Source organism: Cedecea neteri (genome assembly GCF_000758325.1).
Taxonomy (GTDB): domain Bacteria; phylum Pseudomonadota; class Gammaproteobacteria; order Enterobacterales; family Enterobacteriaceae; genus Cedecea; species Cedecea neteri_B.
The window spans coordinates 3,952,844-4,659,311 of the sequence record NZ_CP009459.1 but is presented as its reverse complement, the minus strand read 5'-3'; the positions used below and the strand labels follow the sequence as shown (position 1 = coordinate 4,659,311).

Sequence of the window (706,468 nt, the reverse complement as noted above, 5' to 3'; positions counted from 1 at the left end):
AAAGTTTCGAAAACTTCAGTAATCAGGTGCTGTCTCCCTAGCAAAAGCGGAACGTGGTTTGAAAAGCGGCTGTCTGGCATCGAGAAGGACGCGCAGTCATCCCAATCTCTGAACGCTGATTTAGAAACTTACAAGGCACTGCAATACGGTGCCAGCCAGTCAGGCGCAGACATTGGTGCGCTGCAAAAGTCGATTAAAAACGTCAGTGAGTATGCGAACGGTGACTCGCTGCACGAGAGCCTGTTGAAAAGTCTTGGCGTAAAACGCATGATGACGCCGGCTTAAAGCGGGATAACGCCGACATTTTCGCGCAGGTTGCCCGTTCTTTGGGCACAGTGAACAGAGACAGCGCTGATTTCTACGCATTGAATCTGGGGATTGATGACGACACGCTGCACGCGATGCAGCGCGGATTAGGCCAGTTTGCCGAAGAGTATCAGGACTTGTCCCTCCGCATCGGTGGAAGTGCAGAGCAAAGCGCCGACCAGTCCGAAAAATTTATGCAGTCCTGGCGTAAAGCAGACTCCGTGTTGATTTGTTAGTAGCAAAATCAGGCGGCGATCTGGCCGAGAAATTGGCTGCGCCCGTCGAGAGGCTGGCCGAAAAAATGCTGGTTAAAGCGCCGCAAATTGAACGCGTGTTGGACAAAATTGGCGCCGTCGTTGAACAGTTTGCTGACATTTTCGTTGATGCACTGAGCGGCACCATCGATTGGGTTACCGACGTGATGGCCTGGTGGGATCGCCTTGATGAAGTTCTCAGGGGCTAATCGGCGGTTTAGCGGGGCTAACCGCGGCCTGGGTAGTCCTGAATAGCGCATTTCCGCGTCCCTGTCGGGATTATCCTCTCGCTGGCTGCGGCCATTGGCCTGCTTTATAACGACTACCAGAAATGGAAAGCGGGGGAAGAGAGTTTTATTGACTGGGGAGAGTGGGGACCGGTTATTGAAATGGCTGCAGACACGATCGGCAGCCTCGCGAAAAACATAAAAGACCTTATTGTTGATATTGGCAGCCTGCTGGGTATCGATTTTAGCAAGTGGTCTATCAGCACCATCTTTAAGGGGCTTCTGGACAACTTTAATCAGTTAGGCGCCACGCTGAGACTGATTGGGAATCTGATCAATGCGCTAAAAGAGGGGAACTGGGCAGAAGCAGCCAGTATTGGCAAGTCTCTGGTGCAAATGGGCTGTTCCAGACGCCGGGGAGCATAATTGCGGATGGTGCAGCGGGCGTTGTTAAAGAGAAGCTGTCCGCGGATGGAAAAACTTCCGGGGCTGGCTGGCTGGAGATGAAGAAAAGGGAACTGGCGGAAAGTTATCTAATGCTGTCAATAACCTCAGCCAACCCGATCCTGTCTCAATGTTACTTCCCGCCGGGGTTGCCAACAATGAACGCCTGGCGACTTCGGGCGACTTCTCCACGGCGAGCAACAGCACTACGCATTCCCCGACGATTAACAGTAATACCCATATCGTTGTGAATGGTGTCTCTGAACCTCGTCTGGCGGCGGCCGAGACATCTGAGCGCTTGTTCAATGTCAATTCTCAACTGGCGCAGCAGTATGAAAGGAGGATGAGCTAATGGATATTTTTGGTGCTTACTTCCAGCCTCGCACGAGCTTCTCAGGTTTTCTGGTGCCGGATGTGGTGATCAGCGAATCCCATTCGGACACGCTGAAAAATCGCCTCTCATCCCGTCGAGTTTGGCCCGAACATCAGCGACCATGCCTGGGCCCAGCCTGGCGAGGTAACGATTGATTGCCTCTTTAAAGCGGGTGGTTCACTGGTTGATTTTGCCAATACGACCGCGCTCGGCTCCTGGCTAAACGCAGGCCCCAGTCCGGCACAAATTTATCAACAACTACTTGATTTACAGACAAAAGCAGAACCCTTTAGGGTGATTACCCGCCGCCGCGCTTACGACAATATGCTGATCAAAACGTTGACGGTAACGACCGCCGCTAAATCGGAAAACATTCTTGGCTGCAAACTGGTGCTGGCAGAAGTATTAATGACGGCCACGGAAGCGCGCCCGGCAGCGCCTAAAACGGCAATGGATGAAGGGGTAACGACAACTTCAGTCGGCGATAAGGGCGAAAAAGTGGTTACCACTCCCAAGGGGCGGGAATAATTACGCCACTGCAGCCTGATAAAAAATGAGGAGAGACGATGTCAATTGCAGAAATTCCCCTCAGCGCGGATAACCAGGTCTTTACGATCCAGCTTGCCGGGCAGACCCTGCGCATGCGGCTGCTTTATCGGGATGTCGCTGGCTGGGTCATGGATATTCTCGATGCGGACAACCAGCCCATCGTGAACGGGATCCCGCTGGTGGCCGGTGCCAATTTATTGGCGCCATATACCTGGCTTGGGTTTGGCGGAGGCCTATGGATCGGCTGTGATAATGAGGCTCAGGATTACCCGAGCAAAACCGATCTCGGGCGCGGCAGCCATCTTTACTTCGTGACGGCAGATTAAGGAGGAGGAGATGAGTCAAAACTGGTCTCGCCACTTTGAGCTCCAGCTTCTGAAGGAAGACGGCAGCGGTATTGCGCTCTCTGGTTTTAAGGTGACGTTTAAAATCGACTGGCATGCCGGCAGCTCACCCAAAACGGCCGAGGTGAAAATCTATAATCTTGCGCCGGACAACGTGAATCGTATTGCCCAGAAGGAGTACAGCAAAATCCGGCTGATTGCGGGCTACAACGGATTAGAACCGGTGGTAAGCAGCAGCGAAGTGGGAAAAATCCGGGTTGTCGAGCCTGTCGAGTGGGGGCCGAGAGATGGCATGAACTTTGGGGTGATCTTCAGCGGGGACATTCGCATCTGGATGACGGGGCGAGAGGATACCCCTGACGACTGGATTTTAATTCAGGCCGTTGATGGCCATGAGGCGCTAATGTCCGCAGTGCTCAGCGCCACGCTTGCTAAAGGCTACACGGTATATGACATGTACCAGCTCGCGGCCGGCGCGCTGAAACCTTTTGGCGTTCTGCCCGGCAGGCTGCCGCCTTTTCCTGAAACAAAGTTTCCCAGAGGGTATACCTTTCACGGCAAGGTCAGCAGCTATCTCGACCAAATCGGTAAGCTGTGCAAGGCCACCTGGAAGCTGTCGAATGATCGGCTGGACTATTACAACGCGGCTGAGAAAGCACACCCGCCCGTAAGCCTTAATAGCCAGAGCGGCCTGATTGGGCGACCGCAAACGTCAACGGATGCGGGCGTAACCCTGAAATGCCTGATTAACCCCACAATCCTGCTCCACGGCCAGCTGAAGTTAGATCAAAACACGCTCTATAAGCCTGCGTTGACTGCTGATGATGACTATATCCGGCCCTCGCCGGACGGCGTGTACGATATTTATGGCATTACCTACAACGGGATACCCGGAGGATCAATGGTATATGACCATGATGTGCTTCCCTGCTGGCCAGTACGTTGAGGATGTGGGAGAGGCGTGGAAAAAACATTCCGCCTCTAATAAATAAAAGCCAGACCCGCCTTTGCGGGTTTTTTTATCCCTGGAGGAATCATGGCTCTGACGACTTCGGCTCTCAGCGGTGAGCTGGCCGATACGCTTGCGGCCAGCCGGGCCGCATTAAGCAACGATCTTCGGGTCGCGTTACCCGGCATTATTCAGTCTTTCGACCCCGCTTCAGTGACCTGCGAAGTGGCGCCAGCAATCAGAGGCACGCAGTTTGCCAGAGACGGATCTGTGTCTCCGGTCAATTATCCGCTGCTGGTGGATGTGCCTGTTGTTTTCCCGCATGGCGGAGGCTGCTCGCTGACGTTTCCGCTGAAAAAGGGGGACGAATGCCTGGTTATTTTCGCCGATCGCGCCATCGATTTTTGGTGGCAAAGCGGGGGTATTCAGGAGCCAGTTGATGCCGGCAGCATTCGTTGTCTGACGCCTTCGTGTTGCCCGGCCCTCAGTCACAGGCGAAAAAAATCAGCGGCATCAGCCCCACGGCGGTTCAACTGCGCAGCGAAGACGGCAAAGCCTTTGTGGAGCTGGATCCCGGCAGCCACGGGATCACGCTCGCTACGCCGGGAAAACTCACTGCGACGGCGGCCAGCATTGATCTGACCGGTGAGGTCAATATCAAAGGCAACGTGACCGTGAGCGGTGATGTCTCGGCCAGCGGAATAAGCCTGACGAAGCATCGCCACGGTGGCGTGCAGTCCGGCGGGGCGAACACGGGAGGTCCGGTATGAAATACCGCAGAGAGAACAGCGACGGAGATTACACCTTTGGTCAGGGAGAAAACACCTTCCTGGAAAACTCGCCGGAGTGCGTGGCTCAGGCGGTTAGTACCCGGCTCAAGCTGTGGCAGGGCGAGTGGTTTCTGGACAATCGTACCGGCACACCTTACCGCCAGTCCGTGCTTGGCAAGCAGCAGGATGACACCTGGGTATTAATGCTGATTGACCGCGTCAGCCAGACCATGGGCGTTAAGTCCGTGCTGGAGGTCACCGCCGCGCGCACTGAAAAACGCACCGTAACCTTCAACGCCACCATCGACACCGTTTACGGTCCCACCACTATAAACAGCGAGGCATAAATGGCCCTCAATTCTGAAACGCTGGGGTTATCGGCAACGGTAACGGCCCAGGGGATAACCGCGCCTGATTATCAAAGCCTGTTAGGGACTTTGATGGATGCGTTCAGGCAAATCTACGGCACCGATGCGTACCTGGAGCCGGACAGCAAAGACGGGCAGCTTATCTCGCTGGTGGCGCTGGCCATTCACGACGCCAACAACGCGGCGATTGCCGCCTACAACAGCTTTTCGCCTGCGACGGCGATGGGGCGGGCGTTATCGAGCAACGTTAAGATCAACGGTATTGTCAGGCGGGCAGCGACTTTCTCGACGGTCGATCTGCTGTTGACGGGCATTCCCGGCACGACCATCACCCGCGGTTCCGTCAGGGATGACAGCGGCGTGACGTGGTTATTGCCTGAGGTGGTGTCGATAGGCGTCGATGGCTCAGTCATCGCCACCGCAACCTGTGCCAGCAGCGGCGTAATGGCAGCCCCTGCGGGGTCTATTACCATTATGGGCACCCCAACGCGCGGCTGGACTGCGGTCACGAACCCTCAGGCTGCCACGCCGGGCGTGGCGCCGGAAACCGATGCCGAATTGCGCATCCGGCAGTCGCAGAGCGTTGCCTTGCCTGCGCTCACGCCGTTCGAAGCGGTTGAAGGAGCGATTGCCAACATAGCAGGCGTAACACGGCATAAGCTCTACGAAAATGATACCGGCACTGTCAACGCCAATGGTCTGCCTCCGCATTCCATTGCCGCGATTGTGGACGGCGGGGATGTGACGGACATTGCCCAGACGATCAGGGGCAAAAAGGGGCAGGGCGTCGCCACCTTTGGCGCAACGTCCATTGTGGTGCCCGATCTCTACGGTAATCCCCACTCGATTGCATTTTCGCGCCCCGGCAATGTGCCGGTTTACGTCGACATCGTGCTGAAAGTGTTCACCGGCTATACGTCACAAATCAGCGAGCAGATGAAACAGGCGATTGCCGACTATATCAATGGCCTTGGCATTGGCGATAGCGTGCTGCTGAGCCGCATTTACTCCCCGGCCAACCTCGGCGTGGTTAGCGGCGGAAAAGCGCGGTATTACGACATCACCGACTTGCTGATCGGTAAATCCTCCTCTGCGGTCGCGGCGGCTAACGTCAATATCGGCTACAGCGAAGCGGCCTCCTGCAGCGTGGACAACATCAATATCATGGTGAGCGCATGAGTAAATATACCGGGCGCATCACCAGCTACCACGCCAGCAAGCCCCTGTTTTTTGCCCACGTTGATCTGAGCACCCGTCCTTTCACTGAGACCGCTAATACAACCGTAAGCCTGATCAACGCATTTGATATCGACACTGCGGTTGGGGTTCAGCTTGATGCGCTGGGACTGTGGATTGGGCGAAGCCGCATCGTCAGTCAGCCCATTTCCGGCGTCTATTTTAGCTGGGACACCGACGGCCTGGGCTACGACCAGGGCGTGTGGCAGGGGCCTTACGATCCCGATGCAGGCTACACCTCACTGAGCGATGAAACCTACCGCATCATCCTCAAGGCAAAAATCGCGATGAACAACTGGGACGGGCAGAACGACACGCTGCCCGCAATTCTGGATGCCGCCACGGCAGGGGCGGGGCTGCGAATGCAAATCGTCGACAACCAGGACATGACCATTTCTGTCTGGGTGCTGCCGGAAACGGATATCGCTGACGTGTCCCTCGAGCTTCTCGCGGCCATTAAACAGGGATACCTGACGGTGAAAGCGGCGGGCGTCTGGGCGGGAGATATTCAGACCCCGTCGGTGGAAGCGCCGTCGCAGGGCGGCAAATTCTTTGGCTTTGATATCAACAATCACTATATCGCCGGTTTTGACGACGGCGCATGGGAGAGAAAACTCTAATGGCTACAAATCAGTTTAAACCTTTTGCAACCCGGCCTGACGCCAACGTCACGCCGCAAAATGAATGGGAAAATTTGCCCGCGCTGTTAAGCGGTTTTACCGGCGGTAAGGCTAGCAGCGCTCAGGTGAACAAGGCGCTGCGCCAGACGTCCTTTATTGCCGCCGCGCTGGCGCAGTTCGTCAGCGATAAAAGTGGCCAGGACGTGCTGGATGACGGTGATATTGCCGCTTTCCTCGCGAAGCTTACTTCCGGCTTCGGGAAGCAATATCTCAGCCGCCAGAATCCCTTCGCGGATATTAAGGCTGATGGCGCCACAGCGGTTTCTTCGGCTCTCGCAAATCTTGGTTTGGGGGAGGGGTCGGCTTTACCTGTGGGTGTGCCTGTGCCGTGGGCATTGTCGGCAGCACCTATAGGATGGTTGAAATGTAATGGTGCGGCATTTTCAGCGGCTCAATATCCAAAGCTTGCACAGGTATATCCAGCGCTTGTATTGCCTGATTTACGTGGGATTTTTATTAGGGGGTTTGATGATGGGAGAAATATTGATCCAGGGAGAAATCTTTTATCATTCGCATCAGATAAATTGAGGTCACATACACATTCATTGTTATTTGGTAATGGTGATGGGGGTGAGGTTCCTGCTGTGCATGAAGCTTTCCGAAAAAGTTCTTCGTTAATTTATTATGCAGCCTCGGGGAAAAGTGGGCTTTATATAAGTCCTGAAGGTGACAATGAAACAGCACCGTGCAACATCGTCTTTAACTATATTGTAAGGGCAGCATAATGAATAAGGCTAAATTAAATAACGAACAAATAGCTCTGGTTGCAGGTGATATTCTTATTTATAGCTATGATGAGAGAACCAGAGAATTAATTTTTTCATCCGTTGAATATATTCCTTTAGGTGTTGGAATACCTGCATACTCATGTGTTGAACAACCGGGTGAAAGTAAAAAAGGTTTTGCCATTTGCCGAAATGCCAATCTTACGGCTTGGGAATATATCCCCGACCACAGAGGGGAAACGGTTTATAGCAAGCTTGATGGTGAAAAAAATCACTATTTCAACACTAGGTGACTACCCATCGGACACAACGACAACCCCCCCTGCAACTGTCTATGATAAATGGAACGGCGAAAAATGGGTAACAGATGTTGTTGCGAAGAAAGCAGGAGATATTTCTGATGCAGAACTAAAACGGAAAACGCTGCTAAGCGAAGCAAACAATACCACTGCGGATTGGCGAACGGAACTCACCCTCGGTGTTATCAGCGATTCTGATAAAGAAAATCTTATTGCCTGGATGGAATATATCAAAGCGGTGAAAGCGATAGATACCTCCACCGCACCTGATATCGAATGGCCTACTGTTCCAAATCAGTAACATCAATTAATATGGGCTCGCCGTTTTCATTAACTGCGAGCATCTTTCCTTGTGGCATATATGATGATGTAAAAAACCAATTATCATCCGGCAACATAATAGCGCCAGCAGTATTATGTATATCCGGCAAAGCCTCAGTCATTGTTGCAGAATTAAAATAACGCATAGTGTTCTCTTTATTAATTAGATGGGCAGTAAACATGCCAGGAGAATCCATATCCTGATGGACTCCCATTTGCCAATTGACAGCGGGCTTTGAATCCGCTGGTTGTAATTGTGTTATCAACAACCATAGAAACATGCAATTGCTGAACTGAAGAACCAAGGTCTACGCTTAAATGCTCAGCTATAGAGATATTTACGGCCACTTTTGGCAAGGTTATAGGAAAAGTAACGGTCGCAAGACCCTCTACAATAGTTGAGTTATAGCCACTCAACTCTATAGAGCCATCTGACCAGATTGTCCAATTTCCATTAGCATTTGTCCCCCGGCTAGTGACAAACTTCGCATCCCCCAAACCAACCTTTAAGAAAATGCACATCCTGCCGCGCCGTGGCATGCTTTCAGCCTTTTATGAGGCAAAACGTCATGCTGGTAGGCTATGTCAGGGTGTCAACAAATGACCAAAACACCGCGCTACAGAAAAATGCGCTGGAGTGTGCAGGATGTGAGCTGATTTTTGAGGATAAAATCAGCGGTAAAACGGCGGACAGGCCAGGGTTAAAAAAGGTACTCAGAACTCTCAGCGAAGGTGACACATTGGTCGTCTGGAAGCTTGACCGGCTTGGGCGCAGCATGCGTCACCTTGTTTCGCTGATTGAAGAGCTGCGTTCGCGCGGGATTAACTTCCGCAGCCTGACGGACAGCATTGATACCTCTACGCCAATGGGGCGGTTTTTCTTTCACGTAATGGGTGCGTTGGCCGAGATGGAACGCGAGCTTATCGTCGAAAGAACCCGGGCCGGACTGGCTGCGGCAAGAGCGGAAGGGCGAATTGGCGGGCGGCGGCCTAAACTGTCGGCAATGCAATGGGCGCAGGCCGGGAGGTTAATTGCCGCCGGAGAAACAAGGCAGCAGGTGGCGATTATTTATGATGTCGGCGTCTCTACGCTGTATAAAAAATTTCCGGCAAATGCGAAACCCTAAACCAGCTTCTTCACCAGCGCCTCGCTCTGGCGGATCCGCTCCGGCGCGTTTTCCAGGTCCTGCTGCACCAGGGCCATAAACAGCAGATCGGTCAGCATCATCTGGGCGCTGGTGGAGGAAATTGCGGCGCTGCGCGTGGCCTGTTCTTCCGCGATGGTATACAGGCACAGGCTGGCGCGCTGCTGTAGGGCGTTAGGCGTGAAGCCGGTAATCGCGAGGATTTTCGCCCCGGCGTTCAGCGCTTCATCGGCAGCCAGATTGATCTCACGGCGCTCGCCCGAGTAGGAAATGGCAAGCAGTACGTCTTCCGGCGTCATCGCCTGCACCGTTGCGAGCAGGGCATGCATATCCTGCTCGGCGACGGCGTGAATACCAATCTTCATCAACTTCCACGAGAAATTCTTCGCTACCAGGCCAGACGCGCCTATTCCCACGAGCAGCACGCGCCGCGCATTGCGCAGCAGCGAAACGCTCGCCAGCAATTTATCTTCTGCATTAATATCCAGCGTGGCGTGCATCGCCGCGATGTTCTCTTTTATCAATTTTTCCCCAACAAGCCTCAGCGGATCGTCACCTAAAATTTGGTTGTGAACCGGGACAGAGTTAGGGTTTTGGCCGCTTGCCAGCGCTTCACTGATAGCCAGTTTCATCGCCGGGAAGCCCTTGAACCCCAGTTTCTGCGCGAATTTTACGACGCTGGACTGACTGACACCGGCTTCTTCCGCCAGCTGTTGTGAACTGAGATGGCGTGCGTGATCGGGCTCAGCGAGCAAAAAGTCGGCCAGCTTGCGGTCGCTTTGGGCCAGCATGGCGTAACGGCTTCGAATGCGCAGTAAACAGTTCATTTCACCTCCGGGGCGGCAATTCTGATAACGACTTGCTTTGGTAAGCATCTGAGCGAATTATAAATTCCATTATAGAGCAATGTTTCCGAATTAAATATTCTGTTGTGTTCAGCCTGGAAAGCGCGCGGAAAATCACGGGGCTATCTGTTAGGCTTTAGCTTGCGTCGTTTCGTGAACGCGAGTCCCAAAGGAGCCTGAATTGACACCTCATCACCCGCGCCGCGTCATCTTTTTTGACCTGGATGGCACCCTGCATCAGCAGGACATGTTCGGCAGCTTCATGTTTTATCTCCTGCGCCGCCTGCCGCTGAACGTGCCGTTGGTTATTATGTTGCTGCCGCTGATTGGCGGCATGATGCTGATCAAAGGCAGTGCGGCCCGACAGCCGATGAGCCTGCTGTTATGGGGTATCACGTTTGGGCGCAGCGAGGCCCGGCTTCAGCAGCTGCAAAGCGAATTTGTCGCCTGGTTCCGGCAGAAGGTGAGGGCATTCCCCGTCGTCCAGCAGCGCCTCACGGATTATCTGCACAGCCCGGATGCCGACGTCTGGCTGATTACCGGCTCGCCGCAGCCGCTGGTGGAAAAAGTCTATTTTGATACGCCCTGGCTGCCGGAGGTCAAAGTCATTGCCAGCCAGATTGCACGGGCTCACGGCGGCTGGATATTGACCCTGCGCTGTCTCGGCCATGAGAAGGTGGTGCAACTGGAGCAGCATCTTGGCGCGCCGCTGCGCCTGTACAGCGGCTACAGCGATAGTCATCAGGATAATCCTCTGCTGTTTTTCTGCGAGCATCGGTGGCGCGTTACGCCTCAGGGAGAACTGCAGCAGCTCGAGTGAGGCGTTTTGAATCCGTTAAGCGGTGTGTATAATGCGCCGCCCACTTTTGCCGCGGAGAGCATTGTGTCAGACACAGAATTTACCCATGAACACTGGATGCGACACGCCCTGACCCTTGCTCAGAGAGCCTGGGATGAAGGCGAAGTGCCCGTTGGTGCGGTGCTGGTACACAATAATCAGGTCATAGGTGAAGGCTGGAATCGCCCGATAGGTCGCCACGATCCTACGGCTCACGCGGAGATCATGGCGCTGCGACAGGGCGGGCTGGTACTGCAAAATTACCGTCTGCTGGATACCACGCTCTATGTCACGCTCGAACCTTGCGTCATGTGCGCGGGGCGATGGTGCATAGCCGCATTGGCCATTTAGTGTTTGGGGCGCGTGACGCTAAAACCGGGGCGATAGGCTCGCTGATGGACGTGCTCGGCCACCCGGGAATGAACCATCAGGTGCAGGTCAGTGAAGGGGTGCTCGCGACAGAGTGCTCAGCCATGCTGAGCGATTTTTTTCGCGCTCGTCGCCTTGAGAAAAAGGCCCTAAAGGAAAAGGCCCGTAAGACGGACTAGCCAGTTCAACCGGAGCAACCGTAGGGTAAGCCTCGGCAAACTTGTCCGCCTGGAGCGCCTTCTTCTGTTTCTCCTGCAAATATCCTTCCAGACTTAGCTGATACTTGCGAATGTTTTCTACATACGCGTAAGCCTCGTGTCCACGAGCATATCCATAGGTTGTTTTGCTGTAATAAGGCTTCAGGCTCAGCAACGGCAGACGTGTTTTCACATCGGCCCAGCTGTCCGGGTTGCCTTTCTGTTTGGCCGTCAGCTGACGGGCATCCAGCATGTGGGCATAGCCCATGTTATAGGCCGCCAGCGCGAACCAGATGCGCTCGTATTCCGGTACCGTGGCCGGCACTTTGCTCATCATATCTTTCAGATACCGGCTGCCGCCGCTGATGCTCTGTTCGGCATCCAGCCTGTCGGTGATACCGAGGCTTTGGGCCGTATTTTTTGTCAGCATCATTAACCCGCGCACGCCCGTAGGTGAAGTCGCGTGGGTATCCCAGTGGGATTCCTGATAGGAAATTGCAGCGAGCAGCGGCCAGTCAATGTCGTCGGAGTACTTTTCAAACAGCGGCTGGAGTTCCGGCAAAACGGCATCCACCGCGTTCAGGAAGGTTCGGGTATCGACGTAATCAAAATCGCCGATATGGCCCAGGTATTTCTCTTCAACCCTTGCCAGCGTGCCGTCGCTGCTGATCTGATTATAGAAATCGAGCAGTGCGGCGCTCATGCTGTCGTCACCATCGCGTTTAGAGAACCAGGTGACAGGCTGTTCATCGGTAACGTCCAGGGCAACGGCCAGTTGAGGATGTACGCGCTGGAAGAGGCTGATGGCGATGGAGTCCGAGATGGTAAACGCGATATTGCCATCAACCACCTGCTGTAAGAGCTGGTTGCTGGTTTGTTTGGCGTCGATGCTCCAGCTCAGGTCGGGGTACTGAGCATCTTTTAGCTTTTGTAGATCGCTCACCACTGCCTGGCCAGAAGAAAGCACCAGCTGCGATGGCTTGACGCCACCAAGAGACTTAGGGCGCGGGCTACCCACGCGATAGACCATCTGCTGCGAAACGGAATAATAGGTCGGCCCCGCCTGGTAGTCACTGCTGCGGCGAGAGTTATACACCAGGCCTGCGGCGAGCAGGTCGGCGTTGTCATTGTCCAGGTCATCAAACAGCGCGTTAATGTTTGGCCGCACGACCACTAACAGCTTCACGCCCAGGTAGTCTGCAAACTGTTTCGCGAGTTCGTAATCGAGACCTGTCGCCTTGCCGTTAACCATCGTCCAGGTGAGCGGCGATGAAATGGTACTGACGCGCAAAACCCCCCGCGCTTTGATCGCGGCGATACGGTTTTCGGCCTGATTGAAACCTGGAATGGAGGGCCATAAAGCCACTGCCAGCAACAAGGTGACGATACCGATAAGCAGATAATTAATCTTTATTCTTTTCAAATAGATAACATTCTGCAGCAGGATGAGCCTTAGCCAACAATAACCATGATTTGTCTGAACCCCGTCAGTGAATGAGGCGCATTTTGCGTAAGAAAACGCCAGTAAGCAACTTTTAAGAATATATCGTTTACTTTTCGTGCAATAAAAACTTCTGCTGTTATTTCTACGCAAACGGTTTCGTCGCGGCGGAGGATTCTCTATAATGACGCCCGTTTTCCCCCCTTCGCCCTGAAGACGAGAGATCTTTAATGATGGAAATTCTGCGTGGTTCGCCTGCTCTTTCGGCATTTCGTATTAACAAACTCCTGGCCCGTTTCAACGATGCTCACCTCCCGGTAAGCGATATTTATGCCGAGTATGTTCATTTTGCCGACCTCGAAGCGCCGCTGAACGCTGACGAGCTTGCCCGCCTGCAGCGGCTGTTGAAATATGGTCCAACCCTCGCAGAGCATGCGCCGGAAGGCACCCTGCTGCTGGTGACCCCGCGCCCTGGCACCATCTCCCCCTGGTCTTCTAAAGCTACCGATATCGCCCACAACTGTGACCTGCCGCAGATTAAACGCCTTGAGCGCGGTGTGGCCTGGTATGTTACCGGCAGTACGCTGACCGCAGAGCAGCTGCAGGACGTTGCCGCTCTGCTGCACGACCGCATGATGGAGAGCGTGTTTACCTCTCTGAACGACGCGCAGCAGCTGTTTACCCGGCAGCAGCCGGCTCCGGTGCAGAGCGTTGATCTGCTCGGGAAAGGGCGCGATGCGCTGGTGGAAGCGAACATTCGCCTCGGCCTGGCGCTGGCGGAAGACGAAATTGACTACCTGCAGGATGCGTTCAACAAGCTTGGCCGCAACCCGAACGACATCGAACTGTACATGTTTGCTCAGGCGAACTCCGAGCACTGCCGCCATAAAATCTTTAACGCCGACTGGATTATCGACGGGCAGAAACAGCCGAAGTCGCTGTTCAAAATGATCAAAAACACCTTCGAGAAAACGCCGGATTACGTGCTGTCTGCCTATAAAGACAACGCGGCGGTGATGGAAGGTTCCGCCGTCGGCCGCTTCTTCGCCGACCGTGAAGCGGGGCGCTATGACTTCCACCAGGAAGACGCGCATATCCTGATGAAGGTTGAAACCCACAACCACCCGACCGCCATCTCTCCGTGGCCGGGCGCGGCAACCGGCTCAGGCGGTGAAATCCGCGATGAAGGCGCGACCGGGCGCGGCGCTAAGCCAAAAGCTGGCCTGGTGGGCTTCTCCGTGTCTAACCTGCGTATTCCGGGCTTCGAACAGCCGTGGGAGCAGGATTTCGGCAAGCCAGACCGCATCGTTACCGCGCTGGATATCATGACCGAAGGCCCTCTGGGCGGAGCGGCGTTTAACAACGAATTTGGCCGTCCGGCGCTGACCGGCTACTTCCGTACCTATGAAGAGCAGGTGAACAGCCACAACGGCGTGGAGCTACGTGGCTACCACAAACCTATTATGCTCGCGGGCGGGATCGGCAACATTCGTGCCGACCACGTTCAGAAGGGCGAAATCACTCCTGGCGCCAAGCTGATTGTGCTGGGTGGCCCGGCAATGAACATCGGCCTGGGCGGTGGGGCGGCTTCCTCGATGGCTTCCGGCCAGTCTGATGCGGATTTAGATTTTGCTTCCGTGCAGCGCGACAACCCGGAAATGGAACGCCGCTGCCAGGAAGTGATCGACCGCTGCTGGCAGATGGGCGACGACAACCCAATCCTGTTTATCCACGACGTTGGCGCGGGTGGCCTGTCCAACGCCATGCCGGAGCTGGTCAGCGATGGCGGACGCGGTGGCCGCTTCGAGCTGCGCGATATCCTCAACGACGAACCGGGCATGAGCCCGCTCGAAGTCTGGTGTAACGAATCTCAGGAACGCTATGTGCTGGCCGTTGCGCCAGAGCAATTGCCGCTGTTTGATGAACTTTGCCGCCGCGAGCGTGCGCCGTATGCGGTGATTGGTGAAGCCACCACCGAACAGCATCTAACGCTCAACGACAGCCACTTTGATAACCAGCCAATCGACATGCCGCTGGACGTGCTGCTGGGCAAAACGCCGAAGATGGAGCGCAACGTCGAGACGCTGAAAGCGAAAGGTGATGCCTTCAACAGCAGCGAAATTTCCATTGCCGATGCGGTGAAGCGCGTTCTGCACCTGCCGACCGTGGCTGAAAAAACCTTCCTCGTGACCATCGGCGACCGCACGGTAACCGGCATGGTGTCCCGCGATCAGATGGTTGGTCCGTGGCAGATCCCGGTCGCCAACTGCGCGGTGACTACCGCCAGCCTGGACAGCTACTACGGTGAAGCGATGTCTATCGGTGAACGCGCGCCGGTGGCCCTGCTGGACTTCGCGGCATCCGGTCGTCTGGCCGTGGGTGAAGCCTTAACCAACATTGCCGCGACCCAAATTGGCTCCCTGAAGCGCATTAAGCTCTCCGCGAACTGGATGGCCGCAGCCGGTCACCCTGGCGAAGATGCTGGCCTGTATGAAGCGGTTAAAGCCGTGGGCGAAGAACTTTGCCCGGCGCTGGGGATCACTATCCCGGTGGGCAAAGACTCCATGTCGATGAAAACCCGCTGGCAGGAAGGTAACGAGCAGCGCGAGATGACTTCTCCGCTGTCGCTGGTGATCACCGCGTTTGCCCGTGTAGAAGACGTACGTGGCACCGTGACGCCACAGCTGAGTATCGAAGACAACGCCCTGCTGCTAATCGATTTAGGCAAAGGCCATAACGCGCTGGGCGCTACCGCGCTGTCCCAGGTTTATCGTCAACTGGGCGATAAGCCTGCGGACGTTCGCAGCGTTGAGCAGCTGAAAGGCTTCTGGGACGCGATGCAGGCGCTGGTGGCGGATCGCAAACTGCTGGCCTGGCACGACCGCTCCGACGGCGGGCTGCTGGTGACCCTGGCTGAAATGGCCTTTACCGGCCACTGTGGCGTTGAGGTTGATATTGCCGGTCTTGGCAGCGATCGCCTGGCCGCATTGTTTAACGAAGAGCTCGGCGGCGTGATCCAGATTCGCGCTGAAGACCGCGAGGCCGTTGAGGCGCTGCTGGCTAAGCATGGCCTGGCTGACTGCGTACATTACCTCGGTAAAGCTGTCGAAGGTGACCGCTTCACCATTAGCGCTGACGGGCACGCTGTGTTCAGTGAAAGCCGCACCACGCTGCGTATGTGGTGGGCAGAAACCACCTGGCAGATGCAGCGTCTGCGTGATAACCCGGCCTGTGCGGACGAAGAGCACAACGCCAAGGCGAATGATAACGATCCTGGCCTGAACGTGAAGCTGAACTTCGATATCAAAGAAGATATTGCGGCGCCGTTCATCGCCACGGGCGCGCGTCCTAAAGTGGCCATCCTGCGTGAGCAGGGCGTTAACTCTCACGTTGAGATGGCGGCCGCCTTCCACCGTGCGGGCTTTGACGCCATCGACGTGCATATGAGCGACCTGCTGGCGGGCCGCACCGGGCTGGAAAGCTTCCATACGCTGGTGGCGTGCGGCGGTTTCTCCTACGGTGACGTGCTGGGCGCGGGTGAAGGCTGGGCGAAATCCATCCTGTTCAACGCTCGCGTGCGTGATGAGTTCGAAACCTTCTTCCATCGCCCGGAAACGCTGGCGCTTGGCGTTTGCAACGGCTGCCAGATGATGTCCAACCTGCGTGAGCTGATCCCCGGCAGTGATTTGTGGCCGCGCTTTGTGCGTAACCAGTCCGATCGCTTTGAAGCGCGCTTCAGCCTGGTTGAGGTGACCTCCAGCCCGTCGCTGCTGCTGCAGGGCATGGCCGGTTCCCATATGCCTATCGCGGTTTCTCACGGCGAAGGTCGTGTGGAAGTGCGTGACGCCGCTCATCTCGCCGCGCTTGAAAGCAAAGGTCTGGTGGCGCTGCGCTTCGTGGATAACTTCGCGAACGTAACTGAAACCTACCCGGCTAACCCGAACGGTTCGCCGAACGGCATCACCGCGGTGAGCAACGAAAGCGGGCGCGTTACTATCATGATGCCGCACCCGGAGCGCGTGTTCCGCACCGTGAGTAATTCCTGGCACCCGGCGGAGTGGGGCGAAGACAGCCCGTGGATGCGTATTTTCCGCAACGCACGTAAGCAACTGGGTTGATTACCCTCACCCCGACCCTCTCCCTAAAAGGGAGAGGGGGAAAATCGTAAAAGGTTTCTCCCTTGCTCCTTTGCTTTTAGAGGGCGGGAAATAGCAGACAGGCTCCGATCCAGTTCCCTCTCCTCTTTGGGGAGAGGGCCAGGGTGAGGGGCTTTTTTTGTCACTAAATCCCGACACTTCTGCTTTTAATGTGTCTCCAAAAAGAGACATTTAACTCATTGATTTTTAATGATGTAATTGAGCAGGTTGCAGAGTGTTGTGAAATGGCGACACAGCGAACAAAAAACACGCACAATATATTCTTAATCTTTTGATGTTAATATTAATTAAAACAATGAATTGAATTGATTTGAGTAAAGTTGGCACGATATCTGCTTAATAAGGCCCAGTGGCTCATTCAATCTCTTATGTCAGCGTCTTTTCAGACAGACTACATAAACCGCCGAATGACGCACAAAAAGGTGCCTACCGTCCGATTTTTGATAAATGCCTTTCGGCTTATCATGCTCCGGGCGAAACGTTGAGTAAGGCGCCGCCTAATTCCTAAACAAAGGCAGGGTTTTTGACCCTGCCTTTGTTGTTTCCGGGAATCGCACCTTTCCACCACGCGCAATCGCGGCTAGCATCGTGTCATACAGGTAATGTGAGATGAAGCTATTGAACCAGTGGCATTTTTTCCCTCGATCTTTACGCCAGCTTGTCATGATGGCCTTTTTATTGGTGCTTGTACCGCTGCTGGTGCTTGCGTGGCAGGCGTGGCAAAGCCTTAACGCTCTGAGTGCTCAGGCCGCGTTGACCAACCGCACCACGCTGACCGATGCCCGCCGCAGCGAAGCAATGACCAATGTTGCGCTGGAAATGGAGCGGAGCTACCGTCAATACTGCGTGCTTGATGACTCGCGCCTTGCCCAACTGTATCAGGGGCAGCGCCAGCGTTACGCTCAAATGCTTGAGGCGCACGCCTCCGTATTACCCGATCCGAAACTCTACCAATCGCTCAGCCAGTCTTTGAGCGATCTGGCTGAACTGAAATGTAAAAACAGCGGGCCGGAAGCGCCTGCGGCAAACCAACTGGAACAGTTCGCCTCAACCAATGCCGAAATGGTGCAGGCCACGCGGGCGGTGGTGTTCTCTCGTGGACAGCAGCTGCAGCAGGAAATTGCTGAACGAGGCCAGTTCTTCGGCTGGCAGGCCTTAGTGCTGTTTCTGCTCAGCCTGGGGCTGGTCATTATCTTCACCCGCATGATCATCGGACCGGTTAAGGGTATCGAACGGATGATCAACCGGCTGGGGGAAGGGCGCTCTCTCGGCAACAGCGAAGTATTTAAAGGGCCGCGTGAGCTGCGTTCCGTTGGCCAGCGTATTGTCTGGTTAAGCGAGCGCTTGTCCTGGCTTGAGTCCCAGCGCCACGAGTTCCTCCGCCATCTTTCCCATGAGTTAAAAACGCCGCTCGCCAGCATGAGAGAAGGGACGGAACTGCTTGCTGACCAGGTTGCCGGGCCGCTCAATGCCGACCAGAAAGAGGTTGTTGCCATTCTGGACAACAGCAGTCGCCACCTGCAAAAGCTGATTGAACAGCTGCTGGACTATAACCGCAAGCTGGCGGACGGCACGGTAACGCTGGAAAGGGTCGAGCTGGCTCCGATTGTGGAGATGGTTATCTCTGCCCACTGTCTGCCGGCGAGGGCTAAAATGATGCATACCGATATTCAATTAAGCCCAAAAGCCTGCCTCGCAGAGGCGACGCTGCTGATGAGCGTGCTGGATAATCTCTACTCCAATGCGGTGCACTATGGCAGTGAATCCGGTACCATTTATCTCCGGAGTTTGCAGGTGGACGCGATGCTGTACATTGAGGTCGCGAATACCGGCGAGCCAATTCCGGCCACGGAACAAGAGATGATTTTTGAGCCTTTCTTCCAGGGCAGTCACCAGCGGAAGGGCTCCGTAAAGGGAAGTGGGCTGGGGTTAAGTATCGCCAGGGATTGCATTCGACGTATGCACGGAAAACTTAGCCTGATCAATGCTAACAGCGCGGAAGTGTGCTTCCGTATCGAATTACCGGTTTTCCCTGAGAATGATTAAAACGATGAAAGTACTTTTATTGCGTGAACCACGCCGCGGGTCTTTGACTCGCCTGATTTGCTGGGTATCTGGGGCGCTCGTTGGCGCGACGCTGTTGACAGGATGCGCCCCCGCAAGCGTGTCCAGCAGCCTGGATGAGGCCCACAAACCGCATGTTCCGGAACAACAAATTCCTGATTACCTGTCGACGGACTGCACCGAAATATGGGATCTGACGGGGCATGACGTCAGCAGCAACCCGCTTTACTGGCTGCGCGGCATGGATTGCGCCCAGCGCCTGCCGCCGGCAGAAGCCCGCGCGGAAGCTCGCCAGTGGCCAGCAGAAACCTGGCAGGACACGTTTAAGCGCGGCATTTTGCTGTCTACGGCTAAAATTACCCCGACCGAGCGCCGCCGCTACATGACCCAGCTCGACACCATGACCAGCGAAGTGCCTGTGCAGGTACGTTCCCTGTTTGAGATTTGGCGCGACGGGCAACAGTCTCAGCTTAAACTTTCGGATGAGCGCACGCGCTACAGCAAGCTGCAGCAGTCAACCGACGGCGAGCTGGATACGCTGCGGGAGCAGCAGCAGCGCCTGCGTAGCCAGCTCGATCTTACTACGCGCAAGCTGGAAAATCTGACTGACATTGAGCGTCAGCTTTCCAGCCGCAAGCCGGGAAGTAATCTTGCACCCGACACGCACAGCACGGATGACAATGACGACGATAGCGGTACGTCAAACAAATCGCAGCCGGAGGCAAAACCATGACGCAAAGGAAACCCGCGCGCTTATTATTAGTGGATGATGACCCAGGTCTGCTCAAGCTGCTGGGAATGCGCCTGTCGAGCGAGGGCTATACGGTCACCACGGCGGAAAGCGGTGCTGAGGGGCTGAAAGTCCTGGCACGAGAAAAAATCGACCTGGTGATAAGCGATCTCAGAATGGATGAAATGGACGGCATGGCGCTGTTCGCGGAGATCCAAAAAGGCCAGCCGGGGATGCCGGTGATCATTCTGACAGCGCACGGTTCTATCCCTGATGCCGTGGCGGCGACACAGCAGGGTGTATTCAGCTTCCTCACCAAGCCGGTGGACAGAGACGCGCTTTATCAGGCTATCGACAATGCCCTTGAGCACACTGTTATCGCTGGCGATGACATGTGGCGTGACACCATTGTGACCCGCAGCCCGATTATGCAGCGTTTGCTCGAGCAGACGCGCATGGTGGCACAGTCGGACGTTAGCGTGTTGATTAACGGCCAAAGCGGCACCGGGAAAGAGATTCTGGCCCAGGCGATACACAACGCCAGCCCACGTAGCAAAAAAGCGTTTATTGCGATTAACTGTGGCGCGCTGCCTGAACAGTTGCTTGAATCTGAGCTGTTCGGCCACGCTCGCGGGGCATTTACCGGAGCAGTTAGCAGCCGCGAAGGTCTGTTCCAGGCGGCAGAAGGCGGTACGCTCTTTCTCGATGAAATCGGCGATATGCCTATCCCGCTGCAGGTTAAGCTGCTGCGCGTTTTGCAGGAGCGGAAAGTTCGCCCGCTGGGCAGCAACCGCGATCTGGACATCGACGTGCGGATCATCTCCGCCACGCACCGGGACTTGCCGAAAGCTATGGAGCGCGGAGAGTTTCGTGAAGATCTCTTCTATCGCCTTAACGTTGTGAACCTGAAAATTCCTGCGCTGCATGAACGCGCCGAAGATATCCCGCTGCTGGCGAATCATTTGTTACGCCAGTCGGCCGACAGGCACAAGCCGTTCGTTCGGAGTTTCTCCACCGATGCCATGAAGCGGCTGATGACCGCAAGCTGGCCGGGCAACGTGCGCCAACTGGTGAACGTGATTGAGCAGTGCGTGGCGCTGACCTCAGCCCCGGTGATTGGCGAAGCGCTGGTGGAGCAGGCGCTGGAAGGTGAAAACACCGCCTTGCCGACATTTGTCGAAGCCCGTAACCAGTTCGAGCTAAACTACCTACGTAAGCTGCTGCAAATTACCAAAGGAAATGTCACCCATGCCGCGCGCATGGCGGGGCGTAACCGAACCGAATTCTATAAATTACTGGCCAGGCATGAACTCGAGGCCAATGACTTTAAAGAGTAGGCTGTGGTAGTGTGAGCAACCGATTACTAACAGTACAAAACGCCGCGCGGGGACACCGGTAATACCATGAAAAAAATTGATGCGATTATTAAACCTTTCAAACTGGATGATGTGCGCGAAGCGCTGGCTGAAGTGGGCATTACCGGCATGACGGTGACGGAAGTCAAAGGCTTTGGCCGTCAGAAAGGGCATACCGAACTGTACCGTGGTGCCGAGTACATGGTGGACTTTCTGCCAAAAGTGAAAATTGAAATTGTGGTGACCGACGATATCGTTGATACCTGCGTGGACACCATTATCCGCACGGCCCAGACCGGCAAGATCGGTGACGGTAAGATTTTCGTGTTTGATGTGGCGCGCGTGGTGCGTATTCGTACCGGCGAAGAAGACGACGCGGCGATTTGATTTAGTTTTTTTACCCTCACCCTGGCATATATTGCCTTTTACCCCCTCGCCCCTTTGGGGAGAGGGCTGGGGTGAGGGGCCATCGAACTAAACTACATCACCTTGTGCGGGCCAAAGCACTCATAGTGAATGCTGTCTTTATTCACGCCGATCTTCACCAGCTGTTCCGCCGCAAAACGCATAAAGTTGATCGGGCCGCAGAGATAAAACTGCATCGCCGGGTCGCTTAACTTCCCTTCGATTTCCAGCAGATTCATCAGTCCTTCACGGTCAAAGCGCGCCTGGGCACGATCCTCTGCGGATGGCTCACGGTACCAGACGTGGCTTTCAAATTTCGACAGTTTCGCGCCAAGCCCTGCTACTTCTTCGTTAAAAGCGTGTACATCTCCGTGTTCGGCGGCGTGCAGCCAGTTGACCTGTGCCTGGTGTTCTGTGTTCGCCAGCGTGTCGAGCATCGAGAGCATTGGCGTCTGGCCGACGCCTGCGGAAATCAGCGTCACCGGTGTGTCGGATTTTGCGTCCATAAAGAAGTCGCCTGCCGGTGAAGCCAGATGCACCCGATCGCCAGCCTGAGCATGATTGTGCAGCCAGTTTGAGACCATACCTTTCTCTTCACGCTTCACGGCAATGCGGTAGCTTTTCCCGTTCGGCTGGCGGGTCAAAGAGTACTGACGAATTTCCTGATGCGGGAAACCAACAGGCTTCAGCCAGACGCCGAGGTATTGCCCTGGCTGATAATCCGCCACTGGGCCGCCGTCCAGCGGGACAAGTTCGAAGCTGGTGATAAGCGAGCTTTGCTCTTTTTTCTCAACAATGGTGAAGGGGCGTGTGCCTTCCCAGCCACCCTGCTTAGCGGCGTTATCCTGGTAAATTTCTGACTCGCGGTTAATAAATACCTGCGCCAGTACGCCGTAGGCTTTTCCCCATGCGTCCAGCACTTCCTGCCCTGGGCTGAATAACTCGTCTAACGTAGCCAGCAGGTGGCCGCCCACAATGTTGTACTGCTCGGGTTTGATTTGGAAGGTAGTGTGTTTCTGGGCGATTTTCTCTACCGCTGGCAAGAGAGCGGCCAGATTTTCGATGTTGGTTGCATACGCGCAAATGGCGTTGAATAGCGCTTCGCGCTGGTCACCGTTGCGCTGGTTGCTCATGTTAAAGATCTCTTTCAGCTCAGGGTTGTGGCTGAACATGCGCTCGTAAAAGTGGGCGGTAAGCTTGGGGCCGGTGGCGGCCAGCAGAGGGATGGTCGACTTAACAACGGCGATGGTTTGTGCGTCTAGCATGGCGGTCTCCATAAACAGCGTAGTGTATAAATTGCATTTTAAATGCATCTTATAGAAATGGCCTTATGTTGTAAATGGGTTATCGTTGTTAACGACTGAGCTCACAGAACATGAAAAATACGCATGTCATTGATGAAGAAATATCCGGCAAATAGACGCCTGTTTTATTGCCTGGAAGCCTTATTCCATGCCTGGGTAATCGTTTGCGTAAAAACCTCTGTCAAGCCCTATCACCCGAAAGGGTTTCGGTTTACACTGTTGCCCGTCGCCCAAATGGGCCCCCTCATTGCAGTAAAATTTTTACCGTTAGCTGAGTCAGGAGATGCGAATGTTAAAGCGTGAAATGAACATTGCCGATTATGATGCCGAACTGTGGCAGGCCATGGAGCAAGAGAAAGTACGTCAGGAAGAGCACATTGAACTGATCGCCTCCGAAAACTACACCAGCCCGCGCGTAATGCAGGCTCAGGGTTCTCAGCTGACAAACAAATATGCTGAAGGTTACCCAGGCAAGCGCTACTACGGCGGTTGCGAGTATGTGGACATCGTTGAGCAGCTGGCTATTGACCGTGCGAAAGAGCTGTTTGGCGCAGACTATGCGAACGTGCAGCCACACTCCGGTTCCCAGGCTAACTTCGCGGTATACACCGCGCTGCTGCAGCCGGGCGATACCGTGCTGGGCATGAACCTGGCGCAGGGCGGCCACCTGACTCACGGCTCCCCGGTTAACTTCTCCGGCAAGCTGTACAACATCATTCCTTACGGCATTGATGAGTCCGGTAAAATTGACTACGAAGACATGGCGAAGCAGGCTAAAGAGCACAAGCCGAAGATGATCATCGGCGGCTTCTCTGCCTACTCCGGCGTGGTTGACTGGGCTAAGATGCGCGAAATCGCAGACAGCATCGGCGCTTACCTGTTCGTTGATATGGCGCACGTTGCCGGCCTGATTGCCGCAGACGTTTACCCGAACCCGGTACCACACGCTCACGTTGTGACCACCACCACCCACAAAACCCTGGCGGGTCCACGCGGTGGCCTGATCCTGGCGAAGGGCGGCGACGAAGATCTCTACAAGAAACTGAACTCTGCCGTATTCCCAAGCGCACAGGGCGGTCCGCTGATGCACGTTATCGCGGCCAAGGCTGTTGCGCTGAAAGAAGCGATGGAGCCTGAGTTCAAGGTTTACCAGCAGCAGGTTGCGAAAAACGCCAAAGCGATGGTGGAAGTGTTCCTGAACCGTGGCTACAAAGTGGTTTCAGGCGGGACTGAAAACCACCTGTTCCTGCTGGATCTGGTTAATAAAAACCTGACCGGTAAAGAAGCTGACGCTGCCCTGGGCCGCGCCAACATCACCGTGAACAAAAACAGCGTACCAAACGATCCGAAGAGCCCGTTCGTGACCTCCGGTATTCGTATCGGTTCTCCGGCTGTGACTCGCCGCGGCTTTAAAGAAGCGGAAGTGAAAGAGCTGGCTGGCTGGATGTGTGACGTTCTGGACAACATCAATGACGAAGCGGTTATCGAGCGCGTGAAAGGTAAAGTGCTGGATATCTGTGCCCGCTTCCCGGTTTACGCATAACCGTTAAGCTGAAATGTAGAAGGCTCCCAGGCGGGAGCCTTTTTTATTGCTGTTGGCTGAGCGTCAGCCCAACATCCCCGCCGGGATGAACGGCCAGCAGCGTCTCCTTCGAATAACCGCTCTCGCTCATCAGGCAGGCGCAGGCGGCATCAAAAATCGCCAGCGCCAGGATTATCGACGTGGTCGCCAGCATATTCAGCGGATCCATTTCCTGCTTCACGCCGGTAGAAATCACCAACCTTGCCGCCTGGGCGATGGCCGAATCCGGGTTTTCGGTCACGCTAATGAGCGGGACGTTTCTGGCCGCGATGCCCGGCAACAGGCGCGTCAGTTCGTCGGAATTCCCACCCCGGGAAAGCATGATCATCAGATCGTCCGCACGTAAAAAGCCCAGATCGCCATGCGCCGCGTCCGTCGCGCTAAGATAAATCGCCGGGTGTTCGACACAGGCCAGCATATGGGCAATTTTCCTCGCGGCGATGCCTGAAGTACCGACGCCGGTGACCACAATCTTGCCTTTGCAGTTTCTCAGTTCGGCCAGCAAAGCGAGCCACTGTGGCTCGCTCAAATGCTGTTCCAGCGCCGCAAGTTCACGGCTACAGGTTGCCCACGCGTTGACGGCCTGCTGCCATGAGTGGCTCATGCTTCCTCCTGCATCAGCTGGCGGTATTTCATGTGGTCGAGATACATCTCATGAAATACTTTGTATTTCCGGTCGTAGTACTGCTTGATGCGGTTGGTCTGCGGCGTGACCGTTTTGCCAATCCGGCTCATGACCGACATCGCTTCCGGGAAGGAATCAAACACGCCCGCCGCCACCGTGCCCATCATTGCGCTGCCCAACAGCATCGCCTCGCTCTCTTCTGGCAGCAGCATCGCGCAGCCTGTGGCGTTGGCGTGCTCCTGAACGAAGATAGGGTTTTTGGTGCCGCCGCCGCTCGCCATGATGGTGTCGATGGTGTAGCCGCTGTGGTTCATCGTTTCGATAATATGGCGGGTACCAAGCGCGATGGCCTGAATCGTCGCCAGATACTGCAGCGCCATATCTTCCTGCGTGCGGGAAAGCTTCAGCCCACTGATAACGCCCGTTAGCGTCGGGTTGGCTCGCGGGGAACGGTTGCCGTGGAAGTAGGGCAGGATGTGCATATCCTTCGTCAGGAAGGCGATGTTTTCCGGCTCCCCGGCCATTTTACGCAGCAGGGCGTTCAGCAGTTCGTAAATGGTTTGCCCCTGAGTCTTCGCCTGGGCAAGCAGCGTCTCATAGCATGGATGAGACTGAATAATATGGTCGATAAGCGCCCCGGTGGCCGACTGGCCGCCTTCGTTTAGCCAGTAGCCCGGCAGAACGGCGGAGTAGTAAGGCCCCCAAACGCCATTAATAAAACGTGCTTCTTTTGAAATCGCCATATGTCCGGTTGAGGTGCCGCCGATGAGCGCCACGCGGCGATCGAAATCAGCCACTTCACCGGAAACGCCGCAGGCGCCGAGCGTGCCGAGCGTGCCCGCATGGGCATCAATAATCGAGACGCTGACGGCGGTGCCGGCAATCAGCCCCATCTCGCTTGCGGCACGCTGGGTCAGGCCGTGGCCCAACGGTTCGCCCATGGTTTTGACATAGCGGCCAATTTTTTCCGCATCGTGCTCCAGCAAATCTTCCAGCCCAATCTGGCGGAAGTAGCTGCTGTCCCATTTGTCTTCGTGGCCCATATAGGTCCATTTACAGACGGTGGAGCAGAGCGAGCGGGTATCATCCCCGGTAGCGCGCCAGGTCAGGAAGTCCGGCAGGTCAAAATAGTAGCCCGCATTAGACCAGGTATTCGGCATGTGTTGTTTGAGCCACAGCAATTTTGGCGTCTGCATTTCCGGGGAAATAATTCCGCCCACGTAGTCCAGCACACGGTGGTGCAGGGCATTAATTCTGTCGGCCTGGGTGATGGCGCGGTGATCCATCCACACAATGATGTTCTGTTCGCTGCGCCCGGAAGGGCTGATGGTCAGCGGCTTGCCTTCTTTATCCAGCACCACCAGGGAACAGGTGGCGTCGAATCCCAGCCCTTTTACCTGAATCGGGTTAATATCGGCCTGGTTGACCGCATCCCGCACCGCGTTGCAAACCGCCTGCCAGATATTGTCCGAGGATTGCTCAACGAAGTCCGCCTGCGGGCGGTAAATCTCAATCGCCCGGCTTGCCTCGCCAACCATTCTGCCATTCAGGTCAAAGACGCCCGCGCGGGCGCTTCCCGTCCCTACATCCACCCCAATGAAGTAACTCGCCATAATGATTCTCCTGAACTCAGGCTTTACGATTCTGTAATGCGATAAAGAGGATCAGCACCGCGCCCCAGAGCGCCATGGTCAAATAACTGCTGATCCCCAGCAAATTAAAGCCGCTTTCCAGCATTTGCAGCACGATGAGCGCCAGCACCAGGCCGATAATGCGGCCGAAGCCGCCGTCCGGGTTAATGCCGCCCAGCACCGAGGCAAGAATGGTGACCAGCAGGTAAGACTCACCGTACCCGGCTTTGGCGGAGTTAAATTTCGCCATCATCAGAATGGCGGCCACCCAGCCGAGCAGCGCGGAAATCACGTATACCGATATCTGCACCCGCACGGTGTTAACGCCGCTGTAGCGAGTGGCTTGTTCGTTGGAGCCGACCAGATAAAGGCTGCGCCCCAGCGTGGTGTGCTCCAGCAATACCCAGAGCAGGACGGCAACCAGCAGGAACAGCAGCAGCGCGACCGGAATACCAAGCAATGTGGCGTTGCCCAGATACTGAATTGCCGCCGGGAAGCCGGAAATCACCGTGCCGTTGGACAGCAAAATATTGAGCCCGGAAATCAGCGTCATGGTGCCGAGCGTGGCCAGAATAGGCGAAACGCCAACCCAGGCGACCAGAGCGCCGTTTAGCGTGCCGATAGCTACCGCCACGGCAATACCCGCCAGCAGCGCCAGCGCGAAGAACAGCGGGTTATCCGGGTGGCTGACGATAATGGCCGCCATCACCAGCGAACAGGCGTTCGCCCCGGCAATGATCGACAGGTTGATCCCGCCGGTCAGCATCGTCATCCCCATACCCAGCGCCAGCATGCCAAGAATAGGCAGCTGAGAGCCGATGGACTGGAAGTTGGCGAGGCTAAAGAAGCGCCCGCCCAGCAGCAGCGAAAACGCCACGGCGACCACCACAATAATCACGCACTGCAGCCGGATGATGGCGTCACCGGGTAAAAATCTGGCGAAGGTTTTCATCTCAAAGCTCCCTTGCGAGTTTGCGTTTTTCATTCCAGGCCGTCGCGCTGATGCTGACCAGGATAATCACGCCGCTGAACACGGCGTGCCAGTAAGAGGACACGCTCAGCAGCGTCAGACCGTTTTGTAAGAATGCCAGCAGGATAACCCCGAGCAGCGTGCCGGTGAGCGTCCCGCGCCCGCCGCTCATGCTTGTCCCGCCGAGTACTACCGCTGCCAGAACCGTCAGCTCAAAGCCCAGCAGCGAGTTTGGCGCGACGGACTGGGTGATCTGCGCCTGAACGACGGCGGCAATACCTGCCAGAATCCCCATATAGCCGTAGACGTAGAAGTGCAGCTTCAGCAGGTTCATCCCCAGACGGGACGCCGCCTCACGGTTGCCGCCCATGGCATAAATCTGGCGGCCAAGGCGCGTGTAGTTCATCAGCACGGCGGTAAAGATAATCACTGCGGCAAGGCACAGCAGCGGCAGGGTCAACCCGTACTGATAACCGTCTTTGGCCGTGAAAGAGAACCAGTTAATGCCGTTCATAAACCAGTCCGGGAAGCCGTACAGCCAGGTACCTTTGGTGAGGTAAACCAGCAGGCCGTAGTAAACGTTGAGAGTGGCAATAGTGATGATGATCGCCGGGACCCGCAGCCAGTAAACCAGGAAGCCGTTGATCAACCCGAGCAGCAGCCCGACGGCAATCGAAATCACCAGCGCCAGCGCAAAGTTACCACCGTGGGCGATCACCCAGCTTGCCATCACGTACTGGGCAATAGCGGTCATCGCCGGGAACGAAATATCAATCCCCCCGGAAATCAGTACCACAAACAGCCCGCAGGCCAGAATGCCGAGAATGGCGTAGCTGGTGGCGACATCGGTCAGGTTACCGAGAGATAAAAACTCATCGGTGCTGATGCTCAGGCCAACGGCCAGTGCCACCACCAGAAGACCCAGCCAGAACTCATGTTGCCCGGCCAGGCGGGAAAAACGAGGGTTATTCATTGACCACCTCAGCAATGTCCTGCTCGCTACTGCGATGAGGATTAAACTCTGCGACCAGTTCGCCCCGGCGCATCACCAGCACGCGGTGGCTGTTGTAATACGCTTCAGGGATTTCATCGCAAATCATCAGTACCGCCAGCCCCTGTTCCGCGAGGGAACGGGCGATTTGGTAGATGCCTTCTTTGTTGGCGATATCCACGCCCACGGTGGGCGAGTCGAGAATCAATATTTGCGGATTAGTCGCCACCCATTTGGCGATGGCAATCCTTTGGGCGTTGCCGCCGGAAAGGGTTTTTACCGGCAGCCCGGCATCGGAGACTTTGATGTTTAGCTCACGAATAAGATCGGCCACCAGGTGACGGGCTTTGGTGTGATCGAGCAGGCCGCTGCGGGTATGAAGTTTGTCGAAGACCGTGACAATCGTGTTGTCGTAGATCGACTGCTCCATGATCAGGCCTTGAGTCAGGCGATCTTCAGACACGTAGCCGATGCCGTGTTTAATCGCATCGTGGTTATTGCGAAACGTTACCGGCACGCCGTCGATCAGCATTTCACCGCTTTGCGGCTGCGTCATGCCGAACAGGCTCATGCACAGTTCGGTGCGGCCCGACCCGAGCAGGCCCACGATGGAAACAATCTCTCCGCTGCGCAGTGACAGATTGATGTTGTGGTATTTGCCTTTGCGGCTGAGGCCGCGCAGCTCCAGCATCGGCTGTTTTTCTACCGGCGGTTTTTCCGGCAGCGGGCTGTAGTGGAAGCGTTGCCCGGTCATCAGGAAAGCAAGCTCGTTGCTGTCCAGCTCGCTGGCCTGCCAGGTGCCGACCAGCTTCCCGTCGCGCATCACGCTAATGCGGTCGGCCACTTCCATTACTTCGTCCAGGCGGTGGCTGACAAACACCACGCAAATCCCGTCCGCTTTGAGTTCATTCACCACCCGCAGCAGACCGTTAACTTCCTGGCGAGTCAGAGATGCCGTGGGCTCGTCCATAATGACCAGCCGGGCATCGGCGGCAATGGCGCGGCAAATTGCCACCAGCTGGCGATCGGCTATCGAGAGTTTTTCGACTTTCTTGTCCGGGTCAAGCGTGACGCCAATGCGCTGCATAGCCGCCAGCGCCTGAGCTTTCATTGCGCGGCGGTTAACCCACAGACTGCCGCCGGGCTGATAGCGGTGCACGGCGATATTCTCGGCCACGCTGAAATTGGGGAACAGCGACAGATCCTGGTAGATTACCTGGATGCCGTAATGCGCGGACAGCGTGGGCGTCAGGCTGTGAAACAGTTTGCCGTCGAGGGCGATTTGCGCCCCTTTTTCCGGGTGGTAGACGCCGGAAATCACTTTGATAATCGTGCTTTTACCGCAGCCGTTTTGTCCGGCCAGGCAATGAACTTCGCCTTTTCTGAGCGTCAGATTGACGTTATCCAGCGCCCGCACGCCCGGGAATTGCTTGCTGATATTCTCAAGAGTGATAAATGCGGATGTGTCGGTCATGGGTAATGCCCCTGCCGGCGCCCGACGTGGGCGCCACAAAATAATCTTGTTGGAGAATGCCGGCCGGCTGACCGACATTCCGGTTTCCCTGGTGTTGGCTTAAGAGCCTTAGAAACCGAGTGACTGAGCGTTATCTTTGGTGACTTCGAGGATCTTGTTAAAGCGGATCACTTTCTTATCCATGTCGACATCGGCCTTGCCCAGACCGTCAATGGTCAGGTCTTTGGTCACGGCTTTGCCCTGCAGCAGCTGATCTGCCACGGTAACCAGCGCGTAACCCGCATCTTTAGGATCCCAAAGCAGCGCTTTTTTAATGTCGCCGCGCATCAGGTAAGGTGCTGCCTGGCCCGGCATCGCAATGCCGACAACCGCCAGTTTATCCTTCGCGCGTTTCTTCTGTACCGCCTGGCCCGCGCCGATTGGGCCGAGGGAACCAAAGCCAATCACGCCTTTCATCTGCGGATACGTTTTCATCAGATCAAGCGTGGTGGAGTAGGATTTGTCGATGCTCTCCGCCACCGGCAGGCGTGAAGTCACTTCGAACATATCCGGGTATTTTTCTTTCTGGTATTTAATGGCGGAATCCGCCCAGGCGTTGTGCAGCGGCACGGTCAGCGAGCCGACGTAAATCGCATAGCCGCCTTTTCCACCCATGTCTTTCGCCAGCTCATCCATGTTGGCCTGAGCGTATTTCTCGCTGTCGATGGTTTCGATATCCCACTGGCCGATCTGCTGGTCAGGGGATTCATGCGTCAGCACCACGATGCCCTGATCGCGCGCTTTTTTCAGCACCGGCTCCAGCACTTTGGCATCGTTAGGCACCACAATAATGGCGTTCACTTTCTTGGCGATCAGATCCTCAATCACCTTCACCTGCTGAGCCGGATCGGGCGTCGAGGCCCCGGTCTGGTAAGCGTTAACGTTGAGTTTTTTTGCGGCTTCATTGACGCCGGTTTCCATACGGTTAAACCATGGGATCCCGGTGACTTTCGCCACCACTGCGATTTCATACTTATCCGCCGCAACGGCCGTACCGGACAACATGCATGCAGAAATCAGGGTTGCACTGAGTAATGCGAGTTTGAATTTCATAGGTGTACCTTTTTTATTAGGGACTGAGGCATGTCACGGAGAGGAGACTAGCAACGAAGGGAAGAGGGAATGAATCGTAGTTTTTCTAAATGTGATACACGCCCATTATTGTTTGTTTTTAGATCTAATTTAGTTAAAAAATAGTTAAATATATGATGTTTTTTTAAACTGGACGGACATGGTGGTGTTAATTCATAGTCAAAAATGAAACATATGAATAACAATTAATAAACAATTTGCCGTTAAGGGGATGCTTTTGACACCAAAGAGGCAGTCAGCCAGCAAAAGAATGTTACGAAATTGTGAGCTGAAGCGTATCAAGCAAAATGGGCGGGAAGCAAATGAAAAAGGCCGCAGAAGCGGCCTTTGAGGAGGATGAGATTCAGCGCTTGTCGACGGAAATCGCGCCAGGGCCGGTTACCGCCAGCAGCAGGAACCCGCCAGCTATGCTGATGTTTTTATAGAAGTTAATCATGTTAGGCATCACCGCGTCGCCGGTCATATTCCAGTAGTGGTGACCGATAAGTGCCGTGCCGAGGGTATAAAACACAAACAAAATGGCTAGCGGGCGGGTAAAGAACCCGATAATGACCAGGATTGCGGCGACAACTTCCATAAATACCGCAATCGCGGCGGCAAGCGTCGGGAGTGGGGTGCCAAGATGCTCCATATACGCCACGGTGCCGCTGAATCCGCTGAGCTTCGGCAAGCCGAAAATAATGAACAGCAGAATCAACGCAATACGGGCAATAAGCAGGATCAGGGCACGAGATTGACCAAAATCGAAATAGCGTAGTGTGTTCATAGCGGGCTCGCCTGTAGTGGACTCAATTTAAAGTTAATACACAACTTCCGAGCCTGCCATTGCCGCTACGCCTCTACCACGTTGTTTGTGTTAATGAATGTTTTTTATTGATGACGCCCGACGCCATCTCGTTATTCCATCAGTGCAGTCTCGGCATATAAATAGCCTATCCCCATCACCTGCTGGGCGCGGGTGAGTTGCCCGAAGTTTATTTGCGTGGCGTGACTCTTAAGGCTATCACCGTGGTCGAAGGGATTAAAACCAATGCGCTGTTTAATGGCGTTCAGCCAGTTTTCGCCAAACTCGCAGCTGCGGCCATAGAACCAGATCTGATTAATATTCAGAATATTAAGAAAGTTATACAGGCTAAGCCCAATCGCGTTGGCCGAATCTTCTACCCAGCGGGCAACTCTTTCATCTCCGCCATGCAGCGCCTGAACCAACTGCCGGGAAGTGAGCTTTTCCGGATCGTGCTGCTGCGCCTCGGGGTGTGTTTTGAGCCAGATACGGGCCTGTTTTTTCAGCGCGCTGAGCGAAGCTACGGTTTCCAGGCAGCCATAGCGCCCGCAGTCGCAGGCCATGCCATCCGGGTTCACGATGGTGTGGCCAATTTGCCCGCTGCCGTACAGATTGCCGCGATAGATTTGCCCGTTGATCACAAACGAAGAGCCGATGCCATAATCCACGTTAAGCACGCAGAAATCTTCCCGATTGCCGTTGTTTTGCCACTTTTCCGCCAGGGCCAGCATCACGCAGTCGTTATCCAGCCGGACTTCGACGTTCAGCTTCTCCTCCAGCAGGTATTTAATTTCCACCGCTTCCCGCCACGGGGCCTGGGGCATGGTTTGCGACACGCCGGTCACCGGATCGACCTGCCCGTGTATACCCAGCGCGAGATTAATGGTTTTTTTTGGCCAGTTTTTTCGCTGCTGCTGCCAGATTGCTTCGATGGCCGACAGCAGTGCCTGGGGAGAAGGTGCCACAATAGCGCGGCGCTCAAAGTCGGTTATCGGCGAAAGCTGGGCGTTGCACAGCTGGCTCTCGATGCTGGTGGGGGTGACGTTCATACAGAGGATGTAATCCCCTTCCGGCGGGATCTGGTAGCTGCCGCTGTTCAGCCCGCGGCTGCTGAGATTTTCGCTGGAGTGGCTAAGTTTGCCCTCATCAACCAGCTCTTCAAGGATGTTGCTGACGGCGGGAATGGACAGCCCGGTGTAGCGGGCAAACTGCGATTTACTCAGCTGCTTGTGCCGCCATACCAGCGTCATCAGCGTTTGCCGGTTGAGCTGGCGCACCCGCTGATTATTGAGACCTGACTCCTGCATGTTTACTAAACCTCATTAACTGTATTGCGTGAGCATTCAGCGATTAAATCATAATCAGCTGCTCCAAACTGTTGGCAATCCCCCATTCACTGTTATTTGTTTACTGGAGAGTTGCAATGTACGGAGCCGTTAAAGTCTGGCAGGAAACGATCTCACTCCCGACCTGGACCACCGGAGCAGAGGATCCAAACCCGATGTTCCTGGAAAACCGTGTTTATCAGGGATCTTCCGGCGCGGTTTACCCCTATGGCGTGATAGACACCCTGACCGGTAAACGTGAAATGCGCGAGTACCAGGCGGTTTGGCTGGAGAACGATTTCATTCGCGTCATGCTGCTACCGGAACTGGGCGGGCGTATTCACCGTGCCTGGGACAAAGTGATGGAGCGTGACTTCGTTTACTACAACGAAGTGGTCAAACCCGCGCTGGTGGGCCTGATTGGGCCGTGGATCTCCGGTGGGATCGAATTCAACTGGCCTCAGCACCACCGCCCGACCACTTTTCTGCCGGTCGATGTGACCTTCCAGCAGCACGAAAGCGGGGCGCAAACCGTCTGGCTGGGTGAAGTGGAGCCGATGCGCGGCCTGCAGGTGATGACCGGTTTTACGCTTTACCCGGAAAAAGCGCTGATTGAAATTACCGGCAAAGTCTTTAACGGCAACGCCACGCCGCGCCACTTCCTGTGGTGGGCAAACCCGGCGGTGAAAGGCGGCGACGACCATCAGAGCGTATTCCCGCCGGACGTGACTGCGGTATTTGACCACGGCAAACGCGACGTTTCCGCTTTCCCGATTGCCCACGGCACCTACTACAAGGTGGATTACTCCGCGGGCGTGGATATCTCCCGCTACAAAAACATTCCGGTGCCAACGTCCTACATGGCTGATAAGTCGGATTACGATTTTGTGGGGGCCTATCACCACGGTGAACAGGGCGGGCTGCTGCATATTGCCGATCACCATGTATCACCGGGTAAAAAGCAGTGGACCTGGGGCAACTGCGACTTTGGCCTGGCCTGGGATCGCAACCTGACCGACACCAACGGCCCGTATATTGAGCTGATGACCGGCGTGTTTACCGACAACCAGCCAGACTTTACCTGGCTGGCACCGTTTGAAGAAAAAGTGTTTGTGCAGAACTTCCTGCCGTACAGCAAACTGGGGACGCTGCAAAACGCCAGCACCGAAGCGGCCATCAAACTTGAGCGTCAGCAGGGCAGGCTGGAACTCGGTGTCTACGCCATTTCTCCGTTGGAAGCAGTGACGCTGCGTCTTGAAAGCGACGGCGTAGTCCTGTGGCAAACGCCGCTCAGCCTGAAACCGGCGGAAGTCTGGCAGCATCAACTGACGGATGACTGGCCGCAGCGGCTGACGCTGAGCTTACTCAACGCGCAAGACGAAGTGGTGCTCAGCTACCTCGAACACATCGCGGAAGAGTTGCCTTTGCCACAGGCGGCGCAGGCGCCGTCTAAACCTGAACAAATCGCGAACTGCGACGAACTTTATTTCATTGGCCAGCATCTGGAGCAGTATCTGCACGCCAGCCGCTCGGCCTTCGACTACTACCAGCGAGGGCTGGAGATTGACCCGCTGGACTCCCGCTGTAACGTCGCCCTGGGCACGCTGGAATTCAACCGGGGAAACTGGCAAAAAGCCAAAGAGCACGCTGACGCGGCGCTGCAGCGCGCCCATCGCCTCAACAAAAACCCGCAAAACGGCGATGCCAGCCAGCTTCTTGGCTCGGCGAAAGAGCGCCTGGGCGACTACGACGGTGCCTTCGATGCTTACTACAAGGCCAGCTGGAGCGGCAACTGCCGGGATGCGGCATTTTATGCCCTGGCCCGTCTGGCAATGCGCAAAGGGGAAACGGCTCGTGCCTTAACGCTGGTGTCCCAAAGCCTGCAGTTCAACGCCTCGAATAACCTGGCCATGGGGTTGAAAGCGCTGGTGCTGTCTCAACAAGGGGAAAAAGCCGCGGCGCTGGCCTGGATCGAGCAGCAGCTTGCCGCCTGGCCGCTGAGTTATGTCCTGCATTATGCCCGCTGGGCCATTACGCAAAGCGAAGGTGACAAGCAAAAGCTGCGGCAGGTGACCGGCCAGCGCGGCACTAACGCGAGCGTTTTGGCAGGCTGGCTGATGAGCTTTGGGGCAGAGCATGCCGCGCGTGAACTGCTCGCCGTGCTGAATGCGCAGGAAACGATGCCGCTGCTGTGGCAGGCCTCGCTGGAATCCGATCCGCAACGGCAGCAGTGCTATCTCGTGCAGGCTCGGGAGCTGTTTACCGCCCGGGTTCGCTTCCCTAACACGCTGGATGAAGTGCAAATGCTGATGCGCCTCCCGCAGGATGGTTTTGCACAGTATCTGCTGGGCTGCTTCTGGTACAGCAAACGTCGTTATGCAGAAGCGCTAACCTGCTGGGCATTCTGTGCTGAACAGATGCCGGAGTTTGCCTCCGTGCAGCGCGTGCTGGCGATTCATGCCTGGAACAAAGAGCAGGACGTTCAGCGAGCTGAAACGCTGCTGCAGCGTGCCGTGGATCTTGAACCCGATAATGCGCGCTTCCTGTTTGAGCTCGACTTTCTGCTTAAGCTGAATGGCCGCTCACCGGAGGAGCGTCTTACCCGCCTGGAGGCGAGGCGTGACGTTGCGCTAAAACGTGACGATCTCACTGCCGAGCTGCTGAGCCTGTGGAACCAGCACGGCAAGCATGACGCAGCCGCGAAGGTGCTGGCTGAACGGAAGTTCCATCCGTGGGAGGGCGGCGAAGGCAAAGTGACGGGGCAGTACATTATCAGCCAACAGCGGCGCGCCCTGGCCTGCATGGCTGCCGGACAATACGGCCAGGCAGAGGAACTGCTGCAACAGGCGCTGAGCTACCCGGAAAACCTCGGCGAAGGCCGCCTGGTCGGGCAAACCGACAACGATATCTGGTATCTGCTTGGGCGCTGTGCGCAGCTCCAGCAGCGTAGCGAACTCGCTAAATCCTACTTCCAGCAGGCGCTGAAGGGCGGAAGTTCCCTGGCGGCCGGGCGCTACTACAACGACCAGCCCGTGGACTACCTCTTCTATCAGGCTATGGCCCTCAAACAGTTGGGAGAGCTTGAGGCGGCCCATCAGCACTTCAAAGCCTTTATTGACTGGGCGCAGGCGCACCGTACCGACGGGGTTGAGGCCGATTTCTTCGCTGTTTCCCTGCCGGACCTGATCGCGCTCAACGGCGACCCGCTGAAGCAACATCAGCAGCATTGCCTGTTTGTGGAGGCGCTTGGGTGGCTTGGCCTGGGGGATATCGCCGCCGTCAACCAGCGGGTGGAAGCCTTGCTGACCCTTAACCCGGCTCATGACAAAGCCCATCTGCTGCGTCAGGCCCTTAGCTCCGGCGTGCTTTAACAAAATAACCAGCGGGCGACGATGAGCGCCCGCTCCCTTACCCTACAAATACAAGATGAGGATCGACCATGGAAAGTATGCCATCGCAACTACGCATGGGTTACGTCTGGACCATCTGTCTGGTGGCCGCCTGCGGCGGGCTGTTGTTTGGTTATGACTGGGTGGTTATCGGCGGGGCGAAACCGTTCTACGAAGCCTATTTTTCTATTACCGATCCGGCCGTTTCCGGGTGGGCGATGAGTTCGGCTCTGGTGGGGTGTGTCATCGGGGCGCTGCTCTCCGGTTGGTGTGCCGATAAGTTTGGCCGAAAAATTCCCCTTATTGTTGCGGCACTGCTGTTTACCGTATCGGCATGGGGCACGGCAGTTGCACATAACTTCGACCTGTTTGTTGGATGGCGTATTGTCGGCGGGGTCGGAATCGGCCTCGCTTCGGCGCTTAGCCCGATGTATATCGCAGAAATTAGCCCGGCGGCACAGCGCGGCCGCTTTGTCGCGGTTAACCAGCTCACCATTGTTATCGGCGTGCTGGCGGCACAGCTTATCAACCTGATGATTGCCGAGCCGGTCGCCAGCCACGCGACAATGCAGGAAATCAGTGCGAGCTGGAATGGACAGGTGGGCTGGCGTTGGATGTTTGGCTCGGGCGCGGTGCCTGCAGCGGCGTTTTTGATCCTGATGTTCTTTGTGCCGGAGTCACCGCGCTGGTTGGTGCGCGCCGGGAAAAGCGAACGCGCTCACCAAATGCTGAGCCGCATCGGCAGTAAAAGCTATGCCGACGAAACGCTAAAAGATATTCAGGAAACGTTAAGCAGGGATACTCAAAAAGTATCGTGGTCTGCCCTTTGGGAGCCGAAGGTTCGTCCGATCATCGTGATGGGTATGGTGCTGGCGGTGTTCCAGCAGTGGTGTGGGATTAACGTTATCTTCAACTATGCGCAGGAGATCTTTGCCTCCGCCGGGTTCGACATTAACAGTACGCTGAAATCAATCGTGGCTACCGGCCTGATTAATCTGGTGTTTACTATCGCCGCGTTGCCGCTGGTGGACAAAATTGGCCGTCGCAAACTGATGTTGTTCGGTGCCGCCGGGCTGACGATTATCTATGCGCTGATTGGTGCCTCCTACGGCCTGGGCATTATGGGGCTGCCGGTGCTGATTCTGGTGCTGGCCGCCATCGCGACTTATGCGCTGACGCTGGCCCCGGTAACCTGGGTGTTGCTGGCGGAAATCTTCCCGAACCGCGTTCGCGGCCTGGCGATGTCGCTGGGGACATTAGCGCTGTGGATTGCTTGCTTCCTGCTGACTTACACCTTCCCGCTGCTGAATGCGGGCCTGGGCGCGTCAGGCAGCTTCCTGCTGTACGGCGTTATCTGTGCCGCAGGCTTTATCTACGTGCGCCGCTTCGTGCCGGAAACCAAAGGCGTGAGCCTCGAAGCGCTGGAGCAGCAGTTGGCTGAGGGGCGCGTGAACGCTTCTCCCGCCCAGGCTGCAAAGGTGCTGCGTTAATGGACGCTCTGAACCTGCAAAATGCTTTTCTCAGTTTGACTGTTGCCCCGCAAGGGGCCTCAGTTCTCAGCTTTGAATCTCTCCGGCACGGGAAACCGATTTTTCATCCGGCGAACCCGGCGCTGTTTCCGATGCTGCCGCTGGCTAATCGGGTGGCCGGGAACGCTTTCCCTCTGCACGGCGAGCAAATCCAACTGCCAGACAGCCCCGTTGATGAGCACTTTTTTCTGCACGGGGACGGCTGGCAAAAGCTTTGGTACGTTGAGCAGCACACTGCGGAGTCCGTCACCTTAAGTTTGCGCAGCCAGCATCCCTGCGGTTTTGATTATCTGGCGAATCTGACTTATCGCCTGGCGGGCAACAGGCTGCTAACCCGGCTTGAGCTGAGGCACATCGGTGAGAAACCGATGGTTTACGGGCTTGGTTTGCATCCTTATTTTGCGCTGGAACCGGACAGCCTGGTGCAGTTTTCCGCCAGCGGCTACTGGCCTGAAGGCGAGCAGCACCTGCCTTTGGCCTGGGAAGGGATGTTCACTCAGCTGACGGATTTTTCCCGCGCGAAAACGCCGGAGAACAAGTGGCTTAACGTGGGCTATTCCGGCTGGAGCGGCAGGGCGGTTATTACCCACTCTGATATGAGCGTTTGTCTTTGCAGCCCGGCACCCTGTTTGATGGTGTTTCGCATGGAGAACCAGCCGTTTATCTGCCTTGAGCCGCAAACGCATCCGGTCAACGCGCATAACATGGTGGGAATGCCGGGGCTGGTTATGCTGGAGAGGGGCCAGACCACGCATCTGGAGATGGAGGTTGAGGTGAGCTAGCGTGTAATAGCCATTATTTTGATGTGTGTTATTACGCTGTTAATGTTTGCTTGCATGCCAGCCGGCTATCCCCGACACTATCGCCTCCAAAACGGGAGGGATCATGGTTTTGCATTCCACGCGCTGGCTGGCGCTCAGTTACTTTACCTACTTCTTTAGCTATGGCGTGTTTTTGCCGTTCTGGAGCGTCTGGCTCAAAGGCGTCGGGCTTCCCCCGGAAACTATAGGATTGCTGTTAGGCTCAGGGCTGATTGCCCGTTTCCTCGGCAGTTTATTATTAGCCCCCCGCGTGACCGATCCTTCCCGCCTTGTTTTCGCCCTTCGTCTGTTAGCCCTTGCCACACTAATTTTTGCCGCTGGTTTCTGGCTGGGCCATGCCGCGCTCTGGCTGCTGCTGACGATGGTGGGCTTTAACCTGTTCTTCTCGCCGCTGGTGCCGCTGACCGATGCGCTGGCGGGGACCTGGCAGCGGCAAATGCCGCTGGATTATGGCCGGGTACGGCTTTGGGGATCGCTGGCGTTTGTTATCGGCTCGGCCATTACCGGCAAGCTGGTGAGCGAATTCAGCTATCAGGCTATTCTGGTGCTGTTGACCATCGGCGCGGCGTCGATGCTGATTGGCATGATGCTGCGGCCTTCTATTATGCCGCAGGGCGAAACCCGGCATCAGGCTTCGGCGGGTTGGCCCGCCTGGAAAGGGCTGATTATCAGCGCCTGGCGTTTTCTGGCCTGTGTTTCTCTGCTGCAGGGCGCGCATGCGGCCTATTACGGTTTTAGCGCAATTTACTGGCAGGGCGCAGGCTATTCCGCTTCCGTTGTGGGCTATTTATGGTCGCTGGGCGTAGTGGCGGAAATTGTTATCTTTGCCCTCAGCAACAAATTGTTCCGCCGCTGGAGTGCCAGAGATTTACTGCTGTTGTCCACCGTGACCGGCATTATTCGCTGGAGCCTGATGGCAAGTACCACCGAACTGCCGTGGCTGATTGTGGCGCAGATCCTGCACTGCGGCAGCTTCACGGTTTGCCACCTGGCGGCGATGCGCTATATCTCTGCCCGTAAAGGCGGGGAGGTGATCCGGCTGCAGGCCGTTTACTCCGCCGTAGCGATGGGCGGCGGTATCGCCGTGATGACGATTTTCTCCGGCTTCCTTTATCAGCATTTGCAGGGCGGGATGTTCTGGGTCATGGCGCTGGTAGCGGCCCCGGCGCTGTTCCTGCGGCCAAAAGTCGCCGCAGTCAGCCCGGTTGCGGAAAACTAAGCCTCTAACAGCGCTTTGATACGCTGCTGCTGGTGTTCTCCCAGCGGCAGCGTGGCGTGAATGAGCGGGGGGGAAAACAGCGGCAGTGAGGTCGCGTAGGGCGTAATGACCAGCCCCACTTCGCGCGGAGCGCCCTGGCTTTGAAACTGCTGTACCGCCAGGTATTTAATGTTGAGCGGCAGCAGGGTCAGCTCACGCAGCTGCTGCTCAATTTTCTGTTCCAGCTCCCGATCGTCGGCCGTCAGCAGCAATACCTGTTTTTCCTGAATGTCACTTTCCTGCATCAGCCAGGCACCAAAGATCACCGCGACCAGGCCTCTTTCCGCGTCGGAAAACTGAATCCCATAATGCTGTTCAAAATCCGCAAGCACCTCTCGCGAGGTTCGCATCAGCCTTGGATAAAGACGCGTGATCTCTTCGGGCAGGCTGTGGTCGATGCCAATATTAAAGTGGCAGCGGTTCAGCGCCTGGGCGAGGTGAATATAAAGCTGATCGCTAAGCCCTTGTTCATCGCTAAAAGAGAGCCCGGCCTGCCGACGGAAGCGTTCAATCATCCGCGCGATTTCGTTGTGTAAACGGGCATCCTGCTCGTGTTCGTCATTAATCGGATCGGGGATCCTGAGCAGTTGAAAGAGCAGGGCCAGGAAATGCTGCTCATCGACATCGGCGGGCTGCATGACGCGGCGCTTCCAGTGGCGGGCTATTTCCTGGGCGACTGCAAACTCAGGCCGCATCTGGCTCCATTCGCGCTGCTGCGGCGTCAGGACGGGCACATTGCCGGAGTGATGCTGGTGCAGGCAATACTGCAGAAAGAGCGTCAGGAACTGGCTGTCCCGGCTGTCGTACTGCCTTTTTAAACGGCGGCCACACAGATTCACCAGCGCACGTAAATTGGTTTCGTCATACAACGCCTTGATAAGTCCCAGTTGGTTTAGCTGAGACTTTAGTGCCGGGCTAAAGTGCTGTTGCACAAACTGCGGGCAAAGGCGCAGGGCGCGTCGCAGCCAGTGCAGCAGGCAAAGGCGGCGATCAAGAACTGTGCCTTCAATCCGGTAGCTGCCGTCCTGCTGCGGAGTCAGGGAGAGACGGTGATAACTCTGGATCTCATGGCCCGTGTCGGCTATATCTTGCAGGGTTTGCCTCTGATCCACGCCGTTAAGGCTGGCAATTACCTCCGGCGTGACGTTCGGCTCCGGGAGATAGAGCATCAGAAGCAGGTGGCAGCGGCGCTGCGAACTGGTGAGCACAGAGGGTGGCGGCGTCAGTAAAGTCATCATCTGGCTGTCCCAATGTGGTATCAGAAGTTAAGAATAGCTAAAGGTTTCGGCCAATATATTGCCCTTTTTAGTTTTTCATCACGGAATTACGGCTGGCTCACAGAATTTAAATCTTGAGGGAAGCATGAGCGACAAAAGAATCAGCCTGAAAGGAGTAGCCTTACTGCTGGCAGGGCTTTCGGCGGCAAGCGTGCAGGCGCATCCCCACAGTTTTATCTCCATCGTCACTACGCCGGTGGTTGAGCAGGGGCAGCTGACGGGGCTAAAAATGCAGTGGACGATGGACGAGATTACTTCAGCAGATCTGTTGTATGACGCCGGCGACGCAAAGCCGGGGTCTACCGTATGGAAGAAGCTGGCGGCAGAAGTGATGGCTAACGTGCTGGGCCAGCACTACTTTACCGAGTTCTGGCATAACAAAGAGAAGGTGAAGTTTGGCAATTTGCCGCCGGAATATGGCCTGAGCCGCAGTAATCATCAGGCGGTGCTGACGTTTGTTCTGCCGCTGGCGCATCCGCAGCCGCTGAAAGGGCAGACATACCGTTTCTCGACCTTCGATCCGACCTATTTTGTCGACATGAGCTATGCCCACGATGGGGACGTGCATCTGCCGCTGGATTTGGCCTCAGGCTGTAAAGTGTCTGTGCACACGCCAAAGCCCAGCGAAGAGACGCTGCTGTTCGCGCAGTCGCTGGATAAAGCTGACGCCCCGCCTGAGGACATGGACTTAGGGAAACAGTTTGCTCAGGAGGTGACGCTGGCATGTCAATAATCACCGCTTCTTCTCCCGTTCGCCGCTGGGGCCATTTGTGGCCGTTGGCGCTGTTTATGCTGCTTGCCGCAGCCGGGCTTTATGCCTTGTGGCTTTATTGGCCGCAAATCCTGCTCAGCTCGGCCGTCTGGCAGCGTTCAATCAATCAGGAATTAAGCGGGCTGCTGCGCCAGGTGGCGGACAACCCCGCTCGCGCAGGTTTATCGCTGCTCTCTTTCAGTTTTTTCTATGGCGTGCTCCATGCGCTGGGGCCAGGGCACGGTAAAATCGTCATCAGCACCTGGCTTGCGACCCACCCCTCAAAAATTAAAAGCAGCCTCGGTTTGACCTTTGCCGCCTCTTTATTGCAGGGACTGGTGGCTATTGCGCTGGTGGTCGTGGTGCTGGGCGTCCTGGCCTTGCCTTCCCGGCAGCTTCATCTCAGCAGTTATTGGATGGAGAAGGGCAGCTACCTGCTTGTCGGGTGCCTGGGCCTTTTGCTGAGCTGGCGGGCACTGGGGCGTTTACGCGCTCAGTTACGCCGCAAACCCAAATTCACCTCGTTTACACCGCATCATGTGCATGACGCTAACTGCGGCTGCGGGCATCAGCACGTCCCGGACGAAAAACAGCTGGCGGCGGGCAGCGACTGGCGGGCCAGGCTGATGATCGTTCTGTCGATGGGTATGCGCCCCTGTTCCGGCGCGATTATGGTGCTGCTGTTCAGCAAGGTGATCGGGGTCTTTAGCTGGGGCGTACTGTCTGCGCTGGCGATGGCGGCGGGCACCTCGATCACTATTTCTGGCCTGGCGTTGCTGGTACACAGCTTCCGTGCGCTGGCGGTTCGCTTAAGCGGGAACCGTGCCCCGGTGCTCTGGCGGCAGGTCGGCTGGTCAACGCTCGCGCTGGCGGGAGGAATTATCCTGGTCGTGGCCGCTCTGATTATGTGGCTGAGCGCCCAGCCGATGGCGCGAGGTATTCGGCCTTTCTGAACGGGCAGCTAAATGCGGGCATAAAAAAATCCCCTCGCCGTAAAGCTGAGGGGATTTTTGTTTTTGCCTCTTCTTTATTAAAGAAGGTGAGGCAAAAAAGCTTAGCGCTTCAGCGCTTCGCTCAGTTCTTCACGCATGGTAGCCAGCATGGCTTTCACTACGCGTGGGTTACCGGCGACGATGTTCCCGGTCGTCAGGTAGTTATGGCCGCCGGTGAAATCACACACGATGCTGCCGGATTCACGAGCTAGCAGTTCACCTGCGGCGAAATCCCATGGCTTCAGGCCAATCTCGAAGAAACCGTCCACGCGGCCAGCCGCAACGTAGGCCAGATCCAGCGCAGCGGAACCGGTGCGACGGAAGTCTGCACACTGGGTGAACAGTTTGCCGACGATGTTGATGTAAGAGGTAGCGTGCTGCTTCACTTTGAACGGGAAGCCGGTCGCCAGAACGGTGCCGTCCAGGTCGCGTGCGTTGCTGCCGCGCAGGCGGTAGCCGTTAAGCTGGGCGCCCTGGCCGCGAACGGCGCTGAACAGTTCGTTACGCATTGGATCGTAAACTACCGCGACTTCGGTGCGGCCTTTGATACGAACAGCGATAGAAACGGAGAAATGCGGCAGACGTTTGATGAAGTTGGTGGTGCCATCCAGCGGATCGATAACCCATTGCACATCCTGATCTTCCCCAGCCAGTTCACCGGATTCTTCGGTGATGATGGTGTGTTTTGGGTAAGATTTACGAATCACTTCGATAATCAGACGTTCGGCGTCTTTATCGACGTTGGTCACGAAGTCATTGCTGCCTTTCTGGCTAGCTTCAACTGCGTCTGGAGTTTCGTAATTCTTGGCAATTAAATTACCCGCCTTGCGTGCAGCACGCACGGCGATGTTGAGCATCGGATGCATCGGTATCTCTCGCTGGATGTTAAAGAACGGAAAACGCGGCGGAGTATAGCAGAGCGTTCGGAATATGTCCCAGGGTTATGATAAGATATTGCGATATTCTTCCCAGGCTATGAATGACAATGCTGCAAAACGTACGAATCGTGCTGGTCGAAACCTCGCATACCGGCAACATGGGCTCCGTGGCTCGCGCTATGAAAACCATGGGCTTAACTAACCTTTGGCTGGTCAATCCGCTGGTCAAACCGGACTCCCAGGCCATCGCCCTGGCCGCTGGCGCCAGCGACGTTATTGGCGATGCTCAGATCGTCGATACGCTTGATGAAGCACTGGCAGGATGCAGCCTGGTGGTCGGCACCAGTGCGCGTTCCCGCACTCTGCCGTGGCCGATGCTTGACCCGCGTGAATGCGGTCTAAAAAGCATCAGCGAAGCGCAGCACGCGCCGGTGGCCATTGTGTTTGGGCGCGAACGCGTGGGCCTGACCAACGAAGAGTTGCAGAAGTGCCATTATCACGTTGCTATCCAGGCTAACCCGGAATACAGCTCCCTTAACCTCGCCATGGCGGTGCAGATCCTCGCCTATGAAGTGCGCATTGCCTGGCTCGCCACGCAAGAGCAGCCGGAAGCGGCTAAAGAAGAGGAAGATGCGCCTTATCCGCTGGTTGATGACCTGGAGCGTTTCTATGTGCATCTCGAAAAAGCGCTGCAGGAAAGCGGCTTTATTCGCCCAACCCATCCGGGGCAGGTGATGAATCGCCTGCGCCGTCTGTTTACCCGCGCACGCCCGGAAAGTCAGGAATTAAACATCCTGCGCGGCATGCTGGCGTCGCTGGAAAACCCGAAAAAATCGGGCCAATAATACTTGAGTAAAATGGTAGGTTAAATAGTTGACCATTTTACTCAGGAATGTCAGACTTGCGTCCTGCTATGTGACAATCACACTTTTAAAAACCCCCGGCTCGAGGGGCTATTTGAGGTTAAGTAAGACATGAGACTGACATCAAAAGGGCGCTATGCCGTAACCGCGATGCTTGACGTTGCGCTGAACTCTGAATCGGGCCCGGTTCCGTTGGCTGATATTTCTGAACGTCAGGGTATTTCACTCTCCTACCTGGAGCAGCTGTTCTCTCGCCTGCGTAAAAATGGCCTGGTGGCCAGCGTTCGCGGTCCTGGCGGTGGTTATCTGTTAGGTAAAGACGCGAGCAGCATCGCCGTAGGCGAAGTGATCAGCGCCGTTGATGAGTCCGTAGACGCCACCCGTTGCCAGGGTAAAGGCGGCTGCCAGGGCGGTGATAAATGCCTGACTCACGCGCTGTGGCGCGACCTGAGCGATCGCCTGACCGGCTTCCTGAACAACATCACCCTGGGTGAACTGGTTAACAACCAGGAAGTGCTGGACGTGTCCGACCGTCAACATAGTGAAAATCATCGCAGCACCCGTTCTCAGGACGCTATTGACGTCAAACTGCGCGCATAAGCAGAAGAACAAGAATTTTAGAATCAGGTTCGGGGAGCGGTGCTCCCTGTCTATAACGGCAGCATATTTTAAGCCTGATTCTTCGCATTGAAGTGATGTACGGAGCTTAAGAGCAATGAAATTACCGATTTACCTCGACTACTCCGCAACCACGCCGGTAGACCCGCGTGTTGCTGAGAAGATGATGCAGTTTTTAACGATGGACGGCACCTTCGGTAACCCGGCCTCTCGTTCCCACCGTTTTGGCTGGCAGGCTGAAGAAGCCGTTGATATTGCCCGTAACCAAATCGCTGAACTGGTTGGCGCGGACCCGCGTGAAATCGTCTTCACCTCCGGCGCGACCGAGTCAGACAACCTGGCCATCAAAGGTGCGGCTAACTTCTATCAGAAGAAAGGCAAGCACATCATCACCGCCAAAACCGAACACAAAGCCGTGCTGGACACCTGTCGCCAGCTCGAACGTGAAGGGTTTGAAGTGACTTATCTGGCGCCACAGAGCAACGGTATCGTTGACCTGAAGCAGCTGGAAGCCGCTATGCGTGAAGACACCATTCTGGTGTCCATCATGCACGTGAACAACGAAATCGGCGTGGTGCAGGATATCGCAGCTATCGGCGAAATGTGCCGTTCCCGTGGCATTATCTTCCACGTTGATGCTACCCAGAGCGTGGGCAAACTGCCTATCGACCTGAGCCAGCTGAAAGTTGACCTGATGTCCTTCTCTGGCCACAAAATTTACGGGCCGAAAGGGATCGGTGCGCTTTACGTGCGTCGCAAACCGCGTATCCGTATCGAAGCTCAGGTTCACGGCGGTGGTCACGAGCGCGGCATGCGTTCCGGTACTCTGCCTGTTCACCAGATCGTCGGCATGGGCGAAGCTTACCGTATCGCAAAAGAAGAGATGGAGACCGAAATGGCCCGTCTGCGCACGCTGCGTAACCGTCTGTGGAACGGCGTGAAAGATATGGAAGAAGTTTACCTGAACGGTGACCTGGAGCACGGCGCGCCAAACATCCTCAACGTTAGCTTTAACTACGTTGAAGGCGAGTCGCTGATCATGGCGCTGAAAGACCTCGCGGTCTCTTCGGGCTCAGCCTGTACTTCCGCTAGCCTCGAGCCATCCTACGTGCTGCGCGCGCTGGGCATGAGCGATGAACTGGCACACAGCTCTATCCGTTTCTCTCTGGGTCGTTTTACCACTGAAGAAGAGATCGACTACACCATCGAGCTGGTACGTAAATCCATTGGCCGTCTGCGCGACCTTTCTCCGCTGTGGGAAATGTTCAAACAGGGCGTGGATCTTAATTCCATCGAATGGGCTCATCACTGATCGTTCGTCAGGACGTCGATTTCAGATTCTGGAGAAGTAAAAATGGCTTACAGCGAAAAAGTAATTGATCACTACGAAAACCCACGCAACGTTGGCTCTTTTGACAACAGCGACGACAGCGTAGGTTCCGGCATGGTGGGTGCACCGGCCTGTGGCGACGTGATGAAGTTGCAGATCAAAGTCAACAATGACGGTATCATTGAAGACGCGCGCTTCAAAACCTACGGCTGCGGCTCGGCGATTGCATCCAGCTCGCTGGTGACCGAGTGGGTGAAGGGCAAATCCCTGGACGAAGCGCAGGCGATCAAAAACACCGATATCGCAGACGAACTCGAACTGCCGCCGGTGAAAATTCACTGCTCAATCCTGGCTGAAGACGCTATCAAAGCGGCTATCGCGGATTACAAAAGCAAACGTGAAACAAAATAATTTTTGTTGAGGTTGTTGTATGTCGATTACCCTTAGCGACAGCGCCGCTGCCCGTGTAAGTGCCTTCCTGACCAACCGCGGTAAAGGGTTTGGTCTGCGTCTGGGCGTGCGCACATCAGGCTGCTCTGGGATGGCTTATGTTCTCGAATTTGTTGATGAACCGATGGCGGATGACACTGTGTTCGAAGACAAAGGCGTGAAGGTGGTTGTCGATGGTAAAAGCCTGCAATTCTTAAACGGGACCGAGCTCGACTTCGTCAAAGAAGGCCTTAACGAAGGGTTTAAGTTCACTAACCCGAACGTGAAGGATGAGTGTGGCTGCGGCGAAAGCTTCCACGTCTGATCCCGCGCAATTCCCCACTGGCTCTGGCCCGTGGGGATTTTGCTTTACCACACAGCACTTACCTGACCTGAACCCGAGTCTGTTATGGATTATTTTACCCTGTTTGGGCTAACGCCAGGCTACACCCTGAACACCGAGCAACTGGCCAGCCGTTACCAGGAGCTGCAGCGTCAGTTCCACCCGGACAAATACGCCAGCCGCCCTCAGGCAGAACAGCTTCTGGCCGTGAGCCAATCCGCCACTATTAACCAGGCCTGGCAGACGCTGCGTCACCCGCTTGCCCGCGCCGAATACATCCTGTCCCTGAACGGTTTCGACCTCGCGAATGAACAGCACACCGTGCGCGACACCGCGTTCCTGATGGAACAGCTGGAGCTGCGTGAAGAGCTGGACGATATCGAGCAGGCGAAAGACAGCGACAAGCTTGAAAGCTTTGCCTTGCGCGTAAAAACTATGGTGAAAAACCGCAGCGCGCAGATGGTGCAGCAGCTGGATGACCAGCAGTGGGAACAGGCGGCGGACACCGTCCGCAAGCTGCGTTTCCTCGACAAATTACAGAGCCAAATTGAACAACTAGAAGAAAAGCTGCTCGACTTTTAACGCCTGAACTCAGGCCCGATTTTTGGAAGCGATACATGGCCTTATTACAAATTAGTGAGCCTGGCATGATGGCTGCACCGCACCAGCGCAGGCTGGCCGCGGGCATCGACCTTGGCACCACCAACTCGCTGGTGGCTACCGTGCGCAGCGGCCAGGCCGAAACCCTTGCCGACCATGAAGGCCGTCACCTGTTGCCTTCCGTGGTGCATTATCAGCAGCAAGAGCATATCGTTGGTTTTGACGCTCGTGCGCTTGCCGCTCAAGATCCTGCGAATACCATTAGTTCGGTAAAACGTATGATGGGCCGCTCTCTGGCGGACATCCAGACGCGTTATCCTCATCTCCCGTATCGCCTGCAGGCCAGTGAAAACGGCCTGCCGATGATCGAAACGCCTGCCGGTCTGCTTAACCCGGTGCGTATCTCTGCCGACATCCTGAAATCGCTCTCCGCGCGAGCCAGCGAAACCCTGGAAGGGGAGCTGGATGGCGTGGTGATCACGGTGCCAGCCTATTTTGACGATGCGCAGCGCCAGGGTACCAAAGACGCTGCTCGCCTTGCCGGGCTGCACGTTCTTCGTTTGCTGAACGAACCTACCGCCGCGGCGATCGCCTACGGTCTGGATTCCGGTAAAGAAGGCGTTATTGCCGTTTACGATCTGGGCGGTGGGACGTTTGATATCTCCATCCTGCGCCTGAGCCGCGGTGTGTTTGAAGTGCTGGCTACGGGCGGTGATTCCGCTCTGGGTGGCGATGATTTCGATCATCTTCTGGCCGACTGGCTGCGCGAGCAGGCCGGGATTGCTGACCGCAGCGACGACCGCATGCAGCGCCAGCTTCTGGACGCGGCTATCGCCGCCAAAATCGCGCTCAGCGATGCCGCCACCGCCAGCGTAGAAGTGGCAGGCTGGCAGGGCGAAGTCACTCGTGAACAGTTCAACGAGCTTATCTCTTCTCTGGTTAAACGAACGCTGCTGTCCTGCCGTCGCGCGTTAAAAGACGCAGGCGTGGCAGCAGAAGAAGTGCTGGAAGTGGTGATGGTCGGCGGCTCAACCCGCGTACCGTTGGTGCGCGAGCGCGTAGGCGAGTTCTTTGGCCGCACGCCGTTAACCTCTATCGACCCGGATAAAGTTGTTGCCATCGGCGCGGCCATTCAGGCCGACATTCTTGTAGGCAACAAGCCGGACAGCGAAATGCTGCTGCTGGACGTGATCCCGCTGTCCCTTGGCCTGGAAACGATGGGCGGCCTGGTCGAGAAGGTTATCCCGCGTAACACCACCATCCCGGTGGCCCGCGCGCAGGAATTCACCACCTTCAAAGACGGCCAGACAGCGATGGCTATCCATGTGCTTCAGGGCGAGCGCGAGCTAGTCCAGGACTGCCGTTCATTGGCGCGTTTTACCCTGCGCGGCATTCCAGCAATGTCCGCAGGCGGAGCCCACATTCGCGTTACCTTCCAGGTCGATGCCGATGGCCTGTTGAGCGTGACGGCAATGGAAAAATCCACCGGCGTTGAATCTTCAATCCAGGTGAAACCGTCTTATGGCCTGAGCGATGGCGAAATTGCCAGTATGATTCAGGACTCCATGAGTTACGCCGAGCATGACGTGCAGGCACGTATGCTGGCCGAGCAAAAAGTCGAAGCTGCCCGCGTGCTGGAAAGTTTGACCAGCGCGTTGACGGCGGATGCCGCGCTGCTAAGCGCCGCAGAGCGTGCCGACATTGATGCCGCGATGGCCGCGTTAAGCGCTGCTGCTGCAGGCGAAGATGCCGACGCTATTCAAAATGAAATCAAAAACGTAGACAAGCAAACCCAGGAATTCGCCGCACGTCGTATGGATCAGTCGATCCGTAAAGCGCTGACCGGCCATTCCGTGGACGAGGTTTAATATGCCAAAGATTGTTTTTCTGCCTCATCAGGACCTGTGTCCGGATGGCGCAGTTCTGGAAGCGAAGCAAGGTGAAACCATTCTCGACGTTGCGCTGCGCAACGGCATTGAGATTGAACACGCCTGTGAGAAGTCCTGCGCCTGCACCACCTGCCACTGCGTAGTGCGTGAAGGTTTTGATTCCCTCGCGGAAAGCACCGAAGACGAAGACGACATGCTGGATAAAGCATGGGGTCTGGAGCCGGAAAGCCGCCTGAGCTGCCAGGCTCGCGTCAGCGACGAAGACCTGGTGGTTGAGATGCCGCGTTACACCATTAACCACGCACGCGAGCACTAACGGGAGCCGACATGGGACTGAAGTGGACCGACAGCCGCGAAATCGGCGAAGCGCTGTACGACAGCCGCCCGGATCTCGATCCTAAAACGGTGCGTTTCACCGATATGCACCAGTGGATCTGCGAGCTGGAAGAGTTTGATGATGATCCGAACGCTTCTAACGAGAAAGTACTGGAAGCGATTTTACTTGTCTGGTTAGATGAAGCTGAATGATACACGGGCTGCCTTGGGCGGCCCGTTTTTGCATTTTGCCTGTGCTGAATAATGAAGGATTGGAAAATGACTGAAGCCATGAAAATCACCCTTTCCACGCAGCCAGCGGACGCACGCTGGGGCGAAAAGGCGACGTATAGCATCAATAATGACGGCATTACTCTACACCTGACCGGCAAAGACGATCTCGGTCTGATCCAGCGCGCGGCGCGCAAAATTGACGGGCAGGGGCTGAAGCACGTCCAACTGGCTGGTGAAGGCTGGGACGTTGAGAAAAGCTGGGCGTTCTGGCAGGGATATCGCGCGCCAAAAGGCGCCCGCAAAATTGACTGGGCGGTGCTGAGCGAAACCGAGCAGAAAGAGCTGGATAACCGCCTGAAAGTGATCGACTGGGTTCGCCATACCATCAACACCCCGGCTGAAGAGCTTGGCCCGGAGCAGCTGGCTTCCCGCGCGGTAGATCTGCTGTGCGACGTCGCCTGTGACCACGTGTCTTACCGCATCACCAAGGGCGAAGACCTGCGTGAGCAGAACTATGCCGGTATCCACACCGTTGGCCGTGGCTCAGACCGCGCCCCTGTGCTGCTGGCGCTGGACTTCAACCCAACCGGCAACCCGGATGCACCGGTTTACGCAAGCCTGGTCGGGAAAGGCATTACCTTTGATTCCGGCGGTTACAGCATCAAGCAGACCGCGTTTATGGATTCCATGAAATCCGACATGGGCGGGGCCGCGACTATCACTGGCGCACTGGCTCTGGCCATTACCCGTGGCCTGAACAAGCGCGTTAAGTTGTTCCTGTGCTGCGCGGATAACATGATCAGTGGCAACGCCATGAAGCTGGGTGACATCATCACCTACCGCAACGGCAAAACCGTTGAAGTGATGAACACCGATGCTGAAGGGCGACTGGTGCTGGCCGATGGCCTGATTGACGCCGCCGCACAGAAACCAGAACTGATCATCGACTGCGCGACCCTGACCGGGGCAGCAAAAACGGCTCTGGGTAACGACTACCATGCGCTGTTCAGCTTTGATGACAAGCTGGCTGCCCGCCTGCTGGCAAGCGCGGCGGAAGAAAACGAGCCGTTCTGGCGCCTGCCGCTGGCTGAATTCCACCGCAGCCAGCTGCCGTCTAACTTCGCCGAGCTGAACAATACCGCGAACGCCTCTTACCCTGCGGGGGCTAGCACGGCGGCAGGTTTCCTGTCTCACTTTGTGGAAAACTATCACGAAGGCTGGCTGCACGTTGATTGTTCTGCGACCTACCGTAAAGGTGCCGTTGAGCAGTGGTCTGCCGGTGCGACTGGTCTCGGCGTACGTGCGATCGCCAATCTGCTGTTAGCGAAGTAATATTTGCCCCTCATCCCGGCCCTCTCCCCATAGGGGAGAGGGAGAAAAAAGTTCGGGAGAAGTTAACACCGGACAGTTTCTCTGTAAGGGAGAGACACTTTGAGTGGTTCTCCTCTCCCTTCCAGGAGAGAGACTCAGAACTGTTTCCTCTCCTTTTCAGGAAGAGATACTCAGAACTGTCCCCTCTCCCTTCCAGGGAGAGGGTTAGGGTGAGGGTAAACCTCTTAAGCTTTATCCCGGAATCACAATGTCAGAAACAAAAAACGAACTAGAAACCCTGCTTGAGCAGGCGGCAACCGAGCCAGCTCATCGCCCGGCATTTTTCCGCACCCTGCTGGAATCCACCGTTTGGGTACCGGGCAATGCGGCAGAAGGTGAAGCGATTGACGCCGATAGCGCGGTTGAACTGCAGCACTGGGAAAAAGAAGACGGCACTTCGGTGATCCCTTTCTTCACTTCTCTGGAAGCTTTGCAGGAAGCGGTCAGCCATGAGCAGGCGTTTGTGGTGATGCCTGTGCGTACCTTATTTGAAATGACGCTGGGTGAAGCACTGTTCCTCAACGCCAAACTGCCGACAGGCAAAGAATTTACGCCAAACGAAATCAGCCATCTGGTCAGCGCGGAAAGCGATCCACTGAGCCAGCAAGAAGTGCTGGAGGGCGGTACTTCACTGCTGCTTTCCGAAGTCGCCGAACCGCCAGCGCAAATGGTTGACTCCCTGACTACGTTGTTTAAAAACCTGAAAACGGTCAAGCGGGCGTTCATCTGCTCTATCAAAGAACAGGCTGACGAAGAGCCAAACCTGCTGATTGGCATTGAGGCCGACGGCGACATCGAGGCGATTATTCGCCAGGCCGGAAGCGTGGCTACCGATACGTTACCGGGCGATGAGCCGGTTGATATCTGCCAGGTTGTTGAAGGCGAGAAGGGCATCAGCCACTTTATGATTGCCCACATCACGCCGTTCTACGAACGCCGCTGGGGCAGCTTCCTGCGCGACTTCAAGCAAAACCGGATTATTTAACGGCTGAGTGTCACTCATTTTAAGGGAGGCTTCGTGCCTCCCTTTTTTTATTTATTGCGCAGGCTCAACAGGCAGGTCTGGGCGAGCGCCCCATTCACTCCACGAACCATCGTAAAGCGACACGCCGTTCACGCCCAGCGTGGTCAGCGCCAGCACCACAACAGCGGCAGTAACGCCTGAACCACAGCTGGCAATAATTGGCCGCTCAAAGCTCACGCCCTGGCGTTCGAAGATCTCGCTCAGTTTATCCGTGGTCTTCAGCTGACCGTTTTCTACGAGATCCACCCACGGCACGTTAAGCGCCCCTGGAATATGGCCGCGTTTCAGGCCCGGGCGCGGCTCATCGGCCAGCGCGTTGAAGCGTGGAGCCGGGCGGGCATCCACAATCTGGGCAGTGCCTTCGTGGCTGACCAGCAGCACGTCCGTCAGGCGTTTAATCACCAGTGGATCGAAGTTAACCTCGAACTCACCTTCCGGCAGCTCCGCATCCCCTTGCTCCAGCGGCAACGCTTCACGCTGCCATTCAGCCAGCCCACCGGCCAGAATGGACACTCTCTCTACGCCGAAAGTGCGCAGCATCCACCAGGCACGAGGCGCGGAGAACAGGTTGCCTTCATCGTAAACCACCAGATGCTTGTCACTGCTGACGCCAAGCTCGCGCATGGCCACGGCAAACGCCTCGGCTCGCGGCATCATATGGGGCAGGGGGCTGGTGTGATCGGAGAGCGCTTCGATGTCGAAATAGGCCGCACCAGGCAGATGCCCGGCACGGTACTCCGCAGGCATATCGCGAAGTGCTTCCTGGCCTGCTGGAGCCATACGGGCATCTAAAATCTGGATATCGTCATCGTTAAGATGTTCTGCGAGCCAGTCGCTCGCGACGAAGAAAGAGGTGGACACAATGAGCCTCCGGTTCATCAAAGAAAAATGGATTGTCGGTGTTTTTCTATAACCCGGCAAGCGGCCTTGCCCGACACCGCGAGATACTTCGTAAAACTTAATGAATACTGTCGTAAATTTACTGCCGCCTGCGAGGCATCGCGCAAGGCAGAGTATTCCGACTTTCGCTTTTCTGGCTAATCCGCATAATACTTGCTCTACGTAATGTTTAGCGGCCCTTATTGGCCAGGGATGAAAGAATGAATGCACTACGTTTGACGAGCCTTGCCGCGCTGGTTTGCGGCCTGCTGGCGCTTTCCGGCTGTGACGATAAAAATAATCAGCAAACCGTTCAGCCCACAGCCTCTGCAGCAGTGGAACAAAACGGTAAGGCTGAAACTAAGCCAGATGCTGCTCAACTGGAAAAACTGGCACAGCAGTCTGCGGGAAAGCCGCTGAAGCTGCTTGATGCCTCTGAAGTGCAGTTAGACGGTGCCAGTACGTTAGTGCTGACCTTCTCGATTCCGCTCGACCCCAATCAGGACTTCAATAAAGTTGCCCATCTGGTGGATAAAACCAGCGGCAAAGTGGACGGTGCCTGGGAGCTTTCCAGCGATCTAAAAGAACTTCGCCTGCGCCATCTGGAGCCCAAACGCACGCTGATTGTGACTGTAGACAGCGGGCTGCTCGCGCTCAATAAAGCAACGTTCGACGACAGCTTTGAAAAGCAAATTGCCACGCGTGATATTCAGCCGAGCGTTGGTTTTGCCAGCCGGGGCTCATTGCTGCCGACTAAAGTGATTGCGGGGCTGCCGGTGATGGCGCTTAACGTCGATAACGTTGACGTTAACTTTTACCGCATTAAAGACAGCTCCCTAAGCGCGTTTATCAGCCAGTGGCAGTACCGTAACTCAGTCTCTAACTGGGAGTCTGACAACCTGCTGAAGCTGGCAGACCTGGTTTACACCGGGCGTTTTGACCTAAATCCTGCGCGAAATACCCGTGAGAAGCTAATGCTGCCGCTGGGTGATATCAAACCCCTCCAGCAGCCCGGCGTCTATCTCGCCATCATGAGCCAGGCCGGGCATTACGCCTACAGCAACGCTGCAACCCTGTTCACGCTGAGCGATGTGGGTGTTTCGGTGCATCGCTACCACGACAGAATTGACGTCTTTACTCAAAGCCTGGAAAACGGTGCTGCTCAGTCGGGCGTAGAGATTGCGCTGTTGAACGAAAAAGGCCAAACGGTAGGGCAAACGAAAAGTGACGGTGACGGGCATGCCACGCTTGAGAAGCTGAACAAAGGCACGTTGCTGCTGGCGCGCAATGGGGAGCAAACCACGCTGTTGGATCTCAGCCGCCCGGCGCTGGATCTGGCGGAGTTTGATATTGCCGGTGAGCAAGGCTACAGCAAACAGTTCTTCATGTTTGGCCCGCGAGATCTTTATCGCCCCGGAGAGTCGGTCATCGTGAACGCCCTGCTCAGGGATGGTGATGGCAAACCGCTCCCGCCGCAGCCGGTGAAGCTTGAGGTTGTAAAACCGGACGGCCAGGTTGCCCGCACCGAAGTGTGGCAGTCTGCCAACGGACTTTATCAATTTACATATCCTCTGAGTGAAAGCGCGGCAACCGGTAACTGGCAGATGCGGGTCAACACCGGGGATAACCAGCCGCGTATCTGGACATTTAAAGTTGAAGATTTCATGCCGGAGCGTATGGCGCTGAATCTGACGGCGCAAAGTGCGCCGATAGCGCCTGAAGATACCGTCAATTTTGATGTTGCCGGGCGCTATCTCTACGGTGCGCCAGCCGCAGGTAACAGCCTTCAGGGGCAGCTTTTCCTGCGCCCTTTACGTGATGCCGTTGCAACGCTGCCAGGGTTCCAGTTTGGCGATATTAATGAGCAAAACCTTTCCCGTAGCCTGGATGCCGTTGAGCTAACGCTTGATGAACAGGGGCATACGACCGTCAGCGCGGAAAGCCAGTGGGGAGACGTACATTCACCGCTGCGCCTTATTTTGCAGGCTAGCCTGCTGGAGTCCGGTGGTCGCCCGGTGACACGCCGCGTGGAGCAGGCTATCTGGCCTGCTCAGGCGATGCCGGGAATCCGCCCTCAGTTTGCCAGCAAAGAGGTCTATGACTACCGGACCGACACTACCCGCACTCAGCCGATTGTCGATGAAGACAGCAGCGCAGGTTTCGACATTGTGTATGCTGATGCACAAGGCGAGAAACTGGCTGTGAAAGACCTGGATGTCCGCCTGATTCGCGAGCGCCGTGACTACTACTGGAGCTGGGAAGAAAGTGAAGGCTGGCGGTCTCAGTACGATCAAAAAGATCTGGTGGAAGCCGAGCAGAAGTTGACGCTGGCTGCCGGAGAAACGGGCAAAGTTGCCTTCCCTGTAGAGTGGGGCTCCTACCGTCTGGAAGTTCGGGATCCTGAGAATAACCTCGTCAGTAGCCTGCGCTTCTGGGCCGGCTACAGCTGGCAGGATAACAGCGATGGCACCGGGGCAGTGCGTCCGGACAGAGTGACATTAAAAATAGATAAACCGTCTTACAAAGCTGGCGATACCATCAATCTGCATATTGCCGCGCCTGCGGCAGGTAAAGGTTATGCGCTGGTGGAATCCAGCGACGGGCCGCTGTGGTGGAAAGAAATCGATGTTCCGGCAGACGGCATGGATCTTGCCATTCCGGTGGATAAGGGCTGGCAGCGGCATGATCTTTACTTAAGTACCGTGGTTATTCGCCCCGGAGACAAGGCGCGTTCCGCCACGCCTAAGCGCGCAGTTGGGATCCTTCATCTGCCGCTAGGTGACGAGAGCCGCCGTCTCGATCTGACGTTGCAAAATCCAGCCAAAATGCGGCCTAACCAAAACCTGACCGTGAAGGTGAAGGCCAGCGTGAAAAATGGCGAAGTGCCGAAGCAGATTAACGTGCTGCTGTCCGCCGTGGACAGCGGCGTACTTAATATCACCGATTACAAAACTCCGGATCCGTGGGACGCCTTCTTTGGGCGCAAGCGCTATGGCGCAGACATCTACGACATTTACGGGCAGGTAATTGAAGGCGAGGGGAGACTGGCTGCACTGCGCTTTGGCGGTGACGGCGATGAAGGCGATGAGCTAAGTCGCGGCGGTAAAAAGCCGGTGAACCATGTCACTATCATCGCTCAGCAGGCCCAACCGGTTGCGCTGGATGAAAACGGTGAGGGAACGGTGACGCTGCCAATTGGTGATTTTAACGGTGAACTGCGGGTCATGGCGCAGGCCTGGACCGACGACCGCTTTGGTAATAGCGAAGAAAAAGTCACGGTTGCCGCGCCGCTCGTAAGCGAACTGGCTGCGCCGAGGTTTATGGCGAGTGGCGATACCAGCCGCCTCGCGCTGGATCTCACTAACCTGACGGACAGGCCTCAGCAGCTTAGCGTGGCGCTTAGCGCTCAGGGGCTGTTAGCGCTCAATGGCACGTCGACGATGGATGTGAAGCTGGCGCCTGGTGCTCGCGGCACACTGTTCATTCCCGTACGTGCGCTGGAAGGTTTCGGCGACGGTGAAATTAAAGCTGTGATTAATGGCCTCGCACTGCCGGGTGAAAAGCTTGCTGACCCAATCAAACAGTGGAAAATCGGCGTTCGGCCTGCGTTCCCTGCTCAGACGGTAAACAGCGGGGCCGTGGTTAAACCGGGCGAGACATGGACGCTTCCGCCTAAGCATCTGTCCGGCATTGCAGAATCTACCCTGGAAGGGCAGTTATTGCTGAGCGGGCGTCCGCCCCTGAACCTGGCGCGTTACATTCGTGAGCTAAAAGCCTATCCGTATGGCTGCCTTGAGCAAACGGCCAGCGGCCTGTTCCCGTCTCTGTACACCAACGAAACTGAACTGAATGCTCTGGGCATCAAAGGTATTACCGACCAACAGCGCCGGGCAGCCATTGATGTTGGAATTACCCGCCTGCTTGAAATGCAAAGCGACAATGGCGGTTTCGGGCTATGGGATAAAGCAGGACCGGAAGAGTACTGGCTGACGGCCTACGTGACCGACTTCCTGGTGCGAGCTGGCGAACAGGGTTACAGCGTCAATGGGGATGCACTTAACAGGGCCAACCAGCGCCTGCTGCGCTATCTGCAGGATCCTGGTCTGATTGCCTTGCGCTACAGTGATGACGCCCCGGCCAGCCGCTTTGCGGTACAGGCCTATGCCGGGCTGGTGCTGGCTCGCCAGCAAAAAGCGCCCCTTGGGGCATTGCGTGAGCTTTGGCAACGCCACGAGCAGGCTCGTGCCGGACTGCCGCTTGTGCAGTTGGGCGTGGCCCTGAAGCTCATGGGCGATGAGCCTCGCAGCCAGCAGGCAATTGCTTTGGGGCTGAAAACTCAGCGCCGCGATAAACAGATCTGGATGGCGGATTACGGCAGCGAGCTGCGGGATAAAGCAATGATGCTGAGCCTGCTGGAAGAGAACAAGCTGCTACCGGACACCCAGAATCAGCTGCTGCTTGAGCTGTCGGACATGGCCTGGAGCCAGCGCTGGTTATCAACTCAGGAAACCAATGCGTTGTTCATTGCCGGTCACGGCCTGCAAAACGTGAAAGGCGACTGGCAGGCGCAGACCTCGCTTGGCACAGAGCCACTGGCATCCAGCCAATCGATAACGCGTAATCTGAGCGCGCAGCATCTTTCTGGTCTGCAGGTGACCAACACCGGGACGGCCAGCCTCTATTTACGCCTCGACAGCGCGGGGTATCCGCAGCAGGCGCCGGCTGCCTATAGCAATGTGCTGCATATTGAACGTCACTTCCTTGATGCGAAAGGCAACACCCGGTCGCTTTCTTCACTGAAAAGCGGTGAGCTGGTTATGGTCTGGCTGGACGTTTGGGCAGATAAGAACGTGCCGGATGCACTGGTCGTCGATTTATTGCCGGCCGGGCTGGAGCTGGAAAACCAGAATCTGGCGAACAGCAGCGCCAGCCTGGGGGACAGCGCGAGTGAAGTACAGACTCTGCTCAACCAGATGCAGCTGCAGGACATACAGCATATGGAGTTCAGGGATGACCGCTTTGTGGCCGCATTGCCGTTAAATGAAGGCCAGCATGCAACTCTTATTTACCTGGCCCGGGCCGTTACGCCGGGAAGTTACACCGTGCCCATGCCGCAGGTGGAGTCCATGTACGTTCCGCAGTGGCGGGCAACCGGTAGCAGTACCGGCACGTTGACCGTTGTGCCGTAAGCAGAACGTCGGTGCTTAACGGATCAAGGCTACGCTGGCGGCGGCGCTATCTCTGGCTGATAGTCCCGCAGCTGGTTGCCACTTTTGTCTGGCTGGCGGATAAGCTCTGGCCGCTGCCGCTGCAAGAGGTCAATCCGGCTCGGGTAGTGGTCGCGGCAGACGGTACACCGCTTTGGCGTTTTGCTGATGCCGAAGGGATCTGGCGTTATCCCGTCGTACTTAACCAGGTCTCTCCCCGCTACCTGGAAGCGCTAATCGGCTATGAGGATCGCTGGTTTTGGGATCATCCTGGCGTCAATCCGCTCTCGATCTTGCGTGCGGCCTGGCAGGATCTACGTAATGGCGAAGTGATCTCCGGCGGCAGTACGCTGACGATGCAGGTTGCGCGTTTATTGGATCCTCATCCCCGTACGCTCGGCGGAAAAGTACGACAGGTCTGGCGCGCCTTTCAGCTTGAATGGCATCTTTCCAAAACGGAGATCCTTACGCTCTACCTTAATCGTGCCCCTTTTGGCGGCACGCTACAGGGGATCGGCGCGGCAAGCTGGGCCTACCTTGGAAAAGCGCCTGAACAGCTAAGTTATTCTGAAGCGGCCTTGCTTGCTGTGTTGCCTCAGGCTCCCAGCCGCCTGCGGCCTGACCGCTGGCCTGAACGGGCGCAGCAGGCGCGGGATAAGGTTTTGCGCCGTATGGCGGAGCAGGGCGTGTGGTCGCAGAAGCAGGTTAATGAAGCTTTGCAGGAGCCCGTTTGGCTAGCACCGCGGCAGATGCCGCAGCTGGCTCCGCTGCTGTCGCGGGCGCTGGTATCGAAAAGCAAGTCAACGTTGATTGCGACCACGCTAAATGCACCTTTACAGCGCCAACTGGAAGAGCTGGCGCTGAACTGGAAATCACGCCTGCCGCCTCGCTCATCGCTAGCCATGCTGGTGGTTGATCACACCACAATGCAGGTTCGCGCGTGGGTGGGATCGGTGGATATTAACGACGACAGCCGTTTTGGGCATGTCGATATGGTCACCGCCATTCGCTCGCCGGGTTCCGTGCTAAAGCCCTTTGTTTACGGTATGGCAATGGATGACGGGCTGATTCATCCGGCGTCGTTGTTGCAGGACGTCCCGCGTCGGTTCGGTGATTACCGTCCGGGGAACTTCGACACCGGTTTTCACGGGCCGGTAAGTATGAGCGATGCCCTGGTGCGTTCGCTAAATTTGCCTGCTGTTCAGGTGCTTGAGGCCTACGGGCCGAAGCGTTTTGCCGGGCAGATGAGCAACGTGGGGCTTAACCTTCGCTTCCCTCAGGGCAGTGAGCCCAATCTTTCGCTTATTCTTGGCGGCGGTGGCGCCAGGCTGGACCAGATAGTCGCCGCCTACAGCGTGTTTGCCCGTCATGGCAAGGCCGCTCAACTGCGGGTTTTGGAGAGTGATGCTTTGCGGGAGCGTCCTCTAATGTCGCCGGGAGCTGCGTGGGTGATTCGCCGTATTCTTGCCGGAGAGGCTCAGCCCCAGCCGGATGCTTCTTTACCGCCGGTTGTGCCGCTGGCATGGAAAACCGGAACCAGCTACGGCTACCGTGATGCCTGGGCCATCGGCATTAACTCACGCTACCTGATAGGGATTTGGACCGGCAGGCCTGACAGCACGCCGGTGGCGGGGCAGTTTGGGCTGGGGAGTGCCGTGCCGTTGCTTAATCAGGTGAATAATTTGCTGCAGGCAAATTCGCGCGTGCAGCAGCTTCATTTGCCGACCGATCCCCGGCCCACTTCCGTTACTGCCGCGGAGATCTGCTGGCCTGGCGGCCAGGCATTGCCAGCCGGAGATGTGAACTGCCGTCGAAGGCTGGCAACATGGCTTCTGGACGATGCTCAGCCGCCTACGCTGCTGGCGCCGGGGCAAGAAGGCGCGCAGGGAACACGGCAGCTTATTTGGGTGGATGCGCAGGGTAAGCGAGTGGCTGCCGATTGCCCTGGGGCTAGCCAGCGGACAGTTGCTCTCTGGCCACTGCCTCTTGAACCCTGGTTACCCCCGGCTGAACGTCGTGCTGCTCGTTTGCCTGCTGCTTCAGCCAGTTGCCCGCCGCTACAGAAAGAGAGCGCAACGCCGCTGCTGCTGCTCGGCGTGCGTGACGGCACTATTTTGAAACGCTTACCGGGGCAGATGCAGCTTCCGCTGCGGCTTTCCAGTCAGGGCGGGCAGGGCCAGCGATGGTGGTTCATCAACGGAGAAAGCGAAGAGAGCAAAGGCGATGGGCTGGCCTTAATGCTCAATAAACCGGGCGACTATCAGATCGTGGTGATGGATGAGTCCGGGCACGTTGCCAGCGCGACCTTTACCCTGCAGTGACGGCAAAACGTGAAATTTCACCCGCTGCAGCAATAGTGTTGCCAAAACTAATCTTATTTTAAAAAAATGTTATCTCCATCCATAGGCAACGACAAACTTGCTCTTTATAATCTGCGCCAATTTCATAACCGGGTTTCCCGGACACACAGAACATCTACAGAGGTAATCATGGCTATTGAACGTACTTTTTCCATCATCAAACCAAACGCGGTGGCAAAAAACGTTATTGGTAACATTTATGCTCGTTTTGAATCTGCAGGGTTTAAAATCGTTGGCGCAAAAATGCTGCATCTGACCGTTGAGCAGGCTCGTGGTTTCTACGCTGAGCACGACGGTAAGCCGTTCTTCGACGGTCTGGTTGAGTTCATGACCTCTGGTCCAATCGTTGTTTCCGTGCTGGAAAGCGAAAACGCAGTACAGCGTCACCGTGACCTGCTGGGCGCAACTAACCCGGCTAACGCACTGGCTGGTACTCTGCGTGCAGACTACGCTGACAGCTTCACCGAAAACGGCACCCACGGTTCTGATTCCGTAGAATCCGCAGCCCGCGAAATCGCCTACTTCTTCGGCGAAGGAGAAGTGTGCCCACGCACACGCTAAAATATCCGTCATCCTTTGAGCCGCAGGGGGGTTAGCTGCAGGAACTCATCCCAGTCGCTTACCTAAGTAAGCTCCTGGGGCTCATTCCCTTGCTGCCTACTGCAACTCAAATGATTTTGGATATTCCCGACGTGAAAGCTTGCGTGACATTTTTTAATCGTTGTTCGCTTTCAGTCGTGGCATCTATGCCATAGAATTTGTACAATGCAACGCCCCCGGAAGAGCCTGCTCACCGGGGCGTTTCTTTTTCTAACCCTCCAGGGGCCATAACGTGTAACAACGAGGCCGGAAAACACTATGTCTGAAATGAACACGCCTGAAGCAACACCTGTTGTTGTTTCCAATAAAGCCGAAAAAATTAACCTGCTCGATCTTAACCGCCAGCAACTGCGCGAATTTTTCGCCGAGCTGGGTGAGAAACCTTTCCGTGCAGATCAGGTTATGAAGTGGATGTATCACTACTGCAGTGATGACTTCGACGAAATGACGGACATCAACAAGGTCCTGCGCAATAAGCTGAAAGAGATCGCTGAGATTCGTGCACCTGAAGTTGCTGAAGAGCAACGTTCTGCCGACGGTACCATCAAGTGGGCAATCAAAATTGCCGACCAGCTGGTGGAAACGGTGTATATCCCGGAGGAAGACCGCGCCACGCTGTGTGTTTCTTCTCAGGTTGGCTGTGCGCTGGAATGTAAATTCTGCTCAACCGCCCAGCAGGGCTTTAACCGTAACCTGCGTGTGTCTGAAATTATTGGTCAGGTCTGGCGCGCGGCGAAGATTATCGGCGCGCAGAAGAAAACCGGCGTGCGTCCTATCACCAACGTGGTGATGATGGGCATGGGTGAACCGCTGCTGAACCTGAACAACGTTGTTCCGGCAATGGAAATCATGCTCGACGACTTTGGCTTTGGTCTGTCCAAACGCCGCGTCACGCTTTCTACCTCTGGTGTGGTACCCGCGCTGGATAAGCTCGGGGATATGATTGATGTCGCGCTGGCGATTTCGCTGCATGCGCCGACAGATGATATTCGTGATGAAATCATGCCGATCAACAAAAAGTACAACATCGAAACCTTCCTGGCGGCCGTTCGTCGTTACCTGGAGAAATCCAACGCCAACCAGGGCCGCGTCACGGTGGAATACGTTCTGTTGGATCACGTCAATGATGGTACCGAACATGCACATCAGCTGGCTGAATGCCTGAAAGATACGCCGTGCAAAATCAACCTGATTCCATGGAACCCGTTCCCGGGTGCACCATACGGCCGCAGCTCCAACAGCCGTATCGATCGCTTCTCTAAAGTGCTGATGAGCTATGGTTTCACCACCATTGTTCGCAAAACACGCGGCGACGATATCGACGCGGCATGTGGTCAGCTGGCCGGGGAAGTGATCGACCGTACCAAACGTACTATGCGTAAACGTATGCAGGGCGAACCTATTGCCGTAAAAGCTGTTTGATTGTAAATGGCGGTTTACCGCGTCGGGCGAGGGTGTCTGGCGCGGTATAAAAAACGGGCAAAAGTGCATGAACAGTCAATAACGTGGCCTAATACATCATTCAGGATAATAATTACGGTGCGTTTCTGACGGCTTTAAGGCAGTATGTAGCGTCGCAACAACAGTTTAGTTGTGCCCATTTCGTAAAGTTAACGGACAGCCTGCCAAAGGGTGACTATGGTTAACTAACCGGCGGGGCCGGTAGCCCACTAAAATACCAGCTTAGCGCTAACAGCATGGTTGGTATCGGGTATTTTTACTGAGGGGTAGCCTTCAGGTATCAGATTTGTTTCGCGGTGCGAGTCAATCTGACGTAGCGGAGACGCTGCGGTACAGGACTTGTGCCAAATTCTTTAATTTGAACAGTACCAGCAGTTGTAGCTAATGAATACTGAAGCCACTAACGAATCAAATGCAGCACAAACCACAGGCCAGCGTTTACGTAATGCACGTGAGCAAATGGGGCTCAGCCAGCAGGCTGTAGCTGAACGCCTGTGCCTGAAAGTTTCCACCGTCAGGGATATTGAAGACGACAAGGCGCCTGCCGAGCTGGCGTCTACTTTCCTGCGTGGCTATATCCGCTCTTATGCGCGACTGGTTCATATTCCTGAAGAAGAGCTGTTGCCGATGATGGCTAAACAGGCGCCGATTAAGGCGGCCAAAGTTGAGCCGATGCAAAGCTTCTCTCTTGGTAAGCGTCGTAAAAAGCGCGACGGCTGGCTGATGAGCTTTACCTGGCTGATTCTGTTCGTGGTGATTGGCCTGACTGGCGCATGGTGGTGGCAAAATCACAAAGCGCAGCAGGAAGAGCTGTCGACCATGGCCGATCAATCTTCCACCGAACTTTCAACCAGCGGCGGCCAGTCTGTGCCGCTGAACACCGGCAGTGATACGCCTGCCGATGCAGCATCTACTACATCAACGCCTGCGCAACCTGTTGAACTGCCTACGCCAGTGGAGAACACCGCTTCTTCTTCTGCGCCAGCTCAGCAAACCGCTGCTGCAGATGCGGCTCAGCAATCTGCCGTTGTGGCGCCAAGCCAGGCACCTGTTGATAACGCGCAGACAACGCCAGCGCCAACCGCAGGCCAACTGCCAACCGACCAGGCTGGCGTGAATCAGACTGCGGATGCCTCTCAAGGGCTGTCTATGCACTTCACTGCAGACTGCTGGCTGGAAGTGACCGACGCCAGCGGCAAAAAGCTGTTTAGCGGCCTGCAGCGCAAAGATGCGAAGCTCGATTTAGCGGGTAAAGCGCCTTATAAACTGAAAATTGGCGCACCGTCAGCAGTACAGGTTCAATATCAGGGTAAACCTGTGGACCTGAGTCGCTTTATCAGAACTAACCAGGTTGCACGTCTCACTGTCGGTGCTGAATAATCAGCGCCAGTTCAGACGCGTAATTGTGGAGATTTACCATGCATAATGCCGCACCCATCCAACGTCGCAAATCCAAGCGGATCTACGTCGGTAATGTGCCAATCGGCGATGGTGCCCCTATCGCCGTTCAGTCGATGACCAATACGCGTACCACCGATGTGGAAGCTACGGTTAATCAAATCAAAGCATTAGAACGCGTGGGTGCCGACATCGTTCGCGTATCCGTGCCGACAATGGACGCCGCAGAGGCGTTTAAGCTTATCAAGCAGCAGGTCAGCGTCCCGCTGGTCGCCGATATCCACTTCGATTACCGTATTGCGCTTAAAGTCGCGGAATACGGCGTTGATTGCCTGCGTATTAACCCCGGCAACATCGGCAACGAAGAGCGTATTCGCACGGTGGTTGACTGCGCACGCGATAAAAACATTCCTATCCGTATCGGCGTGAATGCCGGTTCTCTGGAAAAAGATCTGCAGGAAAAATACGGCGAGCCGACGCCTCAGGCGCTGCTCGAATCCGCCATGCGCCACGTCGATCATCTCGATCGCCTCAACTTCGATCAGTTTAAGGTGAGCGTAAAAGCGTCGGACGTATTCCTGGCCGTTGAGTCTTATCGCCTACTGGCAAAACAGATCGATCAGCCGCTGCACCTCGGGATCACCGAAGCGGGCGGCGCGCGCGCGGGTTCTGTAAAATCCGCTATCGGCCTCGGGCTGCTGCTCTCTGAAGGGATCGGCGACACGCTGCGTATTTCTCTGGCGGCGGATCCGGTGGAAGAGATCAAAGTGGGCTTCGACATCCTTAAGTCGCTGCGCATTCGCTCCCGTGGGATCAACTTTATCGCCTGTCCAACTTGCTCACGTCAGGAGTTTGACGTTATTGGGACGGTAAACGCCCTGGAGCAGCGCCTGGAAGACATTATCACTCCGATGGACGTTTCGATTATCGGCTGTGTGGTGAACGGCCCGGGTGAAGCGCTGGTTTCCACGCTTGGGGTAACCGGCGGCAATAAAAAAAGTGGTTTCTACGAAGATGGCGTTCGCCAGCGAGATCGTATGGACAACGACGACATGATTGCGCAGCTTGAAGCGCGTATTCGTGCCAAAGCCAGCATGCTGGATGAAAAACAGCGTATTGATATCCAACAGCTGGAAAAATAATGCGAAGCATGGGAAGCACAGGGCTTCCCGTGTATGATTGAGCCCGCACGGCCGTTTACCTGAGTAAGTGGCCTGATTTCGGGTTCATTTTTTGTATATAAAGCAGAGAACAAACGTGGCAAAAAATATTCAAGCCATTCGCGGCATGAACGATTACCTGCCGGGCGAAACCGCCATCTGGCAGCGTATTGAAGGCATTCTTAAGCAGGTGCTCGCGAGCTACGGTTACAGCGAAATCCGTTTGCCGATTGTAGAGCAGACCCCGTTATTCAAACGCGCTATCGGTGAAGTCACCGACGTGGTTGAAAAAGAGATGTATACCTTTGAGGATCGCAACGGCGACAGCCTGACCCTGCGTCCTGAAGGCACCGCGGGCTGCGTGCGTGCCGGTATCGAACATGGTCTTCTGTACAATCAGGAACAGCGTTTGTGGTACATCGGGCCGATGTTCCGCCACGAACGTCCTCAGAAAGGGCGTTACCGCCAGTTTAATCAGCTGGGGGTGGAAGTGTTCGGCCTGAACGGCCCGGATATCGACGCCGAGCTTATCATGCTGACCGCTCGCTGGTGGCGCGCGCTGGGTATTGACCAGTACGTAAGCCTGGAATTGAACTCCATCGGTTCTCTGGAAGCGCGCGCTAACTACCGTGATGCGCTGGTTGCTTTCCTGGAACAGCATAAAGAGAAGCTGGACGAAGACTGCAAACGCCGCATGTACAGCAACCCGCTGCGCGTGCTGGACTCTAAAAATCAGGACGTTCAGGCTCTGCTGAACGACGCGCCTCAACTGGGCGATTACCTCGATGAAGAGTCGCGCGAGCACTTCGCTGGTCTGTGCCAATTCCTGGATGCCGCTGGCATTGCTTACACCGTTAACCAGCGTCTGGTTCGCGGCCTGGACTACTACAACCGCACCGTGTTCGAGTGGGTGACCAACAGCCTGGGCTCTCAGGGCACTGTGTGTGCCGGTGGCCGCTATGATGGTCTGGTAGAGCAACTTGGTGGACGCGCGGCGCCAGCGGTTGGCTTTGCCATGGGCCTTGAGCGCCTTGTTTTATTAGTTCAGGCGATTAATCCTGAATTTAAAGCAGAATCCGTTGTCGATATGTACCTGATATCTTCAGGTCAGGGGACGCAGGGCGCGGCAATGCTGCTGGCTGAAAAGCTACGTGACCAGGTGCCGACCCTGAAATTGATGACTAACTACGGCGGCGGTAACTTCAAGAAGCAGTTCGTTCGTGCCGACAAGTGGGGCGCTCGCGTCGCACTGGTGCTGGGTGAAGATGAAGTCGCTAAAGGCGAAGTCGTGGTTAAGGATTTACGCACAGGTGAGCAACAAAACGTCGCGCAAGCCGACGCTGCCGCCCATCTGCAGGCGTTACTGGGTTAATTACCCGGTGATTATTCGTTAAGGAGAAGGACTGCGTGGAAGTTTACGAGAACGAAAACGATCAGATGGAAGCGGTTAAACGCTTCTTTGCGGAAAACGGCAAAGCGCTGGTAGTCGGGGTTGTGCTGGGTATCGGCGCTCTGGTGGGCTGGCGTTACTGGAACGGCCATCAGGACGACTCCATGCGTGAAGCCTCCCTGGCTTACCAGAATGTGACCAGCGCGGTGAAAGCAGACCAGCCGCAAACGCTGGAAGCGGTCGAGAAATTTGCCGCTGACAACAAAAACACCTACGGCGCGCTGGCGGCGTTAGAGCTGGCGCAGCAGTTCGTGGATAAAAACGAGCTGGATAAAGCGGCAACGCAGCTGCAAAACGGCCTTAGCAGCACCAAAGATGCGAACATGCAGGCGCTAATCAATCTGCGTCTGGCTCGCGTTCAGATTCAGCAGAAACAGGCTGATGCTGCGCTGAAAACCCTGGATAGCGTAAAAGGCGAAGGCTGGGTAGCGATGGTTGCCGACCTGCGCGGCGAAGCGCTGCTCAGTAAAGGGGATAAGCAGGGCGCTCGTGATGCGTGGAGCAAAGGTTCACAGACCAATGCTTCTCCGGCCCTGCGTGAAATGATGCAGATGAAAATCAATAATTTGTCCAGCTAAGAGGGACCCGATGCAATTGCGTAAACTATTTGTGCCTGGGCTGCTCTCCTTGACGCTGCTCAGCGGCTGCTCCCTGTTCAGCGGCGAAGAAGATGTGGTTAAAATGTCCCCGCTGCCAACGGTGGAAAATCAGTTCACTCCGACAAAAGCGTGGAGTACGTCCGTAGGTGATGGAATCGGTGATTTCTACTCTAACCTGCATCCGGCATGGCAGGGCAGCACCATCTATGCTGCTGACCGTCGCGGTACCGTGAAAGCGCTGAATGCGGACGACGGCAAAGAAGAGTGGAAGGTCGATCTCTCTGAGAAAACCGGCTTCTTCTCCAGCAATATCCCTGCGCTGCTGTCTGGCGGCCTGACCGTTGACGGCGGCCACGTTTATGTCGGCACCGAAAAAGCGAAAGTCTTCGCCCTGAACACTTCCGACGGCAGCATCGCCTGGCAGGCAAAAGTAGCTGGTGAAGCGCTGTCTCGTCCGGTCGTGAGCGACGGCGTAGTGCTGATTCATACCAGCAACGGTATGCTGCAGGCGCTGAACGAAGCCGATGGCGCGGTAAAATGGAGCGTTAACCTCGATATGCCTGCGCTGTCTCTGCGCGGTGAATCGGCTCCGGCCACTGCCTTTGGCGCTGCTATTGTCGGCGGAGATAACGGTCGCGTGAGCGCCGTGTTGATGCAGCAGGGCCAGCTTATCTGGCAGCAGCGTATCTCCCAGGCGACTGGCGCGACAGAAATCGACCGCCTGAGCGACGTGGATACCACGCCGGTTATCGTGAATGGTGTGGTTTATGCGCTGGCCTACAACGGCAACCTGACGGCGCTGGATCTGCGTTCCGGCCAGATCATGTGGAAACGTGAGATGGGCTCGGTGAACGACTTCATCGTGGACGGGAACCGCATTTATCTTGTGGATCAGAATGACCGCGTTGTGGCGCTGAATGTAGACGGCGGCGTAACGCTGTGGACGCAAAGCGATCTGCTGCACCGCAACCTGACCGCGCCAGTGCTGTACAATGGCTACCTGGTCGTTGGCGACAGCGAAGGCTACATGCACTGGATCAACAACGATGATGGGCGCTTTGTTGCCCAGCAGAAAGTGGACAGCTCCGGCTTCCAGACGACGCCAGTGGTTGCCAGCGACAAACTGCTTATCCAGGCAAAAGACGGCACGCTGTACGCCATCAAACGCTAAACTTGTCGGATAATCGTCACGTTTGAAACGGTTCCCGTAGTTCGGGAGCCGTTTTGGCTTTTTAAAAACAGCCGAAAATTGACGCTGTTTTACTAATAAATTTTGAGTAATGAGGCTTTTATAATGGTACCTGTGGTCGCGCTTGTTGGGCGCCCTAACGTCGGTAAATCGACCCTGTTTAACCGCTTAACGCGTACCCGCGATGCGCTGGTTGCGGATTTTCCGGGGCTGACTCGCGATCGCAAGTACGGTCGTGCGGAAGTCGAAGGCCGCGAGTTTATCTGTATTGATACCGGCGGTATCGATGGCACCGAAGACGGTGTGGAAACGCGCATGGCCGAACAGTCGCTGCTGGCGATTGAAGAGGCGGATGTTGTGCTGTTCATGGTGGATGCGCGCGCGGGCCTGATGCCTGCCGATGAGGCCATCGCTCAGCACCTGCGCTCCCGCCAGAAGCCAACTTTCCTGGTGGCGAACAAGACTGATGGTCTCGACCCGGACCAGGCGGTGATTGACTTCTACTCCCTGGGGCTCGGTGAAATCCACCCGATTGCGGCTTCCCATGGCCGCGGCGTGACCAGCCTGCTGGAACACGTTCTGGTGCCGTGGATGGACGATATCGACCCGCGCGAACAGCCGGAAGAGATGGACGAAGACGAAGCCTACTGGGCCGCATTTAACGCCAAAAACGGCATCGTGTCCGATGACGAAGAGTTTGAGGAAGAAGAGGAAGAAGAAGCCTTCAATCCTCAGGATCTGCCGATCAAGCTCGCTATCGTTGGCCGCCCTAACGTAGGTAAGTCCACGCTAACTAACCGTATCCTCGGCGAAGAACGCGTTGTTGTGTATGACATGCCGGGCACCACCCGCGACAGTATCTATATCCCGATGGAGCGCGACGAGCGTGAATTCGTGCTGATCGATACCGCGGGCGTGCGTAAGCGTGGGAAAATTACCGACACGGTAGAAAAATTCTCGGTAATCAAAACCCTGCAGGCTATTGAAGACGCGAACGTTGTGCTGCTGGTTATCGACGCCCGCGAAGGCATTTCCGACCAGGATCTCTCCCTGCTGGGCTTCATCCTGAATAGTGGGCGCTCACTGGTTATCGTGGTCAACAAGTGGGATGGCCTGAGCAATGAAGTTCGTGAGCAGGTGAAAGAGACGCTTGACTACCGTCTGGGCTTTATCGACTTCGCCCGCGTGCACTTCATCTCCGCCCTGCACGGCAGTGGCGTGGGTAACCTGTTCGAATCCGTGCGCGAAGCCTACGACAGCTCCACGCGCCGCGTAAGCACCGCGCTGCTGACCCGCATCATGAACATGGCGGCAGAAGACCATCAGCCACCGTTGGTGCGTGGCCGTCGCGTTAAGCTTAAATACGCGCACGCCGGTGGCTACAACCCACCAATCGTGGTGATTCACGGCAACCAGGTGAAAGACCTGCCGGACTCCTACAAGCGCTACCTGATGAACTACTTCCGCAAATCGCTGGACGTGATGGGGACGCCAATCCGCATTCAGTTCAAGGAAGGGGAGAACCCGTTTGCCGGGAAACGTAACACCCTGACGCCGAACCAGATGCGTAAGCGTAAGCGCCTCATCAAGCACATCAAGAAAAGTAAGTAAGCAATAACGGGTGCGCCCACGTGTCATAAACGTGAGCGCACCGGCTTAAAGGTCACACCGCCAGCGCTGGTGTAAGATGACTCAATCCTTCCAGCAAGACCTCTGAACTCGCCACTGCCCCAAAAATCCCTCCCTGCATATGAATCATGCTCAGTGCCGCTTCGTGATGTTTTACTTCCGTCGCTGCACAGCAGTCGGTCAGGACCAGGCATTCAAAACCGCGATCGTTCGCTTCACGCAGCGTGGTATGCACGCAAACATCCGTCGTAATACCGCTCAGAATCAGGTTACGGATCCCCCGGCTGCGCAGGATCAGCTCCAAATCGGTGGCATAAAACGACCCTTTGCCCGGCTTATCAATAATCACTTCTCCCGCAAGAGGCGCCAGTTCCGGAATGATTTCCCAGCCCGGTTCCCCGCGTACCAGGATGCGGCCACAGGGACCGTTGGCACCAATCTCGGCATTCATGCGTTTTGAACGCCAGCGCTTATTCGCTGGCAGGTCGCTTAAGTCCGGGCGATGCCCCTCACGGGTATGAATAATCGGGAAGCCCAGCTCGCGCATCCGGGCCAAAACACGTTGGAGCGGTTTTATTGGCGCGCGCGTCAGCGCAATGTCATAACCCATGCTGTCGACATAGCCGCCTTTACCGCAGAAATCGGTCTGCATATCGATAACGATCAGCGCGGTGTTGCTGGCGCTATAGTGGGCATCAAAGGGCCAGGCATAAGGCGTTGAATTTAGGGTGTAATCAGGCATTTTTCCCCTCCATGATGCTTGCTGGAGCTTCGCTTTTGACTTTCATTATCAGGGTGTAACTGATGGCCGCTGTCACCAGGCCAATGACTGCTTCGCCAAACTGTGGGAACAGCAGGTGGGCGATAACGGCGCACAGGCTGCCGATAGCCCAGGCCGCAAAGGCGCTGCCGCGCATACGGCTTGTTTTACGGCTTTGGCTAATTTTGGCCATAAAAATCAAATCAACGATCATCACCGCGCCAAACGGCGGCACGACAATACCAAGCAGGCTCAGCCATTCCAGGAAATAAGACCACACGCCCGCTAACGCCAGCGCGCCGCCCGCCACGCCCAGGATAAGCGTCCAGAGCCGCATTTTGCTGTGGAACAGATGGCTGTAGCCTACTGCCCCGTTGTACAGGCAGTGTGTACACACGGAGCCTAGATTAATAAACACAAACAGGCAGGCGATGGCCGTCAGAATTTCTCCGTGCCCCATCAGAATCGGCAGGAAGTTCCCGCCGTTGCTGGCCGGGTCAACGGCCGCGCCAACCGCCACGATAACCACGCCGAAAAGATAAGAAATGACGTTGGCGACGGGGAAGGCCGAGAAAGCGGCTATCACGGCAGATTTTCCGTTTTTTGACCAGCGAGTGAAATCTGCGGTCATGGTGCCGGAATCGGCAAAGCCGGCCACCACCATGGTGACGGCAGTACCCATGCTCATGGTGCCCACGGCGGCAGGGCTGCCGTGCCATTGCAGGACAGCGCTGAAATCATGCTGCTGGCCGATAAGCCACAGCGCCACCAGGCCAAGCACCACAAACAGCGGGGCGGCAATCATCCCCAGTATCGACAGGGCCCGCACGCCCAGGAACGTGACCCCGGTGTAGAGCACGATGGCGAACGCTGTCACCGCCAGCGCGTTCCAGCCGAACGTCTGATTGATCACCGTACCGGTAAGACCGGTCTGGAAGGCGTACCAGCCAATAACCACCGTGGAAAGAAAACCAGAAACCAAAATGTAGCCTTTAGTGCCGAAGGTGCGTTTGGCCTGCAGGGCGAAATTCATGCCCGTTTGCCCGGCAAACCAGCTGAGGGAACCCACGTAGGCAAACAGCACCAGGTTGCCGAGTAGAATAGCGATGATGGCCGGCCAGAAACCCAACGACCAGGTGATGATGCCGCCAAACAGCGCATTGGTGAGGATCATCGGGAAACCAAACCACACTGCCGAAACGGACCCGGTGGAGTGGCGATGGCTCAGAGGCACGGGTTCGTGCTCAAATTCCTGCTCCAGGGCAGGGGATGATTTCTTATTCATGGACAACTCCGAGTGAAGCAGGGCTGATGTGATTCCATGGTTGAATGCGCTCGAAAGCGGCGCTTGCCGCGAGCACCAGGCCATCATCCAGATGACGACCCACGATTTGAAGTCCGACGGGCAGGCCGTCAGAGGTAAAACCTGCGGGCACTGAAGCAGCCGGCTGGCCGGTAAAGTTGAAAGGGAAGCAGAACGAGAGCCAGTGGTCGTTTCTGACCATGCGCCCGTCTATGATTTCCGGGCCCTGCATGTTGAGCGGGAACGGCGGCACGGCGAGTGTGGGGGAAAGCAGCAGGTCGTAGCGCTGCATAAAGCGCCAAAGCTGATTGCAGATTTTTTTACGCTGCGTGTTCGCGTCGGTGAACGTTTCGGCCCGCCATTCGTGCTGCAGCATGGCGCTCAGGTGTGGCGACATGCGCAGCCCCAGTTCGGCCTGCATTTTTCGCATGCCTGTCAGGTCGCTTTCAAAGGCGACAAGGGCGGCGAAGGTAGCAACCTCATCGGCGATACCGGGGTCAACTTCGTCCAGCTCTGCGCCCAGCTCACGCGCAAAACGATGCGCCGCTTCTGTCGTGACCCGGCGAACTTCGCTGTCTACCGCGACGTAACCAAAATCGGCGCTAAAGGCGATACGCAGGCCGTTCAGGGGCTTTTCTAACGATGCCAGCCAGTCAACGTCAGAGCAGGGAATCGAGTGGCGGTCACGCATATCCGGGCCTGCCAGCAGCGACATCATCAGCGCGGCATCCCGCACGGTACGCGCCATGGGGCCAATGTGTTCCAGCGACTCCCAGCTGGAAACGCCAGGATAGCGATCGTCACGGCAGCCGGGCCAAAGCGGGACTCGTCCCATAGACGCTTTCAGGCCATAGACGCCGCAGTGGGCGGCAGGGATGCGAACTGAGCCACCGCCGTCGCTGCCCAGCGCAATCGGGCACATCCGGGCGGCGAGCGCTGCACCGGAACCTGCGCTGGAGCCGCCCGGTGTTTTGCTGAGATCCCACGGGTTACGCGGAGAGGGAAACAGGGGGTTGTGCCCCACGCCGCTGTAGCCAAACTCGGGGGCGGTGGTTTTACCCAACAGGATGGCATCCGCAGCCAGCAGGCGCTCGACGGCGATATCATCCTCTTCCGGGACAAAGTCCTGGTAGGCGGCTGAGCCAGAGGTGGTCTTTACCCCGGCAGTACAAATCAGATCTTTCACCGCCAGGGGCACCCCGGCCAGTGCACCCAAGGGTTGCCCGCTGGCGCGCTTAGCATCAACGGCGCTTGCCTGAGCCAGAGCCAGCTCTGGCGTCGGGGTACAAAACGCCTGAATCAAGGGCTCACGCGCCTGCTGGCGGTCAATGGCCGCCTGAGTGACTTCACGGGCTGATACCTCGCCACAGCGAATCAGTGCGGCCAGCGCAGTGGCATCTTTATCTAACAGCTCATCAAACATGAAAATCCTCCCCGATTGACCACGTAAAGGGAGTAATTCAATTATCATGCCAATGACTTCAAAACATTGAAGGTTCCAGCTACGGCGCTATCTGGGATACCAGTTTGGATACAAGTGCTCATCCACGAAGGAAGACGCTGGGCAAAAACGGTGCATTAATGCGCTAACTTTGCCAGTCTTTTGCCCAATAGCGGAATGAGTCCATCTTAACGTTATGGGTATATAATGGGGCTCATTAATGATTTAGCGGGAGGAAAGGATGATGGTGAATTGCCCGGTGTGTAACAACGAACTGAAACAAACGGACGATGGGGCGCACTGCGATGCCTGTGGGAAGGTCTTCCGCCTGGAAGCGGTTTGCCCGGACTGCCACAAGCCGCTGCAGGTGCTGAAAGCATGTGGGGCGGTGGATTATTTCTGCCAGAACGGCCACGGGCTGATTTCTAAAAAGCGCGTAGAGTTTGTGCCCGCCGCGCTCTGAGTGGCTTATTCGTCTTTCGCCGCTGGCTTACGCTTCCGAGGCGCTTTCACCGGTTTAATGTCCGTCACCTGGCTTTCGACCCAACCGTCATCCAGGCGCGTGGTTAGCGTGTCCCCGGACTTCACCTGTTTGGTTTTCTTCAGTACTTTGCCGTCCTCAGCTGTTGTTACGCAGTAGCCGCGTGCGAGCGTCGCCAGTGGGCTGACGGCTTCCAGCTGAGCCAGCGCGGTGCCAAAGCGTTGTTTCGTCTGGCTAAGCTGAGCGCTTACTAACTGCGACAGCCGGTATTCCAGCTGCTGTAAGCGGGACTGGGCGCGGTGAATGCGGGGCTGAGGCTGCTGCTGGTTAAGGCGCTGGCTAAGGCGCAACTGTTGCTGACTAACCCGGCGCATTTTACCGTCCATTGCCACGTTGAGACGCTGGCGCAGGCGTTCAAGCGTGGTTTGCTGGCGGGCTAAACGTAGCTGAGGATGCTGCTGCTGCAGGCGATGGTGCAGCTGGGTAAACCGCCGCGAGCGCTGGGCGAGGTAATAGTCCATCGCCATTTCCATACGCTGCTGCTGAGCCTGAAGCTGACGCAGTAACTCCGTCTGATTGCGGCTGACGATTTCCGCTGCGGCGGACGGCGTTGGTGCACGTAAATCAGCGACAAAATCGGCGATCGTGACGTCAGTTTCATGCCCTACGGCGCTAACGACCGGGATCTTGCTGGCGAAAATCGCCCGCGCAACCCGCTCATCGTTAAAGCTCCACAGGTCTTCCAGCGAGCCGCCGCCGCGCCCGACAATCAGCACGTCACATTCGTTGCGCAGGTTAGCTAACTCAATGGCGCGCACAATCTGCAGCGGGGCGTCGACGCCCTGAACGGCAGTCGGGTAGATGATCACCGGCAGGGACGGATCGCGGCGCTGTAAAACGTGCAGCACATCGTGCAGGGCTGCCCCAGTTTTAGAAGTAATCACGCCGACATGGCGAGCCGGAGCGGGCAGGGGCTGCTTGTGCAATGAATCGAAAAGCCCTTCGGCGCTCAGCTTCTGCTTGAGCAGCTCGTACTGCTGCTGCAACAGCCCTTCACCGGCGGGCTGCATGCTTTCGACAATGATCTGGTAGTCGCCACGAGGCTCGTAAAGTGTGATGTTAGCGCGCACTAACACTTGCTGGCCGTGCTGCGGGCGGAAGGTCACGCGGCGGTTGCTGTTGCGGAACATCGCGCAGCGCACCTGGGCGGTATCGTCTTTTAGCGTGAAGTACCAGTGACCGGAAGAGGGCTGGCTGAAGTTAGAGATTTCACCGCTGATCCAGACCTGCCCCATTTCCTGCTCAAGCAGCAAACGCACCGTCTGATTCAGGCGAGAAACGGTAAAAATTGAGGGGGAATTTTGTGTCGACATGTGAGCTGGATCAAATTCTAAATCAGCAGGTTATTAGGTCGATAGTACCTTCCGTTTCGCTATTAGCAAGGAGTTTTGCGAAAAAAGTGTGGATGCAATCGCTTACGCTCTGTATAATGCCGCGGCAATATTTTATCTGTTCTCATTCACCCCCAGGTTGAGATATTGCCATGCTACGTATCGCTAAAGAAGCACTGACGTTTGACGACGTTCTCCTCGTTCCCGCTCATTCCACCGTTCTGCCGAACACGGCCGACCTCAGCACTCAGCTGACCAAAACTATTCGTCTGAATATCCCTATGCTGTCCGCAGCGATGGATACCGTGACGGAAGCGCGTCTGGCTATCGCTCTGGCGCAGGAAGGTGGACTTGGTTTCATTCACAAAAACATGTCCATTGAGCGCCAGGCTGAAGAAGTTAAGCGCGTGAAGAAACACGAAAGTGGCGTGGTTACTGACCCGCAAACCGTGCTGCCAACCACCACCCTGCGTGAAGTGAAAGAATTAACCGAGCGTAACGGCTTTGCCGGCTACCCGGTCGTCACCGAAGACAACGAGCTGGTGGGTATCATCACCGGTCGTGACGTGCGCTTCGTGACCGACCTGGCCCAGCCAGTTAGCGTGTACATGACCCCGAAAGAGCGTCTGGTTACCGTGAAAGAAGGCGAAGCGCGCGACGTCGTGCTGTCTAAAATGCACGAAAAACGCGTTGAAAAGGCGCTGGTTGTGGACGCGGGCTTCCACCTGCGCGGCATGATCACCGTAAAAGACTTCCAGAAAGCAGAGCGTAAACCTAACGCCTGTAAAGATGAGCAGGGCCGTCTGCGCGTTGGGGCTGCGGTTGGCGCAGGCGCAGGCAATGAAGAGCGCGTTGACGCGCTGGTCGCTGCTGGCGTTGATATTCTGCTGATTGACTCCTCTCACGGCCATTCCGAAGGCGTTCTGCAACGTATTCGTGAAACCCGTGCTAAATATCCTGACCTGCAAATCATCGGCGGTAACGTAGCAACCGCCGCTGGCGCTCGCGCCCTGGCCGAAGCTGGCTGCAGCGCGGTTAAGGTTGGGATCGGTCCTGGCTCCATCTGTACTACTCGTATTGTTACTGGCGTAGGTGTACCGCAGATCACTGCTGTAGCTGACGCGGTTGAAGCGCTGGAAGGCACAGGTATTCCGGTTATCGCTGACGGCGGCATCCGCTTCTCCGGTGACATCGCGAAAGCCATCGCCGCAGGCGCAGCAGCCGTTATGGTTGGCGGTATGCTGGCAGGTACCGAAGAGTCTCCGGGCGAAATCGAACTGTACCAGGGCCGTGCGTTCAAATCCTACCGCGGCATGGGTTCTCTGGGCGCTATGTCCAAAGGCTCTTCTGACCGTTACTTCCAGACCGACAACGCCGCAGACAAACTGGTACCAGAAGGTATCGAAGGCCGCGTGGCGTATAAAGGCCGTCTGAAAGAGATCGTTCACCAGCAGATGGGCGGCCTGCGTTCCTGCATGGGCCTGACCGGCTGTGGTACTATCGACTTGCTGCGCACCAAAGCAGAATTCGTACGTATCAGCGGCGCGGGCATCCAGGAAAGCCACGTTCACGACGTGACGATCACCAAAGAGTCCCCGAACTACCGTATGGGTTCTTAATCTTTATGCACCCGGCTTTATGCCGGGTGTTTTTGTTTTGTATCACTTGCCTCGGAATTAACGTCAATGACGGAAAACATTCATAAACATCGCATTCTGATCCTCGACTTCGGCTCTCAGTACACTCAGCTGGTGGCGCGCCGCGTCCGTGAGCTGGGCGTTTACTGCGAACTGTGGGCCTGGGATGTTACCGAAGCTCAAATTCGTGAGTTCAACCCAAGCGGCATCATCCTTTCCGGCGGCCCGGAAAGCACCACCGAAGCAAACAGCCCGCGTGCACCTGAGTACGTGTTCGAAGCCGGCGTGCCGGTGTTCGGCGTTTGCTACGGCATGCAGACCATGGCCATGCAGCTGGGCGGCCACGTTGAAAGCTCTACCGAGCGTGAATTCGGCTACGCGCAGGTTGAAGTGAAAACCGACAGCGCGCTGGTTCGCGGCATCGAAGACTCCCTGAGCGCAGCCGGTCAACCGCTGCTGGACGTCTGGATGAGCCACGGCGACAAAGTCACCGCTATCCCGTCTGACTTCGTGACCGTTGCCAGCACCGAAACCTGCCCGTTCGCCATTATGGCCAACGAAGAAAAACGCTTCTACGGCGTGCAGTTCCACCCGGAAGTGACCCACACCCGTCAGGGTCAGCGTCTGCTGGAGCGTTTTGTGCTGGAAATCTGCGGCTGCGAAGCGCTGTGGACCCCGGCAAAAATCATCGAAGATGCTATCGTCCGCATCCGCGAGCAGGTGGGCGACGACAAAGTTATCCTTGGCCTGTCCGGCGGCGTTGACTCCTCCGTGACCGCAATGCTGCTGCACCGCGCCATCGGCAAAAATCTGACCTGCGTGTTCGTGGACAACGGCCTGCTGCGCCTGAACGAAGCCCAGCAAGTGATGGACATGTTCGGCGATCACTTCGGCCTGAACATCGTTCACGTTGAAGGCGAGAACCGCTTCCTGACCGCGCTGGCGGGCGAAAACGACCCGGAAGCCAAGCGTAAGATCATCGGCCGCGTGTTCGTGGAAGTGTTCGACGAAGAAGCGCTGAAGCTGGAAGACGTTAAATGGCTGGCGCAGGGCACCATCTACCCTGACGTTATCGAGTCTGCGGCCTCCGCGACTGGCAAAGCACACGTCATCAAATCTCACCACAACGTGGGAGGCCTGCCGAAAGAGATGAAGATGGGCCTGGTTGAGCCGCTGCGCGAGCTGTTCAAAGATGAAGTGCGTAAAATCGGCCTTGAGCTGGGCCTGCCGTACGACATGCTTTACCGCCACCCGTTCCCAGGCCCAGGCCTCGGCGTTCGCGTGCTGGGCGAAGTGAAGAAAGAGTACTGCGACCTGCTGCGCCGCGCCGACGCTATCTTCATCGAAGAGCTGCACAAAGCTGACCTGTACAACAAAGTGAGCCAGGCGTTCACCGTGTTCCTGCCGGTCCGTTCCGTGGGCGTGATGGGCGATGGCCGCAAGTACGACTGGGTTGTTTCCCTGCGTGCGGTAGAAACCATCGACTTCATGACCGCGCACTGGGCGCACCTGCCGTACGACTTCCTCGGCCGCGTGTCCAACCGCATCATCAACGAAGTGAACGGCATCTCCCGCGTGGTTTACGATATCTCCGGTAAGCCGCCTGCGACGATTGAGTGGGAATAAGTTTTTAGCACTCACTAAAAACCGTTAGTCCCAAAAATCGCCAGCAAAATCAAAGGGTTTTCTGGCGATTTTTTTATCCCTCGTATTCAAACTCCCCCACGTAATCCCTTCCCCTCAACATCCCCAGTACCGTAAAAACTAACGCATGTGACTCATAGTCCGTGGAGTATGCAGCGAACAAAGGCGATGCTTATCCGTGTTGAAACATCAAAGACGGGAGAGAAAACATGAAAGCACAGGACTGGCATCCGGCGGATATCATCGCGGGCATCAGGAAGAAAGGCACGTCTCTGGCGGCGTTATCCAGGGATTCCGGGCTGGCGTCATCGACGCTGGCAAATGCGTTAACCCGGCGCTGGCCGAAGGGGGAGCGGCTTATCGCCGAAGCGCTGGGCAAGCAGCCGGAAGAGATTTGGCCTTCGCGCTATGAAACCTCGAATGCGGAAGTGGAGGCGACGGACGGATAGAATAATCTTCTTACGATGGCTGAATCCTGTTCGGGTATGATGTATCTGGCACTCAAAATACATAAAGGGCGGAAGGATGCCCTTTATGTGCAGGCTTTATTCTTCTGGCGGATAAACATAATCCCAACGGAAAAATCCACATAACTTGAAAGAGTCATCATCTGCGAGAGATTTTTTCTTCGACTTAACATAGTTTGGCGGCGGGCAGGTGACGTTGCACAACCAATATCCCGGCTCTTCAATGCCTTTTAAAGTGGCCATTTCCTGTGCCATGGGATTTAACTCGCTGAGTGAGAAATAAATAAACTCGCCAATCGATATCTTTATCCATTCCTCAAGTGATTGATCGGCTTTTAACGGAGTGGCATGTAGAGGGGATTTCGCTAATTCAACGAAGTCATGTATCTGTTTCATCGACCAGTCGCAGAACTCAAGTGTCGGTTTTTCGCCAAGGAAAATGTCGAATAATTTTTCCTGTGTGTGGTCTGGGGGAGAAGAATACCGTTCAGCAAAATGAACTTCGTTCTGCGCTATAGCATGGAGAAGATAGGCTGCAACGAGTGATTCAAGGTTATGAAGGACAAGCGCGGGATGCTCACCTACTCCACCCCCAATGATAAGATTGGCCGGAGAACAGGAAAAATCATAGCTTTCCCAAGATCCCTCTTCCACGGTTTCAAGAGGATGATAAACAGGAAGCCCATTAAAGAAACCAACAAGCTCATGTTTGATTAAATCGATGTAGCTCATATGTACTGCTTTGTCCTTATTAATCTATTGCCGCCAATAAGCCTCTGATTCGCTCACTACGGCCTGAGTGTGCCAGTGATTTGCAGCGCGAAGCATATCTGCTGTCTGCGTATCATTGGCATTTAATGGCCGCCAGTCAGAAGCACGGCAATAACCCGAAGCTGAATTTAGAGTAAGAGGGTATTTTTTTAGTGCATTGATTTGAGCATCGGCAAGCGAAATCTTATTTGCCCCGCCTGCAGAGGTCGGGTTTGCGAGCTGTACGCCATCATCTTCCCAGCCACAGACAGAGCAAATATCGAATGAGCCATAATACACTTCAAATGTTAAAAAACCGCAGCAGGGACAGGGAATATTAATCATGAAATTTATCTACGTAATATTAATTGGCTTCAAATATAGAGCTTCTTTGTGCTTGTGTTGTACAGATCTTTTAGTTTACTCACTTTCTTCGTCATAACGCTTCTGGCTGAGCTGAATGATGTCTATATTTTCCAGCGTCCAGTTAAACAGAATCGAGAAAGGCTCCTGCAAGGATTGCCCGAGCGGGGTCAGTGAATATTCCACGCCGAGGACCCGGCCATCCAGCACTTTGCGTTTGACCATGCCGTTGCGCTCCAGCTTGCGCAGCGTCTGCGTCAGGACTCGCTGCGTCACACCCTCCAGTCTTCGCTTAATGGCGTTAAAACGCTGAGGCTCGCGAAGGACTTCCAACACCATCATCGACCACTTATCGGCTATTTGATCCAGCACGATACGGCTTGGGCAGTCTGCCCGGTAAACGATGTCACTCTTGCTCATCGGTATCCTCCAGCATCCCTGGGATGGTTAAGGTGCGTAATTGACGCCAGGTATCCAAAATATACTATTCAGGGGCTGGCGAAAATACCGGCAGGCTATTTTCCAAATGATAAAGGATACCCCGATGAGAAAAACAAACTACAGCAAGCTCCTGCTTACTCAGCGCAATGGCGTGATGACGGTAACGATCAACAATCCGCCGGTGAATGTACTTGATGTGGCGCTCATGTCCGAACTCACCCAGGTTCTGCTTGCTGTGCGTAGCGATCCCGCTATTAAGGTTTTGGTTTTCGACAGTGCAATACCTGAATTCTTTATTGCACACGTGGATATGACCCTGATTGATGAGCCTCACGCCTTCGATGAATTAGCTAAGGCGGCTCCTGATGGGCTAAATCCTTTCCAGGCTTTTGGCGAACTCTTACGTAGTCAGCCGCAGGTTACCCTCGTGAAACTGGCTGGCCTCGCGCGCGGCGGAGGCGCGGAGTTTATCGCCGCAGCGGATATGGCCTTTGCCGCAGAAAAACGGGCAGGTCTGGCGCAGTGTGAAGCATTAATGGGTATTGTTCCCGGCGGAGGGGCGACGCAATATCTGTCCGACAGAATGACGCGAGGCAGGGCGCTTGAAGTGGTGCTGGGAGCAGATCTTATAGATACCAAAGTGGCGGAGCGATATGGCTGGATCAACCGAGCATTACCTGATGATGAACTGGACTCTTTTGTTGAGAGACTGGCGTACAACATTGCCAGCCTGCCTGACGGCGTGATTGAGGCGGCGAAAAAAGCCATTCCGGCTTCGGATCTTAGAGAAGGGTTCCAGTGCGAACACGAGGCCTGGGCTGGACTCTTCGCCCGGCCTGCGGCAGAGAGGTTGATCCGTGGCGGACTGAAGGCCGGGGCGCAAACCGTCGAGGGAGAAACAAACCTTGAAAGCCTGCTGCGCGACCTCAGTATTTGACTCAAAAGCCCGCTATATAAATCCCGAGTGATCTGTTAAAACATCTGGCGATCCGGCTACGGCAAAAGTTAAACAAGACTGAGGTAACGAACACCATGAATAAAGCAGATCATCTCCAGGCGGTTACAGCCAAAGCCCGGGCGATCATGGCCCGGAACAATATAGAAGCCTTGGTGGTGACCACCCCGGACAACTTTTGCCATGTCACCGGGTTTGCCAGTTTCTTTATGTACACCTTCCGCCACACCGGCGCGGCGCTGGCGGTCATTTTCCGGGATGAAAAGCTGCCTTCGTTGATCGTGATGAATGAGTTTGAGGCGGCTGGTCTGCAGTTTGAGCTGGCGAATTATGAGCTGAAGACCTTCCCGGTTTGGGTGGATGTCGATGAGCCTTTCAACCCGCAGCGGGTGGTGAAAGAGCGGCCAATTGGCCCGCCGGTAGAGGCTGTTTTCACGCTGCTCAAGTCCACTTTAGCGGACGCGGGCGTGCTGGATAAAAACATCGCTATCGAGCTAAATGCGATGAGCAACGGCGGCAAGCAGACGCTGGATAAGGTGATCCCGAATCTACGGCTGGTGGACTCCACGGCAATATTTAACGAGCTACGGATGGTCAAAAGCCCATGGGAGATTGCTTTCCTGCGTAAGAGCGCGCAGGTAACCGAGTATGGCATCAGTGAAGCCTTTAAGGCGATTGGCACGGGCTGTTCGGCGTGGGACCTCACCGCCGCCTATAAAGCGGCCGTGATGCAGCACCCGGAGACCAACCTGTCGCGCTTTCACCTGATCTCGGTGGGCGATGACTTTGCCCCTAAATTAATCCCGAGCCGTGAACCCGTTAAACCGGGGGATTTAATCAAATTTGACTGCGGCGTGGATGTCGCCGGGTACGGGGCGGATTTGGCGCGTACCGTGGTGTTCGGGCAGCCAACGGCCATGGCGGAGCGAATCTACCAAACCATTTTGCAGGGCCACGAGCATATGCTCAGCCTGATTGGCCCGGGCGTGAAGCTCAGCCACGTGTTCAACGACACGATGAGTAAAATCAAAGCCAATGGCTTGCCGCACTATAATCGCGGCCATTTAGGGCATGGCGATGGTCTGTTCTTAGGCCTGGAAGAGGCGCCGTTCGTGAGCGCTGCAGCCACAGAAACCTTCGAACCGGGCATGGTCTTTAGCGTGGAAACGCCTTACTACGGTATCGGCGTCGGCGCGATTATGCTGGAAGATATGCTGCTCATCACCAATGACGGCTATGAATTGTTTAGCCAGTTACCCAGAACGTTACAGCGTTTTGAGTAAGCTTAATCCGGGGCAATGAGTTGCCCCTTTTTTTTCGCTTAATGATGTATCTCAACTAAAAAATGCCAGCTTCACCGCAAATATTGCCAGGAACAAGCCGGTGGCTTTCCCGAGCAGATAAACCATGCCTGGCCGCGAACGCACTTTCTCGGCAAGCGAAGTGGTCAGGAAGATCATTATCGAACAGTAGATAAAGGTCAGTGCGGCTGCGGTGCCCGCCAGAATAGCGAATGTCGGGATCCCCTGGCTGCGTGCCGGGTCGATAAACAGCGGCAGGAACATCACGTAGAACAGAATGGGTTTGGGGTTCATCAGGGTGATGACCATGCCCTGTAAAAACGGCGTTCTTTTGCCGGTCACCGGCGGCGGCGGGGCGCTGGTTTTCGCCTTCAGCAGCAGCTGCGCACCCATCCACAGCAGGTAAGCTGCGCCCAGCCACTTAATTATCTGGAAAACATGAGGCGAGGATTCGAGCAGCGCCGCCACGCCCGCGATAGCCAGCCACAGCAGCACCTGGTCGCCCAGAATAATCCCCATCAGACAGAGATAGCCGCTGCGCGCGCCGCCTTTGCTGGCGCTGGTGATCAGGATCAGATTCCCGGGGCCGGGAATGATTAACAGCAGGATGAAAGAGACGACAAAGGTGCCGTAATGAATGATGCCGGGCATGCTCAGGTTTTCCTTAAAAGTGCTTAGTTCAGGTGGGGCGTTCTTGCTTTTATGCGCCGTACTGGCTGGCTTTATGATGGGAAGGAAGGCCGGTAGGCGGCAACCGAAAAGCGTGATATGTTTTCCTTATCTATGAAGAAATTCGATTTGTCGAAGCCTGTCCTTTCCAATAACTGACTGAAAATATGGCCGGAATAAAGCTAAATCAGCTGGAAATGCTGATAGCCGTAGTGGAAAACAATGGTTTCAGCGCCGCAGCCGCAGCATTGGGCTGTACGCAGTCACGCATCAGCCATGCGATTGCCGAGCTGGAACAGCACCTGAATGTGCGCCTGCTACACCGCTCGCGCAGCGGCTGCGTGCCGACTGCCGCCTGCACGCAGATCCTAAAAGATGCGAAAAAAATCATGCAGCTTCTGGACGGCATTGAGCAGACGGCGGCGGAAGCGCCACAGCTTGCCGGGCGCGTGCGGGTGGCCTGCTTCCGCAGCGCGACGGCGAACCTGTTGCCGCCTTATTTTGAGGCGCTGGCCACGGCTCTGCCGGATATTCATCTGGATATTGATGACAGCGCAACGGAATACCATCATCTCAACGACGCGGTGGTGTCCGGGCGGGCGGACATCGGCATTACTATTCAGGGCTACCCGGACTCGCTGCACGGCGTGCCGTACATCAGCGATCCTTACGTGCTGATGCTGCCCCGCAGCTTCCGCCTGCGGCAGCCTTTTAGCTGGCAGCAACTGGAAACCCTGCCGTTTATCCAGCCGAACGCCAACACGTTAAGCCCCGCCGTGGAGCGTTGTCGTGAGATGGGGCTGCGTAATGAGGTGGTGCATAAACTGGCCAGCGACAGCGGGATTGTTGGGCTGGTAAATCAGGGCCTGGGGTTTTCCATTATGCCGTGGCTGTCGGTGCTGCCGGTGCCGGAGAACATGCGCATTCTGGATTTGCCCCAGCCGCTGCGCCGCCATTTGTTCATCGTCACCCGCCCCGAGCTGCGCCATGACAAAGTGATCGCCACGCTGATTAACTTCCTGCGCGATAAGGCGCTGATCCGCACGACCAGCGTCTGGCGCTCGGGCATGCTGGCATTCGATTACTGACCGGTTTTTGCCAGGCGTTGTTGCAGGCTCGCAAGATCCGGTAAAAACCAGCAGCTTTTGCCCCGATTGCATTCCACGATCAGCGCTTCGAGCGCCTTGCTCTTGCTTTGCCAGGGCTCAACGTCCCCGAGGATCGCCAGCCCAAGCCGGTAATTCACCAGCTTTTGTAGCCACAGGCCCGCTACGCCGGTACGCAAATCGAAAAAGCTGTCGGGTAGCCGCTTGATGGGGAGGGCGAGCCACTCCGCCTGCTGCTCAATGGCCTGGCTGATGCCTTCCCGCACAGCTTCGTCATCAAACGTGGTGCCTTGCTCAGCAAAACAGAGCACTTTGCTTTCCCCTGCCTGGATGAGTGCTTCAGTCATCATTGCGACTCCTTTGTTCTATGTCAGCCACTGGCTGGTCAGTGACATGGTCTGAGTGTCAAAGTCGATGCGCATCCGCACGCCAAGCGGAAGCGTCAGCATCGGGTGCGTGTGGCAGCAGTCAAAATCAGAGACGATGGGGAGCTCGCGGCCATTTAGCACTTCCCTCAGGATGTGCAGCGGCGTTTTTCCGCTGCCCTGGTCGTCAAACAGCTCGTGCCTGCCGAGCACAATGGCGGCGATGCGGTCGAACACGCCGCACAGCAAAAGATGGGAAAACTCTCGTTCCAGCTCCGCCGCACTGTGCAGGCTGTCTTCAATAAACAGAATATCGCCCCGGTTGATATCGGGCATGTATTCACTGCCCCAGATGCCGTAAAGCGTATTCAGGTTGCCGCCAATGACGCGGCCTTCTACCTTACCTTCGCCCTCAAAGCACCAGCCGCCGGGCTGCAGGGTTTTCGCCCGGGACTGCGTTTCCCAGTCGAGCATTTCCTCGGTCCACGCTGCGGGCTGGCTCAGCGTGTACGGCAGTTCCTGAGGTCGGCTGAGAATATTGAGGAAATAGTCAAACGTACTGTCGACCAGCGGAGGGAATTCCCCCAAAGAAGCCACCACCGCCGGGCCATAAAAGGTAATTAGCCCGGTTCTTTGATAGATACCCGCCAGCAGCGCGGTCACGTCCGAATAGCCGATGATGATTTTGGGATCTTTCATCAGCTGCGCGTAGTCAATATAAGGCAGCAGCGAGTTGCTGTTTAAGCCGCCGATGGCCGAAATAATGCAGCGCACGTTCGGGTCATGCAAAAGGGCATTAAACTCATCCGCCCGCTCGCGAATGGAGCCAGAACGCCAGTAATCCTTTTTGCCCGTCAGGCTGCCTTCCTGCAGACAGAATCCCTTCGACTCAATAAACGCTTTCGCCCTTTGGTAGCGCTGTGGGGCAAACGCGGTGGCCGCCGATGAGGGGGAAAACACGGCGATCGTGTCTCCCGCTTTTAAAGGGCGAGCATAAATTTGCGGCATAGCAACTTCTCCCTGCGGGTCAGTTAGCGGCTGGCGGTAGCCGGAAAAACAAACTCAAACTCTTCCTGTTCAAACTCATCAGGCGCTTCCCAAAGGCTGCTGGCGACTTCAAAAATCTCGTCCGGCACCACCATCGAGAAGGTTTCGCCTTGCTCGGTATTACGGCGCTGCACGCGCTCGCGGCGAACGCTTTTGGGCGCGTCGAGGACGTGTACGCAAAACGGGATGCCTTCTTCTTGCAACTGGCGGAGCAGGGCTAACCTTGGGCCTTGCTGAATCAACCCCAGCTCCAACGCAATGCTGTTGGTGGCTAGTACGGTGCGGGCATAACTCAGGATCAGCTCAATAAGCCGGTCTTTGCGCTCCACGTACCAGGGCACAAAATTCCCGGCCGGGCGGTCGGGGCTGTAGAGCCGCACGAACTACTCGTCCAGCGCGATATGGGTAAAGCCGTCGGTTTTGGCCAGGGCTTTGGCGTAGGTTGATTTACCCGCGCCAACCGGGCCTTCAATAAAGTGTATTTGGTTCATCATGTAAGCTTTTTTTAAGAGAAATTATCAGGCGCGTTTTGGCACATTTTTACCGATAGTAGCGTTAGAAGTGACTTTTAAATAGCTACCTTATTTGTTGTTTTTATAAGAAATAACCCGATGGTTGCTGATAGTTATTTTCTGGCAATTCTTAGCATCATGTTGAATTTGTGAACGCTTTTTCCTCTGCAATACTGCCCTGGCGTGTGCTGAAACGTATAAGCCCGAAGGGCAAAATTGCGCGGTATGAGGAAGTGCAGAAGCATCATGATTCAACTAGAAAACATCAATAAGATCTATCCGGGCAATGTGCAGCACGCGATTAGTTCGCTGAATATGACCATCAACGAAGGGGAGTTTTGCACCTTTGTTGGCCCCAGCGGCTGCGGGAAAACCACCACGCTACGCATGATAAACCGCCTGGATATCCCGGACAGCGGTGAAGTCTATATTCAGGGAGAGCCGCTCTCCCGTGCCGATATCATTCAGATTCGCCGTAAAATTGGCTTTGTGATGCAAAGCCCGGCGCTGTTTCCCCATCGTACCGTCGCGGAAAACATTGCCACCGTGCCACGCCTGCTGGGCTGGGATAAACGAGCCATTTCCCGCCGCATTGACGAGCTGGTGGCGCTGATGTCCCTCAACCCGCTGGTGCTGAAACGCTATCCCCATCAGCTTTCTGGCGGGCAGCAAAGCCGGGTGTCTACCGCCCGCGCCCTTGCGGCCGATCCGCCTATTTTGCTGATGGATGAACCTTTTGCCGCTATCGACCCTGTCGTGCGCGACAGATTGCAGGGCGAGCTTCTGGCGCTGCAGGCCCGGCTGCATAAAACCATTATTCTGGTGACCCACGACATCAACGAGGCAATTCGCCTCGGCGACCGCATTGCCATTTTCCGTGAAGGTGGGCACCTCGAGCAGTTCGACACCCCGGACAATATTCTCTCCTGGCCTGCCAGCGATTTTGTGCGCGACTTTATTGGCCCTGAACCCAACCTCAAGCGCCTCGGCATGATGCGTGTGGGCGATCTGCCGCGCCGGGATGTGCCGGTCTTTACGCATGCTGAGCCAGCATCCGCCGACTCTACCTTGCTCCACGGGCAGCGTGCGCTGGTCCTGGACGCCGAAGGGCGGCCTCGGCACTGGCAGGAAAACGGGCAGCAGTTGCCGGTCCGGATTGCCAAAGAAAGCGAGTCGCTGCGCCACGTTTACAGCGCCTTGCTCGACGTCCCGCAGGGCGTGTTGGTGCGCGTCACTGCCGAAGGGCACTACGCCGGAGCCGTGGACAGCGCCCTGTTGAGCGATGCGCTTAACCGGCATCAGGAGCTGCACCGCAATGATTGACTGGCAATGGGTGACCGACAATCTCGACATGATAGGCGAGCTGATGCTGCAGCATTTGCAGATGGTGCTGCTGTCTCTGGCGATGGGGACGCTGCTGACCGCCGGAATGCTTTTACTGTCCATCGTCTGGCCCGCGCTGTCCGGCCCGCTGATTTCCCTGAGCGGGGTGCTGTTTACCATCCCGTCGCTGGCGCTGTTTATTCTGCTGCTGCCGTGGACCGGGCTGTCAGTGACCACGGCGGTGATTGGCCTGACGCTTTATTCGCTGCTGATCCTGCTGCGTAACGTGCTGGCGGGTATGCAAAAACTGCCCGCCGACGTGCTGGAATCTGGCCGGGCGCTGGGCTACACGCGCTTTGGTCGCTTTATCGACGTGGAGCTGTTTCTGATTCTGCCCGCGCTGTTTGCCGGGCTGCGTATCGCTTCCGTGACGCTGGTGGGCTTAGTGATCGTCACCGCGCTGATAGGCCAGGGCGGGCTGGGGCAACTCATGATCCTCGGCTTCAACCAAAACTTTTTAACGCCGATTCTGGTCAGCCTGGCGCTGAGCCTGGTGTTGTCGCTGGTGCTTGACCTGCTGATCGCGCGTCTCGGCTACAGCCTGACGGGGTGGACGCGCTGATGGATATCGTACAGCAAACCTGGCTTTGGTTTTTACAGGCCGACCACTGGGGCGGCGACCTCGGCATCTGGCATCGCTTCGGCGAGCATCTTTATTACGTGCTGATAAGCCTGCTGCTCGGGGCGTTAATCGCCCAGCCGCTCGGCATTCTGCTCGGCTACTGGCGGCGCGGGGCGTTTTTCGCCATCAACCTGTTCAACATCGGCCAGGCGTTTCCTTCGCTGGGGATCATCTTGCTGTGCATCATGCTGCTGGGTTTTAACGATGTGCCGGTGTTTATCGCCCTCGTCGCACTGGCGATTCCGCCGATGCTGACCAACACCTACGTCGGCATCAGCCACGCCGATCAAACGCTGTGCGATGCGGCCAAAGCGATGGGCATGACGCCGCTGCAAAGTCTGATCAAAGTGCGTATTCCGCTGGCAATGCCGCTGATTTTTGCCGGCATCCGTACCTCGCTGCTGCAGCTTATTGCGACGGCGGTGGTTGCCGCCTACGCCGGGCTCGATGGTCTGGGACGCTTCCTGATAGACGGCCTGGGGCAGCGCGACTACCCGCAAGTGATCGCCGGTTCGGTGGTGATTTCCCTGCTGGCCGTCGGCTGCGAGCTGCTGATGTCGCAGGTGGCTAAGCGCTGGCTCAATTTTGCAATACCAACCGCAGGTTAGAACTTGCGCACAACACAACATAAAACAGAGAAGGGTGATGATGATGAAAAATTGGCTGACAACGGCAAGCAAGGGATTCCGGCTGACTTTACTGGCTGCAGGGCTGGCAAGCGTAGGGTTTGCGGCGCACGCGGAAACCGTCACGATTGGTGGCGCAAACTACTCAGAACAAACGATCCTGGCCAACATCTACGCCAGCGCATTAAAACAGCAGGGCATCGATGTCAAAACGCGGCTTAACCTCGGCAACCGCGAAATTATCATTCCGGCGCTGAAATCCGGCGAGCTGGACGTGGTGCCGGAGTATCTCGGCGCGCTGCTGAACTACTACCACGGCGGCAGTAAAGCAACGACCGAACAGGAAGTCTCTGCCGAACTGCAGCAGGCGCTACCGGCGGATCTTGCGCTGCTAAAACCGTCCTCGGCGGCCTCCATTACCGCATGGGGCGTGCGCGAAGAGACGGCCAAAAAATATAACCTGAAAACCTTGTCCGACCTGGCGAAGGTTGCCCCTCAACTGGTCGTTGGTGGCCCGCCGGAAGTGGCGACCCGCGCCCTTGGCTTGCCAGGGTTGGAGCGCGTGTATGGCATTAAATTCAAATCCTTTAAGTCACTGGATATCGGTGGCCCGCTGAGCCGCCTGGCGCTGAACTCCGGCAAAATCGACGTGGCGACGCTGGTGTCGACCCAGGGCGATCTGCTGAAAGAGAAGTGGGTGGTGCTGGAGGATGACAAACACGAGCAGCCGGCTCAGAACCTGGTCCCGCTGGTGCACAAAGGCGCCGTTTCGCCGAAAGTGGAGGAAGTGCTCAACGATATCTCCGCCAAATTGACCACCAAAGATTTGATCCAGCTGAACAAGCTGGTGGATGTCGATCATAAAGATCCGGCTAAAGTTGCCGACCAGTGGGTAAAAGAAAAACTGGCCGCTAAATAATGAGTCCCCGGCCAGGGAGGGCCATTTCACAACGAGTATCCCGCCATGTCGCAAGCTACCGCCATTTTTAACCTGTTCTTCTTTAACCCACAGGGCGATTATCGCTTTTCCTGGCGCCACCCGAACGCGCCGGGCAAAGAGATTTTCACCCTGAAGTATTACGCTGACCTGGCGCGCAGGGCCGAAGCCGCCGCGCTGGATAACATTTTTATTGCCGATCATGTCGCCATCTGGGACACGGTGCCGAGCGGCGTGCCGCATTACGCTAACCCGCGGCTGGAACCAATCACCCTGCTGGCCGCGCTGTCGGCGGTGACCGAAAACATCGGCCTGATGGCGACGGCTTCGACGTCCTACACCGAGCCTTATAACCTGGCGCGCTATTTTGCCTCGCTTGACCATTTGAGCGGGGGACGCGCGAGCTGGAATGTCGTCACGTCCTGGCTGCCGGAAGAAGCGGCCAACTACGGGCTGGATACCTTGCCGGAGCACGGCAGGCGCTACGAGCGCGCCGCCGAGTTTATCGCGGTGGTAAGAAAACTTTGGGATTCCTGGGAAGAGGAAGCCGTGCTGATCGACAAGCAAAGCGGCTATTTTGCCGATCCTGAGCGTGTACATCCGCTCAACCACGCAGGCGAGTTCTTTAAGGTGCGCGGCCCGCTGAACGTGCCGCGCCCGCCGCAGGGGCACCCGATCGTGGTGCAGGCTGGCTCCTCCGAGTCCGGCAAAGCGCTGGCGGCGGCCCAGGCCGATATTCACTTTGTGTTTATGAGCAACATAGAGAAAGGGCTGGCCTACCGCGAGGATATGAATCAACGCCTGCGTGAAAAAGGGCGCGAGCCGGAGCACTTTAAAATCCTCGGCGGCGTACTGCCGGTGGTGGTGAACACGCCGGAAGAAAAAGAGCAGCGCCGGGCGCTGATTCAGACGCTGATGAACGACCAGATGGCGCTGGATCTCCTCAGCACCTATCTGCGGATGGATATGGGGGAATACGATCGCCACGCGCCGCTGCCGCCTTTGCCGGACGAACAGGGTTTTGACGGCCTGAGAACCGCGCTGCAGATCATCAAAGGTTACGATCCCGCCCTGACGGTGCTGGAGCTGGGTCGGTTATTGCTGCAAAGCTCCGACAGCTGGCTGGTCATCGGCACGGCCCAGGAAGTCGCCGACACGCTGAGCGAGGCGTTTCATGCCGGGGCCGTGGACGGCTACAACCTGATGTTCCCGTTCTTGCCGGTGGATTTCGATAATTTTGTTGACCAGGTGGCGCCGATTTTGAAACAAAGTGGGGTGATGCAGCAGGCCTACCGGCCAGGTACGCTGCGTGAGAAGTTGGGGTTGCCGCCGGTGGGGAATCAGTTTAAGCGTGGGTGACAGGTTTGCCCCTCACCCTAACCCTCTCCCCGCGGGGGAGAGGGGACTAAAGAGTGTTGGGGTTAACCAGATCCCCCTCTCCCTCTGGGAGAGGGCCGGGGTGAGGGTAAAAAGCCGTAACCTAAAGCGTCACCAAACCACTAGCCGCAGCCTTCTGCGCCGCATCGCTAATCGGCTGATAATCATCCCGATCGGTCGCGGTAAAATCCTTTATCAGCAACGCTTCCCTGACGTCTTGCCACTGCGGCTCGCTCACCAGCCGTTTCAATGCGCGGCGCAGTTGCGCCAGTTCCACCGCTGAAGTTTGCGCCGAAGTGATCATCGGCAAACCCGGAGCCAGTGCGGTTGTGCCGATTGAAACCAGGCCTGATACACGTTCCGGTTCGTGACGAGCAACCAGCGCGAGAGTGACCGCATCAATGGCGGCAATATCGCTCGTGCCAGCCTGTACCTCCGCCAGCGACTGGCGGTGGCTGCCGCTAAAGGCGATGTCTGAGAAGAACTTCCCGTCTTTTTGCAGCGGGGCAACCAGGCTGCGCAGGCCGTGATAGCCGGACTGGGAGTCGTCGCTGTTGCACACGACGCGTTTGCCCCGGAAATCTGCCAGCGTTTTTCCCGCGTCAGCTTCGCGAATAATCAGCTGGCTGCTGTAGTGAAATCCTTCGCAGCCTGCCGCCTGATAATGAAACGTACCGACGACCTGCACATTCGGCAGCAGGGCGCGCAGCGGATAACCGCAGGTTTGGCTGAGCAAAAGATTGGGTTCCTGCCAGTGGTTCAGGCGATCTTCGGGTTCGCTGTAAATCAAACTGTCGCCGTCCAGCCCTTCTTCGCTCAGCAGCAGGCGCAAGGCGGCTAACAGCGCTTCGGTGTCCGGATGATGCACGTCGTACATTGGCAGCGAGATAAGCTTACTCATGGGCTTTCTCCTGCGGCACCGCGTCCTGCGCCAGGCGTCCGTCCGGGAAGAACGGGTTGATTTCCACCTGGATCGGTTTAATCAGATGCTCGCGCATCAGCTCGCCGTAGCCGTTCACAAAGAAGCCCTGGTTCCGCTTCAGATATTCTTCTTTGTAGGCGCGGTAAACGGTTGGCAGCCCATACCACGGAATCCCTGGAAGATCGTGATGTACGGAGTGATAGTTCAGGTTCAAGAACAGCAGACGCCAGAACATGCCTGCTTCGTTAATCACCGTCCGGGCCTCAGGATCTTCCGCCGCGCGGTGTTCGAAGAAAGAGCGGACCTTGGTCATCGCCAGCATCGGCCAGGTGACGACCAGCAGGTAGTAAACCACCGAAAAATCATGCTTCACCAGCCAGCCGAGCACCGGGATAAGCAGCAGCAGATGTACCGTCCACATCGCCATCGCCGGGCGATTGCCGCTGCGGAAAGTGTCCCAGATATTGACCACCGTCCAGCGCATGGTCAGGACCGGCGTCAGTAATAGACGGCCAGGGAAGGTATTACGCAGACGCACCAGCAGGCGCTGAACGCCGCTAAAATGCTGCCAGCGGCGGCGGGTAAAATAGTAACTTTCCGGGTCAGTTTCCGGCACGGTCAGATCTTCATCCTGGTGATGTTTAAGATGCAGGTCGCGATAAGTGCCGTACGGATACCAGATAGAAAAGGGGATCAGCCCGAACAGCTGGTTCAGGCGCGGGAAGCGCGTCGGGTGGCCGTGCAATAGCTCATGCTGCAGCGACATATACCAGGTCGCTAACCAGATGAGCAACAGCGTGGCCGGGAAGAGGCCAATGGTTTTCCACCACGCTACGGTGGCAAACCAGCCGCCATAAATCGTGATAATCAGCAGCCAGGTGGGCAGCTCCGTGCGCCACAGCCACGAACGCCGCAGTTTACTGACAAATTCCCGCTGTTCTTCATGTAAATAGACCGACGCTCTGCCACTCATTTAACTTATCACTGCCCGCAATTAACCGTTGAATTGAGCAGAGAGTAAATCGTCGCCGCTAAAGCCCATAGGAATATAAATAGCTATGCTTAGAACATAAAATGATTAAGCAAAAAGAGAGAATAAGGGAAGAAGAGCGAAGCGGCATAAAGGCAGAAAAGGGCGGTTTATTGCCGCCCCTCAGGCGGTTACATTGACTCAATGCCAACCCGCTGACCGTAGGAGAGTTCAAGCGTATTGCCGTCCGGATCGGCAAAGAACACGAAGTAACCCACCGGGTCACCGAGCTGTTCTGGTTCTCTGCGCAGCACGCCTTCGGCCCTCGCCATTTCCGTCTTGCGATCAATCTCTTCTTTGGTTGCGCAGGCCACGCCCAGGTGACCAAAATTCCCCAGTGGCGTGTCGGTGTTGTTGTCTGCCTGTACCAGCACCAGCGCAAAAGGTCGGGTGCGATCGCTTAGCCAGGCAACCTTGCGCGCGTCCGGCAGGTTGGGCTCTCGCTGGTGAATCACTTTCATAGCGGTATAGCGGAGGTAAAAATCGACGCTTTTATCCAGATCCTTCACCATAAAGGCGACGTGAGTAAAGCCTACATCAATCTGTTCCATACTGTGCCTGTTCAGCTGTTTTTGATGGCGTGACTTTACAACCTCAAGTTAACTTTAGGTCAAGGCGAGGGGCCAACAAACGGGTCGCTTGAGCATTTTTGAACAAGTGATAAGAAACGGAAAGAGCGCGCGGGGGAACCGACGGACTAGCGGTTAGCGCTGTCCACCTGCTGGCTGCTTTGTTGGGTTTCTGCTTTTTTATCCTGATGGTGGTACCAGGCCCCGATAGAGGAATAAATAAAGCGACCAAAAAAGAACAGGAAACTGATGAGCAGAATAATGCGGGTCATGCGATTATTGAAACGGTTTCGTCTTTGCATAGTCGTAACCTGTGTCACGCAGGGGTCCTTGAAGTTGGCCCGGCAGTGCGGGCGACGGGGCTATTTAGTCACACTGAACCCCTCAGGTCAATTATTCATCATGTAAAAACGGCCTGAATGAATGATTCATGGGCATTTCATTCATGAGGTGAATTTGTTGTGAACTAATATGAATCATATTCAGTCTGAATTTTACCTCAGCAGTGATTCATTGAATTGATACTGATATGCATCAATTATTCTTAATGTTAGCGAACTAAAATTTGCCCCCCGTACAAACGGAAGATGGGCCGTAACTAACCGGAAAGGATATCCGGGAGATACCCGAAGAGGAACAGGGGTTTTGGCGAAGAAGTATGCAACTGGTTAGCTGGTATAAAAAATCAAAAAATAAATGGTGGGCACTGCCCCTGATTCTCCCCAGCCTTCTATTGCCGCTGGTGGCAACGTTCAACGCGCAAACGGTGTTGGATGGCGGGAGAGTTTTTCTGCTTTATATGTCGCTCCCGCTGCTAACTGCATGCATTGTACTGTTTGGGCGCGCGGCTATTCCGGGCATTGTTCTGGCGCTGCTGATTCGCTATCTGCCCTCGGAAGGCGGGTGGGTTGCGCTGCTGGCCGTCTTACACTTTATCGTGCCGATTACGGTCAGCTGGAGCTGTTACCGCTATTTTGTGCCGCGACGCAACGCGGTGACCTTTGGCATGATTCAGCTCACCGCTCAGCGTATGTTTTGGCTGGTGCTGGTAAACGCTGCGCTATTTCTGGTGTTCTATGAACTGGCGTTATTTTTAGGCTGGTACGATCGGAGCTTTTCTATTCTGTCCGCCACGCCGTGGAGCGCCCGGACATTAATTAATTTCCAGGCCGTGCTGGTGGGGGATTAACCGGGCTGCCGTTCTTCTATTTTATTTTGCGAATGATAGTGCACCCGCGCTTTATCAAAAGCTTCTGGTCCCGTATGCGGGGGCAGCGGCAGAAGGGCGTGACGCGAAGTGAGATGTTGCTGTGGGCGGCTCTCGTCGGTTTGCTTATTTGGCTGCTGTTGTACCCGATTAGCCAGAACAAAACGATTTTTAATACCGATTACACGCTGACGCTTATTCTGCCCGTGATGCTATGGGGAGCAATGCGTTTCGGCTTTCTGTTTATTACCAACGCCTGGACCGTGGTGCTGATTATTCTCTGCGGTGGTTTCCACAATTACTTGCCGCCGGATATGGGCTTTCAGCTGCATTTGGCCATTGCGTCGTCCTGTTATGCAGTGTTCTCCATTACCATCTATTTAATGGCGTCGGTCACCACCCGACAGCGCTTCTTGCACTATAAAGCCCGCCGCGTGGCGTTTATCGATCCGATGATGCAGATGCCGAATCTACGCGCGTTATCTCGCGACCTGGGGAATACGCCCTGGTCGGCGCTAGGGTTTGTGTCGATTCCCGAGCTGGAGCTGCTGGGGCGAAACTACGGCGTTTTGCTACGCATTCAATACAAACAGCAGCTGGCAGAGTATTTGCGCGGCCAGCTGTCGCCCGGCGAGAGGGTGTACAACCTTTCCGGGCACGACCTCGCTCTGCGCCTCAATTATGAATCTCATCAGGCTAAAATTGAGTCCCTGTACGCCCACGCCCGACGGTTCCGCTTTATGTGGGACGGGATGCCGCTGCAGCCGCAAATCGGCATCAGCTATTGCTTTGTGCGCCATCCGGTGTCCCATCTCTACTTATTGCTCGGCGAGCTAAGCACTATGGCCGGGGTGTCGCTCTCTACGCAACAGCCTGAAAGCCTGCAGCAAAAAGGCTCCAATCACATTCAGAATGCGGTCAAACGCAAAGTTGAAATGATGAACCGCCTGCAGCACGCGCTCGACCAGGACCTGTTTGTGCTGATGGCGCAGCGTATTGAAGGGCTGCGGGGAGACGCGTACTACGAGGTGCTGCTGCGGATGCGTGGCGATAAAGGCGAACTGCTATCGCCGGATCTCTTTTTGCCCGTCGCCCATGAGTTTGGGCTTTCATCCCGCATTGACCGCTGGGTGCTGAATGCCGCCCTGCAGTTTATGGATAAGCACCGCGACAGTTTGCCCGGCTGCCGGCTTGCCATTAACCTGACGCCCGCCTCAGTGTGCCAGGCCCAGCTTCCGGATGATGTTCAGCATTTGCTGACGAAGTACCGCATTGAGCCGTGGCAGCTGGTCTTTGAAGTCACAGAAAGTCACTCTTTAACCAACCTTGAACAGGCCAATGTAACGCTGAAGATGCTGCAGCGCATGGGGTGTCGGGTGGCTATCGACGACTTTGGCACCGGCTATGCCAGCTATGCACGCCTCAAAGAGCTGAGTGCCGACATCCTTAAAATTGACGGCAGCTTTATCCGCAATATTTTAACCAGCAGCCTGGATTACCAGGTGGTGAGTTCGATCTGCCAGCTGGCAAGAATGAAGAAGATGCAGGTTGTGGCGGAATATGTGGAGACGCAGGCGCTGAAAGATGCCGTCCGGGCGATGGGCATGGATTATGTTCAGGGGTATTTGATTGGCCGGCCTCAGCCGCTGGAGAGCCTTGTAGAAGAACAAAGCCCCCCAGCGCCGGAAGACGCCAGGGGACTGATGGAGTGAATCAGGCGGAGAGCGCCGCTTCGGCCTCTTCCTCAATGGTCAGCTTCCAGCCGGTCATGCTTTCCCAATACAGCTGTTCGCGCTCCAAATCCAGCTGCACCAGCGTGTTCTGGCTAAACCAGTCGTGCGGGAAGCGCAGCGTCCAGTGGTTGTCATCGGTTTCCAGCACCAGCGTCGGCGGGGTGGTTGTCGCCTGGCGCTGGTTATTCAGCAGCGTGGCCAGACGAATCAGCTGAATCAGCGGCAGGAACTGTTTCTTTTTAAACAGCGTGAAGCGCGGCAGATCGTCCAGCTTGATGGCCTTGCGGTGGTAGCGCACCAGGGAAGCCATCAGCACCTGCTGCTCCTGGTTGAAGCCCGGCAGGTTGCTGTTTTGCAGAATATAGGCCGAATGGCGGTGCATCCCGCTGTGGTTGATGCTCAGCCCGACTTCGTGCAGCATCGCGGCCCACTTCAGCAGCGCGGCCATTTGCGGGTTAGCCAGCTTGTGGTTCTGTGTTTCCCACTGCTGGTATAGCAGTTCAACGGTTTCCAGTACCCGACGAGCCTGATCGCTGTCGATGTGGTACTGCTCCGCCAGGCTTTGCGCAGTGCGAATACGAATATCCTGATGGCGGAAACGGCCTTCCATTTCGTACAGCACGCCTTCGCGCAGTGCGCCGTCAGAAAGTCGCAGCTCGCGGATGGCAAGCGCATCAAACACGCCGCACAGAATGGCCAGCCCAGGTACAAACACCGCTTTACGCTCTTCGGACAGGCCCGGCAGGCTCAGGGAATCGAAGGTTTTAAACTTCAGCACTTCCTGCTGCAGCATGTCCAGACGTTCCGGGGTGATCATCCCGTCTTTTTCGCCCATCTCAATCAGCACTTCATGCGCCGCTTTGATGGAGCCCGAGGCGCCCATCGCGACTTTCCAGCCCTGCAGGCGATATTGCCAGGCAAGGGTTTCCAGTTTTTGGATCGCCGCCATGCGGGCGCGCTTGAAGCTTTCCGGGCTGATGACGCCGCCAGGGAAGAAGTTTTGCGCGAAGCTGACGCAGCCCATACGGCGGCTTTCCACCAGCATCGGCTCAAAATCTTCGCCGATCACCAGTTCGGTGGAGCCCCCGCCGATATCAATCACCAGCTTGCGGCCTTTCTCCGGCTGAGTGTGTTCCACGCCCATAAAAATCAGACGGGCTTCTTCGTTCCCGGGAATGATTTCGATCGGGTAGGGGATCACTTTCTCCGCGCGTTTCAGAAACTCCGCGGCATTGGTGGCCTCGCGAAGCGAGTGGGTGCCCACAATGCACACGTTGTCTGCTGCAAATCCCTGCAGGCGTTCGGCAAACAGCGCCAGGCAGGAGAGCCCACGCTCCATGGCCTCCTCGCTTAATTTGTTATCGGGCCCGAGGCCATCCGCGAGGTGCACGCGCTGCTTCAGGCGGCCAATGATTTGCATGGCGCCATCCACCACACGGGCAATGACCATGTGGAAGCTGTTCGAGCCGAGGTCGACCGCAGCAAATTCCTGCGGCCGTGGAGCATGGTTTGATATCGGCATAATTTTATCTTCGCCTGAGAGCGTTAGTCAGGTTGTTCCAGAGTTTTAATATAATCGTAGATCGCCAGTTGCGAACGCACTTTCCGGCGGTTGCCGCGCGACACATAGCGATTACTCAGTTCTTTGTCGATGATGCGCGCTTTCACCGTGTCGTTCAGCTGGATATCAATGATATCCAGCATACGCTGCTTCAGGCGCGGATCGAGGACCGGGACGGCCACTTCAATACGGTAGTCGATGTTGCGGGTCATCCAGTCGGCTGACGAGAGGAAGACTTTTTTATCGCCACCGTTTTCAAAAATATAGACCCGGTCGTGCTCGAGGTAACGGTCAACGATACTCTGCACGCGGATATTATCACTGATCCCGTCGAGTTCTGGAATCAGCGAACACATGCCGCGTATCAGCAGGTTCACCTTCACGCCCGCGCTGGACGCGGCATAAAGTCTGTCCACCAGGCCTTTGTCCACCAGGTTATTCAGCTTCAGCGTGATCCCGGCAGGCTGCCCGTTTTGGGCATTTTTGATTTCGCGATCGACCAAATCGTACAGCAGGCGGCGCGAGTTTTGCGGCGACACCAGCAGATAGTCGAAGGTCACCGGGCGGTACGGGTTTTCGATAAAGTTAAACACGCGGCGCACTTCGTTGGTGATGCGTGCATCGGCGGTTAACAGAGAATAGTCCGTGTAGAGACGGGCGGTTTTCTCGTTAAAGTTACCGGTTCCGATATGCGCATAACGCACAATCTCTTCGCCTTCCATACGCGAGATGAGGAACAGCTTGGCGTGAATTTTCAGCCCCGGCGCGGAGAAGATAACATGGACGCCCGCCTCGGTAAGGCGCTTCGCCCAGTGGATGTTCGCCTCTTCGTCGAAACGCGCCTGCAGCTCCACCACCACGGTCACTTTCTTGCCGTTATGCGCGGCGTGGATCATCGAATCAATAATGCGCGAGTCTTTTGCCACGCGGTAAATATTGATTTTAATCGCCAGCACGCTCGGGTCGAAGGAGGCCTGGCGCAGCAGCTCAAGGACGTGTTCGAAGGTGTGGTACGGGTAATAAAGCAGGACGTCGCGCTCGCGAATGGCGTCGAACCCGTTACGGAATTTATCAAACCAGATGTGGCGCAGGCGAGGCAGCGGCTTATTCACCAGGTTAGCTTTCCCGACGTTCGGGAAGCCAATAAAGTCTTTGAAGTTGTGGTAGCGCCCGCCGGGAATGATCGAGTCGTAGTTGGAAATGGTCAGCTTGTCACGCAGCATCTCCACCATCGCATCCGGCATATCGCGCTGATAAACAAAGCGCACCGGCTCGGCGGTCAGGCGCTGTTTCAGGCTGGAGGACATCAGTTCCAGCAGACTGGATTCCATTTCGGTGACCAGGTCGTACTCGGCGTCACGCGTCATCTTCATTGAATAGGCGTTGAGCGCGTCGTAGTCGAAGAACCCTTTAAAGATCTCGTCCAGGCAATAGCGCAGGATGTTATCCAGCAGGATCATCGGCTTGCGGCGGCGAGGCGCTTCCGGCGGCAGGTTCACAAAGCGTGGCACTTTGTCAGACGGGATCTCCAGCAGCGCGTAGCGAATGCTGTCCCCGCGAATGATTTCGACCGCCAGATAGGTGTAGTCGTCCTTCAGGAACTGCACCAGGTCGGTATCGCGGTTGATTAAAATAGGGGTGATGTGCGGGCGAAGCTGATGCTTGAAATAGCTGCGCAGCCAGCTTTGCTGATTTTCGGAAAGCTGGCGTTCGTTAATCAGGAAGATTTGGTTGCGGGCCATCTCCAGCAGCAGCTCGTTATACAGGCTGTCAAATTCCTGATCGGCCTTCAGCACCCGGGCCTGAATCTTATTCAGCAGGTGGCGCTGGTTGGAAGGAGAACCCTGTTCTTCACTGATTAAAATGCGGCGCTTCAGTTCGGCGAAACGCACTTTATAGAATTCATCGAGGTTATTGGAATAGATGCCGAGAAAACGCATCCTTTCAATCAACGGGTTGAGCTTGTCCGCCGCTTCCTGCAGAACGCGTTCGTTAAAAGACAACCAGCTCAGTTCTTTTTCGATATACAGCTTATCCTGACCCATTAGTCCTCACACTCCGTTTTCGTGGACGTGGCAATGCCGTCACCGTCACGTCAGTTATTATGGCGAGCTTTAGCGGAGAATGTCCAACTATGCAGATGAAACTCTCTCATCTGACCATGACAACTTTATGAGGGACAGACACAAAAAAAGGGCCGAAGCCCTTTTTAGTTAAATTATTCTGCTGCATGCCCCTGCGGGGGCAGCTGCACACCATCAAGCCAGGCGGCGTTGTGGCGCATTTTTAGTCGATCGTCGAGGAACCAGCTCACGACCAGCGGGTAAATCGCGTGTTCCTGATGCTGAACGCGAGCGGTGATTTCGTCCTCATCATCCCCTTCAAATACCGGCACTTTGGCCTGCAGAATGACCGGGCCGCCGTCCAGTTCGTCAGTGACAAAATGCACGGAGGTGCCGTGCTCTTCGTCGCCGTTTTCCAGCACCTGGCGGTGAGTATGCAGACCGGGGTATTTCGGCAGCAGGGAAGGGTGGATGTTGAGTAAGCGACCGCTGTAGCGCGCCACAAAAGCCGGGCTGAGAATGCGCATATAACCCGCCAGCACCACGACGTCCGGCGCGTAGGCGTCAATCTCCTGCATCAGCTGGCGATCGAACGCCTCGCGGCTGGCAAACTCGCTTGCCGCCAGCGCGTGGGTAGGGATCCCGGCTTCGCGGGCTCGCTCGAGGCCGAACGCGTCGGCCTTATTGCTGAACACCGCGCTGATGGTGCCGTTAATCTTCTTCTGCTGGCAGGCATCAATGATCGCCTGCAGATTGCTTCCGTTACCGGAAATCAGCACCACAATGTGTTTCATTACTCAATAACCACGCGCTCTTCGGAATCAGATGCCTTGATGATACCGATTTTCCACGCCTTTTCACCTTTGGCCTGCATTAGCTCAACGGCTTTATCCGCTTCTGCGGCTGGCAGCGCAATGACCATGCCCACGCCGCAGTTAAAGGTGCGGTACATTTCGTGGCGGCTGATGTTGCCGGCCTGCTGCAGCCAGTTGAAGACCGCTGGCCACTGCCAGGAAGATTCGGCGATCACGGCCTGGGTGTTGTCCGGCAGCACGCGCGGGATATTTTCCCAGAAGCCGCCGCCGGTCAGGTGGGCGATGGCGTGAACATCCACGTTTTCAATCAGTTCAAGGATGTTTTTCACGTAAATGCGGGTTGGCTCGAGCAGGTGGTCCGCCAGCGGTTTCCCTTCCAGTTCGGTGGTCAGCGGGTCGGTGCCGCTCACTTCCAGCACTTTGCGCACCAGCGAGTAGCCGTTGGAGTGCGGGCCGCTTGAGCCCAGCGCAATCAGGACATCGCCATCGGCAACTTTAGACCCGTCGATGATTTCAGACTTCTCAACCACGCCGACGCAGAACCCGGCCACGTCGTAGTCTTCCCCGTGGTACATGCCCGGCATTTCAGCGGTTTCACCGCCAACCAGTGAGCAGCCTGACTGCAGGCAGCCTTCGGCGATACCGGTGATCACGCTGGCGGCGGTATCCACGTCCAGTTTGCCGGTGGCGTAGTAGTCAAGGAAGAACAGCGGCTCGGCGCCCTGGACCACCAGGTCGTTCACGCACATGGCGACCAGATCAATGCCGATAGCGTCGTGGCGTTTTAAATCCATAGCCAGACGCAGCTTGGTGCCCACACCGTCGGTGCCGGAAACCAGGACCGGTTCGCGATATTTCTGAGGCAACGCGCACAGCGCACCGAAACCGCCCAGGCCACCCATCACTTCCGGGCGGCGGGTTTTTTTCACTACGCCTTTAATTCTGTCGACCAGAGCGTTACCAGCATCAATATCTACACCGGCATCTTTATAGCTGAGAGAGGTTTTATCGGTCACTGCTCGTTCCCCACGGGTGGTATATAAGAAAAACGCGGCAATTCTAACAGTGCAGGCAAACGTTTGCGAGCCTCTTATCATCGGCAAGAAAAGAATTCCTGAGATAGACTCAATCCAGTCCGGTTGATCTCGATCATCCCATTAGCTGTAGCGCAGCGGCAAAAAAGCGGTATAATCCGGCGATTTTTTTTGTGGTAGCCAACTATCTCGGGGGAGAAAGAGTATGAAGATCGTGGAAGTGAAACACCCACTCGTCAAACACAAGCTGGGCCTGATGCGTGAGCAAGACATCAGCACCAAGCGCTTTCGTGAACTCGCCTCTGAAGTAGGCAGCCTGCTTACCTATGAAGCCACTGCGGATCTGGAAACCGAGAAAGTCACCATCGAAGGCTGGAACGGCCCGGTGGAAGTCGACCAGATCAAAGGCAAGAAAATTACCGTTGTGCCAATTCTGCGTGCTGGCCTTGGCATGATGGAAGGCGTCCTGGAAAACGTACCAAGCGCGCGTATCAGCGTCGTCGGCGTTTACCGCGATGAAGAAACCCTGCAGCCGGTGCCTTACTTCCAGAAGCTGGTTTCTAATATAGAAGAACGTATGGCGCTGGTGGTTGACCCGATGCTGGCGACCGGCGGCTCTATGATTGCCACCATCGACCTGCTGAAAAAAGCGGGCTGTACCAGCATTAAGGTGCTGGTGCTGGTTGCCGCGCCGGAAGGCATCGCCGCGCTGGAAAAAGCGCACCCGGACGTGGAGCTGTACACCGCTTCTATCGATCAGGGCCTCAACGAGCACGGGTACATTATTCCTGGCCTCGGTGATGCGGGCGATAAGATATTCGGAACCAAATAAGATTCATCAGCCGACTTTGAAAGTCGGCTTTTTTTTGATTGCAGCAAACACCGTTCGTTAAAAAAAACACTTAGAGGAAAACAACATGACCCGCCGCGCCATTGGGGTGAGTGAACGCCCGCCCTTACTGCAAACGATTCCGTTGAGCCTGCAGCATCTGTTCGCCATGTTCGGCGCAACCGTGCTGGTGCCAATTCTGTTCCACATCAACCCGGCCACGGTACTGCTGTTTAACGGCATCGGCACTTTGCTTTACCTGTTCATCTGTAAAGGCAAAATCCCGGCTTATCTGGGCTCCAGCTTCGCGTTTATCTCTCCGGTATTGCTGCTGCTGCCGCTGGGATATGAAGTGGCGCTCGGCGGTTTTATTATGTGCGGCGTGCTGTTCTGCATCGTGGCGCTGATTGTGAAAAAAGCCGGTACCGGCTGGCTGGACGTGATGTTCCCTCCGGCGGCAATGGGCGCGATTGTTGCGGTTATCGGTCTGGAACTGGCAGGCGTGGCGGCCAACATGGCTGGACTGCTGCCTGCGGAAGGCGCATCCCCGGATTCCACCACTATTATTATCTCGCTGGTGACGCTGGCGGTGACGGTGTTTGGTTCCGTGCTGTTCCGTGGTTTTATGGCGATTATCCCGATTCTCATCGGCGTGCTGGCGGGCTATGCGCTCTCCTTCGCGATGGGCGTGGTAGACGTGACGCCAATCCGCGAAGCGCACTGGTTCGCGCTGCCAACCTTCTATACACCTCGCTTTGAATGGTTCGCTATCTTCACCATTCTGCCTGCGGCGCTGGTGGTTATTGCCGAACACGTGGGCCACCTTGTGGTCACTGCGAATATTGTGAAAAAAGACCTGATTCGCGACCCGGGCCTGCACCGCTCGATGTTTGCCAACGGCATTTCAACCGTGTTCTCCGGCTTCTTCGGCTCCACGCCAAATACTACCTACGGCGAAAACATCGGCGTCATGGCCATCACCCGCGTGTATTCGACCTGGGTTATCGGCGGCGCGGCAATTATCGCCATTCTGCTTTCCTGCGTCGGTAAACTGGCGGCAGCGATTCAAATCATCCCGGTGCCGGTGATGGGCGGTGTTTCTCTGCTGCTGTATGGGGTGATCGGTGCCTCCGGTATTCGCGTGCTGATCGAATCCAAAGTGGATTACAGCAAAGCGCAAAACCTGATCCTGACCTCTGTGATTCTGATCATCGGGGTGAGCGGGGCGAAGGTGCACATCGGTGCGGCAGAGCTGAAAGGCATGGCGCTGGCGACCATCGTCGGCGTGGGCCTGAGCCTTATTTTCAAACTTATCAGCATACTGCGCCCGGAAGAAGTCGTGCTTGACGCGAAAGACAACGACGCGCAGGCCTGATCGTTTCCTCGCCGGGCGGATCCTCGCCCGGTTCTAAACCTCAGCCATTCTGTGTTAGACTCGTTTCGATTTTCTGCCTGTTATGGTTGAGGTACTTCTGAATACGCCGGCACAGCTCTCACTGCCACTCTATCTTCCCGACGACGAAACCTTTGCGAGTTTCTGGCCGGGTGACAACCCTTCTTTATTAGCCGCCCTGCAGGCGGTACTCCGTCAGGATCACAGCGGGTATATTTATTTCTGGTCGCGTGAAGGCGGCGGGCGCAGCCATTTGCTGCATGCGGCCTGCGCAGAGCTTTCCCAGCGCGGTGAAGCCGTGGGCTATGTGCCGCTGGATAAGCGCACCTGGTTTGTGCCGGAAGTGCTGGACGGGATGGAGCAGCTGTCGCTGGTTTGCATCGACAATATCGAATGCGTGGCCGGGGATGAGCCGTGGGAAATGGCGATTTTCAATCTTTATAATCGCATTCTGGAATCCGGGAAAACGCGCCTGCTGATCACCGGTGACAGGCCGCCTCGCCAGCTCAATCTGCAGTTGCCTGACCTGGCTTCCCGCCTGGACTGGGGGCAAATTTACAAGCTGCAGCCGCTTTCCGATGACGACAAGCTGCAGGCGCTGCAGCTGCGTTCCAGGCTGCGGGGGTTTGAGCTGCCGGAAGACGTGGGGCGCTTCCTGCTAAAACGCCTCGATCGTGAAATGCGTACCCTGTTTATGACGCTCGATCAGCTCGATCACGCCTCGATTACCGCCCAGCGTAAGCTCACTATTCCGTTCGTCAAAGAGATCCTCAGCCTGTAGTTTTCCCCGTCCGCCGACGGGGAATGTCGCTTTATACCTGGCGCAATCTTTCTGCCGCGGCGTCCAGCGTCGCTTCCTGCTTGGCGAAGCACAGGCGAATCAGCTTATGCGGGAAAGTATCCGCGCAGAACACCGACAGCGGGATCGCCGCCACGCCCACTTCTTTGGTCAGCCACTGGCAGAAACTCACGTCGTCGAGATCGGAGATTGCGCTGTAGTCGGCCAGCAGGAAGTAAGTCCCTTCGCAGGGCAGAATTTCAAACCGGCTGTCCGCCAGCGCTTCAACAAAGCGGTCGCGGCGCGCGCGATAAAACTCCGGCAATTCACGATAATGTTCCGGTTCGGCACGCAGCATGTCGGCAATCGCCAGCTGCGCCGGGGTATTCACCGCGAACGTCAGGTACTGGTGAACTTTACGCAGTTCAGCGCTGATGGCCGCCGGTGCCACGCAGTAGCCCACTTTCCAGCCCGTCATATGGAACGTTTTGCCGAAAGAGGACACAGAGATAGCGCGCTCGCGCAGCTGTGGGTGAGCCAGCACGCTGGCGTGGCCTTCTTCGTCGAAGCAGATATGCTCGTACACTTCGTCGCTCAGCACGTAGACTTCATGCTGCGCAATGGCCTGCCAAAGCGCGGCAAAATCACTTTTTCGCCAGACGGTAGCGGACGGGTTGTGCGGCGTGTTAAGAATGACGAGGCGGGTTTTGTCGCTCAGCAGGGCAGTAAATTCTTGCCAGTCAACGCGGAAGTGCGGCGGCTGGAGGGCAATACGTTTCAGAATGCCGCCGGAAAGCGTCACGGCTGGGGCATAGCTGTCGTAGCTCGGGTCAAAGCAAATCACTTCATCACCCGGGCGAACCAGCGCGGTGATGGCGGCGTAAAGCGCTTCGGTGGCGCCAGCGGTGACCGTGATATCGGTATTGGCATCCGGTTTGTGGCCGTACAGGGCTTCGGTTTTCTCGGCGATGGCTTCACGCAGGGCCGGAACGCCGGTCATCGGAGCGTACTGATTCGCGCCCTGGCTGACGTGAAACGCCAGGCGCTCCTGCAGGTAACGCGGGCCATCGAAATCCGGGAAGCCCTGGGAGAGGTTAATGGCGTTATGCTGCTGCGCAAGGGCGCTCATTTGCGTGAAAATAGTGGTACCGAGCGCCGGCAGTTTGCTTTCTGGAATCAAAGGGGAGTGGCTCATTATTCTTCGACCTTAACGTGGTGCGTGTGTTTCCCTGTGTTGCCGGGACTATAACACGATGTTAAGATTTAGCAATCAAGACGCTTAGACGTCTAAATAATAATGACCTCAGTTGCCAACATAACGCAGCGCTAACGGCTGGAGAGATGATGATTCGCGCCATTGTTACCGATATTGAAGGCACCACCAGTGACATTCGCTTTGTGCACAACATCCTGTTCCCGTATGCCCGCGAACGCCTCGCGGGTTTTGTTCGCGAGCAGCAAAATGAAATAGCCCCAATACTCAACGACCTGCGGGCGGAAATTAATGAACCGCAGGCGGATATTGAACGGCTGATTGAGACGTTGTTTAGCTTCATGGATGTAGATCGTAAATCTACCGCGCTAAAAGCGCTGCAGGGCCTTATCTGGCGGGATGGCTACGTGAATGGAGACTTCACCGGCCATCTCTATGATGACGTTCTGCCCGCGCTGAAGGCCTGGAAACAGCAGGGCATTGCTCTGTATGTCTATTCATCTGGCTCGGTGGCGGCGCAGAAGCTGCTTTTTGGCTACAGCGACGCCGGGAATATTACTGAGTTGTTCAGCGGCTATTTTGATACCCATGTTGGGGCCAAGCGTGAAGCGCAGTCCTACCGCAACATCGCGGCGGAGATTGGCGTGGCACCTGAGGCGCTGCTGTTCTTGTCAGATATTCACCAGGAGCTGGATGCCGCACGGGAAGCCGGGTGGCAAACCGTGCAGCTTATTCGCGGCGAGGCGGATGACGTCAGCCGTCATCGCCAGGTAAACCGTTTCGACCACATTAATCTGGAGTCGTTTTCTTCATGAGCGCATTGACCATTTTTACCGATACCGAAGCAAAGGAGCCGGTATGGCACAGCACGGACGCGCAAGAGATTCGCGAGCAGCTCAACGCTAAAGATGTGCGTTTTGAACGCTGGGAAGCGAACCAGGATTTAGGCAACGACCCAACGCCGGAAACGGTGATTCACGCTTATCAGCATGCTATCGACAAGCTGGTGGCGGAGAAGGGCTACCAGAGTTGGGATGTGATCAGCCTGCGTGCGGATAACCCGCAGAAAGACGTGCTGCGGACCAAATTCCTGTCTGAACATACCCACGGCGAAGATGAAGTGCGTTTCTTCGTCGAAGGCGCTGGGCTGTTCTGCCTGCACCTGGACGACAAGGTGTATCAGATCCTCTGCGAGAAGAACGACCTGATTTCCGTCCCGGCCGGGACACCGCACTGGTTTGATATGGGTTCCGAGCCGCATTTTACCGCGATTCGTATTTTTGATAACCCGGAAGGCTGGGTGGCGCACTTCACCGGCGACGCGATCGCCGATGCTTATCCACGCTTGCCGTAGTTGTTGAGTTGAGCCTTCCTTCGGGAAGGCTTTTTAGTCCAGCTGTTGTGCCGTTCACTTCCCGATCTTTTTTATCTCCCAGTTTTGGGTTGGCTGAGATGCGTTCCCGACGTTCTCAGCCACCGAGCCGCTGCTGGTTTTTACCCTCACCCTAACCCTCTCCCAGAGGGAGAGGGAATAAACAATACCGCATGTCGTTTTTTCTCCCTCAGCCCAGAGGGAGAGGGAATAAACAATATCGCATGTCGTTTTTCCTCCCTCGCCCCCTTGGGGAGAGGGCCGGGGTGAGGGGAATTATTTCTTCGGCAAAAATACCCCATCCCGAACCTGCTCCGGCGTCACCACGCCCGTATCCAAAATCCAGCCGCTAATTAGCTCTGCCGGGGTGACATCAAACGCCGGGTTATACACGCTGGCGTTGTCTGGTGCCCACTGCACGCTGCCAAAACTGCCCGCCACACCGGTCACTTCACTGGCTGCACGCTGCTCAATCGGAATGGCTTCGCCGTTCGGACAGTTTCTGTCGAGCGTGGTATGAGGCGCGGCAACATAGAACGGAATGTCGTGGTAATGCGCCAGCACGGCCAGGCTGTAGGTACCGATCTTGTTGGCCACGTCGCCGTTCGCGGCGATGCGGTCCGCGCCCACCCAGATAGCGTCCACCTGCTTTTTCGCCATCAGGCTGGCGGCCATTGAATCGCAAATCAGCTGGTAAGGAATGCCCAGCTCACCCAGTTCCCATGCCGTCAGCCTGCCGCCCTGCAGCAGCGGGCGGGTTTCGTCCACCCAAACGCTGGCGACGTTGCCTTCGTTAAATGCTCGCTGGATAACGCCCAGCGCGGTGCCGACGCCTGCGGTAGCAAGGCCGCCGGTGTTACAGTGGGTCAGCAGGCGGCTGCCGGGCTTAACCAGCGCTGCTCCGGCACGAGCGATGTTATCGCACAGCACTTTATCCTCTGCCACCAGCCGCAGCGCTTCTTCTTCGAGCGCAGCTACAACGTTTTCCTGGGTCAGCGCCTGCTTCATGCGGTCCAGGTTATTCATCAGGTTCACCGCCGTCGGGCGGGACGCCCGCAGGGTTTCCAGCGCTTCAGCGAGCTGAGACTTTGTTAATCCCTGTTCTGCCAGCAGCGCCAGCAGCAGGCTGGCGGAAAGGCCGATCAGCGGCGCGCCACGCACGCTGAGGGCGTGAATATGGGCGACCAACTGCGACACGGTGTGTGCCGGGAGCCAGTTTTTCTGCTGCGGCAGCGCCTGCTGGTCAAGGATCCAAAGCTGGTTATCACGCACTTCAAGGCTGGTGGTTTTTAAATTATGCATTCGTGTTAATTCCATGTTGCGTTGTTGCGGTATATTGTGCCAACATGACTTCCAGATGTATAGACGTCCAAACGTCTTAATTTACTTTATTTTCTGAGAGGATCGCCATGTCGCACTACCGCACTTTTACCGCCGCTGACGCAGTGGCCTATGCTCAACAGTTTGGCGGGCTGCAGACGCCGTCTGAGCTGGTGGAGGCGCAGGAAGTGGGCGACGGCAACCTCAATCTGGTGTTTAAAATCTTTGATTCTCAGGGCGTCAGCCGGACTATCGTGAAGCAGGCACTGCCGTATGTGCGCTGCGTGGGGGAGTCCTGGCCGCTGACGCTGGATCGCGCTCGCCTTGAGGCGCAGACGCTGGTGGAGCACTACCAGCACAGCCCGGAGCACACGGTCAACGTGGTGCATTACGACCCGGACCTGGCAGTGATGGTGATGGAAGATCTCTCCAGCCACCGTATCTGGCGCGGCGAGCTGGTGAAGGGCGTTTATTATCCTCAGGCGGCCAGCCAGCTTGGGGAATATCTGGCCAAAGCGTTGTTCCACACCTCAGATTTTTATCTGCACCCGCATGATAAGAAGGCGCTGGTTGCCCGCTTTATCAACCCGGAAATGTGCGAAATCACCGAAGATTTGTTCTTTAACGATCCGTATCAGATCCACGAGCGAAATAACTACCCGGCCGCGCTGGAACAGCAGGTTGCCGCGCTGCGAAGCGACAGCGACCTGAAGCTGGCCGTGGCTTTGCTAAAGCATAAATTCTTCTCAAGCGCCGAGGCGCTGCTGCACGGCGATATCCACAGCGGGTCGATTTTCGTCGCGGAAGGTAGCCTGAAAGCTATCGACGCTGAGTTTGGTTACGTGGGCCCGGTCGGGTTTGATCTTGGGACCGCCATCGGCAACCTGTTGCTGAACTACTGCGCGCTGCCAGGCCATTTTGGTCCACGGGATGCCGCCAGCCAGCGAGAACAGCGCCTGAAGGATATTCAGGAACTGTGGCTGAGCTTCTCAGAGCGCTTTACGGCGCTTGCCCGCGAGAAAACACGCGATGCGGCGCTGGCAACGGAAGGCTACGTTGAGCACTACCTGCAAAAAGTGTGGGTTGATGCGGTGGGCTTCTGCGGCACCGAACTGATTCGCCGCTCGGTTGGTTTGTCTCACGTTGCCGATCTGGAAAGTATTGAGGATGAGGCCACTCGTCAGGCCTGCGTCAGTCACGCGATTGAGCTGGGCAAGTTCCTGATTCTGATCGCCGGGCAGGTGGATTCGGTGGATGAGTTTATTGCGAGGGTTCGGCAGAAGGGGTGATTTTTCTGCTGCGTTCACTTTGAATTGTATTCACTGCATCACTTCTGGTTTTTACCCTCACCCTAACCCTCTCCCCACAGGGGAGAGGGGATAAAGAATGTCGTCTGTAGCTTGTTTTCTCTCGTCCAAAGTGGAGAGGGATAAAGTATGCCTCCCGTCATATGTTTTCTCCCTCTCTCTGTGGGGCGAGGGACTAAATAATGCCTGCTATCTTATGTTTTCTCCCTCTCCCCTGTGGGGAGAGGGCCGGGGTGAGGGGCAAACTACCCCAAATACTCAATAATCGACAACCCGCCGTTATAATCCGTGCTGTAAACAATCCCCTGCGCGTCGACAAAGACATCGCAGGACTGGATCACCCGTGGGCGGCCTGGGCGAGTATCCATCATCTTCTCCGGGGCGGCAGGTACCAGCGCACCTGTTTCTAACGGGCGGTACGGGTTGGAAATATCGTAGGCTCGCACGCCTGCGTTCTGATACGTCGCGAAAATTAGCGTATCGCTGATAAAACTACCTGGGCGGTTTTCGTGCAGGTTATGCGGGCCGAAGTGCGCGCCTTTCGCCACATAATCAATCTCATCCGGCTGCGGGAACGTAGAGATGCTGACCGGGTTCGACGGATCGCGAATATCGAACAGCCAAATCAGTTTCTCTCCGTCCTCCTGGTTGTCCAGCACCGCTTCGTCGAGTACCACCAACAGATCGCGATTCGGCAGCGGCAGCGCCGTATGGGTGCCGCCGCCAAACGGCGGGCTCCAGTTACGGTGGCTGATGAGCTGCGGCTGAGTTCGGTCGGAAACGTCCAGCAGCGTCAGGCCGCCGTCGCGCCAGCTGGCATACGCCGTGTCGCCGCTAATAATTGCGTGGTGTAGCGCATAGCGTTTGCCTTCCGGCCAGGTCGGCTGCTCGCCTGCGGCGGTGTTCATGCCTGGTAGCCACCAGTTACCTGCGACCTGTGGATTGCGCGGGTCGGCGAGGTCGATAGTCAGGAAGATATAATCGCTAAACCCATCGATCAGCGCGGAAACATAGGCCCAGCGGCCGCCCACATACCAGCAGCGGTGGATGCCGATGCCGGTCAGGGACAGAAAGCTGATTTCTTTAGGCTTGTCCGGCGTGGAGATATCGAAAATGCGTAACCCGGCGCTCCAGCCTTTGTCCTGCACGTCGCGAACCGTTTCGCCGACCGATTTGGTGTAGTAAACCTTTTCATCGGCGAAACGCACGTCGGCAAACAGATCCCGGGCGTTAATCACCAGCAGCAGGTCGTCGTGCGCCTGCAGGTGAATATTCCAGGTACCCGGCGGTGCGGGCACGAAGCCCGCCGCTTTCGGGTTTTTAGGATCGCGGACATCAATAATCGAAAAGCCCTGCGACACCATATGGCCGATATACGCATAGCCCCGGTGCACCATTAGCTGCACGCCGTCCGGTTTTCCCCCCTGATCGCTATGGCCGATCAGCCGCATATTGCGGCTGTATTCGGGTTGTGGCAGAGCCATTGCGCGACTCCTTATTTATTTTTCGCTTCGAGCGTGGCGAACCACGGCGCGATAAAGTCGTCTGTCTGGCCCCAGCCTGGGATGATTTTGCCCAGCGAAGTGACGTTGACCGGGCCGGGCTGGCTGGCCAGCAGTGCCTGAGGAATGGCCGCCGCTTTAAAGTCGTAGGTTGCAGGCGTTTGTTCCCCGGCGATCTTGTAGGCCACCAGGCGCACGTTGGTGGCACCAATCAGCTTCGGATCGACCGCCACGCTCACTTTCCACGGGCTATTGGCTTCGCGCATCAGCTGAATGTCCTGGTTGGAAACGTCGATGCTGTAGAGCTTAATTTCGGTACGGCCGTTTTCCTGCAGCGCTTTATAGGCGCCCTGGCTGAAGGCATCCCAGGTGCCCCAGATAGCGTCGATTTTGCCTTTCGGGTACTTCGCCAGCACCGCGCCCACTTTGTTGGCGGTATCGCCCTGCACGTCGGAAGAAACCGCGCCGATGGACTCCAGTTCCTTAATGCCCGGATTGGCTTTCAGCAGTTCCTGATAGGCGGCCTGGCGGCGTTCCATCGGTGGGAAACCGGCCACCCACAGCTTGATGATGTTGGCTTTGCCGTTGAAGTCTTTGACCAACTGACCGAAGGAGAGGCTGGTCAGCGAGGCATCGTCCTGCTGGGTTACGGTCACGCCGGGAATGGTGCCGTTCACCGCGGTATCAAAGACCGACACGGCAATGCCCGCGGCCACGGCTTTTTTCACCAGTTCGGTGGAGTAAGGATCACGACCCTGAGAAAGAATAATCCCGTCATACTTCTGGCTGATCGCCTGGTTCACAAAGTCCTGGAAGCGGGCGTCGTCACCGTTGCTCAGAAACGTGCTGACCTTGAAGCCCAGCTTTTTAGCCTGTTGAACCGCACCGGCGACAAACTGCGTGGTGTTGTCGTCGGAGCCCAGGTTGCGGATCACTGCGATGCGGATTGGGCCGTCGTGGGCGGCGATTTTTTCCGGCACCGGCGTTGGCGTGGCGGCGTGGCCCGGCAGAGCAGCAAGCAGGCTAAGCGCCAGCAGTGAAGTTGTCAGTTTTTTCATGGTCGTTACCCTGTGTGAAGTTGTTGTTTTAGCGTCGTTGTATGTAAGTAATCGCCAGCGCGGCAGCCAGCACCAGGCCTTTAATAATGTCCATCGCGTAATAGGGTACGGAGAGCATCACCAGCCCGTTTTGCAGCACGCCCAGAATCACCGCGCCCACCAGCGTGCCGAGCGCGTTAGGTTTACCAGAACCTGCCAGAGAGAAACCAATCCAGGCGGCGGCCACGGCATCCATCAGGTAGCCGCCGCCGGCGTTGACCTGTGAAGAGCCAATACGTGAGGCCAGCAGAATGCCGCCCAAACCTGCCAGCAGCGAGGCCAGCACGTAGGCCGCCACGCGATAACGGGTTGTGCGAATACCGGACAGGCGAGCCGCTTCCGGGTTGCCGCCGATGGCGTACATCCGGCGGCCATGTTTGGTCAGAGAGAGCGCGAGCTGGGCGACCAGCGTGACCACCAGCATGATGATGACGATGGTCGGCACCTGCCCGAGCAGGCCAAAGGCGGCGGGAATCGTCCCTTCGGCCATGTCGCCGCTCGGCAGAACCATGTTTTTGGTGATCGAGCCGCCATAGCTGTAGGTCATTGCGACGCCCTGAATCACAAACAGGCTGGCAAGCGTAGCGAGCATGTCGGGAATTTTAAGCACCACGATCAGGAAGGCGTTGAACAGCCCGACCAGCGTGCACAGCACCAAAGTGATAAGAATCGCTTCGGTGGTGCCGAAGCCGTGCCAGACGAACAGCGAAATCACCAGCGCGTTTGCCAGCGAGGCGGTCGAGCCGACGGACAAATCAAACCCGCCCACGGTGAGCGAGATAGACACGCCGATGGCAATCACCGTCACGATGGCGATGGAGCGCAGAATATTGATGATGTTATTCGGCTCAAGGAAGCTGTCAGACGCGATGCCGAACAGCGCCACCAGGGCCACCACGGTGAGCAACATCCCCCATTTGTAGAGAAAGTCAAAAAACTGCTGGCGGCCGGACGCGCTGGCCTTAAGGGATAATGCTTTGCTCACGCGGGGGTTCCTCCGGTGGAGTAGAGTAATAAGGTTTCTTCGGTGGCCTGATGGCCGTCCAGTTCAGCGACGATGCGCCCGTCCCACAGCACGCAAATGCGGTCGCACAGCCCGACCAGCTCGGCAAATTCGCCGGAGGCGTAAATCACCCCTTTGCCACGGCGAGCCAGCTGGTCAATCAGCACGAAGAGATCGGTTTTGGCTTTGATGTCCACGCCTTTGGTTGGCTCGTCAAAAATCAGCACGTCGGCTTCGTTGCGCAGCCATTTGCCGATGGACACTTTTTGCTGATTGCCGCCGGACAGGCGGCGCAGCGTTTGTGCCGGGCCGCTGGTGCGAATGCCCAACCGCTGAATGGTCTCCTCCGCCCAGCGCCTGGCTTTGCGGTAGTCGAACAGCCCCCAGCGGGTAAACTGGCTGTCGGCGCTGACGGCGAGGTTCATGGTGACCGACTCGTCGATGAAAATGCCTTCTTTGCGGCGCTCTTCCGGCACCAGCACGACGCCACGCGTGACGGAATCCGCCGGGTCCGTCGGACGCCAGGTCTTGCCTTTTAGTTCGCCACGCTCAAGCGTGCTGCGGGTGGCGCCGAATAGCGCTTTGCAAAGCTCGGTTTTCCCCGCTCCGGCGAGGCCCGCAATGCCCAGAATTTCGCCTTTGCGCAGGCGCAACGAAATGTCGCGCAGCAGCGCATCGTCATGCAAACCTTCCACCGCCAGCAGCGTGTCGCCCTCAACCGGCGGGCGGTGAGGGGGATAAATATCGTCCAGCTGGTGGCCCAGCATTTTCTCGACAATCTCTTCGCCGCTGAGATGCCCCATCGGGCCGCTGTCCACCAGCTTGCCGTCGCGCAGCACCGTCATCTGGTCGCAAATGGCTTTCAGTTCATGGATGCGGTGAGAGATAAACACCACGCCAATGCCGCTGCTTTGTAGCCGCTGCACGACGCGGAAAAGATGTTCGCTTTCCTGGCTGTCCAGCGGGGCGGTGGGTTCGTCGAGGATCAGAAAACGGCAGTGGTGAGAGAGCGCCCGTGCCAGCAGGATTTGCTGTTTTTCCGCCAGGGTGCATTGCTCAATGCGCTTTTTGACATCGATGTTCACGTCGAGCTGCGCCAGCGCTTCGCGAGCCTGCCGGTAAATTTTCGACCAGCGGTAGACATGCCCCGTTTCGGCCAGCTTATCGAGCATGATGTTTTCCGCCACGCTGAGGCCCGGCACCAGAGCAACGTCCACTTCCTGCTGCACCAGATGGATCCCCAGGCGTTTGGCGTCACGCGGGTTGCGGATCGTCACCGTTTCACCGTCGATCAGCACTTCGCCCTGGTAACTCTCGTGCGCGCCGGAAAGCACTGCCATAAGCGTGGATTTACCCGCCCCGTTTGCGCCGGTCAAAGCATGTACCGAGCCGCCATCCAGCCGGAAATTCACCTGGCTCAGCGCGTTAAAGCCCGCGAAGGCGATAGAGATTTCTCGCATCTCAAGGCGGTTAAGCGTGGTCATAGCGGCGGCAGCTTCCGGGGTTAATGAATTGATCTGTCGAATTTTTAACGGCCTTCTGGGTTGCGGGCAATGAACGAAAAGGCATAAGATAAAGCAAAATGATATTAGCCGTCCAGATGTCTGGACATATCATCGGCATAGAATATATCCCGCCAGCGAAGAAAAGGAAATGCATCATGACCAGCACCGCTATCCGCGTGGTTACCGGCCCCGCTAATTACTATTCACACCCCGGCAGCCTTGCCCGTCTGACTGAGTTTTACAGCGAAGATCAGCTGAATAACGCGGTCTGGATCTACGGTGAGCGCGCGTTTGAGGCGGCCCGGCCTTTCCTTCCGGCGGCTTTTTCGCTGCCCGGTGCGAAGCATATTCAGTTTGGCGGGCACTGCAGCGAAAGCGATGTGCAGAGACTGGTGGTGGAGTCCGGTGAACGTCAGGTGGTGATCGGCCTCGGCGGCGGGGCGTTGCTGGATACGGTGAAAGTGGTGGCTCGTCGACTGAATGCGCCAGTGGTGGCGATCCCGACCATTGCGGCAACCTGCGCAGCCTGGACGCCGCTGTCCGTGTGGTACAACGACGCCGGGCAGGCGCTGCGCTTTGAAATTTTCAACGATGCAAATCACCTAGTGCTGGTGGAGCCGGAAATTATCCTGCGTGCGCCGCAGGAGTATCTGCTGGCCGGGATCGGCGACACGCTGGCGAAGTGGTACGAAGCGGTGGTGCTTAGCCCGCAGCCAGAAAATCTGCCGCTGACCGTGCGTCTCGGCATTGGGGCGGCGCTGGCGATCCGTGATGTTTTGCTGGAGCGCAGCGAGCAGGCGCTGGAAGATCAGCGTCAGGGCAAGTTAAGCCAGGCGTTTCTGGATGTGGTCGAGGCGATTATTGCCGGGGGCGGGATGGTGGGCGGCCTGGGCGAACGTTACACCCGCGTTGCCGCCGCGCATGCCGTACATAACGGCCTGACGACGCTGCCGCAAACCGACCGCTTCCTGCACGGCACGAAAGTGGCCTACGGGATTCTGGTGCAGAGCGCACTGCTGGGGCAGGACGATGTTCTGGCGCAGCTGACACAGGCCTATAAGCGTTTCAACCTGCCAACCAAACTGGCGCAGCTGGATGTGGATATTCATCATCGTGCCGATCTGGATAAAGTGATTACCCGTACTTTACAGGCCGGGGAGTCGATTCATGCGCTGCTGGTGGCGCTGTCGCCGGAGAGTTTGCTGGCGGCGCTGGAGAAGGTTGAGGCGTTGTAAAGATTTGCCCCTCACCCTAACCCTCTCCCCACCGGGGAGAGGGGATAGATTGCTTACTGCTCTGACGCGTTGTTTTCTCTCTCGCCCCACAGGGGAGAGAGAATAGATTACCGATTGTTCTGCATTGTTGTTTTCTCCCTCGCCCCCCTGGGGAGAGGGGATAGATTGCTTACTGCTCTGACGCGTTGTTTTCTCTCTCGCCCCACAGGGGAGAGAGAATAGATTACCGATTGTTCTGCTTTGTTGTTTTCTCCCTCGCACCCTGGGGAGAGGGGATAGATTACCGATTGTTCTGCTTTGTTGTTTTCTCCCTCTCCCCCTCTGGGGAGAGGGCCGGGGTGAGGGGAAAAATGGCTCCCTGCGCTCATTTCCCTTCAGCCTAATTGCAGCTCCCGCACCAAACTAAACGCCTGCTTCATATATTCCTCGCTAACGATAAACGCCCTTAGCTGCTGCGCAGCGTCCATCCCTTTGGCAATCAACCCCTGCGGGCTGGCGGTAATCTGCCAGATCAGGTCGCGACGCTGGGTTTCTCCGGCCAGGTGCAGCGGCATCTCTGGCGTTTTCACCTTGACCAGCATCGCCGGAAGGGAAAGCGCGTCGCTCGCTCCGAGCAGGTTTTTCGCCAGCGTCATCGCGCTGAGCTGAATCGGTTGCAGGAAAGGCAGCACTTTGCCGTCGATTTCTGCGCAGTCGCCGAGGGCGTAAATATCCGGGTCAGATGTTTGCAACTGGCTGTTCACCTGGATACCACGGTTAACCTCAAGCCCTGCATGCTGTGCCAGCCCAACGTTCGGGCGCAGGCCGATGGCGGACACCACTGCATCAACATGCAGATTACGCCCGTTGTTGAGCGTGGCGCACATCCCTGACTCCATCTGGCTTACGGCTTCCAGACGCTGGTTGAACAGCAGCTCGACGCCCATCTCATTCAGGCGGGATTGCAGGCGGCCGCTGACCTCCGCCGGAAGCAGCGACGCCATCAGGTGGCTGGCGTTATCCACCAGCACAACCTCTTTGCCTGCACGGCAGAAATCCATCGCCAGTTCGCTGCCAATCAGCCCACCGCCGAGGATCATCACCCGCCGGGCGTCGCGCAGCCGGGTTTCGCAGGCCTGATATTCCTGCTGGCTGTTGAGCGTCGTCATCAACTCTTTGCCGGAAACGGGCGGCAACAGGGCGGCAGAGCCGGTTGCCAGCACCAGTTTGTCGTAGCGCCACTGCCGCTCGCCGCAGTTGACCAGTTTGTTGTTGGGGTCGAGGCTGCTGACCCAGCTATTGGCGTGCAGCGTCAGGTTGAACTGCTCCGCAAATGCGCCAGCCTGCTGGCGAGTCATCGCTTCGGCTCGCTGGTTTAAACTGATGACGTGGCTCAAATCCGGTTTGTTGTACTCGTCGGCGCTGTCGGCGGCAATCAGTCGGATGGGCACGTCTGCGCTGTGTTTGCGGATATTTTTCACCAGCTGGCGGGCGGCAAAGCCCGAGCCGATGATCACAATGCCCTTGTTCATTTGGCCTCCGTTGCCAGTTCGTCGAAGACGTCTTTGCCCAGCGAACATTCAGGGCACAGGAAACTGTCAGGCACTTCGCTCCACGGCGTGCCAGGCTCAACGGCCTGCATCGGTTCGCCCAGGGTTGGATCGTAAATCCACTGGCAAACGCTGCACTGCATGCAGGGGCCGAGGCCGGCGCTGGTGGATTCAGCCGTTGCTTCTTCGGCTAGCGGAGCGACGCTGGTTGCATCCTGATCCACCGGCAGCGGGGAAAGCGCCCACTGACGGGCGATTTCGCGACCGTGTTCGCGGCAAAGCTCCAGCGCGTTGCCGTCCGGGCGCCATTTCGCTTTCAGGCTGAGGGACATTTCAAACCCGGCGTCCTGCAGGCGGGTAGAAAGACGATCGACCGCGCCGCCGCTCCAGCCGTGGGAGCCGAAGGCGCTGGCGCGTTTGTTGCGGAAGCGCAGCCCGGTGATCTCTTCCACCAGCCCGGCGATTTTCGGCATCATCACATTGTTCATGGTGGAGGTGCCGACCAGCACGCCTTTGGAGCGGAACACGTTGGTCAGTATTTCGTTTTTATCGCTGCGGGCTACGTTGAAGATTTTCACCGCCACGCGCGGGTCAACTTCGTGAATGCCCTGGGCAATGGCGTCCGCCATCATACGGGTGTTGTTTGACATCGTGTCGTAGAACAACGTGATGCGGTCTTCCTGGTAATCGGCGGCCCATTTCAGGTACAGCTCAACGATTTGCGTTGGGTTGTCGCGCCAGACCACGCCGTGGGAGGTGGCAATCATCTCCACCGGTAGGTTGAAGCCGAGGATTTCGGTAATTTTTGGCGTGACCAGGCGGCTGAACGGCGTCAGGATGTTGGCGTAGTAGCGCTGGCATTGCTCAAACAGCTCGGTCTGATCCACTTCGTCGTTAAACAGGTGTTCATCGCAGTAATGCTGGCCGAAGGCGTCGTTGCTGAACAGCACCGCATCGCCGGTCAGATAGGTCATCATGCTGTCCGGCCAGTGCAGCATCGGCGTTTCAACGAAGATCAGCTGTTTGCCATTGCCGATGTCCAGGCTGTCGCCGGTTTTCACCACCTTAAAGTTCCACTCCGGGTGATGGTGATGGCCGTTAATCGAATCGATGCCGTTGGCGGTGCAGTAAATGGGGGTGTGCGGGATGCGTGACATCAGCTCGGTCAGCGCCCCCGCGTGGTCTTCTTCCGCGTGGTTGATAATGATGTAGTCGAGCGTGTTAAGGTCGATTTCACGCTCAAGGTTTTGCACAAACTCGCGGCTGAACTTGTGGTCGACGGTGTCGATCAGGACGGTTTTTTCTTCGCGAATGAGGTAGCTGTTGTAGCTGCTGCCGCGCAGCGTTTTATATTCCGTGCCGTGAAAATCACGCACTTCCCAGTCACGTTGCCCAACCCACTGAATGTTGTTTTTAACCTGAATAGCCATTGAGAACCTCATTGATGTCATAGCGTTAAGTACTTCAATGGCTGTGTTATTGCGAGTATCGTGCCAGTTTTTTAATATTTTGATTTTTAATGGTTTTATTTTTTATTTGTTCTGTGGTTTTGTCATAATGACATTATCTTGTTTGGTCATAATGACTCTAGTGTTTGTCATTTTGACTACTCGGGCGTAAGCTGAACGCCCCGCGTTCCAGGAGCCTCCCCATGAGCCTGTCGATGTCTTCTCTCGCCGCCATTGCAATCGAACTGCAGAGCGGCATCAGCCATTCCGATCGCTTTACCCGCGTTATCCGAACCCTGAGGAAGCTGCTCGGCGGCGATGCCACGGCGCTGCTGCGCTACGAGTCGCGGCATTTCTATCCGCTGGCGATAGACGGCCTTGCCATCGACGTGTTGGGGCGGCGTTTTGCCGTTGATGCGCATCCGAGGCTGGAGGCCATTGCCCGCGCAGGGGACGTGGTGCGTTTCCCGGCCGATAGCGAGCTGCCCGACCCGTATGACGGCCTGATTCCAGACCATGAAGATCTTAAGGTTCACGCCTGCCTGGGGCTGCCGCTGTTTGCCGACCAGACGCTGATCGGGGCGCTGACCGTGGACGGCATGGATCCTTATCAGTTCGACGGCTTCAGCGATGAGGAGCTCAGGTTGATTGGCGTGCTGGCATCCGGGGCGCTGAACAACGCTTTGCTGCTGGAGCAGCTTGAAAAGCAAACGCCGGAAGGCACGGTGCAGCCCGCTATTGCGCGGGAGGCCGCCGGGGAGATGATTGGCCGCTCGGCAGGCATCATCCAGCTGAAAAAAGAGATCGAGATTGTTGCCAGCTCCGATCTGAACGTGCTGATTACCGGCGAGACGGGCGTCGGGAAAGAGCTGGTGGCGCGGGCGATTCACGCCGGATCGGCCAGGGTGGCAAGTCCGCTGGTGTACCTTAACTGCGCCGCGCTGCCGGAAAGCGTGGCGGAGAGTGAGCTGTTCGGCCATGTGAAGGGCGCTTTTACCGGGGCGATTCATCACCGCACCGGCAAGTTTGAAATGGCGGATAACGGCACGCTGTTCCTCGATGAAATCGGTGAACTGCCGCTGGCGCTGCAGGCCAAACTGCTGCGCGTGCTGCAGTACGGCGATATTCAGCGGGTAGGGGACGACCGCAGCCAGCGCGTGGATGTACGGGTATTGGCCGCGACCAACCGCGATCTTCGCCAGCAGGTGCTGGCCGGTGAATTCCGCGCCGACCTGTTTCACCGCCTGAGCGTTTTTCCGCTGCATGTTCCGCCGTTACGCGAGCGGGGAAAGGACATCGTGCTGTTGGCCGGCTTTTTCTGCGAGCAAAGCCGCATGAAAATGGGGCTGAAACAGATTGTGCTGAGTGAATCAGCTCGGATGCTTCTGGCGCAGTATGGCTGGCCGGGGAATATTCGCGAGCTGGAACACGCCATTTATCGCGCGATTGTGCTGGCCCGCGCCGGTTATCCGCAGGGCGAGCTAGTGCTTCAGCCTCAGCATTTCCAGATTTCCGGTCAGCCAGATGTTGTCGCCCACGAGCCAGAAAGTCCGCCTGTAGATACCCATTTTGTCAGCCTGCGGGAAGCGACCGATGCGTTTCAGCGCGACAGGATCCTGGAATCGCTTGCCCGCCACGGCAATAACTGGGCGGCCAGTGCCCGGCAGCTCGGCGTCGACGTGGCCAACCTCCACCGGCTGGCGAAGAGGCTGGGAGTCAAGTCACCCCGAGGGAGTACCTCTTAACTTCAACCGCAGATAAATTCATCATACAAACTCGTTGTTTAGCGGCGAAGCGGCGCGGATAATCGCTGTGTATTTTTATATATAACGAGGATGCTATGGCTTTGACTTCAGCACGCAGCGCGGGCGCCCTGGCGCTTTGCTCACTTCTTTTCAGCGCCTCGGCGCTGGCTTCTGCCGATATTCGCGTCACCTATGCAGGTTCGATGGGCAAGGTGATGGACCAGTCCCTCGGCCCGGCCTTTGCCAAAGAAAATCACGGTGATTATCAGGGGCAAGGGCAGGGCGCTTACGGAATGGCCCGGCTGCTCGCCAGCAAGAAAATTACCGCCGATGTGTTTGTCTCCATCACCCCCGGCCCTATGCAAATCCTGAAAGATGCCGGGCTGATTGACGATGCCGTGCCGGTAGCCAGCACCAGCATGGTTATCGCCTATAGCCCGAAAGGGAAATATGCCCCGCAGTTTGCCGCCGCGAGCGGGAAAGATGCCAGCTGGCTGAAAGTGCTGGCGACGCCGGGGCTGAAGTTTGGCCGTACCGATCCGTATAACGATCCTAAAGGGCAGAACATTGTCTTTACGCTGCTGCTGGCGGAAAAATATTACCAGCAGCCGGGCGTGGCGAAGGAGGTGATGGGGGAAGTACAAAACCCCGCCCAGGTCAGCCTGGAAGGGGGCCTGTTGACGCGGCTGGAGAGCGGGCAGGTTGACGCCGCCGCCGGGTATGAAAGCGAAGTGATTTCCGCCAAACTGCCGTACATTGCGCTGCCGGATGAGATCAACCTCAGCAACCCTGATGAAGCCAAAAAGTGGTACGACACCGTCAGCTTCACCATCAAGGACAGCGCCGGGAAAGATCAGGTGCTGCATACCCAGCCGCTGGTCTATTACGCTGCCGTGCTGAAAAACGCCCCTAACGGCGTGCAGCAGGGGCAGAAGTTTATCGACTTTATGCGCAGCGCAGAAGGCCAAAAGCTGTTTAAAGCTAATGGCTATGCGGCACCTAAAGGTCAGGCGATTTACGCGCAATGATGCGTAGCCCGGCGCTATGGCTGTCGCTCCCGGCACTGCTTCTGCTTGCGATTCCGTTTGCGACTTTGCTGGGCGTTACGCCGTGGCACGGGTTCCATTTGGCCTGGGGAGACGGCGGCGCGATTGCCGTTTCCCTTGGCCTGGGCGGCCTGGCGCTGATGATTGTTGTCGCGCTGGGGCTACCGGTGGCCTGGTGGCTGGCCTGGGCCAGAGGCCGGCGTCGGTTGCTGGTCGAGGTACTGGTGTTGCTTCCTCTGCTTACGCCGCCGTTGGCGATGGGGATTTTGCTGATTTCCGCCTGGGGGCCGTATAGCCTGGCGGGGGAGTGGCTGTCCCGCTTCGGGCTGACGCTGGTAAATAACCCCGGGGCGTTTGTGCTGGCTCAGGTTTACGGCGCGCTGCCTTACTTTATTACCGCCGCCCGTTCCGCGTTTACCGCGGTGCCGAAAGAGATCCTTGAAGCCGGGCGCACGCTCGGGGCCTCGCCCTGGCAGCGCTTCCTGCGCCTTGCTTTGCCGATGTCTGCGCCTGGACTTGCGTCGGCGCTTGCCGTGGCCTGGGTTCGGGCCATCGGCGAATTTGGCATCGTGATGATTTTCGCCTATTTCCCTCAGGGGATCCCCGTTAAGCTATACACCAACTTGCAAAACGACGGCGTGGATGCGGTTTATACTTTGGTATGGTTGCTGCTGCTATTCACTTTGCCTCTGCCGATTATCTGCTTTGCTTTTGCCCGGCGAAAAGCGGCGCATTAGGGCTGTCAGGTTGCTGTCGGGTTGATGTCGGGTCGCTGTCGTGTTGAAGTGGCGCGGGTTGAGCCATAGTCAGGGCGGGTTAAATCATTTGAGGATCTCCAGCCATGAGTAACAACATTAAAGCATTGCGTTTGTCCCGCGCCTGGTCCCAGGAGCAGCTGGCCGAACTCTCCTCCCTGAGCGTCAGAACCATTCAGCGTATTGAAAATGGTGGGCAGGCGAGCCTGGAAACCATGAGCGCTATTGCAGCGGCGTTCGATCTCAAGGTGACGGATTTGTACGACGGTAATGAGCCAGACTGCGAGCCAGAGGATGCGCTGAATTCGCGGATTCTCGAAGCTAAACGGCGGGTGGCCCGCGAGTATCGCTTCTACCGTTCGGTGCTGGTGTGGGCGATTGTGTGTACCGGCCTGGCCGTCATTAACTGGCTGACGTCGCCGGGCCATTACTGGTTCCAGTGGGCAGCGCTGATTTGGGGCGCACTGCTGGTGATGGGCGGCCTGCGCCTGTTCCTGCTGAAAGGCTGGCTGGAGAAACGCCAGCAGCAGCGCCTCCAGCAGCTGTTGCGGAAGTGATCAGTTCACAATGCGATTGCGGGCAATCCAGTCGATAAAGGCCTGTTTCGGCAGGGCTTTGCTGTAAAGCCAGCCCTGCCCCCAGGCGACCCCGTGTTCCCGCAGCCACGCCGCCTGCGCTGCCGTTTCAATCCCTTCGGCGAGCGTCGCCAGATGCAGCGTTTTCGCCATTTCAATGATGTACGGCGTGACGTTTTTGTACTCCAGCGCGTCAACGAATGATTTGTCTATTTTCAGAATATCGACGTCGAGATCCTGCAGGTAGCTGAGGCTGGAGTAGCCTGTGCCAAAGTCATCCAGGTAGATTGGGTGGCCCGCCTCGCGGTATTTCGCCACAATTGGGGCACTGACTTTCGGGTTAGCGAAGCCGCGCTCGGTGATCTCCAGCGCTATCTGCTCCGCTTTGATTTGGTACTTCAACAGCAGAGGCTTGATGATCTGCAAAATCTTATCGTTAAGCACATCCGCCGGGGCGAGGTTGATCGAAACGTGATGATGAGGGTGGGCGTGCAGCCAGTCGCCGAGATCTGCGAAGGTCTTTTTCACCACCAGTTCGGTTATCTGCGAGATGAGCCCGGCCTGTTCGGCAATCGGGATAAAAATGTCCGGACTAATGAAACTGCCATCCGGCAGACGCCAGCGGATTAACGCTTCAGCTCCTACGCCTTCGCCCGTTTTCAAATCAACAATCGGCTGATATTCGAGGGTAAATTCCCGTCCGCGAATGGCATCCTGAATGCGCGCCTGGGGAGACTCCAGACGGCGCAGCAGGCGGGTGATGAACCAGCCAGCGCTCAGGCTGAAGAGAATGCCGATAGGTAGCCAGGTGAGCATTTGCTTATACCAGGCTGTTTGCAGCGGGGCGCTGGGTGCCCAGGCTATCATCGCCAGCCCTAATGCCGGAGAGCGACGGATAACGTAGTCATAATTCCCGTCGTAGTACTTTTCAGCCCCGCTGTTTAACAGGCTTTTCCAGCTGTCATCAGGCAGTTTCACATTACTGGTGATAAGCCGCGAGTGCTCGAGGCCAATCATTGCCACGTTGACCGGATTATGGCCAAACGGAATGACATCAATAAAGGCGATGGGGTCGATCACCACGACGTGAGGAAGTTTCCCAATGTAGATCATCGGGCGTTCAAACCCCAGATCGGTCACGTCCGTATACCATGCGTAGAAACCGTGGTTGCTGCTGATGTCGGGCTGCCCGAGCTTGACGCTCTCGCGCATGCCTTCCAGAGAAGAGCAGAGCGTACGGTCGTCCTTGAGATAGACCACTTCCTGAATATAGCGAAAGTTGAAGGCGACACGGCGCATCGCGTCGAGGTGTTCACGGGAGCAATACTGGCCGTTGAAGCTGTTGATTTGTTCGAGCGCGGCACTGGCCTGATTGATCACTCTCTCACTACGGATCATTGCCCGTTCGGCATAGCTTTCCAGCTCGCTGTGAAAAGTGTTTTCGGCTTTGTTATGAGCCAGATAAATACTGAGCAGTATTGGCAGTAAAACGGCAACGATCAGCACGCCGTTGACAAGACTGACCAATTTTTTTCCTGCCATAACGAAGTCCCGATGCAAGTCATGAAAAGTCGAAGATATTTAACGAGGTATCATAGTTCAACGGCGTTCAGAATGTTATGTTTCAGCGCAAAGGTTAGGAGCCCGCGATGAAAAAGAAAGACTTTGTGACCCAGGATTTACTGAGCAAAATTTATCAGCACAGTGAGCCTGGCCCGCGCAAATTGCCCCCGGAGCGGCAGCTGGCTGAAGAGTATGGGGTTTCGCGCTTCACGATTCGCCAGGCGCTGGAAAAACTGGTCAGCATTGGCGTGGTCTCCGTCATTCAGGGTTCCGGGATTTGGATCAACGAACAGGCGCGCAACAGTCCGCTGGTGTATAACTCGATTACCGAAAAGTCTTTCGACCGTATTTCGTTTCGTCTGGTTAGCCTGCATAAAAAGCTGCCCGACCGCGACGAGCAGCAGGTTTTTGGTCTCGGTGCCGAGGAGTTTATCTGGCAGTTTTGCCGCCTGCGGCTGGTGGATAAGCAAAAAGTGCAGATTGAAACGTCGCGTATGCCGGCTAAAGACTTCCCCGATCTCAACCAGAAGGTGATTGAAAGCTCATTGCAGCAGTATGTTCTGAGCAAGGGGTTTCGTATTTCGCATTTACTGACCCGCTATCAGGCCGTGGTGGTCAATAAAGAGCAGGCCCAACTGCTCGAATGCAAGAAGGGCCAGCCCGCGATGCAGATCAGCAACCGCGGTATTCTGGAAGGGGGGCGGGTGTTTGAAATCAGCGATATCGTCGATATCAACTATTCCTGCACCTATGTTATCCCCTTCAATCACGCCAATCTGGCCCGCCGTAAAACGTCTTAAGGCGTATGGATTGCGCCGTTGGGCAGTCGGCTTTGCGTCCATTCGTGCGGGCGATATTCCACCGGGAAGCGTTCCGCCTGCTGTTGGTCAAAGCCTACGCCAATGCCCGGTTTTTCCAGCGGGTACATATAGCCTTTCTCCGCCGATGGAGCGCCGGGGAACACGGCGGCGGTGTTCTCTTTGACGGGAATAAACTCTTGAATCGCCGCGTTATGCAGGTGAATGTTCAGATGCGTATTCACCGCAACCGCAATCGGCGTCATATCCGGCGGCCCGTGCCAGGCGAGGCGCACGCCAAAGGCCTGGCAGAGCACCGCCAGTTTTAACGCCGGGGTGATCCCGCCAATCTGCGAAACGTGGCAGCGAATAAAATCGATGCGGCGGTTCACGATCAGGTCATGCCATTCCGCCGGGTTGTTGAACAGTTCGCCCATCGCCAGCGGGACGGAAGAGTGTTGGCGGACTTGTTCCAGCCATGCGCTTTGCTGTGGCGGCAGAATATCCTCGATAAACCACGGCTGGTAAGGCTCCAGCGCTTTCGCCAGTTGAATAGCCTGCTGCGGGAATAACCGTTCGTGAACGTCGTGCAGAATATGAAAGCGGTGGCCGTATTTCTCACGCAATGCGCGGAACATTTCCACCGTGTTTGCCATGTACTCGTCCTGGTCGTAATACGCCCCGGGCGTAGGATCTTTGGTCTGGTGCATGCTCTGGGGCGTGCCGCCATAGAACCCCAGCTGGCAGCGGATGTAGCGGTATCCTTGCGTCAGCAGCTTATCCACTTCCTGATAAAGCCCTGCAAGCGTTTCGCTGGCGGCGTGGCTGTAAACCGCGATGGCATCCTTCGATTTGCCGCCTAAAAGCTGGTACAGCGGCATATTCGCCAGTTGGCCTTTAATGTCCCACAGCGCCATATCCACGCCGGCGACGGCGTTGTTCATGATTGGGCCGTTTCGCCAGTAGGCGTTGACGGTCATCATTTGCCACAGGTCTTCGATGTGGTTGGCGTCCCGGCCAATTAACAGTGGCTTGAGGTATTCATCGACCAGGGTTTTTACCGCCCGCGGCCGCTGCTGGAAGGTGGCACAGCCGAGGCCGGTCACGCCTTTGTTGGTGGTGACGCGCACCGTGACCAGGTTATGCCGATCCGGTTTAGTGATAAAACATTCAATATTTTCGATAATTGTGGGTAGCACGAGAAAGCTCCACCGTCAGGCTGATATAAACGCAGTGAATTAAGTTCTGCTATTACTATCACCCTATTTTTCCCCGGCGGTAAACGCTTTTTTTGACTCTTTTTTATTGGTCAGTTATTTCACTTTTAAAGGCGATAAAACCGTACCAATTACTGTTATTGTTCTTTTGTTTTGGCTGTTTGTGACGCTAGTCATGTTTCATTGGTTTGTTTTTAATTTTTTGATTCTCTACCATCGGCGGCAGCAACACATAACAATAAACCAACACCGGGGAGTTATTCATGGGGAGTCGTGACGTCATTGCTTCTATTATTCGTCTGGTCGGCGGGACGGATAATATTAATAAAGTCTGGCACTGCATGACGCGTCTGCGTTTCGATTTAATTGATGATAATAAAGTGAACCAGGCGGAGATCAAAAAGCTGCCCGGCGTGCTGGGCGCGCAGACGCAAAGCGATCAGTTTCAGATAATCATCGGCCCGCAGGTGAACAGCTGGTATGAGCAACTGACGGCGCTGCTTGGCGGTGCAAAAGAGGCTCAGGCTTCACCTGCTGGCAAAAAAGAGCGTAAGAGCCTGGTGTCGCTGTTTATGGATACGGTTTCCGGCGTATTTGGTCCGATTGTCCCGGCGATTGCCGGGGCAGGGATGATCAAAGGTCTGCTGGCCGGGCTGGTGGCGCTCAAGCTGATCTCGGCCAAAAGCGATACGGTGATCGTTATCGATCTCATCGCCAGCGGCGTGTTTTACTTCCTGCCGTTTTTCCTCGCGATCTCCGCAGCCAGAATATTCAAAACGAACGAATACCTCGCGGCGGCGGTGGCAGCCTGCTTCATGTATCCGTCGCTGATTGAAGCGGCGAAAGTGCTGGCCACGCATCAGGCGGGCGCGGTGGATGCTTTCTATTTTCTGAATGCGATCCCGGTTTCGGTGTTTAACTACGCCTCAAGCGTCATTCCGGTCATTTTCTCGGTGCTGGCGCTGAGCTATATCCACCGCTGGGTGGACAGCATCATGCCTGATGTGCTGAAAACGGTGTTTACCCCGACGCTGACGTTATTCATTTCCGCGCTGGTAGCGCTGGTGATGATTGGCCCGCTGGGGATTTATCTGGGGAAAGGGCTGGCCTGGTTTATTGAAGGGCTGTTCGGGATTTCCGCGAGCTTTGCCGGGCTGGTGGTGGGCGCAATTCGCCCGATAGCCATTCTGACCGGAATGCACCACGCCATGACGCCGATTGCGCTGCAAAACTTTACCGATCGCGGCTATGACATGCTGATGCCGATGATGTTTATGGCCAACATGGCTATCGCCGGGGCGACATTTGCCATCTGGCGGCAGAGCAAGTCGAAAGCCGATCGCTCGGTGGTACTGTCGGCGGGGATCTCCGCGCTGCTGGGGATTACCGAACCGGCGCTGTTTGGCGTGTTAACCCGCTACAAGAAAGCGTTTATTGCCGCCACGGTTGCCAGTTCGATCGCTTCGGCCTTCATCGCATTCTTCGGCGTGCGGCTGTACGGCTATATTCTGTCGAGTATCTTCAGCCTGCCCGCTTATATTGGCCCGTACTTTATCTTCGCCCTGCTGGGCGTGGCGCTGGCGCTGGGACTTTCTTTCATACTGACCACCGTGCTGGTGCGTGAGAAAGAGACAAACACATTCTCGTCGAGAAAAAGCGTGTAAAAACCGCTACTATCGGTTTTTCTCTCGTGCTGAATGATTGGATATGGCTTCTCTGAAAGATGTTGCAACCCTGGCGGGCGTGTCGCTGATGACCGTTTCCAGGGTCATTAATCAGGCTGAACACGTTAGCCCGGCGACCCGGGAGCGGGTACAGCGGGCCATTGATGAGCTGAATTATGTGCCGGACTATTCCGCCCGGAAGATCCGAAGCAAAGGTGTTAAAACATCGACAATCGGTATTCTGGCGCTGGACACTGCCACCACGCCCTATTCTGTAGAAATACTGTTGGCCATTGAGCAGACTGCACGTGAGCGAGGCTGGAACAGTTTTCTCATTAATATCCTTTCTGCTGACGACGCCGAGCGGGCGGTCAATCAGCTCCTGGCTCAGCGGCCGGACGGCATCATTTTTACCTCTATGGGGCTGCGGCACGTTGAGCTCCCTGCGGTACTAAAAACCCACCGGGTGGTGCTGGCTAACTGTATTAGTGACGATGCTGATTTACCGAGTTACATTCCGGATGATTTTAACGGGCAGTACCAGGCCACTCGCCATCTGATTGAGCGGGGATACCGCCGTCCGCTTTGCCTGTGGCTGCCCGAAGAGGCGCTTGCCAGCGGTTCTCGTCGGGATGGGTTCGAGCAGGCCTGGCGTGAAGCCGGGCTCGACGTTGATACGGTGAGGCAGTATCACATGCAGTGGGGCGATAGCCATTATCCTGAATTGGCCGGGCTTGTTCTGGCACATTGCCAGCAAGGAAAAGCGGATTTCGATGTGCTGGTGTGCGGTAATGACCGCATCGCTTTTGTGGCCTGGCAGACGCTACTGGCGCAGGGCGTGGCAATTCCTGAGCAGGTGGCTGTGCTTGGATTTGATAACCAGGTAGGGATCGGTGATTTGTTCCTTCCGCCGCTGACGACGGTTCAGTTGCCGCATGAAGCCATTGGTCGCCAGGCGGCACTGCATTTAATTGACGGGTTGACCAGCAGCGGCATCCAGCGGCTGCCTTGCCCTCTGGTCAGGCGCGTTTCGCTATAGTGCGTTCAATTGCCACAGCGTGCCGCCCCGGCATAAGGCTTTCCCGTGGCTGGCAAACAGTTCCAGTTGACGTTCCCCTGGCTGCGGGTAGAGGCGGCTGCTAAGACAATATTCGCCATGGTTAACAAAGACTTCGATGGAAGAGCGATCGATAAAAATCCGCAGATGCAGGTCGCCGTTTTCCAATAACGGCACGCTGCGATTGCCATCCAACTGCGTATCCTGATAGCCGCGTGACAGCACCAGACGCTGCGTCAATGCATCGACAAACAGCTCACAACCCTGTCCCAGGCGAATGCCGTAGCGTTCAGCCGTGCTTTGCCAGGCTTCCCAGGCTATCTCTAACTCTACGGCTTCCGCATTCGGGTGCAACATCTGCTTTTGCGTATCCAGCACGCAGGGCAACACTAATTGCTCCCCGGCGCGGAGCGTGGCCAGTTCGTGAACCGGATTTTGGTAAAGTTTGCCGTTTGGCATCATGCACAGCTCGCGCGGCACGGTAAGGCAACCCGCCCAGCCTTCGCGTTTAGAAAGCATGGGAGATTCCCACATGTCCATCCAGCCCAGCACGATGCGGCGGCCATCTTCGGCGATAAAGGACTGCGGGGCGTAAAAATCGTGGCCGTGATCCATCTCTTCAAACGGCTGATAAACGATGAAATCTTTCCCTGGTTGCCATCGCCCTCGTAAATAGCCGCTCTGGAACAAGTTCTGGTATGCCCAGCCTTTCGCCTTGATGCCCTGCGGAGAAAACATCAGGATCTGGCTTTTTCCGAGCGGGAAGAAGTCCGGGCATTCCCACATATAACCCATATCCGCGCTGGCTTCTGCGAGAATACGATCTAACTGCCAGTCATGAAGTGAAGTGCCTCGATAAAGCAATACTTTGCCTCGGTCTTGCTCGTCTCGGGCACCAATGACCATCCACCAGGTCCCATCCTGTTGCCATACCTTCGGATCGCGGAAATGCCTGATGCCAGGCGGTGGGGTAAGAATGACGCCTTGTTTCTTAAAGTGAACACCGTCTTCGCTGGTGGCGAGACATTGCACCTGACGTATCGCGCTATCGTTTCCGGCTCCAGCCAGCCAGAGATGTCCCGTGTAAATCAGCGAGAGCACACCGTTATCGTCCACCGCACTGCCGGAGAAACAGCCATCGCGATCCCATTCGTCTCCAGGTGCCAGCGCAATGGGCTGATGCTCCCAGCGAACCATATCCCGGCTGGTGGCATGGCCCCAATGCATTGGCCCCCAGTTTTCATCGAACGGATGGTGCTGATAGAAGGCGTGGTAAAGCCCGTTATGGTAAATCAGGCCGTTAGGATCGTTCATCCAGCCCGCGGGCGGGGCCAAATGATAGAGCGGATAAAAGGCGTTGCCGCGCGTTGTTTGCAGGGTTTCTAAGGCGGATTGCGCCTTGTTCAGTGGGGTATTCATAGCATTACCTGGTGGTCAGATTTAAAGAAGGATGTTCGTTATTGGGGCCCGAGTCTTTGAGCAGAAAAGCGGATGTCAGCGTGAGTGCCAGAACCAGTCCGGCCAGAATCATGTAGGTGTCCGCGAAACCTAACTGGTCGTAGCCGCGCCCAACCAGTGGAGAAAGTACGGTAGCGCAAATCGACGTTATAAACTGGAAGCCCACCAGATACAGCGTGGCGGAGAGTCGCTGATCGAACTGCGTGGTGATGTACTTAAACATTGAAATAAGCAGGATAGGAAGCTCAACGGCGTGCAACAGCTTCATGCAGGAGATGGTCAGCGGATCGCTTGCCATCCCGGAGCCAAAAATACGCATCGCCATGATCAGGCCGCTGAGCAGCAACCCGCGTTTGGCCCCAATGCGGTTGACCAGCATTGGGGCGAGAAACATTCCGCCCGCTTCCAGAAAGACCTGGAAGGAGTTGAGAAAACCAAACATTTCGTTGCCGCGCTGTACGTCGTTAAACAGCGAGGCGAAGTACACCGGGAACTGCTGATCGTAAACGTTGTAGACGCTCACGCCGCAAACGAAAAGGACCAGCGCCCAGAAGCGAGAGAGCTTCAGCAGCCCGAAGGCATCGGCCAGCGTAAGCGTGCTGGCTTTGCCGTATTCCAGTTCGCTGAGGGCGTTGGGTTGCATATCGCGCATGCGCCACAGCAACAGCAGAAACAGGCAGGCTGAGGCGCTACCCATCCAAAAATTCAGCTGTGGATCGAGATTAAAGAGCAGCCCGGCAAAAAATGTAGCGCCAGCCCAGCCTAAAGAGCCCCACATGCGTGACTTTCCGTATTCAAAGCCGACGATGCGACTGACGCGTTCGGTGTAGGACTCCAGTGCGCCAATCCCGGCGAAGAAGGTTGCCCCGACATAAAGCCCGACGCTGATGGCACCTGCGACAATATTTATCTGCAGCAGGGGCGTGCAGACGAAGATAAACCAGGGGCCGCTTATCAGAAGCAGGACGCCTATCACCCACAGCAGTGATTTACGAAGCCCCAGTTTGTCCTGAACAAAGCCGTACAGCGGCTGGGCACACAGGGCGGTAAAGGCGATGATTGAGAAGATCAGCCCGGTTTCCGCGCCTTTCAGGCCGATTTTCTGGTTTAGCCAAAGGGCGATCAGTGAAAACGCCGATGACCAGGTCCAGAAAAAGGTAAACAGCAGCCCGCTCAGGATCAGATAGTGGTGTTTATTGCGTTTGGTCAGTGCCATGTGTGCAGTCTCTGAATGCTTGAATGGCTGTATTGTTAACGTTAACTTTTAAGTGGGAGAAGAGAGTAAGCTTCATAAATGTGATGTTAATCGCAATAGTTAACGTTAACAATGTGGTTTTGTGATCCAGATTGGAACATCAGCGAAAGGGGGGAATTAGAAGGAAGCCCGGTGCAGGGCACCGGGCGTTCATCAGGGCGGATCAGCGGCGGTGGGCCAGGCGGCGAACTAAATGGTCACCGAGGCTTTGCACCAGGTGCACCATCACAATCAGGATGATCACCGTCCCGACCATGACCTGGTTGTTAAAGCGCTGGTAGCCGTAGCGAATGGCCAGGTCGCCCAGACCGCCGCCGCCGATCACACCGGCCATGGAAGAGAAGCCGATCAGCATGACTATCGTCAGCGTGATGCCGGCCAGGATGGCAGGCAGCGCCTCAGGCAGCAGTACTTTACTCACCACATGCCAGGCGTTGCCGCCCATCGACAGAATGGCTTCAATCCGGCCTTTGTCTACCTCATCCAGCGCGCTTTCGACCACGCGGGCGAAGAAGGGGAAGGCGCCGATGGTGATGGGTACAACCGCTGCGGTGCTGCCGAGCGTGGTGCCAACGATAATGCGGGTCAGCGGGATCAGCGCAATAAGCAGGACAATAAACGGCAACGAGCGCCCCACGTTAATGATGCTGCCGAGTACCTGATTCAGGCGGGGGGCGGGCAATACCGCATCCCGGCGGGTCAGGAACAACAGGACACCGAGCGGCAGCCCAATCAGTACGGTAAACAGCCCGGCCAGGCCCACCATGTAAAGCGTGTCGAGGGTGCCGTCCAGCAGCAGCGGCCACAGATCTTCCCAACTCATGCTACTTCGCATAGGACTCTCCCTTCCACGCCGTGGCGACGTAAGAACTCGCGTTCGGCCTCTGTATCGTGCAGCAGCGAAGTGCGTAATCTGGAGAACGGGTCTACTAATCGTTCAGACAGCGGGCCGCTTTCGATTAATTTGCCGTGCTCCAGCAGCGCCGCGTGATCGCAAATCGCTTTGACGACTTCCAGTTGATGGGTGATCAGCACGATAGTCAGCCCAAGCTGGCGGTTAATGTCCGCCAGCAGGGTCAGGATTGAGGCGGTCGTGTCAGGATCCAGCGCGCTGGTGGCCTCATCGCAGAGCAGGATTTCCGGGTGGGCGGCCAGCGCCCGGGCGATGCCGACGCGCTGTTTTTGCCCGCCGGAAAGCTGGGACGGAAAGGCTTTGGCTTTGTCGCTCAGACCCACGAGGTTGAGCAATTCGGCAACGCGCTTTTGGCGAGCCTCACGCGGCGTGCCGGAGATTTCCAGCGGCACGGCAACGTTGTCCTCCACGTTGCGGGCGTGAATCAGGTTGAAATGCTGGAACACCATGCCGGTGCGCTGGCGGTGCTGGCGAAGCTCGCGCTGGTTAAACGTGGTGATGTCCCGGTCATTCATGATAATGCGGCCCGAGGTGGGCCGCTCCAGCAGATTGAGACAGCGAATAAGCGTACTTTTTCCGGCACCGCTGCGGCCCAGAATGCCGTAAATGGCGCCATCGGGGACCACAAGGTTAATGTCATCCAGCGCCGGTCGGCCTTCTCCGGCGTACACTTTGCTCAGCCGCTCAAGGGCGATCATGACTTAGTCTCTACCGGGATCACCGAGCCGTTGTACTGCTTGCGAATGAACTCGGCCACCTGAGGGGATTCGAGGTCTTTCGCCAGCTGTTTGATACGCGGGTCGTTTTCCAGATTCGGGTTGGTGACCAGAATATTGGCGTAGGGGTTATGGGTCGCGCTTTCCAGGCCAAGGGAGTCTTTGGCCGGGCTGAGTCCAGCTTCGAGCGCATAGTTGCCGTTGATCACGCCCAGGCCTACGTCATCCAGCGAGCGGGGGATCTGCGGGGATTCAACTTCCAGGATTTTCAGCTTCTTCGGGTTGCTGGCGATGTCTTTGGGCGTTGCCTGGTTTGTGGCGGCGTCTTTAAATTCCGGTTTGAGGGTGATCAGGCCTTTGTCCTGGAGCAGGTAAAGGGCGCGGCTGAGGTTGGTGACGTTGTTCGGTACCGCGATGGTCGTACCTTCCGGGATGGATTTCAGATCTTTGTATTTGTGCGAGTAGATGCCCAGCGGCTCGATATGTACCGTGGCGGCAACGACAAATTTTTTGCCGAGGGCTTTCTCCTGGTCACGCAGATAAGGCACATGCTGGAAGTAGTTGGCGTCGACGTCGCTGTTCGCCAGCAGTTCGTTGGCGTTAACGCCGTTGCTCAGTTCGACGACCTTCAGCTTGAGGTTAGGGTCGAGTTTCTGCACAAAGGCGAGGATTTCCGCATGCGGAACCGGATCTGCCGCGACACGCAGCGCATCTGCGGCCTGTGCCGCGAAAGCCAGAGACAGTGACAGAGCAACGCCAGCCAGTTTAAAAGCGGTCTTTTTCATCGTTATTTTCCTTTTATTTTAATGTGTTATTAAGCGATCAGTTCACTGCTGTTACGAAGGACGTCCGGGTAATAGCGTTCCGCCACGTCAGGGTGTGAGCGCAGGCGGCCTTTCAGGTAGTTCCAGCCCACGTCGCGCAGCAGCGGGTTTTGCGGATCGCTTTCTGGCCCCTGGGCTTCGCGGGCCAGCGCTGCCGGGAGCTGATAAACCGGCACCACGGCGTTGAGCTGCGCGCCCAGGAAGAAGGCGATGGACAGGCGTTCTTCATCCTGAGGCGGAGAAACCACGCGGTGAACGGTGGCGCGCAGGTAGCCGTTGGTGGCGAGCTCCAGCAGCTCGCCAATATTGACCACAAAGCTGCCCGGCAGCGGCTGGGCATCAACCCAGTTATCCGGTGAGACTTCGACCTGCAGGCCTTTTTTCTCATCCTGAAGCAGGAAGCTCAGGAAACCAGAGTCTTTGTGAGCGCCCACGCCCTGACTGCTTTGCGTAGCGGACTGTCCCGGGTAGCGAATCAGCTTGATGTGCTCGTTGGGCAGATTGCCGTACAGGTCGTCAAAGGCATCGGCTGGAAGGCTCAGGGCTTCGGCAAAGGTGCGCAGCAGTTTTAAAGCCACAGCGGTCATTTCGCTTTGCCACTGTAAAAGCGTGGGTTTGAGTTCAGGTCTGGCGGTCGGCCAAAGGTTTGGCCCCTGCAGGCGACGCCACGCCGGGGCGTATTCATCCGGCGGCAATGCCTGGCGCTCTGCGCCGAGGTCAAACTGTTCGCGCCAGTCGGGCTGGCCGCGGGTAAGTTCGCTGGCGGCGCGGTTGTAGCCACGGAAATGCGGCGAGTGGATCATTGCCACCTGCTGTTTTTCATCGTCGGGGAGGGCAAAGAAGCTGCGGGCTTCGTCCTGGACCGCCTGCTGCAGGTCAGGGCTGATGCCGTGGTTGATCAGGTAGAAAAAGCCAATTTCTCTTGCGGCGTAGCGCAGCTGGCTGAGGAAGGCTGAACGGTCAGTTTCGCTGCCGTTGAGCTGGGACAGGTCAAGAATCGGCAGTGCCAGGCCTGGATTGGTGCTCATAGTTTACTCCGGTAATCAGGGTCTTGGATGAAGTGGTTACGTTGAGTTCGGCACAACAGCGGGGCAGCATCATGGCAATGTCCTTCTGGATACGGTCGGGTAGCGTTAGCGCTTACCTTGCCGTAATCAAAAATCGTCGCCCAATATTGTTATCTTCTAAGGTATGACCCGGCGGGGTTCTAAGCATTTGCGGAAACGAGAAAAGTCTAATCATTGCAAAATATTTCAAAGCATAGGGGTAACTTATGGATTTCACTGGGAGTTAATTACATTTGGAAATAGTTAACGAGCAGTTAAAGTATGGCGGCAGTTAAGTTTGTGGGTTTTATGCCGAAGAGGTTGCTAAGCGTTTCGCTTTCTACCACCAGGTATCTTCATCATGCTAAAAACTACACAATCCCGATTTATTACCTCTTTATGTTTGTTTTTCATGTTGTTAATTGCGGTAACTTCGCTAGTGATTCACTTTTTTGTGACGCCGCAGCTGAAGCGCAATGAAACCCAGCTGATTCGCTTTGAAGTGGATAACGTGGCGGTCAATATTACCGAGCAGATGAACCGCGTGCAGGCGCAGATGCGCAGCATTACCCAGTCCGTAGCCGCGATGCAAAGCGATGATATTAATAAGTTATTACCGACGCTGGTGGATCAGTACCAGGATGTGAACGTGTTTGGCGGCGGCATCTGGCCTTTGCCGGAAAAACGCGAGGCGGGGCGCAATAAGTTCAGCACTTTCTTTGCCCGCAACGGTAGCAATAAACTTGAAGAAAATACCTACTGGAACTCGGATGCCGCACCTAACTACTATGAGCAGGTGTGGTACAAAGCCGGGCTGGCTTCTCCGGCAGGGCAATGTGCCTGGGCAAAGGCCTACCAGGATGATGCCAGCCCGCAGCCGCGGACTAACTGCGCCATGGCGATTACCAAAGAGGGGCAGCCATGGGGCGTGGCAACCATCGATGTGACGCTGGGCTTCTTTAATCAACTGGCCAAACAGATGAGCGAGGCGGTGAAAGGCCAGGTGCTGATCATCGAAGCCGACGGTAAAGTTGTTGGTAACGCGGATCAGATTGGTAAAACTGCTGGCTTAAAGAATCTTTCTGAACTGAGCGGCTCGCTGCCGATGGCGAAAGCGGTTCAGGCCATGCTGCCCGGTTTCAATGCCAGCCAGAGCAGTGAGAATGAATACGATAACGACGGCACTTCGCACACCGTTATTCTACAGACGGTAAAAGGTAGCCCGTGGATTCTGGCGGTTGACCTGCCAACCGCGCTACTGACCAAACAAACGGACGCGATTCTGCTGCGTCTTGGCGTGGTGCAGATCCCGATGGCGATCGTTTTGCTCGGGATCCTGGTGCTGTTTGTCCGCAATATGATGCGTCGCCTGGGCGAGCTTAACCACAACATCAGCCGGCTTTCCGCCGGTGGCGCCGACCTGACGCAGCGCCTCGAGCCCACCAGCAGCCCGGAATTTAACGCCATTATCGACAGTTTTAACGGCGTGATCGGTTACCTGCAAACCATGTTGCGACAGGTTGGGGATAGCGCCCGGGCCATTTCTTCGGCCTCTCATCAGATTGCGACGGGTAACCAGGATCTTTCCGCCCGTACCGAGGATCAGGCCAGTTCGATTGAGCAAACGGCGGCTTCTATGGAGGAGCTGACCAGCACTGTTCGCCAGAATGCCGATAACGCCGCCCACGCTAACGAGCTGGCGCGCGAAGCCTCCAGCGTGGCGGTGAAAGGGGGAGAAGTGGTGAAGCAGGTCGTCAGCACGATGAATGCGATTCAGACTTCTTCCGGCAAAGTGGTGGATATTATCAGCGTGATTGACAGCATCGCTTTCCAGACCAATATCCTGGCGCTCAACGCCGCCGTTGAGGCTGCCCGAGCCGGTGAGCAGGGCAGAGGTTTTGCGGTTGTGGCCTCTGAGGTTCGCAGTCTGGCTCAACGTTCTGCGCAATCGGCACGGGAAATTAAAGCGCTGATCGAAAATTCGGTGAGCAATGTGAATCTGGGGACTGAGTTGGTTTATCAGGCTGGCAGCACAATGGAAGAGCTGACTCAGGGCGTGCGTAACGTGACGACGCTGATGGCCGAAATTATGTCTTCCAGCCGCGAGCAGAGCACCGGCATTGAGCAGGTAAATCTGGCCATTAATCAGCTGGATAGTACCACGCAGCAGAACGCCGCGCTGGTTCAGGAAGTCTCTTCCGCCTCGCATTCGATGGCGGAACAATCCACCCAGCTTGAGCGAGTCGTCGCAGGATTTAGACTCTAGTCACAGCGGGCACCCAGGCGGTGCCCGTTTCTTTTTGCCCCTTTCTCCCGTTTAAACCCCGCTTGCAATTTGCCCAATCATCTTTTATTTTATTGTTACGTTATAACATATCGGAATGATTTTTATGCAGCGCGACATCCATCCGTTTTACCGGACCGTGGTGTTTCACGACACCAGCGTAAATGAATATTTTAAAGTGGGCTCGACGATCAAAACCGACCGCGAGATTGAGCTGGACGGGGTGACTTACCCCTACGTGACGATCGAAGTCTCTTCTGCTTCGCATCCTCATTACACCGGCAAACAGAAAGTCTTCGTCAATGAAGGCGGCCCGGCGCGCTTCCAGCAGCGTTTCGGCAAGTTCTTTGGCGGGAAGGAGTCTTAAGAGATGCAGGTATTGAATTCACTTCGCAGTGCAAAACAGCGCCACCCCGACTGCCAGATTGTGAAGCGTAAGGGGCGGCTGTATGTGATTTGCAAATCTAATCCGCGTTTTAAAGCGGTGCAGGGACGGAAGAAACGTCGCTAGTGGTTATCGCTCACCCGCGGGCTGCTGGCGGGTGAGTGAGAAGACATCATAAAACGACAGTTCCCCTTTGCGATTGAGCATTTTGTGCAATAAAGATTTTTGCTCTTCATCCACGCCAGGGGAGTTAAGAATTTCATCGATCAGCGCCGTGGGCACGTTGCGGGTATTGTACCACTCGCCGTTATAGCAAACGCGCAGGTCGAGAACGTCAATGTCGCTATAGCGGTAGCGAGGGTTGACGTCAAAGAAGAAAAACGCGTTCATCAGCGCGAACAGCACGACCAGCAGCCATACTGAGCCCGCCAGGGTTTCTGATTCCAGCATTACCCACATTGTGGCAAACCAGCCGATATACATGCCGATAAATAATCCGGGATGCTTACGGATAAAACTGATACTGAAGCGTGGGCGGTTATCGCGCTTTTCAGTTTCATTCAGATGTTCGATGGTATTGGTAAGCAGGCGCTGAATTTCTGACATGGTGTGCCTTCTAAGTTTTCTGTTTCGGTTGTACGCATGGCCAGACTATTTTAAGAACCACAGGCCAGGCAAAAAAGTAACAGATAAGCCAAAAATAACCATAACAGTTAACAGGTCTGCCCGCCTTAAAGCATCTTAATGATACGCGCTGGGTTACCTGCCACAACGCAATTGGCCGGAATATCTTTGGTGACTACCGAGCCTGAACCGACCACGACATTATCGCCAATGGTGACGCCAGGATTAATAACCGCGCGCCCGCCAATCCAGACGTTATTGCCAATTGTCACCGGCTTACCAAATTCAACACCGCTATTCCGTGTTTCGGCATCCAAAGGATGAGTCGCGGTATAAATATGAACGCCAGGCGCCAGCATACAGTTGTCGCCGATGCGAATTGGACAGGGGTCCAGCATGACGCATTCGAAATTGGCGTAGAAGTTTTTACCCAGGTAGATGTTGTAGCCGTAGTCACAGCGGAAAGTGGGTTCGATGTAAGCACCTTCACTCTGGCCAAGCAGTTCAGCGAGGATTTCATCGCGGTATGCCTGCTCGTCCGGCGAGCTATGGTTGTAGCGATGCAGCAGCTGTCGTGCTTTGTGGCTTTCTCGCTGCAGGGTTTCATCTCCAGGCCGGTATAGCTCTCCGGCAATCATTTTACGCTTTTCTTCATTCATCACGGGTTCCCTCTTCAGTGGCCTGCAAGGCTACCTGAATTTCGAAAGAAAAGAGTGGGTACGTTCCCTGAGCGTGATAAACCTCACGTCGCAGACTGCGGCGCGGCAAGGTTAGCGTTGAGGTGTGCTGGCGGTATTTCGCTGGTAGATTAACGGGCGTTAATCCAAACCTGTGCAACATCGACTGAGACAAACCAGACAATAACAGAAGATAAAATGTGATTTTAAATATTATTTAATAAGACAATTATTAACGAATAAATTTCCACACTGAAGGTGGGATTTTGTCATACAGTTTATTCATCGTCAGTTCTGCAAGACGGTGGTCAGCTGCTGAATAAAATACCGCCAGTTCATTATCTGATAATTCATATTTATTTTTTTCTATTACGCGTTCGAGCGTATCAATTGTCTGACAACGCCGCAGGCGCATCAAATAATCGGTCTTAGTGAGCTTGGTAGTCATAAATTCGCCTTAAGTATTTTAATATTTTTTAGAACGAGTGGCTTACAGGATTAGCGCGACTCTCACTGATGAAACATCTGAACAAGCGATTCCCTGATTTACGCCACCGCTGCAAGTCCTGTGCGTTAATGCCGTAATTGCTAAATAACATGAAAGTATCGTCCAGGTATTCATCAATCTGTTCAATCAATTTGCTCTCATCCGGATACTTAATTTTATAATTAAGCGCCGATGCAGCAATGTGCTCAATCAATTCATTCAACTGCAGATTAATGGCCGATGTAGGATCATTAACCCACCCATGATTGCTCTCACCAAGATTGGTCAGACAATCGTGATACAGACTCTCACAGAGGAACTTAAGCTGCGCGATGTCGTGCCGCTTTGGTGAGTATTCGTCCATAGTGCTGCCCCTTTTATCGGTAAACCAAATGATAAACACAACGGGTTGGGGTGGACACACCTGATTAGGTGAAGAACTGTTGCCACGATTATTACATGTGCTGTAACTATAAATCAATGTTGCCTGGATTTCATGCGGCTCTAACGAAAAATTACAATTAAGTTAAAAAAGGAGAATACGTTACTAAATGTGAATTAAAACTTTAGTATGAATTTTAACTTAAATTCTCAGAGATACATTAACCCATAATGGGTAATACTTATAACTTTCAGCTGGTTAATCAATCTATAAGACTATTCTGTATCCGGCTAAAAATCAGGCATTAATTTGTAAGAATATTCCCAATTAAATGTAACACTTCGGTTTTTGTTGTTTCGTTAATCATGGATTAACGAGCATTTAAGCGTTATTTTCTCCGAAATGAGGCGGCATTTATGTTGAAGATAATGCGGGAGAGAGAAGTGAATGTAGAAATAAGAAATCCGAAATAACAATGCTGAAACCGGTTTCCGTATTCATAAAAAAGGCCGCATCATGCGGCCTTTTGTTATGTGATTGAACGGCTTACTGGTGATGCTCTACCGCATGCGCATGTTCAATATCTTCATTCTTGCGGCTGAAGCGGCGGCGAACCACCACGAAGAACACCGGAACGAAGAAGATAGCCAGCACGGTCGCGGTCACCATCCCGCCCATTACACCGGTACCCACGGCGTTCTGCGCGCCACTGCCTGCACCGGTACTGATAACCAGCGGCATTACCCGAGGATAAATGCCAGAGAGGTCATCAGAATCGGACGCAGACGCATACGTACGGCTTCCAGCGTCGCTTCAATCAGGCCTTTGCCTTCTTTCTCCATCAGATCTTTGGCGAATTCAACGATAAGTATCGCGTTCTTCGCCGACAGGCCAATGGTTGTTAGCAGGCCAACCTGGAAGTAAACGTCGTTAGTGAGGCCACGCATAGTCGCGGCCAGCAGGGCACCAAATACGCCAAGCGGAACAACCAGCATGACCGAGAACGGAATTGACCAGCTCTCATACAGCGCCGCCAGACACAGGAACACCACAATCAGTGAGATGGCGTAGAGGGCAGGGGCCTGGTTGCCGGACAGACGTTCCTGGTAGGACATGCCCGTCCAGTCAAAGCCAATGCCGGTTGGCAGTTTCGCCGCCAACTGTTCCATCATGTCCATGGCCTCACCGGTACTTTTACCCGGTGCTGCCTGGCCCAGGATTTCCATGGATGGCAAACCGTTGTAACGCTCCAGACGAGGTGAACCGTACTCCCAGCGTGACGTAGAGAACGCGGAGAACGGTACCATCTGGCCGGAAGAGCCACGCACGTACCAGTTGCCGATATCGCTTGGCAGCATACGGTATGGCGCTTCGGCCATGACATACACTTTCTTCACGCGGCCACGGTCGATGAAGTCATTGACGTAGCTACCGCCCCAGGCTGCGCCCAGTGTGGTATTGATATCGCTAATGGATACCCCCAGCGCCTGTGCTTTTTCCTGATCGATATCGATTTTGAACTGCGGTGTATCTTCCAGACCGTTCGGACGCACGCCAACCAGCAGGTCAGGGTGCTGGGCAATCATGCCGAACAGTTGGTTACGCGCCTGAGTGAGCTGCTCGTGGCCAAGGTTTGCCTGGTCAATCAGCTGGAAGTCAAAGCCGGTTGCGGTACCCAGCTCAACAATCGCCGGCAGGTTAAAGGCAAAGACCATTGCATCTTTAATCTGCGAGAAGGTACCCATGGCGCGGCCAGCAATAGCCGGAACCTTGTTCTGTTCCCCTGAACGTTCACTCCAGTCTTTCAGCGACACGAACGCCAGACCGGTGTTCTGACCACGACCAGAGAAGCCGAAGCCGTTAACGGTAAACACGGAGTTAACGTTCGCTTTCTCTTTTGTCAGGAAGTAATCCGTGACTTCATCCAGCACTTTCTGCGTACGTTCCTGGGTTGCCCCCGCTGGCAATTGTGCCATGGCTAACAGAACGCCCTGATCCTCGTCCGGCAGGAATGAGCTTGGCAGGCGAATGAACAGAAGCCCCATACCGACCACAATCAGCAAGTACACCACCAGGTAACGACCAGTGCTGCGCAGAATGTTGCCGACGCTGTCGGTGTAGTGATGCGTGCTCTTCTCGAACATTCTGTTGAACCAGCCGAAGAACCCTTTCTTGTCATCGTGATGACCTTTCGGGATTGGCTTAAGCATGGTTGCACAGAGTGCGGGAGTCAGAACCATCGCGACAAGTACCGACAGCACCATCGCCGAAACGATGGTAATCGAGAACTGACGATAGATAGCACCAGTCGAGCCGCCGAAGAAGGCCATCGGGATAAATACCGCGGACAGTACCATCGCGATACCGACCAGTGCGCCCTGAATCTGGCCCATAGATTTACGCGTGGCTTCCTTCGGTGGCAGTCCATCTTCCACCATCACGCGCTCAACGTTCTCAACCACAACGATGGCGTCATCCACCAACAGGCCTATCGCCAGCACCATGCCGAACATTGTCAGGGTGTTTATCGAGTAGCCAAAGGCGGCCAGGATAGCGAACGTGCCCAGCAGTACCACGGGTACCGCAATGGTTGGGATCAGCGTTGCCCGGAAGTTCTGCAGGAACAGATACATTACCAGGAACACCAGCACGATAGCTTCGACCAGCGTTTTTACCACTTCGTTAATGGAGATTTTAACGAACGGTGTGGTGTCGTACGGATACACAACCTTCAGGCCCGCCGGGAAGTAAGGCTGAAGTTTTTCTACCGTGGCGCGTACCGCTTCGGCGGTATCCAGAGCGTTAGCACCGGTGGCCAGTTTTACACCCAGACCGGCAGCAGGCTGGCCGTTATAGCGGGCGATAACGTCATAGCTTTCGCCGCCCAGCTCAACTTTTGCCACGTCTTTCAGCAGTACGCGAGACCCATCCTGATTCACTTTCATCAGGATTTTGCTGAACTCTTCTGCAGATTTCAGGCGGGTTTGCGCGATGATGGAGGCGTTCAACTGCTGGCCTTTGACCGGCGGTGTCCCACCGAGCTGGCCTGCCGCTACCTGGGCGTTTTGTGCTTTGATAGCGTTGATCACATCCACCGGCGTCAGCTGGTAGTTGTTCAGTTTGTTCGGATCCATCCAGATACGCATCGCGTACTGAGCACCAAACAGCTGAACGTCACCGACACCGTGGGTACGGCTGACCGGGTCTTTAATGGTGGCGCCAACGTAGTCTGCAATATCCTGCTGGTTCATAGAACCGTCGGTGCTGATCATACCGAGTACCATCAGGAAGCTGCTTGAGGACTTCTCAACGCTAACCCCTTGCTGCTGTACTTCCTGCGGCAGCAGCGGCATGGCCAATTGCAGTTTGTTCTGAACCTGAACCTGTGCGATATCAGCATCGGTGCCGGAATCGAAGGTTATGGTGATTTGAACAGTACCAGAGGAATCACTGGTAGAGGACATGTATAACAGGCCATCGATACCGTTCATATTCTGTTCGATAACCTGGGTTACTGAATCCTGTACCGTTTTCGCATCTGCACCCGGGTAGTTGGCCGAGATCTGAATTGCCGGTGGCGCGATCGTTGGATACTGCGCGATAGGCAATTTCATGATCGCAAGCGCACCCGCCAACATAATAATGATGGCGATTACCCAGGCAAAGATGGGGCGATCGATAAAAAACTTAGACATGTCTTAACGGCTCCTGTTTGAGTTAAGACTTCGGTTGTTCTGACTGCGCGCCTGCGGCGGGTTGCTGTTGGCCTTTATTGTCTTCCGCAACTTCCTGCGCTTTTACCTGAACACCCGGTTTTACTTTCTGTAGGCCGGTAACAATCACGCGATCGCCTGTTTGTAACCCATCAGTAACCAGCCATTTGTCGCCGATCGCCTGGCTGGTTTGCAGCTGGCGAACTTCAACTTTGTCATCCTTCCCAACGACCATCGCGGAGGCATCGCCGCGTGGAGTACGAGTGACCCCCTGCTGCGGAACCAGGATGGCATTTGGGTTAACGCCTTCTTCCAGCTTGGCGCGAACAAACATCCCTGGCAGCAGGGTTTTGTCCGGGTTAGGGAAGATTGCGCGCAGGGTGATAGACCCGGTGGTCTGGTCAACGGTCACTTCAGAGAATTCCAGTGAGCCTTCCTGAGGGTAGGCGACACCGTTGTTCATCATCAGTTGGACCTTCGCTTTACCGTTTTCCTGTTTCAGTTTGCCGTCGGCCAGCTCCTGCTTAAGACGCAGGAAGTCATCGCTGGATTGGGTCACATCCACATAGATAGGGTCAAGCTGCTGAACAGTGGCGAGGGCGGTGGTTTGCCCGCTGGTAACCAGAGCACCTTCGGTGACCGCGGATTTTCCGATGCGGCCGCTGATAGGCGAGGTCACTTTGGTGTAGGCCAGGTTGATACGTGCAGTTTCAACCGCCGCTTTTGCTGCGACGACGTCAGCGTTTGCCTGTTGCGCGGTGGCTGCGGCCGTGTCGTAGTCAGACTGGCTGATGTACTTGGTACCCAGCAGTTTTTGATAACGTTTGACGGTCAGCTGTGCGAGATTCGCGCTGGACTGCGCTTTCGCCAGGTCGCCCTTCGCGCTGTCGTACGCAGCCTGATAGGTTGCAGGATCGATCTGATACAGCGAAACACCAGCCTGAATGTCGCTCCCTTCGGTAAAGTTACGCTTCAGAATAATGCCGCTAACCTGAGGACGAACTTCTGCGATGCGGAAGGCGTTGGTGCGTCCTGGAAGCTCAGTAGTAATCTGTAATGGCGCGCTTTTCAGAGTCACTACACCCACTTCCGGGGCGTGCGGCGCACTCTGCTGGGTCTCTTTCTCGTTACATCCTGTAAGCGCTAAGCTGCCTGAGAGCATCAGAACGGCCGCCAGAGGCGTAAACCCTCTGTTTTTGTTCATATGTAAACCTCGAGTGTCCGATTTCAAAGTTGTTCAATGGATCAAATGTCCACAAACCCATTGCTGCGTTTATATTATCGTCGTGCTATGGTACATACGTTCACAAATGTATGTAAATCTGACTAAAGTAAATTCACCCACTTATGGCACGAAAAACCAAAGCTCAGGCGCTTGAAACCCGCCAGCACATCCTCGACGTTGCGATTCGCCTGTTTTCACAGCAGGGCGTCTCTGCGACTTCGCTCGCGGATATCGCGCAGGCTGCCGGGGTAACACGTGGTGCGATTTACTGGCATTTCAAAAATAAGTCGGAGTTGTTTAGTGAGATCTGGGAGCTAACCGAATCCAGTATTGGTGACTTAGAGATTGAGTATCGGGCAAAATATCCAGACGATCCACTGTCTGTGATAAGAGAATTACTCATTTATATCCTACAGGCAACGGTGACAGAAGAGCGCCGACGCTTAATGACGGAAATCATTTTCCACAAGTGCGAGTTTGTCGGTGAGCTTGAAGTTTTACAGCAGGCCCGGCGCACGCTTTACATGGAAGGAAACGAACGCATTGAGGCTGCTTTGCAGCGCTGCATCGACGCGGGGAAGTTACCTGCAGGCCTGCGCCTTTCTCTCGCCGTCACGCTGATGCGCAGCTACATTACCGGGCTCATTGAGAACTGGCTGGTTGCGCCAGAAACCTTTGATTTACATGCTAAAGCGCCAGACTTTGTCTCCGTCCTGCTGGAGATGTTCCAGCTTAGCCCAACGCTGAACAAACCAGCATAACTTTCGGCTGCCATTCACCCGATAAATCATTTGAGATTCCTCCGAGGGCGATTGCTATTCTGCGCCCCGAAGCCGTGTTATTCTGCGCGTCTTCCGTGGCCTTTTACTTTTAGCTGGCACCCACATGCGCAGCACCGTAATGACTCAACCATGACTACGCAGCACAACGCTCTGTCGCGGACTTCCCGTTCCGCATTCATTCTTTTCCTGTTTTTGTTTGTTTCCGTCCTGCTGCCTTTTTCCATGGCTCAGGCGGCGCAAAGTAATGGCGATCTGCCGACCAGAGCGGAGGTGCAGTCGCAGCTGGACACGCTGAACAAGCAAAAAACGCTGACTCCTGACGATAAGCTTACCCAGAAAGATCTCACCGAAACGCTTGAGATGCTGGACAAGCTCGACCGCGTGAAGCAGGAAACGGCACAGCTCAAAACCATAGTTGCCCAGGCACCGGACAAACTGAAGCAGGCGACCGACGCGCTGAATTCGCTGACCACGCCGGCCGATGACGAAGCGACGCGTAAAACGCTGGGTTCGCTTTCCCTTCGCCAGTTGGAAACCCGCCTGACCAGCGTGCTGGATCAGCTCCAGTCGGCCAACAACGATTTATCCACCCTGAACAGTCAGCTGGTGTCGCTGCAAACCCAGCCTGAGCGCGTGCAGAATGCCATGTACAGCGCCTCCCAGCAGCTTTTGCAGGTGCGTAACAGGCTGAACGGCACCACGCCGGGTGAAGCTACGCTGCGTCCAAGCCAGCAAAACTTGCTGCTGGTGCAGCAGGCGCTGCTGAATACTCAAATTGAACAGCAGCGGAAAAGCCTGGAAGGCAACACCGTCTTGCAGGATGCCCTGCAAAAACAGCGTGACTACACCAACGCCAATATCGGGCAGCTTGAACATACGCTTCAGCTGCTGCAGGAAGCGGTTAACAGTAAACGTTTAACGTTGACGGAAAAAACGGCTCAGGAAGCCGTCACGCCGGATGACGCTGATGCCAGCGCGGTGCAGAATAACCCACTGGTGCGTCAGGAGCTGGACGTTAACCACCAGCTCAGCCAGCGGCTGATCAACGCCACCCAAAGCGGGAATGAGCTGGTTCAGCGGAATATCCGCGTGAAAAACTGGCTCGATCGTGCGCTGCAGTCCGAACGTAATCTGAAAGAACAAATCTCGGTGCTGAAGGGTAGCCTCTTGCTGTCGCGCATTCTTTATCAGCAGCAGCAAACGCTGCCGTCTGCCGACGACCTGGAAGATCTCACCAACCGCATCGCCGACCTGCGTCTGGAGCAGTTCGACATCAACCAGCAGCGCGATGCGCTGTTCCAAAGCGACAGCTACGTCGACAAGATTGTCGAAGGGCATAAAAACGAGGTTAACGACGAAGTTCACGACGCGCTGATGCAGGTGGTGGATATGCGTCGTGAGCTGCTGGACCAGCTCAACAAGCAGCTGGGCAATCAGCTGATGATGGCGATTAACCTGCAGATTAACCAACAGCAGCTGATGAGCGTCAGCAGCAGCTTGAAGAAAATGCTGACCCAGCAAATCTTTTGGGTGAACAGTAACAAACCGATGAATTGGGAGTGGATCAAATCCTTCCCGGGCGCGCTGCACGATCAAATTAAAGGCATGAAGCTGGATATCAGCTGGCACAAAGTGCTGGACGGGTTGTTTATGTCGCTGTTCACCGCGCTGCCGTTAATGCTGCTGGCTGGGCTGCTGCGCTGGCGCTATAAGTGGATTGACAAGCAACTGGCTAAGCTGGCATCGGAAGTCGGGCAGCTGCGAACGGATACCCAGCTCAACACGCCCAAAGCGATTTTGCTCAACTTCCTGAAAGTGCTGCCGCTGACGATGGCCATTCTCTCGGTGGGACTGGTATTGCTGTTTATGCAGCTCAATATCAGTGAGCTGCTGTGGGCGTTTGCCAAAGAGCTGGCGCTGTTCTGGCTGGTGTTTGGCATGGCCTGGCGGATTTTGAGCAGCCGCGGCCTGGCCGTGATCTGGTTTAACATGCCGGAGCACCTGACCCGCCATTATCGTCGCCAAATCGTGCGCATCAGTTTTGCTTTACTGCCGCTGCTGTTCTGGTCGGTGGTCGGCGAAATGTCGCCGCTGAACCTGATGGACGATGTGCTCGGGCAGTTTATGATCTTCCTTAACCTGCTGCTGATCACCGCCCTGGTTATCCCGATGTGTCGCGACAACTGGCGGGACAAAGAGTCCCATCCGATGCGGCTGCTGACCATCACCGTGCTCTCCATTGTCCCGGTCGCGCTGCTGGTGCTGACGGCAACCGGCTATTTCTATACCACGCTGCGCCTGGCTAACCGCTGGATTGACACGGTTTATCTGGTGATTATCTGGAACCTGATTCACCAGACGGTGATCCGTGGCCTGAGCGTAGCGGCACGCCGTATTGCCTATCGCCGCGCGCTGGCTCGCCGCCAGAATATGGTTAAAGAGGGGGCGGAGGGCGCAGAGCCGGTCGAAGAGCCGCCGCTGGCGCTGGATCAGATCAACCAGCAAACCATGCGTTTAACCATGCTGTTGATGTTCGCCCTGTTCGGCGTGGTGTTTTACGCCATCTGGTCGGATTTAATTACCGTCTTTGCCTATCTCGACAGCATCGTGCTGTGGCACTACACCGGCAGCGAAGCCGGCGCCACGGTGATGAAAAACGTCACCATGGGCAGCATCTTGTTCGCGATAGTGGCGACGATGGTCGCCTGGGCACTGATTCGAAACTTGCCGGGCCTGCTGGAAGTACTGGTGCTGTCGCGGCTGAAAATGCGCCAGGGAGCGTCCTACGCCATTACCACCATCCTCAACTATGCGATTATCGTGATTGGGGCGATGACGGTATTTGGCTCGCTGGGCGTGTCGTGGGACAAACTGCAATGGCTCGCGGCGGCGCTGTCTGTGGGCCTGGGCTTTGGTTTGCAGGAGATCTTCGGTAACTTCGTTTCCGGCCTGATCATCCTGTTTGAACGCCCGGTACGCATCGGCGATACCGTCACCATTGGAACATTCTCCGGCAGCGTCAGTAAGATCCGCATCCGTGCGACGACAATCACCGACTTTGACCGTAAAGAAGTGATCATCCCGAACAAAGCGTTTGTGACCGAACGACTGATCAACTGGTCGCTGACCGACACGATTACCCGTGTGGTGATCAAGCTCGGCGTGGCGTATGGATCCGATCTCGATAAAGTGAAAGAGATCCTGCTGAAGGCGGCGATGGAACACCCGCGGGTGATGCATGACCCGGAACCGGCGGTGTACTTCACCACGTTTGGTGCCAGCACGCTTGACCACGAACTGCGTCTGTATGTTCGTGAACTGCGCGACCGCAGCATCACCGTGGATGAGCTGAACCGCGCCATTGACAGATTGTGCCGTGAAAACAATATCAACATCGCCTTCAACCAGCTTGAAGTGCATCTGCACAATGAAAAAGGCGATGAACTGACGGAAGTGAAGCGTGACTTAGGCAAAAACGGCGGTCTGCTGCCGCCGTCTCTCTAAGCGTACAAATCAGCGGGAAGCTTTTTCTTCCCGCTGCTTACGTAGAAAATCTTCACGGACGATATCCAGCGCCGCAAGCGCGGTATCCGTTGGGATCTGATGCTGCTCCAGCAGCATAATTAAGTCGACGGCCAGTTTGACCTCGTCCGGGGCGTTATCCAGCGACATTCTTGCTCCTTATTTGGGGGTTAACTCAGCCCGCGCTCGCGTCTTTCAATGGCTTTTTCTATGCGGGTCAGCGCCTGTCGGCAGCGCTGCAGGCGGCCTTCCAGCGCGGCTAATTCTCGCTGAAGCTTTTGCTGGCCGGCAAGCGTGGCTTGCAGGGAAAGCTGGCTTTCTCTATCGCTCACCATCGCCAACAGCCTGCGTTCGTAATCCTGATGCGTGGCCAGTTTTTCGTACAGGTTTTCCTGCACCTTTTGCTGCGGTTCACTTTGGCGTAAATGTGCAGTGGCTAATTCCCGCTGCAGCGCGGCAATCTGCGCCACCAGCTTTTCGGCGATAAACGCCACCTGGTCCGTTTTACCCTGGCTGACGCTAAGCTGAAGCTGGGCAAGATTAGCCTGAGCTTCCTGGAGATAATCTTTCAGCTGCGTGCTGTGGGTATGGAAGAGCTTGCGGTCGAAGCGCGCCTGGCTTGCCCGAAGCAGGGCGACCGGTTCAACGGCGGCGGCCAGCTCGGCGACCCGGGTTTCCAGGGCTTGTAACAGCGAAGCGGTTTTCACAGAATGGCTCTCCAGGGATTGTCAGAGGTTACAGCATGAAGCGTCTTATTCTACTCATCATCGGCTGGCTGGCGGTAGTGCTTGCGACGCTGGGCGTGATATTACCGCTGTTGCCGACCACGCCGTTTTTGCTGCTGGCCGCGTGGTGTTTTGCCCGTTCGTCGCCGCGTTTTCACCACTGGCTACTGTACCGTTCGTGGTTTGGTAGCTATCTGCGGCACTGGCAAACGCACCGCGCGATGCCCCGTGGCGCGAAGCCAAAAGCTATTTTATTTATTCTCGTTACCTTCGCGCTTTCGCTGTGGCTGGTGAAGTTAGTGTGGGTTAGACTTTTGCTGTTGGTGATACTTTGTGCGCTGCTTGTTTTTATGTGGCGCATTCCGGTGATTGATGAAGCACAACAAAAGCGATAAACCGCAGCAGAAGCTGTTGCAATTGTCGCGCCCAGCCAGTAAATTCGAGCGTTTTCGAGCACGGGTACAGCTGGTTAACCGTTAACCAGTGGTTCACATTTGAACCCACAGGTACTCTGTTTAGTATCATGTTTTTAGCAGGCATAAACCGATGACCGCGACTGCGCAGCAGCTTGAATATCTCAAAAACAGCATTAAAAGCGTTCCTGATTACCCAAAACCAGGAATTCTGTTCCGTGACGTGACCAGCTTGCTGGAAGATCCGAAAGCATATGCCACCAGCATTGCGCTGTTAGTTTCTCGTTTTAAAGACGCCGGTATCACCAAAGTGGTCGGTACTGAAGCGCGTGGCTTCCTGTTTGGTGCTCCAGTTGCGCTGGAGCTGGGCGTGGGGTTCATCCCTGTGCGCAAGCCTCGTAAGCTGCCGCGCGAAACCATCGCCGAAAGCTACGAGCTGGAATACGGCACCGACAGCCTTGAAATCCACGTAGATGCCATCAAGCCGGGCGATAAAGTGCTGGTGGTGGACGATCTGCTGGCAACCGGCGGCACCATTGAAGCGACGGTGAAGCTGATTCGTCGCCTCGGTGGGGAAGTGACCGACGCCGCCTTCGTTATCAACCTGTTTGACCTCGGCGGCGAGCAGCGTCTGGAAAACATGGGCGTGAAAAGCTTCTGCCTGGTGCCTTTCCCGGGCCACTAAGTTCGACCGTATTGCCATACAGTGACAAGCCTCGCTCGCCCATCGGGCGGGGCTTGTGTTAGCATTACCCCCTCGATTCACCTTTCCCGCGAACCAGAGCCTAACTCCAGATGAGCTACCAGGTCTTAGCCCGCAAATGGCGCCCCCAAACTTTTGCTGATGTTGTCGGCCAGCAACACGTACTGACCGCGCTGGCTAATGGTTTGTCGCTGGGCCGCATTCATCATGCGTATCTTTTTTCCGGCACGCGTGGGGTGGGGAAAACCTCAATCGCCCGTCTGCTGGCGAAAGGGCTGAATTGTGAAACCGGCATTACCGCAACCCCCTGTGGCGTCTGCGATAACTGCCGCGAAATAGAACAGGGCCGCTTTGTCGACCTGATTGAGATAGACGCCGCCTCGCGCACCAAAGTAGAAGACACCCGCGATCTGCTGGACAACGTGCAGTACGCCCCCGCGCGCGGCCGCTTTAAAGTCTACCTCATCGATGAAGTACACATGCTCTCGCGCCACAGCTTTAATGCGCTGCTTAAGACGCTGGAAGAGCCGCCTCCGCACGTAAAATTCCTGCTGGCCACTACCGATCCGCAAAAGCTGCCGGTGACCATTCTTTCCCGCTGTCTGCAATTCCACCTGAAAGCGCTGGACGTCGAACAGATCCGCCATCAGTTGGAGCATATTCTTGGTGAAGAGAAGGTCGTGAGCGAGCCCCGCGCACTGCAGCTGTTAGCCCGCGCGGCGGACGGCAGTCTGCGCGATGCGCTGAGCCTCACCGACCAGGCGATTGCCAGCGGCGACGGGCAGGTCACTACCGCCGCCGTCAGCGCTATGCTCGGCACGCTGGATGATGATCAGGCGCTGTCGCTGATTGAAGCTGTCGTCCAGGCTGACGGTCAGCGCGTGATGGCGTTACTGAACGACGCGGCCGCTCGCGGCGTAGAGTGGGAAGCGCTGCTGGTAGAAATGTCCGCGCTGCTGCATCGCGTGGCGATGGTTCAGCTTTCTCCGTCTGCCCTTGGCAGCGATATGGCGGCCATCGAACAGCGTATGCGCGAGCTTGCCCGCGTTGTTCCACCGGCCGATGTACAGCTTTACTACCAGACCTTACTGATTGGCCGCAAAGAGCTGCCGTGGGCGCCGGATCGCCGTATGGGCGTAGAAATGACGCTGCTCCGTGCGCTGGCTTTCCATCCGCGTAAGCCGCTGCCTGAACCGGAAATACCTCGCCAGGCGGCAAGCATTCCGGTGGTGAACCCGGTCTCACACCAGCCTGCGGCAAGGCAGCAACAGGCGGCACCGCCGCCGGACAGGGAAGCCCCTCCGCTGCCGGATGCCACCAGCCAAATCCTCCAGGCGCGCAGCCAGCTGATGCGCCAGCAGGAGGCTGACAAAGCAAAAAAGAATGAGCCGGCAGCGCAACGACTAGCGCGGCCGGCAAAAAGCTCCGCGCTGGAACGTTTGGCCTCGGTGACAGAGCGCGTTCAGGCGCGCCCTGCGCCGACGGCGCTGGAAAAGCCAGCGAAGCCTGAAGCCTATCGCTGGAAGGCACAAAACCCGACGGAAGTTGCCCCTGAACCGGTCGCTACGCCCAAGGCGCTGAAAAAAGCGCTTGAGCATGAAAAAACGCCGGAGCTGGCACAGAAGCTGGCCGAAGAGGCTATCGAGCGCGATGAATGGGCAGCGGAAATCAATCAGCTGGTGTTGCCCAAGCTGGTACAGCAGCTGGCGCTTAACGCCTGGAAAGAGGTGGACGGCAACCGGGTTTGCCTGCATTTGCGCCCTGGCCAGCGCCACCTGAATTCGCCATCGGCGCAAAAAACGCTCTCAGATGCCCTGAGTTCGCACCATGACGAAGCGATAGAACTGACTATTATTGAAGATGATAATCTGGCTCGTCGCACGCCGCTGGAGTGGCGTCAGGCTATCTACGAAGAGAAGCTGGCGCAGGCGCGCGAGGCGATGAGCAACGACAGCAATATTCAGACTCTGCAAAGGTTCTTTGATGCTGAGCTGGATGAAGATAGTATTCGCCCTGTTTGATATGCCTCGCCTGGCGCGGCATAGTGTGAAACCCTGATAGCCACTCTCGCATTCTGCGAGGGCTGGCCCGATGAAAGAGAGAAGATTATGTTTGGAAAAGGCGGTCTGGGTAACCTGATGAAGCAGGCCCAGCAGATGCAGGAAAAAATGGCCCAGGCTCAGGAAGAAATCGCCAACATGGAAGTCACCGGCGAGTCCGGCGCGGGCCTGGTGAAAGTGACCATCAACGGGGCACACAACTGCCGCCGTGTCGAAATCGACCCAAGCCTGATGGAAGATGACAAAGAGATGGTTGAAGACCTGGTTGCCGCAGCCTTCAACGATGCTGCTCGTCGTATCGGCGAAGCGCAGAAAGAAAAAATGGCTGGGGTTTCCAACGGCATGCAGCTGCCGCCGGGCTTCAAAATGCCATTCTGATGCTTTCCCGCCTTCTCCCGCCCGGGAGAAGGCTGTTTTTTTACTCCTCGTCCAGCGCCTGATAGCTCTCCGCCAGAAAATCAATCAACGCCCGCACCGCCGGTAACTGCCCTCGACGGGAAGGGAAAACCGCATGCACGACCTCCATTCTTGCTCGCCATTCTGGCAACACGTGAACTAACTTGCCCTGCGCCAGCGCGTCGTTAAGCATCAGCTTCGGGAGCTGCACGACGCCAATGCCGTTGAGCGCCGCGGTGCGTAGTGCGATCATATCTGTCGTCACAAAGCGAGGTTTGTGGTGAACAATCACTTCCTGCTGTTCGGGGCCAAACAGACACCAGCGATAAGTTTGCTGCGGCCTGTCCAGCGCCAGGCTCGGCCAGTGGGCGAGATCCGTTGGGGCTACAGGCATACCCTGGTGGGCAACCAGCTCCGGGCTGGCCACCAGACACATGCTGCGGGTGGCCAGCTTGCGCATCACCAGATCGCTGTCTTCCAGCGGCAAAGGCCGGACGCGAATCGCTAAATCAACGTTTTCGTTCAGCACGTCCACGCGGCGGTTGGTTTCCTCAAGCTGAATCACAATCTGGGGATACAGGCGCATAAAGCGCGCCAGCATCTCGCCGACATGGACATGCAGCAGTGCTATCGGGCAGGTGAGGCGGATCAGCCCCCGTGGCTCTGATTTTAGCGTGTCGATGGCTTCCTGCGCCGCTTCGGCTTCAATCATCATCGCCTTGCAGTGGCGGTAGAAGATCTGCCCGGCTTCGGTGACCGTGAAGCTGCGCGTCGAGCGCTGCAGGAGGCGGGTTTCAAGCCGCTCTTCCAGCAGCGCAATGCGGCGGCTCAGGCGGGATTTCGGAATGCTGATAACCCGGCTGGCGGGTGAAAAACCGCCGTTGTCCACCACCTGCACGAAGTACCACAGGTCGTTTAAGTCCTGCATTTCTATTGTCCTGTTAATGGAACACTGAGTCCATTTTAGCACTCTACCGGGCTGAGCGTCTGACAGGTAAGCTTTATCCCATCAGAAACAACCCTTGTGGAGAGAATCATGAAATCAATTCTTGGCGTTTATACCGCACCGGCTTCCCATTGGGTGGGGGATGGTTTCCCGGTCCGTTCGCTGTTTTCGTACTCAAAATTTGCCGAGCAGCTTAGCCCGTTCCTGCTGCTGGACTATGCGGGCCCGGCAGAATTTAAACCGAGTAATAAAGGCCAGCGCGGCGTGGATCAGCATCCGCATCGCGGGTTTGAAACTGTGACTATCGTCTACAAAGGCGAAGTGGCGCACCGCGATAACGCGGGCAACGGCGGCGTGATTGGCCCGGGTGACGTGCAGTGGATGACCGCCGGAAGCGGGATCCTGCACGAGGAATATCATTCTCCTGCGTTCAGCGAAGCGGGCGGCAGCCTGGAAATGGTACAGCTGTGGGTCAACCTGCCGGCAAAAGACAAAATGACCACTCCTGGCTATCAGCCGATTACCGACGGCGATATTCCGCTGGTCGATTTGCCGGACAATGCCGGTCAAGTTCGCGTGATTGCCGGTGAGTTTGACGGAACCAAAGGCCCGGCCAGGACCTTCTCGCCAATCAGCATTTGGGATTTGCGTCTTAACCCGCAGGGCGTCACCCAGTTAGCGGTGAAAGACGGCTGGAACACGGCGTTGGTGGTGCTGAAAGGCACGGTGCTGGTCAACGGTGAAGAGGTGGCTCGCGAAGCGCAGTTGGTGGTGCTGGATGCTAAAGGCGAAAGCGTAACCCTTGAAGCCAATAATGACGCGGTGGTTCTGCTGCTCAGCGGTGAGCCTCTGAATGAGCCGGTGGTGGGTTATGGCCCGTTCGTGATGAACACCAAAGAGGAAATTCATCAGGCCATCGATGATTTTAATCAGGGCCGTTTCGGCAAAGACATCGCGTAAACTTTTCCCCCGGCGAGCTATCGTGCGGGGGATATCTTTTCCTATACCCATCCGCGGGGCTAATGTTAGGCTATAGCCCACTTTTTCTCACAAGCCCGAGCGATGCAAACCAGTCCTTTACTCTCAGCCCTTATGGAATCCCTGCGCTGCCTGCCCGGCGTTGGCCCGAAATCCGCCCAGCGTATGGCGTTTGCCCTTTTACAGCGCGACCGCAGCGGCGGCATGCGTCTGGCTCAGGCGCTGACCCGCGCGATGTCCGAGATTGGCCATTGTGCGGATTGCCGTACCTTTACCGAGCAGGAAGTTTGCTCCATTTGTTCCAACCCGCGTCGCCAGGAAAACGGCCAGATTTGTGTGGTGGAAAGTCCGGCGGATATTCACGCCATTGAGCAAACCGGCCAGTTCTCAGGCCGCTATTTTGTCTTAATGGGGCATCTCTCGCCGCTGGACGGCATTGGCCCGAACGACATTGGACTGGATCGCCTTGAGCAGCGCCTTGCCAGCGAGCCGATGAAAGAAGTTATTCTTGCCACCAACCCGACGGTAGAAGGCGAAGCCACTGCGAACTACATTGCCGAGCTGTGCGCGCAGTACGGCGTTGAAGCCAGCCGTATCGCTCATGGTGTGCCGGTGGGCGGCGAGCTGGAAATGGTTGACGGCACTACGCTTTCGCACTCACTGATCGGTCGTCATAAGATTAATTTTTAATCGCCTGGGGGAGGTTTTTGCCTCCTCCTGCTTGAAAAGGCACAAATCGCTACCATATCCCCCTCAACGTTTTCTTCATCCCGTATGATTTTGTTGAGGTATCAATGACCATGAAAGGACAAGAGACCCGCGGTTTTCAGTCAGAGGTAAAACAGCTTCTGCACCTGATGATCCACTCTCTGTATTCAAACAAAGAAATCTTCCTGCGTGAGCTGATCTCCAACGCCTCCGATGCGGCAGACAAGCTGCGCTTCCGCGCCCTGTCTAACGCCAACCTCTATGAAGGTGACGGTGAACTGCGCGTTCGTGTCTCTTTTGACAAAGACAAGCGCACCCTGACCATCGCCGATAACGGCATCGGCATGACCCGCGATGAAGTCATTGATCATCTGGGCACCATTGCGAAATCCGGCACCAAAGCTTTCCTCGAGTCTATGGGCTCCGACCAGGCGAAAGATAGCCAGCTTATCGGCCAGTTCGGCGTAGGCTTCTACTCTGCGTTTATCGTGGCGGACAAAGTCACCGTTCGCACTCGCGCCGCTGGTGCTAACGCAGAGCAGGGCGTGTTCTGGGAGTCTGAAGGCGCGGGCGAATACACCGTGGCCGACATCGAGAAAGCCGATCGCGGCACCGAAATCACGCTGCACCTGCGTGAAGGTGAAGATGAATTCCTGGACGACTGGCGCGTTCGCTCCATCATCAGCAAATATTCTGACCATATCGCTCTGCCGGTTGAGATTGAACAGCAGGAAGAAAAAGACGGTGAAACCATCGTCAGTTGGGAAAAAATCAACAAAGCTCAGGCGCTGTGGACTCGCAGCAAGTCTGAAGTCAGCGATGACGAATACAAAGAGTTCTACAAGCACATCGCCCACGACTTTACCGACCCGATTGCCTGGAGCCACAACCGCGTGGAAGGTAAGCAGGAGTACACCAGCCTGCTGTACATCCCTGCGCAGGCACCGTGGGATATGTGGAACCGTGACCACAAACACGGGCTGAAACTCTACGTGCAGCGCGTGTTCATCATGGATGACGCGGAGCAGTTCATGCCGAACTACCTGCGTTTCGTGCGTGGCCTGATAGATTCTAACGATCTGCCGCTGAACGTTTCCCGTGAAATCCTGCAGGACAGCCGCGTGACTCAGAACCTGCGCAGCGCGCTGACCAAGCGTGTGCTGCAGATGCTGGACAAGCTGGCAAAAGACGATGCCGAGAAATACCAGACTTTCTGGAAAAACTTTGGCCTCGTGCTGAAAGAAGGCCCGGCGGAAGATAACGCGAACCAGGAAGCTATCGCTAAGCTGCTGCGCTTCGCGACCACGCACAACGACTCCTCCGCGCAGACCGTGTCGCTGGAAGAGTATGTCTCCCGCATGAAAGAAGGCCAGGAGAAGATCTACTACATCACCGCCGACAGCTACGCGGCGGCGAAGAGCAGCCCGCATCTGGAACTGCTGCGTAAGAAAGGCATCGAAGTTCTGCTGCTTTCCGATCGCATCGACGAGTGGATGATGAGCTATCTGACCGAGTTCGACGGCAAGGCATTCCAGTCAGTCAGCAAGACCGACGAATCGCTGGATAAGCTGACGGACGAAGAGACCGAAGAAGCGAAAGAAGCCGAGAAGGCGCTGGAGCCGTTCGTGGACCGCGTGAAAACCCTGCTGGGCGAGCGCGTGAAGGAAGTGCGTCTGACTCATCGCCTGACCGATACCCCGGCGATCGTGACCACCGACAGCAACGACATGAGCACCCAGATGGCGAAACTGTTCGCTGCTGCGGGCCAGGAAGTGCCGGAAGTGAAGTACATCTTCGAGCTTAACCCGGAACATGCGCTGGTGAAACGCGCTGCGGATACGCAGGATGACGCGCAGTTCGGTGAGTGGGTTGAGCTGCTGCTTGACCAGGCGCTGTTAGCCGAGCGTGGCCAGCTGGAAGATCCTAACCAGTTCATCCGCCGCATGAACCAGCTGCTGGTTTCTTAAGTCGGGTGATTGTCTGATAAAAACCACCTGCATCGGCAGGTGGTTTTTTTTACTTAAATATTCAGGCACAGTAATTACAGAATAAAAAGTAAGGTTTTTTTTCTGTCGGAATACGGGTTATGGGTGTTGAATTTAAGATATTACAGCCACTTTATTTTGCTTTCCCAACCTTTAAGTTCCATGCACTGATTAAATAACTGATCCCGGCTTTCGCTATTCACGTCCATCACATAGCTTTCTATTTCTGGCTTTTTTACCGCCCGGGTTTTCTCGCCATCACAGTCATCTTTTTTAGTACAGGCTTCGTAGTAAGTGGTGTACTTAGTACGTTGTGCAACCTCATTCCTCACCGGAAAAGCCTGCCGGGACTGGATTTCACAGTCGCCACGTGCGCTGGTGTACTCCTGCGCGTTACTGCGGGTTTTTACCCACTGAGATGTGCATCCGCTAAGCAGTAAACAACAGATAATGGCAATTAAGGTCTTATTCATGGCGGGCGCTCTTCCTCTTAGCAAAATAGATCTCCTGATTAACAGCCTGACGCTAAAGCGCGTCGGCAGGCTGCGCTGGCCGTCATTATAATTGCTGTACATAAACCATATCTATATAGCGAGCCTTTTTCAGCAAGCCTGACGGTTCATGAATTACCAGACGAAGACCTTATTATTCCCCGATGAGATAAGGGATAAGTCAGCTGTTGTAAAATAAAAACGCTACCTGGCTGAACCGATTCTGGCTTCAGTCAGGGCCGATAAATGGTCGGGATTCAGGCGGAATCGAGGTCCTGGGCTTCAGCCTGAGGGCCTCCCTTCCTTGTGATGATACCGCCTTTAGTGGTATGGTTTTCGCCTCAAATTCGATTGAATAATTAAATGTATGGGGAATTACGCAATGCGTATCATTCTGCTCGGCGCGCCGGGCGCAGGTAAAGGGACTCAGGCTCAGTTCATCATGGAGAAATACGGTATTCCGCAAATCTCCACCGGTGATATGCTGCGTGCCGCGGTCAAATCTGGTTCAGAACTGGGTAAACAGGCCAAAGACATCATGGATGCTGGCAAACTGGTGACCGATGAGCTGGTTATCGCCCTGGTTAAAGAGCGCATTGCGCAGGAAGACTGCCGTAACGGTTTCCTGCTGGACGGTTTCCCACGCACTATCCCGCAGGCAGACGCCATGAAAGAAGCGGGCATCAACGTTGACTTCGTGCTGGAGTTCGACGTACCGGACGAACTGATCGTTGACCGCATCGTTGGTCGCCGCGTGCACGCGGCTTCCGGCCGCGTTTACCACATCAAATTCAACCCGCCTAAGGTTGAAGGTAAAGACGATGTGACCGGCGAAGAGCTGACCACCCGTAAAGACGACCAGGAAGAGACCGTGCGTAAACGCCTGGTGGAATACCATCAGATGACCGCGCCGTTGATCGGCTACTACTCTAAAGAAGCGCAGGCGGGTAACACCCAATACGCTAAAGTTGACGGCACCCAGGCCGTGGCTGACGTGCGCGCTGAGCTGGAAAAAATCCTCGGATAATTTCCCGCCGCAAAAATGAATACCAGGGCATGCCCTGGTATTTTTTTGCCCCTATTTTCCCCTTTCACTGTAATCGGTTCTCGTTTCGCTCTTTTACGTTACAATTGAAGGCAATTTATAGATAAGGGGTGGGAATGAATCAGGAAAAAATTGGCATCTTACTGGCTAACCTTGGTACGCCGAGCGCCCCGACGCCGGCGGCGGTCAACCGCTATCTTCGTCAGTTCCTGAGCGATAAGCGCGTGGTCGATACGCCCCGCTTGCTTTGGTGGCCGCTGCTGCGCGGCGTCATTCTGCCGATCCGTTCACCGCGTGTCGCCAAACTCTACCAGTCCATCTGGATGGAAGAAGGCTCGCCGCTGATGGTTTACAGCCGTCGGCAGGAAAAAGCGCTGGCGCAGCAGCTGCCGGACACGCCGGTTGCGCTGGGGATGAGCTACGGTGAACCGTCGCTCAAAAGCGCCGTGGACGACCTCCTGGCGCAGAACGTGACGCACATTGTGGTGCTGCCGCTTTATCCTCAGTTTTCCTGCTCAACCGTGGCGGCCGTATGGGACGAGCTGGGGCGAATCTTTGCCGATTACCGCAGCCTGCCTTCTATTTCTCTGATTCGCGACTACGCGACAGAGCCGGCGTACATCAACGCGCTGGCGGCCTCAGTCAAACGCTCTTTTGCCGAACACGGTGAACCGGACGTGCTGCTGCTTTCCTATCACGGTATTCCGCAGCGCTATGCCAACGAAGGGGATGACTACCCGCAGCGCTGCCGCGACACCACCCGTGAACTGCTGAGCGCTCTTGAGCTGCCGCCGGAAAAAGTGATGATGACCTACCAGTCCCGCTTTGGTCGCGAGCCCTGGCTGATGCCGTACACCGACGAAACGTTGAAAATGCTGGCCGAAAAGGGCGTGAAGCATATTCAGGTGATGTGCCCGGGCTTCTCCGCTGACTGCCTGGAAACGCTGGAAGAGATGGCGGTCCAGAACCGGGAAGTGTTTATTGAGGCGGGCGGCACGAAATATGAGTACATTCCGGCGCTGAACGACGATCCGGCTCATATCGCGATGATGATGGATCTGGTGGATCGGTATCGCAAATAGAATCCTGAGGCGGGGAATGTTACTATTCTCCGCCTCATTATTCAGCCCCGTAACGACACCATGAAATTTCCCGGTAAACGCAAATCCAAACACTACTTCCCCGTAAGCGCCCGCGATCCGCTCCTACAGCAAACTCAGCCTGAGGCCGAAAGCGGCTCTTCCTGGGTGGTCGGTATTGACCAGACGCTGGTCGACATTGAAGCCAAAGTGGACGATGAATTTGTACAGCGCTACGGGCTGAGTTTTGGTCACTCTCTCGTGATTGAGGATGATGTGGCCGATGCGCTCTACAAAGAGCTGGTGGATAGCAATCTGATTACCCACCAGTTTGCCGGGGGCACCATCGGCAATACCATGCACAACTACTCGGTGCTGGCCGATGACCGCTCTGTGCTGCTCGGCGTGATGTGCCGGAATGTCGAGATCGGCAGCTACGCCTACCGCTACCTCTGCAATACCTCCAGCCGGACCGACCTTAACTACTTGCAGGGCGTTGATGGCCCGATTGGCCGCTGCTTTACGCTGATTGGCGATCAGGGCGAGCGTACTTTTGCCATCAGTCCTGGCCACATGAACCAGCTACGTGCGGAAAGCATCCCGGAAGAGGTGATTGCCGGGGCATCCGCGCTGGTGCTGACCTCTTATCTGGTACGCTGCAAGCCGGGCGAGCCGATGCCGGACGCCACTATGCAGGCGATTGCCTGGGCGAAGAAACACAACGTGCCGGTGGTGCTGACCCTGGGCACCAAGTACGTGATTGCCGAGAACCCGGCCTGGTGGCAGGCCTTCCTGAGCGATCACGTTTCGATTCTGGCGATGAACGAAGAAGAGGGTGAAGCGCTAACCGGTGAAAGCGATCCGCTGCTGGCCGCCGACAAGGCGCTGGACTGGGTGGATCTGGTGCTTTGCACCGCCGGGCCTGTGGGCCTTTATATGGCTGGCTATACCGAAGAGACCGCGAAGCGTAAAACCCAGCACCCACTTCTGCCTGGTGCGATTGCCGAATTTAACCAGTTCGAATTTAGCCGCGCGATGCGCCTGAAAGACTGCGCTGAGCCGCTGCGAATCTACTCCCACATTGCGCCATATATGGGCGGCCCGGAGAAGATCATGAACACCAATGGCGCAGGCGACGGCGCGCTTGCGGCGCTGCTGCACGACATCACCGCGAACAATTACCACCGCAGTAACGTGCCGAACTCCAGCAAGCACAAGCTGACCTGGCTAACTTATTCCTCTTTGGCCCAGGTGTGCAAATACGCCAACCGCGTGAGTTATCAGGTCCTGAATCAGCATTCGCCACGCCTGACGCGCGGCCTGCCTGAGCGGGAAGACAGTCTCGAAGAGTCTTACTGGGAACGTTAAGCTGAAAAGCTGAGCCTGAATGCTCAGCTTTTTTTTGCGTGGGCAGGTGCCAGACCTGCCCTATAAGAGAATTAACCCGTCACCGCTTCCTGCGCCACCGGCGGTACCAGCAGCCCAAGCATGGTATTGGCAATCTCCCTTTCTCCCATCACCACCTGATTAGCGCCACGCTCGGTGATGTAATCCACCTCGTCGTCGTAATGTGCGCGGGCGATGATTTCGATATCCGGGCATTTTGCTCTGGCTGTTGCGACGATTTCACCGGCTTCGTAGCCGTTAGGGATAGTCAGCAGCAGCCAGCGTGCGCAGTCCAGATGCGCCAGATTCATGATCTCTTCGTTTGCGGCATTGCCCAGCACGGCGCGGATGCCACGCTCGCGCAGCTCATCCACGCGGCTGCGGGAGGTTTCAATCACCACCAGCGGCACGCCTTCGGCCAGCAGCTTCTCGCCCAGCAGGCTGCCGACGCGGCCATAGCCGACCAGCAGCGCATGGTTGCAGATATCCACCGGGATTTGCTTTTCTTCCTCGATGGCCTCTTCCAGAGTTTGCTCGTCCAGCGTTTCTGTTTTTTCGAGATAACGCTCAAGCACGGCAAACAGAATTGGGTTCAGCATAATCGACAGAATTGCGCCAGCCAGCACCAAATTCTGCCCCGTTTGCGGCAGCAGATTCAGCGCCATGCCGAGACCGGCCAGGATAAAGGCGAACTCACCGATCTGCGCGAGGCTGGTGGCGATGGTCAGCGCGGTACGTTGGGAGTGGCCAAACATGCGCACCAGCAGGAACGCGGCCAGCGACTTACCGAAGATGATGATGGCCAGCGTGCCCAGTACCGCCAACGGTTCCTGTATCAGAATCAGCGGATCAAACAGCATGCCGACGGAAACAAAGAACAGCACCGCAAACGCATCGCGCAACGGCAGGGTGTCGTGCGCCGCACGGTGGCTCAGCTCGGACTCATTCAGCACCATACCGGCAAAGAAGGCACCTAGCGCAAAGGAGACATCAAACAATTCAACCGCGCCGAATGCGATACCCAGCGCCAGCGCCAGCACGGAAAGGGTAAACAGCTCGCGGGAGCCTGTTGCTGCGCTACGAGCCAGAATCCACGGCACAAGGCGGCGGCCTACCAGCATCATCAGGGCAATAAAGGCAGCGACCTTCCCGATGGTGATCGCCATATCCAGGCTCAGGGAAGCCAGACCAACGTCGCCTTTTTCCAGCATCCCGGCGACGGCGGGTAACAGCACCAGCGTCAACACCATCACCAGGTCTTCAACAATCAGCCAGCCGATGGCAATCTGCCCTCGCTGGGTGTCAATTAGCTGCCTTTCTTCCAGCGCGCGCAGCAGCACGACGGTACTTGCCGTCGATAAACAAAGCCCAAAGACGATACCGGTTATCACCGACCAGCCCATCAGCCAGGAAAGCGCCATGCCCAGCAGCGTCGCGACGCCTATTTGCGCGATAGCGCCGGGGATGGCGATGGCCTTTACCGCCATCAAATCCTTCAATGAAAAATGCAGCCCGACGCCGAACATCAGCAGAATCACGCCTAATTCCGCCAGCTCAGGGGCAAGTTTGGTATCAGCAACAAAACCGGGAGTAAAAGGTCCCGCCAGCACGCCAGCTAATAAATAGCCCACCAGCGGAGATATGCGCAGCTTGTTAGCCAGCATACCCAGTAAAAAAGCGAGCACGAGACCACCAACAATGGTGGTGATAAGCGGTGTGGCGTGATGCATTCCGTCTCCTTTGGTTGGCCGATGTTCCAAAACGTTCTGTTACACAGTTTATGACAAATTCTTTATCGGCGTTTATGAATAATTGTTGAATTTTGAATAAAAAGCGCATTTCGATAAAAAATAGGCTCTGAGTAGCATTTAACTCAGTTATCTGGGGCGACTACCAGAAGGGTATGGAGACAGGAGGCGGCCAAAGCAATACTTTGGCCGCTAAAATCTACGCTTTGTGGCGATTATCGGGCAGGAATATTGTCATAATGCCGAGTAGCGGCAGGAAGGCACATATTTTGTAGACCAACTCGATGCTGGTGTGGTCAGCAATTAACCCAAGCACCGCTGCACCCAGCCCGCCCATACCGAAGGCGAAGCCGAAAAAGAGCCCGGAAACCATACCGATACGGCCAGGAAGCAGTTCCTGGGCATACACCAGGATGGCGGAGAACGCGGAGGCCAAAATAAAGCCAATGATCACCGTCAGGACGCCCGTCCAGTAAAGTGAGGCGTAGGGTAAAACAAGGGTAAATGGCGCCACGCCGAGGATAGAGCCCCAAATCACGTATTTTCTGCCAATTTTATCCCCCACAGGGCCACCGATCACCGTGCCTGCTGCGACGGCAAACAGGAAAGCGAACAGGTGAATTTGGGCGTTTTGGACGGATAATCCGAATTTTTGCATCAGGTAGAAAGTGAAATAGCTGCTGATGCTCGCCATATAAAAGTATTTAGAGAAGATAAGCAGCAGCAAAATAGAGACTGCCAGAATCACTTTGTTGCGCGGCAGCGGGTTGACCACCGGCACGGCAGGGCGGCTTTTGGCGATTTTATGCTGAGCGGCGTACCAGCGGCTAATTTGCAGCAGAACCACGATGGCCAGCAGGGCGGCGAGCACGAACCACGTCACGTTACCTTTGCCGTAAGGCGCGATAATAATAGCTGCCAGCAATGGCCCCAGAGAGCTACCGAAGTTACCGCCCACCTGGAACAGCGACTGCGCAAGCCCGTGACGGCCACCGGATGCCATACGCGCCACGCGCGAGGACTCAGGGTGGAAGACGGACGAACCGGTACCCACCAAAGCAGCTGCTACCAGAACGGCCGGGAAGCTGCCCGCCAGCGCCAGTAGCACCAGCCCGCAAAGGGTAAAACACATGCCGATCGGCAATGACCACGGCATCGGGTATTTATCGGTGTAGTAGCCCACTAGCGGTTGCAGCAGCGATGAAGAGAGCTGGAAGGTCAGGGTGATCATCCCGATTTGCATAAAGCTCAGGGAGAATTCGGCCTGTAGTAGCGGGTAAATAGCCAGAATCAGCGACTGGATCATGTCGTTAAGCAGGTGGGAGAGGCTTATAGCGCCGAGGATCCCAAATGCGGTGCGCGCTTTTTTTTGCTCCGGGGGCGTACCCGGCTGCGTGAGGGTTTGAGAGCTTGCCATAATTACCTGTACTAACGGTTATTGTTTTTAGAACGGGCGACGCAGGAAATCGCCCGGAAGAAATTCTTACCCTGCTAACATACTCGCGCAGGGGATTTGAAGAAAGTCGCATTTCGGAAAAGATAGCTGTCTATCCTGTTAGCTATCTGTTATTTCTGCGCAGTTACATTTTGACATGGAGATTTGCAATGCGGTTTGCTGCGAAAACAATCACCACGGCGCTGCTGGTGGCATTGAGTTTAACCAGCGCTTCAGCGCTGGCCTGGGAAAAAGACAAGACCTATAAAATTACCATTCTTCATACTAACGACCACCACGGTCACTTCTGGCGGAATGAGTACGGAGAATACGGCCTGGCAGCGCAAAAAACGCTGGTAGACAGCGTGCGTAAAGAAGTGGCGGCAGAAGGTGGCAGCGTGCTGTTGCTGTCCGGCGGCGATATCAACACCGGCGTGCCGGAATCAGACCTGCAGGATGCTGAACCAGACTTTCGCGGCATGAGCCTGATTGGCTATGACGCCATGGCCGTCGGTAACCACGAATTCGACAACCCACTGTCCGTGCTGCGCCAGCAGGAAAAATGGGCGAAATTCCCGCTGCTGTCCGCCAACATTTATCAGAAAAGTAGCGGTGAGCGCCTGTTTAAACCCTACGCGATTTTTAAACCTCAGGGCATTAAAGTGGTTGTTATCGGCCTGACCACCGACGACACGGCCAAAATCGGCAACCCGGAATACTTCACCGACATCGAATTCCGCAAACCTGCGGAGGAAGCCAAACTGGTGATTCAGGAGCTGCAGGGCACCGAAAAACCTGACGTGATCATCGCTGCGACCCACATGGGCCACTACGATAACGGCAACCACGGCTCAAATGCGCCTGGCGATGTTGAAATGGCTAGAAGCCTGCCGGAAGGCGCGCTGACGATGATTGTGGGTGGTCACTCACAGGATCCGGTCTGCATGGCGCAGGAAAACCAGAAGCAGAAAGATTATGTGCCGGGCACACCGTGCGCGCCGGACAGGCAAAACGGCACCTGGATTGTGCAGGCGCATGAGTGGGGGAAATACGTCGGGCGGGCAGATTTTGAGTTCCGCAACGGCGAGATGAAGCTGGTGCACTATCAGCTGATCCCCATCAACCTGAAAAAGAAAATCACCTACGATAACGGGCAAAGTGAGCGCGTACTTTACACGCCTGAAATCGCCGAAAGCCAGCAGATGCTCTCCCTGCTGACGCCGTTCCAGAACAAAGGCCAGGCCGCGCTGAAGGTGAAAGTGGGCAGCGTGGACGGGCATCTGGAAGGCGACCGCAGCAAAGTGCGCTTTGTGCAGACCAACCTGGCGCGCGTATTGCTGGCGGCACAAATGGCCCGAACCAACGCAGACTTTGCGGTGATGAGCGGCGGCGGCGTGCGTGATTCCATCGAAGCCGGGAATATTACCTATAAAGATGTGCTCAAGGTGCAGCCGTTCGGCAACACCGTGGTTTATATCGACATGAACGGCAAAGACGTTGAGGAATACCTCACGGCGGTGGCGCAGAAAACGCCGGACTCCGGGGCTTACCCGCAGTTCTCTAACGTCAGCTTCACCTCTACCGGCGGCAAGCTGAGCAACCTGAAAATCAAAGACCAGCCGATTGATCCGGCCAAAACCTACCGCATGGCGACGCTGAGTTTCAACGGCACCGGCGGCGACGGTTACCCGGAAATCGATAAAAAGCCGGGCTACGTCAACACCGGGTTTGTCGATGCGGAAGTCCTGAAACAGTACATCGAACAGAACTCCCCGCTGGACGTAAATGCTTACCAACCTAAGGGCGAGGTAAGCTGGAACTAAGCGTTAATCGCGGCGGGCGATATCGGCGAAGCTGGCATCCAGCAGCTTCGCCAGGTCGCTTGCCGCGAGTTCGATATCCAGCCCGCGCTTGCCGCCGGAAATGTAGATGCTGGCAAACTCTTGTGCCGGGGCATCAATCACCGTCGGCAGGCGTTTTTTCTGCCCCAGCGGACTGATGCCGCCCACCAGATAACCGGTGATTCGCTGCGCGACCATCGGGTCCGCCATTTCAACTTTCTTCACGCCCAGCGCCTTAGCGACCTTTTTCAGGTCAAGCTGCCCGGCCACCGGCGTCACCGCCACGGCCAGATGTTTCATGTCGCCATTCAGCGCCACAAGCAGCGTTTTATAGACCTGGTCGGCATTCAGCCCCAGCTTACGGACCACTTCGTCGCCAAAGTTGGTTTCCAGCGGATCGTGCTCATAGGCATGAATTTGAAAGCTGATTTTGTTTTTTTCGAGGAGTTTTACCGCGGGAGTCATGGTTTCCTTCTTTATTCGTTGTTTTGAAAACGCACAAAATAGTAATCATAGTGATATACTTGACGAGTAATATAGCGCTACACAATAGTGATGGCGTAAACCATCACATTGAGCGACAATTCAGCTTCGGTTGCTTCGGCAGCCGGGATAAACAGAATAATAAATGAAATTCCTCTTTGACGGGCCAATAGAAATATTGGCCATTTTTTTACCCTTTTTTCAGCATTTCTGGCAGGTTACCTTCGCCGTAAAGGTGCAATGCCCCCACCGCAACCACATAGCGCCCGGCGGGTAGCTGCTGTAGAAACGCCTGCCACTGGCGGTTTCGCTGATGCATCAACACGTCATACAGCGCATCGCCAAAGGTGTTCGGCAGCGCGATATTGCCCTGCTGCGGCGGCGTTTCCAGCCACCAGCCGATCATGATTTGCAGCAGCCGCGCGTTGGTGTGCCAGTGTTCCAGCGTGTCGTTCAGCAGCGGCAGCCCGCCCTCAGGCAACCCCTTCAGTAACTCTATCTGGCTTTGCGCGCCTTCAAGCTCGGTGACCGGTACGCCGTAGCGTTGTGCGGCTTCCAGCAACTGATAGTCAATGCCGTAGTCGGGGCGGAGGCCAAGCCGCTGGGCCTGGTGCGCCTGTAAAATCAGTGCCACTTGCCAGGCCGGCTGGTGCTCAATGCTGCTCAGCGAAATACCTAACTCGCTGCAAAGGCTCAGCACCTGCTGGTAATCGTCGGGAGCCAGACGCGCCTCCAGCTCGATGTCCTCCGCTATTTCGCTGAACGGCGAATCGCCGGAGCGGATATCCGCCTCAACAATCAGCGCATCTGCCGCGCGAAGTTTGTCCACCAGGCGGGCGGAAAGCGGAGCCATGTCCCGGGTGCCCATATGAATGCTGCCCACGAGGTGCAAATGGCGTTTGCCGGGGAGCGTGATATCAAGGGCAGGCCAGGGATAAGTGGAGGCTGTCAGGCTGGAAAACAGTGCGCTAAGACGTTGGAACAAACCCATATCGCGATTCCCTGGCTAAAAAGCCATGCTAACGTCCTGGGCTGGAAGGGGAAAGGAAAAAGTCGGCCTTCCGCTCAAAAGGAGAAGGGAAGGCCGCAGAGAAGTTAGTCTTTCGGTTTAAAGCGCAGCAGGCGGTTGGCATTGCTGACCACGGTGATGGAAGACAGCGCCATCGCGGCACCGGCAACCACCGGGTTGAGCAGCGTGCCGGTCAGCGGATACAGCACGCCCGCGGCAATCGGAATGCCAAGCGAGTTGTACACGAACGCCCCCATCAGGTTTTGCTTCATGTTCCGCAGCGTGGCTTTGGAAATGGCCAGCGCATCGGCAACGCCTACCAGACTGTGGCGCATCAGGGTAATGGCGGCGGTTTCAATGGCGACGTCGCTGCCGCCACCCATCGCAATCCCTACCTCGGCCTGAGCCAGCGCCGGGGCATCGTTAATGCCGTCGCCGACCATCGCCACCTGGCGGCCCTGCTGCTGCAGTTGTTTGATGGCGTCAGCTTTGCCGTCCGGCAGCACGCCCGCAATCACCTCGTCAATGCCAACTTCTTTGGCAATCGCGTTGGCGGTTACCGGGTTATCGCCGGTGAGCATGACCAGGCGGTAGCCGTTGCGGTGCAGGCGCTGGAGTGCACTGAGGCTGTCGCTGCGAAGCGGGTCGCGGATGGCTAACAGCGCCATGAGCTGGCCGTCTACCGCCAGCAGTACCGGAGTTGCCCCCAGGCGAGCCTGAGCATCAATGCTGTCGGCAAGTGGCTGAGTGTCCACACCCTGCTCGTCGAGCAACGCTTTGTTGCCCAGCAGCAGTTTGTGCCCGTCCACGTCACCGCTGACGCCAAGCCCGCGCAAAGTGCGGAACGACGTCACTTCCGGCAGCGTTGAACCGCCTGCTTTTTCAATGATGGCGCGAGCCAGCGGGTGGCTTGAACCCTGCTCAAGCGCGGCTGCAAGGCGTATCGCTTGTACCTCATCCACGCCGGAGCGGGTTTCCACGGCAACCACCTGCGGTTTGCCTTCGGTCAGCGTGCCCGTTTTGTCAAAGACCACGGTATCCAGCGTGCTGGCGCGCTGCAGGGCATCGGCATCACGAACCAGAACGCCAAACTCTGCGGCACGGCCCACGCCTGAAATAATCGACATCGGCGTGGCAAGGCCCAGGGCGCAAGGACAGGCGATAATCAGCACCGTGGTGGCGATAACCAGGGTGTAAACGATCTGTGGTGCAGGACCGACGAAGTACCAGATGGCGGCGCTGATCAGCGCAATAGCCACCACGACCGGCACAAATACGGCAGAAATTTTATCGGCAAGCTGGCCGATTTCCGGCTTGCTGCTCTGCGCCTGGCGAACCATGCGGATAATGCGCGACAGCGTGGTGTGGCTGCCGGTGGCGGTGGCGGTGAACAGCACGCTGCCGTCCTGCACCACGGTACCGGCGTGAATGCCATCGCCGTTTGATTTTTGCATCGGCACCGGTTCACCGGTCAGCATCGCTTCGTCGAACCAGGCTTCGCCCTGGGTGATTTCCCCGTCAACCGGCACGCGGTCGCCGGTGGTCAGGCGCAGCGTCATTCCGGCGGTGACTTCCGCCAGCGGTAAAGTTTTCTCGCCTTCTTCCGTCACCACTCGCGCGGTCGGCGGCGTTAAGTCCAGCAGGCGTTCAAGCGCTTTAGAAGAACGTTGACGGGCGCGCTGCTCAAGCATATGGCCGAGGTTAATCAGGCCGATGATCATCGCGCTGGCCTCGTAGTAGAGGTGGCGGGCTTCCATCGGGAAGTGCTGCGGCCAGATATTCACGGTAATCGAATAGAGCCAGGCCGCGCCGGTACCGAGGGCGACGAGCGTGTCCATGGTAGCCGCGCGGTTCATCAGGCTGCGCCAGGCGCTACGGTAAAAATGACCGCCGGCAAAGACCATCACCGCAAGAGTAATAATACCGATGGTCAGCCACAGGGAGCGGTTGTTCTCGGTGACCATCATATTGTCGCCGATCATGCCCCAGACCATCACCGGGATCCCGACGGCAAGGGCGACAATCGCCTGCCAGCGGAAGCGTTTCATCGCGGCGTTCGCCGTTTCTTGCTGGCGCTCGCGGCGTTTCTGATCGTCTTCAATCGCTTCGGCACCGTAACCGGCACTTTCCACGGCTTTGACCAGCGATTCTGCGGAGGCGGTGCCCATCACCAGCGCACTGCGCTCCGCAAGGTTAACCCGTGCCTGGCTGACGCCCGGTACATTTTGTAAGGCATTTTGCACCCGGGAGACACAGCTGGCGCAGCTCATACCGTTGATCAGCAACTGCTGGCTGTCATCGTCGGTAGACGCTGCCGGAAGCGAAGGGGCGACCGCTGTCAGTGCTTCCGACGGAGTTGATGACTCTGCCAGCGGTTCAGCCTTTGGGTGGCTGGCGACTTCTGCGCCGTATCCCGCTTGTTGGACAGTTTCCACTAACGCTTCCGGCGTAGCGCTGCCGGTAACGCGGGCGTGGGTTTGGGTGACTTCAGCCTGCTCAACGTCTGCACGCTGCTCGAGGCTCTCTTTGACGCGTTTAACACAATGGCCGCAGGTCAGGCCATCCAGATTCAGATCCACAATGTGTGACATCGCAAGACTCCTGTATGATGGTGAGGTGAAATATTGACCGAAAGGATGATTCGGTTAACTATGAAAGAGGTTAAACCTTCCATCAAGGGGAAGGTCAAGGAGCAAAAATGAATATTAGCGATGTGGCGAAAAAAACCGGGCTAACCAGCAAGGCGATTCGTTTTTACGAAGAGAAAGGGCTGGTCACGCCGCCGTTTCGCGCCGACAACGGCTACCGCAGCTATACGCAAAAGCATCTCGATGAGCTGACGCTGCTGCGCCAGGCCCGTCAGGTCGGGTTTAATCTGGAAGAGTGCAAAGAGCTGGTGAGCCTGTTTAACGATCCGGCCCGGCACAGCGCGGACGTAAAAGCCCGCACTTTGCAGAAAGTCGCGGATATCGAACGGCACATTATTGAGCTGCAGAATATGCGCCAGCATTTGCTGACGCTGGCAGAGGCCTGCCCGGGCGATGACAGCGCCGATTGCCCGATCATCGACAATCTTTCCGGCTGCTGCCATCGCCACGAGATAAACTAAACCGCTTTAATTTTGAGCGTAATGCCTTCCACGGCCAGTACCATTACCTCACAGCCCGCCGGGAGATCTTCATCGGCGGTCACAGGCCAGCTGCTGTCGGCCACGCGAACATGCCCCCGGCCGTTGACCAGAGCGGTTTCCAGGCGGAAGCGGCGGCCAACCAGCTGCTGCCCGCGCTGATTCAGCACTTCACCCGGAATTTGTTGCTTGCGGCTGGACAGCCAGCGCCACCAGAGAAAGGCGGCGACCAGCGTCAACAGGGCAAAGCAGACGCCCTGTGTTTCCCAGCCAAGCGGCAGCAGCCAGACCAGCAGGCCGGTGATCACTGCCGCCACGCCGCTCCACAGCAGATAGCCGCTGGCGCCGAGCATCTCCGCCGCCAGCAGCAGTCCGCCAAGCGCAAGCCAGAAGACGTGTGGATGCGCGAGAATGCTGTCGATCATTTTTTACGCTCGGTGCCGCTCTGGGCGATAAGTTCGCTGATCCCGGCGATGGAGCCCATCAGGCTGGAGGCATCCAGCGGCATCAGCACCACTTTGCTGTTATTGGCCGACCCGATTTGCTGCAGCGCGTCGGTGTATTTCTGGGCCACGAAGTAGTTCACCGCCTGAATATCCCCTTTGGCGATAGCTTCGGACACCATCTGCGTGGCGCGGGCTTCTGCTTCGGCGCTACGCTCGCGGGCTTCCGCTTCGAGGAACGCAGACTGACGTTCACCCTCAGCTTTCAGGATCTTAGACTGCTTTTCACCTTCGGCTTTGACGATCTCCGCCTGGCGGATCCCTTCGGCCTCAAGAATATAGGCGCGCTTGGTACGCTCGGCTTTCATCTGGGCGTTCATCGCGTCAATCAGCTCAGCCGGCGGGCGAACGTCGCGGATTTCGATACGGGTGATTTTAATGCCCCACGGGTTAGTGGCTTCGTCGACGATGTGCAGCAGGCGGGTGTTGATGTTGTCGCGCTGGGACAGCATTTCATCCAGCTCCATTGAGCCTAGCACGGTACGGATGTTGGTCATCGTCAGGTTGATGATCGCCAGCTCAAGGTTGCTGACTTCATAGGCGGCGCGCGGGGCGTCAACCACCTGAATAAAGCACACGGCGTCGATGGCGACGTTGGCGTTATCTTTGGAAATGACTTCCTGCGAAGGGATGTCGAGCACCTGCTCCATCATATTGATTTTTCGGCCCACACGATCCATAAACGGCACCACAAGATTCAGGCCCGGCATCAGGGTTTTGGTGTAGCGGCCAAAGCGTTCGACGGTCCATTGGAAGCCCTGGGGCACGATTTTTACCCCGGCCGCTACAATCACCAGCGCCACGAGAATTAATACGGGGATCACGATAAACATTAAAAAAACCTCCTGTTTGTTTTGCATTCAGTCTAACCGCTTAACCTGAAACATTCAGCAACATCCCCTTGCCCGATGAGAATTAATTGCTGCTTTCCCTTTTATTATTCCTGAATGGAATGATTTTCATGGATTAAGTTCATTTCACGCATGGTGTTCGCAGGCGTAGTATCGGATGCTTCGGCAGCTCGCGCTATCGGGCGGGCGGTATTTGGCAAGAACACTTATCCCGGTGAGGAAGCAATGGGAACAATAATAGCTGAGCAGCATCAGGCGAATAACAACCGCTGGCAGAAAATCGTGGAAGAATTAATTTCACCCATGGCGATTGATATTGACGGCAACGGCCCGGCAGATATTCGGGTGAACAATCCAGACTTCTTCAAGCGAATATTACAGGAAGGTTCTCTCGGTCTGGGTGAAAGCTATATGGACGGCTGGTGGGACTGCGACCGGCTGGACATTTTATTTACCCAGATTTTGCGCCACGGCCTGGACAGCAAAATGCCAAAACACTTCTCCGACCTGCTGCGTATTGCCGGGGCCAGAGTTTTTAATTTGCAGTCTCGCAAACGCGCCTGGATAGTCGGCAAAGAGCATTACGATATTGGTAACGATCTGTTTGCGGCGATGCTCGATCCGTATATGCAATATTCCTGCGGCTACTGGAAAGACGCGGAAAATCTGGCAGAGGCCCAGCGTAACAAGCTGCATATGATCTGCGAAAAACTGCAGCTCAAAGCGGGCATGAAGCTGCTGGATATCGGCTGCGGCTGGGGCGGGCTGGCGCAATATGCGGCGCAGGAATATGGCGTCTCCGTCGTCGGCGTGACTATTTCGGCGGAACAGCAAAAAATGGCCCAGGATCGCTGCCGGGGTCTGGACGTGGAGATCCTGCTGCAGGACTATCGCGACCTCAACAGCAAATTTGATCGCATTGTTTCCGTCGGCATGTTCGAACACGTCGGGCCGAAAAACTACAATACCTATTTTGAAGTCGCTGCCCGCAATTTAAAACCTGACGGCCTGTTCCTGCTGCATACCATTGGTTCGAATGAAACGGATTTAAACGTCGACCCGTGGATCAATAAATACATCTTCCCTAACGGCTGTTTGCCCTCAGTGCGCCACATTGCCAGCGCCAGTGAAAAACATTTCATTATGGAAGACTGGCACAATATCGGGGCGGATTACGACAGAACGCTGATGGCCTGGGACGATAATTTCCTCCGCTGCTGGCCTAATATCTCGCGTAATTATGACGAGCGCTTCAAGCGGATGTTTACCTATTATTTGAATGCCTGCGCGGGCGCATTTCGCGCGAGGAATATTCAGCTCTGGCAGGTGCTGTTAAGTCCGAATGGGGTGGACGGCGGGATCCGAGTGTATCGATAAACAAAAGGCCGGAATATCCGGCCTTTTCTGTTTTCAGCTGATCAATACATCAAGGCATAAATCTGACGGCGATATTTAGATGCCAGCGCGTCGCCGGTGCCCAGCGCGGCCAGAATCTCCATCATCATTTTGCGTGCCTGGCCGTCGGCGGCCCCCAGGTCTTTTTTCAGGTGGGTATAAAGAAGCTCCAGCGCTTCTTCGTTCCGGCCAACCTGATGCAGCTGCAGCGCGAGCTGGCTGGCGAGCTGGGCGTTGTCCGGCTCGTTTTGCACCTGCTGCTGCAGCTGTTGAATTTCCGGCGTGTCGGCGGCCTGTTTCAGCAGTTCAATCTGGGAAACCAGCGCCTGATAGCGGGTGTCCTGGTCCTGCAGAGGCACGGTTTTCAGCACCGCTTCGGCGTCTTCACTGCGGTTCAGGGCAATCTGCACTTCCGCCAGCAGCAGGCCAATTTCGCTGTTCTGGCCGGACAATTGCCATGCATCTTTCAGCAGCGGCAGCGCTTCGGCGTGCTTGCCTTCCTGCATCAGCTCTACGGCCTGCTGGGCTTTCAGCTCTTCTTCACGCGGCAGCACTTTGTCGAGCAGGGCGCGAATCGCTTCTTCCGGCTGCGGCCCCTGGAAGCCGTCCACCGGCTGACCGTTCTGGAACAGATAGACGGTAGGAATAGAGCGCAGGCCAAACTGCGAAGCCACCATTTGTTCGGCGTCGCAGTCAACTTTGGCGAGAATAAACTGGCCGCTGTATTGGGCCGCGAGCTTGTCCAGCACCGGCGTGAGCTGCTCGCAATGTTGGCTGCGGGCAGACCAGAAATAAAACAGTACGGGCTTAGCCATGGACTGTTCCAGCGTCTGGTGCAGGTTCGCTTCGGTAATGTTGATAATGTTTTCTGCGGACATGGGCGATTCTCTGTTAAGCATTTGTTTTTTTACATGGGGGCTGAGGCCGGGACTTCAACTCAGCTCCGTAAAATTTTGTCCATTACGCACGCTGGCAGCAGGCGGCGCAGCACGGTAATCACGTGAGTCACCACGGTCACCGGGTAACGCAGCTTCGGCCTTGGGCTTTCAAAAGCATGACGTACTTTCGCTACCACCGCCTCCGGCCCGAGGGTAAACCGTGCGGCAATCCCAGGGTTCTCTACCGGCTTGTCGCTTTGGGTTTGATTGACGTTATCGGTAAAACGGGTGCGGATTGGCCCCGGCTCAATCAGGCTGACTTTAATCCCGCTGTGGCGAAGCTCCATACGCAGCGCGTCAGACCAGGCTTCCAGCGCGTATTTACTGGCGGCGTAGGCCCCGCGCCCCGGCGTGGAAATCAGCCCCATCACCGAGCTGGTCATCACGATGCGGCCTTCCTGATGAGGCTGCATGGCCGGCAGCAGCAGCATGGTGAGCTGGTGCGTACCGAAGAAGTTGGTGGCGAATTGCTGTTCAAGCTGTTCGCGGGAGATGGCGTTCAGCGGGCCGTACACGCCGTAGCCGCCGTTATTAAACAGCCCGTACAGGCGGTTGCCGGTGATGGCAATCACTTCGGCGGCGGCGCGTTGGACGCTTTCCGCATCGTCAAGATCGAGCTGAATGCCGGTAAACCCAAGCTGATTCATGCGCTCTACATCGGCCGGTTTGCGGCAGGCGGCGAGAATGTTATAGCCAAGCTTCTGTAACTCCTGCGCGCTGGCTAAGCCAATCCCGCTGGAGCAACCTGTAATTAAAACGGATTTTGCATAACTTTACCCGAAGGGCGCCCCGATTATTGATCAGTCGTGTTTAACTATCTCGTCATGCCTGACGCGGCAGCGCCGGTTATTTAGAGAGTAACGGAGTCAGCCGCGTCGCCATCCAGTCGGCGATAAACGGCTGAGCATCCCGATTAGGGTGAATGCCGTCATCCTGCATCCATTGCGGTTTCAGATACACCTCCTCCATAAAAAACGGGAGCAAGGGGATATCAAACGCTTTGGCAAGCTGCGGATAAATAGCGCTAAACGCCTCATTATAGCGGCGTCCGTAGTTGGCGGGCAGGCGAATTTGCATCAACAACGGTTGTGCTCCGGCGGCCTTCACGTCGGTGATAACCTGGTTAAGGGTTTTTTCGACCTCTTGAGGCTGGAACCCGCGCAGGCCGTCGTTGCCACCAAGCTCCACTAAAACCCAGCGGGGCTGGTGCTGTTTTAACAGCGCCGGCAGGCGAGCCAGGCCCTGCGCCGCGGTATCACCGCTGATGCTCGCATTCACAACTTTTGTACCCTGCGGCTGCCATTTGGCATCCAGCAGGGCGGGCCAGGCGCTGGTGGCCGCCATACGGTAACCGGCGCTCAGGCTATCGCCTAGAATCAATAACGTGTCCGCCGCAGCGGCGCGGAAAGTCATCAAAGCCAGAAACAGGAAGGGCAAATGCCAGCGGAAAACATTGTTGAAGTTCATCATCTTAGTAAGTCCGTGGGTCAGGGTGAACACGAGCTTTCCATCCTTACCGGAGTTGAGCTGGTTGTCAAACCGGCCGAAACCATCGCCCTGATTGGCGAGTCAGGGTCGGGCAAGTCCACGCTTCTGGCGATTCTGGCCGGGCTTGATGACGGCACGGACGGCGAAGTCCATCTTTGTGAGCAGCCGCTGCACAGCATGGATGAAGAGGCGAGGGCAGAGCTGCGCGCCAAGAACGTCGGCTTTGTGTTTCAGTCCTTTATGCTGGTGCCTACCCTTAATGCTCTGGAAAACGTGGAGCTTCCCTCGCTGCTGCGCGGCGAAAACAGCTCGGCCAGCCGCGCACAGGCCAAAGCGCTGCTGGAACAACTGGGCTTAGGCAAACGCCTCGATCACCTGCCTGCACAACTCTCCGGGGGCGAGCAGCAGCGCGTGGCCCTGGCTCGCGCGTTCAACGGCAAACCGGGTGTGCTTTTTGCCGATGAACCCACCGGTAACCTCGACAGGCAAACTGGCGACCGCATTGCTGACCTGCTGTTTTCCCTCAACCGTGATTTCGCCACCACGCTGATCCTCGTGACTCACGACGAACAGCTGGCGGCACGCTGCGACCGGCGCCTGCGGCTGCGCGAAGGCAAACTGTGGGAGGAAGCATGATAGCCCGCTGGTTCTGGCGCGAGTGGCGCTCTCCCTCGCTGCTGATTGTCTGGCTGGCGCTTAGCCTGGCGGTGGCCTGCGTACTGGCGCTTGGCAGCATCAGCGACAGAATGGAAAAAGGGCTAAGCCAGCAAAGCCGCGAGTATATGGCTGGCGACCGGACGTTGCGCAGCGCCCGCGCCGTTCCGGACGAATGGCTGACTCAGGCGCAAAGTGATGGCTTAAAGGTCGGCAAGCAGCTGAGCTTCGCCACCATGACCTTTGCCGGGGACACGCCGCAGCTGGCCGATGTGAAAGCGGTCGACGGCGTTTACCCGATGTACGGCGAGCTGGAAACCAACCCGCCGGGCCTGAAGCCTGAGCCGGGCACCGCGCTGCTTGCGCCGCGCCTGCTGGCTTTACTCAACCTGAAAGTGGGCGACAACATTGACGTGGGCGATGCCACGCTGCGTATTGTCGGGCAGGTGATTCAGGAGCCGGACGCCGGGTTTAACCCGTTCCAGATTGCGCCGCGCCTGATGATGAACCTGGCCGACGTCGAGAAAACCGGGGCGGTGCAGCCCGGCAGCCGCATTAGCTGGCGCTACAAGTTTGGCGGCAACCCCCAGCAACTGCTGCAGTATGAAAACTACCTGTTGCCGAAGCTGAAGCCGGAGCAGCGCTGGATCGGCATGGAACAGGACGAAGGTGCGCTGGGCAAATCCCTGGAGCGTTCTCAGCAGTTCCTGCTGCTTTCCGCCCTGCTGACATTGCTGCTGGCCGTGGCCGCGATTGCCGTGGCAATGAGCCATTACTGCCGCAGCCGCTATGACCTGGTGGCGATCCTGAAAACGTTGGGGGCGGGCAGGGCGGCGCTGCGGAAGCTGATTATCGGCCAGTGGCTGATGGTGCTGGTGCTCTCGGCCATTGCCGGAGGCGCCGTCGGCTTGCTGTTCGAAGCCGCGCTGATGCAACTATTGAAGCCGGTTCTGCCTGCCGCGCTGCCGCCAGCGAGCCTGTGGCCGTGGGTGTGGGCTATCGGCGCGATGGTCACAATCTCCGTGCTGGTGGGGCTGCGTCCTTATCGATTACTGCTGGCCACTCAGCCATTGCGCGTCCTGCGCCGTGACGCCGTGGCTAACGTCTGGCCGCTGAAAATTTATCTGCCGGTCATCAGCGTGGTGGTGGTGTTGCTGCTGGCGTTGCTAATGGGCGGCAGTTCGCTGCTGTGGGCGGTGCTGGCGGGCACGCTGGTGCTCGCGGCGCTGTGCGGCCTCGTTGGCTGGGGCGTCCTGAAGCTGCTGAAAAAACTGACGCTGAAAAACCTGGCCCTGCGCCTGGCGGTCAACCGCCTGCTGCGCCAGCCGTGGGCGACGCTCAGCCAGCTGGCGGCGTTCTCGCTGTCGTTTATGCTGCTGGCCTTGCTGTTAGTGCTGCGGGGCGATTTGCTGGACAGATGGCAGCAACAGCTGCCGCCGGAAAGCCCGAACTACTTCCTGGTGAACATTGCGCCGGAGCAGGTTCAGCCGGTGAAAACCTTCCTTGCCGACCATCAGGTGATCCCGGAGTCGTTCTATCCCATTGTGCGGGCGCGCATGACGGCGATTAACGGCCAGTCCACCGAGGGCAACCCGGATGAGGCGCTGAACCGCGAGCTGAATCTGACCTGGCAGAGCCAGAAGCCGGATCATAACCCTATCCTGGCGGGAAGCTGGCCGCCGAGGGCCGGGGAAGTGTCGATGGACGACGGCGTGGCGAAACGCCTGAACATTAAACCCGGCGACAGCGTGACCTTTATGGGGGATACCCAGGACTTCACTGCGAAGGTGACCAGCCTGCGCAAAGTGGACTGGGAAAGTCTGCGGCCAAACTTCTACTTTATCTTCCCGCCGGGCGCGCTGGACGGGCAGCCGCAGAGCTGGCTCACCAGCTTCCGCTGGGAGGGGAATAACGGCCTGCTGACCCAGCTTAACCGCGAGTTCCCGACCGTCAGCCTGCTGGATATCGGGGCCATCCTGAAACAAATCGGCCAGGTGCTGGAGCAGGTCAGCCGCGCGCTTGAGGTGATGGTGGTGCTGGTGACTGCCTGTGGCCTGCTGCTGTTGCTGGCTCAGGTGCAGGTCGGTATGCGCCAGCGCCATCAGGAACTGGTGGTTTACCGCACGCTGGGCGCGGGTAAAAAGCTGCTCAGAACCACGCTGTGGTGCGAGTTTGCCGTGCTGGGGCTGGTGTCTGGCCTGGTGGCGGCCATCGGCGCGGAAACGGCGCTGGGCGTACTGCAAACGCGCGTGTTCGACTTCCCGTGGGAGCCGGATTTGCGCCTGTGGATCGTGCTGCCGGTGACCGGGGCGGTATTGCTGTCGCTTTGCGGCGGCTGGCTGGGCGTTCGTTTACTGAAAGGGAAGGCGCTGTTCCGCCAGTTTGTCGTCTGAGGAGGTCGGGCAGGGATGCCCGGCTACCGCTATAAACTTTGTTATATTTCGCTATTTATTGCGTTAGAACATATTTTCTGCATTTATTGATGTTTTTTTAATATCTATTAAGAAAAGACTGATAGATAACCGCACGAATTAATAAAAATCCCTCAGAAATCGGACTTAATAAGCGTTAATATGCCCCCGCTTATAATAAATACGGTTACTAAGGATCCACATGAAAGCAAATTTGCGCGCTTTACCATTACTGATTGGGGCTGGCCTGCTTGCAGGTATGGCATCTTTCGCTGCTAACGCAGAAATCACCGTCCTGAAGCAAGATCCGCAGGCCGGTAACCCGCTCAGCCGCCTCAATTTCACCGTGGGCGGCAGTATTCGTCCACAGTTTAATATGATGTCCGGCGACGGCGATAAAGGCTCTTACAAACGTAATGGCTTTGACGGCGGCACCCGTTTCCGTTTCGCAGCTGATTATTATCTGTTCGATGATATTAGCTGGATCAGCTATTACGAGCTGGGCGTGAATATTCCGGCGGTATTTGAGTGGGACAACCACTATGCAGAAGGCGCGAACAATACCACTCGCCGTATGCTGTACACCGGTCTGAAAAGCAAAACCTGGGGTCAGCTGACCTACGGCCAGCAAAACAGCATCTACTATGATGTGGTTGGCGCGAAAACCGATATCTGGGACTACGACATGATCGGTCAGGCTCCGGGTAACGGCATGAACGGCGACTACGACGGTTCTTACCGTTCCCGCAATATGCTGAAGTACAAAAACACCTTCGGCGATGCGGACGTGTACGCTTCTTACCTGTTTGAAGATCACGATATTCGTGCCACCAACGGCATGCGCTACAAGCGTAAAGGCGGCGGCTCTCTGGGTGTGGATTACCACATCACCAAAGACCTGACCTGGGGTACCGCATGGAACTACACCCGTGCCGATATGCGTAACCCGAACGACGGCGACAGCAAGTCTTACAACCAGAACATCTACGGGACGGCGCTGAGCTGGAAACCGGACAACTGGACGTTCAGCTTCGGCGGCGGCTGGTACCAGAACTTCCTGACCACCAAGCTGAAAGACGTGAACAACTATTTCTCCGGCGACGCGTGGGGCATCGAGTACTTCGCGGGTTACACCATCCCGGTTGGCCAGTACGCGGTGAAATCCGTGCAGCCATACTTCATGGGTGACCGTCTGCAGTACGTGACCGGCCGCAGCTACCAGCGCATCGACAACGGTGTGGGCGTGAGCTTCAAGCTGGATTACGGCTTCCAGGTGGACTACGAGCACGTCTTCACCTCCAGCACCGACAACCTGGGCGACATGAACCTGGTTCGTCTGCGCTACGATTTCTAATCGTGCCTCTGGCGGGTGGCAGCCTTGCTGCCCGCCTCATTCCGCGTTTCCTGCCTTATTTTTTACCTATCCAGAAACAGGTAAGCATGTTCGGGCCTTGAAGGCTTTGCGCCACTGTGTGGGCGTGGTTTTAAAGCGCAGCCTGAAATGATGCCGGAGTGTTTCCGCTGAGCCGAATCCAGACTGCTCTGCCACCTGGTCAATGCTGAGTTTCTCGCTTTCCAGCAGCGCACAAGCCTTTTCCAGCCGGAGGCTGAGCATCCACTCGCCCGGCGTGGTGCCGGTGGCATCTTTGAACCTGCGGATGAAGGTCCGGCGGCTCATGCCCGCTTGCCTGGCTAACTGTTCAATCACCAGGGGCGCATTGAGATGGTGGCGCAGGTCGTCCAGCAACGGCGCCAGACTTTTGGTGCTGCGTTTAGGAACGGGCTGTTGGACCCTTTGTGCCTGGCTGCCTTCCCGTAACGGGGGCGTAATCATGCGCTGTGCAGTCCGGTTCGCGATTTCAATCCCGTAATCACGACGAATAAGATGCAGGCAGAGGTCAACCCCGGCGGCGCCACCTGCGGAGGTGATCAGGTTGCCCTCATCGACGTAGATCATGCTGTGTTCCACCTGCACCGCAGGGAACCTGCTCGCGAGGATCTCGGTGCTGTTCCAGTGGGCGGTGGCTCGCTTGCCGTCCAGTAATCCTGTTTCGCAGAGAATAAAGCTGCCGGCGCAAATCGACACTATGCGGGAACCGTTTTGATGGGCGCGTTGCAAGGCGGCAATCAGCGGCTCCGGGGCCGGTTCAAAAACATTTCGCCAGCCGGGGATGACAATTGTCCCCGCGTCTTCCAGCAGCTCCAGTCCGCCATCCACCACTAAACGCACGCCGCCCTGAGCGTCAAAAACACCCTTTTCTAACGACGCGACGCGCAAGTCATAGAGAGGCTGGCCGAGCACTTCATCCACGCGGCCAAAAGCTTCGACGGCAATCCCGAACTCAAAAGTGCAGAGACACTGATAGGCCAGCACAACCAGCCGTCGATTTTTCGGTCTAAAAGCGCGATCTTGATCTGGAGAGATGCCTGACATAGTCGTCCTGTTTCTAAAAATGGCACGATCTTGACGATATCTGACCTGAGCGTCGATTTCTACTCCACCCCGAATCTTTCATGCTGGCACCTTCTTAACGTTTTGCAGGAAATCAGTATGAAAAATCTCTTAGCGCTGATGGCGGTTTGTTTAGCCGCGTTGATGTCGGGCCTGGAAATATCCAGCGTCCCGGTTATCCTGCCGGTGCTGGAAAAGCAGATGCAGGCGAATTTCCGCGAACTGCAGTGGATCATGAATGCTTACACGCTCTCCTGCACGGCGGTGCTGATGGCCACGGGGACGCTGGCGGATAAATATGGCCGCAAGCGTATTTTTATTATCAGCATTGTTGGGTTTGGCCTGACGTCGATCCTCTGTGGCCTGTCCCGGACGCCCGAATGGCTTATTGTGGGGCGCTTTTTGCAGGGACTGAGTGGCGGGGCGATGTTAACCAGCCTGATTGCTATCCTGTCGGTTCAGTTTCCGGCAGGAAAAGCGCGCAGCCGGGCGTTTTCCGCCTGGGGGATCACCTTTGGTTTTGGACTGGGATTTGGCCCCGTCATCGGCGGTGTGCTGGAGGCGTGGTTTAGCTGGCAATGGGTATTTCTGATCCACGGCGTTATTGCGCTGCTCACCCTGGCCCTGACGCTGAAAAATGTTATCGAGTCGCGTGCAAACACCATAAAGCCGCTGGATGTCGCTGGCCTGATGACGTTGAGCTTGGGAGTGGTGGGGGCGACCTGGCTCATCACCCAGGGCGGGAACATCGGCTGGACCAGCCATGAAGCCCAGTTCATCTTGCTGGGGACGTTTATCAGCCTGGCGCTGTTCGTCCTTATTGAGCTCCGCCACCCGCATCCAATGTTTGATTTCTCCGTCTTTCGAATCAGGCCTTTCTCCGGCGCGCTGATGGGATCTGTGGGGATGAATTTCAGCTTCTGGCCGCTGATGATTTATCTGCCGGTTTATTACCAGATCGGGAAGGGCTACAGCATTATGGAGACCGGCATGGCGCTGCTGGCCTACACCTTGCCCACGCTATTAATGCCGCCGGTCGGTGAAAAGCTCGTGCTGCGCTATGGGGCCGCACGCATCATCCCGCTGGGGCTGCTTGCTATCGGCCTGGGATTTGTGCTGATGAGGCTGGGTGTTATCTATCAAGTCAGTTTGCTGCCCGGCGCAATACTCTCGGGCATGGCGCTGGGGTTAATCAATACTCCGGTTACCAACACTACAACGGGTTCCGTGGGCGCTAACCGCGTGGGCATGGCTTCCGGGATTGATATCAGTTCGCGCTTAATTACGCTTGCCATCAATATTGCGTTAATGGGGAGCCTGCTGGTGGCGGGGATAGCCGAAAGCTTACAGAGTCATATCGACAGCGTGAGCGAAAGGTATGCCCTGGCAGAACAAATAGCCGGCGGGACGAGAGCCGCTCTCAGCAGCGACATGATTATTCAGGCGCTGAATAACGGTTTTTCCGGCGTGCTGGCCTACGGCGCTATACGTGTGGGCTGTTTGTCGCTGGCGAGTTATTTGCTGTTCAATGTCAAAACAAACGTTAAGCGCAAACGCGCGGCATCCTGCGCTGATTAAGCTCATCTCAATGCAAAGCGGGTTTTCCGCTTTGCTTGGTTGTTATTCGCAAAAGCCCTGTTCACGCCCGCCGCGCCTTCTCCCGCGTGCAAGATGAAATATTTTCAATTAACCCTGTTAACGGAATGTGCCATCTTATTCTGTCCAGTTGGATCAACAACTTAGTAAGCGGCCCGTGAAAGAGGCTCGCCTCAGGACACCACACATCATTCTGTAAGGGAGAATACCCATGGGAAATCATTTCGGCTGGCGCGTGGCGACCGGCGCTTTACTTCTGGCCAGCGGCCTGCAGTTTGCTCAGGCCAACAGCGACCCGCACACCATCGTCTTCGGCGTAGCGCCTGGGCCATACGGCGACATGGTCAAACAGGCCATCGCCCCGTCGTTAAAAGAGAAAGGCTATAAAGTCGTGGTGCGCGAGTTCAGCGACTACGTGCAGCCCAACATGGCGCTGGCCAACGGCAGCATCGACGCCAACCTGTTCCAGCACTCGCTGTACTTCGACAAATTCACCGCCGACAAAAACCTCAAGCTGGCGAAACTTATCACCGTGCCAACCGCCGGGATGGGCATTTATTCCCATAAGGTCAAAAGCCTGGACGAGCTGAAGAAGGGCGATATTGTCACCCTGTCTAACGACCCGACCAACCTCGCCCGTGGGCTGCGCTTCCTGCAGTCGATGGAGCTTATCACCATCAAAGAGAACATTGACCCGACCAAAGCCTCCGAGCGCGATATCGCCACCAACCCGAAAGGCCTGGTGTTTAAATCACTGGAAGCCGCACAGCTGCCGCGCACGCTGGACAGCGCCAGTGCCGCGCTGGTCAACGGTAACTTTGCTATTGCGGCCGGGCTAAAACTTTCTTCCGCGCTCAAACAGGAACACCTGGACGAGAACCTCAAAAACATCATTGCGGTGCGTGCCGAAGATGCGGATAAACCGTTCGCCAAAGACATCGTGGAGACCGTGAAGTCCCCGGCCTACGAAAAAGCGATCGACGATCCGCAGAATATTTTCAACGCCTTCCAGAAACCGGACTGGATGGTTGCCGCCGATAAAAAGTAATAGAGCAAAGCGGGCAGGCGGGATGCCTGCCTTTTGTCGCTGATTTGAGGTTGTCATGATTGAGATTGAAAAGGTCTGCGTGGACTTCCCCACGGGACGGAGCCAGACCAGCCGGGCGGTGAACGATGTTTCGCTGCACATTGGCGCGGGGGAGATTTTTGGCATTGTCGGCACCAGCGGAGCCGGGAAAAGTACCTTATTACGTACCCTGAACGCGCTCCAGCGCCCGAGTGAGGGCCGCGTAAAAATCGGTGGGACTGAGGTAACCTCGCTGCAGGGGGCCGAGCTGCGCAAAGCGCGTCAGCGCATCGGCATGATTTTCCAGCACTTCAATTTGATGCACACCCGGACGGTCAGGCAAAACGTGGCGTTCAGCCTCAAAGCCGCAGGCTGGGAACGCAGTAAAATCGGCCCACGCGTGGCCGAAATTCTTGAGCTGGTGGGCCTGGCCGACAAAGCGAACCGCTACCCGGTGCAACTGAGCGGCGGGCAGAAACAGCGCGTGGGCATTGCGCGCGCCATCGCTAACCACCCGGATGTTTTACTCTGTGATGAACCGACTTCCGCGCTGGATCTGGAAACGTCGGCCACCATTCTGGCGTTGCTGAAAAAGATCAACCAGCAACTGGGGATCACCATCGTGCTGATCACCCACGAGATGAACGTGATCAAAACGATTTGCGACCGCGTGGCGGTGATGTCCGGCGGCGAAGTGGTGGAATCCGGCGAGGTGTTCGACATCTTCGCGCATCCGCAGCATGAATTTACCCGCCAACTGGTGTCCCACACGCTGAATCTGACGCTGCCGGTGCGCCTGCTCGACAACATGCGCGGCGCGCTGCTGAAAATCATGTTCGTCGGCGACTCGGCCGAACAGCCGGTGCTCTCCTTCGCGGCGGTGAAATACGGCGTGGCGGTGAACATTCTGCACGGCAAAATTGAGTACATCAGCGACCGCGCGCTGGGCATTCTGGTGGTGGCGATCACTGCGCCGGGCAACCCGGCGGCGGTGGGGGATGCCATCGACCATATTCGGAAACATACGGCCTGTGTGGAGGTGCTGAATGGATGATTTAGTCGCGGACCTGACGATTGCCTTTGGCGAAACCTTCCAGATGCTGGGCATTTCCACGCTGCTGGCGATCATCGGCGGCCTGCCGCTGGGCTTTTTGATCTTCGTCACCGACCGCAATCTGTTCTGGCAGAACCGCTCGCTGAACATCATCAGCTCGGTGCTGGTGAACATCGTACGCTCGGTGCCGTTCGTCATTCTGCTGGTGCTCTTGCTGCCGCTGACGCAGTTCCTGCTCGGCAACACCATCGGGCCGATTGCGGCGTCTGTACCGTTGTCGGTGGCGGCGATTGCGTTTTATGCCCGCCTGGTGGACGGCGCGCTGCGGGAAGTGGACAAAGGTATTATTGAGGCGGCGGAGGCCTTTGGCGCCAGCCCGATGCGCATCATCTGCACCGTGCTGCTGCCGGAAGCCAGTGCCGGGTTGCTGCGCGGGTTAACCATAACCCTGGTCAGCCTGATCGGCTACTCGGCGATGGCGGGGATTGTCGGTGGCGGCGGCGTGGGTGACCTCGCGATCCGCTTCGGCTATTACCGCTACGAAACCCAGGTTATGGTGGTCACGGTTGTGGCGCTGATTGTGCTGGTGCAAATCGTGCAAATGTTTGGCGACTATCTCGCCAAACGCGCGGATAAGCGCGACAGGCATTAACCTTCTTTCTGGCCGGGCGTTTGTTCGGCCAGCATGATTTTTAGCTGCCGGAGAGGCTCATTTCCCGGCGGCTTTCTGCCTGATAAACCTCAAATCTGCAATTCCCCAAAGCGTTTCATCTTTCCTGCGAGCCGCCTCGAAGTTTGCCAATCTGCCTGATTTTTAAGCTATGTCACTGTGCAGCCATCCAGTATGATCGGAGGGATGAGCAAGAGATGAGGCCAAACAAGGCCAGAAAAGAAGCGCCCCCGAAGGGTGGTGGAACACCAGACGGGGGCTGACCACAACCGTTACCAGGAGTAACAGCTATGGCTAACGCTGATAGTAACACACAGGCTCGCCCTGAAATCACCCCACACGACCCGGCATTTGCGGGCGATATCGCAACCCTGTTAGAAAAGCCGCAGGGCGCAGCGATGGATCTCTTCCAGGTGCTCGATATCTGCGAGCAGTACGCCGAGCATTTACTTGAAAACCAGAATCAAACGGAACGCATGGCGCTCTGCGGCCGCCTGCTCGCCGGGCTGGAAGTCCTGAAAAGCGTACTCAAAGCCCCGCTGCCGGACTACCTGATAGAGAAGCTGACGCTAAAAGAGAGCGAAGCCCGCATCTGCTACAACCCGCTAGCCACCGAATCCGAACCGCTCCGCGAATACTGCGTGGCGTTAACCATCGTCCTGCTGAATCAGCAAGAATCCCCGGCGCAAAGGCAGCAGATGACCGGGCTACTGTATGAGCTGATCGTTGTGCTGGCCGAAGATTTAAAAGCGCCAAGGTTTGTTCGCTCACTGGACGATGGTTTGGCGATGATTCAGGGCGGGGTTTTGAATTTGGTTCATTGATTTAAAGTTGGTATTAAATTGCAACTTTCCCCCTAATGGGGGGAGGCTGTTTGTTGGGGAAGGGCGGATTTGAGCGAGAATCGGACGTTGGTACTTTTGCATCCACGAGAGTATTTTTATAAACAGTCGCCATTCATTCATGTTCTCAACTACCTGCGCGCCAATTTGGCGCGCAGGGCTTGGAATATAAACTACAAAAGATACCTAAGACGTGAAGCTAAAGGACAGACATGACAGCATATTCAAACGCTGATGCGGCAAGAGACTTACGCTCGGCATTAGACAAGGCACCCGTTGGCGCAGTGAAAGGAGAATGGTTCTTAATAACCGAACAGGCTGGCGTCTCCTCACTAACTGGAGGCTACATGTCTACAGATGGGAGTCACATTACAGAGGGGAACCACGCCCTTCGAACGGTCCGGGAGGTTGTCGAGAAACTTGAAGCATCACATTTACAGCCTTTTAATAAGGTCATCGTTCGCTGGACAAGATCTAAAATACCGTTAATACGCGGGCGCGTTACGGTTGATACACTGTTCGATAAGACAATCGTGCCACGCGGTCCTCAAGACCCGATTTATGAGGCCGCCTCTATAGCAAGACGAGCCTTTTGGGAAAGGTATGGCAGTGTCTCAGATGACTTTATAGCTGAACGAGATGACACAAACGTACACAACCAGACGAACTGGTTCGGGCCCCATCGTCGAGTGCTCAACATTAAGAGCAAAACGACATTTACGCTGGCCACAGATGGCCTCTCGACGCCCTGGGCCGGCATTGCTGACCCGGAAAATGGCGTAGGCTGCGAACTTTTCATGGAATTAGACGCTTCTACTACCATCCGCCACCCGATGGGTGACTGGGCTTCTCTCTTGATTAGTCTGGGTGATCTCGTTGCAGATGGGTATCAGGTTGCTGACGATGTTGAAAAATATGGCGCCATCCTGTTTTGTACGCTTACAGATGAATATCACCCATTGACCCGAATCATTCTCAGCCTTGATGACCGCAGGATTGATAATTTACCTTTTGGCTCAGTTCCGCTGATCCGTGTCACGTCGATAGCAGAAGCCGAGATTGAACACCTTGACCAATCTGATGAATGGGCATCACGCGCAGCAAAACATGTACTCGCGGAACGGCAGAGAGAAATATAGAAATTACGACGGTGTTATTCACGCTCCTTACGAGGCAGAGTGAGTTCAGTCACCTTCTTAACAGAATGAAGTTTAAGGTCCGCCGTGAGCGAGGAGCGGACATAGCTGTCAATGTATTCGCCAGTTACTCCCACGTAAAAGTGTGCTTAACTCAAAAGGATCCATCTAATAAAGCATATTGATGGCATGATTCGTTAGGAGATAAAGTTGATAATTCAAACAAATCGATTGTACCTTCGGCCTGTAATCTCATCAGATGTAAACGATCTATTCAAAATTTACGGTGATCCCGCTACGAACACGTTTAATCCTGCGGGACCATATCCGGACATTGGTCATGCACAAATGGTTATGAATCGCTGGCTCGACCATTGGCAAGCTCATGGGTTTGGAAACTGGGCAATTTCACTTCTTACTAATCCTGATCAAATTATCGGTTTTGGCGGGCTGGGGATTCGTAATTATGACGATATTGTTATCAATAATCTTGGATATCGCTTATCTACAGAGGCTTGGGGTAAAGGCCTGGCCACAGAATTCTCCCTATACGCGATAAAATTGGGATTTGATAGTATTAAATTAACCGAGATTTCAGCTGTTGTTCGAGAGAATCATGTGGCGTCACAGAAAGTGCTCCAGAAGTCGGGGTTAAAATATGTCAAAGAGATTCATGATGTTAAAGATGCACCTCCAAGCCTTCTTTATTCGATATCAGTGAATGAGTGGTTAAGACACTCAGAAGTGAACGCATCCGTTTAACATTCACTTTCTGATGCATTAGAGGATTTAACATACAGATCTGGACTTGTCCTCTTCTGGCACAGGACTGCTGTTGCAGCCCTAGCAACCTTAGACTTCAATCGATTCAGAAATCTCTAACGCATCATCGACTTCAATGCCCAGATAACGGACTGTGCTTTCCAGTTTCTTATGACCCAACAGAAGTTGGATCACCCGGAGATTCTTGGTTTTCTTGTAGATCAGGTAAGGTTTTGTTCTTCTCATGGAATGTGTGCTGTAAAGCGAATCTTCGAGACCAAGCTTTTCTACCCACCCATGGAAGATTCGGTTGTATTGCCGGGTTGAAATGTGCCGATTAGTTCCGACCCGAGACCGAAACAAGAAGTCTTTACTGTGTAAATTGTCAAGCTTTATCAATGCGGCAACAGCTTCTCTTGTCCCTTTAGTCATCTCAAATTGAACAGGGCTACCGGTTTTCTGTTGCAACACCATTGCTCTGCTTGAAACGGAGCTACCATATGCAACATCAGAAACTTTTAGCTTAACCAGATCACAACCCCGAAGTTTACTGTCCAGGGCCATATTGAACAGGGCTAAATCGCGCGTTTTACCTTCCAGTTCAAGTCGGATTCGGATACCCCAGATATGAGATATCTGAAGTGGTCTTTTTTGGCCAATGATACGGTCTTTGTTCCACGGTGACGTGTTCATACTCAAATCTCCTGCAATAGGGGAGATTTGAGTATGATTCTCCCTCATGAGCAAGGAGCGGAAGTTCGCATTTGTCATATCCGCAGGGATGATGGGCTAACATTTGTGTGTAATAATCAACCGGAAGCAGGTCAGTGTTATATAAGGAAGCTGTCCAAACGCTAAATAAAACCTGATTACTAGTGAGTGATTAATGATGAATGCTTGCGAAGATCGATTTGAAATTTGGGCTGATGCTAAAGGCTTCGACTTACTCAAAATCGAAGGAAAGTATGACGATCCGGCCACTAGCAATGCATGGGAGTGCTGGAAAACAGCATGGGCTGAAAGTAAAAAATGGGATGTGTGATGCTTAGCGTCTAACGGTTCTCGAAATCTAAATTGACCTGCTCAACGTAACTCAATACAACCTGTCTGCAATAAGGTCCGCATTTGGCACTAAGCAGTCATACCCCAGCCCCAAAAGAAAATATCTTCTAGAGAGTATGCCCCAGCAAAAATCCTCAAACCCAAAACTACCCCAAATCCCCCACCCACCACCAGCCCCCAAATCTCACAGTTGCCCTTTCCCCGGGGATTGGCTAGTATCGGGCCAGCTTCTCGCAAGTCGTAAACGTTAACGTTATCCAACGTACATATTCTCCCCGGCATTCGGGGTAATTGTACTTGGGTAATATCATGGCACTGTTTGCATCTCCCCTTGTTTCGTACCGCAAGCCCCACGTTCTGGGCTTTATCCTCTATTTCATCGTCGGCCTGGTCGACGGCGCGATTGTGCCCTTTTTCCCGCTGTGGGCGCAGCAGTCTGCCGCTATCCCGGTGGAGTTTATTGGCCTGTTATTCGGCTGCTATGCCGGGGGCGAGCTACTGGCCGCGCCGTTTATCGGCGGCATTGCCGATCGCGTGGGCAGAAGGCCCGTCTTGATTATTTCGGCGACCGGCGTCGGGGCGGGCTTTATCGCGCTGTTCTTTGCGCACGGGGTTTTTGCTGCCGCCGCTGTGCTGATCGTTATTGGCCTGTTTGAATCCGTGCTGCACCCGACCATCTATACCGTTGTGGCGGACGCCACGCCAGCCTCGGAACATCGCCGCCAGTTCAGCATCATGCGCGTGTGTTCTGGGGCGGGCGCTATAGCCGGGCCGCTGCTGGGCACGGTGCTGGTGCAAAAGGGGTTGGGCTACGTCTTTCTGGCCGGAGGTTCGGTGATGGTGATCGGTGGCCTGATGCTGACGATCTCTCTGGGGGAAACGCGTCCGTTGGCCGCTGGAGTGGACGATGAGGCCGATGATGAAGAGGGGCTCAGCGCGCTGCTGCCAGCGTTCCGGGATCGCCGCCTGGCCGGGCTGCTGATTTGGGTGCTGCTGCTGGGCGTCGCCGGGAGCTGGGTGGAGGCCGTTATGCCGCTGTACGCCAGCAATCAGATGGGGATGAGCGCCGCCAGCATCGGCTATCTGTTCGCGTTCGGCGCAGGGATCAATACGGTCGGCCAGTTGGCCTTAACGAAACTGTTTGCCCGACGTTCTGCCTTGTTTATCACGCTCGGCGCGGGTTTGGCGCTGATCACCGGCTTTGTTTTGCTATTGGCGCATCCACACGTCGTGACGCTGGTGATGGCGGTCTGCCTCTATTCGCTGTCTCAGATGATGACCGGCCCGCTAATCCCGACAGCGGTGAACAAGTTAGCCCCGGCGCGGCTGCGTGCGACCTATATGGCGGCACTTTCGGTGGTGAGCGATCTGCAGGGCTCGGTGGGGCCAGCCACCGGCACGGCACTGTTCGCGCTGGCGTTTACTTTACCGTGGGCGGTGGGCATTCCATTGGTTGGACTGGCGGTGACCGGACTCGGGTTGACGCTCGCCGCCGGGGAAAAATCGACTACTCGTTAACGCTGCGCAGCCAGGCTTCGACCTGCCGGTAATCCCCCCGGAAGACGATCTGGTCGGCCTTCTGGCTGAGCTGATAGCGGTACATCGGGTCGTAATACTCTTTCAGCAGCGGCGACAGCCAGGCCAGATGGCCTTCGCAGGAGCCGGTTTTCCGCTGGGTTAACAAGGCCTCGTCCAGCCTGGCGGTGAACTGCTGGAAGCGTTCCATGCCCAGGCGGCGGCGGATGGCAAACAGGCCGTGGTGCAGATACTCGGCGTAATCGCGCCACGCGGTTTCTTCCTCGCTGACGGATAAAAACGCCTCGCTCATCTGCCGGAAGTATTCGTTTTTGAGCCTCTCCAGCCGCAGCTCGAACGGATCGTCAATGGCCACAATCGGCGAGCGCAGCATCTGTTCTCTGAAGGCTTCGGGAATATGGCGGGAGCCAATCATCCGGCCCTCATCTTCCACAACCAGCGTTTTTGATTCGGTCGGGCTGATTTTGAGCAGGGTGACGGCGAGATTGTTTTCGAAGCTGGCCTGAGAAGGCTGGGCGACAATCGTGCGGCCAAACGACGAGCCGCGGTGGTGCGCAAGGCCTTCAAGGTCAACGCCCGTCGGCAGCGAACGGATCAGAATGGTTTTGCCACAGCCGGTGTTGCCGCTGACGATAACCATCGGCCACTGAGAACGGGTGTCGATTACCTGCATGGCATGCTGGCGCAGGGCTTTGTAGCCGCCGGTGACCAGCGGGTACTCGAGGCCATTTTCCCGCAGCCACTGCTGCACGATGTGGCTGCGCATTCCACCTCTGGCGCAGCATAAATAGCCCTCGGGCTGCTGGCGGCAGCTTTCCAGCCAGCGTTCGACTCGGCTGGCTTTTCGCTCGCCGCTGACCAGCCGGTGCCCCAGTTCGATGGCGGCCTGTTGACCCTGCTGCTTATAGCACGTCCCGACCTGCGCGCGTTCATCGTCCAGCATCAGCGGTAAGTTATGGGCAGCGGGCATCGCTCCCTGAGCGAACTCTACCGGGGCACGAACGTCAATCAGCGGAATGTCGTTGAGCAGCAGGCGGTCGTAGTCCTGCGTATTGGGGCGTTTTTCCATGGCATAACCTTAGTCTGAAGCGGCGAAACGGGGGAATTGTGCGCTTCTGGTCGGGCAAAGGAAAGGGGAAGGGGGAAAATGGTCTGACCCTCTAAAGTCAAACAGAGGGTCAGACGAGGTGCGGTTTTACTTCACCAGTTTGCTCTGCGCCCAGGCAATGCCGCTGGCGTATTCGGCCGGGAGCAGGGGAACCAGGGCTTCCAGCGAGGCGCTCAGGCGGCCGGTATCGCTGTCGTTCAGGTTGAGATGCCCGACTTTGCGGCCCGGACGAACTTCTTTGTCGTACCAGTGCAGGTGCACCAGCGGGAGCTTCAGCCAGGCATAGTTCAGGTCGGTGCCGATCAGGTTCACCATCACCGACGGGGCATTAACGACAGGCTGCGGCAGCGGCAAATCCACGATGGCGCGCAGGTGCAGCTCGAACTGGCTGATTGAAGCGCCGTTTTGCGTCCAGTGCCCGCTGTTGTGTACGCGCGGGGCCAGCTCGTTGATCAGCAGGCCGGCTGGCGTGACGAAACACTCCATCGCCATCACGCCGACGTAGCCCAGCTCGTGCATGATGGCGGTGAGCATGGTTTCGGCCTGGCGCTGCTGTTCGGCGTTAGCCTGTGGGAAGGCAACGCTGGTGCGCAGAATGCCGTCCTGGTGCAGGTTGTGAGTTAGCGGGTAGAACACCGTGCTGCCGTCGTGGCCGCGCGCGCCTACCAGAGAAACTTCGCCGGAGAAGTTAATGCCCTGCTCGACGATGCATTCGCCGTAGCACTCTGCCGGCAGCTGGTCGGTTTCATCGGCACGTAAGCGCCACTGGCCGCGGCCATCGTAGCCGCCCACGCGGCGCTTCACGATAGCCAGAGAGCCCAGCTTACTGAACACGTCCTGCCATTCGTGGCTGCCGGAGAGCAACTGCCACGGCGCGGTGGCCAGGCCGAGCTTATCGAACAGCTGCTTTTGCGTCAGGCGGTCGGCGATGATCGGGAAGATATCGCGGTTAACGAAGGCGTTATGGCGCGCCAGTTCACGGGTCAGGGCGGTTTCCGGCCAGCGTTCAATCTCGGCGGTGATCACGCTCTGGGCGAACGGCACGGCTTCCGGCTCGGCGTCCAGCCCGACAGGGTAAACGGCGATGCCCAGTGGCTCACCGGCCTGGCGGAGCATGCGCCCCAGTTGGCCGTTACCTAAGACACAAACGCGTTTCATGCTTCACTCCGTGGGTCCGGATTATCGAGCACTTCGTCGGTCTGGGTTTGACGCCAGGTCGCCAGGCGCTGGCTCAGGTCTGCGTCATGCAGGGCCAGGATCTGCGCGGCCAGCAGGGCGGCGTTGGCGGCTCCGGCTTTACCGATGGCCAGCGTGCCGACCGGAATGCCGCGCGGCATCTGGACGATAGAATAAAGGCTGTCCACGCCGCTAAGAGCAGCGCTTTGGACCGGCACACCCAGCACCGGGACGAGGGTTTTCGCGGCCAGCATACCCGGCAGGTGCGCTGCGCCACCGGCTCCGGCGATGATCACCTGGTAGCCATTGGCTTCGGCCTGCTCGGCGAAGCTGAAAAGCTTATCCGGCGTGCGGTGGGCGGAGACGACTTCAACATGGTGAGGGACATTCAGGGCGGTAAGGATTTCAGCGGCGAACTGCATGGTGGCCCAGTCACTTTTGGAACCCATAACAATGGCGATACGCGCCGGGGTGTGCTCAGAAGACATGCGTCTCAAAACTCCTGTGGGTGTGCAGACATCATCGGGCGACGGGCGCCCGTATCAGAAGGGCTCAGAGAATAGCACGAACTTCCGGCAAGGAAAACGGTTGCGTGGTTAACGAATCGGCAAAAAAGTGGGCTTTTAGGTCAGAAAGGAAAATGAATCAGCTCGACGTTTTCCGGCGTGACTTTGATCATCGACCCTTCTCTATGCCACGCGCCTAACACGCAGCGGAAAGCGGGTTGCCCGTTAGCCTCAAGTTCGTGAATCGCCGGGCGATGGGTATGCCCGTGAATCAGCCATTGAACATTGTGGCGGGTGAGGGTGTCGACCACCGCCTGCGGGTTCACATCCATGATCTCCAGCGACTTCATATTATTCGCCGCCTGGCTGTCGGCGCGCATGCGGTCGGCGATACGCTGGCGAATAAACAGCGGCAGGGCAAGGTAGAGCTTCTGCAGCCACGGCTGATGAACCTTGCGGCGAAACGCCTGATAGCCTTCGTCGTCGGTACACAGCGTGTCGCCGTGCATGATCAGTATGTTGCGGCCATAAACATCGATGAGCTTTTCTTCCGGCAGCAGCGTCATGCCGCTGGCTTTGGCGTAGCGCTTGCCGAGTAAAAAGTCCCGGTTGCCGTGAATGAAATAGCAGGGAATGCCGGTATCAACCACCGCTTTAATGGCCGCGGCGATTTGCTGGTAGAGCGGCTCCGGGGCGTCGTCGCCAATCCAGGCTTCGAACAGATCGCCAAGAATGTAGAGCGCATCCGCCTGGCGGGCTTCACCGGATAAGAAACGCAGAAAACCGGCGACGATCGCCGGTTCTTCTGGGCAGAGGTGTAAATCTGCAATAAACAGCGTCGACATTATTCGCTGACGGTCACGCTTTCGATAATAACGTCTTCTTTCGGTACATCCTGGTGCATACCGCTGCGGCCGGTGGAAACGGCTTTGATATTCTCAACCACGTCCATCCCTTCGACTACTTCTGCGAACACGCAGTAGCCCCAACCCTGCAGGCTTTCGCCGCTGAAGTTCAGGAAGTCGTTGTCGGCAACGTTGATGAAGAACTGTGCGGTGGCAGAGTGCGGAGCCTGGGTACGAGCCATTGCCAGCGTACCGCGGGTGTTTTTCAGGCCGTTATTCGCTTCGTTCTGAATGGTGTCTTTGGTCGCTTTCTGCTTCATACCCGGTTCGAAACCGCCGCCCTGGATCATAAAGCCGTTGATCACACGGTGGAAAATGGTGTTGTTGTAGAAGCCTTCGCGGCAGTAGTCCAGGAAGTTTTTAACGGTAACAGGCGCTTTATCATCAAAAGTTTTGATGACAATGTCGCCGTGATTAGTGTGAAAAGTAACCATGCTTGCATCCTATGAGTGTCAGAGAGTACGGCGGCAAACGGTGCCGTCGTACCAGCACGCTGTTATAGCATAACGCTACATCATAGTCAGTAATGCAAAGCAGACTGCCGTCGGGGAAAATAATCGGGTAAGATAACCGGGAGTATTCTTCCACACGCTTACATGGAATCCCCTGATGTTAAAAATATTTAATACACTGACTCGCCAAAAAGAGGAATTCAAACCTATTCATGCCGGAAAGGTAGGCATGTACGTGTGTGGTATCACCGTTTACGATCTCTGTCACATCGGCCATGGCCGTACTTTTGTTGCGTTTGACGTGGTGGCGCGCTACCTGCGTTCCCTCGGCTATGAGCTGAACTACGTGCGTAACATCACCGACATCGACGATAAAATCATTAAGCGCGCCCATGAAAATGGCGAAGACTTTGTGGCGCTGGTCGACCGCATGGTCGTCGAAATGCACAAAGATTTCGATGCGCTGAACATTTCACGCCCGAACAGCGAGCCGCGTGCGACCAAACATATTCCGGAAATCATCGAAATTGTTGAACAGCTGCTGGCCCGCGATCACGCCTATGTGGCGGAAAACGGCGATGTGATGTTCTCGGTGCTGACCGACCCGAATTATGGCCTGCTGTCTCGCCAGGATCTGGATCAGCTCCAGGCGGGGGCGCGCGTGGACGTGGTTGACGTGAAGCGTAACCCGATGGACTTCGTGCTGTGGAAAATGTCCAAGCCAGGCGAGCCTGCATGGACTTCTCCGTGGGGCGAAGGCCGTCCGGGCTGGCATATCGAATGCTCCGCCATGAACTGCAAAGAGCTGGGCAACCACTTTGATATTCACGGCGGCGGCTCCGATCTGATGTTCCCGCACCACGAGAACGAAATCGCGCAGTCTACCTGTGCCCACGACGGCGAATACGTCAACACCTGGATGCACTCCGGGATGGTGATGGTTGACCGCGAGAAGATGTCCAAATCTCTGGGCAACTTCTTTACCGTGCGTGACGTGCTGAAGTATTACGACGCGGAAACCGTGCGTTACTTCCTGATGTCCGGCCACTACCGCAGCCAGCTCAACTACAGCGAAGAGAACCTGAAACAGGCTCGCTCTGCGCTGGAGCGCCTGTACACCTCGCTGCGCGGCACCGACAGCAATGTCGCACCAGCCGGGGGCGAAGCCTTCGAAGCCCGCTTCCGCGAAGCGATGGACGACGACTTCAACACCCCGGAAGCCTACTCCGTGCTGTTCGATATGGCTCGCGAAGTGAACCGCCTGAAAGCGGAAGATCTTGCGGCGGCAAACGGACTGGCAGCGGCGCTGCGTAAGCTCTCTGCAATTCTGGGTCTGCTGGAGCAGGATCCGGAGCAGTTCCTGCAGGGCGGCGCGCAGGCGGACGACGGCGAAGTGGCGGAAATCGAAGCGCTGATCAAGCAGCGTAACGATGCACGTCAGTCGAAAGACTGGGCGCTGGCGGACCAGGCGCGTGACCGTCTGAACGAGATGGGCATTGTGCTGGAAGACGGCGCGGGCGGCACCACCTGGCGTCGTAAGTAAGATTCAGAACGTGAAAAAGCGGCTCAATGAGCCGCTTTTTTTATGGCTGGCCGCTGTGGTGCGGCCTTATTGGCAGGTGCCTTATTCCGGGGCTGAGGTGCGAATCAGGTAATCAAACGCGCTCAGGGAGGCTTTCGCGCCTTCGCCGGTGGCGATGATGATCTGTTTGTAAGGCACGGTGGTGCAGTCGCCCGCGGCGAATACGCCTTTGACGGTGGTTTCGCATTTCGCGTCAATGATGATTTCACCCATGCGGTTGCGCTCCACGCTGCCTTCCAGCCAGGTAGTATTCGGCAGCAGGCCGATCTGCACGAAGATGCCGGCCAGGGCAACGTCATGCACGCTTTCGGTCACGCGGTCTTTATACTGCAGGCCGGTCACTTTGCTGCCGTCGCCTTTTACTTCCAGCGTCTGCGCGTTCAGCACGATGTCGACGTTTTTCAGGCTGCGCACTTTGTTCTGCAGAACCTGGTCAGCCTTCATTTCCGGAGCAAATTCCAGCAGGGTGACGTGCTCGACGATACCCGCCAGGTCAATGGCCGCTTCCACGCCGGAGTTCCCGCCGCCGATGACCGCCACACGCTTGCCTTTGAACAACGGGCCGTCGCAGTGTGGGCAGTAGGTCACGCCTTTGGTGCGGTACTGATCTTCACCCGGCACGTTCATGTTGCGCCATTTCGCGCCGGTCGCCACGATAATGCTGCGTGCTTTCAGCGTTGCGCCGGACGCAGTTTGAATTTGATGCAGGCCGCCTTCGGTTTTGGCCGGGATCAGCTTGCTTGCACTTTGGGTGTCGATCACGTCCACGTCATAGTCGTCCACGTGGGCTTTCAGGGCGCCCGCCAGCTTCTGGCCTTCGGTTTTCGGCACGGAAATGTAGTTTTCGATATCCACGGTATCCAGCACCTGGCCGCCGAAGCGTTCGCCCATCAGGCCGGTACGGATGCCTTTACGCGCCGCATAGACTGCCGCCGCCGCGCCCGCAGGGCCGCTGCCGACGATCAGTACGTCATAAGCCTCACGCTGGTTGAGTGCTTCCGCCGCGCGTTTTTCTGCGCCGGTATCAATTTTGCCCACGATTTCAGCCAGCGTCATGCGGCCCTGGCCAAACTCTTTGCCATTCAGGAACACGGCAGGCACGCCCATCACGTTGCGTGCCTGAATTTCATTCTGGTAAACGCCGCCGTCGATAGCGGTATGGGTGATGCGCGGGTTCAGCACGCTCATCAGGTTCAGCGCCTGCACAACGTCCGGGCAGTTGTGGCAGGAGAGGGAATAATAGGTTTCAAAGTGGAAGTCGCCGTCGATCTCACGGATTTGCGCCAGCAGATCCTGAGACTCTTTGGACGGGTGACCGCCGACCTGGAGCAAGGCCAGCACCAGGGAAGTGAATTCGTGGCCCAGCGGGGAGCCGGCAAAGCGCGGGCCCTGGCTTGAGCCTGGGTTAGTGATTAAAAACGACGGTTTGCGCACCGGCAGGTCGTTGTTAATGCTGAAAGAAACTTTGTCGGATAACTCAGCGATGTCAGCCAGCAGTTCTTTTACTTCAGATGATTTCGCGCCGTCGTCCAGCGTGGCAATCAACTCAACAGGTTTCGTTAGTCTCTCAAGATAGGCTTTGAGCTGGGTTTTCATTGTTGTGTCGAGCATGGTCAGTCTCCCTGGTGGCGAGAAAAAACGGCTACCTAAGTAGCCGTAAAATAAAAGAGGGTAACGCGGGTAAAACTTAGATTTTGCCGACCAGGTCCAGAGATGGAGCCAGAGTCGCTTCGCCTTCTTTCCATTTAGCCGGGCAAACTTCGCCTGGGTGAGAAGCTACGTACTGAGCCGCTTTCACTTTACGCAGCAGGTCAGAAGCGTCACGGCCAATGCCTTCGGCGGTCACTTCGATAGCCTGGATGATGCCCTGTGGGTCAACTACGAAGGTAGCGCGGTCTGCCAGACCTTCATCTTCACGCATGTTTTCGAAGTTACGAGTCAGCGCGCCAGTTGGGTCGCCGATCATCGCGTATTTGATTTTAGCGATGGTTTCAGAGCTGCCGTGCCACGCTTTGTGGGTGAAGTGGGTGTCGGTAGAAACGGAATACACGTCTACGCCCAGTTTCTGCAGTTCTTCGTAATGGTCAGCCACGTCGCCCAGTTCGGTCGGGCAAACGAAAGTAAAGTCAGCCGGGTAGAAGAAGAAAACGCTCCAGCGGCCTTCGGTATCTTTTTCCGTAACTTCAACGAATTCGCCGTTTTTAAAAGCCTGGTTTTTGAATGGTTTGATTTTGGTATTAATTAAAGACATCTAAACTTCCTCCGTTTTGCGATGGGAGAAAGGTACCGAATTTTGAGCTGCGTCACTAATGGGTAGGCTTTATTGAATCAAGAGGTATTTCCTAACAGCTATGCGGCGGGCATAAAAAAGGCCACCCGTTGCGGGGGTGGCCGGTGTTGCGCGTTACAATTCCACTTTAAAAAATTATAACAGCGGCGAAATTACAGCACTTTAGCGTTAAAAAGGTCAATTCCCCGGTTCGTTGTAGTAGCGATGGTTGTAATCGTTGAAAACTATTAAAGGCCATCAGTCCTAAAATTCGCGGGATATTCTGAAAAGTCGAGGTGGTGAGCAAAGTAATGTCAGGGGAATTGCAGCTATATGACGGTAAGGTTAAATTACCGGCTGTTATTTTTCCGCATAAATAATCGCGCCAGGCTGCGCGAGAGTTGAGGTATTGGCGTTGTCCGAATTGCTTTCTCTGGTGCTATTTTTGGCGGCTATTGCCGTGTACGCGGTTAAGGCCGGTCGAAATATCTGGTGGCTGTCGGTCATCTTACTGATGCTCGGCCTGTTTATCGTGCTCAACGTGACGTTGCTGGCCAGTAATTATTTTACCGGCGAAGGCATTAACGATGCGGTGCTCTATACGCTCACCAGCAGCATGACCGGCGCGGGCGTCGGCAAATACATTCTGCCAGGGCTGGGCCTCGCCGTCGGGTTGATTGCCATTTTTGGCGGTCTGACCTGGATTTTACGCCGGAAGAACCATCCTCATCATTTGGGCTACAGTGCCCTGGCGCTGTTTCTGGCCCTGTTTTCAATCAAAACAACGCCTGCTTATCAGCAAGTGGTGTCGCTGATTAAATCCCAGACCCGCACCGGCACGTCTGACTTTGCCGACTGGTATAAAATGCCGGAAGGCACCATTAAACAGCCGAAGCTCAACCTGGTGTATATCTACGGCGAAAGTCTGGAACGCACCTATTTTGATGAGCAGACTTTTCCCGGCTTAGCGCCCGAGCTGAACGCTCTGAAAAGCCAGTCGATCGATTTTAGCCATACCGGGCAGATGGCGGGGATGGACTACACCATTGCTGGCATTGTCGCCTCGCAGTGCGGGATCCCGCTGTTTGCGCCTTTCGAGGGGAACTCCTCGGCGTCGATGTCGAGCTTCTTCCCGAAAAACATCTGCCTCGGCGATATTCTTAAGGCATCCGGCTATCAAAACTACTTTATCCAGGGTGCAGACCTGCGCTTTGCGGGTAAAGACATTTTCCTGCAGTCCCACGGCTTCGAGCATATGTACGGCGCGCAGGAACTGAAAGGAATGGTGGCTGACCCGAATTACAAGAATAACTGGGGCTTTTACGACGATACGGTGCTGGACGAAGCTTATGACAAGTTTATCGAGCTTTCTAAGGCCGGAAAGCGTTTCTCGCTGTTTACCCTGACGGTAGATACCCATCACCCGGATGGCTTTATCTCGCGAACCTGTAACCGCCGCAGCTACAGCTACGACGGCAAAGAAAACCGATCTTTCAGTGCCGTTTCCTGCAGCCAGGAACATATCGCGGCGTTGATAGATAAAATCAAAGCCTCGCCTTATTTCCGTAACACGGTGATCGTGGTCTCTTCCGATCACCTGGCGATGAACAATACGGCATATAAATACCTCACCAAGCAAGACAGGCAGAACCTCTTCTTTGTGATCCGCGGCGACAAACCGCAGGCGGAAATAAAAGCCGTGAAGCGCAATACGATGGATAACGGCGCGACGGTGCTGGATATCCTCGGCGGCGGGAATTACATCGGCCTGGGGCGGAGCAGTCTCTCGGGCGAGTCGCTGTCGATGGTCTTTACCAACCTGAAAGAGAAGGTTACCGAGTGGAAGCCGGACGTGATCGATCTGTGGAACTTCCCGAAAACCATCAGTCGCTACAGCATCGATCAGAAGAAGAACACGTTCAGCTATTCAGGGGCGCACTTCAAGCTGCCGCTGCTGCTGAAAATCGGCAAAGGCAAAATTGAACCGCTGCCGGAAAGCGAGTACTCCGCGCCGCTGCGCTATCAGTTGGCGGATTTTAAAAGCGATGACCGGTTTATCTGGGCTGACCGCTGCTACAAAATGGCGCGCCTGTGGGAGCCGCAGCTCGCGCTTTCTACCGGGCTGTGCGTAGCCCAGGGCCAGCTTGGCGGGGAGCCAACGGTGCGGCTGGTGGACAAACCGCTGGATGAATACAACGTGCAGTTTGACGAGCAAACGCTGAGTAACGAGCGTTTCAAAAATAATGTGACTCTGTTGAAGGCGGACGAGAACAGCATTCGCTACCAGGCGGACAGCTTTATCTTTAACGTAGCCGGGGCGCCGCAGAGCGTGAAGCAGTTCAGCGGCATTTCGCGGCCGGAAGCCTGGGGCCGCTGGTCGAACGCCAACATGGCGCCCGTGGTGACCATTGAGTATCAGGATCCGCTGCCGACCACGTTTGATCTGGTGCTGGTGGCCAAAGCCTTTGGGCCAAACGTCGGCGAGCCGGTTTCGGTGAAGGTCGGTGATGAAGAGCAAACCATTACTTTTGGCGACCAGCTTTCTACCATCACGCTACGTTTTGATAACCCGGCTGGTAGCAAAGTGCTGACTATTGCGCCGCCGAAGCCGCAGCTGTCCAACGAAGGCAATATTCTGGGGCATGAGCCGCGTAAGATTGGCGTGGGGTTGGCAGAGCTGAAAATTGTGCCGGTGAGTGGCTAACCCGTTCCCGGAGAGGGAACGGGCGGGGCAGGTCAGAGAATCTCGAGCACCTGTTCCGGCGGGCGGCCAATGCGGGCTTTGCCGTTGGCCAGCACGATTGGGCGCTCGATAAGTTTCGGGTGCTCAATCATCGCTTGAATAAGCGCTTCTTCGCTGAGGCTGGCGTCGTCCAGCTTCAATTCTTTGTACTGGTCTTCTTTGCGGCGCATCAGTTCCCGGGCGCTGGTAAAGCCCAGTTTCTTCAGCAGCGATTTGACGGTGGCTGCGTCCGGCGGCGTTTCCAGGTAGAGCACCACTTCTGGCTCGACACCCTTTGCCTTCAGCAGGTTCAGCGTTTCACGGCTCTTGGAGCAGCGTGGGTTGTGATAAATTTCGACCTTCGTGGACATACGGACTCCTGTTACATCTTCATATAAGGTTTAAAGCGCTGCTGCAGCTGGCGCAATTGATCGATCCGGGCGTCGTACCTGGCCTGCTGCAGACTGCCGAGTTTCACCTGCGAACTGGCGCTGCTGAGCATTGAAATAGCCTGATCCAGGCGACCATTGAGGGCCATGACTTCTGCGCGCGCCGCTAGCTCCTGATCGCGGTTGCCAAGTTTCCCCTGTGCCTGCGCCAGTAAATCCCAGCCGTTGGTGTCGTCAGGGTGGGCGAACGTGTAGCGATTAAGCTGCGTCGCTGCCTCGGCGGTCTGCCCGCCTTCAAGGTAAGCGTTGGCGAGGTTCAGCTGCAGCACCGGGTTATTCTTCAGGTCCGGGGCGTTTTTCAGCCGGTTGATCGCGTCGTTGGCTTTGTGCTGGCCGAGATCGATATCGGTGGCCAGATCGAGATACCACGGGTTGCCCGGCTGGGCGCTAATCAATGGCTGCAGCGCTTTTCTGGCCTCGTCGTATTTATCCGCCTGCAAAGCCTGCAGCGCACGGCCATATTGCGCCGCGTTTTGCTCGCGCACGTTGCCTTTTGACCAGGCGTTCAGCAGGTCCGGGGTTAGCTGATTGCGGCCCGAGTTATACATCCCCAGGGTGCGAACCTTTGCCATGTAGAAACTTTCAGAGGACTGAACAACCACCGGACGCATTTGGTTGGCGCGGTTGCGGGCATCCGCGAGGCGGCTTTCCGGCAGCGGGTGAGTCAGCAGAATTTCCGGTGGGCGAGAGGAGTAGCGGGCCTGATCGAGCAGTTTTTCCAGGAAGCCAGGCATCGCCTGAGGATCAAAGCCCGAGCGTTGCAGTACCTGAATACCGATGCGGTCGGCTTCCTGCTCATTTTGCTGCGTAAAGCTGATCATGCCTTGTTGCGTCCCGGCCAGCGTCCCGGACAGGGCGGCCATCCCGGCCTGCGGGCTGGCCATTGCCAGCAAAATTGAGCCTAAGGCTCCCACCCAGGTCAGCGGTGCATTTTTCTTTTGATCTTCCATCGCACGCGCCAGGTGGCGCTGGGTAACGTGGGAGATTTCGTGGGCCATAACAGAAGCCAGCTGGCTTTCCGTATCGGCATAACGGAACAGCGCGGAGTGCAGCACCACATTGCCGCCAAAGAAGGCGAAGGCGTTGATTTCGTCGTTGTTGATCAGGAAGAAATGGAACGGGGTCTTCACCGAATTGGCGTGGCTAACCAGCCTCATGCCCAGGGAGTTGATGTACTGCGTCAGCAGCGGATCGTTAATCAGCGGGGCGCTACCGCGTAGCTGGCGGACGTAAAAATCGCCCATCTGCATTTCTTGCGCGATAGACAGTGTGCTGCCCGCGGATGTTCCCATATCTGGGAGTTGGTCAGTCACATCCGCGCGCGCTGGCAGTAGGGTTCCTACCAGCAGCGAGGCCGTAAGTGTTGCAATCAGGGTCTTTTTCAACTGCCTAACCATAACTACTGTCCCGTTTAGTCGTTGTCAGATTTTGACACGATGAGTACAAGTTTGTTCGCTTAAAGAAGTGTACTGTAGGGCGTTGAAGCTGCGAAGATTTTATTTGGTGGATTCTCCTTTGTAATCCGCCGTAAAAAGCAAAGTCTTTGCGGTGACATTTCGATACAATTCGGCATCAAAAAAAACTTCACGGAAGGGATGTATGCTCGACATGTTGTTGCAGTGGTATCGCCGTCGCTTCAGCGACCCGGAGGCGATTGCCCTGTTGGTTATTCTGGTGGCGGGTTTTTGCATCCTGTTCTTCCTGCACGGTCTTTTAGCTCCGCTGCTGGTTGCCATCGTTCTGGCCTATTTGCTTGAGTGGCCTACGGTGCGCCTCGAACGTATTGGCTGTTCCCGAACGTGGGCTACCACTATCGTGCTGGTGCTGTTTGTCGGCATTTTGCTGCTGATGGTGCTGTTTGTGGCGCCCGTCGCCTGGCAGCAGGGCATCAACCTGATTCGCGATATGCCAGGGATGCTCAACAAGCTCTCTGATTTTGCCGCCACGCTGCCGAAGCGTTATCCGGCGCTGGTGGATGCGGGCATTATTGATGCCATGGCGGAAAACGTTCGTGGACGGCTCTCAGGCATGGGCGACCAGGTGGTGAAATTCTCGCTGGCGTCGCTGGTTGGGCTGCTGACGCTGGCTATCTACCTGATCCTGGTGCCGCTGATGGTGTTCTTCCTCGTGAAGGACAAAGAGCAGATGCTGAATGCTGTGCGCCGTGTTTTGCCGCGTAACCGCGGTCTGGCCGGGCAGGTCTGGCTGGAGATGAACCAGCAAATCACCAACTATATTCGCGGTAAAGTGCTGGAGATGATCGTCGTGGGCGTGGCGACCTACATCGGCTTTATTGTCTTCGGGCTGAATTACTCGCTGTTGCTGGCGGTGCTGGTTGGCTTCTCGGTGCTGATTCCTTACATCGGCGCGTTTGTGGTCACTATTCCGGTGATTTGCGTGGCGCTGTTCCAGTTTGGCCTGGGCACCGAGTTCTGGACGCTGTTTGGCGTGTACCTGATTATTCAGGCGCTGGACGGCAACCTGCTGGTACCGGTGCTGTTCTCGGAGGCGGTGAACCTGCATCCGCTGGTGATTATTTTGTCGGTGGTGATTTTCGGCGGGCTGTGGGGATTCTGGGGCGTGTTCTTTGCTATCCCGCTGGCCACGCTGATTAAAGCCGTGGTTCACGCCTGGCCGGATGCTTCAGCGGTGGATGACGCGGCGAGCCGGGAATAGCGATCAGGGATTGGCGGCGGTGGTTAGATATCAACCGCCGCCGGTCGCGCCTTCCTGTCAGGCAGCCCCTTTCTGCCTGATATTTTACTGCATGACCCTTCTGCAACTTCAAAAACTCCCACGCACTGTTCGAGTTCAGTTCCTGCCTACGGCGGCGACTACACGAAGGTGTCTGTAATCTTCCCCTGGAAAATGATCGATGGACTATTTGTTTCGATCCCTCTTGTATTCCGTTTTTTTGCTGCATAGTATTATGATCATAATATAATAGTTATTAAGGCGACGCGACCGTGACAGGGTTAATGAGCGGCAGCAGAGAGGGCAACATGAAGATTCAGAACGATCGTGAGGATGCCAAACGGCACATGCGGGAACAAATGCTGAGCGGGCCAGTCTTTTCAACAATGATGCGCCTTGCTCTCCCCACCGTTGCTGTGCTGGCGGCACAAACGCTGGTCAACGTGGCTGAGACCTATTATGTCTCTTTCCTCGGGACGCCTGCTTTGGTTGGTGTGTCGATGGTGTTTCCCCTGTGGATGTTAATGACAATGATGGCTGCCGGGGGCATTGGAGGAGGGGTGGCTTCTGCGGTTGCACGGGCAACTGGTGCCGGCAGGCATGATGATGTGAATGCCCTGATCCTGCATGCGGTCGTGGTGGCAGTGGCCTTTGGCCTGCTTTTTTCTGCGATCGTTATCGGCTTTGGGCCGGTGCTTTATGCCGCTCTCGGTGGGTCCGGCGACGCGCTTCATGCCGCACAGACATACTCAATATTTGTTTTTATTGCGGCGGTACCGATTTGGATAGTTAACCTGCTTTCCGCCGTTCTCAGGGGCGTCGGGAATGTGAAAGTGCCAGCCCTGGTGACGTTTATCGGCGCTATTGTGCTGGTCCCTCTCTCGCCGCTGTTTATTTTCGGGCTTGGCCCGATCAAAGGTCTTGGCATCGCGGGGGCCGGTGTAGCCGTTAGTCTCTATTACTGGCTGGCTGCCCTGGCACTGCTGCGCTATATGGCCAGCGGGCGTTCCGGGCTCCGTTTGAGGCTCTCTCCTCTGCGTGGCCGGTTATTCGGCGACATTCTCAAGGTGGGCGTGCTGGCCGCGCTTGGGACACTGCAACTGAATGTCATGGTTCTGCTGGTGACCGGCGCTGTCGGGCGGTTTGGCCTCGATGCTATCGGCGGTTATGGCACAGCATCCCGACTGGACTACGTTCTTATCCCAGTTTTATTCGCAATGGGAACCGCGATCCTCACTATGGTCGGGACGAACGTGGGGGCAGGTCAGATTGCCCGAGCCAGAAAAATTGCGTGGGTTGGGGTGGCGGTAAGCGTCACGATTGTCGAAGTCATTGGTTTAATGGTAGCTCTTTTCCCGGCGCTGTGGATGGGGCTGTTCACCCACGATCCGGCAATTATGAAAACGGGTTCGCTCTATCTGGAAATTGTTGCCCCATTCTATGCTGCGAGTGGGATCGTTTTCGCGCTGAGCTTTGCCGCGCAGGGAAGTGGCTATATGTGGCGTATTTTCCTGGCCGGTACGGCGCGCTTGCTGATTGCAGCCGGTGGTGGGTGGCTGGCCGTCACGTATTTCCATCTCTCTTTGGCGGGGGTGTTCTCGATTGTTGCACTGGCCATTGTGGTTTCAGCGGTGATTTGCGTAATGACCGAGTTGTCTGGTGCCATGTGGCCGCGAGTCTCTGACAGTACGTCAGCCACCGCCAACGCGGTTCAGAGCTGAGATTTTTGCCGGTTTTCTCCCTTTTGCAGGATAACGAATAACCCGACATCAAAAGAGATGTTAGCTGTGCGACGACCGGTTATATTATAAATATAATTTAATGCTGACTAAGCACGCTAAAAAGAGGGCAATTTCATGCGTTATGCAAAAGGGCATAAAGAGGAAACGCACAAGCACATTGTTAAGGTTGCTTCACAACGTTTCCGTGAGGAAGGCATTGAAAAAGTTGGCGTCGCTTCATTGATGGAGCATGCAGGGCTGACCGTTGGTGGATTTTATAGTCACTTCAAATCCAAAGAAGAGTTGATTCAGGAAGCGGTGGGTATTGCGGCAGATGAAACTTTTTGCCGCATTTTTGCGGAGGGGGACGGCAGTTCGCCGGTCAGTCTGGAGCATATTTTGTCGCGCTACCTGAGTCCAGGACATCGCGATAATCCCGACAAGGGATGTGTGTTCGCCTCGCTTGCATCGGAATTGAAAAATCGACCGGAAGACACCCGGTCAATGATAACGAGAAAAACGCTCAGCTTTATTGAGCGTATCGCTGACTGTCTGCCGGTTGAGGCCGGGGCTGAGGCCCGAATGAGAGTCGCTGCTGCTGTTTGGGCGGTCATGGTCGGCACGCTTCAGCTTTCTCGTATTGTTACCGATGAGGCTTTGTCTACGCAGTTGCTCAAGGATGGCATTTCCAATGCGTTAAGGCTTGCCTCTGAAATAGAAACGAAGCGTACAGGATAAATTCTGCGCGCATGAAAACATCACCAGACGGTGAATTAACCCAAAAGGTCATTGATATGAATATTCAAGGCAAAACAGTTTTCGTTACCGGGGCAAACCGGGGGATTGGCGCTGAATTGGTGAGTGCATTTCTCAGGCACGGAGCAGGTAAGGTTTATGCTGGTGCTCGCGATCCTCAAGCGCTGCGGGATTATGGCGACGATCGTGTGGTTGCTGTGCAGCTGGATGTGACGAAGTCGGAGAGTGTTCAGGCTGCGGCTCAGAAAATCGGTGAGCTTGATATTTTGGTTAATAACGCCGGGGTGATGAATGACAATACGATTTTGACGGCGACTTTTGCCGAGTTGATGACTGATATGGATGTCAACTACTACGGTACGGTGCGGGTTCTTCAAGCTTTTGCGCCGCTTATGGGCAAAAAAGAGGTGGGCGTGATTGCCAATGTGCTGAGCGTGCTGGCGCTGGCGCCTATGTCCCAAACTGCGGGGTATTCCGCCTCTAAGGCCGCACTGCTTTCAGCAACTCAGGCCGCGCGCGCTATATTGAAATCCCAGAATATTAGCGTGGTGGGTATCTTCCCTGGCCCTATTGATACCGATATGGCGTCCGATCGGCACGCGGAAAAAACATCGCCAACCGTTGCCGCAGAAGAGATTGTGAAAGGCCTGCTTGAAGACCGAGAAGATATTTATCCCGATCCTGTTTCGGTGCAGGTTTCTCGCTTTTGGGAAAGCAATCCTAAGGGGCTGGAGCACCATTTCGCCACCCTGTAATCAGGGCTGTACCTGTCTGGTTTACCGGGCAAAGCGCCTGGACTTTTCGGAAAATAAACAATGAACACCTTTTTGGTTACCGCTGCGGCAGGTGATACGGGATCCCCTACGGTAAAATTCCTGCTTGAAAAGGGCCATAAAGTTCGGGCTTTGGTTCGCCGTGAGGATGAGCGTGCCGCTAAATTACGTGCGTCAGGGTCTGAAGTCGTGGTCGCTGATATGCTCCAGCTTCGGCAAATGCGCCAGGCGCTGGAAGGCGTGACAGCAGCCTATTTTTGTTACCCTTTAGCTGAGGGGCTTGTCGAGGCGACGGCAATTTTTGCCCAGGCAGCAAAAGAGGCAAAAATTAAACTGGTCGTTAATATGTCTCAGAAGCAGTCGCGACCTGATGCCACGAGCCCTCAAACCCTCAAACACTGGATTGCGGAACAGGTATTAGACTGGTCAGGCATTCCGACGGCTCATCTCCGGGTCACTCTTTTTGCCGAGTGGCTATTATATTCTGCCCATTTAATCCGCGGCGGCCGCTATGTGACGCCGTTTGATCCGGACAGCCGTTTTGCCCCCATCGCGGCTGCAGATATTGCCCGCGTTGTCGCCAGTATGCTGATTGAACCCGAAAAGCATGCTGGAAAAATTCATTCACTTCATGGGCCTGTAGAATACAGCCATGTTGAAATAGCGCAGGTATTGGCAGATACCTTAGGCAAGGATATTCAATTTGAACATGCTTCGGTTGATGAATTCTTAACGCAGCTCGGCATACCCGAGAATGATTTTCTGCGTTTGCATTTCCTGGCTATCAAACAGGATCAGCGCGAGAGATTGCTTGAGGGGCTGGATGACGTGGGGACAGAAATTATTGGGCAACCTTTAACGACTTTACCCCAATTCATTGAACAGCATTATGACCTTCTTGCTTCATAACGGAGAAAGTCACTGCCTTACGAAGCGGAAAACTCGATAAGAAAAAAGCCGACGGAGATGTCGGCTTTTTTATCTGTTCTTAGGCGTTTTCGGTCAGCCAGTTCACAACGATATCGTGGTGGTTGCTGGTTTTGAAATCGTCAAACACCTTTTCCACTTTACCGTCGCCGTCCAGCAGGAAGCTGATACGGTGAATGCCGTCATAGGTTTTGCCCATAAAAGATTTCTCGCCCCACACGCCAAACTGACTGCAAACCTGGTGGTCTTCATCAGAAAGCAGGGTGAAGTTAAGCAGCTCTTTCTCGGCAAAACGGGAAAGTTTTTCCGGCTTGTCGGTGCTGATGCCCAGCACTTCCACGCCACGCTTTTTCAACTCATCCATGTTGTCGCGCAAACCACATGCCTGCACGGTGCAGCCTGGTGTCATCGCTTTTGGATAGAAATAAACCAGAACTCTCTGTCCCTGGAAGTCGGTTAAATTTACTTGCTCGCCGTCCTGATCGGGCAAGCTAAATTTCGGTGCAATATCACCGGCTTTCAGTGGGCTCATCACTACTCTCCGTCTTTAATCATCTTGCTGTGGGTTAACCACGTTAATAGTGCCTTCTGCTTTCAATTCTGTACATAGGGCTTTAAACGCTTGCTCGATAATTGTCGCATCCTGTGAACCGGGACTGTGGGCGGTTATCTGAATATACAGGCGCGGTCCCACGCCGTTTTCCGCAGGCTGAGTGCGGGAAACAAGCTCGGCAATGTTCATTTGATGGGTATCAAACAGGTGGGTGAATCGCTCAATCAGGTGCGGCGAGTCCGCCACTTCAACCTGCACCCAAACCGTGGCCGGCGTGGCCGGTCTTTCTTGTGCGGTTGTGCGTTTCATCACAATTAACAGATCGAGCTCAGCGCCCTTCAGCGGCAGGGTGGATTCGATCAGGGTTATCGCGTTCCAGGTGCCGGAAAGCAGCATGATAAAGGTGAACTCTTCACCCAGCATCGCCAGACGGCTGTCTTCGATATTACAGCCGCAGCTGCTTACGTGACGTGTGATGGTATTGACGATACCTGGACGGTCCGCCCCCAGGGCTGTGATAACCAAATAATGGTGTGATGAGGGTGTCAAACGTGTTCTTCCTGTCAATCGGTGAGATTCACATTAGGAAAGCATAAAAAAAGTATGCTGCCAACCGCTTAGCGCCTTCTGGCGGCTTGCTTTTGCTATGGCACCAAACGTAACATTGGAGAACATGTTTGCACAGAGGGTGGCTAATGTTTACGGGAAGTGTTGTCGCGATAATTACGCCGATGGATGAGAAAGGTAATGTCTGCCGGTCCAGCCTGAAAAAACTGATTGATTACCATGTCGCCAGCGGAACATCGGCGATTGTCTCGGTAGGGACTACCGGCGAATCGGCTACCTTAAGCCACGACGAACACGTCGACGTAGTGAAGCTTACCGTAGAACTGGCGGACGGGCGTATCCCGATCATTGCCGGTACCGGGGCTAACGCCACTTCCGAAGCGATTTCCCTGACGCATCACCTGCAGGACAGCGGCATTGTGGGCTGTCTGACGGTCACCCCTTATTACAACCGTCCTACTCAGGAAGGGCTGTTCCTGCACTTTAAAGCGATTGCTGAAAGCACCCATCTGCCGCAGATGCTGTATAACGTGCCGTCGCGTACCGGCTGTGACATGCTGCCTGAAACCGTTGGCCGTCTGGCGAAAATCAAAAATATTATCGGTATCAAAGAAGCCACCGGGAACTTAAGCCGCGTAAACCAGATCAAAGAGCTGGTTGAAGATGACTTCATCCTGGTGAGCGGTGATGACGCCAGCGCGCTGGACTTCATTCAGCTTGGTGGTCACGGTGTGATTTCCGTGACGGCAAACGTAGCCGCGCGTGAAATGGCAGAAATGTGTAAACTTGCCACCTCAGGGCAATTTGCACAGGCTCGCGAAATTAACCAGCGTCTGATGCCGCTGCACCATAAATTGTTTGTAGAACCTAACCCTATTCCGGTGAAATGGGCCGCGAGGGAGTTGGGTCTTGTGGCAACCGATACCTTACGCCTGCCGATGACGCCGCTGACCGACGCCAGTCGCCCGGTGATTATCAGCGCGCTTAAGCATGCCGGTCTGCTGTAAAGCTTAGGGAGATTTGATGGCTTACTCAGTACAGAAGTCGACGGTGGCAAAAGTTGCTGTTGTTTCGCTCGCCATGCTGTTAGCGGCGTGCAGTTCCGATCAGCGTTACAAGCGCCAGGTTAGCGGCGATGAGTCCTACCTGGATGCGACCCCACTTGCGGAAATCCACTCTCCGGCCGGGATGATCCTGCCGATTCAGAATGGCGACTACAACATTCCGGTCACCAACGGCAGCGGTGCTGTAGGCAAGCAGCTGGATATTCGTCCACCGGCGCAGGCGCTGGCATTGGTAAATGGGGCTCGTACTCAGTTCACCGGTGACACCGCTACGCTGCAGGTTGAAGCTAACAAGGCAAGCGGCCTGTGGCCTCAGGTGGTCAGTATCCTGCAAGCCGGGAACTACGCTATTGCGCAACGTAACGATGCCAGCCAGACCCTGACGACCGACTGGGTTCAGTGGAACCGCGCTGACGAAGACGTCCAGTATCGTGGTCGCTACCAGATTAGCGTGCAGCCTCAGGGCTACCAGCAGTCAGTCGTCGTTAAACTGCTGAACCTGGAGCAGGGCGGCAAGCCGGTGGCGGATGCTTCATCTCTGCAGCGCTACAGTGCGCAAATGCTGAACATCATCAGTGCCGGTCTCGATAAGTCTGAAACGACCCGCCAGAATGCGCAGGACAACCGCAGCGCAGCACAGCTTGACGTGCAGAGCGCAGCGGATGATACCGGGCTGCCAATGCTGGTCGTTCGCGCGCCGTTCAACGTGGTGTGGAACCGCCTGCCGGCCGCGCTTGAAAAAGCGGGCATGAAAGTCACCGATACTACCCGTTCTCAGGGCAATATCTCGGTGACCTATAAAGCGCTGTCTGACAGCAGCTGGAGTGACCTGGGTGCGAAAGATCCAGGGTTAACCAACGGCGACTATAAGCTGCAGGTTGGCGACCTCGATAACCGCAGCAGCCTGCAGTTCATCGATCCGAAAGGGCACCCGCTGACGCAGTCTCAGAACGATGCGCTGGTCGCTGTCTTCCAGGCAGCATTCAGCAAGTAACACAGCAGGGCCGGTTAATTCCGGCCCTTCTTATTTAGGCCTATGTAGATACCCTAAATAATTCGAGCTGCAGGAAGGCGGTAAGCCTGGAAATCTCCGGGAGCATAGCTAACTATGTGACCGGAGTTAGCAGGTGCAACCAACGCACATGCAGCTTGAAGTATGACGGGTAAACCCCTTCGATTGCGCAAGCGATCGCTATACCTGGAGTGAGAAAGATGCAAAAGCAAGCTGAGTTGTATCGCGGCAAAGCGAAGACCGTTTACAGTACGGAAAACCCGGATCTGTTGGTGCTCGAATTCCGTAACGATACGTCAGCAGGTGACGGGGCGCGCATCGAGCAGTTCGACCGTAAAGGCATGGTAAACAACAAGTTTAACCATTTCATTATGGCCAAGCTGGAAGAAGCGGGTATCCCGACCCAGATGGAAGCGCTGCTTTCTGATAACGAAGTGCTGGTGAAGAAGCTCGACATGGTGCCTGTGGAATGCGTGATTCGTAATCGCGCCGCGGGTTCACTGGTGAAGCGCCTTGGTATTGAAGAAGGTATTGAGCTGAACCCACCGCTGTTCGATCTGTTCCTGAAAAACGACGCTATGCATGACCCGATGGTCAATGAATCTTACTGCGAAACCTTTGGTTGGGTGAGCAAAGAGAATCTGGCCCGCATGCGCGAGCTGAGCTACAAAGCTAACGACGTGCTGAGCAAGCTGTTTGATGACGCTGGCCTGATCCTCGTTGACTTCAAGCTAGAGTTTGGCCTGTTCAAAGGTGAAGTGGTGCTGGGCGACGAATTCTCCCCGGACGGCAGCCGCCTGTGGGACAAGCAAACCCTTGATAAAATGGATAAAGACCGTTTCCGCCAGAGCCTGGGTGGCCTGATTGAAGCGTACGAGGAAGTTGCTCACCGTCTCGGCGTAAAATTAGACTAACCACGCAATCGTTTACGTTGCGCAATAGGGTGCGTTTTTGCGCACCCTGTTTTTTCGCTGTCTGTTCTTATGGTAATCCTGCCGGTAACCACCTACGATCTATCCATTATATGTTGTGATTGTTAATGAGGACGAGCGTATGCGTTGGCAAGGACGTCGCGAAAGCGACAATGTAGAAGACAGGCGCAATGACGCCTCTGGCCCTGGTATGAGCATGGGCGGCGGTGGTTTCCGAATCCCACGCGGAAAAGGTGGCCTGGTGCTGCTGGTCGTGGTCATTGTGGCAAGCTATTACGGCGTCGATCTTACTTCCTTCCTGTCCGGCGAGCCGCCGGTTTCTCAGCAGTCTTCCCAGCAGCGCTCCATCAGCCCGAAAGACGACGAAGCGGCAAAGTTTACCTCGGTCATTTTGGCGACAACCGAAGATACCTGGGGTGAAATTTTCCAGAAAATGGGGCGCACATACCAGCAGCCTAAGCTGGTGATGTACCGCGGGGCAACGCGCACCGGCTGCGGTACCGGCCAGTCCGTGATGGGGCCGTTCTATTGCCCGGCGGACAGCACCGTTTATATCGACCTCTCTTTCTACGACGATATGCGCAACAAGCTTGGCGCGGGCGGGGATTTCGCCCAGGGCTACGTCATTGCCCACGAAGTTGGCCATCATGTTCAGAAGCTGTTGGGTATCGAGCCGAAAGTGCGCCAGCTGCAGCAGAATGCTTCCCAGGCCGAAGCTAACCGCCTGTCAGTGAAAATGGAGCTTCAGGCCGACTGCTTCGCTGGCGTCTGGGGAAACAGCATGCAGAAACAGCAGGTGCTCGATTCAGGTGACCTGAAAGAAGCGCTCAATGCTGCCGAAGCCATTGGTGACGACCGCCTGCAGCAGCAAAGTCAGGGCCGGGTGGTGCCGGACAGCTTTACCCACGGTACTTCCGAGCAGCGTTATACCTGGTTCAAACGGGGTTTTGACAGCGGCGATCCGGCCCAGTGCAACACCTTCGGCAATACGCTCCGTTAATCGATGACCGCCGGAACTTTGGTTGCGCCGATGCAGCAGGCAACGGCGCATATGCAGCAGACGGGCATCCGCCGGTTGATGGTGCTGGCCGGGGAGAGTCAGTGGAGCAGCGAGCAGGTTGCCACGCTGTCTGCTTCTTTATCCGGTGACTGGCTGTGGGTTGGCTCTTCCCCTGAGCTGCCTTTGCATTGTGCGCCCTCGGCGGTGCGCAGCATGCTTGGGCGTGAGTTTCAGCATGCCGTTTTTGATGCCAGGCGAGGGCTGGATGCCGCCGCTCTCGCTGCGCTTTCCGGGATGCTCAAAGCGAGCAGTTGGCTGCTGCTGCTGACGCCGGACTGGTCACGCTGGGCCTCGCTGCCGGATGAAGATTCCAGCCGCTGGAGCGATGCTCCACAGGCGATTCCGACCCCCCATTTTGTTGCCCATCTTCAGCGCTGCGTACGGCAAGATTCAGAGGCCGTCCTGTGGCAGCAGCATGAGTCACTCTCCCTGAATGCTTTTGCTCACCGCCCGGTCTGGCAACCCGCCAGCGGCGCACCGGAGCAAGAACAGGCTACTATCCTCGATAAATTGTCCGGGATGGAGCGCGGCGTGGCGGTGGTGACGGCGGCCAGAGGCCGGGGGAAATCTGCGCTGGCGGGAATGCTGGTTAACGGGAGCGCAGGCGCTTGTTTGGTCACCGCTCCCGCGAAGGCAGCTACCGACGTGCTGGCAAGCTATGCGGGCGAATCATTTCAATTTATGGCCCCGGACGCGCTGGCCGCAGAGCACGACTTACCGGCGTATGACTGGCTGATAGTGGACGAGGCCGCCGCGATTCCGGCCCCGCTGTTACGCCAGCTAATAGCGCGTTTCCCCCGCGTTTTACTGACCACGACGGTGCAGGGGTACGAGGGAACCGGGCGCGGTTTTTTACTGAAGTTCTGCGCGGCGTTTCCGGCGCTCAAGCGCTTCACATTGAATACGCCGATCCGCTGGGCGCTGAACGATCCGCTGGAGCAAGTGGTCGACAGGATCATGCTGTTTGATGAGCCTGATCTGGAGCAATTCCCGCAAGGCGATCCCATTCTGCAGGATGTTGAGCAGGCCGACTGGCCGCGTAAACCTGAGCAATTAAAGCAGATGTACCGGCTGCTTTCGGGCGCACATTACCGTACCTCGCCGCTCGACTGGCGGCGGATGCTTGATGCGCCAGGCCAGCATTTTATCGCGGCCAATATTGAAGAGCAGTGCGCAGGTGCCTTGTGGCTGGTCGAAGAGGGCGGACTCGATGAAAATCTAAGCCGCAGCGTGTGGGCCGGGTTCCGGCGCCCGAGAGGAAATCTGGTGGCGCAATCGCTGGCGGCGCACGGTGGAAGCCCGCTGGCCGCTACGCTTCGCGGATTGCGCGTCAGCCGCATTGCGGTTCACCCTCTGCGTCAGCGCGAGCATATCGGTGCCGGCATGATTGAACATGCACGGCAGGCCGTAAATCGTCGCTGTGATTATCTCTCGGTCAGCTTCGGCTATACCGACGAACTGTGGCGCTTCTGGCAGCGCTGCGGGTTTGAGCTGGTTCGAATCGGCAGCCATAAAGAAGCCAGCAGCGGCTGCTACAGCGCCATGGCGTTATTGCCGCTGACGCCAGAAGGCCAGTCGCTGATGGAAAATGAGCGGCAGCGGTTACAGCGAGACTGGCCGTGGCAGAAAACGTGGCTCGAGCTGGCTTTGTCTTTACCCGAGAATGCTTCATTTGCTTTGCGTTCCGAAGACTGGGAAGAGTTATCCGGTTTTGCTTTCTCACATCGTCCGCTGGAAGCCTGTCTGGGGGCGTTGAATCGCCTTTTGCTGGCGTCCGTTTTACCGCTGCATGCGCTTCGCGGGCGGCTGCAACAACTTGAAAGCAATGAGGCGCTCAGCCAGCGGTTGGGGCTTTCCGGCAAAAAAGCCCTGCTTACGCTAATGCGTCAGGAAGCCCAAAGCGCGTTGGAAAATCTCGATCGGGATCGCACGGCTGAGCTGCACAACGGCATTATGCAATTGCAAAAATTCCACTAACTTGTTCAATGAAACGGCATGGTCATCCCCATGCAGCGGCGTATAGTTGTCTCCATTAACCAGGAGAAAGCCATGAAACATGACCATTTTGTTGTCCAAAGCCCCGCAACGCCGGCCAGCCAGCTGATACTGCTGTTTCACGGCGTAGGCGACACGGCCAAAGCCATGGGCGAAATTGGGAGCTGGTTTGCGCCAGAGTTTCCTGACGCACTGGTGGTCAGTATTAGCGGCCCTGGTCCAGGCGGCGCAGGCCGGGAGTGGTTTTCCGTGGCAGGCGTGACGGAAGACAACCGTCAGCAACGCGTGGATGCCGCGATGCCTGAGTTTATTGAAGCCGTGCGTGACTGGCAGCGGCAAAGCGGTGTGCCGCCCACGGCTACGGCGCTAATTGGTTTCTCGCAGGGAGCCATTATGGCGCTGGAAAGCATTAAGGCTCAGCCGGGTCTTTCGGCTCGGGTCATTGCTTTCAGCGGGCGTTATGCGGAGCTGCCGCAGCAGGCCTCCACCAGTACCACGATCCATCTGATCCACGGCGATAACGACAAAGTGATCCACGCGACGCACGCGGTGGATGCGGCCGAGAAGTTACTTAGCCTGGGCGGAGACGTGACGCTGGATTTGATTGACGATCTGGGGCATGCGATCGATGACCGCAGCATGAAGGCGGCGCTGGATCACCTGCGCTACACCGTGCCGAAGCACTATTTCGATGAGGCTTTGAGCGGCGGCGCGGCGCCGAAGGATGATGATTTGATAGAGCTGCTGTAAATATGCGCCTCACTCCGGAATCGCCCGGAGTGAGGCGGACTGCTATTTCTTCTTAGGCCAGTCGTCCTCGTCATCCCACTTATCGTTGAAATCACGATGTGGCGGAAGCTCAGGCTTGTCTGCCATGTACTTCTTCGGATCGATTCGGTTCAGGTCTTTAATGACGTTAATAAAAATCCCCAGTAATAACACCAGGACAATAATCCACCAGTAATGCGATAGCCATTCCATGCTGATACCTCTTCAGTTGGTTGCCCGTCAGGCGACAAGCTGTTCCATAATGCGCTGATACATCCGGGCCAACAGCTGCAGGTCGGCGGCGTTGACGCATTCATTGATTTTATGAATGGTGGCATTTACCGGCCCCAGTTCAACAACCTGAGCCCCCATGCGGGCGATAAAGCGCCCGTCAGATGTACCGCCCGTGGTTAACAGCTGCGGTTTAATTTCATTATAGTGCTCAACGGCGTTCACTACCGCATCCACCAGCTTACCGCGTGACGTCAGGAACGGCAGACCGGAAAGCCACCACTCGACGGTGTAGCGCAGTTCGTACTTATCCAGCAGGGCGATAACGCGCTGCTTGATGTCCTCATCGGTCAGCTCGGTACTGAAGCGGAAGTTAAACTGCACAAACATATCGCCTGGAATAACGTTGTTGCTGCCGGTCCCGGCTTTAACATTGGCAATCTGCATGCTGGTGGCCGGGAAGAACTCGTTGCCCTTATCCCACTCAATGCCCGTCAGCTCTGCCAGCATTGGCGCTGCGCGATGCACCGGGTTATCCGCCAGATGCGGATAAGCAACGTGGCCCTGGACGCCGTGAATGGTCAGGTTACAGGTCAGAGAGCCGCGGCGGCCATTTTTCACCACATCGCCAACGACTTCGGTACTGGACGGCTCGCCAACCAGGCAGTAGTCCAGACGCTCGCGGCGCGCCATCAGGGCTTCAACAACCTTCACGGTACCGTTGGTTGCGCTGGCTTCTTCGTCGGAGGTAATCAGGAACGCCAGACGGCCTTTATGGTTGGGGTGCTGGGCCACAAAACGTTCAGCCGCCACGACCATCGCCGCCAGCGAACCTTTCATGTCCGCCGCGCCGCGGCCAAACAGCATTCCGTCGCGAATGGTGGGTTCAAACGGCGGGTTGATCCAGCGGTCGGCATCCCCTGACGGTACCACATCGGTGTGCCCGGCAAACGCCAGTGTCTCACCCTGCCCACGCCAGGCCCAGAAGTTCTGGGTGTCGCCAAAATCCATGTGTTCAACGGTAAAACCAATCGCGCGCAGGCGCTCAATCAGCAGCGCCTGGCAACCGGCATCATCGGGGCTCAGGGAAGGACGACGAATAAGCTGTTGCGTCAGCTCAATAACCGGGCAGGACATAAGACTATACCTCGTTGATAAACTGCTGATAATGAGTTTCGTTGAAACCCAGCAGCATAGGCTGACCGGGCGCGCAGAGCAATGGGCGTTTGATGATTGCCGGCATCTCCAGCATCAGCGCCGCCGCGCTTTGTGCGTCATTAATGGATGCGCGATGGGCTTCATCCAGCTTGCGCCACGTCGTACCCCGCGTATTTAGCAGCGCTTCCCAACCAAGCTCAGCGATGAAGCTGTTCAGCAATGCAGCGTCCAGCCCGTCGGCACGATAGTCGTGAAACTGGTAATCCACGCCCTGAGATTCTAAAAAGCGGCGCGCCTTTTTGATGGTGTCGCAGTTTTTAATGCCGTACATGGTGATCATAGTGGCGGTCGGTTCCGTTTTAGTTTGCCAGAGGGCAACCATTCTGCCGCAGGTAAGGGGAATTATCGAGCCACGATTCAGCGCTAAACCGTTATTCTGCTAACGATATATTTGTGATGTTGCTCAACAGTTGATCGCTCAAAAAAAGTTCAACTGCAGGATATATCCGCGTATACTTGCGCCAACATCAAGAGAGGCGGTTATGATCGAGCACGAATTAGGGCAGTGGAAAGACTTCATCGAAGGTATGTTGCGCAAATAAGCGTTCCGGCATAAAAAGTAACGGCGCGATATTCTGGTACTGAATACTCTGCGAACATCAGCAAAAAGGCGACCTGAAAAGGTCGCCTTTTTTGTGGCTTATTGCCCGGGAGTTTAGTCGTGGTGCTCTTTCAGCGGGAAGCGTCTGCGCACCAGGACAAAGAACAGCGGCACAAAGAAGATGGCCAGCACGGTGGCGGAGATCATCCCGCCCATCACGCCGGTGCCTACCGCATGCTGGCTGCCGGAGCCCGCCCCGGTGCTGGTCGCCATCGGCAGAACCCCGAAAATAAACGCCAGGGAGGTCATTAATATCGGGCGCAGTCGCTGGCGGCAGGCCTCAAGCGTGGCGGCAACCAGGTCCTGGCCTTTGGCGTTCAGGTCGTTGGCAAATTCGACGATCAAAATGGCGTTTTTCGCCGAAAGGCCGATCACCGTTAGCAGCCCGACCTGGAAGTAAACGTCATTCTCAAGGCCCCGCATCCAGGTGGCGAACAGGGCGCCAATCACCCCAAGCGGGACGACCAGCATGACGGAGAACGGCACGGACCAGCTCTCGTACAGCGCCGCAAGGCACAGGAATACAACCAGCAGTGAAATAGCATACAGGGCAGGGGCCTGCGCGCCGGATAAGCGCTCCTGGTAAGACATGCCCGTCCACTCAAGGCCGAAACCATTCGGCAGTTTGCTGACCAACTGCTCCATAATGTCCATGGCGGTACCGGTACTTAGCCCAGGTGCCGCTTCACCGACAATTTCCAGCGCGGAATAGCCGTTGTAGCGCTCCAGACGAGGCGAACCCGTTTCCCAGCGTGAGGTCGCAAAGGCGGAGAACGGCACCATGCTGCCGGTTTTATTCCGTACGTACCAACTGTTGATATCGTCCGGCAGCATGCGGTATTTGGCCGCCGCCTGGACATACACCTTCTTCACGCGCCCGCGATCCATAAAGTCATTCACATAGCTTGAGCCCCAGGCTGTTTGCAGAGTGTTGTTGATATCATCAATTGAGACGCCCAGCGCCTGAGCCTTACGCTGATCGATATCGATTTGCAGCTGCGGGCTGTCGTCCAGGCCGTTGTGGCGCACTCGCGTAAGCTGCGGGTTGCTGCCGGCCATTTCTAACAGCTGATCACGCGCCTGCATGAGTGCATCGTGCCCCGCGCCGCCGTGATCCTGCAGTTCCATATCAAAACCTGCGGCGTTGCCGAGGCCGTTAATCGCTGGCGGGCTGCTGGCAATGACGCGCGCTTCTTTGATTTTATTAAAGGCTTTGGTGGCTCGCTCAATGATGGCAAACGAACTGCCGTCGGCGCTGCGTTCGTCCCAGTCCTTCAGACGAATAAACATTCGAGCCACGTTTTGCCCGTTCCCGCCGGGGCCTGCGCCAATGGTGGAGAACACTGACACGACGTTGTCTTTTTCTTTGGTGAGGTAATACTGTTCCACCTGCTGTACCACTTTGGTTGTCTGCTGCTGTGTTGCGCCGCTCGGAAGCTGCACTGAAGTGGTGAACACGCCGCGGTCTTCCTGGGGCAGGAATGACGTCGGCAGTTTGAGGAACAGGAACACCATGCCGCCAAGCAGTAGGGCATAAATCAGCATCCAGCGCAGGCTGCGGGCGAGGATTCTGGCCACGCCGTTTTCGTAGCGTTCGGCGCTGCGGTTAAAAGTGCGGTTAAACCAGCCAAAGAAGCCTCTCTGGCCGTGATGCTCGCCTTTATGCAGCGGCTTAAGAATGGTTGCACACAGGGCTGGGGTGAGGATCATCGCCACCAGCACCGACAGCACCATGGCGGCAACGATAGTGACCGAGAACTGGCGGTAAATCGCCCCGGTTGTGCCGCCAAAGAACGCCATCGGCACGAATACGGCGGAGAGCACCATGGCGATGCCGACCAGCGCTCCCTGGATTTGGCCCATGGATTTGCGGGTCGCCTCCCGAGGGGAGAGACCTTCCTCGCTCATAATTCGCTCGACGTTTTCTACTACCACGATGGCGTCATCCACCAGCAGGCCGATAGCCAGCACGGTGGCGAACATCGTCAGCGTGTTAATGCTGTAGCCAAAGACATATAGCACGGCAAAGGTGCCGAGCAGCACCACCGGGACGGCAATCGTTGGGATAAGCGTGGCGCGGAAGTTTTGCAGGAACAGGTACATCACCAGGAACACCAGCAGAATCGCTTCCAGCAGCGTTTTCACCACGTCGGTGATTGAGGCTTTAACGAACGGGGAAGTTTCGTAGGCGATTTTGGCTTCCAGGCCGTGAGGGAAAAACTGCGAAAGCTCTTCGATTTTGGCGCGGGCCAGCTTGTCGGTTTCCATTTCGTTGGCACCGGAAGCCAGCTTAATGCCCAGCCCTGAAGCCGGTTGCCCGTTGTAGGTGCTCAGGAAGTCATATTTTTCCGCCCCCATCTCAACGTCTGCCACATCCCCCAGCGTCACCAGCGAGCCATCCTGATTCACCCTCAGCGTAATGTCTTTGAACTGCTGTGGCGTTTGCAGGAGCGACTGGGCGTTGATGGTGGCGTTCAGCGCCTGTTTGTCCAGCGCCGGCGTGCCGCCAAGCTGGCCCACGGCAATTTGCGCATTCTGGGATTTGATGGCGGTGACCACGTCCTGGGTGGTCATCTGGTAGTTGATGAGCTTATTCGGGTCGAGCCAGATACGCATGGAATACTGCGAGCCGTAAGCATCGACGCTGCCGACGCCGTTCACGCGGCTCATCGGATCCTGCACGTTACTGGCCACGTAGTCGGCAATGTCCTGCTTATCCATGCTGCCGTCTGTGGAAACAAAGGCCACCATCAGAATATTGGTGTCACCGGTTTTGTTCACCGTGACGCCCTGAGTCTGCACGTCCTGCGGCAGCTTTCTTACCGCAGATTGCAGCTGGTTTTGCACCTGCTGTACCGCAGAGTCAGGATCGGTCCCGGCCTTAAAGCTCAGGGTAATGGTGGCCTGACCGGCGCTGCTGCTTTGGGACGACATGTACATCATGTTGTCCAGGCCGGTCATGCTTTGCTCTATCACCTGCGTGACGGTGTTTTCCAGGGTTTGTGCGGAAGCACCCGGATAGTTGGCGGTGATCCTTACATTGGGCGGCGCAAGGTCGGGATATTGTTCGACGGGCAGTGAAAAAATAGCCAGTGCCCCGGTCAGGCAAAGCAAAATTGCCAGCACCCAGGCAAAAATGGGGCGAGAAATGAAAAAATTCGCCATGCGGTCAGGACCCCTTAAAAGCTTCTAATTGTTATCAATAACCGCATCACTGTAGCTTTAACCGCTTAGTCAAACGTGGAGAAATTTAGGAGATAGTGTAAATATGCTTTGGAATTGGCAGGATTTGTAACCATACCGTTTATTGGGTCGTTTTAACCCCGACTTTCCAAAAATAATACCGTGGCCGCGACGCGTGACCTCACCTGCAGCTTGCGAAGCAGGTTACGGATATGCACTTTTACCGTCTCTTCTGAAATATGTAGCCCGCTGGCAATTTGCTTATTTGACAGCCCACGGGCCACCTCTGACAGCACGTCCAGCTCACGCTCAGTGAGAATAGCAAACGGATCGCTGCTCTGCCGCTCGCTACCTCGGTTGGTCAGGTACTCGTGTACCTGCTCGCTAAATGCTTTTTCACCCGTCAGGCAGCGGTGAATGTCCTGCAATAAAACCTCCGGATCGCTGTCTTTCAGCAGGTAACCATCGGCCCCGGCATCAATCAACGTAAAGATATCGCTGCGAGCGTCGGACACGGTCAGGATCACCACGCGGGCGCTGATCCCGTCCCGGCGCAGGGCGTTGAGCGTATCGAGGCCGCTCAGGCCCTTCATGTTCAGGTCGAGCAGAATCAAATCCGGCGACAGGCGATTCGCTAAACTGATGGCCTCCGCGCCGCTGCTGGCTTCACCCACGACCGTAAACGTGCTGTCCAGCTCAAGCAGCTGGCGCACTCCGCGCCGCATCAGCGGGTGATCGTCCACAATTAAAACCTGGTATACCGTTTTCTCAGACATTGCTAACTCCTGAATAAAGCTAATTATTGTTATGGCTCCCGGCGGCAGCCGGAGGTGCAGAGGTAAAGTGGACTTCTACTCGCGTGCCGCCCTCTGGCGGACGGGATATTGTCAGCTGGCCACCAAGCCGGCCTGCGCGTTCGTGCATGATATTCAGCCCGTAGTGACCTTCCGGCTCTTCAAGGCTGGCAATCCCGTGCCCGTTGTCAAATACCGAAGCGAAATGCTCGCCGCCGCTTTCAGAGCGGCAAACCACCTCAATATGGCTCGCATTGGCGTGTTTAATCGCGTTCAGTACCGCCTCCCGGATGATTTGCAGCAGGTGGATTTGCTGAGAAGCGTCCAGAACCTGAGTCGGCATGCTGCATTTCAGGCTAATTTCTGCCTGGGTTTGCTCGCGCAATGGCTCCAGCAACTCCTGCAGTGCGGCGGGTAAATCTGCCTGCTGCAGCGTCAGGCGGAAGGTGGTGAGCAGCTCGCGTAGCTGGCGATAGGCGTCGTTTAAGGCCTGGGAAAAATCCCCGACAATCCTCTGCGCAGGCTGGTTTTCTTCGGGCACCGCGCGCTTAAGCAGCGTTAGCTGGATACGAAGATAAGAGAGAACCTGCGCCAGAGAGTCATGCAGCTCCCTGGCAATCGTCGCTCGTTCTTCCATTAGCAGCAGTTGTTGGTAGTGTTTTTGCGCCTGATTAAAATACACGCCTCGCCCCAGCATGGTGGCCACGCTTTTCATCAATTGCGGGGAAGGGGCTTTACCCGGTGACTGCCAGCGTAGCGTCCCAAAAGCGCTGTCCTGCTGAACCAGCGGCAGGGTATGCCATTTTTCTTCCACCACCGGGGAGCCTTCCGTCAGCCGCCAGTTTTCACCCACCTGCATTTCCAGGGCGCTAACCCCCTCATGCTGGTGGATGATCTGCAGGATCTGCACGAAACAGTCGCGGTTGATGGTGCTGACGTTCATCGCCTGGGAGCAACTGTACAGCACTTCGAGCATGCGGTTGGCTTCCTGCAGGCGCAGGGTCTTTTGCTCCACCTGCTGCTCTAAGGAACGATAAAGTTTTTGCAGCTCATCCGCCATGCGGATAAAAGCCTGTGCCAGGGCGCCCAGCTCATTGGGTAGGGTGCGGTCAAGGTTCGGGGGGGTAAATTCGCCGCGCTCAATGGCTTTGCTCGCTTCTACCATGGTATTGAGCGGCATGACCACCTGCTGGCGGATGCGACGCAAAGTGAAGAATACCAGGGTAAAAATAGCGATAAAACCGACCACCGAAGCCGCGACAACCTGCATCATTTTTCGCTCGGCATAATGCTGCAGCGCCAGCACAAACAGGTCGATTTGTTCTACGTAGGCGGCGATATTATAGCGGTACCAGTCGATGTCTTCGTTCAGAATATGCTGCTGCATTTGCTGCCAGGCCTGCTGCAGAGCGTTATAGCGGGCTTTCACCTCATCGGGCACCCAAAACCGGTTGAGCTGCTGCAATGTCGGGGAGTCCAGCGACTGCTGATACTGCTGTAAATGTGCCGCAATAGCCTTCGGGTTACTTTGAAGATCGTAACCCAGGCGATAGCTTTGCATGCGCAGCGATCCCGCAATGTTCACAGCTTCTGCATCTTTCAGGCTGCTGGCGAGCGTCAGCATCGCGATGCCGGTGGAAAGCAATGACAGCAAAACAATCGAAAAGAAAGCGCGGGCAAGGCTGGTGGAGACCGAGCGTTTGACTGTCACGGGGGAATAACCCTTTAAAGTATGCGGTGGAGCGAAACCTACCAGAATCTGCCTGAGACGCAAACGCCTGACGGTGACTTTTTCGCCCCAGCGCGAAAAATGCTGCCGTATTTAACGCAAGCTTTGCCACAGCATAACGTCTGCCTTAAATCTGCTGATTCCTCCCCGTCACGCCGAAACCGTTCACCTCTTTGATCCGACAACGGCATTTACCCCTTTATGGGGATGCTTTTGTAACCCCTCGTCACATACCTTAAGTGCCGTAAAAACCGCAGAGAATACGCGGATAAAAAGAAAAACGTTTCTACCCGGTGACGACCTGGCCGGGCATTTTGAGCAAGGATCTGCCCAATGGCTAAACTGACCCGTCGCGGCCTGCTGACCGGGGGCTGGCACAGTTCTACTCCCGCCATTCGCCCTCCGTGGAGCGGCGATGAAAACCATTTTCTTCTGGACTGCACGCGCTGCGATAGCTGCGTGAGCGCCTGTCAGAGCCGGGTGCTTCGCCGTGGCCAGGGCGGCTACCCCGAAATCGACTTTAGCCGGGGCGAGTGCACCTTCTGCTATGCGTGCGCGGACGCCTGCCCTCAGCGGCTTTTTGCCCCGCAATCAGCGCAACCCTGGACACTGATTTTACAGCTCGGAAAAACCTGCCTGGCCTGGCATCAGGTGGAATGCCGCAGCTGTGAAGATGCCTGTGAATCACAGGCCATCCGGTTCATCCCCACTCTGCGGGACGTTTCCCGTCCACAGATTTCTTCGTCTGCCTGTCACGGCTGCGGCGCTTGTGTTGCCGGTTGCCCAACGTCAGCCATCACCCTGAGGCCACAAAATGCACACTGACTGGCACGTATGCGGCCTGGTGGTTCAGGCCAGACCTGAACATGTTGCTGCCGTACGCCGAGCGATCAATGCCCTGCCAGGCAGCGAGGTTGCGGTTGACGATATCGACAGCGGCAAACTTGCGGTGGTTATTGAAGCCGCCGAAAGCAACACGCTGCTGGAACAAATTGAGCGGGCACGCAATATCTCCGGCGTGCTGGCGGTGTCGCTGGTTTATCACCAGCAGAATGAACAAGGTGAGGAAGCACCATGAAACTCAGTCGTCGTAGCTTTATGAAAGCGAATGCCGTTGCCGCAGCTGCCGCGGCGGCGGGCCTCAGCGCCCCGGGCGTTGCTCGTGCGGTGGTCGGCAAACCCGATGCCATTAAATGGGACAAAGCTCCGTGCCGCTTCTGCGGTACCGGCTGCGGCGTACTGGTGGGGACCCAAAACGGCCGCGTCGTCGCAAGCCAGGGCGACCCGGAAGCGCCTGTCAACCGAGGGCTGAACTGCATTAAGGGCTACTTCCTGCCAAAGATTATGTACGGAAAAGATCGTCTCACTCAGCCTCTGCTGCGCATGAAGGACGGGCAGTACCACAAAGAGGGTGAGTTCCAGCCAATAAGCTGGGAAAAAGCCTTCGACGTGATGGAAGAGAAATTCAAAGCCACCCTGAAAGAGAAAGGCCCGGACGGCATCGGTATGTTCGGCTCCGGCCAGTGGACGGTGTGGGAAGGCTACGCCGCCGCGAAACTGTTTAAGGCGGGTTTCCGTTCTAACAACATCGATCCGAACGCGCGTCACTGTATGGCGTCTGCCGTCGTGGGCTTTATGCGCACCTTCGGCATGGACGAGCCGATGGGCTGCTATGACGATATCGAGCAGGCGGATGCCTTTGTGCTTTGGGGCTCGAACATGGCGGAGATGCACCCGGTGCTCTGGTCGCGCATCGCTAACCGACGCCTGTCCGATGAAAACGTCAAGGTTGCCGTGCTTTCGACCTTCCAGCACCGCAGTTTTGAGCTGGCTGACAACGGCATGGTTTTCACGCCGCAAAGCGATCTGGCGATCCTGAACTACATCGCCAACTACATCATTCAGAACAATGCGGTGAACGAGTCGTTCTTTAAGCAGCACGTTAACCTCCGCCGCGGCGTGACGGATATTGGCTATGGGCTGCGCCCGACGCACCCGCTGGAAAAGGCCGCGAAGAATCCGGGGTCTGACGCTTCCGAGCCGATGAGTTTCGACGAATACAAAACGTTTGTCGCCGAGTACACCCTGGAGAAAACCGCTGCAATGAGCGGGGTGCCGAAAGATCAGCTTGAAGCGCTCGCGAAGCTCTACGCTGACCCGAATAAGAAAGTGATCTCCTACTGGACGATGGGTTTTAACCAGCACGTGCGCGGCGTCTGGGCGAATAACCTGGTTTACAACCTGCATCTGCTGACCGGCAAAATCTCTCAGCCTGGCTGCGGGCCATTCTCACTGACCGGGCAGCCATCCGCCTGCGGCACCGCGCGTGAAGTGGGCACATTTGCACACCGCTTACCGGCAGACATGGTTGTCACCAACGAAAAACACCGGGCAATCGTCGAAAAAACCTGGCAGCTACCCGCCGGCACCATTCCAGCCAAAGTGGGTTTACACGCAGTGGCGCAGGACAGAGCGCTGAAAGACGGCAAGCTCAACGTGTACTGGGTGATGTGCAACAACAACATGCAGGCCGGGCCGAATATCACCGAAGAGCGTATGCCGGGCTGGCGCGATCCGCGCAACTTCATCATCGTCTCCGATCCTTACCCGACCATCAGCGCGTTAACGGCGGACCTGATCCTGCCGACGGCAATGTGGGTGGAGAAAGAGGGGGCCTACGGTAACGCCGAGCGCCGCACGCAGTTCTGGCGTCAGCAGGTGAGCGCGCCGGGTGAGGCGAAGTCCGATCTCTGGCAGCTGGTGACCTTCGCTAAACGCTTTAAGGTCGAGGATGTCTGGCCCGCTGAGCTTCTCGAGAAAAAACCAGCATACCGGGGCAAAACCCTGTTCGACGTGCTGTTCGCCAGCGACGAAGTGCGTCAATACCCGCTGACCGAGCTGGCAGCGGAGCAGCTAAACGACGAATCCCGCGAGCTGGGCTTCTACCTGCAAAAAGGCCTGTTCGAAGAGTATGCCAGCTTTGGCCGCGGGCACGGGCACGATCTGGCCCCGTTTGACGAGTACCACAAAGCTCGGGGTCTACGCTGGCCGGTGGTCGACGGGAAAGAAACCCAGTGGCGCTACAGCGAAGGCCACGACCCGTACGTTAAGGCCGGGGAAGGCTACAAGTTTTATGGCAAGCCGGACGGAAAAGCGGTGATCTTCGCGCTGCCGTTCGAGCCGGCGGCAGAAGCCCCGGACCAGGATTATGACCTGTGGCTGTCTACCGGGCGTGTGCTTGAGCACTGGCATACCGGCAGCATGACGCGCCGTGTGCCTGAGCTGCATCGTGCCTTCCCTGAGGCCGTCACGTTTGTGCATCCGCTGGATGCCCAGGAGCGCGGTCTGCGCCGTGGCGACAAAGTGAAGGTGATTTCTCGCCGTGGTGAAGTGGTCTCCATAGTCGAAACTCGTGGCCGCAATAAGCCGCCTCGGGGCCTTGTCTACATGCCGTTCTTCGACGCCGCGCAGCTGGTAAATAACCTGACGCTCGATGCCACCGACCCGCTTTCCAAAGAGGCGGATTTCAAGAAGTGCGCCGTAAAGCTGGTGAAGGTGTAACGCGCTATGCCCTTTGGTCGCGGCATAGCTAAGTGTCCGGAGGGTGTTTTCAGAATAACAATTCGATGAAGCCTGGGAGCTAAATCATGAATAACCAAGGCCTGATGAAGGCGTTGTTTCAATGGGGAGCGGTATTCACTCTGGTTGTCAGTGGGGCGCTTTGGGCGGCAAACGGCGTGGATCTCAAGCAAACGCCTGAAGTGTCCGGTACTCCGGAAGGGGCCGTGCTGATGCCAAAGCAACAGCAACGTATGGCGCTGAACTACGTCAACCAGCCGCCGATGATCCCGCACAGCGTGGACGGCTACCAGGTCACGCCGACCAGCAACCGCTGCCTGCAGTGCCACGGCGTTGAAAGCTACCGCACTACGGGGGCGCCGCGCGTCAGCCCAACGCACTTTATGGATAGCGACGGCAAAGTGTTATCGAACGTGGCGCCTCGCCGCTATTTCTGCCTGCAATGCCACGTGCCGCAGGCGGATGTTGCCCCGATTGTTGAAAATACCTTCGAGCCATCCAAAGGGTTTGGGAAATAAGTTATGGACAAATCAACTCGCCAACCTGGCATCATTAAGCGTGTGTGGCTGTGGTGGCGCAGGCCGAGCCGTTTAGCGCTCGGCACGTTGCTGCTGATTGGCTTTGCTGCCGGGATAATTTTTTGGGGCGGTTTCAACACCGGAATGGAAATGTCCAACCGCGAAGAGTTCTGTATCGGCTGCCACGAAATGCGCAATAACGTGTATGAGGAGTACATGGGCACGGTGCATTACAACAACCGCAGCGGCGTGCGCGCCACTTGCCCGGACTGCCATGTACCGCATGAATGGGTGCCGAAAATGATCCGTAAAATTCAGGCCAGCAAGGAGCTGTACGCCAAGGCCTTTGGGCTGATAGACACGCCACAGAAGTTTGACGATCACCGCCTGGCGATGGCGCAAAACGAGTGGCGGCGGATGAAAAACAACAACTCCCAGGAGTGTCGAAACTGCCATAACTTCGACTATATGGATTTCACCGCGCAGAAAACCGTGGCGGCCAAAATGCACGATGAGGCGATCAAAGACGGAAAAACCTGTATTGATTGCCATAAAGGGATAGCGCATAAGCTGCCGGATATGCGAGAGGTTGAGGCGGGGTTTTGAGAAAACTGAGGCGATTTAAGCCGGAACGGTGCCTTGCTTTATGTTCAGCACTGGTTTAAACCGCAACATCGCTGCTATTTTTTTACCCTCACCCTAACCCTCTCCCTGGAAGGGAGAGGGAATAAACAATGTTTCCCGCAGCTTTTGTTTTCTCCCTCTCCCCTTTGGGGAGAGGGCTGGGGTGAGGGGAAGATGTGTTCCCGGCTCTCAGCGCCCCCGGTTATGACCCAACTCAGGCGGGGTTGAGCTGTCGGGAACAGCGAAAGAGAGCGATCGTCGGGAACGAATCGCGAACGACCCCGAATGTTTGGGTGATAGCCGGTGGGTTTACCGCTTCAGCGGCTATGAGTTCGCCGGGCGCCGGGGGTTGTCAGGGGGCATGGCGTAATGCCACCTGGCACGTTCACTATTTACGGAAGTGACAGATATAAATGATGCCACGGTGAAAGGAAAAACTGCGAACTAATATATTCCTTCTCGTTTCAACACCTATACAAAAACACACCTAACGCCACGCGACAACGCCCACAGAACGGCATATGATTATCGGCTCCCTTACCGCTATGTGGAGACCGCATGTCGTTACGTATTGAAGTCATCAAAGATAAAATCCTGTCTGATAACTACTTCATCCTGCGCAATATTACCTATGACCTGTCTCGTAACGGGGCTGAAAGCGTTCGTCATAAGCGCGAGGTTTATGACCGGGGCAACGGCGCAACTATCCTGCTTTATAACCTTGATAAAAAAACCGTAGTGCTTACACGCCAGTTCCGCGTCGCAACCTGGGTTAACGGGAATGAAGATGGCATGCTGATAGAAGCCTGCGCCGGGCTGCTGGATGCCGACGAGCCGGAAGTCTGCGCCCGCAAGGAGGCCATGGAAGAAACGGGCTTTCAGGTGGGAGAAGTTGAGAAAGTCTTTGAGCTGTATATGTCTCCCGGCGGCGTGACCGAAATCGTCTATTTCTATCTGGCAGAATACAGTGACTCTCAGCGAGAAGGGGCCGGCGGCGGCGTGGAAGATGAAGACATCGACGTGCTGGAAATCCCTTTCAGCCAGGCGATGGCGATGGTGAAGAACGGTGAAATTCGCGATGGTAAGACCGTGATACTGCTGCAACAGCTACAGTTACGCAATGTTATGGGGTAAAACTCCATAAAATCAGGTTATTGAGATTTTTAATATTGCGATAAAGCTATCCGACAAATCCGATTGAGCAGGTTGACTCGTGAGCTGAAGATACGTCGCACCATCGTGTGTTTTTCACGCTTCGCATCTTAGGGCAGCCTTCAATGTTCTATCGGATATCCTCCTTGCTTATGCTTGCATTGCTGGTAGCAAATGCTGCATTTGCCGCACCGGCGCAAAAGCAGTTTTCCGACTGGCAGGTGACCTGCAATAACCAGAACTTTTGCAGCACCCGTAATACCGGGACGCATCAGGGATTGGTGATGACGATTACCCGGGGTGCCGGGGCCCGCACTGACGCCAGTTTGCGCATCGACCTGGGGAATATGGAGAGTGCGGACGTTAAAGTCTCGCCTGTAGCACCGAGGCTGCGGCTCGACGACGCGCCACTTGCTATTCAGCCCAGTGAGTGGAAAGTGTCGCCTCATCATTTGATGACCAATAATCCGGCAGCGATTAATGGCCTGCTGGACGCTATTATGAACGGCAATAAAATTACGCTTGCCGACGGCATGGGCATCATTTCGCTCAGCGGGCTCAAAGCGGCGCTGCTGTTTATCGACAGCCAGCAAAAGCGTATTGGCAGCGAAACCGCATGGATTAAAAAAGGCGACGGGCCTCCGCTCAGCGTGCCTCCGGCTCCACCGCTCAAAGAAGTGGCTGCAGCAACGGCCGCATCAACGCCGCTTTCACACGACGAACTAAACGATCTGCTGGATTACGGCACATGGCGGATGAATAACAGCCAGTGTTCACTCGATCCGCAGCGCCGGGAAGTGCGCGTTTTCCCTCTGACCGACGACAAAGCGCTGATGCTGACCAGCTGCGAGGCGGGAGCCTATAACGTGGTTTATCTGGCCTGGGTTATCTCCCGACAAAAACCGTTTGTCGCCAGGACGATTCACCTGCGGTTACCCTTTATGCCGGACGGCGGCAGCACCGAACTGGAGCTAATGAACGCGGGATTTGATGAGCACGATAAAGTGTTAACCACCCTGGCGAAAGGGCGTGGGCTTGCCGATTGCGGGGTGGCCACGCGCTGGCGCTTTGACGGGCAGCGTTTTCGACTGGTTCGCTATGCGGAAGAGCCCGCCTGTGATGGCTGGCATAAAGCGGGCGGCTGGCCGACGCTGTGGGTCACCAAATAGGTTGGCTCATTGAAAAAAGAAAACCCTCTCCCGGAAGGAGAGGGCTGGCAGAGTAAGGCTATTTCTTGCCGAGTGATTTTTTCGCCGTGGCTACGATGTTTTCTACCGTAAAGCCAAAGAACGGGAACAGCTTCCCGGCAGGGGCGGATTCGCCGAAGGTTGTCATACCTACAATCCCGCCTTTGAGACCGACGTATTTGTACCAGTAATCGGCAATACCGGCCTCTACCGCAACGCGGGCACGGACGGCATAAGGCAGAACGGATTCCTGATACGCCTCATCCTGAGAATCGAAAACGTCGGTGGATGGCATCGACACGACGCGCACCTTATGCCCTTCTTTGCTCAATGCGGCCGCGGCTTCGACGGTAATTTCAATCTCAGAACCTGTGGCAATCAGAATGAGATCGGGTTTGCCGTCGCTGTCCTTCAGAATATACCCGCCGCGACTGATAGCTTTCAGTTGCTCAGGTGTGCGGTCCATCTGCGCAAGATTCTGGCGGGACAGGATCAGCGCAGTTGGGCCGGTCTGGCGCTCTAGCGCGGATTTCCAGGCCACTGCGGCCTCAACCTGATCGCAAGGGCGCCATGTGCTGAAGTTTGGCGTCAGCCGCAGGCTGGCTAACTGTTCGACGGCCTGGTGAGTTGGGCCATCTTCCCCAAGGCCGATGGAGTCATGGGTATAAACCATGATCTGCCGGGCTTTCATCAACGCCGCCATACGTGCCGCATTACGGGCGTACTCCACAAACATCAGGAAGGTGGCGGTGTAAGGGATAAAACCGCCGTGCAGCGCGATGCCGTTGGCAATGGCGGTCATGCCGAATTCGCGTACGCCGTAGTGGATATAATTCCCGGCGGTGTCCTCTTTAATCGACTTCGAGCCTTTCCAGATGGTCAGGTTACTTGGGGCCAGGTCGGCGGAGCCGCCAAGCAGTTCCGGCAGCGACGGGCCGAAGGCGTTAAGGGCATTCTGCGAAGCTTTACGGGTCGCGATTTTGTCCGGATTCGCCTGCAGTTGTTCAATGTAGCTTTGGGCCGTTTTCTGCCAGCTATCCGGCAGTTTACCTTCCGTACGGCGTTTAAATTCGGCGCTCAGGGTAGGGTGAGCCTTTGCGTAAGCGGCAAACTTCTCTTTCCAGGCGGCTTCGGCTTTTTCACCCGCTTCTTTAGCATTCCAGGCTTGATAAACGTCTTTAGGAATTTCAAACGGCGGGTATTTCCAGCCAAGCTGCTTGCGGGCCAGGGCGACTTCTTCTTCACCCAGCGGCGCGCCGTGAGCCTCTTCTTTGCCCGCTTTGTTTGGCGAACCAAAACCGATGACGGTGCGGCAGATGATGAGGGACGGTTTGTCCTTCACGCTCTGGGCTTCTTTGATGGCTTTTTTTAGCGCTGCCGGATCGTGGCCGTCAATCTCATGGATCACGTGCCAGTGATAGGCCTCGAAGCGTTTGGCCGTGTCGTCGGTAAACCAGCCGTCGGTTTCCCCGTCGATGGAAATCCCGTTGTGATCATAGAAGCCAATTAGTTTGCCCAGGCCCAGCGTACCGGCGAGGGAGGAGACTTCGTGGGAAATCCCCTCCATCAGGCAGCCGTCGCCCATAAACACGTAAGTATAGTGGTCAACGATGTCATGGCCCGGCTGGTTAAATTGCGCGGCCAGCGTGCGCTCGGCAATCGCCATCCCCACGGCGTTGGCTAACCCCTGACCCAGCGGGCCGGTGGTGGTTTCCACGCCAGGGGTATAGCCCACTTCCGGGTGGCCGGGCGTTTTGGAGTGAAGCTGGCGGAAGTTTTTCAACTCCTCCAGCGGCAGGTCATAGCCGCTCAGGTGCAGCAGGCTGTAAAGCAGCATCGACGCATGGCCGTTCGACAGCACGAAGCGGTCACGGTTGGCCCAGTGCGGGTTAGACGGGTTATGGCTGAGGAAGTCATTCCACAGCACCTCGGCGATATCGGCCATGCCCATGGGGGCTCCGGGGTGGCCGGAATTGGCTTTCTGGACCGCATCCATACTGAGGGCGCGAATGGCGTTGGCAAGCTCTTTACGTGATGACATGTTTCACTCCAGGTCTTGTTAAAGTTTGGCGGCGAGCAGGTCTTCCAGTTTGCGTTGATCTATCGCGAACAGGCGGATCCCTTCGGCCAGTTTCTCCACGGCCATAGCATCCTGGCTATGTTCCCAACGGAATTCTGCTTCGCTCATTGGTGCCGGGCGGCGGAAGCCCTGTGAGAATGGGATCAGTTTACGGACAACCTCTTCTTCGCTGTCCTGCAACTGTTGCAGCAGATTTGGGGCGATGGTCAGTCGGTCGCAGCCCGCCAGCGCGAGGATTTGTTCCTTACGACGGAAGCTGGCGCCCATCACGATGGTTTCATAGTTATGTTGCTTGAAGTAGTCGTAGATATTGCGCACGGATTTCACGCCAGGATCCTCTTCAACGATATACGGATCCATCGGTTTACGTGCCTGATACCAGTCGTAAATACGGCCTACGAACGGGGAAATCAGGAAGACGCCTGCTTCCGCGCAGGCGCGCGCCTGAGCAAAAGAGAACAGCAATGTCAGGTTGCAGTTGATACCTTCTTTTTGCAGCTCTTCCGCCGCGCGGATGCCTTCCCAGGTTGACGCCAGCTTGATGAGAATGCGCGACTTATCGATTCCCTGTTCGGCGTACAGTTCCACCAGGCGACGAGCCTTGCTGATGCTCTTTTCTTTGTCGTAGGAGAGACGTGCATCCACTTCGGTGGACACGCGCCCCGGAATGCTTTTCAGAATTTCCGTACCGACGTTGACCGCCAGTTTGTCACTGGCTTCGGCCACTATCTGTTCTCTGCTGCCGCCTCGCCGTTTGCCGTAGGCCAGGGCGTCATCAATCAGCGGCTGATATTGCTCAAGCCCTGCGGCTTTCAACAACAGTGAAGGGTTAGTGGTGGCGTCTTCAGGCTGGTAGTGGCGAATAGAGTCGATATCACCGCTGTCGGCAACCACGGTGGTGTACTGTTTAATACTGTCTAACTGATTCATTACTATCTCCTTGAAAAAGCAACGTCTTACCTGAGCGTTCCGTGTCGCTCGCCGTGAAAATTTACGCTTTGCATAACCCAAAAGCATAGCAGATGGGGGCGATGACGGGGCAGCAGCTTACATTGGTTCTATAGTTAGCTAACAATAATCACGCCTAATCTTAATAGTATGGCTACCTTCAAAGTTTGCGAAACGTGCCCGCGTGATACTAGGTGGCTGACGTAACAATAAAGAAGACCCAAAAAGGAACGATGCAATGGATGAACAACTGAAGCAAAGTGCCCTCGATTTCCATGAGTTTCCAATTCCGGGGAAAATCCAGGTTTCTCCGACCAAACCCCTTGCTACCCAGCGCGACCTGGCGCTGGCGTATTCGCCGGGCGTAGCGGCACCTTGTCTTGAAATTGAAAAGGACCCGCTCGCCGCCTACAAATACACCGCTCGCGGGAACCTTGTGGGCGTGGTTTCTAACGGCACAGCGGTACTCGGGCTAGGCAATATCGGCGCGCTGGCGGGTAAGCCAGTGATGGAAGGTAAGGGCGTCCTGTTTAAAAAATTCGCCGGTATCGACGTCTTCGACATCGAAATTGATGAGATGGATCCGGACAAGCTTATCGACGTGGTTGCCGCGCTGGAACCCACTTTCGGCGGCATTAACCTGGAAGACATCAAGGCACCGGAGTGTTTCTACATCGAGCAGAAGCTGCGCGAGCGCATGAACATTCCTGTGTTCCACGACGACCAGCACGGCACCGCGATTATTTGTACCGCTGCGGTGCTGAACGGCCTGCGCGTGGTTGAAAAAAACATTACCGATGTACGGCTGGTAGTGTCCGGCGCGGGGGCTTCGGCAATCGCCTGTATGAACCTGCTGGTCGCGCTGGGGATGCAAAAACACAACATCGTGGTTTGTGACTCGAAGGGCGTTATCTATAAAGGCCGCGAAGAGAACATGGCCGAAACCAAAGCCGCCTATGCCGTCGAGGACAGCGGCAAGCGGACGCTGGACGACGTGATTGAAGGCGCGGACATTTTCCTTGGCTGTTCCGGCCCGAAAGTGCTAACCCAGGAGATGGTGAAGAAGATGGGCAAAGCACCGCTGATTCTGGCGCTGGCTAACCCTGAGCCGGAAATTCTGCCGCCGCTGGCGAAAGAAGTGCGTCCGGAAGCCATTATCTGTACCGGTCGTTCGGACTACCCGAACCAGGTGAACAACGTGCTGTGCTTCCCGTTTATTTTCCGTGGCGCGCTGGACGTGGGCGCGACGGCGATTAACGAAGAGATGAAGCTGGCGGCGGTGCATGCGATAGCCGAACTGGCTCATGCCGAACAAAGCGACGTGGTGGCCTCCGCCTACGGCGAGCAGGAACTGACGTTCGGTCCGGAATACATTATTCCTAAGCCATTTGACCCGCGCCTGATCGTGAAAATTGCCCCTGCGGTAGCCAAAGCAGCGATGGACTCCGGCGTGGCCACGCGCCCGATTCAGGATTTCAATGCTTACAGCGAGAAACTGGAAGAGTTTGTCTACAAAACCAACCTGTTTATGAAGCCTATCTTCTCCCAGGCGCGCAAAGAGCCGAAGCGCGTGGTGTTAAGTGAAGGGGAGGAGGCTCGTGTGCTACATGCCACGCAGGAGCTGATCACTTTGGGACTGGCGAAGCCTATCCTGATTGGTCGCCCAAGCGTTATCGAAATGCGTATCAAAAAGCTGGGTCTGCAAATTCAGCCGGGCAAAGATTTTGAGATCGTGAATAACGAATCCGATCCGCGTTTCAAAGAGTACTGGCACGAGTACTACAACATCATGAAGCGCCGTGGGATCACTCAGGAGCAGGCGCAGCGGGCGGTGATCAGCAACACGACTGTGATCGGGGCGATCATGGTGCATCGCGGTGAAGCCGATGCGCTGATTTGCGGGACAATCGGCGAATATCACGAGCACTTTGACGTGGTAGAGAAGCTGTTTGGCTACCGCGAAGGCGTCAAGGCTGCCGGGGCGATGAATGCGCTGCTGCTGCCGAGCGGCAACACCTTTATTGCGGATACCTATGTCAACGATGACCCAACGCCGGAAGAGCTGACGGAAATCACCCTGCTGGCGGCGGAAACGGTGCGCCGCTTCGGCATTGAGCCGAAAGTCGCGCTGCTGTCCCACTCCAACTACGGTTCTTCCAACAGCAAAGCGGCCTGCAAAATGCGCAAAACGCTGGATCTGGTGCGCGAGCGAGCGCCTGACCTGGAAATTGACGGGGAGATGCACGGAGACGCCGCGCTGGTCGAAAGCATTCGTCATGAGCGTATGCCGGACAGCCCGCTGAAAGGCTCTGCCAACATCCTGATCATGCCGAACGTTGAGGCGGCGCGTATTAGCTACAACCTGCTGCGCGTGTCGAGTTCTGAAGGGGTGACCGTTGGGCCAGTGCTAATGGGCGTGGCGAAGCCGGTTCACGTGTTGACGCCGATTGCTTCGGTGCGCCGCATTGTGAATATGGTGGCGCTGGCGGTTGTGGAGGCGCAAACCGCACCGCTGTGATTGAACTCCCCCTCTCCCCAACGGGGCGAGGGGGAAAACAACAAACAGAACGGTACGATATCTGTTCCCTCTCCCTTTTAGGGAGAGGGTTAGGGTGAGGGTAAAAACTCGAAAGCTACACCCACTCCTTCACCGGCAGGAAATCACGATACAGGGCAGCCTCCGGGCTGCCTTCTTCTGGCTGATAGTCATACTCCCAGCGCACCAGCGGCGGCATCGACATTAAAATCGATTCGGTTCGTCCGCCAGTTTGCAGACCAAACAGCGTGCCGCGATCCCACACCAGATTAAATTCTACGTAGCGCCCACGGCGGTAAAGCTGGAAGTCACGCTCGCGCTCGCCGAACGGGATATCTTTGCGGCGTTCAACAATCGGCAGATACGCGTCCAGATATCCTTGCCCAACGGCCTGAATAAAGCGGAAACCGTAGTCAAAGTCTGGCTTGTTCAGATCGTCGAAGAACAGCCCGCCGATACCGCGCTGCTCGTTGCGGTGTTTGATAAAGAAGTAGTCGTCACACCACTTTTTATAACGCGGGAAAACGTCGTCACCAAACGGCTGACACAGGTCGCGCGCCGTGCGATGCCAGTGCACCGCATCCTCTTCAAAACCATAGTAAGGCGTTAAGTCGAAACCGCCGCCAAACCACCAGACCGGATCGGCACCTGGTTTTTCGGCAATAAAGAAGCGCACATTGGCATGGCTGGTCGGCACATAAGGGTTGTTCGGGTGTACCACCAGCGAAACGCCCATCGCCTGAAAACTTCTGCCCGCCAGTTCCGGGCGGTGGGCCGTGGCCGATGCCGGCATGGCGTCGCCGTGAACGTGAGAAAAGTTAACGCCAGCCTGTTCGAACACTGCCCCGCCGCGCAAAACCCGACTACGCCCGCCGCCTCCGCCTTCTCGCTGCCAGTTGTCTTCCTGGAAGACGGCGCCATCAAGGGCGGAAAGCTGCTGGCATATCGTGTCCTGCAGGGAGAGCAGGAACTGTTTTACGGCGTGGATATCGGGCTCAGTCATAAAAATTAACGCTTCTTACCGTGGACTTTATGGTTATCAAACCAGTTGAAATAGCTCATCACGCCGGAGGCAATGGCGGTGGCAATTTTCTGGCGGAAGGCGGTGGTGCCGAGCAGCTTTTCTTCGCCCGGGTTGGTGATGAACGACGTTTCAACCAGCACGGACGGAATAGACGGCGACTTCAGCACCACGAAGGCTGCCTGTTCGGTGTTGCGGCTGTGCAGCTTATGCACCGGCTTAATCTGTTTCAGAATATGCGAGCCGAGCGTCAGGCTGTTTTTAATCGTGTCGGTCTGCACCAGATCAAACAGCACCTGCTGCAGGTAGTGATCTTTGTCTTTCACTTTGCTGCCCGCTACGTCATCCGCGGCGTTCTCTCGGTCTGAAAGATATTTCGCCATGGCGCTACTTGCGCCGCGGTTAGACAGGGCGAATACCGAAGCGCCTGCGGCGGTTGGGCTGGTGAAGCCATCCGCGTGGATCGACATAAACAGATCCGCGCCGTGCTGGTGGGCGATTTCAACGCGGTCGTACAGCGGAATAAATTCGTCCGTGGTGCGGGTCAGCCTTGCGTCGATTCCGTTGCTGCGCAGGATACTGCGTACGTTTTTGGCGATGGCTAGCACCACGTGTTTTTCTTTCGACCCGTTGTGGCCGATAGCGCCGGTATCAATTCCGCCGTGGCCCGGATCGAGCATAACAATACGCTTTGCCCCGGATTTTTTAGCCACTTTACTGTGGGAATTGGTGGTTTTTAGCGATTTGGCTTCTTCCTTTGCCAGCGCTTTGTTCATACCGGTTAGCGTCAACGCTGCTAAACCCGTGAGCAGGACCTGGCGGCGCGTCGTAAGTTGCGTTAGCGATTTAATTTTGCTCATGCGGATGAATTATTTATCTTATGGAGTCCAGATGGGAAGTTATAACGTATCGGCATCATGCAAACGACACTCTGGCGTCAGAAATGTATATCCATTCGTTTCATTTCGTGACTGGTCGGAGATTATGCCATTTTTTTCGCGCTTTTGCGGCAGTTATTGGCTTAACTGACGGTTAACGCCATAATCAACCTTTTACGGCTTAAGGTGGCTAATACCATGGAAATTCGCGTTTTTCGCCAGGAAGATTTCGAAGAGGTCATTACCCTTTGGGAGCGTTGCGATTTACTGCGCCCATGGAATGACCCGGAGATGGATATTGAACGTAAGCTGCATCACGATGCGGACCTGTTTTTAGTCGCAGAGGTCGGCGGTGAGATCGTCGGGTCGTTGATGGGCGGGTATGACGGTCATCGGGGTTCAGCCTATTACCTGGGCGTGCATCCGGAGTTTCGGGGCCGTGGCATTGCTAACGCCTTACTGAACCGGCTGGAAAAGAAGCTGATTGCCCGTGGCTGCCCGAAGATCCACATCATGGTGCGCGAAGAGAACGATCTGGTTATCGGCCTTTATGAAAAGCTCGATTACGAGCATCAGGACACCATTTTGCTTGGCAAACGGCTGATAGAAGATCAGGAATATTAATTTTCAAATGTGCTCATGCCATGTATTTGCCTGCTGATTATGATTCGCAGGGCAACTTAAAAGCACCGCTGCTGTTCTGGGCGGTGTTGTTGTTACAGGCCCGCACCTGGGTTTTGCTGGTGCTGGCGGGGGCGTCTCGTCAGCAGGGCGATGCGCTGCTGGGCCTGTTTTATCCCGATCGCGATAACTTCTGGCTGGGGCTGATCCCCGGTATTCCGGCTGCGCTGGCCTTTTTGCTCAGCGGGCGTCGCCACCTTTGGCCCCGGTTCTGGCGGGCGTTTCGCTGGATATTGATTGTGGCTCAGGTCGGGCTGCTGGCGTGGCAAGTGGCGCTGCTGGCCGGGGATGAAACGCTGACCGGTACCACCCTTGTTCTGCTGATTGTCGATCTGTTCGCGCTTTGGTGGTTGCTGGCTAACCGCCGACTGCGGGATTACTTCGCCCTGAAAAACGAGTTAAGCGGCACTTTTTGACATCCTCGTACTCCAAAGGCCGTTACCATTTTTTGAAAAGGAATGATCAATGAAATCTCTGCGCCTGATGCTGCTAGGCCTGCCGCTGGTTCTGAGCGGATGTTCCACGCTGTCTTCCGTTAACTGGTCTGCGGCTTATCCGTGGAACTGGTTTGGCTCTTCCGTTGAGGTGAGCGAGCAGGGTGTGGGGAAACTGACCTCTGCCACTGCGATGGATGAGAAGGCCGTGAGCGAGGGATTGAATGACAATTATCGCCTGCGCAGCGGCATGAAAACCGAAAACGGCACCATCGTGCGCTACTTTGAGGCGATGAAAGACAAAGACGTGAAGCTGGTGGTGAATGGCGAAAAAGGCACCGTGAGCCGCGTAGATGTGATGGATAATGACATCAAAACCGCCAGCGGCGTGAAAATTGGCACGCCTTTCAGCGATCTGTATCAGAAAGCGTTTGGGGTTTGCGAAAAAGGCACTGGCGACGATGCGGAAGCTGTTATCTGTCAGGCGCCGAACAGCCAGCACATCAGCTATCTGTTTACGGGCGAATGGCACGGGCCGGAAGGCTTGATGCCGTCGGATGATACGTTGAAGAAATGGACGCTTAACAAAATTATCTGGCGTCGATAAAATCTGCGCCGGGTTTGCGCCGCCGCAAGTCAGCGTGAATGAATCAGGTTAAAATAGCCCGATAAATGCCACCTCCGGTGGTACGTAACTATGATGCCACCCTGGGTGGCATTTTTTCAGGAGGAATCATGTCTCGGGTTCAAAGCGGCATTCTGCCGGAACATTGTCGTGCCGCCGTTTGGCTGGAAGCTTCAGTGCAGGGCGACTTCAGCGCGGTTAGCGCAGGGTGCAAAACCTTTATTGAAGCGTTGAACGCTTTCCAGGAAAAATTCCCTGACGCGATGCTGGGCGCCACCGTTGGCTTCGGGCACGATCTGTGGCGCGACCTCAGCAAAGGCGAAGGTGCCGCAGAGCTGAAAAACTTTACGCCATTAGGCAAAGGCCTGGCGCCCGCAACCCAGCACGATGTGATGATCCACATTCTTTCGCTGCGCCATGACGTAAACTTCTCCGTAGCTCAGGCCGCGCTGGCCGCGTTTGGCGATGCGTTAAAAATTGAAGAAGAGATTCACGGTTTCCGCTGGGTAGAAGAGCGCGATCTCAGCGGTTTCGTAGACGGGACCGAAAACCCGCAGGGCGAAGAGAATCGTCGTCAGGTGGCGGTGATCAACGAAGGCGTGGATGCCGGGGGCAGCTATGTGCTGGTTCAGCGCTGGGAGCACAACCTCAAGCAGCTTAACCGCCTGAGCGTGCACGACCAGGAGATGATCTTCGGCCGTACCAAACAGGAAAACGAAGAAATTGACGGCGACGCGCGCCCGGCCACTTCTCACCTGAGCCGTGTCGATCTGAAAGAAGACGGTAAGGGGCTGAAAATTGTGCGTCAGAGCCTGCCTTACGGCACCGCCAGCGGCGTGCACGGTCTCTATTTCATCGCCTATTGCGCGCGTTTGCATAACATTGAACAGCAGCTGCTGAGCATGTTTGGTGACGCTGACGGCAAGCGTGACGGTATGCTGCGCTTCACTAAGCCGGTAACCGGCGGCTACTACTTCGCACCGTCGCTCGATAAATTACTGAGCCTGTAATCCCCTCCGGCGTAGCGTTTGCTACGCCGCTTTCTTATATCCCTTTCTTCTTGTAAATCGCCAAACGGTATATAAAAGCGTTACAGCTTTATCGCTCGTTATAAATACACTGACTGTCATGACATTTATGGCATTCATCACATTTATAAGGGCGAAGCATGGCAATCAGGTCAGTTAAAAAAGTATGGAACGCGCTCGCTGTCTCTTTGCTGCTGGCAGGCTCTGCCCATGCAACAGAGCTGCTGAATAGCTCTTATGATGTGTCTCGTGAGCTGTTTGCCGCGCTGAACCCGCCGTTTGAAAAACAGTGGGCGCAGGAGAATAACGGCGACAAGCTGACGATAAAACAATCTCATGCCGGGTCATCAAAACAGGCGCTGGCCATTTTGCAGGGCTTAAAAGCTGACGTTGTAACTTATAACCAGGTGACCGATGTGCAGATCCTGCACGATAAAGGCAACCTGATCCCGGCGGACTGGCAGAGCCGTCTGGGGAACAACAGTTCGCCTTTCTACTCCACCATGGCTTTCCTGGTGCGCAAGGGCAACCCGAAGAACATCCACGACTGGAGCGATTTGGTACGCCCGGACGTGAAGCTCATTTTCCCGAACCCGAAAACTTCCGGCAACGCCCGTTATACCTATCTGGCGGCCTGGGGCGCGGCAGACAAAGCTGACGGCGGCGATAAAGCCAAAACCGAGCAGTTCATGACGCAATTCCTGAAAAACGTTGAGGTGTTTGATACCGGTGGCCGCGGGGCGACAACCTCCTTTGTCGAACGTGGGCTGGGCGATGTGCTGATTTCTTTTGAATCAGAAGTGAATAACATCCGTAACCAGTACGCTAAAGACGGTTATGAAGTGGTGGTGCCGAAGGTCAACATTCTGGCCGAGTTCCCGGTTGCCTGGGTGGATAAGAACGTGAAGGCCAACGGCACGGAAAAAGCGGCGAAAGCCTACCTGAACTATCTCTATAGCCCACAGGCACAGACGATCATTACCGATTACTACTACCGCGTGAATAACCCGCAGGTGATGGACAAGCTGAAAGATAAATTCCCGCAGACCGAGCTGTTCCGCGTGGAAGATGCCTTTGGCGGCTGGCCGGAAGTAATGAAAACGCATTTTGCCACCGGTGGGGAGCTGGACAAGCTGTTAGCGGCGGGGCGTAGTTAATGTTTGTCAGTCGTTCAAAACGCGTATTGCCGGGGTTTACGCTTAGCCTCGGCACCAGCCTGCTGTTTGTGTGCCTGATCCTGCTGCTACCGCTGAGCGCGCTGGTGATGCAGCTGGCGCAGATGTCGTTCTCCCAGTACTGGGATGTGATTACCAACCCACAGGTGGTGGCCGCCTATAAAGTCACGCTGCTTTCCGCCGCTCTGGCTTCCGTGTTTAACGGCGTGTTCGGTCTGTTAATGGCGTGGATCCTGACGCGTTACCAGTTTCCGGGTCGCAGCCTGCTGGATGCGCTGATGGATTTACCTTTTGCGCTGCCCACTGCGGTGGCGGGTTTAACCCTCGCCGGGCTGTTTTCCGTCAACGGCTGGTACGGCGAGTGGCTGGCGGAGTTTGGCATTAAGGTGACTTATACGTGGCTGGGGATTGCCGTCGCGATGGCGTTTACCAGCATTCCGTTTGTGGTACGTACCGTTCAGCCCGTGCTGGAAGAGCTGGGGCCAGAATACGAAGAGGCCGCTGAAACGCTCGGCGCGACTCGCTGGCAGAGCTTCCGCCGCGTGGTGCTGCCGGAGCTTTCTCCGGCACTGATGGCGGGCGTGGCGCTCTCCTTCACCCGCAGCCTGGGGGAGTTTGGCGCGGTTATCTTTATCGCCGGGAACATTGCCTGGAAGACGGAAGTCACCTCGCTGATGATTTTCGTGCGCCTGCAGGAGTTCGATTACCCGGCGGCCAGCGCCATTGCGTCAGTGATTCTGGCGGCGTCGCTGCTGCTGCTGTTCACCATTAATACGTTGCAGAGTCGCTTTGGTCGACGCGTGGTAGGTCACTGATGACGGACGTAACCGCTTTGAAAAACCATAACCGCTCCCGCATTAACTGGGGGAAATGGGCGCTGATTGCTATCGGTGTGCTGGTCTCTTTCCTGATTCTGGTGGTGCCGGTCGCTTCTATTTTTGTTGAAGCTTTTTCCAAAGGGCTGATGCCGGCGCTGCAAAATATCGCTGACCCGGACATGCTGCACGCCATCTGGCTGACGGTGATGATTGCGCTGATTACCGTGCCGGTAAACCTGGTGTTCGGCACGCTGCTGGCCTGGCTGGTGACGCGCTTTAACTTCCCTGGCCGCCAATTGTTGCTGACGCTGCTGGATATTCCATTTGCCGTTTCCCCGGTCGTGGCGGGCCTGGTTTACCTGCTGTTCTACGGCTCTAACGGCCCGCTGGCGGGGTTCCTGGATGCCCACAATCTGCAGATTATGTTTGCCTGGCCGGGCATGGTGCTGGTGACGATCTTCGTGACCTGTCCGTTTGTGGTACGTGAGCTGGTGCCGGTGATGCTGAGCCAGGGCAGCCAGGAAGATGAAGCCGCGATTTTGCTGGGTGCTTCCGGCTGGCAGATGTTCCGCCACGTGACATTGCCCAATATTCGCTGGGCGTTGCTTTATGGCGTGGTGCTGACCAACGCCCGCGCCATCGGCGAGTTTGGTGCGGTGTCGGTGGTGTCCGGTTCGATTCGCGGCGAGACGTTCTCGCTGCCGTTACAGATTGAGTTACTGCAGCAGGATTACAACACCGTCGGCTCGTTTACCGCCGCCGCGTTGTTGACCCTGATGGCAGTCCTGACCTTGTTCTTAAAGAGTGCGGTGCAGTGGCGTCTGAATAATCAGGAAAAGCGCCTGAAGCAGGAGGAAAATCATGAGCATTGATATTGCCAATATTAAGAAGTCCTTTGGACGCACCCAGGTGCTGAACGATATCTCGCTGGATATCCCTTCTGGTCAGATGGTGGCGCTGCTGGGGCCTTCCGGCTCCGGTAAAACCACGTTGCTGCGCATTATTGCCGGGCTGGAGCACCAGAACAGCGGCCGCATCAGCTTCCACGGCACCGACGTCAGCCGGATGCATGCCCGCGACCGTAAAGTCGGTTTTGTGTTTCAGCACTATGCGCTGTTCCGCCATATGTCGGTGTTCGACAACATTGCCTTTGGCTTAACGGTGCTGCCGCGTCGCGAACGGCCTTCTGCCGCCGCGATCAAACAGAAAGTCACAAAATTGCTGGAGATGGTGCAGCTTTCCCATCTGGCCGATCGTTACCCGGCGCAGTTGTCCGGCGGCCAGAAGCAGCGTGTGGCCCTGGCGCGAGCGCTGGCGGTGGAGCCGCAAATCCTGCTGCTGGATGAACCATTTGGCGCTTTGGACGCACAGGTTCGTAAAGAGCTGCGTCGCTGGCTGCGTGAACTGCATGAAGAGTTAAAGTTCACCAGCGTGTTTGTGACGCACGACCAGGAAGAGGCGATGGAAGTCGCCGACCGTGTGGTGGTGATGAGCCAGGGTAATATCGAGCAGGTAGATACGCCTGAGCAGGTCTGGCGTGAGCCCGCGACCCGCTTCGTGCTGGAGTTCCTCGGCGAGGTTAACCGCCTGAAAGGCGTGATTCGCGGGAGCCAGTTCCACGTCGGTGCGCACCGCTGGCCGCTGGGGTTCACTCCGGCCCATCAGGGTGACGTTGATTTGTTCCTCCGTCCGTGGGAAGTGGACGTTAGCCGCCGCACGAACCTTGATTCACCGCTGCCTGTGCAGGTGCTGGAAGTCAGCCCGCGCGGGCATTACATGCAACTTGTCGTGCAGCCGCTGGGTTGGTACGACGAACCGCTGACGGTGGTTCTGAAAGAACAGCAGATTCCGCAGCGCGGTGAGCGCCTGTTTGTGGGATTACAAAACGCGCGCCTGTATGAAGGGGCCAACCGTATTCAGGGTGTAGACCTGGCGCAGTCCGCCTGATAATTTACCCCGACAGGACACGCACCAGCGGCCCACCGAGGCCGCTTTTTCATTTATTGCGGGCAGGCACGTGATCACTTTAGAAAGCACAATTGGCAATACTCCTCTGGTCCGGCTGCAGCGCAGCGGATTGACGAACGGCAGCGAAATCTGGGTGAAGCTTGAGGGCAACAACCCGGCAGGCTCGGTAAAAGATCGCGCGGCGCTGTCGATGATTGTTCAGGCGGAAAAGCGAGGTGAAATTCAACCCGGCGATACGCTGATTGAGGCAACCAGCGGCAACACCGGTATCGCGCTGGCGATGATCTCTGCGCTCAAAGGCTACCGTATTAAGCTGTTGATGCCGGACAATATGAGCATGGAGCGTAAGGCGGCGATGCAGGCTTACGGCGCGGAGCTGATTCTGGTCAGCAAAGCTCAGGGCATGGAAGGCGCGCGCGAGCTGGCTCAGCAAATGGCCGACCGTGGTGAAGGCAAGATCCTCGATCAGTTTAATAACCCGGATAACCCGCTGGCGCATTACACGACGACCGGGCCTGAAATCTGGCGGCAGACCGAGGGGCGTATCACGCATTTTGTCTCCAGCATGGGCACGACGGGCACGATTACCGGCGTGAGTCGTTTTATGCGCGAGCAAAGTAAGCCGGTGAGAATTGTCGGGCTGCAGCCGGAAGAGGGCAGCAGCATTCCGGGGATACGCCGCTGGCCTGAAGAGTGGTTGCCGAAGATTTTCAATCCGACGCTGGTGGATGAAGTCATCGACATGGCGCAGACGGAAGCCGAGCAGACTATGCGCCGCCTCGCGATGGAAGAGGGGATTTTCTGCGGCGTGAGCTCCGGCGGGGCAGTGGCAGGTGCGTTGCGCGTAGCCAAAGCAAATCCGGGGGCCATAGTGGTGGCGATTATTTGCGACAGGGGCGATCGCTATCTTTCTACCGGCGTGTTCGGAGAAGAGAGCTACGTTCAGGGCGCGGGCATCTGACGCCGTAAGCCAGGAAAAGGTCGCCTGAGGCGATCTTTTCCTGAGAGCAGGCTTACTTCACAACCGGGTTTTTATGCAGGTTCAACGCCTTCATAAAGGTATCATCAAGCTGTAAATGCTGTTTCACCAGCTCAGGCGGCGTGCTGGCCAGCCACTGGTTGAGCGAAATATCCGCGTAATAGTCGCTTTTAAACAGTTCCAGGAAGCGTAGGGTTGTGGTGCCGGTATTCTCGATATAATGCCCCATCGCAAAGGGAACGTACCCGACATCCCCGGCGCGGTAATCAAAGGTTCTGGCCTGGCCCGAAGAGGCAAACACGCCCATTCTGCCTTCCCCTTCAAGATAGTATTGCCATTCGTCGTTATTTGGATGCCAGTGAAGCTCTCTCAGTCCGCCGGGTTCTATTTCTACCAGGGCAGCGGCAATAGTTTTCGACACCGGGAAATTAGATGAGTCCGTTATTCTGACGGTGCCGCCAGGGGCTTTGATCGGATCCTGCGCCAGCATATGGTGGGTGAAATTAATCTCTGATTTAGCTGCGCCATTAATGCTGTCTGAGGCAAGGCTACCTGGCACCGTACCCGCGAAAATATATTCATCAGCAGGTGAAGGCAGTTTTGAAAATGTAGATACGGGAACCTGGAAGTTTTTTGCTAATATTTCCGGGGGAATATGTTTAAACCAGTCGGATAACAGGAACGTACTGTCCTCATCAAATCCGCCGTCGTCAAAGGCCAAAAGAAATTCGCAGCCGTCAGGTCCGATACCCTGAATGGAGTGAGGAATGCCCGGCGGGAAATACCATAAATCACCGACGCCGATATCATCCACAAACCAGCCTCCCTTTGCGTCGAAGGCCGTTACCCGCGCATTGCCGTAGGTCATATAGGCCCATTCACCCTCTTTGTGCCAGTGAAGTTCACGGATGCCTCCGGCGTTCAGGCGCATATCCACCCCGGCGATGGTGGTTGAAATCCCCAGCTCGCGTTTGGTTACCTGCCTTGTCCAGCCGCCGGTGCCTTTTCTGACATGGGCGTCACTGAAGGAGTAGCGCAGGTTCGGCAGCGTGCCGCTGTCGGTAGCGGGCGGGTTAACAATATCCGGGTTTTCAGCTTCCCGGATGGGGTCATGGGGGCCAGGATCGCGCACGCTTGCCGGGTAGGATTTTACTTTGTCATCGTGGGCATGGGCCTGCCCGGCGGCTAATACGACGGTACCGCCAGCGGCAAAGGCCATGAAGCTTCTTCTGGATATATCTTTCATATAATAGCTTCCTTATATTCATGCAGGGTGAGGTTTATTCTCCGGAGGGAACTTTTGTTATAGGTGAGTTTATGGATTTTGACCTGGTGAAATTGTAAAACAGGCAGGATTAAACAATGCAAATAAAGAGAGGGGAAGATATATTGTTCAGTGGCGATGGAGATGCTGTTGATGAAATGTTTAATTAGGTGTTATTAATTTCAATGTATCCAGCACTAATCGGTAATAATGTTTTTATAATCATTCGGGTGATATATCTTCAAGATGTAACGATTGAAAGAAAATATTACTTTTGTCGTTAATTCGATAAATCTGAAGGATGGCGGCTGTATTTCTGCTATTGCCGGAATAAAGAGAGCGTTCTTTGCATGGTTGTACCGCCCTGGTCTGGCTATAATGGCCGCTTCGCAATTCAGACCTTAGCTGTCTGGCGGGCAAGGGGAAAAAATGAGTCAGGATAACGATATACAGTCGGTACTGTTTCACGATGCAGGCCGGGCGCTGCAGGCAGATATTGTGGCGGTGCAATCTCAGGTCGTTTACGGCAGCGTCGGCAACAGTATCGCGGTTCCGGCGATCCAGCAGCATGGCTGGCGGGTGATGGCCGTTCCAACGGTGTTATTCAGCAACACGCCGCATTACGATACGTTTTATGGCGGCGTGATCCCGGCGGACTGGTTTAGCGGCTATCTGCGAGCGCTCGAAGAGCGGGATGCGTTGCGCGAACTTAAGGCCGTGACGACGGGTTACATGGGCAGTGCCGAACAAATCCATCTGCTGGCGGAGTGGCTGCGTCAAAGGCGCGACAGCCATCCTGAGCTGTTGATTCTTGTCGACCCGGTAATGGGGGACACCGACAGCGGTATTTACGTCAAGGCGGGTATTCCTGAAGCCTATCGCACGGCGCTGTTGCCCCATGCTCAGGGGATCACACCCAATCTCTTTGAACTGCATATTCTTACCGGGATGCCCTGCGATACGCTGGAGCTGGCGGTGATCGCGGCCAGAAGCCTTCTCTCTGAAACGCTGCGCTGGGTGGTAATAACCAGCGCGCCGGGGAACAGCGTGGATACGATTTCCGTGGTGACGGTGACCGCTGATGACGTTGATGTGACCAGCCATGCGCGCGTGGTGACCGACCTGAAAGGCACCGGGGATTTGTTCTGCGCCGAGCTGGTAAGCCGAATGCTTGCAGGCAAATCAGCGGCGGTTGCCGCAGGAGAAGCTGCTCATCGGGTGTTTGAAGTGATGACCTGGACTCAGGCGCAGCACTCAGATGAACTGATTCTTCCTCGCTGAATCGCAGCCAATAAAAAAGGCACCCTGGGGTGCCTTTTTCTCTGCATGAATCTTACTTCTTGATGCGGATAACCGGGGTTTCGCCTACGGTCACGCTACCCGTCAGTTTGATCAGCTCTTTGATTTCGTCCATGTTGGAGATAACAACCGGGGTCAGGGTAGACTTGGCTTTCTCTTCCAGCAGCGGCAGGTCGAACTCAATAACCACGTCGCCTTTCTTCACGCGCTGGCCTTCTTCAGCGATGCGCTTGAAGCCTTCGCCTTTCAGCTCAACGGTGTCGATACCAAAGTGAACAAACAGCTCAATGCCGCTATCGGATTCGATAGAGAAGGCATGGTTGGTTTCAAAGATTTTACCGATGGTGCCGTCAACCGGAGCAACCATTTTGTTGCCGGTTGGTTTGATAGCAATGCCATCACCAACGATTTTTTCAGCAAACACGACGTCCGGCACGTCTTCAATGTTAACGATTTCGCCAGACAGTGGAGCAACGATCTCAATGGTTCCGGTGTCGCTATTGCCTTTGTCACCGAACAGTTTACTAAATAACCCCATTAGCCTTCTCTCCTAAGCAGTAATTTGGGCAGCATCTCGTGAATTAGCAGATTGTTTTTTCTTCAATGAACTTGTTAACCAGCGTCATTAACTCGTCCGTTGTCGGTTGAGCAAGAGCCTGCTCTGCTAACACTTTCGCATCTTCGAAGTTCGTGTTACGAATAATCTTCTTGATACGAGGGATAGAAATGGCGCTCATACTGAATTCGTCCAGGCCCATCCCAAGCAACAGAAGTGTAGCACGTTCGTCGCCCGCAAGCTCACCACACATACCGGTCCATTTACCTTCTGCATGAGAAGCATCAATAACTTGCTTAATCAGAGTCAGTACGGACGGTGACATCGGCTGGTAAAGATGTGAAATCATATCATTACCGCGGTCAACTGCCAGGGTGTACTGAGTTAAATCGTTGGTGCCGATGCTGAAGAAGTCGACTTCTTTGGCCAGATGACGAGCAATCGTCGCGGCCGCAGGGGTTTCGACCATCACGCCGATTTCGATAGACTCATCGAACGCTTTGCCTTCGTCACGCAGTTCCTGCTTGAAGATCTCAATCTCTTTTCTCAGGGCGCGCACTTCTTCAACAGAGATGATCATCGGGAACATAATGCGCAGCTTGCCAAATGCAGAGGCGCGCAGGATAGCGCGAACCTGGTCACGCAGGATCTCTTTACGATCCATGGCGATACGAATGGCACGCCAGCCCAGGAACGGGTTCTCTTCTTTAGGGAAGTTCATGTACGGCAGCTCTTTGTCGCCGCCGATGTCCATGGTACGGACGATAACCGCCTGAGAGCCACAGGCTTCAGCCACGGCTTTGTACGCGGCAAACTGCTCTTCTTCGGTTGGCAGTGAGTCACGGTCCATGAACAGGAATTCGGTACGATACAGACCCACACCTTCAGCGCCGTTACGCTCAGCACCGTCGATGTCACGCACGGTACCAATGTTGGCACACACTTCGACCTGGTGACCGTCGAGGGTGATAGCCGGCAGGTCTTTCAGCTTAGCCAGCTCTGCTTTTTCAGAGGCAACCTGCTGTTGAACGGCGCGCAGCTCTTCGATCTGCTCGTTGGTTGGGTTAACGTAAACTTTGTTGTTAACCGCATCGAGGATCAGATAGTCGTCGTTTTTCACGTCGGAGGTAACGCTACCGGTGCCCACAATCGCTGGCAGCTCAAGGGAGCGCGCCATGATGGAGGTGTGGGAGGTACGGCCGCCGATGTCGGTGATGAAACCCAGCACCTTTTTCAGGTTCAGCTGTGCGGTTTCAGACGGGGTCAGATCTTTGGCAACCAGGATAACTTCATCCTTAATTGCGCTTAAATCGATAATGTTCAGGCCGAGAATGTTCTGCAGCAGACGCTTACCGATGTCACGCACGTCAGCCGCACGTTCTTTCAGGTATTCGTCATCCAGCTCTTCCAGAGCCGTTGCCTGGCCTTCAATTACTTCGTACGCCGCAGCGTCCGCCGTGACCAGCTTGTCTTTGATAAGGGCTATGATTTCCTGCTCGAGCTCTTCGTCTTCCAGCAACATAATGTGGCCTTCGAAGATAGCTTCCTTTTCTTCACCGAAGGTCTCGCCAGCTTTAATTTTGATCGCTTCTAACTGCTCGGATGCTTTGGCGCGCCCGCTGAGGAAACGTTCAACTTCCTGCTCAACTTTGTCGGCAGAAATTTTCTTCCGGTCGATGACAATTTCATCTTCTATCAGCAAAAGTGCTTTGCCGAAAGCGATACCCGGGGATGCTAAAATGCCTGAAATCATAACCCTACCTTACTTGTGACTGATATTTACGAAGAACCCAGAACTTACTCGAGTTCAGCCATCAGTTTTACTAAATGCTCAACGGCTTTCTGCTCATCTTCACCTTCGGCGGAGAGAGTCACTACGGTACCCTGAGTCAGGCCCAGAGTTTGCAGTTTGAACAGGCTCTTAGCGCTTGCGCTTTTGCCGTTGGAAGTCACAGTGATTTCGGAAGTGAAGCCTTTAGCTTCTTTAACAAACTGAGCAGCAGGGCGGGTATGCAGACCGTTCGGAGCGGTAATAGTTACTTCTTGCTGGAACATTGTATTTCCCCAACTTATAGGTTTAGTGTTGTGGAACTAAAGTCTAGCCTGGCGGCCACACTTTAGCCTGTATCGTTAGCGCCATCGTCAAAGGAACGAGGCACCGGATGCATGGGAATCGTGAAAAAAACGCCAACAGCGTTTCACAGATTCTTCATCATTATGCCGTGAAAACCAGATAGGCACCAAATCGTTAAATCGATTCAGCAGGCGTATCTCACAGCTTGATTAATTTCGCGCATCAAAATAATTGCTGGTTAAATACCAGACCTGCGGGGGTAAGCGCAATGCCGATGAGGGTGAAAGTTTGATGTAGGCCACAAAAAAGCACCCTCACGGGTGCTTTTTTAAGCATACATCAAATACTGGCATTACTGTTGCAGTTCTTTCTCAGTGAACAGATCGGCAAACAAAGCAGTACTCAAATAGCGCTCCCCGGAGGACGGAAGGATAACCACAATATTCTTATTGGTAAAGGCTTCGTCTTCCTGGAGTTTCAGCGCGGCGGCCACGGCGGCACCGGAAGAGATACCCGCGAGAATACCTTCTTCATCCATCAGGCGGCGAGCGGTCGCGATAGCGTCGTCGTTGCTAATGGTGACCACTTTGTCGATAAGTTTCAGATCGAGGTTACCAGGGATAAAACCGGCCCCGATGCCCTGAATTTTATGCGGACCAGGCTTCAGTTCTTCACCCGCCAGCGCCTGAGTAATTACCGGAGAATCCGTTGGCTCTACGGCCACGCTAATGAGCGAGGTTTTGCCTTTGGTATTTTTGATGTAGCGGCTGACGCCCGTCAGCGTACCGCCGGTACCAACGCCGGCGATAAACACATCCACTTCACCATCGGTATCTTCCCAGATTTCCGGGCCGGTGGTTTTTTCGTGAATTTCCGGGTTTGCCGGGTTGCTGAACTGCTGAAGCAGCAGATATTTAGCCGGATCGCTGGCAACGATTTCTTCAGCTTTCTGGATGGCGCCTTTCATGCCTTTGGCGCCTTCGGTCAGTACCAGATTTGCGCCCAGCGCTTTTAACAGCTTACGGCGTTCGATGCTCATGGTTTCCGGCATGGTCAGCGTCAGCTTGTAGCCACGCGCAGCCGCGACGTAAGCCAGAGCGATACCGGTGTTGCCACTGGTAGGTTCGACTAACTCCACGCCAGGTTTCAGCACGCCGCGTTTTTCGGCATCCCAAATCATGTTGGCACCAATGCGGCATTTAACGCTAAAGCTTGGGTTACGGGACTCCACCTTAGCCAGAATGCGTCCGTTGCCGATACGGTTCAGGCGAACCAACGGCGTGTGGCCGATTGTCAGGGAGTTGTCTTCATAAATTTTGCTCATGGCTCGTCCTTAACTGTCTGAATTTTGGGATACCGGTCCAGCATACCCGCTCAGGAAATATGCGGAAGTAAGGAAATAGCATATCTATAGGTAGAAGGGGAATAAGCCAATGCAACATGGAATAAGCCATGGCATAAGCGGCGTCCCCTTCCTGAGGGTGTTATTTCCACATGGCGTGTTTTGCCCGATAACAGTCCACCCACATGGCCGTCGCGCCGCAGACGGCAACCGGCATGATAAACAGGTTCAGGACCGGGATCAGCGTGAACAGGCTCACCAGCGCGCCAAACTGCATGTTGATGACCTTTTTCTCGCGAAGCGCCACGCGCATCTGTTTGAACGGCACCTTATGGTTATCAAAAGGATAGTCACAGTATTGAATAGCCAGCATCCAGGCGCTGAACAGGAACCACAAGACCGGGGCGACGGTTTGGCCAATACCGGGGATAAAGTAGAGCAACAGCAGGACAATTGCGCGTGGCAGATACCAGGCCAGCTTTTGCCACTCGCGCTTCATGATGCGCGGCAGATCTTTCATTATATCGAGCACGCCCGTGTCCGGCGGTGTTGCACCTGTGAGGCGAGCTTCAAGCTGCTCTGCCAGCAGGCCGCTAAACGGCGCGGCAATCAGGTTTGCGATTGTCGAAAAGAAGTAACCAAAAACCAATAATACCGAGAGCGTCACCAGCGGCCAGAGTACGTAACTCAGCCATTGAAGCCAATCCGGTACGTGGCTCATCATCGACGGGATCCAGACATCAAGACGCGTAAACAGCCACCAAAAAGCGCCGCCAAGCAAGATGATATTGACCAACAGCGGCAGCAGCACGAAGCGCTTGATGCCAGGTTCGCGGACAAGTTTCCAGCCCTGGGAAAAATAATACACGCCACTACGCGGCGGGGTTCCGGAAGATGAAACCATAATCTGAACAGACTCCTTATCAGGTCAATGCAGTTAGCTGCTTCGCTATCATAACTGACAACATTCAGAAAAACTTGCCAGGAATTGGTCGAAAAATCAGCAAAAAGGTGCGCTTACGCTATCTTTATGGTGAGAAAACCGTGCTCGCACTTGCACTTGAGCAGATGGGCAAATACTCTTAGTGAGTAAATGTTTGCCGCGGTGGCAAGGTGTTAGAACAACAGAGAATATAATGATGCAGGATTTGCGTCTGATATTAATCATTGTTGGCGCAATCGCCATAATAGCCTTACTGGTACACGGTCTGTGGACCAGTCGTAAGGAACGTTCGTCCGTGTTCCGCGATCGCCCTTTGAAGCGTATGAAGTCGAAGCGTGACGAATACGAAGAAGAAGACGATGAGGAAGAAGAAGGCGTCGGTGAAGTGCGCGTGCGTCGTACTACGCCTGTGCCGGAGTCTGCCTCTCGTGAAGCGAACGCGCCACGTCAACCTCAGGCACCTCAACATAACTATGAGCCGCCGTATGCGTCCGCAGAACCTCGCTCTGCCCCGCAACCGCGTCAGCCTGAGCCCGTAACCCCGCGCCACGTTGAACCCGCTCCACAGCATGTTGAACCCGTTCGCCCCGTTGCACCTCCGGCACCAGCCCCGGCAGCAATGCCTGAGCCACAGCCGGTTGCGCCCGTTCAGCCTGCGCCGCAGTTCACTGCAGAACCTGAGCCAGAGCCTGTTGTTGCTGAACCAGCACCGCAGCCTGCCCCAGTGAAAAAAGAGACGGTCATCGTGATGAACGTCGCTGCCCACGCTGGCACGATGTTAAACGGTGAGCTGCTGTTGAACAGCATTCAGCAGGCCGGTTTCAAATTTGGTGAGATGAACATTTTCCACCGCCATCTCAGCCCGGATGGCAGCGGCCCGGTTCTGTTTAGCCTTGCGAATATGGTTAAGCCGGGGTCTTTCGATCCTGAGAATATGGCTGATTTCGCTACGCCAGGCGTAACCATCTTTATGCAGGTGCCGTCTTACGGCAATGCAGCGCAAAACTTTAAGCTGATGCTGCAGTCCGCGCAGCACATCGCCGATGAAGTCGGTGGCGTGGTGCTCGACGATCAGCGTCGTATGATGACTCCGCAAAAGCTGCGCGAGTACCAGGACAGGATCCGCGAGGTTGTTGAAGCCAACGCCTGAATCCCGGCCTGAATCTTCCTCCTAAACCCCCGCCTGTCGGGGGTTTTTTATCATTGATGGTGCGATATGGACTCAATCGAACAACAACTTAACCACCTGCGAACCACGCTTCGCCATCATGAATATCTGTACCATGTGCAGGATAATCCCGAAATTCCCGATGCGGAATACGACAGGCTAATGCGTGAGCTGCGTGCGCTTGAAGAAGCGCATCCGGAACTGATTACCCAGGATTCACCGACCCAGCGAGTTGGGGCTGCGCCGCTGAGTGAATTTACCCAGGTGCGGCATGAAGTGCCGATGCTGTCTCTCGATAACGTTTTTGACGAAGCAAGCTACCTGGCGTTTAACAAACGCGTGCTGGACAGGCTGAAAAGCAGCGATGCCCTGACGTTTTGCTGTGAACTAAAACTTGATGGTCTGGCGGTAAGCCTGCTGTATGAAGACGGTGTTCTTGTGCGGGCTGCAACGCGTGGCGACGGCACCACCGGTGAAAATATCACTTCTAACGTCCGGACCATTCGCGCGATACCGCTTAAACTTCACGGGGACAATATTCCTCGTCGCCTTGAGGTCCGTGGCGAAGTTTTCTTGCCGCAGGCAGGCTTCGAAAAAATCAACGAAGAAGCGCGCCGCACGGGCGGGAAAGTGTTTGCCAACCCGCGTAATGCGGCGGCAGGCTCGCTGCGCCAGTTAGATCCACGTATTACCGCTAAACGCCCGCTGACCTTCTTTTGCTACGGCGTAGGGTTGCTGGAAGGTGGTGAACTGCCAGTCAGCCACATGGCACGTTTGCAACAGTTTAAGGCCTGGGGATTGCCGGTCAGCGATCGCATCCGCCTGTGCAGTACACCGGAAGAAGTGCTGGCGTTTTATCATCAGGTAGAGGCCGATCGACCAACGCTGGGCTTTGATATTGATGGCGTGGTTATCAAAGTTGACTCGCTTGCGCTACAGGAAACGCTGGGTTTTGTGGCGAGAGCGCCGCGCTGGGCAGTTGCGTTTAAATTCCCGGCACAGGAACAGATGACCACGGTGCGAGACGTTGAGTTCCAGGTTGGCCGTACCGGCGCAATTACGCCCGTCGCTCGTCTGGAGCCGGTGCAGGTTGCCGGGGTGCTGGTGAGCAACGCGACGTTGCACAATGCCGATGAAATAGAGCGTCTTGGCCTGCGCATTGGCGACAGAGTCGTTATCCGTCGCGCCGGGGATGTTATTCCGCAGGTTGTTGGCGTGGTGGAGTCTGAACGCCCGGAAGATACTCAGGAAATTATCTTCCCAACGCAGTGCCCGGTTTGCGGGTCAGACGTTGAGCGTGTGGAAGGTGAAGCCGTCGCCCGCTGTACCGGGGGCCTGATCTGTGGCGCCCAGCGCAAAGAGGCGCTGAAGCACTTTGTGTCCCGTCGTGCGATGGATGTTGACGGCATGGGTGACAAAATCATCGATCAGCTGGTGGAGAAAGAGTACGTCCACACGCCAGCCGATCTGTTCAAGCTGACGGCGGGCAAGCTTACCGGGCTGGATCGCATGGGGCCTAAATCTGCACAAAACGTTGTGGATGCGCTGGAAAAAGCCAAAGAGACGACTTTTGCGCGTTTCCTGTATGCCTTAGGCATTCGCGAAGTCGGAGAGGCCACCGCCGCTGGGCTGGCTGCGCACTTCGGCACGCTGGATGCGCTTATCTCGGCCAGCATTGAGGATCTGCAAAAAGTGCCGGATGTCGGCATTGTTGTGGCGACGCATACCTTTAACTTCTTTGCCGAAGAGAGCAACCGGGATGTTATCCGCCAGCTTACCGAAGAGGCCGGAGTTCACTGGCCCGCGCCTGTGATTGTCAAAGCGGAAGAAATTGACAGTCCGTTTGCCGGTAAAACCGTGGTGCTCACCGGCTCGCTGAGCATACTTTCCCGCGATGAAGCCAAAGACCGGCTGACCGCGCTGGGTGCAAAAGTGGCCGGAAGCGTGTCGAAAAAAACCGATCTGGTCATTGCCGGGGAAGCGGCCGGCTCCAAGCTCGTCAAGGCGCAGGAGCTGGGCATTCAGGTTATCGACGAAGCGGAAATGATTCGTTTGCTGGGTGACTAAATGGACAAAGAACAGCTCATTGAGATAGCCAACACGGCCATGCCGTTTGGTAAATACAAAGGCCGGATGCTGATTGATTTACCGGAGGAATATTTGCTTTGGTTTTCCCGCAAAGGGGAGTTTCCCGCGGGCCATCTCGGTGAGCTGATGGCCCTGACGCTGCTGATTAAAGTGGAAGGGCTGGACAACCTGGTCCGGCCCCTCAAGCGGCACTAGGTTCTGATGGCTGCGGCCTGTTTTTCACCGGCTGCAGTCGCTTTTCTTTGGTAACGTCGGGCCATACCGGCGCACACCATCAGCTGGATCTGGTGGAAAATCATCAGCGGCAGCACCATCATTCCGACCGCAGCAACCGGAAACAGAATATTAGCCATCGGGATCCCGTTGGCCAGGCTCTTTTTCGACCCGCAGAAAACAATCGTAATTTCATCTGCTTTGCTAAAGCCAAAACGTCGAGCCACAAAGATATTTACCGTTATCACAATGGCCAGCAGCACGAGGCTGGAAGCCACGATAAACAGCAACGAACCCGCGCCAACCTTATGCCAGATGCCGTGCGTCACGGCTTCACTAAAGGCGGAATAGACCACCAAAAGAATCGAGGTCTGGTCAGTTTTGCCGATCCATTTCTTGTTTTTTGCTACCCAGGCACCAATCCAGGGCCGCATCAGATGCCCGGCTACGAACGGCACCAGGAGTTGCAGCATAATGCTGCCCACCTGATGCAGGCTGCCGCTTGCGCCCTGAACGTGCATAACCAGGCCAACCAGTAACGGCGAAAGAAAAATCCCCAGCAGGCTTGATGCCGAGGCAGAACAAATGGCCGCCGCGACGTTGCCTCCGGCAATAGAGGTAAAAGCGATGGCCGATTGTACTGTGGCAGGCAAAATGCAGAGATAAAGGAACCCGCTGTAAAGTTCAGGGCTGACATTGACCGGTTTCCACCAGCTAAACAACACGCCAAGCACCGGGAACAGGACGAACGTGCTGCACATCACCCACAGATGCAGCCGCCAGTGGCTACCGCCGGAGATCACCGCCTCGCGAGACAGTTTTGCACCATGCATAAAGAACAATAAGGCGATAGCGGCGGTGGTCAGCCCCTCGAAGAAGCCGACAAAACTGCCTTGTGCAGGGAAGAAAGAGGCCAGCAGGACGGTACAAACCAGCGTTAACGTAAAGGGGTCGACAATGCGGAGCAATTTCATAGCCATTCCTCAAAGGTGAAGGGCGCTATTGTGTTTCTGCTGATTTCAGAAATAAAATTGATTTATTAAATGCATTGATGAAGAAAATAGATGAATTATTCCCTGCGTCAGCTTCGTGTATTTGTGGCCGTAGCCCATGCCGGCAGTTTCAGCCGGGCAGGGGAGAGTATTGGGCTGAGTCAGTCGGCCGTTAGCCACAGCCTGAAGGAGCTGGAAGCCGAGCTGGGCGTTAAGCTGCTTGACCGTACTACGCGGGAAGTGGTGCTCACGTCCGCGGGAGAATTGCTGGCTCCTCGCCTGGAGCTGTTGCTGGAAGAGTTGACCACAACGCTGCTGGATGCTCGCGTGGTGGGGAATCAGCTTAGCGGCACGGTTCGCGTGGCCGCCAGCCAGACGCTATCCGCGCACCTGATGCCGCAATCTATCGCTGCCAGCGCGGAGGCTTATCCGAATATTCGATTTATGCTGCATGATGCTTCCCAGCAGTGGGTTTTGCAGAGTATTCGCCAGGGCGAAGTTGATTTTGGCGTAGTTATTGACCCGGTGCAGGCCAGCGATCTGGAGTGTGAAACGGTGTTGTCTGAGCCTTTTCTGCTGCTGTGCCGCAGCGATCATCCGTTTGCTAAAGCGGAACAGGTTGACTGGCAGGCGCTACAGGGGCAAAAGCTGGTGCTGCAAGATTATGCCTCGGGCAGCCGCCCATTGATTGATGAGGCTTTTGTCCGGCAGGGGATTGAGGTGAACGTTGTCCAGCAGATTGGGCACCCCGTAACGCTGTATCCGATGGTAGAGGCAGGGATTGGTTTAAGCGTGTTGCCCGCGTTGGCGCTGCCTTTGCCAGAAGGTAGACCGCTGGTGGTGAAGCGGCTAACGCCGGTTGTAAACCGACAGTTGATGCTGGTCAGACGAAAGAACCGATCGCTTTCACGTGCGGCGGAGGCTATCTGGCAGGAGGTGCGGGAGCAGGCCAGGCTGTTAACCCTGGCCCGTATTGGCGATCCGCTGTTTATGGACGATTAGATATAAATATCAATCTGGTGATCGTCGGAAGGGTTGTTTACGCCAGTGGTCTTGATCTGCTGCTGCTCTTGTTTCTGCTGGGCTTCTTCAGCTTGTTTACGCTGAAGCTGGGCCAACTGAGCCTGCAGCATTTTAATCTCGGTCTGAAGTAACTCTACCTGCTTCTTTTTCTCTTCAGCAGAGCGATCTGGCGTGCCGGAAACTTCTCTCAGTTTCTCCGTCAGCTGAGTAATTTTTTTGCTGATTTGGGCAATCTGCGAGGCTGTACTGTTATCAGTGCTGCCGGAAGCAGAAGAGCCTGTCGACGTGCTGGTTGTCAACTGAGAGCCCTGCAGAGCATTGCTGGATATTGTCGTCATCATAACTCCTTTGATGGAATGGTAAGGGAGTTATCGGCCTGGCGGCGAGGAAGTTGATAATTTTTTGACGATGGCATTTTCAGATATCGCAGATAGCAAAAAGGCGCCTTTAGGGCGCCTTTCTACATTGGTGGGTCGTGCAGGATTCGAACCTGCGACCAATTGATTAAAAGTCAACTGCTCTACCAACTGAGCTAACGACCCGATGGTGGGTGATGACGGGCTCGAACCGCCGACCCCCTCCGTGTAAAGGAGGTGCTCTACCAACTGAGCTAATCACCCAAACTTCGGTACTGCTAATTTCGTAAGAGGAGATGGTGGGTGATGACGGGCTCGAACCGCCGACCCCCTCCGTGTAAAGGAGATGCTCTACCAACTGAGCTAATCACCCATCTCTAAATCTCTTACTTCACATTCCGGGTCACTCTAAAGAGTGGTGGGTGATGACGGGCTCGAACCGCCGACCCCCTCCGTGTAAAGGAGATGCTCTACCAACTGAGCTAATCACCCCCGGTTTGTGGAGTCGCATTATAGGGACAGTTGAAAATGAGTCAACGCATTTTCTAAAGTTTTTATTCGTTCGTCTTAAAATTAAACGATGCGATCAAGAAACAGGCATTGGCGTTTGATTTATCATCAAATTCTCTGCTTTACCGCTATCTACAGGCATCAACATTGAGGAATTAGCGCACAGTGATAGAATGTTGCCTGTTAATTTTCCCTGGCAATTGCCGCTTTGCCGGCAAATATGTGTAACTAAGGCCGTTTAATGAAAATCAAAACTCGCTTTGCGCCAAGCCCAACAGGCTATCTGCACGTTGGCGGTGCCCGTACTGCTCTCTACTCCTGGCTGTTTGCTCGTCATAACAAAGGCGAGTTCGTGCTGCGTATAGAAGACACCGACCTCGAGCGTTCAACCCCGGAAGCTATCGAAGCGATTATGGACGGGATGAACTGGCTGAGCCTGCAGTGGGATGAGGGCCCGTACTATCAGACCAAGCGTTTTGATCGTTACAACCAGGCCATCGACGAAATGCTGGCTGCGGGCACGGCGTATAAGTGCTATTGCTCTAAAGAGCGCCTTGAGGCCCTGCGTGAAGAGCAAATGGCCAATAACGAGAAACCTCGCTATGACGGTCGCTGCCGCCACAGCCATGAACACCATGCTGATGATGAACCGTGCGTTGTGCGTTTTGCCAACCCGCAGGAAGGTTCTGTTATCTTTGATGACCAGATCCGTGGCCCGATCGAATTCAGCAACCAGGAGCTGGACGATCTGATCATTCGCCGTACCGACGGTTCTCCAACCTATAACTTCTGTGTAGTGGTGGACGACTGGGATATGGAGATCACCCACGTGATCCGTGGTGAAGACCATATCAACAACACGCCGCGCCAGATCAACATCCTGAAGGCATTGAACGCGCCGGTTCCGCTTTATGCCCACGTTTCTATGATCAACGGCGACGACGGTAAAAAGCTGTCCAAGCGTCACGGGGCGGTGAGCGTGATGCAGTACCGCGACGACGGCTACCTGCCGGAAGCGCTGCTCAACTATCTGGTGCGTCTGGGCTGGTCCCACGGTGACCAGGAGATTTTCTCTCGTGAAGAGATGATTGAGATGTTCAGCCTGAACGCGGTAAGCAAATCAGCCAGCGCCTTCAATACTGAAAAGCTGCAGTGGCTGAACCACCATTACATCAATACGCTGGAGCCAGAGTACGTGGCAACGCACCTGCAATGGCACATCGAGCAGGAAAATATTGATACGCGTAACGGCCCGCAGCTGTCTGAGCTGGTAAAACTGCTGGGCGAACGCTGTAAAACCCTGAAAGAGATGGCACAGACCTGCCGCTACTTCTACGAAGATTTCAGCGAGTTTGACGCTGACGCTGCGAAAAAGCATCTTCGCCCGGTTGCACGTCAGCCGCTGGAAGTCGTGCGTGACAAACTAGTCGCGCTGAGCGACTGGACGGCAGAAAACGTTCATCACGCTATCCAGGCTACCGCTGATGAGCTGGAAGTCGGGATGGGTAAAGTGGGGATGCCGCTGCGTGTCGCCGTGACCGGTGCTGGTCAGTCTCCGGGCCTTGATGTCACCGTGCATGCCATTGGCAAACAGCGCTCCGTGGCGCGCATCAATAAAGCGCTCGATTTCATCAGCGAGCGTGAAGCTCAGCAGTAAACATCGCAAATGTAAAAAGCCGGTGCTCAGTCACCGGCTTTTTTATTTACTCATTCTTTTGAATTCCGAGGCGTTTAAGCAAACCTTCGCTGCCTTCACGCTCGAGGATAGCGGTCACTTTATGCTGCTCTTCTTGGGAAAGGGTACGCAGGGCGTTGAGCATCAGCTGTTCTAATGGCGTACGAAGGACGCTATAAGAGGCCACTTTTTCGCGCATATAGCGGGTGTTGTAGATAAACGCTTTTACCTGCTCTGAGATATAAATAAATCTTGCTTTACCGCCTGGTACGCCTCGTTTCTCAGTGGTTTCCCAGTTATGTTTCAGTACCCATTTATTAATTGTCTGGCGAGTGTAACCCGTCATCTCCGCCAGTTCATCGGCGGTCATTTTTTCCTTGAACATCAGTAATCCTTTATTTTTCCTGACGCCGACAGGCACTAGCCGGGCAATTACTCGTTATCGCTGATCCCCAACCGTGTAAGTAAACCGGCAATCCCGTCCCGCAACAGCATCGCAGACATCTTTTTCTGTTCGCTGTCGGACATTTGCTGAACTGAGTTGAGCAGTAGATTTTCCAGCGAGGCGTCCGTTGTGCTGTAACGGGCTGTGTTTTCCGTCACTCGGCGGGTGCTGTTGATAAATTCCCTGACGTGCTCATCTATATGTATAAGCCGCGCTTTGCCTCCCTGAACGCCGGGTTTAGGTGAGGTTTCCCAATTTTCTTTACGCACCCACTTATTGATGGTCTGGCGGCTGTAGCCGGTGATCACGGCCAGTTCTTCTGGTGTCATTCTTTCCTTGAGCACAGTGATTCCTTTTCATTGCGGCCGAAACGGCTTTATTAGTGGTTCATTTTATTGAACTGACTAACGCTAAACTGTGACAGAATTAACTACAACGGGATGATATGCAACCGAGAATTGCCGAAGGCGATGGCTTTTTAGGCGATTGATCGCGGAAGAACAAATTGCCGTTGACACGCTATGTGGGGTTTCATATTATGCCGCCCGTCAACACGACAAGGTCTTTACGGTTTGGGGCTATAGCTCAGCTGGGAGAGCGCTTGCATGGCATGCAAGAGGTCAGCGGTTCGATCCCGCTTAGCTCCACCAAATCTTCACCAGCAGATTGGTACCGTAAAATCAGCACCTGTCAGTGGGGCTATAGCTCAGCTGGGAGAGCGCTTGCATGGCATGCAAGAGGTCAGCGGTTCGATCCCGCTTAGCTCCACCAAAATTTGAAACCCTCGCTTCGGCGGGGGTTTTTACTTTTCAGGCTCAAATACACCTGCTTTTGGTGACCCTTCAGTAAAAAAACCTCTACTTACGTCTGCTTGTTCTATTATTTCTGCTGTACGGTAAGAACTGCTTTTGTGCAGGTCAGAAACTTGATTCGCTCAAGAAATAAACGTACTCTTTTCGCTGAAAATACTTTTTAAACAGTCACATAAAATTAACATCAGGGCCTATGATTATTTACAAAGCGATAAAAAAAATAGTGATTGCCCTGGCGCTGTGTTTACTATTTATTCCATTTTCTCGTTATATTTCACCGACAACCCTTGTTGATGGGCATAAAACCTACCTCGCCTATTTGCCATTAAGTTTTATAATGGCAATGATTATTATTTATGGTCGGTCGGCGATTTTTCCCCTCACGCTAGGGTCGCTAATTATTTATAGCTGGCTGCTTGATTTATCTGTTGTACCGCTTGTTACGTTTATTTTTTGTCTGCTATTTCCTTTACTGGTTGCCAGTCTAATTACCTGCCGCTACGTGGGCCCCCGTTGGCGTTTTGGACTCCCCAATAAGGGCATGGGGCAGCGTATTTTTTGGCTCGGTTTTATCGCCCCGTTTGCCATCAAGCTGCTGATGTACCTCGCGGGTAATGTGATTGAGTATCCACCTGAACTCGCGCCGTTTTTTGGTGGTGGCTCAGTTATTTATATGATTGTTGATGTGCTGAATCTTGTTGTGGCTTCACTCATCTTCACCACGCTTTTCTATTATCCGTTGCGTATGCTGCTGAACCCGCATTTTGCCGTCGGTTTCTGGCGGCGCTGCGTGCGCCACTACAGGCAGGATAAGCACCGGCTCTATACGCCATGCTGGCTGGTTGCCTGGGCGCTGTATCTGGTGCTGATGTGCTCGCCGTGGCATAGCGAGCTGATTGCTGGCTATTTGGTTCCGGTGGTCTTTGTGCTGTTTACGCTAGGCATCCGTCGCTTTAATGCAAGGCTGGTTTCTCTGCTGTGGGGCATTTCGGCGTGGGTATTGCTAACCTACAACACCAGTTTTTTGCAGGGGGTAAATACGCAGTACGCCCTGTCCTTTATTCTTTCCGTCTTTATCTCCTTTACCGTTTGCCTGTTATATATGGCTATTTCCTACCACAAAAATGAGTGGATGAAGCGAGTTTACCATCTCCAGGCGCAGACCGATCCATTAACACAATTACCTAATTTACGCGCGCTTGAAGAACATATTCTGACTTATCCAACCGGGGCGCTTTGCTGCCTGAGAATGGCGAACTTTGAGTTTCTTAGCCGACATTACGGCATGATGATGCGTATTTACTGTAAGAAAACCATTGCCAGAGAATTACAACCCTGGCTGCTGGAGGGGGAAAAAATATTTCAGCTCCCCGGTAGTGAGTTGCTTTTATTTTTACGAGAGGGTGAAACAGAAGCCCGGCTGACCTATTTTGTTGAGCACCTGAATAATAAGAAAATTCCCTGGCACAACGTCTCCCTTGAAATTGAATACGGGGCATCCTGGGGGATTGTGGATTCGCCCGAAGACCTGCAGCGCATGCTGGGGCAATTAAGCTATCTGGCTGAAAAAGCCAGTGACACCCAGCGTGTGCTTGGGCTTGATGCCAGGCTGCAGGCTGTCTCTGGGCAAACAACCGAGCGGGTGCTGTTGCTGCAAAAGATTAAGCAGGCCATCGACGAAGATGCTTTCCAGCTCTACGCACAGCCCATTGTCGACTGTGACGGTAAGGGCTATTACGAAATTCTCAGCCGCCTGGTGATAGGCGGCCAGCACATTACCCCGGATAAATTTATTCCAATTATCGCCGAGTTTAACCTGAGCACCCGGTTTGACATGATGGTGATGAAGATGCTGCTGGCCTGGCTTGCGAAGCATCCTGGCAACGTGCAGCAGACGCGCTTTTCGGTCAATCTGATGCCGCTCACGCTAATGCAAAAAGAGATTGCCCAGCAGATTATTGCCCAGTTTGACGTTTACAAGGTGCCGACCAGCGCCGTAGTCATTGAAGTGACGGAAGAGCAGGCATTTTCAAACTCAGAAACCTCTAATCAAAATATTGCCCTGCTGCGTGAGAAAGGTTTTAAGATTGCTATTGATGATTTTGGAACAGGCTACGCTAACTATGAGCGCCTGAAGAAGCTGCAGGCGGATATCATTAAGATAGATGGTTGCTTCGTCCGCGATATCACCAGCGATGTAATGGATAAGCTTATCGTGAAGTCCATTTGTGAACTGGCGGCGGCCAGGTCGCTCAGCGTCGTCGCAGAGTATGTCGAAACGGAAGAGCAGCGCGACATCCTGCTGCAGCTTGGCGTCCAATACCTGCAGGGGTATCTGGTGGGGAGACCCGAGCCTTTGCAGCAGCTCAAGCACTGACGCTCTCCTTTGCACCCTAAAAAGGAATCACCGTGAGCACGTCGTTGATTAGCCATATTCGTCTGCCGATGGTAAAAACACTGCGCATCACCCATGTGTGCTTTCTGTCGCTCTTTCTGTTGATCACCTTTCTGTTCTGGCAGCAGGGGGAGTTGTTCAACCACGGCTATCGCACCAGCCAGCTTAGTCACCTCGAAAGCGTGATTGCCCGGCTTGAAAGCAAATCTGAATATCAGATGGACAACCTGCGCTATCTCCGCCGCATGTTCATTGAAACGCTGAATGAACCGCAGTTCACGCCGATCTCGCAGCTGGCTTCCCGGGCCAGCAATAAAGAGATGCTGTCGCCGCTGCATATACAAAGCCTGCCTATCCCCGACAGCGTTCAGCCTTTTAAAAACAAGCCGAAAGAGGAAAGGGAAAAACTCACGCGGCGCGAATACCAGGCCCTGCGCGACATTCAGGATCTCTTTCCGTTAGCAGGCGGGAGCAACCGCCTCTCGTCCAACGTTTACTACATGTCGCGCTCCGGGGGATTTATTGCGTCGCTCTCTCCTGATGTGAACAAACTGCTTATCGAAAGTGCTAACCCGCTGGCGATGCAGGGATCGTTTGTGCTTGGTTCGCCGCTGTTGAACCCGCGCCGCGATCCGTTCTGGACGCGGCAAAATATCGCCGATACCGGCAAAACGTTGATTAATGGCTCTCTTCCGGTGGACTTTGACGATCGGTGGATTGGGCTGTTTGGTATTGCGGTCACCACCGAAACGCTTCGGCTGTTTCTCTCCAGCGCCTTGCCTGAGGACACGCAAAGCGCCTATCTGCTTTTTGATGAACAGATGAATCCGCTTACTCGTCCCGTTGGCTCGCAGAATGGTTATCGGCTCAGTGATAAGCAGCGGCAGATGATTCTTGAAAAGCTGGCTGATGAATCCCGAGGCACCTTACGCTTTGGCTACGCTTATGCCACTTTCGGGCACGTCTCCGGGACGGGGGCAATTCTTGTCAGCGTTCAGACCATCCGGCAGGGGCTGCACGAGGACTTTGGGCATTTTAGCGTGCTGCTGGTGGTGATGTGGCTAACCGTAATTCTTATTCTGTTTGGCTCACACCGTATGATTTGCCGGCTGATTCGCAACATGGGCCATATGCAGCAGGAAATGCACCGACATGCGCTGCACGATGATCTGACCGGTGTACTTAACCGCCGTGGCTTCTTTGAGACGAGCGGGCGAATCAGCCCGCAATATGTGGATTACTCCCTGATTCAGCTGGATCTTGACCATTTCAAAAAAGTGAATGACCGCTTTGGGCATCAGGTTGGCGACCGGGTACTTATCCACGCCACACGCTGCATCCAGCAGGCGATCCGCACCCAGGATATTGTTGGTCGCATCGGCGGCGAAGAGTTTTGTATCTACCTGCCTAACACCGACCTGCATGCGGCGATAGCCGTGGCACAGCGGGTGCGTAAGATGCTGGTCAACACGCCGCTCAGGCTGGAGGACGAGTCTTCGCTGCTGGTGACGGCCTCGCTGGGTGTGGCTTCCCATGAAGAAGCCCCAGACGGTGACCTGGAACAGATCCAGAGTCAGGCGGATATTCGTCTGTATAGGGCGAAACAACAGGGGCGCAACAGAGTGTGTTGGGGCGGCGAGGCTGAAGCTGAATCGCAGACATAAAAAAAGCCGGTGACCAGCACCGGCTTTTTAATACGCAAAAATCAGATAACCAGCGCGGCGATAGATGCCGACAGGATACTCACCAGCGTAGAGCCGTAAACCAGCTTCAGGCCGAAGCGGGAAACCACGTTACCTTGCTCTTCGTTCAGGCCTTTAATGGCCCCGGCGATAATACCGATAGAAGAGAAGTTAGCGAAGGACACCAGGAACACGGACAGGATGCCTTCCGCGCGTGGCGACAGGCTGCCGGCAATTTTCTGCAGATCCATCATCGCAACGAATTCGTTAGACACCAGTTTAGTCGCCATGATACTGCCGACCTGCAGCGCTTCTGCGGACGGTACGCCCATCACCCAGGCAACCGGGTAGAAGATATAGCCCAGAATGCCCTGGAAGGAGATACCCAGCACGGCAGCGAACAGCGCGTTCAGGCCAGAAATCAGGGCGATGAAGCCGATCAGCATGGCGGCAACGATAATTGCCACTTTGAAACCTGCCAGAATGTACTCGCCGAGCATTTCGAAGAAGCTTTGACCTTCATGCAGGTTAGTCATCTGCAGATTTTCTTCTTTCTCATCCACGCGGTACGGGTTGATCAGCGACAGCACGATAAAGGTACTGAACATGTTCAGCACCAGCGCGGCAACCACGTATTTTGGCTGCAGCATCGTCATGTACGCACCCACGATTGACATGGACACGGTAGACATAGCGGTTGCCGCCATGGTGTACATGCGGTTGCGCGACATCTTGCCGAGAATATCCTTATAGGCGATGAAGTTTTCTGACTGTCCCAGAATCAGCGAGCTTACGGCGTTAAAGGATTCCAGCTTACCCATACCGTTGACTTTGGAAAGCACGGTACCGATAGCGCGGATAACAATCGGCAGAATGCGAATGTGCTGCAGAATACCGATCAGCGCAGAAATGAACACGATAGGGCACAGCACCTTCAGGAAGAAGAATGCCAGGCCTTCGTCGTTCATTTTGCCGAAGACAAAGTTTGTCCCTTCGTTAGCGAAGCCGAGCAGTTTCTCGAACATCTCGGAGAAACCTTTTACGAAGCCCAGGCCGACGTCGGAGGTCAGGAAGAACCAGGCCAGTAACACTTCGATCACTAACAGTTGAATGACAAAGCGAATACGAATTTGCTTGCGGTTAGGGCTAACCAGCAAAGCCAGCAGCGCGACCACAGCAAGCGCTAAAACAAAGTGCAAAACGCGGGACATATTTGCTCCAAATATGAGGCAGGTTTAATTTCGTTGCACATTCTATGTAACAAGCAATAAGAAAACGAGATCAATTCCACACTATAGTGATGACCTGTGACGGAACGCAAAAATAGTGATCCACCATACATTTCTGCTATGTTAAGTAAAGAAGCTAAAAGTTACGTTAAGATGGCTTGTCGACAGTTTACACGTTGGTCAAATGTTAATCCGTTAACCGGCATCCAGATTCACCATCTCACGCCTCCTGCATATCGTTTTCAGCTATCAGAGAAATCAATTTCCCCGCACTAAATGAACTTGATAACCATTCTCATTTTGATAGCATGAAACATAGCAAAGGCTATATCTCAGAGGCAGAAGATGACAAGCAGTCGCATTGACAGCAATACCGGACGCACCGCGCGCAAGCTGCGGCTGGCGTTGATGGGGCCAGCGTTTATCGCCGCTATCGGCTACATCGATCCCGGTAACTTCGCGACCAATATCCAGGCCGGGGCAAGCTATGGCTATCAACTGCTGTGGGTGGTGGTGTGGGCAAACCTGATGGCGGCGCTGATCCAGGTACTCTCCGCCAAACTGGGGATCGCTACCGGCAAGAACCTCGCCGAACAAATCCGCGATCATTACCCGCGTCCGCTGGTGTGGATTTACTGGGTTCAGGCGGAAATTATCGCCATGGCGACGGATCTCGCGGAGTTTATCGGGGCGGCCATTGGCTTTAAGCTGATTCTGGGCGTCTCTTTGCTCCAGGGGGCGGTGCTGACCGGGATAGCCACTTTCCTGATTTTAATGCTGCAAAGCCGTGGGCAAAAGCCACTGGAAAAAGTCATTGGCGGGTTGCTGCTGTTTGTGGCGGCGGCCTACATCGTTGAGCTTATTTTTTCCCAGCCGAAGGTTGCCGAGCTGGGTAAAGGGATGCTGATCCCCAGCCTGCCGACGTCCGAGGCGGTGTATCTTGCCGCGGGTGTGCTGGGCGCGACTATCATGCCGCACGTGATTTACCTGCACTCTTCTCTGACTCAGCATCTGCATGCGGGCAACCGGGCGGAGCGCTATTCCGCCACTAAATGGGACGTGGCGATAGCGATGACGATTGCCGGTTTCGTCAACCTGGCGATGATGGCCACCGCTGCCGCAGCGTTTCACTTCACCGGGCATACTGGCGTTGCCGAGCTGGAAGATGCCTATAAAACGCTGGAGCCGCTGTTGAGCCATGCCGCAGCCACGATTTTCGGGCTTAGCCTGGTGGCGGCCGGTTTGTCATCCACGGTGGTAGGCACGCTTGCCGGGCAGGTGGTGATGCAGGGGTTCGTGCGTTTTTATATTCCGCTGTGGGTTCGCCGGGCGATTACTATGGCGCCGTCCTTCGTGGTCATCATGATGGGGCTCGACCCAACGCGTATTCTGGTCATGAGCCAGGTGCTGCTGAGCTTCGGGATTGCGCTGGCGTTGGTGCCGCTGCTGGTGTTTACCAGCGACAAAAAGCTGATGGGTGATTTGGTTAACGTGCGCTGGATTAAGCTGGTCGGCTGGGCGATAGTCGCGGTGGTGGTGGCGCTCAACCTTTGGTTAATTTTCAGTACGCTGTTTGGCAACTAATCTTGCCAAAGAAAATGAGAAGGGCTGGATAATCCAGCCCTTTTTTGTCAGTGACGGTGTCCGTGACCTCTGCCGCGATGGTCATCGCGGTCGTTCCAGCCCTCGCGATAGCCGCGTTCATAGCTATTCCGACCGCGGTCCCAGCCCCGATCCCAGCCACGGTGGCGGTGCCAGCCGCGATCGCGCCATTCATAGTTGCGGTGCCAGTAATCACGGTCGCGCCATCTGCCGCCGTCCCAGTAATTTCCGCGATAATCTTGATCGCCAATCTGTAATTTCACCGACGGCAGCAGGGTGATTTCACCCGCGTTAGCGACCATCGGCGCCGCGGCCAGTAAGGCAAGGGCAAGCATTAGTGACCTGAACATACTTTCTCTCCCTGGTTCTCAGAGCCGTGTTGCGGCTTGTTAACACAATATTACAAACCGACAAACGGGCCGATGAACTACACAATTCCTAAATCATCGGCCACAGCACTTTTTGCACAAGTACTGGCTTGAATCCGGAAAGAAGTTAAACGTTTACACTAAGATCGCCTCTATTTCCGCACGTTCCTGTTTGCTGAAATGGCGCTGGCTTAGCATTCCCACGGCATCCTCTATCTGGCTAGTTTTACTCGCGCCAATAAGCACCGAAGTTACTTTTTCATCGCGCAGTACCCAGGCCAACGCCATCTGCGACAGTTTTTGCCCGCGTTTCTCCGCCAGCGCGTTGAGCTGCCGTACTTTTGCCAGCTTCTCTGCCGTAATCTGGTCAGGATTCAGGAAGCGGCTGCCGCTGGCGGCACGTGAATCCGCAGGGATGCCGCTCAGATAGCGGTCGGTGAGCTGGCCCCCGGCGAGCGGGGAAAAAGCGATGCTGCCGACGCCTTTTTCCTGCAGCAGATCCAGCAGACCGCCCTCAACCCAGCGTTCAAACATTGAGTAACGCGGCTGGTGGATCAGGCAAGGTGTACCGAGATCGTTCAGGATATCAATAGCTTTTTCGGCCAGATCTGCCGGGTAGTTAGAGATCCCGACATACAGCGCTTTGCCCTGGCGCACCAGATGGTCGAGGGCGCGCATGGTCTCTGCCAGCGGCGTGTCAGGGTCCGGGCGGTGATGATAGAAGATATCGACATACTCAAGCCCCGTGCGCTTCAGACTCTGGTCGAGGCTTGCAATCAGATATTTGCGCGAACCCCAGTCGCCGTAAGGCCCGTCCCACATGGTGTAGCCCGCTTTGGTGGAGATAATCAGCTCGTCGCGCCAGGCCTGAAAATCTTCCCGCAAAATGCGTCCAAAGTTGGCTTCCGCTGACCCCGGCGGTGGCCCGTAATTATTGGCAAGGTCAAAGTGGGTAATGCCCAGATCAAAAGCCTTTCTCAGCAGCTGACGGCTGGTTTCCAGCAGCGTTTCATCACCAAAATTGTGCCAAAGGCCAAGGGAGATAGCGGGCAGTTTCAGGCCGCTGCGGCCGCAGCGACGGTACTCCATAGACGAATAGCGTTCAGGGTTGGGCTGCCAGGTCATTATTGTCATCCTTATAGGTAACAGAGAAATCAGTGTATACGCTTTCACAACCCAGAATACGCCGTATTCCACTGTAAATTCCACGTGCCACCCCTTAAATCGGATATATTCTCGACACCGATCCCGGTTACTTAATACTCACAGCAAGCCCTCATAGAAGGAAAATCCTATGCGCTACTGTGTGGCAGACTATCTTGTTGACCGGCTTAACGAAGGCGGGATCGACCACCTCTTCGGCGTCCCCGGTGACTACAACCTTGTTTTCCTGGATCACGTGATTGCGCATCCGAGGCTTGCCTGGGTGGGCTGTGCTAACGAGCTGAACGCGGCCTACGCCGCCGACGGCTATGCCCGCTGCAAAGGTGCTGCGGCGCTGCTGACCACGTTTGGCGTGGGCGAACTGAGCGCGCTGAACGGCGTGGCGGGCAGCTATGCCGAACATCTCCCCATCATCCATATTGTTGGCGCGCCCAATAGCCGCGCCCAGCAGCGGGGTGAGCTACTTCATCACACGCTTGGCGACGGGGATTTCCGCCATTTCCTGCGTATTGCCGAAGAAGTTTCCGTGGCGCAGGCTTCGCTCACCCCCGCCAATGCCTGTAGCGAAATTGATCGCGTCATTCTTGAAGCTGTGAGGCAGCAGCGCCCCGGTTACCTGTTGCTGCCGAGCGACGTGGCGGAGGCACCGGCAACGCGGCCTTCAAAACGGCTAATGATTCCTGAAACGGCGGCTGAACCGGCAACGCTGGAAGCGTTTCGTTATTGTGCGCAGGCCAAAATTGCCGAAAGCCGAAGCGTGGCGCTGTTGGCCGATTTTCTGGCTCTGCGTTATGGGCAGCAAAAGACGCTCCAGCAATGGATGGCGAGCACGCCCATTCCTCACGCTTCGCTGCTGATGGGGAAAGGGTTGTTCGATGAAAGCCAGCCTGGTTTTCTGGGCACCTACAGCGGGGCGGCCAGCCCGCCGCAGGTGAAGCAGGGGATTGAAAGCGCGGAGCTGGTTATCTGCGTGGGCGTGAAATTTACCGATACCATCACCGCCGGTTTCAGCCAGAAGCTAAGCCAGCAGCAGACAATTGAGGTCCAGCCGGAGGCGGTGCGGGTCGGCGAACGCTGGTTTAGCGGGATCTCTATGGCGCAGGCCATCGCTATTTTACAGCCGCTCTGTGCTCAACAGGTGGCCTCCTGGCCTGAGGCCACGCAAAGGCCACCGAAGCTTCCAGCCTGTGACAGCGACCGACTGGACCAGCACGCTTTCTGGCAAACCCTGCAGGACGCCCTACAGCCCGGCGATATCATTCTGGCCGACCAGGGTACGGCGGCTTTTGGTGCCGCGGCCCTAACGCTGCCCGCAGGAGTAACGTTTATCGTCCAGCCGCTGTGGGGATCGATTGGTTTTACACTGCCTGCGGCATTTGGCGCGCAAACCGCAAGGCCAAACAGGCGTGTGCTTCTACTGATTGGCGACGGCTCCGCCCAACTGACTATCCAGGAGCTGGGCAGCATGCAGCGTGACGGCCAGAAGCCGGTGGTAATGGTGCTGAATAACGATGGCTATACGGTTGAGCGCGCGATCCATGGCCCGGAGCAGCGCTACAACGACATTGCCGCGTGGGACTGGACCCGACTGCCGCAGGCGATGAACGTGGATAGTCTGGCCGAATGCTGGCGTGTCACCGAAACGTCACAGCTTGCTGCCGTGCTGGAAAAACTGGCCAGCCCGGAGAGGCTGGCGCTGGTGGAAGTGGTGCTGCCGAAGCAGGATATTCCCGAGCTGCTCAGGGCTGTCACCACCTCGCTGGGCAGACGCAACTCGGAAATGGAACATTAATCAGCGGTTTGGTCGCCCGGCCATCATCAACGGTTTACCCGCCAGCAGGAGCCAGGCGGGTAACATCACGATGCACAGCAAGGGCAGGAGTTTGACGTCCGGCACTACGGCCATCGCCATAAACAGGCTCAGCCAGCCGTCACGCGTCACCACCAGCACCATGCCAAGGACGGCGCAGGAGAGCGTAATGGCGGCGGGAACCGCCTCAACGTGCTGGTGTAGCATCATGCCCAACGCCACGCCCACAAACACCGCCGGGAAAATACGTCCACCCCGGAAGCCGCTGGCGGCCGCGATAATCAATGCCGCCAGCTTCACCACGGCAAACAGCAGCAGAGACGACACGGAGAAGTCGGAGATAGCCAGCTGCCGCATCTCATCCAGGCCTTTAAACATAGTCACCTCGCCGCCGACTATCCCCAGCAGACCAAGCAAAAAACCGCCAGCACCGAGTATAAGCACCGGATGTTTGAGCTGGTGCATCAGACGGTGCAGCCGTGGCAGACACCAGACGCCCACCATGCCCATCGCAATAGCGATAGCCGCGACAACCGCCCCGCTGAACAGGTCTTCAATGTGCATTTCGGGGTAGCTGGCAACCGGCAACGCAAAGTGCGGCTGAAAGAAAATGCTGGTGGTCAGCGCCCCGGCGGAGGCGGCCATCAGCGGGGCGAATAGCCTGTCCCACAGCGGCACTTCATTATTTCCACCCAGCGTTTGCGAAAAGATCAGCGCAGCGGCCACCGGCGTGCCGAATAAAGCGCCGACGGTGCCCGCCGCGGCGAGAATAGTCCAGTCAAGCGGGCTGACCTTCGGCAAGACGCGGGCGCCAAGTGCCACCGCGAGCGCAATGTTGACCGCCATAATCGGGTGCTCCGGCCCCAGGCTCACGCCACCGGCAAGGCCAATCACCAGCGCCATCACCAGGCCTGGAATAGCCAGTGTTGGTACGGGTGCTCCGATAAGCGGTTCGGTCGCGGGATCCGGCCCCCCGTGGCCTGGTAAATAGCGGATAACCAGCCCAACAGCGACGCCGGTCAGGGTCAAAATAAGCAGTATCCAAAACGGGGACTGGGGATCGTACCCGCGCGCCGCGGGCAGCGTGGCCCACAGGTATTCCTGCAGCGCAGCGGCGACCTTCATCACGACAATTAACACCAGGCTGGATAAGACGCCGATAATCAGAGCCGGAATGGAAAGTACCAGCATTGTTCTGGCTCGCGGATGGAGCATAGTCAATCCTTACAATAGGAAGTCGCACGGCGCAAAAACGGAAAGTCTTAAGCCGCATTGCAAATAGAGCTGAAACGGTAAAGCCAGAATGTGACCTGGTTCAACAATCGCACCGCACCTGAATGATGGTCGTTGTTGTTTCGGCTGGCTAATTTTACAGTGTTGCCAGAACTTATTCTGACTTTAGCGGAGCTGTTTGAGAATGACAAAATATGCTTTGGTGGGAGATGTCGGCGGCACCAATGCACGTCTGGCGCTATGCGATTTGAACACGGGTGATATTTCACAGGCAAAGACTTACTCCGGCCTTGATTTTCCAAGCCTGGAAGCGGTGATTCAGCACTACCTCAAAGAACATAACATCAGCGTGCAATCAGGCTGTGTGGCCATTGCCTGCCCGATAAACGGGGACTGGGTGGAAATGACCAACCATACCTGGGCATTTTCCACCGCCGAAATGAAGCAAAACCTGGGCTTCGATCATCTGGAAATTATCAACGACTTTACCGGCGTTTCCATGGCCATTCCGGCGCTGAAAAAAGAGCATCTGATTCAGTTCGGCGGCGGCGAACCTGTGGCAGGCAAACCGGTGGTGGTGTACGGCGCGGGTACCGGGCTGGGCGTTTCTCATCTGGTTCACGTCGACAAACGCTGGATCAGCCTGCCGGGCGAGGGCGGCCACTCAGATTTCGCGGCGAACAGTGAAGAAGAGGGCATTATTCTGGAGCAGCTGCGCAACGAACTTGGGCACGTCTCCAACGAGCGCATTCTCTCCGGCCCAGGCCTGCTGAATCTCTACCGCGCTATCGTTAAGGCCGACGGTCGCGAGCCGGAAAACTACCAGCCGAAGGACATAACCGAAAAAGCCGTGGACGACACCTGCACCGACTGCCGCCGCGCGCTGTCGCTGTTCTGCGTGATCCTGGGGCGTTTCGGCGGCAACCTGGCGCTGAACATGAGCACCTTTGGTGGCGTATATATCGCCGGCGGTATTGTGCCGCGCTTCCTGGAGTTCTTTAAGGCTTCGGGCTTCCGCGGCGGGTTTGAAGACAAAGGCCGCTTCAAAGAATTCGTGAAGGATATTCCCGTGTATCTCATCGTGCACGATCAGCCGGGGCTGTTGGGTGCCGGGGCGCACCTGCGTCAGACGCTGGGCCACGTCCTTTAATACCGTGCGGGCGCACTGCGCCCGCCAGTTTCCCTTCTCTACAGGCGCATTAGCTGCCTGAACTCTTTCACTTTGCTGCGGCTCACCGGCACCTGAAAATCCAGGTCGCGCAGGCGCAGAATATAAGTATTGTTAAACCACGGTTCTATTTCACGGATTTTGCTCAGGTTCACCACATATGAGCGGTGGCAGCGGAAGAAGTGGCTCTCCGGCAGGCGGCTGCAAAATTCGGTGATATTCATCGGCATGACGTAAGACTCGCGGCGCGTATAGACGAACGTCATCTTCTCGTGGGCTTCCGCATAGTAAATATCGTTGATGTCGGTAACGATAATTCGCTCGTCTTTGATCAGATTAATCGTCGTGGCGTCGCGGTTTTCATGGCTGGCGGCAGGCTGCGAGGTTTGCTGCTGATAAGCGGCCTCTAGCTTTTGTAGCATGCCGATAATACGCGATTCCTGATACGGCTTCAGAATGTAGTCAAACGCTTCCAGCTCAAAGGCTTCCACCGCATGCTCTTTCCAGGCGGTAATAAACACGATGAACGGCCTGTGGGCAAATTTGCTGATGTTCTGCGCCAGCAGCACGCCGTCCAGCGACGGAATATTGATGTCGAGGAAGATGGCGTCCACTTCGTGATGCTGCAAATACTTCAGCACGTCCATGCCATCGTCGAACGAGGCGACAATCTCCATTTCGCTGTGGTTTTTGATGAGCCAGCTCAGCTCCTGCTGCGCCAGAAACTCATCCTCTACGATAATGACCTTCATGCTTCTCTCCCTTCCAGTGGGCGGGGCGCGGCGGCGGGGACATAGCGCGGCACGTAAAAGGCTATTTCGGTTCCCGGCTCCAGGCGGCGGATGATCAGCCCTTCGCCGTAGAGCAACTGTACGCGGTGATGCACGTTCAGCAGGCCAATTTTGTTCCCCGGCATTTCGTTATTCTCCACGCGTTCAATCACCTTAGGATCGATCCCGTGGCCGGTATCGCGCACGGCAATGCGCACCCGGTTGCCGCTCTCTTCAATACTTATCGTCACCACGCCCTTACCTTTACAGGGCTGAATGCCGTGCACAATGGCATTTTCCACCAGCGGCTGGATAAGCAGGCTGGGAATGCGGCAGTTGACCTCTTCATCAATGTTATAAATCACCGTCAGTTTGTCGCCAAAGCGCGCCTGCTCAATGGCAATGTAATCCTTGATTTGATACAGCTCTTTGCGGATATCAATCTGCTCGTCGTCGTTCAGTTCGATGTTATAGCGCAGATAGCGTGACAGGTTGACGATAAGCTGGCGGGCAGTGTCCGGGTTCATACGAATTGAGGAGGAGATCGCATTCAGCGCATTGAACAGGAAGTGCGGGTTTATCTTGCTTTGCAGCGCCCTGAGTTCGGCTTTGTTAGCCATTTCGCGCAGCTGTTCCGCGCGGGAAACCTCAAGCTGGGTAGAAATAATCTGCGACAGTCCAACGGCCATTTCCTGCAGCGTGGAGGTGATCTGGTGGGCATGGCGGTAATAGATTTTCAGGGTGCCGGTTACCACGCCTTTTTCCCACAGCGGGATAATGATTAAGGAGTGAATTTCCGGCGTTCGCCAGGCTTCGTCATCGTTGCGAATGATGATGCGCCCCTCGCTCAGTGCCTGGCGGGTGCGCGGGCTGAAAGCCTGGTCGTTCTCGTGGTAGTTGTTTTCCCCCAGCCCGACGTAGGCCAGTACTTTTTCGGTATCGGTAATGGCTACCGCATCCGCATCGATATCGTGACGAATAATCTGGCAAACCTGGCGCAGCGACTCACTGTTCACCTTGCGGAACAGCGGCAGCGTTTTGTTGGCGATATCCAGCGCCAGCTTGGCCTGGCGGGCGGCGCTGGCCTCTTTCTCGCCCTCAACGCTTTGCACCAGCAGGATAATAAAGCCGATAGATACCGAGCCGAGGATCATCGGCACGCCGATTTTGGACACGATATCGAGGCCCAGCGCGGTGCTCGGCGCCCAGAGCACAACCAGAATCATGGTCATCGTTTCACAGAGCATGCCGCCGATGATACCGACCCGCCAGTGCTTCTCTTTCGGCACCTTGCGATTGATCCAGCCGGAGATAATCCCGGCCAGAATGCTGGTGATAAAGCAGGGGATAGCGGTGATGCCGCCGATATCAATCAGGTAGCGGTGCGTCCCGGCGATAAGCCCGGTAATAATCCCCACCCAGGGGCCAAACAGGATCCCGCCGGACATCACCGCGATAATACGCACGTTCACCAGCGAGCCTTCAACAGGCACACCTGACCAGGTACTGAACAGCGCAAACATTGAGAAGATAGCGGTGACTGCCAGCAATTCTTTAGGTGTATGGGCACTTTTGTGCAGCAATTCGCGGAACAGGCGAATTCGAATCAGGAAGAAAAGGCAAATAAGCATCAGCGCCGCGCGATCGAACACCGCCAGCAGCATAGTAAAAATTTCGTGCACGGATCACTCGCGTGGCTCAGAGGGGAAGCGCTAATGATAAGGAAATTTGGCGGGGGTTTCCAGTTGAGGGCGGGTTCTCAGCCGGAAGGGTAGCCGATACCTTCCAGTAACATCCACCCTTATGTAAGGGCGGCTTAAGTTCCGTTCACCTGTATCTCTGCTTACCCTACACGTACAGAGACAGTGAACGTGTCAGGTGGCATTACGCCATGCCCCCTGACAACCCCCGGCGCCCGGCGAGCTCATCGCCGCTGAAGCGGTAAACCCACCGGCTATCACCCAAACATTCGGGGTCGTTTGCGATTCGTTCCCGACGATCGCTCTCTTTCGCTGTTCCCGACAGCTCAACCCCGCCTGAGTTGGGTCATAACCGGGGGCGCTGAGAGCCGGGGACAAGGGCGTAGCTGTAAGACTTGAAGCAACAATGATTTTCAGAATAGCTGTGGGCTAACAGCGAGGCACGGTTCCGGCTTAAATCGCCTCTGTTTTCTCTCCGACTGGCCAGGGTCCGGCCGTCGGGAACGGCCGGAGGCTGAGAGCGTCGGGAACGCATCTCAGCCGACCCAGGACTGGGAGATAAAACGGAGGTCTGCCGCTTCAGCGGACGATTTATTTGGCCGGGAGTCCGGGGTCTCGGGGGAATGACGGTGATTCCCCTGAGACGTTCACTGACTCTGTGATGACATATAAAACAGGGCTGGAGGTGAACGGAATATTTTCCAGGCCTGCATAATCGTCGATATTTATGACCTGGAGACCGTCCTTCCAGAGGAGGGGCAATCACTTCCCGCCAAGCTGCTCTTTTCCGGCAGCGGTCAAATCCTGCTCTGTCGCGCGGCCAACAAAATCCACCTCAAAATCGTCGGCGGCGAAATCCGGTGGTGTTTTGCCCTCAACAAAAGCGTCCCACTGGCGCGGCAGGTACCCGGCGTTCTTCTCGCACCACGGTGCGGCGGCAATGTACATTACGTTGCTGTCGAACTCGCCGAGGTGTTCGTTCTCGACGGCATGAATCACATCGCAGTGCCAGAAAACGGTATCACCTGGCTCCATATCGGGAATTGAGGAAATCCCAGTCAGTAAAAGGGGATGCCACTCTTTGTTAATGGATAATGCTCTGCCCGGCCTGGCTTCGCACAACGATTCTTCTGGTACATCGTCCTGCAGCGCACGAAGCAGGATCCAGGCCATAGCGTTAGCCACCGGCAGCAAATTCAGCGTGCCGCCGTGTTTTCGCTGGGGCGTTAGCGCCGTCCAGCCCTGGAAGGTACGGAACATGGAACAGACCGCAGGGGACGGAAATTCCCGCACTTCCGTTCGGCCTTCGGCGGCAAACGGATCGTAATCTTTCCAGTTACCCGAAAAGACGTGGCGGTATACGTGGCGGAAGTTTTCGTCCAGCCAGCGCTCAACCGAGCCGCCGTCAACGTGCGGAGAAAGCCCCAGCGAGCTTGAGCGGGGCGGGCGGCGGCGAGTGCGATCCGCGTAGGAAACGACGCGATTTGGATCGAAGTGCTGCCTGCCGTGGCTTTCCGTTTGCCAGAGATTATTGAGGAACACCTGCACCGCTTTCATGCGCTCATGCTGGCGGGCTTCGGTTTGCGGTTTAGACCAGTAAATGCCGTAAATTTGCGGCTTACTGTCGGCAAGTGTACCGAAGTAGTTATCTTCCGCCGCATTTTTAAGACGTTCAACAAAATGGTTTCGTGCCAGATAATTGCCGATCTCTTCATTCCAGCCATGAGCTTGTTCCTGCGGGAAAACGCCCCGGATAGTGCAGCAGCCGCGCAGGCGAATCAGCGCTTTTTGTTGCTCGCTTACCCGCCCCTGAATAATGTCGTCGGCGTCGAGCTGTGGAACAGGGTTCTCGCCCCGATCCATTTCTTCGCGAATCGTTTCGATCTGCTGGTGAATATTGGCTTCAAGCTCGGCAAAGACTGATTGATAGTTGGGCAGATCGCGGCGCAGCTTTTGTTTTATCTCACGGATAGCTTTCGGCAGATCGTTAATGTCCAGGTGCATAGGTAACGCCCTCTTTCAGAGAATAAGTTACTGAGTTGTTGCTACCTGGTTAATGTATGCTTTAACAGTTAAATGAAATAGTGATGTGTTTCATTCGAAATTTCCTATTTTATGGCGCGGAAAAAATATTTTCATTCCCCCCTCGACAGGCGATTTTTATTCAGGCTATTTTCAAAACAGGCCACATTACGTGGCAGCGTCGCTCGGACGGTCCGGGCGCTCACGTTACTCTGAGGAATTTATGGCTGACTCCAGTCCAAAACGTCGTTTTTCGCGTATCGATCGCTTACCTCCTTACGTTTTTAACATCACTGCCGAGCTGAAAATGGCTGCGCGACGTCGTGGCGAAGATATTATTGATTTCAGCATGGGCAACCCGGACGGGGCGACGCCGCCGCACATCGTTGAGAAACTCTGCACCGTGGCCCAGCGTGAAGACACGCACGGGTATTCCACTTCGCGAGGTATTCCTCGTCTTCGCCGCGCCATTTCTCGCTGGTACAAAGATCGCTACGACGTGGATATCGACCCGGAAAGCGAAGCCATTGTGACTATTGGCTCGAAGGAAGGACTGGCGCACCTGATGCTGGCGACGCTGGATCACGGGGATACCGTGCTGGTGCCGAACCCAAGCTACCCGATTCATATTTACGGGGCTGTGATCGCCGGGGCGCAGGTTCGTTCCGTGCCGCTGGTGGAAGGCGTGGACTTCTTTGCCGAGCTGGAGCGAGCCATTCGCGAAAGCTACCCGAAACCGAAAATGATGATCCTCGGCTTCCCGTCTAACCCAACCGCGCAGTGCGTGGAGCTGGAGTTTTTCGAGAAGGTTGTTGCCCTGGCGAAGCAGTACGACGTGCTGGTGATTCATGACCTGGCCTACGCCGATATTGTCTATGACGGCTGGAAAGCGCCTTCCATTATGGAAGTGCCCGGCGCGCGCGACGTGGCCGTTGAGTTCTTCACACTGTCAAAAAGCTACAACATGGCGGGCTGGCGGATCGGTTTTATGGTCGGCAACCAGGAACTGGTCAGCGCGCTGGCTCGGATCAAGAGCTACCACGATTACGGCACCTTTACGCCGCTGCAGGTGGCGGCGATTGCTGCCCTGGAAGGCGATCAGCAGTGCGTGCGTGATATCGCAGAGCAGTACAAACGCCGTCGGGACGTATTGGTAAAAGGGTTACATGAAGCAGGCTGGATGGTGGAATGCCCGAAAGCATCTATGTACGTCTGGGCAAAAATTCCCGAACACTACGCGGCGATGGGCTCCCTGGAGTTCGCCAAAAAGCTACTGCAGGAAGCGAAAGTCTGCGTTTCACCGGGGATTGGCTTCGGCGACTACGGCGACACTCACGTTCGTTTTGCGCTGATTGAAAACCGGGATCGTATCCGCCAGGCCGTGCGCGGTATTAAGGCGATGTTCAGGGCTGACGGGCTGTTGCCACCGCTGCCGAAAAACGCGGCGGAAAACGCCGAATAATGAAACGAAAACAGGAGCCTTTGGCTCCTGTTCTTTTTGCGCTGCTGTTTGTGAAGGCTTATTCAACCATCAGGAAGAAGGTACCGGCCCACAACACAACAATCACAGAAATACCCATCAGAAAATATTTCACTTCACATCGCTCCGCGCTGACGCGCATCTCAACAGGTACATAATAAGCTGAAGCCGCAAACGCTTTTGTCGCCGCTTCATCTGGTATTCGGAGGTAAAACCTTACCCGGACGGCGCTAATGTACTCCCAAATTAAAAATGAAAACAAGTGTCTCAAAATTGTGACAGTTGTCTGTTTTTTGAACTTTGATTGGGTGGGAGCGATGCCTTATTTACTTCATTAAAAACATTAGGATATATCGTTTTTTTAACGATATTTTTCGTCTAAAAATAAGTGTTTTTTCTTACGCAAAAATTTATGAATTTTTATCGCCAAACAGGAGAAAAAATGATCGTTTCAAAAGAAAATGCGGAACACTATTTGTGGGGAGGGGATTGTGACGGTTGGCACCTGTTAAAAGAGGCTGCTTTGAGCGTGATTCATGAACGTATGCCGCCGGGCCGGACGGAACAAAGGCACTACCATTCCGTGGCACAGCAATTCTTTTTTGTGTTAACCGGAGCATTGACGATGGAGCTGGAAGGAGAGTGCTACGTAGTGTCAGCGGGGAAGGGGATCCCGATTCCGCCGCAGGCAAAACATCAGGCTCGCAATGATTCCGCTAACGAGGTTGAATTTCTTGTTATCTCGCAGCCGACGACCCGAGGCGACAGGGTTAACCTTCCCGTACCGGAGTGAAATACATCTTTGCAGCCGCTCTGTCTGAAAGACAAATATTCGTTGTTGATGAGCGGATGCTATTATCCTGGCCATGTTGATAAACAACGAATCGCTGCGTAAAGGCTGACTATGAAAAAATACATCGATTTAAACAGTGATTTAGGTGAAAGCTTTGGCCAGTGGACAATGGGAGACGATGCCGCGATCCTGCAAATTGTCAGCAGCGCCAACGTGGCCTGTGGTTTTCACGCCGGATCGCCTGCGGGCATACTCGAAACACTCCGTGCTGCAAAAGCGCAGGGCGTTGCCGTGGGCGCGCACGTGGCGTATCCGGATCTCGTGGGGTTTGGGCGACGCAATATGGATATTGCCAGCGACGAACTGACGGCAGATGTCATTTACCAGATTGGCGCGCTACAGGGGCTGGCACAGGCAGTGGGAACGCGTGTCCGGTATGTGAAACCGCATGGGGCACTGTATAACACTATCGCGCATGACAAGCGCCAGGCGGATGCGGTGCTGGATGCCATTCTGGCGTTTGACGCCTCTTTGCCGCTGGTGGTACTGGCGGGTTCACCGCTGCTGGCATGGGCGCAGCAAAAAGGCGTGATAACCGTCAGCGAAGCGTTTGCCGACCGTGCCTATCACGCTGATGGTTCGCTGGTGTCCAGGCGTGATCCGGGTGCCGTGCTGCACGATGCCGGGCAGGTTGCCGCGCGCATGCTGCAGCTGATTACCGAGGGCGGCGTGGAGTCAATCGAAGGCGTATTTACCCCCATCCAGGCCGACTCCATCTGTGTTCACGGCGATAGCGCGGGGGCGCTTGCTATGGCGGAGGCAATCCGCAACCTGTTCATCTCTCGGGGCATCGGCGTGCAGGCTTTTGCCTGATAAACGCGTTTTGATCTGCAGGCGGAGTGCCGGGGGACCGGCGTTCCGCGTTTCCTTCCCGGACACTGAGGCCGGTGTTTTTCCCACCTCTGAAAGTGCTTTCATTCACCTTTCTTTTGCTTTCCGAATTTAACAATACAATAACATTATATCTAACAAAATTGTGACAAAGCACAATATACATATAACTTAATATGTTTTATAAAATGTAGCCATTGCCTGCAACTATGCCCCCTAAAGAGAAAGACATATGGAACAGACATCTGCTACAAAAAGTACCGATTCCCAGCCGGAGAAGGGCCAGCAGTTCAACCGCTCCATCGGCCTGGTGTCCAACTTTGCGCTCGGTTTTACCTACCTCTCGCCGTTGACCGCCGTGTATTCCCTGTTTGCGCTGGCGATAACCCTGGCCGGGCCGCCAGCCATCTGGTGGATCCTGATTGCCGCCTGCGGGCAGCTGCTGGTTGCCTTAGTGTTTGGCGAGGTTGCTTCGCAATATCCCATCACCGGCGGGCTGTATCCGTGGGCCAGAAGGCTGTGGGGGAAGAAATATGCCTGGATTGCCGCGTGGATTTACCTCTGGGCGCTGGTGGTCACCATTACGTCTATCGTGGAATACACCTCCACCTTCGTCGCCTCGCTTTTCCATTATGGCGACACGCCGATTGCGATGCTGCTCACTTCCGTGGTGTTGCTCACCATCATGATGGGCGTCAACATGTCCGGGACGAAAAATCTGGCGAGAGTTGCCCGCTTCGGCTTCTGGTGCGAAATCATCAGCGTAATTGCGCTCGGCATTTACCTGCTAATTTTCCACCGCAATCAGCCTTTCTCCGTGGTGTTTGACGCCATGGGCGCGCTGGCGAAAGACGGTAGCTACGGCACGGCATTTATGTCGGCGTCGCTGATGGGGCTGTTTATGTTCTTCGGCTTCGAAGCCTGCGGCAACGTGGCGGAAGAGGTGAAAAACCCGGGTCGTAAGATCCCGGTGGCAATGATCCTCAGCATCGTTTTCGGCGCGATCTCGGCGGTGATCTCCATTCTGGGTTACCTGCTGTCATCCCCGGATCTGATGAACATCGTGAACGGCAAAATTGCCGATCCGATCCCGGCGATTCTGAATGACGCGCTGGGCGAGAAGGGCGCCACGCTGTTTATCGTGATTGCCATTGTGGCGATGCTCTCCTGCATTCTGTCGCTGCAGGCCGCTCTGAGCCGCCTGATCTTCTCGTTCTCTCGCGACAAAATGCTGCCGGGCAGCGAGTGGATGGCGAAGATTTCGAAGCACAGCGTGCCGGACAACGCGATGTTGGTCAGCTGCCTGCTGCCGATGGTGATTTGTGTCTGGGTCTACTTCCAGCCGGATAACCTGGCCCGTATCACCGCGTTTGCCGTGATAGGAATATACGTCTCCTTCCAGATGGTCATCCTGGCCGCGCTGCGTCAGCGCCTCAAGGGCTGGAAGCCTGCGGGAGAATGGACGCTGGGCTCATGGGGCATGCTGGTGAACGGGCTGGCGCTGGCCTACGGTATCGGCGGGATTTGGCTGCTGGCCCAGCCTGCGGACAGCGCAACTTTTATTGACCGCTGGACGGTGCTGATTGGCCTGGCGTTGGTCATCGGCTCGGGGCTGGTTTACATGACGATTGCCAGACCGTTCGGCCACTCTGATGCGCCTGAAAATGACGCCATTGAATATGCCAAACGGCTAAATCTTTCTCGCGAGTATTAATAAAAAAGGGCCTTATGGCCCTTTTTTCTGTATGCGGTTATCCACAACATTAAAGGGTCTTATGACCCTTTTTTAATCAGCTCATATAACGTGCAGTATTCTGTGTTATAGACTTCAACTGCCTCAGTGGTATTCAGTAATTCACCGACACGGTATTTAGGATAAGTAGAGAAAATAATCCGCTTATCTAAGTTGGTCAGCATAACTTTGTGGTTATTGAACAACGGAAGTAATTCTTCCTCGACTTCACTGACCAGCACATCAATTGCCGCCACGCCGATGAAACGCTGGTGCAAATAAACCGGCATCGCGGACGTTAAGGTATAAGACGTATTACAAACGTAATCGACATAAGGGCCGTGAATATACGCCTGGCCGTTTTCCTGAGCATCTTTAAACCACTCAAAGGTCCTGAAATCCAGCCGCTGCTGGGTGGCCTGATCCAGGTCGAGATTCACCTTTTTCACGCCGTCGGCCTTTTTGTACCACCACTCCAGCAGCCAGTATTCTTTCTCTTCCGTGCTGCCTGCAATGTGGCTTGCAAAGCCAGAGCCTGAGCAATACGGCGTTTCGTTCAGCGTCTCTTTGATGTGTTCCTGGATGGCGCGTTTTACCGCGGGATCCAGCAGCAATTTATGATCGCCGCCGTGAAACGCCGCCAGCGTGGACTCAACCTGCCCGGCAAGGGCAATGGTTGCCTGGATGGTGGTGGTGATGATGTCGTCAATCTTACGGGTAAAAGGGATGAGGCTTGCAGGTACGTTCATGGCGATGCCCGTGTTGTTGTGTCAGTTTTATTTATATTTTAATTTGCTTTCAATGAGATAGAAGGTAAAGGTGTCGATAAGTTGCGTGGCTAATCGCACCGCCTCCTGCTCGTAATGGGTTTCTAATGCGGCGATCAATTCGGTATAAACATCAATCACTTCCCGATGAATGGCTTCATCGCGGTAAAGAATGGCCACCAGTGAAGCCCATTCGGCCTGCAGCAGCAGCTCCTGGTTGGCAAGCCTTGCTGACTGAGAACTGGCGGAAAGTGCCAGCAGGCAGCGCATATCCGCCTGAGTTTTTAGCTCCGGCGTGCTGGCCGATTTCAGCGCCTCAACAAACTCCCGCAGCCGGGTGATATCGGCGCTGGTCATGCGCCTGGAGGCCAGCTTTGCGCTGTGGCTGATGATGGCGCAATGCATTTCGCCGAGGTCAGAAATATAGTCTGAGCTGATGGTCTTAAAAGGGTGCAGCGGCGTCTGAAATTCGCCGCTATTTTTGCAAACAAAGCTGCCGCCATTTCGCCCACGAACGGTGTGGATTAAATTATTCGCCCGCAGCGTATTTAAGGCTTCGCGTATTGTAATGTGGGAAACGCCCATCATTTTGGCAAGGTCGGCCTCATTAGGAAGCTGCTCATTTGCCTCGAGCAAACCAGTAATAATTGCATTTGAAAGCCGCTGCACAATTTGATCGGATCGACTTGCCTGTCCTATAGGTGCGAATATTACTGCGTGAGTAATCATAGTGCTCTCTGATTAAAATTCCCTGAATCAACGGTTATTGATAGCACAGCCCGGGCCTTTAAGAAAGGCATCGACGGGCTACCAGAAACGGCGGTTTTCACCCCTTGCCTGGTATTGCAATGTAAAAAACTTGTTAAATTGTGGGGTTGATCATGTTGCTATAAAGCGCAGATTGAAAAGTCGCTACTCAAAAGATATTACATAATATTGTTTATGTTTAATTTGAGGAGAAGGCGATGCAAACCCTGAAGCATTTTATCAACGGACACTACGTAGCGGGCCAGCCAGCTACGCTGTTTGACCTGGTCAGCCCGGTCAACGGCGAGGTTTATGCGCAGTCGCCTGACGGCGGTGCGGAAGAGGTTAATCAGGCTTACGCGGCGGCAAAAGCGGCGTTCTCGGTATGGAAGCATTCCCTGCCGTCCGAGCGACAGCGAGCCTTGCTGAAACTTGCCGACGAAATTGAACGTAACGCCGCGCGGATTGTGGAGGTGCAAAGCCAGGAAACGGGCCAGCTCAAGCACTTTATCGAACGCGATGAAATCGCGGCTTCCTGCGACGCTATCCGCTTCTTTGCCGGGGCGGCCCGTTGCCTTGAGGGCAAAGCTTCCGGGGAATATGCCGCCGGGTTTACCTCAACTATTCGCCGTGAACCGCTGGGGATTGTCGGGCAGGTAACGCCGTGGAACTATCCGTTCATGATGGCGGTGTGGAAAATCGCTCCGGCGCTTGCGGCAGGTAATACCGTGGTGCTGAAACCGAGCGATACGACGCCTATCAGCACGCTGATTCTGGCCGAAATTGCGGCACCTTTGTTCCCTCAGGGCGCATTCAACGTGGTGCTGGGCAAAGCGGGGACGGGCTCGCTGGTGGTATCCAACCCGGAAGCCTCGCTGGTGTCGATTACCGGTTCCGTTCGCGCCGGGCTGCAGGTTGCCGCCTCCGCTGCCGCCAACCTGACCAAAGCGCATCTCGAATTAGGCGGCAAAGCCCCGGTGGTGGTGTTTGCCGATGCGGACATGAACAAAGCGGTCGAGGTGATTACCGCCGCCGGTTTCTCTAATGCCGGGCAGGATTGCACCGCTGCCACGCGCATCATCGTTGAAGCCTCCGCCTACGACGCTTTCCTTGAAAAGCTGATTCAGAAAACCAAGTCAATCACCTTCGGCGAGCCGGACGACCGCGAGGCTTTGTACGGCGCACTCAACAGCCGCAACCAGCTGGAGCAGGTGACTGGCTTTATTGAACGGCTTCCGGCCCATGCAAAAATTGAAACCGGTGGCAAAAAGGGCGCGGGCCCCGGCTACTACTTTGAGCCGACGATCATTTCCGGGCTGAAGCAGCACGATGAGGCCATCCAGCATGAAGTTTTTGGCCCGGTGATGACTATCCAGTCCTTCAGCAGCGAAGAAGAGGGGCTCAGCAGAGCCAATGACGTGGAGTATGGCCTGGCGGCAAGCGTCTGGACCAGCAGCCACAGCCGGGCGCAGCGTTTTAGCACCCGTCTCGATTTCGGCACCGTGTGGATCAATAACCACATCCCGCTGTGCGCGGAAATGCCCCACGGCGGGTTTAAAAAGTCCGGCTACGGCAAAGATCTTTCGTCTTACTCCCTCGACGAATACACCCGTATCAAACACATCATGTGCGATATCACTGAATAAGGATCCCTGCGATGAAAAGAGTTAATGCTGCTGCGCTGTCGCTGTTTTTCTTTTCGGCCCTGGCGCTGGCCGAAAGCGCTCCGCTTTCCGTGGTGAAAAATTATATGGCCGCGTGGAATGCCCATAACGCCGGGCAGGCGGCCCAGTATCTTGCCAGCGACATGGTTTATTACGACGCCGCCGTCGGCACGCCGGTTGAAGGGAAAGAAAAAGCCGAGAAAGAGGTGATTGGCGCGTTTATTAAAGCGGTGCCGGACCTGCACTGGCAGATGACCAGCGAGCCGGTTTACAACCACGACACCATCGCTTTCCGCTGGACGTTCACCGGCACTAACAGCGGTGAGTGGGGCGGAAGCCCGGCAACCAACAACCCGATCAAGTTTGAAGGCGTGAGCTTTATCAAAGTCAGCCACGGCAAAATCACCTGGCAGGGCGACTACTACGACTCGAAGAAACTCGACGAAGAGCTAAAGCCGCGGCAATAGGCCACTGAACGCCGCTGACTGGTCATTACCAGCGGACGGTGCACAGACAACCCGTTACCAGAAAAGACACTAGAGTTAACAGGCTTATCGCGTAGCGAAGCGGCAGGGAGTTTGTTATCATTTGGTTAACAATATGTCTATACCCTAAATAATTCGAGTTGCAGGAAGGCACCAGGGCCGTGAATCCTCAGGAGCATAGATAACTATGTGACTGAGGTGAGCGGATGCAGGTAACGCACATGCAACTTGAAGTATGACGGGTATAACGGACTGATAAAAAAGGTTATCTATGTCTATTACCCGACGTGACTTTCTTAACGGGATGGCAATTGCAATTGTCTCTGGTTTAACGCCTCTGGAACTGGTGAGGGCAAACGGCAAAGCACCCGGCAGCGCCGTGATAAATGCAGATTACTACCCGCCGGGCCTGACTGGCCTGCGCGGCAACCACCCTGGTTCGTTCGAAATGGCGCACGCCCTTGGGCGCGAGCACGAAAAATTCGACTTCGGTAAGCTGCCAGTAGAAGAAGAGTACGACCTGGTGGTGGTCGGCGGCGGGATCAGCGGCCTGGCGGCGGCCTGCTTCTGGCGCGAAAAAATGGGGAAAGAGGCCAAAATACTGATCCTCGACAACCACGACGACTTCGGCGGCCACGCCAAGCGCAACCAGTTCAACGTCGGTGGCAAAACGCTGCTGGGCTACGGCGGCAGCGAGTCATTCCAGTCCCCGAACAGCAACTTCAGCCCGGTGGTTCACGGCCTGATGGATTCCCTGGGCGTCAGCATCACGCGAATGAAAAGCAGCTTTGACGCCACTTTCTACCCGGACCAGAACCTGAGCCGCGGCGTGTTCTTCGACAAAAAGAACTTCGGCGAAACCAAAATCGTCAGCGGTGACCCTGGCCGCGCGGTGTCGGACGACATTCCGCCGGACAGGCTGAATGGACGCAGCATCGAAGCCTTTATCAATGACTTCCCGCTGAGTGAGGCAGACCGCAAGGCGCTGCTGGATCTGCACATCAATCCTGCCGATTACCTGCCGGGCATGACGGTCGAACAGAAAAGCGAATGGCTGGATACCCACAGCTATCATGAACTCCTCGAGAAGAAAGTCGGCTTAAGCAAAATGGCGCTGATGTACTTCCAGCAGCGTACCAACGACTTTTTTGCCATCGGCATTGAAGGCGTGAGCTGCAGCGACGCGCGCGCCTGTGCGCTGCCGGGCATGGAGGCGATGGGTTTACCGCCGCTGGATGGTGAAGCGCTGGCCGACCTCGAAGAGCCGTACACTTACCACTTCCCGGACGGAAATGCCGGGCTGACGCGCCTGATGGTGCGCAAATTGATTCCTGAAGCGCTGCCGGGCAGCACGATGGAAGATTCCGTCACCGCGAGGCTACATTACGAGCTGCTGGACAGACCGGAAAACGGCACCCGCATTCGCCTCAACAGCAGCGTGATTAACGCTGCCAATGCCGACAACGGCGTGGTGGTGAGCTACATCAACAATCAGAGCGGCAAGCTGCATCGCGTGAATAGCCGCAACGCCATCATGGCGGGCTACAACATGATGATCCCGTACATCGTGCCGGAGGCGCCGGAGCAGCAGAAAGAAGATCTGCGCCTCAATGTCAAAGCCCCGCTGGTGTACACCAACGTGGTGGTCAACAACTGGCGTGCTTTCAAAAACACCGGCGTGCATGAATTCTATTCGCCTGCCGCACCTTACAGCCGCGTGAAGCTCGATTACCCGGTCAGTATGGGCGACTACCATCATTCGCAGACGCCGGATGACCCGATGTGTATTCACATGGTGTATGTGCCGACTTATCCGGGCAGCAACATGTCTCCGCGCGAGCAGTTCCGCCGGGGCCGTGCGTTCCTGCTGGGTTCTACCTTCGAAGCCCACGAGCAGATGATCCGCTCTCAGCTGCAGGAGATGCTGGGCCACACCGGCTTTGATCACGAACGCGATATTGCGGCCATCACGGTCAACCGCTGGGCGCACGGCTACGCCTACTACGCTAACGCCCTGAGCGATGACATGGAGAAAATGCCGGAAATTATCAACCGTGCCCGCCAGCCGATAGGCCGCATCACGATTGCTAACTCTGACTCAGACTGGAGCGCCTACGCCCACGCGGCTATCGACCAGGCATGGCGTGCAGTCAACGAACTTGTGGCGATGGGGTAACCAAAAAATGAAACGTATTTTAGCGGCTATCTCAATCCTCTTTTCTGCCAGCGGCTACGCTGCCGTATCGCAAGGTGAGTACGTGGCGCGCGCGTCAGACTGCGTCGCCTGCCACACCGTAGACGGCGGCCAGCCGATGGCCGGAGGCAAAAAGTTTTCCACGCCGGTGGGCGATATCTACTCCACTAACATCACGCCGGACAAAACCCACGGCATTGGCGATTACAGCTACGAAGATTTCGAGAAGGCGGTTCGCCAGGGGATAGCCAAAGATGGCCACGCCCTTTACCCGGCGATGCCTTATCCTTCCTACGCCAAAATGACCGATGAAGACGTGAGGGCGCTGTACGACTACTTTATGAAGGACGTTGCCCCGGCGGCGACCGCCAACAAAGAGAATGATATTCCGCTGTTGCTGTCGGCCCGCTGGCCGCTGCGCGTGTGGAACGGCCTGTTCGTGGATGACGTGAAATCCGGCGGCGTGGTGGTTGAAGCCCACGGGGAAAACGCGGAGAAAATCAAACGCGGGGCTTATCTGGTTCAGGGGCCGGGCCACTGTGGCGCCTGCCATACGCCGCGCGGCATGGCGATGCAGGAGAAGGGCTACGATGATGCCAGCCCTGAATTCCTGAGCGGGGCGATGATCGACGGCTGGTATGCGCCTTCCCTGCGCGGCATGAATATGTCCACCCAGGAAGTGAAAGACTTGCTGAGCAAAGGCCGCAGCCAGCATCACGCCATTGCCGGCCCGATGGGCGAAGTGGTCACCCAAAGCACCCAGTACCTGACTGATGCCGACCTGGAAGCTATCGCGCTGTATATCGCCAACTTCAAGCCGCAAAAACCAGCGATCATGCCGGTGAATGCTGCCGTGCTTTCGCAGCCGTCCGACGGTAAAACTCTCTACATGCGCTATTGCTCAACCTGCCACAGCCCGGACGGGAAGGGGACTGACTTTAACGTGCCGTCACTGGTGGGCAACTCGGCGGTGATGGCGAAAGAGCCGTCCTCGCTTATCCGCGTGATTGCCGACGGGGCGCATACGCCGCAAACCCAGGGCACCATTCCGTTCATGATGCCCGGCTACAAAGGCGTGCTGTCGGATAAAGAGATGACCGACGTGGTGAACTACGTGCGCGGCTCCTGGGGGAACGGTGCGCCTGCGGCAACGGCAGAAGAAGTGAAAAAGATTACTGGTGAAGGTAAATAGTTCAGCCAGATAAGTTTAAACAGGGGCCTTAATGGCCCCTTTTTTGGCGCGAGAAGTTGAATTCTATTTCTTTTCAGGCCGCGTCATGAGGGCGAAAGGTTGTATCGCCGCGACCGGCGAGCAGTCCTTCAACGGAGATATCTTCATTTAGAGTATCCCAATGAATGCCGCGTGCGCTTAATTCATAATTGGCACGCTGTACCTGATCGGCATGGAGCAACTTTGGAAACCATTCCAACGGTACGCCTAACGTGCGCCCATCGCTCAGTTCAACCCACATTTTTTGCTCATCAAAGCTCAGGTGTTTAGCTGAAATAGCCATACCATGCCTCTGTAAATAATTTCCGGTGATGTTTAACGTAATCTTCCAGTTCAGTAAGTTGTCTGGAACTGAAACCATCATTACGTGCAAGCGTAATAAAAGGACATAGCCAGAATTTAGCTTCGGCCTCTGAGTTTCGCACATGAATGTGTTGCGGCTCGAGAGGTGTTCCTTCATTCGAATAGAAGAAGAAACTATACCCTTTAATTCTTAGTATGACAGGCATAAGTAAGCACTCCATGCTCGGACTTCACGTTTTTCAGGATGTATGAAAATTATCCTGTCCTCATTTACATGGAGCAATAATCCGGCTGAATGGGCTGTCATAATTGAGCAATGACTCGTGAAATTCGCTATCATCCGGCTCCACTCTTCAGCCGGGCAGCCAGATGTCTACGATTATTGATACTTTTATTGCCCCGCCTTGTTTTGATGAGATAGAGATTCTTTATCAGGACGAGCATCTGGCGTTGATCAATAAACCTTCCGGCTTGCTCAGTCTGTCAGGGAAAAACCCGCAGAACCTTGATTCGGTACATCATCGGCTGGTGAAGATATTCCCCGGCTGCACGCTGGTGCATCGCCTGGATTTCGGCACGTCCGGGCTGATGGTGATTGCGCTCAATAAGGCGATCAATGCTTTGCTGTGCCAACAGTTCAGCCAGCGTTCGGTTGCCAAGGTGTATACCGCGCTGCTGTGCGGGCATCTTGAAAAAGAGGAAGGGATAATCGACTCGGCGATTGCCAAAGATCCGGCGCTGTTTCCGCTGATGTCGATTTGCGCCGTCAGCGGCAAACCTGCTCGCTCGCGCTACAAGGTTATTGAGCGGTTTTATCGGGAACCTGAAAATGGCGCCCGGCTGCCGTTAACGAGGGTGCAGCTTGCGCCGGAAACCGGACGGACCCACCAGCTGCGCATCCATGCGCAATATCTTGGGCACCCTATCCTGGGCTGCGATCTGTATGGCGGGCTGGCGTTGCCGGGCACCGAACGAGTGCTGCGGCTGATGCTGCATGCCAGCGAACTGCGTTTTGTTCACCCCGTCAGCGGCGAACCGGTGGCGGCCAGATGCGACAGTCCATTCTGACGGGGAAACGTGTTGCGGCAGAAATTACTCGTTGCCCCACTGATTCAGAAACTCAGCGATTTCGTCAATGCGCTGTTCGGCAAGGCCAGCCTCAACGGCCATCTCACCCTGCGCTTCCTCGCTGATTTCCTCGTTATTCATTAAGCGGGTAATCAGCAGCTGGAAATAGTGCGCCACGGCGTCACGTTCATCTTCGGCAACGGGCTTGGCCGCTTCCGTCGAGTACTCGTCCGCGATGTCGTAATATTTCAGGTCGATTTCGTTGTTCATGGTTATCTCTGGGTTGGTTAGCCTGGCCCGGATGATAACACTGTTCAGCGGGCAAAAGGGATCAGTGAGTTTCTTCCACTCGTAGAGCTTCCTGCACCGCTGGCCGCGCGTTTATCGCCGTCATATAACGGGCAATAGCGGGCCACTGGTTAAGGTCGATTGATAACATTTTGCCCCAGCTCAGGACGGTATAAAGATAGGCATCAGCCACGCTAAAAGCGGAGCCGGTCAGGTACACCGTCTTCGAGAGGGCATCCTGAACAAAATCGAGCCGCTTGAAGAATTTTTCACGGAAGATGGTTTTAACCTCCTCCGGGAGCGAGGCGTTGAACAGCGGGGCAGACGCAGTATGAAGCTCGCTGGTAATGAAGTTCAGCCACTCCTGCAATCTCACCCGTGCCCAGCTTCCTGCCAGAGGCGCTAGCCCTTTTTCCGGCCGGAGATCGGCCAGGTACTGTACGATAGCCGTGCCTTCCGTCAGGATCTCCCCGTTGTCCAGCTCCAGCGCGGCAACATAGCCTTTGGGCGTGACGGTGAAAAAGTCTCGCCCGTCGGCGGTGAGCTTGGTTTTGTTATCCACTTTGATGAGTTCGAATTCCAGCTCTAATTCACGGAGGACAATGTGAGGCGAGAGCGAACAAGCTTTTGGGGCGTAATACAGTTTCATAGCATCTCCAAAAATGGGGAAACAGGTGTACAGCGCGCGACCCGGCGCCTGGATGCACTATGATTTAGTCCGTTATCTCTGTAAAATTAATCATTCATTAAATAACTATTAGCTTAGCTACTGATAACGATGATGAATCTTTTGCACTGGCGACTGCTGGTCACGGTGGCCGATGCCCGGAACATTTCCCGTGCGGCGGAAGACGTGGGCATGACGCAGTCAGGTGCCAGCCAGGCCATCGCGCAGCTGGAGGCTTCCCTGGGGTTCCCCGTTTTTACCCGCGAACGCAGGAACATTGGCGTTACCGCGCTGGGGGAGCAGGTTATCGCTCATGCCAGGAGTATGCAGCTGCATCTCGAGGCGATCCGCTCGCTGACCGAAACTTGCCGGGACTTAAACGGGAGCCGTATTCGCCTCGGCAGCTTCCCGTCAGTGACGTCTACGCTGCTGCCCGGCCTGCTGCGGGACTTCAGGCGTTTGCATCCCGGCATTGAAGTCGTCGTGCTCGAAGGTATTGATGAAGAGGTCGAACAATGGATTGCCGCAGATACCGTCGAGCTGGGCGTGGTGATGAATCCCGTTCCCGGCAGGGCTGACGTTATTCTCGGGCAGGATGCCTGGGTGGCGGTGCTGCCTGCCAGCCACGCCATGGCGCGTGGGGCCAGATCCCAGGGAATAACCCTTCAGGCGCTGGCGGGGCAACCCTTCGTGCTGGCGACCGGGGGCTGTGTGGTAAACGGCGGCAGTTTAATGACAGAGGCCGGTTTGCGCTTGTCTGACGTTCGCGTCACGGTGCGGGACTGGGTCAGTGCCTGTATGCTGGTGCGCGAAGAAATGGGCGTAGCAATAGTGCCAGCGTCCACGCTGCCTGAAGATACGCGCGGCCTGTGCGTGGTGCCGTTGACGCCGGGACTTCATCGTGAGTTTGGCCTGGTCTGTTCTTCTGCGGGAAAAACGTCCCCGGCGGTTCAGGCTCTGGTAACCCGGCTGCGTAAAGCGGGATGAGCTAAACGCCGAACAGCTTTCACTGCCCGGCATTTATCTCTTTCGCCAGCGTTTGCAGCCTCTCTTTTAGCCAGTTGGTCGCGCTCCGCTTCCCGCTTCGTTTGTGTGAATAAATTTTTATTTCAAACGGACGTATTTCGAAAGGTAATGAAAAAATCTTTATATTTGCGGCCGGCATCAGCTTTTCAGCGGCAAAGCGCGGCAGCGCCATTAACAGATTGCTCTCGGCCACAATAAACGGCGCGCCAAGCATGGACGGCGTCTTGATGGCTATTTGCCGTGTGTAACCCATTTGCTCAAGCTGCCTGTCCAGCACCCCTTGCTTCTCATTCCACGGCGTGACAACGATGTGCCTTGCGGCGAGATAATCCTCAAATGTCAGCCGTGTCCGGCCTGGGTGACTGATAACCACGTACTCATCTGTAAACCAGTCGATTTCTTCCAGCTCCGGATGCCGGATATCTTCAGACGTACTGAACCCCAACGCCAAATCCACTTCGCCCGCCAGAAGCTCCGTCAGTGCCGGGGTATGAGGCAAGTAAAGTAACTCGAAGCTCAGGCCGGGCGCTTCGTGCTGCAGTTTGTGCATCAGGGCTGGGAAAATGCAAAAAGCGGTAAAATCCGTAATCGCTATCTGCAGGCGTTCAGTCGTCCGGGAAGCGTCAAATTCCGGCTGCTGAGTCAGCTCTTGATCCAGGTATTTCAACGCTGAAGCAATAGCAGGGGCGAGCTGCGTGGCATACACGCTGGGACACATCCGGTGCCCTTCGCGGTAAAACAGCGGGTCATTGAGCGAGGCTCTCAGTCTCGACAGCGCGTGGCTAAGCGCCGAGGTGCTCATCGCCAGTTCATCCGCCGCCAGCCGGACGGAACGATGGCGATAAATCGCGTCAAAAACAGGTAAAAGGTTTAAATCGAGACGCCTTAAGGTTGGATGCATAATATTCATCATCTGGTGATTTCATTGCACTTAATTCGCCTGACAATAACCTTTATGCTTGGGGCCAGCAACGTTAACGCCATCCAGAAATAACAGGAAAACCAATGAGTATGACGATTCGTCAGGCCCGACCGGAAGACGCTCAGGCTATTTACGACATGATCTATGAGCTGGCCGTGTATGAGAAAGCCCCGCAGGAAGTGGTCACTACGCCAGAAGAGATCCGGGCGACGCTGTTTGATGCAGGCAGTAAAACCGAAGCGTTGATCTGCGAGACAGAAGGCAAAATTATCGGTTACGCCGTTTTCTTCACCAGCTACTCGACCTGGCTTGGGCGGAACGGTATCTACATGGAGGATTTATACATCTCTCCTGAGTACCGCGGCAGAGGAGCGGGAAGGTCGTTACTGAAATATATCGCGCAGTGCGCCGTGCAAAGGCAGTGTGGTCGTCTGGAATGGTCTGTCCTGGACTGGAACCAGCCCGCGATTGATTTTTATCTGAGCATCGGGGCGTTACCGCAATCGGAATGGGTTCGTTACCGCCTGGATGGTGAGGCATTATTGAAATTTGCTGAATAAAAACAGCATGATATTAAAACTCCCGCTGCGGCGGGATTTACGCGGCTGGCAGCGCTAAGTTGCAAAAAAAGTGGTGAGTTATTTTTAGATTAATTTATTAATATTCAATATCTTAAACGGCAAGGTGCGGGGTTTTCCGTCGCTTAGCGTTTAGACATAAATATGCACACCTTATTTCAGTCGTGGCATCTGGTGTTCAAAATCTGCTCACGATAGAGTGATTGTCTGGTTTTTAGCGTGGGTGACAAAATGAAAGTATTAAGTATCGTCGGTGCAACGCTGTTGGCAACATCCTTCCATGCCGCAGCATTTGTTTCCAATTCTTCTGTTCACCCTGAGCAGACGGCGAGTGTGAACAATAGCGCCGCCAATGGGCATGCCATTCCTTCAGAAGCCAATTACGACATCACCAAAATCATCCCGATTGCGGGCTGCAACTGCGCATTTTGCACCGCTTTGCGTAGCGCCAATCTATAATCCGCTCTTACTGTTTCAGGCCCTGTTTCTCGTCATGATTGCGGGCCTGAACCTGCCTGTTTACTCGCGTCAAGCCGCTAGTCGTACCACGGTTGCCTATCGCTGGTGGCGATTTCCATGCTGACAATCAGCTCTTCCGGGACAATGCGCGTCAACGACAGCTCCGGCAGATCGTCAATGGCGAAGAAGCCGATATCGGTAGATTCGTGGCTGAGGGCAAGATTGCCGCCGGTTTCCTCACACAGAAAAATGAGCTTGTAGACGTGCCAGGGCAGAGGAGGATGACCGTGCAGATTACGGTCCCACACGCCCAACAGTTTGCTCACCCTCACTTCCAGCCCGGTTTCTTCCCTTACCTCCCGGCAGACGGCAGCGGACGGGGTATCGCCCACATCAGCCCAGCCGCCGGGTAAGCTCCACTTCCCATCCTCCGCTTCTTTGACCATCAGCACCTTGCCATCACGAATAATAAAAGCGCGAACGTCGGTTTTTGGCGTGGCGTACCCGGACTCAGAGACAGGATTTAAGGTTTCTGAATCAATGTTAAAACGGGAGTGGAGCAGGTCTTCGGCGATGTGACGGAGGGTTTCGTAGCGTTCCTTGTCAAACACATCTTTGGCGTAGGTCAGCCCGTTCTGGGCGATAGCATTGAGTTTCTGAGCGACGGTGTGGATATCTGTATCTTTGATAGAGTACGGCATTGTTTTCACCTGTGTTGTGCAGAAAGAAAAACTCAGTCAGTGCACAACCGTAGCAGTAGAATCAATGGATTAAAATGCGTGTGGAGCAGGAGGAACGGGACGATTTTCGGCTAACCCCTTAATTTCTTGTATTATATTGTGAGAATCTTTGCGCTATTCCAGGTCTACTTTCGGATAATAATGAATAACCTATATCAGGGGGTTTTGTGCGCACTCGACCATCTTCTCGCTTAATAATTATTTCACCGGACAATCATGTATTGCTCTTTAATTTCTGCCATACAGAGGATGCTTTGAGTGGGAAAACATACTGGGCAACGCCAGGCGGAGGGGTTGAACATGGTGAATCATACGAACAGGCCGCTTTGCGAGAGCTCTTTGAAGAGACTGGTTTAATAAGGACAACAGCAGGACAGCAGATTGCATCCAGAAACTTCAAAATGATGCTGCCCAGCGGTGAAACGGTTCTTGCGGAAGAGCATTTCTTTATCATTCATGCGGATAAATCGGATATTGACCGTGCGAGGTGGACTGACAATGAAAAGAAAGTCATTCGGGAGCACCGCTGGTGGGCAGTTGAAGAGCTCAGGCAAACCAATGAAATGATCTTCCCGCTCGATTTGCTCATCAATATTATTGAAAAAAGCTAACCAGGCGGCCCGGAAACACCAGGCCGCCTTAACTCAATGAATCGTTACCACATCAAATCATCCGGCACCACGAAGTCCGCATACGGATCGTCTTCGTCTTCGTCTTTGGCTTCTGGAGTCAGTTCGCTGCTCAGCACAATAAAGCTGGCATCGCGCTGTTTAATTTTATCGGCAACGACTGCGGGAATAATGGCATATTCACCTTCAGGATTTTTATCAGAAATCAGGCGGGCAATAGCCAGGCGGCCTTTGATCAACTGAGTCTGGGTCACCTTATCGACGTACACTTTTTTAATTAAGTTATTGTCCGTGAAGTTATAGCCGATATCACCCTTAGAAATAACAATGCGGTTCATTTCGATCAACTGCTTGATCTGCGCTTTATATTCTTTGGCTAAAGTAGCCTGCTTTTGCTGTTCGCTGAGTTCTTTATCACGCTCAACCTGAGCCTGCTTGTTGGCTTCCACGGCTTCCCGCGCTTCACGAGCCTGTACGCGTGATTTCTTCGCGGTGCGCTGCACTTTGGCCACTTTTTTGCTGCTGACCAGGCCTGCTTTGAGCATCTGCTCTTGTAACGTAAGTTTTGTCATGTTCTTTTCGACGGCTGAGGAATCATTGGTGGGATTATATCCCTAATGCTTCCGCTGATTCCATGCTGTGGATACGCAAAGCTCACTGCATTGATAGCGACAGGCATTCTGTGCCCCCTCAAATAGCTTCCAGGGGCTACCATTGCGGAGATACCTTTTGCTCCTGTCGAACCGTGGTTGATACCATGCCGCTCAAGTACCTGACTCTGTAATACCATTCGTCTGCCGTCTGGCTTTTCAGGACGATTTTTCCCGTATTTATAGCTGCTGCGATGAACCCCGAGTACATGGCAGAAAGTCACCACAGGACAACGCGTCCTGAGTTTCACGATTATCGAGAATAATTCAGGGAGTCAGACATTAATAATGTGGTGGTATTTTTTTAAATTTATTTTTATTTTCAATGTATTGCGCATTTAATAAGCTTTTGAGTTTCAATTTTTTCCGGGTTATGGGGACGTTTTTAGTGTTCTATCCTGACGCTTATTCCACCGCGGCATTACCCATCGCGTTATTGTTGCAAGGCCAACATGCATAACGCTGGCTGTATTTGCAACCATGTGGTTTTGGCCAGGAGCCAGCTGGGCGGATTCGGATTTAACGTCTGCGCTGAAATTTCATTTTTTCATTGGGCAGTTTTCATGTTCTGAGCTGAGCGTATCGCCTCTGTTCTGGTGGCTAAATTCAGTAAACCACGACACTGCTAACGTTGCTTTCAAAAACGTTATCGCTGGTGGTGTACCAGTAAAGCGAACGGGAAACACTAACAGGCAACATTGAAAAAAACATACTAAGACTCGTCACTGGCATCTACAGATGTTAGTGCTATTCAATGGTTATCATAACTTTAGTCGTATGATATTATAAATCATCATTATCTGATGGACTACACGATGTCACACCACAACAACTTGAATCTAATGAGGCTTGTCGCCGCTCTATTTGTGATTGTTACTCATTCGTATGCCCTTTCTGGAGCGCAGAGCGGCGACTTCCTTTTTAGCATTACCGGTGGTCAGCTTCTATTTTCTTCTCTCGGTGTTGACATATTCTTTGTTATCAGTGGTTTTCTGATATTCAATAGCTTTAAGCACAGCAAAAGTACTATGGATTATCTTTGGAAAAGGTGCCTTAGAATATTTCCTGGGTTATTTACAGTGTTGTCCCTGACTGTTGTTTTTGGATTTTTTTTCTCAAGTAGCAATTTATATGATTATTTCTGGCTCACCGGGAACGTAAAGACATATATACTTAATAATATGTCTCTTTTTAACCTTCAGCCAGCCATGTCAGATATATTCACCACAAATCCTCTACCAGGCACTATAAATGGTAGTTTATGGACGCTTGTATATGAGTTTACGCTTTACTTTTTAGTTATGCTTTCTGCATTTTGTAGGTTTGTCCCTAAGCGAATTGGTCAGGCAATTTCTATAATTATCGTCGCAGCATGTGCTTACGCTACAATCAAATATAAGTCATACCTGGATGTCAGAGAATTTTTTTGGGGATTGAATTTATATTATGTCCTTTACTTTTCATCATTGTTCTTTTTTGGCTCTGTTTTATCATCTTTAAAATTTAATGAGTGGAAAGGATTGAATTGGTATTGTGCTACGTCTGGATTATTGCTTGTTATCGCAATTTATTTCAATGTGTACTCTATTGCTGCGCACTTGCTATTGCCTATATTTATTATATCTGTGGGCTATGTTTATGTTCCAGAAGTTAGCAAGTTATATAATAAGTTCGGTGATTTGTCATACGGTGTTTATATTTACGGGTTTGTTATTCAGCAGACGTTAATCAATGTGTTCGCGTTTGATGTTTATGAGTTAATGATCATTTCATTAATTATATCATTGTTATGCGGACTAGCTTCGTGGAAGTTCATTGAAAGCAAAGCAATGCGTTATAAAGGCGCGTTTGCAGCATATGCGCGAGAATCTGCCTCAGTTGAACAAAAACAAACAATCTCCGCAGTTACAGCAAAGGAAATGCTTTAATATTTCTTACACCGCTGTTGTGATGCAGACTACACCAACCTATCTCTCTCTGGCCCACTAAGGTGGGCTTTTATTGTCTCATAAATAAGTATCTGTGGCATTCACGTAAAATATCACCTAAAGAAACTTCGAATTATTCCTTCTCTTTCTTCTTTGTAGCCTGCTTGTGCTCTGTTGTGCCAACACCTGTCAGCAATTTCATTTTCGCGTCAGCCTGTTTTGCTCTGGCTATGGAGAAAGGCTTCAGGATAGAGGTCAATGATCAGCGTCTGGTTGTTGCCTTCGAACCTGTAGCGCATTCGCCACACCTTTTCCCATGGAGGTGGGGCAAACAGGTAAGTCCTTCAGCATCTTCGAAGTATTATGGTTTTTCTGCAGGTTTCACTGTGTCGATTTACTTTATCGTTATCATGTGGATAGAGATCCACGGTGATTTCGCATTGTGTCAGCAATATGTCCACAAAAGGTTGATGTAGTTAATTCAAGCAGGGTAATGAGGGGTAATGTAGATTTTGCTTTGATGTATAGATATCAGTGGGCCCGGTAATGAGGGAAAACGTCAAGTAATTTGGACATGGCGTTCCCTGCAGGAATCGAACCTGCAACTAGCCCTTAGGAGGGGCTCGTTATATCCATTTAACTAAGGGAACGCGGCGGGCGTAGTATACCCGCTTTTCGAGGCAGGTTAAGAGGCTGGCGGTCCGTTTGCCTGGAAGATGAACAATTTACCCGTCACATTTTCCGCTCTTCGCTGAATTTCGGCTCTGTTCTTCATGCTTTCGCTTCGCCTCGGCCTTCTTCTTGTTACTCATATCGTTGCGAATCTGTGCGTGGCTGATCAGCGCGAAGATAAACGTTCCGCCACAAATATTCCCGGCTAAGGTGGGCAGGGCAAATGGCCAGAAGAACTCGCTCCAGTGCAGCGTGCCGTTGAAAACCAGATAGAGAATTTCGACCGAGCCGACCACGATATGGGTTAAATCACCCAGCGCGACCAGCCATGTCATCAGTACGATAACGAAGATTTTTGCCGAGCCCGCGGCAGGGAACATCCACACCATGGTGGCGATGATCCAGCCGGAGATAATGGCATTGGCGAACATCTCACCGGGTGGGTTTGCCATCACCTTCATGCCGATATCATCGAAGGCTTTGCGAGTGGCTTCGTCGAATATCGGCATAAATTCAAAAGCCAGCGCCGCCAGCGCGGTGCCGACGATATTCCCGAACAGCACAATGCCCCACAGCCGCATCAGCAGCCCGAAATTACTGGTGGTCGGGTGCTGCATCACCGGCAATACGGCGGTAACGGTATTTTCGGTGAACAGCTGCTGGCGCGCCATAATGACGATGATAAAACCAAAGGTGTAGCCAAGATTTTCCAGCAGAAAATTGCCGGGCACGCCGGCCAGGTTGACGTGAAAAATGCCTTTCGCCAGCAGCGAGGCGCCCATCGACAAACCCGCCGCCACGGCTGACCAGAACAGCGCCATGCCGTCACGCTCCAGCTCTTTTTGCCCGTCCTGGCGAATGTGCTCGTGAATCGCCATCGCGCCGGAGGGCAGGCGATCCTCATCCAGCTCGATTTTCTGGCCGCTCGACTTCTCATCGCTGTCCACTTTCAGTTCATCGTTTTGGGCTATTTTGTCGTGCTCGATCTTGTCCATTGGGGAGGTTCCTGGTCGGAAAACGTTCACTTAAGCGTAGTGGTTTTTATCCCGCGATTTTGCCGAATGAGAATAATCACCCCGGCTTTGATCTGAATAAGCCAATTAACCCTAATGGAGTAGCCGAAGGCGTCGGGGGTAACCTGAAGAAAACAGGGCGATATGATATGCTTAGCGTCACCCGAGACAAGGAGCGCCTCCTGATGCTAGAAGCCCGACAACTGACCTGCCAGCGTGACGATCGCACGCTGTTCAACGCGCTGTCGTTTAGCGTTGAGCCAGGAGAAATGGTGCAGGTGGCGGGCAAAAACGGCGCGGGGAAAACCACGCTTTTACGTATTCTGGCCGGGCTGGCGCAGGCCGATGAGGGCGAAGTCTTCTGGCAAAATCAGCTACTTCGCCGCCAGCGCGACAATTTCCACGGCGACCTGCTGTGGATTGGCCATCAGCCGGGCATCAAATCCGTTCTCACCCCTTTTGAAAATCTCAGCTTTTTTCATGCCGATGTTGCTGAAGAGCAGCTGTGGGCTGCGCTGGAGCAAACCGGGCTGCTCGGCTTCGAAGATTTACCCGTCAACCAGCTTTCCGCCGGGCAGCAGCGCCGCGCCGCGCTCGCTCGCCTGTGGCTTTCCACGGCAAAGCTTTGGCTTCTGGATGAACCGTTCACCGCGCTGGATGCCACCGGTATTGAGCGTTTGACCCTGCGTCTGCAGCAGCATGCCTGCGCAGGCGGGATAGTTATTCTCACCAGCCATCAGCCGCTAAGTTGCGCTATACGGCAGATTCATTGGCAGGAAGCTGTTTATGATTAGGCGCATTTTCTGGCGCGAACTACAGGTGGTATTTCGTCGTGGGGCTGAAATCGCCAACCCGCTGTGGTTCTTCCTGATTGTGATTACCCTGTTCCCGCTCGGCATTGGCCCTGAGCCGCAGCTGCTGGCGCGCATTGCGCCGGGAATTATCTGGGTGGCGGCTTTACTGGCCTCTTTAATGGCGATGGACAGGCTGTTCCGGGATGACTTTCAGGATGGCTCGCTGGAGCAGCTGATGCTGCTACCGGTGCCTTTGCCGCTGGTGGTACTGGCGAAAGTGACCGCTCACTGGGTGGTGACCGGGCTGCCGTTGTTACTGCTTTCGCCGCTGGCGGCTTTGTTGCTCGGGCTGGATTTTTATGGCTGGCAGGTGATGGCCGCCACTTTGCTGCTGGGAACGCCGACGCTGAGCTTTCTCGGCGCACCCGGTGTGGGGTTAACGGTTGGCCTGAAGCGGGGCGGGGTGCTACTCAGCCTGCTGGTTTTGCCGTTGACTATCCCGCTATTAATTTTTGCTACCGCCGCGATGGATGCCGCCTCGATGCATCTGCCGGTGGAGGGCTATATGGCAATTCTTGGCGCGCTTCTGGCCGGTAGCGCCACGCTAAGCCCGTTCGCTACGGCGGCGGCGCTGCGGGTAAGCGTTGCATAACTTTATTTTTTGTTTTGTGAGCAAAACCTATGTGGAAAACATTACATCAGCTGGCTAAACCCGAGCGGCTCTACCACTTTTGTGGCCGCTTGCTGCCCTGGCTGGCCATCCTCAGCGCGGTGCTGCTGGTGGTCGGCTGCGTCTGGGGCTTTGGTATTGCCCCGGCGGACTACCAGCAGGGGCAGAGCTACCGGATCATGTACCTGCACGTCCCGGCGGCCATGTGGTCGATGGGCATTTACGCCAGCATGGCGATTGCTGCCTTTATTGGCCTGGTGTGGCAGATAAAAACCGCCGATCTGGCAGTGATGGCGATGGCCCCCGTCGGCGCGGCGTTTACCTTTATCGCGCTGGTCACCGGCTCCGCCTGGGGGAAGCCAATGTGGGGTACGTGGTGGATTTGGGACGCGAGACTGACCTCTGAACTGGTGCTGCTGTTTCTCTACGTAGGCGCCATTGCGCTTTACAGCGCGTTTGACGATCGCCGTCTTGCGGGCCGGGCCGCCGGGATTCTGGTGCTGGTCGGTGTGGTAAACCTGCCGATTATTCACTTCTCGGTGGAGTGGTGGAACACGCTGCATCAGGGCTCGACCAATATGCAGCAGTCCATCGACCCTTCCATGCGCACGCCGCTGCGCTGGACCATTTTCGGCTTCCTCGCGCTCTTTATCACGCTTACCCTGATGCGTCTGCGTAACCTGTTGCTGTTGCAGGAAAGCCGCCGTCCGTGGGTGTTAGCGCTTGCTAATGGCAAAGGAGCAAAATCATGACGTGGGCGTTCACTCACTGGGGCGAGTTTTTCGCCATGGGCGGCTACGCCTTTTACGTCTGGCTGGCGGTGGCTTTTACGCTTCTGCCGCTGCTTGGGCTGATTTTTCACACACGCTACCAGCATCGCGCCATTCTGCGGGCGGTGGCTCGTCAGCAGGCCAGAGAGCAGCGTATTCGTGTCGCTCGCCAGCGCCAGGAGGAAGTTTAAGTGAATCCGCGTCGTAAAAACCGGCTTTATCTGGCCGTGGCGGTGCTGGCTGGCCTCGGGCTTACCATTACGCTCGTGCTTTATGCCCTGCGCAGCAATATCGACCTGTTTTATACCCCCGGCGAAATTATCTACGGCAAAGGTGAAAGCCATTTGATGCCGGAAACCGGGCAGCGCCTGAGAATTGGCGGCATGGTGATGCCGGGCAGCGTGAAGCGCGACAGCCAGAGCCTGAAGGTCAGCTTCAAGCTGTATGACGCTCGCGGCGTGGTGGATGTTACTTACGAGGGCATCCTGCCGGATCTGTTTCGCGAGGGGCAGGGCGTGGTGGCCCAGGGCGTAATGGAAGGTGCCACGCTTATTCATGCCAAAGAAGTGCTGGCGAAACATGATGAAAACTACACGCCACCGGAGGTGAAAGCGGCGATGGAGCAGAATCACCAGCAGGCCCCGGAAGTGTATAAGGATAACGCCTCATGATGCCGGAAATCGGTGGGTTTCTGCTAAGCCTGGCGCTCGGCTGGTCTTTGCTATTAAGCGTTTACCCACTTTGGGGCGTGGCGCGCGGTGATAAGCGGCTGATGGCCTCCGCGAGGCCGTTTAGCTGGGCGCTGTTTATCACCCTTTGCGCGTCGTTTCTGATTCTGATTAACGCCTTCGTGGTGAACGACTTCAGCGTGCTTTACGTCGCCAATAACTCCAATACCGAGCTGCCGGTCTGGTATCGCGTGGCGGCCACCTGGGGGGCGCACGAAGGGTCATTGATGCTGTGGGTGCTGATGATGAGCGGCTGGACTTTTGCCGTTGCTCTCACCGGGCGCAGCATGCCTAAAGAAGATCACGCCCGCGTGCTGGCAGTTATGGGGATGATTAACTTCGGCTTCCTGCTGTTTATTATTTTCACCTCCAATCCGTTTATCCGCACGCTGCCGGACTACCCGCTGGAAGGGCGAGATTTAAACCCGCTGCTGCAGGACATCGGCCTGATTCTGCACCCGCCGCTGCTGTATATGGGCTACGTAGGGTTCTCTGTGGCGTTTGCTTTCTCGATTGCGGCTCTGCTGGGCGGCAGGCTGGACAGCGCCTGGGCGCGCTGGACTCGACCGTGGACGCTGGCGGCCTGGGCTTTCCTGACGGTGGGGATTGTGCTGGGGTCGGCGTGGGCTTATTACGAACTGGGCTGGGGTGGCTGGTGGTTCTGGGACCCGGTAGAAAACGCCTCGTTTATGCCGTGGCTGGCGGGTACCGCGCTGATCCACTCGCTTTCCGTCACCGAAAAACGCGGCAGTTTTAAAGCCTGGACGGTGCTGCTGGCGATAAGCGCCTTTTCGCTTTGCCTGCTGGGGACGTTCCTGGTTCGCTCCGGCGTGCTGGTGTCGGTGCATTCCTTTGCGTCCGATCCGGCGCGCGGCATGTTTATTCTGGCTTTTCTGGTAGTGGTTATCGGCGGTTCGCTGCTGCTCTATGCGGTCAAAGGCAGCAAAGTGCGTTCTCGCGTGAGCAACGATCTCTGGTCACGCGAGTCTTTCCTGCTTGGCAACAACGTCCTGCTGATTGCCGCCATGCTGGTGGTTCTGCTGGGCACGCTGCTGCCGCTGGTGCATAAGCAGCTTGGCCTCGGCAGCATTTCCATCGGGGAGCCGTTCTTCAATACGATGTTTACTGCGCTGATGGCCCCGTTTGCACTGATGCTCGGCATTGGGCCGCTGGTTCGCTGGCGGCGCGACGAGCCGGGCAAGCTGCGCAAGCATCTGCTGGCGGCGGTGGTTATCACGCTGATTCTGTCGCTGCTCTTACCGTGGCTGATGCAGGATCGTGTAGAGGCTATGACGGTGGTCGGCCTACTGATGGCCGTCTGGGTCTTTGTGCTGGCGCTGATGGAGGTTTATCAGCGCGCCACGCATCGCCACGGTTTCTGGGATGGGCTACGCAAAATTCCCGCCAGCCATTGGGGAATGGTTTCCGCGCATCTGGGCCTGGCGGTGGCGGTGGTCGGCATCGCCTTTAGCCAGAGCTACAGCGTGGAGCGTGACGTGCGCATGAAGTCCGGCGACAGCATTGATATTCACCAGTACCACTTTGTGTTCCGCGAAGTGCGGGACATCACTGGCCCTAACTATCGCGGCGGCGTGGGCGTTATTGACGTCACTCGCCACGGCAAACCGGAAGCTACGCTGCATGCTGAAAAGCGTTTCTATAACAGCAACCGGGCGATGATGACCGAGGCTGCTATCGACGGTGGTTTCACCCGCGACCTCTATGCCGCGCTGGGTGAAGAGCTGGACGACGGCAGCTGGGCGGTGCGCCTGTATTACAAACCTTTCGTGCGCTGGATTTGGGCGGGTGGGCTGCTGATGGCCCTCGGTGGCCTTTGCTGCCTGTGCGACCCGCGCTACCGCAGCCGTAAAGTTAAGCCGGAGGCCGCAGCATGAAGCGCCGCTATCTGTTTATTCCGCTGGCGCTGTTTCTGCTGCTGGCCTCGCTTCTGCTCTGGCAGCTGGCGCGTAATGCCCAGGGCGAAGCGCCCACGGATCTGGAGTCGGCGCTGATTGGTAAGCCGGTGCCGGTGTTCCGCCTGGAATCCCTCGACGAGCCGGGTAAAGAGTGGGGGCGGGAAGTGCTGGCGGACGGCAAGCCTCTGCTGCTGAACGTCTGGGCGACCTGGTGCCCAACCTGCCGCGCCGAGCACAAGTTTCTTAACGGGCTGGCCGCGCAGGGCGTGCGCGTGGTGGGAATGAACTATAAAGACGATCGCCATAAAGCGATTAACTGGCTGCGCGATCTCGGCAACCCGTACATGTTAAGCCTGTTTGACGGCAACGGCATGCTGGGGCTGGATCTGGGCGTGTATGGTGCGCCGGAAACCTTCCTGATCGACGGCAAGGGGATCATCCGCTACCGCCACGCGGGCGATCTGAACGATCGCGTCTGGCAGCAGGAGCTCAAGCCGCTGTGGGAAAAATACAGCCAGGAGGCGGGCTCATGATGCGCGCAATGCTTTTAATGCTCGGGATGCTGTTTAGCATCCATGCGGCGGCGGCCATTGATACCTTCACCTTTAAGGATGAAGCGCAGGAGCAGCAGTTTCGCCAGCTAACCGAGGCGCTACGCTGCCCGAAATGCCAGAACAACAGCATTGCGGATTCCAACGCGATGATTGCCTCAGACATGAAGCTTAAAGTCTATGAGCTGATGCAGCAGGGCAAAAGCAAACAGCAGATCGTAGATTATATGGTCGAGCGCTACGGCCATTTTGTGACCTATGAGCCGCCGTTGACCCCAGCCACGGTGATCCTCTGGGTGCTGCCAGCGCTGTTTATTATTGGTGGTGCGGCGGTGATTGTGCTGCGCAGCCGCAGGCGGCAAAAAATTTCGCTCACGGAAGATAACCCGACGCTGAATGACGGGATAACCGTGGGGAAAATCTCGCTGTGGGTCTTTTTGCCTGGTGCCGTGCTGCTGGTGGCAGTCAGCGCTGGCAGTTATCTGAAAACGTCCGGGCTGGCGCAGGTGCAGGCCTGGCGGCAGGCGACAGCTGAGACGCCAGCGTTGTTAAAACGTGTTCTTGACCCGCAGGCCGCGCCGCTGACTATGGAAGAGATGGCGCGTCTTGGGTTAGGATTACGCACGCGATTGCAGCAACAGCCTGATAATCTTGAAGGCTGGATGATGCTTGGGCGCATTGGCATGGTGCTGAATAACGCCACAACGGCCACACAAGCTTTTGCTCACGCCTATAAACTTGCGCCCACAAACGGCGAAGCAAAGCTGGGCTATGCTGAAGTATTGACCCGCTCTGCCGACGCGCAGGATAACCAGCTTGGTGGGCTTCTGCTCCGCGAAATGTTAAAAGATGACCACACGAATATTCGCGTGCTCAGCCTGCTGGCGTTTAATGCTTTTGAGCGCCAGAACTACCGTGAGGCGATTGGGGCGTGGGACATGATGCTGAAAATTTTACCGGCAAACGACCAGCGCCGCGCCGTCATTGAGCGCAGCATCGATCAGGCGAGGGCCCAGCTTGAACCGGGCACCACTGAAAGCGCAGACAAACAATAATAGGGAGACGCTAATGAATTTCCGCCTGACCGGACTTGCTCTGGCAACAACGGTATTAGTGGGATGTGCCAGTTCTGGGAGCCAGCAGCCTCAGGGGCGTTCGGACCCGCTCGAAGGGTTCAACCGTTCAATGTTCAACTTCAACTACAACGTGCTGGACCCGTATGTTCTGCGTCCGGTGGCCGTAGCGTGGCGTGACTATGTGCCGGTGCCAGCGCGCAACGGCCTGAGCAACTTCACCAGCAACCTCGAAGAGCCCGCCACGATGGTGAACTACTTCGTGCAGGGCGATCCGTACCAGGGGATGGTACACTTTACGCGTTTCTTCCTGAACACCCTGCTGGGGATGGGCGGCTTCATCGACGTGGCCGGAATGGCTAATCCTAAACTTCAGCGCGTCGAGCCTCACCGCTTCGGCAGCACGCTGGGCCATTACGACGTAGGCTACGGCCCTTATGTGATGTTACCGGGCTACGGCAGCTTCACGCTGCGTGAAGACGGCGGTGACTTCGTCGATACCCTGTATCCGGTGCTATCCTGGCTGACCTGGCCGATGTCCATCGGTAAATGGGCGGTTGAAGGCGTCGAAACGCGTGCTCAATTGCTGGATTCCGACGGCCTGCTGCGCCAGTCTGCCGATCCTTACATCACCGTGCGTGAAGCCTACTTCCAGCGCCATGACTTCCTGGCCAACGGCGGCCAGCTTAAGCCAGAGGCGAATCCGAACGCGGCGGCGATTCAGGATGACCTGAAAGATATCGACTCCCAGTAAGCGATATCTGGATGTGAAAAAGCGAACATTTATGTTCGCTTTTTTATTGTCATCACACTGACATAAAATGACACATCTTTACTCGCCAGCATTTTGTGTTGGTATGTTATAAAATAACAATCTGAAAATACTGTGCAACTCTTGCGCACCTCACATTTAAAACATCATGCCACCTACCCGGTTACCCGAAGCTGAACTGCTGCCTCAGGCGCTGCCCGCTCGCTATTCGCTGGCCGGCGCGCAGGCCCGACTCGCCGCCCGCGCGGTGTTCGCCTTAACCTTCTTGCTGTTTATGATGCTCCTGCTGGCGCTGACGGTCAGTATTCTGGAGCCGGCTTCCCGCTGGGTCGCTTTATTGTGCAGCAATGCCGCCGCGCTTTTGTTATTGGTCATTTCACTGCACGCGGCGCAGCGTATTTGCCAGTGGCGAAGCCTTAAATTTTCCCCACCGGCTGAGCCTTCGGTTCAGCATGAAGATGTGCCAAAGAACCCGCTTTTGAGCTGGTTCACGGGTCTGGTGCCGTTCAATTTTGCCCGGGCTGAAGCTTTGTTTAAGGCGGAGGGCATCTGGTCCGGGGCGCTTGCCGCGCTGACGTTCTATATTGCGCTTTCTGGCTGGAGTAGCCGCTACGTTCCGCTGTTGGACAGTAATAACCGCTGGATTGCGGTGGCCTGCCTGGCAGGATCCGTCTTTGTGTTGCTGGTGGCTGAACGGCATCTCAGTGCGGTGTCGAAAGAGGCCTCCCCGGAAGCCGGGTCGATAGCGCCGCTGCTGCGCCTGGTGATGGCGGTACAGCTTCTGAGTTTACCGGGACTTGTCTGGCCACAACTTAACAGTGCACTGGCGATAAACTTGCCTGCTGTTCTGGTGCTGTTGGTTGCCGCCGAGTTTATGCTGCGCGGGCTGTTCTCTCTGTTTGCGCCCCCCGGAGACGGTACGACAGAACCAGGGCTGATTCCCAAAAGCCAGCTGGCCGCCCAGCTAACCTGGCCGCCGCGCCCGCTCGGGTTTTTACAGCAGGAGCTGCACCAGCGGTTTGGCATCGACCTTCGCCAGGTCTGGGCTTTCACCGTCCTGAAGCGCGCGTTTATCCCGATGGTGACCCTGATGCTGATCTGCGGCTGGCTGCTGACCGGGGTGCAGCAAATTTCAGCCACCGAACGTGGCGTGTATGAGCGCTTTGGCCGCTCTGTGGCGGTGCTTGAACCGGGGCTGCATCTGGGGCTGCCCTGGCCGTTTGGTCGGGTACAGTTGACCGAAAATGGCCAGGTACATGAGCTGGCGGCTGGGGAAGATCCGGCCAGCCAGGCTCCGGCAAAACGCGCCGACGCCGAAGGCCCCGCGCCCGCCAGCGCCGACAGACTGTGGGACGCCACCCACAACTTCGACAAAGCACAAATCATCGCCAGCCAAAGTGGGGATCGGCAAAGCTTGCAGATCGTTAACAGCGACGTGCGTTTTATGTGGCGTATTGGCCTGAGCGACAAAGCCGCACTGGCGGCGACCTACCGGGCGGTAAACCTGTCCGAACTGGTGCGCAGCACCGCAAATCAGGTGTTGGTTCATCAGTTCTCGTCTTTAACGCTGGACGATGTCCTGAGCGAGCGGCGTGACGACCTGGCCGGGCAGATTAACCAGGCCGTGCAGCAGCAGCTGGATAGCCTGCACAGCGGCGTGGAAATTCTTTCTACCGTCGTGGAGGCGATTCATCCGCCTGCCGGCGCGGCCGATGCCTTTCATGGCGTGCAGGCCGCGCAGATTGCCGCCCAGTCGCTGATCCTGCGGGAGCAGGGAAGTGCGGCCGAAAAAGCCGCGCTTGCCGCGACCAATGCCGCAGTGCGTGAGAACACGGCGCAGGTCAATGCCACCGAAGCGTTAAGCGAAGCTCAGGCAACGGCCACCCGCTTTGCCGCGCAGAAAAACGCGTACCAGCAGGCCGGACAGATCTTTATCGACGAGCTTTGGTTTAAACAGCTTCAGCAGGCGCTCAGCGGCCGCCCGTTATTGGTCATTGACCAGCGAATTGGTGCCGGTTCGCCGCCCACGCTCGATCTGCGTGATTTCCCTACTTCTACCGATGCGGCGCGGCGTGACGCGCCCGCTAAACCCGCACAGGAGCTTTCCCGGTGAGCCATTCGCACTCTCATGGACATCATGATCACCACCACGGCCACGGCTGCAGTCATGGTCACTCTTCCGCCCCGGAAGGGGGTAAAAAAGGCGCCTGGAAGCGTATTGCCGCCGCCGTTGTTTTGGTTGTTATTCTGCTTGCGGCCGCGAGTCTGGTGCAGGTGAGATCCGGTGAATCCCTGGTGATCACTCGTTTTGGCAAACCTGTCCGCGTACTGCTGAAACCGGGGCTTGCCTGGCGCTTGCCCGCCCCTTTTGAAACTGCGACGGTGGTGGATCTGCGCCTTCGGACGACGTCCAGCGGGCTGCAGGATGTCGGCACGCGCGATGGCCTGCGGATCATCGTTCAGTCCTACGCGGTGTGGGAAGTGGATAGCACCCCTGAGCATGTGCAGCGGTTTATGCGGGCAGTGCAAAACCAGCCGGACGAAGCGGCCCGGCAAATTCGTACTTATTTAGGTTCGGCGCTGGAAACCACCGCCAGCGGCTTCACGCTTTCTCAACTGGTGAACACCGACGGCAAACAGGTTCAGCTGGCGCAGTTTGAGTCTCATCTTCAGCAGCAAATCAGCCAGCCGCTGCTGCAAAGTTACGGCATCAGGCTGGTGCAGATGGGTACCGAGCGCCTGACGTTGCCTGCCGTGACGCTCAACGCCACGGTTGACCGTATGCGCGCAGAGCGTGAAACCATTGCGATTGAGCGTACGGCGGAAGGTAAGCGTGCGGCGGCAGAGATTCGTTCGGCTGCCGATCGCGATGCCCGTATTACAGAAGCTCAGGCCTCGGTGAAAGCGGCGGATATCGAAGCCCAGGCCCAGGTACAAACGGCGTCGATTTACGGCAAAGCCTACGCCAGCGCACCGCAGCTTTATAGCCTGCTGCGCCAGATTGACGCCCTCAGCGGCATGGTGAATGGGCAAACCCGACTGGTGCTGCGTACCGATGCCAAACCGTTCAGCCTGCTGGTTGACGGGCCGCAAATGGATAAAGCGACGGATAAAAAACCATGACCGAACGGCAAAAACTTGAGCCCGGTGGGCCGTGGGCGCAGTCGATTCGGCTGGCGTTTATCGCGATTTTTGTGCTGACGCTGTTTGCCGCCGGGGCGTGGCTGCTGTCGAATGTCCGGCAAATTCCACCGGGTAGCAGGGCCGTGGTGCTGCGCTTCGGCGCGGAGCAGCGGGTGGCTGAACCAGGCTTGCTGCTTGCCTGGCCCGCGCCGGTCAATGAAGTGGTGATGGTGCCGGGGCCGGATCGGGTGATTGAACACCGGGTGACCGCGCTGCTGCGCTCGTCCGAAGCGCAAAGCCTGGATATCAACGGTGGCCCCGGCAATGATGCTGTTTCGGGCTCAGGTTTCTTGCTCACCGGTGACGCGGGCGTTGTGCAGCTGGATATTAGCGTGTTTTACCGGGTCAGAACGCCAACCGCTTACGTCCTACAGGACAAACATGTCCTGCCCCTGCTGGATCGGCTGGTGGAGCGCGCGGCGGTCGCGGTTTGCGCTTCCCGCGATCTGGATACCATTCTGGTTGCCCGGCCCGAAATGCCCGGCAACGATATGAACGTGTCTCAGCAGCGCGAGCAGCTACGGAGCGACGTGCAGCGAAATATCGAACAAAACTTGCTGCGGCTGCAGGCATCGGGGAGCGACGCGGGTATCACGCTTGAGCGGGTAACCGTGCAGTCAGCTTTACCACTGACGACCGTGGCGGCATTCAACGCGGTCTTAACCGCCAGCCAGCAGGCCTCGAAAGCAATCGCGACGGCGCAAAGCGATGCCTCATTAACGCGGCAAAAGGCGGTTCAACAGGCCGATCAGATGCTACAAACCGCCCAGGCCAAAGCGCAGGAGAGCGTGGCGAAGGCGCAGTCGGACACGGCGACGATTGCCCGACTGGCCAGCAACCATGACGATCCCGATTTACTGGGACGCATTTACCGCCAGCGCATAGCCGGGATCCTGTCCCAGGCCGGATCGGTGATTACCGTGTCGCCGCAGGATGATGCCCATTTGATCCTGCAGGGTGTAGCGCAACAAGAGGCGACGAAACCATGACTTCTTCTGTACAAGCCGGTGGGGCGCTTACCCGCCAGGAGCAGCGGTATATCACTCGCCAGCTGATGCTGGCGCTGGTGGCCAGCGGGGCACTTATTCTGGGGCTGCTTTGGCGGTGGCTGGCGCCTCAACAGATTGCCGTCGGCGATTTACTTTTGGGCGCGGCTTCGGTGGTCGTTGCTGTCCCGGTGCTGCGTCACGCGCTGCATAGCCTGCGCTATCCCAGCCTGCACGGATTGACCGACCAGCTTATCGCGCTGGCATTGTTGGGTGCCTGGGCGACGGGCGATCTTCTGACCGCCGCGCTGCTGCCGCTGATCATGATCGTCGGGCATATTCTCGAAGAGCGAAGCGTCATTGGCTCACAGGAAGCTATTGCAGCGCTGAGCAAACTCACGCGCAGCCGGGCGAGGCGATTAAGCGCAGATGGCCAGCTACAGGAAATCGACAACCACGATCTCGAACCAGGCGATGTGGTTGAGGTGCGTGCCGGGGATCATATTCCTGCCGACGGCCTGGTGCTGGAAGGCAAAGCCAGCCTGGACACAGCGCCCATTACCGGGGAGTCCGTGCCGCAGGAAGTTGAGCCGGGTGCGGAAGTTTTTGGCGGGGCGATAAACCTTGATGGCCTGCTGCGCATCCGGGTCACGCGTACCGGAGAAACCTCGACATTGGGGCGCGTGATCGCCCTGATGCAAAGCGCGGAACAGGCAAGCCCGCCGATAACGCGCCTGCTCGAGCGCCATGCGGCACGTTATCTGCTTTTAGTGCTGATGATTGCCGCCAGTACCTGGTTCCTGACGCAGGATGCCCAGGCGATGCTGGCCGTTTTGGTGGCGGCCTGTCCCTGCGCGCTGGTGCTTTCCGCCCCGGCATCATCTATTGCCGGGCTGACGGTGGCCGCCCGCCACGGCATTTTAATTCGCGGGGCGGCGTTTCTTGAGGAGCTGGCGGAGATCAACGCCGTAGTGGTCGACAAAACCGGCACGCTGACCTACGGCAGGCTGCATCTGCAGGCCGTGGCACCATACGGTGATACCGATCCCGCCTGGCTGCAAACCCTGGCGGCGAGCCTGGGCGCGACCAGTAATCACCCGGTCAGCCGCGCGGTGAGCGAGATTGTTTCGCGGGAAGTCTGGCTGCCCCTCGACAACGTGCGTGAGCATCAGGGGTTAGGCGTTTCTGCCTCTACAGCGCAGGGAGAAGCTGTGCTTGGCAGGCGTGAACTGTTGGCCGCCACGTTGACCGACTTACCTGAAGCCCCTGAACACGATGGCCCGATTGTCGGGCTGGCGCTGGATGGCCGTTTTCTTGGCTGGCTGCTGCTGGCCGATAGTCTGCGTGACGAGGCAGCCACGGCGATGGCCGAGCTGCGCGATCTTGGGCTAAACCGACAGCTTTTACTGACCGGCGATCGCCAGTCGGTTGCCGACCGGATTGCGCACCAGGTGGGGATTACCGACGTGGTGGCCGGGGCGCTGCCCGCGGATAAGCTGGCACAGGTGAAACGACAAATCGACAGCGGCTATCGGCCTATGGTTATCGGCGATGGTATCAATGATTCGCTGGCATTAAAGGCTGGCGTGGTGGGTGTGGCAATGGGGGCTGGTGGGTCCGATATCGCGATGTCTTCGGCGGATATTGTGCTGATTGGCAGCGATCTTCGTCGCCTGGGCACCTGCGTGCGGCTGAGCCGCCGCTGTCGCCGGACTTTGCAGGTCAACGTGTTTATCGGCCTGGGCTGGACGCTGGCCATTGTTGCGATGGCGGCTTTTGGCTGGCTGGGAGCATCAGGTGCCGTTATCGCCGCGCTGCTGCATAACCTCAGCACGCTGCTGGTGCTCGGCAACGCGGGAAGGTTACTGCGGTTTGAAGAGAAGCTGAGCGAGCAGGCATAAAAAAAGCGCCTTCATCAGAAGACGCTTTACTTTTTGGGGCTGTAACTTAGAACGCGTAGTTAAAGTTAGCGCCGTACAGCCAGGCTTTACCTTCAGATTTGAAGGTGTATGGGCCTTCTTCGATATTGACTTTCTGACCGTGCATGTAGGAAACGCCGACGTCCACAGAAGCGTCTTTGTTAAACGCATAGGTGGTACCGGCGCTCAGCCACAGGCGATCCTGGTCTGGAATGGAGATAGAGCGCTTATCAGCCGGAACCGGGCTGTCATCGAACGCGATACCGGTACGGAACGTCCAGTTGTCGTCCATGTAGTAGGTGGTACCCAGCGCGATGCGGTAAGCATCTTTGAAGCCTTCATCTTTATAGAACAGCGTCTGGCCATTGCTGCCGGTTGCCTTCAGCTCCTGGAACTGGCTCCAGCTGGTATAGGTCAGGCTATAGTGGACGGCCCATTTCGGCGCCACTTTGTTATAACCGGACAGTTCCCACATTTCTGGCAGATGCAGACTCAGAGAGCCAGGAACGGTTGCACCGTTGGTTCCGGAAGGCAGACCAAAGTTCGACAGCAGCGGGTTAAACGCCGCAGGTAAACTGCTCTTATAGTCGCCGTCAAAGTCGACTTTGACTTCTGAACGGTAGGTAAAGCCGTAGCGGTTGTCTTTATTAATTTCATAAAGAATACCTGCGTTCCAGCCGAAGCCCCATTTATCACCCTTCAGGTGGGCAATCTGAGTATCGGCCGGCAGTGTCCCGATAGCCTGGCGTTGAGCCGGAGTCAGTGGAGACGCTGGGTTGCCAGCAATCAACTGCGGCAGATCGCCTGCGTAACGCTCAATCTTCGCTTTAGCATAAACAGCGTCGAAACCGAGGCCGAAGCTCCAGTTGCTGTTCAGTCGGTAAGCGCCGCTCAGGTTCAGGTTCAGGGTGGTCAGGTCGGTGGTACCGCCCATCGAGCCCGCTGCATAGCTGTCATTATATTCGGTGGCCAGGCCGTAGTTCGAGGTGACGGAGGCACCCCAGCCAAACTGTTCGTTAATCGGCGCAACAAAGTGCAGGTTAGGGACCCATGCGGTTGGTGCGATGTTTTTCGCATCCAGGCTTTTGCCTGACGGCGAACGGCCAGAGATATCAACGTCCGGGTCAACGAAGATCGCGCCAGCAGAGAAAGAAGGGCGATCGAACATCATGATGGTAGCGGGGTTGCGGCTTGCTGAACCCGCATTATCCGCAACTGCACCTTCCCCCGAATACGCTCGGCCAAGGCCAGAGGAAGAGAACTCGTTTAATTGAAAGCCGGCGGCGTACGCCTGGGAGGAGACTATTGCCACTGCAACCGCGAGGGCTGACTTTGTAAACAGGTTTTTCTGGCTCATGACCAAAACCTCATTGATTTATTTTTATGCAAACAATGTTACATACCGTAACAGGAGCGCGAATAGTAGGGACTGATCGGGTACAGAGAAATCAGACCAGTGGCGAGAGTATAGGTCTGACCAGCGAGGATGTTGCAAGTTTGTTTCTAAAGTTTTTCATGTTTGATCTTGAAAACGGGATCTGAGTGGCAAAATTGGGGGGAACTTCTCATCAAAGCGGGGATGTTATTTGTTTTAGATCATTTTTAAGTGTGATTTCCGTCACTTGTCGGTTTTGTGAGGATTATCAACTGGAGCCGATGCAACGGCGGGCGTAAAATAGCCACAATTATTTTAACCATTCTCCTTTTTTAAGCCGCATTACAGAGGAAAGCGTGATGAGTAAAAATACCGCCGATGAAACCCCGGTTTGCTGCTGCATTGATGTCGGTTCTATTATCGACAACACAGATTGCATCGCCTCCTACAGCCGTGTATTTGCTAGCAAAACAGAAGCCGATGAAGTCCTGGCTGCGTTAACGGCTAAGGCCCGTGACGTTGAGTCTGAACCTTGTCAGATTACACCGCGCTACACCGAAGTTGCCGATGGCGTGCAGCTGGATATTGATTTCCAGTTTAGCTGCCAGGCCGAAACGATGATCTTCCAGCTCGGCCTGCGTTAAGTTCCTCCTCTCTAATTCCCCCGTGTAAAGCGGGGGCGTTCATTTCGTTATGTAATAATTCGTGTCGCTTCTCCCATTTTTCTCGCCAGCCAGTTGGCTGAATGTGAATTTTTAGTTAAGACTGTGATCAGGTCAGACCACTTTTTGTCTGTATTCACTTTTTTAGCAGGGGAGCGTTATGAGTCAGGCACTGCCGTTGATTACCCGCCAGGGCGATCGTATTGCCATTGTCAGTGGTTTACGTACGCCGTTTGCCCGCCAGGCCACGGCTTTTCATGGTATTCCCGCCGTCGATCTCGGCAATATGGTGGTGAGTGAGCTGATGGCCCGCAGCGAAGTGCCGCCTGAAGCGATTGAGCAGCTGGTATTTGGCCAGGTGGTACAAATGCCGGAAGCGCCAAACATTGCCCGTGAAATTGTGCTGGCGACCGGCATGAGCGTCCATACCGATGCCTACAGCGTCAGCCGTGCGTGTGCCACAAGTTTCCAGGCCGTTGCAAACGTGGCCGAAAGTTTGATGGCCGGTACAATCCGCGCCGGGATTGCAGGCGGCGCAGATTCCTCTTCCGTGCTGCCTATTGGCGTCAGCAAAAAGCTGGGCCGCACGCTGGTGGACGTGAATAAAGCACGCACGCTCGGGCAGCGGCTGAAACTGTTTTCCAAATTACGTCCTCGCGATCTGTTACCTGTTCCTCCCGCCGTGGCTGAATATTCTACCGGTCTGCGTATGGGGGATACCGCTGAGCAGATGGCGAAAACTCACGGCATCACTCGCGAACAGCAGGACGCGCTGGCGCATCGTTCCCACGAGCGTGCCGCTCAGGCCTGGCAGGAAGGAAAACTGGCTGATGAAGTGATGACGGCGTTTATTCCTCCCTATCGCCAGCCGTTCGCCGAAGATAACAACGTGCGTAGAGGCTCAAGCCTCGCCGATTATGCAAAACTGCGCCCAGCGTTTGACCGCAGGCACGGCACCGTGACCGCAGCGAACAGTACACCGCTGACCGACGGCGCTGCGGCCGTGATCCTGATGACCGAATCCCGGGCAAAAGAGCTTGGCCTCAAGCCGCTCGGTTTCCTGCGCAGCTACGCATTCACCGCCATTGATGTCTGGCAGGATATGCTGCTTGGCCCGGCGTGGGCGACGCCGCTGGCGCTCGAGCGCGCGGGGATCACGCTGAATGATTTGACTCTGTTTGATATGCATGAAGCTTTTGCCGCGCAGACGTTAGCCAACCTGAAAATGCTTTCCAGTGAAAACTTTGCCCGCAATGTGCTGGGCCGGGCTCACGCGACGGGCGAAGTCGATGACGCGAAATTTAACGTGCTGGGCGGGTCGATCGCCTACGGGCATCCGTTTGCGGCGACGGGCGCAAGGATGATTACCCAGACGCTGCATGAACTGCGTCGCCGTGGGGGAGGCTTTGGCCTCGTGACCGCGTGTGCGGCCGGTGGGCTTGGTGCGGCAATGGTTCTGGAGGTGGAGTGATGGCACAGCAAGGCGCATTCGATTTACACATCCGACTGGATAACGTTGCCGTAGTGACCATCGACGTTCCGGGCGAAAAAATGAATACCCTGAAGGCCGAATTTGGCGCGCAGGTACACAGCATTATTAAAAAGCTGCGTGACAACCCGAGCGTGCAGGGGCTGGTATTTATCTCCGGTAAACCGGACAACTTTATCGCCGGGGCCGATATCAACATGATAGGCGGCTGTAAAACAGCTCAAGAAGCACAAGAGCTGGCGCGACAGGGGCAGCAGATCATGGCGGAAATCGCCGCGCTGCCGATCCCGGTGGTGGCCGCCATTCACGGCGCCTGCCTGGGTGGTGGCCTGGAGATGGCGCTTGCCTGTCACGTCCGCATTTGCACCGATTCACCTAAAACGCTGCTTGGCCTGCCGGAAGTGCAATTGGGCCTGCTGCCGGGCTCGGGCGGCACTCAGCGTTTGCCTCGCCTGGTCGGCGTCAGCAATGCGCTGGACATGATTTTGACCGGCAAGCAGCTGCGCCCGCGTCAGGCCCTGAAACTGGGACTGGTGGATGACGTAGTGCCCGAATCTATTTTGCTTGAGGCCGCCGTTGAGCTGGCGCTTAAAGGGCGAAAACCTTCGCGTGAACTGCCGGTAAAAGAACGCGTGCTTGCCGGGCCGCTGGGGCGCTCGCTCTTGTTCAGCATGGTCAGCAAGAAGACCGAGGAAAAGACGCAGGGCAATTACCCGGCAACACGCCGCATTATCGAGGTGATCCGCACCGGGCTGGAGCAAGGGAGCAAAAGCGGCTATGAAGCCGAAGCCAAAGCGTTTGGTGAGCTGGCCATGTCTCCTGAATCTGCCGCCTTACGCGGCCTGTTCTTCGCCAGTACGGAGTTGAAAAAAGAGTACGGCGGTGAAGCGAAGCCCGGCAAACTAAATTCTGTCGGCGTGCTGGGGGGCGGATTGATGGGCGGCGGGATTGCCTATGTGACGGCCACCAAAGGCAAGCTTCCGGTGCGTATTAAGGACATTAACAACGAAGGCATTAACCACGCGCTGAAATACAGCTGGGATCTGTTGGAGAAGAAAGTCCGTCGCCGCCATATGAAGCCTGCTGAGCGGCAACGCGAGCTGGCACGCATCTCTGGTGGAACCGATTACCACGGCTTTAGCCAGCGAGATATTGTGGTAGAAGCCGTGTTTGAAGATTTAGCGCTGAAGCAAAAAATGGTGGCTGAAGTGGAGCAGCATGCTGCGCCGCACACCGTTTTTGCCTCAAATACTTCTTCGCTGCCGATTGCCGATATTGCCGCTCAGGCAGCGCGCCCGCAGCAGGTTATTGGCCTGCATTTCTTCAGCCCCGTAGACAAAATGCCGCTGGTTGAAGTGATTCCTCATGCAGGGACTAGCGCGGAAACCATTTCCACGACCGTGCAGCTGGCGAAAAAACAGGGCAAAACGCCGATTGTGGTAGGCGACAGCGCCGGATTTTACGTCAACCGCATTCTTGCGCCTTATGTCAATGAAGCGCTGCGCTGCCTCACTGAAGGTGAGCCGATCGAGCGTATCGACGAGGCGCTGGTGAAGTTCGGTTTCCCGGTGGGGCCGGTACAATTATTGGATGAGGTTGGGATAGACGTCGGCACGAAAATTATCCCGATTCTGCAGCAAGCCTTTGGCGATCGCTTTGCCGCGCCCGATAGCGTGGATGCAATCTTGAAGGACGATCGCAAAGGGAGAAAAAATGGTCGCGGTTTCTATCTTTATCCGGCAAAAGGGCGTAAAAGCAAGAAACAGCCTGACACAGCGATTTACACGCTGTTAGGCGTTACGCCGAACGGGCGTCAGACCCCGGCGCAGATAGCCGAGCGCTGCGTCATGATGATGCTCAACGAGGCCGCTCGTTGCCTCGATGAAGGCGTGGTCAGAAGCGCACGTGATGGCGATATTGGCGGCGTTTTCGGCATTGGTTTTCCGCCGTTTTTAGGCGGGCCGTTCAGGTATATGGACAGCCTGGGGGCCGCCGATGTGGTGGCAAAATTACAGCGTTTAGCGAGCCAGTACGGGGAGCGGTTCAGCCCCTGTGAAAGGCTGATTATTATGGCTGAACAACAGCTTAGTTTCTGGCCTGCGTTGACGTCGCAGCCGGTGACGGAGCTTGACGAAACGCTGAGCTAAAATCGGGAAATGTACGCTGCAAGGTCATTTTGTAAACAGATATTGACTATACTTGCAGCATTGAGGTAAAAGACAGCGTTTCATTCGATGTACGGATAAGGCACAATGCCCGGCTGCCGTGAACCCCACTTTTTTCAGCGTGTGGGTTCAGGCGTTCCTGGTTAACAAAAGCGGTGCAATATGCAAGTTTTTATCATGCGTCACGGCGACGCAGCACTCGATGCTGCCAGCGACTCGGTTCGTCCCTTAACCCAATGTGGGTGTGATGAATCCCGTCTGATGGCGACCTGGTTAACAGGTCAAGTGGCAAGTATCGAACGTGTTCTGGTGAGCCCTTACCTGCGAGCTGAACAGACCCTGGACGTGGTGCGGGAAGCGCTGAACCTCCCGGAAAAAGAAGACATCCTGCCAGAGCTGAGGCCCTGCGGTGATGTGGGCCTGGTGGGGGATTACCTGCTGGCGCTGGCGAGTGAAGGTGTTGAATCTGCGCTGGTGGTTTCCCACCTGCCGCTTGTGGGTTACCTGGTTTCCGAGCTTTGCCCGGAAGAGGCTCCACCGATGTTTACTACTTCGGCCATTGCCAACGTCACGCTGGACCCGGATACCGGTAAAGGGGTGTTTAACTGGCAGATGAGCCCTTGCAACTTCAAGGTGGCTAAGGCTATCTGATTGCTGTGAGCATGAAAAAAAGAGTCGCGAAAGCGGCTCTTTTTGCGTTTAAGGTGCGGATAATTTTTCCCCTCACCCTAACCCTCTCCCCAAAGGGGAGAGGGGACCGTCCGGCATTGTTTTTCCCAAATGGGAGAGGGGATTGTCCGGCATTGTTTTTCCCAAATGGGAGAGGGGATTGTCCGGTGTCTTTTTCCCCTTCCTGGTGAAGCCTACGTTCACGATTTGTTTTCCCCCTCTCCCTCTGGGAGAGGGCCGGGGTGAGGGCAATCCCTTACGCTGAATTTACGGCAGCTCCGGCGGCTGCCACTCCTCAATCTCAATCAGCACCAGCAGCGCGGCATCGCCGCCGTACTCTTTCGGTGCCTGATGAAACGCCACAATATGCGGGTGCTGTGCCAGCCAGAGCGGCGTTTGCTGCTTTAGAACGTGTTTACCGTGGCCGTGCATCACGCAGGCACAGAAAACATGCTCGCGGCGACAGGCGGCAATCAGCGCGCCCAGTTCCTGTTTGGCCTGAAGCTGGGTCAGGCCGTGCAAATCAAGAAACAGTTCCGGGGAATAATCCCCGCGGCGCAGTTTTTTCAGCTCAAAATGACTCACACCTTCACGGACGTAGCGCATTGGCCCTTCGGTCGCCAGGCGTGGCTGGAACTCATCGGAAAAATAGTGGCTGGCATCGGCCTGCTCCTGCAGCAGACGCTTCACGGGCACTTCCGTTATTTTCTTGCGCACCGGGCGGTGGACAATCGTGTCCTGAGCCAGTTTTTTCGTGCCGCCCATCAGGCCGCGAAACAGCGCCTCATCTTCGGAACTGAGCGGTGATTTCTTTTTCATGTTTCTCTCATCTCGCATTCGCTTTGCGGCCAGTTTACCTGCTTTACCCGGCGGCAATAAAGAAAACGCAAATTTCACGGCCTCCCGGCGTCGATGGATGCTGATTTGTCGCCTCCTTCATGGCAAACTAGCCGATTATTATTGAACTAGCGTGAGTCGCCTGCGGAGGGCACGTGGATAAAATTTTCGTCGATGAGGCAGTAAACGAGCTGCATACCATTCAGGACATGCTGCGCTGGTCGGTCAGCCGCTTTAGCGCCGCCAACATCTGGTATGGGCACGGCACCGACAATCCATGGGATGAAGCCGTTCAGCTGGTTCTGCCAAGTCTGTACCTGCCGCTGGATATTCCTGAAGACATGCGCACCGCGCGCCTGACCCCAAGCGAGCGCCACCGCATCGTTGAGCGCGTGATTCGCCGCGTCAACGAACGTATTCCTGTTGCTTATCTGACCAACAAAGCCTGGTTCTGCGGCCACGAGTTCTACGTGGACGAACGTGTACTGGTGCCGCGCTCGCCGATTGGGGAGCTGATTAATAACCGCTTTGCCGGGATGATCGACCACGAGCCGCAGCACATTCTGGATATGTGCACCGGCAGCGGTTGCATCGGGATTGCCTGTGCCTATGAATTCCCGAACGCGGAAGTGGATATCGTTGATATTTCCCCTGACGCTATCGCCGTCGCTGAGCAGAACATTGCCGAACACGGTCTGGACCATAACGTCACGCCGATTCGCTCTGACCTGTTCCGCGATCTGCCTAAAGTGCAGTACGACGTAATTGTCACGAACCCGCCGTACGTTGATGAAGAAGACATGGCGGATCTGCCGGGCGAATACCACTTCGAACCTGAGCTGGGCCTGGCGGCAGGCAGCGATGGCCTGAAGCTGGCTCGTCGAATCCTTGGCTGCGCGCCGGATTACCTGGCCGACGGTGGGATCCTGATTTGTGAAGTCGGGAACAGCATGGTACACCTGATGGAGCAGTACCCGGAGGTGCCGTTCACCTGGCTTGAGTTCGACAACGGCGGCGACGGCGTATTTATGCTGACTAAAGCGCAGCTGATTGACGCTCGCGAGTACTTCAGTATCTACAAAGATTAATTGCCGAACGTAGACGAGCCTTCGGGCTCGTTTTACTTCCCGCGCACAACACAATAACGAGAACGGTGATTAAGGAGCCGTGATGGCTGGTAACAGTATTGGACAGGTTTTTCGCGTAACGACATTTGGTGAATCTCACGGCATCGCGCTGGGCTGCATTGTTGACGGCGTTCCGCCGGGCATCCCGCTGACCGAAGCCGACCTGCAGCACGATCTCGATCGTCGCCGTCCTGGCACCTCGCGTTATACCACTCAGCGTCGTGAACCTGACCAGGTCAAAATTCTCTCCGGCGTGTTTGAAGGCGTGACGACCGGCACGAGCATCGGCCTGCTGATTGAAAATACCGATCAGCGTTCCCAGGATTACAGCGCCATCAAAGACGTGTTCCGTCCGGGACACGCGGATTACACCTACGAACAAAAATACGGCCTGCGCGATTATCGCGGCGGCGGTCGTTCTTCTGCGCGTGAAACCGCTATGCGCGTTGCTGCGGGTGCCATTGCCAAGAAATACCTTGAGCAGAAATTCGGCATTAAAATTCGCGGCTGCCTGACGCAGATGGGCGATATTCCGCTGGAAATTAAAGACTGGGATCAGGTTGAGCAGAACCCGTTCTTCTGCCCGGACCCGGATAAAATCGAAGCGCTGGATGAGCTGATGCGAGGCCTGAAAAAAGAGGGCGACTCCATCGGCGCGAAAGTGACCGTTGTGGCTGACAACGTGCCACCGGGCCTCGGTGAGCCGGTCTTTGACCGCCTGGACGCAGACATTGCCCACGCGCTGATGAGCATCAACGCGGTGAAGGGCGTGGAAATTGGCGAAGGCTTCGGCGTGGTGAATCTGCGCGGCAGCCAGAACAGGGACGAAATCACTCAGCAAGGCTTCCAGAGCAACCATGCGGGCGGCATTCTGGGCGGCATCAGCAGCGGCCAGCAGATTGTGGCTAACATGGCTCTGAAACCAACTTCCAGCATTACCGTGCCGGGCAAAACCATTAATCGCGAAGGCGAAGAAGTGGAGATGATTACCCGCGGGCGTCACGATCCTTGCGTGGGGATCCGCGCTGTGCCGATCGCAGAAGCCATGCTGGCTATCGTGTTGATGGATCACCTGCTGCGCCAGCGCGCTCAGAACGCTGACGTTTCTTCCCCGCTGCCTCGCTGGTAAGACGATGAACAAACTCCTGATCGGAATGCTGGCGCTGGCCGCCAGCGCTCAGGCTTTAGCGGCGACGCCGTGGCAAAAAATCGACCATCCGATTGCCGGTAGCGCGCAGTCTATTGGCGCGTTTTCCAACGGTTGCATCGTGGGGGCTCACGCGTTGCCGCTTGAGGACGCCCGCTACCAGGTAATGCGCCCGGATCAGCGTCGCTACTTTGGCCATCCCGATCTGGTGATGTTTATTCAGCGCCTGAGTAATCAGGTAAATCAGCTCGGCCTGGGCACGGTGTTGATTGGCGACATGGGGATGGCGGCAGGCGGGCGTTTTAGCTCCGGCCACGCCAGCCACCAGACCGGGCTTGATGTCGATATCTTCCTGCAACTGCCAAAAACTCGCTGGACGTCGGCGCAATTGCTGCGTCCTCAGGCTTTGGATTTGGTTGCCGCCGACGGCAAACGCGTGGTGCCATCGCTCTGGAAACCAGAAATCGACAGCCTGATTAAGCTCGCGGCTAAAGATAACGAGGTGACGCGCATCTTCGTGAACCCGGCTATCAAGCAGCGGCTTTGCGAAGATGCGGGCGCTGACCGTGACTGGCTACGTAAGGTGCGCCCTTGGTTTGCCCACCGGGCCCACATGCACGTTCGCCTGCGCTGCCCGGCTAACAGCCTGGAGTGTGAGGATCAGCCTCTGCCTCCGCCGGGAGACGGCTGTGGTGCCGAGCTGCAAAGCTGGTTCGCGCCGCCTGCACCGGGCAGCACGCCGCCGAAAAAGACAACGCCACCGCCGCTACCCGCCTCCTGTCAGGCATTACTGGATGAGCACGTTCTCTAACGGATAAGTTAATGGAATGGTTTATGGTTTCCCCGCTGCTGCTGGTGGCGCTGTTTTTTGTCGCCATGCTGGCCGGGTTTATTGATGCCCTGGCGGGCGGCGGTGGGTTACTGACGGTCCCTGCTTTGCTGGCGGCGGGCATGTCTCCGGCTCAGGCACTGGCAACCAACAAGCTCCAGGCCTGCGGTGGGTCGGTGTCAGCCTCTCTCTATTTTATTCGCCGCAAGGTGGTCAGCCTTGCCGATCAGAAACTCAATATTCTGATGACGTTTATCGGCTCTACCTGCGGCGCGCTGCTGGTACAGCATGTGAAGTCTGATATTTTGCGCCAGATCCTGCCGCTGCTGATTATCGGCATCGGGCTCTATTTCCTGCTGATGCCAAAGCTCGGGGAAGAAGACCGCCAGCGCCGTCTGCACGGTTTGCCGTTTGCGTTAATTGCCGGGGGCTGCGTCGGTTTTTATGATGGCTTCTTTGGCCCCGGTGCCGGGTCGTTTTACGCGCTGGCTTTTGTGACGCTTTGCGGCTTCAACCTCGCCAAATCTACCGCCCACGCGAAAGTCCTGAATGCTACGTCGAACCTTGGCGGGCTGCTGCTGTTTATCATCGGCGGCAAGGTGATTTGGGGTACCGGTTTCGTGATGATGGCCGGGCAATTTTTAGGGGCGAGGGCGGGTTCGCGGCTCGTATTGAGTAAAGGGCAGCAGCTGATTCGCCCAATGATCGTCGTGGTTTCGGCGGTAATGAGCGCCAAGCTGCTGTATGACAGCCACGGACCGGAAATTCTCCATTGGTTAGGGATAGCCTGAAATGAATGATGCCACCATGAGCAAACAACACCATTACCAGGAACTGATTGACGTGTTCGATAGCTGCTTCCTGGCAGAGTTTAATACCCGCCTGATCAAGGGCGATGACGAGCCGATCTATCTGCCTGCGGATGACGAACTGCCGTATAACCGCATCGTCTTCGCGCACGGCTATTACGCCAGCGGAATGCATGAGATCTCCCACTGGTGCGTGGCGGGCGCAGAGCGTCGCAAGCTGGTGGACTTCGGCTACTGGTATTGCCCGGACGGGCGAGACGCCGAAACCCAGGGCAAATTTGAAGATGTGGAAGTGAAGCCGCAGGCGCTGGAGTGGATGCTCAGCACCGCCGCTGGCTTCCCGTTTAACGTCAGCTGCGACAACCTGAGCGGCGATTTTGAGCCTGACCGCATTGCGTTTCAGCGTCGGGTTCATGCCCAGGTTATGACTTATCTGAAAGAAGGGATCCCAGAGCGCCCGGCCCGTTTGATTGACGCGCTAAGGGCGTATTATGGCACTCCTGCGCTCGAAGCCGGGCAGTTTGCCTGGCCAGAAGACCTAAACTAAAAATCACCTGTATGAAGAGGATGTATGATGATCGCGGAATTTGAGTCACGTATTTTGGCGTTGATTGATGAGATGGTGGAGCACGCCAGTGACGACGACCTGTTTGCCAGCGGTTATCTGCGTGGGCACCTGACTCTGGCGGTAGCCGAACTGGAAAACGGCGACGACCACACGCCAGACGCGCTGCATGTGGTGGTGAGCGATAGCCTGCAAAAGGCGATTCAGGCCGGTGAGCTGTCGCCGCGCGATCAGGCGCTGGTGCTGGGCATGTGGGAAACGCTTTTCGAGAAGGCGAAGTTTTAAGACTGGCCCTCTCCCTAACCCTCTCCCTAAAAGGGAGAGGGGATAAACCGGTTTAACTCTCGACTTCTTGTAAAGAAAGAACCTTGTTTTTCTCTCGCGGTTCTTTCAGGGAATAGCTCCTGTTTTTCTCCCTCTCCCCTCCGGGGAGAGGGTTGGGGTGAGGGGAACATCATTTCACCGCTTTGCCTTTCAATAATTTTCTCACCCAAAGCCGGTTCGGGTTCAGCGCCGCGAGCGTGGCGGCATCCAGCGGAATAGGTTCTTCACTCATTTGTGCCGCCAGAATCTCCGAGGCCAGCGGCGCGCTGCACAGACCGCGTGAACCCAGTGCGCCCAGCATATAAAGATTGCTGTAAACCGGTGCAGGCTCTGCGTTTGCACGATCCTCTGCCAGCCCGGCATATTGCTCAAGCGTGGCGTCATAATCCGGCACACTGCCCACCATTGGAAGGTGGTCGCGTGAAGCGCAGCGCACGCCGCAGCGGGCTTCGTTGGCCGAAACGTCCACTTCTTTTGCCCATTCGGCATTCGGCAGGCAGTCGAGCAGGCGCTGGCGATTATGCTGCTGATCTGCTTCATTCCAGGCCATTTCATCCCGACCACGGTGATAGCTGGCGCCAATGCAATGCTGCTGGTTCTGTGGGTTGACCGGCGTCAGGTAGCCGTCGTAGCACAGCACCTGGCGGAGCTGGCTTAACCCCGGCGTGGTAGGAATATGGCTGACCTGGCCGCCCACTGAGTAAACAGGCAGGTTCTGCGTTTGTCTAAACCGGCTGATTTGGTGGCCGTTGGCCAGCACAACAGCGGCATGCTGAGCGGTATCCTGCCGGGCAAAATCTATCTTCCAGCCGCCATTCTCTGCCGTTAAGTCGGTCACCCGGTGCCCATACTGAATCTTCAACCCTTGCTGTTCGGCTAGCGCAAGAGCATCGGCGGTAAGCTGTGCCGGGTAGAGCCAGCCGCCCAGCGGATAGCTGATGCCACCGCACTGAGTGTCCACGCCACAGGTTTCCTCCACGGTTTCAGCATCCACGGCCTTCGCCAGTAAGTCTGGCAAACCCAGGCCGAGCATCTGTTCGATTTTATGGGCGCTTTTTTCATCCCAGGCGAGCTGGGTTACGCCACACCAGGCATGATCAAAGGCTACCGGGAGAGCATCGTACAGGCGGCGTGCGAAGGTGAATGCCGCTGGGAAAAAGGTGGTTAATGCGGCATCATGCGCGGTGAGCAGCGGGTAAAGTGCCCCCTGGCGGTTGCCGGAAGCGCCCTGGGCCGGGGCTTCATCCTCGCAATACAGGGTGACTTTCCAGCCCCGACGCAGCAGCGCCAGGGCGAGCAGGGCGCTGGCAATGCCGCCGCCAACAATCGCGGTTTCATGTTCAGTTGTGCCAGGGCGAGCGTACCAGGGCGTGCGGGCAGGAGTCTCCACGGGGTGTGGTAGAGATCCGACGAGCATTTCGCGTTTGCGGCCAAACCCTTTGCTGCGTGTCACGGTGAAGCCCGCTTCAATCAGGCCGCGACGCACAAAGCCTGCGGAAGTAAAGGTTGCCAGCGTGCCCCCGGGGCGAGCCATACGAACCATGGCCTGAAAGAGCTGTGGCGTCCACATATCCGGGTTTTTGGAGGGCGCGAAGCCATCCAGGAACCAGGCATCGACCTGCTGATTAAGGGTGTCATCTAACTGAGATATCAGCTCGTTAATATCGCCAAACCACAGGTCAAGCGTGATGCGGCCGTTGTCCAGCAGCAGGCGGTGGCAGCCGGGAATCGGCAGCGGCCATTGTTGCTGAAGCTCGGTGGCGAAGCGACTTAGCTCTGGCCAGTGCTGATGGGCGAGTGCCAGATCCGCCGCGGTCAGGGGAAATTTTTCAAAACTGATAAAATGCAGCCGTTTTAAGCAGGCATCTTCACGTTTCACACAAAATTCATCGAACGCCTGCCATAAAGTCAAAAAGTTAAGGCCGGTGCCAAATCCACTTTCTGCGACCACAAAAAGCGGTCTTTCGTGGGTTGCAAAGCGTTCAGGGAGATGGTTTCCGCCGAGGAACACGTAACGCGTCTCTTCCAGTCCGTTATCGTTAGAGAAGTAAACGTCGTCAAAATCTCGGGATACAGGTGTACCTTCTTCGTTAAAACCGAGGTTGGCGGATTGTATAGGGGAATGTTTCACGTAAGTTGCTCGTCTGACAGGCAGTGGCACGATCATAACGGTGTGAGCGGAGCGGCGCAAATTTCCGCACAATTTGGCTGATCGGACTTGTTCGGCTTACAACTGTACGCTATTGTGCGACACGAAATCCTACATAGTGCAGTGAACGAGGTATTTGAATGAAACGTGCAGTGATTACTGGCCTGGGCATTGTTTCCAGCATTGGTAATAACCAGCAGGAAGTCCTGGCATCTCTGCGAGAAGGACGCTCAGGGATCACTTTCTCGGAAGAGTTTAAAGACGCGGGAATGCGTAGCCACATCTGGGGTAACGTCAAGCTGGATACCACCGGTTTGATTGACCGTAAAGTGGTTCGTTTCATGAACGATGCCTCTATCTATGCCTATCTTTCCATGCGTGAAGCGATTGCGGATGCCGGCCTGAGCGAAGAGGTTTACCAGAACAACCCACGCGTTGGTCTGATTGCCGGTTCCGGCGGCTCTTCTAAAGCACAGGTCTTTGGCGCTGATGCTATGCGTAGCCCGCGCGGCCTGAAAGCCGTGGGTCCTTACGTAGTGACCAAAGCCATGGGCTCCGCGGTTTCCGCTTGCCTGGCAACGCCATTCAAAATTCATGGGGTGAACTACTCCATCAGCTCCGCCTGCGCAACTTCCGCCCACTGTATCGGTAATGCGGTAGAGCAGATTCAGCTCGGTAAACAAGACATCGTCTTTGCCGGCGGCGGCGAAGAGCTGGGCTGGGAAATGGCGTGTGAATTCGATGCGATGGGCGCGCTGTCCACCAAGTATAACGAAACCCCAGAAAAAGCTTCCCGTACCTATGACGCGCACCGCGACGGCTTCGTCATCGCAGGTGGCGGCGGTATGGTTGTGGTTGAAGAACTGGAGCATGCTCTGGCTCGTGGCGCACACATCTATGCTGAAATCGTTGGCTACGGCGCAACGTCCGACGGCGCAGACATGGTTGCCCCATCCGGCGAAGGCGCGGTGCGCTGCATGAAGATGGCGATGCACGGCGTTGATACCCCAATTGACTACCTGAACTCCCACGGGACTTCTACTCCGGTAGGCGACGTGAAAGAGCTGGGTGCGATTCGTGAAGTGTTCGCTGACCACAGCCCGGCGATCTCTGCGACCAAAGCCATGACCGGCCACTCTCTGGGCGCCGCCGGCGTACAGGAAGCCATCTATTCTCTGCTGATGCTGGAGCACGGTTTCATCGCGCCAAGCATTAACGTGGAAGAGCTGGACGAACAGGCTGCTGGCCTGAACATCGTCACTAAAGCGACGGATGCAGCGCTGACCACCGTGATGTCCAACAGCTTCGGCTTCGGCGGCACTAACGCCACGCTGGTGATGCGTAAGCTTAAGGCTTAATCGCCATAATGATTCAGAATGGGGTGCCTGCGGGTGCCCCATTTTTTTGCCCATTGTTCAGCATTGACAGCCGGTTAGCCGAAAGGCACTATGCACTCCCCTCCATTATCATTATTGATAATGCGTAAGCGTTTAACGTTAACCAACGCACCCTGTCATCTGAACACTCAGAGGAAAGGGCGCGGGTTAACTTGCGCCTTGCTCTGAATTTATGGAGTAAGCAGTATGTCTGCAGTACCTGATTCCACTCTTAAAACGTCGAAATCGGCAAATACGTCACTTTTCAGAATTACTTTTGCGGTCTTTCTGACCTATATGACGGTGGGCCTGCCGCTGCCCGTTATCCCACTTTTTGTTCACCAGCAGTTGGGCTACGGCAACATGATGGTTGGCGTGGCGGTGGGCATTCAGTTTCTTGCCACGGTATTGACCCGGGGTTACGCGGGACGGCTCGCCGACCAGATGGGCGCTAAACGTTCCGTCCTGCAGGGGATGTTTGCCTGTGGGCTGGCGGGCGTGGCCTACCTGCTCGCCGCGCTATTGCCGGTAGAACCAGCGGTGAAGTTTGCCTTGCTGATCGTTGGGCGGTTGATTCTTGGCTTTGGCGAAAGCCAGTTGCTGACGGGGAACCTGACCTGGGGGCTGGGGCTGGTTGGCCCGGGGCGTTCGGGTAAGGTGATGTCCTGGAATGGGATGGCGATTTACGGCGCGCTGGCCGCCGGGGCGCCCCTTGGTCTGATGCTTAACAGCCAGTGGGGTTTTGTGGCGCTGGGCGTGACAACCATTGCTTTGCCGCTGATTGGGTTGCTGTTTAACGGCACCGTGAAACCCGTTCCTGCCCATAAAGGCGAGCGGCCTTCATTGCTGACCGTGATCGGGCTTATCTGGCAGCCGGGACTGGGTCTCGCGCTGCAGGGCGTCGGCTTTGCGGTGATCGGTACCTTTGTGTCACTCTATTTTGCCGCAAACGGCTGGGCTCATGCGGGCTTCACGTTGACGGCATTTGGCGGCGCTTTTGTGCTGGTGCGCGTGCTGTTTGGCTGGATGCCCGATCGCTACGGCGGCGTGCGCGTGGCGCTGTTCTCGCTTGCGGTTGAAACCGTGGGCTTGCTGCTGCTCTGGCACGCGCCTGGAGCCTGGACCGCACTGCTGGGGGCGGCGCTGACCGGCTGCGGCTGTTCGCTTATCTTCCCGGCGCTTGGCGTTGAAGTGGTTAAGCGTGTTCCGCCTCAGGTTCGCGGCACGGCGCTGGGCGGCTATGCCGCTTTCCAGGATATTTCATATGGCGTCACCGGGCCGTTAACCGGCATTCTGGCAACCTCTATGGGCTATTCGTCGGTATTTATGGCCGGGGCAATTTCTGCGGTGCTGGGGATTGCCGTGACGCTGGTGGCGTTCAGGAAGTAGGTTTTAGTACCCTCACCCTACCCCTCTCCCTGGAAGGGAGAGGGAATAAACCATGTTCTCCGTCACCTGTTTTCTCCCTCTCCCCCTTGGGGAGAGGGCCGGGGTGAGGGGGCTAGATCACCAGCCAGAGCAAAATCATCACCACGACCAACGCAATCAACGCCAGGCCCGGTCTCGCGCTCAGCGCCTTTATTGGCTCGATAATTGCGCTGAACATCGGGTTGTAGATCGGCTGAATATCACGCACTTCAATCGTAGCTGGCTGGCGCTCGGCGCGTTTTAAAAACACCTGATTGAGAATGTCCTGCACCTGCGCGGTCGTCAGTACCGTTTGCGGCGTGGCCTGGAAGCGCTGCTGGCTGTAATCCACCATCTCTTTCCACTCCTGCGGCTCAAGCGGCTGCTTCAGTGCGGCCTGCACGCTGTGCATAGTAGGGGCGGACTGCTGGCTCAGCGTTTGCCTCGCCTGGAGCCAGGTTGTCAGCAAAGCAAAGTGCTTAGCTGGAATGAGTTCGCCGGTTTTCACGCCGGAAAGCTCCAGCATTGACTGCCATATTTGCTTGCCGGACTCGCCCGTCGCAGCGGCGAGTTTGGTGACAAGCTGGTTCAGGCTGTTGTGCTCGGCGGGCAGAAGTGGGCGGTCGGTGGCCGGGCGCTGCTGCGGCTGAGGAATGGCGAGCTGGTTGTTTTGCAGCAGCGTCAGCACGGTTTTGAGCTGATCCGGCGTGAGCTGGCTCAGCGCCGTCTGGCCAAACTGCTGGCGGATAAAGTCGCTCACCGCCTGTCGATTATTGCCCTGGGGCAGTAAATCGCTCAGTTGCTGAATGATCTGACGCGTTGCCAACGTGGTTTGCGCGCTGGTCAGGCGCTGATTCAGGTTTTGCTCAGCGGCAGGAAAATGCCGGGACAGCAGCGGCGTCTCGCTTTTGAGTCCCAGATCGTGCTTAAGGCCCGCCCACACTTCAGCGCTCTGCTGTTGACTAAGCGCGATGATCCGGGTGATCAAACGCTCCAGCACGGTACGTTGCTGGGTGGAAAGCGGCTGTTCACCGGCAGCAGAAGGTGCGGAGGGAGGTTCCCCCGGAGGACGCGGCGTGGCGCCCTGAATGGGTTGCATTATTAAATGATCCTTAAGTGCGACAAAACATTCGCAAGTAGTTCGTTATGCCCGGACGTCAGATTATGGCACACTATCTGGCCTTATCTCGACGATTAACAGACAGGTACTCAGGTGAAAATCCTCGTTGATGAAAATATGCCCTATGCCCGCGAGCTTTTCAGCCGCCTGGGCGAGGTAACTGCCGTGCCGGGGCGTCCGATTCCGGTGGATGCGTTGACGGATGCTGACGCGTTGATGGTTCGTTCGGTCACCAAAGTGAATGCCGAACTGCTGGACGGTAAAGGGATTAAATTTGTCGGGACGGCCACGGCCGGAACCGATCACGTTGATGAAGCGTATTTGCAAAGTGCCGGGGTGGCTTTCTCTGCGGCTCCTGGGTGCAACGCGATTGCCGTGGTTGAGTATGTGTTCTCCTCTTTACTGATGCTGGCCGAGCGCGATGGTTTTGAGCTGAGAAACCGGACCATCGGTATCGTCGGCGTCGGTAATGTCGGTTCCCGTCTTCAGGCACGTCTGGAAGCCTGGGGCGTACGCACCTTACTGTGCGATCCGCCGCGCGCCGATCGCGGTGACGAAGGCGATTTCGTTTCGCTGGAAACGCTGGTGCAGGAAGCCGACGTCATCACCTTCCATACGCCGCTGTTTAAATCCGGCGAGTATAAAACGCTGCATCTGGCAGATGAGGCGCTGATTAGCCGCCTGAAGCCTGGCGCTATTCTGATTAATGCCTGTCGTGGCCCGGTAGTGGACAACAACGCATTGCTGAAATGCTTAAAAGCGGGGCAGAATCTCAGCGTTGTGCTGGACGTCTGGGAGCCGGAGCCGGATCTCAACGTCGAGTTGCTCGACAAGGTGGATATTGGCACGGCGCACATTGCGGGCTACACGCTTGAAGGTAAGGCTCGTGGTACGACACAGGTCTTTGAAGCCTTCAGCGATTTTATCGGGCAGTCTCAGAAAGTGGCGCTGGATTCACTGCTGCCTGCGCCCGAATTTGGCCGCATTACGCTGGCAGGCCCGCTCGATCAGCCCACGCTCAAAAGACTGGTGCATCTGGTGTATGATGTGCGCCGCGACGACGCGCCGCTGCGGAAAGTAGCCGGTCAGCCTGGCGAATTCGACAAGCTGCGTAAGAACTACCTTGAGCGCCGCGAGTGGTCATCGCTGTATGTGCAGTGTGATGATGCCGACGCGGCAGGCATGCTGCAAAAACTTGGCTTTAGCGCGGCACATCACCCGCTTCGCTAAGCAATATCTTCTGGCTCCCTGGGCAATGTCCTGGGGAGCATCTGTTCTATTTTCTGGAGTAAACCAACATGTCCGAAGGCTGGAATATTGCCATTTTAGGCGCCACCGGTGCCGTAGGCTCAGCTTTGCTTGAACTGCTTGCTGAACGTCAGTTCCCGGTTGGTGAATTGTATGCCCTGGCGCGCGGCGAGAGCGCCGGTGAAAATCTGCGTTATGAAGGCAAAACCATCCTGGTGCAGGACGCGGCAGAGTTTGACTGGACGCAGGCTCAACTGGCGTTTTTCGTTGCGGGCGTTGAAGCCTCCGCTCGCTATGTGGAAGAAGCGACCAACGCGGGCTGTCTGGTGATTGACTCCAGCGGTCTTTTCTCGCTTGAGCCGGATGTACCGCTGGTCGTGCCGGATGTGAACCCATTCGTGCTGAGTGATTACCGCAACCGTAACCTGGTTGCCGTGGCGGACAGCCTGACCAGCCAACTGCTGAGCGCGTTAAAACCGCTGATTGAGCAGGGCGGTCTGTCGCGTATTCAGGTGACCAGCCTGCTGTCTGCTTCTGCGCGCGGTAAAGTGGCCGTAGACGCGCTGGCCGGGCAAAGCGCCCGTCTGCTGAACGGCATTCCTATTGATGAAGAAGATCTGTTTGGCCGCCAGCTGGCGTTCAACATGCTGCCGCTGGTGCCGGACGCCGAAGGCAGCGTGCGGGAAGAACGTCGCCTGGTGAATGAAGTGCGTAAAGTGCTGCAGGACGACGGCTTAATGATCTCCGCCAGTCTCGTGCAGTCGCCGGTGTTCTACGGCCATGCCCAAATCGTCAATTTTGAAGCTCTGCGCCCGCTGGCGGCAGAAGAAGCCCGCGATGCGTTTGCTCAGGCAGAAGATATTGAGCTGTCTGAAGAGGGTGAATTCCCGACGCAGGTGGCGGATGCGTCCGGCAGCGGCCATCTTTCTATTGGCTGCGTACACAACGATTACGGCATGCCGGAGCAAATCCAGTTCTGGTCAGTTGCCGATAACGTTCGCTTTGGCGGCGCGCTGATGGCGATAAAAACCGCTGAGAAACTGGTGCAGGAGTATATGTACTGATGTCCGAAGTGCTAAGCGAAATTCCGCTTCATAAAATCGCGCTCGGCATTGAGTACGACGGCAGTAAATATTACGGCTGGCAGCGCCAGAACGAAGTGCGCAGCGTGCAGGAAAAGCTGGAAAAAGCGCTGTCTCAGGTCGCCAATGAGCCGGTTAACGTATTTTGCGCGGGGCGTACCGATGCGGGCGTTCATGCCACAGGCCAGGTGGTGCATTTTGAAACCAGCGCGGTGCGCAAAGATGCGGCCTGGACGATGGGCGTAAATACGAATTTGCCTGGTGACATCGCCGTGCGCTGGGTAAAAGATGTGCCGTCTGAGTTCCACGCCCGGTTTAGCGCCACGGCGCGCCGCTATCGCTACGTGATTTATAATCATCGCCTGCGTCCGGCCGTTTTGCAGCAGGGCGTAACCCATTTTCACCTGCCTCTGGATGCGGATAAAATGCACCGCGCCGCGCAGAGCCTGCTGGGGGAAAATGACTTTACCTCGTTCCGTGCGGTGCAGTGCCAGTCACGCACCCCATGGCGCAATATGATGCACATTACGGTGAACCGCTACGGTTCTTACATCGTGGTGGACATTAAGGCCAACGCTTTTGTGCACCACATGGTGCGCAATATCGTCGGTAGCCTGATGGAAGTCGGCTGCGGTAACCAGGCAGAAACCTGGATGGCCGAACTGCTGGCAATGAAGGACCGTACTAAGGCTGCTGCCACCGCGAAGGCGGAAGGGCTGTACCTGGTGTCGGTGGATTATCCCGACCACTTTGCGCTGCCTTGTCTGCCGATGGGGCCGCTTTTTTTAGCCGATTGATTGCTGCTTAAGAAAGGATACTTTGATGGATTTCATCCGTTTTATCATCGACTTCATTTTGCATATCGACGTGCATCTGGCCGAGCTGGTGGCACAATACGGCGTCTGGGTTTACGCTATTCTGTTCCTGATTTTGTTCTGCGAAACCGGGCTGGTAGTCACGCCGTTTTTACCGGGTGATTCACTGCTGTTTGTGGCGGGTGCGCTGGCGTCGCTGGAAACCAATGACCTGAACGTCCATTACATGGTTATTTTGATGGTGATTGCCGCCATTATTGGCGATGCGGTGAACTACACTATCGGGCGGCTGTTTGGCGAGAAGTTGTTCAGTAATCCGAATTCAAAAATCTTCCGCCGCAGTTATCTCGATAAAACTCACGCTTTTTACGAGCGTCACGGCGGAAAAACGATTATCCTCGCGCGCTTCGTGCCGATTGTGCGAACCTTCGCACCGTTTGTCGCCGGGATGGGGCACATGTCCTATCGCCATTTTGCGATTTATAACGTCGTCGGCGCACTGCTGTGGGTCTTGCTGTTCACCTACGCGGGCTACCTGTTCGGTAACCTGCCGGTAGTACAGGAAAACCTGAAGCTGCTGATTGTGGCAATTATCGTGGTGTCGATACTGCCTGGCGTGGTGGAAGTTATCCGCCACAAACGCGCGGCGTCGCGGCAGTCAAAATAATACGTGGCAGCGGTTCGACCACTTTTTTATCCAAAGTCGCGGGCCGTTGTGTTTTAATGAGCACCATTTATGGTCTGGGGCAGGGAAAACTGCCGCAGAAAAGCTGGTATCGACCAGGTTCAAGCAGAAAGGTCATCAATGAGCTGGATTGAACGAATTCTCAATAAGAGCAATATCACTCCCACCCGCAAGGCGAGCATCCCTGAAGGGGTGTGGACCAAGTGCGACAGCTGCGGCCAGGTCCTGTACCGCGCCGAGCTGGAACGCAACCTTGGCGTCTGCCCTAAGTGCGATCACCACATGCGTATGTCGGCCCGCGATCGCCTGCATAGCCTGTTAGATGAAGGCACAATGGTGGAATTGGGGAGCGAGCTTGAGCCAAAAGATTTGCTGAAGTTCCGTGACTCCAAGAAGTACAAAGATCGTCTGGTTAGCGCACAGAAAGAGACCGGCGAGAAAGACGCGTTGGTTGTCATGAAAGGCACCCTGCACGGTATGCCTGTTGTGGCCGCGGCCTTCGAGTTCTCCTTTATGGGCGGCTCTATGGGTTCCGTAGTCGGCGCGCGTTTTGTTCGTGCCGTTGAGCAGGCGCTGGAAGACAACTGCCCGATGGTCTGCTTCTCCGCCTCCGGCGGGGCGCGTATGCAGGAAGCGCTAATGTCGCTGATGCAGATGGCGAAAACCAGCGCTGCGCTGGCAAAAATGCAGGAACGCGGTCTGCCGTACATCTCCGTGCTGACTGACCCAACCATGGGTGGCGTTTCCGCAAGCTTCGCGATGCTGGGCGATCTGAACATCGCCGAGCCGAAGGCGCTGATTGGCTTTGCCGGTCCACGCGTTATCGAGCAGACCGTTCGTGAAAAACTGCCGCCGGGCTTCCAGCGCAGTGAGTTCCTGATCGAAAAAGGCGCTATCGACATGATCGTTCGTCGTCCGGAAATGCGCCTGAAACTGGCGAGCATCCTGGCGAAGTTTATGAATCTACCGGCGCCAAACCCGGAAGCCCCGCGTGAGCCAATCGTGGTTCCGCCAGCACCGGAACAGGGTCAAGAGGCCTGATTCGCAACTAAGGGCAGGCCAGCAGGTTCTGCCCTTTTCTTTATGTGCATGTTAAGTGGGCATCATGGACAAAGATCTTATTCCTCAAGCCACGTCGCCCCTGGCCACGTGGCTTTGCTATCTTGAAAACCTTCACTCCACCACTATCGACATGGGCCTTGAGCGCATCAGCAACGTTGCGCGCAAGCTCGATGTACTGAAACCTGCGCCGACTGTTTTCACTGTGGCGGGGACGAACGGGAAAGGCACAACCTGCCGTACGCTTGAAACCGCGCTGATGGCCGACGGCTATCGCGTAGGGGTTTATAGCTCTCCGCATCTGGTGCGTTACACCGAGCGCGTACGCATTCAGGGCGAAGAGTTACCTGAAGCCCTGCATACCGCCTCGTTTGCCGAAATAGAGGCCGCTCGCGGAGATATTTCCTTAACCTATTTTGAATACGGAACACTCTCGGCCTTGCTATTGTTTAAGCAGCAGGCGGTAGATGTGGTGATTCTTGAGGTTGGCCTTGGCGGGCGTCTGGATGCCACTAATATTGTGGATTCCGATGTGGCCGTGGTGACCAGCATCGCGCTCGATCACACCGACTGGCTTGGCCCGGATCGTGAGAGCATTGGCCGTGAAAAAGCCGGCGTCTTCCGCAGAGATAACCCTGCGGTCGTGGGCGAGCCAGATATGCCGCAGACGATTGCCGATGTAGCGCAGGAGAAGGGCGCGCAATTGCTGCGCCGCGGCGTTGACTGGGATTATGAGGTTAACGGCACAGGCTGGACGTTCCGGGACGGACATGGCGAGCTTAAAGATTTGCCACTGCCCCTGGTTCCACAGCCTAATGCCGCGACGGCGCTGGCCGCTTTACGTGCCAGTAAACTGAACGTGAGTGAAAACGCGATACGCTATGGCATCGAACATGCCACGCTGCCGGGGCGCTTCCAGATTGTGTCTCAGGCACCTCGCGTGATTCTTGATGTTGCCCATAATCCTCACGCGGCGGCTTATCTTGCGGGTCGCCTGGCGGCGTTACCTAAGCAGGGACGCGTGCTGGCGGTGATTGGTATGTTACACGATAAAGACATTGCCGGAACGCTTGCCTGTTTGTCGCCTCAGGTCGATAGCTGGTATTGTGCTCCGCTGGAAGGGCCACGAGGCGCAAGCGCAGAGCAGCTTATGGCTCATCTTGGTCACGGCAGAACATTTGCAACCGTGGCGGACGCATGGCATGCAGCCATGGCGGAAGCGACGGCCGAAGATACCGTGCTGGTGTGTGGTTCGTTCCACACAGTGGCCCATGTAATGGAAGTACTGGACGCGGGGAGAGCAGGTGGCGAGTAAGTTTCAAAACCGATTAGTCGGAACCATTATTCTGGTCGCACTGGGCGTTATTGTGCTGCCGGGTCTGCTGGACGGGCAGAAAAAGCATTATCAGGACGAGTTCGCGGCCATTCCTTTGGTGCCAAAACCTGGAGACAGCGACGAGCCAGATATGCTGCCGGCGTCTACTCAGGCTCTGCCAGCGCAGCCGCCGGAAGGCGCGGCGGAAGAGGTAAGGGCGGGCGCTTCCGTACCGCCGGGGCTGAACAGCGGGGCTATCCCGAATGAAGGATCTGCGGGCGTTGACGAAGTGCCTGTCGCGCGCGAACAGCCTAAGCCGCAGCCCGTGCAGGAAAAACCAAAGCCTAAGCCGGTTGAAAAGCCGCAGCCTAAACCTGCCGCCGATGATAACACCGGGCAGCAGCTTGCCATGGCCTCCGAACAGCCGTCGAAGGCGGAAAAAACTGCCGACAAAGCGCCGACCGGGCAAGCCTATGTGGTGCAGCTTGGCGCATTGAAAAATGCGGACAAAGTGAATGAAATTGTTGGTAAACTGCGCGGGGCCGGGTTCAAGGTTTACACCTCGCCGACCACGCCTGTGCAGGGGAAAATTACCCGTATTCTGGTCGGGCCGGATGCCTCGAAGGATAAGCTGAAGTCTTCGCTGGGCGAGCTGAATTCGCTTTCTGGCCTGAACGGCGTGGTGATGAATTATTCGCCAAGGTAGTCGCCAGTGACCCTCACCCCGGCCCTCTCCCTGGAAGGGAGAGGGGGAAAGAGATTGCACTGAGCTATTCTCTCACCCCTTTTGGGAGAGGGTTCGGGTGAGGGGAAAACGACGACGTGCTGTCGTTTCTCTCCACTGGAGTGAAGGCAAAACAGGCACTTTTTTAATGGCGTTGATGCTTTTTTCAACGCCATTATTTATTTACGCGGGGGAAGGAAATCCCTACGCAAACGTTTTCTTTTTCTGTTAGAATTCGCCCCGAACTGGACGTCAGGGCAATTTGTCACGAGATTTTTTCATGATCTGGATAGATTACGCCATCATTGCGGTTATCGGTTTTTCTTGTCTGGTAAGCGTAATACGTGGGTTTGTGAAGGAAGCGTTATCGCTTGTGACCTGGGGATGTGCTTTCTTTGTCGCCAGTCATTACTACACTTATCTGTCAGTCTGGTTCACTGGCTTTGAAGACGAACTGGTACGTAATGGGATAGCTATCGCGGTGCTGTTTATCGCGACGCTGATTGTCGGTGCAATAGTCAATTATGTGATTAGCGCGCTGGTGCAAAAAACCGGCCTGTCGGGTACAGACAGGGTGTTGGGGATCTGCTTTGGCGCCTTGCGTGGCGTACTGATCGTCTCCGCCATTCTGTTCTTCCTTGATACCTTTACCGGTTTTTCGAAAAGCGATGACTGGCAAAAGTCGCAGCTTATCCCGCAATTCAGTTTCATCATCAGATGGTTCTTTGACTATCTGCAAAGCTCGTCAAGTTTCTTGCCCCGCTAATCGTAGCGGGGGGTGTGGCTTAATGAGGAAAAGACAACATGTGCGGTATTGTCGGTATCGCCGGTTTCATGCCGGTAAACCAGTCGATTTATGATGCGTTAACGGTGCTTCAGCACCGTGGCCAGGATGCCGCCGGCATCGTCACCATCGACGCGTTAAATTGCTTCCGTCTGCGTAAAGCGAATGGCCTGGTGAGCGATGTGTTTGAAGCCCGTCACATGCAGCGTCTGCAGGGGAATATGGGTATCGGCCACGTGCGTTACCCCACCGCAGGCAGTTCCAGCGCTTCTGAAGCTCAGCCTTTCTACGTCAACTCGCCTTACGGGATTACGCTGGCGCATAACGGTAATCTGACCAATGCCCACGAGCTGCGTAAAAAACTGTTTGAAGAAAAGCGCCGCCACATTAACACCACCTCTGATTCTGAAATCCTGCTCAATATCTTTGCCAGCGAGCTGGATAACTTCCGTCATTATCCGCTGGAAGCAGACAACATTTTTGCCGCTATCGCTGCCACTAACCGCCAGATTCGCGGCGCTTACGCCTGCGTAGCGATGATTATCGGCCACGGCATGGTTGCCTTCCGCGACCCGAACGGCATCCGTCCGCTGGTGATCGGCAAGCGTGACCTGGGCGATGGCCGCACCGAATACATGGTCGCCTCCGAGAGCGTGGCGCTGGACACCCTGGGCTTTGAGTTCCTGCGTGATATCGCGCCGGGCGAAGCGGTCTACATTACTGAGAAAGGCCAGCTGTTCACCCGCCAGTGCGCCGACAACCCGGTCAGCAATCCTTGCCTGTTCGAGTACGTCTATTTTGCTCGCCCGGACTCCTTTATCGACAAGATCTCCGTCTACAGCGCGCGCGTAGAGATGGGTAAAAAACTTGGCGAGAAAATTGCCCGCGAATGGGAAGACCTGGATATCGACGTGGTCATTCCGATTCCGGAAACTTCCTGCGACATCGCACTGGAAATCGCCCGCATTCTTGAGAAACCGTACCGCCAGGGGTTTGTGAAAAACCGCTATGTGGGCCGCACGTTTATCATGCCGGGCCAGCAGCTGCGCCGTAAATCCGTGCGCCGCAAGCTGAACGCCAACCGTGCTGAATTCCGCGATAAGAACGTGCTGCTGGTGGATGACTCCATCGTGCGCGGCACCACCTCTGAGCAGATTATCGAGATGGCGCGTGAGGCCGGTGCCAAAAAGGTTTACCTGGCATCCGCTGCGCCGGAAATTCGCTTCCCTAACGTGTATGGCATCGACATGCCAAGCGCCAATGAGCTGATTGCTCACGGTCGTGAAGTGGATGAAATTCGCCAGATCATCGGCGCTGACGGCCTGATTTTCCAGGATCTGGACGATCTGATCGAAGCGGTACGCGTGGAAAACCCGGACATCACCCAGTTCGAATGCTCCGTCTTTAACGGCATCTACGTGACGAAAGACGTTGACCACAAATACCTGCAGTATCTCGAATCCCTGCGTAACGACGACTCCAAAGCGCTGGCGCGTCAAAACGAAGTGGAAAACTTAGAGATGCACAACGAAGGCTAAGCTAAGCCGCCCTCGTTTACAGGCCCACGGTTTACCCCGTGGGCTTTTTTATGCCCGATGCACAGAGAGACAAATTGTGGTTGGTTTTTCATTCTATCATTCCATTACTTTATGGAATGATAGATGGAAGAGTGAATGTCAGACATTACGAGTCAAAATGCCTCCTGGGCCACGCTGCTTAGCGGCCATAACGGGCTGCGATCCCTGGCCCTCGCCGGCGGTGTGGCGCTGCATGCCATTAATATTTATATCGTCACCACGATTTTGCCGACCGTCATTCAGGAGATTGGCGGCCTGGCCTGGTATGCGTGGAACACCACGCTCTTTGTCGCCGCGTCGATTGTAGGCTCCGCCGTCTCTGCGAAGCTGATTGCGCGGCAGGGCGCGGCGATGGCCTACCTGTCGGCCCTGCTGCTGTTTTCCTGCGGGGCGGTAATCTGCGCGCTGGCACCCTCCATGCCGGTCATGCTCCTGGGGAGAGTGGTGCAGGGACTCGGAGGTGGTGTGCTGTTTGCGCTGAGCTACGCGCTGATCCGCGTCGCCTTTGAGGCTCCGCTATGGTCCCGGGCTATGGCGCTGGTTTCCGGCATGTGGGGTATCGCAACCTTATGCGGCCCGGCGATCGGCGGTGTTTTCGCGGAGATCGGCGAATGGCGCCTTGCGTTTTGGGCGTTGCTGCCGATAGCCGCCGTGCTTGCCCTGATTGTGATGGTGCAATTTAGGAGCATGTCTAAGCCTGAAGCCGGTGAGGCACGATTGCCTGTACTTACCATCTCGCTGTTGGTCCTGTCTGTGCTAGCCATTTCCCTCGCCGGGCTAGGCGGCTCTTTGGCCCTGAATATCTCCGGAATAGCTGTTGGTCTGGGGCTGGGGTGGCTCATCGCTCGCCTGGACAGCAGGCCGGACGCGGCAAAATTGCTGCCTCGCGGCGCTTATTCCCCGACGCGCGGTATTGGCCTGCTTTATGCGATGATGGCGCTGCTGGTCATTGGCCTGACGACGGAAATTTACGTGCCATACTTTCTGCAGCTCATCCATCTATTCGGCCCGTTGTCTGCCGGTTATTTGACGGCAATGATGGCCGGTGGCTGGACGCTGGCGGCGCTTTGTAGCGCTTCAGTCAGTTCAAAAATGTCGCAGCGGATAATCTGCGTCGGGCCGCTGGTGGTGCTTGTGTCGTTGGTCACGCTGTCCATTATTATGCCGACACCTTTTAACGGCCCGGCGGGCGTGGTTGCCTGCGGTACGGCGCTGGCGGGCGTTGGGTTCGGGATTGGTCTTGCCTGGCCTCATCTTTTAACGAAGGTATTTCAGGCGGCACCGCCCGGGGAAGAAACGCTGGCGTCCGCCTCCATTACCACCGTGCAGCTTTACGCGACGGCGCTCGCCGCCGCCCTGGCCGGGGTTATTACTAACGGGGCCGGCATCACTTCACCTGGAGGGGGTGAAGGAGCCAGCGCGGCCAGTATGGCGTTGTTTGGGGTCTTCGCTTTGGCGCCGGCCGGTGCGACGCTTTTAGCAATACGTCTGAGTCGGCAGGCCAGGTGATATCTGTCACTTTAGGGGCGGCAATGCTAACATCGGCGGCGTTTGGCGGATAACGGGCAGCGTGGATGAAAAAAGTGATGGGGAGCCCGCAGGGCCAACTAGAAATACTGGCAGGTCTTGCTCGCGCGATGGCGCATCCCCATCGTCTTGCCTTGCTGGAGGCCGTTTTTCAGCGCGAAAGTTCAGTTGAGCAACTGGCAGAGACAACCGGCCTTTCCGTGACCAATACCTCCCAGCATTTACAGCAGCTCAGGCGGGCCGGGTTCGTACAGTCGCGGCGCGTCGGGAAGCAGGTTTTTTACCGCGAAGGCGAAGGGCCGGTGGCAAACGTGCTTTCTGCTCTGCACAATTTTAATACCTGGCAGCACAGCGAAATGCAGCGCGTTGCGACGGAGAGTCTCTACAACCCGCAGCGGCTGGAGGGGGTTTCCATTGAAGCGCTGCTGGCCAGGCTGGAGCAGGGCGCGTTGTTGCTGGATGTTCGCTCCGCGGAAGATTATTCCGCCGGCCATATCCCCGGTGCGCTGAATATTCCGCTGGAGAAGCTGGAGCAGCACCTGTCTGATTTACCTCGCGACAGGGATATTCTGGCCTACTGCGGCGGGCGTTTCTGCGTACTTTCCAGACAGGCAGTGGCGTTTCTGCGCCAGAAAGACTTTATGGTGCAGCGCGTGGATGATGGTTTTCCTGGCTGGCAGGCGGCCGGGTTGCGAGTTGAGTCGAAATGGTCATCCTGAAAGGGTGAGAAAAGGTGATGAATGAAACGACTGATTGTCGGTATTTCCGGCGCAAGCGGCGCCATTTACGGGGTGCGTTTACTGCAAATCCTGCAGCAGTTGCCGGAGGTAGAAAGCCACCTGGTGATGAGCAACGCGGCGCGTCAGACGCTGGCGCTGGAGACCGATTACTCGCTGCGCGATGTTCAGGCGCTGGCAGATGTCGTGCATGATTCTCGTGATATTGCCGCCAGCATTTCCTCTGGCTCGTTTAAGACGATGGGGATGGCGGTGCTGCCGTGCTCGATTAAAACGCTGTCCGGCATCGTACACAGCTATACGGACGGGCTGCTGACCCGTGCGGCGGACGTGGTGCTTAAAGAGCGTCGTCCGCTGGTGCTTTGCATTCGTGAAACGCCGCTGCACCTCGGGCACCTGCGTCTGATGACCCAGGCGTCTGAACTGGGCGCGGTGATCATGCCGCCGGTGCCGGCGTTTTATCATCGTCCGCAAACGCTGCAGGATATTGTCGACCAGACGGTTAACCGGGTGCTGGATCAGTTTGATCTCGAGCTGCCCGAAGACCTGTTTGTCCGCTGGGGTGAGCACAAGTGATGCACTGCTGCGGTGCATCACAAAATGATTGCCTCATAATGGGGCAATTCTGTAACGCCGATCGCTTTTAGAAGATTTAATCCACGAAAACCGCGTTCCCCTCTAGTCCCGCCTTCCAGACCTGCTATCTTTCAAACTAGCGCGAAGTTGCAACGTTTTATTAACATAAATCAGCGGCTTTTTTCCACGCAGGGAAAAGTGGCATGAGAACTGCAACTCTCCGTATGCAAAGGCATTATCACACAACAAGACATCACAAATAAGAAAGCCAAACTTGAGGGTATCGTATGAAGAAGTCGGTTCTTGCACTGTCTTTACTGCTCGGCCTGTCCAGCTCAGCCAGCGTGTTTGCAGCGATTCCGCAAAACGTCCGCATTGGTACCGACGCGACCTACGCGCCATTTTCTTCGAAAGACGCGAAAGGGGATTTTGTTGGGTTTGATATCGATCTGGGTAACGAACTTTGCAAGCGCATTCAGACCAAATGTACGTGGGTTGGCAGCGACTTTGACTCCCTGATCCCGTCGCTGAAAGCGAAGAAAATTGATGCCATCATCTCTTCTCTGTCGATCACCGAAAAACGCCAGCAGGAGATCCTTTTCTCCAACAAGCTGTACGCAGCGGATTCACGCCTGATCGCGGCCAAAGGCTCTCCGATTCAACCGACGCTTGAATCACTGAAAGGCAAGCATGTTGGGGTGCTGCAGGGCTCCATTCAGGAGACCTACGGCAACGCCGAATGGCGGCCGAAAGGTGTTGATGTCGTGGCCTACGCCAACCAGGATTTGATTTACTCTGACCTCGCTGCGGGGCGCCTGGATGCCGCATTCCAGGACGAAGTCGCCGGGAGCGAAGGCTTCCTGAAACAGCCTGCCGGGAAAGATTATGCCTTTGCCGGTCCGTCCGTGAAGGACAAGAAGTACTTTGGCGACGGGACCGGTATCGGCCTGCGTAAAGATGACACTGAGCTGAAGGCCGCATTCGACAAAGCGCTGGCCGAAATGCGTAAAGACGGGACTTACGACAAACTGGCGAAAAAGTACTTCGACTTTAATGTTTACGGCGAATAAGTTTATCCCTTAGTCTGTAGCCCGGTTTTGAATATATTCTTAACCGGGCAGGATAACTATGCAGTGGTGCGGCCTCGTTCCGGCTGCACCTTTATGGTGCGAAAACGTTTTATTCGCAACGTGTTGCGTAAGTTTTCCCTGTTTGTAGTGGGTGTGAGCCTTAAGTAACGGACAGTCTATTGAGGATAATTATGAAAAAGCTGGTTTTGTCTCTTTCTCTGGTGCTGGCGTTTTCCAGCGTGACCACAGCATTCGCTGCCATTCCGAAAAATCTGCGGATTGGCACGGACCCAACCTATGCGCCATTTGAATCCAAAAATGCTCAGGGCCAGCTGATCGGTTTTGACATCGATTTGGCGAAAGAACTCTGCAAGCGCATTAACACCCAATGTACCTTCGTTGAAAACCCATTGGATGCGCTGATCCCGTCGCTGAAAGCGAAAAAGATCGACGCCATCATGTCTTCGTTGTCCATCACCGAGAAGCGCCAGCAGGAAATCGCGTTTACCGACAAGTTGTACGCGGCAGATTCTCGCCTGGTGGTGGCCAAAGGCTCCCCGATTCAGCCGACCATTGAGTCGCTGAAAGGCAAACGCGTCGGCGTGCTGCAGGGGACGACTCAGGAAACCTACGGCAACGAGCACTGGGCGCCAAAAGGCATCGAAATTGTCTCCTATCAGGGGCAGGATTCCATTTACGCCGACCTGGCTGCCGGGCGTATTGACGCCGCGTTCCAGGATGAAGTCGCCGCCAGCGAAGGCTTCCTGAAGCAGCCGGTGGGCAAAAACTACCAGTTCGGTGGCCCGTCCATCAAAGACGACAAGCTGTTTGGCGTGGGTACCGGTATGGGCCTGCGTAAAGAAGATAACGAACTGCGTGAGGCGCTGAATAAGGCGTTCGCGGAGATGCGTAAAGACGGCACCTACGACAAGTTAGCGAAGCCGTACTTTGATTTTAATGTGTATGGTGAATAAGCCTTACCGGTGATAAAGGCCCCGCGTCAGACGGGGCCCAATAAGTAGCAGCAAACACTGACGACAGGATACGCACCATGTTGTATGGCTTTTCCGAAGTAATTTTTAAAGGGGCTCTGGTTACGCTTGAGCTGGCGCTCGCCTCGGTTGTCCTTTCCGTGCTGATTGGGCTTGCCGGTGCTGGCGCAAAACTGTCCAAAAATCGCCCGCTCGCTTTGCTGTTTGAAGGCTACACCACGCTGATTCGCGGCGTGCCTGACCTGGTGCTGATGCTGTTAATTTTCTATGGGCTGCAGATGTTGCTCAACAGCATTACCGACGCGTTGGGGATGGCGCAGTTTGATATCGACCCAATGATCGCCGGGATCATCACGCTCGGTTTTATCTACGGGGCTTATTTCACTGAAACCTTCCGTGGCGCCTATCTTGCCGTGCCGAAAGGCCATATTGAGGCGGCCACCGCCTTTGGCTTTACCGGCTCACAAACTTTCCGCCGTATTCTGTTCCCGGCGATGATGCGCTATGCACTGCCGGGCATCGGTAACAACTGGCAGGTTATCCTGAAAGCCACCGCGCTGGTGTCTCTGCTTGGCCTGGAAGACGTGGTGAAAGCTACGCAGCTCGCCGGGAAAAGCACCTGGCAGCCGTTCTACTTTGCGATTGTCGCCGGGATTATCTACCTGGTCTTTACCACGGTTTCAAACGGAGTGCTGCTCTGGCTTGAACGCCGCTATTCTGTTGGCGTGAAGAGGGCCGAGCTATGATCGATATTATTCACGATTACTGGCAGTCGCTGCTGTGGACCGACGGTTACCGCTTTACGGGCGTCGCCATTACGCTCTGGCTGCTGATTACGTCCGTGGTGATGGGCGGGATTCTGGCGCTGTTCCTCGCCATCGGGCGGGTGTCCAGCAACAAGTTTATTTCGTTCCCCATCTGGCTCTTTACCTACGTATTCCGCGGCACGCCGCTTTACGTACAGCTGCTGGTGTTCTATTCCGGCATGTATACGCTGGAGATTGTCAAAGGGACGGAATTGCTGAACGCGTTCTTCCGCAGCGGCCTGAACTGTACCGTGCTGGCGTTAACGCTGAACACTTGCGCCTACACCACGGAGATTTTCGCCGGTGCCATTCGCTCGGTTCCGCACGGTGATATTGAGGCGGCGCGCGCTTACGGCTTCTCAAAAGTGAAAATGTACCGCTGTATTATTCTGCCTTCCGCGCTGCGTATCGCGCTGCCGGCCTACAGCAACGAAGTGATCCTGATGCTGCACTCTACGGCGCTGGCGTTTACCGCCACGGTGCCGGATCTGCTCAAGATTGCCCGTGATATCAACTCCGCAACCTACCAGCCGTTTACCGCGTTTGGCATCGCGGCCGTGCTGTATTTGATTATCTCTTATGTGCTGATAAGCCTGTTCCGCAAAGCGGAAAAGCGCTGGCTGCAGCACGTTAAACCCGCTTCGCACTGAGTGACTTCTGATGGCTGAAATTAAATTAAACGTAACGGATCTGCACAAACGCTACGGCGAACATGAAGTGCTCAAAGGGGTGTCTCTGAAGGCTAACGCCGGGGACGTGATCAGTATTATCGGTTCGTCTGGCTCGGGCAAAAGTACCTTTTTGCGCTGCATTAACTTCCTTGAAAAACCCAGCGAAGGCACGATTGTGGTCAGCAACCAGAACATCAATCTGGTGCGGGACAAAGACGGCCAGCTCAAAGTGGCCGACAAAAACCAGCTGCGTCTGCTGCGTACTCGTCTGACGATGGTGTTCCAGCACTTCAACCTTTGGAGCCACATGACGGTACTGGAAAACGTGATGGAAGCACCTATTCAGGTACTCGGGCTGAGCAAGCAGGAATCAAAAGAGCGGGCGATTAAGTACCTGGCTAAAGTCGGCATCGACGAACGTCAGTACGTTAAATACCCGGTGCATCTGTCCGGTGGCCAGCAGCAGCGTGTTTCCATCGCCCGCGCGCTGGCGATGGAGCCCGAAGTGCTGCTGTTTGATGAGCCCACCTCGGCGCTCGACCCGGAGCTGGTGGGCGAAGTCCTGCGCATTATGCAGAAGCTGGCAGAAGAGGGGAAAACCATGGTCGTGGTTACCCACGAGATGGATTTTGCCCGCCATGTTTCCAGCCACGTCATCTTCCTGCATCAGGGGCGCATTGAGGAAGAAGGCCCCCCGGCAGAGCTGTTTGGCAGCCCAAAAAGCGCCCGCCTGCAGCAGTTCTTATCTGGTTCGCTGAAGTAATCCATCACCCTAACCCTCTCCTGAAGCGAGAGGGAATAAACATGATTCCACCTCAGCAGTTTCCCCCTCTCCCTCCGGGAGAGGGCCGGGGTGAGGGTAAATAACGCCTCACTCCTCGCCCAACAATCTCACTGCTGTACTCTCATCCGTCACCAGGCCTGACATCCAGCGGCCTGTCAATGCTGCTTTGATGGCGGCAAACTTTCGCATTCCACCTGAAAAAGCGATGATCTTACGCGGGTTATCACTTTGCAGCGGCACGCTGGTCAGCAGAGCATCCAGCTCGCTGTAGACGCGCTGGCCGCTATGGTCGAAGAAATGTCCCAACATTTCACCCGCAACCCCCTGGGCGTGCAGCATGCTGACCTGTTCGTCGGTAATGAATCCTTCGGCATTCAGCGGGCAGCCAATGTCCACCTCGCCAACACCGAGGAACGCAACATTGGCCGCCAGCGCCCGGTCGGTCACGCGCTGGTAAATCTTGTGGCGACACCACATGTCGCGATCTTCTTCATTATCGGCATACAGCGGGGCCGGGATAAAAAAGTATTTTCCCTGCATTTTTTCCGCCATTTTTAGCGGCATGTCATAGCGGGTACCTGAGTCATCCCGCGCAATCGCCCCAATCATGGATACGCAGTGGTGCTGCGGACGTTCGACCCACGGCAGGACGTCGATGATTGAGCGCAGCGTTTTGCCGGAGCCAATGCCGAAAACCTGCGGCTGCTCGTCGGCGATAAACTGCGACATGACTTCGGCACCTTCCACCGCCAGCATCTGCTGGATGGCTTCGTCATCCAGCCCTTCCGAGGGCACTACGCGGCAGATTTCCAGGCCGAAACGTTCCCGAACCTGCTGTGCCAGCTTCAGACAGCGGGCAACCGGATGGGCAATTTTGACCGTCACCATACCCTGCTCGCGCGCGGAAGAAACCAGCCGCTGGGCGACCTGACGGGAAATCCCCAGTTCACGGGCGATATCCTGTTGTGTCATACCCGCTACGTAATACATCCAGGCAACGCGCGCGGCTTGTTCTTGTTTTTTCTCTTCTCTGCTCATGGCGACACCTTATGACTCTTTGATGTGCATTCTACTCCGTGCGTGCTTTGTTGGTAATTGGGCAAAAGTCATTTTTATGGGCAAATGTTGTCTGTGTGAGTTTGATCTCAGAAAGACGGCGCCTGCCGCAACTAGACTATAACAAACGGGCAAATGCCCTTAAAAATGACAAATGCTTAAAACTGAGGTGAATCATGACGACGAAATCGGTATGGATGCATATTGGCGCAGGCTCTTTCCACCGTGCCCATCAGGCGTGGTATCTCAATCAGCTGCGCAAGCAGGGCGATGACGGCTGGAGTATTTCGCTGGGCAATATCCGTAATGATGCCGGTGAGCTGCTGAATCAACTGGCGGCACAGCGCGGTGAATATGTGCTGGAAACCGTCACGCCGGAAGGCGAGCGTGCCTACGAAAAGATCGCCTCTATCGGCAAAGTGCTGCCGTGGGATAAAGAGATCGGTGCTCTGGTTGAAGAGGGCGCCAAAGCTTCGACCCGCGTGATTGCCTTTACCGTCACCGAAGCCGGGTATTACCTGACGCCGCAGCACGAGCTGGACGTTCATCAGCCTGATGTCAAAGCCGATCTTGCCGGAGGAATGACTACGCTTTACGGCGCGCTCAGCCGCATTCTGCATCGGCGTATGAGCAACGGCGGTGAACCGGTAACGCTGCTCAACTGCGATAACCTGCGCCACAACGGCGAACGCTTCCGCCACGGCTTTCTGTCGTTCCTGAAGGCGAAGGGCGACCACGCTCTGTTTGACTGGGTGACCACCCACACCGTGTCGCCTAATACCATGGTTGACCGTATTACTCCTCGCCCTACTGCGGATATTGCCCCACGGGTGAAAGCGGCTACCGGGTTCGACGACAAGGTGCCGGTGATGGGGGAATCGTTTATTCAGTGGGTTATTGAGGACAACTTTATCAACGGTCGCCCGTCGCTTGAGAACGTTGGCGTCGAAATGGTGAAATCCGTGCTGCCCTATGAAGAGGCAAAAATCCGCATTCTGAACGCCAGCCACAGCTGTATTGCCTGGGCCGGGACGCTGACCGGTTTGAGTTACATCGATGAAAGCACCGTGCAGCAGCCGATCAGGCAGATGGCGTGGGATTACGTCACGGAGGATGTCATCCCTTCGCTGTCACCGAGCCCGTTGGACCTGGCTGCGTATCGTGATGTGGTCCTGGCCCGCTTTAGCAATCCGTATATCAAAGATACCAACCAGCGCGTGGCGGCCGACGGCCTGTCCAAGATCCCTGGCTTTATTACCCCGACGCTGATTGAGTGCTATCAGCGAGGTGAGGAGCCTGCGGCAACGGCGGTTCTGCCCGCACTGTTCTTCCTGTTCCTGCAGCGCTGGGCGCAAGGCCAACTGCCTTATGAGTACCAGGATGGCGTCATGCAAGACGATGCGATTCGGGCTTTGTTCGCCGCGCCAGAGCCGCTCAAGGCCTTTGTCAGCGACGAAACTTTGTTTGCCGAACTCGCACATTCCTCCGCTTTCCATGAGCTGATGGCTCGTACGGTCACTCGCCTTGAAGCGTGGATCAAGTCTCCGCAATCGCCTCTGGCTGCTGCTTAAGGAGGCGCTATGTATCTTGGCATCGATATCGGCACCTCGGAACTGAAGGCTTTGCTGATTGACGGACAGGGCGAAATTTTAGGCTCTGCTCATGCGGCATTAACCGTTCAGCGTCCGTATTCGCACTGGGCTGAGCAGGATCCTGAGGCCTGGTGGCAGGCGACGCAGCAGGTCGTCTCTACGCTGCGCCAGCAAATGCCTGAAGCCTGGGCACAAATTCGCGCTATTGGCTTGTCGGGGCAGATGCACGGCGCAGTGCTGCTGGACGACCAGGGAAAAGTGCTGCGCCCCTGCATTCTGTGGAACGACACGCGCAGCGCCGAACAATGTGCTCGGCTCACTGCAGAAGACCCTGAGTTTCTGACCATCAGCGGCAACCTGGTGATGCCCGGCTTTACCGCCCCGAAACTACGCTGGGTGGCGGAGCACGAGCCGGAAATCTTTTCCCGCGTGGATAAGGTGCTGCTGCCGAAAGACTACCTGCGCTGGCGGTTGAGCGGTGAGTTCGTTTCCGACCCGTCGGACGCCGCCGGAACGCTGTGGCTGGACGTGGCAAAGCGCGACTGGTCAGACAAACTGCTGGCGGCGACCGGGCTGACTCGCAGCCAGATGCCGCGCCTGGTAGAGGGCAGCGAAGTCAGCGCCGTTTTACGTTCCGCTCTGGCAACCGAGTGGGGGCTTAGCTCCGGCGTCAAAATCGCCGGTGGTGGTGGCGATAATGCTACCTCGGCAGTTGGCGTTGGCGCGGTGAATAGCGGCGATGCATTTATTTCGCTCGGTACGTCCGGCGTTATCTTCGTGGTAAACGACGAGCTGCAAACTCGCCCTGAATCCGGCGTGCATGCCTTTTGCCACGCTTTACCTCAGCGCTGGCACCAGATGAGCGTAATGCTCAGCGCCGCCAGTTGCCTGCGTTGGGTGTGTAATCTGCTGTCGGTCACCGAAAGCCAGCTTATGGAGGAAATGGCAGGCCTGAGCGACGAGCAGAAAAAACACGCACCTGTTTTCCTGCCTTATCTGTCAGGGGAGCGCACGCCGCATAACGATGCTCACGCCATGGGGAGTTTCTTCGCGCTCAACCATGAAACCAGCCGTGCCTTACTCGGATATTCGGTGATTGAGGGCGTGACCTTCGGCCTGGCGGACGGTATGGCGGTGCTGGAGACGTCCCGTAGCCAGATTACTCAATGTAGCCTGACAGGCGGAGGGGCACGCAGCGCTATCTGGGCGCAGCTGATTGCCGACGTGCTGGATGTGCCGATTGTGACCCATCCGGCGAGTTCCTCCGGGGCGCTTGGTGCCGCTCGCCTTGGCTGGTTGGCAGACGGCGGCGTAGAAGAAGTTGTTTGCCGCAAGCCTCCTGTTCAACAACGCTTCATGCCGCGTAAAAGCCTGCAAAGTGTGCTGCATCAGCGGTTGTCCGTGTTCCATCTGCTTTACCAACAACAAAAAGCCGCTCGTAAGCTGCTGCCCTGACGGCCCTTCCGGCGGCTATTCTGCCGCCGGAAACCCCTGTACCCGTGAACGAGGAAGAGTGTGATGCAATCTAAACACTACTGGTTTGGTTTACCTAAACATCTGCTGTGGGGATTTGTCGCTATCGCTATTTTTATGAGTGGCGATGGTTTCGAGATGGCATTTTTGTCTAAACACATTACCGATATGGGCTTTACGCCTGCGGAATCGGCGATGGTGTTTACTCTGTATGGCCTTGCAGCAGGTCTGGCGGCCTGGGCTTCCGGCGTAGTCGCTGAGCTTATTACCCCGCAAAAAGCAATGCTGATTGGTTTTGTGACCTGGGTCGTGATGCATGCATTGTTTATGACGCTTGGTCTTGGGATGCGCAACTACCCGCTGATGCTGCTATTTTACGGCATTCGCGGCCTGGCTTATCCGCTATTTATCTACTCCTTCATGCTGATGCTGGTGCAGGTGGTACCGCGTGAGAGGCTGGCGGCAGCGACTGGCTGGTTCTGGGCGATGTACTCCATCGGCATTGGCGTGGTAGGGAGCTATCTGCCCAGCCTGACTATCCCGGCATTTGGCGAAACGGGGACGCTATGGATGGCCATAGTCTGGGTCACGGGCGGGGGGCTTATCGCCTTCTTCAGCCTGCGTAATGTGCCGGTTGATCGCTCGCGGGTTAATCTGCCGCTGAAAGAGAAAATGACGGAGATGTCGCGGGCGGTGACCATTCTGTTCAGCAACCGTGACGTGTTTTACGCCTGTCTTATCCGCATTATTAACACGCTGTCGCTGTTTGGCTTTGCGATAGTGATGCCGTTGTTGTTTGTGGACCGTCTCGGTTTTACGATTTCAGAATGGCTGCAAATCTGGGCGGTGTTCTTCTTTGTCACCATTTTCACCAATATCTTTTGGGGAATCATGGGCGAGTACATCGGCTGGATCCGCCAGGTTCGCTGGTTTGGCTGTTTAGGTATGGCGATTTCCAGCCTGACGTTTTATTACCTGCCCGTGTGGGTGGGACATAACTTCTGGGTGGCGCTGATCCCGGCGGTCATGCTTGGCACCTTTGTCGCGGCGTTTGTGCCAATGACAGCGGTGTTTCCAACGCTGGAACCCCATCATCGCGGGGCAGCCATTTCCATCTATAACCTGTCCGCGGGGATGAGCAACTTTGTGGCACCGGCTATTGCATCACTGATTCTGCCGTTTTTCGACATAGTGGGTGTAGTTTGGGCGTACACCGGGCTGTATCTGTTCGCGGGCGTGCTGACGTTTATCATCAAAGTTCCGCAGCCGAAACGGGTGAAGGATAAAGCTGACGCGGGGAAAATGAGCCCTGTAGAGCAGTAAAATGAAAAAGCCGGGCGAATAACCCGGCTTTTTGCTGTTAACGAATCACGTCCGCCAGCGCTTCGTCTAAGTCAAACCAACGGAAGCCAAAGCCGGATTCCTCCAGGCGTTTAGGCAGTGCCCGCTGCCCACCGAGCACTAACACCGAAGATTCCCCCATCAGCAGGCGAATCGCCGTGGCCGGGGCGCGAAGTATGGCCGGGCGCTTGAGGGCATGGCCAAGAGCATGGGAAAACTGTTCATTGCGTACCGGGTAAGGGGAAACCATATTAAACGGCCCGCGCAGGTCGTTATCCAGCAGCCAGAGAATGCCGTTCACCATATCGTCGATATGGATCCACGCCAGATACTGGCGGCCATTGCCAATGGGGCCGCCTAGTCCCAGCCGGAACAGCGGCAGCATTTTGGCCAGAATCCCGCCTTTGGGGGCCAATACAACGCCGGTGCGTAACAGGCAAACTCGCGTAGCTTCACTTTGCGCGCCGCAGGCAATTTGCTCCCAACGGGCGCAAAGCTTGTGGGTGAATTCGTTGTGGGGAGGTTCGTCTTCGGTGACGACCACTTCGCCAAGGTCGCCGTAATAGCCGGTGGCTGAACCGGAAATGAAGACTTTGGGCGGCTGCTGGCTGGCTTTAAACAACTCGACAAGCCGCTCGGTGATTTGCCAGCGGCTCTGGCACAGGCGCTGCTTTTGCTCCTCGCTCCAGCGTTTATCGGCGATTGGCTCCCCGGCCAGGTTAATAACCGCGTCGAAGGCGTCGAGATTCTGTACGCCGTCGAGCCCTTTGAGCAGCGCAACCCGATTATCCAGCCGCTTGCGGGCCTTTTCCGGCGCACGTGTGACGACCGAAACAGCATGGCCCAGCTCAAGCAGGCGAGCTGTCAGGTGGCGGCCAATCAGCCCGCTGCCGCCGGTAATCAGGATCTCCATACTTTCCTCCCACCTGGACGCGCTTATCGCCGCCAGCTCAGGGTCATGGATACCGAGTCGGCATAGCGAAGCGCGTGAAGTTTATCGATCTCTACTTCAGCATATGTCACCCACGGGTGGGCGCATGCGATGTTCAGCACATCCTGAGTTAATTTTTCCAGCAGGGAGAAGCGGTTATTCTCAACCAGCTGGATAATGTCTTTGGTCACGGTGCGATAGTTCAGCGCGTCGTTAATGTCCTCGCTTTCCCTGGCTTTGCTCGCAGGGTAGTGGAGAGCGACGTTAATCACGACATCCTGCCGGTTGGCGATCTCTTCTTCTTTGATACCAATAAAAGTCCGCAGGCGCAGGTTTTTAATGCGAATAATGGCGTCTGGTTGCATGGATGACATTGCAGGTTCCTTATTAGTCTTTTCCCGCCACAGGATACACCAGCGCGGGAAAAAACCTGAACCGGGGATTACGCCTTCTCTGCCCGCTGATAGGCCTTCACGGTGGCAGGCCGGGTGCGGATCCGCTCAAACCAGTTCCTTACCGCCGGGAAGTTGGCGAGGTCAACGCGCTGGCGCTCATGGGACACCACCCAGGGATAAGTTGCGATGTCCGCAATGCTGTAGTCGTGGCCGCCAAGCCACGGGGCTTTCTCCAGCTGTTTGTTGAGCACGCCGTAAAGGCGCTGGGTTTCTACCTGATAGCGTTCGATAGCATAAGGGACGGGCTGCGGAGCAAAGTGGTTGAAATGGTGGTTCTGGCCCAGCATTGGACCGAAGCCGCCGACCTGCCAGAAAAGCCACTGTAGCGTGGCGTTGCGGGCGCGCAGTTCTTTGCTGAGGAGTAACCCGGTTTTGTCCGCCAGATAAAGCAAAATTTCGCCGGACTCAAAGAGGCTTAAAGGCTCGCCGCCGTCGGCTGGTTTGTTATCCACGATGGCAGGAATTTTATTATTCGGTGAGATAGCCAGAAAATCCGGACGAAACTGTTCGCCTTTGCCGATATCGATCCGGTGGATTTTGTACTCCAGGCCAGCCTCTTCAAGAAACAGGGTAATTTTATGGCCGTTTGGGGTAGGCGCATAATAAAGTTCGATCATGGTCACTCCAGGGTTTAGTCCATTTTGGCAAATGTTTCGAGTATAGAAGTTATTGCTATTTCTGCACCGGAATGGTGCGTTTTAAGCGGATGACAAAACGATTTTTTCGCTCTATGTTCAATAACCTGTCGCGCGAATAAGTGAGGATATGATGAGCCAGCCTGCCATTACGTTGTGGACCGATAGCCAGTGTTTTAGCCCCTATGTGCTTTCCGTTTTTGTTGCGTTGAAAGAAAAAGGCCTCGCCTTTTCTTTGCAAACTGTCGACCTCGCCAGCGGCCAGAATTTAAAGCCTGGCTGGAAGGGGTTTGATCTGACTCGTCGCGTGCCGGTGCTGGCCGTCGGCGATTTTGTGCTCAGCGAATCCTCGGCCATTGATGAATATCTGGAAGAGCGTTTTGCCCCGCCGACGTGGGAACGCATTTATCCTCATGACATTGAAAAACGCGCCCGGGCGCGGCAGGTGCAGGCGTGGCTGCGCAGTGATCTGATGCCCATTCGGGAAGAGCGTTCTACTGCCGTGGTCTTTGCTGGCGAGAAGAAACCGGCGCTAAGCCCGGCAGGCCTTCAGGCGGCAGAAAAGTTAATCGCTACCGCAGAACATTTGCTCCCGGCAGGGCAGCAAAATTTATTTGGTGAATGGTCTATCGCCGACACAGACCTGGCGCTGATGCTCAACCGTCTGATCATGAACGGGGATGAAGTGCCTGAGCGGCTGAAAGAGTACGCCAGCTTCCAGTGGCAGCGCGCGTCGGTGCAGCTTTGGCTGGCGCAGTCGGCCAAAAACGCAGGCTGATAGCGGCCGGGGAATTCGTTATCATTGGCTGATTATCATTACTGGAGCCAGGGATAAATGAAACTGATGTTTGCCTCGGACCTTCACGGTTCGCTACCCGCCACGGAAAAAGTCCTGGAACGTTTCGCACACAGCGGCGCGAAATGGCTGGTTATTCTGGGCGACCTACTGAATCACGGCCCTCGGAACGCGCTGCCTGAAGGCTATAATCCTCCGGCGGTGGCGCAGTGCCTGAATAGCGTTGCCGATAAGATTATCGCGGTGCGCGGAAACTGCGACAGCGAAGTAGATCAGATGCTGCTTCAGTTTCCGATTACCGCGCCCTGGCAGCAGGTTTTGCTGGCGCAGCAGCGGCTTTTTCTGACCCACGGGCATCTTTATCATCCCGGGCATTTGCCGCCGCTGTCCGCTGGCGATGTTCTGATTTTCGGCCATACGCATCTTCCGGTTGCAGAAAAGCACGAACAGATCTATTTGTTTAATCCAGGCTCTGTCAGCATACCGAAGGGCGGTTTTGAGGCCAGTTACGGGATGCTGGATGATGGCGTTCTGACCGTTCGCACGCTGGAGAGTGATGGGGTTATTGCACAGGTGCGTATTACCCCGTAACGTTGACAGGTTAATCCAATAACGCGCCGTAAGAGCGCCCCTGAATAAGGTTTCCCTGATGGTGGAACAGAGTCATTTTGTCGGCACGGAATGGGTAGATATTGTTAATGAAGACAATGAGGTCATCGCACAGGCAAGCCGCGAGCAAATGCGTGCGCAGCGGCTGCGTCATCGCGCGACCTATATTGTTGTTCACGATGGTATGGGCAAAATTCTGGTGCAGCGTCGCACCGAAATTAAAGACTTCATGCCGGGCATGCTGGATGCTACCGCAGGTGGTGTCGTGCAGGCGGATGAACAGATGCTCGAGTCGGCTCGCCGCGAGGCGGAAGAGGAGCTGGGCATTGCCGGCGTACCGTTCGCGGAGCACGGGCAGTTCTACTTCGAAGACGATAGCTGCCGCGTTTGGGGCGGACTCTTTAGCTGTGTTTCCCACGGGCCTTTCGCGCTGCAGGAAGAAGAGGTCAGCGAAGTGAGCTGGATGTCCCCGGAAGAGATCACCGCGCGCTGCGACGAATTTACCCCAGATTCGCTGAAGGCGCTGGCGCTGTGGATGACCCGCAATGCTAAAAACGAGTCACAAAGCGAAGAAAGCGAGTAATTGTTGGCCCTCACCCCGATCCTCTTCCAGCCAGGAGGGGACCAGGGTGAGGGAAAATCAGCAGCTGTCCCGCATACACAGCGATGACGCGATAGTCGGGCTTCTGTCCCATTCTTCTTCGTTTATCCTTGCCAGCAGCGCCCGTCCGGCTTCAATGCCAATCTTACGATGCGGTACCGCAATGGTGGTCAGCGCCGGCTGACACACGCGGCTTACGTCACTGTCGCCAAACCCGACGATGGCTAAGTCGTCAGGGACTTTGATGCGCCTGCGCTGGCATTCGTACAGCGCGCCGCAGGCCAGTTCATCCGACACACAAACCAGCGCGTCCAGCTCCGGCCAGGCCAGCAAAAATTCGGGTAGCTGTGCGGCCCCGGTAGAGAAATTCGGCGGCGCGGCAGCGTTGATCACCCTGTTGGGCGACATATGGTGGCGCAGCATCGCTTTGTACCAGCCCTGAAGGTGCTGCTGGAAAATCCACTGTTCCTGGTTCGCGCACAACAGCCCAATGTTCTGATACCCGCGGTGGATAAGCATTTCCGTCAGTTCAAACATGGCGGCGACATTATCAATACCGATGTTCATGTCCAGCGGATCGGCGCGGGTGGCGCCGATTTCGAGCACAGGAATACTGGCGTGCTTTAGCCAGCCGCGCACCGTGTCGCTGTGTTCCACGCTCAGCAGGATCGCCGCGGCAATATTGGACGCCAGCAGTGTTTCCAGCAGCTTCTCTTCCTGCTCCAGCCGGTGCTGGGATTCTGCCAGCACTATCTGATACCCCGCAGGCTGCAGTACCTGCTGCAGGCCGGCAAACATTTCACTGCAGCCGGATTCCGCCAGGCTTGGGACCACCATCGCAATGGTGTACGAGGAGGCGGAGGCCAGCGCGCTTGCCGCCAGGTTGGGCATGTAACCCAGTTCGGAAACCGCTGCTTCGATTTTTTCGCGTAATTTGTCGGAAACCTGCTCCGGGGTTCTTAGCGCTCGCGAAACGGTCATGGTACCGACGCCGGCGAGCTGAGCCACATCTGCAAGCGTCACCTTACCGGTACTTCGCCGCTTTCGGGTTATGGACATTGTGATTCCTGATTCTTGACCTGAAAAACGCCAGGCTGACGTTGGCCCCTGAAAAAGAAGGGGAAATATCGCTCAAGTATACGCCTGAAATCGTGCGCCTTAATGCGATTTAACACAATGATTGCAATTTGATAGCGCTATCACAAAATCGAGTGATAGTTATTGGTAGCGCTATCTTTGTGATATCAGTCACAGTTAAACCCGAGGCCGTTGAATAAAGTTTGCCCATCATCAATGTCGATTTCGAGAGGTTATCGTGCTCAACCAATGGCTGCATCCGCAGACTATCCAGCTTCATGATGAGGTCGCAAACTGGCAGCAGGCGCTGGAGATTAGCGCCCGGCCGCTGCTGGACGCGGGGATTATCGCCCCTCATTATTTGACGGCCATTATGCAGCAGCACCAAAAACTAGGGCCGTACTATGTGCTGGCACCGGGCCTGGCGATGCCGCATGCTCGTCCAGAAGAGGGCGCGACCGGGCTTGGCCTGTCGCTGCTGAAACTGAGGCAGGGCGTTAGCTTTCATTCTGAGGGAAACGACCCGGTGGACGTCATTATTATGCTGGCAGCACCGGACAGCCATAGCCATATTGAAATGATTTCCGCGCTCGCTGAACTCTTTTCCAGCGACGAGGACATGGCATTACTGCATCAGGCCAATAACCGGGAGGAAATACAAAAAATAATTAATCGATTCTAGTTTTTAAATTTAACACCATAGGTTTTTACGTTGCATTGAAAAATGCGATGCGCTCTTACTCTACTAAAAATATAAGGTACACAAAATGAAGATAATGGCAATCTGCGGTTCCGGCCTCGGCAGTAGTTTTATGGTCGAAATGAATATTAAAAAGGTGCTTAAAAAACTCAATATTGAGGCGGAAGTCGAACACTCGGATTTATCCTCCGCCACCCCGGACGCGGCAGATGTGTTCGTAATGGCTAAAGATATTGCCGCCAGCGCGCGTCTGCCGGGCAGCCAGCTGGTGGTGATCAACAACATCATCGATATCAATGAGCTGGAAAATAAGCTGAGTGCTTATTTTGCAGGTCGTTAATCATAATAATATATAGCCAAAATAATTCGAATTGTAGGCGGCCAGCGCACCTGTAATTCGAAATATGACGGATATAAGCGGAGGCGGATATGTTTATCCTTGGCACGCTGAATTTTATTGTTGATATTCTGAAGGTCCCGGCCATTCTCGTCGGGCTGATAGCGTTAATTGGCCTGGTGGCGCAAAAGAAGTCATTTTCTGATGTGGTAAAAGGCTCAATTAAAACCGTATTAGGTTTTATTGTTCTGGGCGGCGGTGCCACCGTATTAGTGGGGTCTTTGAATCCACTGGGTGGTATGTTTGAGCACGCCTTTAATATCCAGGGCATCATTCCTAATAATGAAGCGATTGTTTCTATCGCGCTGGAGAAATACGGGGCATCCACGGCGCTGATCATGGCCTTCGGGATGGTGGCGAACATCATTGTGGCTCGCTTTACCCGCCTGAAATACATCTTCCTCACCGGGCACCATACGTTCTACATGGCGTGCATGATAAGCGTCATCCTGACCGTGGCGGGCTTCGAAGGCGTGGCGCTGGTATTTACCGGGTCGCTGATCCTCGGCCTGATCATGGCATTCTTCCCGGCCATTGCTCAGCGGTATATGCGCCGCATCACCGGCACTGACGATATCGGCTTTGGCCACTTCGGTACGCTGGGCTACGTGCTGTCCGGTTGGATCGGCAGCAAGTGCGGGAAAGGTTCGCGCTCCACAGAAGAGATGAACCTGCCGAAGAACCTCAGCTTCCTGCGCGACAGCTCAATCTCTATCTCCCTGACCATGATTGTCATCTACATGATCCTCGCGATTTGTGCGGGTCAGACTTATGTAGAAGAGAAGCTCAGCGGCGGCCAGAACTTCCTGGTTTACTCCATTATTCAGGCGATTACCTTTGCGGCCGGGGTGTTCATCATCCTGCAGGGCGTGCGCTTGATTCTGGCTGAAATCGTCCCGGCATTTACCGGTTTCTCTGAGAAGCTGGTGCCTAATGCTCGTCCGGCGCTGGACTGCCCGGTAGTTTACCCTTATGCACCGAATGCCGTGCTGGTGGGCTTCCTGTTTAGCTTCCTCGGCGGCCTGGTGGGCCTGTTCCTGCTGGGGCAGATGAAGCTGGTGCTGATTTTACCGGGCGTGGTGCCTCACTTCTTTACCGGTGCGACCGCGGGCGTGTTTGGTAACGCTACCGGCGGCCGTCGCGGCGCGATGGTGGGGGCTTTTGCCAACGGCCTGTTGATCACCTTCCTGCCGGTGCTGCTGCTGCCTGTTCTGGGCGCGCTGGGCTTCGCCAACACAACCTTCTCCGACGCTGATTTCGGCGTGGTGGGCATTATCCTCGGCAATCTCGCCCGCTTCCTGTCACCTGCGGCGATTACCGCGGTAGTGGTCGCCGTGTTTGCGGTGTTGGTCGGGTTCAACTATCTGGGCAAAGGAAAAGGCACTCCTGCCGTACACACTGAAGACAATACGGGGGCTAAATAATGAATGAACTGGCTGACGTCACGCGGTTTGCGCGGGACATCCGGGTAGAGACGCTGAAAGCGCTCACCCAACTGGGATTTGGCCATTACGGCGGCAGCATGTCGGTGGTCGAGACGCTGGCGGTGCTGTACGGCGACGTGATGAATATCGATCCAGGCGACCCTGACTGGGCAGAGCGCGACTACTTTGTGCTGTCGAAGGGGCATGCTGGCCCGGCGCTGTACAGCACTCTGGCGCTGAAAGGCTATTTTCCCGTGGAGCAATTGGCCACGCTGAACCAGAACGGCACCAGCCTGCCGAGCCACCCTGACCGTCTGAAAACGCGCGGCGTAGATGCGACCACAGGTTCACTGGGGCAGGGAATTTCGATCGCTGCCGGTATGGCGCTGTCCCATAAGCTGGCGCAGCGTCGCAATCGGGTGTTCAGCATCGTTGGCGACGGCGAGCTGAACGAGGGGCAGTGCTGGGAGGCTTTCCAGTTTATTGCTCACCACCGCCTTAACAATCTGACGGTGTTCGTGGACTGGAACAAACAGCAGTTGGACGGCGAGCTGGATGAAATCATCTGTGCTTTCGATCTGGCAGAGAAGTTTAGCGCCTTCGGGTTTGACGTGGTGCAGGTGAAAGGCGACGACATTCCCGGTTTGCTGGCGGCGGTGAAACCCGTTCGCAGCGGCGAACAGCGCCCTCTACTGGTGATCCTCGACAGCATTAAAGGGCAGGGGGTGCCGTACCTTGAGCAACTGGGGAACTCACATCATCTCCGCCTGACGGAACAGTCAAAACAGGCGCTGGAGCAGGCCATCGCGCAACTGGAGGCGGCACATGATTAAGGTAAGCCAGACCGGCGGCCAGGACGCCGTTGAAATGCGTAAAGTCTACGCCGGGTTTGTTCAGCAGCAGATTGGCGAAGGCAGCGGGATCATCGCGCTGGAAGCTGACCTGATGAGTTCGATGGCGATGGATGGCGTGCAGCGAGATAACCCGCAGCATGTGATTAACTGCGGCATCATGGAAGCCAACGTGATTGGCGTGGCGGCCGGGCTGTCGCTGACCGGCCGCAAACCGTTCGTCCACACCTTTACAGCCTTCGCCAGTCGTCGCTGCTTTGACCAGCTGTTTATGTCTCTGGATTACCAGCGGAACAACGTCAAAGTCATTGCTTCCGATGCCGGGGTGACGGCCTGCCATAACGGCGGGACCCATATGTCGTTTGAAGATATGGGCATTGTTCGCGGGTTGGCGCATTCTGTTGTGCTGGAAGTGACTGATGCGGTGATGTTTAAAGACATTCTGCGTCAGCTGATCGAGCTGGAAGGCTTCTACTGGGTGCGGACTATTCGCAAGCAGGCGGCGACGGTGTATGAGGCCGGCTCAACCTTCACCATCGGCAAAGGTAATGTGCTGCGTGAGGGAACGGATATCACGCTGATCGCCAACGGTATTATGGTTGCGGAAGCGCTAAAAGCGGCTCAACAGCTGGAACAGGAAGGGGTTAGCGCGGCGGTCATCGACATGTTTACCCTCAAGCCTATCGACCGCATGCTGGTGAAGAACTACGCCGAAAAAACCGGGCGGATTGTGACCTGTGAAAACCACAGTATTCATAACGGGCTGGGGTCGGCGGTGGCTGAAGTGCTGGTGGAAACCTGCCCGGTGCCGATGCGCAGAGTGGGCGTGAAGGAACGTTACGGCCAGGTCGGAACCCAGGACTTCCTGCAGCAGGAGTATGGCCTGACGGCGGTAGATATCGTGAAGGCGGCGAAAGAGTTGTTGTAGTAGCCAAAGATGAGTGAAAAAGAAAAGGCAGCCATCTGGCTGCCTTTTTTGCGCCTCAGTGAGCTTACGCTTGCTGAGCGGACTGAATCGCGGTCAGAGCGATGGTGTAGACGATATCGTCTACCAGCGCGCCACGGGACAGGTCGTTAACCGGCTTGCGCATACCCTGCAGCATTGGCCCGATTGAGATCAGGTCTGCAGAACGCTGTACCGCTTTGTAGGTGGTGTTCCCGGTGTTCAGGTCAGGGAAGATGAACACGGTCGCACGGCCCGCAACAGGAGAGTTTGGTGCCTTAGACTTAGCCACGTCAGCCATAACCGCAGCGTCATACTGCAGTGGGCCATCGATGACCAGATCAGGACGTTTTTCCTGAGCGATACGGGTGGCTTCACGCACTTTCTCAACGTCGCTACCCGCGCCGGAGTTACCGGTGGAGTAGGAGAGCATTGCAACGCGTGGGTCGATACCGAAAGCGGCAGCGGAGTCAGCGGACTGAATCGCGATTTCTGCCAGCTGTTCTGCGGTTGGATCCGGGTTGATCGCACAGTCGCCGTAAACATAAACCTGTTCAGGCAGCAGCATGAAGAACACGGAAGAAACCAGAGAACTGCCCGGTGCGGTTTTGATAAGCTGCAGCGGTGGACGGATGGTGTTGGCGGTGGTGTGAACCGCGCCGGAAACCAGGCCGTCAACTTCGTCCTGCTCAAGCATCAGGGTGCCCAGCACAACGTTGTCTTCCAGCTGCTCGCGGGCAACGGCTTCGGTCATGCCTTTGCTCTTACGCAGCTCAACCAGGCGGGCAACATAGCTTTCGCGAACCACTTCTGGATCAACGATTTCGATGCCTGCGCCCAGCTCAACGCCCTGCGCCGCAGCAACACGGGTGATTTCATCCGGGTTACCCAGCAGTACACAGGTAGCGATACCGCGCTCAGCACAGATGGCTGCTGCTTTTACGGTACGCGGTTCGTCACCTTCCGGCAGCACGACGCGTTTACCAGCTTTGCGAGCCAGTTCGGTGAGCTGGTAACGGAACGCTGGAGGAGACAGACGACGGCTGCGCTCGGAGGTCGCGGTCAGGGATTCGATCCAGTTAGCATCGATGTGGCTGGCCACATATTCCTGCACTTTTTCGATACGCTGATGGTCGTCGGTTGGGACTTCCAGGTTGAAGCTCTGCAGGCTCAGAGAGGTCTGCCAGGTGTTGGTTTCAACCATGAACAGCGGCAGGCCGGTGGCGAAAGCACGCTCGCACAGCTTGCTGATGCGTGGGTCCATTTCGTAACCACCGGTCAGCAGGATAGCGCCGATTTCCACGCCGTTCATGGCGGCCAGGCAAGCAGCAACCAGCACGTCCGGGCGATCTGCGGAGGTGACCAGCAGAGAGCCAGGGCGGAAGTGTTCCAGCATGTGCGGAATGCTGCGCGCACAGAAGGTCACGGACTTCACGCGGCGGGTGTTGATGTCGCCTTCGTTAACGATGGTCGCGTTCAGGTGACGAGCCATATCGATTGCACGGGTGGCAATCAGCTCGAAGCTCCACGGCACGCAGCCCAGAACCGGCAGCGGGCTGTCGGCAAACAGCTGCTTAGGATCGATGTTCGCGATGCTTGCTTTGCTGGAATCGTCGAAGATTTCGGACAGATCAGGGCGGGTGCGGCCTTGCTCATCCACCGGGGCGTTCAGCTTGTTGATGATCACGCCGGTGATGTTGGTGTTTTTGCTGCCGCCAAAGCTGCTGCGGGTCAGTTCGATACGCTCTTTCAGCTGCTCCGGAGAGTCGTTGCCCAGAGACATGACGAAGACAATTTCTGCGTTCAGGGTTTTGGCGATTTCATAGTTCAGCGCCTGCGCAAACTGGTGTTTACGGGTTGGCACCAGACCTTCAACCAGCACCACTTCAGCGTCTTTGCTGCTGTTGTGGTAGTTGGCGATGATCTCTTCCATCAGCACGTCCTGCTGGTTGCTGGACAGCAGAGACTCAACGTGGCTCATGTGCAGCGGCTCAGCGGCCGGGATGGTGGAGTTAGCACGGATGATGCTGGTGGTCTGGTCCGGCGTATCGCCACCGGTACGCGGCTGGGCGATAGGTTTGAACACGCTCAGGCGAACGCCTTTTTGTTCCATAGCACGGATAACGCCAAGGCTTACGCTGGTAAGGCCGACGCTGGTTCCGGTAGGGATCAGCATAATAGTACGGGACACGGTATAACCTCTTTCGTTTTCGCGAGCAGATATGCTCACTCGACTCAGAAAACAACACCGCCAGCTAAGGCTGGCGGTGAGGGAATCAGGCGGTCAGGCGGGATGCATCCTGAGCGATGACCAGCTCTTCGTTGGTGGTGATAACCACCGCCGGGCGGGTACCTTCCTTGTTGATGAAGCCAGACTTGCCGAAACGTGCAGCCAGGTTGCGCTCGTGATCAACGTCGAAGCCCAGTACGCCCAGTTTGCCCAGGGACAGCTCGCGCACCATTGCAGCGTTTTCACCGATACCACCGGTGAAGACAACGGCGTCCAGACGACCATCCATCAGCGCGGTGTAGGAACCGATGTATTTCGCCAGACGGTGGCAGTAAACGTCCATTGCACGTTTAGCGTCTTCTTTCGTTGCGTAGTTGTCTTCAACGTAACGGCAGTCGCTGGTCACTTCGGTCAGACCCAGCAGGCCGGATTCTTTGGTCAGCATTTTGTTGATGTCTTCTACGCTCATGCCCAGGGCATCGTGCAGGTGGAAGATGATAGCCGGGTCGATGTCGCCGGAGCGGGTACCCATCACCAGACCTTCCAGCGGGGTCAGACCCATGGAGGTATCAACACATTTGCCGTTACGGATAGCAGAAACGGAACCGCCGTTGCCCAGGTGGCAGGTGATGATGTTCAGTTCATCAACCGGCTTGTTCAGCATTTTTGCGGCTTCCTGAGTCACGTAGAAGTGGCTGGTGCCGTGTGCGCCGTAGCGACGAACGCCGTGCTCTTTGTACAGTTTGTACGGCAGAGCGTAGAGGAAAGATTCTTCCGGCATGGTCTGATGGAACGCGGTGTCGAACACGGCAACGTTTTTATCAGCCAGGTTAGGGAAGGATTTCAGGGCTTCAGCGATACCGATCAGATGAGCCGGGTTATGCAGCGGTGCAAAAGAGGCTGAATCTTTGATACCCTGAATCACGGAATCATCGATAACTACGGAGCTGGTGTATTTTTCACCGCCGTGTACGATACGGTGACCAATTGCGGTCAACTGAGCGGACAATTCTGGTTTTTCTGCCAGAATTTTATTAACGATGAAGTTAAGAGCTTCGCTGTGAGCGGCACCTGCACCCAGAGCCGCTTCTTGTTTAGCGCCGTCCAGCTTCCACTTGATACGGGCTTCAGGAAGGTGGAAACACTCTGCTAAACCAGAAAGGTACTCTTCACCGTTTACAGCATCGATAATTGCGAATTTCAGGGATGAGCTACCGCAGTTCAGAACCAGTACTAGCTTACTCGACATGGAAGTACCTATTTTTGATACGTGGCTAAAAAAACGTCAGTGAGTCTATCAGCGTAGCGCATGATGACGCGGACATTTATGATTAACGTCATGCCAGAAGTGTTTTTCGGCATGGCGAATAAAATTACTCAGAGTTTACGCCATATTCCTGAAGCTGCAGGTCACGGCGATGTAAAAGAATGTTTGACAGCTTGTGGTTTCCCAACTACGGCCATCAAAGGCCGGCACAGGGTAGCAGATAGCGGCTCGGAAAGACAAAATTTTTTGAACGATGTCATTTAGAGTTGTTGAGTTACAGTATTATTTTATTTTTTATACGTAGAGTTGAGGTATGAGCCATGTCGACACCCCAGAATAGCCATGTAAGCTGGTTTAGCCTGTTCGGACGTGGGCAACACTACTCGAAGACCTGGCCGCTGGATAAGCGTCTGGCGCCGGTATTTATTGAAAACCGTGTGATACGCGCCACCCGCTATGCCATCCGCTTTATGCCACCGCTGGCGGTATTTACCCTGACATGGCAAATCGCGCTGGGCGGCCAGCTTGGTCCGGCGGTGGCGACGGCACTCTTTGCCTGTAGCCTGCCGATGCAGGGGCTGTGGTGGTTGGGCAAACGCTCGGTCACGCCGTTACCGCCGTCGACCTTACAGTGGTTTTATGACGTTCGCATGAAGCTTCAGGAAGCCGGGCAGGCACTGGCGCCGGTGGAAGGCAAGCCAGACTACCAGGCGCTGGCGGACGTGCTGAAGCGCGCGTTTAAACAGCTGGATAAAACTTTCCTGGATGATTTGTAATTACCCTGCGGTTGCGCATATAAAGGAAGGCACACTTTCTTACAGGTTACCCTGGTCGTAACCTGCATTTTTCCATGTACCAAAGGAGCCAGGAAATGGAAATGACCCACGCGCAACGTCTGATTTTATCTAACCAGTATAAAATGATGACGATGATGGACCCGGATAATGCCGAACGCTATCGCCGTCTGCAGACCATCATCGAACGCGGCTATGGCCTGCAAATGCGCGAGCTGGATCGCGAGTTTGGCGAGCTAAAAGAAGAAACATGCCGCATCGTTATCGACATCATGGAAATGTATCACGCGATGCATGTCTCCTGGACCAACCTGAAAGACAGCAAAGAAATCGATGAACGCCGCGTCACCTTTATGGGGTTTGACGCCGCCACCGAAGCTCGCTTCCTCGGCTATGTTCGCTTTATGGTGAATATTGAAGGCCGCTATACCCATTTTGATGCCGGCACCCACGGTTTCAACGCTCAAACCCCAATGTGGGACAAATACCAACGAATGCTGAAAGTGTGGCACGCTTGCCCACGTCAGTATCACTTAAGCGCCAACGAGATTGCGCAGATCATTAACGCCTGAGGAGAGATGCGTAGTGAAGTGTAAAGGTTTCTTGTTTGATTTGGATGGTACGCTGGTTGACTCTCTTCCCGCCGTTGAACGCGCGTGGGTAAACTGGGCAAAGCGTTTTAATATTTCCCCGGAAGAAGTATTAGGCTTCATCCACGGCAAGCAGGCGATTACCTCACTGCGCCACTTTATGGCCGGTGCTTCTGAGGAAGAAATTCAGCAGGAGTTCCTGCGTTTGGAAAAGCTTGAGTCTGAAGATACCGACGGCATTGTCGCGCTGCCGGGAGCGGCGGAGCTGCTGGCTCATCTTAACGAGGCTGGTATTCCGTGGGCCATTGTCACTTCAGGTTCCGTGCCGGTGGCATTCGCTCGTCGCCTGGCCGGTGGGCTGCCGGAGCCGGAAGTGTTTGTGACGGCGGAACGCGTTGCACGCGGTAAACCTGAGCCGGATGCCTATTTACTTGGCGCGCAGCTGCTTGGCCTGGAGCCGGAAGAGTGCGTTGTCGTTGAAGATGCCCCTGCGGGCGTGCTTTCAGGACTGGCAGCAGGTTGTCACGTAATAGCGGTCAACGCCCCGGCGGATACACCCCGGCTTGAGCACGTGGATTACGTTCTCACGTCCCTCACCGAACTGCTCGTCCAGAAATCCCCGGACGGAGTCGTCGAAGTGTTAAGAAAACACTAATCCCATGATTTAACCCCGCATTTGCGGGGTTTTTTTATGGCATTCTCGTCTACATTCAATTCACCAATATTCAGCCATTCAGGGACTCGTTTTGAATTCGGAACTCATTTGGGTGTTGTCGTTACTGGCGGTTGCCGTTCTGCTGTTTGCGACCGGAAAAATGCGTATGGACGCGGTGGCGCTGTTGGTGATTGTTGCTTTTGTGCTCAGCGGAACGTTAAGTCTCAGCGAAGCATTTTCCGGCTTTAGCGATCCCAACGTGATTCTGATTGCCGCGCTGTTCATTATTGGCGATGGGCTGGTGCGCACCGGCGTAGCCACCAAGATGGGAAGCTGGCTGGTGGATGTGGCGGGGAGCAGCGAAACCAAAATGCTGATCCTGCTGATGGTGACGGTGGCCGGGTTGGGGGCATTTATGAGCTCCACCGGCGTGGTGGCGATTTTTATTCCGGTGGTGCTCAGCGTTTCCATGCGCATGAAAATTTCGCCTTCCCGGCTGATGATGCCGCTCAGTTTTGCCGGGCTGATAAGCGGCATGATGACGCTGGTCGCGACGCCGCCTAACCTGGTGATCAACAGTGAACTGCTTCGTGAAGGGCTGGAGGGGTTTCAGTTCTTTAGCGTGACGCCGATTGGCCTGGCGGTGCTGGTGCTGGGCATTCTTTATATGCTGGTGGCGCGTTTCGCGCTTAAAGGGCAGGGAGAAGAGGCGGGGAAAGAGAGCTGGAAGCGCCGTTCATTTCGAGATCTGATAAAAGAATATCGTCTGACCGGGCGGGCTCGCCGGTTGGCTATTCGCCCTGGCTCACCGATGGTTGGCCATCGTCTGGATGATTTAAAGCTGCGTGAACGCTACGGCGCGAACGTTATTGGCCTGGAGCGCTGGCGCCGTTTCCGGCGCGTTATTGTCAACGTGACCGGCGGTACGGAATTCCGCGCCCGCGATGTACTGCTGATTGACATGTCGGCCTCTGAGGTTGATTTGCGAGAGTTCTGCGGGGAACAAATGCTGGAGCCAATGATCCTTCGCGGGGAGTATTTCTCCGATCAGGCGCTGGATGTGGGGATGGCAGAAGTTTCTCTGCTGCCAGAGTCAGGGCTCACCGGGCAGACTTTGCGAGAAATGGCTTTCCGAACCCGCTACGGCCTTAACGTTGTTGGCCTGCGGCGAGCGGGCGAAGCCATGGAAGGGGTGCTGGTGGATGAACCTATCCAGTTGGGCGACATTATGCTGGTGGTTGGAGACTGGAAGCTGATCAACCAGCTTTCACAGCAGAACCGTGATTTCCTGGTGCTGAGTCTGCCTGTGGAAGAGCAGGATGCCTCCCCGGCCCACAGCCAGGCACCTCATGCGATTTTCTGCCTGGCGCTGATGGTGGCGCTGATGCTAACCGACGAAATACCGAATCCCATTGCCGCGATTATCGCCTGCTTGTTGATGGGCAAATTCCGCTGTATTGATATGGAAAGCGCCTACAAAGCGATTCACTGGCCGAGCATTATTTTGATTGTCGGGATGATGCCTTTCGCTCTGGCGCTGCAGAAAACCGGCGGGGTGGATCTGATCGTTCATGGACTGATGGAATTTGGCGGCGGCTACGGCCCCTATATCATGCTGGTGTGCCTGTTTGTGATGTGTGCGGCTATCGGGTTATTTATTTCTAATACCGCCACGGCAGTATTGATGGCACCTATTGCGCTGGCCGCGGCGAAATCAATGGGGGTGTCGCCTTATCCGTTTGCGATGATTGTGGCGATGGCGGCTTCTGCGGCGTTTATGACGCCAGTCTCTTCACCGGTGAACACGCTGGTGCTGGGGCCAGGAAACTATAAGTTCAGCGACTTCGTGAAGCTCGGCGTGCCGTTTACCGTGATTGTGATGATCGTCAGCGTGGTGATGGTGCCGATGCTGTTCCCGTTCTGATATTTACCCTCATCCCGGCCTTCTCCCTGTAAGGGAGAAGGGGAAAACATTATCCTGATTTCGCTTCGGCAGATGGGACGTGTTTAAAGCGGCGAATCCTGGCTGATTTCATCCAGAGAAAGCTGGAAGCTAGGCACAAAGACCTGCATAAAATAATCCATCTCCGGGCTGTGGCGGTCGGCCAGCGTTTTTTCCAGGCGACTTTTCGCCAGCAGAAACTCGTTGTTCCCGGCCGACAGCTCTTCCAGGCATTTCAGATAAGCGCATAACGCATCGGCCTGTTTCACCAGCGCTTTCTCTTCTTCACTGTAGCTGTGCTCGTCAATCAGCGGTGCCCAGATATCACGTAGCTCTTCCGGCACCATTTCGATTAGCTTCTGCTGCGCAATCTTTTCAATGGCTTTGTATTCGTGTGCGATTTGCGAATTGAAGTATTTTACCGGCGTAGGGAGATCCCCGGTCAGCACCTCGCTGGCGTCGTGATACATCGCCAGCAGCGCAATACGTTCGGCATTTACGTTGCCGTTAAACTTGCGATTTTTGATAGCGGCGAGGGCATGGGCAACCATGGCGACCTGCAGGCTGTGTTCGGATACGTTCTCGGTGCGGACATTTCGCATCAGCGGCCAGCGGTTAATCAGCTTCAGGCGGGAGAGGTGGGCAAAGAAATGGCTCTGACTCATGACGTTCTCGCGGTAACAACTTGGTGACGTCATTGTGAGGGGAGAAGGGGGGCATTGCAAATGCCCCCAAAAGGTTTACTGATGGTAATGCCCGAGGAAACGCCCCAGCTTGGATATCGACATTTCCAGATCATCAATGCGCGGCAGAGTCACAATGCGTACGTGATCCGGCCACGGCCAGTTAAATGCCGTACCCTGAACCAGCAGAACCTTTTCCTGCAGCAGGAAGTCCAGCACCATTTTCTGGTCGTCATGAATATTGAAGCGTTTTGCGTCAATTTTCGGGAACATATACAGCGCCCCACGAGGCTTAACGCAGGAGACGCCGGGGATTTCGTTGATCAGTTCCCAGGCACGGTTACGCTGTTCGTACAGACGGCCACCAGGCACGATAAACTCGCTAATGCTCTGGTATCCCCCCAGCGCGGTCTGAATAGCATGCTGGGCGGGGACGTTGGCGCACAGGCGCATTGAGGCTAACATTTCCAGACCTTCAATATAGCCTTTCGCGTGTTTCTTCGGCCCGTTAAGCACCATCCAGCCCTGGCGGAAACCGGCAACGCGGTAGGTTTTTGACAGGCCGTTGAAGGTAATGGTTAACAGATCCGGTGCCAGGGCTGCGATCGAGTGATGCTCGGCATCGTCATAAAGGATTTTGTCGTAAATCTCATCGGCAAAGATGATCAGATTATGCTGGCGCGCAATCTCGACAATCTCTAACAGCAACTCTTTGGAGTAAACGGCGCCGGTAGGGTTGTTTGGGTTAATAATCACAATGCCACGCGTGCGTGGCGTGATTTTAGCGCGAATATCGTCGAGGTCCGGGAACCAGTCAGAGCTTTCATCACACAGATAATGCACGGCTTTGCCGCTGGACAAAGAAACGGCAGCTGTCCAAAGCGGGTAGTCTGGCGCGGGAACCAGCATCTCGTCGCCACTGTTTAGCAGCGCCTGCATCGACTGGACGATCAGTTCGGAAACGCCATTCCCGATATAGATATCTTCCGTCGTGACATCCCGCATCCCACGAGCCTGATAATGCTGCATGATGGCTTTACGGGCAGAGAAAAGCCCTTTGGAGTCGCAATATCCCTGGGCGGTCGGAAGATTACGGATCACATCAACAAGGATCTCATCCGGCGCTTCGAAACCGAACGGCGCGGGGTTACCGATGTTGAGTTTAAGCACTTTGTTGCCTTCTTCTTCAAGGCGTTTTGCCTCTTTGAGTACCGGGCCACGGATGTCATAACAGACATTATCAAGTTTGCTGGATTTTTCGATGGGGGACATGAAGCTTTGACCTTTGTTGTTAATTTCGCGTCCTGCCGTGGAAGCGCACCGCCACAATGTACTCCTGCTTAAGCGAGATTTGAAGGATGGGACTTGAAGAAATGCAATTTATCTTTACAGCACAATGTATAAGCGTGTGACGCAATTTAAAAAAATTAATGGTTAAAAAAACTATAAATTTTATTTATGTTGGGTTTATAAACTAATCGTGTCGCTATGTTGTAATGGTATTCACTGCTTATTGCTTTGTGTGGAGGGGGAGCTGCTGCCAATGTGAATGCGTTGTCGCCAAACATAAGGAAAAATTAATATTCATGCCTGAAATATTAATGGAACAATGAAAATGTAGTTAAAGAGATGTATATCAAAAGATTGGTCAATGTAATAGATAAATACCTCGGCAATAATTAAGTGTCTTTTATTATAGTCTGTGGCTGACTTCAAAAAACGTTGTAAATAATCAACAGTGTGGAAACCACAAAAAGAGAATAAGATCAGATAATTCGTAATAAGTGTTATAAAACATCATGTTTTACTGTAAGATGGGCTACGAAAAATGGTAGGTTTTGGATGTCGTTGGCTACGCCAGCGGCGTGGTTAAGTCGGCTTCTTAAAATATTTCTATTATTATTCAACTGGTTGTGTGTTTTGGCCGGTTTAAGCCTGCCGCTGTACTCCAGCCCGTTAAATAATCATATAAAAGCTTATTAAAAGTCGTTTTTCGGAGCTGATTCACCGTTATAACTCAGGTTTAAAATAGTTAACTGGTAGGATGAGTTGGTGGGTTTTTTCTTATCCTGACCTGCATAATATCCCGTTAGGGTGTGTTTCTGATAATTGTGACATGCCGGGGAATACAAAAATAACAAACAGAAGCGTCGCTAACGTATGCGGCCAAGACTACCGGAGACATTCGGTAAAAGGAATTGCTTTATCTCTTTGATAAATCATAGCAATACAACCAGGGCAGACTCGAAAGAGCAACCTATTAGTGAATAAATTATGATTAACGCAAATCGTCCGATACTGAACCTCGACCTCGATCTGCTGAGGACATTCGTTGCAGTCGCCGATCTCAATACCTTTGCGGCGGCGGCAGCGGCAGTGTGCCGTACTCAATCCGCTGTAAGCCAACAGATGCAGCGCCTTGAGCAATTAGTTGGAAAAGAGCTTTTTGCCCGACACGGCCGTAATAAACTGCTCACCGAGCACGGCATTCAACTGCTGGGCTATGCGCGTAAAATCCTTCGCTTCAATGATGAAGCGTGCTCTTCACTGATGTTTAACAACCTGCAAGGCTCGCTTACCCTTGGCGCCTCTGATGAAACGGCAGATACCATCTTACCGTTCCTGTTAAACCGGATCAGTTCGGTATATCCCAAGCTGGCGCTGGATGTCAGGGTCAAACGAAATCCGTTTATGATCGAAATGCTTAATCAGCATGAGGTCGATCTGGTGGTGACGACATCAAACCCTTCAAACTTTGATGCCATTGTCCTACGAACCTCGCCTACGCTTTGGTATTGCGCCGCTGATTATGTTTTTCAAAGTGGGGAAGCGCTGCCGCTGGTGATGCTGGACGATCCAAGCCCGTACCGCGATATGATGCTCGAACATCTTGATGCCAGCCAGACGCCATGGCGTATTTCTTATGTCGCCTCCACGCTTGCCGCCGTTAGGGCTGCCGTAAAAGCGGGATTAGGCGTGACGGCCAGGCCGGTTGAAATGATGAGTCCGGAACTTCGTGTCCTGGGGGCGTCAGAGGGACTGCCCGTTTTACCCGAAACCCAATATCTGCTGTGTAAAAACCCTGAAAGTGGTAATGAGTTGGCGCAGGCGATCTTCAGTGCGCTGGAGACGCCGGAAAACCCCTACCGTTATAACACCGCCGGAACCGAAGGGGGTGACACGCTGCTGGTTGAAGGAGATTTTGAGTAGCGGCAGGTCGACTAGTTAGTAACAAAATATTAATGATGCAAAATGGGTCGTTGGTGGTTCTTTTTACGCCAACGGCCCATTTTTTATATCTGATTTTCCTTGAATCGCAGGATTACTCGTCTTTTATAACAAATTCAATATGTTGGACTTGCGCCTATTTTTGTTCGTTTTATAAGCGATGATTTCGCTTAAAGGCGGCGTAATGTTAAAAAAACGCATAACAATGTTGCTTCTTTTTGAAGTGGATTAACAAAAGCGTGTCTCAGATCAAGAAAATACTCCCTCTTGGGGGGAGGAATAGTTGAGATTTCCTGCCAAAATATAGGGGCTGTTTATTTTTTCACACGGAACGGACACGATTCACCCTCATCTAAATCTGGTCTTTACGCGAGTGTTGATGAGTTTTAACGCATTAAATGTTAATGAATTGCTGTCGGTGTAAATTAATGTGTGGATACTTTTGTTAAAGTTGACAAAAGGTTATAGAAAGGAGTAAAAAACCCCATCAATTGGCTGCCTACGCATTATTTCCGGTAGTTATTGTACGGTTGATTGTTCCTCCCCATGAATCGATGTGGCGTTCATCTGCCAACAAGAGCAGAGACTTTGGCGCCACTTTTGATGAGTAAGCAATGAGTATGTCAACATCCACTGAAGTTATCGCTCATCACTGGGCGTTCGCTGTCTTTCTTATTGTCGCCATTGGCCTGTGCTGTTTGATGCTTGTCGGGGGCTGGTTCCTTGGCGGAAGAGCTAAGGCACGGCACAAAAACACCCCCTTCGAGTCGGGCATCGACTCCGTTGGTACGGCGCGTCTACGTCTCTCCGCCAAGTTTTACCTGGTCGCCATGTTCTTCGTTATCTTTGACGTGGAAGCCTTGTATCTCTACGCGTGGTCAACTTCTATCCGTGAAAGCGGCTGGATTGGCTTCGTTGAGGCCGCAATTTTCATTTTAGTGCTACTGGCTGGTCTGGTTTATCTGGTGCGTATTGGCGCTCTGGATTGGACTCCTGCGCGTTCGCGTCGTGAGAAAATCAACCCGGAAACAGACAGTCTCACTAACCGTCATACGCAGTAATAGCGAGGCAATAAGATGGACTATACGCTCACCCGCATAGACCCCAACGGTGAGAATGACCGTTATCCCCTGCAAAAGCAGGAGATCGTAACCGATCCCCTCGAACAAGAGATTAACCGCAGCGTTTACATGGGCAAGCTCGAGCATGCCATGCACGATGTGGTGAACTGGGGGCGTAAAAACTCAATCTGGCCATACAACTTTGGCCTTTCCTGCTGCTATGTAGAGATGGTGACCTCGTTTACCGCTGTACATGACGTGGCGCGTTTCGGTGCAGAAGTTTTACGTGCCTCTCCTCGTCAGGCTGACCTGATGGTGGTGGCCGGTACCTGCTTCACCAAAATGGCTCCGGTAATTCAGCGCCTTTACGATCAGATGCTGGAGCCTAAATGGGTTATTTCCATGGGGGCCTGCGCTAACTCTGGCGGCATGTACGACATCTATTCCGTTGTGCAGGGTGTAGATAAATTTATCCCGGTTGATGTGTACATCCCTGGTTGCCCGCCACGTCCGGAGGCTTACATGCAGGCTTTGATGCTGCTGCAGGAGTCGATCGGTAAAGAGCGCCGCCCGCTGTCGTGGGTCGTTGGCGATCAGGGCGTTTACCGCGCCAACATGCAGTCCGAGCGTGAGCGTAAGCGCGGCGAGCGTATCGCGGTCACCAACCTGCGGACGCCGGACGAGATTTAATTAGCGCCTGCGGTCAGTGAGCGTCTTTGTATATCAATAATATAAAAACAAAGACACTGAGCGCAGTCACCACAGAACCATTTGCAATGGTGAGAACTATGACCGATTTAACCGCGCAAGACGCCGCTATGCCAGCCTGGCAGACAAGGGATCACCTGGATGATCCGGTCATTGGCGAATTGCGTAACCGTTTTGGGCCGGATGCCTTTACCGTTCAGCCAACCCGCACCGGGGTACCCGTCGTTTGGGTTAAGCGCGAACAGTTACTGGAAGTGGTCGATTTCCTTAAGAAATCACCAAAACCCTACGTTATGCTGTTCGACCTGCATGGCATGGATGAGCGTCTCCGCACACACCGCAACGGTTTACCGGCTGCGGATTTTTCCGTTTTCTACCACCTGATTTCCATTGAACGCAATCGCGATATCATGCTCAAGGTGGCGTTGTCTGAAAACGATCTCAACCTGCCGACGCTGACAAAACTCTTCCCGAACGCCAACTGGTACGAGCGTGAAACCTGGGAGATGTTTGGCATCACCTTTAATGGTCACCCGCACCTGACGCGCATCATGATGCCACCGACCTGGGAAGGCCACCCGCTGCGTAAAGACTACCCGGCGCGCGCCACCGAATTCGATCCGTTTATTCTGACTAAACAGAAAGAAGATCTGGAAATGGAAGCGCTGACCTTCAAGCCTGAAGAGTGGGGCATGAAGCGCAGCAGCGAGCATGAAGATTTCATGTTCCTGAACCTCGGGCCAAACCACCCTTCCGCACACGGTGCTTTCCGTATCATCCTGCAGCTGGACGGCGAAGAGATCGTCGACTGCGTGCCGGATATCGGCTACCACCACCGTGGTGCAGAGAAAATGGGTGAGCGTCAGTCCTGGCACAGCTACATTCCGTACACCGACCGTATCGAGTACCTCGGCGGCTGCGTCAACGAAATGCCTTACGTACTGGCGGTTGAAAAGCTGGCTGGCATCGTCGTGCCGGAGCGCGTTGAAGTTATCCGCGTTATGCTCTCTGAGCTGTTCCGTATCAACAGCCACCTGCTGTACATCTCCACCTTTATTCAGGACGTGGGCGCCATGACGCCGGTCTTCTTCGCCTTTACCGATCGTCAGAAAATCTACGATCTGGTGGAAGCGATTACCGGTTTCCGTATGCACCCGGCCTGGTTCCGTATCGGCGGCGTTGCACACGACCTGCCGAAGGGCTGGGAACGTCTGCTGAAAGAGTTCCTGGAGTGGATGCCGAAGCGCCTGGATTCTTATGAGAAAGCCGCGCTGCGCAATACCATTCTGAAAGGCCGTTCTCAGGGCGTTGCAGCCTATACCGCGAAAGAAGCGCTGGAGTGGGGCACCACCGGTGCTGGTCTGCGCGCCACCGGTATCGACTTTGACGTGCGTAAAGCTCGCCCTTACTCCGGCTACCAGAACTTTGACTTCGAAGTCCCGGTTGGCGGTGGCATCAGCGACTGCTACACCCGCGTTATGCTGAAAGTTGAAGAGCTGCGCCAGAGTCTGCGTATTCTTGAGCAGTGCCTGAAAAATATGCCAGCCGGCCCGTTCAAAGCGGATCACCCGCTGACCACGCCGCCGCCGAAAGAGCGCACGCTGCAGCATATCGAAACCCTGATCACTCACTTCCTGCAGGTTTCCTGGGGCCCGGTTATGCCGGCCAACGAATCCTTCCAGATGATTGAGGCAACGAAAGGGATTAACAGTTACTACCTGACCAGCGACGCTAGCACCATGAGCTATCGTACCCGTATTCGTACCCCGAGCTTTGCGCACCTGCAGCAAATTCCGGCGGCGATCCGCGGCAGCCTGGTTTCTGACCTGATTGTCTATCTGGGTAGTATCGATTTTGTAATGTCTGATGTGGATCGCTAACTATGCACGATAACCAACAAAACCAGGCTGAAGCTTTTGAGCTGAGTGCGGCAGAGCGTGAGGCGATTGAGCACGAGAAACACCATTATGAAGATGCCCGTGCGGCCTCTATCGAGGCGCTGAAAATCGTTCAGAAACAGCGTGGTTGGGTGCCAGATGGCGCCATCTACGCGATTGCTGACGTGCTGGGTATCCCGGCGAGCGACGTAGAAGGCGTGGCCACCTTCTATAGCCAAATCTTCCGCCAGCCTGTTGGCCGCCACGTTATTCGCTACTGCGACAGCGTGGTTTGCCATATCACCGGCTACCAGGGCATTCAGTCGGCTATCGAAGCCAAACTGAACATCAAGCCGGGCCAGACTACGTTTGACGGTCGTTTTACCCTGCTGCCGACCTGCTGCCTGGGGAACTGTGACAAGGGGCCGACCATGATGATTGATGAGGACACTCACAGCCATCTGACGCCGGAAGCCATCCCTGACTTGCTGGAGCAGTATAAATGAAAACGATTATTCGTACTGCCGAAACCCATCCGCTGACCTGGCGTCTGCGCGATGACAAACAGCCGGTCTGGCTTGACGAATACCGTAGCAAAAACGGCTATGAAGGCGCGCGTAAGGCGCTGACCGGCATGGCACCAGATGAAATCGTGACTGCGGTAAAAGACGCTGGCCTGAAAGGGCGCGGCGGCGCGGGCTTTTCCACCGGTTTGAAGTGGAGCCTGATGCCGAAAGACGAATCCATGAACATCCGTTACCTGCTGTGTAACGCCGATGAAATGGAGCCGGGCACCTACAAAGACCGCCTGCTGATGGAACAGCTGCCGCACCTGCTGGTGGAAGGCATGCTGATTTCGGCTTTTGCGCTGAAAGCTTACCGTGGCTACATCTTCCTGCGCGGTGAGTACATCGAGGCGGCAGATCACCTGCGCCGCGCGATTGCCGAAGCTACCGAAGCGGGCCTGCTGGGCAAGAATATCCTGGGCTCTGGGTTTGATTTCGAACTGTTTGTGCACACCGGTGCCGGGCGTTATATCTGTGGGGAAGAAACTGCGCTGATTAACTCCCTGGAAGGCCGCCGTGCGAACCCTCGTTCTAAGCCACCGTTCCCGGCATCCAGCGGCGTGTGGGGTAAACCGACCTGTGTAAACAACGTCGAAACCCTGTGTAACGTCCCGGCGATTCTGGCTAACGGTGTGGAGTGGTATCAGGGCATTGGCGGCGGCATGAGTAAAGATGCCGGCACCAAGCTGATGGGCTTCTCTGGCCGCGTGAAAAACCCTGGCGTCTGGGAATTGCCGTTCGGCACTACCGCCCGTGAGATCCTGGAAGAATACGCCGGCGGCATGCGTGATGGCCTGAAGTTTAAAGCCTGGCAGCCGGGCGGGGCGGGGACCGACTTCCTGACGGAAGCACATCTCGACCTACCGATGGAATTTGAAAGTATTGGTAAAGCAGGCAGCCGTCTCGGTACGGCGCTGGCAATGGCGGTTGACCATGAAATTGGTATGGTGCCGCTGGTGCGTAACCTGGAAGAGTTCTTTGCCCGTGAATCCTGCGGCTGGTGTACACCGTGCCGTGATGGTCTGCCGTGGAGCGTAAAAATCCTGCGCGCGCTTGAGCGTGGCGAAGGACAGCCGGGGGATATCGAAACCCTTGAGCAGCTCTGCCGCCATCTGGGTCCAGGTAAAACCTTCTGTGCCCACGCGCCGGGTGCCGTTGAGCCATTGCAGAGTGCGATTAAATATTTCCGCGACGAATTCGAAGCAGGCATTGCCAAACAGGATTACGGAAATCTGCGTGCCATTAATGGTATTCAGCCGAACCTGTTAAAAACGCGCTGGTGATAGACAGCTTTTCACCCTCACCCTAACCCTCTCCCTGAGGGAGAGGGGATAGACCGGTGATTTTCTCCCTCTCCTGGTGGGAGAGGGCCGGGGTGAGGGCGAAGGTGGTTCGCACAAGAATTTTTGATTAACGCCTGAAGTTATTCAGGCCAACTGGAAGCATGCTGACTATGGCTACGATTCATGTAGACGGCAAAGAATACGAGGTCAACGGAGCAGACAACTTGCTGGAAGCTTGTCTCTCCCTCGGTCTTGATATTCCTTATTTTTGCTGGCATCCGGCGCTGGGCAGCGTCGGTGCTTGCCGCCAGTGTGCGGTGAAGCAATATCAGAACGCGGAAGACACTCGCGGTCGCCTGGTGATGTCCTGTATGACACCGGCTTCCGACGGGACCTTCATCTCTATTGATGATGGCGAAGCGAAACAGTTCCGTGAAAGCGTTGTGGAATGGTTGATGACTAACCACCCGCACGACTGTCCGGTCTGTGAAGAGGGCGGCAACTGCCACCTGCAGGATATGACCGTCATGACCGGTCATAGCTTCCGTCGCTATCGTTTTACCAAGCGTACTCACCGCAATCAGGATCTCGGTCCGTTCATCTCTCACGAAATGAACCGCTGTATCGCCTGCTATCGCTGCGTACGTTACTACAAAGACTACGCAGACGGTAAAGATCTGGGCGTTTACGGTGCGCACGACAACGTCTACTTCGGTCGCCCGGAAGACGGCACGCTGGAAAGCGAGTTCTCCGGCAACCTGGTAGAAATCTGCCCGACCGGCGTATTCACCGATAAAACGCACTCCGAGCGCTACAACCGTAAGTGGGATATGCAGTTTGCACCGAGCATCTGCCAGCAGTGCTCGCTGGGCTGTAACACCAGCCCGGGTGAACGTTACGGTGAACTGCGTCGTATCGAAAACCGCTACAACGGCACCGTAAACCACTATTTCTTGTGCGACCGCGGCCGTTTCGGTTATGGCTATGTGAACCTGAAAGACCGTCCGCGTCAGCCAATTCAGCGCCGTGGTGATGACCTCATTACCCTGAACGCCGAGCAGGCGATGCAGGGCGCGGCGGATATCCTGCGTCAGTCGAAGAAAGTGATCGGCATCGGTTCTCCGCGCGCAAGCGTGGAAAGCAACTTTGCTCTGCGCGAGCTGGTTGGCGCTGAAAACTTCTACACCGGTATTGCGGCAGGTGAGCAGGCTCGCCTGCAACTGATGCTGAAAGTGCTGCGAGACAGCGGTATTCACACCCCTGCGCTGCGTGAAATTGAATCTTACGATGCGGTGCTGATCCTGGGCGAAGACGTTACTCAGACCGGCGCTCGTGCTGCTCTGGCTATCCGTCAGGCAGTGAAAGGCAAGGCGCGTGAAATGGCAGCGGCTCAGAAAGTGGCTGACTGGCAGATCGCTGCAATCCTGAACATCGGCCAGAACGCTAAGCATCCGCTGTTTGTCACCAACGTGGACAGCACCCGCCTGGACGATATCGCCGCATGGACTTACCGTGCGCCGGTTGAAGATCAGGCTCGCCTTGGCTTTGCGATTGCCAATGCGCTGGACAGCAACTCTCCGGCCGTTGAATTGGATCGTGACCTGAAAAACAAAGTGGACGTTATCGTGCAGGCGTTGGCCGGTGCGAAGAAGCCGCTGATTGTTTCCGGGACGAACGCCGGTAGCGAAGCGGTGATTCAGGCGGCGGCCAACGTGGCTAAAGCGCTGAAAGGCCGCGGTGCAGACGTCGGCGTCACCATGATTGCCCGCGCGGTTAACAGCGTTGGCCTCGGCATGATTGGCGGTGGTTCTCTGGAAGAGGCCCTGAGCGAGCTGGAAAGTGGCGCTGCCGATGCGGTAGTGGTGCTGGAAAACGACCTGCATCGCCACGCTTCCGCTGCCCGCGTAGATGCGGCGCTGAGCAAAGCCCCTCTGGTGATGGTTATCGACCATCAGCGTACGGCCATCATGGATAAAGCACACCTGGTACTTTCCGCGGCAAGCTTCGCAGAAAGCGACGGGACGGTGATTAACAACGAAGGTCGCGCCCAGCGCTTCTTCCAGGTTTATGACCCGGCTTACTACGACACCAGCGTGACGATGTTCGAAAGCTGGCGCTGGCTGCACTCGCTGCACAGCACCGTGCAGAGCCGTGACGTTGACTGGACGCAGCTTGACCATGTCATTGACGCCTGTGTGAAGGTACTGCCTCAACTGGCTGGTATTAAAGATGCCGCGCCGGATGCTTCCTTCCGTATTAAGGGTCAGAAGCTGTCCCGTTCTCCTATCCGTTCGAGCGGACGCACCGCCATGCGCGCCAATATCAGCGTGCACGAACCGCGTCAGCCGCAGGATAAAGACACGATGTTTGCCTTCTCCATGGAAGGGAACAACAGCCCGCTGGCCGACCGTCAGCAGATTCCGTTTGCCTGGGCTCCAGGCTGGAACTCCCCGCAGGCATGGAACAAATTCCAGGCCGAAGTGGGTGGTCATCTGCGCCACGGCGATCCAGGTGTGCGTCTGATCGAAGCCTCTGAAACGGGCCTGGACTACTTCACTTCCGTGCCGGATACCTTCCACGCGGAAGAGGGCAAATGGCGTATCGCGCCGTACTACCACCTGTTTGGTAGCGACGAGATGTCCCAGCGTTCTCCGGTGTTCCAGAAGCGTATGGTTGAGCCTTACATCAAGCTGAACCCGGCCGATGCCGCGAAGCTTGGCGTTAACGCCGGAAGCCTGATCTCCTTCAGCTACGAAGGTCAGACGCTGAGTCTGCCGCTGCAGCTGTCCGAAGGTCTGGTTGCAGGGCAGGTTGGTCTGCCGATGGGGATGCCGGGAATTGCGCCAGTACTTGCCGGTGCTCGTCTTGAAAATCTGCAGGAGGCTGCGCAATGAGCTGGCTGACACCGGAAGTTATCGACATTCTGCTGAGCATCCTCAAAGCGGTTGTCATTCTGCTGGTCGTGGTGACCTGTGGGGCATTCATGAGCTTCGGCGAACGTCGTCTGCTCGGTCTGTTCCAGAACCGCTACGGACCGAACCGCGTAGGCTGGGGTGGCTCACTCCAGCTGGTTGCGGACATGATCAAGATGTTCTTTAAAGAGGACTGGATCCCTAAGTTCTCCGACCGCGTGATCTTTACGCTTGCACCAATGATCGCGTTCACCTCGCTGCTGCTGGCCTTTGCTATTGTGCCGGTCAGCCCAAGCTGGGTGGTGGCGGATCTGAACATCGGGATCCTGTTCTTCCTGATGCTGGCGGGCCTGGCGGTGTACGCCGTGCTGTTCGCTGGCTGGTCCAGTAACAACAAATACTCCCTGCTTGGTGCGATGCGTGCTTCCGCGCAGACCCTGAGCTATGAAGTGTTCCTGGGGCTTTCCCTGATGGGCGTGGTGGCGCAGGCCGGTTCCTTTAATATGGCCGACATCGTCAACAACCAGGCGCATCTGTGGAACATCATCCCGCAGTTCTTCGGCTTCGTGACCTTTGCGATTGCCGGCGTTGCGGTTTGCCACCGTCACCCGTTTGACCAACCGGAAGCCGAGCAGGAACTGGCCGATGGTTATCACATCGAATATTCCGGTATGAAGTTCGGTCTGTTCTTCGTCGGGGAATACATCGGCATCGTCACCGTTTCTGCACTGATTGTGACGTTGTTCTTTGGTGGCTGGCATGGCCCGTGGTTACCACCGTTCATCTGGTTCGCGCTGAAAACCGCGTTCTTCATGATGATGTTCATTTTGATTCGCGCCGCACTGCCTCGTCCACGTTATGACCAGGTGATGTCCTTCGGCTGGAAAGTTTGCCTGCCGCTGACGCTTATCAACTTGCTGGTGACCGCTGCGGTCATTCTTTACCAGGCACCATAAGGGGTGAAAAAACCATGACATTGAAAGAGTTAGTGGTTGGTTTCGGCACCCAGGTACGCAGTATCTGGATGATCGGCATGCACGCTTTCGCCAAACGCGAAACCCGCATGTATCCGGAAGAACCAGTGTATCTGCCGCCGCGCTACCGTGGCCGTATCGTGTTGACGCGCGACCCGGACGGTGAAGAGCGCTGCGTTGCCTGTAACCTGTGTGCGGTAGCCTGCCCGGTAGGCTGTATTTCCCTGCAGAAAGCCGAGATGAAAGACGGTCGTTGGTATCCGGAGTTTTTCCGCATCAACTTCTCACGCTGCATCTTCTGTGGCCTGTGCGAAGAAGCCTGTCCAACCACCGCGATTCAGCTTACCCCGGACTTCGAGCTGGGTGAGTATAAGCGCCAGGATCTGGTGTATGAGAAAGAGGATCTGCTGATCTCCGGTCCGGGCAAATACCCGGAATATAACTTCTACCGGATGGCAGGTATGGCAATCGACGGCAAAGATAAGGGCGAAGCGGAAAACGAAGCCAAGCCTATCGACGTCAAAGGCCTGTTACCTTAAGGAGTCAGGAATGGAATTCGCTTTTTATATCTGCGCCATTGTGGCCGTCCTGACGACCCTTCGGACGATTACTCACACCAATCCGGTGCATGCGCTGCTGTACCTGATCATCTCGCTGCTGGCGATCTCCGGGGTGTTTTTCTCCCTCGGGGCTTACTTTGCCGGTGCTCTGGAGATCATCGTGTACGCCGGGGCAATCATGGTGCTGTTCGTCTTCGTGGTGATGATGCTTAACCTCGGTAACGCGGTTCAGCAGCAGGAACGCGAGTGGCTGAAGCCGCAATTGTGGATCGGGCCTGGCGTCTTGTCTGCGGTGCTGCTGGTGGTACTGATTTACGCAATCCGCACCGTTAACGACCAGGGTATTGATGGCACGTCCATCGATGCGAAGCAGGTCGGTATCGCGCTGTTCGGGCCTTACGTACTGGCGGTGGAGCTGGCCTCCATGCTGCTGCTGGCAGGCCTGGTCGTTGCGTTCCACTTGGGTCGTGAAGACCGTGCCGGTGAGGTGCTGAGCAATCGCCCTGCTGACATGGCCGTGAGAAGAAAAACGGAGGAGAACGTATGATCCCGCTGCAACATGGACTGATCCTCGCCGCCATTCTGTTCGTGCTGGGACTGACCGGGCTGGTCATCCGTCGCAACCTGCTGTTCATGCTGATCAGCCTGGAAGTGATGATTAACGCCGCCGCGCTGGCCTTCGTGGTTGCCGGCAGCTACTGGGGCCAGGCTGACGGTCAGGTGATGTATATACTCGCGATTAGCTTAGCTGCTGCCGAAGCCAGTATTGGCCTCGCGCTGTTACTGCAGCTCCATCGTCGTCGCCAGAATCTGAATATCGATTCAGTAAGTGAGATGCGTGGATGAACCTTCTCTGGTTAACCATTGTTCTGCCATTGATTGGCTTTTTACTGTTGGCATTTTCCCGCGGTCGTTGGTCAGAAAACCTGTCCGCTACCATCGGGATGGGCTCTGTAGGTCTGGCGGCGGTTGTTACCGCCATTGCCGGGGTTGATTTCTTTAACAACGGACAGCAGGCGTTCACTCAGCCGCTGTGGACCTGGATGGCGGTCGGTGATTTTAACATCGGCTTCAACCTGGTGCTGGACGGCCTCTCCCTGACCATGCTTTCTGTGGTTACCGGCGTCGGCTTCCTGATCCACATGTTCGCTTCCTGGTACATGCGCGGTGAAGAGGGTTACTCCCGCTTCTTCGCCTACACCAACCTGTTCATCGCCAGCATGGTGGTTCTGGTCCTTGCCGACAACCTGCTGTTGATGTACCTCGGTTGGGAAGGCGTGGGCCTCTGTTCTTACCTGCTGATCGGCTTCTACTACACCGATCCGAAGAACAATGCGGCGGCAATGAAAGCGTTCGTGGTCACCCGCGTAGGGGACGTGTTCCTGGCCTTCGGCCTGTTCATCCTTTACAACGAACTGGGTACGCTGAACTTCCGCGAAATGGTTGAGCTGGCGCCGCAGCACTTCGCTGCCGGTAACCAGATGCTGACCTGGGCAACCCTGATGCTGTTAGGTGGTGCGGTTGGTAAATCTGCACAGCTGCCGCTGCAAACATGGCTTGCGGATGCGATGGCGGGTCCAACTCCGGTTTCTGCGCTGATTCACGCGGCCACCATGGTTACCGCGGGCGTCTACCTGATTGCCCGTACCCATGGTCTGTTCCTGATGACCCCGGAAATTCTGCATCTGGTGGGTATCGTAGGTGCGATCACGCTGGTGCTGGCAGGCTTTGCCGCGCTGGTACAGACCGACATTAAACGCGTACTTGCTTACTCAACAATGAGCCAGATTGGCTACATGTTCCTGGCGCTGGGCGTGCAGGCGTGGGATGCGGCAATTTTCCACCTGATGACTCACGCGTTCTTTAAAGCGCTGTTGTTCCTGTCATCCGGTTCGGTGATTCTGGCGTGTCATCACGAACAAAATATCTTCAAGATGGGTGGTCTGCGTAAGTCCATTCCGCTGGTGTATGTCTGCTTCCTGGTTGGGGGTGCGGCGCTGTCCGCTCTGCCGCTGATTACCGCAGGCTTCTTCAGTAAAGATGAAATTCTTGCTGGTGCGATGGCGAACGGCCACATCAACCTGATGGTTGCGGGCCTGGTCGGGGCGTTTATGACCTCGCTCTACACCTTCCGCATGATTTTCATTACGTTCCACGGTGAAGAAAAAATTCACGCTCATGCAGGGAAGGGGATTACCCACCACCTGCCGCTGGTTGTTCTGCTGGTGCTGTCCACCTTCGTTGGCGCAATGATTGTGCCACCGCTGCGCGGCGTACTGCCGGAAACCACTGAACTTGCGCACGGCAGCGTGCTGACCCTGGAGATTATCTCCGGCGTCGTCGCCATTGCCGGTATCCTGATTGCCGCCTTCCTGTGGCTGGGCAAACGTACTCTGGTGACGTCGCTTGCGAACAGTGCACCGGGGCGTTTCTTCGGTACCTGGTGGTTCAATGCCTGGGGCTTCGACTGGCTGTACGACATGATTTTCGTCAAGCCGTTCCTCGGTATTGCGTGGCTACTGCGCCGTGACCCGCTGAATGCCTTGATGAACATTCCGGCAGTTCTCTCCCGCTTCGCTGGCCGCGGCCTGCTGGTGAGCGAGAACGGTTATCTGCGCTGGTATGTTGCGTCCATGAGTATCGGTGCCGTTGTAGTTCTCGGCCTGCTGCTGGTTCTGCGTTAACAGGATTTCTTCCATCCCCCTCTCTCTGATGAGAGAGGGTCGGAGCGAGGCTCAATACCTCCTCTGGCGCTGGGAAGTGAGCGATGTTTAAGAATTATTTTGACTTAGGGACTCAAACGCCATGCTATTACCCTGGCTAATACTAATCCCCTTTATCGGCGGCTTCTTCTGCTGGCAGACCGAACGCTTCGGCGTGAAAGTGCCTCGCTGGATTGCGCTGATCACCATGGGGCTGACACTGGCACTGTCTCTGCAATTGTGGTTGCAGGGTGGCTATTCTCTGACGCAGTCGGCAGGTTTGCCGCAGTGGCAGTCAGAATTCGTTCTGCCGTGGATCCCACGTTTTGGCATTGAAATTCACCTTGCGCTCGACGGTCTGTCGCTGCTGATGGTGGTGCTGACCGGCCTGCTCGGCGTGCTGGCGGTACTCTGTTCCTGGAATGAAATCGAAAAATATCAGGGCTTCTTCCACCTCAACCTGATGTGGATCCTCGGTGGCGTTATCGGCGTGTTCCTTGCCATCGACATGTTCCTGTTCTTCTTCTTCTGGGAAATGATGCTGGTGCCGATGTACTTCCTGATTGCGCTGTGGGGCCACAAAGCCTCCGACGGGAAGACGCGTATTACCGCTGCAACCAAGTTCTTCATCTATACCCAGGCGAGCGGTCTGGTAATGTTGATTGCTATCCTGGGTCTGGTGTTTGTGCATTACAACGCGACCGGCGTATGGACCTTCAACTATGAGCTGCTGCTGAAAACGCCGATGTCCCACGGCGTACAGTGGCTGCTGATGCTGGGCTTCTTTATCGCCTTCGCGGTAAAAATGCCGGTGGTTCCTCTTCACGGCTGGCTGCCGGATGCGCACTCCCAGGCACCAACGGCGGGTTCCGTTGACCTGGCGGGTATTTTGCTGAAAACCGCGGCCTACGGCCTGCTGCGTTTCTCTCTGCCGCTGTTCCCTGAAGCGTCCGCTGAGTTTGCACCAATCGCCATGTGGCTGGGTGTCATCGGTATCTTCTACGGCGCGTGGATGGCCTTTGCCCAGACCGACATCAAACGCCTGATTGCTTATACCTCCGTTTCCCACATGGGCTTCGTGCTGATTGCCATCTACACCGGCAACCAACTGGCTTACCAGGGCGCGGTGATTCAGATGATTGCTCACGGTCTGTCTGCAGCCGGTATGTTCATCATCTGCGGTCAGCTTTACGAGCGTCTGCACACGCGTGACATGCGCATGATGGGCGGCCTGTGGAACAAAATTAAATGGCTGCCGGGCCTGTCGATGTTCTTCGCTGTTGCCACGCTGGGTATGCCGGGGACCGGTAACTTCGTCGGTGAATTCATGATCCTGTTCGGCAGCTTCCACGTTGTGCCGGTCATTACCGTGATTTCAACCTTCGGTCTGGTCTTCGCTTCTGTTTACTCTCTGGCGATGCTGCACCGTGCTTACTTCGGGAAAGCTAAGAGCGAAATCAGCGATAAACAACTGCCTGGCATGTCCATGCGTGAGTTCTTTATCATTCTGTTGCTGGTGGTGCTGTTAGTTCTGCTGGGCTTCTTCCCGCAGCCGATTCTGGATACCTCGCATTCTGCGATGAGCAATATTCAGCAGTGGTTTACCAGTTCACTTTCTACTACAAGGCCGTAATTCGCCATGACAATAACTCCTCAACATTTGATCGCGCTGCTACCGCTGTTGATCGTCGGATTGACGGTGGTGGTTGTGATGCTCTCCATTGCGTGGCGACGCGACCATTTTCTGAATGCTACGCTGTCGGTTATCGGCCTTAACGCCGCGCTGATTTCACTGTGGTTTGTCGGTCAGGCAGGGGCGATGGATGTCACCCCGCTGATGCGCGTTGACGGCTACGCCATGCTTTACACCGGGCTGGTGCTGCTGGCGAGCCTGGCAACCTGTACCTTTGCTTATCCGTGGCTGCAGGGCTACACCGACAACCGCGAAGAGTTCTATCTGCTGGTCCTGATTGCTGCCCTCGGCGGTATTTTGCTGGCTAATGCGAACCACCTCGCGGCGCTGTTCCTCGGCATTGAGCTGATCTCTCTGCCGCTGTTCGGCCTGGTCGGCTACGCCTTCCGCCAGAAGCGTTCTCTGGAAGCGAGCATCAAGTACACCATTCTGTCAGCGGCGGCTTCGTCCTTCCTGCTGTTCGGTATGGCGCTGGTATACGCTGATTCCGGTAGCCTGTCGTTTGTTAGCCTCGGTAAGAGCCTGGCGGATAACATGCTGCACGAACCTCTGCTGCTGGCGGGCCTGGGGCTGATGATCGTCGGTCTTGGCTTCAAGCTCTCTCTGGTGCCGTTCCACCTGTGGACCCCAGACGTATACCAGGGCGCACCTGCTCCGGTTTCCACCTTCCTGGCAACCGCCAGCAAAATCGCCATCTTTGGCGTGGTGATGCGTCTGTTCCTTTACGCCCCAGTGGGTAACAGTGAAGCAGTACGCGTCGTGCTGGGTATTATCGCCTTCGCGTCAATCCTGTTCGGTAACCTGATGGCGCTGAACCAGTCCAACATCAAGCGTCTGCTGGGCTACTCTTCCATCGCACACCTCGGCTACCTGCTGGTGGCGCTGATTGCGCTGCAAACCGGTAACATGTCGATGGAAGCGGTAGGGGTTTATCTGGCCGCTTACCTGTTCAGCAGCCTGGGGGCGTTCGGCGTGGTTAGCCTGATGTCCAGCCCGTACCGTGGCCCGGATGCCGACTCACTGTTCTCCTATCGTGGTCTGTTCTGGCATAAGCCGGTGCTTTCTGCGGTGATGACCGTGATGATGCTTTCCCTGGCGGGTATCCCAATGACCCTGGGCTTCATCGGTAAGTTCTACATCATTGCCGTGGGCGTTCAGGCTCACCTGTGGTGGCTGACCGGCGCCGTGGTTCTGGGCAGCGCCATCGGCCTGTACTACTACCTGCGCGTGACCGTGAGCCTGTACCTGAGCGCTCCTCAGCAGCTTAACCGCGACACCCCATCTAACTGGGCGCTGACCGCGGGTGGTGTTGTGGTGCTGATCTCTTCCCTGCTGGTGCTGTTGCTCGGTATTTATCCGCAGCCGCTTATCAGCCTGGTGCAGCTGGCGCAGCCGCTGATGTAATCGGGTTTGCAAGCCGTTCAAAAACCGCCACTTGTTGGCGGTTTTTTTATGGGCTTAGCTTTTGGCCAGCTCGAGGATAAAATCCAGAAAACAGCGTGTTCGGGCTGCAGGATTAATCCGTGAGGGATAATAAGCATAAAGCGGGAAGCGTTCATCCGGCCAGTCGGGAAATAAATCCACCAGTTGCCCTTTCTTCACCAGGTCGCCGGAGCCAAACGTCATCATCTGGGCAATCGCGTGTCCGCTCAGGCAGGCTTCATGCAAAGTACGGGCATCGTTCAGCGTCAGGCGTCCGCTGACCGGGACTTTAATCACTTCTCCCTTACGATGAAACTCCCATTCAAACGGCCTGCCGGTTTCCGGATCGCGGAAATGAATGCAGGTATGCCCCAATAGCGCCTGCGGTGTTTCAGGCCTGCCGTGCTGAGCCAGATAGGCGGGGGTGGCGACCGTCATGATGCGAGTTTCCAGCAGCTTGCGTGCCACTAGAGTGCTATTCCGGGGCACGCCAAAGCGAATAGCCAGATCGAAACCATCGCCAATCATATCCCCCAGCCGATCGCTGGTCACCAGATCCAGTTCAAGATCGGGATAACGAGACAGAAACGTTTCCAGTTGAGGCCCCAGAATCAGGCTTGAGAAGAACGGATCGATGTTGACCCGGAGCCTGCCGGTAATGGCCTTCGTTGAGAGCGATGCGGAACTGGTCACGTCCTCCAGCGCGGCCAGCAGCGGCAGGATCTGGCGGTAAAATGTTTTGCCTTCTACGGTTAATGCTACCGCGCGGGTGGTGCGGTCGAAAAGTCGGATGCCGAGGCGTTTCTCCAGCCTGGCAATTGCCCGGCTGACCCCCGGTGGGGACATGTTGATCACTTCCGCGGCAGCGGCAAACGTGCCGCTCTCCACCACGGCGGTAAACACGGACAGTCCGTCAAAGGTCCGATCGTTGAAAATCATATTGGTGCTCCGCAGTCATCAGTGAATTGTCTTTGGTGCTATCGATACAACATAGCTGCATCCGCATAATGCCGTCCACACCCTGTGGTGGGATCTCAAACTGGAGAAACATTATGTTCGCAATTACAGGTATTACCGGACAAGTTGGCGGTGCACTGGCAGAAGCATTGCTTACTCAAGGACATGAGATTCGGGCCGTTGTCCGCTCTGAAGCTAAAGGGCAGCCCTGGGCACAGCAGGGCGCAAACGTCGCGCTGGCTGAAATGCACGATGGCGAAGCGCTGGCAAAAGCCTTCACTGGTGCCGAAGCGGTCTTTATCCTTCTGCCGCCGGTGTTCGATCCTTCAGGGAATATGGCTGAACCAAGAGCCCATATCGCGGCGATCAGGCATGCACTGCTTGCTGCGCGCCCGCAACACGTGGTCTGTCTTTCTACCATCGGGGCGCAGGCCACGCAGCCAAACCTGCTGAATGCTCTGGGGTTGATGGAAAAAGAGCTCACCGATGTTTGTGATTCCGTCGTGTTCCTTCGCGCGGGCTGGTTTATGGAGAACTTCCTCTGGGATGTGGAAAGCGCCAAAGAGACCGGGACTATCTACAGCCATCTGCAGCCGCTTGAGCGTGTTATCCCGATGATTGCTACCGTCGATATCGGCCAGCTTGCCGCCGAATTATTGACTCAGCCAGCATCAGGAACCCGCATTGTGGAGCTGGAAGGGCCGCAGCGTTACAGCCCGCAGCTGGCAGCCGAAGCGTTCTCTCAAGTTCTGGGGCAACCGGTAACGGTAAAAGCCGTTCCACGTGAAAATTGGGAGGCAGATTTCCTTGCTCAGGGCATGAAAAACCCACTTCCACGCATGAAAATGTTGGACGGCTTTAACGAAGGCTGGATTGATTTTTCCGGCGAAACGGTGAAAGGTGCCACACCTCTGGAAACTGTGCTAAAACAGTTGCTTGAGCGCCACCGGTAACCCGCAGGTGGCGCCTGAATCAAAAGGAGTTTTTCAATGCTTAACTGGCAGGATTTACACCATTCTGAACTGAGCGCCACCGATCTTTATGCCCTTTTGGCCCTGCGCTGCGAAGTCTTTATTGTTGAGCAGCGCTGTGCGTATCTGGATGTTGATGGCGAGGATTTGGTGGGCGAGAACCGCCATATCCTCGGTTGGCGGGACGGTAAACTCATTGCCTATGCCCGCATTCTTAAGAGTGACAACGAGCTGGAGCCGGTGGTCATTGGCCGGGTTATTGTTGATGCGTCTGTGCGCGGCGAAAAGCTTGGGCAACAGTTAATGACTCAGGCGCTTGCCGCCTGCCAGAGACAGTGGCCTGACCGTGCAATTTACCTGGGCGCTCAGGCGCATTTGCAGGCGTTCTATGCCCAGTTCGGCTTCCGCCCGGTGACTGAAGTGTATGACGAAGATGGTATTCCGCATGTCGGGATGGCCAACGGCTAACGCAGGCGAAATCAGCCCCGGTTGTCTATAGTTAGCGGACGAGGAATTTTTTAACACGGAGAACAGTGATGCAACCGTATGAATCTCGTCTCGATGATGACCTTGCGCTCTTGAGCGACACGCTTGAAGAAGTGCTTCGCGCCTCCGGCGACCCGGCTGACCAGAAGTACATTGAGCTAAAGGAAAAGGCCGAACAGGCGCTGAATGACGTCAAAGCGCGTATCAGCAATGCTTCCGATACTTATTATTACCGCACCAAAAAAGCGGTCTACCGCGCCGATGATTACGTGCATGAAAAGCCCTGGCAGGGGATTGGCATCGGTGCTGCAGTCGGACTGGTGATTGGGCTTTTGCTCCGCCGATAATCTTGACCGCGCCTGCAAATGGCAAATAAAGAATCTTACCCCCTGGGTAGGATTTTTTTTTGTGGTAACGACCACGTATAATCAGGGGTTTTTACGGAGCGTGAGGTAAACGTGAATTCAGTAGCCGTCGCACTGCAGCAAATGCAGCAGGAATTAGCAGGGGAATTTGCGGATAAGCCGGGCCTTCAGCGCCTGTGTGTGCCGGTCACGCTGAGTGATGCCTCCGATCCTCTCGCCTGGCTCACGGCCCAGTCACGGTATCCCCAATTTTACTGGCAGCAGCGCAACGGCAATGAAGAAGTTGCTGCGTTGGGCGCATTATTGCGTTTTTCTGCGCTGGAAGATGCCCAGGCTTTTCTGCAGTCACACCCGGAACAACCTTTTCTGCGCGTCTGGGGATTAAATGCCTTCGATCCGTCACACGGTTTTCTGTTTCTCTCGCGCCTGGAATGGCGGCGCGTAGGCGGGGAGGCGTTTCTTTGGCTGCATCTGTATAGCGAAACCTCACTGAAGCAGGATGCGATAGCGGCAGCCGCGTTTATTGAGCAACTTCTGCCGGCAAAACTGCTCCCGCCGCTCAATCTCAAATGCCTTGGAGAAACCCATCTGCCGGAGCAGCCCGAATGGCACCGCCTGGTGGATCAGGTGGTCAGTGCCATCAGCCAGAAGGCGCTGGATAAAGTCGTGCTTGCCCGGGCCACCGATCTGGCGTTCTCCTCCCCGGTTTCTGCCGCAGGGTTTATGGCCGCCAGTCGCCGGATTAACCTGAACTGCTACCATTTCCTGATGGCGTTTGATGCGAAAAATGCTTTTCTTGGCTCCAGCCCGGAGCGCCTGTGGCGAAGAATCGACGATGCGCTGCGGACGGAAGCCCTGGCCGGAACGGTGGCAAACCATCCCGATGATGCTCAGGCCGCGAAATTAGGCCAGTGGCTGCTGAAAGATGACAAAAACCAGCGTGAAAATATGCTGGTGGTCGAAGACATTTGCCAGCGCTTGCAGGCTGCGGTTGGCGCACTTGATGTGCTGCCGCCACAGGTCATGCGGTTGCGCAAGGTTCAGCATTTACGTCGCTGCATCTGGACACAGCTCAAGCGTCAGGACGATGCGCTTTGCCTTAAACAGCTACAGCCTACTGCCGCCGTGGCAGGGTTACCGCGTGAGCTGGCGCGGGAATTTATTGCCGAGAACGAGCCTTTTGAGCGTGAATGGTACGCCGGTTCGGCGGGTTATCTGTCCCGCCATCAAACTGAGTTTTGTGTGGCGCTGCGCTCGGCAAAAGTGAGCCATACCGGCGTTCGCCTTTATGCCGGGGCGGGCATTGTCGCCGGCTCGGTTGCCGCAGAAGAGTGGCAGGAAATTGAAAACAAAGCGGCCGGTTTGAAGACATTGCTGATCGGCAGCGGCAACTGAATAAGCTATTCACGACGCAAATCAATTTAACCCTTGCCATAGTATTTATAATCGATAGTCGAAATTGACTGCGGACAATATTATGTCGATAAGCTCATTTAACCGCCGCTGGGCGGGCGTCATACTCGAAGCATTAACCCGACATGGAGTGCGGCATGTGTGCATCGCGCCCGGCTCCCGCTCCACGCCGCTGACGCTCAGCGCGGCGGAAAATCGCAGTTTCATTTGTCATACTCATTTTGATGAACGCGGCCTGGGCCATCTGGCGCTTGGGCTGGCGAAGGCCAACGGCGAGCCGGTGGCAATCATCGTGACCTCCGGCACCGCCGTGGCCAATCTTTATCCTGCAGTGATAGAAGCCGGGCTGACCGGTGAAAAGCTGATTTTGCTGACGGCAGATCGCCCGCCCGAACTTATCGACTGTGGGGCAAACCAGGCGATTCGCCAGCCGGGATTGTTTAGTTCCCATCCTTCGGCTGCACTCAACCTGCCTCGCCCCACGCATGATATTCCTGCCAGCTGGCTGGTGTCTGCGGTTGACAATGCCGTCGGCCAGCTCAACGGGGGGGCGCTGCATATCAATTGCCCCTTTGCCGAGCCGCTTTATGGCGCGCCGGACGATACCGGTCTCGACTGGCAAAATCAGCTCGAAGGCTGGTGGGAAAGCAACACGCCGTGGCTGCGTGAAGTACGCGACAATGCCGTGCCGAAGCAAAGAGACTGGTTCTTCTGGCGGCAAAAACGGGGCGTGGTGGTGGCCGGGCGGCTTTCTGCCAGCGAGGGCGAGCAGGTCGCGGCCTGGGCGCAAATGCTCGGCTGGCCGCTTATCGGCGATGTGCTTTCGCAAACTGGCCAGCCGTTGCCGTGTGCAGACCTGTGGCTGAGCAATAGCCAGGCCGTGACTTGTCTTGAACAGGCGCAAATTGTCATCCAGTTTGGCGGCAGTTTGACCGGGAAACGGGTTCTTCAGTGGCAGGCCGCCTGCAGGCCGGAAGAGTACTGGCTGGTGGACAAGCAGCCCGGGCGTCTCGACCCTGCCAATCATCGAGGTCGCCGCCTGGTCGCCAGCGTTGAAGCCTGGCTGGAAAAACATCCGGCAGAGAAACGGCTGCCCTGGGCCGAAGCGCTAACGTCTCTGGCCTGGCAGACGCTGGAAAAGGTTGAACAAGGGACTCGCGAATTTGGTGAGGCGCAGGTTGCCCAACGCCTGCCGCAATTGCTGCCGGAAGGCGGCCAGCTGTTTGTTGGCAACAGTTTAATTGTGCGTTTGATCGATGCTTTCGCCCAGCTTCCCGTTGGGTATCCGGTTTATAGCAATCGAGGTGCGAGCGGCATTGATGGCCTGCTGTCTACCGCTGCAGGCGTTCAGCGGGCAACGGCGCGCTCCACGCTCGCGATAGTCGGCGATATTTCAGCGCTTTATGACCTTAATGCCCTGGCACTGCTGCGTCACGCCTCGGCGCCGTTTGTACTGCTGGTGGTGAACAATAATGGCGGCCAAATCTTCTCACTTTTGCCGACGCCTGCCGAAGAACGTGAGCGTTTTTACTGTATGCCGCAAAACGTGAACTTCTCCCACGCTGCTGCCATGTTTGAGTTGGGTTATCAGAGGCCTGAAAGCTGGCAGGCGCTTGAAGAGGCCGTTCGGCAAGCCTGGTTACGCCCTGGCTCGACGGTGATTGAAATTAGCGTACCGGAAACTGCTGGCGCTCAGACGCTGCAGCATTTGCTGGCCCTGGTTAGCCAGGCATGATCCTTCATGCCGTGCCGCATTCGGGCCACCGTTCAACTCTGCCGCATATAGTCTGGCTGCACGGTTTTCTTGGGAACCATCATGAATGGCAGGGGCTTGAGCCGCACTTTTCCGACTGGCCACAGCTGTGCGTGGACCTGCCTGGCCACGGAGGTTCCGCCGCTCTTCACGTGCAGAGTTTTGCCGAGGTTGATAGCGCGTTACGAAATACCCTCCAACATCACGGCATAAATCGCTATTGGCTCGTGGGCTACTCCCTGGGCGGGCGCATCGCGATGTATCACGCCTGTCAGGCAGAGTCGAAGGGACTGCGTGGCCTGGTGGTAGAAGGCAGTCATCCTGGCCTGAGAAGTGAGGCAGAGCGCGAGGCGAGAGCGCTGAACGATGCCCGCTGGGCGCAGCGTTTGATGCACGAAGATATCCAGACCGTGTTGAACGACTGGTATCAGCAGCCTGTTTTCCGTTCCCTCAGCCGCGCGCAACGCACCGACTTAGCCGCCCTGCGTGCGCAAAACAATCCGCAGGCGTTAGCCCGAATGCTGCAAGCGACTTCGCTTGCCCGGCAACCCGATTTACGCGAGCAGCTCGGCCAGCTTGCCGTGCCGTTTCATTTTATTTGCGGTGAACGAGACGAAAAATTTCGCGCCGTTGCCGCCGAGCTGAACTGCTCCCTGGCTCTGATTTCAGGGGCAGGACACAACGCCCACCGTGAAGCCCCCGCCGCGTTCAGTTCCGCTCTGTTAACCCTCTTTCGTCCCTATGACCTGTAAGGATCTTTCATGATTTATCCTGATGAACAAATGCTTTATGCCCCGATTGAATGGCTGGATTGCTCCGAAGGTTACACCGATATTCGCTACCACAAATCCAGCGATGGCATCGCCAAAATCACCATCAACCGCCCGGAAGTTCGTAATGCGTTTCGTCCACTGACCGTCAAAGAGATGATCAATGCCCTGGCCGATGCTCGCTATGACGACAACATCGGCACCATTATTCTGACCGGCGAAGGGGAAAAAGCCTTCTGTGCGGGCGGCGACCAAAAAGTGCGTGGCGACTACGGCGGCTATCAGGATGCCAGCGGCGTGCATCATCTGAACGTGCTCGATTTCCAGCGCCAAATTCGCACCTGCCCTAAACCGGTTGTGGCGATGGTGGCGGGTTTCTCCATCGGCGGCGGCCATGTTCTGCACATGATGTGTGACCTGACCATCGCGGCGGAAAACGCCGTGTTCGGCCAGACTGGCCCAAAAGTTGGTTCATTCGACGGCGGCTGGGGCGCTTCCTACATGGCGCGTATTGTCGGCCAGAAAAAAGCGCGCGAGATTTGGTTCCTGTGCCGCCAGTACGACGCAAAAGAAGCGCTGGACATGGGGCTGGTGAATACCGTTGTGCCGATTGCCGATCTGGAAAAAGAGACCGTGCGCTGGTGCCGTGAAATGCTGCAGAACAGCCCGATGGCGCTGCGTTGCCTGAAAGCGGCGCTGAATGCCGACTGCGACGGTCAGGCCGGGCTGCAGGAACTGGCCGGGAACGCCACGATGCTGTTCTATATGACTGAAGAAGGCCAGGAAGGGCGCAATGCGTTTAACCAGAAGCGCCAGCCGGACTTCAGCAAATTTAAACGGAATCCGTAATGCGTAGCGCGGCGCTGTGGCGCTTTAAAATCCCAATGGAGGCTGGCGTAGTGCTTCGCGATCAGCGTCTCAAATTTAGAGATGGGTTGCTGGTGCGCCTGGCATTGGGCGAGCGGAGCGGATGGGGCGAAATTTCGCCTCTGCCGGGATTTAGCCAGGAAACACTCGCGGAGGCTCAGGCGCAGGTCGAGCGCTGGCTTGCGCTGTGGGTGGCAGATGAATCGACTCCGTTACCCGAGATACCGTCGGTCGCCTTTGGCTTGAGCTGTGCGCTGGCAGAAGCTGGGGATAGCCTGCCGCAGGCCGCAGACTACCGCGCCGCGCCGCTGTGTACCGGCGACCCGGACGAGCTGATCCTGGCGCTGGCCCAAATGCCGGGTGAAAAAATCGCGAAGGTGAAAGTGGGGCTGTACGAAGCCGTTCGCGACGGCATGGTGGTCAATTTATTGCTTGAAGCCGTGCCTGAACTTCGTCTGCGCCTCGATGCTAACCGCAGCTGGACGCCGCTCAAGGCGCAGCAGTTCGCTAAATACGTCAACCCGGATCACCGTTCGCGCATCGATTTTATCGAAGAACCATGCAAAACCCGTGAACAGTCCCGAGAGTTCAGCCGGGAAACGGGGATTGCAATTGCCTGGGACGAAAGCCTGCGGGAAGCTGATTTTACTTTCACCGCTGAGCCAGGCGTTTCGGCAGTGGTTATCAAACCGACGCTTACCGGTAGTCTGGACAAAGTGCGTGAGCAGGTTGCTGAGGCACATCGTCTGGGGCTTAACGCGGTGATCAGCTCCTCCATTGAGTCCAGCCTCGGTTTGACTCAGTTGGCCCGCATCGCCGCCTGGCTCACACCGGGAATCTTGCCTGGGCTGGATACTTTATCCCTGATGCAGTCTCAGCTTGAGCGCAGTTGGCCCGGCAGTCCTCTGCCTTGTGTTAGCGCAGACGGGCTCGAGCGTATTCGATGATATTTACCGACTGGCCGTGGCGTCACTGGGCAAACGTCAGGGGCACAAGTGTTGCGCTCCGTCTCGACGATGAACTCTTAACCTGGCAAACCCTGTGCCAGCGCGTGGATGCGCTGGCGGGAGGCTTTCGCCAGCAAGGGGTAAAAGAAGGCGATGGCGTTGCGCTTAAAGCGAAAAATGGCCCGCAAACGCTGCTCGTCTGGCTGGCGTTATGGCAGTGCGGGGCGCGCATTCTGCCGTTAAATCCTCAGCTGCCTGACAGTTTGCTGGCGCAGCTTTTGCCGTCGATGACGTTGAGCTATGGCATAACGTTAACCGATGGTTCACCGCTACTGGGATTAACGCCGTTGCAGCTGGCGGATGCTGAGCCCTGGCGCGAAACCTGGAAGCCATCGCGTTTCGCCTCTATGACGCTGACCTCTGGTTCAACCGGGTTACCTAAAGCGGCGGTGCATACATTCTCTGCCCACCTTGCCAGCGCGGCGGGCGTCCTGGAGATGATGAATTACCGCCCCGAGGATAGCTGGCTTCTGTCGCTCCCACTGTTTCACGTTTCCGGGCAGGGGATCCTCTGGCGCTGGCTGTATGCCGGCGGCCAGTTGGCGCTCTCAAGCGCACAATCGATAAACGAGGCGCTACGTGGCTGCACCCACGCTTCATTAGTGCCCACACAGCTTTGGCGGCTGCTGGAAAAAAATGAACCTCTGGCATTGCGTGAAGTGCTCCTCGGCGGGGCAGCCATCCCCGTTGAGCTGACGCAGCAGGCCGAAGCGCGTGGGGTGCGTTGCTGGTGTGGCTATGGCCTCACAGAACTGGCGTCTACGGTTTGTGTGAAACGCGCCGACGGTCAGCCTGATGTTGGGGCACCGCTGCCGGGCCGGAAGGTAAGAATTGTCGATGAAGAAGTGTGGATACAAGCGGACAGCCTGGCCTGCGGCTACTGGCGTGACGGGCAGCTTATTCCTCTGGTGAATGAGCATGGGTGGTTTGCTACCCGCGATCGGGGCGTTTTGCATTCGGGCCGCCTGACGATCGTCGGGCGTCTTGATAACCAATTTTTCAGCGGCGGAGAGGGCATCCAGCCGGAAGAGGTGGAGCAGGTAATTGCCGCGCATCCAGCGGTTCAGCAGGTGTTTGTGGTGCCGGTGGACGATGCTGAGTTTGGCCAGCGGCCCGTTGCCGTAGTTGAGATAAGTGCAGGATGTGAGTTTAACGACATTGCCGCCTGGCTTGACGGAAAGCTGCCCCGTTTTCAGCGGCCCGTGCGCTGGCTGGCGCTGCCGCAGGAGTTAAAACAGGGCGGGATTAAAATCTCCCGCCGCAGGCTGACAGAGTGGGCTGCAGGGGCATAACCCCTGCAAGGTGTTACTTATTGTTCTTCAGTGCCTGAAGTGCATTCGCTACCCCGGCACCGTATTCAGGATGCACCTGGCTGAACAGGCAAATCTGACGGTTCTGAATGTTTTCCGGGACGTCTTTCATATCACCCGCAATGCGCACAAACATACGCTGATGCTCTTCATCGCTCAGCAGGTTATATAGTGCGCGCGGCTGGCTGAAGTAGTCGCTATCTTCCCGATGGTTCCAGTGGTCGGCGGCGCCTTCCAGGCTCAACGGCGGCTCGCTGAAATCTGGCTGTTCCTGGAAAACGTTAAAGCTGTTTGGCTCGTAGGTTGCGCCATTGCCGCTGTTGCCATCCACTCGCATGGCCCCGTCGCGGTGATAGTTGTGGAACGGGCATTTTGGCGCGTTCACCGGAATTTGATGATGGTTCACGCCCAGGCGATAACGGTGCGCGTCGCCGTAGGAGAACAGGCGGCCCTGCAGCATGCGATCCGGTGAGAAACCAATGCCCGGCACGACGTTGGCCGGGGACATCGCCACCTGTTCAACGTCAGAGAAATAGTTTTCCGGGTTGCGGTTCAGTTCCAGCACGCCCACTTCTATTAATGGATAGTCGCCGTGTGGCCAGACTTTGGTCAGATCAAACGGGTTGTACGGCGTTTTTGACGCTTCGGCTTCCGGCATAATTTGCACGAACAGCGTCCAGCGAGGGAAATCACCGGCCTTAATGGATTCGTACAGATCCCGCTGGGAGCTTTCGCGGTCCTCTGCAATCAGGCGGCTGGCTTCATCATCCATCAGGTTCTCAATGCCCTGCTGGGATTTGAGGTGGAACTTCACCCAGAAACGCTGATGGTCGCTATTGATAAAGCTGAAGGTATGGCTGCCAAAACCGTGAATGTGACGATAAGAGCGCGGTAAGCCACGGTCGCTGAAATCGATGGTCAACTGATGAAGGGCTTCCGGCAGGTGCGAGAAGAAATCCCATTTATACGTTGGGTTACGCAAGTTAGTGCGTGGATCGCGTTTGACGACGTGGTTCAGATCCGGGAACTTCAGCGGGTCACGGAGATAGAACACCGGCGTGTTGTTGCCCACCAGGTCCCAGTTTCCTTCCTCGGTATAGAATTTCATGGAAAAGCCGCGAATATCTCGTTCGGCGTCTGCCGCGCCGCGCTCGCCGGCAACGGTGGAGAAGCGCAGGAACAGCTCTGTTTTTTTGCCGATTTCTGAGAATAATTTTGCCCGGGTGTAGCGGGTGATGTCATGGGTGACGGTGAAATGACCAAACGCGCCGGAGCCTTTCGCGTGCATACGGCGCTCAGGGATTACTTCGCGGTCAAAGTGGGCGAGTTTTTCAAGGAACCAGACGTCCTGAAGCAGCATCGGGCCACGTGGGCCTGCGGTAGCAACGTTGTTGTTGTTTACAACGGGAGCGCCTGCGCCGGTTGTTAATCCTTTCTTGCTCATTAATGCCTCCTTGGTAATCAGTATTCACGTAAAAAAATGCTCAACTAAAACCACTTTTTAACTGTGCCTTATGTTCACTTGCTCAATGTGTCACTTAGAGCGGCTATGAGTCATTGATCTTGTAACGTGAAAGTGCTTCTTTTCATTTTCTTACAATCAAGGAAATATTGGCATTTTCCTGCGCGTTAATAAGATAATGCGCCACGCCATTCAATGGCATTTTTAAGGGCAGCCCTTTTTCTTTTTCAGGAACCAAGGAATGAATAAATTACTTTTAGCCGGCGGCGCGGGTTTACTGCTGGTTTCCGCAGGTGCCAGCGCAATTGGCGTGAGTGCTGAAGTCGGCAAAGAATACACTAACCTCGGCGTGGGTTTTGGCACCGAAAGCAGCGGCATCGCGGTAACCGGTAACTATGCGCATAACGACGACAACGGTGATGCCGTAGGTCTTGGCCTCGGTTTTAATATTCCTTTGGGGCCGATGATGGCAACCGTGGGTGGCCGTGGTGTTTATCTGCATCCGAAAGATCGTAAAGAAGGCTATGCGGTTGCTGCAGGCGGTGGTCTGAGATGGCCAATTACGCCTGATATTGCTGTATTTGGCGATTACTACTACTCCCCGGACTCTCTGTCCAGCGGCGTGAAGGACTACAAAGAGGCCAGCGCCGGTGCAAGCTGGAACTTTATGCGTCCGTTCTCAGCGCAAGTGGGTTACCGCTATATTAGCCTTGGCGGCAAAGACGGCGATCGTACCGACACCGTTGCCGACGGTCCGTATGTGGGCGTGAGCGCCAGCTTCTAACCCATTAACGCGGCTTTTAGCCGCGTTGACGTTGCTGACAAAGAGGAAAAAAGCGTGGTTTTTCCCTCTTTGTGGTTATCGGCCGAAAATCAATGAATTGATTTTCCAGTTTTTTTGACAAATCCTTTGGTGTTTTTTCTATCGCCAGAGGTTGGTCAGTAGTCTAAGCGCGGCTTTTAGCCGCGTTTTTTGTACCTGCCGTTCTTTGGTGCCTGCGCTATAGTGGGGCGTTCCCCTGCTGCGGAGTAAAAGATGTTAAAAGTAGAAATGCTGTCCACCGGCGACGAAGTGCTGTACGGGCAAATTACCGACACCAATGCGGCCTGGCTTGCCGACTATCTATTTAATCAGGGTTTACCCATGTCGCGCCGCAATACGGTTGGCGACAGTCTGCCTGACCTGGTTGCCGTGCTGAAAGAGCGTAGCCACGAAGCCGATGTGCTGATTGTTAACGGTGGCCTGGGGCCAACCAGCGATGATCTAAGCGCGCTGGCGGCGGCTACGGCGTCCGGCGTTGAGCTGGTTGAGCATGCGGAATGGTTAACCTATATGGAGCAGTTTTTTGCCGAGCGCGGGCGAGTGATGGCGCCGAGCAACCGCAAGCAGGCGCAAATCCCGGCTAACAGTGAGATGATCGATAATCCCGTCGGCACCGCCTGCGGCTTTGCATTGACCTTAAACCGCTGCCTGATGTTTTTCACCCCCGGCGTACCGTCAGAGTTTAAGGCTATGGTAGACAAACAAATCATGCCCCGACTGCGGGAGCGTTTTACCCTCCCCGAACCGCCGATATGCCTGCGCTTAACAACTTTTGGACGCTCCGAGAGCGAGCTGGCGCAATCGCTTGATCCGCTGGCGCTGCCGGAGGGCGTGGTGATGGGCTATCGCTCATCGATGCCAATCATTGAGCTTAAGCTGACCGGCCCGGCCAGCCAGCGTGAAGCGATGGAGGCCGTCTGGCCGGAAGTCCGCCGCGTGGCGGGTGAAAGTCTGATTTTCGAGGGCACCGAAGGGCTTCCGGCGCAAATAGCACGTCGCCTTGCGGAGCGTTCTCTGACCATCGCGGTTAGCGAGCAGTTTACCGGGGGCCTGCTGGCGGTGCAGTTAAACCGTGCGCAGGCCGCACTTCGGGCGAGCCGTATTTTACCTCCGGCACCTGAAGCCCTGGCTGATACGTTAGCGTCCAGCGCAGAATTGCGCCTGGACCAACAGAGCGATCTGGCCCTGGTGATTTCTGGTGAAGAAGAGCAGAAGATTAACTTTGCGCTCTCCACGCCAGGCGGTACTTTTGGCCTGGGCGTGAAGTTTGGTACCAGCCGCCACGCGCTGGCAATTCGTCAGGAAGTTTGCACCATGATGGCGCTGAACGTGGTGCGCCGCTGGCTCAACGGCCAGCCGCTGGAAAGCGAGCACGGCTGGATTAAGGTCGTGGAGTCAGCCAGCCTCTAGGCTTCAGGCGAGCGCCCGGGCCAGCAGCGTGATCGGGTGCTCGCAGCGTTTGCTGGTGGACATTTCTATCTGCCATTTACAGGTTTCGCAGTCCGTCACCACCAGGTCTACGCCACTCTCTTCAATCTGCTGGAACAGCGGGGCGCCGATACGCTGTGACGTCAGGTAGTTCTCCTTTTTAAACCCATAGGTCCCGGCAATGCCGCAGCACTGGGAGTCCAGCATCACCAGTTCCACGCCGGGAATACGCCGCAGCAACTCAATGGAATAGAGCGTCCAGCCCATTTTCTCCATATGGCAAGGCGTATGATAAGCGATACGCAGTGGGGTATTTTTTAACGGTAGCGTTCTGCCATCCTCTTCCAGCAGTTTCCAGATATAACGCGTGGCGAGTTCAATCTGTTCGCGAACCGGGGCTGTGTCGATGCCAAGAATATGCGGATATTCATCGCGCAGCGTAAAGGTACAGGTTGAGGAGGTCGCAATGACCGGCAGTCCGCGCTGTATCACGGCTTCTTCCAGCGAGCTGATGTTTACCTTTGCCTGTTTCTTTGCCTTTTCGATAAAGCCGTTGGCGATAAGCGGCACGCCGCAGCATTTTTCTCTTTGCAACAGCTGGACGCCGATGTCCATCGCGTTAAGCACTTTGACCATGTCTTTGCCGAGCTGCGGATGGTTGTAGTTCACGAAACAGCCATGGAAAAACGCAACCTGATGCGGGAAGCAGGCCTGATGCGCCGCCTGGCGCCGATACCACTGGCGGAAGGTGCCGAAAGAGTATTTGGGCAACTCGCGGTGGGAATCAATTTTCAGGGTTTTATCCAGCAGCTTGCGTACGGGCTTCATACCGGTAGTCGCGTTGATCAGCGGGGCGAAGGGCGTGGAGAGCGTACCGAGTAAATCCGTATGGCTGAGAATCGCATCGCGCAGCGAAGGTTTATGTTCGCCATATTTGGCCCGCGCCCGCTGGATGATATCGCCAATTTTTACCTCGGACGGGCAGGAGACTTCACAGCGCTTGCAGTTGGTGCAGTACTTCAGCGCGTCGTCATAGAGTGAAGGATCTTTCAGGCGCAGCCTTTCTCCGTCGGGCCCGGCCTGTTTTGGCCCTGGATATTCCGGGCGAACGCGGCTTACCGGGCAAGCCGTGGTGCAGACCGTGCATTTAATACAGCTTTCAAAGCTGGTTTCATCAAGCAGGTTCATGGCAAGCCTCCGCGGCAACAAGGATTTGATCGGCCACGCAGAGCGCCGTGAGCATCGACACACCGGCCCCGCATCCTTGCTGGATAGGATCAAAGCCCCCCAGCACAGAGCCAATCGCGTAGAGATTTTTAGTGTATTCCCCGTGGTGAGACGGCTGAAAGTGGTGATTTACGGTGAGCCCAAACTGCAGCCAGGGCTGCGGCGTAAAGAAATCTGTCTTGCTCCAGGCGGCTCGATCGGCCTGGATGTTCACGTCCAGCCCGAAGATGGGCTCGATAACGTGTTGTCTGGTAGCTTCCAGCCCGCCGCTGAAAAAGCTGCCGCTGGCCAGGATGACATGCCGGGTCCGCAGCGGCACTCCACGATGATTTTTGGTGAACAGGGCATTGATACGCCCTTGTTCAAGCTGAGCGCCAGTCACGGCATCACCGGGCATAACAAGCCCGCCCAGGGTCTGAAAACGGCGGCGGAGTGCATTGTGTAACCTCATCCCAAGTACCGAAGGCGGCAGCGTTGGCAGCAGTTTTACCGGCACGTTTAGCGCCTGTTGCAGGGCTGAAACCGTACTTTCCTCCAGGCCGAGGCAGGCGGGCAGGATCATGGCTTCACCGCTGCCTAATAGCAGCCTGAGTTCATCCACCAGCGCCGGAAGGTTTTCCGGCAGATCCAGCACCCGGGCAATGTTCACGGCGCGAAACTCGCTGGGGTTGTTTCGCAGGACATCGAGTACCGGCAAGGTAAGCTCGGCGACGTGCACGTTACAGCCGGTGGCTGACAGTGAACCCGCCACCAGCTCAGCCTGAAAATCCAGGAAGCCAGCAATATTAATCACCGTCACTTTTTGCCAGGGCAACGGCGCCTGTGGCACTTCCGGCGGGCTGAGCCAGCTGGCTCTTTGCTTGCCCAGCGGCGTGATTCTGAGGTGATTCTGGCGGTGATGACCCACCAGCGGAATACCAGCCCTGGCCAGCAGTTGCTCACTCTCTGCGGCGAGCGCCAGCACACGCTCTTTGCCCATCAGGCTATAGGGGTGATGAGGCGCTTGCTCCGCCAGGTTTTCCAGCGCGGCCTCTGGCTGGTGAACGGGAGTGCCGTCCGGTAACGTTGAAAGCAAATCCAGTGAGCCAGAAGAGAAGTGCAGCGCGCTTTGCCCACGGCTGACGATGGCGCAGCGCTGGCCGCTTTCCGCCAGCTTTATGCCGGCTGTCAGTCCGGCCAGGCCGCTGCCAATGATAATAGTGTCGAATTTCATCCCTGTTCTCCGTTATCCAGACCGCATAGCCCCTGGTAAACCCAGGCGGTAAATTCGCTTTCTCGCAGTGCATTTCCCCAGGCGACAGGGCGAACGCCCTTCCAGCGTTCGTTGAGGAAGTGAGAGAGCTGCTCCAGCGATTGGGCAGGCGTAGTGAGCTGGAAGCGCTGCAGGAGACCGGCTGCCCGACAGGCGCACAGCTCGCCCTGGCAGGTGCCCATGCCGACGCGCGTTCTGCGGCGCAAATCTCCCAGGTTTTTTACGCCCAGGGCATCAATGGCATAGCGCACTTCGCCGGTGGTGACGGCTTCGCATTCGCACACCAGGCTGTTGCTGAGTCGGCTGTTATTGAGCAGCCGCGTCGCTCGGTCACCGTGCCGCCAGACGGCGGAACCGCGAATTGTTGGCGGTAAGGAGATAACTTTCCCCAGCGTTTGCTCCGCGGTCTGCTCGGAGCCCGGCAGCGACGCTGAAGCCGTGGAGCAGGGCGTGGTGTTGCCTAAACGCTCGCAAACCAGGTCCGTTGCCCACTCCGCCATCAGGCGGTAGGTCATCAGTTTCCCGCCGGTAATGGTGATGAAGCCGTCCATGCCGTCGCGCTTCGCGTGGTCCAGCAGCACAATTCCGCGGCTGACGCTGCGCCCGGTAGGATCGTTGTCGCTGGCAACCAGAGGTCGGACGCCAGCGTAGGCCCGAAGGATGCGGGTTCGGCCCAGCACCGGCGCCAGTTTTTCTCCCTCACGAATCAGCGCGTCCACTTCATCCGGCGCGACGCACATGTTGTCGATTTGGTCGTAGTCGATATGCGTTGAAGTTGTACCGATAAGCGAAATGGTATCGCCGGGGACCAGAATATCGGCGTCTGCCGGTTTGCGGCAGCGGTTGATGACCATGTTATTGATGCGGTGCCCGAGGATCAGTAATGTCCCTTTGGCCGGGAACATTTTTACGCTGAGATCGGCATATTCTGCGATGCGTTGCCCCCAGATCCCTGCGGCATTTACCACCATTGGCGCCCGGAACTCACCTGGCTGGCGCGTAAGGTGGTTGAAGACTCGCACGCCGCAAACGCGTGAGCCTTCGCGAATCAGCCCGGTGATCTCGCAGCCCGTCAGCACTTCTGCCCCGTGTTCTTTGGCATCAAGCATGTTAGCGGCGGTGAGGCGGAAGGGATCGACCGTGCCATCCGGAACACGAACCGCGCCGAGAAGCGATGGATTGGCTGAAGGCTCCAGCCGCAATGCCTCTCTGGGATCCAATGCTTCTGCGGGAATACCGGCCTGGCGGCAGGCGGCGATAAACCCGCTTTGAAACCCCAGGTCATCTTCCGGCAGGGTAATAAACAGGCCATCCGTGGGCTCGATACAGTGGCGGGCAATCCGCCGTAGAATGCGGTTTTCTTCGATGCACTCTTTGGCGGATTCTCCGTCGGTGACCGCATAGCGTGAGCCGCTATGAAGCAGGCCGTGATTGCGGCCTGTGGCACCGGTTGCGATGTCGTGACGTTCAAGCAGCAGTACTTTCAGCCCGCGGCGGGCGCAGTCTCGCGCTATGCCGGCACCGGTTGCCCCTCCACCGATGATAATCACGTCCGCTTCTCTGCTCACATGGTGCTCCTTTACCCTTTTTTATTTACCGTTATTCAGCCACAAAGAAAGTGTGGAATGTTTGATTGCGAGCAAATTCGAGCAATAAACGAAAATAATTAGTGAAAATATGCACCATTTCGCCTTTCTGTAATAAAAATGTAACATTGTGTGCGATGTTTCACAGTAAATACGCGCCCAGATAACTACCATGCGCTCGCAAAAGAACATTTGGCAGGAGCCGCTTGCTCCCGCTGAACATCAACGCCACGGAGGCTCGTATGTTAAGTATCTTCAAACCCGCCGCGCATAAGACGCGTTTGCCAGAGGAGCAGATAGATCCGACCTATCGCCGCCTGCGCTGGCAAATCTTCATGGGTATCTTTTTTGGTTATGCCGCTTACTATCTGGTGAGGAAAAACTTTACCCTTGCGATGCCGTATCTGGTGGAGCAGGGCTTCTCCCGAGGCGATCTCGGTTTTGCACTTTCCGGGATTTCGATCGCTTACGGATTTTCGAAATTCATCATGGGTTCGGTCTCCGATCGCTCGAATCCGCGCGTATTTCTACCCGCCGGGCTGATTCTTGCCGCCGCCGTGATGCTGTTTATGGGCTTTGTGCCGTGGGCAACGTCCAGCATCGCAATCATGTTTGTGCTGCTGTTCGCCTGTGGCTGGTTCCAGGGCATGGGATGGCCGCCGTGCGGGCGCACCATGGTGCACTGGTGGTCGCAGAAGGAGCGTGGAGGCATTGTTTCCGTCTGGAACTGCGCCCATAACGTCGGCGGTGGTATTCCTCCGCTGCTGTTCCTGCTGGGGATGGCGTGGTTTAACGACTGGCATGCGGCGCTGTACATGCCCGCTTTCGCCGCCATCATTGTGGCGATTATCGCTTTCGGTTTAATGCGCGACACGCCTCAATCCTGCGGCCTGCCGCCGATTGAAGAGTACAAAAACGACTACCCGGACGATTACAGCGAGAAAGCGGAAGAAGAGCTGACGGCTAAGCAGATCTTCATGAAGTACGTCTTCCCTAACCGTCTGCTGTGGTACATCGCCATTGCCAACGTGTTTGTCTATTTGCTGCGTTACGGCATCCTGGACTGGTCGCCAACTTACCTGAAAGAAGTGAAGCACTTCGCGCTGGATAAATCCTCGTGGGCCTACTTCCTTTATGAATACGCGGGTATTCCCGGCACGCTGCTGTGCGGCTGGATGTCGGACAAGGTGTTTAAAGGTAACCGCGGCGCGACAGGCGTGTTCTTCATGGTGCTGGTGACAATTGCCACCGTGGTTTACTGGCTCAACCCGCCGGGCAATCCGGGCGTGGATATGACCTGTATGATCGTTATCGGTTTCCTGATTTACGGCCCGGTGATGCTGATTGGCCTGCATGCGCTTGAGCTTGCACCTAAGAAAGCGGCAGGGACGGCAGCGGGCTTTACCGGCCTGTTTGGCTACCTGGGCGGCTCGGTCGCGGCCAGCGCGATTGTCGGCTACACCGTGGACTTCTTCGGCTGGGACGGCGGCTTTATCGTGATGATTGGCGGCAGTATTTTGGCCGTGCTGTTGCTGATTGTGGTGATGATTGGTGAGCGTAAACACCACGATGAAAAAATGCTGAAAAACGGCTAAGGAAAACACCATGAAACTGATGGCAAAATCTTTACTGGCGGGTGTGGTGCTGGTGGCAACCAGCAGCGTCTTCGCCCAGACGACGGACAAAATCGTGATTGCCCACCGGGGCGCCAGCGGCTACCTGCCCGAGCACACGCTGCCGGCGAAGGCGATGGCCTATGCCCAGGGCGCGGATTACCTTGAGCAAGACCTGGTGATGACCAAAGACGACAGACTGGTGGTGCTGCATGACCACTATCTGGACAGGGTGACCGACGTCGCGAAGCGCTTCCCGGATCGGGCGCGCAAAGACGGGCGCTACTACGCCATCGACTTTACGCTGGCGGAAATCAAGTCTCTGAAGTTCACCGAGGGCTTCGACATCGTTAACGGCAAGCAGGTGCAGACCTATCCGGGGCGTTTCCCGATGGGTAAATCTGATTTCCGCGTGCACACCTTTGAAGAAGAGATCGAGTTTGTTCAGGGGCTGAACCATTCCACCGGGAAAAACATCGGTATCTATCCTGAGATAAAAGCGCCGTGGTTCCACCATCAGGAAGGCAAGGATATCGCGGCAAAAACGCTTGAGGTGCTGAAGCAGTACGGCTACACCAGCAAGCAGGATAAGGTCTATCTTCAGTGCTTTGACGCCGCCGAGCTGAAGCGCATTAAAAACGAGCTTGAGCCGAAGATGGGCATGAACCTTAACCTGGTGCAGCTTATCGCCTATACCGACTGGAATGAGACCCAGGAAAAACAGCCGGACGGCAAGTGGGTGAACTACAGCTACGACTGGATGTTTAAGCCAGGCGCGATGAAGCAGATTGCCCAGTATGCCGACGGCATTGGCCCGGACTACCATATGCTGGTGGAGAAGGCGTCAACCAAAGGCCATGTGAAGCTTACCGATATGGTGACCGAAGCACACGCCAGCAAATTGACGGTGCATCCTTACACGGTAAGGTCGGACGCGCTGCCGGACTACGTGAGCGATGTGAATCAGCTGTACGACGTGCTGTATAACCAGGCGGGCGTAGATGGGCTGTTTACTGACTTCCCGGACAAGGCCGTGCGGTTTCTTAATAAGCCGTAATCGTTAATAAAAAAGGCCGCATTAGCGGCCTTTTTTACATCACTACATCTCGAGTTCGATATCTCCTCGTGCCTTACAGCAACAAGGGAGAATTTCACCGGGCTGGATAAACGCCAGCGGCTCGGTCAGCCACTGAACTTCACCCGCCAGCAGCTTAGTGCGGCATGAACCGCAATAGCCTTCCCGGCACTGATACTCTACGCAGACTTGGTGTGACTCCAGCGCCGCCAATAGCGAAGGGTGTTCCTCTTCGCTCATCAACTGCGCGCCGGTAATGCTGAGCGTAATGCGGCCCATTGTTTACAGCTGGAAGTTGCTCAGATCGTCGGTATCGACTTCCGAGTCAATCTGGCCCACCAGGTAGGAGCTGACTTCCACTTCCTGCGGCGCAACCTGTACGTTGTCGGACACCAGCCACGCGTTGATCCACGGAATCGGGTTGGAGCGAGTCTGGAACGGTAGATCAAGACCCACGGCCTGCATGCGGATGTTGGTGATGTACTCCACATACTGGCAAAGGATGTCTTTGTTCAGGCCAATCATCGAGCCGTCGCGGAACAGGTAGTCTGCCCACTCTTTTTCCTGCTGAGCGGCCAGCACGAACAGGTCGTAGCACTCCTGGCGGCATTCCTGCGCGATTTCTGCCATTTCTGGATCGTCTTCACCGCTGCGCATCAGGTTCAGCATATGCTGGGTGCCGGTCAGGTGCAGGGCTTCGTCACGGGCGATCAGCTTGATGATTTTGGCGTTACCTTCCATCAGCTCGCGCTCGGCAAAAGCGAAGGAACAGGCGAAGCTCACGTAGAAGCGAATCGCTTCCAGGGCGTTAACGCTCATCAGGCAGAGGTACAGCTGACGCTTCAGCGCACGCAGGTTCACGGTGACGGTTTTGCCGTTCACGTTGTGCGTGCCTTCGCCCAGCAGGTGCCAGTAGCTGGTCATCTCAATCAGGTCATCGTAGTAGCCAGAGATGTCTTTGGCGCGCTTGAGGATTTCCTGGTTGGTGACGATGTCGTCAAAGACGATCGCCGGATCGTTCACGATGTTGCGGATGATGTGGGTGTAAGAGCGAGAGTGAATGGTCTCGCTAAACGCCCAGGTTTCAACCCAGGTTTCCAGCTCAGGAATGGAGATCAGCGGCAGCAGCGCGACGTTCGGGCTGCGGCCCTGAATAGAATCCAGCAGCGTCTGGTACTTCAGGTTGCTGATGAAGATGTGCTTCTCATGCTCCGGCAGCGCCTGGAAGTCGATACGGTCGCGGGAGACGTCTACTTCTTCCGGGCGCCAGAAGAAGGAAAGCTGCTTTTCAATCAGCTTTTCGAAGATGTCGTATTTCTGCTGGTCGTAGCGCGCCACGTTGACCGACTGACCAAAGAACATAGGCTCGGCGAGCTGATCGTTTTTCGTCTGTGAAAAAGTAGTGTAAGCCATTATTTGTATTCCGTTATTTTGTTTTCCCTCACCCTGACCCTCTCCCTAAGGGAGAGGGGACTGGCACGGGGCCGGGATAAGCAGAGGTGAGGCGAAAACGACAATCAGATTTTGCATGCGCCGCTTTCGCAGCCATCGTCCTGGATGGAAGGCGCCAGGTCATCCTGAGAGTCTTCCGCGCCGTCACGGGTGTTTTGATAGTACAGGGTCTTCACGCCGAATTTATAGGCGGTGAGCAGATCCTTCAGCAACTGCTGCATTGGTACTTTGCCTGACGGGAAGCGCGTTGGGTCGTAGTTGGTGTTGGCAGAGATCGACTGGTCGATAAACTTCTGCATCAGGCCAACCAACTGCAGATAGCCGTCGTTGCTCGGCATTTCCCACAGCAGCTCGTAGTTGTTTTTCAGCGCTTCATAATCCGGCACAACCTGGCGCAGGATCCCGTCTTTCGACGCTTTAATGCTGATGTGGCCGCGCGGCGGCTCAATGCCGTTGGTGGCGTTGGAGATCTGCGAAGAGGTCTCGGACGGCATCAGGGCAGAAAGCGTGGAGTTGCGCAGGCCGTGAGTTTTGATGGACTCACGCAGGCCTTCCCAGTCCAGATGCAGCGGCTCGTTGCTGATGGCATCCAGGTCTTTCTTGTAGGTGTCGATTGGCAGGATGCCTTTTGCATAAGTGGTTTCGTTGAACCACGGGCAGGCACCTTGCTCTTTCGCCAGTTCGTTTGACGCTTTCAGCAGGTAGTACTGAATGGCTTCGAAAGTCTTGTGCGTCAGGTTGTTTGCGCTGCCGTCGGAGTAACGCACGCCGTGCTTCGCCAGATAATAGGCAAAGTTAATCACGCCGATACCGAGGGTACGACGGCCCATCGCGCCGCGTTTTGCCGCCAGAATTGGGTAATCCTGGTAGTCGAGCAGGGCGTCGAGCGCGCGAACAGCCAGCACCGCCATCTCTTCCAGATCGTCCAGGCTGTCAATCACGCCAAGGTTGAACGCGGACAGCGTACACAGGGCGATTTCGCCGTTTTCGTCGTTGACGTCGTCCAGCGGTTTGGTCGGCAGGGCGATTTCCAGGCACAGGTTGGACTGGCGCACCGGGGCAATCGCCGGGTCGAACGGGCTGTGGGTGTTGCAGTGGTCAACGTTCTGGATGTAGATACGGCCGGTGGAGGCGCGTTCCTGCATCATCAGGGAGAACAGTTCCACCGCTTTCACGCGCTGTTTACGGATGCTGTCGTCTTTCTCGTATTTGGTGTACAGGCGCTCAAACTCGTCCTGGTCGGCAAAGAAAGCGTCGTACAGCCCCGGTACGTCAGACGGGCTGAACAGGGTGATTTCTTCGCCCTTCAGCAGACGGGTGTACATCAGTTTGTTGATCTGTACGCCGTAGTCCATGTGGCGCACGCGGTTACCTTCCACGCCACGGTTGTTTTTCAGCACCAGCAGGCTTTCTACTTCCAGATGCCACATCGGGTAGAACAGCGTTGCTGCCCCGCCGCGCACGCCGCCCTGGGAGCAGGACTTCACCGCAGTCTGGAAGTGCTTATAGAACGGGATACAGCCGGTGTGGAACGCTTCACCGCCGCGAATCGGGCTGCCCAACGCACGAATGCGGCCGGCGTTGATACCGATACCTGCACGCTGGGAAACGTATTTCACGATTGCGCTGGAGGTGGCGTTGATGGAATCCAGGCTGTCGCCGCACTCGATCAGTACGCAGGAGCTGAACTGACGGGTCGGGGTGCGCACGCCGGACATGATTGGCGTAGGCAGGGAAATCTTGAAGGTGGAAACCGCATCGTAGAAACGTTTCACGTAGCTGAGGCGGGTTTCACGCGGGTAGCCGGAGAACAGGCAGGCGGCGACCAGAATATAGAGGAACTGCGCGCTTTCGTAGATCTCACCGGAAACGCGGTTCTGCACGAGGTATTTACCTTCGAGCTGCTTCACCGCCGCGTAAGAGAAGTTCATGTCACGCCAGTGATCGATGAAATCGTTCATCTGCTCGAACTCTTCTTCCGTGTAGTCTTCCAGCAGGTGACGATCGTATTTACCCATCTCAACCATTTTCACAACCTGATCGTAAAGCTTCGGCGGCTCAAACTGGCCGTAGGCTTTTTTACGCAAGTGGAAAATTGCCAGGCGAGCGGCGAGGTACTGATAATCCGGGGCGTCACGGGAGATCAGATCGGCTGCAGCCTTGATGATGGTTTCATGAATGTCAGAAGTCTTGATGCCGTCGTAAAACTGGATATGGGAACGCAGTTCAACCTGGGAAACGGAGACGTTGTTCAGACCCTCAGCGGCCCAGTCGAGTACCCGATGAATTTTATCCAGATTGATGCGCTCTTGGCTGCCATCGCGTTTTGTAACCAGCAGACTCTGATTCATGTGAGTTTTACCTGTCCGTGAGATGAGTTTTCCCCTGATTTATACACATTCGTTAGCCTGTGACTAACTCTGTGGATAAATACTATATATAGGGGGTGGGTGACAAATTGGTCACTAGATGGTGAGTATTCTAGTAAGGAATCCGTTCAGTACAAGTATTGATTTCATCAATAAAATGAGGTTCCCCAGGGCGCTTTTTTCGTAAGTCCACGTCACGTAAGGCTTGAGGGAATTGTCAATGGGATGCAAAAAAAATGAAAATTTTGATCGGGTGCTGATTTCTTAAACTTCATCGATAATTGCGCAACGACTCTGGCGCAATTATCGATAATCAATCCTTATACGATATGCCGATTTATGCTTCAGTATGCAGCATATAATTAACATCTACCCCTGGGCCAAGCTTGAATACGTTGGTGATAGGGTTGAAATGTAATCCGGTCATATGGCGCTCGCGCAGCGGGGTTTCATCCACCCAGCGTAAGAGTTCGGCGGGCTTGATAAACTTTTTAACATCGTGCGTGCCTTTCGGCACCATGCGCATCACATACTCTGCGCCGACGACGGCCATCAGCCAGGCTTTGCCGTTGCGGTTAATGGTGGAGAAGAAGACGTGGCCGCCGGGTTTAACTAAACGCGCGCAGGCGTGAACCACCGATTGTGGGTCAGGCACGTGTTCCAGCATTTCCATACAGGTTACGACGTCGTACTGCCCGGCGTGTTTGCTCGCGTGTTCTTCTACCGTTTCCTGGACATAGTCCACCTTAACGCCGCTTTCCAATGCGTGAAGGCGAGCCACCTGCAGCGGTTCAAAGCCCATATCCAGGCCGGTGACGTTGGCGCCTTCACGTGCCATGCTTTCCGCCAGAATGCCGCCGCCGCAGCCAACGTCGAGCACGGTTTTACCGAACAGCCCACCGGCGCGCTGGTTGATATAGCCTAAACGCAGCGGGTTGATGCGGTGCAGCGGCTTAAATTCACCTTCCAGATCCCACCAGCGGGAAGCGACAGCTTCAAATTTGGCGATTTCCTCGAGGTCGACGTTCTGCGTAACCGGTTGGTTTTCAGCATTCATTACAGCGGTGACTCCTTGCAGATGTTAAGGCTGGCAGTATATCAGGCTAACGGCGTGAATAAAGCGCCGACAATTGCGTTGAGGTTTCCCCACACAGGGCCGGATGTGTTATAATTTGCGACCTTTGAATCCGGGAAAACAGTAGAGGGATAGCGGTTACATGAGCGACCTTGCCAGAGAAATTACGCCGGTCAACATTGAGGAAGAGCTAAAGAGCTCGTATCTGGATTATGCGATGTCGGTTATTGTCGGCCGCGCACTGCCAGATGTCCGCGATGGACTTAAGCCGGTACACCGTCGCGTGCTTTACGCGATGAACGTATTGGGCAATGACTGGAACAAAGCATACAAAAAATCCGCCCGTGTTGTTGGTGACGTTATCGGTAAATATCACCCTCATGGTGATACCGCGGTTTATGACACCATCGTCCGTATGGCACAGCCATTTTCCCTGCGTTACATGCTGGTCGACGGCCAGGGTAACTTCGGTTCCGTAGACGGCGACTCCGCCGCGGCGATGCGTTATACGGAAATCCGTATGTCGAAAATCGCCCACGAGCTGATGGCAGACCTGGAAAAAGAGACGGTTGATTTCGTCGATAACTACGACGGCACCGAAAAAATTCCAGACGTCATGCCGACCAAAATTCCTAACCTGCTGGTAAACGGTGCATCCGGTATCGCAGTCGGGATGGCGACGAACATTCCGCCGCACAACATTACCGAAGTGATCAACGGCTGCCTCGCCTATATTGAAGACGAGAACATCAGCGTTGAAGGGCTGATGGAACACATCCCAGGCCCGGATTTCCCGACCGCCGCTATCATTAACGGTCGCCGCGGTATTGAAGAAGCGTATCGCACCGGCCGCGGTAAAATTTATATTCGCGCCCGGGCTGAAGTTGAAGCGGACGCGAAAACCGGCCGCGAGACCATCATCGTTCACGAAATTCCGTATCAGGTGAACAAAGCTCGCCTGATCGAGAAAATCGCCGAGCTGGTGAAAGACAAACGCGTGGAAGGCATCAGCGCCCTGCGCGATGAGTCTGACAAAGACGGTATGCGCATTGTTATTGAGATTAAACGCGACGCCGTGGGCGAAGTGGTGCTCAATAACCTGTATTCCCAGACTCAACTGCAGGTTTCCTTCGGTATCAACATGGTGGCATTGCACCATGGTCAGCCGAAGATCATGACCCTGAAAGAGATCCTGTCTGCGTTCGTGCGCCACCGCCGTGAAGTGGTGACCCGCCGTACCATCTTCGAACTGCGCAAAGCCCGCGATCGCGCGCACATCCTCGAAGGCCTGGCGATCGCCCTGGCGAATATCGATCCGATCATCGAGCTTATTCGTAACTCGCCAAATGCTGCCGAAGCGAAAGCGAGCCTGGTCGCCCGTTCCTGGGACCTGGGCAACGTTTCTGCAATGCTTGAGCGTGCGGGCGACGATGCCGCGCGTCCTGAGTGGCTGGAGCCTGAGTTTGGCATCCGCGACGGTAAATACTTCCTCACCGAGCAGCAGGCTCAGGCAATTCTGGATCTGCGTCTGCAGAAACTGACCGGCCTTGAGCACGAAAAACTGCTCGACGAGTATAAAGAGCTGCTGGAGCAGATCGCTGAATTACTGCACATCCTGGGTAGCGCAGAGCGCCTGATGGAGGTGATTCGCGAAGAACTGGAAGCGATGCGCGATCAGTTCGGCGACAACCGTCGCACCGAGATCACCGCCAACACCGCAGATATCAACATTGAAGATCTGATCAACCAGGAAGATGTGGTGGTCACCCTGTCTCACCAGGGCTATGTGAAGTATCAGCCGCTGACCGATTATGAAGCGCAGCGTCGCGGTGGCAAAGGCAAGTCGGCCGCCCGTATTAAAGAAGAAGACTTTATTGACCGCCTGCTGGTGGCCAACACCCACGACACGATCCTACTGTTCTCCAGCCGTGGTCGCCTGTACTGGATGAAGGTTTATCAGCTGCCGGAAGCGAGCCGTGGCGCACGTGGCCGCCCAATTGTGAACCTGCTGCCGCTGGAGCAGGACGAGCGTATTACCGCGATTCTGCCGGTGCGCGAGTACGCAGAAGGCATCAACGTGTTCATGGCGACCGCAAGCGGTACAGTGAAGAAAACTGCGCTGACCGACTTCAGCCGTCCACGTTCTGCGGGCATCATCGCCGTTAACCTTAATGAAGGTGACGAGCTGATTGGCGTTGATTTAACTAACGGCAGCGACGAAGCCATGCTGTTCTCGGCTGCAGGTAAAGTGGTGCGCTTCAAAGAAGACGCCGTTCGTACCATGGGCCGTACCGCAACGGGCGTTCGCGGGATCAAGCTTGCCGGTGACGACAAAGTGGTCTCTCTGATCATTCCTCGCGGTGACGGCGCGATTCTGACCGTCACCCAGAATGGTTACGGTAAACGCACCGCGGCGGCCGAGTACCCAACCAAGTCTCGTGCAACGCAGGGCGTTATCTCCATCAAAGTCACCGAACGTAACGGCAGCGTCGTTGGGGCGGTACAGGTGGAAGACACCGACCAGATCATGATGATCACCGATGCCGGTACGCTGGTGCGTACCCGCGTGTCTGAAGTCAGCGTGGTCGGGCGTAACACCCAGGGCGTTATTCTCATCCGTACTGCGGAAGACGAAAGCGTTGTGGGCCTGCAGCGCGTCGCCGAACCTGTGGATGACGAAGAGCTGGACAGCATCGACGGTAGCGTTGCGGAAGGGGACGATGATATCGCGCCTGAAGCGGATACCGATGATGATGTTGCCGACGAAGCGGACGAATAATCCAGAATAGTCGTAAATAAAGGGTCGCTTTGGCGGCCCTTTTTGTTTGCCGTTGCGGGACAAAGGTTTTGCGGCTACCTTAAGCGCATCTCCGTTCACTCGCTCGCGTACTTTCAGGCCCAATTTGAAATACTTCGTCTCTTTTCGCAGCACCCTTAAAATTTCGCGCTATCTGTTCAGGGCGCTGGCGCTTCTGCTCTGGCTGCTTATCGCGCTGTTTTCCGTGTTTTACATCGTCAACGCGCTACACGATAAAGAGTCGGAGATTCGCCAGGAATTTAACATCAGCTTTGACCAGGCCCAGCGCTACATCCAGCGCACTTCGGACGTGGTGAAAGAGCTGAAGTACATTGCTGAAAATCGCCTCACGGCACCGAATGGCGTGCTCCCCCCGCTCGATCAAAGCGCGGATAAAACCGATGCGCCCGCGTTTATGCCGCTGTTCCCGGACTCAGACTGTTCGGCGGTGAGCGTGACCTGGCGCAGTTCGCTGCAGTCTCTTTCCTGGTTCCTGCGCTACTGGCGCGATAACTTCTCCGCTGCGTACGATCTCAACCGGGTGTTCCTGATTGGCGGCGATAATCTCTGCATGGCCGATTTTGGACTGCGTGATATGCCGCTGGAGCGGGAAAACGCGCTGAAAACGTTGCATGAACGTATCATGAAGTATCGCACCGCGCCGCAGGATGAACGGGCGAACAGCATTTACTGGATTGGGCAGGGGCCGCGTCCCGGCATTGGCTATTTCTACACGCTGACGCCGGTCTATCTGGCGAACCGCCTCCAGGCGCTGCTGGGGATTGAGCAAACGGTGCGGATGGAGAATTTCCTGACACCGGGCACGCTGCCTATTGGCGTCACTATCCTGGATGAAAATGGTCACCCGCTGATATCGTTAACCGGCCCGGAATCGCGTATTGAGCCGGAGAGTCGCTGGATTCAGGATCGTTCCTGGTTCGGCTACACGTCTGGCTTTAAGGCGCTGGTACTAAAGAAAAACCTGCCGCCATCCTCGCTGAGCGTGATTTACTCTGTGCCTGTCGATCTGGTGCTGGAAAGCATCAGAATGCTTATCCTCAATGCGGTTTTACTCAACGTCCTGGTGGGCATTGTGCTGTTTACCCTGGCGAGAATGTATGAGCGCCGGATCTTTATTCCGGCCGAAAGTGATGCCCAGCGGCTCGAAGAGCACGAGCAGTTCAACCGGAAGATCGTCGCGTCTGCGCCCGTTGGTATCTGTATTCTGCGTACCCAGGACGGCACTAATATTCTGAGTAACGAACTGGCACACAATTACCTCAATATGCTGACGCACGAGGACAGGCAGCGGCTGACGCAGATTATCTGTGGCCAGCAGGTCAACTTTGTCGATGTCATGACCAGCAACCACACCAATCTGCAGATAAGCTTTGTGCACTCGCGCTACCGCAATGAGAACGTGGCAATTTGCGTGCTGGTTGACGTCAGCGCTCGCGTGAAGATGGAGGAGTCCCTGCAGGAGATGGCTCAGGCCTCGGAGCAGGCAAGCCAGTCTAAATCCATGTTCCTCGCCACCGTCAGCCACGAACTGCGTACGCCTTTGTATGGCATCATCGGTAACCTGGATCTCCTGCAGACCAAAGAGCTGCCGAAGGGCGTGGACAGGCTGGTCACGGCGATGAACAACTCATCCAGCCTGCTGCTGAAAATCATCAGCGACATTCTCGACTTCTCGAAAATCGAGTCAGAGCAGTTGAAAATTGAGCCGCGTGAGTTTTCTCCGCGCGAGGTGATGAGCCACATTACCGCCAACTATCTGCCGCTGGTGGTTCGCAAGCAACTGGGGCTGTACTGCTTTATCGACGACGATGTACCGCTCACGCTGCAGGGCGATCCCATGCGCCTGCAGCAGGTTATTTCCAACCTGCTGAGTAATGCGATTAAGTTCACCGATATCGGCTGTATTATCCTGCATGTTTCGATCAACGGAGATTACCTGAGTTTCCGGGTGCGCGACACCGGGGTAGGGATCCCAACCAAAGAAGTGACCCGGCTTTTTGACCCGTTCTTCCAGGTGGGGACCGGCGTGCAGCGTAATTTCCAGGGAACCGGGCTGGGGCTGGCGATCTGCGAAAAGCTTATCAGCATGATGGATGGCGATATTTCGGTGGATACCGAGTCGGGAATGGGTAGCCAGTTTACGGTGCGTATCCCGCTGTATAAGGCGCAGTTTGCACCGAAGAATAATGTTGAAGGGCTGGCGGACAAGCGCTGTTGGCTGGCTATTCGCAATGATTATCTCAGCAGTTACCTGGAATCATTGCTGATCAAAAACGGACTACAGGCGCAATCGTGGTCGGGTGAAACGCCCGGAAGTGACGATATTCTGATTACCGATGATAACCTGGCGGCGCCGTGGGGCGGACGGGCGGCGATTGTCTTCTGCCGCCGCCATATAGGTATTCCCGTTGAATTTGAACCTGGCTGTTGGGTACACAGCGTCGCGGCACCTCACGAATTGCTGCCGCTGCTGGGGCGGATTTACAGCATTACCGTAGATGTGCCGGGCAGTTCCCCGGCACTGACGGCGGCCAGTGAGATAAGCGAGCGAAACGATGACATGATGATTCTGGTAGTGGATGACCATCCGATCAACCGTCGCTTGCTGGCGGATCAGCTCGGATCGCTTGGGTATCAGTGTAAAACGGCGAATGACGGGATCGATGCGCTCAACGTGCTCAGCAAAAATCATATCGATATCGTACTCAGCGACGTCAACATGCCGAACATGGATGGCTATCGCCTGACGCAGCGCATTCGCCAGTTGGGGTTGACTCTGCCAGTCATCGGCGTGACGGCAAACGCACTGGCGGAAGAGAAACAGCGCTGTCTGGAATCCGGTATGGATAGCTGTTTATCTAAACCGGTCACGCTGGATGTGATTAAGCAGACGCTGGCGGTTTATGCTGCCCGAGTGCGAAGTACACGCGATGCTTTGTAAATTAAGCTCATAAAAAAAGCCCTGCATAAAAATGCGGGGCTTTTTCTTGGTGTCCGTGGCGGAGATTACTCTTTGTCCGCCGGCGTCAGGCTCACGGAGGAAAGGTAATTCAGCAGGGCAATGTCATTCTCGACGCCCAGCTTCATCATCGCTGATTTCTTTTGGCTGCTGATGGTTTTGATGCTGCGGTTCAGCTTACGGGCTATCTCGGTCACCAGGAAACCTTCTGCGAACAGGCGCAGAACCTCGCTTTCTTTCGGCGACAGGCGCTTATCGCCATAGCCACCTGCGCTGATTTTTTCCAGCAGGCGGGAAACGCTCTCAGGAGTGAATTTCTTGCCTTTCTGCAACGCGGCGAGAGCTTTAGGCAGATCGGTCGGCGCCCCCTGTTTCAGCACGATCCCTTCTATGTCCAGGTCCAATACCGCGCTAAGAATAGCCGGGTTGTTGTTCATGGTTAGCACGATGATCGACAGGTTAGGGAAGTGGCGCTTGATGTATTTGATAAGCGTAATGCCATCCCCGTATTTGTCGCCAGGCATGGACAGATCGGTTATCAGTACGTTGGCTTCAAGCTTTGGTAAATTATTGATAAGTGCCGTGGAGTCTTCGAATTCACCGACAACATTCACCCATTCGATCTGCTCAAGAGATTTGCGAATGCCGAACAGAACAATTGGATGGTCGTCAGCAATAATTACGTTCATGTTGTTCATGTAATAGGCTACCTTGCTACAGCAGACTTTTGACGTAAGCATCAATGTCGCTGATATATTTTTGTATGTTTGAAGCATCACTTTCACGAATGTGGTGCTCCAACGTTTCACATAACTGTTTGCCGGGCACCAGATTCAGCATCGCAAACACGCCCTTCAGGCGGTGCGCAGTCTGCGCCAGAGCGGCAAAGTCGCCCGCTGCAGATTCAGTATACAGTCTGGTGACATCTTCCGGTACCGTGTCGACAAACAGCGCGTAATAACCGCTGGCGTGCAGCTGAGCGTTTTCGTCGCCGCCCAGAGGCGAATCCGGTGTGTCTTCCTCCGCCAGTTGGTTTTCAATCAGCTGCAAAACGGCGTCCTGCATCGCATTGCTGATATTAAAGTTTACCCGGAACTGGCCAGGTGCAATCTTCCGCATCCCGTTTTCATCATCGCTTAAAAGCAAGCCCGAAGCAGTAAGATTAGACGGATTATCAGTGAGGAAGATATCAAAGTCTTGACTCGCGAGTCTTTCGTCCGGGGAAATGCAGTTCGCGCCCCAGTTTTCCAGCATGCGGGTCACAATTGTTCTGACCTCGTTGGAGGTGATATCCAGCATCGCCACAACGTCATCCAGCAGTTTCTCATCCCGCGAATCTACCTGTGGCTCTGCGGCCATTCTGATGTGTAAATTATAGCGTGTGCCAATGTCCGGGCGCGTTTTGATATTCAGATGCCCGCCGAGCTTACGAGCAAGGCGATCGCAAAGGTAGAAAGCCAGCCCGTTGGCCTGCCCATAGCGGTCTTCGCTGGTTTCGTTGAGGAACGGGAAGTGCAGGTTATCAATTTCGCCGCCGCCGATGCCGTTACCGGTATCCAGGACGCGGAACAATAAGCGATCTGGCCCGGCTTCTTCCTCGCTAATATCAAGCGTGATCTTGCCAATCTGCGTCGTAGTCACGGAATAGTGCAGCAGCAGCTCAAGGATTTTGCGCAGTACATCTTTGTCGCCGTGGCGTTGTTCATCTGCCGGCAGGTTGTTGTTGATCAGCAGCTGGAGCCCTTTACGCTTGATAATCGGCAGCATCGACAGGGCAACTTCATCAATCAGGGACTGAATAGAAAACTCGCTGACGCTGGTTTTCCAGCTGTCGGCTTCCAGCATGTTGAGGAGCTGGATCTCATCGACCAGACGGACAATGACCTGGGCATCGTTTGCCAGCTGCAGATGTTTGCTGTCGTTAATTTCTGCGGCATGTTCCGCCAGTTGCTTAACCGGAAGCTGGAGGGCTTCGCCGATATGCTGCATGAAGGCGGCCCGGCCCTGCTGGTTTTTCTCATACAGACGCTGGGCCTGTTTAAGTTTTTTGTTCACCAAAATTTCGCGATCCTGATCGCGGATCACAAAAATCTGCGTGCGTGGGGCTATCTGGCTGCGGAACTGGCGAATCTCATACAGTTCGTTGTTGACCGTAGCCTGAATCACTCCCTGATGCTGGTCCGCCATCGAAATAATATTTTGCAAATTCAGGTGAGGGAGCAGGTGATCGGCAATTTTATTGCTGATCACGGTACGGTTTGCGTCGAGGTCGTGAACCAGCAGGCCAAGGGGCAGGATCGCGACAATCTCTTCATTTAGCGCACGCAGTATTTGCAACTCGCCATTCCCCGGATTGCTTTCCGCCTGCCGCTGAGGCTGCTGGCGGAAGGTTGCAAAGCCAAAAACGGCCAGACCGAGCAGCGCGATATTCAGCAATAGCGGCAGAAGAATATTTTGCAGCGTGTCCATCATCAGCGTCCCAAACGGGACTTGCCACACCAATTGGAGCTGCGTTGTCGCTACCGGAGCCGTAATTTCAATTCGTGCGCTATTAAAGTTAATGCTGACGCTGTCCGGATCGTCTTTATCGGTTGAGGTCGTCGCGGCTGTCCGCTGTCGCTCGTCGGGATCCAACTGGAAGCTGTCCAGGGACATAGTGGGCGGGATAAGATCGTTAATCGGCAGATCGAATGCGACTACGGTTGCCAGATGCCCTGGCTGGTTAAACGTGGTTCTCAGCGTGAAATAATGGCCGTTTTGCCAGTTAAGTTTGCGCAGAGGAGAGAAACTTTCCCGCTCATCGAGGGCATTAGCCTGCTGCAGCATCTCTGCGCGACGTGAATCCACGATGGTGCCGACGCCAGAGTCTTTAAAACCAGATGACAGATCCTTGAGCGGCAGCGTTGAGACCAGAATCATGCTGTTGTCCTGGCCATTAAGGTAGTACATCGACCATGGGCTGCTTTCCGCTCCCCACAGCGTGTCCAGGTAGCCAGATATCCGCTGCGTCATTTCCAGCGTGGAGCTGTCATGGGAGCCAAAAATCAGCGCCTCGGTTTTGCTTCGCGGTTTATCGAGGTAATAGACGTCCTGACGCAGCCGGGTTTCCTGGAGGTTTTCGCCAGATGCCGCCGGGGCAGTCGCAATGTTGTCATAGATTTGCCACGTAGCGTAACGGTAGGTTTCTACACGTTTATGCAAAGCATGGGTGATGTCGACAATCTGGTAGCTTTTGTCCTTTAGCCAGGCATTCACGGCGCTTTGCACCAGAACGCCCATCGAGACTAGCAGGACGACGATAAGCAGCAAAAAGAAGCGGGTAATGTTGCCGGGGAACAGTGAAAACTTATTTAGCGGCGTATTTTCAGACTGGCTCATTGTATGTATGCAACCCGGCGAAGCCTCGCCAATCCTGGATGATAGGTAGCCCAACTGCTTGAGTGAGCCGTTTCGCCTTAGCGTTTTAGCGCTTGCAGATGCTAAGAATACCTCTATATGACGGTGCCGTCAGCAATCTGACGCAGTATAAGGTGTTCTCTGTTTTTTTTCAGGTGACTGATTATTAGGAAAAATCCTTAAATAAGGATTTGCCTTAAGTCTTGTCGGTAATTTGTACAGTTGAGGGATGTTTGTACAAATATTGGTTGGGGTTGTGTTATGGATGGAAAATAAAATTGTTTAAGAAAAATCCGCATTCTGCATGAAATATGGAGAAAAAAAGCAGACTGATTAATTAACAGACGTTACAAATTGCGTTGCTAGCACAGGAATATTAAAGTTGTGTAAAGACGGGTAAAAAAAAACCGGATGCAAGCATCCGGTACTAATAGGGGTAAACGGACATTCAGATTCGAATGACGGTAATAAATAAAGTTAATGATGATAGCGAGAATGATTGTATCGCCTAAGTTAAGAAAAAAATTATCATTCAGTGCTACTTTTTGTATTTTGATTTAAGTTGTTGATTTGGTTTGACTGTTATTATTTTTTGATTATTGATGCTTATATTTTTAGCTATTCGTGCTAAAAAAAGTTCCCTCTAATTTACATTTTGATACATCTATATTGATAAATGAAACATCTATATAGTTTTCGTATCATATTCTTATTGGATTATTCAGTATTTGTTTTGGACAATGAATTTGCCGACTGATTAGAGGGTTAATCAGTAAGCAGTGGTAAATAAAATAAGGCATATAACAGAGGGTTAATAAGATGAAAGTTAAAGCACTGTCCCTTCTGGTACCGGCTCTGCTGGTAGCAGGCGCTGCAAATGCAGCCGAAATTTACAACAAAGACGGCAATAAATTAGACCTGTACGGTAAAGTTGATGGTCTGCACTATTTCTCCAACGACAAAAGCGCTGACGGCGACCAAACCTACGTTCGCTTCGGCTTCAAAGGTGAAACCCAGATCAACGACCAGCTGACCGGTTACGGCCAGTGGGAATACAACGTTCAGGCGAACAATACTGAAAACTCCAGCAATCAGTCGTGGACTCGTCTGGGCTTTGCTGGTCTGAAGTTTGGTCAGGCAGGTTCTTTCGACTACGGTCGTAACTACGGCGTTGTTTACGATGTAACTTCCTGGACTGACGTTCTGCCAGAATTCGGTGGTGATACCTACGGTTCTGACAACTTCCTGCAGTCTCGTGCAAACGGCGTTGCAACTTACCGTAACACCGACTTCTTCGGTCTGGTTGATGGCCTGAACTTTGCTCTGCAGTATCAGGGTAAAAACGGCAGCCCTAGCGGTGAAGGTTCTACCAACAACGGTCGCGGCCTGCTGCGTCAGAATGGTGACGGCTTCGGTGGCTCCCTGACCTATGCACTGGGCGAAGGCTTCAGCGTTGGTTCAGCGATTTCCAGCTCTAAACGTACTACCGATCAGAACGCTGCTGGCGTACTGGGTCACGGTGATGACGCAACTACCTACACCGGCGGCCTGAAATACGACGCTAACAATATCTATCTGGCAACTCAGTACACCCAGACCTACAACGCAACTCGCGCTGGCAGCCTGGGCTTTGCTAACAAAGCACAGAACTTCGAAGTTGTTGCTCAGTACCAGTTCGACTTCGGTCTGCGTCCATCCGTAGCTTACCTGCAGTCTAAAGGCAAAGACCTGGAAAACGGCTACGGCGATCAGGATCTGCTGAAATATGTTGATGTGGGCGCGACTTACTACTTCAACAAAAACATGTCCACCTACGTTGACTACAAAATCAACCTGCTGGACAAAAATACCTTCACTCAGGCAGCTGGCATCGGTACCGATGACATCGTGGGTGTAGGCCTGGTTTACCAGTTCTAATTTAGCTCAAGCTAAAAAAGGCGCCGTAAGGCGCCTTTTTTATGTCTCAAACAATTTTGTGATAGAAGAAATACCAGAGTGCTCGTTAAGAAAACGGGAAAATCAATTCATTGATTTTCGGCTGATAACCACAGAGAGGGAAAAACCACGCTTTTTGCCTCTCTGTCAGCACCGTTGAAGGCGCCGTAAGGCGCCTTTTTTATGTCTCAAACCTCAATGCCTCGCCGCTTGCTCCCTCTCCTGGCTGTTTTTGCTGTACCCTTACGCTCCCGAAACTGGAGAATGACACCATGGATTTACGCCTTATTCGTCACGGCTGGCTTGCCGTAGCTCTTTTCGCTCTCTCAGGTTGCGATAACGCTCAGCCTGACGCCACAAAGGCCCTGGTGCTCGAAGGTAAAACCATGGGAACTTACTGGCGCGTTAGCCTGGCAGATGTCGATGATGCGCAGAAAGCTTCACTGCAGAAAAAAATTCAGGATCAGCTGGATGCCGACGATCGTCTGATGTCGACCTGGAAAAAAGACTCGGCGCTTTCCCTTTTTAACCAGTCCGCCAGCACTGAGCCGTATCCGGTGAATGAGGCGATGAGTGATATTGTCACGATGTCGCTGCGCATCGGCGCAAAAACCGACGGGGCGATGGATATTACGGTCGGACCTTTGGTCAATTTGTGGGGCTTCGGGCCCGATAAACAGCCTCTGCATACGCCGAATCAGGCACAAATTGATGCCGCCAAAGCCTTAACCGGCTTGCAGCACCTGAAGGTGGTGAATGCTGCCGGTAAGCAATGGCTGCAAAAAGATCTTCCCGGCTTGTATGTCGATTTATCGACTATCGGTGAGGGTTACGCCGCTGACCATCTGGCTCGCCTGATGGAGCAAAATGGCATTAGCCGCTATCTTGTTTCTGTCGGTGGTGCGGTCACTACTCGTGGCACTAATCCGGCGGGAAAAGCCTGGCGGGTGGCTATTCAGAAACCGACCGATCGGGAGAATGCCGTGCAGGCAATGGTGGATATCAACGGCCACGGGATCAGCACCTCAGGCAGTTACCGCAACTATTACGAGCTGGACGGCAAGCGTATTTCCCACATCATTAACCCACAGACGGGGCGGCCTATTGAACATAAATTAGTTTCCGCTACCGTCATTGCACCAACGGCGATGGAAGCGGATGGTTGGGACACGGGGCTGATGGTCCTGGGGGAAGAAAAAGCCAAACAGGTTGCGGAGAAAGAAGGCCTGGCCGTTTACCTTATCAGCAAAGAAGGAGACGGATTCCGGAGCTGGATGTCACCGCAGTTCAAAACCTTCATGCTTGACGAAAAAAATTAAAAAGCAAGAACCCGAGTTTTTCATCCGGCCTGTACTGCCATGATGGTATCGTTAAATTAAGCATGAGGTCGCGATGATGAAGCAGACAAACGGGTATATCACAGAGCAGCAGCGCTGGCAGGCGGTGGAACAGCGCGATACGCAGGCTGACGGACAATTCGTTTTTGCCGTCAAAACCACCGGTGTTTTCTGCCGGCCTTCCTGCAGCGCTCGCCGTCCGCTACGTGAAAATACCGCGTTCTACGCCACACCCGAAGCGGCGCTAGAGGCCGGGTTTCGCTCCTGCAAGCGCTGCCAGCCGGATAAGCTTGCCCCTGAGCTCCAGCGAGTGGCTCGCATTGAAGAGGCTTGCCGGATTATTGAATCCAGCGAAGTACCGCTGACCCTGGATGAGCTAGCCGGGCGGGTCGCCATGAGCAGCTTTCACTTCCACCGCCTCTTTAAAAGCGTCACGGGCCTGACGCCAAACGCATGGCAAAAAGCGCATCGCGCTCGCCGTTTACGTGCTGGGCTGGCGCAAGGGAAAGGGGTGACAAACGCCATTTTTGATGCAGGTTTTCAGTCAGGGAGCGCGTATTACCATCAGGCGGATGCTGCGTTGGGCATGACGGCAAGCCAGTATCGTAAAGGTGGAGCCCGTGCTCACGTCCAGTTTGTGGTGGGTACCTGCCAGCTAGGCGAGTTTTTGGTGGCGGAAAGCGAGCGCGGTATTTGTGCAATTTTATTGGGCGAGAACGCCGAAACGCTTATCGATGAGCTGGAAACTGAATTTCCTTCTTCACATCTTACGCCCGGTGATGAGGCATTCGCTTCACGCGTGGCGCAGGTAATTAGCTTTATCGAATCCCCTACGGCTGAATTTTCGCTACCGCTGGATATTCGCGGGACGGCATTTCAGCAACAGGTGTGGCAGGCATTACGAGCCGTTCCGCCCGGATCTACCGTTAGCTATAGCGAACTGGCGGAACGTATCGGTAAACCGGCCGCCGTGCGCGCCGTGGCCGGAGCCTGCGCGGCCAATACGCTTGCAGTCGCCATTCCCTGCCACCGCGTGATACGCAGCGACGGAGGGCTGTCCGGCTATCGCTGGGGCGTGGAGCGCAAGCGTCAGCTGCTGGAAAACGAAACGAGAAGGCAGAAAGAATAATGCTGGATTTATTTGCTGATGAATCTCCGTGGGAAGAGCCGCTTGCCGAGGGCGCGACAATTCTGCGGCGCTTCGCCCGGGAAGATGCCAGCGCACTGATGGCGGGCATTCTGCTGGTCTCTCAGCAGGCGCCTTTCCGCCATATGGTGACGCCCGGCGGGTACACCATGTCGGTGGCTATGACCAACTGCGGCGCGTTAGGCTGGAGCACCAATCAGCATGGTTACCTCTATTCGCCACAGGATCAACTGACCGGGCAGGGCTGGCCATTGATTCCGGAAGCCTTCTTGTCCATTTGCCATCGAGCCTCAATGGCCGCCGGATACCAGGATTTTGAACCCGATGCCTGCCTGATCAACCGCTATGCCGTAGGCACCAAACTCTCTCTCCATCAGGATAAAGACGAGCCTAATTTGCGCCAGCCCATTGTTTCCGTTTCGCTTGGGTTGCCTGCCATATTTCAGTTTGGTGGTCTGCAGCGCGGAGACCCTTTGCAACGCATCATGCTGGAGCATGGTGACGTTGTGGTATGGGGGGGCGCGTCACGGCTTTTTTACCACGGTATTCTGCCGTTAAAACCTGGTTTTCATCCTCTCACCGACCAATTCCGCTACAACCTGACCTTCCGTCGCGCCTCGTAAGACGAATAAAAATAAGAATTATTCTTGATGTGGGCGGCGAGCCGTTTAAACTGCTCGCTGTTTTATTTTGCCGGTAGGGAATTATGGAGCTACTTCGTGTGGTTTATCGCCAGTATCGCTGGCCTTTTCTAATGGTCATGGCGTTAAGCCTGGCAAGTGCGGCGCTGGGCATTGGCCTGATTGCGTTCATTAACCAGCGTCTGATTGAGACACCCGATCTTACCTTCGCGGTTCTGCCAGAGTTCATGGGATTACTCTTGTTGCTGATGGCCGTGACGCTGGGTTCGCAGCTGGCGTTAACCACCCTTGGTCACCATTTTGTTTTTCGCCTGCGCAGCGAATTTATCAAGCGCCTGATGGACACCGACGTAGAGCGCGTTGAGCAGTTGGGCAGTGCGGCGCTGCTGGCCGGGTTAACCAGCGACGTGCGAAACATTACGATTGCCTTTGTTCGCCTGCCGGAGCTGGTACAAGGCATTATTCTGGCTATTGGCTCTGCGGCTTACCTTGCCTGGCTGTCACCCAAAATGTTGGGCGTGACCACCGTATGGCTGGTGATCACCATTGTGGGCGGTTATCTGCTGGTGGCTCGGGTATACAAGCACATGGCCCAGCTTCGGGAAATCGAAGACCAGCTTTATCAAGATTATCAAACCGTTATCGAAGGGCGTAAGGAACTCGCCCTGAACCGCGAACGTGCGGAGCGGATGTACGAAGACACCTACACGCCTCACGCTGCCGATTATCGAAACAATATTATCCGCGCAGATACCTACCACCTTAGCGCCGTGAACTGGTCAAACATCATGATGTTGGGTGCAATTGGCCTGGTGTTTTATATGGCCAACAGCCTGGGCTGGTCCGACACCAACGTAGCGGCAACCTTTTCTTTAACGTTGCTATTTTTGCGTACGCCGCTGTTATCCGCCGTTGGGGCGTTACCGACGCTGCTTAGCGCCCAGGTTGCCTTCAATAAGCTGAATAAGTTCCAGCTCGCCCCGTATGAAGCTGCGTTCCCCCGTTCGAAGGCCGCCGGGAACTGGCAGCAGCTTGAAATGCGCGATGTGGTGTTTCAATACGGAGATAATAGCTTCAGCGTTGGTCCGCTGAATCTCACTATCAAGCGTGGAGAACTGCTGTTTCTGATTGGCGGTAACGGCAGCGGGAAATCGACCCTGGCGATGTTGCTGACAGGACTTTATCAGCCGGTCAGCGGGGCGATTTATCTTGATGGCCAGCGCGTTGAGCCCCGGACGCAGGATGACTACCGCCGGCTATTTTCAGCGGTATTCACCGACGTTTGGCTGTTTGACCGCCTTCTGGGGGCGCAGGGCAAGCCGGCTAATCCTGAACTGGTAAACAGCTGGCTCGAGCGGCTGAAAATGAGCAGCAAACTGGAGCTGGATAACGGCACCATTCTCAACCTCAAGCTTTCGAAGGGGCAGCGTAAGCGCGTGGCGCTGCTGCTGGCGATAGCGGAAGAGCGAGATATCATCCTGCTTGACGAATGGGCCGCAGACCAGGATCCTCATTTCCGGCGTGAATTCTACCAGGTATTGCTGCCGTTAATGCAGCAAATGGGGAAAACGGTTTTTGCCATCAGCCATGACGATCACTACTTTATTCACGCTGATCGGCTTCTGGAAATGCGCCAGGGCCAGCTGAGTGAGCTGACCGGTGACGATCGGGTACAAGCTTCACGTGATGCTGTGGCTAGAACGGGTCATTGAGTCAGCGCCGCCTAAACAAAGTAAAAAAACCAGCCAATTAAGGCTGGTTTTTTGTTTTCTTCATCCCGTCAGGCTATAAACTAACTCGTCGTTTCCGGGGAATTATTTTATGACCGCCATTCAGAAGTACAGCACTAAAGAGCGTGACCAGGACCGGGCACGTATTCTACAAATTCTGTTGACCAACAAAGCCGTCGCCAGCGGTATTCTGGCCAAAGAGCCTTTCGCTGAAACACAAAGCGCCGAGCAGGATATCGCCGAGATAGTGACGCTGGTTGGGCGACTGCCCGCGCCGGATCTCGCCGATGTCCTGGAAGCCTTGCCAACGGAAGAGCGCTTAGCGCTATGGAGCCTCGTCACCGAAGACCGGCGCGGTAGCGTGCTGGTTGAGGCTTCAGAAACGGTCTGGGATGACCTGATTGAAGATATGAGCGATAAAGCGCTGCTTAATGCGCTGCGCCCGCTGGATATCGACGATCAGATCTATCTGGCACAGTACCTCCCTCGCGATCTGGTCGGGCGTTTGCTGGCCACGCTGCCGCAGAATGAGCGCACGCAAGTTCGCCAGATCCTGCATTATGACAAGCACAGCGTTGGCGCGATCATGGATTTTGAAGTGATCACCGTGCGCCCTGATGTCACGCTTGCGGTTGTGCAGCGCTACCTTCGTATTCGCGGCAAAGTGCCGCAGAACACCGACAAACTGTTTGTCACCAGCCGGGACAAAACGCTGTTGGGCGAGCTGGACCTCACCGCGATTCTACTGCATTCGCCGCAAACGCCGGTGCTGAAGGTGATGGACGACAACCCCACCTGCTTCGCGCCGGAAGATCATGACGAGCAGGCCGCGCGTACCTTTGAACGCGATGACTTGATCAGCGCCGCAGTGATTGACAGCACCGGCAAGCTGATGGGGCGTTTAACGGTGGATGAGATTGTTGACGTGGTGTACGAGGAAACCGACAACGATCTGCGCCGTATGGGCGGCCTGAGCACCGAAGAGGACGTATTCGCCCCAGTCAGCAAAGCCGTGCGCACCCGCTGGGCCTGGCTTGCCATTAACCTTTGTACGGCGTTTGTGGCCTCACGCGTGATTGGATTATTTGAACATACCATTTCGCAACTGGTGGCTCTGGCATCGCTGATGCCGATCGTGGCGGGCATCGGCGGTAACACCGGTAACCAGACGATAACCATGATTGTGCGTGCGCTGGCGTTGCAGCATATTCAGGCGGGTAACATCTCCTTCCTGATGCTGCGTGAGCTGGGCGTGGCCTTGATCAACGGGCTGGTCTGGGGCGGTGTGATGGGTGGCATCACCTGGCTGTTGTATAACGACGCGGCGATGGGCGGGGTAATGACGCTGGCGATGATTCTGAATCTTCTGGTCGCGGCGCTGATGGGGGTGGTTATTCCGATGACGATGACCAAACTGGGTAAAGATCCTGCCGTCGGCTCAAGCGTAATGATCACCGCCATTACCGATACCGGCGGATTCTTTATCTTCCTGGGGCTGGCTACGCTTTTCCTGTTGTAAGAGTAAAACAGCACACAAAGCCGCCAGCCCAGGCGGCTTTTCTTTTGGCTGTCCAGGCAAATTCCAGGCACAAAAAAACCAGCCGTAAGAGGCTGGTTTTCAATATTTATTTGGTCGGCACGAGAGGATTTGAACCTCCGACCCCCGACACCCCATGACGGTGCGCTACCAGGCTGCGCTACGTGCCGACGCAGAAGAATAATAGTACATTTTTCCGCGTTGATTGCAAGGGAATACGCAGCTAACTGTCTTATAAATAAACAATTAGTTGGCGATAAAGCGCTTCTCGTCAGTCAGCACCTGCAGCAGCAAATCAAGCTGCGGCTTGGTTTCATTGATCCGTTTCCCCTGCAAATCGTACATCCGATAGTTGCCGTTGTTATTGAGCACCAGCGTCATTTCTGGCGTTGTCACGGCCAGGGTTTGATTGTCTGCGCCAATCACCCAATTGTTACGGCGCGCCGCGGCAAATAAATCCTCACCCTGAGAGTATTCATTGGCCGCTGTTTTAACGTGTAACAGACGCTGCATCAGGGTGGTCATCACGTCCTGATGATCGGTGAGTTTGGTGATGGTTTGCGCAGGTGTACCCGGCCAGTGAATCACCAGCGGCACCTGAATCCGGGCGCGTGACCAGGCAAATGAGTCTCGCTGATTACCGAGCGGAATACCGTGGCCTGCGGTGATAATCACCACCGTGTTTTGCAGTTTGCCTGCTGCTTCCAGCGCATCAAGAACGCGTTTAATTTGCTCATCAACGTTACCGGCTGCGCGAGAATAGCGCTGCTCAAAGCCCTGTTGATTGCCGTTATCGTCGATGCTAGTGCCGTTAAAGGCGACCCAGGAGAACCAGCGATTGTCCTCGGAGGCATACTGGTTAAGCCAGCTGATCCACTGTGCCGCCGTCTGACTGTCGGTCTGGTTTTTGGCCGGGCGCAGCGAGAAATCAGACAGCAGAGCCTGGCGGTACATCGCCGAATTAAAGCCGTCGGATGCAAACAGGCCTAGCTGGTAGCCTTGCTGATTAAGACCGGTAATCAGTGCGGCAGGCGTGCGGCTTGAAAGCACGCCGTCCATATAAGCCGGGGAGATACCGTAGAACAGGCCAAAGATGCCGCTGTCGGTGTTATTCCCGGAGCTCATGTGCTGAGTAAAGCGGATATTATCGTGAGCAAATGCCTTCAGCGCCGGCATATCTTTGCTCACGGTGCCGGCATTCAGCCCGTCAACGGTAATCAGCAGCACGTTGTTACCGAGACCCATATCGCGGAATTGCAGATTACTCAGCGGATACTGAACCGATAGCGCTTCCGGGCTACCTTGCTCAACCAACCTGCGCTGGTATTCCTGGGCATCCAGCAGACCGTGTTTTTCAAGGAAACGACGGGCGGTCATTGGGTACGAGAGCGGCAGATTCGCCCGCTGCATAGTAATAGGGCGATAGAAGTTAGCATCCGCCCAGATGTACATCAGGTGGCTACTAAAGAAAGAGATAAAGAACAGAATCACTAAAGGACGCGCGTATTGCCGACGACGCCCGAGGCTTCGGAGCTTCTGCCAGCTCCACGTCGCAAACAGCATCTCAATAAGCAGAATCACCGGCACGCTAATAAACATCAACTGCCAGTCGCGGGCCATTTCCCCCTGGTCGGGGTTAATCACCAGTTCCCAGACGGTGGGATTAAGGTGGAGGTGGAAACGCGTGAAAACTTCGCTGTCTATCAGCAATAACGTCATACCCGCCGTGGCCAGGGCCGCGCTGATAAAGCGCAGCAGGCGCTGCGACATGACGATAAACGTCAGCGGAAAGATAAGCAGTAAATAGGCGGCAAACACCAAAAAACTGAAGTGCCCGACGACGCTCACGTACGAATAAACTCGCCCCGTCAGCGTCGTTGGCCAGTCGGCGATAAACAGATAGCGGCTACCCAGCAGCATGGCCAGCAGGATATTAAACAGGGCGAACCAGTGCCCCCAACTGACCATTTGGGAAACTTTTTCGCGGTAGCGCTGACGGTTAGTCACCATAACTTGTTACGATAGTTCCTTAGTGGGCTTTATCTTCGCTCACTGAAGCTTGAAGCGCCTCAGCAAAGGAGCGAGCCAAAGGACGACGCTGAGCGGACGCCACGTCGGTGTTTATCAGATTGGTGACCATATTTCCCAGGACCATCAGGGAAAGATCGGTAGGCGCGTGGTGTTTTTCCAGCACGGCTGCCAGTTCGGTCAGCATCGCTTCAACTTGTTCGTCACTGTAGCGGGATGTTTGTGGCATAAATTAAAAATCATTCGTATTCGGGAAAGGGCATTATCTTACCGTAGCAGGGACGATTTTTCCGCTTTTTTATCACGACTTGCGTCCCGGTAGCGGCAGTGGTTGAATACCGCCCGGTCTTAAAGGAGAGTTTAACATGAGTCTGGATATCAACCAGATTGCCCTGCATCAATTGATTAAGCGCGATGAGCAGACGCTGGACGTCGTTCTGCGCGACTCGCTGCTGGCAACTGACGGTGCCGTCGAAGAGATGATGGCGGAACTGCATCGCGTCTATAGCGCTAAAAATAAAGCTTACGGCCTGTTCAGCGAAGAGAGCGAACTGGCCGAAGCGCTGCGCCTGCAGCGAAATGGCGATGAAGATTTTCTTGCCTTTACCCGTGCGGCGACCGGTCGTCTTCGCGATGAGCTGGCAAAATACCCGTTTGCCGACGGCGGTATCGTGCTGTTCTGCCACTATCGTTACCTGGCGGTCGAATACCTGCTGGTGGCGGTGTTGAACAATTTGAGCAGCATGCGCGTTAACGAAGAGCTGGATATCAGCGCGACCCACTATCTCGACATCAACCATGCGGATATCGTGGCGCGTATTGATTTGACCGAATGGGAAACCAATCCGGAATCTACCCGCTACCTGACCTTCCTGAAGGGCAGAGTGGGGCGCAAAGTGGCTGATTTCTTTATGGACTTCCTGGGCGCCAGTGAAGGGTTGAACGCCAAAGCGCAGAACAAAGGTTTGCTGCAGGCGCTGGACGACTTCACGAACGAAGCTCAGCTGGACAAAAACGAACGCCAGGCCGCGCGCCAGCAGGTTTACGCTTACTGCAACGAACAGCTTCAGGCGGGGGAAGAGATTGAACTTTCTTCGCTGGCCGATGAGCTGCCGTGGGCGGTAGACGACAAAAACTTCCAGCAGTTCACCGCCGAAAAAGGCTATGAGCTTGAAGAGAGCTTCCCGGCGGATCGCGGCACGCTGCGACAGTTGACGAAATATGCCGGTAGCGGCGGCGGGCTGACGATTAACTTCGATGCCATGCTGCTGGGAGAGCGTATTTTCTGGGATCCAGCAACCGACACCTTAACCATTAAAGGGACGCCGCCGAATCTGCGCGATCAGCTTCAGCGCCGTTCCTCTGGTAAATAGCTCGCTAACACGGCCCGCCTGTTTTTAGCCGGGCCGTATCATCATGCTGATGCTTAAGGCGACACCGTCGGGGCAGTATTAGGGATGTAGTCTGGCTCCGGCCCTTCGTTTTCGGGCAGGCGCTGCAAATGGCGGATCTCAAGCTTTTGCCCCATCCAGACGGCATGATCGGTATGATCGGCCCTGGGTTGCCCGGTGTTGGGATGCAGCAGTACGGTTAATCCGCAGCGGTTCAGCATCAGCCACGGCGCAAATCGCGCAAACTCCTCCGGCATAAAAGCAACCTGATACATTGGCAGCGCATGAGGGCCAACGGGCACATCGTGCCAGCGCCCCAGCAGCACTGAAAAACGCAGCGCAATCTCTGCCCGGACCCGTTCCGCAATCAGCCTTTGTTCAGGCGTCTCGAAATAGATATGGGCGTGGTAGCTTTGTATCGTCCTGATAGCCTGGATATCCTTCTCTACGGCGGGTACCAGCGATGCACCCGCAGGGATTTTTTCAACCATGGAATTTGTCTCTTTTGGCCAGGCGTGGCGTCGGGAATGCTTATATAACAAAAAACCCCGCCGAAGCGGGGTTTTTTTCGAACTTAGCTCGCGATTAAGCGCGAACGAAGTCGATGTGAGTCAGTTTTGGCTTGAACGGGTGACGCTGCACAGCCTGAACTTTCACTTTTACTTCTTTACCGTCGATAGACAGGGTCAGAACTTCTTCGTAGAAACCAGGTTTAGCCTGCTGGTTCATTACGAAGTCGTGATCCAGTTCGATGGATACAGGAGCTTCCGCGCCACCGTAAACGATAGCTGGGAATTTGTTTGCTGCACGCAGGCGGCGGCTCGCACCCTTGCCATGCTCTTTACGTTCTACTGCATTGATAGTAAACATTGACTGTTTCTCTTTAAATAAGCCTGCTACAGGCGACCCAGCAGCAGGTAAAGTTTTCTGCTTTGCGGATGCAAAAGCGGGCGGCATTATAGCCATATCCGGCTCTGCCGGCAATGAAAAGTACCGGTTAGCCGCGTAATTCGTTGGCCCGGCGGAAGCGCCCCTGGTAGTCAAAAACCTTTTCACGGACGTTCCAGAACTGGCCATTTTTACGGGCTACCACAAAATCTGGATGGCGTAGCAGCGGCTGCTGAGCCACAACATCTGCGACAGTGATCCAGCGTAACGGCACGCCGGGCGCGCGGGAGTGCGGGCGGATAAACAGCTGTTCGAACGCCATGCGCTGGGCCGGCGTCTGGAGGCGGAAGCGTTCGCTGACGTCTGCGCCATCTTCGTCGTAATAGGTGATTTTAAGCCAATCGCCTTTAGCATCTCCGCCGGACTGAAGCGTCATGCCGCTGCAGCGCAGCACCAGGGCATCTTTCAGCTTCAGCGCCGCTTTAAGCATATCGTCCGGGTCAACCAGGACGTGGTCACACTGATGGCAGCGGCGGGCGGCGATATCGTTTTCAGCATTGCAGTTTGGGCAGTTTTTAAAGCGGAAGCGGTAATCGCACTGCTCGCGCAGGCCGTCATCGTCTTCAAACCAGCCCTGGCAGCGGCGGCCAAAGTGTTCAATCACCTTGCCGTCGGCGGTGGTTTTTCCCCAGAAGGTATTGGCAAACCCGCAGGAAGGGCAAAAAACCTGCACCGGCACGTTGTCGCTCTTCCCTTTGGCGTTGCCCACTTCCGGCGTGAATAAATCGTGTGGGTTTCCGGCATAGTCGAGAATCAAACAGTCTTTTTTCCCCGGAGAGAGACGCAGGCCGCGGCCAACAATTTGTTGGTAAAGGCTTACGGACTCGGTAGGGCGCAGAATGGCTATCAGATCCACGTGCGGCGCGTCAAAGCCGGTGGTCAGTACCGCCACGTTCACCAAAAAGCGGAACTGCTGATTTTTAAAAGCGTCGATGAGCGTGTCGCGGGCAGGGCCTGGCGTGTCGGCTGTAATCAGAGCCGCGTCGCTTGCAGGCAGCAGGGCGGTTATCTCTTTCGCGTGTTCTACGGTGGCGGCAAAGATCATCACGCCGCGCCGGTCTGCGGCAAATTCAACGATCTGGCTGATGATATGCGGCGTGATGCGTTTTTGTTGTTTCAGCTCGCGGTTCAGATCCGCCTCGCTGAACAACCCGTTGGACTGCGCCTGCAGACGGCTAAAATCGTACTGTACCACCGGCATATCCAGCCGTTCAGGCGGCGTCAGGTAGCCATGCTTAATCATATAGCGCAGCGGAAGCTCGTAAATGCAGTCGCGAAACAGCGCTTTTTCATCGCCGCGAACCATGCCGTGGTAATGAAACTGATAAATCCAGCCTTTGCCGAGGCGGAAGGGCGTGGCGGTCAGCCCCAATAGCCGCAGGTTAGGATTGTTACCGCGCAGATGCGCCAGAATCTGCTGATACTGACTTTCGTCGCTGTCGCCGATGCGGTGACACTCATCGACAATCAGCAGGGAAAACTCACCGTGGAAATGCTCGAGGTTACGGGCAACGGATTGAACGCTGCCAAACACCACTTTGCCCTGGCTTTCCTTGCGCTGCAGGCCCGCGGCGAAAATATCTGCCTCCAGCCCGAGAGAGACGTACTTCGCATGGTTTTGCGCCACAAGCTCTTTCACATGGGCCAGCACCAGCACACGCCCGCGAGCCACTCTTGCCAGTTCCGCAATCACCAGGCTTTTGCCCGCGCCGGTAGGCAACACGATGACGGCAGGTTCAGGGTGCTTGCGAAAGTAGCTGAGGGTGGCATCCACCGCTTCTTGCTGGTAAGGACGAAGAGTAAAGGACATGGCCGGGCGGTTTTTCAACCTTGTTATCAAATGACTGCAACGATTATGCCATAAAGCACGGTTTTACCTTGAGAGAGTTTTTGATGTCGCTATACTGGCAAACTAATTATCAGGCAAACCAATTTCCACCTGAATGTGGGCTTCAGCCCCTGCCGCACGCTCGCTTGTCGGCACCTTCATGAAACAGGCAATACACTAATGCGACTCGACAAATTTATCTCTCAGCAGCTCGGCATCAGCCGCGCTATTTCTGGCCGTGAAATCCGTGCTAACCGCGTCACCATTGACGGGGAAGTTGTGCGCGACGCCTCTTTTAAACTGCTGCCGGAACATCAGGTCGCGTTTGACGGTAATTCACTGACCCAGCAGCACGGCCCTCGCTACTTCATGCTGAACAAGCCGCAGGGGTACGTCTGTTCTACCGACGATCCCGATCACCCAACGGTGCTTTACTTCCTCGACGAGCCGGTGGCGCACAAGTTACATGCCGCGGGCCGTCTGGATATTGACACCACCGGCCTGGTACTGATGACAGACGACGGCCAGTGGTCACATCGCATTACCTCTCCGCGCCATCACTGCGAGAAAACCTATCTGGTGACGCTGGAATCACCGGTTGAAGAAGGCACGGCGGAACACTTCGCCAAAGGCGTTCAACTGCATAATGAAAAAGACCTCACCAAACCTGCCGTGCTGGAAGTGATTACGCCGACGGAAGTGCGTCTGACCATCAGCGAAGGCCGCTACCATCAGGTAAAGCGCATGTTTGCCGCCGTTGGCAATCATGTGGTTGGCCTGCACCGTGAGCGCATTGGCGACATCGCCCTGGATCCTGAACTGGCGCCAGGAGAGTACCGCCCGTTAACCGAACAGGAAATTGCCAGCGTCGGCATGCCCTAATCACCGGAGTTACTTTTGAGCCGTAAACAGAACTCTTCTGTCGGTATTATCGTTATCCTTGGCCTGCTGGCGATGCTGATGCCGCTGTCCATTGATATGTACTTACCGGCGCTGCCGATGATAGCCCAGGGATTTAATGTCCCGGCGGGCAGCGCACAAATGACCCTCAGTACCTATATTCTGGGTTTTGCCATCGGGCAGATCTTCTACGGGCCGATGGCCGATAGTCTTGGGCGTAAGCCGGTGGTGCTGGGTGGCACGCTGGTGTTCGCGCTGGCGGCAATTGCCTGTGCGCTTTCACAGACTATCGATCAGCTAATTTGGATGCGTTTTCTGCACGGCCTTGCGGCCGCAGCGGCGAGCGTGGTGATCAACGCCCTGATGCGCGATATCTACCCGAAAGAAGAGTTCTCCCGGATGATGTCCTTCGTGATGTTGATTACCACCATTGCGCCGCTGGTGGCGCCAATGATCGGGGGGGCAGTGCTGGTGTGGTATAGCTGGCACACCATCTTCTGGATTCTGGCCGCCGCCGCGCTGCTGGCATCGGCGATGATTTTCTTCTTTATTCACGAAACGCTCGCCCCTGAAATGCGGCAGAAGTTTAATCTGCGCACCACGGCGGGCAATTTCGCCACGCTGTTCCGCCATAAGCGGGTGCTGAGCTATATGCTGGCCAGCGGTTTCAGCTTTGCCGGGATGTTCTCGTTCCTCAGCGCCGGGCCGTTCGTTTACATCGAATTGAATCATGTTTCGCCGCAGCACTTTGGTTACTACTTTGCGCTGAACGTCGTGTTCCTGTTCTTCATGACCATGATCAACAGCCGCTTTGTGCGTCGGGTTGGGGCGATCAACATGTTCCGTACCGGGCTGTACATTCAGTTCGCCATGGCGGTGTGGCTGGTGATCAGTAGTCAGCTGGGCTTTGGTTTCTGGGCGATGGTGCTTGGCGTGGCGGTGTTTATCAGCTGCGTGTCGCTGGTGTCATCCAATGCGATGGCGGTCATTCTGGATGAGTTTCCGCATATGGCCGGCACGGCGTCTTCGCTGGCCGGGACATTCCGCTTTGGCATTGGCGCGTTAACCGGGGCGCTGCTCTCGGTGGCCACCTTTAACACCGCGTGGCCGATGATCTGGTCCATTGCAATTTGTGCGACTGCCTCCGTGCTGTTTTACTTTTACGCCAGCAAAGCCCGCCACTCTAAAGATTGAAAACTGCGGGCGTTTCTGTTCATAAACGCCCATTTTCTTCCTCAAAATTCCCGTATAATCTTTGTTGGTATAAGATATATGTTTCGTATATGTAAAAGGCTCAACTGTAAAAAGTCACAACTTTGTAGTTAAAAAGGTTGAGTTAGATCTCAGAAAGCGATACATATAGCGCCGAAACGCGTGCTATAGCACAAAAATAAAGCGTTAGTTTTGAAATCTCTACATGAGATGTGAGTCGTTTTGCAGCTCGTTTAAACGCAATTTATCAACATTGTGTTAACCTTTGTGTAAAGAATTTGAGATAAATTGCCGATTGGAACTTCCGGGGAAATGAAATTGAACACCATACAACTGTCCATCGTGCATCGTCTGCCGCAGAGCTATCGCTGGTTGACGGGTTTTGCAGGCTCCAAAGTTGAACCGATTCCGCAAAATGCGGAGCAGGATGACGATTGCCTGATTGGCCTGAAGCTGCTTAGCCCGGACGGGGAAAAAGCGTGGCCGATCATGGATACGCTCAGCCAGGCATTAAGCGATATTGAAGTGGATAGCTCGGTCGTAGAGTGTGAAGGCGAGCCTTGCCTGTTCGTTAACCTGCAGGACGAGCTGGCGGCAACCTGCCGCCTGAAAAACGTGGGCGTCGCTATCGCCGAATCTTTTTCCAGCCATAATCCTTTCTGAATCTCAGGCGAGCGCCAGAAGCTGACGCGTGTAGTCGCTTTGTGGGGCGCTGAAGATCTGCCCGCAGTCTCCCTGTTCGACAACTTCTCCCTGACGCAGTACCACCATCTGATGGCAAAGCGCTTTCACTACCTGTAAATCATGGCTGATGAAGATATAAGCCAGGCGGTGTTTTTCCTGCAGTGATTTTAGTAACGCCAGAATCTGAGCCTGAACCGAGCGATCGAGCGAAGAGGTAGGTTCATCCAGCACGATAAGCTGCGGCTGTAAAATCAACGCCCTGGCAATAGCGATGCGCTGGCGCTGGCCACCTGAAAACTCAGCCGGGTAGCGGTGGAGCATATCCGCCTGCAGCCCGACCTCTTCCAGGGCCTGAACCACTTTGGCCTTACGCTCTGTGGCGTTTAGCGCCGGATGATGCACCCGCAGGCCTTCCTCTACAATTTGCAGCACATCAAGGCGTGGATTCAGTGCCGAATTAGGATCCTGGAACACCACCTGCACCCGACGGCGCAGCGGCAGCAGCTGCTTGCGGTTGAGCTGGTGGAGCGGCTGGCCGTCAAACCAAATAGCGCCCGTGGAATGAATCAATCGCAGCAGCGCCAGCCCGGTGGTGCTTTTGCCCGATCCGGATTCCCCAACCAGCCCGAGACTCTCCCCCGGGCGCAGTTCAAAACTAAGATTTTTCAGCCCGTAGTGGTGGCCCACCGTTCTTTTCAGCAGCCCCCGGCGAATAGGAAACGCAACCTGCAGATCCTCAACTTTGAGCAGGGGAATAACGTCTGCTGCCAGCGGCACGGGGTCGCCTGACGGTTCAGCGTTCAGCAACTGTTGGGTATAGGGATGCTGTGGCTGACTGAACAGATCGGTGGTGGGTTGTTGCTCCACGCATTTGCCGTGACGCATCACCGCCACATTGTCCGCCAGCTTTTTCACGATACTCAGGTTGTGGGTGATAAACAGCAGGCCCATATTCAGCTCCTGCTTTAGCTCTTGCAGCAGCTGCAGGATCTGCGCCTGAACCGAAACATCCAGCGCCGTCGTCGGCTCATCGGCAATCAGCAATTCAGGGCGGGTCAGCAGCGCCATCGCAATCATTACGCGCTGGCGTTCGCCGCCGGACAGCAGGTGAGGGTAGTCCTGAAGCCGGGTCGCGGGGTTGCGAATGCCCACGCGATCGAGGCAGGCGAGGATCTCCGCGCGGGCAGGTTCAGGCCGCATTCCCCGGTGCAAAGAGAGCACTTCATACAGCTGTTTTTCGAGGGTGTGCAAGGGATTGAGCGACACCATCGGCTCCTGAAAGATCATCGCAATTTTGTTACCGCGCACGCCGCGCAGCGTCTTTTCCGGCGCGTTTAGCAGGTCTTTACCGTGAAACAATATTTCCCCGGAGGGATAAACCACCGGCGGAGATGGCAGCAGGCGCAGCACGGAAAGCGCCGTCACGCTCTTGCCTGAGCCGGACTCGCCGACCAGCGCTAGCGTTTCACCCGCTTCCACCTGAAGCGAAACCGAGTCCACCACCTGCCGCAGGTTTTTGCCCTGCTGGAAAGCAACGGAAAGATTGTTGATAGCGAGAAGCGGAGTGGTCATGGTCAGCGCGCCTTAGCCGGATCAAAGGCGTCACGAACCGCTTCGCCAATAAAAATTAACAGGGAGAGTAAAATGGCCAGAGATAAGAACGCGGAGATGCCCAGCCACGGTGCCTGAAGGTTGTTTTTGCCCTGTAACACCAGTTCCCCCAGCGAGGGTGACCCCAGCGGCAGACCAAAACCGAGGAAATCCAGCGAGGTTAGTGTCGTTATCGACGCACACAGAATGAACGGCAGGAAGGTCAGGGTAGCCACCATGGCGTTGGGCAACATATGCCGGGTCATGATGGACCAGTCGCTGACGCCCATGGCCCGCGCCGCGCGGATATAGTCGAAGTTGCGGGTGCGTAAAAACTCCGCCCGAACAACGCCCACCAGCCCCATCCAGCCAAACAGGACGGTAATACCCAGCAGCCACCAAAAATTGGGCTGCACCACGCTGGAAAGCATGATGATCAAAAACAGCGTCGGCATGCCGGACCAGACTTCAATCAACCGTTGCCCCCACAGGTCAATGCGTCCGCCGTAATAGCCCTGTACCGCCCCGGCCAGCACGCCAATGATGCTGGAGAAAAAGGTCAGTAATAGCCCGAAGAGCACTGAAATGCGCGTGCCGTAGAGGATCCTCGCCAGCACGTCGCTGCCGTTGGCGTCGGTGCCAAGCCAGTTTTGTGCACTGGGTGGTGAAGGAAAAGGGAGATTGCTGGCGTAGTTGATGGTGTTGCTGCTAAAACGGATCGGCGCCCAGAGGATCCAGCCTTTTTCATTCAGGCGTTCCGTTAACCAGGGGTCCTGGTAGTCTGCGGGAGTAGACAGTGGGCCGCCAAAATCACTCTCGCTGTAGTTTTTCAACGCCGGGAACCAGAGTTTGCCTTCGTAACTCACCACCAGCGGGCGCTCGTTGGCGACCAGCTCAGCCCCCATACTCAAAACAAAAATCAGCGCAAAGACCCACAGCGACCAGTAGCCGCGACGGTTCTGACGAAAGCGCGCCCAGCGCGCCTGGTTTACCGGGCTTAAGCGGCTCATCCTCGTCCCTCAAAATCGATACGGGGGTCGACCAGCGTGTAGGTGACATCGCTGATGATGTTGGTCAGCAGGCCAATCAGACTAAAAATATAAAGGGTGCCGAAAATCACCGGATAGTCGCGGGAAATCGTGGCTTCATAGCCCAGCAGGCCCAGTCCGTTAAGGGAGAACATCACCTCAATCAGCAGCGAGCCAGTGAAGAACATGCTAATAAACGTTGCCGGGAACCCGGCAATCACCAGCAGCATCGCGTTACGAAAGACGTGGCGATACAGAATTTTTTTCTCATCCAGCCCTTTGGCTCGCGCCGTCACCACGTATTGCTTGCGAATTTCATCGAGAAAGGAGTTTTTCGTCAGCATAGTTAACGTGGCAAAGCCGCCGATAACCGTTGCCAGTACGGGGAGCGTGATGTGCCAAAGATAGTCAGTGATTTTGCTGTACCACGGCAGGGCGTCAAAATTGGCCGACGTTAGCCCTCGCAGAGGGAACCAGTCGAGATAAGTCCCGCCGGCAAACAGCACAATCAGCAGAATGGCAAACAAGAATGCCGGAATGGCATAGCCGATAATAATGAAGATGCTGCTCCAGATATCAAAGCTGCTGCCGTTGCTGACTGCCTTACGGATCCCCAGCGGAATCGACACCAGATAGATAATCAGGGTGCTCCACAGCCCGATGGAAATGGAAACGGGCAGGCTGTCTTTTATCAGCTTAATCACCGAGGAGCTACGGAACAGGCTGTTGCCAAAGTCGAAGCGTAAATAGTCGCCGAGCATAGTGAAATAGCGTTCGTGTAGCGGTTTGTCGAACCCGTAGCGATGCACGATATCGGCAATGACTTCCGGGTCAAGGCCGCGGCCACCGCGGTACTGGCTGCTGGTGACATCCCCCACGCCGGTACGGGCATGGCCGCCGCCCATGGCGTCGTTACTCATACCCGGCATACCGCTGCTGTGGCCCATCTGTATGGCCGCAATAGCCTGATCAACCGGACCGCCTGGTGCGATTTGCACGATGAAAAAGTTGATGGTGATTATCGCCCACAGGGTGGGAATGACGAGCAGCAAACGCCGCAGAATATAAGCGCCCACGTTAGTCCCCCTGGCGTCGGTCGGCAGGCAGCTTCGCCGCTTTGTTTACGTCATACCACCAGTTATCAAAGCCGTTGTTATAGATTGGACGGATGGCCGGGCGGGAGAACTTATTCCACCAGGCCTGGCGGTCGGCTGACGTATACCACATCGGCAGCATGTAGTTGTTCCAGGTCAGCACGCGGTCGAGGGCGCGGCCCAGCGGCAGCAGTTTTTTCTTGTCGCCCTGGCTGGCGATAATCATCTCAATGAGCTTGTCTACCACCGGGCTTTGTACCCCCGGCGCGTTATAGCTGGAATTGATGTATTCCGATGCCCAGATGATTTGTAAATCCGGGCTTGGATAAGGCATCGCACTGTAAAGCCGGGGCATCATGTCGTAGTCGCGGCTGCGCAGGCGGCTTGAAAGCTGCGAGTTGTCGACCTGACGAATGTTCATGGTAATGCCCAGGCGCTGCAAATTGCGCTGGAAGGGGAGGATCCACTGCGTGTTGCCGGCTGTGCCGGTCAGCAGTTCGAACACAAACGGCTGGCCGGTGGCTACGTTTACCAGCTTCTGGTCTTTTAACTCCCAGCCCGCTTCTTTGAGCAGGCTGAGCGCCTTGAGCAGGTTTTCCCGGTCAAACCCGCGTCCGTCAGATTTTGGTGGATTATAAATAGAAGTGAAAACCTCCGGCGGGAGATCTTTTTTCATCGGCGCCAGCAGCATCAGTTCGTCGGCATCCGGATATCCACGGGCGGCGTATTCGGTATTCTGAAAATAGCTGTTGGCCCGGCTGTAAGCGCCATAAAACAGCGCCTTGTTCATCCACTCAAAATCAAAGGCCAGGCCGATGGCTTCCCTTACCCGGCGATCGCTGAAAATGGGGCGCTGAATGTTAAACGCCAGCCAGCGGGTATCCTGGGCGGATTCGTTTTTTTGCTCATCCTTGACGATGTAATGGTTGCTGAAGTTTTTCCCGGTATACCGCGTAGCCCAATTTTTCGCTGAGACTTCAGTGCGATAGTCAAACGCTCCGGCCTTGAAAGCCTCAAAAGCCACGTCATCATCAAGATAATAGTCGTAGCGGATGGTATTAAAGTTCCAGCGCCCGCGGTTGACCGGCAGATTTGCCGCCCAGTAGTCCCGCACTCGCGAATAGGTGATGTATTGCCCCATTTTCCAGTCGGTGATTTTGTACGGCCCGCTGGAAAGCGGTGGGGAAGAGAGCGGGTCGCTCAGCTTATGATCCTTCCAGAACTTCTCCGGGAACACCGGGAGCGAAAACAGGCCCAACATCCGGTCTTTGCTCGGCGTGGCAAGCTCAATACGCACGGTGAGTGGGGCAATGGCGCGTACCGTCGCTCCTTTGTAAATCAGGCGAAACTGCGGCACGCCTTCCGTCATAAACTTATTGAAGGTGAAGGCGACGTCCTCGGCGGTAATCGCACTGCCGTCCTGAAAGCGGGCTCGCGGGTTAATGGACACTTCCGCCCAGGCAAAGTTGGACGGGTAGCGGGCCATCTCGGCAATCAAAGGATAATAGCTGCCGGGTTCGTCATCGGAAGTGGTGAACAGCGTGTCATACAGCGTGTCGGTGCGAACGCCCGGATTACCCCGCATGGCAAAACGGTTGAAGTTATCAAAAGTGCCAATTGCTGAGAGAGTGATATTGCCGCCCTTGGGGGCTGCGGGATTGACGTAATCAAACTGCGTGAAGTTGACGGCGTATTTCGGTTCGCCCAGTACGGCAAAAGAGTAGCTTTCGTTTATCTCTGCGGCGCGTAGCGTGAGGGAAAAAATGCTCAGGCAAAGCAGCATCAGTGCACGTACAGCTTTTGTCATCTTCATTCCTTGCCCGGTGGGTGGGAAAGCGCAGGCGTCACGCGCCCGCGCCCGGTAAGCCCATGATGGTTAATCATAAGTTAGCCGGTGAAGATTGCGCAATGCCTGTCAGTCTTTCAATTCGTCATAAAGCGTGTGGGAGGGGTTCCAACTGACAAGCTGACTCAGGGTCAGGGGGCGGCTGAAATAATAGCCCTGCAGGAAATTACAGCCGCGTTCGATAAGCCATTTCGCCTGCTCCGGCGTTTCTACCCCTTCCGCCACCGTGTTCATGTTCAGGCGCTGGGCCAGCGTCAGGACGGCGTCCAGCACCGGCGCTGTTACCGTTTCCATGCCTATTGAGTTGACGAAGCCGCGGTCAATTTTCAGATAATCCAGCGTAAAACGCTCGAGGTAAATCAGGGCGCTATGGCCGGTACCGAAGTCATCCACTGCAATTTCAAATCCCTGCTCGTGCAGCCAGGCAAAAATACCCATCGCCTCTTTTTCTTTCAGCATGTCGCGTTCGGTTATCTCAAACACTAACTGGAAATGGTGCGGCGGCAGTGAAGCGGCGAAGGCCTGAATGTCTTGCTTAAAGGTCGGGGAGTGAAGATGACTTGGGGCGAGGTTCACGCCCAGCTTGGCCCCGGCGGGAAGGACTTTTTGCAGCGTGGGTGCGTCCCGGGCAATCAATTCAAACAAATGGCGCGTGAGAGGCACAATCAGCTGCTGAGCTTCGGCAAAGCCGATAAACGCATCCGGGGGGATCATGCCCGCCGTTGGATGCTCCCAACGCATCAGCACCTCTATGCCACGCATCTGCAGAGCCTGCGAGTCGACCACGGGCTGGTAAACAACAAAAAATTGCCCCCGCTTGATGCCGGTAAGAATTTCTTTCCCGGCCCGTACTTTGACCGAAAGAAAGTAACCGCACAGCGCAGCGCTCAGCAGCCCGGATAATAATCCGGCCAGAATGGCCAGTTGAATGTCCTCCAGCGGCCACGGCGTACCATAAATGTAGAGTTTAATCGGGTACCCGTTAAGAACAGAGATTCTGGTGGGCGAGGGGGGAAGTTCATCGGTATTTATCACGTCTGGTGAATAGGACGTGAGCGCTTTGTTGCCCACCACCAGCGCCATGGAGCTGATATCCTGCTGACGAGAGGTGAAAACCAGATAGGGCGTGAGGTTGACGTTGAGCGTGGTAAAAACGCCGCGCCCCGAGGCCAGTGGGTTAAGAAACCAGGCGGCAATCACTGGCTTGCCCGGCATCATTGGCGTGCCGTTCATAATCGCCAGGTCGACAGTTTTATTGATATTGATCTCGGGTTCCAGCGCATCCATCGACATTTCCATATTGCCGGTGGCGGAAGAGCAATAGGCTATGCCGTTACGCACCAGCAAAAATGCTCGTACGTTGGGATTAAAAGCCGCACGAGAAGTCAGTTCACCGCTGACTCTCTCACACTCGCTCATGGTTAAGGGCTGGATGCCGTCGGCGGTGGCGTGAAGATCTTTAAAGAAGCTATCGAGGTAGTTGCTGATGTCGCGAGAGAGAAGGTTATAGGCGGACTCACGCTTTGAATGGAGCGCCAGGCTGGTTAGCCCGCCGATAAATAATGCGGCACATAATCCCATCAGCAGGCTAAACGCGACTATCTGCTTTGGGGTGCTAAAGTAGCGCGAAAAAATATTTCTATAAGACATGGAATTATGAGTCCCGCAGGGGCAAGCGAATCATCGTTTGTTTTGTGCTTTTTTCTGACTATAACCCATAACCGGGAAATTGTTTAACTTGTTTCACAAGGTAACTATTTCAGCTTTCAATTTTCAGAGGAAAGAGTAACCAGCTGAATTTCAGGCATAAAAAAACGCTGCATTGGCAGCGTTTTTAACGTTGGTGGTTTTGTTGAGTAGCCAAGGGAATAACTCTCAACAAAACATATCTTGCGGCGGCGTTAGCTGCGGCTTAACACCCGGCGCGCTTCGTTGTAACGCTTCTTCCAGTAAGGCTCGTCCATGCTGGAGATCACAACGCCGCTGCTGGTGGAAGCATGTACAAATTGGTTATTCCCAATGTAGATGCCTACGTGGCGGCCGGTTGAGCCTGCACGGAACAGCACTAAATCACCGGTGCGTAACTTGTTACGCGAAACAGATTTACCGGACTCCTGCTGTTCAGACGTTGAACGAGGCAGGGTTAAACCAAACTGCTCCTGGAACGTGCGCTGCACGAAAGCAGAACAATCAATACCAGCTCTGCTGCTGCCGCCAAGACGGTAGCGTACACCTTTCCAGCTCGCATATTGATCCATAATGCGTGACTTCACGTCAACATTACGAACCATCTCTTCGAATTCATCCTGAGAGGCTTGCAGTAAAAAACCATCTTTTTCACCGACTGCATGCGTCTCAGAATGCATATTTGCTGTGTTAGTCGAACTACAGGCGGAGAGCATAACTGCCACCGCAATCGCGGGTATCGCCCGCAAGATGTATCTCAAAATAGGCTGAGATTTGACCATTTTGTTTGTTTTCCCTTGATGTCCTTAACGAATAATTCGTTATACAAAAATACCAACGTGACGAGACTAATTACCTAAAAGCCACGAGACAATTATTCATGCACAAAAATGTGGAACATCGCACACTTTTATTCACAGCACAAATAGATCAGCCGCAGAGCAAACTTTCCCGAGACTACCCGATAAAACCAGGCTATGCGAGCGTTTTTATTCTTATTTTTATAAGAAATTGTGATGATTCGTCGCGAAAGGTTATTTCGAACAAATGATCGGCGCTTCTGCTGGTTTTATCGCCAGGTTATTCAAATTGAAGCGGATTTTGTATGAGTAAATATTCATCTGGCTGTCATGATGCTGAAAAAATAAACAAAGGCCCGGATGGGCCTCTGCTTGTTGGCTATCTTCATCACTTATTAACCGTCAGCGGGGCGCTTTATATTTTCCCGGAACAGTGCGATTCAGTATAGAAATTAACCGGTCGCTAATTGGGGTTAATAGCACCCAGGGCAGGCCAACCAGAGCAATAGAGACTGACCCGACGTAGACATCGGTAAACCAGTGCGCGCCGATCATTATTCTTGGCGAAGAGAAGATAAAGAAGATCGCGAGGGCAATAAGAAACGCCCGTGGGCCAAAATAACGCAGCATAAAACCGGTGAAGATGAGCAGCATCAGGCCGTGATCGCCGGGGAAGCTGTCGCTTGAGGCGTCTTTCGTCGGGAAGTGCAGCAGTTCGCTGACGCGATGAATGTCTTTAAAGTACAGCGTCGGGCTGGCGTGCACCACCGGGATAAGGTGGCCGAGCTGGTTGATGACCACGGCGCACAGCAGCATCACCACGCCCATCAGCACCAGGCGGCGGCGGCCCGCGCCGTCTTCATGCAGCCAGAACCAGGAAAACAACGCGCCCATCGCCAGCAGCGAAATGCCGTCGAAGGCCCGGTTATTGGTGATGGCAATCAGCGTTAAAAAGGTACGGCTCTTGACCAGTGCATTATTAAAGAAATGGAACAGCGAGGCGTCAGTGTTGAACCAAAATCCATGGTTCTCTGGCAGGTACCAGCTAAAGAACAGGGCAATGCCCAGAACGTTCAGGAGCAGGATAAGCGGGAGGCGATTAATCATGATACAGCTTCTAAATCTCATTACGGGGGCGCAAAGGTAGACGCGCTAACTTAAACGTAAGCTCAACAGGCTGGCTTGCAGGGCGTTCCAGTCGGGCTGAGCCGGGTGAATCAATTCGATGCGGCTATCCAGTGGCGACGAGGGTTGCGTTTCAATATGCAGGTCGTTGCCCTGGCGGTTGATACGCACCAGGCCTTCGGGAATACGCAAGACGCCTTTGACTCGCTCAACCGGGGCAAGACGCGCCCACTCCAGCAGGCCAATAGTGTCGAACACGGTTTCTTCATCGAAAATCCAGCCACAGGCGTGATAACTCTGCCCGCTGTTCACGCTCCGACGCCAGCGCTGATGTCCCGGGAGGCTGAGTGCGGCAAGACCATGAGGGACCGATTGGGCATGCTGGTGCCCGGGGCTGGACGGCAGCACGCGTTGGTTCAGTCTTGGTTTGTCGAGAAGCGCAATGCTCACGGCACCTTTTTCCGCGTGTACAAGTTCGCGATTGTCGCCATTATTTTGGTACCAGCGCGCTAAAGCGGCATGGCTTTCCGACGTAGTGCGGTCTTGTTTATTAGCCACAATGATGTCCGCCGCGGCAAGCTGGTCGCGGAAGTTGTCATTTTTTAGGGCTTTTTCATCCAGAAGCTGGCGCGAGTCGAGCAGACAAAGCGTGGCCCGCAGGTCAATCCACGGCTGATATACGTCAGCGGTGAGCATATCCAGGATTTGTTTCGGGTGGCCAAGGCCGGTGGGTTCAATCAGCAGGCGGTCGGGCTTGCCCTGGCGCAGCAGCGTATTAAGGCCGACCTGCATCGGCAGGCCGTTAACGCAGCACATACAGCCGCCAGGGATCTCTTTCAACAGCGCGCCGCTGTCTGCCAGCAGGGCACCATCGATGCCCACTTCGCCAAATTCATTGACCAGCACCGCCCATTTTTCATCGGCGGGCTTGTTGGCCAGCAAATGCAAAATGGTGGTGGTTTTACCGCTGCCCAGAAAGCCGGTAATTAAATTCGTTTTTGTCACGGTGACTCCGGGGGTTACTGCCTGTAAACCACGTCAATCTATCAGTGATTATTCATTATTTACGCTGACTATCCTGACGACAACCCGGAAAAAAGAGAAGCCTTAACGCGGCTTACCGCACGGTAAGACCACGTTAAGCGCATTGATTGTTAACTTAAGCACAAGTTTTCGACCGCGCCGCGTGCGCCCAGGCGAATGAGTTGCTGCCAGGCCTGCTGAACGTTTTCGACAAACTTTTCGTTTTTGGGCAGGTCATCACCAAAAATTTCGTTCAGGCTGAGGAGGGTGCTGACGCGTTCGTTTTCGCCGCTGTCGCTCACCAACATCTGGATTTTGCCCTGGAGCGGATCGCGCACGTCAATTGCATGGCCCTTTTCGTCGAGGCCGCTCACGTAGCGCATCCAGCCTGCGATCCCGAGCGCCAGACATGGCCAGCGGCTCCCGTTTGCCAGATGCCAGCGCACGCTTTCCAGCCAGCGTTGGGGAAGCTTCTGACTGCCGTCCATGGCAATTTGCCAGGTACGGTGCTTCAGCGCTGGGTTTGCAAACCGCTCGAGCAGGCTGGCGGCGTACTGCTCCAGGTCGACGCCCCGAATATTCAGCGTCACCGCTTGCTCCTGCAGCATCAGGTGCCTGGCCGCACGGGCAAAGTTCTCGTCAGCCATACAATCATTAATATGCGGGTAACCGGCGAGATAGCCGAGATAAGCCAGAAATGAGTGGCTGCCGTTGAGCATCCGCAGCTTCATCTGCTCGTAGGGCACCACATCGTCAACCATTTCCACTCCGACGGCTTCCCATTCCGGGCGACCGGCGACGAAATTATCTTCAACGACCCACTGAATAAACGGCTCGGCGGCAATGGCACAGGGGTCTTGTACGCCCAGTATTTCCGCAATTTCCTGCAGCGATTCCTCCGTGGCTGCCGGAACAATGCGGTCGACCATGGTGCTTGGGAAAGTGACCTCTTTGGCAATCCATTCTGCCAGCCCGGCGCTTCGACTCGCGGCCATACCCAGCACGGCCTGGCGAACCAGGTGCCCGTTATCAGGAATGTTATCGCAGGATAAGACCGTAAACGGGCGTAATCCACGCTCACGGCGGCGGCTTAGCGCCTCCACAAGTATTCCCGGCACGGAATGCGGGGCCTCAGGCGACGCCAGATCGTGAATAATGCGCTCATTGGTGGTATCAAGTTTTCCGCTGGCGGGATCGATGCAGTAGCCTTTTTCGGTCACCGTCAGTGAAACAATGGCGACCTGTGGCTCACAAAACTTCTCTATGATCGCTTCCATGCCGTCCAGCTTCGCATTCAGGCACTCTTTGACTGCCCCAATAACCTGCGCCTGGTTTCCCGCCGCTCCCTTCTCCAGCACCGTGAAAAGATGATCCTGTTGCCTGAGATCGTGCATCAGCTTATCGCCGTTAAACAGACTGATCTCGCAGATCCCCCAGTCGCCGCCAAGTTTGTTGAGCACCCGATCGGTGAGCAGCGCCTGATGCGCTCGGTGAAAAGCGCCAAACCCAAAATGCACGATACGCGTTTTAAGCTCGCAGCGGTCGTAGTTTGGCCGCTGAACGATATCCGGAAGTGAAGCAGTGGCAAGGGTATCCATAGAGTCTCATCCTGTGTAGGGAGGTGGGAGTCTATGCAGTGTAAAGCTGTATGATAGGAAATGAAATTGGTCTGTTTAGTTAATCGATTTTGTGTGATGGAGGTCTGATAATAAGGCTGTGTGATTTAATTGGTATAATAACTTCGGCCGTTAGAGTAAAAAAACGCTCCCGAAGGAGCGCCATTTATCGTCAGTCTGCGCGGCCCATAGAGCGTTTTTCTGCAATATGAATGCGGATTTTTTCCCCGGCAACCATGTATTCCGGCACCTGAATCACGAGGCCGGTGGACAGCGTTGCTGGTTTGGTACGGGAGCTGGCGGAAGCGCCTTTGATGCCCGGTGCGGTTTCGATGATTTCCAGATCCACGGTTTGCGGCAGCTCCAGCGCCAGCAGCTGGCCATCCCAGGTCAGAACCTGCATATCCGGCATACCGCCTTCAGGAATGAACTGCAGCTCTTCTTCGATCTGATCTTTGGTGAAGATGTACGGCGTATAATCTTCTTTATCCATGAACACATATTCGTTGCCGTCGATATAGGAGAAGTCAACGAAGCGACGGGTCAGGGTGATGGTGTCAACAATATCATCACCTTTGAAGCGCTCTTCCACTTTCTGCCCGGTGCGAACATCGGAGAAACGCATCTTATACAGGGTTGCTGCGCCGCGTGCGCTGGGAGCCTGGATATCAATGTCTTTAACAATCAGCAGCTTGCCGTTGTAATTGAGTACCATGCCTTTTTTGATTTCGTTAGCTCTTGCCATCGGTGTTTCCTGTCAAAAATTGAGATGCGAAAATATTGCGTCAAAGTACTCGTGAGGCGCGTTTCAGGCAAGCGGATTTGATAAAGAAGCACAAAAGTAAGGGGTTTAAGGCAAGCGTGCCGACAACATCCTGCTTTGCCGACACGCCGGAGGCGTAAAGTGCCCTAGCCGCGGCCATCCTTAGGCGCTAAGAAATAGAAAGCAAACGGCAGCGAACACAGAATAGTGAACATGATCGTGTAGATAGTGACCCACGCGCCCTGCATGATAAACATGTCCAGCGTCCACTGCTCCATTGGCCAGTTGTACTGCTCTTCCACGCCTTCAAAGGTCACCTTAGAAATAAGCGACACGACAATAGTAAAGACGATGGCAACCGCGATAAGGAACTTTTTACCTTCTGGCGTACGAAGTTTTGCGAGCATATCAGCCTCCTGGCTGGGGAATGATTAAGCGTAATGGCCCCGACAACCGGGGCCAGGTAATTAAAACGTGACGTTCACTTTGCCCCAGACCGTCCGGCCTGGTTCATTGACCGGGGTATTGGACGAATAGCCAAAGCTGCTATTGCCCGCCAGGTTCAGGTGTTCGCTGTAGGTTTTGTTCAACAGGTTATCGACCCCGGCGCTGAGCTTGATGGCTTTGCTGAGGCGGTAAGCGGCGTTGACGGAGAAAATCGCGAAGCTGCTGCTTTTGTCGAAATCTTTCCCGACCACATTACCCTCATTCAGCGCCACGCGATGCTGGCTGCTGACCAGTCGCAACAGGCCGGTGCTGCTCCAGTCTCCTCGCTCCCAGGTGAGGCCGAGGCGCGTTTCCAGCGGGGCTATTTGCGGCAGCGGCTGATGGTCACTGGTGTTTTGCCCCCAGGCATACGCCAGGCTTGCGTCCGCCTTCCAGGCTTCAGTCAGCGCGTAGCTCATGCCCATTTCTCCTCCCATAATCGTGGCGTCCACGTTATCTGCCTGACTGACGCGGGCGTTATTGGGGTCATAGCGGAAGAGAATAAAATCATTCACCCGGCCAAGGTATGCGGAAACCCAGCTGTTGAAGCGCTCGCCGTTGTACTGGGCGCCAATATCCAGCTGCGTCGTTTTTTCCGTTTTCAGCTTATCGAAGACATTTTTGGTGCCGTCCGGCCCGTAGGTGGGGGAGAACAGTTCCCAGTAATCCGGGAAGCGTTCGGTGTAGCCCACGCCAGCGTACAGCATGACGGGGAGGTCACTCAGCGTTTGTTCGTAGCGCACAAAACCTGCCGGTAGTGTTTTGCTCCGCACGCTGGCACCTACGTCCGTATCATTATTGACGCGAGTCCGATCGAGGCGCGCGCCGCCGATAACTTTGCTGCTGTCGGTGGCGTTCCAGGTCAGCTCGCTAAAGAGACCAGCGTCCTGGAAACGAGCATCCTGCTTCCAGCCTGCGTCCTGTTTGCTGCGGTGGGTGCTTTGCTGCCCGTCGATACCGCTGCGCAGTTCGTAGTCAGACCACAGCCACGTACCCATCATGCGGCCGCCAACCGTGCGGCGATCGAGCTGCATTGCCATCGGCATATTCATGCTCATGGATGAACCCATGCCCATCGAACTGCCCATATCCATGCCCATCGAGGAGGCAATATGCCCGCCGGACATGCCGCTGGACATCGTCCCCGGCGACCGAAGGGAATAGTTGTCCATAATGTGGTTGGCGTAGTTGTAGTAGACGCTGCTTTCAAACTTGTTGAACACCTCGCCGATGTTCGACATTTCGAAGCGCGCCCCAAGGCTGTCGCGCCTGAACTGGGAGCCGTCCATACTGCGGCCCGCGTAGCGCGCTTCACCGTTGCCTTTACCCGCCGTTAGCTCCAGCAATGTATCTTTGTTGGGCGTCCAGCCCAGCGCAACGTCGGCGTTCCATTTATCCCACTTTGAGGCCACCCGGTTGCCGTTGCCGTCTTCGTAATCGCCAGAATGGGACTTATTGCCGATCAGGCGTAAATAGCCGTCTTCACTCCCCAGACTGACGTCTGCATTGCTGTCCCAGCGCTGATTAGAGGCGGTAAGCACGCTGGCCGTACCCTGGATACCTGCTTTATCAAAGCGCGGTGGTTCCCTGTCGAAGCGTACCGTTCCCGCGGAGTTACCTGGCCCCCAAAGCACGCTTTCCGGGCCTTTAATCAGCGTCAACAGATCAAAGCTTTCCGGTGAAATATATGAACTTGGCGCATCCATTCTGGCCGGACAGGCTCCCGGCATTTCACCATTATTGGTCAGGATACGCAGGCGAGAACCGAACATACCGCGAAACACCGGGTCACCGTTGGTGCCGCCGTTACGGATTTGTGAGAAGCCGGGGATGGTTTTCAGATAGTCAGAGCCGTCACTGGCTGGCACAGGCTGACGCGGCGTTTTAGGGGAGGTCACAACTTCCAGCGGCGATGATGCCGGAGAGGTGACGATCATCACGGCATCGTCCGGCATATTCATCGTGTCATGCGAACCCGCCGCGATGGCTGCGGGAGAAGTGATAGCCAGCAGTATCAAAGATACCAGCGGCTTTAAATGCGTTTTCATCATTGCCTTACTGTCCTTCAGGCGTAACGTTGCCGCTCTTTATAAAAAGAACGGCCCGAGACAACGCTTCAGCGTTGCCTGCAGCATTACGCGGTTAATTATTGGTGTTTTAAGCGAAGTAACAGGCAGCAGAGGGTGGGGCGCGGGCCGGGTGAGGTGACCAGGGGCGAGAAATCGCCGCGCAGCAGAGCGCGACCACCGGCGTCCGACGCACGCAAATCAACAATAACAGCAGTAAAACGGTGAGGCAGAATTCAATAAAAGGCAGGTGGATCAGCAGCTGGCAATAGCCGCAGGCGATTTCTTCTCCCGGCGACATGCCCGGGCCGGACATCAGCATATTGTGTGGCATTGATACCTGAGGGCACGGCTCGGGCGCAGCCATGTGATGGTCCATGTCAGACATGTCCATTGTCATCATCATGCTGCTGTGTTCGCAGGCTGAATGGTGCATCAGCGATTTTGAAATAACCGGTGCAATAAACAGCATGGCAACGGCAAGCAGCGCCAGCCAGCAGGCTGTTCGGTGAAAGTGATTGCGCCGTGACAAAACGTTACCGATCCGTAGTCGTTGTGGCGCAAGTGTATCCTGAAAGAGGGAATGATGTTAAATGAATTGTAAGATTGACGCAGACATTGGGTCTGGTATTGTCACGCCCCCTTTAACGCTGGTGGAAACGTAAATGGATTGTCGTCCTGACTGCGGCGCTTGCTGTACCGCGCCTTCTATATCAACGCCGATCCCCGGTATGCCGGAGGGGAAGCCCGCCAACACGCCCTGCATTCAGCTGGACGAACGTTTGCGCTGTAAGCTGTTTGGATCGCCTCTACGACCTAAAGTTTGCGGCGGCCTCCAGCCCGAAAGGGAGATGTGCGGCACCTCCCGCCATCAGGCAATGGCTTATCTGATCCACCTGGAAGCCGCTACGGCCCCTTAAATATCTTTGATGCGTGCCATGCAGTAAATACTGACGGCTATCATCCCCAGCGCGATGAAAAAGACGCTGTGATAGTTCCAGATCTCGGCCACCACGCCTGCGAGCGAACCGGCAATGATCCAACCCACGCGCGTGGTGTTGGTATACAGCGTGGTGGCGGCACCCGCCTGGCCAGGCATAAGATCCTGAAAATAGATCATGCCGATCCCGGCCAGAATCCCGATAAAGATGGCGTTTAACAGCTGTAGCCCCAGCAGCATATATTCATTGGTCAGCGTTACCATTCCGAGGTAGAACAGTAGTCCGGCGGCAACGGCAAAGCGCATCAGGAAGCGCTTACCGAAGCGTTTGGCGTAGTAGCCCGCAATCAGCATGGTCGGGATTTCCAGCCCGGCCGCGGTGCCCATCATGATCCCGGCGAGTTTCTCGGGGAGGTGTAACTCATTGATGATGTAAAGCGGCATATTGATGATATAGAGGCTGTTACAACCCCACATCATGGTACAGGCGGCGAACAGAAGCAGGGCGTCGCGGCGGTTGCGACGCGGGGACTCGAGCCGGGCTTGTGCTTTCGCCACCGGTTCTTTACGCATCGATGGTAAAAAGAGCCACACCATTGCCCCGCAAATCACAAAGGCAAACGCCGCGCTAAGGTACATTACTTTGAAGCCAAACCCCATTGCCAGCGCGTAGGCAATTGGCGGCCCAATCACCCAGGCTAGAGACACCTGTGCGCGAAGGATAGAGCTGAACATCACCGCTTCACGGCCGGTGCTGTCGGCATGCTCGCGGGCAAGCGCAAACATCTGCGGGTTGGCGGTGGAGCCGAAACTGCTTAGAAACACCCCGACGAACAGTAAGATAAAATAGTTACGGTTCCAGGCGAAGAGGACACAGCCCAGCGCGCCAAGCAGGCAGCAGGCAAAAATCAGCGTTTTCCGGTCGCCTTTTCGGTCGGAACGCCCGGCTAAAAACTGGCTCACCAGAATGCCAATCACCGCGCTGCCGGTGAAGAAAAAACCGACCAGCGCAGGGCGAACGTGGACTTCATCGGTTAAAAACAGGCTTAGCGTTGGGGTTTGTAGCGCCCCGGCGATGCCGGTCAAAAAAGCCACAATCAGAAACGCGGTTGAGGTGAAGTCCAGAGGCTTACGGGCGGCGGTAACGGGAGCGTTTTGCATACTTTTGGGCGGCAGGAAAAAGAATGCGCGGAGTGTACCCTCGTTACCCCTAAATAGACAGATTTACCCTTAAGTCCTGCGCGGGAACTCGCACAAATTATCCAGGAAGCAAAGGCCGCTTCGGCGATACGTTGCCAAAGCTGAAATTTGCTGATGCCGGGTTGTAAACTGTTGCCAGTGTGCTGAACGCCCGGTCTGCTAAACTGAAAATGTGCTGAAGCTCTAAATTTCGCAAACAGAAATGCGAGAAATGTTGCGTGTAATGCAGCATTAGCGCAACACTCCTTGAAACGTTTCAGCGTCATCTTTTTGCATCCCGCAGCTCGAGATGGCGCATTTTTTCTCAAGCTAGCTGAATCGTTTCAATTCAGCGAGAGAGGCGATCTATGTTCCAGTTATCTGTGCAGGATATTCACCCGGGCAAAGCTGCCGGGAGCAAAGAAGACGCTATCCGCCAGGTTGCCGCCGCCCTTGTGCAGGCAGGCAACGTCGGCGAAGGCTACGTCAACGGTATGCTGGCGCGTGAGCAGCAAACCACCACCTATTTAGGCAACGGGATTGCTATCCCGCACGGCACCACCGACACGCGCGATCTGGTACTGAAAACCGGCGTTCAGGTTTTCCAGTTCCCACAGGGTGTGGAGTGGGGCGAAGGGCAGACAGCTTACGTGGCGATAGGTATTGCCGCCAGCTCCGACGAACATCTCGGCCTGCTGCGCCAGTTGACGCATGTGCTGAGTGACGACGAAGTTGCTGCCCAGCTGAAATCCGCCACCAGTGCGGAAGAACTCCGTGCGCTGCTGATGGGCGAGAAGCAAAGCACCGCGCTGCTGCTGGACAACAGCCTGCTGGCGTTGAACGTTGAGGCGAACGATCTGATGACGCTGCAGGCGCTGAACGCGGGCCGGCTGAAGCAGGCTGGTGCGGTTGATGCCGCTTTCGTCAGCAACGTGATTGCCGGTAACCCGCTGTATCTCGGTCAGGGTATCTGGCTGAACGACAGTGCGGCAGGCAACCTGGCCAGCGCCGTTGCCGTCAGCCGTCCGGCGGCCAGTTTTGAAGCGGACGGAAACCCGGTTTCTCTTCTGATGACTGTAGCCGTGGCCGACGACCAGCCCTTGCAGGTGCTGAACCGCCTGAGCGACATGCTGATTGGCAACCGTGCCGACAAGCTTTTAACCGCAGATGCGCCGGCGTTGCTGACGCTGCTGACCAGCGATGATGCCCCGGCAGAAGAAGCGCTGAGCGCCGAATTTACCGTGCGGAATGAACACGGCCTGCACGCCCGTCCGGGTACGGCACTGGTCAACACCATAAAACAATTCAATAGCGAAATTACCGTGACAAACCTTGATGGAACCGGGAAACCGGCAAATGGACGCAGCCTGATGAAAGTTGTTGCTCTGGGTGTGAAAAAAGGCCACCGCTTGCGCTTTACCGCGCAGGGTGAAGATGCTGAACAGGCGCTGAAAGCGATTGGCGAAGCCATCTCCGAAGGACTGGGGGAGGGCGCGTAATGACCAGACGTGTAGCAACCATCACCCTGAATCCGGCCTATGACCTGGTGGGCTTTTGCCCGGAAATCGAGCGTGGAGAAGTGAACCTGGTGCGCACCACCGGTTTGCATGCGGCTGGCAAGGGCATCAACGTCGCTAAAGTGCTGAAAGATCTTGGTATCGACGTGACCGTGGGCGGCTTCCTCGGCAAAGACAACCAGGACGGCTTCCAGCAGCTGTTCAGCGAGTTGGGCATCGCTAACCGCTTCCAGGTCGTACAGGGCCGCACCCGCATCAACGTTAAGCTGACCGAAAAAGACGGGGAGGTCACCGACCTGAACTTTTCCGGGTTTGAAGTCACCGGCGCGGACTGGGAGCGCTTTGTGGCGGATTCCCTGAGCTGGCTGGGCCAGTTCGACATGGTTTGCGTCAGCGGCAGCCTGCCGGCGGGCGTTTCCCCGGAAGCGTTCACCGACTGGATGACCCGCCTGCGCAGCCAGTGCCCGTGCATCATTTTCGACAGCAGCCGCGAAGCGCTGGTTGCCGGTTTGAAAGCGGCGCCGTGGCTGGTTAAACCGAACCGTCGTGAGCTTGAAATTTGGGCCGGTCGCAAGCTGCCTGAATTGAAGGATGTGATTGAGGCGGCGCATGCGCTCCGCGAGCAGGGGATTGCGCATGTGGTGATTTCTCTCGGCGCGGAAGGTGCGCTGTGGGTTAACGCTTCAGGAGAATGGATTGCCAAACCACCAACTTGTGAAGTTGTTAGTACCGTTGGCGCAGGGGATTCCATGGTTGGCGGCCTGATTTATGGCCTGCTGATGCGCGAGTCCAGCGAACACACGCTGCGCCTTGCTACCGCCGTTGCTGCCCTGGCCGTCAGCCAGAGCAACGTAGGCATTACCGATCGTACACAGCTCGCCGCCATGATGGCTCGTGTCGACCTGAAACCTTTCCACTGACAGCAGGAGACAGGCAATGAAAACGCTGTTAATTATTGAGCCGGGACTTGGGCAGGCGCGCGCGTATCTCGCGAAGACGCTGCTCGGTGCCGCAGCGCCAAAAGCGCACCTCGACATTATTGATAATCCGAATGATGCCGAACTGGCGATTGTCGTTGGCAACGCTGTTCCTGCTGATACCTCGCTGAACGGCAAAAAGGTGTTCCTGGGCGATATCGATCGCGCAGTGCAGCACCCCGAACTGTTCCTGAGCGAAGCGAAAGGTAAGGCACATACGTACACTGCCCCAATAGCAACAGCTCCCGCTGCAGCAAAAGGGCCGAAGCGTATCGTCGCCGTCACCGCCTGCCCGACCGGCGTGGCGCACACCTTTATGGCGGCGGAAGCCATCGAAACCGAAGCGAAAAAACGCGGCTGGTGGGTGAAGGTTGAAACCCGTGGTTCCGTCGGCGCAGGGAACGCGATTACCCCTGAAGAAGTGGCCGAGGCGGATCTGGTGATTGTGGCGGCGGATATTGAAGTGGATCTGGCTAAATTTGCCGGGAAGCCGATGTATCGCACCTCTACAGGCCTGGCGCTGAAGAAAACGGCTCAGGAGCTGGATAAGGCGCTGGTCGAGGCCAAACCTTACGAAGCCGCAGGTAAAGCCAGTGCGGCTCAGGAATCCGGCAAAAAAGAAAGCGCCGGGGCGTATCGCCACCTGCTGACGGGTGTCTCTTACATGCTGCCGATGGTGGTGGCGGGTGGCCTGTGTATTGCGCTCTCCTTTGCCTTCGGTATCACGGCCTTTAAGGAACCTGGCACGCTTGCCGCGGCGCTGATGCAAATTGGCGGTGGCTCTGCGTTTGCCCTGATGGTTCCGGTTCTGGCGGGGTATATTGCCTTCTCGATTGCGGACCGTCCTGGCCTGACGCCGGGTCTTATCGGCGGCATGCTGGCCGTGAGTACCGGCTCCGGGTTCATCGGCGGTATCATCGCCGGTTTCCTGGCGGGTTATATCGCGAAGATGATTAGCTCGAAGCTGAAGCTGCCGCCAAGCATGGAAGCGCTGAAGCCGATCCTGATCATTCCACTGTTCTCAAGTCTGGTTGTTGGCCTGGCAATGATCTACCTGATCGGCACCCCGGTGGCTAAAATCCTGGCGGGCCTGACCCACTGGCTGCAAACCATGGGCACCGCGAACGCGGTTCTGCTGGGCGCGATTCTGGGCGGCATGATGTGTACCGATATGGGCGGCCCGGTGAACAAAGCGGCTTACGCTTTTGGCGTCGGCTTGCTCAGTACCCAGACCTACGCCCCAATGGCGGCGATCATGGCCGCGGGCATGGTACCACCGCTGGCGCTGGGCCTGGCCACATTGGTTGCTCGCCGTAAGTTTGATAAGGCGCAGCAGGAAGGGGGCAAAGCGGCGCTGGTGCTCGGGCTGTGCTTTATTACCGAAGGGGCGATTCCGTTTGCCGCCCGTGACCCGATGCGCGTGCTGCCTTGCTGTATCATCGGCGGGGCGCTGACGGGGGCGCTATCCATGGCGGTTGGCGCGAAGCTGATGGCCCCGCACGGCGGCCTGTTTGTCCTGCTGATCCCTGGCGCGATTACCCCGGTGCTGGGTTATCTGCTGGCGATTGTCGCGGGTACTCTGGTGGCGGGCCTGTCCTACGCCTTCCTCAAGCGTCCTGAAACGGAGCTGGCGGCGAAGGTCGCTTAATCTCCCGCTCAGCTAAAAAACGCCTCGCTCATGCGGGGCGTTTTTCTTTCTATGCTCAATGTTACTCTCCGACCAATCCCTAACAGGCCGCTAAGTCAGTTCTTGAGGCATGCCTCGAGCTTGACTGAAAACCGGCCAGGTCGTTGCACCCCATTTCTTCTCACTTTTCACACACCTGCTTTTTCAAGCTTGTTTCCGGGTGAATAAAAAACAAATATTTTGGCCTGGCACACAATGAGAGTGTACTATGTACCCCTGTAGTGTACGTAGTACCCTTAAGGATGAGGGCGCAATGACGCACGCTATCACTTTTATTGAGACGACATTATTTCCCCGGCAGATTAAGCAGTTTGCGACAGATGATGAACTTTGCGCGTTGCAAAAGGTTTTAATTGGCCCCGGAGAAAGGTGACCTGATTCAGGGCACTGGAGGGTTGCGGAAAATCAGGATGGCAACCGGCGTCCGGGGTAAAAGCGGGGGCGCTCGGGTAATCTATTTTTTGGCAACGGCAGAGGTGATCTGGTTGATCATGGCCTGGCCGAAGCAGGTAAAAGACAACCTGACGGCAGCAGAAAAAGCTGAACTCAGGCAGCTGACTAAAATACTAAAAGGTAGCGTAGAAAATGAGCTTCTTTAATGATCTTAAAACCTCGCTTGAAGAGGCGGTGGAAATTAAAAACGGGAGCAAGTTGCCTGCGAAGATCGTGCGTTATGACGTGGCGGATGTTCGGGCGATAAGAGAACAACTGAAGGTTTCGCAGAGTGAAATGGCTCAGGCCTTAGGCACCAGCGTTGACACTATAAAAAGCTGGGAGTCAAAGCGCCGTAATCCCACCGGGCTGGCGGCCAAGGTACTGGCTACCATTCAAAGCAATCCTGCATTTTATTATGAGCTGGCAGCGCACTAAGTGCGGCTACCAGCAATGATCCTGACGCATCCAACGACAGCGTTAAGCCGTGGCTTCCTCGTGCTGCTGTGCCTTAAGCCAGGCAATCTCTTCGGCCCAGATATCCGGGTTGGTGGTTTCCAGAATTAACGGAATACCGTCGAAACGGGCGTCACGCATGATCCAGCTAAACGGCGTGTGGCCGATATTCCCGAGGCCGAGGCTGTTGTGGCGGTCAACGCGGCTGCCAAACTCACTTTTGGCATCGTTGAGGTGCATCCCGCGCAGGTATTTGAACCCGACGATACGCTCGAACTCGCTAAAGGTTTTTTCGCAGTCAGCTTCGGTGCGCAGATCGTACCCGGCGGCAAAGGCGTGGCAGGTGTCGATGCAGACGCCAACGCGGGATTTATCTTCCACGCCGTCAATAATCGCCGCAAGATGCTCAAAGCGGAAACCAAGGTTACTGCCCTGACCTGCGGTGTTTTCAATCACGGCTGTCACGCCTTCAGACTTCTCCAGCGCAATGTTAATCGACTCCGCAATAAGCTTCAGGCATTCCTCTTCCGGAATCTGCTTCAGGTGGCTGCCCGGATGGAAATTCAGTAGCCTCAGCCCCAGCTGCTGGCAGCGAACCATTTCGTCGATAAACGCCTCACGGGATTTTTCCAGCGCATCTTCAACCGGGTGACCCAGATTAATCAGGTAGCTGTCGTGGGGCAGGATTTGGCCTGGGCCGAAATGGTATTTTTCGCAGGCGCTCTTAAAACTGTCGATAACTTCGCTGGTTAGCGGCGCGGCGCGCCACTGGCGTTGATTCTTGGTGAACAGGGCAAAAGCGGTGGCTTCCAGTTCGTGGGCGCGGATGGCGGCGTTTTCCAGGCCGCCCGAGGCGCTAACGTGCGCTCCAATAAACTTCATCTGTCTTCTCCTGTTTCTTGACGGGCAAAACCCGCTATCGGTAATCCGACATGATAGCGGGTCAGGAGGCTTTTTTCCGTATTGAATTATGCTAACAGGTGGTGAATCACCAGGTTAATGCCCGCACCGCCGACAATCAGCCAGATGAACAGCACCAGCGCCATCAGCAGCGGACGAACCCCGGCTTTTTTCAGGGCGCTAACGTGGGTCGTCAGGCCCAGAGCCGCCATCGCCACGGCCAGCAGGAAGGTATCCAGCGTGACCAGCACATTCACCAGCGCCTGCGGCAGGAAGTGGAAGGAGTTGAAGATCGCTACCACGATAAACAGTATCGCAAACCACGGGATGGTGATTTTTCCCGTCTGCGCTGAGCCAGCCGGTGCCAGAGATTTAACGCGAGCGGCCAAGAAAATCAGGAACGGGGCGAGCATCATCACGCGCAGCATTTTGGCAATAACCGCCGCATTTTCCGTTTCCGGGCTAATGGCGTGGCCTGCGGCAACGACCTGGGCAACTTCGTGCATCGTTGACCCGGTGTAGATCCCGAAGGCTTCCGGCGTAAACCAGTGGCTGACGAACGGATAGATCATCGGGTAGAGAAAGATAGCTAGGGTCCCGAAGATAACCACGGTGGCAACGGCCACGGTGACTTTACTGGCTTCGGCTTTCACCACCGGTTCAGTGGCAAGCACTGCCGCCGCGCCGCAAATGCTGCTGCCCGCACCAATCAGCCAGCTGGTTTGTCTGTCCAGACCAAACACTTTCTGGCCGAGCCAGCAGGCGAGGGCGAAGGTGCTGCACAGCGTCAGGGCGTCAATCACCAGGCCGCTCACGCCAACGTCGGCAATCTGCGAAAACGTCAGGCGGAAGCCATACAGAATAATGCCGAGGCGCAGAAGGTGCTGCTTGGCGAACAGCACGCCGCCGTCGCACTGCTGCCAGATTTTGGGATACACGGTGTTGCCGATTATCATGCCGCAAAGGATGGCGAGCGTCAGGGCGCTAAGGCCGACGCCGGCCACCGCGGGAATATTGCCAAGCCATAACGCCAGGCCGGTAATAGCGGCGGAAAGCGCCAGCCCCGGTAAAAAATGCCACAGCTTGTGGCGGTGAGCTTGTACGGTGAGTGCTGTCATAACCTTCTCCTCTGTCTTAGGGAAAAGGCTACGCCTGGCTGGCATAAAAATAAAATTGATTATATATTTATAATTAATCTTTATAAGTGGTAAGCGACGGGCTGCCACCACAGGAAATCTCTCTTATGCATATCACGCTGCGGCAGCTGGAAGTCTTTGCTGAAGTGCTTAAAAGCGGTTCGACCACGCAAGCCTCTCAGATGCTATCCCTTTCCCAGTCGGCGGTCAGCGCCGCCCTTGCCGATCTTGAAGGCCAGCTTGGGGTTCAGCTCTTTGACCGCGTAGGAAAGCGCCTCGTGGTAAATGAACACGGCAGGCTGCTCTACCCGCGAGTCGTGGGGTTGCTGGAGCAGGCCGGTGAAATAGAACAGCTGTTCCGGGAAGATAACGGCGCGATCCGCGTGTATGCCAGCAGCACCATTGGCAATTATATTCTGCCGGAGATGATTGCCCGCTATCGCCGCGACTTCCCGAAGCTGCCGCTGGAGCTTAGCGTCGGCAACAGCCAGGACGTGATCAATGCGGTGGCAGATTTTCGCGTCGATATCGGCCTGATAGAAGGCCCGTGCCACATGGCGGAGCTGGTCACTGAGCCCTGGCTGGAAGATGAGCTGGTGGTCTTTGCTTCGCCGGGCAACCCGCTGGTGCACCAGCCGGTCACGTTGGAAAACCTGGCCAAACAGCCGTGGATCCTGCGTGAACGCGGCTCAGGCACCCGCGAAATCGTCGACTATTTACTGCTTTCGCATTTGCCAGAGTTCCAGTTGGGCATGGAACTGGGCAATTCCGAGGCGATCAAACATGCGGTGCGTCACGGGCTGGGCATCAGTTGCCTGTCCCGCCGGGTGATTGCCGAGCAGTTGGAGAGCGGCTCATTGGTTGAAGTGGCTATTCCCCTCCCTCGTCTGGTGCGGACGCTGTACCGGATCCACCATCGCCAGAAGCATATCTCTAACGCGCTGCTGCGTTTTCTGCGCTACTGCGAAGCATAATGCACCAAAATCTTGCGGCTGCACCTGATTGGGGTGTGGCTGCGAGGCAATCTCCCGCCCGTTAACTTCTTTTTCACCGCAATGTAGCAGCGATCTTCGCGATTCATCTTCTTTGGCACATTAGTTGCAGAATTGAATTCAAAGAATCTTTTGTTTCAATCAGGCGACGAGGCTACACATGACGATGAAAAAATGGTTGTTCTCTTTAGTTGGCGCAACGGTACTGCTGGCTCAGGCCGGGGCGGTAATGGCCGATCAGCTGCAGGATATTGAAAAACGCGGCGTGCTGCGCGTGGCGGTGCCGCAGGATTTCCCGCCGTTTGGTTCGGTGAACGCTGACCTGAAACCGCAAGGCTACGACATTGATATGGCGGCTTACCTGGCGAAAGGTCTGAAGGTCAAACTGCAGCTGGTGCCGGTCACCAGCGCGAACCGCGTACCGTATCTGCAGACGGACAAAGTTGACCTGGTCATTTCCAGCCTCGGCAAGAACGCTGAACGCGAAAAAGTCATCGATTTTAGCCGTGCTTACGCGCCGTTCTTCCTCGGCGTGTTCGGGCCGAAAGATGGCACGGTGACCGATGCTAAAGCGCTCAGCGGGAAAACCATTGGCGTAACCCGTGGCGCGGTAGAAGACATGGTATTAACCGACCTCGCGCCGAAAGACGCCGACGTGAAGCGCTACGAAGACAATAACACCACCATCTCCGCCTATCTTTCAGGCCAGGTGCAGTACATCGCCACCGGCAACCTGGTTGTGGCGGCGATTGCTCGCCAGAGCCCGACCAAAGCGCCGGTCAGCAAATTTATGCTCAAAGATTCTCCTTGCTACATTGGGCTGAAAAAGAACGAACCAGCACTGAAAGCGAAGGTGGACGAGCTGATTGGTGACGCATTGAAGGACAATACCCTGAACACCCTGTCGCAGAAATGGATGCAGGCGCCGCTGCCTGCCAACCTCGGCGCTTGAGGATCCGGGGATGACCACGCAACTTGATTTTGCCGGTCTGCTGCCTTACTGGCCGGAGCTGCTCTCCGGCCTGTGGGTGACGCTGGGACTCACTTTTATGGCGACGGTCGGTGGCGTGGCCATCGGCATTACCGGGGCGGCCATTCGCAGCGGAAAGCCGGGGCTATTAAGCCTGGCGTGGGGCGGCTACGTGGAGCTGATCCGCAACACGCCGTTCGTTGTGCAGCTGTTCTTTATTGTCTTTGGTCTCCCGGCGATGGGCCTAAAGCTCAACGCCGGGGAAGCGGCGCTTATCGCGATGCTGATTAACCTCGGGGCCTACAGCACAGAGATTATTCGCGCGGGGATTCAGGTGACGCCGAAAGGGCAGTGGGAAGCGGCTCGCGTGCTGGGGTTAAGCCGCAGCCAGACCTTTTTACGCGTGGTGCTGCCGCCGTCGCTGAAGCGTATTTATCCGTCGCTGGTCAGCCAGTGCATCATTGTGATGCTGGGCTCTTCCGTGGTGTCCCAGGTGTCCTGTGAAGATCTGACCTTTGCGGCCAGCCTCATTCAGTCGCGTACCTTCCTCAGCTTCGAGGTCTATCTGGTGACGACCTTAATGTATCTGGTGCTGTCGTTAATTATGCGTCAACTGCTGCTGGCGGCAGGGCGGAAATGGTTGGGGAGTGATGTCGGATGATGACGTTTACCGACTGGGATATCGTGCGCAACCTGCTGCTGGCGGCCCGCTGGACGGTGCTGCTGTCGCTGATTGCTTTTTTCTGCGGCACTTTGGTTACTCTGCCTTTATTACTGCTGCGCATGAGCCGCTGGAAATGGCCCAAACGCTTCATTAGCGCCTACGTCGCGCTGTTTCAGGGTACGCCGCTGCTGATGCAATTGTTCCTCGCTTTCTTCGGGATTGCGCTGTTTGGCATTGACGTCAGCCCCTGGACGGCGGCCACGCTTGCCCTGACGCTGTTTACCAGCGCGTTTTTGCTGGATATCTGGTACGGCAGCATTCGTGCTTTGCCTAAAGGCCAGTGGGAGGCCTGCCGCTGCCTCGGTTTGAGTTTCGGGCAAACGCTGTGCCGGGTCATTGCCCCGCAGGCTATGCGTATCGCCGTGGCACCCACGGTTGGATTTTCGGTGCAGGTTATTAAGGGCACGGCCCTGGCCTCGATCATCGGTTTTGTCGAGCTAACCAAAGCTGGCACCATGCTGAACAATGTGACGTTTGAGCCGTTTAAAGTCTTTGCCCTGGTGGCGCTCGGCTATTTCTTACTTTGCTATCCGCTGTCGCGCTACAGCCGCTACCTGGAGAAAAAATTTAATGCCGCTCATCACCATTAATGATGTACAGAAATATTACGGCGACAACCACGTCCTGAAGGGCGTTAGCCTGGATATCGACATGGGGGAAGTGGTGTCGATCATCGGCCGCAGCGGCTCAGGTAAAAGTACGCTGTTGCGTTGCATGAATGGGCTGGAAGGCTATCAGGACGGCAGCATTAAGCTGGGCGGGATGACCATTACCGACCGCGAGTCGCAGGCGCGTGAAATCAGCCGCTCCGTCGGGATGGTGTTTCAGAATTTTAATCTGTTCCCGCACATGACCGCGCTGGAAAACGTGATGCTGGCGCCGCGGCGGGTGCTGAATAAAAGCGCCTCCGAATGCCGCGAGCTGGGGCTGGAGATGCTCAATAAAGTTGGCCTGGGCGAGCGGGTGGATTATTACCCGGCTAACCTGTCCGGCGGCCAGCAGCAGCGCGTGGCCATTGCCCGTGCGCTGGCAATGAACCCAAAAGTCTTGCTGTGCGATGAAATCACCTCGGCGCTTGACCCGGAACTGGTGGGCGAAGTGCTGAAAGTGCTGGAACAGCTGGCGGCAGAGGGCATGACGCTGATTCTGGTCACCCACGAAATGAACTTTGCCCGGGAGGTCGGCGACCGCGTGGTGTTTATGCACCAGGGTAAAGTGTGGGAGCAGGGGGAGAGCAAGTCTTTCTTCGCCAGGCCCCGGACTCAGGAACTGCAGCAGTTTATTTCGTCCGTGCGCGGGCTGGGCTAATCTTTGACCGCCGGGCAGAGCATTGCCCCGGCGGTTTTTTAATTCCCCTCAACTTATCGGCCTGATAAGCGACTTGCTAATAATCGCCGGGCGATCATGAAGCTCTCTTATAACCCGGGATTTCTGCTATCTGAACAAAGACGTTTTGTTACAATCTTGCCTCATTTTTTGGATAGGCAACAATTTCCTATGGTTTCACAAGATAAAACGACAGAAGCGCCTGGCTTACGCCGCGAATTAAAGGCGCGCCACCTGACGATGATCGCCATCGGCGGATCTATCGGCACGGGGCTTTTCGTTGCCTCTGGGGCAACAATTTCACAGGCAGGACCGGGCGGGGCGTTGCTCTCTTATATGCTGATTGGCCTGATGGTGTACTTCCTGATGACCAGCCTTGGCGAGCTGGCGGCGTTTATGCCGGTGTCCGGCTCTTTCGCGACCTACGGCCAGAAATACGTTGAAGACGGCTTCGGCTTCGCGCTTGGCTGGAACTACTGGTACAACTGGGCGGTGACCATCGCCGTTGACCTCGTGGCCGCACAGCTGGTGATGAATTACTGGTTCTCGGACACCCCAGGCTGGATCTGGAGTGCGCTGTTCCTGGGCATTATGTTCCTGCTGAACTGGATCTCCGTTAAAGGCTTTGGCGAAGCGGAATACTGGTTCTCGCTGATAAAAGTGACCACCGTCATCATCTTCATCATTGTGGGTGTGATGATGATCGTGGGTATTTTCAAAGGGGCACAGCCGGTAGGCTGGAGCAACTGGACAACCGGCGACGCGCCGTTTGCCGGAGGCTTTGCCGCAATGATCGGCGTGGCGATGATCGTCGGCTTCTCCTTCCAGGGCACCGAGCTTATCGGGATTGCTGCCGGGGAGTCCGCTGACCCGGAGAAAAACATTCCTCGCGCCGTACGTCAGGTGTTCTGGCGTATCCTGCTGTTCTATGTGTTCGCGATTCTGATTGTCAGCCTGATCATTCCTTATACCGATCCAAGCCTGCTGCGTAATGACGTGAAAGACATCAGTGTCAGCCCGTTCACTCTGGTGTTCCAGCATGCGGGCCTGCTGTCTGCGGCGGCGGTCATGAACGCCGTGATCCTGACGGCGGTACTGTCGGCGGGTAACTCAGGCATGTACGCTTCCACGCGTATGCTTTACACCCTGGCCTGCGACGGCAAAGCGCCGCGTATTTTCTCTAAGCTGTCCAAAGGCGGCGTGCCGCGTAACGCGCTGTATGCAACCACCGTTATCGCCGCGCTGTGCTTCCTGACCTCTATGTTTGGCAACCAGACCGTTTACCTGTGGCTGCTGAATACCTCGGGGATGACCGGCTTTATTGCCTGGCTCGGGATTGCTATCAGCCACTATCGCTTCCGTCGCGGCTACGTGCTGCAGGGCAACGATATTAACGACCTGCCGTACCGTTCGGGCTTCTTCCCTATTGGGCCGATTTTCGCGTTCGTGCTGTGTCTGATCATCACCCTGGGCCAGAACTACGAAGCGTTCCTGTCGGACACCATTGACTGGGGCGGCGTGGCGGCGACCTATATCGGCATCCCGCTGTTCCTGGCTATCTGGTTTGGCTACAAGATAACGAAGGGCAGCCGCTTTGTGCGCTACAGCGAAATGGAATTCCCGAAATTTCGTGAGAAATAAGCCTTAGCAACAATAAGTTACTCTTTAAAGGGCGTGATCATCACGCCCTTTTTTATTTCGCTCTCGCCAGCAATAATTCCTCCAGGTTATAGTAGAGAACAATTAAATTGATAACCATTATCATTTGCTTTATCGTTAACGCCATTCTTTAAGGAACGAAGGAGTGTTAGCGTGAAGCGTATGATTAAATTCAAGAATATTTGTCTGGCTCTGGCATTGACCGCCGCCGGTTTGCCTGCCGCACTGGCCGCGACGGTGACCGATATCGTCGGGCGGGAAGTAACCATCCCGCAGAAGGTTGACCGTATTTTGCTGGGGGAAGGGCGGCTGTTTTATGCCCTGGCGCTGCTGGAAGGGCAAAAGCCGATTGACCGTATCGTCGGCTGGCAGGGCGACTTCCGTAAGTTAGACACGCAGACTTACGCGGAATACAAAGCGAAATTCCCGAAAATTGACGATATTCCGCTGATTGGCAGCACCACCGCCGACAGCGTCAGCCCGGAGAAAGTGCTGACTCTGCACCCGGACGTGGCGATTTTTGGCCTGTCTGGTCACGGCCCTGGCCGCCACAGCGAGCTGGTCTCCCAGCTTGAAAAAGCGGGCGTTCCGGTGGTCTTCGTCGATTTTCGTACCTCGCCGCTGAAAAATACCTTGCCGAGCATGCGCGTGCTGGGCAAAGTGTTGCATCGCGAGAAACAGGCCGATGATTACATCGCCTTTTATGAAGCAAACCTGAAAAAAATTACCGACGTCACCGGCAAGATGGCGGAGAAAGACAAGCCATCGGTGTTCATCGAACTGCGTGCGGCTGCCATGGAAGAGTGCTGCGGTTCGGCGGGCAAAGGTAACATGGGCGACTTCATCGACCTGGCGGGCGGCACGAACATTGCCAAAAACCTGCTGCCGGGCGCGCTGGGCACCGTCAACCTGGAAAAAGTGCTTGCCGCTGACCCACAGGTTTATATTGCCAGCGGCGGTAAAGCGCCAGGCTCAACCTCGCCGGGCGTAGTGCTTGGCGCGCAGGCTACGAAAGCCGAGGCACAGGCCAGCCTGAAGAGCGTGCTGGAACGTAAAGGCATTGACCAGTTAACGGCGGTCAAAGAAGGGCGCGCCTATGGCGTATGGCACAATTTCTACAATTCGCCTTACAACATCCTGGCGATTCAGGCGATGGCAACCTGGTTCCATCCGCAGCAGTTTGCTGAGGTGAACCCGGAACAGACAATGCAGCAACTTTATAAACAGTTCCTGGCGGTCGAACCAACGGGAACGTACTGGACCGATCTTAAGAAGTAACGAAGGTAAGACTTAATGAGTGCCACCACCGATCCAATGCCAAACGAGGCGCAGCCTGCCACCATTATGGGGCGCTACCAGCAGGTGCTACGCCACCGCTATTTGCTGATGGGGGCGTTGGTTATTGCGATTTTCGCCTCGCTGCTGCTGGACTTTACCCTTGGCCCATCCGGGCTGCCGCTGGATACGCTGTGGCAGACTCTGATTGACCCGGCCAGCGCTAACGCCGGTACGCGGGTGATCGTGTGGGACATTCGTCTGCCTTATGCGCTGATGGCGCTGCTGGTCGGTATGGCGCTGGGCCTGGCGGGGGCGGAGATGCAAACCATCCTCAATAACCCGCTTGCCAGCCCGTTTACCCTCGGCGTTTCCTCCGCCGCGGCCTTTGGTGCCGCGCTGGCAATCATTCTCGGCATCGGTATTCCTGGGGTGCCCGATCAGTGGTTTATCTCCGCCAACGCCTTCGTCTTTGCGCTGTTTGCCGCGTTGATGCTGGACGCCATTACCCGCTGGACCCGCGTGGCGAGTTCCGGCGTGGTGCTGTTTGGTATCGCGCTGGTGTTCACCTTTAACGCCCTGGTGTCGATGCTGCAGTTTATCGCCAGCGAAGACACGTTACAGGGGCTGGTGTTCTGGACGATGGGCAGCCTGGCGCGCGCCTCCTGGGACAAGCTCGGCGTGCTGCTGCTGGCCTTCGCCATCATCATGCCGATTTCAATGCTGAGTTCCTGGAAGCTGACCGCGCTGCGCTTGGGCGAAGATCGCGCCGTCAGTTTTGGCATCGACGTAAAGCGTCTGCGTTTAGGCACGTTGCTGCGCATCAGTATTTTGTCCGCGCTGTCCGTGGCGTTTGTCGGCCCCATCGGCTTTATCGGCCTGGTGGCACCGCACATCGCCCGTATGCTGTTTGGCGAGGATCACCGCTTCTACCTGCCGGGCAGCGTGCTGGTCGGCGCTCTGGTGCTGTCGCTGGCGTCGGTCGCCTCTAAAAACATTATCCCTGGCGTCATTATTCCGGTGGGGATTGTTACCTCGCTGGTGGGCGTGCCGTTCTTCCTGAGTATTATTCTGCGCCATAAGGGGAACGTGTGATGCAGGGCTTAAAGATTGATGCATTCAACGCCGGTTACCCGAAGCGTAAAATCATCGAAAACCTCAGCGTGCCAGCGCTGCCGCGCGGCAAAATCACCGTACTGCTGGGGCCGAATGGCTGCGGGAAATCGACGCTGCTGCGTTCGTTAGCGGGCCTGAATCGCGCGGAAGGGCAGCTGTATCTTGACGGTGAAGACCTGATGGCTTTGCCGTTTGCCAAACGCGCCGAAAAAGTGGTTTATCTGCCGCAGTCTCTGCCGCAAGGTGTGCATCTGCACGTGCTGGAGTCCATTATCGTGGCGCAGCGCGCGTCCGGTGGCCGCCACAGCGCCGAAAGCGAAGCACAGGTCATGGAACTGTTGAAACAGTTGGGGATCTCGCATCTGGCGCTGAGCTATCTCGACCAGCTTTCCGGCGGGCAAAAACAGCTGGTTGGCCTGGCGCAGTCTTTGATTCGTCGTCCATCCCTGCTGCTGCTCGATGAACCGCTGAGCGCGCTGGATTTGAATTACCAGTTCCACGTCATGGATCTGGTCGCCCGCGAAACCCGCGAGCGTAATATCGTCACCGTTGTGGTTGTGCACGATATCAATATTGCTTTACGCCATAGCGAGCACGTTCTCATGCTCCGCGACGGCAAACTGGTTGCCAGCGGCGAACCGGAGGAGGTGATTACTCCGCGTAGCCTGGCCCAGGTTTACGGCGTGAAGGGGCGCATTGAACGCTGCTCGCAGGGTGTTGCCCAGGTGCTGATCGACGGCCTGGTGGAAACGCCCACCGTATAACAACGCATTTCAGGAATACTAAGGAACACAGTATGCAGCCGGCGGCCAATGTAGTCGCTGGCGCATAGTGCAATGTGAGCGCTAAACGTTTGTTTCGTTTGTAATTCACCTCATGGAGAGAAAGAAATGTTAAGGTTGAATCCCATTGTCCGGGGAGGACTTTGTGCGTCTGTGCTCGGTCTGGCTTTCCCCGTCATCGCCGACGATCGAGAAGAAACCCTCGTTGTCACCGCATCTGCCACTGAACAAAACCTCAAAGATGCGCCCGCCAGTATCAGCGTGATCACCCGGGACGAACTGCAAAAAAAACCGGTTAATAACCTGAAAGATGTGCTGCAGAACGTGCCTGGCGTCCAGTTGACCAATGAAGGGGATAACCGCCGGGGCGTCAGCCTGCGTGGCCTGGACAGCAGCTACACCCTGATTCTGGTGGACGGCAAACGCGTTAACTCCCGCAATGCGGTCTTCCGCCATAACGACTTCGATCTGAACTGGATCCCGGCGGATGCCATCGAGCGTATCGAAGTAGTGCGTGGGCCAATGTCCTCTCTCTATGGTTCAGATGCCCTGGGCGGCGTGGTGAACATCATCACCCGTAAAGTCGGCAAAGCGTGGCACGGCACCTTCACCGTAGATTCCACCGTGCAGGAACACCGCGATCGCGGCGACACTTACAACGGCAACTTCTTCACCAGCGGCCCGCTGATTGACGACGTGCTGGGTGTAAAAGTCTACGGCAGCCTGGGTAAGCGCCAGAAGGACGGCCAGCAGGCATCGACCACCAACGCCAGCGGCCTGACGCCGCAGATTGAAGGCTTCACTTCCCGCAACGCCAGCACCGAGTTTGCCTGGACCCCGGCTGATAATCAGGATGTCACCGTGGGCTATGGCTTTGACCGCCAGGACAGGGAGTCTGATTCGCTGGATAAGAACCGCATCGAACGTCAGGATTACTCTCTCGGCCATAACGGGCGCTGGGGCTTCGGCAATACCGAACTGCGTTTCTACGGCGACAAAATCGATAACCTGAATCCGGGCAACAGCGGGGCGATCACCTCCCGCAACAACAGCCTCGATGGCAAGCTGGTGCTGCCGCTCAGCGACATCAACCAGTTCCTGACCTTCGGCGGGGAGTGGCGGCACGACAAGCTGAGCGATCCGGTGAATATTACCGGCGGCAATAGCTCGCAAACCTCGGCCAGCCAGTACGCCCTGTTTATTGAAGACGAATGGCGCATCTTCGAGCCGCTGGCGCTGACCACCGGCATTCGTATGGATGACCATGAAACCTACGGTGACCACTGGAGCCCGCGGGCCTATCTCGTTTATAACGCGACCGATACTGTCACCGTCAAAGGTGGCTGGGCCACGGCCTTCAAAGCGCCTTCTCTGCTGCAGCTTAGCCCGGACTGGACCAGTAAATCCTGCCGTGGCGCCTGCCAGATTGTCGGCAGCCCTGACCTGAAGCCGGAAACCAGCGAAAGCTTTGAGCTGGGCCTGTATTACGCCGGGGACGAAGGCATTCTGGACGGCGTAAGCGGCAGCGTAACCGCCTTCCAGAACAACGTTGAGGATATGATTGATATCCAGCGTACCGCGAACCGCAGCGTGGCGCCGTCTTACTCAAACTTTGTGGGCTTTGATAAGAGCGGTAACCCGATCTTCCGCTATTACAACGTGAACAAAGCGCGTATTCGCGGCGTAGAAACCGAGCTGAAAATACCGTTTAACGACCAGTGGAAGCTGTCGCTGAACTACACCTATAACGACGGGCGCGACCTGAGCAACGGTGGCAATAAACCGCTGCAGCAGCAGTCGTTCCATACCGCCAACGGCACCGTGGACTGGGCACCGCTGGATGACTGGTCGTTCTACGTGTCGGCGAACTACACCGGCAAGCAGCGTGCGGTATCCGCGACGGATAAAACGCCGGGTGGCTACGTCGTGTGGAACACGGGCGGAGCCTGGAAAGCGACGAAGAACGTGAAGGTGCGGGCAGGGGTTCTGAACCTCGGCGACAAAGATCTGAATCGTGATATCTACAGCTATAACGAAGACGGTCGCCGCTACTTTATGGCGCTGGATTATAGTTTCTAAGTTGTAGATAGTTTTATCTGTTCTTTCATAAGAGCCGATTGAAGTTCCGTTCACTTCCAGTCCTGTTTTATCTACAGCTCCTGTACTGGTGAACGTCTTAGGGGAGTCACCGTCACTCCCCTAAGAACCCGGACTCCCGGCGAAATAAATCGACCGCTGAAGCGGCAGACCTCCATTTTATCTCCCAGTCCTGGGTCGGCTGAGATGCGTTCCCGACGGCCGGACCCTGGCCAGTCGGAGAGAAAACGGAGGCGATTTAAGCCGGAACCGAGCCTCGCTTTCTATTTGGTGATGACTTCAACTGCAGTGCCGCTTCTGTTTTTTTACCCTCACCCTAACCCTCTCCCTGGAAGGGAGACGGAATAAACAATGTTTCCCGTGGCTTTTGTTTTCTCCCTCTCCCTTTTGGGGAGAGGGCCGGGGTGAGGGGAAGATGTGTCCCCGGCTCTCATTGCCCCCGGTTATGACCCGACTCAGGCGGGGTTGAGCTGTCGGGAACAGCGAAAGAGAGCGATCGTCGGGGGCTGTCAGGGGGATGGCGTTATCCCCCTGACACGTTCACCGTGCTGGGAACGTGCAGGGAAAACAGATTTTTGGGTGAACGGAAAACAGCGGAGTAGCAGATTTCTCATTTTAAGAGCAGGGGGCACTCCCTAACCCCGCAAATACTCCGCATGAAAACGAAGATGATCCTCTACAAACGTCGCGATGAAGTAGTAGCTGTGGTCGCAGCCCGGCTGAATACGCAGCGTCAGCGGCCAACCTTTCTCCTGCGCGACTTTTTCAAACTCTTCCGGCCTTAGCTGGTCGGCGAGGAACTGATCGTCATCCCCCTGATCGATAAGCATGGGCAGCTGTGCCGACGGCGAGGCTTTACCCAGCAGGCAGCAGCTGTCCCACTCTTGCCACAACGATTCATCTTCACCCAAATAGGCTCTAAAAGCTTTTTGCCCCCACGGCACTCGGGTCGGGTTAACGATAGGCGCAAATGCAGAAACCGAGCGGAAGCGGCCGGGGTTTTTCAGCGCCATGATCAGCGCGCCGTGACCGCCCATGGAGTGGCCAAAGATTGAGGCTTTCTCGCTGACGCTGAAGTTCTCTGCAATCAGCTGCGGCAGTTCGTCACGCAGGTAATCGTACATGCGGAAGTGCGTGGCCCACGGCTGCTGTGTCGCGTTGAGATAAAAGCCCGCCCCCTGGCCGAGATCGTAGCCTGCATCGTTTGGCACTTCTTCGCCGCGCGGGCTGGTGTCCGGCATCACCAGCACAATGCCAAGCTCGGCCGCCACGCGCTGTGCGCCTGCTTTGGTTGTGAAGTTTTCATCGTTACAGGTTAGCCCGGAAAGCCAGTAAACCACCGGTGGTGGCGAGGCGCTTGCCGGAGGTGGGAGAAAAATACTGAACGTCATTGGGCAGTTAAGTACGGTGGACGGGTGGCGCCAGCGCTGCTGCCAGCCTTCGAAACATCGGTGTTCTTCCAGTAATTCCATCCAGAGGATCCTTATCTATTTTCAAGACTTATGAACAACTTTCACTTCACCTGAGTCTAGCCATCCCGCATTATGGCCGCAACGGTATTGTTCTCGCCCGCTCAGGCAATGAACGGTATTTTCGATTTCAATAATTATGCCCGGCACTACTGGATTCTAAGCACGTGCTGCCGCACAATAAGCGGACACTTTGCCCCATGAAGGGCAGAGGTCAGCCACACCTGCAGGAGAAAACAGCATGTCATCACTCTCAAAAGAAGCCGCCCTGGTTCATGAGGCGCTGGTTGCGCGCGGTCTGGAAACGCCGCTGCGTCCGCCGTTGCGTGAACTGGATAATGAAACCCGTAAAAGCCAGATTGCCGCTCATATGACGGAAATCATGCAGCTGCTTAATCTCGATTTGAGTGACGACAGCCTGATGGAAACCCCGCATCGCATCGCCAAAATGTATGTCGATGAGATTTTCTCTGGCCTGGACTACGCCAATTTCCCAAAAATCACCGTCATTGAAAACAAAATGAAGGTGGATGAAATGGTCACCGTGCGTGATATCACCCTGACCAGCACCTGTGAGCACCATTTTGTGACCATCGACGGGAAAGCCACCGTGGCGTATATCCCGAAAGATACCGTCATTGGCTTGTCCAAAATTAACCGCATCGTGCAGTTCTTTGCTCAGCGTCCGCAGGTTCAGGAACGCCTGACCCAGCAGATCCTGATTGCGCTGCAAACGCTGCTGGGCACCAACAACGTGGCGGTGTCCATTGATGCCGTGCATTACTGCGTGAAAGCGCGTGGGGTAAAAGACGCCACCAGCGCGACCACCACCACCTCGCTCGGCGGCCTGTTTAAGTCCAGCCAGAATACGCGTCAGGAGTTCCTGCGCGCAGTACGCCACAATTAATCCCCCAGGCAGGTATCCGTGGAGAGAAATGTCACCCTGGACTTCGTCCGCGGTACCGCCATCCTGGGCATTCTGCTGCTCAATATTGTCGCCTTTGGCCTGCCGAAGGCGGCTTATCTCAACCCGGCCTGGTATGGCGAGATAACCTCCCGCGACGCCTGGACCTGGGCGGTGATGGACCTGTTTGCCGAAGTTAAATTCCTCACGCTTTTTGCGCTGCTCTTTGGGGCGGGGCTGCAAATGCTGCTCGCTCGTGGCTCACGCTGGATCCAGTCGCGGCTGACGCTGTTAGTGCTGCTGGGGTTTATGCATGCGCTGCTGCTGTGGGATGGCGACATTCTGCTGGCTTACGGCCTGACCGGGCTGGTGTGCTGGCGGCTGATTCGTGACGCGACGGGGCAAAAACAGCTGTTTAATACCGGCGTCGTGCTGTACCTCATCGGCATTGGCGTGCTGGTGCTGCTCGGTGTGATTTCAGGTGACGGCCTTAACCGCTCCTGGGTGCCGGATGCGGCCAACCTGCAATATGAGCAGTGGTGGAAGCTCGGTGGCGGCGTGGAAGCTATCAGCAACCGCGCGGATTTACTCTCTTCAAACCTGGTGGCACTGGGCGCACAGTACGGCTGGCAGCTGGCAGGCATGATGCTGATTGGCGCGGCACTGATGCGCAGCGGCTGGCTGAAAGGGGAGTTTAGCCTGAGGCATTATCGCCGAACCGCCGCGATTTTTATCGTCATCGGCATGGCGATTAATCTGCCGGCAATTTTGGCCCAGTGGCACCTGAAATGGGATTCCCGCTGGTGTGCGTTGCTGTTACAGGCCCCGCGTGAGTTGAGCGCACCGTTTCAGGCCATTGGCTACGCCGCGCTGGCGTGGGGATTCTGGCCTAAGCTTTCGCGCTTCCGGCTGGTGGGCTGGATTGCCTGCGTCGGGCGCATGGCGCTAACCAACTACCTGCTGCAAACTGTTATCTGCACAACCTTGTTCTATCACTTTGGTTTATATATGAAATTTGACCGTCTCTCGCTGCTGGCATTTGTCCCTGTCGTGTGGGCGGTGAACATCCTGCTGTCGGTTACCTGGCTGCGTTATTTCCGCCAGGGGCCGATAGAGTGGCTCTGGCGACAGTTAACCGCACGAGCTTCAGGGGATGCGCTGCGCAAAGCACGGAGATAATGATATTCGTCACAAAGGTTAACGAATTGTATGTAACCGCTTTCATCACTGTGATCGACTTCACGCCACATCTCCCCTCACTCCCCGCAAAATAGCCACCTTGCCTAAAACAGGGTGCACCTATGAGACCGACTCCCCCAACGCCGATTACCATTCGTGACGTTGCCCGTATCGCCGGGGTTTCAGTAGCGACAGTATCCCGAGTATTAAATAACAGCGCGCTGGTCAGCCCGGAAACGCGCGAAAACGTCATGCAGGCGGTTGCTGAGCTGGGTTACCGTCCAAACGCCAATGCGCAGGCGCTGGCCACTCAGGTGAGCGACACCATTGGCGTGGTGGTAATGGATGTGTCCGATCCCTTCTTCGGGGCGCTGGTCAAAGCCGTGGATGTGGTTGCCCAGCAGCACAATAAGTATTTGCTGATCGGCAACAGTTACCACCAGGAAGACAAAGAGCGCCATGCCATTGAGGTGCTGATTCGCCAGCGCTGCAGCGCCCTGATTGTTCACGCTAAGGCGCTGAGCGACGAGGAACTGGCTACTTTTCTGGAGCAGGTCCCCGGCATGGTGCTGATCAACCGCCTGGTGCCCGGCTACGCTCACCGCTGCGTTTGCCTCGATAACGTCAGCGGCGCGGTGATGGCCACGCGGATGCTGCTGAACCAGGGGCATTCGCGCATCGGTTATCTGGCGTCCAGCCATGAGATTGAAGATAACGATCAGCGGCATCAGGGCTGGCTGCAGGCGCTGGCGGAGCAGGGGATCGTGCCACCGGAGGGCTGGGTCGGAATGGGCACGCCGGATATGCAGGGCGGAGAAGCGGCGATGGTTGAGCTGCTTGGGCGCAACCTGCAGCTTAGCGCGGTCTTTTCCTATAACGACAGCATGGCCGCTGGCGCGCTAACGGCGCTGAAAGACAACGGCATTGCCGTGCCGCATCATGTATCCATCATCGGCTTCGACGATATTCCCATTGCCCGTTACACCGACCCGCAGCTAACGACCGTGCGCTATCCGGTGGTGTCTATGGCGCGCTTAGCGACAGAACTGGCGTTACAGGGCGCAGCAGGCCAGCTGGATCGTGATGTAACGCACTGTTTTATGCCGACTTTAGTCCGCCGCCATTCGGTGGCGATAAAGCAAAATGTGGTGTCGATCACTCCGCTGTCAAAGAGTTAGATGTAACCGGTTTCAATCTGTGAGTAAATTCACAGTTAATTAACATTGCGCTGACTATTATGTCAGCGTTTTATCAGCTGAAACACTATGTAACGGTGACTTCTCACTTTTAGCATCGTGATAAGGCCATAAGCGCTCATAAAAACGCAGTATTGGATTGTTACCGAACACGGAAGTGCACATTTTTTAGGATAACTTCGGCATTCAGTAACCTTTTAATAACATTACTGTCCTGCCTGGTTTCGAACGCGAACTACCCTGCAAAATAAAAACCGGAGATACCATGAATAAGAAGGTTTTGACTCTGTCCGCCGTGATGTCCTGCATGCTGTTTGGTGCCGCAGCGAACGCCGCTGACCGTATTGGTGTGACAATTTATAAATACGACGACAACTTCATGTCAGTGGTTCGTAAAGCTATCGAGAAAGATGCGAAAGCGTCACCTGATGTACAGCTGCTGATGAACGACTCCCAGAACGACCAGTCCAAACAGAACGACCAGATCGATGTTCTGCTGGCAAAAGGCGTGAAAGCGCTGGCCATCAACCTGGTTGACCCGGCCGCAGCGGGCACCGTTATCGAAAAAGCGCGTGCGCAAAACGTGCCGGTGGTGTTCTTCAACAAAGAGCCTTCCCGCAAGGCGCTGGATAGCTACGACAAAGCTTACTACGTCGGCACCGACTCCAAAGAGTCCGGTATCATCCAGGGCGACCTGATTGCTAAACACTGGGCGGCTAACCCGGCCTGGGACCTGAACAAAGATGGCCAGATTCAGTTCGTACTGCTGAAAGGCGAGCCGGGCCACCCGGATGCCGAAGCGCGTACCACCTACGTTATCAAAGAGCTGAATGACAAAGGTCTGAAAACTCAGCAGCTGCAGCTGGATACCGCGATGTGGGATACCGCTCAGGCTAAAGACAAAATGGACGCCTGGCTCTCTGGCCCGAACGCTAACAAAATCGAAGTGGTTATCGCCAACAACGATGCGATGGCAATGGGTGCGGTAGAAGCGCTGAAAGCACACAACAAAACCTCTATTCCAGTGTTTGGCGTCGATGCCCTGCCAGAAGCCCTGGCGCTGGTGAAATCCGGTGCGATGGCCGGGACCGTGCTGAACGATGCCAACAACCAGGCTAAAGCGACCTTCGACCTGGCGAAAAACCTGGCCGACGGTAAGCCAGCCGCCGAAGGCACCAACTGGAAGATTGAGAACAAAATCGTACGCGTACCATACGTAGGCGTGGATAAAGACAACCTCGCACAGTTCATCGGCAAATAAATACTCGTCATACTTCGAGCCGCAGGGGCGTTAACTGCACTCGCTCACCCCAGTTGCTTACTTGGTGTAAGCGCCTGGGGATTCTCGAGCTTGTTGCCTGCCCGCAACTCGAATTATTTAGAGTATTACGTTTTTAGTTGTACACGGGCGCAGATACCTGCGCCCGGCTTTAGGCAGGTTACTCAGCGACACAGGTATAATTATGGTCGACAATAACTCAGCTACGCCGACGGAATTTTTGCTGGAAATGACCGGCATTAATAAATCCTTCCCCGGCGTTAAGGCACTGGATAATGTTAATTTAAAAGTACGACCACACTCTATTCATGCCCTGATGGGTGAAAACGGTGCGGGCAAATCGACATTATTGAAATGCCTTTTTGGGATCTACAGCAAAGATTCCGGCAGTATCCTTTTTCAGGGAAAAGAGGTGAATTTCAGCAGCACGAAAGAGGCGCTGGAAAACGGTATTTCTATGGTGCATCAGGAGCTTAACCTGGTTCTTCAGCGCACCGTGATGGACAACATGTGGCTTGGGCGCTACCCGACCAAAGGCGTGTTTGTCGATCAGGATAAAATGTACCGTGACACCAAAGAGATATTTGATGAGCTGGATATTGATATCGACCCGCGAGCCCGCGTCGGTACGCTGTCCGTTTCTCAAATGCAGATGATTGAAATTGCCAAGGCTTTTTCCTATAACGCCAAAATCGTTATTATGGACGAGCCTACGTCCTCGCTGACGGAAAAAGAAGTTAATCATCTCTTTAAAATTATTCGCAAATTAAAAGATCGCGGCTGCGGGATTGTTTATATCTCCCATAAAATGGAAGAAATATTCCAGCTGTGCGATGAAATTACGATTTTGCGCGACGGGCAGTGGATTGCCACCCAGCCGCTGGAAGGGTTGGATATGGACAAAATCATCGCCATGATGGTGGGCCGTTCCCTGAACCAGCGTTTCCCGGATAAATCCAACGTACCGGGCGAAGTTATTCTTGAAGTTCGAAACCTGACCTCGCTACGGCAGCCGTCAATTCGCGATATCTCTTTTGATTTGCACAAAGGGGAAATTCTCGGCATTGCGGGCCTCGTCGGCGCGAAGCGTACCGACATTGTAGAAACACTGTTTGGTATCCGCGAGAAATCTGGCGGGACCATTAAGCTGCATGGCAAAAATATTAATAACAGCAGCGCGAACGAAGCGATCAATCACGGCTTTGCGCTGGTAACCGAAGAGCGACGCTCGACCGGGATCTATGCTTACCTGGATATCGGCTTTAACTCACTCATTTCCAATATTCGAAACTACAAAAACAAAGTCGGCCTGCTGGATAACACCCGCATGAAAAGCGATACCCAGTGGGTTATCGACTCCATGCGTGTGAAAACGCCGGGGCACCGCACCTCCATCGGCTCGCTGTCCGGCGGTAACCAGCAGAAGGTGATCATCGGCCGCTGGCTGCTGACTCAGCCAGAAATTCTGATGCTGGATGAACCGACGCGCGGCATTGACGTTGGCGCCAAGTTTGAGATTTACCAGCTGATTGCTGAACTGGCCAAAAAAGGGAAAGGGATCATTATCATTTCGTCCGAGATGCCGGAATTGTTAGGGATTACAGACCGTATTCTGGTGATGAGCAACGGGCTCGTGGCCGGAATTGTAGACACCAAAACAACAACGCAGAACGAAATCCTCCGTCTTGCGTCTGTGCACCTGTGATGATTTAGGGGCTATTAAAAATGAGTGCGTTAAATAAGAAGAGTTTTCTAACTTATCTAAAAGAGGGTGGCATCTACGTGGTGCTGCTGGTGCTGCTGGCGATCATTATTTTCCAGGATCCGACGTTTTTAAGCCTGCTTAACCTGAGTAACATCCTGACCCAGTCCTCGGTGCGTATTATCATCGCGCTGGGCGTGGCCGGGCTGATTGTTACCCAGGGGACGGATCTGTCCGCCGGGCGTCAGGTCGGGCTGGCGGCGGTTGTGGCGGCCACGCTGCTGCAGTCGATGGATAACGTCAACAAGGTGTTCCCGGACATGCACACCATGCCGATTCCTCTGGTGCTGCTGATTGTCTGCGCCGTGGGCGCGGTGATTGGCCTGGTGAACGGGATTATTATCGCTTATCTGAACGTGACGCCGTTTATTACCACTCTGGGCACCATGATCATCGTCTACGGGATTAACTCCCTGTATTACGACTTTGTAGGCGCGTCGCCGATTTCCGGGTTTGACTCCCACTTCTCCACCTTTACGCAGGGCTTTATCGCGCTGGGCAGCTTCCGGCTGTCGTACATTACGTTCTACGCCCTGTTTGCGGTGCTGTTCGTGTGGGTGCTGTGGAACAAAACCCGCTTCGGGAAAAACATCTTCGCCATCGGCGGCAACCCGGAAGCGGCGAAAGTGTCCGGCGTTAACGTGGCGCTGAACCTGATCATGATTTATGCCCTGTCCGGCGTGTTCTATGCCTTTGGCGGGATGCTGGAAGCGGGTCGTATCGGCTCGGCCACCAACAACCTCGGCTTTATGTACGAGCTGGATGCGATTGCGGCGTGCGTGGTTGGCGGCGTGTCGTTCAGCGGCGGGGTAGGTACCGTCGTCGGCGTGGTCACCGGGGTGATCATCTTTACGGTGATTAACTACGGCCTGACCTACATCGGCGTGAACCCTTACTGGCAGTACATCATCAAGGGCGGCATCATCATCTTCGCCGTAGCGCTGGACTCCCTGAAGTACGCGCGTAAGAAATAATTACTGCAGTTTGCAAAAAAGCCCGCCAGGTAATGTGCGGGCTTTTTTTTGCTCAGCAATAACGCTGTATCACTTCTTCTCTTTTCTCTGTATCTCTAACAGCTGCTCCGGCGTAACGGCCGGGTAGGCCTGCGCGTCTTCCGGTACTTCCTGCTGCGACGGAATCGGGACTAATGGGCCGAGGAAACGCGGCTCGCGCTTGAAGAGGTAGAGATCGGCTAATGCGCCCAGTCGAGCGGCAAATTCACGGGTACGCACGGTAAGCATATTTTTCGGGGAAGGTACCGCGTAGCAATGCGCCTGAATCCCCATATGCAGGGCGATAAACAGCGCACGCTCGCAGTGGAAGCGCTGGGTGATAATGATGAAATCGTTGGTATCAAAGACTTTACGGGTGCGAACAATCGAGTCCAGCGTGCGGAAGCCTGCGTAATCCAGAACGATATCCGCCGGATCAACGCCGCCGGCGATCAGGTCTTTGCGCATGGTCATTGGCTCGTTGTAGCTTTGCTGCGCGTTATCGCCGCTCAGCAGCAGGTAGTTCACCTTGCCGCTGTTATAGGCGTTCAGCGCGCCCTGAATACGGTACAGGTAATACTGATTGATGACGCCGGTGCGGTAATACTTAGCGGTACCGAGCACCACACCCACCTGGCGATAGGGCAGATCCTGCAGTTCATCGTAGACGTAGGGGGCGGTTTTCCAGCTGATCCAGCGGTCGAGCCCGAGCGCAGCCGCCAGCGTTAAGCCGATAACAATAAGCAGGCTGTAAAACACGCGCTTCAACATGAACTTGCAGACTCATTCGCGGGGTGAAATTTCATCCAAGGCTACTTTACCCGGCCCTCAAGAGCAAGAAACGCGGGGTCAGTTGGGGCAAATTTCAACAATGCGAGTGTGGGTACACCCGCAACGGAGAATTATTGAGCAATATTAACGCGTTCTACGTCTTCACAGCCCAGCGCTTTCAGCGTGGCGGAGGTGGCATCCCACTGCAGCAGCGGCGCATCGAATTTTTCTGCCAGCACGGCGCGTTTAATCTGCGGATAGTCGTAACCATTCAGAGAAAGCAGATTCAGTGCGGCCTGCAGCGGTGGCAGGGAAGGGTTGAACGCGGCGTTTTCCGCATAGCATCCGGTGAAGATTTTTCCGTCGACCATTTCCAGCGCCACGCCAGCCGGGGCCTGGCTGTAAGGCGCGTGGCTGCGGTTAGCCGCGGTAATTGCAGCCTGGGTCAGGGAATCCCCTTTCAGCGCAAAACCGTGGTTTTCTTCATCCAGCAGCAGCGTTTTGATGTCCAGGTCGCGCGGGCCAAAGGCATCCGGCAGATACTCACCCAGAGTGGAAGGCTTGCGGCCAGGCAGATGAATACGCAGCGCGGTGCCGCTGTTCAGTTCATTCATAAACTGACGGCAGTGGCCACAGGGAGTGTAGTTGACGGTGATATCAACCAGGCCTTTTTCGCCGCGCATCCACGCGTGAGTAATGGCGCTTTGTTCGGCGTGCACGGTTTGCTGCATGGTGGCACCCAGAAACTCCATGTTGCCACCAAAATAGAGATTCCCGCTGACGCCTCGCGCGACGGCTCCCACATTGAAATGAGAGAGGTCTGCCCGGGCGCAGGCTGCGGCCAGCGGCAGCAGAGCGAAAGCCAGGTCTTCGTCACCCAGCCCGGTTTGATGTTTTAGTGCTTCAACTTCGGCTGCGGTAAACATCGCCGGGAAGTGGCCGTCGGCAAGCAGGGGTTGCAAAGCGGTTTGCAGTGCGGCGGGGAGTTGCACAACGGCGGCATCAAAACGTGAACGCATGTTAAAGCCTCATCAAAGGTAACGGAAACGTAGTTTACGGATCTGTATAGGCTAAATATGTGATCTAGTTCTAATTGTTTATGCAACTTATGAAAACAAATCTGAAAATGCGCGATCTCTCGCAAGTTTTAGCCGAAGAGCTTCAGCAGCACCGGGAATAAAAACGGGGCGATAAGTGACGTCATGACCCCGCAAATCACCAGCGCCAGCGAGCTAAAAGCCCCTTCCTGGAAGTCCAGCTCCGCGCAGCGCGCCGTACCCAACGCGTGTGAAGCTGTACCCATCGCCAGCCCGCGTGAAGCTTTAGTATTGATGCGCATCATGTTCAGCAGCGTGTGGCCAAACACGGCCCCAAGAATGCCGACGAAGATAACGCAGACGGCGCTAATAGCCGGAATGCCGCCAATGCCACCGCCCACCGCCATCGCAATTGGCGTGGTAACAGATTTCGGCAGAACCGAGGCGGCAATTTCCGGGGACGCGCCCATTAATAACGCAATAGAGGTGCCGGTGGACATCGCCACCATGCTGCCAATAAAGCAGATGGTGATGATGGATTTCCAGCGGGCGCGGATCTGGTGAATTTGCTCATAAAGCGGGAAGGCGAGCGCCACAACTGCCGGCTGCAGCAGGTCGTTGAGCACCTCACTGCCTTTAAAATAATGGTCGTAAGGAATGCCGGTCACCAGCAGCAAAGGAATGATCACCACCATGCAGACCAGCAGTGGGTTCAGCAGCGGGGATTTCAACCGGGCGGCCAGCTTGCGGGCGGCAAAAAACACCAGCAGCGTTAACGGTAAAGACCACCATATAAAGTGCATCATTTTTTCTCTGCCTCACCTTCACCAATCACTTTTCTTTCGCCGTGCACCAGATGCGAACTCCAGCTCACGATAATCAGCACCACCAGCGTACTGATCAAACAGGACACCACCACCGGGCCAAACTGGGCTTTCAGCACGTCGTAATACTGCATCACGCCCACGCCAATAGGTACGAACAAGAGGGCCATATAGCGAATCAGCAGGTGACAGCTGGGTTTTACCCACTTCGCCGGCAGGATCTGCAGCGACAGCAGCACAAACAAAATCAGCATGCCGATAATGCTGCCGGGAATGACGATAGGCAGTAAAGAGGCGACAAAAATACCGGCGTATAAGCACAGGTAAATTAAGACAAAAGCGCGAAGATACTGCCAGATTATCGTGAACGAGTTGCGCATGGCGGTTACCCTTTAAGAAACGCATTCATCATACAATTAAACGCAAAATTGTGCTATCCATCACATCATGAATTATCAGCATAACAAACATTCCCTGCGTGAAGGTTGCCGGGCAGATTTCAGGCAATAAAAAAGCGGCCCGCAGGCCGCTATTTTTTAATCAACTTGAGCTTAGTTCAGACGAACCGGCATCCCGGAACGGTTCTGAATCGCCTGGTCAACAACGGTGGTGTCAACGTCGGACTGGGCGGTGACCTGCTGAACGCTGCTGGTCAGTTTAATCGGCACGATTTCATCGGAGTTGAACTGCGCTTCGGTGGTGGAAAGCGGGTTGTGAACTTCGATATAACGGCTGCCATCCGGCTCGGTGGTGGCTTTTACCGGCTCATCAATAAACTGAACGCGGGTGCCAACTGGCACGTTGTCGAACAGGAACTTGATGTCTTCGTTACGCAGACGCACGCAGCCGTGGCTTACGCGCAGGCCGATACCAAAGTTGGCGTTGGTGCCGTGAATCGCATACAGGTTACCGATGTACAGCGCGTACAGGCCCATTGGGTTATCCGGGCCTGCAGGGACAACGGCCGGCAGCGGTGTACCGGCTGCGGCGTATTCCGCATGCATTTTCGCCGTCGGGGTCCAGGTTGGGCCATTTTTCTTACGCTCTACTTTGGTGGTCCAGTTGATCGGGGTATCTTTCCCCAACTGGCCGATACCGATTGGCAGCACGATCACGGTGTTGGTGCCTTTCGGGTAATAGTAGAGGCGCATTTCGGCGCTGTTGATCACAATCCCTTCATGCACGGTGTCCGGCAGGATCAGCTGCTGAGGGATGTTCAGAATGGTACCGGCTTTTGGCAGGTACGGGTCAATCCCTGGGTTAGCTTCCAGCATGTTAGACAGACCCATCTGGTACTGTGCGGCATACTCTTCCAGCGGTGCGGTGCTGCCTTCAGGAATAGTGATAACCTGGTTTTCACCAACCAGGCGGCTGCCGTTAGTCGGTAACGGATAAGTCACGGCGGAAGCAGAGAAAGACGCGACAGCCACAAAAGCCAGTAAAAGCGAGCGTAATTTCATAGTCATGTTATGCGAGTGTTATGCCAGACGGGCCAGCTAGTGAGTGTTCATGGACGATTCAGCCGCGCATTATATGTGCATTACATTCATCTGGGAAATCAGATGTGGATGAAATCACAATTTTTTCACACTGATTAACTATTGTACGGTGAAGATGCGGGGCGACCCTTTATCATAGTTATGGCATAATGTGGCCGAAATCACATTCCAAAATCTCGACAACTTATTTCTCCAGGACATACCAGTGCTTGTATCCAGCAACGTTACCATGCAGTTTGGCAGCAAACCGCTGTTCGAAAATATTTCCGTTAAATTTGGCGGCGGCAACCGTTATGGCCTGATCGGCGCGAACGGAAGCGGCAAATCCACGTTCATGAAAATCCTCGGCGGGGACTTAGAGCCTACGCTTGGCAACGTTTCTCTCGACCCTAACGAGCGTATCGGTAAGCTGCGCCAGGATCAGTTCGCCTTCGAGAAATTCACCGTACTCGACACCGTTATCATGGGCCACGGCGAGCTGTGGGAAGTGAAGCAGGAACGCGACCGCATTTATGCCCTGCCGGAGATGAGCGAAGAAGACGGTTACAAAGTTGCCGACCTCGAAGTGAAATACGGCGAGATGGACGGCTACACCGCAGAAGCGCGTGCGGGCGAATTGCTGCTTGGCGTGGGCATTCCGCTGGAGCAGCACTACGGCCCGATGAGCGAAGTCGCTCCCGGCTGGAAACTGCGTGTGCTGCTGGCGCAGGCGCTGTTCTCTAACCCGGACATCCTGCTGCTCGACGAACCTACGAACAACCTGGATATCGACACCATCCGCTGGCTGGAGCAGACGCTGAACGAACGCGACAGCACCATGATCATCATTTCGCACGACCGTCACTTCCTGAACATGGTCTGCACCCACATGGCTGATCTCGACTACGGCGAGCTGCGCGTTTATCCGGGCAACTACGACGAGTACATGACGGCGGCAACTCAGGCTCGCGAGCGCCTGCTGGCGGACAACGCGAAGAAGAAAGCGCAGATTGCTGACCTGCAATCCTTCGTGAGCCGCTTTAGCGCCAACGCCTCTAAATCTCGCCAGGCGACCTCTCGTGCCCGTCAGATTGATAAAATCAAGCTGGACGAAGTGAAGGCCTCCAGCCGCCAGAACCCGTTCATCCGCTTCGAGCAGGATAAGAAACTGTTCCGTAACGCTCTTGAAGTTGAAGCCGTGACTAAAGGGTTTGAGAATGGCCCGCTGTTTAAAAACTTCAACCTGCTGCTGGAAGTAGGCGAGAAGATTGCCATTCTGGGTGCCAACGGCGTGGGTAAATCCACGATGCTGAAAACCCTGGTCGGCGAGCTGGCCCCGGAAAACGGCAGCGTGAAGTGGTCTGAGAACGCTCAGATTGGTTACTACGCCCAGGATCACGAATACGAGTTCGAAAACGATCTGACCGTCTTTGACTGGATGAGCCAGTGGAAGCAGGAAGGCGATGACGAGCAGGCGGTGCGCAGCATCCTGGGTCGTCTGCTGTTCAGCCAGGACGACATCAAGAAGCCGGCTAAAGTCCTCTCCGGGGGCGAGAAGGGCCGCATGCTGTTCGGCAAGCTGATGATGGAAAAACCAAACATCCTGATCATGGATGAACCAACGAACCACCTGGATATGGAATCCATCGAGTCGCTGAACATGGCGCTGGAGATGTACCAGGGCACGCTGATCTTCGTTTCCCACGACCGTGAGTTTGTTAGTTCGCTGGCAACTCGCGTACTGGAAATTACCCCAGAGCGCGTGATTGACTTCACCGGTGGTTACGAAGATTACCTGCGCAGCAAAGGGATCGACGGGTAATTTTACTTTTACCCTCACCTTAACCCTCTCCCTTAAAGGGAGAGGGGACAGATCGAGGAATCTACCTCCCGTGGTTTTCTCCCTCGCCCCTCTGGGGAGAGGGCCGGGGTGAGGGGAACTACAGCCCCCACACCTCGCATTCCACGCCGTTCACCAGCAATCGACGCTTTTCTCCCTCAGGCAAAGACAGCTTAATCTCGCGCCACGCGGGCAAATAATCCCCCTTACGGCTAAAGACCACGTTAATCTCGTTGGCTGAGCAGGTTATTTCCCAGCTAAGCCACAGCGCGTTGCCTTCTTTATAACCCCAGGATTCACCATCATCCTCAAACAACATGCCCTGGGAAACCCCGGCGCCCTGTAGCGGGTAAATTTTCAGCTCACGAACGGTATCGTCCTGCGGAGAAACGTAGCTGATACGTTCGCTGTGAGGCAGAGCCGCACCGGCGCGAACCAGCAGCGGCAGACGCTCAAGCGGGGCGGGCAGGGTGATGGTCTGGCCGCCGCTAAACCACTGGCCGGTGTCATAGTTGTACCAGCCGTGTTTATTGGCCGGCAGCCATAAAGCGCGTTCGCGCTGTCCCGGCTCCACCACGCTTGCCACCAGAAGATCCCTGCCCAGCATGAATTCATCGCACTCTTCAAATGTGTTCACATCGTGTTCATGATCGAGGAAGGTCGGCCGCAGCATCGGTTCATCATCCGCATGCGCCTGCCACAGCAGCGTGTAGAAATAGGGCAGCAGGCGATAGCGCAGCTCAATGGCGCTGCGAATGGCCGGAGTCACCGCCGGATACATCCACGGTTCGTTTACGGTGTGGTCATCATTCCATGAATGGATGGTAAAGCGTGGGTGCATCACGCCGTTCTGAACCCAGCGCACGAAAAGCTCGGCGTCTGGCTTGTCACCTGAAAAACCGCCGACGTCATGCCCGACGTTGAACAGGCCGGACAGGCTCATGCCGACGCCCATGCGGGTGTTGTAACGCAGCGTATCCCAGCTGGTGCGGTTGTCGCCGCTCCACGTCTGGACGTAGCGCTGCATCCCGGCGCAGCCGGAACGGGAAATCAGATACGGGCGTTTCTCCGGGGAAAATTTCTGCTGAGCCTCCATCGAAGCGCGCATCATCAGCAGCGGCATGACCGGGCGAATATGTTTGATGGCTATCGGTTGGCCAAAGCCGTGGCACCGCGCTTCCCCGTCCCACACTTCGTATTCGTTGTTGTCGTTCCAGGTGGAGCCAATGCCCATTTCCAACAGCTGTGTGGTGACACCAGCCTGCCACCACTTCACCGTGGCCGGGTTGGTGAAGTCCAGATGAGAGCCTTCATCGTCCCAGAAGCTGGAGCGTTCCGGCGTATCAGATTCCGAATCTTTGATAAACAATCCGCCTTTGGCAACCTCCTCATAGCGTGGGTGATCCTGCAGTAGACAAGGCTTGATGTTAGCCGCAAGGCGGATCCCGGCCGCCATAAACGCCTGGCTCATCACCTTCGGCTGCGGCACTTTTTCATAATTCCAGTTAAACACGTAGCGTTTGTTATTGATCGAGGTATAGCCCGACGACAGCTGGAAAGAGTCGCACGGAATCGCGTGCTGCTGGCCCAGCCGGATAAAGTTCATCAGCTGATTTTGGGCGTCCGGCGCGTCGGTGTAATGCATCGTTGAGCCGCTGTAACCGAGGCTCCATTTGGGCCCGAAGAAGGTTTTCCCGGTCAGGCGCACAAAGGCTTTGGTGACGTCCAGCACGCGCGGGCCGAGAAACAGGTAATAGTCCAGGTCGCCGGCTTCCGCCTGCCAGCGGCGATAGGCCAGATGATAGTTGTCGATCTCGTTGCCCAGATCCAGCCAGCAGCTGCTCAGGTTGTCATAGAACAGGCCAAAGCTGACGTCTTCCCGGCGCGTAATAGTGAAGGGAATATGCTTGTAAAGCGGGTCGGTCGACACCGCGTTATAGCCCATTGCGTCCAGGTTACGCATCTCGTAGCGTCTGCCGGTGCGGTTAAGCGGCCCGGCTTTTTCACCCAGGCCGTAAAAGCGCTCCCCGGCAAAGCGCCGCTGATAGTGGGCCACGCCATCACCGTGAGCGTTAAGCTGGTAGGCGCTGGTGGGGCGATCGCAGGCGAGAGGCAGCCATTCGCCCTGTTCGGATTTGTATTCCCACTCCAGGTAAAGCGGCTGATGCACTGTCACGCGCAGGCTTTCGGTACTGATGAGGAGAGCATCCGATTTCTGTTCCAGCGTGAAGCCGGGCAGGGTAAACCCGGAGAGGCTTTCGCGGTCGCGCCCCTCCCACGGAACATCCTGCTGCGGGGCGATGCTCCAGGTGCGGTCCAGCGCCAGGCCCTGGTGGCGCTTAATCAGCACGCGAAACAGCTTCTCTTCCAGCACATACAGGTGTAGCGAATGCTTGCCGTCGAGGGTCAGGATAACCTGGCTGTCATCTTGTTTTACGAGAGTCCAGTTCTTAAGTGTTTTCATGAGAGACCATCCATTCAGGTGCGTTTTGCGCGGCGTTCGGCGATAAACGCCACCAGGAACACCGCGCCGATCAGATCAAAAAAGCCCATGGCGATAAACAGCGGGTTGAAGCCAATCTTGTCGGCGGTGACGCCGATGATCAGAGAGAAGATAAAGCTGGCAATCCACGCCGCGGAGCCGCGCATTCCGTTGACGGTGGCCATCTGGCCTTTATCAAACGAGTCCACCACCAGCGCGCTGAGCATGCAGGAGATAATCTGGTGCCCGAAGCCGCCGATGGAGATAAGCAGGATGGCAATCCAGGGATCTTTGGTGACGGCGACCAGCGCCAGAGAAAGCATCAGGAACGCGCCGGTCACCGAGCTCGCCACCACGGAGTTGGTGCGCGAACAGCCAAAAATACGGACGTAAACTTTGGTCAGATAGCCGCTGGCAATGCTGCCGATATCGGCGGCCAGGAACGGCAGCCAGGCGAACATAGCAATCTGTTTGAGATCCATGCCGCGCTCGTTGGCCAGGTAAAGCGGAACCCAGAAGCTCAGGACTGCCCAGGCGGGTTCTGCCATAAAGGCCGGAATGGCGATACCGTAGAAACGTTTGTTTTTGGAGACGGTTTTCAGGGCAGTAAAGAAGGGCAGTTTCACGGCGGGCGGCTCGTTGTCCTGTTTGATAAACGCCAGCTCTTCCTTGCTCAGGTTCGGGTGCTGTTCCGGGTTGTGGTAAAACAGCCACCACAGTACAACCCACCCCAGCGCCAGCGCTCCGCTGAACATAAAGGCCCCCTGCCAGCCAAAAAAACTGTGGGCAAAATAGATAATCGGCGGAGCCAGCATCGCGCCGATGGAAAAGCCCACTCCGGCCCAGCCTGCGGCAATCGGGCGTTCTTTTTTCGGGAACCATTCACCCAGCGTTTTGGCGTTGGCGGGCGTGGCTGCAGCCTCCGCACCGCCCATCATGAAGCGCAAAAGAGCCAGCTGTAACCAGCTCCCGGCTCCGGCATGCAGCATGCACATCACCGCCCAGATGCTGGCGCAGATCAGAAAACCGATCTTCAGGCCAATCACGTCTATCAGCCAGCCGCAGATAGGCTGGAACAGGGTATAGGCCAGCTGAAAAGCACCGACTATCCAGGAATACTGTTCGGTTGTAATGCCGAGGGAGGTTTTCAGCTCAGGCGCCAGGATCCCCAGCGCATTACGCGTGATGTAATTCACGGTGACGCCAAGTAAGAACAGAACCAGAACCCACCAGCGCAAATGCCGGAAAACGCGTCCTGCCTTAGCGGCGGTTATCGGTTGGTCGATGCCATGACTCATAGTTCACTCCACCTTGTAGGGTAATTAGTAGAATTGGTATGCCACTATCTTTGGCGATGGATGTAATTTAATTATTTGATTTTTATGTATTTAATTTTGTTTGTGTTTTCAATGAGAACCTTATCGGTCAACAAAACGGAGCGTAATTGAGTTATCAGCCAACCAATAGCGCAATTTTTGCAAATATTTTCACTACCTCGATCCGACGCGAAGAAATAACGCTAAACCTCCGGCACTATGGCGTATTGGCAGTCATGAAAATTTTTTCATTTCACAAACGGGCGTCGATCACAAAATGAGTAAAACGCTAAAAATCACCGAAATTGCCGCGCAAACGGGGCTGTCGATAAGCACCGTTTCCCGCGTGCTGGCGGGCAAGGGGAATACCAGCGAGTCGGCCCGCCAGCGGGTACTGGCCTGCGCCAAAGCGAAGGGGGTATTGCAGGGTATTGCGGCGGGCAGATTATTGGTCAACAGCCTGGTGGTTTTTGCGCCCCGTCGGGCGTTTGATGAGCGGCTGGATGTCTTCTACTACCGAGTGATGCAGGGCATCGGCAAGGCGCTGGTGCCTCACGACGCCAGGCTGCGCTTCTGCACACTGGAAGAGAATGACAGCGATACCGGATTGTTTCTCAGTAAGATGAACGAGCCGGAAACCGAAGCGGCCATTCTGTTGGGGATTGATGATACGCACATCCACGATCTGGCGGCGGATCTGGGCAAGCCCTGCGTGCTGATCAACTGCCAGGATCGCAAAATGCGTCTTTCTGGCGTCACGCCGGATCACCTGATGACGGGCCGCTTTGCCGCAAATTATCTGTTCGACATGGGACATAAAGGCGTGCTAACGCTAATGTGCCTGCGTCGCTACACCATGGAGCTGCGCCTCGCCGGGATTCGGGATGCGTGGGACTGCCGTAATCTGTCGTTTGATGAAACCCGGCATCTGCTGGTCGCCCAAAGCTTCGGTGCCAAAGAGAGCGAGGCCTTAATCAGCGACTATCTGGCGGCTACGCCGCGGCCGGCCTGGCCGAGCGCGCTGTTAGTCGGGGGCGATTTCATGGCCGCGGGAGCCGTCAGCGCTCTGCAAAAAGCAGGGCTGCGCGTGCCGCAGGATATGTCGGTGATGAGCATCGACGGCTTTAACCTGGCCGAAATTCATGATGTGGCTTTAACCTCGGTTCATGTTCCCAGAGACGAGCTGGGTGAGGAGGCGGTTCAGCTGCTGCAGCAGCGCCTGATGCGCCCGGAAGCGCCGGTGGTGAATATTCTGTTGGGCGGCACGCTGAAGGTGCAGGCGTCAGTGCGGCGAGTGGGTGCGGGGCAAGGCAGGCCGGCGGTGACCAGCGATAAACTCTACGACTGAGCAGAAAAAAAGCATAAATAAACCCTAAACAGCGCAGGCTCTTTGCCTTGCGCCTGAAGTTTAAATCCCTACTATAGGCCGCGGAAGACTTGCAGTATCTCGTTAGGCGAGGCTCCTGTACAAACATAGGTTGCTGATCTGACGACGTCGAGAGACGCCCAAGATTAGGACAGGTTATATCGAGCGAAGGTATAACCCCAGGTAACTTCCCCCGCTTTTGGGGATACGTTGTACAGTGCTAAAACCGAGACATGGAGATAGCGTCAGCACTCTCATATCTTGCTTCGCCCCAGGATGAGGACTGTTTATTTTTAAAACAGTAACCGGGGAAAAATCATGACATTTTCGACTAATACCTCAGCGCACTCCCGCGCTTCACTGGCCGTGTCCGTTAAACTGCCATCCTCAGACTCACAAAATACCGTACTGGCTTACCTGAGCCAGGATTACATCGCTTTACCGCCGGGCACTTCGGTGCAGGATGCGCAGGCGTTGTTCTGTTCGGGCATTAAAAATGAGCAGATCCCGTCGCAGATATTTGTGGTGGACGACGATGCTCATCTGTTTGGCCTCGTGCCGGTAAAATCGCTGCTGCAGGCCGACAAAGAGGCGCTGCTCAGTGACCTGATGCGGCCCGTGGCATTCTCATTAACGCCGGAAAAAACGCGCCATGAAGCCTGCGTGGATATCAAAAAGTCGGCTTCTAACTACATTCCGGTGCTGAGCTACGGCAAGCTGAAAGGCGTGCTGGGCCCGCAGGAAATCGCTCAGCTACTTGAGGACGAAAACACGCTGGACAGCCAGCTGCAGGGCGCGTCGTCGCCGCTGGAAACGCCTTATCTGCAAAGCAGCGTTTTTACGCTGTGGCGCAAAAGATCGGTCTGGCTGCTGCTGCTGTTTGTGGCCGAGGCTTACACCAGCTCGGTGATTAAATCGTTTGAAGATCAGCTTGAAGCGGCGATTGCGCTGGCGTTCTTTATCCCGTTGCTGATCGGCACCGGCGGGAACACTGGCACACAAATTACCTCGACGCTGGTCAGGGCGATGGCGCTCGGCGAAGTTGGGCTAAAGGATTTGGGCGCTATTCTGCGTAAGGAGATCTCGGCCTCGGTGCTGATTGCCTTAACGATTGGTACCGCCGGGTTTATACGGGCGTGGATGCTGGGCGTGGGTATGGAAGTGATGATGGTGGTCAGCCTGACGCTCATCGCCATCACCGTCTGGAGCGCGATTGTTTCTTCAATTATTCCGATGCTGCTGCGTAAGGTGAATATTGATCCAGCCGTGGTATCTGCGCCGTTTATCACGACCTTAATCGACGGAACCGGGCTGCTGATTTACTTCGAAATCGCCAAGGTGATGCTCACCGATCTGGCGGTCTAAAAATAACGGGGATAATGATATCCCCGTTCTCGTTTCTACCCGCACACTTCACACTGCGGGTTACGCGCCAGCTTCATCTCTCTGAACTGACAGGTCATCGCATCGTAAAGCACGATTTTCCCTCGCGCTGGGGTGCCGTAGTTTGCCAACAGCTTGATTGCCTCCATGGCTTCCAGCGAGCCGATAATTCCCACCAGCGGGGCCATAACGCCTGCCTCCACGCAGCTCAGCGTACTTTCGCCAAACAGACGGCTCAGGCAGCGGTAGCAGGGCTCATTATCCTGATACGTGAAGACGCTGACCTGGCCTTCCATGCGAATGGCCGCCCCGGACACCAGCGGGATCTTATGCTGATGGCAACCGCGGTTGAGCTGGTTGCGAATAGCCACGTTATCGGTGCAGTCCAGCACCACATCGTGGCGGGCGATCAACCCGGAAAGCTGAGGGTATTCGAGCAGCGCATTGACGGTGTCAATTTGGATATGCGGATTAATTGCCGCCAGTGAATCCCGCGCGGAATCCACCTTCGGTTTGCCAATCGCGGCATCGCTGTGCAGCGTTTGCCGCTGGAGATTTGAGAGCGAAACGGTATCGAAATCGAGCAGCGTGAGCTGGCCCACGCCCGCGGCCGCCAGATACTGTGCCGCCGCGCAGCCCAGCCCGCCCAGCCCGACGATGAGAGCTCGCGAAGCCTTCAGCTTTTCCTGGCCCTCAAAGTCAAAGCCGCGTAGCACAATCTGGCGGTTGTAGCGCAGCATTTCCTCATCGCTAAGCTCGACCATTTCAGCCTCCGAACAGCGGATTAAACGGCTCGACCTCAACCCATTCCCCGGCTTCGACGTTGCCGCGCTCTCGCTCCAGTACCACAAAACAGTTGGCCTGGCTGAAGGAGCTGAAAATATGCGATCCCTGATGCCCGGTGCTTAACACTTCCAGGTCGCCTTGCTCATTGCGGCGCAAAATGCCGCGCTGGAAGTCGAGTCGACCTGGGGATTTCTTCAGCTTGCCGACGGTGCGAACGCGCATGCGCGGCGGCAGAGGACTGGCGATTTGCCCACTTAGCTTCGCCAGCAGCGGCTGCACTAGCTGGTAGAAGGTCAGGGCGGCAGAAACCGGGTTGCCCGGCAGACCGCAGAACCAGCTGTTTTTCAGGCGCCCAAAGGCAAACGGTTTGCCCGGTTTAATCGCCAGCTTCCAGAAGCCGACTTCGCCCAGCTCTTCGAGGATTTGTTTCGTGTAATCGGCTTCGCCTACCGAAACACCACCGCTGCTGATGACGACGTCCGCGCGGCTGTCGGCTTCTTCAAACACCGCGCGAAGGGCGGCCTGGTCATCGCGAACGATGCCGAGGTCAATCACTTCGCAGCCCAGCTGTTCCAGCATGATGTGTACCGCCAGGCGGTTGGTATCGTAGATTTGGCCTTCGGCCAGAGGCTGGCCCGGAAGCTGAAGTTCGTCCCCGGTGGAGAACACTGCCGCACGTACTTTGCGGTAGACCTTCACTTCCGGGATGCCCAGAGAGGCAATCAGCGGCAGTTCGGCAGCGGTCAGCTTCACGCCTGCAGCGAGCACGCTGGCGCCCTGATGAATATCCTCGCCACGGCGGCGAATGTTCTGCCCGTTCTTCACGACGGCGTTAAAACGCACGCCGCTTTCGGTCACTTCCGTCTCTTCCTGCATCACTACGGCTTCGGCTCCGGCAGGGATCGGCGCACCGGTCATGATGCGCACGCAGGTACCCACAGGCCATTCGCCGCTGAATGGTTGTCCGGCGAAGGCTTTACCGGCGACGGGCAGCGCGCCCCCGGCTTTGATATCCGCCAGCCGCACCGCGTAGCCGTCCATCGCTGAGTTATCGAAACCGGGGACATCCAGCGGTGAGACCACCGGGGCCGCCGTGACGCGGCCCGTGGCCAGCAGCAGCGGCAGGGTTTCTGTTTCAGACAGCGGATGAATACGGGACAACATCTGTTCAAGCGCGGTTTCAAGCGGGATCAGCCCGGCGGTAAATTCCATTCATGACTCCTGGAGCAGGGGCAAAATAAGGCCTTAGTATGGCAGAAAATGCCGCCGGACGGCATGTCTGGGATCAGCAAAAACCTTTCATCAGTGGTCGGACATGCGTTACATCACGTTGTCACGTTTCTTCTTTACGCTCGGGCAGCGCGTCAATTGCTATTGACTATAGTCATTGTGGCTAATAAAAAACCTTGCAAGGAAGAACTGATGATAAGCAAACAAAAAGCATTTAAATTCAGTATGCTGACCGCCGCGGTGGGTTTCACCTCCTCCGCATTTGCCTTTGATTCCCTCACCGTTTTTGGCGACAGCCTCAGCGATACCGGCAACAACGGACGCTGGACCTGGAACAGCAGCCAGAACAAACTCTATGACGAACAGCTCGCCGCCCATTATGGCCTGACGCTGACGCCCTCCCGCGAAGGTGGGAGCAACTATGCCGCAGGCGGAGGCACCGCTGTGCCCGCGCTTAATCCTGCCGATAATACGCAAAGCCAGGTTCAGCGCTATCTAAACCAAACCGGCGGTCGGGCGGACGGCAACGGCTTATACATTCACTGGATCGGTGGCAACGACCTTGCCGCCGCGGCCACTCAGCCTGCGCTGGCGCAGGGAATAGCCGCCAACAGCGCCGCCAACGCCGCCGCGCAGGTGGGGGCTTTGCTTGATGCGGGTGCCGGGCTGGTGGTGGTGCCGAACGTCCCGAATATTGGCGCGACGCCAACGCTAATGGAATTAGTTCTCAGCGCCGGGCTTGGGGCGGCGGCTACGCCTGCTATTCAGGCTGCCTATGCTTCTCTGGATGCGGCGCAAACGCCTGACCTGGCGAGCCGTCAGCAGGCGATTCATCAGGCGCTGCAGGCGGCGGCTTCCGTCGTCAGTTCCAATCCACTCGTTCAGCAGGGCGTGGCCGCACAGCTGATAGCCGCCTACGATCAGGCCGTGCAGCAGGCCGCTTTGCTCACCATGTTCTACAACAGCGCTGAGGATCAGGCCTTGCTGCAGCATGGGGGAAATATCGCCCGGGCGGACATCAACGGCGTCTTCCAGGAGATTCTGGCCAATCCTCAGGCATTCGGCCTGACAAACACCGCCGGGATGGCCTGTCCTCCGGGCGTGGCGGCGACAGATTGCACCAGCTCCACGCCTGGATTTAACGGCGCTCAGGATTATCTGTTTGCCGATCATTTCCACCCGAGTCCGCAGGTTCACACCATCATAGCCCAGTACATTGAGTCGATTATCGTCGCCCCGGTGCAGGTCACCCGCCTGAGCCAGGGCACGCAGGCGATGGTGCGCGGCAGCCGGGCAACGCTTGATAGCCGCTATCAGCAGCTGCGCCAGGGCGATAACGCCGCAGGTTCACTGGGCGTGTTTGGCGGTTACAGCGGGGCGTATCAGCGTTACAGCGGCAATAGCGAAACCGGTGACGGCAAAGGCAACACCAACAACCTGACCGTCGGTCTCGACTATCAGCTGAACGAAAACGTGGTGCTGGGCGGGCTGATCGCCGGTTCGCTGGACAATCAGCGCCCGGATGACGGCTACCGCTACGACACCCGAGGTTTTCAGGCGGCACTCTTTGGCCAGCTTCGCGCGGGCCAGGCCTGGCTGAACGGTGACGTGCATTATCTTTCCGCCGACTTCACCAATATTCAGCGCGATATCACGCTGGGGCAGCTAACCCGCACGGAAAAAGGCGACACCGACGGCAGGCTGTACGGCGCGAGATTAACGGCTGGCTACGATATCCCCGTCACGACCTGGCTGACTACGGGGCCGGTGCTGCAATACGCCTGGGATTACAGCCACGTGAATGGCTACAGCGAAAACGGCAGCAGCAGCACGGCTATGCGCTTTGGCGACCAGAACGGCCATTCGCAAATCGGCAGCGCGGGCTGGCGCGTGGACACGAAGCTGGGCGTCATTAATCCCTGGGCGCAGGCAAGCTATCGCCATCAGTTCGGCGATGACAGCTACCGGGCGAACGGCGGCCTAAAATCCACGGCGCTGACCTTCAGCCGTAGCGGCGAACAGCTGGATAAAAACTGGGCCGATATTGCCATCGGGGCAGATATGCCACTTTCGAATACCGTGTCCGCATTCGCGGCGGTGGCACAGACGGCAGGCTTAAGCGACGGGAACCAGACGAGTTACAGCGTGGGGATCAGCGCGAAGTTCTAAGATTATGTTATTACCCTAAAAAATGGCGACTTTAGTTTCATAAGTCGCCATTTTCTCTCTCTTCCGGGGCGGGCCGGGATTCACTGAGTAAAGTCAATTTTCTTTACAACACTTTTACGTCTTTCTATATTCAAAAATCGTATCAATGTTTGGCAACGATTCTGATATTTATAGAAAAAACGCTGCCGGATACCACTTTCAACAGGCAATGCCGAATGACTAAAGCCGTTATCGCTATTCATGGCGGGGCCGGAGCCCTGACCCGCGCCCATCTGACGCCAGAAAAAGAGCTGCAATTTATTAGCGCGCTCTCCGGCATTGTTGAAGCCGGGCAGCAGATCCTTGAACGCGGCGGCAGCGCGCTGGACGCGGTGACCGAGGCGGTGCGCTTGCTGGAAGAGTGCCCGCTGTTCAACGCCGGGATAGGCTCGGTGTTCACCAGCACTGGTACACATGAGCTGGACGCCTGCGTGATGGACGGCAACAGCCTGAATGCCGGGGCGGTGGCGGGTGTGAGCCATATTCGCAACCCGATTCTGGCGGCAAGGCTGGTGCTCGAAAACAGCCCGCACGTGCTAATGATTGGCGAAGGGGCGGAGCGTTTTGCCGTGCAGAATGGGCTTGAGCCGGTAGAGGCCACGCTTTTTTCCACCGAAGAACGCTATCAGCAACTGCTGCGCGCCCGTGAAAGCCAACAGACGCTGCTGGACCATGACGCGGCTGAGCCAATTGATGCCGATAAAAAATTTGGCACGGTAGGCGCAGTGGCGCTGGATAAATTCGGTAATCTGGCGGCGGCAACGTCCACCGGCGGAATGACCAATAAACTGCCGGGCCGGGTAGGGGATTCGCCCTTAGTTGGCGCGGGCTGCTATGCCAATAATGCCAACGTGGCCGTGTCCTGCACCGGCACGGGCGAAGTTTTTATCCGCACGCTGGCGGCCTACGACATTGCTGCCCTGATGGAGTATTCCGGGCTAAGCCTGCAGCAGGCCGTTGACCGCGTGGTGATGGAGAAACTGCCCGCGCTGGGCGGCAGCGGCGGCATGATTGCCATCGACAATCAGGGGAACGTCGCGCTGCCGTTTAACAGCGAAGGAATGTACCGTGGCTTTGGCTTTGTTGGCGACGCCCCGAATGTAGGAATTTATCGTGACCAGGAGAGTTAATGCCGCACAGTCATGAGCTACCGGACGAGCAGGTGCTTGCCGTTAGCGACCTCAATATTCGCTTCCGCCAACAGGAGCAGGTCACCGACGCGGTGCGTCACCTGTCGTTGACCCTTAACCGGGGCGAAACGCTGGCTATCGTGGGCGAATCAGGTTCCGGTAAGTCGGTCACGGCAATGGCGCTGATGCGCCTGCTGGAGCAGGGCGGCGGACAGGTTAGCTGCGACAAGCTGCTGCTGCGTCGGCGTAATAAAGAGGTGCTGAACCTGCCCGAACTGAGTAACGCCCAGATGCGTCGCGTGCGTGGGGCGGATGTAGCGATGATTTTCCAGGAGCCGATGACCTCGCTTAATCCGGTGTTCACCGTGGGCGAACAAATCGCGGAATCCATCCGGTTACACCAAAAGCTGGATGGCCGTGCGGCGCTGGCGGAAGCGAAGCGTATGCTGGAACGCGTGCGTATTCCTGAAGCACAGGCCATCCTGAACCGCTATCCGCACCAGCTTTCCGGGGGGATGCGCCAGCGAGTGATGATTGCCATGGCGCTCTCTTGCCGCCCGGCAGTATTGATCGCCGATGAGCCAACGACCGCCCTCGACGTGACTATCCAGGCACAAATTCTGCAGCTTATTCGTGTTCTGCAGGATGAAATGCAGATGGGCGTCATTTTTATCACCCACGATATGGGCGTGGTGGCCGACATCGCTGACCGGGTGTTGGTGATGTACCGGGGAGAAGCGGTCGAAACCGGCACCGTGGAGCAAATATTCCAGAACCCACAGCATGCCTACACTCAGGCTTTGCTGGCCGCGGTTCCGCGCCTGGGCGCCATGAATGGCAGCGATTTACCGCGCAAATTCCCGCTGATAGCCCCTGGTCAACCGAATCGACAAGAGCCTGAAACCGAGCAGGACACTATTCCCCACGGCGCGAAGCCGGTGCTGGAAGTGCGGGATCTGGTGACCCGGTTCCCGTTGCGTAGCGGAATATTCAACCGGGTGACGCGCCAGGTGCACGCTGTTGAAAAGGTGAGTTTTGATTTACTGCCGGGCGAAACGCTGGCGCTGGTGGGCGAGTCCGGCTGTGGTAAATCGACCACCGGGCGCTCGCTGCTGCGGCTGGTGGAAACTCAGGGCGGCACCATCACCTTTAACGGCCAGCGTATTGATAATTTGCCTAACGGCGAGCTGCAGCACGTTCGCAAAGACATTCAGTTTATTTTTCAGGATCCGTATGCCTCGCTGGATCCGCGTCAGACCGTCGGCTACTCCATTATGGAGCCGCTGCTGGTGCACCAGGCCATGCCCAAAGAAGAGGCCCAGCAGCGCGTCGCCTGGCTACTTGAACGCGTAGGATTACAGCCGGAACATGCATGGCGCTATCCGCATGAGTTCTCCGGCGGCCAGCGGCAGAGGGTTTGTATTGCCCGCGCGCTGGCGCTGAACCCGAAGGTGGTGATTGCCGATGAGTCCGTCTCGGCGCTGGATGTGTCGATTCGGGCGCAAATTGTTAACCTGCTGCTCGACCTGCAGCGCGAATTTGGCATCGCTTTTCTGTTTATTTCTCATGACATGGCCGTCGTGGAACGCATCAGCCATCGCGTGGCGGTAATGTATCTGGGCCAGATTGTTGAAATTGGCCCACGCCGCGCCGTGTTTGAAAACCCGCAGCATCCGTACACCCGTAAACTTATGGCGGCGGTACCGGTAGCTGACCCAACCCGCAAGGGACGCAAGCCTGTTTTAGTGTCTGATGAGATCCCCAGCGCCACGCGCAGCCTGGGGGATGAACCGCACGTAGCACCGCTGGTTGCGGTGGGGCCGGGGCATTTTGTTGCCCGTCACCCCATCGGTAGCAGTGAAAATCGCCTATAAAGGAAAACAATAATGACAGCTAACACAACGCAAAAATGGCTGCTGGCGGCGGGACTTGCCTCCGCCGTTATCGCCACGCCCGCTTTCGCTGCTAAAGATGTCGTCGTAGCGGTGGCCTCAAACTTCACCACTCTCGATCCTTACGACGCGAATGACACGCTGTCGCAGGCGGTGGCGAAGTCGTTCTATCAAGGGCTGTTCGGGCTTGATAAAGACATGAAGCTGCAGAATGTGCTGGCAGAAAGCTACAAAGTGTCTGACGATGGCCTGGTGTACACTATCAAGCTGCGCACGGGCGTGAAGTTTCAGGACGGAACCGACTTCAATGCCGAGGCGGTAAAAGCGAACCTCGACCGCGCCAGCAACCCGGACAACCATCTCAAGCGCTACAACCTGTATAAAACCATTGCCAAAACGGAAGTGGTCGATCCTTCCACGGTGAAAATCACCTTAAAAGAGCCGTTCTCGGCGTTCATCAATATTCTGGCCCACCCGGCGACGGCGATGATCTCCCCGGCTGCGCTGCAAAAATACGGCAAAGATATCGGCTTCCACCCGGTGGGGACCGGCCCGTATCAGCTGGATACCTGGAACCAGACCGATTTTGTGAAGGTGAAGAAATTCGCCGGTTACTGGCAGCAGGGCCTGCCGAAGCTGGACAGCATTACCTGGCGCCCGGTCGTGGATAACAACACCCGTGCGGCAATGTTGCAAACCGGTGAGGCACAGTTCGCGTTCCCGATCCCTTACGAGCAGGCGGGCGTGCTGGAGAAAAACAGCAAACTTGAGCTGGTTGCTTCACCGTCTATCATGCAGCGTTACATCAGTATGAACGTCACCCAGAAGCCGTTTGATAACCCGAAAGTTCGCGAAGCCATCAACTATGCGATTAACCGCCAGGCGCTGGTGAAAGTGGCGTTCTCCGGCTTCGCTACGCCAGCAGAAGGGGTGGTGCCGCCGTCGCTCGCCTATGCTGAGAAATTCAAACCCTGGCCCTACGATCCGGCCAAAGCCAAAGCGCTGCTGAAAGAAGCGGGTTTCCCGAACGGCTTTGAAACCACGCTCTGGTCGTCCCACAACCACAGCACCGCGCAGAAAGTCCTGCAGTTTACCCAGCAGCAGCTGGCGCAGGTGGGCATCAAGGTGAAAGTGACGGCGATGGACGCCGGGCAGCGTGCGGCCGAAGTGGAAGCGAAAGGGCAGAAAGAGAGCGGCGTGAGAATGTTCTACACCGGCTGGTCAGCGTCTACCGGCGAGGCTGACTGGGCGCTGTCGCCGCTGTTTGCTTCTCAGAACTGGCCGCCAACGCTGTTTAACACCGCGTTTTACAGCAATCCACAGGTGGACAAAGACCTGGCCGATGCGCTGAAAACCACCAAGCCGGAAGAGAAAGCGAAGTTGTACAAAGACGCGCAGGATACGATCTGGAAAGAGTCTCCGTGGGTGCCGCTGGTGGTGGAAAAACTGGTTTCTGCCCACAGCAAAAATCTCACCGGGTTCTACGTGATGCCGGATACCGGGTTTAGTTTTGATAATGCGGATCTGAAGTAGCGTGATGATGACCCTCACCCCGGCCCTCTCCCTGAAAGGGAGAGGGGGAAAACCGAAGTCTGTGTCTGCAACCTCTGCCTTATGGGGAGAGGGGGAAACAAAGTTTGTTTCTGCAACCTCTCTCCTATGGGGAGAGGGACTCAATGCTCTGTCTCTTTATTCCCTCTCCCCTCTGGGGAGAGGGTTAGGGTGAGGGGCGGCGATGTTTAACTATTTCCTCAAACGCCTTTTAGGCCTGATCCCGACGCTGTTCATCGTCGCGGTGCTGGTATTCCTGTTCGTGCATCTGCTGCCCGGCGACCCGGCGCGCCTGATTGCCGGGCCGGAAGCGGATGCCACAGTCATCGAACTTGTTCGCAAACAATTGGGATTGGATCAACCGCTGTGGCGGCAGTTCCTGCATTACATCACGCACGTCGTGCAAGGTGACTTTGGCACCTCGCTGGTTTCGCGCCGTCCTGTGTCTGAAGAAATCGCCAGCCGCTTTATGCCCACGCTGTGGCTGACGCTGACCAGCATGGCATGGGCGACGCTGTTTGGCCTGGCGACCGGGATTGTGGCCGCCGTCTGGCGTAACCGCTGGCCGGATCGCCTGAGCATGACCATTGCCGTGTCCGGCATTTCATTCCCGGCCTTTGCGCTGGGGATGCTGCTGATGCAGGTCTTCTCGGTTGAGCTGGGCTGGCTTCCCACGGTGGGTGCCGACAGCTGGCAGCATTATATTTTGCCGTCCATTACCCTTGGCGCGGCGGTGGCGGCGGTCATGGCGAGATTCACCCGCGCGTCGTTTGTGGATGTGCTGCACGAAGATTACATGCGTACCGCCAGGGCGAAAGGCGTGAGCGAAACGCTGATCGTGGTGAAACACGGCCTGCGAAACGCTATGATCCCGGTGATCACCATGATGGGGTTGCAGTTCGGCTTCCTGCTTGGCGGCTCGATTGTGGTGGAAAAAGTGTTTAACTGGCCGGGATTAGGGCGCCTGCTGGTGGATTCGGTGGAGATGCGTGATTACCCGGTTATTCAGGCCGAGGTTCTGCTGTTTTCGCTGGAGTTTATTGTGATCAACTTAGTGGTGGATTTGCTGTATGCCGCCATTAACCCGGCCATCAGGTACAAATAAGGATGCGACTTTTAAACTGGCGACGCCAGGCCATAGTCAACGCGATGCCCGTGGTGCGTGCCGGGCAAATTCGTACCCCGTGGAGCGAGTTTCTGCGGCGTTTTCGCCAGCAACCCGTGGCGATGGCCGCCGGGCTGTTTGTGCTTTTGCTTATAGTGATTGCGCTCATCGCGCCGTGGATTGCCCCCTTTGATGCGGAAAACTACTTTGATTACGACAGACTAAACGACGGCCCATCGATGTTGCACTGGTTTGGCGTTGATTCGCTGGGGCGAGACATTTTTAGCCGAGTGCTGGTCGGGGCACAAATATCGCTGGCGGCCGGGGTCTTTTCTGTGCTGATTGGGGCGCTGATTGGGACCTTCTTTGGCCTGCTGGCGGGCTATTACGAAGGCTGGTGGGATCGCATTATCATGCGAATCTGCGACGTGCTGTTCGCTTTTCCCGGTATTCTGCTGGCAATTGCGGTGGTGGCGGTGATGGGCAGCGGCATGACCAACGTGATTATTGCGGTGGCGATTTTCAGTATTCCGGCCTTTGCCCGCCTGGTGCGCGGCAACACGCTGGTGCTGAAACAGCAAACTTTTATTGAGTCTGCTCGTAGCATTGGTGCCCCGGATGCGACTATCATCTTCCGGCATATTCTGCCGGGAACCGTTTCGTCGATTGTGGTGTATTTCACGATGCGCATCGGGACCTCGATTATCTCCGCCGCAAGCCTGTCATTTCTCGGCCTCGGGGCTCAGCCACCGACGCCGGAGTGGGGCGCAATGCTAAATGAAGCGAGGGCAGATATGGTGATTGCCCCGCACGTGGCTATTTTCCCGAGCCTCGCCATCTTCCTTACCGTGCTGGCGTTCAACTTGCTGGGGGATGGGCTGCGGGACGCGCTGGATCCGAAAATTAAAGGTTAAGCTGAGGCAGTAGATTTGTTGCCCTGGAGTGAAGAAATGAGAAAGATAACCGGGGCACTTCTGCTCAGCCCGTTGCTGATTGCCACTGCCTGCCCGGCGGCCAACTGGTCGCTTGGCGCGCAGGGTGGCCTGTATCAAACCCCTTATCAAACCCGGCACCAGCTTCGCTGGGCGCTGCCCTACGTCGGCTACGACGGCAAAACCTGGTATCTCGACGGCACTGAGGCGGGCTATAACTTCATCAATACCGACACGCTGTTACTGCGCGCGAAAGTCTATTACTACGACACTTTGTATCGGGCGGATACCGGGCAGACGCCCGCGCTGCGGGGATTGAATAACCGCCACAGCACGATGATGGGCGGCATGACGATGCAATACACCACTACGATAGGTGCGTTCAGCGCGACGCTTGCGGGCGACACGCTGGGCGTCAGCAACGGCATTACGGCGAATTCAGCCTATATCGCAATGGCACAGTGGGGTGATTTCACGCTAGTGCCAGAAGCCGGAATGGATTTTTCGAATGCGCAAAACACGCGCTATTACTACGGTGTTTCAGATAAAGAATCGGCAAAAACGGGCCTCGCGACATGGCGGCCAAAGGGCAGTATCGTGCCTTACGCGCAGCTGGCAATGAACTACGCCTGGACACCGCTCTGGAACACCTGGGCGCAGTTCACCCAGCGTTTTTATCCGAGTGCTATCAGCGACAGCCCAATGGTGAATAAGAATAACCTGCGGGAGTTAACGGTGGGGATGAGTTATACGTTTTAGGGGGCTGGCTCCCCGTTACCAATATCTTCTATGAACGATCGGCTTAGGTTCCGTTCACTTCCAGTACAGTTTCATATGTAGTCACTGCGCCGGTGAACGTGTCAGGTGGCATTACGCCATGCCCCCTGACAACCCCCGGCGCCCGGCGAGCTCATCGCCGCTGAAGCGGTAAACCCACCGGCTATCACCCAAACATTCGGGGTCTTTGAAAAGGAACCGGAAACACTTCTTCCCCTCACCCCGACCCTCTCCCCAAAGGGGCGAGGGAGAAAACAACAGGTCAGTACAGTACGCTATCTATTCCCTCTCCCTCTGGGAGAGGGTTAGGGTGAGGGTAAAAACAAGAAGCAACACTGCAGCTGAGGAAAATGTTAGTTGTAACGCGAGGCACGGTTCCGGCTTAAATCGCCTCCGTTTTCTCTCCGACCCAGGACTGGGAGATAAAACCGAGGTCTGCCGCTTCAGCGGTCGATTTATTTCGCCGGGAGTCCGGGGTCTCGGGGGAGTGACGGTGACTCCCCCGAGCCGTTCACAAGTTCAGAGGCTGCATATAACAAAGGGCTGGAAGTGAACGGAATATTCACCGTTCTCACAAAGAGCCCTTTGTTATGCAGAACAGACTGGGAAAAATTAAACCACTGAACCCCACAGATCGTACTCATCCGCGTTTTCAACTTTCACACGGACAACGTCGCCTGGTTTCAGCTTCGTTTCGCCATTCAGGTAAACCGCGCCGTCGATTTCTGGGGCATCCGCCATACTGCGACCAATGGCGCCTTCTTCGTCCACTTCATCGACCATGACCAGAATCTCGCGGCCCACTTTCTCCTGCAGACGCTCGGCAGAGATTTTCTGCTGCAGTTGCATAAAGCGGTTCCAGCGCTCTTCTTTCACTTCTTCCGGCACCTGGTCCGGCAGCTCGTTGGCGGTGGCGCCGTCAACCGGGCTGTATTTGAAGCAGCCCACGCGATCCAGACGCGCTTCTTTCAGGAAGTCGAGCAGCATCTCGAAGTCTTCTTCGGTTTCACCCGGGAAGCCAACGATAAAGGTCGAGCGCAGGGTCAGATCAGGGCAGATTTCACGCCACTGCTTGATGCGCTGCAGCTGACGATCCGCAGAGCCTGGGCGCTTCATTAGTTTCAGAATACGCGGGCTGGCGTGCTGCAGCGGAATGTCGAGGTACGGCAAAATTTTGCCTTCCGCCATCAGCGGGATCACATCGTCAACGTGCGGGTACGGATAAACGTAGTGCAGGCGAGTCCAGACGCCCAGTTTAGCCAGCTGCTCGCAGAGGCTCACCATGCTGGTTTTGACCGGAGCACCGTTCCAGAACCCGGTGCGGTGCTTAACGTCCACGCCGTAAGCGGAAGTGTCCTGAGAGATCACCAGCAGCTCTTTCACGCCCGCTTCAACCAGACGTTTTGCCTCTGCCAGCACGTCGCCGATTGGGCGGCTGTCCAGATCGCCACGCATGGACGGGATAATGCAGAAGGTGCAGCGATGGTTACAGCCTTCGGAAATTTTCAGATACGCGTAGTGACGCGGCGTCAGCTTCACGCCCTGTTCCGGCACCAGGCTCAGGAACGGGTTGTGCTGCGGTTTTGGCACGTAGTGGTGAACGTGCTGCAGAACCTGCTCGTAGCTGTGTGGGCCGGTGATTTCCAGCACCTTCGGATGCACTTCGCGGATCTGATCTTCTTTTGCGCCCAGGCAACCGGTGACAATCACCTTACCGTTTTCGTTCAGCGCTTCACCGATGGCTTCAAGCGATTCCTGTACGGCGCTGTCGATAAAGCCGCAGGTGTTGACGATGACCATGTCGGCGTCGTCATAGCTTGGCACCACGTCATAGCCTTCGGTGCGCAGTTCAGTCAGGATGCGTTCGGAGTCCACGAGGTTTTTCGGGCAGCCGAGGGAGACAAACCCGATACGGGGTTGTTGGGTCACATTGCTCATAGCTTAAAAAGTGTTCAATTATTAGAAAGATTAGGGCAGGGATTCTACAGAGGTTGGGCGGGAATTTGTACTGGAGAATTGCAGTTTGCGTCAGAGATGATTTATTCCGCTTCTGTTTACCCACCACATACTCCGGCTTGCCTGGAAAATAGCATCAAATGCGAAAGATATTAGCCGCGAATTATCCCCCTTTGACCATACTTAACCTGTGGGTTAATGGGTAACCCACGAGGAGGATGCCTTATGTCCGGATGTACGGTCAAACACGACCTGTTGAAAAAACTGCAGGCCGCGAAGGGAGAAATTGCCGCCTACCTGGCGTTGAGAAAGGCCAAAGGGTACATGTCTGTCAGCGAAAGCGAACAGCTGCGGACTCGTTTGCTGGATGTCTGTCACCGGAGCCGCGATGCTGCTTTTGTGCTGCAGGCGAGCCTGGCCGACGACGAAAAAGATGATTTTCGCCATGCCGTTGAGGCGTGTTCATCTACCGCACTTTGCCTGATGAGCGGGCGCAAAGATTGCCCGCAATACATCGCGGTTGATGCGGCAAAACTTGAAGCCAGCCTGATGCAGCTCAGCCGTAGCCTGAATGCGCTGGCAGAACGCGGAAAGGCCATAGAAGCCTGATCCGAGCGCGGGGAGTCTGCCAGGCTCCCCGTTCTTAATGTTATGTAAAACCAGGCGCTGGCTTGTCTCCGGCAGCTACCCTTAACGGATAGCCAAAACCAGGAGATCGCCATGCCACCGTTCCCGTCCCGCACGCTTATTGCCGCCTCGCTACTTTTCTCTGCCTCTTATGCTCTGGCTGCCAAAACCAACGTTGAAGTCCTGCAAACTAACCTGCCTCACCCGTGGGCGCTGGACTTTTTACCTGATAACCAGGGCATGTTGATTACCCTGCGCGGCGGGGAGCTGCATCTGTGGCAACAGGGCAAGGGTTTGTCCGCGCCGATTCGCGGCGTGCCCGTTGTCTGGGCCCATGGGCAGGGTGGTTTACTGGACGTTGTGCTGGCCCCGGATTTTGCCAACAGCCGCCGCGTGTGGCTTAGCTTTGCCGAAGGCGGCAGCGACAATAAAGCCGGTACTGCTGTCGGGTATGGGACGTTAAGCCGGGATCTGAAACGGCTGGAAAACTTTAAGGTTGTGTTCCGTCAGGCGCCAAAACTCTCCATCGGCAACCATTTCGGCGGACGCATGGTGTTTGATGGGCAAGGCCATCTGTTTATTGCGTTAGGGGAAAACAACGAGCGGGCCACAGCCCAGGATCTCGATAAGCTGCAGGGCAAAGTGGTGCGGCTTAATGTTGATGGTTCCGTCCCGCAGGACAACCCGTTTGTTGGCAAACCTGGTGTCCGGCCTGAAATTTGGTCTTACGGGCACCGTAACCCGCAGGGATTAGCTATTAATCCGGCCAACGGCGAGCTGTGGCTAAACGAGCACGGGCCGAAAGGTGGCGATGAAATCAATATCCCGGCAGCCGGAAAAAACTACGGCTGGCCGCTGGCGACCTGGGGCGTTAATTACAGCGGGCTTAAGATCCCTGAAGCCAAAGGGGGAGAAGCAGAAGGCACAGAACAGCCGATTCATTACTGGCAAGTCTCTCCGGCGATAAGCGGCATGGCGTTTTATGCGGCTGACACCTTCCCGCAGTGGAAAGGCAGGCTGTTTATCGGTGCGCTCAAAGAAAAGAATCTGATTGAACTGACGCTGGACGGAGACAAGGTGACGGGGGAGCAGCGGCTACTGGGGGATCGCAAGCAGCGTATTCGCGATGTGCGCGTCGGCCCGGACGGCTATCTGTATGTCCTGACCGACGAATCTGACGGCGAGCTGCTAAAAATCAGCCCGACCGAAAGCTAAATCAGGTCAGCGGGATCATCACAATTTTCTTGAACGCCGGGCGCTGGGTCAGCTGCTGATACCAGCGCTGAAGGTTTGGCACCGCATCCCACGGAATATCAAGGTTGAGCAGGCTGTAGATTTGTGGGCCAAAGGCGAGGTCGCCCAGGCCAAAGGCTTCGCTACCCAGCCACGGCTGTTTAGCCAGTTCCGCATCCGCAATGGCAAACAGCTTGTTGCAGGCCGCAATGCTTTGTTCAATTAGCTTCTGATCGCGTTCTTCCGGCGGGGTTCTGACCAGGCTGGCGTAGACGCCGCGGTAAGGGCCTGCAACCGCGGTAGCGGACCAGTCCATCCATTTTTCGCCTTTAGCACGCTCGGCGGGGCTATCGACCCACAGCGAATCGCGGCCATATTCAGCCGCCAGGTAACGCACGATAGTATTGGATTCCCACAGCGTAAGCCCGTGTGCGTCGTCATGAATGCACGGCACCAGGCCATTCGGGTTCATCGCCAGGTATTCAGCATCGTGCGTCAGGCCAAATTTTCCGCCCGCGGGCACGGAGCGGTATGGCAAGTTCAGCTCTTCCAGACACCACAGCACTTTTTTGACATTGGTGGAATTATCTCTGCCCCAAACGGTAATCATGATGGTTCCTTTTTTTGCAGGTGGACATCGAGTATGCCCGGCTCCGGTCACGAAAACACCACTGTTTCTCAACCGAAGCTAAAAAAAATGGCGTGACGGCGGCAACTCGTGCAGATATCGAATAAACTTAAAAAACTTTACCAACTCTATGTTTCTTTAAGTGGATTCGTGCGTTATTACTCACACCCTGACTTTTGGGTGGCGGTGCGCACCGTGAATTTTTTAAGAATGGATACTCAGGTGGTTTTATGACGATCTTGCAAATGCCTGCAACACTACGTGGTTTAGTCGCAGGGACAACCCTGCTACTGATAGCGGCTCCTGCGCTGAGCGCTGAGCAGACCGCAGATGCTCCCCAGGTCGATGCCAAAGCCTGGATTTTGATGGATTACGCCAGCGGGAAGGTGCTGGCGGAAGGAAATGCCGACGAAAAGCTCGATCCGGCAAGTCTGACCAAGCTGATGACCAGTTACGTGGTAGGGCAGGCGCTGAAAGCAGGCAAGATTCACCTGACGGATATGGTGACTATCGGGAAAGATGCCTGGGCCACCGGTAACCCGGTGCTGCGCGGCTCTTCGCTGATGTTCCTGAAACCAGGCGATAAAGTCTCGGTGGAAGATCTGAACAAAGGCGTCATTATTCAGTCCGGGAACGACGCCAGCATCGCGATTGCCGACTATGTGGCGGGCAGCCAGGACTCGTTTGTCAGCCTGATGAACAACTACGCGCAGAAGCTCAAGCTGACCAACACCACCTTTAAAACCGTTCACGGTCTGGATGCTCCGGGGCAGTACAGCACCGCGCGCGACATGGCGCTGCTGGGCCAGGCGCTGATCCATGACGTGCCGGACGAGTACGCGGTACACAAAGAAAAAGAGTTCACCTTTAACAATATCAAGCAGCCGAACCGCAACCGCCTGCTGTGGAGTTCCAACCTCAACGTTGACGGCATGAAGACCGGCACCACCGAGGGTGCGGGCTATAACCTGGTCGCTTCGGCAACGTCCGGTGATATGCGCCTGATTTCCGTGGTGCTGGGCACGAAAACCGACCGCATTCGCTTTAACGAGAGCGAAAAGCTGCTGACCTGGGGCTTCCGCTTCTTCGAAACCGTAACGCCAATCAAACCTGACGCGACTTTCGTGACCCAGCGCGTCTGGTTTGGCGATAAGAGCGAAGTCAATCTGGGGGCGGGTGAGGGCGGTTCGGTGACCATTCCTCGCGGTCAGCTGAAAAACCTGAAAGCCAGCTTTACGCTGAACGAACCTCAGCTAACCGCGCCGCTGAAAAAGGGCCAGGCCGTCGGCACTATCGACTTCCAGCTCAACGGCAAATCCATTGAACAGCGCCCGCTGCTGGTGATGGAGCCGGTTGAAGAGGGCGGCTTCTTCAGCCGCATGTGGGACTTTGTGCTGATGAAGCTCCACGGTTGGTTCGGGAGCTGGTTCTCTTAAGCGACTACCACGTTAGCGTCAGGTTTTCCGCCGCGGCAAAGTCTATAAACTCTGCGGCGGGAGGCCGATTGGTAATCACCGTATCAAACGCCGTCAGCGGCCCCATGCAGGCGGCGCGAACCTTGCCAAACTTAGTGTCATCCACCACCAGGATATTACGCTGGGCCATATTCAATGCCCAATGCTTCACCGGTAGCTCATCAAGATTAAAGCAGGTTGCGCCGTGGCGCAGATGCACGCCTGCCGCCGAGAAAAACGCAATATCCGGGCAGATATTCCCCAGGCACTCCTGGAAATTAATCGGCTTAAAAATCGCGTTACTGGCGTGAAACTCGCCGCCGCTTAAAATTACCCGGCAGTTGGGTTTATCCTGCAGCGCCAGAAAGGTGTTGAGGGAATAACACAGGCCGGTAAACGGCAGGTCGTCGTCAAGGGCGTCGATGATGTAAGGCGTGGTCGTCCCGCAGTCGAAAAACACGGTTTGATGTGGCTGCACATGCTGCGCCGCAAGCCTGGCGGCATGGCGCTTCTCTTCCACCTGACGCGTTTTTTCATCGCTCAGTAGATAGTGGCTCGCCCCAGCGCTACGGGGCTCCAGCACGACATATCCCCCTAGCAGCACCACCTGACCCGGTTCGCTGTTAATGTCGCGGCGGATGGTCATTTCGGAGACGCCCAGCAACTGAGCGGCTTCTTTGAGATGAATTTTATCGCTGCGCTTCAGCGCCTGTAGCAGGCGGTTAATGCGCTCTTCACGGCGGGTTTCCATAGCGGCCTCTGAACATTAAAAAGCCCCGCTAAGGCAGGGCTTTAGTTAATGCATCTTACCTGTGGCGCACCGCTTAGTCACGCACCCAGCCTTTACGGATAGGCAATGCGAAGCAGTAGCGGTAAATCTGATTCAGGCGCTGGTGGATTTGTGGCCCGCGCAGATTCCAGACGATCTGCGACAGCAGACAGGCGCTCATGCCGACCAGCAGGCCGCCGAGCATATCCAGCGGCCAGTGCACGCCGAGGTAAACGCGGGACCAGGCAATCGCGCAGCCGATAACAAATAACATCACGCCGGACCAGACGCGGTGCCAGCATAAAAATGCCAGCGCGAAGGTGAAGATCACCGTGCCGTGGTCGCTCGGGAAAGAATCATCCGGCGCGTGGTGCAGGAAGTTATAGCCCAGCCCGACCACAAAAGGACGCGGATGCGGGAACAACTGCCCAATGACCCATGACAACACCACGCTAATCACCAGCGCCATGCCGGTTTTGATCACCACCTGGCGCTGGGCCGGCATCTGCTTACGCTGACCCCAAAGCCAGAGCGCGACGATCAGCAGCGGGACGATGCTGATCAGATCGCGGGCAAAGAATATCGCCAGCTTTATCATCCACTCCGGCGACGACGGGGTGGCATTAATGAGCAAAAACAGATTCTGGTTGAGCGTTTCCATCATGACTTGTCCTGTGCTTTAACTGACCAGGTGGATATCGCGCCGTGAAGCGCCACCTGGATTAACCCTACCCAACAACCTGTCCACAGGCTGTGGCTGAAAAAGTGCGCCCCGCGCATCATCTGGCCTTCTCCCGGGAAAACCAGCTAAAAATAGCAGCCCGTATTATCAGGATGCAAAGCGGGAAAAGATAGAAGCAGGGCGGCAGACGGTAAAGCAGTTTTGTCTTATTTACCGTTGGTTTAGGAAAATATTTCATCTGGTATTTGCTAACACAGTGCCGACCTTAAATTCATGGCAGCAGAATATTCATCACAGATTAAGAAATCCTTAATAGAATTGAGGTATGATGTGCGCGGCTTTACACCCCGTGCTATTTGTCAGCCGTTGACTACCGCTGGCACGGGCAATTGAATACACTCTGCGCGTTTCTTTATCTTCTGAGTTCCTAATGCAACATAATACGATAGCTAACAAATCGTTAGGCCGTCAGGCGCTGCTGTTCCCGCTCTGCCTGGTGCTCTACGAATTCTCAACTTATATCGGCAATGACATGATCCAGCCGGGGATGCTGGCCGTGGTGGATCAGTTCCAGGCGGGCGTGGAATGGGTGCCGACCTCAATGACGGCTTACCTGGCGGGCGGGATGTTCCTGCAGTGGCTGCTCGGGCCGCTGTCTGACCGTATAGGCCGCCGCCCGGTGATGTTGACTGGCGTGGTCTGGTTTATTGTCACCTGCCTCGCGACGCTGCTGGCCCAGGATATTCAGCAGTTCACCTTCCTGCGCTTCCTGCAGGGCGTCAGTCTGTGCTTTATTGGCGCGGTGGGCTACGCCGCTATTCAGGAGTCGTTCGAAGAGTCGGTTTGCATCAAGATAACCGCGCTGATGGCGAACGTGGCGCTCATCGCGCCGCTGCTTGGGCCGCTGGTGGGCGCGGCGTGGATCCATGTGGCTCCGTGGGAAACGATGTTCGTGCTGTTTGCACTGCTGGCCGCCGTCTCTTTCTTTGGGCTGCACAAAGCGATGCCAGAAACGGCGACTCGCCTCGGCGAAAAGCTTTCGCTGAAAGAGCTTGGTCGCGACTACAAGCTGGTACTGAAAAACCTGCGTTTTGTTTCGGGCGCGCTAGCGACGGGCTTTGTGAGCCTGCCATTGCTGGCGTGGATTGCCCAGTCGCCGGTGATTATCATTAGCGGGGAGAACCTCAGCAGCTATGAATACGGTCTGCTGCAGGTGCCTATTTTCGGCGCGCTGATCCTCGGTAACCTGGTCCTGGCCAAACTGACGTCCCGCCGTAGCGTACGCAGCCTGATCATCATGGGTGGCTGGTGGATTGTGCCTGGCCTGGTTGTGGCGGCAGTGGCTACGGTGGTTTCTTCTCATGCATATTTGTGGATGACCGCTGGCCTGAGTTTGTACGCCTTTGGCATCGGCCTGGCGAATGCGGGCCTGGTGCGCCTGACGCTGTTTGCCAGCGAGATGAGCAAAGGCACGGTGTCGGCGGCGATGGGCATGCTGCAGATGCTGATCTTTACCGTCGGTATTGAGCTGAGCAAGCACGCCTACCAGTTCGGCGGCAACGGTCTGTTCAGCCTGTTTAACCTGCTGGGCGGGGCGGTTTGGCTTGGCCTGATGGTGTTGTTCCTGAAGGATAAAACTGTTGGGCAGGCAAGAGACGCCTGATTTTACCCTCACCCTAACCCTCTCCCTAAAAGGGAGAGGGGACAAAAGCAGGGTAAATCGCCATATTCCTCTCCCTAAAAGGGAGAGGGGATAAAAACAGGGTAAATTGCCATATTCCCCTTTCTAAAAAGGAGAAGGGATAAAAACAAGGTAGTTTGATTGTTTTGCAGCCCATCCCTGAACGGGCGTGGAGATAAAGCGGGATAAATCTGTTTTTTCACCCTCTCCCCGGTGGGGAGAGGGCTGGGGTGAGGGGAATTACTTAACCGCCATGCCAGGCTGAGCACCGCTGTCCGGGCTCAGCAGGAAGATATCTTTCCCGCCAGGACCTGCGGCCATCACCATCCCTTCAGAGACGCCAAAGCGCATCTTACGCGGTGCGAGGTTGGCCACCATCACGGTCAGACGACCCTCCAGCTTAGACGGATCCGGGTAAGCGGTACGAATGCCGGAGAAGACGTTGCGTTTCTCGCCGCCGAGATCCAGCGTCAGGCGCAGCAGCTTGTCGGAGCCGTCCACGAATTCTGCTTTTTCAATCAGCGCAATGCGCATATCCACTTTCGCGAAATCATCAAAGCTGATGGTCTCCTGAATTGGATCGTCCGCCAGCGGGCCGGTTACCGGCGCAGCGTTCAGCGCTTTCACTTCTTCTTTAGACGCTTCCACCAGCGCTTCCACCTGTTTGGTTTCAATGCGGTTATACAGCGCCTTGAAGCTGTTTACCTTGTGGTTCAGCAGCGGCGTAGCGATGCTGTCCCAGCTCAGTTCGGCATTCAGGAAGGCTTCTGTACGCTCGGTGAGCGACGGCAGAACCGGCTTCAGGTAGGTCATCAGCACGCGGAACAGGTTAATGCCCATGGAGCAAATGGCCTGCAGGTCGGCATCGCGGCCTTCCTGCTTAGCCACCACCCACGGAGCCTGCTCGTCCACGTAGCGGTTCGCAATGTCCGCCAGCGCCATGATTTCGCGGATCGCACGGCCAAATTCGCGGCTGTCCCACGCTTCGCCGATGCTTTCTGCCGCGTCGGTGAAGGTTTTGTACAGCTCTGGATCGGCAATCTCTGCGGCCAGCACGCCGTCAAAACGCTTGGCGATAAAGCCGGCGTTACGAGAGGCCAGGTTAACCACTTTGTTGACGATGTCGCTGTTCACGCGCTGAACGAAGTCTTCCAGGTTCAGGTCGATATCGTCAATACGGGAAGAGAGCTTCGCGGTGTAGTAGTAGCGCAGGCTGTCGGCATCAAAGTGCTTCAGCCAGGTGCTGGCTTTGATAAAGGTGCCGCGAGACTTGGACATCTTCGCGCCGTTGACCGTCACATAGCCGTGAACAAACAGGTTGGTTGGCTTGCGGAAGTTGCTGCCTTCCAGCATGGCCGGCCAGAACAGGCTGTGGAAGTACACGATGTCTTTGCCGATGAAGTGATACAGCTCGGTGGTGGAATCTTTCTTCCAGTATTCGTCGAAGCTGGTGGTGTCGCCGCGCTTGTCGCACAGGTTCTTGAAGGAACCCATGTAGCCGATTGGCGCATCCAGCCAGACGTAGAAGTATTTGCCCGGTGCGTTCGGGATTTCGAAGCCGAAGTAAGGCGCATCGCGGGAAATATCCCACTGCTGCAGACCAGATTCGAACCACTCCTGCATCTTGTTCGCCACCTGCTCCTGCAGCGCGCCGCTGCGGGTCCACGCCTGCAGCATTTCGCTGAAGGACGGCAGGTCGAAGAAGAAGTGCTCGGAGTCACGCATTTCAGGCGTTGCGCCGGACACCACGGATTTTGGATCGATAAGCTCGGTTGGGCTGTAGGTGGAGCCACACACTTCGCAGTTATCGCCGTACTGATCCGGAGCTTTACATTTCGGGCAGGTGCCTTTGACAAAACGGTCCGGCAGGAACATGCCTTTTTCCGGATCGTAGAGCTGAGAAATCGTGCGGTTTTTAATAAAACCGTTCTCTTTCAGGCGGCCATAAATCAGCTCCGACAGCTCGCGGTTCTCGTCGCTGTGGGTGGAGTGATAGTTATCATAGCTGATGTTAAAGCCTGCAAAATCAGTCTGATGCTCCTGACTCATTTCGGCAATCATCTGCTCTGGGCTGATACCCAGCTGCTGTGCTTTCAGCATGATAGGCGTGCCGTGGGCGTCGTCTGCGCAGATGAAGTTAACCTCGTTGCCGCGCATTCGTTGGTAACGGACCCAGACATCAGCCTGAATATGCTCCAGCATGTGACCGAGGTGGATTGAGCCGTTTGCGTACGGCAGGGCGCACGTTACCAATATTTTCTTCGCGGGGTGAGTCATAGTCGGGATTGCATCCTCTGATTAAAAAAGGGGGCTTCGATATTACCGGATTGGCAATTGTTTAGTAACCCCAAAGCCCGCAATAACCGCACATGAATAGGCCGCGTGGTTTCTGGTATGCTTAGCGGATTGCAATGTCCGATAAAAACATAAGGAGTCGGGATGAATTCGCAATCCCCGTCCAGCAAGTCCCCGGAACAGCTACGCGCGATGGTAGCCGGGACCCTGGCTAATTTTCAGCACCCTACCTTGAAGCACAACCTCACCGCGCTGAAAGCGCTGCACCATGTCGCCATGCTTGACGACACGCTGCACGTTGAACTGCAGATGCCGTTCGCCTGGCAAAGCGGGTTTGATGCCTTAAAAGAGACCTGCAGCGCTGACCTGCTGCGGATCACCGGCGCGAAGGCGGTGGACTGGAAGCTAAGCCATCACATTGCCACGCTGAAGCGGGTGAAAAACCAGCCAGGCATTAACGGCGTTAAAAATATTATTGCCGTCAGCTCCGGCAAAGGCGGAGTGGGAAAATCGACCACCGCGGTAAACATGGCGCTGGCGCTGGCGGCCGAAGGGGCCAAAGTTGGTATTCTGGATGCCGATATTTACGGCCCGTCGATCCCAACCATGCTGGGGGCTGAACACGAGCGCCCAACGTCCCCGGACGGCAAGCACATGGCACCGATCGTGGCGCACGGTCTGGCGACTAACTCGATCGGTTACCTCGTCACCGACGAAAATGCCATGGTATGGCGCGGTCCGATGGCCAGCAAAGCGCTGATGCAAATGCTGCAAGAAACGCTGTGGCCGGATCTGGATTACCTGGTGATCGATATGCCGCCGGGCACCGGTGACATCCAACTGACGCTGGCGCAAAACATCCCAGTCACCGGGGCGATGGTTGTGACCACGCCGCAGGACATCGCGCTGATCGACGCTCGCAAAGGGATCGTGATGTTCGAGAAAGTTGAGGTGCCGGTGGTGGGTATTGTTGAGAATATGAGCATTCATATTTGCAGCAACTGCGGCCATCAGGAGCCTATCTTCGGCACCGGAGGCGCGGAGAAACTGGCGCAACAGTATCACACCACGCTGCTGGGGCAGTTACCGCTGCACATCACGCTGCGTGAAGACCTGGATGCCGGTAAGCCAACGGTCATTAATCGCCCGGAAAGCGACATCGCAACGCTCTACCGCGAATTGGCGGGGCGCGTGGCGGCTCAGCTTTACTGGAACGGGGACGTGATCCCGAGCGAGATTGCCTTCAGAGCGGTGTAAAACGAGACGCCTCTCCCTTCATGGCAGAGGCGTTTTTTGTTTGCAGTTATCGCCAAATTCTTTCGTTTTTCAAACTCCCGACGACCCTAATTAGATGGCTTTCGGCGCAGCCTGTGGCTGTCAAAGCGTCAGCATCTATCTGTGATTGAGGCTTGCAGGCGATGATAAAAATACTGGGTAAACGCACATCAATTAACGTACGCAAAGCGCTATGGACCTGCGAAGAGGCGGGGGTGGAATACCTGCAGGAAGATTATGGGAGCGGGTTCCGGTCGATTCAGTCTGAGGATTTCCTCGCCCTCAATCCTAATAGCCTGGTGCCGGTACTGCTGGATGACGATTTTGTGCTGTGGGAGTCGAACAGCATCTGTCGTTATCTGGCGCGCAAAGCGGGGCGGGAAGACCTGCTGCCTTCCACACCGCAAGGGGCGGCGGACGTTGAGCGCTGGATGGACTGGCAGGCAACGGAATTTAACACGGCCTGGCGGTATGCGTTCATGGCTCTGGTACGTAGGGATCCACGTTTTCAGGATGCGAATCAGATTCAGGAAAGTATTTCTGCCTGGACAGGTTGTGTGCAAATTATCAATGAGCAACTGCAGAAAACCGGAGCATGGGTCACTGGCAGCCAGTTTACCCTCGCGGATATTGTCCTTGGCCTGTCGGTTAATCGCTGGAAGATGACGCCGTTCGCTCATCCTCAGATGGCGGAAATTGAGCGCTGGTTTACCGCACTGAACCAGCGCCCGGCCTTTCGGCGTCATGGCAATAATGGTGTCGCGTAAGCAATGTCATCAACGCTACTTTTTTCGTTCCCTATCCCGCCACTTTCGGGGAGGGGAATGACTTCAATACAAAATGCATTAAATAATATTCACCGTCCGGCCCGTCTCCCGGCGCCTCAATATGCCAGCCGTTACGGCGATAAAACTCAATCGCGTGCTCATTTTTCGCCAGGCATTTGAGCGAACCCGTGCCGGTAAATTCACTCTGCACTTTCTCCAGCAGCGCCTTTCCCGCCCCTGTTCCCTGATGTTCCGGGCTGACGAACAGGTTATGCAAGAAATTATCCTGCACCCAAACGGAGGCGAAGCCGATGCGGTGGCCGTTATCTTCGGCCACCCAGATGCGTTCATCCTGAGTAGCACTGTCAAAGTCTTCGAGCTGCCAGGCGCTATCGTCGAGCCAGGGCCAGGCTTTACGGCGGGCGTGAAGGTAAAGGGTACGTAAGAAGGGACGGTCGGATTCTTGCCAAAGTCGTAGGATCAAATGATTGCCTTTTAGGATGAAAGTTAGCCCATTGAGTCTACCCTTAAGCCTGAAGAGTGCCAATTCGCCGCCGGTAAATTTAGCTCCGGCGGACAAATCCGCGCGGTTTTTGTTACAACGCGTTCGCTTCTCTATATACTGCCCGCTTTTGAGCCCTGAGATTGCCCCATGTTGAATAATGATGTACTGCTAAGCGTTCGCTACATGCTGAACCTGAATAACGATGGAATCGTTAAGATCCTTGCCCTGACCGGTACTGACGTCCCTGCGGAACAGATCGTTCCGTGGTTAAAGAAAGAAGACGAAGAGGGCTTTAAAGCCTGCCCGGATCTGATCATGGCAAACTTTCTCAACGGTTTGATCTACTTCAAACGCGGCAAAGACGAAAGCAAGCCGGAGCCGAAGCTTGAGCGTCGGATGACCAACAACATTATTCTGAAAAAGCTGCGAATCGCCTTTGAACTGAAGTCTGACGACGTGCTGGAAATCCTGACCGCGCAGCAGTTCCGCATTTCTATGCCGGAAATTACCGCCATGATGCGTAACCCGGATCATAAAAACTACCGCGAGTGCGGCGATCAGTTCCTGCGCTACTTCCTGCGCGGCCTGACCCAGCGCCTGAAGCCAGCGAAAGCGGAATAAGACGTTGTGCGGGTGAGAGTCTCTCACCCGCCTCATCAATGTTGTTGTTCTGTCTACCCGATAAAAATCAGTACAGCGTGGCCTCCCGCATCATCTCGATAAGCCGGCGCAGGCCGGGATGGAGCTGCCTGCGGCTGGGGTAATACATCACCATCGGTTCATCTTCACAAACCCATTCCGGCATAGCCTGCACCAGTTGCCCGCTTTCCAGCAGCGGCCGCACTCGCACGTCCAGGCAATAAGCCAGCCCAAAGCCGTTCAAGGCCGTATCAATGATCATTTCGCTTTCATTGAGGATTAACGAGCCGGGCACATCCAGCGCCAGCGCCTCTTGGCCCCGATTAAGCTCCCATTTATACAGCGTACCGTTGCCGAGCCGCATCCGGATGCACTGGTGCTGAAAGAGATCGTCCGGGTGGTTCAGCGGGAGGTGAGAGGTATTTCTTAAATACTGCGGTGAGGCCACCACAATCCACTTAAGCTTGCGCGTTACCGGCATCGCAATCATGTCTTTGGGGACGCTCTCCCCGTAGCGAATCCCGGCGTCGTAGCCGCTGCCGATAATATCAACCAGCGTGTTGTCGACGGTAATCTCCATCTGTAGCCGGGGATACATCGCCATAAATTTTGCCAGTACCGGCGCAAACAGCAGCTGGGCGGCGTCTCGTGGAATATTAATCCGCAGCCGCCCGACCGGGGATTCGCGGTAATGATCCAGCTCATCAAGCGCCATACGGATATGGGAAAACCCGGTTTCCAGATGCCCAAGCAGCGCTTCGCCGGCGTCGGTAGGCACAACGGAGCGGCTGGTGCGGTTGAGCAGGCGCACCCCAAGCCGCTCCTCCAGCCCGCGCATCGTGTGGCTTAGCGCAGAGGTAGACACGCCCAGCTCAGAGGCGGCAAGACGGAAGCTTTTCCGGCGGCAGATGGTCAAAAACACGTTGAGATCGGCGAGTTCGCCGCGGACCGGAACCGGCATAAAAGGGGCCTCTGTCATCAAGGGTTCGTTGAAATTAATTCAACTTAACATGAGTTACAATTGGTTCACAGAACAGACAGGGGTAAATCATGGCAATCGAAACGATTCATATCGCGGGCATCTCTGAGCCCGTCAGCCGTATCGGCCTGGGCACATGGGCCATTGGCGGCAGCATGTGGGGTGGCAGCAACGACGGGCAGTCGATAGCGACGCTGCATGAGGCACTGGAGCGAGGCATCAACCTGATTGATACCGCGCCAGTCTACGGCTTTGGGCACTCCGAAGAGGTTGTGGGCAAAGCGCTGGTGGGCCGCCGGGACAAGGCTATTATTGCCACCAAAGTGGCGCTGGACTGGGACGATGCCGGGCGGGTCACGCGTAATTCCACGCCGCAGCGCATTCGTCAGGAAATTGAAGACTCGCTTCGCCGCCTGCAAACGGACTATATCGACCTGTACCAGGTGCACTGGCCGGACGATTTAGTGGCGATAGACGAAACTGCGCGCGTGCTGGAAACGCTGCATCAGCAGGGAAAATTCCGCGCCCTCGGTGTCAGCAACTATTCCCCAGCGCAGATGGACAGATTCCGCAGCGCCGCGCCGCTGGCAACCATGCAGCCACCGCTCAATCTGTTTGAACGCGGTGCGACCGAAACCGATCTGCTGCCCTATGCGAAATACCATCAGATGGTGGTGCTGGCCTACGGCGCGATTTGCCGTGGCCTGCTGTCTGGCCGCATGACGCCGGAAACCGTGTTTGGCGAAGGTGACCTGCGCAGCTTTGATCCGAAATTCCAGCCGCCGCGCTTTGCGCAATATCTGGCCGCAGTCGAAGCATTAAAAGCGTTTGCTGCAGAGCGCTACGGCAAGAGCGTGATGGCCCTGGCGCTGCGCTGGGTGCTGGATGCCGGTCCCACCATCGCACTGTGGGGCGCTCGTCGTCCTGAACAGCTCGACGGGGTGGAAGACGTGTCCGGCTGGACGTTGACCGCCGAAGATAAATGCGATATTGATCACATTTTAGCCAGGTATATTAGCACCCCGTTGGGGGCCGAATTCATGGCACCTCCACACCGTAAAACATCGCTGTAATAGTCTCTCGCGCTCCGGTGAACCGTGCCGGGCGCATTTTGTTGTTCACCTGCACAAGTCAAAAAACTATGTCATCACTTAATGAACAAGCCCTGGAACAGGGGGCTAAGACGGTTTCCCTGTCGCGAGCGGGGCTGCTGAAAGCGCTGTTTGCGCTCGGCATGGGCGGCTTCGCCATCGGCACCGGCGAATTCGTCATCATGGGATTGCTGCCCGATGCCGCAAACGGGCTGCACGTTTCTATTCCCTCTGCGGGCCACCTGATCAGCATTTATGCGCTGGGCGTGGTGGTCGGCGCTCCGCTGCTGGCCGTGCTGGGAGCCCGTATGGCGCGGCGTGATTTCCTGATTGCTCTCATGGCGATGTTTGCCGTTGGCAACCTGCTGAGTGCTTTTGCACCAGGCTACTACTCCATGATGCTGGCGCGCTTCCTGGCCGGTTTCCCGCACGGCACATTCTTCGGCGTTGCGGCTCTGCTGGCGGCAAGCCTTGTTGAGCGTTCGAAGCGGGCGCAGGCGGTGTCGATGGTGCTATTGGGCCTGACGATAGCCAACTTACTGGGCGTGCCCGCCGTGGCGGCCATTGGGCAGCTGTTCGGCTGGCGCAGCGCGTTTGCCATCGTCGGTGGCCTGGCGGTATTGACGCTGATTCTGGTTCGGGCCTGGGTGCCCTGGCATGCCGGAGATAAAGACGCCAGTCCGCTGCGTGAACTGACCGCGCTGACCCGCAAGCAGGTGCTGCTGACGCTGGCTATCGGCGCGATTGGCAGCGGCGGAATGTTCTCAGTCTTCAGCTATGTGAAGCCTACCATGCTGGAGCTGGCGCATCAGTCGGTAGGCATGATCCCGGTGATCCTGTCGATGTTCGGCCTCGGCATGATTGTCGGCAATATCGTCGGCGGCCGCCTGGCAGATCGCGGGCTGGAGAAAACCGTTCGCCTGCTGCTGATTTGGGCGATTCTGGTGCTCAGCGCTTACGTTTACACCTCGCACTATCCGTGGCTGGGGGCGGTCACCGTGATGCTGGTTGGCACGATGGTGTCACTTTCCTCGGTGCTGCAAATTCGCCTGATGGACGTTGCCGGTGACGCGCAAACTATGGCGGCGGCGATGAACCACTCGGCGTTTAACATCGCTAACGCGTTAGGTGCCTGGCTTGGCGGGGTGACTATTTCCGCAGGCTTTGGCTGGGAGTCCACCGGCTGGGTGGGCGCAATTCTGGCGGTCTTCGGGTTGCTGATCCACACCTGGGCGGTTATTGACGCCAAAAAACATCCCCCGTTAGCGCACTGAGGTTTTCATCGTGACAGTCAGTTTAGTTCTTGCAGAAGCGCTGATCGCCAGCGTAAAAACGGCGGTGGAGACCCACAGCTTCCCGCCGGTTTCCGTGGTAGTGCTGGACAGCGGCGGCCACCTGACGGCCTTTGCCCGCATGGACGGCACATTCCTGGCCACCATTGATATCGCTATGCGCAAAGCGCGGACGGCGGTGCTGTTCCAGGCCAACAGCGAAGATGTCGGCGCTAATTTGCACCCGAACGGCCCGGCGTATTCGCTGGAAAACAGCAACGGTGGGCTGGTCGGCATTGACGGCGGTATCCCGCTGCGCAACGCTGAAGGCGTGGTTATTGGCGCAATTGGCGTGTCGGGGGCCACGAAAGAGCAGGATGGGCTAATTGCTGCCTTTGCCTTAGAAGCGGTGTTCGGTAGCCGCGTTTAATGACAGAAAAGGAGCGAATTTCGCTCCTTTTTCTTTTACCTTATTTTGGTTGAAAATACGGCCCTTTCGCCACAGAATCCCGCACGATCATCTCCGAACTGTACAAGTTATCCCGTGAGAAATAGCCGCCGTCCAGCATCGCCGTCAGACGGTTAATCACCTCATGGATCATCTCGCTCACCGGCTCTTTCACGCTCGACAGCGGCGGGGAGAGAAAAGCCCCGGTCGGGACATTATCAAAGCCAATAATCGACACATCGCCTGGCACCGACAGGCCCGCCCGGTTGAGCCTGCTGATAGCGCCGATAGCCATGTCATCGTTGCTGGCGACCAGGGCGCTAAAATCCTGTTTCGCTGAGAGCAGCGTTTCTACCGCCGCAGACCCGCTGGCAGGCGTCCATTTTCCGGTGGCGATTAGCTCGTCCCGGACCGGCAGCCCGGCCTGTTCCAGCGCTTCGCGGTAGCCAGACAGGCGTTCTCTCGCCGTGGGGGAGTCGAGGACGCCGGTGATAAAGGCGATATCCCGATGGCCCTGGTCAATCAGGTAGCGCGTGGCCTTGAAGCTGGAGCCTTTGTGATCGCAGCAAATGCAGTGGCTCTGATGTTTGCGCAGCTTGCGGTTCATCACCATGATCGGCTGCTTATGCTGCTCAATCAGCGCATCCATCTCATCCACGCTCAAAAATCGCGGGTAAATGATCACCGCGTCGCAGTGCAAATCGAGCAGAAACTGCACGGCGGCCTGCTCTTCCTGGGCGCTGTGTTTGCCGTCGACCAGAATCAGCTGACGCCCGCTGGCTTCCAGCTTTAGGGCGGCCTGGGAAAGCAGTTCGCTAAAATAATTTCCGCTGTACAGCGTGTTGGTTACCACCAGGCCGATATAGCCTGATTTACTGGTCGCCAGATTGCGTGCCAGCAGATTGGGGCGATACCCCGTTTCCTGAATGGCCTGGTACACCTGCGTTTTAGTGGCCTCGCTCACGTAGCCCTTGCCTGACAACACGCGCGAAACGGTCGCCTTTGATACGCCTGCTTTTTTCGCCACTTCCTGCATCGTCGACATAAAGGCTTCTCGTAAGTTCGTCATTTCTGACCATTTTACACTTTTCGCGGCCAGGGCGCAGCGTGGCCTGTATTTCGAGCTGAATCACAAAAAACGATCTTCATAAAAATAGTTATTGTGATCTTATTTTAAACTACACATGATTGTGTGGAACCGGTTACCTACAAAATCATAACAAGAGAGTTTCACCTCATGGCTAACAAGTACGAGGCAGTATCCCGACAGATTGTTGAGGCTTTAGGCGGCGCGGAAAACGTGGTGGCGGTAACCCATTGCATGACGCGCCTGCGCTTTGTATTACAGGACGATGCAAGGGTGGACGGCGCCCGGCTGAAGGCCATTTCCGGCGTGTTGGGCGTGGTTAAAAACGACCAGCAATGCCAGGTCATTATCGGCAACACGGTGTCCCAGGCCTACGCTGAAGTGCTGAAACATCTCCCCGAAGGGGCAGGCGACAGGCCGCTGGCGGTGACAAAAGGCAAACTGACCCTGAAACGCATCGGGGCAGGCATCCTGGATGCGCTGATTGGCACTATGTCGCCGCTTATCCCGGCGATTATCGGCGGCTCGATGGTGAAGCTGCTGGCGATGATCCTCGCCATGACCGGGGTATTTGAAACGACCTCCTCGACGCTAATCATTCTTAACCTCATCGGCGACGGCGCTTTCTTCTTCCTGCCGGTGATGGTGGCGGCTTCTGCCGCGGTGAAATTTAAAACCAACATGTCGCTGGCGATTGCTATCGCCGGGGTGCTGGTGCATCCGGCCTTTATTGATCTGATGGCAAAGGCGGCCCAGGGGCAGGCGGTTGATTTTATGGGCATCCCCGTTACCGCCGTGAAATACACCTATACGGTGATCCCAGCGCTGGTAATGACCTGGCTGCTGTCGTACATCGAAAAAGGGGTGGATCGTATCACGCCAGCGGTGACCAAAAACTTCCTCAAGCCGATGCTGATCGTGCTGGTTTCCGCGCCGATAGCGATTTTGCTGATTGGGCCGGTGGGTATCTGGATTGGCAGCGGGATCTCTTCGCTGGTGTACACCGTACACGGCTATCTGGGCTGGCTTTCCGTCGCCATCATGGGGGCTATCTGGCCGCTGCTGGTGATGACCGGCATGCACCGCGTCTTTACGCCAACAATCATTCAAACCATCGCCGAAACGGGCAAAGAGGGCATGGTTATGCCGTCGGAAATTGGCGCTAACCTGTCCCTCGGCGGGTCATCTTTGGCCGTCGCCTGGCGGACGAAAAACCCTGAACTGCGGCAGACGGCGCTTGCAGCCGCCGCGTCGGCAATCGTGGCGGGTATTTCTGAACCTGCACTTTACGGCGTCGCGGTGCGGCTGAAGCGCCCGCTGGTTGCCTGCCTTATCAGCGGTTTTATTTGCGGTGCCGTTGCCGGTATCGGCGGGCTGGCCAGCCATTCCATGGCCTCGCCGGGGCTATTCACCAGCGTGCAGTTCTTCGATCCCGCCAACCCGATGAGCATCGTTTGGGTGGTAGCGGTGATGATTCTGGCCGTGGTGCTGTCGTTTATTACTACGCTTATTCTCGGCTTTGAAGATATTCCCGTGGAGGACGTGAAAGCCAAAGAGCAGGGCAGCAGTGCGGCGTTGGTACGACCAGATAATGCAGTAAAAACACTTTAAGCAGAGGTAAGCATGGCTGAGACAGTTTTTCCAAAAGGATTTTTGTGGGGCGGCGCAATCGCGGCTAATCAGGCTGAGGGCGCGTATCAGGCGGGCGGCAAGGGGCTAAGCACCGTCGATATGATCCCCCATGGCGACAACCGCCTCGGGGTAAAGCTCGGGGTGGAAAAGCGGTTTGCGCTGCGCGGCGATGAATTTTACCCGAGCCACGAAGCCATAGATTTTTACCATCGCTATAAAGACGACATCGCGCTGCTGGCTGAAATGGGCTTCACCGTGTTCCGAACCTCCATTGCGTGGAGCCGTATATTTCCCAAAGGGGACGAAACGACGCCGAACCCGGAAGGGATCGCGTTCTACCGCGACCTGTTTGCCGAGTGCAAGAAATACAACATCGAACCGCTGGTGACGCTGTGTCACTTTGATGTGCCGATGCATCTGGTGCAGGAATACGGCTCATGGCGTAACCGCAAAATGGTGGAGTTTTTCAGCCGCTACGCACGCACCTGCTTTGAGGCGTTCGACGGTCTGGTGAGATACTGGCTGACCTTCAATGAAATCAACATCATGCTGCATAGCCCGTTCTCCGGTGCGGGACTGGTCTTTGAGACAGGCGATAATAAAGAGCAGGTGATGTACCAGGCCGCGCACCACGAGCTGGTGGCCAGCGCGCTGGTCACTAAAATCGCCCACGAAGTTAACCCGGCAAATCAGGTTGGCTGCATGCTGGCGGGGGGGAACTTCTATCCGTACAGCTGCAAGCCGGAGGACGTTTGGGCGGCGCTGGAGAAAGACCGCGAGAATCTGTTCTTTATTGACGTGCAGGCTCGCGGCGCTTATCCCGCTTATGCGGCGCGAATGTTCCGTGAGAAAGGAATTGAGATTGTCACCGAGCCTGGCGACGACGAGATCCTGAAGAACACCGTCGATTTTGTCTCCTTTAGCTATTACGCCTCGCGCTGTGCTTCGGCAGATATGAACGAGGGGAACACCAACCCTGCGAATATCATCAAATCGCTCAAGAATCCGCACATTACTTTCAGCCAGTGGGGCTGGGGGATCGACCCTCTCGGCCTGCGTATCACTATGAACATGATGTACGACCGCTATCAGAAACCGCTGTTCCTGGTCGAAAACGGGCTGGGTGCGAAAGATGAGGTGAACGCTGACGGAGAAATCGACGATGACTACCGCATCAGCTACCTGCGGGAACACATTAAAGCGATGGGCGAGGCGATTGAAGACGGTATTCCGGTCATGGGATACACCTCATGGGGCTGCATTGACCTGGTTTCAGCGTCAACCGGTGAGATGAGTAAACGCTACGGCTTTGTGTATGTCGATCGTGATGATGCAGGGCAGGGGACGCTGGCGCGTACGCCGAAGAAGTCGTTCTACTGGTATAAGAAGGTGATTGCGAGTAACGGCGGGGATCTGGCGTAATTTTCCCCTCACTCCGGCCCTCTTCCCAAAGGGAGAGGGGGAAAAATTCCCCGGAAGATGAGGGAGAAATACCGCATTATCCCTTCATCCTCCCCTGAAGGTAGGGGAGAAACACCGTTTTATCCCCTCTCCCTTTTAGGGAGAGGGTTAGGGTGAGGGTCGTTATCAGAACGCCATCGAAGCCTGCACGAAGAAGGTGCGAGGCTCGCCTACGTATTTACCGAAGTTATTGTCGCTGGAGCGAGTGTAATACCGCTGATCGAACAGGTTTTTAATCCCTGCGCCGAGCTTCAAGTGAGACATTGACGGCCCTAAGTCATACTCGCCGCGCATATTCCACACCATGTAGCCTGCGATATTACCCAGTTGTCCGTCGGCGCTTTCGTCGGTGACATAAGTTGAGCCGGTGCCCGGAGAGCGCTGCTTGGACTGAGCAAAGCTGTCCAGATTCCATACCCAGTTGCCGGTCGCATAGCGAGTCCCTGCGGTATAAACCTGGCGGGAGTAATAAGGCAGATCTTTCCCTGCGAAATCACCGTCGTTGGTTGTCGCTTTGGTATAGGTGTAAGTGGTGTACACGCTCACGCCGTCCAGCGCGCGGTTCAGCTCGCTCAGATCGTAATTCAGCGCCAGTTCAATCCCCTGATGCTTGGTGGCACCCAGGTTGGTCCAGCCTACCGTATTGCTGATGTACTGCAGCTGATCGTTGAAGTCGATATAGAACAGCGTCGCTTCGGCTTTGATCACCGTGTCGTCGTAGCGGGTACCGAACTCATAGGTATGCGCTTTTTCAGGCGTCAGGCCTGGCGCTGGCTGGCTACCGTTCCCGCCTTTGGTCAGCTGGAAGTACTGCATGCTGCCGAAGGAGGTGCTGGCGTTGGCAAACAGTTTCCAGGAGTCCGTCAGGTGGTACATCACGCTCAGGGAAGGCAGCGGCTGGCTGTAAGTTTTCTGGCGATCGATCTTATTAAATTCATCGCTGATGTGCGTTTTGATGCTTTCATAACGCAGACCTGGCGTAATCGTCCAGTCGCTAACGTTGATGGCGTCATCAATATAGAATGCGTTGGCCGCCGTGCCGCCGTAGGTGTGCTGATAGTAGGTCGAGGCGTCCGGCATCGCGAAAGTTTTATTCGGATCGTAGGAGCCGGAGCGATAGGCCTTCTCATCGGCCGTCTCATTGAGATAGCGATAGCCCAGGGTAACTTCATGAGACATATCCCAGAAGCGGAACAGCTGCGAGTAGGTTGGCTCCACCGCCCAGGTAGTGTAATGGCGTGGGAAAGAGCCCATCTGGTACAGGCCTTTATCTCCGGACTTCTGGGCAATATCGCTGCCGCGATAGCTGTCGGTAAAGTAGGTCAGGACTTCCAGCTTTTTATCGTCTTCGGTGTGCTTATATTTGAAGGACATATCCTTGCGGCGGCCTTCAAACTGATCCCACGGACGCGTGGACTGGAACGGGTTAGCGGCGTACTGAGCGCTGCTCAGGCCACCCGGCATCCCGGCTTTGGCATCGTAATAGTGGAAGTTAGCCTGCAGCTCATCGCGATCGGTGAAGTTGTACTTGGTCTTCAGCATGAAATCGTCGATGTCGGTATTGTCGTTGCTGTCCCGGTAGCCCTGGCCGTGCAGGCCGGAGTAAAGCAGTTCTGCGCCAAAACCGTTATCGGACGTGCCGCCCACGGACGCGCTGGTCAGCGTCTTCAGGCCGCCGTGGCTGGCGCCCTGGGTCTGCGCGCTGACGGTGCCGCCAAATTCTTTAGGAATGTCGCGAGTGACAAAGTTAATCACGCCGCCGACGTTTTGCGGCCCATAGCGCACCGCGCCGCCGCCGCGAACCACGTCCACGGACTGAATGTTACCGATGCCCAGCGGTGCCATGGAAAGCTGTGGCTGGCCGTAAGGCGCCACCGCCAAAGGCACGCCGTCCATCAGGATGGTGGAGCGCGGTGACAGACGTGAAGTCAGGCCGCGCACGCCAACGTTGAGCGAAATGTCGCTGCCGCCGGTGCCGTTGCTGTCACGCACCTGGACGCCAGGAATGCCTTTCAGCGCATCTGCTACCGTCTCTGAGCCTTGTTCACGAAGCTGCTGATCGGTCACGATCGAGCGAGCGCCAGGGTGGTTAAGCAGCACGGTGCTGGTGTCCGGGTTATCCAGCCAGTTGCCGACGACGGTAATGTCGTCAGCTTTTTTATCTGCGGGAGCTTTATCTGTTTGAGTGTTATCTGCGGCGAGCGCTGGCAGCGCAAATGCTATAGCGCTTGCCAGAAGAGAGACACGAAAAAGGGGGCGCATCATCATTCCTTTACAACGTTGGTTTGCTGTTATGTGTATTTTTTAGAAATGACAATCTTAATGATAATTATTTTCAAGTAAATAGTTTTGTTAAGCAATAATTCGGAATAAGACAAAAAGTAAGCAAAAAAAACCGAGCAATGGACTTAGCGCTCGGCGAATCGGATGGCCGGGCTTTGGATTCAGCCCGGATTGTTTTTACTTTATGGGGTGACCCAGAACACGCCGCTGTAGTCCAATGCGGTGAACTGCTTATGAACCTGCTCGATATCGGCCTGCGGGTCGATGTCCTTGAACAGATCCGGGTGCAGAAATTTCGCGATGGCTTCTACCGCAATATAGTTCAGCGGAGAGTCGTAGAACTGATGATAAATTGCCATCACGCGCTTCTCCTTCACCGCCGTCAGCACGTTAATGCCGGTACGGTTCATCAGCCCTTTGAGCTTTTGTTCGGCCACGGCTTTATCGGCCATATAGCCTAACGGCACGGCTTTTGGCGAACGGTTACCGCGGTTCCAGTCGGCTCCGGTCATCAGGTAAAAGTCCGGGTTGCTGGTGATCACCTGCTCGGTATTCACCTGGCCGCTCATTTCCGGGAACAGTTTGCTGCCAATATTGTTGCCACCGGCGGTATCAATAAACTGGCCGTAGCTGCCCTTGCCGAAGGTCTGGCAACATTCGTCGCCGCGAATGCCTGCCGCGCGCTCAATAAACACGCTCGGGCGCTGCTCAGGTTTCAGCGTGGCTACGCGCTCGCGTACCAGGTTCATCCGCTGCTGGTAATGCTGAATAAACGCGTCGGCGTTTTTCTGCTCATCAAACACTTTACCCAGCAGCTCGATGCTTGGCAGGGTGTTGGTCAACGGCTGCTGGCGGAAGTCGATAATCAGCACCGGAATGCCCACTTTTTCCAGCTTACTCAGCACGCCGCTGTTCTTCAGCTTGGCCAGTACACCGATGTCAAAAATGATCAGGTCAGGCTGTAAGGTGACCGCGTTTTCAACGCTGAAATCCGTGTAGTACGGGTTTTCAAACATCGTGATTTTGCTCACCTGCGGGAATTTTCGCGCATAGGCGTCCGCCAGGTCAGGCGCTTTGGTCTTCAGCGAGTTATCCCAGGCAATGATGTTTTCCAGCGGATCCTTCGGGTGGATAATATTCAGCGCCAGCAGGGCTCGGGCATCGGCCAGCATCACACGCTTTGCCGGATGGGGCAGCGTCACTTCCCGGCCCGCTACGTCGGTAACAACAATCGGGGCGGCCTGGGCGGCGAAGCTCAGCAGGGCAACGGCGGCGAGCAGCCAGCGAGCTTTGGCGGTAAACACTGTGAACATGGATGACCTTCAGAACGGGAAATTTTAGGAAGGGAATGATAATCGATCTCATAGCGTTTGGAATGGGGCTGCGGGAATTTTTCTGGTTACGAAAGATGCCTGGGCAGGGCTGACGGGAACCTGCGGGCTGCCAGAGCCACTCAAGGGCTTTGCTATCGCGCGGCATTGTGCCGCAGAGGAGAGTCAATCATGTATACCGTTTCAAATAGTGCAGCCCAGGGGCGGCACTTGCCTGCATCGAATGTACAGGCACCGGCCACGGCGTTTCAGGATGTGCTGTCGCTGGGGCAGAAGATCGGCGCGGGAAGTCAAAAAGATGTCTTTCACTCACGGCAGGATCCTCGCAAATGCATATGTCTGTTCAGACCCGGCACCACCGGCACCATTTCGGCAGAACAGTACGCTTTGAAAGAACTTGAAACCACGAAACAGCTTAAACATCTCGGCTTCCCCGTGGTGGATGCCCATGCCCTGGTCAAACATGGCGGTAGCGTCGGCGTGGAGAAAGACTATATCCACAACGCTTTTGATTCCGAAGATATCGTGAATAATAAGAAAAGCCTGCCGGATGATAAGAAATTCAATCAAAACGTGCTGGCGGACTGTAATGCCATTATTAACAAGCTGAAAAATCATGAATTGCATATCGACGACCTGCAATTTTTAGTCGACAGCCATGGCCGCGTGTTGATTAACGATCCGCGCGAGGTAATTCGCTCCTCGCCGGATAAAAGCATCAGTAAAGTCAACGAGCTGCGAGCTCATGCTTTAAATAACCTGCTGGATATTGATAGCGACTAGCAGTGGGATTAATGGGAGGGATAACTGTGCTACGAATAATGTTGGTGACGCCGGATAACAAAGGCTTTGCCTCACTCAAAGCGCAAAGCATTGAGGAACATTACAATATGCTGCGCCGCCTTGAAGCAAACTGGCTTAGCGGAGAAAACCGTTTTGACTTCCCTGGTGAAAAACTACTGGGTGTCTTTGCTGGTGAAGAACTGGTCGGTATTGGTGGGCTGAATCGCGACCCGTTTTCAGGCGATGAGCGCGCGGGGCGTATTCGACACCTTTACCTTAGCCCTGCCTGGCGGGGGAAAGGGGTAGGGCAGCAACTGCTGAAGGCCCTGATTGCCGGCGGAGAGCACTGGTTTGATTTTTATAACACCCATGCTCCCGAACACGCCTTTCGTTTTTATGAAGCGGCTGGATTTCAGGCCGTTTCCGGTGAGGCGAGGATGACTCACCGGTTGTTTATTCGCCGCTAGTTTTGGGCGAACTGGCGGCCAGTTTTGCCGGGCAGAGGTTTTTAAGCCGCTCAATCAGCCAGCGACCGGCCGGGCCGGGCGGGGAGGCAATCGGGTAGACGCCAAACATCGGCAGCGCGAGCCCGCCCGGCGGAACATCCTCAATGCTCAGCCGCACCAGCCGCCCCTCGCGAATATCCCGTTCGACAACGTGTGACGGCATGCTGCCCCAGCCGAGGCCGTCGAGCAAAAAGGCGTGTTTGGCCAGCAGATCGCCCAGCCGCCAGGTGGAAGGCGACATCACGCCAAACTCTTTCCCTTTGGAAAGCTCCGAGCGGTCGGTCAGCACCAGCTGAACGTGTTTGGTCAGCTCCGCTTTTGGCACCATGCCTTCGAACTGCGCCAGCGGGTGATCGGGCGCGGCCACCATCACCAGCGAAACGCCGGTCAGACGTTCCCCGGTCAGCGAGGCCGGCATATCAGGCAGTGAGCCCAGAATGCCAATCCCTGCACTGCCGTTAAGCACCGGTTTGTAGCCGCCGCCCAGCGCCTCAACAAACAGGCGCAGCGGCGTGCCGGGAAACTGTTCGCGGAAGGCTTTGGCTGCCGACGTCATCGCCTCCAGCGGGAAGAAAACGTCCACCACCACCGAGAGTTCCGATTCCAGCCCGGACGACATACCGCGCGCTCTCGCCTTCATAAAATCAACACCAGAAACAATGCAGCGGGCGTCGATCAGCAGCACTTCCCCCTCAGGCGTTAGCTTTGGGTAGCGGCCGGAACGGTCGAACAGCTGCACGCCGATCTGGGCTTCCAGCCCCTTAATCAAATCGCTGATCACCGACTGGGCTCGGTACATCTTGCGGGCGGCCGCAGAGAAGCTGCCTTCATCGACGGCGGCAATAAACGTGCGAAGTTGGTCCAGCGAAATACCGTCCAGCATTGTGATTCCTGCGTGGCAGTGAAGGGATGAAGCGCAATATAGCCCTTCGGTAAGGCTTTGTCATTGGCGGTGATGTATCGGTCAGGGCGATGGATTGCATCGAAATATAACGGCTATTCGGGTGGGAAAGGCGGTGGCATAGTGGCAGCCATGTTCAGCGAATCTTAAAGATTGAGCACACCTATGTTAACGGCTTTAAAAAAACTCTTAACGCGCTTATCCCCTAAACCAGGCTCCATTTCAGAGGCTAAAACTATGTCGACTATCCTGCATATTGATACCAGTGTTCTGGGCGGTTATTCCGTCAGCCGCCAGCTGTCGGCGGAGATTGTTGCCCGCCAGAAAACGCTGCACCCCGGTGCCACCGTTATTTACCGCGACCTGGTGCAGTCCCCGGCTCAGCACCTGTCGGACAAGCACATTGCCGCTTTCCAGGGCGCAGAAGTGACCGACGCTGAGCTGGGTGCAGATCTCGCTGCCGGTGGGGCGTTTATTGACGACCTGTTCGCCGCGGATGTGATTGTCATTGGCGTGCCGATGTACAACTTCTCTATTCCATCCCAGCTTAAGGCGTGGATCGACCGCGTTTGTGTGGCTGGACGCACCTTCCAGTACGGCGCCAACGGCCCGGAAGGCCTGCTGCCAAAAGGCAAAAAAGTGTTTATCGCTTCTTCTCGCGGCGGTCAGTACACCGGTGACAGCCCGGCGGCATTCCTGGAGCATCAGGAATCCTATCTGAAAGCGGTGCTGGGATTTATTGGCCTGACCGACGTGACCATTATCCGCGCAGAAAACCTGGGCCGTGGCGACGAAGCGAAAAGTGCCGCAATTGCAGATGCGAAAAACCAGATTGCGTCGCTGGCCTGATAACGGCCGGGCACCAGTTAATTTAACGGGAAATCCGAATGGACAGATACGCTACTAATTTCGCGACCGTGGGTCGCATTGTGATTGCCGCGATTTTTATCGTCAGCGGGTTGGGGAAAATTGCTGCACCTGAGGCGACGCAGGGCTATATCGCATCGGTAGGACTGCCATTCCCGTTACTGGGGTATCTTATTGCTCTGTTGGCTGAGGTCGGGGGCGGCGTCCTGCTGCTGGTGGGTTACCGCACCCGGCTGGTTGCGGCGCTGCTGGCCGTGTTCACCGTGGCGACTGCGGTGTTTTTCCACCACAACTTTGCTGACCAGAACACCGTGCTGCACTTCCTGAAGAACCTGATGATTGCGTCGGGCCTGCTGCAAATCTCTGCGCTAGGGGCGACATCCCTGAGCTTTGATACGCGCCGCCTGCAGCGTCAACTGCGGTAATTCGTTTGAAATCGGGCCTCTTTTAAGAGGCCCGATTTTTTGCTTAAAACGCCTGCCAGATAAGCACGGCAATCCCGCCGAACAGGAACCATTTCACGATGTAGTACACCGTCTTATTCCAGCTTTTCAGCTTCTTGCCGACGATACGAATCTGATAGATGTAGCGGAATGCACGGTTGATACCACCGATACGGTCGTTTTCATCGTTAGGTGCCGACGCGGCGCTCATCAGGTTACGCCCCAGCCAGTGATTAACCGCCTGAGCCCAGCGGTAGCGCATCGGTCTTTCCACGTCGCAGAACAAAATCAGGCGATTTTCGCCGCTGGTGTTTTCCGCGTAGTGAATATAGGTTTCATCGAACAGTACGCCTTCGCCGTCCCGCCAGCTATAGCGTTTCCCGTCCACTTCAATGAAGCAGCGATCGTCATTCGGGGTCGCAAGCCCAAGGTGAAAACGCAGCGAACCGGCGTACGGGTCCCGGTGCCTCGGCAGGCGGCTGCCGTCGGGCAGGGTGGCGAACATCGCAGCTTTGATGGACGGAATGGTGCGCAGCAGTTCGGTGGTTTTCGGGCACAGTATGCTGGCCGACGGGTGAGCGTTTTCATACCATTTCAGGTAAAAGCGCTTCCAGCCCGTTTTAAAGAAGGAGTTGAAACCGGCGTCGTTAAATTTTTCTGCGGCTTTTATCTGCTCCATTTGTTGCAGATGCATACCTTCGTCGCGGATCACTTCCCAGTTTTCCCGCAGCTTTGTCAGCTCGGGAAAGGTTTCCGGTGTTAAATAGGGCGTATTCGGCACCCTGGAGAAAAGATACATAAAACCGTTAAGCGGGGCGGTAAACGTGGAATGGTCCGACAGCTGCCGCCAGAAACGAAAACGAATCTTGCCGCGGTAATGCACATAGACCACTGAAATAATAATGATGAGTAAAATAATATATTTCATATTGTTATCTGACCACTGTGTTTTTCTGCTCATTCCCTGCCGGGCCAAAGCCCCGACTGCCAAAAATGCGCCTTTGAAAAGGCGCTGAAATAGAGCTTAGCAGTGGTTTTAGCGAAGTAAATGTTGCCTGGAAAAACTTACCAGCCTACAGATAACCCCGCGCCGTAACCCACATTGTTTTCCGTATCGTCACTGACGGTGGCTTTCACAACAACAGTATTTCCGATACGTGTAGAGGCGCCCACGGCTAAAGCATTTTCGCCTTCATAGCCGCCAATACCTGCCCCTATAGCCACGGTTTGATTATTCATAACCTGCGGTATATTGCTCATTGCCATCGCGCCAGAAATACCCGCGTTGGCCTCTTTTTGATTATGGTTAACTTCATCTTTTAATGCAGAGAATGCGTTATTTAATTTGCCTATCGACTGGCTGTTGTCCTGAATCAGGCGGGTATTATTTTCTGCGTGTTCAGTATTTAAAGAAATATTGTTAGCGTTAGTGGAAACGCGCGCCTGCGTTGCCGTATCGAGTTTCGTTTCAGTGGTCACCAGGCCATTTTTGCCGTTGATACCATCTGTTCCGTTTTTACCATCCACACCGTTTTTAACGTGGGATTGAACGTATTCGACCATCGCTTTATCTTTGGCTGCCTGGCGGTCGGCATCTGTTGCCGTGCTGTCCAGGTGTCTACCCTTGTCCATTGTGGGCGGTACTATCGGGTCCACAACCGTCGTCTTTGACGGCGTAAGTGTGCTGGCGACGATAGAATGTGGGGCATCCAGATGCGGCGTGGTGGTAATCCCACTCACAAAATCACTCGTAAAGTTTGTATTATGGGCGTGGTCATAATCTCGCACAGCCTGCTGTTGCGTTGCATCCATACTTTCAAAACGTGCATTGGCGTTCTGCCAGGTAATCGTTTTATTCACCATGCTGTTATAGAAATCACTCACCATATCGGCCCGGGCAGAAGCCGAAAACACGAAAATACTCAACACCACGGCCAGTGATTGACTAACGTTAACGAATTTCATTTTTCTCTCACCATAAATAAATTGAACGTTCCAGTGCATTATTGAGTGCACTGATAACGGCGGTGAACTATCCCGGAATGTGACAATGCAATCCTTGATCTAAATCATAAGAAAATTCTTAGTTGAGAGTGTTTAAAATGGCGAAAACAGGCCGTTCACATTCATCACTTGTACAGGTGCCTGGGCGCTTACACGGCTGTTACAATCGGGGCGAAAGACTTACGTTTGAAAGTCCGATTATGAAGGGGGTTGTGGAATGAAAATAGGCAGAGGCAGTTAAATTCGGCGAGATAATTCCTTCACCAAATCGCCCTTAAGTTAAGCAGGCGCAAATACAACTCGCTACCTACAATCCACAAAGCGCTGCTTTTGCCGTTTACAAGGCTTCCCGCCAGGATTACCATTCTCTTCACGGATTAATGACCTGCATTAATCACAACATATTGCTGTAAATGACTCGGGGTGCCCTTCTTTGTGAAGGCTGAGAAATACCCGTACCACCTGATCTGGATAATGCCAGCGTAGGGTGTTAAATATCTATGTATTTCATATGGTTAATCATTCTTCTGTCTACTTGATTTTCATCACTGAGACAGAGGCTGTGTTGATTTTGATTACTAAGTGCATTCGTTATACCTTCCTCCGCCATTCGATTTACTACGTTCAATTCTGTTTGCCAGACGGCAAAATGTTTAGACGTTCCCTTGGTACGGATAGCCACAGGGAAGCTAATACATTGATGATAGCTTTAATGCCTTCCATGCTTAATGTGAAAGCGGGGGCATGTCCCCCGGAAAAGCTATCTAGCCAGATGGAAGAACTCACCCAAACCAGAATGCTCTATAGGGCTGCAAGAGTTTCACCGGATTTGTATATAAAGCCCACCATTGCAGCGCCAACAAACAGTGTGGATGTAACCGACTGGGATAGAAGCGTACTCACTTTAGGGGAGGCTTGGGGGCGGTACGTTAAGGACAAGGGGAAATCTTGGACGGCGGCAATTCATTGCGCTAATGAGCGTTACATGGAGGTGATGTTAACTGTATTGGACGCAGAGAGGGACGTAAGAAGTATCACAAGGCAAGACATCAAACATGTTATGGAAGCTGTTACTGGCCTCCCTAAACGTGTTGTTCAGCCATACCGCTCAATGACAATCGAGCAACTCCTATCCTGTGATGACATCCCTGAGGAGCATTTGTTAGGAACTGAGGCAATCCATAAGCATCTTAAAATCTATAAATCCCTGTTCAAAACATATCTCACTGAGGATAAAGGCGTTCTTTCAGTAGCTCCTACTGACGGCGTAACAGCCCCGCCATCGTCTGCTAGATATGGGGCTTACACTAATAGCGAAATGAAATCTTTGGTTAGGTATGCAATCGAAGAGGCTAAACAGGATTGGCTTAAATGGATTATCTTATTGCTTGCATACACTGGAGCCAGAAGGGGAGAGCTAGCCACTCTCACCACATCCCAAGTGTGCTTTGATGATGATAGCAATCGTCACTATCTTCTAATCAAAGAAGGGAAGACCGATAACGCAGTGAGACAGGTTCCTTTGCATCAGCATCTAATTGATTTGGGCTTCTTAGAGTTTGTTGCAGGTAAGCTTGATAAGCTGTTTCCAGAAGTGGCAGGAAGTAACATGGCTAAGATTGGTAAGGTGTTGTCCGATGTTAGGGACGCTTTACACATCCCATACAGGGATATCCAAAATCAACGGCGTATTGTCCACAGCTTCAGACATAGCGTTGTCACTGCGGCCTCTGGTTGGATGAATGACATTACTCACCTTCAACAAGTGATAGGTCATGAGAAAACTGGTACGGGGATAACAAGACGATATCTCCACACCTTCCCTCTATCGGTTGTATGCCATATCATTGATGGACTTGACTGGCGTTAAACGCTTCATAACTAACACAGCGATAAGGCACATAAGCGATGGCTAGACCGTTCTCTCAAAGATATGGACATGTTGCAGTTGAGGACACTCTTCAAGTCGAAGTAATAAACGAAAACACTCGAACAGCATTATGGAGTTGCTTGTATTCAGAGCTATTAATAAAGAAATACTTTGAGCATGCTGCACACAAAATAATATCCGAGTTCTGGTGTGGCTTTTTATATCTCCCCGCAGACGAAGAGCCTATTTTTGAATACCCATTAAGCAGCTATAAAGATTTAAAAGAATACATGAAAGACTTTTTTAGATTAGCAGAGTGGCATGAGGTATTAGATTTTGTTGAATATACAGTAAGTGTTTCTCCATTTTTGAGTGAACCTTACAATAAAATTTTCAAAAGGATGTGTCTAGGGTACTCGATAATCAATGAACTCATAACTCCGATTATATCACCAGAAGAGATTGATAGTATTGATGGTGCAATGAATATTGGGACTAATGCATCTAGATTACACTTTAATAGAGCGCTATCTTTGCTATCTAACAGAGAACAACCTGATTTTAGAAACTCAATTAAAGAATCTATCTCTGCTATTGAATCTCTCTGCAAAAAAATCTCCGGCAATGATAAAGGCACTCTTGGAGATTGTCTTAAAACTATAGAGGATAAAGGTCATATTCATCCTGCAATGAAACGAGCCTTTCAACAATTATACGGATATACAAGTGACCAAGGCGGAATACGTCATGCGTTAACGGATGATAGCGAGGAGCCAACCTTAGAAGATGCTCGGTATATGTTGGTTATCTGTAGCGCGTTCAGTAATTATCTTATTTCTAAGATGAGCGATTAATTATCACAATGCGAGGCTAATAATGTCTCGCATGTTAATGCGTCTGCTGTACATTTTCCTCTTCTCCATGGTTTGTCTATTTGTAAGTACACCTATCAAAAACATCCACTCACAAACCTTAGGATGGTTTAAATAAAATGTTAAAGCGTTCATGCGTTTTTCTCCTTATTGCTCCGGAGGGTAGCAAGTTACGGCTAGATAGGGCTAGATATTTGAAAACAATCTAACCTGTTAGCTGTGATAATCGCTGTGATAAAACTGGTATAAAAGTGAGATAATGCGTTGCTCCGTCCGGCGTGAAGAAGGGACGCCGGACAGGCGGGCTTGTGCTAACGAGCCACTTACCTTAAGCTGGCGATATATCAGAAGATTGTTTTACCAAATGACTCGGGGTGCCCTTCTTTGTGAAGGCTGAGAAATACCCGTACCACCTGATCTGGATAATGCCAGCGTAGGGAAGTCAGATGCCTGTCCGGCGTCCCTTCTTTCACGCCGGACAGGAGCCTTACCGTTATGCAACCTGACCTGCTACCCGGCGCGACCGCCGTCTCTGTTTTACACCACCTCCGCCAGCATTCGCCGCTGGTTCACTGTATGACCAATGACGTAGTGCAAACCTTTACCGCGAACGTGCTGCTGGCGCTTGGGGCTGCCCCGGCGATGGTGACTGAAGCCGAAGAAGCGGCGCAGTTTAGCGGGTTTGCCAGTGCGCTACTGGTCAATATTGGCACCCTGACTTCCGGGCAGGCGACGGCAATGCTGGCGGCCATTCACGCCGCCAATAGCGCCGGAACGCCGTGGGCGCTTGATCCGGTCGCCGTGGGTGGTTTGGCTTTCCGCACGCGTTTTGCTCGCGACATTATTCAACTGAAACCCGCCGCCATTCGTGGAAACGCGTCTGAAATTATGGCGTTAGCGGGCGAGCAGGCCGGAGGGCGTGGCGTGGACAGTACCGATGATGCGCTTTCGGCTATTCCGGCGGCGCAAAAGCTGGCGCGCGAAACCGGCGCGGTGGTTGCCGTGACGGGAGAAACGGATTACGTCACCGACGGCGAGCGAACGCTTGCCGTGACCGGCGGTGGAGAACTGATGACGCGTGTGGTCGGCACCGGCTGCGCGCTTTCCGCCGTGGTGGCTGCGTGCTGCGCTTTACCAGGGGACAGGCTGGATAACGTCGCCAGCGCCTGCCGCTTTATGGCGCTGGCCGGCGAGCAGGCCATCGCCGCCAGCTGCGGGCCGGGCAGTTTTACTCCAGCCTTCCTCGATGCCCTTTATCTGCTGAACGCGGAGGTGCTGGCATGAAACGCATCAACGCATTAACCATCGCCGGAACCGATCCAAGCGGTGGGGCGGGGATCCAGGCCGATCTGAAAACTTTCTCCGCACTCGGTGCTTACGGCACGAGTGTGATCACCGCGCTGGTGGCGCAAAATACCCGTGGCGTGCAGTCCGTTTACCGCATTGAGCCTGAGTTTGTGGCGGCGCAGTTAGATTCTGTCCTGAGCGACGTGCGCATCGACACCACAAAAATCGGCATGCTGGCGGAGGCCGATATCGTTGAAGCTGTGGCAGAGCGGCTGGCGTTCTATAAGGCTCCAAACGTGGTACTGGACACGGTGATGCTGGCGAAAAGCGGCGATCCGCTGCTGGCCCCGTCGGCGGTGGACAGCTTACGCCGGAAGCTATTGCCGCATGTCGCGCTGATCACGCCCAATCTCCCGGAAGCGGCTGCGCTGCTGGATGCGCCCCATGCGCGCAGTGAAAAAGAGATGCGCGAACAGGGTGAAGCGCTGCTGGCAATGGGCTGCGAAGCTGTGCTGATGAAAGGCGGGCACCTCGACGACGCAGAAAGCCCGGACTGGCTGTTTACCCGCCACGATGTTCAGCGTTTTACCGCCCCGCGTGTGCAAACAAAAAACACCCACGGCACCGGCTGTACTTTATCTGCCGCGCTGGCTGCGCTCCGCCCCCGCCATGATGACTGGGCGCAAACAGTGGCTGCCGCAAAAATCTGGTTGTCTAAAGCGCTGGCGCAGGCGGATTCGCTGGAAGTCGGGCACGGCATTGGCCCGGTGCATCATTTTCACGAATGGTGGTAACTGTCGGTTAAACGAGAAGTTTTTAGCCAGCATAATACCAATGGTACTATACTGGCTTCATCTTCCCTGCCGGACAATTGCGTACCATGGAACAGGCTCATCACCAGTTAGTTGAACAGCTCAAACAGCGCTTTGCCGCCCCGGATAACGCTCCTCTGTACCTCAAGTTTGTCGAAACGGTGAAAAACGCCGTGCGCGCGGGCCTGTTGCCGCAGGGCAACATCCTGCCGGGGGAGCGCGATCTCAGCCAGCTCACGGGCGTGTCGCGAATTACCGTGCGCAAGGCGATGCAGGCGCTGGAAGATGAAGGCGTGGTGACGCGCTCGCGCGGCTACGGGACGCAAATTAATGCGACGTTTGAGTATTCGCTGAAAGAGGCGAGAGGGTTTTCTCAGCAGGTTGTGCTCCGGGGTAAAAAGCCAAATACGCTGTGGGTGAACAAACGCGTTGTGAAATGCCCGGCAGACGTGGCGGAACAGCTCGCGATCCCGGCGGAAAGCGAGGTTTTTCTGCTCAAGCGCATTCGCTATGTGGATGAAGATGCGGTGTCTATCGAAGAGTCTTACGTGCCGACCGGGCTGATTGCCGACCCGGATGAGATTGGCGTTTCGCTGTACGACTACTTCCGCAGCCAGAACATTATTCCGCAGCGCACGCGCAGCCGGGTCAGCGCCCGAATGCCGGACAGCGAATTCCAGTCACATATCAAACTGGAAACGCCAGTGCCGGTTTTGGTCATCAAACAGGTGGCGTTCGATCCCCACAACCGGCCCATCGAGTACAGCATCAGCCACTGCCGCAGCGACTTATACGTTTTCGTCTGCGAGGAGTAAGGTTTGCTCCAGCTGCGCGAGTTTTGGCGCGCAGTCCCCGCCCCGGTGGCCGACCACGTAGCTGGCTACCGCATTCCCGAGGCTGACCGCTTCTTCCAGGCTCCAGCCTGCCGCCAGGCCAGCAATTGTGCCGCCCGCGTGGCTGTCGCCAGCGCCGATGGTATCCGCGACGCTGGTCGGGAAGGGCGCAGCGATCCCCATACTATTGCCGTCGGCAAACCACGCGCCGTCCTTATCTAAACGAACGATCAGCGGGCTGGCGTAGCGGGTCTGCCATGCGCGGCAAATCGCTTCGATGTTTTCAGGATCGACCTCAAGCCATTCGGCAACAATCGCCGCTTCCTGACGGTTGAGCGAAACAATCGGTTTGCAGGCCATAATCCTTGCCAGCAGCGGCTGCGGGATATCCGCAATACGCGGGCCAAAGTCGATGAACGGCGTAATTGCCTGCAGCGACTCCAGCCAGCCAACGAGCAGCTCCGCACACGGCCCGGCAAGCTGGTAGCCAGAAAGTGACAGCAGGCTACCTGGCGGGATGGTCAGGCCGTCAAGCCAGGCCTGATTCCACTGATGCTCGACGCCGCGAAACGACATAAAGGTACGTTCGCCGTCGGGTTCGACCAGCGCCAGGCACCAGCCGTTGTCTCCCGCATCGGTGTGGATCTCGCTGCGGATGTGCTGTTTTTCCAGGCTGTTGTGAATAATGTCGGCCCAGGTCCCCTGGCCAATCGGCAGCGCGTTCTGCGAGTCGATGCCGAGACGAGAAAGCGTGATGGCGATGTTCAGCGCGCAGCCACCGATGTTCACGCCCTGCTGGTGCAGTTCGATATCGCAGCCTCGCCACGGCAGGGCGTAGGCGTCGGCGATGACGTCAATCACCGCCGAGCCGAGCACGCAAACCGGACGTTGAGCCTGAAGCAGGGGCAGCTTGCTCAGCAGTTCATTTGGCTTCATAGCTGGCCTCTCTTTGCTGGCGGTAGGCCATAAAGATGCGGCTGTAGCGCGTGAAGTCGAGCTGGTTCTCTTCATCCAGCTCCTGTTTTAACGCCGGATCGATGCTTTCCACGCCGTTCAGCGCGCCGCAGATAGCCGTGGCCATCGCACCGATGGTGTCGGTGTCTCCGCCGAGGTTGGCGCACAGGATGGCGCAGCGGTTAGGGTCAGTCTTCGCCAGTTCGACCATTGCGATGGCGGCAGGAACGGACTCAACGGTGCTGGTGCCCGTGCCGACCAGCTGGTAAATCTCTTCCATGGCGGATTCGGTGCCGCGCGCTTTTCTTGCCACGCTCAGCGCTAATTCCAGGCGTGCCGCGAGGGAAGCGCTAAATGTCGTGATGCGTTTTTCCTGCGCGTGGCGGGCGATGGACGGCAGTTCATCACAAATTGTTGCCCAGCTTGCGCCGTCAATGGCGCGGGAAATAGCCCAGGAAATCACAACTGCCCCAGCAATGGCTAAATCCGATTTGTGCGTTGGACTTGACGCTAACGCGACCTCGTCCACAAATTCATCGAGACTGGCCGTGGGCAGCAGGCAGCCAAGGGGAGAGGCACGCATCGCCGCCCCGTTGGTCACGCCGTTGTTTTCCAGCTCGCTCACCGGCGTACCTCGTTTAATCGCATTCAGGGCTATTTTCGACGTCGGGCCGAGCACGTTTTTATTAAACGCATCAAACCCTTCAGCCCACGCCAGAATATGGCGGCCAATGGCGTCCGGGTTGATAGCCCCGTGGTGCTCGATGATGGCGTCGGCCAGCGCCAGCGCCATCGATGTGTCATCGGTAAACTTAGCGCGGGCAAAATAACAGGCGGCGTTGTTTTCTGCCGGACCCGGCAGGAATTTGTCTATCCAGCCGAAATGGGCCTTTACCCGCGAGCGCGGCCACAGTTCGGACGGCATGCCCATCGCATCACCTAACATCTGGCCGTAAAAGGCTCCCAGAATACGATTTTCCATTATTACGCTTCCTTTAATACTTTTTCAGATTCATCACCGGCAACGGCGATGGCAGCAATCTCTTTGTCCGACTCGCGGAAGAAGACCATGAACAGCACGGCGATGACGGCAATCATTATTGCGCCAAAGCCCCACATCCCCGCCCAGTTAAAGGTCTGGCCGTTCACCGGCGAGGAGTAAGCAAACATTTTTTCCATCATTTTACCGCCGAGGCTGTAGCCCAGCAGGCTGCCGAAGCCCTGGCAGCAAAGGGTAATCAGCCCCTGCGCCGCGGTGCGCATATACACCGGGGATTTCTTGTCTACGTAAATGTAGGCGGTGACGTAGTAGAAGTCGTAGCTCACGCCGTGCAGCAGAATGCCGAGGAACAGCAGGCCGTAGGTGAACAGGTGCGACGCGTCGCCGTAGACAAAGAAGCCGTAGCGGATGGCGGCGGTGATCAGCCCCAGCAGCAGAACCTTTTTAATACCAAAGCGCTTGGTGAAGAACGGCAGCGCCAGCATAAAGAAGATTTCCGAGAACTGGCCGAGCGTCATCCAGCCCGTGGCGTTATGCATCCCGACCTCGGTCAGGTAGCCGTTGGCGAAGATGTAGTAGAACGCCAGCGGCATCGCAAACAGGAAGGAACAGAAGAAGAAGACCAGGAAGTTTTTGTCCTTCAGCAGCACCAGCGCGTCCAGGCCCAGCATCACCTTCAGGCTCAGCTTGCCGGTGCTTTTCGGTGGCGTGTTCGGCAGGAAGAACGCAAACACGCCTAAAGCGACCGAGCTGATGGCGGTGATCAGCAGCGGCACGTTGGTTGGCGAGATATCGCTAAAGCCCATCATCTGCGGCAGGAAGCCACACACGATCCCGGAGGCAATCCAGCCGATGGTGCCCATCACGCGAATGCGCGGGAAATCACGCTCCACGTCGTCGACGTTGGAAAACGCGATGCTGTTGGTCAGCGCGATGGTCGGCATATAGGTGAGGGAGTAAGCCAGCAGCAGCGGGAAGAAATAGACAAACTCCGTTTGCTGGGCGGCGAGATACATCAGCCCGGCGCCAACGAACATCAGCAGCGCCAGCACTTTTTGCGCGGCAAAGAAGCGGTCGGTCAGCGAGCCGACCAGGATGGGGGACAGAATAGCAGCGATGGCGGTGCAGGCGTAAGACCAGCCGATTTCACCGGCGGTAAAACCACTTTTGTTGAGGAACAGCCACAGGGGCACAAACCAGGCGCCCCAGATAAACCATTCCATAAACATCATGAACGAAAGGCTAATCGTTGTACGTTTCATGCTCAGGACCTTCATGACAGGTGTAGGGTGTGCCTTAACCATACCAATGAATAATACCTTTTAAATACCTTTGCGTCGATTCTATGATCGCCATTGCAAAAATAGCCGGGGTGGCCACCTGGCTTTACTCCTGGAAAGGAGGCAAAAGTGCGCTCGAACTGGCAAATCCCCTCACTCGGTACCAGGATTAGTGCGGCCGGTTTTTTCGACCCGGCAGAACAGGATTCTTCATGCGCAGCGGGCAGGGGGCTCGCTGCCTTTACGGGAGCGTATTATGACTGATATTGCGCAGTTGCTTGGCAAAGATGCCGACGGCTTGTTACAGCATCGTTGTATGACTATTCCGGCAGACCAGATTTATCTGCCCGGCTCGGATTATGTTGACAGAGTGATGGTGGATAACAATCGCCCGCCTGCGGTGCTGCGAAATATGCAGACGCTGTACAACACCGGGCGTCTGGCTGGGACTGGCTACCTCTCTATTCTGCCCGTCGATCAGGGCGTTGAGCACTCGGCGGGGGCTTCTTTCGCCGCCAACCCGCTCTACTTCGATCCGAAAAACATCGTTGAGCTGGCCATCGAAGCGGGCTGTAACTGTGTGGCCTCGACCTATGGCGTGCTGGCCTCGGTTTCCCGTCGCTATGCCCACCGCATCCCGTTCCTGGTGAAGCTTAACCACAATGAGACGCTGAGCTACCCGACCACCTACGACCAGACGCTGTACGCCAGCGTTGAGCAGGCTTTCAATATGGGGGCCGTTGCTGTCGGGGCCACGATTTATTTTGGTTCGCCGGAATCCCGCCGCCAGATTGAAGAGATCTCCGCCGCCTTTGAACGTGCGCACGAACTCGGCCTGGTCACCGTGCTGTGGGCCTATCTGCGCAACTCCGCGTTTAAAAAAGACGGGGTGGATTACCATGTCAGCGCCGACTTAACCGGGCAGGCTAACCACCTGGCGGCGACTATCGGGGCCGATATCGTGAAGCAAAAAATGGCGGAGAATAACGGCGGCTATAAAGCGGTAAACTTTGGCTACACCGACGAAAAAGTTTACAGCAAGCTGACAACCGACAACCCTATCGACCTGGTGCGCTACCAGTTGGCTAACTGCTATATGGGCCGTGCCGGCCTGATTAACTCCGGCGGTGCCGCAGGCGGTGCAACTGACCTGGCGGATGCGGTACGTACGGCGGTTATTAACAAACGTGCGGGCGGCATGGGGCTAATTCTGGGCCGCAAGGCGTTCAAGAAATCAATGGCCGATGGCGTGAAGCTGATCAACGCCGTGCAGGATGTTTACCTGAATGAGAAAGTGACCATCGCTTAACTTATCGCGTAAGCTAAAAAGCCCGTTTGAATTAGCGGGCTTTTTTTTGCGGTTTTTTACCTATTGCGTGATTATCCCTCACCCCGGCCCTCTCCCCAAAGGGGAGAGGGGGGAAAACAACAGAGGGCACTTTTTATTCCATCACCCAAAGGGGCATGGGGTAAAGCAAGCAACAGAGGGCACTTTTTATTCCCTCTCCCTGTTGGGGAGAGGGTTAGGGTGAGGGGAAACAAACAGCACCGCGCTGGCTTACTCCAATAGCGGGCAATGAGGTGGTAAACGACAGGCCAGCGCATTCGGATGCACTTCAATGCGAAAATGCCGTCCGCTCAGCGGTTCCCCGTCCAGGTTAAAGGTAATCTCGTGTGGGGCCGAAATCTCAAACCAGGCCGATTTCCCTTCAATAATGTTCGGGTTTTCTTCCGGGCGCGTTAGCGTAGTTAACAGCGCGGGAAGCAGGTCTTCGCCAGTGAAAATCCGCAGCTCAAGCAGCCCGTCATTGATCAACGCCTCCGGGCAAAGCTGTTGCCCGCCGCCTGCCTGGCGGCCGTTACCGATGCCGATCACCAACGCGTCTCCCTGCCAGCTAAAGCCTTCCCCTCGAATATCGCAGCGATCCGGCTTGAGCATGTCCATGCGCATTAAACCGTGAATAAAGTAAGAAACGCCGCCGAGCGCCGCTTTGAGTTTTTCCGGCGTTTCGGTGGTAATGCGCGTGCCAAATCCGCCGGTCGCCATGTTGATGAAGAAGGCTTCATCGTTGACCTGCACCAGGTCGATGTTGGTGGCTTTGCCGAACAGCGCGAGGCGCAGTGCTTTTTCACAGTCCTCAGGAATACCGGCGCTGGTGGCAAAGTCGTTGGCCGTCCCCAGCGGGAGAATGCCCAATGCCGGGCGGCTGCCCGAAGAAAGCTTCGCGAGGCAGGTGGCAATTTCATTGATTGTCCCGTCACCGCCGCCGGCAACGACGGTATCTACGCCGAGGCTCAGGGCTTCCTCAATGTAACGTTCGGCATCACCTTTTTCCCAGGTCACCCTGATATGCAAGGTGTAACCTTCTTCACGCAGCGTGTGCACGGCCTCGCGCAGCTGTGGGTTACCGGCACCTTTGCCGTTCAGAATCAAAAATGAATGCGGGGATCTCTCCATGACTTACCTCAGAAAAGTGAGCATTATCAAAGTGTAGAGCAAAGTAGGCGCGGGGGAGTAAGAACTGGCTGAATCAGCGGAAAAAAGAAAGCCTGCGCAAGGGAGATTGCGCAGGCCAAGGAGGTGGTTCCTGGTACAGCTAGCATTTATGGGTTATGTTTTTCAGCTTGCGAATAATAACGTTATCTTGTGTAACCGTATGTGATCGGTTTCTAAGAATGGTCTTAGCGCGAAAAATAACCCTAATTCACTAGTTTGCGTGCGGTTTACGGGTTGTCTGACCAGAGAGATTGCGCATCAGTAGAGCATAATCCAGCGCTATCTCCTGAGGTACAGGCATCCATACGGTATGACCGTCGCCCGGAGCCACGTCTATCGGCTGGGATTTGCCGTTTTCCAGCGTTTCCAGCGTAAAGGTGATATTGCCCTGCGGGGTCATCATTTCCAGGCTGTCGCCCAGCAGGAATTTGTTTTTAACTGCCACGGCCGCCAGATCACCCCGGCGTTCGCCGGTAAACTCGCCCACAAACTGCTGGCTCTCGGAAATGGAATGCCCGTACTCGTAATTCTGATGGCTGTCGTGGGTATGGCGACGCAGGAAACCTTCGGTATAACCTCGGTGGGCCAGGCCTTCCAGCGTTTGCAGCAGCGTAGGGTCGAACGGCTTGCCCGCTGCGGCGTCGTCAATGGCGCGACGATACACCTGCGCGGTACGTGCGCAGTAGTAGTAGGACTTAGTACGGCCTTCGATTTTCAGCGAGTGCACACCCATTTTTGTCAGGCGCTCCACGTGCTCGATGGCGCGCAGATCTTTCGAGTTCATGATGTAGGTGCCGTGTTCGTCTTCGAAAGCGGTCATGTATTCGCCTGGACGTTTGGCTTCTTCCACCATAAACACTTTGTCCGTTGGGGCACCGACGCCTAGCGTAGGCTCAACGTTTTGCACCGGAATCGGCTCATGCACGTGGACGATGTTGCCGATGTCGTCTTCTTTGCCTTCCTGAACCTTATATTCCCAGCGGCAGGCGTTAGTGCAGGTCCCCTGGTTAGGATCGCGCTTGTTGATATAGCCGGAGAGCAGGCAGCGGCCTGAATACGCCATGCACAGCGCGCCGTGGACGAAGATCTCCAGCTCCATTTCTGGAACCTGTTCGCGGATTTCGGCGATTTCTTCCAGCGACAGCTCGCGGGAAAGAATCACGCGCGTCAGCCCCATTTGCTTCCAGAACTTTACTGTCGCCCAGTTAACGGCGTTAGCCTGCACGGAGAGGTGAATATCCATCTCCGGGAACGCCTCGCGCACCATCATGATAAGTCCTGGATCGGACATAATCAGCGCATCCGGACCCATGTCGATAACCGGCTTAAGGTCACGAATAAAGGTTTTCAGCTTGGCGTTATGCGGGGCGATGTTCACTACCACGTAGAATTTTTTACCCAGCGCATGGGCTTCGTTGATCCCGAGCTGGAGGTTTTCGTGGTTGAATTCGTTATTGCGCACGCGCAGCGAGTAGCGAGGCTGGCCAGCGTAGACGGCGTCTGCGCCGTAAGCGAAAGCGTAACGCATGTTTTTCAGCGTTCCCGCCGGGGAGAGGAGTTCCGGTTTAAACATGAAGTTCTCGTTCTGATATCAGGTCAGAACCGCTCCACCTGATGAAGCGGCTAAAGTCGAGTGGATTACCACAATTTAAGGGCGGGAATTGTAGCGCCGTGAGGCTGGGGAGTAAACCGTCTTGCGGATTCAGGCGATAAGTGGGACGCCGACAAAAAGGACCGACGCGAAGGCAATATTCTCCGTGTACTCTTTCAGCGCTTCGGTATTTTCTTTGAAATGCGCGATGAACTTGTCGAGCGCGGCGGCTTCATTCGTCGCCGTTATCTCGAAGCCAATTTTTTGAAATCCATCAGCGGCCAACTGTTTTTTCTCTTCCTTACCAAGAGATGCCTTCGGGTAGACATTGAAGGCAATATCTTTGCTATAGAAAACATACTTTTCCACGAATATCTCCTTGCAGGGAAGGTGCCGGTCAATGTTGACCGGCCTGTGTTCTATCGTAGCGTTTTTTTGTCTTCTACACAGTTACCAGAAGTAGTAGCTGTGACGACGGGTTATATCACCCGCCCGGCGTCCGCCTCCCAGCGATAACCCACCCCGTAAACGGCGCGAATAAATGACTGATCGGTATCCAGCGCTTCAAGCTTGCGGCGCAGGTTTTTAATGTGGCTGTCGATGGTGCGGTCGGTGACCACGCGGTAATCGTCATACAGATGGTTCAACAGCATCTCGCGGGAGAACACCTTCCCCGGCTCGTGGGACAGGGTTTTTAGCAGGCGGAACTCTGCGGGAGTAAGATCCAGCAGTTTACCGCGCCAGATGGCCTGGAATCGGCCTTCATCAATCACCAGCGGGCTTTCTTCCGACCCGGCTGAAATGGCAAGCTGACGCTTGCAGCGGCGGAGAATTGTTTTCACGCGGGCGACGACTTCGCGCGGGCTGTAAGGCTTGCAAATATAGTCGTCAGCGCCAATTTCCAGCCCCAGCAGGCGGTCAATCTCTTCTATTTTCGCGGTCACCATGACGATGGGCACTTCGGAGAAACGTCGAATCTCTTTGCACAGCGTCAGGCCGTCTGTACCGGGCAGCATCAAATCCAGCAGAATGAGATCCGGCGGCGTGTGGCGAACATACGGCAGTACCTGGTCGCCGTGGTTCAGCAGAGTAGGGGCATAGCTTGCCGCGCGGAGATAGTCGATGAGCAACTGCCCAAGCTTAGGTTCATCTTCTACGATCAAAATACGGGGCGTACTGTCGTCAATCGGTAGCTCGGTCATAGTGTCCTCGACGTTTCTGTTTCCAGAGGAAGTTCAACGGTAATACTAACGCCGCCAAAGCGTGAATGGGAGGCAGTTAGCGTTCCGCCATGGGCGGTCACAATATTCTGGCAGATAGACAGGCCCAGTCCTGAACCGCCGCTGGCGCGGTTGCGGGAACCTTCTGCGCGGTAGAAACGGTCAAATAGCTGGCTGAGCTGTTCGTCCGAAACGCCGGGTTCGCTGTCGTCAAAACTCATCACAAACTGCTGATTCACGATTTTACCGCTTATCACCAACTGGCCGCCGCTGTCGGTATAGCGAAGGCTGTTTTCAAGCAGGTTATTGAACAGCTGCATCAGGCGGTCTCCGTCCCCAAAAATGATAGCGGATTCCGGTAGCGCCAGGCGTATCGCCAGCCCTCGGGAATCGAAACGGGAACGGAATGCCCCGGCAACCACTTCCAGCAGCGCAATGATATCCAGCGATTTTTTCTGGTAGGCCAGCGCGCCTTCATCGGACATGGAAAGCTGGTGCAGGTCGTCAACGAGCTTGGTCAGGGTGGCGACTTCCATCTGCAGTGACGTGACGGACTCCGGCGTAAACTGACGCACACCGTCCTGAATAGCCTCCAGTTCACCGCGCAAAACGGCAAGCGGGGTACGCAGCTCGTGAGAAATATCCGCCATGTAAGCCCGGCGCATTTTATGGTTCTTTTCCAGGGTGCTGGCAAGCTGGTTAAAGTCCTGTGCCAGCCGCCCCAGCTCATCCTGGCTGCCGACCGCGACCCGGGTGGAAAAATCTCCGGCGGCCAGCTTGTGCGTACCTTCAACCAGGCGCTTCACCGGGGCCAGAAGGCCACGGGCGAGCAGGAAGGTGGCCGCTGCCGCCAGCAGGCTGGACAGGGCGACGATGATCCAACTTGTGCGCCGCTGCTGGCGATCGAAGTTAATGTCAGTATTGCGGGTCAGACGCTCAATGGGGGAGGCAATTACCCAGCCAACGTCCTGCCCATTGACGTTAATCGGTTTGCGCATGCCGTCTGGAGGGAGCTTCTCTCGCGGGCCAACCAGAACCTGATAGTTTTGATCGACAACCCAAAACTTGGTGCGCCAGCCCTGCGGAGGCATGCCGTGTGCTTCATCCCCGTCGCGCTCAAACGAACGTAAAATCTGAAATACAAACCTGTCGTTGTGCCGCAGGAAGCGCCAGTTACCGTGAAGCGCATACTGTTCACCCAGCGCATCACTTAGCATCTCAATACGCTGGGTATTGCCGCGCTTGATGTAGTCAATGAAGCCGCGCTCAAAGCTTAACCTGACGCCCCAGTGCATGATGGCCAGCACCAGCAGGCAGGTGGAGAAAATGGCGAGGAATAATTTCCCGGTGATCCCGGAGCGGTAAAGTTTCATGTTTCGCTCCTTTTACGGCGGCTGATGACCGTATTTTCTGAACGGTCATTTGGGACGCGGGCAAACAGCAATGCCGGAAGGGCAATGACCAGCGCCATGCAGAAGTAGGTGTACATAAAGATGCTGTGAGCCTGTTCTCCACCGGCCGGAAGCTGCTGGTGGCCAAACATGCCCAGCAGCAGGCCTGCGACGGTCACGCCTATACTCATGGAAAGCTGCATGACCATTGAGAGCATGCTGTTGCCGCCGCTGGCGAGGTCATCCGGCAGATCTTTTAGCGTCAGCGTATTCATGGAAGAGAAGCGCATGGAGTTAACCATGCCCTGTATAAACAGCACGACCGGCAGCAGCCAGAACCAGCCCATCAGGGCCGTACCCATAAACATCAGCGTGATCAGCGCCAGGCCGAGCGTGGCGACGACCAGCACGTTGCGGTAGCCGAAGCGGTTGACGACCTGCACCACGATACGCTTCATACCCATGCTGCCAAGCACCATCGGGACCATCATCAGCCCGGCATGGAACGGCGAGAAACCCATCCCAATCTGCAGAAACACCGGCGTCATAAACGGCAACATGCCGCTGCCGATGCGCCCGCACAGGCTGCCCAGCAGGCCAAGCGAAAAGGTTTTCGTGTTGAACAGATTGAGATTGAACAGCGCGTTTTCGTTGTCGCGCGCATGCCACAGGTAAAGCAGAATGGCGATAACCCCGCCGAGGATTAACAGCCCGAGCGTTTCACTGGAAATGCCCAGGCCCTTTTGTCCGTCTAGCGCAATCGTCAGCGCCGCCATGCCAAACGCCAGCAGCAGGAAGCCGGAAATATCAAAGCGACGAGTTTGCATGGTGTAGTTGGGCATCAGCCACAGGGTAGCGATAGCCCCGACAATGCCGACAGGAATGTTTATCAGGAAAATCCAGTGCCAGGAGGCGTACTCCACCAGCACACCGCCGAGCGCAGGGCCGAGGAGTGGGCCTACCTGGCCTGGGATCGTCACGAAGGTCATCGCCGCCATATACTGCGCACGCGGCACGATTTTCATCACCGTAAGGCGCCCAACTGGCACCATCATCGCGCCGCCGATGCCCTGAACGACACGGGCCAAAACAAGCTCATTGAGCGTTGAAGCATTGGAGCAAAACAGGGACCCGAGGGTAAAAAGAACGATAGCCGTGAAGAAGATATTGCGAACGCCCACTCTGTCCGCCAGCCAGCCGCTTGCCGGGAGCATGACTGCGACCGTTAACACGTAGGCCACCACCACCGAATGCATATGCAGCGGACTTACGCCCAGACTGTGCGCCATCGAGGGGAGAGCGGTGTTAACAATCGTGGTGTCCAGCGCCTGCATAAAGAAGCCAAAAGCGACAATCCATAACTGCCAGCGAACGGCGGTGGGCAAATCAGTCATACGGACAGAGCCTTACTTTCACGGGGTTTGCGGCTAAAGCGCAATCTCAGTCGGTCAAAGAACAGGTAAACCACCGGCGTGGTGTAAAGCGTTAACAGCTGGCTTACCACCAGTCCGCCGACGATGGTGATCCCCAGCGGCTGGCGCAGTTCTGCGCCATCGCCGCTGGTCAGCACCAGCGGTAACGCGCCAAACAGGGCGGCCAGCGTGGTCATCATAATCGGGCGGAAGCGCAGCAGGCAGGCCTGGAAAATCGCCTCTTCCGGCGTTAAATCGCCCTTACGCTGCGCCTCTATCGCGAAGTCCACCATCATAATGGCGTTCTTCTTCACGATACCTATCAGCAGCATGATACCGATTAGCGCAATCAGGCTGAAGGGGGCGCTGAAAAGTTCCAGTGCCAGCAGTGCCCCGACGCCCGCGGAAGGCAGCGTTGAGAGGATGGTTAGCGGGTGGACGTAGCTTTCGTACAATACGCCCAGCACGATATACACCGTGGCAATGGCTGCCAGAATCAGAATCACCTGCGAGTTCATTGTTTGCTGGAACACCTGTGCCGTTCCGGCGTAGCTGCCGCGCACGGTGGACGGCACGCCCAGCGAGGTCATGGTTCTGTCGATGGCGTCGCTGGCTTCAGAAAGCGATACCCCGTCTGGCAGGTTGAACGAGATGGTTGATGCGGCGGACAACCCCTGATGGTTCACCGACAGCGGGGCGTTCGCTGGCTGCCATTTGGCAAAGTAGGAGAGGGGGATCGACTTCCCTTCGCTGTTTATCACGAACATCTGGTTGAGCGAGCTGATGTCCTGGGTGTAGCGCGGGTCAACCTCCATCACCACCTTATACTGGTTCAACGGCTGGTAGATGGTGGAAATCTGGCGCTGACCAAAGGCGTTGTTGAGCAGATTGTTCGCGTCCGAGACGTTGATCCCTAGCCGCGACATGGTTTCACGGTCGTAAATCAGGTCCATTTCCGAGCCGTTGTCCTGCTGGTCAGAGTTAACATCCGCCAGCTCCGGCAAGGCCGCCAGCGCTTTGCGGATTTTTGGCTCCCACTCTCGCAGCGCGCTTAAGTCATCCGAAAGCAGAGTGTACTGATAGCTGGCGTTAGCCTGACGGCCACCGACGCGAATATCCTGCACCGCCATTAAATAGAGGTTGGCGCCCGGCTCTTTGGCGAGCTTGCCGCGCAGCCGGTCAATCACCTGCTGGGCGGTTTCGCTGCGTTCGCTTAGCGGCTTGAGCGAGATAAACATCATGCCGCTGTTAACCCGGGAACCGCCGGTAAAGCCGGTGACATTATCCACCGCCGGATCTTCACGGATGATCTTCATAAAGTCCTGCAGCTTGCCGCGCATGGCCTGGAAAGAGATGCTCTGATCGGCCTGAATATTGCCCATCAGCCTGCCGGTGTCCTGTTCCGGGAAGAAGGTTTTCGGGATAGCGATATAAAGCCAGACGCTCAGGGTGATGGTACCCAGAAGTACTACGCCCACCAGCCGCGTATGGTTCAGCACCCATTTCAGCGAGCGCGCGTAGCCGCCCTGCATGGCAATCAGCAGGCGACCGAATCCACGGTTTTTGTTTCTCTTTTCAGGAGGCCTATTTTTCAGCAGCCAGCCACACATCATCGGCGTGAGCGTGAGCGACACCACCAGCGAAATCCCGATAGCCACCGAAAGCGTGACCGCAAATTCACGGAATAAGCGCCCCGGCAGGCCGCCCATCAACAGCAACGGCAGGAAGACCGCCACCAGCGACAGACTCATGGACAGCACGGTAAAGCCCACTTCCCGCACGCCCTGGAGCGCCGCCTGCATGGGCTTTACGCCCGCTTCCAAATGGCGGGAAATGTTTTCCAGCACCACGATGGCGTCATCGACCACAAAGCCGGTGGCGATGGTCAACGCCATCAGCGACAGGTTATTGAGGCTGAAGCCACACAGATACATGGCGGCAAAAGTCCCGATCAGCGACACCGGCACGGCCACCGCCGGAATAAAGGTGGCGCGTCCTGAGCGAAGGAACAGAAACACTACCAGAATCACCAGCGACACGGAGATCACCAGCGATTGTTCTACCTCGGCCAGCGAGGCGCGAATGGTTGGCGACCGGTCCTGGGCTACCTGCAGGTCGATGGAGGCTGGAATGGTTTCTCGTAATTCGGGTATTTTGGCGCGGATGCGGTCCACTGTTTCGATGATGTTCGCTTCCTGCGACTTGCGAATCATCAGCAGGATGGCCGGTTTGGCGTTGGTCATCCCGGCGTTACGCACGTCCTGCACGCTGTCGGTGACGTTGGCGACATCCTGCAGCCGCACGGCTGAGCCGTTGTTGTAGTTGACGATAAGCGGCATATAGTTCGCCGCTTTTTTTAGCTCGTCGTTGGTCTGAATTTGCCAGCGGCTTGTGCTGTCTTCTACCGAACCAAGAGGACGACGGATGTTAGCATTGCTTATTGCGGTCCGGACGGCATCCAGCGATACGCCCTGGTTAAACAGCGCCTGAGGGTTGAGGTCCACGCGCACCGCAGGCAGAGAACTCCCGCCAACGTCCACATCGCCCACCCCGTCGATTTGTGAGACGGTTTGCGCGAGCTGCGTGGAGGCGAAATCATACAGCTCACCCTGCGATAGCGTGTCGGAGGTGAGCGTCAGGATCATGATCGGCGCATCGGACGGGTTGGCCTTGCGGTAAGTTGGCCGCCCCGGCATCCCGCTTGGCAGCAGGCTTTGGGCGGCGTTAATCGCCGCCTGCACGTCCCGCGCGGCACCGTTGATGTCGCGGTCGAAATTAAATTCCAGAATGATGCGGGTGCTACCCAGCGAACTGGATGAGGTCATTTCGTTGACCCCGGCAATACGGCTCAGGGAACGCTCCAGCGGCGTAGCAACCGACGACGCCATGGTTTCCGGTGACGCGCCCGGCAGTGAGGCGCTGATCATGATCACCGGGAAATCCACCTGCGGCAGCGGGGCAACCGGCAGCAGGCGGAAGCCCAGCACGCCGCACAGCGTAATAGCGACGGTCAATAAAATCGTCGCTACCGGGCGGTAAATGAAGAGGGCAAAAAACTTCACTTACGCCTCCTCATGCTGTCGGCCGAAGCGACGACGCGTGTAGTGCGACAGGCGGTCGAACAGCAGGTAAATCACCGGGGTGGTAAACAGCGTCAGCACCTGGCTGAGCAGCAGGCCACCCACCATGCCAATACCCAGCGGGCGGCGAAGTTCTGCGCCAACGCCGGTTGAAAGCATCAGCGGCAATGCGCCAAGCAGCGCGGCGAGCGTGGTCATCAGAATCGGACGGAAACGCAGTAAACAGGCCTGGTAAATCGCTTCGTACGGGGCCATGCCCTGTTCACGCTCGGCGGCCAGCGCAAAGTCGATCATCATGATCGCGTTCTTCTTCACGATACCAATGAGCAGGATGATGCCGATGATGGCGATAACGTCCAGTTCAGCCCCCGCCAGCATCAGCGCAAGCAGCGCGCCAACGCCCGCCGTGGGCAGCGTCGACAGGATAGTGATCGGGTGAATAAAGCTTTCATACAGCACGCCAAGCACGATGTACATTGCCACGACTGAGGCAACAATCAGCCAGATGGTGCTGCCCAGTGCGGCCTGGAAGGCGAGGGTGCTGCCCTGGAACTGCGTCGTGATATCGGACGGCATTGCCAGCTCTTTTTCCGCCGAGGTAATGGCGGTCACCGCATCGCCCAGCGATTGGCCTTCCGGCACGTTAAAGGAGAACGTAGTGGACGGGAACTGGTCGAGGTGGTTGATCGACAGCGGGGCAAAGCGCTGCTCCACCTTCGCAATCGCGCTTAACGGAATGCTGCCGCCGGTGCTGCTGGTGAGGCGAATGTTGTCGAGCGCACTCAGGCCGGGCGTGGTGCTGGTGTCATGTTCGAGTACCACACGATACTGGTTGGCCTGGGTGTAAATGGTTGAAATCAGGCGCTGGCCGAAGGCGTTATACAGGGCGCTGGTCACCGACGACATGGTGATGCCGAGGCGGCTGGCGCTGTCGCGGTCCACGTTGACGTAGGCCATCAGCCCCTGATCCTGCCAGTCGCTGCTGATATCCGCGAGCTGAGGCAGCGTTTTAAGCTTGTCTTCCAGCTGTGGCACCCAGGTGCTCAATTCGTCCAGCGAGGTGGCCTGCAAGGTGAACTGGTACTGCGTGCGGCTCACCGTGGTGTCGATGGTCAGATCCTGGATCGGCTGCAGGTAAAGCTGCACGCCCGGGACGCCGGCGACATTCTGCTGCAATCTGTCAATCACCGTCGGGATGCGGTCATCGCGGTCACTCAGCGGCTTAAGGTTTATTTGCAGACGGGCGCTGTTTAACGACGGGTTGGTGCCGTCCACACCGATAAACGATGTCAGGCTTTCCACCGCCGGATCTTTCAGTATCACGTCCGCCACCTGCTGCTGGCGCTGGGCCATGCTGGCGAAGGAGACCGACTGCGGAGCCTGCAGCGTGCCCTGGATGATGCCGTTATCCTGAATCGGGAAGAAGCCTTTGGGGATAAAGATCCACAGCACAATGGTCAATGCCAGCGTGCCAAAAGCCACGCTAAGCGTCAGCCACGGATGGTTCAGTACCTTGCTCAGCAGGCGGCCATAGGCGGCAATGATGTTATCAAACATCTTCTCGCTGGCGCGGGAGAAACGGTTCTGCTTACGCAGTGATTCGTGGCTCAGCATTCTGGCGCACATCATCGGGGTCAGCGTCAGCGAAACCACGGCGGAAATCAAAATAGAAATTGCCAGCGTCACGGCAAACTCGCGGAACAGGCGGCCCACGATATCGCCCATAAACAGCAGTGGGATAAGCACTGCAATAAGCGAGAAGGTCAGGGAAATAATAGTAAATCCTATTTCACCTGCGCCTTTTAGCGCGGCGGCCAGCGGCTTCTCGCCTTTTTCGATATAGCGAGAAATGTTCTCGATCACCACGATGGCATCGTCTACCACGAATCCGGTGGCGATGGTCAGCGCCATCAGCGTCAGGTTATTGATCGAAAAATCGAGAAACACCATCACGGCAAATGTGCCGACCAGCGACAGCGGTACGGCGACGGCAGGAATGATGGTGGCCGGTACGTTGCGCAGGAACAGGTAAATGATCATCACCACCAGCGCAATGGCCAGCATCAGCTCGTGCTGGGTGTCGGTCACGGAGGCGCGAATGTTGGTGGTGCGGTCGCTGAGCAGCTTCACTTCGACCGATTTCGGCAGGCTTTGGGTCAGCGTCGGCAGCATCTGGCGGATGCTGTCTGCCGTCTCAATGATGTTGGCCCCAGGCTGGCGCTGGACGTTCATCACAATGGCCTGCTGCTTGTTCGCCCAGGCGCCGAGCCAGCTGTTCTCAGCCCCTTGCTCAACGGTAGCAATATCCCCGAGGCGGATTGGCGCGCCGTTCTGATAAGCGATGATTAAATCCCGGTATTCCTGGGCCGACTTCATCTGGTCGTTGGCGGAGAGCGTGACGGCGCGCTCCGGGCCGTCAAGGCTACCTTTGGCGGAGTTAACGTTGGCGTTGGTGATGGCGGTGCGAATGGTTTCGCTCGTCAGGCCCAGGGCGGCAATCGCCGGGGCGTTCAGCTTCACGCGGACTGCAGGGCGCTGGCCGCCTGCCAGCGTGACCAGACCGACGCCAGAAACCTGGGATATTTTTTGCGCCACGCGGGTTTCAACCATATCTTCCACCTGCGTCATCGGCAGGGCGGTTGAGGTCACGGCAAGCGTCATGATAGGCGGATCCGCCGGGTTGACCTTGCTGTAAACCGGTGGGTTTGGCAGGTCGGTAGGCAGGAGATTTGTCGCAGCATTGATGGCCGCCTGCACTTCCTGCTCGGCAACGTCAAGCGCCAGCGTGAGCTGGAATTGCAGGGTGATAACCGACGCGCCACCGGCGCTTTGTGATGACATTTGTTTCAGGCCGGACATCTGCCCAAACTGGCGCTCGAGCGGGGCAGTGATCGCCGAGGTTATCACATCCGGGCTGGCGCCAGGATAGAGCGTCACCACCTGAATGGTCGGGTAGTCCACCTCCGGTAGCGCTGATACCGGGAGAAAGCGATAGCCAATAATCCCTGCCAGCAGGATAGCCACCATCAATAGCGTGGTGGCAACCGGACGGAGAATAAACAGGCGGGAAGGGCCGCCCGTGGAGCCTGGAGGTAACACCTGCATCAGGAGCGTGCTCCGTTGTGTTTGTGGCCGGATTTCGTCTGCGCGGCAGGTTTCGCGTTATCGTCAGCCGCGCTGTGTGGTTCGACAACCTCAACCTGCGCGCCTTCTGTCAGGCGGTCAATGCCATCGGTCACCACGCGATCGCCTGCGGAAACGCCGGCGGTAATCACGACTTTCTGGCTGTCCTGAATCCCCGGCGTAACCAGGTGTTTACTGACTTTGTTATCGCTGTTCAGTACCCAGACGAAGTGGCCTTCGTTGCCCATTTGCAATGCACCGGCTGGGATCACCACGGCATTTTGCTGGGTATCCACCAGCATACGGGCGTTCACAAACTGATTTGGGAACAGAGCATCATCCAGATTATCAAAGCGGGCTTTAAGCTTGATGGTGCCGGTGGTGGTATCGATTTGGTTATCAAGGCTCAGCAGTTTACCGTTACTGAGTTTTGTGGTGTTGGTGCGGTCCCAGGCTTCTACGCTCAGCGTTTCACCGGCCTTCTGCGCTTTAATCACCGTGGCGATATCGTTTTCCGGCAGGGTAAAGACCAGGTCAATCGGGTGCGTTTGCGTCAGCACGACAATACCGTTGGTGTCGCTGGTGGAAATCTGGTTGCCAATATCGACCTGCTTCAGGCCAACCCGGCCGTCGATTGGGGCGGTGACGCGACTCCAGTTAAGCTGCAGCTGAGCGCTGGCCACCATGGCTTCATCGGCCTTAACCGTACCGAGCGAAGAGGCTACAAGGGATTGCTGAGTATCGAGATCCTGACGCGAGACTAAATTAGTTTTGACCAACTGCTGGTAGCGGGCGAGGTCGCGGCGGGCATTCGCCAGCGTGGCCTGATCTTTAGCCAACTGCCCCTGGGCCTGAGCCAGAGCGACTTTAAACTGGCTTGGGTCAATTTCAGCCAGCAAATCACCGGCTTTTACCTGCTGACCTTCCTGGAAATGAATGGCCAGAAGTTGCCCGTCGACGCGGCTGCGCACCGTCACGGTATTGGCGGCGGTGATAGTGCCAAGGCCGGTTAAGTAATGCGGCACGGCTTCACTGGTTGCCGTTGCGGCCTGAACCGGCGCCAGCGCACCGCCGCGCATCCCACGTCGGCCGCCCTGGGCGGAAGTCTGGCCGGATTTAGCCTGGGGCTGAGTCCCTGAAGATGTACTGTGGCTGTGCCAGAACCAGACGGCGGCAATCACCACCAGAATAAAGGCTGTAATCCACAACCAGCGAGAAGTCAGTGTGCCTTTCATAGATGACGTGTTCTCTTCCTGAAACGATTTTAGGCGTAATGTTACTAGTTTAGTAACGGATAGCCCCGCAATGATGGAGGAAATATGAAGTACTGTCAGATTAGCAACATATAGTAATTAAGTGATGTTTTCGTGGCCAAATATAAGGGTTTTTCGCAAAACGTTTTCCGAGGCATCGCGCAAGTTTCAGTCCAAAAGATAGCCACCTCACGATGTGGTAAATAAACTGTGGTTTATGTTTGAAATATAATCTATGGTTTATGAGCTGAGTGATGATATGGCGCGTGATATTTACTGACTACTTTTATTTTTGGTATCAGGCCCAGATAAACGTGGCCGAAACGCAGTTTGCACATCACCTGGCAGAACTGGAGGATGAAAATGAAAACGTTAACTGAAGTGATGGCAGAGTTCTCGCCGGAAGAGCAGGCCGAGATCCGCGCAATGACCGAAGTCTTAATTCTGGAAACGGGGTTGCAGCTGGTACGTGAGCAGCAGGGGCTTTCTCAAAAACAAGTGGCGCAAAAAATGGGGGTTTCCCAGCCGGCAATCGCTGCGATTGAACAACGTGGTAACGATCTCAAGGTGCTCACACTGAAGCGCTACGTTGAGGCGCTGGGCGGTAAACTTTCGCTGCATCTGGAATTTCCAGAGAGCGACCGGCGTTTCCAGATATAAAAAAACCGCAGGAGGCCTGCGGTTTGACGCGGTATGTTTGAACGTGATTATCTGAAAACCACGTCTGACCAGCGGGCAAGCCCCTGCGTCACCGAGCCAAAGTCGTCGCCCCCGGCAATCGGAATATTGGGCAACTGCTGGGCGAGCGCATGGCGCAGCAGCGGAGAACGTGCGCTGCCGCCGGTCAGGTAGATAACCTCAGGTTTAGCCTGGCTGTTGTCCATCGCCAGCGTGACCTGCTCCATGATGCGCTGCAGCGGCTGGCTGATGGCGGTTTCCAGCGCTTGCTGGCTGATGTCGCAGCCCACGTCTTTGGCAATAAACGGCAGCAGGGCTGAAACCTGCTGGCTATTGGAGAGCGCAATCTTGCTCTCTTCGGCCGCCCTGACAAGGCGATAGCTCAGGCGCTGACGCCAGACTTTCTGCAGATACGCCACCTTTTCCGGCTCGTGCGCGTCCCGAACCAGCTCGTTGAGCGAACGGCCGTTCGCCGCGCTGTAGAAGTCATTCTGTGCCGGGACATCGTTAATCGCGACGGCGTTCCACCACGGTAATACCGGCAGCGCGATGCCTTTTTCCGTCTGGCCGCCCATGCCAAGCAGCGGAGCCAGCTGTTTAAATGCCAGCATAATATCCAGATCGTTACCGCCCACGCGGCAGCCGCTGTGGCCGAGCAGGCTTTGTTCACGGTCGCGGCGCTGGTGCCAGTCAGGCCCCATTAGCAGTACCGAGCAGTCGGTGGTACCGCCGCCAATGTCGACCACCAGCACCTGTTTTTCTTCCTGAAGCGTGGCTTCAAAATCCAGCCCTGCGGCGACGGGTTCAAACTGAAATACCACGTCGCGGAAGCCAGCGCGGTGCGCGGCGCGTTCCAGAATCCCCTGTGCCTGCTGGTTGGCATCTTCCCCGCCCAGGCCCTGGAAGTTAATTGGTCTGCCAATCACGGCCTGGTCGATGGTCCCGTCCAGCTGGTTTTCCGCCTGTTTGCGAATGTGCAGCATCATCGCGCAGACCAGATCTTCAAACAGCGCAACCTGCTGCGGCTTCAGGCCGGTGGCGCCGAGGAAGGACTTCGGCGATTTAACGAAGTAAACCTCTTCCGGATCTTCCATGTACTGGCTAAGCGAACTTAAGCCAAATTTTACGCTGCCGGGCAGTACGTCAATGTCTTCTTCGCGGTTGTAGCTCACCGCGCGGCGCAGCAGTGCCTGGGTCTCACTTCCCGTAGCCGGAACTTCGTGGTGACGGAAGAGCCACTCGCTCACCGCTTCACGCGTCGGCGCACAGAGCATAGAAGGCAGCAGCGATGAGCCGTTCTCCATCTCCAGCAGCTGTGGTTTGCCGTCGCGCATAATGGCGACCGAGCAGTTCGCCGTTCCGTAGTCAAAACCGATTTTCATTTTCGTTGATTATCCCCATGCCAGTGAGAAGGGGGGCGACTTTAGCGGAATGCCGGTCCGTGGGCAACTGAATATGAAAGCAAGGCAGAAATCGGTATTTGGCGGTATGCTAAATAAGCAATGTTGTCTGCCTAATGCCCTCATTCTCTTCAGGATTATTTATGTACACCCTTAGCTATCAACCGCCTTATGACTGGCCATGGATCCTCGGTTTTTTGCAGGGACGTGCCGTGGAGGGCGTGGAAATTGTCACCGGGAATCGCTATCAGCGCAGCTTCGCGCTGGGCGAGCATTCCGGGCTGGTCACGCTTGAGCCAGACGAAAAGAATCTTTGCCTTAATGTGACGCTCAGCGACGGTCTTCAGCCTGTGGCAGGCAAAATTTTACAGTGCGTTAAGAACTTACTGGATTTGGATAAGGATCCGCAGCCAGTGTTGAGCAGCCTGGGCGCGCTGGCGGCAGCCCGGCCCGGCCTGCGTCTGCCGGGATGTATGGACCCGTTCGAACAGGCCATTCGGGCCATTCTCGGACAACTGGTCAGCGTGGCAATGGCGGCAAAATTGACCGGCAAAGTTGCAAAGACCTTTGGCAGGAAGCTTGAAGGTAACGATGGCTGGTATCTGTTTCCGGATGCCAGGACGCTGGCAAACTGCGATATTCAACAGCTGAAATCTTTGGGCATGTCACTTAAGCGTGCCGAGGCTATTGTGAATCTTGCCGGAGAAGTGGTGAAAGGGCAGTTTCCGCTGCAGCTGCCCGATGACCTGGAGCAGGGAATAAAAACCCTGATAGCATTGCCGGGGATCGGGCGCTGGACCGCCAGCTATTTCGCTCTACGCGGCTGGCAGGCCAACGACGTTTTCCTGCCGGATGATTACCTGATTAAACAGCGCTTTCCCGATATGACACCTGCACAAATCCGCCGCTACGCCGAGCGCTGGCAGCCGTGGCGCTCCTACGCGCTGTTACACATCTGGTATAGCGACGGGTGGACGCCGATCAGTTAATGCCAAAATAACTATTCGTCAGCAGCAGCTCCAGCGGCTGCGGCTGGGCGATGGTTTCTCCGTAGATTAAATCAATCCCAATGCCGGAAAGCGTATCCATCACCAGCGGCATGTCCGCCGGCCCGGCGATAGTTTGCAGCGTCATGCGCTGGGCATGACCGTGCACAATCGTCACCATCATTTCGTCCATCAGGTTACAGTGTACGTTGAGGATCAGCTCAGGATCTAACATCACGTAGTCGAACAGATGATGACTCAGGGTATTAAACAGTTCCAGATCGCGCCCAACGTGGCTCAGCACCATACGGCAACCGGCTTTGCGCAGCCGTTTCAGGCTGGCATAAGCGCGCTGTGGCTCGGTGAGCAAGTCGCTGCTTTGAATTGTCAGGTGCAGCAGACGGGCCGGCATTCTGCTGGAGGAAAGCTGTTCCAGCAGCTCATTGACGAAGGTGTCGCTGGCCAGGCCAGCACCGGAAACGGGCAGCGCGACGCCAAAACCTTTCATGGCGACCTGGGCGGCATACTTGTCAAAAAATTCGCTAAATACGCGGCGATCCAGCGCATGATGAAGCGCCGGGTCGGCAAGGCCTGAGCGGAATGCGGGTTCGTTGATAACGTCCCCTTCGTTGCCCCAGAAGCGTAGGGTCAGGAGATAGAAACAGGTGGATTCCGGGATGCGCGGCGGCGCAATCGCCATCGCTACCATCAGCATGGGATTGTCTTTGATCACCTGCCACTGTTCGTCGAGCGGCATGGTGTCCCGGCCTTGCTCCATGTAGTGGCGGTGCGGCTCATAAACCGTGACCTGGCCACGGCCGTTGTTCTTCGAGGCGTAACAGGCGATATCGGCCTGGGAGAGCACTTCAGACGCGATAGCATTATCGCCGTCAATGTGCGTGATCCCGGCGCTGGCGCCGATGCGGTGCAGGCGGCCATCCCACATAAAGTGGTAGTCATTGATGCTACGAATGATGCGCTCAGAAATATAACGTGCGTTCTCAGTGGAACAATCCGGCAGCAGCAAACCAAACTCGTCGCCGCCGAGGCGGGCAAGGAAATCCCCCGTGCGCAGCATACTCAGCATCATTGCCGCCAGCTCCCGCAGCAAGGCATCACCTGCGGCATGGCCCGCGGAGTCGTTAACGGCTTTAAAACGGTCGAGGTCAATGAACACCAGGGCATGGCGCTGGCGGTGTTCAATTGCGCCCTGCAACAAACGCTTCAGGTGATTCTCGAAGCTTACCCGGTTGGCCAGGTGAGTCAGGCTATCGTGGGAGGCGCTGTAGCTCAGTTGCTTAAGCATTTTCCGGGACTCGGTCACATCCTGGATAACCAGCACGGAGCCAATGCTTTGGCCGTCCAGCGTGGTCAGTGGCGTAATGGTGTAGTGGATATCGTAGCTGCCGCCGTTGCGGCAGTGCAGCACGACGTCTTGTTCGATGGCGCTACGAGAAAAATCGCCGCTGTGTATGTTTTCCATCACCGGGCCATTATCGCCGAAGGTGATGCGCAGAATCGCCAGAATGTGCTGGCCGATGGCCGCTTCCTGCGCCCAGCCGCTGAGCTTTTCGGCCACCGGGTTCATAAAGGTGACATTCATGTCGACATCGGTACAAATCACCGCTTCACCGATAGAGTCCAGCGTGATGTGCAGCCGCTCTTTTTCCTGGTACAGCGCTTCGTTGAGCTGCTTAACCTCGGTCATGTCCATATTGATGCCCAGCAGCCGTTCCACGTCGCCGTTCTTATTCAGCACGCGGTTAGCCAGGGAGCGAATATGGCGGATGCCGTCTTTGACATGGATACGAAATTCAAGCTTAAACGGCAGACGGTTTTTTAACGACTCGCGAATAACCGCTTCCGAATGGGCGAGATCTTCTTTCACCAGTCTGTCCAGCCAAAGCTGGTAGGTGGGTTTGGTATGCGGCGGCACGTCGTAAAGCTCAAACATCCGCTTATCCCAACTGATGACATCGTTGGTTAGATCCCACTCCCAGATACCGATGCCGCCGGCTTCATTGGCAAGCGTAATGCGCTCCATCAGCCGCTTGTTGATCCACTCGGTATGCTTCAGGTCGTTGATGTCTTCAATCTGGGCGATGTAGTAGAGCGGCGTGCCGTCGGTATGACGCACAACGGATGCCGTGAGCATGGCCCACACGACATTGCCCGCGCTGGTGTAATAGCGCTTTTCCATTGAATAGCTATTGATGTGCCCGGCTTCGAGCTTGCTCAAATGCTGCAGATCGAGATTCAAATCTTCGGGCCAGGTAATTTGCTGGAAGGTGAGATCGCTCAACTCTTCGCTGGAATAGCCGAGGAACTTACATAATGACTTATTGACCTGCAGCCATTTGCCCTCGGTGGAGACCAGCGCCATGCCAATAGCTGAGTATTCCATGGCGTTACGAAAACGCGTTTCGCTTTCGGTGATGTGTTTACGCTCCGTGCGGGAGGAATACATCACCATGGTGATGACGTTTGCCGGCAGCAGAATCAACAGGAACGGAAGCCACGGCGCATATTCCAGCACGCGAGGGTGCGGCGTTGACATCGGGAATTTACCGATGGCAATCATCGCGGACACCATCATCAGCGTGGCGAGGAAAATAATAAAGGCTTCCAGACGCGGTAGGCGAATGGCGCTCCACATCAGAATGACGATGATAAAAGTGAACGGCCAGGGCAGATAAATTAATGAAAAATAGCTGAGCGCCAGCGTAACGGCGAAGGTCGCCACGGTTTCAAACAGCAGGGCAGCTTTACGGTGACGAAGCAAATAATAAGGTTTAAACAGCAGCCCCGCCGGCATCAGCGCCAGCGCCCCGATGGATTCAGAAAGCACCCATATAAAGAAGGTTTTCAGCGCCGAGGAGTCAACCGGTATTGGCAATAGCGTCACCAGCAGGCCGCCTACCAGCGGAGGGATTGCCGCACTGCATAAGGCAAGTCGTGACCAGTTATTGAGGTTTTGTAAGGGGTTTTTCCGCGGTAAAAAGCGGCGTAACAACAGCGCACCTAGCAGCGCCTCAACCAGGTTTATCGCAGTTAACGAGATATTCAGCCCGCTAAATGAAAAAACGGCGGCACTGGCTGCCATGCTGCCCAGCCCACAGACGATGGCAATCAGCGGCCATTGACGGAGAGGAGTACGGAAAAATGCCGCCATCATCACCGAGGTGGTAAACCAGATAGGCACCAGATCGGTGCCTTTTAACGTCAGCTCAAGGGAATAGAGGGTGAAAACAAAGCTGAGTAACCCCAAGCCAGCCAGCAGTATCAGTGAATGGAAGGCGGCTTCTGTTTGTCTGTTTTTTATAATCATTACCGCAAATCCGCTTGGACACTGCCGCCAGGAGCCACGCCCGGATGCATATAAATAAAGAATCGGTTTATGCTAGTACAAACAATTTACAATTCCTATGCTCGGTTGTCAGAATTTACCTACAGAGTGTCAGAAATTGCGTAGTCAAATCACGTAATTAAATAATTCCACTTTCCCCTGTTGCCTGGTGATGGCGCGCTGTCAGGCCTTTGTCACTTTGTTGGCCCTTTGCCGCGTAATTTCACGATTGCAAGGGGTAAGAGGCTGGTATCAAACGGCGGTTGTCCCTATAATTGCGGCGTTTGACGCCTCCGCGTCGTCCTTCCAACATTTTTCGTATTCAGGCCGTAAATAATATGACCGATCAGTCTCATCAATGCGTCATCATCGGGATAGCCGGCGCATCGGCTTCAGGGAAAAGCCTCATTGCCAGCACGTTGTATCGTGAACTGCGCGAGCAAGTCGGCGATGAACACATTGGTGTCATTCCAGAAGACAGTTACTACAAAGATCAAAGCCATCTGTCGATGGAAGAGCGTGTTAAAACCAACTACGATCACCCCAGCGCAATGGACCACAATCTGTTGTTCCAGCATTTGCAGACGCTCAAGTCCGGCAAAGCTATCGAACTGCCGGTTTATAGTTACGTGGAGCACACCCGCACCGACCAGACAGTGCATTTGGTCCCGAAGAAGGTGATCATTCTGGAAGGCATCCTGCTGCTGACCGATGCGCGCCTGCGCCAGGAAATGAACTTCTCCATTTTTGTCGATACGCCGCTGGATATCTGCCTGATGCGCCGTATGAAACGCGACGTTAACGAGCGCGGTCGTTCAATGGATTCCGTGATGGCGCAGTATCAAAAAACGGTACGCCCAATGTTCCTGCAATTTATTGAGCCTTCCAAACAATACGCCGATATTATCGTGCCGCGCGGGGGCAAGAACCGCATCGCAATCGATATTCTGAAAGCCAAAATCAGTCAGTTCTTTGAATAAAGACCTTTGCGAGCGCGCGTAAGCCGCTCGCTTTTACGTTGAATCCCTCATCCATTGCCAATTGGCTATCGCCTGTGCTCTGTGGCAGTGTGTGTAAAACTGAGATTGATAAGGAGAATCTGCGATGCGCCTTTGCGATCGTGATATCGAAGCCTGGCTGGACGATGGCCGTTTAGCGATTACCCCCCGTCCTCCGGTTGAACGCATTAACGGTGCCACCGTGGACGTTCGCCTCGGCAATAAATTCCGCACTTTTAGCGGTCATACCGCCCCTTTTATCGATCTCAGTGGTCCTAAAGACGAAGTCACCGAAGCGTTAGAGCGCGTCATGAGTGATGAGATTGTGCTGGATGAGGGCGAAGCTTTCTTTTTACATCCAGGAGAACTGGCGCTGGCGGTGACGCTGGAGTCTGTCACTCTGCCCGACGACCTGGTCGGCTGGCTGGATGGGCGTTCCTCGTTAGCGCGTCTGGGCCTGATGGTACACGTCACTGCCCACCGCATCGATCCGGGCTGGCACGGCTGTATCGTGCTTGAGTTCTACAATTCAGGGAAACTGCCGCTGGCGCTCCGCCCGGGCATGATGATTGGCGCGTTGAGTTTTGAACCTCTCTCAGGGCCAGCCGCACGCCCTTATAACCGCCGTCAGGATGCCAAGTACCGCGACCAGCAGGGTGCGGTGGCAAGCCGTATCGATAAAGACTGAATCGCAGTGAATTGTTCGTCCTCTGGCGAATGATATGGAGAATGTTATGAGACGACTGTTAACCACGTTGATGATTCTGCTGGTTGTGCTGATAGCCGGCCTGACCTCACTTGTGTTGTTGGTTAACCCTAACGACTTCCGTGGTTATATGGTTCGTCAGGTTGAGGCTCGCAGCGGCTATCATCTTGAGCTGGAAGGGCCGCTGCGCTGGCACGTCTGGCCGCAGCTGAGTATTTTGTCTGGCCGTATGTCGTTGACTGCGCCAGGCGCGACTCAGCCGATGGTCAGCGCGCAAAATATGCGTCTTGATGTGGAGCTGTTCCCACTGCTTTCTCATCAGCTTCAGGTTCGTCAGGTGATGCTGAAAGGCGCGGTGGTCCAACTGACACCTGAAGCTGAAGCAAAGCGCTCGGCTAATGCGCCGGTAGGGCCAAAAGGCCCCGTGAGTGAACCGGATGCTGGGCGTGGCTGGTCCTTTGATGTCGCGAAGCTTAAGGTGGTTGATAGTGTGCTGGTCTTCCAGCATGTCAATGATGAGCAGGTGACGGTCCGCAATATTAACCTGCAAATGACGCAGAATGATAAGCGGCAGGCGCATATTGAGCTCAGTAGCCAAATCAACCGTGACCAGCGAGATTTAGCGCTTTCTATCACCGCAGATGTTGATCTCAATGACTATCCACAGCAGATAAACGCCACGTTAAGCCAAATTGACTATCAGCTGAAGGGCGCCGATCTTCCTGTTGACGGTATCGGCGGTTCGGGGTCGCTGCAGCTGGGCTGGAAAAGCGGCGACAGCCAGCTTTCGTTGACAAATATGCAGCTTACGGCCAACGACAGTGATTTACAGGGCAATGTCAGCGTGGCGATGCAGGATAAACCACAGTGGACGGTCGATCTGCATTCTCGCCTGCTTAATCTCGACAAACTGGTTGTTAATCCGCCTGTCACAGATACGGTGATTAACCAACAGCCGCAGCAGGCACAGCAGGCGCAACAGCAGCCTCGCCCGGGGCCGGTGATTGCCGAAGAACAGGGTGAAACCAACTACCATAGCCTGCGTAATTTTAATGCTGTACTGAATATCAAAGCTGGTGAAGTGCGCTGGCGTGGCCTGGCGTTCAGCGATGTACAAACGGCGCTGGTGAACCAGAATGGCAAACTCAACATTAACCAGCTCAACGGCAAGCTGGGGCAGGGCACGCTCTCGCTGCCGGGCTTGCTGGATGCCAGCGGCAAGACGCCTGAGCTTGCCTTCCAGCCGCAGATCAAAAATATTGAGATAGGCAAAATTCTGACCGCTTTTGATTACCCGATTGCGTTGACCGGGCAGTTTTCTATGACCGGTGATTTCAGCGGCGAGCGCCTGGATGCGGAGGATTTCCGCAGTAACTGGCAGGGAGAAGCCCAGCTTGAGCTGGCCCATTCTCGGCTGGAGGGGATGAACTTCCAGCAGCTTATTCAGCAGGCGGCCAGTCGGAATAATGAGGGCGTGGAGGCGCAGCAAAACGCTCAGAACGTCACCGAGCTTGACCACTTCACCACGTCGGCGTCGCTGGATAACGGGCTTCTGACGATGACGAAGATGGTCGGCGAGTCCAGCGTGCTGTCCCTGACCGGGGAAGGCACCATGGATCTGGTGAAAGAGGTCTGCGACACTAACTTTGCAATTAAAGTCAGCGGCGGCTGGCAGGGCAGCGACAGTAAACTGATTGAAGTGCTAAAAAACACGGCCGTTCCGCTCCGGGTTTATGGCCCGTGGCAGCAGCTGAATTATACGCTTCAGATTGACCAGGTGCTGCGTAAGCAGCTGCAGGATGAAGCTAAGCGTCGACTCAATGACTGGCTGGATAAGCATAAAGAGAGCGACAGGTCGAAAGACGTTAAGCAATTACTGAATAAGCTTTAATGACCCTATAAAAACCGGCGAAAGCCGGTTTTTTTATACCTCATAATCCAGCAGGTTATCCTCTGACTCACGCGGGATGATTTGCACTTTGTTTACCCTGTGATTCACCACCTCCAGCGTTTTGAGCAAATAATTCCCCACTTCAACGCTCTCGCCTTCGGCTGGAATATGCTGCAAATGCTCCATCAACAGCCCGGCAATGGTGTGGTATTCCCGTTTCTCATCCAGGGGCAGGACGATATACTGCACCAGATCGTCCAACGGCATGTGGCCGTTGGCCGTCCAGCTGCCATCCTGATTTTTCTGGATATCGTGGCGGGCATCTATCTCTTCCACTTCGTTCGGTAGATTGCCGGCGATGGTTTCCATCACGTCGCTCAGGGTGACAATGCCTTCCACCGAGCCAAACTCATCGACGACAAAAGCAAAATGGGTGCGTGCGTTGCGGAACTGTTCCAACGCCTGCAGTAGCGGCAATGCTTCAGGGAAAACCAGCGGCTGGCGAATCAACGGCGCAATATTCAGCGCTTCGCCGTTCAGCGACTGCTGTAATAGGTCGATGACGTGTACGATACCGAGAATATCGTCCTCATTGTCCATGACCACGATGCGCGTGTGCTGATTTTTATTCAGGAGTTCGCGAACCTCGGCTTCCGGGGCGGTAATGTCCAGATGCTCGACGTCGTGGCGGGAGGTCATGATGCTGCTGACGCTGCGCTGGTTCAGGTGCAGCACGCGCTCAATCATTCGCGTTTCCTGCGGGTTAAAAACATCGCTGTTAATGCCGCTGTCGGCAATGAGCGAGGCGGTCTGGGCATCCAGTTCCGCTTCTTCCTTCTTGCCATTTAACAGCCGCAGTACGGCTTCGGCGGTGCGCTCCCGCAGCGACTGATTTGCGGAAAGAAAACGTCGGCGGTTAAAAATCGCCAGCTGATTGAGTGATTCAATCATCACCGAGAATCCGATGGCGGCATAGAGATAGCCTTTCGGGATTTGATAGCCAAAACCGTCGGCCACAAGGCTAAAGCCAATCATCAGCAGGAAGCTCAGGCACAAAATCACGATGGTCGGGTGGCTGTTCACAAAGCGAGTCAGCGACTTGCTGGCCAGCACCATCAACCCGATGGCGATGATAACCGCGGCCATCATCACCGCCAGATGGTCGACCATGCCAACGGCGGTGACCACTGAATCCAGGGAAAACACGGCGTCAAGAATGACGATCTGCGCTACAACGGGCCAGAATTTGGCCCCCCGCTTTTGCGTGTGATGCTCACCGTCCTTGCCCTCCAGCCGCTCATTCAGCTCCATCGTGGCCTTAAACAGGAGGAACATACCGCCCAACAGCATGATCAGATCCCTGGCGCTAAAGCTAAGGTCGTGAATGGTGAATAGCGGTCGGGTAAGCGTCACCAGCCACGAAATTGAGGCCAGCAACAGCAAGCGCATAACCATCGCCAGCAGCAAGCCCGTGACGCGGGCGCGATCGCGCAGTTTGGGAGGCAGCTTTTCGGCGAGGATAGCAATAAAAACGAGGTTATCAATGCCCAGAACCAGTTCTAAAACGACCAGGGTAACTAACCCGGCCCAGATTGAGGGGTCGGCAATCCATTCCATACGGGGTTTATAGCCTTTAACTTACGGGCAAATGCCACACGGAAATGATGGATAATTGTCGGACAAAAAGCAATGTTTGCCTGAGATTAATCCGTAATGACTTATAGAGTTTTCAGCATTAAATGAATATCCAGTAAGTGATTGCGGATAATATTTAAAGACGTATTTGAGTTATATATTTTATATATGGATGGGTCGCCATGAGATAGTTCTGTATGTTTTCGTGGTAATTATCTTAATATTTACCCTGTCAAGATAAAGAAAATCCTAAAATGTTATTATTGCGTGGTTCATATTATTCTTAAAAGTCCCGTTGCGGCCTTTTGTCTCCTTGCTTGCTGAGTTTTAAGCTGCAACAATCTTTATCGATGATTAGCAATGAATGTTTTTTTATACATTGGTTAATAGTTCGCCCCAGCATTTTCATAAAACCTGATTCTCTGATTTCAATATCTTACTGGATATTTGAATACCTTAGATTATTAGGATTATTTACCGTTTTCAGTAGGTTGGTGACTGTGAGCCAGGGGCGGTAGCGTGCCCGGATGCGGCCAGATAACAGCAAGTCATGGAGTCATCAGAATGTCGGGAAATAAGCTTATTTTAGGAATAATGCCAGTTATCTCACTTTCTGAATATGTTCAATTCTGTACTTCATCCTCACGGCTAATTGCTTGCCTGTTTTATTCGCTCAGGATAATTACTCAGCCATAGTGATAAATATTCAATGATAAAATACAAACTTAAGTTGATGCCTTTATTGGTGTCAGTCACCCTGATGAGCGGTTGCACGGTATTTCCCGGCAGCAATATGTCTGCTTCAGGAAAAGACGTCATCAAACAACAGGATGCTGATTTTGACCTTGACCGAATGGTCAATGTTTATCCTTTAACGCCGCGACTGGTGGAGCAACTGAGGCCTCGCCCGGTGGTTGCTCAACCGAATGCCGGGCTGGATAAAGATATCGCCAATTACCAGTACCGCGTCGGGCCGGGGGATGTATTAAACGTCACGGTTTGGGATCACCCTGAGTTGACCACGCCAGCGGGGCAGTATCGTAGCTCAAGCGACACCGGGAACTGGGTACAGCCGGACGGCACTATGTTCTACCCGTATGTGGGTAAAATCAGCGTGACCGGCAAAACGCTCGCAGAAATTCGCAGCGATATTACCAGCCGTCTTGCGCAGTACATCGCCCAGCCGCAGGTGGACGTTAATATCGCAGCCTTCCGCTCGCAAAAAGCCTATATCTCCGGGCAGGTCAATAAATCCGGCCAGCAGCCCATCACTAACGTGCCGCTGACTATCCTCGACGCGATCAATGCCGCAGGCGGTTTAACCGAAGTAGCCGACTGGCGTAACGTCGTTCTGACTCATAACGGGCAGGAAAAACGTATTTCTCTGCAGGCACTGATGCAAAACGGCGACCTCAGCCAAAACCATTTGCTCTACCCCGGCGACATTCTGTTCGTGCCGCGTAATGACGATCTGAAAGTGTTCGTGATGGGGGAAGTGAAGAAGCAAACCACGCTCAAAATGGACTTCAGCGGCATGACGCTTACCGAAGCGCTTGGTCAGGCCGAAGGTATCGATCTCACCTCTTCCAACGCCAGCGGCATCTTCGTGATTCGTCCGCTCAAAGGGCAGACGCAGCAAAACGGCAAGATCGCCAACATTTATCAGCTCGATATGTCCGATGCGACTTCGCTGGTGATGGGCACCGAGTTCCAGCTCCAGCCTTATGACGTGGTGTACGTCACCACCGCGCCGGTTTCCCGCTGGAATCGCCTGATCAACCAGCTCCTGCCAACCATCAGCGGCGTTCGTTACATGACCGATACCGCCAAAGATATCCATACCTGGTAACGCGCTATGTTCAACAAAATACTTGTGGTTTGCGTGGGGAACATCTGCCGTTCTCCCACGGCTGAACGACTGCTCAAACGTTACCACCCGGAGCTTAGCGTCAGCTCTGCCGGGCTGGGGGCGCTGGTTGGGAAGGGTGCAGATGCCGGTGCCGTTGAGGTCGCTGGGCGGCACAACCTTTCGCTTGAGGGGCATTTAGCCCGCCAGGTATCGGGGCGTCTGTGCCGGGAGCACGACCTGATTCTGGCGATGGAAAAACGGCATATCACCACGCTGTGCGAAATGGCACCCGAAATGCGCGGCAAAGTGATGCTGTTTGGCCACTGGGATGCAGAGAAAGAAATCCCCGATCCCTATCGTAAAAGCCGCGACGCCTTCGAAGCGGTCTACAGCATGCTCGACCTTTCTGCCCAAAAGTGGGCTAACGCACTCAACGCTCATCAGGGATAACAATGACAGAGAAAGTACGCCGTTCGAGCGCCCCGACCGAGGGCAATGACGAAATTGATATTGGCCGTTTGTTTGGCACCGTGCTGGAGGCTCGCTGGTGGGTGATCGGCATTACGGGGCTGTTTGCCGTGCTGGCCGCAATTTATGCCTTGTTTGCCACGCCGGTCTACAAGGCCGACGCGCTGGTACAAATCGAGCAAAATGCCGGTAACACGCTGGTGAATGACATCAGCTCTGCGCTCAGCAATAAGCCACCAGCTTCTGCCGCAGAAATTCAGCTGATCCAGTCCCGCATGGTGCTGGGGAAAACCGTTGATGACCTGAATCTGGATATCTCGGTGACCAAGAACACCTTCTGGCTGTTCGGTGCGGGCTGGGATCGGTTGCAGGGGCATCAGAACGACACTGTGAATGTCACCACCTTCACGATCCCCGCAGCGATGAACAAAGACACCTTTACCGTTGAAGTGCTGAACGATAAACAGTACCAGCTGACCAGCGACAATGGTTTTAGCGCCAAAGGTGAAGTGGGCAAGCTGCTGAGTAAATCGGGCGTCACGATGCAGGTGGACGGCATCCAGGCGCAGCCTGGTGACAATTTCACGGTGGTGAAGTATTCCACGCTGGGCATGATCAACCAGCTGCTGGGCAACCTGACGGTGACCGAAAACGGCAAAGATACCGGCGTGCTTAGCCTCTCCTACACCGGAGAAGATAAAGATCAGATCCGCACCATTCTCGACAGCATTACCCGCAACTATCTGGCGCAGAACGTGCAGCGCAAATCTGAAGAGGCCGCCAAAAGCCTGAAGTTCCTGGCCGAGCAGTTGCCTGAAGTGCGCCGCAATCTGGATGCCGCAGAGAACAAGCTGAATGCCTACCGCCAGCGTCAGGATTCGGTGGATCTTTCCCTGGAGGCGAAATCGCTGCTGGATTCCGTGGTCAACATTGACGCTCAACTGAATCAACTGACCTTCAAAGAAGCCGAAATCTCCAAGCTGTATACCAAAGCTCACCCGTCCTACCGCACGTTGCTGGAGCAGCGCAGAACGCTGGAAGATCAGAAAGCCCGGCTGACCAACAGCATCGCGGCGATGCCTAAGACCCAGCAGGAAATCGTGCGCCTGACCCGCGATGTGGAGTCCGGGCAGCAGGTTTACATGCAACTGTTGAACAAGCAGCAAGAGCTGAAAATCACCGAAGCCAGTACGGTGGGGGATGTGCGCATCGTCGACCCGGCGATTACCCAGCCGGGCATGGTTAAACCTCAGCGAGTGCTGGTGGTGCTGGGCAGCATCATTTTGGGTCTGATTGTGTCCGTGATCGGGGTGCTGTTGCGCTCGCTGTTTAACGGCGGCATTGAAAGCCCGACCGTGCTGGAAGAGGCGGGGCTCAGCGTGTATGCGAGCATTCCGCTCTCCGAATGGCAGAAAACCCGCGATCAGGCCAACCTGCGTAACGTCAAAGGCACTAAACGCTTCAAACAGAGCCAATTGCTGGCTGTGGGTAACCCGACTGACCTGGCCATTGAGGCCATTCGCAGCCTGCGCACCAGCCTGCATTTCGCCATGATGCAGGCCTCCAACAATGTCCTGATGCTCACCGGCGTTAGCCCGTCTATCGGTAAAACCTTCGTGTGTGCCAACCTCGCGGCGGTGATTAGCCAGACCAACAAGCGCGTGCTGCTGATGGACTGCGACATGCGCAAAGGCTATACCCACGAACTGCTGGGGACCACCAACGTGAACGGGCTGTCCGACGTGCTGTCAGGGCAGGGGGATATTACCCGCTGCGCGCAGAAAACGTCCGTGCCGAACTTTGACCTTATCCCTCGTGGGCAGGTCCCGGCTAACCCGTCCGAACTGCTGATGAACGAGCGTTTCTCTCAGCTGGTGAAGTGGGCCAGTGAAAATTATGACCTGGTGCTGATAGATACTCCGCCGATTCTGGCCGTCACGGATGCGGCGATTGTGGGACGCCATGCTGGCACCACGCTGATGGTGGCTCGTTACGCGGTGAACACGCTGAAAGAAGTGGAAACCAGCCTGAGCCGCTTTGAACAGAACGGCATTGCCGTGCGCGGCGTGATCCTCAACTCGATTTTCCGCAGAGCCACGGGCTACCAGGATTACGGGTATTACGAATACGAATATAAGTCGGATGCTAAATAAGGTGATGGCCATGAACAGCAGCGCAACTCGCCCGCTTATCTCTATTTATATGCCGACGTGGAACCGCCAGCAGCTGGCTATTCGAGCCATCAACTCGGTGCTGCGGCAGGATTATGACCACTGGGAAATGATCATCGTAGATGACTGCTCCGCCAGCTTTCAGCAGTTGCAACAGTTTGTTGCAAACCTCGGCGATCCCCGGGTGCGTTACATTCACAACGACGTGAACAGCGGCGCCTGCGCGGTACGCAACCAGGCCATTGGGCTGGCGAAAGGGCGGTTTATAACCGGCATTGATGATGATGACGAATGGACGCCGAATCGGCTGTCGGTATTTTTGTCCCACCAGCATCAGCTTGTCACCCATGCGTTTTTATATGCCAACGACTATCTGTGTGAAGGGCAGGTCTACTCGCAGCCGACCAGCCTGCCGCTGTATCCGAAGTCGCCGTATTCCCTGAAGCTGTTCTACAAGCGCAACATCATCGGCAATCAGGTCTTTACCTACGCCGAGCGCTTTAAGAGCAGCCTGTTTGATACTGAGCTTAAAGCGGCCCAGGACTACGATATCTTCCTGCGTATGGTGGTGGCATTCGGCCAGCCGTGGAAGGTGGAAGAGGCGACCCAAATATTGCACGTCAATCACGGCGAGATGCAGATAACCAAATCCCCAAAGAAGTTTGCCGGTTATTTCCACTTTTACCGCAAGCACAAAGCCAAGTTCGACCGGGCCAGCAAGAAATATCAGCTGTATACGCTCTACCAAATCCGCAACAAGCGCATGTCGTGGCGCACCCTGTTAGCTCTGCTGACGGTGCGCAACGGCAAACGCCTGGCCGATAGTCTGCGGGGGAGGTAAGCGTGCTGGAGGATATTCGTGCCAATAGCTGGAGCCTGCGCCCGTGCTGCATGGTGCTGGCCTATCGCGTGGCCCACTTTTGCTCGGTGTGGCGTAAGAAAAGCGTCATCAACAACCTTTGGGCCGCGCCTGTGCTGCTGGCCTACCGATTCATTACCGAATGCCTGTTTGGCTATGAAATTCAGGCCGGAGCCACCATTGGCCGCCGGTTCACTATTCATCATGGCTATGCGGTAGTTATCAATAAGTTTGTCGTCGCCGGGGATGATTTCATCATCCGCCACGGCGTCACCATTGGTAACCGGGGGAACAGTCTCGCCTGCCCGGTGATTGGCAACGGCGTTGAGCTGGGTGCCAACGTGATCATTGTGGGCGATATCACCCTCGGCAATAACGTGACGGTAGGTGCGGGCAGCGTGGTGCTGGACAGCGTGCCGGACAATGCGCTGGTGGTCGGTGAAAAAGCTCGGGTGAAGGTGATCCAATGAACATCATGCAATTTAATGTCCGCCTGGCAGAAGGCGGTGCGGCGGGCGTGGCGCTCGATCTGCACCAGCGTGCACGCCAGGCAGGGCTGTCTTCACGTTTTATCTACGGCTATGGCAAAGGCGGCAAGAAAAGCGCCAGCCACGACATTTATCCCGACGTTGAAAAACATACGCCTCGTCTGGTGTCCGTCGCCAATATCGCGCTGTTTCGTTTCCTGAATCGCGATCCTTTCGGCAACCTGAACAAACTCTACCGCCGGATCACCCGCAGCCAGCAGCCGGTTGTACTGCATTTCCATGTGGTGCACAGCTACTGGCTGAACCTGGACGAAATGGTGTCGTTTTGCCAGCGGGTGAAGGCGCACAAGCCGGATGTCACCTTCGTCTGGACGCTGCACGATCACTGGAGCATCACCGGGCGCTGCGCGTTTCTGGACGGCTGCGAAGGCTGGAAAACCGGCTGTGTTAAATGCCCGACGCTGAACAACTATCCGCCGGTCAAAGTGGATAAAGCGCATCAGCAGGTGGCGGGCAAGCGCCACCTGTTTCGCGAGATGCTGGCGCTGGGCTGTAAATTTATCTCCCCCAGCCAGCACGTCGCCGAAGCTTTTAATCAGCTCTATGGCGCCGGGCGCTGCAGCATCATCAATAACGGTATTGATGTCGCCACCGAGGCGATTCTGGCGGAGCTGCCGGAAAGCGGCGTCGCGACGGTGAAACCCCGCGTGGCTATTGTGGCCCACGATCTGCGCTATGACGGCAAAACCAACCAGAAACTGGTGCAGGCGATGATGGCCCTGGGCGACAAAATCGAGCTGCATACCTTTGGCAAATTCTCGCCGTTCGAAGGCGCCAACGTGGTGAACCACGGCTACATGACCGACAAACGTGCGCTGATGAGCGAGCTGAATACGATGGACAGCCTGGTGTTCAGTTCCCGCGTGGATAACTATCCGCTGATCCTGTGCGAGGCGTTGTCTATCGGCGTGCCGGTGGTGGCGACGAGCAGCGAGGCCGCCGATGAAGTTTTGCGCAAAGTCGGGGGCAAAACCTTCACGCCTGAGCAGGTTCTGGCGCTGGTGCAGCTTAAAAAAACGCAGCTGGCAGAGCAGGTCTTCGCGACCGATTTAGCGACGTTCCGTGCAGCCAGCCGCACGGCCTATAGCGGCAAGCAGATGCTGGAGGAATATGTCTCGTTCTATCAGGGTCTGTAGCTATCTGCTGCTGCCGTTCATCTATCTGGTGGTGAACATTAAGCTTGCCTCTCTGGGGGAGAGTTTCCCGATAACCATCGTGACCTTCCTGCCGGCGATACTGTTTTTGTACATCGAGCGCATCAACCTCAAAAAGCTGATGATTGCGCTGGGCGTGGGCGCGGGGCTGACGGCGTTTAACTACATTTTCGGCCAGTCGCTCGACCCAGCCAAGTACGTCACCTCGATGATGCTGTTTGTCTATATTGTGCTGATATTAGGCATGACATGGAGCTGCCGCTTTAAAACTATTTCCCAGCGAAATCACCGCAAGATATTGCGGTTTTTCTATGGCGTGGTGGGCATTATTGTGGCGCTGGCGGCGGCGGAAATGGCTCAGATTATTCTGACCGGCGGCAGTAGCCTGATTGAGAAAATTTCAAAGTTTCTCATCTACAGTAACAGCTATGTTCTCAACTTTATTAGCTTCGGCGGGCGGCGTACCACGGCGCTCTATTTTGAACCCGCTTTCTTCGCCCTGGCATTAATCTCAATTTGGCTCAGCATCAAACAGTTTGGTATCAAAACGCCGAAAACTGATGTTATGATTCTTCTAGGGATAATCCTGTCAGGATCTTTCTCCGGGGTAATGACGTTTATTTTGTTTTATCTGCTGGAGTGGGCGTTTCAATACCTTAATAAAAGCGCTATTAAAAAGAAGTTGCCATTAGCAATTATTTCACTGGCTGTTTTTTTAATCGGTTTAGTATTCGCTTTCCCTTATATCGCAACCCGCGTTGGTGATTTGGGGACAGAAGGATCGTCATCGTATTACCGTATTATTGGTCCGTTGGCGATGGTTGGCTATTCTCTGGCAAATATTGATGGCGTAGTACGGTTTGGTTCTCTCTATGAATATGTCGCATCATTCGGAATATTTAACGGTGCGGATGTAGGGAAAACCGTGGACAATGGGCTGTATCTGCTGATTATTTATTTCTCATGGTTTGCTGTGTTAATGACCGCTAGCTATATGTGGCGAGTCGTGAAAATGATGCGTAATGCCTTTGGAAATAATGAGAATTATCGTGTTCAGCTTTGGTTGTTTATGCCTGTATCTTTGTTTTTTACCGGTTCTATTTTTAGCCCGGAATATGCATTTTTAATTGTTTGCCCATTTATTTTGCGTAAAGCAATTAAGCATTCGCTGCCAGGAGGTGCGCAATAATGTTATTAAGTGTTATTACAGTGGCATGGCGTAACCATGCCGGGGTCGTGAAGACCTGGCAATCGCTGGCGCACCTGGCACAGGCCAAAGGCATTGAATTCGAATGGATTGTGGTGGACGGCAACTCTCCGGACGGCACGGCTGAGTTTCTTGCTGGCCTGCAGGGCCAGTACAACCTGCGCTTTGTCAGCGAGAAAGACAACGGCATTTACGACGCAATGAACAAAGGGATTGCCATGGCGCAGGGGCGCTACGCGCTCTTTCTGAACTCCGGCGATGCTTTCCACCCTGAAATTGCTGAGGTGATTTACCAGCTGGCAGCCTTAGGTGAGCGTGACGATGCGATGGTGATTGGCGACGCGTTGCTGGACTTTGGTGATGGCAATAAAATTCGCCGCAGCGCCAAGCGGGGCTGGTATATCTATCACAGCCTGCCGGCAAGCCACCAGGCGATCTTTTTCCCGCTCTCCGGCCTGCGTAAATATCCTTACGATCTGCAATATAAAGTCTCATCCGATTACGCGCTGGCGGCAAAAATGTACAAAAGCGGCTATGCCTTTAAGCGTATCAAAGGGCTGGTATCTGAATTTTCAATGGGCGGCGTGTCTACCTCTAACAATATTGAATTGTGCCGTGACGCGAGAAACGTACAGCGAAAAATCTTACGCGTGCCGGGATTCATTGCCGAACTCTCTTTTCAACTGCGGTTAAAAACAACCGGCAAAGCCAAAGCGCTTTATAACAAAACCTAAAGCACACGGGAAATATTATGCAGGATTTAAGCGGCTTCAGTGTACCGAGGGGGTTTCGCGGCGCGAGCGGCATTAAAGTGCAATTATGGTGGGCGGTTCAGGCCACTTTATTTGCCTGGTCTCCGCAAGTTTTATATCCGTGGCGTGCCTTTTTATTACGCATGTTTGGGGCGAAAGTAGGCAAAAAAGTTGTTGTTCGTCCCTCGGTGAAAATTACCTACCCGTGGAAGTTAACGCTTGGGGATTACGCGTGGGTTGGCGATGATGCCGTGCTATATACCCTCGGTGAAATCAGCATCGGTGCAAATTCCGTGGTGTCGCAAAAGTGTTATTTATGCACCGGCAGCCACGAATATATGAGCAAGCATTTTGATATTACCCAGTCGCCGATTGTTATCGGTGAAAAATGCTGGCTGGCGACGGATGTGTTTGTTTCCCCTGGCGTCACGATAGGCGACGGCTGCGTCGTCGGGGCCAGAAGTAGTGTTTATAAATCATTACCGGCGAATGCCGTTTGCCGGGGAAACCCGGCAATAAAAGTACGCGAACGCGCGTAATTCTTTTCACCCTCGCTCTGTTTGTTATCTGTTGTCTCTCCTTGTGGAGAGACAGGGAGTGAGGGGTAAGGGCCAATAAAAATGTTCACAGAGGATAAATTATCATGACTAAAGTAGCTCTCATTACGGGTGTCACCGGACAAGACGGCTCTTACCTGGCGGAATTCCTGCTGGAAAAAGGCTATGAAGTTCACGGTATCAAGCGTCGCGCCTCTTCTTTCAATACCGAGCGCGTGGACCACATTTATCAGGATCCGCACGCGGGTAATCCGAAATTCCATCTGCACTACGGTGACCTGACCGACACCTCCAACCTGACCCGCATCCTGTCCGAAGTGCAGCCGGATGAAGTCTATAACCTGGGCGCGATGAGCCATGTAGCGGTTTCTTTTGAGTCACCGGAATACACCGCAGACGTAGACGCGATGGGCACCCTGCGCCTGCTGGAAGCCATTCGCTTCCTGGGCCTCGAAAAGAAAACCCGCTTCTACCAGGCATCCACTTCAGAGCTGTACGGCCTGGTGCAGGAGATCCCACAGAAAGAAACCACGCCTTTCTACCCGCGTTCCCCGTATGCGGTTGCCAAGCTTTACGCCTACTGGATCACCGTCAACTACCGCGAATCCTACGGCATGTATGCCTGTAACGGCATTCTGTTCAACCACGAATCTCCGCGTCGTGGCGAAACCTTCGTCACCCGCAAAATTACCCGCGCGATTGCCAATATCGCTCAGGGCCTGGAAAAGTGCCTGTACCTCGGCAACATGGATTCCCTGCGCGACTGGGGCCACGCCAAAGACTACGTGAAAATGCAGTGGATGATGCTGCAGCAGGAGCAGCCGGAAGACTTCGTTATCGCCACCGGCGTGCAGTACTCCGTGCGTCAGTTCGTAGAAATGGCGGCGGCACAGCTGGGTATCAAACTGCGCTTTGAAGGCCAGGGCGTGGAAGAGAAGGGCATTGTTGTTTCCGTCACGGGCCACGACGCACCGGGCGTGAAACCAGGCGACGTTATCGTCTCCGTTGATCCGCGTTACTTCCGTCCTGCGGAAGTAGAAACCTTGCTGGGCGACCCAACCAAAGCGCATGAAACGCTGGGCTGGAAGCCGGAAATCACCCTGCAGGAGATGGTCGGTGAAATGGTGGCCAAAGACTTGGAAGCGGCGAAGAAGCACTCCCTGCTGAAGTCCCATGGTTACGAGGTCGCCATCGCGCTGGAGTCCTGAGCATGAATAAGACACGTATCTTTGTTGCCGGTCACCGTGGGATGGTCGGCTCGGCCATCGTCCGCCAGCTTGGGCAGCGCGATGACGTTGAGCTGGTGCTGCGCGGGCGCGGTGAGCTGAACCTGCTGGACACCAGTGAGGTTAATGCTTTCTTCGCCGACGAGAAAATCGACCAGGTTTACCTGGCGGCGGCCAAAGTGGGCGGCATCGTCGCCAATAACACGTTCCCGGCAGAGTTCATCTACGAGAACATGATGATCGAAAGCAACATCATTCATGCCGCGCACACGCACGGCGTGAACAAACTGTTGTTCCTCGGCTCATCCTGTATTTACCCGAAGCTGGCGAAACAGCCGATGGCCGAAAGCGAGCTGCTGCAGGGCACGCTTGAAGCCACGAACGAGCCGTATGCGATTGCCAAGATTGCCGGGATCAAGCTGTGCGAGTCCTACAATCGCCAGTACGGGCGGGATTACCGCTCGGTGATGCCGACCAATCTGTACGGGCCGAACGACAACTTCCACCCGAGCAACTCCCACGTCATTCCGGCTCTGCTGCGCCGCTTCCATGAAGCCACGCAGGAAAATGCTCCGGACGTGGTGGTGTGGGGCAGCGGTACGCCAATGCGTGAGTTCTTACATGTGGACGATATGGCCGCAGCCAGCATTCACGTGATGGAGCTGGATCAGGAAGTGTGGCAGGAGAATACCGAGCCGATGCTGTCGCACATTAACGTCGGCACAGGGGTGGACTGCACCATTCGTGAGCTGGCGCAGACGCTGGCGAAAGTCACCGGCTACCGGGGACGCGTGGTGTTCGATGCCACTAAACCAGACGGTACGCCGCGTAAGCTGCTGGACGTTTCCCGCCTGCATCGCCTCGGCTGGTATCACGAGATTTCCCTGGAGGCGGGTCTCGCCAGCACTTACCAGTGGTTCCTCGAAAACCAGCAGCGGTTCCGGGGGTAAGCATGTTTTTGAGCGCGGAAGATTTTGCCACCGTCGTGAGCGCTACGCCGCTGATCTCCATCGACCTTATTGTCGAAAACCAGGCGGGCGAATTCCTGCTGGGTTTGCGGACCAATCGCCCTGCGAAGGGCTTTTGGTTTGTGCCTGGGGGCCGGGTGCTGAAGAACGAAACGCTGGCGAACGCTTTTATCCGGCTAACCGAGGCTGAGCTGGGCAAATCGTTCAGCCTGTTGGACGGGGAGTTTTACGGCGTCTGGCAGCATTTCTACGGCGATAACTTCTCCGGGAAGGAATTCTCGACCCATTACGTGGTGCTGGGGTTCCGCCTGCGGGTGGATGACAAGCAACTGAACCTGCCGGCTGAGCAGCACAAGGCTTACTGCTGGCTGTCGCCGGAAGCGCTGCTCAAGCGGGAAGACGTGCACGACAACAGCCGCGCTTACTTCATCACCCAGGGCAAAGGGAAGGTACCGGGCTTATGAAAATTCTGGTCTACGGCATTAACTATTCCCCGGAGCTGACCGGCATCGGCAAGTACACCGGTGAAATGGTGGAGTGGATGACCAGCCAGGGCCATGAAGTACGGGTGATCACCGCGCCACCTTATTATCCGGTCTGGCGCGTGCACCCGGACTACTCGGCGTGGAAATACAAAAAAGAGCAGGGGAAAGCGACCGTCTGGCGCTGCCCGCTGTATGTGCCGAAGCAGCCTTCGACGCTGAAGCGCCTGATTCACCTGGGCAGCTTCGCGCTGAGTTCATTTTTCCCGCTTCTGGCGCAGCGTAGCTGGAAGCCTGACCGGGTGATTGGCGTGGTGCCGACGCTGTTTTGTGTGCCGGGGATGCGCCTGCTGGCAAAACTGAGCGGGGCGCGCACGTTGCTGCACATTCAGGACTACGAGGTGGACGCGATGCTCGGTCTTGGCATGGCCGGAAAGACACCGGGAAAAATTGCGCGCCTGGCCCAGCGCTTTGAAAAAAGCGGGCTGCACAACGTCGATAACGTCTCCACCATTTCTCGCTCGATGATGAATAAGGCTACTGAGAAAGGCGTCGACCCACAGCGGGTGATTTTCTTCCCGAACTGGTCGGAAGTGGCGCGTTTCCGGGATGTTGAGCCGGCGCAAATCCATGCCGTGCGTCAGGCGCTCAACCTGCCGGAAGATAAAAAAATCATCCTGTACTCCGGCAATATCGGTGAAAAACAGGGGCTGGAAACGGTGATTGAAGTAGCGAGCCGCTTCTCTGAGAGCCCGTATCTGTTTGTGATTGTGGGCCAGGGCGGCGGTAAAGAAAGGCTAGAAAAACTGGTGCACGTTCACGGGCTGAGTAACGTGGTGTTCCACCCGCTACAGTCTTACGACGCGCTGCCCGCGCTGCTCTGCCTGGCCGATTGCCACCTGGTCATTCAGCGACGGGGAGCGGCAGATGCCGTCCTGCCGTCAAAACTCACCAACATCCTGGCCGTTGGCGGAAATGCGGTGATTACCGCCGAGCCTGAAACAGAGCTGGGCCAGCTTTGCGAAGCGTATCCCGGTATTGCGGTTTGCGTGATGCCGGAGTCCGCCGATGCGCTGGCGGCGGGCATAGAACAGTGCCTGCAATTGCCTCAGAACAACACGACGGCACGTGAATATGCCGAACGCACGCTCGAAAAAGAGAACGTGTTAAGCCAATTTATTGCTGCGATTTCTTCATAAAAAGACGGGGATAAATGATGAGTCAGTCACAACTCTATCCGGTGATCATGGCGGGCGGAAACGGGAGCCGTCTCTGGCCGCTGTCCCGCGTGCTGTACCCCAAGCAGTTCCTCTGCCTGAAAGGGGATCTGACCATGCTGCAAACCACCATCAATCGCCTGAACGGGATAGAGTGCGAAAGCCCGGTGGTGATTTGCAATGAGGAACACCGCTTTATTGTCGCCGAGCAGCTGCGCCAGCTAAATAAACTGACCGAAAATATCGTGCTGGAACCGGCCGGACGCAACACGGCCCCAGCCATTGCTCTGGCTGCCCTGGCCGCGCTGCGTAACCAGCCGCAGCAGGACCCGCTGATGCTGATCCTCGCGGCCGATCACGTCATTCAGAATGAAGAGGCTTTCCGCGAGGCGGTGCGCTGCGCGATGCCTTACGCCGAAGCTGGCAAGCTGGTGACCTTCGGGATCGTCCCTGACCTGCCGGAAACGGGCTATGGCTATATCCGTCGTGGCGCAGTGGCGAGGCCGGAAAATGGGGCCGATGCCCTGGCGTTTAGCGTCGCGCAGTTCGTCGAAAAACCCGATCTTTCCACCGCTCAGGCCTATGTCGCCTGCGGCGAGTACTACTGGAACAGCGGCATGTTCCTGTTCCGCGCGGGCCGCTATCTGGAAGAGCTGGCGAAGTTCCGCCCCGACATTCTGGCCGCCTGCGAAAAAGCCATGGCCGGCGTTGACCCGGATCTGGATTTTGTCCGCGTGGATGAGCGGGCCTTCCTGGCCTGCCCGGATGAGTCTATCGACTATGCGGTAATGGAAAAAACCGCCGATGCGGTGGTAGTACCGATGGACGCTGGCTGGAGCGATGTAGGGTCATGGTCCTCGTTGTGGGAAATCAGCGCCAAAAGCCCGGAAGGGAACGTACATCACGGCGACGTTATCAGTCACGAAACCGAAAACAGCTACATCTATGCCGAATCCGGCCTGGTCACTACCGTGGGGGTGAAAGATCTGGTCGTGGTGCAAACCAAAGATGCGGTGCTGATTGCTGACCGTGACCACGTGCAGAACGTGAAGAAGGTGGTGGAACGCATCAAAGGCGACGGTCGCCATGAGCACCATAACCACCGGGAAGTTTACCGCCCGTGGGGGAAATACGACTCCATCGACGCCGGGGAGCGTTACCAGGTGAAGCGCATCACCGTTAAGCCTGGCGAAGGGCTGTCGCTGCAAATGCACCACCACCGCGCTGAACACTGGATTGTGGTGGCGGGTACCGCCAAAGTTACGCTGGGGGATGAGATCAAGCTGTTGGGTGAAAACGAGTCTATCTACATTCCGCTCGGCATGACCCACTGCCTGGAAAACCCCGGCAAAATTCCTCTCGACCTGATTGAGGTTCGCTCCGGTACCTATCTGGAAGAAGACGACATCGTCCGCTTCCAGGATCGCTACGGGCGTATTTAATCCCTGACTAAAAAACATGCTCCACGGGCCAAGAACCCGTGGGTTGGGTAACTGTTGCCCGAAGGAGCGAAATCATGCAGCAACTGACCTGTTTTAAAGCCTACGACATCCGCGGTCGCCTGGGCGACGAACTGAATGAAGACATCGCCTGGCGCATTGGCCGCGCCTACGGCGAGTACCTGAAGCCGAAAACTATCGTGCTGGGCGGCGACGTACGTTTGACCAGCGAATCGCTGAAACAGGCGCTGGCGCGTGGCCTGCAGGATGCGGGCGTGGACGTGCTGGATATCGGCTTGTCCGGCACCGAAGAGATTTACTTTGCCACCTGGCACCTGAACGTGGACGGCGGTATCGAAGTGACGGCCAGCCACAACCCGATGGACTACAACGGCATGAAACTGGTGCGCCAGGGGGCTCGCCCTATCAGCGGCGACACAGGCCTGCGCGACGTGCAGCGCCTGGCGGAAGCCAACGACTTTCCGCCAGTGAATGAGGCGACGCGTGGCAGCTATCAGAAAGTGTCGGTGGTAGAGGCTTATCTCGACCATCTTTTCTCCTACATCAACGTCAGCCATATCAAGCCGCTGAAGCTGGTGGTGAACTCCGGCAACGGCGCGGCCGGCCCGATTGTGGACGCCATCGAAGCCCGCTTTAAGGCGCTGAATGTCCCGCTGACGTTTGTGAAGGTGCACAACACGCCGGACGGCAATTTCCCGAACGGGATCCCTAACCCGCTGCTGCCGGAGTGCCGCGCCGATACCCGTGACGCGGTGATTGCGCACGGGGCGGATATGGGCATCGCCTTTGACGGGGATTTTGACCGCTGCTTCCTGTTCGACGAGAAAGGGCAGTTTATCGAGGGGTACTACATCGTGGGCCTGCTGGCGGCGGCGTTCCTCGAAAAACAGCCCGGAGCAAAAATCATTCATGACCCGCGCCTGGCCTGGAACACGGTCGATATTGTCGAGCGTGCGGGTGGCCAGCCGGTGATGTCGAAAACCGGGCATGCGTTTATCAAGGAGCGTATGCGCGAAGAGGATGCCATTTACGGCGGGGAGATGAGTGCCCATCACTATTTCCGCGATTTTGCCTACTGCGACAGCGGGATGATCCCGTGGCTGCTGGTGACCGAGCTGCTGTGCCTGAAGGGCAAAACGCTGGGCGAGCTGGTGGAGGACCGCATGGCGGCCTGGCCGGCAAGTGGCGAAATCAACAGCAAGCTGGACGCTCCGGCAGAGGCGATTGAACGCGTTCGCGCGCATTTCGGTCCACTCGCGGCAGAGATTGACCACACGGACGGCATCAGCATGGCGTTTGGCGACTGGCGCTTCAACCTGCGCAGCTCTAACACCGAGCCGGTGGTGCGCCTGAACGTGGAGTCGCGCGGAAACGAGGCGCTGATGCAGGCGCGAACGCAGGAAATTATGGCGCTGCTGAACCAATAATCTGCCGTATTGAGGTGTTTAACCCTCACCCTGACCCTCTCCCTGAAAGGGAGAGGGAATATCAGGTGCCAGCTTTTCTCGCACTCTCCAGTGGCGAGGGAATGGCCAGGTGCCCGCTTTTCTCCCTCGCCCTCGTGGGGAGAGGGCTGGGGTGAGGGGGAGAGCACCGATGCGACAACTTTCTAAGGTAAAACGATGACAAATCTAAAAAAGCGCGAGCTGCCAAAAACCAACGCATCGTTGATCTCTATGGTGCAACGTTTTTCTGACATCAGCATCATGTTTGCCGGGCTATGGATGGTTTGCAAGGCTAACGCTTTGCCTTTTCTCTATATGCATTTGCTGATGGCTTTATTAACCCTCGTTGTGTTCCAGATGATCGGTGGGATGACGGATTTTTACCGTTCATGGCGTGGGGTGAAAATCTCCAGCGAGCTATTCCTGCTGCTGCAAAACTGGACGCTGAGCGTGGTTTTCAGCGCCGGGTTGCTGGCGTTTAACAGCGATTTTGATGGCTCTTTCTGGGTTTATCTTGCCTGGTATGTCTTGACCGGTGTGGGGATGGTTATCTGCCGGTCGTGGATCCGTTTTGCGGCAGGCTGGCTGCGTAATAAAGGTTTTAATACGCGCCGCGTTGCCATTGCGGGCTCTCTGCCGGTCGGGCAGGTGCTGGCGCAAAGCTTCAAGAATGAACCATGGCTCGGCTTTAACGTGCTTGGCGTGTATGACGATGAGCCGCCTGCAGGCGCATTGGTTAGCTATATTGGCAACTTCAATACGCTGGTGACGGACGCCCGCAACGGCCAAATTGATAAAGTCTATATCGCGATGGAAATGAGCCACGAGTCGCGCATTAAAAAGCTGGTGAGCGAGCTGGCGGATACCACCTGCTCGGTACTACTGATCCCCGATGTTTTCACCTTCAATATCCTTAATTCCCGCACTGAAGAGGTCAACGGCGTGCCGGTTGTGCCGCTGTTTGAAACGCCTTTGAGCGGCTTTAACAGCGTCCTCAAACGGCTGGAAGATATCGTGCTCTCCTCTTTTATTCTGCTGCTGATTTCCCCGGTTCTGCTTTGCATTAGCCTGGCGGTGAAGCTGACTTCGCCTGGGCCGGTTATTTTCCGTCAGACGCGCTATGGCATGGACGGCAAGCCCATCAAAGTGTGGAAATTCCGCTCCATGAAGGTGATGGAAAACGACGCCGTGGTTGTGCAGGCGACGAAAGGGGATTCGCGTATCACGCCGGTGGGCAGCTTCCTGCGCCGCACCTCTCTCGACGAACTGCCGCAGTTTATCAACGTGCTGCTTGGCGGCATGTCCATCGTCGGTCCTCGTCCCCATGCCGTGGCCCATAACGAGCAATATCGCGCGTTAATAGAAGGCTACATGCTGCGTCACAAGGTCAAACCGGGCATTACCGGCTGGGCGCAAATTAACGGCTGGCGCGGGGAAACGGACACCCTCGACAAGATGGAAAAGCGCGTGGAGTTTGACCTGGAATACATTCGCGAGTGGAGCCTGTGGTTCGACATCAAGATTGTGTTCCTGACCGTTTTCAAAGGCTTTGTTAACAAAGCGGCATACTGACCGGAATCCAACATGAGCCTGAGAGAAAAAACCATCAGCGGCGCAAAGTGGTCCGCGATTGCAACGGTGATCATTATTGGTTTAGGGCTGGCGCAGATGACGATTCTGGCCAGAACGATTGATAACCACCAGTTTGGCCTGCTGACGGTGTCGCTAGTGATCATCGCCCTGGCCGATACGCTGTCTGATTTTGGTATCGCCAACTCGATTATTCAGCGCAAAGAGATAAGCCATCTGGAGCTGACCACGCTCTACTGGCTGAATGTCGGGCTGGGCGTGGTGGTGTGCATCGCGGTGTTTTTACTGAGTGGCGTGATTGCCGGCGTGCTGCATAACCCGGACTTGTCGCCGCTGATTAAAACGCTGGCCTTTGCGTTTATTGTCATCCCTCACGGGCAGCAGTTTCGCGCCCTGATGCAAAAGGAGCTGGAGTTTTCAAAAATCGGCTCGATTGAGACGGTCTCCGTGCTGGTGGGATTCAGCGTTACCGTGACGGCGGCGATGTACTATCCGTTCGCCATCACGGCAATCATCGGTTACCTGGTGAATACCGTCGTTCGTACCTCACTGTTTGGCTTCTTCGGGCGCAAGATTTACCGCCCCGGCTTTCACTTCTCCCTGAAGTCAGTGAATTCCAACCTGAAGTTTGGCGCCTGGCTGACCGCTGACAGTGTGATCAACTACGTCAATACCAACCTTTCCACGCTGGTACTGGCGCGTATTCTCGGGGCTGGCATCGCCGGTGGCTATAACCTGGCTTATAACGTAGCCGTCGTGCCGCCGATGAAGCTCAACCCGATCATCACCCGCGTATTATTTCCGGCGTTTGCCAAAATTCAGGACGACACAGCGAAGCTCCGGGTGAATTTTTACAAGCTGCTGTCGATTGTGGGCATCATTAATTTCCCGGCGCTGCTGGGGCTGATGGTGGTCTCCAATAACTTCGTCCCGCTGGTGTTTGGCGAAAAGTGGCAGTTCATCACGCCAATCCTGCAGCTGTTGTGCGTTGTTGGCCTGTTGCGCTCCATCGGGAACCCCATCGGTTCGCTGCTGATGGCCAAAGCGCGCGTGGATATCAGTTTCAAGTTCAACGTGTTTAAAACCTGCCTGTTTATTCCGGCGATTATTGTCGGCGGCCAGCTCGGCGGCGCGCTCGGCGTCACGCTAGGTTTTCTGTTTGTTCAGGTGGTTAACACCGTCCTCAGCTATTTCATCATGATTAAGCCGGTGCTGGGCTCCAGCTACCGGGAATACATCCTCAGCATCTGGCTGCCTTTTTATCTCTCACTCCCCACGCTGATTGTCAGCGCCGGGTTAGGCATGGCGCTCAACGGGCATCTCCCGCTGGCGGCCTTGCTTGGCGTACAGGTAACGGCTGGGGCTGCGGCTTTTATGGTGATGATTATTTTGTCCCGCAATGCGCTGATCGTTGAACTGAAGCGGCAGTTTTGCCGCAGCGAACGCCTGAAAGCGCTGCTCCGCGCTGGCTAAGAACAACAAAGAGGGGAAACCACATTTTCCCCTTTGTCATAAAGTTAGAGGTCGATATGAAATTACTTATTCTTGGCAACCATACTTGCGGCAACCGCGGTGATAGCGCCATTTTGCGCGGGTTGATTGATGCCATCACGACGCTTGATGACAGCATTCATGTGGATGTGATGAGCCGCTACCCGGTAAGTTCTGCCTGGCTGCTGGGGCGCCCGGTTCTGGGTGACGGGCTTTACAAGCAGATGAAGCGGTATAACAACGCTGCCGGTCTGGTCGGGCGGGTCAAAAAAGTCCTGCGCCGTAAATATCAGCACCATGTGCTGGTGGCGAAGGCGAGTAACACCGGGCGGCTGCGTAATATCGCCATCCCACAGGGGTTTATTGATTTTGTGAAATCGCTGCAGGAATACGACGCGATTATTCAGGTGGGCGGCTCTTTCTTTGTCGATCTTTATGGCGTCACGCAGTTTGAGCACGCGCTGTGCAGCTTTATGGCCCGCAAGCCGGTTTATATGATTGGCCACAGCGTGGGGCCGTTCCAGGAGCCGCAGTTTAACCAACTGGCGAACTACGTCTTCGGTCACGCGAAGTCCCTGATTCTGCGCGAAACCGTGAGCCTTGAGTTGATGAAGCAAAACCAAATCGACACCAGCAAGGTGGAACAGGGCGTCGATACGGCGTGGCTGGTGGCGCAGCATGAAGATGATTTTGTGCCGGGTTATGCGGTTAAACACTGGCTGGGCGTGGTGGCAGGCAAGAAAACCGTGGCGATTACGCTGCGCGAACTGGCGCCGTTTGATAAGCGATTGGGCACCACCCAGGAAGCCTACGAGAAGGCCTTTGCCGAAGTAGTAAATCGCACGATTGAACAGGGCTATCAGGTCCTGGCGCTTTCCACCTGTACCGGCATCGACAGCTATAACAAAGACGACCGCATGGTGGCGCTCAATATCCGCCAGTACATCAATCAGCCCGATGACTACCACGTCGTGATGGACGAGCTGAACGATCTGGAAATGGGCAAGATTTTTGCTGCCTGTGAGCTCACGGTGGGAACGCGTCTTCATTCGGCCATAATTTCGATGAACTTCGGCACGCCGGCTATCGCCATCAACTACGAGCACAAATCTGCGGGCATCATGCAGCAATTGGGGATGCCAGAAATGGCTATTGATATTCGCCAGTTGTTGGACGGCTCTTTGCAGGGCGTCGTGGCGGATGTTTTGGGGCAGTTGCCCGCGATTAACCAACGACTTACGGCGGCAGTAAGCGCAGAGCGTGCTAACGGCATGAACATGGTGCGGTCGGTGCTTGAGCGAGTTAAGGAGGATAAATGAAGGTCGGTTTCTTCCTGCTGAAGTTTCCCCTGGCGTCGGAAACTTTTGTGCTGAATCAGATAACCGCTTTTATCGACATGGGCCACGAGGTTGAGATTGTTGCCCTGCAAAAGGGCGACCTGACCAATACCCACGCGGCGTTTAAAAGCTATGGGCTTTCGGAAAAAACCGTCTGGCTGCTCGAAGAGCCAGAAGGTAAAGTCGCGAAGCTGAAAAGCCGGGCGTGGAATACGCTGCATGGGGCTTTGCGAGGCAGCACATGGCGAGCGTTAAACCGCACGCGCTATGGCGATGAAGCCCGTAATCTGATCCTGTCCTCGATTTGTGGCCGGCAGAAACAGCCGCTGGAGGCCGACGTTTTTATTGCTCACTTTGGCCCGGCGGGCGTTACCGCCGCCAAGCTTAAGGAGCTTGGCGTACTCAACGGCAAAATTGCCACCGTGTTTCACGGGATTGATATCTCGCACCGTGATGCGCTGGAGCACTATACGCCGGAATACAGGCAGCTGTTTGAGCGTGGGGATTTGATGTTGCCCATCAGCAATCTCTGGGCCAGCCGCCTGAAGAACATGGGCTGCCCGGAGAGCAAAATTGCGGTCTCAAGGATGGGCGTGGATATGGACAAGTTTTCTTTAAGGCCCATGAAAACGCCGGGGGTAACGCTGGAGATTATCTCGGTGGCGCGCCTGACGGAAAAAAAAGGGTTACATTTTGCCATTGAGGCCTGCCGCCTGCTGAAGGCGCGCGGCGTGGCATTTCGCTACAACATTTTAGGTATTGGCCCCTGGGAGCGTCGTCTGAAGACGCTGATTGAGCAACTGCAGCTGGAAGATGTGGTCTTTATGCCCGGTTTTAAGCCGAGTCATGAAGTGAAGGCGATGCTGGACCAGGCCGACCTGTTCCTGCTTCCTTCGGTAACCGGCGAAGACGGGGACATGGAAGGCATCCCCGTGGCGCTGATGGAGGCGATGGCCGTTGGCATTCCCGTCGTGTCTACCGTGCATAGCGGTATTCCTGAGCTTATCGACGCCGATGAATCGGGCTGGCTGGTGCCGGAAAAGGACGCCTTTGCGCTTGCCGATAAGTTACAGACCGTGGCTTCTGTGCCAGAAAGCGACCTGCAGTTAATGCTGGCTCGGGCAAGAGAGAAAGTTGCCGCCCAGTTCAATCAGCAGGTTATCTACCAGCAGCTTGCCCGTCAGCTTCAGACGCTATAACTCACCGAATCTTATGCTGAGGACTTATGTCGAAAAGCAACTTACTGAAGCACCTTCCTTTCTCTGCGTCTCGCCGCAAACTGCTCGCCGCAGGCTCTGCGCTGGCGGCGGTTTCACTTATTCCAGGCACGGTTAAGGCCGCTGGCCTGAGCGCCCAGGTCAATGTTAAAGATTTCTATCAAAACGACTGGATAGCCGCGTTTAACCAGGCATTTGCCGCAGCGGATGTGGTTGAAGTTCCGGCAGATGTCGTCTGTGACAGCATTAATACCGCCATTTTTATGCCGCAGGGGAAAACGCTTCATGTGGCTGGCGGGCTGAAAGGTAATGGTAAAGGGCGATTTGTACTGCAGGATAGCTGCCAGATAGTCGGGGAGGGAAAAGGGAGATTTAACAACATCACGCTGGATGTGAGGGGATCCGACTGCACGATCAGGGGCATAGATATGAGCGGGTTTGTCAGTGTGGCGCAGATTTACATTGGCGGGAAAGATAACCGGACTATGCGTAACCTGACCATCGACAACATCACGGTACATGATGCCAACTACGCCATCCTGCGGCAGGGGTATCACAACCGGATGGAGAATGTGCGTATCACCAACGGCCACTTCAGCCACCTGCAGGGGGATGCCATTGAGTGGAACGTGGCGATCAACGACCACGACCTGCTGATTTCTGACCACGTTATCGACAACATTAACTGTACTAATGGAAAGATTAACTGGGGCATAGGCATTGGGTTGGCGGGCAGCACATATGATAATAATTATCCCGAAGATCAGGCGGTAAAAAACTTCGTGGTGGCTAATATCACCGGCAGTAACTGTCGACAGCTAGTTCATGTTGAGAATGGGAAACATTTCGTTATTCGTAACATAAAAGCGCGTAATATTAATCCGACCTTTAGCCGTACCGCAGGGATTGATAACGCGACCGTGGCGATATATGGCTGCGATAACTTTGTGATTGATGATGTGGATATGGTGAACAGCGCCGGGATGTTGATTGGTTATGGCGTGATTAAGGGCAATTACCTGTCGATTCCGCAAAACTTTAAGCTTAGCGATATCAAACTCGATAATAATGAACTCAGTAGTCCTTTACGTGGCATTCAGATCTCATCCGGGAACGCAACCTCCTTTGTGGCACTGAATAACGTCACACTTAAGCGCGCCTCGCTTGAGTTTCACAACAAACCTCAGCACCTTTTCATGCGAAATATCAACGTAATGCAGCTTTCTACGGCAGGCCCAGCCCTGAAGCTGAACTTCGACCTCCGTAAGGACGTGCGGGGTAAGTTCATGGCCAAAGACGGCACGCTGCTGTCACTGGCGAATATTCATGCGGTGAATGAAAGGGGGCAAAGCTCGGTCGATATAGACCGCATCGATCAGCTTCACGTGAACAGTGAAAACCTTAATTTTTCACTCGCAAGGGTAAGCAAATAATAATGCAACCCCTTTTACGACAATTCTGAGTCAACAGAGGCTGAAATAGCGGCGTTTACATATTTTGTTGACACTTCCAGGGCGTTAGCATGAAGCATTCGTTAAATAAATTCATGCTGGCATCAGAGCACGAAAAGACTATAATCTTCCAACCATTTAGAGGTGGGACTAAGAATGACTAATTTAAAAGCAGTTATCCCGGTCGCCGGTTTAGGCATGCATATGCTGCCTGCAACGAAGGCGATTCCTAAAGAGATGCTGCCTATCGTTGATAAGCCGATGATCCAGTACATCGTCGACGAAATTGTTGCCGCTGGTATCAAAGAAATCGTGCTGGTAACCCACTCTTCCAAAAATGCTGTTGAAAACCACTTCGACACGTCATACGAGCTGGAAGCCTTGCTTGAACAGCGCGTTAAGCGTCAGTTGCTGGCTGAAGTGCAGTCTATTTGCCCTCCTGGCGTGACCATTATGAACGTTCGTCAGGCTCAACCGCTTGGGCTTGGGCACTCTATACTCTGCGCACAGCCGATCGTGGGTAACAATCCTTTCGTTGTGGTGCTGCCGGATGTGGTGCTTGATGGCGCTACCGCCGATCCGCTGCGCTATAACCTGGCTGCCATGGTGGCTCGCTTCAATGAAACAGGCCGTACTCAGGTTTTGGCTAAGCATATGCCAAATGAAGATCTGTCGGCGTATTCAGTGATCACCACCAAAGAGCCGCTGCAGAATGAAGGGCAGGTGAGCCGGGTGGTTGAGTTTGTTGAAAAACCCGATCAGCCACAAACGCTGGACTCCGATCTTGCCGCGGTAGGGCGTTATGTCTTGTCTGCGGATATCTGGCCACTGCTGGAAAAAACCGAGCCGGGCGCATGGGGACGTATTCAGTTGACCGATGCTATCGCGGTGCTGAACGAAACTCAGCCGGTAGAAGTCATGCAGATGACCGGCGAAAGCTACGACTGCGGTAAAAAAATGGGCTATATGCAGGCGTTCGTCCAGTACGGACTGCGCAACCATAAGGAAGGCCAGAAGTTTCGTGAGAGTATTCAGAAGCTTCTAGCTAAGGCATAAGTTCTGTTTTAAGTCGCTGTCATGGAGGAGAGCGCGGTAAACGGTGGCATAGCGTTTAGTCTCAAGTCGAGGTTGAACGATGAGCCACCGTTTTTTGCTTTATAAATCGACAGTGAAGTTTAGTTTTTTCATAGGGTTATCATTTTTTGGTTGTTCTGTATAGGCCAAATTTTTCCCTTGAGAATTGCTGTGTGAAATATAAAATCGTGGCGATTTCTCACGTTCTGTACCGGAAGGTACACTATCGCTTATGTTGTGCAGTGCACTGGTAGCTGTGAAGCCAGGGGCGGTAGCATGGTTAACATTCAGGTGCAGCAAGCATCTGCCATTAAGATATATCTCAAATGAATTATATTCAGAGGCGACGTCCTTGAATATAAGGACAAGATTAAAGAGAGACTGCTCAGTGAAAATTCTTGTTACCGGCGGTGCCGGGTTTATTGGCTCGGCCGTTGTTCGTCATATCATCACAAATACTCAGGACAGCGTCGTTAACGTAGATAAATTAACCTATGCCGGTAACCTCGAGTCCCTGTCAGATATTGCTGCAAGTGAACGTTACGATTTCGTCCATGCAGACATTTGCGATGCTGCAGCAATCAAACAGATTCTTGAAGAGCACCAACCAGATGCCATCATGCATTTGGCCGCTGAGAGTCATGTAGATCGTTCTATAACCGGCCCGGCCGCGTTTATTGAGACCAATATTGTTGGTACCTACGTTTTACTTGAGGCTGCGCGTCACTATTGGTCTGGATTAACAGCGCAGAAGAAGCATAACTTCCGTTTCCATCATATCTCTACTGATGAAGTGTATGGCGACCTGCCGCATCCTGATGAAGTTGCGCAAGGCGAAGCATTACCCCTGTTTACGGAAACGACGGCGTATGCGCCAAGTAGCCCATACTCAGCCTCTAAGGCTTCCAGCGATCATCTTGTCCGCGCCTGGCTACGCACTTATGGTTTCCCATCCATCGTGACCAATTGTTCAAACAATTACGGGCCGTTCCATTTCCCTGAGAAATTGATCCCACTCGTTATTCTTAATGCGCTGGAAGGCAAGCCACTGCCAATTTACGGCAAAGGCGATCAAATTCGTGATTGGTTATATGTTGAAGACCATGCACGTGCCCTTTATACCGTTGTGACTCAAGGGCAAGTTGGTGAGACGTACAATATCGGTGGCCATAACGAGAAAAAGAACCTCGAAGTTGTGCACACTATCTGCGATTTACTGGATGAAATTGTGCCTAAAGAAGGGAGCTATCGCGATCAGATTACCTACGTGACTGACCGCCCTGGACACGATCGTCGCTACGCAATTGATGCTGATAAAATTTCTCGTGAACTGGGTTGGAAGCCGCAGGAGACGTTTGAGTCGGGGATTCGTAAAACCGTTCAGTGGTATTTAGATAATCAGCAGTGGGTGGGTAATGTGAAAAGTGGCGCCTACAAGAGTTGGATCGAAGAGAACTACGGTGAGCGTCAATGAATATCCTACTTTTCGGTAAAACAGGTCAGGTGGGCTGGGAGTTGCAGCGCGCATTGGCGCCATTAGGCAACGTTACGGCTCTGGATGTTCGCTCAGAGGAGTTTTGCGGCGACTTCAGTAACCCGGCAGGTATTGCCGAAACAGTGCGTCGTATCAAACCGGATGTCATTGTCAATGCCGCCGCCCATACGGCCGTCGATAAAGCGGAATCAGAACCCGAATTAGCGCAGCTTTTGAACGCAACGAGCGTTGAAGCGATTGCTAAAGAGGCTGCAAAAATTGGTGCGTGGGTTGTCCATTACTCGACCGATTATGTTTTTCCCGGTGACGGTGATACGCCGTGGGACGAAACAGCTACAACGGCGCCGCTAAATGTCTATGGTGAAACCAAACTGGCCGGGGAAAAAGCGCTGCAAGCGCATTGCGAAAAGCATTTAATTTTCCGCACCAGTTGGGTGTATGCCGGCAAAGGTAACAACTTCGCTAAGACGATGCTGCGCCTGGCTAAAGAGCGCACTGAGCTGTCAGTGATTAGCGATCAGTTTGGTGCTCCAACGGGGGCAGAATTGCTTGCTGATTGCACCGCACATGCGATTCGTACGGCTCAGATTAAACCTGAGGTAGCCGGTGTCTACCATCTTGTCTCGAGTGGCGTCACAACATGGCATGATTATGCCGCACTAGTTTTCGAAGAAGCGCGCGCTGCGGGTGTGACGTTAGCACTTAATAAACTGCACGCCGTTCCAACGTCTGCCTATCCAACCCCAGCGAAGCGTCCACAGAATTCTCGGTTGAATACTGAAAAGTTCCAGAAAAATTTTGGGTTGGTTCTTCCTGCCTGGGAAATTGGTGTTAAACGCATGCTTACCGAAATTTTTACCACGACAACTCTTTAATTATAAGTTAATGCCATTTCCAGGTATTTGACATTCAGAGATAATGAAATGAAAACGCGTAAAGGTATTATTCTCGCTGGTGGTTCTGGGACTCGATTATATCCAGTGACAATGGCCGTAAGTAAACAGCTGTTGCCAATTTATGATAAGCCGATGATTTACTACCCGCTCTCTACGCTGATGTTGGCAGGTATTCGTGACATCTTGATTATTAGTACTCCTCAGGACACGCCGCGCTTCGAGCAATTACTCGGTAATGGCAGTCAGTGGGGACTTAACTTGCAGTATAAAGTGCAACCAAGTCCGGATGGACTGGCTCAGGCATTTATTATTGGTGAAGAGTTCATTGGAAATGACGATTGTGCATTAGTCCTCGGGGATAACATCTTCTATGGTCACGATCTGCCAAAACAGCTAGAGGCTGCCGTGAATAAAGAAGGTGGAGCTACGGTATTTGCCTACCACGTCAACGATCCTGAACGTTACGGTGTTGTTGAGTTTGATAAGGCCGGCACGGCAATCAGCCTGGAAGAAAAACCGCTTGAACCAAAAAGCAATTATGCGGTAACAGGCCTGTATTTCTATGATAACACCGTCGTGGAAATGGCAAAAAGTCTCAAACCTTCTGCGCGCGGTGAACTGGAAATTACCGATATTAACCGCATCTATATGGAACAAGGTCGCATGTCCGTAGCGATGATGGGGCGTGGCTATGCATGGCTGGACACGGGAACGCATCAGAGCCTTATCGAGGCCAGCAACTTTATTGCCACCATCGAAGAACGCCAGGGGTTAAAAGTATCTTGCCCGGAAGAAATTGCGTTCCGAAAAGGTTTTATCGATGTAGAGCAGGTTAGAAAATTAGCGGTCCCCCTTGCTAAAAATGCATATGGACAATACTTGCTAAAAATGATCAAAGGGTATTAACACGTGAATGTTATTAAAACAGAAATCGCTGATTTACTGATCATTGAGCCAAAAGTTTTTGGTGATAGCCGCGGATTTTTCTTTGAAAGCTTTAACCAAACGATGTTTGATGCCGCAGTCGGAGATAAAATTAATTTCGTCCAGGACAACCACTCTAAATCCAGTAAAAATGTACTGAGAGGTTTGCATTTTCAGGAAAACCCCCATGCTCAAGGTAAGCTCGTTCGCTGTATAGCGGGTGAAGTATTTGATGTTGCAGTCGATATCCGCCGCGACTCAGAAACCTTCGGGAAATGGGTTGGAGTCATACTTTCAGCGAGCAATAAACGACAACTTTGGATACCTGAAGGATTTGCTCACGGGTTCGTTACGCTGGAAGATAATACTGAATTTGTCTACAAAACAACGGATTTTTATCACCCTGAATCTGAACAAAGTATTGCATGGAACGATCCTGATATTAATATTGAATGGCCGTTAACGGAGAGCCCAATCCTGTCTGCCAAAGATTTATCTGCAAAATGTTTAAGAGACTTTTTTTCCCTTTAACACATTGCAGCAAGAATACCGATCATGTTAAATGAATACTGAGGTTGATAATGAAGATTGATATCCTGAACCGGTTAGACCCTGATTTTTATAAATTGTCGGAGCAGGAATTTATCATTAATAAACAACGTTCAGGTACATTATATGATCATTTTCCGTTTATCAAAAATGCGCATAAATTTTTGAATGTTGTTATTAAAAATGAATATGAGCAAGTGGTTGGCGGGCTTATCGTCAAGTTTGAACATGATGAAAATTACTGTTTTGGAAGTATTGGGCTGGTAGTTGTTGCTAGTGAAGTCCGTGGTCGGGGGTATTCAAAGTTATTACTCCATGAAACAATCGAAGCATGTAAACAAAAGAAAATAGACTATTTGTTGCTTTGGACATCATTGCATGATTTTTATGCTCAATTTGGATTCGAAGTGGATGAACCGCTTGCTTATTTAGAAGTAAATGAACAAAACGAGCTACAGGGTCTCTGTGATAAGATAATTGTTGATTTTGAATCGCAGCCAACCTATACGAGTCGGCAAGGCTACTTAGAGTACAATGGAACAACCGTACATTACTTGCATGATGGGGCAGGGTATGTTTTTGTGGGTTACAGTGGCGATGTTGCTACTGCAATAGATATAATTACAAATAATTTTTGCTCAATAAAAAAACCCAGATTAATTATTCCTCTTCATGACCCATTGATTCGCGAATTATATCAACGACAGCCCGAGTTGACTCAGCATAATTATAATTATGAAATGTGGTTAAAGCTAAGGGCAGATGTGCATTCCAAGAAAACATTAAATTTTTTACAACGAATTTAAGGAATAATAATGATTCCATTAGTAAAAGTCGCGATGGCACCAAAAGAAAAAATCATGCCAGCGTTGGAAGATGTGCTCTATAGCGGAATGTTAGCTGAAGGCGAATATGTTTATCGTTTTGAGGATGCGTTCAAGTCTCACTTTAAAATTGAAGGCACCGTTTTAGGTATGAGTAGTGGGACAGCTGCTCTCCATACAGCACTGCTCCTGGCGGGTGTAAAAGCTGGTGATGAGGTTATTACCACAAGTATGACCGCAGAACCAACGAACCTGTCCATTCTGTATGTTGGAGCAAAGCCAGTATTTGCAGATGTTATTGATACATCAGGCAACATATCGGCAGACTCTATCGAAAGCCATATTACGAATAAAACAAAAGCCATTCTTGTAGTGCATTATGCAGGCTACCCCGTTGAACTTGAAAAAATTAGCAAGATTGCACGTAAATACAACATTCCATTAATTGAAGATTGTGCACATGCGTTGGGTTCAGAATACGGCGGAAAGACTATTGGAAACTATGGTGACTATGCTATTTATTCGCTGCAGGCGATAAAGCATATGACTACAGTTGATGGTGGTATTTTAGTTATTAAAAATTCTGAGCAAGTTACAGCGGCAAAGAAAATTCGCTGGTTTGGCATGGAGAAAGGCGTAGACAGAACCAAAGTCGATATTACTTCGCCTGGGTTCAAATATAATATGAGTAATGTGACGGGCGCTATCGGGCTTGTGCAATTAGATTATATTGATAGTATTATTAATATCCACAAGAGCAATGGCAGATATTATGATGCTCAGTTGAAGGATGTTTCCGGTGTAACAACGGGTTCTTTTGATTGTGAGGCAAGCCCTAGTTATTGGTTATACACTTTGGTGAGTGAGGACTGGGAAGATATTCAGAAGAAACTCACTGAGAAAGGTGTGATGGCTTCGAAGCTGCATCGTCCCAATCATTATCATACTATTTTCACTTATCCTGAAAACAAACTGCCAGGGCTCGACTCTTTCTATGGCAATCTGTTGCATATTCCTTGTGGCTGGTGGGTTAATGAAGAGCAGCGTGAGATGATCGTTGAAACCATTGCTCGAGGTTAGCATGTTCAAATATCCACTTTTTAAAACATATTACTCATCACAACTGGATTCAGTTATTTCTTCTGTCCTGCAGTCAGGGGCCGTAGCGTCCGGGAAATATATCAAAGAGTTCGAAAATGGACTTGGTGATTTGTTCGGTGAGCAGTTTGTTGTTTCAACAAGTAACATGAGTGCTGCCATGTATATGGCACTTTATTTGTCTGGAGTAGGTAAAGGCGATGAAGTACTGACGACGGCATTCACCTGTATGTCGTCCAACTCTCCAATAAATAATATAGGCGCTATACCTGTATGGGTCGATTTATCTCCAGGCAGTTTTCATATGGATCCTGCACTGTTGGAGAGCGCGATCACAGAGAAAACGAAGGCAGTAATTTTATATCATACCGCAGGTTACCCCGCGAATAGCAAAGCCATTTCAGAGATCTGTAAACGTCACGGTATTACACTAATTGAGGATTGTAACAATGCTTTTCTTTCTTCAAATCGTGATGGTTTAAGCGGGTCATATGGTGATTTTAGCATCCACTCGTTTTATCCAAATCGTTTAATTAATACAATCGAGGGCGGTGCTTTGATTTGTAAGCACCAGGATGATTACGAGCGAGCATTGAAGCTTCGTCGTTTTGGGGTAGACTCCGCTACATTTCGTAATGCTATTGGTGAAATTAATCCGCAGTCGGATATTGCCGAAATTGGCTGGTCAATGAATCTGCCAAATCTGAATTGCGCAATGGGGAGTGTCCAGCTAAGTGATGTAAAGGATAGACTTACTGCGATTCAAAACAATGCCAGTTGCATTGATTCATATCTGGATCAGATGCAAGGTGTTACAAGGCCTCAGTTGCAGGAGAAGGATCAACCGGCGTATTGGGTTTATTTATTGCAAGTCGAACAACGGGATTTGTTCATTAAAAAGCTTAAAGATGCGGGTGTTCATGCGTCATCACTCCATCATCGAAATGATATTTATAGTGGGTTTAATGCGAAAGCATCTTCACTTCCGGTAACAGACGAAGTCCAAAGTACAATACTTGCGTTGCCTGTTGGTTGGTGGCTTACTAAAAACGACATCATCGCTATGATGGACATTTTTAGAAAAGTAAAAGAAAACTTAGATGATTAGCTCAACTTCTTTGCTCAATAAAGATTTTAGAAAGCTGTTTGACTTATTTTCATTGTTATCAGGGAAAGTTGGCAACATACTTGTCGGCGTTTTTTTTCTTCCTTTATATGCAAAGTATTTACAGCCAGAAGTATTTAGCATCGTTACGATTGTCTTTTCTTTACAGGCTCTCGCAACAATGCTTGATTTCGGTATGTCGATCATCGTTTCACGTGAAACAGCTATTCATTATAAAACAGAGCTTATTAAGCTACCTGTATTGAAAGATGCAGAGCGCATAATAACGCTTCTATATGTTTTTGTCACAGCACTGGTTTTTCTAGTGTTTTGGATTAGTAATGAAAGAGCTTTCCAGCTTTCATTATTTAACATCTGTCTTATTATTCTTACTGTTATTTTAGCAGTGCTGCAGAACGTTTATTACAATGTTTTGCTAACTGCCCGGAAATTTGTTTTTTCAAGCTGGTTACAAATTTTCTTTGTTTTATTGCGGGGGGTAGGGACATTCTTCGGCGTCGTGCATTACCCTGCCAGTATAGAAGCATTCTTATTCATACAAGTTGGTTTGCTGTTACTTCAGGCGCTTGTTTTCAGGTTTTTTTGCTATTCTCAGGTTTATGACTTCAGAGGGAAATGTAGTTTCAGAACATTGTATTTGATGTTTTGCCAGGGAAAAAAACTCGTTCTTTATAGCATAGCTGGCGCCACTGTATTGCAGCTCGACAAGATTATTGTGGCGCACCAGCATAGTCCGACAGTTTCAGCGCCGTATTTTCTTGCAAGTACCTTTTGTATGTTGCCAATTACGGTTATGGCGACACCGGTTATGCAGTTTTTTCAGCCCAGAGTCATTAATCAACTAAACACTCCGAGTGCTGATATTGGAAATATTTTAAAAAAATATACCCTGGCATTAAACGCGATTGTGATATTACCGACCATTTTTATATGGTTGATAATTCCTGTCGTGATTAAGTTCTGGCTTCACAACAGCGAGTATGTAGACAGTGTAGTCTTTTACGCTACAATTCTTTTACCCGGCATTGCAATAGGTGCTCTTGGTTACATTCCTTATGTTTTATTAGTAGGCGTTGGCGATTTTAAGTTTCAGGCAGGCACGTCGTTCATTCTTACTCTTATTACTTTAATGTTTGTTTATTATTTTTCGTCTCTAAGCGATATTAAAGCAATTTGTATAACTTATTTTATTTACCACACGCTTTCAACAACTGTATTTTGGGTGAGATGTATCTCGCTTAAATTGATTAAACACCATGCAGTTGTAAACGCAAAAATAACATTAGCAGGCATTTCTTTCATGGCAGCCTGCTGTGGGATTATGAGTCTATTGCGATAAATATTGTTTCATATGTCTAAAAGTGAGTTGAAATAGTTATGTTTAAAGATAAAAAACTGATGATAACTGGTGGTACAGGGTCCTTTGGTAACACGGTGCTGAACCGCTTTTTAAATACAGATGTTAAAGAAATTATTGTCTTTAGCCGAGATGAAAAAAAACAAGAAGATATGCGTATCGCGTTGAATAATCCAAAGATTAAGTTCTATATTGGTGATACGCGTTGCTATGATTCTATCAGCCAGGCAATGAAGGGTGTGGATTATGTTTTCCACGCTGCGGCTTTAAAACAGGTTCCTTCGTGTGAGTTTTATCCGATGGAAGCCGTTAAGACTAACGTCATTGGTACTGAAAACGTTCTGAATGCGGCGATTCAAAATAACGTTAAAAAAGTTGTTTTGTTAAGTACCGATAAAGCTGTATATCCAATTAATGCTATGGGTATTTCGAAAGCAATGGCTGAGAAAGTACTCGTTGCAAAATCAAGAACCATTGGTGAAGATGGACCCATTATGTGCGCCACTCGTTACGGCAACGTTATGGCCTCCCGGGGTTCCGTTATTCCATTGTTTATTGAAAAAATTAAAACTTCAATGCCAATGACAATTACCGATCCGAAGATGACTCGTTTCCTTATGTCTCTTGAGGATTCTGTGGACTTGGTTTTACATGCATTTAAAAATGGCCAGCAGGGTGATATTTTTGTGCAGAAAGCACCGGCCAGTACCGTTGAAGATTTGGCAACAGCAATTGGCGAACTGCTGAAATTACCTTATAACACTAAAATTATTGGCACTCGTCACGGCGAAAAACTTTACGAGACACTTGTTTCACGTGAGGAAATGGCTAAAGCAGAAGATATGGGTAAATATTATCGAGTGCCGGCAGACAACCGTGATCTAAACTACGATAAGTTTATCATCGATGGGAAACCAGAAGCCAACAATGTTGATGATTATACTTCTCATAATACAGAGCGTTTAAATGTTGAAGAAATTAAAGAGCTCTTACTCACGCTGAAGTATGTTCAGGAAGAAATCTCAAATTAATGTTTCCAGAGCTTGTGGCCTATTCAGGCCATAAGCAAAATTATAATTATCGGAACATACTATGCTTTATGTATTAATCCCGTCTAAAAATAACGCAGAAACACTTCTGACTCAGATGAAAATACTCAGTGAAGTTTTTTCATCTGAGACAAATATAAAGATTATTGTTCTGGATAACTCTTTGCATATTAATCATGATGTCGCTAGCATTTGTAAAGCATCTGATTGGATTTATGATAATGACGATAGGCAAATTTCAGTTTCTGCTAACTTCAATCGAGGTATTAACTATGTGAAAAACAAAGAGGGCTATTCTACCTTTATTGGGGATGATGATTTTATCACGCCTGCAGCGTTGGATATATGCACTCAGTTGGAAGTTAAAAACATAGATGTGTTCCGGCCGTTGTTCGAAAATCTTGTGTATTGGAATGGATTTAAATCACGGCGCGGTTCAGTAACATGTGACTTTGAAGTAAGAAAAAATAATCGGTTAGTCCAGGCAACGCATGCAATCATAAAGAAAAATATTTTTAAAGGCATCAATAAGTTTGATGGGCCGCAGTTTAATATCATACCTTCTTTCTACCATTGTATTTTTTCGAACTCTATTGTTGAAGGTTTTGATTTTGGTCCATTTGCGCCGGATTCATATTCTGCCGGCTATTTACAACAGCATAAGATAAGTTTTTATTCTGAAATAAGTAACGCAATAATCCCTGGTTCTGCGCCAAGAAGTGCAAGTGCCTACACAGCAATAAAAGATGGCCATGACTCCTTTGCTTCTCATGCGCATACGAATGCCTATTTAGATGACGAGACATTATCAGAGGTCGCAACGTTATCATATCGCTCTGATTACATCTGGTATCTGTCTTTCCTGGCAGGTGAGAGACAATATCTGATGGCGAAACAATTTACTAAAAGTGATGTTGAAGGACTATCTGATTATCATGTGAGCAATATTCTTAAAAAATATAAGAGAATGCTCTCATTAGTTAGTGCAGCAACGATTACAGTTAAAAAACACGCCAAAAGTGGTTTTACCGATTTTTTAAAAAATGGCTGAACCGTGATGATATATATAATTGGATATGTTTACTCTATTCTTTCCCTGCTGTTTTTCAGGAATATATTAAAACCCAGCAGACTCTATTTTTTAATTACAGCAATTCCTCTGGCAATAGTATTACTGCGTGGGCATACAGGGACTGATACACAATCTTATATTGATATAATCGGTCTCATTGAACATGGCGTTGATGCTTCGGTAGAAATCGGCTTTTATATTGCAACAAAATTCCTTTTAATGTTTACAAGTGATGGGCTGGTTATTACAAAGATTCTGTCTTTGTTAATGCTCATCAACTTTGGATTGTTTTTTGGGAATAGTAAAGAACGTGTATTCGTTTATACATTACTTATTATTCCATTATTCTTTTTTGATATGTACATGAATGGATTGCGGTATGGAATAGCTTACTCATTCGCACTTTTAGCTTACGATCAACAGCAGAAGAAAAACAATATAAAGTTCTTGCTATTGGTCGCACTTGCCATATCGTTCCATATATCATCGATTGTTGTCATAGCTTTAATGTTTGCCAATTATCTACGATATTTAAATACAAAAGCCTTGGTTGTTATTGCTGCTATTACTGGTCTGTTTATTTATTTCTTTAAAGATAGGGTTCTTTTAAAACTGGCTCAATATTCCACTATTGAGTCTCCTGGCGCCCTTTCTGGGGTGATGCCACTATTAATATTTATACTCACTGTCGGATTGGTTGTTGTCTCCGCAAGAAAGCAGTCTGCCTTTTTCTTTGTGGCTTTGCTCTGTGGTGCTGAGCTTCTGTCGTTTATAATGTCACGTTATACTTATATGGGGATGAGAATTCAGTTTGTAGTAATTCTTGTCTTGTTTTGCAAATTGCCGGAGTTTATATATTTTAGATTGCAGGCAGTTCTGGTGCTCTTCTTTATAAGTTTACTGTGTTTTACTGGAAGATACCGTAATATGGCTGATGAGTACGGAAACGGACCGTCTCCATTTATGCCATACCATTATTATTGGGATGCCAGTTAGCATTGTTGTACTGAAAAACACAGGAGACGTTTGTGATAAATAATTCATTCACAATTATTGTTCCGCTATACAATTCGGCCCTTTTCCTTGAGCGCTGTATTAAGAGTTTACAGGACCAAAACTATAATAACTTTGAGGTTATTTTGGTTGATGATGGATCTCAGGATGAGACATTTGCTCTTTGTCAGGGATATGAAAAAAAAGATTCACGTTTTAATGCTTACACTAAAAACAATGAAGGGCAGGGGGTTGCCAGAAACTTTGGATTAGCTAAGGCTAAAAATGATTTTATACTTTATGTTGATAGTGATGATTTCATTGAAAGCGATGCATTGAAAAATATTAATGAAGCCATTAATAGTACACCAGATTGTGATTTTGTGAATTTCCTCATTGATTTTGTTGATGAAAACAATCGGCCACGACATCAGTCTGCTCGATATAGTCTGCCAACAATGTCAGGAGATGATATTTTTATATCAGCCATGTTAGACAGGGATATACTTTCTTCACCCTGCAATAAAGCATACCGCAGATGTTTTTTAGTGAGCAACAATATCGAATTCCCTTCGTTGAGAAAAAACGAAGATATTATATACTCAAGAATAATTGGTTATTATTCTAAGAAAACAGCTTTCATTAATAAAATATTGTATCATGCATTGATACGCAGCGGCAGCACATCAAGGAATATCACTTCTGATAATTTAAAAGATAGCCTGTTAACCATAGATAAGTTAAAATTTTTCATGCAGGAAAAAGATATTTTCAGTCAGTATGAAATTGTTTTTAACGCATTTGTTGTTCGACACTTAACGTATCTTCTCATCATTATTTCGTTTTGTTCTGATGATTATGATGGATTTAAGCGAAAAGTGGATTTAACAACAGATATAGGTTTGAAAAATTATCTGAAAGATAAAAAGGTTATTAGTCTTTTAAGTGTCAAACAGAAAATAATGGCGTTATTATGCCGTGTGCCATTGGTTCTTTTTAGTATGGCGAAATTATCTACAAAATTAGGCTTATATAACCCTGGTAGATAAAATTGTTCCATAAGAGAGTGAAGGGATAAAAATGAGGGTTTTCTTATCTGTTGTTTCGCATAAGCATGCGTCTTTAATCACGGAATTGGATTGCTTGTCAATTCTTGCGAAACACTTTGTGGTCGTGTTGAAAAATAATTATGAGGGTGAGGCTCAGTTGTTACAACGTTATTGTGATCAACATAGCATTCATCTTATAAATGACGCGTACGGCTGTGGTTTCGGTAAAAATAACAATATAGTTTTTAAGTATTGTGAAGAGCAATTTAATATTGCAGATGATGATTTTTTCATTACATTCAATCCTGATGTAGTAGCCTCGCCAGAGGATATACAACAACTGATTGATTGCATGAGTAATAATTCGATCCCATTTGCCGCGATCTCTTTGTACAAAAACAACGAAAGAACGATTCGTGATTTTTCCATTCGTAAATTCCCAACTTTCACCACGTTTGCGAAGTCGTTTATGGGGTTGGGTAATAATTCGCTAATAAAAGAATGCCTTGATGTTTCTAAAGTTGATTGGGCCGCCGGTTCTTTTTTAGCATTTAGAACTGATGTCTATAAAAAGCTTCGTGGTTTTGATGAAAAATTCTTCATGTACTGCGAAGATATTGATATTTGCTATCGTGCTAATAAGCAAGGTTATGGCTTAACATATTTGCCGACAATCAGTGCAGTACATCTGGCAAAACATCAGAATCGTAAGATTTTTAGTAAACATTTTTATTGGCATATAAAAAGTGCTTTGATGTTTCTGCTATTGAGTAAAGCAGGTATCAGAACAAAATCAATCCTATAGGCGATAGCTATTATTATTAGGATTCTACCCAGACTAAATATGTGGAATATGAAAGTTATGTGCGATTAAGGCATCTTCCGCTATCTGTAGGTCTTAAACATGGGTTAACATCAGGGCCACATTTCAAGCCGCGTGTAGGGCGCGGTGAGCACACCTGACAGGAGTATGTAATGTCCAAACAGCAGATCGGCGTTGTGGGTATGGCAGTGATGGGGCGCAATCTGGCGCTAAACATTGAAAGCCGTGGTTATACCGTTTCCGTATTCAACCGCTCCCGTGAGAAGACCGAAGAAGTCGTCGCAGAGAACCCTGGTAAGAAGCTGGTTCCTTACTACACCGTAAAAGAGTTCGTTGAATCCCTGGAAACCCCGCGTCGTATCCTGCTAATGGTGCAGGCTGGCGCTGGCACCGATGCTGCCATCGACTCCCTGAAGCCTTATCTCGATAAAGGCGACATCATCATCGATGGCGGGAACACCTTCTTCCAGGACACCATTCGCCGTAACCGCGACCTGTCGGCTGAAGGCTTCAACTTCATCGGCACCGGCGTTTCCGGCGGTGAAGAGGGCGCCCTCAAAGGCCCATCTATCATGCCTGGCGGCCAGAAAGACGCTTACGAGCTGGTTGCCCCAATTCTGACCAAAATTGCTGCGGTTGCTGAAGACGGCGAACCATGCGTAACTTACATCGGGCCTGACGGTGCCGGTCACTACGTTAAAATGGTTCATAACGGCATCGAATATGGTGACATGCAGCTGATCGCAGAAGCTTATTCTCTGCTGAAGCACGGTTTAGATCTGTCTAACGAAGAACTGGCCGAAACGTTCACCGAGTGGAACAAAGGTGAGCTGAGCAGCTACCTGATCGACATCACTAAAGACATCTTCACCAAGAAAGATGAAGATGGGAAATACCTGGTCGACGTCATTCTGGATGAAGCCGCTAACAAAGGCACCGGTAAATGGACCAGCCAAAGCTCCCTGGATCTTGGTGAGCCGCTGTCTCTGATCACCGAATCCGTGTTTGCACGTTATATCTCTTCTCTGAAAGAGCAGCGTGTGGCGGCATCTAAAGTGCTGAGTGGCCCGCAGGCTAAGCCATTCACCGGTGACAAAGCTGAGTTCAGCGAGAAAGTTCGTCGCGCACTGTACCTGGGTAAAATCGTATCTTATGCTCAGGGCTTCTCCCAGCTGCGTGCCGCATCTGAAGAGAACAACTGGGACCTGAACTACGGTGAGATCGCGAAGATTTTCCGTGCGGGCTGCATTATTCGCGCGCAGTTCCTGCAGAAAATCACCGATGCTTATGCTGAGACCCCGGCTATTGCTAACCTGCTGCTGGCGCCTTACTTCAAGAAGATTGCCGACGATTACCAGCAGGCCCTGCGTGATGTGATCTCTTACGCTGTGCAGAACGGTATCCCAACCCCTACATTCTCTGCTGCTATCGCTTACTACGATAGTTACCGTGCCGCCGTGCTGCCAGCTAACCTGATTCAGGCTCAGCGTGATTACTTCGGTGCACACACCTATAAGCGTACAGACAAAGAAGGCGTCTTCCACACCGAGTGGCTTGACTGATTCTTTTGACTGTCTGATAAAAGGCCCTTTTAGGGCCTTTTTTACATTTGATGACTGTTTAAATATTAAACATCACATTTTGAGATCGAGGATGTTTCGTGAGATGCATTGTTATTTCAGCATATTCCGATCTTTTCCTTACAAATCATTAAGGTCTTTTGCTCATTATCTTTCTATACTATAGAACTGATGAATATACGTAGCTGCTCTCATTATTTTTTTATTTTTTTCAAAGGCAATCATGAATCGAGCTGACTCAAATGTGGCGAAAGAACACACCAGCAATCAACAGGAAAGTATTGATTTAATTGATGTTTTTATGCAGTTGTGGCGTGGTAAAATCACGATTGCTGTCGTAACAGTTTTAGCTATTTTAATTGGCGTTGCCTATTTGGCGGTGGCAAAGGAAAAATGGACGTCTGAAGCGATAGTGACACTGCCTGATCCAGGGCAGATAGCAAACTACACCAACGCGTTTACAGTGCTTTATAGCCAGACACCGGAGAACGCGCCTACCAATCAGGCTGTTCAACAGACTTTCTTCGGCCGATTTAACTCTGCGATGAACGCGCTTGCTGGTCAGCTTGAAAATCAGGACAAGCCTGAAACATTGATGATTCAAGCGGCAAACAAAGAGACTCCACTGCCGCTTAAAATCAGTTATGTTGCTAATTCTGCTCAACAGGCGCAGCAGACTCTGAATACGTATCTTCAACAGATCAACAAGCGCATCGTTACCGAACTGGATAGTGATCTTAAAATTTCTATTGATGCCAAAATAGGCGATCTTAAAGAACAGTTAACAACAAAAGAAAAAGTGGCTAAAGAGAAGCAGCAAAAACGTCTGGATGAGCTGAATCAGGCACTGGTGGTGGCTCAACAGTCCAATATCACTAAACCCGTGGTTTCTCAGGCTGAAACACTTTCTCAGGACACCCTCTTTGTTCTCGGAAGTGAAGCGCTTTCTTCGATGATTAAGAATGAATCTTCCCGTCCGCTGCCCTTAGACAACTCTTACTATAATGCCCGTCAGGCGCTTCTTGCGGTGAGTGAGCTGAAATCGACTCCGGAAACAACGTATGCATTCCGTTATGTCATGAAGCCGACTTTACCCGTGCACAAAGACGGTCCGAAAAAAGGTCTGACGCTCGTGTTGGCTGCCTTGCTGGGTATTATTGTAGGTTCAGGTTATGTCCTGGGACGTAACGCGCTGCGTAACCATAAACCAGCGGTGTAAGCCAGAAAAAAAAGGCCGCATTAGCGGCCTTTTTTACATCTGTTCCCGGGCTTATTTATGCCGTGCCCGTAAATTCTCAATCACCGTACTCAAGTCCAAATCCTGATCCTGCAGCAGCACCAGCAGGTGATACATCAAATCAGAAGCTTCGTTGGTCAGCTCGTGACGATCGTTCACGGTTGCCGCCAGCGCGGTTTCCACGCCTTCTTCACCCACTTTCTGCGCAATACGCTTGGTGCCGCTGGCGTACAGCTTCGCGGTATAGGAACTGGCCGGATCGGCCGTTTTCCGCGAGGCCAGCAACTGTTCAAGTTCAAACAGGAAAAGCCAGTCGTGGTGCGCTTCACCGAAGCAGCTTGAGGTGCCGAGGTGGCAGGTTGGGCCGATGGGGTTCACCAGCACCAGCAGCGTGTCGTTATCGCAGTCTGGCGCAATACGTACCACGTTCAGGAAATGGCCTGACGTTTCCCCTTTAGTCCACAGGCGCTGTTTGGTGCGCGAGAAGAAGGTCACTTTGCCGCTTTCCAGCGTTTTCGCCAGCGCGTCCTGGTTCATATAGCCGAGCATCAGGACTTCGCCGGACACCGCGTGCTGAACGATAACCGGCATCAGGCCATCGGTTTTTTCCCAGTCCAGCTGGGCTAGCTGTTGTTCTGTTAACACACTCGAATCTCCACACCTTGCTGAACCAGAAACGCCTTCAGTTCGCCAATATTGATAATTTGCTTATGGAACACGGAAGCCGCCAGAGCGCCGTCAACGTCCGCATCACGGAAGGCCTCATGGAAGTGTTCCATGGTGCCTGCGCCACCGGAGGCGATAAGCGGCACGTGGCAGACTTCACGCACTTTCTTCAGCTGCGTCAGGTCGTATCCGTTACGCACGCCATCCTGGTTCATCATATTCAGGACGATTTCCCCGGCGCCGCGCTTCTGTACTTCTTGCACCCAATCCAGCGTTTCCCACTGTGTTACGCGGGTGCGGCTTTCATCGCCGGTGTACTGATTCACGTGGTATTTGCCTGTTTCAGCGTCAAACCAGGTATCAATGCCGACCACGATGCACTGCACGCCAAAGCGATCCGCCAGGCGAGTGATAAGCTCAGGATCTGCCAGAGCAGGGGAGTTAATGGAAATCTTATCCGCGCCGAACGACAGGATCTGCGCGGCATCCTCAACGGATTTAATCCCGCCGGCCACGCAGAAAGGAATATCGATCACTTCCGCCACGCGGGTCACCCAGCTTTTGTCTACCACGCGGCCATCGCTTGAGGCGGTGATATCATAAAACACCAGTTCGTCGGCGCCTTCCTGGGCATAGCGCTGCGCCAGCGGCACGATGTCGCCGATGATTTCGTGATTGCGAAACTGCACGCCTTTCACCACCTGGCCGTCACGCACGTCCAGGCAAGGGATTATCCGTTTTGCCAGCATGAAATCGCCTCCTTCACGTTAAATTTACCTTCCAGAAGCGCGCGCCCAACAATCACCCCTTTCACGCCGCTGCCGCGCAGGGCGGCAATATCATCCAGGCCGCCAATGCCGCCGGAAGCCTGAAAGGCGACCTGCGGGAAGCGCGCGCACACTTCCTGATATAGCTCTACGTTTGAGCCTGCCAGCGTGCCGTCGCGGGAAATGTCGGTGCACAGCACATGCTTCAGGCCAAACGGCAGGAACTCATCGACAAGCTGTTCCAGCGTGGTGCCGGAGGTTTCCTGCCAGCCGCTTACCGCGACCTGCTTGTTACCTTCGGCATCAATGCGCACGTCCAGCGCCAGCACCAGGGCGTCGGCGCCAAAGCGTTTAAACCAGCTTTGTACCAGCGCCGGGGATTTCACCGCGGTGGAGCCAACCACCACGCGAGTGGCACCCGCTTCCAACAGGGCCTCAACGTCCTGCTCTGTACGCACGCCGCCGCCAACCTGAACCGGCACGCTCACGCCAGCCAGCAGTTTTTGCAGCAGAGGAATTTGGCGGGCCGCAGGATCTTTAGCCCCGGTCAGGTCAACGAGGTGCAGCACCTCAGCGCCCTGGGCCTGGTAATCCTGTAAACGTGGAAGCGGATCGCTGCCGTAATCACGCTGCTGGCCGTAATCTCCCTGATGGAGACGCACCACTTTGCCGTCAATTAAATCAAGAGCCGGAATGATCATCGTCTACATCTCCAGAAAGTTTTTCAGCAGCTGAGCCCCAGCTGCACCGGAACGTTCGGGGTGAAACTGAACGCCCCAGAAATTATCTTTTTGCACCGCCGCGGTGAAGGCTTCACCGTAGTTTGCCTGGGCGATGGTGTTTTCGCAGACCGGCATCGCATAGCTGTGAACGAAATAGAAATACGCCCCGTCTTCAATGCCACGGAACAGGCGATCGCCCGCCTTCGGGTAAACCCGGTTCCAGCCCATGTGCGGCAGTGGCAGACCGAAGTCTTTCATCTGCAATACCGGCTGGTCGATAATGTCCAGCATTTCAACGCCGTGGCTTTCGTCGCTACGGCTGCCGAGAAGCTGCATCCCCAGGCAAATACCCAGCACGGGCTGGGTACAGGCTTTAATTAACTCCACCAAATCGCGCTCGATGATTTGGTTCATGGCCGCCTGGGCGGTACCTACGCCCGGCAGAAAAAGCTTATCGGCGCGCAGCACCACGTCCGGGTCACGGCTGACCAGCGGCTCATAGCCGTGGCGCTGAATGGCCGATTTCACCGAATGCAGGTTGGCGCAGCCCGTGTCGAGGATCACCACATTCATCAGAGCACTCCTTTCGAGGAGGGGAGCGTGTCGCCCTCTACGCGAATCGCCTGGCGCAGGGTGCGGCCAAAGACTTTAAACAGGCTCTCCACGCGGTGGTGATCGTTCTTGCCTTTGGTTTTCAGGTGCAGTGTCACGCCCATAGTGTAAGAAAGTGAGCGGAAGAAGTGCTCCACCATCTCGGTGCTGAGATCGCCCACGCGCTGGTAGTTGAACTCGGCTTTATATTCGAGGTGCGGGCGGCCGGAGATATCCAGCGCGCAGCGGGCGAGGCATTCGTCCATCGGCAGCACAAAACCAAAGCGGGTGATGCCACGCTTGTCGCCCAGCGCCAGCTTCAGCGCTTCGCCCAGCGCCAGGCCGGTATCTTCTACGGTGTGGTGATCGTCGATGTATAAATCACCTTTCACGGCGATCTCCATGCGGAATCCGCCGTGGGTACAGATCTGGTCCAGCATGTGATCAAAGAAACCGACGCCGGTGGCGATCTTGCTGCCGCCTTCACGATCCAGCCACACTTTCACGTCAATCTGCGTTTCTTTGGTGTTGCGCTCCACGTGAGCGTAGCGATCGCGCTTAGTGAGTTTCTCGGCGATTTGCTTCCAGTCCAGGCCATCGCTGTTGTAGCGCAGCCCCTGAATGCCCATATTTTCGGCCAGCTCAATGTCCGTGGCGCGGTCGCCAATCACATAGCTATTGGCTTTATCCAGCACGCCGTCTTGCAGATAACCGGTAACCAGCGCCAGCTTTGGCTTGCGGCAGTCGCAGTTGTCCGCCGGCAGGTGAGGGCAAATCAGCACCTCATCAAAAATAATGTCCTGTGAGGTTAGCACCTGCATCATCAGGTTGTGCGGGCCGTCGAAATCGGCCTGCGGGAAGCTGGCGGTACCCAGGCCGTCCTGGTTAGTGATCATCACCAGGCGGTAACCCGCCTTTTGCAGCTGCAGCAGAGCCGGGATAACGGCCGGTTCAAAGGCGAGTTTATCCATGCGGTCGACCTGATAATCGCTCGGTGGTTCGGAAATCAGAGTCCCGTCGCGGTCAATAAAAAGTACTTTCTGGCTCATTTGCTCTCCGTGGCCTGCAGGCCGGGTTGCTGACGCAGCGCCTCAATGGCGCGCTGGCACTCTTCGCGCGTGCCGATGCTGATGCGCAGGCAGCCGCTTAACGTCGGTTGTTTATTCTGGTCACGTAAGATAATGCCCTGATCCCACAGCGATTTAAAGACTGCGCTGGAGGCGGTAATTCTGGCGATGATGTAGTTTGTTTCGCTGTCGAAAACCTGCTCAACGCAAGGCACGCTTTTCAGCTCATTAATCAGGTACTGGCGGTTAAGGAGCACTTCGGCAACGCGCTCACGCATTGCGTTGATGCCCTGCGGGCTTAGCGCCTGGGCCGCGATATCAGCCACCGGTGTCGAAAGCGGGTAAGGGGCGATGACTTTCAGCAGCAGGTTAATCACTTCCTCATTCGCCAGCGTAAAGCCGCAGCGCAGGCCTGCCAGCGCAAACGCCTTAGAGAGAGTCCGCAGCACGACCAGGTTTGGATATTCTTTCAGCCAGCCTGCCAGCGTCGCCTGAGGGCAAAACTCGATATAGGCTTCATCGGCAACCACCAGCGCTTTATCGCGGGTCATTTCCAGCAGTACGCGCAGATCCTGCGGATTAATCAGCTGGCCGGTCGGGTTGTTGGGGCTGCAAACATAAATGACTTTTACGCCGTCGAGGTTTTCGGCAATTGCCGGAAGATCCAGTTGCCAGTTATCCAGTGTGGCTACTGTACGACACTCGACGCCAAAGGTTTCGGCACTGACGGTGTACATGCCGTAGGTCGGCGGGCAATAGAGAATCGCATCTTTGCCCGGTTCACAGAATGCGCGAATCAGCAGTTCGATACCTTCATCCGCGCCGCGGCTTACCAAAACCTGCTCAGGCTTCACGCCCGCATAGTTGGCGTAGTTGGCGATGACCTGCTTTGGCTGGCATTCCGGGTAGCGATTCAGCGTCTGCGCGGTTAACTGGAACTCTACCGGCGTCGGATATTCGTTGGCGTTCAGCCAGACGTCGCCGTTCCCGCCCAGGCGGCGGGCGGACTGATAAGGGGTCAGGGCGCGAACGTTGGCGCGGGCTAACTCTTCGATGCTCATGCTTGCTCCTTCAGGGCGGCGACGCGTAGGGTAACGGCGTTTTTGTGGGCGGTCAGTTGCTCGGCGGCGGCCAGGGTTTCAATGGTTTTTGCCAGAGAAGCAAAACCTTGCGGAGACAGCTCCTGCACGGTCATGCGCTTCTGGAAGTCCGCCAGCCCGAGGCTTGAGCAGGTGGAGGTGTAACCGTAGGTCGGCAGCACGTGATTCGTCCCGGAAGCATAATCCCCGGCGGATTCTGGCGACCAGTCGCCCAGAAATACCGAGCCTGCGCTAGTAATATCGTCCACCAGTTCACGGGCGTTGCGGGTCTGAATGATCAGATGCTCAGGGCCGTATTGGTTAGAGATCTCAATGCACTGCGCTAAATCACGGGCAACAATTAAGCGGCTGCTTTCCAGTGCTTTGCGGGCGGTTTCTGCGCGCGGCAGGGCAGCAAGTTGACGCTCGACGGCATCGGCTACGGCCTCGGCCATAACGCTGTCCGGGGTGAGCAGAACGACCTGAGAATCCGGGCCGTGTTCCGCCTGAGAAAGCAGGTCGGAGGCGACAAAGTCAGGCGTGGCACCGCTGTCGGCGATTACCAGCACTTCCGATGGGCCAGCAGGCATATCAATGGCCGCGCCGTCGAGACGCTGGCTGACCTGGCGCTTTGCTTCGGTGACGAAGGCGTTGCCTGGCCCAAAAATCTTGTCCACTTTAGGAATGCTTTCTGTGCCGAGCGCCAAAGCTGCGATAGCCTGGGCACCGCCGACCTGAAACACTTCCTGCACGCCGCAGAGCTGGGCCGCGTAAAGGATCTCGTCGGCAATCGGCGGCGGGGAGCAAAGCACCACTTTTTTGCAGCCCGCGATACGGGCAGGCGTGGCCAGCATCAGCACGGTGGAGAACAGCGGGGCGGAGCCGCCTGGAATATACAGGCCAACTGAGGCCACCGGACGCGTGACCTGCTGGCAGCGCACGCCGGGCATGGTTTCCACATCTATCGGGGCAAGCTGCTGCGCCAGGTGGAACTTCTCGATGTTAGCAACGGCCACGGCCATCGCCTCTTTAATTTCACTGCCAAGTCTCGCCACGGCTTCATCGATTTGTTGCTGAGTGACCTGCAACTGCTTCACTTCAGTTTTATCGAACTTCGCGCTGTATTCACGCAGGGCGGCATCGCCGTTGCTTTTAACGTTGTTCAGGATCTCCGCCACGGTGCGGGTGATGCTGTCCGAAGCGGAGATGGCCGGGCGCATTAGCAGCGCGCGGCGAGCGGCTTCGTCGCAGTCGTTCCAGTTAATCAGCGTGTTGAAGTTGCTCATCACATCACTCCATCATCTTCTCAATCGGCAGCACCAGAATGGAGCTGGCACCCAGCGCCTTCAGTTTTTCCATGGTTTCCCAGAACAGCGTCTCGCTGCTCACCATGTGCATCGCCACGCGCTGCTGGTCGCCGGCCAGCGGCAGAATGGTTGGGCGCTCGGCGCCCGGCAGCAGGGCAATCACTTCATCCAGACGTTCGGTTGGGGCGTGCATCATGATGTACTTGGATTCACGAGCCTGAATCACGCCCTGGATACGGGTCAGCAGTTTGTCGATCAGCTGCTGCTTGGCCTCTGGCATTTCGCCGTCACGCTGGATCAGGCAGGCTTTGGAGCGGTAGATGACTTCGACTTCACGCAGGCCGTTGGCTTCAAGCGTTGCGCCGGTAGACACCAGGTCGCAGATGGCATCGGCCAGACCGGCACGCGGGGCCACTTCCACCGAGCCGTTCAGCAGGCAGGATTTAAACTGCACGCCTTTCTGGTCGAGGTAGCGCTTCAGCAGGTGCGGGTAAGAGGTCGCAATGCGTTTGTTGTTGAGGCTGGCCGGGCCATCCCACGGTTCGTCCACGGCGGTAGCCAGCGACAGGCGGCAGCCGCCAAAGTCCAGGCGACGCAGCGTGTAATAACGCGGATCTTCACCCTGGGCGCGGCGCGTGAGCAATTCTTCTTCGAGGACGTTTTCACCGATGATACCGAGGTCCACTACGCCGTCCATCACTAACCCTGGAATATCGTCATCACGCACGCGCAGGATGTCGATTGGCATATTTTCGGCCAGTGCAATCAGGCGTTGGGTGTGCAGGTTGATTTTTATGCCGCAGCGGGCGAGTAATTCGCGTGAATCATCGCTAAGACGGCCAGATTTCTGCATAGCTATGCGTAAACGGTTGTTGTCGGTCATCGGTAGTTACCCCTTATCAATTCCTGTCTGACGCCCAATAAAAAAGCCCCCGGAAGATATCTTCCGGGGGCTTTTTCTCGCGTTCACGCACCACTGGAAGATCTTTTCGTCTCCCAGCACCAATCGCCTGAAAGACTAGTCAGGGTGATGGTGATGATGGTGGTTTTTAAACTGAGCGCGTGTCATAAAATTCTCGTATGAATGACTATTCATTATGTGCCAATTAACGTAAACCAGATGACGCACCGAGCGCAAGGGGTTTTTTCCTCGTTGATTAATATTCTGTAAGACTGAGGGAATTGTCAGTTCTGCCCGGGTGGCGTAGCCTTAACGGAGAGCTAAATTCACTCGTCAGAAGATAATGCTGCAAGGTCAGGAGACAAGGCATGAAAAGGGTCGCAATAGTCGGGTTGGGGTGGTTGGGAATGCCGCTGGCGCTCTCATTGTCAGCGCGCGGTTATCAGGTCACCGGCAGCAAAACAACGCTGGATGGCGTAGAAGCAGCCCGCATGTGCGGGATCGAAAGTTATCAGCTGCATCTGCAGCCGGAACTGGTTTGCGACAGTGAGGACCTGGAAGCGCTGCTGAATGTCGACGCGTTAGTGGTGACGCTGCCCGCCCGACGCAGCGGTGAAGGTGATGATTTTTATCTGCAGGCAGTGCAGGAAATTGTCGACAGCGCGCTGGCGCATTCCGTGCCGCGCATTATCTTTACCAGCTCGACCTCCGTGTATGGGGAAGGCGAGGGCAACGTAAAAGAGACGTCCCCGCTTAAACCCGTCACCGCCAGCGGCAAGGTACTTAAAGAGCTTGAAGACTGGCTGCACAAACTGCCGGGCACGTCCGTGGATATCCTCCGTCTCGCAGGGCTGGTGGGGCCGGAACGTCATCCAGGGCGTTTTCTGGCGGGGAAAACGGACGTGGCAAACGGGCAGCACGGCGTAAACCTCGTGCATCTGGAAGATGTGATTTCGGCCATCACGCTGCTGCTTCAGGCACCGAAAGGCGGGCGCGTCTATAATCTTTGTGCTCCGGCCCACCCAACGCGGGAAGAGTTCTATTCGCTTATGGCCCGGCAAATTGGCCTTGAGGCTCCGACGTTCCGTAAAGAGGCAGCAACCGGCCACGGTAAGCTGATTGACGGCAGCCGCATCTGTAATGAGCTAGGCTTCGACTATCAATATCCTAATCCGCTGCTTATGCCTATGCAGTAAATTCAGCCGCACATCCGGGAGTGAGTATGAAACCTTTGCTTGAGGTCCTGATCATTCTCGATGCGCTGGATAAAGAAGGGAGTTTTGCTGCGGCGGCGGCAAAACTCTTTAAAACTCCCTCGGCGCTGAGCTACAGCGTGCAAAAGCTGGAGAGCGACCTCAATATTCAAATTCTCGACCGCAGCGGCCACCGGGCGCGCTTTACGCGAACTGGCCAACTCTTGCTGGAAAAAGGCCGGGAAATTCTGCATTCGGTGCGCGAGCTGGAAAAGCAGGCGATCAAACTCCAGCAGGGCTGGGAACACGAGCTCACCATCGGCGTGGACAATGCCTTTCCCTTTTCCCTACTGACGCCATTAATCGAGGCGTTCTATCAAAGTTACAGCGTAACGCGGCTAAAATTTATCAACGATGTGCTTGGCGGCTCGTGGGAAGCGCTCACGGAAGGACGGGCAGACATTATTGTCGGGGCGATGAGCGAGCCGCCTTCGCTGAGCGGTTTTGGCTTTACGCTTCTGGGGCGGCTGGAGATCGTCTTTGTTGTCGCCCCACATCATTCGCTGGCGAAGGCGGAGGAGCCACTGCCCAGACGGCTAGTTAAGCAGTCCCGGGCGGTGGTAGTCGGAGACACCTCCAGAATCGAGTCCGCCAGGGCGCTGCATTTGCTTGAAGAGCAGGAGGCGATCACCGTGTTTGATTTCAAAACCAAGCTCGAGCTGCAAATCAGCGGCATTGGTTGCGGGTATATGCCGCGCTATATGGCACAGCGCTATATTGAGAGCGGTGCGCTGGTGGAAAAACAGGTTGCGGGGCAGGTGCCTTATGTACCGGTTTGGATAGGCTGGAATGAGCAAACGGCCGGGCTTGCCAGCGAATGGTGGCGAGAAAAAATCGTCGCCGACCCGCATATTGCCCAGGTATATATGCCAGTAGAAAAATAGTGCCTTTTCGACTGGCGGGATTTTACTAACCTGGCTATGTTGAATGGCAGTCAGGCAGTGCGTTATGGCAGCGATGTGCCGAAACGGGATTATCTTCTTCTGCCGTGCTGGATGTGGGAGATTTTACTTCCGCCAGGTGCTGAAAAAGAAATTGCCAAAGATGGCTTTAACATCTTGTCATTGTGCCTTCGTATGGTGCAAAATACGCGGCCTGCAAAAGAGAAAACTAACCGACGTTTAAGAGACGTCGGTTATTTTTTTGCAATCAATTAAGTCAGACAAACGGCATTTGCCAAAAAAACCAAGAGGCCGGGCTTCGTACCGGATAGATACTAGCTTTTAAAAAACGACAGTCGTGTCGCCGAGGAAATTAAGATGGGGCAGATTTTTGCTTTTGCGCAGGCTTTCTCCACTGAGGGAAACAACCATGTCGCTTAACGTCACCGCAGGTGCAAACACCCGCCCAGGTCTGCGTAAGACCCTGACGCTGGTTCCGGTAGTCATGATGGGCCTTGCCTACATGCAGCCGATGACCTTGTTTGATACTTTCGGTATTGTTTCCGGGATGACCGATGGCCATGTGCCGACGGCTTATGCCTTTGCTCTGGTGGCGATTCTGTTCACCGCGCTGAGCTACGGCAAGCTGGTGCGTCGTTTCCCGTCTGCGGGCTCCGCCTATACCTACGCACAGAAATCTATCAACCCTACCGTTGGGTTCATGGTTGGCTGGTCGTCGCTGCTGGACTATCTGTTCATGCCGATGATCAACATTCTGCTGGCAAAAATTTACTTTGAAGCGCTGGTGCCAAGCGTGCCGTCGTGGATATTTGTTGTTGCACTGGTGGCCTTTATGACCATCTCTAACCTGCGCAGCATCAAAACAGTAGCTAATTTCAACACCCTGATTGTGGTGCTGCAGATGGGGATCGTCTCCGTCATCGTCGGCATGATTGTTTATGGGGTTTATCACGGTGAAGGCGCAGCAACGCTGGCGAGTTCTCGCCCGTTCTGGTCCGGTGACGCACACGTTGTGCCGATGATTACCGGTGCAACTATCCTGTGCTTCTCGTTCCTGGGCTTTGATGGGATATCTTCTCTGTCTGAAGAGACAAAAGATGCCGAGCGCGTGATTCCAAAAGCAATCTTCCTGACTGCTTTAATTGGTGGGATGGTATTTATTGTTGCTTCTTACTTCCTGCAACTATACTTCCCGGACATTTCTCGCTTTAAAGATCCAGACGCATCTCAGCCTGAAATCATGCTGTATGTGGCCGGTAAAACTTTCCAGTGGGGCGTGCTGATCTTCTCCAGCGTGACCGTTCTGGCTTCAGGTATGGCTGCACATGCGGGTGTTTCTCGCCTGATGTACGTGATGGGGCGTGACGGCGTGTTCCCGACTCGCTTCTTCGGTTACATTCATCCGAAATGGCGTACCCCGGCATGGAACGTGCTGCTGGTTGGGGCCATTGCTCTGTTAGCGATTCGTTTCGACCTGGTCACCGCCACGGCGCTGATTAACTTTGGTGCGCTGGTGGCGTTCACCTTCGTGAACCTGTCGGTTATCTCCCAGTTCTGGATCCGTGAAAAGCGCAATAAAACGCTGAAAGACCACTTTAACTACCTGGTTCTGCCAGTGTGTGGCGCTCTGACGGTTGGCGCGCTGTGGATCAACCTGGAAGAAAGCTCGATGATCCTCGGCCTGATTTGGGGCGGTATTGGCCTGGTGTATCTGGCCTGCGTGACCCGCAGCTTCCGTAACCCGGTACCTCAGTACAACGAAGACGCCGCTTAATCGACTTCGGTGAAATAGAAAAGGCTCCCTGTGGGAGCCTTTTTTGTGGGCCAAAGAAGTTAACCGACCAGATACTGCGCGTATTCAAACAGCGCTTTCAGCAGCGCCATTTTCTCTTTATCCCCTTCATGCTGGTTATACAGCGCCTCCAGCTCAAGGGCATAGGCCTGCAGGGCTTCCTGGGAAAGCACGTCCCGGCGATACTGCAGCCAGCGTGTCTGCTCATCTTCACTTAACGTGCCCGGCCAGTTGCGTGCGCGGTAGTTGAACAGCAGCCTCTCAATACGTTTATCGGCAAAAGTGATATCCAGCGCTGGCAGATTCTGCGGGTCGGTTTGCAGCACGATGCGCATTGCTGCACGGTCTGCATCGCTGAAGAAGCCGTTGTAAAGCTGGGCATCGACGTTGTCGGACGGCACAAATGGCTCGGCTTCGGCAAACAGCGCCACCACCTTCTCACGCACTTCCGGGTGTTCGCGCAGCACTTTCAGGTTATCGAGGCACTGCTGGCGATTAATACCGAGGCGTTCGGCATCTTCGGGGCGCAGCGTATTGGCGACGGCCAGAACCGGGCATTTATTCAGGTGCACCAGCTTAATCGGCACTGCCGCGTTATCACCCAGTTCTGCTTTGGGCGTGTACAGGCGTTCACGCAGGGTGTTGGCATCCAGCGCCAGCAGCGGCGAGATATCCCCGGCCAGGTCGACCATTATTACCGCATTGCGGTTGTCCGGGTGCCAGGCCAGCGGCGCAATCCAGCTGGTATTACCGCGCTGGGCGCCGAACATGCCGGACACGTGGACCAGCGGCTTCATCTGTGGGATATCAATCAGCGTCTGTAACTTCTGCTTTGAGCGATGGCTGTAGAGATACTCAAACAGGCGCGGCTGGCGGGTTTTCACCAGCTGAGCCATCGCGATGGTGGCGTAAACGTCTGACATCGCATCGTGCGCGTTAGCGTGTTCAATGCCGTTGGCTTTGGTGAGGTGCTCAAGGCGGAAGCTCGGCAGCCCGTCCTCATTTTCCGGCCAGACAATGCCTTCGGGGCGCAGGGCGTAACAGGCTCGCATCACATCGAGTAAATCCCAGCGGGAATTATCGTTCTGCCAGCTCCAGGCATACGGATCGTAAAAGTTACGGTAAAAGATATTCCGCGTGACTTCATCGTCGAAGCGCACGTTGTTGTAGCCCACTACGCAGGTCTTTGGCACCGTGAAGATGTCGTGAATACGCTTCGCGAAGGCCGCTTCGTTCTCACCGCGCGCCAGCGCCAGCTGGGGTGTTATGCCGGTGATCATCACGGCTTCGGGCTGGGGCAGGTAGTCATCCGCAGGCTTGCAGTAAAACACTTCCGGTTCGCCAATAACGTTAAATTCGCTGTCGGTGCGAATCGCGGCAAACTGGGCCGGTCTGTCCAGCGATGGGCTTTTGCCGAAGGTTTCGTAATCGTGGAACAGAAAGGTAGCAAGTGAGGCAGAATCAGACACAGAGGTTACCATTGAGCTAGTTATCATCAGACTCAATGGTAAACCATCTGCCGGCGCATCAGAAGGAAAAGCGCGTTTAAGAGACTGACCTTTCGGACTTCATTTTTGCCCCGCTAAGCAACTGTTTACCCAGCGCGGTGCCGTATTTTTCTACCTTGTGGTAAAGCGCAACGGCAATCAGCCAGACGACGGGCAGCACGACGGCCGCGACTATCAGGAAGCGCATCAGCGAAGGCTGATGGGCAAAACCGGTGTAGCGCACGAGCAGGCCGATGGTGGGAATGACAATCATCAGATGCAGCAGATACACCGAATAAGAGATATCCCCCAGGAACAGGCTAAACCGGCAGGTGAGCAGCTTGCGAGGTGCCGCCGTGATTTTGCGCAGACGATTTTCTTTGTCAGGCTGCCAGAGCAGCAGCGTCATGCCGGTAATCATTATGCACTCTGCCACCAGCCGCAGATGGGTTTCGGCAATATGCATCTGCCAGGCAATGACCGGGGCGAGCAGCGCCAGCGCGCAATAGCGCAGATTTTTTTGCATTACCGCGTGGGAAATCAGCATTCCGGCGATAAACAGCGGCAGCTTTATCAGAATCATCGACGGCATCGGAAAGGCGTTGAAGTAGTCCGGGAAGAGCCAGCGAGCCGCCAGGCAAACCACCATCAGCAGCGGAGCGCTAACCGCAAACCCGTAGCGCATCACCAGCAGCATAATGAACGGGAACAGCAGGTAAAACTGCATCTCCAGCCCGATGCTCCAGTCCGGCAACACGGTGCGGAAGGACCAGGCCGGTAGCAGGCCAAAAATAAACGTCAGATGGCTGAAAATATTCATTGCGGAGTGGTCGGCATAGCGGCTGCTTGCGGTGGCGGTTGTCGGCCATGCGCTGGCGATAATATCGCGCATTTCGCCAAACCAGCTACCAAAAATCAGCGCCACGACCAGCAGCAAATAATAGAGCGGGGCGATGCGAAAAAAGCGGCGTAGCCAGAATTTTCGAAAAGTATCCGGGCTATTCCATGGCTCTTTTTCCCTGCGCTCCTGATAATTTTTTGCCATCAAATACCCTGACAGCAAAATAAATAAATCGACTCCCATCCCCGGGTCGTAAAGAAGAGGAATGCGGCACTGCACCAGCAGGCAAATGTGGCCGAGCAAAACCCAAAGCGAGGCCAGCCCTCGCAGCCCCTCCAGCTCAGGAAACCAGCGTTTACTTTCCACCATACGATGACCTTTATGCGTGTATTCTTCGGTCAGAGTAAAAATGAATCAGCGCCGCCACAATCAGAATGTCACACAAACATGGAATATCGGAATAAACGCAGTGCGATGCATGGGGGAATATATTCCGTACAAATATCATTCATTATTATTGCTAAATATGAAATGTCATATTTTCTTGCAATTTAAAGAAGCAAATTAACAAGAACTCCCGTAAAACGAGCCGCTGTAAATTAAGTCTTTGAGGAAATTCCGTTGAAAACCCGCCTGCTTGTTGCCCTGAGCTTTTTGTCCCTTTCCGTCAATGCTGCTTATGCTGATGATATTTTCCCCCACCAGCCGCAGCCACCTCAGGTAGAAGCTGGCGCATGGGTGCTGATGGATTACACCACCGGGCAGGTGTTGACCGCAGGCAATGAACACGTCCAGCGTAATCCTGCCAGCCTGACAAAACTGATGACCGGCTATGTCGTTGACCGCGCAATCGACAGTAAACGTATTACCCCGGACGACGTTGTGACGGTGGGGAAAGACGCCTGGGCAAAAGGTAACCCGGTGTTTGACGGCTCATCGCTGATGTTCATTAAACCCGGCGACCGGGTGACCGTGCGCGATCTCAGCCGCGGATTGATCATCGATTCAGGGAACGATGCCTGCGTTGCGCTGGCAGATTATGTCGCCGGGGGACAAAAGCAGTTTGTCGCCATGATGAACCACTATGTCGAACAGCTTGGCCTGCACGACACCCATTTTGAAACTGTGCATGGCCTGGACGCGCCGGGGCAGCACAGCTCCGCTTATGATCTTGCCGTTTTATCCCGAGCTATCATCCACGGTGAACCCCAGTTCTACCATATGTACAGCGAACGCAGTCTCACCTGGAACGGGATTACCCAGCAAAACCGCAACGGCCTGCTGTGGGATAAATCCCTGAACGTGGATGGCCTGAAAACGGGGCACACCGAGACGGCAGGGTTTAACATTATTGCTTCCAGCGTGCTGGGTCAGCGCCGGCTGATCGCGGTGATTATGGGCGGCCTTAGCTCAAAAGGGCGTGAAGAGCAGGCCCGCAAGCTGCTGCACTGGGGGCAGGATAACTTCGATACCGTGCAGGTCTTACAAAAAGGCAAATCGATTGGCAGCGAGCACATCTGGTACGGCAACAAAGCCAATATCAATGTGGGCCCGGACCAGGACGTCTTCCTCGCGCTGCCTAAATCAGAAGTGCCGAACATCAAAGCAAAGTATGTACTGAGCAAGCAGGACATGGAGGCCCCGCTGGCAGCCAATACGCAGGTTGGCGAGATCCAGCTGTTTGATGGCGACAAGCTTATCTCCCACTGGCCGCTTGTGAACCTCACGCCAGTGGAGAAAGGCGGGATGTTCTCACGTCTCGGCGATTTTATCAGCCGCAAGCTTTAACCCTTTGTATTGTTGATGAACCGCGCAAATTGCGCGGTTTTTTTGTGTCCATTTCCTGCGAGGTTGCTCCCAAATCTGGCAGCTTGTGCCTCACCTTTAAAAAATATAGTGTATAAATGTACAGTGTATTTATTCATCAGCGTGGAGGCAGTATGACGTTCAAAGTTCAGCATGTTCCGGCGCGGAAAGTGGCCGGTTTTCATCTGGTCGGGCCGTGGGAAACCACGGTTCCGCAAGGGTTTGGCCAACTGGCAATGTGGGCGAAAACCCACAGCCTGAATGGAGACTGGCTAGCCGTTTACTATGACGACCCCGATGTTGTTCCGCCAGAAAAGCTCCGCGTGGACACTGTGCTGGGCGTGCCAGAGGATTTCAAACTACCGGAAAACAGCGAAGGCGTTATCATCACGGCTATTGAGGCAGATACGTACGCCATCGGCCATGCCATCGTAAAAAATGAAGCGTTCCAGGAGGCCTGGGAAACCTTCTTTGACCAGGTAGAGGCTGACGGTAGCTATCAGCTAACTGGCAAACCCTGTTACGAAATCTATCTCAACGACGGCTCGACGTCCGGCGTATGGGAAATTGATATGTATATCCCGGTCGCTAAAGTCTGACAGGAGCTAACCATGACGGAAGCTATCGCAGGATTAAACGTGTTATTCATCGCCGGGTATGGCCCCGTTACGCGCGACGTGGCGGAAAGCGCCGGGTTTTATCAGCAGGTGCTCGGCCTGCCGCTAAAATCGATGGAAGGCAACGAGGACTATCTGGCAACGGAGCACGGCGCGCTGGATGGCGTGAAGCATTTTGCGCTCTGGCCGCTCGCTCAGGCGGCACAGTCCTGCTTCGGCATGGACAGCTGGCCAGAGCACATTGTCGCGCCCCAAAGCTGGGTTGAGTTTGAAGTAGAAGATGTCGGGCAAGCGACAGCCGTGTTAAAGCAGGCTGGGTATCAGATGCTGGTGGATCATCGTATCGAGCCCTGGGGGCAAACAGTGTCACGTTTGCTCAGCCCCGAAGGGCTGCTGGTGGGCGTGACCGTTACGCCCTGGCTGCGCTAGCTGGATTGAATTCGGGCGGCAGTCTGCCGCCCATTTCTGATTTTCAGCAAAGAAATGTGAAATATTCCGCGTAAAAGCCCCGCCGCACCTGGCGACATGATTTCTTTGTGAGAAAAACGAGTACAATTTCTTTTTTATTTCCGGAGAGCCGGGTGTGCGCCCCGACAAATCACTGACCCCGTTTGAGATCCGTATTTACCGCAACTATCGCGTTGCCCACGGGATACGTATCGCCCTTGCTTTTGTGCTGACTTTTGTTCTGGTTCGCCTGCTGAACATCCCCGAAGGCACCTGGCCGCTTATCACGCTGGTGGTGGTGATGGGCCCCATTTCCTTTTGGGGCAACGTGGTTCCGCGCGCTTTCCAGCGTATTGGCGGCACCATTTTTGGCGCGGCCATCGGGCTAATAGCCCTCAAGCTGGAGCTTTTTTCATTACCGTTAATGGTTATCTGGTGTGGGCTGGCGATGTTCCTGTGCGGCTATCTGGCGCTGGGCAAACGGCCTTATCAGGCATTGCTTATCGGCATCACGCTTTCCGTGGTCGTTGGGGCGCCACCGGGGGATATGGAAGTTGCTCTGTGGCGCAGCGGCGACGTTATCTTTGGCTCTCTTCTGGCTATGTTATTTACCAGCGTTTACCCGCAGCGGGCGTTTATCCACTGGCGTATCCAGATGGCGACCTTCGTGCAGGCGTTTAGCAAAATTTATACTGCGGGGTTCTCGCCAAACCTTGTGGAGCGCCCACGACTGGAAAAGCCCCTGCAAAAAATCCTGAATGACGTGGTTAAGATGCGCGCCCTGATTGGCCCCGCCGGCAAAGAAACCCGTATTCAGAAGTCAGTCTTTGAGGCAATTCAGACCATTAATCGCAATATGGTTTGCACGCTGGAGCTGCAAATCAACGCCTATTGGGCGACGCGGGAAAGCCATTTTGTGATGATCAATGCCCATACGTTGCGCGACACGCAGCAAATGACGCAGCGCACGCTGGCGGCTATTGCTAAGGCGCTGTATGAAGGGAACCCTTCGCCTATCTCCGCCAATACTGAGAAACTGAACGAAATCGTCTTTGAACTGCGCCAACTGATGGAAGAGGGTAAAGGCAGGGAACTGCAGGAGACGCCTATTCACGGCTATGTCTGGCTCAGCCTTGAGCTGGCGCGCCAGCTTGAGCTGCTGTCGCATCTTATTTGCCGCGCACTGCGCAAATAGCGCGCGTAAAGCACAGAAATGACAATGCTTGTTTCGATTCAGCAGAAATTGAGGTTAAGATAGGGCAAGCCCGTTAGTGAGACTGACAAAAAATTGTAATCGTCAACCGCTACTACTAAGGTTATGGCGGTTGTCTTAACGAATCCGAGTACCAATTTAGCAGGGGTGTAAAAATGGAAAATATCAAACCTACCTTCCAGGACGTTCTGGAGTTTGTTCGTCTGTTCCGTCGTAAAAACAAACTGCAGCGTGAAATTCAGGACGTAGAGAAAAAGATCCGTGACAACCAAAAGCGTGTGCTGCTGCTTGATAACCTGAGCGACTACATCAAGCCGGGTATGAGCATCGAGGCGGTGCAGGGCATCATTGCCAGCATGAAAACTGACTATGAAGACCGCGTGGATGACTACATCATCAAAAACGCCGAGCTGTCTAAAGAGCGTCGTGAGATCTCTAAGAAGCTGAAAGTGATGGGTGAGCAGAAAGTGGCTGACACCAAATCTGAATAACTTCAGCGAATAAAAAAACCGCCTTCAGGGCGGTTTTTTTATGCCTCGTTCACTATCACCCGCAGTAAGGTTTCCAGCAGCCCGGGGAACCGCGCATCCAGGTCCTCACGCCTTAACGAAATCAAATTTTCACGTCCCTGAGGGCGCTGCCAGATCACGCCGCTGTCACGCAGAACCCGCCAGTGGTGGGTCATGGTCGACTTCGCCACATCCTGAATTAAAGCGCCGCAGGTCAGTTCTGCCCCACCGGCAAGCTGTCTCACAATCCCCATCCGCAAAGGGTTACCCAGTGCAAAAAGCACATTTTCAAGGCGGATTTGTTCTCGTTCCGGGTGGTTGGCGATCATACTCTTCCTGTAGGCGGTAGCGGCACGGCGGCCGACTACTATAGCAAACTTGATGCCCTTCGAATGTATCGGTATTAACGATAGCTCAAATTGTTCGTATATACTCGTACAGTTGTACTATCCTGATGGCGAACAAATCTGGCGGCCATAGTGGCCGTCGCTTAACAGTCAACCAGACTAAGGACATATCATGCCCCGACCCATCCCTCTCGAACGCTATCGCAACATTGGTATTTCTGCCCATATTGATGCCGGTAAAACAACCACGACCGAACGTATTTTGTTTTACACCGGCATGAGCCACAAACTGGGTGAAGTTCACGATGGCGCAGCAACGACAGACTGGATGGCTCAGGAGCAAGAGCGCGGTATTACCATTACGTCCGCCGCGGTGAGCTGCTTCTGGCCGGGTATGGATCGCGGTTTCGAGCCGCACCGTATCAACATCATCGACACGCCGGGACACGTGGATTTCACCATTGAGGTGGAGCGATCCATGCGAGTGCTGGACGGCGCCGTAATGGTTTACGACTCAGTGGGCGGCGTGCAGCCGCAGTCAGAAACCGTTTGGCGGCAGGCAAATAAATACCACGTGCCGCGGCTGGCCTTCGTGAACAAAATGGACCGCCCAGGCGCGGATTTCTTCCGCGTGGTGCAGATGATGATTGACCGCCTGAAAGCTAATCCGGTTCCCATCGTCATCCCGGTCGGGGCAGAAGACAGCTTCACTGGCGTCGTGGATCTCATCAAAATGCGCGCCATTATCTGGGATGATGCAACCCAGGGAATGACGTTCAGCTATGGGCCTGTGCCGCAGGATTTACTGCAGACTGCACAACTGTGGCGCGAAAAAATGGTCTCTGCGGCGGCGGAAGCCAACGACGAGCTAATGGATAAATACCTGGAAACAGGCGATCTGAGCGAAGCGGAAATTATTGCTGGCCTGCGCAAGCGCACCATTTCCGGGGAAATCCAGCCGATGCTGTGCGGCAGTGCGTTTAAAAACAAAGGCGTGCAGCGCATGCTCGATGCGGTGGTAGAGCTGATGCCGTCTCCGCTCGACATTCCTGCCATTGACGGCGTGGATGAAAAAGGGCAGCACGCGGAACGCCATCCCAGCGATGATGAACCCTTCTCTGCGTTGGCCTTCAAGCTGATGACCGACCCGTATGTTGGGCAACTGACCTTTATCCGGGTTTATTCTGGCGTGCTGAAAAAAGGCGATTCGGTTTACAACCCGGTGAAAGGTAAGAGAGAGCGTATCGGGCGTATTGTGCTAATGCATGCGAATGACCGCCATGAGGTGGATGAACTGCGCGCCGGCGATATCGCCGCCTGCGTAGGGCTGAAAGACGTCACTACGGGGGACACGTTAACCGACCCGAATGCGGCGATCACGCTTGAGCGAATGGAGTTCCCTGAGCCGGTGATTTCCCTCGCTATCGAGCCGAAGACCAAGGCCGACCAGGAGAAAATGGGTATCGCGCTGCAGCGTTTAGCGGCGGAAGATCCCTCTTTCCGCCTGCATACGGACGAGGAATCCGGCCAGACGATCATCTCCGGCATGGGCGAGCTTCACCTGGAAATCATCGTCGACCGCATGAAACGTGAGTTTGGCGTGGAGGCCAATATTGGCCGGCCACAGGTCACCTACCGCGAAACGATCCGCAAAACGGCGAAAGACGTGGAAGGGAAATTTGTGCGGCAGTCAGGCGGTAAAGGCCAGTATGGACACGTAGTGCTGACGCTCGAACCGCTTGAACCGGGCAAAGGTTTTGTGTTTGAAGATGCCACCAAAGGGGGCGTAGTGCCGCGCGAGTTCATTCCTTCTGTGGAAAAGGGGCTACGTGAGGCGATGAATACCGGTGTACTGGCCGGTTACCCGGTGGTGGACGTCAAAGCCACGCTGACATTCGGCTCTTACCATGACGTTGACTCTTCGGAGATGGCGTTCAGGATGGCGGCGATCTTCGGCTTCAAGGACGCCGTGCGCAAAGCGGATCCGGTTATTCTGGAGCCTATCATGCACGTCGAAGTGGAAACGCCAGAAGAGTACGCCGGTAACATTATGGGCGATCTCTCTTCCCGCCGTGGCATGGTGCAGGGCATGGAAGAACGTTTTGGTAGCCAGATTATTCGGGCCGATGTCCCGCTGGCAGAAATGTTTGGTTATTCCACCACGTTGCGCTCAATGTCTCAGGGCAGGGCGACATACAGCATGGAGTTCCATCATTATGCCGAAGCGCCACGTAACGTGGCCGACGACATTATTGCCAGCCGCGTAAAAGCGTAAGCTGTACTCAACATGGGCGAGGTCATCTCGCCCATTTTTCTTCTGCGAGCCATTTTCCATTCCCTTTGCAACGCCCCGCATACGTCAAAAAACACTTGAAGCCTGCCCTAACATGCTGAATCAGCGCCATGATCCGCTGCATTTTTACACAGATAATCCACGATATAGTCTTGTGCCTATATAGCATTTAACCTATATTGAAAAGGATGTCGCATGTGGTCGATAAAAATGACGGATACGTTTGATGCCTGGGTTACAGCGTCAGATGACATGACCAAAGCTTGCGTTATGGCAGGGGTCGTACTGCTTAAAGAGAGAGGGCCTTTACTTGGCAGGCCTCATGCCGACACGGTGAAGGGATCGCAATACGCCAATATGAAAGAGTTGCGGATCCAGTGCCGGGGCGAGCCACTCAGGGTCTTTTTCGCTTTTGATATAAAGCGTTGTGCCCTCCTGCTCTGTGCGGGAAATAAAGTGGGGAACGAGAAACGCTTTTATGACGTCATGGTGCCATTAGCAGATAACGAGTTTCGGGCGCACTTACAGCAGTTAACGGAAAAGGAGCAAATAGAATGGGTCGAACGTTAGAACAATGGATGGCCGAAGAAAAACCCGAAGTGGTGGCCGCCGCACAGGCCATGGCCGACGAAATGCTGCTGAATATCCATCTGGCTGAACTTCGTGACAAAGTCAAAAAAACACAGACTGAGATGGCGCAGAAGCTCGGTGTGAAGCAGCCCACCGTCGCCGAAATGGAAAAAAAAGGCCGCGACATCAAGCTTTCTTCCCTCAAGCGTTACGTTGAGGCGGCGGGCGGGAAGGTAAAGCTGGATATCGAGCTGCCGGACGGCACGCACTTCAATATTGCCCTCTGAGCGAAAAGGGCGGCTCGAACCGCCCAACTGGCCTTAAATTTGCCCGGTTTCCTGCAAATGCCGCCATAGCACTTTGCTACCTTCCTTACGGAAAATAACGGTCGACCAGCGCACGGTGGTGGAGCCGCTCAACGTTTGCGTTTCGCGGTAAAGCACGGCGGCACCCTGCGGCCACTCGTCAAGTAACTGGAGGCTATCGACCTCAATGGCCAACCCTTCACGGCTGCCGCCGTTGGTACGGAAAAAGCCGCAAATAGTCTTTTGCAAAGCGTGCCAGCAGCGCTTCCAGTTCCCCCTTGCTCGTGCCAAGCCATTGCTCAATGGCAACGTGGGCCTCAATCACTTCTTTAAACCAGATATTCATTGCTTAGTGTTCCTTTTGGGTAAGTTGATTTTTAATGTGCTGATTATTCAATCGCAAAGCGTAAACCAGCGGTGTCAGCGTCCCGGCGGCGGCAAGACTAAAAGTAAAAAGATAAGCTTGAGGAGCGGGCATCAGCGTCTGTAGCACAGTCAGCAGCAGGCTGAGCAGCGCCACGCCAAAGCAAAAGCTCAGCTGGCGATTAATGTTCCACAGCGCGCTCGCTTCCGGCATGGCTTCTGAAGGGATGGAGATAAAAGCGGTGCTTTGCGCCGTGCTGCTGGAAAGACTCCCCCCAAGGCCCATCAACGCGTAAGCGGCTACCAGCCATGAGGCTTGCTCGCTGGCGTTGATTTGCGTCAGCAGCAAAATCCCTGCGGCCTGAAATATGCCCCCGGCCGCAATTAGCGGGCGAGGGCCGAGCCGATTAAACATCTTGCCGGTAAATGAAATCGCGACAAAAGAGGCCATCGCCCACGGCAGCATCAACATTCCCGTTTGCGGGGCAGACAGGCCCAATTGTGTTTGCAGATAGACAATGCTGACCAGGCTGGTGCCCATAAAAATGCCCGGAATGCACTGATAAACCAGCATGGCGTAACGCAGTAGAGGATCTGCCAGCAGCGGCAGGCTGAACAGCGGGGTGGGATGTTTGCCGTTGCGGCGAATAAATAGCCAAAGCATAAGCATGCCAGCGATGAGCCACACCAGGGCTGCTTCATGAGCTGCCGGGTTTCCGGCCTGGGTGACGCCCAGTAAAATAGCTAACAGTCCCGCCGATCCCAGCATCAGCCCTTTGACGTCCAGCGGCCTGCGGGCTGTCCGTTGCTCTGCGGGTTTTAGCCAAAGTCCCGCGAGAGCCAATGTCAGTAACGCCAGCGGCAGGCTGGCGAGAAATATCCAGCGCCAGCCAAAAGATTCCACCAGCAATCCGCCCGCGGTAGGGGAAAGCGCCGGAGCCAGCAGCGCCACCAGCATGATTGCCGAGGAAAGCTTTGCCCGCTCATGCACCGCGAAAAGCTGCCAGGTCAGCGCCTGGCCGACAGGGATAAGCAGCCCGCCGCCCACACCCTGCAGAATACGTGCGGCGACTAATGCATTCAGGCCAGAAGCAAGGCCGGAAGCCAGCGTGCCGAGAGAGAAAAGCCCCAAAGAAAGCATAAACAGGCGCCTGGCACCCAGCCGCTGCGTCAGCCACGCGCTACAGGGGATAACCAGCGTCAGGCCGCAAAGATAGCCGTGGCTTATCCACGCCAGTTCGGTAACCGGCGCGTGAAACTCCCTTCCCATTGCAGGCCACGCGACGTTGGAGATAAACATATTGATTAAGTCGAGAAAAAAACCGAGCAGATAAACGGCGGCAACCCTGTAGCGATAAGGCATGGTGGCTCTCGTGAAAAAGAAAAGGCGATTTCAGCAGGTTCTGCGAGGCGGATAAATCCCGTTCCGGCTGATACACTGTCAAAAATAATTTGATAATCAGGCGAATTAGCATGCTTAACTTGCAGCGGGTGGCACAGTTTGTTGCGGTGGTGGAGGCCGGGGGCTTTACCGCGGCAGCGCACTCTATGCAGCAAACGAAAGCGGCGATCAGTTTCAACGTTCGCCAGCTTGAGGCAGAGCTTGGCGTTTCGCTGCTTGTACGCTCCACGCGGCGAGTGGCGTTAACCCAGGCTGGGGAAGTGTTTTATCAGCGCTCTCTGCTGCTATTAAGGGAGAGCGAAGCGCTGGTGGAAGATGTGCAGGGGCATCACGGCGGGTTTTCTGGCGAACTGAGTATTTCGACAACGCCGGAATACGGCCAGGCAAAGGTTATCCCGGCGCTAAGCGCCTTTGGCAGGCTGCATCCGGGGCTGACCATCCGGCACGAATCTTCATCTGCTCCGGCTAATCTTATCTCCGGGCAGTTTGACGTGGCTATTCGCCTGGGCAAGCTGGCGGATTCGTCCTACCGCGCGGCGCTGATCGAGCGGTTCGAGATTGTGGCGGTTGCCGCGCCACAGTGGCTCGAACGAAACCCGATCGCCAGTCTGGAGGCGCTGGCCGAAGCGGAATGGGTCATTCATCGCCGGTTGCCCACCCCCAGAGAATGGCAGGTCATTGGGCCTGACCAGGAAACGCGGGAGTTAACGATAACCGGGCCAGCCCGCTTTATGACCGACACGGCGGCGGCGCTCATGGCTTTTGTGGTTCAGGGCTGCGGCGTAGGTTTATTGCCCGAATGGCTGGTGCGCAGTGCGATAGGGCGCGGTGAGCTTCAGCACGTGCTACCGGAATATCGTTTCCCGTCCCAGGGAATTTATGCGGTTTACCCGAACACGCGGCATGTTCCGGCGAAAGTGCGTGCGCTGATAGACTTTTTGCAGGAGTGGGAAAATAACAGACCCGCTTAGCGGGCCTGTTTTTAGGCTTACAGCGCTTTTTGGGTTTTACCCTGCACGGTTGAAGCCGCTTGTGCAGACGAAATACCCGGCAGCTCAATTTTCAGGCCAAAGGTCAGCAGTGAATACAAGATGCCCCCGGTCAGCATCGAGACGATAACGCCGAGGTTCGCCGTCGCAAAGACGCTGTGGCGGGTTTCTTCCGTCAGCAGGAAGCCAACCACATGCGCGATGTACGGGTCACCGGAAGTAATTGTCCCCAGCCCCACAAATGTTGCAATCCCCAGCGACAGCAGCGCCGTCCAGCGGCCATCGCGACCACCAAAACCCGCTTTATTCGCCATTGCCACATCCCAGCCCAGGCGTTTCTGGCGCAGGAAGTCGATCAGCTGAATCGCCCCGGCGGAGCCAATCACCACCGAAATCGAGGCCAGGAACGACTGGAACGTCGCCAGGAACGAATCGGAAATAAACATCAGGTAGAACGCGCCAAAGCCGATGATAGCCGCATTTAGCGTGGTCGTCGTGGCGCGGCTGGCCGGAATACCAAGCGCCAGCAGGGCAAGACCTGAGCTGTATACCCCGGTAATGGCCGCCGCCAGCAGCGAAACGATAATCACAATGGAGAACGGCACGTAGAACCAGAACGGCAGCAGGTTAGTCAGCGAGGCAATAGGCGACTGCGCCGCCGCCGCGCTCAGGTCCGGGTTGCTGTCGGCGAGGAATGCGCCCAGCACCAGCAGAATGCTTACCGGCAGGGAAATCCCCGTCGTCGTCCAGAAAATAACCTTCGAAGCCTGCGTTTTCTTCGGCAGATAGCGCGCAAAGTCGCCGCCGTAGTTCAGGAAGCCCAGGCCCACCATCGTCATCGCCATCACCACGCCGCCGATGTACGTCAGCAGGTCGCCGTGCGCTGCGCTCTGGCCCAGCTTTTCCCAGTGAATATGTGGCAGCATCAGGAAAATGAAGATGATGCTCATAAACCCGGTCAGCCAGGCGATGTATTTCTCCACTTTCATGATCAGCTGGTGACCATAAATGGCGACCGACATGGTCAGCACCAGGCTGACGATGAACCAGCCAAGAATACACACCAGCGTAGGTTTGCCGTCTGCCAGCGCAAACGCCGCCGGCCAAAGTTTGGCAAACAGCGCCGCGCCGGTGGACGAGGCGAGGGTAATAATGGTGATTTTCCAGCCCATATTGGAAATATAGGCGAACAGGGTCGGGAATTTATTACCGTGATAGCCGAAGCAGAAACGGGTTTGCGTCAACGTAGGCAGGCCAGTTCTTGGCCCGCCCACCGCCAGCACGCCAACCAGGCAGCAGGACAGCAGGTAGCCGATAATCCCGGCGGTGATCGACTGCCAGACGCTCAGGCCGAGAGAGTAAACGTAAATGCCGTAGGTCATGCCCAGAATAGAAACGTTCCAGGAAAACCAAATCGGAAACAGCCCGGCGGGTTTGCCGTAGCGCTCAGCTTCCGGGACGGCATTCACGCCGTTTGCTTCAACTTTTATGCCGCCCGAGGCCGGCTGATGTGTAGAGTTTGTCATCGGAGAACCCTTATGGGAGAAATCAATCGCAGAGAAGTGCGGTTTCTAAAGCGAGCTCAATCATTTGGTCTAACGTGTTTTGTAGTTCTTCTGCCGTCGGCTCTTCCCCTGTGACGCTGCTTACGCAGGCCGTCAGCAGGCTCAGGGCTTTGGCGCGGTACTGCGCGGCGATGGTGAACAGCGCCGAGGTTTCCATTTCCACCGCAAGGATGTTCATCTTTTTGAGGGCAGGGAGCATGCCTTCGGGTTTGTCGTACAGCAGGTCGTTGGTGAAGGTGTTGCCGAACTGGGTCGGAATATTATGTTGCTCAGCTGCCGTCCAGCAGCGGCGCAGCAGATCAAAATCAGGCACGGCTGCGTAGTCGTAGCCGCCAAAGCGGTCGCGGTTTACCGAAGAAGACGTACCTGCGCCGGTGGCGACAATTACCTTACGCATATCCACGCTTTCATCCACCGCACCGCAGGTGCCGATACGGATAAGCTGCTTCACGCCAAACGCGTTGATCAATTCATGGGCGTAAATCGAAACGGAAGGAATACCCATTCCGTGCGCCATCACGGAAAGGCGTTTACCTTTGTAGTAGCCGGTAAAGCCGAACATATTGCGGGTATCACACACGCGCTTTGCATCAGTTAAATATGTCTGCGCGATGTACTGTGCGCGCAGCGGGTCGCCCGGCATGATCACGGTTTCGGCAAAGTCGCCCGGGTTGGCGTTAATATGTGGCGTCATCAGACGATCTCCTGGCTGGTTTCATGCCATTACGATAGAAATCCCGCGCGCTGTAGAAAAAGGCAAATGTCCGGCCGGGCTGACGGCGATCACAAAATTGATTTTTGCCTTCGCAAGAAAAGAGAAACGCCAGGGCTGGCAAGGGGTGAGCAAAACGAGGAGTCTTGACAATACCGAGGGGCGATAGTTAATCTCAGCCGCCTTTTTCGCCACAGATTCTGGTGAAACAGGCAATACTTGACGGGTTAGTGACCTTATTTAGCTGCGTGGCAGCCTGCCGGAGAGCGACAACACCATGAATATTATTCAGCAATTCGCTCAGCGCGGGCACCAGATCCTGCGCGATGCCGTTTACGCCGCGCCGCTTAAAAGCAAAGAGATCGGCCCCGACGAATTTATTCTGCGCCAGGGCGAAGAGATTAAAGCGCTCTACTGGATCACGCTTGGCGAGTACACCATGCACTACAACGCCGAAAACGGGAAAGCGTTCAGCCTTGGGCAGCGTTTTGTCAGCGATACCATCATTGGCGAAATCGAATATCTCACCCACACGCCGAGTCAGTTCTCGGTCGTGGCCCACGACACCATGACGGTCAAAGTCATCCCGCTGGCGATGATGGACACCATTCTGACCAGCCACGCGGAAGTTGGCGTCTGGCTCAGCCAGCTGCTTTCCACCAGCTACCAGCGCGGAATGGCGAGGACCATGGAACGTTTCCTGCAGCCGCTGGTGTTCAACATCGTGGCCGATTTGTATGAGCGCCATCAGCAGAATAAGCCGCTGGTGGACTTCTCGCAGGTGTCCCGCGAGGCCGAACGCTTTGGCTGTTCCGAGAGAACTTATCGCCGGGTGATCAACCAGTTGATAGAAGAGCAGTACATTCAGAAAGTGGCCCATGAATACGTGATTTGCGACATAGAAAAATTCCGCCAGGTGCTTACGAATCCCGGGCGCATTGGCTAGCAAGTTTTTGTAGCAAACGGCTAAAAAGCAAAGAAAAAACAGTGATAGACTCCGGCAATACGTTATCCGCCATGGAGCAGTGCAGTGAGTGAGTCCGTCGAAAATCAGAACGCGTTTAAACATGCCTTTAATCATGCGCTTTTGCAGGACATCGCGAGCTTAATCGCGCGGCATTATCCCGCCTTTAACGCCGAAGCGTTTTTAAACAAAGCAGAACACCTTGATAAGCTGGAAATGAAGGCCAGAGTCCAGGTCATACGCGACGCGCTGGCGGCGGAACTGCCGCAGGACTACCCGGCAGCATTGGCTGTGGTGGTTTCGGTACTAAAAGAGAACAAACTGCGCGGCTTTGCCGTCTGGCCATTCGCGGAGTTTATTCAGGTCTATGGCCTGAATCACCCGGAACTTTCCCTCGAAGCCCTGAAAGTGGTCACCGTCTGCTTTACCGCCGAATGGGCGGTGCGGCCTTTTATCAAGCAGGATCCCGACGCGACCATGCGCTTTTTGCTGCAATGTGCGCAGGACGAAAGCGTGGATATTCGCCGCTGGGCTTCGGAAGGCACACGCCCGCGCGTGCCGTGGGGCGAAAAGCTGCATCTGTTTATTAAAGATCCGGCGGGAACCAGAGCGATTCTGGACGCCCTGAAGTTCGACCCGGAGCTTTACGTCAGAAAAAGCGTCGCCAACCACCTCAACGACATCACCAAAGACCACCCGGACTATGTGATTCAGCTCCTGCAAAACTGGCAGCAGCAGGCGAAACAGTCCGGCGCTGAAGACGTGAAAAAAGTGACCTGGATAACCCGCCACTCACTTCGCACTTTAATCAAGAATGGCCACCCGGATGCGCTGTCGCTGATCGGCGTGCAGCATGGCGCGGACGTCGCGCTGGATGCTTTCTCCCTCAAACAAAAAGCCATTGTCTTGGGCGAAAATCTGGAATTTAAGGTCAGCCTGCGGTCTACCAGCGACGCCTCGCAAAACATCGTGGTGGATTACGTGATCCACTTTATGAAAGCCAACGGCAGCCCCGCCCCGAAGGTCTTCAAGCTCCGCGCGTTCGAACTCCCGGCCGGAGGGGCGGTCACCATAGAGAAAAAGCACGCGATGAAGAAAATCACCACCCGCCAGTATTATCCCGGCGTGCAGCGGATTGAGATTCAGGTGAACGGCAAGGTGCTTGGGGGAGATGAGTGGGAGCTGGATTTATAACGTCATAGATTCGGAGATAATGTTGCCTTGGTACTGTGGGCTGCATTTTCTCCCTCAGAAAATGCCAAAACCTGGTTACTTGATGCTTTAATCTCGCGTCTCTGATTCTTCTCGCCGTAACTATAATGCCAAGACAACGCACAGAGTGCTAAGTCCAGTGTGGCTTAATGTATAAATTAACTGTATGTTTAACCAGTTATTTGTCTTTATTTGTAGGAGCGCTGTGATGATTGACCATATTTATGTTTCCGTTGCTGACCTTGAGAAATCACTGGCTTTTTATACTGCTGCGTTGAAACCGCTCGGCTGGAAGTCGTTTGGTCATTATGATTCTCGCAATGGTCCGGAAGGCGTTCCCGATCTGTATGGAATAGCCGATGCGGTTTATACGTCAGGTTCGGGCATCGGCACCAGCATCTGGTTGCGCCAGCGTCAACCTGGGGAAACCGGCCTTTACGTCGGGATTGTTTGTGACAGCAACCAACAGGTTGATGAGGTCTATGCCGCCGCGATTAAAGCTGGCGGGCTCGATGAAGGCAAACCGGCCGATCGTACTTACTTCACTACCGGGTATTACGCTGCAAATATCGCTGATTTTGACGGCAACCGTATCGAATTTGTTCATAAGGCGTGGAACCCTGCAAGGGGGTAGGTGAGGGCAGTGTTGTGGAGCTTGTCGTTCTTCCTTTAAGTCGCGTATAGCCCTCAAAAGGTTCTGCTTACGCATGGTTATATCTCTCAAACGCCTTATATACGAGGTAACAAAATCCATCAATATGGCGTGTTCATCAATAATAACGGATTAATCACCGAACTTGGCGACGTTAAATAACACTGTTGCATGAACCACCAAAAGCAAAAAGCCTGCTTAAGTTTCCTTAAGCAGGCTTCTCAAATATGGCTCCTCTGACTGGACTCGAACCAGTGACATACGGATTAACAGTCCGCCGTTCTACCGACTGAACTACAGAGGAATCGTGTGAACGGGGCGAATATTAGCGGCGGCTCAGGGGCTTGTCAAAGGCAAAATCTCGCCCTTTGGTGCGTTTGCGGAAACTATCAACATCTTGTTGCCTTTTCAGGCAATCGGAGACAAAAAAATCCTTTGCAGGATAACGATTTGTCGCTCATTATTTGAAATGCCGTTTTATCTTTCCTTGCAGGTCCTCGCTTGAACTTACATGCAGTCCTTCGCCAGACCGTGGCGAAAACGCCGTGGTACGCCAAACGTAAGAGTTATCGGGTGCTGTTCTGGCGTGAGATAACGCCTCTGGCGGTGCCAATCTTCCTCGAAAACACCTGCGTGTTGTTGATGGGCGTACTCAGTACCTTCCTCGTCAGTTGGTTAGGGAAAGAGGCGATGGCGGGCGTAGGGCTCGCCGACAGTTTTAATATGGTGATCATGGCGTTCTTCGCCGCGATCGACCTCGGCACCACGGTGGTGGTAGCGTTCAGCTTCGGCAGGCTGGATCCCGAGCGGGCGAGGGCTGCGGCCCGGCAGTCGCTGGTGCTGATGACCATTGTCTCTTTTATCATGGCTGCAGGCATTCACCTGGCGGGCACGCATATCATCGATGTGATTGCCGGGAACGCCACGCCGGAAGTTAAAGCTCTCGCACTCTCTTATCTACAAACCACCGTCTGGAGCTACCCGGCGGCGGCGATTGCGCTTATCGGCAGCGGGGCGCTGCGCGGGGCGGGGAACACCAAAATTCCTCTGCTGATTAACGGCGGCATGAACATCCTCAACATCATCATCAGCAGCATTCTTATCTACGGCATCTTTGGCTGGGGCGGGCTGGGCTTTGTCGGCGCGGGGCTGGGGCTGACGATTTCCCGCTACATCGGCGCAGCAGGCATTATCTTCGTGCTGATGATTGGTTTTAACCCGGCGCTGCGCATCTCGCTGAGAAGTTATTTTACGCCGCTGAACTGGGGCATTTTGTGGGAGGTGCTCGGCATTGGTATTCCGGCGAGCGTCGAGTCGGTGCTGTTCAACGGCGGCAAGCTGCTGACGCAGATGTTTGTTGCCGGGATGGGCACCAACGTGATTGCCGGGAACTTTATTGCCTTCTCCGTGGCCTCGCTGATTAACCTGCCGGGTAACGCCCTCGGGTCGGCGTCAACGATCATCGTCGGCAGGCGGCTCGGGAAAGGGCAAATCGGCCAGGCCGAGCGCCAGCTACGCCACACGTTCTGGCTCGCCACGATTGGCCTGACAATTATTGCCTGGGGAACCGCGCCGTTCGCCGGGTTATTCGCCTCGTTCTACACCAGCGAAGATGACGTAAAAGAAGTCGTCAAAGTCCTGCTGTGGATGAACGCCGCCTTTATGCCTATCTGGGCCGCTTCCTGGGTGCTGCCTGCCGGGCTGAAGGGCGCCCGTGACGCACGTTTTGCCATGTGGGTTTCAATGGCGGGGATGTGGGGCTGCCGCGTTATCGCCGGTTATACGCTGGGGATTGTGCTGGGCATGGGCGTAGTAGGTGTCTGGCTGGGAATGTTCGGCGACTGGGCAGTGCGCGGGGCGTGCTTCTACTGGCGAATGGTCAGCGGCCGCTGGCTGAAAAAATACCCGCGACCGCCGAAAGAACCGCTTTCGGTCCAGGAAGAAAGCGCCGGTTAGCGCTCAAAAGCCCCGGCAATGGCCCGCATGTCGTTGCCGGTTGGCGTCTGATGAATTCGCAGGCCGAACTCGTCCACCACGGCAAAAATGTGGTCGAAGATGTCGGCCTGAATGCTTTCATACTCCGCCCAAACCACGGTGTTTGTGAAGGCATAAATCTCCACCGGCAGTCCTTCGCTTTCGGGGGCCAGCTGGCGCACCATCAGCGTCATGTCTTTGCGAATGCGCGGGTGGCTGCGCAGGTACTCATTCAGGTAGGCCCGGAAGGTGCCGACGTTGGTCATTTGGCGCTGGTTTAGCACCGAGTCGTCGGCGTGCTGCTGGTTGTATTCGCTGATCTCTTTCCCGCGCTCCGCCATATACGGCTGCAGCAGCTTCGCCTTGAGGAGCTTCTCCTGCTCTTCCTGCGACAGGAAACGAATGCTGGTGGTGTCGATATTCACGCTGCGCTTGATGCGGCGCCCACCGGAGGCTGACATACCGCTCCAGTTCTTAAAGGCATCAGACACCAGCGCATAGGTTGGGATAGTGGTAATGGTGTTGTCCCAGTTGCGGACTTTCACCGTCGTCAGCCCGATGTCGATCACCGCCCCGTCCGCGCCGTATTTCGGCATTTCCAGCCAGTCGCCCATTTTCAGCATGCTGTTGGCAGAAAGCTGAATGCCAGCGACCAGGCCGAGAATCGGATCTTTAAACACCAACATCAGCACGGCGGCCATCGCACCGAGACCGCTTATCAATATTGCCGGGGATTTCCCGATAAGCAGCGACACCATCATGATGCCGACGACAATCGCGGCCAGCAGCTTCACGCCCTGGAAAATACCTTTCAGCGGTAGCTGAGAAGCAAAGGCGAATTTCCCCGACAGGCCGAAAATGACGTCCAGCAGCGAGAAGAAGGACATCAGCGCGTAGAGCATGACCCACAGCTGGGCGCAGGTGGTCAGAATGGTTGCCGCGTCGCTGCCTTTTTGCAGCCACAGCACCGCCTGAACGTTAACGATGATGCCCTGCAGCAGAAACGCCAGCCGCTGGAACAGCTTGTTCTGGGTAATTATCTGCAAAGAGAGGCTGGCGCTGGACTGCGCGCGTTTCTCAAAGGCACGCAGAACAATGCCGTGCAGAATAAAATGCACTACCAGCGCGGTAAGAAAAATGATGCCGAAAATGACGATCAGGGAAGTGGTGTGGCCGGGTTGAATGCCGTATTGCTCGAGGGCGGATATCAATTCCTGCATAACGTCTCCTTTAAAAAACAAGAGGACATCATGCCCTCTGCAGCCAGCGGTCGCAACCCGACTGTACAATTAGTAGACATATTAACGCCTAATCCTTACAGAATTGTCTCAGGGCGGTTATGCTTAATGTATTCACATCATGTTAACTAACAGGGAAATTATGATTCGTTTCTCCACGCTGGCATTTGCTCTGGCGGCGGTCACGCAGAGCGCGATGGCCGTGACATATCCTTTACCGCCGGAAGGTAGCCGCCTGGTGGGTGCACCCCTGACGATTACCGTGCCGGAAGGAAACAAGGAGCCGCTGGAACACTTTGCCGCTCAGTACGGGCAAGGCTTCAGTAATATGCTGGAGGCCAATCCGGGCGTCGATCCGTTCCTGCCTAAAGTAGGCACACAGCTGGTGATTCCGCAGCAGGTAATTTTGCCGGATACCGTGCGGGAAGGGATCGTGGTGAACGTGGCGGAAATGCGCCTTTATTATTATCCGAAGGGCACTAACACCGTAGAAATCCTGCCGATAGGTATCGGTCAGGCCGGACGCGAAACGCCGCGCAACTGGGTCACCCGCGTTGAGCGCAAGCAGGATGCCCCGGCCTGGACGCCAACCCCGAATACCCGCCGTGAATACGCCAAAGAAGGCAAAACGCTGCCTGCTTTTGTGCCGCCGGGGCCGGATAACCCGATGGGTCTGTACGCCATTTACATCGGCAAGCTGTACGCCATCCACGGCACCAATGCCAATTTTGGTATCGGCCTGCGCGTCAGCCAGGGCTGTATCCGCTTGCGTAACGACGACATTAAATTCCTGTTCTATAATGTGCCGGTCGGGACCCGCGTGCAGTTGATTGACCAGCCGGTGAAGATAACCACCGAGCCGGATGGCAAACGCTGGTTAGAGGTCCACGAGCCGCTGTCACGCAACCGCGCGGAGTTTGAGTCCGACAAGAAAGTACCGCTGCCGATGACCACTATTTTGCGTAGCGAAACTCAGGCGTCTGGTGTGAATTCGTCGGTGGTGAGTGAAGCGCTTAACAGGCGTTCGGGGATGCCGGTCCAAATAAATACAGCCGCCACGGAAACAGGACGACTGTAATATTCAGTCAGAAAAATAAAAGCTCGCGCATCGCGAGCTTTTATTTATTTGAATAATTCTGCAGTAGCATAAAGTTTATTTTGCCCGCCAGCGGAAGTCACTTTAAAGGATGTGGCACCGGCTTTATCTGCTTTGTCAGAAAGTTGATTTATCGCCTGGTCCAGGGTGTATGCCCCGCTGGTTGATACTGTGCCAATGCTCGGTCCGGTGCCAGTTTGCTGGACTTCAGTAGCGGCTAAAGCCGTACCGGTAAGGGCGGTCAATACGGTCAGGGCCAGGGCGGAGTTAATCAGTTTACGCATCATAATGAGTCTCTCAATTTAGTTAATAAGGCGAGTCGTCGGTGAATGCGTTGCATGCTACGTTGCCGCTTAAGCAATGAATAGCGGGGGTTATTGATGAAGACTTTCAAAAATTCTGGCTGGTAATATCTGGGTGTTATTGACTGTAAATTACTTTAAGCCACCTTATTTTTTCCTCGATTAATATGCCGCAACGTGAAGTTTTAGTGGCCATAACGCTTTGGCTGGCGAATAAAAAAACGCACGGAGGGGATCGCTCCGTGCGTCGGGTTATTGCTCGTCAGCCTCAGCGTGGCCGAGTCTTTCGAACAATAGCGAAGGCAAATTAAACCCCAAGGCGATCGCGAAGACTGTAGTAGGCCGCGCCCATTGCGGTAAACGGAATGCGGAACGTGCGGCCACCCGGGAACGGGTAATGCGGCAGGTTGGCGAAGGCATTGAAGCGCTCCGCATCGCCACGCAGCAGCTCTGCAATCAGGCGGCCAGCCAGGTGGGTATAGGTCACGCCGTGCCCGCTACAGCCCTGGCTATAGTAAATATTTTTATCCAGACGGCCCACCTGCGGCAGGCGAGAGAGCGTCAGCAGGAAGTTCCCTGTCCAGCTGTAGTCAATCTTCACGCCTTTCAGCTGCGGGAAGGTTTTCAGCAGGTTGGGCATCACCAGGCGTTCAATATCCGCCGGGTCACGCGCGCCGTAGACCACGCCGCCGCCATACAGCAGGCGGTTATCGGCCGTCAGGCGGTAGTAATCCAGCAGGTAGTTACAATCCTCCACGCAGTAATTTCTCGGGATCAGCGAGCGGGTAAGTTCTTCCCCTAGCGGCTCTGTGGTCAGCACCTGTGTGCCGCAAGGCATGCTGCGCTTCGCCAGTTCAGGTTCGAGTTTATTGCCGAGGTAAGCGTTCCCGGCGACGATCACGTACTTCGCCGTCACCTTACCTTTCTCCGTGCTGACAATCGCCGGGCTGGCGTGTTCAATGTGGGTCACCGGAGACTGCTCGAAGATGCGCCCGCCGTTCAGGCGAATTGCATTAGCCTCGCCAATGGCCAGGTTGAGCGGGTGAATATGGCCGCCGCTGTGATCGAGCAGGGCGCCGACGTAGCGGTCGCTGTTTACCTCGCGCTTCAGTTCGCTGGCGTCCAGCAGTTCAAGCTGGGTGTTGCCGTAGCGTTCCCAGTTAGCCTTTTGCTCTTCGAGGGTTTCCAGCTGTTTGTGGTTCATCGCCACAAACAGGCCGCCGGGGCGATAGTCGCAGTCAATCTGGTAGCGCTTGATGCGCTCGCGAATAATTTCCCCGCCTTCAAACATCATACTGCCGAGCATTTTGGCCGCTTCCGGGCCATAGCGGCGCTCAATCACGTCGATGTCGCGACTGTAGGAGTTCACCAGTTGCCCGCCGTTGCGCCCGCTGGCGCCAAAGCCGATGCGCGCGGACTCTAAGAGCACCACGTCATAGCCCATTTCGGACAGGTGAAGTGCAGACGAAAGGCCGGTGTAGCCGCCGCCAACCACGCACACGTCGCAGGCCACGGACTCGTTCAACTGCGGAAACGGCTCATATTGGTTGGCGCTGGCCGCGTAATAGCTGGTGGTATGTTCAGTCATGATGAAGGCTCCAGGGCAATCCAGATGGTTTTCAGTTCGCTAAATTTCTCAAGGGCGTGCAGGGATTTATCGCGGCCGTTGCCGCTCTGCTTGTAGCCGCCGAACGGGACGGTCATATCGCCGTCGTTGTAGTTATTGACGAAAACGGAACCGGCTTTAAGGCTGCGGCTCATGCGGTGGGCGCGGGAGAGATCCCGGGTCCACACGGCAGCACCGAGGCCGTAGTCGCTGTCGTTGGCAAGGGCGAGCGCCTGGGCTTCGGAGGTGAAGCGGGTGACGACGAGCACCGGGCCGAAGATTTCTTCTTTGCCGACTCGTGCATCTGCGGTTGTGTCGGTGAAAATCGTCGGGCCGATAGCCGCCGGGTGAGCGTTGTTTCGTCCGTCCAGCGCCAGCTTGCCCTGGCTTTCACCGTCGCGGATAAAGCCGTGAACGTTGTCGGCGTGGGCGCAGTCGATCAGCGTCCCCATGATGGTTTCCGGGTCGAGCGGGTTGCCGGGCTGCCAGTTTTTCGCCTGCGCTTTCAGTAGGGCAATAAACTCATCGGCGATGCTCTCTTCCAGCAGCAGGCGCGTCCCGGCGATGCACACCTGGCCCTGGTTATAGAAAATACCGGCGGCGGTGGTCGCCGCGGCTTTTGACAGATCCGGGCAGTCGGCAAAAACGATATTGGCGCTTTTCCCGCCGGCTTCGAGCCAGACACGCTTCATATTGCTGTCGCCCGCATCTTTCAGCAGCTGTTTGCCGGTGCGGGTTGAGCCGGTGAAGGTAATCACGTCCACGTCCGGGTGTTGAGACAGCGCCTGGCCCGCCTCATGCCCAAATCCGGTTACGACATTAAACACGCCGTCCGGCAGGCCAGCTTCTTTGGCCAGCGCTGCAAGACGAATTGCCGACAGCGGTGATTTTTCAGAAGGTTTAAGGATCACGCTGTTGCCGGCGGCAAGCGCCGGGCCGAGCTTCCAGCAGGCCAGCAGCAGCGGGAAGTTCCACGGCACAACGGCGGCAATCACGCCGACGGGTTCGCGCACAATCAGCGCCAGCTCGTTGACGCCGGTGGTGGCGACTTCGCCGTAGACTTTATCGATGGCCTCGGCGTACCAGCGGATGGCGCGGGCGCTGCCCGGGATATCATCACGCAGGCTATGGCGGATAGGCTTGCCGGTGTCGAGCGTTTCAAGCAGCGCCAGCTCCTCGTGATGCTGTTCCATTAAATCTGCCAGCCTGCTGAGCACGGCTTTGCGTTTGGCCGGGGAAGCCTGCGCCCAGTCACCGCGATCAAAGACATCGCGGGCGGCCTTCACCGCAATATCGACGTCCGCTTTTTTGCCTCGCGCAACTTCGGCAAGGTCACGCTGTGCAAACGGATCGACGGTACTAAACGTTTCGCCATCCTGCGCGGTGCAATACTCGCCGTTAATAAACAAACGCGTTTCCGGCGAGGTATTTTTGGCTTTCTCCTGCCAGTAATTAAGATGCTGAAAGTCCATGATGACTCCTTTTATTCAATCGGATAAATGGCCTTACTGGGTTCTTCAGGCAAATTTGGGCTGCAAAAAGCCCCAGGAAATAAGTCCTGTTAAAAAAGGTTTTGAAATAAGGCCTGAATACTCAGGCCTGAAAATAATTAGAACGTGGTGGGGGTATGGGCGCTGATAATGCGGCAGATGCCTGCCGAGGTGTTGCTGAAGCTGTGCGGCATGCCGGTATTAATGGCATAACTTTGCCCCGCAACCAGGTGCCAGGTCTGGCCGTTTACGGTCAAAACCACTTCACCTTCCAGTATCGTGCCCGTCTCCTCACCCTGGTGTTTGATCCTCTCGCCGGTGGTGGTTCCCGGCTGATAGGTTTCAATGATCATCGCCAGCGTACGATTAGGATTCCCATTGTGTATTAATTTCATTGAAACACCCTGACTGCCTATTTCAATCAGGTCGTCGTAGTTAATAACCACCTGTGGTTCATCAGGTTTTTCCGGTTCGGCGAAGAACTCGGAGAGCGACAGCCCGTAGACTTTCAGCAGCTTTTGCAGCGTACTGATGGCAGGACTGACTTTGTCCTGTTCTATGGTGCTGATGGCGCTATGCGTTAATCCAGACAGTTCGGCGGCACGACGTTGAGACAGACCCAGTTGCTGGCGGATCTCTGACAAACGTTTACCCGGCGCCAGGCCGTCATCGCTCATAATGGCATTTCCTTAACGGTAGTGGTCAGAGCCGCTGCTTTTCAGCGAGGTGGTTCTGACTGGCGGTGATAAAACCCTCAAGCAACAAACGCGATAGTGCATATTCGCTACTGTTCCATTCCGGATGCCACTGAACCCCGAGGGCAAAAGGATGATCGTGAACGCTCGCAGCCTCCACCAGACCATCCTGTGAACGCGCCTCGACGCGCAGCAGCGGACCCAGCGTTTTCGCTCCCTGGCCATGTAATGAATTCACCCAAAACGTGTTGCAGCCCGGTATCAACTGCGAAAGCAATCCTCCCTCATGAACCTGGACTTCGTGTGATGGGGCATACTGCTGCTCCACCGGGAGTTCCGGATCTTCACGGTGCTCCAGAAACTCAGGGCGATCGCTCAGGCGACGATACAGAGTCCCGCCGGTGGCGACAACAAGTTCCTGTAAACCCCGGCAGATGGCGAAAATGGGGATGCGCCTTTTGAGCCCGGCGGCAATAAGCGCCATGCTCAGTTCATCACGCCCGGGGTCGGCGTCAGGCTCATCGCCGTTTTCACCATACAGGTGCGGCTGCACGTTGCTGGGGCTGCCCGGCAGGAAGATCCCGTCCAGTTTTGGCAGCAGCGTTTCCAGCAGTTCCGGCTCTGCCAGCGCGTGGGGCAGAGCAATGGGCAAGCCGCCCGCATTCAATACTGCGTTCAGGTACTTTTCTTGCAACGTCTGGGTCAGATGACCCTTAAGCCTGTTTCTGCACATCACAACGCCGATTAACGGCTTGTCAAATATATCGACCATGATCAACCTCACATTCTGGACTAAATTATTTCCAAACGATTCCATGTTGGCCATTTCCGTTCAATATTTTCTCAACTTAGCAGCGGTTTAACTGTCTTGCAAACTTAAATTAACATTTGACAAACATTTTGTTTCGCACCATTGTCGATAAGTGGACATTATATTTAACGGTCGACATCAGCGACCGGCATCCAACGCAACGGCGGTGAATCATGGAAACCAATATCGTAGAAGTTGAGAATTTTGTTCAGCATTCCGAAGAGAGACGAAGTAGCGCGTTTGCACGCGAAGTGAATACCTTCCTTGAACGTTATCCCAATACCCAATATGTCGATGTCCTGCTCACTGACCTGAACGGCTGCTTCCGGGGGAAACGTATTCCGGTGGCCGGGCTGCGTAAGGTAGAGAAGGGCTGTTACTTCCCGGCGTCCGTATTTGCCATGGATATTCTTGGGAACGTAGTAGAAGAGGCCGGGCTGGGGCAGGAGCTGGGTGAACCCGATCGTCGCTGTGTGCCAGTGCCAGGTACGCTGACCCCTTCGGCGGCTGACCCGGAATTTATCGGCCAGATGATGCTGACCATGCTGGATGAAGATGGCGCTCCCTTTGACGTTGAGCCGCGGAACGTGCTGAACCGACTCTGGCAGCAGCTGCGCCAGCGTGGGCTATTCCCCGTGGTAGCGGTAGAGCTGGAGTTCTATTTAATTGACCGCCAGCGCGACGCCGAAGGCTACCTGCAGCCGCCCTGCGCGCCGGGCACCGACGACCGCAATACCCAAAGCCAGGTTTACTCCGTCGATAACCTTAACCACTTTGCCGATGTCCTGACTGACATCGACGATCTGGCCCGTCTGCAGCTTATCCCCGCCGATGGCGCGGTAGCAGAAGCTTCGCCGGGCCAGTTCGAAATCAACCTGCACCACACCGATAACGTGCTGGATGCCTGCGATGATGCGCTGGCGTTAAAACGTCTGGTGCGAACTGTCGCCGAGAAGCATAAGATGCACGCCACTTTTATGGCGAAGCCGTATGAAGAGCATGCGGGCAGCGGGATGCATATCCACATCAGCGTGCTGAATAACAAAGGCGAAAACGTGCTGGCGGACGCCGAAGGCGAAGACTCCGCGCTGCTGAAACGCGCGCTGGCGGGGATGATCCACCTGATGCCGTCGTCGATGGCGCTGCTGGCCCCGAACGTGAACTCGTGGCGTCGTTTCCAGCCGGGGATGTATGTCCCGACTCAGGCTTCCTGGGGGCATAACAATCGCACCGTGGCGCTGCGTATTCCGTGTGGCGACAGGGACAATCACCGCGTGGAGTATCGCGTGGCGGGGGCGGATGCCAACCCGTATCTGGTGATGGCGACGATCCTGGCCGGGATTTTACATGGCCTGGATAACGACCTGCCGCTGCAGGAAGAAGTGGAAGGCAACGGGCTGGAGCAGGATGGACTGCCGTTCCCGATCCGCCAGAGCGACGCATTGTGGGAGTTCACCCAGAACGATCATTTGCGCGACCTGCTGGGCGAGCGTTTCAGCCACGTTTTCCATGCGTGCAAGCACGATGAGCTGGTGCAGTTTGAGCGTTTAATCACAGAAACTGAAATTGAGTGGATGCTCAAAAACGCCTGATTGTGGCGCCTGCCCGGCAGAGCCTACGTGGCCGGGCAGGCGAATAAATAAGTAGCATCATACGGACTGAGCGGAGCCAGGCCGGACGTTTTGCAGGGCAACCTGCCATTTCCCGAAGTCGCGTAATGGAGCGCGGGCGGCAACGGGTCTTCAGTTAACGACAATGTGTTCGACGAGGAAATGAAATGATGCAGACGCAAATGTTTAAATATCCGCACGGCGAGGGCGAACGCTGCTGCCGTATTGATAACGACGGGCCAGCGGCCAGCGTGAACCCCATTGCCGTTCCCCGACAGTTACGATTAACCCCCAGGCTAAGCAGGTTTGCCCGAACGAAGAACGTTTCGCAAACCTGTATCCGCGTGGGGGGACATCGTCATGGCGACTAATTTCTCCGTAGACAACGCTTCGCAGGCGGGGAAACCGCAGCTGCGTAAATCTCTGAAACTCTGGCAGGTGGTAGTGATGGGCCTGGCCTATCTCACGCCGATGTCGGTGTTTGATACCTTCGGGATTGTGTCCGGCATCAGCGACGGCCACGTTCCGGCATCTTACCTGCTGGCGCTGGCGGGCGTGCTGTTCACCGCCATCAGCTACGGCAAACTGGTACGTCAGTTCCCGCAGGCCGGGTCAGCTTATACCTACGCCCAAAAGGCCATTAGCCCGCACGTAGGCTTCATGGTGGGCTGGTCCTCGCTGCTGGACTATCTGTTCCTGCCGATGATTAACGTCCTGCTGGCCAAAATCTACCTTTCGGCGCTGTTCCCGGAAGTCCCGCCGTGGATTTGGGTGGTGGGGTTTGTCTGCATCCTGACCGCGGCGAACCTGAAGAGCGTCAATCTGGTGGCGAACTTCAACACTCTGTTTGTGCTGGTCCAAATTGCCATCATGGTGGTGTTTATCATTCTGGTGGTGCAGGGGCTGCACAAAGGTGAGGGCGTGGGCACCGTCTGGTCGCTGCAGCCGTTTATCAGCGAAAATGCGCACCTGATCCCGGTGATTACCGGCGCGACGATAGTCTGCTTCTCGTTCCTCGGCTTCGATGCGGTGACCACGCTGTCGGAAGAGACGCCCGATGCGGCTCGCACCATCCCGAAAGCTATTTTCCTGACTGCGGCCTACGGCGGCATCATCTTTATCGTTGCGTCGTTCTTTATGCAGCTGTTCTTCCCGGACATCAGCCGCTTTAAAAACCCGGACGCAGCGCTGCCGGAGATTGCGCTGTACGTTGGCGGCAAGCTGTTCCAGTCGATTTTCCTCTGCACCACCTTCGTGAATACCCTGGCTTCCGGGCTGGCCTCACACGCCAGCGTTTCTCGCCTGCTTTATGTGATGGGGCGCGACAACGTATTCCCGGAAAAATACTTCGGCTACGTGCACCCGAAATGGCGCACCCCGGCGCTGAACGTGATCATGGTCGGCATCGTGGCACTGTCCGCGCTGTTCTTTGACCTGGTGACGGCGACGGCGCTGATCAACTTCGGCGCGCTGGTGGCCTTTACCTTCGTGAATCTGTCGGTGTTTAACCACTTCTGGCGTCGCGAAGGCCGCAACAAAACCTGGCGCGAAAAGCTGCACTACCTTATTTTGCCGCTGATTGGCGCGGCGACGGTGGCGGTGCTGTGGGTGAACCTGGAAGTCACGTCCCTGACGCTGGGGCTGGTGTGGGCTGCGGTCGGCATTCTGTATCTGGCCTTCCTCACCCGCCGCTTCCGCAGGCCACCGCCGGTGTTTGACGCCACTAAGGCCGAGCGCGCCTGGGAGTAAGGGAAGGTTGTGTTAGATAATAAGAAGCCCGCTTAAGATGCATTAAGCGGGCTTTTTTGTTCCAGATTTTGTCAGTTCAGAAAAGCAAAAAGCCCGCTTAGTTTCCTAAGCAGGCTTCTTAAATATGGCTCCTCTGACTGGGATCGCCTTTGCCAATAGCTGGCTAATTAGTAAGCTAAATCAGATGTTCCTTTCTGACAAGACCACCAGAATGACCGCCAAGTGCTGAAATACAACAGACCATAAAATGGCCCCTCGCCAGTCGGCTAGCGAGTTAGTTATGAACGTCGCATATTAATGACCTGCTCAACATCGACTAAATAGCTGCGCGGAATAGTAGATCACTTTGAGGGAACCCAGCCCGGATTGTGCGATCTGATCAATCGCCAAATCAAAACAAATCACCAACCTATTGTGAAGATCTCCGCACTTATTTTGCGGATGGTGGTTTGGTTGCTAACAATCCCAACTATATCGGTCTGCTGGAAGTTTTCAGGGACATGAAGTTTGATTTTCCTGATGTTACTCATAAAGTCAGTGTATGTATCGTAATAGGTGATGCTTTGTTTCCACATTTTCCCAACTGCACACTTTGTATCTCTTTCTGCGAGCATAACCCGGATGCACTGGTTCACGCTGAAGTATCCGATGCACTCGTGCATCGGGCCTATAGAAAGGTTACTGTGTTTGAAACTCCCAGGCATCAATCTCACCGAAAGTGATCTTTTTGCGATGGTTTACCGCTTCCGAAGGTACTAAATAGAATTTGTCTTCCATTTGGAAAAAATAATAACGATTTCCAATGACGATTTTTTCATCAGGATCTGGATATTTTTCCTTAAATATTTCATTTTCATCGTAGAAACATTTTGCAGGATAAGAGACTCGATCGATAAGGAGGTCAGTGGAAGTCATGGGGGCATTGATAGGGTGCAAATCGCGAGCTTCATAGGGGGGTATGAACAAGTAGTCGGACATCAACTCTACTCGTTGAACAAACTCATGTTCACTATCTTTATTTTTTTAAGAATATCAACTAACCCGGAATAGAGAGCGTTTTTTTCAAAGAGTGATTTACCAGTCTTCGAGAATTTTACATATTGGTAAATCAGTTCATTGATAACTCTGAACTGAGGAATGGTGACAGTGGTCTCGCTGGCTGTCACTTCGGCACCGTCATAGTTGAGCCGATGGTGAAGCATTTTATTTCTAATCTGAGAACACATTTTGTACAGCGTATGAAGGAACAAATCATCAATTGAATCTTTATCAATATTGGATTCGAGAATGAGGTTCTTTTTGTTGAAGCTTTCGTTGACACAGTCAAAACGAAGGTCAACATAGCTATCCAGATAATCAAAGAAAATAGGAAATAAGACGAGTTTTGTGTAATCGTTTTGCAAACTGCTATTCCATGAGAAAAAACCTATGCAGTTTAATGGGTATTTTATAGTTGAGCTGCCATTAGTCTTGCTGTATAAAAATCTATTGTTTGCCATATTGTTCATAAAGCAGTTAACGATAATAGTCTGAACAATTTCAAAATGTTTTTGCATCATACTGTGACTCCATGTCTGTAAGACATAAAAAATTTAGATAAGAGAGGAATACTTAAATTTTCGCCAATGATCCTAACATTGTGGTGTTGAGACAAAAGCAATGATTGGTCACTGATGTCCGCCATTTTACCAAGAGTGTGATAGGGGTATCGTCTTGTTAATTGGTATACAGAACGCAGAACAGCAAAAAGCCTGCTTAAGTATCCTCAAGCGGACTTTTCTGAATATGGCTTCTTTGACGGGGATCGCCTTAGCCATTAACTGGCTGAAGATTAAGCTAAATCATAAATCTGGTTCTGTCAAGAACACCAAAATGATCACTTATTCGGTTCATGGGAGCATTCAATGAGTTAGCTTAATAGGTTCAAAGATTCTATGTATTCTTAGCATGACGAGACTTGTTCTGGTATCCAGACTGATACTATCGTAATGACTGTATAAGAAACTATATTTGGGCCCTTCCTGTTTTGTCTGAATGATGTAAGATATGTGAATATATAATTTTTTTAAAATGATAACATTCTCTCTGAAGAATAAATTGATCTTTCTAAGAGATATGGTTAACAAAATAATAGTTTCTTATGAATATTGCTGTTGCTATATGTTATTTGTAGCAACAGCTTCGTTATACTAAATATTAATATCAATGTTGAGTTAAATCGCAAATATTCCAACCCGCAAGTTCATGCTTTGAAATATGCTCGGCCGGAAATCCTGATTTATTCATTGCAATACACAATAAGTATTTAGGTCTTGTGAGTGCAACATATATTTGCTTCATGAATTTCTTTTTTCTGGCTTCTGTCGGTTGTGTTATATTCTCTAAAAGAATGTAGTCAATTAAGGTTGTTATATCATTAGTATGATATTTTGTTTCTAGAAGTAAAGTTGCAGCATGCGTCTCCCCTTTTACAGAATGAATTGTTGCAATTTGATTCTCTATAATTCTTCCTTCAATTTCAAAAGAGATAATATTTCTAGTTGGACTATCATGGGGTTCGTTTATTAGATTACGCTCGAAAGATAAAAAAATGTGATTTCGGTTAGATATATTAATACCTAAGTAAGACAATAATAAGGTGACGGAATTTCCCCAAGTTTCTTCGGATATTTCATTTGTCATTAAAGACATCGCTAACAAGTTAAAATCAACTAAAAGTGAAGATAATTTAAGGTGTTTTTTTATGTTTGCGACTGATATATCAGATTGTGAACCATCTTGCATTGTGATCTGAAAATTAGATACTCTCCCGAAATGAATAATTCCATCAAGGATTGTACGGTAAGATTCACTGTTACGATTTTGTTGGCGGGCAACATATATATATTGAATTAACTTAGTGTTTTTGAATCCTACTGTAGAATCAGTTTTTTCAAAATTCTCATAATAACTGCAAATCGTTAAAGAGTTTTCACTTTTTTTACCAACTGCACCAACAGATTTTATTGGGTATTCACAGTTAATCGGAACTACTTGCGAGCATAAATTAGCGAAATGCTCAAATACATTAGTGCGAGAACTATCATCGACAAGAAATATTGTATGTAGTGATTGATTGGGATGAGAAATTTCCGATGTTAAATTTATGCGATTATAACTTAGATTTCTAGCAATTGATGCTATAGAGCTATTAAAGCGATGACTATTTTTTACTTTTTCTAACTCTGCTTGATTATAGGTTTGGTTCTCTTCCTCATTAGTCCCATAAATAGCTTGGTCAGGATCGCCAAACCGTTGCATCTTAACTTGATCATTATCATTTCGAAAGATTGTATTTAAAAATTCATCTTGAAATTTTTGGGTGTCTTGCATTTCGTCGATAAAAACGATAGGAAAACGAGATTGAATTGCTTTTATAATATCAGGGTTGTGGTGTATATAGTCTTTTGATATTTCATACATTTCGTGATAAAAGAAATAACCTTCTGTCATAAGTGTATTTTTAGCATTTATCAAATCTTGATAACTGTTCGACTGTGATTCTCTACGGAAACTAGGGATGTTAAGGTCAAGGCATCCATCTATAAATTTATATTGCATCTCTTGAATGGATTTTATCCTATTTCTTTCAAGGTAATTTTTCGTTCCTCTATTAAGAAAACCCCAGCCTCTTGCACAACATATTTCATCATCGATGTGAGTTATTTTAAATCCTTGAGAACGAAGATAAGGTATTGCAAGAAATTTATTAACGAATTCTTGAATAGTGCCGATGAAATGTGGTGAAGTTAACAATTTCCCACCATGTATACTCGTTTGGAGACGCTCTATAATTTCTTTTTTAGCTACATTAGTATGCGTTAGGACGCATATACCTTGATGTAAACTCATCCATTTTTTTGCGATAATTAACAACTTAGCCGCTACCATTGTTGTTTTGCCGCTACCAGGACAAGCTTGGACATCATTATATGATTGTATTATTTCGCGTCTTGCATCATCAAATGACAAGTTTAACTCTTGCTCTACATCGTTGATGTCTCTTTCACTAATTTCAATGTTCATTCGATGTCTCCTCGTCATTAGAGAATTCTTCTGTTACGTATTCGATGGCTTCTATAATATAAGGAGGTAGTTTAGATCTTAACTCTGAAGGTCGTTCACTATATTTCGATAAGATCTTTGCAAGAAGATAACTTACTTCGCTTTTTCCATCACCTTTATTTTCTATTTCTCCATATAATTGCACAGCCCTTATTTGTGCATCAGTACTAAGATTTTCATAGCCTATAAGGTTACCATGAAGGGCCTCATATAATTCTTCACTTAGCCCATATTTAGCAAGGCAAAATTCAAATGTCCAGTCATTTGATATAAATGTTTTAACAAGTTCTCCATCAAACTCGGATTTACTATTTTTTTTCTGGTTTATTTGTTCTGATGTCAACTCATTCAGCCAATGTTGAAGGTTTCCCCCTCGGCCGGTGGTTTCATTAGGCTGTATTTTTTGTTTAAACCCATAACTGTTTGAGATTGTTGCCTCCGCTTCATCTGGCCATAGGTCTAAATCAGTAATACACCCAACTTTAATTGGGAGATGAGAGGGGGACATTGAAGCGGTGTTAGAACGATAAACTTTAGCGTACCTCTTTCTGGATAAACCATTGACATTAACCAATGACACAGCATAATCTTCTAGTGGTCGTCCTAGTAATTCAGCTATTTTAGGTATTAACACCATCTCCGCAATACCCTCAACAATCAATATACCTCTTGCAAAAAACATATTTGCCTTAGTTGAGTCTAAGAATTTCTCAAGAAATATATAGTCATCACCACTTAGAGCGGTGCATTCCTTTCTTAAAGGAAAGGCCTTTCCATCTTGCATTAAAATTAAGCTTTCCAATGGGGCTTTTGATGAAAGCACTGGACTGTGAGTGGATAAAATACATTGCAATTTACTATTTTCAGTCCTGAGGTAATTAATGAATTTCAACTGTAGTTGGGGATGAAGATGAGCCTCTGGTTCCTCAACAAGTAAAAGTGAATACTGATCTTCTTCCTGACGAATTAACATTAGTTCTGTAGCCATAAACAATAGACTGTTATAACCTAATCCATGCTTAATTCCTGAAGTGTTGAGTTCGAGTGATAATTTCTCTAAAATGGATTTGAGAGCAAACGCTTTCTCCGGGGCACTCATTTCAGTATATTCTTTACTCCCCAATAAACTTAAAAAAGGTGTGAAAATATTGGATTTGAATGTTAAAGAGTTCAAAAGAGTTGAAATTTTCTCTTGAGTCATTTGAATCGAAGAGTCATTTTGAATTGCCTGTGTGGCGTGAATTAGTAACTCAATAATCCGCTGAGTCGCCCCTTCATCTCCAGCTAAACTGACATTACTTCCTAAAATCTGTGAGAGCCTTGAGGTTCGCCCTGCCGATAGTTCAACCTCAGCATCGCGTAGCGGTTTTAAATATGTTGTAGCAAGATATTCTCTGATATCTCTTTCTATGATGGGGCCATCGTTACTCAAACCAGATCGAACTTCCGTCTTGATGAATTGAGTTTTTTTGAATGGATTAATTGTTATGCTTGCTGAGAGGTTTATATATAAACAGCTCTTATTAACACCCGTTGTTATTTCTTCGTTGGTTAAATATTCTAGAAATAACCCTAGTTCACGGGCTGACAGATCTTCAAATTTTAATTGGATATATAGTTCATTCTTACCGCTGAGGAAATCAGTACTTTTTATACTCACCCATTCTACAGACGTAGTGTCAAGAACAATCCGGATGGCATCAATGACGGAACTCTTTCCTGCATTATTTTCACCAACAAGTAAATTAAGCCCTTTATTTAACTCTAAGGAAAAATCTTCGAATTGTCTGAAATTGTCCATTTTTAGATTTGATAAAAACATATTTCCCACCAATGTGTTTTAACTGTGTATAATTTTACTTGCTTCGGATTAATCCGTTTTTATATATTTAGATATACTAAAAGATAGAACTGAGAACTGAGAACTGAGAACTGAGAACTGAGAACTGAGAACTGAGAACTGAGAACTGAGAACTGAGAACTGAGAACTGAGAACTGAATCGTCGCAATGTCGAAGATTCAGTTGACATCAGTTTATCAGCTTTAGTTCTTTGTCAGTTATTCCAGCCGCAACCTCTCCCTAAGCTCCTTCACCAGCGACACATCATCCAGCTCTGCACTAATCTCATGGCGAATCGCATTAGTGAACTGTTCACTGCGCTCGCAGCTATGGTGATAACCATGAGATAGCCAGTTCCAACTCCCGAGAACAATGTAGCGGCCATCGATCATCATTACCTTTTCATGTGTCCCTTCCGTCAACCGGATAATATTCTCTTTTCCTAATTGTTCACGGTACTCGGCAACCAGAGTCTCATCATTATCATCCGCGCGATCCATGCGCTGATGATAGTAGCCGTAATAAACTTTAACCCTGACACCACGCCGCTGCGTGGCTACCAACTGCGCCAGCTCCGGCCTCTGATAATTCTTACCTCCTCGACGGATCCACGGAGCGATGATAACCAGCTCCTGTTCACACTGGCTGGCCAGCGCGCTAAATGCGGCAATATGTTCGCAGTCGCGATAATAACGCTGTAGACGGGGGGTCTGGCTAAGGCTGGCAAAATTCGGATGCTGGCTACCTTGTTCAAGAAGGAAGCTTTCAGCAACGCTATCCGCAAGGACTTTCAGATATCCACCTGCTTGCCGCAATCGATGATGGTTACCTACCACAATAAATTGCTGTTTTGCGCGTGAAACTACAACATTCAGCATGTTTGGTGCATCATTCTGAAAATCAGGCTTATCAAGGGGATGATAAATCACCGGACTGTAGATGATGACCTCAAAGCCTACGCCCTGAAACTGATGCACTGTACCAATGCAGTTTTTCTGCCAGTGATTCATTCGTTGCGCAAGACGTTTAATCAACAATGACTTCTGATTGCTATAGGGAGTGACGATGCCAACATCGGCAGTCAGATCGTAACCAGCTTCTTCCAGCTTATCCAGCAATAGCTCAATAGCATCAACTTCATCCAGATTAGTGTTAACCATATCGCCTTTCTGGCCTTCTACGCTGTAGAACATCAAATGATGTCCGCCTGATTTCTCAAACGCGCTGGCAATACGACTGGAAGGGGGGGGCGTTTCCACGCTGACGCCATGATAGTTCGCCAGTCGGATGAAAAGGTCGGCAATAGGTTGCTGGCACCGGCGATGCTCATCGAGAATGATGCCATTACCCGTATCGTCTACCTTACCGGAAAGCGTCCCAGCAGCACGGTGCCAGCCCGTGACGCTTGCAGGTGAGACACGCTCATACAAGGTATTGTTGCTGGCGAAATGACGCTCACGCAACTGTGTTTGCAGGTTTTCTGACAGGTTTCTGATGGGTTCAATTTGCAGAGGATCACCAACAATCATCGCTTTCTCACTGCGACTCAATAGGGGCACCAGGGATTCAAGCGAAATCATGCCCGCTTCGTCACACAGTGCCAGGTGCCACGGTTTATGCCCCTTGAGGTCATCGAGCTTACGATAACCCGCAACCTTCCACGCGGAAACCAGCGTGGTCGCCATTACCGGATATACAAGAGACAGTGCGCGATAGAAATCATCAAGCTTATCCAGCCAGCGATAATAGCCCGCACTGAGGCGCTTACTCATCAACGCTCGCCAGTGAGTCAGTACCTCTTCCAGCTCAATTTTCCGCTTCAGTTGCTCTTGCCAGAGATAACCGATAGCGGCTTCGAACATTTCCCTGTGTTGCCTGATAAAGCGTTTACGCAAAATGTCGCACCAGTTACCTTCCGGATAAAGCTGTTGAAACTGTGCCGTTAGCTGTTGCGCCTGGATGACCTGACGCCATTGTGCCTGCAATTCTGCTACTTCAGTATTAAGAGCCTGCAGGTCAACTTCCTGTTGAGCTTCGGATTCTGCATGCAGGAGCAGCGCCAGTAGCGCTAAGCTATCTCCCTGCTGTGAAAGCATTTCTCCAGCATCAGCCAGAGCAGCCAGCTGATGATGGGGAAGGGAAGAAAGACTGAATTTGCGAAAGTCCTCCGGTGAAGCCAGGCTCATCTGTTGCAACCTTGCTGGATATTTCCTCTCGAAAAAAAGAGCCAGATAACGCTTTATCCCTTTACGCGGATAGTCGCGATAATGCAGTTCCAGGGCCGGGCGTAGCGGTGAATCCATCCAGCTAAGTATCTGCTCCAGACTATGCTGCTGCGGCCATGTCGCCTGCAACGTTTGGTAAATTCTGCTGGCCTGTAGACGCTGCGGTTTTATCTCTCTAAATTCCTGGAGGCGCTGTTCTAACTGACAGGCTAAGGTATCCAGGTCGTCGGGGTGATGAAGCGAAACATCAATGCCGAGTACCTGTGCATGAACGGCGAGTGGGGGAATTTTTTCCATGAAACGAGTCGGTAGCTCTTTTGCTACTTGGGTGTCCAGACCACAATCCACAACAGATTGAATCGCGACTGCCTTTTCATTCAGATACGCCCGGTAACAAGCGTTCATCTCGTCGCGATGCTTGAGTAAAACAGTTAAAAAATCGTGCTGCTGCTGTTGGTCATAGCTTTCCTGTCGCCAGCGACCAATCAGTTTCTCAAGCCGGGTAAGCTCATGCTGAACCTGTTCATTCGAGCCGCTGTGAAACCATAACCAGTCTAGGTCCTGAGTTGCAGGGTCACTGCGCAGATCGTCAATGATATTCTCCACCGCTTTTATTGCAGTGGACGTGACCAGCATGCCGAAGTTCTGGTCCTTTCCATCAGCAATTGCCAGTGCTCTGGCAACCAGTTGTTGTGCGATGAGTGACTTGAATAGCGTGGTTTTACCCGTACCCGGCGCACCTTGTACGGCAATCAGGCGCTCATCCTGATTAATCGCCTGTATTGCCGCCATCTGCCCATGGCCCAGAGGATATTGCGTTTCAAACAAACCGCCAGTCACCACTTCGTGAATATGCGGGGCCTTCTCGTCACTATGAATATGGCTGAGATACTGCTCCAGCAAGGGGAAATCATCAACCGCGTTATCACAAAGCCAGGTGAAATCTTCCACATCACGCTTGAGGTTGTAATCCTCATTATGCAGCGGAGCCACCAGGGCATTAAACGCAGTTTCCAGCCCCTGATATTTACTGTTTGATTGCTGAGTGACCCATTTCTGAAGAGCCTTAAACGCCTCAAGGAACGTGTCATATTTACACCCCGTGAGCGCGCTAACGATACTCATCATATGACGGTTTTCACCGAGTTCATCCAGCTGAACACCAAACATTTCGCGAAAAGCGAAGGGGAATGCGCTAACAAGTTGTCCATCTTTGACGGGAACTAGCAGGGTGTTTTCGTTCTGTTCAAAAAATGATTTCGGGAGGGGGAAAGAGAACAGCGGAAGGTATTTTACATTGGCCTTACCTCGCTCATTTTCGATACAGCGTAGTACCGGAAATAGCAGGTTAACAGGCTCAATATGGGTAATTTTACCCTTTTCGTCATATTTGACGAAACGCCGGCAGCAATGGTTGTGCATTTCAGGCGTAACACGGAGTACTACTCCGCTCTGGTTTTCTTCACAGTTATTTATACCGAGCATGAGTTGTTGGTACTCATGTACCTTGCTGGCCGGTATTTTACTCTTTTCTGCGCCACTGAATTTTACATAATCATGCCACGCTGAAAGGATATCCTTAGACGAGTTTTGCATCATGTTAAAAGAGCCTTAACCTGAGTATCTCCCTGAAATTAATGGTTAGAGAATAACACAGAGGCAGATATTTTAACCCTACCAATGGGGACATCTTTGTATGGAGACATAATATGAGTTATAGCGGCTAATAATATTTCCAGTTTGTCTGAGAGGAGTTAGCGTTCAAACAACTGGAACACATTCTTATGACGCTGCAAATGAAGAGCCTGCCAGGCGGGAAGCTATCTTGAGCTGGCGGGGGAATAATGAAAAGCAAAAAGCCTGCTTCAAAAGCAGGCTTTTCAAATTTGGCTCCTCTGACTGGACTCGAACCAGTGACATACGGATTAACAGTCCGCCGTTCTACCGACTGAACTACAGAGGAATCGTGTGAACGGGGCGAATACTAACGGGGTGAGTCTGGGTTGTCAAAGGCTGTTTTGGTGAAATGCGTTCAACTGCCGATTAATCCAGCAAATCAATGAAAAAGGCCGCAAAAGCGGCCTTAACAAACAGCTGGCAAAGCCCTGGCGAGGGAGGAAATACCAGACGGCTCATTTAAACAAACAGGAAAATCATTTCATTGATTTTCGGCTGATAACCACACAGAGGGAAAAACCACGCTTTTTCCCCTCTGTGTCAGCACCATTCAAGGCCGCAAAAGCGGCCTTGAATGGTTACTGCTTGCGCAGCTGGCTAACTGGCTGCGTGGCGGCTTCAAGCCACTCCCGAACTTCTTCGTTCACGCGCGGGGAGAGGGTTTCACGCACCTGCCGGTGGTAATCGTCAAGCCAGGCGATGTCCTGTGGACTGAGCAAATCAACGTCGACTGCGGCCAAATCGATAGGGATCAGCGTCAGTGACGAGAACTTGCAGAAGCCCGGCTGGGAGGCAACAACTTCGACCTGGTTTTCGATGCGGATCCCGTGGCTGACCGCCTGGTAATAACCCGGCTCGATGGTAATGATATTGCCCGGCAGCATCGGCCACGGGTTCACCTTCTTCGCCATGCGGTGCGGGTTTTCGTGGATCATCAGCCGGTGGCCGACGCCGTGCCCGGTGCCGTGGTCGTAGTCCAGCCCCAGCTCCCAGAGCGGGCGGCGGGCAAAGGCATCGAGCTGGTGGCCCTGAGTCCCCTGCGGGAACTGCAGCGAGATCAGCGCCAGGAAGCCTTTCAGCACGGCGGTGTAGTGCAGGCGGCGGGTTGAGTCCAGCGGGCCAAAGCTGAGCGTGCGGGTGGCGTCCGTCGTGCCGTTGATATACTGCCCGCCGGAATCATTAAGATAAAACTGCGCGGCGGTAAGGGCGAAATTCGTTTCCGGCGAAGAGTGGTAGTGACACATCGCGGCGTTGCTGCCCGCCGCAGAAATGGTGCTAAAGCTTTGCTCGGCAAAGGTGGAGCCCTGCTGGCGGAAGCTGAGCTGTTTTTCCTGGGCTTCCAGCTCGGTGATCGGGTTGCCTGCGGTTTCGCGGCGCGGCACTTCTCGGGTCAGCCAGGCGAGGAAATTCACCCAGGCCACGCCGTCTTCGATGTGGCTGTCGCGGTAGCCCGCCAGCTCGGTCTCGTTCTTGTTGGCTTTGATTAGCGTGACAGGATCCGGCGCCCACAGCACGCTGCCCCCGCCTTGCTCCACGGCAAAGCGCACTGCAACCGGCGCAGAATCCGCGTCGATGAGTATATGTTTCCCGGTCGCTAGCTGCTGGCAGCGGGCAAGAAATTCCTCTTTCGGGCGGAGCGTGATGCCGCTGAGCCAGGCTTTATCCAGCTTCCGTAGTTTGCCTTCCGCCACAAACCATTCTATGTCGCCCCTGGCGCTCAACAGCGCGAAGGAGTGCGGCACCGGGCTCATTGGAATATCCGAGCCACGCACGTTCAGCAGCCAGGCGATATTGTCCGGCTGCGTCAGCGCCAGATAATCAGCCCCGGCGGTGCTCAGCCCCTGGGCGATCCGCTCACGCTTTGACGCAGCGCTTTCGCCACTGATTTCGTCCGGCATGGCGATGATTTCCCCGCAGGGTGCTGCCGGGCGATCGGGCCAGATAGCATCCAGCGGATCGTCATCCAGCGCCACCAGATCGCAGCCGCTGGTACGCAGGTTTTCGTACTGGCTGTTGACCATCAGCAGCGGTTCGAAGGCAATGCGTTTGCCTGCTGGAAGGTTATCGCGGAGCCAAAGATGAAGCGGCTCGTCGTGCAGATGATGAATCTCAAACTCCTGCAGATTCACCTGATGGCGAGCCTGAACCTGATAGCGCCCGTCCACAAACAGCAGGGCGCGGTCGGCGAGCACTAGCGCCAGCCCGGCGGAACCGGTAAAGCCGCTGATAAACTCAAGTTTATTGTCGTAAGGCGCGCAGTATTCGCTCTGATGGGCGTCGGCGCGCGGCACGATGATCCCATCCAGCTCGTGCTCCCGAAGCAGCGCACGCAGTGCGCCGAGTGATGAAGTGTGTTGCATCCAGCTTCCTTATTCTTTTTATTAACGGAACGGCGGTTCGTTAAAGGTACGCAGCTTGCGCGAGTGCAGCTTTTCACCTTCGGCACGCAGCAAATCAATGGCGCGAATGCCAATTTGCAGGTGCTCGGAAATTGCGCCTTCATAGAAGCGGTTGGCCTGACCAGGTAGCTTGATTTCGCCGTGCAGTGGTTTGTCTGAAACGCACAGCAACGTGCCGTAAGGCACCCGGAAGCGATAACCCTGCGCGGCAATCGTCGCACTTTCCATGTCGATAGCCACCGCGCGGCTGAGGTTAAAGCGCAGCGCAGAAGCTGAGTAGCGAAGCTCCCAGTTGCGGTCATCGGTGGTGACTACCGTGCCGGTGCGCAGGCGCTGTTTAACTTCTTCCCCCGGCATGCCGCTGACCTGTTTGGTGGCGTCATAAAGGGCGCGCTGCACCTCGGCGATACTTGGGATAGGAATGTCCGGCGGCAGCACCGCATCCAGCACGTGATCGTCACGCAGGTAGGCGTGGGCCAGCACGTAGTCGCCAATTTGCTGACTTTCACGCAGGCCGCCGCAGTGGCCAATCATCAGCCAGGCATCCGGGCGCAGCACCGCCAGATGGTCGCAGATGGTTTTGGCGTTGGACGGGCCAACGCCAATGTTAATCAGCGTAATGCCGCTGCCGTTTTTATCGATCAGGTGCCAGGCCGGCATCTGGTGTTTCTTCCACGCCAGGTCGGAAATCGCCTCTTCCGGGGCTTCGGTTTCGGCGGTCAGCCAGGTGCCTCCGGCGCAGGACAGGGCGATATACGGGCTGTCCGGGTCGAGGATCTGCTGGCAGCCCCAGCGGACAAACTCGTCCACATAGCGTGTGTAGTTGGTGAACAACACGAAAGGCTGGAAGTGTTCAACCGGCGTGCCGGTGTAGTGACGCAGGCGCGCCAGCGAGAAGTCTACCCGGCGGGCGTCAAAGTGCGACAGCGGCCAGGCTTCCGTTGGGTGGAACAGGCCGTCGGCGGTTTCATCGCCAATCTGCGACAGCTCAGTGGTCGGAAAATGTCGCGTCAGCCCGGCACTCATCGTGCGGTCGAGGTTCAGGCCGTCAATCACGTATGGGTAAGGGATCTCGTGCTGAGAAGGGCCAACCTCAATGTGCACGCCGTAGTCTTCGCTCAGCAGGCTCAATTGTTCGTGCAGGTAGCTCTTAAACAGTGCGGGACGGGTCACCGTGGTGGTATAGCTGCCGGAGTGGGTAAAGCGGGCGTAGGAGCGGGTATTTTTCGGGCCACGGGGAACGCCGTCCCAGCTCACCCGCAGTTCCGGGTAGACAAACAGCCCATCGGAACGCGCGTCTACGTCCGGCAGCGTGCCATGTTGGGTGTAGAGGGCAATCGCATCACGAAGGGCGGTTACCGAACTTTCATACAGCGCTTCCAGCTTGTCCAGGGCTTCAGCAGGCGTCAGCCCCTGGCATACAACGTTATTATTCATTGATTCTCCTTTACCGGTTCTCGCCGGGTTAGTTTCTCAGTATGTCATGCCGGGAGCAGAACGGAAGTGGAAGACAGAGCGAGATGCGAGCCTCATAAAAAATTCATCACAAATAAATGAATACCCGCGCAAAGATTGCCGATAACCCCTGAGATACCCGAGCTTAATGGGATAACGACAATAATGATGAGGGGAAACAACATGGGAATGTTAAAGAATTTTACCGTACGCCGGGTGCTGCTCACCGTGCTGGGGCTGTTCTGCCTGCTGTGGTCAGCCGTGGGCGTATTTACCGTTTATTCGCTGGCGAAACTGGGGGACGGCAACGCCGTTGACCATCAGCTGGTGTCGCAGATGACGATACTCAGCAAAGGCAACGACCAGTATTTTCGCTTTATTACGCGTCTTTCGCGGGTGATGGAGGCGAAGGCGGCGGGGGAAGCTACCGATTTTAAGCCCGTGCAGGAAGCGCTGGATAACATGAAAAGCGAGCTTGAGCGCCTGAAAAGCGTTTCGCCTGGGCCAATGGATCCGGCCGTTTCCGCCGACGTTATCGAAAAATGGCAGCAGCTTTTAGATAACGGCGTAGCGGTTCAAATGCAGCTTGCGCAGCAGGGGAGCGCGGCGGATTATCGCCAGCAGGCCACTCAGGTCACGCCGCCACTCAGTCGTGCCTTCGGGGCCAGCAGCAGCAAATTTACCGCCGTGGCCGAGGAACGACTGGACCGGACGAGGGTTGCCGTGGATTCGCTGTCTCGCCTGATGAAAGTCACCGTGCTGGTGGCGATTGTGATTGGGCTGCTGATCCTGCTGTTTACCGACCGCTATCTGGTGAACCTGCTGGTGAAACCGCTGGATCGCATTCGGGATCATTTCTCAGTCATTGCGAAAGGCGATCTCAGCCATCCGGTGGAGGACTTTGGGAAAAACTGTGTTGGCAAACTTTTCCCGCTCCTGGCTGAGATGCAGGGCAGCCTGCGCGATGCGGTGAGCGCGATTCGCAGCGGCACGGAGAACATTTATCGTGGCTCGGCGGAAATCTCTTCCGGCAATAACGATCTCTCTTCTCGCACCGAAGAGCAGGCCGCCGCGCTGGAAGAAACCGCCGCCAGCATGGAGCAGCTAACGGCCACGGTTAAATTCAACGCCGAGAATGCCCGTCAGGCCAGCAGCATTGCGGAAAAAGCCTCCCAAACCGCCAGCCGCAGCGGCAAGCTGGTGGGCGATGTGGTGGTCACGATGGAAGGGATCTCCGACAGCTCCCGCAAGATCAGTGAAATCACCAGCGTCATTAACAGCATTGCCTTCCAGACTAATATTCTGGCGCTAAACGCTGCCGTTGAGGCCGCCCGCGCAGGTGAACAGGGCAGAGGTTTTGCGGTAGTAGCGGGGGAGGTGCGTAACCTGGCCAGCCGCAGCGCGGGCGCAGCGAAAGAGATTGAAATGCTGATTGCTGACTCGGTAAACCGGGTGAACAGCGGCGCGGCGCTGGTCAACGAGGCGGGCAACACCATGAAAGAAGTGCTGAAGGCCGTGTCCGACACGACGCAAATCATGAAGCAAATTGCCTCGGCGACGGATGAGCAAAGCAAAGGTATTTCTCAGGTGAGCGTGGCAGTCAGCGAAATGGACAGCGTGACTCAGCAAAACGCCGCGCTGGTGGAGCAGATCTCGGCGGCGGCGGCGGCGCTCGAAGGCCAGACTGAAATGCTGCAAAAAGCGGTGGCGCGTTTCCGTCTTTCCGGGCGCGAAGAACAGGCTGTAGTGGAAACCAAAGCCAAACCTCAGGCAAAAGCTGCCACGACCGCCACGGCAGGAGATGACTGGGTGACGTTTTAATCTTCGATAACGGGCAGGGTGCGCATCGCGTTTTCGCAGCGCGCCTTGACCGCTTCGTGCAACAGCCGCACCGTGGTAGACAGTTGTTTACGGTGCGGGCAAATCAGATTCAGCGGAATGCTGTCCCCTTCATATTGCGGCAGCAGCAGTTTCAAGCGGCCTGCCTGCACATCGTCGCTGACATCCAGCCAGGATTTGTAGGTAATGCCTTCGCCCTTTACCGCCAGCCGGTGAATGACTTCCGCATCATCGCTCATCATCGAGCCTTTCACCGCCACCTGCTGCATTTTGCCGTGCAAACTGAATGACCAACTGTTGTGCACCCTCCCACGAAGCACAAACGTCAGCGCATTGTGTTGGGCCAGATCGGCAAGGGTTTGAGGTTCGCCATAGCGTGCCAGATAGGCTGGAGAAGCGACCAGCACGCGGCGGTTTTCTGGTGCGACGGGCAGGGCGATGTACGACGCATCATCGTTATTGCCGTAGCGAAAAGCCACATCCACCGGATCTTTAAACACATCGGTGATGCGATCGGAAAACAGAAGTTTCAGGCTTAGCGCCGGGTAAGTGCTGCGAAATTGCTGAAAAACATCCAACAGGAGATTGCGCCCAAGATCTGAAGGGACGGCGATTTGCAGCGTGCCGCGTACTTCGTCGCTGGGAGGCTGGATCTGTTCATACCCGACATCCAGCGTCTGCAGCACCTGCTGGGCGTAAGGCAGCCACGTTTCACCTTCGGGCGTCAGGCGCAGGCTCCGCGTTGAGCGGGCGAACAGGCGAATATTGAGGTTTTGCTCCAGGCGCTTAATGGCGGTGCTGACCTGGGCCGGCTGCAGCCCGGCTTCCCTGGCGGTATCGCTAAAACTGTTTAACGCCGCCGCCCTGACAAACAGCGCAAGGTCTTCCAGCCTGAGCATTTTCACTCTCCGAGTATAAGTGTTGTTTCCTGACGCCGGTTTTTCACCTGCCGCGCTCCTTGTACCATGATTTTACTCAATTGATGAACCCATTACCTTATTGGAGCTGCTATGAAAGCTATTGCTATTACCCGCGCCGCAAAAGACGGCAGCAATATTGATGCGCTGCAGGACATCACGCTGCCGAAGCCCGTTGCTCAGGGGCACGACATTCTGGTGGCGGTGAACGCCATTTCCGTCAACCCCGTTGATACCAAAGTTCGCAGTGGCTTTAGCGGCGATGCGCCTCGCGTGCTGGGCTGGGATGCCGTAGGGACCGTTGTGGAAGTAGGTGAAGCCGTCACGCTGTTCAAGCCCGGCGATGCCGTGTGGTATGCCGGGTCGCTGACCCGCCCAGGCAGCAACAGCGAGTTTCAGCTGGTGGACGAGCGCATTGCGGCACTCAAACCTCAGTCCGTGGAAAATGCCGCGGCAGCCGCATTACCTCTGACGGCAATTACCGCGTGGGAAATGCTTTTCGATCGCCTGGGCATTCAGGAAAACGGCAGCGAAGATGCCGTACTGCTGATTGTGGGCGCGGCCGGTGGCGTGGGCTCAATCCTGACCCAGCTCGCCCGCAGACTGACAAAAGCCACGGTAATTGGCACGGCTTCTCGCCCGGAAAGCCAAAAGTGGGTGAGTGAACTCGGTGCCCACCACGTCATCGACCACAGCCAACCGCTGACGGAAGAATTACAGCGCATTGGCGTGAAACACGTCACTCACGTGGCCAGCCTGACCAATACCGAACAACATTATGCCCAATTGATTGAAGCGCTCATCCCGCAGGGGAAATTTGCGCTGATTGATGACCCGGTAGCGCTGGACGTTCGCGCGCTGAAGGCCAAAAGTATTTCGCTGCACTGGGAGTTTATGTTTACCCGTTCAATGTTTGTCACCAGCGACATTATTGAGCAGCATAACCTGCTGACGCGCGTGGCCACGCTTATCGACCAGGGAGTGTTAAGAACTACGCTCGGCGAACACTATGGCACAATTAGCGCGGGCAACCTTCGCCGCGCCCATGCGCTGCTGGAAACCGGACGTGCGGTAGGCAAAATTGTGCTGGAGGGGTTCTGATATGGCAACGGCAGAAACCCTGACGATTATTGCCATGCTGAAGGCGAAAGCCGGCCAGCAGGATAACCTCAAAGCCGCGCTGAAAGCGCTGGTCGCGCCGAGCCGCCTTGAACCTGGCTGCCTTGACTACACGCTGTTTCAGCTTCAACAAGAGCCGGATACCTTTTACGTTCGTGAGTCGTGGCGCGGGCAGCAGGCGCTCGACCTGCACAATTCTCTGCCTCACTTCCATGCATTTGTGAAACAGATGGATGCGCTGCTGGCGGAACCGCTGAAGCTGGTACCGCTGGACGAAGTTGTCGTTTAATGATTACGCACGGCGGCCAGGCCGGCCGCTGTAAAATAAAAAGACTCATTCAGGAATAATAATGAACATTGTTGATGCTGCCTCCCGCCGTTATGCCACGAAAGCTTTTGATGCGACTAAAAAAATTGCCGACGAAGATGTGGAAAAAATCAAAAATCTGCTGCGCCTGAGCCCGTCGAGCACAAATTCACAGCCGTGGCATTTCTTGCTGGTAAGCAGTGATGAAGGCAAGGCGCGTATTGCGAAAGCGACCACCGGGCCTTACGCGGCGAACGAACCCAAAGTGCTGAATGCTTCACATGTCGTGGTGTTCTGCGCCAAAACGGTTTATGACGATGCGCACCTGCAAACATTGCTGCAAAAAGAGCAGGCAGATGGGCGTTTCGCCACTGAACAGGCCAAAGAAGGGCAGCATAAAGGCCGCTCTTTCTATGCCAATAAACACCGTTTCGATCTGAAAGACGCGCAGCACTGGATGGAGAAGCAGGTTTATCTCAACCTCGGCACGCTGCTGCTGGGCGTTTCCACTCTGAACATTGATGCCGTGCCGATTGAAGGCTTTGACGCCGCCGCGCTGGACGAGGGGTTTGGCCTGCGTGAGAAAGGCCTGACCAGCGTGGTGATGGTGGCGCTGGGCTACCGCAGCGTGGAGGACTTTAACGCTGGACTGCCAAAGTCGCGCCTCGATTTCAGCCAGATCCTGACCGAAATCTAAGGCGTGATAATAACTTGATTTAACTGTTATTGGCTGAGGCAGGAATGGATATTAGGCCATTCCTGCGTTTATTCATCAAATCGGTGGCATTGAGGTGTGGCAAGCGAAGGGAAATGATCTATACTTTGCTCTCTTAATTCTACGGACGGCGATCGTTGTGAAGGACACGTATTATAATGACAGCAAAGTAAATTCATTAATTCAGCAGGAACTTGATGAATTTATTCTGGATTACAAACATACGACCTACGCGTATGCTGTGATGAATAAGAAAGACCCTTCCCAAATGCGTATTATTAATAACAATCCGCAATGGTTTAACATTTATCTCGAGAATAAATATCAATTTATTGACCCAGTGATTGTCCGGTCTCTCAGCAGCCTGGAGGATTTTTCATGGGACAGCGGGATGATGGTCTCTTCCGGGTATACGCTGAAGCGTATTTTTGACGAAGGTTCGCAGCACAATATTGTGCAAGGGCATACTTATCCTCTCCACGACTACGTGAACAATCTTGCGGTGCTTTCGCTGATCAGCCATCAGCCTTCAGATGTTAACCTCACTGAAAAACGTGAGGCGGTGATCGCCTTCTTTATCAGGCTGCACCAAAAGATGCTGAATTTATACAGCGACATTCGACAGAAAAAGAATGTTTTCTTATCACCGCGTGAGCAACAAATTTTGCAATGGGTCTATACCGGAAAAACCTATGCGGAGATTGCGACTATCTTGTCCATTACCGAGCGCACGGTGAAATTCCATATGGGCAATGCCATGAAAAAGCTTGGCGTTAACAATGCGCGTCACGCGGTTAAACTAAGTATCGAACTCAGGCTTTTAGATCTGGGTGCCTGACCGACGAAACTACAGGTTATTGAGCTGGGTGAGCGTTTCACGCAGCCATTCGCTGTTTTTATCTTTATTAATAATGTCTTCTATAACCTGTTGATTAGCAGGCATGTAAATATAATAAACCGCTTCGTCCTTTTCTGAGAGTCCCTTCTGCAACACGTCAACTTTCCAGTTGGCCTGACGGAAAATGGCGTACATCCCCCGACTTGTCACCGCGTGCATACCGGGATAGCCGTTTTTCATGCAATACATAATCATCGCCAAAAATAATGCTTTACTGGCGGGCAGGGTGCGTAAATTACCTTCGTCACGACGATCTTTGTCGAGGAATAATCGGGTGATTTCACAGCATGGAATATCTTTTGGTAAACTAATGTTATTAAAATATTGATGAAATATTTCATCTGTCATTGTCGGATGTTTGGCATCAATAAAGCGTGCGCCGCAAAATAATTTACCTTCTAACATGCCCATTAAATAAGTTGTATTTGCGTTATCGAATTGATCTCTTTCCTGGTTATCTTCACATTCCACTTTCCATTCTAGCCGTTCGTGAAATGTTTTTTTGCGTAACGCATACAATTCCCGGGCGAGACCGGGGTGTAAATCATTATGATTACTTATAAAAAATTCAATTGCAGAACACATCGCGTATCCCTGTATGTGGAGGTCCCCTGTACTTAAAGACAGCTTTTTTTTGCCTAAGGCCTTCTCTACACTTAAAAAAATCCTGACCGGCCGCGCCAACACGCAAGCGGGTCAGGCGGTCAAAGACCTGAGCAACACCAAGGGAAATGTTCACAGATTATTATCTAGTACACCGATTTCCCGATGCACAAGATTGTAAGCACTTGTAATTTTACATTACAAAAAATAAAAATAAAGAAAATTAAGCCCCTGCACTTGCGGGGGCTTTTCTTTTATATCTCTGAAGAATCCTGCTCGTTCAATGCAGTTCCCTGCAATATACCGCAATTCTCCGCGAAAATTTCCTAACATAACGGTCTGCATTGGGGGAAAATATTTTATAACACGGCGGGGCAGGGTTGCGTGAAAAGCGTACGGTATAACTGAATAGTAGCCGACTAATTAAAAAAGTGAACGGCTGATGCAGAGGAAAAATGAATTTTGTGAAGGTGGAAACTTTGTGAAAAATCAAAAGCAAAAAGCCCGCTTAAGTTTCCTTAAGCGGGCTTCTTAAATATGGCTCCTCTGACTGGACTCGAACCAGTGACATACGGATTAACAGTCCGCCGTTCTACCGACTGAACTACAGAGGAATCGTGTGAACGGGCCGCATATTAGCGAGGCCGCACGGGCTTGTCAAAGCCTCCAAAGCGTCTTTTGTATCGTTTGCCGATAAAACAAGCAAAAATTACCAGAAAACAGTCTCAGACATAACTTTACAGCGCAAAGATTGCCAATCTTTCGTCAGCCGCTAAGATAAGCCGGGTTAAACAGTGAGGACCTGATGGTAAAACAGCGGCGGATAGGGATTTGGTTTCTTTGCCTGGCATGTGTTGTGGTACTGGTTTGTACCGCACAGCGCATGGCGGGCCTGCACGCGTTGCAGATGGAAACCGCGGCCAGCACCGTTGCTGCCCAGGCGGATAACCCACAGGCTGATGGTGACTCACCGGTCACGCCCTGTGAACTTAGCGCCAAATCATTATTGAGCGTGCCGCCAGTCTTGTTTGACGGGGCGTTGTTCGCACTTTGCCTGCTGCTTTCCTTGCTGGCGCCCGTACGTGCCACGCGAATGCCGTTCTCTCGTCCAAGAGCGACTTCCCCTCCCACCCTCAGAGTGCATCTCCGTTTCTGCGTCTTCCGTGAATGACAGACCGGCTGTTTCCGACAGTTAGTTAATCATTTATGGAGAAAAAACATGTTTATTCGCTTCAGGCAGGCGCTGCTGTGCCTGCTCATGCTTTGGCTGCCCGTGTCCTGGGCGGCGGAGTCAGGCTGGCTGCAATCGCCGGATAACGATCATGCCAGCGTCAGGCTGCGCGCGGATACTTCGGGCAATAACGAAACGCGTCTGTTACTGGACGTGAAGCTCGAAAAAGGGTGGAAAACCTACTGGCGATCCCCTGGGGAAGGCGGCGTCGCCCCAGCCATTGCCTGGCAGGGAGATATGCCAAAAGTAGAGTGGTTCTGGCCTACGCCAGCGCGTTTTGACGTTGCCGGGATCACGACTCAGGGCTACCACGATCGGGTCACCATTCCGATGGTGTTTCACGGCCAGGTGCCGGAGACTATCCGCGGCGTGCTGACGCTTTCTACCTGCAGTAACGTTTGCCTGCTGACCGATTATTCCTTTAGCCTCACGCCATCCGCAGCAGATGCTCAGTTTGCCCATGATTTCGCTCAGGCGATGGGGCAGGTGCCGGTTGAAAGTGGGCTAACGGATTCGCTGGAAGCGGGTTACCGCTCGGGAAGTCTGGTCATCAGCGCCGTGCGTGCCGGAGGCTGGGCGAATCCGGGTCTTTATCTTGACCCGCCGGAAGAGGCCGATCTTGGCAAACCAACCTTCCACATTAACGGTGATTCGCTGCAGGCCACGGTGCCGGTTAGCGACAGCTGGGGGGAAAGTGCGCCAGATCTGCGAGGAAAGTCGATCACGCTGGTGCTGGCCGACAACGGCATTGCTCAGCAAAACACGCTCACCATTGATTCAGCGCCTGCCGCAGCAGGGGGAAATGATGCCTTCCCGCTATGGCAGGTAGTCCTGATGGCGCTGGTGGGCGGCCTGATCCTTAACCTGATGCCGTGCGTACTCCCGGTGCTGGGTATGAAGCTGGGTTCGATTCTGCTGGTGCAGCAGAAAGATCGGGGCCTGGTGCGGCGGCAGTTTTTAGCCTCGGTCGCGGGAATTATTGCTTCATTTATGGTGCTGGCGCTACTAATGACCGTCCTGCGGCTGACCAACCAGGCGCTGGGCTGGGGCATTCAGTTCCAGAACCCGTGGTTCATCGGCTTTATGGCGCTGGTGATGCTGGTGTTCAGCGCTAACCTGTTCGGGCTGTTTGAATTCCGGCTTTCTTCCAATATGAACACTCGCCTGGCAACGCAGGGTGGCAATGGTATGGCCGGACATTTCTGGCAGGGTGCTTTTGCCACGCTGCTGGCGACGCCGTGCAGTGCGCCTTTCCTCGGCACGGCGGTGGCGGTCGCGCTCACGGCTTCCTACCCCGTATTGTGGGGGCTGTTCCTCGCCTTAGGGTTGGGGATGAGTCTGCCGTGGCTGCTGATCGCGCTTCGTCCCGGCCTTGCGATGCGTTTGCCGCGTCCGGGCAAGTGGATGACCTGGCTGCGTCGCGTGCTTGGCCTGCTGATGTTAGGTTCGGCTATCTGGCTGGCAAGCCTGCTGCTGGTGCATTTCGGCGTTTCGGCTAGCAAGCCTGGACAGGAAAACATCGCCTGGCAGCCGCTCAGCGAGCAGGCGATTCAGGACGCCCTGGCGCAGCATAAGCGCGTTTTTATCGATGTCACCGCCGACTGGTGTATTACCTGCAAAGCCAACAAATACAACGTGCTCAACAAAGAGGACGTGCAGGCTGCGCTGCAGGCGCCGGATGTGGTTGCCCTGCGGGGTGACTGGACGCTGCCATCCCAGCAAATCACTGACTTTTTAAGAAGCCGCGGCCAGGTCGCCGTGCCGTTCAACCAAATTTATGGCCCAGGCCTGCCGGAAGGCAAAGTGCTGCCGACGCTGCTGTCCCGCGATTCGGTCCTGACTACCCTGGATGATGCCAAAGGAACGAAACAATGAAATATGCATTTATTTTAATCTTATCGCTGTTCTCCGGCCTGGCGCTGGCGGCAAAAGAAGAGCCCGCCCCGTTTTCTGCCGAGCAGCAAAAGCAACTGGAAGTGTTGATTGAACAGGCGTTGTTTAACGATCCGGCCAGTCCGCGATTCGGTGCTAAAAAGCCCGTGTTAACCCTCGTGAACTTCACAGATTACAACTGCCCGTACTGCAAACAGCTCGATCCGATGCTGGAGAAAATTGTGCAGAAATACCCGGATGTGGCTGTGATCGTGAAGCCGCTGCCGTTTAAAGGAGAAAGTTCCGTGCTGTCGGCGCGTACTGTCCTGACGACCTGGCGTCAGCATCCGGACCAGTTCCTGGCGCTGCATGAAAAACTGATGCAGAAAAAGGGCTATCACGATGCGGCGAGCATTGCGGCTGCCGTTGAAAAGAGCGGAGCAACGCCGGTGACACCGGACGAAAAAAGCATGGAAACTTTAAGCACCAACCTCCAGTTAGCGCGTATCGTGGGCGTGCAGGGTACACCAGCCACCATTATTGGCGATGAAATGATCCCCGGGGCGGTGCCCTGGGAAACGCTGGAAGAGGTAGTAAAAGAAAAACTGGCGGCTGCCCATGGCAAGTAAACTGCGGCGCTGGCTGCGGGAAGGCTTAATTCTGCTGGTTTTACTGGCGGGCGTGATGCTGGTGATGGACTGGTGGCGTGCGCCCCAGTCGCCAGTGGCTTTTGATGCCACGCCGCTGCACACGCTGGACGGGCAGGATGTCACGCTCGGCGCGCTGAGCGCGGAACGCCCGCTGCTGGTCTATTTCTGGGCCAGCTGGTGCGCCGTCTGCCGTTTTACCACGCCGGATGTGGCGAAGCTGCAGGCTGAAGGGCAGAACGTGATAACCATTGCGCTTCGCTCAGGTAATGAAAGCGAGGTTTCCCGCTGGCTGGCGCGTAAAGGCGTCCAGTTCCCGGTGGTCAATGATGCCGATGGCGCCATTTCCCGCAGCTGGCAAATTGGCGTCACGCCGACATTTGTTATCGTCGATAAAGGCCAGGTCGTGTCCACCACCAGCGGCTGGACGAGCTACTGGGGAATGAAAATTCGCCTGTGGTGGGCCGGAGTGAGATTCATTGTGCCGGCTTATCACCGGCACGCTGTTTTTTCCTGAAATGCACCATCTCGGTGCATTTGTACCTCTTATGGGGCATAAGCAAGCCTCCTGTTTCGTTAATCCTCGCGGGGGCTTTATCAGTTTCTCTTATTATCCAGCCTGTTATCTCGTTTACGCCGTAAACGAAAAATGTGGCAAGCATATTGCAAAACCTTTTACGACATCACTGCCATGACTGGCACTGGCATTCCGTAATAGGGGGCAAAATGAATTTAAGACGACTGAAGTACTTCGTAAAAATTGTTGATATTGGCAGCCTGACCCAGGCCGCAGAAGTACTGCACATCGCACAGCCGGCGCTCAGCCAGCAGGTTGCCACTCTGGAAGGGGAGCTGGATCAGCAACTGCTGATCCGCACCAAACGCGGCGTCACGCCGACGGAAGCCGGAAAAATTTTATATGCTCACGCGCGGACGATTCTGCGTCAGTGCGAGCAGGCTCAGCTGGCGGTGAATAATGTGGGCCAGACTATGCAAGGCCTCGTCTCGATTGGTCTTGCGCCGGGGATGGCAGCATCCTCGATTACCATGCCGCTGCTGCAGGCCGTGCGCGCCGAGCTGCCGGATGTGCAGGTGTATCTGCATGAAAATAGCGGTTCACAGCTGAACGACAAATTGCTCAGCGGGCAGCTTGATATGGCGGTGTTGTATGACCGCACGCCAACGGCGGGGCTGACCAGCCAGCCGCTGCTGAAAGAGGATTTGTTCCTCGTGGGCACCCGTGACTGCCCGGGTAACAGCGTTGATTTGTCGGACGTTGCGGCTATGAATCTTTTCCTGCCCCGCGACTACAGCGCGGTTCGCAAGCGCGTGGATGAGGCTTTCTCCCTGCGCCGCCTGACGGCAAAAATTATCGGTGAGATCGAATCTATTTCGACCTTAACGGCGGCTATTGCCAGCGGTATGGGCGTGACCGTGCTGCCGGAATCCGCCGCGCGTTCACTGGCCGATTCATCCGGTGGCTGGATGGCGCGCATTACCAGCCCGTCGTTAAATTTACCTCTGTCGCTGAACCTGTCCGCGCGGTTGCCGCTTTCACCTCAGGCCCAGGCGGTAAAAGAAATTCTTATGTCTCTGGTCACCCGCCCGGCGCTGGAAAATCGCGAACTGATGCTGGTGGGCTAAGCTCGCTTATTACCAAATGGAATAGGTTGCTGGTTTTTATTATTTGTCCCACCGGGGCTGTGACTTTAACAATGGTGTAAAGAACAGTCATGATCCCGGGGGCGATGTGAATTTCCAGCAACTAAAAATAATCCGCGAGGCGGCGCGGCGGGACTACAATCTCACCGAAGTCGCCAATATGCTTTTCACCTCTCAATCTGGCGTCAGCCGCCATATTCGCGAGCTGGAAGAAGAGCTGGGGATTGAAATATTCATTCGCCGCGGCAAACGGTTATTAGGTATGACCGAACCGGGTAAAGCTCTGTTGGTGATTGCCGAACGTATTCTCAACGAAGCCAGCAACGTGCGTCGCCTGGCCGACCTTTTCACTAACGACACCAGCGGTGTCCTCACCATCGCCACCACCCACACACAGGCCCGCTATAGCCTGCCGGTGGTGATCAAAGCCTTCCGCGCCTTATTCCCTGAAGTTCGCCTTGAGCTGATTCAGGGCACGCCGCAGGAAATCGAATCGCTGCTACACAGCGGGGCGGCGGATATTGGCATCGCCAGCGAGCGTCTGAGCACCGATCCTTTGGTGGTGGCCTACCCGTGGTTCCGCTGGTATCACAGCCTGTTGGTTCCGCAGGGGCATCCGTTGATTCATACCAGCCCGCTTACGCTGGACGATATCAGTCGCTGGCCGCTGATCACTTACCGACAGGGTATCACCGGGCGTTCCCGTATAGATGAAGCGTTTGCCCGGCGTGGTTTAACGGCTGATGTTGTGCTTAGCGCCCAGGATTCTGACGTAGTCAAAACCTACGTGGAGCTTGGCCTGGGCATTGGGCTGGTGGCCGACCAGGCCAGCGGCGAAGAAGGTAGCCTGGTTCGGCTGGACACTCGCCACCTGTTTGACGCGAACACTGTCTGGCTCGGGATCCGCCGTGGGCAACTGCAGCGTAACTACGTCTGGCGCTTTATTGAGCTGTGCAACCCCGAGCTGTCGGTCGAGGAAATTAAGCGCCTGGCGCTGGAGCCAGAAGAACCCGCCATCGATTATCAAATCTGATATTTCCCTGCGCTGAAAAGGGTAATTCAGTATTGTTAATAAAATATTAAATAATTAAATAAACCGGTGCGTGGTGAATTTATATTTGCCACGCGCTTGCTGTATTTTAAAAAATAGTGTGGGGGAGAGCATTGCTCTCAGCAAAATAGATTAAAAAAACGTTCCCTATCGCAAATTATCGATCAATAGATATTCAATTAATAGCTTTCAGCTATCTGTCTGGCCAGACCATAAGAAAAAACCGATCAAATTCATAAAGTTAATCTGAATATATCCGATAAGCCTGTACGAGGTGCTTCCATCCCTTTGTGCTATTTATTTTCTGCTGTTTCGGCCGCAGAGGATTTTGTGCATTCATAAAAATACGGTTCTCAAGGGAGAAAAAATGTCACTACATGATGTAAAAATTCGCAGCAAGTTAACGCTGACGATTGCTATTTTTATTGTGCTGATGATCTTCAGCTCAGGGCTTTCTTTGCTCAGCCTGAGCCGGGCAAATACCGGCATTCAAACGATTGTTAATAATGATTACCCGACAACCGTTAAAGCCAACGATCTGATTGAGAGTTTCCAGGAGTTTGTGAACACGCAGCAGCTAATGCTGCTGGATGAAGCGGGTACATTTCGCCAGAAATCAGAAAAACACCTTACGGAGATTAGTGCGCATATTACCGCGCTGCTGGCTGACCTGAACAAATCCAGCACCGACGCGGCTTCACAAAAAGCGCTGAGTGAACTGGCCGACATTCGTAAAGAGTATCTGGACTCACGTTTCCGTATTTTACAGGCGGTACAGCAAAACGATCGTGCCGCTGCGCTGCAGGAAATGATGGCCACCACCATTCAGGTGCAGGAAAAATACAAAGACAAAGTGCAGGAACTGATTGCTATCCAGAACCAAAAAATGACTTCTGCGGGGCAACAGGTAGATAAAGATTATCGCTCTAACCGGCTGGTCACTGTGCTTCTGACCTTGCTGAGTATCGCGCTGGGCAGCCTCATCGGTATGTTTGTGGTGCGCTCCATTACTCGCCCGCTGGTTCGCGCCGTTGAGTTTGCCGGTGCGATTGCCGAAGGCGACCTTACGGGTAACATTACGGTGACTCATAAAGATGAAACAGGCGAACTGTTGCAGGCGCTGATGAGCATGAAAGTCCGCCTGCAAGAGATTGTCCATCAGGTTCAGCAGGGGTCGGAAACAATCTCTTCTGCCGCCGCACAAATTGTCGCCGGGAACCAGGATCTTGCGGCTCGTACCGAAGAGCAGGCCAGTTCTGTAGAGGAAACGGCGGCTTCTATGGAGCAGATCACCTCCACGGTGAAAAACACCTTTGACCACACCAACGAGGCAACCAGGCTCTCTTCCGAAGCCGCAACGGTGGTGAAAAACAACGGCCAGATGATGTCTCAGGTCACCAGCAAAATGCGTGTGATTAATGAAACCTCCAACCGTATGTCGGACATCATTAACCTCATCGACTCCATCGCGTTCCAGACTAACATTCTGGCGCTGAATGCGGCGGTAGAAGCGGCTCGCGCCGGGGAGCACGGCCGTGGTTTTGCCGTGGTTGCCGGGGAAGTTCGCCAGCTGGCGCAGAAAAGTGCCTCATCGGCGAGCGAGATCAGAAGCCTGATTGAGAACTCAACCACTCAGACTCGTGAGGGCATGGAGCTGGTGGAAAAAGCGAACGTGCAGATTGCCGGCATGATCAACAACGTGCAGGAAATGAACACTATCCTCGGGGAGATCAAGCAGGCCAGTCAGGAGCAAACGGACGGCATTTCCCAGATCAACAGCGCCATTGGCATGATTGATTCCACCACCCAGCAAAACTCTGCCCTGGTGGAAGAGTCGGTTGCCGCCGCGGCATCTCTGAACGATCAGGCGAAGCAGCTACGCGACCTGGTGCGGGTATTCCGCCTGCAGTAATTCAGTTTTCCTTCTCAAAGCCAGCGCTAGCTGGCTTTTTTCATTTCTACGCCCGGTTTTTATCTCCGGCATGACAATGTCGTCCATTTTTGTTATGTTATAACATATCAATAATAGCTGCACAGTCAGTGAGGAGTTGCAATGTCATCGTTAACACAGGCCCACAGTCGGCCAAAGAAACTGCCCGTTACCGTGCTGTCCGGTTTTTTGGGCGCCGGAAAAACTACTTTGCTGAACCATATTTTAAATAACCGGGAAGGGCGGCGGGTGGCGGTGATCGTCAACGACATGTCCGAGGTGAATATTGACGCCGCACTGGTGCGTGAGGGTGGTTCCAGTCTGACGCGCACCGATGAAAAACTGGTGGAGATGAGCAACGGCTGTATTTGCTGCACGCTGCGTGAAGATCTGCTGGTGGAAATCAGCCAGCTTGCCCGGGAAGGGCGTTTTGATAACCTGGTCATCGAATCTACCGGTATTTCCGAACCGCTGCCCGTGGCGGAAACATTCACTTTCGTGGATGACAAGGGCGAAAGCCTCTCCGATATCGCCCGGCTCGACACCATGGTGACGGTGGTGGACGGCTTTAACTTCCTTCGGGATTATGAATCCTACGACAGCATTCAGTCTCGCGGCGAATCCATGGGCGAAGAGGACGAACGTACCGTGGTCGACCTGCTGATTGACCAGATAGAGTTTTGCGACGTTCTAGTTCTCAACAAAACCGATCTGATCGGCGACGCAGAGAAACGCCGCCTGATGTCCGTCCTGCACTCCCTTAACCCACGGGCAAAAATCATCACTTCGGCGTTTAGCCAGGTGAGCCTGGACCAGGTTCTGGATACCGGGCTGTTTGACTTCGATGCTGCAGCCCAGGCGCCCGGCTGGCTAAAAGAGCTACGCGGGGAGCATACGCCGGAAACTGAAGAATACGGCATTCGTAATTTTGTTTTTCGCGCCCGACGCCCCTTCCACCCGGCGCGTTTCCAGATGGTGACCGACGGCGGGCTTAAAGGCGTTATTCGCTCTAAAGGGTTTTTCTGGCTGGCGAGTCGCCCTCATCATGCCGGATCCTGGTCCCACGCGGGCGGCGTGATGCGCCAGGGGCTGGCAGGGATGTGGTGGGCCAGCATTCCCCGTGAACAGTGGCCGCAGGATGCCGAAAGCCTCCGGCACATTTTAAAGCACTGGGAAGACGGCATCGGCGATGCGCGCCAGGAGATTGTTTTCATCGGCATTGATATGGATGAGGCGAGTCTGCGCGAGAAGCTGGAGTATGCCTTACTCACCGATGCCGAAATGGCCGAAGGCCCTAAAGCCTGGGCCCGGTATTACGATCCGATTGATGCCTGGTTTGACTGACTGAATGCCCGGCTGCCCGTTGGCAGGCGGCCGGGCCATCTGGCTTAGTGCAGCTCTACGGCGTAGTCATCCACCGGGGTGATTTTCTTGATCAGCTTGTTATCAAACAGGAACTGCTCATAGGCCTGGTAGCGGGCGCGGTCGAGTTTGGCCGGGTCGGCAGCAAACAGCGGCAGGCTTGCCTGCCAGGCCTGCTTATTCAGCTCGGTATTCAGTTCCGCATGGGCTTTGGCAAAAGCCTGCCAGGTTTCCTGCGGATGCGCCTGCAGGTACTCGTTGCCTTTTTTCAGCGCGGCGAAGAATTTTTTGATCTTCGCTTCATTCGCCGTTTTGCGATTCGCCACAAAAATCAGCTCATCGTAGGCCGGGACGCCGTAGTCCTCGACGTTAAACACCACCGGGGGCTTACCCTGAAGCTTCAGCTCGAGCGCTTCGATATTGCGGTAGCCGCCGATCACCGCATCCACCTGGCCCGCCAGCAGGGCACTGGTGAGCTGGAAGTTGACGTTGATGAGCTTCATTTCTTCCGGTTTGACGTGCTCATGCTCAAGCATGGTGGCAAGCGTCGCCTGCTCGATACCGCTGACGGAATAGCCGATTTTTTTGCCTTTGAGATCCGCCGGAGATTTAATGTTTTGATCCAGCGTCATCACGGTGTTCAGCGGGGTGTTAATCAGCGTCCCGACGCGCACCAGCGGTAGACCCTGATCGGCAAAGAAATGCAGCTGCGGCTGGTAGGTAATCGCCAGATCTGCCTGCCCGGCGGCAACCAGGCGCGGCGGCAGAGCAGGGTCAGACGGGGGAACAATCTTCACGTCCAGCCCCTCGGCCTTAAAAGCGCCAATTTGTTCTGCCACCATAATCGGCGCGTGATCGGGGTTAATGTACCAGTCCAGCACCAGGGTCAGCTTTTCGGCGGCTGAGGCCTGAGCGGCAAAGGCGGCGGTGAGCAGCAGGCCACACAGCGTTTTTTTCATCTTCTTAATTCCTTCATTAAGGCGGTTATTCGTTGTTTTCAGGCGACCAGACAATCAGCCGCCGCAGCAGGGCATCGACCGCCAGCCAGAGCAGAACGGTCATCAGGACTAAAATAAACAGCGCGGCAAAGCAGACATCGGTTTGCATGCGGGCGTTGGCGTTGAGCATCACGTAGCCCAGCCCTTCGGCAGAACCCACCCATTCGCCAATAATTGCCCCGATGGGGGCGACGGCGGCGGCCATGCGCAGCCCCGAGCCAAAAGCAGGCAGCGCCGCCATCAGTCGGACGTGCCTCAGCTGCGCCCAGCGTGAAGCCCCCATCGTGCGAGCCAAATCCAGATAGTCGTTATTCACCCGGCGCAGACCGTCAAAGAACGACGACACCACCGGGAAGAAAATCACCAGCACCGCCATCGCCACTTTGGCGCTCATGCCAAAACCGAACCACAGCACCAGCAGCGGCGCCAGGGCAAAGACCGGGATCGCCTGGCTGGTGAGTACCAGCGGCATCAGCCAGCGCTGGAGGCGGGGGGAAAACATCATGCCCAGCGCCAGGCCTGCACCCAGCAGTACGCCCAGAATTAGTCCGCTGATAATCTCTAAGGCTGTGACCAGCGTGTGCCAGGCGAGATAATCGCGGCCATCCCATAAAGCCAGCGCTACCGAAGCGGGAGAGGGCAGAAGAAAGGCGGGAATATTGCCGAGGGTAAGCAGGTACCAAAGCAGCAGCAGCCCGGCAAAAACGGTCAGCCCACGGCGCAGGCGGGTAGCATGAGTGTCTGACGTCGGCTTCATTCGGCGGCCCTCATTAACTGCTGCAGCAGCCCGGCCTGGCTTTGGAGCAGATCCACATCGTCCGGCGCGCGGGGCGGTTGCCCGGCAATAACATGCGTATCGTCAATGCCAGCAGGCCAGCGGGAGAGCACCAGCAGGCGATGGCTGAGCCGACAGGCTTCCATCGGATCGTGGGTGATCAGCAGCACGGTATTTTTCGCCAGCAGCCTGGCCGCCAGATCCTGAATGGCCGTGCGGGTAATGGCATCCAGCGCCGAAAACGGTTCATCCATCAGCACTATCGGGCGCTTTTCGTAAAGCGTTCTGGCGATGGCGGCACGTTGCCTCATCCCGCCCGAAAGCGAAGCTGGCAGGGCTTTGGCATAGCCAGCCAGCCCGACCTGTTCAATCAAATGCTCCGTCCATTGCCTGTCGACTGTTTCACCACGCAGGCGAGCACCGAGGGCCACGTTCTGCTCAATGCTGAGCCACGGGTAGAGCAAATCTTTCTGCCCCATCCAGGCGATGCGCCCGGCAACCGGCAGCCCATCGCTACAGGTCACGCTTCCTGCACTGGCCTGCGACAGCCCGGCGATAATCTTTAGCAGGCTGGTTTTACCGGCTCCGCTCGCGCCCAATAGCGCCACGAAGCTGCCGCCGGGAATATCAAAATTCAACCGCTCAAAAATGGTCTGCTGACCAAAGCGCAGGCTGAGATCGCGCACCTGAATGCCCGGCGAAGTCGCGCTGTCGATCATGAGGCATTCAGCCCCATCTGCCAGAACGCGGACTCAAGCTGCGTCGCGGTGGTAAAAATCTGCGATAGCTCCGGGAAACGGCTTTCCGCGCCACGCTGCTGACCTACCGTTTCGAGCAGTTGCACAGCGGCCTGCACGCCGATGAGGTAGCCCTCATCGCCGTAGTTACGGATCCAGTTCGCGTAGGGATTGCCTGCCATCACCGTGTCGGGGCTATGCAGCAGGCCAAGGCCGATTTCTGCATATCCGGCCACGCAGGGCAGCAGCGCCGCCAGAAGATCGAGCGCGTCGCCTGAATGGCCAATATCCAGCACGTAGCGGGTGTAGTTCATGGTTTCCGGGGCTTCCGCCTCGGCCGCCATTTGCGTTTCATCCAGCCCCCAGCTTTGACAGTAAGCCACATGGAGTGGCAGCTCGGAGACAATGGCATTCAGCGAAGCGGTCGCGGTGCGCATCTCCGGCAGAGTGCGGAGCTTGCTCACCAGCAGGGCGTAGGCGCGGGCAAAGTGAATCAGGAAAAGATAATCCTGAGTCAGATAGCGCTGAAATGCGGCTTTAGGCAACGTGCCGGCGGCAAGCTGCTGTAGAAAAGGGTGAGCGACGTAATCCTGCCAGTGCTGGCCAGCCTGCTCGCGCAGTCGTCCGTAAAGACCATTTTCGAAAAGTGGGGTGTACATGGGACCTCCTGGGTAAATGGAGATCCGGGCGCGCAGAGGTATGAACAGACAATAACAGAGCTGTGATTGCCGACCGTCCCTTCGCTGGCATGACCCAGATCAGGTTCAAAGGGTTCGGCTTGCGCCATCTCAGCCCATACAGGACACCCCTCGGAGGTGCCTGTTATACGACATTTACTTTTTGATTACAATCGCCGGGCAGCGTCGTTGCCCCCACTGAAACCGACGATCCGTTTAGTGCGGTATCGCAATATTTTGCTGGCACCCGGGGTGGGAATTTTGTCACTGTAGGCCAGTTACCTCCGAGTCTAAGGACGATATCCGATGAAAAAGATTGGCTTTCTCTCGTTTGGCCACTGGTCGCCTGCCGCCCAGTCCGGCACGCGCTCCGCGGCGGATACGCTGCTGCAGTCCATCGACCTGGCCGTTGCCGCCGAAGAGCTTGGCGCGGACGGGGCTTACTTCCGCGTGCACCATTTTGCTCGCCAGCTAAGCTCGCCTTTCCCCCTGCTGGCAGCAATCGGGGCGAAAACCAAACGCATTGAAATCGGCACCGGTGTGATCGACATGCGCTATGAAAACCCGCTTTACATGGTAGAGGATGCGGGCGCGGCGGATTTGATATCCGGTGGCCGCCTGCAGCTTGGGATCAGCCGTGGCTCGCCGGAACAGGTGATCGACGGCTGGCGCTATTTTGGTTATGTGCCCGGCGAAGGCGAAACCGAGTCTGACATGGCGCGTCGTCATACCGAAGTGTTCCTCGAGGCGCTGAAAGGGGAAGGTTTTGCCGAGCCGAATCCGCAGCCAATGTTTCCTAATCCGCCGGGGCTGCTGCGTCTGGAGCCGTTTTCGGCCGGGCTGCGGGAGCGCATCTGGTGGGGGGCAAGCTCCAACGCGACCTCTGTTTGGGCAGCGCAGTTAGGAATGAATCTGCAAAGCTCCACGCTGAAAACCGATGAAACCGGCGAGCCGTTCCATATCCAGCAGGCGAAGCAAATCCGCGCTTATCGGGCCGCGTGGAAAGAAGCGGGCCATACGCGTGAACCGCGCGTTTCCGTCAGCCGCAGCATCTTCGCGTTAATGGACCAGCGCGACCGCAACTACTTCGGCGGCAGCGGTAAAGAAGGCGACCAGGTTGGCTACATCGAGCCACAAACCCGGGCCATTTTCGGCCGCAGCTATGCCGCTGAACCGGAACTGCTCATTAAGCAACTGGCGCAGGATGAAGCGATTGCTGAAGCCGACACGCTGCTGTTAACCGTGCCAAACCAGCTGGGCGTGGATTATAACGCGCACGTGATCGAATCTATTCTGAAGCACGTTGCACCGGAGTTGGGCTGGCGCTAAAGGGCATCGGGGCTGAAAAAAGTGCAAACACTTGGCTCTTCATTCAGCCCTGCATAATCCGTAGTATATTGTGAGTATTCATGGTTATCAGGTGCTCTTCATGTCTTACTCCATCGGCGAATTTGCCCGGCTGTGCGGGATAAACGCCACCACGCTTCGTGCCTGGCAGCGTCGCTATGGCCTGCTCAAGCCAATGCGAACCGATGGCGGTCATCGGCAGTACAGCGATGAAGATATCCAGCAGGCGCTTAACATCCTCGACTGGGTGAAAAAAGGGGTGCCGGTCAGCCAGGTGAAGCCGCTGCTGGCCCGGCCTGAAGCACGTCGGGCGAACAACTGGTTGGGCCTGCAGGAAAGTATGCTCCAGCGGCTCAATGAGGGAAAAATCGAATCCCTTCGCCAGCTTATCCACGATGCAGGCCGGGAATATCCGCGCGCGGAACTGGTGACGGAAGTTTTACGCCCGCTGCGCAGTAAAGTCTCGGCCAACGTACCGGCGATCATGACCCTGCGCGAGATCCTCGACGGCATCATTATCGCCTACACGTCGTTTTGCCTCGAAGGGGATAAAAGAGCGCCCGGTGACAACTGCCTGATTACCGGCTGGCATCTGAGCGATCCCTGCGAAATCTGGCTGGAAGCGCTCAGGCGAACCGGCCAGGGGCACCGTATCGACGTGCTTCCCGTGCCGCCAGCCGTTCTGGCCCCGGAAATCTTTCCTGACCGAAAATGGCTGCTGGTCACCTCTGGTAAGCTGACGGCGGCACGTAAAAAGCAGCTTGAACTCTGGCAGCAGCAGGGCGCTACGCTCGAGATCATTCCCCTCTAGGTTCGTTTTCCCCCTCCACAACATGCTCATCAAATGACCTGCTGAAAACACGGCGGGTCGATATTTGCTGTCAAAAAATAAAATTTCCGCATTACCTTTCTGCTTCTAGTGCATTGAAATAATTGTCTTTTTAAAAATATCACATTCTAAACTTGGACAAATTTAAGTATTTGTGCAAGTTTTAATTATACAACAACGCCAGATGCTTCACCGCGAGGGTGAAATTCATGGGCACAACGCCAACCGCCATTCATCGCTTTATTGATTATTACGCCGGGTTGGACAAGCAGCCGCCCTCGGCGCTGGCCGGGCTTTACGCCGCCGAGGCCATACTCATCGATCCGTTTGGCGAACATCACGGGCTAGCTGAGATCCAACGCTACTTCGCTCATCTGCTGGCCAGAGTGACGTCCTGCCGTTTTGTTATAGATCCCCCGCTATGTGACGAGGCGCGTTTTGCCGTCAGTTGGACAATGCACTGGTCTCACCCGAAGATTGCCGGAGGTGAAGGGCTGTCCTTGCCTGGCTGTTCGATCGTTGATCTCGAGAATGACCTGATCGTTCGCCAGCGCGACTATTACGATGCCGGAGAAATGCTGTATGAACATCTGCCCCTGCTGGGGTGGGCGGTTCGCAGCGTGAAAAGCAGGGTGCGCCCATGATGACTGTCCTCATTACGGGCGCAAGCTCCGGCATCGGTAGCGGGCTGGCAAAATCCTGGGCCGATGAGGGGCATCGCGTCATTGCCTGTGGCAGAGATGCGGCTCGGTTGGCCACGTTGCAGCAGCACAGCTCAAACATCGCGGTACGTCAGTTCGATATGACCGACCGGGATGCCAGCCGTGAGGCGCTGGCCGACTGCCGGGCCGATCTGGTTATCCTCTGCGCGGGAACCTGTGAGTATCTGGATAACGGTCGGGTGGATGCCGCGCTGGTTGAGCGGGTGATGACGACCAATTTTCTTGGGCCGGTCAACTGCCTGGCCGCCCTTCAGCCACAGCTTGTTGCCGGCAACCGCGTGGTGCTGGTCAGCTCGATGGCCCACTGGTTGCCTTTTCCACGGGCAGAGGCCTATGGCGCTTCCAAAGCCGCGCTGACCTGGTTTGCCAACAGCCTGCGCCTGGACTGGGAGCCGAAAGGAATTGCCGTCACGGTGGTCTCACCGGGCTTTGTGGACACGCCGCTAACTCAAAAAAACGACTTTTCCATGCCTGGCCGGGTGAGCGTCGATGATGCGGTGAAAGCGATTCGCCGTGGCCTGGACAAAGGCAAAGATGAGATAGCTTTCCCGACGGGTTTCGGCCTGGTGATGCGCCTGTTGGCGGGGTTACCTGCAGGTCTACAGCGCCTTTTTTTGCGCAGGATGGTTCGATCATGAACATCGCTATTATCGGCAGTGGCATCGCCGGGCTGACCTGCGCCTGGCGACTCGCCGGACACCATCAGGTGACCCTTTTTGAAGCAGAGTCCAGCGTGGGAGGGCATACCGCCACGGTGGATGTGGCTACGCCACAGGGCACCTACGCCATCGACACCGGGTTTATTGTCTACAACGACCGGACTTATCCGCGTTTTATGGGCCTGCTGAGCGAGCTTGGCATTCGTGGGCAAAAGACGCAGATGAGTTTTTCGGTGCATAATCCGCAAAGCGGGCTGGAATATAACGGCCACACATTTAGCTCGTTGTTCGCCCAGCGTCGAAACCTGATTAACCCGGCATTTTGGGGGCTGCTAAAAGAGATAGTCCGTTTTAACCGGCAGGCAAAAGCCGCGTTGATGGGAGAGGTTGATCCCGAGGCGACATTGCAGGACTTCCTTGCTCAGCAACAGTTCAATGCCTTTTTTGCTCGCCACTACATTTTGCCCATGGGGGCCGCTATCTGGTCCTCGTCGCTGGAAGAGATGCGCCGTTTTCCTCTGGCGCTGTTTCTGCGCTTCTTTGAGCACCACGGCCTGCTGGATATCACCCAGCGCCCCCAGTGGTATGTGGTCCCTGGTGGTTCACGGGAATACATCCGGGCGATGCTGGCTCAGCTGGGCGAAAGGCTGACCGTGCATCTCAACACCCCGGTGCAGCGGGTTATCCGTCATCACGACGGTGTTAACATCGAGCTGGAACACTCAAGCCAGGCGTTCGATCAGGTGATTTTTGCCTGCCACTCTGCTCAGGCGATGGCGATGATTGAAAATCCCACTCAGGCTGAACGTGAAGTGTTGGGTGATATTGGCTGGCAGCGTAACGAAGTGGTATTGCACAGCGATCGCCGCTGGTTGCCGGAACGAGAACGCGCCTGGGCAAGCTGGAACTACCGCCTCAGTTCGCAGGAACGGGCCAGCGCCTGCGTCACTTACAACATGAACATTCTGCAGGGGTTGCCGAAAGAAGCCCCGCTGTTTTGCGTGACGCTTAACCCGGACACGCCCATCGAGCCCCGCTTCGTCTGGCAGCGCTTTGTCTACGAGCATCCACTCTTTAACCCGCAAAGCTGGCGCGCACAGGCGCGTCGCGGCGAGATAAACGGCCACCAGCGAAGCTGGTTCTGCGGTGCCTATTGGTACAACGGTTTTCATGAAGACGGCGTGCACAGTGCGCTGGATGTGGTGCAAGGCATTGCGGCCGGAGGAGGGCAATAACATGAACAGTTGCCTTTATGAGGGGATCTTGCGCCACCGCCGCCTTCAGCCTAAAACGCACCACTTTACCTACCGCGTGTTTATGGCCTGGCTTGATTTAGACGAGCTTGATGCGCTGCCGGGAATTGGCATCCGCCGTAACCGTTTCGCCGCTGCCGCTTTTCACGATGCGGATTACCCGCTGGGTGTACCGCTCAAAGAGAAAGTTCTGGCGCGGCTGAAAGACCTGACGGGGGAGCAGCCTGAAGGGCCAGTCATGCTTCTGACCCAGCTACGCTACTACGGGTTCCACTTTAATCCGGTCAACTTTTACTACTGCTATGACGGCGACAACGCCCTGCGCTGGGTTCTTGCCGAGGTGCGTAATACTCCCTGGAACGAGCGCCATTACTATGCTGTCGATGGGCAGACGTCACGTCCGATTGAAAAAGCCTTCCACGTCTCGCCGTTCAACCCGATGGACATGGTGTACCACTGGCGTTTTAACCCTCCCGGCAAAACGCTGCATATGCATATTGAAAATCATCAGGCCTCGAAAGTGTTTGATGCCACGCTGTTGCTGCGCCGCCAGCCCCTGACGCGCAAAAATCTGACGTCCATGCTGCTGCGTTTCCCGGCCATGACGTTAAAAACTGCGGTCGCCATTTACTGGCAGGCGCTGCGGCTGTGGCTCAAACGTGTGCCTGTTTACAATCATCCGGCTAGCAGGAGTGAACGTTCATGACCAATTCCGCCTATGCGCTTGAACCCGATGTGCCGCGCAGCGTCCGTATCGCACGCTGGCTGCTGTTTCGCTTGTTGAGCGGCATAGAACAAGGGTCTGTCACCGTGCGAGAAGGATCGCAGACCTTCCATTTCGGCGATGCAGCCGCCTCACTTAGCGCCGGGGTGCAGGTTATCTCCCCGAGGGTTTACTGGCGAGTGCTCACCGGCGGGAGCCTGGCGGCCGCCGAAGCGTGGATGGACGGTGACTGGGAGACCGAAGAGCTAACCCCGTTGCTGCAAAT

General features: G+C 55.1%; 629 protein-coding genes, 11 tRNA genes, 8 pseudogenes, 4 riboswitches and 2 other annotated features (1 of these 654 only partly in view). Of the genes and pseudogenes, 399 read left to right on the top strand and 249 right to left on the bottom strand.

Annotated features, from left to right (window positions below; translation table 11 throughout):
* Positions 1-326 precede the first annotated feature (326 nt).
* The 14 genes and pseudogenes from LH86_RS21660 (at position 327) to LH86_RS21605 (ending at position 7,825) form a co-directional block, all read left to right on the top strand.
* Positions 327-542 (top strand): hypothetical protein, encoded by a 216-nt coding sequence (locus LH86_RS21660; protein WP_039305778.1) that lies wholly within the window; start codon positions 327-329, stop codon positions 540-542.
* Positions 536-769 carry a hypothetical protein gene (locus LH86_RS21655; protein ID WP_039305775.1) on the top strand — a complete coding sequence of 78 codons (234 nt, stop codon included), beginning with the start codon at positions 536-538 and terminating at the stop codon, positions 767-769. Before LH86_RS21660 ends, LH86_RS21655 begins: the two co-directional genes overlap by 7 nt.
* 180 nt (positions 770-949) lie before the next feature.
* Complete coding sequence (locus LH86_RS21650) at positions 950-1,213, top strand: hypothetical protein (RefSeq protein ID WP_039305772.1); 264 nt, start codon at positions 950-952, stop codon at positions 1,211-1,213.
* Between the two features lie 148 nt (positions 1,214-1,361).
* Positions 1,362-1,583, top strand: a complete 222-nt coding sequence (locus LH86_RS22695) for a hypothetical protein (protein WP_156107054.1) — start codon at positions 1,362-1,364, stop codon at positions 1,581-1,583.
* Positions 1,583-1,759, top strand: coding sequence for a hypothetical protein (locus LH86_RS22890; RefSeq protein ID WP_231562712.1), 177 nt, complete (start codon positions 1,583-1,585; stop codon positions 1,757-1,759). Before LH86_RS22695 ends, LH86_RS22890 begins: the two co-directional genes overlap by 1 nt.
* Positions 1,683-2,132 carry a phage baseplate protein gene (locus tag LH86_RS22945; protein WP_331280751.1) on the top strand — a complete coding sequence of 150 codons (450 nt, stop codon included), beginning with the start codon at positions 1,683-1,685 and terminating at the stop codon, positions 2,130-2,132. The genes LH86_RS22890 and LH86_RS22945 overlap by 77 nt, the downstream gene beginning before the upstream one ends.
* Positions 2,133-2,170: 38 nt before the next feature.
* The gene (locus LH86_RS21640) at positions 2,171-2,479 is read left to right on the top strand and encodes a phage baseplate plug family protein (protein ID WP_039297315.1); all 309 of its coding nucleotides are present in this window, start codon (positions 2,171-2,173) and stop codon (positions 2,477-2,479) included.
* A 10-nt stretch (positions 2,480-2,489) separates the two neighbouring features.
* On the top strand, positions 2,490-3,443 hold the full coding sequence (locus tag LH86_RS21635) for a hypothetical protein (RefSeq protein WP_231562710.1): 954 nt from the start codon (positions 2,490-2,492) through the stop codon (positions 3,441-3,443).
* A 90-nt stretch (positions 3,444-3,533) separates the two neighbouring features.
* Positions 3,534-4,216: pseudogene (locus LH86_RS21630) on the top strand (Gp138 family membrane-puncturing spike protein).
* Positions 4,213-4,563 carry a hypothetical protein gene (locus LH86_RS21625; protein ID WP_039297308.1) on the top strand — a complete coding sequence of 117 codons (351 nt, stop codon included), beginning with the start codon at positions 4,213-4,215 and terminating at the stop codon, positions 4,561-4,563. Before LH86_RS21630 ends, LH86_RS21625 begins: the two are co-directional and overlap by 4 nt.
* Complete coding sequence (locus LH86_RS21620) at positions 4,564-5,763, top strand: baseplate J/gp47 family protein (RefSeq protein ID WP_039297306.1); 1,200 nt, start codon at positions 4,564-4,566, stop codon at positions 5,761-5,763.
* A complete protein-coding gene (locus LH86_RS21615; RefSeq protein ID WP_039297303.1) occupies positions 5,760-6,440 on the top strand; it encodes a DUF2612 domain-containing protein in 681 nt (226 codons plus the stop codon). Before LH86_RS21620 ends, LH86_RS21615 begins: the two co-directional genes overlap by 4 nt.
* Positions 6,440-7,225, top strand: a complete 786-nt coding sequence (locus LH86_RS21610; protein WP_039305771.1) for a tail fiber protein — start codon at positions 6,440-6,442, stop codon at positions 7,223-7,225. The genes LH86_RS21615 and LH86_RS21610 overlap by 1 nt, the downstream gene beginning before the upstream one ends.
* Positions 7,225-7,825 (top strand): annotated as a pseudogene (locus tag LH86_RS21605) (tail fiber assembly protein). Before LH86_RS21610 ends, LH86_RS21605 begins: the two are co-directional and overlap by 1 nt.
* On the opposite strand, the gene LH86_RS21600 reads toward LH86_RS21605, so the two are convergent.
* Entirely contained in the window at positions 7,806-8,027 is a 222-nt protein-coding gene (locus LH86_RS21600; RefSeq protein WP_419656270.1) for a hypothetical protein, read from the bottom strand. The pseudogene LH86_RS21605 and the gene LH86_RS21600 sit on opposite strands and share 20 nt — an antisense overlap.
* A gap of 387 nt (positions 8,028-8,414) precedes the next feature.
* On the opposite strand from LH86_RS21600, the gene LH86_RS21595 reads away from it, so the two are divergent.
* Positions 8,415-8,972 (top strand): recombinase family protein, encoded by a 558-nt coding sequence (locus tag LH86_RS21595; protein ID WP_039297296.1) that lies wholly within the window; start codon positions 8,415-8,417, stop codon positions 8,970-8,972.
* Here LH86_RS21595 and LH86_RS21590 read toward each other — a convergent pair.
* On the bottom strand, positions 8,969-9,817 hold the full coding sequence (locus tag LH86_RS21590; RefSeq protein WP_039297293.1) for a MurR/RpiR family transcriptional regulator: 849 nt from the start codon (positions 9,815-9,817) through the stop codon (positions 8,969-8,971). The two genes, LH86_RS21595 and LH86_RS21590, sit on opposite strands and share 4 nt — an antisense overlap.
* Positions 9,818-10,016: 199 nt before the next feature.
* On the opposite strand from LH86_RS21590, the gene yfhb reads away from it, so the two are divergent.
* A complete protein-coding gene (gene yfhb / locus LH86_RS21585) occupies positions 10,017-10,655 on the top strand; it encodes a phosphatidylglycerophosphatase C (protein WP_039305768.1) in 639 nt (212 codons plus the stop codon).
* Between the two features lie 96 nt (positions 10,656-10,751).
* Positions 10,752-11,221 (top strand): annotated as a pseudogene (gene tadA, locus LH86_RS21580) (tRNA adenosine(34) deaminase TadA).
* On the opposite strand, the gene mltF reads toward tadA, so the two are convergent.
* A complete protein-coding gene (mltF, locus tag LH86_RS21575) occupies positions 11,112-12,662 on the bottom strand; it encodes a membrane-bound lytic murein transglycosylase MltF (RefSeq protein ID WP_039305765.1) in 1,551 nt (516 codons plus the stop codon). The pseudogene tadA and the gene mltF overlap by 110 nt on opposite strands.
* Before the next feature lie 248 nt (positions 12,663-12,910).
* Between mltF and purL the strand changes: the two genes are divergently transcribed.
* From purL to glnB, 5 genes are all read left to right on the top strand, one after another.
* On the top strand, positions 12,911-16,798 hold the full coding sequence (purL, locus tag LH86_RS21570; RefSeq protein ID WP_039305761.1) for a phosphoribosylformylglycinamidine synthase: 3,888 nt from the start codon (positions 12,911-12,913) through the stop codon (positions 16,796-16,798).
* A gap of 648 nt (positions 16,799-17,446) precedes the next feature.
* Positions 17,447-18,883 carry a sensor histidine kinase gene (locus LH86_RS21565; protein ID WP_039305758.1) on the top strand — a complete coding sequence of 479 codons (1,437 nt, stop codon included), beginning with the start codon at positions 17,447-17,449 and terminating at the stop codon, positions 18,881-18,883.
* Positions 18,884-18,887: 4 nt separating this feature from the next.
* Positions 18,888-19,634 (top strand): two-component system QseEF-associated lipoprotein QseG, encoded by a 747-nt coding sequence (gene qseG / locus LH86_RS21560; protein ID WP_419656266.1) that lies wholly within the window; start codon positions 18,888-18,890, stop codon positions 19,632-19,634.
* Positions 19,631-20,968 carry a two-component system response regulator GlrR gene (gene glrR, locus LH86_RS21555; RefSeq protein WP_039305752.1) on the top strand — a complete coding sequence of 446 codons (1,338 nt, stop codon included), beginning with the start codon at positions 19,631-19,633 and terminating at the stop codon, positions 20,966-20,968. Before qseG ends, glrR begins: the two co-directional genes overlap by 4 nt.
* A 66-nt stretch (positions 20,969-21,034) precedes the next feature.
* The gene (gene glnB, locus LH86_RS21550; protein ID WP_002438074.1) at positions 21,035-21,373 is read left to right on the top strand and encodes a nitrogen regulatory protein P-II; all 339 of its coding nucleotides are present in this window, start codon (positions 21,035-21,037) and stop codon (positions 21,371-21,373) included.
* 92 nt (positions 21,374-21,465) lie between these two features.
* Here glnB and hmpA read toward each other — a convergent pair whose 3' ends face one another.
* Positions 21,466-22,656 (bottom strand): NO-inducible flavohemoprotein, encoded by a 1,191-nt coding sequence (gene hmpA, locus LH86_RS21545; RefSeq protein ID WP_039305749.1) that lies wholly within the window; start codon positions 22,654-22,656, stop codon positions 21,466-21,468.
* Positions 22,657-22,984: 328 nt separating this feature from the next.
* Here hmpA and glyA point away from each other — a divergent pair, with 328 nt between their 5' ends.
* Positions 22,985-24,238, top strand: coding sequence for a serine hydroxymethyltransferase (glyA, locus tag LH86_RS21540; protein ID WP_008459452.1), 1,254 nt, complete (start codon positions 22,985-22,987; stop codon positions 24,236-24,238).
* 43 nt (positions 24,239-24,281) lie between these two features.
* Here the strand turns inward: glyA and LH86_RS21535 are convergent, their stop codons facing one another.
* From LH86_RS21535 to LH86_RS21500, 8 genes are all read right to left on the bottom strand, one after another.
* Positions 24,282-24,881, bottom strand: a complete 600-nt coding sequence (locus LH86_RS21535; protein WP_039305746.1) for a KpsF/GutQ family sugar-phosphate isomerase — start codon at positions 24,879-24,881, stop codon at positions 24,282-24,284.
* Positions 24,878-26,515 (bottom strand): FGGY-family carbohydrate kinase, encoded by a 1,638-nt coding sequence (locus tag LH86_RS21530; protein ID WP_039305743.1) that lies wholly within the window; start codon positions 26,513-26,515, stop codon positions 24,878-24,880. Before LH86_RS21530 ends, LH86_RS21535 begins: the two co-directional genes overlap by 4 nt.
* Positions 26,516-26,531: 16 nt before the next feature.
* Complete coding sequence (locus tag LH86_RS21525) at positions 26,532-27,485, bottom strand: ABC transporter permease (RefSeq protein WP_008459449.1); 954 nt, start codon at positions 27,483-27,485, stop codon at positions 26,532-26,534.
* A 1-nt stretch (position 27,486) separates the two neighbouring features.
* Positions 27,487-28,476 (bottom strand): ABC transporter permease, encoded by a 990-nt coding sequence (locus tag LH86_RS21520; protein ID WP_039305740.1) that lies wholly within the window; start codon positions 28,474-28,476, stop codon positions 27,487-27,489.
* Complete coding sequence (locus LH86_RS21515; protein WP_039305738.1) at positions 28,469-29,968, bottom strand: sugar ABC transporter ATP-binding protein; 1,500 nt, start codon at positions 29,966-29,968, stop codon at positions 28,469-28,471. Before LH86_RS21515 ends, LH86_RS21520 begins: the two co-directional genes overlap by 8 nt.
* Positions 29,969-30,076: 108 nt before the next feature.
* Positions 30,077-31,060, bottom strand: a complete 984-nt coding sequence (locus LH86_RS21510; RefSeq protein ID WP_008459446.1) for an autoinducer 2 ABC transporter substrate-binding protein — start codon at positions 31,058-31,060, stop codon at positions 30,077-30,079.
* 382 nt (positions 31,061-31,442) lie between these two features.
* Positions 31,443-31,865 (bottom strand): DoxX family protein, encoded by a 423-nt coding sequence (locus LH86_RS21505; RefSeq protein WP_008459445.1) that lies wholly within the window; start codon positions 31,863-31,865, stop codon positions 31,443-31,445.
* A gap of 131 nt (positions 31,866-31,996) precedes the next feature.
* On the bottom strand, positions 31,997-33,190 hold the full coding sequence (locus LH86_RS21500) for an ROK family transcriptional regulator (RefSeq protein WP_039305734.1): 1,194 nt from the start codon (positions 33,188-33,190) through the stop codon (positions 31,997-31,999).
* Between the two features lie 116 nt (positions 33,191-33,306).
* On the opposite strand from LH86_RS21500, the gene LH86_RS21495 reads away from it, so the two are divergent.
* The 4 genes from LH86_RS21495 to LH86_RS21480 all read left to right on the top strand — a co-directional run bounded on the left by LH86_RS21495 (position 33,307) and on the right by LH86_RS21480 (position 40,166).
* The gene (locus LH86_RS21495; RefSeq protein ID WP_039305731.1) at positions 33,307-36,579 is read left to right on the top strand and encodes a DUF5107 domain-containing protein; all 3,273 of its coding nucleotides are present in this window, start codon (positions 33,307-33,309) and stop codon (positions 36,577-36,579) included.
* 68 nt (positions 36,580-36,647) lie between these two features.
* Positions 36,648-38,087, top strand: a complete 1,440-nt coding sequence (locus tag LH86_RS21490; RefSeq protein ID WP_039305728.1) for a sugar porter family MFS transporter — start codon at positions 36,648-36,650, stop codon at positions 38,085-38,087.
* The gene (locus LH86_RS21485) at positions 38,087-38,908 is read left to right on the top strand and encodes an aldose 1-epimerase (RefSeq protein ID WP_039305725.1); all 822 of its coding nucleotides are present in this window, start codon (positions 38,087-38,089) and stop codon (positions 38,906-38,908) included. The genes LH86_RS21490 and LH86_RS21485 overlap by 1 nt, the downstream gene beginning before the upstream one ends.
* A gap of 103 nt (positions 38,909-39,011) precedes the next feature.
* Positions 39,012-40,166: a 3-phenylpropionate MFS transporter gene (locus tag LH86_RS21480; RefSeq protein ID WP_039305722.1), complete on the top strand. Its 1,155-nt coding sequence runs from the start codon at positions 39,012-39,014 to the stop codon at positions 40,164-40,166.
* Here LH86_RS21480 and csiE read toward each other — a convergent pair.
* Positions 40,163-41,443 carry a stationary phase inducible protein CsiE gene (gene csiE / locus LH86_RS21475; RefSeq protein ID WP_039305720.1) on the bottom strand — a complete coding sequence of 427 codons (1,281 nt, stop codon included), beginning with the start codon at positions 41,441-41,443 and terminating at the stop codon, positions 40,163-40,165. The genes LH86_RS21480 and csiE overlap by 4 nt on opposite strands.
* Positions 41,444-41,567: 124 nt before the next feature.
* Here csiE and LH86_RS21470 point away from each other — a divergent pair, with 124 nt between their 5' ends.
* Entirely contained in the window at positions 41,568-42,215 is a 648-nt protein-coding gene (locus LH86_RS21470; protein WP_039305717.1) for a DUF1007 family protein, read from the top strand.
* Positions 42,206-43,186, top strand: coding sequence for a nickel/cobalt transporter (locus tag LH86_RS21465; protein ID WP_039305715.1), 981 nt, complete (start codon positions 42,206-42,208; stop codon positions 43,184-43,186). Before LH86_RS21470 ends, LH86_RS21465 begins: the two co-directional genes overlap by 10 nt.
* 101 nt (positions 43,187-43,287) lie before the next feature.
* Here LH86_RS21465 and suhB read toward each other — a convergent pair whose 3' ends face one another.
* The gene (suhB, locus tag LH86_RS21460; RefSeq protein ID WP_039305712.1) at positions 43,288-44,091 is read right to left on the bottom strand and encodes an inositol-1-monophosphatase; all 804 of its coding nucleotides are present in this window, start codon (positions 44,089-44,091) and stop codon (positions 43,288-43,290) included.
* A 119-nt stretch (positions 44,092-44,210) separates the two neighbouring features.
* On the opposite strand from suhB, the gene trmJ reads away from it, so the two are divergent.
* The 11 genes from trmJ (at position 44,211) to sseB (ending at position 53,080) form a co-directional block, all read left to right on the top strand.
* Complete coding sequence (gene trmJ / locus LH86_RS21455) at positions 44,211-44,948, top strand: tRNA (cytosine(32)/uridine(32)-2'-O)-methyltransferase TrmJ (protein WP_039305709.1); 738 nt, start codon at positions 44,211-44,213, stop codon at positions 44,946-44,948.
* 129 nt (positions 44,949-45,077) lie between these two features.
* Complete coding sequence (gene iscR, locus LH86_RS21450) at positions 45,078-45,566, top strand: Fe-S cluster assembly transcriptional regulator IscR (protein WP_008459430.1); 489 nt, start codon at positions 45,078-45,080, stop codon at positions 45,564-45,566.
* Between the two features lie 115 nt (positions 45,567-45,681).
* Positions 45,682-46,896, top strand: coding sequence for a cysteine desulfurase (gene iscS / locus LH86_RS21445; RefSeq protein ID WP_039296161.1), 1,215 nt, complete (start codon positions 45,682-45,684; stop codon positions 46,894-46,896).
* 42 nt (positions 46,897-46,938) lie between these two features.
* Positions 46,939-47,325 (top strand): Fe-S cluster assembly scaffold IscU, encoded by a 387-nt coding sequence (iscU, locus tag LH86_RS21440; protein ID WP_008459428.1) that lies wholly within the window; start codon positions 46,939-46,941, stop codon positions 47,323-47,325.
* 19 nt (positions 47,326-47,344) lie between these two features.
* Positions 47,345-47,668, top strand: a complete 324-nt coding sequence (gene iscA, locus LH86_RS21435; RefSeq protein WP_039296157.1) for an iron-sulfur cluster assembly protein IscA — start codon at positions 47,345-47,347, stop codon at positions 47,666-47,668.
* A gap of 84 nt (positions 47,669-47,752) precedes the next feature.
* Complete coding sequence (gene hscB / locus LH86_RS21430; RefSeq protein WP_039305706.1) at positions 47,753-48,268, top strand: co-chaperone HscB; 516 nt, start codon at positions 47,753-47,755, stop codon at positions 48,266-48,268.
* A 35-nt stretch (positions 48,269-48,303) separates the two neighbouring features.
* Positions 48,304-50,154 (top strand): Fe-S protein assembly chaperone HscA, encoded by a 1,851-nt coding sequence (gene hscA, locus LH86_RS21425; RefSeq protein WP_039305703.1) that lies wholly within the window; start codon positions 48,304-48,306, stop codon positions 50,152-50,154.
* Position 50,155: 1 nt separating this feature from the next.
* Positions 50,156-50,491 carry an ISC system 2Fe-2S type ferredoxin gene (gene fdx / locus LH86_RS21420; RefSeq protein WP_008459424.1) on the top strand — a complete coding sequence of 112 codons (336 nt, stop codon included), beginning with the start codon at positions 50,156-50,158 and terminating at the stop codon, positions 50,489-50,491.
* 11 nt (positions 50,492-50,502) lie between these two features.
* Positions 50,503-50,703, top strand: coding sequence for a Fe-S cluster assembly protein IscX (gene iscX / locus LH86_RS21415; RefSeq protein ID WP_016537752.1), 201 nt, complete (start codon positions 50,503-50,505; stop codon positions 50,701-50,703).
* 66 nt (positions 50,704-50,769) lie between these two features.
* Positions 50,770-52,056 (top strand): aminopeptidase PepB, encoded by a 1,287-nt coding sequence (gene pepB / locus LH86_RS21410; RefSeq protein WP_039305701.1) that lies wholly within the window; start codon positions 50,770-50,772, stop codon positions 52,054-52,056.
* Between the two features lie 247 nt (positions 52,057-52,303).
* Positions 52,304-53,080 carry an enhanced serine sensitivity protein SseB gene (gene sseB, locus LH86_RS21405; RefSeq protein ID WP_039296146.1) on the top strand — a complete coding sequence of 259 codons (777 nt, stop codon included), beginning with the start codon at positions 52,304-52,306 and terminating at the stop codon, positions 53,078-53,080.
* Between the two features lie 51 nt (positions 53,081-53,131).
* On the opposite strand, the gene sseA is transcribed toward sseB, so the two are convergent.
* Positions 53,132-53,980, bottom strand: a complete 849-nt coding sequence (sseA, locus tag LH86_RS21400; protein WP_039305699.1) for a 3-mercaptopyruvate sulfurtransferase — start codon at positions 53,978-53,980, stop codon at positions 53,132-53,134.
* A gap of 239 nt (positions 53,981-54,219) precedes the next feature.
* Between sseA and LH86_RS21395 the strand changes: the two genes are divergently transcribed.
* The 10 genes from LH86_RS21395 to der all read left to right on the top strand — a co-directional run bounded on the left by LH86_RS21395 (position 54,220) and on the right by der (position 71,033).
* Positions 54,220-59,187: an alpha-2-macroglobulin family protein gene (locus LH86_RS21395; RefSeq protein ID WP_039305697.1), complete on the top strand. Its 4,968-nt coding sequence runs from the start codon at positions 54,220-54,222 to the stop codon at positions 59,185-59,187.
* A gap of 11 nt (positions 59,188-59,198) precedes the next feature.
* Positions 59,199-61,526: a peptidoglycan glycosyltransferase PbpC gene (gene pbpC / locus LH86_RS21390; RefSeq protein ID WP_039305695.1), complete on the top strand. Its 2,328-nt coding sequence runs from the start codon at positions 59,199-59,201 to the stop codon at positions 61,524-61,526.
* A 168-nt stretch (positions 61,527-61,694) separates the two neighbouring features.
* Positions 61,695-62,126, top strand: coding sequence for a nucleoside-diphosphate kinase (gene ndk, locus LH86_RS21385; protein ID WP_039296136.1), 432 nt, complete (start codon positions 61,695-61,697; stop codon positions 62,124-62,126).
* A 297-nt stretch (positions 62,127-62,423) separates the two neighbouring features.
* Positions 62,424-63,587: a bifunctional tRNA (adenosine(37)-C2)-methyltransferase TrmG/ribosomal RNA large subunit methyltransferase RlmN gene (locus LH86_RS21380; protein ID WP_008459410.1), complete on the top strand. Its 1,164-nt coding sequence runs from the start codon at positions 62,424-62,426 to the stop codon at positions 63,585-63,587.
* A gap of 423 nt (positions 63,588-64,010) precedes the next feature.
* Complete coding sequence (gene rodZ, locus LH86_RS21375) at positions 64,011-65,006, top strand: cytoskeleton protein RodZ (RefSeq protein ID WP_039305693.1); 996 nt, start codon at positions 64,011-64,013, stop codon at positions 65,004-65,006.
* Positions 65,007-65,044: 38 nt separating this feature from the next.
* A complete protein-coding gene (gene ispG / locus LH86_RS21370; RefSeq protein WP_039305690.1) occupies positions 65,045-66,166 on the top strand; it encodes a flavodoxin-dependent (E)-4-hydroxy-3-methylbut-2-enyl-diphosphate synthase in 1,122 nt (373 codons plus the stop codon).
* A 115-nt stretch (positions 66,167-66,281) separates the two neighbouring features.
* Positions 66,282-67,556: a histidine--tRNA ligase gene (gene hisS / locus LH86_RS21365; protein WP_039305686.1), complete on the top strand. Its 1,275-nt coding sequence runs from the start codon at positions 66,282-66,284 to the stop codon at positions 67,554-67,556.
* A gap of 35 nt (positions 67,557-67,591) precedes the next feature.
* The gene (locus tag LH86_RS21360) at positions 67,592-68,212 is read left to right on the top strand and encodes a YfgM family protein (RefSeq protein WP_039305683.1); all 621 of its coding nucleotides are present in this window, start codon (positions 67,592-67,594) and stop codon (positions 68,210-68,212) included.
* A gap of 10 nt (positions 68,213-68,222) precedes the next feature.
* Positions 68,223-69,404, top strand: coding sequence for an outer membrane protein assembly factor BamB (bamB, locus tag LH86_RS21355; RefSeq protein ID WP_039305680.1), 1,182 nt, complete (start codon positions 68,223-68,225; stop codon positions 69,402-69,404).
* A gap of 123 nt (positions 69,405-69,527) precedes the next feature.
* The gene (gene der / locus LH86_RS21350) at positions 69,528-71,033 is read left to right on the top strand and encodes a ribosome biogenesis GTPase Der (protein ID WP_039305677.1); all 1,506 of its coding nucleotides are present in this window, start codon (positions 69,528-69,530) and stop codon (positions 71,031-71,033) included.
* Between the two features lie 52 nt (positions 71,034-71,085).
* On the opposite strand, the gene LH86_RS21345 is transcribed toward der, so the two are convergent.
* The 3 genes from LH86_RS21345 to LH86_RS21335 are packed head-to-tail and all read right to left on the bottom strand — an operon-like array spanning position 71,086 to position 74,537.
* Entirely contained in the window at positions 71,086-71,793 is a 708-nt protein-coding gene (locus tag LH86_RS21345) for a cysteine hydrolase family protein (RefSeq protein WP_039305674.1), read from the bottom strand.
* Complete coding sequence (locus tag LH86_RS21340) at positions 71,786-73,096, bottom strand: purine-cytosine permease family protein (protein WP_039305671.1); 1,311 nt, start codon at positions 73,094-73,096, stop codon at positions 71,786-71,788. The genes LH86_RS21345 and LH86_RS21340 overlap by 8 nt, the downstream gene beginning before the upstream one ends.
* Positions 73,089-74,537, bottom strand: coding sequence for an amidase (locus LH86_RS21335; protein WP_039305667.1), 1,449 nt, complete (start codon positions 74,535-74,537; stop codon positions 73,089-73,091). The genes LH86_RS21340 and LH86_RS21335 overlap by 8 nt, the downstream gene beginning before the upstream one ends.
* Before the next feature lie 259 nt (positions 74,538-74,796).
* Between LH86_RS21335 and LH86_RS21330 the strand changes: the two genes are divergently transcribed.
* On the top strand, positions 74,797-75,018 hold the full coding sequence (locus LH86_RS21330; protein ID WP_039305664.1) for a zinc ribbon domain-containing protein: 222 nt from the start codon (positions 74,797-74,799) through the stop codon (positions 75,016-75,018).
* 5 nt (positions 75,019-75,023) lie between these two features.
* Here the strand turns inward: LH86_RS21330 and xseA are convergent, their stop codons facing one another.
* Complete coding sequence (xseA, locus tag LH86_RS21325) at positions 75,024-76,409, bottom strand: exodeoxyribonuclease VII large subunit (protein WP_039305662.1); 1,386 nt, start codon at positions 76,407-76,409, stop codon at positions 75,024-75,026.
* A 170-nt stretch (positions 76,410-76,579) separates the two neighbouring features.
* Between xseA and guaB the strand changes: the two genes are divergently transcribed.
* The 3 genes from guaB to LH86_RS21310 all read left to right on the top strand — a co-directional run bounded on the left by guaB (position 76,580) and on the right by LH86_RS21310 (position 80,157).
* Positions 76,580-78,046, top strand: coding sequence for an IMP dehydrogenase (gene guaB / locus LH86_RS21320; RefSeq protein ID WP_008459401.1), 1,467 nt, complete (start codon positions 76,580-76,582; stop codon positions 78,044-78,046).
* 66 nt (positions 78,047-78,112) lie between these two features.
* Positions 78,113-79,690 carry a glutamine-hydrolyzing GMP synthase gene (gene guaA, locus LH86_RS21315; protein ID WP_008459400.1) on the top strand — a complete coding sequence of 526 codons (1,578 nt, stop codon included), beginning with the start codon at positions 78,113-78,115 and terminating at the stop codon, positions 79,688-79,690.
* A 227-nt stretch (positions 79,691-79,917) separates the two neighbouring features.
* Positions 79,918-80,157 carry a helix-turn-helix domain-containing protein gene (locus LH86_RS21310; protein WP_039305659.1) on the top strand — a complete coding sequence of 80 codons (240 nt, stop codon included), beginning with the start codon at positions 79,918-79,920 and terminating at the stop codon, positions 80,155-80,157.
* Between the two features lie 96 nt (positions 80,158-80,253).
* Here the strand turns inward: LH86_RS21310 and LH86_RS21305 are convergent, their stop codons facing one another.
* From LH86_RS21305 to LH86_RS21300, 3 genes are all read right to left on the bottom strand, one after another.
* Complete coding sequence (locus LH86_RS21305; protein WP_039305656.1) at positions 80,254-80,907, bottom strand: hypothetical protein; 654 nt, start codon at positions 80,905-80,907, stop codon at positions 80,254-80,256.
* Positions 80,908-80,931: 24 nt separating this feature from the next.
* Complete coding sequence (locus LH86_RS22370) at positions 80,932-81,270, bottom strand: CPCC family cysteine-rich protein (RefSeq protein WP_071842854.1); 339 nt, start codon at positions 81,268-81,270, stop codon at positions 80,932-80,934.
* 75 nt (positions 81,271-81,345) lie between these two features.
* Positions 81,346-81,708 (bottom strand): winged helix-turn-helix transcriptional regulator, encoded by a 363-nt coding sequence (locus LH86_RS21300; RefSeq protein ID WP_039305653.1) that lies wholly within the window; start codon positions 81,706-81,708, stop codon positions 81,346-81,348.
* 124 nt (positions 81,709-81,832) lie between these two features.
* Between LH86_RS21300 and LH86_RS21295 the strand changes: the two genes are divergently transcribed.
* The gene (locus LH86_RS21295) at positions 81,833-82,666 is read left to right on the top strand and encodes an enoyl-CoA hydratase/isomerase family protein (RefSeq protein ID WP_039305650.1); all 834 of its coding nucleotides are present in this window, start codon (positions 81,833-81,835) and stop codon (positions 82,664-82,666) included.
* A gap of 95 nt (positions 82,667-82,761) precedes the next feature.
* Positions 82,762-83,967 (top strand): M24 family metallopeptidase, encoded by a 1,206-nt coding sequence (locus LH86_RS21290; RefSeq protein ID WP_039305648.1) that lies wholly within the window; start codon positions 82,762-82,764, stop codon positions 83,965-83,967.
* Positions 83,968-84,018: 51 nt separating this feature from the next.
* On the opposite strand, the gene LH86_RS21285 is transcribed toward LH86_RS21290, so the two are convergent.
* Complete coding sequence (locus LH86_RS21285) at positions 84,019-84,636, bottom strand: LysE family transporter (RefSeq protein ID WP_039305645.1); 618 nt, start codon at positions 84,634-84,636, stop codon at positions 84,019-84,021.
* A gap of 185 nt (positions 84,637-84,821) precedes the next feature.
* Between LH86_RS21285 and LH86_RS21280 the strand changes: the two genes are divergently transcribed.
* Complete coding sequence (locus LH86_RS21280; RefSeq protein WP_039305642.1) at positions 84,822-85,742, top strand: LysR family transcriptional regulator; 921 nt, start codon at positions 84,822-84,824, stop codon at positions 85,740-85,742.
* On the opposite strand, the gene LH86_RS21275 is transcribed toward LH86_RS21280, so the two are convergent.
* The 4 genes from LH86_RS21275 to LH86_RS22745 are packed head-to-tail and all read right to left on the bottom strand — an operon-like array spanning position 85,736 to position 87,666.
* The gene (locus tag LH86_RS21275) at positions 85,736-86,110 is read right to left on the bottom strand and encodes a DUF4180 domain-containing protein (protein ID WP_052045626.1); all 375 of its coding nucleotides are present in this window, start codon (positions 86,108-86,110) and stop codon (positions 85,736-85,738) included. The two genes, LH86_RS21280 and LH86_RS21275, sit on opposite strands and share 7 nt — an antisense overlap.
* A 15-nt stretch (positions 86,111-86,125) precedes the next feature.
* Positions 86,126-87,133: a S66 family peptidase gene (locus LH86_RS21270; protein ID WP_039305639.1), complete on the bottom strand. Its 1,008-nt coding sequence runs from the start codon at positions 87,131-87,133 to the stop codon at positions 86,126-86,128.
* Between the two features lie 23 nt (positions 87,134-87,156).
* On the bottom strand, positions 87,157-87,552 hold the full coding sequence (locus tag LH86_RS21265) for an ATP-binding protein (RefSeq protein ID WP_197061694.1): 396 nt from the start codon (positions 87,550-87,552) through the stop codon (positions 87,157-87,159).
* A gap of 3 nt (positions 87,553-87,555) precedes the next feature.
* Positions 87,556-87,666 carry a deoxynucleoside kinase gene (locus LH86_RS22745; protein ID WP_197061693.1) on the bottom strand — a complete coding sequence of 37 codons (111 nt, stop codon included), beginning with the start codon at positions 87,664-87,666 and terminating at the stop codon, positions 87,556-87,558.
* A gap of 264 nt (positions 87,667-87,930) precedes the next feature.
* Here LH86_RS22745 and LH86_RS21260 point away from each other — a divergent pair, with 264 nt between their 5' ends.
* Genes LH86_RS21260 through LH86_RS21240 form a run of 5 tightly spaced genes read left to right on the top strand, consistent with a single transcriptional unit; the run spans position 87,931 to position 92,611 of the window.
* On the top strand, positions 87,931-89,007 hold the full coding sequence (locus tag LH86_RS21260; RefSeq protein ID WP_039305636.1) for an ABC transporter ATP-binding protein: 1,077 nt from the start codon (positions 87,931-87,933) through the stop codon (positions 89,005-89,007).
* Complete coding sequence (locus LH86_RS21255; protein WP_039305633.1) at positions 89,000-89,629, top strand: ABC transporter permease; 630 nt, start codon at positions 89,000-89,002, stop codon at positions 89,627-89,629. The genes LH86_RS21260 and LH86_RS21255 overlap by 8 nt, the downstream gene beginning before the upstream one ends.
* Positions 89,629-90,297 (top strand): ABC transporter permease, encoded by a 669-nt coding sequence (locus LH86_RS21250; protein ID WP_039305631.1) that lies wholly within the window; start codon positions 89,629-89,631, stop codon positions 90,295-90,297. The genes LH86_RS21255 and LH86_RS21250 overlap by 1 nt, the downstream gene beginning before the upstream one ends.
* Before the next feature lie 37 nt (positions 90,298-90,334).
* The gene (locus LH86_RS21245) at positions 90,335-91,234 is read left to right on the top strand and encodes an ABC transporter substrate-binding protein (RefSeq protein ID WP_039305628.1); all 900 of its coding nucleotides are present in this window, start codon (positions 90,335-90,337) and stop codon (positions 91,232-91,234) included.
* A 45-nt stretch (positions 91,235-91,279) separates the two neighbouring features.
* Complete coding sequence (locus LH86_RS21240; protein WP_039305624.1) at positions 91,280-92,611, top strand: NtaA/DmoA family FMN-dependent monooxygenase; 1,332 nt, start codon at positions 91,280-91,282, stop codon at positions 92,609-92,611.
* Between the two features lie 121 nt (positions 92,612-92,732).
* Here the strand turns inward: LH86_RS21240 and LH86_RS21235 are convergent, their stop codons facing one another.
* The 4 genes from LH86_RS21235 to LH86_RS22365 form a co-directional block, all read right to left on the bottom strand.
* A complete protein-coding gene (locus LH86_RS21235; protein ID WP_039305622.1) occupies positions 92,733-93,530 on the bottom strand; it encodes a phosphate/phosphite/phosphonate ABC transporter substrate-binding protein in 798 nt (265 codons plus the stop codon).
* Positions 93,523-94,524, bottom strand: a complete 1,002-nt coding sequence (locus LH86_RS21230; protein ID WP_039305618.1) for a fatty acid desaturase — start codon at positions 94,522-94,524, stop codon at positions 93,523-93,525. The genes LH86_RS21235 and LH86_RS21230 overlap by 8 nt, the downstream gene beginning before the upstream one ends.
* Before the next feature lie 188 nt (positions 94,525-94,712).
* Positions 94,713-95,132: a VOC family protein gene (locus tag LH86_RS21225; protein ID WP_008459377.1), complete on the bottom strand. Its 420-nt coding sequence runs from the start codon at positions 95,130-95,132 to the stop codon at positions 94,713-94,715.
* 146 nt (positions 95,133-95,278) lie between these two features.
* Positions 95,279-95,452: a YfgG family protein gene (locus LH86_RS22365; RefSeq protein WP_034809523.1), complete on the bottom strand. Its 174-nt coding sequence runs from the start codon at positions 95,450-95,452 to the stop codon at positions 95,279-95,281.
* A gap of 356 nt (positions 95,453-95,808) precedes the next feature.
* On the opposite strand from LH86_RS22365, the pseudogene LH86_RS21215 reads away from it, so the two are divergent.
* Positions 95,809-98,069, top strand: a pseudogene (locus LH86_RS21215) (EAL domain-containing protein).
* A 1-nt stretch (position 98,070) separates the two neighbouring features.
* Here LH86_RS21215 and ppx read toward each other — a convergent pair.
* From ppx to purM, 4 genes are all read right to left on the bottom strand, one after another.
* Complete coding sequence (gene ppx, locus LH86_RS21210) at positions 98,071-99,612, bottom strand: exopolyphosphatase (RefSeq protein ID WP_039305615.1); 1,542 nt, start codon at positions 99,610-99,612, stop codon at positions 98,071-98,073.
* A gap of 23 nt (positions 99,613-99,635) precedes the next feature.
* A complete protein-coding gene (ppk1, locus tag LH86_RS21205; RefSeq protein ID WP_039305612.1) occupies positions 99,636-101,696 on the bottom strand; it encodes a polyphosphate kinase 1 in 2,061 nt (686 codons plus the stop codon).
* A gap of 173 nt (positions 101,697-101,869) precedes the next feature.
* A complete protein-coding gene (gene purN, locus LH86_RS21200) occupies positions 101,870-102,508 on the bottom strand; it encodes a phosphoribosylglycinamide formyltransferase (protein WP_039305601.1) in 639 nt (212 codons plus the stop codon).
* Positions 102,508-103,545, bottom strand: coding sequence for a phosphoribosylformylglycinamidine cyclo-ligase (gene purM / locus LH86_RS21195; RefSeq protein ID WP_039306456.1), 1,038 nt, complete (start codon positions 103,543-103,545; stop codon positions 102,508-102,510). The genes purN and purM overlap by 1 nt, the downstream gene beginning before the upstream one ends.
* 223 nt (positions 103,546-103,768) lie before the next feature.
* Between purM and upp the strand changes: the two genes are divergently transcribed.
* The 3 genes from upp to LH86_RS21180 all read left to right on the top strand — a co-directional run bounded on the left by upp (position 103,769) and on the right by LH86_RS21180 (position 106,566).
* Positions 103,769-104,395, top strand: a complete 627-nt coding sequence (upp, locus tag LH86_RS21190) for a uracil phosphoribosyltransferase (protein WP_008459367.1) — start codon at positions 103,769-103,771, stop codon at positions 104,393-104,395.
* Between the two features lie 85 nt (positions 104,396-104,480).
* Positions 104,481-105,767 carry a uracil permease gene (gene uraA / locus LH86_RS21185; protein ID WP_039296041.1) on the top strand — a complete coding sequence of 429 codons (1,287 nt, stop codon included), beginning with the start codon at positions 104,481-104,483 and terminating at the stop codon, positions 105,765-105,767.
* 97 nt (positions 105,768-105,864) lie between these two features.
* Positions 105,865-106,566 (top strand): DnaA inactivator Hda, encoded by a 702-nt coding sequence (locus LH86_RS21180; RefSeq protein WP_213715630.1) that lies wholly within the window; start codon positions 105,865-105,867, stop codon positions 106,564-106,566.
* A 31-nt stretch (positions 106,567-106,597) separates the two neighbouring features.
* Here LH86_RS21180 and LH86_RS21175 read toward each other — a convergent pair whose 3' ends face one another.
* Positions 106,598-107,758, bottom strand: a complete 1,161-nt coding sequence (locus tag LH86_RS21175; protein WP_039305598.1) for a pyridoxal phosphate-dependent aminotransferase — start codon at positions 107,756-107,758, stop codon at positions 106,598-106,600.
* Between the two features lie 149 nt (positions 107,759-107,907).
* On the opposite strand from LH86_RS21175, the gene mtnC reads away from it, so the two are divergent.
* Entirely contained in the window at positions 107,908-108,591 is a 684-nt protein-coding gene (gene mtnC / locus LH86_RS21170; RefSeq protein WP_039305595.1) for an acireductone synthase, read from the top strand.
* Positions 108,588-109,130 (top strand): 1,2-dihydroxy-3-keto-5-methylthiopentene dioxygenase, encoded by a 543-nt coding sequence (locus LH86_RS21165; protein ID WP_008459357.1) that lies wholly within the window; start codon positions 108,588-108,590, stop codon positions 109,128-109,130. Before mtnC ends, LH86_RS21165 begins: the two co-directional genes overlap by 4 nt.
* 294 nt (positions 109,131-109,424) lie before the next feature.
* Here the strand turns inward: LH86_RS21165 and mtnA are convergent, their stop codons facing one another.
* Positions 109,425-110,450: an S-methyl-5-thioribose-1-phosphate isomerase gene (mtnA, locus tag LH86_RS21160; RefSeq protein WP_039305592.1), complete on the bottom strand. Its 1,026-nt coding sequence runs from the start codon at positions 110,448-110,450 to the stop codon at positions 109,425-109,427.
* 107 nt (positions 110,451-110,557) lie between these two features.
* Here mtnA and mtnK point away from each other — a divergent pair, with 107 nt between their 5' ends.
* Entirely contained in the window at positions 110,558-111,757 is a 1,200-nt protein-coding gene (mtnK, locus tag LH86_RS21155) for an S-methyl-5-thioribose kinase (RefSeq protein WP_039305589.1), read from the top strand.
* Positions 111,758-112,020: 263 nt separating this feature from the next.
* On the opposite strand, the gene LH86_RS21150 is transcribed toward mtnK, so the two are convergent.
* Genes LH86_RS21150 through LH86_RS21135 form a run of 4 tightly spaced genes read right to left on the bottom strand, consistent with a single transcriptional unit; the run spans position 112,021 to position 116,861 of the window.
* Positions 112,021-113,259, bottom strand: coding sequence for an LVIVD repeat-containing protein (locus LH86_RS21150; RefSeq protein ID WP_039305586.1), 1,239 nt, complete (start codon positions 113,257-113,259; stop codon positions 112,021-112,023).
* A gap of 11 nt (positions 113,260-113,270) precedes the next feature.
* Positions 113,271-114,335: a sugar ABC transporter substrate-binding protein gene (locus LH86_RS21145; RefSeq protein ID WP_039305582.1), complete on the bottom strand. Its 1,065-nt coding sequence runs from the start codon at positions 114,333-114,335 to the stop codon at positions 113,271-113,273.
* 28 nt (positions 114,336-114,363) lie between these two features.
* Positions 114,364-115,359, bottom strand: a complete 996-nt coding sequence (locus tag LH86_RS21140) for an ABC transporter permease (RefSeq protein ID WP_039305578.1) — start codon at positions 115,357-115,359, stop codon at positions 114,364-114,366.
* Positions 115,356-116,861 carry a sugar ABC transporter ATP-binding protein gene (locus LH86_RS21135; protein WP_039305575.1) on the bottom strand — a complete coding sequence of 502 codons (1,506 nt, stop codon included), beginning with the start codon at positions 116,859-116,861 and terminating at the stop codon, positions 115,356-115,358. Before LH86_RS21135 ends, LH86_RS21140 begins: the two co-directional genes overlap by 4 nt.
* Before the next feature lie 176 nt (positions 116,862-117,037).
* Between LH86_RS21135 and LH86_RS21130 the strand changes: the two genes are divergently transcribed.
* Complete coding sequence (locus LH86_RS21130) at positions 117,038-118,117, top strand: oxidoreductase (protein ID WP_039305572.1); 1,080 nt, start codon at positions 117,038-117,040, stop codon at positions 118,115-118,117.
* Between the two features lie 374 nt (positions 118,118-118,491).
* Here the strand turns inward: LH86_RS21130 and norW are convergent, their stop codons facing one another.
* Positions 118,492-119,628: an NADH:flavorubredoxin reductase NorW gene (gene norW / locus LH86_RS21125; RefSeq protein ID WP_039305569.1), complete on the bottom strand. Its 1,137-nt coding sequence runs from the start codon at positions 119,626-119,628 to the stop codon at positions 118,492-118,494.
* Complete coding sequence (norV, locus tag LH86_RS21120; RefSeq protein ID WP_039305565.1) at positions 119,625-121,076, bottom strand: anaerobic nitric oxide reductase flavorubredoxin; 1,452 nt, start codon at positions 121,074-121,076, stop codon at positions 119,625-119,627. Before norV ends, norW begins: the two co-directional genes overlap by 4 nt.
* Before the next feature lie 221 nt (positions 121,077-121,297).
* Here norV and norR point away from each other — a divergent pair, with 221 nt between their 5' ends.
* The 4 genes from norR (at position 121,298) to LH86_RS21100 (ending at position 125,197) form a co-directional block, all read left to right on the top strand.
* Positions 121,298-122,839 (top strand): nitric oxide reductase transcriptional regulator NorR, encoded by a 1,542-nt coding sequence (norR, locus tag LH86_RS21115; protein ID WP_039305562.1) that lies wholly within the window; start codon positions 121,298-121,300, stop codon positions 122,837-122,839.
* Between the two features lie 95 nt (positions 122,840-122,934).
* On the top strand, positions 122,935-123,867 hold the full coding sequence (locus tag LH86_RS21110) for an extracellular solute-binding protein (RefSeq protein WP_052045625.1): 933 nt from the start codon (positions 122,935-122,937) through the stop codon (positions 123,865-123,867).
* Complete coding sequence (locus LH86_RS21105) at positions 123,864-124,622, top strand: molybdate ABC transporter permease subunit (protein ID WP_039305559.1); 759 nt, start codon at positions 123,864-123,866, stop codon at positions 124,620-124,622. Before LH86_RS21110 ends, LH86_RS21105 begins: the two co-directional genes overlap by 4 nt.
* 104 nt (positions 124,623-124,726) lie before the next feature.
* Entirely contained in the window at positions 124,727-125,197 is a 471-nt protein-coding gene (locus tag LH86_RS21100; RefSeq protein ID WP_039305556.1) for a 2TM domain-containing protein, read from the top strand.
* On the opposite strand, the gene LH86_RS21095 is transcribed toward LH86_RS21100, so the two are convergent.
* Positions 125,198-126,757 carry an EAL domain-containing protein gene (locus tag LH86_RS21095; protein WP_039305553.1) on the bottom strand — a complete coding sequence of 520 codons (1,560 nt, stop codon included), beginning with the start codon at positions 126,755-126,757 and terminating at the stop codon, positions 125,198-125,200. It abuts the gene before it with no gap.
* A 107-nt stretch (positions 126,758-126,864) separates the two neighbouring features.
* Between LH86_RS21095 and LH86_RS21090 the strand changes: the two genes are divergently transcribed.
* Positions 126,865-127,578 (top strand): GntR family transcriptional regulator, encoded by a 714-nt coding sequence (locus LH86_RS21090; RefSeq protein ID WP_039305550.1) that lies wholly within the window; start codon positions 126,865-126,867, stop codon positions 127,576-127,578.
* Here LH86_RS21090 and LH86_RS21085 read toward each other — a convergent pair.
* Positions 127,575-128,774 carry an enolase C-terminal domain-like protein gene (locus LH86_RS21085; RefSeq protein WP_039305547.1) on the bottom strand — a complete coding sequence of 400 codons (1,200 nt, stop codon included), beginning with the start codon at positions 128,772-128,774 and terminating at the stop codon, positions 127,575-127,577. The two genes, LH86_RS21090 and LH86_RS21085, sit on opposite strands and share 4 nt — an antisense overlap.
* Positions 128,775-129,055: 281 nt before the next feature.
* Here LH86_RS21085 and LH86_RS21080 point away from each other — a divergent pair, with 281 nt between their 5' ends.
* Complete coding sequence (locus tag LH86_RS21080; protein WP_039305544.1) at positions 129,056-130,456, top strand: PTS transporter subunit EIIC; 1,401 nt, start codon at positions 129,056-129,058, stop codon at positions 130,454-130,456.
* 43 nt (positions 130,457-130,499) lie between these two features.
* A complete protein-coding gene (locus LH86_RS21075) occupies positions 130,500-131,495 on the top strand; it encodes a LacI family DNA-binding transcriptional regulator (protein WP_039305542.1) in 996 nt (331 codons plus the stop codon).
* Here the strand turns inward: LH86_RS21075 and LH86_RS21070 are convergent.
* The 6 genes from LH86_RS21070 to LH86_RS21045 all read right to left on the bottom strand — a co-directional run bounded on the left by LH86_RS21070 (position 131,490) and on the right by LH86_RS21045 (position 137,707).
* Positions 131,490-132,932: a glycoside hydrolase family 32 protein gene (locus LH86_RS21070; RefSeq protein WP_039305539.1), complete on the bottom strand. Its 1,443-nt coding sequence runs from the start codon at positions 132,930-132,932 to the stop codon at positions 131,490-131,492. The two genes, LH86_RS21075 and LH86_RS21070, sit on opposite strands and share 6 nt — an antisense overlap.
* A 4-nt stretch (positions 132,933-132,936) precedes the next feature.
* Positions 132,937-134,187, bottom strand: a complete 1,251-nt coding sequence (locus tag LH86_RS21065) for an oligosaccharide MFS transporter (protein ID WP_039305536.1) — start codon at positions 134,185-134,187, stop codon at positions 132,937-132,939.
* A 202-nt stretch (positions 134,188-134,389) separates the two neighbouring features.
* Positions 134,390-135,049, bottom strand: a complete 660-nt coding sequence (locus LH86_RS21060; RefSeq protein ID WP_166864839.1) for a methionine ABC transporter permease — start codon at positions 135,047-135,049, stop codon at positions 134,390-134,392.
* Positions 135,046-135,837: a methionine ABC transporter ATP-binding protein gene (locus tag LH86_RS21055; protein ID WP_081943040.1), complete on the bottom strand. Its 792-nt coding sequence runs from the start codon at positions 135,835-135,837 to the stop codon at positions 135,046-135,048. The genes LH86_RS21060 and LH86_RS21055 overlap by 4 nt, the downstream gene beginning before the upstream one ends.
* Positions 135,834-136,640 (bottom strand): MetQ/NlpA family ABC transporter substrate-binding protein, encoded by an 807-nt coding sequence (locus LH86_RS21050; RefSeq protein ID WP_039305533.1) that lies wholly within the window; start codon positions 136,638-136,640, stop codon positions 135,834-135,836. Before LH86_RS21050 ends, LH86_RS21055 begins: the two co-directional genes overlap by 4 nt.
* A 29-nt stretch (positions 136,641-136,669) precedes the next feature.
* Positions 136,670-137,707 (bottom strand): isopenicillin N synthase family dioxygenase, encoded by a 1,038-nt coding sequence (locus tag LH86_RS21045; RefSeq protein WP_039305530.1) that lies wholly within the window; start codon positions 137,705-137,707, stop codon positions 136,670-136,672.
* A gap of 379 nt (positions 137,708-138,086) precedes the next feature.
* Here LH86_RS21045 and LH86_RS21040 point away from each other — a divergent pair, with 379 nt between their 5' ends.
* From LH86_RS21040 to ykgO, 3 genes are all read left to right on the top strand, one after another.
* The gene (locus LH86_RS21040; protein WP_039305527.1) at positions 138,087-139,991 is read left to right on the top strand and encodes a methyl-accepting chemotaxis protein; all 1,905 of its coding nucleotides are present in this window, start codon (positions 138,087-138,089) and stop codon (positions 139,989-139,991) included.
* Between the two features lie 124 nt (positions 139,992-140,115).
* The gene (locus LH86_RS21035) at positions 140,116-140,376 is read left to right on the top strand and encodes a type B 50S ribosomal protein L31 (protein WP_008460319.1); all 261 of its coding nucleotides are present in this window, start codon (positions 140,116-140,118) and stop codon (positions 140,374-140,376) included.
* 3 nt (positions 140,377-140,379) lie between these two features.
* Positions 140,380-140,520, top strand: coding sequence for a type B 50S ribosomal protein L36 (gene ykgO / locus LH86_RS22360; RefSeq protein ID WP_003859006.1), 141 nt, complete (start codon positions 140,380-140,382; stop codon positions 140,518-140,520).
* Positions 140,521-140,523: 3 nt separating this feature from the next.
* On the opposite strand, the gene LH86_RS21030 is transcribed toward ykgO, so the two are convergent.
* The 6 genes and pseudogenes from LH86_RS21030 to LH86_RS21005 all read right to left on the bottom strand — a co-directional run bounded on the left by LH86_RS21030 (position 140,524) and on the right by LH86_RS21005 (position 147,481).
* Positions 140,524-141,000 carry a YlaC family protein gene (locus LH86_RS21030; protein ID WP_008460303.1) on the bottom strand — a complete coding sequence of 159 codons (477 nt, stop codon included), beginning with the start codon at positions 140,998-141,000 and terminating at the stop codon, positions 140,524-140,526.
* Positions 141,001-141,125: 125 nt separating this feature from the next.
* Positions 141,126-141,677 (bottom strand): maltose O-acetyltransferase, encoded by a 552-nt coding sequence (maa, locus tag LH86_RS21025; RefSeq protein WP_039305524.1) that lies wholly within the window; start codon positions 141,675-141,677, stop codon positions 141,126-141,128.
* 250 nt (positions 141,678-141,927) lie between these two features.
* Positions 141,928-142,143, bottom strand: coding sequence for an HHA domain-containing protein (locus LH86_RS21020; protein WP_008460299.1), 216 nt, complete (start codon positions 142,141-142,143; stop codon positions 141,928-141,930).
* Between the two features lie 28 nt (positions 142,144-142,171).
* Complete coding sequence (tomB, locus tag LH86_RS21015) at positions 142,172-142,546, bottom strand: Hha toxicity modulator TomB (RefSeq protein WP_008460297.1); 375 nt, start codon at positions 142,544-142,546, stop codon at positions 142,172-142,174.
* Positions 142,547-143,110: 564 nt separating this feature from the next.
* Positions 143,111-146,259, bottom strand: a pseudogene (gene acrB, locus LH86_RS21010) (multidrug efflux RND transporter permease subunit AcrB).
* Between the two features lie 22 nt (positions 146,260-146,281).
* A complete protein-coding gene (locus LH86_RS21005) occupies positions 146,282-147,481 on the bottom strand; it encodes an efflux RND transporter periplasmic adaptor subunit (RefSeq protein ID WP_039295998.1) in 1,200 nt (399 codons plus the stop codon).
* A gap of 143 nt (positions 147,482-147,624) precedes the next feature.
* Between LH86_RS21005 and acrR the strand changes: the two genes are divergently transcribed.
* Both acrR and mscK read left to right on the top strand, forming a co-directional pair.
* Positions 147,625-148,263 (top strand): multidrug efflux transporter transcriptional repressor AcrR, encoded by a 639-nt coding sequence (acrR, locus tag LH86_RS21000; protein ID WP_039305521.1) that lies wholly within the window; start codon positions 147,625-147,627, stop codon positions 148,261-148,263.
* Positions 148,264-148,413: 150 nt separating this feature from the next.
* On the top strand, positions 148,414-151,788 hold the full coding sequence (gene mscK / locus LH86_RS20995) for a mechanosensitive channel MscK (RefSeq protein WP_039305518.1): 3,375 nt from the start codon (positions 148,414-148,416) through the stop codon (positions 151,786-151,788).
* Positions 151,789-151,797: 9 nt separating this feature from the next.
* Here the strand turns inward: mscK and rsmS are convergent, their stop codons facing one another.
* The gene (rsmS, locus tag LH86_RS22355) at positions 151,798-151,956 is read right to left on the bottom strand and encodes a pleiotropic regulatory protein RsmS (protein WP_071842853.1); all 159 of its coding nucleotides are present in this window, start codon (positions 151,954-151,956) and stop codon (positions 151,798-151,800) included.
* Positions 151,957-151,976: 20 nt separating this feature from the next.
* The gene (gene priC / locus LH86_RS20990; protein WP_039305515.1) at positions 151,977-152,513 is read right to left on the bottom strand and encodes a primosomal replication protein PriC; all 537 of its coding nucleotides are present in this window, start codon (positions 152,511-152,513) and stop codon (positions 151,977-151,979) included.
* 35 nt (positions 152,514-152,548) lie between these two features.
* On the opposite strand from priC, the gene LH86_RS20985 reads away from it, so the two are divergent.
* The 4 genes from LH86_RS20985 (at position 152,549) to LH86_RS20970 (ending at position 156,085) form a co-directional block, all read left to right on the top strand.
* Entirely contained in the window at positions 152,549-152,926 is a 378-nt protein-coding gene (locus LH86_RS20985; protein WP_039305512.1) for a DUF454 family protein, read from the top strand.
* 151 nt (positions 152,927-153,077) lie between these two features.
* A complete protein-coding gene (apt, locus tag LH86_RS20980) occupies positions 153,078-153,629 on the top strand; it encodes an adenine phosphoribosyltransferase (RefSeq protein ID WP_008460281.1) in 552 nt (183 codons plus the stop codon).
* Between the two features lie 110 nt (positions 153,630-153,739).
* A complete protein-coding gene (dnaX, locus tag LH86_RS20975) occupies positions 153,740-155,668 on the top strand; it encodes a DNA polymerase III subunit gamma/tau (RefSeq protein WP_039305509.1) in 1,929 nt (642 codons plus the stop codon).
* Positions 155,004-155,068 (top strand) — a sequence feature (DnaX frameshifting element). Its footprint overlaps the gene before it by 65 nt.
* Before the next feature lie 87 nt (positions 155,669-155,755).
* A complete protein-coding gene (locus tag LH86_RS20970; protein WP_008460260.1) occupies positions 155,756-156,085 on the top strand; it encodes a YbaB/EbfC family nucleoid-associated protein in 330 nt (109 codons plus the stop codon).
* 40 nt (positions 156,086-156,125) lie between these two features.
* Here the strand turns inward: LH86_RS20970 and LH86_RS20965 are convergent, their stop codons facing one another.
* Positions 156,126-157,031 (bottom strand): LysR family transcriptional regulator, encoded by a 906-nt coding sequence (locus LH86_RS20965; RefSeq protein WP_039305506.1) that lies wholly within the window; start codon positions 157,029-157,031, stop codon positions 156,126-156,128.
* 108 nt (positions 157,032-157,139) lie between these two features.
* Here LH86_RS20965 and LH86_RS20960 point away from each other — a divergent pair, with 108 nt between their 5' ends.
* The 3 genes from LH86_RS20960 (at position 157,140) to htpG (ending at position 160,702) form a co-directional block, all read left to right on the top strand.
* Positions 157,140-158,009, top strand: a complete 870-nt coding sequence (locus tag LH86_RS20960; RefSeq protein ID WP_039305503.1) for a pirin family protein — start codon at positions 157,140-157,142, stop codon at positions 158,007-158,009.
* A 102-nt stretch (positions 158,010-158,111) separates the two neighbouring features.
* On the top strand, positions 158,112-158,717 hold the full coding sequence (gene recR / locus LH86_RS20955; protein WP_039295974.1) for a recombination mediator RecR: 606 nt from the start codon (positions 158,112-158,114) through the stop codon (positions 158,715-158,717).
* Between the two features lie 110 nt (positions 158,718-158,827).
* Entirely contained in the window at positions 158,828-160,702 is a 1,875-nt protein-coding gene (gene htpG / locus LH86_RS20950; protein WP_039306449.1) for a molecular chaperone HtpG, read from the top strand.
* Between the two features lie 140 nt (positions 160,703-160,842).
* Here the strand turns inward: htpG and LH86_RS20945 are convergent, their stop codons facing one another.
* Positions 160,843-161,193, bottom strand: a complete 351-nt coding sequence (locus LH86_RS20945; protein ID WP_039305501.1) for a hypothetical protein — start codon at positions 161,191-161,193, stop codon at positions 160,843-160,845.
* Between the two features lie 400 nt (positions 161,194-161,593).
* On the opposite strand from LH86_RS20945, the gene adk reads away from it, so the two are divergent.
* The 3 genes from adk (at position 161,594) to LH86_RS20930 (ending at position 164,703) form a co-directional block, all read left to right on the top strand.
* Positions 161,594-162,238: an adenylate kinase gene (gene adk / locus LH86_RS20940; protein ID WP_039305499.1), complete on the top strand. Its 645-nt coding sequence runs from the start codon at positions 161,594-161,596 to the stop codon at positions 162,236-162,238.
* A 134-nt stretch (positions 162,239-162,372) separates the two neighbouring features.
* Positions 162,373-163,338, top strand: a complete 966-nt coding sequence (gene hemH / locus LH86_RS20935; RefSeq protein ID WP_039305498.1) for a ferrochelatase — start codon at positions 162,373-162,375, stop codon at positions 163,336-163,338.
* 60 nt (positions 163,339-163,398) lie between these two features.
* Positions 163,399-164,703, top strand: coding sequence for an inosine/guanosine kinase (locus LH86_RS20930; RefSeq protein WP_039305497.1), 1,305 nt, complete (start codon positions 163,399-163,401; stop codon positions 164,701-164,703).
* 71 nt (positions 164,704-164,774) lie between these two features.
* On the opposite strand, the gene ybaL is transcribed toward LH86_RS20930, so the two are convergent.
* A complete protein-coding gene (gene ybaL / locus LH86_RS20925; RefSeq protein WP_039305496.1) occupies positions 164,775-166,451 on the bottom strand; it encodes a YbaL family putative K(+) efflux transporter in 1,677 nt (558 codons plus the stop codon).
* Between the two features lie 217 nt (positions 166,452-166,668).
* Positions 166,669-167,886 (bottom strand): MFS transporter, encoded by a 1,218-nt coding sequence (locus tag LH86_RS20920; protein WP_039305495.1) that lies wholly within the window; start codon positions 167,884-167,886, stop codon positions 166,669-166,671.
* Between the two features lie 188 nt (positions 167,887-168,074).
* Between LH86_RS20920 and ushA the strand changes: the two genes are divergently transcribed.
* Positions 168,075-169,727 carry a bifunctional UDP-sugar hydrolase/5'-nucleotidase UshA gene (ushA, locus tag LH86_RS20915; RefSeq protein WP_039305494.1) on the top strand — a complete coding sequence of 551 codons (1,653 nt, stop codon included), beginning with the start codon at positions 168,075-168,077 and terminating at the stop codon, positions 169,725-169,727.
* A 3-nt stretch (positions 169,728-169,730) separates the two neighbouring features.
* Here ushA and ybaK read toward each other — a convergent pair whose 3' ends face one another.
* From ybaK to copA, 3 genes are all read right to left on the bottom strand, one after another.
* Positions 169,731-170,210, bottom strand: coding sequence for a Cys-tRNA(Pro)/Cys-tRNA(Cys) deacylase YbaK (ybaK, locus tag LH86_RS20910; protein WP_008460244.1), 480 nt, complete (start codon positions 170,208-170,210; stop codon positions 169,731-169,733).
* Between the two features lie 208 nt (positions 170,211-170,418).
* The gene (locus LH86_RS20905; RefSeq protein WP_039305491.1) at positions 170,419-171,219 is read right to left on the bottom strand and encodes a TraB/GumN family protein; all 801 of its coding nucleotides are present in this window, start codon (positions 171,217-171,219) and stop codon (positions 170,419-170,421) included.
* 104 nt (positions 171,220-171,323) lie between these two features.
* Positions 171,324-173,828 carry a copper-exporting P-type ATPase CopA gene (gene copA, locus LH86_RS20900; protein ID WP_039305488.1) on the bottom strand — a complete coding sequence of 835 codons (2,505 nt, stop codon included), beginning with the start codon at positions 173,826-173,828 and terminating at the stop codon, positions 171,324-171,326.
* A gap of 107 nt (positions 173,829-173,935) precedes the next feature.
* On the opposite strand from copA, the gene cueR reads away from it, so the two are divergent.
* Complete coding sequence (gene cueR, locus LH86_RS20895; RefSeq protein WP_008460239.1) at positions 173,936-174,346, top strand: Cu(I)-responsive transcriptional regulator; 411 nt, start codon at positions 173,936-173,938, stop codon at positions 174,344-174,346.
* Here the strand turns inward: cueR and LH86_RS20890 are convergent.
* Both LH86_RS20890 and LH86_RS20885 read right to left on the bottom strand, forming a co-directional pair.
* Positions 174,343-174,789, bottom strand: a complete 447-nt coding sequence (locus LH86_RS20890) for an NfeD family protein (protein WP_039305485.1) — start codon at positions 174,787-174,789, stop codon at positions 174,343-174,345. The genes cueR and LH86_RS20890 overlap by 4 nt on opposite strands.
* The gene (locus tag LH86_RS20885; RefSeq protein WP_039305483.1) at positions 174,786-175,700 is read right to left on the bottom strand and encodes an SPFH domain-containing protein; all 915 of its coding nucleotides are present in this window, start codon (positions 175,698-175,700) and stop codon (positions 174,786-174,788) included. The genes LH86_RS20890 and LH86_RS20885 overlap by 4 nt, the downstream gene beginning before the upstream one ends.
* 243 nt (positions 175,701-175,943) lie before the next feature.
* On the opposite strand from LH86_RS20885, the gene cfa reads away from it, so the two are divergent.
* Positions 175,944-177,095 carry a cyclopropane fatty acyl phospholipid synthase gene (gene cfa / locus LH86_RS20880; protein WP_039305481.1) on the top strand — a complete coding sequence of 384 codons (1,152 nt, stop codon included), beginning with the start codon at positions 175,944-175,946 and terminating at the stop codon, positions 177,093-177,095.
* A 41-nt stretch (positions 177,096-177,136) separates the two neighbouring features.
* Here the strand turns inward: cfa and LH86_RS20875 are convergent, their stop codons facing one another.
* From LH86_RS20875 to tesA, 3 genes are all read right to left on the bottom strand, one after another.
* Complete coding sequence (locus tag LH86_RS20875; RefSeq protein ID WP_039305479.1) at positions 177,137-177,991, bottom strand: co-chaperone YbbN; 855 nt, start codon at positions 177,989-177,991, stop codon at positions 177,137-177,139.
* Between the two features lie 59 nt (positions 177,992-178,050).
* Complete coding sequence (locus tag LH86_RS20870; RefSeq protein WP_039305477.1) at positions 178,051-178,803, bottom strand: SDR family oxidoreductase; 753 nt, start codon at positions 178,801-178,803, stop codon at positions 178,051-178,053.
* Positions 178,804-178,897: 94 nt separating this feature from the next.
* Positions 178,898-179,521 carry a multifunctional acyl-CoA thioesterase I/protease I/lysophospholipase L1 gene (gene tesA, locus LH86_RS20865; RefSeq protein WP_039306447.1) on the bottom strand — a complete coding sequence of 208 codons (624 nt, stop codon included), beginning with the start codon at positions 179,519-179,521 and terminating at the stop codon, positions 178,898-178,900.
* Here tesA and ybbA point away from each other — a divergent pair.
* From ybbA to LH86_RS20850, 3 genes are all read left to right on the top strand, one after another.
* On the top strand, positions 179,489-180,175 hold the full coding sequence (gene ybbA, locus LH86_RS20860) for a putative ABC transporter ATP-binding protein YbbA (RefSeq protein ID WP_039305475.1): 687 nt from the start codon (positions 179,489-179,491) through the stop codon (positions 180,173-180,175). The genes tesA and ybbA overlap by 33 nt on opposite strands.
* Positions 180,172-182,586 carry a putative ABC transporter permease subunit YbbP gene (gene ybbP / locus LH86_RS20855; protein WP_039305472.1) on the top strand — a complete coding sequence of 805 codons (2,415 nt, stop codon included), beginning with the start codon at positions 180,172-180,174 and terminating at the stop codon, positions 182,584-182,586. Before ybbA ends, ybbP begins: the two co-directional genes overlap by 4 nt.
* A 220-nt stretch (positions 182,587-182,806) precedes the next feature.
* The gene (locus LH86_RS20850) at positions 182,807-183,958 is read left to right on the top strand and encodes a porin (RefSeq protein ID WP_039295931.1); all 1,152 of its coding nucleotides are present in this window, start codon (positions 182,807-182,809) and stop codon (positions 183,956-183,958) included.
* A gap of 66 nt (positions 183,959-184,024) precedes the next feature.
* On the opposite strand, the gene LH86_RS20845 is transcribed toward LH86_RS20850, so the two are convergent.
* Positions 184,025-185,038, bottom strand: a complete 1,014-nt coding sequence (locus LH86_RS20845) for a helix-turn-helix domain-containing protein (protein ID WP_039305469.1) — start codon at positions 185,036-185,038, stop codon at positions 184,025-184,027.
* Positions 185,039-185,155: 117 nt separating this feature from the next.
* On the opposite strand from LH86_RS20845, the gene LH86_RS20840 reads away from it, so the two are divergent.
* From LH86_RS20840 to LH86_RS20810, 7 genes are all read left to right on the top strand, one after another.
* A complete protein-coding gene (locus LH86_RS20840; RefSeq protein ID WP_039305466.1) occupies positions 185,156-186,634 on the top strand; it encodes an MFS transporter in 1,479 nt (492 codons plus the stop codon).
* A gap of 229 nt (positions 186,635-186,863) precedes the next feature.
* The gene (locus LH86_RS20835) at positions 186,864-187,700 is read left to right on the top strand and encodes a MetQ/NlpA family ABC transporter substrate-binding protein (RefSeq protein ID WP_039305463.1); all 837 of its coding nucleotides are present in this window, start codon (positions 186,864-186,866) and stop codon (positions 187,698-187,700) included.
* Positions 187,701-187,755: 55 nt separating this feature from the next.
* Positions 187,756-188,772: a virulence-associated ABC transporter ATP-binding protein SfbB gene (gene sfbB, locus LH86_RS20830; RefSeq protein ID WP_039305460.1), complete on the top strand. Its 1,017-nt coding sequence runs from the start codon at positions 187,756-187,758 to the stop codon at positions 188,770-188,772.
* Positions 188,765-189,424, top strand: a complete 660-nt coding sequence (locus tag LH86_RS20825; protein ID WP_039295917.1) for a methionine ABC transporter permease — start codon at positions 188,765-188,767, stop codon at positions 189,422-189,424. The genes sfbB and LH86_RS20825 overlap by 8 nt, the downstream gene beginning before the upstream one ends.
* A gap of 308 nt (positions 189,425-189,732) precedes the next feature.
* Complete coding sequence (locus LH86_RS20820; RefSeq protein WP_039305457.1) at positions 189,733-190,266, top strand: hypothetical protein; 534 nt, start codon at positions 189,733-189,735, stop codon at positions 190,264-190,266.
* Between the two features lie 230 nt (positions 190,267-190,496).
* On the top strand, positions 190,497-191,423 hold the full coding sequence (locus tag LH86_RS20815) for a hypothetical protein (RefSeq protein WP_039305454.1): 927 nt from the start codon (positions 190,497-190,499) through the stop codon (positions 191,421-191,423).
* 207 nt (positions 191,424-191,630) lie between these two features.
* A complete protein-coding gene (locus LH86_RS20810; protein ID WP_071842852.1) occupies positions 191,631-192,182 on the top strand; it encodes a GNAT family N-acetyltransferase in 552 nt (183 codons plus the stop codon).
* 90 nt (positions 192,183-192,272) lie between these two features.
* Here the strand turns inward: LH86_RS20810 and LH86_RS20805 are convergent, their stop codons facing one another.
* Entirely contained in the window at positions 192,273-192,875 is a 603-nt protein-coding gene (locus LH86_RS20805) for a site-specific integrase (RefSeq protein WP_039305448.1), read from the bottom strand.
* A 193-nt stretch (positions 192,876-193,068) separates the two neighbouring features.
* Here LH86_RS20805 and LH86_RS22690 point away from each other — a divergent pair, with 193 nt between their 5' ends.
* Positions 193,069-193,224: a hypothetical protein gene (locus LH86_RS22690; RefSeq protein WP_156107053.1), complete on the top strand. Its 156-nt coding sequence runs from the start codon at positions 193,069-193,071 to the stop codon at positions 193,222-193,224.
* A gap of 329 nt (positions 193,225-193,553) precedes the next feature.
* A complete protein-coding gene (locus tag LH86_RS20800; protein WP_039305445.1) occupies positions 193,554-194,762 on the top strand; it encodes an MFS transporter in 1,209 nt (402 codons plus the stop codon).
* Here LH86_RS20800 and mnmH read toward each other — a convergent pair.
* The 5 genes from mnmH to ppiB form a co-directional block, all read right to left on the bottom strand.
* Complete coding sequence (gene mnmH, locus LH86_RS20795; protein WP_039305442.1) at positions 194,752-195,849, bottom strand: tRNA 2-selenouridine(34) synthase MnmH; 1,098 nt, start codon at positions 195,847-195,849, stop codon at positions 194,752-194,754. The genes LH86_RS20800 and mnmH overlap by 11 nt on opposite strands.
* A gap of 126 nt (positions 195,850-195,975) precedes the next feature.
* Positions 195,976-197,046, bottom strand: coding sequence for a 5-(carboxyamino)imidazole ribonucleotide synthase (gene purK / locus LH86_RS20790; protein ID WP_039305439.1), 1,071 nt, complete (start codon positions 197,044-197,046; stop codon positions 195,976-195,978).
* Complete coding sequence (purE, locus tag LH86_RS20785) at positions 197,043-197,552, bottom strand: 5-(carboxyamino)imidazole ribonucleotide mutase (protein WP_038480306.1); 510 nt, start codon at positions 197,550-197,552, stop codon at positions 197,043-197,045. Before purE ends, purK begins: the two co-directional genes overlap by 4 nt.
* Before the next feature lie 140 nt (positions 197,553-197,692).
* Positions 197,693-198,415, bottom strand: coding sequence for a UDP-2,3-diacylglucosamine diphosphatase (lpxH, locus tag LH86_RS20780; protein WP_039305436.1), 723 nt, complete (start codon positions 198,413-198,415; stop codon positions 197,693-197,695).
* Positions 198,415-198,909 (bottom strand): peptidylprolyl isomerase B, encoded by a 495-nt coding sequence (gene ppiB, locus LH86_RS20775; RefSeq protein ID WP_039305433.1) that lies wholly within the window; start codon positions 198,907-198,909, stop codon positions 198,415-198,417. Before ppiB ends, lpxH begins: the two co-directional genes overlap by 1 nt.
* 175 nt (positions 198,910-199,084) lie before the next feature.
* On the opposite strand from ppiB, the gene cysS reads away from it, so the two are divergent.
* Complete coding sequence (cysS, locus tag LH86_RS20770; protein ID WP_039305430.1) at positions 199,085-200,470, top strand: cysteine--tRNA ligase; 1,386 nt, start codon at positions 199,085-199,087, stop codon at positions 200,468-200,470.
* An 81-nt stretch (positions 200,471-200,551) separates the two neighbouring features.
* Here cysS and ahpF read toward each other — a convergent pair whose 3' ends face one another.
* Together ahpF and ahpC are read right to left on the bottom strand one after the other, a co-directional pair.
* Entirely contained in the window at positions 200,552-202,120 is a 1,569-nt protein-coding gene (ahpF, locus tag LH86_RS20765) for an alkyl hydroperoxide reductase subunit F (RefSeq protein ID WP_008460203.1), read from the bottom strand.
* Positions 202,121-202,196: 76 nt separating this feature from the next.
* Positions 202,197-202,760, bottom strand: a complete 564-nt coding sequence (gene ahpC, locus LH86_RS20760) for an alkyl hydroperoxide reductase subunit C (protein WP_008460202.1) — start codon at positions 202,758-202,760, stop codon at positions 202,197-202,199.
* A 433-nt stretch (positions 202,761-203,193) separates the two neighbouring features.
* Here ahpC and opgB point away from each other — a divergent pair, with 433 nt between their 5' ends.
* Positions 203,194-205,482 carry a phosphatidylglycerol--membrane-oligosaccharide glycerophosphotransferase gene (opgB, locus tag LH86_RS20755; RefSeq protein WP_039305426.1) on the top strand — a complete coding sequence of 763 codons (2,289 nt, stop codon included), beginning with the start codon at positions 203,194-203,196 and terminating at the stop codon, positions 205,480-205,482.
* 32 nt (positions 205,483-205,514) lie between these two features.
* Here opgB and arsC read toward each other — a convergent pair whose 3' ends face one another.
* Both arsC and bepA read right to left on the bottom strand, forming a co-directional pair.
* Positions 205,515-205,871 carry an arsenate reductase (glutaredoxin) gene (gene arsC, locus LH86_RS20750; RefSeq protein WP_039305423.1) on the bottom strand — a complete coding sequence of 119 codons (357 nt, stop codon included), beginning with the start codon at positions 205,869-205,871 and terminating at the stop codon, positions 205,515-205,517.
* A gap of 11 nt (positions 205,872-205,882) precedes the next feature.
* The gene (gene bepA / locus LH86_RS20745; RefSeq protein WP_039305420.1) at positions 205,883-207,346 is read right to left on the bottom strand and encodes a beta-barrel assembly-enhancing protease; all 1,464 of its coding nucleotides are present in this window, start codon (positions 207,344-207,346) and stop codon (positions 205,883-205,885) included.
* Positions 207,347-207,548: 202 nt separating this feature from the next.
* Between bepA and LH86_RS20740 the strand changes: the two genes are divergently transcribed.
* From LH86_RS20740 to LH86_RS20720, 5 genes are all read left to right on the top strand, one after another.
* The gene (locus LH86_RS20740) at positions 207,549-208,625 is read left to right on the top strand and encodes an AI-2E family transporter (RefSeq protein WP_039305416.1); all 1,077 of its coding nucleotides are present in this window, start codon (positions 207,549-207,551) and stop codon (positions 208,623-208,625) included.
* A 326-nt stretch (positions 208,626-208,951) separates the two neighbouring features.
* Positions 208,952-210,364, top strand: coding sequence for an MATE family efflux transporter (locus tag LH86_RS20735; RefSeq protein WP_197061692.1), 1,413 nt, complete (start codon positions 208,952-208,954; stop codon positions 210,362-210,364).
* 135 nt (positions 210,365-210,499) lie between these two features.
* Positions 210,500-211,102 carry a TetR/AcrR family transcriptional regulator gene (locus LH86_RS20730; RefSeq protein ID WP_039305413.1) on the top strand — a complete coding sequence of 201 codons (603 nt, stop codon included), beginning with the start codon at positions 210,500-210,502 and terminating at the stop codon, positions 211,100-211,102.
* Between the two features lie 11 nt (positions 211,103-211,113).
* Positions 211,114-211,875 (top strand): SDR family oxidoreductase, encoded by a 762-nt coding sequence (locus LH86_RS20725; protein ID WP_197061691.1) that lies wholly within the window; start codon positions 211,114-211,116, stop codon positions 211,873-211,875.
* A gap of 60 nt (positions 211,876-211,935) precedes the next feature.
* Entirely contained in the window at positions 211,936-212,802 is an 867-nt protein-coding gene (locus LH86_RS20720) for an NmrA family NAD(P)-binding protein (RefSeq protein WP_039305410.1), read from the top strand.
* 79 nt (positions 212,803-212,881) lie between these two features.
* On the opposite strand, the gene bcp is transcribed toward LH86_RS20720, so the two are convergent.
* A complete protein-coding gene (gene bcp, locus LH86_RS20715) occupies positions 212,882-213,352 on the bottom strand; it encodes a thioredoxin-dependent thiol peroxidase (RefSeq protein WP_039295873.1) in 471 nt (156 codons plus the stop codon).
* A gap of 15 nt (positions 213,353-213,367) precedes the next feature.
* Positions 213,368-213,922 carry a glycine cleavage system transcriptional repressor gene (locus tag LH86_RS20710; protein ID WP_008460196.1) on the bottom strand — a complete coding sequence of 185 codons (555 nt, stop codon included), beginning with the start codon at positions 213,920-213,922 and terminating at the stop codon, positions 213,368-213,370.
* Positions 213,923-214,068: 146 nt separating this feature from the next.
* On the opposite strand from LH86_RS20710, the gene dapA reads away from it, so the two are divergent.
* From dapA to ypfH, 6 genes are all read left to right on the top strand, one after another.
* On the top strand, positions 214,069-214,947 hold the full coding sequence (dapA, locus tag LH86_RS20705) for a 4-hydroxy-tetrahydrodipicolinate synthase (RefSeq protein ID WP_039305407.1): 879 nt from the start codon (positions 214,069-214,071) through the stop codon (positions 214,945-214,947).
* 16 nt (positions 214,948-214,963) lie between these two features.
* A complete protein-coding gene (gene bamC / locus LH86_RS20700; protein ID WP_039305404.1) occupies positions 214,964-215,998 on the top strand; it encodes an outer membrane protein assembly factor BamC in 1,035 nt (344 codons plus the stop codon).
* A 218-nt stretch (positions 215,999-216,216) separates the two neighbouring features.
* The gene (gene purC, locus LH86_RS20695; RefSeq protein ID WP_008460193.1) at positions 216,217-216,930 is read left to right on the top strand and encodes a phosphoribosylaminoimidazolesuccinocarboxamide synthase; all 714 of its coding nucleotides are present in this window, start codon (positions 216,217-216,219) and stop codon (positions 216,928-216,930) included.
* Between the two features lie 139 nt (positions 216,931-217,069).
* Entirely contained in the window at positions 217,070-217,948 is an 879-nt protein-coding gene (locus tag LH86_RS20690; protein ID WP_039305401.1) for a neutral zinc metallopeptidase, read from the top strand.
* Positions 217,949-217,951: 3 nt separating this feature from the next.
* A complete protein-coding gene (locus LH86_RS20685; RefSeq protein ID WP_269320699.1) occupies positions 217,952-219,985 on the top strand; it encodes a tRNA(Met) cytidine acetyltransferase TmcA in 2,034 nt (677 codons plus the stop codon).
* 72 nt (positions 219,986-220,057) lie between these two features.
* On the top strand, positions 220,058-220,753 hold the full coding sequence (gene ypfH / locus LH86_RS20680) for an esterase (protein ID WP_039305397.1): 696 nt from the start codon (positions 220,058-220,060) through the stop codon (positions 220,751-220,753).
* Between the two features lie 42 nt (positions 220,754-220,795).
* Here ypfH and LH86_RS20675 read toward each other — a convergent pair whose 3' ends face one another.
* From LH86_RS20675 to LH86_RS20665, 3 genes are read right to left on the bottom strand one after another with little or no spacing between them, the layout of a single operon-like run.
* The gene (locus tag LH86_RS20675; protein WP_008460189.1) at positions 220,796-220,984 is read right to left on the bottom strand and encodes a YpfN family protein; all 189 of its coding nucleotides are present in this window, start codon (positions 220,982-220,984) and stop codon (positions 220,796-220,798) included.
* A 27-nt stretch (positions 220,985-221,011) separates the two neighbouring features.
* Complete coding sequence (dapE, locus tag LH86_RS20670) at positions 221,012-222,139, bottom strand: succinyl-diaminopimelate desuccinylase (protein WP_039305395.1); 1,128 nt, start codon at positions 222,137-222,139, stop codon at positions 221,012-221,014.
* A 4-nt stretch (positions 222,140-222,143) separates the two neighbouring features.
* Positions 222,144-222,500 carry an ArsC family reductase gene (locus tag LH86_RS20665; RefSeq protein ID WP_039306442.1) on the bottom strand — a complete coding sequence of 119 codons (357 nt, stop codon included), beginning with the start codon at positions 222,498-222,500 and terminating at the stop codon, positions 222,144-222,146.
* Between the two features lie 202 nt (positions 222,501-222,702).
* On the opposite strand from LH86_RS20665, the gene ypfM reads away from it, so the two are divergent.
* Positions 222,703-222,762 carry a protein YpfM gene (ypfM, locus tag LH86_RS22685; protein WP_139827443.1) on the top strand — a complete coding sequence of 20 codons (60 nt, stop codon included), beginning with the start codon at positions 222,703-222,705 and terminating at the stop codon, positions 222,760-222,762.
* A gap of 113 nt (positions 222,763-222,875) precedes the next feature.
* Here ypfM and acrD read toward each other — a convergent pair whose 3' ends face one another.
* From acrD to narQ, 3 genes are all read right to left on the bottom strand, one after another.
* Entirely contained in the window at positions 222,876-225,986 is a 3,111-nt protein-coding gene (gene acrD, locus LH86_RS20660; protein ID WP_039305393.1) for a multidrug efflux RND transporter permease AcrD, read from the bottom strand.
* A 152-nt stretch (positions 225,987-226,138) separates the two neighbouring features.
* Complete coding sequence (gene narP, locus LH86_RS20655) at positions 226,139-226,780, bottom strand: nitrate/nitrite response regulator protein NarP (protein WP_039305391.1); 642 nt, start codon at positions 226,778-226,780, stop codon at positions 226,139-226,141.
* A gap of 19 nt (positions 226,781-226,799) precedes the next feature.
* Positions 226,800-228,509, bottom strand: a complete 1,710-nt coding sequence (narQ, locus tag LH86_RS20650; RefSeq protein ID WP_039305388.1) for a nitrate/nitrite two-component system sensor histidine kinase NarQ — start codon at positions 228,507-228,509, stop codon at positions 226,800-226,802.
* 351 nt (positions 228,510-228,860) lie between these two features.
* Between narQ and napF the strand changes: the two genes are divergently transcribed.
* From napF to LH86_RS20615, 7 genes are all read left to right on the top strand, one after another.
* The gene (gene napF, locus LH86_RS20645) at positions 228,861-229,352 is read left to right on the top strand and encodes a ferredoxin-type protein NapF (RefSeq protein WP_039305386.1); all 492 of its coding nucleotides are present in this window, start codon (positions 228,861-228,863) and stop codon (positions 229,350-229,352) included.
* Positions 229,342-229,605: a chaperone NapD gene (gene napD / locus LH86_RS20640; protein ID WP_039305384.1), complete on the top strand. Its 264-nt coding sequence runs from the start codon at positions 229,342-229,344 to the stop codon at positions 229,603-229,605. The genes napF and napD overlap by 11 nt, the downstream gene beginning before the upstream one ends.
* The gene (gene napA / locus LH86_RS20635; RefSeq protein WP_039305382.1) at positions 229,602-232,088 is read left to right on the top strand and encodes a nitrate reductase catalytic subunit NapA; all 2,487 of its coding nucleotides are present in this window, start codon (positions 229,602-229,604) and stop codon (positions 232,086-232,088) included. The genes napD and napA overlap by 4 nt, the downstream gene beginning before the upstream one ends.
* 86 nt (positions 232,089-232,174) lie before the next feature.
* Positions 232,175-232,624 (top strand): nitrate reductase cytochrome c-type subunit, encoded by a 450-nt coding sequence (napB, locus tag LH86_RS22680; protein ID WP_039305379.1) that lies wholly within the window; start codon positions 232,175-232,177, stop codon positions 232,622-232,624.
* Between the two features lie 3 nt (positions 232,625-232,627).
* Positions 232,628-233,230, top strand: coding sequence for a cytochrome c-type protein NapC (gene napC / locus LH86_RS22675; protein ID WP_039305376.1), 603 nt, complete (start codon positions 232,628-232,630; stop codon positions 233,228-233,230).
* A 576-nt stretch (positions 233,231-233,806) separates the two neighbouring features.
* Complete coding sequence (gene nudK, locus LH86_RS20620; RefSeq protein ID WP_039305373.1) at positions 233,807-234,382, top strand: GDP-mannose pyrophosphatase NudK; 576 nt, start codon at positions 233,807-233,809, stop codon at positions 234,380-234,382.
* Between the two features lie 143 nt (positions 234,383-234,525).
* Positions 234,526-235,569 (top strand): DUF1176 domain-containing protein, encoded by a 1,044-nt coding sequence (locus LH86_RS20615; RefSeq protein WP_039305370.1) that lies wholly within the window; start codon positions 234,526-234,528, stop codon positions 235,567-235,569.
* Positions 235,570-235,627: 58 nt separating this feature from the next.
* On the opposite strand, the gene tkt is transcribed toward LH86_RS20615, so the two are convergent.
* Both tkt and tal read right to left on the bottom strand, forming a co-directional pair.
* On the bottom strand, positions 235,628-237,628 hold the full coding sequence (tkt, locus tag LH86_RS20610) for a transketolase (protein WP_039305367.1): 2,001 nt from the start codon (positions 237,626-237,628) through the stop codon (positions 235,628-235,630).
* Between the two features lie 18 nt (positions 237,629-237,646).
* Positions 237,647-238,597 carry a transaldolase gene (tal, locus tag LH86_RS20605; protein WP_039305364.1) on the bottom strand — a complete coding sequence of 317 codons (951 nt, stop codon included), beginning with the start codon at positions 238,595-238,597 and terminating at the stop codon, positions 237,647-237,649.
* 256 nt (positions 238,598-238,853) lie between these two features.
* Between tal and maeB the strand changes: the two genes are divergently transcribed.
* Positions 238,854-241,133 (top strand): NADP-dependent oxaloacetate-decarboxylating malate dehydrogenase, encoded by a 2,280-nt coding sequence (gene maeB, locus LH86_RS20600; RefSeq protein ID WP_008459558.1) that lies wholly within the window; start codon positions 238,854-238,856, stop codon positions 241,131-241,133.
* Between the two features lie 115 nt (positions 241,134-241,248).
* Here the strand turns inward: maeB and hemF are convergent, their stop codons facing one another.
* Positions 241,249-242,154 (bottom strand): oxygen-dependent coproporphyrinogen oxidase, encoded by a 906-nt coding sequence (hemF, locus tag LH86_RS20595; RefSeq protein WP_039305361.1) that lies wholly within the window; start codon positions 242,152-242,154, stop codon positions 241,249-241,251.
* Between the two features lie 5 nt (positions 242,155-242,159).
* Positions 242,160-243,032, bottom strand: coding sequence for an N-acetylmuramoyl-L-alanine amidase AmiA (amiA, locus tag LH86_RS20590; RefSeq protein ID WP_039295821.1), 873 nt, complete (start codon positions 243,030-243,032; stop codon positions 242,160-242,162).
* A gap of 216 nt (positions 243,033-243,248) precedes the next feature.
* On the opposite strand from amiA, the gene LH86_RS20585 reads away from it, so the two are divergent.
* The 9 genes from LH86_RS20585 (at position 243,249) to cysM (ending at position 250,740) form a co-directional block, all read left to right on the top strand.
* Positions 243,249-243,674, top strand: coding sequence for a GNAT family acetyltransferase (locus LH86_RS20585; RefSeq protein ID WP_008459564.1), 426 nt, complete (start codon positions 243,249-243,251; stop codon positions 243,672-243,674).
* Positions 243,675-243,694: 20 nt separating this feature from the next.
* Entirely contained in the window at positions 243,695-244,147 is a 453-nt protein-coding gene (locus LH86_RS20580) for a DUF2919 domain-containing protein (protein WP_039305358.1), read from the top strand.
* Between the two features lie 49 nt (positions 244,148-244,196).
* Complete coding sequence (locus LH86_RS20575) at positions 244,197-244,772, top strand: RpoE-regulated lipoprotein (RefSeq protein ID WP_039305355.1); 576 nt, start codon at positions 244,197-244,199, stop codon at positions 244,770-244,772.
* 128 nt (positions 244,773-244,900) lie between these two features.
* Positions 244,901-245,800, top strand: coding sequence for a Dyp-type peroxidase (locus LH86_RS20570; RefSeq protein WP_039305351.1), 900 nt, complete (start codon positions 244,901-244,903; stop codon positions 245,798-245,800).
* A gap of 158 nt (positions 245,801-245,958) precedes the next feature.
* Positions 245,959-246,975: a sulfate ABC transporter substrate-binding protein gene (locus tag LH86_RS20565; protein WP_039305348.1), complete on the top strand. Its 1,017-nt coding sequence runs from the start codon at positions 245,959-245,961 to the stop codon at positions 246,973-246,975.
* The gene (gene cysT / locus LH86_RS20560) at positions 246,975-247,808 is read left to right on the top strand and encodes a sulfate/thiosulfate ABC transporter permease CysT (protein WP_039305345.1); all 834 of its coding nucleotides are present in this window, start codon (positions 246,975-246,977) and stop codon (positions 247,806-247,808) included. Before LH86_RS20565 ends, cysT begins: the two co-directional genes overlap by 1 nt.
* Entirely contained in the window at positions 247,808-248,683 is an 876-nt protein-coding gene (gene cysW / locus LH86_RS20555) for a sulfate/thiosulfate ABC transporter permease CysW (protein ID WP_039305342.1), read from the top strand. Before cysT ends, cysW begins: the two co-directional genes overlap by 1 nt.
* Positions 248,673-249,758, top strand: coding sequence for a sulfate/thiosulfate ABC transporter ATP-binding protein CysA (gene cysA, locus LH86_RS20550; RefSeq protein WP_039305340.1), 1,086 nt, complete (start codon positions 248,673-248,675; stop codon positions 249,756-249,758). The genes cysW and cysA overlap by 11 nt, the downstream gene beginning before the upstream one ends.
* A gap of 70 nt (positions 249,759-249,828) precedes the next feature.
* The gene (cysM, locus tag LH86_RS20545) at positions 249,829-250,740 is read left to right on the top strand and encodes a cysteine synthase CysM (RefSeq protein ID WP_008459577.1); all 912 of its coding nucleotides are present in this window, start codon (positions 249,829-249,831) and stop codon (positions 250,738-250,740) included.
* A gap of 52 nt (positions 250,741-250,792) precedes the next feature.
* Here the strand turns inward: cysM and LH86_RS20540 are convergent, their stop codons facing one another.
* On the bottom strand, positions 250,793-252,004 hold the full coding sequence (locus LH86_RS20540; protein ID WP_039305338.1) for an oxalate decarboxylase family bicupin: 1,212 nt from the start codon (positions 252,002-252,004) through the stop codon (positions 250,793-250,795).
* 447 nt (positions 252,005-252,451) lie between these two features.
* On the opposite strand from LH86_RS20540, the gene pdxK reads away from it, so the two are divergent.
* Positions 252,452-253,303, top strand: coding sequence for a pyridoxine/pyridoxal/pyridoxamine kinase (gene pdxK, locus LH86_RS20535; RefSeq protein ID WP_039305336.1), 852 nt, complete (start codon positions 252,452-252,454; stop codon positions 253,301-253,303).
* A gap of 52 nt (positions 253,304-253,355) precedes the next feature.
* On the opposite strand, the gene crr is transcribed toward pdxK, so the two are convergent.
* From crr to cysZ, 5 genes are all read right to left on the bottom strand, one after another.
* The gene (gene crr / locus LH86_RS20530; protein ID WP_008459580.1) at positions 253,356-253,859 is read right to left on the bottom strand and encodes a PTS glucose transporter subunit IIA; all 504 of its coding nucleotides are present in this window, start codon (positions 253,857-253,859) and stop codon (positions 253,356-253,358) included.
* Between the two features lie 43 nt (positions 253,860-253,902).
* Positions 253,903-255,630, bottom strand: a complete 1,728-nt coding sequence (ptsI, locus tag LH86_RS20525; protein WP_039295793.1) for a phosphoenolpyruvate-protein phosphotransferase PtsI — start codon at positions 255,628-255,630, stop codon at positions 253,903-253,905.
* 44 nt (positions 255,631-255,674) lie between these two features.
* Positions 255,675-255,932: a phosphocarrier protein Hpr gene (ptsH, locus tag LH86_RS20520; protein ID WP_002913505.1), complete on the bottom strand. Its 258-nt coding sequence runs from the start codon at positions 255,930-255,932 to the stop codon at positions 255,675-255,677.
* 371 nt (positions 255,933-256,303) lie between these two features.
* Entirely contained in the window at positions 256,304-257,275 is a 972-nt protein-coding gene (gene cysK, locus LH86_RS20515; RefSeq protein ID WP_008459590.1) for a cysteine synthase A, read from the bottom strand.
* 160 nt (positions 257,276-257,435) lie between these two features.
* Entirely contained in the window at positions 257,436-258,197 is a 762-nt protein-coding gene (gene cysZ, locus LH86_RS20510; protein ID WP_039305334.1) for a sulfate transporter CysZ, read from the bottom strand.
* A gap of 232 nt (positions 258,198-258,429) precedes the next feature.
* Between cysZ and zipA the strand changes: the two genes are divergently transcribed.
* The 3 genes from zipA (at position 258,430) to LH86_RS20495 (ending at position 261,687) form a co-directional block, all read left to right on the top strand.
* A complete protein-coding gene (gene zipA / locus LH86_RS20505; protein WP_039305332.1) occupies positions 258,430-259,386 on the top strand; it encodes a cell division protein ZipA in 957 nt (318 codons plus the stop codon).
* A 66-nt stretch (positions 259,387-259,452) separates the two neighbouring features.
* Entirely contained in the window at positions 259,453-261,471 is a 2,019-nt protein-coding gene (gene ligA / locus LH86_RS20500) for an NAD-dependent DNA ligase LigA (protein WP_039305328.1), read from the top strand.
* Positions 261,472-261,687: a DUF3820 family protein gene (locus tag LH86_RS20495; RefSeq protein WP_039295779.1), complete on the top strand. Its 216-nt coding sequence runs from the start codon at positions 261,472-261,474 to the stop codon at positions 261,685-261,687. It begins immediately after the preceding gene.
* Here LH86_RS20495 and LH86_RS20490 read toward each other — a convergent pair.
* Positions 261,684-262,679, bottom strand: a complete 996-nt coding sequence (locus tag LH86_RS20490) for a bile acid:sodium symporter family protein (RefSeq protein ID WP_039305325.1) — start codon at positions 262,677-262,679, stop codon at positions 261,684-261,686. The two genes, LH86_RS20495 and LH86_RS20490, sit on opposite strands and share 4 nt — an antisense overlap.
* A gap of 90 nt (positions 262,680-262,769) precedes the next feature.
* On the opposite strand from LH86_RS20490, the gene LH86_RS20485 reads away from it, so the two are divergent.
* Positions 262,770-263,699, top strand: coding sequence for a LysR family transcriptional regulator (locus tag LH86_RS20485; RefSeq protein ID WP_039305321.1), 930 nt, complete (start codon positions 262,770-262,772; stop codon positions 263,697-263,699).
* On the opposite strand, the gene LH86_RS20480 is transcribed toward LH86_RS20485, so the two are convergent.
* The 5 genes from LH86_RS20480 to LH86_RS20460 form a co-directional block, all read right to left on the bottom strand.
* Positions 263,696-264,058 (bottom strand): FlxA-like family protein, encoded by a 363-nt coding sequence (locus tag LH86_RS20480; RefSeq protein WP_039305318.1) that lies wholly within the window; start codon positions 264,056-264,058, stop codon positions 263,696-263,698. The two genes, LH86_RS20485 and LH86_RS20480, sit on opposite strands and share 4 nt — an antisense overlap.
* A gap of 128 nt (positions 264,059-264,186) precedes the next feature.
* Positions 264,187-264,262, bottom strand: a tRNA-Lys gene (locus tag LH86_RS20475).
* 2 nt (positions 264,263-264,264) lie between these two features.
* Positions 264,265-264,340: transfer RNA gene (locus tag LH86_RS20470), tRNA-Val, on the bottom strand.
* Between the two features lie 33 nt (positions 264,341-264,373).
* A tRNA-Val gene (locus tag LH86_RS20465) sits at positions 264,374-264,449 on the bottom strand.
* Positions 264,450-264,492: 43 nt separating this feature from the next.
* Positions 264,493-264,568, bottom strand: a tRNA-Val gene (locus LH86_RS20460).
* Between the two features lie 259 nt (positions 264,569-264,827).
* Between LH86_RS20460 and gltX the strand changes: the two genes are divergently transcribed.
* Entirely contained in the window at positions 264,828-266,243 is a 1,416-nt protein-coding gene (gene gltX / locus LH86_RS20455; protein ID WP_039305315.1) for a glutamate--tRNA ligase, read from the top strand.
* A gap of 46 nt (positions 266,244-266,289) precedes the next feature.
* Here the strand turns inward: gltX and LH86_RS20450 are convergent, their stop codons facing one another.
* Positions 266,290-266,646, bottom strand: a complete 357-nt coding sequence (locus LH86_RS20450) for a YfeC-like transcriptional regulator (protein ID WP_039305312.1) — start codon at positions 266,644-266,646, stop codon at positions 266,290-266,292.
* A gap of 47 nt (positions 266,647-266,693) precedes the next feature.
* The gene (locus LH86_RS20445; protein WP_039305308.1) at positions 266,694-267,050 is read right to left on the bottom strand and encodes a YfeC-like transcriptional regulator; all 357 of its coding nucleotides are present in this window, start codon (positions 267,048-267,050) and stop codon (positions 266,694-266,696) included.
* 230 nt (positions 267,051-267,280) lie between these two features.
* Here LH86_RS20445 and LH86_RS20440 point away from each other — a divergent pair.
* The 4 genes from LH86_RS20440 to LH86_RS20425 all read left to right on the top strand — a co-directional run bounded on the left by LH86_RS20440 (position 267,281) and on the right by LH86_RS20425 (position 271,577).
* Positions 267,281-267,356 (top strand) — tRNA-Ala (locus tag LH86_RS20440).
* A 45-nt stretch (positions 267,357-267,401) separates the two neighbouring features.
* A tRNA-Ala gene (locus LH86_RS20435) sits at positions 267,402-267,477 on the top strand.
* 234 nt (positions 267,478-267,711) lie between these two features.
* Positions 267,712-269,895 carry an EAL domain-containing protein gene (locus LH86_RS20430; protein WP_039305305.1) on the top strand — a complete coding sequence of 728 codons (2,184 nt, stop codon included), beginning with the start codon at positions 267,712-267,714 and terminating at the stop codon, positions 269,893-269,895.
* Between the two features lie 32 nt (positions 269,896-269,927).
* Complete coding sequence (locus LH86_RS20425) at positions 269,928-271,577, top strand: diguanylate cyclase (protein WP_052045623.1); 1,650 nt, start codon at positions 269,928-269,930, stop codon at positions 271,575-271,577.
* A 41-nt stretch (positions 271,578-271,618) separates the two neighbouring features.
* Here LH86_RS20425 and LH86_RS20420 read toward each other — a convergent pair whose 3' ends face one another.
* Positions 271,619-272,806, bottom strand: coding sequence for a NupC/NupG family nucleoside CNT transporter (locus tag LH86_RS20420; RefSeq protein WP_008459614.1), 1,188 nt, complete (start codon positions 272,804-272,806; stop codon positions 271,619-271,621).
* Positions 272,807-273,151: 345 nt separating this feature from the next.
* Here LH86_RS20420 and LH86_RS20415 point away from each other — a divergent pair, with 345 nt between their 5' ends.
* Positions 273,152-274,408: an Nramp family divalent metal transporter gene (locus LH86_RS20415; protein WP_331280749.1), complete on the top strand. Its 1,257-nt coding sequence runs from the start codon at positions 273,152-273,154 to the stop codon at positions 274,406-274,408.
* 47 nt (positions 274,409-274,455) lie between these two features.
* Here the strand turns inward: LH86_RS20415 and LH86_RS20410 are convergent, their stop codons facing one another.
* Positions 274,456-274,776, bottom strand: coding sequence for a DUF2502 domain-containing protein (locus tag LH86_RS20410; RefSeq protein ID WP_008459618.1), 321 nt, complete (start codon positions 274,774-274,776; stop codon positions 274,456-274,458).
* Between the two features lie 153 nt (positions 274,777-274,929).
* Complete coding sequence (mgrA, locus tag LH86_RS20405) at positions 274,930-275,919, bottom strand: L-glyceraldehyde 3-phosphate reductase (protein WP_039305300.1); 990 nt, start codon at positions 275,917-275,919, stop codon at positions 274,930-274,932.
* Positions 275,920-276,088: 169 nt separating this feature from the next.
* Between mgrA and LH86_RS20400 the strand changes: the two genes are divergently transcribed.
* Positions 276,089-277,750, top strand: coding sequence for an alpha-keto acid decarboxylase family protein (locus LH86_RS20400; protein WP_039305297.1), 1,662 nt, complete (start codon positions 276,089-276,091; stop codon positions 277,748-277,750).
* On the opposite strand, the gene LH86_RS20395 is transcribed toward LH86_RS20400, so the two are convergent.
* Positions 277,751-278,983: an ion channel protein gene (locus LH86_RS20395; protein WP_039305294.1), complete on the bottom strand. Its 1,233-nt coding sequence runs from the start codon at positions 278,981-278,983 to the stop codon at positions 277,751-277,753.
* A 202-nt stretch (positions 278,984-279,185) separates the two neighbouring features.
* Here LH86_RS20395 and glk point away from each other — a divergent pair, with 202 nt between their 5' ends.
* Positions 279,186-280,151: a glucokinase gene (glk, locus tag LH86_RS20390; RefSeq protein ID WP_039305291.1), complete on the top strand. Its 966-nt coding sequence runs from the start codon at positions 279,186-279,188 to the stop codon at positions 280,149-280,151.
* A gap of 38 nt (positions 280,152-280,189) precedes the next feature.
* Here the strand turns inward: glk and LH86_RS20385 are convergent, their stop codons facing one another.
* The 3 genes from LH86_RS20385 to LH86_RS20375 form a co-directional block, all read right to left on the bottom strand.
* Complete coding sequence (locus LH86_RS20385; RefSeq protein ID WP_039305288.1) at positions 280,190-280,921, bottom strand: LytR/AlgR family response regulator transcription factor; 732 nt, start codon at positions 280,919-280,921, stop codon at positions 280,190-280,192.
* Positions 280,918-282,621, bottom strand: a complete 1,704-nt coding sequence (locus LH86_RS20380) for a sensor histidine kinase (RefSeq protein ID WP_039305284.1) — start codon at positions 282,619-282,621, stop codon at positions 280,918-280,920. The genes LH86_RS20385 and LH86_RS20380 overlap by 4 nt, the downstream gene beginning before the upstream one ends.
* 780 nt (positions 282,622-283,401) lie before the next feature.
* Positions 283,402-284,643, bottom strand: a complete 1,242-nt coding sequence (locus LH86_RS20375; protein ID WP_039305281.1) for a DUF1479 domain-containing protein — start codon at positions 284,641-284,643, stop codon at positions 283,402-283,404.
* 241 nt (positions 284,644-284,884) lie between these two features.
* Here LH86_RS20375 and alaC point away from each other — a divergent pair, with 241 nt between their 5' ends.
* On the top strand, positions 284,885-286,123 hold the full coding sequence (gene alaC, locus LH86_RS20370; RefSeq protein ID WP_039295735.1) for an alanine transaminase: 1,239 nt from the start codon (positions 284,885-284,887) through the stop codon (positions 286,121-286,123).
* A 58-nt stretch (positions 286,124-286,181) separates the two neighbouring features.
* Here the strand turns inward: alaC and ypdK are convergent, their stop codons facing one another.
* A complete protein-coding gene (ypdK, locus tag LH86_RS23060; RefSeq protein ID WP_154188806.1) occupies positions 286,182-286,241 on the bottom strand; it encodes a membrane protein YpdK in 60 nt (19 codons plus the stop codon).
* 342 nt (positions 286,242-286,583) lie between these two features.
* Between ypdK and LH86_RS20360 the strand changes: the two genes are divergently transcribed.
* The 3 genes from LH86_RS20360 (at position 286,584) to LH86_RS20350 (ending at position 289,539) form a co-directional block, all read left to right on the top strand.
* The gene (locus tag LH86_RS20360; RefSeq protein WP_039305278.1) at positions 286,584-286,934 is read left to right on the top strand and encodes a cupin domain-containing protein; all 351 of its coding nucleotides are present in this window, start codon (positions 286,584-286,586) and stop codon (positions 286,932-286,934) included.
* A 111-nt stretch (positions 286,935-287,045) separates the two neighbouring features.
* Positions 287,046-287,807 carry a LamB/YcsF family protein gene (locus LH86_RS20355; protein ID WP_039305275.1) on the top strand — a complete coding sequence of 254 codons (762 nt, stop codon included), beginning with the start codon at positions 287,046-287,048 and terminating at the stop codon, positions 287,805-287,807.
* A gap of 250 nt (positions 287,808-288,057) precedes the next feature.
* Positions 288,058-289,539 (top strand): APC family permease, encoded by a 1,482-nt coding sequence (locus LH86_RS20350; RefSeq protein WP_039305272.1) that lies wholly within the window; start codon positions 288,058-288,060, stop codon positions 289,537-289,539.
* A 59-nt stretch (positions 289,540-289,598) separates the two neighbouring features.
* Here LH86_RS20350 and LH86_RS20345 read toward each other — a convergent pair whose 3' ends face one another.
* Positions 289,599-290,306, bottom strand: coding sequence for a cache domain-containing protein (locus tag LH86_RS20345; RefSeq protein ID WP_039305269.1), 708 nt, complete (start codon positions 290,304-290,306; stop codon positions 289,599-289,601).
* Between the two features lie 27 nt (positions 290,307-290,333).
* On the bottom strand, positions 290,334-291,053 hold the full coding sequence (locus LH86_RS20340; protein WP_039305266.1) for a FadR/GntR family transcriptional regulator: 720 nt from the start codon (positions 291,051-291,053) through the stop codon (positions 290,334-290,336).
* A 236-nt stretch (positions 291,054-291,289) separates the two neighbouring features.
* On the opposite strand from LH86_RS20340, the gene LH86_RS20335 reads away from it, so the two are divergent.
* The 4 genes from LH86_RS20335 to LH86_RS20320 all read left to right on the top strand — a co-directional run bounded on the left by LH86_RS20335 (position 291,290) and on the right by LH86_RS20320 (position 296,606).
* The gene (locus LH86_RS20335) at positions 291,290-292,717 is read left to right on the top strand and encodes a gamma-aminobutyraldehyde dehydrogenase (protein ID WP_039305263.1); all 1,428 of its coding nucleotides are present in this window, start codon (positions 291,290-291,292) and stop codon (positions 292,715-292,717) included.
* An 11-nt stretch (positions 292,718-292,728) separates the two neighbouring features.
* A complete protein-coding gene (locus LH86_RS20330; protein ID WP_039305260.1) occupies positions 292,729-293,202 on the top strand; it encodes an ester cyclase in 474 nt (157 codons plus the stop codon).
* Between the two features lie 289 nt (positions 293,203-293,491).
* Positions 293,492-295,396 (top strand): NAD(P)-binding protein, encoded by a 1,905-nt coding sequence (locus LH86_RS20325; protein ID WP_039305256.1) that lies wholly within the window; start codon positions 293,492-293,494, stop codon positions 295,394-295,396.
* 7 nt (positions 295,397-295,403) lie between these two features.
* Positions 295,404-296,606 carry a cytochrome c gene (locus LH86_RS20320; RefSeq protein WP_039305253.1) on the top strand — a complete coding sequence of 401 codons (1,203 nt, stop codon included), beginning with the start codon at positions 295,404-295,406 and terminating at the stop codon, positions 296,604-296,606.
* A gap of 73 nt (positions 296,607-296,679) precedes the next feature.
* Here LH86_RS20320 and LH86_RS20315 read toward each other — a convergent pair whose 3' ends face one another.
* The gene (locus LH86_RS20315) at positions 296,680-296,928 is read right to left on the bottom strand and encodes a DUF2442 domain-containing protein (RefSeq protein ID WP_039295698.1); all 249 of its coding nucleotides are present in this window, start codon (positions 296,926-296,928) and stop codon (positions 296,680-296,682) included.
* Positions 296,912-297,154 (bottom strand): DUF4160 domain-containing protein, encoded by a 243-nt coding sequence (locus tag LH86_RS22340; RefSeq protein WP_071842850.1) that lies wholly within the window; start codon positions 297,152-297,154, stop codon positions 296,912-296,914. The genes LH86_RS20315 and LH86_RS22340 overlap by 17 nt, the downstream gene beginning before the upstream one ends.
* 163 nt (positions 297,155-297,317) lie before the next feature.
* Between LH86_RS22340 and LH86_RS20310 the strand changes: the two genes are divergently transcribed.
* On the top strand, positions 297,318-298,016 hold the full coding sequence (locus tag LH86_RS20310; RefSeq protein ID WP_039305250.1) for an RluA family pseudouridine synthase: 699 nt from the start codon (positions 297,318-297,320) through the stop codon (positions 298,014-298,016).
* A gap of 24 nt (positions 298,017-298,040) precedes the next feature.
* On the opposite strand, the gene LH86_RS20305 is transcribed toward LH86_RS20310, so the two are convergent.
* Together LH86_RS20305 and gstA are read right to left on the bottom strand one after the other, a co-directional pair.
* A complete protein-coding gene (locus tag LH86_RS20305; RefSeq protein WP_008459646.1) occupies positions 298,041-298,286 on the bottom strand; it encodes a DUF2543 family protein in 246 nt (81 codons plus the stop codon).
* A 61-nt stretch (positions 298,287-298,347) separates the two neighbouring features.
* Positions 298,348-298,953, bottom strand: coding sequence for a glutathione transferase GstA (gene gstA, locus LH86_RS20300; RefSeq protein WP_039305247.1), 606 nt, complete (start codon positions 298,951-298,953; stop codon positions 298,348-298,350).
* Between the two features lie 129 nt (positions 298,954-299,082).
* Here gstA and LH86_RS20295 point away from each other — a divergent pair, with 129 nt between their 5' ends.
* Positions 299,083-299,958: a LysR family transcriptional regulator gene (locus LH86_RS20295; protein WP_039305244.1), complete on the top strand. Its 876-nt coding sequence runs from the start codon at positions 299,083-299,085 to the stop codon at positions 299,956-299,958.
* Positions 299,959-299,977: 19 nt separating this feature from the next.
* On the opposite strand, the gene LH86_RS20290 is transcribed toward LH86_RS20295, so the two are convergent.
* The gene (locus tag LH86_RS20290; RefSeq protein ID WP_039305241.1) at positions 299,978-300,910 is read right to left on the bottom strand and encodes a LysR family transcriptional regulator; all 933 of its coding nucleotides are present in this window, start codon (positions 300,908-300,910) and stop codon (positions 299,978-299,980) included.
* Positions 300,911-301,002: 92 nt separating this feature from the next.
* On the opposite strand from LH86_RS20290, the gene LH86_RS20285 reads away from it, so the two are divergent.
* Both LH86_RS20285 and LH86_RS22335 read left to right on the top strand, forming a co-directional pair.
* Positions 301,003-301,479, top strand: a complete 477-nt coding sequence (locus tag LH86_RS20285; RefSeq protein ID WP_039295672.1) for a GNAT family N-acetyltransferase — start codon at positions 301,003-301,005, stop codon at positions 301,477-301,479.
* Between the two features lie 249 nt (positions 301,480-301,728).
* The gene (locus LH86_RS22335) at positions 301,729-301,956 is read left to right on the top strand and encodes a hypothetical protein (RefSeq protein ID WP_071842849.1); all 228 of its coding nucleotides are present in this window, start codon (positions 301,729-301,731) and stop codon (positions 301,954-301,956) included.
* A gap of 77 nt (positions 301,957-302,033) precedes the next feature.
* On the opposite strand, the gene LH86_RS20280 is transcribed toward LH86_RS22335, so the two are convergent.
* Positions 302,034-302,657, bottom strand: coding sequence for an NUDIX hydrolase (locus LH86_RS20280; protein ID WP_039305238.1), 624 nt, complete (start codon positions 302,655-302,657; stop codon positions 302,034-302,036).
* A gap of 206 nt (positions 302,658-302,863) precedes the next feature.
* Here LH86_RS20280 and LH86_RS20275 point away from each other — a divergent pair, with 206 nt between their 5' ends.
* On the top strand, positions 302,864-303,307 hold the full coding sequence (locus LH86_RS20275) for an NUDIX hydrolase (protein ID WP_039305230.1): 444 nt from the start codon (positions 302,864-302,866) through the stop codon (positions 303,305-303,307).
* A gap of 44 nt (positions 303,308-303,351) precedes the next feature.
* Here LH86_RS20275 and LH86_RS20270 read toward each other — a convergent pair whose 3' ends face one another.
* Positions 303,352-303,897 (bottom strand): DUF2058 domain-containing protein, encoded by a 546-nt coding sequence (locus tag LH86_RS20270; protein ID WP_039305226.1) that lies wholly within the window; start codon positions 303,895-303,897, stop codon positions 303,352-303,354.
* Positions 303,898-304,790: 893 nt separating this feature from the next.
* On the opposite strand from LH86_RS20270, the gene LH86_RS20265 reads away from it, so the two are divergent.
* Positions 304,791-305,903 (top strand): acyltransferase family protein, encoded by a 1,113-nt coding sequence (locus tag LH86_RS20265; RefSeq protein ID WP_039305224.1) that lies wholly within the window; start codon positions 304,791-304,793, stop codon positions 305,901-305,903.
* Between the two features lie 575 nt (positions 305,904-306,478).
* Here LH86_RS20265 and LH86_RS20260 read toward each other — a convergent pair.
* Both LH86_RS20260 and LH86_RS20255 read right to left on the bottom strand, forming a co-directional pair.
* Positions 306,479-306,553 (bottom strand) — tRNA-Arg (locus LH86_RS20260).
* A gap of 75 nt (positions 306,554-306,628) precedes the next feature.
* Entirely contained in the window at positions 306,629-307,561 is a 933-nt protein-coding gene (locus tag LH86_RS20255) for a formate/nitrite transporter family protein (protein WP_156107083.1), read from the bottom strand.
* 212 nt (positions 307,562-307,773) lie between these two features.
* Here LH86_RS20255 and ccmA point away from each other — a divergent pair, with 212 nt between their 5' ends.
* The 13 genes from ccmA to LH86_RS20190 all read left to right on the top strand — a co-directional run bounded on the left by ccmA (position 307,774) and on the right by LH86_RS20190 (position 320,932).
* A complete protein-coding gene (ccmA, locus tag LH86_RS20250) occupies positions 307,774-308,382 on the top strand; it encodes a cytochrome c biogenesis heme-transporting ATPase CcmA (RefSeq protein ID WP_039305217.1) in 609 nt (202 codons plus the stop codon).
* Positions 308,375-309,034, top strand: coding sequence for a heme exporter protein CcmB (ccmB, locus tag LH86_RS20245; protein ID WP_038480670.1), 660 nt, complete (start codon positions 308,375-308,377; stop codon positions 309,032-309,034). The genes ccmA and ccmB overlap by 8 nt, the downstream gene beginning before the upstream one ends.
* Positions 309,035-309,063: 29 nt before the next feature.
* Positions 309,064-309,804 (top strand): heme ABC transporter permease, encoded by a 741-nt coding sequence (locus LH86_RS20240; protein ID WP_039295647.1) that lies wholly within the window; start codon positions 309,064-309,066, stop codon positions 309,802-309,804.
* Positions 309,801-310,013, top strand: a complete 213-nt coding sequence (gene ccmD / locus LH86_RS20235; protein ID WP_008459664.1) for a heme exporter protein CcmD — start codon at positions 309,801-309,803, stop codon at positions 310,011-310,013. The genes LH86_RS20240 and ccmD overlap by 4 nt, the downstream gene beginning before the upstream one ends.
* A complete protein-coding gene (gene ccmE / locus LH86_RS20230; protein ID WP_008459665.1) occupies positions 310,014-310,493 on the top strand; it encodes a cytochrome c maturation protein CcmE in 480 nt (159 codons plus the stop codon).
* On the top strand, positions 310,490-312,445 hold the full coding sequence (locus tag LH86_RS20225; RefSeq protein ID WP_039305214.1) for a heme lyase CcmF/NrfE family subunit: 1,956 nt from the start codon (positions 310,490-310,492) through the stop codon (positions 312,443-312,445). The genes ccmE and LH86_RS20225 overlap by 4 nt, the downstream gene beginning before the upstream one ends.
* Positions 312,442-312,999, top strand: a complete 558-nt coding sequence (locus LH86_RS20220; RefSeq protein WP_039305211.1) for a DsbE family thiol:disulfide interchange protein — start codon at positions 312,442-312,444, stop codon at positions 312,997-312,999. Before LH86_RS20225 ends, LH86_RS20220 begins: the two co-directional genes overlap by 4 nt.
* A complete protein-coding gene (locus LH86_RS20215) occupies positions 312,999-314,072 on the top strand; it encodes a cytochrome c-type biogenesis protein CcmH (protein ID WP_039306438.1) in 1,074 nt (357 codons plus the stop codon). Before LH86_RS20220 ends, LH86_RS20215 begins: the two co-directional genes overlap by 1 nt.
* A gap of 13 nt (positions 314,073-314,085) precedes the next feature.
* Positions 314,086-314,844: a phospholipid-binding lipoprotein MlaA gene (gene mlaA / locus LH86_RS20210; RefSeq protein WP_008459669.1), complete on the top strand. Its 759-nt coding sequence runs from the start codon at positions 314,086-314,088 to the stop codon at positions 314,842-314,844.
* Positions 314,845-315,010: 166 nt separating this feature from the next.
* Positions 315,011-316,975, top strand: coding sequence for a protease modulator HflK (hflK, locus tag LH86_RS20205; protein ID WP_039305208.1), 1,965 nt, complete (start codon positions 315,011-315,013; stop codon positions 316,973-316,975).
* Positions 316,972-317,985, top strand: coding sequence for a protease modulator HflC (hflC, locus tag LH86_RS20200; RefSeq protein ID WP_039305204.1), 1,014 nt, complete (start codon positions 316,972-316,974; stop codon positions 317,983-317,985). The genes hflK (LH86_RS20205) and hflC overlap by 4 nt, the downstream gene beginning before the upstream one ends.
* Complete coding sequence (gene hflK, locus LH86_RS20195) at positions 317,982-319,034, top strand: protease modulator HflK (protein WP_039305201.1); 1,053 nt, start codon at positions 317,982-317,984, stop codon at positions 319,032-319,034. The genes hflC and hflK (LH86_RS20195) overlap by 4 nt, the downstream gene beginning before the upstream one ends.
* Positions 319,031-320,932 (top strand): heavy metal translocating P-type ATPase, encoded by a 1,902-nt coding sequence (locus tag LH86_RS20190; RefSeq protein ID WP_039305198.1) that lies wholly within the window; start codon positions 319,031-319,033, stop codon positions 320,930-320,932. Before hflK (LH86_RS20195) ends, LH86_RS20190 begins: the two co-directional genes overlap by 4 nt.
* 46 nt (positions 320,933-320,978) lie before the next feature.
* Here the strand turns inward: LH86_RS20190 and fadL are convergent, their stop codons facing one another.
* Positions 320,979-322,307 carry a long-chain fatty acid transporter FadL gene (fadL, locus tag LH86_RS20185; RefSeq protein WP_039305195.1) on the bottom strand — a complete coding sequence of 443 codons (1,329 nt, stop codon included), beginning with the start codon at positions 322,305-322,307 and terminating at the stop codon, positions 320,979-320,981.
* A 377-nt stretch (positions 322,308-322,684) separates the two neighbouring features.
* On the opposite strand from fadL, the gene LH86_RS20180 reads away from it, so the two are divergent.
* The 4 genes from LH86_RS20180 to sixA all read left to right on the top strand — a co-directional run bounded on the left by LH86_RS20180 (position 322,685) and on the right by sixA (position 327,292).
* Positions 322,685-322,969, top strand: a complete 285-nt coding sequence (locus tag LH86_RS20180; protein ID WP_039305192.1) for a YfcZ/YiiS family protein — start codon at positions 322,685-322,687, stop codon at positions 322,967-322,969.
* Positions 322,970-323,147: 178 nt separating this feature from the next.
* On the top strand, positions 323,148-324,458 hold the full coding sequence (gene fadI, locus LH86_RS20175; RefSeq protein WP_039305189.1) for an acetyl-CoA C-acyltransferase FadI: 1,311 nt from the start codon (positions 323,148-323,150) through the stop codon (positions 324,456-324,458).
* On the top strand, positions 324,458-326,623 hold the full coding sequence (gene fadJ / locus LH86_RS20170) for a fatty acid oxidation complex subunit alpha FadJ (RefSeq protein WP_039305186.1): 2,166 nt from the start codon (positions 324,458-324,460) through the stop codon (positions 326,621-326,623). Before fadI ends, fadJ begins: the two co-directional genes overlap by 1 nt.
* Positions 326,624-326,803: 180 nt before the next feature.
* A complete protein-coding gene (gene sixA / locus LH86_RS20165) occupies positions 326,804-327,292 on the top strand; it encodes a phosphohistidine phosphatase SixA (protein ID WP_039295618.1) in 489 nt (162 codons plus the stop codon).
* A gap of 285 nt (positions 327,293-327,577) precedes the next feature.
* Here sixA and smrB read toward each other — a convergent pair whose 3' ends face one another.
* A complete protein-coding gene (gene smrB / locus LH86_RS20160; RefSeq protein ID WP_008459682.1) occupies positions 327,578-328,129 on the bottom strand; it encodes an endonuclease SmrB in 552 nt (183 codons plus the stop codon).
* Positions 328,130-328,302: 173 nt separating this feature from the next.
* Here smrB and prmB point away from each other — a divergent pair, with 173 nt between their 5' ends.
* The 6 genes from prmB to LH86_RS20130 all read left to right on the top strand — a co-directional run bounded on the left by prmB (position 328,303) and on the right by LH86_RS20130 (position 332,909).
* Positions 328,303-329,235 (top strand): 50S ribosomal protein L3 N(5)-glutamine methyltransferase, encoded by a 933-nt coding sequence (prmB, locus tag LH86_RS20155; protein WP_008459683.1) that lies wholly within the window; start codon positions 328,303-328,305, stop codon positions 329,233-329,235.
* 82 nt (positions 329,236-329,317) lie between these two features.
* On the top strand, positions 329,318-330,403 hold the full coding sequence (aroC, locus tag LH86_RS20150) for a chorismate synthase (RefSeq protein WP_039295616.1): 1,086 nt from the start codon (positions 329,318-329,320) through the stop codon (positions 330,401-330,403).
* A gap of 4 nt (positions 330,404-330,407) precedes the next feature.
* Entirely contained in the window at positions 330,408-331,232 is an 825-nt protein-coding gene (gene mepA, locus LH86_RS20145) for a penicillin-insensitive murein endopeptidase (RefSeq protein ID WP_039305183.1), read from the top strand.
* 11 nt (positions 331,233-331,243) lie between these two features.
* Positions 331,244-332,041, top strand: a complete 798-nt coding sequence (locus tag LH86_RS20140; RefSeq protein WP_039305179.1) for a sulfite exporter TauE/SafE family protein — start codon at positions 331,244-331,246, stop codon at positions 332,039-332,041.
* 16 nt (positions 332,042-332,057) lie between these two features.
* Positions 332,058-332,606: an elongation factor P hydroxylase gene (locus LH86_RS20135; protein ID WP_039306437.1), complete on the top strand. Its 549-nt coding sequence runs from the start codon at positions 332,058-332,060 to the stop codon at positions 332,604-332,606.
* 27 nt (positions 332,607-332,633) lie between these two features.
* Positions 332,634-332,909, top strand: coding sequence for a YfcL family protein (locus tag LH86_RS20130; RefSeq protein ID WP_008459691.1), 276 nt, complete (start codon positions 332,634-332,636; stop codon positions 332,907-332,909).
* Positions 332,910-333,078: 169 nt separating this feature from the next.
* Here the strand turns inward: LH86_RS20130 and mnmC are convergent, their stop codons facing one another.
* On the bottom strand, positions 333,079-335,079 hold the full coding sequence (mnmC, locus tag LH86_RS20125) for a bifunctional tRNA (5-methylaminomethyl-2-thiouridine)(34)-methyltransferase MnmD/FAD-dependent 5-carboxymethylaminomethyl-2-thiouridine(34) oxidoreductase MnmC (RefSeq protein ID WP_039305175.1): 2,001 nt from the start codon (positions 335,077-335,079) through the stop codon (positions 333,079-333,081).
* Between the two features lie 158 nt (positions 335,080-335,237).
* Here mnmC and fabB point away from each other — a divergent pair, with 158 nt between their 5' ends.
* Together fabB and LH86_RS20115 are read left to right on the top strand one after the other, a co-directional pair.
* The gene (fabB, locus tag LH86_RS20120) at positions 335,238-336,455 is read left to right on the top strand and encodes a beta-ketoacyl-ACP synthase I (protein ID WP_039305172.1); all 1,218 of its coding nucleotides are present in this window, start codon (positions 335,238-335,240) and stop codon (positions 336,453-336,455) included.
* A 225-nt stretch (positions 336,456-336,680) separates the two neighbouring features.
* Positions 336,681-337,862 carry an MFS transporter gene (locus LH86_RS20115; protein WP_039305169.1) on the top strand — a complete coding sequence of 394 codons (1,182 nt, stop codon included), beginning with the start codon at positions 336,681-336,683 and terminating at the stop codon, positions 337,860-337,862.
* Between the two features lie 112 nt (positions 337,863-337,974).
* Here the strand turns inward: LH86_RS20115 and flk are convergent, their stop codons facing one another.
* Positions 337,975-338,979, bottom strand: coding sequence for a flagella biosynthesis regulator Flk (flk, locus tag LH86_RS20110; protein WP_039305166.1), 1,005 nt, complete (start codon positions 338,977-338,979; stop codon positions 337,975-337,977).
* 114 nt (positions 338,980-339,093) lie between these two features.
* Here flk and pdxB point away from each other — a divergent pair, with 114 nt between their 5' ends.
* From pdxB to hisP, 17 genes are all read left to right on the top strand, one after another.
* Positions 339,094-340,230 (top strand): 4-phosphoerythronate dehydrogenase PdxB, encoded by a 1,137-nt coding sequence (gene pdxB, locus LH86_RS20105; protein ID WP_039305163.1) that lies wholly within the window; start codon positions 339,094-339,096, stop codon positions 340,228-340,230.
* 68 nt (positions 340,231-340,298) lie between these two features.
* Positions 340,299-341,312, top strand: a complete 1,014-nt coding sequence (locus LH86_RS20100) for an aspartate-semialdehyde dehydrogenase (RefSeq protein WP_039305160.1) — start codon at positions 340,299-340,301, stop codon at positions 341,310-341,312.
* Positions 341,312-342,127 carry a tRNA pseudouridine(38-40) synthase TruA gene (truA, locus tag LH86_RS20095; RefSeq protein WP_039305155.1) on the top strand — a complete coding sequence of 272 codons (816 nt, stop codon included), beginning with the start codon at positions 341,312-341,314 and terminating at the stop codon, positions 342,125-342,127. Before LH86_RS20100 ends, truA begins: the two co-directional genes overlap by 1 nt.
* 25 nt (positions 342,128-342,152) lie before the next feature.
* A complete protein-coding gene (locus tag LH86_RS20090) occupies positions 342,153-342,812 on the top strand; it encodes a DedA family protein (protein ID WP_039295583.1) in 660 nt (219 codons plus the stop codon).
* A gap of 138 nt (positions 342,813-342,950) precedes the next feature.
* Positions 342,951-343,871 carry an acetyl-CoA carboxylase, carboxyltransferase subunit beta gene (gene accD / locus LH86_RS20085; protein ID WP_039305152.1) on the top strand — a complete coding sequence of 307 codons (921 nt, stop codon included), beginning with the start codon at positions 342,951-342,953 and terminating at the stop codon, positions 343,869-343,871.
* Positions 343,872-343,935: 64 nt separating this feature from the next.
* Positions 343,936-345,204, top strand: coding sequence for a bifunctional tetrahydrofolate synthase/dihydrofolate synthase (gene folC, locus LH86_RS20080; RefSeq protein ID WP_039306434.1), 1,269 nt, complete (start codon positions 343,936-343,938; stop codon positions 345,202-345,204).
* Positions 345,194-345,910 (top strand): cell division protein DedD, encoded by a 717-nt coding sequence (gene dedD / locus LH86_RS20075; RefSeq protein ID WP_039305149.1) that lies wholly within the window; start codon positions 345,194-345,196, stop codon positions 345,908-345,910. Before folC ends, dedD begins: the two co-directional genes overlap by 11 nt.
* Positions 345,911-346,208: 298 nt before the next feature.
* Positions 346,209-346,694 (top strand): colicin V production protein, encoded by a 486-nt coding sequence (gene cvpA / locus LH86_RS20070; protein ID WP_008459721.1) that lies wholly within the window; start codon positions 346,209-346,211, stop codon positions 346,692-346,694.
* Between the two features lie 38 nt (positions 346,695-346,732).
* Positions 346,733-348,250: an amidophosphoribosyltransferase gene (gene purF, locus LH86_RS20065; RefSeq protein ID WP_008459723.1), complete on the top strand. Its 1,518-nt coding sequence runs from the start codon at positions 346,733-346,735 to the stop codon at positions 348,248-348,250.
* Between the two features lie 135 nt (positions 348,251-348,385).
* Positions 348,386-349,798 carry an MFS transporter gene (locus LH86_RS20060; RefSeq protein ID WP_039305148.1) on the top strand — a complete coding sequence of 471 codons (1,413 nt, stop codon included), beginning with the start codon at positions 348,386-348,388 and terminating at the stop codon, positions 349,796-349,798.
* A gap of 65 nt (positions 349,799-349,863) precedes the next feature.
* Positions 349,864-350,535 carry an ArsR/SmtB family transcription factor gene (locus tag LH86_RS20055; protein ID WP_039305145.1) on the top strand — a complete coding sequence of 224 codons (672 nt, stop codon included), beginning with the start codon at positions 349,864-349,866 and terminating at the stop codon, positions 350,533-350,535.
* A 21-nt stretch (positions 350,536-350,556) separates the two neighbouring features.
* Positions 350,557-351,129, top strand: coding sequence for a UbiX family flavin prenyltransferase (locus LH86_RS20050; RefSeq protein WP_039305142.1), 573 nt, complete (start codon positions 350,557-350,559; stop codon positions 351,127-351,129).
* Positions 351,130-351,416: 287 nt separating this feature from the next.
* Positions 351,417-352,199: a lysine/arginine/ornithine ABC transporter substrate-binding protein ArgT gene (gene argT / locus LH86_RS20045; protein WP_039305138.1), complete on the top strand. Its 783-nt coding sequence runs from the start codon at positions 351,417-351,419 to the stop codon at positions 352,197-352,199.
* 191 nt (positions 352,200-352,390) lie between these two features.
* Positions 352,391-353,173 carry a histidine ABC transporter substrate-binding protein HisJ gene (gene hisJ, locus LH86_RS20040; protein WP_039295567.1) on the top strand — a complete coding sequence of 261 codons (783 nt, stop codon included), beginning with the start codon at positions 352,391-352,393 and terminating at the stop codon, positions 353,171-353,173.
* Positions 353,174-353,250: 77 nt separating this feature from the next.
* Positions 353,251-353,937, top strand: coding sequence for a histidine ABC transporter permease HisQ (locus LH86_RS20035; RefSeq protein ID WP_008459735.1), 687 nt, complete (start codon positions 353,251-353,253; stop codon positions 353,935-353,937).
* Positions 353,934-354,647, top strand: a complete 714-nt coding sequence (locus LH86_RS20030) for an ABC transporter permease (RefSeq protein WP_039305135.1) — start codon at positions 353,934-353,936, stop codon at positions 354,645-354,647. The genes LH86_RS20035 and LH86_RS20030 overlap by 4 nt, the downstream gene beginning before the upstream one ends.
* Positions 354,648-354,657: 10 nt before the next feature.
* Positions 354,658-355,431 (top strand): histidine ABC transporter ATP-binding protein HisP, encoded by a 774-nt coding sequence (gene hisP / locus LH86_RS20025; protein WP_008459737.1) that lies wholly within the window; start codon positions 354,658-354,660, stop codon positions 355,429-355,431.
* A 108-nt stretch (positions 355,432-355,539) separates the two neighbouring features.
* Here hisP and LH86_RS20020 read toward each other — a convergent pair whose 3' ends face one another.
* Entirely contained in the window at positions 355,540-356,490 is a 951-nt protein-coding gene (locus LH86_RS20020) for a sugar-binding transcriptional regulator (RefSeq protein ID WP_039305132.1), read from the bottom strand.
* A gap of 194 nt (positions 356,491-356,684) precedes the next feature.
* Here LH86_RS20020 and dalD point away from each other — a divergent pair, with 194 nt between their 5' ends.
* The 3 genes from dalD to LH86_RS20005 all read left to right on the top strand — a co-directional run bounded on the left by dalD (position 356,685) and on the right by LH86_RS20005 (position 360,896).
* Positions 356,685-358,079, top strand: a complete 1,395-nt coding sequence (dalD, locus tag LH86_RS20015; protein ID WP_039305129.1) for a D-arabinitol 4-dehydrogenase — start codon at positions 356,685-356,687, stop codon at positions 358,077-358,079.
* Between the two features lie 9 nt (positions 358,080-358,088).
* Positions 358,089-359,555 carry a xylulokinase gene (xylB, locus tag LH86_RS20010; protein ID WP_039305124.1) on the top strand — a complete coding sequence of 489 codons (1,467 nt, stop codon included), beginning with the start codon at positions 358,089-358,091 and terminating at the stop codon, positions 359,553-359,555.
* A 63-nt stretch (positions 359,556-359,618) separates the two neighbouring features.
* Complete coding sequence (locus tag LH86_RS20005; RefSeq protein ID WP_039305122.1) at positions 359,619-360,896, top strand: MFS transporter; 1,278 nt, start codon at positions 359,619-359,621, stop codon at positions 360,894-360,896.
* Positions 360,897-360,933: 37 nt separating this feature from the next.
* On the opposite strand, the gene LH86_RS20000 is transcribed toward LH86_RS20005, so the two are convergent.
* From LH86_RS20000 to yfcG, 3 genes are all read right to left on the bottom strand, one after another.
* Positions 360,934-361,827 carry a TIGR01777 family oxidoreductase gene (locus LH86_RS20000; protein ID WP_039305119.1) on the bottom strand — a complete coding sequence of 298 codons (894 nt, stop codon included), beginning with the start codon at positions 361,825-361,827 and terminating at the stop codon, positions 360,934-360,936.
* Between the two features lie 23 nt (positions 361,828-361,850).
* Positions 361,851-362,210: a dihydroneopterin triphosphate 2'-epimerase gene (folX, locus tag LH86_RS19995; protein WP_197061721.1), complete on the bottom strand. Its 360-nt coding sequence runs from the start codon at positions 362,208-362,210 to the stop codon at positions 361,851-361,853.
* 77 nt (positions 362,211-362,287) lie between these two features.
* Positions 362,288-362,917 (bottom strand): GSH-dependent disulfide bond oxidoreductase, encoded by a 630-nt coding sequence (yfcG, locus tag LH86_RS19990; protein WP_039305113.1) that lies wholly within the window; start codon positions 362,915-362,917, stop codon positions 362,288-362,290.
* Positions 362,918-363,068: 151 nt separating this feature from the next.
* Between yfcG and yfcF the strand changes: the two genes are divergently transcribed.
* Genes yfcF through yfcD form a run of 3 tightly spaced genes read left to right on the top strand, consistent with a single transcriptional unit; the run spans position 363,069 to position 364,923 of the window.
* Entirely contained in the window at positions 363,069-363,713 is a 645-nt protein-coding gene (gene yfcF / locus LH86_RS19985; RefSeq protein WP_039305110.1) for a glutathione transferase, read from the top strand.
* A 57-nt stretch (positions 363,714-363,770) separates the two neighbouring features.
* Positions 363,771-364,322, top strand: coding sequence for a phosphodiesterase (gene yfcE / locus LH86_RS19980; protein WP_039305107.1), 552 nt, complete (start codon positions 363,771-363,773; stop codon positions 364,320-364,322).
* Between the two features lie 58 nt (positions 364,323-364,380).
* The gene (gene yfcD, locus LH86_RS19975) at positions 364,381-364,923 is read left to right on the top strand and encodes an NUDIX hydrolase YfcD (protein WP_039305105.1); all 543 of its coding nucleotides are present in this window, start codon (positions 364,381-364,383) and stop codon (positions 364,921-364,923) included.
* A gap of 57 nt (positions 364,924-364,980) precedes the next feature.
* On the opposite strand, the gene LH86_RS19970 is transcribed toward yfcD, so the two are convergent.
* Positions 364,981-366,000 carry a LacI family DNA-binding transcriptional regulator gene (locus LH86_RS19970; RefSeq protein WP_039305102.1) on the bottom strand — a complete coding sequence of 340 codons (1,020 nt, stop codon included), beginning with the start codon at positions 365,998-366,000 and terminating at the stop codon, positions 364,981-364,983.
* A 256-nt stretch (positions 366,001-366,256) separates the two neighbouring features.
* Between LH86_RS19970 and LH86_RS19965 the strand changes: the two genes are divergently transcribed.
* From LH86_RS19965 to LH86_RS19945, 5 genes are all read left to right on the top strand, one after another.
* Positions 366,257-366,700 carry a PTS sugar transporter subunit IIA gene (locus LH86_RS19965; protein WP_039305099.1) on the top strand — a complete coding sequence of 148 codons (444 nt, stop codon included), beginning with the start codon at positions 366,257-366,259 and terminating at the stop codon, positions 366,698-366,700.
* Positions 366,701-366,785: 85 nt separating this feature from the next.
* Positions 366,786-367,058 (top strand): PTS sugar transporter subunit IIB, encoded by a 273-nt coding sequence (locus tag LH86_RS19960; protein WP_039305096.1) that lies wholly within the window; start codon positions 366,786-366,788, stop codon positions 367,056-367,058.
* Between the two features lie 89 nt (positions 367,059-367,147).
* On the top strand, positions 367,148-368,539 hold the full coding sequence (locus LH86_RS19955; RefSeq protein ID WP_039305092.1) for a PTS ascorbate transporter subunit IIC: 1,392 nt from the start codon (positions 367,148-367,150) through the stop codon (positions 368,537-368,539).
* Positions 368,539-369,372 (top strand): transketolase, encoded by an 834-nt coding sequence (locus LH86_RS19950; RefSeq protein WP_008459753.1) that lies wholly within the window; start codon positions 368,539-368,541, stop codon positions 369,370-369,372. Before LH86_RS19955 ends, LH86_RS19950 begins: the two co-directional genes overlap by 1 nt.
* Positions 369,365-370,318: a transketolase family protein gene (locus LH86_RS19945; protein ID WP_039305087.1), complete on the top strand. Its 954-nt coding sequence runs from the start codon at positions 369,365-369,367 to the stop codon at positions 370,316-370,318. Before LH86_RS19950 ends, LH86_RS19945 begins: the two co-directional genes overlap by 8 nt.
* A 64-nt stretch (positions 370,319-370,382) precedes the next feature.
* Here the strand turns inward: LH86_RS19945 and pta are convergent, their stop codons facing one another.
* The gene (gene pta / locus LH86_RS19940) at positions 370,383-372,524 is read right to left on the bottom strand and encodes a phosphate acetyltransferase (protein WP_039295542.1); all 2,142 of its coding nucleotides are present in this window, start codon (positions 372,522-372,524) and stop codon (positions 370,383-370,385) included.
* A gap of 85 nt (positions 372,525-372,609) precedes the next feature.
* Positions 372,610-373,812 carry an acetate kinase gene (ackA, locus tag LH86_RS19935; RefSeq protein ID WP_008459758.1) on the bottom strand — a complete coding sequence of 401 codons (1,203 nt, stop codon included), beginning with the start codon at positions 373,810-373,812 and terminating at the stop codon, positions 372,610-372,612.
* A gap of 78 nt (positions 373,813-373,890) precedes the next feature.
* Here ackA and LH86_RS22665 point away from each other — a divergent pair, with 78 nt between their 5' ends.
* From LH86_RS22665 to LH86_RS19915, 5 genes are all read left to right on the top strand, one after another.
* Positions 373,891-374,094, top strand: coding sequence for a hypothetical protein (locus LH86_RS22665; protein ID WP_156107050.1), 204 nt, complete (start codon positions 373,891-373,893; stop codon positions 374,092-374,094).
* A 56-nt stretch (positions 374,095-374,150) separates the two neighbouring features.
* On the top strand, positions 374,151-374,606 hold the full coding sequence (gene yfbV, locus LH86_RS19930) for a terminus macrodomain insulation protein YfbV (RefSeq protein ID WP_008459760.1): 456 nt from the start codon (positions 374,151-374,153) through the stop codon (positions 374,604-374,606).
* Between the two features lie 95 nt (positions 374,607-374,701).
* A complete protein-coding gene (locus tag LH86_RS19925; RefSeq protein WP_008459766.1) occupies positions 374,702-375,196 on the top strand; it encodes a YfbU family protein in 495 nt (164 codons plus the stop codon).
* Positions 375,174-375,869, top strand: a complete 696-nt coding sequence (locus LH86_RS19920) for a sugar phosphatase (protein WP_419656112.1) — start codon at positions 375,174-375,176, stop codon at positions 375,867-375,869. Before LH86_RS19925 ends, LH86_RS19920 begins: the two co-directional genes overlap by 23 nt.
* A 91-nt stretch (positions 375,870-375,960) precedes the next feature.
* Positions 375,961-377,793, top strand: a complete 1,833-nt coding sequence (locus tag LH86_RS19915; RefSeq protein ID WP_039305081.1) for an SLC13 family permease — start codon at positions 375,961-375,963, stop codon at positions 377,791-377,793.
* Between the two features lie 83 nt (positions 377,794-377,876).
* On the opposite strand, the gene yfbR is transcribed toward LH86_RS19915, so the two are convergent.
* Both yfbR and alaA read right to left on the bottom strand, forming a co-directional pair.
* Entirely contained in the window at positions 377,877-378,476 is a 600-nt protein-coding gene (gene yfbR / locus LH86_RS19910) for a 5'-deoxynucleotidase (protein WP_039305078.1), read from the bottom strand.
* A 75-nt stretch (positions 378,477-378,551) separates the two neighbouring features.
* Entirely contained in the window at positions 378,552-379,766 is a 1,215-nt protein-coding gene (gene alaA / locus LH86_RS19905) for an alanine transaminase AlaA (RefSeq protein WP_039306432.1), read from the bottom strand.
* Positions 379,767-380,768: 1,002 nt separating this feature from the next.
* Between alaA and lrhA the strand changes: the two genes are divergently transcribed.
* The 14 genes from lrhA (at position 380,769) to nuoN (ending at position 397,462) form a co-directional block, all read left to right on the top strand.
* Positions 380,769-381,704 (top strand): transcriptional regulator LrhA, encoded by a 936-nt coding sequence (gene lrhA / locus LH86_RS19900; RefSeq protein WP_039305075.1) that lies wholly within the window; start codon positions 380,769-380,771, stop codon positions 381,702-381,704.
* 632 nt (positions 381,705-382,336) lie between these two features.
* The gene (gene nuoA / locus LH86_RS19895) at positions 382,337-382,783 is read left to right on the top strand and encodes an NADH-quinone oxidoreductase subunit NuoA (protein ID WP_039295532.1); all 447 of its coding nucleotides are present in this window, start codon (positions 382,337-382,339) and stop codon (positions 382,781-382,783) included.
* A 15-nt stretch (positions 382,784-382,798) separates the two neighbouring features.
* Complete coding sequence (nuoB, locus tag LH86_RS19890; RefSeq protein ID WP_008459774.1) at positions 382,799-383,473, top strand: NADH-quinone oxidoreductase subunit NuoB; 675 nt, start codon at positions 382,799-382,801, stop codon at positions 383,471-383,473.
* Between the two features lie 86 nt (positions 383,474-383,559).
* Positions 383,560-385,371, top strand: a complete 1,812-nt coding sequence (gene nuoC / locus LH86_RS19885; RefSeq protein WP_008459775.1) for an NADH-quinone oxidoreductase subunit C/D — start codon at positions 383,560-383,562, stop codon at positions 385,369-385,371.
* Positions 385,372-385,373: 2 nt separating this feature from the next.
* Positions 385,374-385,874, top strand: a complete 501-nt coding sequence (nuoE, locus tag LH86_RS19880; RefSeq protein WP_008459776.1) for an NADH-quinone oxidoreductase subunit NuoE — start codon at positions 385,374-385,376, stop codon at positions 385,872-385,874.
* Entirely contained in the window at positions 385,871-387,217 is a 1,347-nt protein-coding gene (gene nuoF / locus LH86_RS19875) for an NADH-quinone oxidoreductase subunit NuoF (RefSeq protein WP_039305072.1), read from the top strand. Before nuoE ends, nuoF begins: the two co-directional genes overlap by 4 nt.
* 170 nt (positions 387,218-387,387) lie before the next feature.
* On the top strand, positions 387,388-390,111 hold the full coding sequence (nuoG, locus tag LH86_RS19870) for an NADH-quinone oxidoreductase subunit NuoG (RefSeq protein WP_039297064.1): 2,724 nt from the start codon (positions 387,388-387,390) through the stop codon (positions 390,109-390,111).
* Positions 390,108-391,085 carry an NADH-quinone oxidoreductase subunit NuoH gene (nuoH, locus tag LH86_RS19865; protein WP_008459779.1) on the top strand — a complete coding sequence of 326 codons (978 nt, stop codon included), beginning with the start codon at positions 390,108-390,110 and terminating at the stop codon, positions 391,083-391,085. Before nuoG ends, nuoH begins: the two co-directional genes overlap by 4 nt.
* A gap of 14 nt (positions 391,086-391,099) precedes the next feature.
* Complete coding sequence (gene nuoI, locus LH86_RS19860; RefSeq protein ID WP_008459780.1) at positions 391,100-391,642, top strand: NADH-quinone oxidoreductase subunit NuoI; 543 nt, start codon at positions 391,100-391,102, stop codon at positions 391,640-391,642.
* A gap of 10 nt (positions 391,643-391,652) precedes the next feature.
* A complete protein-coding gene (gene nuoJ / locus LH86_RS19855) occupies positions 391,653-392,210 on the top strand; it encodes an NADH-quinone oxidoreductase subunit J (protein ID WP_008459782.1) in 558 nt (185 codons plus the stop codon).
* Positions 392,207-392,509 (top strand): NADH-quinone oxidoreductase subunit NuoK, encoded by a 303-nt coding sequence (gene nuoK / locus LH86_RS19850; RefSeq protein ID WP_008459783.1) that lies wholly within the window; start codon positions 392,207-392,209, stop codon positions 392,507-392,509. The genes nuoJ and nuoK overlap by 4 nt, the downstream gene beginning before the upstream one ends.
* The gene (nuoL, locus tag LH86_RS19845) at positions 392,506-394,347 is read left to right on the top strand and encodes an NADH-quinone oxidoreductase subunit L (protein ID WP_039305069.1); all 1,842 of its coding nucleotides are present in this window, start codon (positions 392,506-392,508) and stop codon (positions 394,345-394,347) included. Before nuoK ends, nuoL begins: the two co-directional genes overlap by 4 nt.
* A 121-nt stretch (positions 394,348-394,468) precedes the next feature.
* On the top strand, positions 394,469-395,998 hold the full coding sequence (gene nuoM / locus LH86_RS19840) for an NADH-quinone oxidoreductase subunit M (RefSeq protein ID WP_039305067.1): 1,530 nt from the start codon (positions 394,469-394,471) through the stop codon (positions 395,996-395,998).
* A gap of 6 nt (positions 395,999-396,004) precedes the next feature.
* Entirely contained in the window at positions 396,005-397,462 is a 1,458-nt protein-coding gene (gene nuoN / locus LH86_RS19835) for an NADH-quinone oxidoreductase subunit NuoN (RefSeq protein ID WP_008459789.1), read from the top strand.
* 54 nt (positions 397,463-397,516) lie between these two features.
* Here nuoN and LH86_RS19830 read toward each other — a convergent pair whose 3' ends face one another.
* Positions 397,517-398,419 carry a LysR family transcriptional regulator gene (locus LH86_RS19830; protein ID WP_039305064.1) on the bottom strand — a complete coding sequence of 301 codons (903 nt, stop codon included), beginning with the start codon at positions 398,417-398,419 and terminating at the stop codon, positions 397,517-397,519.
* Between the two features lie 113 nt (positions 398,420-398,532).
* Here LH86_RS19830 and LH86_RS19825 point away from each other — a divergent pair, with 113 nt between their 5' ends.
* The 9 genes from LH86_RS19825 (at position 398,533) to menE (ending at position 407,361) form a co-directional block, all read left to right on the top strand.
* Positions 398,533-399,390, top strand: a complete 858-nt coding sequence (locus tag LH86_RS19825; protein WP_039305061.1) for an NmrA family NAD(P)-binding protein — start codon at positions 398,533-398,535, stop codon at positions 399,388-399,390.
* A gap of 36 nt (positions 399,391-399,426) precedes the next feature.
* Entirely contained in the window at positions 399,427-399,876 is a 450-nt protein-coding gene (locus LH86_RS19820; protein WP_039305058.1) for a GNAT family N-acetyltransferase, read from the top strand.
* Between the two features lie 68 nt (positions 399,877-399,944).
* Positions 399,945-400,241 carry a stress response protein ElaB gene (gene elaB / locus LH86_RS19815; RefSeq protein ID WP_039305055.1) on the top strand — a complete coding sequence of 99 codons (297 nt, stop codon included), beginning with the start codon at positions 399,945-399,947 and terminating at the stop codon, positions 400,239-400,241.
* A 111-nt stretch (positions 400,242-400,352) separates the two neighbouring features.
* The gene (menF, locus tag LH86_RS19810; protein ID WP_039305052.1) at positions 400,353-401,654 is read left to right on the top strand and encodes an isochorismate synthase MenF; all 1,302 of its coding nucleotides are present in this window, start codon (positions 400,353-400,355) and stop codon (positions 401,652-401,654) included.
* Between the two features lie 82 nt (positions 401,655-401,736).
* Positions 401,737-403,407 carry a 2-succinyl-5-enolpyruvyl-6-hydroxy-3-cyclohexene-1-carboxylic-acid synthase gene (gene menD, locus LH86_RS19805; protein ID WP_039305050.1) on the top strand — a complete coding sequence of 557 codons (1,671 nt, stop codon included), beginning with the start codon at positions 401,737-401,739 and terminating at the stop codon, positions 403,405-403,407.
* Positions 403,404-404,177, top strand: a complete 774-nt coding sequence (gene menH / locus LH86_RS19800) for a 2-succinyl-6-hydroxy-2,4-cyclohexadiene-1-carboxylate synthase (protein WP_039305047.1) — start codon at positions 403,404-403,406, stop codon at positions 404,175-404,177. Before menD ends, menH begins: the two co-directional genes overlap by 4 nt.
* A 9-nt stretch (positions 404,178-404,186) precedes the next feature.
* On the top strand, positions 404,187-405,044 hold the full coding sequence (gene menB / locus LH86_RS19795; protein ID WP_008459804.1) for a 1,4-dihydroxy-2-naphthoyl-CoA synthase: 858 nt from the start codon (positions 404,187-404,189) through the stop codon (positions 405,042-405,044).
* Positions 405,044-406,009 (top strand): o-succinylbenzoate synthase, encoded by a 966-nt coding sequence (gene menC / locus LH86_RS19790; RefSeq protein ID WP_039305044.1) that lies wholly within the window; start codon positions 405,044-405,046, stop codon positions 406,007-406,009. Before menB ends, menC begins: the two co-directional genes overlap by 1 nt.
* The gene (menE, locus tag LH86_RS19785) at positions 406,006-407,361 is read left to right on the top strand and encodes an o-succinylbenzoate--CoA ligase (RefSeq protein WP_039305035.1); all 1,356 of its coding nucleotides are present in this window, start codon (positions 406,006-406,008) and stop codon (positions 407,359-407,361) included. Before menC ends, menE begins: the two co-directional genes overlap by 4 nt.
* Before the next feature lie 13 nt (positions 407,362-407,374).
* Here the strand turns inward: menE and katA are convergent, their stop codons facing one another.
* Entirely contained in the window at positions 407,375-408,823 is a 1,449-nt protein-coding gene (gene katA, locus LH86_RS19780; RefSeq protein WP_039305030.1) for a catalase KatA, read from the bottom strand.
* A gap of 259 nt (positions 408,824-409,082) precedes the next feature.
* Here katA and LH86_RS19775 point away from each other — a divergent pair, with 259 nt between their 5' ends.
* The gene (locus LH86_RS19775) at positions 409,083-409,625 is read left to right on the top strand and encodes a YfaZ family outer membrane protein (protein WP_039295503.1); all 543 of its coding nucleotides are present in this window, start codon (positions 409,083-409,085) and stop codon (positions 409,623-409,625) included.
* A 252-nt stretch (positions 409,626-409,877) separates the two neighbouring features.
* Positions 409,878-411,074: a nicotinamide mononucleotide deamidase-related protein YfaY gene (locus LH86_RS19770; protein ID WP_039305027.1), complete on the top strand. Its 1,197-nt coding sequence runs from the start codon at positions 409,878-409,880 to the stop codon at positions 411,072-411,074.
* A gap of 3 nt (positions 411,075-411,077) precedes the next feature.
* Here the strand turns inward: LH86_RS19770 and glpC are convergent, their stop codons facing one another.
* The 3 genes from glpC to glpA are packed head-to-tail and all read right to left on the bottom strand — an operon-like array spanning position 411,078 to position 415,139.
* Entirely contained in the window at positions 411,078-412,280 is a 1,203-nt protein-coding gene (gene glpC, locus LH86_RS19765) for an anaerobic glycerol-3-phosphate dehydrogenase subunit GlpC (RefSeq protein WP_039305024.1), read from the bottom strand.
* Positions 412,267-413,532 (bottom strand): glycerol-3-phosphate dehydrogenase subunit GlpB, encoded by a 1,266-nt coding sequence (gene glpB / locus LH86_RS19760; protein WP_039305021.1) that lies wholly within the window; start codon positions 413,530-413,532, stop codon positions 412,267-412,269. Before glpB ends, glpC begins: the two co-directional genes overlap by 14 nt.
* Positions 413,529-415,139 (bottom strand): anaerobic glycerol-3-phosphate dehydrogenase subunit A, encoded by a 1,611-nt coding sequence (glpA, locus tag LH86_RS19755; RefSeq protein ID WP_039305020.1) that lies wholly within the window; start codon positions 415,137-415,139, stop codon positions 413,529-413,531. The genes glpB and glpA overlap by 4 nt, the downstream gene beginning before the upstream one ends.
* A 260-nt stretch (positions 415,140-415,399) precedes the next feature.
* Here glpA and glpT point away from each other — a divergent pair, with 260 nt between their 5' ends.
* Both glpT and glpQ read left to right on the top strand, forming a co-directional pair.
* Entirely contained in the window at positions 415,400-416,752 is a 1,353-nt protein-coding gene (gene glpT, locus LH86_RS19750) for a glycerol-3-phosphate transporter (RefSeq protein WP_039306429.1), read from the top strand.
* A 19-nt stretch (positions 416,753-416,771) separates the two neighbouring features.
* Entirely contained in the window at positions 416,772-417,827 is a 1,056-nt protein-coding gene (gene glpQ / locus LH86_RS19745; RefSeq protein WP_419657212.1) for a glycerophosphodiester phosphodiesterase, read from the top strand.
* A 42-nt stretch (positions 417,828-417,869) separates the two neighbouring features.
* Here glpQ and yfaE read toward each other — a convergent pair whose 3' ends face one another.
* The 4 genes from yfaE to ubiG all read right to left on the bottom strand — a co-directional run bounded on the left by yfaE (position 417,870) and on the right by ubiG (position 422,723).
* Positions 417,870-418,124 (bottom strand): class I ribonucleotide reductase maintenance protein YfaE, encoded by a 255-nt coding sequence (yfaE, locus tag LH86_RS19740; RefSeq protein WP_039305014.1) that lies wholly within the window; start codon positions 418,122-418,124, stop codon positions 417,870-417,872.
* Between the two features lie 3 nt (positions 418,125-418,127).
* Entirely contained in the window at positions 418,128-419,258 is a 1,131-nt protein-coding gene (gene nrdB / locus LH86_RS19735) for a class Ia ribonucleoside-diphosphate reductase subunit beta (RefSeq protein ID WP_039305011.1), read from the bottom strand.
* A 104-nt stretch (positions 419,259-419,362) separates the two neighbouring features.
* Positions 419,363-421,648, bottom strand: coding sequence for a class 1a ribonucleoside-diphosphate reductase subunit alpha (gene nrdA / locus LH86_RS19730; RefSeq protein ID WP_039305009.1), 2,286 nt, complete (start codon positions 421,646-421,648; stop codon positions 419,363-419,365).
* Positions 421,649-422,003: 355 nt separating this feature from the next.
* Positions 422,004-422,723 (bottom strand): bifunctional 2-polyprenyl-6-hydroxyphenol methylase/3-demethylubiquinol 3-O-methyltransferase UbiG, encoded by a 720-nt coding sequence (gene ubiG / locus LH86_RS19725; protein ID WP_039305006.1) that lies wholly within the window; start codon positions 422,721-422,723, stop codon positions 422,004-422,006.
* Positions 422,724-422,883: 160 nt separating this feature from the next.
* On the opposite strand from ubiG, the gene gyrA reads away from it, so the two are divergent.
* Together gyrA and rcsC are read left to right on the top strand one after the other, a co-directional pair.
* Positions 422,884-425,520, top strand: a complete 2,637-nt coding sequence (gene gyrA, locus LH86_RS19720) for a DNA topoisomerase (ATP-hydrolyzing) subunit A (RefSeq protein WP_039295489.1) — start codon at positions 422,884-422,886, stop codon at positions 425,518-425,520.
* Positions 425,521-425,644: 124 nt separating this feature from the next.
* Positions 425,645-428,500, top strand: a complete 2,856-nt coding sequence (rcsC, locus tag LH86_RS19715) for a two-component system sensor histidine kinase RcsC (protein WP_039305004.1) — start codon at positions 425,645-425,647, stop codon at positions 428,498-428,500.
* Between the two features lie 65 nt (positions 428,501-428,565).
* Here rcsC and rcsB read toward each other — a convergent pair whose 3' ends face one another.
* Both rcsB and rcsD read right to left on the bottom strand, forming a co-directional pair.
* Entirely contained in the window at positions 428,566-429,216 is a 651-nt protein-coding gene (gene rcsB / locus LH86_RS19710) for a response regulator transcription factor RcsB (protein ID WP_008459849.1), read from the bottom strand.
* A gap of 16 nt (positions 429,217-429,232) precedes the next feature.
* Positions 429,233-431,896 (bottom strand): phosphotransferase RcsD, encoded by a 2,664-nt coding sequence (gene rcsD, locus LH86_RS19705; RefSeq protein ID WP_039305002.1) that lies wholly within the window; start codon positions 431,894-431,896, stop codon positions 429,233-429,235.
* 837 nt (positions 431,897-432,733) lie between these two features.
* Between rcsD and LH86_RS19700 the strand changes: the two genes are divergently transcribed.
* From LH86_RS19700 to mgtE, 6 genes are all read left to right on the top strand, one after another.
* Positions 432,734-433,831, top strand: a complete 1,098-nt coding sequence (locus LH86_RS19700) for a porin OmpC (protein WP_039305000.1) — start codon at positions 432,734-432,736, stop codon at positions 433,829-433,831.
* Positions 433,832-434,121: 290 nt separating this feature from the next.
* Positions 434,122-435,168 carry an FAD:protein FMN transferase ApbE gene (apbE, locus tag LH86_RS19695; protein ID WP_039304997.1) on the top strand — a complete coding sequence of 349 codons (1,047 nt, stop codon included), beginning with the start codon at positions 434,122-434,124 and terminating at the stop codon, positions 435,166-435,168.
* A gap of 73 nt (positions 435,169-435,241) precedes the next feature.
* Complete coding sequence (gene ada / locus LH86_RS19690; RefSeq protein ID WP_156107049.1) at positions 435,242-436,315, top strand: bifunctional DNA-binding transcriptional regulator/O6-methylguanine-DNA methyltransferase Ada; 1,074 nt, start codon at positions 435,242-435,244, stop codon at positions 436,313-436,315.
* Positions 436,315-436,956, top strand: a complete 642-nt coding sequence (gene alkB, locus LH86_RS19685; protein WP_039304994.1) for a DNA oxidative demethylase AlkB — start codon at positions 436,315-436,317, stop codon at positions 436,954-436,956. The genes ada and alkB overlap by 1 nt, the downstream gene beginning before the upstream one ends.
* An 83-nt stretch (positions 436,957-437,039) precedes the next feature.
* Complete coding sequence (locus LH86_RS19680; protein ID WP_039304992.1) at positions 437,040-438,686, top strand: multidrug ABC transporter permease/ATP-binding protein; 1,647 nt, start codon at positions 437,040-437,042, stop codon at positions 438,684-438,686.
* 109 nt (positions 438,687-438,795) lie between these two features.
* Positions 438,796-440,223 carry a magnesium transporter gene (gene mgtE, locus LH86_RS19675; RefSeq protein ID WP_039304990.1) on the top strand — a complete coding sequence of 476 codons (1,428 nt, stop codon included), beginning with the start codon at positions 438,796-438,798 and terminating at the stop codon, positions 440,221-440,223.
* A gap of 111 nt (positions 440,224-440,334) precedes the next feature.
* On the opposite strand, the gene LH86_RS19670 is transcribed toward mgtE, so the two are convergent.
* The 3 genes from LH86_RS19670 to LH86_RS19660 all read right to left on the bottom strand — a co-directional run bounded on the left by LH86_RS19670 (position 440,335) and on the right by LH86_RS19660 (position 442,498).
* A tRNA-Pro gene (locus tag LH86_RS19670) sits at positions 440,335-440,411 on the bottom strand.
* 76 nt (positions 440,412-440,487) lie between these two features.
* Positions 440,488-442,251 (bottom strand): LPS biosynthesis-modulating metalloenzyme YejM, encoded by a 1,764-nt coding sequence (yejM, locus tag LH86_RS19665; protein WP_039304988.1) that lies wholly within the window; start codon positions 442,249-442,251, stop codon positions 440,488-440,490.
* A 19-nt stretch (positions 442,252-442,270) separates the two neighbouring features.
* The gene (locus LH86_RS19660) at positions 442,271-442,498 is read right to left on the bottom strand and encodes a YejL family protein (RefSeq protein ID WP_008459871.1); all 228 of its coding nucleotides are present in this window, start codon (positions 442,496-442,498) and stop codon (positions 442,271-442,273) included.
* 136 nt (positions 442,499-442,634) lie between these two features.
* Between LH86_RS19660 and yejK the strand changes: the two genes are divergently transcribed.
* Entirely contained in the window at positions 442,635-443,642 is a 1,008-nt protein-coding gene (yejK, locus tag LH86_RS19655) for a nucleoid-associated protein YejK (protein WP_008459874.1), read from the top strand.
* Between the two features lie 53 nt (positions 443,643-443,695).
* Here yejK and LH86_RS19650 read toward each other — a convergent pair whose 3' ends face one another.
* The 3 genes from LH86_RS19650 to LH86_RS19640 all read right to left on the bottom strand — a co-directional run bounded on the left by LH86_RS19650 (position 443,696) and on the right by LH86_RS19640 (position 446,418).
* Positions 443,696-444,151 (bottom strand): DOPA 4,5-dioxygenase family protein, encoded by a 456-nt coding sequence (locus LH86_RS19650; RefSeq protein WP_052045621.1) that lies wholly within the window; start codon positions 444,149-444,151, stop codon positions 443,696-443,698.
* A 94-nt stretch (positions 444,152-444,245) separates the two neighbouring features.
* Positions 444,246-444,530, bottom strand: coding sequence for a 50S ribosomal protein L25 (rplY, locus tag LH86_RS19645; protein ID WP_039304981.1), 285 nt, complete (start codon positions 444,528-444,530; stop codon positions 444,246-444,248).
* Positions 444,531-444,657: 127 nt separating this feature from the next.
* Positions 444,658-446,418, bottom strand: a complete 1,761-nt coding sequence (locus LH86_RS19640; RefSeq protein WP_039304978.1) for a DEAD/DEAH box helicase — start codon at positions 446,416-446,418, stop codon at positions 444,658-444,660.
* 198 nt (positions 446,419-446,616) lie between these two features.
* On the opposite strand from LH86_RS19640, the gene rsuA reads away from it, so the two are divergent.
* The 3 genes from rsuA to LH86_RS19625 all read left to right on the top strand — a co-directional run bounded on the left by rsuA (position 446,617) and on the right by LH86_RS19625 (position 449,211).
* A complete protein-coding gene (rsuA, locus tag LH86_RS19635) occupies positions 446,617-447,318 on the top strand; it encodes a 16S rRNA pseudouridine(516) synthase RsuA (protein ID WP_039304975.1) in 702 nt (233 codons plus the stop codon).
* Positions 447,319-447,333: 15 nt separating this feature from the next.
* Complete coding sequence (locus LH86_RS19630) at positions 447,334-448,530, top strand: Bcr/CflA family multidrug efflux MFS transporter (protein WP_039304972.1); 1,197 nt, start codon at positions 447,334-447,336, stop codon at positions 448,528-448,530.
* A 336-nt stretch (positions 448,531-448,866) separates the two neighbouring features.
* The gene (locus tag LH86_RS19625; RefSeq protein WP_039306419.1) at positions 448,867-449,211 is read left to right on the top strand and encodes a YejG family protein; all 345 of its coding nucleotides are present in this window, start codon (positions 448,867-448,869) and stop codon (positions 449,209-449,211) included.
* A gap of 3 nt (positions 449,212-449,214) precedes the next feature.
* Here the strand turns inward: LH86_RS19625 and yejF are convergent, their stop codons facing one another.
* The 13 genes from yejF to LH86_RS22315 all read right to left on the bottom strand — a co-directional run bounded on the left by yejF (position 449,215) and on the right by LH86_RS22315 (position 464,887).
* A complete protein-coding gene (yejF, locus tag LH86_RS19620; RefSeq protein ID WP_039304970.1) occupies positions 449,215-450,804 on the bottom strand; it encodes a microcin C ABC transporter ATP-binding protein YejF in 1,590 nt (529 codons plus the stop codon).
* 2 nt (positions 450,805-450,806) lie between these two features.
* Entirely contained in the window at positions 450,807-451,832 is a 1,026-nt protein-coding gene (locus tag LH86_RS19615; protein WP_039304966.1) for a microcin C ABC transporter permease, read from the bottom strand.
* Positions 451,829-452,926, bottom strand: coding sequence for a microcin C ABC transporter permease YejB (locus tag LH86_RS19610; protein ID WP_039304964.1), 1,098 nt, complete (start codon positions 452,924-452,926; stop codon positions 451,829-451,831). Before LH86_RS19610 ends, LH86_RS19615 begins: the two co-directional genes overlap by 4 nt.
* 1 nt (position 452,927) lies before the next feature.
* Positions 452,928-454,727, bottom strand: a complete 1,800-nt coding sequence (locus LH86_RS19605) for an extracellular solute-binding protein (protein ID WP_419657210.1) — start codon at positions 454,725-454,727, stop codon at positions 452,928-452,930.
* A gap of 132 nt (positions 454,728-454,859) precedes the next feature.
* Positions 454,860-456,440, bottom strand: a complete 1,581-nt coding sequence (locus tag LH86_RS19600; RefSeq protein WP_039304959.1) for a cyclic di-GMP phosphodiesterase — start codon at positions 456,438-456,440, stop codon at positions 454,860-454,862.
* Positions 456,441-456,691: 251 nt separating this feature from the next.
* Positions 456,692-457,258, bottom strand: coding sequence for a bifunctional murein DD-endopeptidase/murein LD-carboxypeptidase (mepS, locus tag LH86_RS19595; protein ID WP_034809631.1), 567 nt, complete (start codon positions 457,256-457,258; stop codon positions 456,692-456,694).
* 420 nt (positions 457,259-457,678) lie between these two features.
* Positions 457,679-458,383 (bottom strand): phosphatase PAP2 family protein, encoded by a 705-nt coding sequence (locus LH86_RS19590; protein ID WP_039304955.1) that lies wholly within the window; start codon positions 458,381-458,383, stop codon positions 457,679-457,681.
* A gap of 45 nt (positions 458,384-458,428) precedes the next feature.
* On the bottom strand, positions 458,429-459,406 hold the full coding sequence (locus tag LH86_RS19585) for a CobW family GTP-binding protein (RefSeq protein WP_039304952.1): 978 nt from the start codon (positions 459,404-459,406) through the stop codon (positions 458,429-458,431).
* Positions 459,407-459,555: 149 nt separating this feature from the next.
* Positions 459,556-461,022 (bottom strand): mannitol dehydrogenase family protein, encoded by a 1,467-nt coding sequence (locus LH86_RS19580; RefSeq protein WP_039304948.1) that lies wholly within the window; start codon positions 461,020-461,022, stop codon positions 459,556-459,558.
* 190 nt (positions 461,023-461,212) lie between these two features.
* Complete coding sequence (gene yeiP, locus LH86_RS19575) at positions 461,213-461,785, bottom strand: elongation factor P-like protein YeiP (protein WP_008459912.1); 573 nt, start codon at positions 461,783-461,785, stop codon at positions 461,213-461,215.
* A 164-nt stretch (positions 461,786-461,949) separates the two neighbouring features.
* Positions 461,950-462,210, bottom strand: a complete 261-nt coding sequence (locus LH86_RS19570; RefSeq protein ID WP_008459914.1) for a DUF2534 family protein — start codon at positions 462,208-462,210, stop codon at positions 461,950-461,952.
* 60 nt (positions 462,211-462,270) lie between these two features.
* Positions 462,271-464,337 (bottom strand): TonB-dependent copper receptor, encoded by a 2,067-nt coding sequence (locus LH86_RS19565; RefSeq protein WP_156107081.1) that lies wholly within the window; start codon positions 464,335-464,337, stop codon positions 462,271-462,273.
* Positions 464,338-464,446: 109 nt separating this feature from the next.
* Complete coding sequence (locus tag LH86_RS22315) at positions 464,447-464,887, bottom strand: DUF2946 domain-containing protein (RefSeq protein WP_039304942.1); 441 nt, start codon at positions 464,885-464,887, stop codon at positions 464,447-464,449.
* Positions 464,888-465,020: 133 nt separating this feature from the next.
* On the opposite strand from LH86_RS22315, the gene LH86_RS22310 reads away from it, so the two are divergent.
* On the top strand, positions 465,021-465,275 hold the full coding sequence (locus tag LH86_RS22310; protein WP_071842847.1) for a YkgJ family cysteine cluster protein: 255 nt from the start codon (positions 465,021-465,023) through the stop codon (positions 465,273-465,275).
* Here the strand turns inward: LH86_RS22310 and setB are convergent.
* Positions 465,272-466,456 carry a sugar efflux transporter SetB gene (gene setB / locus LH86_RS19555; RefSeq protein ID WP_039304939.1) on the bottom strand — a complete coding sequence of 395 codons (1,185 nt, stop codon included), beginning with the start codon at positions 466,454-466,456 and terminating at the stop codon, positions 465,272-465,274. The two genes, LH86_RS22310 and setB, sit on opposite strands and share 4 nt — an antisense overlap.
* A gap of 386 nt (positions 466,457-466,842) precedes the next feature.
* Between setB and fruB the strand changes: the two genes are divergently transcribed.
* The 5 genes and pseudogenes from fruB (at position 466,843) to nadS (ending at position 471,525) form a co-directional block, all read left to right on the top strand.
* Positions 466,843-467,973 carry a fused PTS fructose transporter subunit IIA/HPr protein gene (gene fruB / locus LH86_RS19550; RefSeq protein WP_039304935.1) on the top strand — a complete coding sequence of 377 codons (1,131 nt, stop codon included), beginning with the start codon at positions 466,843-466,845 and terminating at the stop codon, positions 467,971-467,973.
* The gene (fruK, locus tag LH86_RS19545) at positions 467,973-468,911 is read left to right on the top strand and encodes a 1-phosphofructokinase (protein WP_008459923.1); all 939 of its coding nucleotides are present in this window, start codon (positions 467,973-467,975) and stop codon (positions 468,909-468,911) included. Before fruB ends, fruK begins: the two co-directional genes overlap by 1 nt.
* Positions 468,912-468,927: 16 nt before the next feature.
* On the top strand, positions 468,928-470,616 hold the full coding sequence (gene fruA / locus LH86_RS19540) for a PTS fructose transporter subunit IIBC (RefSeq protein WP_039304933.1): 1,689 nt from the start codon (positions 468,928-468,930) through the stop codon (positions 470,614-470,616).
* Positions 470,617-470,908: 292 nt separating this feature from the next.
* Positions 470,909-471,254: pseudogene (locus LH86_RS19535) on the top strand (type II toxin-antitoxin system RelE/ParE family toxin).
* The gene (nadS, locus tag LH86_RS19530; RefSeq protein ID WP_039304930.1) at positions 471,241-471,525 is read left to right on the top strand and encodes a NadS family protein; all 285 of its coding nucleotides are present in this window, start codon (positions 471,241-471,243) and stop codon (positions 471,523-471,525) included. Before LH86_RS19535 ends, nadS begins: the two are co-directional and overlap by 14 nt.
* A 42-nt stretch (positions 471,526-471,567) precedes the next feature.
* Here nadS and nfo read toward each other — a convergent pair whose 3' ends face one another.
* Positions 471,568-472,425 (bottom strand): deoxyribonuclease IV, encoded by an 858-nt coding sequence (nfo, locus tag LH86_RS19525; RefSeq protein ID WP_039304928.1) that lies wholly within the window; start codon positions 472,423-472,425, stop codon positions 471,568-471,570.
* Between the two features lie 86 nt (positions 472,426-472,511).
* The gene (locus LH86_RS19520) at positions 472,512-473,561 is read right to left on the bottom strand and encodes a YeiH family protein (RefSeq protein WP_039304924.1); all 1,050 of its coding nucleotides are present in this window, start codon (positions 473,559-473,561) and stop codon (positions 472,512-472,514) included.
* Between the two features lie 125 nt (positions 473,562-473,686).
* Between LH86_RS19520 and yieE the strand changes: the two genes are divergently transcribed.
* From yieE to cirA, 10 genes are all read left to right on the top strand, one after another.
* On the top strand, positions 473,687-474,553 hold the full coding sequence (yieE, locus tag LH86_RS19515; protein WP_039304921.1) for a DNA-binding transcriptional regulator YeiE: 867 nt from the start codon (positions 473,687-473,689) through the stop codon (positions 474,551-474,553).
* 184 nt (positions 474,554-474,737) lie between these two features.
* Positions 474,738-475,523 carry a transporter substrate-binding domain-containing protein gene (locus LH86_RS19510; RefSeq protein WP_039306416.1) on the top strand — a complete coding sequence of 262 codons (786 nt, stop codon included), beginning with the start codon at positions 474,738-474,740 and terminating at the stop codon, positions 475,521-475,523.
* Between the two features lie 10 nt (positions 475,524-475,533).
* Positions 475,534-476,202: an amino acid ABC transporter permease gene (locus LH86_RS19505; RefSeq protein WP_039304918.1), complete on the top strand. Its 669-nt coding sequence runs from the start codon at positions 475,534-475,536 to the stop codon at positions 476,200-476,202.
* Positions 476,199-476,855: an amino acid ABC transporter permease gene (locus tag LH86_RS19500; RefSeq protein ID WP_039304915.1), complete on the top strand. Its 657-nt coding sequence runs from the start codon at positions 476,199-476,201 to the stop codon at positions 476,853-476,855. Before LH86_RS19505 ends, LH86_RS19500 begins: the two co-directional genes overlap by 4 nt.
* Positions 476,836-477,573, top strand: coding sequence for an amino acid ABC transporter ATP-binding protein (locus LH86_RS19495; protein ID WP_039304913.1), 738 nt, complete (start codon positions 476,836-476,838; stop codon positions 477,571-477,573). Before LH86_RS19500 ends, LH86_RS19495 begins: the two co-directional genes overlap by 20 nt.
* A 189-nt stretch (positions 477,574-477,762) precedes the next feature.
* Positions 477,763-479,232 carry an amino acid permease gene (locus LH86_RS19490; RefSeq protein WP_039304908.1) on the top strand — a complete coding sequence of 490 codons (1,470 nt, stop codon included), beginning with the start codon at positions 477,763-477,765 and terminating at the stop codon, positions 479,230-479,232.
* A gap of 180 nt (positions 479,233-479,412) precedes the next feature.
* Positions 479,413-480,528, top strand: a complete 1,116-nt coding sequence (locus LH86_RS19485) for an ABC transporter substrate-binding protein (RefSeq protein ID WP_039306413.1) — start codon at positions 479,413-479,415, stop codon at positions 480,526-480,528.
* 15 nt (positions 480,529-480,543) lie between these two features.
* The gene (locus LH86_RS19480; protein ID WP_008459946.1) at positions 480,544-481,620 is read left to right on the top strand and encodes a FecCD family ABC transporter permease; all 1,077 of its coding nucleotides are present in this window, start codon (positions 480,544-480,546) and stop codon (positions 481,618-481,620) included.
* Complete coding sequence (locus tag LH86_RS19475) at positions 481,617-482,405, top strand: ABC transporter ATP-binding protein (protein WP_156107048.1); 789 nt, start codon at positions 481,617-481,619, stop codon at positions 482,403-482,405. Before LH86_RS19480 ends, LH86_RS19475 begins: the two co-directional genes overlap by 4 nt.
* A 126-nt stretch (positions 482,406-482,531) precedes the next feature.
* Positions 482,532-484,502 carry a catecholate siderophore receptor CirA gene (gene cirA / locus LH86_RS19470; RefSeq protein WP_039304902.1) on the top strand — a complete coding sequence of 657 codons (1,971 nt, stop codon included), beginning with the start codon at positions 482,532-482,534 and terminating at the stop codon, positions 484,500-484,502.
* Positions 484,503-485,155: 653 nt separating this feature from the next.
* On the opposite strand, the gene fghA is transcribed toward cirA, so the two are convergent.
* Complete coding sequence (fghA, locus tag LH86_RS19465; RefSeq protein WP_039304898.1) at positions 485,156-485,992, bottom strand: S-formylglutathione hydrolase; 837 nt, start codon at positions 485,990-485,992, stop codon at positions 485,156-485,158.
* Positions 485,993-486,230: 238 nt separating this feature from the next.
* Here fghA and folE point away from each other — a divergent pair, with 238 nt between their 5' ends.
* From folE to mglC, 6 genes are all read left to right on the top strand, one after another.
* The gene (folE, locus tag LH86_RS19460; protein WP_008455254.1) at positions 486,231-486,896 is read left to right on the top strand and encodes a GTP cyclohydrolase I FolE; all 666 of its coding nucleotides are present in this window, start codon (positions 486,231-486,233) and stop codon (positions 486,894-486,896) included.
* 18 nt (positions 486,897-486,914) lie between these two features.
* Entirely contained in the window at positions 486,915-488,072 is a 1,158-nt protein-coding gene (yeiB, locus tag LH86_RS19455; RefSeq protein WP_039304895.1) for a DUF418 domain-containing protein YeiB, read from the top strand.
* A 122-nt stretch (positions 488,073-488,194) separates the two neighbouring features.
* Positions 488,195-489,250: an HTH-type transcriptional regulator GalS gene (gene galS / locus LH86_RS19450; RefSeq protein ID WP_039304892.1), complete on the top strand. Its 1,056-nt coding sequence runs from the start codon at positions 488,195-488,197 to the stop codon at positions 489,248-489,250.
* A gap of 283 nt (positions 489,251-489,533) precedes the next feature.
* A complete protein-coding gene (mglB, locus tag LH86_RS19445) occupies positions 489,534-490,529 on the top strand; it encodes a galactose/glucose ABC transporter substrate-binding protein MglB (protein ID WP_039304889.1) in 996 nt (331 codons plus the stop codon).
* Between the two features lie 202 nt (positions 490,530-490,731).
* Positions 490,732-492,252 carry a galactose/methyl galactoside ABC transporter ATP-binding protein MglA gene (gene mglA, locus LH86_RS19440; RefSeq protein WP_039304887.1) on the top strand — a complete coding sequence of 507 codons (1,521 nt, stop codon included), beginning with the start codon at positions 490,732-490,734 and terminating at the stop codon, positions 492,250-492,252.
* A 20-nt stretch (positions 492,253-492,272) separates the two neighbouring features.
* On the top strand, positions 492,273-493,283 hold the full coding sequence (gene mglC, locus LH86_RS19435) for a galactose/methyl galactoside ABC transporter permease MglC (RefSeq protein WP_008455248.1): 1,011 nt from the start codon (positions 492,273-492,275) through the stop codon (positions 493,281-493,283).
* Between the two features lie 69 nt (positions 493,284-493,352).
* Here the strand turns inward: mglC and sanA are convergent, their stop codons facing one another.
* The 5 genes from sanA to ldtB all read right to left on the bottom strand — a co-directional run bounded on the left by sanA (position 493,353) and on the right by ldtB (position 497,399).
* A complete protein-coding gene (gene sanA, locus LH86_RS19430; protein WP_039304883.1) occupies positions 493,353-494,072 on the bottom strand; it encodes an outer membrane permeability protein SanA in 720 nt (239 codons plus the stop codon).
* Between the two features lie 131 nt (positions 494,073-494,203).
* Positions 494,204-495,091, bottom strand: a complete 888-nt coding sequence (gene cdd / locus LH86_RS19425) for a cytidine deaminase (RefSeq protein ID WP_039304880.1) — start codon at positions 495,089-495,091, stop codon at positions 494,204-494,206.
* A gap of 128 nt (positions 495,092-495,219) precedes the next feature.
* Complete coding sequence (locus LH86_RS19420) at positions 495,220-495,915, bottom strand: CidB/LrgB family autolysis modulator (protein WP_039304877.1); 696 nt, start codon at positions 495,913-495,915, stop codon at positions 495,220-495,222.
* Positions 495,912-496,313 (bottom strand): CidA/LrgA family protein, encoded by a 402-nt coding sequence (locus LH86_RS19415; RefSeq protein WP_039304874.1) that lies wholly within the window; start codon positions 496,311-496,313, stop codon positions 495,912-495,914. Before LH86_RS19415 ends, LH86_RS19420 begins: the two co-directional genes overlap by 4 nt.
* 171 nt (positions 496,314-496,484) lie before the next feature.
* Positions 496,485-497,399 (bottom strand): L,D-transpeptidase, encoded by a 915-nt coding sequence (ldtB, locus tag LH86_RS19410; protein ID WP_039304872.1) that lies wholly within the window; start codon positions 497,397-497,399, stop codon positions 496,485-496,487.
* 238 nt (positions 497,400-497,637) lie between these two features.
* On the opposite strand from ldtB, the gene LH86_RS19405 reads away from it, so the two are divergent.
* Entirely contained in the window at positions 497,638-499,233 is a 1,596-nt protein-coding gene (locus LH86_RS19405) for an ABC-F family ATPase (RefSeq protein WP_039304867.1), read from the top strand.
* A gap of 118 nt (positions 499,234-499,351) precedes the next feature.
* On the opposite strand, the gene LH86_RS19400 is transcribed toward LH86_RS19405, so the two are convergent.
* Positions 499,352-501,715, bottom strand: a complete 2,364-nt coding sequence (locus LH86_RS19400; RefSeq protein WP_039304865.1) for a glycoside hydrolase family 31 protein — start codon at positions 501,713-501,715, stop codon at positions 499,352-499,354.
* Positions 501,716-501,729: 14 nt separating this feature from the next.
* A complete protein-coding gene (locus LH86_RS19395) occupies positions 501,730-503,031 on the bottom strand; it encodes an MFS transporter (protein WP_039304862.1) in 1,302 nt (433 codons plus the stop codon).
* 295 nt (positions 503,032-503,326) lie between these two features.
* Here LH86_RS19395 and LH86_RS19390 point away from each other — a divergent pair, with 295 nt between their 5' ends.
* Positions 503,327-504,397 carry a LacI family DNA-binding transcriptional regulator gene (locus tag LH86_RS19390; RefSeq protein WP_039304860.1) on the top strand — a complete coding sequence of 357 codons (1,071 nt, stop codon included), beginning with the start codon at positions 503,327-503,329 and terminating at the stop codon, positions 504,395-504,397.
* A 91-nt stretch (positions 504,398-504,488) separates the two neighbouring features.
* Positions 504,489-504,661: riboswitch (M-box (ykoK) riboswitch) on the top strand.
* A 72-nt stretch (positions 504,662-504,733) separates the two neighbouring features.
* Positions 504,734-505,780 (top strand): magnesium transporter, encoded by a 1,047-nt coding sequence (locus LH86_RS19385; protein WP_039304856.1) that lies wholly within the window; start codon positions 504,734-504,736, stop codon positions 505,778-505,780.
* A 35-nt stretch (positions 505,781-505,815) separates the two neighbouring features.
* Here LH86_RS19385 and moeB read toward each other — a convergent pair whose 3' ends face one another.
* Both moeB and moeA read right to left on the bottom strand, forming a co-directional pair.
* Positions 505,816-506,562 (bottom strand): molybdopterin-synthase adenylyltransferase MoeB, encoded by a 747-nt coding sequence (moeB, locus tag LH86_RS19380; RefSeq protein ID WP_039304854.1) that lies wholly within the window; start codon positions 506,560-506,562, stop codon positions 505,816-505,818.
* A gap of 1 nt (position 506,563) precedes the next feature.
* On the bottom strand, positions 506,564-507,796 hold the full coding sequence (gene moeA, locus LH86_RS19375; RefSeq protein WP_039304851.1) for a molybdopterin molybdotransferase MoeA: 1,233 nt from the start codon (positions 507,794-507,796) through the stop codon (positions 506,564-506,566).
* A gap of 243 nt (positions 507,797-508,039) precedes the next feature.
* On the opposite strand from moeA, the gene LH86_RS19370 reads away from it, so the two are divergent.
* The 7 genes from LH86_RS19370 to LH86_RS19340 all read left to right on the top strand — a co-directional run bounded on the left by LH86_RS19370 (position 508,040) and on the right by LH86_RS19340 (position 517,391).
* Positions 508,040-509,983 (top strand): autotransporter outer membrane beta-barrel domain-containing protein, encoded by a 1,944-nt coding sequence (locus tag LH86_RS19370; protein WP_419657207.1) that lies wholly within the window; start codon positions 508,040-508,042, stop codon positions 509,981-509,983.
* Between the two features lie 215 nt (positions 509,984-510,198).
* Positions 510,199-511,152: a beta-aspartyl-peptidase gene (gene iaaA / locus LH86_RS19365; RefSeq protein WP_039304846.1), complete on the top strand. Its 954-nt coding sequence runs from the start codon at positions 510,199-510,201 to the stop codon at positions 511,150-511,152.
* Positions 511,152-513,026, top strand: a complete 1,875-nt coding sequence (gene gsiA / locus LH86_RS19360; RefSeq protein ID WP_039304843.1) for a glutathione ABC transporter ATP-binding protein GsiA — start codon at positions 511,152-511,154, stop codon at positions 513,024-513,026. Before iaaA ends, gsiA begins: the two co-directional genes overlap by 1 nt.
* Before the next feature lie 12 nt (positions 513,027-513,038).
* Entirely contained in the window at positions 513,039-514,577 is a 1,539-nt protein-coding gene (gsiB, locus tag LH86_RS19355) for a glutathione ABC transporter substrate-binding protein GsiB (RefSeq protein WP_039304840.1), read from the top strand.
* Between the two features lie 202 nt (positions 514,578-514,779).
* The gene (gsiC, locus tag LH86_RS19350) at positions 514,780-515,700 is read left to right on the top strand and encodes a glutathione ABC transporter permease GsiC (protein WP_039295349.1); all 921 of its coding nucleotides are present in this window, start codon (positions 514,780-514,782) and stop codon (positions 515,698-515,700) included.
* Between the two features lie 2 nt (positions 515,701-515,702).
* The gene (gsiD, locus tag LH86_RS19345; RefSeq protein ID WP_039304837.1) at positions 515,703-516,614 is read left to right on the top strand and encodes a glutathione ABC transporter permease GsiD; all 912 of its coding nucleotides are present in this window, start codon (positions 515,703-515,705) and stop codon (positions 516,612-516,614) included.
* 36 nt (positions 516,615-516,650) lie between these two features.
* Positions 516,651-517,391, top strand: a complete 741-nt coding sequence (locus LH86_RS19340) for a MipA/OmpV family protein (RefSeq protein ID WP_039304834.1) — start codon at positions 516,651-516,653, stop codon at positions 517,389-517,391.
* Positions 517,392-518,021: 630 nt separating this feature from the next.
* Here LH86_RS19340 and rimO read toward each other — a convergent pair.
* On the bottom strand, positions 518,022-519,347 hold the full coding sequence (rimO, locus tag LH86_RS19335) for a 30S ribosomal protein S12 methylthiotransferase RimO (protein WP_008455208.1): 1,326 nt from the start codon (positions 519,345-519,347) through the stop codon (positions 518,022-518,024).
* A 243-nt stretch (positions 519,348-519,590) separates the two neighbouring features.
* Between rimO and LH86_RS19330 the strand changes: the two genes are divergently transcribed.
* A complete protein-coding gene (locus LH86_RS19330; RefSeq protein WP_039304831.1) occupies positions 519,591-519,974 on the top strand; it encodes a biofilm formation regulator BssR in 384 nt (127 codons plus the stop codon).
* Positions 519,975-520,085: 111 nt separating this feature from the next.
* A complete protein-coding gene (locus LH86_RS19325; protein WP_039304827.1) occupies positions 520,086-521,207 on the top strand; it encodes a PQQ-dependent sugar dehydrogenase in 1,122 nt (373 codons plus the stop codon).
* Position 521,208: 1 nt separating this feature from the next.
* Here LH86_RS19325 and LH86_RS19320 read toward each other — a convergent pair whose 3' ends face one another.
* On the bottom strand, positions 521,209-521,835 hold the full coding sequence (locus tag LH86_RS19320) for a glutathione S-transferase family protein (RefSeq protein WP_039304824.1): 627 nt from the start codon (positions 521,833-521,835) through the stop codon (positions 521,209-521,211).
* Positions 521,836-522,083: 248 nt separating this feature from the next.
* Between LH86_RS19320 and dacC the strand changes: the two genes are divergently transcribed.
* A complete protein-coding gene (dacC, locus tag LH86_RS19315; protein WP_039304821.1) occupies positions 522,084-523,289 on the top strand; it encodes a serine-type D-Ala-D-Ala carboxypeptidase in 1,206 nt (401 codons plus the stop codon).
* 4 nt (positions 523,290-523,293) lie between these two features.
* Here the strand turns inward: dacC and deoR are convergent, their stop codons facing one another.
* Together deoR and ybjG are read right to left on the bottom strand one after the other, a co-directional pair.
* Positions 523,294-524,058, bottom strand: coding sequence for a DNA-binding transcriptional repressor DeoR (deoR, locus tag LH86_RS19310; protein ID WP_039304818.1), 765 nt, complete (start codon positions 524,056-524,058; stop codon positions 523,294-523,296).
* A gap of 73 nt (positions 524,059-524,131) precedes the next feature.
* A complete protein-coding gene (ybjG, locus tag LH86_RS19305) occupies positions 524,132-524,740 on the bottom strand; it encodes an undecaprenyl-diphosphate phosphatase (RefSeq protein WP_039304814.1) in 609 nt (202 codons plus the stop codon).
* A gap of 448 nt (positions 524,741-525,188) precedes the next feature.
* Between ybjG and LH86_RS19300 the strand changes: the two genes are divergently transcribed.
* On the top strand, positions 525,189-526,421 hold the full coding sequence (locus LH86_RS19300; RefSeq protein WP_039304812.1) for an MFS transporter: 1,233 nt from the start codon (positions 525,189-525,191) through the stop codon (positions 526,419-526,421).
* 258 nt (positions 526,422-526,679) lie between these two features.
* On the opposite strand, the gene metG is transcribed toward LH86_RS19300, so the two are convergent.
* On the bottom strand, positions 526,680-528,716 hold the full coding sequence (gene metG / locus LH86_RS19295) for a methionine--tRNA ligase (RefSeq protein ID WP_039304810.1): 2,037 nt from the start codon (positions 528,714-528,716) through the stop codon (positions 526,680-526,682).
* A 162-nt stretch (positions 528,717-528,878) separates the two neighbouring features.
* Here metG and apbC point away from each other — a divergent pair, with 162 nt between their 5' ends.
* Together apbC and LH86_RS19285 are read left to right on the top strand one after the other, a co-directional pair.
* A complete protein-coding gene (apbC, locus tag LH86_RS19290; protein ID WP_039304807.1) occupies positions 528,879-529,991 on the top strand; it encodes an iron-sulfur cluster carrier protein ApbC in 1,113 nt (370 codons plus the stop codon).
* A gap of 161 nt (positions 529,992-530,152) precedes the next feature.
* A complete protein-coding gene (locus LH86_RS19285; protein WP_039304803.1) occupies positions 530,153-530,776 on the top strand; it encodes a glutathione S-transferase family protein in 624 nt (207 codons plus the stop codon).
* A 31-nt stretch (positions 530,777-530,807) separates the two neighbouring features.
* Here the strand turns inward: LH86_RS19285 and LH86_RS19280 are convergent, their stop codons facing one another.
* Positions 530,808-531,260 (bottom strand): GNAT family N-acetyltransferase, encoded by a 453-nt coding sequence (locus LH86_RS19280; protein ID WP_052045620.1) that lies wholly within the window; start codon positions 531,258-531,260, stop codon positions 530,808-530,810.
* 168 nt (positions 531,261-531,428) lie between these two features.
* On the opposite strand from LH86_RS19280, the gene LH86_RS19275 reads away from it, so the two are divergent.
* Positions 531,429-531,902 carry a DUF1456 family protein gene (locus tag LH86_RS19275; protein WP_008455188.1) on the top strand — a complete coding sequence of 158 codons (474 nt, stop codon included), beginning with the start codon at positions 531,429-531,431 and terminating at the stop codon, positions 531,900-531,902.
* 67 nt (positions 531,903-531,969) lie between these two features.
* Here LH86_RS19275 and LH86_RS19270 read toward each other — a convergent pair whose 3' ends face one another.
* The gene (locus LH86_RS19270) at positions 531,970-532,899 is read right to left on the bottom strand and encodes a LysR family transcriptional regulator (RefSeq protein ID WP_156107046.1); all 930 of its coding nucleotides are present in this window, start codon (positions 532,897-532,899) and stop codon (positions 531,970-531,972) included.
* Positions 532,900-532,970: 71 nt separating this feature from the next.
* Here LH86_RS19270 and LH86_RS19265 point away from each other — a divergent pair, with 71 nt between their 5' ends.
* The 3 genes from LH86_RS19265 (at position 532,971) to LH86_RS19255 (ending at position 535,691) form a co-directional block, all read left to right on the top strand.
* On the top strand, positions 532,971-533,972 hold the full coding sequence (locus LH86_RS19265; protein WP_039304797.1) for an aldo/keto reductase: 1,002 nt from the start codon (positions 532,971-532,973) through the stop codon (positions 533,970-533,972).
* Positions 533,973-534,040: 68 nt separating this feature from the next.
* Positions 534,041-535,264 carry an MFS transporter gene (locus tag LH86_RS19260; protein WP_039304794.1) on the top strand — a complete coding sequence of 408 codons (1,224 nt, stop codon included), beginning with the start codon at positions 534,041-534,043 and terminating at the stop codon, positions 535,262-535,264.
* A 10-nt stretch (positions 535,265-535,274) separates the two neighbouring features.
* Positions 535,275-535,691 carry a GlcG/HbpS family heme-binding protein gene (locus LH86_RS19255; RefSeq protein ID WP_039304791.1) on the top strand — a complete coding sequence of 139 codons (417 nt, stop codon included), beginning with the start codon at positions 535,275-535,277 and terminating at the stop codon, positions 535,689-535,691.
* Positions 535,692-535,731: 40 nt separating this feature from the next.
* Here the strand turns inward: LH86_RS19255 and LH86_RS19250 are convergent, their stop codons facing one another.
* The gene (locus LH86_RS19250) at positions 535,732-536,745 is read right to left on the bottom strand and encodes a LacI family DNA-binding transcriptional regulator (RefSeq protein ID WP_419657205.1); all 1,014 of its coding nucleotides are present in this window, start codon (positions 536,743-536,745) and stop codon (positions 535,732-535,734) included.
* A 201-nt stretch (positions 536,746-536,946) separates the two neighbouring features.
* On the opposite strand from LH86_RS19250, the gene ascF reads away from it, so the two are divergent.
* Both ascF and LH86_RS19240 read left to right on the top strand, forming a co-directional pair.
* Complete coding sequence (gene ascF / locus LH86_RS19245) at positions 536,947-538,407, top strand: PTS cellobiose/arbutin/salicin transporter subunit IIBC (protein ID WP_039304787.1); 1,461 nt, start codon at positions 536,947-536,949, stop codon at positions 538,405-538,407.
* A gap of 12 nt (positions 538,408-538,419) precedes the next feature.
* Positions 538,420-539,850 (top strand): 6-phospho-beta-glucosidase, encoded by a 1,431-nt coding sequence (locus LH86_RS19240; RefSeq protein ID WP_039304784.1) that lies wholly within the window; start codon positions 538,420-538,422, stop codon positions 539,848-539,850.
* Positions 539,851-540,015: 165 nt separating this feature from the next.
* On the opposite strand, the gene LH86_RS19235 is transcribed toward LH86_RS19240, so the two are convergent.
* Positions 540,016-542,151 carry a TonB-dependent receptor family protein gene (locus LH86_RS19235; protein WP_039304782.1) on the bottom strand — a complete coding sequence of 712 codons (2,136 nt, stop codon included), beginning with the start codon at positions 542,149-542,151 and terminating at the stop codon, positions 540,016-540,018.
* Between the two features lie 203 nt (positions 542,152-542,354).
* The gene (locus LH86_RS19230; RefSeq protein WP_039304780.1) at positions 542,355-543,485 is read right to left on the bottom strand and encodes an ABC transporter substrate-binding protein; all 1,131 of its coding nucleotides are present in this window, start codon (positions 543,483-543,485) and stop codon (positions 542,355-542,357) included.
* A gap of 189 nt (positions 543,486-543,674) precedes the next feature.
* Here LH86_RS19230 and hopBF1 point away from each other — a divergent pair, with 189 nt between their 5' ends.
* Complete coding sequence (gene hopBF1, locus LH86_RS19225; RefSeq protein ID WP_039304778.1) at positions 543,675-544,286, top strand: T3SS effector protein kinase HopBF1; 612 nt, start codon at positions 543,675-543,677, stop codon at positions 544,284-544,286.
* A gap of 11 nt (positions 544,287-544,297) precedes the next feature.
* On the top strand, positions 544,298-544,753 hold the full coding sequence (locus LH86_RS19220; RefSeq protein ID WP_419656064.1) for a GNAT family N-acetyltransferase: 456 nt from the start codon (positions 544,298-544,300) through the stop codon (positions 544,751-544,753).
* Here LH86_RS19220 and LH86_RS19215 read toward each other — a convergent pair.
* Positions 544,740-545,675 carry a LysR family transcriptional regulator gene (locus LH86_RS19215; RefSeq protein ID WP_039304775.1) on the bottom strand — a complete coding sequence of 312 codons (936 nt, stop codon included), beginning with the start codon at positions 545,673-545,675 and terminating at the stop codon, positions 544,740-544,742. The two genes, LH86_RS19220 and LH86_RS19215, sit on opposite strands and share 14 nt — an antisense overlap.
* A gap of 255 nt (positions 545,676-545,930) precedes the next feature.
* Between LH86_RS19215 and LH86_RS19210 the strand changes: the two genes are divergently transcribed.
* Together LH86_RS19210 and LH86_RS19205 are read left to right on the top strand one after the other, a co-directional pair.
* Positions 545,931-546,542: an FMN-dependent NADH-azoreductase gene (locus LH86_RS19210; protein WP_197061689.1), complete on the top strand. Its 612-nt coding sequence runs from the start codon at positions 545,931-545,933 to the stop codon at positions 546,540-546,542.
* A 38-nt stretch (positions 546,543-546,580) separates the two neighbouring features.
* Complete coding sequence (locus LH86_RS19205; RefSeq protein ID WP_039304772.1) at positions 546,581-546,985, top strand: DoxX family protein; 405 nt, start codon at positions 546,581-546,583, stop codon at positions 546,983-546,985.
* 43 nt (positions 546,986-547,028) lie between these two features.
* Here the strand turns inward: LH86_RS19205 and lpxO are convergent, their stop codons facing one another.
* Both lpxO and LH86_RS22495 read right to left on the bottom strand, forming a co-directional pair.
* On the bottom strand, positions 547,029-547,931 hold the full coding sequence (gene lpxO, locus LH86_RS19200) for a lipid A hydroxylase LpxO (RefSeq protein ID WP_039304770.1): 903 nt from the start codon (positions 547,929-547,931) through the stop codon (positions 547,029-547,031).
* Between the two features lie 137 nt (positions 547,932-548,068).
* On the bottom strand, positions 548,069-548,968 hold the full coding sequence (locus LH86_RS22495) for a YadA C-terminal domain-containing protein (RefSeq protein ID WP_052045619.1): 900 nt from the start codon (positions 548,966-548,968) through the stop codon (positions 548,069-548,071).
* Positions 548,969-549,416: 448 nt separating this feature from the next.
* Positions 549,417-549,513, top strand: a riboswitch (TPP riboswitch).
* A 65-nt stretch (positions 549,514-549,578) separates the two neighbouring features.
* On the opposite strand from LH86_RS22495, the gene LH86_RS19190 reads away from it, so the two are divergent.
* The 5 genes from LH86_RS19190 (at position 549,579) to LH86_RS19170 (ending at position 554,663) form a co-directional block, all read left to right on the top strand.
* Positions 549,579-550,877, top strand: coding sequence for a tyrosine-type recombinase/integrase (locus tag LH86_RS19190; RefSeq protein WP_039306400.1), 1,299 nt, complete (start codon positions 549,579-549,581; stop codon positions 550,875-550,877).
* A gap of 38 nt (positions 550,878-550,915) precedes the next feature.
* Positions 550,916-551,731 (top strand): AbiJ-NTD4 domain-containing protein, encoded by an 816-nt coding sequence (locus LH86_RS19185; RefSeq protein ID WP_039304767.1) that lies wholly within the window; start codon positions 550,916-550,918, stop codon positions 551,729-551,731.
* Between the two features lie 378 nt (positions 551,732-552,109).
* Positions 552,110-552,206: riboswitch (TPP riboswitch) on the top strand.
* Between the two features lie 38 nt (positions 552,207-552,244).
* A complete protein-coding gene (gene thiM, locus LH86_RS19180; protein ID WP_039304764.1) occupies positions 552,245-553,033 on the top strand; it encodes a hydroxyethylthiazole kinase in 789 nt (262 codons plus the stop codon).
* Positions 553,030-553,830 carry a bifunctional hydroxymethylpyrimidine kinase/phosphomethylpyrimidine kinase gene (gene thiD / locus LH86_RS19175; RefSeq protein ID WP_039304761.1) on the top strand — a complete coding sequence of 267 codons (801 nt, stop codon included), beginning with the start codon at positions 553,030-553,032 and terminating at the stop codon, positions 553,828-553,830. The genes thiM and thiD overlap by 4 nt, the downstream gene beginning before the upstream one ends.
* 86 nt (positions 553,831-553,916) lie before the next feature.
* Positions 553,917-554,663, top strand: a complete 747-nt coding sequence (locus tag LH86_RS19170) for a GntR family transcriptional regulator (RefSeq protein ID WP_039295267.1) — start codon at positions 553,917-553,919, stop codon at positions 554,661-554,663.
* Here the strand turns inward: LH86_RS19170 and LH86_RS19165 are convergent.
* The 3 genes from LH86_RS19165 to LH86_RS19155 are packed head-to-tail and all read right to left on the bottom strand — an operon-like array spanning position 554,637 to position 557,912.
* The gene (locus LH86_RS19165) at positions 554,637-555,617 is read right to left on the bottom strand and encodes a PfkB family carbohydrate kinase (RefSeq protein WP_039304757.1); all 981 of its coding nucleotides are present in this window, start codon (positions 555,615-555,617) and stop codon (positions 554,637-554,639) included. The genes LH86_RS19170 and LH86_RS19165 overlap by 27 nt on opposite strands.
* Entirely contained in the window at positions 555,604-556,620 is a 1,017-nt protein-coding gene (locus LH86_RS19160; RefSeq protein ID WP_156107045.1) for an ADP-ribosylglycohydrolase family protein, read from the bottom strand. Before LH86_RS19160 ends, LH86_RS19165 begins: the two co-directional genes overlap by 14 nt.
* The gene (locus tag LH86_RS19155) at positions 556,620-557,912 is read right to left on the bottom strand and encodes a nucleoside permease (RefSeq protein WP_039304751.1); all 1,293 of its coding nucleotides are present in this window, start codon (positions 557,910-557,912) and stop codon (positions 556,620-556,622) included. The genes LH86_RS19160 and LH86_RS19155 overlap by 1 nt, the downstream gene beginning before the upstream one ends.
* Before the next feature lie 259 nt (positions 557,913-558,171).
* Here LH86_RS19155 and fbaB point away from each other — a divergent pair, with 259 nt between their 5' ends.
* Entirely contained in the window at positions 558,172-559,224 is a 1,053-nt protein-coding gene (gene fbaB, locus LH86_RS19150; protein ID WP_039304747.1) for a class I fructose-bisphosphate aldolase, read from the top strand.
* Between the two features lie 249 nt (positions 559,225-559,473).
* On the opposite strand, the gene yegS is transcribed toward fbaB, so the two are convergent.
* From yegS to LH86_RS19105, 9 genes are all read right to left on the bottom strand, one after another.
* On the bottom strand, positions 559,474-560,373 hold the full coding sequence (gene yegS / locus LH86_RS19145; RefSeq protein ID WP_039304743.1) for a lipid kinase YegS: 900 nt from the start codon (positions 560,371-560,373) through the stop codon (positions 559,474-559,476).
* Between the two features lie 250 nt (positions 560,374-560,623).
* On the bottom strand, positions 560,624-561,985 hold the full coding sequence (yegQ, locus tag LH86_RS19140) for a tRNA 5-hydroxyuridine modification protein YegQ (RefSeq protein WP_039295245.1): 1,362 nt from the start codon (positions 561,983-561,985) through the stop codon (positions 560,624-560,626).
* Positions 561,986-562,114: 129 nt separating this feature from the next.
* The gene (locus tag LH86_RS19135) at positions 562,115-562,372 is read right to left on the bottom strand and encodes a hypothetical protein (RefSeq protein ID WP_039304741.1); all 258 of its coding nucleotides are present in this window, start codon (positions 562,370-562,372) and stop codon (positions 562,115-562,117) included.
* 110 nt (positions 562,373-562,482) lie between these two features.
* On the bottom strand, positions 562,483-563,205 hold the full coding sequence (gene baeR / locus LH86_RS19130) for a two-component system response regulator BaeR (RefSeq protein ID WP_008455132.1): 723 nt from the start codon (positions 563,203-563,205) through the stop codon (positions 562,483-562,485).
* Positions 563,202-564,596: a two-component system sensor histidine kinase BaeS gene (gene baeS, locus LH86_RS19125; RefSeq protein ID WP_039304739.1), complete on the bottom strand. Its 1,395-nt coding sequence runs from the start codon at positions 564,594-564,596 to the stop codon at positions 563,202-563,204. The genes baeR and baeS overlap by 4 nt, the downstream gene beginning before the upstream one ends.
* Positions 564,593-566,008, bottom strand: a complete 1,416-nt coding sequence (locus LH86_RS19120) for an MFS transporter (protein ID WP_039304737.1) — start codon at positions 566,006-566,008, stop codon at positions 564,593-564,595. Before LH86_RS19120 ends, baeS begins: the two co-directional genes overlap by 4 nt.
* Positions 566,005-569,088: a multidrug efflux RND transporter permease subunit MdtC gene (gene mdtC / locus LH86_RS19115; protein ID WP_039304735.1), complete on the bottom strand. Its 3,084-nt coding sequence runs from the start codon at positions 569,086-569,088 to the stop codon at positions 566,005-566,007. The genes LH86_RS19120 and mdtC overlap by 4 nt, the downstream gene beginning before the upstream one ends.
* A complete protein-coding gene (locus LH86_RS19110; RefSeq protein WP_039304733.1) occupies positions 569,089-572,211 on the bottom strand; it encodes an MdtB/MuxB family multidrug efflux RND transporter permease subunit in 3,123 nt (1,040 codons plus the stop codon).
* The gene (locus LH86_RS19105; RefSeq protein ID WP_039304730.1) at positions 572,211-573,464 is read right to left on the bottom strand and encodes an MdtA/MuxA family multidrug efflux RND transporter periplasmic adaptor subunit; all 1,254 of its coding nucleotides are present in this window, start codon (positions 573,462-573,464) and stop codon (positions 572,211-572,213) included. Before LH86_RS19105 ends, LH86_RS19110 begins: the two co-directional genes overlap by 1 nt.
* A gap of 381 nt (positions 573,465-573,845) precedes the next feature.
* Between LH86_RS19105 and LH86_RS19100 the strand changes: the two genes are divergently transcribed.
* Positions 573,846-574,142: a helix-turn-helix domain-containing protein gene (locus LH86_RS19100; protein WP_039304728.1), complete on the top strand. Its 297-nt coding sequence runs from the start codon at positions 573,846-573,848 to the stop codon at positions 574,140-574,142.
* Between the two features lie 47 nt (positions 574,143-574,189).
* Here the strand turns inward: LH86_RS19100 and yegD are convergent, their stop codons facing one another.
* On the bottom strand, positions 574,190-575,542 hold the full coding sequence (gene yegD, locus LH86_RS19095; protein ID WP_039304725.1) for a molecular chaperone: 1,353 nt from the start codon (positions 575,540-575,542) through the stop codon (positions 574,190-574,192).
* 161 nt (positions 575,543-575,703) lie between these two features.
* On the opposite strand from yegD, the gene alkA reads away from it, so the two are divergent.
* Positions 575,704-576,549 carry a DNA-3-methyladenine glycosylase 2 gene (gene alkA / locus LH86_RS19090; RefSeq protein ID WP_039304720.1) on the top strand — a complete coding sequence of 282 codons (846 nt, stop codon included), beginning with the start codon at positions 575,704-575,706 and terminating at the stop codon, positions 576,547-576,549.
* On the opposite strand, the gene LH86_RS19085 is transcribed toward alkA, so the two are convergent.
* Positions 576,542-579,874 carry a diguanylate cyclase gene (locus LH86_RS19085; protein ID WP_039304719.1) on the bottom strand — a complete coding sequence of 1,111 codons (3,333 nt, stop codon included), beginning with the start codon at positions 579,872-579,874 and terminating at the stop codon, positions 576,542-576,544. The two genes, alkA and LH86_RS19085, sit on opposite strands and share 8 nt — an antisense overlap.
* A gap of 356 nt (positions 579,875-580,230) precedes the next feature.
* Here LH86_RS19085 and udk point away from each other — a divergent pair, with 356 nt between their 5' ends.
* From udk to asmA, 3 genes are all read left to right on the top strand, one after another.
* On the top strand, positions 580,231-580,872 hold the full coding sequence (udk, locus tag LH86_RS19080) for a uridine kinase (RefSeq protein ID WP_008455103.1): 642 nt from the start codon (positions 580,231-580,233) through the stop codon (positions 580,870-580,872).
* A 124-nt stretch (positions 580,873-580,996) separates the two neighbouring features.
* Complete coding sequence (gene dcd, locus LH86_RS19075; RefSeq protein ID WP_039304717.1) at positions 580,997-581,578, top strand: dCTP deaminase; 582 nt, start codon at positions 580,997-580,999, stop codon at positions 581,576-581,578.
* 46 nt (positions 581,579-581,624) lie between these two features.
* Positions 581,625-583,487 carry an outer membrane assembly protein AsmA gene (gene asmA, locus LH86_RS19070; RefSeq protein WP_039304709.1) on the top strand — a complete coding sequence of 621 codons (1,863 nt, stop codon included), beginning with the start codon at positions 581,625-581,627 and terminating at the stop codon, positions 583,485-583,487.
* Between the two features lie 33 nt (positions 583,488-583,520).
* Here asmA and LH86_RS19065 read toward each other — a convergent pair whose 3' ends face one another.
* Positions 583,521-585,104, bottom strand: coding sequence for a TerC family protein (locus tag LH86_RS19065; protein ID WP_039304707.1), 1,584 nt, complete (start codon positions 585,102-585,104; stop codon positions 583,521-583,523).
* Positions 585,105-585,831: 727 nt separating this feature from the next.
* On the opposite strand from LH86_RS19065, the gene LH86_RS19060 reads away from it, so the two are divergent.
* The 36 genes from LH86_RS19060 to wzzB all read left to right on the top strand — a co-directional run bounded on the left by LH86_RS19060 (position 585,832) and on the right by wzzB (position 625,699).
* Positions 585,832-586,971, top strand: coding sequence for a polysaccharide export protein (locus LH86_RS19060; RefSeq protein WP_039295207.1), 1,140 nt, complete (start codon positions 585,832-585,834; stop codon positions 586,969-586,971).
* Between the two features lie 6 nt (positions 586,972-586,977).
* Positions 586,978-587,421: a low molecular weight protein-tyrosine-phosphatase Wzb gene (wzb, locus tag LH86_RS19055; RefSeq protein WP_039304706.1), complete on the top strand. Its 444-nt coding sequence runs from the start codon at positions 586,978-586,980 to the stop codon at positions 587,419-587,421.
* 2 nt (positions 587,422-587,423) lie between these two features.
* Positions 587,424-589,592: a tyrosine-protein kinase Wzc gene (gene wzc, locus LH86_RS19050; protein WP_039304705.1), complete on the top strand. Its 2,169-nt coding sequence runs from the start codon at positions 587,424-587,426 to the stop codon at positions 589,590-589,592.
* Between the two features lie 10 nt (positions 589,593-589,602).
* Positions 589,603-590,451: a colanic acid biosynthesis glycosyltransferase WcaA gene (gene wcaA, locus LH86_RS19045; protein ID WP_039306398.1), complete on the top strand. Its 849-nt coding sequence runs from the start codon at positions 589,603-589,605 to the stop codon at positions 590,449-590,451.
* 2 nt (positions 590,452-590,453) lie between these two features.
* On the top strand, positions 590,454-590,939 hold the full coding sequence (wcaB, locus tag LH86_RS19040) for a colanic acid biosynthesis acetyltransferase WcaB (RefSeq protein WP_039304692.1): 486 nt from the start codon (positions 590,454-590,456) through the stop codon (positions 590,937-590,939).
* The gene (gene wcaC, locus LH86_RS19035; protein ID WP_039304690.1) at positions 590,936-592,153 is read left to right on the top strand and encodes a colanic acid biosynthesis glycosyltransferase WcaC; all 1,218 of its coding nucleotides are present in this window, start codon (positions 590,936-590,938) and stop codon (positions 592,151-592,153) included. The genes wcaB and wcaC overlap by 4 nt, the downstream gene beginning before the upstream one ends.
* On the top strand, positions 592,128-593,360 hold the full coding sequence (gene wcaD, locus LH86_RS19030; protein WP_039304688.1) for a colanic acid polymerase WcaD: 1,233 nt from the start codon (positions 592,128-592,130) through the stop codon (positions 593,358-593,360). Before wcaC ends, wcaD begins: the two co-directional genes overlap by 26 nt.
* Positions 593,360-594,112 carry a colanic acid biosynthesis glycosyltransferase WcaE gene (gene wcaE / locus LH86_RS19025; protein ID WP_039304668.1) on the top strand — a complete coding sequence of 251 codons (753 nt, stop codon included), beginning with the start codon at positions 593,360-593,362 and terminating at the stop codon, positions 594,110-594,112. Before wcaD ends, wcaE begins: the two co-directional genes overlap by 1 nt.
* Before the next feature lie 17 nt (positions 594,113-594,129).
* Positions 594,130-594,669: a colanic acid biosynthesis acetyltransferase WcaF gene (gene wcaF / locus LH86_RS19020; protein ID WP_039304666.1), complete on the top strand. Its 540-nt coding sequence runs from the start codon at positions 594,130-594,132 to the stop codon at positions 594,667-594,669.
* A 104-nt stretch (positions 594,670-594,773) separates the two neighbouring features.
* Complete coding sequence (gene gmd, locus LH86_RS19015; RefSeq protein ID WP_039304664.1) at positions 594,774-595,895, top strand: GDP-mannose 4,6-dehydratase; 1,122 nt, start codon at positions 594,774-594,776, stop codon at positions 595,893-595,895.
* Positions 595,896-595,897: 2 nt separating this feature from the next.
* A complete protein-coding gene (fcl, locus tag LH86_RS19010) occupies positions 595,898-596,863 on the top strand; it encodes a GDP-L-fucose synthase (protein ID WP_039304662.1) in 966 nt (321 codons plus the stop codon).
* A 2-nt stretch (positions 596,864-596,865) separates the two neighbouring features.
* Complete coding sequence (locus tag LH86_RS19005; RefSeq protein ID WP_039304660.1) at positions 596,866-597,345, top strand: GDP-mannose mannosyl hydrolase; 480 nt, start codon at positions 596,866-596,868, stop codon at positions 597,343-597,345.
* The gene (gene wcaI / locus LH86_RS19000) at positions 597,342-598,562 is read left to right on the top strand and encodes a colanic acid biosynthesis fucosyltransferase WcaI (RefSeq protein WP_039304657.1); all 1,221 of its coding nucleotides are present in this window, start codon (positions 597,342-597,344) and stop codon (positions 598,560-598,562) included. Before LH86_RS19005 ends, wcaI begins: the two co-directional genes overlap by 4 nt.
* A gap of 17 nt (positions 598,563-598,579) precedes the next feature.
* The gene (gene cpsB, locus LH86_RS18995; protein ID WP_039304654.1) at positions 598,580-600,022 is read left to right on the top strand and encodes a mannose-1-phosphate guanyltransferase; all 1,443 of its coding nucleotides are present in this window, start codon (positions 598,580-598,582) and stop codon (positions 600,020-600,022) included.
* A 74-nt stretch (positions 600,023-600,096) separates the two neighbouring features.
* Positions 600,097-601,467, top strand: coding sequence for a phosphomannomutase CpsG (gene cpsG / locus LH86_RS18990; RefSeq protein WP_039304651.1), 1,371 nt, complete (start codon positions 600,097-600,099; stop codon positions 601,465-601,467).
* A 195-nt stretch (positions 601,468-601,662) separates the two neighbouring features.
* Positions 601,663-603,057, top strand: coding sequence for an undecaprenyl-phosphate glucose phosphotransferase (gene wcaJ, locus LH86_RS18985; RefSeq protein WP_039304649.1), 1,395 nt, complete (start codon positions 601,663-601,665; stop codon positions 603,055-603,057).
* A 12-nt stretch (positions 603,058-603,069) separates the two neighbouring features.
* The gene (locus tag LH86_RS18980; protein ID WP_039304645.1) at positions 603,070-604,548 is read left to right on the top strand and encodes an MOP flippase family protein; all 1,479 of its coding nucleotides are present in this window, start codon (positions 603,070-603,072) and stop codon (positions 604,546-604,548) included.
* 56 nt (positions 604,549-604,604) lie between these two features.
* Positions 604,605-605,885 carry a colanic acid biosynthesis pyruvyl transferase WcaK gene (gene wcaK, locus LH86_RS18975; protein WP_039304642.1) on the top strand — a complete coding sequence of 427 codons (1,281 nt, stop codon included), beginning with the start codon at positions 604,605-604,607 and terminating at the stop codon, positions 605,883-605,885.
* The gene (gene wcaL, locus LH86_RS18970; protein ID WP_039304639.1) at positions 605,882-607,102 is read left to right on the top strand and encodes a colanic acid biosynthesis glycosyltransferase WcaL; all 1,221 of its coding nucleotides are present in this window, start codon (positions 605,882-605,884) and stop codon (positions 607,100-607,102) included. The genes wcaK and wcaL overlap by 4 nt, the downstream gene beginning before the upstream one ends.
* Before the next feature lie 26 nt (positions 607,103-607,128).
* Positions 607,129-608,553 carry a colanic acid biosynthesis protein WcaM gene (gene wcaM / locus LH86_RS18965; protein WP_039304636.1) on the top strand — a complete coding sequence of 475 codons (1,425 nt, stop codon included), beginning with the start codon at positions 607,129-607,131 and terminating at the stop codon, positions 608,551-608,553.
* Positions 608,554-608,727: 174 nt separating this feature from the next.
* Positions 608,728-609,627: a UTP--glucose-1-phosphate uridylyltransferase GalF gene (galF, locus tag LH86_RS18960; RefSeq protein WP_039304633.1), complete on the top strand. Its 900-nt coding sequence runs from the start codon at positions 608,728-608,730 to the stop codon at positions 609,625-609,627.
* Positions 609,628-610,033: 406 nt separating this feature from the next.
* Positions 610,034-611,119: a dTDP-glucose 4,6-dehydratase gene (gene rfbB, locus LH86_RS18955; RefSeq protein WP_039304630.1), complete on the top strand. Its 1,086-nt coding sequence runs from the start codon at positions 610,034-610,036 to the stop codon at positions 611,117-611,119.
* Positions 611,116-612,015, top strand: coding sequence for a dTDP-4-dehydrorhamnose reductase (gene rfbD / locus LH86_RS18950; RefSeq protein ID WP_039304628.1), 900 nt, complete (start codon positions 611,116-611,118; stop codon positions 612,013-612,015). Before rfbB ends, rfbD begins: the two co-directional genes overlap by 4 nt.
* 48 nt (positions 612,016-612,063) lie before the next feature.
* Positions 612,064-612,942, top strand: a complete 879-nt coding sequence (gene rfbA / locus LH86_RS18945) for a glucose-1-phosphate thymidylyltransferase RfbA (protein WP_039304626.1) — start codon at positions 612,064-612,066, stop codon at positions 612,940-612,942.
* A 3-nt stretch (positions 612,943-612,945) separates the two neighbouring features.
* A complete protein-coding gene (gene rfbC / locus LH86_RS18940; protein WP_039304623.1) occupies positions 612,946-613,491 on the top strand; it encodes a dTDP-4-dehydrorhamnose 3,5-epimerase in 546 nt (181 codons plus the stop codon).
* Positions 613,492-613,541: 50 nt separating this feature from the next.
* Positions 613,542-614,315 (top strand): GNAT family N-acetyltransferase, encoded by a 774-nt coding sequence (locus LH86_RS18935; RefSeq protein WP_039304620.1) that lies wholly within the window; start codon positions 613,542-613,544, stop codon positions 614,313-614,315.
* Between the two features lie 9 nt (positions 614,316-614,324).
* Positions 614,325-615,413, top strand: coding sequence for a DegT/DnrJ/EryC1/StrS family aminotransferase (locus LH86_RS18930; protein WP_039304616.1), 1,089 nt, complete (start codon positions 614,325-614,327; stop codon positions 615,411-615,413).
* A 1-nt stretch (position 615,414) separates the two neighbouring features.
* A complete protein-coding gene (locus LH86_RS18925) occupies positions 615,415-616,539 on the top strand; it encodes a DegT/DnrJ/EryC1/StrS family aminotransferase (protein WP_039304613.1) in 1,125 nt (374 codons plus the stop codon).
* On the top strand, positions 616,532-617,896 hold the full coding sequence (locus LH86_RS18920) for a lipopolysaccharide biosynthesis protein (RefSeq protein ID WP_039304610.1): 1,365 nt from the start codon (positions 616,532-616,534) through the stop codon (positions 617,894-617,896). The genes LH86_RS18925 and LH86_RS18920 overlap by 8 nt, the downstream gene beginning before the upstream one ends.
* A 38-nt stretch (positions 617,897-617,934) precedes the next feature.
* On the top strand, positions 617,935-618,945 hold the full coding sequence (locus LH86_RS18915) for a polysaccharide biosynthesis protein (protein ID WP_039304607.1): 1,011 nt from the start codon (positions 617,935-617,937) through the stop codon (positions 618,943-618,945).
* Between the two features lie 61 nt (positions 618,946-619,006).
* Positions 619,007-620,014, top strand: coding sequence for a hypothetical protein (locus tag LH86_RS18910; RefSeq protein WP_039304605.1), 1,008 nt, complete (start codon positions 619,007-619,009; stop codon positions 620,012-620,014).
* Positions 620,015-620,020: 6 nt separating this feature from the next.
* Positions 620,021-621,031 carry an EpsG family protein gene (locus tag LH86_RS18905; protein WP_039304602.1) on the top strand — a complete coding sequence of 337 codons (1,011 nt, stop codon included), beginning with the start codon at positions 620,021-620,023 and terminating at the stop codon, positions 621,029-621,031.
* Positions 621,032-621,063: 32 nt separating this feature from the next.
* Positions 621,064-622,077, top strand: a complete 1,014-nt coding sequence (locus tag LH86_RS18900; RefSeq protein ID WP_039304599.1) for a glycosyltransferase family 2 protein — start codon at positions 621,064-621,066, stop codon at positions 622,075-622,077.
* Positions 622,078-622,171: 94 nt separating this feature from the next.
* Positions 622,172-622,882: a glycosyltransferase gene (locus LH86_RS18895; protein WP_231562707.1), complete on the top strand. Its 711-nt coding sequence runs from the start codon at positions 622,172-622,174 to the stop codon at positions 622,880-622,882.
* A gap of 170 nt (positions 622,883-623,052) precedes the next feature.
* Positions 623,053-624,462, top strand: coding sequence for an NADP-dependent phosphogluconate dehydrogenase (gndA, locus tag LH86_RS18890; RefSeq protein ID WP_039304593.1), 1,410 nt, complete (start codon positions 623,053-623,055; stop codon positions 624,460-624,462).
* Positions 624,463-624,703: 241 nt separating this feature from the next.
* Entirely contained in the window at positions 624,704-625,699 is a 996-nt protein-coding gene (wzzB, locus tag LH86_RS18885; RefSeq protein WP_039304590.1) for an LPS O-antigen chain length determinant protein WzzB, read from the top strand.
* A 51-nt stretch (positions 625,700-625,750) separates the two neighbouring features.
* Here the strand turns inward: wzzB and hisIE are convergent, their stop codons facing one another.
* From hisIE to hisL, 9 genes are all read right to left on the bottom strand, one after another.
* A complete protein-coding gene (hisIE, locus tag LH86_RS18880) occupies positions 625,751-626,362 on the bottom strand; it encodes a bifunctional phosphoribosyl-AMP cyclohydrolase/phosphoribosyl-ATP diphosphatase HisIE (protein ID WP_039304587.1) in 612 nt (203 codons plus the stop codon).
* On the bottom strand, positions 626,356-627,132 hold the full coding sequence (gene hisF, locus LH86_RS18875) for an imidazole glycerol phosphate synthase subunit HisF (protein WP_039304584.1): 777 nt from the start codon (positions 627,130-627,132) through the stop codon (positions 626,356-626,358). The genes hisIE and hisF overlap by 7 nt, the downstream gene beginning before the upstream one ends.
* A complete protein-coding gene (hisA, locus tag LH86_RS18870; RefSeq protein WP_039304582.1) occupies positions 627,114-627,851 on the bottom strand; it encodes a 1-(5-phosphoribosyl)-5-[(5-phosphoribosylamino)methylideneamino]imidazole-4-carboxamide isomerase in 738 nt (245 codons plus the stop codon). The genes hisF and hisA overlap by 19 nt, the downstream gene beginning before the upstream one ends.
* 3 nt (positions 627,852-627,854) lie before the next feature.
* A complete protein-coding gene (gene hisH, locus LH86_RS18865; RefSeq protein ID WP_039304579.1) occupies positions 627,855-628,445 on the bottom strand; it encodes an imidazole glycerol phosphate synthase subunit HisH in 591 nt (196 codons plus the stop codon).
* Positions 628,445-629,512, bottom strand: coding sequence for a bifunctional histidinol-phosphatase/imidazoleglycerol-phosphate dehydratase HisB (hisB, locus tag LH86_RS18860; RefSeq protein ID WP_039304576.1), 1,068 nt, complete (start codon positions 629,510-629,512; stop codon positions 628,445-628,447). The genes hisH and hisB overlap by 1 nt, the downstream gene beginning before the upstream one ends.
* Positions 629,509-630,591 (bottom strand): histidinol-phosphate transaminase, encoded by a 1,083-nt coding sequence (gene hisC / locus LH86_RS18855; RefSeq protein WP_039304573.1) that lies wholly within the window; start codon positions 630,589-630,591, stop codon positions 629,509-629,511. Before hisC ends, hisB begins: the two co-directional genes overlap by 4 nt.
* Positions 630,588-631,895 carry a histidinol dehydrogenase gene (gene hisD / locus LH86_RS18850; RefSeq protein ID WP_039304570.1) on the bottom strand — a complete coding sequence of 436 codons (1,308 nt, stop codon included), beginning with the start codon at positions 631,893-631,895 and terminating at the stop codon, positions 630,588-630,590. The genes hisC and hisD overlap by 4 nt, the downstream gene beginning before the upstream one ends.
* A 4-nt stretch (positions 631,896-631,899) precedes the next feature.
* Positions 631,900-632,799: an ATP phosphoribosyltransferase gene (gene hisG / locus LH86_RS18845; protein ID WP_039304568.1), complete on the bottom strand. Its 900-nt coding sequence runs from the start codon at positions 632,797-632,799 to the stop codon at positions 631,900-631,902.
* 37 nt (positions 632,800-632,836) lie between these two features.
* Positions 632,837-632,959 (bottom strand) — a sequence feature (His leader region).
* Complete coding sequence (gene hisL, locus LH86_RS22660) at positions 632,935-632,985, bottom strand: his operon leader peptide (RefSeq protein ID WP_126358378.1); 51 nt, start codon at positions 632,983-632,985, stop codon at positions 632,935-632,937. (Overlaps the previous feature by 25 nt.)
* 200 nt (positions 632,986-633,185) lie before the next feature.
* Between hisL and LH86_RS18840 the strand changes: the two genes are divergently transcribed.
* The 4 genes from LH86_RS18840 to LH86_RS18825 all read left to right on the top strand — a co-directional run bounded on the left by LH86_RS18840 (position 633,186) and on the right by LH86_RS18825 (position 636,746).
* Positions 633,186-634,013: an SDR family oxidoreductase gene (locus LH86_RS18840; RefSeq protein WP_039304565.1), complete on the top strand. Its 828-nt coding sequence runs from the start codon at positions 633,186-633,188 to the stop codon at positions 634,011-634,013.
* Positions 634,014-634,039: 26 nt separating this feature from the next.
* Positions 634,040-634,954, top strand: a complete 915-nt coding sequence (locus LH86_RS18835) for a LysR substrate-binding domain-containing protein (protein WP_008455025.1) — start codon at positions 634,040-634,042, stop codon at positions 634,952-634,954.
* Between the two features lie 36 nt (positions 634,955-634,990).
* Positions 634,991-635,227 (top strand): hypothetical protein, encoded by a 237-nt coding sequence (locus LH86_RS18830; protein WP_039304562.1) that lies wholly within the window; start codon positions 634,991-634,993, stop codon positions 635,225-635,227.
* A gap of 154 nt (positions 635,228-635,381) precedes the next feature.
* On the top strand, positions 635,382-636,746 hold the full coding sequence (locus LH86_RS18825; protein WP_039295082.1) for an APC family permease: 1,365 nt from the start codon (positions 635,382-635,384) through the stop codon (positions 636,744-636,746).
* Between the two features lie 59 nt (positions 636,747-636,805).
* On the opposite strand, the gene sbcB is transcribed toward LH86_RS18825, so the two are convergent.
* Entirely contained in the window at positions 636,806-638,233 is a 1,428-nt protein-coding gene (gene sbcB, locus LH86_RS18820; RefSeq protein WP_039306396.1) for an exodeoxyribonuclease I, read from the bottom strand.
* Positions 638,234-638,309: 76 nt separating this feature from the next.
* Positions 638,310-639,461, bottom strand: coding sequence for an acyltransferase family protein (locus LH86_RS18815; RefSeq protein WP_039304559.1), 1,152 nt, complete (start codon positions 639,459-639,461; stop codon positions 638,310-638,312).
* A 252-nt stretch (positions 639,462-639,713) separates the two neighbouring features.
* On the opposite strand from LH86_RS18815, the gene dacD reads away from it, so the two are divergent.
* The 5 genes from dacD (at position 639,714) to LH86_RS18790 (ending at position 643,666) form a co-directional block, all read left to right on the top strand.
* Positions 639,714-640,880: a serine-type D-Ala-D-Ala carboxypeptidase DacD gene (gene dacD, locus LH86_RS18810; RefSeq protein WP_039304557.1), complete on the top strand. Its 1,167-nt coding sequence runs from the start codon at positions 639,714-639,716 to the stop codon at positions 640,878-640,880.
* A 152-nt stretch (positions 640,881-641,032) separates the two neighbouring features.
* Entirely contained in the window at positions 641,033-641,497 is a 465-nt protein-coding gene (sbmC, locus tag LH86_RS18805) for a DNA gyrase inhibitor SbmC (RefSeq protein ID WP_039304554.1), read from the top strand.
* Positions 641,498-641,509: 12 nt separating this feature from the next.
* Positions 641,510-641,944, top strand: coding sequence for a VOC family protein (locus tag LH86_RS18800; protein WP_039304550.1), 435 nt, complete (start codon positions 641,510-641,512; stop codon positions 641,942-641,944).
* Positions 641,945-642,098: 154 nt separating this feature from the next.
* Positions 642,099-643,157 (top strand): FUSC family protein, encoded by a 1,059-nt coding sequence (locus tag LH86_RS18795; protein ID WP_039304547.1) that lies wholly within the window; start codon positions 642,099-642,101, stop codon positions 643,155-643,157.
* A gap of 173 nt (positions 643,158-643,330) precedes the next feature.
* Complete coding sequence (locus tag LH86_RS18790) at positions 643,331-643,666, top strand: DUF496 family protein (protein ID WP_008455006.1); 336 nt, start codon at positions 643,331-643,333, stop codon at positions 643,664-643,666.
* A gap of 38 nt (positions 643,667-643,704) precedes the next feature.
* On the opposite strand, the gene LH86_RS18785 is transcribed toward LH86_RS18790, so the two are convergent.
* Positions 643,705-644,013 carry an ArsR/SmtB family transcription factor gene (locus LH86_RS18785; protein ID WP_039304544.1) on the bottom strand — a complete coding sequence of 103 codons (309 nt, stop codon included), beginning with the start codon at positions 644,011-644,013 and terminating at the stop codon, positions 643,705-643,707.
* Between the two features lie 190 nt (positions 644,014-644,203).
* Here LH86_RS18785 and fusA point away from each other — a divergent pair, with 190 nt between their 5' ends.
* From fusA to LH86_RS18770, 3 genes are all read left to right on the top strand, one after another.
* On the top strand, positions 644,204-646,306 hold the full coding sequence (gene fusA / locus LH86_RS18780; RefSeq protein WP_039304541.1) for an elongation factor G: 2,103 nt from the start codon (positions 644,204-644,206) through the stop codon (positions 646,304-646,306).
* A gap of 213 nt (positions 646,307-646,519) precedes the next feature.
* Positions 646,520-646,894 (top strand): type II toxin-antitoxin system RelE/ParE family toxin, encoded by a 375-nt coding sequence (locus tag LH86_RS18775; RefSeq protein WP_039304538.1) that lies wholly within the window; start codon positions 646,520-646,522, stop codon positions 646,892-646,894.
* The gene (locus LH86_RS18770) at positions 646,879-647,181 is read left to right on the top strand and encodes a helix-turn-helix domain-containing protein (RefSeq protein ID WP_039304535.1); all 303 of its coding nucleotides are present in this window, start codon (positions 646,879-646,881) and stop codon (positions 647,179-647,181) included. Before LH86_RS18775 ends, LH86_RS18770 begins: the two co-directional genes overlap by 16 nt.
* Before the next feature lie 33 nt (positions 647,182-647,214).
* Here the strand turns inward: LH86_RS18770 and LH86_RS18765 are convergent.
* Positions 647,215-647,545 (bottom strand): annotated as a pseudogene (locus tag LH86_RS18765) (DUF4440 domain-containing protein).
* Between the two features lie 3 nt (positions 647,546-647,548).
* On the bottom strand, positions 647,549-648,925 hold the full coding sequence (locus tag LH86_RS18760; protein WP_039304532.1) for an MFS transporter: 1,377 nt from the start codon (positions 648,923-648,925) through the stop codon (positions 647,549-647,551).
* A gap of 110 nt (positions 648,926-649,035) precedes the next feature.
* On the opposite strand from LH86_RS18760, the gene LH86_RS18755 reads away from it, so the two are divergent.
* Positions 649,036-649,935 carry a LysR family transcriptional regulator gene (locus tag LH86_RS18755; RefSeq protein WP_039304529.1) on the top strand — a complete coding sequence of 300 codons (900 nt, stop codon included), beginning with the start codon at positions 649,036-649,038 and terminating at the stop codon, positions 649,933-649,935.
* A gap of 17 nt (positions 649,936-649,952) precedes the next feature.
* On the opposite strand, the gene LH86_RS18750 is transcribed toward LH86_RS18755, so the two are convergent.
* Together LH86_RS18750 and deoD are read right to left on the bottom strand one after the other, a co-directional pair.
* Positions 649,953-651,479: a purine-cytosine permease family protein gene (locus LH86_RS18750; protein ID WP_052045618.1), complete on the bottom strand. Its 1,527-nt coding sequence runs from the start codon at positions 651,477-651,479 to the stop codon at positions 649,953-649,955.
* A 22-nt stretch (positions 651,480-651,501) separates the two neighbouring features.
* Complete coding sequence (deoD, locus tag LH86_RS18745) at positions 651,502-652,215, bottom strand: purine-nucleoside phosphorylase (RefSeq protein ID WP_231562742.1); 714 nt, start codon at positions 652,213-652,215, stop codon at positions 651,502-651,504.
* A gap of 292 nt (positions 652,216-652,507) precedes the next feature.
* On the opposite strand from deoD, the gene LH86_RS18740 reads away from it, so the two are divergent.
* The 3 genes from LH86_RS18740 (at position 652,508) to LH86_RS18730 (ending at position 655,040) form a co-directional block, all read left to right on the top strand.
* Positions 652,508-653,176 carry a Crp/Fnr family transcriptional regulator gene (locus LH86_RS18740; RefSeq protein ID WP_039304523.1) on the top strand — a complete coding sequence of 223 codons (669 nt, stop codon included), beginning with the start codon at positions 652,508-652,510 and terminating at the stop codon, positions 653,174-653,176.
* Between the two features lie 84 nt (positions 653,177-653,260).
* Positions 653,261-654,388, top strand: coding sequence for a DNA alkylation repair protein (locus tag LH86_RS18735; protein ID WP_039304520.1), 1,128 nt, complete (start codon positions 653,261-653,263; stop codon positions 654,386-654,388).
* Positions 654,389-654,614: 226 nt separating this feature from the next.
* Positions 654,615-655,040, top strand: coding sequence for a VOC family protein (locus LH86_RS18730; RefSeq protein ID WP_039304518.1), 426 nt, complete (start codon positions 654,615-654,617; stop codon positions 655,038-655,040).
* A gap of 246 nt (positions 655,041-655,286) precedes the next feature.
* On the opposite strand, the gene LH86_RS18725 is transcribed toward LH86_RS18730, so the two are convergent.
* Positions 655,287-655,362, bottom strand: a tRNA-Asn gene (locus tag LH86_RS18725).
* Between the two features lie 197 nt (positions 655,363-655,559).
* Here LH86_RS18725 and LH86_RS18720 point away from each other — a divergent pair.
* Positions 655,560-657,014, top strand: coding sequence for an EmmdR/YeeO family multidrug/toxin efflux MATE transporter (locus LH86_RS18720; RefSeq protein ID WP_039304514.1), 1,455 nt, complete (start codon positions 655,560-655,562; stop codon positions 657,012-657,014).
* Here LH86_RS18720 and LH86_RS18715 read toward each other — a convergent pair.
* Positions 657,011-658,252, bottom strand: a complete 1,242-nt coding sequence (locus LH86_RS18715; RefSeq protein ID WP_039304511.1) for a mechanosensitive ion channel family protein — start codon at positions 658,250-658,252, stop codon at positions 657,011-657,013. The genes LH86_RS18720 and LH86_RS18715 overlap by 4 nt on opposite strands.
* Before the next feature lie 160 nt (positions 658,253-658,412).
* On the opposite strand from LH86_RS18715, the gene ldtA reads away from it, so the two are divergent.
* Positions 658,413-659,348, top strand: coding sequence for a L,D-transpeptidase (gene ldtA / locus LH86_RS18710; RefSeq protein ID WP_039304508.1), 936 nt, complete (start codon positions 658,413-658,415; stop codon positions 659,346-659,348).
* 44 nt (positions 659,349-659,392) lie between these two features.
* On the opposite strand, the gene LH86_RS18705 is transcribed toward ldtA, so the two are convergent.
* From LH86_RS18705 to puuD, 5 genes are all read right to left on the bottom strand, one after another.
* Positions 659,393-659,653: a DUF1471 domain-containing protein gene (locus LH86_RS18705; RefSeq protein ID WP_052045617.1), complete on the bottom strand. Its 261-nt coding sequence runs from the start codon at positions 659,651-659,653 to the stop codon at positions 659,393-659,395.
* 322 nt (positions 659,654-659,975) lie between these two features.
* On the bottom strand, positions 659,976-661,256 hold the full coding sequence (locus tag LH86_RS18700; RefSeq protein ID WP_039304505.1) for an NAD(P)/FAD-dependent oxidoreductase: 1,281 nt from the start codon (positions 661,254-661,256) through the stop codon (positions 659,976-659,978).
* Entirely contained in the window at positions 661,253-662,746 is a 1,494-nt protein-coding gene (puuC, locus tag LH86_RS18695; protein ID WP_039304502.1) for an aldehyde dehydrogenase PuuC, read from the bottom strand. The genes LH86_RS18700 and puuC overlap by 4 nt, the downstream gene beginning before the upstream one ends.
* 137 nt (positions 662,747-662,883) lie before the next feature.
* On the bottom strand, positions 662,884-663,441 hold the full coding sequence (gene puuR, locus LH86_RS18690; RefSeq protein WP_039294996.1) for an HTH-type transcriptional regulator PuuR: 558 nt from the start codon (positions 663,439-663,441) through the stop codon (positions 662,884-662,886).
* A gap of 25 nt (positions 663,442-663,466) precedes the next feature.
* Positions 663,467-664,231 carry a gamma-glutamyl-gamma-aminobutyrate hydrolase gene (puuD, locus tag LH86_RS18685; protein WP_039304499.1) on the bottom strand — a complete coding sequence of 255 codons (765 nt, stop codon included), beginning with the start codon at positions 664,229-664,231 and terminating at the stop codon, positions 663,467-663,469.
* Between the two features lie 212 nt (positions 664,232-664,443).
* Between puuD and LH86_RS18680 the strand changes: the two genes are divergently transcribed.
* From LH86_RS18680 to LH86_RS22490, 4 genes and pseudogenes are all read left to right on the top strand, one after another.
* On the top strand, positions 664,444-665,862 hold the full coding sequence (locus LH86_RS18680; RefSeq protein WP_039304495.1) for a glutamine synthetase family protein: 1,419 nt from the start codon (positions 664,444-664,446) through the stop codon (positions 665,860-665,862).
* Between the two features lie 185 nt (positions 665,863-666,047).
* A complete protein-coding gene (locus LH86_RS22655; protein WP_156107043.1) occupies positions 666,048-666,251 on the top strand; it encodes a hypothetical protein in 204 nt (67 codons plus the stop codon).
* Positions 666,241-667,629 (top strand): APC family permease, encoded by a 1,389-nt coding sequence (locus tag LH86_RS18675; RefSeq protein WP_039304492.1) that lies wholly within the window; start codon positions 666,241-666,243, stop codon positions 667,627-667,629. Before LH86_RS22655 ends, LH86_RS18675 begins: the two co-directional genes overlap by 11 nt.
* Before the next feature lie 401 nt (positions 667,630-668,030).
* Positions 668,031-668,150, top strand: a pseudogene (locus LH86_RS22490) (patatin); the annotation flags it as partial.
* 157 nt (positions 668,151-668,307) lie between these two features.
* Here LH86_RS22490 and LH86_RS18665 read toward each other — a convergent pair.
* The 8 genes from LH86_RS18665 to LH86_RS18630 all read right to left on the bottom strand — a co-directional run bounded on the left by LH86_RS18665 (position 668,308) and on the right by LH86_RS18630 (position 681,311).
* The gene (locus LH86_RS18665) at positions 668,308-668,607 is read right to left on the bottom strand and encodes a hypothetical protein (protein WP_156107042.1); all 300 of its coding nucleotides are present in this window, start codon (positions 668,605-668,607) and stop codon (positions 668,308-668,310) included.
* Positions 668,608-668,612: 5 nt separating this feature from the next.
* Positions 668,613-669,188 carry a hypothetical protein gene (locus LH86_RS18660; RefSeq protein WP_039304485.1) on the bottom strand — a complete coding sequence of 192 codons (576 nt, stop codon included), beginning with the start codon at positions 669,186-669,188 and terminating at the stop codon, positions 668,613-668,615.
* Between the two features lie 643 nt (positions 669,189-669,831).
* Complete coding sequence (locus LH86_RS18655; protein ID WP_039304483.1) at positions 669,832-671,694, bottom strand: UvrD-helicase domain-containing protein; 1,863 nt, start codon at positions 671,692-671,694, stop codon at positions 669,832-669,834.
* Positions 671,684-673,555 carry an ATP-dependent nuclease gene (locus LH86_RS18650; protein WP_039304480.1) on the bottom strand — a complete coding sequence of 624 codons (1,872 nt, stop codon included), beginning with the start codon at positions 673,553-673,555 and terminating at the stop codon, positions 671,684-671,686. Before LH86_RS18650 ends, LH86_RS18655 begins: the two co-directional genes overlap by 11 nt.
* A gap of 236 nt (positions 673,556-673,791) precedes the next feature.
* Positions 673,792-677,397, bottom strand: coding sequence for an AAA domain-containing protein (locus LH86_RS18645; protein ID WP_231562706.1), 3,606 nt, complete (start codon positions 677,395-677,397; stop codon positions 673,792-673,794).
* 288 nt (positions 677,398-677,685) lie between these two features.
* Positions 677,686-677,761 (bottom strand) — tRNA-Asn (locus LH86_RS18640).
* A 292-nt stretch (positions 677,762-678,053) separates the two neighbouring features.
* Positions 678,054-679,835, bottom strand: coding sequence for an aminopeptidase P family protein (locus LH86_RS18635; RefSeq protein ID WP_039304476.1), 1,782 nt, complete (start codon positions 679,833-679,835; stop codon positions 678,054-678,056).
* Positions 679,836-679,856: 21 nt separating this feature from the next.
* A complete protein-coding gene (locus LH86_RS18630; protein ID WP_039304473.1) occupies positions 679,857-681,311 on the bottom strand; it encodes an AMP nucleosidase in 1,455 nt (484 codons plus the stop codon).
* A 201-nt stretch (positions 681,312-681,512) separates the two neighbouring features.
* Here LH86_RS18630 and LH86_RS18625 point away from each other — a divergent pair, with 201 nt between their 5' ends.
* Positions 681,513-683,150, top strand: coding sequence for a methyl-accepting chemotaxis protein (locus LH86_RS18625; protein WP_039304469.1), 1,638 nt, complete (start codon positions 681,513-681,515; stop codon positions 683,148-683,150).
* On the opposite strand, the gene LH86_RS18620 is transcribed toward LH86_RS18625, so the two are convergent.
* Positions 683,147-684,067, bottom strand: a complete 921-nt coding sequence (locus LH86_RS18620) for a LysR family transcriptional regulator (RefSeq protein WP_039304466.1) — start codon at positions 684,065-684,067, stop codon at positions 683,147-683,149. The genes LH86_RS18625 and LH86_RS18620 overlap by 4 nt on opposite strands.
* Before the next feature lie 111 nt (positions 684,068-684,178).
* Between LH86_RS18620 and LH86_RS18615 the strand changes: the two genes are divergently transcribed.
* The 4 genes from LH86_RS18615 (at position 684,179) to LH86_RS18600 (ending at position 687,064) form a co-directional block, all read left to right on the top strand.
* Complete coding sequence (locus LH86_RS18615) at positions 684,179-685,186, top strand: zinc-binding alcohol dehydrogenase family protein (RefSeq protein ID WP_039304463.1); 1,008 nt, start codon at positions 684,179-684,181, stop codon at positions 685,184-685,186.
* A 1-nt stretch (position 685,187) separates the two neighbouring features.
* On the top strand, positions 685,188-685,493 hold the full coding sequence (locus LH86_RS18610; protein ID WP_039304460.1) for a putative quinol monooxygenase: 306 nt from the start codon (positions 685,188-685,190) through the stop codon (positions 685,491-685,493).
* A 61-nt stretch (positions 685,494-685,554) separates the two neighbouring features.
* Positions 685,555-686,208, top strand: coding sequence for an oxygen-insensitive NAD(P)H-dependent nitroreductase NfsB (locus LH86_RS18605; RefSeq protein WP_039304457.1), 654 nt, complete (start codon positions 685,555-685,557; stop codon positions 686,206-686,208).
* Positions 686,209-686,365: 157 nt separating this feature from the next.
* Positions 686,366-687,064 carry a helix-turn-helix transcriptional regulator gene (locus LH86_RS18600; protein WP_039304454.1) on the top strand — a complete coding sequence of 233 codons (699 nt, stop codon included), beginning with the start codon at positions 686,366-686,368 and terminating at the stop codon, positions 687,062-687,064.
* A 9-nt stretch (positions 687,065-687,073) separates the two neighbouring features.
* Here the strand turns inward: LH86_RS18600 and LH86_RS18595 are convergent, their stop codons facing one another.
* Entirely contained in the window at positions 687,074-687,709 is a 636-nt protein-coding gene (locus LH86_RS18595) for an acyl-homoserine-lactone synthase (RefSeq protein WP_039304451.1), read from the bottom strand.
* Positions 687,710-688,265: 556 nt separating this feature from the next.
* Positions 688,266-688,341, bottom strand: a tRNA-Asn gene (locus LH86_RS18590).
* A 191-nt stretch (positions 688,342-688,532) separates the two neighbouring features.
* On the opposite strand from LH86_RS18590, the gene LH86_RS22300 reads away from it, so the two are divergent.
* The 8 genes from LH86_RS22300 (at position 688,533) to zigA (ending at position 697,464) form a co-directional block, all read left to right on the top strand.
* A complete protein-coding gene (locus LH86_RS22300; protein WP_071842846.1) occupies positions 688,533-688,898 on the top strand; it encodes a copper resistance protein in 366 nt (121 codons plus the stop codon).
* 48 nt (positions 688,899-688,946) lie between these two features.
* Positions 688,947-690,833, top strand: coding sequence for a protein-disulfide reductase DsbD family protein (locus tag LH86_RS18585; protein ID WP_039304448.1), 1,887 nt, complete (start codon positions 688,947-688,949; stop codon positions 690,831-690,833).
* The gene (locus LH86_RS18580) at positions 690,830-691,459 is read left to right on the top strand and encodes a DsbA family protein (RefSeq protein WP_039304445.1); all 630 of its coding nucleotides are present in this window, start codon (positions 690,830-690,832) and stop codon (positions 691,457-691,459) included. The genes LH86_RS18585 and LH86_RS18580 overlap by 4 nt, the downstream gene beginning before the upstream one ends.
* Positions 691,449-691,994 carry a protein disulfide oxidoreductase gene (locus tag LH86_RS18575; RefSeq protein ID WP_052045616.1) on the top strand — a complete coding sequence of 182 codons (546 nt, stop codon included), beginning with the start codon at positions 691,449-691,451 and terminating at the stop codon, positions 691,992-691,994. The genes LH86_RS18580 and LH86_RS18575 overlap by 11 nt, the downstream gene beginning before the upstream one ends.
* Before the next feature lie 209 nt (positions 691,995-692,203).
* Positions 692,204-693,121, top strand: coding sequence for a nitrogen assimilation transcriptional regulator NAC (nac, locus tag LH86_RS18570; protein WP_039304442.1), 918 nt, complete (start codon positions 692,204-692,206; stop codon positions 693,119-693,121).
* Positions 693,122-693,227: 106 nt separating this feature from the next.
* The gene (gene cbl, locus LH86_RS18565) at positions 693,228-694,172 is read left to right on the top strand and encodes an HTH-type transcriptional regulator Cbl (RefSeq protein ID WP_008458004.1); all 945 of its coding nucleotides are present in this window, start codon (positions 693,228-693,230) and stop codon (positions 694,170-694,172) included.
* A gap of 385 nt (positions 694,173-694,557) precedes the next feature.
* Positions 694,558-696,102, top strand: a complete 1,545-nt coding sequence (locus tag LH86_RS18560) for a methyl-accepting chemotaxis protein (RefSeq protein WP_039304439.1) — start codon at positions 694,558-694,560, stop codon at positions 696,100-696,102.
* 141 nt (positions 696,103-696,243) lie between these two features.
* Positions 696,244-697,464 (top strand): zinc metallochaperone GTPase ZigA, encoded by a 1,221-nt coding sequence (gene zigA / locus LH86_RS18555; protein ID WP_039304435.1) that lies wholly within the window; start codon positions 696,244-696,246, stop codon positions 697,462-697,464.
* Positions 697,465-697,508: 44 nt separating this feature from the next.
* Here the strand turns inward: zigA and LH86_RS18550 are convergent, their stop codons facing one another.
* The 4 genes from LH86_RS18550 to LH86_RS18535 are packed head-to-tail and all read right to left on the bottom strand — an operon-like array spanning position 697,509 to position 700,651.
* The gene (locus LH86_RS18550; RefSeq protein WP_039304432.1) at positions 697,509-698,441 is read right to left on the bottom strand and encodes an ABC transporter substrate-binding protein; all 933 of its coding nucleotides are present in this window, start codon (positions 698,439-698,441) and stop codon (positions 697,509-697,511) included.
* A 25-nt stretch (positions 698,442-698,466) separates the two neighbouring features.
* Positions 698,467-699,237 carry an ABC transporter permease gene (locus LH86_RS18545; protein WP_039304428.1) on the bottom strand — a complete coding sequence of 257 codons (771 nt, stop codon included), beginning with the start codon at positions 699,235-699,237 and terminating at the stop codon, positions 698,467-698,469.
* Complete coding sequence (locus tag LH86_RS18540) at positions 699,234-699,974, bottom strand: ABC transporter ATP-binding protein (RefSeq protein ID WP_039304424.1); 741 nt, start codon at positions 699,972-699,974, stop codon at positions 699,234-699,236. The genes LH86_RS18545 and LH86_RS18540 overlap by 4 nt, the downstream gene beginning before the upstream one ends.
* The gene (locus LH86_RS18535; protein ID WP_039304421.1) at positions 699,971-700,651 is read right to left on the bottom strand and encodes a TenA family protein; all 681 of its coding nucleotides are present in this window, start codon (positions 700,649-700,651) and stop codon (positions 699,971-699,973) included. The genes LH86_RS18540 and LH86_RS18535 overlap by 4 nt, the downstream gene beginning before the upstream one ends.
* 59 nt (positions 700,652-700,710) lie before the next feature.
* Positions 700,711-700,812: riboswitch (TPP riboswitch) on the bottom strand.
* Positions 700,813-700,975: 163 nt separating this feature from the next.
* On the opposite strand from LH86_RS18535, the gene LH86_RS18530 reads away from it, so the two are divergent.
* From LH86_RS18530 to LH86_RS18500, 7 genes are all read left to right on the top strand, one after another.
* Entirely contained in the window at positions 700,976-701,998 is a 1,023-nt protein-coding gene (locus tag LH86_RS18530; RefSeq protein WP_039304418.1) for an LLM class flavin-dependent oxidoreductase, read from the top strand.
* Positions 701,999-702,098: 100 nt separating this feature from the next.
* Positions 702,099-702,827: a MerR family transcriptional regulator gene (locus tag LH86_RS18525; RefSeq protein WP_039304415.1), complete on the top strand. Its 729-nt coding sequence runs from the start codon at positions 702,099-702,101 to the stop codon at positions 702,825-702,827.
* A 227-nt stretch (positions 702,828-703,054) separates the two neighbouring features.
* Positions 703,055-703,489, top strand: coding sequence for a nuclear transport factor 2 family protein (locus LH86_RS18520; RefSeq protein ID WP_039304412.1), 435 nt, complete (start codon positions 703,055-703,057; stop codon positions 703,487-703,489).
* Positions 703,486-704,205: an SDR family NAD(P)-dependent oxidoreductase gene (locus LH86_RS18515; RefSeq protein ID WP_039304409.1), complete on the top strand. Its 720-nt coding sequence runs from the start codon at positions 703,486-703,488 to the stop codon at positions 704,203-704,205. The genes LH86_RS18520 and LH86_RS18515 overlap by 4 nt, the downstream gene beginning before the upstream one ends.
* Positions 704,202-705,461 (top strand): NAD(P)/FAD-dependent oxidoreductase, encoded by a 1,260-nt coding sequence (locus LH86_RS18510; RefSeq protein ID WP_039304407.1) that lies wholly within the window; start codon positions 704,202-704,204, stop codon positions 705,459-705,461. The genes LH86_RS18515 and LH86_RS18510 overlap by 4 nt, the downstream gene beginning before the upstream one ends.
* Position 705,462: 1 nt before the next feature.
* Positions 705,463-706,185, top strand: a complete 723-nt coding sequence (locus LH86_RS18505; RefSeq protein WP_039304404.1) for a DUF1365 domain-containing protein — start codon at positions 705,463-705,465, stop codon at positions 706,183-706,185.
* Positions 706,182-706,468: the start of an SAM-dependent methyltransferase gene (locus tag LH86_RS18500; RefSeq protein WP_039304401.1), read on the top strand. Its footprint extends 934 nt past the window's final position; the window shows 287 of its 1,221 coding nt (coding positions 1-287); its start codon is at positions 706,182-706,184; its stop codon lies beyond the right edge, outside the window. Before LH86_RS18505 ends, LH86_RS18500 begins: the two co-directional genes overlap by 4 nt.

Bases quoted from the DNA above. Each gene is read 5' to 3' on its own strand.
- LH86_RS21650 (WP_039305772.1), top strand. From the start codon at position 950: ATGGCTGCAGACACGATCGGCAGCCTCGCGAAAAACATAAAAGACCTT.
- LH86_RS22695 (WP_156107054.1), top strand. From the start codon at position 1,362: ATGTTACTTCCCGCCGGGGTTGCCAACAATGAACGCCTGGCGACTTCG.
- LH86_RS22890 (WP_231562712.1), top strand. From the start codon at position 1,583: ATGGATATTTTTGGTGCTTACTTCCAGCCTCGCACGAGCTTCTCAGGT.
- LH86_RS21640 (WP_039297315.1), top strand. From the start codon at position 2,171: ATGTCAATTGCAGAAATTCCCCTCAGCGCGGATAACCAGGTCTTTACG.
- LH86_RS21635 (WP_231562710.1), top strand. From the start codon at position 2,490: ATGAGTCAAAACTGGTCTCGCCACTTTGAGCTCCAGCTTCTGAAGGAA.
- LH86_RS21625 (WP_039297308.1), top strand. From the start codon at position 4,213: ATGAAATACCGCAGAGAGAACAGCGACGGAGATTACACCTTTGGTCAG.
- LH86_RS21620 (WP_039297306.1), top strand. From the start codon at position 4,564: ATGGCCCTCAATTCTGAAACGCTGGGGTTATCGGCAACGGTAACGGCC.
- LH86_RS21615 (WP_039297303.1), top strand. From the start codon at position 5,760: ATGAGTAAATATACCGGGCGCATCACCAGCTACCACGCCAGCAAGCCC.
- LH86_RS21610 (WP_039305771.1), top strand. From the start codon at position 6,440: ATGGCTACAAATCAGTTTAAACCTTTTGCAACCCGGCCTGACGCCAAC.
- LH86_RS21600 (WP_419656270.1), bottom strand. From the start codon at position 8,027: ATGTTTACTGCCCATCTAATTAATAAAGAGAACACTATGCGTTATTTT.
- LH86_RS21595 (WP_039297296.1), top strand. From the start codon at position 8,415: ATGCTGGTAGGCTATGTCAGGGTGTCAACAAATGACCAAAACACCGCG.
- LH86_RS21590 (WP_039297293.1), bottom strand. From the start codon at position 9,817: ATGAACTGTTTACTGCGCATTCGAAGCCGTTACGCCATGCTGGCCCAA.
- purL (WP_039305761.1), top strand. From the start codon at position 12,911: ATGATGGAAATTCTGCGTGGTTCGCCTGCTCTTTCGGCATTTCGTATT.
- LH86_RS21565 (WP_039305758.1), top strand. From the start codon at position 17,447: ATGAAGCTATTGAACCAGTGGCATTTTTTCCCTCGATCTTTACGCCAG.
- qseG (WP_419656266.1), top strand. From the start codon at position 18,888: ATGAAAGTACTTTTATTGCGTGAACCACGCCGCGGGTCTTTGACTCGC.
- glrR (WP_039305752.1), top strand. From the start codon at position 19,631: ATGACGCAAAGGAAACCCGCGCGCTTATTATTAGTGGATGATGACCCA.
- glnB (WP_002438074.1), top strand. From the start codon at position 21,035: ATGAAAAAAATTGATGCGATTATTAAACCTTTCAAACTGGATGATGTG.
- hmpA (WP_039305749.1), bottom strand. From the start codon at position 22,656: ATGCTAGACGCACAAACCATCGCCGTTGTTAAGTCGACCATCCCTCTG.
- glyA (WP_008459452.1), top strand. From the start codon at position 22,985: ATGTTAAAGCGTGAAATGAACATTGCCGATTATGATGCCGAACTGTGG.
- LH86_RS21535 (WP_039305746.1), bottom strand. From the start codon at position 24,881: ATGAGCCACTCATGGCAGCAGGCCGTCAACGCGTGGGCAACCTGTAGC.
- LH86_RS21530 (WP_039305743.1), bottom strand. From the start codon at position 26,515: ATGGCGAGTTACTTCATTGGGGTGGATGTAGGGACGGGAAGCGCCCGC.
- LH86_RS21525 (WP_008459449.1), bottom strand. From the start codon at position 27,485: ATGAAAACCTTCGCCAGATTTTTACCCGGTGACGCCATCATCCGGCTG.
- LH86_RS21520 (WP_039305740.1), bottom strand. From the start codon at position 28,476: ATGAATAACCCTCGTTTTTCCCGCCTGGCCGGGCAACATGAGTTCTGG.
- LH86_RS21515 (WP_039305738.1), bottom strand. From the start codon at position 29,968: ATGACCGACACATCCGCATTTATCACTCTTGAGAATATCAGCAAGCAA.
- LH86_RS21510 (WP_008459446.1), bottom strand. From the start codon at position 31,060: ATGAAATTCAAACTCGCATTACTCAGTGCAACCCTGATTTCTGCATGC.
- LH86_RS21505 (WP_008459445.1), bottom strand. From the start codon at position 31,865: ATGAACACACTACGCTATTTCGATTTTGGTCAATCTCGTGCCCTGATC.
- LH86_RS21500 (WP_039305734.1), bottom strand. From the start codon at position 33,190: ATGCAGGAGTCAGGTCTCAATAATCAGCGGGTGCGCCAGCTCAACCGG.
- LH86_RS21495 (WP_039305731.1), top strand. From the start codon at position 33,307: ATGTACGGAGCCGTTAAAGTCTGGCAGGAAACGATCTCACTCCCGACC.
- LH86_RS21490 (WP_039305728.1), top strand. From the start codon at position 36,648: ATGGAAAGTATGCCATCGCAACTACGCATGGGTTACGTCTGGACCATC.
- LH86_RS21485 (WP_039305725.1), top strand. From the start codon at position 38,087: ATGGACGCTCTGAACCTGCAAAATGCTTTTCTCAGTTTGACTGTTGCC.
- LH86_RS21480 (WP_039305722.1), top strand. From the start codon at position 39,012: ATGGTTTTGCATTCCACGCGCTGGCTGGCGCTCAGTTACTTTACCTAC.
- csiE (WP_039305720.1), bottom strand. From the start codon at position 41,443: ATGATGACTTTACTGACGCCGCCACCCTCTGTGCTCACCAGTTCGCAG.
- LH86_RS21470 (WP_039305717.1), top strand. From the start codon at position 41,568: ATGAGCGACAAAAGAATCAGCCTGAAAGGAGTAGCCTTACTGCTGGCA.
- LH86_RS21465 (WP_039305715.1), top strand. From the start codon at position 42,206: ATGTCAATAATCACCGCTTCTTCTCCCGTTCGCCGCTGGGGCCATTTG.
- suhB (WP_039305712.1), bottom strand. From the start codon at position 44,091: ATGCATCCGATGCTCAACATCGCCGTGCGTGCTGCACGCAAGGCGGGT.
- trmJ (WP_039305709.1), top strand. From the start codon at position 44,211: ATGCTGCAAAACGTACGAATCGTGCTGGTCGAAACCTCGCATACCGGC.
- iscR (WP_008459430.1), top strand. From the start codon at position 45,078: ATGAGACTGACATCAAAAGGGCGCTATGCCGTAACCGCGATGCTTGAC.
- iscS (WP_039296161.1), top strand. From the start codon at position 45,682: ATGAAATTACCGATTTACCTCGACTACTCCGCAACCACGCCGGTAGAC.
- iscU (WP_008459428.1), top strand. From the start codon at position 46,939: ATGGCTTACAGCGAAAAAGTAATTGATCACTACGAAAACCCACGCAAC.
- iscA (WP_039296157.1), top strand. From the start codon at position 47,345: ATGTCGATTACCCTTAGCGACAGCGCCGCTGCCCGTGTAAGTGCCTTC.
- hscB (WP_039305706.1), top strand. From the start codon at position 47,753: ATGGATTATTTTACCCTGTTTGGGCTAACGCCAGGCTACACCCTGAAC.
- hscA (WP_039305703.1), top strand. From the start codon at position 48,304: ATGGCCTTATTACAAATTAGTGAGCCTGGCATGATGGCTGCACCGCAC.
- fdx (WP_008459424.1), top strand. From the start codon at position 50,156: ATGCCAAAGATTGTTTTTCTGCCTCATCAGGACCTGTGTCCGGATGGC.
- iscX (WP_016537752.1), top strand. From the start codon at position 50,503: ATGGGACTGAAGTGGACCGACAGCCGCGAAATCGGCGAAGCGCTGTAC.
- pepB (WP_039305701.1), top strand. From the start codon at position 50,770: ATGACTGAAGCCATGAAAATCACCCTTTCCACGCAGCCAGCGGACGCA.
- sseB (WP_039296146.1), top strand. From the start codon at position 52,304: ATGTCAGAAACAAAAAACGAACTAGAAACCCTGCTTGAGCAGGCGGCA.
- LH86_RS21395 (WP_039305697.1), top strand. From the start codon at position 54,220: ATGAATGCACTACGTTTGACGAGCCTTGCCGCGCTGGTTTGCGGCCTG.
- ndk (WP_039296136.1), top strand. From the start codon at position 61,695: ATGGCTATTGAACGTACTTTTTCCATCATCAAACCAAACGCGGTGGCA.
- LH86_RS21380 (WP_008459410.1), top strand. From the start codon at position 62,424: ATGTCTGAAATGAACACGCCTGAAGCAACACCTGTTGTTGTTTCCAAT.
- rodZ (WP_039305693.1), top strand. From the start codon at position 64,011: ATGAATACTGAAGCCACTAACGAATCAAATGCAGCACAAACCACAGGC.
- ispG (WP_039305690.1), top strand. From the start codon at position 65,045: ATGCATAATGCCGCACCCATCCAACGTCGCAAATCCAAGCGGATCTAC.
- bamB (WP_039305680.1), top strand. From the start codon at position 68,223: ATGCAATTGCGTAAACTATTTGTGCCTGGGCTGCTCTCCTTGACGCTG.
- der (WP_039305677.1), top strand. From the start codon at position 69,528: ATGGTACCTGTGGTCGCGCTTGTTGGGCGCCCTAACGTCGGTAAATCG.
- LH86_RS21345 (WP_039305674.1), bottom strand. From the start codon at position 71,793: ATGCCTGATTACACCCTAAATTCAACGCCTTATGCCTGGCCCTTTGAT.
- LH86_RS21340 (WP_039305671.1), bottom strand. From the start codon at position 73,096: ATGAATAAGAAATCATCCCCTGCCCTGGAGCAGGAATTTGAGCACGAA.
- LH86_RS21335 (WP_039305667.1), bottom strand. From the start codon at position 74,537: ATGTTTGATGAGCTGTTAGATAAAGATGCCACTGCGCTGGCCGCACTG.
- LH86_RS21330 (WP_039305664.1), top strand. From the start codon at position 74,797: ATGATGGTGAATTGCCCGGTGTGTAACAACGAACTGAAACAAACGGAC.
- xseA (WP_039305662.1), bottom strand. From the start codon at position 76,409: ATGTCGACACAAAATTCCCCCTCAATTTTTACCGTTTCTCGCCTGAAT.
- guaB (WP_008459401.1), top strand. From the start codon at position 76,580: ATGCTACGTATCGCTAAAGAAGCACTGACGTTTGACGACGTTCTCCTC.
- guaA (WP_008459400.1), top strand. From the start codon at position 78,113: ATGACGGAAAACATTCATAAACATCGCATTCTGATCCTCGACTTCGGC.
- LH86_RS21310 (WP_039305659.1), top strand. From the start codon at position 79,918: ATGAAAGCACAGGACTGGCATCCGGCGGATATCATCGCGGGCATCAGG.
- LH86_RS21305 (WP_039305656.1), bottom strand. From the start codon at position 80,907: ATGAGCTACATCGATTTAATCAAACATGAGCTTGTTGGTTTCTTTAAT.
- LH86_RS22370 (WP_071842854.1), bottom strand. From the start codon at position 81,270: ATGATTAATATTCCCTGTCCCTGCTGCGGTTTTTTAACATTTGAAGTG.
- LH86_RS21300 (WP_039305653.1), bottom strand. From the start codon at position 81,708: ATGAGCAAGAGTGACATCGTTTACCGGGCAGACTGCCCAAGCCGTATC.
- LH86_RS21295 (WP_039305650.1), top strand. From the start codon at position 81,833: ATGAGAAAAACAAACTACAGCAAGCTCCTGCTTACTCAGCGCAATGGC.
- LH86_RS21290 (WP_039305648.1), top strand. From the start codon at position 82,762: ATGAATAAAGCAGATCATCTCCAGGCGGTTACAGCCAAAGCCCGGGCG.
- LH86_RS21285 (WP_039305645.1), bottom strand. From the start codon at position 84,636: ATGCCCGGCATCATTCATTACGGCACCTTTGTCGTCTCTTTCATCCTG.
- LH86_RS21280 (WP_039305642.1), top strand. From the start codon at position 84,822: ATGGCCGGAATAAAGCTAAATCAGCTGGAAATGCTGATAGCCGTAGTG.
- LH86_RS21275 (WP_052045626.1), bottom strand. From the start codon at position 86,110: ATGATGACTGAAGCACTCATCCAGGCAGGGGAAAGCAAAGTGCTCTGT.
- LH86_RS21270 (WP_039305639.1), bottom strand. From the start codon at position 87,133: ATGCCGCAAATTTATGCTCGCCCTTTAAAAGCGGGAGACACGATCGCC.
- LH86_RS22745 (WP_197061693.1), bottom strand. From the start codon at position 87,666: ATGATGAACCAAATACACTTTATTGAAGGCCCGGTTGGCGCGGGTAAA.
- LH86_RS21260 (WP_039305636.1), top strand. From the start codon at position 87,931: ATGATTCAACTAGAAAACATCAATAAGATCTATCCGGGCAATGTGCAG.
- LH86_RS21255 (WP_039305633.1), top strand. From the start codon at position 89,000: ATGATTGACTGGCAATGGGTGACCGACAATCTCGACATGATAGGCGAG.
- LH86_RS21250 (WP_039305631.1), top strand. From the start codon at position 89,629: ATGGATATCGTACAGCAAACCTGGCTTTGGTTTTTACAGGCCGACCAC.
- LH86_RS21245 (WP_039305628.1), top strand. From the start codon at position 90,335: ATGATGATGAAAAATTGGCTGACAACGGCAAGCAAGGGATTCCGGCTG.
- LH86_RS21240 (WP_039305624.1), top strand. From the start codon at position 91,280: ATGTCGCAAGCTACCGCCATTTTTAACCTGTTCTTCTTTAACCCACAG.
- LH86_RS21235 (WP_039305622.1), bottom strand. From the start codon at position 93,530: ATGAGTAAGCTTATCTCGCTGCCAATGTACGACGTGCATCATCCGGAC.
- LH86_RS21230 (WP_039305618.1), bottom strand. From the start codon at position 94,524: ATGAGTGGCAGAGCGTCGGTCTATTTACATGAAGAACAGCGGGAATTT.
- LH86_RS21225 (WP_008459377.1), bottom strand. From the start codon at position 95,132: ATGGAACAGATTGATGTAGGCTTTACTCACGTCGCCTTTATGGTGAAG.
- LH86_RS22365 (WP_034809523.1), bottom strand. From the start codon at position 95,452: ATGCAAAGACGAAACCGTTTCAATAATCGCATGACCCGCATTATTCTG.
- ppx (WP_039305615.1), bottom strand. From the start codon at position 99,612: ATGCCGATATCAAACCATGCTCCACGGCCGCAGGAATTTGCTGCGGTC.
- ppk1 (WP_039305612.1), bottom strand. From the start codon at position 101,696: ATGGGTCAGGATAAGCTGTATATCGAAAAAGAACTGAGCTGGTTGTCT.
- purN (WP_039305601.1), bottom strand. From the start codon at position 102,508: ATGAAACACATTGTGGTGCTGATTTCCGGTAACGGAAGCAATCTGCAG.
- upp (WP_008459367.1), top strand. From the start codon at position 103,769: ATGAAGATCGTGGAAGTGAAACACCCACTCGTCAAACACAAGCTGGGC.
- uraA (WP_039296041.1), top strand. From the start codon at position 104,481: ATGACCCGCCGCGCCATTGGGGTGAGTGAACGCCCGCCCTTACTGCAA.
- LH86_RS21175 (WP_039305598.1), bottom strand. From the start codon at position 107,758: ATGAGCCACTCCCCTTTGATTCCAGAAAGCAAACTGCCGGCGCTCGGT.
- mtnC (WP_039305595.1), top strand. From the start codon at position 107,908: ATGATTCGCGCCATTGTTACCGATATTGAAGGCACCACCAGTGACATT.
- LH86_RS21165 (WP_008459357.1), top strand. From the start codon at position 108,588: ATGAGCGCATTGACCATTTTTACCGATACCGAAGCAAAGGAGCCGGTA.
- mtnA (WP_039305592.1), bottom strand. From the start codon at position 110,450: ATGCATAATTTAAAAACCACCAGCCTTGAAGTGCGTGATAACCAGCTT.
- mtnK (WP_039305589.1), top strand. From the start codon at position 110,558: ATGTCGCACTACCGCACTTTTACCGCCGCTGACGCAGTGGCCTATGCT.
- LH86_RS21150 (WP_039305586.1), bottom strand. From the start codon at position 113,259: ATGGCTCTGCCACAACCCGAATACAGCCGCAATATGCGGCTGATCGGC.
- LH86_RS21145 (WP_039305582.1), bottom strand. From the start codon at position 114,335: ATGAAAAAACTGACAACTTCACTGCTGGCGCTTAGCCTGCTTGCTGCT.
- LH86_RS21135 (WP_039305575.1), bottom strand. From the start codon at position 116,861: ATGACCACGCTTAACCGCCTTGAGATGCGAGAAATCTCTATCGCCTTC.
- LH86_RS21130 (WP_039305572.1), top strand. From the start codon at position 117,038: ATGACCAGCACCGCTATCCGCGTGGTTACCGGCCCCGCTAATTACTAT.
- norW (WP_039305569.1), bottom strand. From the start codon at position 119,628: ATGAACAAGGGCATTGTGATCATCGGCTCGGGCTTTGCCGCCCGCCAG.
- norV (WP_039305565.1), bottom strand. From the start codon at position 121,076: ATGGCTATTCAGGTTAAAAACAACATTCAGTGGGTTGGGCAACGTGAC.
- norR (WP_039305562.1), top strand. From the start codon at position 121,298: ATGAGCCTGTCGATGTCTTCTCTCGCCGCCATTGCAATCGAACTGCAG.
- LH86_RS21110 (WP_052045625.1), top strand. From the start codon at position 122,935: ATGGCTTTGACTTCAGCACGCAGCGCGGGCGCCCTGGCGCTTTGCTCA.
- LH86_RS21105 (WP_039305559.1), top strand. From the start codon at position 123,864: ATGATGCGTAGCCCGGCGCTATGGCTGTCGCTCCCGGCACTGCTTCTG.
- LH86_RS21100 (WP_039305556.1), top strand. From the start codon at position 124,727: ATGAGTAACAACATTAAAGCATTGCGTTTGTCCCGCGCCTGGTCCCAG.
- LH86_RS21095 (WP_039305553.1), bottom strand. From the start codon at position 126,757: ATGGCAGGAAAAAAATTGGTCAGTCTTGTCAACGGCGTGCTGATCGTT.
- LH86_RS21090 (WP_039305550.1), top strand. From the start codon at position 126,865: ATGAAAAAGAAAGACTTTGTGACCCAGGATTTACTGAGCAAAATTTAT.
- LH86_RS21080 (WP_039305544.1), top strand. From the start codon at position 129,056: ATGGGGAGTCGTGACGTCATTGCTTCTATTATTCGTCTGGTCGGCGGG.
- LH86_RS21075 (WP_039305542.1), top strand. From the start codon at position 130,500: ATGGCTTCTCTGAAAGATGTTGCAACCCTGGCGGGCGTGTCGCTGATG.
- LH86_RS21070 (WP_039305539.1), bottom strand. From the start codon at position 132,932: ATGAATACCCCACTGAACAAGGCGCAATCCGCCTTAGAAACCCTGCAA.
- LH86_RS21065 (WP_039305536.1), bottom strand. From the start codon at position 134,187: ATGGCACTGACCAAACGCAATAAACACCACTATCTGATCCTGAGCGGG.
- LH86_RS21060 (WP_166864839.1), bottom strand. From the start codon at position 135,049: ATGAGTTGGGAAGATCTGTGGCCGCTGCTGCTGGACGGCACCCTCGAC.
- LH86_RS21055 (WP_081943040.1), bottom strand. From the start codon at position 135,837: ATGATCGCCCTTGAGCGGCTGAGCAAAGTGTACGCCGGAGAAGGCCGA.
- LH86_RS21050 (WP_039305533.1), bottom strand. From the start codon at position 136,640: ATGAAAAAGACCGCTTTTAAACTGGCTGGCGTTGCTCTGTCACTGTCT.
- LH86_RS21045 (WP_039305530.1), bottom strand. From the start codon at position 137,707: ATGAGCACCAATCCAGGCCTGGCACTGCCGATTCTTGACCTGTCCCAG.
- LH86_RS21040 (WP_039305527.1), top strand. From the start codon at position 138,087: ATGCTAAAAACTACACAATCCCGATTTATTACCTCTTTATGTTTGTTT.
- LH86_RS21035 (WP_008460319.1), top strand. From the start codon at position 140,116: ATGCAGCGCGACATCCATCCGTTTTACCGGACCGTGGTGTTTCACGAC.
- ykgO (WP_003859006.1), top strand. From the start codon at position 140,380: ATGCAGGTATTGAATTCACTTCGCAGTGCAAAACAGCGCCACCCCGAC.
- LH86_RS21030 (WP_008460303.1), bottom strand. From the start codon at position 141,000: ATGTCAGAAATTCAGCGCCTGCTTACCAATACCATCGAACATCTGAAT.
- maa (WP_039305524.1), bottom strand. From the start codon at position 141,677: ATGAATGAAGAAAAGCGTAAAATGATTGCCGGAGAGCTATACCGGCCT.
- LH86_RS21020 (WP_008460299.1), bottom strand. From the start codon at position 142,143: ATGACTACCAAGCTCACTAAGACCGATTATTTGATGCGCCTGCGGCGT.
- tomB (WP_008460297.1), bottom strand. From the start codon at position 142,546: ATGGACGAATACTCACCAAAGCGGCACGACATCGCGCAGCTTAAGTTC.
- LH86_RS21005 (WP_039295998.1), bottom strand. From the start codon at position 147,481: ATGAACAAAAACAGAGGGTTTACGCCTCTGGCGGCCGTTCTGATGCTC.
- acrR (WP_039305521.1), top strand. From the start codon at position 147,625: ATGGCACGAAAAACCAAAGCTCAGGCGCTTGAAACCCGCCAGCACATC.
- mscK (WP_039305518.1), top strand. From the start codon at position 148,414: ATGACTACGCAGCACAACGCTCTGTCGCGGACTTCCCGTTCCGCATTC.
- rsmS (WP_071842853.1), bottom strand. From the start codon at position 151,956: ATGTCGCTGGATAACGCCCCGGACGAGGTCAAACTGGCCGTCGACTTA.
- LH86_RS20985 (WP_039305512.1), top strand. From the start codon at position 152,549: ATGAAGCGTCTTATTCTACTCATCATCGGCTGGCTGGCGGTAGTGCTT.
- apt (WP_008460281.1), top strand. From the start codon at position 153,078: ATGACCGCGACTGCGCAGCAGCTTGAATATCTCAAAAACAGCATTAAA.
- dnaX (WP_039305509.1), top strand. From the start codon at position 153,740: ATGAGCTACCAGGTCTTAGCCCGCAAATGGCGCCCCCAAACTTTTGCT.
- LH86_RS20970 (WP_008460260.1), top strand. From the start codon at position 155,756: ATGTTTGGAAAAGGCGGTCTGGGTAACCTGATGAAGCAGGCCCAGCAG.
- LH86_RS20965 (WP_039305506.1), bottom strand. From the start codon at position 157,031: ATGCAGGACTTAAACGACCTGTGGTACTTCGTGCAGGTGGTGGACAAC.
- LH86_RS20960 (WP_039305503.1), top strand. From the start codon at position 157,140: ATGAAATCAATTCTTGGCGTTTATACCGCACCGGCTTCCCATTGGGTG.
- recR (WP_039295974.1), top strand. From the start codon at position 158,112: ATGCAAACCAGTCCTTTACTCTCAGCCCTTATGGAATCCCTGCGCTGC.
- htpG (WP_039306449.1), top strand. From the start codon at position 158,828: ATGAAAGGACAAGAGACCCGCGGTTTTCAGTCAGAGGTAAAACAGCTT.
- LH86_RS20945 (WP_039305501.1), bottom strand. From the start codon at position 161,193: ATGAATAAGACCTTAATTGCCATTATCTGTTGTTTACTGCTTAGCGGA.
- adk (WP_039305499.1), top strand. From the start codon at position 161,594: ATGCGTATCATTCTGCTCGGCGCGCCGGGCGCAGGTAAAGGGACTCAG.
- hemH (WP_039305498.1), top strand. From the start codon at position 162,373: ATGAATCAGGAAAAAATTGGCATCTTACTGGCTAACCTTGGTACGCCG.
- LH86_RS20930 (WP_039305497.1), top strand. From the start codon at position 163,399: ATGAAATTTCCCGGTAAACGCAAATCCAAACACTACTTCCCCGTAAGC.
- ybaL (WP_039305496.1), bottom strand. From the start codon at position 166,451: ATGCATCACGCCACACCGCTTATCACCACCATTGTTGGTGGTCTCGTG.
- LH86_RS20920 (WP_039305495.1), bottom strand. From the start codon at position 167,886: ATGGCAAGCTCTCAAACCCTCACGCAGCCGGGTACGCCCCCGGAGCAA.
- ushA (WP_039305494.1), top strand. From the start codon at position 168,075: ATGCGGTTTGCTGCGAAAACAATCACCACGGCGCTGCTGGTGGCATTG.
- ybaK (WP_008460244.1), bottom strand. From the start codon at position 170,210: ATGACTCCCGCGGTAAAACTCCTCGAAAAAAACAAAATCAGCTTTCAA.
- LH86_RS20905 (WP_039305491.1), bottom strand. From the start codon at position 171,219: ATGGGTTTGTTCCAACGTCTTAGCGCACTGTTTTCCAGCCTGACAGCC.
- copA (WP_039305488.1), bottom strand. From the start codon at position 173,828: ATGTCACACATTGTGGATCTGAATCTGGATGGCCTGACCTGCGGCCAT.
- cueR (WP_008460239.1), top strand. From the start codon at position 173,936: ATGAATATTAGCGATGTGGCGAAAAAAACCGGGCTAACCAGCAAGGCG.
- LH86_RS20890 (WP_039305485.1), bottom strand. From the start codon at position 174,789: ATGATCGACAGCATTCTCGCGCATCCACACGTCTTCTGGCTTGCGCTT.
- LH86_RS20885 (WP_039305483.1), bottom strand. From the start codon at position 175,700: ATGTTTATCGTGATCCCCGTATTAATTCTCGTGGCGCTGGTGATTGTA.
- cfa (WP_039305481.1), top strand. From the start codon at position 175,944: ATGGGAACAATAATAGCTGAGCAGCATCAGGCGAATAACAACCGCTGG.
- LH86_RS20875 (WP_039305479.1), bottom strand. From the start codon at position 177,991: ATGTCCGCAGAAAACATTATCAACATTACCGAAGCGAACCTGCACCAG.
- ybbA (WP_039305475.1), top strand. From the start codon at position 179,489: ATGCCAGCGGAAAACATTGTTGAAGTTCATCATCTTAGTAAGTCCGTG.
- tesA (WP_039306447.1), bottom strand. From the start codon at position 179,521: ATGATGAACTTCAACAATGTTTTCCGCTGGCATTTGCCCTTCCTGTTT.
- ybbP (WP_039305472.1), top strand. From the start codon at position 180,172: ATGATAGCCCGCTGGTTCTGGCGCGAGTGGCGCTCTCCCTCGCTGCTG.
- LH86_RS20850 (WP_039295931.1), top strand. From the start codon at position 182,807: ATGAAAGCAAATTTGCGCGCTTTACCATTACTGATTGGGGCTGGCCTG.
- LH86_RS20845 (WP_039305469.1), bottom strand. From the start codon at position 185,038: ATGTCAGGCATCTCTCCAGATCAAGATCGCGCTTTTAGACCGAAAAAT.
- LH86_RS20840 (WP_039305466.1), top strand. From the start codon at position 185,156: ATGAAAAATCTCTTAGCGCTGATGGCGGTTTGTTTAGCCGCGTTGATG.
- LH86_RS20835 (WP_039305463.1), top strand. From the start codon at position 186,864: ATGGGAAATCATTTCGGCTGGCGCGTGGCGACCGGCGCTTTACTTCTG.
- sfbB (WP_039305460.1), top strand. From the start codon at position 187,756: ATGATTGAGATTGAAAAGGTCTGCGTGGACTTCCCCACGGGACGGAGC.
- LH86_RS20825 (WP_039295917.1), top strand. From the start codon at position 188,765: ATGGATGATTTAGTCGCGGACCTGACGATTGCCTTTGGCGAAACCTTC.
- LH86_RS20820 (WP_039305457.1), top strand. From the start codon at position 189,733: ATGGCTAACGCTGATAGTAACACACAGGCTCGCCCTGAAATCACCCCA.
- LH86_RS20815 (WP_039305454.1), top strand. From the start codon at position 190,497: ATGACAGCATATTCAAACGCTGATGCGGCAAGAGACTTACGCTCGGCA.
- LH86_RS20805 (WP_039305448.1), bottom strand. From the start codon at position 192,875: ATGAACACGTCACCGTGGAACAAAGACCGTATCATTGGCCAAAAAAGA.
- LH86_RS22690 (WP_156107053.1), top strand. From the start codon at position 193,069: ATGATGAATGCTTGCGAAGATCGATTTGAAATTTGGGCTGATGCTAAA.
- LH86_RS20800 (WP_039305445.1), top strand. From the start codon at position 193,554: ATGGCACTGTTTGCATCTCCCCTTGTTTCGTACCGCAAGCCCCACGTT.
- mnmH (WP_039305442.1), bottom strand. From the start codon at position 195,849: ATGGAAAAACGCCCCAATACGCAGGACTACGACCGCCTGCTGCTCAAC.
- purK (WP_039305439.1), bottom strand. From the start codon at position 197,046: ATGAAACGCGTTTGTGTCTTAGGTAACGGCCAACTGGGGCGCATGCTC.
- purE (WP_038480306.1), bottom strand. From the start codon at position 197,552: ATGTCTTCTGAGCACACCCCGGCGCGTATCGCCATTGTTATGGGTTCC.
- lpxH (WP_039305436.1), bottom strand. From the start codon at position 198,415: ATGTCGACGCTGTTTATTGCAGATTTACACCTCTGCCCAGAAGAACCG.
- ppiB (WP_039305433.1), bottom strand. From the start codon at position 198,909: ATGGTTACTTTTCACACTAATCACGGCGACATTGTCATCAAAACTTTT.
- cysS (WP_039305430.1), top strand. From the start codon at position 199,085: ATGTTAAAAATATTTAATACACTGACTCGCCAAAAAGAGGAATTCAAA.
- ahpF (WP_008460203.1), bottom strand. From the start codon at position 202,120: ATGCTCGACACAACAATGAAAACCCAGCTCAAAGCCTATCTTGAGAGA.
- ahpC (WP_008460202.1), bottom strand. From the start codon at position 202,760: ATGTCTTTAATTAATACCAAAATCAAACCATTCAAAAACCAGGCTTTT.
- arsC (WP_039305423.1), bottom strand. From the start codon at position 205,871: ATGTCCACGAAGGTCGAAATTTATCACAACCCACGCTGCTCCAAGAGC.
- bepA (WP_039305420.1), bottom strand. From the start codon at position 207,346: ATGGTTAGGCAGTTGAAAAAGACCCTGATTGCAACACTTACGGCCTCG.
- LH86_RS20740 (WP_039305416.1), top strand. From the start codon at position 207,549: ATGCTCGACATGTTGTTGCAGTGGTATCGCCGTCGCTTCAGCGACCCG.
- LH86_RS20735 (WP_197061692.1), top strand. From the start codon at position 208,952: ATGAAGATTCAGAACGATCGTGAGGATGCCAAACGGCACATGCGGGAA.
- LH86_RS20730 (WP_039305413.1), top strand. From the start codon at position 210,500: ATGCGTTATGCAAAAGGGCATAAAGAGGAAACGCACAAGCACATTGTT.
- LH86_RS20725 (WP_197061691.1), top strand. From the start codon at position 211,114: ATGAAAACATCACCAGACGGTGAATTAACCCAAAAGGTCATTGATATG.
- LH86_RS20720 (WP_039305410.1), top strand. From the start codon at position 211,936: ATGAACACCTTTTTGGTTACCGCTGCGGCAGGTGATACGGGATCCCCT.
- bcp (WP_039295873.1), bottom strand. From the start codon at position 213,352: ATGAGCCCACTGAAAGCCGGTGATATTGCACCGAAATTTAGCTTGCCC.
- dapA (WP_039305407.1), top strand. From the start codon at position 214,069: ATGTTTACGGGAAGTGTTGTCGCGATAATTACGCCGATGGATGAGAAA.
- bamC (WP_039305404.1), top strand. From the start codon at position 214,964: ATGGCTTACTCAGTACAGAAGTCGACGGTGGCAAAAGTTGCTGTTGTT.
- purC (WP_008460193.1), top strand. From the start codon at position 216,217: ATGCAAAAGCAAGCTGAGTTGTATCGCGGCAAAGCGAAGACCGTTTAC.
- LH86_RS20690 (WP_039305401.1), top strand. From the start codon at position 217,070: ATGCGTTGGCAAGGACGTCGCGAAAGCGACAATGTAGAAGACAGGCGC.
- LH86_RS20685 (WP_269320699.1), top strand. From the start codon at position 217,952: ATGACCGCCGGAACTTTGGTTGCGCCGATGCAGCAGGCAACGGCGCAT.
- ypfH (WP_039305397.1), top strand. From the start codon at position 220,058: ATGAAACATGACCATTTTGTTGTCCAAAGCCCCGCAACGCCGGCCAGC.
- LH86_RS20675 (WP_008460189.1), bottom strand. From the start codon at position 220,984: ATGGAATGGCTATCGCATTACTGGTGGATTATTGTCCTGGTGTTATTA.
- dapE (WP_039305395.1), bottom strand. From the start codon at position 222,139: ATGTCCTGCCCGGTTATTGAGCTGACGCAACAGCTTATTCGTCGTCCT.
- LH86_RS20665 (WP_039306442.1), bottom strand. From the start codon at position 222,500: ATGATCACCATGTACGGCATTAAAAACTGCGACACCATCAAAAAGGCG.
- acrD (WP_039305393.1), bottom strand. From the start codon at position 225,986: ATGGCGAATTTTTTCATTTCTCGCCCCATTTTTGCCTGGGTGCTGGCA.
- narP (WP_039305391.1), bottom strand. From the start codon at position 226,780: ATGTCTGAGAAAACGGTATACCAGGTTTTAATTGTGGACGATCACCCG.
- napF (WP_039305386.1), top strand. From the start codon at position 228,861: ATGGCTAAACTGACCCGTCGCGGCCTGCTGACCGGGGGCTGGCACAGT.
- napD (WP_039305384.1), top strand. From the start codon at position 229,342: ATGCACACTGACTGGCACGTATGCGGCCTGGTGGTTCAGGCCAGACCT.
- napA (WP_039305382.1), top strand. From the start codon at position 229,602: ATGAAACTCAGTCGTCGTAGCTTTATGAAAGCGAATGCCGTTGCCGCA.
- napB (WP_039305379.1), top strand. From the start codon at position 232,175: ATGAATAACCAAGGCCTGATGAAGGCGTTGTTTCAATGGGGAGCGGTA.
- napC (WP_039305376.1), top strand. From the start codon at position 232,628: ATGGACAAATCAACTCGCCAACCTGGCATCATTAAGCGTGTGTGGCTG.
- nudK (WP_039305373.1), top strand. From the start codon at position 233,807: ATGTCGTTACGTATTGAAGTCATCAAAGATAAAATCCTGTCTGATAAC.
- LH86_RS20615 (WP_039305370.1), top strand. From the start codon at position 234,526: ATGTTCTATCGGATATCCTCCTTGCTTATGCTTGCATTGCTGGTAGCA.
- tkt (WP_039305367.1), bottom strand. From the start codon at position 237,628: ATGTCATCACGTAAAGAGCTTGCCAACGCCATTCGCGCCCTCAGTATG.
- tal (WP_039305364.1), bottom strand. From the start codon at position 238,597: ATGAATCAGTTAGACAGTATTAAACAGTACACCACCGTGGTTGCCGAC.
- maeB (WP_008459558.1), top strand. From the start codon at position 238,854: ATGGATGAACAACTGAAGCAAAGTGCCCTCGATTTCCATGAGTTTCCA.
- hemF (WP_039305361.1), bottom strand. From the start codon at position 242,154: ATGACTGAGCCCGATATCCACGCCGTAAAACAGTTCCTGCTCTCCCTG.
- amiA (WP_039295821.1), bottom strand. From the start codon at position 243,032: ATGAGCAAAATTAAATCGCTAACGCAACTTACGACGCGCCGCCAGGTC.
- LH86_RS20585 (WP_008459564.1), top strand. From the start codon at position 243,249: ATGGAAATTCGCGTTTTTCGCCAGGAAGATTTCGAAGAGGTCATTACC.
- LH86_RS20580 (WP_039305358.1), top strand. From the start codon at position 243,695: ATGTATTTGCCTGCTGATTATGATTCGCAGGGCAACTTAAAAGCACCG.
- LH86_RS20575 (WP_039305355.1), top strand. From the start codon at position 244,197: ATGAAATCTCTGCGCCTGATGCTGCTAGGCCTGCCGCTGGTTCTGAGC.
- LH86_RS20570 (WP_039305351.1), top strand. From the start codon at position 244,901: ATGTCTCGGGTTCAAAGCGGCATTCTGCCGGAACATTGTCGTGCCGCC.
- LH86_RS20565 (WP_039305348.1), top strand. From the start codon at position 245,959: ATGGCAATCAGGTCAGTTAAAAAAGTATGGAACGCGCTCGCTGTCTCT.
- cysT (WP_039305345.1), top strand. From the start codon at position 246,975: ATGTTTGTCAGTCGTTCAAAACGCGTATTGCCGGGGTTTACGCTTAGC.
- cysW (WP_039305342.1), top strand. From the start codon at position 247,808: ATGACGGACGTAACCGCTTTGAAAAACCATAACCGCTCCCGCATTAAC.
- cysA (WP_039305340.1), top strand. From the start codon at position 248,673: ATGAGCATTGATATTGCCAATATTAAGAAGTCCTTTGGACGCACCCAG.
- LH86_RS20540 (WP_039305338.1), bottom strand. From the start codon at position 252,004: ATGAAAGATATATCCAGAAGAAGCTTCATGGCCTTTGCCGCTGGCGGT.
- pdxK (WP_039305336.1), top strand. From the start codon at position 252,452: ATGAGTCAGGATAACGATATACAGTCGGTACTGTTTCACGATGCAGGC.
- crr (WP_008459580.1), bottom strand. From the start codon at position 253,859: ATGGGGTTATTTAGTAAACTGTTCGGTGACAAAGGCAATAGCGACACC.
- ptsI (WP_039295793.1), bottom strand. From the start codon at position 255,630: ATGATTTCAGGCATTTTAGCATCCCCGGGTATCGCTTTCGGCAAAGCA.
- ptsH (WP_002913505.1), bottom strand. From the start codon at position 255,932: ATGTTCCAGCAAGAAGTAACTATTACCGCTCCGAACGGTCTGCATACC.
- cysK (WP_008459590.1), bottom strand. From the start codon at position 257,275: ATGAGCAAAATTTATGAAGACAACTCCCTGACAATCGGCCACACGCCG.
- cysZ (WP_039305334.1), bottom strand. From the start codon at position 258,197: ATGGTTTCATCTTCCGGAACCCCGCCGCGTAGTGGCGTGTATTATTTT.
- zipA (WP_039305332.1), top strand. From the start codon at position 258,430: ATGATGCAGGATTTGCGTCTGATATTAATCATTGTTGGCGCAATCGCC.
- ligA (WP_039305328.1), top strand. From the start codon at position 259,453: ATGGACTCAATCGAACAACAACTTAACCACCTGCGAACCACGCTTCGC.
- LH86_RS20495 (WP_039295779.1), top strand. From the start codon at position 261,472: ATGGACAAAGAACAGCTCATTGAGATAGCCAACACGGCCATGCCGTTT.
- LH86_RS20490 (WP_039305325.1), bottom strand. From the start codon at position 262,679: ATGAAATTGCTCCGCATTGTCGACCCCTTTACGTTAACGCTGGTTTGT.
- LH86_RS20485 (WP_039305321.1), top strand. From the start codon at position 262,770: ATGAATTATTCCCTGCGTCAGCTTCGTGTATTTGTGGCCGTAGCCCAT.
- LH86_RS20480 (WP_039305318.1), bottom strand. From the start codon at position 264,058: ATGACGACAATATCCAGCAATGCTCTGCAGGGCTCTCAGTTGACAACC.
- gltX (WP_039305315.1), top strand. From the start codon at position 264,828: ATGAAAATCAAAACTCGCTTTGCGCCAAGCCCAACAGGCTATCTGCAC.
- LH86_RS20450 (WP_039305312.1), bottom strand. From the start codon at position 266,646: ATGTTCAAGGAAAAAATGACCGCCGATGAACTGGCGGAGATGACGGGT.
- LH86_RS20430 (WP_039305305.1), top strand. From the start codon at position 267,712: ATGATTATTTACAAAGCGATAAAAAAAATAGTGATTGCCCTGGCGCTG.
- LH86_RS20420 (WP_008459614.1), bottom strand. From the start codon at position 272,806: ATGTCCCGCGTTTTGCACTTTGTTTTAGCGCTTGCTGTGGTCGCGCTG.
- LH86_RS20410 (WP_008459618.1), bottom strand. From the start codon at position 274,776: ATGTTCAGGTCACTAATGCTTGCCCTTGCCTTACTGGCCGCGGCGCCG.
- mgrA (WP_039305300.1), bottom strand. From the start codon at position 275,919: ATGACCTGGCAGCCCAACCCTGAACGCTATTCGTCTATGGAGTACCGT.
- LH86_RS20400 (WP_039305297.1), top strand. From the start codon at position 276,089: ATGCGCTACTGTGTGGCAGACTATCTTGTTGACCGGCTTAACGAAGGC.
- LH86_RS20395 (WP_039305294.1), bottom strand. From the start codon at position 278,983: ATGCTCCATCCGCGAGCCAGAACAATGCTGGTACTTTCCATTCCGGCT.
- glk (WP_039305291.1), top strand. From the start codon at position 279,186: ATGACAAAATATGCTTTGGTGGGAGATGTCGGCGGCACCAATGCACGT.
- LH86_RS20385 (WP_039305288.1), bottom strand. From the start codon at position 280,921: ATGAAGGTCATTATCGTAGAGGATGAGTTTCTGGCGCAGCAGGAGCTG.
- LH86_RS20375 (WP_039305281.1), bottom strand. From the start codon at position 284,643: ATGCACCTGGACATTAACGATCTGCCGAAAGCTATCCGTGAGATAAAA.
- alaC (WP_039295735.1), top strand. From the start codon at position 284,885: ATGGCTGACTCCAGTCCAAAACGTCGTTTTTCGCGTATCGATCGCTTA.
- LH86_RS20360 (WP_039305278.1), top strand. From the start codon at position 286,584: ATGATCGTTTCAAAAGAAAATGCGGAACACTATTTGTGGGGAGGGGAT.
- LH86_RS20355 (WP_039305275.1), top strand. From the start codon at position 287,046: ATGAAAAAATACATCGATTTAAACAGTGATTTAGGTGAAAGCTTTGGC.
- LH86_RS20350 (WP_039305272.1), top strand. From the start codon at position 288,058: ATGGAACAGACATCTGCTACAAAAAGTACCGATTCCCAGCCGGAGAAG.
- LH86_RS20345 (WP_039305269.1), bottom strand. From the start codon at position 290,306: ATGAACGTACCTGCAAGCCTCATCCCTTTTACCCGTAAGATTGACGAC.
- LH86_RS20340 (WP_039305266.1), bottom strand. From the start codon at position 291,053: ATGATTACTCACGCAGTAATATTCGCACCTATAGGACAGGCAAGTCGA.
- LH86_RS20335 (WP_039305263.1), top strand. From the start codon at position 291,290: ATGCAAACCCTGAAGCATTTTATCAACGGACACTACGTAGCGGGCCAG.
- LH86_RS20330 (WP_039305260.1), top strand. From the start codon at position 292,729: ATGAAAAGAGTTAATGCTGCTGCGCTGTCGCTGTTTTTCTTTTCGGCC.
- LH86_RS20325 (WP_039305256.1), top strand. From the start codon at position 293,492: ATGTCTATTACCCGACGTGACTTTCTTAACGGGATGGCAATTGCAATT.
- LH86_RS20320 (WP_039305253.1), top strand. From the start codon at position 295,404: ATGAAACGTATTTTAGCGGCTATCTCAATCCTCTTTTCTGCCAGCGGC.
- LH86_RS20315 (WP_039295698.1), bottom strand. From the start codon at position 296,928: ATGGCTATTTCAGCTAAACACCTGAGCTTTGATGAGCAAAAAATGTGG.
- LH86_RS22340 (WP_071842850.1), bottom strand. From the start codon at position 297,154: ATGCCTGTCATACTAAGAATTAAAGGGTATAGTTTCTTCTTCTATTCG.
- LH86_RS20310 (WP_039305250.1), top strand. From the start codon at position 297,318: ATGTCTACGATTATTGATACTTTTATTGCCCCGCCTTGTTTTGATGAG.
- LH86_RS20305 (WP_008459646.1), bottom strand. From the start codon at position 298,286: ATGAACAACGAAATCGACCTGAAATATTACGACATCGCGGACGAGTAC.
- gstA (WP_039305247.1), bottom strand. From the start codon at position 298,953: ATGAAACTGTATTACGCCCCAAAAGCTTGTTCGCTCTCGCCTCACATT.
- LH86_RS20295 (WP_039305244.1), top strand. From the start codon at position 299,083: ATGATGAATCTTTTGCACTGGCGACTGCTGGTCACGGTGGCCGATGCC.
- LH86_RS20290 (WP_039305241.1), bottom strand. From the start codon at position 300,910: ATGATGAATATTATGCATCCAACCTTAAGGCGTCTCGATTTAAACCTT.
- LH86_RS20285 (WP_039295672.1), top strand. From the start codon at position 301,003: ATGAGTATGACGATTCGTCAGGCCCGACCGGAAGACGCTCAGGCTATT.
- LH86_RS22335 (WP_071842849.1), top strand. From the start codon at position 301,729: ATGAAAGTATTAAGTATCGTCGGTGCAACGCTGTTGGCAACATCCTTC.
- LH86_RS20280 (WP_039305238.1), bottom strand. From the start codon at position 302,657: ATGCCGTACTCTATCAAAGATACAGATATCCACACCGTCGCTCAGAAA.
- LH86_RS20270 (WP_039305226.1), bottom strand. From the start codon at position 303,897: ATGACAAAACTTACGTTACAAGAGCAGATGCTCAAAGCAGGCCTGGTC.
- LH86_RS20265 (WP_039305224.1), top strand. From the start codon at position 304,791: ATGTCACACCACAACAACTTGAATCTAATGAGGCTTGTCGCCGCTCTA.
- ccmA (WP_039305217.1), top strand. From the start codon at position 307,774: ATGCTAGAAGCCCGACAACTGACCTGCCAGCGTGACGATCGCACGCTG.
- ccmB (WP_038480670.1), top strand. From the start codon at position 308,375: ATGATTAGGCGCATTTTCTGGCGCGAACTACAGGTGGTATTTCGTCGT.
- LH86_RS20240 (WP_039295647.1), top strand. From the start codon at position 309,064: ATGTGGAAAACATTACATCAGCTGGCTAAACCCGAGCGGCTCTACCAC.
- ccmD (WP_008459664.1), top strand. From the start codon at position 309,801: ATGACGTGGGCGTTCACTCACTGGGGCGAGTTTTTCGCCATGGGCGGC.
- LH86_RS20225 (WP_039305214.1), top strand. From the start codon at position 310,490: ATGATGCCGGAAATCGGTGGGTTTCTGCTAAGCCTGGCGCTCGGCTGG.
- LH86_RS20220 (WP_039305211.1), top strand. From the start codon at position 312,442: ATGAAGCGCCGCTATCTGTTTATTCCGCTGGCGCTGTTTCTGCTGCTG.
- LH86_RS20215 (WP_039306438.1), top strand. From the start codon at position 312,999: ATGCGCGCAATGCTTTTAATGCTCGGGATGCTGTTTAGCATCCATGCG.
- mlaA (WP_008459669.1), top strand. From the start codon at position 314,086: ATGAATTTCCGCCTGACCGGACTTGCTCTGGCAACAACGGTATTAGTG.
- hflK (WP_039305208.1), top strand. From the start codon at position 315,011: ATGCCACCTACCCGGTTACCCGAAGCTGAACTGCTGCCTCAGGCGCTG.
- hflK (WP_039305201.1), top strand. From the start codon at position 317,982: ATGACCGAACGGCAAAAACTTGAGCCCGGTGGGCCGTGGGCGCAGTCG.
- LH86_RS20190 (WP_039305198.1), top strand. From the start codon at position 319,031: ATGACTTCTTCTGTACAAGCCGGTGGGGCGCTTACCCGCCAGGAGCAG.
- fadL (WP_039305195.1), bottom strand. From the start codon at position 322,307: ATGAGCCAGAAAAACCTGTTTACAAAGTCAGCCCTCGCGGTTGCAGTG.
- LH86_RS20180 (WP_039305192.1), top strand. From the start codon at position 322,685: ATGAGTAAAAATACCGCCGATGAAACCCCGGTTTGCTGCTGCATTGAT.
- fadI (WP_039305189.1), top strand. From the start codon at position 323,148: ATGAGTCAGGCACTGCCGTTGATTACCCGCCAGGGCGATCGTATTGCC.
- fadJ (WP_039305186.1), top strand. From the start codon at position 324,458: ATGGCACAGCAAGGCGCATTCGATTTACACATCCGACTGGATAACGTT.
- sixA (WP_039295618.1), top strand. From the start codon at position 326,804: ATGCAAGTTTTTATCATGCGTCACGGCGACGCAGCACTCGATGCTGCC.
- smrB (WP_008459682.1), bottom strand. From the start codon at position 328,129: ATGAAAAAGAAATCACCGCTCAGTTCCGAAGATGAGGCGCTGTTTCGC.
- aroC (WP_039295616.1), top strand. From the start codon at position 329,318: ATGGCTGGTAACAGTATTGGACAGGTTTTTCGCGTAACGACATTTGGT.
- mepA (WP_039305183.1), top strand. From the start codon at position 330,408: ATGAACAAACTCCTGATCGGAATGCTGGCGCTGGCCGCCAGCGCTCAG.
- LH86_RS20140 (WP_039305179.1), top strand. From the start codon at position 331,244: ATGGAATGGTTTATGGTTTCCCCGCTGCTGCTGGTGGCGCTGTTTTTT.
- LH86_RS20135 (WP_039306437.1), top strand. From the start codon at position 332,058: ATGAGCAAACAACACCATTACCAGGAACTGATTGACGTGTTCGATAGC.
- LH86_RS20130 (WP_008459691.1), top strand. From the start codon at position 332,634: ATGATCGCGGAATTTGAGTCACGTATTTTGGCGTTGATTGATGAGATG.
- fabB (WP_039305172.1), top strand. From the start codon at position 335,238: ATGAAACGTGCAGTGATTACTGGCCTGGGCATTGTTTCCAGCATTGGT.
- LH86_RS20115 (WP_039305169.1), top strand. From the start codon at position 336,681: ATGTCTGCAGTACCTGATTCCACTCTTAAAACGTCGAAATCGGCAAAT.
- flk (WP_039305166.1), bottom strand. From the start codon at position 338,979: ATGCAACCCATTCAGGGCGCCACGCCGCGTCCTCCGGGGGAACCTCCC.
- LH86_RS20100 (WP_039305160.1), top strand. From the start codon at position 340,299: ATGTCCGAAGGCTGGAATATTGCCATTTTAGGCGCCACCGGTGCCGTA.
- truA (WP_039305155.1), top strand. From the start codon at position 341,312: ATGTCCGAAGTGCTAAGCGAAATTCCGCTTCATAAAATCGCGCTCGGC.
- LH86_RS20090 (WP_039295583.1), top strand. From the start codon at position 342,153: ATGGATTTCATCCGTTTTATCATCGACTTCATTTTGCATATCGACGTG.
- accD (WP_039305152.1), top strand. From the start codon at position 342,951: ATGAGCTGGATTGAACGAATTCTCAATAAGAGCAATATCACTCCCACC.
- folC (WP_039306434.1), top strand. From the start codon at position 343,936: ATGGACAAAGATCTTATTCCTCAAGCCACGTCGCCCCTGGCCACGTGG.
- cvpA (WP_008459721.1), top strand. From the start codon at position 346,209: ATGATCTGGATAGATTACGCCATCATTGCGGTTATCGGTTTTTCTTGT.
- purF (WP_008459723.1), top strand. From the start codon at position 346,733: ATGTGCGGTATTGTCGGTATCGCCGGTTTCATGCCGGTAAACCAGTCG.
- LH86_RS20060 (WP_039305148.1), top strand. From the start codon at position 348,386: ATGTCAGACATTACGAGTCAAAATGCCTCCTGGGCCACGCTGCTTAGC.
- LH86_RS20055 (WP_039305145.1), top strand. From the start codon at position 349,864: ATGAAAAAAGTGATGGGGAGCCCGCAGGGCCAACTAGAAATACTGGCA.
- LH86_RS20050 (WP_039305142.1), top strand. From the start codon at position 350,557: ATGAAACGACTGATTGTCGGTATTTCCGGCGCAAGCGGCGCCATTTAC.
- argT (WP_039305138.1), top strand. From the start codon at position 351,417: ATGAAGAAGTCGGTTCTTGCACTGTCTTTACTGCTCGGCCTGTCCAGC.
- hisJ (WP_039295567.1), top strand. From the start codon at position 352,391: ATGAAAAAGCTGGTTTTGTCTCTTTCTCTGGTGCTGGCGTTTTCCAGC.
- LH86_RS20035 (WP_008459735.1), top strand. From the start codon at position 353,251: ATGTTGTATGGCTTTTCCGAAGTAATTTTTAAAGGGGCTCTGGTTACG.
- LH86_RS20030 (WP_039305135.1), top strand. From the start codon at position 353,934: ATGATCGATATTATTCACGATTACTGGCAGTCGCTGCTGTGGACCGAC.
- hisP (WP_008459737.1), top strand. From the start codon at position 354,658: ATGGCTGAAATTAAATTAAACGTAACGGATCTGCACAAACGCTACGGC.
- LH86_RS20020 (WP_039305132.1), bottom strand. From the start codon at position 356,490: ATGAGCAGAGAAGAGAAAAAACAAGAACAAGCCGCGCGCGTTGCCTGG.
- dalD (WP_039305129.1), top strand. From the start codon at position 356,685: ATGACGACGAAATCGGTATGGATGCATATTGGCGCAGGCTCTTTCCAC.
- xylB (WP_039305124.1), top strand. From the start codon at position 358,089: ATGTATCTTGGCATCGATATCGGCACCTCGGAACTGAAGGCTTTGCTG.
- LH86_RS20005 (WP_039305122.1), top strand. From the start codon at position 359,619: ATGCAATCTAAACACTACTGGTTTGGTTTACCTAAACATCTGCTGTGG.
- LH86_RS20000 (WP_039305119.1), bottom strand. From the start codon at position 361,827: ATGGAGATCCTGATTACCGGCGGCAGCGGGCTGATTGGCCGCCACCTG.
- folX (WP_197061721.1), bottom strand. From the start codon at position 362,210: ATGCAACCAGACGCCATTATTCGCATTAAAAACCTGCGCCTGCGGACT.
- yfcG (WP_039305113.1), bottom strand. From the start codon at position 362,917: ATGATCGAACTTTATTATGCGCCTACCCCAAACGGCCATAAAATTACC.
- yfcF (WP_039305110.1), top strand. From the start codon at position 363,069: ATGAGCCAGCCTGCCATTACGTTGTGGACCGATAGCCAGTGTTTTAGC.
- yfcE (WP_039305107.1), top strand. From the start codon at position 363,771: ATGAAACTGATGTTTGCCTCGGACCTTCACGGTTCGCTACCCGCCACG.
- yfcD (WP_039305105.1), top strand. From the start codon at position 364,381: ATGGTGGAACAGAGTCATTTTGTCGGCACGGAATGGGTAGATATTGTT.
- LH86_RS19970 (WP_039305102.1), bottom strand. From the start codon at position 366,000: ATGTCCATAACCCGAAAGCGGCGAAGTACCGGTAAGGTGACGCTTGCA.
- LH86_RS19960 (WP_039305096.1), top strand. From the start codon at position 366,786: ATGAAGATAATGGCAATCTGCGGTTCCGGCCTCGGCAGTAGTTTTATG.
- LH86_RS19955 (WP_039305092.1), top strand. From the start codon at position 367,148: ATGTTTATCCTTGGCACGCTGAATTTTATTGTTGATATTCTGAAGGTC.
- LH86_RS19950 (WP_008459753.1), top strand. From the start codon at position 368,539: ATGAATGAACTGGCTGACGTCACGCGGTTTGCGCGGGACATCCGGGTA.
- LH86_RS19945 (WP_039305087.1), top strand. From the start codon at position 369,365: ATGATTAAGGTAAGCCAGACCGGCGGCCAGGACGCCGTTGAAATGCGT.
- ackA (WP_008459758.1), bottom strand. From the start codon at position 373,812: ATGTCGAGTAAGCTAGTACTGGTTCTGAACTGCGGTAGCTCATCCCTG.
- LH86_RS22665 (WP_156107050.1), top strand. From the start codon at position 373,891: ATGATTAACGTCATGCCAGAAGTGTTTTTCGGCATGGCGAATAAAATT.
- yfbV (WP_008459760.1), top strand. From the start codon at position 374,151: ATGTCGACACCCCAGAATAGCCATGTAAGCTGGTTTAGCCTGTTCGGA.
- LH86_RS19925 (WP_008459766.1), top strand. From the start codon at position 374,702: ATGGAAATGACCCACGCGCAACGTCTGATTTTATCTAACCAGTATAAA.
- yfbR (WP_039305078.1), bottom strand. From the start codon at position 378,476: ATGAGTCAGAGCCATTTCTTTGCCCACCTCTCCCGCCTGAAGCTGATT.
- alaA (WP_039306432.1), bottom strand. From the start codon at position 379,766: ATGTCCCCCATCGAAAAATCCAGCAAACTTGATAATGTCTGTTATGAC.
- lrhA (WP_039305075.1), top strand. From the start codon at position 380,769: ATGATTAACGCAAATCGTCCGATACTGAACCTCGACCTCGATCTGCTG.
- nuoA (WP_039295532.1), top strand. From the start codon at position 382,337: ATGAGTATGTCAACATCCACTGAAGTTATCGCTCATCACTGGGCGTTC.
- nuoB (WP_008459774.1), top strand. From the start codon at position 382,799: ATGGACTATACGCTCACCCGCATAGACCCCAACGGTGAGAATGACCGT.
- nuoC (WP_008459775.1), top strand. From the start codon at position 383,560: ATGGTGAGAACTATGACCGATTTAACCGCGCAAGACGCCGCTATGCCA.
- nuoE (WP_008459776.1), top strand. From the start codon at position 385,374: ATGCACGATAACCAACAAAACCAGGCTGAAGCTTTTGAGCTGAGTGCG.
- nuoF (WP_039305072.1), top strand. From the start codon at position 385,871: ATGAAAACGATTATTCGTACTGCCGAAACCCATCCGCTGACCTGGCGT.
- nuoG (WP_039297064.1), top strand. From the start codon at position 387,388: ATGGCTACGATTCATGTAGACGGCAAAGAATACGAGGTCAACGGAGCA.
- nuoH (WP_008459779.1), top strand. From the start codon at position 390,108: ATGAGCTGGCTGACACCGGAAGTTATCGACATTCTGCTGAGCATCCTC.
- nuoI (WP_008459780.1), top strand. From the start codon at position 391,100: ATGACATTGAAAGAGTTAGTGGTTGGTTTCGGCACCCAGGTACGCAGT.
- nuoJ (WP_008459782.1), top strand. From the start codon at position 391,653: ATGGAATTCGCTTTTTATATCTGCGCCATTGTGGCCGTCCTGACGACC.
- nuoK (WP_008459783.1), top strand. From the start codon at position 392,207: ATGATCCCGCTGCAACATGGACTGATCCTCGCCGCCATTCTGTTCGTG.
- nuoL (WP_039305069.1), top strand. From the start codon at position 392,506: ATGAACCTTCTCTGGTTAACCATTGTTCTGCCATTGATTGGCTTTTTA.
- nuoM (WP_039305067.1), top strand. From the start codon at position 394,469: ATGCTATTACCCTGGCTAATACTAATCCCCTTTATCGGCGGCTTCTTC.
- nuoN (WP_008459789.1), top strand. From the start codon at position 396,005: ATGACAATAACTCCTCAACATTTGATCGCGCTGCTACCGCTGTTGATC.
- LH86_RS19830 (WP_039305064.1), bottom strand. From the start codon at position 398,419: ATGATTTTCAACGATCGGACCTTTGACGGACTGTCCGTGTTTACCGCC.
- LH86_RS19825 (WP_039305061.1), top strand. From the start codon at position 398,533: ATGTTCGCAATTACAGGTATTACCGGACAAGTTGGCGGTGCACTGGCA.
- LH86_RS19820 (WP_039305058.1), top strand. From the start codon at position 399,427: ATGCTTAACTGGCAGGATTTACACCATTCTGAACTGAGCGCCACCGAT.
- elaB (WP_039305055.1), top strand. From the start codon at position 399,945: ATGCAACCGTATGAATCTCGTCTCGATGATGACCTTGCGCTCTTGAGC.
- menD (WP_039305050.1), top strand. From the start codon at position 401,737: ATGTCGATAAGCTCATTTAACCGCCGCTGGGCGGGCGTCATACTCGAA.
- menH (WP_039305047.1), top strand. From the start codon at position 403,404: ATGATCCTTCATGCCGTGCCGCATTCGGGCCACCGTTCAACTCTGCCG.
- menB (WP_008459804.1), top strand. From the start codon at position 404,187: ATGATTTATCCTGATGAACAAATGCTTTATGCCCCGATTGAATGGCTG.
- menC (WP_039305044.1), top strand. From the start codon at position 405,044: ATGCGTAGCGCGGCGCTGTGGCGCTTTAAAATCCCAATGGAGGCTGGC.
- menE (WP_039305035.1), top strand. From the start codon at position 406,006: ATGATATTTACCGACTGGCCGTGGCGTCACTGGGCAAACGTCAGGGGC.
- katA (WP_039305030.1), bottom strand. From the start codon at position 408,823: ATGAGCAAGAAAGGATTAACAACCGGCGCAGGCGCTCCCGTTGTAAAC.
- LH86_RS19775 (WP_039295503.1), top strand. From the start codon at position 409,083: ATGAATAAATTACTTTTAGCCGGCGGCGCGGGTTTACTGCTGGTTTCC.
- LH86_RS19770 (WP_039305027.1), top strand. From the start codon at position 409,878: ATGTTAAAAGTAGAAATGCTGTCCACCGGCGACGAAGTGCTGTACGGG.
- glpC (WP_039305024.1), bottom strand. From the start codon at position 412,280: ATGAACCTGCTTGATGAAACCAGCTTTGAAAGCTGTATTAAATGCACG.
- glpB (WP_039305021.1), bottom strand. From the start codon at position 413,532: ATGAAATTCGACACTATTATCATTGGCAGCGGCCTGGCCGGACTGACA.
- glpT (WP_039306429.1), top strand. From the start codon at position 415,400: ATGTTAAGTATCTTCAAACCCGCCGCGCATAAGACGCGTTTGCCAGAG.
- glpQ (WP_419657212.1), top strand. From the start codon at position 416,772: ATGGCAAAATCTTTACTGGCGGGTGTGGTGCTGGTGGCAACCAGCAGC.
- yfaE (WP_039305014.1), bottom strand. From the start codon at position 418,124: ATGGGCCGCATTACGCTCAGCATTACCGGCGCGCAGTTGATGAGCGAA.
- nrdB (WP_039305011.1), bottom strand. From the start codon at position 419,258: ATGGCTTACACTACTTTTTCACAGACGAAAAACGATCAGCTCGCCGAG.
- nrdA (WP_039305009.1), bottom strand. From the start codon at position 421,648: ATGAATCAGAGTCTGCTGGTTACAAAACGCGATGGCAGCCAAGAGCGC.
- ubiG (WP_039305006.1), bottom strand. From the start codon at position 422,723: ATGAATGCTGAAAACCAACCGGTTACGCAGAACGTCGACCTCGAGGAA.
- gyrA (WP_039295489.1), top strand. From the start codon at position 422,884: ATGAGCGACCTTGCCAGAGAAATTACGCCGGTCAACATTGAGGAAGAG.
- rcsB (WP_008459849.1), bottom strand. From the start codon at position 429,216: ATGAACAACATGAACGTAATTATTGCTGACGACCATCCAATTGTTCTG.
- rcsD (WP_039305002.1), bottom strand. From the start codon at position 431,896: ATGAGCCAGTCTGAAAATACGCCGCTAAATAAGTTTTCACTGTTCCCC.
- LH86_RS19700 (WP_039305000.1), top strand. From the start codon at position 432,734: ATGAAAGTTAAAGCACTGTCCCTTCTGGTACCGGCTCTGCTGGTAGCA.
- apbE (WP_039304997.1), top strand. From the start codon at position 434,122: ATGGATTTACGCCTTATTCGTCACGGCTGGCTTGCCGTAGCTCTTTTC.
- ada (WP_156107049.1), top strand. From the start codon at position 435,242: ATGATGAAGCAGACAAACGGGTATATCACAGAGCAGCAGCGCTGGCAG.
- alkB (WP_039304994.1), top strand. From the start codon at position 436,315: ATGCTGGATTTATTTGCTGATGAATCTCCGTGGGAAGAGCCGCTTGCC.
- LH86_RS19680 (WP_039304992.1), top strand. From the start codon at position 437,040: ATGGAGCTACTTCGTGTGGTTTATCGCCAGTATCGCTGGCCTTTTCTA.
- mgtE (WP_039304990.1), top strand. From the start codon at position 438,796: ATGACCGCCATTCAGAAGTACAGCACTAAAGAGCGTGACCAGGACCGG.
- yejM (WP_039304988.1), bottom strand. From the start codon at position 442,251: ATGGTGACTAACCGTCAGCGCTACCGCGAAAAAGTTTCCCAAATGGTC.
- LH86_RS19660 (WP_008459871.1), bottom strand. From the start codon at position 442,498: ATGCCACAAACATCCCGCTACAGTGACGAACAAGTTGAAGCGATGCTG.
- yejK (WP_008459874.1), top strand. From the start codon at position 442,635: ATGAGTCTGGATATCAACCAGATTGCCCTGCATCAATTGATTAAGCGC.
- LH86_RS19650 (WP_052045621.1), bottom strand. From the start codon at position 444,151: ATGGTTGAAAAAATCCCTGCGGGTGCATCGCTGGTACCCGCCGTAGAG.
- rplY (WP_039304981.1), bottom strand. From the start codon at position 444,530: ATGTTTACTATCAATGCAGTAGAACGTAAAGAGCATGGCAAGGGTGCG.
- LH86_RS19640 (WP_039304978.1), bottom strand. From the start codon at position 446,418: ATGTCCTTTACTCTTCGTCCTTACCAGCAAGAAGCGGTGGATGCCACC.
- rsuA (WP_039304975.1), top strand. From the start codon at position 446,617: ATGCGACTCGACAAATTTATCTCTCAGCAGCTCGGCATCAGCCGCGCT.
- yejF (WP_039304970.1), bottom strand. From the start codon at position 450,804: ATGACCACTCCGCTTCTCGCTATCAACAATCTTTCCGTTGCTTTCCAG.
- LH86_RS19615 (WP_039304966.1), bottom strand. From the start codon at position 451,832: ATGAGCCGCTTAAGCCCGGTAAACCAGGCGCGCTGGGCGCGCTTTCGT.
- LH86_RS19605 (WP_419657210.1), bottom strand. From the start codon at position 454,727: ATGCTGCTTTGCCTGAGCATTTTTTCCCTCACGCTACGCGCCGCAGAG.
- LH86_RS19600 (WP_039304959.1), bottom strand. From the start codon at position 456,440: ATGTCTTATAGAAATATTTTTTCGCGCTACTTTAGCACCCCAAAGCAG.
- mepS (WP_034809631.1), bottom strand. From the start codon at position 457,258: ATGGTCAAATCTCAGCCTATTTTGAGATACATCTTGCGGGCGATACCC.
- LH86_RS19590 (WP_039304955.1), bottom strand. From the start codon at position 458,383: ATGATTAATCGCCTCCCGCTTATCCTGCTCCTGAACGTTCTGGGCATT.
- LH86_RS19580 (WP_039304948.1), bottom strand. From the start codon at position 461,022: ATGGATACCCTTGCCACTGCTTCACTTCCGGATATCGTTCAGCGGCCA.
- yeiP (WP_008459912.1), bottom strand. From the start codon at position 461,785: ATGGCAAGAGCTAACGAAATCAAAAAAGGCATGGTACTCAATTACAAC.
- LH86_RS19570 (WP_008459914.1), bottom strand. From the start codon at position 462,210: ATGCTCGCAAAACTTCGTACGCCAGAAGGTAAAAAGTTCCTTATCGCG.
- LH86_RS19565 (WP_156107081.1), bottom strand. From the start codon at position 464,337: ATGAAAACGCATTTAAAGCCGCTGGTATCTTTGATACTGCTGGCTATC.
- LH86_RS22310 (WP_071842847.1), top strand. From the start codon at position 465,021: ATGGATTGTCGTCCTGACTGCGGCGCTTGCTGTACCGCGCCTTCTATA.
- setB (WP_039304939.1), bottom strand. From the start codon at position 466,456: ATGCAAAACGCTCCCGTTACCGCCGCCCGTAAGCCTCTGGACTTCACC.
- fruB (WP_039304935.1), top strand. From the start codon at position 466,843: ATGTTCCAGTTATCTGTGCAGGATATTCACCCGGGCAAAGCTGCCGGG.
- fruK (WP_008459923.1), top strand. From the start codon at position 467,973: ATGACCAGACGTGTAGCAACCATCACCCTGAATCCGGCCTATGACCTG.
- fruA (WP_039304933.1), top strand. From the start codon at position 468,928: ATGAAAACGCTGTTAATTATTGAGCCGGGACTTGGGCAGGCGCGCGCG.
- nadS (WP_039304930.1), top strand. From the start codon at position 471,241: ATGAGCTTCTTTAATGATCTTAAAACCTCGCTTGAAGAGGCGGTGGAA.
- nfo (WP_039304928.1), bottom strand. From the start codon at position 472,425: ATGAAGTTTATTGGAGCGCACGTTAGCGCCTCGGGCGGCCTGGAAAAC.
- LH86_RS19520 (WP_039304924.1), bottom strand. From the start codon at position 473,561: ATGACAGCACTCACCGTACAAGCTCACCGCCACAAGCTGTGGCATTTT.
- yieE (WP_039304921.1), top strand. From the start codon at position 473,687: ATGCATATCACGCTGCGGCAGCTGGAAGTCTTTGCTGAAGTGCTTAAA.
- LH86_RS19510 (WP_039306416.1), top strand. From the start codon at position 474,738: ATGAAAAAATGGTTGTTCTCTTTAGTTGGCGCAACGGTACTGCTGGCT.
- LH86_RS19505 (WP_039304918.1), top strand. From the start codon at position 475,534: ATGACCACGCAACTTGATTTTGCCGGTCTGCTGCCTTACTGGCCGGAG.
- LH86_RS19500 (WP_039304915.1), top strand. From the start codon at position 476,199: ATGATGACGTTTACCGACTGGGATATCGTGCGCAACCTGCTGCTGGCG.
- LH86_RS19495 (WP_039304913.1), top strand. From the start codon at position 476,836: ATGCCGCTCATCACCATTAATGATGTACAGAAATATTACGGCGACAAC.
- LH86_RS19490 (WP_039304908.1), top strand. From the start codon at position 477,763: ATGGTTTCACAAGATAAAACGACAGAAGCGCCTGGCTTACGCCGCGAA.
- LH86_RS19485 (WP_039306413.1), top strand. From the start codon at position 479,413: ATGATTAAATTCAAGAATATTTGTCTGGCTCTGGCATTGACCGCCGCC.
- LH86_RS19480 (WP_008459946.1), top strand. From the start codon at position 480,544: ATGAGTGCCACCACCGATCCAATGCCAAACGAGGCGCAGCCTGCCACC.
- cirA (WP_039304902.1), top strand. From the start codon at position 482,532: ATGTTAAGGTTGAATCCCATTGTCCGGGGAGGACTTTGTGCGTCTGTG.
- fghA (WP_039304898.1), bottom strand. From the start codon at position 485,992: ATGGAATTACTGGAAGAACACCGATGTTTCGAAGGCTGGCAGCAGCGC.
- folE (WP_008455254.1), top strand. From the start codon at position 486,231: ATGTCATCACTCTCAAAAGAAGCCGCCCTGGTTCATGAGGCGCTGGTT.
- galS (WP_039304892.1), top strand. From the start codon at position 488,195: ATGAGACCGACTCCCCCAACGCCGATTACCATTCGTGACGTTGCCCGT.
- mglB (WP_039304889.1), top strand. From the start codon at position 489,534: ATGAATAAGAAGGTTTTGACTCTGTCCGCCGTGATGTCCTGCATGCTG.
- mglA (WP_039304887.1), top strand. From the start codon at position 490,732: ATGGTCGACAATAACTCAGCTACGCCGACGGAATTTTTGCTGGAAATG.
- mglC (WP_008455248.1), top strand. From the start codon at position 492,273: ATGAGTGCGTTAAATAAGAAGAGTTTTCTAACTTATCTAAAAGAGGGT.
- sanA (WP_039304883.1), bottom strand. From the start codon at position 494,072: ATGTTGAAGCGCGTGTTTTACAGCCTGCTTATTGTTATCGGCTTAACG.
- cdd (WP_039304880.1), bottom strand. From the start codon at position 495,091: ATGCGTTCACGTTTTGATGCCGCCGTTGTGCAACTCCCCGCCGCACTG.
- LH86_RS19420 (WP_039304877.1), bottom strand. From the start codon at position 495,915: ATGATGCACTTTATATGGTGGTCTTTACCGTTAACGCTGCTGGTGTTT.
- LH86_RS19415 (WP_039304874.1), bottom strand. From the start codon at position 496,313: ATGCGCAACTCGTTCACGATAATCTGGCAGTATCTTCGCGCTTTTGTC.
- ldtB (WP_039304872.1), bottom strand. From the start codon at position 497,399: ATGACTATGAAATTACGCTCGCTTTTACTGGCTTTTGTGGCTGTCGCG.
- LH86_RS19400 (WP_039304865.1), bottom strand. From the start codon at position 501,715: ATGAAAACACTTAAGAACTGGACTCTCGTAAAACAAGATGACAGCCAG.
- LH86_RS19395 (WP_039304862.1), bottom strand. From the start codon at position 503,031: ATGAGTCATGGCATCGACCAACCGATAACCGCCGCTAAGGCAGGACGC.
- LH86_RS19390 (WP_039304860.1), top strand. From the start codon at position 503,327: ATGAGTAAAACGCTAAAAATCACCGAAATTGCCGCGCAAACGGGGCTG.
- LH86_RS19385 (WP_039304856.1), top strand. From the start codon at position 504,734: ATGACATTTTCGACTAATACCTCAGCGCACTCCCGCGCTTCACTGGCC.
- moeB (WP_039304854.1), bottom strand. From the start codon at position 506,562: ATGGTCGAGCTTAGCGATGAGGAAATGCTGCGCTACAACCGCCAGATT.
- moeA (WP_039304851.1), bottom strand. From the start codon at position 507,796: ATGGAATTTACCGCCGGGCTGATCCCGCTTGAAACCGCGCTTGAACAG.
- LH86_RS19370 (WP_419657207.1), top strand. From the start codon at position 508,040: ATGCTGACCGCCGCGGTGGGTTTCACCTCCTCCGCATTTGCCTTTGAT.
- iaaA (WP_039304846.1), top strand. From the start codon at position 510,199: ATGACTAAAGCCGTTATCGCTATTCATGGCGGGGCCGGAGCCCTGACC.
- gsiA (WP_039304843.1), top strand. From the start codon at position 511,152: ATGCCGCACAGTCATGAGCTACCGGACGAGCAGGTGCTTGCCGTTAGC.
- gsiB (WP_039304840.1), top strand. From the start codon at position 513,039: ATGACAGCTAACACAACGCAAAAATGGCTGCTGGCGGCGGGACTTGCC.
- gsiC (WP_039295349.1), top strand. From the start codon at position 514,780: ATGTTTAACTATTTCCTCAAACGCCTTTTAGGCCTGATCCCGACGCTG.
- gsiD (WP_039304837.1), top strand. From the start codon at position 515,703: ATGCGACTTTTAAACTGGCGACGCCAGGCCATAGTCAACGCGATGCCC.
- LH86_RS19340 (WP_039304834.1), top strand. From the start codon at position 516,651: ATGAGAAAGATAACCGGGGCACTTCTGCTCAGCCCGTTGCTGATTGCC.
- rimO (WP_008455208.1), bottom strand. From the start codon at position 519,347: ATGAGCAATGTGACCCAACAACCCCGTATCGGGTTTGTCTCCCTCGGC.
- LH86_RS19330 (WP_039304831.1), top strand. From the start codon at position 519,591: ATGTCCGGATGTACGGTCAAACACGACCTGTTGAAAAAACTGCAGGCC.
- LH86_RS19325 (WP_039304827.1), top strand. From the start codon at position 520,086: ATGCCACCGTTCCCGTCCCGCACGCTTATTGCCGCCTCGCTACTTTTC.
- LH86_RS19320 (WP_039304824.1), bottom strand. From the start codon at position 521,835: ATGATTACCGTTTGGGGCAGAGATAATTCCACCAATGTCAAAAAAGTG.
- dacC (WP_039304821.1), top strand. From the start codon at position 522,084: ATGACGATCTTGCAAATGCCTGCAACACTACGTGGTTTAGTCGCAGGG.
- deoR (WP_039304818.1), bottom strand. From the start codon at position 524,058: ATGGAAACCCGCCGTGAAGAGCGCATTAACCGCCTGCTACAGGCGCTG.
- ybjG (WP_039304814.1), bottom strand. From the start codon at position 524,740: ATGATGGAAACGCTCAACCAGAATCTGTTTTTGCTCATTAATGCCACC.
- LH86_RS19300 (WP_039304812.1), top strand. From the start codon at position 525,189: ATGCAACATAATACGATAGCTAACAAATCGTTAGGCCGTCAGGCGCTG.
- metG (WP_039304810.1), bottom strand. From the start codon at position 528,716: ATGACTCACCCCGCGAAGAAAATATTGGTAACGTGCGCCCTGCCGTAC.
- apbC (WP_039304807.1), top strand. From the start codon at position 528,879: ATGAATTCGCAATCCCCGTCCAGCAAGTCCCCGGAACAGCTACGCGCG.
- LH86_RS19285 (WP_039304803.1), top strand. From the start codon at position 530,153: ATGATAAAAATACTGGGTAAACGCACATCAATTAACGTACGCAAAGCG.
- LH86_RS19275 (WP_008455188.1), top strand. From the start codon at position 531,429: ATGTTGAATAATGATGTACTGCTAAGCGTTCGCTACATGCTGAACCTG.
- LH86_RS19270 (WP_156107046.1), bottom strand. From the start codon at position 532,899: ATGACAGAGGCCCCTTTTATGCCGGTTCCGGTCCGCGGCGAACTCGCC.
- LH86_RS19265 (WP_039304797.1), top strand. From the start codon at position 532,971: ATGGCAATCGAAACGATTCATATCGCGGGCATCTCTGAGCCCGTCAGC.
- LH86_RS19260 (WP_039304794.1), top strand. From the start codon at position 534,041: ATGTCATCACTTAATGAACAAGCCCTGGAACAGGGGGCTAAGACGGTT.
- LH86_RS19250 (WP_419657205.1), bottom strand. From the start codon at position 536,745: ATGCAGGAAGTGGCGAAAAAAGCAGGCGTATCAAAGGCGACCGTTTCG.
- ascF (WP_039304787.1), top strand. From the start codon at position 536,947: ATGGCTAACAAGTACGAGGCAGTATCCCGACAGATTGTTGAGGCTTTA.
- LH86_RS19240 (WP_039304784.1), top strand. From the start codon at position 538,420: ATGGCTGAGACAGTTTTTCCAAAAGGATTTTTGTGGGGCGGCGCAATC.
- LH86_RS19235 (WP_039304782.1), bottom strand. From the start codon at position 542,151: ATGCGCCCCCTTTTTCGTGTCTCTCTTCTGGCAAGCGCTATAGCATTT.
- LH86_RS19230 (WP_039304780.1), bottom strand. From the start codon at position 543,485: ATGTTCACAGTGTTTACCGCCAAAGCTCGCTGGCTGCTCGCCGCCGTT.
- hopBF1 (WP_039304778.1), top strand. From the start codon at position 543,675: ATGTATACCGTTTCAAATAGTGCAGCCCAGGGGCGGCACTTGCCTGCA.
- LH86_RS19220 (WP_419656064.1), top strand. From the start codon at position 544,298: ATGGGAGGGATAACTGTGCTACGAATAATGTTGGTGACGCCGGATAAC.
- LH86_RS19215 (WP_039304775.1), bottom strand. From the start codon at position 545,675: ATGCTGGACGGTATTTCGCTGGACCAACTTCGCACGTTTATTGCCGCC.
- LH86_RS19210 (WP_197061689.1), top strand. From the start codon at position 545,931: ATGTCGACTATCCTGCATATTGATACCAGTGTTCTGGGCGGTTATTCC.
- LH86_RS19205 (WP_039304772.1), top strand. From the start codon at position 546,581: ATGGACAGATACGCTACTAATTTCGCGACCGTGGGTCGCATTGTGATT.
- lpxO (WP_039304770.1), bottom strand. From the start codon at position 547,931: ATGAAATATATTATTTTACTCATCATTATTATTTCAGTGGTCTATGTG.
- LH86_RS22495 (WP_052045619.1), bottom strand. From the start codon at position 548,968: ATGAAATTCGTTAACGTTAGTCAATCACTGGCCGTGGTGTTGAGTATT.
- LH86_RS19185 (WP_039304767.1), top strand. From the start codon at position 550,916: ATGGCTAGACCGTTCTCTCAAAGATATGGACATGTTGCAGTTGAGGAC.
- thiM (WP_039304764.1), top strand. From the start codon at position 552,245: ATGCAACCTGACCTGCTACCCGGCGCGACCGCCGTCTCTGTTTTACAC.
- thiD (WP_039304761.1), top strand. From the start codon at position 553,030: ATGAAACGCATCAACGCATTAACCATCGCCGGAACCGATCCAAGCGGT.
- LH86_RS19170 (WP_039295267.1), top strand. From the start codon at position 553,917: ATGGAACAGGCTCATCACCAGTTAGTTGAACAGCTCAAACAGCGCTTT.
- LH86_RS19165 (WP_039304757.1), bottom strand. From the start codon at position 555,617: ATGAAGCCAAATGAACTGCTGAGCAAGCTGCCCCTGCTTCAGGCTCAA.
- LH86_RS19155 (WP_039304751.1), bottom strand. From the start codon at position 557,912: ATGAAGGTCCTGAGCATGAAACGTACAACGATTAGCCTTTCGTTCATG.
- fbaB (WP_039304747.1), top strand. From the start codon at position 558,172: ATGACTGATATTGCGCAGTTGCTTGGCAAAGATGCCGACGGCTTGTTA.
- yegS (WP_039304743.1), bottom strand. From the start codon at position 560,373: ATGGAGAGATCCCCGCATTCATTTTTGATTCTGAACGGCAAAGGTGCC.
- yegQ (WP_039295245.1), bottom strand. From the start codon at position 561,985: ATGTTTAAACCGGAACTCCTCTCCCCGGCGGGAACGCTGAAAAACATG.
- baeR (WP_008455132.1), bottom strand. From the start codon at position 563,205: ATGACCGAGCTACCGATTGACGACAGTACGCCCCGTATTTTGATCGTA.
- baeS (WP_039304739.1), bottom strand. From the start codon at position 564,596: ATGAAACTTTACCGCTCCGGGATCACCGGGAAATTATTCCTCGCCATT.
- LH86_RS19120 (WP_039304737.1), bottom strand. From the start codon at position 566,008: ATGACTGATTTGCCCACCGCCGTTCGCTGGCAGTTATGGATTGTCGCT.
- LH86_RS19110 (WP_039304733.1), bottom strand. From the start codon at position 572,211: ATGCAGGTGTTACCTCCAGGCTCCACGGGCGGCCCTTCCCGCCTGTTT.
- LH86_RS19105 (WP_039304730.1), bottom strand. From the start codon at position 573,464: ATGAAAGGCACACTGACTTCTCGCTGGTTGTGGATTACAGCCTTTATT.
- LH86_RS19100 (WP_039304728.1), top strand. From the start codon at position 573,846: ATGAAAACGTTAACTGAAGTGATGGCAGAGTTCTCGCCGGAAGAGCAG.
- yegD (WP_039304725.1), bottom strand. From the start codon at position 575,542: ATGAAAATCGGTTTTGACTACGGAACGGCGAACTGCTCGGTCGCCATT.
- alkA (WP_039304720.1), top strand. From the start codon at position 575,704: ATGTACACCCTTAGCTATCAACCGCCTTATGACTGGCCATGGATCCTC.
- LH86_RS19085 (WP_039304719.1), bottom strand. From the start codon at position 579,874: ATGATTATAAAAAACAGACAAACAGAAGCCGCCTTCCATTCACTGATA.
- udk (WP_008455103.1), top strand. From the start codon at position 580,231: ATGACCGATCAGTCTCATCAATGCGTCATCATCGGGATAGCCGGCGCA.
- dcd (WP_039304717.1), top strand. From the start codon at position 580,997: ATGCGCCTTTGCGATCGTGATATCGAAGCCTGGCTGGACGATGGCCGT.
- asmA (WP_039304709.1), top strand. From the start codon at position 581,625: ATGAGACGACTGTTAACCACGTTGATGATTCTGCTGGTTGTGCTGATA.
- LH86_RS19065 (WP_039304707.1), bottom strand. From the start codon at position 585,104: ATGGAATGGATTGCCGACCCCTCAATCTGGGCCGGGTTAGTTACCCTG.
- LH86_RS19060 (WP_039295207.1), top strand. From the start codon at position 585,832: ATGATAAAATACAAACTTAAGTTGATGCCTTTATTGGTGTCAGTCACC.
- wzb (WP_039304706.1), top strand. From the start codon at position 586,978: ATGTTCAACAAAATACTTGTGGTTTGCGTGGGGAACATCTGCCGTTCT.
- wzc (WP_039304705.1), top strand. From the start codon at position 587,424: ATGACAGAGAAAGTACGCCGTTCGAGCGCCCCGACCGAGGGCAATGAC.
- wcaA (WP_039306398.1), top strand. From the start codon at position 589,603: ATGAACAGCAGCGCAACTCGCCCGCTTATCTCTATTTATATGCCGACG.
- wcaC (WP_039304690.1), top strand. From the start codon at position 590,936: ATGAACATCATGCAATTTAATGTCCGCCTGGCAGAAGGCGGTGCGGCG.
- wcaD (WP_039304688.1), top strand. From the start codon at position 592,128: ATGTCTCGTTCTATCAGGGTCTGTAGCTATCTGCTGCTGCCGTTCATC.
- wcaE (WP_039304668.1), top strand. From the start codon at position 593,360: ATGTTATTAAGTGTTATTACAGTGGCATGGCGTAACCATGCCGGGGTC.
- wcaF (WP_039304666.1), top strand. From the start codon at position 594,130: ATGCAGGATTTAAGCGGCTTCAGTGTACCGAGGGGGTTTCGCGGCGCG.
- gmd (WP_039304664.1), top strand. From the start codon at position 594,774: ATGACTAAAGTAGCTCTCATTACGGGTGTCACCGGACAAGACGGCTCT.
- fcl (WP_039304662.1), top strand. From the start codon at position 595,898: ATGAATAAGACACGTATCTTTGTTGCCGGTCACCGTGGGATGGTCGGC.
- LH86_RS19005 (WP_039304660.1), top strand. From the start codon at position 596,866: ATGTTTTTGAGCGCGGAAGATTTTGCCACCGTCGTGAGCGCTACGCCG.
- wcaI (WP_039304657.1), top strand. From the start codon at position 597,342: ATGAAAATTCTGGTCTACGGCATTAACTATTCCCCGGAGCTGACCGGC.
- cpsB (WP_039304654.1), top strand. From the start codon at position 598,580: ATGAGTCAGTCACAACTCTATCCGGTGATCATGGCGGGCGGAAACGGG.
- cpsG (WP_039304651.1), top strand. From the start codon at position 600,097: ATGCAGCAACTGACCTGTTTTAAAGCCTACGACATCCGCGGTCGCCTG.
- wcaJ (WP_039304649.1), top strand. From the start codon at position 601,663: ATGACAAATCTAAAAAAGCGCGAGCTGCCAAAAACCAACGCATCGTTG.
- LH86_RS18980 (WP_039304645.1), top strand. From the start codon at position 603,070: ATGAGCCTGAGAGAAAAAACCATCAGCGGCGCAAAGTGGTCCGCGATT.
- wcaK (WP_039304642.1), top strand. From the start codon at position 604,605: ATGAAATTACTTATTCTTGGCAACCATACTTGCGGCAACCGCGGTGAT.
- wcaL (WP_039304639.1), top strand. From the start codon at position 605,882: ATGAAGGTCGGTTTCTTCCTGCTGAAGTTTCCCCTGGCGTCGGAAACT.
- wcaM (WP_039304636.1), top strand. From the start codon at position 607,129: ATGTCGAAAAGCAACTTACTGAAGCACCTTCCTTTCTCTGCGTCTCGC.
- galF (WP_039304633.1), top strand. From the start codon at position 608,728: ATGACTAATTTAAAAGCAGTTATCCCGGTCGCCGGTTTAGGCATGCAT.
- rfbD (WP_039304628.1), top strand. From the start codon at position 611,116: ATGAATATCCTACTTTTCGGTAAAACAGGTCAGGTGGGCTGGGAGTTG.
- rfbA (WP_039304626.1), top strand. From the start codon at position 612,064: ATGAAAACGCGTAAAGGTATTATTCTCGCTGGTGGTTCTGGGACTCGA.
- LH86_RS18935 (WP_039304620.1), top strand. From the start codon at position 613,542: ATGAAGATTGATATCCTGAACCGGTTAGACCCTGATTTTTATAAATTG.
- LH86_RS18930 (WP_039304616.1), top strand. From the start codon at position 614,325: ATGATTCCATTAGTAAAAGTCGCGATGGCACCAAAAGAAAAAATCATG.
- LH86_RS18925 (WP_039304613.1), top strand. From the start codon at position 615,415: ATGTTCAAATATCCACTTTTTAAAACATATTACTCATCACAACTGGAT.
- LH86_RS18920 (WP_039304610.1), top strand. From the start codon at position 616,532: ATGATTAGCTCAACTTCTTTGCTCAATAAAGATTTTAGAAAGCTGTTT.
- LH86_RS18915 (WP_039304607.1), top strand. From the start codon at position 617,935: ATGTTTAAAGATAAAAAACTGATGATAACTGGTGGTACAGGGTCCTTT.
- LH86_RS18910 (WP_039304605.1), top strand. From the start codon at position 619,007: ATGCTTTATGTATTAATCCCGTCTAAAAATAACGCAGAAACACTTCTG.
- LH86_RS18905 (WP_039304602.1), top strand. From the start codon at position 620,021: ATGATATATATAATTGGATATGTTTACTCTATTCTTTCCCTGCTGTTT.
- gndA (WP_039304593.1), top strand. From the start codon at position 623,053: ATGTCCAAACAGCAGATCGGCGTTGTGGGTATGGCAGTGATGGGGCGC.
- wzzB (WP_039304590.1), top strand. From the start codon at position 624,704: ATGAATCGAGCTGACTCAAATGTGGCGAAAGAACACACCAGCAATCAA.
- hisF (WP_039304584.1), bottom strand. From the start codon at position 627,132: ATGCTGGCAAAACGGATAATCCCTTGCCTGGACGTGCGTGACGGCCAG.
- hisA (WP_039304582.1), bottom strand. From the start codon at position 627,851: ATGATCATTCCGGCTCTTGATTTAATTGACGGCAAAGTGGTGCGTCTC.
- hisH (WP_039304579.1), bottom strand. From the start codon at position 628,445: ATGAATGTGGTGATCCTCGACACGGGCTGCGCCAACCTGCATTCGGTG.
- hisB (WP_039304576.1), bottom strand. From the start codon at position 629,512: ATGAGCCAGAAAGTACTTTTTATTGACCGCGACGGGACTCTGATTTCC.
- hisC (WP_039304573.1), bottom strand. From the start codon at position 630,591: ATGAGCATCGAAGAGTTAGCCCGCGCCAACGTTCGCGCCCTGACCCCT.
- hisD (WP_039304570.1), bottom strand. From the start codon at position 631,895: ATGAGCAACTTCAACACGCTGATTAACTGGAACGACTGCGACGAAGCC.
- hisG (WP_039304568.1), bottom strand. From the start codon at position 632,799: ATGACCGACAACAACCGTTTACGCATAGCTATGCAGAAATCTGGCCGT.
- LH86_RS18840 (WP_039304565.1), top strand. From the start codon at position 633,186: ATGAAAAGGGTCGCAATAGTCGGGTTGGGGTGGTTGGGAATGCCGCTG.
- LH86_RS18835 (WP_008455025.1), top strand. From the start codon at position 634,040: ATGAAACCTTTGCTTGAGGTCCTGATCATTCTCGATGCGCTGGATAAA.
- LH86_RS18830 (WP_039304562.1), top strand. From the start codon at position 634,991: ATGTTGAATGGCAGTCAGGCAGTGCGTTATGGCAGCGATGTGCCGAAA.
- LH86_RS18825 (WP_039295082.1), top strand. From the start codon at position 635,382: ATGTCGCTTAACGTCACCGCAGGTGCAAACACCCGCCCAGGTCTGCGT.
- LH86_RS18815 (WP_039304559.1), bottom strand. From the start codon at position 639,461: ATGGTGGAAAGTAAACGCTGGTTTCCTGAGCTGGAGGGGCTGCGAGGG.
- sbmC (WP_039304554.1), top strand. From the start codon at position 641,033: ATGACGTTCAAAGTTCAGCATGTTCCGGCGCGGAAAGTGGCCGGTTTT.
- LH86_RS18800 (WP_039304550.1), top strand. From the start codon at position 641,510: ATGACGGAAGCTATCGCAGGATTAAACGTGTTATTCATCGCCGGGTAT.
- LH86_RS18790 (WP_008455006.1), top strand. From the start codon at position 643,331: ATGGAAAATATCAAACCTACCTTCCAGGACGTTCTGGAGTTTGTTCGT.
- LH86_RS18785 (WP_039304544.1), bottom strand. From the start codon at position 644,013: ATGATCGCCAACCACCCGGAACGAGAACAAATCCGCCTTGAAAATGTG.
- fusA (WP_039304541.1), top strand. From the start codon at position 644,204: ATGCCCCGACCCATCCCTCTCGAACGCTATCGCAACATTGGTATTTCT.
- LH86_RS18775 (WP_039304538.1), top strand. From the start codon at position 646,520: ATGTGGTCGATAAAAATGACGGATACGTTTGATGCCTGGGTTACAGCG.
- LH86_RS18770 (WP_039304535.1), top strand. From the start codon at position 646,879: ATGGGTCGAACGTTAGAACAATGGATGGCCGAAGAAAAACCCGAAGTG.
- LH86_RS18760 (WP_039304532.1), bottom strand. From the start codon at position 648,925: ATGCCTTATCGCTACAGGGTTGCCGCCGTTTATCTGCTCGGTTTTTTT.
- LH86_RS18755 (WP_039304529.1), top strand. From the start codon at position 649,036: ATGCTTAACTTGCAGCGGGTGGCACAGTTTGTTGCGGTGGTGGAGGCC.
- LH86_RS18750 (WP_052045618.1), bottom strand. From the start codon at position 651,479: ATGACAAACTCTACACATCAGCCGGCCTCGGGCGGCATAAAAGTTGAA.
- LH86_RS18740 (WP_039304523.1), top strand. From the start codon at position 652,508: ATGAATATTATTCAGCAATTCGCTCAGCGCGGGCACCAGATCCTGCGC.
- LH86_RS18730 (WP_039304518.1), top strand. From the start codon at position 654,615: ATGATTGACCATATTTATGTTTCCGTTGCTGACCTTGAGAAATCACTG.
- LH86_RS18715 (WP_039304511.1), bottom strand. From the start codon at position 658,252: ATGCAGGAATTGATATCCGCCCTCGAGCAATACGGCATTCAACCCGGC.
- ldtA (WP_039304508.1), top strand. From the start codon at position 658,413: ATGATTCGTTTCTCCACGCTGGCATTTGCTCTGGCGGCGGTCACGCAG.
- LH86_RS18705 (WP_052045617.1), bottom strand. From the start codon at position 659,653: ATGATGCGTAAACTGATTAACTCCGCCCTGGCCCTGACCGTATTGACC.
- LH86_RS18700 (WP_039304505.1), bottom strand. From the start codon at position 661,256: ATGACTGAACATACCACCAGCTATTACGCGGCCAGCGCCAACCAATAT.
- puuC (WP_039304502.1), bottom strand. From the start codon at position 662,746: ATGGACTTTCAGCATCTTAATTACTGGCAGGAGAAAGCCAAAAATACC.
- puuR (WP_039294996.1), bottom strand. From the start codon at position 663,441: ATGAGCGATGACGGCCTGGCGCCGGGTAAACGTTTGTCAGAGATCCGC.
- puuD (WP_039304499.1), bottom strand. From the start codon at position 664,231: ATGGTCGATATATTTGACAAGCCGTTAATCGGCGTTGTGATGTGCAGA.
- LH86_RS18680 (WP_039304495.1), top strand. From the start codon at position 664,444: ATGGAAACCAATATCGTAGAAGTTGAGAATTTTGTTCAGCATTCCGAA.
- LH86_RS22655 (WP_156107043.1), top strand. From the start codon at position 666,048: ATGATGCAGACGCAAATGTTTAAATATCCGCACGGCGAGGGCGAACGC.
- LH86_RS18675 (WP_039304492.1), top strand. From the start codon at position 666,241: ATGGCGACTAATTTCTCCGTAGACAACGCTTCGCAGGCGGGGAAACCG.
- LH86_RS18665 (WP_156107042.1), bottom strand. From the start codon at position 668,607: ATGTCCGACTACTTGTTCATACCCCCCTATGAAGCTCGCGATTTGCAC.
- LH86_RS18660 (WP_039304485.1), bottom strand. From the start codon at position 669,188: ATGATGCAAAAACATTTTGAAATTGTTCAGACTATTATCGTTAACTGC.
- LH86_RS18655 (WP_039304483.1), bottom strand. From the start codon at position 671,694: ATGAACATTGAAATTAGTGAAAGAGACATCAACGATGTAGAGCAAGAG.
- LH86_RS18650 (WP_039304480.1), bottom strand. From the start codon at position 673,555: ATGTTTTTATCAAATCTAAAAATGGACAATTTCAGACAATTCGAAGAT.
- LH86_RS18645 (WP_231562706.1), bottom strand. From the start codon at position 677,397: ATGATGCAAAACTCGTCTAAGGATATCCTTTCAGCGTGGCATGATTAT.
- LH86_RS18635 (WP_039304476.1), bottom strand. From the start codon at position 679,835: ATGCAACACACTTCATCACTCGGCGCACTGCGTGCGCTGCTTCGGGAG.
- LH86_RS18630 (WP_039304473.1), bottom strand. From the start codon at position 681,311: ATGAATAATAACGTTGTATGCCAGGGGCTGACGCCTGCTGAAGCCCTG.
- LH86_RS18625 (WP_039304469.1), top strand. From the start codon at position 681,513: ATGGGAATGTTAAAGAATTTTACCGTACGCCGGGTGCTGCTCACCGTG.
- LH86_RS18620 (WP_039304466.1), bottom strand. From the start codon at position 684,067: ATGCTCAGGCTGGAAGACCTTGCGCTGTTTGTCAGGGCGGCGGCGTTA.
- LH86_RS18615 (WP_039304463.1), top strand. From the start codon at position 684,179: ATGAAAGCTATTGCTATTACCCGCGCCGCAAAAGACGGCAGCAATATT.
- LH86_RS18610 (WP_039304460.1), top strand. From the start codon at position 685,188: ATGGCAACGGCAGAAACCCTGACGATTATTGCCATGCTGAAGGCGAAA.
- LH86_RS18605 (WP_039304457.1), top strand. From the start codon at position 685,555: ATGAACATTGTTGATGCTGCCTCCCGCCGTTATGCCACGAAAGCTTTT.
- LH86_RS18595 (WP_039304451.1), bottom strand. From the start codon at position 687,709: ATGTGTTCTGCAATTGAATTTTTTATAAGTAATCATAATGATTTACAC.
- LH86_RS22300 (WP_071842846.1), top strand. From the start codon at position 688,533: ATGGTAAAACAGCGGCGGATAGGGATTTGGTTTCTTTGCCTGGCATGT.
- LH86_RS18585 (WP_039304448.1), top strand. From the start codon at position 688,947: ATGTTTATTCGCTTCAGGCAGGCGCTGCTGTGCCTGCTCATGCTTTGG.
- LH86_RS18580 (WP_039304445.1), top strand. From the start codon at position 690,830: ATGAAATATGCATTTATTTTAATCTTATCGCTGTTCTCCGGCCTGGCG.
- LH86_RS18575 (WP_052045616.1), top strand. From the start codon at position 691,449: ATGGCAAGTAAACTGCGGCGCTGGCTGCGGGAAGGCTTAATTCTGCTG.
- nac (WP_039304442.1), top strand. From the start codon at position 692,204: ATGAATTTAAGACGACTGAAGTACTTCGTAAAAATTGTTGATATTGGC.
- LH86_RS18560 (WP_039304439.1), top strand. From the start codon at position 694,558: ATGTCACTACATGATGTAAAAATTCGCAGCAAGTTAACGCTGACGATT.
- zigA (WP_039304435.1), top strand. From the start codon at position 696,244: ATGTCATCGTTAACACAGGCCCACAGTCGGCCAAAGAAACTGCCCGTT.
- LH86_RS18550 (WP_039304432.1), bottom strand. From the start codon at position 698,441: ATGAAAAAAACGCTGTGTGGCCTGCTGCTCACCGCCGCCTTTGCCGCT.
- LH86_RS18545 (WP_039304428.1), bottom strand. From the start codon at position 699,237: ATGAAGCCGACGTCAGACACTCATGCTACCCGCCTGCGCCGTGGGCTG.
- LH86_RS18540 (WP_039304424.1), bottom strand. From the start codon at position 699,974: ATGATCGACAGCGCGACTTCGCCGGGCATTCAGGTGCGCGATCTCAGC.
- LH86_RS18535 (WP_039304421.1), bottom strand. From the start codon at position 700,651: ATGTACACCCCACTTTTCGAAAATGGTCTTTACGGACGACTGCGCGAG.
- LH86_RS18530 (WP_039304418.1), top strand. From the start codon at position 700,976: ATGAAAAAGATTGGCTTTCTCTCGTTTGGCCACTGGTCGCCTGCCGCC.
- LH86_RS18525 (WP_039304415.1), top strand. From the start codon at position 702,099: ATGTCTTACTCCATCGGCGAATTTGCCCGGCTGTGCGGGATAAACGCC.
- LH86_RS18520 (WP_039304412.1), top strand. From the start codon at position 703,055: ATGGGCACAACGCCAACCGCCATTCATCGCTTTATTGATTATTACGCC.
- LH86_RS18515 (WP_039304409.1), top strand. From the start codon at position 703,486: ATGATGACTGTCCTCATTACGGGCGCAAGCTCCGGCATCGGTAGCGGG.
- LH86_RS18510 (WP_039304407.1), top strand. From the start codon at position 704,202: ATGAACATCGCTATTATCGGCAGTGGCATCGCCGGGCTGACCTGCGCC.
- LH86_RS18505 (WP_039304404.1), top strand. From the start codon at position 705,463: ATGAACAGTTGCCTTTATGAGGGGATCTTGCGCCACCGCCGCCTTCAG.